The sequence below is a fragment of the Type-A symbiont of Plautia stali genome (assembly GCF_059731155.1).
The window spans coordinates 3,039,907-3,962,652 of record NZ_AP035891.1 but is presented as its reverse complement, the minus strand read 5'-3'; the positions used below and the strand labels follow the sequence as shown (position 1 = coordinate 3,962,652).

General features: G+C 56.5%; 726 protein-coding genes, 21 tRNA genes, 244 pseudogenes, 6 riboswitches and 1 other annotated feature (2 of these 998 cut by a window edge). Of the genes and pseudogenes, 569 read left to right on the top strand and 422 right to left on the bottom strand.

What is annotated here, in order from left to right; genetic code table 11:
• The 6 genes and pseudogenes from priA to AC6I8M_RS20925 all read left to right on the top strand — a co-directional run.
• Positions 1–1,980, top strand: the 3' portion of a protein-coding gene (gene priA, locus AC6I8M_RS20950) for a primosomal protein N' (protein WP_010618230.1). It extends 219 nt beyond the left edge of the window; only the last 1,980 of its 2,199 coding nucleotides appear in the window; its start codon lies off the left edge, out of view; the stop codon is at positions 1,978–1,980.
• Between the two features lie 166 nt (positions 1,981–2,146).
• Positions 2,147–3,184 carry a DNA-binding transcriptional regulator CytR gene (gene cytR / locus AC6I8M_RS20945; RefSeq protein WP_010618231.1) on the top strand — a complete coding sequence of 346 codons (1,038 nt, stop codon included), beginning with the start codon at positions 2,147–2,149 and terminating at the stop codon, positions 3,182–3,184.
• 153 nt (positions 3,185–3,337) lie between these two features.
• Positions 3,338–4,177, top strand: coding sequence for a cell division protein FtsN (ftsN, locus tag AC6I8M_RS20940; protein ID WP_022548487.1), 840 nt, complete (start codon positions 3,338–3,340; stop codon positions 4,175–4,177).
• 143 nt (positions 4,178–4,320) lie between these two features.
• A complete protein-coding gene (gene hslV, locus AC6I8M_RS20935; protein WP_010618233.1) occupies positions 4,321–4,851 on the top strand; it encodes an ATP-dependent protease subunit HslV in 531 nt (176 codons plus the stop codon).
• An 11-nt stretch (positions 4,852–4,862) separates the two neighbouring features.
• Positions 4,863–6,197, top strand: a complete 1,335-nt coding sequence (gene hslU / locus AC6I8M_RS20930; RefSeq protein ID WP_010618234.1) for an ATP-dependent protease ATPase subunit HslU — start codon at positions 4,863–4,865, stop codon at positions 6,195–6,197.
• 149 nt (positions 6,198–6,346) lie between these two features.
• Positions 6,347–6,710: pseudogene (locus tag AC6I8M_RS20925) on the top strand (YibL family ribosome-associated protein).
• Positions 6,711–6,716: 6 nt separating this feature from the next.
• Here AC6I8M_RS20925 and AC6I8M_RS20920 read toward each other — a convergent pair.
• The 3 genes and pseudogenes from AC6I8M_RS20920 to AC6I8M_RS20910 all read right to left on the bottom strand — a co-directional run bounded on the left by AC6I8M_RS20920 (position 6,717) and on the right by AC6I8M_RS20910 (position 9,658).
• Entirely contained in the window at positions 6,717–7,595 is an 879-nt protein-coding gene (locus AC6I8M_RS20920) for a VirK/YbjX family protein (protein ID WP_498013840.1), read from the bottom strand.
• Positions 7,596–7,856: 261 nt separating this feature from the next.
• Positions 7,857–8,474: a superoxide dismutase [Mn] gene (gene sodA, locus AC6I8M_RS20915; protein WP_010618236.1), complete on the bottom strand. Its 618-nt coding sequence runs from the start codon at positions 8,472–8,474 to the stop codon at positions 7,857–7,859.
• Between the two features lie 158 nt (positions 8,475–8,632).
• A pseudogene (locus AC6I8M_RS20910) lies at positions 8,633–9,658 on the bottom strand (LacI family DNA-binding transcriptional regulator).
• 312 nt (positions 9,659–9,970) lie between these two features.
• Here AC6I8M_RS20910 and AC6I8M_RS20905 point away from each other — a divergent pair.
• Positions 9,971–10,412: pseudogene (locus tag AC6I8M_RS20905) on the top strand (PTS sugar transporter subunit IIA).
• A gap of 19 nt (positions 10,413–10,431) precedes the next feature.
• Positions 10,432–10,650, top strand: a complete 219-nt coding sequence (locus AC6I8M_RS20900) for a PTS sugar transporter subunit IIB (RefSeq protein WP_498013599.1) — start codon at positions 10,432–10,434, stop codon at positions 10,648–10,650.
• A 29-nt stretch (positions 10,651–10,679) separates the two neighbouring features.
• Here AC6I8M_RS20900 and AC6I8M_RS20895 read toward each other — a convergent pair.
• Positions 10,680–11,376: pseudogene (locus tag AC6I8M_RS20895) on the bottom strand (IS5 family transposase).
• Positions 11,377–11,457: 81 nt separating this feature from the next.
• Here AC6I8M_RS20895 and AC6I8M_RS20890 point away from each other — a divergent pair.
• From AC6I8M_RS20890 to AC6I8M_RS20880, 3 genes and pseudogenes are all read left to right on the top strand, one after another.
• Positions 11,458–13,023: pseudogene (locus AC6I8M_RS20890) on the top strand (transporter substrate-binding domain-containing protein); the annotation flags it as partial.
• Complete coding sequence (locus AC6I8M_RS20885; RefSeq protein ID WP_022548476.1) at positions 13,012–13,764, top strand: response regulator; 753 nt, start codon at positions 13,012–13,014, stop codon at positions 13,762–13,764. The pseudogene AC6I8M_RS20890 and the gene AC6I8M_RS20885, both read left to right, overlap by 12 nt.
• Positions 13,703–13,876 (top strand): hypothetical protein, encoded by a 174-nt coding sequence (locus tag AC6I8M_RS20880; protein ID WP_318285261.1) that lies wholly within the window; start codon positions 13,703–13,705, stop codon positions 13,874–13,876. The genes AC6I8M_RS20885 and AC6I8M_RS20880 overlap by 62 nt, the downstream gene beginning before the upstream one ends.
• Before the next feature lie 101 nt (positions 13,877–13,977).
• On the opposite strand, the gene AC6I8M_RS20875 is transcribed toward AC6I8M_RS20880, so the two are convergent.
• Positions 13,978–14,568, bottom strand: coding sequence for a recombinase family protein (locus AC6I8M_RS20875; RefSeq protein ID WP_022548474.1), 591 nt, complete (start codon positions 14,566–14,568; stop codon positions 13,978–13,980).
• 185 nt (positions 14,569–14,753) lie between these two features.
• Here AC6I8M_RS20875 and AC6I8M_RS20870 point away from each other — a divergent pair, with 185 nt between their 5' ends.
• On the top strand, positions 14,754–15,326 hold the full coding sequence (locus tag AC6I8M_RS20870; protein ID WP_498013493.1) for a hypothetical protein: 573 nt from the start codon (positions 14,754–14,756) through the stop codon (positions 15,324–15,326).
• On the opposite strand, the gene AC6I8M_RS20865 is transcribed toward AC6I8M_RS20870, so the two are convergent.
• Positions 15,243–15,743: a tail fiber assembly protein gene (locus AC6I8M_RS20865; protein WP_498013598.1), complete on the bottom strand. Its 501-nt coding sequence runs from the start codon at positions 15,741–15,743 to the stop codon at positions 15,243–15,245. The genes AC6I8M_RS20870 and AC6I8M_RS20865 overlap by 84 nt on opposite strands.
• 112 nt (positions 15,744–15,855) lie before the next feature.
• Complete coding sequence (locus tag AC6I8M_RS20860; protein WP_498013597.1) at positions 15,856–16,338, bottom strand: tail fiber protein; 483 nt, start codon at positions 16,336–16,338, stop codon at positions 15,856–15,858.
• Between the two features lie 161 nt (positions 16,339–16,499).
• Between AC6I8M_RS20860 and AC6I8M_RS20855 the strand changes: the two genes are divergently transcribed.
• The 5 genes and pseudogenes from AC6I8M_RS20855 (at position 16,500) to metF (ending at position 20,457) form a co-directional block, all read left to right on the top strand.
• Positions 16,500–17,090: a recombinase family protein gene (locus AC6I8M_RS20855; RefSeq protein WP_022548474.1), complete on the top strand. Its 591-nt coding sequence runs from the start codon at positions 16,500–16,502 to the stop codon at positions 17,088–17,090.
• Positions 17,091–17,276: 186 nt separating this feature from the next.
• A complete protein-coding gene (locus AC6I8M_RS20850; RefSeq protein WP_082231764.1) occupies positions 17,277–17,489 on the top strand; it encodes a Com family DNA-binding transcriptional regulator in 213 nt (70 codons plus the stop codon).
• The gene (locus AC6I8M_RS20845; RefSeq protein WP_010618735.1) at positions 17,434–18,153 is read left to right on the top strand and encodes a Mom family adenine methylcarbamoylation protein; all 720 of its coding nucleotides are present in this window, start codon (positions 17,434–17,436) and stop codon (positions 18,151–18,153) included. Before AC6I8M_RS20850 ends, AC6I8M_RS20845 begins: the two co-directional genes overlap by 56 nt.
• A 125-nt stretch (positions 18,154–18,278) precedes the next feature.
• A pseudogene (metL, locus tag AC6I8M_RS20840) lies at positions 18,279–19,346 on the top strand (bifunctional aspartate kinase/homoserine dehydrogenase II); the annotation flags it as partial.
• Positions 19,347–19,560: 214 nt separating this feature from the next.
• Positions 19,561–20,457 carry a methylenetetrahydrofolate reductase gene (gene metF, locus AC6I8M_RS20835; RefSeq protein ID WP_010618733.1) on the top strand — a complete coding sequence of 299 codons (897 nt, stop codon included), beginning with the start codon at positions 19,561–19,563 and terminating at the stop codon, positions 20,455–20,457.
• 74 nt (positions 20,458–20,531) lie between these two features.
• Here the strand turns inward: metF and ppc are convergent, their stop codons facing one another.
• Together ppc and argE are read right to left on the bottom strand one after the other, a co-directional pair.
• Positions 20,532–23,183 (bottom strand): phosphoenolpyruvate carboxylase, encoded by a 2,652-nt coding sequence (gene ppc, locus AC6I8M_RS20830; RefSeq protein ID WP_010618732.1) that lies wholly within the window; start codon positions 23,181–23,183, stop codon positions 20,532–20,534.
• Positions 23,184–23,432: 249 nt separating this feature from the next.
• Positions 23,433–24,581, bottom strand: coding sequence for an acetylornithine deacetylase (gene argE / locus AC6I8M_RS20825; protein ID WP_010618731.1), 1,149 nt, complete (start codon positions 24,579–24,581; stop codon positions 23,433–23,435).
• Between the two features lie 167 nt (positions 24,582–24,748).
• On the opposite strand from argE, the gene argC reads away from it, so the two are divergent.
• The 6 genes from argC to oxyR all read left to right on the top strand — a co-directional run bounded on the left by argC (position 24,749) and on the right by oxyR (position 31,425).
• Positions 24,749–25,753, top strand: a complete 1,005-nt coding sequence (gene argC / locus AC6I8M_RS20820) for an N-acetyl-gamma-glutamyl-phosphate reductase (protein WP_010618730.1) — start codon at positions 24,749–24,751, stop codon at positions 25,751–25,753.
• 18 nt (positions 25,754–25,771) lie between these two features.
• Entirely contained in the window at positions 25,772–26,548 is a 777-nt protein-coding gene (gene argB / locus AC6I8M_RS20815; RefSeq protein ID WP_010618729.1) for an acetylglutamate kinase, read from the top strand.
• 14 nt (positions 26,549–26,562) lie between these two features.
• Positions 26,563–27,780 carry an argininosuccinate synthase gene (locus tag AC6I8M_RS20810; protein WP_010618728.1) on the top strand — a complete coding sequence of 406 codons (1,218 nt, stop codon included), beginning with the start codon at positions 26,563–26,565 and terminating at the stop codon, positions 27,778–27,780.
• A gap of 75 nt (positions 27,781–27,855) precedes the next feature.
• Positions 27,856–29,235 carry an argininosuccinate lyase gene (gene argH, locus AC6I8M_RS20805; protein ID WP_010618727.1) on the top strand — a complete coding sequence of 460 codons (1,380 nt, stop codon included), beginning with the start codon at positions 27,856–27,858 and terminating at the stop codon, positions 29,233–29,235.
• 100 nt (positions 29,236–29,335) lie between these two features.
• Complete coding sequence (locus AC6I8M_RS20800) at positions 29,336–30,058, top strand: Ig-like domain-containing protein (RefSeq protein ID WP_498013596.1); 723 nt, start codon at positions 29,336–29,338, stop codon at positions 30,056–30,058.
• Between the two features lie 449 nt (positions 30,059–30,507).
• Positions 30,508–31,425 (top strand): DNA-binding transcriptional regulator OxyR, encoded by a 918-nt coding sequence (gene oxyR, locus AC6I8M_RS20795; RefSeq protein WP_010618725.1) that lies wholly within the window; start codon positions 30,508–30,510, stop codon positions 31,423–31,425.
• Here oxyR and sthA read toward each other — a convergent pair.
• A pseudogene (gene sthA / locus AC6I8M_RS20790) lies at positions 31,408–32,806 on the bottom strand (Si-specific NAD(P)(+) transhydrogenase). The gene oxyR and the pseudogene sthA sit on opposite strands and share 18 nt — an antisense overlap.
• 193 nt (positions 32,807–32,999) lie before the next feature.
• Between sthA and fabR the strand changes: the two are divergent.
• Positions 33,000–33,644: an HTH-type transcriptional repressor FabR gene (fabR, locus tag AC6I8M_RS20785; protein ID WP_031279587.1), complete on the top strand. Its 645-nt coding sequence runs from the start codon at positions 33,000–33,002 to the stop codon at positions 33,642–33,644.
• A gap of 18 nt (positions 33,645–33,662) precedes the next feature.
• Entirely contained in the window at positions 33,663–34,019 is a 357-nt protein-coding gene (locus AC6I8M_RS20780; protein ID WP_022548515.1) for a YijD family membrane protein, read from the top strand.
• A gap of 35 nt (positions 34,020–34,054) precedes the next feature.
• Here the strand turns inward: AC6I8M_RS20780 and trmA are convergent, their stop codons facing one another.
• Positions 34,055–35,158, bottom strand: a complete 1,104-nt coding sequence (gene trmA / locus AC6I8M_RS20775) for a tRNA (uridine(54)-C5)-methyltransferase TrmA (protein ID WP_022548516.1) — start codon at positions 35,156–35,158, stop codon at positions 34,055–34,057.
• A gap of 112 nt (positions 35,159–35,270) precedes the next feature.
• Positions 35,271–35,452, top strand: a riboswitch (cobalamin riboswitch).
• 68 nt (positions 35,453–35,520) lie between these two features.
• Here trmA and btuB point away from each other — a divergent pair.
• Positions 35,521–37,228 (top strand): annotated as a pseudogene (btuB, locus tag AC6I8M_RS20770) (TonB-dependent vitamin B12 receptor BtuB); the annotation flags it as partial.
• Here the strand turns inward: btuB and AC6I8M_RS20765 are convergent.
• Positions 37,220–38,062, bottom strand: coding sequence for an IS3 family transposase (locus AC6I8M_RS20765; protein ID WP_498013595.1), 843 nt, complete (start codon positions 38,060–38,062; stop codon positions 37,220–37,222). The pseudogene btuB and the gene AC6I8M_RS20765 overlap by 9 nt on opposite strands.
• A gap of 76 nt (positions 38,063–38,138) precedes the next feature.
• Here AC6I8M_RS20765 and AC6I8M_RS20760 point away from each other — a divergent pair.
• Positions 38,139–38,267: pseudogene (locus AC6I8M_RS20760) on the top strand (IS110 family transposase); the annotation flags it as partial.
• A gap of 195 nt (positions 38,268–38,462) precedes the next feature.
• Here the strand turns inward: AC6I8M_RS20760 and slmA are convergent.
• From slmA to coaBC, 3 genes are all read right to left on the bottom strand, one after another.
• Positions 38,463–39,059 carry a nucleoid occlusion factor SlmA gene (gene slmA / locus AC6I8M_RS20755; protein WP_010616491.1) on the bottom strand — a complete coding sequence of 199 codons (597 nt, stop codon included), beginning with the start codon at positions 39,057–39,059 and terminating at the stop codon, positions 38,463–38,465.
• 115 nt (positions 39,060–39,174) lie between these two features.
• Positions 39,175–39,633, bottom strand: coding sequence for a dUTP diphosphatase (dut, locus tag AC6I8M_RS20750; RefSeq protein WP_022548519.1), 459 nt, complete (start codon positions 39,631–39,633; stop codon positions 39,175–39,177).
• On the bottom strand, positions 39,602–40,831 hold the full coding sequence (coaBC, locus tag AC6I8M_RS20745; protein ID WP_058948837.1) for a bifunctional phosphopantothenoylcysteine decarboxylase/phosphopantothenate--cysteine ligase CoaBC: 1,230 nt from the start codon (positions 40,829–40,831) through the stop codon (positions 39,602–39,604). Before coaBC ends, dut begins: the two co-directional genes overlap by 32 nt.
• Positions 40,832–41,021: 190 nt before the next feature.
• On the opposite strand from coaBC, the pseudogene radC reads away from it, so the two are divergent.
• The 4 genes and pseudogenes from radC (at position 41,022) to mutM (ending at position 43,223) form a co-directional block, all read left to right on the top strand.
• Positions 41,022–41,683, top strand: a pseudogene (radC, locus tag AC6I8M_RS20740) (RadC family protein).
• Positions 41,684–41,927: 244 nt separating this feature from the next.
• The gene (gene rpmB / locus AC6I8M_RS20735; RefSeq protein WP_010616494.1) at positions 41,928–42,164 is read left to right on the top strand and encodes a 50S ribosomal protein L28; all 237 of its coding nucleotides are present in this window, start codon (positions 41,928–41,930) and stop codon (positions 42,162–42,164) included.
• 11 nt (positions 42,165–42,175) lie between these two features.
• Complete coding sequence (rpmG, locus tag AC6I8M_RS20730; RefSeq protein WP_010616495.1) at positions 42,176–42,343, top strand: 50S ribosomal protein L33; 168 nt, start codon at positions 42,176–42,178, stop codon at positions 42,341–42,343.
• A gap of 70 nt (positions 42,344–42,413) precedes the next feature.
• Positions 42,414–43,223 carry a bifunctional DNA-formamidopyrimidine glycosylase/DNA-(apurinic or apyrimidinic site) lyase gene (gene mutM / locus AC6I8M_RS20725; protein ID WP_498013594.1) on the top strand — a complete coding sequence of 270 codons (810 nt, stop codon included), beginning with the start codon at positions 42,414–42,416 and terminating at the stop codon, positions 43,221–43,223.
• On the opposite strand, the gene coaD is transcribed toward mutM, so the two are convergent.
• From coaD to AC6I8M_RS20685, 8 genes and pseudogenes are all read right to left on the bottom strand, one after another.
• On the bottom strand, positions 43,224–43,709 hold the full coding sequence (gene coaD, locus AC6I8M_RS20720; RefSeq protein WP_010616497.1) for a pantetheine-phosphate adenylyltransferase: 486 nt from the start codon (positions 43,707–43,709) through the stop codon (positions 43,224–43,226). It abuts the gene before it with no gap.
• On the bottom strand, positions 43,706–44,482 hold the full coding sequence (locus AC6I8M_RS20715) for a glycosyltransferase family 2 protein (protein WP_010616498.1): 777 nt from the start codon (positions 44,480–44,482) through the stop codon (positions 43,706–43,708). The genes coaD and AC6I8M_RS20715 overlap by 4 nt, the downstream gene beginning before the upstream one ends.
• A 3-nt stretch (positions 44,483–44,485) precedes the next feature.
• Positions 44,486–45,760, bottom strand: coding sequence for a lipid IV(A) 3-deoxy-D-manno-octulosonic acid transferase (gene waaA, locus AC6I8M_RS20710; RefSeq protein ID WP_010616499.1), 1,275 nt, complete (start codon positions 45,758–45,760; stop codon positions 44,486–44,488).
• Positions 45,761–45,845: 85 nt separating this feature from the next.
• Positions 45,846–46,979 (bottom strand): glycosyltransferase family 4 protein, encoded by a 1,134-nt coding sequence (locus tag AC6I8M_RS20705; RefSeq protein ID WP_010616500.1) that lies wholly within the window; start codon positions 46,977–46,979, stop codon positions 45,846–45,848.
• Complete coding sequence (gene rfaQ, locus AC6I8M_RS20700; protein ID WP_010616501.1) at positions 46,972–48,048, bottom strand: putative lipopolysaccharide heptosyltransferase III; 1,077 nt, start codon at positions 48,046–48,048, stop codon at positions 46,972–46,974. Before rfaQ ends, AC6I8M_RS20705 begins: the two co-directional genes overlap by 8 nt.
• A 73-nt stretch (positions 48,049–48,121) precedes the next feature.
• Positions 48,122–49,079: pseudogene (locus tag AC6I8M_RS20695) on the bottom strand (glycosyltransferase).
• A 31-nt stretch (positions 49,080–49,110) separates the two neighbouring features.
• A complete protein-coding gene (locus AC6I8M_RS20690; protein WP_058948838.1) occupies positions 49,111–50,232 on the bottom strand; it encodes a glycosyltransferase family 9 protein in 1,122 nt (373 codons plus the stop codon).
• Positions 50,233–50,275: 43 nt separating this feature from the next.
• A pseudogene (locus AC6I8M_RS20685) lies at positions 50,276–51,395 on the bottom strand (glycosyltransferase).
• A 313-nt stretch (positions 51,396–51,708) separates the two neighbouring features.
• On the opposite strand from AC6I8M_RS20685, the pseudogene AC6I8M_RS20680 reads away from it, so the two are divergent.
• Positions 51,709–52,677, top strand: a pseudogene (locus AC6I8M_RS20680) (polysaccharide deacetylase family protein).
• Positions 52,678–52,691: 14 nt separating this feature from the next.
• Here the strand turns inward: AC6I8M_RS20680 and rfaC are convergent.
• Genes rfaC through rfaD form a run of 3 tightly spaced genes read right to left on the bottom strand, consistent with a single transcriptional unit; the run spans position 52,692 to position 55,656 of the window.
• Positions 52,692–53,660 carry a lipopolysaccharide heptosyltransferase RfaC gene (gene rfaC, locus AC6I8M_RS20675; RefSeq protein ID WP_010616505.1) on the bottom strand — a complete coding sequence of 323 codons (969 nt, stop codon included), beginning with the start codon at positions 53,658–53,660 and terminating at the stop codon, positions 52,692–52,694.
• A gap of 2 nt (positions 53,661–53,662) precedes the next feature.
• Positions 53,663–54,706: an ADP-heptose--LPS heptosyltransferase RfaF gene (gene rfaF, locus AC6I8M_RS20670; protein WP_010616506.1), complete on the bottom strand. Its 1,044-nt coding sequence runs from the start codon at positions 54,704–54,706 to the stop codon at positions 53,663–53,665.
• A 17-nt stretch (positions 54,707–54,723) separates the two neighbouring features.
• Positions 54,724–55,656 carry an ADP-glyceromanno-heptose 6-epimerase gene (gene rfaD / locus AC6I8M_RS20665; RefSeq protein ID WP_010616507.1) on the bottom strand — a complete coding sequence of 311 codons (933 nt, stop codon included), beginning with the start codon at positions 55,654–55,656 and terminating at the stop codon, positions 54,724–54,726.
• 231 nt (positions 55,657–55,887) lie between these two features.
• On the opposite strand from rfaD, the pseudogene AC6I8M_RS20660 reads away from it, so the two are divergent.
• Together AC6I8M_RS20660 and tdh are read left to right on the top strand one after the other, a co-directional pair.
• A pseudogene (locus AC6I8M_RS20660) lies at positions 55,888–57,087 on the top strand (glycine C-acetyltransferase).
• Positions 57,084–58,097, top strand: coding sequence for an L-threonine 3-dehydrogenase (gene tdh, locus AC6I8M_RS20655; RefSeq protein WP_498013593.1), 1,014 nt, complete (start codon positions 57,084–57,086; stop codon positions 58,095–58,097). The pseudogene AC6I8M_RS20660 and the gene tdh overlap by 4 nt, the downstream one beginning before the upstream one ends.
• Positions 58,098–58,127: 30 nt before the next feature.
• Here tdh and AC6I8M_RS20650 read toward each other — a convergent pair whose 3' ends face one another.
• From AC6I8M_RS20650 to envC, 4 genes and pseudogenes are all read right to left on the bottom strand, one after another.
• Positions 58,128–59,039 (bottom strand): hypothetical protein, encoded by a 912-nt coding sequence (locus AC6I8M_RS20650; RefSeq protein ID WP_010616514.1) that lies wholly within the window; start codon positions 59,037–59,039, stop codon positions 58,128–58,130.
• Positions 59,032–60,261 carry a glycosyltransferase gene (locus AC6I8M_RS20645; protein WP_010616515.1) on the bottom strand — a complete coding sequence of 410 codons (1,230 nt, stop codon included), beginning with the start codon at positions 60,259–60,261 and terminating at the stop codon, positions 59,032–59,034. The genes AC6I8M_RS20650 and AC6I8M_RS20645 overlap by 8 nt, the downstream gene beginning before the upstream one ends.
• 67 nt (positions 60,262–60,328) lie before the next feature.
• On the bottom strand, positions 60,329–61,237 hold the full coding sequence (locus AC6I8M_RS20640) for a divergent polysaccharide deacetylase family protein (protein ID WP_022548528.1): 909 nt from the start codon (positions 61,235–61,237) through the stop codon (positions 60,329–60,331).
• Positions 61,238–62,475 (bottom strand): annotated as a pseudogene (envC, locus tag AC6I8M_RS20635) (murein hydrolase activator EnvC).
• Between the two features lie 249 nt (positions 62,476–62,724).
• On the opposite strand from envC, the gene AC6I8M_RS20630 reads away from it, so the two are divergent.
• The 5 genes from AC6I8M_RS20630 to cysE all read left to right on the top strand — a co-directional run bounded on the left by AC6I8M_RS20630 (position 62,725) and on the right by cysE (position 65,838).
• Positions 62,725–63,156, top strand: a complete 432-nt coding sequence (locus AC6I8M_RS20630; protein ID WP_010616517.1) for a rhodanese-like domain-containing protein — start codon at positions 62,725–62,727, stop codon at positions 63,154–63,156.
• A 19-nt stretch (positions 63,157–63,175) separates the two neighbouring features.
• Positions 63,176–63,430: a glutaredoxin 3 gene (gene grxC, locus AC6I8M_RS20625; RefSeq protein ID WP_010616518.1), complete on the top strand. Its 255-nt coding sequence runs from the start codon at positions 63,176–63,178 to the stop codon at positions 63,428–63,430.
• 40 nt (positions 63,431–63,470) lie between these two features.
• Positions 63,471–63,935: a protein-export chaperone SecB gene (gene secB / locus AC6I8M_RS20620; RefSeq protein ID WP_010616519.1), complete on the top strand. Its 465-nt coding sequence runs from the start codon at positions 63,471–63,473 to the stop codon at positions 63,933–63,935.
• A complete protein-coding gene (gene gpsA, locus AC6I8M_RS20615; RefSeq protein ID WP_498013592.1) occupies positions 63,935–64,954 on the top strand; it encodes an NAD(P)H-dependent glycerol-3-phosphate dehydrogenase in 1,020 nt (339 codons plus the stop codon). Before secB ends, gpsA begins: the two co-directional genes overlap by 1 nt.
• 68 nt (positions 64,955–65,022) lie before the next feature.
• Positions 65,023–65,838, top strand: a complete 816-nt coding sequence (gene cysE, locus AC6I8M_RS20610) for a serine O-acetyltransferase (protein WP_058948836.1) — start codon at positions 65,023–65,025, stop codon at positions 65,836–65,838.
• A 7-nt stretch (positions 65,839–65,845) separates the two neighbouring features.
• Here the strand turns inward: cysE and AC6I8M_RS20605 are convergent, their stop codons facing one another.
• From AC6I8M_RS20605 to cpxR, 3 genes are read right to left on the bottom strand one after another with little or no spacing between them, the layout of a single operon-like run.
• On the bottom strand, positions 65,846–66,274 hold the full coding sequence (locus AC6I8M_RS20605; RefSeq protein WP_010616523.1) for a TrmH family RNA methyltransferase: 429 nt from the start codon (positions 66,272–66,274) through the stop codon (positions 65,846–65,848).
• Between the two features lie 35 nt (positions 66,275–66,309).
• Positions 66,310–67,686, bottom strand: a complete 1,377-nt coding sequence (gene cpxA, locus AC6I8M_RS20600) for an envelope stress sensor histidine kinase CpxA (protein WP_498013591.1) — start codon at positions 67,684–67,686, stop codon at positions 66,310–66,312.
• Positions 67,683–68,381, bottom strand: coding sequence for an envelope stress response regulator transcription factor CpxR (gene cpxR / locus AC6I8M_RS20595; RefSeq protein WP_010616525.1), 699 nt, complete (start codon positions 68,379–68,381; stop codon positions 67,683–67,685). Before cpxR ends, cpxA begins: the two co-directional genes overlap by 4 nt.
• A gap of 150 nt (positions 68,382–68,531) precedes the next feature.
• On the opposite strand from cpxR, the gene cpxP reads away from it, so the two are divergent.
• The 5 genes and pseudogenes from cpxP to AC6I8M_RS20570 all read left to right on the top strand — a co-directional run bounded on the left by cpxP (position 68,532) and on the right by AC6I8M_RS20570 (position 73,330).
• Complete coding sequence (gene cpxP, locus AC6I8M_RS20590) at positions 68,532–69,044, top strand: cell-envelope stress modulator CpxP (RefSeq protein ID WP_010616526.1); 513 nt, start codon at positions 68,532–68,534, stop codon at positions 69,042–69,044.
• 193 nt (positions 69,045–69,237) lie between these two features.
• Positions 69,238–70,155: pseudogene (gene fieF / locus AC6I8M_RS20585) on the top strand (CDF family cation-efflux transporter FieF).
• Positions 70,156–70,346: 191 nt separating this feature from the next.
• Positions 70,347–71,309 carry a 6-phosphofructokinase gene (pfkA, locus tag AC6I8M_RS20580; RefSeq protein WP_010616528.1) on the top strand — a complete coding sequence of 321 codons (963 nt, stop codon included), beginning with the start codon at positions 70,347–70,349 and terminating at the stop codon, positions 71,307–71,309.
• Between the two features lie 147 nt (positions 71,310–71,456).
• Positions 71,457–72,447: pseudogene (locus tag AC6I8M_RS20575) on the top strand (sulfate ABC transporter substrate-binding protein).
• Positions 72,448–72,574: 127 nt separating this feature from the next.
• Entirely contained in the window at positions 72,575–73,330 is a 756-nt protein-coding gene (locus AC6I8M_RS20570; RefSeq protein ID WP_010616529.1) for a CDP-diacylglycerol diphosphatase, read from the top strand.
• Between the two features lie 68 nt (positions 73,331–73,398).
• Here AC6I8M_RS20570 and tpiA read toward each other — a convergent pair whose 3' ends face one another.
• The 3 genes from tpiA to fpr form a co-directional block, all read right to left on the bottom strand.
• Positions 73,399–74,166 (bottom strand): triose-phosphate isomerase, encoded by a 768-nt coding sequence (gene tpiA / locus AC6I8M_RS20565; RefSeq protein ID WP_498013590.1) that lies wholly within the window; start codon positions 74,164–74,166, stop codon positions 73,399–73,401.
• Between the two features lie 121 nt (positions 74,167–74,287).
• Positions 74,288–74,878, bottom strand: coding sequence for a YiiQ family protein (locus AC6I8M_RS20560; protein ID WP_010616531.1), 591 nt, complete (start codon positions 74,876–74,878; stop codon positions 74,288–74,290).
• 105 nt (positions 74,879–74,983) lie between these two features.
• Positions 74,984–75,730 carry a ferredoxin--NADP(+) reductase gene (fpr, locus tag AC6I8M_RS20555; RefSeq protein ID WP_010616532.1) on the bottom strand — a complete coding sequence of 249 codons (747 nt, stop codon included), beginning with the start codon at positions 75,728–75,730 and terminating at the stop codon, positions 74,984–74,986.
• Between the two features lie 295 nt (positions 75,731–76,025).
• On the opposite strand from fpr, the pseudogene AC6I8M_RS20550 reads away from it, so the two are divergent.
• Positions 76,026–76,496: pseudogene (locus tag AC6I8M_RS20550) on the top strand (MFS transporter); the annotation flags it as partial.
• Positions 76,497–76,599: 103 nt separating this feature from the next.
• On the opposite strand, the gene glpX reads toward AC6I8M_RS20550, so the two are convergent.
• From glpX to AC6I8M_RS20535, 3 genes and pseudogenes are all read right to left on the bottom strand, one after another.
• Positions 76,600–77,610: a class II fructose-bisphosphatase gene (gene glpX / locus AC6I8M_RS20545; RefSeq protein ID WP_010616533.1), complete on the bottom strand. Its 1,011-nt coding sequence runs from the start codon at positions 77,608–77,610 to the stop codon at positions 76,600–76,602.
• Positions 77,611–77,705: 95 nt separating this feature from the next.
• Entirely contained in the window at positions 77,706–79,217 is a 1,512-nt protein-coding gene (glpK, locus tag AC6I8M_RS20540; RefSeq protein ID WP_010616534.1) for a glycerol kinase GlpK, read from the bottom strand.
• A gap of 29 nt (positions 79,218–79,246) precedes the next feature.
• Positions 79,247–80,094, bottom strand: a pseudogene (locus AC6I8M_RS20535) (MIP/aquaporin family protein).
• A 416-nt stretch (positions 80,095–80,510) separates the two neighbouring features.
• Between AC6I8M_RS20535 and zapB the strand changes: the two are divergent.
• Entirely contained in the window at positions 80,511–80,750 is a 240-nt protein-coding gene (gene zapB / locus AC6I8M_RS20530) for a cell division protein ZapB (RefSeq protein ID WP_010616536.1), read from the top strand.
• A 51-nt stretch (positions 80,751–80,801) separates the two neighbouring features.
• Here zapB and rraA read toward each other — a convergent pair.
• The 5 genes and pseudogenes from rraA to AC6I8M_RS20505 form a co-directional block, all read right to left on the bottom strand.
• A pseudogene (gene rraA, locus AC6I8M_RS20525) lies at positions 80,802–81,287 on the bottom strand (ribonuclease E activity regulator RraA).
• Positions 81,288–81,453: 166 nt separating this feature from the next.
• Positions 81,454–82,002 (bottom strand): mannitol operon repressor MtlR, encoded by a 549-nt coding sequence (gene mtlR, locus AC6I8M_RS20520; protein WP_022548536.1) that lies wholly within the window; start codon positions 82,000–82,002, stop codon positions 81,454–81,456.
• 60 nt (positions 82,003–82,062) lie between these two features.
• Complete coding sequence (locus AC6I8M_RS20515; RefSeq protein WP_498013839.1) at positions 82,063–82,488, bottom strand: mannitol dehydrogenase family protein; 426 nt, start codon at positions 82,486–82,488, stop codon at positions 82,063–82,065.
• Positions 82,489–82,529: 41 nt separating this feature from the next.
• Positions 82,530–83,310, bottom strand: a pseudogene (mtlA, locus tag AC6I8M_RS20510) (mannitol-specific PTS transporter subunit IIC); the annotation flags it as partial.
• 492 nt (positions 83,311–83,802) lie between these two features.
• Positions 83,803–84,519 carry a DUF3053 domain-containing protein gene (locus tag AC6I8M_RS20505; RefSeq protein ID WP_498013589.1) on the bottom strand — a complete coding sequence of 239 codons (717 nt, stop codon included), beginning with the start codon at positions 84,517–84,519 and terminating at the stop codon, positions 83,803–83,805.
• A gap of 269 nt (positions 84,520–84,788) precedes the next feature.
• Positions 84,789–84,883, top strand: a riboswitch (guanidine-I (ykkC/yxkD leader).
• Positions 84,884–84,946: 63 nt separating this feature from the next.
• Here AC6I8M_RS20505 and AC6I8M_RS20500 point away from each other — a divergent pair.
• The 5 genes and pseudogenes from AC6I8M_RS20500 to AC6I8M_RS20480 form a co-directional block, all read left to right on the top strand.
• Positions 84,947–85,838 (top strand): annotated as a pseudogene (locus tag AC6I8M_RS20500) (putative urea ABC transporter substrate-binding protein); the annotation flags it as partial.
• A complete protein-coding gene (locus AC6I8M_RS20495; RefSeq protein WP_041387616.1) occupies positions 85,833–86,540 on the top strand; it encodes an urea amidolyase associated protein UAAP1 in 708 nt (235 codons plus the stop codon). The pseudogene AC6I8M_RS20500 and the gene AC6I8M_RS20495, both read left to right, overlap by 6 nt.
• Positions 86,540–87,176: pseudogene (locus AC6I8M_RS20490) on the top strand (urea amidolyase associated protein UAAP2). Before AC6I8M_RS20495 ends, AC6I8M_RS20490 begins: the two are co-directional and overlap by 1 nt.
• Positions 87,177–87,256: 80 nt before the next feature.
• A pseudogene (locus AC6I8M_RS20485) lies at positions 87,257–87,850 on the top strand (acyl-CoA carboxylase biotin carboxyl carrier protein subunit).
• A gap of 265 nt (positions 87,851–88,115) precedes the next feature.
• Positions 88,116–88,412, top strand: a complete 297-nt coding sequence (locus AC6I8M_RS20480; RefSeq protein ID WP_010616542.1) for an HTH-type transcriptional regulator — start codon at positions 88,116–88,118, stop codon at positions 88,410–88,412.
• A 46-nt stretch (positions 88,413–88,458) separates the two neighbouring features.
• Here the strand turns inward: AC6I8M_RS20480 and AC6I8M_RS20475 are convergent, their stop codons facing one another.
• The gene (locus tag AC6I8M_RS20475) at positions 88,459–89,052 is read right to left on the bottom strand and encodes an HD domain-containing protein (RefSeq protein WP_010616543.1); all 594 of its coding nucleotides are present in this window, start codon (positions 89,050–89,052) and stop codon (positions 88,459–88,461) included.
• A 60-nt stretch (positions 89,053–89,112) separates the two neighbouring features.
• Between AC6I8M_RS20475 and AC6I8M_RS20470 the strand changes: the two genes are divergently transcribed.
• The 4 genes and pseudogenes from AC6I8M_RS20470 (at position 89,113) to AC6I8M_RS20455 (ending at position 92,244) form a co-directional block, all read left to right on the top strand.
• Complete coding sequence (locus tag AC6I8M_RS20470; protein WP_010616544.1) at positions 89,113–89,577, top strand: MarR family winged helix-turn-helix transcriptional regulator; 465 nt, start codon at positions 89,113–89,115, stop codon at positions 89,575–89,577.
• 96 nt (positions 89,578–89,673) lie between these two features.
• On the top strand, positions 89,674–90,102 hold the full coding sequence (locus tag AC6I8M_RS20465) for an organic hydroperoxide resistance protein (protein WP_010616545.1): 429 nt from the start codon (positions 89,674–89,676) through the stop codon (positions 90,100–90,102).
• Positions 90,103–90,371: 269 nt separating this feature from the next.
• A pseudogene (eptB, locus tag AC6I8M_RS20460) lies at positions 90,372–92,043 on the top strand (kdo(2)-lipid A phosphoethanolamine 7''-transferase).
• Positions 92,044–92,167: 124 nt separating this feature from the next.
• A tRNA-Pro gene (locus tag AC6I8M_RS20455) sits at positions 92,168–92,244 on the top strand.
• A 349-nt stretch (positions 92,245–92,593) separates the two neighbouring features.
• Here AC6I8M_RS20455 and AC6I8M_RS20450 read toward each other — a convergent pair.
• From AC6I8M_RS20450 to acs, 4 genes are all read right to left on the bottom strand, one after another.
• The gene (locus AC6I8M_RS20450; RefSeq protein ID WP_498013588.1) at positions 92,594–93,358 is read right to left on the bottom strand and encodes an IS110 family RNA-guided transposase; all 765 of its coding nucleotides are present in this window, start codon (positions 93,356–93,358) and stop codon (positions 92,594–92,596) included.
• A gap of 395 nt (positions 93,359–93,753) precedes the next feature.
• Entirely contained in the window at positions 93,754–95,406 is a 1,653-nt protein-coding gene (locus tag AC6I8M_RS20445; protein ID WP_010617812.1) for a cation acetate symporter, read from the bottom strand.
• Entirely contained in the window at positions 95,403–95,732 is a 330-nt protein-coding gene (locus AC6I8M_RS20440) for a DUF485 domain-containing protein (RefSeq protein WP_010617813.1), read from the bottom strand. Before AC6I8M_RS20440 ends, AC6I8M_RS20445 begins: the two co-directional genes overlap by 4 nt.
• A 173-nt stretch (positions 95,733–95,905) precedes the next feature.
• The gene (gene acs, locus AC6I8M_RS20435) at positions 95,906–97,861 is read right to left on the bottom strand and encodes an acetate--CoA ligase (protein WP_010617814.1); all 1,956 of its coding nucleotides are present in this window, start codon (positions 97,859–97,861) and stop codon (positions 95,906–95,908) included.
• A 580-nt stretch (positions 97,862–98,441) separates the two neighbouring features.
• On the opposite strand from acs, the gene gltP reads away from it, so the two are divergent.
• The 5 genes and pseudogenes from gltP (at position 98,442) to murP (ending at position 103,115) form a co-directional block, all read left to right on the top strand.
• Positions 98,442–99,743: a glutamate/aspartate:proton symporter GltP gene (gltP, locus tag AC6I8M_RS20430; RefSeq protein WP_010617815.1), complete on the top strand. Its 1,302-nt coding sequence runs from the start codon at positions 98,442–98,444 to the stop codon at positions 99,741–99,743.
• A 172-nt stretch (positions 99,744–99,915) separates the two neighbouring features.
• Positions 99,916–100,095, top strand: coding sequence for a type II toxin-antitoxin system HicA family toxin (locus AC6I8M_RS20425; protein ID WP_318285247.1), 180 nt, complete (start codon positions 99,916–99,918; stop codon positions 100,093–100,095).
• Positions 100,096–100,213: 118 nt separating this feature from the next.
• On the top strand, positions 100,214–100,618 hold the full coding sequence (locus AC6I8M_RS20420) for a type II toxin-antitoxin system HicB family antitoxin (protein ID WP_022549112.1): 405 nt from the start codon (positions 100,214–100,216) through the stop codon (positions 100,616–100,618).
• Between the two features lie 146 nt (positions 100,619–100,764).
• A pseudogene (gene murQ / locus AC6I8M_RS20415) lies at positions 100,765–101,676 on the top strand (N-acetylmuramic acid 6-phosphate etherase).
• Positions 101,676–103,115: pseudogene (gene murP / locus AC6I8M_RS20410) on the top strand (PTS N-acetylmuramic acid transporter subunit IIBC). Before murQ ends, murP begins: the two co-directional pseudogenes overlap by 1 nt.
• Before the next feature lie 94 nt (positions 103,116–103,209).
• Here murP and AC6I8M_RS20405 read toward each other — a convergent pair.
• On the bottom strand, positions 103,210–103,449 hold the full coding sequence (locus AC6I8M_RS20405; RefSeq protein ID WP_010617818.1) for a hypothetical protein: 240 nt from the start codon (positions 103,447–103,449) through the stop codon (positions 103,210–103,212).
• 354 nt (positions 103,450–103,803) lie between these two features.
• Here AC6I8M_RS20405 and AC6I8M_RS20400 point away from each other — a divergent pair, with 354 nt between their 5' ends.
• The 5 genes and pseudogenes from AC6I8M_RS20400 to AC6I8M_RS20380 all read left to right on the top strand — a co-directional run bounded on the left by AC6I8M_RS20400 (position 103,804) and on the right by AC6I8M_RS20380 (position 108,607).
• Complete coding sequence (locus AC6I8M_RS20400) at positions 103,804–104,100, top strand: hypothetical protein (RefSeq protein ID WP_010617820.1); 297 nt, start codon at positions 103,804–103,806, stop codon at positions 104,098–104,100.
• 24 nt (positions 104,101–104,124) lie between these two features.
• Positions 104,125–106,479: a beta strand repeat-containing protein gene (locus AC6I8M_RS20395; RefSeq protein ID WP_010617821.1), complete on the top strand. Its 2,355-nt coding sequence runs from the start codon at positions 104,125–104,127 to the stop codon at positions 106,477–106,479.
• Positions 106,385–106,678 carry a hypothetical protein gene (locus AC6I8M_RS20390; RefSeq protein ID WP_010617822.1) on the top strand — a complete coding sequence of 98 codons (294 nt, stop codon included), beginning with the start codon at positions 106,385–106,387 and terminating at the stop codon, positions 106,676–106,678. The genes AC6I8M_RS20395 and AC6I8M_RS20390 overlap by 95 nt, the downstream gene beginning before the upstream one ends.
• Positions 106,679–106,765: 87 nt before the next feature.
• On the top strand, positions 106,766–107,851 hold the full coding sequence (locus AC6I8M_RS20385) for a hypothetical protein (RefSeq protein WP_022549117.1): 1,086 nt from the start codon (positions 106,766–106,768) through the stop codon (positions 107,849–107,851).
• Positions 107,852–107,910: 59 nt separating this feature from the next.
• Positions 107,911–108,607: pseudogene (locus tag AC6I8M_RS20380) on the top strand (IS5 family transposase).
• A 10-nt stretch (positions 108,608–108,617) separates the two neighbouring features.
• Here AC6I8M_RS20380 and AC6I8M_RS20375 read toward each other — a convergent pair.
• A complete protein-coding gene (locus AC6I8M_RS20375) occupies positions 108,618–109,004 on the bottom strand; it encodes a type 2 periplasmic-binding domain-containing protein (RefSeq protein WP_010618772.1) in 387 nt (128 codons plus the stop codon).
• A gap of 45 nt (positions 109,005–109,049) precedes the next feature.
• On the bottom strand, positions 109,050–109,424 hold the full coding sequence (locus AC6I8M_RS20370) for a transporter substrate-binding domain-containing protein (protein WP_010618771.1): 375 nt from the start codon (positions 109,422–109,424) through the stop codon (positions 109,050–109,052).
• 372 nt (positions 109,425–109,796) lie between these two features.
• Between AC6I8M_RS20370 and AC6I8M_RS20365 the strand changes: the two are divergent.
• A pseudogene (locus AC6I8M_RS20365) lies at positions 109,797–110,759 on the top strand (diguanylate cyclase domain-containing protein).
• Between the two features lie 27 nt (positions 110,760–110,786).
• On the opposite strand, the pseudogene AC6I8M_RS20360 reads toward AC6I8M_RS20365, so the two are convergent.
• Positions 110,787–112,636: pseudogene (locus tag AC6I8M_RS20360) on the bottom strand (amidohydrolase).
• 162 nt (positions 112,637–112,798) lie between these two features.
• Between AC6I8M_RS20360 and AC6I8M_RS20355 the strand changes: the two are divergent.
• A pseudogene (locus tag AC6I8M_RS20355) lies at positions 112,799–113,190 on the top strand (LysR family transcriptional regulator); the annotation flags it as partial.
• Here AC6I8M_RS20355 and AC6I8M_RS20350 read toward each other — a convergent pair.
• Positions 113,180–114,424 (bottom strand): annotated as a pseudogene (locus AC6I8M_RS20350) (MFS transporter); the annotation flags it as partial. The pseudogenes AC6I8M_RS20355 and AC6I8M_RS20350 overlap by 11 nt on opposite strands.
• 215 nt (positions 114,425–114,639) lie before the next feature.
• Between AC6I8M_RS20350 and AC6I8M_RS20345 the strand changes: the two are divergent.
• Positions 114,640–115,461, top strand: coding sequence for an alpha/beta fold hydrolase (locus AC6I8M_RS20345; RefSeq protein ID WP_010616452.1), 822 nt, complete (start codon positions 114,640–114,642; stop codon positions 115,459–115,461).
• Positions 115,462–115,660: 199 nt separating this feature from the next.
• Here the strand turns inward: AC6I8M_RS20345 and treF are convergent.
• Positions 115,661–117,221: pseudogene (treF, locus tag AC6I8M_RS20340) on the bottom strand (alpha,alpha-trehalase TreF).
• Positions 117,222–117,669: 448 nt separating this feature from the next.
• Positions 117,670–118,524 (bottom strand): annotated as a pseudogene (locus tag AC6I8M_RS20335) (SDR family oxidoreductase).
• Positions 118,525–118,625: 101 nt separating this feature from the next.
• Here AC6I8M_RS20335 and AC6I8M_RS20330 point away from each other — a divergent pair.
• On the top strand, positions 118,626–118,919 hold the full coding sequence (locus AC6I8M_RS20330; protein WP_010616448.1) for a winged helix-turn-helix transcriptional regulator: 294 nt from the start codon (positions 118,626–118,628) through the stop codon (positions 118,917–118,919).
• Positions 118,920–118,941: 22 nt separating this feature from the next.
• Here the strand turns inward: AC6I8M_RS20330 and yghX are convergent, their stop codons facing one another.
• Positions 118,942–119,829 (bottom strand): YghX family hydrolase, encoded by an 888-nt coding sequence (gene yghX / locus AC6I8M_RS20325; protein ID WP_010616447.1) that lies wholly within the window; start codon positions 119,827–119,829, stop codon positions 118,942–118,944.
• A gap of 568 nt (positions 119,830–120,397) precedes the next feature.
• On the opposite strand from yghX, the gene AC6I8M_RS20320 reads away from it, so the two are divergent.
• From AC6I8M_RS20320 to nhaR, 7 genes and pseudogenes are all read left to right on the top strand, one after another.
• On the top strand, positions 120,398–121,822 hold the full coding sequence (locus AC6I8M_RS20320; protein ID WP_010616446.1) for a cytochrome ubiquinol oxidase subunit I: 1,425 nt from the start codon (positions 120,398–120,400) through the stop codon (positions 121,820–121,822).
• Positions 121,823–122,827 carry a cytochrome d ubiquinol oxidase subunit II gene (cydB, locus tag AC6I8M_RS20315; protein WP_010616445.1) on the top strand — a complete coding sequence of 335 codons (1,005 nt, stop codon included), beginning with the start codon at positions 121,823–121,825 and terminating at the stop codon, positions 122,825–122,827. It begins immediately after the preceding gene.
• A gap of 1 nt (position 122,828) precedes the next feature.
• On the top strand, positions 122,829–122,996 hold the full coding sequence (locus AC6I8M_RS20310) for a DUF2474 domain-containing protein (RefSeq protein ID WP_021507606.1): 168 nt from the start codon (positions 122,829–122,831) through the stop codon (positions 122,994–122,996).
• A gap of 295 nt (positions 122,997–123,291) precedes the next feature.
• Positions 123,292–124,158, top strand: a complete 867-nt coding sequence (locus tag AC6I8M_RS20305) for a helix-turn-helix domain-containing protein (protein ID WP_498013587.1) — start codon at positions 123,292–123,294, stop codon at positions 124,156–124,158.
• 251 nt (positions 124,159–124,409) lie between these two features.
• Complete coding sequence (locus AC6I8M_RS20300; protein ID WP_010616658.1) at positions 124,410–124,553, top strand: hypothetical protein; 144 nt, start codon at positions 124,410–124,412, stop codon at positions 124,551–124,553.
• A gap of 186 nt (positions 124,554–124,739) precedes the next feature.
• A complete protein-coding gene (nhaA, locus tag AC6I8M_RS20295; RefSeq protein WP_498013586.1) occupies positions 124,740–125,918 on the top strand; it encodes a Na+/H+ antiporter NhaA in 1,179 nt (392 codons plus the stop codon).
• A gap of 29 nt (positions 125,919–125,947) precedes the next feature.
• Positions 125,948–126,851 (top strand): annotated as a pseudogene (gene nhaR, locus AC6I8M_RS20290) (transcriptional activator NhaR).
• A 51-nt stretch (positions 126,852–126,902) separates the two neighbouring features.
• Here nhaR and rpsT read toward each other — a convergent pair.
• Positions 126,903–127,166 carry a 30S ribosomal protein S20 gene (gene rpsT, locus AC6I8M_RS20285; protein ID WP_010616655.1) on the bottom strand — a complete coding sequence of 88 codons (264 nt, stop codon included), beginning with the start codon at positions 127,164–127,166 and terminating at the stop codon, positions 126,903–126,905.
• A 323-nt stretch (positions 127,167–127,489) separates the two neighbouring features.
• On the opposite strand from rpsT, the gene ribF reads away from it, so the two are divergent.
• The 10 genes and pseudogenes from ribF to folA all read left to right on the top strand — a co-directional run bounded on the left by ribF (position 127,490) and on the right by folA (position 141,236).
• A complete protein-coding gene (gene ribF / locus AC6I8M_RS20280) occupies positions 127,490–128,428 on the top strand; it encodes a bifunctional riboflavin kinase/FAD synthetase (RefSeq protein WP_010616654.1) in 939 nt (312 codons plus the stop codon).
• A 27-nt stretch (positions 128,429–128,455) separates the two neighbouring features.
• Positions 128,456–131,275, top strand: coding sequence for an isoleucine--tRNA ligase (gene ileS, locus AC6I8M_RS20275; protein WP_010616653.1), 2,820 nt, complete (start codon positions 128,456–128,458; stop codon positions 131,273–131,275).
• A complete protein-coding gene (gene lspA, locus AC6I8M_RS20270; RefSeq protein ID WP_010616652.1) occupies positions 131,275–131,775 on the top strand; it encodes a signal peptidase II in 501 nt (166 codons plus the stop codon). Before ileS ends, lspA begins: the two co-directional genes overlap by 1 nt.
• Positions 131,776–131,783: 8 nt before the next feature.
• A complete protein-coding gene (gene fkpB / locus AC6I8M_RS20265; protein WP_021507597.1) occupies positions 131,784–132,254 on the top strand; it encodes an FKBP-type peptidyl-prolyl cis-trans isomerase in 471 nt (156 codons plus the stop codon).
• Positions 132,235–133,188 (top strand): 4-hydroxy-3-methylbut-2-enyl diphosphate reductase, encoded by a 954-nt coding sequence (gene ispH / locus AC6I8M_RS20260; RefSeq protein WP_010616650.1) that lies wholly within the window; start codon positions 132,235–132,237, stop codon positions 133,186–133,188. The genes fkpB and ispH overlap by 20 nt, the downstream gene beginning before the upstream one ends.
• Positions 133,189–133,410: 222 nt before the next feature.
• On the top strand, positions 133,411–134,226 hold the full coding sequence (dapB, locus tag AC6I8M_RS20255; RefSeq protein ID WP_498013585.1) for a 4-hydroxy-tetrahydrodipicolinate reductase: 816 nt from the start codon (positions 133,411–133,413) through the stop codon (positions 134,224–134,226).
• Between the two features lie 470 nt (positions 134,227–134,696).
• Positions 134,697–135,845: a glutamine-hydrolyzing carbamoyl-phosphate synthase small subunit gene (gene carA, locus AC6I8M_RS20250; protein WP_010616648.1), complete on the top strand. Its 1,149-nt coding sequence runs from the start codon at positions 134,697–134,699 to the stop codon at positions 135,843–135,845.
• A gap of 13 nt (positions 135,846–135,858) precedes the next feature.
• The gene (gene carB / locus AC6I8M_RS20245) at positions 135,859–139,083 is read left to right on the top strand and encodes a carbamoyl-phosphate synthase large subunit (protein WP_010616647.1); all 3,225 of its coding nucleotides are present in this window, start codon (positions 135,859–135,861) and stop codon (positions 139,081–139,083) included.
• Positions 139,084–139,318: 235 nt separating this feature from the next.
• Positions 139,319–140,466 (top strand): annotated as a pseudogene (locus AC6I8M_RS20240) (porin).
• A 287-nt stretch (positions 140,467–140,753) separates the two neighbouring features.
• On the top strand, positions 140,754–141,236 hold the full coding sequence (gene folA / locus AC6I8M_RS20235) for a type 3 dihydrofolate reductase (RefSeq protein WP_010616645.1): 483 nt from the start codon (positions 140,754–140,756) through the stop codon (positions 141,234–141,236).
• A gap of 190 nt (positions 141,237–141,426) precedes the next feature.
• On the opposite strand, the gene apaH is transcribed toward folA, so the two are convergent.
• From apaH to lptD, 6 genes are read right to left on the bottom strand one after another with little or no spacing between them, the layout of a single operon-like run.
• On the bottom strand, positions 141,427–142,281 hold the full coding sequence (gene apaH, locus AC6I8M_RS20230; protein WP_010616644.1) for a bis(5'-nucleosyl)-tetraphosphatase (symmetrical) ApaH: 855 nt from the start codon (positions 142,279–142,281) through the stop codon (positions 141,427–141,429).
• A 4-nt stretch (positions 142,282–142,285) separates the two neighbouring features.
• Positions 142,286–142,711: a Co2+/Mg2+ efflux facilitator ApaG/CorD gene (gene apaG, locus AC6I8M_RS20225; protein ID WP_022549127.1), complete on the bottom strand. Its 426-nt coding sequence runs from the start codon at positions 142,709–142,711 to the stop codon at positions 142,286–142,288.
• 4 nt (positions 142,712–142,715) lie between these two features.
• The gene (rsmA, locus tag AC6I8M_RS20220; RefSeq protein ID WP_498013584.1) at positions 142,716–143,540 is read right to left on the bottom strand and encodes a 16S rRNA (adenine(1518)-N(6)/adenine(1519)-N(6))-dimethyltransferase RsmA; all 825 of its coding nucleotides are present in this window, start codon (positions 143,538–143,540) and stop codon (positions 142,716–142,718) included.
• Positions 143,533–144,525 (bottom strand): 4-hydroxythreonine-4-phosphate dehydrogenase PdxA, encoded by a 993-nt coding sequence (gene pdxA, locus AC6I8M_RS20215; RefSeq protein WP_010616641.1) that lies wholly within the window; start codon positions 144,523–144,525, stop codon positions 143,533–143,535. Before pdxA ends, rsmA begins: the two co-directional genes overlap by 8 nt.
• A complete protein-coding gene (gene surA / locus AC6I8M_RS20210) occupies positions 144,515–145,810 on the bottom strand; it encodes a peptidylprolyl isomerase SurA (protein WP_010616640.1) in 1,296 nt (431 codons plus the stop codon). Before surA ends, pdxA begins: the two co-directional genes overlap by 11 nt.
• Positions 145,811–145,864: 54 nt before the next feature.
• A complete protein-coding gene (lptD, locus tag AC6I8M_RS20205; protein ID WP_010616639.1) occupies positions 145,865–148,240 on the bottom strand; it encodes an LPS assembly protein LptD in 2,376 nt (791 codons plus the stop codon).
• 182 nt (positions 148,241–148,422) lie between these two features.
• Between lptD and djlA the strand changes: the two genes are divergently transcribed.
• Positions 148,423–149,226 (top strand): co-chaperone DjlA, encoded by an 804-nt coding sequence (gene djlA, locus AC6I8M_RS20200; protein WP_010616638.1) that lies wholly within the window; start codon positions 148,423–148,425, stop codon positions 149,224–149,226.
• Between the two features lie 14 nt (positions 149,227–149,240).
• Here the strand turns inward: djlA and rluA are convergent, their stop codons facing one another.
• The 3 genes and pseudogenes from rluA to polB all read right to left on the bottom strand — a co-directional run bounded on the left by rluA (position 149,241) and on the right by polB (position 155,322).
• Positions 149,241–149,900 carry a bifunctional tRNA pseudouridine(32) synthase/23S rRNA pseudouridine(746) synthase RluA gene (gene rluA / locus AC6I8M_RS20195; protein ID WP_498013583.1) on the bottom strand — a complete coding sequence of 220 codons (660 nt, stop codon included), beginning with the start codon at positions 149,898–149,900 and terminating at the stop codon, positions 149,241–149,243.
• 21 nt (positions 149,901–149,921) lie between these two features.
• Positions 149,922–152,826 (bottom strand): annotated as a pseudogene (gene rapA, locus AC6I8M_RS20190) (RNA polymerase-associated protein RapA).
• A gap of 151 nt (positions 152,827–152,977) precedes the next feature.
• Positions 152,978–155,322 (bottom strand): annotated as a pseudogene (polB, locus tag AC6I8M_RS20185) (DNA polymerase II).
• Between the two features lie 169 nt (positions 155,323–155,491).
• On the opposite strand from polB, the gene AC6I8M_RS20180 reads away from it, so the two are divergent.
• Positions 155,492–156,256 carry a DedA family protein gene (locus AC6I8M_RS20180; RefSeq protein WP_010616636.1) on the top strand — a complete coding sequence of 255 codons (765 nt, stop codon included), beginning with the start codon at positions 155,492–155,494 and terminating at the stop codon, positions 156,254–156,256.
• Here AC6I8M_RS20180 and thiQ read toward each other — a convergent pair.
• The 3 genes and pseudogenes from thiQ to sgrR all read right to left on the bottom strand — a co-directional run bounded on the left by thiQ (position 156,253) and on the right by sgrR (position 160,390).
• Complete coding sequence (gene thiQ / locus AC6I8M_RS20175) at positions 156,253–156,954, bottom strand: thiamine ABC transporter ATP-binding protein ThiQ (protein WP_010616635.1); 702 nt, start codon at positions 156,952–156,954, stop codon at positions 156,253–156,255. The genes AC6I8M_RS20180 and thiQ overlap by 4 nt on opposite strands.
• Positions 156,938–158,417 (bottom strand): annotated as a pseudogene (gene thiP, locus AC6I8M_RS20170) (thiamine/thiamine pyrophosphate ABC transporter permease ThiP); the annotation flags it as partial. The pseudogene thiP and the gene thiQ, both read right to left, overlap by 17 nt.
• Positions 158,418–158,523: 106 nt before the next feature.
• Positions 158,524–158,617: riboswitch (TPP riboswitch) on the bottom strand.
• Positions 158,618–158,729: 112 nt separating this feature from the next.
• Positions 158,730–160,390 (bottom strand): annotated as a pseudogene (gene sgrR / locus AC6I8M_RS20165) (HTH-type transcriptional regulator SgrR).
• 254 nt (positions 160,391–160,644) lie between these two features.
• Between sgrR and AC6I8M_RS20160 the strand changes: the two are divergent.
• From AC6I8M_RS20160 to iolB, 4 genes are all read left to right on the top strand, one after another.
• Positions 160,645–161,550 (top strand): MFS transporter, encoded by a 906-nt coding sequence (locus AC6I8M_RS20160; protein WP_022548552.1) that lies wholly within the window; start codon positions 160,645–160,647, stop codon positions 161,548–161,550.
• 345 nt (positions 161,551–161,895) lie between these two features.
• Complete coding sequence (locus tag AC6I8M_RS20155) at positions 161,896–162,780, top strand: IS110 family RNA-guided transposase (protein ID WP_498013404.1); 885 nt, start codon at positions 161,896–161,898, stop codon at positions 162,778–162,780.
• A gap of 630 nt (positions 162,781–163,410) precedes the next feature.
• Positions 163,411–164,916 (top strand): CoA-acylating methylmalonate-semialdehyde dehydrogenase, encoded by a 1,506-nt coding sequence (locus AC6I8M_RS20150; RefSeq protein WP_498013582.1) that lies wholly within the window; start codon positions 163,411–163,413, stop codon positions 164,914–164,916.
• A gap of 23 nt (positions 164,917–164,939) precedes the next feature.
• Positions 164,940–165,755: a 5-deoxy-glucuronate isomerase gene (gene iolB, locus AC6I8M_RS20145; protein WP_022548108.1), complete on the top strand. Its 816-nt coding sequence runs from the start codon at positions 164,940–164,942 to the stop codon at positions 165,753–165,755.
• 629 nt (positions 165,756–166,384) lie between these two features.
• Here iolB and AC6I8M_RS20140 read toward each other — a convergent pair.
• Complete coding sequence (locus AC6I8M_RS20140; RefSeq protein ID WP_022547328.1) at positions 166,385–167,032, bottom strand: hypothetical protein; 648 nt, start codon at positions 167,030–167,032, stop codon at positions 166,385–166,387.
• 244 nt (positions 167,033–167,276) lie between these two features.
• Complete coding sequence (locus tag AC6I8M_RS20135) at positions 167,277–167,636, bottom strand: hypothetical protein (RefSeq protein ID WP_022548105.1); 360 nt, start codon at positions 167,634–167,636, stop codon at positions 167,277–167,279.
• A 42-nt stretch (positions 167,637–167,678) separates the two neighbouring features.
• Between AC6I8M_RS20135 and AC6I8M_RS20130 the strand changes: the two are divergent.
• Positions 167,679–167,858 (top strand): annotated as a pseudogene (locus AC6I8M_RS20130) (RidA family protein); the annotation flags it as partial.
• A gap of 235 nt (positions 167,859–168,093) precedes the next feature.
• Here AC6I8M_RS20130 and AC6I8M_RS20125 read toward each other — a convergent pair.
• Positions 168,094–169,023 (bottom strand): AraC family transcriptional regulator, encoded by a 930-nt coding sequence (locus AC6I8M_RS20125; protein ID WP_010618040.1) that lies wholly within the window; start codon positions 169,021–169,023, stop codon positions 168,094–168,096.
• Between the two features lie 99 nt (positions 169,024–169,122).
• Between AC6I8M_RS20125 and AC6I8M_RS20120 the strand changes: the two genes are divergently transcribed.
• Positions 169,123–169,869, top strand: a complete 747-nt coding sequence (locus AC6I8M_RS20120) for an SDR family oxidoreductase (RefSeq protein WP_010618041.1) — start codon at positions 169,123–169,125, stop codon at positions 169,867–169,869.
• Here the strand turns inward: AC6I8M_RS20120 and AC6I8M_RS20115 are convergent.
• Together AC6I8M_RS20115 and AC6I8M_RS20110 are read right to left on the bottom strand one after the other, a co-directional pair.
• Positions 169,866–170,296, bottom strand: a pseudogene (locus AC6I8M_RS20115) (nucleotide triphosphate diphosphatase NUDT15). The gene AC6I8M_RS20120 and the pseudogene AC6I8M_RS20115 sit on opposite strands and share 4 nt — an antisense overlap.
• Positions 170,297–170,373: 77 nt before the next feature.
• A pseudogene (locus tag AC6I8M_RS20110) lies at positions 170,374–171,503 on the bottom strand (MFS transporter).
• Positions 171,504–171,613: 110 nt separating this feature from the next.
• Here AC6I8M_RS20110 and AC6I8M_RS20105 point away from each other — a divergent pair.
• Positions 171,614–172,090, top strand: a pseudogene (locus AC6I8M_RS20105) (MarR family winged helix-turn-helix transcriptional regulator); the annotation flags it as partial.
• An 87-nt stretch (positions 172,091–172,177) separates the two neighbouring features.
• A pseudogene (gene cybB / locus AC6I8M_RS20100) lies at positions 172,178–172,717 on the top strand (cytochrome b561).
• 122 nt (positions 172,718–172,839) lie between these two features.
• On the opposite strand, the pseudogene AC6I8M_RS20095 reads toward cybB, so the two are convergent.
• From AC6I8M_RS20095 to AC6I8M_RS20075, 5 genes and pseudogenes are all read right to left on the bottom strand, one after another.
• Positions 172,840–173,106 (bottom strand): annotated as a pseudogene (locus tag AC6I8M_RS20095) (methyl-accepting chemotaxis protein); the annotation flags it as partial.
• A complete protein-coding gene (locus AC6I8M_RS20090; RefSeq protein WP_022548101.1) occupies positions 173,091–173,237 on the bottom strand; it encodes a hypothetical protein in 147 nt (48 codons plus the stop codon). The pseudogene AC6I8M_RS20095 and the gene AC6I8M_RS20090, both read right to left, overlap by 16 nt.
• A 460-nt stretch (positions 173,238–173,697) precedes the next feature.
• Entirely contained in the window at positions 173,698–174,027 is a 330-nt protein-coding gene (locus tag AC6I8M_RS20085; protein ID WP_498013581.1) for a YebG family protein, read from the bottom strand.
• A 77-nt stretch (positions 174,028–174,104) separates the two neighbouring features.
• Positions 174,105–174,899 (bottom strand): SIR2 family protein, encoded by a 795-nt coding sequence (locus AC6I8M_RS20080; RefSeq protein ID WP_010618046.1) that lies wholly within the window; start codon positions 174,897–174,899, stop codon positions 174,105–174,107.
• On the bottom strand, positions 174,896–175,456 hold the full coding sequence (locus AC6I8M_RS20075) for a non-canonical purine NTP pyrophosphatase (RefSeq protein WP_010618047.1): 561 nt from the start codon (positions 175,454–175,456) through the stop codon (positions 174,896–174,898). Before AC6I8M_RS20075 ends, AC6I8M_RS20080 begins: the two co-directional genes overlap by 4 nt.
• 488 nt (positions 175,457–175,944) lie before the next feature.
• Between AC6I8M_RS20075 and AC6I8M_RS20070 the strand changes: the two genes are divergently transcribed.
• Complete coding sequence (locus tag AC6I8M_RS20070; protein WP_318285242.1) at positions 175,945–176,157, top strand: hypothetical protein; 213 nt, start codon at positions 175,945–175,947, stop codon at positions 176,155–176,157.
• A complete protein-coding gene (locus tag AC6I8M_RS20065) occupies positions 176,099–177,106 on the top strand; it encodes a putative bifunctional diguanylate cyclase/phosphodiesterase (RefSeq protein ID WP_010618049.1) in 1,008 nt (335 codons plus the stop codon). Before AC6I8M_RS20070 ends, AC6I8M_RS20065 begins: the two co-directional genes overlap by 59 nt.
• Before the next feature lie 120 nt (positions 177,107–177,226).
• Here AC6I8M_RS20065 and AC6I8M_RS20060 read toward each other — a convergent pair.
• The 8 genes and pseudogenes from AC6I8M_RS20060 to AC6I8M_RS20025 form a co-directional block, all read right to left on the bottom strand.
• Positions 177,227–178,068: pseudogene (locus AC6I8M_RS20060) on the bottom strand (ABC transporter substrate-binding protein).
• A gap of 68 nt (positions 178,069–178,136) precedes the next feature.
• Positions 178,137–178,911 (bottom strand): annotated as a pseudogene (locus tag AC6I8M_RS20055) (amino acid ABC transporter ATP-binding protein).
• Positions 178,895–179,821 (bottom strand): annotated as a pseudogene (locus AC6I8M_RS20050) (amino acid ABC transporter permease). The pseudogenes AC6I8M_RS20055 and AC6I8M_RS20050 overlap by 17 nt, the downstream one beginning before the upstream one ends.
• An 11-nt stretch (positions 179,822–179,832) precedes the next feature.
• Positions 179,833–180,344, bottom strand: a pseudogene (locus tag AC6I8M_RS20045) (GNAT family N-acetyltransferase).
• A 9-nt stretch (positions 180,345–180,353) separates the two neighbouring features.
• Positions 180,354–181,095: pseudogene (locus AC6I8M_RS20040) on the bottom strand (transporter substrate-binding domain-containing protein).
• Between the two features lie 17 nt (positions 181,096–181,112).
• Positions 181,113–182,426, bottom strand: a pseudogene (locus AC6I8M_RS20035) (LLM class flavin-dependent oxidoreductase).
• 79 nt (positions 182,427–182,505) lie between these two features.
• Positions 182,506–183,621, bottom strand: a pseudogene (locus tag AC6I8M_RS20030) (amidohydrolase).
• 12 nt (positions 183,622–183,633) lie between these two features.
• Positions 183,634–184,632 carry an MsnO8 family LLM class oxidoreductase gene (locus AC6I8M_RS20025; RefSeq protein ID WP_010618055.1) on the bottom strand — a complete coding sequence of 333 codons (999 nt, stop codon included), beginning with the start codon at positions 184,630–184,632 and terminating at the stop codon, positions 183,634–183,636.
• Between the two features lie 417 nt (positions 184,633–185,049).
• Here AC6I8M_RS20025 and AC6I8M_RS20020 point away from each other — a divergent pair.
• Together AC6I8M_RS20020 and AC6I8M_RS20015 are read left to right on the top strand one after the other, a co-directional pair.
• Positions 185,050–185,379 (top strand): annotated as a pseudogene (locus AC6I8M_RS20020) (ABC transporter substrate-binding protein); the annotation flags it as partial.
• A gap of 97 nt (positions 185,380–185,476) precedes the next feature.
• Positions 185,477–186,137, top strand: a pseudogene (locus AC6I8M_RS20015) (IS5 family transposase).
• Here AC6I8M_RS20015 and AC6I8M_RS20010 read toward each other — a convergent pair.
• Entirely contained in the window at positions 186,126–186,851 is a 726-nt protein-coding gene (locus tag AC6I8M_RS20010) for an Ig-like domain-containing protein (RefSeq protein WP_022548089.1), read from the bottom strand. The pseudogene AC6I8M_RS20015 and the gene AC6I8M_RS20010 sit on opposite strands and share 12 nt — an antisense overlap.
• Before the next feature lie 299 nt (positions 186,852–187,150).
• Positions 187,151–188,995, bottom strand: a complete 1,845-nt coding sequence (locus AC6I8M_RS20005; protein ID WP_022548088.1) for an Ig-like domain-containing protein — start codon at positions 188,993–188,995, stop codon at positions 187,151–187,153.
• Positions 188,996–189,396: 401 nt separating this feature from the next.
• Between AC6I8M_RS20005 and AC6I8M_RS20000 the strand changes: the two genes are divergently transcribed.
• Entirely contained in the window at positions 189,397–190,719 is a 1,323-nt protein-coding gene (locus tag AC6I8M_RS20000) for an MFS transporter (RefSeq protein WP_498013580.1), read from the top strand.
• Between the two features lie 202 nt (positions 190,720–190,921).
• Here the strand turns inward: AC6I8M_RS20000 and AC6I8M_RS19995 are convergent.
• From AC6I8M_RS19995 to AC6I8M_RS19985, 3 genes and pseudogenes are all read right to left on the bottom strand, one after another.
• Positions 190,922–191,883 (bottom strand): annotated as a pseudogene (locus AC6I8M_RS19995) (Csu type fimbrial protein).
• Positions 191,880–194,319, bottom strand: a pseudogene (locus AC6I8M_RS19990) (fimbria/pilus outer membrane usher protein). Before AC6I8M_RS19990 ends, AC6I8M_RS19995 begins: the two co-directional pseudogenes overlap by 4 nt.
• Positions 194,316–194,828 carry a fimbrial biogenesis chaperone gene (locus AC6I8M_RS19985; protein ID WP_022548079.1) on the bottom strand — a complete coding sequence of 171 codons (513 nt, stop codon included), beginning with the start codon at positions 194,826–194,828 and terminating at the stop codon, positions 194,316–194,318. The pseudogene AC6I8M_RS19990 and the gene AC6I8M_RS19985 overlap by 4 nt, the downstream one beginning before the upstream one ends.
• On the opposite strand from AC6I8M_RS19985, the pseudogene AC6I8M_RS19980 reads away from it, so the two are divergent.
• Positions 194,803–196,649: pseudogene (locus tag AC6I8M_RS19980) on the top strand (putative bifunctional diguanylate cyclase/phosphodiesterase); the annotation flags it as partial. The gene AC6I8M_RS19985 and the pseudogene AC6I8M_RS19980 overlap by 26 nt on opposite strands.
• 275 nt (positions 196,650–196,924) lie before the next feature.
• Here the strand turns inward: AC6I8M_RS19980 and AC6I8M_RS19975 are convergent.
• Both AC6I8M_RS19975 and AC6I8M_RS19970 read right to left on the bottom strand, forming a co-directional pair.
• Positions 196,925–198,022: an Ig-like domain-containing protein gene (locus AC6I8M_RS19975; RefSeq protein ID WP_498013838.1), complete on the bottom strand. Its 1,098-nt coding sequence runs from the start codon at positions 198,020–198,022 to the stop codon at positions 196,925–196,927.
• 30 nt (positions 198,023–198,052) lie between these two features.
• Positions 198,053–199,189, bottom strand: a complete 1,137-nt coding sequence (locus AC6I8M_RS19970) for an Ig-like domain-containing protein (RefSeq protein WP_010618405.1) — start codon at positions 199,187–199,189, stop codon at positions 198,053–198,055.
• Positions 199,190–199,398: 209 nt separating this feature from the next.
• On the opposite strand from AC6I8M_RS19970, the pseudogene AC6I8M_RS19965 reads away from it, so the two are divergent.
• Positions 199,399–200,739: pseudogene (locus AC6I8M_RS19965) on the top strand (aminotransferase-like domain-containing protein); the annotation flags it as partial.
• Positions 200,740–201,015: 276 nt separating this feature from the next.
• Here AC6I8M_RS19965 and AC6I8M_RS19960 read toward each other — a convergent pair.
• Positions 201,016–202,421, bottom strand: a pseudogene (locus AC6I8M_RS19960) (ABC transporter substrate-binding protein).
• A gap of 528 nt (positions 202,422–202,949) precedes the next feature.
• Between AC6I8M_RS19960 and AC6I8M_RS19955 the strand changes: the two are divergent.
• The 3 genes and pseudogenes from AC6I8M_RS19955 to AC6I8M_RS19945 all read left to right on the top strand — a co-directional run bounded on the left by AC6I8M_RS19955 (position 202,950) and on the right by AC6I8M_RS19945 (position 206,734).
• Positions 202,950–203,681 carry a gluconate 2-dehydrogenase subunit 3 family protein gene (locus tag AC6I8M_RS19955; RefSeq protein WP_041387169.1) on the top strand — a complete coding sequence of 244 codons (732 nt, stop codon included), beginning with the start codon at positions 202,950–202,952 and terminating at the stop codon, positions 203,679–203,681.
• Between the two features lie 32 nt (positions 203,682–203,713).
• Positions 203,714–205,445: pseudogene (locus tag AC6I8M_RS19950) on the top strand (GMC family oxidoreductase).
• 43 nt (positions 205,446–205,488) lie between these two features.
• Positions 205,489–206,734: pseudogene (locus AC6I8M_RS19945) on the top strand (c-type cytochrome).
• A gap of 111 nt (positions 206,735–206,845) precedes the next feature.
• Here AC6I8M_RS19945 and AC6I8M_RS19940 read toward each other — a convergent pair.
• The 5 genes from AC6I8M_RS19940 to AC6I8M_RS19920 all read right to left on the bottom strand — a co-directional run bounded on the left by AC6I8M_RS19940 (position 206,846) and on the right by AC6I8M_RS19920 (position 209,898).
• Positions 206,846–207,523, bottom strand: coding sequence for a MarC family NAAT transporter (locus AC6I8M_RS19940; protein WP_010618409.1), 678 nt, complete (start codon positions 207,521–207,523; stop codon positions 206,846–206,848).
• Between the two features lie 127 nt (positions 207,524–207,650).
• Entirely contained in the window at positions 207,651–208,286 is a 636-nt protein-coding gene (locus AC6I8M_RS19935; RefSeq protein WP_010618410.1) for a hypothetical protein, read from the bottom strand.
• A 95-nt stretch (positions 208,287–208,381) separates the two neighbouring features.
• On the bottom strand, positions 208,382–208,861 hold the full coding sequence (locus AC6I8M_RS19930; RefSeq protein WP_010618411.1) for a carboxymuconolactone decarboxylase family protein: 480 nt from the start codon (positions 208,859–208,861) through the stop codon (positions 208,382–208,384).
• A gap of 12 nt (positions 208,862–208,873) precedes the next feature.
• Positions 208,874–209,476, bottom strand: coding sequence for an FMN-dependent NADH-azoreductase (locus AC6I8M_RS19925; protein ID WP_498013579.1), 603 nt, complete (start codon positions 209,474–209,476; stop codon positions 208,874–208,876).
• Between the two features lie 11 nt (positions 209,477–209,487).
• The gene (locus tag AC6I8M_RS19920) at positions 209,488–209,898 is read right to left on the bottom strand and encodes a GNAT family N-acetyltransferase (protein WP_010618413.1); all 411 of its coding nucleotides are present in this window, start codon (positions 209,896–209,898) and stop codon (positions 209,488–209,490) included.
• A 120-nt stretch (positions 209,899–210,018) separates the two neighbouring features.
• Here AC6I8M_RS19920 and pdxR point away from each other — a divergent pair.
• Positions 210,019–211,398, top strand: a pseudogene (pdxR, locus tag AC6I8M_RS19915) (MocR-like pyridoxine biosynthesis transcription factor PdxR).
• Positions 211,399–211,511: 113 nt separating this feature from the next.
• On the opposite strand, the gene AC6I8M_RS19910 reads toward pdxR, so the two are convergent.
• Positions 211,512–212,027, bottom strand: coding sequence for a YjjA family protein (locus tag AC6I8M_RS19910; protein WP_010618416.1), 516 nt, complete (start codon positions 212,025–212,027; stop codon positions 211,512–211,514).
• A gap of 249 nt (positions 212,028–212,276) precedes the next feature.
• Between AC6I8M_RS19910 and AC6I8M_RS19905 the strand changes: the two genes are divergently transcribed.
• Positions 212,277–212,361, top strand: a tRNA-Leu gene (locus AC6I8M_RS19905).
• A 151-nt stretch (positions 212,362–212,512) separates the two neighbouring features.
• A pseudogene (locus AC6I8M_RS19900) lies at positions 212,513–213,532 on the top strand (tyrosine-type recombinase/integrase); the annotation flags it as partial.
• A 1-nt stretch (position 213,533) separates the two neighbouring features.
• Here AC6I8M_RS19900 and AC6I8M_RS19895 read toward each other — a convergent pair.
• The gene (locus AC6I8M_RS19895; protein ID WP_022537112.1) at positions 213,534–214,376 is read right to left on the bottom strand and encodes an IS3 family transposase; all 843 of its coding nucleotides are present in this window, start codon (positions 214,374–214,376) and stop codon (positions 213,534–213,536) included.
• Positions 214,377–214,447: 71 nt separating this feature from the next.
• Here AC6I8M_RS19895 and AC6I8M_RS19890 point away from each other — a divergent pair.
• A pseudogene (locus AC6I8M_RS19890) lies at positions 214,448–215,062 on the top strand (ATP-grasp fold amidoligase family protein); the annotation flags it as partial.
• Positions 215,063–215,116: 54 nt separating this feature from the next.
• Here the strand turns inward: AC6I8M_RS19890 and AC6I8M_RS19885 are convergent.
• Entirely contained in the window at positions 215,117–215,398 is a 282-nt protein-coding gene (locus AC6I8M_RS19885; protein WP_010618515.1) for a YjcB family protein, read from the bottom strand.
• A gap of 244 nt (positions 215,399–215,642) precedes the next feature.
• On the bottom strand, positions 215,643–216,071 hold the full coding sequence (soxS, locus tag AC6I8M_RS19880) for a superoxide response transcriptional regulator SoxS (RefSeq protein ID WP_010618516.1): 429 nt from the start codon (positions 216,069–216,071) through the stop codon (positions 215,643–215,645).
• A 99-nt stretch (positions 216,072–216,170) separates the two neighbouring features.
• Here soxS and soxR point away from each other — a divergent pair, with 99 nt between their 5' ends.
• The 4 genes and pseudogenes from soxR (at position 216,171) to AC6I8M_RS19860 (ending at position 220,830) form a co-directional block, all read left to right on the top strand.
• Positions 216,171–216,647 (top strand): redox-sensitive transcriptional activator SoxR, encoded by a 477-nt coding sequence (gene soxR, locus AC6I8M_RS19875; RefSeq protein WP_010618517.1) that lies wholly within the window; start codon positions 216,171–216,173, stop codon positions 216,645–216,647.
• 43 nt (positions 216,648–216,690) lie between these two features.
• The gene (locus tag AC6I8M_RS19870; RefSeq protein WP_010618518.1) at positions 216,691–217,359 is read left to right on the top strand and encodes a glutathione S-transferase family protein; all 669 of its coding nucleotides are present in this window, start codon (positions 216,691–216,693) and stop codon (positions 217,357–217,359) included.
• A 356-nt stretch (positions 217,360–217,715) separates the two neighbouring features.
• Positions 217,716–219,044: pseudogene (locus AC6I8M_RS19865) on the top strand (NCS2 family permease).
• Positions 219,045–219,180: 136 nt separating this feature from the next.
• Entirely contained in the window at positions 219,181–220,830 is a 1,650-nt protein-coding gene (locus AC6I8M_RS19860) for a Na+/H+ antiporter (RefSeq protein WP_010618520.1), read from the top strand.
• A 60-nt stretch (positions 220,831–220,890) separates the two neighbouring features.
• Here the strand turns inward: AC6I8M_RS19860 and AC6I8M_RS19855 are convergent.
• Positions 220,891–221,595, bottom strand: a pseudogene (locus AC6I8M_RS19855) (LysR substrate-binding domain-containing protein); the annotation flags it as partial.
• A 28-nt stretch (positions 221,596–221,623) separates the two neighbouring features.
• Between AC6I8M_RS19855 and AC6I8M_RS19850 the strand changes: the two are divergent.
• On the top strand, positions 221,624–222,169 hold the full coding sequence (locus AC6I8M_RS19850; RefSeq protein WP_022548064.1) for a YfaZ family outer membrane protein: 546 nt from the start codon (positions 221,624–221,626) through the stop codon (positions 222,167–222,169).
• Positions 222,170–222,424: 255 nt separating this feature from the next.
• On the opposite strand, the pseudogene AC6I8M_RS19845 reads toward AC6I8M_RS19850, so the two are convergent.
• From AC6I8M_RS19845 to asd, 7 genes and pseudogenes are all read right to left on the bottom strand, one after another.
• Positions 222,425–222,850: pseudogene (locus AC6I8M_RS19845) on the bottom strand (IS110 family transposase); the annotation flags it as partial.
• A gap of 254 nt (positions 222,851–223,104) precedes the next feature.
• Positions 223,105–225,552, bottom strand: coding sequence for a glycogen phosphorylase (gene glgP / locus AC6I8M_RS19840; RefSeq protein WP_010616623.1), 2,448 nt, complete (start codon positions 225,550–225,552; stop codon positions 223,105–223,107).
• 21 nt (positions 225,553–225,573) lie between these two features.
• Positions 225,574–227,007 carry a glycogen synthase GlgA gene (glgA, locus tag AC6I8M_RS19835; protein ID WP_010616624.1) on the bottom strand — a complete coding sequence of 478 codons (1,434 nt, stop codon included), beginning with the start codon at positions 227,005–227,007 and terminating at the stop codon, positions 225,574–225,576.
• A gap of 62 nt (positions 227,008–227,069) precedes the next feature.
• Positions 227,070–228,362: pseudogene (glgC, locus tag AC6I8M_RS19830) on the bottom strand (glucose-1-phosphate adenylyltransferase).
• A 10-nt stretch (positions 228,363–228,372) separates the two neighbouring features.
• Entirely contained in the window at positions 228,373–230,334 is a 1,962-nt protein-coding gene (gene glgX / locus AC6I8M_RS19825) for a glycogen debranching protein GlgX (RefSeq protein ID WP_498013578.1), read from the bottom strand.
• Positions 230,334–232,520, bottom strand: a complete 2,187-nt coding sequence (gene glgB / locus AC6I8M_RS19820) for a 1,4-alpha-glucan branching enzyme (protein ID WP_010616626.1) — start codon at positions 232,518–232,520, stop codon at positions 230,334–230,336. The genes glgX and glgB overlap by 1 nt, the downstream gene beginning before the upstream one ends.
• 358 nt (positions 232,521–232,878) lie before the next feature.
• On the bottom strand, positions 232,879–233,988 hold the full coding sequence (gene asd / locus AC6I8M_RS19815; protein WP_010616627.1) for an aspartate-semialdehyde dehydrogenase: 1,110 nt from the start codon (positions 233,986–233,988) through the stop codon (positions 232,879–232,881).
• Between the two features lie 218 nt (positions 233,989–234,206).
• Here asd and AC6I8M_RS19810 point away from each other — a divergent pair, with 218 nt between their 5' ends.
• Both AC6I8M_RS19810 and AC6I8M_RS19805 read left to right on the top strand, forming a co-directional pair.
• Complete coding sequence (locus AC6I8M_RS19810) at positions 234,207–234,800, top strand: YhgN family NAAT transporter (protein ID WP_010616628.1); 594 nt, start codon at positions 234,207–234,209, stop codon at positions 234,798–234,800.
• Positions 234,801–235,265: 465 nt separating this feature from the next.
• Complete coding sequence (locus AC6I8M_RS19805) at positions 235,266–235,589, top strand: DUF805 domain-containing protein (RefSeq protein ID WP_010616629.1); 324 nt, start codon at positions 235,266–235,268, stop codon at positions 235,587–235,589.
• A 255-nt stretch (positions 235,590–235,844) separates the two neighbouring features.
• Here AC6I8M_RS19805 and panS read toward each other — a convergent pair whose 3' ends face one another.
• Together panS and lysC (AC6I8M_RS19795) are read right to left on the bottom strand one after the other, a co-directional pair.
• Complete coding sequence (gene panS / locus AC6I8M_RS19800; protein ID WP_010616630.1) at positions 235,845–236,768, bottom strand: ketopantoate/pantoate/pantothenate transporter PanS; 924 nt, start codon at positions 236,766–236,768, stop codon at positions 235,845–235,847.
• 262 nt (positions 236,769–237,030) lie between these two features.
• A complete protein-coding gene (gene lysC, locus AC6I8M_RS19795; RefSeq protein ID WP_010616631.1) occupies positions 237,031–238,386 on the bottom strand; it encodes a lysine-sensitive aspartokinase 3 in 1,356 nt (451 codons plus the stop codon).
• 110 nt (positions 238,387–238,496) lie between these two features.
• A riboswitch (Lysine riboswitch) is annotated at positions 238,497–238,691 on the bottom strand.
• A 384-nt stretch (positions 238,692–239,075) separates the two neighbouring features.
• Here lysC (AC6I8M_RS19795) and pgi point away from each other — a divergent pair.
• The gene (gene pgi / locus AC6I8M_RS19790) at positions 239,076–240,722 is read left to right on the top strand and encodes a glucose-6-phosphate isomerase (protein ID WP_010616633.1); all 1,647 of its coding nucleotides are present in this window, start codon (positions 239,076–239,078) and stop codon (positions 240,720–240,722) included.
• A 728-nt stretch (positions 240,723–241,450) separates the two neighbouring features.
• Here pgi and AC6I8M_RS19785 read toward each other — a convergent pair.
• The 5 genes and pseudogenes from AC6I8M_RS19785 to atzF form a co-directional block, all read right to left on the bottom strand.
• Positions 241,451–242,293: an IS3 family transposase gene (locus AC6I8M_RS19785; protein ID WP_022537112.1), complete on the bottom strand. Its 843-nt coding sequence runs from the start codon at positions 242,291–242,293 to the stop codon at positions 241,451–241,453.
• Positions 242,294–242,364: 71 nt separating this feature from the next.
• Positions 242,365–243,141: pseudogene (locus AC6I8M_RS19780) on the bottom strand (transporter substrate-binding protein); the annotation flags it as partial.
• A 30-nt stretch (positions 243,142–243,171) separates the two neighbouring features.
• A pseudogene (locus tag AC6I8M_RS19775) lies at positions 243,172–243,872 on the bottom strand (GntR family transcriptional regulator).
• Positions 243,873–243,881: 9 nt separating this feature from the next.
• Entirely contained in the window at positions 243,882–247,499 is a 3,618-nt protein-coding gene (gene uca, locus AC6I8M_RS19770; RefSeq protein WP_010617185.1) for an urea carboxylase, read from the bottom strand.
• 2 nt (positions 247,500–247,501) lie between these two features.
• Positions 247,502–249,298 carry an allophanate hydrolase gene (gene atzF, locus AC6I8M_RS19765; protein WP_010617186.1) on the bottom strand — a complete coding sequence of 599 codons (1,797 nt, stop codon included), beginning with the start codon at positions 249,296–249,298 and terminating at the stop codon, positions 247,502–247,504.
• 256 nt (positions 249,299–249,554) lie between these two features.
• On the opposite strand from atzF, the gene sltY reads away from it, so the two are divergent.
• Both sltY and trpR read left to right on the top strand, forming a co-directional pair.
• Positions 249,555–251,474: a murein transglycosylase gene (gene sltY / locus AC6I8M_RS19760; RefSeq protein ID WP_010617187.1), complete on the top strand. Its 1,920-nt coding sequence runs from the start codon at positions 249,555–249,557 to the stop codon at positions 251,472–251,474.
• 43 nt (positions 251,475–251,517) lie between these two features.
• Complete coding sequence (trpR, locus tag AC6I8M_RS19755; RefSeq protein ID WP_010617188.1) at positions 251,518–251,826, top strand: trp operon repressor; 309 nt, start codon at positions 251,518–251,520, stop codon at positions 251,824–251,826.
• Here the strand turns inward: trpR and yjjX are convergent, their stop codons facing one another.
• Entirely contained in the window at positions 251,827–252,348 is a 522-nt protein-coding gene (yjjX, locus tag AC6I8M_RS19750; RefSeq protein WP_498013577.1) for an inosine/xanthosine triphosphatase, read from the bottom strand. It abuts the gene before it with no gap.
• Positions 252,349–252,398: 50 nt separating this feature from the next.
• Here yjjX and gpmB point away from each other — a divergent pair, with 50 nt between their 5' ends.
• On the top strand, positions 252,399–253,046 hold the full coding sequence (gpmB, locus tag AC6I8M_RS19745; RefSeq protein ID WP_058948984.1) for a 2,3-diphosphoglycerate-dependent phosphoglycerate mutase GpmB: 648 nt from the start codon (positions 252,399–252,401) through the stop codon (positions 253,044–253,046).
• Between the two features lie 96 nt (positions 253,047–253,142).
• Here the strand turns inward: gpmB and AC6I8M_RS19740 are convergent, their stop codons facing one another.
• Positions 253,143–254,027, bottom strand: a complete 885-nt coding sequence (locus AC6I8M_RS19740) for an IS110 family RNA-guided transposase (protein WP_498013404.1) — start codon at positions 254,025–254,027, stop codon at positions 253,143–253,145.
• 898 nt (positions 254,028–254,925) lie between these two features.
• Between AC6I8M_RS19740 and dppA the strand changes: the two genes are divergently transcribed.
• The 12 genes and pseudogenes from dppA (at position 254,926) to AC6I8M_RS19680 (ending at position 268,010) form a co-directional block, all read left to right on the top strand.
• Positions 254,926–256,536: a dipeptide ABC transporter periplasmic-binding protein DppA gene (gene dppA, locus AC6I8M_RS19735; protein ID WP_010617902.1), complete on the top strand. Its 1,611-nt coding sequence runs from the start codon at positions 254,926–254,928 to the stop codon at positions 256,534–256,536.
• A 245-nt stretch (positions 256,537–256,781) separates the two neighbouring features.
• The gene (gene dppB, locus AC6I8M_RS19730; protein ID WP_010617903.1) at positions 256,782–257,801 is read left to right on the top strand and encodes a dipeptide ABC transporter permease DppB; all 1,020 of its coding nucleotides are present in this window, start codon (positions 256,782–256,784) and stop codon (positions 257,799–257,801) included.
• Positions 257,802–257,810: 9 nt separating this feature from the next.
• Positions 257,811–258,713 (top strand): dipeptide ABC transporter permease DppC, encoded by a 903-nt coding sequence (gene dppC, locus AC6I8M_RS19725; protein WP_498013576.1) that lies wholly within the window; start codon positions 257,811–257,813, stop codon positions 258,711–258,713.
• A 12-nt stretch (positions 258,714–258,725) separates the two neighbouring features.
• A complete protein-coding gene (dppD, locus tag AC6I8M_RS19720; RefSeq protein WP_010617905.1) occupies positions 258,726–259,712 on the top strand; it encodes a dipeptide ABC transporter ATP-binding protein in 987 nt (328 codons plus the stop codon).
• The gene (dppF, locus tag AC6I8M_RS19715; RefSeq protein WP_010617906.1) at positions 259,702–260,712 is read left to right on the top strand and encodes a dipeptide ABC transporter ATP-binding subunit DppF; all 1,011 of its coding nucleotides are present in this window, start codon (positions 259,702–259,704) and stop codon (positions 260,710–260,712) included. The genes dppD and dppF overlap by 11 nt, the downstream gene beginning before the upstream one ends.
• A 474-nt stretch (positions 260,713–261,186) precedes the next feature.
• Positions 261,187–261,576, top strand: coding sequence for a cellulose biosynthesis protein BcsO (gene bcsO / locus AC6I8M_RS19710; protein WP_072216130.1), 390 nt, complete (start codon positions 261,187–261,189; stop codon positions 261,574–261,576).
• Positions 261,577–261,753: 177 nt separating this feature from the next.
• Positions 261,754–262,402, top strand: a pseudogene (locus AC6I8M_RS19705) (UDP-forming cellulose synthase catalytic subunit); the annotation flags it as partial.
• Positions 262,399–265,743: pseudogene (gene bcsB / locus AC6I8M_RS19700) on the top strand (cellulose biosynthesis cyclic di-GMP-binding regulatory protein BcsB). The pseudogenes AC6I8M_RS19705 and bcsB (AC6I8M_RS19700), both read left to right, overlap by 4 nt.
• Positions 265,743–266,189, top strand: a complete 447-nt coding sequence (bcsD, locus tag AC6I8M_RS19695; RefSeq protein ID WP_010617910.1) for a cellulose biosynthesis protein BcsD — start codon at positions 265,743–265,745, stop codon at positions 266,187–266,189. The pseudogene bcsB (AC6I8M_RS19700) and the gene bcsD overlap by 1 nt, the downstream one beginning before the upstream one ends.
• Positions 266,190–266,198: 9 nt before the next feature.
• Positions 266,199–267,205 (top strand): annotated as a pseudogene (locus AC6I8M_RS19690) (family 8 glycosyl hydrolase).
• 288 nt (positions 267,206–267,493) lie between these two features.
• The gene (locus AC6I8M_RS19685; protein ID WP_318285096.1) at positions 267,494–267,727 is read left to right on the top strand and encodes a BrnT family toxin; all 234 of its coding nucleotides are present in this window, start codon (positions 267,494–267,496) and stop codon (positions 267,725–267,727) included.
• Positions 267,708–268,010, top strand: a complete 303-nt coding sequence (locus AC6I8M_RS19680) for a BrnA antitoxin family protein (RefSeq protein ID WP_010617912.1) — start codon at positions 267,708–267,710, stop codon at positions 268,008–268,010. The genes AC6I8M_RS19685 and AC6I8M_RS19680 overlap by 20 nt, the downstream gene beginning before the upstream one ends.
• Positions 268,011–268,015: 5 nt before the next feature.
• Here AC6I8M_RS19680 and AC6I8M_RS19675 read toward each other — a convergent pair.
• From AC6I8M_RS19675 to bcsR, 6 genes and pseudogenes are all read right to left on the bottom strand, one after another.
• Positions 268,016–270,652: pseudogene (locus tag AC6I8M_RS19675) on the bottom strand (cellulose synthase subunit BcsC-related outer membrane protein).
• Positions 270,645–272,931, bottom strand: a pseudogene (gene bcsB / locus AC6I8M_RS19670) (cellulose biosynthesis cyclic di-GMP-binding regulatory protein BcsB). Before bcsB (AC6I8M_RS19670) ends, AC6I8M_RS19675 begins: the two co-directional pseudogenes overlap by 8 nt.
• 15 nt (positions 272,932–272,946) lie before the next feature.
• Positions 272,947–275,255, bottom strand: a pseudogene (gene bcsA, locus AC6I8M_RS19665) (UDP-forming cellulose synthase catalytic subunit).
• Positions 275,252–275,602, bottom strand: coding sequence for a cellulose synthase operon protein YhjQ/BcsQ (locus AC6I8M_RS19660; protein ID WP_022548034.1), 351 nt, complete (start codon positions 275,600–275,602; stop codon positions 275,252–275,254). Before AC6I8M_RS19660 ends, bcsA begins: the two are co-directional and overlap by 4 nt.
• Positions 275,590–275,928, bottom strand: coding sequence for a cellulose synthase operon protein YhjQ/BcsQ (locus AC6I8M_RS19655; RefSeq protein ID WP_022548033.1), 339 nt, complete (start codon positions 275,926–275,928; stop codon positions 275,590–275,592). The genes AC6I8M_RS19660 and AC6I8M_RS19655 overlap by 13 nt, the downstream gene beginning before the upstream one ends.
• Positions 275,928–276,122, bottom strand: coding sequence for a cellulose biosynthesis protein BcsR (gene bcsR / locus AC6I8M_RS19650; RefSeq protein WP_010617914.1), 195 nt, complete (start codon positions 276,120–276,122; stop codon positions 275,928–275,930). The genes AC6I8M_RS19655 and bcsR overlap by 1 nt, the downstream gene beginning before the upstream one ends.
• A gap of 200 nt (positions 276,123–276,322) precedes the next feature.
• Here bcsR and AC6I8M_RS19645 point away from each other — a divergent pair, with 200 nt between their 5' ends.
• The 7 genes and pseudogenes from AC6I8M_RS19645 (at position 276,323) to AC6I8M_RS19615 (ending at position 285,147) form a co-directional block, all read left to right on the top strand.
• On the top strand, positions 276,323–276,724 hold the full coding sequence (locus AC6I8M_RS19645; RefSeq protein ID WP_318285092.1) for a BcsE family c-di-GMP-binding protein: 402 nt from the start codon (positions 276,323–276,325) through the stop codon (positions 276,722–276,724).
• Between the two features lie 20 nt (positions 276,725–276,744).
• Entirely contained in the window at positions 276,745–277,872 is a 1,128-nt protein-coding gene (bcsE, locus tag AC6I8M_RS19640) for a cellulose biosynthesis protein BcsE (protein ID WP_318285091.1), read from the top strand.
• Positions 277,869–278,057, top strand: coding sequence for a cellulose biosynthesis protein BcsF (bcsF, locus tag AC6I8M_RS19635; RefSeq protein ID WP_010617915.1), 189 nt, complete (start codon positions 277,869–277,871; stop codon positions 278,055–278,057). The genes bcsE and bcsF overlap by 4 nt, the downstream gene beginning before the upstream one ends.
• Positions 278,050–279,687 (top strand): cellulose biosynthesis protein BcsG, encoded by a 1,638-nt coding sequence (gene bcsG, locus AC6I8M_RS19630; RefSeq protein WP_010617916.1) that lies wholly within the window; start codon positions 278,050–278,052, stop codon positions 279,685–279,687. Before bcsF ends, bcsG begins: the two co-directional genes overlap by 8 nt.
• Positions 279,688–279,890: 203 nt before the next feature.
• The gene (gene hmsP, locus AC6I8M_RS19625; RefSeq protein WP_318285095.1) at positions 279,891–281,903 is read left to right on the top strand and encodes a biofilm formation regulator HmsP; all 2,013 of its coding nucleotides are present in this window, start codon (positions 279,891–279,893) and stop codon (positions 281,901–281,903) included.
• A gap of 232 nt (positions 281,904–282,135) precedes the next feature.
• Positions 282,136–283,389, top strand: a pseudogene (locus AC6I8M_RS19620) (dicarboxylate/amino acid:cation symporter).
• A 243-nt stretch (positions 283,390–283,632) separates the two neighbouring features.
• Positions 283,633–285,147: a M16 family metallopeptidase gene (locus tag AC6I8M_RS19615; RefSeq protein ID WP_022548026.1), complete on the top strand. Its 1,515-nt coding sequence runs from the start codon at positions 283,633–283,635 to the stop codon at positions 285,145–285,147.
• A gap of 138 nt (positions 285,148–285,285) precedes the next feature.
• Here the strand turns inward: AC6I8M_RS19615 and AC6I8M_RS19610 are convergent.
• Positions 285,286–285,657: pseudogene (locus tag AC6I8M_RS19610) on the bottom strand (alpha/beta hydrolase); the annotation flags it as partial.
• A 365-nt stretch (positions 285,658–286,022) separates the two neighbouring features.
• Positions 286,023–286,955 (bottom strand): annotated as a pseudogene (gene kdgK / locus AC6I8M_RS19605) (2-dehydro-3-deoxygluconokinase).
• A 283-nt stretch (positions 286,956–287,238) separates the two neighbouring features.
• On the opposite strand from kdgK, the gene pdeH reads away from it, so the two are divergent.
• Together pdeH and AC6I8M_RS19595 are read left to right on the top strand one after the other, a co-directional pair.
• Positions 287,239–287,970, top strand: coding sequence for a cyclic-guanylate-specific phosphodiesterase (gene pdeH, locus AC6I8M_RS19600; protein WP_041387544.1), 732 nt, complete (start codon positions 287,239–287,241; stop codon positions 287,968–287,970).
• Positions 287,971–288,031: 61 nt separating this feature from the next.
• Positions 288,032–290,070: pseudogene (locus AC6I8M_RS19595) on the top strand (AsmA family protein).
• On the opposite strand, the gene ppiC reads toward AC6I8M_RS19595, so the two are convergent.
• On the bottom strand, positions 290,071–290,325 hold the full coding sequence (ppiC, locus tag AC6I8M_RS19590; protein ID WP_041387159.1) for a peptidylprolyl isomerase PpiC: 255 nt from the start codon (positions 290,323–290,325) through the stop codon (positions 290,071–290,073). It abuts the pseudogene before it with no gap.
• A 188-nt stretch (positions 290,326–290,513) separates the two neighbouring features.
• Between ppiC and rep the strand changes: the two genes are divergently transcribed.
• Positions 290,514–292,535, top strand: a complete 2,022-nt coding sequence (gene rep / locus AC6I8M_RS19585) for a DNA helicase Rep (RefSeq protein ID WP_010617926.1) — start codon at positions 290,514–290,516, stop codon at positions 292,533–292,535.
• A gap of 150 nt (positions 292,536–292,685) precedes the next feature.
• Here the strand turns inward: rep and gppA are convergent, their stop codons facing one another.
• Together gppA and rhlB are read right to left on the bottom strand one after the other, a co-directional pair.
• A complete protein-coding gene (gppA, locus tag AC6I8M_RS19580) occupies positions 292,686–294,170 on the bottom strand; it encodes a guanosine-5'-triphosphate,3'-diphosphate diphosphatase (RefSeq protein WP_010617927.1) in 1,485 nt (494 codons plus the stop codon).
• A 6-nt stretch (positions 294,171–294,176) separates the two neighbouring features.
• Complete coding sequence (rhlB, locus tag AC6I8M_RS19575; RefSeq protein ID WP_010617928.1) at positions 294,177–295,472, bottom strand: ATP-dependent RNA helicase RhlB; 1,296 nt, start codon at positions 295,470–295,472, stop codon at positions 294,177–294,179.
• 123 nt (positions 295,473–295,595) lie between these two features.
• Between rhlB and trxA the strand changes: the two genes are divergently transcribed.
• The 18 genes from trxA (at position 295,596) to AC6I8M_RS19485 (ending at position 311,198) form a co-directional block, all read left to right on the top strand.
• Positions 295,596–295,928 (top strand): thioredoxin TrxA, encoded by a 333-nt coding sequence (gene trxA / locus AC6I8M_RS19570; protein ID WP_010617929.1) that lies wholly within the window; start codon positions 295,596–295,598, stop codon positions 295,926–295,928.
• 346 nt (positions 295,929–296,274) lie between these two features.
• Positions 296,275–297,534: a transcription termination factor Rho gene (gene rho, locus AC6I8M_RS19565; RefSeq protein WP_010617930.1), complete on the top strand. Its 1,260-nt coding sequence runs from the start codon at positions 296,275–296,277 to the stop codon at positions 297,532–297,534.
• 280 nt (positions 297,535–297,814) lie between these two features.
• Complete coding sequence (gene wecA / locus AC6I8M_RS19560; protein ID WP_058948758.1) at positions 297,815–298,891, top strand: UDP-N-acetylglucosamine--undecaprenyl-phosphate N-acetylglucosaminephosphotransferase; 1,077 nt, start codon at positions 297,815–297,817, stop codon at positions 298,889–298,891.
• A 37-nt stretch (positions 298,892–298,928) separates the two neighbouring features.
• Complete coding sequence (gene wzzE / locus AC6I8M_RS19555) at positions 298,929–299,978, top strand: ECA polysaccharide chain length modulation protein (RefSeq protein WP_010617931.1); 1,050 nt, start codon at positions 298,929–298,931, stop codon at positions 299,976–299,978.
• Between the two features lie 10 nt (positions 299,979–299,988).
• Positions 299,989–301,113, top strand: coding sequence for a non-hydrolyzing UDP-N-acetylglucosamine 2-epimerase (gene wecB / locus AC6I8M_RS19550; protein ID WP_010617932.1), 1,125 nt, complete (start codon positions 299,989–299,991; stop codon positions 301,111–301,113).
• A 2-nt stretch (positions 301,114–301,115) separates the two neighbouring features.
• Positions 301,116–302,375, top strand: a complete 1,260-nt coding sequence (wecC, locus tag AC6I8M_RS19545) for a UDP-N-acetyl-D-mannosamine dehydrogenase (RefSeq protein WP_010617933.1) — start codon at positions 301,116–301,118, stop codon at positions 302,373–302,375.
• Positions 302,372–303,448 (top strand): dTDP-glucose 4,6-dehydratase, encoded by a 1,077-nt coding sequence (rfbB, locus tag AC6I8M_RS19540; RefSeq protein ID WP_498013575.1) that lies wholly within the window; start codon positions 302,372–302,374, stop codon positions 303,446–303,448. Before wecC ends, rfbB begins: the two co-directional genes overlap by 4 nt.
• Before the next feature lie 23 nt (positions 303,449–303,471).
• Entirely contained in the window at positions 303,472–304,353 is an 882-nt protein-coding gene (gene rfbA, locus AC6I8M_RS19535) for a glucose-1-phosphate thymidylyltransferase RfbA (RefSeq protein WP_010617935.1), read from the top strand.
• Positions 304,331–305,026 carry a dTDP-4-amino-4,6-dideoxy-D-galactose acyltransferase gene (rffC, locus tag AC6I8M_RS19530; protein ID WP_058948754.1) on the top strand — a complete coding sequence of 232 codons (696 nt, stop codon included), beginning with the start codon at positions 304,331–304,333 and terminating at the stop codon, positions 305,024–305,026. Before rfbA ends, rffC begins: the two co-directional genes overlap by 23 nt.
• On the top strand, positions 305,026–306,156 hold the full coding sequence (rffA, locus tag AC6I8M_RS19525) for a dTDP-4-amino-4,6-dideoxygalactose transaminase (RefSeq protein ID WP_010617936.1): 1,131 nt from the start codon (positions 305,026–305,028) through the stop codon (positions 306,154–306,156). The genes rffC and rffA overlap by 1 nt, the downstream gene beginning before the upstream one ends.
• Positions 306,156–307,409 carry a lipid III flippase WzxE gene (gene wzxE, locus AC6I8M_RS19520; RefSeq protein ID WP_010617937.1) on the top strand — a complete coding sequence of 418 codons (1,254 nt, stop codon included), beginning with the start codon at positions 306,156–306,158 and terminating at the stop codon, positions 307,407–307,409. Before rffA ends, wzxE begins: the two co-directional genes overlap by 1 nt.
• The gene (gene wecF, locus AC6I8M_RS19515; RefSeq protein WP_010617938.1) at positions 307,406–308,476 is read left to right on the top strand and encodes a TDP-N-acetylfucosamine:lipid II N-acetylfucosaminyltransferase; all 1,071 of its coding nucleotides are present in this window, start codon (positions 307,406–307,408) and stop codon (positions 308,474–308,476) included. The genes wzxE and wecF overlap by 4 nt, the downstream gene beginning before the upstream one ends.
• On the top strand, positions 308,473–309,816 hold the full coding sequence (gene wzyE / locus AC6I8M_RS19510; protein WP_010617939.1) for an ECA oligosaccharide polymerase: 1,344 nt from the start codon (positions 308,473–308,475) through the stop codon (positions 309,814–309,816). Before wecF ends, wzyE begins: the two co-directional genes overlap by 4 nt.
• A gap of 28 nt (positions 309,817–309,844) precedes the next feature.
• Positions 309,845–310,579, top strand: a complete 735-nt coding sequence (gene wecG, locus AC6I8M_RS19505; RefSeq protein ID WP_010617940.1) for a lipopolysaccharide N-acetylmannosaminouronosyltransferase — start codon at positions 309,845–309,847, stop codon at positions 310,577–310,579.
• A 159-nt stretch (positions 310,580–310,738) separates the two neighbouring features.
• Positions 310,739–310,815, top strand: a tRNA-Arg gene (locus tag AC6I8M_RS19500).
• Positions 310,816–310,906: 91 nt separating this feature from the next.
• Positions 310,907–310,982, top strand: a tRNA-His gene (locus tag AC6I8M_RS19495).
• A 16-nt stretch (positions 310,983–310,998) separates the two neighbouring features.
• A tRNA-Leu gene (locus AC6I8M_RS19490) sits at positions 310,999–311,082 on the top strand.
• A gap of 39 nt (positions 311,083–311,121) precedes the next feature.
• Positions 311,122–311,198 (top strand) — tRNA-Pro (locus tag AC6I8M_RS19485).
• A 151-nt stretch (positions 311,199–311,349) separates the two neighbouring features.
• Here AC6I8M_RS19485 and AC6I8M_RS19480 read toward each other — a convergent pair.
• From AC6I8M_RS19480 to hemC, 5 genes are all read right to left on the bottom strand, one after another.
• Complete coding sequence (locus tag AC6I8M_RS19480; protein WP_010617078.1) at positions 311,350–311,541, bottom strand: hypothetical protein; 192 nt, start codon at positions 311,539–311,541, stop codon at positions 311,350–311,352.
• Positions 311,542–311,826: 285 nt separating this feature from the next.
• Complete coding sequence (hemY, locus tag AC6I8M_RS19475; RefSeq protein ID WP_498013574.1) at positions 311,827–313,023, bottom strand: protoheme IX biogenesis protein HemY; 1,197 nt, start codon at positions 313,021–313,023, stop codon at positions 311,827–311,829.
• A gap of 2 nt (positions 313,024–313,025) precedes the next feature.
• The gene (gene hemX, locus AC6I8M_RS19470; protein ID WP_010617080.1) at positions 313,026–314,156 is read right to left on the bottom strand and encodes a uroporphyrinogen-III C-methyltransferase; all 1,131 of its coding nucleotides are present in this window, start codon (positions 314,154–314,156) and stop codon (positions 313,026–313,028) included.
• A gap of 23 nt (positions 314,157–314,179) precedes the next feature.
• Entirely contained in the window at positions 314,180–314,920 is a 741-nt protein-coding gene (gene hemD, locus AC6I8M_RS19465; RefSeq protein WP_010617081.1) for a uroporphyrinogen-III synthase, read from the bottom strand.
• Positions 314,917–315,858: a hydroxymethylbilane synthase gene (hemC, locus tag AC6I8M_RS19460; RefSeq protein ID WP_010617082.1), complete on the bottom strand. Its 942-nt coding sequence runs from the start codon at positions 315,856–315,858 to the stop codon at positions 314,917–314,919. The genes hemD and hemC overlap by 4 nt, the downstream gene beginning before the upstream one ends.
• Before the next feature lie 317 nt (positions 315,859–316,175).
• On the opposite strand from hemC, the gene AC6I8M_RS19455 reads away from it, so the two are divergent.
• The 9 genes and pseudogenes from AC6I8M_RS19455 to AC6I8M_RS19415 all read left to right on the top strand — a co-directional run bounded on the left by AC6I8M_RS19455 (position 316,176) and on the right by AC6I8M_RS19415 (position 327,136).
• Entirely contained in the window at positions 316,176–318,734 is a 2,559-nt protein-coding gene (locus tag AC6I8M_RS19455; RefSeq protein ID WP_010617083.1) for a class I adenylate cyclase, read from the top strand.
• A 125-nt stretch (positions 318,735–318,859) separates the two neighbouring features.
• Positions 318,860–319,066: an LPS translocon maturation chaperone LptM gene (gene lptM, locus AC6I8M_RS19450; RefSeq protein WP_022548017.1), complete on the top strand. Its 207-nt coding sequence runs from the start codon at positions 318,860–318,862 to the stop codon at positions 319,064–319,066.
• 29 nt (positions 319,067–319,095) lie between these two features.
• Positions 319,096–319,920: a diaminopimelate epimerase gene (gene dapF, locus AC6I8M_RS19445; RefSeq protein ID WP_010617085.1), complete on the top strand. Its 825-nt coding sequence runs from the start codon at positions 319,096–319,098 to the stop codon at positions 319,918–319,920.
• Entirely contained in the window at positions 319,917–320,621 is a 705-nt protein-coding gene (locus AC6I8M_RS19440; RefSeq protein WP_010617086.1) for a DUF484 domain-containing protein, read from the top strand. Before dapF ends, AC6I8M_RS19440 begins: the two co-directional genes overlap by 4 nt.
• Positions 320,618–321,529, top strand: a complete 912-nt coding sequence (gene xerC / locus AC6I8M_RS19435; RefSeq protein WP_498013573.1) for a tyrosine recombinase XerC — start codon at positions 320,618–320,620, stop codon at positions 321,527–321,529. Before AC6I8M_RS19440 ends, xerC begins: the two co-directional genes overlap by 4 nt.
• A complete protein-coding gene (yigB, locus tag AC6I8M_RS19430; protein WP_010617088.1) occupies positions 321,526–322,242 on the top strand; it encodes a 5-amino-6-(5-phospho-D-ribitylamino)uracil phosphatase YigB in 717 nt (238 codons plus the stop codon). The genes xerC and yigB overlap by 4 nt, the downstream gene beginning before the upstream one ends.
• Positions 322,243–322,415: 173 nt before the next feature.
• Positions 322,416–324,578, top strand: a complete 2,163-nt coding sequence (gene uvrD / locus AC6I8M_RS19425; RefSeq protein WP_010617089.1) for a DNA helicase II — start codon at positions 322,416–322,418, stop codon at positions 324,576–324,578.
• A 321-nt stretch (positions 324,579–324,899) separates the two neighbouring features.
• The gene (gene corA / locus AC6I8M_RS19420) at positions 324,900–325,853 is read left to right on the top strand and encodes a magnesium/cobalt transporter CorA (protein WP_010617090.1); all 954 of its coding nucleotides are present in this window, start codon (positions 324,900–324,902) and stop codon (positions 325,851–325,853) included.
• Positions 325,854–326,084: 231 nt separating this feature from the next.
• Positions 326,085–327,136 (top strand): annotated as a pseudogene (locus tag AC6I8M_RS19415) (AbrB family transcriptional regulator).
• On the opposite strand, the pseudogene rarD reads toward AC6I8M_RS19415, so the two are convergent.
• Positions 327,107–328,007: pseudogene (gene rarD / locus AC6I8M_RS19410) on the bottom strand (EamA family transporter RarD). The pseudogenes AC6I8M_RS19415 and rarD sit on opposite strands and share 30 nt — an antisense overlap.
• Positions 328,008–328,050: 43 nt before the next feature.
• The gene (locus AC6I8M_RS19405) at positions 328,051–328,434 is read right to left on the bottom strand and encodes a thioesterase family protein (RefSeq protein ID WP_498013572.1); all 384 of its coding nucleotides are present in this window, start codon (positions 328,432–328,434) and stop codon (positions 328,051–328,053) included.
• A 163-nt stretch (positions 328,435–328,597) separates the two neighbouring features.
• Here AC6I8M_RS19405 and pldA point away from each other — a divergent pair, with 163 nt between their 5' ends.
• The 3 genes from pldA to rhtC are packed head-to-tail and all read left to right on the top strand — an operon-like array spanning position 328,598 to position 331,956.
• Positions 328,598–329,476, top strand: coding sequence for a phospholipase A (gene pldA, locus AC6I8M_RS19400; protein ID WP_010617093.1), 879 nt, complete (start codon positions 328,598–328,600; stop codon positions 329,474–329,476).
• Positions 329,477–329,496: 20 nt separating this feature from the next.
• Positions 329,497–331,320: an ATP-dependent DNA helicase RecQ gene (gene recQ / locus AC6I8M_RS19395; protein WP_010617094.1), complete on the top strand. Its 1,824-nt coding sequence runs from the start codon at positions 329,497–329,499 to the stop codon at positions 331,318–331,320.
• A gap of 12 nt (positions 331,321–331,332) precedes the next feature.
• Positions 331,333–331,956, top strand: coding sequence for a threonine export protein RhtC (gene rhtC / locus AC6I8M_RS19390; protein ID WP_010617095.1), 624 nt, complete (start codon positions 331,333–331,335; stop codon positions 331,954–331,956).
• 63 nt (positions 331,957–332,019) lie between these two features.
• Here the strand turns inward: rhtC and rhtB are convergent, their stop codons facing one another.
• Entirely contained in the window at positions 332,020–332,670 is a 651-nt protein-coding gene (rhtB, locus tag AC6I8M_RS19385) for a homoserine/homoserine lactone efflux protein (RefSeq protein ID WP_010617096.1), read from the bottom strand.
• A 51-nt stretch (positions 332,671–332,721) separates the two neighbouring features.
• Here rhtB and AC6I8M_RS19380 point away from each other — a divergent pair.
• Positions 332,722–333,153 (top strand): annotated as a pseudogene (locus AC6I8M_RS19380) (serine aminopeptidase domain-containing protein); the annotation flags it as partial.
• Positions 333,154–333,185: 32 nt separating this feature from the next.
• Complete coding sequence (gene yigL, locus AC6I8M_RS19375; protein ID WP_010617098.1) at positions 333,186–333,986, top strand: sugar/pyridoxal phosphate phosphatase YigL; 801 nt, start codon at positions 333,186–333,188, stop codon at positions 333,984–333,986.
• Between the two features lie 34 nt (positions 333,987–334,020).
• Here the strand turns inward: yigL and AC6I8M_RS19370 are convergent, their stop codons facing one another.
• Positions 334,021–334,803, bottom strand: a complete 783-nt coding sequence (locus tag AC6I8M_RS19370) for an MFS transporter (RefSeq protein ID WP_498013837.1) — start codon at positions 334,801–334,803, stop codon at positions 334,021–334,023.
• Between the two features lie 238 nt (positions 334,804–335,041).
• Entirely contained in the window at positions 335,042–335,215 is a 174-nt protein-coding gene (locus AC6I8M_RS19365) for a hypothetical protein (protein WP_498013571.1), read from the bottom strand.
• Between the two features lie 81 nt (positions 335,216–335,296).
• Between AC6I8M_RS19365 and AC6I8M_RS19360 the strand changes: the two genes are divergently transcribed.
• Positions 335,297–336,175, top strand: coding sequence for a carboxylate/amino acid/amine transporter (locus AC6I8M_RS19360; protein WP_010617102.1), 879 nt, complete (start codon positions 335,297–335,299; stop codon positions 336,173–336,175).
• Here AC6I8M_RS19360 and AC6I8M_RS19355 read toward each other — a convergent pair.
• On the bottom strand, positions 336,172–336,654 hold the full coding sequence (locus tag AC6I8M_RS19355) for a YehS family protein (protein WP_010617103.1): 483 nt from the start codon (positions 336,652–336,654) through the stop codon (positions 336,172–336,174). The genes AC6I8M_RS19360 and AC6I8M_RS19355 overlap by 4 nt on opposite strands.
• Positions 336,655–336,744: 90 nt before the next feature.
• Positions 336,745–337,677 carry an HTH-type transcriptional regulator MetR gene (gene metR / locus AC6I8M_RS19350; protein WP_010617104.1) on the bottom strand — a complete coding sequence of 311 codons (933 nt, stop codon included), beginning with the start codon at positions 337,675–337,677 and terminating at the stop codon, positions 336,745–336,747.
• Between the two features lie 226 nt (positions 337,678–337,903).
• Between metR and metE the strand changes: the two genes are divergently transcribed.
• Entirely contained in the window at positions 337,904–340,174 is a 2,271-nt protein-coding gene (gene metE / locus AC6I8M_RS19345) for a 5-methyltetrahydropteroyltriglutamate--homocysteine S-methyltransferase (RefSeq protein ID WP_022548008.1), read from the top strand.
• A 53-nt stretch (positions 340,175–340,227) separates the two neighbouring features.
• Here the strand turns inward: metE and AC6I8M_RS19340 are convergent.
• Positions 340,228–341,056 (bottom strand): annotated as a pseudogene (locus tag AC6I8M_RS19340) (dienelactone hydrolase family protein).
• 300 nt (positions 341,057–341,356) lie between these two features.
• Between AC6I8M_RS19340 and udp the strand changes: the two are divergent.
• The 10 genes and pseudogenes from udp to tatD all read left to right on the top strand — a co-directional run bounded on the left by udp (position 341,357) and on the right by tatD (position 350,743).
• Positions 341,357–342,119: pseudogene (gene udp, locus AC6I8M_RS19335) on the top strand (uridine phosphorylase).
• Positions 342,120–342,219: 100 nt separating this feature from the next.
• Positions 342,220–343,491: pseudogene (locus tag AC6I8M_RS19330) on the top strand (tetratricopeptide repeat protein).
• Positions 343,492–343,625: 134 nt separating this feature from the next.
• On the top strand, positions 343,626–345,137 hold the full coding sequence (rmuC, locus tag AC6I8M_RS19325) for a DNA recombination protein RmuC (RefSeq protein ID WP_010618190.1): 1,512 nt from the start codon (positions 343,626–343,628) through the stop codon (positions 345,135–345,137).
• Positions 345,138–345,212: 75 nt separating this feature from the next.
• Positions 345,213–345,971, top strand: a complete 759-nt coding sequence (gene ubiE, locus AC6I8M_RS19320) for a bifunctional demethylmenaquinone methyltransferase/2-methoxy-6-polyprenyl-1,4-benzoquinol methylase UbiE (protein WP_010618191.1) — start codon at positions 345,213–345,215, stop codon at positions 345,969–345,971.
• A 6-nt stretch (positions 345,972–345,977) separates the two neighbouring features.
• The gene (ubiJ, locus tag AC6I8M_RS19315) at positions 345,978–346,583 is read left to right on the top strand and encodes a ubiquinone biosynthesis protein UbiJ (protein ID WP_022548001.1); all 606 of its coding nucleotides are present in this window, start codon (positions 345,978–345,980) and stop codon (positions 346,581–346,583) included.
• Positions 346,580–348,211, top strand: coding sequence for a ubiquinone biosynthesis regulatory protein kinase UbiB (gene ubiB, locus AC6I8M_RS19310; RefSeq protein WP_010618193.1), 1,632 nt, complete (start codon positions 346,580–346,582; stop codon positions 348,209–348,211). Before ubiJ ends, ubiB begins: the two co-directional genes overlap by 4 nt.
• Before the next feature lie 110 nt (positions 348,212–348,321).
• Positions 348,322–348,564: a Sec-independent protein translocase subunit TatA gene (gene tatA, locus AC6I8M_RS19305; protein WP_010618194.1), complete on the top strand. Its 243-nt coding sequence runs from the start codon at positions 348,322–348,324 to the stop codon at positions 348,562–348,564.
• Between the two features lie 9 nt (positions 348,565–348,573).
• Positions 348,574–349,089 carry a Sec-independent protein translocase protein TatB gene (gene tatB, locus AC6I8M_RS19300; RefSeq protein ID WP_010618195.1) on the top strand — a complete coding sequence of 172 codons (516 nt, stop codon included), beginning with the start codon at positions 348,574–348,576 and terminating at the stop codon, positions 349,087–349,089.
• 2 nt (positions 349,090–349,091) lie between these two features.
• Complete coding sequence (gene tatC, locus AC6I8M_RS19295; protein WP_010618196.1) at positions 349,092–349,853, top strand: Sec-independent protein translocase subunit TatC; 762 nt, start codon at positions 349,092–349,094, stop codon at positions 349,851–349,853.
• Between the two features lie 107 nt (positions 349,854–349,960).
• Entirely contained in the window at positions 349,961–350,743 is a 783-nt protein-coding gene (tatD, locus tag AC6I8M_RS19290; RefSeq protein WP_010618197.1) for a 3'-5' ssDNA/RNA exonuclease TatD, read from the top strand.
• On the opposite strand, the gene rfaH is transcribed toward tatD, so the two are convergent.
• A complete protein-coding gene (rfaH, locus tag AC6I8M_RS19285; protein ID WP_010618198.1) occupies positions 350,740–351,228 on the bottom strand; it encodes a transcription/translation regulatory transformer protein RfaH in 489 nt (162 codons plus the stop codon). The genes tatD and rfaH overlap by 4 nt on opposite strands.
• Before the next feature lie 209 nt (positions 351,229–351,437).
• Between rfaH and AC6I8M_RS19280 the strand changes: the two are divergent.
• From AC6I8M_RS19280 to fre, 3 genes and pseudogenes are all read left to right on the top strand, one after another.
• Positions 351,438–352,104: pseudogene (locus tag AC6I8M_RS19280) on the top strand (Type 1 glutamine amidotransferase-like domain-containing protein).
• A gap of 73 nt (positions 352,105–352,177) precedes the next feature.
• Positions 352,178–353,662: a 4-hydroxy-3-polyprenylbenzoate decarboxylase gene (ubiD, locus tag AC6I8M_RS19275; RefSeq protein WP_010618199.1), complete on the top strand. Its 1,485-nt coding sequence runs from the start codon at positions 352,178–352,180 to the stop codon at positions 353,660–353,662.
• A 31-nt stretch (positions 353,663–353,693) separates the two neighbouring features.
• The gene (gene fre / locus AC6I8M_RS19270) at positions 353,694–354,395 is read left to right on the top strand and encodes an NAD(P)H-flavin reductase (protein WP_010618200.1); all 702 of its coding nucleotides are present in this window, start codon (positions 353,694–353,696) and stop codon (positions 354,393–354,395) included.
• An 85-nt stretch (positions 354,396–354,480) separates the two neighbouring features.
• Here fre and fadA read toward each other — a convergent pair whose 3' ends face one another.
• Both fadA and AC6I8M_RS19260 read right to left on the bottom strand, forming a co-directional pair.
• Entirely contained in the window at positions 354,481–355,644 is a 1,164-nt protein-coding gene (gene fadA / locus AC6I8M_RS19265) for an acetyl-CoA C-acyltransferase FadA (protein WP_010618201.1), read from the bottom strand.
• Positions 355,645–355,654: 10 nt separating this feature from the next.
• Positions 355,655–357,205 (bottom strand): annotated as a pseudogene (locus AC6I8M_RS19260) (enoyl-CoA hydratase-related protein).
• Between the two features lie 185 nt (positions 357,206–357,390).
• Between AC6I8M_RS19260 and pepQ the strand changes: the two are divergent.
• The 4 genes from pepQ to hemG are packed head-to-tail and all read left to right on the top strand — an operon-like array spanning position 357,391 to position 361,384.
• Complete coding sequence (gene pepQ / locus AC6I8M_RS19255) at positions 357,391–358,722, top strand: Xaa-Pro dipeptidase (RefSeq protein WP_010618202.1); 1,332 nt, start codon at positions 357,391–357,393, stop codon at positions 358,720–358,722.
• Entirely contained in the window at positions 358,722–359,339 is a 618-nt protein-coding gene (locus AC6I8M_RS19250) for an IMPACT family protein (protein WP_010618203.1), read from the top strand. Before pepQ ends, AC6I8M_RS19250 begins: the two co-directional genes overlap by 1 nt.
• Positions 359,340–359,366: 27 nt before the next feature.
• Entirely contained in the window at positions 359,367–360,818 is a 1,452-nt protein-coding gene (trkH, locus tag AC6I8M_RS19245) for a Trk system potassium transporter TrkH (protein ID WP_498013570.1), read from the top strand.
• Between the two features lie 17 nt (positions 360,819–360,835).
• On the top strand, positions 360,836–361,384 hold the full coding sequence (gene hemG, locus AC6I8M_RS19240) for a menaquinone-dependent protoporphyrinogen IX dehydrogenase (RefSeq protein ID WP_010618205.1): 549 nt from the start codon (positions 360,836–360,838) through the stop codon (positions 361,382–361,384).
• A 404-nt stretch (positions 361,385–361,788) separates the two neighbouring features.
• Positions 361,789–362,663 (top strand) — a sequence feature (16S ribosomal RNA rRNA prediction is too short).
• A gap of 138 nt (positions 362,664–362,801) precedes the next feature.
• Here hemG and AC6I8M_RS19235 read toward each other — a convergent pair.
• The 9 genes and pseudogenes from AC6I8M_RS19235 to AC6I8M_RS19195 form a co-directional block, all read right to left on the bottom strand.
• The gene (locus AC6I8M_RS19235; RefSeq protein WP_022537112.1) at positions 362,802–363,644 is read right to left on the bottom strand and encodes an IS3 family transposase; all 843 of its coding nucleotides are present in this window, start codon (positions 363,642–363,644) and stop codon (positions 362,802–362,804) included.
• 450 nt (positions 363,645–364,094) lie between these two features.
• Positions 364,095–364,469, bottom strand: a pseudogene (gene crcB / locus AC6I8M_RS19230) (fluoride efflux transporter CrcB).
• Positions 364,470–364,480: 11 nt separating this feature from the next.
• Positions 364,481–364,681, bottom strand: a complete 201-nt coding sequence (locus tag AC6I8M_RS19225; protein ID WP_022547993.1) for a 2,3-bisphosphoglycerate-dependent phosphoglycerate mutase — start codon at positions 364,679–364,681, stop codon at positions 364,481–364,483.
• A 9-nt stretch (positions 364,682–364,690) separates the two neighbouring features.
• Positions 364,691–364,891 carry a hypothetical protein gene (locus tag AC6I8M_RS19220; RefSeq protein WP_498013836.1) on the bottom strand — a complete coding sequence of 67 codons (201 nt, stop codon included), beginning with the start codon at positions 364,889–364,891 and terminating at the stop codon, positions 364,691–364,693.
• A gap of 109 nt (positions 364,892–365,000) precedes the next feature.
• Positions 365,001–365,132, bottom strand: a complete 132-nt coding sequence (locus tag AC6I8M_RS19215; protein ID WP_498013835.1) for a histidine phosphatase family protein — start codon at positions 365,130–365,132, stop codon at positions 365,001–365,003.
• 86 nt (positions 365,133–365,218) lie between these two features.
• Positions 365,219–366,509 (bottom strand): annotated as a pseudogene (gene eno, locus AC6I8M_RS19210) (phosphopyruvate hydratase).
• Between the two features lie 15 nt (positions 366,510–366,524).
• The gene (locus AC6I8M_RS19205) at positions 366,525–366,950 is read right to left on the bottom strand and encodes a universal stress protein (RefSeq protein ID WP_010616473.1); all 426 of its coding nucleotides are present in this window, start codon (positions 366,948–366,950) and stop codon (positions 366,525–366,527) included.
• Positions 366,947–367,856: pseudogene (locus tag AC6I8M_RS19200) on the bottom strand (DHHA2 domain-containing protein). Before AC6I8M_RS19200 ends, AC6I8M_RS19205 begins: the two are co-directional and overlap by 4 nt.
• Positions 367,857–367,934: 78 nt before the next feature.
• A riboswitch (Fluoride riboswitch) is annotated at positions 367,935–368,004 on the bottom strand.
• An 89-nt stretch (positions 368,005–368,093) separates the two neighbouring features.
• Complete coding sequence (locus AC6I8M_RS19195) at positions 368,094–368,639, bottom strand: hypothetical protein (protein WP_010616470.1); 546 nt, start codon at positions 368,637–368,639, stop codon at positions 368,094–368,096.
• A 200-nt stretch (positions 368,640–368,839) separates the two neighbouring features.
• Between AC6I8M_RS19195 and AC6I8M_RS19190 the strand changes: the two genes are divergently transcribed.
• From AC6I8M_RS19190 to AC6I8M_RS19180, 3 genes and pseudogenes are all read left to right on the top strand, one after another.
• Entirely contained in the window at positions 368,840–369,301 is a 462-nt protein-coding gene (locus tag AC6I8M_RS19190) for a TraI domain-containing protein (RefSeq protein ID WP_498013569.1), read from the top strand.
• A 387-nt stretch (positions 369,302–369,688) separates the two neighbouring features.
• Entirely contained in the window at positions 369,689–370,420 is a 732-nt protein-coding gene (locus AC6I8M_RS19185; RefSeq protein ID WP_022547989.1) for a conjugal transfer nickase/helicase domain-containing protein, read from the top strand.
• Positions 370,421–370,454: 34 nt separating this feature from the next.
• Positions 370,455–371,414, top strand: a pseudogene (locus AC6I8M_RS19180) (tyrosine-type recombinase/integrase).
• Between the two features lie 274 nt (positions 371,415–371,688).
• Here AC6I8M_RS19180 and AC6I8M_RS19175 read toward each other — a convergent pair.
• The 5 genes from AC6I8M_RS19175 to aspA all read right to left on the bottom strand — a co-directional run bounded on the left by AC6I8M_RS19175 (position 371,689) and on the right by aspA (position 377,148).
• A tRNA-Phe gene (locus AC6I8M_RS19175) sits at positions 371,689–371,764 on the bottom strand.
• Positions 371,765–371,872: 108 nt separating this feature from the next.
• A complete protein-coding gene (dicD, locus tag AC6I8M_RS19170; RefSeq protein WP_010616468.1) occupies positions 371,873–372,445 on the bottom strand; it encodes a division control transcriptional repressor DicD in 573 nt (190 codons plus the stop codon).
• Between the two features lie 66 nt (positions 372,446–372,511).
• A complete protein-coding gene (locus AC6I8M_RS19165) occupies positions 372,512–374,209 on the bottom strand; it encodes a protein-disulfide reductase DsbD (protein ID WP_010616467.1) in 1,698 nt (565 codons plus the stop codon).
• Between the two features lie 86 nt (positions 374,210–374,295).
• Positions 374,296–375,597 carry an anaerobic C4-dicarboxylate transporter gene (locus AC6I8M_RS19160; protein ID WP_498013568.1) on the bottom strand — a complete coding sequence of 434 codons (1,302 nt, stop codon included), beginning with the start codon at positions 375,595–375,597 and terminating at the stop codon, positions 374,296–374,298.
• Between the two features lie 114 nt (positions 375,598–375,711).
• Positions 375,712–377,148: an aspartate ammonia-lyase gene (gene aspA / locus AC6I8M_RS19155; protein WP_010616465.1), complete on the bottom strand. Its 1,437-nt coding sequence runs from the start codon at positions 377,146–377,148 to the stop codon at positions 375,712–375,714.
• A gap of 374 nt (positions 377,149–377,522) precedes the next feature.
• On the opposite strand from aspA, the gene AC6I8M_RS19150 reads away from it, so the two are divergent.
• Positions 377,523–377,981 carry an FxsA family protein gene (locus AC6I8M_RS19150; protein WP_010616464.1) on the top strand — a complete coding sequence of 153 codons (459 nt, stop codon included), beginning with the start codon at positions 377,523–377,525 and terminating at the stop codon, positions 377,979–377,981.
• Positions 377,982–378,070: 89 nt separating this feature from the next.
• On the opposite strand, the gene AC6I8M_RS19145 is transcribed toward AC6I8M_RS19150, so the two are convergent.
• Both AC6I8M_RS19145 and AC6I8M_RS19140 read right to left on the bottom strand, forming a co-directional pair.
• On the bottom strand, positions 378,071–378,772 hold the full coding sequence (locus tag AC6I8M_RS19145; protein ID WP_153005915.1) for a CDP-glycerol glycerophosphotransferase family protein: 702 nt from the start codon (positions 378,770–378,772) through the stop codon (positions 378,071–378,073).
• A gap of 18 nt (positions 378,773–378,790) precedes the next feature.
• Positions 378,791–378,955: a hypothetical protein gene (locus AC6I8M_RS19140; RefSeq protein ID WP_010616462.1), complete on the bottom strand. Its 165-nt coding sequence runs from the start codon at positions 378,953–378,955 to the stop codon at positions 378,791–378,793.
• A 238-nt stretch (positions 378,956–379,193) separates the two neighbouring features.
• Here AC6I8M_RS19140 and AC6I8M_RS19135 point away from each other — a divergent pair, with 238 nt between their 5' ends.
• The 3 genes from AC6I8M_RS19135 to AC6I8M_RS19125 all read left to right on the top strand — a co-directional run bounded on the left by AC6I8M_RS19135 (position 379,194) and on the right by AC6I8M_RS19125 (position 381,722).
• Entirely contained in the window at positions 379,194–379,487 is a 294-nt protein-coding gene (locus AC6I8M_RS19135; RefSeq protein ID WP_021507766.1) for a co-chaperone GroES, read from the top strand.
• A 46-nt stretch (positions 379,488–379,533) separates the two neighbouring features.
• Positions 379,534–381,180, top strand: coding sequence for a chaperonin GroEL (gene groL, locus AC6I8M_RS19130; protein ID WP_010616460.1), 1,647 nt, complete (start codon positions 379,534–379,536; stop codon positions 381,178–381,180).
• 194 nt (positions 381,181–381,374) lie between these two features.
• Entirely contained in the window at positions 381,375–381,722 is a 348-nt protein-coding gene (locus tag AC6I8M_RS19125) for a DUF4156 domain-containing protein (RefSeq protein WP_010616459.1), read from the top strand.
• A 157-nt stretch (positions 381,723–381,879) separates the two neighbouring features.
• Here AC6I8M_RS19125 and epmB read toward each other — a convergent pair whose 3' ends face one another.
• A complete protein-coding gene (gene epmB, locus AC6I8M_RS19120) occupies positions 381,880–382,908 on the bottom strand; it encodes an EF-P beta-lysylation protein EpmB (RefSeq protein ID WP_498013567.1) in 1,029 nt (342 codons plus the stop codon).
• Positions 382,909–382,948: 40 nt separating this feature from the next.
• Here epmB and efp point away from each other — a divergent pair, with 40 nt between their 5' ends.
• The 3 genes from efp to epmA all read left to right on the top strand — a co-directional run bounded on the left by efp (position 382,949) and on the right by epmA (position 384,943).
• Entirely contained in the window at positions 382,949–383,515 is a 567-nt protein-coding gene (gene efp, locus AC6I8M_RS19115; protein ID WP_010616457.1) for an elongation factor P, read from the top strand.
• A 151-nt stretch (positions 383,516–383,666) separates the two neighbouring features.
• Complete coding sequence (locus AC6I8M_RS19110; RefSeq protein ID WP_010616456.1) at positions 383,667–383,801, top strand: entericidin A/B family lipoprotein; 135 nt, start codon at positions 383,667–383,669, stop codon at positions 383,799–383,801.
• Positions 383,802–383,965: 164 nt separating this feature from the next.
• Positions 383,966–384,943, top strand: a complete 978-nt coding sequence (gene epmA / locus AC6I8M_RS19105) for an elongation factor P--(R)-beta-lysine ligase (RefSeq protein WP_010616455.1) — start codon at positions 383,966–383,968, stop codon at positions 384,941–384,943.
• 64 nt (positions 384,944–385,007) lie between these two features.
• On the opposite strand, the gene degS is transcribed toward epmA, so the two are convergent.
• The 3 genes from degS to zapG form a co-directional block, all read right to left on the bottom strand.
• Positions 385,008–386,081, bottom strand: coding sequence for an outer membrane-stress sensor serine endopeptidase DegS (gene degS, locus AC6I8M_RS19100; RefSeq protein ID WP_058948740.1), 1,074 nt, complete (start codon positions 386,079–386,081; stop codon positions 385,008–385,010).
• Positions 386,082–386,167: 86 nt separating this feature from the next.
• Entirely contained in the window at positions 386,168–387,538 is a 1,371-nt protein-coding gene (gene degQ, locus AC6I8M_RS19095; protein WP_010618266.1) for a serine endoprotease DegQ, read from the bottom strand.
• 108 nt (positions 387,539–387,646) lie between these two features.
• The gene (gene zapG, locus AC6I8M_RS19090) at positions 387,647–388,051 is read right to left on the bottom strand and encodes a Z-ring associated protein ZapG (RefSeq protein ID WP_021507757.1); all 405 of its coding nucleotides are present in this window, start codon (positions 388,049–388,051) and stop codon (positions 387,647–387,649) included.
• Positions 388,052–388,235: 184 nt separating this feature from the next.
• Between zapG and zapE the strand changes: the two genes are divergently transcribed.
• From zapE to sspB, 5 genes are all read left to right on the top strand, one after another.
• A complete protein-coding gene (zapE, locus tag AC6I8M_RS19085; protein ID WP_010618264.1) occupies positions 388,236–389,363 on the top strand; it encodes a cell division protein ZapE in 1,128 nt (375 codons plus the stop codon).
• 238 nt (positions 389,364–389,601) lie between these two features.
• Positions 389,602–390,030, top strand: coding sequence for a 50S ribosomal protein L13 (gene rplM, locus AC6I8M_RS19080; protein WP_010618263.1), 429 nt, complete (start codon positions 389,602–389,604; stop codon positions 390,028–390,030).
• Between the two features lie 15 nt (positions 390,031–390,045).
• Positions 390,046–390,438, top strand: a complete 393-nt coding sequence (gene rpsI / locus AC6I8M_RS19075; protein WP_010618262.1) for a 30S ribosomal protein S9 — start codon at positions 390,046–390,048, stop codon at positions 390,436–390,438.
• A gap of 329 nt (positions 390,439–390,767) precedes the next feature.
• Entirely contained in the window at positions 390,768–391,409 is a 642-nt protein-coding gene (gene sspA, locus AC6I8M_RS19070; protein WP_010618261.1) for a stringent starvation protein SspA, read from the top strand.
• Between the two features lie 3 nt (positions 391,410–391,412).
• On the top strand, positions 391,413–391,898 hold the full coding sequence (sspB, locus tag AC6I8M_RS19065) for a ClpXP protease specificity-enhancing factor (protein WP_010618260.1): 486 nt from the start codon (positions 391,413–391,415) through the stop codon (positions 391,896–391,898).
• A gap of 111 nt (positions 391,899–392,009) precedes the next feature.
• Here the strand turns inward: sspB and AC6I8M_RS19060 are convergent, their stop codons facing one another.
• Both AC6I8M_RS19060 and AC6I8M_RS19055 read right to left on the bottom strand, forming a co-directional pair.
• Positions 392,010–393,764: a sulfite reductase subunit alpha gene (locus tag AC6I8M_RS19060; RefSeq protein WP_010618259.1), complete on the bottom strand. Its 1,755-nt coding sequence runs from the start codon at positions 393,762–393,764 to the stop codon at positions 392,010–392,012.
• A 53-nt stretch (positions 393,765–393,817) separates the two neighbouring features.
• Positions 393,818–399,349 (bottom strand): glutamate synthase-related protein, encoded by a 5,532-nt coding sequence (locus tag AC6I8M_RS19055; RefSeq protein ID WP_498013566.1) that lies wholly within the window; start codon positions 399,347–399,349, stop codon positions 393,818–393,820.
• An 884-nt stretch (positions 399,350–400,233) separates the two neighbouring features.
• Here AC6I8M_RS19055 and arcB point away from each other — a divergent pair.
• Positions 400,234–402,579 (top strand): aerobic respiration two-component sensor histidine kinase ArcB, encoded by a 2,346-nt coding sequence (gene arcB, locus AC6I8M_RS19050; RefSeq protein ID WP_010618256.1) that lies wholly within the window; start codon positions 400,234–400,236, stop codon positions 402,577–402,579.
• Between the two features lie 249 nt (positions 402,580–402,828).
• Here the strand turns inward: arcB and AC6I8M_RS19045 are convergent, their stop codons facing one another.
• Positions 402,829–403,173, bottom strand: a complete 345-nt coding sequence (locus AC6I8M_RS19045; RefSeq protein ID WP_153005916.1) for a hypothetical protein — start codon at positions 403,171–403,173, stop codon at positions 402,829–402,831.
• Between the two features lie 306 nt (positions 403,174–403,479).
• On the opposite strand from AC6I8M_RS19045, the gene mtgA reads away from it, so the two are divergent.
• The gene (gene mtgA / locus AC6I8M_RS19040; protein WP_010618254.1) at positions 403,480–404,202 is read left to right on the top strand and encodes a monofunctional biosynthetic peptidoglycan transglycosylase; all 723 of its coding nucleotides are present in this window, start codon (positions 403,480–403,482) and stop codon (positions 404,200–404,202) included.
• A 5-nt stretch (positions 404,203–404,207) separates the two neighbouring features.
• Here mtgA and npr read toward each other — a convergent pair whose 3' ends face one another.
• From npr to AC6I8M_RS18985, 11 genes are all read right to left on the bottom strand, one after another.
• Positions 404,208–404,480: a PTS phosphocarrier protein NPr gene (gene npr / locus AC6I8M_RS19035; protein ID WP_010618253.1), complete on the bottom strand. Its 273-nt coding sequence runs from the start codon at positions 404,478–404,480 to the stop codon at positions 404,208–404,210.
• Positions 404,477–405,331: an RNase adapter RapZ gene (gene rapZ, locus AC6I8M_RS19030; RefSeq protein WP_010618252.1), complete on the bottom strand. Its 855-nt coding sequence runs from the start codon at positions 405,329–405,331 to the stop codon at positions 404,477–404,479. Before rapZ ends, npr begins: the two co-directional genes overlap by 4 nt.
• Before the next feature lie 52 nt (positions 405,332–405,383).
• Positions 405,384–405,866, bottom strand: coding sequence for a PTS IIA-like nitrogen regulatory protein PtsN (ptsN, locus tag AC6I8M_RS19025; RefSeq protein WP_031279741.1), 483 nt, complete (start codon positions 405,864–405,866; stop codon positions 405,384–405,386).
• Positions 405,867–406,033: 167 nt separating this feature from the next.
• Positions 406,034–406,321 carry a ribosome hibernation promoting factor gene (gene hpf / locus AC6I8M_RS19020; protein WP_010618250.1) on the bottom strand — a complete coding sequence of 96 codons (288 nt, stop codon included), beginning with the start codon at positions 406,319–406,321 and terminating at the stop codon, positions 406,034–406,036.
• Positions 406,322–406,342: 21 nt separating this feature from the next.
• A complete protein-coding gene (gene rpoN / locus AC6I8M_RS19015; protein ID WP_022547981.1) occupies positions 406,343–407,776 on the bottom strand; it encodes an RNA polymerase factor sigma-54 in 1,434 nt (477 codons plus the stop codon).
• Between the two features lie 48 nt (positions 407,777–407,824).
• Positions 407,825–408,550, bottom strand: a complete 726-nt coding sequence (gene lptB, locus AC6I8M_RS19010) for an LPS export ABC transporter ATP-binding protein (protein ID WP_010618248.1) — start codon at positions 408,548–408,550, stop codon at positions 407,825–407,827.
• Positions 408,551–408,559: 9 nt separating this feature from the next.
• Entirely contained in the window at positions 408,560–409,111 is a 552-nt protein-coding gene (lptA, locus tag AC6I8M_RS19005; RefSeq protein WP_041387152.1) for a lipopolysaccharide ABC transporter substrate-binding protein LptA, read from the bottom strand.
• Positions 409,086–409,658 (bottom strand): LPS export ABC transporter periplasmic protein LptC, encoded by a 573-nt coding sequence (gene lptC, locus AC6I8M_RS19000; protein WP_498013565.1) that lies wholly within the window; start codon positions 409,656–409,658, stop codon positions 409,086–409,088. The genes lptA and lptC overlap by 26 nt, the downstream gene beginning before the upstream one ends.
• Positions 409,655–410,221 (bottom strand): 3-deoxy-manno-octulosonate-8-phosphatase KdsC, encoded by a 567-nt coding sequence (gene kdsC, locus AC6I8M_RS18995; protein WP_010618245.1) that lies wholly within the window; start codon positions 410,219–410,221, stop codon positions 409,655–409,657. The genes lptC and kdsC overlap by 4 nt, the downstream gene beginning before the upstream one ends.
• Positions 410,222–410,234: 13 nt before the next feature.
• Entirely contained in the window at positions 410,235–411,215 is a 981-nt protein-coding gene (kdsD, locus tag AC6I8M_RS18990; protein WP_022547979.1) for an arabinose-5-phosphate isomerase KdsD, read from the bottom strand.
• 12 nt (positions 411,216–411,227) lie between these two features.
• Positions 411,228–412,211: a calcium/sodium antiporter gene (locus AC6I8M_RS18985; RefSeq protein ID WP_010617365.1), complete on the bottom strand. Its 984-nt coding sequence runs from the start codon at positions 412,209–412,211 to the stop codon at positions 411,228–411,230.
• Positions 412,212–412,438: 227 nt separating this feature from the next.
• Here AC6I8M_RS18985 and mlaF point away from each other — a divergent pair, with 227 nt between their 5' ends.
• The 7 genes from mlaF to murA all read left to right on the top strand — a co-directional run bounded on the left by mlaF (position 412,439) and on the right by murA (position 417,230).
• Positions 412,439–413,254 carry a phospholipid ABC transporter ATP-binding protein MlaF gene (gene mlaF, locus AC6I8M_RS18980; RefSeq protein ID WP_010617364.1) on the top strand — a complete coding sequence of 272 codons (816 nt, stop codon included), beginning with the start codon at positions 412,439–412,441 and terminating at the stop codon, positions 413,252–413,254.
• A gap of 4 nt (positions 413,255–413,258) precedes the next feature.
• Complete coding sequence (gene mlaE / locus AC6I8M_RS18975) at positions 413,259–414,041, top strand: lipid asymmetry maintenance ABC transporter permease subunit MlaE (RefSeq protein ID WP_010617363.1); 783 nt, start codon at positions 413,259–413,261, stop codon at positions 414,039–414,041.
• Positions 414,042–414,045: 4 nt separating this feature from the next.
• Positions 414,046–414,588, top strand: coding sequence for an outer membrane lipid asymmetry maintenance protein MlaD (mlaD, locus tag AC6I8M_RS18970; protein ID WP_058948743.1), 543 nt, complete (start codon positions 414,046–414,048; stop codon positions 414,586–414,588).
• 19 nt (positions 414,589–414,607) lie between these two features.
• Positions 414,608–415,246 carry a phospholipid-binding protein MlaC gene (gene mlaC / locus AC6I8M_RS18965; RefSeq protein WP_010617361.1) on the top strand — a complete coding sequence of 213 codons (639 nt, stop codon included), beginning with the start codon at positions 414,608–414,610 and terminating at the stop codon, positions 415,244–415,246.
• Positions 415,247–415,552, top strand: coding sequence for a lipid asymmetry maintenance protein MlaB (gene mlaB, locus AC6I8M_RS18960; RefSeq protein WP_010617360.1), 306 nt, complete (start codon positions 415,247–415,249; stop codon positions 415,550–415,552).
• A gap of 114 nt (positions 415,553–415,666) precedes the next feature.
• The gene (ibaG, locus tag AC6I8M_RS18955) at positions 415,667–415,924 is read left to right on the top strand and encodes a BolA family iron metabolism protein IbaG (protein WP_010617359.1); all 258 of its coding nucleotides are present in this window, start codon (positions 415,667–415,669) and stop codon (positions 415,922–415,924) included.
• A gap of 46 nt (positions 415,925–415,970) precedes the next feature.
• Positions 415,971–417,230, top strand: coding sequence for a UDP-N-acetylglucosamine 1-carboxyvinyltransferase (murA, locus tag AC6I8M_RS18950; RefSeq protein WP_010617358.1), 1,260 nt, complete (start codon positions 415,971–415,973; stop codon positions 417,228–417,230).
• A 61-nt stretch (positions 417,231–417,291) separates the two neighbouring features.
• On the opposite strand, the pseudogene AC6I8M_RS18945 reads toward murA, so the two are convergent.
• Both AC6I8M_RS18945 and ispB read right to left on the bottom strand, forming a co-directional pair.
• Positions 417,292–417,584, bottom strand: a pseudogene (locus tag AC6I8M_RS18945) (helix-turn-helix domain-containing protein).
• A 237-nt stretch (positions 417,585–417,821) separates the two neighbouring features.
• Positions 417,822–418,793, bottom strand: a complete 972-nt coding sequence (gene ispB, locus AC6I8M_RS18940; RefSeq protein WP_010617356.1) for an octaprenyl diphosphate synthase — start codon at positions 418,791–418,793, stop codon at positions 417,822–417,824.
• A gap of 254 nt (positions 418,794–419,047) precedes the next feature.
• Between ispB and rplU the strand changes: the two genes are divergently transcribed.
• The 3 genes from rplU (at position 419,048) to cgtA (ending at position 421,046) form a co-directional block, all read left to right on the top strand.
• Complete coding sequence (gene rplU / locus AC6I8M_RS18935) at positions 419,048–419,359, top strand: 50S ribosomal protein L21 (RefSeq protein ID WP_010617355.1); 312 nt, start codon at positions 419,048–419,050, stop codon at positions 419,357–419,359.
• A gap of 16 nt (positions 419,360–419,375) precedes the next feature.
• The gene (gene rpmA / locus AC6I8M_RS18930; protein WP_006121751.1) at positions 419,376–419,633 is read left to right on the top strand and encodes a 50S ribosomal protein L27; all 258 of its coding nucleotides are present in this window, start codon (positions 419,376–419,378) and stop codon (positions 419,631–419,633) included.
• A gap of 249 nt (positions 419,634–419,882) precedes the next feature.
• A complete protein-coding gene (cgtA, locus tag AC6I8M_RS18925) occupies positions 419,883–421,046 on the top strand; it encodes an Obg family GTPase CgtA (protein WP_010617354.1) in 1,164 nt (387 codons plus the stop codon).
• 192 nt (positions 421,047–421,238) lie between these two features.
• On the opposite strand, the gene AC6I8M_RS18920 is transcribed toward cgtA, so the two are convergent.
• The 4 genes and pseudogenes from AC6I8M_RS18920 to AC6I8M_RS18905 all read right to left on the bottom strand — a co-directional run bounded on the left by AC6I8M_RS18920 (position 421,239) and on the right by AC6I8M_RS18905 (position 424,246).
• The gene (locus tag AC6I8M_RS18920) at positions 421,239–421,643 is read right to left on the bottom strand and encodes a hotdog fold thioesterase (RefSeq protein WP_010617353.1); all 405 of its coding nucleotides are present in this window, start codon (positions 421,641–421,643) and stop codon (positions 421,239–421,241) included.
• A gap of 3 nt (positions 421,644–421,646) precedes the next feature.
• Positions 421,647–421,976 (bottom strand): annotated as a pseudogene (locus tag AC6I8M_RS18915) (SDR family oxidoreductase); the annotation flags it as partial.
• Positions 421,933–422,655, bottom strand: a complete 723-nt coding sequence (locus AC6I8M_RS18910; RefSeq protein WP_010617351.1) for an isochorismatase family protein — start codon at positions 422,653–422,655, stop codon at positions 421,933–421,935. The gene AC6I8M_RS18910 and the pseudogene AC6I8M_RS18915, both read right to left, overlap by 44 nt.
• Positions 422,656–422,673: 18 nt before the next feature.
• Positions 422,674–424,246, bottom strand: a pseudogene (locus tag AC6I8M_RS18905) ((2,3-dihydroxybenzoyl)adenylate synthase).
• Positions 424,247–424,685: 439 nt separating this feature from the next.
• Between AC6I8M_RS18905 and fepB the strand changes: the two are divergent.
• Positions 424,686–425,651 carry a Fe2+-enterobactin ABC transporter substrate-binding protein gene (gene fepB, locus AC6I8M_RS18900; RefSeq protein ID WP_010617350.1) on the top strand — a complete coding sequence of 322 codons (966 nt, stop codon included), beginning with the start codon at positions 424,686–424,688 and terminating at the stop codon, positions 425,649–425,651.
• Here fepB and entS read toward each other — a convergent pair.
• A pseudogene (gene entS, locus AC6I8M_RS18895) lies at positions 425,646–426,793 on the bottom strand (enterobactin transporter EntS). The gene fepB and the pseudogene entS sit on opposite strands and share 6 nt — an antisense overlap.
• A 128-nt stretch (positions 426,794–426,921) precedes the next feature.
• On the opposite strand from entS, the pseudogene AC6I8M_RS18890 reads away from it, so the two are divergent.
• Positions 426,922–429,200, top strand: a pseudogene (locus AC6I8M_RS18890) (TonB-dependent siderophore receptor).
• Positions 429,201–429,206: 6 nt separating this feature from the next.
• Here the strand turns inward: AC6I8M_RS18890 and pmrB are convergent.
• From pmrB to dacB, 3 genes and pseudogenes are all read right to left on the bottom strand, one after another.
• Positions 429,207–430,208, bottom strand: coding sequence for a two-component system sensor histidine kinase PmrB (gene pmrB / locus AC6I8M_RS18885; RefSeq protein WP_010617349.1), 1,002 nt, complete (start codon positions 430,206–430,208; stop codon positions 429,207–429,209).
• 56 nt (positions 430,209–430,264) lie between these two features.
• A complete protein-coding gene (gene pmrA / locus AC6I8M_RS18880) occupies positions 430,265–430,870 on the bottom strand; it encodes a two-component system response regulator PmrA (protein ID WP_318285071.1) in 606 nt (201 codons plus the stop codon).
• 56 nt (positions 430,871–430,926) lie between these two features.
• Positions 430,927–432,271, bottom strand: a pseudogene (gene dacB, locus AC6I8M_RS18875) (D-alanyl-D-alanine carboxypeptidase/D-alanyl-D-alanine endopeptidase).
• Between the two features lie 250 nt (positions 432,272–432,521).
• On the opposite strand from dacB, the gene greA reads away from it, so the two are divergent.
• Positions 432,522–432,998 carry a transcription elongation factor GreA gene (gene greA / locus AC6I8M_RS18870; RefSeq protein ID WP_010617346.1) on the top strand — a complete coding sequence of 159 codons (477 nt, stop codon included), beginning with the start codon at positions 432,522–432,524 and terminating at the stop codon, positions 432,996–432,998.
• A 129-nt stretch (positions 432,999–433,127) separates the two neighbouring features.
• On the opposite strand, the gene yhbY is transcribed toward greA, so the two are convergent.
• Positions 433,128–433,421 carry a ribosome assembly RNA-binding protein YhbY gene (gene yhbY, locus AC6I8M_RS18865; protein ID WP_010617345.1) on the bottom strand — a complete coding sequence of 98 codons (294 nt, stop codon included), beginning with the start codon at positions 433,419–433,421 and terminating at the stop codon, positions 433,128–433,130.
• Between the two features lie 126 nt (positions 433,422–433,547).
• On the opposite strand from yhbY, the gene rlmE reads away from it, so the two are divergent.
• From rlmE to AC6I8M_RS18780, 17 genes are all read left to right on the top strand, one after another.
• Positions 433,548–434,177, top strand: coding sequence for a 23S rRNA (uridine(2552)-2'-O)-methyltransferase RlmE (gene rlmE, locus AC6I8M_RS18860; protein ID WP_010617344.1), 630 nt, complete (start codon positions 433,548–433,550; stop codon positions 434,175–434,177).
• A 174-nt stretch (positions 434,178–434,351) separates the two neighbouring features.
• Positions 434,352–436,277 (top strand): ATP-dependent zinc metalloprotease FtsH, encoded by a 1,926-nt coding sequence (gene ftsH / locus AC6I8M_RS18855; protein WP_010617343.1) that lies wholly within the window; start codon positions 434,352–434,354, stop codon positions 436,275–436,277.
• 85 nt (positions 436,278–436,362) lie between these two features.
• Complete coding sequence (gene folP, locus AC6I8M_RS18850) at positions 436,363–437,196, top strand: dihydropteroate synthase (protein WP_010617342.1); 834 nt, start codon at positions 436,363–436,365, stop codon at positions 437,194–437,196.
• Positions 437,197–437,200: 4 nt separating this feature from the next.
• Positions 437,201–438,535, top strand: coding sequence for a phosphoglucosamine mutase (gene glmM, locus AC6I8M_RS18845; protein WP_010617341.1), 1,335 nt, complete (start codon positions 437,201–437,203; stop codon positions 438,533–438,535).
• A gap of 217 nt (positions 438,536–438,752) precedes the next feature.
• On the top strand, positions 438,753–439,088 hold the full coding sequence (secG, locus tag AC6I8M_RS18840; RefSeq protein WP_010617340.1) for a preprotein translocase subunit SecG: 336 nt from the start codon (positions 438,753–438,755) through the stop codon (positions 439,086–439,088).
• A gap of 46 nt (positions 439,089–439,134) precedes the next feature.
• Positions 439,135–439,221 (top strand) — tRNA-Leu (locus AC6I8M_RS18835).
• A gap of 59 nt (positions 439,222–439,280) precedes the next feature.
• Positions 439,281–439,357, top strand: a tRNA-Met gene (locus tag AC6I8M_RS18830).
• Between the two features lie 212 nt (positions 439,358–439,569).
• Positions 439,570–440,022, top strand: a complete 453-nt coding sequence (gene rimP / locus AC6I8M_RS18825; RefSeq protein ID WP_010615985.1) for a ribosome maturation factor RimP — start codon at positions 439,570–439,572, stop codon at positions 440,020–440,022.
• A gap of 24 nt (positions 440,023–440,046) precedes the next feature.
• On the top strand, positions 440,047–441,534 hold the full coding sequence (gene nusA, locus AC6I8M_RS18820) for a transcription termination factor NusA (RefSeq protein ID WP_498013564.1): 1,488 nt from the start codon (positions 440,047–440,049) through the stop codon (positions 441,532–441,534).
• Between the two features lie 17 nt (positions 441,535–441,551).
• Positions 441,552–444,218 carry a translation initiation factor IF-2 gene (gene infB / locus AC6I8M_RS18815; protein WP_058948744.1) on the top strand — a complete coding sequence of 889 codons (2,667 nt, stop codon included), beginning with the start codon at positions 441,552–441,554 and terminating at the stop codon, positions 444,216–444,218.
• Positions 444,219–444,254: 36 nt separating this feature from the next.
• On the top strand, positions 444,255–444,662 hold the full coding sequence (rbfA, locus tag AC6I8M_RS18810; protein WP_010615983.1) for a 30S ribosome-binding factor RbfA: 408 nt from the start codon (positions 444,255–444,257) through the stop codon (positions 444,660–444,662).
• On the top strand, positions 444,662–445,606 hold the full coding sequence (gene truB, locus AC6I8M_RS18805) for a tRNA pseudouridine(55) synthase TruB (protein WP_010615982.1): 945 nt from the start codon (positions 444,662–444,664) through the stop codon (positions 445,604–445,606). Before rbfA ends, truB begins: the two co-directional genes overlap by 1 nt.
• Positions 445,607–445,737: 131 nt before the next feature.
• Complete coding sequence (rpsO, locus tag AC6I8M_RS18800) at positions 445,738–446,007, top strand: 30S ribosomal protein S15 (protein ID WP_010615981.1); 270 nt, start codon at positions 445,738–445,740, stop codon at positions 446,005–446,007.
• Between the two features lie 308 nt (positions 446,008–446,315).
• On the top strand, positions 446,316–448,448 hold the full coding sequence (pnp, locus tag AC6I8M_RS18795) for a polyribonucleotide nucleotidyltransferase (RefSeq protein ID WP_010615980.1): 2,133 nt from the start codon (positions 446,316–446,318) through the stop codon (positions 448,446–448,448).
• A gap of 192 nt (positions 448,449–448,640) precedes the next feature.
• The gene (gene nlpI, locus AC6I8M_RS18790) at positions 448,641–449,525 is read left to right on the top strand and encodes a lipoprotein NlpI (RefSeq protein ID WP_498013563.1); all 885 of its coding nucleotides are present in this window, start codon (positions 448,641–448,643) and stop codon (positions 449,523–449,525) included.
• A gap of 105 nt (positions 449,526–449,630) precedes the next feature.
• Positions 449,631–449,687: a protein YrbN gene (gene yrbN / locus AC6I8M_RS18785; protein WP_098053093.1), complete on the top strand. Its 57-nt coding sequence runs from the start codon at positions 449,631–449,633 to the stop codon at positions 449,685–449,687.
• A 16-nt stretch (positions 449,688–449,703) separates the two neighbouring features.
• Positions 449,704–451,557 (top strand): DEAD/DEAH family ATP-dependent RNA helicase, encoded by a 1,854-nt coding sequence (locus AC6I8M_RS18780; protein WP_010615978.1) that lies wholly within the window; start codon positions 449,704–449,706, stop codon positions 451,555–451,557.
• A 65-nt stretch (positions 451,558–451,622) separates the two neighbouring features.
• Here the strand turns inward: AC6I8M_RS18780 and AC6I8M_RS18775 are convergent.
• Positions 451,623–452,370, bottom strand: a pseudogene (locus tag AC6I8M_RS18775) (SDR family NAD(P)-dependent oxidoreductase).
• Between the two features lie 181 nt (positions 452,371–452,551).
• On the opposite strand from AC6I8M_RS18775, the gene AC6I8M_RS18770 reads away from it, so the two are divergent.
• Entirely contained in the window at positions 452,552–453,043 is a 492-nt protein-coding gene (locus AC6I8M_RS18770; protein ID WP_010615977.1) for an AraC family transcriptional regulator, read from the top strand.
• Between the two features lie 3 nt (positions 453,044–453,046).
• Here the strand turns inward: AC6I8M_RS18770 and AC6I8M_RS18765 are convergent, their stop codons facing one another.
• The 3 genes and pseudogenes from AC6I8M_RS18765 to ubiU all read right to left on the bottom strand — a co-directional run bounded on the left by AC6I8M_RS18765 (position 453,047) and on the right by ubiU (position 455,491).
• On the bottom strand, positions 453,047–453,973 hold the full coding sequence (locus tag AC6I8M_RS18765) for a luciferase-like monooxygenase (protein WP_498013834.1): 927 nt from the start codon (positions 453,971–453,973) through the stop codon (positions 453,047–453,049).
• Positions 453,956–454,485 (bottom strand): annotated as a pseudogene (locus AC6I8M_RS18760) (U32 family peptidase); the annotation flags it as partial. The gene AC6I8M_RS18765 and the pseudogene AC6I8M_RS18760, both read right to left, overlap by 18 nt.
• 9 nt (positions 454,486–454,494) lie before the next feature.
• Positions 454,495–455,491, bottom strand: a pseudogene (gene ubiU / locus AC6I8M_RS18755) (ubiquinone anaerobic biosynthesis protein UbiU).
• A gap of 205 nt (positions 455,492–455,696) precedes the next feature.
• On the opposite strand from ubiU, the gene ubiT reads away from it, so the two are divergent.
• A complete protein-coding gene (gene ubiT, locus AC6I8M_RS18750; protein ID WP_010615973.1) occupies positions 455,697–456,221 on the top strand; it encodes a ubiquinone anaerobic biosynthesis accessory factor UbiT in 525 nt (174 codons plus the stop codon).
• Positions 456,215–456,721 (top strand): GNAT family N-acetyltransferase, encoded by a 507-nt coding sequence (locus tag AC6I8M_RS18745; protein WP_498013562.1) that lies wholly within the window; start codon positions 456,215–456,217, stop codon positions 456,719–456,721. The genes ubiT and AC6I8M_RS18745 overlap by 7 nt, the downstream gene beginning before the upstream one ends.
• Here AC6I8M_RS18745 and AC6I8M_RS18740 read toward each other — a convergent pair.
• Positions 456,705–456,992: a GIY-YIG nuclease family protein gene (locus AC6I8M_RS18740; protein WP_010615971.1), complete on the bottom strand. Its 288-nt coding sequence runs from the start codon at positions 456,990–456,992 to the stop codon at positions 456,705–456,707. The two genes, AC6I8M_RS18745 and AC6I8M_RS18740, sit on opposite strands and share 17 nt — an antisense overlap.
• 77 nt (positions 456,993–457,069) lie before the next feature.
• Between AC6I8M_RS18740 and AC6I8M_RS18735 the strand changes: the two genes are divergently transcribed.
• Entirely contained in the window at positions 457,070–457,483 is a 414-nt protein-coding gene (locus AC6I8M_RS18735; RefSeq protein ID WP_010615970.1) for a YhbP family protein, read from the top strand.
• A gap of 34 nt (positions 457,484–457,517) precedes the next feature.
• Here the strand turns inward: AC6I8M_RS18735 and AC6I8M_RS18730 are convergent, their stop codons facing one another.
• Positions 457,518–458,039 (bottom strand): type 1 glutamine amidotransferase domain-containing protein, encoded by a 522-nt coding sequence (locus tag AC6I8M_RS18730; protein WP_010615969.1) that lies wholly within the window; start codon positions 458,037–458,039, stop codon positions 457,518–457,520.
• A gap of 237 nt (positions 458,040–458,276) precedes the next feature.
• On the opposite strand from AC6I8M_RS18730, the pseudogene AC6I8M_RS18725 reads away from it, so the two are divergent.
• Positions 458,277–459,015, top strand: a pseudogene (locus AC6I8M_RS18725) (permease); the annotation flags it as partial.
• On the opposite strand, the pseudogene nrdG reads toward AC6I8M_RS18725, so the two are convergent.
• Positions 459,016–459,479: pseudogene (nrdG, locus tag AC6I8M_RS18720) on the bottom strand (anaerobic ribonucleoside-triphosphate reductase-activating protein); the annotation flags it as partial.
• Positions 459,476–461,612 (bottom strand): annotated as a pseudogene (nrdD, locus tag AC6I8M_RS18715) (anaerobic ribonucleoside-triphosphate reductase). The pseudogenes nrdG and nrdD, both read right to left, overlap by 4 nt.
• A gap of 279 nt (positions 461,613–461,891) precedes the next feature.
• Here nrdD and AC6I8M_RS18710 point away from each other — a divergent pair.
• Positions 461,892–464,277: pseudogene (locus tag AC6I8M_RS18710) on the top strand (beta-N-acetylhexosaminidase).
• 112 nt (positions 464,278–464,389) lie between these two features.
• Here the strand turns inward: AC6I8M_RS18710 and ridA are convergent.
• The 4 genes from ridA to argF form a co-directional block, all read right to left on the bottom strand.
• A complete protein-coding gene (ridA, locus tag AC6I8M_RS18705) occupies positions 464,390–464,776 on the bottom strand; it encodes a 2-iminobutanoate/2-iminopropanoate deaminase (protein WP_010615965.1) in 387 nt (128 codons plus the stop codon).
• A 78-nt stretch (positions 464,777–464,854) separates the two neighbouring features.
• Positions 464,855–465,319, bottom strand: coding sequence for an aspartate carbamoyltransferase regulatory subunit (gene pyrI, locus AC6I8M_RS18700; protein ID WP_010615964.1), 465 nt, complete (start codon positions 465,317–465,319; stop codon positions 464,855–464,857).
• 11 nt (positions 465,320–465,330) lie between these two features.
• A complete protein-coding gene (pyrB, locus tag AC6I8M_RS18695) occupies positions 465,331–466,266 on the bottom strand; it encodes an aspartate carbamoyltransferase (RefSeq protein WP_010615963.1) in 936 nt (311 codons plus the stop codon).
• A gap of 244 nt (positions 466,267–466,510) precedes the next feature.
• On the bottom strand, positions 466,511–467,518 hold the full coding sequence (gene argF / locus AC6I8M_RS18690; protein WP_010615962.1) for an ornithine carbamoyltransferase: 1,008 nt from the start codon (positions 467,516–467,518) through the stop codon (positions 466,511–466,513).
• A gap of 162 nt (positions 467,519–467,680) precedes the next feature.
• On the opposite strand from argF, the gene rraB reads away from it, so the two are divergent.
• Both rraB and miaE read left to right on the top strand, forming a co-directional pair.
• On the top strand, positions 467,681–468,100 hold the full coding sequence (gene rraB / locus AC6I8M_RS18685; RefSeq protein WP_010615961.1) for a ribonuclease E inhibitor RraB: 420 nt from the start codon (positions 467,681–467,683) through the stop codon (positions 468,098–468,100).
• A 56-nt stretch (positions 468,101–468,156) separates the two neighbouring features.
• A complete protein-coding gene (miaE, locus tag AC6I8M_RS18680) occupies positions 468,157–468,918 on the top strand; it encodes a tRNA isopentenyl-2-thiomethyl-A-37 hydroxylase MiaE (protein ID WP_498013561.1) in 762 nt (253 codons plus the stop codon).
• 253 nt (positions 468,919–469,171) lie between these two features.
• Here miaE and AC6I8M_RS18675 read toward each other — a convergent pair whose 3' ends face one another.
• From AC6I8M_RS18675 to pepA, 4 genes are all read right to left on the bottom strand, one after another.
• Entirely contained in the window at positions 469,172–469,678 is a 507-nt protein-coding gene (locus AC6I8M_RS18675; RefSeq protein ID WP_022547939.1) for a GNAT family N-acetyltransferase, read from the bottom strand.
• Positions 469,679–469,741: 63 nt separating this feature from the next.
• The gene (locus AC6I8M_RS18670) at positions 469,742–472,597 is read right to left on the bottom strand and encodes a valine--tRNA ligase (RefSeq protein WP_010615958.1); all 2,856 of its coding nucleotides are present in this window, start codon (positions 472,595–472,597) and stop codon (positions 469,742–469,744) included.
• Positions 472,598–472,602: 5 nt separating this feature from the next.
• Complete coding sequence (locus AC6I8M_RS18665; protein ID WP_010615957.1) at positions 472,603–473,061, bottom strand: DNA polymerase III subunit chi; 459 nt, start codon at positions 473,059–473,061, stop codon at positions 472,603–472,605.
• 184 nt (positions 473,062–473,245) lie between these two features.
• A complete protein-coding gene (pepA, locus tag AC6I8M_RS18660) occupies positions 473,246–474,757 on the bottom strand; it encodes a leucyl aminopeptidase (RefSeq protein WP_022547938.1) in 1,512 nt (503 codons plus the stop codon).
• 273 nt (positions 474,758–475,030) lie between these two features.
• Here pepA and lptF point away from each other — a divergent pair, with 273 nt between their 5' ends.
• The gene (gene lptF / locus AC6I8M_RS18655) at positions 475,031–476,131 is read left to right on the top strand and encodes an LPS export ABC transporter permease LptF (RefSeq protein ID WP_041387147.1); all 1,101 of its coding nucleotides are present in this window, start codon (positions 475,031–475,033) and stop codon (positions 476,129–476,131) included.
• A complete protein-coding gene (lptG, locus tag AC6I8M_RS18650) occupies positions 476,131–477,207 on the top strand; it encodes an LPS export ABC transporter permease LptG (RefSeq protein ID WP_041387145.1) in 1,077 nt (358 codons plus the stop codon). The genes lptF and lptG overlap by 1 nt, the downstream gene beginning before the upstream one ends.
• 142 nt (positions 477,208–477,349) lie before the next feature.
• On the opposite strand, the pseudogene AC6I8M_RS18645 reads toward lptG, so the two are convergent.
• Positions 477,350–478,191: pseudogene (locus AC6I8M_RS18645) on the bottom strand (IS3 family transposase).
• A 352-nt stretch (positions 478,192–478,543) separates the two neighbouring features.
• Between AC6I8M_RS18645 and fliD the strand changes: the two are divergent.
• From fliD to AC6I8M_RS18615, 6 genes are all read left to right on the top strand, one after another.
• Complete coding sequence (gene fliD / locus AC6I8M_RS18640; protein WP_498013560.1) at positions 478,544–479,950, top strand: flagellar filament capping protein FliD; 1,407 nt, start codon at positions 478,544–478,546, stop codon at positions 479,948–479,950.
• Between the two features lie 12 nt (positions 479,951–479,962).
• Entirely contained in the window at positions 479,963–480,364 is a 402-nt protein-coding gene (fliS, locus tag AC6I8M_RS18635; protein ID WP_010618617.1) for a flagellar export chaperone FliS, read from the top strand.
• 42 nt (positions 480,365–480,406) lie between these two features.
• Positions 480,407–480,601 carry a hypothetical protein gene (locus tag AC6I8M_RS18630; RefSeq protein ID WP_498013559.1) on the top strand — a complete coding sequence of 65 codons (195 nt, stop codon included), beginning with the start codon at positions 480,407–480,409 and terminating at the stop codon, positions 480,599–480,601.
• Positions 480,519–480,737, top strand: a complete 219-nt coding sequence (gene fliT, locus AC6I8M_RS18625; protein ID WP_318285193.1) for a flagellar protein FliT — start codon at positions 480,519–480,521, stop codon at positions 480,735–480,737. Before AC6I8M_RS18630 ends, fliT begins: the two co-directional genes overlap by 83 nt.
• A 307-nt stretch (positions 480,738–481,044) precedes the next feature.
• Positions 481,045–481,284, top strand: a complete 240-nt coding sequence (locus AC6I8M_RS18620) for a TylF/MycF/NovP-related O-methyltransferase (protein WP_022548617.1) — start codon at positions 481,045–481,047, stop codon at positions 481,282–481,284.
• 42 nt (positions 481,285–481,326) lie between these two features.
• Positions 481,327–481,563 (top strand): class I SAM-dependent methyltransferase, encoded by a 237-nt coding sequence (locus AC6I8M_RS18615; protein ID WP_022548618.1) that lies wholly within the window; start codon positions 481,327–481,329, stop codon positions 481,561–481,563.
• Between the two features lie 96 nt (positions 481,564–481,659).
• Here the strand turns inward: AC6I8M_RS18615 and yedD are convergent, their stop codons facing one another.
• A complete protein-coding gene (gene yedD / locus AC6I8M_RS18610; RefSeq protein WP_022548619.1) occupies positions 481,660–482,121 on the bottom strand; it encodes a lipoprotein YedD in 462 nt (153 codons plus the stop codon).
• Between the two features lie 207 nt (positions 482,122–482,328).
• Here yedD and AC6I8M_RS18605 point away from each other — a divergent pair.
• From AC6I8M_RS18605 to AC6I8M_RS18575, 7 genes and pseudogenes are all read left to right on the top strand, one after another.
• A pseudogene (locus AC6I8M_RS18605) lies at positions 482,329–482,457 on the top strand (Tar ligand binding domain-containing protein); the annotation flags it as partial.
• A gap of 75 nt (positions 482,458–482,532) precedes the next feature.
• Positions 482,533–482,985 (top strand): annotated as a pseudogene (locus AC6I8M_RS18600) (methyl-accepting chemotaxis protein); the annotation flags it as partial.
• 9 nt (positions 482,986–482,994) lie between these two features.
• On the top strand, positions 482,995–483,153 hold the full coding sequence (locus AC6I8M_RS18595) for a hypothetical protein (RefSeq protein WP_010618622.1): 159 nt from the start codon (positions 482,995–482,997) through the stop codon (positions 483,151–483,153).
• A 6-nt stretch (positions 483,154–483,159) separates the two neighbouring features.
• Positions 483,160–483,879 carry an extracellular solute-binding protein gene (locus AC6I8M_RS18590; protein ID WP_498013558.1) on the top strand — a complete coding sequence of 240 codons (720 nt, stop codon included), beginning with the start codon at positions 483,160–483,162 and terminating at the stop codon, positions 483,877–483,879.
• Positions 483,863–484,078: a hypothetical protein gene (locus AC6I8M_RS18585; protein ID WP_010618624.1), complete on the top strand. Its 216-nt coding sequence runs from the start codon at positions 483,863–483,865 to the stop codon at positions 484,076–484,078. The genes AC6I8M_RS18590 and AC6I8M_RS18585 overlap by 17 nt, the downstream gene beginning before the upstream one ends.
• 73 nt (positions 484,079–484,151) lie before the next feature.
• The gene (locus AC6I8M_RS18580; RefSeq protein ID WP_010618625.1) at positions 484,152–484,475 is read left to right on the top strand and encodes a DUF6388 family protein; all 324 of its coding nucleotides are present in this window, start codon (positions 484,152–484,154) and stop codon (positions 484,473–484,475) included.
• 338 nt (positions 484,476–484,813) lie between these two features.
• A complete protein-coding gene (locus AC6I8M_RS18575; protein WP_010618626.1) occupies positions 484,814–485,053 on the top strand; it encodes a DinI-like family protein in 240 nt (79 codons plus the stop codon).
• A 17-nt stretch (positions 485,054–485,070) separates the two neighbouring features.
• On the opposite strand, the gene AC6I8M_RS18570 is transcribed toward AC6I8M_RS18575, so the two are convergent.
• Complete coding sequence (locus tag AC6I8M_RS18570; RefSeq protein WP_010618627.1) at positions 485,071–485,337, bottom strand: hypothetical protein; 267 nt, start codon at positions 485,335–485,337, stop codon at positions 485,071–485,073.
• A 220-nt stretch (positions 485,338–485,557) separates the two neighbouring features.
• Between AC6I8M_RS18570 and AC6I8M_RS18565 the strand changes: the two genes are divergently transcribed.
• The gene (locus AC6I8M_RS18565; protein WP_010618628.1) at positions 485,558–486,148 is read left to right on the top strand and encodes an acyltransferase; all 591 of its coding nucleotides are present in this window, start codon (positions 485,558–485,560) and stop codon (positions 486,146–486,148) included.
• Between the two features lie 24 nt (positions 486,149–486,172).
• On the opposite strand, the gene AC6I8M_RS18560 is transcribed toward AC6I8M_RS18565, so the two are convergent.
• Positions 486,173–486,676 carry a hypothetical protein gene (locus tag AC6I8M_RS18560; RefSeq protein WP_498013557.1) on the bottom strand — a complete coding sequence of 168 codons (504 nt, stop codon included), beginning with the start codon at positions 486,674–486,676 and terminating at the stop codon, positions 486,173–486,175.
• Positions 486,677–487,067: 391 nt separating this feature from the next.
• Positions 487,068–487,443, bottom strand: a pseudogene (locus AC6I8M_RS18555) (hypothetical protein); the annotation flags it as partial.
• A gap of 141 nt (positions 487,444–487,584) precedes the next feature.
• Here AC6I8M_RS18555 and AC6I8M_RS18550 point away from each other — a divergent pair.
• Positions 487,585–488,220, top strand: coding sequence for a helix-turn-helix domain-containing protein (locus AC6I8M_RS18550; RefSeq protein WP_010618631.1), 636 nt, complete (start codon positions 487,585–487,587; stop codon positions 488,218–488,220).
• Positions 488,221–488,317: 97 nt separating this feature from the next.
• On the opposite strand, the gene AC6I8M_RS18545 is transcribed toward AC6I8M_RS18550, so the two are convergent.
• Positions 488,318–488,527, bottom strand: a complete 210-nt coding sequence (locus tag AC6I8M_RS18545; protein ID WP_010618632.1) for a hypothetical protein — start codon at positions 488,525–488,527, stop codon at positions 488,318–488,320.
• Positions 488,528–488,770: 243 nt separating this feature from the next.
• Here AC6I8M_RS18545 and AC6I8M_RS18540 point away from each other — a divergent pair.
• Positions 488,771–489,982, top strand: a pseudogene (locus AC6I8M_RS18540) (diguanylate phosphodiesterase).
• A gap of 39 nt (positions 489,983–490,021) precedes the next feature.
• Here the strand turns inward: AC6I8M_RS18540 and AC6I8M_RS18535 are convergent.
• Positions 490,022–490,243, bottom strand: a complete 222-nt coding sequence (locus AC6I8M_RS18535) for a hypothetical protein (protein ID WP_010618633.1) — start codon at positions 490,241–490,243, stop codon at positions 490,022–490,024.
• 249 nt (positions 490,244–490,492) lie between these two features.
• Positions 490,493–490,834, bottom strand: coding sequence for a biofilm development regulator YmgB/AriR family protein (locus AC6I8M_RS18530; protein ID WP_318285191.1), 342 nt, complete (start codon positions 490,832–490,834; stop codon positions 490,493–490,495).
• 462 nt (positions 490,835–491,296) lie between these two features.
• Between AC6I8M_RS18530 and AC6I8M_RS18525 the strand changes: the two genes are divergently transcribed.
• Positions 491,297–491,497, top strand: a complete 201-nt coding sequence (locus AC6I8M_RS18525; protein ID WP_010618635.1) for a hypothetical protein — start codon at positions 491,297–491,299, stop codon at positions 491,495–491,497.
• A 660-nt stretch (positions 491,498–492,157) separates the two neighbouring features.
• On the opposite strand, the gene fliE is transcribed toward AC6I8M_RS18525, so the two are convergent.
• Positions 492,158–492,469, bottom strand: a complete 312-nt coding sequence (gene fliE, locus AC6I8M_RS18520; RefSeq protein ID WP_010618636.1) for a flagellar hook-basal body complex protein FliE — start codon at positions 492,467–492,469, stop codon at positions 492,158–492,160.
• A 277-nt stretch (positions 492,470–492,746) separates the two neighbouring features.
• Between fliE and fliF the strand changes: the two genes are divergently transcribed.
• The 14 genes and pseudogenes from fliF (at position 492,747) to AC6I8M_RS18450 (ending at position 505,898) form a co-directional block, all read left to right on the top strand.
• Positions 492,747–494,468, top strand: a complete 1,722-nt coding sequence (gene fliF / locus AC6I8M_RS18515; protein WP_010618637.1) for a flagellar basal-body MS-ring/collar protein FliF — start codon at positions 492,747–492,749, stop codon at positions 494,466–494,468.
• Entirely contained in the window at positions 494,465–495,427 is a 963-nt protein-coding gene (gene fliG, locus AC6I8M_RS18510) for a flagellar motor switch protein FliG (RefSeq protein WP_010618638.1), read from the top strand. The genes fliF and fliG overlap by 4 nt, the downstream gene beginning before the upstream one ends.
• Complete coding sequence (gene fliI, locus AC6I8M_RS18505; protein WP_010618639.1) at positions 495,427–496,782, top strand: flagellar protein export ATPase FliI; 1,356 nt, start codon at positions 495,427–495,429, stop codon at positions 496,780–496,782. Before fliG ends, fliI begins: the two co-directional genes overlap by 1 nt.
• A 24-nt stretch (positions 496,783–496,806) precedes the next feature.
• Positions 496,807–497,250 (top strand): annotated as a pseudogene (gene fliJ, locus AC6I8M_RS18500) (flagellar export protein FliJ).
• Positions 497,247–498,512, top strand: a complete 1,266-nt coding sequence (locus AC6I8M_RS18495) for a flagellar hook-length control protein FliK (RefSeq protein WP_010618641.1) — start codon at positions 497,247–497,249, stop codon at positions 498,510–498,512. The pseudogene fliJ and the gene AC6I8M_RS18495 overlap by 4 nt, the downstream one beginning before the upstream one ends.
• Positions 498,513–498,642: 130 nt before the next feature.
• Complete coding sequence (gene fliL, locus AC6I8M_RS18490) at positions 498,643–499,128, top strand: flagellar basal body-associated protein FliL (protein WP_010618642.1); 486 nt, start codon at positions 498,643–498,645, stop codon at positions 499,126–499,128.
• A gap of 34 nt (positions 499,129–499,162) precedes the next feature.
• Positions 499,163–500,140 carry a flagellar motor switch protein FliM gene (fliM, locus tag AC6I8M_RS18485; RefSeq protein WP_498013833.1) on the top strand — a complete coding sequence of 326 codons (978 nt, stop codon included), beginning with the start codon at positions 499,163–499,165 and terminating at the stop codon, positions 500,138–500,140.
• A complete protein-coding gene (gene fliN, locus AC6I8M_RS18480; RefSeq protein ID WP_010618645.1) occupies positions 500,133–500,543 on the top strand; it encodes a flagellar motor switch protein FliN in 411 nt (136 codons plus the stop codon). The genes fliM and fliN overlap by 8 nt, the downstream gene beginning before the upstream one ends.
• Positions 500,519–500,905 (top strand): annotated as a pseudogene (gene fliO / locus AC6I8M_RS18475) (flagellar biosynthetic protein FliO); the annotation flags it as partial. The gene fliN and the pseudogene fliO, both read left to right, overlap by 25 nt.
• Before the next feature lie 36 nt (positions 500,906–500,941).
• Positions 500,942–501,676 (top strand): flagellar type III secretion system pore protein FliP, encoded by a 735-nt coding sequence (gene fliP / locus AC6I8M_RS18470; protein WP_041387643.1) that lies wholly within the window; start codon positions 500,942–500,944, stop codon positions 501,674–501,676.
• Between the two features lie 41 nt (positions 501,677–501,717).
• Entirely contained in the window at positions 501,718–501,987 is a 270-nt protein-coding gene (gene fliQ, locus AC6I8M_RS18465) for a flagellar biosynthesis protein FliQ (protein ID WP_010618647.1), read from the top strand.
• Positions 501,987–502,775: a flagellar biosynthetic protein FliR gene (fliR, locus tag AC6I8M_RS18460; protein WP_010618648.1), complete on the top strand. Its 789-nt coding sequence runs from the start codon at positions 501,987–501,989 to the stop codon at positions 502,773–502,775. The genes fliQ and fliR overlap by 1 nt, the downstream gene beginning before the upstream one ends.
• A 627-nt stretch (positions 502,776–503,402) precedes the next feature.
• Positions 503,403–504,027: pseudogene (gene rcsA, locus AC6I8M_RS18455) on the top strand (transcriptional regulator RcsA).
• Between the two features lie 162 nt (positions 504,028–504,189).
• A pseudogene (locus AC6I8M_RS18450) lies at positions 504,190–505,898 on the top strand (methyl-accepting chemotaxis protein).
• Between the two features lie 231 nt (positions 505,899–506,129).
• On the opposite strand, the gene dsrB reads toward AC6I8M_RS18450, so the two are convergent.
• Entirely contained in the window at positions 506,130–506,327 is a 198-nt protein-coding gene (gene dsrB / locus AC6I8M_RS18445) for a protein DsrB (RefSeq protein ID WP_010618650.1), read from the bottom strand.
• A gap of 67 nt (positions 506,328–506,394) precedes the next feature.
• Positions 506,395–506,553, bottom strand: a complete 159-nt coding sequence (locus AC6I8M_RS18440; RefSeq protein WP_010618651.1) for a YqaE/Pmp3 family membrane protein — start codon at positions 506,551–506,553, stop codon at positions 506,395–506,397.
• 315 nt (positions 506,554–506,868) lie between these two features.
• On the opposite strand from AC6I8M_RS18440, the gene yodD reads away from it, so the two are divergent.
• The 3 genes and pseudogenes from yodD (at position 506,869) to AC6I8M_RS18425 (ending at position 509,505) form a co-directional block, all read left to right on the top strand.
• A complete protein-coding gene (gene yodD, locus AC6I8M_RS18435; RefSeq protein ID WP_010618652.1) occupies positions 506,869–507,102 on the top strand; it encodes a YodD family peroxide/acid resistance protein in 234 nt (77 codons plus the stop codon).
• Positions 507,103–507,461: 359 nt separating this feature from the next.
• The gene (locus AC6I8M_RS18430) at positions 507,462–508,259 is read left to right on the top strand and encodes a mannosyl-3-phosphoglycerate phosphatase-related protein (RefSeq protein WP_010618653.1); all 798 of its coding nucleotides are present in this window, start codon (positions 507,462–507,464) and stop codon (positions 508,257–508,259) included.
• Positions 508,260–508,311: 52 nt separating this feature from the next.
• Positions 508,312–509,505 (top strand): annotated as a pseudogene (locus AC6I8M_RS18425) (glycosyltransferase family protein).
• On the opposite strand, the gene AC6I8M_RS18420 reads toward AC6I8M_RS18425, so the two are convergent.
• The 6 genes and pseudogenes from AC6I8M_RS18420 to AC6I8M_RS18395 all read right to left on the bottom strand — a co-directional run bounded on the left by AC6I8M_RS18420 (position 509,502) and on the right by AC6I8M_RS18395 (position 513,564).
• Entirely contained in the window at positions 509,502–509,939 is a 438-nt protein-coding gene (locus tag AC6I8M_RS18420) for a diguanylate cyclase (RefSeq protein WP_010618655.1), read from the bottom strand. The pseudogene AC6I8M_RS18425 and the gene AC6I8M_RS18420 sit on opposite strands and share 4 nt — an antisense overlap.
• 41 nt (positions 509,940–509,980) lie before the next feature.
• On the bottom strand, positions 509,981–511,153 hold the full coding sequence (locus AC6I8M_RS18415) for a putative diguanylate cyclase YedQ (RefSeq protein ID WP_010618656.1): 1,173 nt from the start codon (positions 511,151–511,153) through the stop codon (positions 509,981–509,983).
• 133 nt (positions 511,154–511,286) lie between these two features.
• The gene (locus AC6I8M_RS18410; protein WP_010618657.1) at positions 511,287–511,466 is read right to left on the bottom strand and encodes a YodC family protein; all 180 of its coding nucleotides are present in this window, start codon (positions 511,464–511,466) and stop codon (positions 511,287–511,289) included.
• A gap of 352 nt (positions 511,467–511,818) precedes the next feature.
• Positions 511,819–512,729, bottom strand: a pseudogene (locus AC6I8M_RS18405) (DUF808 domain-containing protein).
• Positions 512,730–512,740: 11 nt separating this feature from the next.
• Positions 512,741–513,017: pseudogene (locus tag AC6I8M_RS18400) on the bottom strand (hypothetical protein).
• A gap of 70 nt (positions 513,018–513,087) precedes the next feature.
• Complete coding sequence (locus AC6I8M_RS18395) at positions 513,088–513,564, bottom strand: very short patch repair endonuclease (protein WP_010618660.1); 477 nt, start codon at positions 513,562–513,564, stop codon at positions 513,088–513,090.
• A gap of 156 nt (positions 513,565–513,720) precedes the next feature.
• Between AC6I8M_RS18395 and dcm the strand changes: the two genes are divergently transcribed.
• The 3 genes and pseudogenes from dcm to AC6I8M_RS18380 all read left to right on the top strand — a co-directional run bounded on the left by dcm (position 513,721) and on the right by AC6I8M_RS18380 (position 516,766).
• Positions 513,721–515,118 carry a DNA (cytosine-5-)-methyltransferase gene (gene dcm / locus AC6I8M_RS18390; protein WP_498013556.1) on the top strand — a complete coding sequence of 466 codons (1,398 nt, stop codon included), beginning with the start codon at positions 513,721–513,723 and terminating at the stop codon, positions 515,116–515,118.
• 149 nt (positions 515,119–515,267) lie between these two features.
• Positions 515,268–515,891: pseudogene (locus AC6I8M_RS18385) on the top strand (Tar ligand binding domain-containing protein); the annotation flags it as partial.
• Between the two features lie 178 nt (positions 515,892–516,069).
• A pseudogene (locus AC6I8M_RS18380) lies at positions 516,070–516,766 on the top strand (IS5 family transposase).
• Between the two features lie 42 nt (positions 516,767–516,808).
• Here AC6I8M_RS18380 and AC6I8M_RS18375 read toward each other — a convergent pair.
• Positions 516,809–517,485 (bottom strand): annotated as a pseudogene (locus tag AC6I8M_RS18375) (YtjB family periplasmic protein).
• 107 nt (positions 517,486–517,592) lie between these two features.
• On the opposite strand from AC6I8M_RS18375, the gene serB reads away from it, so the two are divergent.
• The 3 genes from serB (at position 517,593) to nadR (ending at position 521,338) form a co-directional block, all read left to right on the top strand.
• Positions 517,593–518,570, top strand: a complete 978-nt coding sequence (gene serB, locus AC6I8M_RS18370; RefSeq protein ID WP_022548640.1) for a phosphoserine phosphatase — start codon at positions 517,593–517,595, stop codon at positions 518,568–518,570.
• A gap of 13 nt (positions 518,571–518,583) precedes the next feature.
• Positions 518,584–519,966 (top strand): DNA repair protein RadA, encoded by a 1,383-nt coding sequence (gene radA, locus AC6I8M_RS18365; RefSeq protein WP_022548641.1) that lies wholly within the window; start codon positions 518,584–518,586, stop codon positions 519,964–519,966.
• A gap of 145 nt (positions 519,967–520,111) precedes the next feature.
• Positions 520,112–521,338 carry a multifunctional transcriptional regulator/nicotinamide-nucleotide adenylyltransferase/ribosylnicotinamide kinase NadR gene (gene nadR, locus AC6I8M_RS18360; protein WP_010618490.1) on the top strand — a complete coding sequence of 409 codons (1,227 nt, stop codon included), beginning with the start codon at positions 520,112–520,114 and terminating at the stop codon, positions 521,336–521,338.
• A 49-nt stretch (positions 521,339–521,387) separates the two neighbouring features.
• Here the strand turns inward: nadR and ettA are convergent, their stop codons facing one another.
• From ettA to AC6I8M_RS18335, 5 genes and pseudogenes are all read right to left on the bottom strand, one after another.
• On the bottom strand, positions 521,388–523,055 hold the full coding sequence (ettA, locus tag AC6I8M_RS18355; protein WP_010618489.1) for an energy-dependent translational throttle protein EttA: 1,668 nt from the start codon (positions 523,053–523,055) through the stop codon (positions 521,388–521,390).
• A gap of 128 nt (positions 523,056–523,183) precedes the next feature.
• Positions 523,184–523,948: a DNA-binding transcriptional repressor DeoR gene (deoR, locus tag AC6I8M_RS18350; protein ID WP_041387646.1), complete on the bottom strand. Its 765-nt coding sequence runs from the start codon at positions 523,946–523,948 to the stop codon at positions 523,184–523,186.
• A 113-nt stretch (positions 523,949–524,061) separates the two neighbouring features.
• Complete coding sequence (gene urtE / locus AC6I8M_RS18345; RefSeq protein WP_010618487.1) at positions 524,062–524,760, bottom strand: urea ABC transporter ATP-binding subunit UrtE; 699 nt, start codon at positions 524,758–524,760, stop codon at positions 524,062–524,064.
• Between the two features lies 1 nt (position 524,761).
• Positions 524,762–525,553, bottom strand: coding sequence for an urea ABC transporter ATP-binding protein UrtD (gene urtD / locus AC6I8M_RS18340; protein WP_058948993.1), 792 nt, complete (start codon positions 525,551–525,553; stop codon positions 524,762–524,764).
• Positions 525,546–525,830: pseudogene (locus tag AC6I8M_RS18335) on the bottom strand (ABC transporter permease subunit); the annotation flags it as partial. The pseudogene AC6I8M_RS18335 and the gene urtD, both read right to left, overlap by 8 nt.
• A gap of 73 nt (positions 525,831–525,903) precedes the next feature.
• On the opposite strand from AC6I8M_RS18335, the gene AC6I8M_RS18330 reads away from it, so the two are divergent.
• A complete protein-coding gene (locus AC6I8M_RS18330) occupies positions 525,904–526,746 on the top strand; it encodes an IS3 family transposase (RefSeq protein ID WP_022537112.1) in 843 nt (280 codons plus the stop codon).
• Positions 526,747–526,947: 201 nt separating this feature from the next.
• Positions 526,948–527,508, top strand: coding sequence for a 6-phospho-3-hexuloisomerase (hxlB, locus tag AC6I8M_RS18325; RefSeq protein WP_010616258.1), 561 nt, complete (start codon positions 526,948–526,950; stop codon positions 527,506–527,508).
• Positions 527,509–527,669: 161 nt separating this feature from the next.
• Here hxlB and AC6I8M_RS18320 read toward each other — a convergent pair whose 3' ends face one another.
• The 7 genes and pseudogenes from AC6I8M_RS18320 to putP form a co-directional block, all read right to left on the bottom strand.
• Positions 527,670–527,807: a hypothetical protein gene (locus tag AC6I8M_RS18320; protein ID WP_193718013.1), complete on the bottom strand. Its 138-nt coding sequence runs from the start codon at positions 527,805–527,807 to the stop codon at positions 527,670–527,672.
• 200 nt (positions 527,808–528,007) lie between these two features.
• Positions 528,008–529,012: an XdhC family protein gene (locus AC6I8M_RS18315; protein WP_022548642.1), complete on the bottom strand. Its 1,005-nt coding sequence runs from the start codon at positions 529,010–529,012 to the stop codon at positions 528,008–528,010.
• A 99-nt stretch (positions 529,013–529,111) separates the two neighbouring features.
• Positions 529,112–529,900, bottom strand: a pseudogene (gene phoH, locus AC6I8M_RS18310) (phosphate starvation-inducible protein PhoH).
• A gap of 574 nt (positions 529,901–530,474) precedes the next feature.
• Positions 530,475–531,755 carry an iron uptake transporter deferrochelatase/peroxidase subunit gene (efeB, locus tag AC6I8M_RS18305; protein ID WP_498013555.1) on the bottom strand — a complete coding sequence of 427 codons (1,281 nt, stop codon included), beginning with the start codon at positions 531,753–531,755 and terminating at the stop codon, positions 530,475–530,477.
• A gap of 2 nt (positions 531,756–531,757) precedes the next feature.
• Positions 531,758–532,876, bottom strand: a complete 1,119-nt coding sequence (gene efeO, locus AC6I8M_RS18300; RefSeq protein ID WP_010616263.1) for an iron uptake system protein EfeO — start codon at positions 532,874–532,876, stop codon at positions 531,758–531,760.
• A gap of 58 nt (positions 532,877–532,934) precedes the next feature.
• Positions 532,935–533,768 (bottom strand): iron uptake transporter permease EfeU, encoded by an 834-nt coding sequence (gene efeU, locus AC6I8M_RS18295; RefSeq protein ID WP_010616264.1) that lies wholly within the window; start codon positions 533,766–533,768, stop codon positions 532,935–532,937.
• A gap of 256 nt (positions 533,769–534,024) precedes the next feature.
• A complete protein-coding gene (gene putP / locus AC6I8M_RS18290) occupies positions 534,025–535,509 on the bottom strand; it encodes a sodium/proline symporter PutP (RefSeq protein ID WP_010616265.1) in 1,485 nt (494 codons plus the stop codon).
• 446 nt (positions 535,510–535,955) lie between these two features.
• Between putP and putA the strand changes: the two genes are divergently transcribed.
• Positions 535,956–539,900, top strand: a complete 3,945-nt coding sequence (gene putA, locus AC6I8M_RS18285) for a trifunctional transcriptional regulator/proline dehydrogenase/L-glutamate gamma-semialdehyde dehydrogenase (RefSeq protein WP_010616266.1) — start codon at positions 535,956–535,958, stop codon at positions 539,898–539,900.
• A 154-nt stretch (positions 539,901–540,054) separates the two neighbouring features.
• Here the strand turns inward: putA and AC6I8M_RS18280 are convergent.
• From AC6I8M_RS18280 to AC6I8M_RS18270, 3 genes and pseudogenes are all read right to left on the bottom strand, one after another.
• Positions 540,055–541,123, bottom strand: a pseudogene (locus AC6I8M_RS18280) (acyltransferase family protein).
• Between the two features lie 413 nt (positions 541,124–541,536).
• Positions 541,537–542,289 carry an L-cystine ABC transporter ATP-binding protein TcyN gene (tcyN, locus tag AC6I8M_RS18275; protein ID WP_010616268.1) on the bottom strand — a complete coding sequence of 251 codons (753 nt, stop codon included), beginning with the start codon at positions 542,287–542,289 and terminating at the stop codon, positions 541,537–541,539.
• Positions 542,286–542,378 (bottom strand): annotated as a pseudogene (locus AC6I8M_RS18270) (amino acid ABC transporter permease); the annotation flags it as partial. The pseudogene AC6I8M_RS18270 and the gene tcyN, both read right to left, overlap by 4 nt.
• Here AC6I8M_RS18270 and AC6I8M_RS18265 point away from each other — a divergent pair.
• Positions 542,379–543,179: pseudogene (locus AC6I8M_RS18265) on the top strand (phage terminase large subunit); the annotation flags it as partial. It abuts the pseudogene before it with no gap.
• A 6-nt stretch (positions 543,180–543,185) separates the two neighbouring features.
• On the opposite strand, the gene AC6I8M_RS18260 reads toward AC6I8M_RS18265, so the two are convergent.
• Positions 543,186–543,273, bottom strand: a tRNA-Ser gene (locus AC6I8M_RS18260).
• 245 nt (positions 543,274–543,518) lie between these two features.
• Here AC6I8M_RS18260 and phoA point away from each other — a divergent pair.
• On the top strand, positions 543,519–544,925 hold the full coding sequence (gene phoA / locus AC6I8M_RS18255) for an alkaline phosphatase (RefSeq protein WP_010616270.1): 1,407 nt from the start codon (positions 543,519–543,521) through the stop codon (positions 544,923–544,925).
• A 5-nt stretch (positions 544,926–544,930) separates the two neighbouring features.
• Here phoA and AC6I8M_RS18250 read toward each other — a convergent pair.
• Positions 544,931–546,007 (bottom strand): annotated as a pseudogene (locus tag AC6I8M_RS18250) (YbfB/YjiJ family MFS transporter).
• Positions 546,008–546,192: 185 nt separating this feature from the next.
• On the opposite strand from AC6I8M_RS18250, the gene AC6I8M_RS18245 reads away from it, so the two are divergent.
• Entirely contained in the window at positions 546,193–546,501 is a 309-nt protein-coding gene (locus AC6I8M_RS18245; protein ID WP_010616273.1) for a helix-turn-helix domain-containing protein, read from the top strand.
• Positions 546,502–546,531: 30 nt separating this feature from the next.
• Positions 546,532–546,987: an MmyB family transcriptional regulator gene (locus AC6I8M_RS18240; protein ID WP_318285215.1), complete on the top strand. Its 456-nt coding sequence runs from the start codon at positions 546,532–546,534 to the stop codon at positions 546,985–546,987.
• Positions 546,988–547,025: 38 nt separating this feature from the next.
• Here AC6I8M_RS18240 and gap read toward each other — a convergent pair whose 3' ends face one another.
• From gap to flgA, 4 genes are all read right to left on the bottom strand, one after another.
• The gene (gap, locus tag AC6I8M_RS18235; RefSeq protein WP_010616275.1) at positions 547,026–548,036 is read right to left on the bottom strand and encodes a type I glyceraldehyde-3-phosphate dehydrogenase; all 1,011 of its coding nucleotides are present in this window, start codon (positions 548,034–548,036) and stop codon (positions 547,026–547,028) included.
• A 77-nt stretch (positions 548,037–548,113) separates the two neighbouring features.
• Positions 548,114–549,094: a GlxA family transcriptional regulator gene (locus tag AC6I8M_RS18230; RefSeq protein WP_010616276.1), complete on the bottom strand. Its 981-nt coding sequence runs from the start codon at positions 549,092–549,094 to the stop codon at positions 548,114–548,116.
• Positions 549,095–549,143: 49 nt separating this feature from the next.
• The gene (locus AC6I8M_RS18225; RefSeq protein WP_010616277.1) at positions 549,144–549,599 is read right to left on the bottom strand and encodes a flagella synthesis protein FlgN; all 456 of its coding nucleotides are present in this window, start codon (positions 549,597–549,599) and stop codon (positions 549,144–549,146) included.
• 361 nt (positions 549,600–549,960) lie between these two features.
• Complete coding sequence (flgA, locus tag AC6I8M_RS18220) at positions 549,961–550,650, bottom strand: flagellar basal body P-ring formation chaperone FlgA (RefSeq protein ID WP_498013554.1); 690 nt, start codon at positions 550,648–550,650, stop codon at positions 549,961–549,963.
• A 230-nt stretch (positions 550,651–550,880) separates the two neighbouring features.
• Here flgA and flgB point away from each other — a divergent pair.
• The 5 genes and pseudogenes from flgB (at position 550,881) to AC6I8M_RS18195 (ending at position 553,090) form a co-directional block, all read left to right on the top strand.
• Positions 550,881–551,290 (top strand): annotated as a pseudogene (gene flgB / locus AC6I8M_RS18215) (flagellar basal body rod protein FlgB).
• 8 nt (positions 551,291–551,298) lie between these two features.
• Positions 551,299–551,703 carry a flagellar basal body rod protein FlgC gene (gene flgC / locus AC6I8M_RS18210; protein WP_498013553.1) on the top strand — a complete coding sequence of 135 codons (405 nt, stop codon included), beginning with the start codon at positions 551,299–551,301 and terminating at the stop codon, positions 551,701–551,703.
• A 9-nt stretch (positions 551,704–551,712) separates the two neighbouring features.
• Entirely contained in the window at positions 551,713–552,051 is a 339-nt protein-coding gene (locus AC6I8M_RS18205) for a flagellar hook capping FlgD N-terminal domain-containing protein (protein WP_022548651.1), read from the top strand.
• Positions 551,945–552,208: a flagellar hook assembly protein FlgD gene (locus AC6I8M_RS18200; protein WP_022548652.1), complete on the top strand. Its 264-nt coding sequence runs from the start codon at positions 551,945–551,947 to the stop codon at positions 552,206–552,208. Before AC6I8M_RS18205 ends, AC6I8M_RS18200 begins: the two co-directional genes overlap by 107 nt.
• A gap of 37 nt (positions 552,209–552,245) precedes the next feature.
• A pseudogene (locus tag AC6I8M_RS18195) lies at positions 552,246–553,090 on the top strand (IS5 family transposase).
• Here the strand turns inward: AC6I8M_RS18195 and AC6I8M_RS18190 are convergent.
• From AC6I8M_RS18190 to nudF, 9 genes and pseudogenes are all read right to left on the bottom strand, one after another.
• Entirely contained in the window at positions 553,079–553,933 is an 855-nt protein-coding gene (locus AC6I8M_RS18190) for an Ig-like domain-containing protein (RefSeq protein WP_498013552.1), read from the bottom strand. The pseudogene AC6I8M_RS18195 and the gene AC6I8M_RS18190 overlap by 12 nt on opposite strands.
• Positions 553,870–554,145 (bottom strand): hypothetical protein, encoded by a 276-nt coding sequence (locus tag AC6I8M_RS18185; RefSeq protein ID WP_498013551.1) that lies wholly within the window; start codon positions 554,143–554,145, stop codon positions 553,870–553,872. The genes AC6I8M_RS18190 and AC6I8M_RS18185 overlap by 64 nt, the downstream gene beginning before the upstream one ends.
• Positions 554,093–554,983, bottom strand: a complete 891-nt coding sequence (locus tag AC6I8M_RS18180) for an Ig-like domain-containing protein (RefSeq protein WP_010618691.1) — start codon at positions 554,981–554,983, stop codon at positions 554,093–554,095. The genes AC6I8M_RS18185 and AC6I8M_RS18180 overlap by 53 nt, the downstream gene beginning before the upstream one ends.
• A gap of 258 nt (positions 554,984–555,241) precedes the next feature.
• A complete protein-coding gene (locus AC6I8M_RS18175; RefSeq protein WP_010618692.1) occupies positions 555,242–556,117 on the bottom strand; it encodes a LysR substrate-binding domain-containing protein in 876 nt (291 codons plus the stop codon).
• 271 nt (positions 556,118–556,388) lie between these two features.
• Entirely contained in the window at positions 556,389–558,284 is a 1,896-nt protein-coding gene (gene parE, locus AC6I8M_RS18170; RefSeq protein WP_498013550.1) for a DNA topoisomerase IV subunit B, read from the bottom strand.
• A 46-nt stretch (positions 558,285–558,330) separates the two neighbouring features.
• Positions 558,331–558,912 (bottom strand): annotated as a pseudogene (gene yqiA / locus AC6I8M_RS18165) (esterase YqiA).
• Positions 558,913–558,915: 3 nt separating this feature from the next.
• Positions 558,916–559,743: a 3',5'-cyclic-AMP phosphodiesterase gene (gene cpdA / locus AC6I8M_RS18160; RefSeq protein ID WP_010618694.1), complete on the bottom strand. Its 828-nt coding sequence runs from the start codon at positions 559,741–559,743 to the stop codon at positions 558,916–558,918.
• Positions 559,744–559,807: 64 nt separating this feature from the next.
• Positions 559,808–560,233: pseudogene (locus tag AC6I8M_RS18155) on the bottom strand (DUF1249 family protein).
• The gene (gene nudF, locus AC6I8M_RS18150; RefSeq protein ID WP_010618697.1) at positions 560,230–560,865 is read right to left on the bottom strand and encodes an ADP-ribose diphosphatase; all 636 of its coding nucleotides are present in this window, start codon (positions 560,863–560,865) and stop codon (positions 560,230–560,232) included. The pseudogene AC6I8M_RS18155 and the gene nudF overlap by 4 nt, the downstream one beginning before the upstream one ends.
• Before the next feature lie 212 nt (positions 560,866–561,077).
• Between nudF and tolC the strand changes: the two are divergent.
• From tolC to AC6I8M_RS18135, 3 genes and pseudogenes are all read left to right on the top strand, one after another.
• Positions 561,078–562,550 (top strand): annotated as a pseudogene (gene tolC / locus AC6I8M_RS18145) (outer membrane channel protein TolC).
• 141 nt (positions 562,551–562,691) lie between these two features.
• Positions 562,692–563,366 (top strand): DUF1190 family protein, encoded by a 675-nt coding sequence (locus tag AC6I8M_RS18140; RefSeq protein ID WP_010618699.1) that lies wholly within the window; start codon positions 562,692–562,694, stop codon positions 563,364–563,366.
• Between the two features lie 8 nt (positions 563,367–563,374).
• Entirely contained in the window at positions 563,375–564,538 is a 1,164-nt protein-coding gene (locus AC6I8M_RS18135; protein ID WP_010618700.1) for a glutathionylspermidine synthase family protein, read from the top strand.
• Positions 564,539–564,574: 36 nt separating this feature from the next.
• Here the strand turns inward: AC6I8M_RS18135 and ygiD are convergent, their stop codons facing one another.
• Entirely contained in the window at positions 564,575–565,360 is a 786-nt protein-coding gene (gene ygiD, locus AC6I8M_RS18130; RefSeq protein ID WP_010618701.1) for a 4,5-DOPA-extradiol-dioxygenase, read from the bottom strand.
• Positions 565,361–565,561: 201 nt separating this feature from the next.
• Between ygiD and zupT the strand changes: the two genes are divergently transcribed.
• Together zupT and AC6I8M_RS18120 are read left to right on the top strand one after the other, a co-directional pair.
• Complete coding sequence (gene zupT, locus AC6I8M_RS18125) at positions 565,562–566,329, top strand: zinc transporter ZupT (RefSeq protein WP_010618702.1); 768 nt, start codon at positions 565,562–565,564, stop codon at positions 566,327–566,329.
• A gap of 144 nt (positions 566,330–566,473) precedes the next feature.
• The gene (locus AC6I8M_RS18120) at positions 566,474–566,857 is read left to right on the top strand and encodes a cell wall hydrolase (protein WP_010618703.1); all 384 of its coding nucleotides are present in this window, start codon (positions 566,474–566,476) and stop codon (positions 566,855–566,857) included.
• Between the two features lie 54 nt (positions 566,858–566,911).
• Here AC6I8M_RS18120 and ribB read toward each other — a convergent pair whose 3' ends face one another.
• Positions 566,912–567,568 (bottom strand): 3,4-dihydroxy-2-butanone-4-phosphate synthase, encoded by a 657-nt coding sequence (gene ribB, locus AC6I8M_RS18115; protein ID WP_010618704.1) that lies wholly within the window; start codon positions 567,566–567,568, stop codon positions 566,912–566,914.
• Between the two features lie 109 nt (positions 567,569–567,677).
• A riboswitch (FMN riboswitch) is annotated at positions 567,678–567,827 on the bottom strand.
• Positions 567,828–567,998: 171 nt separating this feature from the next.
• Here ribB and ubiK point away from each other — a divergent pair.
• Positions 567,999–568,304: a ubiquinone biosynthesis accessory factor UbiK gene (gene ubiK, locus AC6I8M_RS18110; protein ID WP_010618705.1), complete on the top strand. Its 306-nt coding sequence runs from the start codon at positions 567,999–568,001 to the stop codon at positions 568,302–568,304.
• Between the two features lie 39 nt (positions 568,305–568,343).
• Here ubiK and hldE read toward each other — a convergent pair whose 3' ends face one another.
• The 3 genes from hldE to AC6I8M_RS18095 all read right to left on the bottom strand — a co-directional run bounded on the left by hldE (position 568,344) and on the right by AC6I8M_RS18095 (position 574,044).
• Complete coding sequence (gene hldE, locus AC6I8M_RS18105; RefSeq protein ID WP_010618706.1) at positions 568,344–569,768, bottom strand: bifunctional D-glycero-beta-D-manno-heptose-7-phosphate kinase/D-glycero-beta-D-manno-heptose 1-phosphate adenylyltransferase HldE; 1,425 nt, start codon at positions 569,766–569,768, stop codon at positions 568,344–568,346.
• Between the two features lie 67 nt (positions 569,769–569,835).
• Positions 569,836–572,700, bottom strand: coding sequence for a bifunctional [glutamate--ammonia ligase]-adenylyl-L-tyrosine phosphorylase/[glutamate--ammonia-ligase] adenylyltransferase (gene glnE, locus AC6I8M_RS18100; RefSeq protein WP_010618707.1), 2,865 nt, complete (start codon positions 572,698–572,700; stop codon positions 569,836–569,838).
• Positions 572,701–572,733: 33 nt separating this feature from the next.
• The gene (locus AC6I8M_RS18095; protein ID WP_010618708.1) at positions 572,734–574,044 is read right to left on the bottom strand and encodes a CYTH domain-containing protein; all 1,311 of its coding nucleotides are present in this window, start codon (positions 574,042–574,044) and stop codon (positions 572,734–572,736) included.
• A gap of 205 nt (positions 574,045–574,249) precedes the next feature.
• Between AC6I8M_RS18095 and AC6I8M_RS18090 the strand changes: the two genes are divergently transcribed.
• Both AC6I8M_RS18090 and AC6I8M_RS18085 read left to right on the top strand, forming a co-directional pair.
• Positions 574,250–574,873: a TIGR04211 family SH3 domain-containing protein gene (locus AC6I8M_RS18090; protein ID WP_010618709.1), complete on the top strand. Its 624-nt coding sequence runs from the start codon at positions 574,250–574,252 to the stop codon at positions 574,871–574,873.
• A 141-nt stretch (positions 574,874–575,014) separates the two neighbouring features.
• Complete coding sequence (locus tag AC6I8M_RS18085) at positions 575,015–576,247, top strand: multifunctional CCA addition/repair protein (protein WP_010618710.1); 1,233 nt, start codon at positions 575,015–575,017, stop codon at positions 576,245–576,247.
• Between the two features lie 18 nt (positions 576,248–576,265).
• Here AC6I8M_RS18085 and bacA read toward each other — a convergent pair.
• Both bacA and folB read right to left on the bottom strand, forming a co-directional pair.
• Positions 576,266–577,086, bottom strand: a pseudogene (bacA, locus tag AC6I8M_RS18080) (undecaprenyl-diphosphate phosphatase).
• A 191-nt stretch (positions 577,087–577,277) separates the two neighbouring features.
• The gene (folB, locus tag AC6I8M_RS18075) at positions 577,278–577,637 is read right to left on the bottom strand and encodes a bifunctional dihydroneopterin aldolase/7,8-dihydroneopterin epimerase (protein ID WP_010618712.1); all 360 of its coding nucleotides are present in this window, start codon (positions 577,635–577,637) and stop codon (positions 577,278–577,280) included.
• A 107-nt stretch (positions 577,638–577,744) separates the two neighbouring features.
• Between folB and plsY the strand changes: the two are divergent.
• Positions 577,745–578,343, top strand: a pseudogene (plsY, locus tag AC6I8M_RS18070) (glycerol-3-phosphate 1-O-acyltransferase PlsY).
• A gap of 31 nt (positions 578,344–578,374) precedes the next feature.
• On the opposite strand, the gene tsaD reads toward plsY, so the two are convergent.
• Entirely contained in the window at positions 578,375–579,388 is a 1,014-nt protein-coding gene (gene tsaD / locus AC6I8M_RS18065) for a tRNA (adenosine(37)-N6)-threonylcarbamoyltransferase complex transferase subunit TsaD (RefSeq protein WP_010618715.1), read from the bottom strand.
• Between the two features lie 281 nt (positions 579,389–579,669).
• On the opposite strand from tsaD, the gene rpsU reads away from it, so the two are divergent.
• The 3 genes from rpsU to rpoD all read left to right on the top strand — a co-directional run bounded on the left by rpsU (position 579,670) and on the right by rpoD (position 583,960).
• Entirely contained in the window at positions 579,670–579,885 is a 216-nt protein-coding gene (gene rpsU, locus AC6I8M_RS18060; protein WP_010618716.1) for a 30S ribosomal protein S21, read from the top strand.
• Positions 579,886–580,003: 118 nt separating this feature from the next.
• A complete protein-coding gene (dnaG, locus tag AC6I8M_RS18055; protein ID WP_498013549.1) occupies positions 580,004–581,749 on the top strand; it encodes a DNA primase in 1,746 nt (581 codons plus the stop codon).
• A gap of 378 nt (positions 581,750–582,127) precedes the next feature.
• On the top strand, positions 582,128–583,960 hold the full coding sequence (gene rpoD, locus AC6I8M_RS18050) for an RNA polymerase sigma factor RpoD (protein WP_498013548.1): 1,833 nt from the start codon (positions 582,128–582,130) through the stop codon (positions 583,958–583,960).
• Between the two features lie 48 nt (positions 583,961–584,008).
• Here rpoD and AC6I8M_RS18045 read toward each other — a convergent pair.
• The 3 pseudogenes from AC6I8M_RS18045 to AC6I8M_RS18035 all read right to left on the bottom strand — a co-directional run.
• A pseudogene (locus AC6I8M_RS18045) lies at positions 584,009–584,686 on the bottom strand (substrate-binding domain-containing protein); the annotation flags it as partial.
• Between the two features lie 171 nt (positions 584,687–584,857).
• Positions 584,858–585,374 (bottom strand): annotated as a pseudogene (gene mug / locus AC6I8M_RS18040) (G/U mismatch-specific DNA glycosylase).
• Positions 585,371–585,944 (bottom strand): annotated as a pseudogene (locus tag AC6I8M_RS18035) (TetR/AcrR family transcriptional regulator). Before AC6I8M_RS18035 ends, mug begins: the two co-directional pseudogenes overlap by 4 nt.
• Positions 585,945–586,080: 136 nt before the next feature.
• Here AC6I8M_RS18035 and AC6I8M_RS18030 point away from each other — a divergent pair.
• From AC6I8M_RS18030 to AC6I8M_RS18015, 4 genes and pseudogenes are all read left to right on the top strand, one after another.
• A complete protein-coding gene (locus AC6I8M_RS18030) occupies positions 586,081–586,863 on the top strand; it encodes an SDR family NAD(P)-dependent oxidoreductase (RefSeq protein ID WP_010618722.1) in 783 nt (260 codons plus the stop codon).
• Between the two features lie 199 nt (positions 586,864–587,062).
• Positions 587,063–587,138: transfer RNA gene (locus AC6I8M_RS18025), tRNA-Ile, on the top strand.
• 78 nt (positions 587,139–587,216) lie between these two features.
• On the top strand, positions 587,217–587,702 hold the full coding sequence (locus AC6I8M_RS18020) for a hypothetical protein (RefSeq protein WP_318285198.1): 486 nt from the start codon (positions 587,217–587,219) through the stop codon (positions 587,700–587,702).
• A gap of 242 nt (positions 587,703–587,944) precedes the next feature.
• A pseudogene (locus AC6I8M_RS18015) lies at positions 587,945–588,641 on the top strand (IS5 family transposase).
• Positions 588,642–588,723: 82 nt separating this feature from the next.
• On the opposite strand, the gene AC6I8M_RS18010 reads toward AC6I8M_RS18015, so the two are convergent.
• From AC6I8M_RS18010 to AC6I8M_RS17925, 18 genes and pseudogenes are all read right to left on the bottom strand, one after another.
• Positions 588,724–589,272 (bottom strand): plasmid partitioning protein RepB C-terminal domain-containing protein, encoded by a 549-nt coding sequence (locus AC6I8M_RS18010; RefSeq protein ID WP_498013547.1) that lies wholly within the window; start codon positions 589,270–589,272, stop codon positions 588,724–588,726.
• A 462-nt stretch (positions 589,273–589,734) separates the two neighbouring features.
• Positions 589,735–590,478 (bottom strand): ParB/RepB/Spo0J family partition protein, encoded by a 744-nt coding sequence (locus AC6I8M_RS18005; protein WP_022548664.1) that lies wholly within the window; start codon positions 590,476–590,478, stop codon positions 589,735–589,737.
• The gene (locus AC6I8M_RS18000) at positions 590,479–591,069 is read right to left on the bottom strand and encodes a hypothetical protein (RefSeq protein WP_498013546.1); all 591 of its coding nucleotides are present in this window, start codon (positions 591,067–591,069) and stop codon (positions 590,479–590,481) included. It abuts the gene before it with no gap.
• Between the two features lie 69 nt (positions 591,070–591,138).
• Positions 591,139–591,327: pseudogene (locus AC6I8M_RS17995) on the bottom strand (recombinase family protein); the annotation flags it as partial.
• Positions 591,328–591,338: 11 nt separating this feature from the next.
• Entirely contained in the window at positions 591,339–591,884 is a 546-nt protein-coding gene (locus tag AC6I8M_RS17990; RefSeq protein ID WP_022548666.1) for a recombinase family protein, read from the bottom strand.
• Between the two features lie 78 nt (positions 591,885–591,962).
• Positions 591,963–592,658, bottom strand: a pseudogene (locus AC6I8M_RS17985) (IS5 family transposase).
• Positions 592,659–592,701: 43 nt separating this feature from the next.
• Positions 592,702–592,887 (bottom strand): annotated as a pseudogene (locus AC6I8M_RS17980) (type VI secretion system tube protein Hcp); the annotation flags it as partial.
• Positions 592,888–593,771: 884 nt separating this feature from the next.
• Positions 593,772–594,263, bottom strand: coding sequence for a hypothetical protein (locus AC6I8M_RS17975; protein ID WP_010617811.1), 492 nt, complete (start codon positions 594,261–594,263; stop codon positions 593,772–593,774).
• Between the two features lie 467 nt (positions 594,264–594,730).
• Positions 594,731–596,257, bottom strand: a pseudogene (gene tssC, locus AC6I8M_RS17970) (type VI secretion system contractile sheath large subunit).
• Positions 596,229–596,756, bottom strand: a complete 528-nt coding sequence (gene tssB / locus AC6I8M_RS17965) for a type VI secretion system contractile sheath small subunit (RefSeq protein WP_010617809.1) — start codon at positions 596,754–596,756, stop codon at positions 596,229–596,231. Before tssB ends, tssC begins: the two are co-directional and overlap by 29 nt.
• A 79-nt stretch (positions 596,757–596,835) precedes the next feature.
• Entirely contained in the window at positions 596,836–597,282 is a 447-nt protein-coding gene (locus AC6I8M_RS17960) for a type VI secretion system protein TssA (protein WP_498013832.1), read from the bottom strand.
• A 17-nt stretch (positions 597,283–597,299) separates the two neighbouring features.
• Positions 597,300–598,013, bottom strand: a pseudogene (gene tagF / locus AC6I8M_RS17955) (type VI secretion system-associated protein TagF).
• 14 nt (positions 598,014–598,027) lie between these two features.
• Positions 598,028–601,602 (bottom strand): annotated as a pseudogene (gene tssM, locus AC6I8M_RS17950) (type VI secretion system membrane subunit TssM).
• Positions 601,603–601,662: 60 nt separating this feature from the next.
• A pseudogene (locus AC6I8M_RS17945) lies at positions 601,663–602,746 on the bottom strand (DotU family type VI secretion system protein).
• A pseudogene (locus AC6I8M_RS17940) lies at positions 602,743–603,249 on the bottom strand (SH3 domain-containing protein). Before AC6I8M_RS17940 ends, AC6I8M_RS17945 begins: the two co-directional pseudogenes overlap by 4 nt.
• Positions 603,250–604,113: 864 nt before the next feature.
• On the bottom strand, positions 604,114–604,794 hold the full coding sequence (gene yjjG, locus AC6I8M_RS17935) for a pyrimidine 5'-nucleotidase (protein WP_010617806.1): 681 nt from the start codon (positions 604,792–604,794) through the stop codon (positions 604,114–604,116).
• 20 nt (positions 604,795–604,814) lie between these two features.
• Positions 604,815–605,255, bottom strand: coding sequence for a ribosomal protein S18-alanine N-acetyltransferase (gene rimI / locus AC6I8M_RS17930; protein WP_010617805.1), 441 nt, complete (start codon positions 605,253–605,255; stop codon positions 604,815–604,817).
• Complete coding sequence (locus AC6I8M_RS17925; RefSeq protein ID WP_022548687.1) at positions 605,227–605,637, bottom strand: DNA polymerase III subunit psi; 411 nt, start codon at positions 605,635–605,637, stop codon at positions 605,227–605,229. The genes rimI and AC6I8M_RS17925 overlap by 29 nt, the downstream gene beginning before the upstream one ends.
• Before the next feature lie 106 nt (positions 605,638–605,743).
• Here AC6I8M_RS17925 and rsmC point away from each other — a divergent pair, with 106 nt between their 5' ends.
• From rsmC to AC6I8M_RS17905, 4 genes are all read left to right on the top strand, one after another.
• On the top strand, positions 605,744–606,775 hold the full coding sequence (gene rsmC, locus AC6I8M_RS17920; RefSeq protein ID WP_010617803.1) for a 16S rRNA (guanine(1207)-N(2))-methyltransferase RsmC: 1,032 nt from the start codon (positions 605,744–605,746) through the stop codon (positions 606,773–606,775).
• A gap of 144 nt (positions 606,776–606,919) precedes the next feature.
• Positions 606,920–607,003 (top strand) — tRNA-Leu (locus AC6I8M_RS17915).
• A gap of 31 nt (positions 607,004–607,034) precedes the next feature.
• Positions 607,035–607,121, top strand: a tRNA-Leu gene (locus AC6I8M_RS17910).
• Between the two features lie 28 nt (positions 607,122–607,149).
• Positions 607,150–607,236: transfer RNA gene (locus AC6I8M_RS17905), tRNA-Leu, on the top strand.
• An 89-nt stretch (positions 607,237–607,325) separates the two neighbouring features.
• Here AC6I8M_RS17905 and AC6I8M_RS17900 read toward each other — a convergent pair.
• Positions 607,326–607,610 carry a DUF1435 domain-containing protein gene (locus tag AC6I8M_RS17900; protein ID WP_010617802.1) on the bottom strand — a complete coding sequence of 95 codons (285 nt, stop codon included), beginning with the start codon at positions 607,608–607,610 and terminating at the stop codon, positions 607,326–607,328.
• A gap of 229 nt (positions 607,611–607,839) precedes the next feature.
• On the opposite strand from AC6I8M_RS17900, the pseudogene AC6I8M_RS17895 reads away from it, so the two are divergent.
• The 3 pseudogenes from AC6I8M_RS17895 to AC6I8M_RS17885 all read left to right on the top strand — a co-directional run bounded on the left by AC6I8M_RS17895 (position 607,840) and on the right by AC6I8M_RS17885 (position 610,439).
• Positions 607,840–608,935, top strand: a pseudogene (locus AC6I8M_RS17895) (GGDEF domain-containing protein).
• A gap of 147 nt (positions 608,936–609,082) precedes the next feature.
• Positions 609,083–609,879: pseudogene (fhuF, locus tag AC6I8M_RS17890) on the top strand (siderophore-iron reductase FhuF).
• A gap of 95 nt (positions 609,880–609,974) precedes the next feature.
• A pseudogene (locus AC6I8M_RS17885) lies at positions 609,975–610,439 on the top strand (YbaK/EbsC family protein).
• Here AC6I8M_RS17885 and AC6I8M_RS17880 read toward each other — a convergent pair.
• From AC6I8M_RS17880 to AC6I8M_RS17870, 3 genes and pseudogenes are all read right to left on the bottom strand, one after another.
• Positions 610,436–611,654, bottom strand: a pseudogene (locus AC6I8M_RS17880) (MFS transporter). The pseudogenes AC6I8M_RS17885 and AC6I8M_RS17880 overlap by 4 nt on opposite strands.
• Before the next feature lie 409 nt (positions 611,655–612,063).
• Positions 612,064–612,420 (bottom strand): annotated as a pseudogene (locus tag AC6I8M_RS17875) (LacI family DNA-binding transcriptional regulator); the annotation flags it as partial.
• A gap of 202 nt (positions 612,421–612,622) precedes the next feature.
• Positions 612,623–613,753 carry an MFS transporter gene (locus tag AC6I8M_RS17870; RefSeq protein WP_498013831.1) on the bottom strand — a complete coding sequence of 377 codons (1,131 nt, stop codon included), beginning with the start codon at positions 613,751–613,753 and terminating at the stop codon, positions 612,623–612,625.
• Between AC6I8M_RS17870 and AC6I8M_RS17865 the strand changes: the two genes are divergently transcribed.
• On the top strand, positions 613,675–613,851 hold the full coding sequence (locus AC6I8M_RS17865) for a hypothetical protein (protein WP_498013846.1): 177 nt from the start codon (positions 613,675–613,677) through the stop codon (positions 613,849–613,851). The two genes, AC6I8M_RS17870 and AC6I8M_RS17865, sit on opposite strands and share 79 nt — an antisense overlap.
• A gap of 678 nt (positions 613,852–614,529) precedes the next feature.
• A complete protein-coding gene (locus AC6I8M_RS17860; protein ID WP_010617798.1) occupies positions 614,530–615,084 on the top strand; it encodes a histidine phosphatase family protein in 555 nt (184 codons plus the stop codon).
• A gap of 15 nt (positions 615,085–615,099) precedes the next feature.
• On the opposite strand, the pseudogene AC6I8M_RS17855 reads toward AC6I8M_RS17860, so the two are convergent.
• A pseudogene (locus tag AC6I8M_RS17855) lies at positions 615,100–615,991 on the bottom strand (YncE family protein).
• 560 nt (positions 615,992–616,551) lie between these two features.
• Here AC6I8M_RS17855 and AC6I8M_RS17850 point away from each other — a divergent pair.
• Positions 616,552–617,367, top strand: a complete 816-nt coding sequence (locus AC6I8M_RS17850) for a capsular polysaccharide synthesis protein (RefSeq protein ID WP_318285184.1) — start codon at positions 616,552–616,554, stop codon at positions 617,365–617,367.
• Here AC6I8M_RS17850 and AC6I8M_RS17845 read toward each other — a convergent pair.
• Entirely contained in the window at positions 617,330–618,253 is a 924-nt protein-coding gene (locus AC6I8M_RS17845; RefSeq protein ID WP_010617796.1) for a LysR family transcriptional regulator, read from the bottom strand. The genes AC6I8M_RS17850 and AC6I8M_RS17845 overlap by 38 nt on opposite strands.
• Positions 618,254–618,373: 120 nt before the next feature.
• On the opposite strand from AC6I8M_RS17845, the gene AC6I8M_RS17840 reads away from it, so the two are divergent.
• The 3 genes and pseudogenes from AC6I8M_RS17840 to AC6I8M_RS17830 all read left to right on the top strand — a co-directional run bounded on the left by AC6I8M_RS17840 (position 618,374) and on the right by AC6I8M_RS17830 (position 621,841).
• The gene (locus AC6I8M_RS17840) at positions 618,374–618,763 is read left to right on the top strand and encodes a tautomerase family protein (RefSeq protein ID WP_010617795.1); all 390 of its coding nucleotides are present in this window, start codon (positions 618,374–618,376) and stop codon (positions 618,761–618,763) included.
• 210 nt (positions 618,764–618,973) lie between these two features.
• A pseudogene (gene opgB / locus AC6I8M_RS17835) lies at positions 618,974–621,267 on the top strand (phosphatidylglycerol--membrane-oligosaccharide glycerophosphotransferase).
• Positions 621,268–621,451: 184 nt separating this feature from the next.
• On the top strand, positions 621,452–621,841 hold the full coding sequence (locus tag AC6I8M_RS17830; protein WP_064504735.1) for a hypothetical protein: 390 nt from the start codon (positions 621,452–621,454) through the stop codon (positions 621,839–621,841).
• A 25-nt stretch (positions 621,842–621,866) separates the two neighbouring features.
• Here the strand turns inward: AC6I8M_RS17830 and AC6I8M_RS17825 are convergent.
• Positions 621,867–622,577 (bottom strand): annotated as a pseudogene (locus AC6I8M_RS17825) (GNAT family N-acetyltransferase).
• A gap of 98 nt (positions 622,578–622,675) precedes the next feature.
• Here AC6I8M_RS17825 and AC6I8M_RS17820 point away from each other — a divergent pair.
• A pseudogene (locus tag AC6I8M_RS17820) lies at positions 622,676–623,996 on the top strand (aminotransferase-like domain-containing protein).
• Here the strand turns inward: AC6I8M_RS17820 and AC6I8M_RS17815 are convergent.
• The 4 genes and pseudogenes from AC6I8M_RS17815 to AC6I8M_RS17800 form a co-directional block, all read right to left on the bottom strand.
• Positions 623,986–624,480, bottom strand: coding sequence for an RcnB family protein (locus tag AC6I8M_RS17815; protein ID WP_031279558.1), 495 nt, complete (start codon positions 624,478–624,480; stop codon positions 623,986–623,988). The pseudogene AC6I8M_RS17820 and the gene AC6I8M_RS17815 overlap by 11 nt on opposite strands.
• A 162-nt stretch (positions 624,481–624,642) precedes the next feature.
• A pseudogene (locus tag AC6I8M_RS17810) lies at positions 624,643–625,782 on the bottom strand (serine hydrolase domain-containing protein); the annotation flags it as partial.
• 131 nt (positions 625,783–625,913) lie between these two features.
• Positions 625,914–626,675, bottom strand: a pseudogene (locus AC6I8M_RS17805) (MetQ/NlpA family ABC transporter substrate-binding protein).
• Positions 626,676–626,693: 18 nt separating this feature from the next.
• Positions 626,694–627,713, bottom strand: a complete 1,020-nt coding sequence (locus AC6I8M_RS17800) for an isopenicillin N synthase family dioxygenase (RefSeq protein WP_498013830.1) — start codon at positions 627,711–627,713, stop codon at positions 626,694–626,696.
• Positions 627,714–627,919: 206 nt separating this feature from the next.
• Between AC6I8M_RS17800 and AC6I8M_RS17795 the strand changes: the two genes are divergently transcribed.
• Positions 627,920–628,603 carry a YecA/YgfB family protein gene (locus AC6I8M_RS17795; RefSeq protein ID WP_010617788.1) on the top strand — a complete coding sequence of 228 codons (684 nt, stop codon included), beginning with the start codon at positions 627,920–627,922 and terminating at the stop codon, positions 628,601–628,603.
• 99 nt (positions 628,604–628,702) lie between these two features.
• Here AC6I8M_RS17795 and AC6I8M_RS17790 read toward each other — a convergent pair whose 3' ends face one another.
• Both AC6I8M_RS17790 and AC6I8M_RS17785 read right to left on the bottom strand, forming a co-directional pair.
• Positions 628,703–629,605, bottom strand: a complete 903-nt coding sequence (locus AC6I8M_RS17790; RefSeq protein ID WP_058948870.1) for an alpha/beta fold hydrolase — start codon at positions 629,603–629,605, stop codon at positions 628,703–628,705.
• Between the two features lie 106 nt (positions 629,606–629,711).
• Positions 629,712–630,897: pseudogene (locus AC6I8M_RS17785) on the bottom strand (MFS transporter).
• A 233-nt stretch (positions 630,898–631,130) separates the two neighbouring features.
• Between AC6I8M_RS17785 and AC6I8M_RS17780 the strand changes: the two are divergent.
• The gene (locus AC6I8M_RS17780; RefSeq protein ID WP_498013545.1) at positions 631,131–631,751 is read left to right on the top strand and encodes a TetR/AcrR family transcriptional regulator; all 621 of its coding nucleotides are present in this window, start codon (positions 631,131–631,133) and stop codon (positions 631,749–631,751) included.
• Between the two features lie 32 nt (positions 631,752–631,783).
• On the opposite strand, the gene AC6I8M_RS17775 is transcribed toward AC6I8M_RS17780, so the two are convergent.
• The 3 genes and pseudogenes from AC6I8M_RS17775 to AC6I8M_RS17765 all read right to left on the bottom strand — a co-directional run bounded on the left by AC6I8M_RS17775 (position 631,784) and on the right by AC6I8M_RS17765 (position 634,180).
• Complete coding sequence (locus tag AC6I8M_RS17775) at positions 631,784–632,347, bottom strand: DUF1176 domain-containing protein (RefSeq protein WP_022548705.1); 564 nt, start codon at positions 632,345–632,347, stop codon at positions 631,784–631,786.
• 79 nt (positions 632,348–632,426) lie between these two features.
• Positions 632,427–633,317 (bottom strand): annotated as a pseudogene (locus tag AC6I8M_RS17770) (MFS transporter).
• Between the two features lie 44 nt (positions 633,318–633,361).
• A complete protein-coding gene (locus AC6I8M_RS17765; RefSeq protein ID WP_010617782.1) occupies positions 633,362–634,180 on the bottom strand; it encodes an SDR family oxidoreductase in 819 nt (272 codons plus the stop codon).
• Positions 634,181–634,439: 259 nt separating this feature from the next.
• Here AC6I8M_RS17765 and AC6I8M_RS17760 point away from each other — a divergent pair, with 259 nt between their 5' ends.
• Entirely contained in the window at positions 634,440–635,591 is a 1,152-nt protein-coding gene (locus AC6I8M_RS17760) for a helix-turn-helix domain-containing protein (RefSeq protein ID WP_022548708.1), read from the top strand.
• Positions 635,592–635,658: 67 nt separating this feature from the next.
• On the opposite strand, the gene AC6I8M_RS17755 is transcribed toward AC6I8M_RS17760, so the two are convergent.
• Positions 635,659–636,468, bottom strand: coding sequence for a LysR family transcriptional regulator (locus AC6I8M_RS17755; protein ID WP_010617780.1), 810 nt, complete (start codon positions 636,466–636,468; stop codon positions 635,659–635,661).
• 90 nt (positions 636,469–636,558) lie between these two features.
• Between AC6I8M_RS17755 and AC6I8M_RS17750 the strand changes: the two are divergent.
• Positions 636,559–637,338 (top strand): annotated as a pseudogene (locus tag AC6I8M_RS17750) (NAD(P)H-dependent oxidoreductase).
• A 37-nt stretch (positions 637,339–637,375) separates the two neighbouring features.
• Here the strand turns inward: AC6I8M_RS17750 and AC6I8M_RS17745 are convergent.
• From AC6I8M_RS17745 to AC6I8M_RS17730, 4 genes and pseudogenes are all read right to left on the bottom strand, one after another.
• Positions 637,376–637,705 carry a DUF1493 family protein gene (locus tag AC6I8M_RS17745; RefSeq protein WP_498013544.1) on the bottom strand — a complete coding sequence of 110 codons (330 nt, stop codon included), beginning with the start codon at positions 637,703–637,705 and terminating at the stop codon, positions 637,376–637,378.
• Positions 637,706–637,847: 142 nt separating this feature from the next.
• Positions 637,848–638,276, bottom strand: a pseudogene (locus AC6I8M_RS17740) (AraC family transcriptional regulator).
• A 145-nt stretch (positions 638,277–638,421) separates the two neighbouring features.
• A pseudogene (locus tag AC6I8M_RS17735) lies at positions 638,422–638,472 on the bottom strand (hypothetical protein); the annotation flags it as partial.
• On the bottom strand, positions 638,473–638,727 hold the full coding sequence (locus AC6I8M_RS17730) for an AraC family transcriptional regulator (RefSeq protein ID WP_010617775.1): 255 nt from the start codon (positions 638,725–638,727) through the stop codon (positions 638,473–638,475). It lies immediately after the preceding pseudogene.
• A gap of 1,034 nt (positions 638,728–639,761) precedes the next feature.
• On the opposite strand from AC6I8M_RS17730, the gene AC6I8M_RS17725 reads away from it, so the two are divergent.
• Positions 639,762–639,971 carry a hypothetical protein gene (locus tag AC6I8M_RS17725; RefSeq protein WP_010617774.1) on the top strand — a complete coding sequence of 70 codons (210 nt, stop codon included), beginning with the start codon at positions 639,762–639,764 and terminating at the stop codon, positions 639,969–639,971.
• A gap of 38 nt (positions 639,972–640,009) precedes the next feature.
• Here the strand turns inward: AC6I8M_RS17725 and AC6I8M_RS17720 are convergent.
• The 6 genes and pseudogenes from AC6I8M_RS17720 to AC6I8M_RS17695 form a co-directional block, all read right to left on the bottom strand.
• A pseudogene (locus AC6I8M_RS17720) lies at positions 640,010–642,321 on the bottom strand (phage/plasmid primase, P4 family).
• Positions 642,322–642,332: 11 nt separating this feature from the next.
• Positions 642,333–642,656: a DUF5375 domain-containing protein gene (locus AC6I8M_RS17715; protein ID WP_010617773.1), complete on the bottom strand. Its 324-nt coding sequence runs from the start codon at positions 642,654–642,656 to the stop codon at positions 642,333–642,335.
• Entirely contained in the window at positions 642,653–642,877 is a 225-nt protein-coding gene (locus AC6I8M_RS17710) for a hypothetical protein (RefSeq protein ID WP_010617772.1), read from the bottom strand. The genes AC6I8M_RS17715 and AC6I8M_RS17710 overlap by 4 nt, the downstream gene beginning before the upstream one ends.
• On the bottom strand, positions 642,874–643,413 hold the full coding sequence (locus AC6I8M_RS17705) for a host cell division inhibitor Icd-like protein (RefSeq protein WP_498013543.1): 540 nt from the start codon (positions 643,411–643,413) through the stop codon (positions 642,874–642,876). The genes AC6I8M_RS17710 and AC6I8M_RS17705 overlap by 4 nt, the downstream gene beginning before the upstream one ends.
• A gap of 7 nt (positions 643,414–643,420) precedes the next feature.
• Complete coding sequence (locus AC6I8M_RS17700; RefSeq protein WP_010617770.1) at positions 643,421–643,633, bottom strand: hypothetical protein; 213 nt, start codon at positions 643,631–643,633, stop codon at positions 643,421–643,423.
• The gene (locus tag AC6I8M_RS17695; protein WP_041387261.1) at positions 643,630–643,896 is read right to left on the bottom strand and encodes a helix-turn-helix transcriptional regulator; all 267 of its coding nucleotides are present in this window, start codon (positions 643,894–643,896) and stop codon (positions 643,630–643,632) included. The genes AC6I8M_RS17700 and AC6I8M_RS17695 overlap by 4 nt, the downstream gene beginning before the upstream one ends.
• A 377-nt stretch (positions 643,897–644,273) precedes the next feature.
• Here AC6I8M_RS17695 and AC6I8M_RS17690 point away from each other — a divergent pair.
• From AC6I8M_RS17690 to AC6I8M_RS17675, 4 genes and pseudogenes are all read left to right on the top strand, one after another.
• Positions 644,274–644,912 (top strand): annotated as a pseudogene (locus AC6I8M_RS17690) (phage polarity suppression protein); the annotation flags it as partial.
• Positions 644,912–645,464 (top strand): annotated as a pseudogene (locus tag AC6I8M_RS17685) (phage polarity suppression protein). The pseudogenes AC6I8M_RS17690 and AC6I8M_RS17685, both read left to right, overlap by 1 nt.
• Positions 645,464–645,742: an ogr/Delta-like zinc finger family protein gene (locus AC6I8M_RS17680; RefSeq protein WP_010617766.1), complete on the top strand. Its 279-nt coding sequence runs from the start codon at positions 645,464–645,466 to the stop codon at positions 645,740–645,742. The pseudogene AC6I8M_RS17685 and the gene AC6I8M_RS17680 overlap by 1 nt, the downstream one beginning before the upstream one ends.
• A gap of 571 nt (positions 645,743–646,313) precedes the next feature.
• Positions 646,314–647,018 (top strand): hypothetical protein, encoded by a 705-nt coding sequence (locus AC6I8M_RS17675; protein WP_498013542.1) that lies wholly within the window; start codon positions 646,314–646,316, stop codon positions 647,016–647,018.
• A 739-nt stretch (positions 647,019–647,757) separates the two neighbouring features.
• Here the strand turns inward: AC6I8M_RS17675 and AC6I8M_RS17670 are convergent.
• A pseudogene (locus tag AC6I8M_RS17670) lies at positions 647,758–648,012 on the bottom strand (tyrosine-type recombinase/integrase); the annotation flags it as partial.
• Between the two features lie 72 nt (positions 648,013–648,084).
• On the opposite strand from AC6I8M_RS17670, the gene AC6I8M_RS17665 reads away from it, so the two are divergent.
• A complete protein-coding gene (locus AC6I8M_RS17665; RefSeq protein ID WP_022537112.1) occupies positions 648,085–648,927 on the top strand; it encodes an IS3 family transposase in 843 nt (280 codons plus the stop codon).
• Here the strand turns inward: AC6I8M_RS17665 and AC6I8M_RS17660 are convergent.
• Positions 648,920–651,228: pseudogene (locus AC6I8M_RS17660) on the bottom strand (ATP-binding protein). The gene AC6I8M_RS17665 and the pseudogene AC6I8M_RS17660 overlap by 8 nt on opposite strands.
• Positions 651,229–651,358: 130 nt before the next feature.
• On the opposite strand from AC6I8M_RS17660, the gene AC6I8M_RS17655 reads away from it, so the two are divergent.
• Positions 651,359–651,592, top strand: a complete 234-nt coding sequence (locus AC6I8M_RS17655) for a PerC family transcriptional regulator (RefSeq protein WP_022548721.1) — start codon at positions 651,359–651,361, stop codon at positions 651,590–651,592.
• A gap of 278 nt (positions 651,593–651,870) precedes the next feature.
• Here the strand turns inward: AC6I8M_RS17655 and AC6I8M_RS17650 are convergent, their stop codons facing one another.
• From AC6I8M_RS17650 to AC6I8M_RS17620, 7 genes and pseudogenes are all read right to left on the bottom strand, one after another.
• A complete protein-coding gene (locus AC6I8M_RS17650) occupies positions 651,871–652,275 on the bottom strand; it encodes a hypothetical protein (RefSeq protein ID WP_010616747.1) in 405 nt (134 codons plus the stop codon).
• 11 nt (positions 652,276–652,286) lie between these two features.
• Positions 652,287–655,086: pseudogene (locus tag AC6I8M_RS17645) on the bottom strand (conjugative transfer ATPase).
• A 41-nt stretch (positions 655,087–655,127) separates the two neighbouring features.
• Complete coding sequence (locus tag AC6I8M_RS17640) at positions 655,128–655,502, bottom strand: TIGR03751 family conjugal transfer lipoprotein (protein ID WP_010616746.1); 375 nt, start codon at positions 655,500–655,502, stop codon at positions 655,128–655,130.
• Positions 655,489–655,749 (bottom strand): DUF7446 family protein, encoded by a 261-nt coding sequence (locus AC6I8M_RS17635; RefSeq protein WP_010616745.1) that lies wholly within the window; start codon positions 655,747–655,749, stop codon positions 655,489–655,491. Before AC6I8M_RS17635 ends, AC6I8M_RS17640 begins: the two co-directional genes overlap by 14 nt.
• A gap of 11 nt (positions 655,750–655,760) precedes the next feature.
• Positions 655,761–656,012: pseudogene (locus tag AC6I8M_RS17630) on the bottom strand (TIGR03752 family integrating conjugative element protein); the annotation flags it as partial.
• On the bottom strand, positions 655,991–656,233 hold the full coding sequence (locus AC6I8M_RS17625) for a DUF2859 domain-containing protein (RefSeq protein WP_498013829.1): 243 nt from the start codon (positions 656,231–656,233) through the stop codon (positions 655,991–655,993). The gene AC6I8M_RS17625 and the pseudogene AC6I8M_RS17630, both read right to left, overlap by 22 nt.
• Before the next feature lie 21 nt (positions 656,234–656,254).
• Positions 656,255–656,513: pseudogene (locus tag AC6I8M_RS17620) on the bottom strand (DUF3577 domain-containing protein); the annotation flags it as partial.
• Positions 656,514–657,218: 705 nt separating this feature from the next.
• Between AC6I8M_RS17620 and AC6I8M_RS17615 the strand changes: the two are divergent.
• The 3 genes from AC6I8M_RS17615 (at position 657,219) to AC6I8M_RS17605 (ending at position 658,307) form a co-directional block, all read left to right on the top strand.
• Positions 657,219–657,560 (top strand): hypothetical protein, encoded by a 342-nt coding sequence (locus AC6I8M_RS17615; protein WP_498013541.1) that lies wholly within the window; start codon positions 657,219–657,221, stop codon positions 657,558–657,560.
• A gap of 146 nt (positions 657,561–657,706) precedes the next feature.
• On the top strand, positions 657,707–658,036 hold the full coding sequence (locus AC6I8M_RS17610) for an RES family NAD+ phosphorylase (protein WP_498013540.1): 330 nt from the start codon (positions 657,707–657,709) through the stop codon (positions 658,034–658,036).
• Positions 658,008–658,307: an RES domain-containing protein gene (locus tag AC6I8M_RS17605; protein ID WP_022548728.1), complete on the top strand. Its 300-nt coding sequence runs from the start codon at positions 658,008–658,010 to the stop codon at positions 658,305–658,307. The genes AC6I8M_RS17610 and AC6I8M_RS17605 overlap by 29 nt, the downstream gene beginning before the upstream one ends.
• A 73-nt stretch (positions 658,308–658,380) precedes the next feature.
• Here AC6I8M_RS17605 and AC6I8M_RS17600 read toward each other — a convergent pair.
• The 4 pseudogenes from AC6I8M_RS17600 to AC6I8M_RS17585 form a co-directional block, all read right to left on the bottom strand.
• A pseudogene (locus AC6I8M_RS17600) lies at positions 658,381–660,309 on the bottom strand (2Fe-2S iron-sulfur cluster-binding protein).
• Between the two features lie 59 nt (positions 660,310–660,368).
• A pseudogene (locus tag AC6I8M_RS17595) lies at positions 660,369–660,977 on the bottom strand (glutathione S-transferase family protein).
• A 162-nt stretch (positions 660,978–661,139) separates the two neighbouring features.
• Positions 661,140–661,823, bottom strand: a pseudogene (locus tag AC6I8M_RS17590) (PTS sugar transporter subunit IIC); the annotation flags it as partial.
• Positions 661,816–662,130, bottom strand: a pseudogene (locus AC6I8M_RS17585) (family 4 glycosyl hydrolase); the annotation flags it as partial. The pseudogenes AC6I8M_RS17585 and AC6I8M_RS17590, both read right to left, overlap by 8 nt.
• A 47-nt stretch (positions 662,131–662,177) precedes the next feature.
• Here AC6I8M_RS17585 and AC6I8M_RS17580 point away from each other — a divergent pair.
• Positions 662,178–662,390, top strand: a pseudogene (locus AC6I8M_RS17580) (MurR/RpiR family transcriptional regulator); the annotation flags it as partial.
• 135 nt (positions 662,391–662,525) lie between these two features.
• A complete protein-coding gene (locus AC6I8M_RS17575; RefSeq protein ID WP_010616738.1) occupies positions 662,526–662,648 on the top strand; it encodes a hypothetical protein in 123 nt (40 codons plus the stop codon).
• A gap of 106 nt (positions 662,649–662,754) precedes the next feature.
• Here AC6I8M_RS17575 and AC6I8M_RS17570 read toward each other — a convergent pair.
• A pseudogene (locus tag AC6I8M_RS17570) lies at positions 662,755–663,842 on the bottom strand (tartrate dehydrogenase).
• A gap of 16 nt (positions 663,843–663,858) precedes the next feature.
• Positions 663,859–664,977 (bottom strand): annotated as a pseudogene (locus AC6I8M_RS17565) (MFS transporter).
• Positions 664,978–665,107: 130 nt separating this feature from the next.
• Here AC6I8M_RS17565 and AC6I8M_RS17560 point away from each other — a divergent pair.
• From AC6I8M_RS17560 to AC6I8M_RS17545, 4 genes and pseudogenes are all read left to right on the top strand, one after another.
• Positions 665,108–666,016: a LysR family transcriptional regulator gene (locus tag AC6I8M_RS17560; protein ID WP_010616735.1), complete on the top strand. Its 909-nt coding sequence runs from the start codon at positions 665,108–665,110 to the stop codon at positions 666,014–666,016.
• Positions 666,017–666,134: 118 nt separating this feature from the next.
• Positions 666,135–666,680, top strand: a pseudogene (locus AC6I8M_RS17555) (winged helix-turn-helix transcriptional regulator).
• A gap of 139 nt (positions 666,681–666,819) precedes the next feature.
• A pseudogene (locus AC6I8M_RS17550) lies at positions 666,820–666,930 on the top strand (biotin/lipoyl attachment domain-containing protein); the annotation flags it as partial.
• Positions 666,893–667,628 (top strand): annotated as a pseudogene (locus tag AC6I8M_RS17545) (efflux MFS transporter permease); the annotation flags it as partial. The pseudogenes AC6I8M_RS17550 and AC6I8M_RS17545, both read left to right, overlap by 38 nt.
• A gap of 18 nt (positions 667,629–667,646) precedes the next feature.
• On the opposite strand, the gene AC6I8M_RS17540 reads toward AC6I8M_RS17545, so the two are convergent.
• Together AC6I8M_RS17540 and AC6I8M_RS17535 are read right to left on the bottom strand one after the other, a co-directional pair.
• Complete coding sequence (locus tag AC6I8M_RS17540; RefSeq protein WP_010616731.1) at positions 667,647–668,699, bottom strand: mannonate dehydratase; 1,053 nt, start codon at positions 668,697–668,699, stop codon at positions 667,647–667,649.
• A 131-nt stretch (positions 668,700–668,830) separates the two neighbouring features.
• A pseudogene (locus AC6I8M_RS17535) lies at positions 668,831–668,953 on the bottom strand (response regulator transcription factor); the annotation flags it as partial.
• Positions 668,954–669,030: 77 nt separating this feature from the next.
• On the opposite strand from AC6I8M_RS17535, the pseudogene AC6I8M_RS17530 reads away from it, so the two are divergent.
• Positions 669,031–669,786: pseudogene (locus tag AC6I8M_RS17530) on the top strand (P-loop NTPase family protein); the annotation flags it as partial.
• A gap of 122 nt (positions 669,787–669,908) precedes the next feature.
• Here the strand turns inward: AC6I8M_RS17530 and AC6I8M_RS17525 are convergent.
• From AC6I8M_RS17525 to AC6I8M_RS17495, 7 genes are all read right to left on the bottom strand, one after another.
• Positions 669,909–670,604: a hypothetical protein gene (locus AC6I8M_RS17525; RefSeq protein WP_022547375.1), complete on the bottom strand. Its 696-nt coding sequence runs from the start codon at positions 670,602–670,604 to the stop codon at positions 669,909–669,911.
• Positions 670,605–670,847, bottom strand: a complete 243-nt coding sequence (locus AC6I8M_RS17520) for a DUF551 domain-containing protein (protein ID WP_022547376.1) — start codon at positions 670,845–670,847, stop codon at positions 670,605–670,607.
• A 106-nt stretch (positions 670,848–670,953) separates the two neighbouring features.
• A complete protein-coding gene (locus tag AC6I8M_RS17515) occupies positions 670,954–671,328 on the bottom strand; it encodes a Mor transcription activator family protein (RefSeq protein ID WP_498013539.1) in 375 nt (124 codons plus the stop codon).
• Positions 671,322–671,744, bottom strand: coding sequence for a gp16 family protein (locus tag AC6I8M_RS17510; RefSeq protein ID WP_022549413.1), 423 nt, complete (start codon positions 671,742–671,744; stop codon positions 671,322–671,324). Before AC6I8M_RS17510 ends, AC6I8M_RS17515 begins: the two co-directional genes overlap by 7 nt.
• Positions 671,745–671,881: 137 nt before the next feature.
• On the bottom strand, positions 671,882–672,061 hold the full coding sequence (locus tag AC6I8M_RS17505) for a hypothetical protein (RefSeq protein ID WP_022547378.1): 180 nt from the start codon (positions 672,059–672,061) through the stop codon (positions 671,882–671,884).
• Between the two features lie 16 nt (positions 672,062–672,077).
• Positions 672,078–672,245: a LysE family translocator gene (locus AC6I8M_RS17500; protein ID WP_022547379.1), complete on the bottom strand. Its 168-nt coding sequence runs from the start codon at positions 672,243–672,245 to the stop codon at positions 672,078–672,080.
• A gap of 250 nt (positions 672,246–672,495) precedes the next feature.
• Entirely contained in the window at positions 672,496–672,708 is a 213-nt protein-coding gene (locus AC6I8M_RS17495; RefSeq protein WP_022547380.1) for a LysE family translocator, read from the bottom strand.
• A 140-nt stretch (positions 672,709–672,848) separates the two neighbouring features.
• Between AC6I8M_RS17495 and AC6I8M_RS17490 the strand changes: the two genes are divergently transcribed.
• From AC6I8M_RS17490 to AC6I8M_RS17480, 3 genes are all read left to right on the top strand, one after another.
• A complete protein-coding gene (locus AC6I8M_RS17490; RefSeq protein ID WP_022547326.1) occupies positions 672,849–673,028 on the top strand; it encodes a hypothetical protein in 180 nt (59 codons plus the stop codon).
• 136 nt (positions 673,029–673,164) lie between these two features.
• Complete coding sequence (locus AC6I8M_RS17485; protein ID WP_498013375.1) at positions 673,165–673,587, top strand: gp16 family protein; 423 nt, start codon at positions 673,165–673,167, stop codon at positions 673,585–673,587.
• Positions 673,581–673,955: a Mor transcription activator family protein gene (locus tag AC6I8M_RS17480; protein WP_498013538.1), complete on the top strand. Its 375-nt coding sequence runs from the start codon at positions 673,581–673,583 to the stop codon at positions 673,953–673,955. Before AC6I8M_RS17485 ends, AC6I8M_RS17480 begins: the two co-directional genes overlap by 7 nt.
• A 144-nt stretch (positions 673,956–674,099) precedes the next feature.
• Here AC6I8M_RS17480 and AC6I8M_RS17475 read toward each other — a convergent pair whose 3' ends face one another.
• The gene (locus AC6I8M_RS17475) at positions 674,100–674,885 is read right to left on the bottom strand and encodes a DUF4145 domain-containing protein (protein ID WP_195910893.1); all 786 of its coding nucleotides are present in this window, start codon (positions 674,883–674,885) and stop codon (positions 674,100–674,102) included.
• On the opposite strand from AC6I8M_RS17475, the gene AC6I8M_RS17470 reads away from it, so the two are divergent.
• On the top strand, positions 674,884–675,156 hold the full coding sequence (locus AC6I8M_RS17470; RefSeq protein ID WP_010617108.1) for a hypothetical protein: 273 nt from the start codon (positions 674,884–674,886) through the stop codon (positions 675,154–675,156). The genes AC6I8M_RS17475 and AC6I8M_RS17470 overlap by 2 nt on opposite strands.
• Before the next feature lie 421 nt (positions 675,157–675,577).
• Here AC6I8M_RS17470 and AC6I8M_RS17465 read toward each other — a convergent pair whose 3' ends face one another.
• The 4 genes from AC6I8M_RS17465 to pmbA all read right to left on the bottom strand — a co-directional run bounded on the left by AC6I8M_RS17465 (position 675,578) and on the right by pmbA (position 678,322).
• Complete coding sequence (locus AC6I8M_RS17465) at positions 675,578–675,901, bottom strand: SFCGS family glycine-rich protein (protein ID WP_498013537.1); 324 nt, start codon at positions 675,899–675,901, stop codon at positions 675,578–675,580.
• A gap of 19 nt (positions 675,902–675,920) precedes the next feature.
• The gene (locus tag AC6I8M_RS17460; protein WP_010617110.1) at positions 675,921–676,259 is read right to left on the bottom strand and encodes a glycine dehydrogenase; all 339 of its coding nucleotides are present in this window, start codon (positions 676,257–676,259) and stop codon (positions 675,921–675,923) included.
• A gap of 263 nt (positions 676,260–676,522) precedes the next feature.
• Entirely contained in the window at positions 676,523–676,909 is a 387-nt protein-coding gene (gene cybC / locus AC6I8M_RS17455; protein WP_010617111.1) for a cytochrome b562, read from the bottom strand.
• Between the two features lie 72 nt (positions 676,910–676,981).
• Positions 676,982–678,322 carry a metalloprotease PmbA gene (pmbA, locus tag AC6I8M_RS17450; RefSeq protein WP_022547927.1) on the bottom strand — a complete coding sequence of 447 codons (1,341 nt, stop codon included), beginning with the start codon at positions 678,320–678,322 and terminating at the stop codon, positions 676,982–676,984.
• Positions 678,323–678,437: 115 nt separating this feature from the next.
• Between pmbA and yjgA the strand changes: the two genes are divergently transcribed.
• Positions 678,438–678,980: a ribosome biogenesis factor YjgA gene (yjgA, locus tag AC6I8M_RS17445; protein ID WP_010617112.1), complete on the top strand. Its 543-nt coding sequence runs from the start codon at positions 678,438–678,440 to the stop codon at positions 678,978–678,980.
• Between the two features lie 379 nt (positions 678,981–679,359).
• Here yjgA and mpl read toward each other — a convergent pair whose 3' ends face one another.
• Positions 679,360–680,715: a UDP-N-acetylmuramate:L-alanyl-gamma-D-glutamyl-meso-diaminopimelate ligase gene (gene mpl / locus AC6I8M_RS17440; protein WP_498013536.1), complete on the bottom strand. Its 1,356-nt coding sequence runs from the start codon at positions 680,713–680,715 to the stop codon at positions 679,360–679,362.
• A 168-nt stretch (positions 680,716–680,883) separates the two neighbouring features.
• Between mpl and fbp the strand changes: the two genes are divergently transcribed.
• The 4 genes and pseudogenes from fbp to AC6I8M_RS17420 all read left to right on the top strand — a co-directional run.
• On the top strand, positions 680,884–681,891 hold the full coding sequence (gene fbp / locus AC6I8M_RS17435; RefSeq protein WP_010617114.1) for a class 1 fructose-bisphosphatase: 1,008 nt from the start codon (positions 680,884–680,886) through the stop codon (positions 681,889–681,891).
• A gap of 306 nt (positions 681,892–682,197) precedes the next feature.
• The gene (locus AC6I8M_RS17430; protein ID WP_498013404.1) at positions 682,198–683,082 is read left to right on the top strand and encodes an IS110 family RNA-guided transposase; all 885 of its coding nucleotides are present in this window, start codon (positions 682,198–682,200) and stop codon (positions 683,080–683,082) included.
• 201 nt (positions 683,083–683,283) lie between these two features.
• A pseudogene (locus AC6I8M_RS17425) lies at positions 683,284–684,974 on the top strand (LytS/YhcK type 5TM receptor domain-containing protein).
• A pseudogene (locus tag AC6I8M_RS17420) lies at positions 684,971–685,697 on the top strand (LytR/AlgR family response regulator transcription factor); the annotation flags it as partial. The pseudogenes AC6I8M_RS17425 and AC6I8M_RS17420, both read left to right, overlap by 4 nt.
• A gap of 37 nt (positions 685,698–685,734) precedes the next feature.
• Here AC6I8M_RS17420 and glk read toward each other — a convergent pair.
• Together glk and AC6I8M_RS17410 are read right to left on the bottom strand one after the other, a co-directional pair.
• Positions 685,735–686,700, bottom strand: coding sequence for a glucokinase (gene glk, locus AC6I8M_RS17415; protein ID WP_010616793.1), 966 nt, complete (start codon positions 686,698–686,700; stop codon positions 685,735–685,737).
• A gap of 173 nt (positions 686,701–686,873) precedes the next feature.
• Positions 686,874–688,368 (bottom strand): annotated as a pseudogene (locus AC6I8M_RS17410) (alpha-keto acid decarboxylase family protein).
• A 213-nt stretch (positions 688,369–688,581) separates the two neighbouring features.
• Between AC6I8M_RS17410 and AC6I8M_RS17405 the strand changes: the two are divergent.
• A complete protein-coding gene (locus AC6I8M_RS17405) occupies positions 688,582–689,571 on the top strand; it encodes an aldo/keto reductase (RefSeq protein WP_058948948.1) in 990 nt (329 codons plus the stop codon).
• A 157-nt stretch (positions 689,572–689,728) separates the two neighbouring features.
• Entirely contained in the window at positions 689,729–689,998 is a 270-nt protein-coding gene (locus AC6I8M_RS17400) for a DUF2502 domain-containing protein (RefSeq protein WP_498013535.1), read from the top strand.
• Positions 689,999–690,048: 50 nt separating this feature from the next.
• Here the strand turns inward: AC6I8M_RS17400 and AC6I8M_RS17395 are convergent, their stop codons facing one another.
• Positions 690,049–691,290 carry an Nramp family divalent metal transporter gene (locus tag AC6I8M_RS17395; protein WP_058948947.1) on the bottom strand — a complete coding sequence of 414 codons (1,242 nt, stop codon included), beginning with the start codon at positions 691,288–691,290 and terminating at the stop codon, positions 690,049–690,051.
• Positions 691,291–691,661: 371 nt separating this feature from the next.
• On the opposite strand from AC6I8M_RS17395, the gene AC6I8M_RS17390 reads away from it, so the two are divergent.
• The 3 genes and pseudogenes from AC6I8M_RS17390 to AC6I8M_RS17380 all read left to right on the top strand — a co-directional run.
• On the top strand, positions 691,662–692,852 hold the full coding sequence (locus AC6I8M_RS17390) for a NupC/NupG family nucleoside CNT transporter (protein ID WP_022547935.1): 1,191 nt from the start codon (positions 691,662–691,664) through the stop codon (positions 692,850–692,852).
• 192 nt (positions 692,853–693,044) lie between these two features.
• Positions 693,045–694,130 (top strand): LLM class flavin-dependent oxidoreductase, encoded by a 1,086-nt coding sequence (locus AC6I8M_RS17385; protein WP_010616789.1) that lies wholly within the window; start codon positions 693,045–693,047, stop codon positions 694,128–694,130.
• Positions 694,130–694,699 (top strand): annotated as a pseudogene (locus AC6I8M_RS17380) (aliphatic sulfonate ABC transporter substrate-binding protein); the annotation flags it as partial. The gene AC6I8M_RS17385 and the pseudogene AC6I8M_RS17380, both read left to right, overlap by 1 nt.
• A gap of 179 nt (positions 694,700–694,878) precedes the next feature.
• Here AC6I8M_RS17380 and AC6I8M_RS17375 read toward each other — a convergent pair.
• Positions 694,879–694,954 (bottom strand) — tRNA-Ala (locus AC6I8M_RS17375).
• A 446-nt stretch (positions 694,955–695,400) separates the two neighbouring features.
• On the opposite strand from AC6I8M_RS17375, the gene AC6I8M_RS17370 reads away from it, so the two are divergent.
• Together AC6I8M_RS17370 and AC6I8M_RS17365 are read left to right on the top strand one after the other, a co-directional pair.
• Positions 695,401–696,189, top strand: coding sequence for a formate/nitrite transporter family protein (locus AC6I8M_RS17370; protein WP_058948946.1), 789 nt, complete (start codon positions 695,401–695,403; stop codon positions 696,187–696,189).
• Positions 696,190–696,300: 111 nt separating this feature from the next.
• On the top strand, positions 696,301–696,654 hold the full coding sequence (locus tag AC6I8M_RS17365) for a YfeC-like transcriptional regulator (RefSeq protein ID WP_010616785.1): 354 nt from the start codon (positions 696,301–696,303) through the stop codon (positions 696,652–696,654).
• Positions 696,655–696,737: 83 nt separating this feature from the next.
• Here AC6I8M_RS17365 and gltX read toward each other — a convergent pair whose 3' ends face one another.
• Positions 696,738–698,159, bottom strand: a complete 1,422-nt coding sequence (gltX, locus tag AC6I8M_RS17360; protein WP_010616784.1) for a glutamate--tRNA ligase — start codon at positions 698,157–698,159, stop codon at positions 696,738–696,740.
• A 274-nt stretch (positions 698,160–698,433) separates the two neighbouring features.
• On the opposite strand from gltX, the gene AC6I8M_RS17355 reads away from it, so the two are divergent.
• From AC6I8M_RS17355 to AC6I8M_RS17340, 4 genes are all read left to right on the top strand, one after another.
• Positions 698,434–698,509 (top strand) — tRNA-Val (locus tag AC6I8M_RS17355).
• Positions 698,510–698,550: 41 nt separating this feature from the next.
• A tRNA-Val gene (locus AC6I8M_RS17350) sits at positions 698,551–698,626 on the top strand.
• Positions 698,627–698,630: 4 nt separating this feature from the next.
• A tRNA-Lys gene (locus tag AC6I8M_RS17345) sits at positions 698,631–698,706 on the top strand.
• A gap of 154 nt (positions 698,707–698,860) precedes the next feature.
• Positions 698,861–700,039, top strand: coding sequence for a tyrosine-type recombinase/integrase (locus AC6I8M_RS17340; RefSeq protein WP_498013534.1), 1,179 nt, complete (start codon positions 698,861–698,863; stop codon positions 700,037–700,039).
• On the opposite strand, the gene AC6I8M_RS17335 is transcribed toward AC6I8M_RS17340, so the two are convergent.
• The 4 genes from AC6I8M_RS17335 to AC6I8M_RS17320 form a co-directional block, all read right to left on the bottom strand.
• Positions 700,036–700,224 carry a helix-turn-helix transcriptional regulator gene (locus AC6I8M_RS17335; RefSeq protein ID WP_498013533.1) on the bottom strand — a complete coding sequence of 63 codons (189 nt, stop codon included), beginning with the start codon at positions 700,222–700,224 and terminating at the stop codon, positions 700,036–700,038. The two genes, AC6I8M_RS17340 and AC6I8M_RS17335, sit on opposite strands and share 4 nt — an antisense overlap.
• On the bottom strand, positions 700,221–701,615 hold the full coding sequence (locus tag AC6I8M_RS17330) for an SNF2-related protein (RefSeq protein WP_498013532.1): 1,395 nt from the start codon (positions 701,613–701,615) through the stop codon (positions 700,221–700,223). The genes AC6I8M_RS17335 and AC6I8M_RS17330 overlap by 4 nt, the downstream gene beginning before the upstream one ends.
• An 8-nt stretch (positions 701,616–701,623) precedes the next feature.
• Positions 701,624–702,385: a BRO-N domain-containing protein gene (locus AC6I8M_RS17325; protein WP_498013531.1), complete on the bottom strand. Its 762-nt coding sequence runs from the start codon at positions 702,383–702,385 to the stop codon at positions 701,624–701,626.
• A gap of 68 nt (positions 702,386–702,453) precedes the next feature.
• Complete coding sequence (locus AC6I8M_RS17320) at positions 702,454–703,212, bottom strand: BRO-N domain-containing protein (RefSeq protein ID WP_498013530.1); 759 nt, start codon at positions 703,210–703,212, stop codon at positions 702,454–702,456.
• A 307-nt stretch (positions 703,213–703,519) separates the two neighbouring features.
• On the opposite strand from AC6I8M_RS17320, the gene AC6I8M_RS17315 reads away from it, so the two are divergent.
• Both AC6I8M_RS17315 and AC6I8M_RS17310 read left to right on the top strand, forming a co-directional pair.
• Positions 703,520–703,972, top strand: a complete 453-nt coding sequence (locus AC6I8M_RS17315) for a CCDC90 family protein (RefSeq protein WP_498013529.1) — start codon at positions 703,520–703,522, stop codon at positions 703,970–703,972.
• An 11-nt stretch (positions 703,973–703,983) separates the two neighbouring features.
• Positions 703,984–704,062: transfer RNA gene (locus AC6I8M_RS17310), tRNA-Gly, on the top strand.
• A 5-nt stretch (positions 704,063–704,067) separates the two neighbouring features.
• Here the strand turns inward: AC6I8M_RS17310 and AC6I8M_RS17305 are convergent.
• The 11 genes and pseudogenes from AC6I8M_RS17305 to AC6I8M_RS17255 form a co-directional block, all read right to left on the bottom strand.
• Positions 704,068–704,304: a hypothetical protein gene (locus AC6I8M_RS17305; protein WP_498013425.1), complete on the bottom strand. Its 237-nt coding sequence runs from the start codon at positions 704,302–704,304 to the stop codon at positions 704,068–704,070.
• Entirely contained in the window at positions 704,301–704,570 is a 270-nt protein-coding gene (locus AC6I8M_RS17300; protein ID WP_498013426.1) for a PDDEXK family nuclease, read from the bottom strand. Before AC6I8M_RS17300 ends, AC6I8M_RS17305 begins: the two co-directional genes overlap by 4 nt.
• Positions 704,554–704,784, bottom strand: coding sequence for an ANR family transcriptional regulator (locus AC6I8M_RS17295; RefSeq protein ID WP_498013427.1), 231 nt, complete (start codon positions 704,782–704,784; stop codon positions 704,554–704,556). Before AC6I8M_RS17295 ends, AC6I8M_RS17300 begins: the two co-directional genes overlap by 17 nt.
• A gap of 5 nt (positions 704,785–704,789) precedes the next feature.
• Positions 704,790–706,856 (bottom strand): DNA polymerase family A protein, encoded by a 2,067-nt coding sequence (locus tag AC6I8M_RS17290; RefSeq protein WP_498013428.1) that lies wholly within the window; start codon positions 706,854–706,856, stop codon positions 704,790–704,792.
• A gap of 79 nt (positions 706,857–706,935) precedes the next feature.
• Entirely contained in the window at positions 706,936–707,484 is a 549-nt protein-coding gene (locus AC6I8M_RS17285) for a DUF2815 family protein (protein WP_498013429.1), read from the bottom strand.
• A 17-nt stretch (positions 707,485–707,501) separates the two neighbouring features.
• Positions 707,502–708,743, bottom strand: coding sequence for a DUF2800 domain-containing protein (locus AC6I8M_RS17280; protein WP_498013430.1), 1,242 nt, complete (start codon positions 708,741–708,743; stop codon positions 707,502–707,504).
• Between the two features lie 3 nt (positions 708,744–708,746).
• A complete protein-coding gene (locus tag AC6I8M_RS17275; RefSeq protein WP_498013431.1) occupies positions 708,747–709,091 on the bottom strand; it encodes a hypothetical protein in 345 nt (114 codons plus the stop codon).
• 8 nt (positions 709,092–709,099) lie between these two features.
• On the bottom strand, positions 709,100–709,243 hold the full coding sequence (locus AC6I8M_RS17270) for a hypothetical protein (RefSeq protein WP_498013432.1): 144 nt from the start codon (positions 709,241–709,243) through the stop codon (positions 709,100–709,102).
• Positions 709,244–709,247: 4 nt separating this feature from the next.
• Positions 709,248–709,553, bottom strand: coding sequence for a phage antirepressor KilAC domain-containing protein (locus AC6I8M_RS17265; RefSeq protein ID WP_498013433.1), 306 nt, complete (start codon positions 709,551–709,553; stop codon positions 709,248–709,250).
• Positions 709,554–709,721: 168 nt separating this feature from the next.
• Positions 709,722–709,934 (bottom strand): annotated as a pseudogene (locus AC6I8M_RS17260) (KilA-N domain-containing protein); the annotation flags it as partial.
• Between the two features lie 522 nt (positions 709,935–710,456).
• Positions 710,457–710,909, bottom strand: coding sequence for a helix-turn-helix domain-containing protein (locus AC6I8M_RS17255; RefSeq protein ID WP_498013434.1), 453 nt, complete (start codon positions 710,907–710,909; stop codon positions 710,457–710,459).
• A 98-nt stretch (positions 710,910–711,007) separates the two neighbouring features.
• On the opposite strand from AC6I8M_RS17255, the gene AC6I8M_RS17250 reads away from it, so the two are divergent.
• From AC6I8M_RS17250 to AC6I8M_RS17110, 29 genes and pseudogenes are all read left to right on the top strand, one after another.
• On the top strand, positions 711,008–711,262 hold the full coding sequence (locus tag AC6I8M_RS17250) for a helix-turn-helix domain-containing protein (RefSeq protein WP_498013435.1): 255 nt from the start codon (positions 711,008–711,010) through the stop codon (positions 711,260–711,262).
• Between the two features lie 3 nt (positions 711,263–711,265).
• On the top strand, positions 711,266–713,557 hold the full coding sequence (locus tag AC6I8M_RS17245) for a VapE domain-containing protein (protein ID WP_498013436.1): 2,292 nt from the start codon (positions 711,266–711,268) through the stop codon (positions 713,555–713,557).
• A 526-nt stretch (positions 713,558–714,083) separates the two neighbouring features.
• Complete coding sequence (locus AC6I8M_RS17240) at positions 714,084–714,323, top strand: helix-turn-helix domain-containing protein (RefSeq protein WP_498013437.1); 240 nt, start codon at positions 714,084–714,086, stop codon at positions 714,321–714,323.
• Between the two features lie 270 nt (positions 714,324–714,593).
• Positions 714,594–715,016 carry a hypothetical protein gene (locus tag AC6I8M_RS17235; protein WP_498013438.1) on the top strand — a complete coding sequence of 141 codons (423 nt, stop codon included), beginning with the start codon at positions 714,594–714,596 and terminating at the stop codon, positions 715,014–715,016.
• Between the two features lie 16 nt (positions 715,017–715,032).
• The gene (locus tag AC6I8M_RS17230) at positions 715,033–716,961 is read left to right on the top strand and encodes a portal protein (protein ID WP_498013528.1); all 1,929 of its coding nucleotides are present in this window, start codon (positions 715,033–715,035) and stop codon (positions 716,959–716,961) included.
• 136 nt (positions 716,962–717,097) lie between these two features.
• Positions 717,098–717,820 carry a hypothetical protein gene (locus AC6I8M_RS17225; RefSeq protein WP_498013527.1) on the top strand — a complete coding sequence of 241 codons (723 nt, stop codon included), beginning with the start codon at positions 717,098–717,100 and terminating at the stop codon, positions 717,818–717,820.
• Between the two features lie 314 nt (positions 717,821–718,134).
• A complete protein-coding gene (locus AC6I8M_RS17220; RefSeq protein ID WP_498013441.1) occupies positions 718,135–719,040 on the top strand; it encodes a phage capsid protein in 906 nt (301 codons plus the stop codon).
• Positions 719,041–719,096: 56 nt separating this feature from the next.
• Entirely contained in the window at positions 719,097–719,660 is a 564-nt protein-coding gene (locus AC6I8M_RS17215) for a phage connector family protein (protein ID WP_498013442.1), read from the top strand.
• Positions 719,661–719,662: 2 nt separating this feature from the next.
• Positions 719,663–720,451: a hypothetical protein gene (locus tag AC6I8M_RS17210; RefSeq protein ID WP_498013526.1), complete on the top strand. Its 789-nt coding sequence runs from the start codon at positions 719,663–719,665 to the stop codon at positions 720,449–720,451.
• Positions 720,415–721,179 carry a hypothetical protein gene (locus AC6I8M_RS17205; RefSeq protein ID WP_498013525.1) on the top strand — a complete coding sequence of 255 codons (765 nt, stop codon included), beginning with the start codon at positions 720,415–720,417 and terminating at the stop codon, positions 721,177–721,179. The genes AC6I8M_RS17210 and AC6I8M_RS17205 overlap by 37 nt, the downstream gene beginning before the upstream one ends.
• Positions 721,134–721,610 carry a hypothetical protein gene (locus tag AC6I8M_RS17200; RefSeq protein ID WP_498013524.1) on the top strand — a complete coding sequence of 159 codons (477 nt, stop codon included), beginning with the start codon at positions 721,134–721,136 and terminating at the stop codon, positions 721,608–721,610. The genes AC6I8M_RS17205 and AC6I8M_RS17200 overlap by 46 nt, the downstream gene beginning before the upstream one ends.
• A 31-nt stretch (positions 721,611–721,641) precedes the next feature.
• Complete coding sequence (locus AC6I8M_RS17195; RefSeq protein ID WP_498013444.1) at positions 721,642–722,088, top strand: GNAT family N-acetyltransferase; 447 nt, start codon at positions 721,642–721,644, stop codon at positions 722,086–722,088.
• 79 nt (positions 722,089–722,167) lie between these two features.
• On the top strand, positions 722,168–722,620 hold the full coding sequence (locus tag AC6I8M_RS17190) for a hypothetical protein (RefSeq protein WP_498013523.1): 453 nt from the start codon (positions 722,168–722,170) through the stop codon (positions 722,618–722,620).
• On the top strand, positions 722,620–724,752 hold the full coding sequence (locus AC6I8M_RS17185; protein WP_498013446.1) for a hypothetical protein: 2,133 nt from the start codon (positions 722,620–722,622) through the stop codon (positions 724,750–724,752). Before AC6I8M_RS17190 ends, AC6I8M_RS17185 begins: the two co-directional genes overlap by 1 nt.
• Positions 724,752–725,219 (top strand): hypothetical protein, encoded by a 468-nt coding sequence (locus tag AC6I8M_RS17180; RefSeq protein ID WP_498013522.1) that lies wholly within the window; start codon positions 724,752–724,754, stop codon positions 725,217–725,219. The genes AC6I8M_RS17185 and AC6I8M_RS17180 overlap by 1 nt, the downstream gene beginning before the upstream one ends.
• Positions 725,162–726,034 (top strand): hypothetical protein, encoded by an 873-nt coding sequence (locus AC6I8M_RS17175; protein ID WP_498013521.1) that lies wholly within the window; start codon positions 725,162–725,164, stop codon positions 726,032–726,034. The genes AC6I8M_RS17180 and AC6I8M_RS17175 overlap by 58 nt, the downstream gene beginning before the upstream one ends.
• Positions 726,031–728,508 carry a hypothetical protein gene (locus tag AC6I8M_RS17170; protein WP_498013448.1) on the top strand — a complete coding sequence of 826 codons (2,478 nt, stop codon included), beginning with the start codon at positions 726,031–726,033 and terminating at the stop codon, positions 728,506–728,508. Before AC6I8M_RS17175 ends, AC6I8M_RS17170 begins: the two co-directional genes overlap by 4 nt.
• 76 nt (positions 728,509–728,584) lie before the next feature.
• Positions 728,585–728,908, top strand: coding sequence for a hypothetical protein (locus AC6I8M_RS17165; RefSeq protein WP_498013449.1), 324 nt, complete (start codon positions 728,585–728,587; stop codon positions 728,906–728,908).
• Positions 728,909–729,093: 185 nt separating this feature from the next.
• A complete protein-coding gene (locus tag AC6I8M_RS17160) occupies positions 729,094–729,432 on the top strand; it encodes a hypothetical protein (protein ID WP_498013450.1) in 339 nt (112 codons plus the stop codon).
• Positions 729,429–731,039 carry a phage terminase large subunit gene (gene terL, locus AC6I8M_RS17155; RefSeq protein WP_498013451.1) on the top strand — a complete coding sequence of 537 codons (1,611 nt, stop codon included), beginning with the start codon at positions 729,429–729,431 and terminating at the stop codon, positions 731,037–731,039. The genes AC6I8M_RS17160 and terL overlap by 4 nt, the downstream gene beginning before the upstream one ends.
• A gap of 9 nt (positions 731,040–731,048) precedes the next feature.
• On the top strand, positions 731,049–732,569 hold the full coding sequence (locus AC6I8M_RS17150) for a tail fiber protein (protein ID WP_498013452.1): 1,521 nt from the start codon (positions 731,049–731,051) through the stop codon (positions 732,567–732,569).
• Positions 732,569–733,210, top strand: coding sequence for a tail fiber assembly protein (locus AC6I8M_RS17145; protein ID WP_498013453.1), 642 nt, complete (start codon positions 732,569–732,571; stop codon positions 733,208–733,210). Before AC6I8M_RS17150 ends, AC6I8M_RS17145 begins: the two co-directional genes overlap by 1 nt.
• Positions 733,211–733,348: 138 nt before the next feature.
• Positions 733,349–733,594 carry a hypothetical protein gene (locus tag AC6I8M_RS17140; RefSeq protein ID WP_498013454.1) on the top strand — a complete coding sequence of 82 codons (246 nt, stop codon included), beginning with the start codon at positions 733,349–733,351 and terminating at the stop codon, positions 733,592–733,594.
• Complete coding sequence (locus AC6I8M_RS17135) at positions 733,591–734,121, top strand: lysozyme (protein WP_498013455.1); 531 nt, start codon at positions 733,591–733,593, stop codon at positions 734,119–734,121. Before AC6I8M_RS17140 ends, AC6I8M_RS17135 begins: the two co-directional genes overlap by 4 nt.
• Entirely contained in the window at positions 734,118–734,489 is a 372-nt protein-coding gene (locus tag AC6I8M_RS17130; protein ID WP_498013456.1) for a hypothetical protein, read from the top strand. Before AC6I8M_RS17135 ends, AC6I8M_RS17130 begins: the two co-directional genes overlap by 4 nt.
• On the top strand, positions 734,486–734,749 hold the full coding sequence (locus AC6I8M_RS17125) for a hypothetical protein (RefSeq protein WP_498013520.1): 264 nt from the start codon (positions 734,486–734,488) through the stop codon (positions 734,747–734,749). Before AC6I8M_RS17130 ends, AC6I8M_RS17125 begins: the two co-directional genes overlap by 4 nt.
• A 373-nt stretch (positions 734,750–735,122) precedes the next feature.
• Positions 735,123–735,965: an IS3 family transposase gene (locus AC6I8M_RS17120; RefSeq protein WP_022537112.1), complete on the top strand. Its 843-nt coding sequence runs from the start codon at positions 735,123–735,125 to the stop codon at positions 735,963–735,965.
• Positions 735,966–736,241: 276 nt separating this feature from the next.
• Positions 736,242–736,406, top strand: a pseudogene (locus tag AC6I8M_RS17115) (YegP family protein); the annotation flags it as partial.
• Positions 736,407–736,636: 230 nt separating this feature from the next.
• Complete coding sequence (locus AC6I8M_RS17110; protein WP_010616758.1) at positions 736,637–737,293, top strand: epoxyqueuosine reductase QueH; 657 nt, start codon at positions 736,637–736,639, stop codon at positions 737,291–737,293.
• Between the two features lie 45 nt (positions 737,294–737,338).
• On the opposite strand, the gene AC6I8M_RS17105 is transcribed toward AC6I8M_RS17110, so the two are convergent.
• Positions 737,339–737,989, bottom strand: coding sequence for an SDR family NAD(P)-dependent oxidoreductase (locus AC6I8M_RS17105; RefSeq protein WP_010616759.1), 651 nt, complete (start codon positions 737,987–737,989; stop codon positions 737,339–737,341).
• Between the two features lie 180 nt (positions 737,990–738,169).
• Positions 738,170–740,893: pseudogene (gene mgtA, locus AC6I8M_RS17100) on the bottom strand (magnesium-translocating P-type ATPase).
• A 751-nt stretch (positions 740,894–741,644) separates the two neighbouring features.
• Between mgtA and AC6I8M_RS17095 the strand changes: the two are divergent.
• The 7 genes and pseudogenes from AC6I8M_RS17095 to speG all read left to right on the top strand — a co-directional run bounded on the left by AC6I8M_RS17095 (position 741,645) and on the right by speG (position 746,810).
• Positions 741,645–743,211, top strand: a pseudogene (locus AC6I8M_RS17095) (ABC transporter substrate-binding protein).
• Positions 743,211–744,263, top strand: a pseudogene (locus AC6I8M_RS17090) (ABC transporter permease). The pseudogenes AC6I8M_RS17095 and AC6I8M_RS17090 overlap by 1 nt, the downstream one beginning before the upstream one ends.
• A complete protein-coding gene (locus AC6I8M_RS17085) occupies positions 744,260–745,105 on the top strand; it encodes an ABC transporter permease (RefSeq protein ID WP_022548606.1) in 846 nt (281 codons plus the stop codon). The pseudogene AC6I8M_RS17090 and the gene AC6I8M_RS17085 overlap by 4 nt, the downstream one beginning before the upstream one ends.
• Positions 745,095–745,226, top strand: a pseudogene (locus AC6I8M_RS17080) (ABC transporter ATP-binding protein); the annotation flags it as partial. The gene AC6I8M_RS17085 and the pseudogene AC6I8M_RS17080, both read left to right, overlap by 11 nt.
• 12 nt (positions 745,227–745,238) lie before the next feature.
• A pseudogene (locus tag AC6I8M_RS17075) lies at positions 745,239–745,556 on the top strand (ATP-binding cassette domain-containing protein); the annotation flags it as partial.
• Positions 745,557–745,563: 7 nt separating this feature from the next.
• Positions 745,564–746,221 (top strand): annotated as a pseudogene (locus AC6I8M_RS17070) (ABC transporter ATP-binding protein); the annotation flags it as partial.
• Between the two features lie 43 nt (positions 746,222–746,264).
• Positions 746,265–746,810, top strand: coding sequence for a spermidine N1-acetyltransferase (gene speG / locus AC6I8M_RS17065; RefSeq protein WP_010616761.1), 546 nt, complete (start codon positions 746,265–746,267; stop codon positions 746,808–746,810).
• Positions 746,811–746,897: 87 nt separating this feature from the next.
• On the opposite strand, the gene AC6I8M_RS17060 is transcribed toward speG, so the two are convergent.
• The 4 genes and pseudogenes from AC6I8M_RS17060 to AC6I8M_RS17045 form a co-directional block, all read right to left on the bottom strand.
• On the bottom strand, positions 746,898–747,320 hold the full coding sequence (locus AC6I8M_RS17060) for a hypothetical protein (protein ID WP_010616762.1): 423 nt from the start codon (positions 747,318–747,320) through the stop codon (positions 746,898–746,900).
• Positions 747,321–747,419: 99 nt separating this feature from the next.
• Entirely contained in the window at positions 747,420–748,295 is an 876-nt protein-coding gene (gene mmuM, locus AC6I8M_RS17055) for a homocysteine S-methyltransferase (protein WP_010616763.1), read from the bottom strand.
• Positions 748,285–749,701, bottom strand: a pseudogene (mmuP, locus tag AC6I8M_RS17050) (S-methylmethionine permease). The gene mmuM and the pseudogene mmuP overlap by 11 nt, the downstream one beginning before the upstream one ends.
• Positions 749,702–749,834: 133 nt before the next feature.
• Positions 749,835–750,173, bottom strand: a complete 339-nt coding sequence (locus tag AC6I8M_RS17045; protein ID WP_010616764.1) for a DUF2002 family protein — start codon at positions 750,171–750,173, stop codon at positions 749,835–749,837.
• A 149-nt stretch (positions 750,174–750,322) separates the two neighbouring features.
• On the opposite strand from AC6I8M_RS17045, the gene AC6I8M_RS17040 reads away from it, so the two are divergent.
• The 15 genes and pseudogenes from AC6I8M_RS17040 to AC6I8M_RS16970 all read left to right on the top strand — a co-directional run bounded on the left by AC6I8M_RS17040 (position 750,323) and on the right by AC6I8M_RS16970 (position 767,707).
• Positions 750,323–750,640, top strand: coding sequence for a DUF883 family protein (locus AC6I8M_RS17040; protein WP_010616765.1), 318 nt, complete (start codon positions 750,323–750,325; stop codon positions 750,638–750,640).
• 343 nt (positions 750,641–750,983) lie between these two features.
• Positions 750,984–751,226, top strand: coding sequence for a glutaredoxin-like protein NrdH (gene nrdH, locus AC6I8M_RS17035; RefSeq protein WP_010616766.1), 243 nt, complete (start codon positions 750,984–750,986; stop codon positions 751,224–751,226).
• The gene (nrdI, locus tag AC6I8M_RS17030) at positions 751,183–751,635 is read left to right on the top strand and encodes a class Ib ribonucleoside-diphosphate reductase assembly flavoprotein NrdI (RefSeq protein ID WP_051588484.1); all 453 of its coding nucleotides are present in this window, start codon (positions 751,183–751,185) and stop codon (positions 751,633–751,635) included. Before nrdH ends, nrdI begins: the two co-directional genes overlap by 44 nt.
• A gap of 35 nt (positions 751,636–751,670) precedes the next feature.
• A pseudogene (nrdE, locus tag AC6I8M_RS17025) lies at positions 751,671–753,754 on the top strand (class 1b ribonucleoside-diphosphate reductase subunit alpha).
• 8 nt (positions 753,755–753,762) lie between these two features.
• The gene (nrdF, locus tag AC6I8M_RS17020; protein WP_010616768.1) at positions 753,763–754,722 is read left to right on the top strand and encodes a class 1b ribonucleoside-diphosphate reductase subunit beta; all 960 of its coding nucleotides are present in this window, start codon (positions 753,763–753,765) and stop codon (positions 754,720–754,722) included.
• A 543-nt stretch (positions 754,723–755,265) separates the two neighbouring features.
• Entirely contained in the window at positions 755,266–756,384 is a 1,119-nt protein-coding gene (gene proV, locus AC6I8M_RS17015; RefSeq protein WP_041387242.1) for a glycine betaine/L-proline ABC transporter ATP-binding protein ProV, read from the top strand.
• A pseudogene (proW, locus tag AC6I8M_RS17010) lies at positions 756,381–757,487 on the top strand (glycine betaine/L-proline ABC transporter permease ProW). The gene proV and the pseudogene proW overlap by 4 nt, the downstream one beginning before the upstream one ends.
• 57 nt (positions 757,488–757,544) lie before the next feature.
• A pseudogene (gene proX, locus AC6I8M_RS17005) lies at positions 757,545–758,548 on the top strand (glycine betaine/L-proline ABC transporter substrate-binding protein ProX).
• 714 nt (positions 758,549–759,262) lie between these two features.
• Entirely contained in the window at positions 759,263–759,793 is a 531-nt protein-coding gene (gene mprA, locus AC6I8M_RS17000) for a transcriptional repressor MprA (RefSeq protein WP_010616772.1), read from the top strand.
• 149 nt (positions 759,794–759,942) lie between these two features.
• Positions 759,943–761,117: pseudogene (emrA, locus tag AC6I8M_RS16995) on the top strand (multidrug efflux MFS transporter periplasmic adaptor subunit EmrA).
• A gap of 17 nt (positions 761,118–761,134) precedes the next feature.
• Positions 761,135–762,658: pseudogene (gene emrB / locus AC6I8M_RS16990) on the top strand (multidrug efflux MFS transporter permease subunit EmrB).
• Positions 762,640–763,173: pseudogene (locus AC6I8M_RS16985) on the top strand (tRNA-uridine aminocarboxypropyltransferase); the annotation flags it as partial. The pseudogenes emrB and AC6I8M_RS16985, both read left to right, overlap by 19 nt.
• 86 nt (positions 763,174–763,259) lie before the next feature.
• Positions 763,260–765,941, top strand: coding sequence for a bifunctional acetate--CoA ligase family protein/GNAT family N-acetyltransferase (locus tag AC6I8M_RS16980; RefSeq protein WP_010616775.1), 2,682 nt, complete (start codon positions 763,260–763,262; stop codon positions 765,939–765,941).
• Positions 765,942–766,027: 86 nt separating this feature from the next.
• Complete coding sequence (pssA, locus tag AC6I8M_RS16975) at positions 766,028–767,383, top strand: CDP-diacylglycerol--serine O-phosphatidyltransferase (protein WP_010616776.1); 1,356 nt, start codon at positions 766,028–766,030, stop codon at positions 767,381–767,383.
• A 3-nt stretch (positions 767,384–767,386) separates the two neighbouring features.
• On the top strand, positions 767,387–767,707 hold the full coding sequence (locus AC6I8M_RS16970; RefSeq protein WP_022548585.1) for a YfiM family lipoprotein: 321 nt from the start codon (positions 767,387–767,389) through the stop codon (positions 767,705–767,707).
• Here the strand turns inward: AC6I8M_RS16970 and AC6I8M_RS16965 are convergent.
• The 4 genes and pseudogenes from AC6I8M_RS16965 to AC6I8M_RS16950 all read right to left on the bottom strand — a co-directional run.
• Positions 767,708–768,166: pseudogene (locus AC6I8M_RS16965) on the bottom strand (MFS transporter); the annotation flags it as partial.
• A gap of 44 nt (positions 768,167–768,210) precedes the next feature.
• Positions 768,211–769,052 (bottom strand): annotated as a pseudogene (locus tag AC6I8M_RS16960) (IS3 family transposase).
• Positions 769,053–769,182: 130 nt separating this feature from the next.
• Positions 769,183–769,692 carry a phage regulatory CII family protein gene (locus tag AC6I8M_RS16955; RefSeq protein WP_498013519.1) on the bottom strand — a complete coding sequence of 170 codons (510 nt, stop codon included), beginning with the start codon at positions 769,690–769,692 and terminating at the stop codon, positions 769,183–769,185.
• 30 nt (positions 769,693–769,722) lie between these two features.
• Positions 769,723–769,986 (bottom strand): hypothetical protein, encoded by a 264-nt coding sequence (locus tag AC6I8M_RS16950; protein WP_022548581.1) that lies wholly within the window; start codon positions 769,984–769,986, stop codon positions 769,723–769,725.
• A 111-nt stretch (positions 769,987–770,097) separates the two neighbouring features.
• Here AC6I8M_RS16950 and AC6I8M_RS16945 point away from each other — a divergent pair.
• Positions 770,098–770,664, top strand: a pseudogene (locus AC6I8M_RS16945) (phage repressor protein CI).
• 10 nt (positions 770,665–770,674) lie between these two features.
• On the opposite strand, the pseudogene AC6I8M_RS16940 reads toward AC6I8M_RS16945, so the two are convergent.
• Positions 770,675–771,371: pseudogene (locus AC6I8M_RS16940) on the bottom strand (IS5 family transposase).
• A gap of 957 nt (positions 771,372–772,328) precedes the next feature.
• On the opposite strand from AC6I8M_RS16940, the pseudogene mltB reads away from it, so the two are divergent.
• The 11 genes and pseudogenes from mltB (at position 772,329) to AC6I8M_RS16885 (ending at position 781,870) form a co-directional block, all read left to right on the top strand.
• A pseudogene (mltB, locus tag AC6I8M_RS16935) lies at positions 772,329–773,395 on the top strand (lytic murein transglycosylase B).
• Between the two features lie 86 nt (positions 773,396–773,481).
• Positions 773,482–773,817 (top strand): zinc ribbon domain-containing protein YjdM, encoded by a 336-nt coding sequence (locus AC6I8M_RS16930; RefSeq protein ID WP_010616728.1) that lies wholly within the window; start codon positions 773,482–773,484, stop codon positions 773,815–773,817.
• Positions 773,818–774,030: 213 nt separating this feature from the next.
• Positions 774,031–774,807, top strand: a pseudogene (gene tam / locus AC6I8M_RS16925) (trans-aconitate 2-methyltransferase).
• Positions 774,808–774,909: 102 nt separating this feature from the next.
• Positions 774,910–775,404 (top strand): nicotinamide-nucleotide amidase, encoded by a 495-nt coding sequence (gene pncC, locus AC6I8M_RS16920; RefSeq protein WP_010616727.1) that lies wholly within the window; start codon positions 774,910–774,912, stop codon positions 775,402–775,404.
• 93 nt (positions 775,405–775,497) lie between these two features.
• Positions 775,498–776,568, top strand: a complete 1,071-nt coding sequence (recA, locus tag AC6I8M_RS16915; protein ID WP_010616726.1) for a recombinase RecA — start codon at positions 775,498–775,500, stop codon at positions 776,566–776,568.
• Between the two features lie 107 nt (positions 776,569–776,675).
• The gene (locus AC6I8M_RS16910; RefSeq protein ID WP_498013518.1) at positions 776,676–777,191 is read left to right on the top strand and encodes a regulatory protein RecX; all 516 of its coding nucleotides are present in this window, start codon (positions 776,676–776,678) and stop codon (positions 777,189–777,191) included.
• 135 nt (positions 777,192–777,326) lie between these two features.
• A complete protein-coding gene (alaS, locus tag AC6I8M_RS16905) occupies positions 777,327–779,954 on the top strand; it encodes an alanine--tRNA ligase (RefSeq protein WP_058948990.1) in 2,628 nt (875 codons plus the stop codon).
• A gap of 249 nt (positions 779,955–780,203) precedes the next feature.
• Complete coding sequence (gene csrA / locus AC6I8M_RS16900) at positions 780,204–780,389, top strand: carbon storage regulator CsrA (RefSeq protein WP_010616723.1); 186 nt, start codon at positions 780,204–780,206, stop codon at positions 780,387–780,389.
• A 306-nt stretch (positions 780,390–780,695) separates the two neighbouring features.
• A tRNA-Ser gene (locus AC6I8M_RS16895) sits at positions 780,696–780,788 on the top strand.
• Positions 780,789–780,797: 9 nt separating this feature from the next.
• A tRNA-Arg gene (locus AC6I8M_RS16890) sits at positions 780,798–780,871 on the top strand.
• Positions 780,872–781,027: 156 nt separating this feature from the next.
• Positions 781,028–781,870 (top strand): IS3 family transposase, encoded by an 843-nt coding sequence (locus AC6I8M_RS16885; RefSeq protein WP_022537112.1) that lies wholly within the window; start codon positions 781,028–781,030, stop codon positions 781,868–781,870.
• Between the two features lie 4 nt (positions 781,871–781,874).
• Here the strand turns inward: AC6I8M_RS16885 and AC6I8M_RS16880 are convergent.
• Positions 781,875–782,740 (bottom strand): annotated as a pseudogene (locus AC6I8M_RS16880) (tyrosine-type recombinase/integrase); the annotation flags it as partial.
• Positions 782,741–783,070: 330 nt separating this feature from the next.
• Here AC6I8M_RS16880 and AC6I8M_RS16875 point away from each other — a divergent pair.
• The 4 genes and pseudogenes from AC6I8M_RS16875 (at position 783,071) to AC6I8M_RS16860 (ending at position 784,719) form a co-directional block, all read left to right on the top strand.
• A complete protein-coding gene (locus AC6I8M_RS16875) occupies positions 783,071–783,451 on the top strand; it encodes an Arm DNA-binding domain-containing protein (RefSeq protein WP_010615835.1) in 381 nt (126 codons plus the stop codon).
• A complete protein-coding gene (locus AC6I8M_RS16870) occupies positions 783,445–783,885 on the top strand; it encodes a site-specific integrase (protein ID WP_058948882.1) in 441 nt (146 codons plus the stop codon). Before AC6I8M_RS16875 ends, AC6I8M_RS16870 begins: the two co-directional genes overlap by 7 nt.
• 114 nt (positions 783,886–783,999) lie before the next feature.
• Positions 784,000–784,419 (top strand): annotated as a pseudogene (locus AC6I8M_RS16865) (Rpn family recombination-promoting nuclease/putative transposase); the annotation flags it as partial.
• Positions 784,420–784,503: 84 nt separating this feature from the next.
• On the top strand, positions 784,504–784,719 hold the full coding sequence (locus AC6I8M_RS16860) for an Rpn/YhgA-type helix-turn-helix domain-containing protein (protein WP_498013828.1): 216 nt from the start codon (positions 784,504–784,506) through the stop codon (positions 784,717–784,719).
• Positions 784,720–784,891: 172 nt separating this feature from the next.
• Here the strand turns inward: AC6I8M_RS16860 and AC6I8M_RS16855 are convergent, their stop codons facing one another.
• A complete protein-coding gene (locus tag AC6I8M_RS16855; protein WP_010615838.1) occupies positions 784,892–785,230 on the bottom strand; it encodes a helix-turn-helix domain-containing protein in 339 nt (112 codons plus the stop codon).
• A gap of 190 nt (positions 785,231–785,420) precedes the next feature.
• Between AC6I8M_RS16855 and AC6I8M_RS16850 the strand changes: the two genes are divergently transcribed.
• From AC6I8M_RS16850 to AC6I8M_RS16825, 6 genes are all read left to right on the top strand, one after another.
• The gene (locus tag AC6I8M_RS16850) at positions 785,421–785,693 is read left to right on the top strand and encodes a Cox family DNA-binding protein (RefSeq protein ID WP_058948884.1); all 273 of its coding nucleotides are present in this window, start codon (positions 785,421–785,423) and stop codon (positions 785,691–785,693) included.
• A 589-nt stretch (positions 785,694–786,282) separates the two neighbouring features.
• Entirely contained in the window at positions 786,283–786,570 is a 288-nt protein-coding gene (locus tag AC6I8M_RS16845; RefSeq protein WP_010615840.1) for a hypothetical protein, read from the top strand.
• The gene (locus tag AC6I8M_RS16840) at positions 786,570–786,839 is read left to right on the top strand and encodes a hypothetical protein (protein ID WP_010615841.1); all 270 of its coding nucleotides are present in this window, start codon (positions 786,570–786,572) and stop codon (positions 786,837–786,839) included. Before AC6I8M_RS16845 ends, AC6I8M_RS16840 begins: the two co-directional genes overlap by 1 nt.
• 2 nt (positions 786,840–786,841) lie before the next feature.
• Positions 786,842–787,075 carry a hypothetical protein gene (locus AC6I8M_RS16835; RefSeq protein WP_318285201.1) on the top strand — a complete coding sequence of 78 codons (234 nt, stop codon included), beginning with the start codon at positions 786,842–786,844 and terminating at the stop codon, positions 787,073–787,075.
• The gene (locus tag AC6I8M_RS16830) at positions 787,062–787,478 is read left to right on the top strand and encodes a YqaJ viral recombinase family protein (RefSeq protein WP_010615843.1); all 417 of its coding nucleotides are present in this window, start codon (positions 787,062–787,064) and stop codon (positions 787,476–787,478) included. Before AC6I8M_RS16835 ends, AC6I8M_RS16830 begins: the two co-directional genes overlap by 14 nt.
• Positions 787,479–787,713: 235 nt before the next feature.
• Positions 787,714–788,112 (top strand): single-stranded DNA-binding protein, encoded by a 399-nt coding sequence (locus tag AC6I8M_RS16825; protein ID WP_010615844.1) that lies wholly within the window; start codon positions 787,714–787,716, stop codon positions 788,110–788,112.
• A gap of 8 nt (positions 788,113–788,120) precedes the next feature.
• Here AC6I8M_RS16825 and AC6I8M_RS16820 read toward each other — a convergent pair whose 3' ends face one another.
• Complete coding sequence (locus AC6I8M_RS16820) at positions 788,121–788,390, bottom strand: hypothetical protein (RefSeq protein ID WP_010615845.1); 270 nt, start codon at positions 788,388–788,390, stop codon at positions 788,121–788,123.
• A 206-nt stretch (positions 788,391–788,596) separates the two neighbouring features.
• Between AC6I8M_RS16820 and AC6I8M_RS16815 the strand changes: the two genes are divergently transcribed.
• From AC6I8M_RS16815 to AC6I8M_RS16635, 37 genes and pseudogenes are all read left to right on the top strand, one after another.
• On the top strand, positions 788,597–789,439 hold the full coding sequence (locus tag AC6I8M_RS16815) for an ORF6N domain-containing protein (protein WP_010615846.1): 843 nt from the start codon (positions 788,597–788,599) through the stop codon (positions 789,437–789,439).
• 199 nt (positions 789,440–789,638) lie between these two features.
• Positions 789,639–790,430 carry a BRO-N domain-containing protein gene (locus AC6I8M_RS16810; protein ID WP_010615847.1) on the top strand — a complete coding sequence of 264 codons (792 nt, stop codon included), beginning with the start codon at positions 789,639–789,641 and terminating at the stop codon, positions 790,428–790,430.
• A gap of 279 nt (positions 790,431–790,709) precedes the next feature.
• Positions 790,710–791,309, top strand: coding sequence for an ash family protein (locus AC6I8M_RS16805; protein WP_498013517.1), 600 nt, complete (start codon positions 790,710–790,712; stop codon positions 791,307–791,309).
• Positions 791,310–791,587: 278 nt separating this feature from the next.
• A pseudogene (locus AC6I8M_RS16800) lies at positions 791,588–792,558 on the top strand (replication protein).
• Positions 792,555–793,436, top strand: a pseudogene (locus AC6I8M_RS16795) (ATP-binding protein). Before AC6I8M_RS16800 ends, AC6I8M_RS16795 begins: the two co-directional pseudogenes overlap by 4 nt.
• A 67-nt stretch (positions 793,437–793,503) precedes the next feature.
• Positions 793,504–793,692 carry a hypothetical protein gene (locus AC6I8M_RS16790; RefSeq protein WP_058948880.1) on the top strand — a complete coding sequence of 63 codons (189 nt, stop codon included), beginning with the start codon at positions 793,504–793,506 and terminating at the stop codon, positions 793,690–793,692.
• Between the two features lie 48 nt (positions 793,693–793,740).
• Positions 793,741–794,286: pseudogene (locus tag AC6I8M_RS16785) on the top strand (phage N-6-adenine-methyltransferase).
• Positions 794,252–794,674 (top strand): RusA family crossover junction endodeoxyribonuclease, encoded by a 423-nt coding sequence (locus AC6I8M_RS16780; RefSeq protein ID WP_010615853.1) that lies wholly within the window; start codon positions 794,252–794,254, stop codon positions 794,672–794,674. The pseudogene AC6I8M_RS16785 and the gene AC6I8M_RS16780 overlap by 35 nt, the downstream one beginning before the upstream one ends.
• 17 nt (positions 794,675–794,691) lie before the next feature.
• Positions 794,692–795,780, top strand: coding sequence for a DNA-methyltransferase (locus tag AC6I8M_RS16775; protein ID WP_022548567.1), 1,089 nt, complete (start codon positions 794,692–794,694; stop codon positions 795,778–795,780).
• A gap of 71 nt (positions 795,781–795,851) precedes the next feature.
• The gene (locus AC6I8M_RS16770; RefSeq protein ID WP_015873861.1) at positions 795,852–796,043 is read left to right on the top strand and encodes a phage holin family protein; all 192 of its coding nucleotides are present in this window, start codon (positions 795,852–795,854) and stop codon (positions 796,041–796,043) included.
• On the top strand, positions 796,036–796,533 hold the full coding sequence (locus AC6I8M_RS16765; protein ID WP_058948879.1) for a lysozyme: 498 nt from the start codon (positions 796,036–796,038) through the stop codon (positions 796,531–796,533). Before AC6I8M_RS16770 ends, AC6I8M_RS16765 begins: the two co-directional genes overlap by 8 nt.
• Positions 796,534–796,651: 118 nt before the next feature.
• Positions 796,652–797,183 (top strand): annotated as a pseudogene (locus AC6I8M_RS16760) (phage antirepressor N-terminal domain-containing protein).
• A 21-nt stretch (positions 797,184–797,204) separates the two neighbouring features.
• Complete coding sequence (locus tag AC6I8M_RS16755; protein ID WP_010615857.1) at positions 797,205–797,414, top strand: hypothetical protein; 210 nt, start codon at positions 797,205–797,207, stop codon at positions 797,412–797,414.
• A gap of 10 nt (positions 797,415–797,424) precedes the next feature.
• Positions 797,425–797,601: a hypothetical protein gene (locus AC6I8M_RS16750; RefSeq protein WP_010615858.1), complete on the top strand. Its 177-nt coding sequence runs from the start codon at positions 797,425–797,427 to the stop codon at positions 797,599–797,601.
• Entirely contained in the window at positions 797,598–798,074 is a 477-nt protein-coding gene (locus AC6I8M_RS16745; RefSeq protein ID WP_010615859.1) for a lysis protein, read from the top strand. The genes AC6I8M_RS16750 and AC6I8M_RS16745 overlap by 4 nt, the downstream gene beginning before the upstream one ends.
• A complete protein-coding gene (locus AC6I8M_RS16740; RefSeq protein WP_022548564.1) occupies positions 798,074–798,298 on the top strand; it encodes a DUF551 domain-containing protein in 225 nt (74 codons plus the stop codon). The genes AC6I8M_RS16745 and AC6I8M_RS16740 overlap by 1 nt, the downstream gene beginning before the upstream one ends.
• The gene (locus AC6I8M_RS16735; protein WP_010615860.1) at positions 798,295–798,630 is read left to right on the top strand and encodes an HNH endonuclease signature motif containing protein; all 336 of its coding nucleotides are present in this window, start codon (positions 798,295–798,297) and stop codon (positions 798,628–798,630) included. Before AC6I8M_RS16740 ends, AC6I8M_RS16735 begins: the two co-directional genes overlap by 4 nt.
• Positions 798,631–798,785: 155 nt before the next feature.
• Positions 798,786–800,951, top strand: a complete 2,166-nt coding sequence (locus AC6I8M_RS16730; protein WP_498013516.1) for a phage terminase small subunit P27 family — start codon at positions 798,786–798,788, stop codon at positions 800,949–800,951.
• Entirely contained in the window at positions 800,951–802,279 is a 1,329-nt protein-coding gene (locus AC6I8M_RS16725; protein ID WP_058948877.1) for a phage portal protein, read from the top strand. Before AC6I8M_RS16730 ends, AC6I8M_RS16725 begins: the two co-directional genes overlap by 1 nt.
• Positions 802,280–802,294: 15 nt before the next feature.
• Positions 802,295–803,152, top strand: coding sequence for a head maturation protease, ClpP-related (locus AC6I8M_RS16720; RefSeq protein ID WP_058948876.1), 858 nt, complete (start codon positions 802,295–802,297; stop codon positions 803,150–803,152).
• A 12-nt stretch (positions 803,153–803,164) separates the two neighbouring features.
• A complete protein-coding gene (locus AC6I8M_RS16715) occupies positions 803,165–804,418 on the top strand; it encodes a phage major capsid protein (protein WP_010615864.1) in 1,254 nt (417 codons plus the stop codon).
• A gap of 50 nt (positions 804,419–804,468) precedes the next feature.
• On the top strand, positions 804,469–804,786 hold the full coding sequence (locus AC6I8M_RS16710) for a head-tail connector protein (RefSeq protein ID WP_010615865.1): 318 nt from the start codon (positions 804,469–804,471) through the stop codon (positions 804,784–804,786).
• Entirely contained in the window at positions 804,783–805,166 is a 384-nt protein-coding gene (locus AC6I8M_RS16705; RefSeq protein WP_010615866.1) for a phage head closure protein, read from the top strand. Before AC6I8M_RS16710 ends, AC6I8M_RS16705 begins: the two co-directional genes overlap by 4 nt.
• Positions 805,153–805,686, top strand: a complete 534-nt coding sequence (locus tag AC6I8M_RS16700; RefSeq protein WP_072216149.1) for a hypothetical protein — start codon at positions 805,153–805,155, stop codon at positions 805,684–805,686. Before AC6I8M_RS16705 ends, AC6I8M_RS16700 begins: the two co-directional genes overlap by 14 nt.
• Positions 805,676–806,215 (top strand): phage tail terminator protein, encoded by a 540-nt coding sequence (locus AC6I8M_RS16695; protein WP_010615868.1) that lies wholly within the window; start codon positions 805,676–805,678, stop codon positions 806,213–806,215. Before AC6I8M_RS16700 ends, AC6I8M_RS16695 begins: the two co-directional genes overlap by 11 nt.
• Positions 806,212–806,490 (top strand): DUF2635 domain-containing protein, encoded by a 279-nt coding sequence (locus AC6I8M_RS16690; protein ID WP_010615869.1) that lies wholly within the window; start codon positions 806,212–806,214, stop codon positions 806,488–806,490. Before AC6I8M_RS16695 ends, AC6I8M_RS16690 begins: the two co-directional genes overlap by 4 nt.
• Positions 806,487–807,995: a phage tail sheath subtilisin-like domain-containing protein gene (locus tag AC6I8M_RS16685; RefSeq protein WP_010615870.1), complete on the top strand. Its 1,509-nt coding sequence runs from the start codon at positions 806,487–806,489 to the stop codon at positions 807,993–807,995. The genes AC6I8M_RS16690 and AC6I8M_RS16685 overlap by 4 nt, the downstream gene beginning before the upstream one ends.
• A complete protein-coding gene (locus AC6I8M_RS16680; RefSeq protein WP_010615871.1) occupies positions 807,995–808,360 on the top strand; it encodes a phage tail tube protein in 366 nt (121 codons plus the stop codon). Before AC6I8M_RS16685 ends, AC6I8M_RS16680 begins: the two co-directional genes overlap by 1 nt.
• Positions 808,357–808,680, top strand: a complete 324-nt coding sequence (locus tag AC6I8M_RS16675) for a phage tail assembly protein (protein ID WP_010615872.1) — start codon at positions 808,357–808,359, stop codon at positions 808,678–808,680. The genes AC6I8M_RS16680 and AC6I8M_RS16675 overlap by 4 nt, the downstream gene beginning before the upstream one ends.
• Positions 808,681–808,764: 84 nt before the next feature.
• Complete coding sequence (locus AC6I8M_RS16670) at positions 808,765–810,648, top strand: phage tail tape measure protein (RefSeq protein WP_498013515.1); 1,884 nt, start codon at positions 808,765–808,767, stop codon at positions 810,646–810,648.
• 34 nt (positions 810,649–810,682) lie between these two features.
• Complete coding sequence (locus AC6I8M_RS16665) at positions 810,683–812,005, top strand: DNA circularization protein (RefSeq protein ID WP_498013514.1); 1,323 nt, start codon at positions 810,683–810,685, stop codon at positions 812,003–812,005.
• The gene (locus AC6I8M_RS16660; RefSeq protein WP_498013513.1) at positions 812,002–813,069 is read left to right on the top strand and encodes a phage baseplate assembly protein; all 1,068 of its coding nucleotides are present in this window, start codon (positions 812,002–812,004) and stop codon (positions 813,067–813,069) included. The genes AC6I8M_RS16665 and AC6I8M_RS16660 overlap by 4 nt, the downstream gene beginning before the upstream one ends.
• 47 nt (positions 813,070–813,116) lie before the next feature.
• Positions 813,117–813,683, top strand: coding sequence for a phage baseplate assembly protein V (locus AC6I8M_RS16655; protein ID WP_010615877.1), 567 nt, complete (start codon positions 813,117–813,119; stop codon positions 813,681–813,683).
• An 11-nt stretch (positions 813,684–813,694) separates the two neighbouring features.
• The gene (locus AC6I8M_RS16650; RefSeq protein ID WP_010615878.1) at positions 813,695–814,099 is read left to right on the top strand and encodes a phage GP46 family protein; all 405 of its coding nucleotides are present in this window, start codon (positions 813,695–813,697) and stop codon (positions 814,097–814,099) included.
• Positions 814,089–815,159 (top strand): baseplate J/gp47 family protein, encoded by a 1,071-nt coding sequence (locus AC6I8M_RS16645; protein ID WP_058948875.1) that lies wholly within the window; start codon positions 814,089–814,091, stop codon positions 815,157–815,159. Before AC6I8M_RS16650 ends, AC6I8M_RS16645 begins: the two co-directional genes overlap by 11 nt.
• Positions 815,160–815,164: 5 nt before the next feature.
• Positions 815,165–815,755 (top strand): YmfQ family protein, encoded by a 591-nt coding sequence (locus AC6I8M_RS16640; RefSeq protein WP_010615880.1) that lies wholly within the window; start codon positions 815,165–815,167, stop codon positions 815,753–815,755.
• On the top strand, positions 815,739–816,815 hold the full coding sequence (locus AC6I8M_RS16635; RefSeq protein WP_498013512.1) for a hypothetical protein: 1,077 nt from the start codon (positions 815,739–815,741) through the stop codon (positions 816,813–816,815). The genes AC6I8M_RS16640 and AC6I8M_RS16635 overlap by 17 nt, the downstream gene beginning before the upstream one ends.
• On the opposite strand, the gene AC6I8M_RS16630 is transcribed toward AC6I8M_RS16635, so the two are convergent.
• Positions 816,732–817,322: a tail fiber assembly protein gene (locus AC6I8M_RS16630; protein ID WP_022549149.1), complete on the bottom strand. Its 591-nt coding sequence runs from the start codon at positions 817,320–817,322 to the stop codon at positions 816,732–816,734. The two genes, AC6I8M_RS16635 and AC6I8M_RS16630, sit on opposite strands and share 84 nt — an antisense overlap.
• Before the next feature lie 7 nt (positions 817,323–817,329).
• Positions 817,330–817,857, bottom strand: coding sequence for a tail fiber protein (locus tag AC6I8M_RS16625; RefSeq protein ID WP_498013492.1), 528 nt, complete (start codon positions 817,855–817,857; stop codon positions 817,330–817,332).
• 185 nt (positions 817,858–818,042) lie between these two features.
• Between AC6I8M_RS16625 and AC6I8M_RS16620 the strand changes: the two genes are divergently transcribed.
• A complete protein-coding gene (locus AC6I8M_RS16620) occupies positions 818,043–818,633 on the top strand; it encodes a recombinase family protein (protein ID WP_498013511.1) in 591 nt (196 codons plus the stop codon).
• A gap of 247 nt (positions 818,634–818,880) precedes the next feature.
• On the opposite strand, the gene AC6I8M_RS16615 is transcribed toward AC6I8M_RS16620, so the two are convergent.
• The 10 genes and pseudogenes from AC6I8M_RS16615 to AC6I8M_RS16570 form a co-directional block, all read right to left on the bottom strand.
• Positions 818,881–820,164, bottom strand: coding sequence for an FAD-binding oxidoreductase (locus tag AC6I8M_RS16615; RefSeq protein WP_010617741.1), 1,284 nt, complete (start codon positions 820,162–820,164; stop codon positions 818,881–818,883).
• A 57-nt stretch (positions 820,165–820,221) separates the two neighbouring features.
• Positions 820,222–821,020: pseudogene (locus AC6I8M_RS16610) on the bottom strand (ABC transporter permease).
• A pseudogene (locus tag AC6I8M_RS16605) lies at positions 821,017–821,780 on the bottom strand (ABC transporter ATP-binding protein). The pseudogenes AC6I8M_RS16610 and AC6I8M_RS16605 overlap by 4 nt, the downstream one beginning before the upstream one ends.
• Positions 821,777–822,748 (bottom strand): annotated as a pseudogene (locus AC6I8M_RS16600) (ABC transporter substrate-binding protein). Before AC6I8M_RS16600 ends, AC6I8M_RS16605 begins: the two co-directional pseudogenes overlap by 4 nt.
• A 14-nt stretch (positions 822,749–822,762) precedes the next feature.
• Positions 822,763–823,641 (bottom strand): creatininase family protein, encoded by an 879-nt coding sequence (locus tag AC6I8M_RS16595; protein WP_010617738.1) that lies wholly within the window; start codon positions 823,639–823,641, stop codon positions 822,763–822,765.
• A gap of 14 nt (positions 823,642–823,655) precedes the next feature.
• Positions 823,656–824,111 (bottom strand): annotated as a pseudogene (locus AC6I8M_RS16590) (RidA family protein).
• On the bottom strand, positions 824,098–824,343 hold the full coding sequence (locus AC6I8M_RS16585) for a hypothetical protein (protein WP_022548848.1): 246 nt from the start codon (positions 824,341–824,343) through the stop codon (positions 824,098–824,100). The pseudogene AC6I8M_RS16590 and the gene AC6I8M_RS16585 overlap by 14 nt, the downstream one beginning before the upstream one ends.
• Before the next feature lie 4 nt (positions 824,344–824,347).
• Positions 824,348–825,115, bottom strand: coding sequence for a cytosine deaminase (locus AC6I8M_RS16580; RefSeq protein WP_318285162.1), 768 nt, complete (start codon positions 825,113–825,115; stop codon positions 824,348–824,350).
• Positions 825,116–825,145: 30 nt separating this feature from the next.
• Positions 825,146–825,292: a hypothetical protein gene (locus AC6I8M_RS16575; RefSeq protein ID WP_010617735.1), complete on the bottom strand. Its 147-nt coding sequence runs from the start codon at positions 825,290–825,292 to the stop codon at positions 825,146–825,148.
• Positions 825,289–826,239 (bottom strand): PDR/VanB family oxidoreductase, encoded by a 951-nt coding sequence (locus tag AC6I8M_RS16570; protein WP_010617734.1) that lies wholly within the window; start codon positions 826,237–826,239, stop codon positions 825,289–825,291. Before AC6I8M_RS16570 ends, AC6I8M_RS16575 begins: the two co-directional genes overlap by 4 nt.
• 146 nt (positions 826,240–826,385) lie before the next feature.
• On the opposite strand from AC6I8M_RS16570, the pseudogene AC6I8M_RS16565 reads away from it, so the two are divergent.
• Together AC6I8M_RS16565 and AC6I8M_RS16560 are read left to right on the top strand one after the other, a co-directional pair.
• Positions 826,386–827,329 (top strand): annotated as a pseudogene (locus AC6I8M_RS16565) (LysR family transcriptional regulator).
• 844 nt (positions 827,330–828,173) lie between these two features.
• The gene (locus tag AC6I8M_RS16560; protein WP_498013510.1) at positions 828,174–829,742 is read left to right on the top strand and encodes an FAD-dependent oxidoreductase; all 1,569 of its coding nucleotides are present in this window, start codon (positions 828,174–828,176) and stop codon (positions 829,740–829,742) included.
• 21 nt (positions 829,743–829,763) lie between these two features.
• Here AC6I8M_RS16560 and proC read toward each other — a convergent pair whose 3' ends face one another.
• Entirely contained in the window at positions 829,764–830,576 is an 813-nt protein-coding gene (proC, locus tag AC6I8M_RS16555) for a pyrroline-5-carboxylate reductase (protein WP_010616570.1), read from the bottom strand.
• Between the two features lie 144 nt (positions 830,577–830,720).
• On the opposite strand from proC, the gene AC6I8M_RS16550 reads away from it, so the two are divergent.
• Complete coding sequence (locus tag AC6I8M_RS16550) at positions 830,721–831,164, top strand: YaiI/YqxD family protein (protein ID WP_010616571.1); 444 nt, start codon at positions 830,721–830,723, stop codon at positions 831,162–831,164.
• Here AC6I8M_RS16550 and AC6I8M_RS16545 read toward each other — a convergent pair whose 3' ends face one another.
• Positions 831,165–831,842, bottom strand: coding sequence for a DUF2076 domain-containing protein (locus AC6I8M_RS16545; protein ID WP_010616572.1), 678 nt, complete (start codon positions 831,840–831,842; stop codon positions 831,165–831,167). It abuts the gene before it with no gap.
• Positions 831,843–832,173: 331 nt separating this feature from the next.
• On the opposite strand from AC6I8M_RS16545, the gene aroL reads away from it, so the two are divergent.
• The 6 genes and pseudogenes from aroL to ppnP all read left to right on the top strand — a co-directional run bounded on the left by aroL (position 832,174) and on the right by ppnP (position 835,396).
• Entirely contained in the window at positions 832,174–832,698 is a 525-nt protein-coding gene (gene aroL / locus AC6I8M_RS16540; protein ID WP_010616573.1) for a shikimate kinase AroL, read from the top strand.
• Positions 832,699–832,808: 110 nt separating this feature from the next.
• The gene (locus AC6I8M_RS16535) at positions 832,809–833,000 is read left to right on the top strand and encodes a YaiA family protein (protein WP_010616574.1); all 192 of its coding nucleotides are present in this window, start codon (positions 832,809–832,811) and stop codon (positions 832,998–833,000) included.
• A 288-nt stretch (positions 833,001–833,288) separates the two neighbouring features.
• Positions 833,289–833,576 (top strand): annotated as a pseudogene (locus AC6I8M_RS16530) (helix-turn-helix domain-containing protein); the annotation flags it as partial.
• Positions 833,569–834,328: pseudogene (locus tag AC6I8M_RS16525) on the top strand (DUF1177 domain-containing protein); the annotation flags it as partial. The pseudogenes AC6I8M_RS16530 and AC6I8M_RS16525, both read left to right, overlap by 8 nt.
• Positions 834,329–834,330: 2 nt before the next feature.
• Positions 834,331–835,007: pseudogene (locus AC6I8M_RS16520) on the top strand (AroM family protein).
• A 104-nt stretch (positions 835,008–835,111) separates the two neighbouring features.
• Positions 835,112–835,396, top strand: coding sequence for a pyrimidine/purine nucleoside phosphorylase (gene ppnP / locus AC6I8M_RS16515; RefSeq protein ID WP_010616577.1), 285 nt, complete (start codon positions 835,112–835,114; stop codon positions 835,394–835,396).
• 173 nt (positions 835,397–835,569) lie between these two features.
• On the opposite strand, the gene rdgC is transcribed toward ppnP, so the two are convergent.
• Positions 835,570–836,481, bottom strand: a complete 912-nt coding sequence (gene rdgC / locus AC6I8M_RS16510) for a recombination-associated protein RdgC (protein WP_010616578.1) — start codon at positions 836,479–836,481, stop codon at positions 835,570–835,572.
• 147 nt (positions 836,482–836,628) lie between these two features.
• Between rdgC and mak the strand changes: the two genes are divergently transcribed.
• Positions 836,629–837,540 (top strand): fructokinase, encoded by a 912-nt coding sequence (mak, locus tag AC6I8M_RS16505; RefSeq protein WP_010616579.1) that lies wholly within the window; start codon positions 836,629–836,631, stop codon positions 837,538–837,540.
• Positions 837,541–837,635: 95 nt separating this feature from the next.
• Here mak and eat read toward each other — a convergent pair.
• A pseudogene (gene eat / locus AC6I8M_RS16500) lies at positions 837,636–839,000 on the bottom strand (ethanolamine permease).
• Between the two features lie 267 nt (positions 839,001–839,267).
• Between eat and AC6I8M_RS16495 the strand changes: the two are divergent.
• A complete protein-coding gene (locus AC6I8M_RS16495; protein ID WP_010616581.1) occupies positions 839,268–840,272 on the top strand; it encodes a phosphotransferase enzyme family protein in 1,005 nt (334 codons plus the stop codon).
• Between the two features lie 229 nt (positions 840,273–840,501).
• A pseudogene (qhpR, locus tag AC6I8M_RS16490) lies at positions 840,502–841,640 on the top strand (AraC-like transcriptional regulator QhpR).
• Here the strand turns inward: qhpR and AC6I8M_RS16485 are convergent.
• Positions 841,565–841,906 (bottom strand): cell envelope integrity TolA C-terminal domain-containing protein, encoded by a 342-nt coding sequence (locus AC6I8M_RS16485; RefSeq protein ID WP_010616583.1) that lies wholly within the window; start codon positions 841,904–841,906, stop codon positions 841,565–841,567. The pseudogene qhpR and the gene AC6I8M_RS16485 sit on opposite strands and share 76 nt — an antisense overlap.
• A gap of 203 nt (positions 841,907–842,109) precedes the next feature.
• Between AC6I8M_RS16485 and AC6I8M_RS16480 the strand changes: the two genes are divergently transcribed.
• The 3 genes from AC6I8M_RS16480 to AC6I8M_RS16470 are packed head-to-tail and all read left to right on the top strand — an operon-like array spanning position 842,110 to position 843,808.
• The gene (locus AC6I8M_RS16480; protein ID WP_010616584.1) at positions 842,110–842,787 is read left to right on the top strand and encodes a CsgG/HfaB family protein; all 678 of its coding nucleotides are present in this window, start codon (positions 842,110–842,112) and stop codon (positions 842,785–842,787) included.
• An 11-nt stretch (positions 842,788–842,798) separates the two neighbouring features.
• Positions 842,799–843,155 carry a DUF4810 domain-containing protein gene (locus AC6I8M_RS16475; protein ID WP_010616585.1) on the top strand — a complete coding sequence of 119 codons (357 nt, stop codon included), beginning with the start codon at positions 842,799–842,801 and terminating at the stop codon, positions 843,153–843,155.
• Positions 843,152–843,808, top strand: a complete 657-nt coding sequence (locus AC6I8M_RS16470) for a DUF799 domain-containing protein (protein ID WP_010616586.1) — start codon at positions 843,152–843,154, stop codon at positions 843,806–843,808. The genes AC6I8M_RS16475 and AC6I8M_RS16470 overlap by 4 nt, the downstream gene beginning before the upstream one ends.
• A gap of 45 nt (positions 843,809–843,853) precedes the next feature.
• Here the strand turns inward: AC6I8M_RS16470 and AC6I8M_RS16465 are convergent.
• The 3 genes and pseudogenes from AC6I8M_RS16465 to sbcD all read right to left on the bottom strand — a co-directional run bounded on the left by AC6I8M_RS16465 (position 843,854) and on the right by sbcD (position 846,739).
• Positions 843,854–845,727, bottom strand: a pseudogene (locus tag AC6I8M_RS16465) (AAA family ATPase).
• Positions 845,724–846,413: pseudogene (locus AC6I8M_RS16460) on the bottom strand (exonuclease SbcCD subunit D C-terminal domain-containing protein). The pseudogenes AC6I8M_RS16465 and AC6I8M_RS16460 overlap by 4 nt, the downstream one beginning before the upstream one ends.
• The gene (gene sbcD / locus AC6I8M_RS16455) at positions 846,341–846,739 is read right to left on the bottom strand and encodes an exonuclease subunit SbcD (protein WP_498013509.1); all 399 of its coding nucleotides are present in this window, start codon (positions 846,737–846,739) and stop codon (positions 846,341–846,343) included. Before sbcD ends, AC6I8M_RS16460 begins: the two are co-directional and overlap by 73 nt.
• A gap of 197 nt (positions 846,740–846,936) precedes the next feature.
• Here sbcD and phoB point away from each other — a divergent pair, with 197 nt between their 5' ends.
• The 6 genes and pseudogenes from phoB (at position 846,937) to proY (ending at position 854,285) form a co-directional block, all read left to right on the top strand.
• On the top strand, positions 846,937–847,626 hold the full coding sequence (phoB, locus tag AC6I8M_RS16450) for a phosphate response regulator transcription factor PhoB (RefSeq protein WP_010616587.1): 690 nt from the start codon (positions 846,937–846,939) through the stop codon (positions 847,624–847,626).
• 15 nt (positions 847,627–847,641) lie between these two features.
• Positions 847,642–848,955, top strand: coding sequence for a phosphate regulon sensor histidine kinase PhoR (gene phoR, locus AC6I8M_RS16445; protein WP_010616588.1), 1,314 nt, complete (start codon positions 847,642–847,644; stop codon positions 848,953–848,955).
• Positions 848,956–848,973: 18 nt separating this feature from the next.
• A pseudogene (locus AC6I8M_RS16440) lies at positions 848,974–849,883 on the top strand (PstS family phosphate ABC transporter substrate-binding protein).
• Positions 849,884–850,048: 165 nt separating this feature from the next.
• Positions 850,049–851,155 (top strand): annotated as a pseudogene (locus AC6I8M_RS16435) (cobalamin-independent methionine synthase II family protein).
• A gap of 402 nt (positions 851,156–851,557) precedes the next feature.
• Entirely contained in the window at positions 851,558–852,877 is a 1,320-nt protein-coding gene (gene brnQ / locus AC6I8M_RS16430) for a branched-chain amino acid transport system II carrier protein (RefSeq protein WP_010616592.1), read from the top strand.
• Positions 852,878–852,946: 69 nt separating this feature from the next.
• Positions 852,947–854,285: pseudogene (proY, locus tag AC6I8M_RS16425) on the top strand (proline-specific permease ProY).
• Positions 854,286–854,327: 42 nt separating this feature from the next.
• Here proY and AC6I8M_RS16420 read toward each other — a convergent pair.
• From AC6I8M_RS16420 to AC6I8M_RS16405, 4 genes and pseudogenes are all read right to left on the bottom strand, one after another.
• Positions 854,328–855,137: an SGNH hydrolase domain-containing protein gene (locus AC6I8M_RS16420; protein ID WP_022548873.1), complete on the bottom strand. Its 810-nt coding sequence runs from the start codon at positions 855,135–855,137 to the stop codon at positions 854,328–854,330.
• Positions 855,032–855,568, bottom strand: a complete 537-nt coding sequence (locus AC6I8M_RS16415; protein ID WP_022548874.1) for a hypothetical protein — start codon at positions 855,566–855,568, stop codon at positions 855,032–855,034. The genes AC6I8M_RS16420 and AC6I8M_RS16415 overlap by 106 nt, the downstream gene beginning before the upstream one ends.
• Entirely contained in the window at positions 855,562–855,819 is a 258-nt protein-coding gene (locus AC6I8M_RS16410) for an acyltransferase family protein (RefSeq protein ID WP_318285159.1), read from the bottom strand. Before AC6I8M_RS16410 ends, AC6I8M_RS16415 begins: the two co-directional genes overlap by 7 nt.
• Positions 855,820–856,096: 277 nt before the next feature.
• Positions 856,097–857,347 (bottom strand): annotated as a pseudogene (locus AC6I8M_RS16405) (ACP phosphodiesterase).
• A 104-nt stretch (positions 857,348–857,451) separates the two neighbouring features.
• Here AC6I8M_RS16405 and queA point away from each other — a divergent pair.
• Genes queA through secF form a run of 5 tightly spaced genes read left to right on the top strand, consistent with a single transcriptional unit; the run spans position 857,452 to position 862,896 of the window.
• The gene (gene queA, locus AC6I8M_RS16400; protein ID WP_010618344.1) at positions 857,452–858,522 is read left to right on the top strand and encodes a tRNA preQ1(34) S-adenosylmethionine ribosyltransferase-isomerase QueA; all 1,071 of its coding nucleotides are present in this window, start codon (positions 857,452–857,454) and stop codon (positions 858,520–858,522) included.
• Between the two features lie 39 nt (positions 858,523–858,561).
• Entirely contained in the window at positions 858,562–859,686 is a 1,125-nt protein-coding gene (tgt, locus tag AC6I8M_RS16395; RefSeq protein ID WP_010618345.1) for a tRNA guanosine(34) transglycosylase Tgt, read from the top strand.
• A 25-nt stretch (positions 859,687–859,711) separates the two neighbouring features.
• Positions 859,712–860,044, top strand: coding sequence for a preprotein translocase subunit YajC (yajC, locus tag AC6I8M_RS16390; protein WP_010618346.1), 333 nt, complete (start codon positions 859,712–859,714; stop codon positions 860,042–860,044).
• Between the two features lie 25 nt (positions 860,045–860,069).
• Positions 860,070–861,917 carry a protein translocase subunit SecD gene (secD, locus tag AC6I8M_RS16385; RefSeq protein ID WP_010618347.1) on the top strand — a complete coding sequence of 616 codons (1,848 nt, stop codon included), beginning with the start codon at positions 860,070–860,072 and terminating at the stop codon, positions 861,915–861,917.
• Between the two features lie 10 nt (positions 861,918–861,927).
• On the top strand, positions 861,928–862,896 hold the full coding sequence (gene secF, locus AC6I8M_RS16380; RefSeq protein ID WP_010618348.1) for a protein translocase subunit SecF: 969 nt from the start codon (positions 861,928–861,930) through the stop codon (positions 862,894–862,896).
• A gap of 63 nt (positions 862,897–862,959) precedes the next feature.
• Here the strand turns inward: secF and AC6I8M_RS16375 are convergent.
• Both AC6I8M_RS16375 and lysM read right to left on the bottom strand, forming a co-directional pair.
• A pseudogene (locus AC6I8M_RS16375) lies at positions 862,960–863,499 on the bottom strand (SadB/YajI family lipoprotein).
• Between the two features lie 36 nt (positions 863,500–863,535).
• Positions 863,536–863,953, bottom strand: a pseudogene (lysM, locus tag AC6I8M_RS16370) (peptidoglycan-binding protein LysM).
• Between the two features lie 171 nt (positions 863,954–864,124).
• Between lysM and nrdR the strand changes: the two are divergent.
• From nrdR to pgpA, 6 genes are all read left to right on the top strand, one after another.
• Positions 864,125–864,574 (top strand): transcriptional regulator NrdR, encoded by a 450-nt coding sequence (gene nrdR / locus AC6I8M_RS16365; protein WP_010618349.1) that lies wholly within the window; start codon positions 864,125–864,127, stop codon positions 864,572–864,574.
• A 3-nt stretch (positions 864,575–864,577) separates the two neighbouring features.
• Positions 864,578–865,681 (top strand): bifunctional diaminohydroxyphosphoribosylaminopyrimidine deaminase/5-amino-6-(5-phosphoribosylamino)uracil reductase RibD, encoded by a 1,104-nt coding sequence (ribD, locus tag AC6I8M_RS16360; protein ID WP_010618350.1) that lies wholly within the window; start codon positions 864,578–864,580, stop codon positions 865,679–865,681.
• A gap of 93 nt (positions 865,682–865,774) precedes the next feature.
• Positions 865,775–866,245 carry a 6,7-dimethyl-8-ribityllumazine synthase gene (gene ribH, locus AC6I8M_RS16355; protein ID WP_010618351.1) on the top strand — a complete coding sequence of 157 codons (471 nt, stop codon included), beginning with the start codon at positions 865,775–865,777 and terminating at the stop codon, positions 866,243–866,245.
• Positions 866,246–866,264: 19 nt separating this feature from the next.
• The gene (nusB, locus tag AC6I8M_RS16350) at positions 866,265–866,684 is read left to right on the top strand and encodes a transcription antitermination factor NusB (RefSeq protein ID WP_010618352.1); all 420 of its coding nucleotides are present in this window, start codon (positions 866,265–866,267) and stop codon (positions 866,682–866,684) included.
• Positions 866,685–866,730: 46 nt separating this feature from the next.
• Positions 866,731–867,708: a thiamine-phosphate kinase gene (thiL, locus tag AC6I8M_RS16345; RefSeq protein WP_010618353.1), complete on the top strand. Its 978-nt coding sequence runs from the start codon at positions 866,731–866,733 to the stop codon at positions 867,706–867,708.
• A complete protein-coding gene (gene pgpA / locus AC6I8M_RS16340; RefSeq protein WP_010618354.1) occupies positions 867,695–868,186 on the top strand; it encodes a phosphatidylglycerophosphatase A in 492 nt (163 codons plus the stop codon). Before thiL ends, pgpA begins: the two co-directional genes overlap by 14 nt.
• 128 nt (positions 868,187–868,314) lie before the next feature.
• Here the strand turns inward: pgpA and AC6I8M_RS16335 are convergent, their stop codons facing one another.
• Positions 868,315–868,845, bottom strand: coding sequence for an aldo/keto reductase (locus tag AC6I8M_RS16335; RefSeq protein ID WP_498013508.1), 531 nt, complete (start codon positions 868,843–868,845; stop codon positions 868,315–868,317).
• Between the two features lie 21 nt (positions 868,846–868,866).
• Positions 868,867–869,457 (bottom strand): recombinase family protein, encoded by a 591-nt coding sequence (locus AC6I8M_RS16330; protein WP_498013507.1) that lies wholly within the window; start codon positions 869,455–869,457, stop codon positions 868,867–868,869.
• Positions 869,458–869,635: 178 nt separating this feature from the next.
• Here AC6I8M_RS16330 and AC6I8M_RS16325 point away from each other — a divergent pair, with 178 nt between their 5' ends.
• Together AC6I8M_RS16325 and AC6I8M_RS16320 are read left to right on the top strand one after the other, a co-directional pair.
• Positions 869,636–870,211, top strand: a complete 576-nt coding sequence (locus AC6I8M_RS16325) for a tail fiber protein (protein WP_498013827.1) — start codon at positions 869,636–869,638, stop codon at positions 870,209–870,211.
• 2 nt (positions 870,212–870,213) lie between these two features.
• Positions 870,214–870,723: a tail fiber assembly protein gene (locus AC6I8M_RS16320; protein WP_022548508.1), complete on the top strand. Its 510-nt coding sequence runs from the start codon at positions 870,214–870,216 to the stop codon at positions 870,721–870,723.
• Here AC6I8M_RS16320 and AC6I8M_RS16315 read toward each other — a convergent pair.
• Complete coding sequence (locus tag AC6I8M_RS16315) at positions 870,630–871,202, bottom strand: hypothetical protein (protein ID WP_498013493.1); 573 nt, start codon at positions 871,200–871,202, stop codon at positions 870,630–870,632. The two genes, AC6I8M_RS16320 and AC6I8M_RS16315, sit on opposite strands and share 94 nt — an antisense overlap.
• A gap of 185 nt (positions 871,203–871,387) precedes the next feature.
• Here AC6I8M_RS16315 and AC6I8M_RS16310 point away from each other — a divergent pair, with 185 nt between their 5' ends.
• Positions 871,388–871,978, top strand: a complete 591-nt coding sequence (locus AC6I8M_RS16310; RefSeq protein ID WP_022548474.1) for a recombinase family protein — start codon at positions 871,388–871,390, stop codon at positions 871,976–871,978.
• A gap of 216 nt (positions 871,979–872,194) precedes the next feature.
• On the opposite strand, the gene AC6I8M_RS16305 is transcribed toward AC6I8M_RS16310, so the two are convergent.
• Positions 872,195–873,079 carry an IS110 family RNA-guided transposase gene (locus AC6I8M_RS16305; RefSeq protein ID WP_498013404.1) on the bottom strand — a complete coding sequence of 295 codons (885 nt, stop codon included), beginning with the start codon at positions 873,077–873,079 and terminating at the stop codon, positions 872,195–872,197.
• 271 nt (positions 873,080–873,350) lie between these two features.
• Positions 873,351–873,713, bottom strand: coding sequence for a 6-carboxytetrahydropterin synthase QueD (gene queD / locus AC6I8M_RS16300; RefSeq protein WP_195910884.1), 363 nt, complete (start codon positions 873,711–873,713; stop codon positions 873,351–873,353).
• A gap of 293 nt (positions 873,714–874,006) precedes the next feature.
• Between queD and cysJ the strand changes: the two genes are divergently transcribed.
• From cysJ to AC6I8M_RS16285, 3 genes are read left to right on the top strand one after another with little or no spacing between them, the layout of a single operon-like run.
• On the top strand, positions 874,007–875,809 hold the full coding sequence (cysJ, locus tag AC6I8M_RS16295; RefSeq protein WP_010616086.1) for an NADPH-dependent assimilatory sulfite reductase flavoprotein subunit: 1,803 nt from the start codon (positions 874,007–874,009) through the stop codon (positions 875,807–875,809).
• A complete protein-coding gene (gene cysI / locus AC6I8M_RS16290; RefSeq protein ID WP_010616087.1) occupies positions 875,809–877,533 on the top strand; it encodes an assimilatory sulfite reductase (NADPH) hemoprotein subunit in 1,725 nt (574 codons plus the stop codon). Before cysJ ends, cysI begins: the two co-directional genes overlap by 1 nt.
• Positions 877,530–878,264: a phosphoadenylyl-sulfate reductase gene (locus tag AC6I8M_RS16285; RefSeq protein ID WP_010616088.1), complete on the top strand. Its 735-nt coding sequence runs from the start codon at positions 877,530–877,532 to the stop codon at positions 878,262–878,264. The genes cysI and AC6I8M_RS16285 overlap by 4 nt, the downstream gene beginning before the upstream one ends.
• A gap of 61 nt (positions 878,265–878,325) precedes the next feature.
• Here AC6I8M_RS16285 and AC6I8M_RS16280 read toward each other — a convergent pair.
• A pseudogene (locus tag AC6I8M_RS16280) lies at positions 878,326–879,304 on the bottom strand (aminopeptidase).
• Between the two features lie 248 nt (positions 879,305–879,552).
• Here AC6I8M_RS16280 and cysG point away from each other — a divergent pair.
• The 18 genes and pseudogenes from cysG (at position 879,553) to rpoS (ending at position 897,353) form a co-directional block, all read left to right on the top strand.
• Positions 879,553–880,968 carry a siroheme synthase CysG gene (gene cysG / locus AC6I8M_RS16275; RefSeq protein ID WP_010616089.1) on the top strand — a complete coding sequence of 472 codons (1,416 nt, stop codon included), beginning with the start codon at positions 879,553–879,555 and terminating at the stop codon, positions 880,966–880,968.
• A gap of 9 nt (positions 880,969–880,977) precedes the next feature.
• Positions 880,978–881,886: a sulfate adenylyltransferase subunit CysD gene (cysD, locus tag AC6I8M_RS16270; RefSeq protein WP_010616090.1), complete on the top strand. Its 909-nt coding sequence runs from the start codon at positions 880,978–880,980 to the stop codon at positions 881,884–881,886.
• 10 nt (positions 881,887–881,896) lie between these two features.
• Positions 881,897–883,324: a sulfate adenylyltransferase subunit CysN gene (gene cysN / locus AC6I8M_RS16265; protein ID WP_010616091.1), complete on the top strand. Its 1,428-nt coding sequence runs from the start codon at positions 881,897–881,899 to the stop codon at positions 883,322–883,324.
• Entirely contained in the window at positions 883,324–883,929 is a 606-nt protein-coding gene (cysC, locus tag AC6I8M_RS16260; protein ID WP_010616092.1) for an adenylyl-sulfate kinase, read from the top strand. The genes cysN and cysC overlap by 1 nt, the downstream gene beginning before the upstream one ends.
• 54 nt (positions 883,930–883,983) lie before the next feature.
• A complete protein-coding gene (locus AC6I8M_RS16255; RefSeq protein ID WP_010616093.1) occupies positions 883,984–884,304 on the top strand; it encodes a DUF3561 family protein in 321 nt (106 codons plus the stop codon).
• A gap of 170 nt (positions 884,305–884,474) precedes the next feature.
• Complete coding sequence (gene ftsB, locus AC6I8M_RS16250; protein WP_010616094.1) at positions 884,475–884,792, top strand: cell division protein FtsB; 318 nt, start codon at positions 884,475–884,477, stop codon at positions 884,790–884,792.
• Positions 884,793–884,795: 3 nt separating this feature from the next.
• On the top strand, positions 884,796–885,512 hold the full coding sequence (ispD, locus tag AC6I8M_RS16245) for a 2-C-methyl-D-erythritol 4-phosphate cytidylyltransferase (protein ID WP_010616095.1): 717 nt from the start codon (positions 884,796–884,798) through the stop codon (positions 885,510–885,512).
• On the top strand, positions 885,512–885,994 hold the full coding sequence (ispF, locus tag AC6I8M_RS16240) for a 2-C-methyl-D-erythritol 2,4-cyclodiphosphate synthase (protein ID WP_010616096.1): 483 nt from the start codon (positions 885,512–885,514) through the stop codon (positions 885,992–885,994). Before ispD ends, ispF begins: the two co-directional genes overlap by 1 nt.
• A complete protein-coding gene (gene truD, locus AC6I8M_RS16235; protein WP_498013506.1) occupies positions 885,991–887,034 on the top strand; it encodes a tRNA pseudouridine(13) synthase TruD in 1,044 nt (347 codons plus the stop codon). Before ispF ends, truD begins: the two co-directional genes overlap by 4 nt.
• Positions 887,035–887,049: 15 nt before the next feature.
• A complete protein-coding gene (locus tag AC6I8M_RS16230; protein ID WP_010616098.1) occupies positions 887,050–888,165 on the top strand; it encodes a LacI family DNA-binding transcriptional regulator in 1,116 nt (371 codons plus the stop codon).
• Between the two features lie 59 nt (positions 888,166–888,224).
• Positions 888,225–889,295 (top strand): annotated as a pseudogene (locus tag AC6I8M_RS16225) (SIS domain-containing protein).
• A gap of 30 nt (positions 889,296–889,325) precedes the next feature.
• Positions 889,326–890,675 (top strand): annotated as a pseudogene (locus AC6I8M_RS16220) (PTS transporter subunit EIIC).
• A 79-nt stretch (positions 890,676–890,754) separates the two neighbouring features.
• Positions 890,755–892,149, top strand: a pseudogene (locus AC6I8M_RS16215) (OprD family outer membrane porin).
• A gap of 11 nt (positions 892,150–892,160) precedes the next feature.
• Positions 892,161–893,327: a glycoside hydrolase family 9 protein gene (locus tag AC6I8M_RS16210; RefSeq protein ID WP_022549158.1), complete on the top strand. Its 1,167-nt coding sequence runs from the start codon at positions 892,161–892,163 to the stop codon at positions 893,325–893,327.
• The gene (locus AC6I8M_RS16205; protein ID WP_498013826.1) at positions 893,209–894,006 is read left to right on the top strand and encodes a glycoside hydrolase family 9 protein; all 798 of its coding nucleotides are present in this window, start codon (positions 893,209–893,211) and stop codon (positions 894,004–894,006) included. The genes AC6I8M_RS16210 and AC6I8M_RS16205 overlap by 119 nt, the downstream gene beginning before the upstream one ends.
• A 385-nt stretch (positions 894,007–894,391) precedes the next feature.
• A complete protein-coding gene (locus AC6I8M_RS16200) occupies positions 894,392–895,018 on the top strand; it encodes a protein-L-isoaspartate(D-aspartate) O-methyltransferase (RefSeq protein WP_058948899.1) in 627 nt (208 codons plus the stop codon).
• 166 nt (positions 895,019–895,184) lie between these two features.
• A complete protein-coding gene (nlpD, locus tag AC6I8M_RS16195) occupies positions 895,185–896,309 on the top strand; it encodes a murein hydrolase activator NlpD (protein WP_010616105.1) in 1,125 nt (374 codons plus the stop codon).
• Positions 896,310–896,360: 51 nt separating this feature from the next.
• Complete coding sequence (gene rpoS, locus AC6I8M_RS16190; RefSeq protein ID WP_010616106.1) at positions 896,361–897,353, top strand: RNA polymerase sigma factor RpoS; 993 nt, start codon at positions 896,361–896,363, stop codon at positions 897,351–897,353.
• A 94-nt stretch (positions 897,354–897,447) separates the two neighbouring features.
• Here rpoS and mutS read toward each other — a convergent pair whose 3' ends face one another.
• Positions 897,448–900,009, bottom strand: coding sequence for a DNA mismatch repair protein MutS (mutS, locus tag AC6I8M_RS16185; protein ID WP_498013505.1), 2,562 nt, complete (start codon positions 900,007–900,009; stop codon positions 897,448–897,450).
• 156 nt (positions 900,010–900,165) lie between these two features.
• Between mutS and AC6I8M_RS16180 the strand changes: the two are divergent.
• The 6 genes and pseudogenes from AC6I8M_RS16180 to AC6I8M_RS16155 form a co-directional block, all read left to right on the top strand.
• Positions 900,166–900,318 (top strand): annotated as a pseudogene (locus tag AC6I8M_RS16180) (integrase); the annotation flags it as partial.
• A gap of 73 nt (positions 900,319–900,391) precedes the next feature.
• A complete protein-coding gene (locus AC6I8M_RS16175; RefSeq protein ID WP_022537112.1) occupies positions 900,392–901,234 on the top strand; it encodes an IS3 family transposase in 843 nt (280 codons plus the stop codon).
• A gap of 9 nt (positions 901,235–901,243) precedes the next feature.
• Positions 901,244–901,486: pseudogene (locus tag AC6I8M_RS16170) on the top strand (DUF5347 family protein); the annotation flags it as partial.
• Positions 901,487–901,554: 68 nt separating this feature from the next.
• Positions 901,555–901,782, top strand: coding sequence for a DUF2732 domain-containing protein (locus AC6I8M_RS16165; protein WP_010617432.1), 228 nt, complete (start codon positions 901,555–901,557; stop codon positions 901,780–901,782).
• The gene (locus tag AC6I8M_RS16160; RefSeq protein WP_010617433.1) at positions 901,782–901,988 is read left to right on the top strand and encodes a TraR/DksA C4-type zinc finger protein; all 207 of its coding nucleotides are present in this window, start codon (positions 901,782–901,784) and stop codon (positions 901,986–901,988) included. Before AC6I8M_RS16165 ends, AC6I8M_RS16160 begins: the two co-directional genes overlap by 1 nt.
• Complete coding sequence (locus AC6I8M_RS16155) at positions 901,988–902,188, top strand: hypothetical protein (RefSeq protein WP_022549163.1); 201 nt, start codon at positions 901,988–901,990, stop codon at positions 902,186–902,188. Before AC6I8M_RS16160 ends, AC6I8M_RS16155 begins: the two co-directional genes overlap by 1 nt.
• A gap of 180 nt (positions 902,189–902,368) precedes the next feature.
• On the opposite strand, the gene AC6I8M_RS16150 is transcribed toward AC6I8M_RS16155, so the two are convergent.
• Positions 902,369–902,551 carry a hypothetical protein gene (locus AC6I8M_RS16150; protein WP_010617434.1) on the bottom strand — a complete coding sequence of 61 codons (183 nt, stop codon included), beginning with the start codon at positions 902,549–902,551 and terminating at the stop codon, positions 902,369–902,371.
• A gap of 25 nt (positions 902,552–902,576) precedes the next feature.
• Here AC6I8M_RS16150 and AC6I8M_RS16145 point away from each other — a divergent pair, with 25 nt between their 5' ends.
• From AC6I8M_RS16145 to AC6I8M_RS16105, 9 genes are all read left to right on the top strand, one after another.
• Positions 902,577–903,215, top strand: a complete 639-nt coding sequence (locus AC6I8M_RS16145; RefSeq protein WP_022549165.1) for a replication endonuclease — start codon at positions 902,577–902,579, stop codon at positions 903,213–903,215.
• A gap of 32 nt (positions 903,216–903,247) precedes the next feature.
• On the top strand, positions 903,248–903,415 hold the full coding sequence (locus tag AC6I8M_RS16140) for a hypothetical protein (RefSeq protein WP_498013504.1): 168 nt from the start codon (positions 903,248–903,250) through the stop codon (positions 903,413–903,415).
• 200 nt (positions 903,416–903,615) lie between these two features.
• The gene (locus AC6I8M_RS16135; RefSeq protein ID WP_010617435.1) at positions 903,616–903,807 is read left to right on the top strand and encodes a hypothetical protein; all 192 of its coding nucleotides are present in this window, start codon (positions 903,616–903,618) and stop codon (positions 903,805–903,807) included.
• A gap of 18 nt (positions 903,808–903,825) precedes the next feature.
• Positions 903,826–904,059 (top strand): DinI family protein, encoded by a 234-nt coding sequence (locus AC6I8M_RS16130; protein ID WP_010617436.1) that lies wholly within the window; start codon positions 903,826–903,828, stop codon positions 904,057–904,059.
• A 229-nt stretch (positions 904,060–904,288) separates the two neighbouring features.
• On the top strand, positions 904,289–904,486 hold the full coding sequence (locus AC6I8M_RS16125) for a hypothetical protein (protein WP_022549167.1): 198 nt from the start codon (positions 904,289–904,291) through the stop codon (positions 904,484–904,486).
• Between the two features lie 278 nt (positions 904,487–904,764).
• Positions 904,765–905,286 carry a hypothetical protein gene (locus AC6I8M_RS16120; RefSeq protein ID WP_022549168.1) on the top strand — a complete coding sequence of 174 codons (522 nt, stop codon included), beginning with the start codon at positions 904,765–904,767 and terminating at the stop codon, positions 905,284–905,286.
• 251 nt (positions 905,287–905,537) lie between these two features.
• Positions 905,538–906,308: an AAA family ATPase gene (locus AC6I8M_RS16115; RefSeq protein ID WP_318285253.1), complete on the top strand. Its 771-nt coding sequence runs from the start codon at positions 905,538–905,540 to the stop codon at positions 906,306–906,308.
• On the top strand, positions 906,289–906,867 hold the full coding sequence (locus AC6I8M_RS16110) for an AAA family ATPase (protein WP_318285254.1): 579 nt from the start codon (positions 906,289–906,291) through the stop codon (positions 906,865–906,867). The genes AC6I8M_RS16115 and AC6I8M_RS16110 overlap by 20 nt, the downstream gene beginning before the upstream one ends.
• 57 nt (positions 906,868–906,924) lie before the next feature.
• A complete protein-coding gene (locus AC6I8M_RS16105) occupies positions 906,925–907,164 on the top strand; it encodes a hypothetical protein (protein ID WP_498013503.1) in 240 nt (79 codons plus the stop codon).
• Positions 907,165–907,191: 27 nt separating this feature from the next.
• Here AC6I8M_RS16105 and AC6I8M_RS16100 read toward each other — a convergent pair.
• A pseudogene (locus tag AC6I8M_RS16100) lies at positions 907,192–908,223 on the bottom strand (phage portal protein).
• A pseudogene (locus AC6I8M_RS16095) lies at positions 908,223–909,930 on the bottom strand (terminase ATPase subunit family protein). The pseudogenes AC6I8M_RS16100 and AC6I8M_RS16095 overlap by 1 nt, the downstream one beginning before the upstream one ends.
• Before the next feature lie 40 nt (positions 909,931–909,970).
• On the opposite strand from AC6I8M_RS16095, the pseudogene AC6I8M_RS16090 reads away from it, so the two are divergent.
• From AC6I8M_RS16090 to AC6I8M_RS16050, 9 genes and pseudogenes are all read left to right on the top strand, one after another.
• Positions 909,971–910,174: pseudogene (locus tag AC6I8M_RS16090) on the top strand (tail protein X).
• Positions 910,175–910,176: 2 nt separating this feature from the next.
• The gene (locus AC6I8M_RS16085; protein WP_010617440.1) at positions 910,177–910,395 is read left to right on the top strand and encodes an HP1 family phage holin; all 219 of its coding nucleotides are present in this window, start codon (positions 910,177–910,179) and stop codon (positions 910,393–910,395) included.
• On the top strand, positions 910,379–910,888 hold the full coding sequence (locus AC6I8M_RS16080; RefSeq protein WP_058948982.1) for a lysozyme: 510 nt from the start codon (positions 910,379–910,381) through the stop codon (positions 910,886–910,888). The genes AC6I8M_RS16085 and AC6I8M_RS16080 overlap by 17 nt, the downstream gene beginning before the upstream one ends.
• A complete protein-coding gene (lysB, locus tag AC6I8M_RS16075; protein ID WP_010617443.1) occupies positions 910,885–911,307 on the top strand; it encodes an Rz-like lysis system protein LysB in 423 nt (140 codons plus the stop codon). The genes AC6I8M_RS16080 and lysB overlap by 4 nt, the downstream gene beginning before the upstream one ends.
• Entirely contained in the window at positions 911,204–911,476 is a 273-nt protein-coding gene (gene lysC, locus AC6I8M_RS16070) for an Rz1-like lysis system protein LysC (RefSeq protein WP_318285252.1), read from the top strand. The genes lysB and lysC (AC6I8M_RS16070) overlap by 104 nt, the downstream gene beginning before the upstream one ends.
• Positions 911,409–911,876 carry a phage tail protein gene (locus AC6I8M_RS16065; protein ID WP_010617444.1) on the top strand — a complete coding sequence of 156 codons (468 nt, stop codon included), beginning with the start codon at positions 911,409–911,411 and terminating at the stop codon, positions 911,874–911,876. Before lysC (AC6I8M_RS16070) ends, AC6I8M_RS16065 begins: the two co-directional genes overlap by 68 nt.
• Positions 911,873–912,318, top strand: a pseudogene (locus AC6I8M_RS16060) (phage virion morphogenesis protein). The gene AC6I8M_RS16065 and the pseudogene AC6I8M_RS16060 overlap by 4 nt, the downstream one beginning before the upstream one ends.
• A 23-nt stretch (positions 912,319–912,341) precedes the next feature.
• On the top strand, positions 912,342–912,710 hold the full coding sequence (locus tag AC6I8M_RS16055; protein WP_022549177.1) for a hypothetical protein: 369 nt from the start codon (positions 912,342–912,344) through the stop codon (positions 912,708–912,710).
• A 37-nt stretch (positions 912,711–912,747) separates the two neighbouring features.
• Positions 912,748–913,444, top strand: a pseudogene (locus AC6I8M_RS16050) (IS5 family transposase).
• Positions 913,445–913,454: 10 nt separating this feature from the next.
• Here AC6I8M_RS16050 and gntK read toward each other — a convergent pair.
• A complete protein-coding gene (gene gntK / locus AC6I8M_RS16045) occupies positions 913,455–913,991 on the bottom strand; it encodes a gluconokinase (RefSeq protein WP_010615889.1) in 537 nt (178 codons plus the stop codon).
• A gap of 141 nt (positions 913,992–914,132) precedes the next feature.
• Positions 914,133–915,128 (bottom strand): gluconate operon transcriptional repressor GntR, encoded by a 996-nt coding sequence (gene gntR, locus AC6I8M_RS16040; RefSeq protein ID WP_010615890.1) that lies wholly within the window; start codon positions 915,126–915,128, stop codon positions 914,133–914,135.
• Positions 915,129–915,475: 347 nt separating this feature from the next.
• Between gntR and AC6I8M_RS16035 the strand changes: the two genes are divergently transcribed.
• Entirely contained in the window at positions 915,476–915,979 is a 504-nt protein-coding gene (locus AC6I8M_RS16035) for a GNAT family N-acetyltransferase (RefSeq protein ID WP_498013502.1), read from the top strand.
• A gap of 57 nt (positions 915,980–916,036) precedes the next feature.
• Here the strand turns inward: AC6I8M_RS16035 and ggt are convergent.
• Positions 916,037–917,795 (bottom strand): annotated as a pseudogene (gene ggt, locus AC6I8M_RS16030) (gamma-glutamyltransferase).
• Positions 917,796–917,998: 203 nt separating this feature from the next.
• On the opposite strand from ggt, the gene AC6I8M_RS16025 reads away from it, so the two are divergent.
• Entirely contained in the window at positions 917,999–918,292 is a 294-nt protein-coding gene (locus AC6I8M_RS16025; protein ID WP_010615893.1) for a DUF2756 domain-containing protein, read from the top strand.
• On the opposite strand, the gene ugpQ is transcribed toward AC6I8M_RS16025, so the two are convergent.
• The 5 genes and pseudogenes from ugpQ to ugpB all read right to left on the bottom strand — a co-directional run.
• Entirely contained in the window at positions 918,289–919,032 is a 744-nt protein-coding gene (gene ugpQ / locus AC6I8M_RS16020) for a glycerophosphodiester phosphodiesterase (protein ID WP_010615894.1), read from the bottom strand. The genes AC6I8M_RS16025 and ugpQ overlap by 4 nt on opposite strands.
• A complete protein-coding gene (locus AC6I8M_RS16015; RefSeq protein WP_498013501.1) occupies positions 919,029–920,102 on the bottom strand; it encodes a sn-glycerol-3-phosphate import ATP-binding protein UgpC in 1,074 nt (357 codons plus the stop codon). The genes ugpQ and AC6I8M_RS16015 overlap by 4 nt, the downstream gene beginning before the upstream one ends.
• The gene (ugpE, locus tag AC6I8M_RS16010) at positions 920,103–920,945 is read right to left on the bottom strand and encodes a sn-glycerol-3-phosphate ABC transporter permease UgpE (protein ID WP_058948944.1); all 843 of its coding nucleotides are present in this window, start codon (positions 920,943–920,945) and stop codon (positions 920,103–920,105) included.
• Positions 920,942–921,832 (bottom strand): sn-glycerol-3-phosphate ABC transporter permease UgpA, encoded by an 891-nt coding sequence (gene ugpA / locus AC6I8M_RS16005; RefSeq protein WP_058948945.1) that lies wholly within the window; start codon positions 921,830–921,832, stop codon positions 920,942–920,944. Before ugpA ends, ugpE begins: the two co-directional genes overlap by 4 nt.
• 61 nt (positions 921,833–921,893) lie before the next feature.
• Positions 921,894–922,746 (bottom strand): annotated as a pseudogene (gene ugpB, locus AC6I8M_RS16000) (sn-glycerol-3-phosphate ABC transporter substrate-binding protein UgpB) (it continues 464 nt past the right edge of the window).

Sequence of the window (922,746 nt, the reverse complement as noted above, 5' to 3'; positions counted from 1 at the left end):
TCGCCGGCGCTGTGGCGCATCCTCAACTGGGCCGCCGGCTACTATCACTCTCCGCTCGGCGAAGTGCTCAGCCATGCGCTGCCGGTGCTGCTGCGTCAGGGCAAACCGGCCCAGGAAGCGCCGCTGTGGCAATGGGTGGTGAACGAAGCCGGGCGCGAAGTGGCGCTGGAAAGCCTGAAGCGCGCGCCGAAACAGCAGCAGGCGCTGGCGGCGTTGCGTCAGCGGCCGCTATATCGTCACCAGATCGGCGAGCAGGATTTTACCGATGCCGCGCTTCAGGCACTGCGTGCCAAAGGCCTGTGCGACCTGCGCGAACATGCGCCACAGCAGCACGACTGGCGCGCCAGTTTCGCGGTGAAAGGTGAACGGCTGCGGCTGAATACCGATCAGGCGATGGCGGTTGGCGCCATTCGCAGCAAGGACGAGCATTACGCCGCGTGGCTGCTGGCAGGCATCACCGGATCGGGTAAAACCGAGGTCTATCTCAGCGTGCTGGAGAATGTGCTGGCGCGCGGCAAACAGGCGCTGGTGCTGGTGCCGGAAATTGGCCTGACACCGCAAACCATTGCCCGCTTTAGTGAACGCTTCGATGCGCCGATTGATGTGCTGCACTCGGCGCTCAATGACAGCGAGCGTCTGGCAGTATGGCTGCGCGCGTGCAGCGGCGAGACCGCCATCGTCATCGGCACACGATCCGCGCTGTTCACACCGCTGGCGCGGCCGGGCGTGATCATCATTGATGAAGAACACGACAGCTCCTACAAACAGCAGGAGGGCTGGCGCTACCAGGCGCGCGATCTGGCGGTATTCCGCGCTCACGAAGAAGATGTGCCGATTGTGATGGGCTCGGCAACGCCGGCGCTGGAGACGCTGCACAACGTGCGTGTCGGCAAATATCGCCAGCTCAACCTGACCAAACGCGCCGGTAACGCCAAACCGGCGCTGCAGCAGCTAATCGATCTCAAAGGGCAGCAGCTGAAAGGCGGTCTCGCGCCGGCGCTGCTGGGCAAGATGCGCCAGCACCTGCAGGCGGATAATCAGGTCCTGCTGTTTCTCAATCGCCGCGGCTTTTCGCCGGCGCTGATGTGCCACGACTGCGGCTGGCTGGCGGAGTGCCAGCGCTGCGACAGTTATTACACGCTGCATCAGCATCATCGTCAGCTGCGCTGTCACCACTGCGACAGCCAGCGTCCGCTGCCACATCAGTGTCCGGGCTGCGGTTCAACCCATCTGCTGCCGGTCGGCGTGGGCACGGAACAGCTGGAGCAGCAGCTCAGCACGCTGTTTCCTAGCGTACAGGTGTCGCGCATTGATCGCGATACCACCAGCCGTAAAGGCGCGCTGGAGCAGCATCTGGCCGATGTGCATCGCGGCGGTGCGCGCATTCTGGTCGGCACGCAGATGCTGGCCAAAGGCCATCACTTCCCGGACGTGACGCTGGTATCGCTGCTAGATGTCGATGGCGCGCTGTTTTCCGCGGATTTCCGTGCCGCCGAGCGTTTTGCCCAGCTTTACACGCAGGTAGCCGGCCGCGCCGGCCGCGCCGGTAAGCAGGGCGAAGTGTTACTACAGACGCACCATCCGGAACATCCACTGCTGCAAACGTTGCTGCATCGCGGCTATTTTGCGTTTGCCGATCAGACGCTGCTGGAGCGCCAGTCGGTTCAGCTGCCGCCGTGGACCAGCCACGCACTGTTTCGCGCTGAAGATCTGGATAATGCGCAGGCGGCGGAGTTCCTTACTCAGCTGCGTAACCTGCTGGAAGCCAGCCCGCTCAAAGATAAGGCGATGTGGCTGATGGGGCCAGTGCCGGCGCTGGCACCGAAGCGCAGCGGACGATGGCGCTGGCAACTGCTGCTACAGCATCCGTCGCGCAAGCGGCTGCAGCAGTTGCTGAGCAGTTCACTGCCGCTGGTCACCACCCTGCCCGCCGCGCGCAAAGTCAAATGGACGCTGGATATCGACCCCACCGAGAGTTAAGCCGCGCCACATCTGCGAGCCAGATCGAAAAAAGTCGCACAAGTCACAATTTTTATGCAAATTAAGTAACAACCTCACACGGCGTTGGGTTAACAATAGTGCCCGTCCCGGCACTGGGCCGGCTATGTGTGAATATCTATGCGCTGTACCGCGTCAGGAGTTAACGTTGGATCAGAAGCAACCCTCATCAGCAGCCACCATGAAAGATGTGGCCGAGCAGGCTGGCGTCTCCACCGCCACGGTTTCGCGCGCGCTGATGAATCCGGAAAAAGTCTCCGCAGCGACCCGGCAGAAAGTGGAACAGGCGGTGCAGGCCGTCGGCTATGCGCCGCACGGTCTGGCGCGCAACGCCAAACGCGGCGACACGCAAACCATTCTGGTGATTGTGCCGGACATCTGTGACCCTTTCTTCAGCGAGATTATCCGCGGCGTGGAAGTGACCGCCGCGCAGGAAGGCTATCTGGTGCTGATTGGTGACTGCGCGCATCAGGATCAGCAGGAGAAAACCTTACTTAACCTGATGCTGACGCGCCAGATTGACGGCATGGTACTGCTGGGTTCGCAGCTGCCGTTTGACGCCGGCATTGAAGATCAGCGCAATCTGCCGCCCATGGTGATGGGCAACGAGTTCGCGCCGGAGATGGCGCTGCCCACGGTGCATATCGATAACCTGACCGCGGCCTTTGAAGCGGTGAATCATCTGTTACAGCTGGGTCATCGGCAGATCGCCTGCATCACCGGACCGGAACATATCCCGCTCAGCCAGTATCGGTTGCAGGGCTACATCCAGGCGCTGCGCCGCAGTAATATCGCCATCGATCCCACGCTGATTGTGCACGGCGACTTCACCTTTGAAGCCGGTGCCAGCGCGCTGAAGCAGCTGATGAGCCTGCCGCAGCCGCCGAAAGCCCTGTTCTGCCATAGCGATCTGATGGCGCTGGGCGCGATGAACCAGGCGCGCAAGCTGGGAATGCGTATTCCGCAGGATCTGTCGGTGGTCGGCTTCGATGATATCGAGCTGGCGCAATACTACGATCCGCCCCTGACCACCGTGGCGCAGCCGCGTTTTGCCATTGGCCGCGAAGCGATGCTGCTGCTGCTGGATGAGCTACAGGGTAAACGGGTCAACAACGGTTCACGCCTGCTCGACGCCGAACTACGCGTACGCGGCAGTACCGCACCGGCAACAAAACGCGAAAAATGAATGCGGGAACCCTGCATTTTCAGCAGATTCTGAAGGCAGACTGTGCTGGTCAAAGTTCCAGCCCTTGAGTAACATGACGCATTCCTTGCCGGGCAAAATTAACACCACATTTACACGCCCAGTGGCATTTTTTTGAAGGGTATCAGAACGAAAGTGGCACAGAGAGATTACGTAGGCCGCGGGCGTTCAACAGGGACGCGTCGCAAAAACCCCGCAGGCCGCAGCAAGAAAAGCAAAGGCGGCTCCGGCACTTCAAAGCTGATGATAGTACTGGTCGTGGCAGTGCTGGTGACCTTTGCCGGTGGTTTATGGTTCATCTCGCATCACAAAAAAGAAGAAACACCGGTGATTCCGAATCATAAAGCCAACGGTAATGGCCTGCCGCCGAAGCCGGAAGAGCGCTGGAAGTACATCAAAGAGCTGGAAAATCGTCAGGTGACCGTGCCGTCGCCCACCGAGCCGTCTGCCGGTGGCGAAATCAAATCGCAAACCCAGCTGACCGACGAGCAGCGTCAGCTGCTGGAGCAGATGCAGGCCGATATGCGCCAGCAGCCAACCCAGCTGAACGAAGTGCCTTGGAACGAACAAACCTCGGCTCAGCGCCAGCAAACGCTGCAGCGTCAGCAGCAGGCACAACAGCAACAACAGCAGTTGCAGCGTCAGCAGCAGCAGCGTCAGCAGGAATTGCAGCAGCAGGCCGCGCCGATCACTCGCGAGCCGGCGAAGCCGCAGGAGAGCGCCAAAGCCAAAACGGAAGAGAAAGCGAGCACCCAGCGCTGGATGGTGCAGTGTGGTTCCTTTAAAGGCACCGATCAGGCGGAATCGGTACGCGCCGGTCTGGCGTTTGAAGGTTTCGAAAGCCGCATCACTACTGGCGGCGGCTGGAATCGCGTGGTGATTGGGCCGTTTAAAGACCGCAGCAGCGCAGACAGCACCGTGAAGCGCCTGCATAGCTCTGGCCACAGCAGCTGTATCCCGCTCGCCCTGCCTTAACCCTCCCTGCTCGCCCCCGGCAATTTGCAGCATCAGATATTGCCGGGGGTTGAAACCCCACAGGATTACCCCATATTCTGGTTGCATGATACGCCGCGCCCGCTGCGCGGAGTCTTTTTTCCACTGCAACAAGGGGTCTGCCCGTGACAACAATAGTAAGTGTACGACGCAACGGCCGGGTCGTGATCGGCGGTGATGGCCAGGCGACGCTCGGCAATACCGTAATGAAAGGCAATGTTAAAAAGGTGCGTCGTCTTTACAACGACAAAGTGATCGCGGGCTTTGCTGGCAGCACCGCAGATGCCTTTACCCTGTATGAACTGTTCGAACGCAAACTGGAGATGCATCAGGGCCATCTGGTGAAAGCCGCGGTTGAACTGGCGAAAGACTGGCGTACTGACCGGATGCTGCGCCGCCTTGAAGCGCTGCTGGCGGTTGCCGATGAGAACTCCTCGCTGATCATCAGCGGTAACGGTGACGTGATTCAGCCGGAAAATGACCTGATTGCCATCGGTTCCGGCGGGCCTTACGCCCAGGCAGCCGCCCGCGCGCTGCTGGAGAACACGGAGATGGGTGCGCACGATATCGTAGCCAAAGCGCTGAATATCGCGGGTGATATCTGCATCTACACCAACCACAATATTAACTACGAAGAATTACCGTCTAAGGCGTAAGGACCAAAACCATGTCTGAGATGACTCCACGTGAGATTGTCAGCGAGCTTAACCGCTTCATCATCGGCCAGGACGGCGCCAAAAAAGCGGTCGCCATTGCGCTACGTAACCGCTGGCGCCGCATGCAGCTTGACGAAGAGCTGCGCCATGAAGTGACCCCGAAAAACATCCTGATGATCGGCCCGACCGGCGTCGGTAAAACCGAAATCGCCCGCCGTCTGGCGAAGCTGGCCAATGCGCCGTTCATCAAAGTTGAAGCCACTAAATTCACCGAAGTGGGCTATGTCGGGAAAGAAGTGGATTCGATTATTCGCGATCTGACGGACTCAGCCATCAAGATGGTGCGCAGCCAGGCGATCGAGAAAAACAAATACCGCGCCGAAGAGATGGCGGAAGATCGCATTCTGGATGTGCTGATCCCGCCAGCGAAAAACAACTGGGGCCAGCCGGAGCAGAGCGCTGAGCCGTCCGCCGCGCGCCAGTCGTTCCGCAAAAAACTGCGCGAAGGCCAGCTGGATGACAAAGAGATTGAGATCGATCTGGCTGCTGTACCGATGGGCGTTGAGATCATGGCGCCTCCGGGCATGGAAGAGATGACCAGCCAGCTGCAGTCGATGTTCCAGAACCTCGGCGGCCAGAAGCAGAAACCGCGTAAGCTGAAAATCAAAGACGCGATGAAGCTGCTGATTGAAGAAGAAGCGGCCAAGCTGGTGAACCCGGAAGAGCTGAAGCAGGACGCCATCGACGCGGTTGAACAGCACGGTATCGTGTTCATCGACGAAATCGACAAAATCTGTAAGCGCGGCGGCCAGTCGTCGGGCCCGGATGTGTCACGTGAAGGCGTACAGCGCGATCTGCTGCCGCTGGTGGAAGGCTGCACCGTGTCCACCAAACACGGCATGGTCAAAACCGACCATATCCTGTTTATCGCCTCCGGTGCGTTCCAGGTGGCCAGCCCGTCGGATCTGATTCCGGAGCTGCAGGGTCGTCTGCCGATTCGCGTTGAGCTGCAGGCGCTGACGGTCAATGATTTTGAACGCATCCTGACCGAACCGAACGCGTCCGTGACCGTGCAGTACAAAGCGCTGATGGGCACCGAAGGCGTTAACGTTGAATTTACCGAAGACGGCATCCGTCGCATCGCCGAAGCGGCGTGGCAGGTGAATGAAACCACCGAGAACATCGGTGCACGTCGTCTGCACACCGTGCTGGAGCGTCTGATGGAAGATATCTCCTACGACGCCAGCGATCGCCACGGCGAATCGATCACCATTGATGCTGAATACGTTGGTCAGCATCTGGATGAACTGGTGGCCAACGAAGATCTTAGCCGCTTCATTCTGTAATCCCGATCGATACCCAGCCTTACGCTGGGTATTTTTTTGCCCGCACGCCGCGCTCTACCCGATTATCCCGTTGCGTCTGTTGTCGCTGCGCTGCAAAAACGGGCGGATATGATGTATCCTTTGCCTGTTTTCCTTAATGAGTTTTCCCAATGAAAGAACAAGAAAAAGCCGACATTAAACGTCTCAGCGACCAGCTGGACGCGCTGAATCGCAAAGAACCGCAGCTACTGGAAGCGGGCGATGCCGAAAAGCTTGGCGCGCTGCTGAACAGAGAAAGAGACGCTGGTGCAGGAGATTGAGCGTCTGAGCAACGTGCGCGAAGAGAAGCTGAGCAAAGAAGCCCAGCAGCTGAAAAAGCTGCTGTTCAGCCGTGAAATCACCAAAAAAGAGCAGGCGAACATGGGCGCACTAAAGAAAAGCGTGCGCGGCCTGGTGGTAGTACACCCGATGACCGCGCTGGGACGCGAGATGGGGCTGGAGGTGATGACCGGCTACGCGAAGCAGCCGTTCTGATTGCCGTTACGCGGCGTGGGCCACGTCGCGTTCTGCCCCGGCAGCCTGCAGCACCAGCGTATCCAGCAAGGCATAGCGGCGGCGATACTCCGCGCGCTTCTTGCTGGCAATCTCTTCCAGCTCTTTACGTGCCATGCTCAGCGGCAGCGTAAACAGCTCATCACGACGCATTTCCCCGCCCAGTGACAGCCAGAACTCGCTATAGCTGGCAAAGAACTTATCGCCTTTGCTGTGACGGTAGCGCAGGCTGCGGAAAACATGGGTGGTATCGCCGACGGCGGTAATGGCCTGTACGCCGCACTGTGCCGCCAGAATAAATACCGCTTCCATCAGCAGACGCTTAGGAAATACGCCGTGCGCGGCTTTGGTGGCATCGCGAATAACGTCATTGGAAATATGTTTCCGCGGCCCCTGCAAGCCCCCAATTAATAGCGTGCGCTGCTGCTGTTCCTGAATAATAGAGAATGACAGCGAGGCAAGCGTCATATCCTGATAATTAAGCAGCAGCGTAATTTCCCCTTCCCGATCGTAATGGCCGGAGCAGCAATAAAGCGCAAATTGCTCTTCGTTTTTGCCGGTGAAACGGGCAAGGAGATTACCGGTCGGGCTCAGCAGCAACTGGCACAGCTGATTATTCGCCAGCCTATCCATCAATTGATAATGATCGAGAATCGCCGGCGCACGCTGTACCACGCTGAAACCGACGCGCAAATAGGGACGATGTGGCTTAGCCGGCAGTAATCCCTGGCTGTTTAACAGCTGCGGCAGAAAAGAGAGTTTTGCCAGCTGATGGAGATAATTAAAGGTGGTCAGTGGAAATACCGCTGACCTTAAGGCAAATTTCAGGCGAAATTGCTGGCTATTCCATAGCTTATCTGGCCGCAGCTTTCCACTGACTCACTGACTAAAGGCATAAACAGCGCTACCGCCGAAACGGAGTCCGGCTCAGAATGTGTAATATATAGACATGATTATTTTTACGTCGCGAGATAACTGAAGGCTACTGTATGCCCCAAATTATCAACGGCGCGTTAATAACCACTTTAGCCTTGTCATGACGTGGTGTTTGTTGAGCTGCGGTTTAGGATGGCGATAAAAAAACCGGTGCACGCAGGCACCGGTTATTCACATAGCGTAAGCCAGAACTTATTTTGCCGAGGCGAAACGTGCCGCTGCTTCGTCCCAGTTCACCACGTTCCAGAACGCTTTGATGTAGTCAGGGCGCTTGTTCTGATACTTCAGATAGTAAGCGTGCTCCCACACATCCAGACCGATGATTGGGAAACCAGACACGCCGGCGATGGCTTCGCCCATCAGCGGGTTGTCCTGGTTAGCAGTTGAAACGACCGCCAGCTTGTCACCTTTTTTCACCAGCCACGCCCAGCCAGAGCCAAAACGGGTCGCGGCCGCTTTCTCAAACTCTTCCTGGAATTTCTCAACGCTACCGAAATCTTTTTCGATTGCCGCTTTCAGGTCGCCCTGCAGCGTGGTGCCAGTTTTCAGGCCTTTCCAGAACAGGCTGTGGTTAGCGTGGCCGCCAGCGTTGTTACGCAGTGAGCCTTTTTTGTCTGCTGGCAGCTGATCCAGTTTGGTGATCAGTTCATCAACCGGCAGGTTAGCGAATTCGGTACCTTCCAGCGCCGCGTTGGCGTTGTTAACGTAGGTCTGGTGATGTTTAGTGTGATGGATTTCCATCGTCTGCTTGTCGAAGTGCGGTTCTAGTACGTCGTAGGCGTACGGCAGGGATGGCAGTGAATAACTCATGTTCTTCCTCTCCATTTAGTGTTTGGCAGCACAACCTTGCTGGTGTGCCGCATAAGCAGTCGGATCATTATAGTTAAAATCATGATCCGGAAAAGGGTTATCAATGCCTTAGTAATTATAAGGATTTGATCAATCTGGCAAAAGGTGCGCACACACGGCTACACCTTGTGCGTACTGGCGCGCAGCTTAAGCTGCACCGGCAGCTCATTGATGGCAGGCGGCTCGTCGCCGTTGAGCGCCGCCAGCAGGCGTTTACCGGCCATGCGCCCCATCTCCTCGTACGGCAGCACAATGCTGGTCAGCGGCGGCGAACACACCGCCGCCAGCGGGCCACCGCCGATGCTGGCAATCGCCAGCTGGCTGGGCACCGAGACGCCCGCTGCGTGACAGGCATGATGGCGCCGCACGCCGCTTCATCGCTGGTACAGATCAGGACGTCCAGTTCCGGCCAGGTGAGACGGATTTCTGCCAGCAGGCTGTGGCCAGCGGCAAAGGTGGGCATTTTCGGTGAGGTCACCACGCGGTGCGGCGCCAGATTCAGCGCCAGCATCCCGCTGTGCCAGCCATTGAGCAGCTGACGGAAAATAGTGCTGTGCGTTTGTGTGCACAGCAGGCCGGGATGGCGATAGCCGCGCTCCACCAGGCTGTTTACCAGCTGACGAATGGCTTTCGCATAGTCCACGCCGATGCTGATGCCGGCAGAATCCTGATGCACGCCACCGATGTCCATTACCGGCAGGCCGGAGTTGCTCAGCAGGCGCTGCGCTTCGGCGGCATTGTCGAAATTGAAGTGCACCATCGCGGCCGGGTTGTAAGAGAGCAGCATCTCAATCAGCTCGCTCTCCTCCGCCGCCGAGTGATTGGCTTCGGCCAGCATCATGTTATAGCCCTGCGGCCGCAGCACCTCCTGCAGTGCCTCTGACACAATCGCGCTGCCCGGCGTAGCAAATGAGGGTACCACCCATGGTGATCAGCCGCGACGAGGCCGACGCCAGGTTACGCGCCTGCACATTGGGCACATAGGCCAGTTCCGCGACGGCCGCGTCGATCCTTGCGCGAATTTCGGGCGACACTTTGTCCGGCATACGCAAAGCGCGCGACGCCGTCATGGCGCTGACACCGACCAAACGGGCAACATCGGCTAGCGTGCTTTTGCCGGTACTGCGCCGTCGTTTTTCTGTCATGCGTTCTCCTGTCTCTACCCTGCTGGTTCCGGGTAGCGCTCGATTTATCCGCACGCAGCTTAAAACCAAAAGCAAATTGGTGCCATGTTAAAAACCACAGAATCGGGCATGCCTCATTGGCTGCGTGATTTTCGCTGGCCTGAGCATGTCACCCCGGCCTTAGCGTGACGAACCGCGCGCGCAAAAATGTTACCGCTAACACACTTTTTAACATTACTCGTGTTAGCGCTAACTTTTGCGAGCAACATCACAGAACCTAGGCGATAAAATCACCTGCAGTGCACCGCATCGACGAATAAACAGGAATTACTGATGCTCACTCAATGGCTAACACCGCAACATATCCGGGTAGTAGACGACGTTCGCGACTGTCAGGAAGCGGTGCGCTTATCGGCCGAGCCGCTGCTGGCGGAGGGGGCAATTACCCCGGCCTACCTGGATGCGATCTTTACTTCGCACGCTGAGCTGGGGCCCTATATATGTGCTGGCGCCGGGTCTGGCGATGCCGCATGCGCGTCCGGAACAGGGTGCACGCAAAAACGGCCTGTCGCTGCTGCACGTAAAACAAGGCGTGAATTTTGCCGCCGATGAAAACGACCCGGTGTTTGTCGTTATTATGCTGTGCGCCCTGTCTGGCGACGATCATATTCAGATGATCACCGCACTGGCTGACGTGTTCAGCGACGAATCCCGCCTGCAGCAGTTGCTGTCGGCATCAGCCCTGCCAGCGATTGAAGCTGTCATTAAAGATTAATCACCAGAGAAACCTGAAAATGAAAAAAGTACTAATTGTGTGTGGAAATGGTTTAGGTAGCAGCTTCATTGTGGAAATGAACGTGAAGAAAATTATTAAGGAGCTGGGTAAAGAGGCTGAAGTAGGTCATACCGATTTAACCTCTGCCAAATCTGAACAGGCCGATATTATCATCAGCGCTAAAGATATCGCTGACCATGATGATTCTGTTTGTCGCGCTGGTACTGGTCGCCGGTAAAGAGTTTACCGAAAGCTAGGCTGTGTCCCTTAATTACATAACCTTTTGTAAAACAGCCGGATGCATCCCAGTTTCACCATCGCCAGATAATTCCTCGCCGTTTTGTCATAACGTGTGGCAATGCGGCGGTATTCTTTTGTCCGGAGTGGGCTTTGTCAGCCAGCACTGCATGGCCACGACGCTTCATGCTGCCGTTCCGGCGCTGAACACCAATACCGTCCAGAAGACGTTGTGCAAACTGGCTTTCGTGAGCCTGACCGGGACTCAGTACGATATTTAACGGCAGACCGCTTCCGTCTGTCGCCAGATGGATTTTGGTGCCAAAACCACCGCGAGAGCGACCCAGCCCATTATCTCCGGCGATATCGGAATGTTTTTTTGCGCCCCGGCGGCGCACCTGAGTGCCCGGATATTGCTGCCATCCAGCGCAGTTGCGGACCAGTCAGCGAGACCATGAGCATCAAGAGAAGAAAGTAACCTGTTGAAAATAATGTTAATCACTCCCGATTTAGACCATCGATTAAAACGGTTATAAACGGTCTTCCATGGGCCATATCGCTCAGGCAAATAGCGCCATGGTGCGCCTGAACACAGCACCCAGAACATGCCGTTGATGATCATACGATGTTCAGCCCATGGACGTCCGGCCCGTGGTGTTGCTGGTTCAGCAGGTAATAAGGGCTGGATGATAGTCCATGCTTCATCGGGAAGGTCGTAGCGAGTCATAGTTCAATGTGTTGTAGAAACAGGTAGTTACTATATCTCAGGTGATTAAGGGACACAGCCTAGAGCCTGGATTATCAGTCGGTGGTTAAAAACCATCCGCTGGATATCAGCGACAAAGAGGCCGCATGGCTGGCAGAACACCGCGAGATCACCGTTAACTACGATCCTTCGCATACGCCGTTTACCTTTATTGATAACCGCCAGCGCGTCGTCGGCCTGAGCGTGGACCTGCTGAAAATGATTTCACAGCGCACCGGCATTCGCTTTCGCTACAACCCGATTCAGGGGTTGAGCAACATGCGCGATACACTCAACCGCCAGCGCGATGCGATTATCGCCGTCAGCGACGCCACCGCGCAGCAGGACGACAAAATCCGCTACACCCGCTCCTACATCTACTCGTCATGGGTAGTGGTGACCCGCAAAGACAGCCCGTGGAAAAGCTTTGATGAGATGGCGGGCAAGCGCGTCGGTATCTATGAGCACGCCTACTATCGTTACGATTTACGTGAGCGCTGGCCGGGCATCAACTTCGTCGAAAACGGCGTATCGATTGATTCGCTCGGTCAGCTACTCGATAAGCAGCTGGATGGCTTTATCATGCCGTACGAGTCGTCGCTGTTTCTGCTCAATAATCACTTTAATGACAGCTTCAAGGTCGCGTTTGTCGCGCCGCTGCCAATGTTTCGCATGGCGATGGCGGTCAATGGTCAGGATCAGGTGCTGCTGTCGATCCTTAACAAAGCGCTGTCCGATATTCCGCAGCCGACCATGCAGTCGCTGATGGAGCGCTGGATCAAATACACGCCGCCCGCCACCAGCACCTCGTGGCAAAGCTATCGCAGCTATATATTGCGCATCGTCGCCGTGGCCGGGCTGGGCCTGCTGTTTTTCCTGTGGCGTAACCATCTGCTGAAAGCCTCGCTGGCAAAACAGCGCGAGCACGAGCGTGAAATCAGCGAGCAGCTGGCGCATATCGAAGCGCTGATGGCCGACCTGCGCAAAGCCAACGAAGTCGCGGTGCGCGCCAGCGAAGCGAAAAGCACCTTCCTGTCGCACATGAGTCATGAAATCCGCACGCCGCTGGCGGCGCTGATTGGCCTGCTGGAAATCGAGCATCTCGGCCAGAGTAATGAACAGCAGCGGCAGAAAAATATTGATGTCGCCTGGGAGTCGTCGCGTTCGCTGCTGTCGCTGGTGGGCGACATTCTCGACTTGGCAAAAATCGAATCCGGGCATTTCAGCGTGCAGCTGCAGCCGATGTCGCTCAGCGAAGTGGTGCGTGATTGCGAAGCGCTGTTCCGCCAGGTGGCGCTGAACAAGGGGCTTGCGCTGAATATCGTGCTGGAGCTGGAGCAGGACCAAGTGCTGTTTGACCCGGTGGCGCTGAAGCAAATTCTCTCCAATCTGGTGAGCAACGCCATCAAGTTTACTTCACACGGCGAAGTGAAAGTGGCGCTGTATCCGGCAGAGAGTACGCGGCCGGAGTATCTACTGGAGGTGAGCGACAGCGGGGTTGGCCTGACGGCAGAGCAGCAGCAGGCGATCTTCGAGCCGTTCATTTAGGTCGATCAGGGCAGCAACCGCGCCAGCGGCACCGGGTTAGGCCTCAACATTTGTCGCCGGCTGGCGGTGATGCTCGGCACCGAGCTGCATGTCGAGAGTGAACCGGGTGACGGCAGCGTGTTTATGCTGCGCTTCCGCGCGGAAGCGGCGCGTATTGAACATGAGCAACCCACCCTGCCACAGCCGGTGGAGCCCGCTAAGCAGGCTGCGCTGCGCATTCTGATTGTCGATGACAACGCCACCAACCGTTTGCTGCTGGCCCAGCAGCTGCGCTACGCCGGGCACCATGTGCTGGTGGCCGACGGTGGTGCAGCGGCACTGGTGCTGTGGCGTGAAAATCAGCCGGACCGCGTGATTACCGACTGCAACATGCCGGAGATGGACGGCTTCGAATTCACCCGCCAGCTGCGCGCCGAAGAGAAGCGCCTGGTGCGGCGTGCGGTGCCGGTTTACGGCCTGACGGCGATGGCGGAGGAGCGTGTGGCTCAGCTGGCGAAGGACGCCGGCATGAACGGTTGTCTGTTTAAACCGCTGGAGCGCGCGCAGCTGCTGCAGGTGATCACCGGCGCACCAATGAACCCGACGCGCGACGATACCCTGCTGACGCTGGAAAATCTGGCGGCAAACAACCCGCAGGCGTGGCGCGACCTGGTGACCACCGCGCGCCAGCAGAACAGTTACGATCTCGCCCAGCTGACGCAGGCGGTGGCTGCGAACAATGGCGCGTCACGCCGCGCATCAGCTACTCGGCAGTGCCCGTATGCTGCGCGCCGACGCGCTGCAACATCGCTGCCGCGCCGCGGAACAGGCGGCGGAGCATAAAGATGGTGCGCTATTACAACAGCTGCTGCCGGAGGTCGACGGGGCGGTGGCCGAGCTGGACGCGCTGTTCCTGCGTGCCCTGGAAACACCTATTCCTGAAGAGGTGATGTAATAAAAGAGAGCGCAATTGATGCGGCGTGCGATATTTGAAGCCAAAACGTGCGATAAATGACAGGCTACTTTTGTTTCCATCAGTGCAACGAAATTACACTGTCATTTTTCATCAAAGCCATTTTGGCCTGTTCGAGCATTCCGGTTAACTGGACAATATTTGTAGATGCTGGCCAATGAAACATCATACAGTAATGCAAGCTGTTTTCTGCTATGACCATTCGCCAATAATTTTTGAGCTTCCTGTTGCTGTGCAAAAGATAGCGACTGAGGTCTGCCGCCAATACGTCCTCTGCTTCTCGCTGCAGCTAAACCAGCCTGAGTACGTTCAACAATCAGTTCGCGCTCCATTTGTGCTAACGCGCTCATCACATGAAAGAAAAAACGGCCTGCGGACGTAGAGGTATCAATGGCATCCGTCAAACTATGAAAATGAATACCTTCATCTTCCAGATTGGATATTAAAGTAATCAAATGTTTAATGCTGCGACCCAGCCTGTCGAGCTTCCAGACCACCAGAGTATCCCCCGATTTCAGGCAGTTTAACGCGCGTTTTAATCCGGGTCTCTGGTCTGTTTTTCCACTGATTTTATCCTCAAAAATCTGTTCGCAATTTGCACAAATCAAGGATTTTTGCTGTAAATCGGTGTTTTGGTCATTTTTTGACACCCTCATATAGCCAATTTTTGCCATTTTAGCCCCTAATCCTCCCTCCGAAAGCCTTGTCATCGCTGGTTTTGGGCAAAATATTAGCTAAATTCCCGATTTAAGAAAACCTTGGTTTAACGGAAACGGTAGATTGTGCAAAAAATGCACTGGATAAACGGACTGGCGGAACGGTCAATGGCGACATTCTTTCACAGGGTGGCCAAATCGGAATGAAGGGGGATAACAGTAAGCCTTTTATTCTCGCGAATGCTGATGGCAACGTGCGCGCCTATATCTGGAAAGATAAGGGCGGTGATGGAATACACATCAATAACGGTATTGACGGCGGCGGCGATTATATTTTTCATAAAGATGGCGGTTTTCGTGCCCCTTCTTCCGTATATGCCGGAGCCGCAAGGATAGCCTCTGACGGCAATATCTACGGTAGCATGTGGGGCAATCAGTGGCTGGACGCTTACCTGGAAAAGACCTTCCAGCCTAAAGGGGCCTACGGCAAAGCGAATACCGCGAAAATGGAAGTCAACGGATGGTGGAAATGCGGGGACACGGGGTTGATTATCCAGTGGGCAAGATATGGAAAAGATAAAAGGGAAGGAACCTATGATTTCCCGTTGCCCATGAAATTTCCCAGCGCGGGATTGTTCTGTATCGGCTATGTTGCTTCTGCGATAAATTTTCATGCAGATCGTCAATCACAGTCAGCCCATCTGGTCGATAACGGGATCGTCAGGGTGACGGTGGATAACAGCCTTGAAACCGTGGTTCTGGCGATTGGTTTCTGAAGGAGGATCTGGCCAGTCGATATCCGTGGCTGCGCTGAGATCGATACGATTAAGCAGCACGCGGTATTTTTTCCAGGACAGCAGTAACGCTTTTTCGGCATCCGTTGCCATATCGAGGTCTACGGCGTCCTGAAGAGGTGCAATGGCGGCGGTAGCAATCTGCATCAGCGAGGATTTTCGCTTCTCTGCTGCTGATATCAGATCTTCTTTTGTTGGTGGTGGTATATCTCCCCATGCTGGAAAACCATCCGTACCAACTATACGCTGCTTACCTTTGGGAGACAGATTGCCTGCAAATTCCAGCCAGACATCATCACCGACTTCAACGGTATCTTTGGGAAAGCTGCCTGCCCTGATATAGTCCTGTTTTAATTCTTCAGGGAAAAAAGCATTTTCACCCGGACTGTAGTAATACATGATTAATATCCTATTGCTATCCTGGCTGTAGCCAGGTTGTAGTCAGTTGTAACCTTGATATGCGCCTTATCGACTAATCCGGCAGAGTGTGAACATAGATCTTCACCCATCCCTATAGCTTCAGCAACCCAGCCCAGCGCCCACAGACCTTCATTTGGAAACGGAAGGGCAGCGGAAGGATTTTCCTGTCAAAGTTTTCGCTATCAGTTTTACCCCACTGGATAATCAATCCCGTGTCCCCGCATTTAAACCATCCATTGACCCCGAGCTTCGCTGTATTCGCTTTGCCGTAGGCCCCTTTGGGCTGGAAGGTCTTTTTCAGGTAAGCGTCCAGCCACTGATTGCCCCACATGCTACCGTAGATATTGCCGTCAGAGGCTATCCTTGCGGCTCCGGCATATATGGAAGAAGGGGCACGAAAACCGCCATCTTTATGAAAAATATAATCGCCGCCGCCGTCATTGCCATTGTTTAGCCGAACGCCATCACCGCCCTTGTCTTTGTAGAGCCACATGCGAACGCTATCATCCTGATTATGAATACCCAGATGCTTGCGGCCATCCCCCTTCAGGGTGATCTGGCCCCCCTGTGACATAATGTCACCATTGACCGTTCCGCCAGTCCGTTTATCCAGTGCATTTTTTGCACAATCTACCGTTTCCGTTAAACCAAGGTTTTCTTAAATCGGGAATTTAGCTAATATTTTGCCCAAAACCAGCGATGACAAGGCTTTCGGAGGGAGGATTAGGGGCTAAAATGGCAAAAATTGGCTATATGAGGGTGTCAAAAAATGACCAAAACACCGATTTACAGCAAAAATCCTTGATTTGTGCAAATTGCGAACAGATTTTTGAGGATAAAATCAGTGGAAAAACAGACCAGAGACCCGGATTAAAACGCGCGTTAAACTGCCTGAAATCGGGGGATACTCTGGTGGTCTGGAAGCTCGACAGGCTGGGTCGCAGCATTAAACATTTGATTACTTTAATATCCAATCTGGAAGATGAAGGTATTCATTTTCATAGTTTGACGGATGCCATTGATACCTCTACGTCCGCAGGCCGTTTTTTCTTTCATGTGATGAGCGCGTTAGCACAAATGGAGCGCGAACTGATTGTTGAACGTACTCAGGCTGGTTTAGCTGCAGCGAGAAGCAGAGGACGTATTGGCGGCAGACCTCAGTCGCTATCTTTTGCACAGCAACAGGAAGCTCAAAAATTATTGGCGAATGGTCATAGCAGAAAACAGCTTGCATTACTGTATGATGTTTCATTGGCCAGCATCTACAAATATTGTCCAGTTAACCGGAATGCTCGAACAGGCCAAAATGGCTTTGATGAAAAATGACAGTGTAATTTCGTTGCACTGATGGAAACAAAAGTAGCCTGTCATTTATCGCACGTTTTGGCTTCAAATATCGCACGCCGCATCAGAAAATCGCACTACCGACCTTGCGCCGGCTAACATGAAACATAAGTGGCATTAGCGATCAATAAAGCCTTATCGATCGCTAAAACAGATCAATTTGAGAAGATGTTACAGGAGATACGCTGCTGCGGTTGTCACCGATTGCTGGCAAAAGCAGAAGCGATTTACATACAGATAAAATGCCCGCGCTGCAAAGCATTTAATGAAATGAGGATGAGCAATCCCTCAACCAGCGTCTCCGAACGCCAGTCGGAGACCGGAAATGAAGCGCGCACATACGTCACGCATTCTCACACCACCCCAGCCCATTTTCGATAATGACCAGATTGTTGGATACGGCTCACACGAATTGCGGGTAGAAACCATTGCCTGCTGGCTTACCCGCGTCATTGTAACAAGTCGGCATTATAGCAGGCGGTTTGTTAATAATTCCTGGCTACATCTTGGGGTATTCTCCGGTAGGGCTTTGGTTGGGGTGATGCAGTTGGGGTACGCCCTGAATCCTAACAGTGGCGCAAAAGTGGTCTCTGGCACGGGGAATCGTGAGTATATGGAGCTTAACCGCTTATGGCTGCATGATGACATGCCTAAAAATTCAGAGTCACGAGCGATCAGCTATGCACTGAAAACTATCAGATTACTTTATCCTCAGGTGCAATGGGTGCAATCCTTTGCAGATGAGCGCTGTGGGCGTTGTGGCGTGGTGTATCAGGCGAGTAATTTTGAATATATTGGCAGCCATTACTCGCGATTCTATGAGCTTGATGGTGAATGGTATCACAAAATAGCCCGCAACGCGATCACGCGGGGCGGCAAGCGAGGAGAATACCTGAGGGCCAATATAGAGCGTGCAACTGTTCATCGCTTTCAGCAATTTCGATATATCCGCTTTTTGGACAAACGCGCGAAGAAGCGCCTCAATACAAAATTATTTAAAGTGCAGCCTTATCCTAAGCCGGAAACGTTAAAACCAAGTTCATGATGTTTTAGGGACAATAAAAGCGTTACATCAGTACAGCAATTGGTATCAAATAATTTTCATTTGTGTGATTTTTGAGCGTATCAAATATTTTGCCTTTCGGTATCAAATGATTTGCCGCGCTATACGAGAAGCGCATCGGCCTGATCCTGTTTGGCAAAGGCAATATCGGTTCACGCTGGCTGGAGCTGTTCGCGCGCGAGCAGGAGACGCTGTCGGCGCGTACCGGGTTCGAGTTTGTGCTGGCGGGCGTGGCGGACAGTAGCCGCAGCCTGCTGAGCTATGACGGTCTCGACGCCAGCCGGGCGCTGGCCTTCTTTGATGATGAAGCCGAAGCGCGCGACGAAGAGTCACTGTTCCTGTGGATGCGCGTGCACCCGTTTGACGATCTGGTGGTGCTGGACGTCACCGCCAGTGATTCGCTGGCGCAGCAGTATCACGATTTTGCCAGCCATGGCTTCCACGTCATCAGCGCCAACAAAGTTGCCGGCGCTGCCAGCGGCCAGAGCTGGCGTCAGGTACGCGATGCCTTCGCCAAAACCGGTCGCCACTGGCTGTATAACGCGACCGTGGGTGCCGGACTGCCGGTCAATCACACGGTGCGCGACCTGCGCGAAAGCGGCGACAGCATTCTGGCGATCAGCGGTATCTTCTCCGGGACGCTGTCGTGGCTGTTCCTGCAGTTTGACGGCACGGTGCCGTTCAGCGAGCTGGTCGATCAGGCGTGGCAGCAGGGCTTAACCGAGCACGATCCGCGCGTCGATCTCTCCGGTCAGGACGTGATGCGCAAACTGGTGATTCTGGCGCGCGAAGCCGGTTACGACATCGAACCCGATCAGGTGCGGGTTGAATCGCTGGTGTCGTCACAGTGCGAAGGCGAATCCATCGACCACTTCTTTGAAAACGCCGACGAGCTGAACGAGCAGATGCTGCAGCGCTTCGAAGCCGCACAGGAGATGGGTCTGGTGCTGCGCTACGTGGCGCGTTTCGATACCAACGGTAAAGCGCGCGTCGGCGTGGAAGCGGTGCGTCCGGAGCATCCGCTGGCGGCGCTGCTGCCGTGCGATAACGTGTTTGCCATTGAAAGCCGCTGGTATCGCGACAATCCGCTGATAATCCGCGGGCCGGGTGCCGGTCGGGATGTCACCGCCGGTGCGCTACAGTCTGGTATCAATCGTTTCGCCCAACTGCTGTAAACCTTCTGCGCAGACGGCGTTCGCTGTCTGCGTTTTTCCCCCTGCTTCCCCGTCAGGTGAATCCCTTTCACTTTGGTTGAATATTTGTCACGCCCGGCAAGCAATTTTATGTTGACGCTAAGCTGAATATCGTTCATTTTTTGCATCTGGATGTCTAAACGTATGGATGTTCGCGGTTCGCAAATTAATCGATATGTGATGATGAGGTAACAGGATGAGTTTCTTTCATACCAATCAGCGCGAAGCGCTGAACCAGAGCTTGGCTGAGCTGAACGGGCAAATTAATGTCTCTTTTGAGTTTTTCCCGCCCCGCACCAGCGAAATGGAAGCAACCCTGTGGAACTCCATCGACCGCCTGAGCAGCCTGAAACCCAAATTCGTCTCGGTGACTTACGGAGCCAACTCCGGCGAGCGCGACCGCACTCACAGCATCATCAAAGGCATTAAAGAGCGCACCGGACTGGAAGCGGCACCGCATCTCACCTGTATTGATGCTACGCGCGATGAACTGCGCGCTATCGCGCGTGACTACTGGAATAACGGCATTCGCCATATCGTGGCGCTGCGCGGCGATTTACCACCGGGCGGCGGCAAACCGGACATGTACGGCAGCGATCTGGTGTCGCTGCTGAAAGAGGTCGGTGATTTCGATATCTCGGTAGCGGCCTATCCCGAAGTGCATCCGGAAGCGAAGAGTGCGCAGGCGGATCTGATCAACCTGAAGCGAAAAATTGATGCAGGTGCCAGTCGCGCGATTACCCAGTTTTTCTTCGACGTGGAGAGCTATCTGCGCTTTCGCGATCGCTGCGTGGCCACCGGTATCGACGTGGAGATCGTGCCGGGTATTCTGCCGGTCTCCAACTTTAAACAGCTGCAGCGTTTCGCCACCATGACCAACGTGCGCGTACCGGGCTGGATGAACGCCATGTTTGACGGGCTGGATGATGATGCGGAGACGCGCAAAATGGTCGGTGCCAACATCGCCATGGACATGGTGAAAATCCTGTCGCGCGAAGGGGTGAAGGACTTTCATTTCTACACGCTGAACCGCGCCGAGATGAGCTATGCCATCTGCCACACGCTGGGCGTACGCCCGACGCTGGCGGCATAAGCGTGAAAGGATAAAAAAGAAGGGGGCCTCAGGGCCCCCTTTTTGCTGTGCGATGCGTGATGCGCCGCCAGCCGTCAGCCGGTGTTACGCATGCCGGCCGCGACGCCAGCGATAGTGACCATCAGCGCCTGTTCTACACGCGCATCAGGTTCATCGCCGCGCTCTTCCTGCGCACGCGCACGCTGCAGCAGTTCCGCCTGCAGCACGTTGAGCGGATCGGTGTAGACGTTACGCAGCGCGATGGATTCGGCGATCCACGGCTGGTCCGCCATCAGATGCGCATCGTTCGCGATGGTCAGCACCGCTTTGATGTCGGCATCCAGCTGATCGCGCAGCTGTTTGCCGAGCGGCCACAGCGATTTATCCACCAGACGCTGATCGTAATACTCCGCCAGCCACAGGTCAGCCTTCGAGAACACCATCTCCAGCATGCCGAGGCGCGTGGCGAAGAAGGGCCATTCGCTGCACATGGTTTCCAGCTGATCCTGATGGCCTTCGTCCATCGCTTTCTGCAGCGCCGCGCCGGCACCCAGCCACGCGGGCAGCATCAGGCGGTTCTGCGTCCAGGCGAAGATCCACGGAATGGCGCGCAGCGACTCTACGCCGCCGGTCGGACGCCGTTTCGCCGGGCGCGATCCGAGCGGCAGTTTGCCCAGCTCCTGCTCTGGCGTCGCCGAGCGGAAGTAGGGAACGAAGTCCGGATTTTCACGCACATAGCCGCGGTACATGGCGCATGAATATGCTGACAGGCCGTTAATGATCTCCTGCCATTCGCGTTTTGGCTCTGGCGGTGGCAGCAGGTTGGCTTCCAGAATCGCACCGGTGTAAAGCGACAGGCTGGCGATGGTGACTTCCGGCAGGCCATATTTGAAGCGGATCATTTCACCCTGTTCGGTCACGCGCAGGCCGCCTTTCAGGCTGCCCGGCGGCTGTGACAGCAGGGCTGCATGCGCCGGTGCGCCACCGCGGCCAATCGAACCGCCGCGTCCGTGGAACAGCGTCAGGGTAATGCCGGCTTTGTTGCAGGTTTTAATCAGCGCATCCTGTGCCTGATACTGCGCCCAGCTGGCTGCCATCACGCCGGCATCTTTTGCCGAGTCGGAGTAGCCAATCATCACCATCTGCTTGCCGTTGATGAAGCCGCGATACCAGTCGATATTCAGCAGCTGGCTCATCACGTCATTGGCGTTGTTGAGGTCGTCGAGGGTTTCAAACAGCGGCGCCACCGGCATTGCGTAAGGGATGCCGGCCTCTTTCAGCAGCAGATGCACCGCCAGCACGTCAGACGGCGTTTTGGCCATAGAAATCACATAGGCGGCAATCGAGCCCTGCGGCGCTTCTGCCGCCACTTTGCAGGTATCCAGCACTTCACGCGTGTTGTCGCTGGGCTCCCACTGCCGCGGCAGCAGCGGCCGCTTGGAATTCAGTTCACGGATCAGGAACGCCTGCTTGTCGGCTTCTGACCAGCTTTCGTAGTCGCCCAGTCCGAGATAGCGCGTCACTTCGGCAATCGCTTCGGTGTGGCGAGTGCTCTCCTGACGGATATCGATACGCACCAGCGGCACGCCGAAGCACTTCACGCGGCGCAGCGTATCCAGCAGCTGGCCATTGGCGATGATGCCCATGCCGCACTGCTGCAGCGACTGGTAAATAGCAAACAGCGGCTGCCACAGTTGATCGTTAGAAACCAGCAGATCGGCCGGACGCGGCAGGCGCTCACCCTTCAGGCGGCGCTCCAGATAGCTCTGGGTGCTCATCAGCTGGCTGCGGATACGCTTCAGAATCACACGATACGGCTCTAGCGCCTCCGCATCGCCACACAGTTCGCGCACTTCGTCGCTGCACTCGGACATTGACAGCTCGGACACCAGCACGCCGATGTCGCACAGGAACAGGTCGGCGGCTTTCCAGCGGCTTAGCTGCATCACGTGGCGGGTAATCGGTGCGGTGACGTTCGGGTTACCGTCACGGTCGCCGCCCATCCACGAGGTAAATTTGATTGGCACGAAATCCACCGGCAGCTGGATGCCGAAGCTCTCTTCCACCTGCTGGTTCAGCTCGCGCAGAAACGCCGGCACGCCTTCCCACAGGCTGTTCTCCACCATCGCGAAGCCCCATTTGGCTTCATCTACCGGCGTCGGGCGATATTTACGGATTTCATCGGTGTGCCACGCCTGCGCCACCAGCTGCTGCAGACGGCGCATGACCTGGTTGCGTTCGTAGTCGGTGATGTCGCTGTGGTCGAGCTGTTGCAGACAGCTGTTCACTTCGCCCAGCTTGTGGATCAGCGTGCGGCGGGTAATTTCGGTCGGGTGGGCGGTGAGCACCAGCTCCAGCGACAGCTGCTCAATCGCCTGGCGGATTGCCGGCTCGCTGAGATCGCTCTGTTGCTTCAGGCGCTCGAAGGTCTTTTTCAGCAGCTCCGGATGGTTAGCGCCGTCACCGCTGCGCGAGATGGTTTGATACTGTTCTGCCACGTTGGTGAGGTTAAGGAACTGGCTGAACGAGCGTGCCACCGGCAGCAGCTCGTCGTTAGACAGGTTTTGCAGCGTGGAGAGCAGTTCCTTACGATGAGTGTCATTTCCTGCACGGGATGACTTAGAGAGCTTGCGGATGGTCTCCACCCGATCGAGGATGTTCTCTCCTAGTGCATCCTTTATCGTATCCCCGAGCAGTTTGCCGAGCATACTGACATTACTTCGCATTGCGGAATATTGTTCGTTCATGTGACTCTGACACCCTTATCGTCTTAAATATAAAACCTCTATACCCAACGGGCATAACATCGTCTTTTATCTAGCCACGGTTCTTCCTGTTCGTCAATTGACTTAAATTGCCGGTATCGTGCTGTTAACTATCGGAAATTCATCGAATTTAATTGACAGGAGGTGGGATAAGTTATTCTTATTATCAAATCTAGGATAATGACGGGGCAATTTGCTGATTTCGCAGTGAAATGCCCCATCTTTTAATCATCAATGGCAAAAATGCTGCACAACCTGAGTGATAAGCGCATGAGTCGGCTTAATAAATGCAGTATCAATAAACTCATCTGGCTGATGCGCCTGATTGATGGATCCAGGCCCTAACACCAGCGTCGGGCACAACTGCTGGATAAACGGCGCTTCGGTGCAGTAATTCACCACTTCTGTCGGCACTCCCAGCAGCTTCTCCACCACCTTGACCAGTTCATGATCGGCAGGGCATTCGTAGCCGGGAATCGGCGGATGCAGCTCACCTACGGTCAGACGGCCCGGCCAGCGCGCGCTCACCGGTGCCAGCGCTTCATTGAGTAAACCGTCGAGATCGCTCAGCGTCAGTCCCGGCAGCGGACGGATATCCATATGCAGTTCACAGCAGGCGCAGATGCGGTTCGCCGCGTCGCCGCCGTGGATATGGCCAAAGTTCATGGCCGGATACGGAATGGCGAAGCCGTCGTGGTGATAGCGTTCTTTCAGCGTATTACGCAGCTGCATCAGCTGAGTAATGGACTCATGCATCAGCTCGATAGCGTTCACGCCGCGCGCCGGATCGCTGGAATGACCGGACTGACCCTGAATGCGGATGGCGTGCGACAGATGGCCTTTGTGGGCGCGCACCGGCTTCAGCGACGTCGGTTCGCCGATGATGGCGCAGTCCGGCCGCAGCTGGGTCGATTCAGAGAAGTATTTCGCGCCGGCCATCGTGGTCTCTTCATCGGCGGTGGCGAGGATGTACAGCGGTTTGCTTAGCTTCGTCACGTCAACGTCACGCAGCGCATCAAGAATAAAGGCAAAGAAGCCTTTCATGTCGGCGGTGCCTAAGCCGTACAGCTTGTTGTCGTGTTCGGTCAGGGTGAAGGGATCGCGCGTCCAGCGGCCGTCGTCGTACGGCACGGTATCGGTATGGCCCGCCAGCAGCAGGCCACTTGCGCCATTGCCGCTGCGCGCCAGCAGGTTGAATTTGTGGCGTGTACCCGGCACCGGCTGGACTTCCACGCTGAAGCCGAGATCGCGGAACCAGCCCACCAGCAAATTGATTAAAGTTTCATTGCTCCGATCCAGCGCGCTGTCGGTGGCGCTGATGGACGGTGTCGCAATCAGCTGGCGGTAGAGTTCGATAAAAGGTGGAATTTTTGTCTTCACTGTTGACGGTCCCTAGGTTAGGATGTGTCAATATTAATTCATTAATAATGAATAAAAATACATTAACGTCGTCTGCATGTGAACTGAAAAAAGCTGCAAACGGCATCGTGGGCAACGGGGCAATGCCGCGACCCGATACGTGTGACTGTAATAAGGTATACAGCCTGATGTTGAATACGCTGATCGTTGGTGCCAGTGGTTATGCTGGCGTTGAGCTTGCCACCTACCTGAATCGCCATCCGCATATGAACATAACCGCTTTGGCGGTTTCAGCGCAAAGCCCGGATGCCGGAAAGTTACTCTCCGATCTCCATCCGCAGCTGAAAGGCAGGGTCGATTTGCCATTGCAGCCGCTGAGTGATGCCGCTGAGTGGGCCGGCAAGGTCGATGTGGTGTTCCTCGCCACCGCACACGAAGTCAGCCACGATCTGGCCCCGGAATTCCTGAAAGCCGGCTGCGTGGTGTTCGACCTCTCAGGTGCGTTCCGCGTTAACGACGACGGCTTTTATCAACAGTATTACGGTTTCAGCCATCAGCACCAGGCGTGGCTCGACAAAGCCGTTTACGGCCTGGCCGAATGGAACCACGAGCAGATTAAAGATGCGCAGCTGGTGGCGGTGCCGGGTTGCTATCCGACTGCCGCGCAGCTGGCGCTTAAGCCGCTGATTAACGCTGGCCTGCTTAATCCGGCTCAGTGGCCGGTAATCAATGCCACCAGCGGCGTCAGCGGCGCCGGGCGTAAAGCCAGCGTCACCACCAGCTTCTGTGAGGTCAGCCTGCAGCCGTACGGCCTCTTCAATCACCGTCACCATCCGGAAATTGTGGCCCATCTCGGCACGCCGGTGATCTTTACGCCGCATCTCGGTAATTTCCCGCGCGGCATTCTGGAAACCATCACCTGCCGTCTGAACGCCGGCGTGAGCCAGCAGGATGTGGCGGCGGCGTTCCACAGCGCCTACCACGACAAACCGCTGGTGCGGCTGTACGACAAAGGCGTACCGGCGCTGAAAGCGGTGATTGGCCTGCCGTTCTGCGATATCGGCTTTGCCGTGCAGGGCGAGCACCTGATTGTTGTCGCAGCGGAAGACAACCTGCTGAAAGGCGCCTCCTCACAGGCGGTACAGTGTCTCAATATTCGTTTCGGCTTCCCCGAAACGCTGTCTCTGATTTAACGGACGGATAACCTAACCATGAGCAATCCTCTGATCATTAAGCTGGGCGGCGTACTGCTGGATAGCGAAGAAGCGCTGGCGCGTCTGTTTGATGCCCTGCTGGCGTACCGCACGCAGTATCAGCGTCCGCTGATTATCGTCCACGGCGGCGGTTGCCTGGTGGACGAGCTGATGAAGAAACTGGCGCTGCCGGTAAAAAAGAAGAACGGTTTGCGTGTGACGCCAGCCGATCAGATCGACATTATTACCGGTGCGCTGGCAGGCACCGCCAACAAAACGCTGCTGGCATGGGCGAAGAAGTACGGCATTGGCGCAGTGGGTTTATGCCTCGGCGATGCCGGCCTAGTGAACGTGGCACAGTTCGATGAGGAACTTGGGCATGTCGGCAACGCCACGCCGGGCAATCCGCAGCTGCTGAATACGCTGCTGGATGCAGGCTATATGCCGGTGATCAGCTCGATTGGCATCACCGACGGCGGCGAACTGATGAACGTCAATGCCGACCAGGCCGCGACCGCGCTGGCGGCGACTATCGGTGCCGATCTGGTGCTGCTGTCGGACGTCAGCGGTATTCTCGACGGCAAAGGTCAGCGCATCGCCGAGATTACCGCAGCCAAAGCCGAGCAGCTGATCGCCCAAGGCATTATTACCGATGGCATGATTGTGAAAGTGCATGCGGCGCTCGACGCGGCGCGTACGCTGGGACGCCCGGTGGATATCGCCAGCTGGCGTCATGCTGAACAGCTGCCAACCCTTTTCAACGGCGTGTCGATTGGCACCCGGATTCTCGCATAATCAAGGATTACGACATGAGCACGCAAAACATCAAAAAAATCGTTCTGGCTTACTCGGGCGGTCTGGATACCTCAGCCATCATTCCCTGGCTGAAAGAGAACTACGGTGGTTGTGAAGTGGTGGCGTTCGTGGCCAACATTGGTCAGGATCCGGCCGATCTGGAAGGCGTAGAGAAGAAAGCGCTGCAGTCGGGCGCGTCTGAGTGCCACGTGGTCGATCTGCGTGAAGAGTTTATCAGCGAGTACGTTTACCCGGTGCTGCAGACCGGTGCGCTGTACGAAGGCACCTATCTGCTGGGCACCTCAATGGCGCGTCCTATCATCGCCAAAGCGCAGGTTGAGCTGGCGCTGAAAGTGGGCGCAGACGCGCTGTGCCACGGCGCAACCGGTAAAGGCAACGATCAGGTGCGTTTCGAAACCACCTACACCGCGCTGGCACCGCAGCTTAAAGTGGTGGCGCCATGGCGTAAGTGGAACCTGCGTTCGCGTGAAGCGCTGCTGGATTACCTGAAAGAGCGCAATATCCCGACCACCGCATCGCTGGAAAAAATCTACAGCCGTGATGAGAACGCCTGGCACATCTCGACCGAAGGTGGCGTGCTGGAGAGCCCGTGGAACGCGCCAAACAAAGATTGCTGGGTGTGGACCGTCGATCCGCTGGAAGCGCCGGATCAGCCAGAAAACGTCACCGTCAGCGTGGAGAAAGGCCAGGTTGTCGCCGTGAACGGTGAGAAACTGAGCCCGTTCCAGTGTCTGGAAAAACTCAATGCGCTGGGGGCGAAACACGGCGTCGGCCGTATTGATATCGTGGAAAACCGTCTGGTGGGCATCAAATCACGCGGCTGCTACGAAACTCCGGGCGGCACCATCATGGTCAACGCGCTGCGTGCGGTTGAGCAGCTGGTACTGGATCGCGACAGCTTCAAATGGCGTGAACAGCTGGGTCAGGAGATGTCTTACGTGGTGTATGACGGCCGCTGGTTCGCACCGCTGCGTCAGTCAATCCAGGCTGCTGCCGCATCGCTGGCAGAGCTGGTGAACGGCGAAGTGGTACTGCAGCTGTATAAAGGCCAAGCTACGGCGATCCAGAAAAAATCGGCGAACAGCCTGTACTCGGAAGAGTTTGCCACCTTCGGCGAAGACGAAGTGTACGATCACCGTCACGCGGGCGGCTTTATCCGTCTGTTCTCGCTCTCTTCACGCATTCGCGCGCTGAACGAGCAGAAGAAGTAACACCGGCGGCAGGCGACATATTTTGCAGGGGCGGCTTCGGGCCGCCCTTTGTTTAACAGATTCAGGAGCAAACAGATGGCACTTTGGGGCGGACGTTTTTCGCAGGCGGCAGATCAACGGTTTAAACAGTTCAACGACTCACTGCGGTTTGACTACCGCCTGGCGGAGCAGGACATCATCGGTTCGGTGGCTTGGTCAAAAGCGCTGGTGACGGTAAACGTGCTGAGCAGTGAAGAGCAGCAGCAGCTGGAAGCCGCGCTGAATGCGCTGCTGGAAGAGGTTCGCGCCAATCCGCAGCAGATTCTGCAGAGCGATGCCGAGGATATTCACAGCTGGGTGGAAGGCAAGCTGATCGACAAAGTCGGTGCGCTGGGCAAAAAGCTGCACACCGGGCGCAGCCGTAACGACCAGGTGGCGACCGATCTCAAACTGTGGTGTAAAACGCAGGTGGCACTGCTGCTGGAAGCCACGCGCGAGCTGCAGTCAGCGCTGGTGGCCACTGCTGAAGCCAATCAGGATGCAGTGATGCCGGGCTACACCCACCTGCAGCGGGCGCAGCCGGTGACGTTTGCCCACTGGTGTCTGGCCTACGTTGAGATGCTGGCGCGCGACGAGAGCCGTCTGCAGGATACGCTGAAGCGGTTGGACGTCAGCCCGCTGGGCTGCGGCGCGCTGGCCGGTACTGCTTATGAAATTGACCGTGAGCAGCTGGCCGGCTGGCTCGGCTTCGCATCTGCCACGCGTAACAGCCTGGATACCGTGTCAGATCGCGATCACGTGCTGGAGCTGCTGTCTGATGCCTCGATTGGCATGGTGCATCTGTCCCGCTTCGCCGAAGACATGATCTTCTTCAACACCGGTGAGGCCGGCTTTATTGAGCTGTCCGATAAAGTGACGTCGGGCTCATCGCTGATGCCGCAGAAGAAAAATCCGGACGCGCTGGAGCTGATCCGCGGCAAGTGCGGTCGCGTGCAGGGCGCACTGACCGGCATGATGATGACGCTGAAAGGGCTGCCGCTGGCGTACAACAAAGATATGCAGGAAGACAAAGAAGGGCTGTTCGATGCGCTCGATACCTGGCTTGACTGCCTGCATATGTCGGCGCTGGTGCTGGACGGCATTCAGGTGAAGCGCCCGCGCTGTCAGGAAGCCGCCGAGCAGGGTTACGGCAACTCGACCGAACTGGCCGATTATCTGGTAGCCAAAGGCGTGCCGTTCCGCGAAGCGCACCACATTGTCGGCGAAACCGTGGTGGAAGCGATCAAACAAGGCGTCGCGCTGGAGGCATTAAGTCTGGCGCAGTTTAAGCAGTTTAGCGCGGCGATTGGGGAGGATGTTTACCCGGTGCTGTCGCTGCAGTCTTGTCTCGATAAGCGTAACGCCCGCGGCGGCGTAGCACCACAGCAGGTGGCGCTGGCGATCGGCGAAGCGAAGCAGCGCTTAAACCTGGCGTAATGCGCGCCAAGAAATTTCTTTCGCAAAAAAGAGACAATTCTTGATCGGCCTGGCGTGAAGAGTTCTTAAAGTGTGCTCGCAGTTAATTTGGAGAACATAAATGAGCACTTCACGCTTTGGCTACCCTTTCTTTCCTCTGGAGCCGGCCGTTGAAAACCAGGTTCCTGTCACCTTCGATTCCGCCTCGGTGAATGACGGCGGTTTTATTGTCGATGGCGAAATCACCCGCGATACGCGTCCTGCGCTGAACGGCTATGCCGGTCGTGGTGTCACGCTTGAGTGTTATCAGGATGGCGATTGGTTGGGCAGTACGGTGAGTGACGCCCGGACCAGCTATTTCAGCTTTACGCTGCCTACCGCGCTGGCGGGAGGGAGTCATCAGTTCGTGGCACAGGTGGCGGCAATGCCGCAGAGCGCCAGCGCGCCCTTCACGCTGATCGTCGAGGATGCCGGTTTTGTGCCGGTCACGCTAACCGCCATGCACAGCGGCACGCAGTTTATCTGGCCGGAAGAGAGCACCACGCAAACCCAGCCGACCTTTTCCGGTAAAGGCCAGCCCGGCAGCCGGGTTGAGCTGTTTGATAACGATGAGCCGCTCGGTAATGCGCTGGTGGATAGCGATCACAAATGGACGTTTACGCCGTCTCATGCGCTGGCCGCTGGCGAGCATCAGATCGTGGTGAAATGCGGCGCAGGGAATGTCAGTGCGCCGGTCAGCCTGATCGTCGCGGATGATATTATGGGAGATGTGGCCCGGCCGGAGGCACTCAGCGGCCTGCATCTGCACGACCTGCTGGCCAGCGTGCCGGTTAACCTGTTCTAGGACGCGGAGCTTAACCCGGCCACGCAGCAATATGAGCTGGTGCTGAATAATGACGATCTGCAGCAGGAGCTGACGCAGTCGGGTATCGTCGGCCAATCCCTGGTGCTGACGGAGCAGGATTTGCAGTAGTTGCTGGATGATATGCCACTGCTGATGCAGAGGCAAAAAAAAGCGGGCTTTGAGTAGCCCGCCAACCTCTAGCTTCGGAATTACATATAATTATAGGCACATCATCAAAGGGCTGGCACTCCCGGCCAACTCAGTGATTTCGTGAGCAGGTTGCAGGTGCTGCTCCAGATTGTTGTTGTTGCGTGTATGCGTTAGCCGCTTTAACAATCTGTGGTCATTAATCAGATGGCCTGTATTATTCCTGTTCACCGCTTGATAGAGCTAATCGTTCATTGCTATTCTATCTATCGCCACGGGCTATCGTGGTTTGGAGGCTATCAATGAACATTCGTGATCTGGAATATCTGGTTTCGCTGGCGGAACATCGCCACTTTCGTCGTGCCGCTGATGCCTGTCATGTCAGCCAGCCGACCCTGAGTGGGCAGATTCGCAAGCTGGAAGATGAACTGGGTGTGATGCTGCTGGAACGTACCAGCCGTAAGGTGCTGTTTACTCAGGCTGGACTGCTGCTGGTGGATCAGGCGCGAACCGTGCTGTGTGAAGTGAAGGTACTGAAGGAGATGGCCAGCCAGCAGGGCGAAACCATGTCCGGGCCGCTGCACATTGGTCTGATTCCGACCACCGGTCCCTATCTGCTGCCGCATATTATTCCAATGCTGCATCAGACCTTCCCGAAACTCGAGATGTATCTGCACGAGGCGCAAACGCAGCAGCTGCTGGCGCAGCTCGACAGCGGTAAGCTCGACTGCGCTATTCTGGCACTGGTAAAAGAGAGCGAAGCTTTTATTGAAGTGCCGCTGTTTGATGAGCCGATGAAGCTGGCGATCTACCAGGAGCACCCGTGGCACGATCGCGATCGCGTGCCGATGTCGGATCTGGCCGGTGAGAAACTGCTGATGCTGGAAGATGGTCACTGTCTGCGCGATCAGGCGATGGGTTTCTGCTTCGAAGCCGGCGCTGATGAAGATACCCATTTCCGCGCGACCAGCCTGGAAACGCTGCGCAACATGGTAGCAGCCGGCAGCGGTATCACTTTGCTGCCGTCGCTGGCGGTACCGAATGAGCGCGTACGTAATGGCGTGTGCTATCTGCCGTGTTACAAACCGGTGCCGCAGCGCACCATCGCGCTGGTGTATCGGCCGGGATCGCCTCTGCGCAGCCGCTATGAGCAGCTGGCAGAAGCAATTAAAACCCACATGCAGGGTTACCTAAACCGTTCGTTAAAACAGGCGGTTTAAGCCGTTTAACGCCGCCACGCGGTAGGCTTCGGCCATGGTGGGGTAATTGAAGGTAGTGTTCACGAAATACTCAATCGTGTTACCGCCGTTCTTCTGCTCCATGATGGCCTGGCCGATGTAAATGATCTCCGCCGCACGCTCGCCAAAGCAGTGAATACCCAGAATCTCTTTGGTTTCGCGGTGGAACAGGATCTTCAGGCTGCCGACGTGCATGCCGACAATCTGCGCGCGCCAGATGCTTAAACTGCGCACGGCCCACTTCATACGGCACTTTCATCGCCGTCAGCTGCTGTTCGGTTTTGCCGACGGAGCTGATTTCCGGAATGGTGTAAATCCCGATCGGGGTATCTTCAATCAGGTGCGCGGTGGCTTCCCCTTTAATGATCGCCTGCGCGGCAATGCGGCCCTGATCGTAAGCGGCAGAGGCCAGGCTCGGGTAGCCAATCACGTCGCCCACCGCATAGATATGCGGCTGTGCGGTCTGATACATACTGTTCACTTTCAGCAGTCCACGGCCATCGGCTTCCAGCCCGACGTTTTCCAGTGCCAGTGAATCGGTATTACCGGTACGGCCGTTAGCGTACAGCAGGCAATCGGCTTTGATCTTTTTGCCGGACTTGAGATGCATGATGACGCCATCGCTGACACCTTCAATCTTCTCAAACTCTTCGTTGTGACGAATCACCACGCCGCTGTTCCAGAAGTGATAAGAGAGCGAATCAGACATCTCCTGATCGAGGAACGCCAGCAGGCGATCGCGGGTGTTGATCAGGTCAACCTTGACGTTAAGGCCGCGGAAAATCGACGCATATTCACAGCCAATCACGCCCGCACCGTAAATGATAACGTGGCCGGGTTCATGATGCAGGTTGAGGATGGAATCGGAGTCGTAAATGCGCGGATGGGTAAAATCGACGTCCGCCGGATGATACGGGCGGGAACCATAGGCGATGACAAACTTCTCTGCGGTTAAGCGCTCGCGCGTGCCGTCTGGCTGTTCCACTTCGATGGTGTTGGCATCAATAAAATGGGCGTCGCCCTGATAAAGTTCACAGCGGTTACGCTCGTAAAAGTCCTGACGCATGGCAGTCTGCTGGCTGATGACGTTCTCAGTATGATTCAGAATGTCGGCGAACGAGGAGCGCAGGAGTCGGGTGTGATCGCTATAAAGAGGGTTTTGATTGAACTCGATGATACGGCTGACAGCGTGACGCAGAGCTTTGGAAGGGATGGTTCCCCAGTGAGTACAACCGCCGCCGATGTTGTGGTAGCGTTCGATCACTGCAATGCGCGCTCCCTGCTTCACTAGCCCCATCGCCGCACCTTCGCCGCCCGGACCGGAGCCAATCACAATGGCATCGTAATCGTAAGACTTTTGCATACCAGTACGTCCTATGTTTCTATACATTTTTACAACGAGATTCTAACATCTCGCCGCGCACATCTGAATTCTAACAGCGTAAATTGGCAAAGTTTGACAATCAGTGAGGTTAACAGGCGGTCACAAACTTTGCGCCGCTGTACGCTGAAAAGTTTGTTATAGTGCCTGCCTGATTACTCACAAGGCCGGGAAAATGGGCGTTCGAGCGCAACAAAAAGAACGTACACGACGTTCACTGATTGAAGCGGCATTCAGTCAGTTAAGTGCAGAAAGGAGTTTTGCCAGCCTGAGTTTACGCGAAGTGGCACGCGAAGCCGGCATTGCACCGACCTCGTTCTACCGTCACTTTCGCGATGTGGATGAGCTCGGCCTGACGATGGTCGATGAAAGTGGCCTGATGCTACGCCAGCTGATGCGCCAGGCGCGCCAGCGGATCGCCAAAGGCGGCAGCATCATTAAAACCTCGGTCGCCACTTTTATGGAGTTCATCGGGAACAATCCCAACGCTTTTCGTCTCTTACTACGCGAGCGCTCCGGCACGTCAGCGGCCTTCCGTGCGGCGGTCGCGCGGGAGATTCAGCACTTTATCGCTGAACTGGCCGACTACCTTGAGCTGGAAAACCGCATGCCGCGCAGCTTTACCGAAGCGCAGGCGGAAGCGATGGTGACGATTGTGTTCAGCGCCGGCGCGGAAGCGCTGGATGTGGATATCGAACAGCGGCGCAAACTGGAAGAGCGTCTGGTGCTGCAGCTGCGAATGATCGCCAAAGGCGCGTATTACTGGTATCGCCGGGAGCAAGAGCGCCTGGCTGTTACCCTGGAAACCCCCGAAGAGTAATGTGATAAGGATAATGAAATGATTGAGCAAAACCCTCGCGATAAAGGAACGCTGTTACTGGCTTTTATCACCGGTTTAGCTATCAACGGCTCCTTTTCGGTGCTGTTTAGCACCTTTGTTCCCTTTTCGATTTTCCCGCTGATCGCCCTTGGCCTTGCCGCGTGGTGTCTGCATCAGCGCTATCTCAACCGCAATATGCCGGACGGCATGCCTTCGCTGGCGGCGGCATTTTTTCTGCTGGGGATTCTGGTGTACAGCGCGCTGGTGCGTGCCGAATATCCGGATATCGGGTCTAACTTCATCCCGACCATTCTGATGGTGGCGCTGGTATTCTGGATCGCCATGCGCTTCCGCCACAGCAAGAACAAGCACTGAAAACAATCACGGGAACCGCAGGGTTCCCGTTTTTTTTAGGCTTTTCGCGTCAGTAACACACCGCATTCCATATGGTGAGTGTAAGGGAACTGGTCAAACAGCGCCAGCCGCGTGACGGTATGCGTGGCACTCAGTACGCTGAGGTTGTCGCACAGCGTCTGCGGATTACAGGAAATATAGAGAATACGCGGATAGGCCTGCACCATCTTCACCGTCTCGTCATCCAGCCCGCTGCGTGGCGGATCGACAAAGATGGTCTCGCACTGATAGCTGTTGAGATCGATGTCTTCCAGACGGTTGAAGCTGCGCACGCCGTTCATCGCCTGGGTAAACTCTTCGGCCGCCATGCGAATAATTTGCACGTTGTCGATGTGGTTGGCCGCGATGTTGTACTGCGCCGAAGCCACCGACGGTTTGGCAATTTCCGTTGCCAGTACGCGGCGGAAGTTACGCGCCAGCGCCAGCGAAAAGTTGCCATTGCCACAGTACAGCTCCAGCAGATCGCCGCGCGAATCTTGCGTCACGTCCAGCGCCCACTCCAGCATCTGAATATTCATCGCCGCATTCGGCTGGGTGAAGCTGTTCTCCATCTGACGATAGATCATCTCCTGGCCGGCCACCGGCAGGCGCTCATCGACGTAATCGCGATCGAGGCAGATTTTGGTTTTAGTGGCACGGCCAATCAGCGGCACATCAAACCCTTCTGCACGCAGGCTATCGCGCAGCGCAGTCGCGGCTTCGGTCCAGTCGGCTTCCAGCTTGCGGTGATACAGCAGCGAGATCACGATCTGGTTGCTCAGGGTAGAGAGATAATCGATCTGGAACAGTTTGAAACGCAGCGCGCGATTATCGCGGATCGCAGCGATCAACTTTGGCATCAGCGTGTTGATCAATTGGCTGGCCGCCGGAAACTGATCGACGCGGATACGCTGCTTGGTCTCTTGATCGAAGATGATGTGATAAAGATCGTCACCGTCGTGCCAGATACGGAATTCGGCGCGCATACGATAGTGGCTAACCGGCGAGCGGAACACCTCCACGTTGGGCGCTGCGTAGGGGGCCATCATCGCCTGTAAGCGGCTGACTTTTTCCGCCAGTTGCGCGTCGTATTGTTCAATCGGAAGTTGTTCGGGTGTCATCTTCAATCTTGGTGTTAAGCCTGCCTGCCGGGCGATTGTAAGCATTCACCTGCTGATGTCCAGCCGCAGACAGTGCAGGAAGGCTGGCAGTCTGGATTTCCGGCCTTCTTAAACGTAGACTGCGGCAGCCGGCCTCCTTGAGTTAAAAGGGAATCCAGTGTGAATCTGGAGCTGACGCGCAGCGGTAAAAGAATGTCGTGGTGATCGCAATTGCAGACACTGTCCTCGCGGATGGGAAGTCTTCACCACTTATGATTCCCAGCCTGAAGACCTGCCGGTGTGGCGTCGCAACTTCTGAGATCATCGCGTGCTATCGATCCCGGACCTGCGGCATCCTACTTCGTCTTTTGGATGCTATAACAATGAAAACAACACACGCTTCGCTGTTTGCCTTTAGTGCAACGGCGTTGTCGCTCTGGGCGCAATCTGGCTACGCGCAGCAGAATGATGATACGCAAATCGTTACCGCCAACCGGTTTTTGCAGCCGGTCTCCTCCGTTCTCGCGCCGACAACAGTCGTGACCCGCGACGATATCGATCGCTGGCAGGCTAAAAGCCTGACGGACGTCATGCGTCGCCTGCCTGGCATAGACATCGCGCAGAACGGTGGCCTTGGCCAGCTGAGTTCGCTTTTTGTGCGCGGCACCAACTCCAGCCACGTACTCATACTCATCGACGGTATCCGGCTAAACCAGGCGGGCGTATCCGGATCGTCTGATTTAAGCCAGATTCCGCTTTCTCTGGTCCAGCGCATCGAATATGTGCGCGGTGCGCGTTCGGCGGTGTATGGCTCCGATGCGATTGGCGGCGTGGTGAACATCATCACCGGTCGTGATAAGCCGGGCACGACGCTGAGCGCGGGCGTGGGCTCGAAAGGCTATCAAAACTATGAAGGTTCTACCCAGCAGCAGCTGGGGGCAGCCATAAAGCTGACCATGGCGGGCAGCTACACCTATACGCGCGGCTATGATGTGGTGGCAAACCTGCCGGATGTGTATGGCGATCCGGCGCAGAAAGATCGCGATGGCTTCATGAATAAGACACTGTATGGCGCGCTGGAGCACCAGTTCAGTGACGGGCTGAGCGGCTTTATCCGCGGCTACGGTTTTGACAACCGTACGGCCTACGACGGCACCTACAGCTACGATAACAGTTTCAACATCAATGGATTAAACGATACTCGTCAGCTCTATAGCCAGACTTGGGACAGCGGCCTGCGTTACAGCAACGACATTTACTCGACGCAGCTGATCGCCAGCTACAGCCGCAGCAAAGACTATAACTATGATCCGCGTACAGGCCGCTACGGCCCGTCGACCACGCTGGATGACAGCAAGCAGTACAATGTGCAGTGGGGCAATACGTTGCAGGTGGCGCAGGGCAGCGTAAGCGCGGGTGTGGACTGGCAGAAACAGACCACGGAACCCGGCACTGCTTACGTGGCTGACAGTACTGAGCTGCGTAATACCGGCATTTATGCTACCACCCAGCAGCAGCTGGGCAGTGTCACGCTGGAAGGCGCGGTACGCGGTGACGACAACAGCCAGCTTGGCTGGCACGGCACCTGGCAGGGTGGGGCGTCATGGGCGTTTGTTGATGGCTATGGCGTGTTTGCCAATTACGCGACGGGCGTATAAAGCGCCTCGTCTCGGCCAGTTGTATGGTTCTTATGGCAACAGCGACCTGAAGCCGGAAGAGAGTAAACAGTGGGAAGCGGGCTTCTCTGGCCTGACCGGGCCGGTAAACTGGCGCGTATCCGGTTATCGTAACGATATCGATAATCTGATTGATAGCGATCCCACCACGTATATCTATTACAACATCGATAAAGCGCGCATTAAGGGCGTAGAAGCCACGGCGTCGTTCGATACCGGTCCGCTTAGCCATCGGATTTCTTACGACTATGTCGATGCGCGCGATGCTGAAACCGATCAACCGTTGGTGCGCCGTGCGAAGCAGCAGGTGAAATACCAGCTCGACTGGACGATTTATGAGTTTGACTGGTCACTGATCTATCATTATCTCGGCGATCGCTATGATACGGATTACAACCTGAAGTGTTCAACTAAAACTGGCCACCGCTTTAGAGTTTTTCCAGTATCGGTTTTCCGATTCGTTTGGGGGTAACCCACCGTTATAGTCATGCGGCCTTAGCGAACTGTAATATCCGACGATATAGTCTGTGATCGCATGTGCAGCTTCGCTAAAGTTTATATAACCTGTCACTGGCACCCACTCGTTTTTCAGACTTCTGAAGAAGCGTTCCATCGGGCTGTTGTCCCAACAGTTTCCACGTCGGATCATACTCTGCCTGATCCGGCAACGCCACAGTAACTGCCTGCTTGTATAGTGGCTACCCTGGTCACTGTGGAACATCGCTCCGGCTGGTTTACCGCGAGTTTCCCACGCCATTTCCTGCGCTTTGATGGTCAGCCTGCTGTCCGGTGAGAATGACATTGCCCAGCCTACCGGTTTCTTTGCCAACAGATCGAGAACAACAGCGAGGTAAGCCCAACGCCTGCCTGTCCAGATGTACGTCACATCGCCGCACCACACCTGATTAGGCTCTGTCACTGCGAACTGTCGCTCAAGGCGATTCGGGATAACGATGTGTTCATGACCACCACGTTTATACCGGTGGGTAGCCTTTTTTAATATGTCGTTTTCCATTTCAATACGTTGTAGCTTTTTCTTCAGCTCGCGTATTTCAATCTGTTCCGGGGTTATAGGGGAGGCTTTAGGTATTTTGCCCTGTCGTTCATCCCGCAACTGTTTTCCCCATCGCGTCATGGTAGAAAGACCCACATCCATAGCATTGGCCGCAGCTGCAACGGTGTAGTTCTGATCAAGGACCAGTTGAGCGGCTTCGCGTTTAAACTCTGCGCTGAAATTTCTTTTTTTCATTATGGCACCTGTGTTGTTCTGAGGTAAGCATATCACCTCTGTTCAGGTGGCACAAATTTAGTGTGCCACTTCACTGTACATGCCAGCGATAGTGGCGATGAAGTGGAATCCGGCGGTAAGTTTGCTGAAGAAACGGCTGCAGCTGGCTTATGGTGTGCTGAAGTCGGGTCGTCCGTTCGATGCCGAAATATGTCTTGCCAGGTAACCGGCAAGACGGTATCTACAGTCGCAGGATGCCTCGTTGTAGGGTGCGCATTGATGCGCACCTGGTGGCGAAGGTCGGGGCGTATCGCAAAGAGTAAAGTCTTGAGTTTTTGCCGCGGTAGTCAGCGCCGCAAGATAGCGTAGCGGCGCAATTTATTGCGCGATGGATCGCACCGCTACAAATCCGCTGTGCGTATTAAACCAGCTGTGCGGCAATCAGCGGCCAGCGGCTGTCGAAATCGGCGGTCGGGCGATAGCGGAACTCCGAGCGCACATAGCGTGACAGCAAACCTTCGCAGAACGCCAGCAGCTGGCTGGCGAGCAGCGTCTCATCGGTCTGGAAACCTTCGCCGTCGCGCATCTTCTTCTCTTTCATCACCTGGCGCAGCTGAACTTCAATACGTTCAAACAGCTGATTAATGCGCCCCTGCAGGCGATCCTGTTCAAACATCAGCGCGTGGCCGGTCAGGATGCGCGTCAGCCCCGGATTACGCTCACCAAATCCCAGCAGCAATTGCACGATCAGGCGCAGACGCGCCATCGTCTCTTTTTCATCTTTCAGGATCAGATTGATGCGGGTAATCAGACTGTCTTCAATAAATTCAATCAGGCTATCAAACATGCGCGTTTTGCTGGAAAAGTGGCGATATAACGCCGCTTCCGAAACGCCGACATTGGCGGCCAGCTTGGCGGTGGTGATACGCTGACTGCCATCGCCCGACTCCAGCATTTGCGCCAGCGCCTGCAAAATCTCTTCGCGACGATTCCGTTTCGCGACTTTTTTTTCAGCCATGACCTTCAACACCCCTGAAATTCACCAAAAACAGGCAATACTGCCTTATCTGCCACAGATAAAGCGGCCTGTGGCGACAAGAAATAAAAAGATGGCTATGCGAAAAGTGAGCGTATTACTGACGGCCAGAGTGACCGAAACCGCCTGCGCCGCGATCGCTGGCGTCAAAATCTTCCACTAGGTTAAATTCGGCCTGCACCACCGGTACAAACACCAGCTGAGCTAGGCGATCGCCAGGCTGCAGCGTGAAGCTATCTTGGCCACGGTTCCACACCGAAACCATCAGCTGGCCCTGATAGTCAGAGTCAATCAGACCCACCAGGTTACCCAGTACGATGCCGTGTTTGTGACCGAGACCGGAGCGCGGCAGAATGACGGCGGCCAGCGACGGATCGGCAATGTGAATCGCCAGGCCGGTCGGCACCAGCGTGGTCATGCCCGGTGCGATTTCCAGTGCGTCATCAAGGCAGGCGCGCAGATCGAGACCTGCGGAGCCAGAGGTCGCATAGGTGGGTAGTGGGAATACCTTGCCTACGCGCGCATCAAGTATTTTTACGTCGATTTTTTTCATCATAACGGCTGACAATCTCGTCTATTAATTGTTGGCCAAGGAGCGTCTTATCACTGAGCGGTAAGACTTTCTCTCCCTCCTGCCAAAAAAGGTGAAGAGCATTGGTGTCGCTATTGAAGCCCTGCCCGGCCTGCGCCACATCATTGGCGCAAATCAGGTCCAGGTTTTTCCGCACCCGTTTTTGCCGCGCGTATTCTTCCACATTCTGGGTTTCGGCAGCAAATCCCACCACGAAAGGGCGCTGCACTTTGAGCGCCGCGACGCCTGCGACAATATCCGGGTTCTTCACCAGCTGCAGCGTGACGTTATCATCGCCACCCTGTTTTTTAATTTTCTCTGCGGCAATGTTTGCCGCCCGGTAGTCTGCCACGGCTGCGCTGGCAATGAAAATATCTTGTTGGCTGATTTGCGCCATCACCGCCGCTTCCATCTCCAGTGCGCTGTTGACATCAATGCGCGTCACGCCGGCGGGCGTGGCTAAGTCCACCGGACCGGAAACCAGCGTCACGGTTGCGCCGCGCTTCGCCGCTGCCGCGGCAACCGCATAGCCCATCTTGCCGGAGCTGTGATTGCTGATATAACGCACCGGATCCAGCGCTTCTCGGGTCGGACCGGCGGTGATCATAATGTTGAGATGTTGCAGATCGTTGGCGGGCGCGGCCCACTCCAGCGCATGCGCAACGATGGCCAGCGGGTCCAGCATGCGGCCCGGACCGATATCACCGCACGCCTGGCTGCCGCTGTCCGGTCCCCAGACCAGCACGCCGCGCTGCGCCAGACGCTGCAGATTCTCCTGCGTTACTGCCGCGCGGTACATCTGCTGGTTCATGGCCGGCACGATGGCGACCGGTGCCGCGCTGGCCAAGCAGGCGGTGGTGACTAGGTCGTTTGCCATGCCAGCGGTAATGCGTGCAATCAGATCGGCGGTTGTGGGCGCGAGTACGATCAGGTCGGCCCATTTTGCCAGTTCGATATGGCCCATCGCCGCTTCGGCCGCCGGGTCGAGCAGGTCATCAAACACCGGATAGCCGGAAACCGCCTGCAGGCTGAGCGGCGTAATAAAGGCTTTGGCCGCATCGGTCATCATCACGCGGACATCCGCGCCGCGATCGCGCAGACGGCGCACCAGTTCCGGTGCTTTATAGGCCGCGATGCCGCCACTGACGCCCAGTAGAATTTTTTTTCCGGCTAATCCGATCATGTTGTTTGCCTCACTTCAACGCAGAGTGCCGCGCCTGGCGCGACAGATGCAAGCAACTTTATCACAAAATCGGCGACCCGCCTTTTCACTGCTTGCGCCCTTTGCGAGCCGGCTCTGGAATTTGTCACGCGCCGCTGGTGGCCTGCAATGCACCGGCGCAGAATGGCGGCATTGCAGGGAGGGCGGAACGATGACGGAACTGGCACCACGGGAAAAACTGACGCTGCTGGGCGCCGAGGCGCTAAGCGATGCCGAGCTGCTGGCGATCTTTTTACGTACCGGCACGCGCGGCAACAGCGTCATGGGGCTGGCGCGGCTGATGCTGAACGAGTTCGGTTCGCTGTATCGCATCATGACCGCCAGTAAAGAGGAGCTGGGGCAGATAAAGGGCGTCGGCAGCGCCAAAATGACACAACTGCATGCCATTGCGGAACTGGGGCGGCGCTTTTTTGCCAGCCAGCTGGCGCGCGAAAATGTCATGGAGAATCCGCAGGTCACGCGCCACTACCTGCAAAGCGTGCTGGCACATCAGGAGCGTGAAATCTTTATGGCGCTGTTTCTGGATAACCAGCACCGCGTTCTGCAGGCGCAGAAGATGTTTTCCGGCTCTATTGCCAGCGTGGAGGTGCATCCGCGTGAAATCGTGCGTGAGGCGCTAAAGCTCAACGCGGCGGCGGTGATACTGGCGCGCAATCATCCGTCCGGCATGGCGGAACCGAACCGTGCCGTGCCGATCGCGAGATTACCAGCAAGGTGGCGCAGGCCTGCGCGCTGCTGAATATCCGCTAATTAGATCATCTGGTGATTGGTCACGGCGAGTTTACCTCTTTCGCCGAGCGCGGCTGGCTGTAATTCACGGCGTCAACTGGGCAGAAATCCGGCGTTTTTGCGCGATCCGGAGGGATCTTTATCTGTTCGGGACTTGAGCACTTCGGCTTAGCGGCGTATACTACGCCACCTTGTGAGAATCTCGGGTTTGGCGTTTGGGCCAGCTTAGCGGGTTCACATGGAACTCGCCTGGGCGGGCTAAGGCCTGACGAGGCGGCCAAAACCTAGTTTTTAAAGCTCGAGCTGATTTGATTTTTGGAGAATAGAAATGTCACGAGTCTGCCAGGTAACTGGAAAGCGTCCGGTGACCGGTAACAACCGTTCCCACGCAATGAACGCGACGAAACGCCGTTTCCTGCCGAACCTGCACTCTCACCGTTTCTGGGTTGAGAGCGAGAAGCGCTTCGTTACTCTGCGTGTATCTGCTAAAGGTATGCGTGTTATTGATAAAAAGGGCATCGATACGGTTCTGGCCGAAATCCGCGCCCGTGGTGAGAAGTACTAAGGAACTGAATCATGGCTAAAGGTATCCGTGAGAAGATCAAGCTAGTTTCCTCTGCTGGTACAGGTTACTTCTATACCACCACGAAGAACAAACGTACTAAACCTGAGAAACTGGAACTGAAAAAGTTCGATCCGGTTGTACGTCAGCACGTGATCTACAAAGAAGCCAAAATTAAGTAATTTTGGTGTTCTTGCGAAAAACCCGGCTCCGGCCGGGTTTTTTGTTTCTGCGCTACGTTGAGGAGATGAGATGCCTGAATTACCTGAGGTAGAAACCAGCCGACGCGGTATAGAACCTCACTTGGTGGGAGAAACCATTCTGCATGCCATTGTGCGCAATCCGCGTCTGCGCTGGCCGGTCTCCCATGAAATCCACACGCTGAGCGACCAGCCGGTGCTCAGCGTACAGCGGCGCGCCAAGTATCTGCTGCTGGAGCTGCCGCACGGCTGGATCATCATTCATCTTGGCATGTCCGGCAGCCTGCGCGTCCTGCCCGGCGAACTGCCGGCTGCGAAGCACGACCACGTCGATTTGGTGATGAACAATGGCAAAGTGCTGCGCTATACCGATCCGCGGCGTTTTGGGGCCTGGCTGTGGACTACCGATCCGGAAGGCAGCAGCGTGCTGGCGCACCTCGGTCCGGAACCGCTGAGCGATGCCTTCAACGGCGGGTATCTGTATGAAAAGTCGCGCGGCAAACGCACAGTGATCAAGCAGTGGCTGATGGATAACAAAGTGGTGGTGGGCGTGGGTAACATCTATGCCAGCGAATCGCTGTTTACTGCCGGGATCTTACCCGATCGTCCGGCGATGAGCCTGAGTGAAGCGGAAGCGGAACTGCTGGCAAACACCATCAAAGCCGTGCTGCTGCGTTCGATTGAGCAGGGGGGCACCACGCTGCGTGATTTTCTGCAAACCGACGGTAAGCCGGGCTATTTTGCGCAGCAGCTGCAGGTGTATGGCCGTGCCGGCGAGCCTTGTCGCGCCTGTGGTACGCCGATCCTCAGCGGTAAACACGGTCAGCGCAGCACCTTCTGGTGTCCACGCTGCCAGCACTGATTACGGCTGCGCCAGCTTCGCCAGCAGCGCCTGATGCACCACGGCAGGCAGAAATGCCTGCACGTCACCCTGATGGCGCGCCACTTCCTTCACCAGCGACGATGAGACAAATGAGAAGCCTTCGGACGGCATCAGAAACACGCTTTCCAGCGTGGGCAGCAGATGACGGTTAATGTGCGCCAGCTGCAGCTCATACTCAAAGTCTGATACCGCACGCAGACCGCGCACCAGCACGTTCGCGTTCTGCGCCTGGGCAAAATTCGCCATCAAATCGCTAAAGCCAACCACCTCAACGTTCGGCAGATGGGCCGTGACCTGGCGCGCCAGATCGACACGTTCATCAAGGCTAAACAGCGGCTTCTTACTCGGGCTGGCGGCAATCGCCAGCACGATGCGATCAAACATCTGCGCTGCGCGCGTGACGATATCCAGATGGCCCAGCGTCATCGGGTCAAACGTGCCGGGATAAATCGCTTTTGTGCTCATACGCGGCCCTGTGTTGAGGTGTGATGCAGCGCCCAGAGCGCCGAGTATTTGTTGAAGGTGTATTGTGCGTTGACCACCGCCAGAATCCAGCCCTGTTTACCATCGAGAAAACCGGCGCGCAGCAGCAGCGTCTTAATAAACGCGCCTGCGGTGTGGCTGAAAACAGAAAGAATACTGCAGCGCTTGCCGCGCTGAAAGCGCTCCTGCGCCCAGGCTTCGGCATAGTTCATCTGCTTGCGCTGGAAGGCAATCAGGTCGCGGCAGGTCAGGTGCTGCAAATCACCCGGCAGCGCCACCACCGGCGTGCCCTGCGTCTCCAGCGATTCGTGCACCAGATTGTCGTTATAGCGCAGATGGCGCGGATAGAGGCGCAGCACGCGGTCGGGATACCAGCCGCTGTGGCGCATAAAGCGGCCGAGAAACAGATTACTGCGGCCGAGGCTGTAAACCTTATCGCTGGGCGGCTGTGTCAGCACCTGCTCAATGGCGCGGCGTAGTTCTGGCGTAACCCGTTCATCGGCATCCAGCATCAGAATCATATCGCCGCTGGCAAAGGCCTGGGCGCGCTGACGCTGCTTACCAAAGCCGGCCCAGCCGTCTGCCTGATAGACCTGCGCACCGTGCGCGCGTGCAACCTCGATGGTCGCATCGCTGCTGCCCGAATCCAGCAGAATGATTTCATCTGCCCAGCTGACGGAAGCCAGCGCTTCTGGAAGGAGTTCAGCTTCGTTTTTGGCGATCATCACCACGGAGAGACGTTGGCGTTGCGACATGCGTTAATGAGCTCGTGGAGGCAGATGCGGTTCGAGTAACTGTAGCAGACGCTGCAGTGCGCCCTGATTCTGGTGCAGCACGTCTACCGCGTGGCGGCCGTAGTAGCGGCGATAATCGTCATCCTGCAGCAGGTTCGCCACTTCTTTCTCCAGCGATACCACGTCAGTAACGGTAATCAGCCCTTCCGCCTGCTGCAGCCGGGCGCAGATATCTTTGAAGTTCCAGATGTGCGGGCCCATCAGCACCGGAATGGCGTGCGCAGCGGGCTCGAGCGGATTGTGGCCGCCGCGCTCCACCAGGCTGCCGCCAACAAAGGCAAGATCGGCGATGCCGTACAGCAGCATCAGTTCGCCCATGGTATCGCCAATCACTACCTGCGTGGCGCTGGAAGGGATCTCGCCGCTGCTGCGCAGGGTAAAGCTGAAGCCGCGTTTTTGCGTCAGGTTGCAGGCATCTTTAAAGCGTTCCGGATGGCGCGGCACCAGAATCAGCAGCAGATCCGGGAACTGTTGCAGCAGGCGGCGATGGGCGTCGAGCACGATGGCCTCTTCGCCTTCGTGCGTGCTGGTGGCGATCCACACCGGCCGGCGCGACGCCCACTGGCGGCGCAGCGTCACTGCGCGTGCCGCCAGCTCCGGCGTAACGGAGATATCAAACTTCAGACTGCCGGTCACGGCCAGGTGTGAGCGCTTCAGGCCGAGGCTGAGGAAACGATCGCCATCCTCAACGTTCTGCGCGGCGATCAGCGTAATGTGCTGCAGCAGGTCATGCATGAAACCGCCGAGCTTTTTATAGCCTTTGGCGGAGCGTTCAGACAGGCGCGCATTGGCAATCACCAGCGGAATCTGGCGCTGATGCAGAATGCGAATGATGTTCGGCCACAGCTCGGTTTCCATAATAATGACCAGCCGCGGGTCGACGGTATCGAGGAAACGGTTGATTGAGCCGGGCAAATCGTACGGCAGATAAACGTGGTGCACGTCTTTGCCGAACGCCGACTGGGCGCGCTCGGAGCCGGTTGGCGTCATAGTGGTCACGGTAATGGGCAGCGTCGGATAGCGATGACGCAACGCGCGCACCAGCGGCACGGCGGCGAGGGTTTCTCCCACCGAAACCGAGTGCAGCACGATGCCGTGCGGCACCACTTTACCGCTGCAGTAGCCGTAGCGCTCCGCCCAGCGTTTGCGATAGGCCGGTGCTTTTCGACCGCGCAGCCACAGGCGCAGCCAGATCAGTGGCTGAATCAGATAAAGCAGGGCTGTATAGAGAGTCGTCATAGTTAAGGTTACGACCAGTTCGCGTCAAAAAACACAGGAAAGGCGGCATGTTAACAGAAACTGACCGCCTGCTCATACCACTTCGTCAACGGGTTTGCAGGTCGTGCTGATAAAGCGAAGTCAGCGCCTGCGCCAGTCTTTGCGGACCATAAGGTTCAATTTTGCGACGTGCGGCTTCGCCCAGCGCCGGATTGTGCGAAAGCGCGGGCGTTGCCATTACCGCTTCGTTTAACGCTTTGATATCCAACGCATCGCAGACAAAACCCTCTTCACCGTTGGTGATAAATTCTGCGCCGCCGCAGCCGGTGCTGGTAATGATTGCCAGCCCGCAGGCCATCGCCTCCAGCACCACATTGGGGAACGGATCGTACAGGGTTGGCAACAGCAGCGCATCGGCGGCGTGATAAAACGGCTGAGCGTCCTGCTGTACGCCCGCGAAGCGCAGGCGGTCAAGACAGTTAAGCTGGTTCGCCAGTTGCTGATAGCGCGCCAGCTGTTTGTCCTGGCCGACCACCACCAAGTAGCGATCGCTATTAGCGACCGCTTCGATAGCGGCCTTTAGTCCTTTGCGTTCGAAGCCGGAGCCGACGTAGATCATCACCGTGGCGTCCTGCGGCAGGTTGAGTCGCTGACGCGCGGCGTGACGCAGCGTATCGCTGGCAGGCTGAAAACGCTGGCTATCAATGGCGTTGTGAATCACGTGGATTTTGCCGGCATCCAGCGCGAAATGGCGCAAAATATCCTGTTTCACCATGTGTGAATTACAGATCACCGCTTTCAGCGAGGGCGCGTTGAACATCTCCGTTTCCGCCTGCAGCACATAGCGATGGTACAGACTCAGGCTAGCGCTCAGTCGCTGCCACGGCGAAACAATGCGTGCGCGCTGCTCCAGCCATACGCGATGCACACCGTCGCCGGCGCGGAAAATATCGCAGCCGGCGATGCGCTCGTGGCTCTGTACGATATCGAACTTTTCCCGCTCCCAGCAGGCGCGCGCCGCGCGGGCAAAGCCGCGTTCACGCGAAATGCGGCCGAATTTTGCCGGATTGCAGATGTGCAGATGCCAGGCCGGGTTCGGCGTGCCCTGCCAGCTGCGGGTAATGATGTTGAGATCGAGCTGCTCGCTGTCCAGCGCTTCCAGCGCGCGTGAGATAAAGCGCTCGGCACCGCCGTCCGGCCGGTATTTCTGCCGGACAATAGCCAGCCGTAACTTAGTCATGCAAAAGGCTCCTGGCGGCGGCAAGCACATCCTCAACCGGGATGGCAGACAGATAGCGCTGCTCGGTATTGGTATTGATCGAATCCGGTGACGGCAGCGGCGCATAGTCGCCCGCCCAGATAACGCGGTTATTGTCGCCCCACGGGCGCCAGTGCTGCAGCTTGGTCGGGCCGAACAGCGCCAGGCACGGCGTTTGCAACGCCGCGGCCATGTGCATCGGTGCGGAATCGACGCCAATAAACAGCTGTGCGGCGTCGATCAACGTCGCCAGCTGTGGCAGCGAGAGCTGGCCCGCCAGCGACACCACGTTCGGCGTGCGGCACAGTGACTGAATATGGGCGATCATCACCAGCTCTTTCTGACCGGGCGCGGCGGTCAGGACCACGCTGCGACCATCAGCGGCCAGCGCATCAATCAGCTGCGCCACCTTTTCATCTTCCCAGCACTTAAAAACCCAGCGCGAGGTGGGCTGCAGTACCACAAACGGGCCGGTGATCGGTTGCTGAGCGAGGACGTCCTGCACTTGTTGCTGGTCGGCGGCGCTGAAATGCATGGAGGCTGTTGCCCCGGTGGTGGGAATGCCGAGCGGCTGCAGCTCCGTCATGTTTTGTTCCACGGTGTGCAACTGATGGTGACGGTCGGTGGAAACCAGCTGGTTATGGCACCAGCGCCAAAACGCATTGTCGCGCTTGCGGTACGCAAAGCCAATGCGCACCGGCGCACCGGACAGGCCGGTAATAATGGCGCTGCGCCACTGATCGGCCAGATTAATCACCACATCGTAATGGCAGGCGCGCACCGCCCGCACCAGCGCGACCTCATGGCGAAACTTTTGCCAGCCGCCTTCCTTTTTCCAGTTGCGATCGATGATATGCAGCTGACGGATCGCCGGATGCGCTTCCAGCATCGGGCGCGTCTCTTTATACAGCAGCACATCAATGTTGGCCTGCGGATAGCGCTGGCGCAGCGCATTGATGGCAGGCGTGGTCAGCAGCATATCGCCATGATGACGCAGCTTTATCAGCAAAATATTTTGCTGTGCAAAGTGGGCTGGAATCGGGCTTGCCATACTCAAATCATCTCAAAATTCAGTGAGCTGATTGTAGGGCAAACCTTGGAGGGGTTAAAGCCGCGGCGGGCGCTTATTTATTGCGCCAGCGATAAATGCGGCTCAGCCACAGCAGCAGCTGATACCACTGACGCGCGCCGCGCGCATTGCGCAGCATGCGTTTGTGCGTCTGGCTGCTAAACAGATCGGCGATCATCGCCTATCGCCTGGCGCGCCGCGGCGTCCGGTTCGCGCCGGATAGCGTGGCACACGCTGAGCGCTTCGCGGGTAATCTGCGCGTGGAAGATCGGGTAAATCTTCACCTTGTGACGATAGCGCGTATTGATCTCTTCCAGCATGCGCGCGATTTTCAGGTAGTGACGCTGATAGTCGACGTTGTGCTGGCCGGTGCGCTTGCGGTTGCTGATCGACGCATCGTGCATGTAGTAGCGATACAGCACCCGATCGGTGTAGCGCACGCGCTTCACGTTGAGCATGAACTCGGTAGTCCACGGGATGTCCTGGTGATGCAGACCGGGTTCAAACTGCAGATTAAGCTGTTCGATCAGCTCACGGCGGTAGATATCGAGCCACACGACGTGCAGGTAACGCCGGGTTTTCAGCGCCTTGTTGAGCCACTCGGGCCCACTTAATACGCCGGTGCTGATGAGGCGATCCTGCGGAATCATCGGCTTAATTGTCTGGCTGGCCTTGAAAAACCACTCGGCGTTGCACTGCGCTGCGTCCAGCCGATCGCGCTCCACCATGTCGACCAGCGTCTGGTACATCGCCGGGTCCATGGTGTCGTCGGCGTCAGGAAAGCTGACGTATTTACCCCGCGCCACGGCCAGCCCGGCATTGCGCGCACGCGACACGCCACCGTTCGGCTGATGAATCACCTGGATATGCGGGTACTGCTGCGCCAGCGCGTCGGCGCGTTCGCCGGAACCGTCGGTGGAGCCATCGTCAGCAATGATGATCTCCAGCGACGTCAGGGTTTGCGCCAACAATGCATTGATACAGCCGGTAAAATCAGCACCGGCGTTAAACATCGGGATAATGAGACTGAGTAGCGGGGATGAGCTATCGGGCTGCGCTGTCATGTTCTTCGTTGTTCCGTCGCGCCAGGCGCTGCTGCTGCCGGGTGCGGATAAAATCATGGATATCATTTAGCTTGCGTTCATCCAGCTCGAACAGCTGTTCAACCGGATGGGCAAATTTGTATTGCGCAGCGAACACAAACGAAGAGGGCGCGATGTGGTTCGGGCTAATTAAGAGCACGTCACCCAGCGGCCTTTGCTCCTCTACGCAGCAGGGACCATAAATTAAAATCACCGGTACCTGTTGCGCGTCGGCAATATACACATTGCCGGAATCCGAGGCGATATAGAAATCCATCTCGTTAATGGCGGCAGGCAGCGCCTCGAGCGGGATTTTACCCACCAGACTCACCAGATTGTTTCGCTGACGGGCAACTTTAAACAACTCCTGAACGCGTGATTGTTCATTCGGTGCGCCAAAAGCAAAAAAAGTGCAGGGGAGATCGCTCAGGTGGTCGAAAAGCAGACACCAGATTAACGGCGGAATGGTTTTGGCCTGATTCCCTGCCGTTACGCTAATACCAATACGGATGCCCGGCGCCTGTGTAATTTCCGCTGGCAGCGTTTCCGGTTTCCACAGTGGCAGGGTGGCATGTTTGGGATAACTCTCTTTGGTAAAAGAGCGATCGGCCAGTTTCAGGTAATTTTCCAGCGTTAACGTATTTTTCTCGTGATAGACCACGCCGCTGGCCGTTAAATAAAACAGGCCCTGATAGCCTTTGCGCCGATAGCTGGAAAGAAATTGTTTGTTGCTGGCATTGCAGCAGGCGGCAATAAATAAATTGAGATTGGTGGGATGCAGCAAATAAATATTGTCGTAGCGATTGAGCAGCTGCCACACCAGTTTTATTTTTTTCATCAAACCGGAGCGATGATCTTCGATATACCACATGTGCTCCAGCGTGGCGTCACGTTCAGCCAGCGGGGCGACACTATAGCTCAGCAGGGCATCGCTTTTTCCCAGGTGGGATAATAACGGCGTGATATTAATATAGTCGCCAATTTTAGCGGTCTGTATCACCAGATTTTTACCGGTGCGGCCATGGACAAACTTCATGACCCATTTGACCGGCGAAAAAAGAATAAACAGTAGTACGTACGTCAAGTAGTCATCCCCATGATTCGGTCCCACCGTCATGGGGGACCTGTTAACCTGAAACGTGCTGCGTGGTTGAAAATGACGTCTCCGCCACCTGAATAAGCTGCAGGTATTGCTGGCAAACAACGCTCAAACTATAAATGCTTAAGTCCAGATGTTGCAACCTGGGGGGAGTTGTATAAATTTCTCGCATTTTTTCTGCCAGCGATGTGGCGTTCATCTCTGCCAGACCGCGTGACAGCTCGCCGGTGAGGATCGAAGTGGGGCCGCCCGGACAGCGCGTACTGACCACCGCGGTGCCGCAGCTCAGGGCTTCGACCAGCACATTACCAAAACCTTCACTGTCGGAACTGACCACTAGCAGGCGCGCGTGCCGTTTCCAGGGATAAGGATTGCGCTGAAAACCCTCGAAGCGCACGCGCTCCGCAATGCCTGAATTCTGCGCCTGCTCACGCAATTTTTGCGTTATTTTTTCGCTTCCCTGTCCCAGCAGAACCAGCGGCGCGGTGATGCCACTCAGGGCATAGGCTTCAAGCAGGCGGTCATGGCGTTTGGTTTCATGGAAGCGTCCCACGTACACTAGGAAATCGGTGCCGGCTAACGGGCAGGGTTCAGCCGCCAGCCGGGCGAGGCTCTCAAAATCGAAAGGATTGGCGATCACTTTGGCCTGGCGAGGCTGTACGCCAATGTTTTGCACCATATCGTCGATGACGTACTGCGAAACCCCGACGATTTGGCGATCCTGATAAACGTGACGGATTTTAAGCCGCTTCAGCCACAGCGAGAAGCCGGTTTTACGTGCCAGATACGAAGCAGAAAACACGCCGTGCAGACAGAACCAGGTCCTGTCTCCGTCGAGAGCAGGCGTTTGCCTGACAGTACGGTCAGTTTTATGCAGATGAGAGAGGATCAGATCAAATTTGCCGTGCCGCGCTTCACTGTCGCGCACCGCATTATCCAGCAGGCGCGCGCGGCGCCATGTTTCTGTCAGCTTGCGCCACGGGTGGTTACAGCGATCAAGAATCACCTGGTAATCCACGCCAGCCGGAATAGGGTAATCACATACCTTCCGCAATGAGAAGATCGAAACCTGGCTGACTGAGGAAGCCCCCCGCCAGAGTCAGTACGACTTTTTCGGCACCGCCGCCCGGCAGGCCATCAATCACCATTAAAATGCGTTTCGACAAAATTTTTACCCCTACATGCCAGTCTGCTGTAAAGACTTAGCTGCTATCATTCCCGGTGCTATCAGGACTTAATATAAGAAAATTCAATTAATTATTTTTATGGCCAGGTAATTTTACACGAACGTGCGCTCGGTTAATTGCTAAAATTCAGGCCAGTGAAGAGTTTAAATTATTCTAGTTTAACTAATCTTATACCGCTATCGACTTCCCCCTGAACCCGCATGGGAAAAGTTTGCGCCCGTCAGGAGCGTTGCGTACCATAGCGATTATAACACTGTAATTCACCGGATAAGTTATGGAAAAACCTGCCTTTTTAATTACCCTTGATACCGAAGGGGATAACCTGTGGCGCAATCGCAGCGGCAAGGTCACTACCTATAACGTCCGGTTTTTACCGCGCTTCCAGGCGCTGTGTGAGAAATACGGTTTTAAACCGACCTAGCTGACCAACTATGAGATGGCCAGTGACCCGGCTTATGTCGAGTTCGGGCGCGATCTGCTGGCGCGCGGTCAGGGCGAAATCGGTATGCATTTACATGGCTGGTACAGTCCACCTGAATATGCGCTGACCGACGATGAGTGGCGTTACCAACCTTATCTGATTGAATATCCGGAAAACGTCCTGCGCGATAACGTCAACTTTATGACCGATCTGCTGGAGAACGCTTTTCAGCGTAAAACGACCAGCCACCGCGCCGGCCGCTGGGCATTCAATGAAGTGTACGCCCGCGCCTTGATCGATCAGGGCTATCTGGTTGACTGCTCGGTTACGCCGCGCGTGAGCTGGCGTAATGCGCAGGGTGCACCGCAGGGACAGGGCGGAACGGATTACAGCCATTTCCCCGATCGTGCTTATTTCCTCGATGAACAGGATATTTCCAGGCCGGGCGATAGTCCGCTGCTGGAACTGCCGATGAGCATTCAGTATCGCTATTGCACGTTCACCAATCAGCTCAAAAAAGTGTGGAATGGCATCCGCGGCAGGCAGCGTGGCCCTTCAGTGAACTGGCTGCGTCCGGTGGTGAGGGGAAATCTGGCCCAGATGAAACAGGTGGCAGAACAGACGCTCGCACAGGGCAACGACTATGTGGAGTTCATGCTGCATTCATCCGAATTTATGCCAGATGGCAGCCCCACGTTTAAAACGGAGGCTGATATTGAACGCCTTTATGACGATCTGGAAGGCCTGTTCAGCTGGCTGGCGACCCGGACGCAGGGCATGACGCTCACGGAATTTGCCCTGCTGAAGCAACAGCAGCGCTAAGCCGCCAAATCGCGTTACAGCGCGATCTCAGCCAGCATGGCCATCACGTCGTCAGGCTGAATGTCTGCCATGCTGCTGCCCTGAGCGGGCCGTAACGCATGCTGATTCCTGCCGTAGCCACCAATCAGACCCGGGTCAGTCGGGCCGAACAGGGTGATGTTGGGGCGATCCAGCGCGGCGGTCAGATGGCTCAAACCGGTATCCACCGAGACCACCGCACGGGCGCCCGCCAGCTGCTGCGCCACCTGCTCCAGCGTCAGCTTCGGCAACACCTCTGCATGATCAAACCCTTCAGCCAGCCGCTGCGCGCGCTGGTGCTCGTGTTCGGCGCCCCACGGCAGCCTGACGCGCAGGCCAGTGGGCTGAACCCGCGCGATGAGCTGGCGCCAGTGATCTTCCGGCCAGTGTTTGTTGTCGCGCGTCGTGGCGTGCAGAAACACCAAGTACGGTTGGCTATCCTGCGGTTGTGCCGCGAGAAAATGACCGGCAATGGCATAGTCGCCCTGCGTGGCCGGTTTTTCGTAGCCCAGACTTTTCGCGAACAGTTCGCGCGTGCGTTCCACGGCGTGCTGCTGCTTGCTAATCTCATGACGCTTGTCATACCACCAACTGGCGAACGGTTCGCGTACGCTGCGGCTGTCCTGACCATGTTTGATGCCTTTGGCGAGGCGCGTCACAAGCGCGGCGATTTTAATCAGCCCCTGGGCATCAATCACCACGTCGTACTGACGTGATTGCAGCTCGAGTTTGAATTGCACGCGCTCTTCGCGCTGCTGGCTGCCAAACCAGTATTTGCGCCAGCGACGAATCGCCACCGGCAGGACTTTGTCAACGGCCGGATGCCAGCCGGGGATCTGCGCAAAATTCTCTTCCACCACCCAGCCGAAGCGAATGCCGGGAGTCGCCTGCATCGCATCGGTCAGCGCCGGCAACGTGTGCAGCACATCACCCATCGACGAGGTTTTAACAATCAAAACGTGCATGGTTACTCCTGCACCGGATGCAGTAACTCGTTGAGTTCCTGATGCACGCGTGCCGGTTGAATATCAATCAGGCTCTGGTGATAGCCCTCTGCGGCATCGCCTTTGCGCACTTTGTGGTAGCCAGTAATCAGGCGAATGATGCGCGCCTGATGGGACAGCGGCGGCGTGAAGTCCGGGCTGCTCGGGCCATACAGCGCCACCAGCGGCCGGTTGAGCGCGGCGGCAATGTGCATCAGTCCGGAATCATTGCTGACGACCGCAGCACAGTGGGCGATCAGAATCACCGCCTGCTCCAGCTGCGTTTCGCCCGCCAGATTGCGGCAGTGCGCGCGTGCCGTGTCCGGCAGCGCCTGCAGGATCGCCTCGCCGGTTTCCCGATCTTTAGCCGAGCCAAACAGCAGCACCTGATAGCCTTCAGCAATCAGCTGTGCCGCCAGCGCGGCGTAGTGATAGTGCGGCCAGCGCTTCGCGGGACCAAACTCGGCGCCGGGGCAAAAGCCGATGGCCGGGCGATCGGCCGACAGCGCAAACTGCGCCGCGGTCATGCGTTTTTCATCGTCGTCGACGCGCAGCTGCGGCCACAACAGCGGCTGCGGCAACTGTGCTGCCGCCGCAACCGGCTGGTCATAGCCCAGTGCCACATAGCGCTCCACCATTAAGGGAAACGCGGCTTTGTCCAGCACCCGCACGTAATTCAGCACGCCATAGCGCATTTCGCCGCGCCAGCCGATCCGGCGTTTGATGCCGGCAAAAAACGGCACCAGCGCCGATTTAAACGAGTTTGGCAGCACATAGGCGCGATCGTAACCGCTGGCCTGCAGCGCTTTGCCCAAGCGACGGCGCTCACCCAGCGCCAGCACACCGTGGCCAAGCGGCATCGCCAGCGCATGATTCACTTCCGGCATGCGTGACAGCAGCGGCCGACACCAGGCCGGCGCCATCACATCAATTACCGCCTCCGGGTGCGCCTGTTTCAGCGTGCGATAGAGACTTTGCGACATCATCATATCGCCGACCCAAGAGGGACCAATAACCAGAATTTTCATCGCCGGTGCCGGTTTCCTTATGCGTGACGGTTCAGCCAAGCCATATATTCGCCCACGCCCTGGGCAACGGTTTTAAACGGTTTGTCATAGCCCGCGGCGCGCAGTTTGCTGAGATCCGCCTGAGTAAAGGCCTGGTAGCGTCCTTTCAGTTTGTCCGGGAACGGGATGTATTCGATCTGGCCTTGCTGGTGGAACTTCAGCACGGCATCCGCCACTTCCTGGAAAGATTCGGCGCTGCCGGTACCACAGTTATAGATGCCGGATACGCCGTTTTCCCAGCACCACAGATTGACTGCCACCACATCATCGACATGGATGAAGTCACGACGGAAGCTGTCGCTGCCCTCGAACAGCTTAGGATTTTCACAGTTGCTGATCTGCGTATTGAGGTGGAACGCAACGCTCGCCATGCTGCCTTTATGGCCTTCACGCGGCCCGTACACATTGAAATAGCGGAAGCCGCACACCGGCGAATCCGCTTCCGGCAGAATCTGGCGTACATAGTGGTCGAACAGCATTTTTGAGTAGCCGTACACGTTGAGCGGCTGCTCGTACTGGCGCTCTTCAATGAAGTTCTCGTTACGCCCGCCATAGGTGGCGGCCGATGAGGCATACAGGAACGGAATTTCACGTTCGAGGCAGAAGTGCAGCAGATCTTTTGAGTACTGATAGTTATTGTCCATCATGTACTTACCGTCCCACTTGGTGGTGGCTGAACAGGCACCTTCATGGAACACCGCTTCAATCGGACCCAGATCTTCACCCGACATGATGTAGGTGAGGAACTCCTCTTTATCCATGTAATCCGCGATGTCCAGATCCGCGAGGTTCACGAATTTGGTGCCATCTTTCAGATTATCCACCACCAGGATATCGGTATGACCGCGATCGTTGAGTGCTTTCACAATGTTGCTGCCAATCATGCCTGCGCCGCCGGTTACGATAATCATATGCTTTGCCTTTAAACAGTTGGGGTGAAACAGGAGGTTTCACGCACGAATACCTAACATCATAACATTTCAGCCCAATGCGGACAGCCAGATGACGCCGATCGCGCTGCACAAATCCTGTGCGCCGCGTGAACTATGCTGCAAAATGGAGATTTCCCTGGCTGAATTGTCGTCCATTCGCTTTTCGATCAGTAAGATGTGCCAAAATTTTGCTATCTGAGGAGCAGAATCATGTCCGATCAGTTCTATTCACAAATCCGGCAACAGCTTGAGACAACGCGGCAGGACGGATTGTTCAAACAGGAGCGCACCCTGACCTCGGCGCAGCAGGCGGAAATCAACGTCGCCAATAGCCCGCCGGTGATCAACTTCTGCGCCAATAACTATCTCGGCCTTGCTAACCATCCGGCGCTGATTCAGGCCGCCAAAGACGGTATGGAGGCATGGCGTCGGTGCGTTTTATCTGCGGCACGCAGGACAGCCATCAGCTGCTGGAGCGCCGGCTGGCCGAGTTCCTCGGCATGGAAGAGGCCATCCTGTTCTCCTCATGCTTCGACGCCAACGGCGGGCTGTTTGAGACCCTGCTGGGCGCGGAAGACGCGATTATCTCGGATGCGCTCAACCATGCGTCGATCATCGACGGCATCCGCCTGTGCAAAGCCCAGCGCTATCGTTACGCTAACAATGATATGGGTGAGCTGCGCGCGCGCCTGCAGGAGGCCCGCGACAAGGGGGCGCGCCATCTGCTGATTGCCACCGACGGCGTGTTCTCAATGGATGGCGTGATCGCTAACCTGCAGGGCATTTGCGACCTGACCGATGAGTTTAATGCGCTGGTGATGGTGGATGACTCGCACGCGGTGGGCTTTGTCGGCGCAAGCGGACGCGGCACGCATGAATACTGCGTGCGTGATGGATCGCGTGGATATCCTGACCGGCACGCTGGGTAAAGCGCTGGGTGGCGCGTCCGGCTGTTACGTGGCGGCGAAACGCGAGGTGGTTGAATGGCTGCGTCAGCGCTCGCGTCCTTATCTGTTCTCCAACTCGCTGGCACCGGCGATTGTGGCCGCGTCGCTGCGCGTGCTGGATCTGCTGAACGAAGGCGATGGCCTGCGGCAGCGGCTGTGGGAAAACGCCCGCTTCTTCCGGGAAAAAATGACCGCCGCTGGCTTTACGCTGGCCGGTGCCGATCACGCCATCATTCCGGTGATGCTGGGCGATGCCAAAGTGGCGCAGCAGTTTGCCAGTCTGCTCCAGCAGGAAGGCATCTACGTTACCGGCTTCTTCTATCCGGTGGTGCCGCAGGGCCAGGCGCGCATTCGCACGCAGATTTCTGCCGGCCACACCCAGGCGCAGCTGGAGCACGCGGTGGCGGCCTTCACGCGCATCGGACACCAGTTAGGGGTTATCACTGCAGGAGCCAACGGATGAAAGCACTGGCTAAACTGAAAGCGGAAGAGGGGATCTGGATGGTGCACGACGCGCCGGTGCCGGAGCCCGGTCATAACGATTTGCTTATTAAAATCCGCAAAACCGCCATTTGTGGCACCGATGTGCATATCTATAACTGGGACGACTGGTCGCGCAAAACCATTCCGGTGCCGATGATCACCGGTCACGAATACGTTGGTGAAGTGGTCGGCATCGGTCAGGAAGTGAAGGGTTTCGCCATCGGCGATCGCGTATCGGGCGAAGGTCACATCACTTGTGGCCACTGCCGCAACTGTCGCGCCGGCCGTACCCATTTATGCCGTAATACCGTGGGTGTCGGGGTTAATCGTCAGGGCTGCTTCGCCGAATATCTGGTGATCCCGGCGTTTAACGCGTTCAAAATTCCCGACAATATTTCCGACGAGCTGGCGGCGATTTTCGATCCGTTCGGTAACGCGGTGCATACCGCGCTCTCGTTTGATCTGGTGGGAGAAGATGTGCTGATCTCCGGTGCCGGACCGATTGGCATTATGGCGGCAGCGGTGTGTAAGCACGTGGGCGCGCGTAATGTGGTGATCACTGACATCAATGAGTATCGCCTCGGGCTGGCGCGTGAAATGGGCGTGACGTGCGCGGTCAACGTGGCGCAGCAAAATCTGCGCGAGGGGATGACCGAAGGATTTGATGTCGGACTGGAGATGTCCGACGCGCCGCCGGCGTTTCGTACCATGCTGGAGACCATGAATCACGGCGGACGCATTGCGCTGCTGGGAATTCCGCCGGGTGAGATGTCGATTGACTGGAATCAGGTCATCTTCAAGGGGCTGTATATCAAGGGGATTTACGGCCGTGAGATGTTTGAAACCTGGTACAAAATGGCCGCGCTGATTCAGTCCGGCCTCGATCTGACGCCGATCATCACGCATCGCTATCACATCGACGACTTCCAGCAGGGCTTCGACGAGATGCGTTCCGGGCGTTCAGGCAAAGTGGTGCTGAGCTGGGATTAAACGACACACCGGCCTGCGGGCCGGTGACGCTCAGGATTGCTGTTTTTCCGCATCGGTCAGATAACGCACCTTACGTGTGTAGTCCTGACCTTTAAAGCTCAGCGGCTGGTGTGGATCCTGCAAATATTTTTGCCATTCACTTAAGGGGAAGCCGCCATGCGCGCCAATCACCTGCGGTGGAATCACGGCCGACTGACCGCCAATGCGTTTCGACACCGGCCAGTTAGCCCATTCGCCCAGATTGACCGTGCGGATATCCAGCAGGTCGAGCAGGGCAGCGAGCGGTAGCTGATCGGTTGGCGGCTGGTCGTCGTTCATCAATTCCCAGGTATCATTAAATAACGTCAGCCACAGCGGGCAAATACGCTGCCATGTGCGACGGGAGGCCGCCAGATAGGCGCCATTCACGTGTTCCTGCAAATAAGGGCGAACGGTGTGGTGGTAATAAGCCGGAATATGTTCTTCCGGCGCGCCGGCCAGCTTGGCGATCATCTTGCCCTGACGGAAGCTGCTGTACAGATGATGCTCACGCATCGCAATATCCGGCGTTTTTAATAAATTGAGATCGGAATCGATCATCAATATGCCTTCACCGGTCGCCTGCAATGGTGCCTGAAGTTTAATCAGGCGGCTGCGGTAGATCTGTTTATAGCGGTAATTTTCTTCACGAAACGGCACCTCCAGCGTCACCACGCGCACTCTTGCCGGTAAAGGCGGAAAAGCGCTGGAAGGCTGATCGCTGACGATGACAATTTCGCTGATGGTGTCGGCGCAGCGGCTGGCAAAATAAGCGCTGAGCACCGCTTCTTCAATGTAATCAGCGCCGGTACAGGGAATGACTACAGAACTGACGGCAAGGGTGCCCTGCGCATCCGCCTGCGTGGCGGGAATGTTGTGGCGCGAGAGAATATAGCGGCGGTGTTTATTTAAAAAATCAAACATGCTTTTTTCTCTCCATGACGTTTTCCAGAATGTTTTCCACGCCCGACACGTAATGTTCAATGCTGTAGCGCTCGCGCACCCGGGCGGCAGCGGCGGCGATTAAACGCTGGCGCAGCGCAGTATCCTGCCACAGCGCGCTAAGATGCTGGCTAAGCTGTTGCGTATTGCCATAGTCAAACAGTAAACCGGTCTCGCCGTGTTGAATTAATTCCGACGTACCGACGACATTCGAACCTATCACCGCCGTATTCACCAGCATCGCTTCCAGCACCACGCGCGGCAGCCCTTCACTGGCTGAGGCGAGAATAAACGTATCGAATGCCGCCAGATAATCCAGCGCGTTATTTTGAAAGCCGGTAAAAATAACCTGCGCGGCAATACCCTCTTTTTGCGCCAGCTGCTGTAAGTGCTGCTGCTCCGGGCCGGCACCGACGATCACCATTTTCCATTTAGCGGCAGGATGCGCGCGGCTGAATTCACCTAGCGCCTGCAAAATATGATGGTTGGATTTACGCGCAATCAGGGAACCGATGGAGCCGAAAATAAAGGTATCCGCGGGATAATCAAAGCGCTGACGCACTGCTTCACGCACCGGCAGCGGCTGATGAATATCGATAGCGTTGGATACGGTAAAGCAGCGCTGCGCATCAACACCGCTTTTGCTCAGGGTGCGGTGTACGCCCTGTGACACGGCAATCACCGCATCACAATGCCGATTAATCATGTTGACCAGCGCATTATTGAGTAACGGGTCAATGCGGCAGTGCTGAATTAACGCCACGTGAGTCTGTTCAGCTGCGAGATAGCCTTCAACGTTGGTGCTGGGCTGATTATTCATGTACAGGGCATCATAGCTGCTGTCGCGTAAAATCGTCGCGATTTGGCGGGCGTTAGGCTGCATGCGCCACTGGCGATCGATCCGGTCGATGGCGCTTTTTTTCATCGCGCGGTTAAAAAACAGCAGGGTGCGCAGCAACTCTTTCGTGATTTTTGCCCAGAGCGGCTGGCGGCGCTGCGCAATAAATATCACCGGAATGCCGATCGCGTCTAATACCGATGCAATCGTCTCCTGATTGCCACGCGCATAATTCTGATAAAAGCAGCAGGTGATAGCGAAACGCTGGCGATCGATGCGCTTGAGTAATTCCAGCATGCTGTTGGTGCCGCCGCCCCATTCGCGCCCGGTATCCAGCAGCAGAATTTTCTTTCCGGTTGACGTCATCTGTTCCGATATCCTTGTGCGGAAAAGGTGTGGCGTTAAATAAGGCGCAGCACGCTGCGCCTGATAATCAGAATAGCTGTTTAAGCGACTGCACGAGTGGACTGCCGTTAATGCTCTCTGTCACCACCTCCACCGCACGACTCTGCGGTACGTGTGGCAGTGGCTGGCCTGGCTTACACACGCCAGGCGCACGGAACACCGGGGTGCGCGGTTTCACCGGCGTACTGGCCGGAGGCGTAGCGCCCTGGCGCAGCGGTTCGTTGAGCAACTGGCTGGGGCGGACGAGAGTGATATCGCCCGGTAGCGTCGGCAACATCTGCTGCAACACCCGTACCGTGGTGGGATGCGGATGGCCAATGGAGATGGCGTAGCCGTCACGCTGTGCCAGCTTCACTGCGCGGGTGAACTGGGTGCGAATCGCCGATTCATTCTGGCTGTCATCAAGAAATACCCGTCGCTTCAGGACTTTGACCTGCGTGCCCTGTGCGGCCGGGACCGACTGGCTGTTGCCAATGGTCATGCTATCGAGAAAGTAGTAGTTGTAGTGATTGAGCACCTGCATCACTTTCTGCATGCCGGGCAGGCTGGAGGTCATTTTGCTGCCCATGTGGTTGTTCAGGCCGACAGCATACGGCACTTTGTTGCTGGCGTCACGCACGATGCGCGCGATCTCTTCGCTGCTCATCTTCGGCGTTAACGTATCCTTCTCCAGCGGCTGTTTGCTCAGCGGTGCCATCGGCAGGTGAATCAGAACCTCATGACCGCCCTGATGCGCTTTGGTTGCCATATCACGCGCATGAGGGGCATTGGGCAACACCGCCACAGAAATCGCGGCGGGCATCTGCAGCACTTTATTTTCTTCAGCCGGGTGGTAGCCGAAGTCGTCAATGACGATAGCCAGTTTTCCCGCATGGGCGGCAAAGGTGAAAAACAGCACGCACAGGGCGGCGCTAAGCTTTTGGGGCTGAAACAACACTTATCTTCCTAACCACGGCAGTGGGTTGACGGCCTGTCCCTGACGACGAATTTCAAAGTAGAGAGAGGGCGTGCCGCGGCCGCCGCTGGTGCCCACGAGGGCGATAGGCTGTCCTGCCTTCACCTGCGCACCGACGTGCTCTGATTGTAGCCATAAAGGCTCATATCGCCTTTACCGTGTTCGACGACCACAACCAGGCAGTAGCCTTGCAGCCAGTCGGCCATCAGCACGCGACCATCAGCAATGGCTTTGACTTCAGTGCCTTCCGGGGCATCAATCACCAGACCTTTCCAGCGCAGTTCGCCCTGCATTGCTTCACCAAAGCGATGTTCAATGCGACCGCGCACTGGCCAGATGGCTTGTCCGCCCGGCCGGCCAAGGCCGCCGGTGCGCGCCATCAGCTCGCGCTCGCTTTGCGTAGGGGAATAGCTGGAGCCTTTGGCTTTTGCCTGGGCCTGACGCTGGCGCACTTTTTCCGCCTCGCGCGCTTCGCGTTGCGCCCGTTCGCGCGCCTCACGTTCGGCTTTGGCGATTTTGTCCTGCAGGCGGCTTTCGTTCTGGCGCATCTCGACCAGATCGACCTGGTCTTTCTCCAGCGCGCTCTCCAGCGCTGACAGCGTTTTCTTGCGTGCGGCGCTGGCGGTTTCCAGCTTGTTCTGCTGCTCCTGCTTGCCCTGCAGCGCCTGACGCTGCTGCGCCAGCTCCTGCTGAGTCTGCCTGAGATCGTCGATATTTTTCTGCCGGGCGGCATTGAGGTAGCCAAAATAGGCCAGAATGCGTTCGCTGCGCTGCGCTTCTTCACCGCCGAGCAGGAGCTGTACGCCGTTGTGCTGGCCCTGACGAAACGCGGCATCCAGCTGCTGCGCCTGCTGCTTTTCCAGCCGGGCAATCGCGGCGGTGGTTTGGGCGATTTCGCCGTTCAGCGCGCTCAGGCTGTTGCGGGTTTCACTCAGCTGGCGACTGGCTTGGGCAATCACTTTTTCCTGACTCTGCCGCTGATCGAGCAGCTTACTGCGCTGCAGCTTCTGCGCTTTGACGCTTTTCTCTTTTTCGGCGATGTCCTGCTGAATGGACTTTAGCTGCGTTTTGCTGTCATCGGCGCTATGCGCGGCGACGGGCAGCAGCAACGCACCCGCACAAAGCAGGCTGAGGGAGATATGGGACCAGCGAAATGACAACGGAGATGCCGGGTCGTTGTAACGGGTCCTTGTGTGTGTAACGGTCTCTTTTCCCTTCATAGTCGATAATTATTCCACGATGAACAGCCGCTTACCAGTTATCCCGGCCGGGTTTTGCTTTACGAAAGATGTCGGCCACAGCTTACCGGGATAAAGATTGTCACAATTTTGTGATTAGAACACTTTTTTTGGAAAATGACGCACAAATCGTAACTCTGCCCGCTTCGCGACTGTACATGCGAAGTGGCGCAGGTATACTCAGAACCCTTGTTTTAGCTTATTAGCCCCGGTCTGGAGTCGTTACCCCTCATGCAAGAAATTATGCAGTTTGCAAGCAATCACCCCATCCTTAGTCTGGCATGGGTCGCTTTACTTATTCTGGTGATTGTAACCACCGTTAAAGGCATGTTCTCTAAGATAAAAACCATCAGCCGTGGTGAAGCAACCCACCTGATCAACAAAGAGGACGCGGTGGTGGTAGACGTTCGTTCACGCGACGACTATCGCAAAGGACACATTTCAGGGGCTATTAACATCGCCGCAGCCGATATCAAAAAAGGCAGCTTCGGCGAGCTGGAAAAGCACAAGTCGCAGCCCATAATTGTGGTATGCGCCACCGGCCAGAGCGCCGCAGAACCGGCAGCCACCCTTAGCGCAGCCGGTTTTGACAAAGTGACCGTGCTGAAAGATGGTGTGAGCGGCTGGAGTGGCGAAAACCTGCCGCTGGTTCGCGGTAAATAACTTCCTGAGGTATCACCGCATGGCTAATGTTGAGATTTACACCAAAGTGACCTGTCCTTACTGCCACCGGGCGAAGGCGTTGCTGGATCAAAAAGGTGTGTCATACCAGGAGATTCCCATTGATGGGGACGCGGTAAAGCGCGAAGAGATGATCAAACGCAGCGGCCGCACCACGGTGCCACAGATCTTTATTGACGCGCAGCACATTGGCGGCTGTGACGATCTCTACGCGCTGGACGGGCGTCAGGGACTCGATCCCTTGCTCCGCGCATAACATTTTCGACCGACAATTTTCACTTAAAGGATTCAGTAACATGTCAGAGCATAGCAGCAACGAAATGCAGTTCCTGATTCAACGCGTTTACACCAAAGACGTCTCATTTGAAGCGCCAAACGCACCTCAGGTTTTCCAGAAAGAGTGGGAACCGGAAGTGAAGCTGGATCTGGACACCGCCTCTTCTCAGCTGGCGGATGAAGTGTATGAAGTCGTGCTGCGCGTTACTGTCACCGCCACCGTGGGCGAAGACACCGCGTTCCTGTGCGAAGTACAGCAGACCGGTATCTTCACCATCAGCGGTATCGAAGGCACGCAGATGGCACATTGCCTCGGCGCATACTGCCCGAACATTCTGTTCCCGTATGCGCGTGAATGTGTCACTAGCCTAGTGTCACGCGGTACCTTCCCTCAGCTCAATCTGGCGCCGGTCAACTTTGATGCTCTGTTCATGAATTATCTGCAGCAGCAGGGTGAAGGCGAAGCGCCACGTCAGGATGCCTGATGACTACACTCAACGCTTCGATTAGCGTCATCGGTGCCGGCTCGTACGGCACCGCACTGGCCATTACGCTGGCCCGTAATGGCCACCCGGTGCTGCTGTGGGGCCACAATCCGCAAAGCGTGGCGCAGCTGCAGGCTGACCGATGCAATACCGCTTTCCTGCCTGATGTTCCTTTCCCCGATAATCTCGTTCCTGAAGCCGATCTGGCCCGCGTCGTCAGCGCCAGCCGCGATCTGCTGGTGGTGGTGCCAAGCCATGTGTTCGGCGATGTGCTGATGCAGCTTAAACCGCTGCTGCGTGCCGACTCACGCATTGTCTGGGCGACCAAAGGACTGGAAAAAGAGACCGGACGGCTGCTGCAGGATGTGGCACGCGAAATCCTTGGCGACAGCATTCCGCTGGCGGTGATTTCCGGCCCGACCTTTGCCAAAGAGCTGGCGGCCGGTATGCCGACGGCGATTGCGCTGGCGGTCACTGACGCGCAGTTTGCCGACGATCTGCAGCAAAAGCTGCACTGCGGCAAAAGCTTCCGCGTTTACAACAATCCGGACTTCATCGGCGTGCAGCTGGGCGGCGCAGTGAAAAACGTCATTGCGATTGGTGCCGGGATCTCCGACGGCATTGGCTTTGGTGCCAACGCACGTACGGCACTTATCACCCGCGGTCTGGCGGAGATGAGCCGTCTCGGTGCTGCGCTGGGTGCCGATCCGACGACCTTTATGGGCATGGCGGGTCTTGGCGATCTGGTGCTGACCTGTACCGATAATCAGTCGCGCAACCGCCGTTTCGGCATGATGCTGGGGCAGGGCGAAAGCGTGGATGAGGCGCAACGCATTATCGGACAAGTTGTAGAAGGCTACAGAAACACCAAAGAAGTTAAAGCGTTAGCTGCAATGGTGGGCGTGGAAATGCCAATAACCGAGCAAATTTATCAGGTATTATATTGCGAAAAATCGGTGCGAGAGGCAGCATTGAGCCTGCTTGGTCGTACAAGGAAGGACGAGAACAGCCAAAGCTAAAGCAGGACGCTTAAGCATTATCACCTATAGCGCCTAATCGGGCGCTTTTTTATCGGGAGCAAACAGCAATGTCGTCTGAAGAGTTAGAACTGGTCTGGAACCATATCAAAGCCGAAGCCAGAGCGCTGGCCGATTGTGAACCGATGCTGGCCAGTTTTTACCATACGACCTTGCTCAAGCATGAAAATCTCGGCAGCGCGCTCAGCTACATGCTGGCTAACAAGCTCGCCAACCCGATCATGCCCGCCATCGCCGTGCGCGAAATTGTTGAAGAAGCCTATCGTCAGGATCCCGAGATGATTGTCTCGGCCGCGTACGATATTCAGGCGGTGCGTCAGCGCGATCCGGCGGTCGACAAATATTCCACGCCGTTACTCTATCTGAAGGGCTTCCACGCGCTGCAGGCGTACCGTATTGGCCACTGGCTGTGGAAAGAGGGACGGCGCGCGCTGGCGGTGTATCTGCAAAACGAAATCTCGGTCTCTTTTGCCGTGGATATTCATCCGGCGGCGCGCATCGGGCGCGGCATCATGCTGGATCACGCCACCGGTATCGTGATTGGTGAAACGGCTGTGGTGGAAAATGACGTCTCCATTCTGCAGTCGGTCACGCTGGGCGGTACCGGTAAAACCAGCGGCGATCGCCATCCGAAGATCCGTGAAAGGGTGATGATTGGCGCGGGGGCCAAAATCCTTGGCAATATTGAAGTCGGGCGCGGTGCCAAAATCGGCGCCGGTTCGGTGGTCTTGCAGCCGGTGCCGCCCCATACCACGGCGGCTGGCGTGCCGGCGCGGATTGTCGGTAAACCAGCCAGCGACAAACCGTCGATGGATATGGATCAGCACTTCACCGGCGCCGGGTTTGAGTACGGCGACGGCATCTAGCCTTTGATCAGCGTGCCCGCACAAAATCCAGCTGGCGCCACGCCTCATACACTACCACTGAAACCGCATTCGACAGGTTCATGCTGCGGATCTTCTGTTCTGCCGGCAACGCATTAAGAATTTCTGGCGGTAAGCCACGGCTCTCCGGACCAAATAACAGATAGTCGCCCGGCTGATAGCTGACGGCGCTGTGCGCCGGTGTGCCTTTGGTGGTCAGCGCGAATAAGCGCTGTGGCGCTTCCGCCGCCAGAAAAGCGGCGTAGCTGGCGTGCTTTTTCAGCGCGGTATATTCATGGTAATCCAGTCCGCGTTTGTCATCCCAGGCGAAGCCTAACGGCTCAATCAGGTGCAGCTGAAAGCCGGTATTGGCACACAGGCGGATGATGTTGCCGGTATTTGGCGGGATTTCAGGTTCAAATAAAACAATGTTTAGCATAAGGCCTCCGGAAACGAGGGCCGCAGCATAGTAAATTATTGCCGGGCGGAGTACAGCGGCAGCCACAGCGTCAGGCGCAGACCGCCTAACGGGCTGTCATCGGCTTTCACCCAGCCGCGGTGCTGTTGCACGGCGGTTTCGACAATCGCCAGCCCGAGCCCGGTGCCGCCGGATTCACGGTCACGCGCTTCATCGGTGCGGTAGAACGGACGGAAAATCTGCTCGCGATCTTCCGGGCTGACGCCGGGACCGTCGTCGTCCACGTGCACGGTGATGCCCTGAATATCCACCGCAAAGCTAACGCTGATGTGCGTGTGCGAATAGCGCAACGCGTTACGCACAATGTTCTCCAGCGCACTTTCCAGCGCATGCGGGTTGCCGTACAGCGGCCACGGGCCGGGCGGATACGGCACGTCCATGGTTTTACCCATCTGCTCCGCTTCGAATTTGGCATCTTCCAGTACGCCGTTCCACAGCTGGTTGGCCTTTATCGCTTCGCTCACCAGCGCGTTCTTGTGCTGGGTGCGCGACAGTACCAGCAAGTCGTTGATCATGCCGTCCAGACGCTGCGCTTCGGTCTCAATGCGCTCCAGCTCTTTGCCTTCGCCATGACGCCGGCGCAGTAGCGCAGTCGCCAGCTGCAGGCGCGTCAGTGGTGTGCGTAATTCATGGCTGATATCCGACAGCAGACGCTGCTGTGCCGTCATCATGCGTTCGAGCGCGCTCACCATCTGGTTGAAACTGGAGCCGGCAGCAAGAAATTCCTGCGGGCCCGATTCCAGTTCCGGATGCTGACGCAAATTTCCGCTCGCCACTTCATCAGCGGCATGTTTTAGTTTGCGTGCTGGACGCGCTAGGCTCCACGCCAGCCACAGCAGCAGCGGCGAGCTGATTAACATGGTGACGATGAGCAGCAGCAGAGGACGGTCAAACAGCAGGTTGACGAAATCGAGCTGGGAGCTGGTGACGGGACGGATCAGATACAGCTGGTAATTGTCTTCGCCGTCGCGCACCGCGAAGGGGCCGACCATCTCGACGCGGCCATACTTTTTCTTCTGCGGATGATCGGCATTATCGGACTGGCCGATAAAGTTGCGGATCACCTGCATTTCATTGTGCTGCGCACCGATCACCCGTCCTTCGCTGGTAACCAGCAGCAGGCGCTGACCGGGCGGTGCCCATTTGTCGATGGCGCGAAACAGCCGGCGCCACCACATCAGGTCGTTGGGCGGATCCTGTGACAGCTCCGCCTCAACGTGTTGCTCAATCATGGTGCCCTGACGCTGTTCGCTCTCCATCAGCGAGGTCATCTGGCGCGAATCGAGTTTGGGCACCATCAGTACCAGCATCAACACCAGCGCCAGGGTGAGCCAGAAGATGGCGAAGATGCGGGTGGTCAAACTTCCAATCATGATGCCGAAACCATCAGATAGCCGCGTCCGCGCAGAGTTTTGAACCACGGATGACCATCACGACGTTCCGGCAGCTTACGACGCAGGTTAGAGATGTGCATATCAATGGCGCGATCAAACGGCGTCAGGCGCTTGCCCAGCACTTCTTGGCTGAGATGCTCGCGTGACACCACCTGGCCAAGATGCTGCGCCAGTAAGTAGAGCAGGGTGAACTCGGTGCCGGTGAGATCCAGCGTTTCGCTGTCGAAGCTGGCTTCCTGACGGCCCGGATTCAGGCGCAGGCAATCCACTTCCAGCGTCGGTGAGCTGTTATCGTGCTGTTGCTGCTGTTCGCTCCAGTTGGAACGGCGCAGAATCGCACGGATACGCGCCACCAGTTCGCGATCGTTGAACGGCTTTGGCAGATAGTCATCCGCGCCCAGTTCCAGGCCCAGAACGCGGTCCAGCTCGCTACCGCGGGCGGTCAGCATGATGACAGGGGTTTGATGTTGCTGGCGTAGTTCTTTTAACGTGTCGATACCGTTCTTCTTCGGCATCATTACATCGAGCAAAAGCAGGTCGACGGTGTTGTCCAGCAGATTGAGCGCCTGCTCGCCATCGCTGGCGACAATCACCTCAAAACCATCCATTTCAAGCAGTTCTTTAAGCAGCGAAGTCAATTCGCGGTCGTCATCAACCAACAGGATTTTATTCATTTTTTGTTGCCCTCCGCAGGCAAAATACCGTGTTCCTATAGTGGCAATCCAACGCTTTACGTAGTTTTACACCCCTTGACGGATGTTTGCAGCTGTCGCCGTACACTAACTCTCGTTGAATCGCAAAACGGAACGAACCGGGAGTAAACGATGCGCTACTTAACCGCCGTCGTCTTTGCCTCAGCGATGGTTCTCAGTCACGCCAGCGCAGAAGCAGCAGACACGACGACGATTGACGAGATGCATCATAACGGCGGATTGACGACAGGCAGTATGACGCAAAATCCGCAAAGCCACATGTTCGATGGCATTGAGCTGACTGAACAACAGCGGCAACAGATGCACGACCTGATGAAGCAAGCGCGCCATGAACGCCCGGTATTAAGCGTTCAGGACATAGAAACTATGCATAACCTTGTCATTGCAGACAAATTTAACGAATCGGCTATCCGGCAGCAGGCGGAGAAACAGGCACGCGAGCAGGTAGAACTGCAAATCGAGATGGCCCGGATTCGTAATCAGATGTATCACCTGCTAACGCCTGCACAGCAAGCGACATTGCAGAAGAATTTTGAGCGGCGCCTAAACGAAGCGCGTCGGCTTTCCAGATTGCAGCCATCATCACCGCTGCAAGCAGTGAGTAGTACCAGCAGTAACCAGTAACATAGTATCCCTGTTTTCCTTGCCATAGACACCATCCCTGTCTTCCCCGCCATGATGGCGGTTTTTTTTTGCCCTGAATTCGCGGGCAAATTGCATCCGTTTCGCCATCCTGTCACGCAGTCTGCACGGGACGGTGATAAACTTGAGCCATTTTCCACTGCATGGCGTGCTGCAGCGCCTGACGAGGCAAGGCATGGAACCTTCCTACGCAAAACTGGTAAACCGCGCGGCGCTGGCGGCGACCACGCTGGCAACGCTGTTGCTGATCGTGAAAATTTTCGCCTGGTGGTACACCGGTTCGGTCAGCGTGCTGGCGGCGCTGGTGGATTCGCTGGTCGATATCGCCGCGTCACTGACCAATCTGCTGGTGGTGCGCTATTCATTGCAGCCTGCCGATGACGATCACACCTTTGGTCACGGCAAAGCGGAATCGCTGGCGGCACTGGCGCAAAGCATGTTTATCTCCGGATCGGCGCTGTTTCTGTTTCTTACCGGGCTGCAGCATCTGGCCACACCGGAAACGCTGCGCGCGCCGCTGGTTGGCGTAATTGTGACGCTGATCGCCCTCAGCTCCACGCTGGTGCTGGTCGCTTTTCAACGCTGGGTGGTACGGCGTACCCGCAGCCAGGCGATTCGCGCGGACATGCTGCATTATCAGTCGGATGTGGTGATGAACGGTGCCATTCTGGTTGCGCTGGGCTTAAGCAGTTATGGTTTTAAGCGTGCGGATGCGCTGTTTGCGCTCGGCATCGGCATATATATCCTCTATAACGCGCTGCGCATGGGCTATGAAGCGGTGCAGTCGCTGCTGGATCGTGCGCTACCGGAGCAGGAAAAACAGGCGATTATCGCGCTGGTAAGCCACTGGCCCGGCGTACGCGGTGCCCATGCGTTACGTACGCGGCAGTCTGGCCCGACGCGGTTCATTCAGCTTCACCTGGAGATGGACGATCATCTCCCGCTGGTGCAGGCGCATCAGGTGGCCGATCAAATTGAGCAGGCATTACGGTAAAAATTTCCCGGCTCAGATGTGATTATTCATCAGGACCCCTATTCTGTCGTGCCGCAAAATCAGCAGGGTTTTTTCAGTTTTAGCCGTTATAAAACATAGCATTGCGTGAAAAAAATGACGTAACGCTAACAACTCTGTAAAAAATTAGCGAAAACTTGTCTGACCTGAATCAATTCAGCATCAAGCCTTTGATATACTATCTGCAACTATTAAGCCGTGCGATCGCGAGCTGGTCGACACTGGTCGACAGGCAGGAATAATCCTTAGTTTTGAACAATCCAGAGGTTGTCATGATCGAAAAAATCGGAGTACTGACCAGCGGCGGCGACGCCCCGGGTATGAACGCAGCCATTCGCGGAGTTGTCCGTTCCGCGCTGAGTGAAGGCCTTGAAGTTTTTGGTATTTATGACGGCTATCTGGGTTTGTACGAAGACCGCATGATCAACCTCGACCGCTACAGCGTGTCGGACATGATTAACCGCGGCGGCACCTTCCTCGGCTCGGCGCGTTTCCCGGAGTTTCGCAACGAAGAAGTGCGTCAGGTCGCGATCGAAAACATGAAAAAGCGCGGCATTGATGCGCTGGTGGTGATCGGCGGTGACGGTTCTTACATGGGCGCTAAACGCCTGACCGAAATGGGCTTCCCGTGCATTGGCCTGCCGGGCACCATCGACAATGACGTCGCCGGTACCGATTACACCATCGGTTATTTCACCGCGCTGGAAACCGTGGTTGAAGCGATTGACCGTCTGCGCGACACCTCTTCTTCGCATCAGCGTATCTCCATCGTTGAAGTGATGGGGCGCTACTGTGGTGACCTGACCTTAGCGGCGGCCATCGCCGGTGGCTGTGAGTTCATCGTGCTGCCTGAAATCCCTTACACGCGCGAAGAGCTGGTGGCAGAAATCCAGGCCGGCATTGCGAAAGGTAAAAAACACGCCATCGTGGCGATCACCGAACACATCTGTGACATCGACGATCTGGCGCACTTTATTGAAGCGGAAACCAAGCGTGAAACCCGCGCCACCGTGCTCGGTCACATTCAGCGTGGCGGTGCGCCATGCGCTTACGACCGCATTCTGGCATCACGCATGGGCGCTTATTCAATTGAGCTGCTGCTGCAAGGCTACGGTGGTCGCTGCGTGGGTATTCAGAACGAGAAGATGGTGCATCATGACATCATCGACGCTATCGAAAACATGAAGCGTCCGTTCAAGCGCGACTGGCTGGATACCGCGAAAAAACTCTACTAATCAATGATTAATCGGGTGCGATCGCTTTCGCGCCCTTTTTTATGTCTGGATATATTCTCCATAGTTATAACAGCTTATTTTTAATTCTTTAATCCATGCATTGCTTTGTGTCAGTCTTGTTCTATAACGACCTCGGGAGAGCAAGCAATGAACAAGTGGAGTATTGGTGTCACCCTGTTACTGGCTTCAACCAGTGTTCTGGCAAAGGATATTCAGCTGTTAAACGTCTCTTACGATCCAACCCGTGAAGCTGTACGAGCAGTATAACAAAGCGTTTAGCGCGCACTACAAGCAGGAAACCGGTGATAACGTGGTGATCCGCCAGTCGCACGGCGGTTCGGGTAAGCAGGCGACGTCCGTGATCAATGGCATCCGCGCGGATGTAGTTACGCTGGCGCTGCAGTCCGACGTGGATGCTATTGCTGACCGTGGTCGTATTGATAAAAGCTGGATCAAGCGTCTGCCGGACAACTCGGCACCTTATACTTCCACCATCGTGTTCCTGGTGCGCAAAGGCAATGCTAAAGGCATTCATGACTGGCCGAATCTGATCAAGCCAAGCGTTTCCGTGATCACGCCAAACCCGAAAAACTCCGGCGGTGCACGCTGGAACTATCTGGCGGCCTAGGGCTGGGCGCTGGACCAGAACCACGGTGACCAGGCCAAAGCGCTGGCTTACGTCCGGGCGCTGTTCAAAAACGTTGAAGTGCAGGATTCCGGTGCACGTGGTGCGACCAATACCTTCGTTGAGCGCGGTATCGGTGATGTGCTGATTGCATGGGAAAACGAAGCCTATCTGGCCGTCGATAAGCTGGGCAAAGACAAGTTTGAAATCGTTACGCCGAGCGAATCGATCCTCGCCGAACCGACGGTCTCTGTGGTCGATAAAGTGGTGGATGAGCAGGGCACGCGTAAGGTGGCGGAAGAGTACCTGAAATATCTCTACTCACCGGAAGGCCAGACCATCGCGGCGCAAAACTTCTATCGCCCGCGCAATCCTGAGGTAGCGAAGAAGTTTGCCAGCAGCTTCGCGCCGGTTAAGCTGTTCACCATAGATGACAAGTTTGGCGGCTGGAGCAAAGCGCAGAAAGCACACTTTGCCGACGGTGGCAGCTACAATCATGTCATGAAACCGTAACCGCGTTGACATCATGACGAAACGGTCAGCCCTGCGCTGGCCGTTTTGCTTTGCGGCGCGGAAAAAGCCATGACTTTCCGCTGGCGACAGGTGAGGATGCTGACAGCTCATCACTGAGGATCTGGCTATGCAGGCGCGCCGCCGTAGTCTTACGTTGCTGATTATCGCGTTCATTCTTCTGATTGCCGGACTGATCGCCGGTGCGGTGCATTTACATAAAAACGCCGACGCGCTGTGGCAGATTGTCAGCGAAAAGTGCGTACCGGACATGACGCAACGCGGTAATCCTGCCTCCTGTCAGCAGGTCAATCTGGCGCAGGGTTACGTCACGCTCAAAGATCTGAATGGCCCGCTGCAATATCTGCTGATGCCGATAGCAAAAATCACCGGCATGGAGAGCCCAATCCTCCTTGAACCCACCACGCCGAACCTGTTTGCTGCTGCCTGGCAGCAGCGCCGCCTGCTGGCGCAGAAGCGCAGTGCGCCTGTCGACGACCGCGTGCTGTCGCTGGCCATCAACGCGCAGTATGGTCGTACGCAGAATCAGCTGCACATTCATATCTCCTGCCTGCGACCGGATGTGCGTCAGCAGCTGGATACGCTGGCGCCGAAGCTGAATGCGCAGTGGCAGACGGCAACGCTGCTGCGGCATCGCTGGCTGATTCACACGCTGATCACCGCCGAACTGGCGCAGCAAAGCGTGTTTATCCGGCTGGCAGAGGAGGTGCCGCATGCGCGCGGTGAGATGGGCAAATACGGGCTGGCGCTGGCCCAGTTGCCGGATGGACGCCTGGCGCTGCTGGCGCTGGAGCGCAACTGGCTGAAGCTGAATCGCGGCTCGGCGGAAGAACTGCAGGATCACCAGTGCCGTTTGCTGGAGTGAGTGGCATCGCGACCGATTAAGGCCATAAAAAAGGCGGCTCATCAGCCGCCTTTCTTTGCGTCAGCAACTTAAGCGTTTTTTGCTGCCGCAGCGGCTTTAACGATTACCGCGAAAGCATCTGCCTTCAGCGACGCACCGCCCACCAGCGCGCCGTCGATGTCCGGCTGGGTGAACAGTTCTGCGGCGTTTTTGTCGTTGACCGAACCGCCGTACTGAATGATTACCTGCTCAGCGATAGCGGCATCTTTCTTCGCGATGTGGTCACGAATGAATTTGTGTACTGCCTGCGCCTGCGCTGGGGTAGCCGATTTACCGGTACCGATAGCCCATACTGGCTCATAGGCGATAACCGCGCCTTCGAAGGCCGCTGCACCCTGGGTTTCCAGCACGGCGTCGATCTGACGTGCGCACACTTCTTCAGTTTTGCCGGCTTCGTTCTCGGCTTCGGTCTCACCGATGCACAGCACCGGTACCAGGCCTGCGGCCTTCAGCACGGCGAATTTCTTGGCGATGAACTCGTCGCTCTCTTTATGGTAGGTGCGGCGCTCAGAGTGGCCGATGATGATGTATTTCGCGCCGATGTCTTTCAGCATCTCGGCAGAGGTTTCACCGGTGAAAGCGCCAGACAGGTTCACGTCAACGTTCTGCGCACCCAGCGCAATGTGGCTGCCGGAAATGGCGTGTTTGGCCTGATCCAGATAGATCGCCGGCGGAGCAATCGCCACACCGCAGCCTTCCACACTTGACAGCTCTTTGCGCAGACCTTCAATCAGCTCGCCCGCCATGTGCTTGCTGCCATTCAGTTTCCAGTTACCCATAACCAGTGGATGTCGCATTCTTTCCTCCGCATAACGCGATTCATGAAATAGCGCTGCCATCGGGGCAGCGATGTCTGCCAGACAGTATAGAGATCAAATGGGGCGCTGGCTTTGCTTTTCGTCATTTTTGCTGGGGAGATCAGGGGCTAGCGAGCGCCAGTTTGATGGGCTCAACGGCGAAGGTCAGTCCCTTGTCGCCATTGTCTGCGACCACAAAGCGCAGTGCACCTTCGGTGCGGGAAAAATAGTGTGCGCCCTTGCCGGCGCTGAGCAGGCCATCGAGCTTCTTGTGTCCCTCTTCCGGTGACAAACCGGGCACAAAAAAGCGCAGTAGCGCAGTCATGTAATCCATGGCGCGTGTCTGTGCCGCTTTCATATCCGGGCCCGGCACCGGCAGCCAGGTAATCTGCAGCGTTTTAATCTTGCCGGTGCCCTGTTCCAGCGCGGTAGAGGCATACAGCGTTTCGCTGATTTTGCTGGCGGCGCGTGTCAGGTGGCTTTTGTCATCGCGGTTATCGATGGCGCGATACTCCTGCAGCGGCAGATCAGGATTGGCGGCGTTGTACTTTTCGCGGAACTGCGCGGTGGTCATATCAAAGGTGGGCGCACCTGCCAGCAGATACGGCGCCGCAGGCAGGTGATCGTTGCGATCCTGCGCGGGCGCGTCCTCCGCCCAGGCGGAAAATGTCAGTGCGACGCTGAGCAGCAGCGCGACTGGCAGATTCTTCATTGCTTCGGCCCTAAATCATTCACTTAGCCCACAATTAAAACGGTTTTTACCGCTGAAAGTCAAAACCCGCGCCGGGAAAAATCTGACATTTTGCTGCCGGCGCGATTACCAGTAATGCTCGCTGGTCATGTGGCCGGGTTTACGTTTGAAATGCTTACGCATATCGCGGGTCTCTTTCAGCAATTGCTGGGTATCGCGCACCATCTGCGGGTTACCGCACAGCATCACGTGGCTGGTGTCGGCGAGCATCGGCAGGCCCACGGCGTTTTCCAGTTCTCCGCTCTCGATCAGCTGCGGTACGCGGCCATGCAGTGAACCGGGCATCTGCTCGCGGCTGACCACCGTCTGAATATGCAGCTTGCCCTGATAACGCTGCTGTAGCTGCTGCATCAGCGGCAGAAAACTCAGGTCGGCCGCATAGCGCGCAGCGTGCACCAGCACGATATTATCGAAGCGCTCCAGCCCTTCACCCTGTTGCAAAATCGACAGATACGGGCCGATCGCCGTGCCGGTCGCCAGCATCCACAGCGTCTGGCAGTCGGGGATCTCATCCAGCACAAAGAAACCGGCCGCTTCTTTGGTCACCATCACTTGATCGCCGGGCTGCAGCGCCTGCAAACGCGGGCTGAGCTTCCCTTCCGGCACCGTCACCAGATAGAACTCCAACAGCGGATCCTGCGGCGCGTTAACGTAGGAGTAGGCGCGCTGCACGCGTTCGCCGTCGACTTCCAGCGCCAGCTTGGCAAACTGGCCGGCGATAAAGGGGTCGATGGGCGCAGTGACGCGCAGGCTGAACAGTGCATCGGTCCAGTTTTTCACTTCTTTTACTTCTGCATTGACCCACTCTGCCATGTTCGCTCCTGATGATTGATAATTGGTCTCTTTCTATTCTTCGTCAGCCCGGCACCAGATTTCCAGCCCCCCAGCGGGCAAAGGGTTCTCTGCGACAAATCGTCCGCACACATCAGCAACTGTAGCGGCCACGTTACAGCCTGGTACAGAAGCTTGACGGTGCCTGAGCTATCGCTTTACGCCCGCCTCTCGCTTTGTGCGCAATTCCTGATATTTTTGCCGCCATAACTCTCCGGCAGCCCTGTTTAGTGCTGTCATTACTTTGTTTCTCAGGCAGACATTTTGTTCCATGATGATGAGTAATACGCAAAACCGCTTTCTGCTGTTCATGCTGATTGTGCTGGTGGCGGTCGGGCAGATGGCGCAGACCATCTATGTGCCCGCCATGGCGAACATGGCAGAGGCGCTTAACGTACGCAGCGGCGCCATGCAGCAGGTGATGGCGGCCTATCTGATGGCCTACGGCGGATCGCAGCTGATCTACGGCCCGCTGTCGGACAGCATTGGCCGGCGTCCGGTGATCCTCGCGGGAATGACGATCTTCGCGGCGGGCGCGCTGATCGCCCTGTTTGCGCCGTCGCTGAGTGTGCTGGTATTGGGCAGTGCGGTGCAGGGACTGGGTACCGGCGTGGCTGGCGTCATGGCGCGCACCATGCCGCGTGATCTCTACTCCGGCATTGCGCTGCGCTAGGCCAACAGCCTGCTCAACATGGGCATTCTGGTCAGCCCGCTGCTGGCACCGGTGATCGGCGCGCTGCTGCCGCAGCACGATCAGTCGAGCCTCGGCATGCTGATGTTTGTGACGTCGCTGGTGATGCTGCTGTGCTGGTGGCCGCTCTCGCGTCATCCGGAGAGCGGCAAACAGACGGTTACAGGATAAAAGGGTGCAGCGCCGCGTCTTTGCGGTCCAGATAGTGGATCGACTGAATGCGGCGAATGGTGCGCGATTTACCGCGCACCAGCAGCGTTTCGCTGGTGGCGATATTGCCCTGGCGCGTGATGCCCTTTAGCAGATCGCCCGTGGTGATGCCGGTCGCCGCGAAAATCACGTTATCGTTACGCGCCATCTGTTGCAGCGTCAGCACTTCCCCGGCGTTGATGCCCATTTCGGCACAGCGCGCCAGCTCCTGCTCACCCAGACGGCGGTTTTCGGCCGAATCCCCTTTGACCTGATGACGAGCCAGCAGGCGCGCCTGCATGTCGCCATCCATGGCGCGGATCACCGCCGCCGATACCACACCTTCTGGCGCACCGCCGATGCCATACAGCACGTCCACTTCGCTGTCCGGCATACAGGTGAGAATGGAGGCCGCCACGTCGCCGTCCGGGAAAGCAAACACGCGCACGCCCAGCTGCTGCAGCTGCGCGATGACCGCATCGTGACGCGGTTTGGCGAGAATCGACACCGTCAGCTGGCTGAGCTGTTTATTGAGCGTCTGCGCAATCGACTGCAGATTGGTGGCGAGCGGCTGGTTGAGATCGATAGCGCCGCGCGCGCCCGGACCGACAATCAGCTTTTCCATATACATATCAGGTGTGTGCAGGAAACTGCCTTTATCGCCCACCGCCAGCACCGCCAGCGCGTTGGCTTGGCCCATCGCAGTCATGCGTGTGCCTTCGATGGGATCAACCGCAATGTCCACCGCATCGCCGTCGCCGGTACCGACTTTCTCACCAATGTACAGCATCGGTGCTTCGTCGATTTCGCCCTCGCCAATCACGATCTGGCCGTCGATGTTGATGGTGTTGAGCATAATGCGCATAGCGTTAACGGCGGCGCCGTCGGCGGCATTCTTGTCGCCGCGTCCTAACCAGTGATAGCCCGCTAACGCAGCGGCTTCGGTCACACGGGAAAATTCAATCGCGAGTTCTCGTTTCATGGTATGCACCTGACAAAAAACAGGCGGGCAGTGTAGCACAGCGGGGCAGGGGCACGGGAAAAACCCGCGGCAGGGCGCCGCGGGTCAGCACAGTGTTACTCTTCTTCTTCCCACGCTTGGGCGCGCGCCACGGCTTTTTTCCAGCCGGCATAGCGCACGTTGCATTCGGTAGTTTCAATGCTTGGACGGAATTCGCGTTCCACCACGGCTTTAGCACGAACTTCTTCCAGATCGTTCCAGAAACCGACCGCCAGACCAGCGAGGTAAGCCGCACCCAGCGCGGTCACTTCGCGCACTTCCGGACGCTCCACGCGCGTGCCGAGAATATCGGACTGGAACTGCATCAGGAAGTTGTTGGCCACCGCACCGCCATCCACGCGCAGCGACTGCAGGCGGGTATCAGCATCGTTCTGCATCGCTTCCAGCACATCACGCGTCTGGTAAGCGATGGACTCCAGTGTGGCGCGAATGATGTGGTTGGCATTGGCACCACGGGTCAGACCGAAGATTGCGCCACGCGCATACGGGTCCCAGTACGGTGCGCCGAGACCGGTAAAGGCCGGCACCATGTACACACCGTTGGTGTCTTTGACTTTCATCGCGAAGTATTCAGAGTCGCCCGCATCGCTGATCAGCTTCATCTCATCGCGCAGCCACTGAATTGACGCACCACCGATGAACACGGCACCTTCCAGCGCGTAGTTCACCTCGCCGCGTGGACCGCAGGCGATGGTGGTCAGCAGACCGTGGGTAGAGGTAACCGCTTCGGTACCGGTGTTCATCAGCATAAAGCAGCCGGTGCCGTAGGTGTTTTTCGCCATGCCAGGCTGCACACACAGCTGGCCATACAGCGCAGCCTGCTGGTCACCGGCGATACCGGCGATAGGAATACGCGTACCGCCCTTACCACCAATGTTGGTCTGGCCGTAGATTTCGGACGATCCTTTCACTTCCGGCAGCATTTCGCGCGGAATATCCAGAATCTCCAGCATGCGCGCATCCCACTCCAGCTTGTGGATGTTGTACATCATGGTACGCGATGCGTTGGTGTGATCGGTGATGTGCACGCGGCCCTGGGTCATTTTCCATACCAGCCAGGTGTCGACGGTGCCGAACAGCAGTTCGCCGCGTTTTGCCCGCTCGCGCGCGCCTTCCACATGGTCGAGAATCCACTTCACCTTGGTGCCGGAGAAGTACGGGTTAATCACCAGGCCGGTGGAGTGCTGGATATATTCTTCCAGACCCTCTTTCTTCAGCTTGTTACAGTAATCGGCGGTACGCGGATCTTGCCAGACGATGGCGTTGTAAATCGGTTTGCCGGTCTCTTTGTCCCAGACAATCGCGGTTTCACGCTGGTTGGTGATACCGATGGCGGCGATCTGGTCAGAACGGATATTAGCGTGCGCCACCACTTTCACCAGCGTGGAGCTCTGTGAGGCCCAGATGTCCATCGGATCGTGCTCAACCCAGCCGGCTTTCGGGTAGATCTGAGTGAATTCGCGCTGTGAGACGGCGACGATGTTGGCGTCATGATCGAGCACAACGGCATGTGAGCTGGTTGTGCCCTGATCGAGCGCGACAATATATTTTTTATCAGTCGTAGTCATTATGGTTTCCTGATGATTAACGATGAAACTTACGCTTTACGCTGCTCAGCGCGCGCGACCGGTTTTTCTGTTTTACTGGTTTCTGCAAGGTTGCCCGGCAGGTAGCGGCCAATCAGCGCACGATAACCGAAGGCACCGAGGCAGGCTCCGACCAGCGGGCCAAAAATTGGCACCAGGAAGTAAGGAATATCTTTACCACCGGTGAACGCCACGTTACCCCAGCCAGCGAAGAAGGCGAACAGCTTCGGACCGAAGTCACGCACCGGGTTCAGGGCGAAGCCGGTCAGCGGACCCATGGAACCACCAATCACCGCCACCAGCAGACCAATCAGCAGCGGCGCCAGCGGGCCACGCGGTACGCCGTTGCCGTCGTCGGTCAGCGCCATGATTACCGCCATCAGCACGGCAGTAATCACCATTTCCACCAGGAATGCCTGCGCCACGGTGATGTGCGGGTTCGGATAGGTGGAGAAGATACCGGCCAGATCGAGGCTCTGCACGCTGCCGCGTACCATCTGGTGGCTGGCTTCGTAATCAAAGAACAGATTGTAGTAAAGACCGTAGACCAGCGCCGCCGCACAGAACGCGCCAGCGATTTGCGACACAATATAAGGTAAAACTTTGCGGCCTTCGAAGTTGGCGAACAGGCACAGTGCAACCGTGACTGCCGGATTGAGGTGAGCGCCGGACACGCCTGCGCTCAGATAAACTGCCATGGAGACAGCAAGACCCCAGATGATACAAATTTCCCACTGGCCGAATGCGGCACCGGCCAGCTTCAGCGCCGCCACACAGCCGGCACCAAAAAAGATGATCAAACCGGTACCGAGAAACTCGGCGATGCACTGACCTTGAGTGTGTTCGTTGTCTGACTCATAATGGAATTCCTGAAGCGAGGTTAAATTTTATCAGTTTTTGTTCTCAATCCTTGAGTCGCCCAGCTCTAATGTAGGGTTGATGTTAATTTATCGTTAACAAGCATAAGCGAGAAATAGCGAAATCGAATTTTGTGTTCCGTGTCATAAAAATGCGAGTTTTCGCGTCTTTTGCCTGTGTTTAGGGCCAAAAACCCCCGCTGCGCTGCACCCTGCGCGTGTGACCGCGCGCAAAATGCGCGAAGTTGCGCGTTTTCCAAGTATAAACTGAAAAGTGTTACAGACTTCCCTCGCAGGCCTTGTGCTGCTGGACTTGCCGGGTGTGGCTACATACAATCGGGACATCGTGGCTGGACGCACTATTTTAAGGCACGCCCGGTCTATCAACGCCTTGCACGATTTAGGAGAGGTCAGAAAGATGTCATTTGAAGTATTCGAGAAACTGGAAGCGAAAGTACAGCAGGCGATTGATACCATCACCCTGCTGCAGATGGAAATTGAAGAGCTGAAAGAGCAGAACAATAACCTGAAAAACGAAATGAGCCAGGCATCCGGCAATCACGAAGCGCTGGCGTGTGAAAATCAGCACCTGAAAGAAGAGCAGCATGTATGGCAGGAGCGCCTGCGTGCACTGCTGGGAAAAATGGAAGAAGTTTAAGCCTCAGCGCTTAAACCAACGGGTGCCGCGGCACCCGTTTTTGTTTGTCGCTTACTCGATGTCGAGTGCGTCTTCAGACAGGATCATGCCGGTGTTGTCGGCGCAGAGATGATCGCCGGAGAAGAAGGTGACGCCGCCGAAGTTAACCCGCACGTCGCTCTCGCCGATGCCTTCGCCTGCGGCGCCTACCGGAATGGCCGCAATCGCCTGAATGCCGATCTCCAGCTCTTCCCGTTCATCGACCTAGCGAACCGAGCAGTACACCACGATGCCTTCCCACTCGTTTTGCGCCGCCAGCCGCGCCAGTTGTGCGTCAACCAGCGCGCGCCGCACTGAGCCGCCGCCGTCCACCAGCAGTACGCGACCGCGACCGTTCTCTTCGAGCAGGTCATACAGCAGGCCGTTGTCTTCGAAACATTTCACTGTGGTAATTTGACTACCGAATGAGGTGCGCCCACCAAAGTTCGAAAAAAGCGGTTCAACAACGTTCACTTCTTCATGGTAGATGTCGCAGAGTTCAGATGTATCGTATTTCATAGGGATGTCGTCTGTTTGCCACAGGAACGGTAAGTATATCGCTATCTGACGATTGTTGGCAAAATCATCAACCGCGCAAAAAAAGCGCTGCATCAATATCCTGCGTAATATTTTGTCTGCGGCGGGGAGAACAGCGGCGCGTGGCGACAGCGCCGCAGGGGAAGCGTTACACGGCGGGCTTCTTGAAGGCCTGTTTGTGCGAGATACGGGAAATCAGCTCGGTCAGCGACAGCACCATGGTGGAGCGCACCATCTGCAGGTAGCGCTGTTGCTGCATGGCGCGCAACGCGGCGTCGTCGCGGGTGAAATCGGGTTGCGGCGGCCAGGCCAGCACGCAGTGCAGTTCGCCGAACGGGCCGAGTATTTCATCGTCGGTAAAGCGGTAGTCGCTGGTGTCGTGATTCAGCTCCTCACGCAGCGCCAACAGCAGCTCGCAGTCTTCGTATTCGTGGCGATTGATCACCCCCAGGCCGTAGATGAGCTTCAGGCGTACCGACAGCTCGCCCAGCGGGCCGTTGCCCAGCAGCAGCGGTTCCACCGCATATTTCACCGCGTAGTCGTCTTTGCGAAAGACCTGCAGCACCAGCAGATTGACTGCTTCCGCCAGCAGTTCGACAGCGGCGATCAGGAAGCTTCTCACCGAACGACCGGCGTTCAGCCGCTCAAGCACCCGGTTTTCAAAAGCCTGCTTCTCTTCCATTATTGCCTGCATCATTCAGCTACCGTCGACGGGCACGCTGCTGCCGTGCCCGAATTGACCACTAAAGGGCGCGCATTATGCCATAGCGTGGTAAGCGCTCACCACTGAGCTCACCACTTCGCTATTGGCATCGAGGCCAGAAATCTCCGCCAGCGCCGCCTGTGGGCCTTTCTGCGCGATCAGTGACGCCAGCTCCTGCGCCTGCGCCTGCGGATCGGCTTCGCTGCGATAGTGCATCGCGGCGGCAATGCCCTGCACCAGGCTTGCGTGTGGCAGCTGATACTCCAGCGTGCCCAGTGTCGGCTTGATTAGGCGATCGCCGGCGCTCAGCTTGCGCAGTGGCTGACGGCCCACGCGCTCGACGTCATCTTTCAGGTACGGGTTTTCGAAACGCGTCAGGATTTTCTGGATATACGCGGCATGTTTCTCCGCATCGAAACCATAACGCTTGATCAGCACCGCGCCGCTCTCCTGCATCGCGCCCTGCACCACGGCACGCACTTTCTGATCGAGAATGGCTTCGCGAATGGTGGCGTGACCGGCCAGCTGGCCGAGGATCACCGCCAGCAGCAGGCGCGGCGCCATCAGCACGTACGGGAAGTAGATTTCGTGGATACCGCCAAGGAAGTGGATGATCGCTGCACCGTCCGCAGACTGCTTCGCGCTGCCGCGGCCGAAGATCATGTAAGCAACCAGCACGCCCATACCCGGACCCGGGTTCGCTTCAATCAGGAAGAAGATCGATTTGCCCGCTTCGCTGGCCTGCTGGATACCCAGCGGCGAGAAGATACCGTGGTTGATGGCGTTATTGAGGAACAGGATTTTCGCCGGTTCAACAAAGATTGAGGTCAGCGGCGGCAGGTTGTTCTGCACCATCAGGTTTACGCCGGCGGCGAGAATGTGCGACAGACCTTCTACCAGCGGACCGATAGCGAGGAATGCCAGCAGCGCCAGCAGCATACCGATAATACCGGCCGAGAAGTTGTTGACCAGCATCTCGAAGCCGCTTTTGATTTTGCCGTCAACCGCGCGGTCAAACGACTTGATCGCCCAGCCACCCAGCGGACCGGCAATCATCGAGCCAAGGAACATCGGCATATCGGCACCGACGATCACGCCCATGGTGGTGATGGCACCGACCACGCCGCCGCGATCGCCACCCACCAGACGACCACCGGTGAAGCAGATGAGCAACGGCAGCAGGTAGGTAATCATCGGGCCGACCAGCTTGGCCAGCGTTTCGTTAGGAATCCATCCCGTTGGAATGAACAGCGCTGTGATGATACCCTAGGCGATAAACGCACCGATGTTTGGCATCACCATATTACTCAGAAAGCGACCAAAGCTCTGAACCTTGGCCTTGACTGATGGATGAGGACATAAACCCACCCCTTATTGAGACGCGCTGCAATAAGAGAGCGCGTTTGTTTTTGTTAAGACGTTACGGCGGGGGGCCGTGGCATTACTGTATGCACGCGGACTCTAGCACTAGTTGATTACACTGCGTAGCGTCGGGAAAACGTGTGATGCATATCACGCTAAGTTGGGGTGGGCAGGGGGATTAAAGGTGATTTTGATCACAAAAATACCCTGTAAGAAAGCAACGCCGGCGAAAAAATGCGCGCAATAGCGCTAGAAATGTGACAAAAGTCACCTTTCCCTTGGGCCGGCTTGTCTCACAAATAAGATTGAGATCACAAACTATTTTTGGTTGAAAATGCTCCAGATCACACTCTGTGCTGACAGAAAAAGGCGATATAAGGAAGTGACGAAAATCTGAAAAAGCGGGCAGTGGAGAACTGCCCGCTGAGCGGCTTACTGCAAACCGCCCTGTACGGCATTTTGTGCTTGGGTCAGCGCTTGCGTGTTGCTGGCGAGATTGCTCATCAGCGTGTTGTACTGCGTGGCCTGCTCCTGTGTCGGGAACTGAACGCCGCCGTCATTGAAGCTGACGCGTGCGCCCTGCGACTGCAGATAATCGCCGGCCTGAACTGCCGACTGGCTCAGCGCCTGCAACTGCGGCAGCAGCGGGATCAGCGTGCTGGCTGGCTGAGTCACCACTTTGGCGTACACGCTGTCGTACACTTTCTTCAGATCGTCCGGCTGCTTCAGCGTGGCTTTGCTGCTGTCGGCCTGCATTTTGGCACTCTGAATCTGCTGAGTCAGCACGCTCAGATTGCCGCTCGCCTGGCGCAGACTGTCGCGGCGTGTCAGATAATCCTGCGGCACGCGGATGGCCGCCAGCTCATCAACCACCGGGCGCATGCCCTGATCCACCGCCTGATTCACCTGCTGCGAGAAGCCATACAGGATGGCGTAATCACTGGCGTAGTTACCGAAGGTTTGCTTCTGGTTTTCGCTCAGGCTGGGCAGATGTTCACCGCTGCGCATCACGGTGTTTTGCAGAAAATCAGTAAAGGCTTTGCGCTGATCACCCTTTTTATCGCCGCAGGCGGTAAGCTGCAGCACAAGTAGCACGCCGGTCAGCAGCATGCCGCTACGCATCCAGATGCGGGAAATTCCTGACGCCATAATTCAACTCCTGTTGTGACGATGGCTAAATTCGATTCGCTGGGAAAGGTCCTAAAGAATAGTGCAATGGCCCGGCTGTACAACGGCTGATCTGCAGTGCTTCACGCTGGTGCGTGCCTGCTGCACAACTGTGCAGCACAGCCTGCCTGCGAGCACAGCGCTTTGCAATAACTCATGTATTTCAGGCTGATAGCAACCTGGCATTGATATTGCCTGCTTTCTGGCAGATGCAGGAGCGATCGCGGGCAACCGACGTCGCCACACAATTTGCAATGGGTCACTAGGGTTCCGATCGCGAGATGCTGGTCCGAGAGTGACCGACCGTCCTCTGACGGTTACACGGCGGGAAAAAAGCCCGAGAGGAAAGCGAGAACGTTGCTCGCCGCCTCCTGCCTGATTTTCGTCCGTTAACGCCAGAGGAATCATCATGATTAAAGCCTGTCTGCGCCTGCTGCTGATTTGCAGCGTCGCCCTGTTCAGCGTTCCGTCGCTGGCCGCTGCTAAACCTTCCTTTAAGCTTTGCTGGTCCATCTACGCTGGCTGGATGCCGTGGGATTACGCGCAGCAAAGCGGCATCGTGAAAACGTGGGCCGATAAGTACGGCATCGATATCCAGTTTGTGCAGGTTAACGACTATATCGAGTCGGTCAATCAGTACACCGCAGGTGGCTTTGACGGCTGCACTATGACCAATATGGATGCGCTGACGATTCCCGCCACTGGCGGCGTCGACAGCACCGCGCTCATTGTCGGCGACTACTCCAACGGCAACGACGGCATTCTGCTTAAAGGCGCGGACAGCGTCAGCGCGCTGAAAGGCAAACCCATCAACCTCGTCGAACTCTCGGTCTCACACTATCTGCTGGCGCGCGCTGGAGAAATCCGGCATGAGCGAGAAGGACGTCAGGGTGGTTAACACCGCCGATGCCGATCTGGTGGCGGCGTTTGGCACCGCTGACGTTAACGCCATCGTCACGTGGAATCCGCTGCTGACGGAAGCAGAGAAGCAGCCGGACAGCCATCTGGTGTTCTCCTCGGCGCAGATCCCGGGCGAAATCCTCGACCTGCTGGTGGTCAACACCGCCACGCTCAACAAATATCCCCAGCTCGGCAAAGCGCTTACCGGCGCCTGGTACGAGGCGCTGCACAGCATGGCCGGACAGAGCGACAGTGCCAAAGCGGCGCGCACGCAGATGGCGCAGGCATCCGGTACCGATCTGGCCGGTTTTGATCAGCAGCTTGCCGCGACACACCTGTTCAGCGATGCCAAAACCACGCTGGATTTTGTCGACAGCCCGCAGTTGAAAGCCACGATGCAGCCATACCAAACCCTGCTGCCCGCCGGGGCGCACTGGTCTTTTGTCATGCGCAGCGGCAGCGCGCTGACGCTGACCGATGTGGAGGGCGGCGCCAGCGCCAGCCTGCTGTTTTATAACCCGGAAAACCTGCTGGAGCGCTACAACGCGCCGGACACGCTCAAGTGCCAGCACACTTTTCGGCTCACCGCCGGCCACTGTCTCTACTCGGACATGGGGTGCATTTTCTGCAGTATTGAACACGACAGTTTCGGCTGGCACGAGAGCGTGTGCGGCACGCTGAACGCGGCACAAACGGCCGCGCGCTACGGGGTCAGCGACTATCAGCAGGCGCGCAACCTGCGCCATCAAAACGGCTACGACAGTTTCCTGGTCGAGCTGGCGAAATATGGCCTTGGCCAGCGCGACATGGCGGCCTGCCTCAATCTGTTTGCGCAGGTGCGCGCCGATGACAGCGGGCGCTTAACGCTGGAGCGGCAGGGCGAAGCTGGCGCGCAGGTTCGGCTGCGTTTCGCCATGGACACGCTGGTGCTGCTGCACACCTGTCCGCCCCCGCTCAGCCCGGCGAGCGATTATCCGCGCCAGCCGCTGCAGCTGACGCTGGATGCGCAGCGCGCGCCGCTGCCGGAAATCTGTCTGCAGCGTGCGGAAAACCAGCGCGGCCTGCGCAATAACGCCCTCTATCAACTGCAGGGAGAAGTGTGATGATCAAAGAGAGTGAACGAAACCCGGCGCAGGCGCGTCTGCAGCAGCAGATCGACGCCGGTGATTACTGGCTGCAGCGCATTGCCGCCGGAGAAACGCTGCGCATTACCGATCTGGAAGGCAATCAGGCGGCGGATACGCTGTTTTTCAACGCCGACGATACCGCCGAGCGCTACAGCATGAGCGAGATGCTGCGCGGCCAGCACAACGTGTTTATCACGGCCGGCAGCGTGCTGCGTTCCAGTCTTGATCGGCCGATGCTGACGATCACCGCCGATACCTGTGGCCGTCACGATACGCTCTGCGGCGCCTGCTCGTGCGAGAGCAATACGGTGCGTTATGACCTCGAAAAGCGCCACATGCACTCCTGTCGCGACAGCTGGATGCTGGCGGTCGCCGCGCATCCGGAGTCTGGCGCTGACGCGCTGCGATATCACGCACAACATTAACTTCTTTATGAATGTGCCGGTGACCCATGACGGCGGCCTGACGTTTGCCGCTGGCATCTCCGCGCCGGGTAAGTATGTTGAGATGGTGGCACAGATGAACATTCTGGTGCTGATTTCCAACTGTCCGCAGCTCAACAATCCCTGTAACGGTTACAACCCGACGCCGATTGGCGTCAGCGTGTGGTGATTCTCTGACGCAACGGGACGACCCGTTTTACGCCGTCACAGCTGGTGCAGGACGACCTGCCGCAATAAGAGTATTCAGTCATGATTGATCGCGTATTGATTGCCAACCGTGGCGCGATTGCCGTGCGCATCATCCGTACCCTGCAGGCCATGAATATCCGGGCGATTGCCGTCTATGCCGAAGCCGATCGCCATGCGCGCCACGTGCGGCTGGCCGATGAAGCTTGGTCGCTGGGCGAGGGCCAGGTGCGCGACACTTACCTCAACTAGGACAAACTGCTGGCGATTGCCGCACAGAGCGGCGCGCAGGCGCTGCATCCGGGCTATGGCTTTCTCAGTGAAAAACCGGAGTTCGTCACGCGCTGCGAATCGGCGGGCCTGCATTTTCTCGGGCCGGATGCGGCGCAGATGCTGGCGTTTGGCCTGAAACATCGCGCGCGCGAACTGGCGCAGCAGAACGCGGTGCCGCTGCTGCCGGGCAGCGTGTGGCAATGGCTGGTGGCAGAAGGCAGTGACGTGACCGCGGGTGCCACGGTAGGCATTCTCGAATCCATGAAGATGGAAATCCCGATCGTGGCGCCGGTCAGTGGCAAAATCCACAGCCTGCAACGCCAGGCCGGGCAGCAAGTGCAGGCGGGTCAGTTACTTATGGTGATCGATCCGTTTGCAGTATAAGAAAGAAGAAAAAATAATCAGGAAACAGGCAGCAAAGCCGGGGATCTGACCCATACTTAGAGACCCGGTTCAATGTTGCATTGCCCTGACATCTTTCCGCAGTGTGCAACAGGCTGTGTCCCGTAACGGTTTCATTAAAACACTATTTTCGCCCTGATAAGGGAAAACTGTTTCGGGATACAACCTGATAAGGCCGGTTTCAGCGCCAGGTGGCGCTTACCTCTCTACTTTCACGTGCTTCATAGTGAGTTTTAAGGAGTTCTCTATGGAAATAAAAGATCTAATGGTCGAATTACTCAGCAGTCTTGAGCAAATTGTTTTGACACGTGATGCACAGACTCCCGTATCAGAAATTGCATTCAATACCGTTTCCGTTCCCGAACCGCAGCGTTTACGCGAGATGACCGGCATGCAGGTGGATGAATTCGCTCGCGTGATGGGGGTGAGCGTCTCGTCAGTAAAAAGCTGGGAAGCGCAACGTACGCGCCCATCCGCCACGGCTCGCAAACTGATGAAACTGCTGCAGGCCAATCCGTATCTTGGCCGACAGCTGCTGGAATAACGCCGACTATCGGCTCTCTGTGACCCGCCTGCATGGCGGGTTTTTTTCAGCTTAAGCTACCGTATTTCGCCGCCTGTTTGACAAACCAGCTCTCCGGCACGCTGTACGGCGGTTTTGCCAGCTGCGCGATGCCCTGTTCAATAATGTGCCTGGCCTGCTGCCATAAACGCCGATCGCCCTGCTGTAACAGCTGAATCTGAATCTGTTTCTCGACCAGGTAAACCCGGGCAAAATTGGGATCGAACTGCACGATGGCACGGGTGTTATCGATGATATCGGCCAGCTTGATGGTTTGCGCCTCGGGCGAGGCTTCGGCAGTGTGACGAAAGTGTGCCAGCTTACGGGCGGTACGATTTTTCGCCTGCGGCTGGGCGCTGTCGGTAAGCATGTCCACCAGGTGTGCAACGCGCGCACCAAAGTGTTCTTCAATATCCTGTAAAGTACTGGCGGTGTCCTCCACCGTGTCGTGCAGCCAGGCGGCAGCGATCATCGCTTCGTCATCGCTTACGCTGCGCACTAGCTCCGCGACGGCAGCCGGATGCACAATATAGGGTTCGTCGGTGTATTTACGACGCTGGCCCGCATCGGCATGTGCCTGCGTGGCATAACGGCGCGCCTTCTCTTCCGGTGAATCACGCATCTTCACACTCCAGGCAAAAGTTGCTTGCAATTATCTAGCGCGCTATCTATATTGAGTCGCATGAACAGTAATCAAGATGACAAAAAAGTGAAGCCTGCGCCACTCCAGCTTGATCAGCATCTGTGTTTCGCGCTCTATTCAGCGAATCTGGCGATGCATAAAGTCTATCGTCAGCTGCTGGCTGCGCTGGAAATCACCTATCCGCAATATCTGGTGATGCTGGTGCTGTGGCATCAGGATGATCTGACGGTGTCGGAGATTGGTGAAAAGCTGTTTCTCGATTCGGCCACTCTGACGCCACTGCTAAAACGACTGGAGAGCGCCGGTTTGCTGCGCCGCCAGCGTTCGCGTCAGGATGAGCGCCAGGTAGTGGTCACGCTGACCGACCAGGGACGCGCGCTGCAGGAAAAAGCCGCCAGCATTCCGGAAGCGGTACAGTGCGCGACCGCCTGCGATACCGACACCATGGCGGCGCTGAAACAGCAGCTCGACGATCTGCGCGGCAACCTGAATCGCGCCACCTGAGCATCAGGGATGTCGCTGCGGCGGCATCCTGAGAGTGAAGTTTTCCCTTGTGTCTTATAAATAGCACGCGATTATATAGCGAATAGTGAGGTTATGATGTCTTTAGAAAAAGTGATTTACACCGCCAAAGCCAAAGCAACCGGTGGCCGCGATGGCCGCGCCACCTCGTCTGATAATGTGCTGGACGTGAAGCTGGGCGTGCCAAAAGAGATGGGCGGCGCGGGCGGCGAGGTGACGAACCCGGAGCAGCTGTTTGCTGCCGGCTACTCTGCCTGCTTCCTCGGCGCGATGAAATTTGTTGCCGGCCGCGACAAAATCGCCATGCCAAAAGACGCGTGGATTGAAGGCGAAGTGGGGATTGGTTCTATCCCAACCGGTTTTGGCATTGAAGCAAAACTGAATATCCATCTGCCAGAGATGGACGCGGCGGAAGCGCAAAAACTGGTTGATGCGGCACACATTGTTTGTCCGTACTCAAACGCTACGCGCGGCAACATCGACGTAACGCTGAATATTATCAACTAAGTTGATGCATGGATAAAAGGCTCCTGCGGGAGCCTTTTTTATCACGAACAACATCCCGCATCCCATCGAACTAAAGAATTTTCTGGTCTTACCATTGGTTAAATGTTCTACTGCTGCGCTCCGTGCATCATCGTGATTATTTGGTTTCAGATTCGTCCCGATCCTACTCGCCAGGTCATGCTTTTCTGCTACGCAAGCGAACCTTACGGTCTTTGCACAGTCACATTTACGGTTGAAGCATCGACACCAGGTCGGGAACAGAAATTTATATGAATTATATTAAAAGTTTAACGCAGCAAAAGTTGTCGCTTTTGCTGGCGCCCTATCTTGGCATCTTATTGAATTTGCCAATCTTTTATCGCCGTTTTGACGGCTTCCTAACGAAATCCACCGTCACCAACTGGTTATCCGCCGCGGCGCAAGTGACCGCTGCCGTACTGCTGACCTTCTTCCTGATGCGACTGCTGTCGCTGGGTGGCAAATGGTTTTATCGCGTGATCGCCAGCCTGCTGGTGGTGATTTCGGTGGCCGCCGCCTATTACATGGCGTTCTTTAACGTGGTGATCGGTTACGGCATCGTGGCGTCGGTCATGACCACCGATGTCGATCTCTCTAAAGAGGTTATCGGGCAGCACTTTGTGCTGTGGATGGTGCTGGTGAGCGCACTGCCGCTGCTGCTGATCTGGCGAAATAACCTGAGCCTGACGCTGATTGAACAGCTGAAAACCCCCGTTCAGCGCCTGAAACCTACAGTGATTCTGCTACTGAGCGTAGCGCTGGTATGGCTGCCGATTCGCTACTTCGACAAGCTGCAAAAAGCCAATGAAGAGATCACCAATATCGACCTGCCAAGCTATGGCGGCGTAGTGGCGCACTCTTATCTGCCTTCGAACTGGATTGCGGCGCTGGGCCTGTTCGCCTGGACCAGAGTGGATGAGAAGCTGGACAGCTAGGAGTTACTCGATCCGGCGAAGAAGTTTACCTATGTGGCGCCGCCTGGCATTGACGATACCTATGTGGTGTTTGTGATTTGCGAGACCACGCGCTGGGATCACATGGGCATGCTGGGCTATAACCGCGATACCACGCCGAAGCTGTCGAAAGAGAAGAATCTGGTGGCATTCCGCGGTGAATCCTGTGATACCGCCACCAAGCTGTCGCTGCGCTGCATGTTTGTGCGCGAGGGCGGCACCATGGATAACCCTGGCCGTACGCTAAAAGAGCAGAACATTTTTGCGGTGATGAAAAAGCTGGGCTTTACCTCCGAGCTGTTCGCCATGCAGAGCGAAGTGTGGTTCTACGACAACGCCGATGTGAATAACTTCTCGTTCCGCTAGCAGATTGGTTCTGAGAAGCGCAATCAGGGCAAAGCGGTGGACGATATGCTGCTGGTGCCGGAGCTGCAGGCTTCGCTGCAGCGCTTCCCGAAAGGCAAGCATCTGGTGATGTTGCACACGAAAGGTTCGCACTATCTCTATTCGCAGCGTTATCCGTGAGTGTATTGGCGTGGACGATAAGTGCAGCAAAGCCCAGCTGATTAACGCCTACGACAACTCGATTCTGTATGTCGATACCATGCTGGACAGCGTGCTGGATCAGCTGCGTGATAAAAAGGCGATTGTGTTCTATGCCGCGGACCACGGTGAGTCGATCAGCGAAAATATGCACCTGCACGGTACGCCGCGCGAGATGGCGCCGCCGGAGCAGTTCCGCGTGCCGATGATTGTCTGGGCGTCCGATAAGTATTTGCAGGACCCGACTAACCGCAGCAACTTTGAGCGGTTACAGGCGCAGCAGCGCGTCGGCAAAACCCATCGTCACGTTGAGCTGTTTGACACCATTTTAGGGTGTCTGGGTTATACCTCGCCGGATGACGGGATTAAAGCAGCGAATAACTGGTGCCAGGCACCTGCCACTGCCAGCAGTGCGAAAGCGCTGTAATTCGTGCCTGGATCTTATTGAGCAGGTAGGTGTTTAAGGCACTGCTTGCTTTCCAAGCAATCAGGCGGATTTTCGGGAAAAGGGATTGACGCTCTAAAGTCACGGCAGTAATATTCGCCCCCATCGGCGAGTAGCGCAGCTTGGTAGCGCAACTGGTTTGGGACCAGTGGGTCGGAGGTTCGAATCCTCTCTCGCCGACCATCATTTAAGAAACCTGCTTTGCAAAAAGCGGGCTTTTTTTCGTCTGTCGTTTTCGCAGTCTCAGGGTGAAATACAGGACCGCTCCGTAAAGAGGCTGTCTCGTCCCTGATCGCTCGTCACACGCCATCCATGGCGTGTGACGCTTTACTCCACGGCCCCGCATTTCCACCCTTTATCCGGCTTCGGTGATGGCTGAAGGTTTACTGGCTGTCGTGCAGATCCTCCTGGTGCGTATAAATACGCACCCTACAAAAAACCCGAATGGCACCGTAGGGTCGCCATTCATGGCGACCTGGCCAGTTGCACCCTGTAAAAAACCCGCAGTACCCCGTAGATACCGTCTTGCCGGTTACCTGGCAAGACATATTTCGGCATCGAACGGACGACCCGACTTCAGCACACCATAAGCCAGCTGCAGCAGCTTCTTCAGCAAACTTACCGCCGGATTCCACTTCATCGCCACTATCGCTGGCATGTACAGGGCCTTGCGCATCGCGCTGTTGCCCATCTTCGATATCCTGCTTTTGCCCTTCCACTCACCGGACTCCTGCCGCATCGGATTCAGCCCCACCCACGCCACAAGAGCCTTGCTGCTGCTGAACCTCGACATGTCCCCCATATACGCCAGCATCGTGCTGCCCAGCACGCCCGGGATGGACTCCAGCAGTTCCCTGTTCTTTTTAAGGCCCGGGTCATTGTCAATATGGTCGTTTATTGCCCGCTTCGTTTCGTCTATCTGCGCATCCAGCGCCGCAATGACCACGCGGATTGAGGGCTGCACCACCGCATCCGATACCTCCAGCCGGTTCTCTTCCATCTGCCGCATTTCCTGAAGATTCGTCAGGCGCTTCACCAGCGCTTTCAGCCTGCGTTCATTCAGCGGCGCCGGCTGCCACAGCGATGGACCGTGCAGTTTACAGTAGCGCGCTATCATGCGCGCATCGTCTTTATCCGTCTTATTCCGGCTCAGCTCGGCCTGCCCGAAGCGCCTGATGCGCGCAGGATTTTCCACGCTGACATCATAGCCTTCGTCGTGCAGGAAGGTGGCCAGCGGCTCACTGTACGCGCCGGTAGCCTCCATGCAGATATGGCGCAGCCGAACGGCTCCAGCCATTTTTTCAGGGCGATAAAGCCCTTAGGGGTGTTGGGAAAGACTTTGGTTTTGTAAGACGTGTCGCCTTTCCAGACGGCCACATCAAACTTTCCGGAGGCAATATCAATGCCGACAGGCATACGGGTTTGCATAGATTCTCCTTAACAGCACAGGGAAACCGCCATGACCATCCTTATGGATGCGTGCTCGGGGCACAGGATACCGTCCGGTCTTGAAGGCGGGAGTTAAGTTGCCGGGGATGAATCCACAAAGCAGGCTTTATGCCCAGGGGTCGCCCCCATCTCACCAGCAACTTCCCGATGATCAGTCGGGGATCATCATACCCGGAGGAGAATGATCGGGATATAAGGGTCGCCATTTATGGCGACCTGGTCAATCATCGCACTGCTTCAATCTTAATGCGCTTTCCCCTGCGAAATCCCGACGCCCGTTTGTGAACGGATAAACTGTCCGCGGAATTTTGCGCTCTCCAGCGCCCCCTGCTGGGAATGATCGGTAATGGAAAACAGCCAGGTGCCGACAAACGCTAGTAGCATCGAGAACAGCGCCGGATACTCATACGGATAGACTGGCGTTGCGTGTCCCAGCACCTGCACCCAAATGGTCGGACCGAGAATCATCAGCACCACCGCCGTCAGCAGGCCCAGCCAGCCTCCCACCATTGCGCCGTGTGTGGTCAGTTTTGACCAGTACATCGATAGCAAAATAATCGGGAAGTTACAGCTGGCGGCAATTGAGAACGCCAGGCCGACCATGAAGGCAATGTTCTGTTTCTCAAACAGAATCCCCAGCGCAATCGCCACCACGCCCAGCACCAGCACGGTAATCTTTGACACCCGTAACTCTTCACGCTCGGTGGCCTGACCTTTACGGATCACGCTGGCATACAGGTCATGCGATACCGCCGAAGCACCGGCCAGCGTCAGTCCGGCCACCACCGCCAGGATGGTGGCGAAGGCCACCGCCGAGATAAAGCCGAGGAACAGGCTGCCGCCGACCGCATTGGAGAGATGCACTGCCGCCATATTGGTGCCGCCAATCAGCGCGCCGCTGGCGTCTTTAAAGGCCGGATTAGCGCCGACCAGCAGAATCGCGCCGAAGCCGATAATAAAGGTTAGGAAGTAGAAGTAGCCCATAAAGCCGGTGGCCCAGAATACGCTTTTGCGTGCTTCTCGCGCATCGGCGACGGTAAAGAAACGCATCAGAATATGCGGCAGGCCGGCGGTGCCAAACATCAGGCCCAGACCGAGCGACAGCGCGGAGATCGGGTCTTTCACCAGACCGCCTGGCTGCATGATCGCGCTTCCTTTCGGATGCACCGCCATCGCCTCGGTAAACAGCGTATTAAAGCTGAAACCGGTCGCTTTCATCACCATGATGGCCATAAAGCTGGCACCAAACAGCAGCAGCACCGCTTTGATAATTTGCACCCAGGTGGTGGCCAGCATGCCGCCAAACAGCACGTACAACACCATAAGAATACCGACCAGCACCACGGCGATGTGGTAGTCGAGACCGAACAGCAGCTGGATCAGCTTACCGGCACCCACCATCTGCGCAATCAGATACAGCGCCACCACCACCAGCGAACCGCAGGCGGAAAGGGTGCGGATGGGCTTTTGCTGCAGGCGATAGGACGCCACATCGGCAAAGGTGTAGCGACCCAGGTTGCGCAGGCGTTCGGCAATCAGGAACAGAATCATTGGCCAGCCGACGAGGAAGCCGAGCGAGTAGATCAGCCCGTCGTAGCCGGAGGTGTAGACCAGCGCGGAGATACCGAGAAACGAGGCGGCCGACATAAAGTCACCGGCCATCGCCAAGCCATTCTGGAAACCGGTAATGTTGCCGCCCGCAGTGTAGTAATCGCTGCGCGAGCGGGTGCGTTTGGACGCCCAGTAAGTAATGCCGAGCGTGGCCGCCACGAAGACCACGAACATGATGATCGCTTCGTAGTTAGTGGCCTGTTTTTGCACCGCGCCGGTAATGGCATCGGCGGCAAATACGCTGGCTGGTACGATAGCCAGCGAGGCGGAGAGCAGGCGCTTCATGATTTCACCTCGCTGATAATTTGTTTGGTCAGACGATCAAACTCGCCGTTGGCGCGCCAGACATAAACGCCGGTCAGCAGAAACGACACCACAGTCAGGCCGACGCCGATGGGGATGCCGCGCGTCACATTGGTGCCGGCGTGCAATGGCGTGCCGAGCCAGCCGGGCGCGAAGGCAATCAGCAGAATAAAGCCGACGTACAGTACCAGCATGATGAGGCTGAGCAGCAGCGCAAACGACTGACGTTTGTGCACCAGCTCCTGAAAACGCGGATTGCTTTCGATTTGTTGCCAGACGGCTTCCTGTTGGTTCAGGGCTTCGTTCATCACATTTTCTCCAGAGGCAAGGCAGACAGAAAACTCACGGCAACGTGATTTAACTGGCTGAATATTCTAGTTATAAAGGTTGTGCGATGGTGAAAAGCATACGGCGTAAGGATGGAAGAGCGGAGAGCTGCCTGCCGGGGACAGGCTGATACTCTCCGCCGGGTCAATGCCGGTTATGGCATGGTGATCGACTGTTTCTCCTCGAGCAATTTCTCCACCACGCCCGGATCGGCCAGCGTTGAAGTATCGCCAAAGTTGCTGGTATCGCCGGCGGCGATCTTGCGCAGAATACGGCGCATGATTTTGCCGGAGCGGGTTTTTGGCAGCGAATCGGTCCAGTGCAACACGTCTGGCGTGGCAATCGGGCCGATCTCTTTACGTACCCAGTTGCGCACCTCACTGTACAGCTCTGGCGACGGCTCTTCGCCGTGATTCAGCGTGATATAAGCATAGATCACCTGGCCTTTAATGCTGTGCGGAATCCCCACCACCGCGGCTTCGGCAATTTTCGGATGCGAGACCAGCGCGGACTCGATCTCCGCCGTGCCAAGCCGGTGGCCGGAGACGTTCAGCACGTCATCCACGCGGCCGGTGATCCAGTAATAGCCATCTTCGTCACGGCGCGCGCCGTCGCCGCTGAAGTAGCTATTTTTAAACGTCGAGAAGTAGGTTTGCTCAAAGCGATCGTGATCGCCAAACAGCGTGCGTGCCTGGCCGGGCCATGAGTCGACAATCACCAGGTTACCCTCGGTGGCACCGTCCAGCGTATTACCTTCGTTATCCACCAGCGCCGGCTGGACGCCAAAGAACGGTTTCGTGGCCGAGCCGGCCTTCAGCTCGGTGGCACCGGGCAGCGGCGTAATCATGAAGCCGCCGGTTTCGGTCTGCCACCAAGTATCGACGATAGGGCAACGGCTGTCGCCAATCTTTTTGTAATACCACTCCCAGGCTTCCGGGTTGATGGGCTCGCCGACCGATCCCATGATGCGCAGGCTGCTGCGCTGGGTGCCCGCAATCGCTTTATCACCCTCGGCCATCAGTGCGCGGATAGCGGTCGGCGCGGTATAAAGCAGCGTGACCTTATGTTTATCCACCACCTCTGCCATGCGGCTGGGCTGTGGCCAGTTGGGTACGCCTTCGAACATCAGCGTGGTGGCCCCGCAGGCCAGCGGCCCGTAGATCAGATAGCTGTGCCCGGTAATCCAGCCCACGTCGGCGGTGCACCAGTACACATCATCGTCATAATAATCAAAAACATATTTGAAGGTGGTGGCGGCATACACCAGATAACCGCCGGTGGTGTGCAGCACACCTTTCGGCTTGCCGGTGGAGCCGGAGGTATAGAGGATAAACAGCGGATGTTCGGCCTCAACCGCCACCGGCTGATGCTGATCGCTGGCTTTTGCCATCAGTTCATGCCACCACATATCGCGGCCTTCGCGCCAGCCGGTCTCTTTGCCGGTGCGCTGGAATACCACCACGTTTTTCACGCTGGTGACGTTTGGATTGTTCAGCGCGTCATCCACGTTTTTCTTCAGCGGAATGCTGCGTCCGGCACGCACGCCTTCGTCAGCGGTAATCACCAGTTTTGCACTGGAATCCACTACGCGTCCGGCCACCGATTCAGGTGAGAAGCCGCCAAAAATGACCGAGTGCACGGCGCCGATGCGCGCGCAGGCCAGCATGGCGACCGCGGCTTCCGGCACCATCGGCATGTAGATCGCCACCACATCGCCTTTCTTCACGCCAAGGCCCGTCAGCACGTTGGCGAAGCGGCAGACGTCGGCGTGCAGTTCACGGAAGGTCAGGGTTTTGCTTTCGCTGGCGTCATTGCCTTCCCAGATAATCGCCAGGTGATCGCCGCGCGTGGCCAGGTGGCGATCGAGACAGTTGGCGGCAAGGTTCAGCGCGCCATCTTCATACCAGCGAATCGAAATATTGCCGGGGGCAAACGAGGTATTTTTCACTTTGCTGTAGGGCGTCATCCAGTCGAGGATTTTGCCCTGTTCGCCCCAAAAAGCCTCAGGATCGTCAACCGACTGTTGATACAGCGCCGCATACTGATCGGCATTTATCAGGGCATTCGCTGCAATGGCAGCGGGTACGGGATGCTTGTGTATTTGGCTCATGGCTGACCTCCTTGAAGATGTTAATCATATGTCAATCAAAGGTTGATTGAAGAGTGAGGCCGGGCTTTGTTTCTGTTTTGCAGTCTGGATCACGACCTTGTGTAAGGCTGAAAAGTCACCCAATTCAATCTGTTTACCGGCGCAGGAAATGAGACAAAACCACTGGCTGGATCAATAAAATTATGAACCAGCCGATTAAATAATCAGCAAACAGACCGGCATGTTTTTTCAGCAATCCTGAATAGCTATGCGGAAAATTATCGAATTAATACTTTTCATAACAGCGAGTTATGACAGGCGCATGTCAGCAGCATTTTATGCTGCCTGGCTGTGCAGGATTTAAGCTATCACCCCGGGGGTTGCATTTACCGTAGTGAAAATGGTACTTATCTTGGCCCTGTTCAGCAGGTATCAACTCAGGCTGCATCATCGCGCGGGCGCATAATGCCGGCGCAGCGGTAACCGATGCAGTCCATTATAACCCTCTCTTTTATCGGGCTTTTGCTCACTTCCCTGTGTGTAATGTCTTCTGCACCTTCGCAGCAGAGCAAAGGGGTTTTAACTGAGGAAATAACGCGTTATGAAAGGTTTTAAACTCACCCTCGCGTGGCAGATTCTGATTGCCCTGATTCTCGGCGTTATCGTCGGAACCGTGCTGCATAATCAGCCAGACGATCGTGAATGGTTAATCACTAACATTCTTACTCCTGCCGGCGACATCTTTATTCATCTGATCAAGATGATTGTGGTGCCGATTGTTATTTCCTCACTGATTGTCGGCATCGCCGGCGTGGGTGATGCGAAAAAACTCGGGCGGATTGGTGTGAAAACCATCATCTATTTTGAAGTGATTACTACCATTGCCATTGTGGTCGGCATCACGCTGGCCAACGTATTCCAACCCGGCAGCGGCATTGATATGTCAACGCTGGCAACGGTGGACATCTCTAAATACGAAGCTACAACTGAAGCCGTGCAGGGTGCGCCGCATGGCCTGGTGACCACGATTCTGTCGCTGATCCCGCAGAATATTTTCGCCTCGCTGGTCAAAGGCGACATGCTGCCGATTATCTTCTTCTCGGTACTGTTTGGCATGGGACTGTCGGCGCTGCCGTCGGAGCATCGCGATCCGCTGGTGACCGTATTCCGTTCCATTTCCGAAACCATGTTTAAAGTGACGCACATGATCATGCGCTATGCGCCGGTCGGGGTGTTTGCGCTGATTGCCGTCACCATTGCTAACTTCGGTTTTGCCTCGCTCTATCCGCTGGCCAAACTGGTGCTGCTGGTGTACGTGGCGATTCTGTTCTTTGCGTTCGTGGTGCTGGGTGCGGTGGCGCGCTTCTGCAAGCTGCGTATTACGACCCTGATGCGCATTCTGAAAGATGAGCTGATTCTGGCGTATTCCACCTCCAGCTCAGAGACTGTGCTGCCGCGCATCATGCAGAAGATGGAAGCCTACGGCGCGCCGAAGGCGATCACCAGCTTCGTGGTGCCAACCGGCTACTCGTTCAATCTGGATGGCTCAACGCTATATCAGAGCATTGCGGCGATCTTTATCGCCCAGCTGTACGGCATTGACCTGTCGCTGACCGATGAAATCATTCTGGTACTGATCCTGATGGTGACGTCGAAAGGCATCGCGGGTGTGCCGGGCGTATCGTTTGTGGTGCTGCTGGCCACGCTGGGCAGCGTCGGTATTCCGCTGGAAGGTCTGGCGTTTATTGCGGGCGTCGACCGTATCATGGACATGGCGCGCACCGCGCTCAACGTCGTCGGTAACGCGCTGGCGGTGCTGGTTATCGCCCGCTGGGAAAACCAGTTTGATACCAAACAGGCCGCAGCCTACGAGCTGCAGCTGCGTACGCAAAACGTCAGCTAAGCGACACGCTCTCTAACTGAACCCGCCTTCTGGCGGGTTTTTTTATATTTTACAGACAAGTCTTGTCGTGGTGAGCTGCTGAAGAAAGTTTAAATTTATACCAACCATAACCACTAAAATTGAGTTGATAGTTATGGTGGGTATATAATATTCACGATGACATCAGGAGGTTGTGTTGAGCAGCAGGGAGCTGATTAGGATGTTGCTTGAACGAGGGTGGATTCTGGATCGTGTTAAAGGAAGCCATCATGTGTTTGTCCGTGCAGATAAGCCATATCACATCTCGCTTCCTCATCCTGAAAAAGACCTGGCAAACGGAACATTACGTAAACTATTGAAAATGATGGACTGATATACGGGGGCTTTGCCCCCGATTTGGAACGATTAGCAATGTCAGGTGCAGCAGGCATTGCAATGCTTTTCATGTCCGCGGTAGATAATCAAGAAGGCAATTTACATAAGGACTCACCATGAGATTCCCCGTTTATTTGCACAAAACAGAAAACGGCAGCTGGTCAGGTTTCGTACCCGACGTGCAGGGATGTTTTTTTGTGGGCAACACCGTTGACGAGGCGTTGAGCGATGCATTTGGTGCAATCGATGCGCATGTGGAATCGTTAGCGGACGCAGGCAAGGCCATTCCAAAAGCAGCCAGCGTTGAAACCCATATTAATGATGAAGAGTGCCAGGGAGGTTACTGGGCTTTCGTTGAGATTGATCTCAGTCGTTACGAGGGTAAAGCGGTGAAGCTGAACATCACCCTGCCGCAAAACTTACTGACCAAAATCGATAGCCACGTGGAAGCACACCGCGAATACGGCTCCCGTAGCGGCTTTCTCGCCGCGCTGGCACGCAGAGAGCTGGCAAACATCTAGCGCTTCTCCTTAATCCAACCTGCCTTCTGGCGGGTTTTTTGATGCCCACTACCGCAAAAGGCAAAAAAATTGACCTGAGCAGGAGGAATTAAAAATTCCATATTATGTGTTTTCTCAAGAATAAATTGTTCCTTGAGGGAGTGAACATGAACATTGATCTGAGCCAGATGATCACCGAGGGCCGCAACCCGGCGAGCCAGAACATTGACGAGCTGAACACGGAAGCGATGCTGCGCGTCATTAACGATGAAGACAAAAAGGTGGCGCTGGCGGTGGAAGCTATCGTGCCGCAGATTGCCGAGGTGGTGGATGCCATCACGGCGGCATTCAGCCAGGGCGGACGTCTGATTTACTGCGGTGCCGGGACCTCCGGCCGCCTCGGTATTCTCGATGCCAGCGAATGCCCGCCCACGTTCGGCACGCCACGCAATCAGGTGGTCGGGCTGATCGCCGGCGGCCATACCGCCATTTTACAGGCGGTGGAAAACGCCGAGGACAACCGCGAGCAGGGCGCGCAGGATTTAAAAGATATCGACTTTTCGGCGCGCGATGTGCTGGTCGGCATTGCTGCCAGCGGCCGCACGCCTTATGTGCTCGGTGCGCTGGCCTGGGCGAAGCCGCAGGGTGCCTTCACCGCCGCGCTGACCTGTAATCCCAACAGCGCCATGTCGCAGGCGGCGGACGTCGCCTTGACGCCGGTGGTGGGCCCGGAAGTGGTCACCGGCTCGTCACGCATGAAAGCCGGCACCGCGTAGAAGCTGGTGCTCAATATGCTGACCACCGGAGCCATGATCCGCAGCGGCAAAGTGTACGGCAACCTGATGGTCGACGTAGAAGCTACTAATCAGAAGCTGGTGCAGCGGCAAATCAACATCGTTAAGCAGGCCACCGAATGTGACGATGCCCGCGCGCAGCAGGCGCTAGCAGCGTGCGGCGGCCACTGTAAAACCGCCATTGTGATGATACTGGCAGACCTGAGCGCCGATGAAGCGCAGGCGCTGCTGGCGCAGAACCACGGCTTTATCCGCCAGGCATTACACCACGCAGGAGCGCAATGATGGCGGCGATGACTGAAAGCTTATTGCGCGATATCCTGCAGGCGGTGGCCGGCGCAGACAACGTAGTGCACTGCGGTAACTGCATGACGCGTCTGCGTCTGACGCTGGCCGATGCCGCGCAGGTCGACAGCGCCCGGCTGAAAACGCTGCCCGGCGTGCTGGGCGTGATTGACAGCGATGCCCAGCTGCAGATTGTGCTCGACCCTGGCAAAGCGCAAACCGCAGCAGAAAAAATGCAGGCGATGCTGAACAGCGCCACGCCAGAGGCGCCGGGCGATCTGCACAGCATTGCCGGCGCGCAGAAGCAGCAGATGAAAGCGAAGCAAACCAGCGCGCTGCACCGTTTTCTCTCCTGCTTTGCCACCATTTTTACCCCGCTGATCCCGGGCTTTATCGGTGCCGGATTGCTGCTGGGGTTTGCCACGCTGATTGAGCAGGTGTTCCATCTCAATCAGCCCCGGGAACACGCCCGCTGGCTGCTGGATACCGTGGCTTATATGAAGGTGTTCGGCAAAGGGTTGTTCACCTTCCTCAGCATCTTAATCGGCTATAACGCGCAGAAAGCGTTTGGCGGCACTGGCGTGAACGGCGCGATTATCGCCTCGCTGTTTGTGCTGGGTTATGTCCCGAACGCTACCGTCGGCTATTACAGCGGCATGCAGGATTTCTTCGGCCTGACCATAGATCCGCGCGGCAATATTATTGGCGTGCTGCTGGCGGCGATATTTGGTGCCTGGCTGGAGAAACAGCTGCGCAAAATTATCCCGGATAATCTCGATATGATCCTCACCTCGCTGCTGACGCTATTAATTACCGGTGCGGTGACGTTCTTGGTGATCATGCCGATTGGCGGCGAGCTGTTTAAAGGCATGTCGTGGCTGTTTATCCACCTGAACAATAACCCGTTCGGCTGTGCCATTCTGGCCGGTTTATTCCTTATCGCGGTGATGTTCGGCATTCATTAGGGCTTTATTCCGGTCTATTTTGCGCTGATGGAAACCCAGGGTTTCAATTCGCTGTTCCCGATACTCGCCATGGCCGGTGCCGGTCAGGTTGGTGCCTCGCTGGCTCTGTGGTGCAAAGCCGACAAGCACTCGCTGCTGCGCAGCCAGATTAAAGGCGCCATCGTGCTAGGCCTGCTGGGCGTCGGTGAGCCGCTCATCTATGGCGTGACGCTGCCGTGTCTTAAACCGTTTATCACCGCCTGCTTTGGCGGTGCGCTGGGCGGCTTCTTTATCGGTCTGGTGGCGTGGCTCGGTCTGCCGGTGAGCATGAACACGGTATTTGGTCCGTCAGGACTGGTGACGCTGCCGCTGATGACCTCTTCGCAGGGCATCTTTGCCGGTATGGCGGTCTATCTGGTGGGGCTGATCGTGGCATGGATCGGCGGCTTCGTCTTTACTTGGTGGGGCGGCACCAAAAACGTCGATTTAAGTTAGAAAAGCCCGCGCCAGCAGACCGTCAAGAGGTCTGATGTCATTAAATGGATGATTTTGCTGCAATTGTGGGTTAGCTCACAATTGCAGCATTTCGTTAGCGGTGCTTATTATTGAGCGTGAGAATTATCACCCATCCAGACTTTACTGGAGTGGCTGAAGATAAATCACGTGATATTAATGCGTTATCGATATAAACCCTATTTAAAATAGGGTTATAGCCTTTCATTTCCTGCGAAATTCTTATTTCATTACGATAAATATCTCCGGGCTCGCTTTTGATCTGTGCAGCCATAAAGTCTATATAAGCAACAGCTTTCTCCTGATTTTCACGCATCAGCGGCATCCTCTGTGCCCATAATTAACCACTTGATTCGTTTTGTGAAAATAGAGTTCGCCCATCTGCCACTTTTTTCTTTTTTCGCTGTGCTTTCACAGCATCGCTGATTGCTTGTTACTGGAGGTTGTATGAGATTCACCCGGAATCCCATTGCGTTAGGGATCGTCGCTGCGCAGGCGGTGTTTTATTTCCCCGGCGTGGGGGGAAGCGGCAACACTGGGCGCGTATAATCCGCGCGATAACGACCAGCAGAGCGGCGCGCTGATCGTTAACGGCGGCAGCGCAACCTTAACCGGTAATCAGGCATTTGAGCCGGGCATTGATGGGGCGGTCAACACCACGCTCGGCTAGGTGACCATCGCTGCGGGCGCACAATACCTCAATCAGGCACGTCTCGATCCTGGTCCGCAAAACCTGGCCATCACCGTGCCGGATCCCACTACCGGCGGCAACACCACCTTTCAGGTTTTTGATTCCGCCAGCCTGGTGGCGCAGGCACCGGTTACCGCCAGCACAGTGGTGCCGGATCTGCAAAACGTGAATGACAATCAGTATATCGACGCGCGCATCGCCGACGTCAGCGGCAGCTTTAGCGTGCAGACGCTGGACGGCAAAACCACCGCCTTTAACGTCATCAATGCCAGCTAGCTGCAAAGCTATAATAACTGGCTGGTGAGCCAGCTGCAGGCCGGCAATCTCGCGCCGGCCAGCTACCTTAGCGCGTTCAATCAAGCGGTCACTATCACCAATGGCGATATTGTCTATAACGTCAGCGCCACTGCGCCGGATGAAGTGACGCAGCCGATAGGTAGCCGCGTGGTGATCAATGCCGAAGGGACCGGTTCGCAGGTCAATATCGCCGCCGGTAAAACGCTGGAAGTGGTAGGGGCCAGCGATGGCGCGGTACGCGTGGCCAACGGGGCCAATGCCACCATCGACGGGAAACTGGCGAGCCGCGGCACCGCGCTGGCGCTGGATGGCGCGACGGCTACCAACAGCAGCAGCGGCGTCATCAACGGCGGCTTCCTCAACCGTATTGATGGCACCGGCGTCGGCGCGGCCAGCAACAACGCGACGGCGGTAACGGTGCAAAACGGCGGCGATTTCACCAACAATGGTGTGCTTAACCTCGGTACCACCGGCAGCAATCTGACCAACGGCGTGGCGGGCATCCGCCTTGATGCCAATGCGCAGGCCAGCAACAGCGGCAATATCAACGTTGGCGTCAACGGCTCCAGCGCGCACGGCACCACCTCCGGCGTGCTGCTCACCACCGACAGCAGCCGATTTAGCAACAACAGCGGCGGCACGATTTACCTCGGGCGAGGCGCGCAGAACAGCCTGAGCGACAACGTGGCGGAGACCACCATGAACCAGAGCGGGCTGACCAGCGGCATTGCGCTGCTGGCCAACGGCAGCGCCACCAACAACGGGGCGATTGTGATTGGCTCGCGCGTTCAGAACGCCGCCGGGATGTCGGTTAGCGGCGCCAGCAATGCCACGCTGATCAACAGCGGCACCATAGACGTCAACGGCAGCGCTGCGCGCGTGCCGCGCGAGAACGTCGACATGCTGGTCACTAGCAGCAACGGTACGCTGGAGAATCGCGGCACCATCAACCTCAACGGTGTTAATGGCACCGGCCTGAAAGTGCTGGCCACCAGTGGCAACAGCGCCGCCGCCAGCTCCACCGGGACCATCAACGTGGCAGGCGGAGCCGATCCGGCCAGCGGCACGCGCAACTTTGGCGTGTGGGTGGAAGGACAGGGCAGCGGCACTGCCGCAGCGAACGTGGACGGGCCGATTAACCTCACCGGCAACGGCGCGATTGGCGTGCACGCCCGCGGCAACGCCACGGTTAACGTCACGCAGAATGCCATTCCCCGCTTCAGCACCGGCAGCAATCAAATCGGTTTTTTTGCCTATGGTCCGAATGCGCTGATTAACGTGGACGACAACAACGCGTTTGACGTCACCACCACTAACTCGACGCTCTTTCGCATTGAACAGGGCGCGACGTTTGACGGCACTAACACCACGCTGACCGCCTCTGGCGCAGGTTCGGTGGCGGTGAACGGCACCGGCGGTGGCGGAACATCGGTGAAGACCAACAACGCCACGATTAACGTCAGCGGCACCGGCGCCACCGGCGTCAATATCGAGGGTGGTGCGCAGGGCAATATTGACGCGGCGACCACCATTACCCTCAGTGGTAGCAACGCAACGGGCGCGATTGCCGACGGGCAGAAACATACGCTGACCGGCGCCAACAGCCGTGCGCCGGTCGCCAGCACGCGGCTGACCTCCGCCGCAGAACTCAATTCGGCGCAGAACGGCATCACCGGCCTGCGCGTGGAGAGCGGGGCGACCGGCAGCAACAGCGGCAACATCGACGTCAATGGCGGCAGCACCACCCGCCGTACGCGCGGCGTCAGCGCCAGCGGTAGCCAGGCAGTGGCGAACCTCAACGGCGGTACGCTCACGCTCAACGGGAGTGGCGTCATCGGCGCCGAAGCGCTGGACGGTGCGCTGGTGAATATCGCCGCCGGATCGACACCGATCTTTAACATTAGCGACCAGATCGCCTATCACGCTGCGGGTAACGGTTCGCGCATTCGCGCCGCCACCAGCGCGCTGGATGTCAGCACGCGTGGCTCGACCGGCTACCGCCTTGACGACGGCGCGGCGCTGAGCTTCAGCACGCCGAACAGCCTGAGCGCCAGCGCCGCCAACAGCACCGGTATGATTGTCTCCGGCAGCGGCAGCAGCCTCAACAGCGCCAACCTCAATCTGACCGCCAGCGGCGAGGACAGCACCGCCGTGCGCGTTGAGGGCGGCGCAGCGGCGACGCTCGACGGCAGCAGCAGCATCACGCTCAGCGGCAACAACGCGGTGGGCGTGCTGGTGAATACGCTGCGCACCGATCTCAGCAATGCCCGCATTAGCGGCACTGGAGAACAATGGCGCACTGACGCTGACCGGCAGCAACAGCATCGGCACGCGCTCGCGCGCCGGCAGCGCGCATGACGCCACCATCAACGTACTGGGCAGCGGCAACGGCATCGAAAACCGCGCTGAGCTGGGCAACGTTAGCCTAAGCAACCTGACGCTTAACTTTGGCGATGGCAACGGCATCCGCACCGCCGTCGCGTTCGATCCCGCCTCCACCGTGACCACCAATGTATCCGGCAGCGGTAACGGCCTGACTATCGCCAACGCCGATTGATCGACCACCGGCGGCGATCTGACGCTGGGTTCGGGTTACGTTTTCAATGTCACCGGCGCCGGCGGCACCGGGATTCGCGCCAACACCATGGGAAATATCGTCACCGCCGCCAGCGTTAATATCAGCAATGCGGCAGGCGGCCCGGCGCTGGTCTCCAGCACCGCCGGCACCATCGTCAACAGCGGCACGCTGCGCTCCAGCAGCCTGACGGCGCCGGTGGTCGATCTGCGCGGCGGCAAAACGGTGTTTGAGAACCTCGGTACTATCGTGACGGCCACGGCGCAAAGCGTGGCGGTGGCGGGCAGTAACGCCGACGATGTTATTTTGCTGACGCAGGGTGAAGTGCTGGGCGACATCAATCCTAGCGGCGGCAGCGACACGTTCCGCTGGACCGGCGGCACGCTCAACGGCAGCCTGACCATGGGCGCAGACAACAACAATATCGCCGACGTCAGCGGCGTCGATCTCAGCACCACTTACCATCTCACCAGCGGCAACGGCACAGGTAACAGCCTTACCTTTGACCAGATTACGGCGCGCGGCGGCAGCTTCAGCGCGGATGACCTGAGCAAAGGCGTTAACCTCGGCAGCGGCTGGAGCATCATTAACTTCGCGAATAGCCGCTGGACGCTGACCGACAATCTGCAGCTGGCGCACAGTACCATTAACATTGATGGGCGCTCGACGCTGTATGCCGGTGACAACGTGCATCCCACGCTGGCGGGCGGCACAGCGGATTCGCTGCAGGTGAATAACAGCGGCACGCTGGATCTCACCAATAGCAGCGGTTCGCCAGGCAATACGCTGGACATCAACGGCTCGCTGGCGTCGATGGGTGGTCAGGCGAATCTGGTGACGCGCCTGAATGACGGCGGCGCGCTGAGCAACCAGTTCACCGACCACATCAACGTCAGCGGTAACGCCAGCGGCACCACGCTGCTCAACGTCAGGCTGGATGCGGCAAGCAGCGCGGCGCTCACCGATCGCAACCGCAACGGCGGCATTGAGGGCAACGAAGGCATTTCGCTGGCGCAGGTGGGCGGCAACGCCGGCCAGAACAGCTTTGCGCTCAGGGATGGCTATCTCGGTGCCGGACCGTGGCAGTACCGGCTGTATAGCTTCGCGCCGGGCAGCAGCGGCAACAATTACTGGGATTACCGGCTGGCAAACTAGGCTGTGTCCCTTAATCACCTGAGATATAGTAACTACCTGTTTCCACAACACATTGAACTATGGCTCGCTACGACCTTCCCGATGAAGCATGGACTATCATCCAGCCCTTATTACCTGCTGAACCAGCAACACCACGGGCCGGACGTCCATGGGCTGAACATCGTATGATCATCAACGGCATGTTCTGGGTGCTGTGTTCAGGCGCACCATGGCGCTATTTGCCTGAGCGATATGGCCCATGGAAGACCGTTTATAACCGTTTTAATCGATGGTCTAAATCGGGAGTGATTAACATTATTTTCAACAGGTTACTTTCTTCTCTTGATGCTCATGGTCTCGCTGACTGGTCCGCAACTGCGCTGGATGGCAGCAATATCCGGGCACTCAGGTGCGCCGCCGGGGCGCAAAAAAACATTCCGATATCGCCGGAGATAATGGGCTGGGTCGCTCTCGCGGTGGTTTTGGCACCAAAATCCATCTGGCGACAGACGGAAGCGGTCTGCCGTTAAATATCGTACTGAGTCCCGGTCAGGCTCACGAAAGCCAGTTTGCACAACGTCTTCTGGACGGTATTGGTGTTCAGCGCCGGAACGGCAGCATGAAGCGTCGTGGCCATGCAGTGCTGGCTGACAAAGCCTACTCCGGACAAAAGAATACCGCCGCATTGCCACACGTTATGACAAAACGGCGAGGAATTATCTGGCGATGATGAAACTGGGATGCATCCGGTTGTTTTACAAAAGGTTATATAATTAAGGGACACAGCCTAGGCTTCAGCGATCTGCACCGCGTTGCGCAGCGGAATGTTTTTCAGGATTTCATCGATGGCTGCGATCAGCGGCTGATTGGCGTTGTTGCTGGCAAAGCGCGCGTCGACATCATTGGTGTACGGCGTGCTGTGCGCTTCGATCACGTTCTGCAGGCCGCGATGCGAAAGAAAGCGCTGAGTGGCGCTGTTGCTCCAGAACAGGGTGTTTTCGCTAAACGCGGTGTCGGTATAGGCCCACAGCGGCGGCGAGGCCGGCGCCAGCGTGGCGCGCGGATAGCGCTTGTGCAGCAGCGCTTTGAGTTCCGCATCACCGTAATAGAGCAGACGATAGCGGCTATTTTTCAGCTTACTGTCGAAGGTCGCGTTACGTTTGCTGATTAACACGCTGCGCGCCAGTGAATACTGCAGGCTCAGCGCCAGCTGCGTATCCTAATTGGCGGCCAGCGTGTAGTAAGGAATCAGATCGACTTCACCGTCGTTGAGCGCATCCACCAGCTCCAGCCGGGTTTTATACACCTTGATTTTCACCGGCAGATTCAACGCCTTTGCTACGATGGCCAGATAATCGGCCGAGAGTCCTTCGTAGGTATTGGCTTCAAACGACACGGAATAGGGCGGCAGTGGATTATTCCACACGCCGACGCGCAGCACGGCGTGCTGCTTCAGCCACTGCTGGCTCTGTGGCGACAGCGTGACTTCCGGTGCCACCAGACCATAGCGCGGCGAGAAATTTAACGTGGTTGCACCCCAGGCAGACAGGCAAAAGCCCAGTAACAGAATGAGGCTGAGGATGCGTTTACTCACGGATGATTTCACTCGCTGGGCCGGTTATGTGCGCCGCCACGATGACTGCGCTTCTTCTCTGACGGCATGCTGCGCGTCAGGCACCTTTCAACAGCGACACGTAATACAAGCAGAATTAAATCGCGCTTAAGAAATTTCTTAAAAACAGGATAGAAAATTCCTGGGGAAAGCCAGGTTTCGCCGGCGCGCCGAAGCGAAGCGCGCTGCTATTTTTAGTAAGTGTAAGTTTTGTTTGCTGAAATTACCGCGTGGCTTCGCCATTCCTGCTGAACCCGGCGCAATTTTCCGACGCTAATCGCCTTTTTATTTGTTTTATTTACAGAATCTATCGTGCAGGCAAAATAGCCCTTATTTTCTCTCCAGCGATCAACCATGTCCGAAGAAGCGCTGCGCCAGCAGATTCAGAACCTGAAAAAGCACAATGCGCGCCTCAAGCGTCTGGCTCACGACGCGCGTAATAAGCTGAACGCGGCGCTGGACGGCACCGGCTTGTGCCTGTGGCAGCTGGATATTCCCAGCGGCAAACTGGTGATTTTTAACCGGCGCTGGGGCGCGATGCTCGGCTTTCAGGCGAAAGAGACCAAAGCGCACTTTGATGCTTGGCGCGAGTGCCTGCATCCGGAAGATGCTGACGAAGTGCTGCGCGCCTTTTACGATCATATTGAAGGACGCGCGCCCTATTACGAGGCGCTGCACCGTATGATCGGCAAGAACGGCAAAATCACCTGGGTGCTGGATCGCGGACGCGTCAGCGAGTGGGACGAGCAGGGTCATCCGCTCAAAGTGACCGGCACCCATATCGACATGACCAAAGAGAAGAATTACGAAGCCCAGCTCTCCCTGCTGGCGCATCACGACCCGTTAACCGCGTTGCCCAACCGCCACGCGCTGCAGGCGCATTTTAGTCAGCTGCAACGCGCCGGGCCGCTGTGCGTGGCGTTTATGGACCTCGACAACTTCAAGCACGTCAATGACACGCTCGGCCATCGCAGCGGCGACGAGGTGCTGATTCAGCTCAGCCAGCGCATCCGCGATTTGCTGCCGTCAGAGGCCATCGTCGGGCGGCTTGGCGGCGATGAGTTCGTCCTGCTGCTGCCGTTTTGATTGATTACCCGAAGGTGCGCATTCTGGCGCAGGCGGTGCTGGATGCGGCGCTGACGCCGTTTGACGTCGACAATGGTCATGCGCGGATTGGCGCCTCGATCGGTATCGCCCCGGTGCACAAGGCGCGACAGCTTCGACGACGCGCTGACCCGGGCGGATGGCGCGATGTACCAGATTAAGAAGAACGGTAAGCAGGGCTTTGGCCTGGCAGGCAATATATCGGCGGGGTGAGGGCCAGCGCCCGCACCCCTTTATCACTTAAAACGCAAAACAGGAACAGCCCAGCGCACCCCAGAACACGTTATTGTCTGACACCGGCACCGATGACTGGCGCGCGACATCATGGGCGTGGCTGTGCACGCCGCAGGGGCCGCTGCACTGGTGTACCTGCGGCATCCGCGCGGCGGGGCGCTTCGGTAGTGACCGGGCACGGTTACCACCGGCGACCACTCCGGCAACACCGGTACCGGCGGCGGTGCCAGCGGCGTGAAGCTGCCGGCGGCATACACCACGTTGCCATCCACCAGCGTCAGCACCGATTCAATGCCTTTGATCTCCTCTTCCGGTACGCTGAAGAAATCTTTTGACAGCAGCACCAGATCCGCCAGCTGGCCGACTTTGATCTCACCTTTGGCGCTCTGCTTGCTGGAGAACCAGGCGCTGCCTTTGGTCCATAGCATCAGCGCGGTTTCACAGTCGATGCGTGCATTGTCATCGTACAGCTGCATCCCACCGACGGTACGGCCTGAAACCAGCCAGTACAGTGCCGGTCCACGGGGTATAGCTGGCGACGCGGGTGGCATCGGTACCGAGGCCCACCGGAACGCCAGCCTCCAGCATGCGCGCCACCGGCGGTGTCTGCTTCGCGGCCTCTTTACCGTAGCGATCAACAAAGTATTCCCCCTGGAAAGCTATGCGATGCTGCACCGTCAGGCCGCCGCCGAGCGCTTTTACCCGCTCAATATTGGCTTCAGTGATGGTTTTCGCATGGTCAAAGAACCAGTGCAGGCCATTGAACGGAATGTCGCGATTTACCTTCTCAAACACATCCAGCATGCGGCTGATTGATTCGTTATAGGTGGCGTGCAGGCGGAACGGCCAGCGATGCTCCACCAAGTGGCGCACCACGCGCTCCAGCTCATCTTCCATGCCGGGTGCCAGATCCGGGCGCGGTTCGAGGAAATCTTCGAAGTCCGCCGCCGAGAACACCAGCATTTCACCGGCACCGTTGTGGCGCAGGAAATTAGTGCCCTAGCCCGGCTTCAGCATATCGGTCCACTTCTCAAAGTCTTCCAGCTCGTGGCCGGGACGCTGGGTGAACAGGTTATAGGCGATGCGTACCGTCAGCTGCTTTTTCGCGTGCAGTTCGGCGATCACGTCGTAATCGTCCGGGTAATTCTGGAAGCCGCCGCCGGCGTCAATGGCGCTGGTCAGATCGAGGCGGTTCAGCTCGCGCATAAACTGACGTGTCGAGTTAACCTGCTGTTCCAGCGGAAGCTTTGGTCCCTTCGCCAGCGTGGCGTACAGCAGCATGGCGTTAGGACGGGCGATCAGCATGCCGGTCGGATTGCCATTGCTGTCGCGCTGGATTTCGCCGCCCGGCGGGTTGGGGGTTTCTTTGGTGTAGCCCACTACTTTCAGCGCGGCACGATTGAGCAGCGCGCGGTCATACAGATGCAGAATGAAGACCGGCGTATCGGGCACGGCGGCGTTGATTTCGTCCAGCGTCGGCATGCGGCGCTCAGCAAACTGGAACTCGCTCCAGCCCCCGACCACGCGCCCCCACTGCGGTGACGGCGTACGCAGTGCCTGTTCGCGCAGCATACGCAGCGCATCGGTCAGCGACGGCACGCCTTCCCAGCGCAGCTCAAGGTTGTAGTTGAGGCCGCCGCGAATCAGATGCAGGTGTGAATCGTTCAGGCCGGGAATGCCGGTGTGCCCTTTGGCGTCGATGATTTGCGTGTCGCTGCCGGCAAAGCGCATGACGTCAGCTTCGCTACCTACGGCGAGGAACTTGCCGTCTTTGATGGCCACGGCGGTGGCCAGCGGGTTTCGCGGTCGACGGTGTGAAACTTACCGTTGGTAAAAATCAGGGATGCGGTCGTCATTCTGTTCTCTCAGTTAGATTAAGCGTAGCGGCCCTCAGCCACCGTGTTAATGCGCGGTTAAAAATGCTTGCGCCGATGAGGAAAAAAATACGAAATGACAGCAGTTATTGATAACGGATTGTTTTTACGTTGTCGTTCAACTTTTTTTACGGAGGGTAGGGAATGCGTTTAAATCTGGAGGCGCTGCTGATTCTGGATGCGCTCGATCGTCATGGCACCTTTGCCGCTGCGGCAGCGCGACTGTTCAAAACCGCGTCGGCGTTGAGCTATACCGTGCAGAAGATGGAGAGTGATTTAAAAATCACGCTGCTCGATCGCTCCGGCCATCGCGCCACGTTCACGCCGACCGGCCGTTTGATGCTGGAAAAAGGGCGGACGCTGCTGCGTGCGGTAGCAGCAGGCGCGCTACGTGGAGAGCGGCTGGGAGAGTCTGCTGACCATCAGCGTGGATGCTTCGCTGCCGTTCAGCATCCTCACGCCGCTGATTGACGAATTTTATCAGCAGCACCCGCACACCCAGCTGCAGTTCCGTCAGGACGTGCTGGCCGGCTGCAGATCCGCTTCGCCCGCCGGCAGCGCCAGCCGTTTTGCCAGCAGCGCAGTGATGAGCAACGCGGCGCCGGCCAGCATCAGCGTTGGCGCCAGACCAATGTGCTGGGCGATCAGACCCCAGGCCAGACTGCCACCCGCCAGCGTGCCGTTGAAGACCATCAGATAGACCGCCAGCCCGCGACCGCGCACCCAGTCGGGCAGCACCGCCTGCGCCACGCTGTTGAGGGTCGTCAGCGCGATGATCCAGCCGGTGCCCAGTACCAGCATCAGCAGCAGCGCCAGCCACTGCGGCGGACTGAGCGCCAGCGCCACCATGACCAGCGCGCTGAGCACGGCGGAGAGCAGCATCAGTCCATCATGGCTCAGCCGGGCACGCAGGCGCGGCAGCAGCAGCGCGCCGGCAATGGCACCGGCACCGACGGCCCCGAGCAGCAAGCCATAAAAGCCCGCGCTGCCGTGCAGCATGGTGCGCGCCACCAGCGGCAGCAGTGCCCAGATGGCACTGGCGAAGGCAAAATACAGCGCGGCGCGCAACAGCACGCGGTGCAGTTCGCGGCTGGCTTTCACATAGCGCAGCCCGGCACGGAAAGCGCCAAAGAAGTGCTCATTCAGCGCGGTAGCGGCCTTCGCCGGACGTTTCCACCACAGCAGCGCGGCGATGACGAAAAAATAACTGGCGACATCGGCACCGTAAGCGGCCATAGCACCTAAACTTGCCAGCAGCAGGCCGCCGGTAGCCGGTCCAATCGCCCGGGCGATATTGATGCCCAGCGAGTTGAGCGCTACGGCATTTTTCAGCTCATGGCGGGGTACCAGCTCCGGCACGATGGCCTGCCATGCCGGACCGAACAGCGCCGCGCCGACGCCGCCGACAAAGGTCAGGCCAATCAGCCACTCAACGGTGAGCCAGTGGTTGTGCGACAGCAGCAGTAGCGTGCCGCTGACGCTGGCCATCAGCAGCTGCACCACAATCAGCAGGCGGCGGCGGTCAACAATATCCGACAGCACGCCGGCCGGCAGCGCCAGCAGGAACACTGGCAGGGTGGCGGCGGTTTGCATCAGCGCGACGGCGGTTGGGTTATCGGACAGTCCGGTAATCAGCCACGCGCTGGCGACGTCACGGATAAAGCTACCGGTATTGCCGAGCACCGAAGCGGTCCAGATCACGGCGAAAAGCCCGTAGGCGAAAGGGGAAAACGCGCCGCTGCGCGCTGTTTGTGGATTTGGCTGGTTTATCAGACTGTTCCTGTCAGTGTGCGATGAGAGCACGATACGAAGCTCGCCCGTCAGGAGATAGCGGAAAAAATCGGCCAACTTGTACAAGGATTTTTGACGGCAGGGCTTAGCAAAAATCTTTGCACAAGTTGTCAAAATCTCTGCTTTAGGTTTTTCCAGCATCCCACGCTAGTTTGATTGCCAGACACAACATCACTGACTAACGGAGAAAAAACATGAGCACATTCAAGACTAAAGACGGCGTAAACCTGTACTTCAAAGACTGGGGCAAGGGGCAGCCGGTGCTGTTCAGCCACGGCTGGCCACTGGATGCCGATATGTGGGACAGCCAGCTCAACTTCCTCGCCGAGCGCGGCTACCGCGTCATCGCGTTTGACCGCCGCGGCTTTGGTCGCTCCGATCAGCCGTGGGAAGGCTACGATTACGACACTTTTGCGGACGATATTCACGGCCTGATCGAGCACCTGCAGCTGGATGAAGTGACGCTGGTGGGCTTCTCAATGGGCGGCGGGGACGTGTCGCGCTACATCGGTCGTTATGGTACTGCGAAAGTGAAAGGACTGGTGCTGCTGGGCGCCGTCACCCCGATCTTTGGTAAAACTGACGATCACCCGGAAGGGGTGGAATCAGCGGTGTTTGATGGGATCAAAGCGGGTTTGCTGAAGGATCGTGCACAGTTTATCAAAGAGTTCGCCACGCCGTTTTACGGCACCAACGCGGGCCAGACGGTTTCCGATGGCGTACTGACGCAGACGCTGAACATTGCGCTGCTGGCGTCGCTGAAAGGTACGCTGGATTGCGTGACCGCGTTCTCTGAGACGGATTTCCGTGCGGATATTGCGAAAGTGGATGTGCCGACGCTGGTGATCCACGGCAGTAACGACCAGGTGGTGCCGTTTGAAGCCACCGGCAAGCTGGTGCACGAGATGATTGCGGGTTCGCAGCTGAAAGTGTATGAGAACGGCCCGCACGGTTTTGCCGTGACGCATCAGGACCAGCTGAATGCGGATCTGCTGGCGTTTTTGCAGGGGAATTAAGGGGGGAAGTGCGTTTTTCCCTCACCCTAACCCTCTCCCGCCCGCGGGAGAGGGGACCGATCGAGCGAGCAGTGGATTTTTTGTTACATGTGGCAGCGTTTTCCTCTCCCGGTGGGAGAGGGCCAGGATGAGGGCATCAGGCCGCAGTATCCCGCACCAGACCGCCGCATCCTGCCTGCTACCCCACCCAACCACGCTATCAGTCCGCCAGCAAATGCCCGTACATCGCCAGCAGGCGACCGGTGACGCCGTTGGTCCAGCCGAAGCCGTCCTGCAGCGGATACTCACCGCCGCCGCCCGGGCGGGCGCGATCGCCGCTGATATCGTACTTCTCTACCAGCTTATGGTGCAGCGAATAGAAGTTCTTCACCGTGGTCAGCCAGTTGACCGCAATCTCCGTTGCCAGCGTCTCTTCACCGTAGTTATTCAGTCCGACCACCGCCATCCACTGCAGTGGTGCCCAGCCGTTGGGTTTATCCCACTGCTCGCCGCTCTCCACCATGGAGGTCACCAAGCCGCCCTGCGTGAGCAGCAGCTGGCGCAGCGCCACCGCCTGCAGATGCGCCTGCTCTGGTGATGCCAGCCCAAGGAACAGCGGTACCACCGCCGCTGCGGTGAAGGCACCAAAGCGTTCACGACGCCAGTCGTAATCGCGGTACACACCTGCGGTGTTGTCCCACAGATAGCGATGGATCGCCTGCTTGTGCGCATCCGCCTTCTTCTGCCACGCCAGGCCGGTGAGTTCTTCGCCCTTCGCGTGCGCCAGCGTCGAGATCATCAGCTCCAGCTTGTAGAGAAACGCATTCAGATCCACCGGAATAAACTGGGTGGTGCGAATACTGGCTAGGCGCTGTGGATCGCGCAACCAGCGAGAGGAGTAATCCCAGCCGGAAGCGGCACCGGCGCGCAGATCGCGATAGATCTCGCTGGCCGGACGACGCGATTTGCTGGCGGTTTCCACATCTTCCATCCACGACTCATCGCGCGGCGTGTCGCGATCGTCCCAGTAGCGGTTAAGCAGCGAACCATCCGGCATGCGCACGACGTGGCGATAGGCCTGATGCGGCATCAGCTCGCCGGCCCCGTCCATCCAGAACTGATACTCTTTCATCAGCTGGTCAAGATAGCGTTTAGCGCCGCGAATGCCGTCCTCTTCAAACAGTTCGACCATCAGCGCGAACACCAGCGGCTGCGAGCGGCTAAGATAATAAGTACGGTTGCCATTCGGCACGTGACCGTAGTTATCAATCAGCCAAGCGAAGTTGTCTGCCATGTGACGAAGCAGATCGTCGCGGCCCGCTTCGGCCAGTCCCAGCATGCTGAAGTAGGAGTCCCAGTAATACGGTTTCACCAAAACGTCCGCCGGGCACCACGTAGGGCTTCGGCAGCGGCAGCAGCGACGAATGCGGTAAATGCTGCTGCGGCATTTTGGTTAACACTGGCCACAGGTAGTTAATATGTTCCGTCAGGGTTTTATCCGGATTGGAAACATAAAAACTCTCATTGACCTGCGGTAAATAAAAATGCTCGTGAACAAATTGTTCCAGGTCGAACTCCGCCGAGCGTTTGCGGCGGCGATAGCGGATTAAAATATCCAGCGGATCGAATTTAGGCGCGCAGTCCGGAAACGTTTTGCTGTCGGCAAAAATACGTGACGTCTGCACGTGCTCAAACAGCTCCAGATAACGATCGGCAGGCGTCAGCGCATCAGGCGCAGGCAGGCCTTCGATCAGCTCGGGTTCCGGCTCCGAATCCTGTATACCTTCGCGGATAAACTCGTGAAGATCGTATTGATACCCCAGATCAGCATGGGCTTCGTGTTCTCCGAAAGCTTGACGTTGCTGGTGGTTAGTATTAATAGCGGCCTCCTGAAATTACTTGGTTGCTCAAAGGACAAATTATAGGTCTCTGACCCGATGAGACAACAATGCGAAATATCTATGAACGTAATAAATCTTGTCGATTGATAGGCTATTTAAGGCTTTTTTCAGCGAATACAACGCCCTATATTTCAGGAATTGAAAGCAGTGTTTCAGATGAAACTTTAAATAAGTGAACAGAATTATCTGTAAATAAGAAAATCGTCAGCGATGACGGCAAAAAAGCGGGAAGAGGTTGATCATTTGATGGCAAACGAGACGGGGAAAAGAGGGCTTTTCGTCGCCCTCACCCCGGTTTTTCACCGCAGGTGAGGGCGCAATCAGTGCCTTACTTTGCCAGCGTGGCCTTAATTACCGCGGCGAACGGTGTGGTCGGGCGACCAATGAGTTTGCTTAGCGTGTGGCTGTCGTCGAACAGGGCACCCTAGGCGGCACCGGCGTCGGAATCCGCCAGCAGTTCGGCCAGCGGCGCGGGTAAACCGGCTCCGATCAGCGCCGCGCTGAACTCCGCAGGCGGCAGGTTAACGTACTCCACCTGTTCGCCGGACTGGCGGGCGATCTCCGCACTGAATTCTGCCAGCGTATAGCTGTCATCGCCGGCCAGTTCGTACACTTTGCCTGCCTGATCGTCACGACTGATCACCTCCGCCGCCGCGGCAGCGTAATCCTCGCGCGCCGCCGACGCGATGCGTCCGTTGCCCGCCGCGCCGATAAAGGCATGATGCGCTAACGCCGGTGCGATGCTGGCCGCATAGTTTTCGCTGTACCAGCCGTTGCGCAGCAGGGCATAAGGGATGCCTGAAGCCTGCAGCAGCGCTTCGGTGGCACGGTGTTCGACGCCCAGACCCAGCGGCGAGGTATCGGCATGCAGCAGACTGGTATACGCGATAAATGACACGCCCGCTGCTTTGGCGGCATCAATCACCGCCCGGTGCTGGGCTTCGCGCTGGCCCACTTCGCTGGAGGAGATCAGCAGCACTTTCTGCACGCCGGCAAAGGCGCTGTGCAGCGTCTGTGGCTGGTTGTAATCCGCGGTACGCAGCGCGACGCCCAGCGTCTTCAAGTCCTGTGCCTTTTCCAGTGAACGCACCACCGCGATGATCTCGCTGGCCGGTACTTTCTTCAGCAAGGCATTAATCACTAAACGGCCCAGTTGGCCAGTGGCTCCGGTAATCGCAATCATGGTGTTTTTCCTCAGGTTGAACTGGTATGGAAACAGCCTACGAGATAAACTAACTTTTAGTAAGTAATTACAGATTTGTTAGTTTGAGCGGAGTGATGTAAATGGCTGAAAACCTGAGTGATAAATTTTCCCGTGGTGAATTGCTCAATGTGAACTGCCCGTCACGTGAAGTGTTAAAACGGATTACCAGCCGCTGGAGTGTGCTGTTGTTAATGGCGCTGCGCTACATGGAAGAGGATGGCTTCATTGAGCGTATCGCCTATGAAGTGGTGCCGCCGCACGTAGAGTACCGGCTGACGGCGCTGGGCCATGAGGTGGAAGGGCAGGTCATCGGCCTCGCCGACTGGCTGGAAAGCAATGTCCACCGCATCATTAAAGCGCCGCAGACGGCATGAGTGCCGTCGCGGCGCGCCAGGCTCAGGCGTGCAAATATTTCTCAAACCAGCCGAGTGTGCGACGCCATGCCAGGTCGGCGGCGGCTTTGTCATAGCGTGGCGTTGAGTCGTTGTGAAAGCCGTGATTCACGCCGAGGTAAATGTACGCTTCATAGGTTTTGTGGCTGGCTTTCAGCGCGGCTTCATAGGCTGGCCAGCCTTCGTTGATGCCTTTATCCAGCGCGGCATAATGCAGCAGCAGCGGCGCCTGAATGCGCACCACATCTTCCGCTTTTGGCTGGCGGCCATAGAACGGCACGGCGCAGGCCAGCTCGGGAAACGCCACTGCCGCCGCATTTGCCACGCCGCCGCCATAACAGAAGCCGGTGATGCCGACCTTGCCGCTCCCCTCGGGATGCTGCATGAGAAAATCGACCGCCGCGAAGAAATCGTTCATCAGTTTGGTCGGGTCGACTTTGGCCTGCATCGCACGGCCCTCTTCATCATTGCCCGGATAGCCGCCCAGCGAACTTAAGCCATCCGGCGCCAGCGCGACATAGCCCGCTTTGGCGACCCGTCTCGCCACGTCTTCAATGTAAGGATTCAGGCCACGATTCTCGTGCACCACCACGGCCCCCAGCTTGCCGCTGGCGTGAGCCGGGCGCACCCGATAAGCGCGTACCTCGCTATGTCCCCGAGGCGACGGGTAGTGAATGTATTCTGCGTTGATATCAGGATCGGTAAATGACACCTGCTGCGCCAGCGCATCATTGGGGCTCATGGCGCTGAGCAGGGTGGCTCCAGTCATGCCGGCGATGGTGAACTTCGCTGCCAGCGAGAGAAACTCGCGCTTGCTGATGCGACCGTGCGCATAGTAGTCATAAAGCTCAAGCAGTTCTTGGGGAAAATCCTGGGCGGTAAGACGGGTCATAACCTCTCCTTCGCTGATTAACCGGACTGTGCTGCTTTAACAAAGCACAGCCTGACGCCGCTGGCAAATGCCATGCCCCAGCGGGTTAATGCGCGATGGCTCACAGAATATCACCTAAAGGCAGCAAATTAATTTCTTTTTGGTCTATAAAAATTATCTGTTAATTAACAAACTTTCTTTTTGGCCACTGTGCAGGAAATTTTACAGCGTAACGTAACGGTGTGGTCCTCTGCCATTTTGTCTGACGCAGTAATTAACAGCTAATTTAGCCAGTTACCAGATTAAAGCCTTTTACTCTCGCTCTTCTTAATAACAAGATTGTCACAATAAATCACGAAATTTAACCTTAACTTAGTGATTTTAAACAAGTAGTTTCTGGTGAAAACAATGATAGAAATCAAAAAATACTGTTATAGTTTTAGCCATTCCCACTGTTTCTTTTTGTTCTCGCCGCTTGCTTTACAATTGGCGTGAATCTCTTCCGACGTCGCAAAATAATAATTTTGTGCGTTAAACTTGTTAATTATAAGTAAAAATTCGGTGCAATCTTGTGGAAAAGAGGTAAGCAATGTTTGGATTAGATGCCTTCCACCTGGCCAGGATTCAGTTCGCCTTTACTGTTTCCTTCCATATTATTTTCCCGGCTATCACCATCGGTCTCGCCAGTTTCCTGGCGGTGCTCGAAGGCATGTGGCTGAAAACCCGTAACGAGACCTATCGCGATCTCTACCATTTCTGGTCCAAAGTCTTTGCCGTTAACTTCGGCATGGGCGTCGTGTCCGGACTGGTGATGACGTATCAGTTTGGTACCAACTGGAGTGGCTTCTCGCAGTTTGCCGGCAGTATTACCGGTCCGCTGCTGACGTATGAAGTGCTCACCGCCTTCTTCCTTGAAGCGGGCTTCCTCGGCGTGATGCTGTTTGGCTGGAACCGCGTTGGACCGGGCCTGCACTTCTTTGCCACCTGCATGGTCGCGCTCGGCACCATCATCTCGACCTTCTGGATCCTCGCGTCCAACAGCTGGATGCATACCCCGCAGGGCTACATCATTGAGAATGGCATCGTGGTGCCGCAGGACTGGTTTAAGATTGTCTTCAACCCGTCGTTCCCGTACCGCTTGTTCCATATGTCGGTAGCGGCCTTCCTCGCCAGCGCCTTCTTTGTTGGCGCGTCTGGCGCGTGGCATCTGCTGCGCGGTAACGATAACCCGGCAATCCGCAAAATGTTCTCCATGGCACTGTGGATGGCACTGATCGTTGCGCCGATTCAGGCGATGAGCGGCGATGCGCACGGTCTGAATACCCTTGAGCATCAGCCGGCAAAAATTGCGGCGATTGAAGGTCACTGGGAAAACCCGCCGGGGGAAGCGACGCCGCTGATTCTGTTCGGTATTCCGGATATGGATGAAGAGCGCACCAAATATGCGCTGGAAGTGCCGTACCTCGGCAGCCTGATTTTGACCCACAGCATGGACAAACAGGTACCGGCGCTGAAGAGCTTCCCGAAAGAGGACCGCCCGAATTCGCTGGTGATTTTCTGGTCGTTCCGCGTCATGGTGGCGATGGGCCTGCTGATTATTACCCTCGGCGTGCTGAGCCTGTGGCTGCGTTACAAAAAGCGGCTGTATAACTCCCGGCCGTTCCTGTGGTTCGCCCTGCTGATGGGCCCGTCCGGCCTGATCGCCATTCTTGCCGGCTGGTTTACCACTGAAATTGGTCGTCAGCCATGGGTGGTGTACGGCGTGCAGCGCACCATTGATGCGGTGTCGGCGCATGGTGATTTGCATATGAGCATCAGCCTGCTGGCCTTCATCCTCGTCTATTCGTCGGTGTTTGGTGTCGGCTACGTTTACATGATGCGCCTGATCAAAAAAGGTCCGCTGACCGGCGAGGGCAAAGATGTGCGCCACGGTGGTCCGGGGCAGGATAAAACACCTGCGCGTCCGCTTTCTGCGGCCCATGAGAGTCTGAACGAACCGCAGGAGGGTAAATAAATGATCGATTTCTCCATTATCTGGTTCGCCATTATCGTGTTCGCCACCCTGATGTATATCGTGATGGATGGCTTCGATCTTGGCATCGGCATCCTGTTCCCGTTCAATAAAGATGCGGTTGAGCGCGACATGATGGTGAACACCGTTGCGCCGGTGTGGGATGGCAACGAAACCTGGCTGGTGCTGGGCGGTGCCGGTCTGTACGGTGCGTTCCCGCTGGCCTATTCGGTAATTGCCGATGCGCTGGCCATTCCGCTCACCGCGATGCTGATTGGCCTGATTTTCCGTGGCGTGACGTTTGAGTTCCGCTTTAAGGCCACGGAAGAACATCGCGCGTTCTGGGATAAATCATTTATCGCCGGTTCACTGCTGGCGACCTTCAGTCAGGGCGTTGCGGTCGGTGCGATTATCGACGGCTTCCCGGTGAAAGGGCGCGAGTTTGCCGGCTCGGCGATGGACTGGCTGGCGCCGTTCCCGCTGTTCTGCGGCGTCGGTCTGGTGGTGGCGTATGCGCTGCTGGGCTGTACCTGGCTGATCATGAAAACCGAGCATGAGCTGCACCGTAAGATGTCCGCGCTGGCGACGCCGCTGGTGATCGCGCTGCTGCTGATTGTCGGCATTATCAGCCTGTGGACGCCGTTCACCCACGATGCGATTGCGCACCGCTGGTTCAGCCGTCCTAACCTGTTCTGGTTCCTGCCGGTGCCGGTGCTGGTGCTGCTGTGTTCGTGGGGCATCGTGCGCGCCATTAAGCGTGAGGCGCACTATTCGCCGTTCCTGCTGACGCTGGCGCTGGTGTTTCTCGGCTTCTCCGGCCTCGGTATTAGCGTGTGGCCGCACATTATTCCGCCGTCGATCACCATCTGGCAAGCCGCGTCACCGCCGCAGAGTCAGACCTTTATGCTGGTCGGTAGCTTACTGATTATTCCGGTGATTCTGGGTTACTCCTTCTGGAGTTACTACGTGTTCCGCGGAAAAATCAAAGCCGACGAAGGATACCACTGAGATGCAAACCGAGGTCAGCAATATGAACAACCCCACTGAAACGAAAGCCCCCTGGTGGAAGCGCGTGCTGTGGTTAGTAATCATCTACGGCGCAAGCGTGCTGGCACTGGGCGTGGTGGCATCACTGTTTCGTATGATGATGACGGCAGCGGGCATGCGTTCGCACTGAGTTGTTGATGAGGGCAGGCACGCCTGCCCGGCCTTATCGGTCGCCATAAATGGCGACCCTGCAAGGTGATGCACGATTTTACGGGGGGCGCATTAATGCGCACCGCTATGCGCAGGCAAATTACTGCTCAACGACGCGATGCCTTTAAGAAGATAAAAGTTAGTCACCTAAGCAATTAATGCTTTTCCCGTCTCGCTGTCTTTACTCTTCCTTACGTTATCCATACGATTTTGTTATATTTATGTGACGGATTACGCAAAAGCACCGCCTTTCCCAACCCATTCAATTAAAAAAAATGCTCAGCCTGAATCTGAAAAAACAGTACATCAACGATCTGGTGGACTGGATCGAGGCCAATCTGACCGACGAGCTCAACATCGATCTGATTACCCTGAAATCCGGTTACTCCAAGTGGCACATGCAGCGCATGTTCAAAGAGATGACCGGCCAGACGCTGGCCTCTTACACGCGCAACCGTCGTCTGACACTCTCTGCTATGGCACTGCGCCTGACCAGCATGCCGCTTATTGATATCGCCGTGCGGTTTGGCTTTGATAATCAGCAAAACTTTACCCGGGTGTTTAAAAGCCACTTCGCCATGACGCCGGGCGCTTATCGCCGCATTCCTGAGATGCAGATGAAAGACTTCCACAGCCGCATCTCAACCCAGCGGCAGTGGGTGAGCGCCCGACTGGCAGAGAAGCCGGAGCTGAAGCTGTGCGGAGAAGTGATTGAGTGGGAGTGCCGCTTCGGCGAATACATTGACCACCATAATCACGTGGTGGCGCAGCATACGCGTGATTTCATCGCCTTCGCCGGCCAGCACGTGCAGCGTGGCTGGCTCGGTTTCCAGTTCAGCCCGGGGGTTAACTCCAGCGATCAGCAGCATATCAGCCTGTTCCAGGCGCTGGAAAGCCAGTACGCCGACGTGCTGACCGGCAATGTACAGAACTGGACCGGTGAGAGTGGACTGTATGCAGAGATTGACTGGCACGGCGCGCCGGAAGAGATCAATGCGTTCACCGCAGAGGTGTACTACAACCACCTGCCCGCACTCGGCGTGGCGCGGCGGCCGGGCAAGGATCTGATTAAGCTGGACCTGCGTTACAGCACGCCGGATCTGCTACAGGGCACCTTTTACATTCCGGTTAAAGTCGGATAATGCATAAATCGTGCGGTAAACTGTGATAAACCGCACAATTTTATAAATTCCTGCGCCTGAGTGGCGTAAAATCCTTCACTGAAACCTGACTGACCGTGGAAAACACTGTTTGCCACCTCTCAGGCTGGATCATCACCTGCATGCCTGGTACATTCCGGACCGTTATAGTGAAAAGACAAAAAATTATGCGACTTCTACCGTTGTTACTTTCAACAGCGCTTGTGGCGTTTTCCGCGCTAGCAAGTGCCCAGATGGCTGAGCCTTTCTCACCGCCGGGCGGCCTGCATCCGCATCAGCTACATTGCGCCCAGCATGAGATTGCCGGCGATAATGCGCTGCCACAGCAGCGCACGGATGACGTGACGCTGCTGACCTGCACTAACCATCAGGCCTGACGGCACGCTATTGACTTAGCGACCAGCGCCGTATTCCGTCCGCTTTCAGCCCATCCCTCCGCTGCAATATGCCCGGCCTGGCGAATTACTCGAAAATCCCGAGCAATAAACGAGACATAAGCTGCTTTTAACGAGGTGTTTCAGCCGCTAAACTTCTCCACCAAATGTCTCTGCTCAGGAGGAGTTGTGAACAAACCCCGTAGTATTCGAAGCTTGCTGAAAAGCTTTATCGAAAGTGACGCCAGCAACGGCATGGTGCTGATTCTGGCGGCGGCGGCGGCGATGGTGCTGGCCAATAATGCCGCCACCGCGCAGGGCTATCAAAATCTGCTGGCGGAGCCGGTACAGATTCGCTTCGGCGCGCTGGATATCAGCAAAAACCTGCTGCTATGGATTAACGATGCGCTGATGGCGCTGTTCTTTCTGCTGATTGGCCTCGAAGTGAAGCGCGAACTGATCAGCGGCGAGCTGGCCAGCCGCGATCGCGCGATCTTCCCGGTGATTGCTGCGCTGGGCGGCATGATTGCGCCGGCGCTCATTTTCCTGCTGTTCAATCATGATAACGAGGTTGCCCGCAACGGCTGGGCAATTCCAACGGCCACCGATATCGCCTTTGCGCTCGGCGTGCTGGCGCTGCTCGGCAGCCGCGTACCGGCGGCGCTGAAAGTGTTCCTGATGGCGCTGGCGATCATTGATGACCTCGGTGCAATCGTGATTATTGCGCTGTTCTATACCAGCGATCTGTCAGTGCTGTCGCTGAGCGTGGCGGGCGGCGCTATCGTGCTGCTGGCGATCCTCAATCGCTGCGGCGTGCGCAACATCGCGGTGTATATGCTGGTGGGCGTGGTGCTGTGGACCGCGGTACTGAAGTCCGGCGTGCATGCCACGCTGGCGGGCGTCGTGGTGGGCTTCTTTGTGCCGCTGGAGGAGAAAGAGGGACACTCACCGGCTGAGCACCTGGCGCACGGACTGATGCCGTGGGTGAACTGGCTGATCCTGCCGCTGTTCGCGTTTGCCAACGCCGGGATCTCGCTCAGCGGCATCACCTTTGGCGATGTGCTGTCGCCGGAGCCGCTTGGCATTATCCTCGGTCTGCTGATTGGTAAACCGTTAGGTATCACGCTGTTCTGCTGGCTGGCGGTGAAGCTGCGGCTGGCGGCGCTGCCAGGCAGCACCACTATTCGCGATATCATGGCGATCGGCGTGCTGTGCGGTATCGGTTTTACCATGTCGATCTTCATCAGCTCGCTGGCGTTTGACGCCGCGCATGAACAGCTGGTGACGTTCTCGAAACTGGGCATTCTTAGCGGTTCGCTGCTGTCGGCGGTGATGGGTTACACGCTGCTGCGCATCAAACTGCGCTAATAAGGAGAGGCGCAAGCCTCCTTTATGGTATGAATCAGCTCAATTTTAATCATCTCTATTACTTCTGGCAGGTGTGCAAAACCGGTTCGGTGGTGCGCGCCGCTGAAGTGCTGTGCCTCACGCCGCAGACCGTAACCGGCCAGATCAAAGCGCTGGAAGAGCAGCTGGATGGCGTGCTGTTTCGCCGTCAGGGGCGTGGTCTGGTGCCCACCGAGCTGGGGCAGCTGGTGTTCCGCTATGCCGATCGCATGTTTATGCTCAGCCAGAAAATGCTCGATATCGTTAACTACCGCAAGGAGTCGCATCTGCTGTTTGATGTTGGCGTGGCGGATGCGCTGTCAAAACAGCTTGTGAGCAAGGTGCTGGAAACGGCGGTAATGGCTGGCGAGAAACTCCAGCTGCGCTGCTTTGAATCAACGCATGAAATGCTGCTGGAGCAGCTCAGCCAGCATAAGCTGGATATGATCCTCTCCGACTGCCCGATTGACTCAACCCAGCAGGCCGGGCTGTTTTCGGTCAAGCTCGGCGAATGTCCGGTTAGCTTCTGGTGTAATGCGCCACTGCCTGAGCTGCCGTTTCCGGCCTGTCTGGAGCAGCGGCACCTGCTGCTGCTCGGCCGGCGTTCAATGCTAGGGCGCAAGCTGCTGAACTGGATCCACAGCCAGGGGTTACAGGTTGAGATTCTCGGTGAATTTGATGATGCAGCGCTGATGACGGCGTTTGGCGCGCAGAATAATACGATCTTTGTCGCACCGACGCTGTACGGAGATGACGTCTATCGTGACGATAGCGTGCGCGAGATCGGCAGGCTGGAGACGGTGATGGAGGAGTATCACGTTATTTTTGCCGAGCGCATGATTCATGCATCCGGCGGTGCAGAGAATTTGTCATCGCGACTTCAGCGCGCTGTTCAGCCACGGATGGCAGGCATAAAAAAACCGGCGAAGCGCCGGTTCTTTTAACAAAGCGATAAACAGACGGCGATTAAGCCAGTTTGTTGATCTGAGCAGTCAGGTTTGCTTTATGACGTGCAGCTTTGTTTTTGTGGATCAGACCTTTAGCAGCCTGATGGTCCACGATTGGTTGCATTTCGTTGAATGCGTTCTGCGCAGCAGCTTTGTCGCCGGTTGCGATAGCCGCGTATACTTTCTTGATGAAAGTACGCATCATAGAACGATTGCTCGCGTTATGCTTGCGACGTTTCTCAGATGTTACGGCGCGCTTCTTAGCTGATTTGATATTAGCCAAGGTCCAACTCCCAAATGTGTTCTATATGGACAAATCAAAGGCCGATGACTATGCTTTTTGCGCCTTCTTTTGTCAATGGATTTGTGCAATCAATAAAGCGTCGTTTTAACCACGACACCCGCTTACGTAATTGATAGCGCAAGATGCTACCAGCAACACCGCGCTGAATACAGTATTTCGCAACAAAATTATTGTGATGGGGCCGGAGCCGCCAGCCAGCGGGCGCCTGACGCTGAATCAGGCGCAGGAAAGGCACGCAGACAGGTTAACCTGAACGCTATTCAAGGGTATAATCCGCCGATTTCCACCGGTTTGAGTCAGCCATGAAGTTTATCCGCGGTATTTACAATCTGAAAGAGCAGCATCGCGGCTGCGTCCTGACCATTGGTAATTTTGACGGCGTGCATCGCGGCCACCAAGCGCTGATGGCGGAGTTGATTGCCGAAGGACGTAAACGCAACCTACCGGTGGTGGTGATGCTCTGTGAGCCACAGCCGCTGGAGCTGTTTGCCGGCGACAAAGCGCCGGCGCGCCTGACGCGTCTGCGTGAAAAGCTCAAATACCTCGCACTGGCGGGCGTTGATGCCGTTGTATGCGTGCGCTTCGATCGCCGTTTTGCGGCACACTCAGCACAAAGCTTTATCAGTGAACTTCTGGTCGACAAGCTCAATGTGAAATTCCTCGCAGTGGGGGATGATTTCCGCTTTGGCGCTGGTCGCCAAGGGGATTTCCTGTTATTACAGAAAGCCGGTGCGGAGTATGGCTTTGAGGTCATCAGCACCCAGACCTATTGTGATGGCGGCAAACGTATCAGCAGCACGGCGGTACGTCAGGCGCTGGCGCAGGACGATTTTGCTCAGGCGCAGCAGCTGCTCGGTCATCCGTTCAGTATTTCTGGCCGCGTGGTGCACGGTGATGCACTGGGACGCACCATTGGTTTCCCGACCGCCAATCTCCCGCTTCGACGCACCGTGACGCCGGTAAAAGGTGTCTTTGCGGTAGAAGTGCTGGGGCTGGGCGAGCAGCCGATTCCCGGCGTGGCAAACATTGGTACGCGCCCGACGGTAAAAGGTCTGCGTCAGCAGCTTGAAGTTCACCTGCTCGACACACATATGAATCTTTATGGGCGCCACATTGAAGTGGTGCTGAAGCAGAAGATTCGCGACGAACAGCGTTTCGCTTCGCTGGACGCGCTGAAAGAACAAATTGCGAAAGATGTGGTGACGGCCCGCCAATTTTTTGGGCTAAAAACACCGGTTTAATGACCGAAATACGGAACCGAAAATCTGATGAGTGACTATAAATCTACCCTGAATTTGCCGGAAACGGGGTTCCCGATGCGTGGCGATCTGGCCAAACGCGAACCGGGAATGCTGCAACGTTGGTATGATGACAACCTGTACGGCATCATCCGCGCAGCCAAAAAAGGGAAAAAAACCTTTATCCTGCATGATGGCCCTCCGTATGCGAACGGCAGCATTCATATTGGTCACTCAGTTAACAAGATTCTGAAAGATATTATCGTTAAGTCGAAAGGCATGGCGGGCTTTGACTCGCCGTATGTTCCCGGCTGGGACTGCCACGGCTTACCGATTGAGCACAAAGTTGAGCAGATGATCGGCAAGCCGGGCGAGAAAGTCAGCGCGGCGGAATTCCGCGAAGCCTGCCGCAACTACGCGGCGGAGCAGGTTGAAGGCCAGAAGAAGGACTTCATCCGCCTTGGCGTGCTCGGCAACTGGGATCATCCTTATCTGACCATGAATTTCCAGACCGAAGCCAACATCATTCGCACGCTGGGCAAAATCATCGGTAATGGCCATCTGCACAAAGGCGCCAAGCCGGTGCACTGGTGCATGGACTGCCGTTCCGCGCTGGCGGAAGCGGAAGTGGAGTATTACGACAAAACCTCACCTTCTATCGACGTGATGTTTAACGCGCTGGACGCCGATGCGGTACGCTCGAAGTTTGGCGTTGCGGCGTCGGAAGACCCGGTTTCACTGGTTATCTGGACCACCACGCCGTGGACCATGCCGGCAAACCGCGCCATCTCGCTGCATCCGGAGTTCGACTATCAGCTGGTACAGATTGCCGGCCGCAGCCTGATTCTCGCGAAAGATCTGGTGGAATCCGTGCTGAAACGCGCGGGCATCAGCGAGTGGCAGGTGCTGGGCGAATGCAAAGGCGCCGCGCTGGAGCTGCAGCTGTTCCAGCATCCGTTCCTCGAGCAGATCCAGTCGAAAGTGGTGCTGGGTGAGCACGTCACGCTGGACGCCGGTACCGGTGCGGTGCACACCGCGCCAGGCCACGGTCCGGATGACTATGTGATTGGCCAGAAGTACGGCATCGAAACCGCTAACCCGGTCGGGCCGGACGGCGCTTATCTGCCGGGTACCTATCCAACCCTAGATGGCGTTAACGTATTTAAAGCCAACGATATGATCGTTGCGCTGCTGCAGGAGAAAGGCGCGCTGCTGCACGTGGAAAAACTGCTGCACAGCTATCCGCACTGCTGGCGTCATAAAACGCCGATCATCTTCCGTGCTACGCCGCAGTGGTTTATCAGCATGGATCAGAAAGGTTTGCGTGCGCAGTCGCTGAAAGAGATCAAAGGCGTGCAGTGGATCCCGGACTGGGGCCAGGCGCGTATCGAAGCGATGATCGCTAACCGTCCGGACTGGTGCATCTCGCGTCAGCGCACCTGGGGCGTGCCGATGGCGCTGTTCGTTCATAAAGAGAGCGAGCAGCTGCACCCGGATACGCTGGAGCTGATGGAGAAAGTGGCGCAGCGCGTCGAGCAGGACGGGATTCAGGCGTGGTGGGATCTCGATCCGCGCGATCTGATGGGCGATGATGCCGATCACTACGTCAAAGTGACGGATACCCTCGACGTCTGGTTTGACTCCGGATCGACCAGCTTCTCGGTGGTGGATGCGCGTCCGAAATTTGACGGGCACGCACCGGATATGTATCTGGAAGGCTCGGATCAGCATCGCGGCTGGTTCATGTCGTCGCTGATGATCTCCACGGCGATGAAAGGCAAAGCGCCTTACCGTCAGGTACTGACCCACGGTTTCACCGTCGACGGTCAGGGCCGCAAAATGTCGAAATCAATCGGCAACACCGTGGCACCGCAGGACGTGATGGACAAGCTGGGCGCGGATATTCTGCGTCTGTGGGTGGCCTCAACCGACTACTCCGGTGAGATGGCAGTATCCGACGAAATCCTGAAACGGGCCGCCGACAGCTATCGCCGTATCCGTAACACCGCGCGCTTCCTGCTGGCTAACCTTGCAGGCTTCAACCCGGCGACCGACTGCGTCAGCCCGGAAGAGATGGTGGTGGTGGATCGCTGGGCCGTAGGCCGTGCGCTGGCGGCACAGCAGGACATTGTGCAGTCGTACGAGAACTACGATTTCCACGAAGTGGTGCAGCGTCTGATGCACTTCTGCTCCATCGAGATGGGCTCGTTCTACCTCGACGTGATCAAAGATCGTCAGTACACCGCGAAGGGCGACAGCCTGGCGCGTCGCAGCTGTCAGACCGCGCTGAGGCATATCGCTGAAGCGCTGGTGCGCTGGATGGCGCCGATCATGTCGTTCACCGCGGATGAGATCTGGGGCTATCTGCCTGGCGAGCGTCCACAGTACGTGTTCACCGAAGAGTGGTATCAGGGCCTCTTTGGTCTGGCGCAGGATGAAGCGCTGAACGATGCGTACTGGGCAGAACTGCTGAAAGTGCGCGGTGAAGTGAACAAGGTGATTGAGCAGGCGCGCAGCGACAAACGCATCGGCGGCGCACTCGAAGCCACCGTTACGCTGTACGCCGATCCGGAACTGGCGGCAAAGATGCAGGCACTGGGCGATGAGCTGCGTTTCGTGCTGCTGACCTCGGGCGCGACCGTGGCGGATTACGTGACGGCCAGCGACGAAGCGCAGCAGAGCGAGCTGTTAAAAGGTCTGAAAATCGCGCTTCATAAAGCAGAAGGCGAGAAATGTCCGCGCTGCTGGCATTACACTACTGACGTCGGCCAGAATCCGGAGCATGCTGCGGTGTGTGGACGTTGCTACACCAACGTAGCCGGAAACGGTGAAGTGCGGAAATTTGCCTGATGAGTAAACTGTGCTCAACCGGACTGCGCTGGGTATGGCTGGTGCTGGTGGTGATCGTGGTCGATTTTGCCAGCAAGCAGTGGGTCATGAACAACATGATGCTGCATGAAACCCAGCCGCTGATGCCGTTCCTGAACCTGTTCTACGCGCAAAACTACGGCGCGGCGTTTAGCTTCCTGGCAGACAAAGGCGGTTGGCAGCGCTGGTTCTTTGCTGGTATCGCCATCGCCATTGTGGTGTCGCTGCTGGTGATGATGTATCGCAATCGCGCCAGCAATAAACTAACCAACATTGCCTACGCGCTGATTATCGGCGGGGCGATGGGTAACCTGTTTGATCGTGCCTGGCACGGCTTTGTGGTCGACTTTATCGACTTCTATGTCGGTGACTGGCACTTCTCCACCTTTAACATTGCCGACTGCGGTATCTGCATCGGTGCGGCGCTGGTGGTGCTGGAGGGCTTTCTTAGCCCGAAAGGCAAACAGGTCACGAATAAATAAGGGAACAGATGACAGACATCGTTCAGCGCGACAGCGCGCTGCTGGTGCATTTTACACTGAAGCTGGAGGATGGCTCGACGGCTGAATCCACGCGCGCCAACGGCAAGCCTGCGCTGTTCCGTCTGGGAGATGGCAGCCTGTCGGCGGCGCTGGAGCAGGAGCTGGTCGGGCGTAAAGTGGGCGATCAGCACGCCTTTACGCTGGAGCCGGAAGACGCCTTTGGCGCTGCCAGCCCGGATCTGATCCAGTATTTCTCGCGCCGTGATTTCATCGACGCGGGCGAGCCGGAAGTCGGTGCCATCATGCTGTTCAGCGGCATGGGCGGCAGCGAAATGCCGGGCGTGATTCGCGAAATTTCCGGTGACTCGATTACCGTGGATTTCAACCATCCGCTGGCGGGTCAGCGCATTAAATTCGAGATTGAAGTGCTGGAGATCGATCCGGTGCTGGAGGCCAGCGATGCAAATCCTGTTAGCTAACCCACGCGGTTTCTGTGCAGGCGTCGACCGCGCCATCAGCATTGTCGAGCGGGCGCTGGAGATGTATGGCGCGCCAATCTACGTGCGTCATGAAGTGGTGCATAACCGCTACGTGGTCAGCAGTCTGCGCGAGCGCGGTGCGATCTTCATTGAAGAGATCAGTGAAGTACCGGACAACGCCATCCTGATTTTCTCGGCACATGGCGTTTCCCAAGCCGTGCGGGCCGAAGCGAAAGCGCGCAGCCTCACCATGCTGTTTGACGCCACCTGTCCGCTGGTGACCAAGGTGCATATGGAAGTAGCGCGTGCCAGCCGTAAAGGCGTGGAAGCGATCCTCATCGGCCACGCCGGCCATCCGGAAGTTGAAGGCACCATGGGCCAGTACAGCAACCCTAACGGCGGTATGTATCTGGTGGCGTCGCCCGAGGATGTGTTCAGGCTAAAGGTAAAAGATGAAAACAACCTGTGCTTTATGACGCAGACCACGCTGTCGGTGGATGATACCTCGGACGTGATCGACGCGCTGCGTCAGCGCTTCCCGGCAATCATCGGACCGCGTAAGGATGATATCTGCTACGCCACCACCAACCGGCAGGAAGCGGTGCGCGTGCTGGCGCAGGATGCGGAGGTGGTTCTGGTGGTGGGCTCGAAAAACTCCTCCAACTCGAATCGTCTGGCGGAGCTGGCGCAGCGTGCCGGCAAGCTGGCGAAGCTGATTGATTCTGCAGATGATATTCAGGAAGAGTGGGTCAAAGGCGTGCAGTGTATCGGCGTTACCGCCGGCGCTTCAGCTCCGGATATTCTGGTGCAGCAGGTAATTCAGCGCCTGCGTGAGCTGGGCGGCGAAGCGGCGATTGAGCTGATTGGCCGTGAAGAGAATATCGTGTTTGAAGTGCCGAAAGAGCTGCGCGTCGACGTACGCAACGTGCAGTAAGCACTTCAATTGCTGACAGAAACAGGCCGACAATGTTCGGCCTTTTCTTTATCCTTTGTCACCTCAGCCGTGACTTCTAGCGGGCGGAATTGCTTTTACTGATAATCTATCGCGGCTGGCCTAAAATTCTTATTATCCCGTTATTATTGTGGCGTGACTGTTATCTGACCGTTAACCTGTTTACGCTTTGCATGCATATTTTGGTATCAGGAATGAATAAATATGAGTGAAATCCGCATTGCTATTGTTGGTGCGCCGGGTCGCATGGGACGCAATCTGATTCAGGCCGCACAGCAGGCGGAAGGCGTGGTGTTAGGCGCGGCGCTGGCGCGCAGCGGTTCCTCGCTGCTGGGGGCGGATGCCGGTGAACTGGCGGGAATCGGCAAAACCGGCGTACGGGTGACCGACGATCTGCTGCAGGTGGTGAATGATTTCGATGTGCTGATCGATTTCACCCGTCCAGAAGGCACGCTGGCGTATCTGGCGTTCTGCCGTCAGCATCAAAAAGCGATGGTGATTGGCACCACCGGTTTTGATGAAGCCGGTAAGGCAGCCATCCGTGAAGCAGCTGAAGAGATCGGCATCGTGTTTGCCGCTAACTTCAGCGTAGGCGTCAATCTGGTGCTAAACCTGTTACAGCAGGCGGCAAAAGTGATGGGCGACTATGCGGATATCGAGATTGTGGAAGCGCATCACCGCCATAAAGTGGATGCGCCATCAGGCACGGCGCTGGCGATGGGGGAGGCGATTGCTGATGCCATGCACTGGAAGCTGGATGAGCACGCGGTTTACGCGCGCGAAAGCCATACCGGCGAGCGCAAGGCGCAAACCATCGGCTTTGCGACCGTGCGCGCGGGCGATATTGTCGGTGAGCACACCGCGATGTTTGCTGATATTGGCGAGCGCGTAGAGATTACGCACAAGGCTTCCAGCCGTATGACCTTTGCCAATGGGGCAGTTAAGGCTGCTGCATGGTTAAAAGACAAGAAATCCGGCCTTTATGATATGCGTAATGTGCTGGATTTATCGATGTTGTGAGTGTTATGAACCATCGTGATGTGGTTATTTCAATCGGTAAGGTATTGATTTAACAGGGTTAATGTTTCATTGCCCTTTATTTTGTCTGTGAAATGGCAATCTTATTGTTATTTTTGTTTGTGATGGTTATTTTTTGAGTTTAACTGCGTTTTTTTTCGTGTTAAATGGCTTTTTTTGACCATTTGGTCAAAAATTTACGCAGTTAGTCGGTGTTTTGCCATTAATTGCGTCAGGCAACCGATTATTTATCGGAGATCTCTCACTATTTTGTCGCCTTGCTTTACTTTTAACATTCAGTAGCCCGAAATATATAAAAAAATAACTGCTCAGGGTAGACAATCACCAGGTCGATCATTAGATTGCGCGCAATTTGCCAAAAATCGAGCGGTCAGGCGGTTTTTGCATTGATTCAGCGCATCATTTTGAATTAATATGCATATATTGTGACTGTTTATTTCCTGGAGGATGTTTTGATTAAGTCAGCGCTCTTGGTTCTGGAAGACGGAACCCAATTCCACGGTCGGGCCATCGGGGCAACGGGATCGGCAGTGGGGGAGGTCGTTTTCAATACGTCAATGACCGGTTATCAAGAAATCCTCACTGATCCTTCCTATTCCCGCCAGATCGTCACCCTCACTTATCCTCATATCGGCAACGTTGGTGCCAATGCCGCCGATGAAGAATCCAGTCAAATCCATGCGCAGGGCCTCGTCATCCGCGATCTGCCGCTGATTACCAGCAACTTCCGCAGCGAAGAGAGCCTGTCAGCCTATCTGCAGCGCAACAATATTGTCGGTATCGCGGATATCGATACGCGCAAACTGACGCGCCTGCTGCGTGAGAAAGGGGCGCTGAATGGCTACATCATCGCCGGCGACAGTCCGGATGCTGCGCTGGCGTTGCAGAAAGCCCAGGCGTTCCCGGGCCTGAAAGGCATGGACCTGGCGAAAGAAGTGACCACTGCGGAAACCTACGCGTGGCAGCAAGGGAGCTGGGCGCTGAAAGGCGGCCTGCCCGAGCAGCAAAGCGCTGATGCGCTGCCGTTCCACGTGGTGGCTTATGACTACGGCGCCAAGCGCAACATTCTGCGCATGCTGGTGGATCGCGGCTGTCGCCTGACGGTTGTCCCGGCGCAAACGCCGGCAGATGAAGTGCTGGCGCTGAATCCGGACGGGATTTTCCTGTCGAATGGCCCTGGCGACCCGGAGCCGTGCGACTACGCCATCAGCGCGATTCAGGCTTTCCTGAAAACCGATATTCCGGTGTTTGGTATCTGTCTTGGCCATCAGCTGCTGGCGCTGGCCAGCGGTGCGAAAACCGTGAAGATGAAGCTTGGCCATCACGGTGGCAACCATCCGGTGAAAGACCTCGATAACAACACCGTGATGATCACCGCGCAGAACCACGGTTTTGCCGTCGATAAAACCAACCTGCCGGCTAACCTGCGCGTGACCCATGTTTCCCTGTTTGACCAGACCGTACAGGGCATTCACCGCACCGACAAACCGGCGTTCAGCTTCCAGGGACATCCGGAAGCCAGCCCAGGCCCGCACGATGCGGCGCCGCTGTTCGATCACTTTATCGAACTGATCGAAGCTTACCGTTCTAACGCGAAGTAATCAGGAGCCCACGATGCCAAAACGTACTGACATAAAATCTATCCTGATCCTTGGCGCAGGCCCGATTGTGATTGGCCAGGCATGTGAATTCGACTATTCAGGTGCGCAGGCGTGTAAAGCGCTGCGTGAAGAGGGATACCGCGTCATTCTGGTGAACTCTAACCCGGCCACCATCATGACCGACCCGGAAATGGCGGATGCGACCTACATCGAGCCCATCCACTGGGAAGTGGTGCGTAAAATCATTGAAAAAGAGCGCCCGGATGCCGTGCTGCCGACCATGGGTGGCCAGACCGCGCTGAACTGTGCGCTGGAGCTGGAGCGCCAGGGCGTGCTGGCCGAGTTCGGCGTGACCATGATTGGTGCCACCGCCGATGCGATTGATAAAGCCGAAGACCGTCGCCGCTTCGACGTGGCGATGAAGAGCATCTGCCTAGATACCGCACGTTCCGGTATCGCGCACACCATGGAAGAAGCGCTGGAGGTAGCGGAAGAGGTCGGTTTCCCGTGCATCATTCGTCCGTCGTTTACCATGGGCGGCACCGGTGGCGGTATCGCTTACAACCGCGAAGAGTTTGAAGAGATTTGCGAGCGCGGCCTGGATCTGTCGCCAACCAATGAGCTGCTGATTGATGAGTCGCTGATTGGCTGGAAAGAGTACGAGATGGAAGTGGTGCGTGATAAAAACGACAACTGCATCATCGTCTGCTCTATCGAAAACTTTGACGCCATGGGGATTCACACCGGTGACTCGATCACCGTGGCACCTGCCCAAACGCTGACCGATAAAGAGTATCAGATCATGCGTAACGCCTCGCTGGCGGTGCTGCGTGAAATCGGTGTCGAAACCGGCGGTTCCAACGTCCAGTTCTCGGTGAACCCGAAAGATGGCCGCCTGATCGTCATTGAGATGAACCCGCGCGTGTCGCGTTCTTCAGCGCTGGCCTCGAAAGCGACCGGCTTCCCGATTGCCAAAGTCGCGGCCAAGCTGGCAGTGGGCTTTACCCTCGATGAACTGATGAACGACATCACCGGTGGCCGTACGCCGGCCTCGTTCGAGCCGTCCATCGACTACGTTGTCACCAAGATTCCCCGCTTCAACTTCGAGAAGTTTGCCGGTGCCAATGACCGTCTGACCACGCAGATGAAATCGGTCGGTGAAGTGATGGCGATTGGCCGCACGTTCCAAGAGTCGATGCAGAAAGCGCTGCGCGGTCTGGAAGTGGGCGCCAGCGGTTTCGACCCGAAAGTGGATCTGGATGATGGCGAAGCCCTGACCCGTATCCGCCGCGAGCTGAAAGATGCCGGTTCTGACCGCATCTGGTATATCGCTGATGCGTTCCGTGCCGGCATGTCGGTCGACGGCGTGTTTAACCTGACTAACGTTGACCGCTGGTTCCTGGTGCAGATTGAAGAGCTGGTGCGCCTGGAAGAGCAGGTGGCGCGCGAAGGTGTCAACTCGCTGAGCGCGGATTTCCTGCGTGCGCTGAAGCGTAAAGGCTTTGCCGATGTGCGTCTGGCAACGCTGGCGGGCGTGGCGGAAAGTGAAATCCGCAAGCTGCGTCATCAGTTCAACCTGCATCCGGTTTACAAGCGCGTGGATACCTGTGCGGCAGAGTTCGCCACGGACACCGCCTACATGTACTCCACCTATGAAGAAGAGTGCGAAGCCAATCCTAATCAGGATCGCGACAAAATCATGATTCTGGGCGGCGGGCCAAACCGTATCGGCCAGGGCATTGAGTTCGATTACTGCTGCGTGCATGCGGCGTTAGCGCTGCGTGAAGACGGTTACGAAACCATCATGGTCAACTGTAACCCGGAAACAGTGTCAACCGATTACGATACCTCAGACCGTCTCTACTTCGAGCCGGTTACGCTGGAAGACGTGCTGGAGATCGTGCGCATCGAGCAGCCAAAAGGCGTTATCGTGCAGTACGGTGGCCAGACGCCGCTGAAGCTGGCGCGCGCGCTGGAAGCGGCTGGCGTCCCGGTGATTGGTACCAGTCCGGATGCCATTGACTGCGCGGAAGACCGTGAGCGTTTCCAGCAGGCGGTGGATCGCCTGAAGCTGAAACAGCCAGCTAACGCCACGGTGGCGACGCTGGAACAGGCGGTAGAAAAAGCAGCAGGGATTGGCTATCCGCTGGTGGTGCGTCCTTCTTATGTGCTGGGCGGCCGGGCGATGGAAATCGTCTATGATGAAGTCGATCTCAAGCGTTACTTCCAGACTGCGGTGTCCGTGTCCAACGATGCGCCAGTGCTGCTGGATCGCTTCCTCGATGACGCGGTGGAAGTGGACGTCGATGCGATTTGCGACGGCGAACGCGTGCTGATTGGCGGCATCATGGAACACATTGAGCAGGCGGGCGTGCACTCCGGTGACTCGGCCTGTTCGCTGCCGGCGTACACCCTGAGCACTGAGATTCAGAACGTGATGCGCCAGCAGGTGGAAAAGCTGGCCTTCGAACTCAACGTACGTGGCCTGATGAACGTGCAGTTTGCGGTCAAGGACAACGAAGTTTACCTGATTGAGGTGAACCCACGTGCCGCGCGTACCGTGCCGTTTGTCTCCAAAGCCACCGGCGTGCCGCTGGCGAAAGTGGCTGCGCGCGTGATGGCTGGTAAAACCCTGGCTGAACAGGGCGTGACCGAAGAGGTGATTCCGCCGTACTACTCGGTGAAAGAAGTGGTGCTGCCGTTCAACAAATTCCCGGGCGTGGACCCGATTCTTGGTCCGGAAATGCGTTCGACCGGTGAAGTGATGGGCGTGGGCCGCACCTTTGCGGAAGCATTCAGCAAAGCTATGCTGGGCGCGCAAAGCAATATGAAGAAGCAGGGGCGTGCGCTGCTGTCGGTGCGTGAAGGCGACAAGAAACGTATTGTTGACCTGGCCGCGAAGCTGCAGAAGTTTGGCTTCGAGCTGGATGCGACGCACGGTACCGCCGTGGTGCTGGGTAAAGCTGGCATTAATCCGCGCTTGGTGAATAAGGTGCACGAAGGGCGTCCGCACATTCAGGACCGCCTGAAGAACGGTGAGTATACCTACATCGTCAACACCACCGCAGGACGTCAGGCGATTGAGGATTCGAAACTGATTCGCCGCAGCGCGCTGCAGTACAAAGTGCATTACGACACCACGCTGAACGGTGGTTTTGCTACCGCGATGGCGCTGAATGCGGACCCGACCGAAAAAGTGATTTCGGTGCAGGAAATGCACGCGCAGATCAAAGGCTAAACTGCTTTGCCAGATGCTAAACGGCCCCGCGCGGGCCGTTTTTTTTTGGCTGTTTTGCCTATGCTGCATAAGGTTATACGTTACAAATCTATTTATTTGACATGATTTTTATCAGTTGATGCGAAACCAGTTACATTCAGGCATATCCGCACAAAATTATAAATACCTCCCCGCTAAGCGCACCGTACTATTTCGCTGCTCAATCATAGAGCGTTCACCTTAACGGGATATAAAAATGAAAATGCGTGCTTTCACTCTCAGCGCAGTGGCTGCGTTACTTGTTGCTGCACCACTCGCCAGTCAGGCGGAAATCACCCTGCTGAAGCAGGATCCGCAGGCCGGCGATCCCCTTAGCAGTCTTGATTTCAAAGTGGGCGGCAGTATTCGTCCGCAGTATCTGTATCTGCATCAGAATGGGGTTAACGATAAATCATATAAGCGTAACGGCTACGACGGCGGCTCACGTTTCCGCTTCAGCGCCAACTACTACTTGTTTGACGATGTCAGCTGGGTGGGTTACTCCCGCTGGGCGTTAACTTCCCGGCATGGTGGGGCTGGGATAACTACTATGCGGACGGCGCCCATAACACCACGCGTCGCCAGCTGTACACCGGTTTCAAAAGCGCATCGCTGGGCGAGCTCTATTTTGGCCAGCAGAACATCGTTTATTACGATGTCGTCGGCGCTAAAACCGATATCTGGGACTACGATATGCTGGCCCAGGCTCCGGGCAACGGCATCAACGGTGACTACGACGGATCTTACCGCTCGCGCAAGATGCTGAAGTATAAAAACGCCTTTGGCGATGTGGATGTCTATGCCGCTTATCTGTTTGAAGATAACGACTATCTGCCGGGCAACAGCCTGCGCTACAAGCGCAAGGGCGGCGGTTCGCTGGGTGTGAACTATCACATCACCAAAGATCTGGCGTGGGGCACTGCGTGGAACTACACCCGCGCGGATATCCGCAATCCGGGCAATGGCGACAGCAAGCGTTACGACCAGAATATCTACGGCACCGCGCTGAGCTGGACGCCGGACAACTGGACGCTGTCGGCCGGTGCGGGCTGGTATCAGAATTTCTCGCCAACCAAACTCAACATCGTCAACAACTACTTCGCGGATGATGCGTGGGGCGTTGAATACTTCGCCGGTTATAAATTCCCGATCGGCCAGTATGCCGTGAAGAGCATCCAGCCTTACTTCATGGGCGATCGCCTGGAGTTCGTCAACAGACGTAACTACAAGCGTATCGATAACGGCGTGGGCGTCAGCGCGCAGCTCGACTACGGTTTCCGCGTCGACTACGAGTACGTGATCACCTCCAGTACCGATAAATCTCTGGGCAACGTTAATCTGGTGCGCCTGCGCTACGATTTCTGATGCGTAAATCAACGGCTCTTGCGGGAGCCGTTTTTTTTGTGGCGGGCACAGTGCGCTTTTCTTTACACAGCGCGCGGGCAGCGTGGAGCATCACCCTGAGTTGTAGCGCCTTCACCGCGAATTCTGGCGGCTCTTTCCGCTAACTGCCGCAAAGCCGGAGTAAAACTCTGTCGGTCAGACAAAACGCCGAGCCAAGCGGGCTTTACGTAAATAGCACGGTCGTCCTATCGACGAAAGTTTCACCTTTACGTATCATTGCGCCAATTTTTTCCTGTAGGTCTTTTAACATGATTAGTTTGATCGCGGCACTGGCAGCAGATCGTATTATTGGCATGGAAAACGCCATGCCATGGCACCTGCCTGCCGACCTCGCGTGGTTCAAGCGCAACACGCTGAACAAACCGGTGATTATGGGCCGTCTGACCTTTGAATCGATTGGTCGCCCGTTACCGGGACGCCTGAATATTGTGGTCAGCAGCCAGCCCGGCAACTATGACGGCGTGACCTGGGTGACGTCGCCGGAAGAGGCGATTGCCGCAGCGGGTGAGGCAGAAGAGATCATGGTGATTGGCGGTGGCCGGATTTATGCGCAGATGCTGGCGCGCGCCGATCGTCTCTATCTGACGCATATTGATGCGGAAGTGGAAGGCGACACCCAGTTCCCGGACTACGAGCCGGACGAGTGGCAGTCGACTTTCAGTGAGTTCCACGATGCCGATGCGCAGAATTCGCACAGTTACTGCTTTGAGATTCTGGATCGCCGCCGTTGATAGTGGCCAGGTGCGCATGAATGCGCACCCTACAACGACAGGGATCAATCGCTGTTTATGACGCGATAAAATCGTTCGATATCAGGCTGATGGCTGTCACGGTACAGATTGTCGTTGTTGGGTCGCCATTTATGGCGACCGAAAAAAAGCCCCGCTAACATCGCGGGGCTTTTTGTTTACTGCATATTGCTCAGGGGGGAGGCGCATTCACCACGCTTTCCGCCATTGCCTGGTCACGGTTCGAGACCTGGGTGTAATACTGACCGCTCTCCCAGTGCAGCAGGGTCAGCGTTCCGCCCCAGCAGCAGCCGGTGTCGAGCCCGATCACATGCTCTGGCGTGCCTTTTCCTTCCAGCGAAGCCCAGTGACCAAAGATTTGCGTATAATCGCTGCCGATTTTGCCGGGCACCTGGAACCATGGTTTCAGCGGCGGCGGCGCTGAGGCGGGTGCCTCTTTGCAAATCATATCGAGCTGACCATTGGGGAAACAGAAGCGCATGCGCGTCAGCGCATTGGTGCTGAAACGCAGGCGCGCCAGTCCGCTCAGCTCCGGTGTCCAGTTGTTCGGCATGTCGCCATACATGGCATCGAGAAACAGCGGATAGCTGTCGCTGGACAATACCGCCTCAACTTCGCGTGCGCACTGCTGTGCCGTCTCCAGATCCCACTGCGGCGTAATGCCAGCATGCGCCATCAGCAGCTTTTTCTCTTCATCCACCTGCAGCAGCGGCTGGCGACGCAGCCAGTTAATCAGCTCGTCGGCATCTTCCGCTTCCAGCAGGGACGTCAGGCGATCCTTGGGCTTGTTACGGCTGATACCGGCATACACTGCCAGCAAATGCAGGTCATGGTTGCCCAGCACCATGCGCACACAGTCTCCGAGCGACTTGACGTAGCGCAGTACCTCAAGCGAACCCGGACCGCGCGCCACCAGGTCGCCGGTCAGCCATAGCTCGTCCTGCTGCGCATCGAAATTGACCTGCGCCAGCAGCGCACGTAATTCGTCATAACAGCCGTGAATATCGCCAATCAGGTATGTACTCATTAAGTCAGTCCGATGAGAACGCGCCGCCCGGACTGGCCGGGCGGAGGAGGAATTCGTGAATGTGGGTTTGCACCGCGAGGCGGAACACCGGAATCTCCACGTGGAAGGTCTCGCCCTCTTCGTCGATCATCACATAGTGTCCCTGCATGGTGCCCATTGGCGTTTCCAGAATCGCACCGCTGGTGTACTGAAACTCATTGCCGGGCGCAATATGCGGCTGCTCACCGACCACGCCTTCACCTTGTACTTCAGTCTCGCGCCCGTTGCCATTGGTGATCAGCCAGTAGCGGCTGCGCAGCTGTACGCTGTTGCGCCCGAGATTACGAATAGTGATGGTGTAAGCGAACACGTAGCGATCCTCATCGGGAGAGGATTGCGATTCCACATACTGACTCAGTACCTGAACACAAACGCGAGCCAGTTCACTCATGCACTCAGTTCTCCGCAGATTCAGCCTGATGATGGCCCAGCCAGTTTGCCAGCTGGCAATACTGCGCCACGGTGACATTTTCTGCCCGCAGCGAGGCGTCGATGTTGAGTTCATCCAGCGCACCGGCCGTGAACAGGTGTCCCAGGCTGTTGCGCAGGGTTTTGCGTCGCTGACCAAACGCTTCGGTGGTGATACGGCCCAGTAAACGCACATCGCTGACCGGATACGGTGGCTGGGTAAAGGGCAACAGACGCACCACCGCTGAATCCACTTTCGGTGGCGGGGTGAACGATTGTGGTGGCACTTCCAGCACCGGAATTACCTGACAATAATATTGCGCCATCACGCTGAGACGCCCGTAAGCTTTGCTGCCCGGGCAGGCTACCAGACGGTTAACCACCTCTTTCTGCAGCATGAAGTGCATATCTTTAATCGAACCAGTATAGCTGAAAAGGTGGAACATCAGCGGCGTCGAGATGTTGTACGGCAGGTTGCCAAACACGCGCAGCGGCTGACCCTGCTCCTTTGACAGCGCGGAGAAGTCGAAGGTCATAGCATCCTGCTGATAAATCGTCAGCTTAGGACCGAGGAACGGATGCGTCTGCAAACGCGCGGCAAGGTCGCGGTCCAGCTCGACGACAGTCAGCGCATCAAGACGCTCGCCCACCGGCTCGGTTAACGCACCCAGCCCTGGGCCAATCTCCACCATGGCTTCACCCTTCTGTGGATGAATAGCGGAGACGATGCTGTCGATAATGTACTGATCGTTCAGAAAGTTCTGCCCGAAACGTTTACGGGCGTAGTGCCCCTGATGGACGCGATTATTCATTACTGCTCTTGATCATAGTGATGGCGAGGTTAAGCGCCGTAATAAAGCTGACCGGCTCTGCGCTGCCCAGACCGGCGAGTTCCAGCGCGGTGCCGTGGTCAACAGAGGTACGGATAAATGGCAGGCCGAGGGTGATATTCACCGCGCGACCAAATCCCTGAAATTTTAGCACCGGGAGGCCTTGGTCGTGATACATCGCCAGCACCGCATCAGCGTGCTGCAGATATTTCGGCTGAAACAGCGTATCCGCCGGTAACGGGCCGGTGAGCTGGATGCCCTGCTGTTGCAGTTCGTCGAGCGCCGGGATGATGGTATCGATCTCTTCCCGGCCCATGTGACCGCTTTCGCCGGCATGGGGATTGAGCCCGCAGACAAAAATATGCGGCTGCGGGAGACCAAACTTATGCTGCAAATCCTGATGCAGGATCGTGATGACTTCATGCAGGCTGTCACGGGTGATGGCGTCTGCGACATCCTTCAGGGGCAGATGCGTGGTGGCCAGCGCCACGCGCAACGCTTCGGTCGCCAGCATCATCACCACGCGATCGCCACCGGCGCGCTCAGCAAAGAACTCGGTGTGGCCGGTGAAGGGGATGCCGGCGTCATTGATCACGCCTTTGTGTACCGGACCGGTCACCAGCGCGGCAAACTCGCCGCTGAGGCAACCGTCGCAGGCGCGGGCCAGCGTCTCCAGTACGTAATGACCGTTGGCGACCGTCAGTTCGCCGGCGGTCACCGGCTGCGCCGTCGCGATGTGCAGCAGCGTCAGCGTACCGGCCTGCTGCGGCTGCGGTGCCACGCCGGGCTGATAGTCACGCAGCGTCAGCGGCAAACCCAGTTGAGCCGCGCGCTGGCGCAGCACATCGCCGTCTGCGCACACCACTAGCTCAACCGGCCAGTCACGCTGAGCCAGCGTAACGGCGAGATCGGGACCAATCCCGGCGGGTTCGCCGGGCGTGATCGCCACACGATAATTACTGACCATTGCCATCCAGAATCTTCACGTAAGCACTGGCGCGCTGTTCCTGCATCCAGGTTTGCGCTTCTTCGGCAAACTTACGGTTGAACAGCAGACGGTAAGCGCGCTCTTTCTGTGCTGCATCGGTTTTATCTACCTGACGGGTATCCAGCAGCTGAATCAGGTGCCAGCCGAAGGAGGAGTGCACCGGCGCACTGACCTGGCCTTTCTGCAGCTTCAGCAGCGCATCACGGAACGCCGGATCGTCGATTTCCGGTGACGCCCAGTCGAGGTCGCCGCCCTGGTTCGCTGAACCCGGATCGTCGGAGAGCTGTGTCGCGGCAGCGGCGAAGGTGGTTTTGCCACTCTTAATGTCTGCGGTGATCTGCTCGATCTTCTGGCGCGCCTGATCGTCGGTAAGGATCGGTGACGGCTTCAGCAGAATGTGGCGTGCAAGCACTTCGGTAACCGAGATGTTTTTGCTCTCGCCGCGCAGATCGTTCACTTTCAGGATATGGAAGCCAACGCCGGAGCGGATTGGGCCGACGATGTCGCCTTTCTTCGCGCTGCTCAGCGTCTGCGAGAACAGCGTTGGCAGCTCTTCAATTTTGCCCCAGCCCATGTTGCCGCCTTTCAGCGCCTGCGGATCGGCAGAGTAGGTCACGGCCAGTTTACCGAAATCGGCACCGCCTTTCAGTTCACCCACCAGCTGACGCGCCAGCGCTTCTTGGTCATCAACCTGCTGCTGGGTTGGATTTTCCGGCAGCGGCAGCAGAATCTGGCTGATGTTAAGTTCGGTGCCCTGGGTATTCTGCGAGCCAATCTGCTTAGCCAGCGTATCCACTTCCTGCGGCAGAATGGTGACGCGACGGCGCACTTCATTGTTACGCACTTCGGAGATCAGCATCTCTTTGCGGATCTGCGCGCGATAATCGTTGTAGTTCATCCCGTCATAGGCCAGACGGCTGCGCAGCTGATCAACGCTCATGCGGTTCTGCGCGGCGATGCTCTGGATCGCCTGATCCAGTTGCTGATCGCTCACCTGCAGACCGGCTTTTTCGCCCATCTGCAGAATGATGGCGTCCATGACTTGGCGTTCAAGGAACTGATGACGCAGGGTTTTGTCATCCGGTAGCTGCTGACCAGCCTGCTGCGCCTGTGACTTCACCGTGCGCAGCATGTTGTCTACGTCACTTTCCAGCACCACGCCGTTGTTCACGACTGCGGCAACTTTATCGACCATCTGTGGGGCTGCGAACGCAGTGTTAGCGGTGATCGCCACACCAAGAATCAGCATTCTCCAGTTCTTCATACTTTATCCATTGTTGTTTCCGCACTGCGGGATCGCCTGTCAAATATCACAACATCAGAAAGCGCGCTGATAAGGGATGATGCCCTGACGCAGCATTTCATTGGTGCCTAAGCCATAGTTAGAACTCAGACCACGCAGCTCAATGTTGAATGAGATTTGGTTGTCATACTTGCTGTCGTTGTTTTCCCAACCGTTGATCTTGCGTTCGTAACCCAGACGAATGGCGTAGCAGCAGGAGCTGTACTGCAGACCGACTAACTGCTCGGCCGGACGGCTGTTGCGGGTGTCATAGTAGTAACCACCCACCAGCGACCAGGCATCGGCAATCGGCCAGCTGGCCGTGGCGCCCACCTGCGAAATACCGTTTTTGTAGATCGGGTTAGTGACATAGCTCGGGTTATTCAACGCCTGCGCTACATACTCCGGGCTGCTGTAGCGATAGCTCAGCTGCACCATACGGTCGGCATCACGACGGTATTCCACAATGGCATTGCCCAGGGAAACGTTGTCCAGCCGCGTATCGTATTGCAGGCCGCCGCGCACGCCCCAGCGATCGCTGACTTTCCAGTAAGTATCACCCGCCCACACCAGGCTACCGGTATCATCTTCTTTATTCGTCTGGTTTACGCCGGTACGAGACGGGGTAAACGAGTAGATTTGACCCACGGAAACGTTAAAACGTTCAACCAGATCGTTATCATAAATACGCGTGGTCACGCCGGTCGCCACTTCGTTAGACGAAGCGATACGATCGAGGCCGCTGTAGGTGCGATCGCGGAACAGGCCGGTGTAGTCGGTCTGCAGCAACGTTGAGTCGTACGGATAGATGTTGCTCTGGTTGCGGTACGGGATATACAGGTACTGCACGCGCGGTTCCAGCGTCTGGGTGTAGCCTTCGGCCCAGTCCATATTGCGGTCAAATACCAGGCGACCATCTACCTTGAACTGCGGCAGGGTGCGGTTGACCGACTCTTTCAGCTGATTGGTGCGGGTGGTATCGATATTTTCGTTGTAGTAGTTAACGTTATCCTGCTGGTAATGCGTCGCGAGCAGCTTTGCCTCGGTATCCAAGCTGGCCCAGCCGTTGGACAGCGGCAGGTTGAGCGTTGGCTCGATGTGCAAACGCGTCGCTTCCGGCATTCTGTTATTGACGTTAGTGAACTTCACCGCCTGCGCATAGATGCGACCGTCAAACGGCCCGATATCGTTCTGGTACAGATTGACATCCAGCTGCTGTGGCATCGCCCGATACACGTTCTGGCTGCTGGTATTACCAAACACCTGGAAGTCTCTGCTGGACAGCGTCGCATCCCAGTTGGTGTCAGCGTAGCCTACGCTGAATTTCTGCGTGGCGTAGCCGTCAGTCGAGCTGTAGTACTTCGAATCCAGGTCCTTGAAGTAATAAGGATTGCTGACTTTGGTGTAGTCCGCGTTGAAGCGCCAGTGCTGATCGTAGACGCCTGAGTGACGCCAGTAGAACAGCCAGCGGTTGTCGTTGCTGTCGTTCTGCACCGCCGGTCGCGCGGCTTTATCTTTGTTGTACTGATTGTCAGACGGCAGATAGTCCAGCTCTAACAGGCCGGCACCAAACTGCGTCAGGTAGCGGAACTCGTTCTGCAGCTGCAGACCGCGCTTGCTCATGTAGTGCGGCGTAATGGTGGCATCGGCCTGAGGCGCGATGTTCCAGTAGTACGGCAGCATGAATTCGAAGCCGTTGTTGCTGCCGTATTTCGCATTGGGGATCAGGAAGCCGGAGCGGCGGCGGTCGCCAATCGGCAATTGCAGATACGGGCTGTAAAACACCGGCACGTTGCCGAGCTTGAAGCGCGCATTCCAGATCTCCGCCACTTCTTCTTCACGGTCCTGAATCACTTCAGAACCGACCACGCTCCAGCTGTTGGAACCCGGCAGACAGGAGGTAAAGCTGCCGTTTTCCAAAATGGTATAGCGATTATTACCGCGCAGTTTCATCTGGTCAGCATCACCGCGCCCCTGACGGCCGACCATCTGATAATTACCGTTCCACACGTTGGTATCTTTGGTGTTCAGATTGGACCAAGCTTTCGGACCTTTCAGGATGACCTGGTTGTCGTCATAGTGCACATTACCCAGCGCATCGACGGTACGCACCGGCGTCGTTTGTCCGTCCTGCTGACGCTGATGCAGCTGCATCTCGTCGGCAACCAGACGGCTGTTCCCCTGCTGCACATCAACATTACCGGTGAACACCGCGTCGTTCGGATAGTTCCCTTTTGCTGAGTCAGAGTTGATGGTTACCGGCAGCGAATTCGCGTCGCCACTGACCAGCGGGCTGTTGTAGCTCGGCACGCCCAGCATACACTGCGACATCAGATCGTCGGCCAGTGCATGCTGACTATAAAGCGCTGCACCAATCATGGTAGCCAGCAGGGTAGGTATACGTTTTTTCATACGCGGTTTCGATAATTCCATGAAAACTGGCATCATGCCGACAATCCGGACAGAGACTAACGTACCGCCCGGCGTTGCGCCAGTGTTAATCCTGCTCTGCCTGCGTTGCCGTTAGGCGCGGAGATAAATGACAGGTATGATAATGCAATTTTCAGCCGCAAGCATGGCGAATTGAGGAGTTTATGCGCTACTGGGGAAAAGTTATTGGTCTGGCTCTCGGCTTACTTTCCGGAGTAGGCTTTTGGGGCATCGTACTGGGTCTGATCATTGGTCATCTGTTTGACAAAGTGCGCAGCGTAAAAGGACAGGGCTACTTCGCCAATAATCAGGCGCGTCAGACCCTGTTCTTCAGCACCACGTTCCAGGTGATGGGCCATCTGACCAAGTCAAAAGGGCGCGTCACCGAAGCGGATATCCAGATTGCCTCTTTATTTATGGATCGCATGCAGCTGCATGGCGATGCGCGTACCGCGGCACAGCGTGCGTTTCGTGAAGGTAAGCAGAGCGAATATCCGTTACGTAACAAGCTGCGCAGCGCCTGCTTTGGCCGTTTCGACCTGATTCGGATGTTTCTGGAAATTCAAATCCAGGCGGCGTTTGCTGATGGTTCACTGCATCCCAACGAGCGTCAGGTGCTGTACGTCATCGCGGAAGAGCTGGGGATTTCCCGCGCGCAGTTCGACCAGTTTCTGCGCATGATGGAGGGCGGTCAGCAGTTTGGTGGCGGTTCGTCGTACGGCGGCGGCGCTTATCAACAGACGAAACGTGGCCCGACGCTGGAAGATGCCTGCAGCGTGCTGGGAGTCAAAAGCAGCGACGACAGCACCACCATCAAGCGCGCCTACCGCAAGCTGATGGCCCAGCACCATCCGGATAAGCTGGTGGCGAAAGGTTTGCCGCCGGAGATGATGGAGATGGCGAAGCAGAAAGCGCAGGAGATTCAGGCCGCGTACGACCTAATTCGCAAAGAGAAGGGCTTTAAATAAGGGGCTGTGGCCCCTTAAAAATCTGCCGGCTGGCGAAACGTCATGCTGTTGCCAAACGCCGGATGGGTAATGGTCAGCGATTCGGTATGTAGCTGCAGGCGCGGTGCCATGGCTAACGCCTCGGGATGTGCATAGAAGCGATCGCCGAGAATCGGATGCCCCAGCGCCAGCAGGTGCACGCGCAGCTGGTGTGAACGGCCAGTGATCGGCTTCAGCTGCACCCGCGCGCTGTTATCGGCGTCATAAGCCAGCACCTGATACTCCGTCTGCGCCGGTTTACCCAGCTCCACACTCACCATCTGCTTCGGCCGGTTAGGCCAGTCGCAAATCAGCGGCAGATCGATCATGCCCTGTTCCGCCGCCGGATGTCCCCAGACGCGTGCCACATACTGCTTCGCAGGCTCGCGTTCGCGAAACTGCCGCTTCAGCTCGCGCTCGGCCGCCTTGGTCAGCGCCACTACAATCACACCGCTGGTGGCCATATCGAGCCGGTGCACCGACTCCGCCTGCGGAAAATCACGCTGGATGCGCGTCATCACACTGTCCTTGTGCTCCTCAAGGCGGCCGGGCACCGACAGCAAACCGCTCGGCTTGTTGACCACCATGATGTGCTCGTCCTGATACAGAATATGCAGCCAGGGGTCGAGCGGCGGATTGTATGGTTCCATCAGCATGATTGGGCGCGGCCTCAGCGATTATTGGTGTGTAACAACGATCAGACGCAGCGCATCCAGCCGCCAGCCGGCTTCACCGAGGCTGGCCAGCACCTGCTCGCGGTTGCTCTCCAGCGCATCAACTTCATCATCACGGATGTTGGGGTTGACCGCTTTCAGCGCTTCAAGGCGCGACAGCTCGGCGCTCAGCTTCTCATCGGCCTCAACTTTGGCCGCCGCAATCAGCGCCTGCGCTTCCGGCACGATGACTTTTTCCGCCTGCGTCAGGATGTGATGCACATCCTGCTGCACTGCGTTCACCAGCTTACTGCCAGTATGGCGGTTGACCGCGTTGAGCTGACGGTTAAAGCTTTCGAACTCCACCTTCCCGGCGAGGTTATTTCCGGCGCGATCCATCAGCAGGCGGACCGGCGTGGGCGGCAGGAAGCGGGTAAGCTGCAGGTGTTTCGGCGCCTGCGCTTCTACCACATAGATCATCTCTACCAGCAGCGTGCCCACCGGAAGCGCCTTGTTCTTCAGCAGCGACAGCGCACAGCTGCCGGTATCGCCGGAGAGAATCAGGTCGAGGCCGTTGCGAATCAGCGGATGTTCCCAGGTAATGAACTGGGTATCTTCGCGTGACAGCGCCTGGTTACGGTTAAAGGTTACGGTGCAGCCATCTTCCGGCAGGCCGGGGAAATCCGGCACCAGCATGTGGTCAGACGGCGTCAGGACGATCAGATTATCGCTGCGATCTTCCTGGTTGATACCGACGATATCAAACAGGTTGAGCGCAAAGTTCACCAGCTCGGTGTCGTTATCCTGCTCGCAGATGGCATCGGCCAGCGCCTGTGCGGCTTCGCCGCCGTTTGAGTTCAGCTCCAGCAGACGGTCGCGTCCCTGCTCCAGCTGCGCCTTCGGCGTGTCATGCTGTTTGCGGCTCTGGGCGATAAAGTCGTCTAGCCCCTGTGGGTTGTCCGGCGCGGCCAGATACTCAATCAGCTGCGCATAGGCGCTGTCGTAGATGGTGCGGCCGGTCGGGCAGGTGTGCTCAAACGCGTCCAGCCCTTCGTGGTACCAGCACAGCAGCACCGCTTGGGCGGTTTTCTCCAGCCACGGCACCAGAATCTGGATGTCATGCAGCTGGCCGATACGATCGAGACGGCCAATACGCTGCTCCAGCAGATCCGGGTTAAACGGTAAATCGAACATCACCAGCCGGCTGGCGAACTGGAAGTTACGCCCTTCCGAGCCGATCTCCGAACACAGCAGCACTGTGCGCCATCTTCCTGCGAAGCCAAGAAGGCGGCCGCGCGGTCCCGTTCGATAATCGATAGCCCTTCATGGAACACCGCGGCGCGGATGCCTTCGCGCTCGCGCAGCACCTGCTCCAGCTGCAGCGCAGTGGCCGCTTTGGCGCAAATCACCAGCACTTTCTCTTTACGGTTGCTGGTGAGGTAGCCCATCAGCCACTCAACGCGCGGGTCGAAGTTCCACCAAGTGCCGCTGTCGCCTTCAAATTCCTGATAAATCTGCTCCGGATACAGCATGTCGCGCGTGCGCTCTTCCACCGTTTTGCGCGCCGCCATGATGCCGGAGACTTTAATCGCCGTCTGATACTGCGCCGGCAGCGGCAGGCGAATCTGATGCAGTTCACGTTTCGGGAAACCCTTCACGCCGTTACGGGTGTTGCGGAACAGCACGCGGCTGGTGCCGTGGCGATCCATCAGCATCGAAATCAGCTCTTTACGCGCGTCGTCTTTGCCGTCGCGATCGCTGTTCGCCACCTGCAGCAGCGGCTCGATATCCTGCTCGCCGACCAGATCGTTGATCAGGTTCATCTCGTCTTTGCTGATGGCGTGATCGGCCAGCAGCGTGCTGACGGCGTCAGCCACCGGGCGATAGTGCTGCTGCTCGGCCACGAACTGAGCGAAATAGTGGAAACGATTCGGGTCCAGCAGGCGCAGACGGGCAAAGTGGCTCTCCATGCCCAGCTGTTCCGGCGTCGCGGTCAGCAGCAGCACGCCGGCGGTCTTTTCCGCCAGCTGTTCGATAACCTGATATTCGCGACTCGGCGCGGTTTCGCTCCACGCCAGATGATGCGCTTCGTCGACCACCAGCAGGTCCCAGTCGGCTTCGGCCAGTAGCTCCAGCCGCTGTTTGTTGCGGCGGACAAAATCCAGCGAGCAGATAATCAGCTGCTCGGTATCAAACGGGTTATCGCTGTCGTGCTGCGCTTCGGTGTAGCGGTCGTCGTCAAACAGGGCAAAGCGCAGGTTGAAGCGGCGCAGCATTTCCACCAGCCACTGTGCTGCAGGGTTTCTGGCACCACGATCAGCACGCGCTCAGCGCGTCCGGCCAGCAGCTGCTGCTGAATAATCATCCCGGCTTCAATGGTTTTACCGAGGCCGACTTCATCGGCCAGCAGCACGCGCGGCGCGTGGCGGCGACCTACGTCATGCGCGATGTGCAGCTGATGCGGAATCAGGTTGGTGCGCATGCCGCGCAGGCCGCTAATCGGCAGGCAATACTGTTCGCTCTGGTATTTGCGTGCGCGGAAGCGCAGGGCGAAGCGATCCATGCGGTCCAGCTGGCCGGCAAACAGGCGATCCTGTGGTTTGCTGAACACCAGTTTGCTGTCGAGCATCACTTCGCGCAGCACCACGTTGCTTTCGTCAGTATCAAGACGCGTGCCGATGTAAGTCACTAAATCGTTTTCGTTGCGGACTTCATCAACCTGCATCTGCCAGCCTTCGTGGCTGGTGACGGTATCACCCGGATTAAAAATCACGCGGGTGACCGGAGAATCATTACGGGCATAGAGGCGGTTTTCGCCGGTGGCGGGAAACATCAGTGTGACCATGCGCGTATCCAGCGCCACGACTGTCCCCAGTCCCAGCTCACTTTCCGTATCACTAATCCAGCATTGACCCAGTGTAAAAACCATATATTTTTTGCTCGATTCTCTAAAAGATAGAAAGACGTTCGCCTGCTCTCAGACAATACCCCACCGCCAGACAGTTATCTGGTCAGCTGGTGCACGCGGTGAGAATCAGGAAGGGCGCTATGGTACTGGATGGCAGGGCATTCGTCACCTGTCAAAAAAGCCCCAGTTGCCCGGTGATCAGTGTAGCAAAGTCATCACCGACAAACGGTAAAATCCCCTCGGCGATCGGCTGCAACTGCTTGCTGACGTAGTGATCGTAATCCAGCGGCGTGCTGCGCGCTTCCAGCGGCTCCGGCCCGGCGGTGGCCATGACGTAGCGGATCGATCCGCCGTTCTGATACTGCAGCGGACGCTGCAGTTTACGGTTATATTCATCGGCGAGGCGCGCGGCACGCACGTGGGGCGGCACGTTGCGTTCGTAATCTTTCAGCGGCCGGCGCAGGCGCTTTTTATACACCAGCAGATCGTCCAGCTCGCCGGCCAGCAGCTGTGCCACGGTGTCACGAATGTAATCCTGCCAAGGTTCACCGCGAAAGATGCGGCCATACAGTGTCTGCTGGAACTGCTGCGCCAGCGGCGTCCAGTCGGTGCGCACCGATTCCAGCCCTTTGAATACCAGCCGTTCACCCTCGTCGCGGCGAATCAATCCGGCGTAGCGCTTTTTACTGCCCTGTTCGGCCCCGCGTATGGTTGGCATCAGGAAGCGGCTGAAGTGGGTTTCATACTCCAGCTCCAGCGCGCTGTCGAGACCGTAAGTCTGCTGCAGATGCTGTTGCCACCAGCGATTCACGTGCCCGGCCAGCCGCTGGCCGATCGCGGCGGCATCGGCTTCGCTGTGGGCGCTTTTCAGCCAGACAAAAGTGGAATCGGTGTCACCGTAGATCACGTCAAAACCTTCGGCTTCAATCAACTCACGCGTTTGCTGCACAATGGCGTGACCGCGCAGGGTGATCGACGAGGCGAGGCGCGGCTCGAAAAAGCGACAGGCGCTGGTGCCAAGTACGCCATAAAAAGCGTTCATGATGATCTTCAGCGCCTGCGACAGCGGCTGGTTGCCGTCGCGTTTGGCGGCCTCGCGCCCCTGCCAGATCTGCCCGACAATCGCCGGTAAACAGTGGGTGCGGCGCGAAAAGCGCGCGTGGCGAAAACCGGGAACCGAATCGGCGTCATCCGGATGCGCCAGGCCTTCGACCAGCCCGACCGGATCAATCAGAAAGGTGCGGATGATCGACGGATAGAGACTTTTATAATCCAGCACCAGCACCGAATCATACAGTCCGGGGCGCGAATCCATCACGTAGCCGCCAGGGCTGGCTTCCGGCGCCACTTCGCCGAGGTTAGGCGCGACAAAGCCGGCGCGGTGCATTCGCGGAATATACAGGTGGCTGAACGCCGCCACCGCACCGCTAGGCCATTCACGGTGGCGCGCTCCAGCAAAAACGGCATGATCGCGGTGTGCTGGAAAATACGCGTAACCAGCTCGCAATCCTTCAGGTTATAGGTTGCCAGCGCCGGTTTGTCGTGGGCAAAGCGCCAGTTGATCTCTTCCATGCACTGCCACGGATTGTTGATGGCTTTGCCTTCGCCCAGCAGCTCGCGCGCCACCGCTTCCAGGCTGAATGAGGCGAAGTCCCAGAACGCCGATTTCAGCGCCTCGATACCGTCAATCACCAGCCGGCCGCTGGCCTGAGCGAAGAACACGCCGGGCTTAAAGCCGTGCTCGCGCCACTCCAGCGGCTGCTGCTGACGGCCAAGACGCAGCGGAATACCGTAGCGGTCGGCATGTTTTTGCAGCACGTGCAGGTCAAACTGCACCACGTTCCAGCCGATGATGACATCGGGATCGTGACGGGCGAACCAGGCGTTAAGCTGCTCCAGCAACTGCGGCCGGCTGTCGAGGTAAATCAGCTCAAAATCCAGCTGGCTGGCATCACCGTTAGGCGGTCCGAGCATATACACCTAGCGCTGGCCGCAGCCCTCCATCCCGATGCAGTACAGCTCGCCGTGCTCGGTGGTTTCGATGTCGAGCGACCCCCATTTCAGCTGCGGACGGTAATCGGGATGCGGCTTGAGGCGCGCGTTGACGAGGCTGTCGCCGCGCGGCTCGCCGCTAAACCACACCGGCGCCGTGATAAAGCGCTCCATCAGGTAGCGCCCCGGCGGGCGGATATCTGCTTCATACACCGCAATGCCGTTTTCACGCAGGCGTTTCTCGATGCTTTGCAGCTGCCGGTGGCTGCGGCAATAGAGCCCCAGCACCGGTCGGCGACGGAAATCTTTCAGATCCAGCGGCTGCAGGCGCGTATGAAGCTCGTCGCGAATCAGCGCTTCGGTTTGCGCCTGGAACTCTTGGGGAATAAACGCCACTGACTCCTGCGCAGGCAGCACCAGGCGCTGCGGGCCTTGGTCGGTGGCCAGCCACAGCACCACTTCGCTGCCGGTCGGGGTATCCCGCCAGTGGCGAGTCAGCAAAAATCCTGCGCGCGGTTCGGTCACGTTAACTCCGGAGAATGAATTCATTTCAGTATATCATGGATGTTTATACAGTGTACTGCTGGTGGCTCCGTCGTCCGCGCGGCGCGGGCGTGCGGCAGAGCGGGGAATTGCTTGACGCTGTGGGGCTGTCTCAGGACAATCCAGCCTCTATATTCCGCAGAGGATAGTTATGGAAGCTTGGATCCAACACCTGTTTACGCAATCGCTGGAGTACGCGCTGATTACCGTGGCGCTGGTGACCTTTCTTGAGTCGCTGGCGTTTGTCGGCCTGCTGCTGCCGGGAACGGTATTGATGGCCAGCCTCGGCGCGCTGGTGGGCAGCGGACAAATCGGGCTCTATCCGGCGTGGGTCGCCGGGCTGGCCGGCTGTCTGATTGGCGACTGGGTGTCATATGGCATTGGCTGGAAATTCCAGGGACCGCTGCACCGCTGGAAATACCTGCAAAAATACAAAGGGCTGCTGGATAAAACCGAGCACGCGCTGCATCAGCACAGCATGTTTACCATCCTCGTGGGGCGCTTTGTCGGACCGACGCGTCCGCTGATTCCGCTGGCGGCCGGCATGCTGGAGCTGCCGGTGCGTAAATTCCTGCAGCCGAACATTATCGGCTGCATCCTGTGGCCGCCGGCCTACCTGATGCCGGGCATTCTGGCGGGCGTGGCGATCGACGTGCCGCAGGCTGCGCAGGGCGACAGCTTCAAATGGCTGCTGCTGGCGGTGGCGCTGCTGCTGTGGATCGGTGGCTGGCTGCTGTGGCGCTGGTGGCGCAGCGGCAAAAGCGTCGACTGGGCCACGCCTTATCTGCCGCAGGCGCTGCTGCGCTGGCTGGCTCCGCTGATGGCATTCATCGGCGTGGGTGCCTTTATTGCGCTGTTGTTCCACCCGATGATGCCGATTTTCCTGCAGCTGCTGTGGAAGGTGTTCTTCGCTTAACGCGGCGGTACGCCAAGGATGGCGGCCGCCGGGCTCTCACCGCGCAGCAGGCTGGCGGTGCTGCCATCCCAGTACACCCGGCCGTCAACAATCACCAAGCTGCGTGACGCAATCTGCTGCGCATCCTCCAGACTGTGCGACACCATCAGCAGCGTGATAGTGCGCGCCTCGCACACCGCATGCACCAGCTGTAACATCTCGCTGCGCAGCGCCGGATCGAGTGCGGAAAACGGTTCGTCCAGCAGCAGTACCGGCTGATTGCGCAGCAGGCAGCGCGCCAGCGCCACGCGCTGTCGCTGACCGCCGGAGAGCTGGCCGGGCAGACGCGTCAGCATCGATTCCAGCCCGGTTTGCTCCGCAATCTGCTGTACCTGCTGCTGCTGTTCGCGCGTCAGCTTCAGGCCGGGATGCAGGCCCAGCCCCAGATTTTGCTGCACCGTCAGGTGCGGAAACAGATTGTTCTCCTGAAACAGCATCGATACCGGCCGCGCGGAGGGCACGCTGCGGGTGTGGTCGACGCCATCGATCAGCAGGCTGCCCTGACTCACTGGCAGAAAGCCGCCGAGCAGGCTCAGCAGGGTACTTTTGCCCGCGCCGCTCGGGCCGAGAATGGCGAGACGTTCACCGGCCTGCGCGCTAAAGCTGAAGCGCATCGGCAGATGCTGGTAGAGATAGGTAAGGTTATTCAGTGTCAGCATGGCGACCCGGTAATTTTTCCATCAGCGTAAACAGCAGCAGGCATAACAGCAGCAGTAGCAGCGCGGTCACCGCGCCATCGGCAACGCGATAGGCCCCAATCTGCTGGAACAGATAAAACGGCAGGGTGCGGAAATCGGCGCTGCCGAACAGCGCCACCACGCCGAAATCCCCAATGGACAGCACGCAGGCAAATGCCAGCGCCTGCGCCAGCGGACGTTTCAGCGCCCGCAGTTCAATCAGCCGCAGGCGATTAAACCCACTGATGCCCAGCGAGGCGCACAGCTGAGCGTAGCGCGCGCTGAGATCGCGCATCGGATTTTCCAGCACTTTCATGGCGTAGGGGATGGCAATCAGCGCGTTGGTGAAGATCACCAACGCATCGGCACGCTGCGGCAGGCCAACGGTGGCATCCAACAGCGGGAAAAACCCACTCGCCAGCACGATGCCCGGCATCGCCAGAATCAGCATCCCGCTGAGTTCCATGGCCTGCGCGGCGAAGCGCTGCTGACGCTGGCGCAGTTCGCGACTGCTCCACAGCAGCATCATGGTCAGCTGCACGCACAGCACACCGGCACCGATTGCGATACGCAGCGACGTCCATGTGGCCTGCCATAGCGCGGGCTGTTGCAGCACGCCGGCAATGCCGCTGCGTAAGCCGTCGACCAGCACCGCCGCCAGCGGTGGCAGCAGTAACAGCAGCGCCAGCGTAATCAGCAGCGCATCCGCGACGCGTGCGCGCCAGGAATCCTGCGGATCGCGCCAGCCACGCACCGTCTGGCTACCGGCCGGAATCGCTTTAGTGAAGCGCTGGCTGAGCAGCACCAGCAGCAGACAGCAGCCGAGCTGCAACAATGCCAGCAACGCGGCGCGGCCGGGATCGTAATCAAAGCTAAGCGCCTGATAAATGGCCAGCTCCAGCGTGGTGGCCTGCGGACCGCCGCCCAGTGCCAGTACGGTGGCAAAACTGGCGAAGCACAGCATAAAGATCAGCGCCGCCGTCGGCAGCAGCGGACGGCGCAGCCACGGCCACTCCAGCAGGCGAAACAGCTGCCAGCCGCGCAGACCCAGCTGCGCCGCCAGCTGGCGCTGCTCGCCGGGAATGCTCACCAGCGCCTGCAGCAGCATGCGCGTCGCCAGCGGCAGATTGAAAAACACGTGTGCCAGCAAAATGCCCTGCAGGCCGTAAGGCGAATAATGATAATCGATGCCGACGGCGGCGCACAGCTGCGCCAGCCAGCCGCTGCGCCCATAGACGCTCAGCAGACCGAATACGGGCGACCAGCACCGGCAGCACCAGCGTCATGGCGCACAGGCGCAGCAGCAGGGTGCGGCCGGTAAAGCGGCGGCGATAGAGCGCGCGGGCCAGCAGAATGGCCGGCAGCACCGAGAGCAGCGCTGACAGCAACGCCTGTTCAAAGGAGAAAGCCAGCACATGGTGCAGATAGCTGTCGCTGAGCAGCGCGCGCCAGTCGGTGGCCGGCGCGGCGAGCAGCAGCAACAGGGGCAGAACTTTATTTAACACTTTGCGTTCCTTAAGGCGAAGGTAAGGTTGCGTCGCAAAGGATCTAAGGGCGGAGCATCTCAAATCCCGACGCCGGTACGAGCCGGATCAGGTTCGACGGGTCTCTCTCAGCCAGTTAACCGGCACCCCGTTGAGAACGACATATTCTAGACATTTACATGACAACGCGAAAAGTTCACCTGCCGGTCGTGTTGTCCCATGCTGCCCGGTGCGCATGAGTGCACACCCTGTAAATCGCATGGATGGCGACTTTTACAGCTCCGACGGGGCGAACCAGGCGGACTTGAAGTCAAACCAGCCGAGCGTGTTCAGCCGCACGCCACGCATGCTGCGCTGGCCCTCCAGCAGCAGCCAGTGATGGAACAGCGGATGCAGATAGTCGCTGTTTACCAGCTGTTTGCTCCACTCCGCCAGCGGCAGCGCTTTCTCACGCCAGCGCGCGGCGTCGGCCTGCCAGTCCAGCGGGATACAGTGATGCATCAGCGGCAGCTCGTAGAGCTGAGCGAACAGGGCGTAGTCGAGCGGCAGGGTAAAGTTGACGCTGCCCAGCCAGATGTCACTCTCGCCCGCGCCGTCGAACCAGCTTTCGTAGCTCACTTCGCGGGTAATCAGCTCGACGCCCTGCTGCGCCAGCAGCGGCGCAGCGCATTGGCGATGCCCTCGTGTTCGACGTGGTGGCTGTACCAGCTGAGCGTCAGTTGGGTCACGCCGTCGGGCTTGTGGGCTGGGGTGATATCGCGCCGATGGTGCCAGCGCGGCAGCAGGCCATAAGCCGGGAACCAGTAGCGCTGATAGCCGACGCCGGCATGATTGAGCAGTGCGATAGGGTTAAGCAGATCGCTCACCCAGCGGCGGAAACCGGCATCGCGACCGCGTTCAGAGCGCTGATCGAACAGCAGAAAATAGCAGCCCTCTTCGAGGCGACTCTCTTCCGATTTTTCGTCGTCGTTTTCGCCTTCCAGTTTTACACCGGCGTAGACCAGCTCATCGCTGATCTCCGGCAGCACCCAGATTGAGACATCATCAATCAGCGCGCGGTAGCCGAAGTAGTCATCAAACGCGGCGATTTTCAGCTGGGTTTGCTGATTGCGCACCACGCTGTACGGACCGGTACCGATGGGCTGACGGGGGAAGTGGCGCAGCGTCGGCCACTCACGCGGCAGAATCATGGCGCTGACGCTGGCCAGCAGCCACGGCAGCCAGCAGTCCGGCTGGCTGAGATGGATATCCAGCGTCCACGGCGCCGGCGAGTACAGTTGGTCGATGTACGAAAACAGCGGCTGGCTGCGTACCCGTTCCAGCGAGGCGATAACATCCTCCATCTCCAGCTCGCGGCCATGATGAAAGCGGATTGCCGGCCGCAGGAAGAAGCGCCAGTGCAGCGGAGAGGTTTGCTGCCAGTGATGGGCGATATCGGCGGCGATTTCCCCTTTTTCCTCATTTATACGCGTCAGGCCGCTGAATATCTGCCGCGCCAGATGGGTTTCTGAACGGCGCAGCGGCGAGCCGGGCAGCAGGTTAGGCAAGGGCCGGTAGTAGAGCACGCGCAGAATATGCTTGCCCTGGCGAAAGCTGCGGCCAAGGTGCGCAGCAATCATCTGCCGCACCTAGTTTTTATCGCCCACCAGCTGCACCAGCTGGTCGATGCGATCCTGCTCCAGCAGGTCTTCGGCGCGCTGCTGCTGTAGCGCCAGTCCGGTGTAGCAGAAGCTCAGCAGCGAGCGTTTACCGCGACCGGCTTCAGCCTGCCAGATCAGCCAGCCCGCCGCCTGCATGGCGTTCAGCAGGTTACGCATGTGGCGGCGTGAGCAGTGCAGCAGTTCGGCCAGCTCGCTCAGCGTGGTTTCCTGATCCTGGCCCTGACAGTGTTGCCACAGGCGAATGAATTGCTGTTGCAGACGCGCAGAGGACATAAAAGGGGAACTCCTTCTCGACTTCGCTCAGTTTTTCCTGCACCATATTAGAGGCATACTGGCGGGCAATGGAAGAGCGGGAGGCATTCAGCAATGAATGGCGCTCTGCCAGCGGTTCCGCCGACGTGGAACCTTTTCTGAGTAGGGTGCAATTTCACCGCCAGCGGAGTTTTTCTCTGCTGGCTTTTTTCGTTTTGCTGTGGAATCTTCTACGCTGTTTTTTTCCCGGTTTTTTTCCTCAAAGGGATTTCTGCATGAAATCGCTGTTACCGCGGCCGCGCCGCCTGAATCCGGTTTACCTCTCCTTTATGGCCGTGTCGTTTATGGTCGGCGTGGCAGGGGCGTTACAGGCGCCGACGCTCAGCCTGTTTTTGACGCGTGAGGTGCAGGTGCGGCCGTTTTGGGTCGGCCTGTTCTTTAACATCAACGCCGTCGCCGGGATCGTGATCAGCCTGCTGATGGCGAAGCGTTCGGATAACCGTGGCGATCGCCGTCATTTGATCCTGTTTTGCTGCCTGATGGCGGTGGCCAACGCGCTACTGTTTGCCTTTAACCGTCACTATCTGACGCTCATCACCCTCGGCGTGCTGCTGTCGGCGCTGGCCAGCGTGGAGATTCCGCAGATCTTCGCCCTGGCGCGTGAATATGCCGATCAGTCAGCGCGTGAAGTGGTGATGTTCAGTTCGGTGATGCGCGCGCAGCTGTCGCTGGCGTGGGTGATTGGACCGCCGCTGTCGTTCGCGCTGGCGCTCAACTACGGCTTCGTCACGCTATCCTGCGTGGCGGCGGTGATTTTTCTGCTGAGTATGCTGCTGATCTGGCGCACGCTGCCCTCGGTGCCGCGCATCGCCGCCACGCCGGAGCAGGTACTGATGCAGCTCAGCCCGTGGAAAGACAGCCAGGTGCTGCAGCTGTTTAACGCCGCGTTTATCGGCATCATCGCCGGTATTGGCATGCTGTGGTTTCAGGATTTGATGCCGGGCCGTGCCGGTGCGGCGACCACCATGTTCACCACCTCGATTTCAACCGGGTTGATTATCGCCGGCCTGATTCAGGGGATACTGAGTGAGCGCTTTGGCCATGAGTCGGTGTACTGGCTGGCGTTGGTGATGGCGGTGGTGGCGCTGGTGCTGGCTGCGCGGGTACGGGATGCGCGGTGAGGGCTGCGTGGTGAGGGCTGCGTGGAGGTTGATGGTCGCCATGAATGGCGACCCTGCGGGGCACTGCGCATTTCGGGCATGTTTTGCACATTTTTGGTCGCCATAAATGGCGACCCTTATATCCCGATCATTCTCCTCCGGGTATGATGATCCCCGACTGATCATCGGGAAGTTGCTGGTGAGATGGGGGCGACCCCTGGGCATAAAGCCTGCTTTGTGGATTCATCCCCGGCAACTTAACTCCCGCCTTCAAGACCGGACGGTATCCTGTGCCCCGAGCACGCATCCATAAGGATGGTCATGGCGGTTTCCCTGTGCTGTTAAGGAGAATCTATACAAACCCGTATGCCTGTCGGCATTGATATTGCCTCCGGAAAGTTTGATGTGGCCGTCTGGAAAGGCGACACGTCTTACAAAACCAAAGTCTTTCCCAACACCCCTAAGGGCTTTATCGCCCTGAAAAAATGGCTGGAGCCGTTCGGCTGCTGCCATATCTGCATGGAGGCTACCGGCGCGTACAGTGAGCCGCTGGCCACCTTCCTGCACGACGAAGGCTATGATGTCAGCGTGGAAAATCCTGCGCGCATCAGGCGCTTCGGGCAGGCCGAGCTGAGCCGGAATAAGACGGATAAAGACGATGCGCGCATGATAGCGCGCTACTGTAAACTGCACGGCCCATCGCTGTGGCAGCCGGCGCCGCTGAATGAACGCAGGCTGAAAGCGCTGGTGAAGCGCCTGACGAATCTTCAGGAAATGCGGCAGATGGAAGAGAACCGGCTGGAGGTATCGGATGCGGTGGTGCAGCCCTCAATCCGCGTGGTCATTGCGGCGCTGGATGCGCAGATAGACGAAACGAAGCGGGCAATAAACGACCATATTGACAATGACCCGGGCCTTAAAAAGAACAGGGAACTGCTGGAGTCCATCCCGGGCGTGCTGGGCAGCACGATGCTGGCGTATATGGGGGACATGTCGAGGTTCAGCAGCAGCAAGGCTCTTGTGGCGTGGGTGGGGCTGAATCCGATGCGGCAGGAGTCCGGTGAGTGGAAGGGCAAAAGCAGGATATCGAAGATGGGCAACAGCGCGATGCGCAAGGCCCTGTACATGCCAGCGATAGTGGCGATGAAGTGGAATCCGGCGGTAAGTTTGCTGAAGAAGCTGCTGCAGCTGGCTTATGGTGTGCTGAAGTCGGGTCGTCCGTTCGATGCCGAAATATGTCTTGCCAGGTAACCGGCAAGACGGTATCTACAGTGCATCTGCGGTTTTTACAGGGTGCGCATTAATACGCATCAGGCAATTGACGGGGCGAACACCGTAGGGTGCGCATTGATGCGCACCAGGCAATCCGCTGCGGCAATCACGCATGGGATGGGAAAAAGGTGAAAAAAAAGCCTCCGACCGAGGCCAACACTAACAAAAGCGTGTCGCTAAGACACAGATAAGGGTTCGTTCCACATCGCATTGCCTGAAGATGCTGCAAAGAAAACATTTATTTCGTTTAATTGAATTATGAAATAACGGATATTGGATCTGCCTCGCAAAAATTTCATATTTCGTTTTATCCAGCCACGCTCCGGCGCTGACCCTCTCTCTGACTAATCGTGCTGCAGATCCCCTTGCTGCTGATTACGGGCGCAGGCAGCATCGGTATTGTCATCAGGCCCGCACTTTGCGCCAGTCCGCTAACGCTGGCGGAAAAATGCGATCCAGGCCGCTAAAAGTAAATTTTCCAAAAAGAACTATTTGAAAAATTTATTTCACTGTAATAGCTTCATCGCATGCTTTCCGTATTGCCTGATCGGGCGCGACCCAGACAGACCCGCGGCCTGCAGGGACCTTACACATCAAAGAGGCAACGACATGACTATCGTAGGAAACTTTATCGGCGGCAAAATCACGCACAGCGCCAGCAACGAAACCATTCCGGTCAACGATCCGGCGACCGGCAAAGTGATCCGCGAACTGACGCAAAGCACTGCGGCAGAAGTGGCACAGGCCATTGAAGTCGCCCATGCGGCGTTTCCGGAATGGTCGAAAACGGCGCCGCTGCGTCGTGCCCGCGTCATGTTCAACTTCAAAGCGCTGATGGAAAAACATCGCGATGAACTTGCGGCACTGATTGTTTCTGAGCACGGTAAAGTGTGGTCCGATGCGCTGGGTGAGCTGACGCGCGGCATCGAAGTGATCGAATTTGCCTGCGGCATTCCGCACCTGATCAAAGGGGAAAACTCACCGAACGTCGGTTCCGGCGTTGACAGCTATTCGCTGATGCAGCCGGTGGGTGTGGTCGCGGGCATCACGCCGTTCAACTTCCCGGCGATGGTGCCGCTGTGGATGTTCCCCATCGCGCTGGCGTGCGGTAATACCTTTGTGCTGAAGCCGCCGGCGCTCGATCCTTCTGCCTCGGTACGCATGGCTGAACTGCTGAAAGAAGCGGGCCTGCCGGATGGCGTGTTCAACGTGGTGCACTCCTCAAACGAAGACGCCGAGCAGCTGTATAAAGATCCGCGCATCGCGGCGGTCAGCTTCGTCGGCTCGTCCGGCGTGGCCGAGCACATCTACAAAACCGCCAGCGCGCATGGCAAACGCGTGCAGGCCTTCGGCGCCGCGAAAAACCACGCCATTGTGATGCCGGATGCCGATCTCGATGCCACCGTGAACGCCATCATGGGCGGTGCTTTCGGTTCTGCCGGAGAACGCTGCATGGCGCTGCCTGTGGTGGTAGCGGTTGGCGACGATACGGCCGACAAACTGATTTCACGCCTGACGCCGCTGATCAAAGCGCTGCGCGTGGGGCCGGGCATGCAGCAGGGTGCCGAAGAGAATGAAATGGGGCCGGTGGTATCCGCTGCGCACCAGAAGAAAGTGCTGGGCTACATCGACAAAGGTAAGCAGGAAGGCGCGACGCTGGTGGTTGACGGACGCGGCGTGAAAGTCGCGGGCCATGAAGAGGGCTACTACGTTGGCGGTACGCTGTTCGATAACGTCACGCCGGAGATGGTGATTTGGCGCGAAGAGATTTTCGGACCGGTGCTGAGCATCATGCGCGCCAGCGACTTCGACAGCGCGTTGCAGCTGGTAAATAGCCACGAATTCGGTAACGGCAGCGCCATCTTCACCAGCAACGGCAACACCGCCCGTGAATTTGTGCACAACGTGGAAGCGGGCATGGTGGGCGTCAATGTGCCGGTGCCCGTGCCGATGGCGTTCCACAGCTTTGGCGGCTGGAAGCGTTCGGTGTTTGGTGCGCTCAACGTGCACGGTCCGGACGGGGTGCGTTTCTACACTCGCATGAAAACGGCGACCGTGCGCTGGCCGAGCGGTCAGCAGACCGTTTCTGAATTCAGCATGCCAACGCTGGGTTAATGTCGCGCAACAGGAGAAACAGGATGTTACTGATTTCAAAAGTGCAGCAGCCGGACAGCCACGGGCGTATCCAGCACGTGACGCCCGAGAGCGCAGGCTGGGAATACGTGGGCTTTGACGCTTATCTGCTGAAAAAGGGCCAGACGCTGCGGTTAAGCAGCGGCGAGAGAGAGCTGTGCCTGGTGCTGGTGGCCGGTCTGGCGTCGGTGAAAACCCGCGACGTAGAATTCCCTGGCATCGGTAAGCGCCTGTCGCCGTTTGAGCGCACGCCGCCTTACTCGGTTTACGTGCCGCATCATGATGAGGTTGAAGTCACTGCCGACAGCGATCTGGAGCTGGCTGTATGCAGTGCGCCGGGCGGTGGCAATCTGCCCGCACGGCTAATTGCACCGCAGGATGTTGGCGTGGAGCACCGTGGCAAAGGGCGCAACCAGCGCCTGGTGCATAACATTCTGCCGGATAATCAACCGGCCGACAGCCTGCTGGTGGTGGAAGTGTATACCGACGAGGGCGCGACCAGTTCGTATCCCAGTCACAAGCACGATGAGAAGGACAGCCCGGACGAAACCTATCTGGAAGAGACCTATTATCACCGTTTCGATCCTGAGTCCGGTTTCGCCATGCAGCGCGTGTACACCGACGACCGTTCGCTCGACGAGTGTATGGCCCCGTATAACCGCGATGTGGTGACGGTGCCGCGCGGTTATCATCCGGTGGCGACTCTGGCCGGTTACGATAATTATTATCTGAACGTGATGGCCGGGCCGGTACGGCTGTGGAAATTTACCTGGGAGAAGGATCACGCTTGGGTGAACAGCGAGCAGTATCCGCGCCGTTAATCGAGTGTCCGCGCGGTCGCCGGATTAACGGCGCCCCTGCAAAACCGTAAGGTGCGCATTGATGCGCACCAGGTTAAACAGCGCACGCAATGATCGATGCGCACATACATAAAAAAGGCAGCCAAATGGTGATAGGACGTGAGATATTTAAAAGGGAAACGTGCGATAAATGTGGATCTACCTGGGACAAACTGGATCTATCTGGGACGGGTGAGGTAATTAAGTTTCACATAGTGAAACAGAAATCAGTACTCAAATCGACCGATTATTGAAATCATGTTGCTGCTTGAAGTCGTATCCGGTTCAGTCAGGAGAAGAGCCTGATGGCTTTCCTGCTGTAATTACTTTTCAGTATGTGAAAGAGAAAACAGAATCAAAATCACCTGCCATTGCATCTTTCCTCAACGATAATCTAGAATCTCGTTTGCTAGTACATCGATTCTTATACTACGTGAGGAAAGTGCAATGAGTAATAACAAAGACCAGAGGCATGACCGCGTTGACTACTCTGACGACTCCAAAGGTATGGTGACGATTGTTTTCGACAAAGATACGCTTCGTAATGAGAAAACAGACTCATCTTCTAAACCAGTCACACCACCGCCATCCAGACCAGCCCGACAATAACGTTACTCTTCAGGGAGAACCCTTGCCTCTTTGAACCTGGTTCTCCTTACCTGTACCCGCGCTATCTGATCCGCAGGGACATAAGTCGCCAGTGCTCCCCAGGTTTCATGCAGTACATCACTGCATGCTTTCCAGTCTGTGCTGCCAGCCGCTTTTTCATGGGTTACATAGAGCAAAATGTCTTTTTCGTTTCCCAGAACAAAGCATCCGCATGGTTGCCCTTCAAAGTGGCCAGGTGCTTCCGACAAAAGCGTTGAGCCATTTTTCAGGTAAACATAGACTTCCGAAACATAGTAGCCACGCTGGTCAAACATCCTCTGCCAGGCAGAGTGGGTGCTGTCAGACCACGATATATCATATTTCCGCAGGAGGCCATACATCCATTTCTTGCCGTATTTGCGCCAAACCGAACCTGCAATAAAAGCAGAGATAACAGCCGGAACAGATGCTATGTAGGTGTTGAACCCCAACCACACTGCTGAATGATAAAGCCCGGCGGGTAAAAGACAAAAGACCAGGGTCGTAAACGTGATATCAACAGGCTTATGGTGCTGTTTCAAGCCAACATTGGCAATAAAATAACCGATGTAGCCAGAGGCCAGTGTTACCAGAGTTGCCCAGGGCAGATTCAGCAGCGATGCCTCTATCATTCAATCCTCCTTCGCCTCGTGTTGCCAGGACTCATTAGTGCTTTCTCGCAGAACATTCTTGTATACATATGGCAAACAGACTAGTAAACACCTTTAATGACGTTGAGGATTTTACCCTCATTGCACAACAAGTGATGAATCGAGCATATGAAATATTCTTCTATTGTCTGGTTAGCATTAACCCAATACTCACTATCTGGTGTACAGGTTATGTTTTTCTCTCCGACGTTTCACTGTGTGAAACTTAATTACCGTAACCTGTCCCAGATAGATCCAGTTTGTCCCAGGTAGATCCACATTTATCGCACGTTTCCCTTTTAAATATCTCACGTCCTATCAGATTGATCAGTAAAGTGTTCGGGTCGAACTGCGTATTAGGGTTAACAACGTTACCCTGCAGCGTATAGCGATTACCGTCAGCGATGGCGACGCGGGCATCAGACCCGTTGAGGTGAATACGCGTCGCGGCATCACTGATGGCGCAGGCGCCATCAGTGATGTTCAGCCCGCTGGCAAAGCTGGCGATGTTCAGCGTCGCGCCGTGGGTATCAATGTCGGTGCCCGCGCCGCTGCCGTACACGCCGGTAGCAAACGGGCTGTTCATTGACAGAGTCAGGCCGCGCCCGTCAAAATCCGCGCCCTGTTCGACGCGAAAAATCTGATTAAAGTGACGATTTTTATCACTTCATTCACCGAAATAAATGCATTGCGCGACGTGCTTTACCGGCATTACGGCGAACACCTGCCCGCCAGTTCATTGGTGCAGATTAGCCAGCTGTTTTGCCCCGATCTGAAAATCGAAATTGAAGCAATTATCGCTCTCTGATGAAGTTGTAATTCTTTGTTTTAATGATGCTTTGATTTAAAACGATTCTTGTATGGTCGTCTGCGGCCCACGCAAGTATTTCCTGGTCACCATAAATGGCGCCCCTGCCGGGTAACGGCACGGTTTGTAGGGTGCGCATTTATGCGCACCGGCATTATCAGGGTAATTTTTAAACTGAATGGCATTGCACGCTTTATGGCGACCCATCTTACGCTGGCCGCCACTCCGGGCGTGATTAACTTATCCGGGCGATTGCTGGCTCAGCCTCTGCGGTGCCGTTGCGCCGTTCCGCGCCAGCGAAGCCGGTCGGCGTCTGGCCGGTGAAACGGGTGAAAGCGATGCTAAAGGCGCTGGCAGAGCGGTAACCCACCCGTTCAGCCACGTCGGCCACTGACAAGCGACTGCTGCGCAGCAGATTTTTCGCCAGCGCCATGCGCCACGTCAGCAGATACGCCATCGGAGCCATGCCCACTGCATCGCGAAAACGTACGAAAAACGCCGAGCGCGATAGCGCCGCGTGTTTCGCCAGCTGGGGCACCGTCCAGCCATGGGCAGGCCTGGCGTGGATGGCGCGAATCGCCCCGGCCAGTCCCCGCATCACGCCAAGCGATGCATTCGCCGCTGGCATTGCGCGCAGCGCCTCGATCAGCAGTAATTCCAGCAAACGTTCCAGCACGATCTGCCGTGCCGGACGCTGTGCACGGCACTCATCCCTGACCAGCTGCACCAGCGTGGTCAGGCGCGATGCGCCACGCACATGAATAAACTGTGGCAGTAACGAGACAATCAATCCCGCGTCGGGTGCGGCAAACTGGCAGTAACCAATCAGCGTTTGTACCTCGGCTGGCTGCTGCCGATCGCCAAGCCACACTTCGCCCGGCGCAAGCATCTCCGGCATAGAATCAGGCGCATCTGCTGCCGGTGGCTGCTCGCTGGTCATGCAAAACTCCCACGCAGCCGGAATCAGGACAAAGTCCCCCTGCTCAAGGGCAACCGGAGAATGACCTTTCATTTCCAGTCGGCTGCGCCCCTCCAGCACCACGCAGTAAAACGGCTGGCCAGTCTCACTGCGCTGCACACGCCATAATCCATTGGCACGCGCGCGCTTGGAATAAGCCGCCTCGGGCTGTAACAGTGACACCATTTCGGCGAGCGGATCGATCATAATGGACTCCTACAAATGAAACTAGGACTGTACGTTGTAGTGAGTCCGGTAGTGGCACTTTATAGTGAGCTCTTACCCAACGCAATGCAGGAGTGAACAATGAAAACCATTTTAATCACCGGCTGCTCTTCTGGTTTTGGTCATGCTACTGCGCTCTGGTTTCTGGAGCGCGGCTGGAAAGTCATCGCCACCATGCGCACCCCGCGCGCCGAACTGTTTCCTGAATCCGCCCATCTGCGCCTGCTGCCACTGGATGTCACCGATGCCGCCAGCATCAGGCAAACGCTGGCTGAAGCAGGAGAGATTAATGTGCTTGTCAACAATGCCGGCATCGGATTATTAACCTCGCTGGAAGGCGCGCCAATGTCCTCGGTGCGGGAGGTGTTCGAAACCAACACGCTGGGCACCATCGCCATGACGCAGGCGGTAATACCGCAGTTCCGTGCGAAAAACAGTGGCATGGTGATCAATGTGACCTCGACGGTGACGCTGAAATCCCTGCCGCTGCAGGCGGTTTATACCGGCAGCAAAGCGGCAGTCAACGCCTTTACCGAGTCGCTGGCGCTGGAACTGCAACCCTTTAATGTTCAGGTGAGACTGGTATTGCCCGGGCTGGCACCCACCACCGACTTCGGCAAAAACGCCCGGCCGCGCATGGAAAACACCTTGCTCGAGCCTTACCAGCCGATGTTTGATGGCATTATCGCCGGTATGCAGCAGCCCCAGCCAACCACTAAAGCACAGGACGTTGCCGCTGCCGTGTGGCGTGTCGCGACCGATCCCGCCGCACCGATGCGCATCCCGGCCGGAGAAGATGCGGAAGCCTCGATGAAGCAATACGGTTAGCGATGTTTAACCTGGGCCAGTGCCTGCAGTGCTGCCAGACCGTCGCGCGCCAGCCAGCTTTGCAGCGGGGCAAACAACGGTTCAGGCAGCGCCTCAGGCGCGAACCAGTGCCAGCCTGCGCACTTATCCGGTTCCCGCAGCTGCGGCTCGCCGCTGGCGTCCGGCGCCACCATCAGCAGCGTAATATAGTGCCGGTTGACCGCCGGAAACACATCGCTGACGAAGGCGCCGTTGTGTACGCTGTGCAGCTGTAAACCGGTCTCCTCCAGCACTTCCCGCTGCGCACAGGCTTCCGGTGATTCACCAAACTCCAGATGGCCGCCCGGCGCCGACTAGTCACCGGCACCGTGTCTGCCTTTCGCTGGCCGAGCAACAGCTTGCCATTGCGGAAAATTAATACGCCAACACCGACCTGCGGGGACATCATTGCTCCTGATTTATCGATCCTCACACTCTGCACGGTTTATAAAGCAGCGTATTCCGTCTGACAATGATTTCCTGCCGTTATCGCTGGGGTTTGAGTCGCAGCGCCATCAGCATCAGTATCAGCACGCCAGCCGCCATTATCTGCCACGCGCTGTCGAGCGATGCTGCGCGGTCGCGCACGATGCCGGCCATCAGCGGCATCAGCGCGGCCAGCATATAGCCGCCGCCCTGCACGAACGACAGCAGCGCAGTGGCTTCTTCCGGCGTACGGGCATGATCAAGCGTGACGATCAGCGATAGCGGAAACAGCGCACCGATCCCCAACCCCAGCAGCAGCGTCGGCAACCAGGCGCGTTCGCCGCCCAGCCACAGCAGTACGATCAGCCCCAGCAGGATTGAAGCCAGCACCACCAGCGGCAGCGATGAATCAGCGCGGAGAGCATAAATCCGGCGGCGACTTCGGTCAGGGTTAATGCGCCCAGCACGTAGCCGCTCTGCGCCGGCAGCCAGCCGTATTGCATGTAAAATGGCGGCAGCCACGCCAGCACCAGCGTGTAAGCACCGGTGCCGATGCCAAAAAACAGCATCAACAGCCAGGCGCGCCGCGTGCGGTGTACGCCGCCGGCCGGTGGCGTGTTTACTCTCGTGGTCACAGGCTGCAGACGCAACCATAATATTAATGCGATCAGCGCCGGTAGCGACGGCAGCATCAGGGCGATTGTCAGGCTGGCATGGCTGGCGAGCGGCGCGGCGCTGGCTGCGGCCACTGCGGCTCCGGCCATAATACCGGTGGTGAACAGTGCCATTAGCGTACCGGCACACGATGCGAAGTGACGCTTGATGAGCGCGGGCATCAGCGCCTGGATCAGCCCGATGCCGATGCCGGCCAGCAGCGCGCTGGCGGTCAGCATGGCGGCGCGGTGATCAACGCCACGCGCGCCACCCGCGAGCACCAGCACTATCAGGCCAGCGGCAATGCCGCGCGTCTCACCCAGCCTGCGCAGCAGCAGCGGCCCGGCCAGCGCCGGCAGCCCCATCATAATGACCGGCAGCGTCGTCAGCAGGCTCAGCTGCGTTGAACTGAGCCCTGCATCGTGCTGCAGTTGCAGGAACAGCGGTCCGATGGCCGCCATCACCGGACGCAAATTCAGCGCCATCACAAAAACCAGTAAAGCAAACAAGCCAACAGCAGGTAAGGTACGATTCACATTCTGTCTCTACACGCCAAAGTATCTTAACGCTAAGATACTTTGCGGAAGAACGATAGCGGGTGCGCACAAAGCAGCACATTGCCCGCCGTGAACTGATGAGAATTAACATGACTGACCACGTAGATTTTGTCGTTGCGCAATGGGCCAGCGCGATGCCGGAGCTGGACGCCTCTTCTATGGCGATTTTTGGCCGCATGCTGCGCCTGATGAAGCATCTGGCGAAAAAGCGCGCTGAGGCGCTGGCTCCCTTTGGTTTTCGCGACGGCGAATTTGATGTGCTGGCTACGCTGCGGCGTGCCGGGGCACCTTACCGGCTGTCGCCCACGCAGCTCTACAAATCGCTGCTGGTCACCTCCGGTGCCATGACCAACCGGCTTAACCGGCTGGAAGAAGAGGGATTGATTGCGTGTGTTGCCGATGCCGATGATAAGCGCAGCATGCTGGTGACCCTGACGCCAGCCGGCCTGACGAGGATTGAGCAGGCGCTGCAGGTGCATACGCAAACGCAGAACGCGCTGCTGGCCACGCTGGACGATCGGCAGCAGCAGCAGCTTGCCGCCCTGCTGCGTCAGCTGTTGCAGGCAGCCGGACAGGATGTGGCAAAAAATGAATTAATTCAGCGCGTTTTTCGCTATGTTAAGCATCCCACACCGTTTATTTTCGGACTGGCTATGCGTAACAAATATGCCCCTGCGCAAATCTTTATTCACTGGCTGACGCTGGTACTGGTGGCCACCGCTTACTGCACCATGGAGTTTCGCGGCTTATTCACGCGCGGATCCTGGCAAGGCTACACCATGATCGTCGGACATTTCAGCGCCGGCAGTCGTGTGCTGTTGCTGATGCAGTCACGCATTGTGCTGCGTTTTCGCCATCGCAGCCCGAAAATCGAACCCCAGCCGCCGCACTGGCAAACCGGACTGGCGCATCTGATGCATCTGGCGATCTATCTGTTCTTTATCGTGCTGCCGATCCTCGGCATTCTCTCGCGCTTCTACATGGGCCGTAACTGGTGGATTTTCGCGATTCCGATGCCGGTCAGCGCCAGCCCGGATCCGGACTTTGCCGATATGCTGAGCGACTGGCACGAAACCCTCGCGCCTTAAGGCTACTGGCTGATTGGCCTGCACGCGGCGGCTGCGCTGGTGCATCATTATCTGATTAAAGACAACACCCTACTGCGCATGATGCCGTCACGGCGAAACGGATGAAAGGAAAGGAATAAGACGGTCGCCAGACGTGGCGACCGTCTTGATTTACGCAGCGTGCCTGCGACCTGTCACGGACCTCAGCTGAGGTGAAAACGTCCCACGGTATGCGCCAGCTGTGCCTCCTAGTCTTCCAGCGAACTGGCGGCGGCTGACATCTGCTGGACCAGCGCGGCGTTCTGCTGGGTAGTGCCATCCATCTCGTTCACTGCTATCGTTACCTAGCTGATGCCGCGCGCCTGCTCGTCTGACGCGATAACAATCTCGCCGATAATGGTGCGCACCGAGTTCACCGCCTGCGTCATCTCCTGCATGGTTTTACCGGCATCCTGCACCAGCTGCACACCGCTGCCGACGCGCTGCCCGGACTCCTCAATCAGCGCAGCGATTTTTGCTCATTGCTGGACTGCCAGCTGAGCACGCCGATAGTCACGGCGAAGCCTAGGGTGATGGTTAAGGCGCCCGTCAGCAGCATTTGTGTGCGGGTGCTCATTTTTTTCTTATTAGATACGGTTGTGGCCATGTCGGCGCTCCTGGTGTTGACACTTTATTACTGAAAAAGAATCATGCCCTGTGCACCTGCATCCCTGTAATCACTCTATCGGCGCACAATCCGGGAACTTGATGGCATGGCAGGTCCGATCAGAAAACCATCAACAGCTGTTGCTACTTTGAGTCGCCATTAAAAATGCTAAGACGATGCAGTAAAAAAGAGGGAATTTGATCTGGCGCAAGATCGCCACTTCGTTGTGCTGTCAGGTTATTGCGTACGGGCGCAACGCGCCGCATAACAAGAGGAATGCAACATAGCAGGTAAATTGAGTCTGGCAGGGTTAATGGTGGTCTGGCTGGTGTATGTGGCGTGGATGGTCAGTTACTACTCAGGCACCTTCTCTCTTTTCACGCACTGATCCTTTGCACGATTCTCGGGCCAGCACAGAGGCTGGCCCGGATTCAGCAGCGCAAAGCGAACGCGCTGTTCCTCAGGCGGCTTTGACCGCACACACCTTCTTCTCTTTTTCCGGCGCAGCCGTATCGCTGTCGTCAGCAGCGGTTTCGCCGCTGTCTTTCACCGCGTCCGGCAGTTTGCTGGTGCGCAGAATGTGTTGCACCGCGTCTTTCTGTTCGGCCAGCAGCATACCCAGCGCTTCGGCCTGGGCCTCATCCATTGCTGACTGATGTTGCTGCAGCCAGTCGGTGAACGCGTCGGTCATATCGAGTATTTTGTCCCATGCATCTGCGTTTTTTTTATTGGCAAACGTCATCTTCTCTTCACCCTTTCTGACCACAACATATTTGGTTTCGACTGCCATGATGCACCCCATTCACTGTGTTTATATACAGTATGTTTCATTCAGCTTTTTTTAGCCAACGGTTTTCTGCTCGCCGTTTAAGCCAGCAGCTCTTCGAGGAATGTTGCCAGCGCTTTGCGCGGATCGTCCTCTTCAGACACGATCATCTCAATGCCCCACTGCCCCAATACCTCTTTCGCCACCGGATTATTGCGGTTGGTGAACAGGTAGGATTTAGGCCGTGCGGTCGCCAGTCCGGTGCGGCCCCACATCTTTGTCAGGCGATAAAACAGCAGACGGATATTGAAATCGCTGATGCTGTAGCCAACAAACAGCACGGAGTTACCCATGACGTCATGGGTCAGTTTGATATCCAGCGGCGAGTCAAAATAGAGCCGCTCGAAGTAGCTGCTCTCATCCAGAACGATGGATGTATCATCGTCAAAATCGCCATGAAGTTTAATAATATGGCGCTTATCTTCGGTCAGCGACACCAGATCAGCAGCGTTAGCGACCTTACTGTACGGCACGTTGTGCGCTTCATGCGCCATCTCCAGCCAGCGGTCGTAATTGGTGGTGTAGATACGCGAGAAATTGCCTTGGGTGATCATGGTGTGGATTTCAGAGCTGCGCACATCGATGTCCGGACGGTGCCACTCGCGATCCATCCAGCTGCGCAGCGGGCCGAGCGAGCCTTTGCGCTGTTTGTAATACTCCGCCAGCGACAAATGGGTGCCGTAGGTATTGAAGATTTTCGGATCGTAGCCCAGCTCATTAGCCAGATGCGCAATCAGCTCGTGCCACTCCGGCAGTCCGAGATTGCGTGAGATGCCCGCACCGGCGAACAGAATCAGTTTGCCGGCATCGTAAGCGCGTTTGAGTTCCGGTTTCATGCCAGTCCCCGCGAAGTTTTCAGAAAGGTGGCAAAGCGATCCAGCGCCAGGCGGCGCATCGAGATTTCGTTTTTCAGTTCGCCCATTTCAGCGAACGTCTGGGTGTGCCCTTCCGGGATAAAGACGCAGTCCCACTGAAATTCACGCGGCCCCGCCGGCTCCCGTGCAATGGTGCCGCGCAGCTGGCCTTCAAACTGGTACATTTTGCGCCCGTCACAGTAGCCGAGGACGGTTTTGGCGGTCACGCCCGGGCTGTCCAGCCCGTTCACCAGTTTGGTAAAGCGTTCCGCGTTCAGCCGGCTCCAGAAGATGCGCGTCAGTCCGGCTGGCAGGCCATTGAGTCCATCCAGATACAGACCGGTATGCTCGACAAATAGCGGGCGGCCAATGATTGAAAAGGCTTTAGTCAGTTTGTCACGAACCAGCTCAACCTCATTTTCGGTCTGAATCTCTTCAATACGGCGCGCAATGGGCACCACTTCGACACCCACCGGCTCAAGGATGGTACGCACCTCGGCCAGCTTGAGTTCATTAGCAGATAAGAAACGAATTTTCATTGCAATCAGTATGTTGAAAGTGGGTTAGTCCAACCTGGTGACGCGTATCCGGCTGCGGTTCCGGCTGTCATTGTCAGGCGCACCGTTGACGCGCCGGTCTGACATTCTACCCTGCGACTCCGTCACTGGCGAGGAGCAATCAAGTCGCACTGTGCGCGCCTTCGCCGGTATAGCGCATCGCTTATCGCTGGCTGCGTTAAATATTGCGCCTGAATGCGTTGCGCTATTTGACGCCGCTTATGTCAAATATAAAAATCCGCGCTTAACGCGCAAATAATCTGAAAACAATTATGACAGTCGTCTCGCTTAAATATATTATGTGGCGTTTACACCTTTACGCGTCATGACAATAAAAACCGGAACCGTTTATGAACCCTTTGTTGAGTTCAGCCTAGTCGCGCATCAGTAATCTGCCCTTCATTCTGCAGGGTGATAGCCCGGAAAAAAAGCTCCGCCTGACGCTGCTGATTGCCGGCGTCGCCAGTATAGTGCTGGGGGGCTACATCATCATCGGCGCCTTCAGCGACCGGCTGGAGCGGCACCTGGCGGTCATTACCCATGCGTTATTATTTACCATCATCGTGCTGTTGCTGGTGGATAATCATCACGCTGCCGGCAAGCGTTCAGAATATAACTATCCTGGTGGCCTTAATCATCGGTTCGGCACTGGTGTTGCGCCAGCAATCCTTTTATCTGAGTAAAATATTTCCGCTGCTGTGCCTGCTGTGTTATCTGTTTTTTGTCACCACCGGTTTGACCTGGGAAAATAATCGTTTCCATCTGAATATTCCGCAGGAAGCCGTTTTTACCGTTTTCAATTGTGCGGTGCCGGTGACGGCACTGCTGTCGACCGTGTTTACCTATGGCGGCAATTATTCCGCCACCGATCTTATCAAGCGCGAACTCGCGTCCGCCATCGAGCGCCAGCAGCTGGAGCTCTATTCTCAGCCGCAGGTCGATGGCGACAAAAACCTCATCGGTTTTGAAGCGCTGCTGCGCTGGAAGCACCCGGAGAAAGGCTTTATCTCGCCGGAGGTGTTTATTCCGGTAGCCGAAAAAAGCGGGCTGATTATCGATATTGGCAAGTGGGTGCTGGAGCGCATGCTCCAGCAAATCGTCGAGTGGGATCGCGTGCTGCGACTGCCTCCGCTGGTATTTTCCATCAATATCAGCCCGCTGCAGTTGATGCACCGCGACTTCACCCATGACACGCAGCTGACGCTGTCACAGTATAAAATCCGCCCCGAGCGGCTGAAGTTTGAAATTACCGAGACCACCTTTATTTACGATCAGCAGCGCATTGGTGATGTCATCAACCACTTCAGCCTGTTAGGGATTAAGTGGGCGATCGACGATTTCGGCGTCGGCTACTCTTCGCTTAAGTTGCTCAGTGATTTCGCTATTGATGATATTAAGATTGATAAATCCCTGATCATGCACATTTTTGAAAACGAATCGGCGGCGATTGTGGTGCAAAAGACCATTGAGCTGTTGCGCGCGATGGGCCTGAACGTGCTGGCGGAAGGGATTGAGAGCAAGGAGTATTTTGAGCACCTGCGCAATAAGGGTTGCCATTTATTCCAGGGCTACCATTTTGCCCGCCCGCTGCCTGCCGCCGAAGCATTGCAGTGGATTAAAAAAGCAGGGTAAATCGGGCGGGCATTTAATTTTTTAGCCGGTGCGCATGAATGCGCACCCTCCGAAAAGCCCGTGCGAACTATAGGGTCGCCATTTATGGTGACCACCCCGCGCGCGCCTGACCACCCCGCCCTAATTCTCCTGATAAACGATGCCCGGCGGATTAACCTGCGAAATCTCCACCGCCTCGCCCTCTTCACCCCATCTTGCCAGCACCTGGCGGTACTGGCCGCCAGCAATAGCGCCGTTGATCGCCTGCTGCAGCGCGACGTCCAGGCCATTGCCCTTCTTCGTGGTGACCGCCACCCAGGCGCGAAACGGTCCGTGTCCGACAATTTTGTTTGCCCGCGCGAAGCCACTTTCCACGCAGCCATGGCCTGCGGGCCAAATGATGCATCGGCCCGGCCAGAGAGCAGCGCCAGCGTGGCGGAGGCATCATCGTTAAGATAAATCGGCTGCACCGGGGCCAGGCCCTGCGCCCGATTTTTCTCATCCCAGCTTAGTAATATTCGCTCCTGATTTGTACCGGAACCCACGATAATCCGTTTGCCGGCCACGTCTTCCCGGCGACGAATCGCGCTGATTTTACTGTCCGCTTTCACCGCGAAGGCGTGGTTATCCGCGCGATAGGTGGCGAAATCAAACTTCTGCTTGCGCTCCTCGGTCACCGCAATATTAAACATTGCCACATCATAGCGCCCCGCCGTGATGCCCAGCGGCCAGTCTTCCCACGCCGCCGGCACCAGCCTGAGTTTCAGACCGAGGCTGTCTGCCAGCAGGCGCGCAATGTCCGGGTCGCTGCCGATCAGCGTTTTATTATCGGACGCCCAGAGGCCAATCGGCGGTGAATTATTGGCTGAGGTGGCAACGGTTAAATAGCCGGGGTGAACAAAATGAAATCCGGCGGGGATCTTCGCGATCGCCTGCGGATTGGCCGCCATGGTGATCGGCGTTTCGTTATGACTGGCGTCCAGCTGTTACGCGCCTGTCGCGGGTGCCGCCAGCACCGCACCCGCCAGCGCGACTATTATCACTTGCTTCATTACAGCACCCGGGCGAGGAAACGTTTGGTGCGCTCATGACGCGGCTGATTCAGCACCTGCTGGCTGCTGCCCTGCTCAACCACGCGCCCGTCAACCATAAACACCACGTTATCCGCCACTTCGCGCGCAAAGCCGATCTCGTGCGTGACAATCACCAGCGTGGTGCCGGATCGCGCCAGTTTTTTAATCACATCCAGCACTTTGCCCACCAGTTCCGGGTCGAGCGCCGAAGTCGGCTCATCAAACAGCATCACGCGCGGGTTAAGCATCAGGGCACGCGCAATCGCAATGCTCTGCTGCTGGCCGCCAGAGAGATGCCGCGGCCAGGCATCGGCTTTGTGCCGCAGGCCGACCACATCCAGCAGCTCACCGGCGCGACAGCTGACGATGGGCAATCGGCGCTTCAATCAGATTTTCCAGCACCGTCAGATGCGGAAACAGATTGAAGTTCTGGAACACATAGCCGACGTTGATGCGCTGCCGCAAAATCGCCTTCTCTTTCAGCTCATAGAGTTTATCGCCGCGCCGCTGGTAGCCGATGTAATCACCATCGATCTGAATAAATCCTTCATCCACGCGCTCCAGATGGTTGATGGTGCGCAGCAGCGTCGATTTGCCAGAACCGGACGGCCCGAGGATCACCGTCACCGAACCGGGAGCCAGCTCAAGCGACACATCATCCAGCGCTTTATGCCGGCCAAAAGTCTTGCTGACGCCGGTAATACTGATGGCGCCGGTGGTATGCAGATAGCGGTGATCAATGGCTTCTGACATGAGACAGCTCCTCGTTGACGGCAGGGTTCACGCTGCGGTTGCGCCACTGGCGCCAGCGCGAAGGTTGCGGTTCACGCGTGACGCTGCGTGCCAGCCAGCGCTCGACGCTGTGCTGCAGCAACGACAGTACGGTGGTGATGATCAGATACCAAGCGGCTCCGACCATCAGCAGCGGGATCACCTGCTGGGTACGGTTGTAGATCATCTGGATGGTGTAAAACAGCTCGGGCATCGCCAGCACATACACCATTGAAGTGCCCTTGGCGAGGCTGATTATCTCATTAAAGGTGGTGGGAATAATCGCGCGCAGCGCCTGCGGCAGAATGATGCGAAACGTGCGGCGCGACGACGATAATCCCAGCGCCGAAGCGGCTTCAAACTGGCCGTGATCGACGCCAAGAAACCCGCCGCGAATAATCTCAGCGCTATACGCGCTCTGCACCAGCGTCAGGCCAATCACCGCCGCCGGGAACTGGCCGAGCACGTTGATGGTCTGGAAGTGCCCCCACTATAGGGGGGTGAATGGAATACCGAACGACAGCGTGTCGTACAGGTACGAGAAGTTATACAGAATAATCAGCACCACAATCAGCGGCAGCGAGCGAAACAGCCAGATATAGCCAAACGCCAGCGTGCTCAGCAGCCACGATGACGAGAGCCGCGCCAAGGCCAGCAGGCCGCCGAATATCAGACTCAGCAGCGTGCCGCACAGCGTCAGCAGCAGCGTTTGTCCTAGGCCATTGAGGATCACCGGATCTAAAAACCAGCGGGCAAACACGCTCCACTCCCAGCGTGGATTAAAGGCCACGGAATCGATCACCGCCGCAAGGATAAACAGCGCGATGATGGCACCGACGGTACGCGCCGGATAGCGTGCCGGCACAACGGTCAAAGGTTGTTGCTTACTCATGGTGGCTCTCCTTAGCTGGCCTGCGCCACGTTGTGCACATCAATCACTTTGAGAAAACGCAGCCGGCATCGTGCGGCGGCTGGCCGTAAATCTCCATGTCTTCGCGCAGCTCAAACTGCGGCTGATAGCCGTGGCCGATATACAGCTGTACCGCTTCCGGCTGACGGAAACCGGTGGTGAGAAACACGCGCTGATAGCCCGCGCGCAGCGCCCGGCGCTCCAGCTCCTGCAGGATCAGCAGTGCCAGTCCCTGACGGCGCAGGTCGCGCCGCGTCCAGATGCGCTTCAGCTCGGCGGTGATGGCGTCCCACGGTTTGTAGGCGCCCATTGCGATGCTCTCACCGTCGCGCTCCAGCACGATGAACAGCCCGCGCGGCGGCAGATACCACTCCGTCAGCTCAACTTCATTGTGCTTTCTGAAGAAATCGCCGTAGCGTGCTGCATATTCACCAAACAGACCGTCAAGAATCGGCTGCAGCTCCGGCGCTTCCGGTGATACTTCGCGGAAAAATTGCTGGCTCATGCCGCCTCCTTAATCGCCCAGTCCGGGCGGATTGATCTCGGAACGATCCAGACGCTCCACGCCTTCACCCCAGCGGTTCAGCACCTTGTCGTAGTCACCGTTTTTGATCACGCCGTTGAGCGCGGTGTTGATTTGCTGCACCAGCCCGTTGTCTTTCTTCACCGTTACCGCGATGTGCGCCGCCTTCGGCCAGCAGGATGGCCTCCTGATTGGTGCCGGAGCCCACGATGATGTGCAGGCCGGCGATATCTTCTGTCTTGCTCAGCGAGGTAATCGGGCTGCTGGTTTTCACATAGAAGCCCAGCGAATCTTTACGGTAGGTGGCAAAATCAAAAAGCTGTTTACGATCTTTGGTCACCGTCACGTTGGTGATCGCCGCGTTATATTTGCCCGATGCCACGCCCAGCGGCCAGTCCTCCCACGAGGTGGGCACGATGTTGAGCTTCAGCCCGAGGCTGTCGGCCACCAGACGCGCGATATCCACCTCACTGCCTAGCAGCGTTTTATTGTCGTCGCTGAATACCGTGAGCGGCGGCGAGTTGAGTGCCGCCACCGCCACGGTGAACGATCCCGGCACGGCAAATTTGTGGCCCGCCGGAATTTGCGCCACGGCGGCAGGATTCGCCGGCGTGTTGATAGGCGTTTTATTGGCGGCAAGGCTCACCTGCTGACCATTGACGGCCACGTCCTCGGCCAGTGCCGCACTACTCAGGCTCAGTAACAGCAGCGCAATCAGGGATTTTTTCTGCATAGCGTGTTTTCTCATCGTTATTGTGGTGTGAACTGGTTGAGCGGCTGTTTCAGACCAAAGCTGGCGCGCAGCGTGCTCCCCGGGTATTCGCGACGCGTCAGGCCGCGCGCCTGGAGAACCGGAATCACCTGATCAACAAAACGCTCGAAGGTGTCCGGCGTGCCGCCCTGAATAATGAAACCGTCAGTGGCTTCGTTTTCGAACCACAGCTGCAGACCATCCGCCACCGGCTGTGGCGTGCCGTGAAACAGCGGACGCGGCGTCGCGGCTTCCAGCGCTGCCTGGCGCAGCGTATGGCAGTGTTCGCGCGCTTTGCGTTTGATTTCGTCGGTGGTGCTACGGAAGCTGTTCTGGCCAATATCGCCAATGTCCGGGAACGGCTGGTCGAGCGGATACTGCGAGAAGTCGTGATGGTCAAAGAAGCGACCGAGATAGTTGAGTGCATCCTCAATCGAAACCAGCGCCGCGGTGGTCTGGTACTGGCGCTCGACGTCTGCGTCATCCTCCCCCACGATCACACTGACGCCTTGGAAAATATGCAGATCGCCCGGTTCACGCCCGTTCGCCACCAGCTGCTGCTTCACATCCCGGTAGAACGCCTGCGCCTTTTCGCGCGTTTGCTGATGGGTGAAGATGGCATCGGCATGACGCGCCGCCAGCTTGCGGCCATCTTCCGAGGCGCCCGCCTGAAAGATAATCGGCCGGCCCTGCGGCGTGCGCTCAATGTTCAGCGGCCCCTGTACCTAGAAAAAATCACCGTGATGATTCAGCGTGTGCAGTTTGTCAGGCGCATAGAACTGACCGCTGGTTTTGTTGCGCACAAACGCGCCCTTTTCCCAGGAATCCCACAACCCTTTAACCACCTGCAGGTATTCGTCGGCGATGCGGTAGCGCAGCGCATGCTCGGGATGCTGCTGACGCGAAAAGTTTTTTGCCGAGCCCTCCAGCGGCGAAGTCACCACATTCCAGCCCGCGCGCCCGCCGCTGAGATGGTCGAGACTGGCGAACTGGCGGGCGACGGTGAACGGCTCACTGTAGGAGGTGGACACCGTACCGACCAGGCCGAGATGCTCGGTGACGCCGGCCAGCGCCGACAGCAGCGTCAGCGGTTCGAAGCGGTTAAGAAAGTGCGGGATCGATTTCTCATTGATGAACAGGCCATCGGCGACAAACAGGAAATCCAGTTTGCCAGCCTCGGCTTTACGGGCGATACGGCGGGCATAATCAAAACTGATGCTGGCATCCGCCTGCGCCGCCGGATGACGCCAGGCGGACATATTGCCGGATGCGCCGTGCAGAATGGTGCCGAGGCGCAGTTGTCTTGCAGTCATAATCGTCTCTCTTTGCTCATGGCGCAGCCTGCCGGCGATAGCCTTATCGCCGTACAGCGCTGCCAGAAATGGAAGGAAATCAGTTAAGGATGGCGTCGCAACATCGCGCGTTTAGCTGCTGCAATGCCTGTTGCGCCAGCTGACTGAAGTAGTGTGCCGCCGGGGCGATCAGCGCTTCATCGGGGTTGAAGCCACCGTGATGCAGGCCAAATTCACTGGCGCTGCCAATGCTGACAAACGCGCCGGGGAGGTGCTGCAGGTAATAAGCAAAATCTTCGCCGCCAAGGTGCAGCTCAGCCTGTTGCACCAGATAGCCCACCTGCTGTGCCACCTGACTGGCAAACTGTGCCCGGTGGGCGTCGTTCTCCAGCACCGGCGGCCCCGGATGCCAGCTAAAGGTGGCAGTGGCACCGCTGGCGGCGGCGATATTGACCACTACCTCGCGCGCACCTGTTTGTCGTGCGTGCGCACCGTGCCGCCAAATTCCGCTTCAGCAGTCTGCTGACCGTCGTGCCTGTGCGCATCAATCCGCGTGACGCTCAGCACCAGACTCTCCAGCGTATTAAAACTGCGGCTGGTGAGAGATTGCAGCGCCTGAATAATCTGGCTGGCGACCAGGATGCTGTTCACGTCCGTGCGGGTGCTGTGCACGCGCACCACAAATTTATCGGCGTTGGCATAAAACGCACCGCTGCGCGTGGCAAAGGTGCCAGTGGGCAAACCTGGTTCGTTGTGCATACCAAAAATCGCCTGTACCTGATCCAGCACACCCGCGTCGATGAACTGGCGCGCGCCCTGGGCAATATCTTCCGCCGGCTGGAACAGGATGCGCACCCGCCCCGGTAGCTGATCTTCCCGTGCTTTCAGCTGCAGCGTGGCACCCAGTATCACTGCACTGTGCACATCGTGACCGCAGGCGTGCATGACGCCGGCTTGCCGTGAATGAAAAGGCAGCCCGGTAAGCTTCATGGATCGGTAATGCATCGATATCGGCACGCAGGGCGATCAGTGGTGCACCCTGACCCACTTCCGCGACCACGCCGGTGTGCAGCGGATAATCCAGCAGGCGCACGTCAGCCTGCTGCAGCCAGCGGCGCAGCCGCGCGCTGGTTTCCACTTCATGACCGGAGAGTTCCGGCCAGCTGTGCAGCTCGCGCCGCCAGTCAATCAGCTGCTGTTCGCTTAATATCGTCACAGGACCTCCCGGTCAGGCGCTAACCAGACGATGCGTCGCCAGCAGTTCGAGGGACTTCACCCGCGCCTGCTCCTCCGCTACCGGCGTATCAATAACAAACTCTTCAATGCCGTAGAGCTGATGCAACGCATCAAGCTGCGCGTGCACCTGTGCCGCGGTCCCTTTCAGCAGCGACGGCGTGCGTGGCTCAATCACGTAGTCACTGAAACCGCCCTGACGCACATAGCGCTCAGCCTGTTCAATGCTGCCAACGTTAACGCTCTGTCCGCCCGTCACGCTGACGTGATAAATGCGCAGTGTGTCGACCAGCAGCAGGTCGGCTTCTGCCGGCGAATCCGCCACCACCACCTGTACCGCCACCAGCGCGTGCTGACCCTGACTGTGCTGGCGATAGCTGTTCAGCACCTGCGCCATCAGTTGCGGATCGCCGTTATGGTGCGCGGCGAACACCAGCTGCCAGTCGAGCTCAGCCGCCAGTCGGGCGCTCGCTTCGCTAGCCCCGAGCAGAAAGCGATTGGCCGGACGTGGCGGCTGCGGCGTGGCGCGCAGGATCTCCTCATCACCCACCGGCGGCACACTGAGCCAGCTATCCAGCAGCGCCAGCTGTTCGGCAAAGCTGCCTTTCTCCTGCTGATGCACCCCCAGCTGCAGCGCGCGGGTGGAAAGCGGCAGTCCGCCGGGCGCTTTGCCCACGCCCAGGTCGATACGTCCGGGTGCCAGCGCAGCCAGCAGGTTGAAGTTTTCCGCCACTTTATAAGGGCTGTAGTGCTGCAACATCACGCCGCCGTAACCCACGCGGATATGCCGGGTCTGGCCGATGATCCATGCAATCAACAATTCCGGCGAAGGACTCGCCAGCTGGTCGCTGTTGTGGTGTTCCGCCAGCCAGAAGCGATGATAACCCCAGGCTTCCGCGCGCTGAGCCAGCTGCAGTGTGCGATGCAGGGCCTGCGTGGCGCTCTCACCTTCTGCAATCGGTGATTTGTCGAGCAAACTCAGTCGGTATGACATGCGCCTGTTCCTTATTTCGATAAATAGGGTTGCGATGAATATGGCGCTTAGTGTGGCGGGGAGATTTATATTTCGTAAAACAACTAAATCGGCAAAGCGAATCAGGAAATGAGAAATAGTCATAATACTTGCTGGTGAAAGCCTGATTTTTCGTAAAGCGGATTCCGCTTTCTGTCAGGTTAACATTACGCGAGCCGGTAATGATCCGCAGCAGCAATAACATCAGCGCAGGTTTTCAGGTTGAGAAAAAACAATTTTATCGAGCCAGGAAAACAACCTAGTAATTGCGGCATAAAATTAACTATCCGCTTTTGTTATTTTCGCAAAAGCTTAGTGCAATTCATTGGTTCAACTCACGGGTTGCACATTTGATGATGATTTCAGCCCACCGGGCACTTGATAACAAAGGAAATCATCATGAAGACGCATTTTCACTTGCGGGCGCTGAGCTTAGCCCTTCTGACAGGGATATTTAGCGCCCACGCGGCGGAGACGCCGGTCAAAGGCGGCACGCTGATTTATCTGGAACAGCAGGCACATACCAACCTTTATCCGCCGGCCGGGGGTTTTTATCCCAACGGCGGCATTCTTAATCAGATCACCGAAAAACTGACGTGGCAAAATCCGAAAACCCTGCAGGTGGAACCGTGGATTGCCGAAAGCTGGAGCAGCAACGCGGATAAAACGGAATACACCTTTAAAATTCGTCCTAGCGTCACCTTTTCCGATGGCACACCGCTGGATGCTAGGCTGTGTCCCTTAATCACCTGAGATATATTAACTACCTGTTTCCACAACACACTGAACTATGGCTCGCTACGACCTTCCCGATTAAGCATGGACTATCATCCAGCCCTTATTACCTGCTGAACCAGCAACACCACGGGCCGGACGTCCATGGGCTGAACATCGTATGATCATCAACGGCATGTTCTGGGTGCTGTGTTCAGGCGCACCATGGCGCTATTTGCCTGAGCGATATGGCCCATGGAAGACCGTTTATAACCGTTTTAATCGATGGTCTAAATCGGGAGTGATTAACATTATTTTCAACAGGTTACTTTCTTCTCTTGATGCTCATGGTCTCGCTGACTGGTCCGCAACTGCGCTGGATGGCAGCAATATCCGGGCACTCAGGTGCGCCGCCGGGGCGCAAAAAAACATTCCGATACCGCCGGAGATAATGGGCTGGGTCGCTCTCGCGGTGGTTTTGGCACCAAAATCCATCTGGCGACAGACGGAAGCGGTCTGCCGTTAAATATCGTACTGAGTCCCGGTCAGGCTCACGAAAGCCAGTTTGCACAACGTCTTCTGGACGGTATTGGTGTTCAGCGCCGGAACGGCAGCATGAAGCGTCGTGGCCATGCAGTGCTGGCTGACAAAGCCTACTCCGGACAAAAGAATACCGCCGCATTGCCACACGTTATGACAAAACGGCGAGGAATTATCTGGCGATGGTGAAACTGGGATGCATCCGGCTGTTTTACAAAAGGTTATGTAATTAAGGGACACAGCCTAGCTTTGCCACCATCAATCCATTGTCCATTGTTATTTCGGTATTGAATTAAGACATCATTGCCTTCTGTTGCGGAACCATAAAGTTTTGGAGAGATGTCATCGGTAATGCCGCCACTTTTCAATAAGCCGGTATTCTCTCCGTCGTTATCAATTGCATGTCTTATTTCTACATTGACACCTGGTTTTGGCTGATTGTCACCATCCTTGCTAATTACGATAATAAACTCATCCGAGATTTTACCTTCGCGCAGCTTATCCGCAAAGGTTTCCGCAGCTACCAGCGTCAGATTGTGACGGCCATCCGCCAGATCTACCGTCGGATCCAGCGTCCACAGGCCGGTTTTCTCGTCGGCTTTGGCGCTGCCGATAATGGTGTTGCCCTCTTTCAGATACACCACGGTGCCTTTTTCGGCGATGCCGGTCAGGGTCGGGCGGCGGTCGTCGGGCATTTTGCCGGCGTCAAAGCTGCCGGTAATGGCACCCTGATCGTCATAAAGGTTAAGCAGCGTCGGCGCGACCGGCGGCGTGGTGTCAACGATCAGCGTGCGCTGCGTCGGCGTGCTGAGGTTACCGGCGGTATCGATGGTCATAAAGGAGAGGCTGTATTCGCCGTCGGCCAGCGCTTCCGGCGGCGTCCACTTCCAGCTGCCGTCCTGCGGGTTGATGTCGACAAAGAAATTCCTGTCGCCAAGCGTAATCATTACCTAGCCACCTTTACCCACTTCTGAATCGATTTTACCGAGAAAGGTTGGGGTGTTGGTGTCACGCTCGAGGTACTTCACCTGTTTAAAATCAAACAGATCCATGGAATTTTTCCTGTGTTTTACGTTGGGTCCATTGCAGCGAGGGCCGCTGCGCCTTGTTATAGAGGGCGCATTTTGTAATAGATGGCTTAAAACGCTGTATGAGACCTGTCCCGAAGGGAGAAAAGTCCGAGCGAGTGAAAAGCCGGGGGAAAGAGGGCAGGGTGATGCCGTGCTGCGCGCACGGCATCGGGGGGTTACACCAGTTGCAATTGCACGCCGTCCTGCACCAGCAGTTCGGCGTCGCCGTGGCTCCAGACGTGATATTGCGTACCGGCGATGGTCAGGGTGCCGGTCTGCTGCGTCCAGCCGTCGACCGCTTCACCTGCTGGCAGAATATCCTGCAGCTGCACGCTGTCGCCCGGCTTGCCGTTTACCAGCAGCTGGGTGCTGTCATCCTCAATGAACAGGCCTTTGCCGCCTTCGCTCAGCAACTGATGCAGCGTCAGCGCGTCCGGCTGGGCTTCATCCTGTACTTGCTGATCGAACGCGGCGTCAGGGCTGACGTCGAGCACGAATTTACTGCTCCAGTTGCTCTTCATCTCGCCGGTTGAGGCGCGCGCCTGATATTCCCACACGCCAGGCTGATGCAGATACGGAGAGGTGAAGCTCCACTTGCCGTCGGCATCGACCAGCACGCTGCCGGCGTGGCGCAGGCCTTCACCCTGCACGCCAAATTCGATCTCAATCACCTGGCCCGGCGTGCCGCTGCCGTGCAGCGTGGGCGTGGTGTCGTCGGTTGAGCCGTGCTGATAAACCGGCCCCTGCAGCGGGCCCGCGTTGTCCCAAGCGTAGTCGATGATCGGTTCCAGCGGCGCGCCGGGGATTACCAGCAGCTCGAACTTATCGCTCCACGCGCTGGCTTTGCCATCGGCCACGCCGCGCGAGCGGAAACCCCTTTCGCCAAAATAGGTCAGTTCAAAGCCGGCGAACTGCCAGTTGCCCTGCGCATCGACTATCACACTGCTCGCGCTGTGCCAGCCGCTGTTACTCAGGTTGTACTCAATCTCAACGATGCTGCCCGGTGCACCGCGACCTTCCAGCACCGGCGTTTTATCGTCGGTAGTACCGCGATGGTACACCTGGCCGGTATGGGCGCTGGTATCGTCACGCGCACAGTCGATAGCCGGACGCAGATTTTCCAGCGCCGACAGGTTAAGACTGAAATCCGGGCGGTAGTCGTCTTTGCTGTTCTCGTAGGAGGCATAGAAGGTGTACATGCCGTCACCGCTGATCATCGCGCGTGACTGAATCACCCAGTCGCCGTTGGCATCGGTTTTAACGCTGCCGTTATAGCCGATGCCGCCGTGATCGTTCTGCGCGAACAGATAAACGATGCTGTTCGGCTCCGTGCGGCCCACGATCAGCGGCGAGAAGTCGTCGGTGGTGGAACCGCTGGCGAGCTGGCCCTGCACGGTGCCGACATCGTCAATGGCGTAGCTGATGGTCGGCGGCAACGGTCCGCTCTCAACGACGGTGACGTCGAAGTGTTCAGAAGGTTCACTGACGCGGCCAAACTCGTCGGTGGCGGTGACGATTAGCTGATGCCCGCCCGCGCCCAGCAGCGGTTCCAGCGACCATTCGCCGCTTTTACTGGCCACGGTGCTGCCAATCAGCCTGCCGTGATCGTACAGCCGCACCGTGCTGCCCGGCAGCGCATAGCCCTGCACTTTAGGCGTGGTGTCATCAATGGTGTGTCCGCGCCCGACCGGGCCGGTTTCGCTGCCGACGTCGTCAAACAGCGCGGTGATCGCCGGTTTGTCCGGCACCGAGAGCGCGACGTCAACAGAGAACGGATGCGGTTCGCCGCTGTTGCCGATGCGCGCCACCATGTCATGGCTGCCTTCGCTCAGTAAGAACGGTGGCTGAAATGACCAGCTGCCGTCGGCGGCAATCGGCGTGCTGTAGCGGTGATCGTTGATAATGAATTCAATGATTTCACCGGCCTGCGCCGGCAGGCTGCCGCTCAGCAGCGGATAAGGTGTTCCCACTCGCAAGGTATTAATGGATGAAAAGGGGTCAAAGCTGAGAGGTGTTAGCATAAGTATTCTCCACAAAAATCAACAACGGCGTGATTACCGTTGCCTGCCCAGCATAACGGGGAAGGGGATGGCGCCATGTACCAGAATCGTCTCGTTTCTAAGACTGATCTTAATAAGTTCTGCTAATGAAAAAGGCATTAAAAAGAGTGGGATATGGCTCATGACATTGCTTGCTGAGGCCTGATGGTGCTAAAGTTATGCCAGTGGAAAGGTCGATAGTCTGTCCCGCGCACGCCACCGCAAAAGCCCAGAATTATTAACTTTTATCATAAGCTGATCCGACCGGTCGTGTTAATCATTTGTTACCTTTGTTTGTACTTTTGTAAGGTGCAATGGTGAACGAGATCACATCTATTCGCGCGCCGGCAGGCTAAAATAGGAGAAAAACTAGGAAGCACGATATGAGCTCAAGTCACACTTTACAAAAGTCATCGCAGGGCGGTGCCAAAACCATCTTTAGCGTTACCAGCGGTAACTTTCTTGAGATGTACGATTTTATGGTGTTTGGCTACTACGCCACCGCCATTGCCAAAACCTTTTTCCCGGGTGACGATCCGTTTGCATCGCTGATGCTGACGCTGATGACCTTTGGCGCCGGCTTTCTGATGCGTCCGCTCGGGGCGATTATACTGGGGGCCTACATTGACCATCACGGACGGCGCAAAGGGCTGCTGCTGACGCTCGGCCTGATGGCGCTCGGTACGCTGACTATCGCGCTGGTGCCAGGCTACGCCACGCTGGGCGCGGCGGCACCGATTCTGATTCTGCTGGGCCGCCTGCTGCAGGGCTTCTCGGCGGGCGTGGAGCTGGGCGGTGTTTCGGTTTATCTGTCTGAAGTGGCCCCCAAAGGCCGCAAAGGCTTTTACGTCAGCTGGCAGTCGGGCAGCCAGCAGGTAGCGGTAATCTTTGCCGCGCTGCTGGGGCTGGGGCTTAATCATCTGCTGGCGAAGGACGCGGTGACCGAATGGGGCTGGCGTATTCCGTTTGTGGTCGGCTGTCTGATTGTGCCGTTCCTGTTCTGGATTCGCCGCATGCTGGAAGAGACCGAAGCGTTCAGCCAGCACAAATCGCACCCGTCGATGGGCCAGATTGTACGTTCAGTGGGACAAAACTGGGCGCTGGTACTGGCCGGCATGCTGATGGTGGTCACCACCACGGTGATGTTCTACATGATCACCGCGTTTACCCCGACCTTTGGTAAAACCGTGCTGATGATGAGTGACAAACAGAGCTTCCTCGTGACGCTGTTTGTCGGCATCTCCAACCTGTTCTGGTTGCCGGTGATGGGCGCGCTGTCGGACCGCATCGGGCGGCGGCCGCTGCTGATTACCTTTACCGTGTTGATGATCCTGACAACCTGGCCGGTGCTGCACGGGCTGGTGGGATCGCCGACCTTTGCGCACTTGGTGGAAGCGGAGCTGTGGTTATCGTTCCTGTACGCCAGCTATAACGGCGCGATGGTAGTGTATCTGGCGGAGATCATGCCGGCTGAAGTGCGTGCTTCGGGCTTTTCGCTGGCCTACAGCTTGGCGACCGCGCTGTTCGGCGGTTTTACGCCGGCGATTTCAAGCTATCTGATTCATGCTACAGTCGATAAAGCGATGCCTGGCGTCTGGCTGTCGTTCGCCGCGGTGTGCGGCCTGGTGGGCACGCTGCTGATCGGCCGCATGGTGAAACAGTACCAGGCGCGGCACAGCGCAACGGTAGTGGGCGCGTCGCTGTAGTTCGTGTGGGTGCGCGCTGGCCCTCACTTTAACATTCTCCCACTTGCCCTCACCCTAACCCTCTCCCGCATGCGGGAGAGGGAACCGTTCAGTGTGGTTTTGCAAATCTGCACTTCACCTAAACAACCGATTGATCGGCCCCTTCTCCCGCCAGCGGGAGAAGGCGGGGGATGAGGGAATCAGCCCACTCCTTATCCACCCGCTAAAACGCCACATCCACCACCACGCTATCGCTGTAATTCCCCGCTGCGGGCGTATTCTGCGTAGTCAGAATCTGCGCCGTATAGGTAAAGTTGCGCGTCACGGTATCCGCGTTGAGCGATGTCGAGGTCGCGCTGCTCCAGCGGTCGCTGCCGCTCGGGCCCCAGCGATTGGTGGTGGTGGTGCCTTTATAGATATCGTACGCCAGCCGGTTGGCACCGCTCGCCATCTGGCGCGTAGTGCCGCTGAAATAGCTGCCGTTGCTCAGTCCCACTGTATACGTGCTGCCCTTTGAACACACCACGTTAATCGTCTGCTGCACAGTAGAAAAACTACCGACCAGCGACGCACTGCCGAAGCTGACGTTAGGCGCCGTGATCGTGGTGCAGTCGTTGGTGATCACCATATTCACGGTGTCGGCATCGCCGTCCCGCTGCTGCTCTGCACCGTGCCGACGCACGCGCCGGCCACGTTCAACCCGGCGCACACGTTATAACTCACCGTCAGCGTGATGGTGGTGGTATAACTGCCGGCGGCAATCACCTAGCCGGGCACGGTACGGAAATAGAGTGGAATGACAAAATTGAGGCTGTTGCCGAGCGCCAGCAGCGCGGAAGAGTTCCAGCGATAGCTGCCGCCTTGGCGCAGTTCGGTGGCACAGGCGCTGTCGATGCACAGCTGAATCGGCACGTTATCGGTGCCGCTGGCAGACGCCTTCATGGTGGCGCGCGTGCCGCTCAGGTAGTTGGCGGTGGTAAATGCATAGGCAACGTAATCGCTGCCCAGCAGGTTGAGCGTGCCGGTGCCGCAGTTAACGTTGGTGTTACTGGAGGTATTAACCGCCGTCGACTGCATGTAAAAAGTGGTCTGCGTGCCAAAGCTGGCGCTGGGGGCCGAAAGCGAACAGAGCGCATAGCTGTTGGCCGGCAGCAGCCACAGCAGCAAGAACAGAAATTTCCTCATGGCGAGATCCCTGACTGTGAGTTGTTGGCGGCATTCACTGCCGTACCGGGCGCGGCAGGCGGCAGCGGGCAGGTGAGTGGACCGTAAGTCTGCAGCGCTTTAGCGCTGACCCTCAGCGATAGCCAGCGTGGTCTCGCACTGGCGTCCGTCCGGCGTCACCACGCGCATCGGGTTGCTGGCGCTGAGATCTTCCATCCACACGATGCCGTCCCAGCCGACATATTCAGTGGCGCGATCGCGGCGCAACACCGGGCCGGAGACAGGCAGCGACTGGCCGTCGCTGTCGTGCAGGATCACGCTGGCGGCGCGCAGGGGCTCCACCGGGAAATTAAGCAGATAGCCACTTTTGCGCTTCACCGCGAAGCGCTGCTCCACTCTCGGCGCGGTCATGTCAGCCGGCAGATCGAGGGTATCGATATCGTACTTCGCGCCGTAGTAGCTGCTGATGGACGGCACCAGTAAATAGCTGGCGTCATCGGTGCTGCCCATCGCCTGGTTCTCGTAGCGCACCGTCACGTCCGGATAGCGGGTTTTCAACACCACAAAAGCATCGTTGATGTTGTTGGCGGCGAACACATGGTTGTCCATCAGCACCAGCGAGCCGGTGAAATCAGCCCACTGCGTGGTGTTGTCATCATCGCCGTAAAAGCCGGCGGAAGTATCAATCTTGTTATTACGATAGCGCAGGCTGCCCTGACGATAATCGCCGCTGTCGCCGCCCTGATGCGCCCATGACGCATCGTAAGCAAAACCGCTGTCGCTCGGCATGGCGCGCGACACGTACAGGCGCTGATTGCTTTGTCCCTGCTGATCGCGCTCGACGCTAATTGATGCGCTGCTCTGTTCGCCAAACGGAATCACCAGAGAAATCGCGCCGCTCCAGTCGCCCTGCTGCTGGTCGCGGCTGGCGGAGATGTACAGGCTGCTGTTGCCCCACAGGTTTTTACTCCACGACAGATTCCACAGGCGGGTGCGATCGCCGCTGCCGCCGGCGATATCCAGATACGCCAGACCGAGGCTGCCGTACTGGCTGAGCGACAGGCTGGCGGTGTACTGCGCGCTGCATCTGGCGAGCGAATAGCTGGTATTGGCGCTGTCGCCGCGGCTACCGACCAGCGCCAGGTTGCCGAAATCCGCGCTGCGCAGCGTGTGCTGGGTGCCGAGGCTGAACCAGCTGTTGTTGTACTGGTAACCCCCAGCTGTACTGGGTGCCGGGCCTGCCGTCCAGCTGGCTCTGCGCCAGTGCGGCGTTGATGACGCCAAGGCTGCCCAGCTTCACCAGCGCGCCGGCACCGCCCATCGCCACGTCGCTGCTGCCTTCGGCGTGCGATTCCAGCGTCAGCCAGTCGCGCAGGCCGTAGCGATAGGATCCGCTGGCCGCCGCTGCGCCGTAATCAAAGTTTTTGATGCCGTAGTTCTCGCGAATCGCCCCGGCGGAGAAGGCGTAATCGGACAGGTCGGTTTTCAGCAGGCTGCTGGAGACGTAGAACGGCAGCGTCGTCGTCACCTGACGACCGACCGCGTCGGTGGTGGTGATCACTGCATCTCCCGCCCCGTTAACGAACGGCACATTGGTCAGCGACCACGGCCCCGGTTGCACGTTGGCCTGCGCGCTGCGGTAACCATTGATAAACAGATCGACTGACGACGGCACCGCCGCCTGGCCGCTAAAGGCCGGCAGCGGGTAGGTGACCAGATCCGGCCGCACGCTGAAGTCACGCGCGATCTGCACGCCGCCAAGGCGCACGCTGTTGCTCCAGCCCAGCGCATCCGTAATCAGATCGCCGGCGCGCCAGCTCAGCGCGGCGTTCTCGTTCTCATTGCTGTACCAGGTGTCGTAGCGAATGTAACCCTGCTGCTGGCCGCTGGTGTCGCCCTCAAGCTGCTGGATATAGACACCGTTGCTGGAGAACTGGCCGGCCGGGCCGAACAGGCGCAGCTCGTTCCAGCTGGAGAGGCGCGAACCGGCGTTGTCGGTGCGCGTGGCGTAAAGGTCGTAGTTGAGCAGCGCGCCGTTGCTGGCTTGGCCGGGATAGCGCGGGCCGTTTTGCGGCTGACCGAGCGTCTGCTATGGCAGCCAGGCGGGCGGTACCGTCAGCAGCAGGCGCTGGCGGCGTTCATCGTATTCCACTTTGACCTCACCCAACTGACTGGGAGCGACCTGTTCGCCAGCCAGCTTCGCCGCCGGAATGCCGGCACGCTGCAGATCGCCGCTGCGCAGCCAGAACTCACCGTCGCGCCGCTCTACCGGCACAATCTCGCCCCGTTCGCGCTGGTTCACCACCAGTTCCAGCATGTATTGCTGGCCGCTGGCGCTGTGGCTGACCGCAGGCGGTGGTGGCAGCTCAGAGAAGGTCTCTGCGCTCCTCAGCGGGGAAAAGCACAGCACGCTGTGGTCACCGCCAGCGCGCAGGGAGGCGGCGTCAGCTTCATCAGCGCGCGGCAGCGCTGCGCCAGTTATTTTTATTCACCTCGGCCGCGAGTTCACCGCTCACCGGGCTGTTCAGCGGCCAGCGGTGGCTGCTGTTAGCCAGCACATAGCCAAACAGGCCGTTGCCGCGATTGGTCAGCTCCAGCCAGCGTTTGCCGTCGCGGCTGACCTGACGCCAGCTGAGATCGGCTTTGGCGCTGTCGTGCGTCAGGCCATCACCATAGACAAACAGCGGCACCGAGTAGCGCATCAGAAAGGTCAGCCCGGCCTGATTCTCGCCCGGCGAGCGCGGCGTCGGGATCTCATCCAGCACCACGCGATAGGCTTGCTCCACGCCCGCAGGCGGCGCGCTCTGGCGAATCAGGCGCACCAGCTGCTTCTGCCCCGGTTCCAGCCGCACCATCGGCGGGCTGGCGACCACCTGCTGCTGCGTTTGATACTGTTCCTGGCCGTCAATCTGCTGCCAGTTGAAGATGCGCACCTGCATGATGGTGGTGGCGGTTCTCGCCTCCATCTTTGCCCTGTGGCTGGTGGCTCGTCCGGCGATTTGCCGTGGCGACGGCTGATGGGCGGTGCGCTGGTACTGGGTTCCGGCGTGGTGGCGATGCACTACACCGGCATGGCGGCGCTGATGTTTGAGCCGGGCATCAGCTGGAACTGGGGCTGGATTGCGGTTTCGGTGCTGATTACACTGGTGGCTTCCGGTGCCGCGCTGTGGCTGGCGTTCAACCTGCGCGAAGGGCATGGCCGCGTCACGCTACTGCGCGTCGGGGCGGCCGTGGTGATGGGCTGCGCCATTGCCGGTATGCACTATACCGGCAATGGCGGCGGCGAACTTCCCGATGCACAGTCACGCCACGCATCACGGCGTGAACAGCGACTGGCTGGCGATGCTGGTCACGGTAGTGACGCTGGCGATTCTCGGCATTACACTGCTGGTTTCGATGCTCGACGCGCGTATGCAGGCGCGCACCTCAATCCTCGCGCGCTCGCTGGCGGAGGCCAACCGCGAGCTGGCACAGCTGGCGCTGCACGATAACCTGACGCTATTGCCGAACCGCATCCTGCTGGAGGATCGCCTCGAGCAGGCGATCAATAAGGCCAACCGCGAGCGCTCGCAGTTTGCGCTGATGTTTATGGATCTCGACGGTTTCAAAGCAGTCAACGATGCCTTTGGTCACCACGTCGGCGATAACCTATTGATTGCGGTAGCCGAGCGCATGACCGACCAGATGAAAGGGCACTACACGCTGGCGCGGCTGGGCGGCGACGAGTTCGTGCTGCTGATTGAGATCGGCGATCCCAATGATGCCGCAGCGGTGGCGGATGCGCTGGTAAAAGCCGTGGATCGCCCGTTTAGCGTGTCACGCTACGAGCTGATGGTGTCGCTGAGTATCGGCATCGCCGTTTATCCCGGTGACGGCAAAGACGAGCGCGAGCTGATGTTTAACGCCGACGCCGCGATGTATCACACCAAGAACAACGGCCGTAACGGCTACAACTTCTTCCAGCCGTCCATGAACACGCTGGCGCAGTCGCAGTTGCAGCTCAATAACGATCTGTGGCAGGCGCTGGATAGCAACGAGCTGCGTCTGTTCTATCAGCCCAAGTACTCGCGCCGAGCGGGCCGATCATTGGCTTCGAAGCGCTGCTGCGCTGGCAGCACCCGACGCGCGGCCTGCTAACGCCGGACAAGTTTTTGCCGATCGCCGAGAAGACCGGCATGATCATTAATATCGGCAACTGGGTGATCAACGAAGCCTGCCGCCAGCTGCACATCTGGCATCAGCAGGGCCATCCGCACTGGTCGGTGGCGGTGAACCTCTCTGCCTTGCCGTTTGAGCAGTGCAACCTGGTCGACACCGTGACGCAGGCGCTGGAACAGCACCAGATCCCGGCCGAGCTCTTGACGCTGGAAGTCACCGAAACCACGGCGATGCGCGATCCGGAAGAGAGCGTGCGCATCCTCACCGAGCTGACCAGCATAGGGGTAAAAGCCTCGATTGATGACTTCGGCACCGGCTACTCCAGCCTGCTGTATCTCAAGCGCTTACCGGCCAGCGAGCTGAAAATCGACCGCGCCTTTGTTAACGAGCTACAGGCCAAGTCGGAAGATGCAACGATCGTCTCCGCCATCGTCGCGCTGGCGCAGTCGCTGGATCTCAAAGTGGTGGCCGAAGGCGTGGAAACTCAGGATCAGCAGGCGTTTCTCACCGGGCTCGGCTGCGACACCCTGCAGGGTTTTCTGCTGGGCAAACCACTGCCGCCAGAGCGAATCAGCGAGCTACCGGACTTTGTTAAGGACAAACCCGCGGCGTTGACAGCGGCGGAGTAGGGGCTGGTTTCTGCCGCCTGTCGTTCCTCTCTCCCGCGCGCGGTATGTCTTTTCCACACTCTAACTTGCGTGCTGTATCTCTTTTCCTCCTCTCCCGCGTGCACGTTGTATGTCTTTTCTCCATTTACCGCGTGCGCGCTGTGTGTCTTTTCTCCCTCTCCCGCGTGCGGGAGAGGGCCGGGGTGAGGGCCAGACCGCACCCGACTCAACAAAAAGCCGCAGCATCCCTGCCACGGCTTTTACCTCATGCCCGCCTGATAAAGGGCGACAAAAACTTACACCAGCTCGACTTTCACCCCTTCCTGCACCAGCAGTTCAGCATCGCTACCGTTGTGGGAATAGACCTCATACTGCACGCCAGCGATGGTGCCGGTGCCGGTTTGTTGGGTCCATGATTCTGTGTCATTAATATTTAAATCTTTAAGTTGAACGATATCTCCGTGCTGGGCCTGAGAAATATCTTGCTGCTTATCATTGTTGATAAATAATTGTTTATTGTCTAATGATAAAACATCTTTCAATGTGTCAGTGAAAATTCTTTCATGAATTTTATTACTGCTATTTTCAATGTTGAAATTCAAATGGGTGAGTGTTTTTTCACTATTTTCGTCGTCATAAGACATGAATGAATCATGTGTAGAGCTATGTCTTGGGGCAACAGGCTTATAAGTAATGTCATAAAAGTCTGTGCCTGAGACATCATGTTTTACGGTTACGACTATCTCACTAATAAGGACTCCTTGTTCTGATTTATAGGTAAATGTTGACCATTCGACTGATGTGATAACTTCATCATGAATTAACTTCCCAGTTTCGTCATAAATTGAAACCTTCACGGAGGTTGTACTGTATTTTACATAGCTTCTTTGAAAGAAGCTTATTTCATTTGTTAGATAGTCAGGTGTAAATATAAACTTACCTGTCTTGCTGCTTGTGTCACCCAGATGATAACGTTTACCATTCCTGCCACCAGCTATTTCAGCATTAGTTCCAGAAAAATCAATCCGACCTCCCTGCACTAGCAACGGTCCAGTAATAGGCGCCTCATTATAAGATGAAAAATCTTCTGTAAATCTATCTGGTAAATCACTTTTGACTCGCGTTAAATCAAAATCACTAGATAGTAAATTGTTTGAAGGGGATTGTGCACTTATGTTCCAATATCCTTCTGCTAAGTCGAACGGCGGGGTAAATGTCCATTCCCCCTTGTCATTAGTCATAACTTGATAACTTTTTGTCTCACCATTATTTTTATCCTTCAGTAGTCTGTTAACCAGACTGTTTGATATGTATTTTCCACTGAATGTTGGAGTAGGGTCATCAGTGATACTGCCAGAGTTTAATTTACCCTGCTTTGGGCCAACATTGTCGATTGCATATAAAATCTCGGGTTTGAAGGTCGATTACTCAATGATTTGTAATGTGAAATTATTTTCATGGCCATCCTTAGGGAGCAAATCAATATCGGCGTAAAAATCGTAACTCCCTGGCGCTAATCTATCTGAAGATATGGACCAGTTACCGTCTTCTTGCACCTGAACGCTATCAAGAAGCTCCAATTTTCCTAAAACATTTCGGAAATGAATATAAACTAAACTGTTAGCCTCACCGCGACCAAACAGCGTTGGCGTACGGTCATCAGTGATTGCACCGCTCTCCAGCCGGCCAGTGTTGGCACCGAAATCATCCCACGCATGGGTGATTGAAATCTCGCTCTCCGGCGTCAAATCAATCTCCAGCGTGAACTCGTCGGTCCAGCCGCTGCCGGCGTAACCGCCGTCAACCCACTGGCCGTTCACGTCCCGGTACTGAATCAGCACGTTGCTGCTGGCTGGCGCAGTACCGTGCAGCGTTGGCGTGGTGTCATCGGTCAGCGCGCCGTCCAGCAGCTTGCCCTGTGCGGCACCCGCGTTATCCTGCGCGTGGGTGATTTCCACCTTACCGGGTACCGGAACGGCTGCGCCATCGGCAACGGTCAGCGTAAATGCCTCCAATGCCTGACTGACGTAGCCACGGCCATTGGTGGCGGTGACGTACAGTGAATGCTCACCGTTAGCCAGCGTTGGGGTAATTTCCCAGTAGCCGTTGCTGCTGGCTTTAACGCTGCCAATCAGCTGGTTCTGTTCATTGTACAGGCGCACGATGCTGTCCGGCTCGTCCACGCCCTTCAGGGTCGGCGTACGGTCATCGGTCTGCTGGCCGGAACTGACCAGACCGGTTTTATCGCCGAAATCATCCCCGGCACCAATAATCAGCGGCTGGTCCGGCGCGGTAAGGTCGACGTTAACGATATACAGCGAAGGGGCGCCAATATTTCCGGCGCGATCGATGGTGCGCACGGAGAGGTTATGCGGGCCTTCAGCCAGCGGAAACGGCGGCTGCCAGCTCCAGCTGCCGTCAGCGGCGATAGTGACAGTATAGACGGTGCTGTCCATAACAATTTCCATGATGCCGCCGGCTTCGGTCGGTGCAGAGCCGCTAAAGGTGCGCTGCGGATCGATGGTCCAGAGTTGTCTTGCGTTGGTGAGTGCTGTCCTCATGAATATTCCTGTTTGATAATAATTAACGTCTTGGTGAATCTGTCCGAATCAAGCGACAGGCGGCGATTATTAGTGGATCGGATAATTCTCCCAACGAGAACGGTCTTGAAGGAAAACTGGCGACGCGCGAGGAAAGGACACGGATTTTTAGCCGCAGCAATGGCCGGCAGGCTATACTGGCGCGCACGCAGGTCGCAGGGAATGGAGCCATGGCCAAATACCAGCAGCTGGTAGATCAGCTACGTACGCAAATCGAAGCACGCATCTGGCCGCCGGGTGAAAAGCTGCCGTCGCTGCGCCAGCAGGCGGAGCAGAGCGGGTTAAGCCTGATGACGGTGATGCACGCTTACGAAGTGCTGGAGAGCCAGGGCTGGATTGTGTCGAAGCCGCAGTCGGGCTACTACGTGGCACCGCGCGCGGCGGAGAGCCGGCCGCGTTTGCCAACCCAGGCGATCGCTAAAACCGACCAGGCCGATACCAACAGCTTCGTGTTTGATGTGCTGCAGGTGACGCGCGATCCGGCCATCATGCCGTTTGGTTCTGCTTTCCCCGATCCGGAACTGTTTCCCCAGCGCCAGCTGATGCGCTCGCTGGTGAAGGTCTCGCACAATCTTAAACCCACCGATGCCCTGAATAATCTACCGCCCGGTAATGAAGCGCTGCGAAAAATCCTTGCCCAGCGCTATGCGCAGCAGGGCATTACGCTGTCGCCGGATGACATCGTCATTACTAACGGTGCGATGGAAGCGCTAAACCTCAGCCTGCAGGCGGTGACCGAACCGGGCGACTGGGTGGTGATCGAGAACCCTTCCTTCTATGGCGCGTTGCAGGCGATTGAACGGCTTAAGCTGAACGCGATTGCTATCGCCAGCGATGTGGAGCAGGGCATCGATCTGGATGAGCTGGAGCAGGCGCTGCAGCGCTGGCCGGTGAAAGCCTGCTGGCTGATGACCAACAGGCAGAATCCGCTCGGCTTTACGCTCAGCGCCGAGCGCAAACAGCAGCTGGTGGCGCTACTGACGCGTTATCAGGTGGCGATGATAGAGGACGACGTGTACAGCGACCTGTATCACGGCCACGATAAGCCGTTGCCGGCCAGAGCGTTCGACCGCGAGGGTTACGTGCTGCACTGCGGCAGCTTTTCGAAAAATCTGGTGGCGGGATTTCGCGTGGGCTGGGTCGCGGCGGGGCGCTACGCGCAGCGCGTGCAGCGCATTCAGATGATGAGTACGCTCTCGACCAGCGCGCCAATGCAGCTGGCGCTGGCGGATTTTCTCAGCACCCGCAGCTACGATACGCATCTGAAAAAGCTGCGTCAGACGCTGGCGAAGCGCAAACAGCTGGCACAGCAGGCGCTGCGCCGCGTGCTGCCCGCCGAGGCGCACATCAGCGATACGCCCGGAGGCTACTTTTTGTGGATTACCTTGCCGGAGCAGATCAACGCCACGCAGCTGTATCATCTGGCGCTGCAGCAAGGCATCAGTATTGCGCCGGGCCAGCTGTTTTCCAGCAGCGAGAGTTTTAGCCACTGCTTCCGCTTCAACACCGCCTAGCCGTGGGATGCACGCGCTGAGGCTGCGGTAGAGACGCTGGGGGCATTGATTGGTCAGCTGGCGCAGGGCGTTGCGGTAGAGAAGTGAGTGGTTTTCCCCGTTTTCCCCTCACCCCAACCCTCTCCCGCACGCGGGAGAGGGGGCTGTCCGTGCGGTGTGTGACCAACGAAATAGCCGAAACTATCAGAACGACTACATCATCCAATACCCGCTCGATCGGCACCTTCTCCCGCGGGCGGGAGAAGGCTGGGATGAGGGGCAGCGCGCACCAGCCTACCTCTTCTCTACCGCATCGAAAAACAGCAAGCTCACGCCGATGCCCTGCTGCACGTGGCTGACATTATTACGCACCGCCACCTGCTGCGCGCCCTGTAGCATCACCACGAACGGGGAATCCTGCTGTACGCGCTGTTGCAGCGCGGTATACAGCGCGCGGCGCTGGCTGGCGTCGCTCTCACCGGCTGATGTGCGCATCTGCGCGCTCAGTTCGGGAATCTCCCTGCCGACGCGCCACGCCAGCGTTTTAGAACCGCCCGGCACGTTATAGGCAAAGGCGCTGGCGTTGGTATTCGGATCCACATAGTCGAGTCGGCGCCCCAGTAAATAAAGATCGACTGGAAATCACGTCCGCGCATTTTGCTCCACAGTTCCGATTCCGCCACCGGCTGCAGCTCAATCTGCACGTCGGCTTTGGCAAAGCTGGCCTGCAGCGCCTGCGCCAGGATCGCTTTGGCTTTGGCCACATCGTAATGGAACGGCTGATTCTCCAGCGCGCCATCAAAGCCCTGCGGCAGGAAGCTCTGGTGAATACGGTACTGGCCTTTCAGCAGATCGAGTGAAATAGCCTCATAATCCACCAGCCAGCGCGCCGCCTGCCACAGCGCTGGGTTACCCAGCGCCGGCTGCGCTTTGTTTTGCGTATTAAACGCCAGGTAATAGACCAGGCTCGACGGGAATGCCTCGATGCGCAGCTGCTGGTCGTTTTTCAGCGCATCGATCTGGTCCGGGCCCAGCTGGTAAGCCACATCGACATCGCCCTGCTGAATCAGCAGGCGGCGTGCACCGGCATCGGCCACGCCTTTCAGCAGGATGCGTTTCAGCTGCGGCTGCGGGCTGGCGTGCGGATTTGCGCTCAGCACCAGCGCCTGCTGCGGCACATATTGCTGGATGCTGAATGCGCCGCTGCCCGCGGAGTGAGTGTGCAGCCAGCCGTTGCCGCTGTCGTTGGCGGTGATGTGCTGCTGCACGGTTTTGCTGTCCACCACCGAGGCCACCGGCGCGGTCAGCAGGCGCAGCGCCAGGTCCTGACCAATCTGCGCCGGCCACTGAATCTCCAGCTGATGATCGTTCACAACCCGCAGCTGGCTGGCGATGCTGTCCGCCGTCCAGCCAAATTCGGCGAGAATAAACGAAGGAGCTTTGTTGAGCTGCACCGCGCGCATCAGCGAAAACACCACGTCCTGCGCGGTCACCGGGTTACCGCTGGCGAAATGCGCGTCCGGTTTCAGGTTGAACACCAGGCTGTGCGGCGTGCTGCCGGGCTGCCATGAAGTGGCGAGCAGCGGCGCGAGTTTTTGTGGCGCATCGCGATCGGCCTCCACCAGCGTGTCTTTTGGCGTGGCGGCCTGCAGGGCAAAGGCGCTGCTGAATAAGGTGAAGAGCAACAAGAGTGCTCGCATCATGATTATCCTGAGTGATTGATGCGACGACTTTATCGCTGTCGCGCTGCAGGCTAAATGCCGGTTTGTTCTGAGCTGTGCCGGAAATAACAATGAATACCGGCAATTAACTAATCGGTTATTTTGTGCGCGCGCTGTCATATTCAGGAAATAAACCGGTCAGGCGTTGCTCATTCAGCCAATAAGCTGTTATTGATAAGAATAAGCTCTGGTATGGAAGTATGATTTTTTCTGCTTAATTAAGCTGAGCGACTATTTCTCACGCCGATTTGTTTCAGTCATTTGCCCAGTCTCTGGCGCTAATCTCCTGGCATTTGTACGGTTAAAAGCGTAATTCCCGCTGCGAAAGCGCGTCCACAGCGCATGGCGACTTTTCGTCAGGTTGATGGTTTCTCATTAAAACACATTTATAATTCAATGCTTACATCCTGAAACATCTGTATCCATAAGATTGCCAGCTTGTTTGCCGATTTATAAATCTATTAACAAAAATAATTCCCTTTCTTAGCAAGTGAGAGTCGTCGCGCCATGCTTTTAGAAAAACCGACCACCAGACGTAAGTTTTTACTTGGGTCGTTGCTGGCTTTGCCATTAAGCGACTTGGTTTTAAAAGGACTGACTGCAGCCCAAGCTGCGGAAATGGCAGCACCGGACCTTGCCGACTATAAACCGATCTTTTTTAGCGCTGAGGAGTGGCAATTTATTCTGGCCGCGACCGATCGCCTGATCCCCGCCGGTGGCAACGGCAAAGCGCCAGGTGCGCTGGAAACCAACGTGCCGATCTTCATTGACCAGCAGTTGCACAGCCCGGAATTCGGCGCAGAGATCTACCTGCAGGGGCCGTTTGACGTGCACGCGCCCGCCACCATGGGCTATCAGATTCCGTTCACGCCGCAGCAGATGTACCGCACCGGCATCAAACTGGTGGAGCAGTGGACGCAGAGCACCTACCGCAAAGCGTTCTCTCAGCTGACGCTGGCTGAGAAAGACGCGGTGCTGACCAAAGTGAATAAAAACGACGGTATCGACTTCGCCGCGCTGGGCGAACCGAACCTGAAAGCCTCGCAGTTCTTCAGCCAGCTGCTTTCCGATACCAAACACGGCTACCTCGCTGACCCGATGTACGGCGGCAACAAAGGCATGAAAGCTTGGATCGCCATCGGCTTCCCGGGGGCACGCGCCAGCTTCACCGAGTGGGTGAAGCAGCACAACGTGCCGTATCCGCTCGGACCGGTCAGCCTGATGGGCGAACGCGCCTGAATCCCCGTATTTGGTATGTGAGACAGAAAAACATGGCACAGATTACAAAGAAAGAAGTCGACGTCGTGTTGTGCGGCCTCGGCTGGGCCGGCTCGCTGATGAGCATCGAGCTGGCAATGGCCGGACTGGACGTGCGCGCCCTTGAGCGCGGCGGCGAGCGCGACTACCCGGATTTCGCTTACCCGAAACCGGCCGATGAGTACGCCTATAACGTGCGCAACAAAGTGTTCGCCACGCCGAAAGAAGTGGCGGTCACCGTGCGTTACAACATGGAGCAGACGGCGCTGCCGACCCGTAAATGGGGCGCATTTGCCCCGGGTACCGGCGTCGGCGGCGCGGGCATGCACTGGACGGCGGTACTGATTCGCCCCACGCCCACCGATATCAAACTGAAAACCTACGTCGATCAGGCATATAAGCCCGGCATCCTGCAGGATGACATGCGCGTGATGGACTTCCCGTTCACCTAGGATGAGATCGAGCCGTATTTCTACAAGTTTGAGCTGATTTGCGGCCGGTCGGGCACCACCGGCAACCTGCGCGGGCAGATTCTGGAAGGCGGCGATCCGTTTGAAGGCCAGCGTTCCGAGCCGTATCCGCTGCCGGCGCTGGACGATACGCTGAACAACGTGATGTTCAAAGAGGCGGCGAAGAAGCTCGGCTATCATCCGTTCCCGAACCCGTCAGCCTGCGTCTCACGCGCGTGGAAAAACCCGTACGGCAACCAAATCGCACCCTGCAACTACTGCGGCTACTGCTCGAAATATCCGTGCCTGAACTACTCAAAAGCCTCGCCGCAGACGGCGGTGATGGACGCGCTGAAGCGCATGCCGAACTTCTCGTATGAAGTGCATGCGGAAGTGTACAAAGTGGTGCTGCACGACGACGGCAAAACCGCGAAAGGCGTGCTCTATTTTGACGCCGACGGCAATGAAGTGTTCCAGCCGGCGAAGATTGTGGTGCTCTCCAGCTTCCAGCTGTACAACGTGCGCCTGATGCTGCTGTCCGGCATCGGCAAGCCCTACAACCCGATCACCGAAGAGGGTGTCGTCGGGCGTAACTATGCGTTTCTGTCCAACGGCGGCGCCACGCTGTTCTTCAAAGACAAGAACTTCAATCCCTTCGCCACCGCTGGCGCGACCGGTCAGATGTTTAATGACATCTCGCCCGGCAACTTCGACGGCCCGGGGCTCGGCTTCCTTGGCGGCGCCAAAATCCACAGTTCGCAGGCGACCGGTACGCCGATTGGCACCGCGCTGCCGAAAGGCACACCGAGCTGGGGCATGGGGTACAAAGAGGGGCTGGAGCAGTGGTACAACCATTCGATGAAGATCAGCATCACCACCACCTGCCAGTCGTACCGCGATATCTATCTGGATCTGGATCCGCATTACACCGACCATCGCGGTCAGCCGCTGCTGCGCATGACCTTTAACTGGAAACAGAACGAGCTCAAGCTCCAGCAGCACCTGAAAGGCATCGTTGGCGATATCGCCAAAGAGCTGAATCCGGACAGCATGAGCATGAGCTTCCTGCCGATGGGCGCTGACTTTGACCTGACCAAATACGTCTCTACCCACAACGTGGGCGGCGCGGTGATGGGCGACAACCCGAAAACCTCGGCGGCTGAACAAGTACCTGCAAAGCTGGGATGTACACAACGTGTTTGTGCCGGGCGGTAACGCCTTCCCGCAGAACTTCCAGGCGAACCCGACCGACACCATCGGCGCGATTACCCTGATGGCGGCGCAGGCTATTAAATAGCACTATTTGCAGAATCCCGGCCCACTGGTACAGGCATAAACACATGAAATTAAAATCATTGTTAATCGCTCACGCGGTGCTGCTGGGAAGCGGTGCAGGTGCAGGCAGCAGATGACGCATCACTGATTAAAAAAGGCGAGTATCTGGCGCGCCTCGGCGACTGTATGGCGTGCCATACAGTGGCGGGCAAAGCGGATTACGCCGGCGGACTGGCGATTGAGTTGAACCTCGGCACCATCTACTCCACCAACATCACGCCGGATAAACAGCACGGCATCGGCAACTACAGCGAGCAGCAGTTCTCGGATGCGGTGCGCAAAGGCGTGCTGCCGGATGGATCGCGCCTCTATCCGGCGATGCCGTACCCGGATTACGCCAAAATCAGCGATGAGGATTTACATGCGCTGTACGTTTACTTCATGCAGGGCGTGAAGCCGAACAGCGAGCAGCCGCCGGAAACCGAGCTGAGCTTCCCGTTCAACCAGCGCTGGGGCATGCGTTTCTGGAACTGGGCGTTTACCTTGGACAAACCGTTCCAGCCGATTGGCGGCGCGTCAGCCGAGGTTAATCGCGGTGCTTACATCGTGGAAAGCCTCAGCCACTGCGGCAGCTGTCACACGCCGCGCGGCCTCGGCATGAACGAGAAAGCGCTGGACAGCAGCGACGATCGCTTCCTCGCTGGCGGCAGCCTGAATAAGTGGGAGGTGCCGTCGCTGCGCGGTATGCCACGCTGGAGCGAGCAGGAGATTGTCGATTATCTGCAAACCGGACGTAACGATAAAGCCGCGGTAGGCGGCGAGATGACGTCAGTGGTGGAGCACTCCAGCTCGCACATGACCGACGCCGATCTGCAAGCGATTGCCGCTTACCTGAAGTTCCTCGGTGGCAATCCGCTGCTGCAGGCGTACGACGTGCAGGCGCAGCAGAAGACCGAAGCGAAGCTGACGGCGGCGAAGAATCTGAGCGAAGGCGAGCGTCTGTATCTCGACAACTGCGGTGTCTGTCACTTTGTCACCGGCAAAGGCGCACCGGGGATCTTCCCGGAGCTGGATCAGGCCACTATCGTCAATGCGCAGGATCCCAGCGGGTTGATTCACACTATTCTGGCCGGTGCGCAGCAGCCCTCGACGGAGAAAGCGCCGTTAACGCTGGCAATGCCGCCGTTTGCGTATCGTCTAACTGATGATGAAGTGGCGCAGCTGGCCACCTTTATTCGTCAGGGCTGGAGCAACCACGCGCCGGCAGTGACGAAAGAACAGGTGGCAGATGTGCGGAAAACGCTGCACTAAAACGTAGCGGCGCGATTTATCGCGCTGTCCTGATGGCAATGCCCGGCGTCGCGTGATGTCGGGCATTGCGCGATAAATCGCGCCGCTACCGTACGGTGCGATTTTTTATTTTTAACGAAACGTGTGCGCCACTTCCAGCACGCCGTTGATGACAAACTGCACGCCCATACACACCAGTAAAAACCCCATAAGGCGCGAAATCGCTTCGATGCCGCCTTTGCCGACCAGCTTCATGATGGCGCCGGAGCTGCGCAGCGAAATCCATAAAATCACCGCTACTGCCAGGAACGTCAGCACCGGCGCGATGGCCACCACCCACGCGGGGAAATCGACGCCGGCTTTCACCGTCGAGGCCGAACTGATGATCATCGCGATAGTGCCCGGTCCGGCGGTGCTCGGCATTGCCAGCGGCACAAAGGCGATATTCACTGTTTCGCGCTGATCATCGCTGGCGTCGAGTTCATCCAGCTTGTGTTTGGCCTCCACCGAATGCCCGACCGGTTTGCCGGGGAACAGCATGCGAAAGCCGATAAAGGCGACAATCAGCCCGCCGGCCATGCGCAGGCCGGGAATGGAAATGCCAAAGGTGTGCAGTACCGCGTTACCGGCGTACCAGGCGACCATCATAATCAGGAACACGTAGATCGACGCCTGCAGCGCTTGGCGATTGCGTTCCTGAAAGTTCATGTCACCCGCGAGGCCGAGAAACAGCGCCACGGTGGTTAACGGGTTAGCAAGCGGCAAAATCACCACCAGGCCGAGCCCGATGGCTTTGAACAGTTCCAGCATGATTTATTCCCTGGTTAATATCAGGCGCGCAGCTGCCAGTGCAACGGTCGCCATGAATGGCAACCCTACAATATCCTGTGCACCGATTTTTTTCGTAGGGTGCGCATTTATGCGCACCTGGACATCATCAATGCTTCGGCGTTTCCATCGCTTCCAGCAGCTCGGGGAAAAAATCTTCCAGCAGATCCGGCGTCATCAGCTCGGGATAATGAATCAGATGCTCGCGAATGCGTTCATTCACGTCTGGCAGCAGGCGCTGAGCGGCGGCGCTGGCGCTGATTTTCTTCTGCTTCATCAGGCGCAGCACGTTATCCGGCAGGTTATCCTCATCTTCCTCGCTCTCCACGCCTTCCAGATCGTCCAGCTCATCCAGCAACTCCATCAGCGCTTCAATCTGCGGCGTGCGTGACTGATACTCTGCCGGCTTCTCGTTCTCCAGATAGCGCAGCAGCGCGCGCACCGGCGAGCCGTCGGGCGTGGCGGGCGGTTCACTGGCGAACCAGCTAAGCAGCGCATGCTGGCTCACCTGATGCACGTGATAACCGTTGTCCACCAGCTCATCGGCGAGAATATCGGCGGTGTCGTGCTCAATCAGGCAAATGTGGGTGCGACCCGGCGTGAACTGCTCCAGCCACTGATAAATCTCTTCAATCACGCTGTCGGCGTAATGAAACGTCTGGCTGAGGTAGCTGTCATTCGGCTGGTGAACGCAGATGCGAATCAGGTCGGGATCGAAGTAAATCGCAATGTTGATGCCTTTCATGCGCGGTGTCCTGTGTGGTGCAAAACTTCACTATAGCGTCAGGGCGCGCAGAAAAACATGCTATCGCCAGCAGCCGCAGCCACTGACGATAAAAATTACCGCAAATCAGCACGATCCAACCCGTAAGCGCTGTCGAGCGCGCCGGGTGCCATCTGCGACAGGATCATCAGTCGGTTCAAGGTATTGATCACCGCGATCTTAAAAGTCAGCTCGCTGATCTCCACCTCGGAGAAATGCGCGCGCAGCTCGCCGTACAGCGCCTCGTCAACACCGTGCTCGCCAATGCGCGTCAATGCTTCGGTCAGGGCAAAGGCGGTTTTCTCCCGCGCGCTGAACAGCAGCGATTCGCGCCAGATCGCCACATGGTGCAGCCGCAGCTCGTGTTCGCCGTCAATCGCCGCCTGCTTGATGTGCATATCGAGGCAGAACGCGCAGTGGTTGAGCTGCGAGGCGCGGATATCCACCAGATGCCTCAGCGACTTCTCCAGCGACGCGCTGGCGACGCTGTTCGACAAATCCGACATCGCTTTGGCCAGCGCCGGGGTGGTTTTGAAATGGTTAACGCGTTGAGTCATGATTTTCCTCCGTCAGAACAGACGTTCAATGGTTTCGAGTGCTCCGGGTAACGCGCGGGCACGACTGAGCGGGTCGTGCGTGCCGTCCGCGGATAAACTGCACATCGCTGATGCCGATGTACGCCAGCGCCGCGCGCACGTACGGCGTGAACTGGTCATCCTGCATAAAGGGCCCGTGGGCGAACACGCTGCCGCTGGCCACCACGCAGTAAACTTTTTGCCGCTCACCAGCCCGACTTTGGTGCCTCCAGGCGTAAAGGCGAAGGTGCGGCCGGCGCGGGTAATATGGTCGAACCAGGCTTTCAGCACCGACGGCAGCCCGAGGTTCCACATCGGCGATGAGATAACCAAGGTGTCGCAGGCAAACAGCTGCTCCATCAGGTGTTCCGAGGTGCGAATGGCGTTACGCTGCGCTTCATCACGCGCCTCCGGTGGGGTAAAAAAAGCCCTGATGGTAAAGGCATTCAGATGCGGCAGCGGCTTTTGCGCCAGATCCAGCACCGTCTCGTGCAGATCGTGATGGCGGCTGCGTAGCTTTTCGATCAGACGCGCCGAGGCGATGCGCGACGCCGATCCCGCCAGATCCGGGCTGACTTTAATGTGCAGCACATTCATGCAGTGGTTCCTCATACGATAGAGCGATAAAAATGCAGACCGAGCGCCTGATAGCCGCAGCGCTGATAAAACGCCTGCGCCCGGGTATTATTGATTACGGTATCCAGCACCATACGGCTGCAGCCATACTCACGCGCCAGCACCGCTAAGCCGTCGAGCAGCGCGGCGCCGAATCCCTGACCGCGCAGCGCGGGATCGCTCACCAGGTCATCGACGTAGCAGAAGCTGCCATGGATAAAATTCTCTAGCAGGCGATAACCGGCCAGCACCGCCGGCTGTCCCTGATGTTCGATACCGGCGAGGCGATAACCCTGCGCCTGGGCGATAAACTGCGCCTCATCCGCCAGCCGCCCGCGCAGCGCACGCATCAGCGGGTAGCAGCGCGCGAGTTCTTCTTCGGTGGTGTAATGCACAATCTTCATGGCTGTCATCCGTATTGCGGGGGGAATGCCTGCATCTTAAACTGCTATGTCTGAGCGAACAGGGCCATTACGCGTGAAAACAGGTAAGACATAGCGCAGTGGCTGAGAAAGGAGTGACGCGTGGGTTACAAAGAGATTTACCAGCGCTTCCGGCAGCAGATTCTTGCCGGACAGCTCAGGCCGGGCGACCGCGTACCGGCGATCCGCGTGCTGGCGGGCAAGCTGCAGGTGGCGCGTAAAACGGTGGAGGCCGCCTATGAGATCCTCATCGGCGAAGGCTATTTTGTCAGCCAGGGCGCGAAGGGCACGCGCGTCAATCCACAGCTGAAGCTGGCGAGCGCAGCCACGCCACCGAGCGTGCCCACGACAACGCCCGCGCTGCTGCCGGTGACCGAGGGCAAAGGCGAGCTGCGGCTCGGCATCCCGGCGCTGGACGAGTTTCCGCACAAAAAGTGGCGGCTGATGTCGGCGAAAGCGGCGCGCAGCCTGCGGCCGGACGAGATGATGATACCGCCGGTGATGGGATATGCGCCGCTGCGGGCGGCCATCGCCAGCTACCTGAATATTTCGCGCGGCCTCAACTGCCAGCCGGAACAGATCGTTATCACCAGCGGCTACCGCGCCAACCTGCGGCTGATTCTGGCGGTGCTGGCGCAGCCGGGCGACAAAGTGCTGTTCGAGGATCCCGGCTACTTCTTCGGCCAGCAGCTGCTGAAGCGCATCACGCCCAACCTGCACTATGTGCCGGTGGATGGGCAGGGCGTGGACGTGGATTACCTGCAGCGCTATCACGCCGACGCGCGCTTTGCGGTGGTGACGCCGACCCACCAGAGCCCGCTGGCGGTCAACCTGTCGCTGCCGCGCAAGCATCAGCTGCTGGCGTGGGCGCAGCAGCATGACAGCTGGATCATTGAGGATGATTACGACGGCGAATTTCACTATACGCGTAAGGTGATTCCGGCGCTGAAAAGCCTGGATGTGCACGACCGGGTGATTTACACCGGCACCTTCAGCAAAACCATGATGCCGGCAATGCGCATCGGCTATCTGGTGATGCCGCAGCACACGCTGGCGCACTTCCGCGAGCTGGGTGAGATTCTGGAAACCGGCCTGCCGCTGCTGCAGCAGAAGATCCTCGCACAGTTCCTCAGCGAAGGGCATTTTTATCGCCACATCAAAAAGATGCGCATTCTCTATCAGCAGCGCCGCCGCATGATGCTGGAGGCCATCGAAGCCTGTTTTCCGGGGCTGTTTACCTTTGAGCTGACCGACGGCGGCATGCACATCGTGGCGTTTCTGCGGCGCGGTACCCAGGACGTGGCGCTGGCGACGCTGTGAGCGCAGCAGGCGTTGTACGTGCGGCCGCTGTCGGGCTGGTACGCGCAGACGCAAAAGCGCTATGGCCTAGTGATTGGCTACACCAACATTCAATCGTTTGAACAGGCGAGAGCGCTGCTGGCGCGCGTGGTGGATGAGACGCGGACGTTGTTGAGGGCTTAGCGGCTGCGTGGCGAGAGAAGAGGGCGCGGGGGACAGCCCGCGCCGGCTAGCGCAACGTGACTCAGCGGCGATACAAACGGCAGGAAGGCGGCCCCTGAACCACTGCGAATGAATCACATGCCGATGTATTTTTTGCCCTGCTTCAGCACCACATCGCAGGCTCTGGTTTTCAGCTTCTCACCCATCGGCGAGTTGCTCAGGCTTTGCAGATTCAGCTGCTGACCGTTGCCGGTGTTCAGCAGGCCCTGCAGCCCCTGCTGGTAATCGGTTTTCTGTTGCTGCGCGGTAGTGCTGCTCAGGCCCAGCTTGCTCAGCACCTGATCCTTCACCGACTTAACATTGTTATCCACCACATTGTGCTGCACGCAATATTCCATCACGCCGGCGGCGTTGGTCATACTGTTGGCGCTCACCGCTTTATCGCCGCCGTTCAGCAGGCCGCTGAGCGAAGAGAGCGACAGTCCACCGTTCTGCGTGTTGCTGGTGGCGGTGTTGCTGCTGTTCTGCTGCGACAGCTGCGATGCGGCGCTGCTCAGCTGATCCTGCCAGCTCGCCGCCGATGCGCTTCCCGCTACCAGTACCGCCGCAATACCCCATCCCCAAACTAACCGTTGTGTTGCTTTTTTCATCTCAACCTCGTTGTGCTTATGCGTCTGACTGCGTCAGTTGTGGTTAAGAGGCATGTGGCGGCAGAAAGTTCCGGAGAAGTGGCCGCCGCGCGCGAGTTTGGGAGTGTTCCGGAGGCGACTGCCGGGGTTTTGCGCACCGTTTCTGGCAGCGCTACTTTTTTCGACGCTTAGCGCACATCCCCATCGATTCCGGTTGCGCCGCAAGCGCGTAACGGTATAATCGCCCACGTTTTCCGCATCCTCTTCAGTGCCGAAGTGGCGAAATCGGTAGACGCAGTTGATTCAAAATCAACCGTAGAAATACGTGCCGGTTCGAGTCCGGCCTTCGGCACCATTAGTACTTCCAAGATCATCCGAGAAAGTCCAATTATTCCTTAAAAATAAATGTTTACAGAGATTTTTACGTCCTGTATTGTCCGAGTTTGTCCGTTGAAATCCGGATGTCATTGGGGGCATCTTAACTTCGATTAGAAATGTGCCCCCAAATGAAGCTTAACGCCAGACAGGTCGAGACTGCAAAGCCAAAAGACAAAACCTACAAAATGGCCGATGGAGGCGGTTTGTATCTCGAGGTTTCGGCCAAGGGTTCTAAATACTGGCGCATGAAATACAGACGCCCCTCTGACAGAAAAGAGGATCGCCTCGCTTTTGGTGTTTGGCCAACTGTGACGCTTGCTCAGGCAAGGGCAAAGCGCGATGAAGTTAAAAAGCTGTTAGTGCAGGGTATTGACCCAAAAGCCAAACAGAAAGAGGCTCAGGCCAAGAATTCGGGGGCATATACTTTCGAAACCATTGCTCGTGAATGGCATGCCAGTAACAAGCGATGGAGTGAAGACCATCGATCGCGTGTTCTTCGCTACCTTGAGCTTTATATCTTTCCTCATATCGGTTTGTCCGACATTCGCCAGCTCAAAACCAGTCACTTGTTAGCTCCAATTAAAAAAGTTGATGCTAGTGGTAAGCATGACGTTGCACAGCGCTTTCAGCAGCGTGTCACGGCTATTATGCGTTATGCAGTACAGAACGATTATATTGACTCTAACCCGGCCATAGACATGGCAGGAGCATTATCTACTATCAAAGCACGTCACTATCCCGCTTTACCATTTAACCGGTTCTCTGAATTTCTTGAGCGCCTAGCCACATACCGTGGACGTGCTATGACGCACATTGCAGTTGAGCTTTCATTGCTGACCTTTGTTCGTTCAAGTGAGTTGCGTTTTGCCAGATGAGAGGAGTTCGATTTTGAAAGAGCCTGCTGGCATATCCCGGCGAAGCGTGAGGAAATTGAAGGCGTACGTTACTCTCATCGCGTTATGAAGATGAAAGAAGCACATATCGTTCCGTTAAGCCGCCAGGCTCTGATTCTACTTGACGAGTTAAAGCAGCTTAGCGGTGACAACCCACGTTTGTTTCCCGGTGACCACGATCCTAAAAAAGTAATGAGTGAAAATATGGTTAATAATGCATTACGCGCAATGGGATATGACACCAAAACTGAAGTGGTCAACTAAAACTGGCCACCGCTTTAGAGTTTTTCCAGTATCGGTTTTCCGATTCGTTTGGGGGTAACCCACCGTTATAGTCATGCGGCCTTAGCGAACTGTAATATCCGACGATATAGTCTGTGATCGCATGTGCAGCTTCGCTAAAGTTTATATAACCTGTCACTGGCACCCACTCGTTTTTCAGACTTCTGAAGAAGCGTTCCATCGGGCTGTTGTCCCAACAGTTTCCACGTCGGATCATACTCTGCCTGATCCGGCAACGCCACAGTAACTGCCTGCTTGTATAGTGGCTACCCTGGTCACTGTGGAACATCGCTCCGGCTGGTTTACCGCGAGTTTCCCACGCCATTTCCTGCGCTTTGATGGTCAGCCTGCTGTCCGGTGAGAATGACATTGCCCAGCCTACCGGTTTCCTTGCCAACAGATCGAGAACAACAGCGAGGTAAGCCCAACGCCTGCCTGTCCAGATGTACGTCACATCGCCGCACCACACCTGATTAGGCTCTGTCACTGCGAACTGTCGCTCAAGGCGATTCGGGATAACGATGTGTTCATGACCACCACGTTTATACCGGTGGGTAGCCTTTTTTAATATGTCGTTTTCCATTTCAATACGTTGTAGCTTTTTCTTCAGCTCGCGTATTTCAATCTGTTCCGGGGTTATAGGGGAGGCTTTAGGTATTTTGCCCTGTCGTTCATCCCGCAACTGTTTTCCCCATCGCGTCATGGTAGAAAGACCCACATCCATAGCATTGGCCGCAGCTGCAACGGTGTAGTTCTGATCAAGGACCAGTTGAGCGGCTTCGCGTTTAAACTCTGCGCTGAAATTTCTTTTTTTCATTATGGCACCTGTGTTGTTCTGAGGTAAGCATATCACCTCTGTTCAGGTGGCCAAATTTAGTGTGCCACTTCAGCTCCAACATGGTCGAGATCCTGCTGGAAGAACCGGATGCACTAAAAAAACAGCAGATTATCAGCGACTGCCAGCGCTGGCTGAAGACCGACTTCGTCAACGAGGCGCGCGAGATTCACTATCGCTATATTAAGCCGCGCATTCTGGTGGAGAAGTACATCGGCGATGGCAAAACCGCGCCGATCGATTACAAGTTTCACATGTTCAACAAGCGCGACGGCAATTTTGAATATGTGCTGCAGGTGATCTACAACCGCTGTAATCCGCTGCTGTCGATGAACTCTTACGTCAACAATCTTAACGAGGCGTATCACAAAATTCGTGATACCGGGCTGGATGTGTCACCGTTCCTGCCACAGTTGCAGCACGCGCTGGCGCTGAGTAAAACGCTGGCCAGCGACTTCGATTACGTGCGCGTGGACTGGTATATGGATGGCGAACAGATCTACTTCGGTGAGCTGACGTTCACGCCAGGCGCCGGGCTGGTCACAGGGTTGGATCGGGGGCTAAATCAGATGATGGGTGATATGTGGATTCAGGATCGTCGCGATACGCAGAGATCGGACGTCACGGTGCCGGAAGTGCCACTTCCAGCCGTATTGAAGAAAATTTGAAATCACACAGCAAAATAAAAAACCCCGCTTAGCGGGGTTTTTTATGCGCCGCGTTTACGGCATTGGCCAGTCGGCTGGTGTCTGGCTCATCACCTGAATAAACGCTTCTTTGGTGATGGACATAAAGTTATGCACGTTTTCCATGCTCAGCGTAATGCCAAGCAGGCCGGTAACGAACCAGCATGACATCGCTACGCCCACGCCGCCGCACATCAGCGCCATCACGTGGTGGCTGTTCTGACGCAATTTAATTTTCATGGTGCTGGCGAAAAACATCATTACCGCGCTGAGCAGTTCCCAACGCATGACGATCAGACTGGTAGTTAACGTAGCCATCGGCGAAAAACCTCTTGAAATCAGTAACATCCCTGACATTCATCGGACATCACTGGCGGCAGACAAGGGAAGTCAGGGAAGCCCTTCTGTCGTCTTAATATAGCTTGAATCTGTGACTTGAGTCACATTATATCGCTGTGTTTGAAAATTTGAACAAAATTTAGACTTGGTATGGCAGGCAAAGAAAGGGCTGGAGGAAGGTGAAGAGGAGGGGAAAGGCGCGCCCGCGTGGGGCGCACTGACTTCAGCGTACCGGGCAGCACTCGCCGGTAGTGCGCTGGGCAAAGCTGTTCATGCCTTCGCTGCAGTCAAAATTGACCAGACGCGGACGCTGCACTATCGCCTGGCGACGCATGCTGTGACGATAAGCGGTAGGGGTTTGCGAGAACTGACGGCGGAACACGCGCGAAAACGTCTGCTGTGAGTCGTAGCCGTACTGCATCGCAATGTCGAATACCGGACGCTGCGTCTGACGCAATGCTTCGGCGGCCAGCGTGAGACGGCGTTCACGAATATAACCACCCAGCGTTTGTTTCGTGACCGTACGGAACATACGCTGCAGGTGCCATTTCGAGTAACCCGATTTTGCCGCCACTTCATCAATCGACAGTGTTTTATCCAGATTCTGATCGATCCAGTTAGTCAGTGAATGGATGATTTCCTGTTGCATCATAGCCTGTTCCTTCTGCAAGGTTATCGCTTGGTTTGAAATTCGCTGTTTTGCTGGGGTGCGAGTATAATTCCTCAGGTTAACTTGAGGTAAAGGCCCTAAATGAAAAAAGAACGCAATTACCCGAAACCGGTACTGACGCCGGGCGAAGTGGCGAAACGCAGCGGCGTGGCGGTATCGGCACTGCACTTTTATGTAAGCAAAGGCTTGATCAGCAGCACGCGCAATGGCGGTAATCAGCGCCGCTACAGCCGTGATGTGCTGCGCCGCGTGGCGATCATCAAAATTGCGCAGCGCATCGGGATTCCGCTGGCGACGGTCAGCGACAGCCTGATGCACGTGCCGGCGAATAAGCGCATGTCGACGCAGGAGTGGGACGCGCTGACGCAGCACTGGCGCGAAGAGCTGGATAAACACATCGAAACCCTGACGCGTCTGCGCAACGATCTTGACGGCTGCATTGGTTGCGGCTGCCTGTCGATGCGCGACTGCCCGCTGCGCAATCCGGGTGACCGTCTGGGACAGCAGGGCTCCGGAGCGGTCCTGCTCGATCCGCAACAGGACGAGCCGCAGCGTTAATCCGCTATACTAGATGCCAACCCTTAGCTGCAAGGAATCGCGCATGATTACCGTTCACCATCTGGAAAACTCCCGTTCTCATCGGGTGCTGTGGCTGCTGGAAGAGCTGGCGGTGCCGTATCAAATCAAACGCTATCAGCGGGAAAATACCCTGCTAGCGCCGGACGAATTAAAGAAAGTGCATCCGCTGGGTAAATCGCCGGTGATTACCGATGGCAATCAGATGATCGCCGAATCGGGTGCCATCCTTGAATATCTGCAGCTGAAGTACGACAGCGAGCATCTGCTGGCGCTGCATGAGGAAGAGGAGCAAATTCAGGCGCGCTACTGGCTGCACTATGCTGAAGGTTCGCTGATGCCGCTGCTGGTAATGAAGCTGGTGTTTGCGCAACTGGGCAAAAAGCCAGTGCCATGGCTGCTGCGCCCGGCCGGCGTGGCGCTGAGTAAAGGCATTCAGAAAGCGTGGCTGAACAAGCAGCTGGCGCTCCACGGGCGCGTGATTGAGCAGCATCTGAGCCAGCAACGCTTTTTTGCCGGTTTACGCTTCAGCATTGCTGATGTGCAGATGAGTTTTCCGCTACTGGCGTTGCAGATGCGCGGCGCGCTGGGTGAGATGCCCGCCACGGCGCGCTGGCTGGAGAATATGCAGCAGCGGGCAGCGTGGCAGCGCGCGCTGGAGCAGGGCGGTCCGATTCAGTTCGATAACGGTTGAGGCGCAGCGGTAACGCGACGAAACAGGATGCCGCGGCGCGCTGTCGCGGCACCGCAGCAAACCACCTGAAATGCCAGCCTTTTTCCTCCATGATTTCCTGCTTCCGCTAGCGTAACGCCAGCCATAATCGCGCCAGAGCTGCGCATTATCCTGCCTGCCAGGTGATTAGCAGTTGAAAACGCCACCCAAAACGCCAGATAATCGTTTGCCTTTTTTCCGCGTCACCCCTTTTTGACCTGGAATACGCGGCCACGTAATCGTTTGCCTGCTTTTCTCTCTGAGACATCTTCACCAGGATGATGCGCAAAAACGAGCCGCGCGGTGACCTATATCTTAAAAAACACAGAGGAATAACTATGTCTGACGAATCACGCCCGGCTAGGGGAAAACTGGACGCTTGGTTCCACATTTCAGCACGCGGCAGCAGCGTGCGGCAGGAAGTTTTTAGCGATGGTCTATTCGGTCATCGTGGTGCCTGGCATGCTCGGTAAAGCGGGCTTCTCACCGACGGCGGTGTTTGTCGCCACCTGTCTGGTGGCCAGCTTTGGCTCCCTCATCATGGGACTGTGGGCCAACCTGCGATGGCGATTGGTTGTGCCATCTCCCTGACCGCCTTCACCGCGTTCAGCCTGGTACTGGGCCAGCACATTAGCGTGCCGGTGGCGCTGGGCGCGGTCTTCCTGATGGGGCTGCTGTTCACGCTGATTTCCGTGACCGGCATTCGCGCGTGGATTCTGCGTAACCTGCCGATGGGCGTGGCGCACGGCACGGGCGTCGGTATCGGCCTGTTTCTGCTACTGATTGCCGCCGATGGCATTGGTCTGGTGGTAAAAAACCCGGCGGCAGGCCTGTCGGTGGCGCTTGGTCACTTCACCTCTTTCCCGGTGATCATGGCGCTGACCGGGCTGGCGGCGATTTTGGTTCTGGAAAAACGGCGGGTACCGGGCGGCATTCTGCTGACCATCATTGCGATTTCGCTGCTTGGGCTGATTTTCGACCCGGCGGTAAAGTGGCTGGGGCTGTTTGCCATGCCGAGCCTGCGTGATGCCAGTGGCCAGTCGGCAATGTTTAGCCTGGATATCATGGGCGCGCTGCAGCCGATGGTGTTGCCGAGCGTGCTGGCGCTAGTGATGACCGCGGTGTTTGACGCCACCGGCACCATTCGTGCGGTGGCCGGGCAGGCTAACCTGCTGGATAAAGAGGGCCAGATTATCAATGGCGGTCGCGCGCTGACCACTGACTCTATCAGCCGCCTGTTTGCCGGACTGGTTGGTGCATCGCCCGCCGCAGTGTATATCGAGTCCGCTGCGGGTACTGCCGCCGGCGGTAAAACGGCCTGACGGCGATTGTCGTGGGTCTGTTGTTCCTGCTGATTCTGTTTATGTCGCCGCTGGCTTATCTGGTTCCGGCCTATGCCACCGCACCCGCGCTGATGTATGTCGGGCCTGCAGATGCTTAGCAACGTGACAAAAATCGACTTCAATGATTTCGTCGATGCGATGTCTGGCCTGCTGACGGCGGTATTCATCGTACTGACCTGCAACATCGTCACCGGCATCATGCTCGGCTTTGCCGCGCTGGTGATTGGCCGTCTGTTTGCCGGCGAGTGGCGCAAGCTCAACGTTGGCACGGTGGTGATTGCTGTGGCGCTGGTGGCGTTCTACGCGGGCGACTGGGCTATCTGACCGCAATCCGGGCGTCAGTCCGGATTATTCTCTTTATCGCACACGCCGCACATTGGGTAGCCCCGCCGGGCGGCGTTTTGTTTTACACTTTCCGACGCAACATCGCTTCGATTAATATAATTCGCCTAAGGAAAGCATGGAAATCTTCTTTACTATTCTCATCATGACGCTGGTGGTTTCGCTGTCCGGCGTTGCGGCACGTATCCTGCCGTTTCAGATCCCGCTCCCGCTGGTACAGATCGCGGCCGGCGCGCTGTTGGCCTGGCCAACCTTTGGTCTGCACGTCGATTTTGACCCCGAACTGTTCCTCGTGCTGTTTATTCCACCGCTGCTGTTTGCCGATGGCTGGAAAACGCCGATCAACGAGTTTCTGCATCACGGCCGTGAAATTATCGGCCTGGCGCTGGTGCTGGTGCTGATTACCGTGGTCGGTATCGGCTACCTGATTTACTGGCTGGTGCCGGGCATTCCACTGATTCCGGCGTTCGCGCTGGCGGCAGTGCTGTCACCGACCGATGCGGTGGCGCTCTCTGGCATCGTTGGCGAAGGGCGCATCCCGAAAAAGATCATGTCGATTGTCCAGGGCGAGGCGCTGATGAATGACGCGTCGGGCCTGGTGTCACTCAAGTTTGCCGTCGCGGTGGCGATGGGCACCATGGTGTTCACCTGGGGCGGCGCCAGCGTCGAATTCCTTAAAGTGGCGATTGGCGGCTTGGTGGCCGGTGTCGCAGTTTGCTGGCTGTATGGCCGTTCGCTGCGCCTGCTCAGCCGCTGGAGCGGTGACGATCCGGCAACGCAAACCGTACTGCTGCTGCTGCTGCCGTTCGTCTCTTACCTGATTGCTGAACACCTCGGCGTCTCCGGCATTCTGGCGGCGGTAGCGGCCGGTATGACCATCACCCGTTCCGGCATCATCCGTCAGGCACCGCTGGCAATGCGCCTGCGCGCCAACAGCGTATGGCAGATGCTGGAGTTTGTGTTCAACGGCATGGTGTTCCTGATGCTGGGCCTGCAGCTGCCGGACATTCTCTCCACCTCGATTGCTCAGGCGAACGCCGACCCTAACGTCGAACTGTGGATGCTGTTCGCCGACGTCGGGCTGGTCTATGCGGCGCTGATGATCGTGCGCTTCGGCTGGCTGTGGATCATGAAGCGCACCAGCCTGCGCCTGCTGAAGAAGAAGCCGCTGGAGTTTTCCAGCTACTCGCTGCGTGAACTGCTGATCGCCTCTTTTGCCGGCGTGCGCGGTGCCATCACGCTGGCCGGTGTGCTGTCGATTCCGCTGTTCCTCAGCAACGGCGAACCTTTTGCGGCGCGCTACGAACTGGTGTTTATCGCCACCGGCGTGATTCTGTTCTCGCTGTTTGTCGGCGTGATTCTGCTGCCGATTCTGCTGCGCGGCATGGAGAGCCACGACAAAGTGGGGCACCGTCGCGAAATCCAGAGTGCGCGTGCTGCGATGGCCGGCGTGGCGATTGAAAGCCTGCACAAAATGGAGCAGCGGCTGGAAAACGACGCTGAAGAGAACATCGATCCTGAGCTGCTGAAAGAGGTCAGCCTGCGGGTGATTGGTAATCTGCGTCGTCGCGTCGATGGCAAAGATGATATGGAGCAGGCGCTGTTTGCGGAAAATCTTGAGCGCCGTTTCCGCCTGACCGCGCTGCGCGCCGAACGTGCCGAGGTTTATCATCTGCGCGCCACCCAGCAGATCTCCAACGAGACCATGCAGCGCCTGCTGCGCGATCTCGACCTGCTGGAAGCGTTGCTGATAGAGAAAGAGGAATAGCCGCAGCGTTTTGCTGCTCTCCGATCCCGCGGCCGCCTGACAGACAGGGCGGCCGCTGCGCTACAGCGATAGCCGTGGCGCGTTATCCGGCCAGTGTTCGCGGCAGCAGGCAATCCACGCCTGCGCGCTGCGCGACAGATAACTGCCTTCGCGCCAGATTAACCCCAGACGCCACTACAGCTCCGACTCCAGCGGCAGCCACAGCAAGGCCTGTTTATCCAGCCGCTGGCAAATCGGCTCCGGCAGGATAGCCAGTCCCATATCCGCTTGCACCATCGCGGCAAGAAAATCCCACTGCGCGCTACGCTGCGCGATATCCGGCATCACTCCTTGGCGCTGAAACGCTTTCATCAGCTGGCGGTTAAGCGAAAACTCTTCGTTGAGGATCAGCAGGGGATGCTGAGCCAGCTCGGCCAGCGTCAGGCTGGTGCGATTGAGCCAGCGCGCGCTGCGCGGCGGCAGCACGCACAGCGGATGGCGCATCAGTTCCAGCGTATTCAGCGGCAGCTCCGCATCAATCGGCAGGGCCCTCAGCGCAATATCCAGCCCGCCGCTCAGCACCGCCTGCTGCACCGTCAGGCTACCAAATTCGGAGATTTTCAGCTGTACGCCGGGATAGCGGCGGCGGAACGCGGAGATCGATCCGGCAATCTGCATGCCGACCATCGGCGGAATGCCCAACCGCAGCTCACCGGTTTTCAGCTGGTTGATGTCACTGATTTGCGCCTCCAGCTGATGAAACTCCTGTAAAATCGCTAGGCCGCGCTATGTGTCCTTCATGGAGTGGATTGTTATGTTTAAGCAACTTGTTACGGGAAGCGTTTTAGGTCTGGCATTGCTGAGCGGCGGCGCGCAGGCGATTGAGGGCAGTGTTGACGTGGGTGAGCACAGCACCAACCTGAACCTTGGCCTCGGCACCGCTTCACCGGGTCTGTTTCTGAAAGGCAACTGGCTGCGCAGCGATCACGACGGCAGCACCTACGGCCTCGGTATGGGTTATAACCTGGATGTGGGTGACTTCCGCGTGGCACCGACGGCGAAAGCGCTGTTCACCCATCCGGAAGATGGCCGTGATGGCTTCACCGTGGCGCTGGGTGCCGGTGCGCAGTATAACTTCAACAGCATGTGGGGCCTGTACGGCGAATATTACTATGCGCCGGAAGCGTTCTCCGATCGTCTGGACAGCTATAAAGAAGCCTCAGGCGGCCTGAGCTTTACACCGATTTCGCTGCTGAACCTGCGCGTTGGCTATCAGTACATTGAGCTGAACAACAAAGGCGACCGTAAAGATAACTTGCTGGTCGACGGCCCGTACGTCGGTGCGTCGCTGCGTTTCTGATGACTGGACTAGGTGCGCATTAATGCGCACCCTGTAAATGCTGCTGAACCTCGACATGTCCCCCATATACGCCAGCATCGTGCTGCCCAGCACGCCCGGGATGGACTCCAGCAGTTCCCTGTTCTTTTTAAGGCCCGGGTCATTGTCAATATGGTCGTTTATTGCCCGCTTCGTTTCGTCTATCTGCGCATCCAGCGCCGCAATGACCACGCGGATTGAGGGCTGCACCACCGCATCCGATACCTCCAGCCGGTTCTCTTCCATCTGCCGCATTTCCTGAAGATTCGTCAGGCGCTTCACCAGCGCTTTCAGCCTGCGTTCATTCAGCGGCGCCGGCTGCCACAGCGATGGGCCGTGCAGTTTACAGTAGCGCGCTATCATGCGCGCATCGTCTTTATCCGTCTTATTCCGGCTCAGCTCGGCCTGCCCGAAGCGCCTGATGCGCGCAGGATTTTCCACGCTGACATCATAGCCTTCGTCGTGCAGGAAGGTGGCCAGCGGCTCACTGTACGCGCCGGTAGCCTCCATGCAGATATGGCAGCAGCCGAACGGCTCCAGCCATTTTTTCAGGGCGATAAAGCCCTTAGGGGTGTTGGGAAAGACTTTGGTTTTGTAAGACGTGTCGCCTTTCCAGACGGCCACATCAAACTTTCCGGAGGCAATATCAATGCCGACAGGCATACGGGTTTGTATAGATTCTCCTTAACAGCACAGGGAAACCGCCATGACCATCCTTATGGATGCGTGCTCGGGGCACAGGATACCGTCCGGTCTTGAAGGCGGGAGTTAAGTTGCCGGGGATGAATCCACAAAGCAGGCTTTATGCCCAGGGGTCGCCCCCATCTCACCAGCAACTTCCCGATGATCAGTCGGGGATCATCATACCCGGAGGAGAATGATCGGGATATAAGGGTCGCCATTCATGGCGACCTTTTTTATAGCCTCACCGGCGAAATATGCCAGATCTCATCCGCGTACTCCTGAATGGTACGGTCGGCGGAGAAATAGCCCATGTTGGCGATGTTCAGCGCCGCACGCCGCTGCCACTCTTCCGGCTGACGATAGAGCTTATCCACCTTATCTTGGGTATCCACATAACTGCGGTAATCCGCCAGCAGCTGATAGTGATCGCCAAAGTTGACCAGCGCGTCGAACAGGTTACGGTAGCGCCCCGGCTCCTGCGGGCTGAAGACGCCGCTGGCGATTTGCGTCAGCGCCTGGTGCAGTTCCGCATCCTCTTCATAGTATTTGCGTGGGTTATAGCCCTCAGTGCGCAGCTTCTCCACCTGCGGCGTGGTGTTGCCGAAGATAAAGATATTCTCTGCGCCGACGTGCTCGCGCATCTCCACGTTGGCCCCGTCCAGCGTACCGATGGTCAGCGCGCCGTTTAGCGCAAATTTCATGTTACTGGTGCCGGAAGCTTCGGTACCGGCGGTAGATATCTGCTCGGAGAGATCCGCCGCCGGAATGATGATCTGCGCCAGGCTGACGCCGTAGTTAGGGATAAACACCACCTTCAACTTGTTCTTCACCTGCGGATCGTTGTTGATCTCGTTGGCGACATCGTTGATCAGGTGAATGATGTGCTTGGCGACGTAATAGGCCGACGCCGCTTTCCCGGCGAAGATATTGACGCGCGGCACCCACTCCGCGGTCGGATCGGCTTTGATGCGGTTGTAACGCGTGATGACGTGCAACACGTTCAGCAGCTGACGTTTGTATTCGTGAATACGCTTGATCTGCACGTCGAACAGCGCCTGCGGATCCAGCACGATATCCATATTCTTCGCCACCCACTCCGCGAGGCGCTTTTTGTTGGCGAACTTGGCGTCGGCGATCTGTTCAATAAACGCCGGATAATCTATGTGCGGCACCAGCTCGCTCAGCTGAGCCAGATCGGTACGCCAGGTGCGGCCAATGGCGTCATCCAGCACCTCTGACAAGGCCGGGTTGGCCAGCGCCAGCCAGCGGCGCGGCGTCACGCCGTTGGTTTTATTGCAGAAGCGCCCCGGGAACAGGCGGGCAAAATCGGCGAACAGCGACTGCACCATCAGATTAGAGTGCAGCTCCGACACGCCGTTAACTTTGTGGCTAACCACCACCGCCAGCCAGGCCATGCGGATGCGGCGACCATCGTTTTCGTCGATGATCGAGATGCGCGCCATCAGATCCCAGTCGTCCGGATAGTAGTCCTGAATGGTCTTCAGGAAGTAGTCATTGATTTCGAAGATGATGCTGAGGTGACGCTGCAGGATCTTGCCGATCATGTCCACCGGCCAGGTTTCCAGCGCTTCGCTCATCAGCGTATGGTTGGTGTACGAGAACACCTGGCAGGTGACTTCAAAGGCGTCGTCCCAGGTAAACTTGTGCTCATCAATCAGCAGGCGCATCAGCTCGGGAATCGCCAGCACCGGATGGGTATCGTTGAGGTGGATGGCAATTTTGTCGGCCAGGTTGTCCCAGGTTTCATGCATCTGCCAGTGGCGATTGAGGATATCCTGCACCGTGGCGGAGACGAGAAAATACTCCTGGCGCAGACGCAGCTCGCGCCCGGAGTAGGTCGAGTCGTCAGGATAGAGCACGCGTGACACGTTCTCCGAGTGGTTTTTATCCTCCACCGCCGCGAAGTAGTCGCCCTGATTAAACTTGCCGAGGTTGATTTCGTTACTGGCCTGCGCGCCCCACAGCCGCAGCGTGTTGGTGGCATCGGTGTCGAAGCCAGGGATGATCTGATCGTAGGCCATCGCCACGATCTCTTCGGTCTCAACCCAGCGCACCCGGCTGCCTTCATGCTGCAACCGCCCGCCAAAACGCACTTTGTAGCGGGTGTTAAAGCGCTGGAACTCCCACGGGTTGCCGTACTCCAGCCAGTAATCCGGCGATTCACGCTGCTGACCATCAACGATGTTCTGTTTGAACATGCCGTAATCGTAGCGAATGCCGTAGCCGCGTCCGGGCAGGCCCAGCGTGGCCAGCGAGTCGAGGAAGCAGGCCGCCAGTCGGCCAAGACCGCCGTTGCCGAGCCCGGGGTCGTTTTCTTCTTCCATCAGCTCGCTGAGGTCGAGTCCCATCTCATCCAGAGCCTGGTTGAGATCGTCATAGATGCCCATCGCCAGCAAGGCATTGCCCAGCGTGCGCCCCATCAGAAACTCCATCGACAGGTAATAAACCTGACGCACATCCTGCGACAGCTGCGCACGGCTGGAGCGCAGCCAGCGCTCCACCATGCGATCGCGTACCGCCAGCAGCGCGGCGTTCAGCCACTCATGCTTGTTGGCGATCGACGGATCTTTACCAATGGTAAACATCAGCTTATAGGCGATTGAGTGCTTGAGGGCGTCAACCGTCAGCGTGGGTGAGGCATAGGTAAAAGGTGCGTTCATATGCGGTATCCCAATCTCTCATTACAGCAAGCGTTGATAAAGATCGCGGTAGGCTTGTGCTGCCACCTGCCAACTAAAATCCATCCCCATCGCCTGGCGCTGAACATAACGCCAGAGTGAAGGACGGGACCATAAAACAAAAGCACGACGAATCGCGCGCAGCAGTGACCAAGCATTGCTGTCTTCGAAGCTGAAGCCGCTGGCTACGCCGTCGGCGAGGTTTTCCAGCGAGCTGTCCTGTACGGTATCCGCCAGCCCACCGGTGCGCCTGACCAGCGGCAGCGTGCCATATTTCAGGCCGTACAACTGCGTCAGACCGCACGGTTCGAAACGGCTGGGCACCATAATGACGTCCGCGCCACCGACAATGCGGTGCGAGAAGGCCTCGTGATAACCAATTTGCACGCCGACGCTGCCCGGATGCTCAGCGGCTGCGGCGAGGAAGCCCTGCTGCAGTTCCGCATCGCCCTGGCCCAGCAGCACCAGTTGCCCGCCCTGCGCCAGCAGTCCTGGCAGCGCTTCGAGCACCAGATCCAGCCCTTTCTGTTTGGTTAAACGGCTGATAACGCAGAACACCGGCACTTTGCCATCAACCTTCAGCCCCATGGCAATCTGCAGCTGGCGTTTATTCTCCGCTTTGCTCTCCAGCGTGTCGCGGTCGTACCGGGCGGTCAGCAGCAGGTCGTGTGCCGGATCCCAGATGCCGGGATCGACTCCGTTGAGAATACCGCTCAGCCGTCCTTCGCGCAGCCGCTGCTCCAGCAGCGCTTCCATGCCGTAGCCGAACTCCGGCCGAGTGATCTCCAGCGCATAGGTCGGGCTGACGGCAGTAATATGATCGGCATAAAACAGGCCGGCCTTTAGGTAAGAAATTTGGCCGTAGAATTCCAACCCGTGCATTTCAAAATAGGCGCGCGGGATCTGGATTTCGTCCAGATGCCGCGCGGAAAACAGCCCCTGATACGCCAGGTTATGCACGGTAAACACCGTTTTCGCCGGACGTCCGCGTGCGGCGATATAGGCCGGTGCCAGACCGGCGTGCCAGTCGTGCGCGTGCACGATGTCCGGCTGCCAGTAAGTATCCAGCCCGCTGGCCAGCTCAGCCGCCATCCAGCCGAGCAGCGCAAAGCGCAGGTAGTTATCGACATAGGCAAACTGCGACGTATCGTGGTACGGGCTACCGGGACGATCGTACAGTCCCGGCGCATCAATCAAATATATCCCCACGTCGTTAAAGGGCCCAAACAGCAAGCGGACCGGCCCGGCAAAGGTTTGCAGCTCCGCCACCACTTCGGTATCAGGAATCCCTTTACGCAGATCCGGAAACGCCGGAATCAGCACCCGCGTGTCCATACCTTCGGCAATTTGTGCCTGAGGCAATGCGCCGACGACATCAGCCAGTCCGCCGGTTTTTAGCAGCGGAAAAAGCTCTGAACAGACATGTAAAACCTGCATCCTGAACCCCTATTGTGTTATCGCCCGCGTTCCACGCGGCAATGTTCTTTGCCTTTCGTCACTTACTGACCCGCAGCGGCCAATTTGGCCAGCATGGCGCGCGTCACCAGTACGATGCCCTCTTCTGAACGGTAAAAACGGCGGCTATCCTCATCCAGATTTTCGCCAATCACCATGCCTTCCGGAATGACGCAGGCACGGTCTATGACGCAGCGACGCAAACGGCACGATCGCCCGATAACCACATCGGGCAGCAGCACCGCCGAATCAATATTGCAAAACGAGTTAACGCGCACGCGCGGGAACAGCACCGAATTCACCACCACCGTGCCGGAGATAATGCAGCCGCCGGAGACCAGCGAGTTCATGGTCATGCCGTGACTGCCGGATCGATCCTGGACAAATTTGGCCGGCGGCAGCGGCTCCATGTGGGTACGAATCGGCCATTCGTGGTCATACATATCGAGTTCGGGCGTCACCGAGGCCAGATCGAGGTTAGCGCGCCAGTAAGCTTCCAGCGTACCGACGTCGCGCCAGTAAGGTTCCGCGTTTTCGTCGTTCTGTACGCACGACAGCGTGAAAGAGTGCGCGTAGGCTTCACCGCTGGCGACGATCTTCGGCAGCAGATCTTTACCGAAATCGTTGCTCGAGTCGGCGATCTGCAAATCCTCCTCCAGCAGCTCATAGAGGTAATCGGCGTTGAACACGTAAATGTCCTTGCTGGCCAGCGCTTTGCTGTCGTCGCCCGGCATTGACGGCGGCTGCGCCGGTTTCTCAACGAAATCGATTACATTGTTGTCCGCATCGACTGCCATCACGCCAAACGCAGTGGCCTCATGCAGCGGTACGGGCAGACAGGCGATGGTGCACTTAGCGCCACGATCAGCGTGGTCGAGCAGCATGCGCGAGTAATCCATTTTGTAGATGTGATCCCCGGCGAGAATCACGATGTACTGCGCGTTATAGCGGCGAATGATATCGAGATTCTGCGTGACCGCATCGGCGGTACCGCGATACCAGTGCTCGGTCGAGGCACGCTGCTGCGCCGGCAGCAGATCGACAAACTCATTCATCTCTTCGTTGAACAATGACCAGCCGCGCTGAATGTGCTACGTCAGCGTATGTGACTGATATTGGGTGATGACGCCGATGCGCCGAATCCCGGAGTTGATACAGTTGGAGAGCGCAAAGTCGATGATGCGGAACTTGCCGCCGAAGTGCACGGCAGGCTTGGCGCGTTTAGCGGTAAGATCTTTCAGGCGCGTACCGCGCCCGCCAGCAAGGATCAGGGCAACCGTCTGTGTAGGGAGCTGACGCGCCAGCATCAGGGGGTCGTTTCTATCTAATTTCACCATGTCTGACTCCTTATGATTGCTTTAGGAACACACACACGCCGTGTGCGGGCCCGTGCCAGACAGTTGTCAGGATGGGGTTATCTTCCCCGGCGAAAGGAGGAATGGCTCGCCATTCTCCGTCTGGTAAGGCAAGGTCACTCACCAAATCCGTGGCGTTTATCGTTAGTAACCAGCGGCCGGAGAGCAGGATCTGCAGTCTGTGCATCCCCTGTTCCCACTCATCCCTTTCCAGTGGTTTGCCGCTGGCATTCAACCACTGCACGTTGCCATCGCCCTCCTGCCACCAGCTGTCCTGCGTCAGCGCGGGAATACGCTGACGCAGCCGGATTAACGCGGCAGTGAAGTCGACCAGTCCAAAATCATCCTGTTGCCAGTTCAGCCAGGTGAGTGGGTTATCCTGACAGTACGCATTATTGTTGCCGTGCTGGCTGTGGCCGCGTTCGTCACCGGCCAGCAGCATCGGCGTGCCCTGCGCCAGCAGCAGCGTGGTCAGCAACGCGTGCACGCTGCGCCGCCGCCGCTCAACCACATCGAAGTTGCCCTGCAGCCCTTCATGGCCATGGTTATGGCTGAAATTACTGCTGCTGCCGTCGCGATTGTCCTCGCCGTTGGCCTGATTATGCTTCTGGTTATAACTCACCACGTCACGCAGCGTGAAGCCGTCGTGAGCGGTGATCAGATTAATGCTGGCGTGCGGCAGAGGCGCTGCGCGCTGAAATACATCGCTGGAGCCGGCAAAGCGGCGGGCAAAATTACCGTTACTCAACTCACCGTGCAGCCAGTAGCGGCGCGCCGTATCGCGAAAATGGTCGTTCCACTCAGCGAAGCCGGGCGGAAAGTTGCCAACCTGGTAGCCGCCGGGGCCGATATCCCAGGGTTCAGCGATCAGCTTCACCTGCGACAGCACCGGGCAGGCCTGCATGGCCACAAACAGCGGCGCATCCTGGCGGTAATCCGGCGTGCGCCCGAGCACGCTGGCAAGATCGAAACGAAAGCCGTCAACGTGGCAGGTTTGCACCCAGTAACGCAGCGCGCCCAGCGCCCAGTCAAGCACCTGCGGATCGCTGAGGTTCAGCGTATTACCGCAGCCGGTCCAGTTGTGATATTCACCGTTATCGCCCAGCCAGTAATAGCTGGCGTTGTCGACGCCGCGCAGCGACAGTGTCGGGCCAATCTCCTCCAGCTCGGCGCTGTGGTTGAATACCACGTCCAGAATCACCTCAATGCCCGCCGCGTGCAGCGCTTTTACCGCCTGCTGAAACTCTTGCAGCGGCGTCTGGCCTGCTTCACCCGCCGCGTAATGCGGATGCAGCGCCCACAGCGCAAACGGGTTGTAGCCCCAGTAGTTGCTCAGGCCGAGCCGTTGCAGGCGCGGCTCGCTGGCAAACGCGGCTATCGGCAACAGCTCCAGCGCGGTGATACCCAGCTGGCGCAGATAGCTCACCATAGCAGGATGCCCCAGCGCCGCATATGTCCCGCGTAGCCTTTCCGGAATTTCCGGATGCTGCTGCGTCAGGCCGCGTACATGCGCCTCGTAAATCACCGTCTTGCCCCACGGCGTGCGCGGTGCACAATCGTCCTGCCAGTCAAAATCGTCGGCGATCACCAGCGATTTGGGGGCAACGCCAGCGCTGTCGGCATCATCCTGCTGCCACTCTCCTCCCAGCAGGCGCGCATCGTCTGGTACCGCGCCCCATACCGCTTTGGCACAGGGATCGACCAGCACTTTGGCCGGATTGAAACGATGACCACGCTCTGGCTGCCACGGTCCATGCACACGGTAGCCATAGCGCTGCCCCGGCTTTAGCGCCGGAACATAGCCGTGCCAGATGTCACCGCTGCGCGCCGGCAGAGGGAAGCGTTGTTCACTCCCCTGTTCATCAAACAGGCACAGCTCTACCCGCTCCGCGTGGCGCGAGAACAGCGTAAAGTTGACGCCGTGCCCGTCATAATGTGCACCCGGCTGGAGCATCAATCGCCCTCCCGCACCAGCCACAGCGTGGCGAGCGGCGGCAGCGTCAGGCTTAGCGACTGCGCGCGCCCGTGACTGGCGATGTCATCGGTATGCACGATACCGTGATTGCGCAGATCGCTGCCGTGATAATCATGCTGGTCGGTGTTCAGCACTTCGCGCCAGCCGCCGCGCTGATTCACGCCGAAGCGATAGTTGTGGCGCGGCACCTGCGTGAAGTTACTGGCGACAATCAGTTCGTTGCCCTCGCGGTCGCGGCGCACAAACACAAAGACCGAGTTTTCGTGATCGTCGACCACCAGCCACTCGAAGCCGTTGGCATCGAAATCGAGCTGATAGAGCGGCGAAAAGTGGCGATAGCTGTGGTTCAGGTCACGTACCAGACGCTGCACGCCGTGGTGCCAGTTATCCAGCCCCTCCAGCAGATGCCAGTCGAGGCTGGTGTCGTGGTTCCATTCCCGCCCTTGGGCGAATTCGTTGCCCATAAACTGCAGTTTTTTGCCGGGAAAGCCCCACATCCAGCCGTAATAGGCGCGCAGGTTGGCAAACTTCTGCCATGTATCACCAAGCATGCGGTCGAGGATCGACTTTTTGCCGTGTACCACTTCGTCGTGCGACAGCGGCAGCACGAAGTTTTCCGTGTAGTTGTACCGCATGCCGAAGGTCATCAGCTGATGATGGTAGCGGCGATGCACCGGATCGAGCTTCATATAGTCGAGGGTGTCGTGCATCCAGCCGAGGTTCCATTTGAACCAGAAGCCCAGGCCGCCATCTTCGGATGGCCGCGTCACGCCGGGATAATCGGTAGACTCTTCCGCCACGCTGATGCTGCCGGGCGCGGCACGGCCCAGCGTGCGGTTGGTATGGCGCAGGAAGGCGATGGCTTCGAGGTTTTCGCGACCACCAAACTGGTTAGGCACCCACTCGCCCTCTTTGCGGCTGTAGTCGCGATAGATCATCGACGCCACCGCATCGACGCGCAGGCCATCAATACCGAAGCGCTCCATCCAGTACAGCGCATTGCCGGAGAGATAGTTACTAACCTCGCGCCGGCCAAAGTTGTAGATCAGCGTATTCCAGTCCTGATGGTAGCCTTCACGCGGATCGCTGTGCTCATACAGCTCGGTACCGTCGAATTTGGCGAGGCCAAAATCGTCGCTGGGGAAATGGCCAGGCACCCAGTCGAGCAGCACGTTGAGACCCGCCTCGTGGGCAGCGGCGATAAAGTGACGAAACTCATCGCGCGTGCCGAAGCGGCGCGTCGGCGCGTACATGCCGAGCGGCTGATAGCCCCAGCTGCCGTCGAACGGATGCTCGTTGATCGGTAACAGTTCTATATGGGTAAACCCCATCTCTTTGACATAGGGCACCAGCTGTTCGGCCAGCTCTTTGTAACTCAGCCAGAAATTGTTGTCGGTGTGGCGACGCCACGAACCGAGATGCACCTCGTAAATGGAGATCGGCTGGTCAAAGCCGTTGGCGATTTTGCGCTGTGGCTGCATCTCCAGCTTCGGCGGCAGGTCGCAGATCATCGAGGCAGTCTGCGGGCGCATTTGCGCCTCGAAGGCGAACGGATCGGCTTTGATACGCATCTGACCGTGCGCATCAATGATCTCGAATTTGTATAGCTGGCCGTTAACCGCGCCGGGGACAAACAGCTCCCAGATGCCGAGCTCGCGGCGGAAACGCATCGGATGGCGGCGGCCATCCCAGAAGTTAAATTCGCCCACCACCGAAACGCGCTGTGCGTTCGGGACCCAGACGGCGAAGCGCGTGCCGGCGACGCCATCAATGGTGGTGCCGTGCGCGCCGAGCGTTTCATACGGCCGCAGGTGCGTGCCTTCGGCCAGCAGCCAAGCATCCATCTCCGCCAGCAGCGGGCCAAAGCGGTAGGCATCGTCGATCAGGTTTTGCTGGCCGTGCCAGTTGACTGCCAGCTGGTAGCGAAACAGGTTTTTACGGCGCGGGATCACGCCGCTGAAGAAGCCGCGCGAATCAAGACATTTAAGCTGGGCGCATTTGCGGCCGGTGTTGGTTTCAATCACCCAGACTTCGGATGCATCCGGTAACAGCGCGCGCACTTCGAGACCTTGTGTGGTCTGGTGCATCCCCAGTACTGAGAAGGGGTCGGCATAATTCCCGGCGAGAAGGGCATTGATCGCATGGCGATCGGGAAGTTCTGACATGACTTTCTTCCTATGATTTTTTGCGCAGGCGACCGGAGAGACAGGATTGTCGCTATAGGTGCGCTGCTTTTCATGAGCCATACATACAGCAGCAAGGAAGGACACCCTCCGTGGGAAAGATCCTGGCCGTGTACAACAACTATTCCATTCGCAAAGTAAAAACAGTTAACAACCGGCACATCACTGTTAAATCATAGCTTGGGGTTGGCAGAAGCCAGGGTGGAACGCAAAAAATTGTTATCGGGCGAGCAAAAAGGGGAAGCTGATCACTTGTCGGGCGCAATTTGGGTTAAGTTTTGCACTCCCTTGGAAAGAAAAAAGGCCGGGAAACCCCGGCCTGTCTGGATTCGCGCTGCGCTTAGTCGATCAGCAAACGCAGCATGCGACGCAGCGGTTCGGCAGCGCCCCACAGTAACTGATCGCCGACGGTAAAGGCCGACAGATACTCCGGACCCATGTTCAGCTTACGCAGACGGCCCACCGGCGTGGTCAGCGTGCCGGTCACCGCGGCGGGCGTCAGTTCACGCATGGTGATGTCGCGATCGTTCGGCACCACTTTCACCCACTCGTTGTGCGCGGTCAGCAGCTGTTCGATTTCGTTCAGCGGCACATCTTTCTTCAGCTTCAACGTGAACGCCTGGCTGTGGCAGCGCAGCGCGCCGACGCGCACGCACAGGCCATCGACCGGAATGGTGTTACGGGTCGAGAGAATTTTGTTGGTTTCCGCCTGGCCTTTCCACTCTTCGCGGCTCTGGCCGTTGTCCAGCTGCTTGTCGATCCACGGGATCATGCTGCCGGCCAGCGGTACGCCGAAGTTGTCGGTCGGCAGCGTACCGGAACGGGTAAAGTCAGTCACGCTACGCTCGATGTCGAGAATGGCGGAGGCCGGATTTTGCAGCGAAGTCGCAACGTGGTCGTGCAGCATGCCCATCTGGGTCAGCAGTTCGCGCATATGGCGCGCGCCGCCGCCGGAGGCCGCCTGATACGTCGCGACGGAGGCCCACTCGACCAGGTCGTTAGCGAACAGTCCGCCCAGCGACATCAGCATCAGGCTGACAGTGCAGTTACCGCCGACAAAGGTTTTGATGCCGCTGTCGAGGCCCTGACGAATCACCTGATGGTTGACCGGATCAAGAATAATGATGGCGTCATCTTTCATGCGCAGCGTGGAGGCCGCATCAATCCAGTAGCCCTGCCAGCCGCTCTCGCGCAGCTTCGGGTAGACTTCACTGGTATAATCGCCGCCCTGGCAGGTGATGATGATATCCAGCGCCTTCAGCGCCTCAATATCAAACGCATCCTGCAGCGCACCGGTCGACTTTCCGCCAAACGTCGGTGCAGCCTGACCCAGTTGCGAAGTGGAGAAGAAGACCGGATTGATCACATCGAAATCGCGTTCTTCGCTCATACGTGACATCAGCACAGAGCCGACCATGCCACGCCAACCAATAAAACCTACATTCGTCATTTTCTGTCCGTCTCAGGAACTCGGGCCGGGGCCTGGGTGGTGCGAAAAAAGACCAGCGCCAGCAACGCGCCAGTCTGCGTAATAATCAGGTTTACCTATGACCCATAACTCTACAAAATGCAGCACTTCTGGCAAGTGAATTAATTCGATTGCGCTAACTTTTTCAGCAGTACAACTTATAACGGCTGTGGCCGACCTGAAGGGATGGTTTACCTCTGATGACTGAAATGATATCCGCGACCATATTGTTGCTGTTGATTATGGACCCGCTGGGCAACCTGCCGATTTTCATGTCGGTGCTGAAGCACCTGGAGCCGAAGCGCCGCCGCGTGGTGCTGATGCGCGAGATGCTCATCGCATTGATTCTGATGCTGCTGTTCCTGTTCGCCGGTGAACGCATCCTGGCGTTTCTTAATCTGCGCACCGAAACGGTGTCGATTTCCGGCGGCATCATTCTGTTTCTGATCGCCATCCGCATGATTTTCCCGTCCGGCGAGACCAGCACCAGCGGCCTGCCCGCCGGCGAAGAGCCGTTCCTGGTGCCGCTGGCGATCCCGCTGGTCGCCGGGCCCTCGCTGCTCGCCACCCTGATGCTACTGTCACACCAGTATCCCAATCAGATGACGCACCTGGTCGGTGCCCTGCTGATTGCCTGGGGCGTCACAGTGGTGATTCTGCTGATGTCCGGCCTGTTCCTGCGCCTGCTGAGTGATAAAGGCGTCAACGCGCTGGAGCGATTAATGGGTCTGATCCTGATTATGCTGGCAACACAGATGTTTCTGGACGGGATTCGGGTTTACCTGAAACTGTAATGTTTCGCATGCTGGCGGCTCTGACAAATAATACCAGGAATAGCATGAGTCAACGAATGTTATTGCCTGGTATTCAATAGACAACATTCAGGTTTTTTATTGTAACCATGGCTAATCATTCGTTATAATCCTCCAGCTCAGGGAGGATTATGCAATGAACAATATTGCATCTTATTAAGGATGCAGGGATATTCATTATGACTGAACGGATTTATAATCGCGATGTGCCTGACGGGTATAGTATTGGCGTCTCGTTCATCCAGGTTCACAACATGTATTATCCGTTTTAGCGTAAAATCGCTATTTTACGTGTTTTTTGATGGTGAACAGCTTGCTATCTCTGCTCTCCTTTAAAATCCCGGGCAAAGCCACTCAACTCTTACAGGTTGATAATCTGAGCCTTGCTACAGCTTAGGCTTTAGCAGCCTTGCTGTCTCTCATCATTTTTGTGGTGGTTAGAATAAAATGGCGCTGACCCTCTTATTAACATCAATAAAGAATGGATTGGTTAAGACGTTTGATTATAGTGGCAAAGATAGCCGCTTATACTACATCATTTTTATGATGTTCCAGATTATCTGGTTTTGTTGTGATCTCAGTATATTCGCTTCATCCACGAATGAAATAGCATGGATTCCTTTACTGCTTTTCGTTCTGCCATCGCTGGCTTGTGGCAGCAGAAGAATAAACGACGCGGGATATTCACGGGGAGTGTTTATTCTTTTGATCGTTGCGCCTTATTTACTGTTCCCCTTTCTGGCTTTTCCTGCATCAGTAAAAAAAGAATAAATCGGGCTGGCCCATGAAGGGGTTAGGCCGGTGTTTGCATATCTATAAAAGGTGAGAATTAGCGCGCCAGTGGGATATAGTTGACTCGCCATTTATGACGTAACGCTGTCCGTTGAGCATTTGCGTTCGCCATGAATGGCGACCCTGCAAGATCATTGCGCGTTTTTTGTAGGGTGCGCATTTATGCGCACCGTTATCAACAGGTCGATGGTGCGTAACCGATCGCCATTGATGGCGAACGGTACGCATGCCCCATTATTTCTGTTTCTTATCAATCGTTTTACCCGACCAGTAACCCGCCAGCAGGGAACCGGACAGGTTGTGCCACACCGAGAACAGTGAGCCGGGCAGCGCGGCCAGCGGTGAGAAGTACAGTTTGCCCAGCGTGGCCGCCAGTCCGGAATTCTGCATACCGACTTCCAGCGCCAGCGTGCGGCAGGTGGATTCGTCAAACCCAAACAGCTTGCCGCCCCAGTAGCCACCAAGCAGTCCAATGGCGTTGTGCAGGATCACCGCCGCGATCACCATCAGCCCTACCGAGCCGATAAAACCCTGGCTACCGGCGACCACCACGCTAATGATCAGCAGAATACACACCGTCGAAAACGCCGGCAGATACGGCTCAACGCGGCGCACCACGCTGTTCATGGAGTGGTGAATAATCAGGCCAAGCCCAATCGGGATCACCACGATTTTGACGATGCTGAGCAGCATGCCCACCACATCGACCTGAATGTGGGTATCTACGTAGAAGCGCGTCAGCAGCGGCGTCGCGAACACGCCCACCAGCGCCGAAACCGACGAGATGGTCACCGACAGCGCCACGTCGCCCTTCGCCAGATAAATCATCACGTTCGAGGCTGTCCCGCTGGCCACGCTGCCGACCAGAATCATCCCGGCGGCCAGATCCGGCGGCATCTGGAATATTTTCGCCAGCGCCCAGGCAGCCAGCGGCATCACCAGATAGTGCAGGAACGTGCCGGCAATCACCGGCGCCGGACGCACCAGCACGCGTTTAAAATCGTCAATGTTGAGCGTCACGCCCATGCCGAACATGATCAGCATCAGCAGGTAGGTTACCCACGGCCCGATGCCGAGGAAGGTGGACGGCGAATAATAGGCTGCAACGGACAGCAGTACGGCCCAGAGCGGAAACAGGCGGGTGAGTTTGGCGAGCATGAAGAAATGTCCTTAGCGTTTTACTTAATTGGTTTTTTGCCACAGATGAAACGGCGCGCGGGGAACGACCGCAGCGACCTGCGCCGGATCATAACATTTCATTATCATAAGCGTGGCCGACGACAGAAAATGCCTATCGGCTGCTAAAGATCGCCGGGCAGGCATAGGCATTCCGCTGGCATTTGTCCGAAATAGCGTCAGGCTGAACGGCAGAAATAAAAAAAGCCGGACATTGTCCGGCTTCAGGTGACTTACGCGTCAATTAAGATTCGAACAGATTCTTATGCAGCGCGCGCACCACCTCTTCCGCGTCCGGCGTTGGCACCAGGAAGCACAGGTTGTAGCTGCTTGCGCCGTAGCAAATCATGCGCAGGTTAAACGGCTCCAGCGCGCCGAACACCTCTTTGCCGACGCCGCAGGCTTTCGACAGGTTGTTGCCGATGATCGCCACCAGCGCCAGATTCTTTTCCACTTCCACCCGGCACAGGGAAGAGAGCTCAGTCAGCAGCGCCTGGGTCAGCAGACTGTCGGCGGTGCTGGTTGAACCGGTGGTATCCAGCGTCAGCGCCACGCTCACTTCCGAGGTGGTAACCAGATCAACCGAAATACTATGGCGCGCCAGGATAGCAAACACTTCCGCCAGGAAGCCGTGCGCGTGCAGCATGTTCAGGCTATGCAGCGTCAGCAGCGTCTGTTTGCGCCGCAGCGCCAGCGCGCGGAACAGCGGCGGATTTTGAGTCTCGTTGCAGACGCGTGTGCCGCCCGCCGCCGGATCTTTACTGGAGCCGACAAACACCGGAATATCACTGCGCACCGCTGGTAGCAGCGTCGCCGGATGCAGCACTTTCGCGCCGAAGATCGCCATTTCCGCCGCTTCTTCAAAGGTGATCTCTTCGATGCGTTTCGCCTGCGGCACCACGCGTGGGTCGGTGGTGTAGATGCCAGCCACGTCGGTCCAGATATCCACGCGCGTCGCCTGCAGCGCTTCGCCGAGCAGCGCAGCGGTGTAATCGCTGCCGCCACGGCCCAGCGTGGTGGTGCGGCCTTTGCCTTCGCTGCCGATGAAGCCCTGCGTGATCACCAGTGCTTCTGCGGTGCGCGGCTGTAGCTGAGCCGCTGCCAGCGTTTTCAGCTCGGCTACGTCCGGCTCGGCGCGGCCGAAACGGTCGCTGGTGCGCATCACTTTACGTACGTCAAACCACTCGGCATTCACCTGGCGCTCGCGCAGGATCTCCACGAACAGCAGGCTCGACATCAGCTCGCCGTGGCTTACCAGCTCATCGGTCAGCGCGGTCGAACGGGCTAATGCCGCCGCTTCCGCCAGCATGATGATGTTCTCCAGCATGCGAACAATCTCCTGACGGATGACGTCCGGCGACTGCAGGCGATCGATGATGGCATATTGAATGGTGCGGATTTGATCCAGCAGATAAGCGCGCTGCTCAAGTTCCTGGCCTTCAGCCAGCGAAACCAGCAGGTTAGTCACGCCCGCCGAGGCAGAGAGTACCACCAGACGGGTATTGGCATCAGACAGCACGACGTCCGCGCTGCGGTTCATGGCATCGAAATCGGCAACGCTGGTGCCGCCAAATTTTGCCACGATCAACGATTGAGACATGTAACAAAACCTCGTGTCAGGTTATCTCCTCCCATTCGCGGAAGAGAAGATCGGGTAACAGCCTTGGCACAAGAGAAGAGCAGAATTGGACAGACAAGATCAGGAGATGAGTCACCAAAAGCACTTCACCTTGCGAAACGTCCGACTGCGGACGCTTCTGGTGACAACCCAGAGGATTCAGCCCCTGCAGCCGACAGCACAACACTCCGCGTGTTGCACCACCTCGGCGTCGCACCCCCTGATGTGTTCTCGCTGGATACGGATCCTCAAACACACTGCTTGGGCGACGCGCCTCTTCTGGCTTGCACCCGGAGGTGCAAGTCGCGCGCACAAAAAATACTGATTAATTGTTCCGCTGTCCAGCCTTGCGGCGCCGGGAAAATTCATTTTTACACTTCATGCAGCGCATTGCTAAACAAACCCTGAAGCCGCCAGCCGCCTAAAGTAGTCAGCGGTGCGAAAAAACCGGTGTTTTGCTGATGCGGCGCAGAGTAATGCGTGGCGAACCGGCCGACAATCTCCGCTGGATTTAACTGAAACGCTGCGGCTGGCGTCACAAATTTTTTCCTTTCAGTTGCAACTGTGGTCATACTGAAACGCGTGCAAGCCGTAACAAATGCTCAGCATGCGGGGCCAGACAGGATGCGCCCGGATGGAATGACGGTTCTTATATCAACAAGAGTGTTGCCATGAAAAATATCAATCCGACACAAACCGCAGCCTGGAAAGCGCTGCAGCAGCATTTTGATCAGATGAAATCGGTAGAGATTGCCGACCTGTTTGCGCAGGATGCCGATCGTTTTGCGAAATTCTCTGCCACCTTTGATGATCAGATGCTGGTGGATTTCTCAAAAAACCGCATCACCCAGGAAACCCTCGACAAACTCCAGGCGCTGGCGAAAGAGACCGATCTGGCGGGCGCCATCAAATCCATGTTCTCCGGTGAGAAGATTAACCGCACCGAAGATCGCGCCGTGCTGCACGTGGCCCTGCGCAACCGCAGCAACACGCCCATCCTCGTGGATGGCAAAGATGTGATGCCGGAAGTGAATGCGGTGCTGGCGAAGATGAAAGCGTTCTCAGAGCGCATCATCAGCGGCGAGTGGAAAGGCTACACCGGCAAGCCGATTACTGATGTGGTGAACATCGGTATCGGCGGTTCAGACCTCGGCCCGTTCATGGTGACCGAAGCGCTGCGTCCGTATAAAAACCACCTCAACATGCATTTTGTTTCCAACGTTGATGGCACGCACATTGCCGAAACGCTGAAACCGCTTAGTCCGGAAACCACGCTGCTCCTCGTGGCGTCGAAAACCTTTACCACCCAGGAAACCATGACCAACGCCCACAGCGCGCGCGACTGGTTCCTGAACACCGCCGGCGATCAGCAGCACGTGGCGAAGCACTTTGCCGCGCTCTCAACCAACGCGAAAGCGGTCGGCGAATTTGGTATTGATACCGCCAACATGTTCGAGTTCTGGGACTGGGTCGGCGGCCGCTACTCACTATGGTCCGCGATCGGTCTGTCGATCATCCTGTCCATCGGCTTCGAAAACTTCGAACAGCTGCTGAGCGGCGCGCATGCCATGGACCAGCACTTCGCGAACACGCCGGCGGAGCAAAACCTGCCGGTGCTGCTGGCGCTGATCGGTATCTGGTACAACAACTTCTTCGGTGCCGAAACCGAAGCGATTCTGCCGTACGACCAGTACATGCACCGTTTTGCAGCTTATTTCCAGCAGGGCAATATGGAGTCCAACGGTAAGTACGTCGACCGCGACGGCAACCCAGTCGATTACCAGACCGGTCCGATTATCTGGGGTGAACCTGGCACCAACGGGCAGCACGCGTTTTATCAGCTGATCCATCAGGGTACCAAGCTGATTCCATGCGACTTCATTGCGCCGGCGCAAACCCACAACGCGCTGGCCGATCACCACCAGAAGCTGCTTTCCAACTTCTTTGCTCAGACCGAAGCGCTGGCGTTTGGTAAAGCCCGCGACGTGGTAGAGAAAGAGTTTACCGATGCCGGTAAATCGGCGGAGTCCGTCGCGCATATCGTGCCGTTCAAGGTGTTTGAAGGTAACCGCCCGACCAACTCGATTCTGCTGCGTGAAATCACCCCGTTCAGCCTCGGCGCGCTGATTGCGCTGTACGAGCACAAGATCTTCACTCAGGGCGCTATTCTCAACATCTTCACCTTCGATCAGTGGGGCGTTGAGCTGGGCAAACAACTGGCTAACCGCATTCTGCCGGAGCTGGAAAACGATGCGCAGATTAACAGCCACGATAGCTCCACCAATAGCTTAATTAATCGCTACAAATCCTGGCGTTAATTTCACGCACAGGCTCATCAGGCGGCAGCACATGCCGCCTTTTTTTTGCTCCGATGTACTGCCCCGCCGCAAATAAGCGGATTTTGCTGCCACGCTGCGGTTAGATAATTCTTAAAATGCCCTAAGGAAAATAGGAAGATGCCATCATGAGTGGCGGGCTTATCTGATAAAAAATGGATCTTATTTGCCCATCTCACTCACCTAACCAACTGATTAAATTTGCCTTTCTATTTTAACTCTTTCAGAAAATCTGATTATTCCTATTCCGTGCCATTTTTTAATGCAAAAGTGAAAAATGCTGCTGTGCCATAACGTCCTGCGCAAATATTTCAGCCAGCGAAAAAAGCGCAATTAAAAAAAGCAGCTAACGCCAATTCGCCTTATTTATCACCAGAAATGTCCTGCTTAATCTCCCTCTTTTCCTGGCGCTGAACTCTGGTAATTTGTTGCCCTATACTGAACGCGCCTTCAAGGCTGCCCTGAATACTTCCTCGCTGTCGCCCGGCGGCCCGGGAAACATTATTGCGCGCTGACCACGGTTAGCCAGCTGCATGCTGCCCAGCAGCCATCGGACGGCAGCGTACGGTATGACGGGTAATATCCTTCATTCACGTTTTATCAAGATGCAGGAAACGTTGTTATGAAAAAACTGATGGTTGCCGGTGCAGCCTTACTTTACGTTGCCGTTTCTTCCGCTGCGATTGCCGCACCGGAAGAAGCTGTAGTGTTCAACTAAAACTGGCCACCGCTTTAGAGTTTTTCCAGTATCGGTTTTCCGATTCGTTTGGGGGTAACCCACCGTTATAGTCATGCGGCCTTAGCGAGCTGTAATATCCGACGATATAGTCTGTGATCGCATGTGCAGCTTCGCTAAAGTTTATATAACCTGTCACTGGCACCCACTCGTTTTTCAGACTTCTGAAGAAGCGTTCCATCGGGCTGTTGTCCCAACAGTTTCCACGTCGGATCATACTCTGCCTGATCCGGCAACGCCACAGTAACTGCCTGCTTGTATAGTGGCTACCCTGGTCACTGTGGAACATCGCTCCGGCTGGTTTACCGCGAGTTTCCCACGCCATTTCCTGCGCTTTGATGGTCAGCCTGCTGTCCGGTGAGAATGACATTGCCCAGCCTACCGGTTTCCTTGCCAACAGATCGAGAACAACAGCGAGGTAAGCCCAACGCCTGCCTGTCCAGATGTACGTCACATCGCCGCACCACACCTGATTAGGCTCTGTCACTGCGAACTGTCGCTCAAGGCGATTCGGGATAACGATGTGTTCATGACCACCACGTTTATACCGGTGGGTAGCCTTTTTTAATATGTCGTTTTCCATTTCAATACGTTGTAGCTTTTTCTTCAGCTCGCGTATTTCAATCTGTTCCGGGGTTATAGGGGAGGCTTTAGGTATTTTGCCCTGTCGTTCATCCCGCAACTGTTTTCCCCATCGCGTCATGGTAGAAAGACCCACATCCATAGCATTGGCCGCAGCTGCAACGGTGTAGTTCTGATCAAGGACCAGTTGAGCGGCTTCGCGTTTAAACTCTGCGCTGAAATTTCTTTTTTTCATTATGGCACCTGTGTTGTTCTGAGGTGAGCATATCACCTCTGTTCAGGTGGCCAAATTTAGTGTGCCACTTCAATCACCGGAATGTCGGTTGCTTTAATGCCCTGGTTCGCCAGCTCTTTGTAGAACGGCACGTTGGAATCACCGTTGATGGTGGAGATCACCGCGGTTTTGCCACCGGCGGAGAATTTTTTGATATTGGACACGATGGTCTGGTAATCGCTGTAACCAAACGGCGTGTACACCTCTTCGATATCCTTATCCTGCACGCCTTTACTATGCAGGAAGGCACTCAGAATCTTGTTGGTGGTGCGCGGATAGACATAGTCGCTGCCGAGCAGGAAGAAGCGTTTCGCGCTGCCGCCATCTTCGCTCATCAGATACTGCACCGCCGGGATCGCCTGCTGGTTCGGCGCGGCGCCGGTGTAGAACACGTTCGGCGACATCTCTTCGCCTTCGTACTGCACCGGATAGAACAGCAAGCCGTTAAGCTCTTCAAACACTGGCAGCACCGATTTACGCGAGACCGACGTCCAGCAGCCAAACACCACCGCCACTTTGTCCTGAGTCAGCAACTGGCGCGCTTTTTCGGCGAACAGCGGCCAGTTAGAGGCAGGATCGACCACCACCGGTTCCAGCTTCTTGCCCAGCACACCGCCTTTGGCATTGATCTCATCGATGGTCATCAGCGCCACATCTTTCCGCGGCGTTTCGGAAATCGCCATGGTGCCGGACAGCGAATGCATAATGCCGACTTTGATGGTGTCTGCCGCCTGTGCGGTAAAGGCGAAGCCCATGCTGGCAACGGTAGCGGAGAGCGCGAAAGCTTTAAGCAACGAACGTCGTTTCATCATTTAAACCCCTAACTGTGTTATCTGTTGTTATTCAATGGGTTGTATCCGATCCTGCTGTAACATATGCAACGTAATCTTCCTGACCTCGGCCTTACTGACGGCAATGTGGTCGGTTAAAATGCGCTGTGCCTCCTCGGTGTGTTGCTGAAAAATTGCCCGTAAGATCTGAGCGTGCTCGCGGTACGTGGCATCGACCCGATCGTCCCGCGTAAAGTCGAGACGGCGAATGATGCGGATTTTTTCTGTCAGCTCGGCGTGGATACGCGCCATCTCCTGATTACCGCCGCGGCCACCAGCGCCATGTGAAACGCTTCGTCGTGCGCCGACACCGCTTTGCCATCTTCCAGCCGGGCATCGTCGATCCAGAAGGTTTTCAGCGCGGTCAGGGTTTCCGCGCAGGCCAGCGGCGGCAGCGCGCACAGGCGGCGCACCGCTTCGCGTTCCAGCACTGTGCGGAAGTCGTACAGCTCCTCGAAGTAGGCGAAATCGAACGGCCGTACCTGCCAGCCGCTGCGAAACCACACCTCGACATAGCCTTCGCGCTCCAGCCAGAACAGCGCCTGACGGACCGGCGTGCGGCTCACCGCCAGCCGCTCGGCGATTTCGTTTTCGCTGAAGCGGTCACCTGGCATCAGACGGAATTCAAAGATGTCCTGCTTCAGCGCCTGATAAACCTTTTCGGCCAGCGCTTCGGGACGGCCTTTGCTGCGGGGCGCGCTACTGTTCATACCTGCTCCTTAAGCCAGCCACAGCAGGGTGTCGCCCGGACTCACCGGACGGCCCACCTGGCAGGCAATGCGTTTCACCGTACCGGCCTGCGGCGCGACAATCGCCAGTTCCATCTTCATCGCTTCCACGATGATCAGCGTCTGGCCGGCCTGCACCTTATCGCCCGGCGCAACCAGCACTTTCCAGATGTTGCCGTTCATGTCAGCACACACCGCCAGCGCATCGTCCTCTGCGTCGGCGACCACCAGCGTCTCTTCACTGGTGAGCGGCGCCTCCTGCTCTTCCTGCGCCCACAGCGTGACTTCCTGCTCAAACGCCGCGGCCTGACGTTCGCGGAAAGCACTGATTTCCGGCGCGTTGTCGGCGAGGTACTGCTGATGCGCCGCGAAATCAAACTCGCTCTGTTCGATGCGGATGCGGGCGCGGCCGGCGCGGAAATCGTCGCGCAGCTGCGTCAGTTCCGCTTCGCTCACCGGATAGAAACGCACCTGGTCAAAGAAGCGCAGCAGCCAAGGTTCGCCGGCGGCAAACTGATCGTTTTGCAGGAACTTGTTCCAGATGGGCAGCGTGCGACCCACCAGCTGATAGCCGCCCGGTGAATCCATGCCGTAGATGCACATGTACATGCCGCCAATGCCCACCGTGCCTTCGGCGGTAAAGGTGCGCGCCGGGCTGTATTTGGAACTCAGCAGGCGATGGCGCGGATCGATCGGCACCGCGCACGGCGCGCCGAGATAGACATCGCCGAGACCGAGAATCAGATAGCTGGCGGCAAACAGGGTGTCGCGTACCGCTTCGCGGCTCGCCAGTCCATTGATGCGCTGAATGAAGTCAACGTTGTTCGGCAGCCACGGCGCGCTGGCGCGAACCGTCTCTTGGTAACGCTCCACCGCGCCGAGCGTGGCGCTGTCTTCAAACGCCATCGGTAGCCAGACGATGCGCGACGGCACTTTCAGCGCGCTGACGTCGCCCAGCCCGGCTTCCAGTTCCAGCAGCAGCGTCATCAGCTGCTGCTGACCGATCACCAGGCTGTCATAGCGCACCTGCAGCGAGCGCACGCCGGGCGACAGCTCTTCGATACCGGGCTCTGCACGCTGGCGCAGCGCCTGCATCAGCAGGTGTACGCGCAGGCGCAGCGCCAGATCCAGCACATTATCGCCGTACTCAATCAGCACATATTTGTCGCCCGCCTGGCGATAGACCGCAGCAGGCGTGGTGGCGGTCGCCGGCAGCGCCGCTAACAGGGTGGCAGAACCGATGTCGCTCGCCGCCAGCGACGGCACCGCGAAGGCCGGTGCGTGCTGGCTGCGCAGCGTGGTTACGCTGTGCGCCTGAGCTTTCTCCAGCGCGACTGCTTCGTCGGCGCTGATCAGGTGGAAGCGGATGCGATCGCCCGGTTTGACCTGGCCAACTTTCCACAGCTCGGCTTTGGCAATGGTGACCGGGCAGACGAAGCCACCAAGGCTCGGGCCGTCGTGCGTCAGGATCACCGGGAAGTCACCGGTAAAGTTCACCGCGCCGATGGCGTATTCGCAGTCGTGTACGTTAGACGGATGCAGCCCGGCTTCACCGCCGTTGGCGCGCGTCCAGCTGGGTTTAGGCCCGACCAGACGGACGCCAAGCCGGTTGGCGTTGTAATGCACCTGCCAGTCGCTGGCAAAGAACTCATCGATGGCGGCCTGGGTGAAGAAATCCGGTGCGCCGTGCGGACCGTACAGCACGCCAATGCGCCATTCGCTGCCGTAGTGCGGCACCAGCGCGCGATCCAGTGCTTCAGGTTCGCTGACCGGGACTGGCGTGGTGCAGGCGGCGAGCGCCGGCTTGGAGATGGGCAGCATGTCGGCGACGCGCAACGTACGTCCGGCGTGGCCGCCAAACTGGCCCAGCGAGAAGGTGGCGCGGCTGCCGAGGTACTCTGGCACATCGAAACCATTACGCACCGCTAAATAGGTGCGACAGCCGCTCTGCGCGCGGCCCAGCGTCAGGGTTTGTCCGGCTTTCACGGCCACCGGCTGCCAGTAGTCGACCGCGCTGCCGTCGAGATCGGCCGGACAGTCGGCACCGGTCAGCGCGATCAGCGCATCGCTGTGGAAGCGCAGCGTCGGGCCCTGCAGGGTGAACTCCAGCCCGGCGGCGCTGGCGTGGTTGCCGACGATACGGTTGGCCAGGCGGAAGGCGAAGTCATCCATCGGGCCGGACGGCGGCACGCCGATGTCCCAGTAGCCCAGGCGGCCGGGAAAGTCCTGAATGCTGCTGAACGTGCCCGGCTGCAGCACTTCGATGACGCTGGCCGCCGGCGTAAAGCCGTCAAGGAAGCGCGTCCAGACGTTGCCGCTGCGGAAGGCGTCGGTCGCCACGATCTGACGCAGATAATCCAGATTGGTGGCGATGCCGTGCAGTTGGGTGGCGTCAAGCGCCTGCTGCAGCTTCGCCAGCGCAGCGTCGCGCGTTTCGCCATGCACGATCAGTTTGGCTACCATCGGATCGTAAAACGCCGTCACTTCGCTGCCGGTCTCGATCCAGCCGTCAACGCGCACCGCTGGCGGGAAGCTGACGTGGGTTAACACGCCCGGGCTCGGCTGGAAGTTTTTCAGCGGATCTTCGGCGTACAGCCGCACCTCAATCGATGCGCCGTGCGGTGCCTGCTGCAGACGATCCCAGTCGATGGCATCGTCCGCTGCCACCTGCAGCATGCACTCCACCAGGTCAAGGCCGGTGACGCACTCGGTCACCGGATGCTCCACCTGCAGGCGGGTGTTCACTTCGAGGAAATAAAACGCGTCCTGCGCGGCGTCATAGATGTACTCCACGGTGCCGGCGCTGCGGTAATTGACCCGCTCGCCAAGCCGCACCGCTGAAGCCAGCAGCGCTTCACGCGTGGCCTGCGGCAGATTAGGGGCCGGCGTCTCTTCCACCACCTTCTGATTGCGGCGCTGCAGCGAACAGTCGCGTTCGCCAAGCGCAATCACCTTGCCCTTGCCGTCGCCAAAAATCTGCACTTCCACATGGCGCGCACGATCGATGCAGCGTTCAATAAACACGCCGGCATCGCTGAAAAACTGCTCGCCCAGACGGCGCACGCTCTCCCACGCGTTCTGCAGTGCCGTGGCGTCGGCGCAGCGGGTCAGACCGATGCCGCCGCCGCCGGCGGTGCTTTTCAGCATCACCGGATAGCCAATGTCTTCCGCCGCGCTGAGTGCGTCCTGAAGCGAACTGAGCAGCGGCGTGCCCGGCGTCATCGGCACGCCCGCGCTGGCGGCCAGTTCACGGGCGCGATGCTTGAGACCAAATTCGCCAATTTGCTGCGCGGTCGGGCCGACAAACGCGATGCCGGCCTCTTCGCAGGCGGCGGCAAACGGCAGGCTCTCCGACAGAAAACCGTAGCCGGGCCAGATGGCCTGCGCGCCGGTTTGCTGCGCAGCGGCCAGAATTTTGTGAATGCGCAGATAGCTGTCGCTGGCTTTGTCACCGCCGAGGGCGATGGCCACATCGGCTTCGGTAACGTGACGCGCATTGCGGTCGGCATCCGAATAGACCGCCACGCTGGTTACGCCGAGGCGCTTCAGGGTGCGGATGGCGCGGCAGGCGATTTCGCCACGGTTAGCAATCAGAACGGTGCTGAACATGATTAGTTATTCCCCTGTGACGTCAGCCAGTTGCGCCAGCCGCCGAATTCAGTGATTTTCAGCGCCTGCGTCAGCGCTGCCGGTTCGCAGATAAAGCCTTTCACGATGCGTCCGTCTGCCAGCGTCAGCGAACCGATGCCGAGCGGCGCCGGGATTTCCGCGACGAATTCGCCAAAGCGCGCCAGCGGGATGTCCCACAGTTCGACGGTGATAGCGGCACCGCTGTCGCCGCGCAGCAGGCCGGGCTTTTTGATCGGGCCGTCGAGCAGGGCGAACAGGCGATAGTGGCTGGCGGTTTGCGTCTCTTCGACCCACACCGCCTGACGCGTGGTGAGCTGGAAATTCAGCGGCATGCCGGTGAGATGGGCACCGACCACCGCCACGCGCACGTGGTCAGGCGACGGCGGCAGCGCGGCGGGCTGCGGCGGCAGCGCTTTGCCGGTGGCCCCGATCGGCAGCGCCAGCTGCTGCTGCCAGCGCAGGCCAAACGTCGCCAGCGCGCGGTCGTGCCACGCCGGTGCGATCAGCGTGATGCCCGCAGGCAGCCCATCTGCGCGGAACGGGCCAGGCAACGCCAGCGCGCTAAGGTCGGCCAGATTAGTGAAGTTGGTATAAGTGCCGAACTGCGAGTTGTAGTGCACCGGCTCCTGCTGCATCTCTTCCAGCGTATGGATGGTGGGTGAGGTCGGCACCACCAGCGCATCGAACTGGGCCAGCGTCTGCTGGATCTGGCGCGTCAGTTCGGCACGCAGGTATTCGGCTTGATACGCCTCGACGGCGCTGTACTGGCGGCCACTGCTGACGATGCCGTACACCACCGGATCCATCTCTTCCGGGCGGTCGATCATCTCGCCGACCGCCACGGTGCGCTCGGCGACCCACGGGCCGTAATAAAGCTGCTCCGCCAGCTGGTGGAAAGGGGCGAAGTCGATAGGGTGCAGCGTCGCACCGCTCGCCGTGAGCTGCTCCAGCGCGCTAAGCCACGCCGCTTCCGCCTGCTGGTCACCGTAAAATTGCGGCGTGGCAGGGATCGCCAGTGAGGGCTGCGGCTGGAAACTGGCCGGTGCGCTGCGTGGCGACTGGCGCGCATAGGCGTCACCGGCGTCGTAGCCGCCCGCGATGCTGGCGACGCTAAAGGCATCGGCAACCGTCAGGGCGAATACCGAGATGGTGTCATTGAGACGGCAGGCCCGCACCACGCCACTGGCCGAGAACCAGCCTTTGGTCGGCTTCAGCCCGACGATATTGTTAAAACCTGCCGGCACGCGGCCGGAGCCGGCGGTGTCGGTGCCGAGCGAGAAGCCGACCAGGCCGCGCGCCAGCACTGACGCGGAGCCGGAGCTGGAGCCGCCGCTGACGTAGGCCGGGTTAAAGGTGTTGCTCACCGCGCCATACGGCGAGCGGGTGCCAACCAGACCGGTCGCGTACTGGTCGAGGTTGGTTTTACCGATGACGATAGCGCCTGCCGCTTTTAGCTTTGCCACCACGAAGGCATCGGCCGCGGCCTGATAAGTCAGCGCCGGGCAGGCGGCGGTGGTAGGCCAGCCTGCCACGTCAATGTTGTCTTTGACGGCAAACGGCACGCCAAACAGCGGCAGGGCGGCCGGATTGCGCTGATACGCCGCCAGCAGCGGTTCAACCTGCGCCAGCAGCTGGGCCGGCGAAGCGAGGTACAGCCAGGCATTATCTTGGTTATCGAGTGCGTCGAGATGTGCGGCCAGTAGTGCAGGGATCTGCTGTGCATCCTGCTGTGCGCAACGTTGCCAATCCTGAAGCGTAAAACCGAAGGTCGATGCCATGAGTGAATTCCAGCTGGTATACAAGATGGCATTCAACAGAGCAAAGCACGTGCCAGAGTTGTAACTGAATGAAAACGCATAGCTATTTGATGGGTAATAAGTTTTTCTGATGATTATTTGCACAATTGCGGCGCAGACGCTGAACAATCACGGTGCGTCTGGGTAAATTTTGTGAAGAACGTGGCAAGAGCCGGTTGGCCTGGTTAGCATGAAGGGAGTCCGGCATAAGCTGGAGCGCAGCAATGAGGAGAGCGGAGTGGAGAAGTGGCGTAACTGGATGATAGGGATCTGTCTGGTCAGCACGGCCGGCAGCGTGTGGGCCGATTCGCTGGATCAGCAACGACAGCGCTATGCGCAGATCAAACAGGCCTGGGACAACAAACAGATGGACCAAGTTGAGCAGCTGATGCCAACGCTGCAGGATTATCCGCTCTATCCGTACCTGCAGTATCGCCTGCTGGCGCAGGATCTCGATCAGGAGACCGGGCTGGCGGTGAAAAACTTTATTCAGCAGTATCCCACGCTGCCGCCGGCGCGTTCGCTGCAGACGCGCTTTGTTAACGTGCTGGCGCACCGTCAGGACTGGCCAGGCATGCTCAGCTTCAGCCCGGATGAGCCGAAGCCGGTGCAGGCGCGCTGTAACTGGTACTATGCCAAGTGGGCGACCGGTCAGCAGCAGGCGGCGTTTGACGGTGCCAAAGCCATCTGGCTGCGCGGGACCGCGTTACCGAACGACTGCGACAAGCTGTTCTCGGTGTGGCAGGCGTCAGGGCAGCTGTCGCCGATCACCATCCTCGAACGCATCCGGCTGGCGATGAAAGCCGGCAACGACAGCCTAGTTAATTACCTAGCGAAAATGCTGCCGGCGGATTATCAAACCACCGCCAGCGCGCTGATTGCGCTGCAGCAGAATCCCCAGACCGTCACCACTTTTGCCAGCACCCTCGGCCCGACCGATTTTACCCGTATGGCCACCAGCTACGCCTTTGCCCGCGTGGCGCGTCAGGATATGGACAACGTCCGCATGATGATCCCGCAGCTGGTCCAGGCGCAGAAGATGAGCCCGGCGGAAGAGAAGGATCTGAAAGAGACGGTGGTGTGGCGCATGATGGGCGCCGATCTCACCTCGGAGCAGGCGCGCTGGCGCGATGCGGTAGTAATGAATAGCGAATCAACCGTGCTGATTGAGCGGCGCGTGCGGCTGGCGCTGAGTGAAAACGACCGTCGCGGACTGAACACCTGGATTGCCCGGCTGCCGGTGGAAGCCAAAGAGAAAGATGAGTGGCAGTACTGGCAGGCCGATTTACTGATGGCGCAGGGGCGCAAAGAGGAAGCGGAAGAGATTCTGCGTAAGCTGATGCAGCAGCGTGGTTTCTATCCCATGGTGGCGGCACAGCGGCTGGGCGTAGAGTATCCGCTGCAGGTGGATCAGGCACCGGCGGCGGACAACAGCGTGGTGCAGGGGCCGGAGATGGCGCGCGTGCGCGAGCTGATGTACTGGGGGCTGGATAACCTGGCGCGCAGCGAGTGGGCCAACCTGATCAGCAGCAAAACCCGTACCCAGCAGCAGATGCTGGCGCGCTACGCGAATGAACAGGACTGGTGGAATCTCAGCGTGCAGGCCGCCATCACCGCGAAAATGTGGGACAGCCTGAAAGAGCGTTTCCCGCTGGCGTGGCGCAATCTGTATCAGCAATACACCAGCGACAAAGGCATCACGCCAAGCTACGCCATGGCGATTTCCCGTCAGGAGAGCGCGTGGAACCCGAAAGCGCGCTCACCGGTTGGCGCCAGTGGCCTGATGCAGGTGATGCCGGGCACCGCCAGCCATACCGTGAAGATGTACAACATTCCGGGTTACGTTAACAGCAGCCAGCTGCTCGATCCGCAGACCAATATTCAGATTGGTACGCAGTATCTGGAGTATGTGTATCAGCAGTTTGGTCAGAACCGCATCTTCTCTTCTGCCGCCTATAATGCCGGCCCGGGGCGGGTGCGCAGCTGGCTTAATACCAGCGGCGGCAAACTGGATGCGGTGGCGTTTATCGAAACCATTCCCTTCTCGGAAACCCGTGGCTACGTGAAAAACGTGCTGGCCTACGATGCCTATTACCGCTACTTCATGGGCAAGCCGGATAAGATTCTCGCCGACGGCGAGTGGAATCGCCGTTACTGACTGTGTTATGCTTCCGTACTCGTTAATGAGTACGGAAGCCTTCATGAGCCAACCCCTTTCCCCGCAGCCGGTTGAAGACAACTGGCTGCGTTTCATCGACCTGATGCACAACGCGTTTTCCGATGACGTGGCGCTGCCCTTGCTGCAGCTGATGATGACGCCGGACGAGCGCGAAGCCTTAGGCACGCGCCTGCGCATTATCAAAGCGCTGATCAACGGTGATATCAGTCAGCGCGAGCTGAAAAACGAATTGGGCGTCGGGATTGCCACCATCACCCGCGGATCCAACAGCCTGAAAGAGGCGCCGCCCGAGCTGAAACGCTGGCTGGAAGCGCGCCTCGGGCGCAGCTGATTACTGCTGATACAGCGGGTGAGTGAACGGACAGAGCGCCAGAATCAGGGCCTGATGATAGACGCTGGAGCGGCTCAGCAGGCCGTGGGTGAAGGCGCCAATCGCACCGCCCTTGTGTTTGATATTCTCCACGCCGGTTAAGCGCGCCATTTCGTCACCGAGCTCATGCCCGGCAGCCAGACCGGCCATCACAACCACTGGCGGCAGCGTAAAGCTGGCAGAGCGGGATTCACCGCGCTGCTGTGCATTCTCCACCACCATCCAGGCAAAGGCGCAGTCGCCTTCAATGTCCGCTTCAATCGCCACCCAGTAATCCGCCTGTGGCCGCACATGACGCGCGTTCGCCACGCGCTGGCGTGCGCCAGTTCGCGTTTCGGCATCGCTTAAGGACTGCGCGGCGACGCCGCTCTCGACCTCGCCCCCTTCAATATGGCAGGATCCTTCGCCGAAGGCGTCGTTGAACGCCTGAGCAATTGCGCGGATTTTTGCCGGATTGATGGTGGCTGCGACAACATGGTACATAATTACCTGAACCTCAAGACAAATTTTTCGCAGTATAACGGAAATTAAGCATGTTACAGGTCTATCTTGTTCGTCACGGTGAAACGGTTTGGAATGCGGCCCGACGCATTCAGGGGCAGTCCGACAGTCCGCTGACGGATAAAGGTGAGCAGCAGGCGCATCAGGTGGGCAAGCGCGTGAAATCGCTGGGCATTACTCACGTGATTGCCAGCGATTTAGGACGTACCCGGCGCACCGCGGTGATTATCGCTGATGCCTGCGGTTGTACGGTGACGCTGGATGCCCGCCTGCGCGAGCTCAATATGGGCTGTCTGGAGCAGCGTCAGCTCGACGGCCTGACGGCGGAAGAGGAGAGCTGGCGTAAAGCGCTGGTGGATGGCACCGAAGGCGGCCGGATTCCGGGCGGAGAGTCGATGGAAGAGATGGCGACGCGCATGCATGCCGCGCTCAATGCCTGTCTCGATCTGCCGGCAGGTTGCCGTCCGCTGCTGGTGAGCCACGGCATGGCGCTGTGCGTGCTGGTGAGTACCATTCTGGGGCTGCCTGCCCATGCGGAGCGCCGTTTGCGTCTGCGTAACTGCTCGATTTCGCGCGTCGATCATCAGCAAAGCGCGTGGCTCGCCGCCGGCTGGGTGGTGGAGACGGCCGCTGATGTGTCGCATCTGGATGCACCCGCGCTGGATGAGCTGCAGCGTTAATCGCGGTAGCGCATGGCGCAGAATGACCGCGTATCTGTGCGCATGAATGCGCACCCTGTAAAAACCGCAGATGCACTGTAGATACCGTCTTGCCGGTTACCTGGCAAGACATATTTCGGCATCGAACGGACGACCCGACTTCAGCACACCATAAGCCAGCTGCAGCAGCTTCTTCAGCAAACTTACCGCCGGATTCCACTTCATCGCCACTATCGCTGGCATGTACAGGGCCTTGCGCATCGCGCTGTTGCCCATCTTCGATATCCTGCTTTTGCCCTTCCACTCACCGGACTCCTGCCGCATCGGATTCAGCCCCACCCACGCCACAAGAGCCTTGCTGCTGCTGAACCTCGACATGTCCCCCATATACGCCAGCATCGTGCTGCCCAGCACGCCCGGGATGGACTCCAGCAGTTCCCTGTTCTTTTTAAGGCCCGGGTCATTGTCAATATGGTCGTTTATTGCCCGCTTCGTTTCGTCTATCTGCGCATCCAGCGCCGCAATGACCACGCGGATTGAGGGCTGCACCACCGCATCCGATACCTCCAGCCGGTTCTCTTCCATCTGCCGCATTTCCTGAAGATTCGTCAGGCGCTTCACCAGCGCTTTCAGCCTGCGTTCATTCAGCGGCGCCGGCTGCCACAGCGATGGACCGTGCAGTTTACAGTAGCGCGCTATCATGCGCGCATCGTCTTTATCCGTCTTATTCCGGCTCAGCTCGGCCTGCCCGAAGCGCCTGATGCGCGCAGGATTTTCCACGCTGACATCATAGCCTTCGTCGTGCAGGAAGGTGGCCAGCGGCTCACTGTACGCGCCGGTAGCCTCCATGCAGATATGGCAGCAGCCGAACGGCTCCAGCCATTTTTTCAGGGCGATAAAGCCCTTAGGGGTGTTGGGAAAGACTTTGGTTTTGTAAGACGTGTCGCCTTTCCAGACGGCCACATCAAACTTTCCGGAGGCAATATCAATGCCGACAGGCATACGGGTTTGTATAGATTCTCCTTAACAGCACAGGGAAACCGCCATGACCATCCTTATGGATGCGTGCTCGGGGCACAGGATACCGTCCGGTCTTGAAGGCGGGAGTTAAGTTGCCGGGGATGAATCCACAAAGCAGGCTTTATGCCCAGGGGTCGCCCCCATCTCACCAGCAACTTCCCGATGATCAGTCGGGGATCATCATACCCGGAGGAGAATGATCGGGATATAAGGGTCGCCATTTATGGCGACCGGATGACCTTCCCTGAACCAGACACAAATCCCGGCAGCAATTAAGCAAAGTCATCAATTTACGCGTTCCATTAATCATCAACGGGATAAACCGTATTATCCTTCAACACCTCTCTTCATCCCTTGCTGCATCAAAGCACCTCTCTTAATTCGCGACACATTCTGCTTATGACCGGCTTTTGCTTTTTGCTGATTTCTTATGCCATTACGCCAGCATATTTCGCTGCCTGAACGTCATAACGCACGGGTAATCGTTCAGATATTCAACATTTACCGACAACTTTAAGACGTTTTTTAACGGTGATAATCACTGTCATCAGGCGCTATTGCCAGAGAATCACACGGCATTGCGCGCTTTATCACCTTTTTAAATTTTGGCTTAGCGTGCAAACACTGTTTTTTATCGTTGCTTGCACTTACTCACACTCTGTGTAAATAACCTCACGTTGTATTGACGTTCTTTGCAACTGTTGACAAATTGATGCATCAATAAGATGCAGAGACGGCCAGCGCTGGCAGGTTCCACGGCGTCAGCGCTACAACAATAACCGCTTGCATTTTGGTCATTACATAACTGACCTGCCCGAACCGCATAAAAAAATCAGAGGTCGGGCGACGCACACAACATCACATCACAATGGAGCAAAACATGATCAACTCCCTAGCCAAATCCAGGATGCTGAAGGTCGGTCTTCGCCTGATTGCTATGACCGTGGCCGTGGGCGTTCAGGCGAAAACCCTCGTTTACTGTTCAGAAGGTTCGCCGGAAGGCTTCAACCCGCAGCTGTTCACATCCGGCACCACTTACGATGCCAGCTCAGTACCGATCTACAACCGTCTGGTTGAATTCAAAACCGGTACCACTGAGCTGCAGCCGGGCCTGGCAGAAAAATGGGACGTCAGCGAAGATGGTAAAACCTATACTTTCCATCTGCGTCAGGGCGTGAAGTGGCAAACCACCAAAGACTTCAAGCTGACCCGCACCTTCAACGCTGATGACGTCGTGTTCTCCTTCGAGCGCCAGCTCGATAAAAACAACAAGTACCACGGTGTCTCCGGCGGCAGCTACGAATACTTCGAAGGCATGGACATGCCGAAGCTGATCGCCACAATCGAAAAAGTGGATGACTATACCGTACGGTTCACCCTGACCCGTCCGGAAGCGCCGTTCCTCGCCGACCTTGGCATGGACTTCGCGTCAATCCTGTCGAAAGAGTACGCCGACAACATGCTGAAAGTCGGCACGCCAGAAAAACTGGATCTCAATCCGGTGGGTACCGGTCCGTTCGTGCTGTATCAGTACCAGAAAGACTCACGTATTCTGTACAAAGCGAACCCGGACTTCTGGGGCACCAAGCCAAAAATCGATCGTCTGGTGTTCTCCATCACGCCTGATGCTTCGGTGCGCTACGCCAAACTGCAGAAAGGCGAATGTCAGGTAATGCCGTATCCAAACCCGGCTGATATCGCCAGCATGAAGAAAGACAACAAAATCAAACTGATGGAACAGCCAGGGCTGAACGTCGGTTACCTGTCTTTCAACACTGAGAAAAAACCGCTGGATAACGTCAAAGTGCGTCAGGCACTGACCATGGCGGTGAACAAACAAGCGATCATTGATGCGGTCTATCAGGGCGCCGGTCAGGCAGCGAAAAACCTGATCCCACCAACCATGTGGGGCTACAACAATGATGTCAAAGACTACGCTTACGATCCGGCCAGAGCCAAAAAGCTGCTGAAAGAAGCGGGCATGCCGGATGGCTTCAGCATCGACCTGTGGGCTATGCCGGTGCAGCGTCCGTACAACCCGAACGCCCGTCGTATGGCGGAAATGGTTCAGGCTGACTGGGCAAAAATCGGTGTGAAAGCCAAAATCGTTACCTTCGAGTGGGGCGAGTACCTGAAGCGTGCTAAAGCCGGTGAACACCAGACCGTAATGATGGGCTGGACCGGTGATAATGGGGATCCGGATAACTTCTTCGCCACCCTGTTCAGCTGCGCGGCAGCGAAAGACGGTTCTAACTACTCACGCTGGTGCTACAAGCCGTTTGAAGATCTGATTCAGCCAGCGCGTGCTGAAGCCGATCACAACAAACGTATTGAGCTCTACAAGCAGGCGCAGGTGGTGATGCACGACCAGGCGCCAGCACTGATCATCGCGCACTCAACCGTGTACGAGCCAGTAAGCAAGAAAGTGAGTGGCTATGTGGTCGATCCATTAGGTAAACATCACTTCGAAAACGTCGACATCCAGGAATAACCTTTCGGATTATCGCGGTCAGGGCCAGCATGGCTGGCCCTCGGGCGGCACCTTCGCCGCCTGTACTCCGCATTTTATTTCCGGCTAATTTCTTATAAACCCTCAATACCTTGCGCTGATGCAGCGTGAAGTATGACGGGGATTTTGAAGCGCTTCTTGCGTCGCGTCCGGCTATGCCGGCTGCGGATTGTGAGCAATGTAGTCCATGGCGTTAGCGCCACGGAAAATGACTGAGAATCCGGCTTATGCTGCAATTCATACTCCGACGTCTGAGCCTTGTCATCCCGACGTTCATCGGTATTACATTATTGACCTTTGCCTTCGTTCACCTGATCCCCGGCGACCCGGTGCTGATCATGGCCGGTGAACGCGGCATCTCCCCCGAACGTCATGCGCAGCTGATGGCCCAGTTTGGTCTCGATCAGCCGATGTGGAAACAGTACATCACTTACATCAACGGCGTGCTGCATGGCGATCTCGGCATCTCGCTGAAAAGCCGCATCCCGCTGTGGGATGAGTTCGTGCCGCGCTTTAAAGCCACGCTCGAGCTGGGTATCTGCGCCATGATCTTCGCCGTTGCCGTGGGTATTCCGGTCGGCGTGCTGGCGGCGGTGAAACGCGGCTCAATTTTCGATCACACCGCCGTGGGCATCTCGCTGACCGGCTACTCAATGCCGATCTTCTGGTGGGGCATCATGCTGATCATGCTGGTGTCGGTGCAGCTCAATCTGACGCCGGTCTCCGGCCGCGTCAGCGACACCATCTTCCTTGACGACACGCATCCGCTCACCGGCTTTATGCTGATTGATACGCTGCTGTGGGGCGAAGAGGGCGATTTCAAAGATGCGGTGATGCACATGATCCTGCCGGCCATCGTGCTGGGTACCATCCCGCTGGCGGTGATTGTGCGTATGACGCGCTCCTCGATGCTGGAAGTGCAGGGTGAAGATTACATCCGCACCGCGCGCGCCAAAGGTCTGACGCGCATGCGCGTGATCGTGGTGCATGCGCTGCGTAACGCCATGCTGCCGGTGGTCACGGTGATCGGTCTGCAGGTGGGCACACTGCTGGCGGGCGCCATCCTCACCGAAACCATCTTCTCTTGGCCGGGACTCGGCCGCTGGCTGATCGAAGCACTGCAGCGCCGTGATTATCCGGTGGTGCAGGGCGGCGTGCTGCTGGTGGCAATCCTGATCATTCTGGTCAACCTGCTGGTTGATCTATTGTACGGCGTGGTGAATCCGCGCATCCGTCATAAGAAATAAGGGGGAATCATGTCTGCTGTTGATCCCGCAAGCGTCACCGCTGCACCGAAGCCGATGACCCCGATTCAGGAATTCTGGCACTATTTTAAACGTAACAAAGGCGCGGTTATCGGCCTGGTTTACATCATTCTGATGCTACTGATCGCCATCTTCGCCGATGTGCTGGCACCGCATGCCCCGGCTGAGCAGTTCCGCGATGCGCTGTTGCACCCGCCGGTTTGGCAGGAAGGCGGCAGCTGTAAATTTATTCTGGGCACCGATGACGTCGGCCGTGACATCCTGTCGCGCCTGATGTTTGGTGCGCGCCTTTCGCTGCTGGTGGGCTGCATGGTAGTGGTGCTGTCGCTGATTCTGGGCGTGATTTTCGGCCTGATGGCCTGTTATCTCGGTGGCGTGGTGGATGCAGTGATTATGCGCCTCGTCGACATCATGCTGGCGCTGCCAAGCCTGCTGCTGGCGCTGGTGCTGGTGGCCATCTTTGGCTCGTCGATTGTCAACGCCTCGCTGGCGATCACCTTCGTCGCGCTGCCGCACTACATTCGCCTGACGCGCGCAGCGGTGCTGGTGGAAGTCAATCGCGACTACGTAACCGCCTCAAGCGTGGCCGGTGCCGGTACGCTGCGCCAGATGTTCATCAATATTCTGCCTAACTGCCTGGCACCGCTGATCGTGCAGGCGTCGTTAGGTTTCTCCAACGCCATCTTGGATATGGCCGCGTTGGGCTTTCTCGGTATGGGGGCGCAGCCGCCGACGCCGGAGTGGGGCACCATGCTCTCCGACGTGTTGCAGTATGCGCAGAGTGCCTGGTGGGTTGTGACCTTCCCTGGAGTGGTCATCCTGCTGACGGTTCTGGCATTTAACCTCATGGGTGATGGTTTGCGTGATGCACTCGACCCGAAACTCAAGCAGTAAAGAGGCACCGAGATGGCGTTATTAAATGTAGAAAAACTGTCAGTGCATTTCGGCGACGAAAAGACACCGTTCCGTGCGGTTGACCGCATCAGCTACCAGGTAGAACAGGGCCAGGTCGTCGGGATTGTCGGCGAGTCCGGCTCCGGTAAATCGGTCAGCTCGCTGGCGATCATGGGGCTGATTGACTATCCCGGCCGCGTGAAAGCGGAGAAGCTGGAGTTCAATCAGCGCGACCTGCAGCGCATCTCCGAAAAAGAGCGCCGCCAGCTGGTGGGCGCAGAAGTGGCGATGATCTTCCAAGACCCGATGACCAGCCTTAACCCATGTTACACCGTGGGCTACCAGATCATGGAAGCGCTGAAGGTGCATCAGGGCGGCAGCAAGCGCACGCGGCGTCAGCGTGCCATCGACCTGCTGGAGCAGGTGGGCATTCCCGATCCGGCGTCGCGGCTCGATGTCTATCCGCATCAGCTGTCTGGCGGCATGAGCCAGCGCGTGATGATCGTCATGGCCATCGCCTGTAAGCCGAAGCTGCTGATTGCTGATGAGCCGACCACGGCGCTCGACGTGACCATTCAGGCGCAAATCATCGAACTGCTGCTGGAGTTACAGAAGCAGGAGAACATGGCGCTGATCCTGATTACGCACGATCTGGCGCTGGTGGCCGAAGCGGCGCAGCACATCATCGTGATGTACGCCGGTCAGGTGGTGGAGAGCGGCAAAGCGGTGGATATCTTCAAAGCGCCGCGTCACCCGTATACGCAGGCGCTGCTGCGTGCGCTGTCGGAGTTTGCCGCCGACAAAGCGCGGCTGGCGTCGCTGCCGGGCGTGGTGCCGGGCAAGTATGACCGCCCTAACGGCTGTCTGCTCAATCCGCGCTGCCCGTACGTGACTGACCGCTGCCGTACTGAAGAACCTGAGCTGCGCGATATTCCGGGCCGCCAGTCCAAATGTCACTTCCCACTGGATGATGCCGGGAGACCGACTTATGAGTCTTGATAACACGAAGCAGGATTATCTGCTGCAGGCGATTGACCTGAAAAAACACTATCCGGTGAAAAAGGGTCTGTTCGGCCAGGAGCGCTTGGTCAAGGCGCTGGACGGCGTCTCCTTTAACCTCGAGCGTGGCAAAACGCTGGCGGTGGTGGGCGAATCCGGCTGCGGTAAATCCACACTCGGACGCCTGTTGACGATGATTGAAACGCCGACCGCCGGCGAGTTGTACTGGCACGGGCAGGATCTGCTGAAACACGATCCGCAGGCGCAAAAGCTGCGCCGGCAGAAAATCCAGATTGTGTTCCAGAACTCGTATGGCTCGCTCAATCCGCGTAAGAAAATCAGCCAGATTCTGGAAGAGCCGCTGGTGATCAACACCGCGCTGAGCAAAGCGGAACGGCGGGAAAAAACGCTGGAGATGATGGCCAAAGTGGGCCTGAAAACCGAGCACTACGATCGCTATCCGCACATGTTCTCCGGCGGTCAGCGCCAGCGTATCGCCATTGCGCGCGGCCTGATGCTCGATCCCGACGTGCTGATTGCCGATGAGCCGGTCTCGGCGCTCGACGTATCGGTGCGTGCTCAGGTGCTCAACTTGATGATGGATTTACAGCAGGATCTCGGCCTGTCCTATGTGTTCATCTCGCACGACCTGTCGGTGGTGGAGCACATCGCCGACGAAGTGACGGTGATGTACCTCGGACGCTGTGTGGAGAAGGGCAGCAAAGAGGCGATCTTCAGCAACCCGCGCCATCCGTATACCCAGGCGCTGCTGTCGGCCACGCCACGCCTCAATCCGGACGAACGCCGCGAGCGCATCAAACTGACCGGTGAGCTGCCGAGCCCGCTCAACCCGCCGCCGGGCTGTGCGTTCAACGCACGCTGCCGCCGTCGTTTCGGTACCTGCGTGCAGCTGCAGCCGAAACTGAAGCAGTATGGTAAGCAGCAAATCGCCTGCTTCGCCGTCGACCAGGATGAGAATCAGCCGGTAGCAACGCCGTAATTGCGGCCAGCCATTGCGAAAGGCTCCTGCGGAAGCCTTTGTTATTTGTGGCCTGATACATGAGTAAAATTAACCTGACGTGTCTTAATCGCCTGCGATGACAGAAATGTATTACGCGACTGAATCTTTAAATCGCTGGCCCTGAACGACAGCGAAAAGGTTAAGGCAAATTCTGAATCCGTGCCGCATTGTGTGAGCACCGTCACGGCCAGATATAACTGCACATTTCAATGATATGTTATTTATTATCAGTGTATTACCTTAATTATCTTCCGGTTGCTATTTCCGTTAATCGATTTTTATTAATCCTGCTCAATTAATCAGTGCATGCTTTTTGCATCTGCATATTTTCAATCTTTCAGATAAAACTCTTTTGTCGAATCTGCGGTTTTAATAATCAGAATTCTCTCACCGTGTCTTAACGTGTGTATTATATTCGCGGAAATTACCCCTCCGCTTTAACAGGCTCTGATCATGAAGAACTACGACGATCTGCAGCGTTTCCAAGAAAAAACGCAAACGCTGGACATTGCTTTCAAGGATATGTCCGGGCAATCGCTGGAAGCCGATCACAGCCAGTGGGCGATCATCCGTCAGCGGATGATGAGCCGGAGCTGGGTAGCGGCCAGCGCGTCGATCTGCCGCAGCCGCAGCCGATTCGCGGCGATGAGTTTGTCGCGCCGCCGCAGGCTCTTAATCCGGCGCCCGTCGCCCGCAGTGAAAAGGGTTCGCTGCTGCAGAGCTTGGCGGCCAGCGCGCCGGCACCCGACACAGAAACACCGCGCAGCGCGCTGTTTCCGCCGGCAAGCAGCGCGCCCACTGCCGCGTCCGTGTCGTCGCTGGCACCGGCAGCCACGCACGTAGCGCGTCAGGCTGCCACTTCACTGTTCTCACCGCCGCCGATCAGCGCGCCGGTCGCTGAACAGGCTGTTGCCCCTGCTGCTGCCGCAGTACCGGCCACTGCGCCCGCCGTGGCGCAGCCGGAGCCTGCTACGCCCTCGCGCTTTGGCGCACTGTTCCGCTCGCGTGCGGCGAAACCGGTTCATTATCGTACGGCCTCACGTCATCGTTGCCGCGCTGCTGTCGATTGGCATCGTGGCAGGCGTGGTGCGCGCCGTGGCGCATGATTACTTCGAGGTGGACCCGTATGTGATTGCGCTCAACGTCGGCTGGGCGGTTGTTCAGCCTGATCATCCTGATGGCGGCGATTGCCGTGGCGCGTGAAACCAAACAGGTGCGTAAAACCATTCGTATCGAGGTGCAGATCCCGGCGGTGATTCACTATGCTAGCGGCATCTCTTCGCGTACGCAAACCAGCGATCTGTCGATGGGCGTTGCGCAGCTGGATGCGCCGGACAACCGTCATAAGCATGATGAAATCGAATAGATCGATCTGCTGCTGAAATCGGGCGCCATCACCATTCCGGTGAGCAAGATCTCCGGTGATGAGGAGACCATTCGTCTGCGCTTTGGCGCGATGCCGCTGGCGCGCCGCCGTGAACTGGTGCGCGTGGTGCTGGCGCGGGCCGATGCGTGGATCCAGCCGGAGTATAAGCAGGACAACCCGCTGGTGTCGCTCGGCACCATCATCCGTACCGTCTTTGAGCTGTTCTGGCTGAGCTGGAAAGATCGCCATGAGGCGCGCAAGCGTGATGGCCAGGCGACAGCCAAAGAGGACAGCGCAGCATGAAAACATTGACGTACACGTTGCTGGCCAGCGCGCTGACCACCACGCTGCTGCTCGCCCCCGCCTGGGCCGAGACGCCGGCCGTAACCCAGGACAGCGCCGCGCTCTCCGACGTACCGTCGCCACAGGGGCTGGATGGCAGTGCCGATCCGCAGCTGAAGCAGGCCGCGGGCGACGCGCCGTACACGCCGGGCGACGCAGCACCGGTGCAGGAAAATACAGCACCAGCACAGCCAGCAGAGTCGGCACAGTCAGCAGCCCCTGCTGCGTCTGACATCGTCATATCGCAGGTGGCTGCGGAGGCACCGGCTGCCGCTGAGCCCGCTGGCGCGCTGTTAAATCAGCCGGTGAGCAGCACCATTTCGGTGGCCCAGATGGGGCAGCCACGCGGCATCACCCTGACCGGCGGCCAGCTGCAGTCCGGTATTCTGTTTACCCTGCCGGGCGATGAGGTGATCACCAATGCGCGGCTCAACCTGTCGCTGCGCGTCTCTGCCGCGCTGGCGGCTCGCAACACTTCGCTGCAGCTGATGCTCAACGGCCAGCCGCTCGGCACGCTGCCGCTGGGTGCCAGCGACAGTGACGTCAGCGACTATCAGCTGGATATTCCGGCGGCGATGGTGGTTTCCAGTAATAACCTCAGCTTCAAAATTAACGACGCCGACAAGCTGCTGTGCGAAAAAGAGAGCGCGCAGCAGTATCAGGTCACCATTCTGCCGAAAACCACGCTCAGCCTTGAAGGCCAGCAGCTCAACATCGGCACCAGCCTGCGCAACTTCCCGCGTCCGTTTATTGATGTGCAGCGGATGACGCCCGCCAGCGTGACCTTTGGTTTTGCCACTAACGTTTCGCCGGATAGCGTCAGTGCCGCCGCGCTGGTGGCTTCCTGGCTCGGCATTCAGTCGGATTACCGTGGCATCCGTTTCCCGGTGGTGCGCGGCGATCTGCCCGAGCACAACGGTATCCTGATCGGCCATCCGGGTGACAAAATCGGCAGCGTGACCGCTGCCCGCGGCCAGTGGCCCGCTGCTGCAGGTGATCGATAATCCCAACAATCCGGTGTACAAACTGCTGCTGGTGGTCGGTGCGGATGATGCCCAGCTGCGCCAAGCGGCAAACCGCCTGACCACGCAGCCGCTGGCCACCGATGCCAGCAGTCTGAACGTACCGCCGCAGCCGATTGGCGTGCATAAACCGTACGATGCGCCGCGCTGGATCAACACCAGCCGCCCGGTGCGCCTCAGTGAGCTGCTGCGTAAAGATCAGAGCCTGACCACTACCGGTATCTGGCACGATGCGCTGCGGGTTAACTTCCGCGCGGCGCCAGATCTGTTCCTGTGGGACGGCGACGCGATTCCGGTCAATCTGCATTACCGTTTCCCGTCCGAAAGCTGGATCGATGAAAACAATTCGTTTCTTAACGTCACGCTGAACGGTACCTTCCTGCGCAACCTGACGGTGAACAAAGTCGGGCTGCTGGAGAGCGCCTAGCACCGGCTGGGCGGTGATGCACGCCAGGAGCAGTACACGCTGAAGCTGGAGTCATACCTGATTTACGGCGACAACCAGCTGGCGCTCTACTTCAACATCAAGCCAAAGGCGGATGCGCCGTGCGTCGTGCTGCTCAACAACAACATCAAGAGCCGTATCGAAGAGGATTCGTGGATCGATTTGAGCCACACGCGCCACTTCACCATGCTGCCGAACCTGTCGTACTTCGTCGGTGCCTCGTTCCCGTTCTCGCGCCTGGCGGATTTTTCGCAGACCACGCTGCTGCTGCCGGATGCGCCGGGTGATGCCGAGATCGCCACGTTACTGGACATGGCCGCGCGCGCCGGTAACGCCACCGGCGTGCCGCTGGTGCAGAACTAGGTGTTGTTTGGTCTGCCGAACGGCGGCACCAATCTGACGCGCCTGCAGCACAGCGCCTTCACGCAACAGATGCTGGCCGGCACCGCTTACCAGACCAGCGGCAACATGCTGGGCGTTAAAGAGCCGACCACCGTCGATAAGCTGCGCGGCTGGCTGACCGGTGACTGGTCTCGCCAGCAGCTGGATGCCGATCGCTACTTCTCCTCTAATGAGGCGTGGCGCGGCTTTGTCAGCTATCGCTCACCGTGGAGCGCCGATCGTCTGGTGGTGATGACGGTCGCCACCAGCGATCAGCAGCTGCTGCGTTTGCACGATGATTTGAATTCGGCGCGCATCAACGCCGGCATCCGCGGTGATACCGCCATCATCACCGATGAGAACGGCATCCGCAGCTTCCGCGTCGGGCCGCAGTTCCCGAGCGGTGAAATGCCGTGGTACATGATGGTGGTGTGGTATGCCAACCAGCACTCGGTACTGATGGCGCTGGCGGCGCTGCTGCTGTCGGCGCTGATCGGCAGTGCGGCCGGTGATGCGTGGCGTCGCTTCGGCAGCAACGCGCTGGTGCAGGGCAATGTGGTGGCATCCGGCGCGGCCAAAATAGACGACACGCCGTCTTCGTCGACCGATTCGCAATCGGCCACCGGCGTGGAACTGAATATGGCGCTGAAGGGCGACAGCTATGAGATCGACCTCGGCAGCACGCCGCTTGGCCAGGATCTCAGTACGCTGGTGGGCGGCGTGTAGTGGTCGCCGAAGCTGACCGATTTCCTGACGCTGATCCTCACCGGTGAACGCCGCGCCATGACCGACAGCCTGCTGTCGTACGTTGGCGTGGAGGACAAGACCAGCGGCAAGCGCTGGGGCGCGTCACCAAAAACGGCGGCAACGCCATGCTGAGCTTCGATAACGGCGACGCGGGTTTCGGCGGCGGCGCTTACAGCTATCTGGGCGAGAACGAGGCGAGCAACAACAGCGTGCAGGCCACGGCGGGCGCTTACGTGCGGCCTTACCACTACGACGACCGCGAGCTGAAGGTCGGCATGAGCCTGTCGTGGATGGATTTCTCCAAAAACCTGAGTTACTTCAGCTACGGTCAGGGAGGCTATTTCAGTCCGCAGAATTATGCGGAGGTGTCGTTCCCCATCGACTTCAGCCGCAAGTTTGATGACCTGAAAGTCAACGTTGGCGGTTCGGTCGGCTATCAGTCGTACAGCTAGGACAAGAGCGCGTATTTCCCCAACGATCCGTCGCTGCAGTCCCAGCTGCAAAGCCTCGCCGATCAGGGCTTTGTCAAAAGCGCCTATTACAGCGGTGAGAGCAAAAACGGCATCGGCTATAACCTGCACGCCGGTGCCGATTATAAGATCAATAAAGATGTCACCATCGGCGGCCAGCTCGGCAATGATACCATTGGCGATTACAACGAAAGCACAGCCAATCTGTACTTCCGTTATCTGTTTGGAGACAACTAATGAGTGAGCAACCGGGCGTACGCATCAGCCATCCGCATCAGCCGGGCTGGTTTGATCTGGTCAGCGTGATGATTGAGAGCATGCTGGACAATGCTGGCGCGGAGGCGGAAGCCTTTCTCAACGGCGTGGGCGAATTGCTGGCAACGCGCTATCCTTTGCCGGAGGCGCGCACCGTGCAGGATCTGGAGCGCGAAATTAATCTCCAGCTGGCGCGGTTTAACTGGGGCTTTGTTCAGCTGCAGCCGCAGCAGAACGCGATTATGCTTGAGCACCATGCCCTGCCCCAGGGTGACAGCCAGCTTGATGCAGAACGCTGGCAGCTGGCGTTGAGCGCAGTGCTGACCGGCGTGTACGCGCAGTGGCTACGCGCGCAGGGTGGCAGCGCGGCGGTACCGCTGACGCTGGAAAAAATCGACGGCGGCACGCTGCATTATCGATACCAATAGGAAGCTGTGATGAGAGTGATGCAGTTCTGGCGTCAATGGATGCTGTGTTTCATGGTGATATTCTTCAGTGCTCAGGCGGCCGCCTGATGGCTGGAGCAGTTACAAAAGCCGCTTTATGAGCAGCGACGGCCGCATCAGTGATACGGTCAACAATAACGTCAGCCACACCGAAGGTCAGGGCTACGGCATGCTGCTGGCGGTGGCGTATAACGATCGCGCCACCTTTGATTTGCTGTGGCAGTGGACGCGTACCCATCTGCGCAATCCGCAGAATGACCTGTTCTACTGGCGCTACACGCCGGGGGCGGCCGATCCCATCGCCGATAAAAATGATGCTTCGGACGGGGATGTGCTGATCGCCTGGGCGCTGCAACGCGCGGCGCAGAAGTGGGGCGGTGATTACCAGCAGGCTTCGGATCGCATTCAGCGCGCGGTCATCAAGCTAACGGTGATCGACTACGCCGGCCGCAAGGTCATGTTGCCGGGCGCGCAGGGCTTCAATAAAACCAGCTATGTGGTGCTTAACCCTTCCTATTTCCTGTTCGCCGCATGGCAGGAGTTTGCGCAGCACAGCCATCTGCGCGTGTGGAACACGCTGATTGATGATGGCCTTGCGCTGCTGGGGCGACATGCAGTTTGGCAAAACCGGCCTGCCGCTGGACTGGGTGGCGCTGAACGCCGATGGCTCCGTCGCGCCGGCGGTCGGCTATTCCAACCGCTTCAGCTATGACGCGATCCGTATTCCGCTGAATATCTGGTGGTACGATCCGCAAAGCCTGCGGCTGGTGCCATTCCAGCGCGTCTGGCAGGGCTACGCGCGCGACACCACACCAGCGTGGTTTGATGTGCTGGCCAATACCCCGGCGCCTTACAATATGAAAGGTGGCCTGACCGCGGTGCGCGACCTGACGCTCAACCAAACCGGCTACCTCAGCGACCGCTTAGCGCCGGAGCAAAACTATTTCTTCGCCAGCCTGCAACTGCTGACCTGGCTGGCTTATCAGGAGAAGCGATAGCCTCTCTGTGCCGGACGGGATTAACCTTCCGTCCGGCTGATCATCATCAGGCCCGCCCGCCTGGCTTCAAACCCTGTTCCACCATTTCACTCGATTCCATACCTGTCTGTATTTCATTTCATTCCTGTACTGAACGTGCAGCTATTGCGCCCGATCAATACCATCAGCGCGCACTGCACGCAATTTGTCATGCTAAAATGTATAGACAAAAGTGTATGATAAATGCAAACGGAACTGGAGTTTGAGTAGGATACCACCAAGGCGGAAACAAATTTCCGCAAGCATGGTATCTGCTTTGAAGTTGCAGCCCGCGTGTTTGAGGATCCTTTCCACCTGTCGGTGCAGGATCGTTATAAAAATGGGCAATATCGCTGGCAAACCATTGGTAATGTCATGGGGCATGTGGTCATTCTGGTGGCCCATACGGTGCGCTTCGAAACAGATGTTGAGCGAATAAGGATTATCAGCGCACGCCATGCAACGCGTAATGAGAGGAGGAGCTATGAGCAAAGTCAGGTTTAAACGCAGTGAATTAACGCCGCTCACCGATAAGCAACAGGCGGAGCTGGATGCTTTGAGCCGGAAACAGGACAGTGACATCCAGTGTGATGATATTGCGCCGTTAGACGACAGTTTCTGGCAGGTAGCCGAACGGGGGCGTTTTTACCGCCCGGTAAAAACCCAGGCTTCGCTCAGAATCGATGCGGATATTCTTGAGTGGTTAAAGGCGCTTGGCAAAGGGTACCTGACGCGCCTCAACGCGATCCTGCGAGCCGCGATGCTAAGAGAACTGCAGGGTAAATAGTGTGCTTATTTAAAATCCGCATACGGTTCCAGTGGCTGTGGCGGCATATCCATGTCGCCGTTCCAGCCGGCCATTGAGTAGCGCACATACAGCAGCCCATGGCTTGGGGTGTAATCTTTCGCCTGCTGAATATCCATGGCTAAACCCAGCGACCAGTGCGGCGTGATGCGCCGCTCTATCAACGCCTGCAGCGTATAGCCGAAACCACGTCCGGAACTGCTGTCCGATGACGGATTGCTGGCCAGCGTAAAGCCTGGATTCACTGGGTAGCGCGCCTGAGCGTGGGTGGTTGACTGTGACCACGACACCGAGCCGCCGAGTTCATACGACCAGTTTTCCGTGCGCTGACGCCAGGTCAGCGGCACCGCCAGCGAGAAGTAGCGTTGCGGGCTGTAATAGCCACCCTGACCAAAGGTGTAGTCGCTCAAATCTTTCTGATAGTGCCACAGCATACTGTTCAGGCCGATGGTGGCGCGCTGGTTGTCGCTATTGATCAGCTTGTCTGCCATCAGCCGTTCGCCGCTGTTATCCGCCACGTTTTCACCGCTGATTTGATGGGCGCTGAGATCGGCCCACACACAGTGCGCGCCGCCCCGATCGTAACTCAGGCCGATGCCGCCGTTAGTGGCCGGATCGCGTGCGCCGGCGTAAGCCAGCAGCGAACTGGAGAGCGGGCGACGTGAAGCCGTAAAGGTCACCCCGAGATCGTCGATGTCGGTTTTCCAGCTTACGCCGCCGACCCAGTTAGTGACGGTAAAACCGAGCGGCGTGGTGCCGATATCGGCTGACCAGCGATCGTTGTGCCAGCCGACACCCAGCGCGGTGCCTTCGTCCCGCTGGGTGAAATCGCGCCGGCAGCCCCCGGCGTTGGCGTCGTTACAGCTGCTGAACTGTTCACTGTGGCTGCCATCAGTGGTGGAAAACGTTCCGGCAGACACCTGCACGTGATCGACGCGCACAAAGCTGCGGCCATCGGCCAGCAGGGTTTCCGCCTGCAGCATGGTGGTATGGGCGGTAAAGTCAGAGGTGCCACCGTTGCCCTTATCGCGCGAGTAGTCCTGTTCCAGCGTCACGGTGGTGTCCTGCTGGCGATACAGGTCAGCGGCGTCGCTGCGAATGCTGCGCTTCAGCCAGTCGTCCTGTGCCTGCGTGCGCATCAGCCGGGTATAGCTGGCGTTATCGTCTGCCAGCGCAGGCGTGATGCCGCTGGCGACCATGGCCGCGCGGTAATCCTGCTGTGCCAGCGCGGGCTGGCGCTGCTGTCTCTCCAGCCGCGCGGCATCACGCAGCACCAGCGCTTTTTCCTGTGACGGAGCGACAGCGGCGGCGCGGGTTTTCAGCGCGCTGAACAGCTGCTGCGCTTTGAGGAGATCGCCGCTGTTCAGGCTCTGCTGCGCCACGCTGTCCGGCAGGCTGTGCAGCGCTGCGCGCGCTTCGGTCGTGCGCTGCAGCGCAAGCAGCGCCTCGATGCGGCCGAGCGCGGCATCGTTGTTGCTGGCGTCCTGTTGCAGCACGACGAGGCCGGCTGCTGTTGCAGCAACCGGATGGCGGCGGCTTCATCATCGCGGGCGCGTAGCTCCCCGGCACGCCCGAACGCCTGGTTTTGCGCCAGGCGGTCCGCCAGTTCATGCATGTTGCTGTCCCAGCGGGCGGTGGGTAAACGGTGCAGCGTGGCCAGCGCGGCGGCAGCGCGGTGACCGGCACGCGCCTGCGCCTGGCCCATGGCACCGAGCAGTTCGGCGTCGTCCGGATTGGCCTTCAGCGCCGCCTGTAATGCGCCAATTGCCGCCGCGCCGCCGCCAGCCTCGACCAGCGCCAGGCCGCGCATGCGCTGGCGGAAGGCCGGATCGGCCAGCATCTTCTGCTGGCGCGCCAGCTCATCCACTCCGCGCTGTTGCGCATCGCCGCTGGTGAACACCTGCAGATACTGCTGCAGGCTGGCAACGCTGCGCTCGCTCACCGGCTGGTTCTGGATCTGCTGCAGCCACAGTTCGGACGCGGCATCACGGCCGCCGTCGCGGTTGGCTAGCTGACGCAGCTGGGTCACCGCCTGATTATTATCAAACGCCATGCGCGCCAGCTGTAGCTCGACGCCGATATTGCCCGGATAGCGCTGCTCCAGCGCCTGCAACTGACGCCAGGCGAGCGGCTGCTGGCCCGGCAGGCGCGCAACCAGCCGCCAGTACTCCAGTTCGGTGTTTACATCGGGAAAGACGCCGTGAAACAGCGCATCCCACGCTGCTTTGGCCTCCGGAAACCGTCCGGCGGTGGCCAGCAGTCGCGCCTGCTGCAAGCTGCTGACGCCCTTCGGGGCTCATCAGACGCAAACCTGCCGCGGATTCACGCGTGGCGGCGTCATCCGGCGCCCTCTTTTCCAGCCCCCCGAACAGCTGCTGCGCTTTGGCCTGATCGCCCTGACGTAGCGCCATACGAATGCGCGCCGCCAGCACCTGCGGGTTATCCGGATCGATTTTTTCCAGCCGGTACAGCGACTGCTGCACCAAATCGTATTTGTTGGTGGATTCGCCGGTACGAATCTGCATCAGCAGCCACGCCACCGGCGCCACCTGCGGACCGGGCGCGGCCGCCACGCTGCCGGCCAGCGCACTGGCGATCAGCAGCACAAGCGGTAACTTATTCATCGTCATCCAGCTCAGCCAGGCGGCGACGACTCACCATGCGCATCAGGCGCCAGGCCATCAGGGCGAACAGGATCACCACCAGCACGGCAACACATTGCCAGCCATACCGGATGGGTTGCTAGCAGATTCCACAGCCGCTCCCACCACGGCAGATGCCCGACAAAGTAGGTATCGCCCACGCGCACGCTGTTGACGCCGGACTACCGGACGATGCTGACGGAACCGAACATCGCCGCGCGCTTACCGCTGTCGCGCAGCGCACCGTTCAGCAACGCCCAGCCGCGCGGGCTGTCAGCCAGCAGCGCGACCACGCTGCGCTGATCGTGAAACGGCGACTGGAAGCCAACCAGGGCGCCGAGCGGACCGCGCGAACTGATGCCGGTTTGGCTTTCGGCGGTGCGCTCGCTGGCTGACAGTGGCACGTTGGGCGCGCTGCCCGAGCGAGATGGCATGTTGAGGGTACTGCGCGTGCGATCCACCAGCAGATTGATCGCCGTGTCCGCCTGCAATCCGGCGGAATGCTGCCGATCAGCAGCAGATCGGCATCATGGTCTTTCGCGTTGCGCCAGTCATCCCTCATCTGCACGCGCAGTGCCGGATAGCCGGTCTGGGCGCCAATCGCCCCCAGCGCGTCAAGCAGCGTACTGACTTCGCCGCTCTCCGGTTTTGCCGGTACCAGCACCAGGGGTTGCGCCAGATCGGCGTAGCGGCTGAACGGGAAGCCAGCGCTGGCAAACGCGCCGAGCGAGGGCATTTCGATATAGTGACGATAGCCGGAGAAATCGATGCTGGAGCGATCATCGATCACCGCATGATGCGCGACAGGGGTGACGGTTTCACAGCGGCCATCGGCAGTGCCGCCGATAAAGGTATTGGCGTAGTCAAAATCAAAGCGCAGCTGGTTCACCACGCCGAGGCGCAGTGCCGGAATGGTCAGCTGACGGCTGTTGTCCTGCAGGCCCTGCATCAGCGGAATGCGCATCAGCTGCTGGCCCGCGCCATCTTTACTGGTCAGCGGATAATCCTGCATGAACTGGTTATTGAGATGCACCGCCAGCCGCGAGCCGTCCTGCTGCACCGGTGAGGTGTAGCGATAGATCAGGTCCATATCAATGCCATGTGCGCGGACCAGGAACAGATCCGGCGGCAGGTTGAGCGTCAGGCTAATCGGGTTGGGTTGCAGGCCATCGGCCTGCAGCTGGTTCTGATACTGCGTCAGTTCACCAAAGGTGGTGCGGCGATCGGTGCGTACCCAGTTTGGCGCATCGTACGGCTGGCGCGGGGCCAGCAGTTTCACGCTGTCGATGGTGGCGCGCTCGCCGCGCAGCAGCAGTTCACCCTGCGCAATGCCCTCTACTGCAGTGATCAGATCGTTATCGTCGCGGCCGAGAATTAGCAGCATCTTCTGATAGGGATTGTCCGGCTGGCTGACCATTTCCACGGTGGGTTTGTCCACCGGCGGCAGCGTTTGCAGGAAGTCCGGCCGGCGATCGTTTGTGGCGAACACCACCGCATGCTGCCCTTCCGGCAGCTGGTTATACAGCACCGGGAAGGACTGGCCGCGCCACTGCGCCTGGCTACCGAACCAACGAGGCCTGCAGGCCTGCCGCGCGCTGTTGCTGCACATCCGGCTGGCCGCTGAAGACCATCGGCAGCTGCAGCGGACGGTTGTCACGCACATCAAAGAACGGCTCCGGGAAATGGGAGAGATCGTTTTTCAGCGGCAGCTTCTGCAGCGTCAGGTCCAGTTTGCTCGCTTTACCGATATCCAGCCAGATGGTGCTGTTGGCCGGATTTTCACACACGTTGGCGTAGTGACCGACCAGTTCCAGGCGGATGCGGTTGAAGTCGCTAATGTAGCGCGGATCGATCGACAGCTGCGTCTGGTTCTCTTTGCCGAGCTGATCGGCGGTGACGGTGACCAGTCCCACCAGTTCATCGTTGAGATACACCTTGAGCTGCGACTGCGTCGGCAGCAGCGCTGGCTAAGGCCGGTAGTTGAGCGTCAGCAGCGCGCGCGTGACCACTTCGTCGCTGCGCACGCCGAACTCAATCTGGCTGGTGGGGACGGTGCCGCGCAGCGTCATACTGCCCGGCGGCGGTGCCACCTGGGTAAACAGCAGCTGGCTATCGCGCAGCGGTGCGCTGGCATCGAGCGGTTGGTTCACGTCGGACAGCGGCGCAGCGGTTGCCGCAGGCGGTGCATCAGGAAGCGCCGCCTGCGCCAGAGACGCCGTGCCCAGCAGCAGGGCGGTGAACCAACTCAGTTTTCTCGTCATGGTCATATCATCAGCTTAGGTAAAATCAGTGTTGAGCGTTGCCGGTCGCGGACGGACGTTATGCGGCAACAGCGTTGCCAGCCAGTGCAGTCCGGCGGTCAGGCCACGGAACAGGCGGCGCAGCGGTGCCGGACCATACTCCGCCAGCCGCAAATAGCCTTTGAAGCCGAGCAGCATAATGTCCGCCAGGCTCTGCACCGGTTTATCCTCCGGAAAACCGTCCTGCCACAGCGCCCAGGTATCGGCGCGCGCAAAGGTGCACTGAATAAATTCGATGTGCTGGCGGGTGGAGAGCTGGTGCAGGCGGATACCCGCGCGGCGGCCAAATACGCGCTGCACCTGGCACGGGAAGCTGAACTCCTGCTGTCCGCGCCGCAGCAGCAGCGACACGCTTTCGTTCTCGCGCAGTGCATCTGGCTCGCGCAGTTCGACGCCCACGCCGCCGTCAACGTAGTCGCGCAGCGTGCACGGCAGCATATGACCATCGGCGCGTGCCAGCGCCGCCGGCATGGCGATCTCCACGCAGTGCGCTTCACGAATTTGACGCGCTTCCACCGACACCGCTACCGCGCCGCCGAGAATAATCATGTTGTAAACCACCCACACCAGACTGACCCAGATGGTGAGCAGCTCATTGGCCGGGCCATGCGCCAGAAGCCCATGCCGATACCGGCAATGTTCAGCAGCACCAGCAGCATGTAGGGTTTGGTGATCACCCAGTCGAGATGGCGCTCTTCTACCAAGCCCCCTTTGGCGGTCACGTTGAATTTGCCTTTGTGCGGATTAAACAGCGCGACCGTGGTGGGGCGGGCGATGTACCAAGCGAGCACGGTTTCATACACTTTGCTCCAGAACGAGTGGCGCCAGCGCCCCTGGATGCGCGAGTTGGTCAGGCTGGTATGCACCATGTGCGGCAGCACGTAGATGGCAATGGCCAGCGCGGGCGCATAGATGATGTAGACATGGCACAGCAGAAACGCCAGCGGCGCCAGCAGAAAGATCAGCCGGGGAATACCGGCAAGAAAGTGCAGCATGGCGTTGGCGTAACACAGCCGCTACACCAGCTTCAGCCCTTTGCCAAACAGCGGATTATCGAGACGGAAGATCTGCACCATGCCGCGCGCCCAGCGGATGCGCTGGCCAATATGCGCCGACAGACTTTCGGTCGCCAGTCCGGCGGCCTGTGGAATGCGGATGTAGGCCGAGGTGTATCCGCGGCGGTGCAGTCGCAGCGTGGTGTGCGCATCTTCCGTGACGGTCTCCACCGCGATACCGCCAATCTCATCCAGCGCGCTGCGGCGCAGCACTGCGCAGGAGTCGCAGAAAAAGGCGGCATCCCAGGTGTCGTTACCATCCTGCACCAGACCGTAAAACAGCGAGCCTTCATTCTGCGTCTGGCGGAAGCGGCCGAGGTTGCGCTCAAACGGGTCCGGTGAGAAGAAGTGGTGCGGCGTCTGCAGCATGCCCAGCCGGTGATCTTTCAGGAACCAGCCCATGGTGAGCTGCAGGAACGAGCGCGTCGGCACGTGGTCGCAGTCAAAAATCGCCACGTATTCGCTGCGGCAGGTGGTTTTCAGCGCATGGTTGATGTTGCCGGCCTTGGCGTGTTCGTGGCTGGGCCGCACCACGTAATTGACGCCCACACTGGCGGCAAACTCGCGGAACTCCTCGCGCGTGCCGTCATCAAGAATATAGATGTTGAGTTTATCCTGCGGCCAGTCGATGCCCAGCGCGGCATAGATGGTGGGTTTTACCACGCTGAGCGGCTCGTTGTAGGTCGGCACCAGAATATCGACGCCTGGCCAGCTGGCGATCTCCGGCGGCATCGAGACTGGCTGGCGGTTTAGCGGCCACAGCGTCTGGAAATAGCCCAGCACCAGTACCGTCCACGCGTAGGTTTCCGCGCCAATCAGCAGCAGGCCAAACGTCAGGCTGAGCGGATCGTCCCAGTTAAGGGTTTCCGTATAGCGCCACCACAGATAACGGCAGGAGATGGTGAGCGACAGCACGATCACCATGATGGTCACCAGCCGGCCCGGCATACGGCGCAGCAGCACAAATACAAACTGCGTGGTGATATCAAACGGCTGCGAGATGCACAGCAGCGCCAGCAGGCTGGCGGCGATCGCCACTACGATGAACAGCAACTGACGCACGCGCCGCCACGCCGGCGTTTCCAGCCGCAGCAGCGACCAGGCGAGCACGCACCACAGCAGATGCAGCGCGACCGTTAACCGCCCGGCGCCGTGCTGACGCGCCAGGCGCGCGCGCTGCTGCAATGCCTGCGAGGCCTGCGGCACCAGCAGCCAGCGCAGCGGATTCATGCGCCACCTCCGGCGACATGCAGCAGCAGCCAGTTGGCCAGCGTATTGATCTCTTCGCTGGCCAGCGCTTCATCGCGATGAATCACCAGTGGAATCAGATTCTTAAGCGAGCGCAGCCACAGCTGATGCAGATCCTGCTGCAGCTGGCTGTTGGCGTTGAACTGGTTAATCAGAAACAGCGTCTGCGGCGAAAAGTGCGCGCGGTGCAGGCGCAGCTGGCAGTTGGCATCCAGCGTTAACAGCTGAAGCAGCCGATCGGCGGCCGGGATGAACGTCTGCTTCCACGGCAGCAGATCCACCGGAAGGTGGAAAATAATCCACTGATAGCGCTGTTTCAGGGCCGGCAAAGCCTTAAGCAGCGGTGTGCAATTTCCGCTGTCGCTGCGTTTAAGGATAAGGTCTGCTGATGCGTGAGCGTGCCAGACGGCAGGAAATCCAGCCCCGGCTGATAGCGCAGTGCGCTGTGCAGCCACGGCTGGCGATCCAGCTGGGCACACAGCCAGCCGTGCGGCGTGTCGAGTGGCAGATTAAAGTGGGCCGCCAGTTGATTGGCTGGCGAAAGGTCGATAAGCAGCACCGACTGCTGCAGCGCGTTTAGCGCCCAGCCCAGCGCGGCACTGAGTGCCGTCGCGCCGCACCCGCCGCGCAGCCCCTGTAAGGCGAGAACCGGCATTAGCGTTGTGACTCCGGTCCCTGCGTGCATTCCTGCAACAACGGCCAGCGCGACAGCAACTGTTGCAGACGCGCTTCACGGGCAATATCAATATAGCGAAACGCCTTCAGTGAAAAGGCGTCACTCAGGGCGTTAATATCATCCTGATCTTCGCTGCCGACAGCGATCAGTGAAAAAGCATGTTCAGTTTTCATTACTTTTTGCCACCAACGAAACGACAACGGATAAAAAGAGTGGTGATATTTTTCTTGTCGCGTATAAAACCGCAGCCAGCGATTTCTGGCCCGGCAAAGTTCAAACAGTCTGGCGTGTGCGCAGCTTTTTTTATTTCAGCAGTTCCAATCGTTGCCGTCTATATTAAACTAGCTTGGATTGTACAGATCGCGACGCTAATATGAAAAATCTTTATACGCTTGGCCTGCAGCAGGTACAACAGGAATTAATCGCCCTGCAGTCGCCGGGATTTTACTGGATAACCTGCCAGCGGCCCGAAGACGCACGAACGATGTTACGTCAGGTGGTTAGCCAGCAAAAGGCGGCCACGCTGGTGAGCGCGGATGAACCCCCGCAGGCGCTGTTAACGCCCGATCAGCCCTGCGGTCCGGCGCGTATTCCCTTATTTTCGCTGCCCGCCAATAAAGCCAGTCTGCAACATCTGGCCAGCGATATGGCGCGCGTAATGAATAAACGTAGCGGTCTGGTCATGTTTTATAGTCAGGCGGCGCTGTGGAGCAAATTATCCCCGGATGAACTGACCATGTGGATAAAAGGCTTGCGCCGGGTACGGTACTGTTAAAAAAACAAATGACGCTGCTAATGATCACCTGCGGAACTGCAATTATTCCCCTGCGAAATCATCTGCAGCGTTATTTTCGTCAGCTTGATGGTGTCGCCCATTTAGAATTTCAGCAGGATAGCTGGCAATATCGAATTAACTGGTGGTACTCCGCCGATAAATTGCTGGCCGACCGCGCTATCCGCCTGAACTGTATTGATAATCAGTTTATTGCGCAGGCTGAAGCCGCCGCGTCACAGCCGCTTAGCCTCAATGATGAAAACCAGTTTCTGGTACAGCAGGATGTGCTGGAAAGGGCGCCGCCGCTTTCCGCGCAGTGGCAACTGTTCAGCGATAACGAGAGCGTGTATGCGCGCGCGCAGCAGGCCAACGCCGCCACGGTCATCTTTAGCCTGGCCCATAATCAGGATGTGCCGACTCTGGCGAGCATGGTCCATGGTTTGCGGCGATCGCGCGGCAATGCGCTGAAAATCGTGGTGCGGGAACTCGGCACCAGCCTGCGCTACAGCGATGAACGTTTGCTGCTGGCGTGCGGCGTTAACAGCATTGTCCCTACGGCGGCGCCGCTGTCGCGCTTGCTGACCGCCCTGGAAGGGGCGCAGGGCCAGCAGTTTACCCGCCACGTGCCAGCCGATCTGCCGGCGCTGGTGCAGGCGCTACAGCCGCTGCAGCAGAAGGGCTTTCTTCCGCTGGAGCGTTTCTGTGCGGCGGTACAGCAGTTAATGAACAATACGCTGCTGCCGGAAAACGACAAAGGGCTGATGGTGGCGCTGCGCCCGGTGCCGCAGCTGTCGCCCCAGCAGGTACTGACGCTGTGTAAACCGCGTCGTTTTGGCGATTTGGTGACGCTGGTCGACGATCGGCTCTATTTATTCCTCTCTTCCTGCCGCTTTAACAACCTAGATATTGCCCTGAAATCGATATTTTCCCTGCCGCACGACGAGCTGTTTAGCAACTGCATGGTGTGGTTTGCCGACAATCAGATTTTGTCGGAGGTGAATAAAGTGCGGCAGCTGACGCCGGTGGCGCAGTTCGAACCGCTCACGGTACCGACCGCTGCGCAACCTGCCGCGCCGGCAGCGGCCGCGCCGCGCGGCCCTCAGACGCCGCAGCCGATTATCATCGACCTCGGGGAGCCGCACGCATGACGCTGATGGATGGCGTGCAGGTCGCGATCCTGCTGTTACTTATTTTGCTGTTCCTGAAATCGCTGTGGCGACGCTGGCTGCCACAGCGCAGTACCAGCCTGCTGATGCGCCTATTACCTGCCCGCGCCCTCAAATCGGAAGGGCAGTGGCAACGCCAATCGACCAAAACAGATAAACATGGATAACACACCTTCGACGCTGCACGCGGCGCGCTGGCGCGGCCTCGTCGGCTGGAACTTTTACTTTCTGATCAAATTGGGTCTGTTGTGGTACGGCTATCTCAACTTCCATGCGCTGAGTAATCTGGTGTTTCTGGCATGGCTGCTGTTTCCGCTGCCGTCAGCGCGGCTGCATCGTCTGCGCCAGTGGGTTTCGCTGCCGATTGGCTTCGCGCTGTTCTGGCACGATACCTGGCTGCCGGGTCTGAACTCGCTGCTCAGCCAGGGCAGCCAGGTGGCGGGATTCTCGCCGGCTTATCTGCTGGATTTGCTGCAGCGCTTTATTAACTGGGAGATGATCGGCGCGGCCTTTGTGCTGCTGGTGATTTACCTGTTCGTGGCGCAGTGGATTCGCGTCACCGTGCTGGTGTCACTGGCGCTGATCTGGCTGAACGTGCTGACGCTCGCCGGCCCGGCGGTCAGCCTGCTGCCCAGCAAAGCCGCCGCACCGCCGGTGGCGCTGAATGACAAACCGGCCGCCAGCCCGGCCGCGGCGGGACTCGATCAAAGCGCGCCGCCCACCAGCGCCAACCTCACCGCGTGGCTGAATCGCTTTTACGACAGCGAACGCCAGCGCGTCACGCACTTCCCGGATGCGCTGCCCGCCGATTCCCAGCCATTCGATATTCTGGTGATCAACATCTGTTCGCTGGCGTGGTCGGACATTGATGTGGCGCAGCTGCGTGACCATCCGCTGTGGAAGCACTTTGATATCGTGCTGAACAACTATAATTCCGCCACCGGCTACAGCGGTCCGGCCGGTATTCGCCTGCTGCGCGCCAGCTGCGGCCAGACCTCACACAGTAACCTGTATAAAGCCACCGACCAGCGCTGCTATCTGTTTGATAATCTTGCGAAGCTTGGCTTTAAGCAGCAGCTGATGATGGACCATACCGGCGTGTTCGGTAACTACCTGAAAGAGCTGCGCGAGGACGGCAACATGCAGGCGCCGCTGATGTCGCAGGCCGGGATTGCGCCAGAGCTGACGTCTTTTGATGGTTCGCCGGTGTACAACGACGGGCAGCTGATGCAGCGCTGGCTTGATGACCGCAGCAAAAGCAGCGATGCGCGCAGCGCCACCTTCTACAACCTGATTCCGCTGCACGACGGTACGCGCGAGCTGGGCAGCACCCGCACCGCCGAGTGGCAGCCGCGCGCACGGGTGCTGTTCGACCAGCTCGATACCTTCCTGAACAATCTGGAGAAGTCGGGACGCCGGGTGATGGTGCTGGTGGTGCCGGAGCACGGTGCGGCACTGCAGGAGGATAAAATGCAGATGTCCGGGCTGCGCGACATTCCGAGCCCGAGCATCACCCACGTGCCGGTTGGCATTAAATTTATTGGCATGAAAGCGCCGCACCAGGGCCAGCCGCTGACCATCGATACGCCTGTCAGCCTGCTGGCGATTTCCGAGCTGGTGTCGCGGGTGGTGGACGGTCAGGTGTTTAACGCACCGAACGTCAACATGTCGGTGCTGGCGGATAACCTGCCGCAGACGCCGGTGGTGTCGGAAAATGATAACGCTGTCGTGATGATGTATCAGGGCAAACCGTGGATTCGCCTTAACGGCGGAGACTGGGTGGCCTATCCGCAGTAAAACCTGAGCGGCAAACGGTGCGGCCTGGCGCGCACCGTTTTGTCTCTGCGCCGGTAATGGCTGACAAAATGCTGAAACAGCGCGCAAAGCGGGACAGTTCCGTGATTTTCGCCTTTATCCCGGCGCAAAAAAATGCTGACCTGGGATATACTTCTGCGCATTCCGGCAACTGTCACGGCCCCCGGCGGCCAAGAGAGGTTTTGTTGCGCGTTAGTCGTTCGTTAACGATAAAGCAGATGGCCACCGTGTCCGCCGTGGCGCTGGTCACCATCTGTATTTTTATCGTCATCCAGTTATTCCATTTTGTGCAGCAGCGCAGGGTGGATTACGCCCAGCAGATGGAGAACGTCGCGCATACCGTGCGTCAGCCGCTGTCCGAAGCGGTGCTCAAAGCCGATATCCCGCAGGCCGAACGCATTCTGAATACCCTTAAGCCGGCGGGCATTCTGTCGCGCGCCGATGTGGTGCTGCCAAACGCCTTCCAGGCGCTGCACGCCGACTTCGCGCCGGAAAAACCGGTGCCGCGCTTTGTCGCCCGGCTGTTCGAACTGCCGGTGCAGATTACGCTGCCGCTCTATTCGGTAGAGCGCAGCGGGCTGCCGAAGCCGATTGCCTATCTGGTGCTACAGGCTGATTCGTCGCGCGTTTATCAGTTCCTGCTCAGCACGCTGTCCACCATGATCACCACCTATCTGCTGCTGGCGCTGATTCTGTCCGTGGCGATCAGCTGGTGTATCAACCGGCTGATTGTGCATCCGCTGCGTAATATTTCGCGTGAGCTGCAGGAGCTGCCGCCGCCCGCCATTCTCACCCATAAGCTGGCGCTGCCGCACAATCATCGCGACGATGAGATCGGCATGCTGATTCGCAGCTACAACCGCAACCAGCAGGTGCTGGAGTCGATTCACGATGAGATGAGCCGGCTGACCACCCATTTCGCGGTGACCGATTTGCCCAACCGCGCGCTGTTTCTGGCGCTGCTTGATCAGCACATCCGCCATCGCCACAGCCAGCAGCCGTGGGGGCTGATGGTGATCCGTATCGAAACCCTGCAGGAAGCCAATGGCGTCCTGAGCGATGAGCAGCGCGATACGCTGATGCTGACGCTGGTGGAAAAAATCCGCAGTACCATTGATGACCATACGCTGTTGGCACAGACCGGACCGAGCGACTTTGCGCTACTGATGAAGCGTGCGCACAATCCGTTTCGCGCCATGCGGCTGGCGCGCAACCTGATGTTAAGCATTAACCAGCCGGTGAACCTGTATCAGCTGCAGCTGCGCCCCAACGCCAGCATTGGCCTAGCGCTGTATGATGACAACACCGTGTCCGCAGGCGAACAGCTGGTGCGCGCCACTTCGGCGATGATGTCGGCGCGCCATCAGGGTAAAAACCAGATTCTGTTCTTTGACCCGGCGCTGACCGAGCGGGCGCAGAAGCGCTTAACTCAGGAGCACGACATCCTGCAGGGTCTGCAGGATGGCCAGTTTGCGCTCTATCTGCAGCCGCAAATCAATATGGCCACCGGCGAGCTGGCCGGCGCAGAAGCGCTGCTGCGCATGCGAATGCCGGACGGCAGCTATGGTTTATCCGAAGAGTTCATCGCCAGCGCCGAAGAGATTGGCGTAATCTCCGCGCTCGGCCGCTGGGTGTTTGAAGAGGCGTGCCGCACTATCGCTGGCTGGCAGCGCCACGGCATCAATCTGCCGCTCAGCGTGAATATTTCGGCAGTACAGCTACGCGATGCCAGCGTGGTGAGCCACCTGCAGGGGCTGCTGGAGCGCCACCGCATTGCGCCGGGTAACTTCGTGCTGGAGATCACCGAAACCGCGCAGATTGGCGATGCTGAACAGGCGATGGCACTGCTGCGCTCGCTGCAGCAAATCGGGGTAGCGGTCGCGCTGGATGATTTCGGCATGGGCTACTCCAACCTCAACTACCTGCATCAGTTCAAAGCGCTGCCGGTTAATAAGCTGAAAATGGATCGCAGCTTTGTCGCCGCGCTGCCGGATGATGACACCATGGTGCGCATCGTGGCGGCGATTGCCGATATCATCCACCTCGACGTGATTGCCGAAGGTGTCGAAACCGCCGAGCAGCGTGACTGGCTGCTGGCGCGCGGAATTACTATAGGGCAGGGCTACTTATATGCTGAAGCCCTGCCGTTATCAGTATTTAACCAGCGCTGGCTGGCCAGCTCGTCACCGTCTGAATAATCACCTTATTTATTGATTTTCCTTGCAGAATTGCACCGTTATGGGGTGATGAAGCGTTTCAGTTCATAGTTAGAGTTTTGTAAATTTTGTAATGAATGTAAGGGTATACTAATCCTGTTAACAGAGTGTTATTTTCCTCGCCATCGGTAAGGTCATACGCTTCCAGGCGGCTTGCAGCATGCGTTTCTCCATAACAATGGCGGTGAATGCCGTCTATACTTGGACACCTGTTATGAAACTGTTCAAAAGCCTCTACTTTCAGGTACTGGTTGCCATCGGCATCCTGTTAGGCTACTACTACCCTGAGTTAGGCGCGCAAATGAAGCCGCTTGGCGATGGCTTCGTTAAGCTGATCAAGATGATCATCGCCCCCGTGATTTTCTGTACGGTGGTGACCGGTATTGCCGGCATGGAGAGCATGAAAGCTGTTGGACGGACCGGCGCAGTGGCGCTGCTCTATTTCGAAATTGTCAGCACCATCGCGCTGATTATCGGTCTGGTGGTGATCAACGTGATCCAGCCGGTCGCGGGGATGAAAGTCGATCCGGCGACGCTGGATGCCAAAGCGGTTGCGGTCTACGCGCAGCAGGCTGAGCAGCAGGGCGTGATTGCCTTCCTGCTGGACGTGATCCCGAACAGCGTGGTCGGTGCCTTCGCCAGCGGTAACATCCTGCTGGTGCTGCTGTTCGCTATCCTGTTTGGCTTTGCCCTGCATCGCCTCGGTAATGCCGGCACCGTGATGTTCAACGTCATCGAGAGCTTCTCGAAGGTTATTTTCGGCGTGATCAACATGATCATGCGTCTGGCGCCGATTGGTGCGTTTGGCGCCATGGCGTTCACCATCGGTAAATATGGTGTCGGATCCCTGGTGCAGCTCGGTCAGCTGATTATCTGCTTCTACATCACCTGCGTACTGTTTGTGGTGATTGTGCTGGGCATTATTGCCCGCTGGGCCGGCTTCAACATCTTGCCTACATCAAAGAAGAGCTGCTGATTGTACTAGGAACGTCTTCGTCCGAGTCGGCGCTGCCGCGCATGCTGGATAAGATGGAGAAGCTGGGCTGTAAGAAATCGGTGGTCGGGCTGGTGATTCCAACCGGGTACTCGTTCAACCTCGATGGCACGTCGATTTACCTGACCATGGCGGCGGTGTTTATCGCTCAGGCGACCAAAGCACACATGGATGTCTTCCACCAGATCACGCTGTTAGTGGTGCTGCTGCTCTCCTCCAAAGGCGCGGCAGGGGTGACCGGCAGTGGCTTTAATCGTGCTGGCGGCCACGCTGTCGGCGGTGGGACATCTTCCGGTGGCCGGTCTGGCGCTAATTCTCGGGATTGACCGCTTCATGTCGGAAGCCCGTGCGCTCACCAACCTGGTGGGTAACGGTGTGGCGACCGTGGTGGTGGCGAAGTGGGTCGGCCAGCTGGATGAAGCGCAGCTTTCTTCAGCGAAAAAGGTCAATAACGCTTCACAGACCAGCGCGTAATCCTCTATTTGCGTTAATTTGTCGTGAAATGCCCGCTGTCGCTTGCCCTGACAGCGGGCATTTGCATAATAACCCCATTGATTTTTTTCCCGATTTTTTTCCTCGTCGCGCGACATCCTGGCCTTCCTGTGGACAAAGAGTCTGTCGTTGAATAAACGTGGCGGCAGCCTGCCGCCGTGGTTCGCTGAAAAGCGGCCGCCTATGGCGCGCACGAGCGTTTATCTGTTTGAGTAGGGGTTCAACATGCAGGGCACCAGAATTCGGCTTTTGGTTGGCGGATGGCTGCTTGCGGCATCTGGCTTCGGCGTCCACGCCGAAGCACTTCAGCCTGATCCCGCCTGGCAGGAAGGCAAACTGGACAATGGTTTCAGCTGGCAGCTGCTGACCACACCACAACGTCCAAGCGATCGCATCGAGCTGCGCCTGATTGTTAATACTGGTTCGCTGGTGGAAAGCGCCCAGCAAACCGGGTTCAGCCATCTTTTACCGCGTCTGGCGATGGTGCATAACACCGCGCTGGATACCAATCAGCAGCGCGCACTGTGGCAACAGGCGATGGATCCGCAGCGACCGCTGCCGCCGGCCATCTCATCTTATGATTTCACCCAATACAACCTTAGCCTGCCGAACAACCGGCCGGAGCTGCTGAAAGAGGCGCTCAGCTGGCTGGCGGCCACCGCAGGTAAAATGACCATCAATGAGCAGGTGGTGTCGACCGCGCTGACCGCCACCGATCCCATCGCGACCTGGCCGCCCAATACGCAGGATGTGTGGTGGCGCTATCGCCTGAAAGGGTCGACCATGCTGGCGCATGACCCGAGCGAACAGCCGCGCGCGCCGGTGGATATCGCGCAGCTTAATGCGTTTTACCAGCAGTGGTACACGCCGGACGGCATGACGCTGTACGTGGTGGGCAACGTGGATAGCCGCAGCATGGCGGAGCAGATCAACAAAGCGTTCTCGCCACTGCAAGGCAAACGGGTGGCGCCCGCGGCGCTGCCCACGCTGTCGCCGCTGCCGCATCAGCCGATCAACCTGGTTAACGGCGGCATGATGCAGGATCGCCTGTCGCTGGTATGGGATACGCCGTGGCAACCGATCCGCGACTCGCAGAATCTGCAGCGCTACTGGCAGAGCGATCTGGCACGCGAAGCGCTGTTCTGGCACGTCCAGCGCGCGCTGGCCGACAGCAAAGCGCAAAACGTGCAGGTTGGCTTCGACTGTCGCGTGCTGTATCAGCGTGCACAGTGCGCCATCAACATGGATTCGCCTAACGCGTCGCTGGCGCAGAACCTGAACCAGGTGGCGCGTGAGCTGGCCACCGTGCGTGACAAAGGTCTGCCTCAGGAGGAGTTTGATGCGCTGATGGCGCAAAAGCTGCTGGAGCTGAACAAACTGTTTGCCACCTATGCGCGCACCGACACCGATATTCTGATGGGGCAACGTCTGCGCTCGCAGCAGAATTCTGTGGTGGATATCGCGCCGGAGCAGTACCAGAAACTGCGTCAGACGTTTCTCCGCGAGTTAACGCGCGACCAGCTCAACCAGGAGCTGCGCCAGCAGTTAACGCAGGAGCTGACCATGGTGCTGATTCAGCCGCAGGGTGAGCCCGAAACCAACGTCAGGATGCTGCAGGACAGCTGGGACAAGGTCATGAAGGTTCCGGATGCGCCTGCTGCCGCTGCTACCCCGGATGAAGCTAAACCTGAAAATAATGGCAGCGCGACCGCGACCGATCCGGCTCACCCCTCGTCATGACACGGGGCGCATGAATCCCCGCAATAAGGTGAGCTGCAGTAAGGCGGCACGTGTGTTCATCCTCAGGAGCTTACGTCAGCGACTGGGATGAACGCGCGCCGCTAGCGCAGCTGCGGTTCAACGTATCAAGGGAATCAGGTCTTTGCGCGCAGCCATTCGGTCACCAGCATCGGCCAGCGGCGCATCCGGCCCTTCATGATGGCCGTCGTACGGCAGGCGATAGGTCATTACCGCCAGCGTGTAGCCCATCGAGGTGAAAAAGGTGGCGAGGGCGCTGCCTTCGCGGTCGATCAGTACGCGCTGATAACCGCCGCCCGGTGCCACCAGCAGGGTGATACCGTTTGAGGTTTCCGGATGCCAGATCGCCATCTCCGGGCAGCGCACGCCGGTGGCGGCGCGGTCGTAAGGTTCGAACTCTTTGGCCAAATCGACGATCTGCGGCTGAGCGCGCGAGTCACTCGCGCCTGGCGCGTCGCCGTGCGGCCAGATATTGATAATTTCTGTGTGCATAAATCTGTCCTGAGCGAGTAATGTTGTCGTTATTGTGTTCGCGGTCGACCTGACAGCTTCCTGCTGTGGTTGATTAAAACATGGTCTTTTTTCGCGCGATCGTCCAGCCGAAAACCGCCGGCGTCGCCAGTTTCGGACTATGCCTAGCGGTTGGGTTTATCGTCGTAATGCATTGAATTTAAATCAGTCTGATTCGCGGCATTAAAGTGGTGAGCGTCACGCAGAGAGGAGGCTGGATGGCGTGCGTCATTAAGCCAAATTTTCGCGGTGATATTTTTCAGCGTAATAATCAATTTGCCGTCAGGGCAGAGGGGAAATTGTCGCGACGCGTAGCAGGCAGCACGGCGCGACAATCGCGTGCGGTGTTAAGCGGTTTTTGGCATCGCGCAGTGCGAAATAATCGCGCCGCGATGCTGAATGACCGTGCTGGCTGTGAGATGGCCGCGCGCTGCGGCCTGCTCCACGCTGCCACCCGCGAGGCGCACTGCCAGATAACCGGCGCTGAAGGAGTCACCTGCGGCGGTGGTATCGACAATCTGCGCCGGAGCCAGTTTGATGGCCGCAACGTCACGCAGCGGCTCGTCGCCGCGCGCCACCAGGCAGGAATCGGCACCACGTTTGATCACAATCTCCTGCACGCCGGCGGCGCGCGTGCGCGCAATCACGTCCGCCAGCGGCTGTTCGCCCCACAGCAGGTGTTCATCATCCAGCGTCAGGAAGGCAATATCGGTGTGGCGTAGCATCGCCGCATAAGCCTGCTGCGCACTGGCGCTATCCGCCCACAGACGCGGCCTGTAGTTGTTGTCAAAAATCACGGTGCCACCGTTTTGCCGGCAGGCACTGAGCAGCGCTATGAGCTTTTCGCGGCTGGCGTCAGGCAGGATCGCCAGACTGATGCCGCTCAGGTAGAGATAGTCATAATGCGCCAGCTGCTGACAGATGGCCCCGGCCTGCGGGCTATCCAGCCAGAAGCGCGCGGCAGCATCGCTGCGCCAGTACCAAAAGGTGCGCTCGCCGTGGGCATCGGTTTCGATGAAGTAAAGCCCGGGCATTTTGTCCGGCAGGCGCTGCACCAGCTGCGTGTGCTCCTGCTGCCAGGCCGCGATCATCTGGTCACTGAAGCTGTCGGTGCCAAGCGCGGTGACATACTCCACGCGCAGCTGGCTGGGATCGCTTTAACGTGCCAGATAGACCGCGGTGTTCAGCGTATCGCCGCCAAAGCCGCGTTTGATGTTCTCACCTTTTTCGGACAGCTCAATCATGCATTCGCCAATAATGGCGATGGTTTTCTGCGTCATGGTGTTTGGCCTGTAGTGAATGCTGCGCTCTAGTCTCGCGTCTGGTATGGTAGTCGTCGATGTTTTTTAAAACGCTGTTTTAATTTGCCTTAAGGCGTAAAACCGCGCTTCTGCACCGATTTAGCGGCCAAACCGGGGGTTGTTTTGCCGATTAAGCCGCAGACACGCTGCTAGACTCAACAGCTCGTGTGGCTGCTCAGACCAATAAAGTTATCCAGGGGAGAGCCGATACTTGCCACTGAGATGCTATTTGCAGGCACTCAATACCAACCAGGAAAACACCATGGTGATGAAGAATTTGAGTCATCGGCTGCCTTTTTCTCCCGAACTTGAGCAACAACAGGAAACCCGTCTCTACTGGCAGCAGTGCCAACGGTGCGACACTTTCCAGCCGATTTACCAGGTTTCTGGCCGCTTACTGGCTATTGAACTGCTTACCGCAGTGGTGCATCCCGCCGCACCTGAGCAAAACGTGTCACCTGAAGACTATTTCGAGGCGCTGACCATTGCCCAGCGTCTCGACATCGTCCAGGAGCAGCTTGAACTGTTATTACAGTGGGCTTCCTTCTTCAGCCAGCGCCAGCTGGTGGCCTCCGTCAATATTGATGGCCCCACGTTACTGGCCATTCAGCAGCATGCGCCCGTGCGCGCGCTGATCGTCCTGTTGCCGTGGGTGCGCTTCGAACTGACTGAGCATCACGCGCTGCCGCAGGAAGAGATGGTGGCGCAGATGCCGGAGCTGGGCCCGCTGTGGCTGGATGACTTTGGGTCCGGCATGGCGAACTTCTCCGCGCTGACCGAACTGCGCTACGACTACATCAAACTGTCGCGCGAGCTGTTTATGCTGCTGGCGCTGATCAACCGTTACTGTAACGGCGTGATCGTCGAAGGGGTGGAAAACGAGGAGGAGTGGCAGCAGGTACGCAACTCGCCCGCCATGGCCGCACAGGGCTATTATTTTTCACGTCCGCTGCCGTTTAACCAGCTGGAAAACTTGGTACTTGAGCTTCCGTGATTCCGTTCTGCCGCGTCTCGACTATCTTTAAGGAGACGTGGAAGGGCAAGGAGGAGGCAAAATGTCGCGTACAGGAAAAATAATTAGCTGGGTGGTCGGGATTTTATTGTTGCTGGTTGTGGTGGTCGTGGTGATTATCGCCACCTTTGACTGGAACCGCCGGAAGCCAACCATCAACCAGAACGTCTCGGCAGAACTTAACCGACCGTTCGCTATTCGCGGCGATCTTGGCGTTGCCTGGGTGCGCAATCGCGAAGAGCCAGGCTGGCGCAGCTGGGTGCTGTGGCCGCAGGTGCATGCTGACGATGTTATGCTCGATAATCCGCCCAGCGTGCCTGAAGTGACGATGGTGCATTTGCAGCGGGTGGAGGCCACGCTGGCGCCGCTGGCGCTGCTGCACAAAGAGATTTACCTGCCGTGGATTAAGATGCAGCAGCCGGATGCGCGACTGGTGCAGACCGCCGATAAGAAAAATAACTGGACCTTCAACCTCGCCAGCAGTGAAAACAGCGACCCCAACGCGCCGCCTTCGGCATGGTCATTCCGTCTTGATAATATCCTGTTCGATCAGGGACAGCTGCGCTATCGCGACGCCATCAACAAAGCCGATGTCACGGTGAAGATCAATCCGCTGGGTAAACCGGTGCCGTACGCGCAGGTCGCGGGCGGTAACGACCAGCAAAAAGGGGCCGGCGATTTTGTGTTTGGCTGGCAGGCGAGCGGGACCTACAACAACCAGAAACTCGATGGCGACGGTAAGATTGGCGGTATGTTGTCGCTGCGCAGCAGAACCACGCAGTTCCCGTTGCAGCTCGACGTACGCAACGGCACCACACGTGTGCGCGTGGATGGCACCCTGCAGGATCCGCTCAATCTCGGCGGGCTGGATGTACGCCTGCGTTTCTCCGGCGACACGCTGGCGAATCTGTACGGCTTAACCGGTGTGACCGGTGTGCTGCTGCCGGACACGCCACAGTATGAAACTGACGGCCATCTGATTGCGCGCTTCAACGAAGAGAAAGGGCCGCTGTTCCGCTACGAAAAATTCAACGGTCATATTGGCGACAGCGATATTCACGGCTCGCTCAGCTACCGTCAGGGCAAACCGCGTCCGACGCGAAGCGGCGAGCTGACGTCGAACCAGCTGCGTATGGCGGACCTCGGGCCGCTGATTGGGGTTAACTCCGGCAAGAGCAGTGAAAAAACGGCGCAGGCCAAAGCGCAGCGCGGTGAGGCCAGCACACAGCCGGCGGATCGCGTGTTGCCACATGACAAGTTCGATACCAAAAACTGGGATGTGATGGACGCTGACGTGAAGTTCAGCGGCAAGCGTATCGAGCACAGCAGCAAGCTGCCGCTCAGCGATCTCTATACCCATCTGCAGCTGAAAAATGGCGACCTGCTGCTGGATCCGCTGCGCTTCGGCATGGCCGGCGGCAGCGTTAATTCGACCATCCATCTGGAGGGCGATCGCTCACCGATGCGCGGCCGCGCTGACCTGCATGCGCGCAAGCTGCAACTGCGTCAGCTGTTCCCGGATGTCACAGCCATGCAGCGTAGTCTCGGCCAGCTCAACGGGGATGCCAGCATGACCGGCACCGGCAATTCGGTGGCCGACCTGCTGGGCACCAGCAATGGCGAACTGAAACTGTTGATGAACGATGGCCTGATCAGCCGCAGCCTGATGGAGATTGCTGGGCTGAACGTCGGTAACTATGTGGTGGGTAAACTGTTTGGCGACGATGAGGTGCGCATCAACTGTGCCGCGACCGACCTGAATATCCGTCAGGGACTGGCGACGCCGCGGCTGTTTGTCTTCGATACCGAGAACGCGGTGATTAACGTTACCGGCAACGCTAACTTTGCAAATGAGCGACTGGATCTGTCGATCAATCCGGAGAGCAAGGCATTCGTATCATTACGCTGCGTTCGCCGCTGTATGTGCGCGGCACCTTCAAAAACCCGGATGCCGGAGTTAAAGCCGGTTCGCTGCTGGCGCGCGGGGCCGCAGCCGTCGCACTGCTGGCGCTGATTTCACCGAGCGACACCGATGACAATCAGTGCAGCAACGTGCTCCAGCAGATGAAAAGCAAAAAGTGATCAGTTACGCCACAGCACTTTGATGATGTGGTAGCCAAAAGCTGTTTTCACCGGTCCGTAAGGTTGCAACAGCGGGCAGGTGAACACCGCTTTATCAAACGTCGGCACCATCTGCCCTTTGCGAAACTCCCCCAGATCGCCCCCATTACGCCCGGACGGGCAGGTCGAGTGCTTTTTTGCCAGTTGCTGAAAGTTCGCGCCTTTTTCCAGCTGCGCCAGCAGCGCTTTCGCCTGCGCTTCCTGTTTCACCAGGATATGTAAGCCGCCGCGGTTTTCGCCATGATGCTGTTCCCGTTATGTATAATGTGCGACGCATTATAGCGTAGTGCGCGTCAGTTGTAGGGTCGCCATTGATGGCGACCTTTGCGCTCAGGTGCGCATCAATGCGCACCCTACGGCGCGATGTAAATCTTCCTGTCTGATTCAATTGAGTGATGTTTTTTATGCGTTTTAATCCCGGCCAACAACGTGCTGTCGAATTTGTCACCGGTCCCTGTCTGGTGCTGGCCGGTGCGGGTTCCGGTAAAACCCGCGTGATCACCAATAAAATCGCCCATCTGATCCGTGAATGCGGCTATCAGGCGCGCCATATCGCGGCGGTGACCTTCACCAACAAGGCGTCGCGCGAGATGAAAGAACGCGTGGCGCAAACGCTGGGACGCAAAGAGGCGCGCGGCCTGATGATCTCAACCTTCCACACGCTGGGCCTGGAGATCATCAAGCGCGAATACAAGGCGCTCGGCATGAAATCGACCTTCTCGCTGTTCGACGATCAGGATCAGCTGGCGCTGCTTAAGGACCTGACCAAACAGTGGCTGGAAGAAGATAAAACCCTGTTGCAACAGCTGATTTCCACCATCTCCAACTGGAAAAACGACCTGGTCGACCCGCAGGGCGCGGCCGGCCTCGCCAAATCACAGCGCGACCAGATTTTTGCCCACAGCTACGCGCTGTACGATCAGCATCTGAAAGCCTGCAACGTGCTGGATTTCGACGATCTGATTCTGCTGCCGACCCTGCTGCTGCAGCGGAATCAGGAGGTGCGCGAACGCTGGCAACAGCGCATCCGCTATCTGCTGGTGGATGAGTATCAGGACACCAACACCAGCCAGTATGAGCTGGTGAAGTTGCTGGTCGGTGCCCGTGCGCGCTTTACCGTGGTCGGCGATGACGATCAGTCTATCTACTCGTGGCGCGGCGCGCGGCCGCAGAACCTGGTGCTGCTGAAAGAGGATTTCCCGGCGCTGGAAGTGGTGAAGCTGGAGCAGAACTACCGCTCGACGCAGCGTATTCTTAAATGCGCCAATATCCTCATCGCCAACAATCCGCACGTGTTTGAAAAGCGGCTGTTCTCTGAGCTGGGCCAGGGCAGCGAGCTGAAAGTGCTGAGCGCCAACAACGAAGCTCACGAAGCCGAGCGCGTGGCGGGCGAGCTGATTGCCCATCACTTTATTAATAAAACCCAGTACAAAGATTACGCCATTCTTTATCGCGGTAACCATCAGTCGCGCGTGTTTGAAAAGCTGCTGATGCAGAACCGTATTCCTTATCGCATCTCTGGCGGCACGTCGTTTTTCTCGCGGCCGGAAATCAAAGACTTGCTGGCCTATCTGCGCGTGCTGACGAATCCGGAAGATGACAGCGCGTTTCTGCGCATCGTGAACACGCCACGCCGCGAGATCGGCCCGGCGACACTGCAGAAGCTGGGTGAGTGGGCCAATCTGCGCAACAAAAGCCTGTTTAACGCCAGCTTTGATATGGGGCTGGAACAGACGCTTTCCGGGCGCGGGCTGGAGCATCTGCAGCGCTTTACCCACTGGCTGAATGAAATCGTTCAGCTCACCGAGCGTGAACCGGTGAATGCGGTGCGCGACCTGATTCGCGGCATCGACTACGAAAGCTGGCTGTTCGAAACCTCCCCCAGCCCGAAATCGGCGGAAATGTGCATGAAGAACGTCAATACACTGTTTCAGTGGATGACCGAAATGCTGGAGGGCGACGAACTTAACGAGCCGATGACGCTGGCGCAGGTGGTGACGCGTTTTACGCTGCGCGACATGATGGAGCGCGGTGAGAGTGACGAAGAGCTCGATCAGGTCCAGCTGATGACGCTGCACGCCTCGAAAGGGCTGGAGTTCCCCTATGTCTATCTGGTGGCCATGGAAGAGGGGCTGCTGCCGCATCAGAGCAGTATCGATGAGAACAACATCGAAGAGGAGCGTCGCCTAGCCTACGTGGGCATCACCCGCGCGCAAAAGGAACTGACCTTTACCCTGTGCCGCGAGCGCCGTCAGTACGGCGAGCTGGTACGTCCGGAACCGAGCCGCTTCCTGCTGGAACTGCCGCAGGATGATGTGGCATGGGAGCGTGAGAAAAAGGTGATCAGCGCCGAAGAGCGGGTGAAAACCGGGCAAACGCGCGTCGCCGGCTTACGTGCGATGCTGGAGAACGCGAAAAAGGGGTAATTGTTTCGTCAGAGCCGCAAGTCAGGCCTCTGGCGAAAACCGTTGCGCGCGCCGTAGAGGCAAAACGCCCGGCAAAGCGAAGCTTACTCGCGCAAAGGCGCATTTGCCGGGCGCTTTTCAACGCAGCATCAGCCGGCGCAGCAGGTTCGATCAGGAAATCGTCAGCAGCCAGTGCACATATGACTGGTAATGGCTCTCCTGCTCCAGCAGCTCGGCGCGCAGCGGATGCGCAGCCAGCCAGCCTGCCGGCAGCGTCAGATGCAGCGCATCATCATCCGTCTGCAGACGCACCGCCGGAAGCGTGTCGTCGCGCCGCCGGCTGGAGAAGATAATTGCCAGCCGCAGCAGACGGCTCAGCCGCTCTGCCATGCGCGGCGGCACGGCTTTTTGCTGCGTCAGCAGCGCCAAATCAATGCTGCCGCTCTGGTTCTGCAGCAGGCAGGCCAGCATTTTTTTCTGCGCGGGGGTGAAACCAGGAAGATCGAGATGGCGAATCAGATACGCGGCGTGCTGCGGTGCCTGGCGGAAATCGACGCTCAGGCCAATTTCGTGGATTGAACAGGCGCTGAGGAGTAAATCGCGACATCGCTGATCCAGCTTCCAGCTGTTGCTTACCTGACGGAAAAAGCTCTCTGCCAGCTGGCGTACGCGGCCCGCCTGCTCAACATCAATGGCGAAACGACGCTGGACGTTCTGCAGCGTGCGGCTGCGAATATCGCGGTCAATCGGCAGATGCAGCATGCCGTACACCAGCCCTTCGCGCAGTGCGCCGCCGGCCAGCGTCATGCTCTCAATGCTCAGCTCGTGGAAAATGGCGATCAGAATCGACAGGCCGCTGGGAAACACCAGCGTACGCTCCAGCGTCAGCCCTTCAATCTCCAGTTCCTCCAGCTTGCCGCACTGAATGGCACGCTGCTTAAGCTGCTGCAGTTTGCTCAGGGTGATGCGCTCATCCATGCCCTGCGCCACCATGATCTCCTGCAGCGCTTGGACGGTGCCGGACGCGCCCACGCAAATCTGCCAGCCTTTCTCTCGCAGTGCTGCCGCAATGGGACGGATCATTTCACGTGCGGCCTGTTCGGCCTGGGCAAAGTTCTCTTTGGCGAGATGACGATCGCTGAAGAAGCGCTCCAGCCAGGTCACACAGCCCATCGACAGGCTAAACAGCGTAGTGGCGTGCGCACCTTCGCCGGTCACCAGCTCGGTGCTGCCGCCGCCGATATCGACCACCAGCCGCTGGTCAGAGCCGCCGGTGGTGTGCGCAACACCCTGATAGATAAGGCGCGCTTCTTCCTCGCCGCTGATAACGTTCACCGCGCAGCCGAGAATCTGTTCCGCCTGAGTCAGAAAATCCTGCGCGTTGCTGGCAATGCGCAGCGTGGCGGTTGCCACCAAGCGGATTTGTTCCGGGGGAATGTCCTGCAACTGTTCGGAGAACAGACGCAGGCACTGCCAGCCGCGCTGCATCGCCTCAGCAGAGAGATGGTTGGCCGCATCAAGACCAGCCGCCAGACGCACCTTGCGTTTAATTCGCGCGACGGTCTGAATACTGCCGGACACTTCGCGCACCACCAACATATGAAAGCTGTTAGAACCTAAATCAATCGCAGCATAAAGTGACGATGCGCTTAGCATGTGTGCTTAACCCGAACGTTTACGGTTGTTGTTGCGCGGGGCACCGCCGAGACGGTTGCTGTTGTTGCCACCGCGACGTGGACCGTTGCCCGAGCGGTTACGCTGCAGGCGTTTCGGTGGCGGCAGGTCGCTCAGCAGGGCGTCGCTGTTGTACTTGCTCACCGGAATACCGTGACCGATGTACTCTTCAATCGCCGGCAGGTTGAGCGCGTACTCTTCACAGGCCAGGCTGATGGAGTGACCGCTGGCGCCAGCACGACCGGTACGGCCAATGCGGTGCACGTAATCTTCGCGATCGTCCGGCAGGTCGTAGTTGAAGACGTGCGTAACCGCCGGGATGTGCAGGCCGCGCGCGGCGACGTCGGTAGCAACGAGGATATCCACATCACCTTTGGTGACGTCGTCCAGAATGCGCAGGCGTTTTTTCTGCGCCACGTCGCCGTTCAGCAGGCCCACGCGGTGACCATCAGCAGCCAGGTGGCCCCAGATATCTTCACAGCGATGCTTGGTGTTGGCGAAGACGATGGCGCGATCCGGCCACTCTTCTTCCAGCAGGGTCTGCAGCAGGCGCATCTTCTCTTCGTTCGAAGGGTAAAACAGCTCTTCTTTAATGCGGTGGCCGGTTTTCTGCTCGGGCTCAACTTCAACGTATTCGGCGTTGTTCATGTGCTCGAACGCCAGTTCACGTACGCGATAAGAAAGCGTGGCCGAGAACAGCATACTCAGGCGCTGGGTGGCCGGCGGCATGCGGCGGAACAGCCAGCGAATGTCTTTAATGAAGCCGAGATCGAACATGCGATCCGCTTCATCCAGTACCACGACCTGAATGGCGCCGAGGTTGATGTGATTTTGTTTGGCGTAGTCAATCAGGCGTCCGGTGGTGCCCACCAGAATATCGACGCCGTCTGCCAGCACTTTCAGTTGCTTTTCATAGCCGTCGCCGCCATAGGCCAGGCCCAGCTTCAGACCGGTGGCCTGCGCCAGCGGCTCGGCATCGGCATGAATCTGCACCGCAAGCTCACGCGTAGGTGCCATGATCAGCGCGCGTGGCTGATTAACCTGGCGGCCTTCAGCAGCAGGATGAGAAAGAAGATAATGAAACGTTGACGTCAGGAACGCCAACGTTTTGCCGGTACCGGTTTGCGCCTGACCCGCGACATCACGCCCTGAAAGCGCAAAAGGCAACGCGAGCGCCTGAATCGGCGTGCAGTTATGAAAGTCTTTCTCATCAAGGGCTTCCACTACCTGTGGGTGCAGGGCGAAGTCGGAAAACTTCTGTTCTGTTAAGTGTGTTTTGCTCATAGTGTAGTAGAATATCAGCTTACTATTTACTATCGCTTTACGAAAGCGTATCCAATGAAATAAAGTAAACCTACGTTGGTATATTTTACGCCAATTCGCCAAGCATAATCTTTGGAGTTAAACATGAGCAACGATAAAATCGTTCACCTGACCGATGACAGTTTCGACACTGACGTGCTGAAAGCCGACGGTGTGACGCTGGTAGATTTCTGGGCTGAATGGTGTGGTCCTTGCAAAATGATCGCCCCGATTCTCGACGAAGTCGCAGAAGAGTACGACGGTAAGCTTACCATCGCCAAGCTGAACATTGATGAAAACCCAGGTACTGCGCCAAAATACGGTATTCGCGGTATCCCGACCCTGCTGCTGTTCAAGAACGGCGAAGTGGCGGCGACCAAAGTGGGTGCGCTGTCTAAAGGTCAGCTGAAAGAGTTCCTGAACGCTAACTTGGCCTAAGCCCGGCGAGGTGTTTGTTCGGCAGTGGTGAATTTTTTCGCCACTGCTGGACGTTTCCCTTCAGGCGTGTTAAGTTGACCTCACTGCATTACGCACTTACCTTGTAGTTTGCATCTAAAGTTTTCCCTTGTCAGACCCAGCTCGCATTGAACGTTTTCGTGGTTTGGCAATCTGACGGCTAGCACATTCGGCATCACCTTTCGGCCGTCTCCTCGCTTCCTATCGCCACATCTGACGATAACCGTCGAGCAGCGTTGAAAAAGAGCCATTAATAGGCATGGAATTTTTGCCATACCATTCACGACAAACATTTCGAGAATTACCCCGAGTTTAAGAACCCATCACTATGAATCTTACCAAATTAAAGAATACGCCGGTTTCTGCGCTGATTACTCTCGGCGAAAATATGGGGCTGGAAAACTTGGCGCGTATGCGCAAACAGGACATTATTTTCGCCATCTTGAAACAACACGCGAAGAGCGGCGAAGACATCTTCGGTGATGGTGTGCTGGAGATACTGCAGGATGGATTTGGTTTCCTCCGCTCCGGAGACAGCTCCTACCTCGCCGGTCCCGATGATATCTACGTTTCTCCCAGCCAAATCCGCCGCTTCAATCTCCGCACTGGTGACACCATTTCTGGCAAAATCCGCCCACCGAAAGAAGGTGAACGCTATTTTGCGCTGCTGAAAGTTAACGAAGTTAACTACGACAAGCCAGAAAACGCCCGTAGCAAGATTCTGTTTGAAAACCTGACGCCGCTGCACGCGAACAACCGTCTGCGCATGGAGCGTGGTAACGGTTCGACCGAAGACCTGACGGCGCGCGTGCTGGACCTAGCATCGCCAATCGGTCGTGGTCAGCGTGGTCTGATCGTCGCACCGCCGAAAGCCGGTAAAACCATGCTGCTGCAGAACATCGCGCAGAGCATCGCGTACAACTATCCTGACTGCGTGCTGATGGTGCTGCTGATTGACGAGCGTCCGGAAGAAGTGACCGAAATGCAGCGTCTGGTGAAAGGCGAAGTTATCGCGTCTACCTTTGACGAACCGGCCTCGCGTCACGTGCAGGTTGCAGAGATGGTGATCGAGAAGGCTAAGCGCCTGGTCGAGCACAAAAAAGACGTCATCATCCTGCTGGACTCCATCACCCGTCTGGCGCGCGCCTACAACACCGTGGTGCCGGCGTCGGGTAAAGTCCTGACCGGTGGTGTTGACGCCAACGCCCTGCATCGTCCGAAGCGTTTCTTCGGCGCGGCACGTAACGTGGAAGAGGGCGGCAGCCTGACCATCATCGCCACCGCCCTGGTTGATACCGGTTCTAAGATGGACGAAGTGATTTACGAAGAATTTAAAGGTACAGGTAACATGGAACTGCACCTGTCACGTAAAATCGCTGAGAAGCGCGTATTCCCGGCTATCGATTACAACCGTTCCGGTACGCGTAAAGAAGAGCTGCTCACCTCTCAGGAAGAGCTGCAGAAGATGTGGATCCTGCGCAAAATCATTCATCCGATGGGTGAAATTGATGCGATGGAGTTCCTCATCAATAAACTGGCAATGACCAAAACCAACGACGAATTCTTCGATATGATGAAACGCTCGTAATCTGTTGCCGCCGGTAACGGCCTGAGCCAGCCGGCTAACGGCACAAATTGCCAGGATTTATGACTAACGCCACGTCTTAACGTGGCGTTTTTCATTTGTGGGCATTAGGATTATGCCTGTCAGGAAGCAGACATATTGACTGAGGCAGTAAAGCGGCGGTTTTTTCAGCAAACGCACGCGCTGCGACAGAATTCAGACTAGGGATATACAGCAATGGCGGGAAAATTGCTTATTGTTGTCCATGATTTTAGTTGAGAGCGTTAACGTGAATTTACTCACTATGAGTACTGAGCTTGGTTTAGTTTTTCTTTTTTCTTTAGCGTTCCTGTTTTTTGCTCGTAAAGCGGCTAAAAAAATTGGGCTTGTGGACACGCCGAATTCCAGAAAACGACACCATGGCGCCATTCCGTTAGTCGGCGGTATCTCCGTGTATGCGGGGATTTGCTTCGCCTTTGCCATCTCAAATTATTATCTGCCGCACGCCGTACTGTACCTCTTCTGCGCCGGGGTACTGGTGCTGGTCGGCGCGCTCGATGACCGCTTTGATATTAGCGTCAAAATCCGTGCCGTGGTTCAGGCGGCGATTGCCATCGTGATGATGGTCGGGGCAAAACTCTATTTACTGAGCCTGGGGTTTATCATAGGTCCGGTCGAGCTGATCTTCGGGCCTTTCGGTTATGTGCTGACGCTGTTTGCGGTATGGGCGGCGATCAATGCTTTCAATATGGTGGACGGTATTGATGGTCTGCTGGGTGGATTATCCTGCGTCACCTTCGCCGCGATGGGCATCATCCTCTACTTTGACGGACTGACCAGCCTGGCGATGTGGTGCTTCGCGATGATCGCCGCCACCATTCCTTATATTCTGCTTAATCTCGGCTTTTTAGGCCGCCGTTATAAAGTTTTTATGGGGGATGCCGGCAGTACCATGATCGGCTTCACCATCATCTGGATTCTGCTGGAAACGACGCAGGGCCTTAGCCATCCCATCACGTCAGTCACCGCCCTGTGGCTGATTGCTATTCCGCTGATGGACATGGTGGCGATCATGTATCGTCGCCTGCGCAAGGGCATGAGCCCGTTCTCGGCCGATCGTCAGCATATACATCACCTGATCATGCGGGCCGGTTTTACCTCCCGCCAGGCATTTTTATTGATTACCGTGGCCGCCGCGCTGCTGGCCGGGATTGGTATGCTGGGCGAATATCTGGCATTTATTCCCGAGTGGGTAATGCTGGCGCTGTTCCTCGCCGCTTTCCTCCTTTACGGTTATTGCCTGAAACATGCATGGCGCGTCGCACGTAAAATCCGTCGTATCAAACGTCGCTGGCAAAGCAGCGGCGAAGAGAAAAAATAATTACCCAGATAAGTACCCGGATAAGGACACTTTTGTTATGACCTCTGTCGTTGTGGAGAACGAACTGGATGTACGCGGCCTCGGCAGCATGCTGTGGCGCGGCAAAGGCTGGATTATTGGCCTGGCGTTGCTGTTTGCGCTGCTGGCGTGGCTGGCTTCCATGCTAATGAAGCAATCCTGGAGCGCCACTGCGGTGACCGATCGGCCGACGGTGAATATGCTGGGCGCATTCTTTGTGCAGCAGCAGTTCCTCAATAATCTGGATGTGCGCAACGACACCGTCAGCCTGAATACGCCAGCGCCGACGGTGATGGATGAGGTCTATCAGGAGTTCACCATGCAGCTGGCGTCGTGGGATACGCGTCGCGATTTCTGGCTGCAGACTGATTACTATAAGAGCCGCAAAAGCGGTAATGCGCACAATTATGCCGCGCTGCTCGACGATCTGATCACCAACATTCAGTTCACCCCGGCCGATGCCACCCACAATACGCTGGATAACATTAAGCTGATCGCGGAGACCGCCGGCGACGCCAACAATTTGCTGCGGCAGTACATTGCCTATGCCAGCGAACGCGCCGCGCGTCATCTCAACGATGAGCTTAAAGGTGCGTGGCAGGCGCGCAGCGTGCAGCTGCAGGCGCAGGTCAGTCGTCAGCAGGAAGTGGCACAGGCGGTGTTTGATCGCCGTCGCCAGCGCATCGAGCAGGCGCTGAAAGTGGCCAGCCAGCAGGGCATTAAAGAGAACCGCGCGCCGGTCAGCGGTGAAGCGCTGCCGGACAGCGATCGCTTCCTGCTGGGGCAGCAGATGCTACAGGCGCAGCTGGATACCCTGCAAGCCAGCGGACCTGCTTACGATTTAAGCTATGATCAAAACAGGGCGATGCTCAACACGCTGCAGGCCGGGCCGCGCCTGGATAAACCGTTCCAGACCTACCGTTACCTGCGCACGCCGGAAGAGCCGGTCAGCCGCGATAGCCCACGTCGTCTGTTTATGATGGTGATGTGGGGCGCGATCGGTGCGCTGGTGGGTGCCGGCGTAGCGCTGGTGCGTCGTCCGCGTGCAACATTCGCCAACCGTCACTAAGAGAATCCGCGTGAAAGTTCTGACTGTATTTGGCACGCGCCCTGAAGCGATCAAAATGGCTCCGCTGGTGCAGGCACTGGCGCAGGATGCTGCCTTCGAATCGCGCCTGTGCGTGACGGCACAACATCGTGAAATGCTTGACCAGGTACTGCGCCTGTTCCGGCTGCAGCCCGACTATGACCTCAATATTATGCGGCCCGAACAGGGGCTGACCGAGATCACCAGCCGCATTTTGCAGGGCATGAAGACCGTGCTGGCAGACTTCCAGCCGGATGTCGTGCTGGTGCACGGCGATACCACCACCACCTTTGCCGCCAGCCTGGCCGCGTTTTACCATCAGATTCCGGTGGGCCACGTTGAGGCGGGTCTGCGGACCGGTAACCTGATGTCACCGTGGCCGGAGGAGGCCAACCGCACCCTGACCGGCCATCTCGCCAGCTATCACTTCACGCCGACAGAAAATTCGCGGCAAAACCTGCTGCGCGAAAATCTGCCCGACGCGCGCATTTTCGTCACTGGCAATACGGTGATCGATGCGCTGCTGTGGGTACGCGATCGGGTGCTGCATGATGCCGATCTCAATGCCCGCCTAGCGGCGCGTTACCCGTTCCTTGAGGCCGACAAAAAGCTGATTCTGGTTACCGGCCATCGGCGCGAAAGTTTTGGCGAAGGGTTTGAACGCATCTGCAGCGCGCTGGCGCAGCTGGCGCGTCAGCATCCGCAGCTGCAAATCGTCTATCCGGTGCACCTCAATCCTAACGTCAGCGAGCCGGTGAACCGTATTCTGAGCGGTATCAACAATATCATTCTGATTGAGCCGCAGGAGTACCTGCCGTTTGTCTGGCTGATGAATCGTGCCTGGCTGATTCTTACCGATTCCGGTGGCATCCAGGAAGAGGCGCCGTCGCTGGGCAAACCGGTGCTGGTGATGCGCGAAACCACCGAGCGGCCGGAAGCGGTTGCGGCCGGTACGGTGAAGCTGGTCGGCACCAACGTGAATAAAATTGTTGCTGAAGTCAGCCTGCTGCTGCAGGACGACGAGGCATGGCAGGCGATGAGCCGCGCGCACAATCCGTATGGCGACGGCCATGCCTGCGCGCGCATCCTGCAGGCACTTAAACAACACAGAGTTTAACTATGCGTTTTTCAACCATTTCCGTTATCGGACTGGGCTACATTGGGCTGCCGACGGCAGCCGTTTTTGCTTCGCACGGGAAACAGGTCATCGGCGTGGATATCAATGCGCGCGCGGTGGAAACCATTAATCGCGGCGAAATTCATATCGTCGAGCCTGAGCTGGGCGACGTGGTGCGCGCAGCGGTGCACAACGGCAACCTGCGCGCCACCACCCAGCCTGAAGCTGCCGACGCCTTTCTGATTGCCGTGCCGACACCGTTTGTCGGCGATCATCAGCCGGATCTCAGCTACGTGCAGGCGGCCGCGCTGTCGATTGCGCCGGTGCTGAAGGCCGGCGATCTGGTGATCCTCGAATCAACTTCGCCGGTGGGCGCCACTGAACAGATGGCGCAATGGCTGGCGGCGGCGCGCCCGGATCTGCGCTTCCCGCAGCACGGCGAGCAGCCTGACGTGTTTATCGCTTACTGCCCGGAGCGCGTGCTGCCGGGGAAAGTGATGGTCGAGCTGCTGGAAAATGACCGCGTAATTGGTGGCATGACGCCGGCCTGTTCGGCGCGCGCCAGCGAGCTGTATCGCATTTTCCTGCGCGGCGAGTGCGTGGAAACTAACGCGCGTACCGCAGAGATGTGCAAGCTGACGGAAAACAGTTTCCGCGATGTGAACATCGCCTTTGCCAACGAACTGTCGCTGATCTGCGCCGAACAGGGGATCAACGTGTGGGAACTGATTGCGCTGGCGAACCGCCATCCGCGCGTCAATATCCTGCAGCCGGGACCGGGCGTCGGCGGCCACTGCATCGCGGTCGACCCGTGGTTTATCGTGGCGCAAAATCCGCAGCAGGCACGGCTGATTCGTACCGCGCGTGAGGTTAACGATGCCAAGCCGGGCTGGGTGCTGGATCAGGTTAAACAGGCGCTGGCCGAGTGCCTGACGGCCAGCGGCAAGCGTGCCACGGACGTGACCATCGCCTGCTTCGGTCTGGCATTCAAACCTAATATCGATGACCTGCGTGAAAGCCCGGCGATGTCGGTGGCGCAGCGTATTGCGGGCTGGCACCGCGGCCGCAGCTGGGTGGTCGAGCCGCATGTGGCGGACATTCCGCCGCAGCTCGCCGATCGCGCTACGCTGGTGCCGATGGCTGATGCCCTGCAACACGCCGACATCCTGGTGATGCTGGTCGATCATGCGCAGTTCCGCGCCGTCACTCCTGAACAGGTGACGCAGCCGTGGATTGTGGATACCAAAGGAGTCTGGCGATGAAACAGTTTTTAGTCACCGGCGGCGCCGGTTTTATTGGCTCCGCGCTGGTGCGCTTCCTTATTGCCAATACCGACCACTGGGTGGTGGTGGTGGATAAGCTAAGTTATGCCGGCAATCTGGTGTCGCTGGCACCGGTTGAGCAGGATGCGCGCTTTGCTTTTGAGCAGGTCGATATCTGCGACCGCGCCGCGCTGGATCGCGTGCTGGCGCAGTACCAGCCGGACTGCATCATGCATCTGGCGGCAGAGAGTCACGTGGACCGCTCGATTGACGGGCCAATCGCCTTTGTCGAAACCAACATTGTCGGCACCTACCAGCTGCTGGAGGCGACGCGCCATTACTGGAACGGTATGACAGATGAGCGCAAGAAGGGCTTCATTCTGCACCATATCTCCACCGACGAAGTGTTTGGCGATCTGCACGGCACGGAAGATTTCTTTACCGAAACCACGCCGTACGCCCCGAGCAGCCCTTACTCGGCGACCAAAGCCAGCAGCGACCATCTGGTGCGCGCGTGGCTGCGCACCTACGGGCTGCCTGTGGTGGTCACCAACTGTTCCAACAACTATGGCCCTTACCATTTCCCGGAAAAACTGATTCCCCTCACCATTATCAATGCGCTGGCCGGTAAGCCGCTGCCGGTGTACGGCAACGGCAGCCAGATTCGTGACTGGCTGTATGTGGAAGATCACGCCCGTGCGCTGTACACCGTGGTCAGCAGCGGCAAAGTAGGAGAGACCTACAACATTGGCGGCCACAACGAGCGGCGCAATATTGAGGTGGTGGAGACGCTGTGTGATTTGCTGGATGAGCTGGCACCGCAACAGCGCGCTGCCGGGCTGAGCAGCTACCGGGAACTGATCACCTTTGTCCACGATCGTCCTGGCCACGACCTGCGCTATGCCATTGATGCCAGTAAAATCGCCCGTGAACTGGGCTGGACGCCGCAGGAGACATTCGACAGCGGCATCCGCGAAACCGTGCAGTGGTATCTGGCCAATCCGCAGTGGTGGCAGGCGATTCTCAACGGCAGTTATCGCGGCGAGCGACTGGGCTTAGCCACCCCGCGTTAAGCACGCATGCAGGAGGAGCAACGATGAAAGGTATCATCTTAGCCGGTGGCTCGGGAACGCGCCTGCACCCGATAACCCGGGCGATATCCAAGCAGCTGCTGCCGGTGTACGACAAACCGATGATCTACTATCCGCTGTCGGTGCTGATGCTGGCGGGGATTCGCGACATTCTTATTATTACCACGCCGGACGATCGCGCCCATTTTGAGCGGCTGCTGGGGGATGGCAGTGAATTTGGCCTGCAGCTGCAGTATGCCGAGCAGCCGAGCCCGGATGGCCTGGCGCAGGCCTTTATCATCGGTGAATCCTTTATTGGCGACGACAGCTGTTGTCTGGTGCTGGGCGACAATCTCTACTTCGGCCAGGGCTTCAGTCCGAAACTGAAAAAGGTTGCCGCACGCAGCCGCGGCGCCACGGTCTTTGCCTATCAGGTCATGGATCCGGAGCGTTTTGGCGTGGTGGAGTTTGACGACGACTTCAACGCGCTGTCGATTGAGGAGAAGCCGCAGCAGCCGAAATCGCGCTGGACAGTCACCGGCCTCTACTTTTACGATAACCGCGTGGTGGAGTTTGCGAAGCAGGTGCAGCCTTCGGCGCGCGGCGAGCTGGAAATCACCGCCATCAACCAGATGTATCTGGAGCAGGGCGAACTGGCGGTGGAGCTGCTGGGGCGCGGCTTTGCCTGGCTGGACACCGGCACCCACGACAGCCTGATTGAGGCCAGCGTGTTCGTGCAAACAGTGGAGAAACGCCAAGGCTTTAAAATTGCCTGCATCGAAGAGATTGCCTGGCGCAACGGCTGGCTGAGCGATGAGCAGCTGCTGGCAGCCGCTCAGGCGTTGACCAAAACCGGCTACGGCCAGTATTTACTGGATATTCTGCATGCCCGTCCGCGTCAGTATTGATCCCCTCGCGTGGGAGAGCGACTTCTTCCACTGCGCCACGGCGCGGCTGACGCTGGACGGCGATGTGCCGCTGGCCGAGGCGCTACAGCAGCCTTACACGCTGTGGCAGGTTAAGGTGCCGGCGCAGGCCAGCGCGGCGATAGATGCGCTGAGCCAGCACGGTTTTCAGCTGGTGGAAGGCGAAACGGATCTGGCGATCAATATCAAACGCACCGAACGGCAGACCGGCGTGTGCATCGCGCGCGAAGCGCAGATCCCGCAGCTGCGCGCGGCAGCGGCCCAGGCGTTTAGCCAGAGCCGTTTTCGTGCCCCCTGGTTTGACGCTGAAGACAGCGGCCGCTTCTACGCACAGTGGATTGAGAACGCGGTGCGCGGCACTTTTGATCACCAGTGTCTGATCGCCTGCGACGAGCAGGGTGCGCTGCAGGGTTTCGTCTCAATGCGCGAAGTCGCCGGTGACGCGCGTATCGGTCTGCTCGCGGTGCTGCCGGCGGCGCAGGGCAACGGCGTCGGTCAGCGTTTGCTGCTGGCGGCAGCCGACTGGGGCCGGGTGCGCCAGCTCGAGCGTCTGCGGGTCGCAACCCAGCTCAGCAATCTTACGGCGATGCGCCTCTATTTACGCAGCGGTGCCCGGCTGGAAAGCACCGCCTACTGGTTTTACAGGAAAGCCTGATGATCCCATTTAACGCGCCCCCAGTTGTGGGCACCGAAGTTGACTATATGCAGTCGGCGATGGCCAGCGGCAAGCTGTGCGGCGACGGCGGCTTTACCCGGCGCTGTCAGCAGTGGATGGAGCAGCACTTTGGCAGCAAAAAAGTGCTGCTGACGCCCTCGTGCACCGCTTCGCTGGAGATGGCCGCGCTGCTGATCGATATCCAGCCCGGCGATGAAGTGATCATGCCGAGCTACACCTTTGTCTCCACCGCCAACGCCTTCGTGCTGCGCGGCGCCACCATTGTGTTCGTCGACGTGCGTCCGGATACGCTGAATATTGACGAAACGCAGATTGAAGCGGCAATCACGCCGAAAACGCGCGCCATCGTGCCGGTGCACTACGCGGGCGTGGCGTGCGAGATGGATACCATCATGGCGCTGGCGGCGAAGCATCAGCTGTATGTGATTGAAGATGCGGCGCAGGGCGTGATGTCGCAGTACAAAGGGCGCGCGCTGGGCACCATCGGCCATATTGGCTGCTTCAGCTTCCATGAGACGAAAAACTACACCGCCGGCGGTGAAGGCGGCGCTACGCTGATCAACGAGGCGAAACTGATCGAGCGTGCGGAGATCATCCGCGAAAAAGGCACCAACCGCAGCCAGTTCTTCCGCGGACAGGTGGATAAATATACCTGGCGCGATATTGGTTCCAGCTACCTGATGGCGGATTTGCAGGCGGCTTATCTGTGGGCACAGCTGGAAGCGGCGGAACGCATCAACCAGCAGCGTCTGCGCCTGTGGCAAAACTATTACGACGCGCTGCAGCCGCTGGCGGCCAGCGGGCGCATTGCGTTACCGGCGGTGCCGGCCAGCTGCCGTCACAACGCCCACATGTTTTATCTCAAATTGCGCGACGGCGAGGATCGCCAGGCGCTGATTAACTGGATGAAGGAAGCGGAGATCCTCACCGTGTTCCACTATATCCCGCTGCACTCCTCGCCGGCCGGCACGCGCTTTGGCCGCTTCCACGGCACGGATGCGTTCACTACGCGCGAGAGCGAGCGGCTGCTGCGGCTGCCGCTGTTCTACAATCTGTCGGACAACAATCAGCGTACGGTGATCAGTTCGCTGCTGAGCTTCTTTGCCTGATGTCGTTAGCCAGAGCCTCAGTGTGGACCGCCTCGTCCACGCTGGTAAAAATTGTCGCTGGCCTGCTGGTGGTGAAACTGCTGGCAGTAAGCTTCGGCCCCGAGGGCGTCGGCCAGGCGGGTAACTTTCGCCAGCTGATTACCGTGCTCGGCGTGCTGGCCGGCGCGGGTATCTTCAACGGCGTAACCACCTATGTCGCGCAGTTCCGCCAGCAGCCGGTGCAGCTGCGCGCCTTGACCGGCACCGCGTCGGCAATGGTGCTGGGGTTTTCCACGCTGCTGGCGCTGCTGTTTCTGCTGGCGGCGGAGCCCATCAGCCGGGCGCTGTTTGGCCACGCCGCCTGGCAAAACGTGGTGCGCATCGTCGCCTTTTTGCAGCTGGGCATTGCCTGGGCCAACCTGACGCTGGCGCTGCTGAAAGGTTTTCGCGATGCGCGCGGTAACGCGCTGGCGCTGATCGCCGGCAGCCTGATCGGCGTGATGGGTTATGTGCTGTGCTGGTGGCTGGGGGGCTACGCCGGTGCGCTGGTCGGGCTGGCGCTGGTGCCGGCGCTGCTGGTCGGGCCGGCGCTGTGGATGCTGCGACGCCACCGCGAGGAACTGCCGCTGCGCTGGCTGATGCCGCAGTGGCAGCCGGCGCTGGCGCGTAATCTGGCCAAATTTACCCTGATGGCACTGATTACGGCCGTGACCCTGCCGGTGGCTTGGGTGATGATGCGTAATCTGCTGGCGCAGCAGCAGGGCTGGGCGCAGGTCGGGCTGTGGCAGGGCGTCACCAGCATCTCCGATGCGTATCTGCAATTTATCACCGCCACGTTCAGCGTCTGGCTGCTGCCGACGCTGGCGCGGCTGGAGCATAAAGCCGACATCGCGCGGGAAATTGGCCGCGCGCTGCGCTTTGTGCTGCCGGCGGTAGCGGCGGCCAGCTTTTGCGTCTGGCTGCTGCGCGATGTCGCCATCTGGCTGTTGTTTTCCCCGCAGTTCAGCGCCATGCGCGATCTTTTTGTCTGGCAGTTGTGCGGTGACGTTTTTAAAGTAGGCGCCTATGTTTTCGGATACTTGGTGATCGCCAAAGCCTCACTGCGCTTTTATATTCTCACGGAAATCAGCCAGTTTGTGCTGCTGACCGCCTTTGCGCACTGGCTGATCCCACTGCACGGAACGGCGGGAGCGGCGCAGGCTTATATGGCGACCTACGTGCTCTACTTTGCCCTTTGTTGTGGCGCTTTCTTGATTTATTGCCGGAAAAAATGACGCTATTTCACGTGCTGGGCTCCGATATCCCGCATCACAATCACACGCTGCTGCGCTTCTTTAACGACGTTATGAGCGTTGAATCGCCAGCCGACGCGCCGCGTCAGTTTATGGTGGTATCGGCCGCGCCGGATACCCTGCTGGCCTATCCTCAGCTGCAGATCGACGTGTATCCCAGCAAGCGCGCGCTGGCGCAGGCGGTGATCGCACGCGCCGCCGATCGCCGTCAGCGCTTCTTCTTTCACGGCCAGTTCAATCCGCGCCTGTGGCTGGCGCTGCTCAGCGGCAAGCTGCGGCGACAGCAGGCGTTCTGGCACGTCTGGGGCGCCGATCTCTACGAAGAGGGCGCCGGGCTGAAGTACCGCCTGTTTTATCTGCTGCGGCGTATCGCGCAGGGGCGCATGGCGCAGGTGTTTGCCACGCGCGGCGATCTGCACTTTTTCCAGCAGCGCCATCCGCGCGTGCCCACTTCGCTGCTCTATTTTCCAACGCGCATGCCGGAGGCCGCGATACCCGCACCTGCCGCCAGCGACAGCTTTACCATTCTGCTCGGCAACTCGGGCGATCGCAGCAACCGGCACATTGAGGGATTGCAGGCGATTCGCCGCCAGTTTGGTGAACAGGTTAACGTGGTGATCCCGCTCGGTTATCCGGCCAGTAACTATGAGTACATCGATGAGATTGATGCCGCCGCACAGCGCCTGTTTCCGCGCGGCCAGGTGACCCTGCTGCGCGACCGCATCGACTTCACTGCCTATCTGCAATTGCTGAGTCGCTGTCAGCTCGGTTATTTTATGTTTGAGCGTCAGCAGGGCATCGGTACGTTGTGCCTGCTGATTCAGGCCGGTATTCCGTTTGTGGTTAACCGTAAGAATCCGTTCTGGCGTGACCTGAGCGAGCAGGGGCTGCCGGTGTTATTTAGCGCTGATGCGCTGGATCGCACGCGCGTGGCGGAGGCGCAGCGTCAGCTGGCGCAGTGCGATCGTTCCGCTATCGCCTTTTTTGCCCCAGGCTATCTGGCGGGATGGCGCCACGCGCTGGCGGAGAGTGAAAGGGAGTCAACATGAGCCTGCTGCAGTTTAGTGGTCTGCTGGTGGTGTATCTGTTTTCGCTGGGCTTCATTCTGACGCTGACCTGGCGCGAATTTAAACGGGTGCGTTTTAATTTCCACCTGTTCTTTACCCTGCTGTTTTTACTGACCTTTTACTTTGGCTTTCCGCTGACCAGCGTGCTGGTATTCCGCTTTAACGTCAGCGTGGTGCCGGCAGACTATCTGCTGCAGGCGCTGCTGGCCGCCACCAGTTTCTACGCCATCTATTACGTCAGCTACAAAGTGCGGCTGCGGCCTGTGCAGGCGGAGTCGCGCAAACCCTGGCTGACGATGAACCGGGTGGAAACCCATCTGACCTGCCTGCTGCTGGCGCTGGTGGCGGTGGGAACCGTCACGGTGTTCTTTACGCGTAACGACCTGCTGCTGTTCCGGCTGTCGGCCTACAACCAGATCTTTTCCTGCGAAGTTTCCGGCGTGGCGCTCAAGCGTTTCTTCTACTTCTTCATTCCGGCGATGCTGATCCGCTATTTCCTTAATCCTACCCAGCGCCAGTGGCTGCTGTTTTTGCTGATCACTGTGGCGTTTGGTCTGCTGACCTATGCGCTGGTGGGCGGTACGCGCGCCAATATCATCATCGCCTTTGCGCTGTTCCTGTTCATCGGCATTACGCGCGGCTGGATTACGCTATGGATGCTGGTGGGCGCCGGCGTGATGGCGATTGGCGGCATGTTCTGGCTGGCGCTGCGTCGTTACAATCTGGACGTGGTGGGTGATGAAGCGTTTTACACGTTTCTCTATCTGACGCGTGACACCTTTTCGCCGTGGGAAAACCTTGCGCTGCTGCTGCAGAATTACGATAAAATCGATTTTCAGGGGCTGGCACCGATATGGCGTGATTTCTACGTGTCTATCCCTGGCTGGCTGTGGTCGGATCGGCCATCGATGGTGCTCAACAGCGCCAACTATTTCACCTGGGAAGTGCTGAATAATCACTCCGGGCTGGCGATTTCGCCCACGTTGCTCGGTTCGCTGCTGATCATGGGCGGCGCAGGCTTTATTCCCCTTGGGGCGATAGCGGTCGGGCTGTTGATGAAAGGGTTTGATTCTCTCTACCAGCAGGGGCGCGAAGCAGGCAACCGCTACAGCGGTGCCATTTTGCAAAGCTTCTGCTTTGGCGCGGTGTTCAATATGATCGTGCTGGCGCGCGAAGGGCTGGATGCATTCGGCTCGCGCGTGGTGTTCTTTTGCCTGATTTTCGCCGCCTGCGTTGGGCTGGCGAAGTTACTTTTCTGGCTGTTAGCGCGTGCCGGGCTGATTCGCCCGCACGCGGAGCCAGTTTTATCGCGCTCTGCTTAACCTCCGGGCCTGACGGGAAATACCGACCATGGAAACCGATCATCCGCGTTATACCCTGCGCGGCATCGATTTACACGCTTTCGCTGATATGGCGAGCTTTCTTCACTTCCTGCTGCCGGACGGGAAGCCGCGCAGCTGCACGCTGGTGGCGATCAACGCCGAAAAGATGCTGACGCTGGAAGAGGATGCCCAGCTGCGCGCGCTGATCGCCGCAGCGGAGATCAAGTACCCGGACGGCATCAGCATTGTGCGTTCGCTGCGTAAAAAATACCCGCAGCTGACGGTGAACCGCATCGCCGGCGCCGATCTGTGGGAAGCGCTGATGGAACAGGCGGGCCGCAGCGGTATTCCGGTGTTTTTAATCGGCGGGCGTGAGCAGGTGCTGCAGGAAACCTGCGATAAATTACGCCGTCAGTGGAACGTCAACATCGTGGGCAGCCAGAACGGCTATTTCGCCCCTGCAGAGCGCGAGGCGCTATTTGCGCGCATTGCAGCCAGCGGCGCGCAGATTGTGACCGTGGCGCAGGGATCGCCGCGCCAGGAGCTGCTGATGCGCGACTGCCGTGAATACTGGCCGCACGCGCTGTATATGGGCGTCGGCGGCACCTATGACGTCTTTACTGGCAACGTCACGCGTGCGCCGCGCATCTGGCAACAATTAGGGCTGGAGTGGCTATATCGCCTGATACGCCAGCCATCACGCTGGCGCCGTCAGTTAAAACTGCTGAAATATTTACGCTATCACTGGCGCGGCGATCTGTAACGCGGCAGGAATAGTGCTGTAATTACGGCAGGTTAAGCAGGCAAATTGCGTTATTTATCGACGGAATGCACAAAGCGTAAGCAAACGCGATTTTTTTATGAAAAAGCACTGGACAGCTTGGAGTCAAATACGTAGGATGCCCATCCGCAACGGCGCTACGCGCCCGTAGCTCAGCGGGATAGAGCGCTGCCCTCCGGAGGCAGAGGTCTCAGGTTCGAATCCTGTCGGGCGCGCCATTTAGTTTGTGCGCAAGAGCTTCGGTGGTTGGTTTAACCGCGTTATGCAGTGCATTGAGTAATGCGGTTACGCTTACGCACCAGAATTATGGTGGCTATAGCTCAGTTGGTAGAGCCCTGGATTGTGATTCCAGTTGTCGTGGGTTCGAGTCCCATTAGCCACCCCAGATTTTGCTGGGACATGCGAAGGTGGCGAAATTGGTAGACGCGCTAGCTTCAGGTGTTAGTGTTCTTACGGACGTGAGGGTTCAAGTCCTTCTCTTCGCACTAGGCAAAACAAGTAAGCAGTAACAGGCAGTACAAAATCGGCGAGTAGCGCAGCTTGGTAGCGCAACTGGTTTGGGACCAGTGGGTCGGAGGTTCGAATCCTCTCTCGCCGACCATATTCGAAAAGCCCGCTTTGCAAAAAGCGGGCTTTTTTCGTTCGTAGTAAAAGAGGATAAGAACCTCCGCAGGAGGTTTTGAGCCGGGCGCAGCGAAGGAAGAGTCGTCGAGGGAGCTGTCGCTATTGCGCGACATGTAACATTTTGATTTTTAACAGCCTTGCCTTTCCTTGCACAACTTGTCGCTCATCAGAGCCTGTTTTAGGCTGGTGTGTCGCATATTCCCGACGTTGCCCTCGCGGCCTGTCCCTGCTGCCTGGCTAACTGACTGATATAAAATAACTTCCTGTAATTCATGCCATTCTGGCACGCTTTGTGCAATAATCCCTGCGTAGATGCTCATTCCACCTCTTATGTTTGCGGATGCAACATAAACCTAGGAATGATGCAGAGCCCCTTACGGTATCCGTTGTCCAGCTGGCAGTAACGTGCACGCGCTACTGCAGTAAGAAGGACATTACGTTGAGTCGGATACCATCAGTTGTCTTACCTACCTGATGTTACACCTGCTTCTGGCAGGTGTTTTTTTATCTGCCGTTCACGGATTGATGCCGTATTCCCTGCACGCTCTTTCAGGCAAAAAAAAGCCGGGACTGGCCCGGCGTGCACAAAAATAACAACAGTAAAATCAGGCGCCAGGATTGTTCTTCAGCGTCAGTAACAGACCTTCGCGACGCATTTTAGCCGCGTCTTCCGGACGATGCAGGCGATCGTAAACGTCCGCCAGCCAGGCGTAGTCAAAGCCATCCGGACGCTGTGCCAGCGCCTGCTGGAAGGCTTCTGCGGCCTGCTGCCATTCACCGTGACGCATCAGAAGCTGGCCGAGCGTGCTGTGCAACAGCGGCGTGGCACCGTGCTGCTTAATTTGCTGACGCAGCGCTTTCTCCAGTGCCTGCGGATCACCGCTTTTGATACGCGGCATCAGCAGCACCAGCCGATCGTCATACTGACGCTTCAGCCCTTCCAGCACGATGCTTTGCGCTGTGTCCGGGTCGTCGCACTCGATCAAATGCTCAGCCATCGCCACCTGCAGTGCGGTCTCCTGGCGGGTTTTGCGACTCTGGTTCTGCCACCATTTTTTCAGGCCTTCGCTGCCCTGATCGGCCATGGCCTGATTCATCAGACCCAGCCACGCCTGCTGCTGCAGCGCGTTACGCTGGTTCTCATCGTTAATCTGCGCCTTCTGCATGGAGGGCAGGATATCCAGCAGTGCGCCCCAGGCGCCGGTGCGGATATAAGCCTGCTCCGCCAGACGCAGCACTTCCGGATGGCGCGGGGCCACTTCCAGCAGGCGATCGATACCGTGACGCGCGGCGTGATCTTCGTTACGCGCCAGCTGCAGGCGCACGCGGGTGATCTCAACCGGAATGGTATCGTTCTCGGAGAGCTCAGCGGCGCGCTCCAGATGCTGGTTAGCACGGATTTCATCGCCGCGCTGCTGCGCCGCTTCTGCCGCCAGCAGATAGTTCGCCACCGGCTGATCGGCGTGATCGGCATTCTTAGACAGCAGCTTTTCTACGTGACGATAATCGCCTTCCGCCAGCTTCATCAGCGCGCTTTGCGTGTGACGCTGGGCGCTGCGACGTTTACGCCCGGTGAACCAGTCGCGGGTGCGGGCGCCGGTGCGGAACAGGCGAGGCAGAATCCACTCGACCAGCAGAATCACCAGCAGGCTGAGAATCAGGATGATGGCCAGACCGGTGACGCTGGTCTCAATGTTCCAGTTATCGGTCTGGATCAGCACGTAGCCCTGATGGCCGGCAACCATCGGCCCCAGCACAATGCCGGCAATCAGCAGCAGGAAAAGCACCAATACTTTCAGCATGGTTAGCCTCCCTGTTGATCAGCCGCAGCCGATGGCTGCGCCAGCAGATTGCGCACGCGTGTTTGCATCAGTTTTTCCAGCAGCGCCTGGCTCTCAAGCGTGTCCGGCACGTCCATTGAAATACTCTGCTGACTCAGCTCGTCGAGTTGGGCGAGGAAGGCTTTGGTCGCCGCATCGTTAGTGTCGTACCAGGCACGCACCCAGGTGGATACCGCATCGATGGACTGTTTGTAGATCTCATCCTGATGGCGCGGCACCGCCTGCGCGGCAATCAGCAGACGCGAACGGATGTTTTCGCGCAGATAAACATCCTGATTCGGCGCCAGCAGCGGCTGCGCGGTGTTATCGCGGCGGCGGATGGTGATGAAATCATCCATGAAGTTGTGCCAGCTCTTCACAAGATTCTGACGCCACTCGTGCAGCGAGCGGGAGAGCTCACCGCTGTCGGCATCCATCGGCGATTCATCGCTGTCGTTATCGGCCAGACGCAGATTATCCACGCCGTTCGACAACTGGTTCAGCTTGAGGATGATGCCGTCGTAGTCCACCTGGCTGACCGCCGCCAGTGAACTGATATCCTGGGTCAGCGCGCGGCGCACGTTCATGATGCTGGGATCATTCATCTCCGCCAGGCTGATGTCCGCGCTTTTCAGCAGCGCTGCCGCGGTGGTGACGTCCTGATCGCTCCACAGTTTGCGACCCGCCAGTTTGACAAGGTAGTCGGCCTGCGCCAGCAGCCAGGTGCGGGTATCGTTGCCGGAAATGGTGGCCACTTTTTCACGCAGCGTCTCCAGCTCTTTGGCGCTGTTATCCTGCTGGCTGCGCGCTTCCTGCAGCGCGGTGTTGGCGTCCGCCAGCTGCTGCGAGAGCTGTTGTTTATCGCTGCCCAGTTGCTGCTGCAGGGCGCTCAGCTGCTCGCTCAGGTTCTGGTTAGTCTGAGCCTGTAAGTCGGCCTGGTGTTTCCCATTCAGGTAAAGTCCCGCGCCAATCGCCAGTGCAATGACAATTGCCACCGCGCTCAGCACCTTGCCGTCGCTCTTTTTCGCACGAGGCTGCTGGCTGGCTGGCGTCGGGGAAGTGTCCGCAGGGGTGGTTTCTTCAACCATGGCGGAGGAGTCTTTTTGTTCCGTCATTGTGGCTCATCCCAATGTTAAGTTCAGCGTAACGCACGCAGCAGCGCGTCGTTATCCGCACCATCGGCTACCTCAATCTCCTGCCAGCCTAATTCGGCGGCCTGGGTAGCCAAACGTTCACTGACGACCAGTAGTCGACAGTGCAGCAGCCATTCCCGCCGATCGATTGGCGGAAACAGCGCAAACAGTTGTTGTAACATTTCACCGCTGGTCACCACCAGCGTGGTGATACCGCGATCGCGCCAGCGACGGCCTTCAATCGCGCCGTCGTACTGCTTTTCACAGCGCTGATAGCACTCACAGTATTGCACGTCCGCGCCGCGGGCGATCAGCGTCTCCGCCAGCAGCTCACGGCCCGGACTGCCGCGCAGAATCAGCGCACGCTTGCCGCTGACCTGCTGCAGGCGATTCAGCCGCACCAGCTCTTCGCTGGTTTCCCGCGCATGCGGATAGTCAACTTTCAGATTACTGACGGTGTGCAGCGCCAGCGCGGTGCTGTGACCAATGGCATAATAGTCGAGAAATGCCGGCCACGCGCTGCGCTGCTGCTGTAAAGCTGGCTGGGCAAAGTGCACCACCTGCTGCGACAGCAGAAATACCAGTTCACCGGGCTGCAGGGCGGCCAGCTTTAGCGGCAGTTGGGGGAGATCGCGACCCGGCGTGAATTCAATCAGCGGATACGACCACGCCAGTTTGCCTTGGCTGCGCAGGCGTGCGACCAGTTCGCTGGCGGCGGGTTCCGGACGGGTCACGAGGATAGTCATGCGGGCGGCTGTCCCTGATAAACTTCACGCAGAATGTCGCGCGCGCCGCCGTCCAGCAGCTCTTCGGCCAGCGAGATCCCCATCTGTTCGGCCTGTTCACGCGGGCCGCGGCGTTCGCCCACCACCATCTGACTGCCATCCGGCGCACCGACCAGGCCGCGTAGCCACAGCTGATCGTCTTCCAGCACTGCAAAACTGCCGATCGGCACCTGACAGCCGCCTTCGAGACGGGTATTCATGGCGCGCTCGGCGCGAACGCAGACTGCTGTGTCGCTGTGGTTCAGCGCCTGCAGCAGCGTAATTAACGGCTGATCGTCGAGGCGGCACTCAATGCCGACCGCGCCCTGGCCCACCGCCGGCAGGGAAAACTCCGCCGGTAGCGCCTGGCGAATGCGATCTTCCAGTCCAAGGCGTTTCAGCCCGGCGGCAGCAAGAATGATGGCGTCATACTCGCCAGCGTCCAGTTTGCTGAGACGCGTACCGACGTTACCGCGCAGCGAGTGGATCACTAGATCCGGGCGCCGTGCGCTGATCTGGCACTGGCGACGCAGGCTGGACGTGCCGACCACTGCGCCCTGCGGCAGCGCGTCGATCGAGGAATAATGATTAGAGACGAACGCGTCGCGCGGATCTTCGCGCTCGCAGATGGTCACTAGTCCCAGACCGTCGGGAAAATCGACCGGCACATCTTTCATGGAATGCACCGCCATATCGGCACGGTTTTCCAGCATCGCCAGCTCAAGCTCTTTGACAAACAGTCCTTTGCCACCCACTTTCGCCAGCGGCGTATCAAGGATGACATCACCTTTGGTGACCATCGGCATCAGCTCAACCTGCAAGCCGGGATGCGCAGCCATCAGGCGCTGTTGGACATATTGTGCCTGCCATAAGGCAAGCGGGCTTTGCCTGGTAGCAATTCTGAAAATTTTGTTTAACATGCTGTTAACCATTTTGGTCGTTTATCGATTATCCTATCATTGATAGGGGAATGCTGTCAGTTTCAACGGATTGACTAGGCTGCAATCTCAGACCGGAGCCCGCTTTTTACGGCGTCAGATTCTGAGGCTGGAGTCTGAAAATGCAGGGCTACGTTTGGAACGTGCTAAACTGTCAGGTAGCGCAACTTTCTTTACGGTCAATCTTCTAGGTGTTAGATTGATCACGTTTCCAGCTATAATTTGCCCGACATCTTTATTATTAAGCGGCAGATTTTGGAAACAGGGTGCTTAACACTGGGACAATCAGGCGAAACGTCTTGTACCTCTACATTGAGACACTGAAACAGAGACTGGATGCGATAAACCAGCTGCGTGTAGATCGCGCACTGGCTGCCATGGGACCTGCTTTCCAGCACGTCTATAGTCTGCTGCCAACATTACTGCATTATCATGATCCGCTGATACCGGGTTACCTTGAAGGTAACGTTCCCCATGGCGTCAGCTTCTTTGCGCCTGATGAAAACCAGCAGCAGCTGCTGCAACAGTTAGCGGGCGACCATCCGCTCGACCTCAGCAGCGCGGTGAAGGGTGAACTGCCTATCACCGGCATCTACTCGATGGGCAGCACCTCGTCCGTCGGCCAGAACAGCGTCTCCGATCTCGACATCTGGGTATGCCATCAGTCATGGCTGGATAACGAAGAGCGTCTCAATCTGCAGCGCAAGTGCACCCTCCTGCAAAAATGGTGTGTGTCGCTGGGTGTGGAAGTCAGCTTCTTCCTGATCGACGAAAACCGTTTCCGCCACAATGAGAGCGGCAGCCTCGGCGGTGAGGACTGCGGTTCTACCCAACATATTTTACTGCTGGATGAGTTCTACCGTACCGCCGTGCGCATGGCGGGCAAACGCATTCTGTGGAACATGGTGCCTAGCGAAGAAGAACATCGCTACGACGATTACGTGATGTCGCTCTATTCACAGGGCGTGCTGACGCCGAATGAGTGGCTGGATCTCGGCGGTCTCGGCACGCTGTCGGCTGAAGAGTATTTCGGTGCCAGCCTGTGGCAGCTGTATAAAAGTATCGATTCGCCGTACAAAGCGGTGCTGAAAACCCTGCTGCTGGAAGCTTACAGCTGGGAATACCCGAACACGCAGCTGCTGGCGATGGATATCAAACAGCGGCTGCACGACGGCGAAATTGTCTGCTTCGGTCTGGATCCCTACTGCATGATGCTGGAGCGCGTAACGCGCTACCTGACCAGCGTCGATGACACCGCACGCCTCGACCTGGTGCGCCGCTGTTTCTACCTCAAAGTGTGCGAAAAACTCTCCAGCGAGGAGCAGCATCCGCGCGCGGGCTGGCGGCGTGAAATCCTGTCGCAGCTGGTGAAAGAGTGGTGCTGGGACGATGAGAAGCTGGCGGTGCTGGATAATCGCGCGCAGTGGAAAATCGAACGGGTGCGCGAGGCGCACAACGAGCTGCTGGATGCGATGATGCAGAGCTATCGCAACCTGATCCGTTTTGCCCGTCGCAACAATTTAAGCGTAAGCGCCAGCCCGCAGGACATCGGCGTGCTGACGCGTAAATTGTACGCCGCGTTTGAAGCGCTGCCGGGCAAAGTCACGCTGGTGAACCCGCAAATCTCGCCCGATCTGTCGGAAGAGAACCTGACCTTTATTCATGTGCCGGCCGGGCGCGCCAACCGTGCCGGCTGGTATCTGTATAACCAGTCGCCGGACATGAGCTCAATCATCAGCCATCAGCCGCTGGAATATAACCGCTATCTCAACAAGTTAGTGGCATGGGCGTGGTTTAACGGACTGCTGACGCGCAAAACCCGTCTGCACATCAAGGGCAACGAGTTCTGCGATCTGCCGCGTCTGCAGGAGCTGGTCAACGATGTGTCCAGCCACTTCCCGCTGCGTCTGCCCGCGCCGACGCCGAAAGCGCTCTACAGCCCGTGCGAAATCCGGCATCTGGCGATCATCGTTAACCTCGAACACGATCCGACCTCGGCGTTCCGCAATCAGGTGGTGCACTTCGACTTCCGCAAGCTGGATGTGTTTAGCTTTGGTCAGCAGCAGCAGTGCCTGATCGGCAGCATCGATCTGCTGTACCGCAACTCGTGGAACGAAGTGCGTACGCTGCACTTCAGCGGCGAGCAGGCGATGATTGAAGCGCTGAAAACCATTCTGGGCAAAATGCATCAGGACGCCGCACCGCCGGACACGGTAGAAGTATTCTGCTACAGCCAGCATCTGCGCGGCCTGATTCGTACCCGCGTGCAGCAGCTGGTGTCGGAATGCATTGAGCTGCGCCTGTCGAGCACGTGTCAGGAGCCAGGCCGCTTTAAAGCGCTGCGCATGGCCGGTCAGACCTGGGGCCTGTTTTTCGAGCGCATGAGCGTCTCAGTGCAGAAGCTGGAAAACGCGGTCGAGTTTTACGGCGCGATTTCCAACAACAAGCTGCACGGTTTGTCGATCAAAGTTGAATCGAACCAGACGCAGCTACCGCCGGTGGTCAACGGCTACGCCAGCGAAGGCATCATTCAGTTCTTCTTTGAAGACACCAGTGACGATCGCGGCTTCAACATCTATATCCTGGATGAAAGCAACCGGGTGGAGGTGTATCACCATTGCGAAGGCAGCAAAGAGGAGCTGGTGCGTGACGTCAGCCGCTTCTATTCGTCGTCGCACGATCGCTTTACCTACGGCTCCAGCTTTATCAATTTCAACCTGCCGCAGTTCTATCAGATTGTGCACGCCGGCGATCGCTTCCAGGTGATTCCGTTCCGCAGCCAGACGCTGACGCAGCTGTGCGCCACCCAGCCGGACAACGACAACGGCGACTTCCAGCCGCGCTACCAGATGCACTAAAGCCGCTGCGCTGCACGCAGTGGCTTGCCCCCGTTTCTGAACCTTCTGCCGGATATTTCCTGTTGCTTTTACAACGTCAACTGCGATGATAAGCAGCTGGGATTTGGATAAAAAGAGCAGACAGAATGATACGAGTGATGAGCCAGCTGGGTATGGCGCTGGCACTGGTCAGCCTGGTAGGCTGTGGCCTGAAAGGACCGCTGTATTTCCCGCCCAACGATCGGCCGCAACAGAAAAATCAGCCGGTGACTGAGCAGCAGCAGAAAGCGGCACAGGATGCGGATACCAGCGGCCTGGTCACCAGCAAACCGGCTGGCGTGCAGGCGAATTAAACCCGATGAGTCATCCGGCGGAGCAGAAAATGCAGTTCTCGAAAATGCACGGTCTCGGTAACGACTTTATGGTCGTCGATGCCGTGACGCAAAACGTCTTTTTTTCGCCGGAACTGATTCGCCGCCTGGCGGATCGGCATCTGGGGATCGGCTTCGATCAGTTGCTGATCGTCGAACCACCTTACGATCCGGATCTCGATTTCCACTACCGCATCTTCAACGCTGACGGCAGCGAAGTGGCGCAGTGCGGCAACGGCGCGCGCTGTTTTGCCCGCTTTGTTCGCCTCAAAGGGCTGACCAATAAAAGCGACATTCGCGTCAGCACCCAGACCGGCCGCATGGTACTGAGCGTCACCAGCGATGAGCTGGTACGCGTTAACATGGGCGAGCCCAACTTTGACCCTCAGCAGGTGCCGCTGCGTGCTAACAAGGCGGAAAATCTGTATCTGCAGCGCGTGGCCGAGCAGACCGTGATGTTTGGCGCGGTATCAATGGGCAATCCACACTGCGTGATTCAGGTTGAAAGCGTGAAAACTGCCGCGGTGGAGACGCTCGGTCCGGCGCTGGAGAGCCATGAGCGCTTTCCCGAGCGCGTGAACGTCGGCTTTATGGAAGTGGTCAATCCGGAACACATCCGTCTGCGCGTGTATGAACGCGGCGCGGGCGAAACCCAGGCGTGCGGCAGCGGCGCCTGCGCCGCAGTGGCCTGCGGCATTCAGCAGGGCATTCTGGCGGTGAAAGTGCGCGTCGATCTGCCCGGCGGCACGCTGCATATCGCCTGGAAAGGGGCCGGTCAGCCGCTGTTTATGACCGGGCCAGCCACACACGTCTATGATGGGTTTATTCATCTATGAAAAATATCGAAGAGCAGATCGACAGCGCGGTTTTGCTGGACGATCAGGCGGTGAGCGCCTGGCTGCGTCACAACCCCGATTTCTTTATTCGCAATGCGCGCCAGGTTGAGCAAATGATGGTGCCGCATCCGGTGCGCGGCAGCGTATCGCTGGTGGAGTGGCATATGGCGCGTCAGCGCAACCACATCCAGCAGCTGGAAGAAGAGATCACGCTGCTGATGGAGCAGGCAACCGCCAATCATCAGCTGTTCGATCGCCTGCTGGCGTTGCAGAGCCATCTCGCGGCGGCCGATAGCCTGCAGGAGATGCTGACGCGCCTGCACCGCTGGGCGCGCGAGCTTGGCCTGGCGGGCGCCAATGTGCGGCTGTTCAGCGACCGCTGGCGCATCGGTGCACCCTCCGATTTCACCCAGCTTGGTCTGTCACACCAGGCGTTTGAGCCGCTGCGCATCCAGCGCTTTGGTCAGCAGCATCACTACCTTGGCAGCCTGAACGGACCGGAGCTGCTGCTGCTGCTGCCGCAGGCGAAAGCCGTAGGATCGGTGGCGATGTCGCTGATGGGCGAGCAGGGCGATCTCGGCGTACTGATCTTCAGCAGCCGCGACAACCAGCACTATCAGGCGGGCATGGGCACGCTGCTGCTACAGCATCTGGCACAAATGCTGCCCGACCTGCTGTCTCGCTGGGTTGAGCGCGCATGAGCAGCGCCAGCCCGCTGTTGCCGGCCGTTGAGGGCTTTCTGCGCTATCTGAAAGTCGAACGCCAGCTCAGCCCGCTGACGCAAAAAAATTATCAGCGCCAGCTGCAGGCGCTTATCGCCATGGCGGATGACATGCACATTACCGCGTGGTCGCAGCTGGAACCGGCTCAGGTGCGCAGTCTGGCGGCGCGCAGCCGGCGCGGCGGTCTCGGTGCCAGTAGCCTGGCCCTGCGCATGTCGGCGCTGCGCAGCTTTCTCGACTGGCAGGTCAGTCAGGGCATGCTGAGCGCCAATCCGGCGAAAGGCATCGCCACGCCGCGCAACGCACGGCATCTGCCAAAAAATATGGATGTCGACGAAGTCAGCCAGCTGCTAGAGATCGACCTCGACGATCCGCTGGCGGTGCGCGACCGCGCCATGCTGGAAACCATGTACGGCGGCGGTTTACGTCTCGCTGAGCTGGTGGGCATCGACTGTCGTCATCTGGACCTGGAGAGCGGCGAAGTCTGGGTGCGGGGCAAAGGCAGCAAAGAGCGCCGCGTGCCGATTGGCGGCACCGCCGTCACTTGGCTGCAGCACTGGCTGCCGCTACGCAACAGCTTCGCGCCGCAGGATGATGCGGTTTTTGTGTCGACGCGCGGCAGCCGTATTTCGGCGCGCAATGTGCAGAAACGCTTTGCCGAATGGGGCATTAAGCAGGGCGTCGCCAGCCATATCCACCCGCATAAGCTGCGCCACTCGTTTGCTACCCATCTGCTGGAATCGAGCGGCGATCTGCGCGCGGTGCAGGAGTTGCTCGGCCACGTCAACCTCTCGACCACGCAAATCTATACCCACCTGGATTTCCAGCATCTGGCGTCGGTGTACGATGCGGCGCACCCGCGTGCCAAACGAGGAAAGTCTGAATGAAGTTTTATCGCCCGCTGGGCCCGATCAAAGCCATCACCTTCGATCTCGACGATACGCTGTATGACAACTATCCGGTGATCCGCAAAACCACGGCGGAATCGCACGCTGCGCTGCAGGCCTATCACCCGGCGCTGCGTGAGTTTAAGCCTGAAGATTATCAGGCGCTGCGCGATGAACTGCTGCTGCGTGAACCGGAAATTTATCACGATGTCTCTGAGTGGCGTCGCCGCTCGGTAGAGCTGGCGCTGCTCAACGCCGGACTGCCGGCCGCGCAAGCCAGCGCAGGTGCCCGCGACGTGATGAGCGTGTTTCATCAGTGGCGCAGTGCGGTGGAGATGCCAGAAGAGACGCATCAGACGCTGGCTTGGCTCGGCGAACGCGTGCCGCTGGTGGCGATCACCAATGGCAACGCCGACCCGCAAAAGCTCGGCATTGATCACTACTTTCAGTTCGCGCTGCGCGCCGGTCCGCACGGCCGCGCCAAGCCGTGGCAGGATATGTACCATCTGGCCGCCGAACGATTGGGCATTGCGCCGCAGCATATTCTGCACGTCGGCGATGACCTGACCACCGACGTCGCCGGTGCGCTGCGCGCCGGTCTGCAGGCGTGCTGGATCAACCTGCGTGACGGCAATCTGATGAAGATTGATGACGCGCGCCTGCTGCCACACGTGGAAATTCATCAGTTGGCATCGCTGACCTCGCTGCTATAATGGCTGTAAATTTATCCAGTCGTATTCTGTATTCTGCAACGCGCGGCCGTGTAGGCTGTGTGTCAACAACCTGATCGCTTAGCTGATTACGCCCTCGCAGATATCTGCCCTTGCCGCCTGGCGGCAACGCGAACGATGCAGGATACACATCCTACTTGCTTAAAACGGTGCTTATGGACGTTTCCGATCTGCTTAACGGCTTGAATGACAAACAGCGCGAAGCGGTCGCCGCGCCGCGCAGCAATCTGCTGGTGCTGGCCGGAGCAGGCAGCGGTAAAACCCGCGTGCTGGTGCATCGCATCGCCTGGCTGTTGTCGGTAGAGAACTGCTCGCCTTACTCGATCATGGCGGTGACCTTCACCAACAAGGCGGCGGCAGAGATGCGCCACCGTATCGACCAGCTGATCGGTACCAGCCAGGGCGGCATGTGGATTGGTACCTTCCACGGCCTGGCGCACCGTTTACTGCGCGCGCACCACCTGGATGCCGGGCTGCCGCAGGATTTCCAGATCCTCGACAGCGAAGATCAGCTGCGTCTGCTCAAGCGCCTGATCAAAGCCATGAACCTCGACGAGAAACAGTGGCCGGCGCGTCAGGGCATGTGGTACATCAACGGCAAAAAGGATGAAGGGCTGCGGCCTAAGCACATCGAAAGCTACGGCAATCCGGTGGAGCAGACGTGGCTGCGTATCTATCAGGCGTACCAGGAAGCCTGCGATCGCGCCGGACTGGTGGATTTCGCTGAACTGCTGCTGCGGGCGCATGAGCTGTGGCTCAACAAGCCGCAGATTCTCAATCACTACCGTGAGCGCTTCAGCAATATTCTGGTGGACGAATTCCAGGACACCAACAACATTCAGTACGCGTGGATTCGCATGCTGGCAGGCGACAGCGGCCGGGTCATCATCGTTGGCGATGACGATCAGTCCATTTACGGCTGGCGCGGCGCGCAGGTGGAGAACATCCAGCGTTTCCTGCAGGATTTCCTTGGCGCGGAGACCATCCGTCTTGAGCAGAACTATCGCTCCACCAATAACATTCTGAAAGCAGCCAACGCCCTGATTGCCAACAACAATGGCCGTCTGGGGAAAGAGCTGTGGACCGACGGCAGCGACGGCGAAAAGATTTCGCTGTATTGCGCGTTCAACGAGCTGGATGAAGCGCGCTTTGCCGTCAATCGCATCAAAACCTGGCATGAAAACGGCAACGCGCTGCAGGATTGCGCCATTCTCTACCGCAGCAATGCCCAGTCGCGCGTGCTGGAAGAGGCGCTGCTGCAGGGCAGCATACCGTACCGCATTTACGGCGGCATGCGCTTCTTCGAGCGCCAGGAGATCAAAGATGCGCTGGCCTATCTGCGGCTGCTGGCCAACCGCAATGACGATGCGGCATTCGAGCGCGTGGTCAACACGCCGGTGCGCGGCGTTGGCGATCGCACGCTTGACGTGGTGCGCCAGACCGCGCGTGAGCAGCAGCTGACGCTGTGGCAGGCCACGCGCGCACTACTGCAATCCAAAGCGCTGGCCGGCCGTGCCGCCTCGGCGCTGCAGCGCTTCTGCGAGCTGGTTGATGCGCTGGCGACGGAAACCGCTGAGCTGCCGCTGCACGTACAGACCGATCGGGTGATTAAAGACTCCGGCCTGTGGCTGATGTATGAGCAGGAAAAGGGCGAAAAAGGCCAGGCGCGTATCGAAAACTTAGAGGAACTGGTCACCGCCACGCGCCAGTTCAGCTACCAGGACGAAGACGAAGATCTGATGCCGCTGCAGGCGTTTCTGTCGCACGCGGCGCTGGAAGCCGGTGAAGGCCAGGCGGACAAGTGGCAGGATGCGGTGCAGTTGATGACGCTGCACTCGGCGAAAGGGCTGGAGTTCAGCCAGGTGTTTATCGTCGGCATGGAAGAGGGCATGTTCCCAAGCCAGATGTCGCTGGACGAAGGCGGCCGTCTCGAGGAGGAGCGTCGCCTGGCGTATGTCGGCGTGACGCGCGCGATGGAGAAGCTGACGCTGACCTACGCTGAAACCCGCCGCCTTTATGGTAAAGAAGTGTATCATCGGCCGTCGCGTTTCATTGGTGAACTGCCGGAAGAGTGCGTGGAAGAGGTGCGGCTGCGCGCCAGCGTGAGCCGGCCGGTGAGCCATCAGCGCATGGGCACGCCGGTGGCGAAGAGCGACAGCGGCTTCGCGCTCGGGCAGCGCGTGCGCCACGCTAAGTTCGGCGAAGGCACCATCATCAATCTGGAAGGCAGCGGCGAGCACAGCCGTCTGCAGGTGGCCTTCCAGGGCCAGGGCATCAAGTGGCTGGTGGCGGCTTACGTCCGGCTGGAAACCGTGTAGCGCGGTTGCGCTACCTTGACGACTTTTTCGTCTCAGCGTAACATGCGCGCACTATTATCATGAGAGGACAATGCCTTGGACGCGCCCAGTCGATGCTGGCTCTATACCCTGGTTAACAGGGACAATTTCTAAGGCTACCTCTTTAACGCGGGTAGCCTTAGCGGTTATTAGCGACCTCCCTTTTTGATCCCGTCGCACGAGTCAGCACTGATTTACCCTTGAAGCGAAAGTTTCCGCGTTCAGGCTTTGCCGTGCCCGTGGTGCCAGCAGCACTGCGGTTCACCGCCTTGTCCCATGTCGTCTGCAATGGGGAGTATTGCTATGCTGAGCGCATTTAAACTGGAGCGCGATCGCCTGACGCGCATCGAGCTGGAAGACAACAACGACAAACTCAACACCTCGGTGTGGGTCGATCTGATCGAGCCGGACGACAGCGAGCGTGAGCGCGTGCAGTCGGAACTGGGGCAGAGCTTGGCAACGCGCCCCGAGCTGGAGGACATTGAGGCCTCGGCACGTTTCTTCGAGGACGAAGACGGCCTGCACATCCACTCCTTTTTCTTTTTTGAAGATGCTGAAGATCACGCCGGCAACTCCACCGTGGCGTTTACCATCCGCGAAGATCGTCTGTACACACTGCGCGAGCGTGAGCTGCCGGCGTTCCGCCTGTACCGCATGCGCGCGCGCAATCAGCAGCTGACCGACGGCAACGCCTACGAGCTGCTGCTCGATCTGTTCGAAACTAAAATCGAGCAGCTGGCGGATGAGATCGAGAACATCTATAGCGCGCTGGAAAAACTCAGTCGCGTGATCATGGAAGGGCAGCAGGGCGAAGAGTACGACGACGCGCTGTCGCGCCTAGCGGAGCTGGAGGATATCGGCTGGAAAGTGCGTCTGTGTCTGATGGATACCCAGCGTGCGCTGAACTTCCTGGTGCGTAAAGCGCGGCTGCCGGGCAATCAGCTGGAGCAGGCGCGCGAGATCCTGCGCGACATCGAATCGCTGCTGCCGCACAACGAATCGCTGTTCCAGAAGGTTAACTTCCTGATGCAGGCGGCGATGGGCTTTATTAACATCGAGCAGAACCGCATCATCAAAATCTTCTCGGTGGTGTCCGTGGTGTTCCTGCCGCCGACGCTGGTGGCCTCCAGCTACGGCATGAACTTTGAGTTTATGCCGGAGCTGAAGTGGAGCTTTGGTTATCCCGGTGCGATTGGCCTGATGATTCTTGCCGGGCTGGCGCCGTATCTCTATTTCAAACGGAAGAACTGGCTGTAATCGCACAGCATTGCATCATCGCACAAAACCGTAGCGGCGCGATTCATCGCGCTTTGTCTAACGGATGCTCAGCACATTGCGCCGTGGCATTCGCGTCATTAATACGCAATCCTGAGCGCAATAAATTGCGCCGCTACAATAGCGTGCGGTCCTTTGCCAGCGCCTTACCCCTGACGCGCCAGCTCTAATCTGCTAACCTGTTGCCTCAACTCAATTTCTGATTTCCACCTTATGGCGCGTTTCTCTTTGCGGCAGCAGTGGGCGCTGCTGCTGACGGCTTCGCTGGTGCTGGACTGCCTGCTGCAGCTATTACACCTGCCGGCCGCACTGCTGCTCGGTCCGATGATTGTCGGTACCATTATGGGTCTGAGCGGCGCAACCGTGCGCATCGACAAACGGCTGTTCGTGCTGGCGCAGGCGGTGCTGGGCTGCATGATCGGCCAGAGCCTGTCGCCAGCAATCCTCTCGCCGCTCCTCGATGACTGGCCGGTGGTGCTGGCGGTGCTGCTGCTGACGCTGGCGGCCAGCGGGCTGTTCGGTTTTCTGCTGGTGCGCTTTAGCTCGCTGCCGGGCCCGACCGGCGCGTGGGGATCGTCGCCGGGCGGTGCGTCCGCAATGGTGGCGATGGCGGGCGATTCGGCGCCGACGTGCGGCTGGTGGCGTTTATGCAATATCTGCGCGTACTGTTTGTTGCCACCGCGGCGGCCGTGGTGGCCCGCATCGGCCTCGGCAGCAGCGGGGCTGCGGCCCATATCGTCTGGCTGCCGCCGCTGCACAGTGGCTTCGCGCTGACGCTGCTGGTGATGGTGGCGGGTGCGTGGCTGGGGCAGAAGCTGCGTATCCCGTCCGGCGCGCTGCTGCTGCCGGCGCTGATGGGTGCCACGCTGCACGGAACGGGGGTCGCGACGCTGCAGGTGCCGGAGTGGCTGCTGGCACTGGCCTATGCGCTGATCGGCTGGAGCGTTGGCCTGCGCTTTACCCGCCCGATCTTTTTGCTGGCGCTGCGCACGCTGCCGCAAATGGTCGCCTCGATTATCGGCCTGATGCTGCTGTGCGGGGGGCTGGCGTGTATGCTGACGCGCGTGCTGCACGTCGATCTGATGACCGCTTATCTGGCAACCAGCCCGGGCGGGCTGGATACGGTGGCGATTATTGCTGCTGGCAGCCGGGTCGATATCGCGTTTGTCATGGCGCTACAGACGCTGCGTCTGTTTACCATTCTGCTCACCGGCCCGGCGATGGCCCGTTTTATCTCACGCTATGCGCACGCGCGTGCGGGCTGAAAACAGCAGCGCGTCCAGAATGAAGATCGCCAGCGCCAGCCAGATGAAGCCGAAGGTCACCATTTTATCCGGCGTCAGGCTCTCACCGTAAAACAGTACCGCCAGCAGGAACATCAGCGTCGGCCCCAGATACTGAAAGAAACCGACCGTCGACAGGCGCAGGCGCGCGCAGGCGGCGGCAAACAGCATCAGCGGAATGGTGGTAATGATGCCGGCGGCGATCAGCTTGAGGTTCAGGCTGAGCGGATTGGCGCTGAGGTGGCTGGTGGCGCTGTCAGCAAAGCCAAACAGATAGATGGCCGCCAGCGGGAACAGCCACGCTGGTTTCAATCAGCATGCCGCTCTGTGCATCAACCTGAATCTTCTTGCGCACCAGCCCGTACAGCGCGAAGCTCAGCGCCAGACCGAGGCCGATGATCGGCAGCGAACCGAACTGCCACAGCTGCACCAGCACGCCGGTGGCCGCCAGCAGCACCGCCAGCCACTGCAGACGGCGGAAGCGCTCGCGCAGAAACAGCATGCCAAACACCACGTTAATCAGTGGGTTGATGAAGTAGCCAAGGCTGGCCTCCAGCATATGCTGATTATTCACCGCCTAGATAAACAGCAGCCAGTTGCCGCCGATGGTCAGTGCGGTCAGCGCCAGCAGCAGCACTTTTTTCGGCTGGGCCAGCACGCTGCGCACCTGACGCCAGCTGCGGCTCAGGGTAATCAGCCCCAGCATAAACAGGGCCGACCAAATCACGCGGTGGGTCATAATTTCTGTCGGTGGCACTTCTTTGACCAGCTTGAAATAGGCCGGTGCGATGCCCCAGATAAAGTAAGCGCCCAGCGCATAAAAAATGCCCTGACGCGTTTGTTGCGTATCCATCATCTATTCCAGAAAAGCGGCGAGTGTGGCAGGCCGCGCGAAGTTAACCAATAAGATAGGTCGCAATCGCGGTGGCGATGTAATCGCCCTGCTGATTGTGCAGCTCGACGCGCATATCAATGGTGCCCATGCGTGACAGGCGCTGACGCAGCTCCTCTTCGCTAATGCTCTGCTGGCGCGACAGCGCATGGCTGACGCACACCAGCCCGGCGGCAACATCCAGCACTGAGGCGATGACGCCACCGTGCAGAATCTGCTGCGCGGCGTTACCCACCAGCATGGTTTTATTGGCAAAGCCGAGTTCGGCGTAATCGGCTTCGAGGCGATCCAGCTCAAGGCCCAGCGCCTGATTAAACGGCATGTGATAGACAAAAATTTCGCTAATCAGCCGGCGCGCTTCCTGCTGTGTCAGCATCGGGGATGACATTTTTCCTGCCTTAAGATGTTAAAGAATTGTGTATATTATGCCGCGTTCGCGCCGCTTTCCAGTTTCAGAAATCCGCGCTAATCAACCACCGGGTTTCGTGTAGAATGGCGTGCTTTTTGAACCGTCGCCCGACGATAACTTTTGCAGCGCTCTGGAGAATTCTATGCGTAAGCAGTACGCCTTGCTGGCCGCGGCATTTATGGTTCCTGCGCTGGCGCAGGCCGATGAAGCCACCGTGAAAGAGGTTCATGACGCACCAGCGGTGAAGGGCAGTATTATCGCTAACCTGCTGGAAAAACACGATAACCCATTCGTGCTTTATCCCTATGAAAATAACTATCTGCTTTACACCTACACCAGCGACATGAATAAAGAGGCGATTTCCTCTTACAACTGGGCAGACAAAGCGAAAAAGGATGAAGTAAAATTTCAGCTCAACCTGGCGTTTCCGCTGTGGCGCGGCATTTTGGGTGACAACTCGGTGCTGGCCGCGTCGTATACTCAGCGCTCCTGGTGGCAGCTGTCGAACCGGGGTGCTTCATCACCGTTTCGTGAAATCAACTATGAGCCGCAGATTTTTCTCGGCTGTGCCACCGACTATTTGCTGGGCGGCTGGACATTACGCGACGTCGAGCTGGGGCTGAATCATCAGTCAAACGGCCGCAGCGAACCAACGTCACGCAGCTGGAACCGCGCTTACGCCCGCTTGATGGCGGAGAACGGCAACTTCCTGGCGGAAATCAAACCCTGGTATCGTCTGCCGGAAAGCGCCAGCAACGACGATAACCCGGACATCACCAAATACATGGGCTACTACCGCGCGAAGCTGGGCTATATGCTCGGCGACAGCATTTTCAGCGTGGAAGGCAACTACAACTGGAATAGCGGCTACGGCGGTGCAACCTTCGCGTGGAGCTATCCGATTACTGAACACGTGCGCTTTTACACGCAGCTGTTCAGCGGTTATGGTGAATCCCTTATTGACTATAACCATCGCCAGACGCGTCTTGGCGTCGGTGTAACGCTTAACGATCCGTTCTAACCAGTCAAAACAGGATTACCGTGGCAACATCGGCAGTGCTTAATCAGGAAATGCTGGCGCAGCAGGTATTACAGGATACCTTCGGCTATCAGCAGTTCCGTCCGGGTCAGCAAACCATCATTGAAACCGCGCTGTCAGGGCGCGACTGCCTGGTGGTGATGCCGACCGGCGGCGGCAAATCGCTGTGCTATCAAATCCCGGCGCTGGTGCGCGAAGGGCTGACGCTGGTGGTTTCGCCGCTGATTTCACTGATGAAAGATCAGGTCGATCAGCTGCTGGCAAACGGCGTGGCGGCGGCGTGCCTCAACTCGACCCAAACGCGTGAGCAGCAGCAGCAGGTGTTTGCGGACTGCCGCAGCGGCAAACTGCGGCTACTGTACATCGCGCCGGAACGTCTGATGATGGATAACTTCCTCGACACCCTGCAGCACTGGAATCCGGTGATGCTGGCCGTCGATGAAGCGCACTGTATTTCGCAGTGGGGCCACGATTTCCGTCCGGAATATGGCGCGCTCGGTCAGCTGCGCCAGCGCATTCTGCAGCTGCCGGTGATGGCGCTGACCGCCACCGCCGATGAAGCCACGCGTAACGACATCGTGCATCTGCTGCAGATGCACGATCCGCTGATTCAGATCAGCAGTTTTGACCGTCCCAACATTCGCTACACGCTGGTGGAGAAGTTCAAGCCTACCGAGCAGCTGCTGCGCTACGTGCAGGATCAGCGCGGCAAAAGCGGCATCATCTACTGTAACAGCCGCGCCAAAGTGGAAGACACCGCTGCGCGTCTGCAGAGTCGCGGCATCAGCGTTGGCGCTTATCATGCCGGCATCGACAGCGAGCAGCGCGCACGCGTGCAGGAAGCCTTTCAGCGTGATGATTTGCAAATCGTGGTAGCGACTGTGGCGTTCGGCATGGGCATCAACAAGCCCAACGTGCGTTTTGTGGTGCACTTCGACATTCCGCGCAATATCGAATCCTATTATCAGGAGACCGGCCGCGCCGGGCGTGATGGCCTGCCGGCGGAAGCGATGATGCTGTACGACCCGGCCGACATGGCGTGGCTGCGTAAGTGTCTGGAAGAGAAAGCGCCAGGGCCGCTGCAGGATATTGAACGCCACAAACTCAACGCCATGGGCGCGTTTGCCGAGGCGCAAACCTGCCGTCGTCTGGTGCTGCTTAACTACTTTGGTGAAGGTCGCCAGCAGCCGTGCGGCAACTGCGATATCTGCCTCGATCCGCCGCGTCGCTATGATGGCTTGGTCGAAGCGCAAAAAGCGCTGTCGGGCATTTATCGTACCGGGCAGCGCTTTGGGATGAGCTATATTGTTGAAGTTTTGCGCGGTTCAACCAACCAGCGCATCCGCGATAACGGCCACGACAAATTGCCGGTGTACGGCCTCGGGCGCGAGCAGAGTCAGGAGCACTGGGTCAGCGTGTTGCGCCAGCTGATCCACCTGGGCATGGTGATGCAAAACATCGCCATGCACTCGGCGCTGCAGCTCACCGAGGCCGCGCGCCCGGTGCTGCGCGCTGAAGTGCCGCTGATGCTGGCGGTACCGCGTACCGTGACGGTGAAAAGCCGCAGCAGCGCGCCAAAAGTCTACGGCGGCAATTACGGTCGCAAGCTGTTCGCTAAGCTGCGTAAGCTGCGTAAAGCCATCGCCGACGAAGAGAATATTCCGCCTTACGTGGTGTTTAACGACGCTACGCTGATTGAAATGGCAGAACAAATGCCGGTCAGCGCTTCAGAGATGCTGAGCGTTAACGGGGTCGGTCATCGCAAACTGGAGCGCTTCGGTAAGCCGTTCCTGCTGATGATCAAAGAACATCTTGATGAAGAATAAGGGAAATAAACCATGCTGATGTTATTTGCCACCGTCGCGATGGTGCATCTGGTTGCGCTGATGAGTCCGGGACCGGACTTCTTTTTTGTCTCACAGACCGCCGCCAGCCGCTCGCGCAAAGAGGCGATAATGGGCGTGCTCGGCATTACGCTGGGGATCGTAATTTGGGCCGGTGTCGCGCTGATGGGCCTGCATCTGATTCTGGAGAAAATGGCGTGGCTGCATGAAATCATCATGGTCGGTGGCGGGCTGTATCTGCTGTGGATGAGCTGGAAGCTGCTGCGCTCGGCGCGTCAGCGTCACAAACAACCTCATACGGAAGCGCCGGTGGTCGAGCTGCCAAAGCGTGGCATGAGCTTCCTCAAAGGGTTTCTCACCAACCTGTCTAACCCGAAAGCCATCATCTACTTCGGCAGTGTGTTTTCACTGTTCGTGGGCAACGATGTGGGCGCGATTGAGCGCTGGGGCCTGTTCCTGCTGATCGTCGGTGAAACCTTCGCCTGGTTTACCCTGGTGGCGGCGATTTTTGCCCTGCCGTGGATGCGCGATAAGTATCAGCAGATGGCGAAGTGGGTGGACGGTATGGCGGGCGTGCTGTTTGCCGGGTTTGGTATTCACCTCATCATCTCCCGATAAGATCCCGATCCGTAGCGGCGCAATTTATTGCGCGTTTTCAACTGGGCGCGATAAATCGTGCCGCTACGATAAGTGCAAATCCTTACGCCATTTTACGTGCGCTGGCAGCAGTGCGCCGACCGCCATAAACAAGCCACCAAACACCCGGTTCAGCAGCTTCATCTGCTTCGGACCTTTGATCCAGCCGGTGATGCGCGTCGCCAGCGTGGCGTAGCCAATCATCACAATGATGTCGACCACGATGGTGGTCACGCCGAGCACCAGATACTGCATCAGCTGCGGCTGGTGCGGCTGGTGCGGCACGATAAACTGCGGGAACAGCGCGGCGAGAAACACAATGCTTTTTGGATTAGTGAGATTAACCAGTAGCACGCGCTGAAACAGGCGACGACGCGGCATCGCTTTGGCCACCGCATTGAGATCGATTCCGCCCGCTGAGCGCCACTGCTGAATGCCAAGCCACACCAGATAGGCCGCGCCCGCCCATTTCAGAACCTCAAACGCCAGCACAGACTGCGAAAACAGCGCGCCCAGACCGGCTCCCACCAGCACGATATGCACGGCGAGACCCAGCTGTAATCCGGTAATTGAGGCTGCCGCACCGCGATAGCCGTGGCTGATGCCGGTGCTCATGGTGTTGATCGCGCCGGAACCGGGCGAGAGGCTGAGGATGGTCGTGGTTAACAGGTAGCTTAACCACCATTCAATGGTCATGGGTGACATTCCCTGAAGAGAGTGAAGTGTAACACAATACGTCAGAAAATCGCGCTGCGCGACGGCTACGCGCTGGGCACCGGACGCTGGCGCGCCAGCCCGTTTGGCATTAACCGGCTGACGCACAGTCGCGAACGTTATCGTCGCAATCTGCTTTTTTATGCCGACGATCCGGCGATTCGCGTCGGCGGCCCCACCTATCACTGGGTGCGGGAAGGGATTCAGGCCGGACGCCATATCTTTAATCAGGTGGCGCACATTACGACACCGATTCTGCTGCTGCAGGCCAGTGAAGACGACGTGGTGGATAACCGCGCGCAGGATCTGTTCTGTGAGGCCATGGCGGCAGCGGGACATGCGGTGGAAGGCACCACGCCTTACATCATTCAGGGCGCGCGTCACGACATCCTGTTTGAAACAGACGCCATGCGCGCCGAAGCGCTTAATGCGGTGGTCGACTTTTATCAGCGCCACCGTGACTAACGTATTCTTAGACATCAATACCAGAGGCTTACATGTACCACATCGTTGCATCCGACCTGGATGGCACGCTGCTTTCTCCGCAACATCGTCTGACGCCGTTTGCCAGCACCACGCTGCAAGAACTGGTCGCGCGCGATGTGCATTTTATCTTTGCCACAGGACGCCACTACATCGACGTCGGTCAGATGCGCGATAAGCTCGGCATTCCGGCGTATATGATCACCTCAAACGGCGCGCGCGTGCACAACGCCGACGGCGAACTGGTGTTCAGCCACAATCTGGACAGCGATATCGCCAGCGAGCTGTATGGCCTGAAGTATCACGATGAGAAAATCCTGACGCACGTTTACCGCGACGATGAGTGGCACATCAGCCGCCATAATCCGCAGGAAGCGGAGTTTTTCCAGGAATCGGTGTTCACCTATCAGGTGTATCAGCCAGGCATGCTGGCGACCGACGGCATCAGCAAAGTATTCTTCACCTGCGACGATCCGGAGCATCTGGTTCCGCTGGAACAGGCGATAGGAGCGCGCTGGGGTGACCGGGTTAACGTCAGTTTCTCGCTGCCCACCTGTCTGGAAGTGATGGCTGGCGGCGTCTCGAAAGGGCACGCGCTGGAAGCGGTCGCGAAACAGCTTGGCTATTCGCTGAAAGAGTGCATCGCGTTTGGCGACGGCATAAATGATGTCGAGATGCTGAGTATAGCGGGCAAAGGCTGCATCATGCGTAACGCCCATCAGCGCCTGAAAGATACCCTGCCGACGCTGGAAGTGATTGGCAGCAACGCCGATGACGCGGTGCCGCAGACGCTGCGCAAATTGTTCCTGGCCTGAATAAAACGGGCCGGTATTCACCGGCCCGCTAAGATTACGCCTGCTGCTGTTTGTGGCGATGTTCGCTGACCATGGTCGGCAGCAGTAACACCACGGCCAGCACCGATCCGACAATCATCACTAAGAAACCGCCGTCCCAGCCGAAGAAATCCACGGTGTAACCGACAATCGCACTGGCCGCCACCGAGCCGCCGAGATAGTCGAACAGACCGGTAAAGCCTGCCGCAGTGCCGGCCGCTTTTTTCGGTGCCAGCTCCAGCGCGTGCAGACCAATCAGCATCACCGGACCGTAGATCAGGAAGCCAATTACGATCATGCAGATCATATCCACGCCCGGATTGCCCGGCGGGTTCAGCCAGTAAACGAGGGTGGCGATGGTCACCAGCGTCATGAAAAATACCCCGGTGGCGCCGTGATTGCCGCGGAATACCTTGTCCGACATCCAGCCGCACAGCTGCGTGCCTGGAATCCCGGCGTATTCGTACAGGAAATAGGTCCACGAGGATTTATCCAGCGTGAAGTGCTTCACCTCTTTCAGATAGGTTGATGACCAGTCGAGGATGCCGTAGCGCAACAGATAAACGAACACGTTGGCCAGCGCGATGTACCACAGCAGCTTGTTAGGCAGCACGTATTGCATGAAAATCTGCTTCGCCGTCAGCTCCTGTTCGTGGTTCTCGCTGTAATCCGGCGGATAGTCATTCTTCCATGCCTCAATCGGCGGCAGCCCGCACGACTGCGGCGTATCGCGCATCAGCGCAAAGTTTTTGCGCACCAGATAGTTGGCGGCGTAGCCAAAGAAAATGCCGAAGAAGATCTGCCAGCGCAGACGACGATAGAGCGGATCGACGCGATCGTCCGCCACCTAGGGCTGGTGTGGTGCAGGTTTAAAAATACTCAACATCAGAATGGCCCTCCAGGGCGCAATAATAGTTATCGATTCCCAGCAGGTTGGGGCAAAAACAAAGTACGACAGCGAACAGAAAGCAATCTTTCCATTTCGCGCACAGAATAGTGATGGTTACGCGCAGTTACTGTGACATATGACATATATGTTACAGTTTTATGACAATAAAGAGCGATATAAACCAGCAAATGTTGGATTTCGCGCATTTGTGCCAGAGAAAGCGGCGCGCTGCCTCATAAAAATCGCCGCCCGTCGGCAAACCCGCCATGCGGACGCGTGCCTGCTGACCGGGCAACGAAGATGCGATCGTGTTTAATTTCATCACATGTCAACCAGATTATCCCGCCAGCGCGCTATAGTTTGTTTACACTAGCGCCAGTGTTGATCTTTAGGATGCATAACCGTGCTGTTGCTGATCGTTACCACCATTCTGTGGGCTTTTTCTTTTAGTTTAATCGGGGAGTACCTGGCGGGGCAGGTGGATACCTGGTTCTCGGTGCTGATGCGTTTAGGCCTAGCGGCGCTGGCCTTTCTGCCGTTTCTGCGCTGGCGCGGTTACCGCGCCTCAACGTTGCTGCTCTATATGCTGGTGGGCATGCTGCAATTAGGCATCATGTATCTGATCAGCTTCGAGGCTTATCTCTATCTCAGCGTGCCGGAATTCCTGCTGTTTACGGTGATGACGCCGCTGTATGTCACACTGATTTATGACCTGCTCAGTAAGCGCCCGCTGCGCATTGGCTACGCCTTCAGTGCGCTGCTGGCGGTGCTCGGTGCGGCCATTATCCGCTACGACAAAGTCAGCGATGATTTCTGGTTCGGACTGCTGCTGGTGCAGGCGGCTAACATCTGCTTTGCGATTGGCATGGTGGGCTATAAGCGCCTGCAGGAAGTCCGCCCGATGCCGCAGCACACCGCATTCTCGTGGTTCTATCTGGGCGCGGTGCTGATCGCGGTCATTGCCTGGTGCATCTGGGGCAATCCGCACAAGCTGCCGACCACCACGCTGCAGTGGGGCGTGCTGGTGTGGCTGGGCTTGGCCGCGTCCGGGCTGGGTTACTTCATGTGGAACTACGGCGCGACCCAGGTCGATGCCGGGACGCTGGGCATTATGAACAACATGCACGTGCCGGCAGGGTTACTGGTGAACCTGGCGATCTGGCAGGAGAAGCCGCACTGGCCGAGCTTTATCGCCGGGGCGATAGTGATTTTTGCGTCCCTGTACGTGCATAAACGCTGGGTACTGGGACACACGGCCAAAAGCGGCAGTTCAGGCGCTTAGCTTTTTTTCGCGGGTGTCGATGGCCGCTGAATCAGCGTTAAGCCTTTCAGGAAGTTACGCAGAATCTGGTCACCGCACTCGCGATAATTTTTATGATCCGGGTTACGGAAAATCGCGCCGATCTCAGCCTGTGACACCTTGACGTTAGCCTTCAATAAGATATCCGAGATATCGGTGGTTTTCAGCGCGAAGGCGATGCGTAACTTCTTGAGAAAGATATTATTGTTCATGCGGCGCTCAACCGACGGGGCCAGCGCGTCTTCGCTTTTGCCGCGACGGTAGAAAATCAGACCGTTGAGGAAGTAACCCATCAGCACATCCGGCAGTTTACGAAACGCCTTATCGTCATCTTTCTTCAGCCACGCCTGCACATCTTCACGCGGCACTTCACTGCCCGCCAGCGCAAAAATCTCCACCACTTTGCTGTCGCTCAAATCCAGCATAAAGCGCACGCTGCGCAGCACATCGTTATTGGTCATGGTGAAACTCTCCGGTAGCGGTTAAGGCGGCGCATTATAGAGCAGGCAGGGCGGGGATAACAGCACGGGCGACATTGGCCGCCCGCGGCATCAGGACGAGACCGGCTGCAATGAACCGGGGCGCGAGGCATCGCGCACGTAAGGCAGGTGCTCGCAGGCGTGCTGACGGGCAAAGCGCATAAAGGCCTCCAGCACCGGCTGGCGCTGCTCGCCGTCGCGCATCGCTGCGTACAAACGGCTCCACAATCCGTCGCCCAGCGTGCGCGTCACCACCAGTCCCTGGTGCTCAAAGCTCTCCACCACCCAGTGCGGCAGCGCGGCAATGCCCATGCCGGCCGACACCATCTGGATCAGCAGCAGCGTATTATCCACGCTCTTCAGCGCCGGGCTGACGCCGGCTGGCTGTAAGAAGTTACGCCACACGTCCAGCCGCTGACGCTGTACCGGATAGATCATCAGCACCTCATCGGCCAAATCTTCCGGCGTGATGTGGGCCAGCTGCGCCAGACGGTGATCCGGCGCCAGCACCAGCCGCACCTCAAAATCAAACATCGGCGCATAGAACAAACCGCTGCGCGGCAGAATATCGGACGTCAGCACCACGTCCAGTTCGCCCTGCTGCAGCGCCGGCTGCGGATCAAAGGTCACGCCGGATTTGAAGTCCATCACCACCTGCGGCCAGCTCTGACGGAAATTGTTCAGGGCCGGCGTCAGCCACTGGATGCAACTGTGGCATTCGATAGCGATGCGCAACGTGGTCTGATGCGGCTCATGACAGGCCTGCAGCGCCTGCTGGATCTGCGGCAGAATCTGCTCCGCCAGCTGCAACAAAATCTCTCCCTGCGGCGTAAAACGGAGCGGCTGGCTCTTACGCACGAACAGCCGAAAGCCCAGCCGCTGTTCCAGGTCGCTGAACTGGTGAGACAACGCCGATTGCGTCTGATGAAGCTGGGCGGCGGCGGCAGCCAGCGAGCCGGTGTGCCGTAACGCCTGCAGCGTCCGCAGGTGTTTGAGTTCGATCATGAGAGTTCTTCACATCGAGTTTGAACAAATTGCGCTTGAGACACATACAGTACCCGCAGATTATAGCGGTGTAAACATCTGGACGGCTAAACATCTCAGGCAGACGCGATGGCCACTTTACCTTTGTCCAGCTAACACGCTCAGCGCACGGCAGGATTGCCCGCTGGATGAACGTAAATCGGTTGCTGCGACTGTCGCACAGCGAACAACTTCTGGAGAATCTCACATGACCATTCTGAACCATACTCTCGGTTTCCCTCGCGTCGGACTGCGCCGCGAACTGAAAAAAGCGCAGGAAAGCTACTGGGCCGGGAACAGCTCACAGGACGAACTGCTGGCGGTGGGTCGTGAACTGCGCGCCCGTCACTGGCAGCAGCAGAAAGACGCCGGTGTTGATCTGCTGCCGGTCGGCGATTTTGCTTGGTACGATCACGTGCTGACCACCAGCCTGCTGCTCGGTAATGTACCGGCAAGGCACCAGAATAAAGACGGTTCGATTGACCTCGACACCCTGTTCCGTATCGGCCGCGGTCGGGCGCCCAGCGGCGAGCCCGCAGCAGCGGCAGAGATGACCAAATGGTTTAACACCAATTATCACTACATCGTGCCGGAATTTACCCAAGGTCAGCAGTTCCGTCTCAGCTGGACGCAACTGCTGGACGAAGTGGATGAAGCGCTGGCGCTCGGCCACACCATCAAACCGGTGCTGCTGGGGCCGGTGACGTATTTGTGGCTGGGTAAGGTGAAAGGTGACGCATTCGACCGCCTGTCGCTGCTGCAGGTCATTCTGCCGGTGTACCGTCAGGTGCTGGCAGAACTGCATCAGCGCGGCATCGAATGGGTGCAGATTGATGAGCCGGCGCTGGCGCTGGAACTGCCGCAGGCGTGGCGCGAGGCGTTTAAACCGGCGTACGACGCGCTACAGGGCGAAGTGAAACTGCTGCTGACCACCTACTTTGACAGCATTGGTCAGAATCTTGATGTCATTAAAACGCTGCCGGTGCAGGGCCTGCATGTGGACCTGGTGCACGGCAAAGACGATCTCCAGCAGCTCAACCAGCAGATCCCGGCGGACTGGCTGCTGTCGCTGGGGGTGATCAATGGCCGTAACGTCTGGCGCGCCGATCTCACCCGCTGGTTTGAGCGCCTGCAACCGCTGCTCGGCCAGCGTCAGCAGCTGTGGATCGGTTCCTCCTGTTCGCTGCTGCACAGCCCCATTGACCTGAGCGTGGAAACCCGCCTCGACGACGAGGTAAAAAGCTGGTTCGCCTTTGCCTTACAGAAGTGTACGGAGCTGTCGCTGCTGAGTCAGGCGCTGAACCAGCAAGATGCCGCTGCGCTGCACGCCTGGAGCGCGCCGATTCGCGCCCGGGCAAACTCTGCTCGCGTGCACAATCCCGCCGTGGCGCAGCGTCTGGCGCAAATCCAGGCCAGAGACACCGAGCGCAACAGCAACTACACCACGCGTGCTCAGGCGCAGCGTCAGCGCTTTAACCTGCCGGCGTGGCCTACCACCACCATCGGTTCTTTCCCGCAGACTACCGAGATTCGCGGCCTGCGCCTTGACTTCAAAAAAGGCAACATTGACGGCGGCCACTACCGCACCGGTATCGCGGAACACATCCGGCAGGCGATTGCGGAGCAGGAGCGCCTGGGGCTCGACGTGCTGGTGCATGGCGAAGCCGAGCGTAACGACATGGTGGAGTACTTCGGCGAAAACCTCGACGGCTTTGTTTTCACGCAGAACGGCTGGGTACAGAGCTACGGCTCGCGCTGTGTTAAGCCGCCGGTGATCATCGGGGACGTCAGCCGCCCGCAGCCCATCACCGTCGAGTGGGCAAAGTATGCGCAGTCGCTGACCGACAAACCGGTGAAGGGCATGCTGACCGGACCGGTCACCATTCTGTGCTGGTCGTTTCCGCGGGAGGACGTGACGCGCGAAACCATCGCAAAACAGATTGCGCTGGCGCTGCGCGACGAAGTGCAGGACCTGGAAAAAGCCGGTATCGGCATCATTCAGATTGACGAACCGGCGCTGCGTGAAGGCTTGCCGCTGCATCAGTCTGACTGGGCAGCCTACCTGCGCTGGGCGGTGGACGCGTTCCGCCTCAACGCTGCGGTGGCGCAGGACGAGACGCAGATTCACACCCACATGTGTTATTGCGAGTTCAACGACATCATGGATTCGATTGCCGCGCTGGATGCCGACGTGATCACTATCGAAACCTCACGTTCTGATATGGATCTGCTGGATGCGTTCAAAGCGTTCGAATATCCCAATGAAATCGGGCCGGGCGTGTATGACATCCACTCACCAAACGTACCGAGCGTGGAGTGGATGGAAGATCTGCTGCGCAAAGCGGCGCAGAGTATTCCGCAGCAGCGCCTGTGGGTGAACCCGGACTGTGGCCTGAAAACGCGCGGCTGGAGTGAAACGCGTCAAGCGCTGGCCAACATGGTGAAAGCGGCGCAAAAGCTGCGCGCCGAAACGGTTTGATGGCAGGTTAATACGTTGTGTTGTTGAGTTGGGGCGCGCTGGCGCCCCTTTTTTTATTCCGCGTTCGGCGCGACGCCATACTGCTTAAACCACGCCAGCATGCGCTGCCAGCCATCCTGTGCGGAATCGGCATGGTAGCTCGGACGATAGTCGGCGTTGAAGGCGTGGCCAGCTTCCGGATACACCACAATCTCGGCTTTGGCATTGGCCGCGTGCAGGGCCTGGCGCATCTTATCGATGCTTTCCAGTGGAATGCTTTCATCCTGGCCTAGCACCGGTGCATTCAAATCTACTGCAATATCAATAGGATGTTTCTGCTGATTCAGCGTTTTCTCGCCCTCTAGGCGACCGTACCAGGCGGCGGCGGCGCGCACCTGCGGATTATGGGCGGCAAACAGCCAGCTGATGCGACCGCCCCAGCAGAAACCGGTGATCGCCAGACGACGGATATCGCCGCCGTGGCGCGCCGCCCAGTTGGCCACGTGATCGAGATCCGAAAGTACCTGCGAATCCGGCACTTTGCTCACCAGCTCTTTAAACAGGGTGGGGATGTCGTTGTAATCGTTGGGATCGCCTTCGCGGAAATAGAGCTCCGGCGCCACGGCGAGATAGCACTTCCAGTGCCAGACGGCGGCACAGATCGCGGATGTGTTCGTGCACGCCGAAAATTTCCTGCACCACCAGCACGACCGGCAGCGTGCCGTTAAACTGTTGCGGACGAGCATAGTAAGCCGGCAGGTTCTCACCCTGGCTCGGCACGGACGTCTCGCCCGCGTGAATGGCCTCGCTGGCGGTAATGATGGTACTGGCTGCGGTGGGCTGCACCGCTGGCGCAAAGCCGTCGGTGGCGGATTTTTGTGCCATATTGTCTTCGGTTTTCATATTTCTCTCCGTGCTAGCAAGTGCGCAATCACGTAACTATAGCCTAGCCTCACGGCAAGACTGACGTAGGGTACGGGGGATGGTTAACCTAGTCTGTTTCTCAATTAACACTGCCTTTTACGGTTACACAGCACCGCTTGTAGCAATTCAGCGCAGCAGACCGCTAATATGTAATTAGAGTCACACAATATTTTTAGTTCAATGTAACTTTCATTCTTGATGGTGAATTTAGTCACATATTTATCCGGGCCGCTGACGTAAAGTGGCGCGCTTATTCCCCTTATCTTCCAAGAGTCTGATATGGCCCAGTCTGACGTTTTCCACCTTGGCATCACTAAAGCCGATTTGAAAGGAGCCACGCTGGCGATTGTTCCTGGCGATCCGGAGCGCGTGAAGAAAATCGCGGCGCTGATGGAGAATCCACAGCACCTGGCGTCGCACCGTGAATTCACCACCTGGCTGGCGGAGATCGACGGCAAACCGGTGGTCGTCTGTTCTACCGGTATTGGCGGTCCGTCCACCTCTATCGCCGTTGAAGAGCTGGCGCAGCTGGGCGTGCGTACCTTCCTGCGCGTTGGTACCACCGGCGCGATTCAGCCACACATCAACATGGGCGATGTGCTGGTGACCACCGCCTCGGTCCGTCTGGACGGTGCCAGCCTGCACTTTGCGCCGGTGGAATACCCGGCGGTGGCTGACTTCGCCTGCACCACCGCGCTGGTGGCCGCGGCACAAGCCTGCGGTGCGACCACGCATATTGGTGTCACCGCCTCGTCAGACACCTTTTATCCTGGCCAGGAGCGCTACGACACCTTCTCCGGACGCGTGGTGAGCCGCTTCCGGGGCTCGATGAAAGAGTGGCAGCAAATGGGCGTGCTTAACTATGAGATGGAATCCGCTACACATGTTAACCATGTGCGCCAGTCAGGGACTGCGTGCCGGCATGGTGGCTGGCGTCATCGTGAATCGCACGCAAAAAGAGATCCCGGATGCGGCCACCATGAAGCAGACAGAAAGCGATGCGGTGAAAATTGTGGTGGATGCCGCGTGTCGCTTACTTTAGCGCGCCAGTCAGGGAATGATTTCGAGACTAGGCTTATAGGGAGCTCAGCAATTGCCTGATTAGAATGCGCGCAATTTCAGCCGATTCTGAGAAATTTCCTATGCGCAAAACGATCTCTGTCCCACGTCCGGGTTTTACCAGCCGCCCTGCTGCAATGCAGGCCCGCGTTGAGAGTGCCGCCGCGCGGTTTCATCAGGCAATGGCCGCGTCAGATTATCCTCTGGCGCGCCAGTGCTGCGAAGAAGTACTGCGCGTCATGCCCAACCAGATGCAGGTGCTCAGCGACTACGCGCTGACGCTGATGCGGGTCGGCGAACATAAAAAATCCTACAAGATTTATCAGAAAATCTATCAGGCACCGGCGGCGCAGCGCGCGCAGGCGTCGGAAACCTGGCTGGATGGCCTGACGGAAGTGTGTGGCTGGCTGGATAAGAAAGATGAAGTGACGCGTTATGGCCTGGAATCGCTCACCCAATCCGACATGCGTTTCAGTCAGGGCGCGAAAGCGACATTTCCCGCACCGGCGCCTGCGCCGATTAACCGCAGCAATCCGGCAGAAAATATCATTTCCTTCAGCCTGTACGGCGGTCAGCCGCGCTACTGCGAAACCCTGATTAAAAACGTTGAAGTCGCGCGCGAACTCTATCCGGACTGGATGTGCCGCATCTATCTCGACGATAGCGTGCCGCAGCACGTGTGGCAGCGCCTGACCCAGCTAAACACCCAACTGGTGGATATGTCGCAGGAGAAAACCATTTTCCCTACGCTGTGGCGCTTTCTGGTGATGGACGATGCCAGCGTAAAACGCTACATCGTGCGGGATGCGGATTCGCTGCTGTCAGATCGCGAAGTGGCGGCCGTCGACGCCTGACTGGCTTCGCCATTCTGGTTCCACCACATGCGCGATTATTACTCGCACACCGAGCTGTTACTGGCCGGCATGTGGGGCGGCTGTCACGGCGTGTTTCACAACGTGGAGCAGCAGATGCGTGACTTTATCGCGCAGTATGACGGCAGCGAGCGCTTTACCGACCAGTACTTTCTCAAGGTGGCGCTGTGGCCAACGGTGCGCGACAGCATCCTCAATCACGACGATATCTTTCACTTCCACCACGCGCAGCCGTGGCCGGCGCATGCGCCGATTCGCTGGCAGACCGACAGCTTCCACGTCGGCAGCAACGCCGGTTTCGCCAGCATGGCCGGCAAAGTGGCCAACGCCGAAAATGGCCAGCAGCAGGTTGAGCTGACCTACGGCGGCAACAGCTGGTGCTATCCGGCGAAGGTGAAAAGCGACAGCGAATGGGTGCTGCCGATGCCGTTTTTCCTGATTGACGCCTGGAAAGCCGGCGACCTGACCGTGCGCGCCCTGTAGTGCCTTGCTGACGGCGCCCGCCGCGCTGTCACCGATAGTGCCCGTGAGAAAATCCGCGGGCCGCCATGATTATTCTGGACATTCATACAGTAGCGCTCTACCTTCTCCTCAGCGAGACGATCCGCGGGGGGATTATGGATCAGCAACTTATCATCAGCGGCGCGCTGGCGCTGGCCGGTTTAGGCATTGGCTGGATTATCGCTCAGCTGCGCGCCGGCCATCAGCACGCCAGCTTCACCACCGAACGCCGCCTGCTGGAACAGGCGCAGCAGCGTCAGCAGCAGCAGCTGGAACAGCTGCAACAGCAACTGCAGCAGCGCGAACAGGAGCTGCGCCAGCTACACGGCACGCTAAGCGGCGCGCAGGAGCGCCTGCAGCAGCTGGATTACTGGCGGGCCGAGAATGAACAGCTCAGCCGCGAGCTGCGTAATCAGCTGGAAGTTAACAGCGTGCAGGAAGCCGAACTGCGTGAAGTCACCATTCGATTAGAAGAGACGCGTTTCGCCGCTGAGGAGAAACAGCGTCTGCTGACCAACAGCGAACAGCGCCTGAGTGCGCAGTTTGAAAACCTCGCCAACCGAATCTTTGAAAACAGCGGAAAACGCGTCGACGAGCAGAACCGGCAGAGCCTCAACAGCCTGATCGGCCCGCTGCGCGAACAGCTGGACGGCTTCCGCCGCCAGGTCAATGATAGCTTCGGCCAGGAAGCACGAGAACGCTACACGCTGGCGCACGAGATTCGCCAGTTGCAGCAGCTCAACGCACAGATGGCGCAGGAAGCGATCAACCTCACCAAAGCGCTGAAGGGCGACAATAAAATTCAGGGCAACTGGGGCGAAGTGGTGCTCAGTCGGGTGCTGGAGGCCTCGGGCCTGCGCGAAGGCTACGAGTACCAGACCCAGGTCAGCGTGCAGCTGGAGCAGCAGGGCCGTATGCAACCGGATGTGATTGTGCGTCTGCCGCAGGGTAAAGATGTAGTGATTGACGCCAAAATGACGCTGATTGCCTATGAGCGCTACTTCAACGCCGAGGACAAACTGACGCGCGAACAGGCGATTCAGGAGCACATCAACGCGGTGCGCGGGCATATCCGGCTGCTGGGGCGTAAAGATTATCAACAATTGCCCGGTTTACGCTCGCTGGATTATGTGCTGATGTTTATTCCGGTCGAACCGGCGTTTCTGCTGGCGATCGACCGACAGCCGGAGCTGATCAGCGAAGCGCTGCAGCAAAACATTATGCTGGTCAGCCCGACCACGCTGCTGGTGGCGCTGCGCACCATCAATAATCTGTGGCGCTATGAGCATCAGAGCCGTAATGCCCAGCGCATCGCCGACCGCGCTGCGCGGTTGTACGACAAGATGCGGCTGTTTGTCGATGACATGAGCGGCATCGGGCATAGCCTCGACAAAGCGCAGCAGAGTTATCAGCTGGCGATGAAAAAGCTGGCGCAGGGGCGCGGCAACCTGATCGCCCAGAGTGAGTCGTTTCGTGCGCTCGGCGTGGAGATCAAACGCCCCATCAACCCGCAGCTGGCAGAGCAGCCGCAGCCCGACGCGGCGGATGATACATGGGCCGATGACAGAGAGCCCGCTGAAAATGAGGCAGATTCTTCCGCCGCTTCCCTGCGCCGCATCAACGAATAACACGCCGGTGGCGTGCTCGGACCGCCCGACTCTGATACACTTCGGGAAGTATTGTTTGTGGAACAGGTAAAACCGATGGCAGATGAATCACAGCAGGAAATTACCCATTTTGGCTTTCAGACCGTCGCCAAAAGTGAAAAGGCCGACAAAGTCGCGGACGTGTTTCACTCCGTCGCGGCGAAATATGACCTGATGAACGATCTGATGTCGTTCGGCATCCATCGCGTCTGGAAGCGTTTTACCATCGACAGCAGCGGTGTGCGCCGCGGTCAGCGCGTCCTGGATCTGGCCGGCGGTACCGGCGATCTGACGGCAAAATTCTCGCGTCTGGTCGGTGAAACCGGTCAGGTGGTCCTGGCGGACATCAACAGCTCGATGCTGAAGATGGGACGCGAAAAGCTGCGCAATCTCGGTGTAACCGGCAACGTCAGCTACGTGCAGGCTAACGCAGAAGCGCTGCCGTTCCCGGATAACTATTTCGACTGCATCACCATCTCCTTCGGCCTGCGTAACGTGACCGAAAAAGAGAAGGCGCTGGCGTCGATGTTCCGCGTGCTCAAGCCGGGCGGCCGTCTGCTGGTGCTGGAGTTCTCTAAACCGGTTTTCGATCCGCTAAGCAAAGCCTACGACACTTACTCTTTCCACATTCTGCCGCGCATCGGCCAGCTGGTGGCAAAAGACGCGGAGAGCTATCGCTACCTGGCGGAGTCGATTCGTATGCATCCGGATCAGGAAACCCTGAAGGCGATGATGAACGACGCTGGCTTTGAAAATACCAGCTACAACAACATGACCGGCGGCATTGTGGCGCTGCATCGTGGCTTTAAGTTCTGATTAATCATGACTTTTACCCCTCTCATCGCTGGCGGTCTTGAGACCGCCCTGAACCGTGTGTTGTACCGCGATCGCAGCCTGAAAACCGCAAGCCAGCGTCTGGCCGGCAAAGTCCTGCTGCTGCGCCTGCAGGAGCTGGATTTTCCGCTAGTGCTGGTGTTCAGTGAAAACCAGCTGTATGTGCTGAGTGACTGGCAGGACCGCAGCGACTGCAGCGTCAGCCTGCGTTTCAGCACGCTGCCTAAGCTGCGCGATCGTCAGCAGCTGACCAGCCTGATTCGCAGCGGTGAGCTGGACATCGAAGGCGATCTGCAGGTGGTACAGCAATTCTCCGCGCTGATGGATCTGGCTGAACTCGACCCGGCCGAATATCTCGCACCGTGGGTGGGCGACATCGCTGCACAGGGCATCAGCCAGGCCGCTCAGCGTGCGCTGGCCCAGCTTAAACAGCAGGTCACCCGCCGTCAGGATTATCTGGGGCAGGTGCTGACCGAAGAGTGGCGCGTGGCACCGGGGGCGCTGGAGCAGGCGTGGTTTTGTGAGGAGGTAGAAGCGATGGAACGTGCGCTTAATGCGTTTGAGGCGCGTTTGGCACAGCTGGAGGCGAAATGACGCTGGGAGAAATTCGGCGCTTATACTTCATTATCAAAGTTTTTCTGACCTACGGGCTGGATGAACTGATTCCGCATATGCGCATCACGCTGCCGCTGTGGCGGCGCTGTGTTTTCTGGATCCCCAACCGGCACAAAGAAGCCGAGATGGGCATCCGTCTGCGTCTGGCCATGGAGCAGCTCGGTCCGGTTTGGATCAAGTTCGGTCAGATGCTTTCGACGCGCCGCGACCTGTTCCCGCCGAAAATTGCCGATGAGCTGGCGATTCTGCAGGACCGCGTTGCGCCGTTCGGCGGCGTGAAAGCCAAAGCGCAGATTGAGCGTTCGATTGGCGGCCCGGTGGAAACCTGGTTCGACGACTTCGATATCAAACCGCTGGCATCGGCTTCGATCGCCCAGGTGCATACCGCGACGCTGAAATCCAACGGCCGCGAAGTGGTGATCAAAGTGATTCGCCCGGATATCCTGCCGGTGATCAAAGCTGACATGAAGCTGATTTACCGTCTAGCGCGCTGGGTGCCACGTCTGCTGCCGGACGGTCGCCGTCTGCGTCCGATGGAAGTGGTGCGCGACTACGAAAAAACGCTGATTGATGAACTCAATCTGCTGCGTGAAGCGGCCAATGCGATTCAGCTGCGCCGCAACTTCGACCAGAGCCGCATGCTGTACGTGCCGAAAGTGTTCTCCGACTACTGCAGCGAAACCATGCTGGTGATGGAGCGTATTTACGGCATTCCCATCTCCGACGTCGCCACGCTGGAGCAGCACGGTGTCAACATGAAGCTGCTGGCCGAACGCGGCGTGCAGGTGTTCTTCACCCAGGTGTTCCGCGACAGCTTCTTCCACGCCGATATGCATCCCGGCAACATCTTCGTCAGCTACGAACATCCGGAAGATCCGCAGTATATCGGCATTGACTGCGGCATCGTTGGCTCGCTGAACAAAGAAGATAAACGCTACCTGGCGGAAAATTTCATCGCCTTCTTCAACCGCGACTACCGCAAAGTGGCCGAGCTGCACGTCGACTCGGGCTGGGTACCGCCGAATACCAACGTGGAAGATTTTGAGTTCGCGATTCGCACCGTGTGCGAGCCGATTTTCGAAAAGCCGCTGGCGGAAATCTCCTTTGGTCACGTGCTGCTCAATCTGTTCAACACCGCGCGCCGTTTCAATATGGAAGTGCAGCCGCAGCTGGTGCTGCTGCAGAAAACCCTGTTGTACATCGAGGGCATCGGCCGTCAGCTCTATCCGCAGCTCGATCTGTGGAAAACCGCCAAGCCGTTCCTAGAGGACTGGATTAAGGATCAGATCGGGATTCCTGCCATCCTGCGGGCGGTGAAAGAGAAGGCGCCGTTCTGGGCGGAGAAACTGCCGGAGCTGCCGGAGCTTTTTTACGACAGTATGCGCCAGCACAAGTTATTGCAGCACAGTGTCGATAAACTCGTCACCGATTTGAACGCGCAGCGCACCCGTCATCATCAGGCACGCTATCTGTTTGGCGTCGGGGCTACACTGTTATTAAGTGGCACCGCCGTGCTGTTGAGCCGGCCTGACTGGGACTTCTTCCCGGCGCTGTTAATGGCCGCCGGCATCGTCACCTGGCTCATCGGCTGGCGCAAGACAAACTGATTGTCTGCCTGGTGCAAATCGCGTAATGTCGCAGGCTTAAGTCCGGGTAAAAACGGAATTTCTGTGCGTTACAGTTAACCGTTTTTCACAGAATATTAGAGGCATATCTCATGGGCGGTATCAGTATTTGGCAATTGTTAATCATTGCCGTCATTGTTGTACTTCTGTTCGGTACCAATAAGCTTCGTAACCTAGGTTCGGATTTAGGCTCTTCCATTCGCGGCTTCAAAAAAGCTATGAGCGATGAAGACGAGAAAAAGGATCAACCGAAAGAGCAGGACGCTGACTTCAACGCCAAACTGGCAGACAAACAGCACACCCCGGCGAGCAAAGACGACGCCCGGGACAAGTAAGGTAAAACTGTGTTCGATATTGGTTTTAGTGAACTGGTATTGGTTTTCGTGATCGGGCTGATTGTACTGGGCCCGCAGCGCTTACCGGTTGCGGTGAAAACCGTTGTTGGCTGGATCCGGGCCATTCGCTCGCTGGCTGTTAATGTGCAGAACGAACTTGCTCAGGAGCTGAAACTGCAGGAGCTGCAGGACAGCCTGAAAAAGGTCGAAGAGGCAGGACGCGGCACGCTGTCGCCGGAGCTGAAGCAATCCATGGAAGAGCTGCGTAAAACCGCGGACTCCATGAAGCGCTCGGTGCAGCAGAGCATCGATATCGAAAAAGCGGAAGATGAAGCCAACACCATTCATCAGCCGCCCGCTGCCGCACCGCAGCCCGCTGAGCCGCACAGCGTCGTGACGCCGGCCAGCGCGGTGCATCAGGCCAGCGCCCCGGCGCAGGCCCCGCAGCCGCAGCCTGCGCCAGTTACCCGCCACACCGATTCCGTCGCGCCTGCGACCACTCCTCCCGTAAAAGATGAACGATAAACATGGCCGTTGAAGATACCCAACCGCTCATCAGCCACCTGATTGAGCTGCGCAAGCGTCTGCTGAACTGCATCATCGCGGTGTTTGTTATCTTCCTGTGTCTGGTTTACTTCGCCAACGACATCTATCACGCGGTGGCAGTGCCGCTGATTAGCCAGATGCCCGCCGGCGCCAGCATGATCGCCACGGACGTGGCCTCACCGTTCTTTACGCCGATCAAACTGACCATCATTGTGTCGGTGTTTCTTGCGGTGCCGGTGATTCTTTATCAGGTCTGGGCGTTTGTCGCCCCCGCGCTGTATCGCCATGAGCGCCGCCTGGTGATGCCGCTGCTGCTCTCCAGTACGCTGCTGTTTTATGTCGGCGTGGCCTTTGTCTACTTCATTGTGTTCCCGCTGGCATTTGGCTTCTTCGCCAAAACCGCGCCGCAGGGCGTCACCATCGCCACGGACATCACCAACTACCTCGACTTTGTCATGACGCTGTTCATGGCGTTTGGCGTGGCGTTTGAGGTGCCGATTGCCATCGTGCTGCTGTGCTGGACCGGCATTACCAGCCCGGACGATCTGAAAAAGAAGCGGCCGTATATTCTGGTCGGCGCGTTTGTGGTTGGGATGTTGCTCACACCGCCGGACGTTTTCTCGCAAACTTTGCTCGCTATTCCGATGTACTGCCTGTTTGAAGTCGGCGTATTCTTCTCCCGCTACTATGTGGGTAAAGGACGTCAGGCAGCAGACGACGAGGAACAGAACCCCGACGCCTGATGTCTTTTATGCAGGGCATCCCGCTGATGGGGTGATGATGAATCTTAACCGCCCGCCTGCCGGGCGGTTTTTCTATCCGTCGCTTTAAGACGGAATGGGGAGCAAACATGTTTGATATCGGTGTAAACCTGACCAGCACGCAATTCGCAAAAGATCGCGATCAGGTGGTAAAACGCGCGCGCGAAGCAGGCGTCACCGGCCTGTTAATCACCGGCACCAATGCCCTGGAGAGCCAGCAGGCGCGTCAGCTGGCGACCCGGCACGCGGGCTACTGCTGGTCAACCGCCGGCGTGCACCCGCATCATGCCAGCGAGTGGTCGGCGGAAACCGCCAGTACGCTGCGCCGCTTGGCTGACAGCGAGCAGGTGGTCGCGATTGGTGAATGCGGACTCGACTTCAACCGTAATCTTTCCGCGCACGAGCAGCAGGAGTACGCGTTTGATGCGCAGCTCCAGCTGGCGGCGGAACTGCAGCTGCCGGTGTTTTTACACTGTCGTGAGGCGCACGAACGTTTTCTGGCGGTGCTGCAGCCGTGGCTGCCAAAACTGGTGGGCGCGGTGGTGCACTGTTTTACCGGCACGCGTGACGAACTGGAAGCCTGCCTGGCGCTGGGCTTATCGGTGAGCATTACCGGCTGGGTGTGCGATGAACGGCGCGGAATGGCACTGCGTGACATGCTGCCGCTGATTCCGGCAGATCGTCTGCTGCTGGAGACCGACGCGCCCTATCTGCTGCCGCGCGATATGCGTCCGCGTCCGACCTCGCGCCGTAACGAACCCTGCTTTCTGCCGCATATCGTTCAGCAGGTGGCGCACTGGCGTGGTGAACAGCCAGACGCACTGGCGGCACGCGTCGACCACAATGCGCGTCAGCTATTCAGGCTGGCCTAAACCTTACGGAACTGCTTGTTGTCCACGCTGCGCATCACCTGTTTATTCAGCAGGTTAAGCCGCAGGATTGAGCGGGTTTCACCATCGGGCTCGGCAAAAATAGCGCGCAGCCCTTCAAAGGTGCTGTCGGTGATCAGCACTTCATCACCGACCTGCGGCGTTTCCGGATCCAGCAGGATCTGCGGCGCATCAGTTTGCAGCGCTTCGATCACTTCATACGGCACCGTCGCGGGCATGGCACCAAAGCGCACAAAATGGCTGACGCCGCGCGTGCTGCTGATGGTGGTGGTGTGAATCGCTTCCGGATCGAATTCGATAAACAGATAGTTGGGAAACAACGGCTCACTCACAGTGGTGCGTTTGCCGCGCACAATCTTCTCCAGAGCGATCATCGGGCTGAGGCAATTCACCTCCTGCCGCTCAAGATGCTCCTTCGCGCGCAACAGCTGACCACGTTTGCAATAGAGTAAGTACCAGGATTCCATAACTGCTCCCAAATAATGGACGCTAAGAATAACAAACCTGTTGTCAGAGTTATAGCGCATCGGCGGCCGGAAACCCGGTCACACAAGAAAAATGTCTACGAATTTTCCGATTGGTGCGGCGAACTAACGCTTTTCAGCAAGAAAATTGACGTCTGGCGATCATCTGTATCAGACTGCCAACCCATTAGACGAAGAAAAAGGACGGGCTGATGGAACTGTTTTTACTGAGCAATGGCAAAGTGGCCGACGATGCGCCGCTGCTGAGCTATGCGCATCCGCAGCTGCACGCGATGATTGCCCAGCGCGGCATCACCTCGGCGGTGCTGGTGCCCTATGCCATTATTCGTGACGATCACGCCCAGCGTGCGCAGGCGTTGTCTCAGTCACTGGGTATTCCGGTGCGCACGGTACACGAGTTCGAGACACCGGTTGCGGCCATTGAGCAGGCGGAGCTGATTCTGGTGAGCGGCGGCAATACCTGGCTGCTGGACCAGATGCTGCACGAGCAGTGGCTGCAACGTGGCGACGCCGTCGATTCGCACCACCAATGATATGCCGGTGCGCAGCAGCGTGGTGCTGCCTGCGCTGGGGCTGTTCCCGGTGCAAATCAATCCTCACTATCTTGATGCGCACGTCAGCGGCCACATGGGCGAAACCCGTGATGAGCGTCTGGCCGAATTCTGCGCGGTGAATCCGCATGAGTCGGTGATTGCGCTGCGTGAAGCCAGCTTCCTGCACGTCAGTGGGAACCGTCTGCGCTACTACAGCGCGCGCGGTGAAGATTTCAAAGTGTTCCGTCACGGTGAAGCGATTGCCGCTTATCACGATGTGCTGGCACTGCAGTCGCTGGTGCCGTTTTCCTGTCAGCCCGCTTGACGCAGAAACTCAAACACGCTGGCGTGAACAAACTTATAATGACGCTTCACTCTGGCCGGAAGACTAACGCCGCATGAAATATCAGGATTTACGAGACTTTCTCGCGCTGCTGGAACAGCGCGGCGAGTTAAAGCGCATCACTCAGGAGATCGATACTGTCCTTGAGATGACCGAAATCGCCGACCGCACGCTGCGGGCCGGTGGCCCGGCGCTGCTGTTCGAAAACCCGAAGGGCTACAGCATGCCGGTGCTGTGCAACCTGTTTGGCACGCCGAAGCGCGTGGCAATGGGCATGGGCCAGGAAGAGGTCAGCGCGCTGCGCGAAGTGGGTAAGCTGCTGGCGTTTCTGAAAGAGCCGGAGCCGCCGAAAGGGTTCCGCGATCTGTTCGATAAGATGCCGCAGTTCAAACAGGTGCTGAACATGCCAACCAAACGGCTGCGTAATGCGCCGTGTCAGGAAGAGATTTTCAGCGGTGACGAGGTCGACCTGGCGCGCATCCCGGTAATGAAATGCTGGCCGGGTGATGCTGCGCTGCTGATTACCTGGGGATTAACCGTCTCGCGCGGACCGCATAAAGAGCGGCAGAACCTCGGCATTTATCGTCAGCAGGTGATTGGTAAAAATCGGGTGATCATGCGCTGGCTGTCGCATCGCGGTGGCGCGCTGGATTTCCAGGAGTGGTGCAAAGCGCATCCGGGTGAACGCTTCCCGGTGGCGGTGGCGCTGGGCGCCGATCCGGCCACCATTCTTGGCGCGGTCACGCCGGTGCCGGATACGCTATCGGAATATGCGTTTGCCGGTCTGCTGCGCGGCAACAAAACCGAGGTGGTGAAGTGCGTCTCGAACGATCTGGAAGTGCCGGCCAGCGCCGAAATCGTGCTGGAAGGCTACATCGAACCGGGCGACATGGCGCCGGAAGGGCCTTACGGCGATCACACCGGCTACTACAATGAAGTAGACAGCTTCCCGGTGTTTACCGTGACGCACGTGACCCAGCGGCGCAACCCGATTTACCACTCCACCTACACCGGCCGTCCGCCGGATGAGCCAGCGGTACTGGGCGTGGCGCTGAACGAAGTGCTGCTGCCGATTCTGATCAAACAGTTCCCGGAGATTGTGGATTTCTATCTGCCGCCGGAAGGCTGCTCTTATCGCCTCGCGGTGGTGACGATTAAAAAACAGTATGCCGGTCATGCCAAGCGCGTGATGTTCGGCGTGTGGTCGTTCCTGCGCCAGTTTATGTACACCAAGTTTGTGATTGTGTGTGACGATGACGTCAACGCACGTGACTGGAACGACGTGATTTGGGCCATCACCACGCGTATGGATCCGGCGCGCGATACGGTACTGGTAGAAAACACGCCGATTGACTATCTCGACTTCGCTTCGCCGGTTTCCGGACTTGGCTCGAAGATGGGACTGGATGCCACCAACAAGTGGCCGGGTGAAACCCAGCGTGAATGGGGGACGCCGATTGTGAAAGATCCTGCGGTTACGGCGCGTATTGATGCAATCTGGGATGAGTTAGCGATCTTTGCCGAGCCGCCGCAGCGCTGATGGCGGCTGAGAACCATAAAAAAGGGCACCTATGACGACGTTAAGCTGCAAAGTGACTTCGGTTGAAGCAATTACGGACACGGTTTACCGCGTGCGGTTAATTCCGGCGGCGGATTTTAGCTTCCGCGCCGGCCAGTATCTGATGGTGGTGATGGATGAGCGCGACAAGCGCCCGTTCTCGCTGGCATCGACGCCAATGGAAAAGGACATCATTGAGCTGCACATTGGTGCCTCAGAGCTGAACCTGTACGCCATGGCGGTGATGGATCGCATCAAAAACGATCGGCAGATCACCGTGGATATGCCGCACGGCGACGCTTGGCTGCGTGAAGACAGCGCGCGGCCGATTGTGCTGATTGCCGGCGGCACCGGCTTCTCCTATGCGCGTTCGATTCTGCTGACCGCGCTGGCGCAGCAGCCGGATCGCGACATCGCTATCTACTGGGGTGGCCGTGAGCTGAAACATCTGTACGATCTGGATGAGCTCAATGCGCTGACGGTGAAGCATCCGAACCTGAAAGTGATTCCGGTGGTGGAGCAGCCGGCGGAGGACTGGCAGGGGCGCAGCGGCACGGTGCTGACCGCGGTGATGCAGGACTATGCCAGCCTGAGTGGACACGATATCTACATTGCTGGCCGGTTTGAGATGGCAAAAATTGCCTGCGAACGCTTCTGTGCCGAACGTGGTGCGTCAGAAGCGCAGATGTATGGCGATGCGTTTGCCTTTATCTGATGTGTGACACGGTGCGCATGCATGTGCCGCCGGAAAAAGCCCGCCCGGTTGGGCGGGAACACGTGCAAGTGTAGTGGTTAACGTATTAAACCCGTTCGAATACCGTCGCGATGCCTTGGCCTAAGCCAATGCACATGGTTGCCAGACCAAACTGTGCATCGCGACGCTCCATCAGATTCAGCAAGGTCGTGCTGATGCGAGCGCCGGAACATCCCAGCGGATGCCCGAGCGCGATTGCGCCGCCGTTGAGGTTCACTTTCTCATCCAGCTGCTCCAGCAGCCCCAAATCTTTTAGGCACGGCAGCGTCTGTGCGGCGAAGGCTTCGTTGAGTTCGAACAGATCGATATCCTGCACGCTCAGCCCGGCGCGCTTCAGCGCCAGCTTACTGGCGGGTACCGGGCCGTAACCCATGATCGAAGGATCGCAGCCGACCACCGCCATGCTGCGGATACGTGCGCGCGGCGACAGCCCCAGTTCGCGCGCGCGGCTTTCGCTCATGATCAGCATGGCGGCCGCGCCGTCGGACAGCGCCGACGAACTCCCGGCGGTGACCGTGCCGTTGACCGGATCGAACGCCGGACGCAGCGCGGCTAAGCCTTCAAGGCTGGTGTCTTCGCGAATCACTTCATCGCTGTCATAGCGTTTCAGCACGCCATCGGCATCGTGGCCGTACGTCGGCACGATTTCGCGTTTGAAATCACTGCGCTGAGTGGCGGCCGCAGCGCGCTGGTGTGAACGCAGCGCGAAGGCATCCTGCTGTTCACGGCTGATGTGGTGCATACGCGCCAGCATCTCGGCGGTCAGCCCCATCATGCCAGCCGCTTTCGCCACGGTGCGCCCCAGGCCAGGGTGAAAATCCACGCCGTGGTTCATCGGTACGTGGCCCATATGTTCCACGCCGCCAATCAGACAGCTGTGGGCATCGCCGACCATAATCGCGCGCGCCGCATCGTGCAGCGCCTGCATGGACGAGCCGCACAGGCGATTGACAGTGCTGGCCGGCACGCGATGCGGGATCTCCGCCAGCAGCGCGGCGTTGCGTGCGATATTAAAGCCCTGTTCCAGCGTCTGCTGCACGCAGCCCCAGATAATGTCATCCAGCGCGGCGGCATCGACGGCCGGATTGCGGCTGAGGAGTTCGCGCATCAGATGGGCGGAGAGATCCTCGGCGCGCACCTGGCGAAAGGCGCCGCCTTTGGAACGGCCCATCGGCGTGCGCACGGCATCAACAATTACTACGTTTTCCATGTTCATTACCTCAGGCAGTTTGCAGCGCCGCTGCGTCAATGGGTTGAGCGACGGGATACCAGCTCTGATGCTGGTGGGCTTTCTGAACCAGCAACTCAGGCAGTGCGTACAGCGGGCCGAGCGCGAGGTAGCGTTTAGCCTGATCGACGACATTGCTGATGCCCAGCGTGTCCATATAGCGGAACGCGCCACCGCGGAACGGCGGGAAGCCTAAGCCATACACCAGCGCCATATCCGCCTCGGCGGGGGAAGCGATGATGTTTTCTTCGAGGCAGCGCACCACTTCGTTGAGCATCGGCAGCATCATGCGGTTGGCGATCTCTTCATCGCTGAATACCCGCTTCGGTTCACACACCGCCTCCAGCAGCGCATCGACCTCCACATCGGCGCGATCAAAGCCGCTGTAATCTAGCGTCGGCTGAATGCTCGCCAGCACGCTCGCCAGCCTGGTACCGTCGATTTTGCCGCGCTCCAGCTGCTTATTAAGCAGCTTGCTGGCTTCATTCATGCCCAGCGTCAGCGCCTGCGGATTAATATCTTTCATCTTCACCGGCACGCCTTTCTAGGCCGACTGCCAGGCGATCCCGCCGCCCATGATGCCTGCGCCCAGTACCGCCGCCTGCTCTGGCGTGCCGGCCGCGCTGCTGTGTTTCTTCGCTAGGCCTTTCACGTACTGGTCATTGAGGAAGATGCCGACCAGCGCGCGTGCCACATCGCTCTGCGCCAGCGGCACAAAGGCAGCGGTTTCCAGCTTCAGTGCGTCATCACGGCTTAAGCCCGCTGCCGCTTCGATGGTTCGCACCGCGGCGATCGGGGCCGTATAGTGTTTACCAGCGGTTTGCTGCACCATGCTTTTGGCGAGGGTAAAACTCATCGCGGCTTCAATCGGACTGAGCTTAAGCGGTGCCAGCTTCGGCGCTCGACGCGCCTGCCAGCTGCCCTGGGCTATGGCGTCCTGCAGCATGGTCAGCGCCGCGCTGCGCAGCTTCTCGCTGCTGACCACCGCATCCACCAGACCGAGCTTCAGCGCGCTCAGACCATCAATATCTTTACCGGCGGCGATGATCTCCAGCGCGCTGTCGGCACCGAGCAGGCGCGGCAGACGCACGCTGCCGCCGAAGCCCGGCATAATGCCGAGTTTGGTTTCAGGCAGGCCAATGCGCGCGGTGGCCGTGGCAACGCGGAAGTCGGTCGCTAGCACACACTCGCAGCCCCCGCCCAGCGCGTAGCCGTCAATGGCGGAGATCGTCGGCACCGGCAAATCTTCCAGACGATTAAAGATGCTGTTGGCAAATGTCAGCCACTGGCTGAGCTGCTCAGAGGGCGCATCAAACAGCGACAGGAATTCTGTGATATCCGCGCCGACAATAAACGCCGGTTTGGCGGAAGAGAGCAGCAGGCCGCGCAGCGTGCTTTGCTGCTCCAGTAGGCTCAGCGCCTCGCCTAAGGCGGCGACGGCTTTGGTATCAAGTTTGTTCACCGAACCGGGCGCATCAAAAACCAGCTCGGCGATGCCATCGTCAAGCCAGTGCACTGAAAGGGGATCGCCTTGGTAGAGCATGTCCGTCTCCTGAAACGCGAAAGGTGATCTGGTCATACCAGATGATCAGGAGTGTGGGTGTCATGTTAATTTTTTGCAAACGAGAGTTTGCTTATTTGATACGGCGATCACAGCGCGCGCAGCACGGCATCCCCCGCGCGGCTGTGCTACACTGCCGCCACTTTCGCGACATCGGAGACAAGTCCATGGATTCACTGAAAACCCTGTATTACGCGCATATCTCAACGCTGCAGCAGCGTGCGCAACAGGTGCTGGCGCGCTTTAAGCTGGACGCCATGCTGATTCATTCAGGCGAGTTGCTGACCGTATTTCTTGACGATCATGACTATCCGTTCAAGGTGAATCCCCAGTTTAAAGCCTGGGTGCCAGTGACGCAGGTGCCTAATTGCTGGCTGTGGATCGATGGCGTGAATAAACCCAAACTGTGGTTCTACTCACCGGTCGATTACTGGCACAACGTCGAGCCACTGCCGGACAGCTTCTGGACCCAGGATGTCGAGGTAATCGGCCTGAAAAACGCTGACGATATCGCTCAGCTGTTGCCGGCACAGCGCGACAATGTGGCCTATATCGGGCCGGTACCGGCACGCGCCACCCAGTTGGGCATCCGCAGCGAGGGGATCAATCCTCAGGGCGTCATCGACTTCCTGCACTATCATCGCAGCATCAAAACCGATTACGAGCTGGCCTGTATGCGCGAAGCGCAGAAGCTGGCGGTGGCAGGCCATCGCGCAGCGAAAGAGGCGTTCTTCTCCGGCATGAGTGAGTTTGATATCAATCTTGCCTATCTGACCGCCACTGGCCACCGTGACATTGATGTACCGTATGGCAATATCATCGCGCTGAATGAACATGCTGCGGTACTGCACTACACCCGGCTTGACCATCAGCCGCCGGCTAAACGTCACAGCTTCCTGATTGATGCCGGCGCAGAGTATCTTGGCTATGCGGCAGACCTGACGCGCAGCTACGCGGCCCAGAGCAAAACGCGCTACGCGGAAATGGTTGCCGCGATGAATAAAGAAGAGCTGGCGCTGATCGCCACGCTGAAAGCCGACGTGCGCTATACCGATTACCATCTGCAAATGCATCAGCGTATCGCGCGTCTGCTACTGAAGTTTGAACTGGTGCAGGGGCTGAGCGAAGAGACGCTGGTGTCGGAAAACCTCACCGGTCCCTTTATGCCGCACGGCCTCGGCCATCTGCTGGGCCTGCAGGTGCACGACGTTGCCGGGTTTATGCAGGACGACAGCGGCACGCATCTGGCAGCGCCATCGCAGTATCCTTATCTGCGCTGTACGCGGGTGCTGCAGCCGGGCATGGTGCTGACCATTGAACCGGGCTTCTATATTATCGATTCACTGCTGGCACCGCTGCGAAGCGGTAAGTTTAGTCAGCACTTTGACTGGCAGGCGATTGATGCCCTGAAGCCGTACGGGGGCATTCGTATCGAGGATAATGTGGTGATTCACGCCAGCCGCATCGAAAACATGACGCGTGACTTGCATCTGGCCTGATGGACGCTTACGACATTCCCGCTGAGGCCGTCAGTCTCAGCGAGGAGACCATCAAAAAGAGCCGCTTTATTACCCTGCTGGCGCATACCGATGGGGTGGCCGCTGCGCGCGCCTTTGTGCAGCAGGTAAAGCACGAACACCCGACCGCGCGGCATCACTGCTGGGCCTGGGTGGCGGGCGCGCCCGATGATTCACAACCGCTGGGGTTTTCTGACGATGACGAACCCTCCGGCACGGCCGGTAAGCCGATGCTGGCGCAGCTGATGGGCAGCGGCGTGGGCGAGATCACCGCCATGGTGGTGCGCTATTATGGCGGTATCATGCTGGGCACCGGCGGGCTGGTGAAAGCCTACGGTGGCGGCGTGCAGCAGGGACTGAAGCTGCTGGCGCGCCAGCGCAAAGTGCCGATGCAACGTTTTACCCTGCAGTGCGACTATGCGCAGCTGAGCGATATAGAACGCCTGCTGCAGCGTTTTGACGGCAGCATTGAACAGAGCCATTATCAGGATCGCATTACGCTACGTCTGGCGTTGTCCCATCCGCAGATTGATGGCTTCAGGCAAAACCTTTCTGATTACAGCAGGGGCGCTTTGGCGCTGATCCCGCTGGACAACTAACCGCATCTGTTTAAAGGAAACGGCTGAATGCATTTTCGCGCCATTACCCGCATCGTGGGCCTGCTGGTGATTCTGTTCTCGGTAACCATGATCCTGCCCGGCTTAGTGGCCCTGATTTATCGCGACGGTGCCGGGCGCGCGTTCAGTCAGACGTTTATGATGGCGATCGTCATCGGTTCGCTGCTGTGGTGGCCCAACCGCAAACAAAAAAGTGAGCTGAAACCACGTGAAGGCTTTCTGATTGTGGTGCTGTTCTGGACCGTGCTGGGCAGCGTGGGGGCGATGCCGTTTATCTTCGCCGAGCAGCCACACCTGTCGGTGACCGATGCCTTCTTTGAGTCATTCTCTGGCTTAACCACCACCGGTGCCACCACGTTAGTGGGGCTCTACTCGCTGCCCAAAGCTATTCTGTTCTATCGCCAGATGCTGCAGTGGCTTGGCGGCATGGGAATCATTGTGCTGGCGGTGGCCATTCTGCCGATTCTCGGCGTCGGCGGCATGCAGCTGTACCGCGCCGAGATGCCGGGACCGCTGAAAGATAACAAAATGCGCCCGCGCATTGCCGAAACGGCTAAAACCCTGTGGCTGATTTACGTGCTGCTAACGGTGGCCTGTGCGCTGGCGCTGTGGCTGGCAGGCATGCCGATGTTTGATGCTATCGGCCACAGCTTCTCGACCATCGCCATCGGCGGTTTTTCTACCCATGATGCCAGCATCGGCTACTTCAATAGCCCAACCATTAATACCATCGTGGCGATTTTCCTGCTGATCTCCGGCTGTAACTACGGCCTGCACTTCTCGTTGCTCAGCGGGCGAAACCTGAAAGTCTACTGGCGCGATCCGGAATTCCGCATGTTCATTGGCGTGCAGCTGACGCTGGTGCTGATTTGTACTCTGGTGCTGTGGTTCCATAATGTCTATTCCAGCGGCTGGCAAACCCTCAATCAGGCGTTTTTCCAGGTGGTATCGATGGCGACGACGGCTGGCTTTACCACCGACAGTATTGCGCGCTGGCCGCTGTTCCTGCCGGTGCTGCTGCTGTGTTCAGCCTTTATCGGCGGTATGGCGGGTTCGACCGGCGGTGGTCTGAAGGTGATTCGCATTTTGCTGCTGTGCAAGCAAGGGTCGCGCGAACTGAAACGCTTGGTGCATCCCAATGCGGTCTATACCATTAAGCTGGGGAACCGTGCGCTGCCGGAACGTATTCTCGAAGCGGTCTGGGGCTTTTTCTCGGCTTACGCGCTGGTGTTTCTGGTCAGCATGCTGGCGATTATCGCCACCGGCGTGGATGACTTCTCGGCCTTCGCCGCGGTGGCGGCGACGCTGAATAACCTTGGCCCGGGTCTAGGTGTGGTGGCAGATAACTTCACGTCAATGAATGATGTCGCCAAGTGGATTTTAATCTCCACCATGCTGTTTGGACGCCTTGAAGTGTTCACGCTGCTGGTGCTGTTCACGCCCAACTTCTGGCGCGAATAATAAAACAGGAATGAGTGATGAAAGCGTTAATTATTTATTCCAGCCGTGACGGGCAAACCCGTGAAATCGCGGCGCGTATTGCCCGCACGCTGACACCGCAGCAGCTGTGTGATGTGCTGGATCTGGCGCAGGCACCGCAAGTGGAGTGGGCACAGTATGATCGCGTGCTGATTGGCGCCTCGATCCGTTATGGCCATTTCCAGCCCGAGCTGATGAAATTCGTCACGCAACATAAGGCGGAACTGCAGCAGCGCGTCAGCGGCTTTTTCAGCGTCAATCTTACTGCGCGCAAAGCCGATAAGTGCACGCCGGAAACCAATGCCTATACGCGTAAATTCCTGGAGCAGTCACCATGGCAGCCGGATCGCTGTGCGGTGTTTGCCGGTGCGCTGCAGTATCCACGCTATCGCTGGTTCGATCGCATCATGATTCAGTTCATTATGCGTATGACCGGCGGCGAAACGGATACAACCAAAGAAGTTGAATACACTGACTGGCAGCAAGTCACGCTTTTTGCCCAGGATTTCGCACAGTTATCAGGCAAATTGCCGCAAAATAACGCGTAGTGGTGAAATTTAGGCCGAACGATAATTTTTTTGCAATAAACCCTTGTCAGCCAGAATTAACTCCCTATAATGCGCCACCACTGAGACGGCAAAGCGGCAACGCAGGCGGCTCAGCAGGGCGTGAAGCGATTCACCCCGCCGGAGAAAAACGCTGAAAAAAGTGTTTGACTCTGAAGGAGGAAAGCGTAATATACGCGACCTTGCGACAACAGGCCGAACGCCGCGTCGCACCGCTCTTTAACAATTTATCAGACAATCTGTGTGGGCACTCGCAGGATTGATATCGCAAGCCTGCGGGCTTTAAAAAATATCAAGTCTTTGCTGAGTGAACACGTAATTCATTACGAAGTTTAATTCACAGAGCATCGCTGCACTGGTTGCAGCAAATCAAACTTTAAATTGAAGAGTTTGATCATGGCTCAGATTGAACGCTGGCGGCAGGCCTAACACATGCAAGTCGAACGGCAGCACAGAAGAGCTTGCTCTTTGGGTGGCGAGTGGCGGACGGGTGAGTAATGTCTGGGAAACTGCCCGATGGAGGGGGATAACTACTGGAAACGGTAGCTAATACCGCATAACGTCGCGAGACCAAAGTGGGGGACCTTCGGGCCTCACACCATCGGATGTGCCCAGATGGGATTAGCTAGTAGGTGGGGTAATGGCTCACCTAGGCGACGATCCCTAGCTGGTCTGAGAGGATGACCAGCCACACTGGAACTGAGACACGGTCCAGACTCCTACGGGAGGCAGCAGTGAGGAATATTGCACAATGGGCGCAAGCCTGATGCAGCCATGCCGCGTGTATGAAGAAGGCTTTCGGGTTGTAAAGTACTTTCAGCGGGGAGGAAGGCGGTGAGGTTAATAACCTCGCCGATTGACGTTACCCGCAGAAGAAGCACCGGCTAACTCCGTGCCAGCAGCCGCGGTAATACGGAGGGTGCAAGCGTTAATCGGAATTACTGGGCGTAAAGCGCACGCAGGCGGTCTGTTAAGTCAGATGTGAAATCCCCGGGCTTAACCTGGGAACTGCATTTGAAACTGGCAGGCTTGAGTCTCGTAGAGGGGGGTAGAATTCCAGGTGTAGCGGTGAAATGCGTAGAGATCTGGAGGAATACCGGTGGCGAAGGCGGCCCCCTGGACGAAGACTGACGCTCAGGTGCGAAAGCGTGGGGAGCAAACAGGATTAGATACCCTGGTAGTCCACGCCGTAAACGATGTCGACTTGGAGGTTGTGCCCTTGAGGCGTAACTTCCGGAGCTAACGCGTTAAGTCGACCGCCTGGGGAGTACGGCCGCAAGGTTAAAACTCAAATGAATTGACGGGGGCCCGCACAAGCGGTGGAGCATGTGGTTTAATTCGATGCAACGCGAAGAACCTTACCTGGCCTTGACATCCAGAGAACTTAGCAGTGAAGTGGTCAACTAAAACTGGCCACCGCTTTAGAGTTTTTCCAGTATCGGTTTTCCGATTCGTTTGGGGGTAACCCACCGTTATAGTCATGCGGCCTTAGCGAGCTGTAATATCCGACGATATAGTCTGTGATCGCATGTGCAGCTTCGCTAAAGTTTATATAACCTGTCACTGGCACCCACTCGTTTTTCAGACTTCTGAAGAAGCGTTCCATCGGGCTGTTGTCCCAACAGTTTCCACGTCGGATCATACTCTGCCTGATCCGGCAACGCCACAGTAACTGCCTGCTTGTATAGTGGCTACCCTGGTCACTGTGGAACATCGCTCCGGCTGGTTTACCGCGAGTTTCCCACGCCATTTCCTGCGCTTTGATGGTCAGCCTGCTGTCCGGTGAGAATGACATTGCCCAGCCTACCGGTTTCCTTGCCAACAGATCGAGAACAACAGCGAGGTAAGCCCAACGCCTGCCTGTCCAGATGTACGTCACATCGCCGCACCACACCTGATTAGGCTCTGTCACTGCGAACTGTCGCTCAAGGCGATTCGGGATAACGATGTGTTCATGACCACCACGTTTATACCGGTGGGTAGCCTTTTTTAATATGTCGTTTTCCATTTCAATACGTTGTAGCTTTTTCTTCAGCTCGCGTATTTCAATCTGTTCCGGGGTTATAGGGGAGGCTTTAGGTATTTTGCCCTGTCGTTCATCCCGCAACTGTTTTCCCCATCGCGTCATGGTAGAAAGACCCACATCCATAGCATTGGCCGCAGCTGCAACGGTGTAGTTCTGATCAAGGACCAGTTGAGCGGCTTCGCGTTTAAACTCTGCGCTGAAATTTCTTTTTTTCATTATGGCACCTGTGTTGTTCTGAGGTGAGCATATCACCTCTGTTCAGGTGGCCAAATTTAGTGTGCCACTTCATTTCTTGGTGTTTTGTGCGCCGATATGTACCTGAAACTAAAGGGGTGTCACTGGAAAAAATGGAACACCTTGTGCTTGACCGCTTCGCGTTAAAGTATCACACAACATCATCACATGCTCATGATGTTATACATGATGAGTAAAGCTCATAACCATAATGATCTAGACGGCCTCCTGTAGCTGGGGTGAAGATGAATCTAAAACACTTGATTATCCATGGAGAAGGACTTTAACGTACTGGATGGATTATAACCGCAAACCCAGTCTGGTTTGACGCGCAGAAAGTAGTGCTTCCTACCGACAAAATTAAACGGTCTGACCTCAGTGTGGCGACAGTTACACAGAGGTCTCCTTGGGGTTAAGGCGGTGTAGCCCGGGTTAACCACACAGCGTCATGATATAAAATCCGACCGCCGTCATGACCAGCGAACCCAGTACGTGTATCAGCACCGAGGCGATGGCACAGGCATAGCTGCCGGACTGCAGCAGAGTAAAAACCTCAGCCGAGAACGTGGAGAAGGTCGTCATTCCGCCACACAGCCCGGTAGTAATGAGCAGTCGCTAGGCCGGATCGAGGCCAGGATGGCGCAGAAAATACGCCAGCGCTGCCCCGATGATAAATCCATCCAGCAGATTGACCAGCAGCTTCCCCGGCGGCAGGTTCGGAAAAAGCGCGTTCAGGCGCGCGCCCAGCTGCCAGCGGATAACACACCCTAAAGCACTACCGGTGATGACGGCAAAAAGCTGATTCACGTTCACTCCTGTTATTTTTTCACATTCAGAACATAACGGGACACGACCTGTGCGGCCGCATCCATTTTATACACGGCCGGCAACCCGGTCGGGATATGCAGCTCTGCCACACTGTCGTGAGACATACCGTCCAGAAAGGCGGCCAAGGCACGCAGCGTGTTGCCGTGCGCCACGACAAGAACGACACCTCCGCAGCGCAGGTACGGCAACACAACGTACTGCTAGTAAAGCATGACGCGGCGCAGCGTCATTTTCAGGCTTTCCGTTGCAGGCAGATCGGCCAGCGCAACGCGGCGGTAGCGTGGATCCCGACGCAGCTGCGCCAGTGCCTCCGCGTCCGCAGGCGGAATGCCGTTGAAGCTTTTGCGCCAGAGCCGGATGGTCTCTTCGCCCATCAGCCGGGTAGTGGCGTCCTTGTTCAGCCCCTGCAGCGCGCCGTAATGCCGCTTGTTCAGCCGCCAGTTTTTTCCACTGGCGTCCAGCTGCGGTCAAGACGGTCCAGCACCCGCCAGACCGTGTGAACACAGCGCGTCATAACCGAAGTGAAAACGCGGTCGGGCAGCAGGCCCGCAGCGCGTCACCGGCTCGGTCAGCCTCCTGCCGCCCCCGGTCCGTCAGCGGCACGTCTGTCCATCCGGTAAAGCGATTTTCACGGTTCCACAGGCTTTCGCCGTGGCGCAGAATAACCAGCGTTGAATATGCACATATGCAGTGCTCCTGTGCCAGAAGCTGGCTGTCCGGCGGATGTGTTACGTGCGGCGCACAAACGCGTTAGGACCCGCATAGCGTGCATCGTTACCCAGTGCCTGCTCAATGCGCATAAGCTGGTTGTACTTTTCCACGCGTTCGCCGCGGCATGGCGCACCGGTTTTCAGGTGTCCCGCGCGCAGGGCCACGGTCAGGTCGGCAAGGAACGTGTCCGTCGTTTCCCCGCTTTGGTGGGACATGAACGCGCCCCAGCCGTGCCGCTGGCAGAGCGCTACGGCGTCCAGCGTTTCGCTGAGCGAGCCTATCTGATTGAGCTTAATCAGCGCGGCGCTGGCGAGGTTTTCGTCAATGCCGCGCTGGATGTACTTTACGTTGGTGACAAACAGGTCGTCGCCAACCAGCTCGGCCCGGCCCGCAAGCTGCTGGTGCAGATGCTTCCATCCCACCCAGTCGTCCTCGGCCAGGCCGTCTTCTAGCAGGATGATGGGAAACTGGTCCATCAGCTCGCCGTAATACGCCGTCATTTCCGCCGCGCTCAGCGCGCTGCCCTCGGTGCGCAGATGATATTTACCGTCTGCAAAAAACTCACTTGAGGCGGGGTCCATGCAGATGCTGATGTCCTCTCCGGGACTGTATCCCGCCTTCTCAATCGCCTGTACGATAAATGCCAGCGGATCCCGGTTAGACGACACGGCAGGGGCAAAGCCGCCTTCGTCGCCCACTGCTGCTGAGAGGTTCTCGTCCAGCAGGGTCTGGCGCAGCGTCTGGTAGACCTCGCTGCGCTGACGCACGGCCTCGCGCAGCGTGGGCGCGCCGTGTGGCGCTATCATGAACTCCTGAAAGTCCGCGCCCTGACCGCGGGCGTGAACGCCGCCGTTGATAATGTTCATGCACGGCACGGGCAGCAGGTTTGCCTGCAGGCCCCCCAGGTAGCGCCAGAGCGGTTCGTGCGAGGTCTGTGCCCGCCAGCCGGGCCACCGCCAGCGACACGCCCAGAATGGCATTCGCACCCAGGCGCCCCTTGTTCTCCGTACCGTCCAGCGCCAGCATGATGTTGTCCACTTGCCTCTGTTCACGCACGTCTCTGCCGCGCACGGCCTCGCAGATTTCCGTATTAACCGCCCTGACGGCATCCAGTACGCCTTTGCTACCAAAACGGCGGGCGTCGCCGTCGCGGCGTTCAGAGGCCTCACGCGACCCGGTGCTGGCCCCGGAAGGCACCGAGGCACGCGCCATCATCCCGTCCGCAGTCCGGGCTTCGACTTCTACGGTAGGGTTACCGCGCGAGTCAAGAATTTCACGAGCGGTCACATTATCCAGTGTAAAGCGCATAAAGTTTCTCCCTGCTCAGTCAGTCAGATGAGTGATAAGTACATCCACCGTGAGGTGGTTAATGTATTCCGCTGAGTGGGACGTCAGCATTCCCATAAAGCGGTTGCTGTGCCCGGCAAGCATGAGGTCCACGCCCAGTTCCGCGATGTACTTCTCCACGTCCTCAAAGCGGCGCATGGTCACCAGCTCCCGCGTATCGACCTTCTCTGGCACGGAGGAAGCCAGCTCGCTCAGGAACACCTTGGCCTTCACCACCTCCTCCGACACGACGTCGTCCATCAGACTGTCGGACACGTAGTTCATCTCCCGGTAGTCGTCGCTGATGTGGGCTAGGGTGATTTTCATGCCGAGCGGCTGCGCCAGCGCGGCCGCCCGATTCAGCAGGAGGGCGCCGTCGTCTTTATCACTCACAAGTATCATTGCGTGGGTATAGCATGTCATAGTGAACTCCCGTTCTGGTTAAGGTGGGACTTAAGCCACGGCAGAAGCTGTTTTTTGCGGCTGAGCATGCCCGGTACGGAGCTGGAGGCCGCGTTGACGCTCTTACGCCCGACGAAGTAAAGCGTTGAAAAACCCGCACGGATGTCGGTCAGCATCAGCACCGCCAGGGCGGCACCAGACTGGTCTGCCAGATACGCCTGGGCCGCAAGCAGGTCGTCCATCACGGGGGCAGCCTGTGACGGTGAGCTGACCTCAATCTGGGCAATGCGCACGTCGGTACCGTCAATGACGAAAGTCTTGAGGTCCCTGTTCAGCAGCTGCTGTGCGCTGAGGCCGCTGACGTCTGTTTTTGCGGTGAGGAGGTCACGGGCGAAGGCTCTGCGGTTTACGCCGGATAGCACGCCCAGCTCGGTAGCCGAACTGATGTCGTCTTCGGTCGTGGTAGGTGAGCGAAGATTCACGGTGTCGCTCAGGAGTGCGCCCAGCAGAAGAACGGCGAGTGTCGTGGGCAGCGTACGGCGCCCTTCAGCGTCCATTAGCAGCCACAGCAGCGTGGCGCTGCTGCCAAGCGGGCGTATGTGGACCTCCGGCGGCAGTTGCGTTACCAGCCCGCCCAGCCGGTGGTGATCAGTAATGCCCACGATGTTGCTCCGGAGCAGATCGACAGGCCCCTGCGCCGGCTCGGTGAAGTCAACCAGCCAGACCCGTTCGTCCTGCAACGGAAAGGAAAGCAGCGGCGGCGGCGTGAGTCCGGCGGCGTCAAAGATAAATCGGGTTTCGCGGTTAGCCTCGCCGAGGCGCCATGGGCGGGCGTCCATGCAGCGCCCGGTCAGCCAAGTGTGTGACGACGACGGCCGTGCAGATAGCGTCGCTGTCAGGATTGATGTGGCCAAAAACGTGTATCACAGGTATCTCCCCATAGAGGGAAGTACGCAGGCCGGGAAGAAAGTAAGGACGGCCTGACGCACCTCCTGAAAATCAAGAGTCACATCAGGCGTCATCAGTTCCGGAACGGAACGGTTGGGAAAGGTGGAACGCCATCACCCTGCCGTCCAAGTATAGATCCGCAAATAAAATCTGTCAGCATTAATCTGAACGTGTTCTAAACCCGACGGCCCAGCTCTAGACTCCCCCGGTTTAAGGTTAAAAAGTTTTGCTCCGAAGTATCAGCACGGGCCAGTATGTGCGGAAGTCCGTGCGCCAGCGCCACTGTCGGAAAAGGATCTCCAACTGCATCAGCGCCCTCATTGCCGGTGTGAAGGGGATACGGTAAGTCCGTTGCTGGACGGTGAGTCCATTTTCCTCAATGCAGGCCAGTAACCGACGGGCACGATTGCCAGTCAGAAGGTGCGAGGAAATGATAACGGTGTGGTGTTTCTCCAGCGCCAGGCAGGTTGATGCGTTCACGCTTTGCCAGAAATGATTGACTCGCTCTGGCGTCAGATCTGTGGTGGGCTGCCAGGGGCAAGGTGCACCCACGCCCGTCTGCGACGATGGCGGATCAACGTCATCGCCGGCCTGAACTGCCGCTCTGCCCACGCGAGAGGGCGAAGCAGGAAGGGAAGACAGAGCAGTAGCACCCATACCAGATAAAACCCGGTGGATGTGCCCTAGAGGGTATAACTCAGGTTCATCGTCGCGCACAGGGCCAGCTAGATCATAAAAAAAGAAAACAAAGAATTTCTGCATACGATGGCTCACGATACCGGTGTAATCAGAGGCATGCAGTAAAGCATCACGCTGTTACCAGAGCACCCAGAAAATCTGAAACCACATTTGAATATTTTAACAAGCAGGATTTCTGTCAGAGACGTTTCCGGGTTTCCGGTTGAAATTGTCTGGAGGGCTTTTAGCTTAGCGTCATATTAAGCAGGCATATTCCGACGGAGGTGACGGTGATTGGACTTAACTGGCTAACAGGCAGGGGCAGACAGGAAAACCAGCTCGGAGAGAGACTCTCTAAGTGTGACACATTATCCCGGCCTGTTGCTGACGGTAGCTGGCACCCTGCTCATACGGGCAGTGCGCTACTGCAGACAAACGAAAATCGCCGCCTCATCCGGGTGCTGACAGATAACAGCCCGCTTTCAAAGGAAGTCACTGAAGCCTGGTGGCTCAGGCCACTGGAGGAGATGGCGGCAAGAATGCAGCCCTGCCCGGCAGCCTGGTCCGGTCCGTACTCTGGTCCCGGAGGATTTAATGAACTCAGCCTGAACGTGGCCGCGCGTGCGGTCAGGCTTGTCCGCGGCATGATGCTGCCACCTGGGACCACGCCAGAAGAACAGGCTGAGCAAACGCCCGGCTGGGTCTGTGCCGCATACAGGGCAGGGCTTTTCCATCATCTGCCCTAGCTGATGCAGGTGGAAGGAGCTCTGAAAAACGGTCGGATCTGGTATCCCGGCCTGAGCGTGCCCGGAGATCAGTGGCGGGTCAGGCAGACCACAGAACCCTCAGGCGAGATGAACTGCGTATTTGTGGCGCTGAGACTATTGCCTGAGGCGGCCCTGCTGTGGCTTCAGCGCTGGCCTGCTCTGTCTGATACGCTCCTGCTCTTTCTATCAGGACGCCGTGCCGAAGCCTAGATACTAACCAGTATTGTGAACGATGCTGCTGAGCAGCTGCGGTCTTTCAAATGAGACCGTAATGTCCGGTCAAAAAACGCAGCAGGCCTCTCTGGTTAATATAACACCTGTAACAGACCATACCCCCCGAAATTATATGAAATAAAACCTAACTCATTGTCCAGTATCGATAATGCTGAATGTTCTTTAGTGCCAATTAAAACTGGAGCTGTAGACTATAGTTCTGGTCAGGAAGGCGAGTTATCGCCTGCTAAGACTGTCCCGCCTGTGCCCTTATTGGTGCTGGAATCCGCACTTGAAGCTGAGGTGCCGCTTCTTTCTGGAGAAAACGACATCAGTACGGGAGAAGAAGTACAGGCGCAGGTATCTACGGAGAATCTCCTGTCATTGCTTGATTTAATGGCTGAAGGGAAAAATGCTACGGCAATGGATAATTCTTCTTCGGATAATCGTCCAGCCACGCCGTTTACAACTGATGCGTTTCATTCCGATGAAAACAGGGAAGACCAAGGAGAACAAGCCGGTGTGTTATTTCTGGAGTGGATCAGGGACAGCATTGAGGACGGCACGCTGAGCGTCAACGAAAAGGACAGTCTTCTTCACGTTCTGGCGCAGTTTGTTTTTGTGGTCTCACCGGCCTGTTTTTACCGTTACATCACGACTGCTGGAGGCGGTGATAAAGATAAGGCCAGACTACAAAAAAGTTTCGAGGCACTGAACGTACACCATTCACGAAATGGTAAGGGGTTATTTCATTACCATCAATACGATACGCCGGATAAGAGCGGTCGTTTTACAAAGGTGTCAGGCTATATGATTAATGCCGACATTATATTTAAAAAAGGGAGCAGTCTTTCGGACAGCATATGGCTTTCTGCCAAGAAATGACAGGCTGGAGAACATTTATAAAACTGAGGTCAAAATGAAAGATACATGTTCATTTGATGAACTTATTGAAGGATATTTTTTTAGTAAGACTACTGCGAGTAGCAACTGAATGGAGTTACAGGAAAGTATTAAAGACTTTCCTCAAATTTTCAGGAGCAGCCATATCTCCTGCTAATGTTGATGATAGGTTGGTTTTAAACTGGCGTAGGCATGTGATTAGTGTGGAAGGTCTAACAAAAACCACATGGAACAATAAGCTTACACATATGATAGCATTGTTTAACTTTGCAATAGAGGAAGGGTATATTCGGCAACTAAAAATTCCTTTAATGGAAAGATTGCACGGCCAGATGTTAAGCGAAAGAAAACCCTAACGGACATCCAGATTAATAAAATATACCTTTTAATGGAGGCAAGGGAGGAAGATGAACAGTATGGTAAAAACTATAACCACAGGTCGGCATTGAGGCCTGCATGGTTCTGGCTTACCGTGCTGGATGCTTTACGAAGGACAGGGATGAGGCAGAATCAGCTTCTGCATATACGATTATGTGACGTTAATTTTATGCATAACTGGATAAGCCTTCGACCGGAAGGAGCAAAAAACCATCGCGAGCATCTTGTTCCGATCACTCGTCATCTGAGACCAAGATTAGAAATGCTTTATAACCGTTCTCTTGAAAGAGGGGCAAAGATGGAGGATCAGCTTTTCTATTTATCTCGATTCGATGGGCGCAGGAATGAGACAAGTGAAAACATGGATAATCCACCATTGCGTGCATTTTTTCGCCGGCTTTCAAATGAATGTGGTTTTGTTGTGAGTCCTCATCGATTCCGGCACACAATAGCTACAAATCTGATGAGTATGCCTGACCGAAACCTGAAAATGGCTCAGGATCTTCTGGGCCATTCAACGACTGCAGTCACTCTGCAATACGTAGAGAGCGACATTAACAAGGTCAGGAGCGTTCTCGAACAGCTGGAGGTGGCCTAAGAGTAATCTTAAGTCAAATCTTAACGATATGATTCTTAATGAGGAAAAAGGGAGGCAAACCTTTACAAAAGATTGACAGAAAACATTTCTAAAGGTAAATACGATGCTGAAGTATTTTTTAAGAATGTGAAAAGTCCAGAGGATGCTACAACATCCTCCGGACTTTAAGTCCCGTGTTCAACAATGGTGCGGTAAGCAAACTACCAACATCATGCTGGGGACCACTGTCATGCCCGTTAAGGATCTCAACCCCTAACAAACAGGCTCTGAAGAGTGGTGCCCGGAGGCGGAATCGAACCACCGACACGGGGATTTTCAATCCCCTGCTCTACCGACTGAGCTATCCGGGCAACGGGGCGCATTAAACCCTAATGGCTCACAGCCGTCAACGGGTTTCGTAAAAAAAGCGTAGCAATCGTGACTGATTGCCTGCTTTTCAGACAGGGTGGGCAAAAAGCCTACGCCAGCACGCCGTTTTGCCGACACAGCGCGATGCTCAACACATCTTCAGCCAGACGCCGCGCGGTAGCGACATCCTGCACGTTGCGCTTCACCAGCAGCTTACTCAAACAGCCTTCGAGGATCAGCTCCATCTGATCGGCCACCATGCTGGGGTTGTCCAGCGCCAGGTCGACGAGGATTTCATGGGTGAACTGCCAGGAACTGCGCTTCTGCTGTTCGGCGAGCTGGTGCACCGGCTGATCCGGCTGGGGATAGAAACTGCAGGCGGCAATAAACAGGCAGCCGGGAAAGCGGCCTTTACTGACGTGCTCTGCCAGCACGTCGTAACGCGCCAGCAGCTTTTGTGCCGCACTGAGGCGCTCATCCAGCTGCACCTGGCGGCGCCAGCTGTCGATCTGCTGGCCGTGAAAGCGCAGCGCGTCATACAGCAGGGCATCGCGATCGGGCCAGTAGCGCTCCAGCTGATCGCTGGTGAGGCCGCTAGCCAGCTGCTGCAGCGAGGTGGTCGCGGCTAGGCCGCTCTGTTCGAGCACATTCAGCGCATGCTCAAGGATCTGTTCGCGTTGCAAAAGACTCTCCTCCGGAATGCGGGCCCGAACGCGTGCGCTCGGGCAGTGTCGTGCAACCAGTTTCGTTTAACGCGGCAGATTGTGCAAATGGGCGCGGAAATCCGCGGCGTTAAGGAAGCCGGTGACGCGTGAATCGGCAATCTCTTTGCCCTGCGCGTCGAAGAACAGGATGGTCGGCAGGCCAAGCACCTGCAGATGCTGCAGCAGCGCGTTATCCTGCGTGTTATTGGCCGTAACGTTAGCCTGCAGCAGCTGCACGTTGCTCAGGGCGCTGCGCACGCCGTCATCGCTGAAGGTGTATTTTTCAAACTCTTTGCAGGCCATGCACCAGTCGGCATAGAGATCGACCATGGTGATACGGCCCTGCGCCTGCTGTAATGCGCTATCCAGCTGCTGGCTGCTGCTGATGCGCTGAAACGGCAGGTGCGCGACGCTTTGCGTGCTGCTGCTGCCAAATGCCCAGTCCTGCAGCGGGCGCGCCACCACCAGCGCGGCCGCCAGCATGATGATCGGCAGCACGCGCGCTGTACCGCGCGCGCTGAGACTCAGGCTGAACGCCCAGGCAAAAAACGCCACGCCGAGCAGGCTCCACAGCCGCAGTCCCCAGATATCGCCCAGCACGCGCTCCAGCAGAAACACCGGTAGCGCCAGAATCACAAAGCCAAAACCCTCTTTCACGCTCTGCATCCACGGACCGCTTTTCGGCAGCAGCCGGTTGCCGAACATCGTTACAGCAATCAGCGGCAGTCCCATGCCGAAGGCGTACAGCCACAGCGTACTGGCACCGGCCCACAGATTACCGCTCTGCGCGATATACAGCAGGATGGCGCTGAGTGGCGCGGTGGTACAGGGTGAGCAGATTAGCCCAGCCAGTGCGCCCATCATAAACACGCCCGCCAGCGACCCACCTTGCTGACGGTTGCTCCACAGCGTCAGACGCGTCTGGATGCTGGCAGGCAGCTGCAGCGTAAACAGGCCAAACATCGACAGCGCCAGCAGCACAAACAGCACGAAGAGGCCGATCAACACGTAAGGATGCTGCAGCGCAGCCTGGAAACGCAGCCCCGCCGCTGCCACCACCATACCGAGCAGGGTGTAAGTCAGCGCCATGCCCTGCACGTAGACCAGTGCGAGGGTGAACAGCCGGCCCAGCGAGTAGCGGCGCTGGCCGCCAAGAATGATGCCGGAGATCAGCGGATACATGGGCAGCACGCACGGCGTAAAGGCCACGCCGATGCCAATCAGCAGCGCCCACAGCGGCGAAAACGGCAGCGGCGTGCTGAGAGCGGCCGGTGATGCCGCCATTGCCGGCGCGGCGCTATCGGCAGCAATCGCCGTCAGCGGCACCGAGCGGGTCTCCGGCAGATAGCAGAAACCGGCCGCGGCGCAGCCCTGATAGGTCACGCTGAGCGTTGCACCGGCATCGGCCTGGCGCAGGGTGATCGATAGCTGCACGTCCTGCGGATAGATTTCGCTCTTGCCGTAAAACTCATCTTCGTGCGGCTGGCCCGGCGCCAGCGTGACCGGCGCCAGCTGCGCGTTTTGCACGCTGATATGGAATTGCTGGCGATAGAGGTAATAGCCGTCCTTCACTTTCCAGCTCAGCGTCAGCTGATGGCCCTGCTGGCTGAAATCAAAGCCAAAGGCCTGATCGACCGGCACAAAGCGGTTGTTGGTAGTGGGCGAGAACAGGCTGGCCTGCGCCGACAGGCAAAAAAGCAGCGCCAGGCACAGGCTTAGCAGGCGGGAAAATCGAGCAGCCATGACGAATTAATCAGCTCCGGTGGCAAATGTGCCGCCATAATAACACGGCCGCTGCGCCACGAGGTTTTCAGGATGTAACCACGACGCTACAGAATCAGGCTGCCGAACAGGAAGCCAAACGCCACCGAGAAGGTAATCGCCAGTACGCCGGGAATGATAAACGAGTGGTTGAACACGTACTTCCCAATGCGGGTCGAGCCGGTGTCATCCATCTCAACCGCGGCCAGCAACGTAGGGTAGGTGGGCAGAACGAACAGCGCGGACACCGCGGCGAAGGAGGCGACAGCCGCCAGCGGCGATACGCCGAGCATCAGTGCCGCTGGCATCAGCGCTTTGGTGGTGGCCGCCTGCGAGTAGAGCAGCGTGGCAGCAAAGAACAGCACCAGCGCCAGCATCCACGGATAGCTCTGCAGCATGTCGCCGGCCAGCGTCTGGATGTCGCTCAGGTGCGCCTTCACAAAGGTATCGCCCAGCCAGGCGACGCCCATCACGCAGATACAGGCGCTCATGCCAGATTTAAACGTGCTGGCGCTGAAGATTTCACCGGTTTCCACTTTGCAGGTCAGGCAAATCAGCGTGGCAACCGTCAGCATAAGCACCACAATGGCTTCGTTACGCGGCAGCACCGGATTGCTGATCAGGCCCACGCTGTCGCTGATTGCCGTCGCGTACAGCACCACCGCCGCAATACCGATCAGGAACAGCAGCACCGCGCGTTTGGCTCCCGGCTTGATGTGATAAACCTGCTCACCGCGCAGCGTCACTTCACCTTTCGCCAAACGCGCCTGGTAGACGTCATCTTCTTTGAGCTCTTTGCCGAGGAAGTTGGTAATCACAGCGGCACAGAAAATGGCCAGCATGGTGGCAGGCAGCGCGACGCCGAGCAGCGCCAGATAACTGACGCCGCGCGGTTCAAGAATCGAGGCAAAAAATACCACCGCGGCCGAAAGCGGCGAGGCGGTGATGGCGATTTGCGACGCCACTACGGCTATCGACAGCGGGCGCGAAGGGCGTACGCCTTGCTTCTTAGCCACTTCCGCAATCACCGGCAGAGTTGAAAAAGCGGTGTGCCCGGTACCCGCGAGCAGCGTCATTGCATAGGTCACCAGCGGCGCAAGGAAAGTGACATAGCGCGGATGGCGGCGCAGCAGGCGTTCCGCCAGCCCGACCAGATAATCCATGCCGCCAACCACCTGCATCGCGGCGATGGCCGCAATCACCGCCATAATGATCTCGATGACATCAAAAGGGATCGCGCCGGGTTTCATGCCGCAAACTAGCGTCAGCACCAGCACGCCTAAACCGCCGGCAAAGCCAATGCCGATGCCGCCGAGGCACGCACCCAGCCAGATCGCCAACAGGACGATGAGCAATTCCACCACTACCATAGTTTCATTCCCTGAAGTGCCGCCACACGCAGCCACTTTAGTTATAGACGTCAAAATAAAAAAGCACGCCGTATTGTATACAGGTGTGCTTCAGACGACTTGATCCGGAACGGATTACTGTTCGTTTTCGTCGGTGTAGCGTTTGGCTTTGTATTCCGGGTGCATCAGGTTCTGGATGGAGAAAATATCGTCCAGCTTGGCTTCGGTCAGCAGACCGCGTTCCAGCACCACTTCGCGTACGCTCTTACCGGTTTCAGCACAAATTTTTCCGACGATATCGCCGTTGTGATGGCCGATGTACGGGTTGAGGTAAGTGACGATACCGATGGCGTTGAACACGTAGGCTTCACATACCGCTTTGTTGGCGGTGATGCCGTTAACGCATTTTTCCAGCAGGTTGTAGCAGGCGTTGGTCAGGATGCTGATCGACTCAAACAGCGCTTGGCCAATCACCGGTTCCATCACGTTGAGCTGCAGCTGACCGGCTTCAGAAGCCATGGTCACCGTGGTGTCGTTACCAATCACTTTAAAGCACACCTGATTGACCACTTCCGGTACTACCGGGTTAACTTTCGCTGGCATGATCGAAGAACCGGCCTGCAGTTCCGGCAGGTTGATTTCGTTCAGGCCGGCGCGCGGACCGGATGACAGCAGGCGCAGGTCGTTACAGATTTTCGACAGTTTCACGGCCAGGCGCTTCAGCGCTGAGTGCACCATTACGTAAGCGCCACAGTCTGAGGTGGCTTCAATCAGATCTTCGGCGGGCACCACCGGCAGGTTGCTGACTTCCGCCAGGCGCTGTACCGCCAGCTGCTGGTAGCCGTCCGGCGTGTTGAGGCGGGTACCGATCGCCGTGGCGCCGAGGTTAACCTCCAGCAGCAGTTCGGCGGTGCGCAGAATGCTGCGCGTCTCTTCGTTCAGCAGTACGTTAAACGCGTGGAACTCCTGACCGAGTGACATCGGCACCGCGTCCTGCAGCTGGGTGCGGCCCATCTTCAGGATGTTTTCAAACTCAACTGCTTTGCGCTGAAAACCTTCGCTCAGCTGGCCAATCGCGTCGAGCAGTTTGAGGATCGAGGCGTAAACCGCAATGCGGAAACCGGTAGGATAAGCGTCGTTAGTGGACTGACACTTATTCACGTGATCGTTCGGGTTGAGGTACTGATATTCACCTTTCTGGTGACCTATCAGCTCCAGACCGATGTTAGCCAGCACCTCGTTGGTGTTCATGTTGACCGAGGTGCCCGCGCCGCCCTGATAGACATCAACCGGGAACTGGTCCATGCACTTACCGTTGTTCAGCACTTCATCACAGGCCTGAATGATGGTGTTGGCGATGTGGCGGGGGATGGTTTGCAGCTCTTTGTTGGCGAGCGCGGCGGCTTTTTTCACCATCACCATGCCGCGAACAAACTCAGGGATGTCGCTGATTTTACTGTTACTGATATAGAAGTTCTCAATCGCACGCAGAGTATGAACACCGTAATAGGCATCTGCCGGAACTTCACGCATGCCTAACAGGTCTTCTTCGATACGAATGTTGTTCGCCATGATTACCTTCTTATTATTGCTGCTGTGTTACTGCCGGGCATCCGGAATGGATAGGCGGCGAATAACGTGCAGGTGAAGCAATTATATTGTCGTGGAATACCAGTGCCGAAATTTTATCCATCTTCGGACTGGCGAGCACGATCATATTCTGTCACTGCAGAAATGCTTGTGCACAGATCACTTTACGGACATTTGCTGGCCCAGCGGTAATAACGATATGTGATGTACTTCGCAATTTTAAGTCAGTGGCATAAATTTGACAGCGGCGGTTGAATTTCTCCGGCCGCATGCCCATCTCATACATTATGGTCATGCTGAGCCCCATATTGGCTGCCCCGCACGCTGCGCGGCGGCGCGACTCACAGGAGATATCGGTGCGCTGGTTACCGTTGGTGATTTTTTTTGTTCTGGCCTGGATTGAGATCTCGATTTTCATCCAGGTGGCGCACGCGCTCGGCGTGCTGCTGACCATGCTGCTGGTGATTTTTACCTCGTGCATTGGTGTGTCGCTGGTGAAAAATCAGGGCATGAAGAACTTTATGCTGATGCAGGAGAAGCTGGCGCGTAACGAGAGCCCGGCGGCGGAGATGATCAAAAGCGTGTCGCTGATCATCGCCGGTTTTCTGCTGCTGCTGCCGGGCTTCTTTACCGATTTCCTCGGCCTGCTACTGTTGCTGCCGCCCGTGCAGAAGCACCTGACGCTGAAGCTGATGCCGCACCTGCGCGTATGGCGCGGCCCGGGGCAGGGCCCGGACAGCGGCGTCACCATGGACGGCGAGTTTGAGCGCAAAGATCAAGACCGTATTGAACACCACGATCGCCACGACCGTTGATTTAAAACACCTGCAGTTGAGGGCTCTGGCACCTTTCTTCCAGCATTTTTGCGACTTTATACGCCAGGTCTGCATTGGCCTAGCTGCTGTCACAGGCAAAAATTTGCGCCATCATTCTCCTGTCGCGCAAATTGTTTATCATCCTGATGCAGCGCTGAATGCAATACTTCCACCAGACTGTCCGGTGTAAAGCGATAGCGCCAGTTATCGTTGCCGGGAACCAGCCGATAATCCGGTTCGAAGTTGTGATGCTTGCCAGCCGGAATGTCCAGCGTCAAAACGGGTTTTCCTGTCAGCAGGTAATCAAACATGATTGAGGAATAATCCGTAATCAGCACATCGAAATGGTTTAGCCATGGATAGATATCAAGTTCCATGGGCAGGCTGTGCAGGTTTGCCACTTTTCCGCTGGCAAACACATTGTCACCCTTATGGTAAGGATGAGTCTTAAAGAAGACGTTAATGTCGTGATGCAGGGCGTAGCGCATTAGTTTCAGCATAAAGCTGCTGCTGGTAAGACTGGTGGCTTTGTTGCGCTGCCACGTTGGCGCGAGGAATATTTTTCGCCCCGGTTGCTGCATCGCCTGCTGTGCTGCAGGTGGAAGCATTGCGCCTGTCATCTCCTCTGGCATTTCAAGGCATGCCGCATAAATTGGCTGAGCGCCAAGACTTTGCTTGGGGTTGACACAAAATATGGCGATAGCGGCTTCCAGCAGTAATGACAGGGTTTCAGGTGTGGCATGATTGATATCATGATATGGCAGGCCCGCTCTCTTAAGATCGTTAATCACGCTGGGTGTATAGCTGCACTAGACAATCTCGAATTGTGGATAGTGTTTCAGCATGTGCAGATACAGGTATTTGCTGTTATCAGCGAAGGCTTCCCGGTCAAAAAATAAGATGCGGGCTTGCTTGGTGTTTTTGCGTGATATTTGTGCCAGATAATCGGCAGCGTTCTGCTGAGTCGTCGTCATAATTTGTGCCTTTGAAGTCAGTGCAGACTAAAGGCGACAGGAATGGTCTCATTATTAAGATAGCGAAGCGACGCACCGATGTACAAATTTTAGTCAGTTGCATTAAAGTAAAAAAATTTCTGTTTTGCCCCTTGAAAGCCCCTTTTCTGCCCCTATCTCTTTCCACGAGGCCGGAACCCTCAAGCCCGGCGTTCAACCCAAAAATGAATGATTGGACTTCTCAAAGGAGAGCTATCAAATGAAAATTCGTCCGTTGCACGATCGCGTTATCGTCAAGCGTAAAGAAGTTGAAGCCAAATCTGCTGGCGGTATCGTTCTGACCGGCTCTGCAGCAGGCAAATCAACCCGCGGTGAAGTACTGGCTGTTGGCAATGGCCGCATCCTGGAAAACGGCGACGTGAAGCCGCTGGACGTGAAAGTGGGTGATCTGGTGATTTTCAGCGAAGGCTACGGTGCCAAGACTGAGAAAATCGACAACGAAGAAGTTCTGATCATCTCTGAAAGCGACATTCTGGCGATTGTTGAAGCGTAATTTACGCGTAATTCACTAAACGAAACGAATTTAAGGGATATTTGAAATGGCAGCTAAAGACGTAAAATTCGGTAATGACGCACGCGTAAAAATGCTGCGTGGCGTGAACGTACTGGCAGATGCAGTAAAAGTTACCCTGGGCCCGAAAGGCCGTAACGTGGTTCTGGATAAATCTTTTGGTGCACCGACCATCACTAAAGATGGTGTTTCTGTGGCACGTGAAATCGAGCTGGAAGACAAGTTCGAAAACATGGGTGCGCAGATGGTGAAAGAAGTCGCTTCTAAAGCCAACGACGCAGCAGGCGACGGCACCACCACCGCCACCGTTCTGGCACAGGCTATCGTCAACGAAGGCCTGAAAGCCGTCGTGGCGGGCATAAACCCAATGGATCTGAAGCGCGGTATCGATAAAGCCGTTGCGGCTGCCGTTGAAGAGCTGAAAACCCTGTCTGTACCATGCCAGGATTCCCGCGCTATCGCGCAGGTAGGTACCATTTCTGCCAACTCCGATGAAAGCGTCGGAACCCTGATCGCTCAGGCAATGGACAAAGTGGGTAAAGAAGGCGTAATCACCGTTGAAGAAGGTACCGGTCTGCAGGACGAGCTGGACGTGGTTGAAGGTATGCAGTTCGACCGTGGCTACCTGTCTCCGTACTTCATCAACAAGCCAGAAACCGGTGCAGTCGAGCTGGAAAGCCCATTCATCCTGCTGGCTGACAGGAAAATCTCTAACATCCGCGAAATGCTGCCAGTGCTGGAAGCTGTGGCGAAAGCCGGCAAACCACTGCTGATCATCGCAGAAGACGTGGAAGGCGAAGCGCTGGCTACGCTGGTGGTGAACACCATGCGCGGTATCGTGAAAGTGGCTGCGGTGAAAGCACCGGGCTTCGGCGACCGTCGTAAAGCGATGCTGCAGGATATTGCTATCCTGACCGGCGGTACCGTGATCTCTGAAGAGATCGGTATGGAGCTGGAAAAAGCGACGCTGGAAGACCTGGGTCAGGCAAAACGCGTGGTGATCAACAAAGACACCACCACCATCATCGATGGTGTGGGCGATCAGGGCGCAATATCTGGTCGTGTGACGCAGATCCGTCAGCAGATCGAAGAAGCGACGTCTGACTACGACAAAGAGAAACTGCAGGAGCGCGTTGCAAAACTGGCAGGCGGTGTGGCCGTACTGAAAGTAGGCGCAGCGACTGAAGTTGAAATGAAAGAGAAGAAAGCACGCGTTGAAGATGCCCTGCACGCTACCCGTGCTGCGGTTGAAGAAGGCGTGGTTGCCGGTGGTGGTGTTGCGCTGGTGCGTGTTGCGGCGAAAATCGCAGCTTCTGGCCTGAAGGGGCAGAACGAAGACCAGAACGTCGGTATTAAGGTTGCTCTGCGTGCGATGGAAGCGCCACTGCGTCAGATCGTTTCTAACGCCGGTGAAGAGCCATCCGTGGTTGCTAACAACGTGAAAGCCGGCGACGGTAACTACGGTTACAACGCGCAGACCGAAGAGTACGGCAACATGATCGACTTCGGTATCCTGGATCCAACCAAAGTGACCCGTTCTGCGCTGCAGTACGCGTCTTCTGTGGCCGGTCTGATGATCACCACCGAAGCGATGGTCACCGACCTGCCGAAAGGCGACGCACCTGACTTAGGTGCTGGCGCTGGTGGTATGGGCGGTATGGGCGGCATGATGTAATTGCCCTGAACGTCTGAGCTGTTGAGAAACCCCCGATCGGAAACGGTCGGGGGTTTTCTTTTGCCGGCGAACAAGGTATAAGCAAGGGCGCAATACTTCGGCTTTGCGGGTTTAGGGTAATGAATGTCCAGAAAAAATGTGTGCTTTTCTGCTACGCTGCCGCCCGACACTGATGATAATAAATGGGGATTATAATGCGGATTAACCTCTCGCTCGGACTGGCAGTCGGTACCTTACTGCTGGCGGGCTGTAGCACCTCCAACCAACTGAGTGCCGCCGGCGAACGTGTCACCTTTGTTGATCAACAGCCAGGCAGCCAATGTCAGCTGCTGGGCAATGTTACCGGCTCGCAGAGCAACTGGCTGACCGGCTCAGGCGGTGAAGGCAGTTCACTGCGCGGTGCGGCCAACGACCTGCGTAACCGTGCAGCAGAGATGGGCGGCAACGTGATTTATGGTGCCACCAGCCCGACGCAGAATCTGCTGTCTGCCTTTGCCCCGCTCGACAGCAAAATGTCGGGTCAGGTGTATAAGTGCACGTAATGGTAGAGCAGCAATAAAAAAGCCGCGGGAGCGGCTTTTTTGTTTTTGAGTTCAGTCCCTGCGCGGTCGCCATCAATGGCGACCCTACGGTGATGGCGCCGCCGCGAAAATACTGTAGGGTGCACATTCATGCGCACCGGACAGCTGGCAGGGAACGTCACTCCTGACGCAGCTGCAGATCCAGCGGCGTTTTGCTCGGCTCACCGCCAATTTCTCGCGCCAGCTTTGGCACCATATAGCCTGACACCATGGTCAGCAGCTGCCGCACCAGCGCCCGCGCCTGCTCATCCGGCACAAAGAAGTGCGCCGCACCCTGCACCTTATCCAGCACATGTAAATAGTAGGGCAGGATGCCGGCATCAAACAGCGCATTGCTGAGCTGTGCCAGAGTCTGCGCATCGTCATTAACGCCGCGCAGCAGCACGCTCTGATTTAGCAGGGTGACGCCGGCGCGCTTCAGCCTCTGCATGCGTTCGCGCAGCGCCTCGTCAATCTCCTGCGCGTGGTTGATGTGGCTGACCAGCAGCACCTGCAGACGCGTATCCGCCAGCAGCTGGCATAGCCCTTCGGTAATGCGCGCCGGAATCACTACCGGCAGCCGGCTGTGAATGCGCAGGCGTTTCAGGTGCGGAATGTTTTCCAGTGCACCAATCAGCCACGCCAGCTCCTGATCTTTCGCCATCAGCGGATCGCCGCCTGAGAAGATGATCTCGTCCAGCTCGGGATGGGCGGCAATGTAATCAATCGCCGCCTGCCAGTTGCGCTTGTTGCCCTGATTATCCTGATAGGGAAAATGCCGGCGGAAGCAGTAGCGACAGTTCACCGCGCAGCCGCCCTTGACCAGCAGCATTGCGCGGTTTTTATACTTATGCAGTAAGCCCGGCACCACGCTGCTCTGCTCATCGAGCGGATCGGTGCTGTAGCCCGGCGCATCGGTAAACTCCTGACGACTGGTCAGTACCTGCAGCAGCAGCGGGTCCTGCGCATTGCCGCGCTGCATGCGCTGAATAAAGGCGCGCGGTACGCGCAGGGCGAACAGACGGCGTGCCTCGCTCCCGGCTGCCAGTTCCGCGTGGTTTTCGAGCGCTAAAAGTTGCAGTAATTCAGCAGGATCGGTGACAACATCAGCAAGTTGCTGCAACCAATCTTCTCTGACGGGGGAATTTAGGGTTACAATGTGTGCCATTTTTTTGGCTATTACCAGTTAATATCTACAGAGGGCCTTTATGGCGACTTATCTTAGCAACGATTTTCGTGCCGGTCTTAAAATCATGTTTGAAGGCGAACCGTATGCCATTGAATCCAGTGAATTCGTTAAGCCGGGTAAAGGCCAGGCGTTTGCACGTGTTAAAATGCGTCGTCTGCTGACCAGTTCACGCGTTGAGAAAACCTTCAAGTCTACCGACTCCGCCGAAGGCGCAGACGTGCGTGACATGACGCTGCAGTACTCCTACAACGACGGTGACTTCTTCTACTTCATGCACCCGGAAACCTTCGAACAGTATCAGGTTGAAGCCAAGGTGCTGGACGACGTGACCAAATGGCTGCAGGACAACGCCGAGTGTATCGTAACCCTGTGGAACGATAAACCGATCGCCGTTCAGCCACCGAACTTCATCGAAGCAGAAATCACTGAAACTGACCCAGGTCTGAAAGGTGATACTGCCGGTACCGGCGGCAAGCCAGCGACGCTGTCTACCGGCGCAGTGATCAAAGTGCCACTGTTCGTACAGATTGGCGAAGTGGTAAAAGTGGACACCCGCTCTGGCGAATACGTTTCCCGCGTAAAATAATCGTCAAATCAGGCGCATCATCGATGCGTCTTTTTTATTCCCGCGCTCTTCCCCGCACCGCGTCTTTTTTCAGCGGCTTAACCGCCATCATGGCGTATCCGGTCTATGCTTTAAAAGCTGTACTTTTACTGCAACCAACAAGGATATGGCTATGTTAAAGAAAAGTATTGTCGCGATTTTCCCGGTACTGGTGCTTTCCTCGCTGCTTTCAGCCTGTAACACCACGCGTGGCGTAGGCGAAGATGTTGAAGCGGGCGGTCAGGCAATTCAGCGCAGCGCGCAGTAACTAAAACCGGTGCGAAACCTGCTTTCGTACCGGCTTTCTCTTCCTCTTTTTGTCCTGCCAGCGCCTGTGATTTCTGAAACTGCCTGCCGCGACGGCGGTGCCGTTGTTTGCCGTCAGCAATACGGGTAGACTTCCTCCCCTTGTCTGTATAAGGAGTCATCACCATGAGCGAAACGGCAAGCTGGCAGCCGAGCGCACCCATTGCCAATTTGTTGAAACGCGCCGCCATCCTGGCGGAAATCCGGCGTTTCTTTGCCGATCGCGGCGTACTGGAAGTGGATACGCCCGCCATGAGCCAGGCGACGATCACCGACATCCACTTGGTGCCATTCCAGACGCGCTTCGTCGGACCTGGCGCGGCAGACGGGCGCGATCTGTGGCTGATGACCAGTCCGGAATATCACATGAAGCGCCTGCTGGCGGCGGGCAGCGGCCCGATTTATCAGATGGGGCGCTGCTTCCGTAATGAAGAGGCCGGGCGCCATCATAATCCGGAATTCACCATGCTGGAGTGGTATCGGCCGCACTACGACATGTATCGGCTGATGAACGAAGTCGATGATCTGCTGCAGCAGGTGCTGGAGTGTGACAGCGCCGAATCGCTATCGTATCAGCAGGCGTTTATCCGTCATCTGGAGATCGATCCGCTGTCGGCGGACAAGGCGCAGCTGCGCGAAGCGGCGGAAAAGCTGGGTGAGGGCGAGCTGGCGAATCGCGAAGACGATCGCGACACGCTGCTGCAGCTGCTGTTTATGCTGGGCGTAGAACCGAAAATTGGTCTCGATAAGCTGTGCTTCGTCTATCACTTCCCCGCCAGTCAGGCGGCGCTGGCGGAGATCAGTACCGAAGATCACCGCGTGGCAGAGCGTTTTGAGGTCTATTACAAAGGTGTGGAGCTGGCCAACGGTTTCCGCGAACTGACCGACAGCCGCGAACAGCGTCAGCGCTTTGAGCAGGATAATCGCCGTCGCGCTGCGCGCGGTTTGCCACAGCATCCGATTGATACTTACCTGCTGGATGCGCTGGCGCACGGCATGCCGGCCTGTTCCGGCGTGGCGCTGGGCGTGGATCGCCTGATTATGCTGGCTCTGAAGGCCGATGCGCTCAGTGAGGTGATCGCTTTCCCGGTCGATCGCAGCTAGTTACGCCGCGGTTCTGCACACCCGGCCGCGGCTCAGCGATGGCGCTGTCCGCGGCCGGGTGCGTTTACGGCGAGGTATTATTGGCCGCTTCCGGAAACTCCTGAATGGTAACCGGCAGCGTCATCTTCTGCTCATTGCGCAGCACCTGCACATCAATCACCGATCCCGGGCGGATTTCTGCCACCTGGTCCATGGTCTCCTGCGCGGACAGCGCCGGCTTACCGTTCACCTGCAGCAGGACATTGTTGGCCTGAATGCCGGCGCGATCCGCCGGACCGCCCGGCGTCACTTCGCTGACAATAATACCCTGCACCCGATCAAGGTTGCTGCCCTGGCCGTGCAGCGGCGGCAGCTCGCGCCCGGTAATACCGATATAACCGCGGATCACCCGGCCATCGCGAATCAGCTTATCCATGATTTTGGTCGCCAGCGCGGTAGGAATGGCAAAACCAATGCCTTCCGGGGTTTCGCCGTCGTTGCTTTTGTCGAAGGTCAGCGTGTTGATGCCCATCAGCTCGCCCAGCGAGTTGATCAGCGCGCCGCCGGAGTTACCCTGGTTGATTGAGGCATCGGTTTGCAGGAAGTTCTGCCGACCGGAGGAGCTCAGACCGATGCGACCGGTGGCGCTGATGATGCCCTGGGTGACCGTCTGGCCGAGGTTGTACGGGTTGCCAATCGCCATCACCACATCACCGATATGCGCGACACGTTTGGCGTTAATCGGGATTACCGGCAGGTTGGAGGCGCTGATTTTTAACACCGCCAGATCGGTCATGGCGTCGGAGCCCACCAGCGTCGCTTCAAAAAAGCGTCCGTCCTGCAGCGCGACGATAATCTGGTCAGCGTTATTGATGACATGTTTGTTGGTAAGGATGTAGCCTTTCGCGTTCATGATGACGCCGGAACCGAGCGTGGTAATGCCGCGATTATTGTTACCGTGCGCGCTGCGGTTATAGACGTTGACCACCGCCGGCACAGCACGTCGCACGCCCTGATTGAAACTGAAGGGCGCTTCATCGGCGCTGCTGTCGTGATCAAAGGTGACGTTGCTGCCCATTCGCAGCGCCGGGATCGCGACAAGCAGTAAACCTGCCACGATCAGGCCCATCACCACAGAACGTAAAAGTTTAAGAAACATGGTGTTATTTCAGGCAAGAGTTGATCGCAGGGCAGAATAGCACGAGAAGGGCGGACAAACACCTGCTTGTCCGCCCGTTGCGAGGATTATTGCAGAAGCAGGTAAATACTCTCGTCGCCGCGCACCACGTTCAGCGCCAGTACCGACGGTTTGCCCTCCAGCACTTTGCGCATCTCGGCGAGGCTCTGCACCCGCGTACGGTTGACGCCGACAATCACATCGTCTTTCTGCAGGCCAACCTGTTCTGCCGGCGTGCCTTTTTCGATGGTATCGACTTTGACCCCTTTATCGCCGGCTTTGGTATTGCCGTCACTGAGCGTGGCGCCCTGCAGCGCCGGCGACATCAGCTGGGCGCTGGCGGTGCTCTGCGCGCTCTGTTCCAGCGTTACGGTCACCGTCAGCGGTTTGCCATCGCGCAGCAGACCGATTTTCACCTGCTGGCCTGGCGGCGTAGTGCCGACTTTCACCCGCAGCTCGGCAAAGCTGGTGATCAGCTTATCGTTAATGGCGGTGATGATGTCGCCCGCTTTGATGCCTGCCTGTTCCGCCGCCGACTTCGGCAGCACTTCAGAGACAAATGCCCCGCGCTGCGCATCGACGTTAAACGCTTTAGCGATATCGGCGGTCATTTCTGTTCCTTTGATACCGAGCTGTCCGCGCTTCACTTCGCCGAACTGAATCAGCTGCTGAGCTAGGTTCATCGCCATGTTGCTGGGGATGGCAAAGCCAATACCAATGTTGCCGCCGCTCGACGCCAGAATGGCGGTGTTAATGCCGATCAGCTCGCCGTTGAGGTTCACCAGCGCGCCGCCGGAGTTGCCACGGTTGATGGCGGCATCGGTCTGAATAAAGTTCTCCAGTCCTTCCAGATTCAGCCCGCTGCGGCCCAGCGCCGAGATTATGCCGGACGTCGCCGTCTGGCCGAGGCCGAACGGGTTGCCGATCGCCACGGCAAAATTACCCACTTTCAGCGCGTCAGAATCAGCAATTTTCACCTGCGTGAGGTTTTTTGCGCCTTCTACCTGAATCAGCGCGATGTCGGTTTGCTCGTCATGACCAATCAGCTTTGCGTCATATTCGTTGCCATCGCTCAGCTGCACGCTGATTTTATCCGCACCGTTTACCACGTGATTGTTGGTCAGAATGTAGCCTTTGGCTGCGTCAATGATGACGCCGGAACCCAGTCCTTCAAACGGCTGTGGCTGAGACTGCCCGGGCGCCTGGCCAAAGAAGCGCTTCAGCGGCTCGGGAATATCCTGGCCCTGCTGACCGCTGTCGGTGCCCTCGACATGCACGCTGACCACCGCGGGCAGCACTTTTTCCAGCATCGGTGCCAGGCTTGGCAGTGCTTGTCCCTGAATCTGTGCCGGCAACGTGGCCATAGCACCCGGCGTAGCCGCCAGACTCATCCCAATGCTCAAGGCTAATGCGCTTAACAGTCGTGCTGGTTTTTTCATTGCTATGACGCTCTCGCTGCGAAAAGGGGGATAAAAGAAGTGTGACAGTTATTGGTAATAAGCGTTCGGAAAACAAAAAGGGCACAGCCATGCTGTGCCCCAAAAGGATTAACTGCGGGTGGTGCGTTCGCCGCTGCGCAGCAGGCCCGATGCGCCTTCAGAGTAGTCGCGCGGGATCTGCACCGGCGCCTGGTCGTTATCGGCCTCGGCTTCTGTCAGCTGGTAAGCAAACGGGTTTTTCTCGCCCGGCAGATTTGGCAGCAGGTCATTCGACCCTTTCGCCATGTGCTGATACAACTGGCGATAGTCGCGCGCCATGTTGTCCAGCAACTCTGCGCTGCGCGCAAAGTGGTTGGTTAGCTCTTCGCGGTAATCCGCCAGCTCCGCTTTGGATTTTTCCAGTTCGTACTGCATGCTGCGCTGCTCACGCAGCTTTTTGTTGCCAAAACGCATCGCTACCGCGCCGACAATAATGCCAATCACTAAACCAATCAGCCCGTATTCCCAGGTCATAATGACTCCCGTGTAATTTCCGTTGCTTCGTAGGGCATTGCTTCTGTTTCAACTTCAATAGTAGCCACTATACCCGTTAATCCATCGGAAGTGGAATCCTCGGGCTGTATCGCTTAGTTTAGAGCGGCCTAATTTTCGACAACCGACACGTGAATCGGACTTTTTCAGGGATTCTGATCGAACCATGCAAACCTCATCTCCGCTTGCGCGCTATGAGCAGGCGCTGTCGCAGGGCGAGTTTCGTCCGGACGATGTACAACGTGACGCCATCACCCGTTTAGATCGCATTCAGCAAGGCCTAATTGCTTGTCAGCAGCCGCCGCAGCCGACATCTAAAGGGCTGTTTGGCCACTTATCAAAGCTGATGAATAAAGCGCCGGAGAGCCATGAAGCGCCGGTGCGTGGCCTGTATATGTGGGGCGGCGTCGGACGCGGTAAAACCTGGGTAATGGATCTGTTTTTTCAGTCTATTCCTAGCGATCGCAAACTGCGTCTGCATTTCCATCGTTTCATGCTGCGCGTGCACGAAGAGTTAACGCAGCTGCAGGGCCACAGCGACCCGCTGCTGATTGTCGCTGACCGTTTCAAAGCGGAAACCGATATTCTCTGTTTCGACGAGTTTTTCGTCTCCGACATTACCGACGCAATGCTGCTTGGTACGCTGATGGAAGCGCTGTTTGCCCGCGGCATTACGCTGGTGGCGACCTCCAACATTCCGCCGGATGAGCTGTACCGCAACGGCCTGCAGCGGGCGCGTTTTCTGCCGGCTATCGAGCAGATTAAGCGCCACTGCGATGTGATGAATGTCGATGCCGGCATTGATTATCGCCTGCGCACCCTGACATCGGCCAATCTGTGGAATTTCCCGCTTAACGACGCGACGCACGCGGAGATGGAGCGCATGTTCAGCGCGCTGTCCGGTAAACCGCGCGGCGACGCGCCGGTGCTGGAGATTAACCATCGCCAGCTGCCGACGCTCGGCGTTCATGAAGGCGTACTGGCTATCAACTTCCTCGCGTTGTGCGGTGAAGGGCGCAGCCAGCACGATTACATTGAGCTGTCGCGCCGCTTCCACAGCGTGCTGCTGTACGATGTGCCGGTGATGATCTACAAAACGGAAGACCAGGCGCGGCGGTTCCTCGCGCTAGTGGATGAGTTCTACGAGCGTCACGTCAAACTGGTGGTTGCGGCAGAAACCTCGCTGTTTGAAATCTATCAGGGCACGCGGCTGAAATTCGAATATCAGCGCTGTCTGTCGCGCCTGCAGGAGATGCAGAGCGAGGAGTATCTTCGCCTGCCGCACCTGCCCTGAGGGGCAAACAGAAATCACCGTTTCGGGCGCAAAAAGAGTCGATCTTTAGATTCGACTTCTCTATAATTTTGCGACCCCACGTTACAGCACAGGCTTTCTTTTCCCGGAAAACTGTGTGATCTGGTAACTCTACCTGAGGGGGTGGGCTTGCTGGGCGAATTGGTCGTGTGAGCCTCAATCGTTAACTTAGCGTTTGGGATTTCACCAACGTGTAACTTTTATTTGGGTAAGCTTTTTAATGAAAACTTTTACAGCTAAACCAGAAACCGTACAGCGTGACTGGTATGTTGTTGACGCAACTGGCAAAACCTTGGGTCGCCTGGCGACTGAACTGGCGCGCCGTCTGCGTGGTAAGCATAAAGCGGAATACACTCCGTACGTTGATACCGGTGATTACATCATCGTTCTGAACGCTGATAAAGTTGCTGTAACCGGCAACAAGCGTAACGACAAGATTTATTATCACCACACTGGCCACATCGGTGGTATCAAGCAAGCGACCTTTGCAGAGATGATCGAACGCCGTCCTGAGCGTGTGATTGAAATCGCGGTTAAAGGCATGCTGCCAAAAGGCCCACTGGGTCGTGCTATGTACCGTAAACTGAAAGTTTACGCAGGTAACGAGCACAACCACGCGGCGCAGCAACCGCAAGTTCTTGACATTTAATCGGGATTATAGGCAATGGCTGAAACTCAAAACTACGGCACTGGTCGCCGTAAAAGGTCTGCCGCTCGCGTCTTTATCAAGCCGGGTAGCGGTAACATCGTAATTAACCAGCGCTCTCTGGAGCAGTACTTCGGTCGTGAGACTGCACGCATGGTCGTGCGTCAGCCGCTGGAGCTGGTTGATATGGTTGGTAAACTGGACCTGTACATCACCGTTAAAGGTGGTGGTATTTCTGGTCAGGCTGGTGCGATCCGTCACGGTATCACCCGCGCTCTGATGGAATACGACGAGTCTCTGCGTTCTGAACTGCGTAGAGCGGGCTTCGTTACCCGTGACGCGCGTCAGGTTGAACGTAAGAAAGTCGGTCTGCGTAAAGCACGCCGTCGTCCACAGTTCTCCAAGCGTTAATTGCTGGCTGCTTCGGCAGTTACAATTGGCTCAAAAAACCCGCTTCGGCGGGTTTTTTATTGCCTGAATCGCGGCTTTTTCAGCGCAAAAACGCGAGCTTTCCCCGCATTTTGCCCGCAAATGATTATCCCCGCCCCAAAAGCTGCTTAAAATCTGGTAAACTGACTGACACTTTGCGTCCGCGAGCCGCGGCGTTGTGCATACTGCTCCTGTCGGGACGACCGGACAATGCCCGTAACGCCCAGCTGTGTGCGAATCTGATGAGCAGGTGAGTCGCCGCGTGGTTGGCTATTCGCAGTATTTTTTTGTGAACAAACTTGGAGGTTTTCATGGCTGTCGCTGCCAACAAACGTTCGGTAATGACGCTGTTTTCTGGTCCGACTGACATTTTCAGCCATCAGGTACGTATCGTGCTGGCTGAGAAGGGCGTCAGCGTGGAGATCGAGCAGGTTGAAACGGATAATCTGCCGCAGGATCTGATTGACCTCAACCCGTATCGCACTGTGCCAACGCTGGTCGACCGTGAACTGACGCTGTATGAATCCCGCATCATCATGGAATACCTCGATGAGCGTTTCCCGCATCCGCCACTGATGCCGGTTTATCCGGTCGCGCGCGGTGAAAGCCGTCTGATGATGCACCGCATTGAGCAGGACTGGTACAGCCTGATGCGTACAATTGAAACCAGCAGCGGTGCCGAAGCCGATGCCGCGCGCAAGCAACTGCGCGAAGAGCTGCTGGCCATTGCGCCGCTGTTCTCACGTACGCCGTTCTTTATGAGCGAAGAGTTCAGCCTAGTTGACTGCTATCTGGCGCCGCTGTTGTGGCGTCTGCCGCAGCTGGGTATGGATCTGGCTGGCGCAGGTTCGAAAGAGTTGAAAGGCTACATGACGCGCGTATTTGAACGTGACTCCTTCCTCGCTTCTTTGACGGAAGCCGAACGTGAAATGCGCCTGCAAACCCGGGGCTAATCTATGGAAATGTCGCAACTTACTGCCCGCCGTCCCTATCTGCTGCGGGCCTTTTATGAATGGCTGCTCGACAACCAGCTGACGCCGCATCTGGTGGTGGATATCAATCTGCCTGGGGTACAGGTGCCGCTGGAGTACGCTCGTGACGGACAGATTGTCCTGAACATCGCACCGCGCGCGGTGGGTAACCTTGAGCTTGCCAACGATCAGGTGCGCTTCAATGCGCGTTTCGGCGGCGTGCCGCGCCAGGTATCTGTGCCGATGGCTGCGGTGCTGGCGATTTACGCGCGCGAAAACGGCGCTGGCACCATGTTCGAACCGGAGCCCGCTTATGAGCTGTCCGGCGACGAGCAGGAAGGCAGCCAAGAAGAGACGCTGGTGTCGGTGATTGATGGTGACCGTCCGGACGATGCGACGGATGACGACTGTTCACCGGATGATGAACCGCCGCCGCGCGGTGGACGTCCTTCACTGCGCGTAGTGAAGTAAATCGCGGAAAATAAAAAACGGGCTGATTAGCCCGTTTTTTTATGCCTGTGTCGCGGCGCGGCTTAGCGCGCTGCAGACCAAAGGAAGCGTAGCGCTCCCTTTGTACCAATCTTAATAAACGTCGCGCAGATAACGCTTATCTTTCTTCAGCTGATCGATATAGGCTGCGGCACGCTCGCTGGAAAGACCACCGAACTGACGCACCACTTCATACAGCGCGGCATCAACATCTTTTGCCATGCGTGAGGCATCGCCACAGATATAGAAGTAGGCGCCTTCCTGCAGCCAGGCGTACAGCTCAGCCCCTTTCTCCAGCATGCGGTTCTGCACGTAAATCTTTTCTTCCTGATCGCGGGAGAATGCCAGGTCGAGATGCGTCAGCAGACCGCTCTGTTGCCAGCCCGCCAGCTCATCCGCGTAAATATAATCATGTTCCTGATGCTGGTCGCCGAAGAACAGCCAGTTTTTACCTTCAGCACCGGTCGCCTGACGCTCCTGCAGGAATGCGCGGAACGGCGCGATGCCGGTGCCCGGACCGACCATGATCAGCGGGGCGTTATTGTTCGCCGGCACGCGGAACGCTTTGTTCGGCGAAATAAAGATCGCCGGCTTCTCTCCGCGACGCACGCGTTCAGCCAGATAGGTGGAGCACACGCCTTTACGCTCGCGGCCACCGCTGTGATAGCGCACGGAAGCGATGGTCAGATGCACCTGGTTAGGGTGCGCCTTGGAGCTGGACGAAATGGAGTAAGCACGGTGCTGCAGCGGACGCAGCATCGCCACCAGCTCCGGCACCGACAGATTACGCTTCAGCTCGAGCTGCAGCAGATCCAGCGTATCTTTGCCCCACAGCCAGTTGGCCAGCGTGTCTTTATCGTCGTGCTGCAGGACGTGCAGCAGCTCCTGGTTGGTGGTGTGCTGCCCGACCCACTCAATCAGCTTGCGCGACGGCTCAGAAATCTCAAACTGATAGGTCAGCAGATCGCCGAGGTTACGGTCAAAGCCCGGCACCGGGGTTTCGTAGTCGGCTTTCAGCTCGCTCAGCAGCAGGCTCACCAGCCCGGCATCGTTCACCGGGATCACGCCCAGCGCATCGCCGGCTTCGTATTTCAGGCCGCTGTCGCTCAGGTCAAATTCGAAGTGACGGATATCTTTGGCTGACTGCTCGCCGGACAGACGCTTATTGGTCACCAGCGCCGCCGCGTACGGGTTTTGCTTGTTACTGCCCGGGATCACCGGCGCTTCCGGCGCGCTCTCCAGCACCGTGCCGCTGCTGCCCGCGCTGGCGGCAAACTGTGGCATTGCGCTGCCAATCCACTCGCTGGAAGGCTCTTCGTAATCGATGTCGCAGTCGATGCGATCCACCACGCGTTTCGCCCCCAGCTGCTCCAGGCGCATATCAATGAACTTACCAGCCTGGCAGAAACCGTCGTAGCCGGTATCGCCGATTGCCAGCACGGCAAAGTGCATCTGCTCCAGACGCGGCGCGGTGCTGGCTAAGATGGCCTGCCAGAACAGCTGTGCGTTGTCCGGCATTTCGCCTTCGCCGTAGGTGGAGGTGACGATCAGTACATGACGCATGGTGGCGAACACATCCAGATCCACTTCACCCAGCGCCTGCACTACCGGCACCAAGCCTTTAGCGCGCGCCGCTTTGGCTGCGGTCTGCGCCAGCGCTTCGGCGTTACCGGTCTGGGAACCAAACAGAATATGCAGCTGGGTGGTGGCGCTGGCGCCCGCTGCCGGTGCGGTCTGCTTGTCTTCTAATACCAGCAGGCGCGAGTGGAGACCGGCGAGAAACCCCGCCAGCCAGTATTTCTGTTCGCCGTTAAACGGCGCATCTTCAGGAATGTAAGGAATCTTCATGGATATCAGTACTCAAACCGTTTTATCGTCATCAATCTTCTTTCGCTGCGCAATCAGGAGAGTTTCCCGACCGCGGCGGCAATCTCTGGCAGTGCGGCGCGTGCAAATAGCTCTTCAAAATCAGGCAGATGGCCCAGCACCTCACGGTTGCAGGCGTCCTGATAAATGATCCAGCCATAGGTTGCTAGGCTATCCATGGAGCGAATGTTGCGCTGCGTCAGTGCGGCTTTGTAATCAGACATACGCTTGGCGGCGATCAGGCTTGCCAGCTCATCATCGCTGTAGCTCTCAATGGCTGCGCGGGCATGACGCTGCAGCTTGCTGACCAGTGCGAAATCTTCGGTCATCAGCAGGTTGCGAACCGCTTTCTCGACTGCCGCGTCTTCCAACGCTGTGCCTTTCGGCAGTTTGCCCAGCGCCAGCTGCTGCGCGAAGCTCAGAACGGTGTAGTTGTTCAGCAGAACAAACATCTCCTGCGTATCGGTCGCGCCGTAGGCCGGTACCGCACCGTCGGCGATGGTTTTGCCCGCACGCCAAGCTGATTTGAACTTGGCAACCTGATGCGCGGCCAGCGACGTGGACAGCTCTTCCAGCAAATCCTTACGCGTTTTCGCTTTCAGGATCTCGCCGCCGTCCTGATACAGCAGCAGCGAGCGCGGCATCACGTAAACGAAGTGCTGACACTCGGTTTCCCAGTTCTCCAGCAGCCACGCCGCGCGCGGCGACTGGGTGGCTTCGAGGTGCCAGTGCAGCATGGTCAGCACTGCCTGCTTGTGCACCTGCGCCATTTCGTCTTCGTCAGCGATGGAGCCGAACAGCACCGAATCACCGGCTGCGTGCGCGGCCAGGGAACGGTACGGATAGTACTGATAGGCGAAGCCGCCGCTCATGCCGTTACCGAAACCTTTACCAAAGGTGCCGAGGTTAAGAATCGCGCCGTTGGTCATGTATTCACAGCAGAAGTCGCCGACGCCTTCCACCACCGCGGTGGCGCCCGAGTTACGTACGGCGAAACGGTCACCGGCCTGGCCCTGAACAAACAGACGGCCGCCGGTCGCGCCAAACAGCGCAAAGTTACCGATCAGCACGTTGCCGTCGCTGTCCTGGGCGCCGCCGCCCGGTGACATCACCACCAGTTCGCCGCCACACTGACCTTTGCCGACGCCATCGTTACAGGTGCCGTAATGCTTCATCTGCATGCCGTCGTTGCAGAATGCGCCAAATGACTGACCGGCCGAACCGCGGGTATCAATCTGCACCGTGCGCGGCGCCAGATATTTCCGGCCACGGTCATCCTGCAGTACCGCCGGCAGCGCGGCCAGCTGCTGCGCTGACAGCTCGTGGTTCAGCATGCGCTCAATATCGATCGCCAGCTGACCGCCAACGCTCTTGTTACGGTTGTTCAGCGTTACGCCGTTACCCAGCGTAATCTCGCGGCGGGCGGCATCAACCAGCTGCGCTTTCAGCTCTTCTACCCAGCCATCGTCCAGCTCGAAATCTTTTTCCAGATACACCGGCTGAGCAATCTTCTGCTCCGGCACCACGGTCAGCATGGCGCGCAGATCGAGTTTGCCCACTTCCAGCGGATGATCCATCAGGTGCAGCAGGTCAGAGCGGCCGCGCGCTTCACGCAGCGAACGCAGACCGAGGCGTGCGAGGAACTCACGCACTTCCTGCGCCACGTTGATGAAGTACTGCGCCAGCTGACGCGGATCGCCATCGAAGGCTTCAGCGTTAGTGGTGAGGCCTGCCGGGCATTTGACGTTACAGTTTTTCGCCATCACGCATTTCAGCATCATCAGTGCGGTGGTGCCAAACTCGAAGCTGTCGCCGCCGAGCAGGGCCGATTTGATAACGTCGCTGCCGGTCTGCTGTGCGCCGGAACAGCGCAGCTGCACTTTGTCACGTAGCCCGTTAGCGCACAGCGCCTGGTGTACTTCGGCGATACCGATTTCTGCCACGCGCCCGGTGTATTTCAGGCTGGTGACCGACGCCGCGCCGGTGCCGCCAGTGTTACCGGCGACGTTGATAACGTCTGCGCCGGCTTTTGCCACGCCGACTGCGATAGTGCCGATGCCTTCAGACGACACCAGTTTGACGATAACGCGCACGCGTGCCGCTTTACAGTCGTGGATCAGCTGCGCCAAATCCTCGATGGAATAAGTATCGTGATGCGGCGGCGGTGATACCAGCTCAACGCCCGGCGTACCGCCACGCGCGGCCGCAATCTCCACCGTCACTTTCGGTGCTGGCAGCTGACCGCCTTCGCCCGGTTTTGCCCCCTGGCCGATTTTGATCTCCAGCTCTTCCAGCATCGGGTCGGCCAGATAAGCCGCCCACACGCCGAAACGACCGGACGCCAGCTGTTTGATGCGCGATGCGCGAATGGTGCCGTGACGTGAATAGTGTTCGCCACCTTCACCACAGTTACTCATTCCGCCCACCATATTGGTGCCGTGCGCCACCGCTTCGTGCGCCGGCGCGACCAGCGCGCCGTGGCTCATGGCGCCTGAGGCGAAGGTACGGGTGGTTTCGTGCGCCGGCTGGATCTCTTCCAGCGGCAGCGAGGGCAGCGCGGTAAAGATTTTTGCCAGATAATCTGCTGCCTGACCGTAAGCGGTGATGTGCAACACGCCTTCAGTGATGCTGCTGCTTTCGATCTCGTCGTTAAAGCGGGTTTTCAGCGCGCGTGACAGCGCGGCCAGACGCTCGCTCTCCGGCTTCAGGCCGGCAATGGCATCAATCAGACGCAGCTCAAACTGGTTGAGGCTGCCGTTCACCGCTTCGCAGCGCAGGCCGCGAATGGCGAAGCCGTTGTTGACCAGCGAGTAGCGGCCCAGCTTGCGGCCAAATTCGGCTTCGCTGTCCACGTGGGTCAGATCGCATGGCAGCGCGAGGATGTCGCGCAGTGCCGCCGGACGACGCTTACGCTCGGCGTGCATCAGGCTGGAGAACTGACGGTAATCCGGCGTGATAGCAAAGCTGTCGATCACCGCATTCGGGATGCGCTCGAAGCTGCTGTCTTTGAACGCCTCGGCTTTGATGCTGAACGCGTTGTCCAGTTTGGCCAGCGTCATCAGACGGATAAAGTTGTCCTCTTCGCGCGCTTTGTCAGCGAAGCGAATCGGCTGCTCTGTCATATCAATAAAGGTACGTACCGCGATCGTGCCGTACGAGTGGCCCGCGCCTTCTGCACGTTCTTTAAACAGACCCAGCAGCGGCACTTCGGCTTCGCCCTGAATTTTCAGCGCGCTCTGGTGCCAGTCCACCGCCATCTGCGCGATCGCCGGGAAGCCCGCGCCGCCCACCGGGGTTTTGATATTCGGGAAATATTTCTTCAGCACCGGATCTTCGGTATCGAGGAAGTTCGGCTCGAAGAACTCACCGCAGCTGTAGCTCTCAACGGTACACAGGCCCACTTTGCCCATGGTTTTCATCAGCGCTTTTTCTGCAGCTTTGGCATAGCGTTTGAACGCTTTGTTGCCTTCTTCACCTTCACCAAACTTCTCTTCTGCACGCATCTGTACGCCCAGCGGATACACGGCAGAGGCGCCGAAGCCGAGCGTGGCGGCGATATGGTGCGAGGAGATGCTCTGGCCGCTCTCGACCACCAGTGACACATCCAGACGCAGGCCTTCCTGCACCAAACGCTGGTTGATGGCCGACACTATCAGCAGCATAGGAATGGCAGCATGGGTTGAAGAGATATGGCGATCGGTGATCACCGCGATGCCGCCCTGCTGACGGGCAAAATCCACCACCTGCTGCGCCAGGTTATCGATAGCGTTTTCCAGCGCTTTGGCGTTGGCGGCGCGGCTGACGATATCTTTACCGATTACCGGCTCATACAGCATCTCGAAGCGTGCATACGGCGCCACTTTCTGCTCGCGCAGACGCAGCATGTCAAGGTGCGTCAGGATCGGGCTTGGCACTATGATCTGCTGGCCTTTACTGCGGCCGAGGTGCGGTTTGGCGCCGAGCGCCACGCGCAGCGTCATGCCGTCCGCTTCACGGATGGGGTCGAGCGGCGGGTTGGTGACCTGCGCAAAGCGCTGCGAGAAGTAGTGCGCCATGCCGCCTTCATGATCGGACAGGCCATTGATGGCGTTGCCGTAACCCATCGCGGAGATCTTCTCAGCGCCGGTTTGCAGCATCGGATCCATCATGAATTTGAAGCTTTCCTGGTTGTAGTAGTAAGCCACAAAACGCTGATAGGTTTTCAGGTCGCCGCGATAGCGCAGCGGCGAGCCGAGTTTCTCTGCTGGCACTTCCGGCAGCTGCTGCAGTTCAACGCGTGCCGCCTGCACCAGGGACAGATAATCTTTTTCCGCCGCCAGCTTTTCCAGCGCCTGCACGGTGGTGTAAGAGCGTTTCTCTTTGTGATCGTAATAGAGCATGCCGCCAGCTTCGATACGGCCACGGTGCAGTACGCTCTCCGGTGGGAAGGCGATCTGGCCGGCTTCTGACATCGCACCGATGTACTCAGCTGTTTCGACGGAACGCAGCGGACGCAGGCCAAGACGGTCAAGCCGTGCGCCAATCACTTCGCCGTTACCGAAGATCAGCGCGGCGGGGCCGTCGTTCTTCTCTTCATACAGCGAGAAGTATTCGAGCATGGCGCGCACTTCAGCCGACAGCGAGGTGTCGTTTTCCCACGCCGGCGGCATCATTGAAACCACGGCGTTGATCAGATCGAGGTTATCTTCCATCAGACGGCTGTGGATGCTCTGATCGAGACGCGAACTGTCAGACTGGCCTTTTGGCCGCACGATCTTTTTGCCGCGCGCCAGCATCAGTGCCGCTTCCGCGATGCGGTTTTTACGGTCTGTGTTCAGCTCACCGTTGTGCGCCATCAGGCGGAACGGCTGCGCCATCGTGGTATGCGGATCGGTATTGGTGGAGAAGCGGGTATGGAAAAACAGTCCGCGGACCTGATGATCGGGATCGGTCAGATCTTGGAAGTAGGGAATCACTTCATTGGAGTTTCGGCGGGCTTTAAACACCTGAGTGCGCGACGACAGCGACAGCGGATAAAGGCCGCCGAATTCGCTTTCGGTAAAGGCGCTTGCTTCGATGTCCAGCAGCGCACGGTAAATGTGGCGCTCGAAGTCGCTCTGCTCGGTAACGTCCTGCGGTGCGGCAAACACCCACTGCACGATCGGCAGCTGGAACTGCTGTGCGGCCGGGCGCGTGGCGCTGTTGTCCAGCGGCATATCACGCTTCAGCAGCATCGGGAAGTTGTAAGCCGCTAGCGTCTCTTCAACCAGACGCTCTGCGTTCGCGCGCAGCGCCGCATCTTTTGGTACAAAGAAGTTGCCCACGCCAAAGCGGCCCGCTTCCAGCGCCTGACCGGTCAGCTTACGGAAGAAGTTCAGGGAAAGGTCAACGTTAACACCCGCGCCATCGCCCACACCCTCTGCAGACATCCCGCCACGGTGCGGTACCGTGCACAGTGCGCTATGCGCCATCTGCAGGATTTCATGGGTCTGCTCGCCGTCCTTGCGGGTAATGAAACCTACACCACAGCTGTCGCTTCCTGCTGATGGATCATACAAACCCCAGGGGTTAGGTTGTTGAGTGGACATTGAGGGTCTCCTTAAACTGCTTTAGACATTACCTGCATTATTTCAGACACAGAGCGCTGCTGCGTGCTGTATCAATTTGTTTTTGCGCGCTTTTACGCGGACGTCGCAACACCGGACAACGACAATCAAGGCACTGATTCACGTCCTTGATTGGCTGTCCATAAAATCCGGTCTCTAAGGGAGATAACTTGCATCCAGAGGGAGTCTTCTTGCTGCATAGATATGCCGAGACACAGTCCCGACTGGAAAGCATCCAGCGGAATTCCAACTTATCGGGAAAGCGAACTCAGGTCAAATAGCCAGCTTTATTACGGTTAATCAGCCTTTTTGCTATTTAACTGTATGATTATTATGTTTTTATTACGTAAATATATGTCAATCTGACCTTTCTGATTCCCTTATGAAGTGTGAGCCGTCTCACTGTGTGATCGGCCTCATATTTCCAGACTAGGCTGTTGAATGTAGCGATGCCAGCACAAAATTCTGTTTGGACCGTTTCGTGCACAGCATGTATCTGTTTTTCTTATGGCGGAACATTTGAATCAAAACGCGGTTGCCATTAGTAAAATTAATTAACCAAGGTGTGATTAAAACAGCACTTAAGCTGAATGGATATGCAATAACGGAAGGCAACCATCAGGAGGGATGACTGCAGAAAGCGGATGCGCCGGACACGCGGCACCGGGACCCGCAAAAGCGCGGCCCTCCAGATTATTCAGTTGGCAGAATTAGTCAAGCGCTTTAGGCATAAAGGCGGGAACGTCGGCGAAACGCCGCGCTGCTGCACCATAACAGGGCGTAAAGTCAGTCCGCACGGCGCGTGCGGCGGCGCAGCGCGCGGATAATTACGCTATGATGAGCCAGATTCGTTCAGGGAGCGCGTAATGAAACAGATTCGTCTTTTAGCACAGTACTACGTGGATTTAATGGTCAAGCTCGGGCTGGTGCGGTTTTCGCTGCTGCTGGCTTCGGCGCTGGTGGTGCTGGCAATGGTGGTGCAGATGGCGGTCACCATGGTGCTGCGCGGCCACGTTGAGAGTATCGACGTGGTGCGTTCAGTCTTTTTTGGCCTGCTGATTACCCCGTGGGCGGTCTACTTTCTCTCCGTGGTGGTGGATCAGCTGGAGGAGTCGCGCCAGCGGCTGTCGAAGCTGGTGGACAAGCTGGAGGAGATGCGCACGCGCGACCTTGAACTGAATCAGCAGATGAAAGAGGCTATCAGCCAGCTGAACCAGGAAATCAGCGACCGTATTAAAGCAGAGCAGGCGCGCGAGCAGGTGATGGATAAGTTGCGCGAAGAGATGACGCGGCGTGAACAGGCGCAGATTGAGCTGGAGCAGCAATCTTCCTTCCTGCGTTCGTTCCTCGATGCCTCGCCCGACCTGGTGTTCTATCGCAACATCGACAAACAGTTCTCCGGCTGTAACCGCGCCATGGAACTGCTCACCGGCCTGAGCGAGAAGCAGCTGATTGGCCTGACGCCGCGCGACATTTATGACGAAGATGCCGCCACCAAAGTGCTGGAGACCGATGAGAAGGTGTTTCGCCACAATGTGTCGCTCACCTATGAACAGTGGCTGCAGTATCCGGACGGGCGCAAAGCCTGCTTTGAAATCCGCAAAGTGCCGTATAAAGTGCCGTATTATGACCGCGTCGGTAAGCGCAGCGGCCTGATGGGCTTCGGACGCGATATTACCGAACGTAAGCGCTATCAGGACGCGCTGGAGAACGCCAGCCGTGAAAAGACCACGTTTATCTCGACCATCAGCCACGAGCTGCGTACGCCGCTTAACGGCATCGTCGGGTTGAGCCGCATCCTGCTGGATACCGATCTCAATCAGGAGCAGCTGAAGTACCTGAAAACCATTCACGTCTCGGCCATCACGCTCGGCAACATTTTTAATGATGTGATTGAAGTCGACAAGATTGAGCGGCGCAAAGTGCAGCTGGATAACCAGCCGCTGGATTTCACCGGCTTCCTCGCCGACCTGGAAAACCTCTCCGGCCTGCTGGCGCAGCCGAAAGGGCTGAAGTTCGTCATGGCACCGGAGTTGCCGCTGCCGCACAAAATCTCCGCCGACGGCACGCGCCTGCGCCAGATTCTGTGGAACCTGATCGGCAATGCCGTGAAGTTTACCCGGCAGGGCGAAATCGTGGTGCGCGTCGCCTATCACCAGGACGAAACGCTGCACTTTGAGGTGCAGGACTCCGGGATGGGCATTCCCCAGGAAGAGCAGGACAAAATCTTTGCCATGTATTACCAGGTGAAAGATCAGCACGGCGGTAAACCGGCCACCGGCACCGGGATTGGCCTGGCGGTGTCACGCCGCCTGGCTCAGGCGATGGGCGGCGATATTACCGTCAGTAGCGCACCGGGTCAGGGCTCGTGCTTTACCGTGGAAATCCACGCGCCGCGCGTGGCGGATGAAGTGGAAGATGAGGATCAGGATGACAGCATGCCGTTGCCGGCGTTGCACGTGCTGCTGGTAGAAGATATCGAACTCAACGTGATTGTGGCGCGCTCGGTACTGGAGAAGCTCGGTTGCAGCGTTGAGGTGGCGATGACCGGCGGTGAGGCTCTGGCGATGTTCGATCCACAGGAGTTCGACCTGGTGCTGCTGGATATCCAGCTGCCGGACATGACCGGCCTCGATGTGTCGCGCGCCATTCATCAGCAGCACGCCGGCGTGACGCTGCCGCCGCTGGTCGCGCTGACTGCCAACGTGCTGAAGGATAAAAAAGAGTATCTCGATGCCGGCATGGACGATGTGCTGAGCAAACCGCTGGCAGTGCCGGCGCTGACCGCGATGATCAAGAAATTCTGGGATTATCAGGCCGAAGCGGAGGCGGTGGTGAGTGACGCCGACGCGGAACAGTCACGCACGCTGCTGGATGTCGACATACTGGAGCAGTATATCGAGCTGGTTGGTCCGGGACTGATCACCCAAAGCCTGACGATGTTCGAGCAGATGATGCCGGGTTATCTCGAGGTGCTGGACTCCAACATGATGGCGCGTGACCAGAAGGGCATAGCCGAAGAGGGGCACAAGATCAAAGGCGCGGCGGGCTCCGTCGGCCTGCTCCATCTGCAGAAGCTGGCGAAACAGATTCAGTCACCGGAATTGCCGGCCTGGTGGGACAACGTGCAGGAGTGGGTCGACGAGCTGAAGCACGAGTGGCGGCACGACGTTGAAGTATTACGGAACTGGGTTGCGGAGCGGGAAAAATAGCGCGGGCCAGAAAAAAAATGCCCCCAGTCGAAACCGGGGTGCGCGAATACTGCGCCAACACCAGGGAAATGGGCGCTGCTGCTATTATTAGAAATCGTATACAAAAGCAACAGCATGGTATTGGTTAAAGCTTCTAAATCACCTTAGCAAATTCGCCACAGCTTGTGACAAGATTCATTAAATTGTGTGATTGTTGAGCAGCGTTTAAATACAGAAAACATTAATTTGCTGACACAGTCAAGCAAGGAATCAATTTCTTTGGCGTATTGCACTATTTTTGAGCAAATGTTCGGTTTTTTGCTTGGTTTTCCCACAGTCGCGGTCCGGAAAGCGCTGCGCGGCGAAGGGAAACGGCAAAAAGCGCAGCGCAACGGCCTTTTTTATGCTTATATTATTGATTTTAATCATGAATAACCAGATTTTGCGGCTGTTATCCAAAACGTTTTGGAAACCCCCGGCTGAAAGTTCCAGTTCGGGCATTGAACGGTTAGCGTAAACCGGATGGGCGGTAAAACGTTTTACAGGTTGCGCCCTAGCCTGAAGCGTAATTGTCGCTATTTGCGCCGCGTTTTTCAGAATGGTCTCGGTTGTCAATGAACATCTTCACTGACTACTAAAGATGATAGTTAAACATCGTGAAATGTTTAACGTGAGCGGCATCACAATCGGTTAAGTATTTATGCCCGTCCGTGCTGCGCGATTTTTCTGCATGGAACCGATTCCTTTTTGCCGGAAGTGCTTGATGCGACTGGCTCTAATAGAGGAACGATGGTTGCCCGCGCAATGAGTTTGGCTGGTGGTTGCGATGCCGCAGAGATAAAATTCCGGCTTGCATCACCGCTATTTGAAATCATGACCTGAGTAATTGATTAATCCAGGGAACCGGTAAGAGACGATTGCATGAGTAAGAGTAAAGGGAACAGGGGCCAGCGCCTGAAGCGGCTGGCTGGCTGGGTGCTTCTGGCATGGCTGGGTCTGTGGCTGGCCGCCATTGTGCTGTTCGCATTTTTGCCGGTGCCGTTTTCGGCGGTAATGGTGGAGCGGCAGCTTGGCGTCTGGTTCAGCGGACGCTTCGATTATGTCACTCATTCAGACTGGGTGGGGATGGATGAGATTTCACCGTGGATGGCGCTGGCGGTGATCGCCTCTGAAGATCAGAAATTTCCTAAGCACTGGGGCTTTGACGTGCATGCCATTCAGCAGGTGCTGGACAATGACGGCAGCGAACGGATGCGCGGCGCATCAACGCTGTCTCAGCAGACGGCGAAGAACCTGTTCTTATGGGATGGCCGCAGTTGGGTGCGCAAAGGGCTGGAGGCCGGGCTGACGGTGGGGCTGGAAACGGTATGGACCAAACGCCGCATTCTGACGGTGTACCTGAATATTGCGGAATTCGGGAACGGGGTGTTTGGCGTGGAAAAGGCGTCGCAGCGCTATTTCCACAAGCCTGCCAGTCGGCTGAGCATGGCGGAAGCCGCTTTGCTGGCTGCGGTGCTGCCGAATCCGATTCGCTTCCGCGCGGATGCGCCTTCCGGCTACATTCGTCAGCGCCAACAGTGGATTATGCGCCAGATGCGCCAGCTGGGCGGCGAGGGTTTCCTCAACCGTTACCAGCTGCACTAACGCGGTTAGTCTTCGTCAAAACCGGCTTCAAACAGCCCAATGACCGCGGCCAGCGCCTGGGTTTCCTGCGGGCCGCTGGCCTCAATTTCGATATGACCGCCTTTAGCGGAGTCGAGCATTAGTAGCGCAATCACGCTGCTGGCTTCGGCTTCGGTACCGGCCTCGTTACGCAGCAGCACTTCCGCATCAAAACTCTGCACCAACTCAAACAGCTTCATCGCCGGGCGCGCATGCATACCCAGCTTATTTCGAATCTCAACGGTTTGCTTCACGGTCATGATTTGCGTTTTTCTAGGGTGCGATGACGGGACTGCACATTTTTACCGCGCGAACGGAAATAGTCTGCCAGCTGTTCGGCAATGTAGACCGAACGGTGCTTACCGCCGGTACAGCCAATCGCCACAGTCAGATAGCTGCGGTTATTGGTTTCCAGCGTCGGCAGCCACAGCTCGAGATAGCTGCGTGTCTGGTAGATAAAGTTGTGCACTTCGGTGTGACGATCGAGGAAGGCCGCCACCGGACGATCGAGCCCGGTCATCGGACGCAGCTTCGGATCCCAGTGCGGGTTGGGCAGGAAACGCACGTCAAACACGTAATCGGCGTCGATCGGGATGCCGTGCTTGAAGCCGAAGGATTCAAACACCATGGTGAGTTCGCGCTCACGCTTGCCCAGCAGGCGCGTGCGCAGCATTTCTGCCAGCTCATGCACCGACATCTCTGAGGTATCGATGATCAGATCGGCACGCGAGCGCAGCGGCTCCAGCAGATCGTTCTCCTCATCAATGGCGCTTTCCAGCGACAGATTTTTGCTGGAGAGCGGATGCAGGCGGCGCGTGTCGCTGTAGCGGCGGATCAGCGTGTTGCGATCGGCGTCCAGAAACAGCAGCTGCGGCGAGAACGCTTCCGGCAGATTGTTCAGTGCCTGCTCAAACACCTCCGGCGATTCCGGCATGTTGCGCACGTCAATGCTAACCGCCGCTGAGATATTGCGCTCGGTTAAGGTGTTCGCTAGCTCCGGCAGCAGCACCACCGGCAGGTTATCGACACAGTAGAAGCCCATATCCTCAAGGGCGCGCAGCGCGACTGATTTTCCTGAGCCTGACCGACCGCTAACGATCATCAGCACCATCACATTTCTCCCGTGTTAAACCGGCACGCAGGCCTGTAAAAGTGTCTGTCGCTTAAGCGTGATCTTCCTGAGCTTCTGTAATGATGGCGTAGAGCTCTTCATCGCTCTGTGCCGCGCGCAAACGGCGGCAGACGGTTTTATCCGCCAAGCGTTTCGCCACCAGCGACAGGGTGTGCAGATGGGTTTTGCACTGGTCTGCGGGCACCAGCAGGGCAAACAGCAGGTCAACCGGCTGGTTGTCGACGGCGTCAAAGGCGATAGGCTGGTCGAGGCTGATAAACACGCCGACGGCGCGTAGCGTATCCTCCTCCAGCTTGCCGTGCGGGATGGCGATGCCGTTGCCAATGCCGGTACTGCCCATACGTTCACGGGTCAGGATTGCTTCAAAAAGCGTCTGGTGCGGCAGATTAAGCTGCTTAGCGGCCAGCTCGCTGATAATTTCCAGCGCGCGCTTTTTACTCTGGCAGTGTACGCCGCTGCGGGTGCAGTCCAGCGAAAGGACCGCGCTCAATTCCAGTGTCAGATCGTTGTTCATCATCGTTTCACTTGAGTGTTCACATAGCCGTAAGGCACGTACCGGGACACCGCGAACGGGCAGGGCAGGTGACCTGCAGGCGCTTGCGCAGATGACAAAACGGGGCGGTGACCCGCCCCATTTCTCCTCTGAGTGCTGAACCCGTCAGCACTCTGCAAGCGTGAAGGTTAGTGTTTTTTCAGTTTGTCTTTGTGTTTGGTCAGCTGACGGGCCAGCTTGTCAATCAGCCCGTCGATGGCCGCGTACATGTCTTCCGCTTCCGATGTGGCGTGCAGCTCCCCGCCGTTGACGTGCAGGGTTGCTTCCGCAATCTGCGTCACCTTCTCCACTTTCAGAACAATATAAACCTGATTGATACGATCAAAATAGTGTTCCAGTTTGGCAAATTTGTTATTTACAAATTCGCGCAGTGGGTCGGTTATCTCAACATTCAGTCCGGTAAGGTTTAGCTGCATAGGTCTTCCTTCTTGTTTCGGTCAAACCAGCTGTTTGCGCTGGTTTGATGGCGGTATAGATAAAGACTCGCGATACTTAGCAACCGTACGTCGCGCCACCATGATGCCCTGTTCAGATAACATGGAGGTCAGTTTGCTGTCGCTCAAGGGTTTTGCGGGATTTTCCGCGGAGATTAATTTCTTCACCAGTGCACGGATCGCCGTCGACGAGGCTTCGCCACCGCCTTCGGTGCTGACGTGACTGGAGAAAAAATACTTCAGTTCAAAAATGCCACGCGGGCTGTGCAAATACTTTTGCGTGGTGACGCGGGAAATGGTGGATTCATGCATATCCACGGCCTGGGCGATATCCGCCAGCACCATCGGATGCATATACTCTTCACCCTCTTCAAAAAACGCCTGCTGCTGTTCGACAATACAGCGCGTCACTTTCAGCAGCGTGTCGTTGCGGCTCTCCAAGCTCTTAATCAGCCAGCGGGCTTCCTGTAAGTTGCTGCGAATAAACTGACTGTCACTGTCATTACGCGCAGAACCGCCCATCGCGGCGTAATGCTGATTGATTTTCAGGCGCGGCAGGCTGTCGGCATTCAGCTCCACCGTCCAGCGCGTGCCAGTCTTGCGCACCAGCACATCGGGAATCACATACTCGGGCTCGCTGGTATTGATTGATTGCCCGGGGCGCGGATCGAGCGACTGAATCAGCAGCATCGCTTCCTTCAGCACCTCTTCCTTCAGCCGCGTCACACGCATCAGGCTGCGGAAATCGTGGTTAGCCAGCAGGTCGAGGTGCTCGCTGACAATCAGCCGTGCTTCGTTCAGCATCGGCATATCGGTCGCATACTGCGACAGCTGCACCAGCAGGCAGTCACGCAGATCGCGTGCGCCGACGCCCACCGGATCGAAACGCTGTACGCGCTTCAGCACCGCTTCCACCTCTTCCAGCGTCAGCTCTTCGTCACCAATACTGTCACAAATGTCCTGTAAGCTGACGGTGAGATAACCGGTATCGTCAATGGCATCGACGATGGAGGTGGCGATGGCGCGGTCGGTATCGGTGAACGGCGTCAGTTCTACCTGCCACATCAGATAATCCTGCAGCGACTGAGTGGTTTCACCCTGATACACCGGCAGCTCGTCGTCCTGGTAATCGGTGCCGGTGCCGGAGGGCGTACCGGCCGTGTAGATCTCGTCCCAGGTGGCATCGAGCGGCAGCTCTTCCGGCATCTCTTTCTGTTCGAGTGCCTCACGGGTATCTAACGCCTCGTTCTCCTGAAACTCGCGGGTGTCGACTTCATCGTGCAGATCGGTTTGTTCAAGCAGCGGATTGCTTTCCAGCGCCAGTTGCAGTTCCTGCTGGAGTTCAAGCGTAGAGAGTTGCAGCAAGCGGATTGCCTGCTGCAACTGGGGGGTCATCGCCAGCTGTTGGCTGAGCCTGAGTTGCAAACCTTGCTTCATAATCCGGCTAGAATTTCCTAAGCAAATGTCGGGTATGCCGACACCTTATCAGAGTCTGAACTCTTCGCCCAAATAAACCCGCTTAACCTGCTCATCTGCAAGAATTTCATCTGGCGTGCCGTGGGCAATCAGATGGCCCTGGCTGACGATATATGCGCGCTCACACACTGCGAGCGTTTCACGCACGTTGTGGTCGGTGATCAGCACGCCGAGGCCGCTGTCACGCAGGTGTTCGATGATCTTTTTGATATCGATAACAGAGATGGGGTCAACGCCGGCAAAAGGTTCATCCAGCAGGATAAACTTTGGATTGGCGGCCAGCGCGCGGGCAATCTCGACGCGGCGACGTTCACCGCCCGACAGCGCCTGGCCCATGCTGTCGCGCAGATGGCCGATGTGGAACTCGTCCATCAGCTCATTGGCGCGATCCTGACGCTGCTCTTCCGTCAGGTCGTCACGCACCTGCAGTACCGCCATCAGGTTGTCGTAGACGCTCAGACGGCGAAAGATCGACGCTTCCTGCGGCAGATAACCGATGCCGCGACGCGCGCGCGCATGCAGCGGCAGAATACTGATATCTTCTTCATCAATAATAATGCGGCCGGCATCACGCGGCACGATGCCTACCACCATGTAGAAGGTGGTGGTTTTACCGGCCCCGTTGGGGCCCAGCAGGCCGACAATCTCGCCGGATTTCACCTGCAGGCTGACATCTTCTACTACGCGACGGCCTTTGTAGGCTTTCGCTAGGTTTTCAGCGACTAATGTGGCCATAGCGATCAGTTACTCTTTTTTGGGGCTCGCAGACGAACCGTTTTTATCCTGCAGCTGCGACGGCACCAGCACGGTGGTGACGCGCTTGCTCTGGCCCTGACTGTAGGCCTGCATTTTCTGCTCTTTCACCAGATAGGTGATGCGGTCGCCTTTGATGTTGCTGTCCTGCTGCTCAATAAAGGCGTTGCCGGTCAGCTCGACGAAATCGTTGGCCAGCTCATAGTGCAGTTTGGCGGCGTGACCCTGCACCGGTTTGCCGTTGTCCTGCATCTGATAAAAGGTGGCCGGATTGCCGTAGGCATCAACGATGATTTTGTGGCTGTCGCCACCCGGACGCGTTACCACCACTTTATCGGCGGTAATTTTGATGGTGCCCTGGGTCACGATCACGTTGCCGGTAAAGGTGGCGACGTTACCCTGCAAATCGAGCGCCTGTTTCACCGAGTCGATGTTAACGGGCTTGTTCGAATCGCCCGTTAACGCCAGCGCCGGCAGGCTGGTTGCCAGCAGCGCACTCACCAGCAGCAACTTAAGGCTATTTTTGTTCATTTTGAATTTCATAGGAGGTTTTGACCTTTTCAAGCAGCTCGGCATTCTTTGCCCGTAGGTTGCCGCGCATCTTCATGCCAGTGGAGTTAAAACTGCGGCCAAATAGGGTGACCTGATCGTCAGACGTCACATCCTGGCTGACCAGATTAACCTGAGCATTATCCGTGATGATGCGCTCAAGCTGGGAATCCTGCGTCAATGTGTGTACTTCAACGTGGCCATAAAGATACAGCATACGATCTTTCGTCAGCTTTGCCTTGTCAGCACGAACCGACCACGTGGGCACTTTGTTTTCGTCGTAAGTGGTCATTACCGGATTATCGAACCAGCTCACTTCTTCGGCCGAAAAGTAGGTCACTTTATCCGAGACCAGCTTATAGGCCAGCGCACCCGTCGGGTTATACACCACGGTGCTGGAATTGGCGCTGGTGTAGGTCGGCGCCTGATCGTTGGTCGCCACCGGCGTGGCGCTGTCGTCCTGGTTGGTAAGATTCCAGCCGATCAGCACCAGGGCGATCAGTGCCAGAATCAGCGTTATCCAACGCCTGCTTTTACTCATACTGATTGCCCTTTGGCATCCTCAAATTTGTTCTGCGCCAGCAAAATTAGGTCGCATAGCTCACGTACCGCACCGCAACCGCCAGCAATGCGCGTTACGTAATGCGCGCGTGGCAATAACACCGGATGCGCATCGGCGACGGCCACGCTCAGACCCGCCTGTGCCATTACCGGCCAGTCGATCAGGTCGTCACCAATATACGCGACCTGGTCTGCCGATAGTGACAGTTTATCCAGGAGTTCGCGCCAGGCCAAAAGCCTATCCGACTGTCCCTGGTAAAGATGCGTAATGCCGAGCGTTTTACAGCGATCTTCCAGCAGTTTAGCGCGGCGGCCGGTAATAATAGCCACTTCGATGTCCGAGGTCAGCAGGCAGCGCACGCCGTAACCGTCGCGCACGTTAAAGGCCTTTAGCTCTTCACCGCTATTGCCCATGTAAATCAGTCCGTCGGACATCACGCCGTCGACATCGCAAATCAGTAGGCGGATGTTGGCCGCCCGCGCCATCACGTCGGCGCTCACCGGGCCGTAGCAGGTGTCGACCATCGTGGTTTCAGCACTCATTGTTGTTTCCCGTTCAGACCACGCCAGCGCGCAGCATGTCATGCATATGAACCACACCGAGCAGGCGATCGTCATCGGCCACCAGCAGCGCAGTGATGTTTTTGTTTTGCATCAGATTAAGCGCGTCTACCGCCAGCAGGTTGGGGCGCACGCGAATCCCGCCGCGCGTCATCACATCCTGTATGCGGGCCGACTGGAAATCGATGCCCATATCGAAGATGCGGCGCAGGTCACCGTCAGTGAAAATCCCTTCGATTTTCATCAGGTCGTCGACAATCACCGTCAGGCCGAGGTTTTTGCGCGTGATTTCCAGCAGCGCGTCGCGCAGCGAGGCGTCACGGGTGACGTGGGGAATTTCATCGCCGCTGTGCATAATGTCACTGACGTGCAGCAGCATTTTGCGCCCCAGCGCGCCGCCCGGGTGCGACAGCGCGAAATCTTCCTGCGTGAAGCCGCGCGCTTCCAGCAGCGCTACCGCCAGCGCATCGCCCATCACCAGCGTGGCGGTGGTGCTGGAGGTCGGTGCCAGCCCGAGCGGACAGGCTTCCTGCGGCACTTTCACGCACAAATGCACATCGGCAGCCCGGCCCATGGCACTCTCCGGACGGCTGGTCAGGCAAATCAGCTGCACTTTCTGCCGTTTGAGCACCGGAATCAGCGCGAGGATTTCGCCCGACTCGCCGCTGTTCGAGATGGCGATCACCACATCGTTGGTGCTGACCATGCCGAGATCGCCGTGGCTGGCTTCACCCGGGTGGACGAAGAATGCCGGCGTGCCGGTGCTGGCGAAAGTGGCGGCCATCTTCTTGCCGATATGGCCGGATTTGCCTATGCCCATCACCACCACTTTGCCACGGCAGGCAAAGATCATTTTGCAGGCGCGGCTGAAGTCGGCGTTAATATACTGGTCGAGCTGTTCCAGCCCTTCGCGTTCAATGCGCAGTACCTCTTTACCTGCCTGCTGGAAGTCGAAATCCGGTTGCTGATGTGACATGGTCAGTCATCCTTAATTGCTTGCGATAAGCGTGGGGCTGAGCCACAGCCACAGCACCCACACGATAAATCCACCTAACAGCAGCGTGCCCGCTATGCGGCCGATGCGGCGCTTGCGCAGCAGGCACAGCAGGGCAAACAGCACGCTGACGCCCAGCATAATCCAGTAATCCCGTGCAAAGGCGTGCGCATCGATCGCGCCGGGATGCACCAGCGCCGGCAGGCCCAGCACAATCGCCAGATTGAAGATATTGGCGCCAATCAGGTTGCCGATGGCGATATCGTCTTCGCCTTTTAGCGCGCCGGCCAGCACCGTGGCCAGTTCCGGCAGGCTGGTACCGACAGCAATCAGCGTCAGTCCCATCACCAGTTCGCTAACGCCGAAGTAATCCGCAAACACCGTGGCGTTGTCGATCACCATGTGCGTCGACATCGGCAGAATAATCAGCGCCACCGCCAGCCAGAGAAACGCCACCGTATTGCCGCTTTCGTCGCGCGGCAGCTCCGCCAGCTGTTCACGCGTCAGGGTGTCATTATTATCGCGCTCGGCCCGCCGGGCGATGCGGATCGCCACCAGCAGATAACCCAGCGCCAGCAGCAGCAGTGCTACGCCATCCAGCCGGCTGAGCTGGTTATCAAACAGCATGATGCCGCTGAGCAGTGAGACCAGCAGCAGCAGAGGGAGTTCGCGGCGAATCAGATTGGAGTGTACGGTTAAAGGGTGCAGCAGCGCAGCGCCACCCAGAATCAGCAGAATATTGGTGATGTTCGAGCCCAGCGCGGTACCCACGGCTAAATCCATCTGGCCATGCTGTGCGGCAGAAAACGAGACGATCAGTTCCGGCAGTGAAGTGCCAATGCTCACCACCGTCATGCCAATGATCAACGGGGGAATGCCAAGGGATCGACACAGGATCGCGGCGCTGAACACCAGGCGGTCAGCTCCGTAAGCCAGTAAAATCAATCCGATAAACAGCAGGGCAGTGGCTACGAACATGAAAAATCCTTGATAGATAACGGTGCCGGCAAACCTTGTCCGACAGGTAAAAGCAGTGCGCGTGCGGAATCAGGCGCTGATTTTGACTGTCTGAGAGGCAAAAGTAAATTTTAAGGCCGTTTTCGCCACACCGGACGGGTAAGTTTCTGTAAAACTGTCGTGCATTGTGGTTTACTAGGCTACCATCCACCACGTTAATTACGCCCGATCCGTTTAAAGAGGTAATGATGATCCAGCAGCAAACGAATCTGGTTGAGGTTCGTGGCGTCAGTTTTACGCGCGGCAATCGCACCATCTTCGACGACATTTTGCTGACCGTTCTGGCGGGCAAAGTCACGGCGATTATGGGCCCTTCCGGCATCGGTAAAACCACCCTGCTGCGCCTGATTGGCGGGCAGCTGCAGCCGGACAAAGGTGAGATCTGGTTTCGTGACCAGAACATTCCGACGCTGTCGCGCCGTAAGCTGTATGACGTGCGTAAAAAAATGAGCATGCTTTTCCAGTCCGGTGCGCTGTTCACCGATCTTAACGTCTATGAAAACGTTGCCTGGCCGCTGCGCGAACACACCCGGCTGCCAGCAGAATTGCTGCACAGCACGGTGATGATGAAGCTGGAAGCCGTCGGACTGCGCGGCGCCGCCCAGCTGATGCCGGCCGAACTCTCCGGCGGCATGGCGCGCCGGGCGGCGCTGGCGCGTGCGATTGCGCTGGAGCCGGAGCTGATCATGTTCGACGAACCCTTTGTCGGCCAGGATCCCATTACCATGGGCGTGCTGGTCAAGCTGATCGATGAGCTCAACCATTCGCTGGGCGTCACCTGCATTGTAGTTTCACACGATGTGCCGGAGGTCTTGAGCATTGCCGATCATGCCTATATTGTTGCCGGGCAAAAGATTATTGCTCAGGGTAGTGCGCCGCAGCTGAGGGAGAATCCCGATCCGCGCGTGCGCCAGTTTATTGAGGGTCATGCGGATGGTCCGGTGCCGTTCCGCTTCGCTGCCGGGGATTACCTCAGCGATCTGACCCGCACAGGGAGAAGCTAAACTGATGTGGTTACAGGCACTGGCGTCACTTGGGCGTCAGGGAATTAACACCTATGCGGCCTTTGGCCGGGCGAGCTTAATGCTCTTCCATGCGCTGGTGGGTAAACCGGCGTTTCGTAAGCATGCGCCGCTGCTGGTGAAGCAGCTGTATAGCGTGGGCGTGCTGTCATTGCTGATCATTGTGGTCTCCGGCCTGTTCATTGGCATGGTGCTGGGGCTGCAGGGCTATCTGGTACTCACCACTTACAGCGCGGAAACCAGCCTGGGCATGCTGGTGGCGCTGTCGCTGCTGCGCGAACTGGGGCCGGTGGTCACCGCGCTGCTGTTTGCCGGACGCGCCGGTTCGGCGCTCACTGCGGAAATTGGCCTGATGAAAGCCACCGAGCAGCTCTCCAGCATGGAGATGATGGCGGTCGATCCGCTGCGCCGCGTGGTCTCGCCGCGCTTCTGGGCCGGCTTTATCAGTATGCCGCTGCTGGCGCTGATCTTTACCGCGGTGGGCATTGCCGGTGGAGCGCTGGTCGGGGTGGCCTGGAAAGGCATCGACCCGGGCTTTTTCTGGTCGACGATGCAGAACGCGGTGGATTTTCGTACCGATGTGATCAACTGCCTGATCAAGAGCGCGGTGTTTGCCATCACAGTGACCTGGATCGCGCTGTTCAATGGGTATGACGCCATCCCGACTTCGGAAGGGATCAGTCGCGCGACGACGCGTACCGTAGTCCATGCTTCGCTGGCGGTGCTTGGACTGGATTTTGTGCTGACGGCACTGATGTTTGGGAATTAATGCAATGCAAAGCAAAAAAAACGAAATCTGGGTTGGCGTGTTTATGCTGGCTGCGCTGTTGGCGCTGCTGTTTCTCAGCCTGCGCGTCGCCGATCTTAAATCGCTGGGCACCGAGCCAACGTGGAAGCTGTACGCCACCTTCGATAATATCGGCGGCCTGAAAGTCAGCTCGCCGGTGAAAATTGGCGGCGTGGTGATTGGCCGCGTCACCGACATTTCACTGGATGACAAAACGCTGTCGCCGCGCGTCACCATGGACATCAGCGAGCAGTATGCCAATAAAATTCCTGACACCAGCTCGCTGGCGATTCGCACCCAGGGTCTGCTGGGCGAGCAGTACCTCGCGCTCAACTTAGGTTTTGACGACCCGGAGCTTGGCTCGGCGATGCTGAAAGATGGCGGCACGCTGCGGGATACCAAGTCGGCGCTGGTGCTGGAGGACCTGATCGGCCAGTTCCTCTACAAGAGCGGCGACAACAAGGACAATGAGAAATCGTCGGGCGCCGCCAGCGCGAGCGCCCCGGCAGCACCTGCTACAACGGGATAACCCAGAGAGGTACAACACGATGTTAAAACGTTTCCTGATGGTGGCCCTGCTGGCCATCGCGCCGCTGGCGGCAAACGCAGCGGACGCCAACCAGAGCAATCCGTACAAGATGATGAACGAAGCAGCGGAGAAGACCTTTACCCGCCTGAAGAACGAACAGCCGAAGATTAAGCAGGATCCTAACTACCTGCGCGAAATAGTGCGGCAGGAGCTGCTGCCGTACGTGCAGATTAAATACGCGGGTGCGCTGGTACTGGGCCGTTACTACCGCGAAGCCACGCCGGCGCAGCGCGACGCCTACTTTGCCGCGTTCGGGGATTATCTGGCGCAGGCTGATGGTCAGACGCTGGCGTTGTACCATGGCCAGACTTACCAGATTCAGCCTGAGCAGCCGATTGGCGATGCCAATATCGTGGCGATTCGCGTCACCATCATCGATCCCAACGGCCGTCCGCCGGTGCGCCTTGATTTCCAGTGGCGCAAGAACAGCCAGACCGGCAACTGGCAGGCTTATGACATGATTGCCGAAGGCATCAGCATGATCACCACCAAACAGAATGAGTGGAGCGATCTGCTGCGCACCAAAGGCATCGATGGCCTGACTGCGCAGCTGAAAACCTATGCCGCACAGCCTATCACTCTGGACAAGCAGCAATAAATGAGCGAACCGTTACGCTGGCAGCGCACTGCCAGCACGCTGGCCCTGAGCGGCAAACTGGACCGCGATACGCTGCTGGCGCTGTGGCAGGGGCGTGACAGCGCCATGGCCGGTATCACCACGATTGACGTGGCGGCGCTGGATCGGGTTGATTCTGCCGGGCTGGCGCTGCTGGTGCATCTGCGCGAAATCGCGCGGGCGCAGGGCACGACGCCGCTTTTCAGTTGTATCACCGATAAGCTCGACTCTTTAATCAAGCTGTACAACCTGCAGCAGATTATTGTTTCTGCCGAACAAATCGCCTGATTAACGGCGCTGCTGACAAAGCCCCTGATTTTTTCAGGGGCTTTTGCGTATTTAAGAGTCAGGCGCTTTCCTCTAAGATATCCGCCTTATTATTATCAAGTGAAGCAATGAGCGATGGAAAATAGTGAAGTTCAGGCCGTGCTAATGCAGGCGCTGCCGTTAGAAGAAGTACATGTTCTCAGCAACGATGGCAGCCATTTCCAGGTCATTGCCGTAGGCGAAATGTTTGGCGAGCTGAGCCGCGTAAAGAAACAGCAGGCTGTGTACGCGCCGCTGATGGAATACATTGCGGATAACCGTATTCATGCGGTGTCCATCAAGACTTATACCCCAGCCGAGTGGGCGCGCGACCGTAAACTCAACGCTTTCTAAGCGCCGCTCTGGCTGTTTTGTTGATAGATAATTGAGAGCCGTGTTAATGGACAAATTTCGTGTGCAAGGCCCCACCCGTTTAAGCGGTGAAGTGACCATTTCCGGGGCGAAGAATGCTGCGCTGCCGATTCTGTTTGCTGCGCTGCTGGTTGAAGAGCCGGTAGAGATTCAGAACGTGCCGAAGCTGCGTGACATCGATACCACCATGAAGCTGCTGAGCCTGCTCGGTGCGCGCGTTGAACGCAATGGTTCGGTCCACGTTGATGCGCGCGAAGTTAATGTTTTCAGTGCGCCCTACGATCTGGTGAAAACCATGCGCGCCTCCATCTGGGCGCTGGGGCCGCTGGTGGCGCGTTTTGGCCAAGGCCAGGTTTCTCTGCCGGGCGGCTGTGCGATTGGTGCGCGCCCGGTCGATCTGCACATTGCCGGCCTGGAGCAGCTGGGTGCCGAGATCAAACTGGAAGAGGGCTATGTTAAAGCCTCCGTGGATGGCCGCCTGAAGGGTGCGCACATTGTGATGGATAAGGTCAGCGTGGGCGCAACCGTGACCATCATGAGCGCCGCAACGCTGGCGACGGGCACCACCATCATTGAAAACGCGGCGCGTGAACCGGAGATTGTCGACACGGCAAACTTCCTTAACACGCTGGGCGCGAAAATCAGCGGTGCCGGCACCGACAAAATCACCATCGAGGGCGTTGAGCGCCTCGGCGGCGGCGTCTATCGCGTGCTGCCGGACCGTATCGAAACCGGCACCTTCCTCGCTGCCGGCGCTATCTCGCGCGGCAAAGTGGTGTGCCGCAATGCGCAGCCAGACACGCTTGACGCCGTGCTGGCGAAACTGCGTGACGCGGGTGCGGAGATTGAAGTCGGCGAAGACTGGGTGAGCTTGGATATGCACGGCAAGCGTCCGAAGGCGGTTAACATCCGTACCGCACCGCACCCGGGTTTCCCGACCGACATGCAGGCGCAGTTTACGCTGCTCAACCTGGTGGCTGAAGGCACCGGCGTAATTACCGAGACCATCTTCGAAAACCGCTTCATGCACATCCCGGAGCTGATTCGTATGGGGGCGCACGCCGAAATCGAAAGCAACACCGCTATCTGTCACGGTGTCGAAACCTTGTCCGGCGCGCAGGTGATGGCGACCGATCTGCGTGCGTCAGCCAGTCTGGTACTGGCAGGCTGCATTGCAGAAGGTGCGACGCTGGTGGATCGTATTTACCACATCGATCGTGGCTACGAGCACATTGAAGACAAGCTGAAAGCGTTAGGCGCCAACATCGAGCGCGTCAGCGGCGAGTAATCCTTTGTCCTGATTGCCAACCATGAAAACCAGTCACGACAGCGTGGCTGGTTTTTTTGGTTTATCCGCGTGAAACGATCTTTTTCAGATCCTGGAGCGATCGAATGCGTTTTTTACGATCGAGCAGACGCTGTGTGACCGGATCAAAATAGCGGCTGGGCAGATCTCGGAAGGATGGACCTTCAGTGCCGTGGCGATCAGCCATTCACCTTTAGGCCAGGGGCGTGACAGCGCGTTGGCCAGCGTCGATGAACTGAGGCCAGATTGACGTGACAGAGCGGCCAGTGACGTACCGCGCTTGCGCAGGGCAGCAATGATATCTGCCGGATGCCAGTCTTCTCTCCTTGCATGCATAACTCTCTTCTCCGTGTCCGTGTTAGTGCTCCATCTCTGCAGCGCTGTGGCTCTCCTGCGCAGAGATAATTGAAAAATCCGGATTTTTATAGTAAATAATTTCCATATGTTTCCAGTAATTGTTTTGCCTGTGCACGAAACTGCGCAGTTTTTCGCAAAAATGCTGCAAGGGAATGTAATCAGACGGGCAGAGCAGGGGGGAGAAATAAAAACGGGGCCGAACGGCCCCGTAGCAAGTCAGAAATCGCGCTGCACCGACATATGCGCCAGTGCTTCCAGCGCGCTGCGCCACGGCGTTTCTGGCAGTGCCTGTAGCGCGGCGATGGCTTTATCCGCCTCTTCTTCGGCGCGTTTGCGCGTCCATTCCAGCGAACCGGTTTGCTGCATTGCCGCCAGCACCGGCTCCAGCAGATGACGGCCATTACCCTCTTCGATTGCCTTGCGGATCATCTGCGCCTGCTCTGGCGTGCCGTTGTGCATGGCGTGCAGCAGCGGCAGCGTCGGCTTACCTTCGCTCAGATCGTCACCGGTGTTTTTGCCCAGCGTCTCGCCGTCGGCGCTGTAATCCAGCAGATCGTCGATCAGCTGAAACGCTGTACCGAGATAGCGGCCATAATCCTGCAGCGCTTTCTCCTGCGCTGGCGTGGCCTCTGCGAGGATCGCCGAAGCCTGCGAAGCGGCTTCAAACAGGCGGGCGGTTTTGCTGTAGATCACCCGCATGTAGCTTTCTTCGGTGATATCCGGATCGTTGCAGTTCATCAGCTGCAGCACCTCCCCTTCGGCGATCACGTTCACCGCTTCGGACATCAGTGCGAGGATCTTCAGCGATCCCATGCTGGTCATCATCTGGAAGGCGCGGGTATAGATAAAATCCCCGACCAGCACGCTCGCCGCATTGCCGAACGCGGCGTTAGCGGTGGCTTTGCCACGGCGCATATCGGATTCATCCACCACATCATCGTGCAGCAGCGTCGCCGTGTGGATAAATTCGATCAGCGCCGCATTGGTCACATGCAGCGATCCCTGATAATTCAGCGCGCGTGCTGATAGCACCGCGATCATCGGACGGATGTGTTTGCCTCCCCCGCTGATGATGTAATAGCCCAACTGGTTAATCAGTGAGACATCTGAATTCAGCTGGTCGAGGATGGTCTGGTTGACGGCCGCCATGTCCTGCGCGGTTAATTCGTTAATCTGTTCTAAGTTCATTCGTCTGTTCAGCTTTGACTCGTTTTCTGCATGGTAAGCGCTTTTACCCAGCGTGAGTTCAGGTAATCTGTTACTGATTGTACTTGAAAAATCGGGTTGAGAAACGTTTGCATTCGTCCTGCGCTTTTTTTCTGCAAGAGAGTGCAAAGTGCACTTGTCTTCTGCTGGAGTTTTGCGTAGAATTCGCGCCCTATTGTGAATATTTATCGCGCCGCCTGATGAACAGAAAGGCATGCGCAAAAGCGGAGTTTTATATGTACGCGGTTTTCCAAAGTGGTGGTAAACAACACCGAGTAAGCGAAGGTCAGACCGTTCGCTTGGAAAAGCTGGACATCGCAACCGGTGAAACCATCGAGTTCGACCAGGTTCTGATGATTGCAAATGGCGAAGACGTGAAAATCGGCGTGCCACTGGTTTCAGGCGGTGTGATCAAGGCAGAAGTTGTTGCTCACGGTCGTGGCGAGAAAATTAAAATCGTTAAGTTTCGTCGTCGTAAACACTACCGTAAGCAAGCTGGTCACCGTCAGTGGTTCACTGATGTGAAAATCACTGTGATCAGCGCGTAAAGAGGAGATCTGACAAATGGCACATAAAAAGGCTGGTGGCTCGACTCGTAACGGTCGCGACTCCAATGCAAAACGTCTGGGTGTTAAGCGTTTCGGTGGTGAATCTGTTCTGGCAGGTAGCATCATCGTTCGTCAGCGTGGTACCAAATTCCACGCCGGTAACAACGTAGGTTGTGGTCGTGACCACACTCTGTTTGCTACCGCAGACGGCAAAGTTAAATTCGAAGTTAAAGGTCCTAACAACCGTAAATACATCAGCATCGTTGCTGAGTAAGGTTGTTGTGCCGCAGACGATTAACGTGTGAACACACGAATGGAAGGCCCTGCAGCTTTGCAGGGCTTTTTACATTCTGCCGCAGGTTACGGCAATCACGCTGACCTTGCGCCTCAGTTTGCTGTACACTTTATGTACACATGGCTTTGCCAATCCTGTATTATCCGCCGCCGGTCAGCCCAGAAGCCCCTGGCGGACCCGTTTGTCGCCCGCAGCGTGGCGCAAACGACAGTGTGACGGAGATAAAAAATGAAGTTTGTTGATGAAGCGACGATCCTGGTGGTCGCGGGTGATGGTGGCAACGGTTGCGTCAGCTTCCGCCGCGAGAAGTACATTCCCAAAGGGGGACCGGACGGCGGTGACGGCGGTGACGGCGGGGATGTTTACCTGCTGGCGGATGAAAACCTCAACACCCTGATCGATTATCGTTTCGAAAAATCTTTCCGCGCCGAACGTGGCCAGAATGGCCAGAGTCGTGACTGTACCGGTAAACGCGGTAAAGACATCATTGTTAAAGTGCCGGTGGGTACGCGCGTTATCGATCAGGGCACGGGCGAAACGCTGGGGGACATGACGCGCCATGAGCAAAAGCTGATGGTGGCGAAGGGTGGCTGGCACGGTCTGGGCAACACCCGCTTCAAATCGTCAGTGAACCGTACGCCGCGTCAGAAAACCATGGGCACGCCGGGCGAGAAGCGCGACCTGCAGCTGGAACTGATGCTGCTGGCAGACGTGGGTATGCTGGGTCTGCCCAACGCCGGTAAATCCACCTTTATCCGTGCGGTATCAGCGGCGAAGCCAAAAGTGGCGGATTATCCGTTCACCACCTTAGTGCCGAGCCTTGGCGTGGTGCGTATGGACAGCGAAAAGAGCTTCGTGGTTGCCGACATTCCCGGCCTGATTGAAGGCGCAGCGGAAGGCGCGGGCCTCGGGATTCGCTTCCTCAAGCATCTGGAGCGCTGCCGTGTGCTGCTGCACCTTATCGACATCGCGCCAATCGACGAATCCGATCCGGTAGAAAACGCCCGCATCATTCTCGGCGAGCTGGAGAAATACAGCGACAAGCTGTACCAGAAACCGCGCTGGCTGGTGTTCAATAAAACCGACCTGCTGAGCCGTGAAGAGGCGGAAAGCCGCGCTAAAGCGATTGCCGAAGCGCTGGGCTGGGATGAGAAATATTGTCTGATCTCCGCTGCCAGCCGTGACGGTGTCAATGAGCTGTGCTGGGATGTGATGAGCTTTATCATCGCGAATCCAAAAGAAGCGGAAGAAGAAGTGAAGCAGCCAGAGAAAGTGGCCTTCATGTGGGATGATTACCACCGTGAAGCGCTGGAAAATGCTCAGGAAGTGGAAGAAGACGAAGACTGGGATGATGAAGACGACGAAGGCGTCGAGATCATTTATCAGCGTTGATTTCAGCGAAAAAAAGCGGCCAGATGGCCGCTTTTTTATTGCTGTTTAGCGCAGAGCACCAGCCCGCACGATCATCCCTCTCCCCGCAGGAGAAAGCACCAGGCCGCACAATCATTCCCTCTCCCCGTGGGAGAGGGCAGGGTGAGGGCATCAGGCCGCAGAGGAGCCAAAACTACCCCAGCACCGCCACCGTCAGCCGCGAACTGCAACACAACACAGCTGATCGCGACCATTGCGTATCTCAATCTGCCAGCTCTGATTGCGCGCCCCCAGATGCAGCGGACGACAAATACCGCGCACCTCGCCGCTGCTCACCGCCCGATGATGGCTGGCGCTCACCTCAATGCCCAGCACGCTTTTACCTTCTTCCACGCTCAGGTAACCAGCAATTGAGCCCATCGACTCCGCCAGCACCACCGACGCGCCGCCGTGCAGCAGGCCAAACGGCTGCTGCGTGCGGCTATCTACCGGCATGGTGGCCTCCAGATAATCGTCACCGATCGCGGTAAACACGATCCCCAGATGCGCCACCAGCGAGTTATCGCCCAGCTGATTCAGCAGCGTGGCGAGATCCACCGTACGTTTCCAGATTGCCATGCCTCAGGCTCCCAGCGTTGCGCCACCGTCCACCACAATATCCTGCAGCACCACGTGGCTGGCAAGATCCGAGGCAAGGAACAGGATATTGTTCACGATCTCCTGCTCGGCTTCCGGCGTATGCCACAGGCTGCGCTACATATCGGTATCGGTTGATCCCGGTGAGACAATGTTGCAGCGCACGCCGTAGGGCGCGCCATCTCGAGGCCAACCGTCTGGCACAGGCTGCGCAGCGCTGCCTTAGACGCCCCCATAGGCTGACATGCCGAGGCGCGGGGCGTGCGCGGCGTTAGAGGCGATGGTGACAATCGCGCCAGCGCGCTGCCAGCGCCATAACGCGCACCGAATCCAGCCCATAGTCGATCAGGTTTTCATCATCTTCCGGCACGTCGTCATCTTCCAGCAGCGGCAGAATCAGTGTGCGCAGCGCGTCCTTGCTCTGTGGTAGCGGCATCAGGTCGGCGGTCATCACCACTTTGCCACTGCGGCCTGCGGTGTAGGTTAGCGCCATCATATGCTCGTCGCGCGAGAAGTCGGCCAGCGCATCGGCCACCATAAACGGCTGGATGTTACGCATGAAGGCGTCGGTGGCGGTGGTCAGGCAGCCGATGTGGGCATACACGCCAGTAATGATCAGCTGATCGCGGCCCATCTCCTGCAGGATAGACTCCAGCGCCAGCGCGTCGACGATCTTCTGCTGATCCGGATGTTTGTTCAGCCCCGGTCCCCACATATCATTCAGCAGCGCGCGATCCTCATCGCTTTGCTGGTTGGGCTGGGCGGTATAGAACACCGGAATACCCTGCGCTTTGCAGTAAGCGCGCAGGCGGGCAATGTTCTCCACCACTTGATTCACCAGCGGGCTGTCTTCGCCCCAGAAGTTGAGGAAATAGGCCTGCATATAGTGAATCAGCAGCGCCGCGCGCTGCGGCTCCAGCGCCCATTGTACTTTGTTAGCCGGCAGCTCAGTGGCGGCGGGCAGCGCATAAGAAGTCAGTTTTGGAATAGCCATTACAATCTCCGGAAAAAATCAGGCTTGCGTCTGCTCAGCAAGCTGTTGGCGTAAACGTTTTTTATCCACTTTGCCCACCGGGGTAAGCGGCAGGGCGTCGACGCAGGTAATGCGGTCGGGAAGTTTGAATTCGGCAATGCCCAGCTCGCGCAGATGGCGGCGCAGCGCGACCGGTTTCACTGGCTGGCGCGCCACAATGAAGGCACAGCTCTTTTCACCCATCAGCTCGTCGTGCATCACATCCGGGTGGCGCAGCAGCAGGTTTTCAATCTCTTCGGCCGCGATCTTCTCGCCGCCGCGGTTGATCTGATCCTTTTCGCGTCCCTGTACGGTGATGTAACCCTGAGCGTTGATCTCAATCAGATCGCCCGAGCAGTAAAAACCGTTGGCGTCGAAGCTGGCAGCATTGTGCTCCGGGCTGTTGTAGTAGCCCCGGAAAGTGTAAGGGCCGCGCGTCATCAGGCGACCCACCTAGCCTAGCGGCAGCGGATTGCCGTTCTCGTCGGCCACCCACACTTCGTCATCTTCCGAAATCGGACGCCCCTGGGTAGTCAGAATGGTTTTCTCGTCATCGCCGAAGCGCGTGTAGTTAACCCGCCCTTCCGCCATGCCAAACACCTGCTGCAGCTGGCAGCCGATTTCACGCTGAATGCGTGCGGCCAGCGTTTCGCCCAGTTTGGCCCCGCCTACCTGAATGCGCTGCAGCGAGGCCAGCGCTGTGTTGCTACCCCACTCCTGAATCGCCTGCAACCACAGGCTGACCGCCGGCGGCACCAGTCCGGTATCGGTCACCTGGTGCTGCTCAATCAGCGGGAAGCAGAGCGTGGCGCTGGGATCCGCGGCGAGAATCACCTAGCCGCCGGCATAGAACACCCCGAGCTAACCGAGGGAACTCATGGCGAAGTTATGCGGCGCGGGCAGGGCGATCAGATAGCGCGTGTCGGCGTTGATGTGACAAATCTCGTCGCTGGCGCGGATGCTGTAGTAGTAGTCGTTGTGGGGGCGCGGAATCAGCTTCGGCGTGCCGGTGCTGCCGCCGGAGAGCTGGAAAAACGCCACTTCATCGGCGGCCGTCGGTGTCGCGACAAAATCGCCAGCCGCTTCATCCTGCAGCGACGCCAGCGTATTTTCCGCCTGCGCGTCGTTACGCAGGATCACCTGCTGCAGCGTGGGCTGCGCCTCGCACAGAGTGGCGATGAAGTCGTCGCTGGCAATCGGCGATCAGCCGTTTCGGTGCAATCTGCTGCGCATAGGCCAGCAGTTCAGTGCGCTGATGGCTGAACAGCGCGTACACCGGGACCACGCCCAGCTTAAACAGGGCAAACAGCGCAACGTAAAAGTCCGCCACGTTGCCGAGCTGCATCAGGGTCGTGTCACCGCGCTGTAAACCGCGCCGCTGCAGCGCCGTCGCCAGATTATCACTGCGCTGCGCCAGCTGGCGGTAGCTGAGCTGCAGAGGGCCGTCGATCACGGCGATGGCGTCGTTTTCGCGATGGCGGTCGATGATGTCGGTCAGCGGCACGTCGATCCAGTAGCCTTTTTCGCGGTAGCGCGCGGCCAGATATGCCGGCCAGCGGGCAGGAGGAGAAATCGCGCCCCTGTTTGCGCAGCATCAGTTCCGGGCTGGCGCCCACTAGTGCGCCCCCCTTCCGCCAGCGGCAGATGGAAATGGTAGCTATTGGGATTTTGCGCGATCACGCGCTGCAGCAGCGCGGCATCGCCCACCGGCGTGTTGATCGTGGTATAGCAGCCCTGGGTGGCTAGGCTGCGCCATGGCGAGGTGAAAAGGAAGCCGCGGCACAGCGCAGAAAAATCCTTCAGCTAGGCATTTTCAAACGTGGAGCTTTCCACCATAATTTTCACCTATAAATGATAAGATTATTAAGAATGATTATCATTTTTATTATGGATCTGTAACTTACGTCGAAAGGGGCAAAGAGTCAATCCATTCGCGGGATTTACCGTGCTGTCAGACGTAAGCGGCGGCTGACGCCGGGCCAAGCATTAAGCTAAAAGGTGGATCAAAACTTATGAATAAATGCGGTTTATGGGGCATGGCTGTCCTGTTGTTCATTTTCCAGTCGCTGTCAGGACCGGCGCATGCCGACCAAGGCTGGCCGCGCAGCGTACAGGGCGCGACCGGAACGGTAACGCTTAACCAGGCACCAAAGCGCATTGTCTCCACCAGCGTCACGCTGACCGGCTCACTGCTGGCGATTAACGCGCCGGTAATCGCCTCGGGCGCGACCGCACCGAAAAGCCGCCTGGCCGACGATCAGGGCTTCTTCCGTCAGTGGGGCGAGGTGGCAAAGCAGCGCCACGTTAAGCGCCTGTATATTGGTGAGCCGAGCGCCGAGGCGATTGCGGCGCAAGCCCCGGATCTGATCATCGTCAGCGCCACCGGTAATGACTCCGCCCTGAAGCTGGTCAGTCAGCTGTCCGCCATTGCACCCACGCTGGTGGTCAACTACGATGATAAGAGCTGGCAGGATGTTGTTAGGCTGCTGGGGCAGGCCACCGGCCATGAAGCGCAGGCGGCGCAGCGCGTTAAAGAGTTCGACGATCGTGAAGCGGCGCTGAAGCAGGCAATTACGCTGCCGCCGCAGCCGGTCTCCGCAATGGTATGGAACGGTGATGGCCGGGCGGTCAACCTGTGGACCGCCGCATCGGCGCAGGGCAAACTGCTGCAGCAGCTCGGTTTTACCCTGGCGCAGCCGCCGGCTGACACGCAACAGGGGCACAGCATGGGCCAGCGCAAAGACATTATTCAGCTCTCGGGCGAGAATCTCGCCGCCAGCCTGACCGGTCACAGCTTCCTGCTGTTTGCCGGCGATGACAAAACCGCGCAGTCAGTGCTGAGCAACCCGTTCCTGGCGCAAAACGCGGCGGTGCGCGATAAGCAGGTCTATGCGCTGGGTATCGACACCTTCCGCCTTGATTACTACAGGGCCAGCAATCTGCTGACGCGTCTGCAACAGCTGTTCGTCAAATCATGATGTTTGCTGCGCCAGCACGGGCGCGGGCGCCTGATAGCGCCGCAATCCTTTCATCACCAGCCACATCATGACGCCAAGCAGTGTCGCGGCAAAGCCAAACGCCGCGGCAGCCTGCGCCGGTAACAGCCACGAACCGAGGGCACCAATCAGTGCTGCGCCGAGGGCATCGCCGCACACGTTCTGCGCCGTCCACAGGCTGTTGATGCGGCCCAGCAGATGATCCGGCGTCAGCAGCTGAATCATCGCGTACTGCACCAGGCTGTTGATGGCGCTGAAATAGCCGAAGCCCGCCAGACAAAGCAGCGCCAGCCACAGCGGCACAGGCTGAACAGGCCCAAGGCGACGAAACCGGCCACGGCGCTGCCCAGCACCAGCCGCCCCGGGCGCGCCGCCTGTTTCAGCCTGCCGCTGGTAAACGCACCCACGGCGGCGCCGAGCGGCACGGCGACGTACAGCATACCGAGCTGGTCGGTGCTGACTGACCAGTGCGGTGCCAGCGCCGGGTACAGTACGCCGGTTGCCAGCGCCCGCAGCGGATGCTCGCGCGGCTGTGGGGGCGGGGGCAGCTTCAGCAGCGTCAGCAGCGTGCCGAAGGCGGTCAGTCCGTAATTCCACAGCACGCCGCCGTGCGCGATCACCACACCAGCAATCGCAGGCGATAAAATCGAGCCGAAGCGCACCGTCAGCATGGTGATCGCGCCGGCCTGCATAATGTTTTCGCGCCCTACCAGCGCCGGCGTAGCGGCCAGCAGCGCCGTAACGCCAATCGCGCCAAAAAAGCCGTCCCACAAGCCAAGCAGATAGACCGCCAGCAGCGAAGGCGCGGGCAGCGCGGCATTTATCGCCAGCGCGACAAAGCCCAGCCCGCAGGTGGTGCGGGCAAACAGGATCAGCTTTTTACGCTCATAGCGATCGGCGAGCACGCCGCCGGTCAGCAGTACAGTAAACATGCCGGCGGCGGACAGTGTGACGGCGAGGCCCACCAGCAGCGGGGAATGGGTCATCTGCTGAATCTGCACCGGCACGGCAACGGCCAGCATGCCGAGCGCCACAATCGAGATAAAACGCGCAATAAACACCGCGCGAAACGCCGCGTGGGTTTTCAGCAGTGAGAGATCGATAAAGTGAGAGGGTTTGTTCATTGTTTCGCCTTTTTGCACCAATTTTCCTCAGCCAGGTGTGAACGGCTGCGCGATAAAGACAGGGATCTTCTCACCGGCTCGCCAGTCACTCCGCTGTGGCGCAGAACTGGCCTTCCAGGAATGAAAAAATGAAGCATTACTCGCGGTTAACCTTCGCTATTTTGATCGAACTGGGGCTCAGCGCCTTACTGCTCTCCGGCAGCGCCTGGGCAGCAGAGACTTCCAGCAAGACGACTTCCAGCAACGCCTCTTCTCCCGACGCCAGCGCGATGGACGGTGGCACCTTAATTGTGACGGCTCAGCAGCAGACGCTGCAGGCACCGAGGGTTTCCACCATCACCGCCGATGAGATCAAAAAGCATCCGCCGGCGCGCGATGTATCAGAAATTATCCGTACCATGCCGGGGGTTAACCTGACCGGTAACTCGACCAGCGGCCAGCGCGGTAACAACCGTCAGATCGATATTCGCGGCATGGGACCAAAAAATACCCTGATCATGGTGGACGGCATGCCGATCACCAGCCGTAACTCGGTGCGTCTTGGCTGGCGCGGTGAGCGTGACACGCGCGGCGATACCAACTGGGTGCCGCTGGAGATGATTGATCACATCGACGTGATTCGCGGGCCGGCTGCGGTGCGCTACGGTAACGGCGCGGCGGGCGGTGTGGTGAACATCATCACCAAAAAGTACAGCGATCAGCAGTGGCACGGTTCGTGGAACACCTACTTCAACGCGCCGAAACACAAATCGGAAGGGGCGACCAAACGCACCAACTTCAGCCTTGAAGGGCCGCTGGGCGACGACTTCAACTTCCGGCTGTATGGCGGCTTAGCCAAAACCTAGGCCGACGCGTACGACATCAATGAAGGACATGCGGCAGCGCGCACCGGCAGCTATGCCGGCAGCTACCCGGCAGGCCGCGAAGGCTCGGTAAACAAAGACATCAATGCGTTGCTGAGCTGGGCGTTTGCGCCCATGCAGACGCTGGAGCTGCAGGCCGGTTACAGTCGTCAGGGCAACCTGTACGCGGGCGATACGCAGAACACCAACACTAACGCGCTGGTGAAAAGCCTGTACGGCGATGAAACTAACCGTCTGTATCGCCAGAATATTTCACTGAAATGGACCGGCGCGTGGGATAACGGCGTCAGCACCAGCAGCTGGGCGCGCTACGAAAAAACCCGCAATACGCGCATTTAATGAAGGTCTGGCGGGCGGTACGGAAGGGATCTTCTCCAACAGCGGTTTCAATACCATCCAGCTGGACGATGTGCTGCTGCACAGTGAAATCAGCCTGCCGTTTGAGCTGGGCGTCAATCAGACCGCGACGCTGGGCACCGAGTGGAACCAGCAGCGCATGAAGGATCCTTCGTCGACCACCCAGGCTGCCAGCAACGGTGCTGTGCCAGGCATCGCCAGCACCGGCCGCAGTCCTTATGCCCAAGCGGAGATTTTCTCCCTGTTTGCCCAAGACAACATGGAGCTGACCGACAGCACCATGCTGACGCCGGCGCTGCGCTTCGATCATCACTCCATCGTTGGCAACAACTGGAGCCCGTCGCTTAACCTGTCACAGGGGCTGGGCGATGACTTCACGCTGAAGATGGGTATTGGCCGGGCCTACAAAGCGCCGAGTCTGTACCAGACGAACCCGAACTACCTGCTGTACAGCAACGGCCAGGGTTGCGCCGCCAGCACCGGCGCCTGCTATCTGCAGGGTAATCCGGATCTGAAAGCGGAAAACAGCATCAATAAAGAAGTTGGGCTGGAGTGGAAGCATGAAGGTTATTAGGGCCGGTCTGACCTGGTTCCGTAACGACTATCGCAACAAAATTGAAGCCGGCTATGCGCCTTCAGGTAAAGCCTCTAACGGCACCACGGATATTTATCGCTGGGAGAACGTGCCGAAAGCGGTGGTGGAAGGGCTGGAAGGCACGGTCAATGTTCCCTTCTCAGACAGCGTGATGTGGAATAACAACTTCACCTACATATTGCAGAGCAAGAACAAGGAGACCGGCGATCGTCTGTCGATCATTCCGGAGTATACGCTGAACTCGACGCTGAGCTGGCAGGCAACGCAGGATCTGTCGCTGCAAACCACCCTGACGTGGTACGGCACCCAGACGCCGAAGAAGTACGACTACAAAGGACAGCCGGTGACCGGCAGCGCCACCGACAAAGTGAGCCCGTACTCCATTGTCGGCCTGAGCGGTACTTACGATATCAATAAGTACGCCAGCGTGACGCTGGGCATCGATAACCTGTTCGATAAGCGCCACTTCCGTGAGGGCAATGCGCAAACCACCGGTAACGCCACTACCGGCGCTTATCTCTACGGTGCCGGTGCCAATACCTATAACGAATCAGGCCGTACTTACTATATGAGCCTCAACACCCACTTCTGACGGCGTTCAGCCAATCAGTTGCGTCGGCAAACAGCAGCGGGCAATCAGTCCGCTGCTGTCTTCGCGGTTCACCTGTTCCAGCCTGCCGCGATGCATCTGCACAATACGCAGCACAATGTTCAGGCCCAGGCCGCTGCCGCCATAGCGTTGATCGCGCCGCCGGAACGCCTGCGTCAGCTCTTCTGCCGCATCGGCATCAATACCCGGCCCCTGATCCCACACTTCAACCCAGACCTGCTGTTGTACCTGACGCAGCTTCACCTGCATGCGGCTGCCTTCCGGACTGTAGCGCGATGCGTTCTCCAGCAAATTGCGCAGCATCAGGCGCAGCAGCACCGCTTCACCCTGCTGCGGCACATCGTCGCCGTCTGGCCAGTGCAGCGTCTGCTGACGCTGGGCATACAGTTCAGCCATCTCCGGCATCAGCGGCTGCATGATGTCACGCTGCCACTGTAGCTGCTGATAGTGGCCGCCCGCCAGCGCCTGACCGGCGCGCGACAGCATCAGCAGCTGTTCGACGGTGTGCATCAACTGGTCGATACGCTCAATCAGCATGGCGCTTTGCGGCACCTGCTGCTGATGCAGAAGTTCAAGATGCAGGCGCAGCCCGGCCAGCGGCGTACGCAGCTTGTGCGCGGCGTCGGCGGTAAATAATCGCTCCTGCTGCAGCGTGTGGTCGAGACGCGAAAACAGCTGGTTGATGGCGGAGGTGACCGCAACGATCTCATCCATCTCAGAGTAAATCGGCAGCGGCGTCAGGTTGTCGGCAGAGCGGTGGGCAAGGCTGTCCTGTAACGATTTGAGCGGACGGATAATCCAGTTGATGGCCCAGAACGACAGCAGCAGCGTCAGGCTTACCATCACCAGCGAAGGCAGCAACAGCGAGGCGATGGCCTCACGGATCTCATTCTCCACGCGATCGTTACGCGCCTGGGCCGACAGGGTTTCATTGACCAGGAAACTGATCTGTTCGCGGCTTTCGTGCCACAGCCAGATGGCGCTCATCACCTAGCAGGTGAAGAGAATCAGCGCCAGCATGAGCAGTAACCGCTGACGCATGCTGTTCATTCGCGCAGTTCCAGCCGGTAGCCAACGCCGCGCACGGTTTTGATGCGATCTTTCCCCAGCTTGCGGCGCAGATTATGAATGTGGACTTCTAAGGTGTTGGAGCTGGGATCGTCGTTCCAGCTGTAGAGATCCTGCTGCAGCGTTTCGCGATGCACATTCTGACCCACGCGTATCAGCAGGCGGGTGAGCAGGGCAAACTCTTTGGGGGTGATCTCCAGCGGCAGATTCTCCAGCAGTACCTGCTGTGAGCTGAGATTGAGCGTCAGATCGCCCTGCTGCAGCAGGTTGTCGCTGTGCCCCTGATAGCGGCGGATCAGCGCGCGCACCCGCGCCTGCAGTTCTGCCAGCGCAAACGGCTTGACCAGGTAATCATCGGCACCGGCGTCCAGCCCGTCAACGCGATCCTCCAGCGCATCGCGCGCGGTCAGGATCAGCACCGGCACCGCGATGCCGTCGCGTCGCCACTGGCGCAGCAGCGTGGCGCCATCGCGATCCGGCAGGCCGAGATCCAGCACGATCAGGCTGTACTGGCTGCTGCGCAGCAGGGCGTTGCTTTCCGCCGCGCTGCCAGCGCAATTCACGGCATAGCCCTCGCTGTTCAGCGCCTACGCCAAGCCTGATTATAATAACGCATCATCTTCAACGATCAACAGTTTCATTAGTTGTTCTTGTTAATGTCGGTATAGAGGCGGCTCTCAAAGCGCACCAGCGGAATCCGCCGCGTTTTCTGGTCTTCCGGCGGTACCGCATAGCTAGAGAGGAACTGGACAAAGGCCACGCGCGCACCGCTCGACGTGGTGATGAACCCAGCCAGATTATAGACGCCCTGCAGCAAACCGGTTTTTGCCGACACTTTGCCATCCAGTCCCGCTTCGTGCAGACCGCCGCGATACTGCAGCGTGCCGTCATAACCCGCCAGCGGCAGCATCGAAATATAATTCAGCGTGGCGTCATTTTTGGCGATGAACTGCAGCACCTGCATCATGGTATCCGGCGCGATCAGGTCGTGACGCGACAGGCCGGAACCATCCACCTAAATGCTGTTGCCGAGGTCGACGCCGGCTTTTTCGCGCAGCACACGCCTGACAGTATCCGAACCTGCGCGGAAGGTGCCCGGCACGTTAAAGTAGTGATGGCCGATGGTGCGGAACACGGTATCGGCGATCATGTTGTCTGACTTTTTCAGCATGGTGTGCAGCAGGTTGTGCAGCGGTGCGGACTGCGTCGAGGCCAGCACCGTGCCCGGTGAAGTCACCTGCGTCTGGCGCACTAAATGGCCGCGGTTCCGCACGCTAGCGCATACAGCCGGTCAGCGTGTAGCTATTAAGCTCGCCGGGCACCACGTCGAGCTCGCAATACTGCCCGTCACCGCTGTTGCGTCCGAGCGTGCGCACCTGGCTGAACATGTGCGCCGGATAGTAAGACGCGATGCGCACAAAGGCGTTTTCGCCGGGCGTATTGGCACTGTAGAGCGAAACTGAGAAGCAGTTTTTATCAACAATCGCGGCCCCCGGCGGGGCGCTGAAGCACTGCGTCAAATCGTTACACGGCCAGCCTGGCGCCATATCGTGACTGGCGAACACCGAGGTGTCGATCACCAGGTTGCCTTTGATATGGTTGATGCCCTGCTTTTTCAGCGCCGCCACCATATTGCGCAGATCCTGGCGGCTGAACGTCGGATCGCCGGCAAAGCGCGCCACCAGGTCGCCGTTTAAGGTGCCATCGCTGACCGCGCCTTTGGTCTCCAGCGTGGTCTGAAAACGGAAGTCCGGGCCCAGCTCCAGCAGTGCCGCCAGCGCGGTGATCACTTTCATGGTACTGGCCGGCAACGCCATCTGTTTGCCGTGATAGTCGATTGTCGGGGTGGATGCGCCCACTTTTTGTACCATCAGCGCTAGGTTTGCGCCGTCTGGCAAATACTGCATGTATTCTTCAACGGGTGCTGCTTGTGCCTGCAGCATAAACGCACAAGTTAATCCGGTAACAAGTTGTGAAAATCGCATAATCTCGCGGTAACTGACGGGTGAAGGCGTCAATACTATGTGTTCCCGGACGGTGCAAAGTAAACAATGACCCACAGGGAACTCTGGGGTAAAATACGTATCAAAATGCAAAACCGATACCTGACCCGGAAAGCTTTCCGGGTCAGGATTTTTTTGCTTGTGAAAAGAGGTTACGCGCCGCAGAAGCCGATCTTCTGCTGTCACCGGTCAGGATGACGCCGTTAACCAGGATAGATGACGAGGAGCCAAAATGAATCAGATTCCGATGACGTTGAAAGGCGCTGAGAAGCTGCGTGAAGAGCTGAACGAACTGAAAACCGTTAAGCGTCCGCGCATCATCGCCTCTATCGCCGAAGCCCGTGAGCTCGGCGATCTGAAAGAGAATGCCGAATACCATGCCGCGCGTGAAGAACAGGGATTCTGCGAAGGGCGTATTCAGGAGATCGAAGCCAAGCTCTCCAATGCTCAGGTGATTGACGTGACCGCCATGCCGAAAACCGGCCGCGTGATTTTTGGCGCCACCGTCACCGTGCTGAATGTCGATACCGATGAAGAGTTTACTTACCGGATTGTCGGTGACGACGAAGCGGACTTTAAACAGAACCTGATTTCCGTGAATTCGCCGATGGCGCGCGGTCTGATGGGCAAAGAGGCCGATGACGTGGCTATTGTCAAAACCCCAAGCGGCGATGTGGAATATGAAGTGCTGAAAGTGGAATACATCTAAGATATTGCTACGCATTTGAAATGCGTAGCTGCATATTGTAAAGAAAGGAAAAAGGCCGCGCTGCGGCCTTTTATCCCATGCAGGAGCATGGCACTTTCTCTGCCCGTTGGACTAGCCGTAACGGTACGCTTAACGTGGCAGAGTAATTTTGCGCTCTTTAGCAGGGCGATACAGCACCAGCACGTTGCCGATGACCTGAACGTTGTTTGCCTTAGTTTCACGCACGATAGCGTCAACGATCAGCTGCTTGGTTTCACGATCTTCCGAGGCAATTTTTACCTTGATCAATTCGTGATGTTCGAGCGCCTGTTCGATCTCGGCGAGCACGCCTTCAGTCAGGCCATTGCCGCCCAGCATGACCACTGGCTTCAGTGGATGGGCAAGGCCTTTCAGGTGCTGTTTTTGTTTGGTACTCAGATTCATCGTATTTTTTGCTTACTCAGGGATTGAAAACGGTTCATTCTACCGCCATCTCGGGTATATCGCCAAATCAACGCGACCCATTGCGTGCTGATTTATCGCTACGATGACGATTTAACTGGAAATATTATGACGGGTAAAAAGCGTTCGGCCAGTTCCAGTCGCTGGCTTCAGGAACACTTTAGCGATAAATATGTGCAACAGGCACAGAAAAAAGGGTTGCGCTCGCGCGCTTGGTTTAAACTGGATGAAATTCAGCAGGGTGACAAGCTGTTCAAACCCGGTATGACCGTGGTTGACTTGGGCGCAGCGCCCGGCGGCTGGTCGCAATATGTGGTACAACAGATTGGTTCGGGTGGCCGTATTATTGCCTGCGATCTGCTGCCGATTGATCCCATCGGCGGCGTTGACTTCCTGCAGGGCGATTTTCGCGACGAAGCGGTGTTGAAAGCGTTACTGGAGCGCGTGGGCGATCAGAAAGTCCAGGTGGTGATGTCGGACATGGCGCCGAACATGAGCGGTACGCCTGCGGTCGATATCCCGCGTTCCATGTATTTAGTTGAACTGGCGTTAGAAATGTGTCGGGATGTACTGGCACCTGGCGGCAGTTTTGTAGTGAAAGTGTTTCAGGGAGATGGCTTCGATGAATACCTGCGGGAAATTCGCTCCCTGTTTACGAAAGTGAAAATTCGTAAGCCGGACGCTTCGCGATCACGTTCGCGCGAAGTGTACATTGTGGCGACAGGGCGCAAACTGTAGCCCTCCATACTGGAATCAAAGCAAGGCGAAACGGCGTTTACTCTGATGCGTAATTCTGAGTTTCAGGCTAAACAGGCAAAATCATCAGCGCCGCGATTCCAAGTATGAAGGATATATAGTACCCTACGCTGTCTGTTAACACCGTTGTAATATGAGGTTAATCCCTTGAGTGACATGGCGAAAAACCTGATTCTCTGGTTAGTCATCGCGGTCGTGCTGATGTCAGTATTCCAGAGCTTTGGGCCCAGCGAGTCGAATGGCCGTAGGGTTGATTATTCAACCTTCCTGTCGGAAGTGAACCAGGATCAGGTCCGCGAGGCACGTATTAACGGGCGTGAGATCAACGTAACCAAAAAAGACAATAATAAATACACGACCTACATTCCTGTCAACGATCCCAAGTTACTCGATAACTTGTTGACCAAAAACGTCAAAGTTGTGGGTGAACCACCGGAAGAGCCGAGCCTGCTGGCTTCCATCTTCATCTCCTGGTTCCCGATGCTGCTACTGATTGGCGTGTGGATCTTCTTTATGCGGCAGATGCAGGGCGGCGGCAAGGGCGCGATGTCCTTCGGCAAGAGCAAAGCCCGTATGCTGACCGAAGACCAGATCAAAACCACCTTTGCTGACGTTGCGGGTTGCGACGAAGCAAAAGAAGAGGTGGGTGAGCTGGTGGAATACCTGCGTGAGCCGAGCCGCTTCCAGAAGCTGGGCGGTAAAATCCCGAAAGGCGTGCTGATGGTGGGCCCTCCGGGTACCGGTAAAACGCTGCTGGCGAAAGCGATCGCCGGCGAAGCGAAAGTGCCGTTCTTTACGATTTCCGGTTCTGACTTCGTGGAAATGTTCGTGGGTGTCGGTGCATCACGTGTGCGCGACATGTTTGAGCAGGCGAAGAAAGCGGCACCGTGCATCATCTTTATTGATGAGATCGATGCGGTGGGTCGTCAGCGTGGTGCCGGTTTAGGCGGTGGTCACGACGAACGTGAGCAGACGCTAAACCAGATGCTGGTTGAGATGGATGGCTTCGAAGGGAATGAAGGCATCATCGTCATCGCCGCGACTAACCGTCCGGACGTGCTGGACCCGGCGCTGCTGCGTCCAGGCCGTTTTGACCGCCAAGTGGTGGTGGGTCTGCCAGACGTGCGCGGCCGTGAACAGATTCTGAAAGTGCATATGCGTCGCGTGCCGCTGGCAACCGACATTGATGCAGCGATTATCGCACGTGGTACGCCGGGCTTCTCCGGTGCGGATCTGGCGAACCTGGTCAATGAAGCGGCGCTGTTCGCTGCGCGTGGCAACAAGCGCGTGGTGTCGATGGTCGAGTTCGAGAAAGCGAAAGACAAAATCATGATGGGTGCGGAACGTCGCTCCATGGTGATGACGGAAGCGCAGAAAGAATCCACCGCGTATCACGAAGCGGGCCATGCGATTATTGGTCGCTTGGTGCCGGAACACGATCCGGTGCATAAAGTGACGATTATCCCGCGCGGCCGTGCGCTGGGTGTGACCTTCTTCCTGCCTGAAGGCGACGCTATCAGCGCCAGCCGTCAGAAGCTGGAGAGCCAGATTTCAACGCTGTACGGCGGTCGTCTGGCAGAAGAGATCATCTACGGGGCAGAACACGTTTCCACCGGTGCTTCAAACGACATCAAAGTGGCGACCAACCTAGCGCGCAACATGGTGACGCAGTGGGGCTTCTCGGAAAAACTCGGTCCGCTGCTGTATGCGGAAGAGGACGGTGAAGTGTTCCTCGGCCGTTCAGTGGCGAAAGCCAAACACATGTCGGACGAAACGGCGCGCATTATCGACCAAGAAGTTAAGCACCTGATCGACAGCAACTACCAGCGTGCACGCCGTATTCTGGGTGAGAATATGGACATCCTTCACGCGATGAAAGACGCGCTGATGAAGTATGAAACCATCGATGCACCGCAGATCGACGACCTGATGGCGCGTCGGGAAGTGCGTCCGCCAGCAGGCTGGGAAGATCCAGGCAGCAACAACTCTGACAGCAACGGTACGCCTAAGGCGCCACGTCCGGTTGATGAACCGCGTACGCCAAACCCAGGCAACACCATGTCAGAACAGTTCGACAAGTAACAGGCCTGTTCCTTAGCAAAAACCCCGGCTGGTCCGGGGTTTTTTACATTCTACAATCCAGTGATTCCTCAGGGAGATTTTCGCCATGAAGTTGTACGCCCGTGATACTCATCTCGATCTGTCGTTTCCCCATGTGATGGGAATTTTAAATGTCACGCCGGACTCCTTTTCTGATGGCGGAACGCACAACACGCTGGTGGATGCGCTCACGCACACCAACGAGATGGTGAATGCCGGTGCCACGATTATCGATGTGGGCGGCGAATCAACGCGTCCCGGTGCCGATGAAGTCTCAGTTGAAGAGGAACTGGCGCGGGTGATTCCGGTGGTGGAAGCCATTGCGCAGCACTTTGAAGTGTGGATTTCGGTGGATACGTCAAAAGCAGAAGTGACCCGCGAAGCCGCGCGAGTGGGCGCTCACATCATTAACGATATCCGCTCGCTGTCGGAACCGGGTGCACTGCAGGCCGCCGCAGATACCGGTCTGCCGGTATGCCTGATGCACATGCAGGGCGAACCGCGCACCATGCAGCAGGCACCGGAATATCAGCACATCGTAAGCGAAGTGGACGCTTACTTCGCTGCGCAGATTGCCCGCTGTGAAGCGGCCGGCATTAAAAAAGAGCGTCTGCTGCTCGACCCGGGCTTCGGTTTCGGTAAGAATCTCAGCCACAATTATGAGCTGCTGGCGCATCTCAGTGATTTTCACCATCACGGTCTGCCGCTGCTGGTGGGCATGTCGCGTAAGTCAATGATTGGCCAGCTGTTAAACGTCGGCCCGGCACAGCGCCTGACCGGCAGCCTGAGCTGTGCGGTGATCGCCGCTATGCAGGGCGCGCAGATTATTCGCGTGCATGACGTTAAAGAAACTGTCGAAGCGATGCGCATCGTCGAGGCGACACGGAGAGCAAAAGGATAAAGGCATGAGCGATCGTAAATATTTCGGTACGGATGGGATTCGCGGCAAAGTGGGTGAAGCGCCCATTACCCCGGACTTTGTGTTGAAGCTGGGTTTTGCTGCCGGCAAAGTGCTGGCCCGTTCCGGCTCGCGCAAAGTATTGATTGGTAAAGATACACGTATTTCCGGCTACATGCTGGAATCGGCGCTGGAGGCCGGTCTGGCGGCTGCCGGGCTGTCTGCTGCTTTCACCGGCCCGATGCCCACGCCGGCCATTGCCTACCTGACGCGCACCTTCCGCGCCGAGGCGGGCATCGTGATCTCCGCGTCGCACAACCCGTTTGACGACAACGGCATCAAATTCTTCTCTGCCGAAGGCACCAAACTGCCGGACGACGTCGAAGCCGCCATTGAACTGGAGCTGGAGAAGCCGCTGACCTGTGTCGAGTCCGCTGGGCTGGGTCGCGCTAGCCGCATCGTCGATGCCGCCGGGCGCTACATCGAGTTCTGCAAAGGCACTTTTCCCAGCGAGTTGAGCCTGAACGGGCTGAAGATCGTGGTGGACTGTGCCAACGGCGCGACCTATCACATCGCGCCGAATGTGCTGCGTGAACTGGGCGCGAAGGTGATTGCGATTGGCGTGCAGCCGGACGGCATGAACATCAACAAAGAGTGCGGCGCTACCGATATGCGTCAGCTGCAGCAGCGCGTGCTGGATGAAAAAGCGGATCTCGGCCTGGCCTATGACGGCGACGGCGACCGCATCATGATGGTGGATCACCTTGGACAGAAGGTGGATGGCGACCAGATTCTCTACATTATCGCGCGTGAAGCGCTGCGTCAGGGCCAGTTGCGTGGCGGCGTGGTCGGCACGCTGATGAGCAACATGGGGCTGGAGCTGGCGCTGAAACAGTTGGGGATTCCGTTTACCCGCGCCAAAGTGGGCGACCGCTATGTGCTGGAAAAAATGCAGGAGAAGGGCTGGCGCATGGGCGCGGAGAACTCCGGCCATGTGATCCTGCTGGATAAAATCAGCACCGGTGACGGCATCGTAGCAAGTTTGCAAGTACTCACTGCGATTGTGCGCAACCACATTAGTCTGCACGATCTGTGCAGCGGCATGAAGATGCTGCCACAGGTGCTGGTCAATGTGCGTTTCAGCGGGAGCCACGATCCGCTGGAGAGCGACAGCGTCAAAGCGGCTGCCGCAGAGGTGGAAAAAACGCTGGCCGGGCGCGGGCGTGTGCTGTTGCGTAAATCCGGCACCGAGCCGCTGATTCGCGTGATGGTGGAAGGCGAGGATGAGGCGCAGGTGACCGAGCTGGCGCACAAAATTGCCGATGCGGTAAAAGCAGTTTAACCGCGTTACGGGCGGTCAGTTTGCTGCTTTCCGCCTGTAAAATCACCGGGATGGCGCTTTTTTCCGCAATCGTGAAACTTCGTGTAAATTGCGCTTGCAGAGGTATGCGCCTTTGGTTAGTATTCACACCCGCTTCTGATGGGTGATGACGAAACTCCCCGTCAATATTGGTTGAAGCTTTAACTGTGCGGATAACGCGCAAGGAAACAGGTTGATTATGTACGAAGCTCTGTTGGTTGTTTTCCTTATTGTAGCGATTGGCCTCGTTGGTCTGATCATGCTGCAGCAAGGCAAAGGCGCTGATATGGGAGCCTCATTCGGTGCAGGCGCTTCTGGTACGCTGTTCGGTTCAACCGGGTCTGGTAACTTTATGACTCGCATGACCGCGGTACTGGCTACGCTGTTCTTCATTATCAGTCTGATTCTGGGCAATCTGAACAGTAACAAGACTTCCAAAGGAAGCGAGTGGGAAAACCTCAGCGCGCCGGCTCAGTCTCAACAGCAGACTCAGCCAGCTAAACCGGCCACGCCGGGCAATGATATCCCGCAGTAAGATCGTCAGCGCTAAAGCGACATCGTATCGTCGCAGTCAGTGAAGTGCCGAGGTGGTGGAATCGGTAGACACGCTACCTTGAGGTGGTAGTGCCCGATTGGGCTTACGGGTTCAAGTCCCGTCCTCGGTACCAAATCTCAGTATAACTTGCATTTTTCGCAAGATCGGCGTAATATTAGCCACGTTTTCGGACGCGGGGTGGAGCAGCTTGGTAGCTCGTCGGGCTCATAACCCGAAGGTCGTCGGTTCAAATCCGACCCCCGCAACCACTTTCGCTTAGAGTTCTTTTTCAAATATACTGTATGCATCGACGGACGCATCCGCAGTCAGTTTTGAAAAAAATTCTGCTGGATGGTGTGCCGAAGCCGCATCGCGGCATACAGGGTCCAGTCACAAAAAGCCCCGAATTTTCGGGGTTTTTTGTTATCAGGAAATCGTAACACTGGGCTTTAGGCCCTTTTTTTATGTCTTGGGGGTGGGCTTGTCCACATTAGAGCAAAAGTTGACAGAGTTGATCTCTGCTCCGGTAGAAGCGCTTGGCTACGAATTGGTCGGTATCGAGTTCATTCGTGGTCGCACATCAACCTTGCGCATCTATATTGATAGTGAAGAGGGTATCAATGTTGATGATTGCGCCGATGTTAGCCACCAAGTCAGCGCTGTAATGGATGTGGAAGATCCTATTACGGTGGCTTACAACCTTGAAGTTTCCTCACCGGGTTTCGATCGCCCTCTGTTTACCGCGGAGCACTATGCGCGCTTCGCCGGCGAAGAGGTGAGCCTGGTACTGCGTATGGCCGTGCAGAACCGCCGTAAATGGCAGGGCATCATCAAGTCTGTCGAAGGCGAGATGATCACGGTAACCGTTGAGGGTAACGATGAAGTGTTCGCGCTGAGCAACATTCAGAAAGCGAACCTGGTCCCCCACTTTTAAAAGTCCGGATTGAGGCTAACCAGGATGAACAAAGAGATCTTAGCTGTAGTAGAAGCAGTTTCTAACGAAAAAGCCTTGCCGCGTGAGAAAATCTTCGAAGCGCTGGAGAGCGCTTTGGCCACTGCGACCAGGAAGAAGTATGAGCAGGAAATCGACGTGCGCGTCAGCATTGACCGTCGCAGCGGCGATTTCGACACCTTCCGTCGCTGGGTGGTTGTAGAAGAAGTCACGCAGCCAACGCGCGAGACCACGCTGGAAGCAGCACGCTTTGAAGATGAAGCCTTCAATCTGGGCGATTATGTTGAAGATCAGATCGAATCTGTCACCTTCGACCGTATCACCACGCAGACCGCGAAACAGGTTATCGTCCAGAAAGTGCGTGAAGCCGAGCGCGCGATGGTGGTCGATCAGTTCCGCGAGCAGGAAGGCGAAATCATCACCGGCGTGGTGAAGAAAGTGAATCGCGACAATATTTCACTGGATCTCGGCAATAACGCCGAAGCGGTGATTGTACGTGAAGACATGCTGCCGCGTGAAAACTTCCGCCCGGGTGACCGTATTCGCGGCGTGCTGTATGCCGTGCGTCCGGAAGCGCGTGGTGCGCAACTGTTCGTTACCCGCTCCAAACCGGAGATGCTGATCGAACTGTTCCGCATTGAAGTGCCGGAGATTGGCGAAGAAGTTATCGAGATCAAAGCGGCAGCGCGCGATCCGGGTTCACGCGCCAAAATTGCGGTAAAAACTAACGACAAACGTATCGATCCGGTCGGTGCCTGCGTGGGTATGCGCGGTGCGCGCGTGCAGGCGGTGTCCAGCGAGCTGGGCGGTGAGCGTATTGATATCGTGCTGTGGGACGACAACCCGGCACAGTTCGTGATTAACGCCATGGCACCTGCCGATGTGGCGTCAATTGTGGTGGATGAAGACAATCACACCATGGATATCGCTGTTGAAGCCGGCAATTTGGCTCAGGCGATTGGCCGTAATGGCCAAAACGTGCGTCTGGCATCCCAGCTGAGCAGCTGGGAGCTGAACGTGATGACCGTCGATGATCTGCAGGCGAAGCATCAGGCCGAAGCCCATGCAGCGATCGATATGTTCACTAAACATCTCGACATCGACGAAGAGTTCGCCACCGTTCTGGTGGAAGAGGGCTTCTCTTCGCTGGAAGAATTGGCTTACGTGCCAATCAACGAGCTGCTGGAAATCGACGGCCTCGACGAAGAGACCATTGAAGCCCTGCGTGAACGAGCAAAAAATGCGTTAACCACCCTGGCATTAGCGAAAGAAGAGAGCCTTGGTAATCAGGAACCTGCTGAGGACCTGCTGAATCTTGAAGGCCTGGATCGTGCGCTGGCGTATCGCCTGGCGTCAAAAGGCGTTTGCACGCTGGAAGATCTCGCTGAGCAAGGTGTTGACGATCTGACAGATATTGAAGGGCTGGATGATGAGAAAGCCGGTGCGCTGATTATGGTTGCACGTAATATCTGCTGGTTCGGCGATGACGCGTAATAACAGGAAGGAACAGCATGACAGATGTAACCGTAAAATCGCTGGCCGCCGAAATTCAGACTCCGGTCGATCGCCTGGTACAGCAATTTGCTGATGCAGGGATCCGTAAGTCTGAAAACGACACCGTATCCCAGCAAGAGAAAGAGACCTTACTGTCCCACCTGAATCGTGAGCACGGTCAGACCGGTTCAGGCAAACTGACGTTGCAGCGCAAAACGCGCAGCACCTTGAATATTCCAGGCACCGGGGGTAAAAGTAAGTCGGTGCAAATCGAAGTCCGCAAAAAGCGCACATACGTGAAAGGTGATGCCGACGCTGAGCAAGCTCAGGCGGAAGCAGAAGCCGAGGCGCAGCGTGAAGCGGAAGAGCAGGCGCGTCGCGAGGCTGAACAAAAAGCTCAACGTGAAGCCGAAGAGAAAGCCAAGCGCGAAGCCGCTGACAAGGCTAAGCGTGAAGCAGCGGAAAATGAGAAAGTGACTAATCAACCTACCGACGAAATGACCAAGGCTGCGCAATCTGACAAAGCCCGTCGTGAAGCTGAAGCCGCCGAACTGAAGCGTAAAGCGGAAGAAGAAGCGCGCCGTAAGCTGGAAGAGAATGCGCGCCGCGCGGCGGAAGAAGCCCGTCGTCTGGCCGAAGAGAAAGCCGCTGAATGGGAAAAACCAGAGGAAGAAGATAAGGGCGACTACCACGTCACGACTTCAACTCATGCCCGTCAGGCAGAAGACGAAAACGATCGCGAAGTCGAAGGCGGTCGTGGTCGCACCCGCACCACCAAGGCAGCGCGTCCGGCCAAAAAAGGCAACAAGCACTCTGAAGCCAAAACTGACCGTGAAGAAGCGCGTGCACAGGTACGCGGCGGTAAAGGTGGCAAACATCGTAAACCAAGCACGCTGCAGCAGGGCTTCAACAAACCTGCTCAGGCGGTGAACCGTGACGTCATCATTGGCGAAACCATCACCGTTGCCGAACTGGCCAACAAAATGGCGGTGAAAGGCTCACTGGTTATTAAAGCGATGATAAAGATGGGTGCCATGGCAACCATCAACCAGGTTATCGACCAGGAAACCGCACAGCTGGTGGCAGAAGAGATGGGTCACAAAGTGATCCTGCGCCGCGAGAACGAACTGGAAGAAGCGGTAATGGACGATCGTGATACCGATGCTGCGCAGGAAAGCCGTGCGCCGGTCGTGACCATCATGGGTCACGTTGATCACGGTAAAACTTCGCTGCTGGACTACATCCGCTCCACCAAAGTCGCCTCCGGCGAAGCGGGCGGGATTACCCAGCACATCGGTGCATATCACGTTGAAACCGATAACGGCATGATCACCTTCCTCGACACCCCGGGACACGCCGCGTTTACCGCGATGCGTGCACGTGGTGCGCAGGCCACGGATATCGTTATCCTGGTGGTGGCGGCTGACGATGGCGTGATGCCGCAGACCGTCGAAGCTATCCAGCACGCGAAAGCGGCCGGTGTGCCGGTGGTCGTGGCGGTGAACAAGATCGACAAGCCAGAAGCCGATCCAGATCGCGTGAAGAACGAGCTGACCCAGTACGGTATCATTCCGGAAGAGTGGGGCGGCGAGAACATGTTCGTTAACGTCTCGGCGAAAGCCGGTACCGGCATCGATGACCTGCTGAACGCGATTCTGCTGCAGGCGGAAGTACTGGAGCTGACTGCGATTCGTCAGGGTATGGCGAGCGGCGTGGTGATCGAATCGTTCCTCGACAAAGGTCGTGGTCCGGTAGCGACCGTGCTGGTGCGTGAAGGTACGCTGAACAAGGGCGATATCGTACTGTGCGGCTTCGAATACGGCCGTGTGCGTGCGATGCGTGACGAACTGGGTCGCGAAGTGCTGGAAGCGGGTCCATCGATTCCAGTGGAAATCCTCGGTCTGTCCGGTGTGCCGGCAGCGGGTGACGAAGCGACCGTCGTGCGTGACGAGAAGAAAGCGCGTGAAGTGGCACTGTATCGTCAGGGCAAATTCCGCGAAGTCAAACTGGCGCGTCAGCAGAAGTCCAAGCTGGAAAACATGTTTGCCAACATGACCGAAGGCGAAGTGTCCGAGTTGAACATCGTCCTGAAGTCCGACGTACAGGGTTCTGTGGAAGCGATCTCCGACTCGCTGCTGAAACTTTCCACCGACGAAGTGAATGTGAAGATTATTGGTTCTGGCGTGGGCGGTATCACCGAAACCGACGCCACCCTGGCCGCTGCGTCCAACGCGATCATCCTCGGCTTCAACGTGCGTGCTGATGCCTCTGCACGTCGCGTGATTGACGCTGAAAACGTTGACCTGCGCTACTACTCCGTCATCTATAACCTGATTGACGAAGTGAAAGCTGCCATGAGCGGCATGCTGGCACCGGAGTTCAAACAGCAGATTATCGGTCTGGCCGAAGTCCGTGACGTGTTCAAGTCACCGAAATTTGGCGCGATTGCCGGCTGTATGGTCACCGAAGGCAACATCAAACGTCACAACCCGATCCGCGTACTGCGCGACAACGTGGTTATCTACGAAGGCGAGCTGGAATCTCTGCGTCGCTTCAAAGATGACGTCAACGAAGTGCGTAACGGCATGGAGTGTGGTATCGGCGTGAAGAACTACAACGACGTTCGCGTTGGCGATATGATCGAAGTGTTCGAAGTGATTGAAGTTAAACGCACCATCGAGTAATTGCTGGTCGATGTGATGCAATTTGGGAGAAATAGTATGGCGAAAGAGTTTGGTCGCCCACAGCGCGTGGCGCAGGAGCTGCAGAAAGAGATTGCGATCATCCTGCAGCGCGAAATCAAAGACCCGCGTCTGGGTATGATGGTCACCGTGTCTGGCGTTGAGGTGTCACGCGATCTGGCGTATGCCAAAGTGTTCGTGACCTTCCTGAACGACCAGGATGAAGAAGCGGTGAAAAACGGCCTTAAAGCGCTGAAAGAAGCGTCTGGCTACATCCGTATTCTGCTCGGTAAAGCGATGCGTCTGCGCATCGTGCCGGAGCTGACCTTCTTCTACGATAACTCGCTGATTGAAGGGATGCGCATGTCGAATCTGGTCTCTGACGTGATCAGAAACGATGCTGAGCGACGTGGTGAAAGCCCGGCGGAAGACGACAAGGAGGACTGATGAGTCGTCCTCGTCGCCGTGGTCGCGATGTCCACGGTGTTTTCCTGCTGGATAAACACCAGGGCGCATCCTCTAACGATGTGCTGCAAAAAGTAAAACGCCTGTTTAATGCTAACAAGGCGGGCCATACCGGCGCGCTCGATCCGCTGGCCACCGGTATGCTGCCGATTTGCCTCGGCGAAGCCACCAAGTTTTCCCGCTATCTGCTGGATTCGGACAAGCGTTACCGCGTGATTGCCCGTCTGGGCCAGCGCACCGATACCTCCGATGCGGACGGCAATATCGTCGAAACGCGGCCGGTGACCTTCAGCCAGGCGGAGCTGGACGCCGCGCTGGACAGCTTTCGCGGCGAGACGCTGCAGGTGCCAACCATGTTCTCGGCGCTCAAGTATCAGGGCCGCAAGCTGTACGAATATGCGCGCGAAGGCGTCACCGTGCCGCGTGAAGCGCGACCGATTACCGTGTTTGAACTGCAGTTTATTCGCTGGCAGGGCGACGAGCTGGAGCTGGAAATTCATGTTTCCAAAGGCACCTACATTCGCACCATCATTGACGATTTAGGTGAGAAGCTCGGCTGCGGCGCACACGTGATCATGCTGCGCCGTCTGCAGGTGGCGCGCTACCCGATTGCGCGCATGATGACACTGGAACAGCTGCAGGCGCTGGCGGCGCAGGTTAATGCGGCGGAAACGCCGGATTACGCACCGCTGGACGCGTTGCTGTTGCCGATGGACAGCCCGGCGGAAGATTTTCCAGCGGTCAATCTGCCCACGCCGGTCGCGGCTTGGTTCAAACAGGGCATGCCGGTACAGGCGGAAAACGCGCCGGCCAGCGGCCTGGTGCGGGTGACCGAAGGTGAGCAGCAGAAATTTATCGGCATGGCGGAAATTGCCGACGATGGTCGCGTGGCACCGCGTCGTCTGGTGGTGGAGTTTGCCGACTGACCGCGTATTACCGCTGGCCGTTACAGCGCATTTGCGTTGCTACCGGGCGAAGAGTAGAATAGCGCAGCTTTAGAAGCGGGCTGCTGAATTAGAGATCGGCACCCATACATTCCTTTTTACTGGAGTTTATTATGTCTCTAAGCGTAGAAGCTAAAGCAGAGATCGTTGCTAAATACGGTCGTGGCGCTAACGACAGCGGTTCAACTGAAGTTCAGGTTGCTCTGCTGACTGCTCAGATTAACCACCTGCAGGGTCACTTCTCTGAGCACAAGAAAGACCACCACAGCCGTCGCGGTCTGCTGCGCATGGTATCCCAGCGTCGTAAGCTGCTGGACTACCTGAAGCGTAAAGACGTTGCACGTTACACCAGCCTGATCGAAAGCCTGGGTCTGCGTCGCTAAGTCTGAAGAATCTGATCAACGATGTAGCGCATGCAGTATGCAAAAAACCGCATCTGGCGATCAGATTTGTGCGAGTTTCGCGAAAAAGGGGCCTTTATGGCCCCTTTTTTCGAGCAATCGGCAGCAATCCGGACCAAACTCATGTATTGTTGCTGAGAGTGATCTTTGCTTGCAGAGGTTCGCGCGGCTAATGAGAGGCTTTACCGCAGGGGCGGTTAAGGGTTGTCATTAGTCGCGAGGATGCAACTAAAGAGCGGTAATCCCCGGCGGGCCGAGCAGGCTTTGCCACGAATTTAAGGACTTAAATTTTGCTGAACCCGATCGTACGCAAGTTCCAGTATGGTCAGCATACCGTCACGCTGGAAACCGGCATGATGGCGCGCCAGGCCACCGCAGCAGTAATGGTAAGCATGGACGACACCGCGGTATTCGTTACCGTCGTGGGCCAGAAAAAAGCCAAAGCCGGTCAGGACTTCTTCCCTCTGACGGTGAACTACCAAGAGCGTACTTACGCCGCTGGCCGTATTCCGGGCAGCTTCTTCCGTCGTGAAGGCCGTCCAAGCGAAGGCGAAACCCTGATTGCGCGTCTGATTGACCGCCCGGTGCGTCCGCTGTTCCCGGAAGGTTTTGTTAACGAAGTGCAGGTTATCACGACTGTCGTATCCGTGAACCCGCAGGTTAACCCGGACATCGTTGCGATGATCGGTGCTTCTGCTGCGCTGTCACTGTCTGGCATTCCGTTCAACGGCCCAATCGGTGCTGCACGCGTCGGTTACATCAACGATCAGTACGTGCTGAACCCAACCGCGGATGAGATCAAACAGTCTCGTCTGGATCTGGTGGTTGCCGGTACGCAGAATGCAGTGCTGATAGTGGAATCTGAAGCGGACATCCTGACCGAAGACCAGATGCTGGGTGCTGTGGTGTTCGGCCACGACCAGCAGCAGGTTGTGATTGAAAACATCAATGCGCTGGTGGCCGAAGCGGGCAAACCACGCTGGGACTGGCAGCCAGAGCCGGCGAACGATGCGCTGATCGCACGCGTTGCCGCCCTGGCCGAAGCGCGCATCAGCGATGCTTACCGCATCACTGACAAGCAGGAGCGCTATGCGCAGGTTGGCGTCATCAAAGACGAAACCATCGCCGCACTGCTGGCTGAAGACGAAACGCTGGATGACGCCGAAATCGGTGACATCGTACACAGCCTGGAAAAGAACGTGGTGCGTACCCGTATCCTGAACGGCGAACCGCGTATCGATGGCCGTGAAAAAGATATGATCCGTGGTCTGGACGTGCGCACTGGCGTACTGCCGCGTACCCACGGTTCTGCGCTGTTTACCCGTGGTGAAACGCAGGCGCTGGTCGCTGCCACCCTCGGTACCGCGCGTGACGCACAGAATCTCGATGAGCTGATGGGCGAGCGTACTGACAGCTTCCTGTTCCACTACAACTTCCCTCCGTTCTCCGTGGGCGAAACCGGTATGGTTGGCTCACCGAAGCGTCGTGAAATTGGTCACGGCCGTCTGGCGAAGCGTGGCGTGCTGGCAGTGATGCCAAAACAGGATGCGTTCCCGTACACCGTACGCGTCGTGTCTGAAATCACCGAATCGAACGGTTCTTCTTCTATGGCTTCCGTGTGCGGTGCATCACTGGCACTGATGGACGCTGGCGTACCGATCAAAGCGGCCGTTGCCGGTATCGCGATGGGTCTGGTGAAAGAAGACGAGAAGTTCGTGGTGCTGTCTGACATCCTCGGCGACGAAGATCACCTCGGCGATATGGACTTCAAAGTAGCCGGTAGCCGTGAAGGTATTACCGCGCTGCAGATGGACATCAAAATTGAAGGTATCACCCGCGAAATCATGCAGGTGGCACTGAACCAGGCCAAGGGTGCGCGTCTGCACATCCTGAGCGTGATGGAACAGGCGATCAGCACACCGCGTCAGGAGATCTCCGAGTTCGCGCCGCGCATCTATACCATCAAGATCAACACAGACAAGATTAAAGACGTCATCGGTAAAGGCGGTTCAGTTATCCGTGCGCTGACCGAAGAGACCGGCACCACCATCGAAATCGAAGATGATGGCACCGTGAAGATCGCAGCGACCGACGGCCTGAAAGCCAAAGAAGCGATTCGCCGCATCGAAGAGATCACCGCTGAGATCGAAGTGGGCCGTATCTACTCCGGTAAAGTGACCCGTATCGTTGATTTCGGTGCCTTCGTGGCGATCGGCGGCGGTAAAGAAGGTCTGGTACACATTTCTCAGATCGCCGACAAGCGCGTAGAGAAAGTGACCGATTACCTGCAGATGGGTCAGGAAGTGCCAGTTAAAGTGATGGAAGTGGATCGTCAGGGCCGCGTTCGTCTCAGCATCAAAGAAGCGACAGAGCAGAAGCCAGCAGAAGAAACCGCTGCGGTGACTACGCCTGACGCCGAGTAAGCGTTTTTCCTGATCAGCCGCTCCCTGCCAGCTGGCGGGGAGCGGTGTTTGTATACCCGGAATGCGTGGCGAGCTGGTCAGCGTGTCAGTGCAGCTGAAGCAGGACGGGTATCATCGCGAGGGCGCGAACCCTTGTGCATAGCAGGCGGATGACAGGATGGTTATTTCAATGTTTGTATTCGGGAGTGGGAAATGAAGCCTTTTTTGCGCTGGTGTTTTGTTGCGACAGCTATCACGCTGGCAGGATGCAGCAACTCCAATTGGCGTAAGAACGAAGTTCTGGCAGTACCTTTGCAGCCCACACTGCAGCAAGAGGTTATTCTGGCGCGAATGGAACAAATTCTTGCCAGTCGGGCCCTGACCGATGATGAACGCGCACAGCTGTTATATGAGCGCGGAGTGTTGTATGATAGTTTGGGTCTGAGGGCTTTAGCGCAAAACGATTTTTCGCAAGCGCTGTCTATCAGACCGGATATGCCGGAAGTGTTTAACTATCTCGGCATTTACTTAACGGAGGCAGGCAATTTTAATGATGCCTATGAAGTGTTTGATTCTGTACTTGAGCTTGATCCAACTTACAACTATGCGTATTTAAACCGTGGTATCGCCTTCTATTATGGCGGTCGATACAAGTTAGCGCAAGATGATCTGCTGGCGTTTTATCAAGACGATCCTAACGATCCGTTCCGCAGCCTGTGGCTCTACCTCGTTGAACGCGAGATGGACGCCGATAAGGCAAAAGTGACGCTACAACAGCGTTACGATAAGGCGGCTAAGGACCAATGGGGATGGAATATTGTCGAGTTCTACCTGAGCGACATCAGTGAAAAAACATTGATGGAACGTTTCAAGGCGGACGCAACGGATAACACCTTGCTCGCTGAACATCTCAGTGAAACCAACTTCTATTTAGGTAAGTACTACCTAAGTCTGGGGGAGAAGGACGACGCGAAAGCGTTGTTCAAACTGGCGGTGGCCAACAACGTCAATAACTTTGTTGAACACCGATACGCATTGTTGGAACTGGTGCAACTCGGCCAGACACAAGACGATTTATCAGAATCTGACCAGCAATAGCTGACGAACTTTTATTGCCTGATTTACCCGTAAAGTCATCGCCTGAACAGGTGAGGGCTTTTCTGTTCGTCAAAACTTCTAATTTGAGCCGGTTCACACTTTTTGATGAAAATGACTGAAAGTTTTCACGACGAGTTATGTAGACTGGCCGCCGCAATCTAAGAGGCACGTGTACTACATGACTGATATTAAAACCACTTTTGCTGATCTGGGCCTGAACGCCGACATCCTCGAATCACTGAACGGTATGGGCTACGTTAAGCCATCGCCAATCCAGGCTGAGTGTATTCCTCACCTGCTGGCGGGCCGTGATGTGCTGGGTATGGCGCAGACCGGTAGTGGTAAAACAGCAGCTTTCTCGCTGCCGCTGCTGAACAACGTTGATCCTTCTGTCCGCGCACCGCAAATTCTGGTGCTGGCGCCGACCCGCGAACTGGCGGTTCAGGTGGCTGAAGCGATGACAGAATTCTCTAAACACATGCGCGGTATTAACGTCGTGGCCCTGTACGGTGGCCAGCGTTATGACGTGCAGCTGCGCGCACTGCGCCAGGGTCCACAGATCGTGGTTGGTACCCCGGGCCGTCTGCTGGATCACCTGAAACGCGGTACCCTGGACCTGTCCAGCCTGCGTGGTCTGGTACTGGACGAAGCCGATGAAATGCTGCGTATGGGCTTCATCGAAGACGTTGAAACCATCATGGCGCAGATCCCGGAAGGTCATCAGACCGCACTGTTCTCTGCAACCATGCCAGAAGCGATTCGCCGTATCACCAAGCGTTTCATGAAGGATCCGCAGGAAGTGCGCATGCAGTCCAGCATCACTACACGCCCGGACATTTCTCAGTCTTACTGGACCGCTTACGGCCGTAAGTCTGACGCGCTGGTGCGCTTCCTCGAAGCGGAAGACTTCGATGCTGCCATCATCTTCGTGCGCACCAAAAATGCCACACTGGAAGTGGCAGAAACGCTGGAGCGTAACGGCTACAACAGCGCCGCGCTGAACGGTGACATGAACCAGGCGCTGCGTGAGCAGACGCTGGAGCGCCTGAAAGACGGTCGTCTGGATATCCTGATCGCGACTGACGTTGCGGCCCGTGGTCTGGACGTTGAGCGTATTAGCCTGGTGGTTAACTACGACATCCCGATGGATGCCGAATCGTATGTGCACCGTATCGGCCGTACCGGTCGTGCGGGTCGTGCTGGCCGTGCGCTGCTGTTCGTTGAGAACCGCGAGCGTCGTCTGCTGCGCAACATCGAACGCACCATGAAGCTGACTATTCCGGAAGTTGAGCTGCCTAACGCCGAGCTGCTGAGTCAGCGTCGTCTGGCGCAGTTAGCTGCGAAAGTTCAGCAGCAGCTGGAAAGCAGCGATCTGGATCAGTACCGTGCGCTGCTGGCTAAAATGCAGCCAGAAGAAGAGCTGGATATGGAAACGCTGGCCGCTGCGCTGCTGAAAATGGCGCAGGGCGAACGTCCACTGATTCTGCTACCGGATGCACCGCGTCCACAGCGTCGTGAATTCCGCGATCGCGATGAGCGTGGCGGCGACCGTCCACGTCGTGAACGTCGTGACGTTGGCGAAATGCAGCTGTACCGTATTGAAGTGGGCCGTGATGATGGTGTTGAAGTGCGTCATATCGTGGGCGCGATTGCTAACGAAGGCGACATCAGCAGCCGTTACATCGGTAACATCAAGCTGTTTGGTACTCACTCTACTATCGAGCTGCCAAAAGGCATGCCGGGTGAAGTCCTGCAGCACTTCACGCGTACGCGTATCCTCAACAAGCCGATGAATATGCAGCTGCTGGGCGATGCACAGCCACACGAGCGCACCGAGCGTCGTAGCGGCGGTCGTGACTTCGGTGGTGAGCGTCGTGGTAACCGTGAGGGTGGCAACCGTGAAGGCGGCGCACCGCGTCGTTTCTCCGAGCGTCGCGAAGGCGGTCGTGAAGGCGGACGTTTTAGCCGTGAAGGTGGCCGTGGCCCACGTCGCGACGAAGGCGCTGCTGCACCACGTCGCCGTGATGCGTAAGCGTTAATCGCTTAAAAATAAAAAGGACGCGCAAGCGTCCTTTTTTTATGTCTGTAACGCGGGCTTTACACGCCGCCGGCAATCAGCACCCGCTCACCGGTAACATAAGCCGACTCTTCCGACGCCAGAAACAGCGCCACCTGTGCCACATCCTCCGGCAGGCCAAAGCGTCCCAGCGGCGTGGCCGCGATCAGCTGCGCTTTAAATTCCGCATTCATTTTTTTCGCTGCCAGCAGCCCTTCGGTCAGAATGATCCCCGGTGCCAGCGCGTTGACGCGAATATTGCGCGAGCCCAGCTCACGTGCCAGCCCCTGCGTTAAGGTATCGATTGCGCCCTTGGTCCGCTGACCACAGTACGGAACCGGGCAGGCTGCGCTGGCTGTTTAGCGCGCTGAGGTTAATGATGCAGCCGCCGCGCGCCGGAAAATGCTGCGCCGCCTGCTGGCACACCAGCAGCGTACCGAGCAGATTAACGTTGAGCTGCTGCTGCATGTCGCTAACGCTGAGGCGGGCGAAGTCGCCGTGGTGAAACATGTCGGCGTTGTTGACCACGATGTCTGGCGCGCCAAACTGCGCGATGCTGCTGGCGAACAGGCGCTGCACGTCAGCTTCACGGGATATATCGGCCTGTACGGCGATGGCGTCGCTTCCCAGCGCGCAGATATCGGTCACCACATCCGCCGCGCCCGCTTCATCCTGACGATAATTCACCACCACCCGGGCGCCGGCCGCGGCGAAAGTCATGGCGATGGCGGCGCCAATGCCTTTCGACGCGCCCGTCACCAGCGCAATTTTGCCTTCAAGTGCTTGCATTGTGTCTCTCCACCTAAGATTTCGGGTGAGTAAAGCATGCGCTGTTGCCGCTTTGTGCGGTAGCGCAATCCTGCAAGCTTTTTGCACGATCCTGCAAATCTGTGGCGCAGGGACTAGGCGCAACCGCATCGGCAGGTAAGAATGGGGATTCAGTGATTTTTCATCGCGGAGTGCATAACGCATGATTCATCAGGAACAGTGGCAACAGCTGGTGGCGATGATTGCCCGTCACGCGCAGCAGGATGGGCGCACCGCCAGCGCGATTGATTTTCTCTCTTTTGGCCGCAGCTCGCACCCCTTCAGCTTGGCGCACATTGCCAGCTGGGCGGGTTTTGCGCTGATGGCACAGGGCCAGAAAGCACTGCGCATGGGCGATGATGTGATGCATTACGGGCCGGGCGATCTGCTGCTGGTCACCATGGACATGCCGGTGCAGTCCTGCGTGGTGCTGGCGACGCCAAAGAAACCCTGTCTTGGCGTCGGCATCACCATCAACGAAGCGCGCCGGCTGATGATGATTGAGAAGCTGGATGCCGGGACGGCGGGCTACCGGGTGGGCTATCAGAGTGCGTCGCAGTTCAGCCGGGAATACAGCCGTTTTTATGGCCAATCACCGGCGCGCGATGTGCGCAAGATGGCGGTGGGGCCGGAAGGACTCTCCCCACCGCAGTAAGGCTTACAGCGTGCGTGCGGCTTCCATCGCCAGCGCGAACGAACGCAGGCGCGCCTGCGGATCGTAAATCTGGCCGTTGACCATGATCTCATCCGCCTGGGTTTCGCGCAGCAGCGCGGCAAGGCCGTGGCGCACTTTATCTTTATCGCCCACCACCGACATGCTCAGCGCCTGCTGCACGCCATACTGTTCGGACGGCGACCACAGGTTATCCATGTTCTCCACCGGCGCCGGCAGCGGGCCGGGCTTGCCGCGGCGCAGATTAATGAACTGCTGCTGCATCGAGGTGAACAGGAAGCGCGCATCACGATCGCTGTCTGCCGCCACCACGTTGACACACACCATAGCGTAAGGTTTTGCCAGACGCGCAGAGGGCTGGAATTTTTCGCGATACAGGTGCAGCGCCTGCAATAGCAGGTCTGGCGCGAAGTGCGAAGCAAAGGCAAACGGCAGACCAAGCTGCGCCGCCAGCTGCGCGCTATACAGGCTGGAACCTAACAGCCACACCGGAATTTTCAGACCGAGGCCGGGCACTGGTTGCACCGGCGGATGTTCGCCCTCTTCGGCATCGAACCAGCGGATCAGATCGGCCACATCTTCCGGGAAGCTGTCGGCCTGGGCGCTCGAAAGATGACGGCGCAGCGCCAGCATGGTGCGCTGATCGGAGCCGGGCGCACGGCCCAGTCCGAGATCGATACGGCCAGGGTAGAGGGATTCTAGGGTGCCAAACTGTTCGGCAATCACCAGCGGTGCGTGGTTGGTCAGCATGATCCCGCCGGAGCCGAGGCGCAGCGTTTCGGTGTTAGCGGTGAGATAGCCTATCAGCACCGACGTTGCGGCGCTGGCGATGCCGGTCATGTTGTGATGTTCGGCCAGACAGTAGCGATGAAAGCCAAGGGCTTCAGCCTGACGCGCCAGCGCCAGCGGCAGATGGCCGTAGCCGAGCACTTCAACCTCAAACCGGTCGCGCAGGCCAGCGTCATGGCACTGCTACAACAGCTGAATCAGCCAGTCGCGTGACATCTCCACCGGCATGCACCAGCGCGTCATGCCCTCCTGCAGCAGCAGCTGGAGCGTCTGCGCGTTATACACATTCAGGGTGGGACCGGCGACAAACGGCAGTTTGCGCTCTGCCGCCATGTTCACGGTGCCGATATCGTTGGCTTCCAGTAAGAACTCACCGTTTTCAACATAGCTGCGTAGCTCTTTGACCCCCGAAGGGGACTGCAGCAGCGCCAGCGTGCTCAACACCACCTGTTTGCCGCTGGCCGCCAGCGTGCGGCCCCTCCCATCCACTGACTGAACGCGGTGGCGCGGCGTTTGCTGCACACCGCTTCGCCGAGGTAGACAATCTCTGCGCTGCTCTCTGCGGCGCGCTGGTAAAACTGCTCCAGCGTGGCGGTAGGCCAGTACCACAGCACCGGGCCGATGGCGTATTTCATACGGTCTCCTTATTGCCAGTCGCGGTGATAGGCGCCAAGCGTGGTCTGGCTACTTTCAGAAAGTTCACCGAGCGCGCGCATCCACGGCGCCTGCACCGTGAACTGTTGCGGATCGGCCATGCAGGGATCGATCGCCTGACGCCACACTTTAGCCACCTGTGCCACATAGGCTGGGCTGCGCTGGCGTCCCTCAATTTTCACCGACGCAATATTGGCGCGCAGCAGCTCTGGCAGCAGCGCCAGGGTATTCAGGCTGGTGGGCTCCTCCAGCACGTGATAGCGCTGGTTATCCACCTCGTAGCGCCCTTTACACAGCGTCGGGATAGCCCGCGCTCTCATCGGCGGCGTAACGGTCAATTAGCACTTCGTTCAGGCGCGACTCCATGCCCTGTGCCGTCTGCTGCCAGCGAACAAATTTGGCCGGTGAACAGGTGCCCGCGCTGTTCGGCGACTCGCCGGTCAGCCACGACGAGAGATAGCAGCGGCCTTCGGCCATAATGCACAGGCTGCCAAAAGCGAACACTTCGAGCGGCACTGGCGTTTCGCGCGCTAGCTGCTTCACCTGGTGCATCGACAGCACGCGCGGCAGCACCACGCGGCTCAGCGCAAAGTGGCGGTGATAAAACTGAATGGCCTGCAGATTGGTGGCGGACGCTTGGACTGACAGGTGACGTTCAACCTGCGGATAGCGCCTGGCGGCGTACTCCAGCGTGGCGATATCGGCCAGAATCAGCGCATCGGCACCGTTCTGTGCGGCGACGTCAATGGCGCTTTGCCAGCGGTTAAGGCCGTCGGGATGGGCGAAGGTGTTGATCGCCACGTGCAGTTTACGCCGGTGCTGATGCAGGAAGCGCGCGGCTTCTGCCAGTTTCTTATCGGTAAAATTGAGGCCAGCAAAGTGGCGGGCGTTGGTGTCATCTTTCAGGCCGACGTACACCGCGTCAGCGCCGTGCTCCACCGCCGATTTCAGCGCAGGTAAATTCCCCGCCGGACACAGCAGTTCCATACAATTTCCTCCCCCGGATTCTGAACGCCGTTGAGTGTAAGGAAGCGCAGGTGCAGCAATGTTGATTTAAGGCAGTGAAAGCGGGATTGCCAGGGCGGAATGGAAAATTTTCGCACAGACGCGGGGCGATTTCCTTGATCCCGGTTGAGGCGAAAGCCGACGGATGTGGCAATATAGATAAAATTTTCTCAAGGGAGTGCAGCGCATGTTCGCACGCTTACGCGGCCTGTTAATTGAAAAAGGGCCGGAATTCCTCGCTTTACCGGTGTCGCTAATACCATTCGCGGTGAAAAAAACGGTTTTGCAACAACTCCTAAACTGGCAATTTCGTCATGCTTTGGCTGAAGGTGAGTTAGACTTTCTGCAAGGGCGCTATCTCGGCATTGAGATCGCGGACGTCAATCTGCGCTGGATCACCACGCTGCAGGACGAGCGCCTGACCGTTTCGCGCGACGCCGAAACAGATGTCTGGTTTCGTGGCGAAGCCAACGATCTGCTGCTGGTAGCAGCACGCAAAGCCGACCCCGATATGTTGTTCTTTCAGCGCCGTCTGGTGATTGAGGGCGACACGGAGCTGGAACTGGAGGTGAAGAATCTGATGGATGCCATAGAACTGGACGCCATACCCACGCCATTGCGCACAGGGTTGCTGCAGCTGGCTGCTTTTGTTGAGGCAGGAATGACACAGGACGCGAAGGCCGCTGAGGCGCGCGCGGGGATCTCATGTTGATTCGTACTGAAATTGGTGTGGACGCGGCAGGCATCGACAGCCTGTTAAAGCGCAGTTTTGCCACCGCAGCCGAAGCGGAACTGGTACAGCAGCTGCGTGAAGACGGTTTACTCACGCTGGGCGTGGTGGCCACCGATGACGAAGGCCAGGTGCTGGGTTATGCCGCCTTCAGTCCGGTGACGTTGCAGGGCGAAGATCGTAACTGGGTGGCGCTGGCGCCGCTGGCGGTCGATGCCTCCGTGCGCAGTCAGGGCATTGCTAAACAGCTGGTGTATGAAGGGCTCGATTCGCTCAATGAGTTCAGCTACAGCGCCGTGGTGGTGCTGGGCGATCCGCAGTTCTACAATCCGCTCGGCTTTGAACCGGCGGCGTGTCACGGCCTGCACTGCTGTTGGCCCGGCAGCGAAGCGGCGTTTCAGGTGTATAAACTGGCTGACGATGCGTTCGATGGGGCAGAAGGGCTGATCGCCTTCTCGGCGCCTTTCAATCGTATCGACTAAACCACGCGGTTAAGCAGGCTGGCTGCTGGGCAACCAGCAGCAGTTTCTGCGCCCGGCTCAGCTGTTTTACCTGATACTCCAGCCGGGAAGCCGCCGCGCGATCGCCGGCCGCGCAGTGAAACACCAGCGTCAGCGGACCTTTGCCGCGCAGCGCGCGGGCACCGCGCCCCCGCTGGTGCTGCTGCAGGCGACGGTTGACGTCAGTGGTGATGCCGGTATAAAGCATCCCGGCGGCGGTTTGCAGCATATACAGCTGCCAGCCCTGTTCCATTTACAAACCTCGTTCATGTGCTGGCGGGCAGTGTAACGCGCCTGCGGCCGTATCGCTATCAACGCACGGAGTTGCTCTTGTCTGACCATTCTCATCTGATTCGCTATCTGAAAAAGCAGCACGTGCTGTCGCTGTGTGCCAGCGACGGTGACGCGCTGTGGTGCGCCAACTGTTTCTACGTGTTCGATGAAGCGCGTATGGCGTTCTGGCTGATGACCGAAGCCGATACGCGTCACGGCGCGCTGATGTCGCGTCATCCACGCGTCGCCGGCACGGTGAACGGCCAGCCGAAAACGGTGCTGCTGATTAAAGGCGTGCAGTATAGCGGGCGTATTCAGCTGACCGATGAGGCACAGGCGCTGAAGGCCTATCAGTCGCGCTTTCCGGTGGCAAAAAAAGTCACCGCGCCGCTGTGGGAAATTACGCTTGATGAGCTGAAAATGACCGATAACGCGCTGGGGTTTGGCAAAAAGATTGTCTGGCAGCGTTAGCCCGGCACGCACAGAGGCGCACCGGGCGACCGCCTTACGCTGCGTTCAGAATCCGCAGGGATTCGCGGTTAAACGCGGGCAGGTCTTCAGGCATGCGGCTGGTGACCAGCTTGTCATTATCAACCACCACCTCTTTATCGTAAAAGTCCGCGCCGGCATTACGCAGATCGATGGCGATAGCTTTCACGCAGGTCATTTTGCGACCTCGCACGCCGTTCGCGCTGATCAGCAGCTGCGGACCGTGACAGATGGCGAAAATCGGTTTGCCGCTGGCGACAAACTCTTTGGTGAAGGTGACAAAGCGATCGTCACCGCGCAGCGAGTCAGGCGAATGACCACCGGGCAGCAGCAGCGCGTCGAACTCGGCAGGGCTGACATGGTCAATATCCTTGTCGATTTTGACTTCGGCTTTGCCCTGTTTTCCCTTCACGGTTTTGCCCGCCTGCATCTCAATGGTGACCACTTCATGGCCCGCTTTGGTGAAGGCCTCGGCCGGTGAGGTAAACTCTGAGTCTTCAAATTCATCGGTAATCAGAACCGCTATTCTCTTGCTCATCTTTCTCCTCCTTGCTGGTCACGCACCTGCTGTGCGTGACACGTTTCAACAAACAAGTCTGGACCCTGAGCGCGGAAACGCAAGCCAGCCGGCGCAGGCGGCACCGGTTAAATTCCGGAGACAGATCAAGTTTAAGCGTGACGACGCTGGCACACGGGCATAACCTGAATAACACTGTAGGATCTGCGTCGCGCCCTCCGCGCGGCATACGTTATTCAGTTGAATACGGAACCGGTTATGACCCAATTCGCCTCACCTGCACCAGCGGCCCGCTTCGCCTGGTGGAAACCGCTGCTGTTCCTCGCCGTGGTGCCTATCGGCCTGTGGTACGTTAAATGGCAGCCTTACTATGGCAAAGCCTTCACGGCTGCAGAAACCCATTCCATCGGCCGATCTATTCTTGCCAATGCAGCAGATTCGCCGTGGCGCGCCGCGCTGGATTACGCCATGGTCTATTTTCTCGCGGTGTAAAAAGCCGCGGTGCTCGGTGTGGTGCTGGGCTCGCTGGTGCAGGTGCTGATTCCGCGCCGCTGGCTGCTGCGCCTGATGGGCAGCAACCGGCTGGGGGCCACGCTGGTCGGCACCGGTTTTGGCCTGCCGGGCATGATGTGCAGCTGCTGTGCCGAGCCGGTGACCGTCGGCCTGCGCCAGGCGCAGGTTTCAAGCGGCGCCGCGATGGCGTTCTGGCTGGCGAATCCGCTGCTCAATCCGGCAACGCTGGTGTTTATGGGCTTTGTGCTCGGCTGGCAGTTTGCCGCCATTCGGCTGGTGGCGGGGTGGGGTGATGCTGCTGGGCATTGCCATGCTGGTGCAGCGCAGCGTGCCGAAAACCGCCGTTGCCGCGCCGCTGTTGCCTCACGAAAGCCATGAACGGTTTCTGACGCGCTGGCTGCGCGTGATGTGGCGACTGTTCTGGAACACCACTCAGCTCTACATCGTGGCGGTGCTGCTGCTCGGCACACTCGCGCTGTGGCTGGCGTAGATACCAGATAGTCTGATTGCGGCTGCCGCGCCACAGCAGCCGCGCATCTTTTTCCGCTTCGATGAAACGTCCATCAATCAGCACGTCGATTTCCGCAATCACTTCGCGCTGCGCCACCGTCAGCTCCGCCAGGGTGTAGCCGGTCCACAGCCAGATATCTTATCCGGACAGTCGCGGCGCACGCGTTTCACCAGCCGGCGAATATGCGGCACATTGTGCGGATGCAGTGGATCGCCGCCGCTCAGCGACAGCCCCTGATGTGGAATGCGGCGATCCTGCAGATCGGCGATCAGTTGCTCCTCCATGGCCAGCGTAAACGGCACGCCGGAGTCAGGCCGCCTAGTGCTCTGGTTGTAGCAGCCGCGACACTGATGTTCGAAGCCCGCGACAAACAGCATGCAGCGCGTGCCGGGACCATTCAGGATATCCACATCGTAGTAGCGATGAATGTGCATCATCCCAGCTGTCCGGTATCAAGGTGTTTGACACGGCGCTGCACTTCTTCCTGCTTGCCGGCGTTGAACGGCCGCTCATCCGGGCTGCCAAGATAGCCGCAGACGCGGCGCGTGACCGAGACGCACGCCGGATCGTGATTGCCGCAGCACGGACAGGTAAAGCCTTTGCTGGTACAGCTGAATTCGCCGCTGAAGCCGCATGCGTAGCACTCATCGATCGGCGTGTTAGTGCCGTAATAGGGCACGCGGTCGTAGCTGTAATCCCACACATCTTCCAGCGCCCGCAGGTTGTGCTGAATGTTGGGGTATTCGCCGTAACAGATGAAGCCGCCGTTAGCGATGGCCGGGTGGGGCGCTTCAAAATCGATTTTGTCGTACGGATTGATCTTTTTCTCTACGTCGAGATGGAAGCTGTTGGTGTAATAGCCCTTGTCGGTCACGCCCGGCACCACGCCAAATTCGGCGGCATCGAGGCGACAGAAGCGATCACACAGGTTTTCACTTGGCGTACTGTACAGGCTAAAGCCGTAGCCGGTCTCCGCTTTCCACGCATCCACCGCTTTACGCAGATGCGTCACAATCGCCACGCCGGTTGCGCGCAGGTGCGCGGCATCATACGGATGCACGGCGTTGCCGCTTAGCGCGTTAAGCGTTTCATGCAGACCGGTATACCCCAGCGAGATCGAGGCGCGGCCGTTGCGGAAGATCTTGCCCACCTCGTCGTCCGCGTTGAGCCGCACGCCGCAGGCTCCTTCCATGTAAAGAATCGGTGCGACGCGCGCTTTGGTTTTTTCCAGCCGGGCAATGCGGGTCATCAGCGCCCGCTTCGCCAGCGCCAGGCGCGCATCCAGCAGCGTCCAGAAGCGGGCTTCGTCTCCCTGGGTTTCTAACGCAATGCGCGGCAGGTTGAGGCTGATCACGCCGATGTTGTTGCGGCCTTCATGGATCTGCTCGCCGTTTTCCTCGTAAACGCCGAGGAAGCTGCGGCAGCCCATCGGCGTTTTGAACGAGCCGGTGACTTCCACCACTTTGTCGTAGTTGAGGATATTCGGATACATGCGCTTGCTGGCACACTCCAGTGCCAGCTGTTTGATGTCGTAATTGATGTCGCTGGCGCGGCGATTGACGCCTTCACGAATGGCAAACACCAGCTTAGGGAACACCGCGGTTTTATGGTTTTTGCCCAGCCCGGCAATGCGGTTGCGTAGAATCGATTGCTGAATCAGGCGCGCCGCCCAGTCGGTGCCGAGGCCAAAGCCAAAAGTGACGAACGGCGTCTGGCCATTGGCGGTGTGCAGCGTATTAACCTCGTACTCCAGCGATTGAAACGCGTCGTAGCACTCTTTTTCTGTGCGCGCGCGCGTAAGCTTCCACATCAGCAATCTGCCATTCGCGGGCAATCTGGCGATGCTTGTCGAGACTGAGGGTGACAAACGGCGCCAGCACTTCGTCAATGCGGTTAATGGTGGTGCCGCCGTAAATATGGCTGGCGACCTGCGCGATGATCTGCGCCGTCACCGCGGTGGCGGTGGCGATGGATTTTGGCGGTTCAATCTCGGCGTTACCCATTTTGAAGCCGTGCGTCAGCATGCCGTGCAGATCGATCAGCATGCAGTTAAACATCGGGAAGAAGGGAGAGTAGTCGAAGTCGTGATAGTGGATTTCCCCACGCTCGTGCGCCAGCACCACATCGCGCGGCAGCAACTGCTGCTGGGCATAATGTTTGGCCACGATGCCGGCCAGCAGGTCGCGCTGCGTCGGGATCACTTTGCTGTCTTTGTTGGCGTTTTCGTTGAGCAGCGCCGCGTTGGTCTGTTCCACCAGGCCGCGGATGGCATGGTGCAGCTTGCCGCGCTGCTCGCGCGCCAGATCGCGGTCGTGACGGTATTCAATATAGGCGCGCGCCAGCTGTGGCCAGCGTCCGCTCATCAGCGCCTCTTCCACGGCACACTGTATGTCGCGAATATCGACTTCAGCCTGCGTTGCCAGCTGCGCGCTGACCTGCTGAGCGACCGTCGTGCACCAGGCCAAGTCGTCAACCTGGGCGGCCTGCGCGGCGGCACGCACTGCAGCTTCAATGCGCCGGGCATCAAACGGCACCCTGCAACCGTCACGCTTAATCACTACCGTTGCCATCTTCCCTTTCTCCGCTGGAAACTACATGTAAATTAATTTTAAGGAGTGTAATCGCAACATGTGGTGTTTCAGAGGGAATTAATCGCACTGTTTTTGACCTGTCGCAAAGAAGCGCGGCCAGCGCCTGAAAGCCGTGCAGTGGTCAACAGCCGCTACACTGAAAAGTTTTAAGCCGGACAAATTTCAGCCGGTTGCAACTTGCTTTGCGTTGCGAAACAGGTTTAATGAGCGTTTTGCGCCATTTCTGACCTATCGTTTTGCTTTACAAGGATGCCCACCATGCTTCTGCCCCGTACGCTGCTGGCCGTTTTGTGTTCCCTGACGTTTTCCACGCAGGCCGCACCGGCAGGCGATCTGCCGCTGATGCCGTGGCCACAGCAGGTGACGCAGCCTGCTGGCGGTGGCGCATTTACCCTGACGCCGCAATTTTCGCTGCACATCACCGGCGATCACCTTGAAGGGGCCGAAGCGCGCTGGCGCGCCAGCATTGCGCGGCAAACCGGCTAGGCGCTGCTGCCTGTCAGCCCGGCCAGCGAACGTCCCGCTATTCAGGTCCGGATTGCCGACGCGGTCGATCCGCTACCGCAACCGGACAGCGACGAAAGCTACCGTCTGGAGGTCAGCAGCAGCGGCGTATTGCTGCAGGCACATACCCGTTTTGGCGCGATGCGCGGCATGGAAACCCTGCTGCAGCTGATCGCCAACACCGCCAGCGGCAAGCAAATTCCCTTTGTCACTATCGACGACCGGCCGCGCTTCCCGTGGCGCGGCGTGTTGATCGACCCGGTGCGCCACTTCCTGCCGCTGGAAACCCTCAAGCGGCAGATTGATGGTATCGCCGCGGCGCGCATGAACGTGTTTCACTGGCACCTGACCGACGATCAGGGCTGGCGCTTTGCTTCCAGTCACTATCCGCAGCTGCAGCTGCAGGCCAGTGATGGCCTGTTCTACAGCCAGCAGCAAATGCGCGAGCTGGTGCACTTATGCTACCCAGCGCGGCGTGTGCGTGGTGCCGGAAATCGATCTGCCAGGCCATGCTTCCGCCCTAGCCGTGGCGATGTCGGAGCTGATGAGCGCGCCGGGGCCGTATGCCATGGAGCGCGGCTGGGGGGTGTTTAAACCGCTGCTCGATCCCAGCAATGAAGCGGTGTTTCGCTTTATCGACACGCTGATCGGCGAAGTCGCGGCGATCTTTCCCGATCCCTACATTCACATCGGCGGGGATGAAGTCGATCCCAGTCAGTGGAACGCCTCACCGAAGATTCAGCAGTTTATGCGAGACTACGGCCTGCAGGACGCACATGCGCTGCAGGCGTGGTTCAACCAGCGGGTTGAGAAGATTCTCGCCGCGCATCAGCGGCGCATGCTTGGCTGGGATGAGGTGTACCATCCCGACCTGCCGAAAAGTATTGTGATTCAGTCGTGGCAGGGGCAGGACGCGCTGAGCGAAGTGGTAAAGCAGGGTTATCGCGGCATTCTTTCCACCGGTTTTTATCTCGACCAGCCGCAGAGCGCCGCGTATCACTATCGCAACGAGCCCTAGCCGCAGGGGCTGAACGGCGTCGATCAACTGCGCGCCGACGATCAGGCGCAAAGCTGGCAGTTTACTATGCCGCGTCTGAAAGGCAGCGCGGTGCAGGGCAGTTTTACCCTGATTGAGAGCAAAAACGGCTGGCGCGGCTTTATCGATTTCAGCGGCAAGGCGCGACGCCAGGTCAGCGACATTCGCTGGCTATCACCGACGCAGCTGACCTTCAGCGTCGACAGCTGGATGGGGCCGTTTCAGCCGGTGGTGACGCTGACGCGTGACAGCCTGACCGGCTACGTGTGGGTGGGCAATGTGCGCTATCCGACCACAGGCAGCAGGCTGGCGCAGATACCGGCCGGTATTGCCCCGGTACTGCCCACGCCCGCTCAGCTGCAGCGTGATTTGCTGGGCGGTGAAGCGGCGCTGTGGGCGGAGAACGTGAATAGCCGGGTGATTGATACGCGGCTGTGGCCGCGCGCCTTTGTGGTGGCGGAGCGGCTGTGGTCGGCGCAGGATGTGACCGACAGCGAGAATATGTACCAGCGGCTCAGCGCGATTGATCGCTGGGGGACGGTGTCGGTCGGCCTGCAGCAGCATTAGCAGGCCGAGGTGCAGATGATGCGGCTGGCCAACAGCAGCGATATCACTCCGCTGCGCGTGCTGGCGGAAGTGCTTGAACCCGCGCAGTATTACACCCGGCAGCACCTGAAGTTTCAGGCCGGGCATTATGACTATTTTGAGCCGCTGAACCGGCTGGCGGACGTGCTGCCGGCCGAGAGCGAGCCGGTGCGGCTGCTGGATAAGCAGGTGGATGCGCTAATTGCGAATCGCGGCGATCATGCTGCCGCCAGCGCCCTGCGCCATCAACTGCAGCGCTGGCAGCGCAACAGCGATGCGGTGATGCCGCTGGCGCTGGGCAATTATCAGCTGAAAGCGCTCCAGCCGCAGGTGCGCCAGGTAGCCGCGCTAAGCCGGATGGGATTAGATCTGGTTAACGCGCTGGAGCGCAATCAGGCCTACGGCGCAGGCGAAGTGGCGCAGATGCACGCGCAGCTGGATGCGGCGGCGCAGGTGCAGGATGAAACGGTGCTGGCGCTGGTGCGACCGCTGGAAAAATTGCTGCGATCGTCGAGATAGGGAATATCGGAAGTCACGAACTATGCAGGGTCGTTATTCATGACGACCTGGCGATCTCTCCAGGTGCGCACGGATGCGCCCCCTGCATGCTGTGTGATTGATTACAGCTAAATCAGCGACGTACCGCGATGGCTTCGATCTCAATCTTCACGTCTTTCGGCAGACGCGCCACTTCCACGCAGGAACGCGCCGGGAAGCTGGCCTGATGTTCGGTGAAAAACGCTTCATAGGTGGCGTTGACCGTGGCGAAATCGTTCAGGTCTTTGACGAACACGGTGGTCTTCACAATGTCGCCCACCTGCAGGCCAGCGGCCAGCACAATCGCCTTCACATTCTCCAGCGACTGACGCGCCTGCGCGGCGATGTCGTCCGGAACCGCACCGGTGGCCGGATCGACCGGGATCTGGCCGGAGGTGATGATCATGCTGCCGAGATCCACACCCTGGACGTACGGGCCAATCGCTGCCGGGGCTTTTTCAGTACTGATTTCGCGAGACATTGTTTCTCCTTAGGCATGCGCGGCGAACCCTTGCCCGCCGCGAAAATGTTCGCCCCATTATAGGGAGGAAACGGGCGATTACCAGTGACCGAGCACCACGTGGCGCGCGAACTCTTTCTCACAGTATTTGCACTTCAGGTGCACATCGTCATCGCGCTGTTTCACCGCAAAGCTGGAGAACACCGGCTCGCTGCGGCTGATGCAGTTGCCGTTGGGGCAGGTCAGCACGCGCTCGATGCGTTCCGGCAGCGTCGGTGCGATCTTCGCCACCACTTCATACTCATCAATGCGATTCACCGTGGCGTGCGGCGCGTACACCGCCAGCTGATTGATCTGGTCATCGGTCAGAAAAGTATTTTCAATTTTGATCAGATCCTTACGCCCCATCTCGCCCGACGGCAGATTAAGGCCGATGGTGATGCGCTGATCGGTTTCAGTGAGGCGGAACAGTGACAGTAACTTAAAACCGACCTGCGCCGGAATATGGTCGATCACCGTGCCGCGTTTGATGGCTTCAACCTGCAGTTTGTTATCGTGGGTCATCGTTCTGCTCCTTACAGTGCCAGTTCGCTATTCAGTACCAGCGCCAGCAGGGCCTGGCGGGCATAGATGCCGTTGCCGGCCTGCTGGAAATACCAAGCGTGCGGCGTGCTGTCGACATCGGTGGTGATCTCATCAATGCGCGGCAGCGGATGCAGCACCTTCATGTTATCGCGCGCACCGGCCAGGTCGGCTGCCCGCAGAATGAACTGCGCTTTCACGTTGGCATACTCAGAGGGATCGAGACGCTCTTTCTGTACGCGCGTCATGTAGAGAATATCCAGCTCCGGCATCACTTCTTCGATGCTGTCGTGGCGCGACCAAGCAATGTTCTGTTCATCCAGCATATCGGTGATGTAGGACGGCATCGCCAGCGCATCCGGTGCGATGAAGTAGAAGCGGTTGCCGCTGAATTTCGCCAGCGCCTGGGTCAGCGAATGCACGGTGCGGCCATATTTCAGGTCGCCGACCATCGCCACGTTGAGGTTATCGAGGCGGCTCTGGGTTTCCCGGATGGTGAACAGATCGAGCAGCGTCTGCGTCGGATGCTGGTTGGCCCCGTCGCCGGCGTTAAGGATCGGTACGCCGCCCGAAAACTCCGTGGCCAGCCGCGCCGCCCCTTCCTGCGGATGGCGCATCACGATGGCATCCACATAGGTGTCAATCACCGAGATGGTATCGGCGAGGGTTTCCCCTTTCTTGCCCAGCGAGGTGTTGCTGCCGTCGGCAAACCCCACCACCGACGCGCCCAGCCGGTGCATCGCGGTTTCAAACGACAGACGGGTGCGCGTTGAGGCCTCAAAGAAGCAACTGGCGATAACATTGTGTTTCAGCAGCTCCGGCTGCGGATGGGCTTTCAGCTGGGCGGCGGTATGAAGCACCAGCTCCAGCTCATCGCGGTTGAGGTCGTTGATGGAAATAATGTGCTTGCGATATAGCGGGTTGGCCATAGCTCTCTCCTCTGCGCTGCCGGATTGCGGACAAAAAAAAGCCCCTTTACAACAGGGGCTTTCTGGCGATCGATGAATGACGGAAAGAAACAGGTGCGCCGCCTGCATTCAGGCGAACGGGAGCGGCAAATTGTACGCTGCGCTGTTGCATGTTTCCTCCGGCAAATTGTGGCGCATTATACGCATTCACAGAGCAGCATCAAACAGAAATCACGCGCGAGGTAAACGTTTGCGCTGCGCAGGCTTAGCGCTGACTCAGCGTCGCCACCATCACCGCTTTGATGGTGTGCATGCGGTTTTCCGCCTGGTCAAACACCACGCTATGGTCGGATTCAAACACCTCGTTGCTGACTTCCATGCCGTCATGCAGACCATACTGTTCGGCCATCTGCCGTCCGAGTGTGGTTTGGTCATCATGAAAAGCTGGCAGACAGTGCAGGAATTTCACCTGGGGATTGCCGGTCAGTGCCAGCATCGCGCTGTTCACCTGATAAGGACGCAGCAGGGCGATGCGCTCTTCCCACACCGATTTCGCTTCGCCCATCGATACCCAGACGTCGGTATAGATGAAATCAGCACCCTGCACGCCTTCGCCAATCTCTTCTGTCAGGGTGATTTTGCCGCCGGTGTGCTGCGCTGCCGCGCGGCATTGCGCCACCAGTTCCTCTTCTGGCCAGCAGCCTTTCGGCGCCACCAGCCGCAGATTCAGCCCCACCAGCGCCGCCGCTTCCAGCATGCTGTTGCCCATGTTGTTGCGCGCATCACCGACATACACCAGCGTCATCTCGCTCAGCGCTTTGCCCGGCAGATGCTTCTGCATAGTCAGCAGGTCAGCCAGCAGCTGCGTCGGATGGAACTCGGTGGTCAGGCCATTCCACACCGGCACGCCGGCATATTCGGCCAGCGTCTCTACCAGCGCCTGGCCGTAGCCGCGGTACTGAATGCCGTCATACATGCGTCCCAATACGCGCGCGGTGTCTTTCATCGACTCTTTATGGCCGATCTGGCTGCCACTCGGGCCGAGGTAGGTGACGTTAGCACCCTGATCGTAGGCGGCAACTTCGAAAGAGCATCGGGTACGGGTCGAGTCTTTTTCGAAGATGAGCGCGATGTTTTTGCCTTTCAGGTACTGGGTTTCGCTGGCATTTTTCTTTGCCTGTTTTAATTCACTGGCGAGTGATAACAGACCAGTGATTTCGGCTGGGGTGAAATCCAGCAATCTCAGGAAATGTCTCGAATACAGCTGAATCATACTGCGCTCTGCATTACATCAATAATGAATTAAAATTCAATATAACCGTATTAATATGCATTTTCAACCCCAGCGATAAGAAACTTTCTGTTTTGTGTAGTGGCGCGCGAGGCAGTGTGGGAAAATAATTGCATTCACTGCCACCATTTTGAGGACACGCCCATGGCATACGAAGCATTGCTGGAAGAACAGCGCGAAGAGACGCGCCTGATCATTGAAGAGTTGCTGGAAGACGGCAGCGATCCGGATGCGCTTTACACCATCGAGCATCATCTCTCCTGCAACAACTTCGACTCGCTGGAGAAGGCCGCGGTTGACGCTTTCAAGCTGGGCTATGAAGTCACTGAGCCGGAAGAGCTGGAGCTGGAAGACGGTAGCACCGTGATGTGCGTCGACATCCTGAGCGAATCGGCGCTGAAGCCGGAGCTGATTGACGCGCAGGTCGAGCAGTTGGTGAATCTGGTCGGGAAATACAACGTCGATTACGACGGCTGGGGCACCTACTTTGAAGATCCGGATGCCGAAGATGAAGACGACGGCGAAGAGATCGACGACGAAGACGATGACGGTGTGCGTCACTAAACCCTAACGGGCGGCATGCGCCGCCCGGTAATTTTCCTGCCAGCAAAGAACCTCCGATGAATTACGCTTCGCTATTAGACCCCATTCACCAGTTTTTACAGTGCCGCACGCCGCAGGCGTGGATTGATGAAGCGCGCAAGCCGGAAAATCTCACGCTGCTGCTTACCGATCACATGGTATGCGAGTTGAAAGCGGCGCAGACCGCGGTGTGGCTGATTCGCAAATACGTCGCGGATAAACCCAGTGGTGACGCGATTCTGGCGTGGCTGCAGCCGTACGAAGATTTTATTTTCGGCGATAATCACGACAGCGATTTTATCAATGCCCACAAGAATCTCAGCAAAAGCATTATTGTGCGTAATGAACTGCCGTGGGCTGATGAGATGGTGGAAAAGATGGTGCTGCTGATCAAAGAGGAGCTGCACCACTTTTATCAGGTGTGGGAAATCATGCAGGCGCGCGGTTTGCCCTATCGCAAGATCACCGCCAGCCGCTACGCCAAAGGGCTGCTGCGTGAAGTGACCACCCATGAACCGGATACGCTGGTGGATAAACTGATTTGCGGGGCGTATATCGAAGCGCGTTCCTGCGAGCGCTTCGCCAGCCTGGCGCCGTATCTGGATGCGCAACTGGAGAAGTTTTATATCTCGCTGCTGCGCTCAGAGGCGCGCCACTATCAGGATTACCTGACGCTGGCAGCACAGATTTCACCGAAGGATATCGCGCCGCGCGTGCGGGCGATTGGGGCAACAGAAGCGCGCTTGATCAGCGAACCAGACGCTGAGCTGCGCTTTCACAGCGGCGTGCCGGCGTTTTGATTTGGTGCGCGCTGGCCCTCTCCCGCGTGCGGGAACCGTTCTGAGCGGTGTGTTGGTCCGGCTGCTAACCTGCAACGCGCTGGATCGACTCCCTCTCCCGCGTGCGGGAGAGGGCTGGGGTGAGGGCAATTCTCTTACAGCAGCCGCAGCATGCTCACTTTGTGCAGTATGTTGATCTGATTGCCAGCCTGAAACGCGCTCGATCCACTCCCTCTCCCGCGCGCGGGAGAGGGCCGGGGTGAGGGCAACTCCCTCACAACACCCGCAGCATTCTCACTTCGCAATCCACGTGACCGGTACAGCCCATCGCGTCCTCAATCTGTTCAAAGCCCAGCGACTGGTAGAGCTTAATGGCGCGCGTCAGGCTGCCGGTGGTCTCTAGGTAGCAGCGTCGGAACCCGCGCTGGCGGGCAAAATCCATCGCACGCAGCGCCAGTTCGCGCGCTAAACCCAGCCCGCGCACCGATGGCAGGAAATACATCTTCTGCAACTCACAGATATCCGGTGCGCTGCAGGCGAGCGGCGCCACGCCGCCGCCGCCGACCACCTGACCTTCATGCTCCATGATCCAGTAGGCGCTGTCCGCCGCACTGTACAGCTCAAACAACCGATCGAGCTGCGGGTCGGACACGGTATAACCTTTATCCGCCGTCAGGCCGAACTCGGCGGAGACATCACGAATCACCTGCGCAATCCGCGGATTATCGGCGGCGACAATCGGGCGCACCTGCAGGTTAAGTAGCGTGGCGGTGGTCATCATAATCTTCCGATAGAAAAAAGCCGGGCAGTGCCCGGCTTCGATTAAGCGTCAGGACTGAAGCGCTTACAATGCCGCAATCACGCCCTGCTGTTCAATCAGTTTTGCTTTTGATTGCTCCAGCTCGGCTACGCGCTCGCGCTCTTTCGCCACCACCGCTTCCGGTGCGCGCGATACAAAGCCTTCGTTAGCCAGTTTGGTCTGAATCTTCTCGATCTCGACATCCAGCTTCACCAGCTCTTTCGCCAGACGCTCCAGCTCGGCTTCCTTGTTGACCAGATCTGCCATCGGGATCAGCAGCTCTGCGCCATCAACAATTTTGGTCACCGAGACCGGACCTTTCTCGCCGGCTGGCAGAATGGTCAGGCTCTCCAGACACGCCAGGCGCGACAGGAAGTTGCGGTTCTCTTCAACACGACGCTGCGCCGCCGGCGAGCAGTCGCGCAGCAGCACGTCGAGCGGCTTGCTCGGCGCGATGTTCATTTCGGCACGGATATTACGCACCGCCACAATCGCCTGCTTCATCCACTTGATATCGGCCTTCGCTTCCGCATCTTCCTTCGCCGCATCATACTGCGGGAACGGCTGCAGCATGATGGTATCGTGGTTGATGTTCTTCAGCACTTTCACGCGCTGCCAGATGGTCTCGGTAATGAACGGGATGATCGGATGTGCCAGGCGCAGCAACGCTTCCAGCACCGTCACCAGCGTGTTGCGCGTGCCGCGCAGCTCCGCTTCGCTGCCGCTGTTCATCACCGGCTTGGTCAGCTCTAGGTACCAGTCACAGAACTGGTTCCAGGTGAAGTCGTACAGAATGTTGGCAGCGATATCAAAACGATAGCTATCCAGCGCTTCACGGTACGCTTTCACTGTGCTGTTGAATTCCGTCAGGATCCAGCGATCCGCCAGCGACAGCTTCATCTCGTCGCCGTTCTGGCCGCAATCCTGAACTTCGGTGTTCATCAGCACGAAGCGGCTGGCGTTCCACAGCTTGTTACAGAAGTTGCGGTAGCCTTCCAGGCGCTTCATATCCCAGTTGATGTCACGACCGGTGGAAGCCAGCGCGGCGAGGGTGAAGCGCAGCGCATCGGTGCCGGAAGGCACGATACCGTCCGGGAACTGCTTCTCGGTGCGTTTGCGAATCTTCTCAGCCAGCTGCGGCTGCATCATGTTGCCGGTGCGTTTCTCCAGCAGATCTTCCAGCGAAATGCCGTCCACCATATCCAGCGGATCAATGACGTTGCCTTTCGACTTGGACATCTTCTGGCCTTCTTCATCGCGGATCAAACCGGTCATGTAGACGGTTTTAAACGGTACCTGCGGCTTGCCGTTTTCATCTTTGATGAAGTGCATGGTCAGCATGATCATGCGCGCAATCCAGAAGAAGATGATGTCGAAGCCGCTCACCAGCACGCTGGTAGGATGGAAGGTGCGCAGCGCTTCGGTGTTCTCCGGCCAGCCCAGCGTAGAGAATGTCCACAGACCGGAAGAGAACCAGGTGTCGAGCACGTCGTCATCCTGGCGCAGCGTCACATCAGCGGCCAGATTGTTTTCCTGACGCACTTCTTCTTCGCTGCAGCCGACATAGACGTTACCGTTGTTGTCGTACCAGGCCGGAATGCGGTGGCCCCACCACAGCTGACGCGAAATGCACCAGTCCTGGATGTCGCGCATCCACGAGAAGTACATGTTTTCATACTGCTTCGGCACAAACTGGATATCGCCGTTTTCTACCGCTTCCACCGCGACTTTCGCCAGCGGGGCCGTGCGCACGTACCACTGATCGGTCAGCATCGGCTCGATCACCACGCCGCCGCGGTCACCGTACGGTACCGTCAGATCGTGTGGTTTGATTTCGTCGAGCAGGCCGAGTTCGTCAACGGCCGCGACAATCGCTTTACGCGCGGCGAAACGCTCCATCTTCTGGAACTGCGGCGGAATTTCATCGGAACAGGCATCGCTGACTTCACCGTTGGTGTCGAACACTTCCGCACGCTCGCGGATATCGCCATCAAAGGTCAGGATGTTGATCATCGGCAGCTTGTGACGACGGCCTACTTCGTAGTCGTTGAAATCGTGCGCCGGGGTGATCTTCACGCAGCCGGTGCCTTTCTCCATATCGGCGTGTTCGTCGCCGACGATCGGGATACGACGGTTCACCAGCGGCAGGATCACCTCTTTGCCGATCAGATCTTTGTAACGTGGATCTTCCGGGCTGACCGCCACGCCGGTATCGCCCAGCAGGGTTTCCGGACGGGTGGTGGCCACCACCAGGTAATCTTTGCCTTCGGCAGTTTTCACGCCGTCCGCCAGCTGATAGCGAATGTGCCAAATTGAGCCTTTGCTCTCGCGGTTTTCCACTTCGAGGTCAGAGATCGCCGTGCGCAGTTTCGGGTCCCAGTTTACCAGGCGCTTGCCACGGTAGATCAGGTTCTCTTTATACAGACGAACGAAGACTTCATTCACCGCGTTGGACAGGCCTTCATCCATGGTGAAGCGCTCACGCTCCCAATCAACCGAGTTACCGAGGCGACGCATCTGGCGGGTGATGGTGCCGCCGGATTCAGCCTTCCACTGCCAGATTTTTTCGATAAAGGCGTCACGACCGTAATCCTGACGCGTTTTGCCCTCTTCAGCGGCGATCTTGCGCTCAACCACCATCTGCGTGGCGATACCGGCGTGGTCCGTACCTGCCTGCCACAGGGTGTTTTTACCCAGCATGCGCTGGTAGCGGATCATGGTATCCATGATGGTTTGCTGGAAGGCGTGACCCATATGCAAGCTACCGGTGACGTTCGGCGGCGGGATCATGGTGCAAAAGCTTTCCTGGCTGGTATCGCCATTCGGTTTGAAGTAGCCCTGCTGTTCCCAGTGCTCGTAGAGCGGCTGCTCGATATCTTGCGGGTTATATGTCTTTTCCATATCTGCTATGTCGTTTGCGGCGGGGGTGGCGTCGCCGTATTCAATTGGAAACCAACGCTGCGATACGCTTTATAGCGGTCGCGCGCCAGTTGTTTCAGGGATTCTTCATAAGATACGAAGTCTATCACTTCATGGAAACCGGTAGCAAAATCTGCGAACTGCGGCAGCAGGCTGATCAGCAGATCGCGCGGCGCACTGCCGCGTCGCTGCGGCCAAGCCAGCTCAACCGGCGCGCCGTAGCGCGGGCCTTCGCCGGCCAGGTTGTGCGGCACAAAGGCGTTGGCCGGACGCTGCCACAGCGCTTCATCCAGCCGATTGGCCTGCTGTTCATCTTCGCAGGCAATTAGGATGCGCTTACCGTCTCGCCAGCGGCTGGCGGCCAAATCGCACACCAGCGCTTCGATGGCGCTTAAGCCGTCGCTGGCGCTTTCAGACTCCATGACAAAGAAGGTGGCGTTTTTCATGGCAGGTTATTTCCATCAATGACAGTGGGGCGCATTGTGCGACAGTAAGATTGCGGCGTCCAATAATAAGGTCGCCATGAATGGCGACCCTACACCCGTAGGGTGCGCATTCATGCGCACCGTTCCAATGGCCGCAGGGTGTCAAACGCATTCATGCGCACCGTTGCAGGATTCGCCCCGGATCTTAATCGTCGCCGTTCAGTCCGGCGCGGTTCAGCAGGAACTGCGACAGCAGCGGCACCGGACGGCCGGTCGCGCCTTTGGCTTTGCCGGAGCGCCAGGCGGTGCCGGCGATATCCAGGTGCGCCCAGTTAAACTTGCGCGCAAAGCGTGCCAGGAAGCAGGCCGCGGTAATTGCGCCGCCCGGACGGCCACCGATGTTGGCCATATCGGCAAAGTTGGATTCCAGCTGCTCCTGATACTCATCGGCCATCGGCAGACGCCACGCGCGGTCGCCCGACTGCTCTGACGCGCTAATCAGCTCGTGCGCCAGCGGGTTGTGGTTCGACATCAAACCGCTGACGTGATGGCCCAGCGCGATCACGCAGGCGCCGGTCAGGGTGGCGAGGTCAATCACCACTTCCGGATCGAAGCGCTCAATGTAGGTCAGTGCATCGCACAGCACCAGGCGGCCCTCGGCATCGGTATTCAGCACTTCAACCGTCTGGCCGGACATGGTGGTCAGCACGTCGCCCGGACGCATCGCGCGCCCGTCCGGCATGTTCTCACAGCCCACCAGCACGCCGACCACGTTCAGCGGCAGATTCAGCTCCGCCACCATGCGCATCACACCGTACACCGACGCCGCGCCGCACATGTCGTATTTCATCTCATCCATCGCCTCGGCAGGCTTGATGGAGATGCCGCCGGAGTCAAAGGTCAGTCCTTTACCCACCAGCACGATAGGGCGCGCATCGGCGTCGCTGCTGCCTTTGTACTCAATCACCGACATCAGCGACTCATTGTGCGAACCGGCACCGACCGCCAGATAGGCGTTCATGCCCAGCTCTTTCATCTGCTGTTCGCCAATCACGCGGGTGGTGACGTTTTTGCTGTATGCATCAGCCAGCTGACGTGCCTGCGACGCCAGATACGCGGCGTTACAAATATTCGGCGGCATATTGCTCAGGTCTTTCGCCGCTTTGACGCCGGCGGCAACGGCCAGACCGTGCTGAATAGCGCGCTCACCGCTGGTCAGCTCACGGCGGGTCGGCACGTTGAACACCAGCTTGCGCAGCGGACGGCGCGGCTCAACTTTGTTGCTTTTCAGCTGGTCGAAGTTGTACAGCGCCTCTTTGGAGGTTTCTACCGCCTGGCGCACTTTCCAGTAGGTATTGCGCCCTTTAACGTGCAGCTCGGTCAGGAAGCACACCGCTTCCATCGATCCGGTGTCGTTCAGGGTATTGATGGTTTTCTGAATCACCTGTTTGTACTGGCGCTCATCCAGCTCGCGCTCTTTACCACAGCCGATCAGCAGGATACGTTCGGACAGGATATTTGGCACATGGTGCAGCAGCAGCGTCTGGCCCACTTTGCCCTCCAGCTCACCGCGGCGCAGCAGCGCGCTGATGTAGCCATCGCTGATCTTATCCAGCTGCTCGGCAATCGGTGGCAGACGACGCGGTTCGAAAACGCCAACCACAATGCAGGCGCTGCGCTGTTTTTCCGGGCTACCGCTTTTTACACTGAACTCCATGCACTCTCCTGAATCTTAAAGACAACGGCCTTAGCTGTCGTTAGAATGTAGCGCGTTCGTAACCCATTAATTTGTTGCGACGCCATGACAATTTACGCCGGCGGCCATAATGAGTGGGGTGACAATGTGTTGTGTGTTGTTTTTTCACCACCCTAACGCGTTCGTCATACTATTTTAGCTACCATGACGGCCATTAATGAAGAAAAATGGCTGATAAGCGTTGAAACTAGCGATTTTCCTGCAAAAAGACAAGTTTTCACAGGCGTACTAAGCGTGATCATCATTAGATATCTGGTTCGGGAAACGCTCAAAAGCCAGCTGGCTATCCTGTTCATCCTGCTACTTATCTTCTTTTGCCAGAAGTTAGTCAGGATTTTGGGTGCGGCGGTGGATGGCGAAATCCCAACAAATCTGGTTCTGACATTGTTAGGACTTGGCGTGCCTGAAATGGCACAACTTATCCTGCCCCTAAGCTTGTTTCTGGCGATTTTAATGACCCTTGGGCGGCTGTACACCGAAAGTGAAATCACGGTGATGCACGCCTGCGGGTTGGGTAAAGGCGTCCTGATTAAAGCGGCGATGATCCTGATGCTGTTCACCTCGCTGGTGGCGGCGGTCAACGTGATCTGGCTTGGCCCGTGGTCTTCGCGCTATCAGGATGAAGTGACACAAAATGCCAAAGCCAACCCGGGGGCGGCGGCGCTGGCGGCGGGGCAGTTCCAGACCTCCAGCGACGGCAATACCGTGCTGTTCGTCGAAGACGTGAAGGGCAACACGTTCGGCAGCGTGTTCCTAGCGCAGCTGCGGCCGAAGGGCAATGCGCGGCCATCGGTGGTGCTGGCGGACAGCGGCCACATGGAGCAGCACAAAGATGGCTCGCAGACCGTGACGCTGGACAAAGGCACGCGCTTTGAAGGCACGGCGCTGCTGCGTGACTTCCGTATTACCGACTTCGTCAATTATCAGGCGCTGGTGGGGTACAAAGAGGCGGTGCTCGATCCTAACGATGCCGATCAGGCCGATATCAGCACGCTGATAAAAACCAAAACGCCGCAGTTCCAGGCGGAGCTGCACTGGCGTCTGACGCTGGTGTTCGCTGTGCTGGTGATGGCGCTGATGGTGGTGCCGCTCAGCGTGGTTAACCCGCGTCAGGGCCGCGTGCTGTCGATGCTGCCGGCAATGCTGCTTTACCTGATCTTCTTCCTGCTGCAGAGCTCACTGCGCTCTAACGCGGCGAAAGGTCGGTTTGATCCGGCGATCTGGATGTGGGTGGTCAACCTGGCGTATCTGGCGCTGGCGGTGGCGCTCAACGTATGGGATACCGTGCCGATGCGCCGTTTCCGCGCGCGCTTTAGCCGTGGAGGATCCGTGTGATGTTTAAGGTCCTTGACCGCTATACCGGCAAAACCATCTTCAACACCATCATGATGACGCTGTTCATGCTGGTATCGCTGTCGGGCATCATTAAGTTCGTTGATCAACTGCGTAAAACCGGGCAGGGCGCGTATACCGTGCTGGATGCCGGTTACTACACGTTGCTCAGCGTGCCGAAAGATATTGAGATCTTCTTCCCGATGGCGGCGCTGCTGGGCGCGCTACTGGGGCTGGGCACGCTGGCGCAGCGCAGCGAACTGGTGGTGATGCAGGCCTCCGGCTTTACCCGTCTGCAGGTGGCGGTGGCGGTAATGAAAACCGCGATTCCGCTGGTGCTGCTGACCATGGCGGTGGGCGAGTTTGTCGCCCCGCAGGGCGAGCAGATGGCGCGTAACTACCGGGCGCAGCAGCTGTACGGCGGCTCGCTGGTCTCGACGCAAAACGGCCTGTGGGCGAAAGACGGCAACGACTTTATCTACATTGAGCGCATTAAAGGCGACAACGAGATCGACGGCGTCAGTATCTATCGCTTCACCGACCAGCGGCGTCTGCTGAGTATGCGTTATGCCGCCACCGCAGTCTGGAATAAAGATCGCAAACTGTGGGAGCTGTCGCAGGTGGATGAGTCGGACCTGAAAGATCCGAAGCAGATTACCGGTTCACAGAGCCTGAGCGGCGAATGGAAAACCAATCTGACGCCAGACAAGCTGGGCGTGGTGGCGCTGGACCCGGACGCGCTGTCGATCAGCGGTCTGTATAATTACAGCAAATATCTCAAACAGAGCGGCCAGGAATCCGGGCGCTACCTGCTGAATATGTGGGGCAAAATCTTCCAGCCGCTGTCAGTGGCGGTGATGATGCTGATGGCGCTGTCGTTTATCTTTGGTCCGCTGCGTAGCGTATCGATGGGCGTGCGCGTGGTCACCGGCATCAGCTTTGGCTTCCTGTTCTACGTGCTGGATCAGATCTTCGGGTCACTGAGTCTGGTGTACGGTTTACCGCCGGTGCTGGGCGCGATTCTGCCGAGCGGCGCGTTCTTTGCCATCAGTTTGTATCTGTTGCTGAAGCGGCGGTAGTGATGGTTGCAGGGGCGCGATTCAGGGCGACCCTGTCATTCCCGCACCATTACTGTAGGGTCGCCATTCATGGCGACCTTTATCATTGATGGCGACCCTGTTGATGCCCGCACCGTTACCGCAACGTCTGCACCTGAAGTGGTCAACTAAAACTGGCCACCGCTTTAGAGTTTTTCCAGTATCGGTTTTCCGATTCGTTTGGGGGTAACCCACCGTTATAGTCATGCGGCCTTAGCGAGCTGTAATATCCGACGATATAGTCTGTGATCGCATGTGCAGCTTCGCTAAAGTTTATATAACCTGTCACTGGCACCCACTCGTTTTTCAGACTTCTGAAGAAGCGTTCCATCGGGCTGTTGTCCCAACAGTTTCCACGTCGGATCATACTCTGCCTGATCCGGCAACGCCACAGTAACTGCCTGCTTGTATAGTGGCTACCCTGGTCACTGTGGAACATCGCTCCGGCTGGTTTACCGCGAGTTTCCCACGCCATTTCCTGCGCTTTGATGGTCAGCCTGCTGTCCGGTGAGAATGACATTGCCCAGCCTACCGGTTTCCTTGCCAACAGATCGAGAACAACAGCGAGGTAAGCCCAACGCCTGCCTGTCCAGATGTACGTCACATCGCCGCACCACACCTGATTAGGCTCTGTCACTGCGAACTGTCGCTCAAGGCGATTCGGGATAACGATGTGTTCATGACCACCACGTTTATACCGGTGGGTAGCCTTTTTTAATATGTCGTTTTCATTTCAATACGTTGTAGCTTTTTCTTCAGCTCGCGTATTTCAATCTGTTCCGGGGTTATAGGGGAGGCTTTAGGTATTTTGCCCTGTCGTTCATCCCGCAACTGTTTTCCCCATCGCGTCATGGTAGAAAGACCCACATCCATAGCATTGGCCGCAGCTGCAACGGTGTAGTTCTGATCAAGGACCAGTTGAGCGGCTTCGCGTTTAAACTCTGCGCTGAAATTTCTTTTTTTCATTATGGCACCTGTGTTGTTCTGAGGTGAGCAGATCACCTCTGTTCAGGTGGCCAAATTTAGTGTGCCACTTCAGGTTTGCGTGGTCAGCGACAATGTGTTGGTATTGATAACGGCCATGATAAATTCCTTGAGTCAATGAGTTGATATTCTATCGGGCTTTTGGTCCGGGGCCATTCAGCTTGCTTTGGTTATCGTCGGTGCCTGAGAAAACCTTAGCTATTTTTTTAAACCCCGAAGACAGGCCCTTATCCCTTCTTTATTTGCCTCATTGTTTTTTTATATTTTGTCTAATATTTTTCCGCTTACTGCCGATACCCTCCTCAGTGATTATCCACCTATAAAGGATTACAATATGGCAAGTGTAAGTAACCTCAATGCTGGTAATAGCTTGGGTTTAAGCGAGCTGTATGACCAGCTTGAAACGGCAGAAAAAACCAACCTGACGCCAATTACAAATCAGCAAACCTTTTATAAAGCCAAGCTGACAGCATGGGGCGTCGTGCAAACGGCACTGGCGAAAGTCCAGACAGCTGCCGCTGCGCTCAAAGACACGTCTGCAATTGCCTCAACAAAAGTCAGCAGCACCAACACCGCGTTCACCGTCACGCTGGCCAATGATGCTGCGGCCAGTAACTTTTCGGTTGAAGTCACCCAACTGGCTAAAGCGCAGTCGCTGCTGTCGAAAAGCGCGACCAGTAAAGATGGCGATTTAGGCGATTCAAGCCTCGCCTCGCGCACCATCACCATTACGCAACCGGGTCAGAAAGACCCAATGACCATCACGCTGAGCAAAGATCAAACCAGCCTGACGGACATTAAAGATGCAATTAACAAACAGCAAGGCAGCGTTACCGCCAGTATCATCAAATCCGATGACAATACCTATTATCTGGCCCTGACCTCGCGTGATACCAGCACCACCAACGAGATGACGGTTTCTACCGATGACAGCGCCCTGGCGCAGTACATTGGTTTTACCAAAGGTGGCAGCAGCAATGGTATGACAGAGCAGGTGGAAGCGGCCGATGCCAAACTGAGCATCAATGGCGTCGCCATCACCCGCAGCAGCAACACCATTACTGATGCGCCGGAAGGCGTCATGCTGAACCTGACCAAAACCAACACCGGCAGCCCGGAGACCTTATCCGTCACCAAGGATAATGCGCCGATGATCGCCGCGGTGCAGGCTTACGTTGACGCGTACAACTCGCTGCAGACCACCATCAGTAACCAGACCAAATACACCGCCGTGGATCAGGGCAGTACCTCGCAGGACTCCAGCAATGGCGATCTGTTAGGTGATGGCACGCTGCGTAACATTCAGACCAGCCTGCGCTCCAAGCTGTCCACCAGTGCCCAGAGCGGCGGCAGTATTTCACTGCTGTCACAAATCGGTATTACCCAGGACGTGAATGGCAAGCTGACCGTCGACAGCACCAAACTGAACAAAGCGCTGGATGAAAAATCGGCGGATGTGGTCAGCTTCCTGTCCGGTGATGGCAAAACCACCGGCTTTGCGACGCAAACCAGTAACTATCTGGACCAAATTTTAGGCAACAATGGTTCTGTACAGAACGCCACTGACGGTATCAATAAAACGCTGAAGAAACTGTCTGACGATTACGATCGGGTAAACGCACAGATTACCGCCACTATGGCGCGCTACAAGACCCAGTTCACGAACCTGAATACGCTGGTCTCATCCATGACCCAGACCCAGAACTATCTGACGCAGCAGTTCGCGAACATGAGCAGTTAACAGGAGTTAAATATGTACGCTAAATCGGGAACGCAGGCCTACGCACAGGTCGGTCTGGAAAGTGCCATGTTAAGCGCCAGCCCACATCAGCTGGTGGTTTTACTGTTTGATGGCGCGCTCAGCGCCATGAAGAAAGCCACCATTCTGATGGATCAGGGCGACATTCCCGGTAAAGGTCAGGCGCTGTCGAAAGCCATTAATATCATTACTAATGGCTTACGCACCGGGCTGAATCATGAAGCCGGTGGAGAGATTTCTGCCAATCTGGATAATCTTTACGAGTACATGACCCGCCGTCTGCTGGAAGCCAACCTGCACAACGATCCGGCAGCGATTGCGGAAGTCGAGCGCTTGCTGAGCAATATTGCCGATGCGTGGAAACAAATTGGTCCTCACGCCGTTCAGGAAGCGTAACCATGACTTCAGATAACGACCTGCTGCAGGGGGTATCAGCGTTTGCTCAGCCTGAGTAATCAGATGTTGAAACAGGCGCGCCAGGGGCACTGGGATGATTTAGTGGCCAGTGAGGCAGCTTACGTAAGCAGCGTTACGCACGTGGCGCGCGACCGTGATACCCTCCGCCCTGCCTGCTGCGCTGCGTGTCCAGTTACGGCCAATGCTGAAGCAGGTGAAGCAGGTGATGGACAATGAGCTTGAGATTAAGCAGCTGATGGCGACCCGCATGGAAGAACTGCGTTCGCTGGTCCAGCAAACCACGCAGCAACAGAAAGTCACCAACGCTTATGGTCGTTTTTCCAGTCAGGTGCTTTCCCCCAGCGATTTATAATCCTCTCTGTCAGGGAGACGCCGTTCTCCTTGGATTCTTACCGCCCCCCGCCATACTAAGCGTTTAATTACCCCCTTAAACTGAGCCTTATTACCGCCTTGAATGATGGCAACTGTGGCACATTTAACGCAGACCTTCTCAGCCTTGCCGGCTGTATTCTCTCTTTATAAGGCAACGACATGCTCGATATCGCGGATTTAAAAGTTTTTTTTCAGGAGCCTGAAATACAGCAGCTCATCGATGACACCTGGGATAAGGTCGGTGATACTCTGCACAGGCGCAGGCAGAATTACCGGCAGAGCTGGCCATGGCGCGCCGTGAGCTCTCTTTCCATAGCGATGTAAAATGCCTGGGTTATCTTTGCTGGTTACTCGAGCATAATAATGTGGCGGGTGACATCATTGAAATCGGCGTGTGGAAAGGTAAATCGACTGCTTTCATGAATGAAATTTGCCAGCATAAACGTCGCATTATCAGCATCGATCCCATGGAACTGGCAAATCAGGAAAGTGAACTGCGCTTTTATCACGAAAAGCTGTTTCCCTAGGTTAATCTCATCCGTGGCTACTCTGAATTAAGTATTGAGCGGGTGCAGGCCCTTAATCCGCGTGCCGTATTACTGCATATTGATGGCGGACACGAAGGCCGCCATGTATTGCTCGATTTCCTGTTATATTCGCCCACCCTAGTGCAAGGCGGCTTTATCGTCTTTGACGATTATCGCGATCACCAGTATTCACCGCAGGTCGGTCCTGCGGTGGATTTATTACGGGCGGGTGGCTATTTTAATGGTTTCGATGTGATTGGCAGTTTGCCCGGCTTTTAAAACAGCTATTTATTGCAGAAGCGATAACCGTTCCAGCCTGATGAAATGTCCTCTCCCGCAGCCGGGAGAGGAAGAAAAGCATTTCAGCTCTGTCCTTTATTTCTCTGCCGTGACCGGCTTGAGAATCTGCGGCTCAATATCCTGAATCAGCGCGTCGCCAAGGCGCTTTGCCACTTCGTCCAGCGCCTGCTGGCACTCGACGGTTGGGCGATCCACTTTACGCAGCGTCAGGCCATCATAGTGCAGCTCACCGTTCACCAGCGTGAGCGGCATCACGCGCGCCTGACGGTTAACGTTAACCCAGTCATCATCCAGGCGCGTCAGCTTGACTGGTTTGGCAATCACCCGTTGCCACTGGCGGCAATCAAGGGTAGCGCCATCAGCGCTGACGATCAGGCTGGCCATGGCCTCGCTGCTGATCAGCTTGCTCTGCGGCCCCATCGTCTGCCAGTTACCCTGCAGTTCCAGCGGTGCCGGGGTTTTTACCGCTTCGTCATAACTGTTGATTTGCGCACAGCCGCTCAGCGCCAGCGCGGCCAGTACCATCCACTTTTTCATCTTCGGTCCCTACACTCGCATCAATGGCGGCTACGTTATAATGTTTTCCCGGCGTGACGCAAGGTATCTGCCGTGGATTCCCCCTTCTCTTTCTCCGGCGCCCTCAAGCTGTTCAACTCTTCGCCGATAACCTGATGTGAAGTCTAAAGCACCTGCACCCATAACAATATTGACGACTTACTCACCCTGGTTTCGGAGAACGCTGTTATGCTATTGACCCTTCGCGCACGTCTGGCTGCGATTGTCAGCATGCTGTGCCTGTTACTGATTATTGCTGCCGTCTGGGGAATTATCGGCCTGCGCGCTGCCGATCAGCGCGCGCAAAATGCCTATCAGAACGAGCTGCTCCCGCTGCAATACTCCTCACGCCTGTACCGCATGGTGCAGGAGCAATTCGCTACCCTGGATGAAATCGCCTTCCAGACCAACCTGCTGGCACTGAATGCGGCGGTGGAAGCGGCGCGCGCCGGGGAACAGGGACGCGGCTTCGCGGTGGTGGCGTCAGAGGTACGTCAGCTGGCGCAGCGTTCGGCCGGTGCCGCACAGGAGATCAAGGCGCTGATCGATGCCAGCGTGGGCAAAGTCGAAGCCGGCAGCGCATTGGTGCAGCGCTCTGGCGAGATGCTCAACGACATCAATCACGGCGTGGCGCGCATGGTGGATATTGTCGGCGAGATCGCCGTGGCCAGCCGCCAGCAATCCAGCGGCATTGAGCAGGTGAACACCGCGGTAATCCAGATGGACGGCGCCACCCGACAGAATGCATCGCTGGTGCAGCAGGCCAGCGAGGCCAGCCAGACGGTGAGCCAGCATGCCGGTTTGCTGGTTGAAAAAATGGCGTTCTTCCGCCTGCAGCAGCCATAAGGAGCCGCCATGAAGCGTACCATAATCGCGCTGCTGGCTGCGCTGCCGCTGCTCAGCCAGGCCGCCACCACGCTCAATATTGCCACCATTGCCAATGGTGACATGACCATCATGCAGCAGCTGTCGAGCCGTTATGAACAGCAGCATCCGGACGTGAAACTACAGTAGCACGTGATGGATGATGGCGCCCTGCGCCAGGCGGTGCTGGCAGCAATGAACAGCGGTGATGCAAAATTTGATGTGATTACCGTGGGTACCTATGAAGCGCCGCTGTGGGGTAAAAAAGGCTGGCTGGCGCCGCTCAATAACCTGCCGCCAGAGTATGACAGCGACGATCTGCTGACGCCGGTGCGCAAAGCACTATCCTGGCAGCAAACGCTGTACGCGCTACCGTTTTACGGGGAAAGCAGCATGACCTATTACCGCAAAGATCTGTTTGCGGCGAAAGGGCTGACCATGCCGGACGATCCCGACTGGACCGACATCAAAAATTTCGCGGCGAAACTCACCGATCCTCAGCACAGTATCTATGGCCTGTGCCTGCGCGGCCAGCCCGGCTGGGGCGATAACGTGGCCCTGCTCACCACCATGGCCAACGCCTATGGTGCGCAGTGGTTTGACGATCGCTGGCAGCCGACGCTGAATTCGCCAGAGTGGCATGAGGTGCTGACCGATTATCTCGCGATGGTGAAACAGGATGGTCCGCCGGATACGGCCAGCAATAGCTTTGGCCAGATCCTGCGTCTTACCGCACAGGGAAAATGCGCGATGTGGATCGACAGTACCGTCGCCGCCGGGCTGCTGATCAACCCGCAGATCTCGCTGGTAGCGGACAAGCTGGCGTTTGCGCCAGCGCCTAGCGCCTTACGCCGCTCAGGTGCGCAGCGCGATTGAATCCGCCACCGTCGATCAACCGACATTGAACACCGTACCTTACACCGGTGTGCAGTACGTCAGTATTGCTGGCTTTGATCAGATGGGTAACGCCGTCGGGCAGAATCTGGCGGCGCTGCTGCAGGGCAAGCTGACGGTGGACCAAACGCTGGAAAAAAATCAGCAGGACGTGACGCGCCTGCAAGCCGCACAGCAGTAAACATTCGGGGTTCCTGACAAGTCGCCGTGTGCGGGTTACACTAACGCGCAATTTGACCGGCAGGAACCCCCGAATGAAAACCCCTGAAGAGTATTACGCCCAGGCCCGCAGCATGTTTTTCACCGCCCACCCTGATTTTCAGGCCGCGCTGGATGAACTAAGTGAGAGTGATGCGCGCGCCGCCAATATGTCCCTGCGTGAACTGCGCGTGTGGCACGCCGAGCGCATCTATGCCGCGTTTCTGCGTCAGAAGAAGCTCGACGGCATGCTGTTCTCCATCCAGCTGGCGGAACCGGATAAAGCGGTTGCTGCACAAGCGATTGAAACCTATCTGAAATCTCACGCGGAAGCGCTGGGTATGACGTGGGAAGAGTTCTGTATGAAGAACGAGTTATAAGCGATGCACTGATAAAAAGGCGAGTCGGAGAGAAATTCCCGGGGAAAAAGTTGTACAAGATGGTAAAAGTTGTATAACTTAATACTCACGACGACTGTCGTCGATTGTCCTTGAACGAAAGGTGCTATTGCACCGCCTCTGGAGGTGTTGCTGGATTTCCACCTCCAGAGGTTCGATTTTTTGCGTGCGCCCTCTGCTTTTTCCCGCTTTACTCCCCTGTCATTGCATCTTTACTCCACGCTGTTTCACCCGTATGAAAATAATTGCCGCCCTGCCGTTTGTCACTGGTTTTATTTACAGTAATATGACGCTCCCACTTTGATTACTGGAATGCCCTGATGTTTGTGGAGCTGATTTACGACAAGCGCAACGTAGCCGGTTTACCGGGCGCGCGGGAAATGATTTTGCAGGAGCTGGAGAAACGCGTGCAGCGCGTCTTTCCGGATCTGGAGGTGCGGGTTAAGCCGATGGAGCGTAACGCCATCGAAACCGATATGAATAAAAACGACAAGGCGACGATTGCGCGTATTGTTGAAGAGATGTTCGATGAAGCCGAGATGTGGCTGGTGGCCGATTAGGCCACCAGCAGCCGCGCTTAGCTTTCCTGCTCGCTGTGATTGATGGCGATTTCCAGATCCTGAATCGCCTGATCGATATCATCCAGCAGCTGTCCCTGCTTGTTGATCAGCGTATCGAAACGCGTGGCGTACTCTTTATCCTTATACTCCCCGGCATCAAAGGCCAGCCAGTGGCTGGAAAGCGTCTCGGTGTTGGTCTGCGCATAATGACGCATCTCTTTTAGCTGTGAGGTGACATCACACAGGTAGTCAGTTTTGGTTTTGATTGCCTCTGTATCACTCATGCTATTTTCCTTTTTGCTGATAAAGCCAGTTAAAATAACGCCTGAGCAATTAAAGTTAGCAGATAATAGCGAAGCCGCCTGCAGAATTATCTTAACTTACTCTCCATTCCTGTGCTGATTGAGATGAATTGACGTCAGATTTACCGCTTTTCTTCCGCTACAGACTGTTGCCTTCGCACCTATAATGGCACACCAGCCCCGATCATCCGGAGAATGCATTGTGTCGACTGAACCTTTCAATCCTGGTTATTACACCGAACATGAGCTGAACAGTTTCGGCTTCAAACACGTCGGTAGGCAGGTCATGGTGGCAAAAAACTGCACCATTATTGGCCTGCACAATATCACTCTTGGCGATCACGTGCGCATCGACGGATTCTCGACCCTCGTGGCTGCCGGCGATGGGTATCTGACGCTTGGCTCCTACATTCATATTGGCGGTTACTGTGCCGTACTGGCGGGTGCCGGTGTAGAAATGGAGGATTTCTCGGGGCTTTCGCAGGGCGTAAAAATCTACTCGAAAAGTGATGACTACAGTGGAGAATTCATGACCAATCCCACCGTGCCTGCCCACCTGACCGGCGTAACCTCGGGGAAAGTGGTGCTGGGCCGACATGTTATCGTCGGTTCACAATCCATTATTATGCCCGGCCTTACGCTGGCAGAGGGAACGGCGGTAGGCGCCAATTCACTGATAACGCGCGATACCGACGCGTGGTCGATCTACTTCGGCTCGCCCGCTAAAAAGATTAATAGCCGGCAGCGAAACCCACTGGAACTGGAAAAGCAGATCACGCTGCCGAACGGGTGATCAGGGCATCCCTGCCCGCCTGAATTACAGATACTTCTTCGCCAGCGCAATCAGTTCATCCTTCGCGGCGCTGCCCAGCTTAATCACGCCCTGTTCAACAAAGCTGAAGGCTTGGACAAAGTCCTTCACCCCGGCGCTGATATCCTGCGCCACCGCATCACTGGCAGCGGTGACAACAACCGGCGCTGCGGTCTGCGCGTTGCGCACGCCAAGCGTGGCGGCCGCTGAGGAGCCTGCGCTGGCCGAGCCGTTCGCCAGCGTATCCTGCGTTGCCAGCTGCTGATCGAGATCGACCGGGGCGTCCGCATGAAACGGTTGCTCAGTGCTGGCGGGCACTGCCGCTGCCGGTTGCGCGGCTTGTGTTGCGGCTGCCGGCTGTGTCGCTGGCTGGGCAAGGCTATCAGCTGCGCTGTCAGCCGCAGCCGGCACCGCAGCCGTGCCGGCCATTTCGTTCGCAAAACTCTCCAGCGGTGACAATGCCTGCTGCGCCGCAGCGCTGGTTGGGTTGATGACAGTTTGATCGCTCATAATTTTCTCCTTATTGCTAAATAAAGACCGCAGTTGATGCAAACGGACTGCGATCCGCTCGGTAATACGCATCAGGTCCTCCTTAGCGCCGCTGCTCTGGCGCGGTTTGCTGCCCGGCCGACGGCGTGGAAGGCGTTGTGGTGTGGCTGGCGCTGCGCGGCGGCTGGGCATCCAGCTTTTTCTGCAGCTCAACCAGCTGGCTGGTCAGTTCGGCGACCTTTGCTTCGCGTCGATCGGAGATGGCCCGGTACTGCTGGCGAATCTCCTCCACGCGCCGGTTGGCGTCGTTATTGACGTAAAGAAACAGAATGGTCATCGCCACACACAGCAGCGATAACAGCATCAGCAGGCCACCCAGCATCAGATGACGGCGGTGGCTTCGCACCAGCAGTTCATCGCGGTTCTCCTCCAGAGTGGTGATCAATTGATTAATCTGGCTGCGAAACTTATCGCTGTGCTCGGCTTCGGTGGTCGCCAGCAGGATACCGAGTACGTTCTTGATCAAACGTAGATCGGTCTCCAGCGATGAGATACGCCGCAGGTTTTTATCGTGACGGATACGCAGTTCATCGTTTTCCTGGCGCATCAGCGCATGGCTCTCCTTGAGAAGCAGCACCTGCTCTTTGTAGCTGGTGATGATCTCGCCGCCCGCGCGATTGCTGGTGACGATTGACGCGATCCCCGCCATCAGGGGTTTCCAGAACACCGCTGCCGCGCCACCGCCAAGCAGCAGTGCGCCTACGCATGGTGACCAAACTACTCACCATGCCCTACCTCTCTCACTTGGCGAGGGTTAGCCGGACAACCCGCTGGCCTCTCTCACCAGTGACACGGCCAGCGGCAGATTTAAGTATACTTTAAATAATTATTTAAAGTATACTTAAGTCAAGCCTGAAGGAGTTGTCAAGATGATGAAAAAAGAATCTGGTGGTGAGCGCATTCGCCAGCGCCGTAAAGCACTGAAATTAACGCAGCAGGCGCTGGCCAATGGCATTGGCGTGTCGCACGTTGCGGTTTCGCAGTGGGAAAAAGAGGAGACGGTGCCGCGTGGTAAGCATCTGCTGCGGCTGGCGGAGCTGCTGCAGTGTAGCGCGGCGTGGATTATTGATGGCGACGGCCAGCCGTTTGCCAGTACGCACGCTTCCCCCGCTCTCACTGCCGTGCCGCTGGTCACGCTGGTGCAGGCCGCGGACTGGCTGAATAAGCAACGACTGCAGTGGCAGCAGCAGGCTGTCCGCTTTCTTTACAGTGACAAACCGCTGAGCGACAGTGCTCTGGCGGTTACGCTGGAAGATGACGCCATGAACCCGGCGTATCGCGCCGGCGACCGGTTGATTTTTGATCCGCAACACGTGCCCCAGCCGGGCGATGTGGTGCTGGCGCGGGTAGACGAAGTCGCGATGGTGCGAATTATTCGGATGCACGACGAGCAAATTTTCTCGTTACGGCCGTTGAACGAAGATTTTCCCGTGCAGCAGAGTCAGAAAAGTGCGCTGGAACTGATTGGCACGCTGGTGGAAATGCGGCGGCGCGGCAGCCGCTGAAGCAGGCAAAAAACCCGCCACGCGGCGGGTCAAATCCAACAAAAGACTACGGCAAAAATCACAACGTGTCGGTGAGATGATCGACGACCACCCTCCCCTAGAGATCGGTTTGCGTTATACGGTAACTGACGCGATAAGAGCGGCGGTTACTCAGTTTATCGAACAGCACCACGCTGCCTTTGTGCTCACCGTTGGCACCGACAATATGCCATTCGGTGACATCTTCCTGTCCCCGGTTATGCAGGCGTAACAAGCTCTGTTCAACTAAACGATCGCTTTCATAAATCTTCAAATAATCACGCAACATCTTTATCACCTCCGGTTAACCCGGCTAACGATACGCTTTTCATTTATCCTTTCAATCGAATTTATTTATCGTTAACATCGCTGGCCAGCGGTTGAGTAAAAATTTCACCTAGCGTGACCCGCTAGCCGCTTCGGTTAAGTGGCATTTTATAAAATAGTTAACGATCAGGCGTCTCAGCGCTGGACAGATCCTGCCGTCTGGCTGTTAATGTAAGGCAAAATAACGATAGCGCCGGACAATCTCATGCTGACTACCATCCTTTACCGCAGCCACCTCTATGATCACGTTCCCATCAAAACGCTGGAGGATATGGTTGGCAAAGCCAATAAGAAAAACGAAGTTTCAGATGTCACCGGCATTCTGTTGTTTGATGGACGGCATTTCTTCCAGCTGCTTGAAGGACCCGATCAGGCCGTTCAGGGCATTTACGACCGTATCTGCCGCGACGCCCGCCATCACAATCTGGTGAAGCTGATGCATGACTTCGCGCCAGCCCGGCGCTTTGGTAACGTCGGTATGGAGCTGTTTGACCTGCGCGAGCACGACAAATCCAGCGTGCTACAGGCGGTGCTGGATAAAGGCACTTCGCGTTACCAGCTGACCAATGACGACCGTGCACTGCAGTTCCTGCGCACCTTCGTTGAGGCGCGGAAAAAAGAGAACTATTTCGAGATCCCGCCGGCGAATACCTAGGAATTTATTACTGATGCGGAAAGCCAGCGTCAGCTGGAGAGTTTGCAGCACTATGTGCAGGATTGCCGGTTTGCGTTTCAGCCGATTGTCCGATCCCTTCTCGCGGCGTATTACGGCCTATGAAGCGCTATTCGCACGCCGGACGGTGGTTCTCCGCAGGAGTATTTTTCTGCGTTTGGCGGCGATGCGATTTACCACGCCGATATTCAGTCCAAAAGTCTGGCCTTTAACCTAGCGAAAAATCTTGGCCTCGGCGAGCAGACGCTGACCATCAATCTGCTGCCGATGTCGCTGGTCACCGTCCCGAATGCGGTGGAGTTCCTGCTGCAGGAAATCGCGGCCAACGGTCTGGTACCGGAGCAGATCGTGGTGGAAGTGACGGAGAATGAAATCATCTCGCGTGCCGAAGAGTTTACGGCAGAAGTAAGAAAACTTAAGGCGGCCGGTATCAGCCTGCCGCTGGATGACTTTGGTGCCGGGTTTGCGGGTTTGTCGCTGCTGTCTAAATTCCAGCCGGATAAGATCAAAATCGATCGGGAAATCATCAGTGACGTGCACAAAAGCGGCCCAAAACAGGCGATTGTGCATGCCATCATTAAGTGCTGCGCTTCGCTGGAGATGGTGGTGATTGCTGAAGGCGTGGAGAAAGCAGAGGAGTGGATGTGGCTGGAAGCGGTCGGTGTCAGTCAATTCCAGGGCTATCTATTTGCCCGTCCGCAGTTTAATGGTTTCCCGACTGTGGCCTGGCCGGAAATCAAATAATTGCACACGCTGACCGCCGTGATTACGGCGGTCACGCGCTTAACACTCAGTCTCACGCGCCGGTTCCTCCAGCCGTTCACTGAGCACCACGTATTTCATCAGCTCAAACGTGCGCTGCGTCATTGGCACCGCGCTGCACGGGCGAAACCAGCCAAACTGCTTCTGGTACAGCCACACTTCCGGATGACGCTCGCCATCTTTAATCCAGTAATAACCATCATTCATAGGTTTGCCCAGCAGCCTGCGCCGCGAATCAGACATTCATGCGTGCCCGATAAAGTGATACGCCCTCTGGCGTAATGAGTAACCCTGCTTGCATGAAAGCTTACTCCAGCCAATTACTGTAGCAGATAAGAGAAGCGACCGGGCACTTAACGCTGGGCTTATTCAGATAATAAACGAGGCGGTAAAAGAATAAATGCCCCTATGCTAAGGGGCGAAGCAGATAGGCAAGCTAACATCCGTGTTACGGCAATGGAGTGGAGGAGTGGAGTACGAAAGACACAGGTTTCAGGAAGCAATATCGTCAGGCGTGCGCTGAACAATAAGTTCCAGTGCCTGGCGATAAATATCCAGCTGAACCACGTCATGTTCAGACTCTAATCGCTCCAGCAGCGCCAGAATAATATCTTTATTGCTCACGCGCAGTTTCACCGCCGCCAGCTGTTTGTAAATCAGAGCAATGATCTCTTTTTCACTGGCATATTCTGAACCCGCGTGCTGGAAATATTCTGACAATTGAGACTCTGTTGACGCCAATGCATTCTGTTCCATAACAAGCCTCATCGGGTGAGCTGCAGTGAAGACTGCAGTGATTAATCGGTTACTCAGGTTAAATTTTTGAATCAGCACAGGTAAAAAAGCAGCCTCTGAAAGTGGAAATCCACAACACCTTCAGAGGCGATGCAAAGCATCATTCGTTACGTGTGACTGACTGCCACAACCGAGAAGTTATACAAAGATGGAAAACTTGTACAACAATTCCGTTAGCATTTCGTGTGGTCAGAGGAGATTTGCACAACAATTTCGCCATTCTTTCCAAGAATAAATCGCCATTTTCACAGGAAAAATCATGCAGTTAACCTGAATAAAATATCAGACTCTGTGCTAACCCCCTCTTTCTGCTCAACAAAATTTTTTTCTCTCCTCGCTGACTCACACACTTCTATACAGCTCCCATAAACTTGTACAACTTTGCAAAACTGTACAATTTAGCCTTTCTGCGTGTAGAGTGTGAAAACGATTACGGCCGCCAGAAACGGCCACCGATCAGCTAAAATTCATCACAATAAAACCCCTGCTGGAGAGAGAGAGATGAAACAACACGAAACCAATAAGGAGCGTAAAAACGAGGGCGAGGTGCACAAAGGTTTACCGGAAACCGCACCGCATGCAGGTAATGCTTATGAAGAGGATGATCATCCAGCCCAGGATGACGCTCGTGAGTACGGTGAAATCCCGCGTACGCGCGATGATAGTCAGGATGACAAAAAAGATCCTTATCAGGATCAGTAAATTGCCTTCGATGATATCTGGACCGACCCACGGGATGTTATTTTCGCGGCCGCTGACTGCTGGCGTTAATAAGCGAAGCGGCAATGGAGATTGATCATTGAGTTTAATTAATACATTATTTTGCGGAAATTAGAGAAGGCGTGCCTTCATTTATTTCTGGAGAGCACTAATGGAAACGGGTTTTTACTGGGTAGGCAGCAGCACAACTGAGCCTGAGGTATGGTACTGGGATGCTGGACGCGGCTTTTATCGCCCGATGGAGCCTATACCGCTTTCTCTGCCTCGTTTTAAATCTGCCGGTTTTAAACTCCTGAGTGGCAAACTGACGCCACCGGAAGAGTCACACTCTGCTTAAGTTTTTGTCTGCAGGTGAGAATATTGTCAGTTACGCTGTTAAGCGCAGCGTAGCTGAACTATATTCTGTGAGGAGGACATGATAATGCAGGAAGGATTTTATTGGGTACAGCGCGGCGATGAAGAACCCGAAATCTGGTTTTTCTCTATCAGTGAAGACGGTGCCTAGTTTGAACCCACCAAAAACAATGTAATCAGTCAGCAACGTTTTGCTGAACAAGGCTACAGGGCGATCAGCGAGAAATTGTCACTGTCCTGACCCTGACAAAACCGCCTCTTTCAGGCGGTTTTTTATTGTGCGCGCCGCTAGACCTGCATGCTCATAATCTCGCTGTAGGCATTGACCAGCTTGTTACGCACCTGAATTCCCATCTGCATCGAAATCGACGATTTCTGCAGATCGACCATCACATCATTCAACTGGATGCCCGGTTTACCCAGCTCAAAATCCTGCGCCTGACTGCGCGCAGCGGTTTGGGTGGCGCTGATTTTATCCAGCGTGGCTTTCATGGTGGCACCAAAATCGAGCTGACTGGCGGACTCGGTCGGTTTGCCACTGGCCTGCAGTGACGTCAGCTGCAGCTGCTGCAGTGCGCCATCAATTGCCTGAATTGACATTGCCTGTACCTCATAGATGAAGGGTTCATTTTTTCACGGAGGAAAAGTTAACACACTGTCAATAGAACAAAGGCGCTAAATGACTGCAAAAAACCCGGCTTATTTAGCCATCGAAGTGACACGATTCATCAAATAATGCTAGGCATTAGATTGGAATTTCATTTTTTCCCCTACCCCGTCGGCCAGCAACACGGCATCAACGGGCGGGGATGCGTATCAGGGAGTCAGTTTTGCCACCTACATACACCCGGTCAATTATGTCAGGCAGGAATTGGTCATGAATGCGAGTGCAGCCGCCACACAGGATACAGCAAAGAAAGGCTTTAATGACCTTCTCGCCCGCCTGCGCGCAAATCCGCGTATTCCATTAATCGTTGCTGCCGCGGCAGCTATCGCCGTGGTTCTGGCGCTGGTGCTGTGGGCCAAAGCGCCCGACTATCGCGTTCTCTATAACAACCTCTCTGATGAGGATGGCGGCGCGATCGTTACCCAGCTCACCCAGATGAACATCCCTTACCAGTTCGCTGAAAATGGCGGCGCCCTGATGGTGCCCGCCGATAAAGAGCATGAGCTGAGTCTGCGCCTTGCCCAGCAAGGACTGCCGAAAGGGGGTTCGGTAGGCTTTGAGCTGATGGATAAAGAGAAGTTTGGTATCAGCCAGTTCAGTGAGCAGATTAACTACCAGCGCGCGCTGGAAGGTGAGCTGGCGCGCACCATCGAAACGCTCGGACCGGTGAAGAGCGCGCGCGTGCATCTGGCGATGCCAAAACCGACGCTGTTTGTTCGCGAGCAAAAATCCCCGTCTGCCTCAGTAACGCTGAACCTGCAACCGGGCCGTGCGCTGGATAAGGGCCAGATTCAGGCGATTCAGCACATGGTCTCCAGCAGCGTAGCCGGTCTGCCACTAGGCAATGTGACCGTGGTCGATCAGGCGGGTCGCCTGCTGACGCGCTCCGACAGCGAAGGCCGCGATCTTAACGATGCCCAGCTGAAATATGCCTCCGAAGTGGAAGCACGCTATCAGCAGCGGATTGAAGCCATTCTGAATCCGATTCTCGATCAGGGTAATGTGCATGCGCAGGTGACCGCGCAGATTAACTTTGACCGCAGCGAGCAGACGGATGAGAAGTATCAGCCGAATGCGAACCCAAATAACACGGCGATTCGCTCACACCAGACCAGCACCAACGTTCAGAACGGCAGCCCGTATCCGGGCGGCGTACCGGGTGCGCTGTCGAATCAGCCTGCGCCGGCTAATACCGCGCCGGTCACCAACCCGCAACAGCAGAACAATAACACTGCTAACGGCCAGCAGAACAACAACAACGCGCAGAATGCCGGCACCTCGACCAGCACCGCGCAGAGCAGCGGCCCGAGCAGCTCCAGCCGCAACGACACGGTGAACTACGAGCTGGATCGCACCATTCGTCACACCAAACTCAACGTCGGTGACGTACAGCGCCTGTCGGTCGCCGTGGTGGTCAACTACCGCGATGACCGCAAAGGCAAAGCGGTGGTCCTGAACGACCAGCAGATCAAACAGATTGAAGATCTGACCCGCGAAGCGATGGGCTATTCGCAAACGCGTGGCGACAGCGTCAACGTGGTGAACTCGCAGTTCAACACTACCGAGCCAACCGGCGGCGACCTGCCCTTCTGGCAGCAGCAGTCGTTCTTTGAACAGCTGATGACCGCCGGTCGCTGGCTGCTGGTGGCACTGGTTGCCTTCATCCTCTACCGCAAAATGGTGCGTCCGCAGCTGCTGCGTAAACGTGAAGCCGAGAAAGCCGCCGCCGAAGCCGCCGCTGCCCGTGCTGCCGCCCGTGAGGAAGAAGCCGCTTACAGCGTCCAGATCAATAAAGACGAGCTGGACAAGGAGCGCAAATCTAATAACCGCATGAGCGCCGAGGTGATGAGCCAGCGCATCCGCGATATGTCAGAAAACGATCCGCGCGTTGTGGCGCTGGTTATCCGCGAATGGATGAGTAACGAACTATGAGTCTGACCGGTACTGAAAAGAGCGCCATTCTGATGATGACCATTGGCGAAGAGCGTGCAGCGGAGGTGTTTAAACACCTCAACCAGCGTGAGGTGCTGCACCTCAGCGCCGCGATGGCCAGCATGAAACAGATTTCGCACAAGCAGCTGACCAACGTGCTACGCGAGTTCGAAACCGATGCCGAACAGTTTGCTGCGCTGAGCCTCAACTCCAACGACTACCTGCGTTCGGTGTTGATCAAGGCGCTGGACGAAGAGCGCGCCTCCAGCCTGCTGGAGGACATCCTCGAAACGCGCGAAACCACCAGCGGCATGGAAACCCTCAACTTTATGGAACCGCAGGCGGCGGCGGATCTGATCCGCGACGAGCACCCGCAGATTATCGCCACCATTCTGGTGCACCTGAAGCGCGGCCAGGCGGCGGATATTCTGGCACTGTTCGACGAGCGTCTGCGCCACGATGTCATGCTGCGTATCGCCACCTTCGGCGGCGTACAGCCGGCGGCGCTGGCGGAGCTGACCGAAGTGCTCAACGGCCTGCTGGATGGCACCAATCTCAAGCGCGCGAAGATGGGCGGCGTGAGAACCGCAGCTGAAATCATCAACCCGATGAAAACTCAGCAGGAAGAAGCGGTTATCGAAGCGGTACGCGACTTCGACGGCGAGCTGGCGCAGAAGATCATCGACGAGATGTTCCTGTTCGAAAACCTGGTGGAAGTGGACGACCGCAGTATCCAGCGCCTTCTGCAGGAAGTGGAGTCCGAGCAGTTGCTGATTGCCCTGAAAGGCGCCGAGCAGCCGCTGCGCGAGAAATTCCTCAAGAACATGTCGGCGCGCGCCGCCGATATCCTGCGCGACGACCTCGCCAACCGTGGCCCGGTACGTATGTCCGCGGTGGAGAACGAACAGAAAGCAATCCTGCTTATCGTGCGCCGTCTGGCGGCACCGGGAGCATTCTGATGACGTCACGCCTTTCGCGCTGGCTGGGCGTGCTCGACAGTTTTGAAGACCACATCAGTCAGGTGCAGACGGTGCGCCGCTATGGCCGCCTGACGCGCGCCACCGGTCTGGTGCTGGAAGCCACTGGCCTGCAGCTGCCGCTGGGCGCCACCTGCATTATTGAGCGCCACGACAACGGCACGATTACCGAAGTGGAAAGCGAAGTGGTCGACTTTAACGGCCAGAAACTGTTTCTGATGCCGCTGGAAGAGGTCGACGGCATTCTGCCCGACGCGCGCGTTTATGCCCGCGTGCACGGCGATCACAGCGGTAAACAGCTGCTGCTGGGTCCGGAGCTACTCGGCCGCGTGCTGGACGGCAGCGGCAAGCCGCTGGATGGCCTGCCCGCGCCGGAAACCGGCTACCGCGCGCCGCTGATCACCGCACCGTTCAACCCGCTGCAGCGTACGCCGATCCATGATGTGCTGGATACCGGTGTGCGGGCGATCAACGCCCTGCTCACCGTGGGCCGCGGCCAGCGTATGGGGCTGTTTGCCGGCTCCGGCGTGGGGAAATCGGTGCTGCTCGGCATGATGGCGCGTTACACCAAAACCGACGTCATCGTGGTGGGCCTGATTGGTGAACGTGGCCGCGAAGTTAAAGAGTTTATCGAAAACATTCTCGGAGCCGAAGGGCGCGCGCGTTCGGTGGTGATCGCCGCGCCGGCCGACGTTTCGCCGCTGTTGCGTATGCAGGGAGCCGCTTATGCCACGCGCATCGCTGAAGATTTCCGCGATCGCGGCCAGCACGTGCTGCTGATTATGGACTCCCTCACCCGCTACGCCATGGCGCAGCGTGAGATCGCCCTAGCGATCGGCGAGCCGCCGGCCACCAAAGGCTATCCGCCTTCGGTGTTCGCTAAGCTGCCGGCGCTGGTAGAACGCGCCGGCAACGGCATTCACGGCTGCGGTTCAATCACCGCGTTCTATACCGTACTGACCGAAGGCGATGACCAGCAGGACCCGATTGCCGACTCGGCGCGCGCTATTCTCGACGGCCACATTGCGCTGTCGCGTCGCCTGGCGGAGGCCGGTCACTATCCGGCCATTGATATTGAAGCGTCGATCAGCCGTGCCATGACCGCGCTGATTGATGAAACCCACTATGCGCGCGTGCGCCAGTTCAAGCAGTTGCTCTCCAGCTTTCAGCGTAACCGCGATCTGGTGAGCGTCGGCGCTTATGCCGCAGGCAGCGATCCGATGCTGGACCGGGCCATTAAGCTCTATCCGCAGATGGAAGCTTTCCTGCAGCAGGGCATTTTTGAACGCAGCGATTATGACGATGCCTGTCTGCACCTGCAGGCGATGTTCGGCTAACGCCGCCCGACTTGAGGTAACGCGATGAAGACAGCCAATGCGATTGATACGCTGCGCGACCTGGCGGAGCAGGATCTGGAACAGGCGGTGATCCACCTCGGCGACATGCGTCGCGGTCAGCAGCAGGCCGATCAGCAGCTCAGCATGCTGCTCGATTACCAGGATGAGTACCGTAACAAGCTCAATCAGGATATGTCCGGCGGCATCGCCAGCACGCGCTGAAGCAATTATCACCAGTTTATTCAGACGCTGGAAAAAGCCATCGAACAGCATCGCCAGCAGCTTAATCAGTGGAACCAGCGGCTGGAACAGGCGCTGAGCAACTGGCGTGAAAAGCATAAGAAGCTGAATGCCTATCAGACGCTGATTACCCGCGCGGAAGAGAACGCATTACGACAGGAAAGCCGTCTCGATCAGAAACGGATGGATGAATTTGCCCAACGGGCCGCATTGAGGAAAGGCGAATGAACACGCTGCCAACACTGCTGACACAGCTTGCTAAAACCGGCAAAGCGCAACCTTCAGCGGCAGTGGACAATCTGTCCGCTGCTGACACCCTGCCGCAGGGATTTATTACCGAGCTAGGCAACCGCCTGCTGACACTGGTTAAGCAGCAGGGGAATGGCGCGCAATCCGCTGATCTAGCTGCAGAAATTGACGCGAAAAACGTCACAAAAGCGTCATTAAGCGCGCTGTTGCAGGCACTGGACAAACCAGAGGCGTTAAACGCACTTTTACAGCCGGAAAACACTAAAGCCGGACTGAAATCAGCCGATGATAATGACAAGCGCGCGGCAAGTTCGTTAACTGCCAGCGACTTACAGAATGTGCAGACGCTGTTTGCCATGTTGCCTGCGGTGGTCGAAAACCGCAGCAGCCAGCCAGCGGATAACAGCACCCCGCTGGAGACCCGGGGTGAGGCGCGCACCAGCTTGAACGCTGCGTTACTTAACAGTTCGCTGCAAAGCGTGCTGAAAGAGGAACAGGCGAAGCCGGATGGCCAGCAATCTAAAGGCAGCGATTCGCTGACCAGCCTGACCGGTGTCAGCCATAGCCCGATGCAGAGCACTGCCGCCAGCGGCACGCCGGCCAGCAACAGCGGTATGACGCTGGATGAGAGTTTTCAGCAGGTGCTGAGCACGCTGAGCAAACCGGAAGAGCGGCGCGAGATGGTCAGCAGCCATGACAGCAGCGCGCCGGCCATCAGCATCCCGCTGAGCAGTACCAGTCCGCTGGTCAGCACCACGGCCAGCACCAGCAGCGCGCCTTCCACGCCGATTCTGAATGCGCAGCTGGGCAGCAACGAGTGGCAGCAGGCGCTGAGCCAGCAGATTGTGATGTTCAGCCGTAACGGCCAGCAGAATGCCGAATTACGTTTGCATCCGGAAGACCTCGGCGCGATACAGATCAGCCTGACGCTGGATAAAGATCAGGCACAGTTAACAATGGTTTCCAGCCACAGCCATGTGAGGGCCGCGCTGGAAGCGGCGCTCCCACAGCTGCGTACGGCGCTGGCGGAGAGCGGTATTAACCTGGGACAGAGTAATGTCAACAGCGACGCCTTCGCACAGGGCCAGAGTTATCAGGGCCAGCAGGAAGGACGTCGCGACGACCAGTACGGCAGCTTTACCCTTTCCCAGGACAGTGACAACGAGATAACGCCTATTGCCGTCCCGGCAGCCCTCCAGGCGCGCGCGACCGGCAACGGCGCTGTCGAGATCTTTGCCTGACAGCGACTAAACGCTGAAGGTAAGCGTAAAACCCGCGTCTTTTCTTCCCATTGTTTGACTTAAGACGCGGGATAATCTGTCCAGGTAAGCCGAGAGGCTTGCACATAATTCACAGGAAGTAACTGCAAACATGTCTGATAACGCGAAAGCTAAAGGCCGCAAACGTTCATTACTAATTCCGGTGTTACTGATTGTAACGCTGGCCGCTTGCAGCGTGGCAGGCTATGCAGTCTGGCGAATGATGAATAAACACGAGGGTGACAAGCCGGAGGCTGCCAAAGTGGAGCCGCCGCCCGCCCCGGTATTTTTTGCAATGGATACGTTTACGGTTAACCTAGTCAATCCCGACAACGATCCCGATCGCGTGCTGTACGTAGGCTTTACCCTGCGTCTGCCGGATGAGGATACCCGTCGTCGGCTGAATGACTACCTGCCTGAGGTGCGCAGCCGTTTGCTGCTGCTGCTTTCACGTCAAAGCGCCAACGCGCTGGCAACCGAGCAAGGCAAACAGGCCCTGGTTGAACAGATCAAACAGGTGCTGGCGCCACCGCTGGTAAAAGGTCAACCTGCGCAGGTAGTCAGTGACGTGCTGTTTACCACCTTCATTTTGAGGTGACTTAATGGGCGATAGCATTCTCTCCTAGGCTGAGATTGACGCGCTGCTCAATGGCGACAGTGACAGTGCGGAAGTAGAGAACAGTTCCAAAGGGGCCGATGGCGATATCCGCCCCTATGATCCCAATACCCAGCGTCGCGTGGTGCGCGAGCGTCTGCAGGCGCTGGAGATCATCAATGAGCGTTTTGCCCGTCATTTCCGTATGGCGCTGTTCAACCTGCTGCGCCGCAGCCCGGATATCAGCGTTGGGGCAATCAAGATTCAGCCGTACCATGAGTTTGCCCGCAACCTGCCGGTGCCAACCAACCTGAACCTGATTCACCTGCAGCCGCTGCGGGGTACTGCGCTGGTGGTGTTCTCGCCGAGCCTGGTGTTTATCGCCGTGGATAACCTGTTTGGCGGCGACGGTCGTTTTCCGACCAAAGTGGAAGGCCGTGAGTTCACCCACACCGAGCAGCGCGTGATTCGTCGCATGCTCAAGCTGGCGCTGGAAGGCTACAGCGACGCATGGAAAGCCATTTATCCGCTGGAAGTGGAATACGTGCGTTCGGAAATGCAGGTGAAGTTCACCAACATCACCACCTCGCCGAACGATATCGTGGTCAACACGCCGTTCCAGGTGGAGATTGGCAACCTGGTGGGTGAGTTCAATATCTGTATTCCGTTTTCGATGATTGAGCCGCTGCGTGAGCTGCTGGTCAATCCACCGCTGGAGAACTCGCGTCAGGAAGATAACCACTGGCGCGACAATTTGGTGAAACAGGTGCAGCACTCGGAGCTGGAGCTGATTGCCCACTTCGCTGAAACGTCGCTGCGTCTGTCACGTATTTTGCAACTGAAACTTGGTGACGTCCTGCCCATTGAGAAGCCGGACCGCATCATTGCCCACGTCGACGGCGTACCGGTACTGACGAGCCAGTATGGCACGCTCAACGGCCAGTATGCGCTGCGTGTAGAACATCAGATTAACCCGATTTTGAATTCGCTGAATGAGGAACAGCCCAATGAGTGACAGCAAAAAACCGTCCGATGATATCTCTGCGGACGATCTGTGGGCTGAAGCGATGGACGAGCAGGCGGCGACCAGCAGTGCGGCGAAGCCAGGCGATAACGTATTTAAGTCGCTTGAGGCCAGCGCCGCCAGCGGCTCGCTGCAGGACATCGATCTGATCATGGATATCCCGGTCAAACTGACCGTGGAACTGGGCCGTACCAAGATGACCATCAAAGAGCTGCTGCGCCTGACGCAGGGTTTGGTGGTGGCGCTTGACGGCCCGGCCGGCGAGCCGCTGGACATCCTGATCAACGGCTATCTGATCGCGCAGGGTGAAGTGGTGGTAGTGAACGACAAATATGGCGTGCGCATCACCGACATTATTACCCCGTCCGAATGTATGCGTCGTCTGAGCCGCTAATCATGTTAAAAAACGCGCAAACCGTTCAGCCCGCTCACGCCCAGCCGGTGGTGTCCACCAGTTCGGTCGTTGGGCAAGTCAGCAGCGTGCTGGCGGTGATCGTGCTGCTGATTCTGGCCTGCGGCTGGCTGGCGAAACGCCTCGGCTTTGCGCCGAAAGCGGTGAGCGGCCAGGCGCTGAAAGTCAGCGCCAGCGTGCAGGTTGGCCGTCAGAAGCGGGTGGTGATTGTTGATACCGCTGATGCGCGTTTAGTGCTGGGCGTCACCGCTCAGCAGATCACTCATCTGCACTCGCTGTCGCCGCTGCCACCGGAAGCGTGTCTGCCCGTCAGCGCGGCGCCGCAGGATTTTCGTCAGCTGTTTCAGAACCTGGTTAAACGTCCCGGAAAACCCCCAATGATGCGTCGATTGCTCCCTCTTCTGCCGCTGCTGATGCTGCTGGCACCGGCTGCCCATGCGCAGCTGCCGGGTTTGATCAGCCAGCCGCTGGCCAATGGCGGCCAGAGCTGGTCGCTGCCGGTGCAAACGCTGGTCTTCATTACCTCGCTGACCTTTATTCCGGCGGTGTTGCTGATGATAACCAGTTTCACCCGCATCATTATTGTGTTTGGTCTGCTGCGTAACGCACTGGGCACGCCATCCGCGCCGCCGAATCAGGTGATGCTGGGTCTCGCGCTGTTTCTGAACTTCTTTATCATGGCGCCGACCTTCGACAAGATTTACACCGATGCCTATCTGCCGTTCAGCCAGGACAAAATCAGCATGGACGTGGCGATCGACAAAGGTGCCCAGCCGCTGCGTGAGTTCATGCTGCGCCAGACGCGCGAAACCGACCTGGCCCTGTTCGCCCGTCTCGCCAACAGCGCGCCGATTCAGGGGCCGGAAGCGGTGCCGATGCGTATTTTGCTGCCCGCCTATGTCACCAGCGAGCTGAAAACCGCTTTCCAGATTGGTTTCACCGTCTTTATTCCGTTTCTGATCATCGACCTGGTGGTCGCCAGCGTACTGATGGCGCTGGGGATGATGATGGTGCCGCCAGCCACCATTTCGCTGCCGTTTAAGCTGATGCTGTTCGTGCTGGTGGATGGCTGGCAGCTGCTGGTGGGCTCGCTGGCACAAAGTTTTTACTCCTGAGTGGCTTTCCGCCCTCACCTCTCTCTCGACAGGAGCGCAACATGACACCGGAATCGGTAATGGTAATGGGCCAGGAAGCGATGCGTATCGCCCTGATGATGGCCGCTCCGCTGCTGCTGGTGGCGATGGTGAGCGGTTTGCTGATCAGTATCCTGCAGGCGGCAACGCAGATTAACGAACAGACGCTGTCGTTTATCCCGAAAATTCTTGCCGTTGCGGCCACCGCCGTGGTGGCCGGACCGTGGATGCTTAACCTGATGCTGGACTACATCCGTACCCTGTTCAGCAACCTGCCTTACATCATCGGCTAATGGTCACCCTCGACAGCAGCCAGCTGGTGCACTGGGTGGCGCAATTCTTCTGGCCGATGGTGCGTTTGCTGGCGCTATTTGCCAGCGCCCCGCTGCTGAATGAACGTTCGATTCCCAAACGGGTCAAAATTGGACTGGCGGTGGTGACAACCTGGATTCTGATGCCGCTGCTGCCTCCGGTCGAAGTGACGCTGTTTACCCCGGCCGGTTTCTGGATGCTGGTACAGCAGTTGCTGATTGGCGTCGGTATTGGTCTGACCATGCAGCTGGCCTTTTCTGCCATGCGGCTGGTCGGTGAGATGATTGGTCTGCAGATGGGCCTCTCTTTTGCCACCCTGCTCGACCCGAACAGCCGGATCAACATGCCGCTACTGGCCCGTTTTCTCGACATGCTGGCGATGCTGCTGTTCCTGACCTTCAACGGTCACCTGTGGTTGATCTCATTACTGGTGGACAGTTTTCACACATTGCCGATTAACGATCAGCCACTCAACGCCAACGCCTTCATGGCGCTGACCAAAGCTGCCAGCCTAATTTTCCTTAATGGCATGATGTTAGCGCTACCCTTAATAATTCTGCTCCTCACGCTAAACTTGGCACTAGGTTTGTTAAACCGCGTTTCACCTCAGCTGTCGGTTTTCGCCATCGGCTTCCCAATCACCTTAACGGTGGGGATCCTGAGTCTGGGTATGATGATGCCGTTGCTTGCACCTTTCTGTGAACATCTGTTCGGTGAAGTCTTTGATTTACTCGCGCAGTTTGTATCAGAACTTTCCCCTGCCCGTTGATTAACGATACTGTTAACTTTCTTATACGATAGTTAAGTAATCAAAAACATTTTATGCATTTTTCGAACCGTATTTTTCAAAATATCAACTGAGGATATTCTCATAAATGCGCATTTATAATGAAAATTATTCTTATTAAACGGCGCTTCGCGTATTTTAGTCAGACGATTCCTAAGCCGGTTAAGCCGGTGAATCGGTTGATAAAATGCTCAAAGAGCTGTTTTTAAACAAAAAAAATATTACAGCGATTTTTCTTGTCTAAATCCTTTTTTTCCGGCATTGTCAACACTCGCTGAAACGTCACACTTTCGCGATTCAAATGTTTTTAAGAATTGTCCTATCAGATTTGTCTGTGACTTGCGCGATAGTGACAGGGCTCTCAAAACAGAGCGAAAGAAACACATAAACCAAATTCCCGGCGATTCCCACTATCGCGGGGACAAGAGTGACGTGGAAGTAACACAATAAACTTCGCAGAACGGGTCAGGGACGAGTCAAGATGGCGCAGGAATGCATTACGCCAGTCTGCCGAGCAGAATAAAAAAGTGTCTTTGGAAATCTCTCTCGTACCGCAAACGCGTATTCATCGTTGATTAAAAGGATAACAAATTGGTGAGGGTCGCTATAATGCCAACGATTATTATGGATTTATGTAACTACACACGCTTGGGTTTGTCAGACTATATGTCGGCAAAAGGAGTCAAAAAGAAAAATATTACTTCCGTGTCTGACATCGAACAATTGCAACAACGGTGTGAGCAATTAAAGCCGGGCATAGTATTTATTAACGAAGAATGCTTTATTCATGAATCCAATTCCAGCGATCGTATTCGTTCTATTATCATGCAGCATCCGGATACGCTATTCTTTATTTTTATGGCGATCTCGAATATCCATTTAGAGGAATACCTCTACGTTCGTAATAACCTGATTATTAAGTCAAAATAGATAAAAACATCGACACTGGACTCCCTGCTGGGCACCGACCTGCAAAAGAAACTCAATGCGTCACCGCGCATTTCTGCCGGGCTGGATATTCATCCACTAACATTGAGCCAGACTGAATCGAATATGCTGAAGATGTGGATGTCAGGTCATGACACCATTCAGATTTCGGATAAGATGCAAATCAAAGCGAAAACTGTTTCGTTACATATAAGGCAAAATTAAAACGCATAATAAACAGGTTATTTATCATGTGGTGCGCCTGACTGATAATGTTACCTCGGGCATTTATGTCAACGTGCGATAATTTCACCCAACGATAATACGTTTTGTGGTTAAGGCCAGTCCCTGCGACTGGCTTTGATTGTTTTTATGCGTTTTGCGAGCGCGATCCCATTTCCCCGCTAAGCCTTTATCCCCTGCTGCCGATGCTTGTTTTCAGAACCCCTACCACTATGAGAGCAAGGAAATGAAAACAGCATCTATAGATGAGCAACATAAGCTCAGCATCTGGCAAAACCTACGCCTGATGCCTCTGTTCAGCATGATCTTTGGTGGCATTCTGCTGCTTTTTGCCCTGTGCATTGGACTCGCCAGCTACTTTCTGATTCAGAGCAATAATTCCCTCAATGACGCCACCGATGAGATTCAGGTGCGCATGGGCATTTCTAACAGCTAAAACCATCTGCGTACCGCACGCCTGAACGTGCTGCAGTCGTGCGCGGCGGCGCGCATCGGTGAAATGGATGGCTATCGTGCCGATCTGGCGCGCACCGAAACGCGCATTAAACAGGCGCGCGAGGGCTTCAAAATTTATATGGATCGCAAAATGAAGACGCCGGCTGACCTGGCGCTCGACGGTCCGCTCACCACCAGTTTCAACGCCTATATTGATAAAGGCCTGAAGCCGATGATTGAGTCGGCGAAACAGGGCAGCTTTGAGGGGATTGTCGCGCAGGAGACCGATGTCACCCGCAAGCTGGATGATGCTTATAATGCTGTGCTGCTGAAGGCGATTAAGAGCCGCACCGAACGCGCCGAAGCGATTAACGCCGAAGCGGCGCATCAGTCGCGCGTCGGTTTTATCGCGATGGCTGCGGCTTTTGCTGCCGCGTTGCTGCTGGTGCTAGTGCTGCTCACCTTCGTATTCCTGCGCCGTGTGGTGATCAATCCGCTGCGCCTGTCGGTTGGTCGCATTGAGCGCATCGCGCAGGGCGATCTCACCGCCCCCGAGCAGGCCTACGGTCGCAACGGAATTGGCAGCCTGCTGCACAACCTACAGCTGATGCAGGCGTCCCTGGTGCGCACCGTCGGCACAGTCCGTGAAGGCGCGGTGGCGATTTATCAGGGCTCCAGCGAGATCTCCGCGGGTAACACCGATCTGTCATCACGCACCGAGCAGCAGGCTTCTGCGCTGGAGCAGACTGCTGCCAGCATGGAGCAGCTCACCGCCACGGTGAAGCAGAACGCCAAAAACGCCCATCACGCCAGCCAGCTGGCCGCCGATGCGTCAGGCAAAGCGCGCAGCGGCGGCGAACTGGTGAGCGGCGTGGTGAAAACCATGAATAACATCTCCGGCAGCTCGAAGAAAATCGCCGAGATTACCAACGTCATTAACAGTATCGCCTTCCAGACCAATATCCTGGCGCTGAACGCTGCGGTAGAAGCCGCGCGCGCCGGGGAACAGGGCCGTGGCTTCGCCGTGGTCGCCAGTGAAGTGCGCAATCTGGCGCAGCGCAGTGCGCAGGCGGCGAAAGAGATTGAGTCGCTGATTGCCGAGTCGGTGGATTTGATCAGTAACGGCTCGCATCAGGTCGGTGAAGCCGGCAGCACCATGGGCGAGATTGTCGAAGCGGTGCGCCGCGTTACCGACATTATGGCCGAGATTGCGGCGGCGTCTGATGAGCAGAGCCGTGGCATTCAGCAGGTCGCCTAGCGGTGACCGAGATGGATAACGTGACGCAGCAGAACGCTTCGCTGGTGGAGGAAGCCTCTTCAGCCGCGGCTTCGCTGGAAGATCAGGCAGGTAAACTGACGCAGGCGGTGGCAGTGTTCCGCCTGAATGATACGCCAGCCTCGTTGGTCGCTGCTGCGCCACAGCCAGCGCTGAAAGCCCCTGCGCTCGCTCCACGTCCGGCGCTGGCTGCACCGGGCAATGATAACTGGGAGACGTTTTAAGAGGAGTGAGGTGGGGTGCGGTATTTTTCCCTAACCCCATCCCTCTCCCGCTTGCGGGAGAGGGGGCTGTCCGTGCGGCTGTTGAGTATGGTTTTCACTCAACGCTTCTGGAATGGTGTAATACTGAGCGACTTAGCGCCGGCTCTAAACGGTTCCCTCTCCCGCATGCGGGAGAGGGTTAGGGTAAGGGCAACGTGAGAACAACATGAAGGCAAGGCGAAAAAAACCAGACTACCCTTCCCCCGCATACGGCTCGACAAACACGCCTTCGGCGTGATCGCTCTCATTAAAGAACCAGATCCCCAGCGGATAATCCTCCAGCGCCACCAGATACATAGTGCCCTCATTAAAGCCTTCCACAGCCAGCACAGTACCGACGCGACGTGGGCCGCCGTCGGTTTTTACCGTTACCCGGTCATTGACCTTCATTGATTTCTCTCCAGAAACAGTCCTGCGCATAGTGTAACGGAAGATAGTCAGCGCTGCCTGATCGCGATCAGCGTCGGGCGATTACCCACACCGCATGCACGATGCCGGGGATGTAACCACATAGCGTCAGCAGAATGTTGAGCCAGAAGGCGCCGCCAAAGCCGACCTGTAAAAACACGCCCAGCGGTGGCAACAGAATGGAAATAATGATCCGAATTAAATCCATACTAACTCCCTGATAACCATAATAATCAACCAGCTGTAAGCATAGCTGCTTTATGCCAGAATGGGGGATGCAGCGGGTAAAGAAGTGTCAAAGCCGGGCTTTTCACTTTCTTAACGTTTCCCGGAAAGACTTTTGACGCGGCACCCTCGTACACTTGTCAGCACTGCACCAACCCCAAAGGGGCAGTCAACCTAAAAGTAACAAGGATTTTTGCCCGCGCAGCGCGGGCTTTTTTTGCCCGTTTCCCGTCCACGTCCCTCGCCCGGTGTCACCGTCTATACTTGTCAGGAATCCGTTTGCCTCCGGGAGGCCGTAATGGCTACAGCAAAAGAGTACAGCGATAACGTGCAGCGCGAAGTGAACATCGACGTGGACGCGCTGCTGGAAGCGATTCAGAAAAAAACGTCAGGCGAAGTGCAGGAGTTTATGCAGGCTGAAGATGCGCACCGCGTGAAGGTGAATGGCGAAGCGTTTGACTCCTACACCGAACTGGCCGACGCGTTTGAACTTGATATTCGTGATTTCACCATCACTGAAGTGAACCGCTGAAATCGATTTCAAAAAAAGACCCGGCACGCTGGCCGGGTTGAAAAAAGAATAAATTCGTTACACCAGGAAAATCTTAACACCGCTTCAGAGTACGCCTTAGCTGAAGTAAGACAAGTCTCAATTCTGCACGCAATTCGAACAAGTCTGCATAATCATGCACTGCTGTTACCGAAAACATCGCGCTACGGCTGAAATTCTGCATGCACAAAACGTGCAGCCGCTTCGGTATTTCGGCTGTGTTTTAAGAATAATCCTGGATAGTGGCCGCGCTGACGGCAAGGAAAAGTGTGATCGTGATTACGCTATTATACTGATTACACGTCGCTTTACGGATGCCTTTGGGCGTAAGGAGTGTATTGATGATCCCGTTAGATTCCTCCCTGCTGATCGTGACCGATCTCGATGGTTCGCTGCTCGATCATCATGACTATAACTGGCAGGCCGCTAGCGAGTGGCTGGCGCGTCTTAAGCAGCAACAGATTCCGCTGGTGACTTGTTCGAGTAAAACCGCGGCCGAAATTATTCCGCTGCAGAAGCGGCTGGGCATTGCCGGTGCGCCCTTTATTGCGGAAAACGGCGCCCGCGTCGCCTTTGGCGGGGAGGCGCATATCGCCGAAGAGCCCGGCGCCGATTATCTTGCGCTCTGTGCCACGCTCAGCACCCTGCAGGCGGATTTTCGCTTCACCGGCTTTCATGACTTTAGCGACGCAGAAGTGGCCCGTTTCACCGGCCTGACGCTGACGGAAGCCAGCCAGAGCCGACTGCGCGATGCTTCTGAAGTCATAGTGTGGCGCGATGATGAAACGCGACTCGACGCCTTCCGTGCAGCGCTGGCGCAGCATCAGCTGGCCCTGACGCAGGGCGGACGTTTCTGGCACGTGATGCCAGCGGGCAGCGGTAAAGGCGTGGCGCTGGAACAGTTATTGCAGCAGTTGCAGCAGCAGGAAGGCACGAAGCGCATCACTATTGGTCTGGGCGATGGCCCTAACGATGCGCCGATGCTGGAGCGCGTCGATTATGCCGTGGTGATTAAAGGTTTCAGTAAAACCCCGGTGGTGCTGCAACGCAGCGATCATCACAACGTTTACCACACCGCACACGTTGGCCCTGAGGGCTGGCGCGAAGGTCTGGATTACTTTCTTGCCCAACCTGAATGACGGCAGCTGACCAGAAGGATGAGACGATGAGTGATTTTACCAGAACGGCGTAATTACCAACTTTCATAATCTCACCCACCGCAGCGTGGAGTCGCTGGAAAAAGAGATGGTGCGCTTTGCACGCAAGCGCAAAATGGGGCTGATTCTGCCCTCGCTGTTTTCCGAGCTGGAAGGCCCGGCGCTGGATAATATCGTCAATAAACTGGCGAAAGTGCCCTATCTGGAGGAGATTGTGATTGGCCTCGATCGTGCCGATCGCGATCAGTTTCTCTTCGCGCGCGAATTTTTCTCGCGCCTGCCGCAGCGCCACCGCATTTTGTGGAACGATGGCCCGCGGCTGAAAGCGCTGGACGCCGAGCTGGATAAAGAGGGCCTGTCGCCCAGCCAGCCAAGCAAGGGGCGCAACGTGTGGTTCTGCACCGGCTACACGCTGGCCTCCGACCGCTCGCAGTGCGTGGCGCTGCATGACTGCGATATCGTGACCTATGAGCGCGGCATGCTGGCACGTCTGCTCTATCCGCTGGCCAACCCGGCGTTTCAGTATGAATTCTGTAAAGGTTTCTATGCGCGCATTGCGGACGGCAAGCTCAATGGCCGCGTCGGGCGTCTGCTGGTGGGCCCGTTGCTGCGCTCGCTGCAGAAAGTCTACGGCCATTCGGAGTATCTCGACTATCTCACCAGTTTCCGCTATCCGCTGTCCGGCGAGTTTGCCATGCGCACCCACGTGCTGAACGGCATCAAAATCCCTGGCGACTGGGGACTGGAGATTGGCGTGCTGTCAGAGATCTATCACAATTACACCACGCGGCAGACCTGCCAGGTGGAAATTGCGGACAACTACGACCATAAGCATCAGCCGCTGGCGGAAGAGGACGGCACCGGAGGCCTGAAACGCATGAGTAACGATATCGTGCAGTCGCTGCTGCGTAAGCTGGCGACAATGGGCGTGCCGCTCACCAGCGACTCGTTTCGCGTGCTGAAGGCTACCTATTATCGCAACGCGCTGGACATGATGGAGATCTACAACCACGAAGCCACCATGAACGGACTGAAGTTTGATCAGCACATTGAAGAAGCAGCGGTCGAGATGTTCACCTAGGCGATTCTCGACGCCGGCCAGTCTTTCATCGAGCGACCGAACGAAAAACCGTTTATCCCCAGCTGGAGCCGCGTGCAGTCGGCGTTCCCCGATATCCTGCAGCGCATCTACCAGGCGGTAGAAGAGGATAACGAGGGCAAAGTCTAACCGGCCGCGCACACCCGATTGCGACCGCCGCTTTTCGCCAGATACAGGCGGCGGTCCGCTACCGCCTGCAGGCTTTCTGCATGGTAACTGCCCTGCTCAGTACTGCAGCTGACACCTGCCGACAACGTAACGCTAAAGGTGGTGCTGGCGTTGACCAGAATGGTTTTGGCCGCCAGCCGGCTGCGGATACGCTCCGCCACGCCCTGCGCGTCAGCCCGCGTGGTGTGCGGCAGCACGATACAAAACTCCTCGCCGCCGATGCGGCCGGCCACGTCGTAAGGGCGCAACGTATGTTTGATGACGCCGGCCACGCGCATCAGCGCCTGATCGCCCGCGTGGTGGCCCCAGCTATCATTGACCTTTTTAAAATGATCGATATCGAGCTGGATCACCGCCAGCGGCTGTTGCTGCTGTTCGCAGCGCCGCGCCAGCACGATAAACTAGTCAAAAAAGGCGCTGCGATTAAGCAGGCGTGTCAGGCCGTCATAATTAGCGCGACACGCCAGTCGCGCCGAGAGGTCCTCAAGCCGCCGTACCAGGTGAAAATCACTTGATGCGCTAGCGCCAGTAACAGCACGAACAGCAGCCACATGCCTAACAGAAACAGCGCTACCCGCCCCAGCTCCTGCGCCAGCCCCTGGCGCAAACTCTGCACGTTGATTAGCCAGGCATCGACATTTTTTAACTTAACCCAGCTGGCCAACTGACTGCCCAGCCACAGTGTTCCGGCCGGCTGCTTGTGAATCGCCTGCATCAGCTGGCCGCGCTGCGCGGTGGTCAATGCCACATCGTTCGGTGCCGGCAGCCGGGTGATCTCGTTGAGTGCGCGATCTTCGGGCACCAGCTTGCCCTGCAGCACGCTGTGACGCGACTGGTGCAGCAATGCATTTATTCGCTGCTGGGTGAAGTCCATCGACAACACGCCGTACCAGTGCTGATGGGCGATAACCGGCGCACTCACCGTCAGCATCAACCCTTCGTTGAACTCCCCCTGATAGGCTTCGGTCCAGTGCCATCGCGTCTGCGGCGCCCGGCCCGGCTGCTGGTCGCGAAAATACGGTCGCTGCGTCATGGTAGCGTAACTTTGCGCCAGCTCCTGCGCGTCGCGCGGCGGACGTGAGCTGATGTAATAGCCAGCGCGCGAGGTGTACCAGAAGCGTGAATGAAAGTCCTGCGCCTCATCGCTGAACTGCATGATAAAGCTGAACTCCAGCGCAGCGCGCAGCTCGGGCAGCAGATAAGCATCATCGCGCTGCAGCAGTGCATCACGCTGCAGCCATTCGTCACTGGCGCCGTTAATCGGCATGCTGCGCAGGTTAGCGATCTGCAACTGCCACACCGGCTGATGGCGCAACTGCTGAAAACGCTGCAAGGCGTGCTGACCATAATCGGCGTCCAGCGGGTGCGTCAGCGCGTAGCTGAGCATCCGCTGATAGTAATTAAGCTCGTCCAGACTCTCCTGAAAGCGGCTATCGAGGCTGCGCTGGATCTCGGACAGCTGGGCGCGCTGCCGCTGCTGATAGTTATTTTTTAATTCCAGCGCTTCATGGACGGTGAGAAAAAGTGAAAAGAGAAAGACCGCCAGAAAACAGAGATGCACGCGCAGCACAGGCGTCATGCGGCGTGATGACAGTGGCGAGATTGGCATCAGTAGCCAGGCTCCGGATAACAACGAATTGAAGAAGTGTAGTCAGGCGGGAAAACGGCGTACAGGCAGAGATCAGGAAAAGCGTGAAAAGTGTCAATGACATCGGGACGGCGCGCTGACCGTCCCGAGGGGCTCAGCTGGCCAGCTGGCGCGCGGCCGACAGATGCGTCAGCTCATCACTGCGGAACGCTTCGCGGCGTACACTGTAGCCATCATACCAACGACACTCTACCATTCCGCTGGCATAGCCGGTCACCACCATGGTGGGTCCGCCCTGTTTGTGCTGAACTTCGTCACTGATTGCAAAGGTCATACCGCGCCCTCCCTTCTCACCGTGATTGAACGGATTAAGGTATAGCAGCTGTGCACGTTTTTTGCCTATAGGATATTGCTATTACTGTGACAAATTCGGAATAAGCAGTGAAAAATGCCGTAAATAAACAAAGCCGATAAAAGTTATTATCGGCTTTGAACGATTCTCCCGGGTGGGAAATCAGATTTTGCAGCCTTCACAGTCGGCTTCGTCGCGGATATCCGCCGGCACTTCGCTGGCTTTTTTCCGCCGCTTTGGCTTCCGCCTGCTCCAGTTGTGCATCGATATCAAATTCAAACATATCGTCGTTCATCATCGTTCTCCTGACCCGTGATTAGAAATTTCCTGCGCTTTATACCGATTTACCGCGCAGCTTCGCAACTAGATTTACCACTAACAGCACAATCGACCCAACGATAAAGCCCACCACCAGATTCGCACCGTTGCTCAGTAGCATGGAAACCACGCCCGGGAAGCCGCTGCTGTATTCTTCAATGGCATGATGCAGCGGCGCAATGCCGTGCACGATAATGCCGCCGCCCACCAGGAACATCGCGACGGTGCCAACCACCGACAGGATTTTCATCAGCCACGGTGCCAGCGCCAGCAGCGCGCCGCCGGTGGCCTGCGCCAGCGTGGAAGACTTCTCACGCAGCCAGTAGCCGAGATCGTCAATCTTAACGATCATCGCCACAATACCGTACACGCCGATGGTAACCAGAATGGCAATACCGGCCAGGATTAACACCTGATTGAGCAGCGGCGCATCCGAAACAATGCCCAGGGTAATCGCCACAATTTCAGCCGACAGAATGAAGTCGGTGCGCACTGCGCCTTTAACCTTATCTTTTTCGAACTGGCGCGGGTCCTGCTGCGCCAGATTATCTAGGCGCTTTTGCCGCGCTTCCGGACTCTTCTCCGCTTTGTCGTGGTGCAGGCTGTGCAGCCCTTTTCCACCCCTTCAAAGCACAGGTAGGCACCGCCAATCATCAGCAGCGGCGTAATCAGCCAAGGCGCAAACGCGGAGATCAGCAGCGCCAGCGGCACCAAGATCAGTTTGTTGATAAACGAGCCTTTCGCCACGCCCCATACCACCGGGAGCTCACGATTGGCCTTCACGCCCGTCACCTGCTGCGCATTGAGCGACAGGTCATCGCCCAGCACGCCGGCGGTCTTTTTTGCCGCCACTTTGCCCATGACGGAAATGTCGTCGAGCAGCGTGGCAATATCATCCAGAAGAGTCAGTAAGCTGGTTCCTGCCAAAATGGCATTCCTTATTCCGGTTCGTGATCCTGACAACAGGGGCACCGCTCAATCGCCGTCACCATCATATCAGCGATGCCCGCACAGTCCCATTCGACGCGTAACGTTTTTCCGTGCAGATCGTCGGCGTGCAGATACTTGCTCACCGGACTTTCTGTCATGCCGCTTATCTCCTCGGTGGCCACCAGCGTATCGTCCAGATAAATGCGCGCCCGTAGCATGCGCATTGACCATGCGCTCATCGCGCAGTTGATACAGGCGTCTGACCGTCAGTTTGATGCTGCTCATGGTGGTGTTCCGCGTCCCAGAGAAAACGCTGATCTAAACTGTTATAACGGGTAAAAGCAATCACCCTGCCTTAATCTGCCCGATAGTGATGCAATCCCTGATGATCGATCTCGCTGCTGTGCGTGGCAGCCAGCAGCCACTCTTCCAGCCGCTCCACCAGCGCCTCATCTTCCAGCCGCAGTTTGCCGCGCAGCGCGCATTCCCAGACGATCAGCACCTTCCAGCCGCTTTCCTGCAGCTGCTGCACATAGCGCCGGTCACGCTCCACGTTACTGTTGATTTTGCCGCTCCAGAATTCGGTACGCGTGGCCGGCATTTTGAACAGATAACAGTGGTGACGATGCCAGAAACAGCCGTGCACAAAGATAATGGCTTTGTGCTGCGGCAGCACAAAATCCGGCCGGCCCGGCAGCGCTTTATCCTGTACGCGAAAGCTAAAGCCGCGATCTTTCAGCAGCAGCGCAATACGCTGCTCAATCGCCGTATCCTGATTGCGAATAGCGCGCATATTTCTGCTGCGAATATCATGCGAGTGGACGTCTGCCATGGCGTCTCCTTTTTTCCGGGCTTCTTCAACTTTAGCGCGTTGAGGCGAAAGCGAAAGTTTGTGCGGAGCAGATTGCGAGACGCTGCGCAGCCATCGTTAATTTCCACGCCGCGCCAGGAGTGGTAGCATAGCCGCTTCACTGTTAAGGAAAAACGCATGCTTGCACTCGATCCCGCCGCGACGGCTTCGCCCTCCCCGCACTCCGCTGATGATGACGCCACCGCGTTACTGCTGCAGGCACTGGATATCTACGCGGCCCGCGATCTGGTGGTCATCCTGAGCGAGGCCGGCGGTCGCGACTGGAGCATCACGCAGCTTAACCGTATTCGCGCGGGAAAAAGTGCCGCGCCCGCGCTGTCAGCGGCGGAGGTCGCCCGTCTGCAGGTGCTACTGCCATCGCGACCGGCGCATTATGACAATCCCCGCTTTCAGTTTATCGATCTGTTTGCCGGCATCGGGGGTATTCGCCGTGGCTTTGAGCAGATTGGTGGCCAGTGCGTATTCACCAGCGAGTGGAATAAAGAAGCGGTGCGCACCTATAAAGCCAACCACTACAGCGATCCCGCCCAGCATCAGTTCAACAGTGATATCCGGCTGATTACCCAGCCGGCCGGTTTGCCGGATGAGCAGGCGATTTATCAGCATATCGATCAGACTATTCCCGACCATCAGGTGCTGCTGGCCGGCTTTCCCTGTCAGCCCTTTTCGCTGGCCGGCGTCAGTAAGAAGAATGCGCTGGGTCGCGCGCACGGTTTTGAGTGTGAAGCACAGGGCACGCTGTTTTTTGATGTGGCGCGCATCCTCGCCGCCAAAAAACCGCCGTTTTTCGTGCTGGAGAATGTGAAGAACCTCAAGAGCCATGATAAAGGCCGCACCTTTGCCATTATTATGGCCACGCTGGATGAGCTGGGTTACGACGTCGCTGACGCGGCTGACGACGAATCGCCGGATGTCAAAGTTGTCGATGCGCGTCACTTCCTGCCACAGCACCGCGAGCGCATCGTGCTGGTGGGAATCCGGCGCGATACCGGCCTGAGCGAAGGTTTCTCGCTGCGCGCGCTGGCGGCGCTCTATCCGCCTGAAGTTCCGGCGCTGCACAGCCTGCTGGAGCTGCAGCCAGCGGCAAAATATATCCTGTCGCCCACGCTGTGGCACTATCTGTACCAGTATGCGAAAAAGCATAAAGCCAAAGGCAACGGTTTTGGCTTTGGCCTCAACGATCCGCGCAATCCGCACTGCTGCGTGCGCACGCTGTCAGCGCGCTACTATAAAGACGGTTCGGAAATCCTGATCGATCGCGGCTGGGATCACGCGCTGGGCGAGCAGGATTTTCAGCAGGCCGCGAACATGGCGCGCCGCCCGCGCCGCCTGACGCCGCGTGAATGTGCCCGCCTTATGGGCTTTGAAGCGCCGGGCGAAGCGCGCTTCCGCATTCCGGTCTCCGACACACAAGCCTACAAACAGTTTGGTAACTCGGTGGTGGTGCCGGTGTTCGCCGCCGTAGCGAAACTGCTGCTGCCGCTGATTGAGCAGCACGCGAGTCAGCGCCGCTGAAAACGCAGCAGCGCTTCACCCCCCGGTTTTCCGCCCCGCAATTTGCTTTAGTAACGCGCGATGTGCTGTTTTGCCGCACATCGCGCGCACTGTCACCGGACTGTCACGCATCAAACCAATACTGCGTTTTATTTTTGCGGAGCTGTTTGATGTCTCTCCTGTCTGTAATCTCCCTGCCGCTGCGGCTGCGACCCCGTTTCACCCTGCGCCTGCCCGTCTGGCTCTCCAGCCTGCGCAGCCAGTTCATGCTGTTTATTGTGCTGTTTTGTCTGCTGCAGTTTGCCGGGGTGCTGCTGCTCAACCAGCACGTGAATCAGACGCAACACTCATTGCAACAGGCCAGCCAGCTGCGCGAACGGCTGGCCCTGCTGGATAAAGCACGCATTGAGTTACTCAACGCCAGCGACAACAGCCATCGTGCCGGTATTTATCTGATGCAGGACCAGCAGAGCGGTTCGGTCGACAGCTGGAAAAGCCTGGCGGCGGCAGCCACTACCCCATTGCAGCAGGCGCAGCAGCTGTTTGCTGCCTATCAGGCGAAAAGCGATAGCCCACTGGCACAGGGATTCGTGCTGCTGGCCGGCGGGCTGCAGGAGCAGCTGAAAGGGCTGGCAGCCAATGATATCAACGCATTTTTTATGGTGCCGATGCAGGCTTTCCAGCAGCAGTTCAACGATGCCTGGTTTAGCGAAATCGAACAGGCCAATCAGCAGCTCAGCAGCGTCAACCAGCATTCGCTCAGCACGCTCAAGCAGAGCCGCAATCTGGCGCTGACGAGATGCAGCAGCATAATCAACAGGTGATGTAGCAGCATCAGGCGCAAAATACCAGCTTCCATCATCTGTCGCAGCAGAGCTGCGCATCCACGCGGCAGATCGACAGTTTAATCTAGGCTGTGTCCCTTAATCACCTGAGATATAGTAACTACCTGTTTCCACAACACACTGAACTATGGCTCGCTACGACCTTCCCGATGAAGCATGGACTATCATCCAGCCCTTATTACCTGCTGAACCAGCAACACCACGGGCCGGACGTCCATGGGCTGAACATCGTATGATCATCAACGGCATGTTCTGGGTGCTGTGTTCAGGCGCACCATGGCGCTATTTGCCTGAGCGATATGGCCCATGGAAGACCGTTTATAACCGTTTTAATCGATGGTCTAAATCGGGAGTGATTAACATTATTTTCAACAGGTTACTTTCTTCTCTTGATGCTCATGGTCTCGCTGACTGGTCCGCAACTGCGCTGGATGGCAGCAATATCCGGGCACTCAGGTGCGCCGCCGGGGCGCAAAAAAACATTCCGATACCGCCGGAGATAATGGGCTGGGTCGCTCTCGCGGTGGTTTTGGCACCAAAATCCATCTGGCGACAGACGGAAGCGGTCTGCCGTTAAATATCGTACTGAGTCCCGGTCAGGCTCACGAAAGCCAGTTTGCACAACGTCTTCTGGACGGTATTGGTGTTCAGCGCCGGAACGGCAGCATGAAGCGTCGTGGCCATGCAGTGCTGGCTGACAAAGCCTACTCCGGACAAAAGAATACCGCCGCATTGCCACACGTTATGACAAAACGGCGAGGAATTATCTGGCGATGATGAAACTGGGATGCATCCGGCTGTTTTACAAAAGGTTATGTAATTAAGGGACACAGCCTAAAAACCAGTGAAATAGAGAGCTATCTGCCTCAACCCTCTTTCCTCTCCGTCTCCACACTCTCCACCGCCGTCTCTTCCTCTTTATCCTCTTTCACCGTTCTGCTGGCCGTCAGCAGGAACGGTGATTGCTGCCAGCGGGTGCGGCGGTCGCGCAGCAGGGTATACGGGTCAGGATAATGCCGATCGCCAGCGCCAGCAGCATCATCAGGCGCAGAATATTGGTGGTGTTATCCACCTGACGCGATTCCGTCACCAGCACATGCGTATCCAGCGTGATACGCAGAAAACCCTGCGGACCCTCTTTCCCTTCCAGCGGCTGGACAATCTGATGATTGAAATAACTACCGGCACGTTTACCGTCGAGCGCCAGGCAGTCGCGCACGTTAATACTCTCGCCGCTGTGGGCCACCAGGCTGCCGTCGTCGGCATAGACCGAAGCGTCCAGCACGCGGCTGTTATCCGTCATCTGATTCAGGATGGCTTCAATCTGCGTGTGGTTATCATCGCTGTTGTCCATCAGCGGTTTCAGGCTAAACGCCACCTGGCGCGTCAGCGTGTGCGCCAGCTCCTCGACCTGTTCGCAACGGGCCATCTGATGGCCAAGACTAAACCATGACGCGCCCTGCATCAGCACCACTAACAGCGCCAGCGAGATAAGAACGATCACCGTGCGATGCAGGCGAAATTTCAGTGCGGTTTTGACCATCAGAAACCCCTGTGACGTAACAGCAGAAAGGCTGGCAATTATGTTGCCAGAACCCGCGCAGACAAGGTAGCCTCTTGCGTGGTTTTGTTGTCCCTACAGGAGCTGTAATGCCAAATCGTCTTACCTGGTGCGATCTGCCCGCCGATGTCTCTCTTTGGCCGGGTTTACCCCTTTCCCTGAGCGGTGATGAAGTGATGCCGCTGGATTACCGTGCCGGTCGGACTGGCTGGTTACTGTATGGGCGCGGGCTCGATAAACAAAAACTGACCGATTATCAGCATCAGCTGGGCGCGGCGATGGCGATCGTCAGCGCGTGGAATGTCGATGAGTATCAGGTGATCCGGCTGGCGGGCTCGCTGACGCCGCGTGCCAGCAAACTGGCGCATGAGGCTGGCTTTGATGTGGCGCCGCTTGGCAAAATCCCCCATCTGAAAACGCCAGGGCTGCTGGTAATGGACATGGATTCCACCGCTATCCCGATCGAGAGCATCGATGAGATCGCCAAACTGGTGGGCTGTGGCGAGCAGGTGGCGGAAGTGACGGAACGCGCGATGCGCGGCGAGCTGGATTTTAAAGCCAGCCTGCGCGAACGCGTGGCGAAGCTGGCTGGCGCTGACGCCAACATCCTGAAGCAGGTACGCGACACGCTGCCGCTGATGCCGGGCCTGACCACGCTGGTGCACAAGTTGCAGGCGCTGGGCTGGCAGGTGGCGATTGCCTCGGGCGGATTCACCTTCTATGCCGATCACCTGCGGCAGACGCTGCATCTGGCCGCTGCGGTAGCCAACGAACTGGAAATGCGTGACGGTAAGCTGACCGGCGAAGTGCTGGGGCAAATCGTCGACGCGCAATTTAAAGCCGATACCCTGAACAGTCTGGCCCAGCGCTTTGACATCGCACCGGAACAAACCGTGGCGATTGGCGATGGTGCTAACGATCTGCCGATGATTAAAACCGCGGCGCTGGGTATCGCCTATCATGCTAAACCCAAAGTGAATGAGCAGACGGAAGTGATTATCCGCCACGCTGACCTGATGGGGGTGTTCTGCATTCTCACCGGCAGCCTGATTCACGAAGAGCGTTAACTGAGGATTTGATTTGGCCAAAGCGGCAAAACGCGCCTTCGTCTGTAACGAATGCGGCGCTGACTATCCGCGCTGGCAGGGGCAATGCAGCGCCTGTCACGCCTGGAATACCATTACCGAGGTGCGCATTGCCGCCTCGCCTGCGGCCGCGCGCAATGAGCGCCTGAGCGGCTATGCCGGTAGCGCCGGCACCAGCCGGGTGCAGAAGCTGTCGGAGATCAGTCTGGAAGCGCTGCCGCGTTTCTCGACCAGTTTTAAAGAGTTTGACCGCGTGCTGGGCGGCGGCGTGGTGCCGGGCAGCGCGATACTGATTGGCGGTAACCCTGGCGCCGGTAAATCAACACTGCTGTTGCAGGTGATGTGTAAGCTGGCGGAAGGGATGAAAACCCTATACGTCACCGGCGAAGAGTCGCTGCAACAGGTGGCGATGCGCGCCCATCGTCTGGGATTGCCGACGGAAAACCTCAATATGCTGTCGGAAACCAGTATTGAGCAGATCTGCCTGATCGCCGAGCAGGAGCAGCCGAAGCTGATGGTGATCGACTCGATCCAGGTGATGCACATGGCGGAGATCCAGTCATCGCCGGGCAGTGTGGCGCAGGTGCGGGAAACCGCCGCTTACCTGACGCGCTTCGCCAAGACGCGCGGCGTGGCGATCATCATGGTCGGTCACGTCACCAAAGATGGCTCGCTGGCCGGGCCGAAGGTGCTGGAGCACTGCATTGACTGTTCGGTGCTGCTGGACGGCGATGCCGATTCGCGCTTCCGCACGCTGCGCAGCCACAAAAACCGCTTTGGCGCGGTGAATGAGCTGGGCGTATTTGCCATGACCGAGCAGGGCATGCGCGAAGTCAGCAACCCGTCTGCTATCTTTTTGTCACGCGGCGATGAGATCACCTCTGGCAGTTCAGTGATGGTGGTCTGGGAAGGCACGCGCCCGCTGCTGGTTGAGATTCAGGCGCTGGTGGACCATTCGATGATGGGCAATCCGCGCCGCGTGGCGGTGGGGCTGGAGCAGAACCGTCTGGCGATTCTGCTGGCGGTGCTGCACCGTCACGGCGGCCTGCAGATGGCCGATCAGGATGTGTTTGTGAACGTGGTCGGCGGCGTCAAAGTCAGCGAGACCAGTGCAGACCTGGCGCTGCTGCTGGCGATGGTGTCGAGCCTGCGCGATCGCCCGCTGCCGCAGGATCTGGTGATTTTTGGCGAAGTCGGGCTGGCCGGGGAGATTCGTCCGGTGCCGAGCGGCCAGGAGCGCATTTCCGAAGCGGCCAAGCACGGCTTTAAGCGCTCCATTGTGCCGGCAGGGAATGCGCCGAAGAAGGCGATTGACGGTATGAAGGTATATAGCGCGAAGAAGCTGGCGGACGCGCTGGCGATTCTGGACGAGCTGTAGAGCGGGTTATTGGGGTTGAGGTTTGGCTTGTGCCATCGCCTGTGCCCCACCTTTGCCCTCACCCCGGCCCTCTCCCGCGGGCGGGAGAGGGCCGGGGTGAGGGCCCGCGCGCACCATCCCTCTAATTCCACGCAGGAGGCACTACATGTCATCGTTTGACTATCTGAAAACCGCGATTCGCCAGCAGGGACATACATTGCAGCAGGTGGCTGATGCCAGCGGGATGACCAAAGGCTATCTGAGCCAGTTGCTGAATGCCAAAATCAAAAGCCCGAGCGCGCAGAAGCTGGAAGCGCTGCACCGTTTTCTCGGGCTGGAATTCCCGCGTCGCGACAAAACCGTGGGCGTGGTGTTCGGTAAGTTCTATCCGCTGCACACCGGCCACATCTACCTGATCCAGCGCGCCTGTAGCCAGGTCGATGAGCTGCACATCATCATGGGCCATGACGATCCGCGTGATCGCCAGCTGTTTGAGAACAGCGCCATGTCGCAGCAGCCCACCATCAGCGATCGTCTGCGCTGGCTGCTGCAGACCTTCAAGTACCAGAAAAACATCCGCATCCATTCGTTCAACGAAGAGGGCATCGAGCCCTATCCGCACGGCTGGGACGTGTGGAGCGCCGGCGTGAAAACGTTCCTCGCGGAGCAGGGCATTGAGCCGGACTGCGTCTATACCAGCGAAGAACCGGATGCGCCGATGTATCAGCAGCATCTGGGCATTCCGGCGGTGGTAATCGATCCGCATCGATCGTTTATGAACATCAGCGGCAGTCAGATTCGTCAGGATCCGTTCCGCTACTGGGAGTACATCCCGACTGAAGTGAAGCCGTTCTTCGTGCGCACCGTGGCGGTACTCGGCGGTGAATCGAGCGGTAAGTCAACGCTGGTCAACAAGCTGGCCAACATATTTAACACCACCAGCGCGTGGGAGTATGGCCGCGATTATGTCTTTTCGCACCTCGGTGGTGATGAGATGGCGCTGCAATACTCCGACTACGACAAAATCGCGCTCGGCCAGGCGCAGTACATCGATTTTGCCGTCAAATACGCCAACAAGGTGGCGTTTATCGACACTGACTTCATCACTACCCAGGCGTTCTGCCTCAAGTATGAAGGGCGCGAGCACCCATTCGTGCAGGCGCTGATCGATGAGTACCGCTTTGACCTGGTGATTCTGCTGGAAAATAACGTACCGTGGGTGGCCGACGGCCTGCGCAGCCTCGGCAGTTCAATGGATCGCCGCGAGTTCCAGTCGATGCTGGTCACCATGCTGCGTGAAAATCACATTGAATATGTGCACGTCAAAGAGGATGATTACGACACACGCTTCCTGCGCTGCGTCGAGCTGGTGAAGCAGATGCTGGGCAGCTAGCGCAGCACAACAAAAAAGGCGCCGCGGCGCCTTTTTGTTATCACAGCGATTACTTCGCCATGCGCTTGTACTTGATACGCTTCGGCTCCAGCGCTTCGGCGCCGAGGGTGCGTTTTTTGTACTCTTCGTACTCGGTAAAGTTACCTTCGAAAAACTCCACCTTGCCTTCATCCTGATAGTCGATGATGTGGGTGGCGATACGGTCAAGGAACCAGCGGTCGTGCGAGATCACCATCGCGCAGCCCGGGAACTCCAGCAGGGCGTTTTCCAGTGCGCGCAGAGTTTCGATATCCAGGTCGTTGGTTGGTTCATCGAGCAGCAGCAGGTTGCCGCCCACCTGCAGCAGTTTCGCCAGGTGCAGACGACCACGCTCACCGCCGGACAGTTCGCCGACGCGTTTGCCCTGATCGGTGCCCTTGAAGTTGAAGCGACCGACATAAGCGCGGCTCGGCATTTCGGTGTTGCCGATGCGCATAATGTCCTGACCGCCAGAAACTTCTTCCCACACGGTTTTTGAATTATCCATCGCATCGCGGAACTGATCGACCGACGCCAGCTTCACGGTTTCGCCCAGCTCGATGCTGCCGGAATCCGGCTGCTCCTGACCTGACATCATGCGGAACAGCGTCGATTTACCGGCGCCGTTAGGACCGATGATGCCGACGATGGCGCCTTTCGGCAGCGAGAACGACAGATCATCAATCAGCACGCGATCGCCATACGCTTTGCTCAGATTCTTCACTTCCAGCACTTTGTCGCCGAGGCGCGCGCCAGGTGGAATGAACAGTTCGTTGGTCTCGTTACGTTTCTGATAATCAGTGTTGTTGAGCTCTTCAAAGCGGGCCAGACGGGCTTTGCCCTTAGACTGACGGCCTTTCGCGCCCTGGCGCACCCACTCCAGCTCTTTCTCGATCGATTTGCGACGCGCCGCTTCCTGAGACGCTTCCTGCGCCAGACGCTGATCTTTCTGCTCCAGCCATGAGGAGTAGTTGCCTTCCCATGGAATGCCTTCACCACGGTCCAGCTCCAGAATCCAGCCGGCGACGTTATCGAGGAAGTAACGGTCGTGGGTGATGGCCACCACGGTGCCTTCGAAGTCATGCAGGAAGCGCTCCAGCCACGCGACGGATTCGGCATCCAGGTGGTTGGTCGGTTCGTCGAGCAGCAGCATGTCTGGCTTTTCCAGCAGCAGACGGCACAGCGCGACGCGGCGGCGTTCACCACCGGACAGGTTCGCGATTTTGGCATCCCACTCCGGCAGACGCATGGCATCGGCGGCGCGGTTCAGCTGGTTTTCCAGGTTGTGCCCGTCGTGTGCCTGGATCACTTCTTCCAGACGACCCTGCTCAGCGGCCAGCTTGTCGAAGTCGGCATCCGGATCGGCGTACAGCGAGTACACTTCGTCGAGACGCTTCAGCGCGCCAACCACTTCCGCGACGGCTTCTTCCACCGACTCACGCACGGTGTGTTCCGGGTTCAGCTGAGGTTCCTGCGGCAGATAGCCGACTTTGATGCCCGGCTGCGGGCGAGCTTCCCCTTCGATATCTTTATCGATGCCGGCCATGATGCGCAGCAGGGTCGATTTACCCGCGCCGTTCAGGCCGAGTAAGCCAATTTTGGCGCCAGGGAAAAAGCTAAGGGAGATATTCTTCAGAATGTGACGCTTCGGCGGAACCACTTTGCCGACGCGATGCATGCTATAGACGAATTGAGCCACGTTGTGATGAGCCTCTTGGTCTGTAATGGGTGGAACGTCAGATGCTGAAGTTTAGCCGTTTTCACCCGGCAATCACAGCCGCATTGCGCGCAATCTTCCGCAGCGGCTGGTGCAGAGGCGGAATAATGCTAGCCGCAGTGCAGGGTGAGCCTAGCCGCCTGCAGCACGGCGAGCAGCGCGGGCGGAGGCGGGCTGTCGCTGACCAGCATATCAAACAGCGAGAAGTCGCCAATGCGTGCCGGCAGCACCTTGCCGTACTTGCTGCTGTCGCCGACCACGATTTTGGTCTGCGCCCGCTGCAGCGCCAGATGCTTGATGGGCAGTTCATTGAGGTTGTAACAGGTGGCGCCCTGCGCGACGTCCATGCCGGCGGAAGAGATAAACGCTTTATTGGGGCAGAGCGCATCCAGCACCGTGACCTGTTCGAGTGGTGTAAACACGGCGTTATCGGCGTGGAATTCGCCGCCGCACAGAATCACCCGACAGTGCGGCTTCTCTTTTAACGCCAGAAAGGTGTTGATCGCGCTGCAGATGGCGGTGAAGGGCAGATCGTTATCGATCGCTTCTATCACCAGCGGCAACGTGTTGCCGCAGTCGAAAAACACCGTGTCGTTGGCCTGTACCAGCGCGGCAGCCCGCTGTGCCAGCAGACGTTTCTTGCTGACGTTGAGGTTTTGCTGGTCGCAGACAAAATAGTGCGCCACGTTCTGCCGTGGGTCGCGCATCACATAGCCACCCAGCAGCACCACGCCCTGCGTCGCGCCGGTTAAATCGCGGCGGATGGTCATTTCTGACACGCCCAGCAGTTGCGCGGCCTGTTTTAAGTGCAGGGTGTCGCTGTGTTTCAGCGCCTGCGCCAGCTTATTGATTCGTTCGTCGCGGCGGGTTTCCATCAGTAACAGTTCGCTCAACCTTCGCTACGGCCGGAATAGCCGGGTGGAGGGTAAACATAAGTTTTTTCTTGCAGATTAACAACCTGTCTTTTGCCCGCCCGCCCGCCGCGCGGCTAAATCGCCACCAGCCCGCGCACGCCCTCGCTCTCCATATTCGCGCCTGCGCCGCGCTGCACAATTTCGCCGCGCGACATCACCAGATAGTTGTCGGCCAGTTCGGCGGCGAAATCGTAAAACTGCTCGACCAGCAGGATCGCCATGTCACCGCGCTGCGCCAGCTGGCGAATCACTGCACCGATCTCTTTGATCACCGACGGCTGGATCCCTTCGGTCGGCTCATCGAGGATCAACAGCTGCGGCTGGCAGGCCAGCGCCCGGCCGATCGCCAGTTGCTGCTGCTGGCCGCCTGACAGATCGCCACCACGCCGCGTTTTCATCTCGCGCAGCACCGGAAACAGCTGGTAGATCTCCTCCGGTACCCGGCTGGCCTGTGCGCCGGAGAAGCGCGCCAGCCCCATCAGCAGGTTCTCTTCCACCGTCAGACGCGGAAAAATTTCGCGCCCCTGTGGCACGTAAGCAATACCGGCCTGTACGCGCTGGTGTGGCTTGCGCGTGTTAATCAGCTGGTTCTGCCAGCGAACCTCGCCGGATTTGACCGGAATCAGCCCCATCAGACACTTCAGCAGCGTGGTTTTGCCCACGCCGTTGCGCCCGAGCAGGCAGGTGATCTCGCCCGGGCGAGCCTCAAACGACAGACCGCGCAGGATATGGCTGCCGCCGTAATATTGATGCAGTTCTGCTACCTGTAACATCTCAGCGCCCCAGATATACGTCGATAACCCGATCGTCCGCCTGTACCTCGCGCAGCGATCCCTCAGCCAGCACCTGGCCCTGATGCAGCACCGTCACATGGTCGGCAATGGTTTCCACAAAGCCCATATCATGTTCCACCACCATCAGTGAGTGCTTGCCCGCCAGGCTGCGGAACAGCTCGGCGGTGTAGTCGGTTTCGGCATCGGTCATGCCGGCTGCCGGTTCGTCCAGCAGCAGCAGGTGCGGCTCCTGCACCAGCAGCATGCCGATTTCGAGAAACTGCTTCTGCCCGTGCGACAGCAGACCCGCCTGGCGCTGACGTTCGCCGCCGAGCCGCAGCAGTTTCAGCACCTCGTCGATACGATCGCGCTGCTCGTCGCTAAGCCGGGCGCGCAGGCTGGCCCACACCGATTTATCGTTTTTCAGCGCGATTTCGAGGTCTTCAAACACCGTCAGCGCTTCAAACACCGTGGGTTTCTGAAACTTGCGGCCAATGCCGGCGCAGGCGATCTCGACCGGTGACAGCTGGCGCAGATCGGTATCCTGGTCGTAGATCACCTGGCCGCTGTCCGGCCGGGTTTTGCCGGTGATCACGTCCATCAGCGTGGTTTTTCCCGCACCGTTCGGGCCGATCACGCAGCGCAGCTCGCCGACGCCGATCTGCAATGACAGATCGGTCAGCGCGCGGAAGCCGTCAAACGAGACGTTGATCTTCTCCAGCAGCAGCACCGGATCGGTTTGCTGACGATGGCGATCCGCAGGGTGCGGTTGGGTAAACAGTTGCTCAGTCATGACGCCTCCGGCGCAGCAGGCCAATTACGCCACGCGGCAGGAACAGCGTGACCAGGATGAACATCAGGCCCAAGAAAAACAGCCAGTATTCCGGAAAAGCGACGGTGAACCAGCTTTTGGCACCGTTGACGATGGCCGCACCCAGCAGCGGGCCAATCAGCGTGCCGCGTCCACCGAGCGCCACCCAAATCGCCGCTTCAATCGAGTTGTTCGGTGACATTTCACTCGGGTTGATGATGCCGACCTACGGCACATACAGCGCACCGGCCAGTCCGCACTGAAGTGGCACACTAAATTTGGCCACCTGAACAGAGGTGATATGCTCACCTCAGAACAACACAGGTGCCATAATGAAAAAAAGAAATTTCAGCGCAGAGTTTAAACGCGAAGCCGCTCAACTGGTCCTTGATCAGAACTACACCGTTGCAGCTGCGGCCAATGCTATGGATGTGGGTCTTTCTACCATGACGCGATGGGGAAAACAGTTGCGGGATGAACGACAGGGCAAAATACCTAAAGCCTCCCCTATAACCCCGGAACAGATTGAAATACGCGAGCTGAAGAAAAAGCTACAACGTATTGAAATGGAAAACGACATATTAAAAAAGGCTACCCACCGGTATAAACGTGGTGGTCATGAACACATCGTTATCCCGAATCGCCTTGAGCGACAGTTCGCAGTGACAGAGCCTAATCAGGTGTGGTGCGGCGATGTGACGTACATCTGGACAGGCAGGCGTTGGGCTTACCTCGCTGTTGTTCTCGATCTGTTGGCAAGGAAACCGGTAGGCTGGGCAATGTCATTCTCACCGGACAGCAGGCTGACCATCAAAGCGCAGGAAATGGCGTGGGAAACTCGCGGTAAACCAGCCGGAGCGATGTTCCACAGTGACCAGGGTAGCCACTATACAAGCAGGCAGTTACTGTGGCGTTGCCGGATCAGGCAGAGTATGATCCGACGTGGAAACTGTTGGGACAACAGCCCGATGGAACGCTTCTTCAGAAGTCTGAAAAACGAGTGGGTGCCAGTGACAGGTTATATAAACTTTAGCGAAGCTGCACATGCGATCACAGACTATATCGTCGGATATTACAGCTCGCTAAGGCCGCATGACTATAACGGTGGGTTACCCCCAAACGAATCGGAAAACCGATACTGGAAAAACTCTAAAGCGGTGGCCAGTTTTAGTTGAACACTTCAATATCCCGTGGGCAGCTGAACGTGTACTCTGACGGAAAATTTTGCAGATTATCCATTTTCATCCACTGATGATGTCTTTGAATAAAGAAGGAATGCGCTATGACCAGACTGAAAAAGCACCGGCCATGTTCCTGCCATTCTCCCCGCTGTTTAATGAGACGGATAAACGATCGCCTGACGGGAGAACGTTGATATGGCTGTTCTGTCAAATGTCACCCATATTCTTACCGAACTCGCGCACAACGCCCAGCAGATAGACGAGAGCCAGGCGCAGGCATTGATCGCACAAATTCGCAGCGCGAAACACATTTTCCTGCAGGGCGCCGGGCGCAGCGGCATTGCTATCCGCGCGTTCGCTAACCGTCTGTTGCATCTGGGTTTCTCTGTCAGCTTGGTCGGTGAAATCTCGTCACACCACTCCAGACCTGGCGATTTATTGATTATTGGTTCTGGCAGTGGCGAAACCGCGAGCTTGAAAGCGCTGGCGCTGAACGCCGTTGAGCGCGGTGTCGATGTGGCGCTGATTACCATGAAAGCAGATTCAGGCATCGGCAGACTGGCCAAATGCGTGTTGGTCTTACCCGGCACCGTTAAAACCGATAACGCACGCAGCGTCGGACGATTCTCGCAGCCAATGGGCTCGGCCTTTGAGCAGCTCTGCTTCATCACCTGTGATGCCATTGTGCTTGAAATCATGCATCAGTGCGGTGAAACCAGCGAGAGCATGTTCAGCCGCCATGCGGACTTCGAATAACAGAATAACGCGTTTCCCGAAAGTTGCTGATTTATACGCGTCAAACCTGAGACCGAAACCCTGTATGCTGACACGGTGTCACCGCTGATACTGGTGTGCAGGTTAGATAATTTATTCTGTTTATATTTAAGCGTAATTGATTTCCCTGGTGCCGGACTCAGTTATTGATGTGGATATGGCCACGCATGATCGAGGCCGGTTGATGACAGGATGCCAGTGACGGCCAGCCAGGCGATCACCAGCGCGAAGACAATAATTGCTGTAATTTCAATTGATTTAATCAAATGACGCTTAGCCATAAATACCCCTTCTCAGTTCAGGTGTTTGTACACGCTTCTCTGAAGAGTAAGATATTACCGGTAAAGCGCAAGCGTTGATCACATCATGAAACATAAAGCACAGCTTATTGATTATTTGCGGCGCGAAAATTTGGCATAGCCGTTTGCCCGTCTGCTGGCGTTCTGGTGAATCCGGGTTTTTCGTGGGGTGAGTGATGTGATCATTCAGACGCTGCGTGCACCGGGCTAAGCGCATCCGTTTCCGCTAACCCATTTTTGTGACGCACAATATCCGCCATGATTGCCAGCGCGATCTCCGCCGGGGTTTTGCTGCCGATATCCAGCCCAACCGGTGCGTGAATGCGCTGCAACTGCGCCGGCGTCAGCTCCGCAATCGCGGTCAGGCGCGCTTTGCGTTTTGCACTGTTGCGCTGCAAGCCCATAGCACCGAGATAAAATGCCGGCAGATTGACCGCTTCCATCATGGTGAGATCGTCAATACGCGCATTATGCGTCAGCGAGAGGATCGCCGTGGCGGCATGACAGCCCTCGCGTTCCAGATACACTGCCGGAAACTGCTGCACCAGTTTGACGTCCGGCGCCAGTTCGGCCGCCATATTGCTCAGCACCTCTTCACGGTGTTCACAGACGATGGTTTCGAATCCCAGCACCAGCGCGAAGTTGGCACAGTAGACGGCGACGCTGGAGAGTCCGGCAAGGATAAAGCGCGGCGCGGCACTGAGGGTCAGAACGATCTCGCCGTCAGTGATCTGGGTGCGGGTGTGGCGGGTATAAGGCGCCGGTTCAAGCGCGTGACACGGCTGCGGCAGCGTCAGGCGTTTGGTGATGGCTCGCGCGCCGGTCAGCGCATCCTCCAGTTGCTGTAAATAGCGCAGCGTGGCGGCACCTGCAGGCAACCGTTCGACCAGAATATCCAGTACGCCGCCGCACGGCAGCGCGCGGTCAGGCGTGTCGCCCCCCTCACCGTAGCGCACCCGTTGACTGGCGGCAGAGAACGCCTGCTGCTGAACGCGGGCGATAAAATTCTCCTCCACGCAGCCGCCGGACAGAGAACCGCTGTAGCGCCCATCGGCGCGAATCACCATCATCGCGCCCGGCGGGCGCGGCGATGAGCCGTAAGTGCTGAGCATAGTACACAGCCACACCGGCTGCGCTTCCGCCCATTGCTGCGCCATCCTTACCACCTGCACATCAAGAGAGTGCATGACTTTCTCCGCTCATCGTTTCCGCCCTTTTTCGTCCCGTAAGCATAGCAATGAAAAACCCGGCCGCAGCCGGGTTGAGATTAGCTATCTTTTTCAAGGTTAACTGTAAGCATGCAGCGTACGCTGGCACAGTGCCGAGCGAACGCAGTCCTCTTTACCGAAACGCACCACGCCAATCATCTCATCCTCTTCGAAGCGCGCCAGCGCATCGGCAAGGCCAGATTGGACGCTGGCGGGCAGGTCGCACTGGGTGACATCACCGTTTACAATCACGGTGACGTTTTCGCCCAAGCGGGTCAGGAACATCTTCATCTGCGCAGCGGTGACGTTTTGCGCCTCATCCAGAATCACCACCGCATTCTCAAAGGTACGTCCGCGCATATAAGCGAAGGGCGCGATCTCTACCTTGGCGATTTCGGGTCACAGGCAGTACTGCATAAAGGAAGCGCCGAGACGTTTAACCAGAACGTCGTAAAACGGTCGGAAATAGGGAGCGAATTTCTCGGAGATGTCTCCTGGCAGGAAACCGAGATCTTCATCCGCCTGTAAAACCGGGCGCGTCACAATGATCCTTTCGATGTCCTTATTGATCAGGGCCTCGGCTGCTTTCGCAGCGCTGATCCAGGTTTTACCGCAGCCGGCTTCACCGGTCGCGAATATCAGCTGTTTCGTTTCTATGGCGTTAAGATAGTGCGCCTGAGCATCGTTTCTGGCCTCAATTGGTGACCGGTCACGCACATCGCGCGCCATGCCAATTGCATCCAGCCCACCCATCTGCACCAGCGAAGTGACCGATTCTTCTTCACGCTGACGATGACTGCGAGAGTCACTGCTAAGCACTCGGCGGGCTTCACGACGCGCTTTGATCACTGCTTTCTGTCTTCCCATAGTGGCACCTTACAGTTGGTTTCATTTATCGCGGCGGATCACCCGCGGCGATGATTTGAACGCTTTAGAGGTTTTGTTGGCTTCCTTGTAAGCCGTATCGAGCCAGTGAGAAAAGTGTACAACAACGCCGAAACGCTGCCGCGTACCGGTAAACATCGGAAAAGAATTCGAAGGCGATAAAAGAAAAGTGAAGAGGATTCTCACGCGGGAGGCAATCCCCCGCAGCGTACTGCGCTAGCTGAAGTGTATTTAACTGTCCGTATAAGGACCGGGTCATGCGCGAACTCCAGTGGACTCAGCCACACAACTGACGACGCTATGATTAAAGTTCATCATATTTCCGCCGATTTGCAACACTATTTTTACTTTACGGCAAAGAAAACCCGCGTGGTGCAGCCTTAGCCCGGTGCGCTTAAATTAAATTAATAGTAATCTTCAGTAAGATAGGTAATTCAGCGCTTAACAAACTGTTTCAGAAAATTCGGACGTCACAGCGAGACAGGAGAAATTTGAGGCGGGCTTAACAGCAGCGCCTAGCACCGCGAACGGCGGACAAGCGCTGTACATTAATTAATCAGGCTTCGAGCAACGGCTGACCCAGATGATGATTTTTGTCCGCCACGCCGGGCAAAACAAAAAAGTATCCGCCGCCGATGGGACGAATATATTCTTCCAGCGCTTCGCCGTTCAGTCGTTTCTGCACGGTAATAAAGCCTTTGCTTAAATCGTGCTGATAACAGACGAACAGCAGCCCCATATCCAGCTGTCCTACCCCGGTAATGCCCGAGGAATAGCTGTAGCCGCGCCGCAGCATCAGGCTGCTGTCGGTTTGCGGCGTGCGCGGATTGGCGAGCCGGATATGCGCATCCAGCGCAATAATCTCGCCGTCCGGATCGCGGGCGTAATCCGGCACGTCGTGCTCGTGCTGCATCCCCAGCGGCGCGCCGGACAACTTCTCACGACCAAAAATGGTTTGCTGTTCGCCCAGCGGCGTGCGGTCCCACATTTCAACGTGAAAACGGATGATGCGTACCGCCTGATAGCTGCCGCCGTGCGTCCACGCCGGTTCCTGCTGTTCTGGTGTCACCCACAGCAGCTGGTCCATCAACTGCGCATTGTGGGTATCCGGATTGGCGGTGCCATCTTTGAAACCCAGCAGGTTGATCGGCGTTTCGCGCCCTTTGCTGCGTGCGGCGTGATCGGCGATAAAGCCGTCGCGCCGCCAGCGCACCGCCAGCAGATCCGGCGTGTGCTTGATGATATCGCGCAGCGCGTGAATCACCGTATCCTGGGTATTGGCGCAGATCTGAATTAGCAGGTCGCCATGACACTGTGCGGCATCGAGCGAATCGTTGGGAAAGCGTGTCATCGTCTGCAGCTGGCTGGGCTTATGCGCGGCCAGCCCGAAGCGCTCGTCGAACAGTGAATGACCCACCGACAGCGTCAGGGTCAGGTTATCGGGCGCAATGTCCGCACTAAGGATGCCGGAGTCGAGCGGCGGCAGCTGCGGATTGGGCACCGCCGGCGCCGGTCCGCCCTGGGTGAGAAAGGCAAAGCGCTGCGTCAGCAGCCGCAGCAGGCGTTCCAGTTCGGCTTTATCGCTGGCCAGCACATCAAACGCCACCAGCATCATAGATGCCTGCTGCGGCGTCAGGATGCCGGCCTGATGAGCGCCGTAGAACGGTTGCGCCTGCTGGCGCGCGTCGGGTGCTACCGTACCGGGTGAGAAGCTCTCTGCCGCGCTGGCGGCATGAAACGGACAGCCGCCGCCCAATGCCGCCGCGCCACCCAGCATGCCTAATCCCTGTAACAGACGGCGACGCGACGGTTGCGCCGCGTCATTTTTTTTACTCATGATTAATCAAGACCTAAAGTGCCGCGCAGCAGGGAGAGATCTTCCGCCAGCGTGGTTATGGGCCCTTTCAGCGCATTACGGTCGCTGGTGGTCAGCTTTTCATAGGAGGCAAAACCGTCTTTAGTGCGGTATTTGCTGAGAAGGCCATCCACCTTCTTAAAGTTCGCGTCCACTTTCGCCAGCAGCTGCGGATTGGCTTTTTGCAGCAGAGGACGCAGCAGATCAACGATTTTCTGTGCGCCGTCGATGTTGGCCTGAAAATCGGACAGATCGGTACGGCTGTAGCGATCTTCCTCACCGGAGATTTTGCTGGAAGCCACCTCTTCAATCAGGCCTGCCGCGCCACCGACCACTTTCGCCGGCGGGAAGGCCAGCTCGCTGACGCGGGTTTGCAGATCCTGAACATCCTTATACAGCTGGTCAGCGAACGCGTCCGCGCCTTTGGTTGTGTTGTCGGCGAACAGCAGTTTTTCCAGCCGGTGGAAGCCGGTAAATTTCGGATCTTCAGCTTTTTTCTCGAAGTCATCTTCACGCGCGTCAATGCTGCCGTCGAGGTCGGAGAACAGTTCGGCAATCGGCTCAATGCGCTCGTAGTGCACGCGCGTCGGCGCATACAGAGCTTTGGCTTTTTCCACGTCACCGGCTTTTACCGCGTCGGTGAAGGCTTTGGTGCCGGCCACCAGCGCGCTCACTTCTGCCATCACGTAGACTTTGTAATCGGCAATCGGCCCGACCAGCTGCAGCACGTCTGGCTTGACGCTGCTGGCGGTTTTGCTGTGACCGCTGACCACCAGCTTGCCTTTCGGATTGGTGAGTAGGCCGCAGGTCATGTCATATTCACCCGCCTCCAGGTTGGCGGTGAGCTTCTGGCTGAAGCCAGGCGCGATGTTTTCGCGCTCTTCCACCACCATCACGCCTTTGAGGATTTCCCACTCCAGCGCTTTCTGGCTGTTGTTTTTGATGATGAACTGGGTTTTACCGGCCTGCACGTTGAGCGACATCGGCTCGCACTGCTTGTCAGTGACCGTCACCGTGACCTGCGGTACGGCAGCGGCAGAAGCGGCACCGGACAGCGCCAGCATGGAGAGCAACAGCGCCTTACGGCGGAAGCGAATCGTCATAGTCATATCCCTGTTACATGTTACATAAAGGTACAGGCGCACGCGCGCCTGCGAAAATTTAGCGCACCGAACGTGCGGCGCTGGGTGCCGGACGCGCCGGGAAGAAAAACAGCAGCAGCGCCGGGATCAGGTAAATCAGCCATACCGTGACTTCGCTGAGGCTCGGCGCTTCCTGATAACCCAGAATGCCTTCCAGCAGCGTGCCAAAGATTGAATGGGTAGAGAGCGTGTTGCTGAAGTCAAACGCGGTCGCCTGGAAGTGGTTCCACAGTCCCGCCTCGTGGAAGGCGCGGATCGCCCCCGCCGCCAGTCCGGCCGCCACCAGCAGGATGAACAGGCTGGTCCAGCGGAAGAAGTGCGCCATGTTAAGACGTACACCGCCGTAGTAAATCAGCATGCCCAGCACGATGGCAGATGCCAGCCCGAGCACTGCGCCAATCGGTGGCGCATAGCCGACATCCTGAGTGAAGGCCGCCAGCAGAAAGAACACCGACTCCAGCCCTTCACGCGCCACGGCGAGAAACACCATCAGCACCAGCGGCAACCCGCTGCCGCCCGGCTTCTGCAACGCCTGATCGACTGATTTTTCCAGCGTGGCTTTGATATTGCGCGAGACCTTGCGCATCCAGAACACCATCGAGGTGAGGATCACCACGGCAATCACCGCCACGATGCCCTCGAACAGCTCCTGCTGTTTCTGCGGGAACTCACCGGTGGTTTCGTTGATGAAAATACCGAGCGCGAGGCACAGCGCCGCAGCGATAAACACGCCGGCCCACATTGCGGGAAACCACTGGCTGCGCTGGGTGCGTTTGAGATAGCTGGCAATAAGGCTGACGATGAGCGCTGCCTCGAGACCTTCGCGCAGCATAATGATAAAGGGAACGAACATCACCAACCTCTTGAATGTTAAGGAGGGTAAACCTTAGGTAAAAATACGTAAAGTGCGAACGATATCGATTATCATCATCGCGGATGAAAATACAAGTCACCGCGCGAAATTAATTTTGCTTTTGCGGGTCAGGTAGCGATGCGGGAAAGTCAGGGCGGAGTGACAGGTAGGGCGATAAATTGCGCGCAGAGGACGTGACACCAACAGTGCGGGGAGCACGGCACACGCGCTCCCCGGTTTACTCAGGCCATCACCGTTATTTGGTGTTGTATTCCGCTTCGGCGGCAATGAAACGCTGCTGCGCTTCAGCCGACGGTTCGCGACCGGCCAGGCTCACCACGACAATCGCGATGCTGTCAAACAGGAAGCCAGGAATAATTTCATACAGATTGAGCCAGGCGTATTGCTTCCAGATCAGCACCGTGGCGGCCCCGATAATCATGCCGGCCAGCGCGCCGTTGCGCGTCATGCGCTTCCAGCACACGCCAAACAGCACCACCGGGCCAAACGCGGCCCCGAAGCCTGCCCAGGCGTAGCTCACCAGGCCGAGCACGCGGTTCTCCGGGTTGGAGGCCAGCGCAATCGACACCAGCGCAATTACCAACACCATTAAACGGCCAACCCACACCAGCTCTTTCTGGCTGGCATTTTTACGCAGAAACCCTTTATACAGGTCTTCGGTCAGCGCGCTCGAACACACCAGCAGCTGACAGCTCAGGGTCGACATCACCGCCGCCAGAATAGCTGACAGCAGAATACCGGCGATCCACGGATTGAACAGAATACGCGCCAGCTCGATAAACACGCGTTCGCCGTTTTCGCTTACGCCCGCCGCCTGATCCGGATGGTTCTGGAAATAGGCGATGCCGAAGAAGCCCACCGCGACGGCACCGGCCAGGCAAAGGATCATCCAGGCCATCCCGATGCGGCGTGCGGTACGAATCGAACGGTGCGAGTCTGCTGCCATGAAGCGCGCCAGAATATGCGGCTGGCCGAAGTAGCCGAGGCCCCAGCCGAGCAGTGAAATCACCGCCACGAAGTTCAGGCCCTTCAGCATATCGAGGTTTTCTAGGCTTTTAGCTTCAATCACTGCCAGCGAATCATCCAGTCCGCCGACGGCGATAATTACAATCACCGGCGTCAGAATCAGGGCAAAAATCATCAGGCTGGCCTGTACGGTATCGGTCCAGCTCACCGCAAGGAAGCCGCCCACCAGCGTATAAAGAATGGTTGCTGCCGCGCCGGCCCACAGTGCGGTTTCATAACTCATGCCGAAGGTGCTTTCAAACAGGCGCGCACCCGCAACGACGCCCGAGGCACAATAAATGGTGAAAAAGATCAGGATTACCAGTGCCGAGATGACGCGCAGAATTTTGCTGTGGTCTTCGAAGCGGCTGGTGAAAAAGTCTGGCAGGGTTAAGGCGTTATTGTGATGCTCGGTCTGCACGCGCAGGCGACCCGCAACAATTTTCCAGTTCAGCCACGCGCCAATCGTCAGACCGATGGCAATCCAGCTCTCAGAGATCCCGGAGAGAAAAATCGCGCCCGGCAGTCCCATCAGCAGCCAGCCGCTCATGTCCGAGGCCCCGGCCGACAGCGCGGTCACCACGCTGCCCATGCTGCGACCGCCCAGAATATAGTCGTCAAAGTTTTTAGTTGAGCGGTACGCGATAAAACCAATCAACACCATCCCGAGGATGTAAATGATAAATGTCACCAGCATCGGTGTACTTACTGTCATCTGTCTCTCCACTTATTATTTGATCTCTTAAGAGAAATCTTTTTCCTGCGTTACCGGAACGGGATAACGTCAGGGCTTTACCGCATCCAGAGAAAGCGATTTCTCATAAGGCGCGGTATCCTGCCGCAAAGGTGCGACGCGCACAATGCATTTAACACAGCTGTTACCTGGGTTTCACCTGACTTTGCATTTTTCATGCTCACAGGTTGCGCCTGTTCACACTTTAAGTTGCACCTGATGTAAGCCAGGAAGCGTCCTGTTGCGGTGGGTTGCAACATTGGCGAGATTCTTGCAGCAAGTTCTGTGCCGCTTTTGCTGCGTTAACAAAAAAGCCGGTTAAAAACGTGCAACTCAGGTCACATTTAACACGGTTGCACAAAGTTGCAACATGAGTGATAGTGCAGCCCACGCTGAAGTTGATCCACATATTTGAGGACGAGAAAATCATGGGAACCACCACCATGGGGGTTAAGCTGGATGAAGCCACCCGCGATCGCATTAAACTGGCGGCGCAAAAGATTGACCGCACGCCGCACTGGCTGATCAAGCAGGCAATTTTTAACTATCTCGGCCAGCTGGAAGCGGGAGAAACGCTGGCGGAGATCCCACTGCAGCTGAATGATTCCGTGGACGATGAGCGCGCGCCGGAAGAGAGTTTCCAGCCTTTCCTCGACTTCGCCGAACACATTTTGCCGCAGTCGGTCAGCTGCTCGGCCATCACCGCCGCGTGGCGTCGTCTGGAAACCGATGCGGTGCCGATGCTGCTGGAGCAGGCGCGTCTCCCTGCCCCGCTGGCGGAGAAAACCCACCAGCTGGCTTACAGCTTGGCGGACAAGCTGCGGCACCAAAAAGGGGCAACCGGACGCGCCGGCATGGTGCAAAGCCTGGTGCAGGAGTTCTCGCTTTCGTCTCAGGAAGGCGTGGCGCTGATGTGTCTGGCGGAAGCGCTGCTGCGTATTCCTGACAAGCCCACCCGCGATGCGCTGATCCGCGATAAAATCAGCAACGGTAACTGGCAGTCTCATCTGGGCCGCAGCCCATCGATGTTCGTCAACGCCGCCACCTGGGGCCTGCTGTTTACCGGTCGTCTGGTCTCCACGCACAATGAAGCCAACCTGTCTAAATCGCTGAACCGCATCATCGGCAAGAGCGGCGAACCGCTGATCCGCAAAGGCGTGGATATGGCGATGCGCCTGATGGGCGAACAGTTCGTCACCGGTGAAACCATCGCCGAGGCGCTGGCTAACGCGCGCAAGCTGGAAGAGAAAGGCTTCCGCTACTCGTATGACATGCTGGGCGAAGCGGCACTCACCGCCAGCGATGCCAAAGCCTATCTGATCTCCTATCAGCAGGCGATTCACGCCATTGGTAAAGCCTCCAACGGGCGCGGCATTTATGAAGGTCCGGGCATTTCCATCAAGCTGTCGGCGCTGCATCCGCGCTACAGCCGCGCGCAGTATGAGCGGGTGATGGAAGAGCTTTATCCGATCCTGAAATCGCTGACGCTACTGGCGCGCTCGTATGACATCGGCATCAACATCGATGCCGAAGAAGCCGATCGCTTGGAACTGTCGCTCGATCTGCTGGAAAAACTCTGTTTTGAGCCGGAGCTGGAAGGCTGGAACGGCATCGGTTTCGTGATTCAGGCCTATCAGAAGCGCTGCCCGTTTGTGATTGACGCGCTGGTGGATCTGGCCCAGCGCAGCCGCCGTCGTCTGATGATCCGTCTGGTGAAAGGCGCTTACTGGGATAGCGAAATCAAGCGCGCGCAGATGGAAGGCCTCGAAGGCTATCCGGTTTACACCCGCAAGGTATACACCGACATCTCCTACCTCGCCTGTGCGCGTAAACTGCTGGCGGTGCCTAACCTGATTTATCCGCAGTTTGCCACCCACAACGCCCACACGCTGGCGGCGATCTACCAGCTGGCGGGCAACAACTACTATCCTGGCCAGTACGAATTCCAGTGCCTGCACGGCATGGGCGAACCGCTGTACGAGCAGGTGGTGGGCAAAGTGGCCGACGGCAAGCTGAACCGGCCGTGCCGGATTTATGCGCCGGTCGGTACCCACGAAACGCTGCTGGCCTATCTGGTGCGTCGCCTGCTGGAAAACGGCGCCAATACCTCGTTTGTTAACCGCATCGCTGACAACACGCTGCCGATTGACGAGCTGGTGGCCGACCCGGTGGCTGCGGTGGAGAAAATGGGTGTCGCAGAAGGCGCAATTGGCCTGCCGCATCCGAAGATTCCGCTGCCGCGCGATCTGTATGGCGACAAGCGTGTTAACTCTGCCGGTCTGGATCTGGCCAACGAACACCGCCTAGCGTCGCTCTCCAGCGCCCTGCTCTCCAGCGCCAGCCAGCCGTGGCAGGCTCAGCCGATCATTGATGGCGAGCTGGGTACCGGCAGCAGCCGCGCGGTGATCAACCCGGCCACGCCGGCCGATATCGTCGGCAGCGTGCGGGAAGCCACCACTGAAGAGGTCTCCTGTGCGCTGGATGCCGCGGTGAATGCCGGACCGATCTGGTTCGCCACATCGCCGCAGGAGCGCGCCGCGATCCTCGAACGTGCCGCACAGACGATGGAAGACCAGATGCAGCAGCTGATTGGTTTGCTGGTGCGTGAGGCGGGCAAAACCTACAACAACGCCATTGCCGAAGTGCGCGAAGCGGTGGACTTCCTCTACTACTACGCCGGCATGGTGCGTGACGATTTCGATAACGAAACCCATCGCCCGCTCGGTCCGGTAGTGTGCATCAGTCCGTGGAACTTCCCGCTGGCGATCTTTACCGGCCAGATTGCCGCCGCCTTGGCGGCCGGCAACAGCGTGCTGGCGAAACCCGCCGAGCAGACGCCGCTGATTGCCGCGCAGGCGGTGCAGATCATGCTGGATGCCGGCGTACCGGCCGGCGTGCTGCAACTGCTGCCCGGCCAGGGCGAAACGGTGGGTGCGCAGCTGACCGGCGACGAGCGGGTGCGCGGCGTGATATTCACCGGCTCAACGGCGGTCGCAACCCTGCTGCAGCGCAACCTGGCTGGCCGCCTCGATCCGCAGGGTCGCCCGACGCCACTGATCGCCGAAACCGGCGGCATGAACGCCATGATCGTTGACTCTTCAGCGCTCACCGAACAGGTGGTGGTGGATATCGTGACGTCCGCGTTTGACAGCGCCGGCCAGCGCTGCTCGGCGCTGCGTCTGCTGTGCATCCAAGACGATGTGGCTGAGCACACGCTAAAGATGCTGCGTGGTGCCATGGCCGAATGCCGCATGGGCAATCCGGAGCGTCTGTCGACCGACGTCGGTCCGGTGATCGACGCTGAAGCCAAAGCCAACATCGAGCGCCATATTCAGGCTATGCGCAATAAAGGCTTTACGGTGTATCAGGCGGTGCAGGAGCATCCGCAGGACAGCAAAGAGTGGCACAGCGGCACCTTTATCAAACCGACGCTGATTGAGCTCGATCAGGTCAGCGATCTGGATAAAGAGGTGTTCGGTCCGGTGCTGCACGTGGTGCGCTTTGCGCGCAACAACCTGCCGCAGCTGATTGAGCAGATCAACTCCTCGGGCTATGGCCTGACGCTCGGCGTGCATACCCGTATCGACGAAACCATTGCGCAGGTAACAGCCGGGGCGAAAGTCGGCAACCTGTACGTTAACCGTAACATGGTCGGCGCGGTGGTCGGCGTGCAGCCGTTTGGCGGCGAAGGCCTGTCGGGCACCGGTCCGAAAGCCGGCGGTCCGCTCTATCTTTACCGCCTGCTGGCCCATCGTCCGGACGGTGCACTGCGCATCACCTTTAATCGTCAGGATGCCGAACGTCCGGTGGACAGCAGCGTGCGCACCACACTGCTGAGCGCGCATCAGGCATTGCAGAGCTGGGCACAGGATAAGCCGGAGCTGCTGGCGCTGTGTCAGCGTTACGATGCGCTGACCCAGGCCGGGACCGTGCGACTGCTGCCAGGCCCGACCGGTGAGCGCAACACCTTCACGCTGCTGCCGCGCGATCGGGTGCTGTGTATCGCGGATAACCAGCAGGATGCGCTGATTCAGCTGGCGGCGGTCACCAGTGTCGGTAGCCAGGCACTGTGGCAGGATGACGAGCTGCACCGGACGCTGCGCCAGTCGCTGCCGGCCCCGATGCAGGCGCGTATCACGCTGGCGAAAGATGTTCTGGCGGCGGAGTTTGATGCGGTGATCTATCACGGCGATGCCGATCAGCTACGCAGCCTGTGCGAACAGATTGCCGCCCGCGAAGGCGCGATTGTGTCAGTGCAGGGCTTTGCCCGCGGCGAGACCAATCTGCTGCTGGAACGTCTGCTGATTGAGCGCTCGCTGAGCGTCAATACCGCCGCCGCCGGCGGCAACGCCAGCCTGATGACCATTGGTTAGGTAAAGCAGGATCGCCATGGATGGCGTAATGTGGATCGGTGAAAGACACCGCAAGTTGCAACAAGGCCGTAGCGGCGCAATTTATTGCGCGATGAATCGCGCCGCTACGAAACGTGCCCTCGTTTTGTACGAATTTAAAACTTACCAACGAATATCACGCCACCGACTTACTGCGTTTTAAACTAATCAGCTTCGGGAACACAAACAGCGACTGCCCCAGCCCGCGGTTGGTCAACGACCACACCGCCACCGAACACAGCGAACAGATGCCGACAATCGCCAGCGGATAGAAGCACGCCCACAGCAGCGCAAACAGATGATGGCGCTGCGCAAACAGAATCGCCGACATGCCGAAGAACTCAATAAAAATGCGGTGGATGACGTAGATCTGCAGCGTGTTGCGGCCAATCCAGTTGAAGTAACGCATGCTGAAGTGCGCGTTAAGCCAGTGGCACGCCGCCACGCTCACCAGCACGGCAATGATGCACATGAACAGGCTCTTATCGAGGCCAAAAATCACGTGCAGGCCGGACAACGCTGCCAGCGCGGCCCACGGCAGAAGATTCTCGCGGCGCAGCTGACTCAGGCGCAACATTCGCGGGCTCCAGAACGCCCCCAGCAGGAAGAACAGGAAATACTGCGCTACGCTCTGCGGTCCCCAGTAGGGAATGATCTTCTCCACCGCCAGATAATTCAGCACTACCGCCGCCACCAGCAGCGCCACTTTGTGCTGACGGAAGATTTTGGCGCACAGGAAGTAGATCGCCAGACCGTACAGGTACCACGAGGTACTCATTGCCAGGAAGGTCAGCTTAAGGAACTCCAGCAGCGAACCGGCGTAAGCCGCGTTGAGGTTCTGCGAGATACGCTGGCCGGTGATTTCAGTCGAAATGCCGACAATCGACCACCACTGAATAAAGCCCCACAGCACATAGAGATAGAACAGATTGGTAATGCGGCTGGTAAACACCTGTTTCCACGGCCGGTTGAGAATTCCGTTGGTGGCAAGCAGGCCGGAGACGAAGAAAAAGGCTGGCATGCGCAACGGTGATAACACCGTATTAAACTGCACCCATATTTCCGCCGGGATCCAACCGGCGCTGAGATATTTAACCGTGCCTTCAAAGCCTGGTAATACGGTGTGATACAGCACCACCAGCAATATGCACACCCCCTTTCAGGGTATTAACCCATGCAATATCTTCTTTCCTGGCGTTATTCATATTTTTGACTCCTACTGCGGTGTAGGTCTTAAAGGAGAAGAATGAAGAAACAGGCAGTGAAGCCTTTATGGTTATTCAACGATTATTCAACAAGCAGCAGGGGCTGACTCTAGCGAAACTCCTAAAACTTTTTCACTGGTCCTGATATAACAATACTTTACAGTACTAGAGATAAATTGACCGCTTGGCGGGTTAGCCGTGAACGACTGTTATTTAAGCCTTCATCCGGATTGTTATCCTCAGAGTATGAGGTGAATGCGGCGGGGAAATTAAGAACATTCCGCACGCGGGAAAGCCAGCTATTAATTCTGTGGCGCAGAAATAATTTTATTAATGCGTCAAAAAGGTAAGCGCGGTATTTAATATTTTGCTAAGGAGGAAATAATTTGGGCCAGCGAACCGGCCCGAAAAGATTATTGATTGAGAAACTTGTCGAGAAATTGCCGGGTGCGTGCCTGCAGCGGATTGCTGAACAGCGCTTTAGCCGGGCCCTGCACCACAATGCGCCCCTGATCCATAAAGATGGCGCGATCGGCGACGTCTCGCGCGAAGCTCATCTCATGCGTGACGATCACCATGGTGCGTTTCTCCTGCGCCAGCGCGCGGATGGTGCTGAACACCTCGCCCACCAGTTCTGGATCCAGCGCCGAGGTTGGCTCATCGAACAGAATCACCTGCGGACGCATCGCCAGCGCCCGGGCAATCGCGACGCGCTGCTGCTGACCGCCGGAAAGCCGGCGCGGAAAGCTCTCTTCCTTACCGTGCAGACCGACCTTCTCCAGCAGCGTACGTGCGCGCGCAATGGCTTCCACTTTCGCTTCGCCTTTGACGATAACCGGCCCTTCAATGATGTTCTCCAGTACCGAACGGTGCGGGAACAGGTTGAAGTTCTGGAACACAAAGCCGACCTGCTGGCGCAGCTGCCGCACTTTATCCTTCTGCTTATGCAGGCCGAGGCTGGCGTCGATGCTGATGTCACCTACTTTGACCTGGCCGTTTTCCGGCACTTCCAGCAGATTAATACTGCGCAGCAGCGTGGTTTTGCCCGAACCGCTCGGACCGATGATCGCCACCACTTCGCCGGGCGCGACATCGAGGTCGATACCGTGCAGCACCGTCTGGCCGTGAAACTGTTTCACCAGCTGACGGACTTCAATTGCACTCATCTTGCCTCCCGATCCTGATGATTGACGTGCGCTTCCAGCCGGTTTTGCAGCGCCGACAGCACCGTGGCCATCACCCAGTAAATCAGCGAGTGAAGTGGTCAACTAAAACTGGCCGCCCTTCTGATTATCTACCAGAGGTGGCTGCTGACATCTGTTCACTGCTTGCCGATGGTGAAAGCCTGCGCAAAGTTGGTGAACGTCCGGGGATGCCAAACAAAGCGACAGTGTTTAGCTGGCTGCCCAGCATTAAGAGTTTCGCGACCAATACGCGAAAGTTACTGAGACACGCACTGACGCAATTTCGAAGAGATGTTCGATATCGCCGACAGCATTGCAGAAGAGGCTGCGCGGTAGGTAAAGCCCGCCTGAGCATCGAAACAATCTCTGCAAAGCTAGCGCCCGTATTCACCACCCCCAATATGCGTTATCGCTGCTCACACTATGGGCGTGGTAGCGCTAAGACCCGCACATTCGCCATGATGACCGTTATTAAAGCATGTCAGGCGATGATGAATCGCGAGAGCGGGGTGATTCTGTGCGCGCGTAAGTCTATGAACTAACCGGAAGAGTCAAGCATGGAGGAGGTGAAGCAGGCAATTCGTGTCGTTCCGTGGCTGGCGGCTAATTTCGATATCGGCGAGAAGTACATTCGAACCATCGCCAAAAGTGTGGACTACGTGTTCTGTGGCCTGCGCCACAACCTCGACAGCATCAAGTCGAAAGCGTGCATTCTGCTGTGCTGGGTAGACGAAGCCGAATCGGTGAGGGAAATAGCCTAGCAGAAGCTCAGCCCTACAATCCGTGAAGACGGATCGGAAATATCGGTTTCGTGGAAGCCGGAGAAAAACGGCAGCCTTACCTCTAAGCACTTTTGCAAAGAGGCATCAGAGCAATGATGGCGGTGAGGGGGGGATTCGAACCCCCGATACGTTGCCGTATACACGCTTTCCAAGCGTGCTCCTTCAGCCACTCGGACACCTCACCACATTTTGTTTGCTGACCGCACTGGGTCAACGGGGCGTTACTATACGGAGTTCAGCGATAAGGGTCAAGGGCTATTTTCTCCTTTTTTTCTATTCGCTTAACCTCTGCGCAGATTGCCTTAAGCCTCTCCACTTTGCCGGTTTTGTCATCAAAACATTCTTTAACTGACACAAAAGTGTCACCGCACTGTCGCAGACTTGTCGGCGGAAACATTTGGTTATATCTACGGATAAGGATGCTGATAAATGAAAAGCTTACCTCTTTTTACGCTCTCTCTGCTGGCTTCACTGACCACCACGTCCGCGCTGGCAGAGAGCGCCAGCTATCAACGCGCCGCCATTGGCGATATTACCCAGCACGGCGGCGCGCGTCGCCTGAGCGGCGACCAGACCGAAGCGCTGAAAGCCTCATTGAGCAATAGCACGGCGAAGAATGTCATCCTGCTGATTGGCGATGGCATGGGCGATTCCGAAATCACCGCGGCGCGCAATCAGGCGATGGGGGCCGGCGGCTTCTTTCCCGGTATTGATGCGCTGCCGCTCACCGGCCAGTACACCCATTACTCGCTGGACAAGAAAACGCACAAGCCAAACTACGTAACGGATTCTGCCGTGTCGGCCACGGCTTGGGCCATCGGCACGAAAACCTATAACGGCGCGATTGGCGTCGATGTCAACGGTAGGGATCAGGTCACGCTGCTTGAGCTGGCGAAAGCAGCAGGTAAAGCCACTGGCAACGTCTCCACCGCAGAACTGCAGGATGCCACGCCGGCCGCGCTGATGGCGCACGTCACCTCGCGCAAATGCTACGGCCCGGAAAAAAACACTGAGCTGTGTCCGGGCAACGCGCTGGAGCAGGGCGGCAAAGGATCGATCAGCGAGCAGATGCTGCAAACTCGTCCCGACGTCACGCTGGGCGGCGGTGCCAAATCTTTCACTGAGCGGGCTAAAGCGGGTGACTATCAGGGCAAAACCCTGCGCGAGCAGGCTGAAGTACGGGGATTTCAGCTGGTCGATAATCTCGCCGCGCTAAACGCGGTACAGCAGGCGAATCAACAGACGCCACTGCTGGGGCTGTTCTCGGATGGCAACATGCCGGTGCGCTGGCAGGGGCCAAAAGCCAGCTATCACGGCAATCTGGATAAACCGGTGGTGACCTGTGAGGTCAACAAAGATCGTCCGGCATCGATGCCAACCCTGGCACAGATGACGCAAAAAGCCATCGACCTGCTCAGCCACAACAGTAATGGCTTCTTCCTGCAGGTGGAGGGCGCGTCGATCGATAAGCAGGATCACGCCGCTAACCCGTGCGGTCAGATTGGTGAAACCGTCGATTTAGATGAGGCGGTGCAGGTGGCGCTGGCGTATGCGCGCGAGCACGGCGATACGCTGGTGGTGGTAACCGCCGATCACGCGCACAGCAGCCAGATCGTCGAAAACGGCACTAAAGCGCCGGGTCTGACTCAGGCGCTCAACACCAAAGATGGCGCGGTGATGACCATCAGCTACGGTAACTCGGAAGAGGATTCACAGGAGCACACCGGCACCCAGCTGCGCATCGCGGCCTACGGTCCGCACGCGGCGAATGTGGTCGGCCTGACCGATCAGACCGACCTGTTCTTCACGTTGAAGCAGGCGATGGCGCTGAAGTAAGCGCATCAGTGCGGGCGGATGCGGAGCACCAGCAGCCCGCCCAGCACCAGTCCGCCAGCGGCCAGCAGCAGCGCGGGGTACAGTGAAGCAAAAATCAGTACGCTGGCGGCGGAGATCAGCGGCCCGATCAGCTGGCCAGTGGCATAGCCTGACGTCAATATCGCCACGGTTTTTGCCACGCTGATATTGGAGACGGCGCGCGCCAGTTGCATCGACAGCTGCATAATCGAAAGAAACGCCAGTCCGACGATCACCGTCGAGATCAGCAGCCCGCTCACGCCCGGGATGAGCACGCCGCTGGCCACGCCCAGCCCCTGCAGGACCATAACCCACGCCAGGCTGAGGCGCGTATTCAGGCGCGCTGAAAACAGCATAATCAGCACCACACCAGCCACTGCGCAAAGTCCAAACAGCGGCCAGAAAAGCGCTGCCAGCTGACCCTGGGCAAACAGGCTGTGCGCCATTTGTGACAGAAACGTCGCGGGCAAAATGTAGCCGAAACCCGCCAGAGTATAGGCCAGCCATAGCCGTTTCACCTCGCGACCCGGTGCCGCCGACGCACTTTCCCGCTGCCGGGCGGGGAGCGACGCGGGCAGCGCGCGCCACACCAGCAGCGCGCCAGCCAGCGCTACCACGCCGTAGAGTTGCCAGGCGCGATCGTCATTCAGTTGTAACCGGGTCATCAGCCACGCCAGCACGCCGCTCAGGGTGATGCCTGCCCCCGGGCCCGCAAATACTGCGGCGGACATGCGCGGGGCCTGCTGCTGTGCCAGCACCATCTGCGTCCAGGACGTGACGATAATCAGGGTCTAGGCACCACCGATACCCGCCACCACACGGAACAGGCACTGCAGCACCTAGGCATGACTAAAGCCGGAGAGCAGGGTCACCAGCGCGGTGGCCAGCAAACCGGCCTTCAGGTAGCGCGCGTGATGGGCGGTCATCCGGCTCACGTGCAGTGCGCCCAGCAGATAGCCGATATAATTCATCGCCGCCAGCACGCCAGCGCTGGAGAGCGTCAGGTGACCGTTGGCGATCATCAGTGGGATCTGCGGCGTGAGCGAAAAGCGGCCGATACCCATTACCACAATCAAGGTCACCATGCCGGTGAGCATGATTATCAGGCTCACTCGGGTGTGCCGGACCTCTTGCCGTCCGGCGGAAACTGAATCTGCTGACATACTTTGCTTTACTCCGCTGATATACCTTACTCTGTCCGGTGATAGTAAATGTCAATCAGTCAGTGAAAAATGGGGTGGTTTACCCTATGACTACAGGTCATACCCAGACCGTTAAATCGCGTGGTGAAGATGTCAAAAACTTCCTTACCCGCCAGCGTGCGCGTATTGATCCGCAGATCTATGGCTTCAGCCGGCAAAACCGGCGCGTCAGCGGACTGCGGCGCGAAGAATTGGCACAGCTGGCGGCGGTCAGCGTCAGCTGGTACACCTGGCTCGAGCAGGGCCGCGACATCAGTATTTCGCCCGCCGCGCTGCAGCGCATCGGCAAAGTGCTACAGCTCTCGGTCACCGAGCAGGAGTATCTTGAAGCGCTGGTATTTGGTAACGCGCATTAGCAACCCTTCAGCCATGAATTGCCGCGTGAGGTGAGGGCGATGGTGGATGTGCTGGACCCGCATCCGGCATTTGTGCGCCGCGCTAACATGGATATTGTGTACTGGAATCCGGCGGCGCAGTCGCTGATTGTCGACTGGGCGGCCCTGCCGCCGGCGGATCGCAACTCGCTCAAGCTGATGTTCATCAGTGAAGCCTACCAGCAGCGCATTCATGGCTGGGAAGAGGCGGCGCGCCATACGCTGTCGGCGTTTCGCGCCAGTTATGCCGCCAGCAATCAGGCGCAGGAATTCGAAGTGGTGATCGAGGATTTGCTGGCGCGCAGCGCCGGGTTTCGCACGCTGTGGAATTACCATGATGTGGGGAAAATCGGCGCGGGCAATAAAACCCTGATTGATGTCGAAGGCAGGATGCAGACATACACCTTTACCTCGCTGCAAATTGAGCAGGCACCGGGTATGCATCTGATCTTCTATCTGGCGCATTAGCGCGGCGTGCGCGGGTCGGACGCACGCCGCCGGGGAGATTACAAACCGCGCTGTGCCATCAGGCGTGCGAGGTCAACCAGACGGTTGGAGAAGCCCCATTCGTTATCGTACCAGGCAAGGATCTTCACCAGGTTGCCACCAATGACCAGCGTGGATAAGCCGTCAATGCTCGATGAGCGCGCATTGCCCTGATAATCGCTGGAGACCAGCGGCTCATCGCTGTAGCCGAGGATACCCTGCAGCGGGCCGGCGGCAGCAGCGGCTTTAAAGGCGTCATTCACCTCTTCGGCCGTCACGTCGCGTTTCAGCGTCACCGTCAGATCCACCACCGAGACCACCGGCACCGGCACGCGCAGCGAGTAACCGGTTAAGCGGCCTTCCAGTTCCGGAATCACCCGGCCAAGCGCTTTAGCCGCGCCGCTGGAGTAAGGCACAATCGACAGCGCCGCCGCACGCGCACCGCGCAGATCTTTCTCTGGCTGGTCGTGTAACGCTTGGCTGTTGGTATAGGCATGGGTGGTGTTCATCAGACCGTGCTCGATACCAAACGCCTGATGCAGCACCTGCGCGGCGGGCGCCAGGCCGTTAGTGGTACAGCTGCCGTTGCTCACCACAAAGTGCTGCTGCGGATCGTAGCGCTGGTCGTTGACGCCCATCACAATCGTCAAATCATCATTTTTGCCCGGCGCAGAGATGATCACGCGTTTGGCGCCGCCGTGAGTGATATGCACCGCGGCTTTGTCACGCTCGGTAAAAAAGCCGGTGGCTTCGATAACGATATCCACGCCCACTTCACGCCAGCGAATATTGGCCGGATCGCGCTCGCTGAACACGCGCACAGGTTTACCATCAATGCGCAGCTCGCCCTCGCCAGCGGTGACTTCGGCCGGCTGCCGGCCCAGCAGGGAGTCGTGCTTCAGCAGATGCGCCAGCGTTTTGCTGTCGGTGAGATCGTTAATCGCCACGATATCGATGTCGCTGCTGCCCAGCGCGGCGCGGAATACGTTACGTCCGATACGGCCAAAACCGTTAATGCCTACCTTGATCATGACTGACTTCTTAGTGAAGTTACTGCAATCACTGTAGGCCGGAGGCGCGCTGGCGTAAACGACAAAAAAAGATCACTTTACGCCATTTTGCGGCTGTGAAAGCGCTGGCGATATTCGTTGGGCGTGAGATGCAGCTGGCGCTCGAAGCTGCGCCGCAGGTTAATGCTGCTGCCAAAGCCGGTGGCAATGGCGATGCGTTCCAGCGTCTCGCGCGTCTGCTCCAGCCGCTCACGCGCCGCCGCCAGCCGCGCTTCTGCCACATAGCGCGCCGGTGAAACGCCGGTTTCCCGGCTGAACACGCGGGTAAAGTTACGCGGGCTCATCGCCACCTGGGCCGCCAGTTTCTCCACCGATAGGTCCTCCGCCAGATGTGCGGTGATCCAGCTCTGCAGCTGAGCGATCGGCCCCGACTCGCTGACGGACTGCAGGTGAAAGCGACTGAACTGCATCTGGCCGCCAGGACGACGCAGATACATCACCATATCCTGCGCGATGTCGCGCGCCACGCTGAAACCAAAATCTTCCTCTACCAGCGCCAGCGTCAGATCGAAGCCGGAACTGACGCCGCCAGAGGTCCAGATTGGGCCGTCCTGAATATACAGCGGGCCGCCTTCAACCTGCACGCGCGGATAACTGGCCTGCAGCGTGTCCAGCAGACGAAAGTGGCTGGTGGCGCGCCGGCCATTCAGTAATCCCGCCTCCGCCAGCAGCATTGCCGCACCGCAAATTGACACCACGCGGCGCGCCTGCGGGGCAGCCAGCTTAATCCAGTCCACCACCATGTTGCGTTCTTCGGGATTATCACCGCGGCCGGTAATCATGATGGTGTCCCAGCGTTCGCGCGGATCGAGTTCAGCTAGTTTGAGGTCGGCGAGCAGATTGAGGCCGGACTGGCCGTGGATCACCTGGTGCGGCTGGGTGGTCGCAATGCTGATGCGATAGCGTGCGCCAGCGACGCCCACCGGTAAATGCAGGTTGGCGTGCATCAGGATGTCGGCGATACTCGCCGCTTCGAACAGCATGCCGCCGTCTGGGACAATAATCAGAAAGGTTTTCATGGCGTAAAATGTACCTTCGCCACGAAAGAAGTAAATATGCTATGGGCGATCAGGCGCGCGAGCTGAATACCCGGCCGCGGCCATCAGACGGGGCGCTTCCGGCGGCACCGTACAGACGCTGATCGGCACCGGCCTGTTGCACCAGCTGATTAAGCTGCTGCGTTTTGCTGCGGTGCATCTCCAGCAGCTGATGGACGCGCTGGTTATGCTGATTGTTAGCGTGCACCTGTTCAAGCACCTTGCGCCACTGCGCCGCCAGCGCGCTGTCGGTTGCGTAGGGCGCCGCGATACTCTCAGCCTGTTCACCGGCACGGCGGCAATCGTCATAGTGCTGTAGTGTCGCCAGCAGCTGACTTTTGCTGTCGGTCAGCAACTGCAGCGAGACCGGATTGATCTGGCTGCGGTTGAGCTGCGCCACTTCCTCTTTTAATACCCGCGCCAGTTCGGCCAGTGCGGTCTGCATCTGCTGTAGCACGCTTCTCAGGGTGTCCCCGGTGGTCGTCATCGTACTTATCCGTTAAACATTTCATCGACCAGCGCTGCAGCGATCTGGTCGGTATCAAAAGGGTATAACTGCCGTCATTCAGCGCGGCACGCAGCGCGTCCAGACGGGCGCTGTTGATATCGCGGCTGTCGTCTGCGGTGGCCTGCCGGGCGTAGCTGCTCTGGCTGACGTGATCGTCACTGCTGCGCACGCTGCGGGGTTCTGCATTCTCGCGCGCTGACGGTGCGGTGCGCAGGTCGGCCAGCGTGCTGATGCTCTGCACCGGCGACGTGGTTTGCGTTCTGTCAATGCTCATAGATAGGTCCTGTTTTTTCGCGGCTTTACTGTTTCTATCGGGGCAAACGAAAAAATCTAAAATTTATTACGGCAGGCTGAGTAAAATTTTTCCGTCCGCACTCACCACGCCCTGCACGCGCTGACCGGCGGCGGTTTTCACCGCCAGCGTCTGGCCGACCGCCGCGTTATTCAGCGCCTTGCCTTTGCTGCGCAGGCGAAAGCCCTGGCCCTGCGCCACGATGTCGACCTCTTCTCCCTGACGAATACGCCAGCTGCGGCGCAGCTGGCCCTGGGCCAGAATCTGTCCCGCTGCCAGCGCGCGCAGCGGGACCTGACCGACCAGCGCCTGCTGCTGTAACAGTGCGCCGGGCGGCAGCGCGGCGAGATCGCCGGAGACGCTGCGCAGATCGTCTGCGCTGAGCGTTTCTCCCGGTGCCAGCGCGCGCTGCGCCACATACCAGCTGCCGGTGGCACTGACCTCAACCTGCAGAAAATAGCGCCGGCTGCCGCACTGCGCGATCAGCGTGCGGTTACCCACCCGCCGCGCCGGCTGGCCAGCAGCGCTGAACTGCGGCGTGGCGCACAGCGTGTCCAGCGCTTTGCCGCGCGACAGCAGCCGTACCTGTTGGCGTACCGCCACGTCTGCGGCGATCGGCTGATGCTGCTGCACCCAGGCGCTGAGCTGGTTTTCCAGCGTGCTTTTCGCTGAAACCAGCGGGGCGCAGCACAGCAGCGCCACCGTCAGCGCCAGAGGTTGTGAAGGAAACGCATTCATCGCGAAATAACCAGAAAAAAGAGGACGTCAGTATAAAGCAACGGCCGCTTAATGAATGGCGGAATATGGTCGCACTTCTGCGGTTGATTATCTGCTTCACGCGGGTCGGGCGCAGCGAAAAAATTTATCCGGCTAATTGCGGATATTTGTGCGATTTCTTTGCAGTATAAAAATTGTTAGTTGCGCCACTAGAATGCATGCGTCAATTTTTAACGGCGGAAAGGTGAGCGATGCTGGATAAGCTAAGTAATGCGCTGCATTTTCAACAGCAGGCGCTGGGTTTACTCAATCAACGGCAGCAAATTCTGGCGGGCAATATCGCCAATGCCGATACGCCCGGCTATCAGGCGCGTGATATTGATTTTACGCAACAATTAAAGGCACGCGTACAGGCGGATAGCGTAAATAACAGCAGCCTGACGCTGGCGATCACCGCTAAAGAACATATTGCCGCGCAGTCCAGCGTGCTGCCGGATGCCAGACTCTTATACCGCGTGCCGGATCAGCCCAGCGCCGACGGTAATACCGTAGACATGGATGTGAACGCGTGCAATTCGCCGACAACAATGTGAAATATCAGTCATCGCTGACCTTTCTCAACGGGGAAATTAAAAAAATGATGAGCGTGCTGCAAGGATAATTTGTCCCATGTCAATTTTCTCTATTTTTGGTATCACTGGTTCCGCCATGTCGGCGCAAAGCAAACGCATTAACGTTAGCGCCAGTAATATCGCCAATGCCGACAGTATCGCCGGGCCCGACGGCGAAGCCTACCGCGCGCGCAGCGTGGTGTTTCGCGTTAAACCGCAGGCGGGCCAGCAGATTGGCGGCGTGGAGGTGACGGAGGTGCTGGAAGACGGCGCGCCGGACCGCCTGCACTACGAGCCGGACTACCCGCTGGCCGACGACGCCGGTTACGTGCACATGCCGAACGTCAACGTAGTCAATGAAATTGTGAACAGTATTGCCGCCTCGCGCAGTTATCAGGCCAATGTTGAAGTGATGAATTCGGCAAAGTCCCTGCTGTTAAAAACCCTGACTATCGGTCAGTAAGGAACGAATATGGCCGTCAATCCGGTGATGAACGGAAATAACAATGTCAACGGTACGCGCGGCGGCACCAGCGCGGATGATTTGACGCAAAGCTTTATGACGCTGCTGGTGGCGCAAATGCAAAACCAGGATCCCACTAATCCGATGGATAATAACCAGCTGACTTTACAACTGGCGCAGTTTAATACCGCCGCCGGTGTAGGTGTAGCAAAATTAAACAGCACGCTGGAGAGCGTCGTGCATGTTAGTGGGCAGCATGCAGCAGTTAAATGTGGCGGAATGGGTCGGACGCGACGTCTATATCGAAGGCGACACCCGCGTCGGATTTGGCGACGACGCGAATCATGACTTTGCTTTTGCGCTGGGCAGCGATGCCGAAACAGTAAAAGTGAATCTGCAGGATGCCAATGTCAATACCTATACCGCCGAACTGAAAAATGTCAAAGCCGGCGTCAATAAATATATGCTCGACGATTTAACTAGGCTGTGTCCCTTAATCACCTGAGATATAGTAACTACCTGTTTCCACAACACATTGAACTATGGCTCGCTACGACCATCCCGATGAAGCATGGACTATCATCCAGCCCTTATTACCTGCTGAACCAGCAACACCACGGGCCGGACGTCCATGAGCTGAACATCGTATGATCATCAACGGCATGTTCTGGGTGCTGTGTTCAGGCGCACCATGGCGCTATTTGCCTGAGCGATATGGCCCATGGAAGACCGTTTATAACCGTTTTAATCGATGGTCTAAATCGGGAGTGATTAACATTATTTTCAACAGGTTACTTTCTTCTCTTGATGCTCATGGTCTCGCTGACTGGTCCGCAACTGCGCTGGATGGCAGCAATATCCGGGCACTCAGGTGCGCCGCCGGGGCGCAAAAAAACATTCCGATATCGCCGGAGATAATGGGCTGGGTCGCTCTCGCGGTGGTTTTGGCACCAAAATCCATCTGGCGACAGACGGAAGCGGTCTGCCGTTAAATATCGTACTGAGTCCCGGTCAGGCTCACGAAAGCCAGTTTGCACAACGTCTTCTGGACGGTATTGGTGTTCAGCGCCGGAACGGCAGCATGAAGCGTCGTGGCCATGCAGTGCTGGCTGACAAAGCCTACTCCGGACATTCGTTACGTAACGAACTTAAAAGGAAAGGGATAAAAACGGTCATCCCCCGAAAAACCAATGAAAAAATGGCAGCAGATGGTCGTTCACAACTCGATCGAGATGCCTACCGCAATCGCAACGTTGTTGAGAGATGCTTTGGGCACCTGAAAGAATACCGCCGCATTGCCACACGTTATGACAAAACGGCGAGGAATTATCTGGCGATGATGAAACTGGGATGCATCCGGCTGTTTTACAAAAGGTTATGTAATTAAGGGACACAGCCTAATCTCCGGCGGCGGCGGTGGAATGGTGTCGACTTCCACTTCATAAATGTCCGTTTTACCGGTCACTTCGCCATCGCTAGAGAACACGCCGCGCAGTTGATAAACATTGTCCGCCAGATCCGGCGTCGTCAGCTCCCATTTGCCGTCAGCACCAATCGTGGTAATGAAGCTGTAGCTGTTCTCGAGACCGACAATGTAGATGTTAACCAGCTCGCCCGGCACGCCTTTACCGGCCACAATGATACTCGGATCGTTCATCGCGCCGCCGTTTTCGATTGGCGTACGCACGCCGGCGTCGTTATTGTCTTTAAAGATATGCTCAATCATGCCGGAAACCGGAACGTCCGGATCGGGCAGGCCATCGACAGGTTCAGGATCGATCGGTATTTGCGTGTCGCCTTCAAACCCAATAGTGACCTTGTCAGAGGCCGGCGATTCGTTGCCTGCCGGATCGCGCACCACGATTTCCAGCTCGTGTTCACCCGGTTGCAGATTGTTTTCTGGCGTGAAGGTCCACTTACCCTCTTCCACAATCACCGAACCAATTGGCTTACCGTTGTCGATAATGACCACGATATCGCCATCATCACCGGTACCTTCCAGCGTCGGACGCAGATCTTTTGTGGTGGAACTGTCTTCCAGCGGATTTCCTTCGCTGTCTTTAATCATGCCGATGCTTGGATTTTCCGGCGCCACGGTATCAACATCAACGATGAACGGATCGGATGGCAGTGATTTGTTACCCACCTGATCGACCACCACGATGCTCAGCTCGTGTCGTCCATCCTGCAGCGCCGGGGCAGTAAAGGTCCAGTTGCCTTCGGCGTCCACCTTTGCGGTGCCCAGCTTACGCCATCGTTCCAGATTTCTACCGTCGAGCCCGCTTCAGCTTTACCGGTCAGCGTCGGCGTATTGTCTTTCGTCACGCCGTCTTTTTCGATCAGCACCGGCGGATCCGGCATATCGTCCATCACGCTGCCAATGGTGCCTTTAGCTGGCGCCGTCAGATCGATGATAGAATTCCCACTGATCGCTCTTTTCACCCACCACGCCCTCGGCGTTACGTTCGGCGGTAACGATGCTGTGATTGCCTGCCGCAAGCGGTTTTTCCGGCGTAAAGGTCCAGTTACCCTCGTCATCCACCAGCACTTCGCCCAGCAGCGTCTCGCCATCCCATATTTCAATGGTATTGCCCGGCGTACCGGTGCCGTTGAAGGTGGGCATGGTGTCATCGGTGCGACCGCCGTTAGCTACCGAACCGGTCACGTCACCGATATCATCAATCACATCGCTGATCGTGGGCTTGCTGATATCGCCGCCTTCACCTTTGCCGCTGTGGCTGCCGTTGTTGTTGTCGTAGTGGTGTTTCGCCGCGGCATAGCCGAGACCCGCCGCTGCCGCGATAGCCGCCAGACCACCCAGCACAATCAGCGCCGGCGACCATTCAAAGCCAAAGCCGCTGGCCAGCGCATAACCGGAATTATCATCAACGCTGCCTTCACCCAGCGCCAGCGCGGTGGTTTCGCCGTCTGCCAGCGCGGCCGCTTCGTGGTCGGCATTGCCGTCAGTCGCAACGTAAGCGTGCATTTTGCCGTCTTCCGCTTTACCCACTAAGGTGCCGGATTTAGCGAAGAAATCTTCGATAATCAGATCCGGTTTGCTGGCGTCTGAGCCTTCCAGCATCACCAGCAGGTTTTTCCCTGCGCGTTTAACGGTGATGTTTTCAGGCGCGGTGCCGTCCTGGTTCTGCGTCAGCAGATATTTACCGTTGGTAATTGCTTGGATCTTCACTGCTTTGCCGTCTTTACCGGCGCGCAGCACTTCCGCTTTGGTTATGGTTTTCTTATCGATAACCGCCACACTTACGGGCGAAACGTTCATGATTCTTCCTTCCGTCGATTAATTTTGACTGCGCGTTTGCAGGCAAGCGCCGCAATCTCCCTGGCTCTGCCCACGGGTGGGCTCAAAGTTGCGACATAATCCGGAAAGAGATAAATCCGAGACATAAGAAATGTCCCGTTAGGAAAAAATTCTTAAATGGGCGGCCGAAAGATAGTTAAATCATTAACTGATTGAATTAAAGCGTTTTTATCGATGAGGGCAGAACATAACAGGAAAGGTTATTCAGACAGAACCGGACTATAACAGATGATTTTCCTGAATTTTTTCCCGTAAAAAATCCAGAAAACAGGTGATGCGGGAACTAAGCGACTGGTTGCGATAGTACACTGCATGAATCGGCAGGCGCAGTTCGCGCGTGTCATTTTCCAGCACCTGTACCAGCCGGCCGCTGGCACGATCCTCGCGGCTGACAAAGTCCGATAGCCGCACAATGCTCTGGCCGGCCAGCGCCAGCTGGCGCAGGGTTTCGCCGCTCGACGCGCAAAGCGTGGGTTTGATGCGCAAAAACTCGCCTTCGCGCTGCCATACCGGCCAGACATTGTGCGCGTCCAGCTGGCTGAATCCCAGCAGCTGGTGCGTCAGCAGATCTTCCACGCTCTGCGGCGCGCCGGCTTTTTCCAGATAGGCCGGACTGCCCAGCACGCGGGCGCGCAGCGTTGAGTCGCGCAGTTCACCAATGCGAATAGCGATATCAGTTTGCTGCTCAAGCAGGTCGATGACAATGTCATCGGTGTTCAGCTCCAGCTGGATTTGCGGATAGCGCGCGCAAAATTCGGCAACCAGCGGCACGATAACATGCAGGGTAAATGGCGTATTAGCGTTGACGCGCAGCCGTCCGGAGGGCATGTCGCGCCGCTGCGCGATATGCTCTTCGGCCTGCTCCACCGACGCGAGGATTTGCCGCGCGTGATCGAGAAAAATCAGCCCCTCTTCGGTCAGCGCCAGGCGACGCGTGGTGCGGTGCAGCAGCGTGGTTTGCAGTTTGCTTTCGAGGCGGCTCAGCGCCCGGCTGATGCCGGAGCTGGTTTGATCCAGCTGTTCCGCTGCGGCGGTTATGGAACCGGTGTCCACCACCGCGACCCAGGCGCGTAACTCTTCCAGTATGATTTTCACTCTTCCTACCTCAGCGCATTGCTACTTCGAGACCTGTCTTAGCCTCGTTCTCACGGCTGCTGAGGTAGATTGCTCCACGTTCAGCAGCGGCTGGATACCACATGCAGCAAAACGCAGGGATTATCGCTGACCCGGGTCAGCAGGCGGCCTGGTTGTGCCGCGCACAGCGCGGTTTTTATTAACGGGCATGCGGCGATGGGACAGATCGGGACGAGCAGCGATGGCACGCGTTGCAGGCATAAAAAAGGGACGCCACAGCGTCCCGTTTGCATCACACTTCGAGGTCGGCGAGGTCGCCTTTTTCCTGTAGCCAGTTACGGCGGTCTTCCGAGCGTTTCTTCGCCAGCAGCATGTCCATCATCCGTAACGTCTGCTCGACGTCTTCTTCGTCGACCGTCAGTTGCACCAGACGACGTGTGTTCGGATCGAGCGTGGTTTCGCGCAGTTGCAGCGGGTTCATTTCACCCAGACCTTTAAAGCGCTGCACGTTCGGCTTGCCTTTTTTCCGCTTCAGCTGCTCCAGCACGCCCTCTTTTTCATCTTCATCGAGCGCGTAATACACCTCTTTACCGAGGTCGATGCGGTACAGCGGCGGCATCGCCACATAGACGTGGCCCTGCCGCACCAGCGAGCGGAAGTGCCTCACAAATAGCGCGCACAGCAGCGTGGCAATATGCAGGCCGTCGGAGTCGGCATCCGCGAGGATACAGATTTTGCCGTAGCGCAGCTGGCTGAGATCTTCACTGTCCGGATCGATACCGATCGCCACCGAAATATCATGCACTTCCTGCGACGCCAGCACTTCGTCCGACGATACTTCCCAGGTATTAAGGATCTTGCCTTTCAGCGGCATGATCGCCTGATATTCGCGGTCGCGCGCCTGCTTGGCGGAGCCGCCCGCAGAATCCCCTTCCACTAGGAACAGTTCAGTTTTATTCAGATCCTGCGCGGTACAGTCGGCCAGCTTGCCGGGCAGCGCCGGTCCGCTGGTCAGCTTTTTACGCACTACCTTTTTCGCCGCGCGCATACGGCGCTGTGCGCTGGAGATCGCCAGCTCGGCCAGCATTTCGGCGGCCTGCACGTTCTGGTTGAGCCACAGGCTGAAGGCATCTTTCACTACCGCCGAGACAAACGCCGCGCACTGGCGTGAGGAGAGACGCTCTTTGGTCTGTCCGGCAAACTGCGGATCCTGCATTTTGACCGACAGCACGTAGGCACAGCGATCCCAGATATCCTCCGCCGACAGCTTCACACCGCGCGGCAGAATATTGCGGTATTCACAGAATTCGCGCATCGCGTCGAGCAAGCCCTGACGCAGGCCGTTAACGTGCATTCCGCCCTGCATGGTCGGGATCAGGTTGACGTAGCTTTCGGTCAGCAGCTCGCCGCCCTCCGGCAGCCACAGCAGCGCCCAGTCGACCGCCTCCACATCGCCGGCAAAGCTGCCGACAAAAGGTTTTTCCGGCAGCGTCGGCAGGCCGTTCACCGCTTCGTTCAGGTAATCCGTCAGGCCATCCTGATACAGCCAGGTTTGTTCGGTATCGTTCACCTTGTCTTTAAAGACAATTTCGACGCCCGGGCACAGCACCGCTTTGGCTTTCAGCAGGTGCTTAAGGCGGGAGACCGAGAAGCGCGGGCTGTCGAAGAAGCTTTCGTCTGGCCAGAAGTGAACGCTGGTGCCAGTGTTACGTTTGCCTACCGTACCAATCACCGCCATATCCTGCACTTTATCGCCGTTTTCGAAGGCGATCTGGTAAATCTCACCGTTGCGGCGCACCGTGACTTCCACACGCTTCGACAGGGCGTTCACCACCGAAATCCCCACGCCGTGCAGGCCGCCGGAGAACTGGTAGTTTTTGTTGGAGAATTTACCGCCGGCGTGCAGGCGACAGAGAATCAGTTCGACCGCTGGCACGCCCTCTTCCGGATGGATATCAACGGGCATACCACGGCCATCATCGATCACTTCCAGCGACTGATCGGCGTGCAGGATGACTTCCACGCGTTTGGCGTGACCGGCCAGCGCCTCATCGACGCTGTTATCGATCACTTCCTGGCCCAGATGGTTAGGGCGTGTAGTATCGGTGTACATGCCCGGACGGCGACGTACCGGTTCGAGGCCGGTTAAAACCTCAATGGCGTCAGCATTATAGCTAGATTGGCTCATCGTAACAGTCTGATTAACAATAGGAAAATGGGCCCATCCCGCAGCATCAGGGAGTATCCAGTCCCAGAAAATCTATCATCTGCGCAAAATGGCGTTCGAATCCGATATAGGCATGATTGCCGCCCTCTTCTACCGTCTGACGGCACGTGCTGTAGTAATCCAGCGCCTGGCGATAGTCGAGCACTTCATCGCCGGTTTGTTGCAGCAGCCAGAGTAGATCGGGCGCTTCCAGAGGGTCAATCTGCATCACTTTCAGATCGTAAATGTGGCGAGACTCTAACACATATTGCTGGCCGGTGTAGGGATTCCGGTTTTCACCCAGATAATCCACCAGCAGTTCAAACGGCCGCACCGCCGGATTCACCACCACCGCCGGCAGCATGAAACACTACGACAGCCAAGTGGCAAAATAGCCACCGAGCGATGATCCCACCAGCCCGAGCGGTTCACCGGCATACTGCATCACCAACTCTTCCAGCAGCGCGGCAGCCTCAGCGGGAAAAGTCGGCAACTGCGGCACCAGCACCTCAATGTGCGGATGCTGCGCCTGACACCACTGCTGTAACTGCGTCGCTTTAGCCGACTGCGTTGAGCTGTTGAATCCGTGCAGATAAATCCGCGCCACCATGGTTTAGTAGCCCTCGGAATCCAGATCCGGACGAAACAGATCGCTTTGCAGACGATTCACTTCGGTGTGCAGCGTGCCATCCGCCTGCAGCGTCAGCCAGCGCCAGCCGGGCGCCACGGTATCAATGGTGAAGTTGGTGCAGTGCGGTTTGAACTGGACGCAGGTCGAAGGCGATGCCAGTACGCGGCGGCCGTGCCAGTCGAGATCCAGCTCCTGATGAATGTGGCCGCACACCAGGTGGCGCGCCAGCGGGAAGTTTTGCAGCACCGCATCCAGCTGATGCGGATTGCGCAGGCTGTGCTGGTCAAGCCAGGTACAGCCGGAGGCGAGCGGATGATGGTGCAGCAGCACCAGCGTGTAGCTATCGGGGAACTGACGCAGCGTGCGGTCCAGCCACTCCAGCTGATAGTCGCTCAGCATGCCGTGCGGCACGCCAAAAACCTGGCTGTCCAGCAGCACCAGCTGCCAGTGCTCGCCGAGCAGCACATGCTTGTCCGCGGCGATGCCGGCCTGCGCCAGCGTATCCACCATCGCCGGCTGAAAATCATGATTGCCCGGCAGCCAGACGCACGGCTTCGGCAGACGTGCAATGCCCGCAACAAAATGCTGATAAGCTTCGACGGTGTGATCTTGGGCGAGATCGCCAGTGGCGATAATCAGATCGTAATCGCGCTGTTGCGCCGCGATGGCGTCCAGCACCGCATCAAAACTCGACCAGGTATTCACTCCAAGCAGCGATTGATGTTTTCCCGCGAAAAGATGGGTATCCGTAATTTGTAAAATCCTGATATCGGACCCATTTGCCGCAGGAAGAGTTAGCAGGCTATCCAAAGCGTTTCCTTTCTCTCCACGCTATCGTTGCGTTATATACCCGTGCGGATTCAGGGTATCGCTATCAGCACACCGGCACGGCCATCGCGCCGTGCGCCAGGCAGTACTGCAACCAGTCGGCAAGGAACTGGTTAATCTGATGTTTTTCATCGCGCTGATGCAATTTTTTATTAGGATAATCATAGCGCGCTTTGAAGCGATAGATCTGCTGAGTGGAACACACTTCAGCCACCATCGCATCATGGTAGAGCCGCACCGACATTGACGGCAGGCTCCAGTAGCTCACTGCGGGTGCCACCTAGCGGATCTCCACCAGCGTGGTATAGCGCGTCGACTCTTCAATAGTCAGCTGATAACTGGCGCCGTTCACCTGATACATCACCGACGCACCTGCCTCGTCATTGCGCGGCAGCAGGCGGCGCAGCTGAGCGAAATTGGTTTCGCACAGACGCATCATTTCGGGGAAATCAGGGGCATAGCGCTGTTTCATGTTGGCTTCCACTCTTCTCTTAGTTTCTCATGGTGCAACGCCAGCCATTGCAGAGCGATGACAGATGCCGCGTTATCAATAATCCCCTCTTCCACCCAGCGATAAGCCTGTTCGCGGCTTACCACATGCACAAGAATATCCTCATTCTCTTCCTCCAGCCCGTGATTTCCCTCTGCCTGGCTGGCATCCACTTCGCCCACCAGCACCGACAAACGCTCAGAGGTTCCGCCGGGGCTGGCTAAGTAATTCACTATCGGTTTGACCCGGCCAACCTTGAGGCCAGCCTCTTCGACCGCTTCACGACGCACCACATCTTCCGGCGTTTCACCCGGTTCAATAATGCCGGCCACCATCTCCAGCAGCCAGGGCGTGGCGCTGGAATCATAGGCCGGAATGCGGATCTGTTCGATCAGCACCACTTCGTCGCACAGGGGATCATAGGGTAGCAGCACGGCAGCGTGTCCGCGCTCAAAAACTTCGCGCACCACTTCAGCGCTCATGTCGCCATTGAAACGGCGGTGGCGGAAGCGGTAACTGACGATGGAAAAAAAACCATCGTAGCGAGTATCGCGTGCAATAATTTCTACATCGTTTTTTGTGAAAGTCACAGGGGATTTTTTTTCACCCGCCATCATCTGGTTCCTTATGCCGATTGGGATGGAGCGAAGAAAAGCCAACCCTTGTGCTCCGTCCGAGTGGTTCTTTCTGAATTATTTACGTAAATTAGGGGAGAAGGCACGTTCAGCCAACTTATCTCTGACGCCGCCTCTGTAGAATCGGCGATTATTTTTTGGCTTACCTGCAGCACACTCTCTGTGCATTTGCTGCAACACAAGGAATGCAAATGAAAAAACTGCTCCCACTTTTTATTGGACTGAGCCTAGGCGGTTTCAGCCTTGCCAGCCAGGCAGAAAACCTGTTGCAGGTCTACCAGCAGGCGCGCCTCAGCAACCCGGATCTGCGTGCTTCAGCCGCCGATCGCGACGCTGCTTTTGAGAAAATTAACGAAGCGCGTAGCCCGTTGCTGCCGCAACTGGGTCTGGGTGCAGATTATACCTATAACAGCGGCTATCGCGACAACAGCGGTCTCCATTCCAACACGACCAGCGCCTCGCTGCAATTAACGCAAACGATTTTCGACATGTCGAAATGGCGAGCGCTGACGCTGCAGGAAAAAACGGCCGGTATTCAGGACGTTACTTATCAGGTGGCGCAGCAGGATCTGATCCTGAATACCGCAACCGCCTATTTCAACGTGCTGAAGGCCATTGATACGCTTTCTTACACTGAAGCGCAGAAACAGTCGATCTACCGCGAGCTGGATCAGACCACTCAGCGTTTTAACGTCGGTCTGGTGGCAATCACCGATGTGCAGAACGCCCGTGCTCAATACGACAGCGTGCTGGCCAACGAAGTGACCGCGCGTAACGACCTGGATAACGCTGTGGAATCGCTGCGTCAGATCACCGGCATGGATTATCTGTCGCTGGCGTCACTGAATATCGATCGTTTCAAAACTGCGCGTCTGGAAGCGGTGTCCAGCCTGCGGAAACAGGCTGAGAGCCGTAACCTCAACCTGCTGTCTGCCCGTCTGAGCCAGGATCTGGCGCGTGAGCAGATTCGCTCCGCCGAGTCCGGCCACATGCCGACGCTGGATCTGACCGCCTCTACCGGTCTGTCGAACAGCAAATACGGCGGCAGCCGCGCTAATCAGAGCGCCGGTACCACCGATTCTATTACCGGCTCCAACCAAGTTGGCCTGAGCTTCTCACTGCCTCTGTACAGCGGCGGTTCAGTGACCTCGCAGGTGAAACAGGCGCAGTATAACTTTGTCGCCGCCAGCGAGCAGCTGGAAGGCGCGCATCGTAGCGCGATCCAGACCGTTCGTTCTTTGTTCAATAACGTGAACGCTTCGATCAGCAGCATCGACGCTTACAAACAGTCGGTTATCTCGGCGCAGAGCTCATTAGATGCCTCGGAAGCCGGTTATCAAGTGGGTACGCGTACCATCGTTGATGTGTTAGACGCGACCACCACGCTGTTTAACGCTAAACAGCAGCTGTCGAATGCGCGTTACAGTTACCTGATCAACCAGCTGAACATCAAATATGCGCTGGGCACGCTGAACGAGCAGGATCTTCAGCAGCTGAATAGCACGCTCGGCAAAGAAGTGACGACCTCGCCAGAAGTGGTCGCGCCGGAAAACAGCTAGCAGGCAGCGCGCGTGGATAACGGCCCGAAAGCGACCTCCGCTTCCGCAGCCGCTCAGGCCCGTCCGGCCGCGGCACGTAACAGCGCCAATCCTTTCGCTAATTAAGCCTTCCAAGGGCCGCTTGCGGCCCCTTTCGCATTCAAACGTATAACAACGTAAAGATCCCCTTGCCACCCGGCTTCCCGCTTCATTTTCCACCACTTATCACCTATCCTAAGCCCCACCTTTGGGCACAGGATGAAGATAATGAAACGGACAAAAAATATTCGTCATGTCGCTTTCCGTAAAAGCTGGCAGGCACGCCATTTAACGCCGGTCGCACTGGCGGTCACCGCCGTGTTTATGCTGGCAGGCTGCGAACAGAGCGATGAAACGGTTTCGATGTACCAGAACGCCGATGATTGTGCGAAAGCCAATCCGGGCCAGAGCGCCCAGTGCACCACCGCTTACAACAACGCGCTGAAAGAGGCTGAGCGCACCGCGCCAAAATACGCCACGCGTGAAGATTGCGTCGCGGAATTCGGCGAAAATCAGTGTCAGCAAACCCCGGCACAGGCGGGCGTCGGTACCACGGCGAACAACGCTGAAGCGCAGCAGAGCGGCAGCTTCTGGATGCCTCTGATGGCTGGCTACATGATGGGTCGTCTGATGGGCGGCGGTGCCGGCTTTGCGCAGCAGCCGCTGTTCTCGCCAAAAACTCCCAACAGCCCGGCTAACGGCCAGTTTGTTGATGCTTCCGGTAAAAACTACGGTGCGGCCACCTCCGGCCGGACGGTAAACGTGCCGAAAATCGCGCTGGCGCCAAAACCGGCCACCACTTCCACCATCACCCGTGGCGGCTTTGGTGAGACGGTAGCTAAACAGAACACCATGCAGCGCAGCAGTGCCACCAGCACCGGCAGCCGCTCGCTGGGAGGCTAAGCCCGCGCATGCAACGTATTGCTATCAGCGAACGTCCGAACTGGCGCGAAAAGGCGACCGAGTACGGCTTTCAGTTTCACACCATGTATGGCGAACCCTACTGGTGTGAAAACGCTTATTACCTGTTTACGCTGGCGCAAATTGAACAGCTGGAAGCGGCCACCGCTGAACTGCACCAGATGTGCCTGCAGGCGGTAGAAAAAGTGGTGAACAGCGAAGCGCTGCTCACCCGTTTCTGCATTCCGAAACACACTTGGGATTTTGTGCGCGAATCCTGGCAGCAGCGTCAGCCGTCGCTCTATTCACGCCTCGATCTGGCGTGGGATGGCACAGGCGAGATCAAGCTGCTGGAAAACAACGCCGATACGCCAACCTCGCTGTACGAAGCGGCGTTTTTCCAGTGGATCTGGCTGGAGGATCAGCTCAACGCCGGCAACCTGCCGCAGGGCAGCGATCAATTCAACAGCCTGCAGGAGCAGCTGATCGAGCGCTTCGCCACGCTGCACCAGCAGCACGGTTTCAACTGGCTGCACTTTGCCTGCTGCCGCGATACGGAAGAGGATCGCGCCACGGTACAGTATCTGCAGGATTGCGCGACTGAAGCCGGTCTGCCGGGTGAATTTCTCTATATTGATGAGATCGGGTTGGGCGAAAAAGGGCAGTTTACCGATCAGCACGATCAGGTGATCGGCAACCTGTTTAAGCTCTATCCGTGGGAATTCATGCTGCGCGAGATGTTTTCGACCAAGCTGGCCGATGCCGGCGTGCGCTGGCTGGAGCCAGCGTGGAAAAGCATTCTCTCCAACAAAGCGCTGTTACCGCTGTTGTGGGAGATGTTCCCCAACCATCCTAACCTGCTGCCCGCCTGGTTTGCCGATGATGCCAGCGCGCCGCAGATGGAAAAATATGTGGTGAAACCGCTGTTTTCCCGCGAAGGTGCCAACATCACCATCGTGGAAAACGGTCAGGAAATCGCGCGCGCCGACGGCCCTTATGGCGAAGAGGGCATGATCGTCCAGCAGTTCTGGCCGCTGCCGAAGTTTGGTGACAGCTACACGCTGATTGGCAGCTGGCTGATTGACGATCAGCCTGCCGGTATTGGTCTGCGTGAAGATCGTGCGCTGATCACGCAGGATCTGTCGCGTTTCTATCCGCACATCTTTATTGCGTAAAGCGCGTGCCGCCCAGACTGCGGGCGGCATGCGTTGTTATCCGACCTGCACTGACAGCATACTGATCGAACCCATCTCCATGCCTTCCACCGGGATGCTCACCGCCTCACCTTCAGCACGCGCTCCGAGAATATACAGCAGCGGCAGATAGTGCTCCGGCGTCGGGTTGGCCAGCTGCGCGCCTTCATGCTGCTGATAATTCCCCAGCGGATGCTGCGCCGCCTCACCCTCGTAGTCCAGATTATCGCGCACAAACTGGTTGAAGCTCTCCGCCCACGGATAAGCGCTTTCCGCGCCCTGCCAGCGAATCATGCGCAGGTTATGCACCACGTTGCCACTGGCCACCAGCATCACGCCTTCGTCACGCAGCGCCGCCAATTTACGTCCCAGCGCAAAATGCCACGCCGCCGGCTGGGTGCCATCAATACTGGGCTGAATCAGCGGAATGTCCGCCTGTGGATACATCTTCGCCAGCACGCCCCACGAGCCGTGATCAAAGCCCCACTGCTGATCGGCCTGCACCGCAACCGGTGCCAGCAGATCGATAACGCGCTGTGCCAGCGCTGGCGAACCCGGCACCGGATAGCGCACGTAGAACAGCGCCTGCGGGAAGCCACCAAAATCATGGATGGTGCGCGGATTGCTCATCGCCGTCACCGCCGTGCCGCGCGTGTACCAGTGCGCCGAGATGGCGAGAATAGCGCGCGGACGAGGCAGGGTTTCGCCCAGCTGCTGCCATACGCGGGTATAACGGTTGTCTTCTAATACGTTCATCGGGCTGCCATGGCCGAGAAACAGAGCGGGCATGCGGGTCTGACTCATCTTTCATCCTCTGGCGTCGGGATCGCGTTAATGACTGTCACGATACGCGCTTTCGCTAGGGGAAAAACGCTGATAAGCGTGATGATGTTTATCAGCAAATTTGAACAAGATTTTGCCGACATAACTTTACGCTAAATAACTCGATATTTTATGGAGTTAACTATACTGTAACTGGTAATCCTTATCATTAAGGAGCCCATCATGTCAGTACCTTTGCTGCTAACCATCCTAGCTGGCGGTGCCACCTTCGTCGGCGCGATTTTTGGCGTGCTCGGTCAAAAGCCGTCGAACCGCGTACTGGCTTTTGCGCTCGGCTTTGCCGCCGGCATCATGTTGCTGATTTCCCTGATGGAGATGCTGCCCGCCGCGCTGCATGCGGAGGGCATGTCACCGGTGCTCGGCTACGGCATGTTCATGCTCGGCTTACTGGGTTATTTCGCCATGGATCGCCTGCTGCCGCACCAGCATCCGCAAGATCTGATGGCCGTCAATCGCCGCCCCACTAACCTGAAACGCACCGCGATCCTGCTGATGCTCGGTATCAGCCTGCATAACTTTCCAGAAGGCATTGCCACCTTTGTAACCGCCAGCAGCGATATGGAGCTGGGGCTGGGCATCGCATTGGCGGTTGCCATCCATAACATTCCGGAAGGACTGGCGGTGGCCGGACCGATGTACGCCGCCACCGGCTCGAAAGCCAAAGCGCTGTTCTGGGCCTGCCTGTCCGGCATGGCGGAGATTCTTGGTGGCATCATCGCCTTTCTGCTGCTGGGGCCGGCGGTCTCACCGGTGATGATTGCAGCCATTATGGCGGCGGTGGCGGGCATTATGGTGGCGCTGTCCGTGGATGAACTGATGCCGCTGGCGCGCGAAATCGACCCGCATAACAACCCCAGCTACGGCGTTCTGTGCGGCATGACGGTGATGGGCCTGAGCCTGACGTTGCTGCAAACCAGCGGGGTAGGCTGACACGAGATTCGTCTCATTCACTACCATTTCTTCGTTATCTATCAATAGGTTATTCTCGTTAAGGCGTAGTCGAGACGGGTCTTGTTAACACCCGACGGCGGGCTCATTACACTCCACGCGACTCTTAGAAAGCAGTGGAGTGTTATGTTAATTCAGGGAGCCATTTTATGCCTGGCGATGAATATCTATCATGAAGCGCGCGGCGAACCGGTGAAGGGACAGATTGCCGTCGGCACCGTCACCATGAACCGGGCTAACTGGGACGTTAAAGAGATCTGTCCGGTCGTGTACGCACCCAAACAGTTCTCCTGGACGTCTCTGCACAAACATCCCCATCGCCATCCGCCGCAGCATGACAAAAGCTGGCAGCGCGCGCAGCGCCTGGCCCAGTGGATTGTCGAGGGTAAGCTGGCGGATGTGACAAAGGGCGCGACCTTCTTTCATGCGCACAGCGCCAGACCCGCGTGGCGCCACGCCTTCCAGCGTACCGTGGTAATAGGCAATCACGTTTTTTACGCCAGCCGTTAATCATAAAAAAAAGGCCGGATGTATCACATCCGGCCTTACTTATTTCACGTCGGCTTAGCTAGCCTGACGGGTTTCATGCTGGCGGCGCCAGGCCACCAGGTCTTCAATGGTCACCACCGGCATGGCGTGCTGCTTCGCAAACGCAATCACTTCCGGCGCGTGCGCCATGCTGCCGTCATCATTGGTCAGTTCGCACAGCACACCCGCAGGTTTGAAGCCCGCCAGCGTCACCAAATCGAGCGTCGCTTCGGTGTGGCCGCCGCGCGCCAGCACGCCGCCATCGCGCGCGCGCAGCGGGAATACGTGGCCGGGACGATTCAGATCGGACGGTTTAGCGTCATCGGCAATCGCAGCGCGGATGGTGGTAATACGGTCGGAGGCCGATACGCCGGTCGTCACGCCGCTGGCCGCTTCAATGGTCACGGTAAAACCGGTGCCGTAAGAGCTGGTGTTGTTCTCTACCATCATCGGCAGATCCAGCTGCTGGCGGCGCGCTTCGTTAATGCACAGGCAGACAATGCCGCTGCCATGACGAATGCTCAACGCCATCTGTTCAACGGTCATGGTTTCGGCGGCGAAGATCATATCACCTTCGTTTTCGCGATTTTCATCGTCCAACACCATCACGCCGCGCCCGTTGCGCAGCGCATCAATGGCGCGTTCTACACGCTGTTCCGGCGTGCCAAATTCAGAAAGAAGTGTCTGATTCATGGTAAAAAAACCTTATTAATAAAATATGAGTTACCAGAACCAGGGCGAGCTTAGGAGTGCGTAGAAAACACATGGCAATAACGTGACGCGGGCGCAGCCCGGCTGATGTCGTTACCCTCTCCCATCCGGACTTTAACCGTCGGCCCCGGAATTACACCGGATCTGCTGACCTTTCACTGTACAGCGAAAGCGCTCGCGGGCTTTCAGCCGAAGCTGATTTACCGCCGGTGGGGAATTTCGCCCCGCCCTGAGAATAAGCGAAATTACTATAGCGCCAATCACCTGGTCGGGCAATCAACAAAAGTGCAAATGCTTTTGCACTTCATGCGTTGTGGATTTCGGGTTTAACCTTTTCGTTTCTGGCATTACACTTAATGCTTGATGAGTCGGAACACGCGCTGTTATCAGCCACCGTAACCAAGAAACAACCATGATCGACACGAAAAAAATTGAACAACTGGCGCGCCAGGTGCACGAAGCGATGCCAAAAGGTATTCGCGACTTTGGCGACGATGTGGAAAAGAAAATTCGTCAGGTATTGCAGGCGCAGTTAACCCGCATGGATCTGGTTAATCGTGAAGAGTTTGACGTGCAGACGCAGGTTCTGCTGCGCACGCGTGAAAAACTGGCGGCGCTGGAGCAGCGTCTGGCGAAGCTGGAGAGTGAAAGTCCGGCGGCCCCGGCTCCGGCGGTGATCACGCCAGATCCGGCAGGCAAAATCGATACGCCTCAGTAAGGTTAAAGCGGCGGGAGTTCGCTCCCGCCGGCTACGTGTTTACTGATTGCGAATGGTTTTGATGATGTTGGTGGTGGAGATACCGTCTTCAAAGTTGAGCACGCGCACGTCACCGCCGTTGGCCCACACCTCTTTACTGCCCGCGATATCTTCCGGCTTATAATCACCGCCTTTCACCAGCAGATCCGGCAGCACTTCGGCAATCAGCCGCTGTGGCGTATCCTCTTCAAACAGCACCACCCAGTCTACGACTTCCAGCGCACCCAGCACGATCATGCGGTTTTCCTGCGGGTTCACCGGGCGGGTTTCGCCCTTAAGACGTTTGGTGGAAGCATCGCTGTTGACCGCCACGATCAGGCGATCGCCCAGTTTGCGCGCGTTGGCCAGATAAGAGACATGGCCGGCATGCAAAATGTCGAACACGCCGTTGGTCATGACCACTTTCTCACCGCGCTGGCGCGCCTGCGCGACCGCCACGTTCAGCTCGGCTTCGGTCATTACGCCAAAGCCGATGTCCGGCCGCGCGTGGATCGCATTCTCCAGCTCCACAGTACTGACGGTTGAAGTGCCGAGCTTGCCGACCACCACGCCAGCCGCAGCGTTGGCGAGGAAGCAGGCATCTTCCAGACTTTCACCGGCAGCTAGGACTGCGGCCAGCACACCGATCACCGTATCGCCGGCACCGGTGACGTCATACACTTCCTGCGCCTGAGTAGGCAGATGCAGCGGCGCTTTGCCCGGTTGCAGCAGGGTCATCCCGTTTTCCGAACGCGTCACCAGCAGCGCGGAGAGATCGTAATCGGCAATCAGCTGCATACCGCGGCTGACAATCTCCTCTTCGCTTTTGCACTTGCCCACCACCGCTTCGAACTCGGACAGGTTGGGCGTCAGCAGCGTCGCGCCGCGATAACGTTCAAAATCAGTGCCTTTCGTGTCGATCAGTACCGGCACCTGCGCCGCACGCGCCAGCTGAATCATGGTCTGCACGCTGCTCAGCGCGCCTTTGGCATAATCAGAAAGCACCAGCGCGCCCGCCTGTGCCAGCGACTGACGCAGGCGATCGTGAATCGGCTGCGGATCGACCTGCTCAAAGCCCTCTTCAAAGTCGAGGCGAATCAGCTGCTGGTTGCGCGACAGCACGCGCAATTTGGTGATGGTCGGATGGCTATCGAGGGCGACGAAATCACACTCAACCTTCACCTGCGCCAGCGTTTCGCGCAGCACGCGCGCAGCGTCATCTGCACCGGTCAGGCCGATAAGGCGCGAGTCAGCACCGAGTGCAGCGATATTCATCGCCACGTTGGCCGCGCCGCCCGGACGCTCTTCAATGGTATCCACTTTAACCACCGGCACCGGGGCTTCCGGTGAGATACGGCTGGTCGGGCCGTACCAGTAGCGGTCTAACATCACATCGCCGACAACCAGCACAGCGGCTTTGCCAAACGCGGGCAGTGTTACTTTCATGCAGAGACTCCAGACTTCAACGTTCAGTCAAAATAATGCGCGGATAATAGCATAGAAGCCGCCAGGCTCACTGCTCCGTGTCATCCGCATCGCTCGCGGCCAGCCAGCGCTGCCAGCTGGCGTGCACCACGGCGCGTTCGTCAGCGAACGATGCCGGATCGACGTGACCCGGCAGTTCCTGCAGCGCCAGATGGTGCAGCGCATCACGCAGCGTGACGTAAGCGTGCGTCAGCGCCTGCGCTTCCTCATCAGCCATGATGCCGTGGCGCGCCATCAGTTCGAAAATGCGCACGTTATCCGACCAGCGTGTCAGCGCCGGCTGGCTGGCGGCGTAACCTAATACCAGATACTGCGCGATGAATTCAATATCGGTGATACCGCCCTCATCGGTTTTAATCTCCCAGCGGCCTTTGTGCTTGTTACTGAGGTGCGCGCGCATTTTCTCGCGCATCTCACGCACGTCGGTTTGCAGCTTCGCGCCTTCAAGCGGCAGGCACAGAATACCGCGCCGGATCGCATCGAAGCGCTCACACAGCGCCGGTTCGCCAAACACGATGCGCGCGCGCACCAGCGCCTGATGTTCCCACGTCCAGGCTTCATGGCGCTGATAGTCGTCAAAGGCAGCAAAGGTGCTGACCAGCATGCCGGCCGCGCCAGAGGGGCGCAGGCGCGCGTCCACCTCATACAAAATGCCGGACGAGGTGCGGGTGCTGAACAGATGCATGACGCGCTGGGCGAGACGCAGGTAAAACTGGCGCCCGTCGATAACGCGTTCACCGTCGGTTTCAGCATCGTCCGGACAGTCATGCAGAAACACCAGATCGAGATCCGAGCTGTAACCCAGTTCCCAGCCGCCCAGTTTGCCGTAGCCGACTACGGCAAAGCCGCGCTCGCTGTCGCTGTCGCTGGTGAGGTGCGAAGGACGGCCATAGCGTTGCACCATCATCTGCCACGCCTGCTGTACCACCGATTCAATGATCGCTTCCGCCAGCCAGGTTAAGTGATCGCTCACTTTCATCACCGGCAGTGTGCCGGCGATGTCGGCGGCGGCGATACGCAGATGCTGTGCCTGCTTGAACTGGCGCAGCGCTTCCAGCTGCTGCTCTTCATCATCGGTGGGAATGCGCAGCAGATACTGGCGCAGTTCGTCACGATAGGCGTCGGTGGCAGTGGGCTGATACAGCGTGGCCGGATCGAGCAGTTCATCCAGCAGCAACGGATAGCGCGCCAGCTGGCTGGCAATCATCGGCGAAGCACCACACAGGCGAATCAGATGACGCAGCGCGCCGTGATACTCGGTCAGCAACTCCAGATAGGTGCTGCGCGTTAATACGCCAAGCAGCAGCGGTGTCAGGCGTGCCAGCACCACATCGGCGTCGTCATGCGCGCACACTTCGCTCAGCAGACGCGGCATTAATTGATCGAGCGCCAGCCGGCCGCGCGGGCCGATGGTACGGCGACTGACATCCTGACGGAAATCATTCAGCGCCCGATACAGCGCATGGCGCTGTTCCGCCTGCAGCTGCGGCACCACCGGCAGCAAATCGCTCTCTTCCAGCGCGTCCTGCCACAGGCTGGCAAACTCCGCCAGCTGCGGCTGATCGTCGACATCCGGTGCATCATCGCCTATCAGCTCGTCGAAAATGTGGCGCACGCCGGCCATCTGCTGTTCCAGCTGTGCCAGCAGCGTCGCCCAGTCCGCCATGCCCATCGCCCAAGCTAGGCGCAGGCGGTCGAGCGGATTTTCCGGCAGCGTCTGCGTCTGCTCATCGTTGATGCTTTGCAGCAGATTCTCCAGCCGGCGTAAAAACCGGTAGGCGGCGCGCAGATGGTCAACCTGCTCCGGCGTTAACAGCGCCAACTCACCGATGGCCTGCAGCGTGGGCAGCAGCGAGCGCAGCTGAAGTGAGCGCTCACGTCCACCACGAATCAGCTGAAACACTTGGACGATGAATTCGGTTTCGCGAATGCCGCCGGCGCCGAGTTTAATGTTGTCCTTCAGGCCGCGTCGCCGTACTTCACGGGCAATCATGCCTTTCATGTTACGCAGCGACTGGATCACGCTGAAATCGATGTAGCGGCGATAGACGAACGGGCGCAACATCTGCTGCAGCTCCTGGCTCCGGTGGCCGCCGTCATCGCCCATCGGGCGCGCTTTCACCATCGCGTAGCGCTCCCAGTCACGGCCCTGCTCCTGGTAGTAATCCTCCAGCGCGGCAAAGCTCAGCACCAGCGGGCCGCTGTCGCCGAACGGGCGCAGGCGCATATCCACGCGATAAACAAAGCCATCGACCGTAGGTTGATCCAGCACCTTGATCAGGCGCTGCCCCATGCGGGTAAAGAACTGCGCATTGTCGAGCTCGCGCCGGCCGCCGTGGGTGACGCCGTTTTCCGGCCAGGCAAAGATCAGGTCAATATCGGAAGAGAAGTTGAGTTCACCGCCGCCCAGCTTGCCCATACCAAGAATCAGCATCGGCTGGGCTTCGCCGGCGGCGTTGCACGGCGTGCCGAAATCGCGGCAGCAATCCTGCCACACCCAGTCGCGCGCGGTGGTAATCAGCACTTCCGCCAGCGTACTGAGCTGCGTCAGGCTCTGCCCGGTGCTGGTCTGCTCCAGCGCCTGCATCCACGCGATACGCACCAGCATATGGCGGCGGAACAGGCGCAGTTCGCGCATCAGCGAGGCTTCGTTATCCACCGGCTGTAGCGCCGCTGCCAGCCAGGCCGCATAGTGCTGCCACTCTTCGGGCTGCGGCGGTTGCTGCTGCAGCTGTTGCCACCACGCCGGATGCTGCTGCAGGTTATCCACGATAAAGTCACTAAAGGTCAGCGCGCCAGCCTGCTGCGGCGTGATCGCCGTCAGCGGCAGGCCCAGACGTTCTGCCACGCTGGCGAGCTGCGCCTGCATCAGCGCCGGTAACGGTAACGACATCTTCCCTCCCTGATGATTGATGGTGCCGTGGCCTTAGCGTTTCGCACCGTTGTTCAGCCAGAACGGCGGTTGACGTATTGCCAGATTGACCAGCTGAATCAGACCGCGCTCCTGTTTTTCACGAATAGCGTGCTGCAACTCCTGCCAGCCCGCCAGCCACTGGCTGACCTCTTCAGCCGGATACGCACCCGCCAGCAGGTGCACCGCCAGCAGCTGGCGGTTCAGGCACGTGGCTTTGTCCTGAAATTCATTAAACAGTTGCACGTCGACGAAGGTTTCACGCAGATCCGCGCCGATACGCCCCAGCATGATGTCGCTGAAGCGTTTAAACGATCCCTGCAGCTTACTTTTGCTCTTCTCGTCCAGCCACGGCTGCCACTGCGACTCCACCAGCCAGTGAGTAAGTGCTAACTGTGCTTCAACTGAGGTCGGTGAGAAGCAGACGGTTTGCGCGCTGGCCTCGCTGTCCGCCAGCAGCTCTTCCAGCCGGGTCAGCTTCTGACGCAGTTCGCTATTGGCCTTGCGCGGCACCAGCGTGCCAAACAGGGAAAATGCCTGACGCAGCGTTTCCAGCGCTTCAATTACCCGTGCCCGGGCGTCTTCGTTACCGCGCAGCCAGACCTCTTCGTGGTACTGCCAGTGGCCGAGCGCCGCGCTCATGGCGTGAACCATGCCCTGCTCCACCGTGGCTTTAGCGGCAATTTTCTGCAGCGTCAGCGCGCGCAATGGTCGCGGCGCGTTGCCCTGCGCCAGCTGATAACCGCGTGCCGCTTTGCTCAGGCTGCCGAGGCGCAGGCCGCCCATGGCGATCAGCGCACTGGCAAAGGACAGCATATCGCTGTGCGCTCCACGCTTAAGCTCCAGATCCACTTCATACAGCGGCTCGGTCAGCTCCCCTGCGGCAACGCTGCCGCAATCGAAAGCCACTTCAATTTCGCTGTCGCCAACGCTCACCAGCCAGGTTTCACGCTGGAAATGAGTGCTGAACAGCGCCTGCAAACGCGGCTGAAGCGCGGTAACATCGGTCCCCTGCGGCCAGATCTCTGCCGGCAACCGGGCAATGTCCAGCTGCTGCTCGCTGAGGTCGACGTTGTATTCCGGACGCTGATGCAGACCGCCCAGCGTTTTGCCGGCTGTTTTCAGCGTCATTTCATAGCGCTGATCCACGCCGCGAATCCGCAGGCCCATATCCCAGCGGCGTAGCTGGTTGTCATCGGTTTCGTAATAGATGTTGGTCAGCTCACGCGCGGCGTGGTGCTGATGTGGCCAAGCGGCAAGCGTCTGCGCCAGTTTTTCGGCGGCTTGCGGGGTGGCAATGAACTTTAATTCGATTTCGATGGTCATAATTTTTTATTCAATACGCTGCTGGCACTTACGAGTTTAATGTGGCGAAGAGTAATGCACCGCAAGCCTGCTGTCTCTGCTTTCTTGTGCTTTTACGACCCTTTTCGCACTGCATTGAGACCAGGATAGTTCTCATTCAGATTTATGCTAAGCGACTCCAGACTGTGCCGGTAAATTTACGCCCATCATGAAAAAACGATATCGAATGAAAAAAATCACACTTGCCGCCCTCTCTTTGCTGGCTTTCAGCGCCATCGCACCGGCCCACGCGGCCGATGAAAAACGTTACATCTCCGACGAATTATCCACCTGGGTACGCAGCGGCCCTGGCGATCAGTATCGCCTGGTTGGCAAGCTGAATGCCGGGGAGGAAGTCACGCTGCTGCAAACCAATAATGACTCGCAGTACGCGCAAATCCGCGATGCAGAAGGCAAAACTAACTGGATTCCGCTGTCACAGCTCAGCGCCTCTCCCAGCCTGCGCACCCGCGTGCCGCAGCTGGAGCAGCAGGTCAAAGAGCTGACCGACAAACTGGCGAACATTGATAACAGCTGGAATCAGCGTACGTCAGAGATGCAGAACAAGGTGGCCAACAGTGACGGCACCATCAACGGCCTGAAAGAAGAGAATCAGAAGCTGCGCAACGAGCTGATTGTGGCTCAGAAGAAGGTCAGCGCCGCTAACGTTCAGCTGGATGACAAACAGCGCACCATCATCATGCAGTGGTTTATGTATGGCGGCGGCGTGCTGGGCGTTGGTCTGCTGCTCGGTCTGCTGCTGCCGCACATGGTGCCGCGCCGCAAGAAAAACGATCGCTGGATGAATTAAAGCCGCCACGCCATTTGTGGTTTGCCTGGAGGGGATCGTCAGATGCCCCTTTTGGTATGCCCGCTTTTTCGCCAAAGTATGCAACAATAACGTAACAAGCGTGCGCGGCACGCAAAAGTGGATTGCCTCTGGAGTGGTTGAGTGAAGACGTTTCTGGTCGGTGGCGCAGTGCGTGATGCCTTACTGCGTTTGCCGGTAAAAGATAGAGATTGGGTGGTAGTGGGCGCGACGCCCGACAGCATGCTGGCGCAGGGCTATCAGCAGGTGGGCCGGGATTTTCCGGTTTTTTTACACCCTGAAAGCCGCGAAGAGTATGCGCTAGCGCGCACCGAACGCAAAAGCGGCAACGGTTATACCGGCTTCGTGACGCAGTTCGCGCCGGACGTGACGCTGGAGCAGGATTTACAGCGTCGCGATCTGACCATCAATGCCATCGCGCAGGCCGCTGACGGCACGCTGATCGACCCTTATCACGGCCAGCAGGATTTGCAGCAACGCACCCTGCGTCATGTGTCGGCAGCTTTTAATGAAGACCCGCTGCGCGTGCTGCGCGTGGCGCGTTTTGCTGCCCGTTTCGCCCATCTCAATTTCCGCGTGGCACCTGAAACCCAGGCGCTGATGCGCGAGATGGCGCACAGCGGCGAACTGGCGCACCTCACCGCTGAGCGGGTGTGGAAAGAGACGGAAAAAGCGCTGCTGACGCGCAATCCACAGGTCTATTTCCAGCAGCTGCGTGACTGCGATGCATTGCAGGTGCTGTTCCCGGAAATCGACAACCTGTACGGCATTCCGGCCCCCGTTAAGTGGCATCCGGAGATCGACACCGGCGTCCACGCGCTGATGACGCTGACCATGGTTGCGGCGCTCTCCGACCAGCTTGACGTGCGTTTCGCCACGCTGTTCCACGATGTGGGTAAGGCACTGACGCCGACAGAAAAGTGGCCGAGCCATCATGGCCACGGCCCGGCCGGTGTACCGATTGTTGAAGCGCTGTGCCAGCGGCTGCGCGTGCAGAACCAGGTGCGCGATCTGGCCTTGGTGGTGACGGAGTTTCACGATGTGGTGCACACCATTGAACGCCAGCCGGCTGACGCGCTGGTGGCGCTATTTGACCGCATCGACGCATGGCGCAAGCCCGATCGCGTGGAAAAGATGGCATTAACCAGCGAAGCCGATGCACGCGGGCGCACTACGCTGGAGAGCATGGCTTATCCGCAGGGCGATTATCTGCGGCGCGCGTTTGCGCTGGCGCAGGCGGTGCCCACCAAAGCGGTGGTCGAGGCCGGTTTCAAAGGCGCGGCGGTGCGGGAAGAGCTGACGCGTCGGCGCGTGTTGGCGTTGCAGGAAGGGTTAATCGACGCGCGGCCAGCGTAACCGGCCGCGCCTCGCGTATTACATAAAGATGGCGTAAACCGCTGCCGCGACGATAAAGCGGTAGATGGCAAACGACACGAACGAGATACGTTTGATCAGCTCAAGGAACACTTTGATCGCCAGCAGCGCGACAATAAAGGCGGTCACGAAGCCCACGGCAAACATCGGGAAATCCTGCATCGTCAGGAAGCCCATGCTCTTGTAGAGATCGAGTCCGGTAGCACCGATCATCATCGGTACCGCGAGGATGAAGGAAAACTCGGACGCCGCATAGCGGCTGACGCCCATCAGCATACCGCCGGAGATGGTGGCGCCGGAACGCGAGAAGCCCGGCCACAGCGCCAGACACTGGAAGCAGCCAATCATAAACGCCTGGCGATAGGTGATGTCATCAATGCCCACCGCTTTCGGCTGCTTTGGCTTGAGATATTCCGCCGCCAGCAGCAGCACACCGCCCACCACCAGCGCGTACATCACGTTGATCGGGTTAAACAGGGTTTTAATCTGGTCATGCAGCACCAGGCCAATCACTACCGCCGGCACCATACCCAGCAGAATGTGAATCAGCGTCAGTTTTCCGCTGCCGACGCCTTCATGGCGCTCCTGGCTGAAGTGAATGCCGATCAGGCCAAACAGCCGGCGCCAGAACATCACGACTACGGCGAGGATCGAGCCCAGCTGGATCACCACTTCAAAGGTTTCCGCCTTCTCACCCTCGAACCCCAGCAAATGGCCAACAATAATCATGTGGCCTGTGGATGAGACCGGCAGGAACTCCGTAAGGCCTTCCACAACCCCTCCAGGATTGCAGCTACCCATAGCTGATGAATGTCTGCCATCAAATTTTACCCTTTATCCGTTTTAAACAGTAAAAAGGCGGTCGCGCACCGCTACCGCCTGAAATTATGCCTGCGCCTTGCTGAAGGAAACCTTAACGATTTCGGTCACTTCCCCTTCATCAGCGCAGCGGTCTCCACTGAGACACACCATAATTTGGTTTGGTTTCATTGTGATGGCAATCACGCAGGATTTATTTAGGAATAGTCCCGCGCTCAATTCTCACGCCCACGCTCGCCGCTTGGGCGACAGCACCCGGTTTACCTACCTTCACGCGTACTCCGGGCGTTTTGAAACGATTCATCAACAGATCGGCGATTTCTTCCGCCACCCGTTCGACCAGCGCAAAACGCTGCCCCTGCAGATGATTGAGGATCGCTTCGGTGACATCGGCGTAGCTCAGACAGTGGTTCACATCGTCGCTCACCGCCGCCCGACGGTTATCCCACACCATTTCGACATCGAGCACCAGCTTCTGCTGCATGCCCTGTTCCCAGTCGTAAACGCCAATGGTGGTGAACACGGTGAGTTGTTCTATAAATACGATATCCATGATGTCACTCTCTGTTTTTGGCTTAGCCGGATACCACTTCCGGCGGATTATGCGTATTATCCACGCTTATCGAGAATAAAACGACCCAAAAGGAACGGTACGAAGCTATGAGTGCTATCGCGCTTGGTATGATTATTTTCGCGTATCTTTGCGGCTCGATGTCCTGTGCGATCCTGGTTTGTAAACTCGCTGGTTTACCCGATCCCCGCAGCGCAGGCTCTGGCAATCCAGGCGCCACCAACGTGTTACGTATTGGCGGTAAAGCCGCCGCTGACGCGGTACTGATTTTCGACGTGGCGAAGGGAATGGTGCCGGAGTGGATCGCCTGGTGGCTGCACGTCACGCCGATGTATCTTGGCCTCACGGCCATCGCCGCCTGCCTCGGCCATATCTATCCGGTGTTTTTCCGCTTTCGCGGCGGCAAAGGTGTGGCCACCGCGTTTGGGGCCATCGCGCCGATTGGCTGGGACCTGACCGGCTGATGACCGGCACCTAGCTGCTGACGGTGCTGCTCAGCGGTTACTCATCGCTTGGCGCGATCGTCAACGCGTTGATTGCCCCGTTTTACGTCTGGTGGTTTAAGCCGCAGTTCACCTTTCCGGTGTCGATGCTGTCATGCCTGATTTTGCTGCGCCATCACGACAATATTCAGCGCCTGTGGCGCGGTCAGGAAAACCGCGTGTGGAAGCGTAAAAAGAAGAAATAAAAAAACCGGGGCGCAGCCGGTTTTTTTATCATCAGATGGCCGGTAATTCCGCCAGCGGCCAGCGAGGCCGCACGCTGACGTCCAGCTCACCGTGCGTGCCGCCTTTCAGCCGCACCATGCCGGCATAGGCAATCATCGCGCCGTTGTCGGTGCAGAACTCCGGACGGGCATAAAACACTTCGCCGCCGCGCGCGCTCATCATCGCCACCATGCGTTCGCGCAGCGTGCGATTGGCGCTCACGCCGCCGGCAATCACCAGTTGTTTGAAGCCGGTCTGCTCCAGCGCACGCTTGCATTTGATCATCAGCGTATCCACTACCGCATCTTCAAAGGCGCGGGCGATATCGGCACGCGCCTGTTCGTCACCGTCATGTTCGCGAATGGTATTCGCCGCGAAGGTTTTCAGGCCGGAGAAGCTGAAGTCCAGCTCCGGACGATCGGTCATCGGACGCGGGAACTTAAAGCGATCCGGTGTGCCCTGCTGTGCCATGCGCGACAGCATCGGGCCGCCCGGATAATCCAGCCCCAGCAGCTTGGCGGTTTTATCGAACGCTTCCCCGGCGGCATCGTCAATCGATTCGCCCAGCAGCGTATATTCACCAATACCGGTGACGCTGATCAGCTGCGTGTGGCCGCCGGAGACCAGCAGTGCCACGAACGGGAATTCCGGTGGGTTGTCTTCCAGCATCGGTGCCAGCAGATGGCCTTCCATGTGATGCACCGGCACCGCCGGCACGTTCCAGGCGAACGCCAGCGCGCGGCCAATGGTGGCGCCAACCAGCAGCGCACCGACCAGTCCGGGACCGGCGGTGTAAGCCACGGCGTCAATCTCTCCGGCCTGTAAGTTTGCCTGTTTCAGCGCGGCCTGGATCAGCGGCACGGTTTTCCGCACGTGATCGCGCGAGGCCAGTTCCGGCACCACGCCGCCGTAATCCGCATGTAATTTCACCTGGCTATATAATTGATTCGCCAGCAGACCGGACGCATCGTCATAAATCGCGATGCCGGTTTCATCGCAGGACGTTTCAATACCCAGAACTCGCATAGCTTTATCACCCTCTTCATTGCGGCGCGCAGTGTAGCACAGGCCGGCTGACGCCTGCGCCCTTCCGCACGTGAAAAAGTGTTTTTCTGTCGCGCAAAGAGTGCGCTATACTCCACGGCCTGAAAAAACCGGTAGCCGCACAGGCAAACGCTCCTGTTGGTTCTAAATTGTCCATGGTGCTTTACAAGCCAGCCGCGCCTAGAGTAAAATGCTGCACCATTTTGAAAAGTGCTGGCGCCGCAGTCAGCAGCAAAAACCGAATTTTATCGAGGTGAGAGTTAATGCCGGTAATTAAAGTACGTGAAAACGAGCCATTCGACGTAGCACTGCGTCGCTTCAAGCGTTCCTGCGAGAAAGCGGGCGTTCTGGCTGAAGTTCGTCGTCGTGAGTTCTATGAAAAACCAACGACTGAGCGTAAGCGCGCTAAAGCGTCTGCAGTTAAGCGTCACGCCAAGAAACTGGCTCGCGAAAACGCACGCCGCACTCGTCAGTACTAATTTCTTTCGGAAGTTCGCTTCCGCCGCGTGTTAAACGCAGACAGAGTCAAGTAAGAGGCCGTGCTTTCCGAAAGGAAGCGCGGCTTGTTGCCGTTTATGAGCTGAAAAACCGGGGCTTATGGCTGGACGAATTCCACGCGTATTTATCAATGATTTACTTGCCCGCACGGACATCGTGGATCTTATCGATGTCCGCGTTAAGCTGAAAAAGCAGGGTAAGAACTATCACGCGTGCTGTCCTTTCCATAACGAAAAAACCCCCTCTTTCACCGTAAGCGGTGAGAAGCAGTTCTACTACTGCTTTGGCTGTGGTGCCAAAGGCAACGCCATCGACTTCCTGATGAATCACGATCGTCTGGATTTCGTCGAGAGCGTTGAGGAGCTTGCCACACAGCACGGCTTAGAAGTGCCGTACGAAGCGGGCAACGGTCCGAGCCCGATGGAGCGCCATCAGCGCCAGAGCCTGTATCAGCTGCTGGAAGGTTTAGACAGCTTTTATCAGCAGAGCCTGCGCAATCCGCAGGCGAAATCAGCACAACAGTATCTCGCCACACGCGGGCTGAGCCAGCAGGTGATCGATCACTTTGCCATTGGCTATGCGCCAGCTGGCTGGGACAACGTGCTGAAGCGTTTCGGTCAGCAGAAAGAAGATCGTGAATCACTGATGGAAGTGGGCATGCTGGTCAGCAATGACAGCGGCCGCACCTACGATCGTTTCCGCGATCGCGTGATGTTTCCGATTCGCGACAAGCGCGGACGCGTGATTGGTTTTGGTGGCCGCGTGCTGGGCAACGATACGCCCAAGTACCTTAACTCACCGGAAACGCCGATTTTCCATAAAGGCCGCCAGCTGTACGGCCTGTATGAAGCGCAAAAAAATCATCCGCAACCGGCGCGTCTGCTGGTGGTGGAAGGCTATATGGACGTGGTTGCGCTGGCGCAGTTCGGCATTGATTATGCTGTCGCCTCGCTGGGCACCTCGACCACGGCGGAACATATCCAGCTGCTGTTCCGCTCGACCGATAAAGTGATCTGCTGCTACGACGGCGACCGCGCCGGTCGTGAAGCTGCATGGCGTGCGCTGGAAACCGCATTGCCTTACATGAATGATGGTCGTCAGCTACGCTTTATGTTTTTGCCCGACGGCGAAGACCCGGATACCCTGGTGCGTAAAGAGGGCAAAGCGGCGTTCGAAGCGCGGATGGAGCAGGCCATGCCGCTCTCCACGTTTCTGTTCGACAGCCTGATGCCGCAGGTGGATCTGAGTACGCGCGACGGCCGCACCAAGCTGGCGACGCTGGCACTGCCGCTGATCAGCCAGATTCCGGGCGAAACGCTGCGCATCTATCTGCGCCAGACGCTGGGTAATAAACTCGGCATTCTGGACGATAACCAGTTAGACAAGCTGATGCCTAAGCAGGCGGAAAGCAATACCGCGCCGGTGGCGCCACCGTTGAAACGCACCACCATGCGCGTGCTGATTGCGTTGCTAGTGCAGAATCCGCAATTTGCCGCCATCGTGCCTGTCCTGGACGGGCTGGAGCAGTCAAAATTAGCGGGATTGCCGCTGTTTGTGGAGTTAGTCCGCCGTTGTACTGAGAATCCTAGCCTGACCACTGGACAGCTACTAGAGTTATATCGCGGGACAGAATTTAGCCAGCCCCTTGAAACACTGGCCACCTGGAACCACATGATCGTTGATGACGAAGCGGAAGAAGTGTTTCAGGACTCGCTGGCAAGCATCTATGATGCTGCGCTGGAGCAGCGCCTCGAAGCACTGATTGCGCGCGACCGGACTGAAGGCCTGAGCGCCGCCGAACGCCGTGAATTCTGGGCATTAAGCCAAGCATTAGCGAAAAAATAAGATTTTACCGGGTCAGAACGATGAAGTCTGATAAAGCCGCCCTTCTTGCCTGATGTTTCTGGTTTATAGACGCTGTAAGCGAAGCCGGAAGCAATGCATACGTGCCAGAGGCGTTAACGTCGCAGTCAGTTTCAAGGCTGCCAGCGCGCAGCAACCGGAGCGTACTGGCGTACGTGAGGATTGCGAGCACTGCCAGAATTGAAAATGGCAAGTAAGTTAGCTTCGGACAGAATATTAAGCGGCTTAAGTGCCGATTTACGATGGGCCAAAGCCCTGGCCGCGTTGAAGGCAGCGGCAAAAATACAACGCCTTCACTGTTATAGTTGGCTCGCTGCCGACCGACACCAATCTAATTAACAGAAGTGTGGATACCGTCTTATGGAGCAAAACCCGCAGTCACAGCTTAAGCTGCTTGTCACCCGTGGTAAGGTGCAGGGCTATCTGACCTATGCTGAGGTCAATGACCATCTGCCGGAAGATATCGTCGACTCCGATCAGATCGAAGACATCATCCAAATGATCAACGATATGGGTATTCAGGTGGTGGAAGAAGCCCCGGATGCCGATGATCTGATGCTGAATGAAAACAGCACCGATACTGACGAAGATGCCGCGGAAGCTGCCGCTCAGGTATTATCCAGCGTTGAATCTGAAATTGGCCGTACCACTGACCCGGTACGCATGTACATGCGTGAAATGGGTACCGTTGAGCTGCTGACGCGTGAAGGCGAAATCGACATCGCCAAGCGTATCGAAGACGGTATCAACCAGGTGCAATGCTCTGTCGCCGAATACCCGGAAGCGATCACCTACCTGCTCGATCAATACGATCGCGTTGAAGCGGGCGAGTCACGCCTGTCTGACCTGATCACCGGTTTCGTCGATCCGAACGCCGAGGAAAATCTGGCGCCAACCGCGACCCACGTCGGTTCTGAACTGTCGGAAGAAGACCGCGACGACGACGAAGAGGAAGACGAAGAGAGCGACGACGACGATAACTCTATCGATCCGGAACTGGCGCGCGAGAAGTTTAACGACCTGCGTACGCAGTACGAAACCACGCGCACGGTGATCAAAGCCAAAGGCCGCAGCCATGCGGACGCTGTGGCCGAGATCAACAATCTCTCTGAAGTGTTTAAACAGTTCCGCCTGGTGCCGAAGCAGTTCGACTACCTGGTGAACAACATGCGTGAAATGATGGAGCGCGTGCGTACGCAAGAGCGCCTGATCATGAAGCTGTGTGTTGAACTGTGTAAAATGCCGAAGAAAAACTTCATCACCCTGTTTACCGGTAATGAAACCAGTGAGAGCTGGTTCAAAACGGCACTCGCCATGAACAAACCGTGGTCGGAAAAACTGCAGGAAGTGGAAAAAGATGTCATGCGTTCGCTGCAGAAACTGCTGCAGATTGAAGAAGAGACCGGCCTGACCATTGAGCAGGTGAAAGACATCAACCGTCGTATGTCGATCGGCGAAGCCAAAGCGCGTCGTGCGAAGAAAGAGATGGTTGAGGCTAACCTGCGTCTGGTGATCTCCATCGCCAAGAAGTACACCAACCGTGGCCTGCAGTTCCTCGATCTAATTCAGGAAGGCAACATCGGTCTGATGAAAGCGGTTGATAAGTTTGAATATCGCCGTGGCTATAAGTTCTCAACTTACGCCACCTGGTGGATCCGTCAGGCTATCACCCGTTCCATCGCCGACCAGGCGCGTACCATCCGTATCCCGGTGCATATGATTGAGACCATTAACAAACTCAACCGTATTTCGCGCCAGATGCTGCAGGAGATGGGCCGCGAACCAACGCCGGAAGAGCTGGCTGAGCGCATGCTGATGCCGGAAGATAAAATCCGTAAGGTGCTGAAAATCGCTAAAGAGCCGATCTCCATGGAGACGCCGATTGGTGATGATGAAGATTCGCATCTGGGCGACTTTATCGAAGACACCACGCTGGAGCTGCCGCTGGATTCCGCGACCTCGGAAAGCCTGCGTTCTGCCACCCACGACATGCTGGCTGGCCTGACCGCGCGTGAAGCCAAAGTCCTGCGTATGCGTTTCGGTATCGATATGAATACCGACCACACGCTGGAAGAGGTGGGCAAACAGTTTGACGTAACGCGTGAGCGTATCCGTCAGATTGAAGCCAAAGCGCTGCGTAAACTGCGCCATCCGAGCCGCTCGGAAGTGCTGCGTAGCTTCCTCGACGATTAATCGTCCTGGTCAGTAAAAACCCCGGCTTGCCGGGGTTTTTTATTGTCTTCAGTATGGCGTCAGCCCTTTCTCCTGCATCACGCTGTGCGCCTTGTCGCTCTGCAGGTATTTCACGAACTTCGCCGCGGCCTGCTGTTGCTGGCTGCTGCGCGTGATCACCGCACCGTATAGCGTGTCCTGCTGTGCTGCCGGCGGAATCAATCCCACGATAGTAATGCCTTTCACCGCCTTCAGCTCACTGTTCTGCTGGAAGCCCAGCTCGGCTTTGCCCTGCGCGACCGCCTCACCCACCGGCGTGGCCGGAATCACGGTGATCTTCGCAGCTGTTTTCGGGTTCAGCTGCAGCTTATCCAGCATCTTGCTCTGAATATATTTGCCGCTGGCGCTGTCAGACACGGCGATGCTTGAGGCGGAGGTCAGCACCTGTTTGAACTTCGCGACGGTGCTGATATCCGGCGGCGTCGTGCCCTGCTTCACCGCCATGGCAATATACGAGTGCGCCAGCACCTGATGGCTGGCGCTATCCACCCATTTCGCCTGCTCTAGCGGCTTGATGGCGTAATCCACCATCACCAGCACATCCGCGCTTTCATGGCGTTTGAGGCGATGAGGAATCGCCTGCGGCGTATCCCCCATCGACGGCGCCGCTTCCAGCTCAATGCTGTCACCGCTCTGCTGCTGATAATCCTGCTTCAGGCTTTCAATCACCGGGTACATACCGCCGGAACTGAATACCTCAGCGTTGCGGCCTAGACGCCCGGTTGCGCCGCCAGCAGCAGTGCCGCCAGAACCATGGTGCGTTGCTTCATCTCCCTGCTCCTTTTTTTGCGTGAAGCATCCGGTGTAGCCAGAAACAAAACGATGAACAACGTTATTACCTGATGAAACAGAGCCAGCTCACGCCTTATTCTGTAACCAATCATGAAGCTGGCGATAAGCGGCGACCATCTCCTCCAGCGAAGCGCGGTTCAATCCGCTGGGATTGGGCAGCACCCATAAGCGGGTTTCGCCCAGCAACTGCGGCTGCTCGCACCACGCCACATTGCGCTGACGAAACGCCTTCTGAAACGCATCCTTACCCAGCACCGCCAGCGCACGCGGCTGATAGCGCAGCACCTTTTCCTGCAGACGCGCGCCGCCATCGCGCAGCTCCGCGCCCGCCAGCTCGCTGGCCTGAATGGTGGGGCGCTCTACCAGCATGGTGATGCCGCAGCCGGTCTCCAGCAGCCGCTGTTCCTGCTCCGGCAGCAGCTGCTCGTGGGTGAAACCCGGCCTGATGGATGACCTTCCAGAAGCGGTTGCCGGGATGCGCAAAGTGAAAACCGGTATGCGCCGAGGATTTGCCCGGGTTGATGCCGCAGAACAGCACCTGCAAATCGGGCGCGATGATGTCGCGGATGTCGTGATCGCTCATGCCGTCACCAAGCCGGCGCGCAATTTGACTGCCTGACACGTCACCTCCAGCATCTGGCGCGCTTCCGCCTCGTCAGTGCAGGCGCGCGCCAGCGCCAGCGCACCGACCATTTCGGCCTGCATGCTGCTGGCAATGCTCTCCGCCTGCGCATGTCCCAGCTGCTGCAGCGCCTGCACCAGCTGGCGCCGCACCGCTTCGCGCTTCGCCGAAAACAGCGCCCGCGCATCCGGCGGTAAATGCGCCACTTCGCTGACCAGCGCGGGTATCGGACACCCCTCGCCCGGCGCACCGCAGTGCTGGTCCGACAGATAGCGGTCGATCCACTGGTTCAGCCGTTCAGCCGGATCCTCAATCGCTAGCACGGCGGCAAAACGCTGCGCCGAGTCGGCAAACATCTCGCTAATCACCGCTTCGACCAGCGCTTCACGCGAGGCAAAGTGCGCATAAAACCCGCCGTGCGTCAGGCCGACGCGCTTCATCAGCGCTGCTACGCCAATGCCCTCGGTGCCGCATTCGCGCATCACCCAGAATGCGCTGCCGCGTGCGCGCCTTATGGCTTAGCTTTTCCATCGGTTGTTACACTGCTCATCGTTAATGGCAATCAGTGTAATTATTACTATCGTCATATTCCAGCTTGACGATAGATATGATGTTCGTCATATTAACAGCACACCAATATGACGACCATCATACAGATGGCTTTTCCATGTCACACCAACTGGCTTTAATCACTGGCGCCTCCAGCGGTATCGGCGCAACTTACGCAAAACAGCTGGCTGCACGCGGCAATGACCTGATTCTGGTGGCGCGCGATGCTGCACGCCTGAGCGCGCTGGCGCAGTCGCTGCGTGAGGCGCACGGCGTGGAAGTCAGCGTGCTGGCCGCGGACCTGACGCGCCATGAGGATCTGGCACGTATTGATAGCGAGCTGCGGGAAAATACGCGTATTACCACGCTGATCAACAATGCGGGCATGATGGTGGAAGGCGAGTTTATTGATGCCAGCATCGACCAGACGCAAACCATGCTGGCACTGAACGTGGTGGCGCTGACGCAGCTCTCTCACACGGCCGCACAGGTTTTCCGCAGTCGCAACGCGGGCACCATAGTGAACGTGGCGTCGGTACTGGCGCTGGTCAACGAGCAGGCAAACGGGGCCTACAATGCAACGAAAGCCTTTGTGCTTTCGCTGACGCGGAATATGCAGCGCGAACTGGCGGGCCACAACGTACGCGTGCAGGCGCTGCTGCCGGGCCTGACGCGCACCGAAATCTTTCAGCGCACCGGGCGCTCGGTGGATGACCTGCCGGCAGAGATGGTGATGGAGGTCGACGATTTAGTCGCCGCCGCGCTGCGCGGTCTGGATGACGGCGAAGCGATCACCATTCCTTCGGTAGAAGATATGGGCCTGTGGCAAAGCTTTGAGCAGGCGCGCGGCGTCATCCTGCCGTTTATCTCGCTGAATAAGCCCGCCACGCGCTATCGCTGAGCCTGCGCATCCTGAGACAAGGCAGCAGCAAGCCTTGTCTCAAAAAAGCGACATCGCTGAGCGCTTATTGCCCGCTTCTGCCAAGGCTCGGGGATTTTTTGCTGTGAGATCAAGGACTCAGTGATTGCGGGAATTTTCACCAACCGATTGAGCAACGCTGGATCGCCCCACCGAGATACTTTATAATCCCCGCTCCGCTGGCCCCTTAGCTCAGTGGTTAGAGCAGGCGACTCATAATCGCTTGGTCGCTGGTTCAAGCCCAGCAGGGGTCACCAAATTTCTTCATAAAAACATATACTTAAGCCGCTCACCGAAGCGGTTTTTTTGTATCTGGGTTTTCGAGTGGCGGTAAAGTGGCGGTGCATTTTTACCGCCACCACCTTCCTCCGATTGATTCGCCAGACAAACTCTCCTCAAAAGGACGCTTGATAATGCGATTACACTTAGCCCTGATCTGCTCTGCGTTAATATTCTCCTCAGTAGCTGCGGCGCAAGCTTCAGACGTCATCACCCTTAAAAATAAGCTTAAGCCCTGGCAACCGACCGAAGTCAGCCTAAAGGAAGATCAGCTAACTATTGTGATACCCGCCGCCAATGTTGATGACGAAACTTATAAAGCAATCACCTCTAGCGGGATATGCCCCCCCATCTGGACAAAAGACCTGCCTGCTAATTACCTAAAAAATATCAAGGCAATCAACGTAACAAACAAATTTAAAGCCAGCGGATATTCTTTTGAAAACCCACTATCGACCTGTAATGAAATGGGTAAATCGATGGATAAGCCCGCAACAGCGTTGCTGCTTGGCAATACTCACGTTTTTAAGGGCAGCGAATAACGCCCACAAAAAACCCCGCCAATGCGGGGTTTTATGGGCTGCTCAAATCAATGCAGCAAGGATGGCTGGGATTCATGCCCGGTGAAAATCGGCACACGATTGACCTAGCCGGGCGTTACAATAATCATCGCTAACGTTTCGTGCGTTTTGAAAGAACAGCTGCAATTGATGTTCTGGCACTAGGCTGTGTCCCTTAATCACCTGAGATATAGTAACTACCTGTTTCCACAACACACTGAACTATGGCTCGCTACGACCTTCCCGATGAAGCATGCACTATCATCCAGCCCTTATTACCTGCTGAACCAGCAACACCACGGGCCGGACGTCCATGGGCTGAACATCGTATGATCATCAACGGCATGTTCTGGGTGCTGTGTTCAGGCGCACCATGGCGCTATTTGCCTGAGCGATATGGCCCATGGAAGACCGTTTATAACCGTTTTAATCGATGGTCTAAATCGGGAGTGATTAACATTATTTTCAACAGGTTACTTTCTTCTCTTGATGCTCATGGTCTCGCTGACTGGTCCGCAACTGCGCTGGATGGCAGCAATATCCGGGCACTCAGGTGCGCCGCCGGGGCGCAAAAAAACATTCCGATATCGCCGGAGATAATGGGCTGGGTCGCTCTCGCGGTGGTTTTGGCACCAAAATCCATCTGGCGACAGACGGAAGCGGTCTGCCGTTAAATATCGTACTGAGTCCCGGTCAGGCTCACGAAAGCCAGTTTGCACAACGTCTTCTGGACGGTATTGGTGTTCAGCGCCGGAACGGCAGCATGAAGCGTCGTGGCCATGCAGTGCTGGCTGACAAAGCCTACTCCGGACAAAAGAATACCGCCGCATTGCCACACGTTACGACAAAACGGCGAGGAATTATCTGGCGATGGTGAAACTGGGATGCATCCGGCTGTTTTACAAAAGGTTATGTAATTAAGGGACACAGCCGAGTTAAACGAGGTATTAATGCAAGCATTTTTTATTCTAAAATTGATTAGAGTAAAACTTACAAAGATTCTCTAAGTAAGTTTATCTATGTCTGAGATCTTTGTTATTTCATTCAGGTAATCGTTCTTATTCCTCAGAAGCCAATGAAACACTTTTGGATTCTCAAGTATTTTCTTAATGTGGGAAATAATAATCGTGAGCTTTAAACTATTCGAACCGTAACTCTCTTTAATTTTTTGAGTATCAAAGTGAACTTGAGCCATTTCTTTTTCAAGTCTCTCAATCGCTTTTCTGTTAGCGAGTTTAGAATCTGATTTCTTTTTGGGGTGCTGTATAAGGCACTCAGGAGAGGAACTGTGACATAATGATTCCGAAAATAGGGTTGAATAGTTTTCAAACTTTACCATCAAGTTCGCACATTCTATCTGTCTCAATGGAATCATTTTCCTTAAGGTTCTGAAAGTATTGATCGGGATATCTTTATCGTTAAACAAATCTATCACTTCCGGGCAGATACCCTTCAAAACTGATAGGTTAGATTTTAAAGACTCAACACTTATATTCAATGGTGTGCAAAGCATTTCAACAGGAACTCCTACTTTTACAGCTGCTTTTAGCATTCGTTGGATCTGTATATTGTGATACGGTTAACTTTTTTATTAGGTGTGTAGGTGTCGTAAGTGGTCGAAATAAGGCAGTTTACTTTGTCTTCGCCTAAGTCTTTAAGGGCCTCAAGCCTAAAGTGACCATCGAAAAATTTTCACAGATTTTTCGGTTTGATCAATGAAAACAAGTATTGGCTCGACTAATACCGATGGCTAATATAGTGCTTTTTATTTGTGTGTATTTTTTACTGATTTGAAAATTTGTAAGTAGTTTTTTTGTATAAGTCAGATCAGTGAGTTTGAAGCTTACTGATTTATCATTGATAACAATATTTGATCATTTCACACCTCAATTGGTAGTGTTTTTAACTATGACTTTGACAACATCTTGTAGACTCTCTTCATTTACTATTTTAGAAAAACTCTCATTGCTATTAAGCTCTTTGAATATTTGACTTGCAACTAGTAGTTTAATCTCTACATATTCAGCTTTATTTTTGTTTTTTTATGTTGGGATATATTGTCCTGGTAAAGTTGTTGTACTTCATAAGTAGTCATCTTCTTCTTTTTCTTAGCAACCCCCAAATTATTATTAATGAAACCTTTAAGGCCTTCATCTCGTGAGTCGAGTATTTCACGAATTTTACCAACATCTTTATGTTTTATCATACCTTCATCAAATGCTTTGATTAATAATTCCTGACCACCTTCGAAATCCACCCTTGCAATCTCGACAGCAAACGATATGGGTATGCATCCTGATTCAACAGCCGATAAAAGTTTGTGTTCACCTTTATTAATAAGCATGGTTAAACTTGTAATCCAGTGCAAAGATAGTCCGGTAAAGTTTGATATCTCCTTGTTAGATAATCCTTGCTCGGTCATTTCTTTTATTCGTTGGAACTGTTCACCCGCTCTTGGGATCACTCGTGCCATATTTTCGACTAAGCTCATGATGTAAGCTTGGTTTTTGTCTATATCCAATATAAATGCTGGTATCAATTCTTCTCCCAAAGCTGTCAATGATTCAAGTCTGCCTTGACCGCAAATTAGAGCGAAATCGTATTTTTTATCAACGATCCTTCGAATCGTTATTGGTTTCCTTAGCCCGCTTGCATCAATGCTTTCAGTTATTTCTGCATGTCGAAATTTGTTCCTTGACCGAGGGATTATTACCTTAATAGAAGATATTTTAACCATGTAAACATTTTGATCTTGCATTTAAAGTACATCCTTATCATCAGTAGTTGATAACATATTAAAGAATGGCTTGATATCATCAAAACGATACATTTCAAATAAAAGATTATTATTGTCTTTTATTTTTAACTCATGTTCCAAAAATTCTATTGACGGTAAGATGTAATAATCAACATGCTCAGTGTTGAGACTATTCATTCTTGCAACGATAGTAATTTCTGGATTTAGACTCCTGTCCAATCGCACTATCCATTTATGTTTATTTAAACCTGTTTTTTTACATCGTGAAAGCACTATGCAGAAGCTTAAAGCTCTATTAACTGTCACCAGTTTGTTTTCTGATATCTTTACTTCACTGCTTAAAATTTCATTTTTTATTTTGTTTACAATATCACCGTGCTTCTTTCGCAGGTAAGAGTTTATCTCTATATATTGATAATCTCGCTCAGGGGTATAGTCAATTAATTTATAGGCATTGAGAAGACCTCCAAATCGGCTTGCCACTACACTGCTTGATGAACTACTATCCTCTTCATCTATAATAAACGCTGATATTTTCCCATGCTTAGAAAGAATTTTCCTTAAACAATCCAATATCTTTTTATTACTCATTCTTGCAGAACGGTTGTCAATAATCTCCTTGGCTAACTTAAACTTCTCATCTGAAATTATTGGTTTGAAAAAAGAATTATATTTAATCCAGTCTTCTTCAGGATTTTGAACCCTCTTAGTCTTTAATTTTTGTGAGGTACGGTTATAAGTGTATTTTCCTGTATATCGATTATTGGTAAGATCAGAGTGAATTCGGCCTCGTGTCCATTCTGTTTTATCGCTGAATCTATACCCCTCCTGATTGAGTCGTGATGCGATAAGATACTCATTTAAACCGTCAAAAATGAACCTGTTGAAGATTTTTTTATTAGCTCGATTTCTTTTTTTATTCCAGGAAAGAGGACTATTCTATCTGTTTGAAGGCTCTTTCTCTCACCATGAGCGAGTATCATCTTCGGTTTGTTATTATTATCGAGTAACTTTCTTTTAAGCCCATATCCTGGTTTACCACCTTGGTAATAGCCTCTCTTAACAAGATTCACATGTCCTGCAAAAACTTTTATTGAAATATTTTTACTGAATGCACCCGCTGCATACATTAGTGACGAAAGTATGAATGTTTCAGTTTCACTGTTTTCTGGGAGATTTTCGGCACAATAAATGAAATCCACATTGTTCATTTTTAATAGATATTTATAATAAATGCCCTCTTGAGGATCTTTGAAACGACCGAAGCGACTAACATCGTATACAAGGACTGCATCGATATTTATTTCTTTCGTAAGGATATCGTTTACAAGCTTATTAAAATCATGCCTTCCAGTTGTGGATACACCACTTTTACCTGCATCATCATAAGTATGCAAGATTTCCATATTATGCTCATCAGCATATTTTTTGATGAATTGGGCTTGGTTATCTAGCGAAAATTCCTGAAGATTAGGCTGTGTCCCTTAATTACATAACCTTTTGTAAAACAGCCGGATGCATCCCAGTTTCACCATCGCCAGATAATTCCTCGCCGTTTTGTCGTAACGTGTGGCAATGCGGCGGTATTCTTTTGTCCGGAGTAGGCTTTGTCAGCCAGCACTGCATGGCCACGACGCTTCATGCTGCCGTTCCGGCGCTGAACACCAATACCGTCCAGAAGACGTTGTGCAAACTGGCTTTCGTGAGCCTGACCGGGACTCAGTACGATATTTAACGGCAGACCGCTTCCGTCTGTCGCCAGATGGATTTTGGTGCCAAAACCACCGCGAGAGCGACCCAGCCCATTATCTCCGGCGATATCGGAATGTTTTTTTGCGCCCCGGCGGCGCACCTGAGTGCCCGGATATTGCTGCCATCCAGCGCAGTTGCGGACCAGTCAGCGAGACCATGAGCATCAAGAGAAGAAAGTAACCTGTTGAAAATAATGTTAATCACTCCCGATTTAGACCATCGATTAAAACGGTTATAAACGGTCTTCCATGGGCCATATCGCTCAGGCAAATAGCGCCATGGTGCGCCTGAACACAGCACCCAGAACATGCCGTTGATGATCATACGATGTTCAGCCCATGGACGTCCGGCCCGTGGTGTTGCTGGTTCAGCAGGTAATAAGGGCTGGATGATGTCCATGCTTCATCGGGAAGGTCGTAGCGAGCCATAGTTCAGTGTGTTGTGGAAACAGGTAGTTACTATATCTCAGGTGATTAAGGGACACAGCCTAAGGTCATTAAAATTAACCTTACCAGCGCCGCCGCCGCCTCCAACAGACATGTTACTTGGCTGTGTTGCGCACCATGAGAATGAGGTGATGTCTGTCCAACCAGTATGGTTGGAGTCTTTGGACTTACCGGTGACACCATCAACTTTTAAAAACATATCAATAGCCATAATTATCTTCTCTTGCTTAGTTTAAGTTCTGCTTTGAAAAAGCATCGTTATGGCAAACAGGAAAGCATGGTGCTGAATAAAACAGTCCATATTTTACCTCTGCCTTGGCCCTGAACGTTGCTACATGCGATATTCAGAGGGTATTGCATTGCTTTCCCTAAGGAAATCAATGTAATTTCATATTGAGACGTGGACACAATCATTAACAATAAAAATATTTATTAGACAAAATGCATTGCTTTAAATTATATTGCTACACACCACATCTGAAAGTAAAAGGCATCATAACGTGAAAAAAATACACATGGTTCTTTCAAAAAAAAATCGCTTATTTTTATATTTATATTGAGCGCACTCATCTTCCTAATTACTACGTATGATTTATTGAAAACTATTTATATAGTTTATGAATTCGAAAGCTTTACCGCTTACTCAACTGGCGTATTAGCTGGCCAGTTTATTTTCGCCATTATATTATTATTAATAATGATTTTACTTAAAAAGAAAATATTTAATAAAAATCACTAACTTCATCAGACCATTTATAACAAAAGTAAGCTGCAGTAATTAAAAGCAAAAAAATTACTGCATCTCTTAAAAAGAGCAGAAACCCATTTTGAAAGTCAAAGAAGAAAAAAATAAAAGCGATATCTAAAAAAACAAACAAACCAGAAAGGGCCATTAATATGTGACGAATCATAAAAATAGTTATTTTTTACAATCTTTCAATTTTTTCAACATATGCATCAAAAACCTTATCGCCTAAATAAGAGTTTGAATTCTTTAAATTAATGGCATCTATATATGGATCCATAAAATCGGCAATAAGGTAATATAATAAATCCAAGTCACCCATCGCCCTTAACTCGCTATATACAGATGAGTTACTGATCTTGCAGATCATATGATCCATATACAGACTTCGTCATTTCTGCGCCAATCGATATAATCGAAACCAATCCCGTCGACATAAGCATCTTTGTAATAACTTTTTCTGAAAAGAGTTTAACAATAGGTCCTACTAATAAAAAATTAGTTACGTAGCCACCGCTTACTCTTCCGCCCAAAGATGCATAAAACTTTTCAAGTTGCTCTTTATTCAATTGTCTATAGTAACATTTAATAACTGTTTCAACCGTTCTTCTGACATCATTGCCAGAGACATCTTTTCTTATAAGTGCAATAAGTCTGATTTTATCAGTTTGATTTCTCCAGCGATGCTCAGTATCAAAAAAATCAGTTCCTACCCAGTAAATCATTGTCGGCATCTTAGCTATGCCTGACAAAAAACCTTCCGATGCATTATAAATTATCCCATGCTTTTCCGAATGAAATAGTTTCATCATGCCACTAACTATCTTATCAACATTGCTCATATGTCATTCCTTAACCTAAAGCTTTTAAAAAACCGCCACTAAATATCTTTAATTAAAGATTTATCATAGACCCTCACCACCTCATTAACACCATCGAATTAAAGAAACCTAAATCCCTTTCCTAATCCGGTCAGAAAGATGAAGAATATATACTGAAACAGCGAATATCGTTGTTAGCACTATTCCATTTAGTATATCGACCCAAACTCCTGCAGACCACGTCATGATAAAAAGGCAATAGCCGCCAAAGCCAAAAAACAACAAAGCTGAAACGGAGCTGACAAAAATACTTATAATATAACGCATTGCTTTATTTGTCATTATTTAATCTATCGACTTAAAAAACAAAAATGCCAACGCCTAAATAATTAGTCTGATACTTGTTTTTAAAAGTATCTCTACGCTGAAAAATGAAAATGATATATTTATAAAGCACGCCTGTTTCGGCGTGCTTCATCATCACACAATTAATTTTCGCTGGATTTGAGTGAAGGCAGTTTCGATACCAGACGCAGTGACACCGTCAGGCCTTCCAGCTGGTAGTGCGGACGCAGGAAGAATTTCGCTGCGTAGTAGCCCGGGTTATTTTCCTGCTCTTCCACACTCACCTCGGCGGCAGCCAGCGGCTTACGCGATTTGGTTTCCTGTGACGAGTTCGCCGGGTCTCCGTCGACGTAGCTCATCACCCAATCGTTCAGCCAGCGCTCCATTTCATCACGCTCGCGGAATGAACCGATCTTGTCGCGCACGATGCACTTGAGGTAATGCGCGAAGCGGCAGCAGGCAAACAGATACGGCAGGCGTGCAGCCAGACGTGCGTTAGCGGTCGCATCGGCATCATGGTATTCAGCGGGCTTTTGCAGTGACTGCGCACCAATAAAGGCAGCAAAGTCAGAGTTTTTGCGGTGCACCAGCGGCATAAAGCCGTTTTTCGCCAGCTCGGCTTCACGACGATCGCTGATGGCAATCTCCGTCGGGCACTTCATGTCTACGCCACCGTCATCGCTCGGGAAGGTGTGGCACGGCAGGTTTTCAACCGCACCGCCAGACTCGACGCCGCGGATCGCGGTGCACCAGCCGTACTCTTTGAACGAACGGTTGATGTTGGCTGCCATGGCGTAGGCCGCGTTGCTCTAGGTGTAGCCGTTGTGATTTGAGCCGTCGGTCTGCTCTTCAAAATCAAAGCTATCCACCGGATTGGTGCGAATGCCATACGGCAGACGCGCTAGGAAGCGCGGCATGACCAGGCCGAGATAACGGGCATCTTCCGATTCACGCAGGCTGCGCCAGGCGGCATATTCGGTGTTCTGGAAGATTTTGGTCAGATCGCGCGGATTCGTCAGCTCCTGCCATGACTCCATCTGCATGACGGTCGGCGCTGTACCGGTGATGAACGGGCAGTGTGCCGCCGCGCTGATACGCGCCATTTCGCCCAGCAGCTCCACGTCCTGCGGGCTGTGATCGAAATAGTAATCGCCCACCAGGCAGCCAAACGGTTCGCCACCGAACTGACCGTACTCCTGCTCATAAATCTTCTTAAACAGCGGACTCTGATCCCAGCAAGCGCCTTTAAAACGCTTCAGGCTGCGTCCCAGCTCCTGCTTGGAGAGTCTCATAAAACGGATTTTCAGCATCTCGTCGGTTTCGGTGTTGTTCACCAGGTAGCTCAGACCGCGCCACGCGCTCTCCAGCTGCTGAAACTCTTCATGATGAATAATCTGGTTGATCTGCTGTGACAGCTTGTCGTCAATCTCAGCGATCAGCGCCTGAATGGTGCGATACGTATCGTTCGAGATGGTGACGGTGTTTTCCAGCGCCTGCTGCGCCAGCGTCTTCACGGCACTTTCGACGGCTTCACGCGCCTGATCGCTGGTTGGACGAAATTCTTTGTTCAGCAGGGCGCTGAGTTCATTCTCGCTGTAGTGCGAGGCGCCCTGTTGCTGCTGATGCAAGACTGGGTCATGATTACTCCTCCTTACCTTCAGCGCTTTCATCCTGCTTCGGCAGATGGGTCAACGCCTTCAACAGCGTTGGATCCTGCAGAATCTTACCGATCAGCTCTTCCGCACCGTTTTTGCCGTCCATGTAGGTCAGCAGATTCGAAAGCTGGGTACGCGCTTCCAGCCGTTTGCTCAGCGGTTCGACTTTGCGGGCAATCGCATCCGGTGAGAAATCGTCCATGCTCTCAAAGGTCAGCTCGACGTTAAGTTTGCCTTCGCCGTTGAGCGTGTTATCCACCTGAAACGCCGCACGCGGCTTCAGCGCCTTCATGCGCTCATCGAAGTTATCGATATCAATTTCCAGGAATTTACGCTCATCAAGGCTCGCCTGCGGTTTGAGTGGTTTACCGACCAGGTCCGCCATGACGCCCATCACAAACGGCAGCTGAATTTTGCGTTCCGCGCCATAAATTTCCACGTCATATTCAATCTGAACGCGAGGCGCGCGATTGCGGGCAATGAACTTCTGCCCACTGGATTTCGTTGGTGCCATGATTTTCTCCATTAAGGGTGCGCGGGTAAAGTTTCGCAGGAGGCGCGCAGGTCTCGCTGCGTTGAGTTGTTACGCTCGCTTAGTTGCGGCGTCCAAAGATATTTTCCAGCTGATGCACGCCGTCTGGCGACAGATCGCGGATGATGTCCATAAAATCGAGTTCAATCAGCCGCTGTACGCGGTCGATCATCAGCGGTGCCGGATGGCTGGGTTCGTGCTGAGCAAAGTAGTGCTTCACCTTCTCCAGCATCAGGTGCGCATAGCCCGGCAGCCCTTTCAGCTCGGTCCAATCGTGAGTAAGCGCTAACATCACTCGCAGGTCTTTGCTGCGGCTGAGCAAGTCAATCGCCAGCTTTTTGACTTTATTCCAGTCCGCTGATTCAGCCGGGATAATGGTCTCGCCAAACTGCTGTTCGGCTTTACCGGTACTGGCCTGCTCCATCGCTTGGTAATCCGCGTGATACTCCAGGTTGTCGCCGCAGGGGTTATCACTGCTGACCGGCGCCAGCAGCGCGTCAATATTTATCGTCATAGCGGTTGGCCTCAGGATTCAAACATCGGAGGATAAAGTCCGTTTCGTCCGGGTTTTGCCCCGCCGGCCGGGTCGAACAGCAGTGAGAACAGCTGTGCGGTGAAGTTGCCGCTGTGCACCTGGGTGTAAAGCGGGAAGCCGTCGCTCTGGTTTGTCCACCAGAAGCTGGTGTAAAACTGCGGGTCGAAGCTGTCACCCGGCAGTTTCCAGTTGAGCGTTGACGGCTCGCCGTCGCCAATCACCTATAAAATGTCCGATTGTTCGCCGTCAGTTTGCGGCTGCTGGGGCTGCGGAATGCTTAGCAGCGCCTGGTCGAGCTGCTCTGGCGTACCGCCGTTTTGCACCACGCGCAGCAGCATATTGCCGACCTGCTGGTACCACTCGCCCGAACGGGCCAGCAGCGCCGGTGACCACTCGGCGGGCGTAAAATGGCGCAGCGCGCACAGCGGATAGTTGCGGCCGACGCTGTCACGGGCGGCAATCAGGCAGCCCATCTGGATCAGCTGACTGCCGAGCATCGGCGGCACGACAAAATTCCACACCGGCGCTTTGAGAAAGGCGCGCGACGGGGCGTTTTTACTCTCTTCACTGGTTTGCCAGTGATGCAGTCCGACCTGAAACCAGTTCGACCACTGCCGGTACAGCACATCGGGGAAGCGTCGCTTCACAAAGTCACCCGAGCTGGGCAATTTGCCGTACCAGCCGGGTGCTGCGTAATGAGTCATTATCAGGTCCTGTTTCAGGGGCAGCTAAAGCCGGGAAGCTGGAACGGGTTACGAATACTGCCAAGGGTAAACGACAACGTGACCTGATGGCCATCGACGTTAAAACTGGCCTCGCGGGTCAGGCCACCGACCGCGGTTAAGCGAGCGCGATCAAAGAAGCGGTTCAGCGCCCACGGACCGCTGGTCTCCAGCGTTGAGGTGGTGCCGTTGGTCAGGCCAAGCTGCATCCGCACCTGGCTGGTGCCGCCTAGTCCGGGCCAGCTCACCATCTGCACCGCCTGCGGGCCATGGCTGTAACGCAGAATCTGGCCGTCGACGTCGAGCGTCAGGTTAAGGATGTCGTTATCCATCTTCACCGTGCGCAGCGTGACGCGGAACGACGGCATGGTAGCCCCGTTAGCAAAGAAGGCATCACGAATCGACTGCGCCTGCTGGAACGGACGCAGCAGCGCCTCACCGCCCGGCAGCGTTTTGCCGTCGATGCCTGGCGTGAAGCGCCACGCGGCATTGGTGGTATCCACTTTGCTGGCCAGATTGTCGCGGAAGAAGCTGTCCATCAGCCCGCTGCCCGGCGCGAACATGCGCGCCAGATCGTCCGGCGTCACTTCGCTGCGCGCATTGCGCACCAGCGGATAACGGCCGGCAATCGCCTGGCGGCAGAAACTGCCCACTTCCATGGTGATGCGTTTGCGCACATTATCCATATCGCGGCGCTGTGCATCGCTGCTGGCACCCACGGCCATGCTGGAAACCATATTCTGCAGCGAACCCGGTAAGCGACCGGCGCTGGCCTGCAGGCGACTGATGGCATCGCCGGACGGCGGCGGCATGCCGCTATTGGCGGCGTCCTGCACCGCCGTCAGATAGCGGTACAGATCGTCGATCTGATGCAAAAAATCATCCACCGCCAGTACTTTACTACCCTGCTGCAGCGGCTGTGCCAGCTCCAGCACAGGAGCGAAGTGCACCGCTACCGCCTGCTCCGGTGCGTGCTGGGCTGCGCCCTGGCCCGGCGCCGCGCTGGCTTTGGAGGAACTGAATAGCGCTTCTAAAGTGCGCGTGGCGCTGTTGCCCGCCGCTGGCTGTGCCTGGGCACTTTGCTCATCCGGCTGTGCGCGGTTCAGCGTCAGCAGCTTACTGAGGTTAACCACCAGCTGGCGCAGCGGCGAGTGGTTGCCCGACAGCAGACGTGCGGTGTTGATTCGCTGCGACAAATCCGCGCTGCTGTTGAGCTGGATATCGCTGAGGAACTGCTCCCATTGGCGGATGTAATCCTGCACGTAGAGCTGGCGCACCGCGAGGTCGGTCTGCTGACTGTTCTCCGGCGACGCAACGCCGCCCAGCACCCAGAAATCATCCTGGAACAGCGCCTGCGTGACCGGTGCGATTTGCTTATCAACGTGCTGCCAGTAGCCGTCTGGCGTGAACAGGCCAGCCACGCCGTCATTGACCGATTTGCCGCTTTTGCGTGAAAACATCAGCTCACTCTGGGGTCCGCCCAGCGCCACGAGGGTGACCGGTTGCAGGCTGCCGTCACGCTGCAGCAGGCGCTTCAGACGTCTTTAGACGCGCTGCGACAGCGGCATTTGGTTAATCAGCGCCTGCTCGCGCTTTACCAGCGCGTCATCCTTCGCGTACGGCGAGGACTGAATCTGTGTCTCCAGCAGCTGCTGCAGATGCCATGCCAGCTGTTTCACTTCCTGCTGCGTCACGTTTTGCGGCAGTTCGCGGGCAATATTCAGCATCAACCAGGCATGCAGGAACTTGCCGTCATAATGTTTTGGCTGATACAGCATCTGGTAAGCTTTCAGCGCTTCGTAGCTGTAATCCGCATCGCTGCCGTTGTCATTACGCAGCCAGCGGGTGATGTTTTGCGCCACCTGCGGCAGCAGCAGCTGTTTCAGCGCTTTGTCATACAGGGTGCGCGTGGGCGTCGCTGACTTCGGTACCGCGATACAGCCCCATGCGGCGCGTCAGCGGGGGATCTTCCAGCGAGAAGTCGGCGCTTTTCGGCAGCTGCAGCAGCGTGTTGAGATACGGCACCAGCGCAAACAGATCGCCATTGCCCTGCCGCTCCAGCTGTTGTCCCAGCTGCTCCACCTGCGGCGTTTTCCCCGCCATCTCCTGCAAATAGGCTTTATTTTTGCTGTAGCTGGTCAGCCACAGCGCTCCTGCAATCAGTACCAGCACCAGCAGCGCCAGATAGTCGGACCACAATCCGGCGCGATTGCGTAGCTCCCACCAGCGGTTACTGCCCGCCAGGCCCGACTCCTGGAAGATGACATTTTCCAGCACGCCTTTCAGGAAGAAGCTCTGGCCTTTGTTCGGCGGGATCGGTGACTCTTTGTCGACCTGGTCCCAGCTGCCGGATTCGCCGCTGCGCTGTCCCGGCAGATGCAGGGCGCGGCTGAGCTCGCCCATCACGCGGTCAAACGGCAGTCCTTCCTGAGTACCGCTGGCGGAATAGATACCGCGCGGCGCGAACTGGGTTTCGAAATCAGAGCGGGCAAACAGCGTATCCAGCGCCTCCGCTAGCAGGGGGCGCAGCGCGGCGAACTCCTGCGGGAACAGATAGCTCTCCGCCCGCGCCTGCGCATCGCTTTCCGCCAGCAGCGTATCGGACAGGCCGGCATCCAGACGCTGCTGCAGCAGTGAATACTCCTGCTGAAACTGGCTATTGAGCTCAAACTCTGCGGTCGACGCCTGTGCCCACGGGAAGGTAAAGCCCCCAGATTTGCTCGCGCTGGGCTTTATCCAGCGAAGCGAAGTAGCTGCGGAAGCCTTTGAGCAGGTCGGTTTTGGTGACCAGCACATAAACCGGGAAGCGAATGCCGAGGCGATCGTGCAACTCCCTCAGCCGCTGACGCAGTGCGATCGCCTGGTTACGCTGCGCTTCCGGCGATTGCGTCAGCAAATCGGACACGCTGAGCATGACAATCACGCCATTGACGGGCTGGCGGCCGCGATATTTGCGCAGCAGGTCGAGAAAGTGATGCCACTCGCTGGTGTCGCGCTCCTGCTGGCTCTCCTGGGTAGTATAGCGGCCGGCGGTATCCAGCAGCACCGCTTCGTTGGTGAACCACCAGTCGCAGTTGCGCGTGCCGCCGATGCCGCGCAGCGCCGCTTTGCCGAACTTGTCCGCCAGCGGGAACTGCAGCCCGGAGTTGACCAGCGCGGTGGTTTTACCGGCACCCGGGGCGCCAATGATCATGTACCACTGCAGCTGGTAGAGGTATTGATGGCTGAAGCGCTGCGCCCAGAAAGGCGCGCCCTTGCTGCTGGAGCGCTGGAAGTGCGCTTTTTTCAGCATGTCGGTGGCTTCGGAGAAACGGCTCGCCAGCACCTGCTCTTCATTGGTCAGGCGTTTGCGGTCCTGCTCCGGCGCATCGCTTTTGCTGGTTTCGAGGCTCGACATCAGTTTGCGGTTGAGCCAGAAGTTATACAGGCGCGGAATCGCCTAGCTCAGCCCCCAGACCAGATAGAGCAGCGTAATACTGATGATGCGGTTCTGCTCTGGCTCCAGCGGTCGTGAGTCGACAATGGAAAACACCGGGCCAATCACCCAGATGATAAAGGAGAGCGCGGTAATGCCGACAAAACCCTAGGCGAGGCGGCTGGTCAGCACCGCAAAAAGCATATTCAGCATGGATTAGTTCCCTCTCGCTAGGCCGTTGAGTTCCGCTTGCGTCGCATCCGGCGCGACCAGCAAAGTAATTTCTACGCGACGGTTGCGGGCGCGATTCTTCGCGCTGGTGTTCGGCACCAGCGGATGGCTTTCGTCACGCCCTTCGGCTTTAACCCGCGACGGTTGTGCCAGCTGCTGCTGCTGCAGGGTTTGCACTGACTGCGCGCGCTAGGGAGAGTTCATAGTTGGAGGCGAAGCGGGCGCTGCGAATCGGCACGTTGTCGCTGTAGCCAATCACCAGAATCTTCCCGCTGACGTTATTCATCGCGGCGGCAATGCGCTGAATCACCGCATCGTAGCGGCCACGCACTTCGGTGGATGCCGAGGCGAACAGACCGTCGCCCTTCAGCGTGACCACGCTCTGGTCGGCTTCATCGCGCACCGCCACCAGGCCGGCATCAATTTCCGGCTTGAGGAACGCCTTCAGGTTCAGCGTGGCGGGCGGCGGCGGTGCCGGATTGCTGACTTTGACTTCCGGCAGCGCGGTCTGATAGATGCTGGCCAGCACCGGCGAGGTGTAGTCGCCGAGACGCCAGTTAAGGACGATGTAGAACAGGCAGGCGGCAAAGCCGGCCACCGCCGCACAGGCCCACAGTGGAATCATCGGCCGCCACAGCTTGCGCAGCACCGGTTGATCGGTGGGATGCGGCGACAGCGCCGCCGGGTAGCTGCCGCGCACGCTTTTGATCATCTGCAGCAGACGCTGTTTGATGGTTTCCAGCTGCGAACGCCCGTTATCCAGCACGCGGTAGCGCCCTTCAAAGCCGAGCAGCAGGCAGAAATAGATCAACTCCAGCAGCAGGATGTGCTGACGCGGGTTTTGCGACAGCTTGGCCAGCAGCTGAAAGAACTTCTCACCGCCCTAGGTTTCATTGTGAAACGTCACCAGCAGGCCGTTGCTGGTCCACACGCCGCGGCTGCCCCACGGCGTCAGCGCCGCCGCTTCATCCAGCGCGGTGCACAGGCAGTAGCGCGCGCCCACGATCACTTCATAACTCAGCCCCGACTGCTGGCAGCTGAGCTCAAAGCGACGGATCTGATCGATCAGCTGCTGGCGCGTGCGCGACGCTTTGGCTGGTCCGCTTTGATGGTCTGCTCATACAGCGCGCTTTTCACCACCGCGCGGAACGGGACATAACCGATCAGCTGCACCGCCGGCTGCTGCGCTTTTTTGTCATCGGCCGGTGCAGTCTCGGGCTGCGCTTCGTCTGCGGCCTGCGCCGACTCGCCAAGTGCCAGCCAGTTGTTTTCAACCTAGCCAATCACGGTGTAGGTTTCACCGCTTTTCAGCGTATCCACCACTTTGCCGCCGAAGCTGGGGCGGGTCATGATCGAAGCCGGATAGAGCGCGCGATAAGCTTCGTTCACCGGGCTGAACTGTGCCGGCGGCTGGACGGCATAACGGTGCGACAGCGTGACGCCGTCAACGGTGCTGCTGACAATAGTGTCGTCTGTCATCTTTGGCGGTGCTTTACAGCCAGCCACTGCGAAAACAAACATCAGGCCTAACGCCATACGGAGATTCACCATTTTCTTCATGTTTAGTTCCATTAACGCCTAAAAAGTGGCCAGAGGCCGGTTAAGAGCAAAATGAACCGTGCGCGCGGCTGGGGCCGGCGTCGATTCAGTACCAGTTAAAAAGTTGACCATTTAATGAGTGTGGCTAACGCATCGCGCCAGCAAGGCAAAAATTGATCAGTCTGAATTAAATATTAAAAATGCAACATTAGTGACAGGGATGATGTCGGAAGAATTCCGATCGTTTCACAAACGAACAGCAACATGATCAATTTTTGCTAAGCGAAGGTGTCGGCTACAGCCAAACCTCGGTTTCTCTTATGCCATCCTTGGTATAAAAACTATCACGTTCAATGAATCTGGTTAATCGGTAACGATTAAGAGGATAACAGCAACAACTTACGGCACTCGCTGACAGCACTTCTATTTATTGGAATATATCAACAACATATGAAAAACTGGAAACATCATAGCTACCGCACGAGCCAAGTAAAACCTGCCCGTGAGCATACAATAACAATCCATTTGTTAATGTCTGACAGAAGTTTACAGAAGCCTGACAAAATTTCAACGCGCCGCCAGCAGAGGAATTTAGTTCAGTAAAGGTTAACAAATATTTTTAATGCAAATTTGCGTCACTTTTGCCCGTAAACCTAAGACTATTCTTAACAATCCATTAAAACTGTGAAAGATTGTAAATTAAAGATGAAATTTTGCTCGCGCGATCATTAAACATTGTCATAAAAAAATGGCGCTGAGCGGCACGCATTTTGTCTGAGCGCGATAAAACACAGGCGAGCGGTAAAAAAGGGGCGATAAAGGCAAACTGGCAGTTAAAAAAACCAGCCAGGCAGGCCAGGCTGGTTTAATCCGCTAAAATGGCGGGTGTCGGGCTTGTTAAGCAGTCAGAATAGATTGCAGCTCAGGTAATGTTTTCACCTGCCAGGTGGGCGTGATGTGCGCCGGCAGCGGACGCGTGCCGTGATCGATCCAGCAGGTTTTCACGCCGGCATTCATACCACCGAGAATATCCGATTCCAGCGTGTCGCCGACCATTAATACCCGGCGGCGATCGGGATTGCCCAGCAGCTGCAGCGTATGGTCAAAAATCGCCGCGCCCGGCTTGGGTACGCCCACCTGTTCGGAGATCACCAGCGCGTCAAAGTAGTCACGGAAGCCGGTGCGTTCAAGGCGCGCCTGCTGCAGCGCCGTAAAACCGTTGGTGATGATGGCGATTTTTACCTTGCCCTTGAGCGTATCCAGCAGGCGGGCTGCGCCATCAAGCGGCAGGCAGATCTCGGCCATCGCATTAAGAAAGTCGCTGTTAAGCACTTCCGGCGCTACGCGCAGTTTTTCGCCCCACAGCGTGAAGCGGCGCGTCTGGAGCTGTAACGCTGAAATGGTGCCGTTCTGGTAATCGACCCACAGCGGTTTGTTGACGGCCTGATAATCAGCGTAATCCTGATCGCTGAAGTGCACGTCGTAGCTGGCAAACATGCGCTGCAGGCCGGCGAAGGCGTCAAAGTGGAAAAGTGTGTCATCCGCATCGAACAGGATGCAGTCCCAGTCGTTTAACATAGTGCCCCTTTTGAATAACGTCAGAGCGTGAGCGCCATGATGATGGCATCCTCGCGCCCGCTGGCGGTGGGATAGTAGTTTGGCCGCACGCTGACCTGATGAAAATCCAGCTGCTGATACAGCGCAATGGCGGGCTGATTGGAGGCGCGCACCTCCAGCCACAGCGTCATCACCGCACGCTGCTCCAGTTCAGCAATCAGTTGCTGTAGCAGCTGACGCGCATAGCCGCGGCGCTGGAACGCGGGATCAACCGCGATGTTGAACAGCGACGCTTCATCCAGCACCACTTGGGTGATGGCGAAGCCGGCCAGCTGGCCGTCCGCGTGCAGGCAAAGATTGACGTAACGTTCACCCTGATTGCTGGCAAAGGTCTGCTCGCTCCACGGAAACGCATGCGCGCGGCGCTCGATTTCCAGCAACTGCGGCTGTAAATCAGGGGTGATGAAAGAGATGGCTGTCATGGTTACACATCTGTTGCCACAGCGCGCGCTTTGCTGCGCCGCTGCTGATTAATTCATTGAAAACGGCGCTGGTGAACATAATGCCGTTAAAAGGATGCTCGCTGGTCACGCCCAGCAGCCAGCCAGCACAGTCGACCTGCTCCGGCAGCATCGGCAGCTGTTCTGGCGTCAGCGTCATCACTTGCCCCGGCTGAATGCTCAGCGTCCGCAGTACGTCGCGTACCAGCGGCTCCTGCAGATCCGGTGCCTGCTCAGCTACCAGCACCAGCCGCGTGTCCGGGGTCAGCGTGACGGCAATTTCACCTTGCAGCACGCGCGGACGTCGCAGCTGATACTGCGTAATCCCCATTTGCTGTAGAAGCCAGTCGCGCCTTGTGCTCATGCTGTTACCTGTAATCCTGCCAGAATGCGACGCTATGCTAGCAAACCCATCGAACATGCGCCAACAAAGCACTATAATCGCCGCTCTGATTTAACAGGAGCGTTCCATGTCTGCTTTTACCCCGGCCAGCGAAGTGATTCTGCGCCACAGTGATGAATTTACCGCCCACCACGTACTGTTCGCAGGCGACCTGCAGGATGACCTGCCCGCCCAGCTGGAGACCGCGTCGAGCCGCGTGCACACTCAGCAGTACCATCACTGGCAGAACCTCAGCCGTCGCCTCGGTGAACGGGCAGTGTACGGGCTGGTGGCCAGTGCGGCCGACGTAGCCGGTTGCGACACGCTGGTCTATTTCTGGCCGAAGAACAAACCGGAAGCGCATTTCCAGCTGCAAAACCTACTGTCGCTGCTGCCGCTGGGCTGCGATATTTTTGTCGTCGGTGAAAACCGCAGCGGCGTGCGCAGCGCCGAAGGCATGCTGGAGAGCTGGGCCATGCTGGAGAAGATCGACAGCGCGCGCCGCTGCGGGCTTTATCACGGTCAGCTGACGCAGCAGGCCAGCTTTGACGCCAGCGCGTTCGGCAATCGCTATCAGCTGGACGATCTCACGATTCATACCCTGCCGGGCGTGTTCAGCCGCGACGGGCTGGATATCGGCAGCGATCTGCTGCTCTCCACGCTAACGCCGCACACCAAAGGCAAAGTGCTGGATATCGGCTGTGGCAGTGGCGTATTAGCCGCCGCGCTGGCGCAGCATTCGCCGAAAGTCCGGCTGTGGCTGTGCGATGTGCACGCCGCCGCCATCGAGGCGAGTAAAGCCACGCTGGCCGCTAACGGCTTGGAAGGCGAAGTGTTTGTCAGTAACGTGTTCTCGGACGTCAGCGGCCGTTTTGATCTGATCATCTCTAATCCGCCGTTCCATGACGGTCTGCAAACCAGCCTTGATGCAGCCCACACCCTGATCCGCGGTGCGGTGAAGCATCTCAACAGCGGCGGCGAGCTGCGCATCGTAGCCAACGCCTTCCTGCCTTATCCTCAGGTGCTGGATGAAACCTTCGGTAACCATGAAGTGCTGGCACAGACCGGTCGCTTCAAAGTGTATCGCGCCGTATATGGCCGCGGCGCGAAAGCGCGCTAAGCGTAGTAAAACCCGTGATGCGACGGGGAAAACGTTGCTTTTTGCAGCAGTCGTTTCACCGTCGCAAAATATGTGTTGACGCAATGAGTAAAATCTCTAAAATGCGCCTCTGTGGTTAGCAATACTGTAATGTATTGCAGGTAGGCGAATGTGGAATTGGTAGACGCGCTAGCTTCAGGTGTTAGTGTCCTTACGGACGTGAGGGTTCAAGTCCCTCTCTTCGCACCAATAATCACAGAGTTTATATCGCGTGCACTGCGCGAAGGTGGCGGAATTGGTAGACGCGCTAGCTTCAGGTGTTAGTGTTCTTACGGACGTGAGGGTTCAAGTCCCTCTCTTCGCACCATGCGGTGATATAAACAGACAACTACGATGCGAAGGTGGCGGAATTGGTAGACGCGTTAGCTTCAGGTGTTAGTTTTCTTACGGACGTGAGGGTTCAAGTCCCTCTCTTCGCACCAACGTTGTCACACTTCTTCTGCAGTACATCCCCATTGATTGTTACCGCTGCTATCACGCCTTTGTGTGATATTGTCGTTTCTGCTCGCCGTTAAATGACGTGAAAATTCACCGAGATAACTGCCAGACCTCCAGCCAGCGCCAAGCAGGAAGGCAGCAGCAGATAATGACGCAGACGATGGTGGAACAGCATCACCACGGTGAGCAGTAGCGCGACGATCATCACTAAGCGCCACTGGCTGAAACTCGGCTCCCACAGCGCAAACACCGGCATTGCCGCGCAGGGCAGCAACACGCCCCAGCCGCTATCCAGACGTTTTCCCATTACCCAGCTTACGCCCCACAAGCCGCAGGCGGCCATCATCGCCATGATCATCGCGCAACCCTTCAAATGATAAATATTCCCATTATCATATGGCAATATTTCTCATCTTGCAGCGAATTTTTTGCCCTGCCCGCGCCGGATGACAGAATTACTGGAAAATGATAGATTGCCGCCGATAACTATTTTGATAACACAGCAAAAACGTGCTCACTATCCGCGTTGTGGGATTATTTCCTGCGGGTAGCGCTTTGATATTTCAGGGCTGTCACAAGTAATAATAATGAAATTACAATCTTATGATCAGTTGAAACGCAGCAAGTATCGGCTGTCGCTGATGCTATTTTTGTTTTTGAATGTCGCTGTTTCGCTTTTTTGTCTGCTGCCGTTTTTCGGCACGGATAATCCCATCAATTCGCTGCCGGTGACGCTGGTGGCGGGCTTTAGCACAACGCTGCTGGCGCTATGCTTAATCGCGCCAAAACTAAAATTCCCGTTATTAAATCCTGTCGCATTGCTATTAGGCGCACTGTGGGCCTGGCATATCAATCATCGTTACCATCTGGTGTTTTATTTTGACGGTAGCTTTTTAATAATCAGCCTGCTGAGCGTATTTTTTATCAGCGCGATTGCCCTGAGTGATTATTTGCTTGCGTTCTGTTTACATATTACGCCACCGGTATTAACCGTACTGCTACTGGACGATGGTCAGCATTTAATGACCATTTTGTTCACCATTACGCTGCCGCTGATCGGCTTCTCGCTGCACCATTTGATGCGCCGCCGCTTCGACACCTTCACCCTGCGGCTGGTGCGCCAGCTGTATGAGGAGAAGCAAAGTTTCAGCGACTTGAGCATGCTCGATCCGCTCACCGGCCTGTATAACCGGCGCGGGCTGAAGAACCGGCTGGATACCATCATGGAAAATCATGCCGGCAGCCACTTTATCCTGCTGCTGGATATCGATCACTTCAAGGCCTACAACGATAACTACGGTCATGCCATGGGCGATCAGGCGCTGGCGCGGGTATCCGTTGCCATTCGCGATGCGGTGCGCTCGCGCGATGTGGTGACGCGCTACGGCGGCGAAGAGTTTCTGGTGCTGATGACCAACGTTAACGCCTCAATTGCCATGAAGCTGGCCGAACGCATCCGCTAGTACGTGGTCGATCTGGAAATTCCCCACCGCTTCAATGATAAAGTCTCGACCCACGTGACCATCAGCGCCGGTATCGCGCCGATTTTCGCTGAAGACTTCGACCAGGCGGTGGCCAACGCCGACCGCGCGCGGTACGTGGCGAAGAATCAGGGACGTAACACCATTCTGGCGTGGGAGGATTTACCGAAGCTGGCTGCCCGTAAGCAGCGATCTGGTGTAACCGGTGCGGCGACAACGCCGCGCCCTCTCCGCGGGATTTCACGCAAAATGCGCGGCGGCCAGGCAGTGAGCGCTGCTGGCATCTTGCTCAGTGGATCGGGAACGATTATCATTTGTCTTTCGCTTCCCGTTTTCACTCAGGAGCCGCATGGCCATCATCACGCGTCAGGATCATCGTTTAAGCGCGCATCCGCTGATCTTTATGCAGAGCGATCGCAGCTTAGTGAGCGCGCTGGCAGATCTGATGTGCGACCAGCGCAGCTACATGCGGGAAAACGTGAAGCTGGGCCAGCCGGCCCCCGCAGGAACGCTGACGCTGGCCGAATGGTCCACGCCGTTTCACTTTCGCCGCCTGACGCAGCGCTACAGCGACTATCTCTATCGCCACCATCCCGATGTTCCGCAGGAAGCCAAACCGCTGCAGTCGCTATGGGCACAGTGGTATTTTGGCCTGCTGCCGCCGCCATTAATGCTGGCGCTGCTGCAGGAGCCGCGCGCGCTGGACTGCTCACCGCAGCGCATTCACGTTGAGTTCCACGAAAACGGCCATCCGTGTGCCTTCTGGATTGATGTGCAGGAGGATGAGGATGCACGCGCTATCTCAATCCGCAGCAGCGTATCGAACGCCTGATTCAGCACTGCCTGATCCCCGCCGTCAACGGCATGGCGCAGCACGGTGACATCAACGCGCGGCTGATCTGGAACAACTTAGGCTTCTCGTTTTACTGGTTCCTTGGCGAACTGCAGCAGCAGCTGCCTGCGGCCACCCGGCATCAACTGGAACAGGCGCTGTTTTTCAGCAAATCCCTGTCCGACGGCAGTGATAATCCGCTGTATCGCACCATGCTCCCGCGTAACGGCGCGATGGAGCGGCGCAGCTGCTGCCAGCGCTATCGCATTCCGGATGTCGAACGCTGCGGTAACTGCACGTTAAATGCCGTGTAAGCGCGGCGTACTCTGTTACAGATTCTCCGTTTCTCCCGTTTACAGGTTTCCCGCCTTATGGCAGCTTTTACGCTCTGTTTTTACCGGAGAAAAAAATGAGCCTGGAGTCGGTACGGCAATTCTTTGCCGAACACGCACCGGATATCGACATAATCGAGATGCCGGAAAGCACTGCCACCGTAGAACTGGCCGCACGCGTACATGGCGTGGCGCCGGGGTAAATCGCCAAAACCCTGTCGCTGAAAGTGAAAGAGAGCGTGGTGCTGATTGTCACGCGCGGCGACGCCCGGCTGGACAACCGCAAGCTGAAGGCAGCGCTCGGGGCAAAAGCGCGCATGCTGAGCGTGGATGAAGTGGTGAACTGGACCGGCCATCCGGTCGGCGGCGTATGCCCGTTCGGGCTGGAAAATCCGCTGACCGTCTATTGCGATGTGTCGCTGCGCAGTTTCGATTAAGTGTTACCTGCGGCCGGTTCGATTCACAGCGCGGTGCGCATTTCGCCGCAGCGCATGGCTGAACTCACGGCGGCGAAATGGATTGACGTCTGCGAGGCGCGTTAACGCGTCTCTTTCGCCACCGCACCGGATATTTCGATGCCGCGCGTCTCGCGGCCAAACGCCATGAACACGCAAATCAGCACCGCCACCGTGCCGGCGACAATCGCCATGCCCAGCCCGTAGTTACCGCCGTGGGCTTCGGCGATGCGTGACTGTAGCGTGGCGTTGACCGAAGCAATTAAATTCCCCAGCTGGTAAACGAAGCCCGGCAGTACCGCACGCGCATTGGCCGGCACCAGCTCGGTCAGGTAGGTCGGCACCACGCCCCATGCGCCCTGCACCATAAACTGCATCAGGAACGCGCCGATACCAATCGCCCAGGAACCGCTGGAGAACGCCCACAGAGGCAGCACCGGTAGCGCTAGAAACGACGCCAGCATGATGGCTTTTTTACGCCCGATACGCTCTGACAGCGAGCCGAACGTAATGCCGCCGAGCATCGCCGCGATGTTATAGCCGATGGCGATAATACTCACCGTGTGGGCGTCAAACTGGTGCTGCACTTTCAGGAACGTCGGGTAGAGATCCTGCGTGCCGTGGCTGAAGAAGTTAAAACAGGCCATCAGCAGCACCATGTAAATACAGATTTTCCAGTGCTGGCGGATGATGGGCAGCAGCGCGTGATTCTCTTTACGCTCGCGTGCCGCCAGCCATACCGGCGATTCCGGCACTTTAAAATAGATAAACGGCAGCAGCAGAATCGGCAGCGCGCCAATCAGGAACATGCCGCGCCAGCCCACCTGTTCGAAGAACAGGCCAAACACTATCGACGCCAGCAGATAGCCGCACGGATAACCGGCCTGGAAGATGCCGGACATCAGGCCGCGCGAACGGTCGGGAATGGTTTCCATCGCCAGCGAAGAAGCCACGCCCCAGATGCCGCCCATCGCCACGCCGTAAATCATGCGGAAGGTCAGGAAGGCAGCGAAGTTGGGCGACCATGCTGACAGCAACTCAAACAGCGAAAACAGCACGATGTTGAGCATCAGGATCGGCCGGCGGCCATATTTTTCCGCCAGCCGGCCAAAGATCAATGCGCCCACCGGCCGTACGGCCAGCGTCAGCATAATGGCAATGGAAACATCGGAGACGCTGGTGTTGAAGTAGCGCAAGATCGCTGAGCACAAACACCAGAATAAAGAAGTCGAACGCATCCAGCGTCCAGCTGGCGAAACTGGCGAAAGCCACGTTGCGCTGGGTCGCAGTCCAGTTAAACATAAGGGTATCCTGTCTGATTGCTTCCGGCTCGCGGCCAGATTTTTATTGGAACGTTATCCAGCGAATGGTTGCACTGGTTATTATTGTGTTAACCATTTGTATATAGCATGTCAGAAAGGCGCCGCGCGGCGGGGAATTGTCAGCGAGTGATTCGCGATGTAAGGAAGCGTGTCGGCAGGGAAGCGGCGCGCGGTACTCCGGCCGGGAGACCGCGCGCCGCAGCAAAATCTTAGCGTTTCAATCCGTTGAACGTCTGCTCAATCACCTCCAGCAATAGCGGATTGTTCACGTTCTGCATCACATGCACCAGCGCGCCCGCGTCCGCCGGCACGCCGACGTCCAGCCGCAGCGGCGTGCAGTAGCGCCAGGTCTTGCCGCGCGTAGCACCGGGACGCAGCTCGATATCGACGTGATAATCCACGCCGTCCGCCACGCGCTGGTTGAGCAGCCAGGCAATGACCAGCAGCATCACGTGGCCGTGGTTCAGCGACTCCTGCAGCAGCACGTGCGCCATTGAGGCGACAAACGGGTTTGCGATATTCGGCACGATCAGGCCAAAGGTTTTGGTACTGCCGGAGGCCAGCGCGCGCGCCACCGCATTCGGGCGATAGCCGGTTTGCTGGATGGCGGCCAGCACGCGCTGACGCGTGGCTTCGGCCACCGGACGCGGTCCGTTGTTGATCACATAGCTGACCACCGCCACCGAGGTTCCGGCGGCTTTGGCGACGTCACTGCGTGTCACATTTCCGGTTGGGGATTTCGCCAATATTGCCTCTGCGTTAATGCCGCTGGCCGGGAATACCGGCCAGCGTAATCAAAGAATGTTGCACGATCCTGCGCGTCAGATAGCATCCTCCGGCAGATTCAGATCGCGTCCGCGCGTTTCCGGTGCCACAAAAGGTGGTGAGGAAACCGATGGTCGCCATGGCCGAGAAGTACACGGCAATCGGCCACCAGTGGCCGGTAAACTACAGCAGCGCCGCAGCCACCAGCGGTGCGGTGCCTCCTGAAAGAATAGACCCCAGCTCTTTGGCGACCGCCATTTTGGTGTAACGGTGTTTGACGCCAAACATCTCCACGCCCCACGCCGCCTGCACACCAAAGATGCCCAGAGACGCCAGAGCCATGCCCACCACAATCACCGGAATCACGATGGCCGGCTCGCGGCTGTCCATCAGGCTAAAGGCGGGCCAGGCGTAAACCATCAGTAACAGGCAGAAGCCACGATAGGTAATGCGTCGGCCAAAGCGGTCCGACAGCCAGCCGGCAAACGGGATGATCAGGAAACCGAGCAGCGAGGCGATGAACACCGCGGTGGTCGGCACCGATTTGTCCAGCATCAGCACTTTGGCGACGTAGCCGACGATAAAACCCTGCGCCAGATAGGACGGGCCGTTCTCACCGATGCGCAGGCCCACCATGGTCCAGAAGGCGCGGCTGCGCTGCCAGAAGCTGCGGCTGTCGGGTTGCGTCGCGCTTTGCGCCAGCGTTTCATGGCGCTGCGCCTGCAGTTCCGCCTGCTGACGCTCAAACACCGGCGTTTCACGCAGATGACGGCGAATCCACAGCGCGACCGCAGCAATCAGCACGCTGCTGAGCAACGGAATACGCCAGCCCCAATCGAGCAGCGTGGCTTTATCCATCTGGATCACCGCCAGCCACATCAGCGACGCAATCAGCGTGCCGCTGTTGGAACCAAGCGCAATTACCGACGACACCAGCCCACGGCGCTCAACAGGCGTGTATTCACCCAGCATCACCGTGCCGCCCGAGAGCTCAGCGCCGGCGCCCAGCCCCTGCGTAAAACGCAGCAGCACCAAGCAGGCCGGCGCCCACAGACCAATCGTTGCATAGGAAGGAATCAGGCCGATCAGCGTGGTCGAAGCGCCCATCAGAATGATGGTGCTGATCATCACCACCTTGCGGCCCTTGCGATCGCCAATCCAGCCAAACAGCAGTGCCCCGATCGGGCGCGCAATAAAGCCGACCGACCAGGTGGCAAAGCTGGAGAGCAGCGCCATTGCCGGGGGGCTTCGGGGAAGAACACATCGCCAAAAATGATGCCGGCAGCGAGGCCATACAGGGCGAAATCCGCGTATTCCATCGCGGTGCCCAGCCAGCAGGAGAAGGTAGCGCGCCAGAAATCTTTGCGCCCGGAGGTGGTTTCCAGCCGCGCATCGGCGGCGGAAGCGTGTGAACCTTGTTGCGTAACGGAGTGATGTACCGTCATAACCATTTCCCTGAAAGAGGTGAAAACAGTAAACGCCCATCCGTGGGTCGGTTCCCTTGCAACAAGTGGAACTCCCCGGTGGCGACGTTCAGTAGGCAAACCTGGATGAAAGGTCAGTAAAGAATTCCCTAGTGTTGGAATTCATCTATTTGCCTGATTTCGCCGATGTTTTTTTCATCGATCGCATTAGCACGGCAAATGTAACTGGGTCATCTCAAGGCTAACTTCGTCTCTGTCACCGTGAGTTGTCACTGTGAGTTGTCACTGTGAGTTGTCACTGTGAGTTGTCACTGTGAGTTGTCACTGTGAGTTGTCACTGTGACGACAGTCTATCTACGCGCGTAGATAAATCAAGTGATTAACAGGAAAATAATTAACTTATCTTCACAATTGCATCAGCAAAAAAGATAAAAATGGCGTTAATTCATGACATTACAGCCAGCGTCATTAAAAAATCCACGCACGCTACGTGATTAACGACTATTGCTTATCATTGGCAAAAGCGGCGACCAAACGTTCACCGCGCCGTTTTCGCACATTTCAGTTAAGTTTTGATGACACCCGGGCATTATTCTTAAAACCGCCCGGGCCGGGCGAAATCCTGCGCGCCTGCAGTAGACTGGATGACCTTCACTCAGGAGCATTATGACCATTATCCTCATGCGACACGGCAAGCCAGACCATCCGGTAAGCGGGCGCTTTACGGCGCGGGCGCTGGCGGACTGGAGTGAAGGCTACGACCAGGCGGTGATTTGTGATGCGCCGCCGCCGCGCAGTATGGCGATTGCGCGCATGGCCAGCGTGATTGCCTGCAGCCCGTTGCCGCGCGCGCGTTCGTCACTGGCGCTGCTTGGCCTGCAGGCGCAGGCGGTGGATGAGGTGTTCAGTGAAGTGGCGATGCCGCTGCTGCCGTTTGCGCGCCTGCATCTGCCGCTGACGCTGTGGCTGGCGCTGCTGCGCCTGCTGTGGCTATGCGGTTACGCCGGGCGTGTGGAATCAGTGCAGCATGCCCGGCAGCGCGCGCAGCTGGCGGCAGACAAACTGATTGCCCTGTCGCAACAGGGCACAGTGCTGCTGGTGGGCCACGGTATTATGAACAAACTGATTGCGCGCCAACTGCGCAAGCGCGGCTGGCAGGCAGAAAAACACGCCAGCAGCCGCCACTGGAGTAGCGCGATTTATCACCGGCCGTTTATTTGATGGCGGCCTTCGCACTCAGGACGACAGCTGAAAGTAGCTCAGGACTTCGCAGCCGGTGCCGGCCTGCGGCGTGGCGATGACCTTCATTTGCGTCAGATCGATCAGGCTAAGCGAACCGTCACCCTGATTAGCGATCAGCAGGCTGCGGTTATCGGCGCTAAAACAGCCATCCATCGGCTGATTGCCGACCGCAACGTCACCCAACGGATTAAGCAGATCATCAAACAGCGTCACCATCCCTTCTCCATCACCAATCGCCACCAGCCGCTCACCGTTCGCACTGAAACGCACTACCTAGCACGGCTGCTGATGGCCGGGCAGCGTGATGCGCTGGCGGATACGATGGCTTTGGCGAGGCGGCAATGCCGGCAATCGGTCCCGGCAGCAGGATGTTGTCAATGATGCGCCCTTCCGCCTCGCACAGATCCACCACCGTGATGCTGGCGTCCTCTTCGTTTTCAGTAAACAGCTTGCGGCCGCTGGGCGACAGCGTCAGCCGGTGCGCGTTGTGCGACGGCAGCCAGATGGTTTTCTCCAGCGTGTCGCTGTGCGGATCGATCACCGCCACCGCGGCACTGTGTTCACAGCACAGATAAACTTTGCCATCGCGTCCCAGCTGGCCGCTGTGCGGCGCCTTGAGCGGTGACAGATCGATAAAGCCGCTAATCTGCCGCTGGCGCAAATCGATAATCGCCACCTTGTGCCCCGGATGCGGATTGTCGCCGTGGACGCCATGACCGTAGATCGGCACATACGCCTTCTCCAGCGCGGGCAGCATCAGCAGCTCATGCGGTCGCGGCGGTAAGGCATTCAGCTCCTGCTCAACGGCGAAGCTGTCGGGATTGAAAAACAGCACGCGGTTGCCCTGCTTATCAACCGCCAGTAACCCACGCTTGTATGGCTGCATAGTGCCTCCTTTTTTTCGTTGCCTGCTCTAAGCGTAGCTAACCTGCCTCCGCGTTGGGCAAGCGGCGGCCAGGCTAGGGAAAATACAGCGTAGTTAACGGACCGCCGATCGCTCATTTTTATTTCGCACCGCAGCCTGCGGCTGCAGAGGGTTATTTTATTAGGAATAGTCTTAATCGACTAAAAATAAAAAAAGCACTCCCTCATCAATTTTATTGATACATCTTTTTAGCCATCCCGGATCCCGGCGTTTCCGTTAAATCTGAAAGCGAAAAAAAATCGTAGCCTTGCCGCTGCGGATCGATTATTAAGCAAGGGTCGTCTTTTTACACACAGCCGTCAGGACACATAAGCGCGCTCAAGCCGCCAGCATCAGGGAATCCTTGCTCCCCATAATCACAATAATCAGGTGCATCATGACAAAAAAACGTCTCCAGCCAGCCCTTACACTCTGGCAACACTGGCAGAGAATCGCCTTTACCGGCCAGACATTACTGCAGAAAAAAACAGCATACTGCGCTCTGCGCGCCGGAATATGATCCCAGCGAAGAGGACAATATCGTGTTGCTTTCGGGTGAGAAAGCGCTGCCGGAAATACCCAAAAAAATCTGGATGTACTGGGACAATGAATATTTACAGAAATCGATGGCGTTAAATATCCAGCAGCTGCGTCAGGATAATCCCGACCATCAGGTGTATGTGTTAAATCGTTTAACGCTTAAAGAAGTCCTGCCGGATTTTATTTTTACCTCGACACAATTAAGCGAGCAGCAAAAAAGTGAAGTCATTCGCCTCGAATTATTATTACGCTACGGCGTCATTGCGATTGACTGCAGCACACTGTTATTTGAAGACCTGAGCTGGGTGCATCGTGCGCATCAGGAACGCCGCATGGATGTGATTGGCTATTACCGCGAAATTGCCACCGTCAACTATCTGGCACCGGTGATTGAAAACTGGTTTCTCGCCGCTGCGCCCAACAATCCTTTTATTCGCGAGTGGCAAAAACAGTACGCGCCGATCAAGCATCTGGGGGCGCACAACTATTTCAATGAGCTGGCAAAGCGCGATGATTTTGCGCTGCTGACGCAGAAAATCGCCGAACCGGCACAGCAGCTGGGTTCGCTGGCGCAGCAGGCGGCGATGCGCGAACATCGCCGCGTGAACCTGTATCTGCGTAAATGTGAGGCCAACGCGTATTACTATCAGCGGCTGAACAACTGGCAAAGTGACGCCTTTGCGCACACGGTGCTGTTCCATCAGCGCCCGCATACGCCGCCGCCGGTGATCAAGCTAAGCGGCATTGCAGCCCACCGCACCGCTCAGCGCGCCGCTGGCATCACCCATCAACAAAGCGCGTGCGTAGCCAGTGGATAAAGGTGGTGACGGCGCGCGGCACCTGCGCCGCGTAGGGCCGCACCACCCACAGGCGGTCGGCAAAGGCATCGACCGCCTGCCACTCCGGCAGCACCTGCTGCAGCATCCCGCTGGCCAGCGCCGCACCGGTGCTGAAGTCCGGCAGCATGGCAATGCCCAGCCCCTGCAGCACAGCGTCACGAATCGACTCGCTGTTGTTGGTGGCGAAATTACCCTGAATCTTCACCTGCACCGTTTCGCTGTCATCGCTGTGCAGACGAAAGCGCCACTGCGGTGACTCCAGCGCGCGCGGATAATAGAGGCAGTTATGCTGCTGCAGCGCCTGCGGCGTGTGCGGCATGCCGTGACGGGTCAGATAGTCCGGCGAGGCCACCAGCAGCGTGCGCGTTTCACACAGCGGCAGCGCGACGTGCGTTTCCGGCAGCTGCTGACTGTGGCGAATGGCGAGATCAAATCCTTCGCTTCCCAGCGACACCAGCCGATCGCTGAGGTTGAGCTGCAACCGCACCTGCGGGTAGTCGCGCAGAAAGTCGCCGATAATCGGCACCAGCTGCTGCCGGGCAAACGCCACCGGCGCGCTGATGCGCACCAAGCTGCGCACCGGCCCGGCTTCGTCACGCACGCTAAAGAAGCTCTGCGCGATGCGCGCAAACGGCTCGCGCAGGTCGTCCACCAGCTTTTCACCGGCCGACGTCAGCCGCACGCTGCGCGTGGTGCGATGCACCAGCGCCACGCCCGCCATCTGCTCCAGCTCTTTGATTTTCTGGCTCATCGCCGCTTTACTGACATCCAGGCGTTCAGCCGCGCGGGTAAAACTGCCCTGTTCCGCCAGCACCGTTAGCCAGTGCAAATGCACCCAGAGTGCATCGGTTTTAATTTCTTTCATCAGGATTATTCAAAATAATAAATAATCATTTTAATCAGCGCGCTTTTTCTTTCCGACAGCAAGCGGCAGCATAGCGTTTCATCCTACTCTTTCCGCGTGGGCAAAAACGAGGATTTATTGATGCCGTTACTGACTTTTGATGTTATTCAGGGCCGTTCTGAAGCAGAGATTCGCACCTTACTCGACGCCGCGCATCGCGCAGTACTCACGGCATTTAAGGTTCCGGCGCGCGATCGTTACCAGATTGTTCATGAAAATAAGCGTTATCAGATGGTCTTTCAGGATACCGGGCTGGGCTTTGCGCGCAGCGACAATCTGGTGATGGTGCGCGTGTACACCAGCCCAAGAAGTGAAGAACAGAAAACGCACTTCATGGCAGAGTTAGCGCGCGAGCTGCGGGAGAAGTGTGGCGTACAGGGCAACGATCTGATGATCAGTTTTATCACCAACAGCAGAGGTTACTGGAGCTTTGCCGACGGCGAAGCGCAGTATCTCACCGGTAAGCTGTAAGACCCGCGCCCGCCCTGGCTGGCAGCAGCGCACCGGTTGCTGCCAAACTAAATCAGACTCCGCCTAAACCCGCCTTAAACGATTCGCAATGCATCGCACAAATCTGGTTGGATGTGTTGCAGCCCTGTGACAGCCAATATAGATTGACGCAAAACCCCCGCAGAGGGCCGCAGACGCAGGGAACGCGTTCTTTTTACTTAATGTGAGGATCTGCCGTTGGAGTTGCTTTCAATAGTGCTCTTTTTGGCTGCGATCGCAGTCTATTCGTATAAAGCCGGGCGAAATAAATTCTGGTTTATCCTGATCTTGCTGCTGCTCGCCCTGTTCATCGTGCTCAACGCCACGCTGTATGCCAGCAACTATTTTACCGGCGATGGCATCAACGATGCGGTGCTCTATACCCTGACCAACAGCCTGACCGGCGCGGGCGTGAGCAAATATTTGGTACCGGCGCTTGGCTTGATCATCGGCCTGTTTTTACTGTTTTGTTTTCTCTCCTAGGTGCTGCGCCGGCACAAACGTCCGCATCATCTCGGCTGGAGCCTGCTGGCGATCGCCTGTGCTGCCGGCTCGGTGCAAACCACGCCGGCGTTTCGCCAGGTGAAAGAGCTGATCGCCTCGCACGCGCGCTAGGCCGACTCGGATTTCGAAACCTATTACAAAACGCCGAACAAGCAGATTAACGCGCCGAAGCTCAACCTGGTGTATATCTACGGCGAAAGCCTTGAACGCACCTACTTTGATCTGCAGGCTTTTCCTGGCCTGGCACCGGAGCTGAGCCGCGAAAAAGATCACAGCATTGACTTCAGCAACACAGAGCAACTGCCCGGCACCGATTATACCATCGCCGGCATGGTGGCGTCGCAGTGCGGTATTCCGCTGTTTGCGCCGTTCGACGGCAACGCCTCGGCTTCGCTTTCCAGCTTCTATCCGCAAAATATCTGCCTCGGCGATATCCTCAAACACTCCGGCTATGAGAACTGGTTTATTCAGGGCGCGGACCTGCGCTTTGCCGGCAAAGACACTTTTTTGCTGTCGCACGGTTTTGACGCCGCTAACATGTACGGCTCGCAGGAGCTGAAGAGCCGCGTCGCCGACCCCAGCTACCGTAACAACTGGGGCTTTTACGACGATACGGTGATGGATGAAGTGTTTGAAAAATATGAGGAGCTGTCGCGTCAGCAGAAACGCTTTGCGCTGTTTACGCTCACCGTGGACACCCACCATCCGGACGGCTTTATTTCGCGCAGCTGCCAGCGCAAAAGTTACAGCTATGACGGCAAACCCAATCAGTCGTTTAGCGCGGTGGCCTGTTCCCAGAAGCACGTGGCGCGCCTGATTGCCCGCATCAAAGCCTCGCCGTGGTTTAAAAACACCGTGATTGTGGTGAGTTCCGATCATCTGGCGATGAATAACACGGCGCATCAGTATCTGATCAAACAGCCGCGCCGCGATCTGTTTATGGTGATCCGTGGCGATCAGCCGCAGGCCGAGGTGCTGGACGGCAAGCGCAGCACGCTGGATAACGGCGCCACGGTGCTGGATACTCTCGGCGGTGATAACGCGATTGGCCTCGGTCGCAGCGGGCTGTCTTCGGCCTCGCTCTCCAGCCAGTTCGATGACATGGCGAAGAAGGTCACGGCGTGGAAAGCCGATATCATTCAGCTGTGGAATTTCCCCAGCGAGATGAAGACGTTCACCATCGACCAGCCCAAAAATACCTTTAGCTTCTCGGGCGCGACGTTCAGGCTGCCGATCCTGTTCCGCGTATCCGACCATCAGGTAGAGCCGCTGCCGGAAGGCGAATACGCCGCACCGCTGCGCTTCCAGCTGGCCGATTTTGCCGCCAGCGATAAGTTTGTCTGGGTCGATCGCGGCTTCAAAATGGGCCGGCTGTGGCAGCCGGCGCTGGCGCTGTCTACCGATCTCTGTCTGGCGATGGGCCAGACCGGCGGACAGCCCACGGTGACGCGCATCGACCAGCCCGTGTGGCAGGGCAAAGCGCAGTTCCCGCAGGTGAAGGTCAGCGCGGCCACCTATCAGCTCAACGAACAGCAAATGCGCATCGAGGACAATGCCATTCGCTACCAGGCGGACAGCTTCCTGCTGACTGTGCCGGGCGCGCCGGCCAGCGTGAAGCGCTTTAGCGGTATTTCACGGCCGGAAAGCTGGGGGCGCTGGTCGAACGCCAACCTCGCGCCGGAATTGAATATGTCGATCCGCTGCCGGCGCGTTTTGACGTTGTGATCACTGCACGCGCCTATGGTGCTAACGCCCATCGACCGATTCCGGTGCGCGTCGGCGAGCAAGTGCAGCAGCTCAATCTGGGTGACGCGTTCTCCACGCAGACGCTACATTTCACCAACACCGGCGCCAGCCGCAACCTGATCATCACGCCGCCAGAGCCGCAGCTCTCCAATCTCGGCAACATTACCGGCCATGATCCGCGCAAAATCGGTATCGGCATGGCGGAGATAAAAATAATTCCGCAGCCCGAAAATTGATAAAAATGAGTGCCAGACCAGGGTCTGCCAGCGTGCAGGCCCTTTTTATTGCCGCTTAGCGTTACTCTTTGTACGAATTGATATTTTTCGAGACGTCGCGCAAAATCCGCATCATCACATGGTGCAACTATCACCACCTGGATAACCTTGCTGGCAACAGGAAAGGCGACCAGGAGCAACAGGGATGATACCGACGATGATGAACACCCATAAGGCATTCAAAGCGCTGCAGCAGGCGGGCGTGGCCGATCACCAGGCCGAAGTGATGGTCGACATTTTTGCCGAAATGCAGCAGGAAAACAGCCTGACCAAAACTCACCTTTCGCAGGCCATGGAAGGCGTGATGCGGGCAAAGCACACCACCGCGCAACGTGTCGATAAACTGGCACAGAGCCTCGGGCATTTTGAAAATGAGGTCCGCCATACGTTTAAGGCCATTGAGCTGCGGTTTGACAACGTTGATGAGCAATTCAGGCAAATCGATAAACGCTTTGAAAAAGTGGATGAGCGGCTGGTGATGGCGATGGCCAGCGCCTTTGTGTTGTCAGCCGCCAAATATATTTTTGCCGGTTAGCCGGGCAGCCAGCCCGGGGTGCGCGTCAGGCCTGACGTAATGTTTCCAGCCTGGCGCGTTGCTGCCCGCGGGCGTCGAAATTGTCTGCCGCCAGCCAGCGCTCAAAGCCCAGCTTCACCTGCGGCCATTCGCTGTCGATGATAGAGAACCATGCCGTATCCCGGCTGCGATTTTTATACACCACCACCTGACGAAACGTGCCTTTATAACGGAAGCCCAGGCGCAGTGCGGCGTTGTACGACGGTTGGTTACAGCTGTCGCATTTCCACTCGTAGCGACGATAGCCGAGTTGTTCGAAGGCGTAACGCATCAGCAGATAGTGGGCTTCGGTGGCCATGCGGGTTTGCTTCAGCAACGGAGAGAACACCACAAAGCCGACCTCCATCACACCATGCTGCGGTTCAATGCGCATCAGCGCCAGCGAGCCGACCGCCCGCTCGCTTTGCCGGTCAATGACCGCGAAGTGCAGGTAATCCGGACTCTGCTGGCACTACTGCGCAAACGCCAGATAAGACGCTTCATCGTCAAAGCGCCCGACCGGCAGCCAGGTCCAGTCGCGGCCATCTTCCGCCAGCGCATAAGCCGCATACAGCTCGCGACCATGACGTGCGGCATCCAGCGGTTCCAGCCGGCAATACTGGCCGGTGAAAATCTGCCCCTGCGGCAACGGGCGCGGCTGCCACGCCTCCAGCGCCGGGCCGATGGGTTGTCCATAACGATTGGTCTGCGATGACATACGGCGATTCCTTCTATGTGAGAGTGACAGCGTGCCACTTTGCTGGTTCAGGAAAAAGCGCCACAATGTGACAAATCGATGGATCCACAGAGGCGCCGATGCGCGCATTAAACCGGCATTCGCTGCTGCTGGCACCGTTAGAGGCCGACGACAGCCTGACGCTGCAACAGCAGCTGTATCAGCGGCTGCGCCAGGCGATACTGAATGGTCAGCTGGCGGCTGAACTGCAGGTGTTGCGCAATACGGTGATCGCCGTTTGGTCACAGCTGCAGGCGGAAGGATTTATCCTCAGCGACCGCCAGGCGAGCCGCGTCAGCCGGCTGGCGCACATGCCGCTGCTGGCGCAGGCGTCCGACGACAGCGCCGACTGGCCGGTTTCCGCGCGCGCTGCCCGGTTGCATTCGCTGCATCGCCTCTCCAGCCAGGAGCTGGCGCTGCGCCCGAGCACGCCGGCGCTGGCGCAGTGGCGTCGCGCGCTCAATCAAACCTCGCAGCAGGCACAGCTGCTGGGCTACGGCGATCCGCTGGGTGAGCTGGCGCTGCGTGAGGCGCTGACGCTATGCGTCGCGCTGCTCACCAATCGTGGTGACACCGGCTGGGTGGAGGAGCCGGGCTATCGCGGGGCTAAAGCGGCGATGCGCCTCGGCGATCTGCAGATCGAGCCGATTGCGGTGGATGCACAGGGACTGGCACCGACAGCGCAGGACTGGCAGCAGCGCCCGCCGCGGCTGATTTACACTACGCCGACGCATCAGTATCCCACCGGCGCGATCATGAGCGCCGCGCGCCGGCTGGCGCTGCTGGCGGCGGCACAGCGGCATCAGGCGTGGATTATTGAAGATGATTACGACAGCGATTTTCGCTACAGCGGCGAGCCTATCGCCGCGATGCAGGGCATGGCGCAGCCGACGCCGGTGATTTACATCGGCTCCTTCAGCAAAACCCTGTTTCCGGCGCTGCGCATCGGCTACATGGTGTGCTGCCCGCCCCGCTGCTGCCGCGGCTGCGGCCGGCCTTGCATGAGCTGTTACGCGGCGGTAACCGGCCGGAACAGCAGGCGCTGGCGCTATTTTTAAGCAGCGGGGATTTCAATCGCCACCTGAGCAAAATGCGCCGTCTGTATCGTCAGCGGCAGGCCACGCTGCGGGCTGCGCTACAGGAGACGTTTGGCGCCCAGGTGCCGCTGCTGGGCGGTGAATGCGGCATGCATCTGGTGTTGCCCTGGCGGATACGGTGGATGATGTGACGCTGACGGCGCAGCTGTTTCGCCATGGCTATGCGCCTGGCGCGCTGTCCGGCTTTTATCTGGGCGAGCAAAAACAGCAGGGACTGGTGCTGGGATACGGTAATACCAGCACCAGTCAGATAATGGCAGGCGTGGCGCAGTTAGCGCGCCTGCTGCCGGGCATTAACCCTTGAAGAAAATGTCGCCGGATTTGCCCATCACGATCTTGCCGCTGTCATCGGTGATCAGGATATAGTTGGCGTTGATGTAAGCCCAATGCGTCCCTTCCTGGGGTGCAGGCAGGTGGCGCGGCTGCCACTCAACGATGGTGTACTGCTTTTTACGGTACTCATCCGGCACGACGTCACCGACTTTATACTCTTTGTAATCGATGATGATGGTGTGCAGATCGTAATTATTGGCGGCGGATGGCGCTTCACCCGGACCGTTTTGTGACGGGCGAATCGGCGCGACATCGCCGCTGGATTCTGCCGGTTCACTGCTGGCGGGCGCATCGCTGGTGGCCGCTGGCGCTGAGGCGTCCGGTGCGGTTTGCTGCACCTGCGGCGGCATGGGTACGCTATCGGTTTGCTCACCTTCTGCCAGCGCTGCTGGCGTCAGGCTTAAAGCGCCCAGAAAAATTCCTGCTGAAAGAAGGGTGACGTGTGTCCTGCGCATTGGTGATTTCCACTCTGGTTAATTATTTAACTGTCCTATTTACTGAAAAGCGCCACGTACGGAAGGTTCCCGCGCCGCGCTTAGCGCGTCAAATTTCGCTCCACAGCATACCTCAGGCGGCGCGCTTTGCTGAGCAGCAAAATTGCAAGCAACCGTGTTCAGCACCCGGCGATCTTTACGCGCCAAATCACGCAGCAGCGCAATGCCGAGATAGTTGCTCCAGTTGAAGGCATTTTGCAGCACCACGATGGCATTGCCGTGGGCGCGATCGTAGCCGATAAAGCTGGCATAACCGCCAATATACCCCACCTGATAAGTGATCTGCTGCTGACCATAAGAGTCCGTTACCCAGGCGATATTCTGCGCCTGGTTGCCATGCTGCTCATAAGGATAATTGACCTGCGCCAGCGCCTGACCGAGTGCGCCGTGTGCATCGCTGTGCAGATGCGCATAGAGGTAACGAATCAGATCGCGCGCGTTGCTGTACAGGCTGGCGGCCGCAACCATATTGCCGCGAAAGGCCCAGTCCGGCGTCAGCTGACCACGCGCGATCAGTTTCGGCTGATCGCCGGCGTGGCCCAGCGCGCGCCACGGATAACCGCGCAGGGTTTGCGGATGGAAGCTGCTGTTGGTCATGCCGAGCGGACCAAACAGCTGATGCTGCGCCAGCGTTTCAATGTCCTGATGCAGGCAATGCTGCAGAATATAGCCCAGCAGCGCATAGCCGAGATTGGAGTACTGTGCCGCCGGGCGCGCGGGGGCGCTGAAATCGGCCAGATAACTCAGCAGCGCATCGCTATCCAGATTGCCGTAAAAATTTTCACCGCTGCGCAGGTAAGCCATAAATTTCAGGAACATCGGCAGATCCATATCTTGGCGCGGCAGCAGCGTGGCCAGCGTGTCGTTCCAGTGCAACTCGCCGCGATCCACCAGCCCGATAATGACCTCCGCGGTAACGCCTTTGCTCAGCGAGCCCAGCGCAAACAGCGTATCCGGCGTGATGGGATAACGCTGGCGCGCATCGGTGACGCAATAACTGTAAAACTGCGGCGCGCCGCGCTGGTGAATGATGGCGATGCTGATGCCCAATACCTGCTTTTACTGCATGTAGTGGCGCACAATGTCATCGACGTTTTCATGGAAGGAGGCGTGGGAAAGATATACGCGATCGCCCACCGGTGCGGACGTTTGCGACAGCGTCCCGCAGCCGCTGAGCAGCAGACACAGGGCTGACAGCCGCAGGTGAAACCATGCGCGAGAAAGCGTCAGCCGCTGAAGTCTGACGAAGCGGGAAATAGCCATCAATTGATAAGTTATTTTTTATGTTATGCAGCAGGTGCCACTGGTGTTGGTGGCGAATATACCACAGAACAGCGGGTGCGCCACCTGTCAGCCGCAGGTGGCGCCAGGCATTATTGATTAACCGGGATAACCTATCCTTTGTAGTGCTGGTTGATAAATTCAGCAGTTTGCTTTGATTCGAGATCTTTCGCTAACGCGAGAATGCGCGGGTCGCTGGCCAGCTTTAGCGTGGTGACCAGCACGTTGGCATAAGGATTATCCTTTGCCTGTTCCAGCGCCAGCGCGTCTTTTGACGGCACCAGCCCGGCCTGCAGGGCATAGTTACCGTTAATAATCGCCAGCTGCGCATCATCCAGCGCGCGCGGCAGCTGCGGCGCTTCAATTTCAATAATCTTCAGATGGTGCGGGTTGTCGCTGATGTCCGCCGTGGTCACCAGCGTACTGGCGCTGCGGCTTTTCAGCGTAATCAGGCCGTTGGCCTACAGCAGATAGAGCGCGCGGCTCAGGTTAGTGACATTGTTGGGCACCGCCACCTGCACGCCATCCTGCAGATCTTTCAGTGATTTCACTTTGTGCGAGTAAATCCCGAGTGGCTCAATATGCACGGTCGCCACCACGACAAATTTTTCGCCCAGCGCTTTTTCCTGATCGCGCAGATAAGGCACATGCTGGAAATAGTTGGCATCGACGTCGCCACGCGCCAGCAGCTCGTTGGCGTTTAAATTGCCGTTAAGCTCGATCACCTTCAGGTCGAGCTGTTTGTCGGTTTGTTTGATGTAGTTGAGAATCTCACTGTGCGGCACCGGATCGGCGGCCACGCGCAGTGCGGCGGCGGACGCCACGCTGCTGAACAGGGCCATCAGGGCCAGGGACGCTATCATCGTTTTCTGCATGGGCTTTCCTTACGTTTCTTATGATTTCACTGTGCTTAATGCATCAGCGTAATAGCGCTGCGCCACATCGCGATGGGAACGCAGACGCCCTTTGAGATAGTTCCAGCCCACTTCGCGCAGCAGCGGATTGTCAGGATCGCTGGTCGGGCCGTGGGCTTCTGCCGCCAGCTGCGGCGGCAGCTGATACAGCGGTACTTCGGCGTCCAGCTGCGCACCGAGGAAAAAAGCGATCGACACGCGTTCACGATTAGCCGGCGGTGACACCACGCGGTGCACGGTGGCGCGCAGATACCCATTGCTGGCAATCTCCAGCAGTTCGCCGATGTTGACCACAAACGCGCCCGGCTTTGGCAGCGCATCCACCCAGTGACCGGGTGACACTTCCACCTGTAAACCGGGCTGATCGTCCTGCAGCAAAAAGGTGAGGAAGCCGGAGTCTTTGTGCGCGCCCACACCCTGCTGGCTGGCTTCTGCCGTCTGACCGGGATAACGAATCAGCTTGATGTGCTCATTGGGCTGGGTGCCGTACAGCGCGTCGAACGCATCCGGCGGCAGCGCCAGCGCTTTGGCAAAGGCCCGCAGCAGGCGCAGCGCGATGGCGGTCATCGCCTGCTGCCAGGCGTGCATCACCGGACGCAATTGCGGTAACGCCTCCGGCCATAAGTTGGGCCCCTGCAGCCGTTTCCACGCCGGATCGCCCGACTGCAGCGTCAGCGCCGCGCGTTCTGCACCGATATCAAACTGTTCAAGCTGATCGCGCTGGTCGCGGGTGTATTCCACGCCGGCGTGGTTGTAGCCGCGAAAATGCGGCGAGTGGATCATCGCCACGCGCTGCTTCTCCGCCTGCGGCAGGGCAAAAAACGCCCGCGTGATACTCTGCACATTGTGCAGCAGTTGCGGGTTGATGCCGTGATTGACCAGATAGAAGAAGCCGACGTCACGCGCGGTCTCCCGCAGCTGCGCCAGGTAAGCTGCCTGCTCTGCGTCCGGTAGTTCCAGCAGGACCAGATCCAGTACTGGCAGGGTATCCGCCATGATGTTGTCTCCTCGCTATCGGTAAATCCTGCGTTTACGCTGACATTCGCAGCCGTTTCCCGCCAATACTGTTGCGCGATAAGTTATGGCGATTCCTTTTTAGGCGCACTTCGGCTATCGATATGCAAAAAGCGGTAAATCAGGCTCGCTGCCGCTATAATCGCGCCCAGCAATTTTTGCCCACCAATGCACACCGCAGGAGAAGCCGGATGAATCAGGGTCCGTTAACCGAAAAAGAGCTGAACTGGCTTGATGACATGCTGGAAAAATATGGCAACGAACACTCCGTGGTGGACACCGCCGAACTGGACGGCATGCTGACCGCCCTGCTCTCCGGCCCGAACGATATCGAACCGAGCGAATGGCTGGTGGCGATCTGGGGCGGTGAGAAAAAGATTCCCCAATGGGCGAACGCGCGCGAAATGAACCGCTTCATGGCGCTGACCTTCCAGCACTTTAACGACATTGCCGAGCGGCTGGCCGAGTATCCGGAGCAGTTCGATCCGCTGTTCGGCGAGCAGGAGATGGAAGGCCAGCTGTTTACCGTGGTGGAAGACTGGTGCTATGGCTACATGCGCGGCGTGGCGCTGGATGCAGACTGGTCGCAGCTGCCGGCGGCACAGCAACCGGCGCTGCAGGCGATTGCGCTGCACGGCAGCGAAGACCAGCTGGCGCAGCGTGAAGCCTTCACCCCGGAAGCGTTTGAGGCAAGCATCGAGGCGATTCGTCCGGCGGCGCTGGAACTGCACGAGTACTGGCAGGAACAGCGCATGGCGCAGCCCGATCTGGCCCCGCAGCTGCCACATTTTGCCGGTGAAAAAACCGGCCGCAACGATTCCTGCCCGTGCAGCAGCGGCAAAAAGTTTAAGCAGTGCTGCCTGAATAAAGCCTGAGACGGTCACGTCAACGCAGGCCAGCGCTAAACTGGCCTGCGCACCGCGTTATTTCCCGGACGCGAGAAACTCCACCACCGCCGCATTCAGCGGCGCAGCTCACTCTTCAGGTAACCAGTGACCGCAGCCAGGTAACACTTTGCCGGTGACCTGCGAGGCGTAGCGGCTGACCACCTGCTGCTCATAGGCACCCAGTCCGCCGTGACCGCCGCCGCCAATCGCCAGCATCGGCACGGCAATTTTCTCGCGGGAGAGCACTTTATTGTCTGCCACCCCCTGATTCAGCACCCGGTAATATTCAAAGGCGGCGTTCAGGCTGTGCGGTTTTGCATAGGATTTGCTGTAGAGATCCAGCAGCGCCGGCGTGAACACCGCTTTGTTGGCGGCATGTTCTTTGATGAAATGCTCAAAGAACAGGCGCTCTTTACCGGCGATCAGCTGTTCAGCGAGTTGCCCCTGCGCCGCAAAGAAGCTGAAGTGCCACACCAGGGATTCGCCTTCGGGCGTAAAGGCCGGGAACTGATAGATGCTTTCATCCGGGATCGGCGCTTCCATAAAGATGGCGCGGCGGATGCTGTCCTGATGTTTCACCAGCAGCGGATAGGTATTCCAGATACCAATGTCGTACGCCACCAGATCGAACTTTTTGCCGCCGGCGAAGTGTTGTGCCAGCTGATAAAGCAGCGGCGCGACATCGGTGGCGCGATACGAATGCGGCAGGTCAGACTGCCCCAGCCCCGGCAAATCCACCGCCACGACGGTGTGGTTTTTTGCCAGTTCCGGCATCAGCTGGTGCCACTCGTACCACGTCTGTCCGAAACCGTGCACCAGATACACCAGCGGTCCGCTGCCGCCCTTCACATAATGCAGGCGCACGCCATCCACGGTTTGATAGCTGCTGGTGAAACCGGTGGGCAGAGGGAATTCATCCGCGGCATTGCCGACGGCGAAAAACAGCGCGGCCGAGGAAAGCAGCAGGGTTAACAGTAATTTTTTGAGCACGTGATTAATCTCTATTTTTTGATAATGTCATTTAAAACAGCGGGTTAAATTTTCATGTACGCATGGCAGGTCAGTGACTTGGTACGCGATGGTGCCGCGCGTCGGCCTAGAAACCGTGCTGACGCGCCTGCAGTGCGATGAGGAAGCCAATCACCGCAGCAACAGCAGCGCCAGCGGGAAAGACGCCACGCCCCAGTGGGTAAGCAACACGCCACCGGCCAGACCGCCGCCGGCAATCGCGCTGTTCCACACCACCACGTTCATCGACAGCGCCGCGCCCTCGCCCGCCGCATCCGCCACGCCGTTTGCAGCAGCGTGGCCGCACCGCCAAATGTCAGCCCCCACAACGCCACGCCGACATAAACCAGCAGCGGCAAGCGCACCAGCCAGATGAACAGCAGCGAGACCAGCGCAAAGAGCGCCAGACTGCCGAGTACGGCGACGCGCAGGTGGTGATCGACGAGGCGACCGACTAGGCCGATAGCCGCCAGCGCCGCGATGCCAAACACCAGCAGCACGCTGTCCACCTGCCCGGCGAGGCCCGCCTGGGTAACGAACGGCGCAATGTAGGTGTAGAGAATGTTGTGCGCCGTCATCCACGCCAGCACCACGCCCAGCACCGGACGCACGCCTAGCGTCATGAACACCGTGCGCAGCGGCAGACGCTGGTCGCTGCTTTGTCCCGGATAGTCAGACACCCGCAGCAGCACCCAGCCGATCAGCAGCAGCGTCAGCGCCGACATGATGCCGAACGCTGTGCGCCAGCCCACCGCCGTGCCCAGCCAGGTGTCGACGGGAACACCCAGCGCCAGCGCAATCGGCGTGCCGACCATCGCCACGGCGAGCGCTTTGCCCTGCTGATGGACCGGCACCATGCGCCGCGCATAGCCGGCCAGCAGGCTCCAGGCGAGTCCCGCCGCTGCGCCGGCGAAAAAGCGCGCCACCAGCGTCAGTCCGAAGTGGGTCGAGAACGTGGTGATGGAGTTGAAAATCAGGAAACCGACGATAGCCAACAACAGCACGTTACGGCGGCACCAGCCTTGGGTGGCGATGGTCAGCGGAAGCGCCGCCAGCAGCGAGCCAAGCGCATAAACGGTCACGGTCTGCCCGGCCAGCGCGGTGGAAATGCCGAGGCCCGCCGCCATCTGCGGCAGCAGTCCGGCCGGTAAGGTTTCGGTGATGATGCAGATAAAACCGGTCATGGTCAGCGCCAGCAGCGCTCCCAGCGGTAGCGGCCGGGTTTTATCCGCGGCGGTATTGAAGGTTGTCACAATCAGCGTTTCCGATGTCATCAGCGTGCAGGTGAGGCGCGCGCCTGTCGTTGAAATCATATTTACCGATCAGCATATAAATTGGCGAAGTCCGATAACCTGCTACAGCTAAAGGACACATCACCGCGGATACGCTATCAGCCGCCCGCCGGCACAAATATATACTGATCGATACATTAATTGACGTGCGAGAACATTGTCAACGACTTATGTATCGATTAGTCTTTAAACATTGAGCTTAACGGAGCACTGAGATGGCCACTATGGGACGGCCGCGTACGTTCGATCGTGATGCGGCCATTGAACAGGCGATGAAGATTTTCTGGCAGCACGGCTACGAGTCGACATCGTTAACACAGCTGAAGGCGGGAATTGCGGGCGGTATTTCCGCACCGAGCTTCTACGCGGCCTTTGGCTCGAAGCAGGCGCTGTTTCAGGAGTGTGTGCAGCGCTATCTGTCGACTTACGCGCAGGTGGTGGAGCCGCTGTGGGATAACAGCCTGCCGCCCCGTACCGCAATGGAGACCGCGCTGCGTCGCTCTGCCAGCATGCTGTGTGAGTGCGGCCATCCGCTGGGATGTATGGTCGGCCTGGGCGTGATGAGTGCGCCTTCCGCCGAACACGCGGATGTCACGCAGCCGCTGGCGCGCTCACGCGCCCGCACGCTGGCAGGCATGACGGCCTGCGTGCAGCGCGGCATCAACAGCGGCGAACTGCGCGCCAACACCGATGCCGCCGCCCTCGCCATCGCCCTCGACGCTTTTCTGCTTGGCGTGTCGGTGCTGGTGCGCGATGGCATCAACTGCGCGCAGATCGATACCGCGATCGCCCACGTCATGGCCGTCTGGGATGCGGCAAAATCCGTGACGGATTAAGCGCTCCAGCCGCCTGCGATGCGCGCTGAGCATTACCCCGCCGGTTTGACTTCTGTGACCAGCGTTGGCAGCTGCCATGCGCCGCCGGCGCGGATGGCACGACACATGCCGGTGGTGGCCTCGCTGCTCTGCACAAACTGGCGGCCATCCCACCCCCATGCAGCGGTGCTCCAGCAGTCACCAATGCCGCGCCCCTTCTGCGCTTCGCTGATCACGCCGTCGTGATATTCAGATCCGGAATCGGTGATCAGCTGCGACGTGCCCTGCAGCGCGTTATCCAGCAGCCAGAAACCATAGCCTTCGTTGTAAGCCCCGCGCCAGCACAGCGCGGCGATCAGCACGTGCTGCGCATCATCGTCGCCGGTATCGGCCAGCACCACGCGCCCGTGCGTCAGGCTGTCTGGCCCGCCGGCGCGCGTCAGCAGTACCGATCCGCCCGCGCCCTCTTCAGCGCTGTAGCCGGCGGCGCGGCAGGTCAGCGTATTATCACAAGTCAGCTCCCAGTCTTTATGGCTAAACGAGACGCCTTCGTCGGCCCACAACGGCGTGCTCAGGCTGGCGAACAACGTCAGCGCCAGCAGCAATCGGCTTTTCATGCCATCTATCCCTAATGGTCAAGGTGGCTAGTGTGATGATTTTTGCGGCGCGGGAGAAGTGAATTTTTTGCGGCGAGTCTTATTCCATCGCTGCCTGTGGTTGTGGCTGACGTGCCATCAGGCTCAGCGCCACCAGCATCGCCAGCGCCACGGCAATCGCGCCGGCGAGATACACCGAAGCCACGCCGCGGTGGGCGGCCAGCGCGCTGGTGATCGCCAGCGCGATATCAAGAAACGCCACGTAGGCCCCCATCGCTAGGCTGCGGGTGTGCGGCGGCGCACGGCGCACCGCTTCCACGCCGAACGCCGGAAAGGCCAGCGAATAACCAAAACCGGTCAGCGCCGCGCCGAGATAAACCAAGGTCGCGCCATCAGCGCCCCAAATCAGCAGCTGACCGCAGGCTTCAATCAGCACGCATACCAGCGCGACGCGCGCGCCGCCCAGCTTATCCGGCAGATGGGCAAAGAACAGGCGTGCCGCGAGTTTGGTCGAGGTCGGCGCGACGGCGCGTACCTAGGTGATAAACATCAGCGGCAGCAGCGGTACCACGATGATCGCCATGGCGATGCCAGTGAAGTGCCAGCCGTGATAAATCGCCACGCCCAGCGGCGCACCCAGCGCCCAAGCGCCGTAAATCGCGATACCGATCCACGCCATCACTTTACCGGCATTGGCCGGTCCCACCAGCCCGAGTTCCCAGCCGAGCGCGCCGGTGGCCAGCAGGCTCTCGCCCAGCGCCAGCACCGCGCGTTTTGCGCCGCGCATATCGGCGAAGTTGCCCACCCACGAACGCGTCAGCAGCGACGCGATAAACTGCGCGCCGATGACCGTGCCGATCGCCAGCGTATCCATGCCGAGGTTCTGCTGCAGATGCAGCGGCAGCACCGGCAGCTGCATGCCCATGGTGAGAAAAGCGATAAACACCGCCAGCGTCACCGGCAGCAAGGTGATAAATACATTATTTTTCATCGATATAATCCAGAAAAACTGCAGCACGCAGCGGAAGCGTGATATCAGAGATGGGTGTAGTAGGCAGGCGTATTGAGCTCGCTCAGCAGATCCGGGCGGGTTGCAGACCAGTCCAGCAGCGTGCGCGTGCGCTGGCTGGAGACCGCCATATTGGCAAACCAGCCCAAATGTGCCCGGTCGCTCTCGCAGCTGGGTAATCCGAGCTGGCGTCCGATCGTCTCCGCGATTGCGCGGAACGGCACCGCCTCATCGGCCACCGCGTGATAAACGCGTTCGGTGACGCCCTGCTCCAGCGCCAGCCGATAGACGCGCGCCGCATCGCGACGGTGCACGCCGGACCAGCAGTTCTCACCAGTGCCACACCACGCGGAAATGCCGCTCTCACGCGCCAGCCGCACCAGAATCGGCACAAAACCGTGGTCGCCGAGGTCATGCACTGACGGCGCCAGCCGCACTGTCGCAACATGCACGCCGCGCGGTGACACCGGCTGCGGCGGGTCTAGCTCCGTCGCCCCACGCGCCATACCGGACAGGCCGGACGTCACCAGCAGCATACGATCCGATCCGGTAATCGCCTCGCCGAGCAGCTCGATTACCTGGGGATCCTGCTCGCAGTTCTGCACGAAGCGCGAGAAATCGTGGTTAAACGCGGTATGAATGATGGCGTCCGCGGATTGCGCGGCATCACGCAGCACGTTAGCGTCCTCCAGCGAACCGCGAATAACCTGTGCGCCAGTGACGGCCAGCGCCACGGCTTTTTCCGCAGAACGCGCCAGCCCCGTCACCTGATGGCCTGCCGCGATCAACTCTTCCACCACCGCTGAACCTACCCAGCCGGTGGCCCCGGTGACAAATATCTGCATGGTCTTTTCTCCTGCGCATTAAAACGCGAGTGTTTCGTCGTGTTGATATGATGCGTGCTCAGTGGCGCTAATCGCATTCATTTTTCATCGTGAAGCAACAGCCTGGAGCGCATGAATACTGATTCGCAGGCAACACGCCTGCATTGAACCCGTTACAGGGTTCAGGTTTTACTGGCCTTTTTGCGTTAATTGCTCAGCTATTGAACAGATTCAGGCTTGCACACATACTTTGCGCCAGAGCCGATACGATTAGGTGCTTATGACAACTGCCGCGATTAACCCAGACATGCTTCGCTGGTCCCGTGAACGGGCCGGTTTTAGCATGGAAAAATTTGCACAAAAGTGCGGCATTGCGCCTGAACGCCTGCAGGCATGGGAAGAGGGGCAACAGCCGCTGACCTTTCATCAGGCCATGAATTTTGCCGAAAAGGCGCATGTCCCTTTTGGCTATCTGTTTTTGACTACACCACCCGTGGAGTCTTTGCCTATCCCTGATTTGCGCACGGTGAATGGCAAACGTCCGCAACGTCCGAGCGCTGAACTGCTCGATGTGTTGAAAATTATGTTGATGCGTCAGGAGTGGTATCGCGATTATCTGCAACAGCAACTGGCACATCCACTCACGATTGCTGGCCGTTTTAATGCAACCAGTTCCACAGAACCCATCGTGGCGAATATGCGTCACAGGCTTAACATGGCCGTCAATCCCGTGCGCGGGAGTTGGGAAAACTATTACAACGATCTGGTGAAACGTATTGAGAGCCTGGGGATTTTAGTCATGCGCTCACCTTACCTGTATCACCATACCCGTCCGTTTAACGTGGATGAGTTCCGCGGATTTGCCATTGCCGACGATTACGCACGAATTATTTTTGTCAACCATGCGGATGCACCGGGCGCACGACTGTTTACCTTAATTCATGAGCTTTGCCATATCTGGATTGGCCAGTCTGGCGTCTCCGATGGCGCCACAACAGCACATCGCCAAGAAGATATATTGTGTAACGCCGTCGCGGCGGAATTTCTGGTGCCAGCCGAAGAATTTTTATCGCATTGGGACAGCAATGCACCAGACTGGCGGCAAAATATTGTGCCACTGGAGAGTCATTTCCATGTCAGCGGATGGGTAATTGCGCGCCGCGCCCTCACGCTGCATCTAATTGAAAACGAAGACTATCAGCGTTTTATTCAGGCGCAAAAGCTGGCCTACCAGCAGCGTAGTAAAAACGAGAACGGTGGCCCCGGCTATTTCAGGACTAAAAAAGCACAAATCAGCGTCTCCTTCTCCCGGGCGGTGCTGAGTCAGGCGCTGAGCGGGCAAATGCTGCTTCGTGAAGCCAGTGATTTGCTGGATGGCATTCAGCCTTCCGGATTGTCTAAATTTGCACAGGAGTTGATATGCCCTGCATGACCACCTTTGAGTTTCTGCGAAAACTCAACGCCCGCTTTATTCTTGAACGCTAAGAGCACGCTCAGGTTTACAGCGCCGCCACAATCTGCTGGCGCAGCCATTGCTGGGCGGGATCGCGATGCAGGCGCTCGTGCCACAGCATCAGGATGTCAAACCCTTCAATCTGCAGCGGTGGTGCAAGCACGCGGAGCTGCGGCGTGTTTCGCACCAGGCGCTCCGGCAGTACGGCTACCAAATAACTGCTGGCCAGCGTGTCGAGCATAAACAGGAAATGCGGCACCGAGAGCGCGACGCGGCGCGTGCGGCCGAGTCTGGCCAGCGCGCGATCGGTGGCTGCACTGAAGCCGCCGCCATCTGGCGAAACAATTATAAACTCCAGCTGGCAAAAGCGATCCAGCGTCGGCGGCGCGTTGTCGCCGGTGTGAAACACCATATCCAGCTCGCCCTTCTCCAGCTGCTGCGCCACCTGCGGCGGATTGAGTGCAAACACCGCCATGCGGCTGCGCGGTGCCGCTTCACGAATGAGTTTCAGCGCCGGCAGGATCAGCGCCGATGACATGTAATCGGTGGCGGCAATGCGCCAGGTGAGTTCCGCGCGTGCCGGATCGAACGCTGCCGGCGGTGCCACCGCGCGCTCCAGCGCTTCCAGCGCCAGACGCAGCGGCTCGCGCAGGGCCTCGGCGCGGGCGGTGGGCAGCATGCCGCGCGGACCGGGCAACAGCAGCGGATCGTCAAACAGCACCCGCAGGCGCGCCAGCTGGGCGCTCACCGACGGCTGCGACAAATTGAGGCGCTGCGCCGCGCGCGTCACGTTCTGTTCCACCAGCAGCACGTCTAAGGTTTGCAGCAGATTCAAATCCAGCGAGTGCATATTCATGCTTTCTATACCTGAGATATCAGTAATTTATTTCTACTATAACCAGCACTGGCTTAACCTGCAGCGGTTTTCATCTCACAGGATACCGCCATGAATGTTTTGATTGTGTATGCCCATCCGGAACCGCGCTCGCTGAACGGATCGCTGAAAGACTTTGCCGTGAATCATCTGCAGCAGGCCGGTCATCAGGTGCAGGTTTCAGATCTGTACGCCATGCAGTGAAAAGCGCAGCTGGATACCGCCGACACGCTGGCACCCCCGGTGGGCGCGCATTTTGATGCCACGCTGGATTCGCGTTTCGCCTACGACAATCAGCTGCAGGCAGCGGACATTGCCGCCGAGCAGGAGAAGCTGCGCTGGGCCGACACGGTGATTTTTCAGTTTCCGCTGTGGTGGTTTTCGATGCCAGCAATCATGAAAGGCTGGTTTGACCGCGTGTATGCCAACGGTTTCGCCTATGGCGTCGGTGAGCACAACGATCATCACTGGGGCGATCGCTACGGCGAAGGCACGCTCGCGGGCAAGCGCGCCATGCTGGTGGTGACCACCGGCGGCTGGGAGTCGCACTACGCGCCGCGCGGCATCAACGGCCCGATTGATGACCTGCTGTTCCCAATCCAGCACGGCATGCTGTTCTATCCCGGCTTCAGCGTGTTGCCACCGCTGGTGTTGTATCGCGTGCAGAAGCCGGCGCAGGAGCGCTTTGTTGGCTGGTGCGCCGCGCTGGCGCAACGGCTGGATCGCTTAGCGCAGGATCAACCGATTGCCTTCCGCCGCCAGAATGGCGGTGAGTATGTGATTCCGGCGCTGACGCTGCGCGAGGATCTTGCGGAAGGCGAGCGCGGATTTGGCGTGCACGTGGCACGCTGAGCCGCAGGCCGCCAAACCGCAGCGGCGCGCTGCCGCATTATTCAAACAGCCAGCGCCCCGCCTGCGCCGACGCAATCAGCATGCCCAGCGTGAAATCCGGTACCACCGGCACTTCACGTTTGTTGAACGGGTTGAGGATTTGCGCCAGCGACGGTTCGTCCGGGTAGTAGGTTTCAATAGCGAAATTCGCGCGATCGACCGCGAACTCGCGGAAAAACGCCTCCATCAGCGCGGCGGCTTCGTCGCGCTCGAAGTTGAGATCGCTGTCGATATCAATCTGCGGCGTGAGCGTTTTCTGCTTGAACAGATACACGCCGTCATAGCGCCGCACCAGTTCATAGATACGCTGTTCGAGTTGCTCTGTCATCGTCGCCTCTTCGCCTGTGCTGATAGGATCGCAGGGCATTTTGCCATGCCTTGCCGTGAGGCAGGAGGAAAAAATGTCAGCCGTGAATACGTATCGCAATCCTGCATAAAAATCCCGATAGCCATTGCTACCGGGACCCTCATCACTTAAGCGGCAAATAGATATCCGTCAGCAACTCGTGTTCCGCTACTTCATGCACGAAGTTGTGATAGTGGAAGAACAGCGGGAAATCGCGCAGCTCTTCGCCGCTGGCCGGCAGCCATTCGCTGTAGAGCGATCGTGCCAGCTCGGTCAGTGCGCTGTGCGAGCCTTGATGACGCAGCACCGCGCAGCGTCCGCCGGAATGGTGCTGTTGACGACGCCAAAGGCGTTGTCTTCGTTAATCGGCGCAGTCACCGAACCGCAAAGGTGATACTGAAAATCCCCGGCTGGTGTTGCTGGTCGGATCGTGCGGCGCGACGCCGAACGTCTGGCTGCTGCGCACCGGCGACGCTCCGCTGCTTTTGCGCCAGGCAATAAACTGCGCCGCCGTATCGTTGATGCGCTGCGGATCGCCGTGATGCGTGAGCATCGCCACTGGCGTGGTGGGAAACATTTTTAATCTCAACTGACATACTCTCTCTCCGTTTGACGGGTGGCTGAGGCATGCGCTGATGCCAGGTAATCCACACCGGCTGCTGACGAAATTCACTCGGCGTCACGTCGAATACCTGCTTAAAGGCGCGACTGAATGATTCGGCATGCTGAAAACCGGCATCGAGCGCAATCTAAATGATTTTCTCGTGCGGATTGAATGCCAGCCGGTACGACGCCCGTTTAAGCCGCATCAGCTGGATGTAACGCCCCGGCGGCATGCCGCAACAGGCGTTGAACTGGCGGTGAAAGTGGTACGGCGAAAAGTGCGCCACTTCACTTAGTTGCTCCAGCAGCAGCCCTTCATCAAGATGACGTTCGATGTAATCGAACACCTTGTCAAAGCGCTTGAGGTAGGTTTCGCGGTGATCGTTTTTGTTTACTGGCATAGCATCCTCTCTGGGAAATGAGTATGCTCGTGCGGCGGAGAGTGGACCTGATGGATCTTGCGGAGTTTTGAGGGAGAGTAAAGAGCGGTGATGGTTTTTGCTGTGAATGGGCGGGAATGATTATGCGCTTAAATTGCGCGATTATTTGAGGGCTTGACAGGTTTGGACTTCATGCTTTTTAAGGACTAAATATGATAAATGAACGGTTAATGCAAAATGGTGCGAAGGCCGGACTCGATAAATCACATATGCCATTGTAATTAATGAATAAAATACATGAAATCAGTAGTTATGCCCCCTATTGTGCCCACTTTTACATTTTTCAATCATGCGATCAGAATTTGTCAGGTATCACAGAAGCATTATCCCAATTAACTTCTTTAACGAGGAATCTAACCGGGCTGACTCACCAAAAAAAGATTTTATGGAAAATCATTAACACTCTTCACCTTTAAATTTTTTATATAAAAATCACAAACATAATAGATGACGAATGGGTGAAGCATTATCATAATCATGCACCAGTGGTGAAGGATGGCCCTTGTTGCCTCAATTCCACCCTAGTTAGCTCACCGCTACGACTTCGCGCCAGATGTTGCTGAGTTAAGTCAGCTCTCATTTGCCGGGCGGATTTTTCTGAACGAGACATAAAAAAATGCCCGCAGAAGGAATGCTGCAGGCGAACCTATAAGAGCAATGTGAGTATGTCGTTATCTAATACCTGAGCATTTCACTCAGGTATTAGATGCAGCGACTATAAGATGATGATTTTAATGTTTCAACCTTTTATTCAAGATGGTTTTATGCACAGCCCTATTCCTAAAATGCACCCCAAAAAGACTCATCAAGTGCGCCCGAGATGTTTGTTAGTACAAGAAAAGGCGGTATCTTACAAGCGTAAATGCAGGCCAGAAAGAACTCTCATATGTTAGCAAGCGTTAAGTTTTATTATTGCCATCCAGCTGATAGTAGGCTAAAAAAATAAACATACCCTTCCTAAACATAAGAAACTCTGCAATTAAGGTGGTACTGCCATGAAGCTGAAGGACAGACTATTTGAACTGAACTCACTGCTCATCGTTTTCATTCTGCTTTTTGTGTGTGTAGGGGGGGGCAGTGAAATTATCGCGCTCGCTTTCCGATTGCCTGCTGAACCAATGCTCAGTCTCGGCGTTCTGGTATTTTTTGCATTACTTATTCCGGTAGCACTTCGCCTTCATAAGCTGTCTAAGCAGCGTGACTGAACAGCAAAAAGAAACCGGCTTTCGCCGGTTCTGGTTAGTCATATCGCTATGGGATCATCGCACTTTGGCAGCCAGTCACTGCTGCTTTCATCGGTCAGGTCGAGGTTGGTCTGTATCCCGGACTTCGTGCGACGCTTCAGGTAGTTCAGCCCGTACTCGCGCAGGATGCTCTCCAGCGCCTGGCTGAACGACTTCATGCTCAGCGGGTTGCGGTAGCCGTTCGCCTCCATGTAGGCCAGATAGGCGTGATAGAGGTAGCGCTTCGGCTGCAGCGACTGGATGTTGGCGTTGCCCATATGCAGGCCGGTCGGCTCAGCGGTCGCAAACAGGTAGCCGCAGAAGTCCACCATCGGATCGGCGTCGCGCTTGATGAGCATCGCCTCCCCGGAGTTCTGCTGCGACTGAAGCAGCGCGCGGGCGTCCTGCGGCTGGCTGAACCGCTGCATCAGCTGGCGGACAATAACGGCCAGCTCCGCCTGTATCTTCTCCTTCAGCTGCGGGTCGCGCTCGCCTGCCGGGATGATTTTCGGGAAGTGCAGGATAACCCGCCGGCGCGAGACGCCCCCGCTGCGGTCGGTGAAGCGCATCGGGTTATTTTGTTCACGGCCAGAATCACAGCCGGGATGTGCGTCAAGTAGGCGTCCTTATACTTCGGGTCAACGGACACCGCGTCGCCGCCGGTAATCGCCTTGATGCCCGCGCCGTCGCCGCTCCACTTCTCCTGGTCGGGCAGGCGGATGAGCGAATAGTCGATAACGGACGCGCGCTCGCGCGAGGATTCCAGCGTTTCAATGGTGGCCGACACGGCGTTGTCCGGCCCGACCAGCATGGTGGCTATTTCCGCCATGATGCTCTTGCCGCTGCCGCCGGGGCCGGTGACCTCCAGAAACAGCTGCCAGTCGTAGCGGTTCGCCAGCACCATAAACAGCGCGGCCACAATGATGTCGCGCTTCTCCGCGCAGCGTCCGGCGGCGCGGTCCAGCCACTGCCAGAAGTGCGGCGCGTGGCGCTCCAGCGTCTCGCCCGCCACCGGGCGGGTGTAGTCCACGTCGCTGACGGTGCGCAGCCAGTTTTCCCGGCGGTGCGGGCTGAAGGTGCCGGTGCGGGTGTCGAGCACGCCGTTGCGAAAGCCGATAAGCTGGCGCTGCGGCGCGGCCTGCTGCGGCAGCATCAGCTTCAGCGTGTCCACCACGCCCGCCACCTTGCCCGCCGAAAACGGCGCGCGCAGGCGCTGAAACAGCTTCGCCACGTCGCGCCCGAACTGGTTGCCGGAAATCACTTTTCACGCCCCGGCCTCGTAGCGGCAGAGAATTTCCCCGCTGGCGTCCACGGCCAGATTGCTGCGGTAGTGTTCCGCCACGCGCTCCGACTTTTCGCTGGCGCTCATGGCCGAAAACTCCGCCTCGCTCATGACGTCAAAGGGGCTTGCAGCGGGCGGCACAGCGGCCTCCGTCAGCGCCAGCCGGGTCGCGTCTTCACCATGCTGCGTATACGCGTCGTTCCAGTCGCCGAACACCGGCGGCAGGGCCACGGCTCCGTTACAGGCTGCGGCGGCCTGTGCTGCTTTACGCTGGTCGTCGCCGCTCAGGTCGCGGTCGGCGGCAATCACCAGCGGCAGCGACGGGCGCTTTTCGCGGGCGAGGCCGGCCAGGGAAAGAAGGTTCGCGGACGACAGCGCAACCCACACCTCGTCACCGGTCAGGTTGTGCACCGTCAGGCCGGTGGCAAAGCCCTCGGCCAGCCAGATGCGCTTTGCATTATTGCCGGCGCTGCTGAGCACGTGGCACGCGCCCTTTACCTGTCCGCCCTTCAGAGTGCGCTTGACGCCCTCCGCGTTAATCAGCTGCACGTTGACCAGCGCGCCGGCCATGTCCTGCAGCAGCACGATAAGGTCGCTCTGCGGCTTCGCGAGCGTCAGGCTGCGCTGCTCCGGCCAGCCCCTGCGCGACAGGTAAGCATTACCGCTGATCTCCTGCGCGGCGCTGACCAGCTGCTGCGCGAGCGTCGCGGCGGCGGCGCGGGCGACGTCGTTATCCCCGGCCTCAGCGACAAAGTTAGCGGACTCATCCGCCGGCGGCAGATTGCCGGTCAGGGCGTTCACGCGTTCGGCGGCCCCGGTCAGTCTGACGCCCAGCGCCTTTTGTACAAGGTCCATGCCGTCGCCGGCTCCGCACTGGTTGCAGAACCAGGTGCCCCGCCCCTCCTGGTCGTCAAAGCGGAAGCGGTCTGTTCCGCCGCACACCGGGCACGGCATGTGGCGGTTTTTTGTCACCTTCACGCCCAGCGCGGGCAGGATACGGGGCCACAGGCCCCGCGCGGCCTTCGCCGCGTCTGATACGGTCATTTTCATTCGGTTGTCCCTCAGTGCAGCGGCCGCGCGTCGTGAATGCGCCCGCTCAGCTCGTCCATCACCACCTGGCCTAAAAAGCTCAGGCACGGGGCTGACTTCAGCGGCCCGGTGGCCAGCAGGTCGTCCAGCAGGGCGCAGGCAATCTCCTGCCCGCGCCGGCGGCCGTGCTGGCGAAGATAGAACCCCTCCAGCTCGCTCTCAATGGCGTGCTCAAGGCGCGCCAGGGTCAGGCCGGGGTAGCGCTGCTGCTCGCGGCACAGGGTGAGCCAGGCGCAGGCGACCGCGCGGCAGCTCAGCGCGGCGCGGAGGTCGGAGGAAAGCGTGCGGACTTTCATGATGTCACTCCGTCGTTCATCAGGCTGTCGTGGCAGCGGGCGATCACGCCGTCGAGCTGCTCGGTGATGAGGAAGACCAGCGAGGCCAGCTGCGCGCGCTGCGCGGGCGGCGGCGCTTCATGGCAGTCCTGAAGCAGGGTCATGTCGGACACGAAGCGCCCGGCGTTGCGCAGGTGCTCCAGGCGCATCAGGTCGTCGTCGGAAATCGTAATGGGGCTCATGCGCGCACCTCCTTCACCGGCAGGCGGCAGGCAAAAGACAGCACGTAGTCGCGGGCAAGCAGCCGGCGCGCGGCGCGCTCGTCTGCGGCGGTAGCGCGAAGCATCAGCACGCTGCTGTGGCGTTCACAGCAGCGCACGGCGGCGAACACAAAGACAAACTGAGGATGCGGGGAATGAAGGACGGTAGCCATGGGGGCAGTCTCCTTTGTTAGCTTGTTACAGCTACCACCGGAGTTCCTACGCTCTTGGGTGGTAACCCGGACAGGGGTAGGAATACCGGCAACAAAGGAAACCGGCCAGCCCGAAGGCTGCCCCGCCCGGGCCACCATTACGCAGAAGGCGCAGCGGAAACAGAACCGCCGCCCGAAAAATGGGTGCATCAGGGCACAGACACAAAAAAAGACGCATGGCGCGTCTGGTGTCACCTTTGTTTCGCTCGGGTTCCTACGCCCGGCTGCCGGTTTTGCGGCAGCGAAGTTACTGTACCAGGGAAAGCCCCCGGCGCGCAAGCCGGGAGTGAGGGAAGAGAGCGGCATACTCACCTCAGCAGTTCGTGAGGGTGATGCCGGCGCGGGAAGGAGACTGCGGGTCTGCGGATACCGCGCTGCTGCGCTCAATGCTGAAGGCGATTCCCGCACCGCGAAAGCGCTGCGGCTGGCCCGGCATGTCCACCTCAGCGGCAATGGCCAGCGCCAGCTGCTTTGCGTCCTCCACGGACAGGTCGTGCGACGTGCCGCCAATGTTCAGCCGGATCATGCTGCACGCTCCTGACCGCGCGCGGCGATGCGTTCGTTCATCCAGGCGCTGACCTCGCTTGCCATCCACGCCACGTTCTTGCCGCCGAGCGATACCTGCGCCGGGAAGGCGCTGCGGCTGATGAGGTCGTAAATGGTCGAGCGGGACAGGCCGCAGACGTGAATAACCTCCGGCAGGCGCATAAAGCGCTCCTGAACCGGGGTCACAGCCGGCATAGCGGGGGCTGCCGGGGCGGATGAGTGCGCGGATAAAGCCGTGTGCATAAGCTACCTCTTTCTGAGTCCATTAAGTGCCGCAGGGTTACGTACAGCGTCGGGTAGCGCTTTATTTTCAGCATATTTACGGCCAGCGCAACAACGCGCCCGCGTGCTGTGGCTGACACAATCTGTCTGAATTTCGCACAGTGTTAACCACTCTTAACGAGTAGCAACGAGTAATACCGGATAGTGCCGGCCCCGGCTTTATATAGCCTTAGGCTATTAAAAATGACTTATTAATAGCAATAAGCGTTAATCATTCTGAGTCGCCAGAATCAGGCAGGTGAAGAATGGTGAGCAGCGGGTGAACAATCATTATCTGATTCTTCACCCCTTAATTTACTGTATTTACTATCTTTTTCTCTTAAGTAAAGGCCGCATGGCTTGATGCACGCAGTAAACAGGAAGTCGCCACCTTACAGGGTGACACCATCCGCCAGCGCCGCGCCGAAACCGAGGCGAACGCGGCCGCACAGAACGACGAATGGCGCCGGCTGTTCCGCGAGAGCGGCGGCGTAATGACGCCGGAGATGAAGAAGCTGCGCGCAGAGGTGGCGCTGGACCGCGAGGCGCTGGAGGAGTTCGACGCCCTGCTGGCGCAGGAAAATGAGCGCCTGCCGTGGGAGACGGCCGACCTCGCCAGAGACTACATCAGCGCCCACAATGACCTGGTGAATCTTCGCGCCATGCAGCTCTGGCAGGCGTTTATGGAGGCGCACGGCCGGCAGTTGATTCAGACGCTGAGCCTGCTGAAAATCACGCTGGGGCGTCAGGCCAGCGACGGAACCGGCACGGTGCACGCCGTTAACGACCCGGAAACGGTGTTGAAAAATTTTATCACACGCCACATCACCGACCCGGCGCTGATGCGAGACGCCCTGCCGGCGGAAGACGCCGTGTTCAAGCTGGCGGGCATCTTCCCGGCGCGCGGGGCGCACGATGACTTCAGAAAAAGTCCCTCTCCCGCAGCGCGTCACAGAATGCTGGTCCGCCGCAAAATGGCGCAGAAGGAGCAGGCATAATGACCGTTGCAACCACACCCGCGCAGGCGCTGGACCAGTTCCGCGCCGCCCGCAGCCGGTGGCAGGCGCACCTGGCCGCGCGTCAGGACGCGGAAACGGCGCTCAGCGCCCTGCTTGTCGGCCGGTGAAAAGCAGGCTGATTACAGTGAACGGGTGCCGGCGCTGCGCGAGCGCATCGCGGTGCTGGACTGGCAGATTAACTGCGCCGCCCGCGAGGGAGTGTATGCGCAGCGGATTGTGCTGGAAGCCTGCACGGAGGACGCGCTCAGCGCCTTCATGCGCGAGCACGGCCCGGCGCTGACCTCGGCGCTGACCCCGTTCCTGAACGGCCCCGGCGGGCTGGAGGTAGCCGCCCGGCTGCTGCGCAGCGCCGTGGCCCGGGAGGTGCAGCGGGCACGACCGGCGTTAGGGGTGGCTTATCAGGACGCGCTGGCCGAAACGGGCCTGTCTCCGGAAGCCGGGATGCTGCGCGACTGTCAGGGCAGCTACACGCCCGCACAGCACCAGCGCTTTGCGCAGCGCCTTAGCCGGCAGCCGCAGGAGAGTGCGTAATGGCCCTGAAATGCCCGGAGTGCGGCACCACCGCACACACCCGCACCTGCGCCTACGAGTCTGCGACCGTCAAGCGCACCTGGTATCAGTGCATCAACCTTGACTGCTCCTGCACGTTCACCGCGCTGGAGAGCGTTGAGAAAATCATCGTGAAGCCGCAGAAGCCTGTCGGGCCGGAACCCAAGCCGGAAGTGCTGAGCGCGGCGCGCCAGCCGCAGACGCTGGGTCGCTACGGTTCTGCCAGTAAACTGTCCAGCCGGCAGCAGTCACCTGCCTGAAACCTTCCGCCCCTTACCTGAGCCGGCCACTGCGCCGGTTTTTTCACGCCTCTTTTTCCTAGCTGGCCTCCCTGCTCACGAGTGCATGTCTATGCTGCATGAAAACGCATGAGTTTTTGCACCCCGCTTATGCCCGTTCAGGCCATGCCAGGTGCGGCGCGGCGCCATTCATGCAGGCGCATGAAAACCACTGCATAAAGCGGGCAGGCGTGGCGGAGGTACGAGCGCGCGCAACGGGGGAGAGCATATCTCACCTTTCTAACTCAGGGTGTAAAGTGATGATGACCATCTAAACATTAGCAATATAAATATTTCGCTAAGACAAAAATTTTGATACAAAATGTCAATAGTACTTATCTGTTTCATATATCAACTCATTTTATTGTTACTGTATAACGTAGATGGAGCTAGCAACCGTGGCCACAGTAGAACTGCATTTCGATGGGAAAATTGCTGGAGATCATCAGATTTCATTAAGAACACTGTCTAAAAGCTTGGGACACTTGCAGAGTTCTTTAGACAGAGCCTATCTCGATATCAAAAACATGGTAACCTTTGGAAATATGCCAAAATGCACCATGATTATTATAAAGATGTTGAGCTCCTCGTACAGCAGCCACGCGAAGGCGGATATATCATTGATTTCATATCAGATAGAGAAATAACAAAAAAGGTTATTAAACGTGTATCATCTGCAATTCATAATGTTCTACAAGAAGCTGAGAACGGTGGTTTAGATAATGCCGGAAATATTAGTAAAGACCTCGAAACAAAAAGGGCTCAACTTTCAGGGAACCAACTTGAGCCAAAAGATTATCAGCAACTGCTTGAGCGTCCAGACCAGGCTGTGACTAGAAGATATGGTGACAGGGCCATTGTAAGAGAGATTGATCAAATGCTAGCGATCATTCGTTCTCAGCATTCAGATGATAGCACATTGGAAATATCACTCACCTCTGATTCAACTCAAACTTATGAGTTCAACAGGAAGAAAGCTAATGATTTCCACCGTGTAGTAACTCACAAGAAACTTGGTGATCCAGTTATCTATCATGCAAGAATTTCTGAGATGGATATGTACCATCTTTCTGCTAAAATGATGAATATGTTTAATGGTTCAATGAGTACGTTAAGATTTGCTTCAAAAGAGGATTTTCAAGAAGTTATTTCCTACTTCCAAAAAGAAGAAGAAATTTCTTTCTTAGGGGCACCATATATTGATTGTGGTGCATTCGATCCTTCATCGGGAGACGTATATTTTATACAGGTGTATTAATGGATGAGTTAGCAAAATCTATTCAAGAAAAGTATATTGAGGATTTGACATAAAAGTATCCGCTGCATAGATTCCTCACGCTATTTATGGTAATATTTTTCATGTTAAATTATGAGGTAAGTAGCGATAACATTTATGCGATTCTATCGGAAACTTCAATCAAAAATGTACTCGACTTCCAAGGTGGGCTTTTATCAAAACTAACGATAATCCAGCTTTTGCTGGCATTGGTAATTGTTTATCTTTTAAATGTATCATATAAAAAAATAAATAATTTATCTGTTATTAAATTAACAAACCTGCACGATTTTAGTGACTATACTGCCACGATAATAAAAAAATATGAAAAAATCCGAAGAAATGATGCGTATGATTTTTTATCGTTAAAGAAATTGACAAAAAAATAGAAATAAAAAAGATCGAATTAAGGATGAAAGCCATAACATCTGAGCTTTGCATGTCCCTTCTGATTTGTATCTTGTGGTCCTTTAATTTTTCAACCACAAATTTATTAGCATTATTATCGCTAACAACTGCTTTCGTTATCTTTCAATGGAGAATGTATATATTTTATATCATTCAATTCTTTCCGTTATATGTTGCTAGAAACCACTTATTGAATGAGGACATTTCATCCGAAAATGGCTACAATGAATAATAAAAATAGAGATATTGCTCACGCCTTGCGGGCAATACTCTCCTCTAGAAGCTGACAATTATTTACTGCCATGAATTTTTATTAAAGGTTATATTCCCTAGCAAATTCAGAAGGAGAAAGAAAACCTGTCTCATTTGAATATAAGTAGTCAGCCCACCACTGAATCATTAATCGTCTTTCGTCTAGATGTTCAGAAGTATGGATATACGCCGCACGTACATTATTTCGCTCTGAATGACTCATTTGCCGCTCAATTGCATCCTCAGTCCATAATCCAGACTCGCCTAACGCACCTCGTGCCATAGTCCTAAACCCATGGCCACATACTTCTGTTTCGAAGTGGCACACTAAATTTGTGCCACCTGAACAGAGGTGATATGCTCACCTCAGAACAACACAGGTGCCATAATGAAAAAAAGAAATTTCAGCGCAGAGTTTAAACGCGAAGCCGCTCAACTGGTCCTTGATCAGAACTACACCGTTGCAGCTGCGGCCAATGCTATGGATGTGGGTCTTTCTACCATGACGCGATGGGGAAAACAGTTGCGGGATGAACGACAGGGCAAAATACCTAAAGCCTCCCCTATAACCCCGGAACAGATTGAAATACGCGAGCTGAAGAAAAAGCTACAACGTATTGAAATGGAAAACGACATATTAAAAAAGGCTACCCACCGGTATAAACGTGGTGGTCATGAACACATCGTTATCCCGAATCGCCTTGAGCGACAGTTCGCAGTGACAGAGCCTAATCAGGTGTGGTGCGGCGATGTGACGTACATCTGGACAGGCAGGCGTTGGGCTTACCTCGCTGTTGTTCTCGATCTGTTGGCAAGGAAACCGGTAGGCTGGGCAATGTCATTCTCACCGGACAGCAGGCTGACCATCAAAGCGCAGGAAATGGCGTGGGAAACTCGCGGTAAACCAGCCGGAGCGATGTTCCACAGTGACCAGGGTAGCCACTATACAAGCAGGCAGTTACTGTGGCGTTGCCGGATCAGGCAGAGTATGATCCGACGTGGAAACTGTTGGGACAACAGCCCGATGGAACGCTTCTTCAGAAGTCTGAAAAACGAGTGGGTGCCAGTGACAGGTTATATAAACTTTAGCGAAGCTGCACATGCGATCACAGACTATATCGTCGGATATTACAGCTCGCTAAGGCCGCATGACTATAACGGTGGGTTACCCCCAAACGAATCGGAAAACCGATACTGGAAAAACTCTAAAGCGGTGGCCAGTTTTAGTTGAACACTTTACCCTCCACGATAAATGGAAGCCAGTCTGCAGGAAGGCTTTGTTCAGGAGGGTGTTCAACGTCCTGTTCATGGAGGTCTTCCGCCTCAATGCCGGCTGGAGCATTTCTGGCAAACCAGAGGTCGCTGTTTTCCTAGGCACGCATGGCCCAGGCAGCACGTGCTTCCTCATCTGAATCGGTCGCAATGGCAAGGAATTCAACCACCCAGTCGTTCAAAGCCTCCTCAGTAGCGTCGGGTAAAAGGGACAGGTAATGTGTTTTACGGGACGCCAGCCACATCTGCTCTTCAGTTTCAGCTGCCCGTTGCTCATCGGTCAGAATGTCGGATGCATCATCCTCTGCAGCGTACCAGTCCTCCGTAGCCTGCTGTTCCCGTAACCGTTCTGCCTGATTCTTACGGGCCTGCTCAATGCCGGCGGCCACCGCGCTATCCCAGTCGGACCTGACAGGCGCCGCTGAACCGGCGCCCGTCAGCTGCTGGTTAAGAAAATCAAGCCGTGACATATCTTCCGGGTTCGGCTGTGCGCTTACAGCATCACGAATTCCGGCATCACTGATAACGCCGGGGAGTCCTTTTTTCTTACGGCCGGTGCTGGCACGTTCAGTCAGATAACGCTCTCTCCAGGCTGTTCCGGTTGCGCGTTTACCCTCAGCCTCCAGGCTTGTTGAGTACTTCATCAGCCAGACGTGCATGTAACGCTGGCGATCGGGAGCGCACAGGGTGCTGATATCATGGAAGCGCTGATAAAAAGTCTCGTCGTGGCCACAGTCCAGGCTGTCGCCTTGGTGTGCCACCTCGTGCTCCGTCAGGCTGAACAGCTGACTGGCAGTCTGCAGCGCATCGGACTTCAGCCGGCAGACGATATCGATGTTGTAGGCAATGTAGGTCTCTCCGTCCGTCCATGCATCCGCCGACGTGGACTCACCCAGCAGGATCTGAAAGCGTTTACCCCCGTAAGAACGTGACTGATAACCCACTTCGCCTCCCGAGCAGACAGCAGCATACTGGGTAAGGCACCAGCGCAGCGCTGTCCACGCACGTCGAGTTTCCTTATCAAGCTGTTTCTCGCTGACCATCTGCGTGCGATCAATAATGAGTACCAGCTCAGACTGCCAGCCGGAACCCCACCGCCGATGCCGGGGCGACTGTTCATGGTATGCCAGCAGGTTTGCGCGTACGCGACTCAGACATTCCATAAACTCTTCCGGCTCGTAACAGCCGAAGCGGGCAGCGTGACAGGATGCACCACTGGTGCGATACCGGCCCGGGCAATGATTTCCCCGCGCGGAACATCGCGAGCATACCGCGCGAGGGTGAAGCAGTTTTTGTCGGTTGCCGCCGGGTAATAGCGGCACTTACGGATGAAGTGCTCAAGCGTGACGTGATGTTTGCCGGGCAGGAGCGTGATGACCTCTTCATCGTACATCAGCTTTTGCAGGTCGCCCTCTCCGGAAAGCAATGCGCGGGCCGTTTTCTCCCGACGTGCTTCCGTTTTACGATGTTTCCCCTGATTGTCAGAGAAGGCGGTGGCAAGCTGGCCAAATCGGGCGGCAATCGTTTTCCAAACAGGGCAGGTCTTGCGAAGGATTTCAGTACGCGAGACGTTAAGCGCGATGGGTTTTTTACTAACAATAAGGCCACCCACGCCCCAGATGTGTCCCGGATTATGACGCACCAGAACGCCCTCATTGTAAACCGACACGGCACCGTCTTCCCGGAGCCGATACCAGGCCTCATCGTCCTCCGCATCCCACTTCTCCAGTGCCGGCTGGCGGGTAATGATGGTGCCGTTGAGGTGCACCGTGACCAGTGTATAGCGCACCAGATCGCGGATTTCCTGAATGCATGACATGCGCTCCTGACTGGTCAGCGGCTCATACCACTCACCAGTGATATGGCAGCCTGGCTCAGCCTCCGCAATTTGTTCCAGGTCATAGTGATAACCCATTTCACGCGTATCAACCGACATCTGCCAGCGCTGCGAGCGCCAGAGTGTCCGGGCGTGCGCCATGATCTGGCACCGGCCCAGAGGAAAGCGCCCGTAGCTCGCATCACCTTCCTGATGCGGCGTGCTGAAACGCCCGAAATAGCGTTTAACGTCATCGTATGACGTAAATCCGCGGCCATTATCCCGGCATGAGAAGCCCTCCGGGGTAATGTCGATAATCACCCCGCCGGCACCGGCATCGATGCTGTTCATGATGAGTTCAATGACGGCCTTGCCGACGGAACCGGCCTGACTGTAAATAATGTGGTGAATAATCTGCGGATCGAGTTCAAAGGGATAGCGCATCAATAGGCTCCTGTTTGTAGACGTAAGTCCATTTTCTGGGAATGCACTCTGGGTGAAATAAAGAACTGTGATTACCATTATGAAAGAATAGATGGCACTGATGAGGTAGCCGTTACGCAGGTGGAGGCATATGGAACTGAAAGACACTGTTGCAGAATCACTGGAAAGACGGGGCTTATGGCGACGCGCTGCACGACGCTGGCTTACCGTGATGGATCAGATTACGGAAGATGCCGAACGCGAGGCCATTGTCTGCCGCAGAGAGCGATGTCTGTGTATGGCGGCCAATATCACGCCTGATGGTCGTAGAAGCGAAACACGGCGTCTGGATAAGATCCAGAGCCGTTTCAGTGATGGATATTGATGCAGGAAAGATGGAACTGCCGTAACGATAAAACAAAAGCCTTATCTGTCTGGATAAGGCTTTTGGCCCGGTGTGAGAGGAATGATTGGACGGGTAAACAGATCACACCAAGCAATTATTTAAATACAAAAACACTTTTGCGTTGTCAATAAAGTAGCTTTGAAAAGGCTCAAACCGAATGAGTCAAAATAATCGCGGGCTCTATGCCGCCCGCACCCGCAGCCTGCCTGTTTGTCAGACAGCCTGAAACCGCTGCATGACAAACAGGCAGGGCCGTTTTAACTGAACACCTCGCCGTCTGTAACTCTGTCGATCTCCTTCAGCACCCATAACATATCGGTGGCATCCGGCACGCAGATGTTCCAGCGCAGACTGCTTTCGAACTCAGTTTCACCAGGCCACAGCGTGTTACCGGTTACCGTTATGAGGATATCCAGTTTTTTCCCGCCTGCATCCGTCAGATGTACCGCTACGCAGCTGCGGCGCCCAACGCGGTGAGGGAAGACTGAAATCAGAACCGGCTTATCAAGACGACTTGTAATCTCGCGCTGCAGTATTTCCAGTGAAACACAGTCGGACTGACCAATTGATGCCGTCCCCTGCGGTGGCACGGTAAAAATGACAGACGCAATCAGCGCCTTGTCCGCTACGACCACTGGCGATGCCATAATCAGTTTTTTCATGGATTCCCCTGTCAGATACTCAGTCCGCGATTTTCATCAAGCCGGCGCGCAACGTGAAACGCAGCCTCAAGTTCACTGCAATTTAATTCGTTCATGATTTGTCGTCTCTCGGCTTTCTCTGGTTTTTCAGTCATCCCCAGCGCCAGGTAAAGACTGGGGGGCACCGCTCGAAAGAGCGTCTGAACCTTTTCTGAAAAAATGACGCCTTCAGTATATTTCCGGGGGACCTTCGTCGCTGAAAGCAGCATTTTCCGCTGTTCAGCTGTCAGCGTCTTGAAGCGGGCAATTTGCTCGACCTCCTGCGGAGGCATTACCAGACAAATCCACCACTCCGCCATGTTCAGCATTTTTTTGCGATATCAGGGAAATCCTCGAGGTTCTGGGTGAAAATCCAGAGCCAAATGCCGAGCTTACGCCACATTTTGGCAATTTTTGTCGCGTAAGGCCCGAGCAACGGATTAGTCGTTACGATATGTCCTTCATCGATGGGCACAATAATATCCCTGTCGCTGTACTGATCGCGCTCAGCGATATTATTGATTGAGTTAAGCAGCGAAATGACCGCAACGGCCATCTGCGCCTCATAGCCCTCACGGGCCAGCGTACCCAGGTCAACGATCGTGACCATCCGCTTCTGGCCACGGGGTGCCGGGACGGTTGAAAAGCTCGCCTTCGAAGCCCTCAGTGAACATCCGCAGCGCCTCGGACATTTCTTCCGCGCGGGAACGCCGTGCCGCAGTTCGCTTTTCCATGCCGTTTTCACCCTGGCTGTTGTCCCGGGCAATATTCTGCAACGCAAACATCAGGTCTTCAGGCAACATCTGCCGGCTTTCACCAAAAGCCGTGCGGGCGGCGATCATGATAGCCTCACGGATCATGCCACGGTCTGCGCGTGTTAATCGTGATTCTTCTGCAGCTTCTCCGCCGGTGATCATCAGGCGGGCGGCAATTTCCATTTCACCGAGTACATCCCGCTCTTCATCCTTATCTTCATCGTCATCAATATCCGGAAGAGCGTCTTCACTGATGATCAGTTCATCCGGTTTTGCCTGCATCAGCAGATGTGAGTCACCGAACGGTGCGAGAGAAATAACTTTACCGGGCTTGATACTGACCCGATGTACGCTCAGGCCTCAGAGAGGCGCAGTAATCACTAAACAGGCCGAAGCTGTTGCCTACCTCTATCAGGAAAATACGGGGGCGATAGATGGCCATCATCAGGGCAAGCTTGACCAGTGCGGTTGCGGACTTGCCGGCACCGGTTGGACCAAACAGCATAAGATGTGCGTTCTGCGTGCGGTCATTTCTGTTAAGCGGATCGACCGAGAGCGGACCACCGCCCCGGTTAAAGAAGGTGAAGCCCGGGTTGCCGGTGCCGGTATCACGACCATAGACCGGTGCCAGGCAGGCAAAATGCTGCACGAACATCAGGCGCGTATACCAGTTATGCCGGTCCTGTGCCGGATTAAAGCACATGGGTAATGCGCGCATGTAGGTGCTGAGCGGACCGATATCATGCTCCGGGTTAACCGGCTCAAGGCCGCAGTTGAGCAGCTTGCTGCTGAGATCAAGATAGCGCTTATCCAGCGATGGAAGATCCCGGGCTTTAATCAGCAGGGTAATGGCAGCCCGATACAGTTTATGTTTATTACCCAGGTAAGTGCGGGCTGTGGCGGCATCCTCGCGCGCGCGCAGGGAGTCCACGTTTTCACCCATTGAATCGCAGCTCAGGCGGGCAAAGTTTTCCTCCAGCTTATCCTGAGGGTGAATGACCAGCGTCAGGGTGAGTAAGGTGCTTTCAGGCAGCAGGTCCATAATGGCATTAATATGTTCACCGCGTTTCACCTCTCCCGTCAGGTGACCTGTTGAGGGAGCATTGCGCAGACGCGCCACGGGAACAGCCTTATGCGCCACGTCATCAAACCACCAGACACCTTTTTCCCCGTCGATGCGCGGGCGGGTGAACCACAGGCTTTCACTAAAATCGTTCAGCAGAGGTAAATCACCCGGCGCATCGTCAGTGTGTTTTGCACAACGATAAAGTGTCGCTTTATCCACCCATTTCGGATCGGGATTGAACCAGCGCAGCAGCCAGCTGTGGATCTGCTCTCCGTTCTGACGCCGGCACTAGATACCCGCACCACTCATTGCAGAGGTCAGACGATCGCAAACCTGTTTAAGCAACACCTCGGGCGCCATCGGGTCGCGATACGGGGATTCAACCCAGCGGTAAATCACCATACGTGTACGTCTGATCTGGCCGCGCCAAGGCGCACCGGTGACGGCATCATCCAGAAACAGGCCCTTTTCGCTGGCCACGTTCTGCAGATGTCGCTCCTGCTCTGTCAGCCAAGCTTCCGTAAATGCCGTCCCCTGAGCATTGGGCTTAACATAACCCCTGATTCCGTCCATGTAGACGGTCAGATCTGACTCGTCCTGGCAGTAAAACTGCACCACCCACTGGTGCGTATCCAGCTCCGGAAGGCTGTCCTGCAGGGCATTTTCCACCACGTCACGAATTTCATCGAGCCGTGAGTCAGGTCGTCCCTCGGTCCCAACCGAGATCACTTCGTAAACGGCGCCGACCGACACGCCGTCATCAAGCAGGATGCACTGGTGCTCAGGAAGATACTCGCCCCACGGGATGTGGTCAATAATGGAAGGCGCAGTATCATACAGCTTAGCTTCATCACGGCGGGTAAGCTGCCCCTCCCGCGTCAGCGGTTCATGCCCGTTAATGGAAAACGGGCCATCTCCATACTGATGCGGTGCCTGCGCTTCGGCCCGACGGCGAAAAAGAGAAAAAGCCATTACACATCCTCCGTGCGCTCACCAGGCAGCGCATACTGCACCTAGCTGTAAAATGGCAAAACGGTGCTGTAGCCTGGCACCGGCGTATTGCCATCGGCCAGGTGCGGGAACACGTACATGACCATGTCGGGATTAGGCAGGCGCGGAAACGTCTGCTGAATTTCGTTTTCTTGCGTGCGGCTGTAGCTTTCGCGCGTCTGCTGAGAAATAACGCGTTCGCTGTCCGTAACCGGACGGCGCAGTGTGGTGCGGCTTTCGCCGGTTGCATGTGTCGCAGAGGCGCCATCATTCCAGAGCTCAAGCATGGTGCTGTCTCCGGGCGGCAGCATCTCGTCTTTTGATGTACTGCAGCCGGCCAGTAATAACGTCAGCGTCAGTGTCAGAGGCAACACCAGGCGGTGTTTAGCGCTGTGCATTCGCATCCTCCATCGTTTCAGCGTCTGTAATGACTGCAGACACACGCATCACCCGACCGTCAGGCAGGGGAAACAGCATATCCGTTTCTTCCCGGGCCAGTTTCTGGCCAACCGCAAACATGGCCCAGTCGGTCACCTCATGGGGAGATCCCTCCCACTTTCCATTATCTTTCCGGACATAACCGGCATACAGGCGCCCACTGAGTGGGGTATACCCCACCCGATACTCAAGGTTGGTGTTTTGCATTTGAATCCCCGTCAGTCCATGCCTGTGCCATTGCCGGCTAGGCTGAAGTCATATTTAACCTTGCGGCCTTTTTCTTCGTAATCGATGGCCAGCTGTCGCGTGATATGCAGCGCTACCTTCTGACCCGGCGGTACATAAATGGCGTCAAATGTCTGTCCGTAGCGGGCTTTTACCCAGTCGATCGTTTCACGCATGCCGCCGGATAACGCCTTACCCAGCACGGCCTGACCCGCATCACCGGTCAGTGAAGAGGTTCCTGCATACGCATGAGATCAGCGGCATTCTGCTGCAGCCAGCGGCGGGATGAGGGATCGTCACCAAGCACAAATACCGGTGGCATCCCCGGCAGGTTTACTGGTCTGGCAGTAACGGCGCCAGGAGACATTTCTGGTGTGCTGACGGGCAGCATATCTGAAATGGAAAGCGACACAGGGGGCGGAGGAAGCGCTGTTGCGGCCGAATCGCCCGCAGGAGCCGCGTTAATTGCGTCGAAGAAAGGTGCGGCATCTACGGTTTTCCGGCAGCGGTTGATAAGGTCCGTTTCTTCCTTACCGGCGACAGTGGCATCAAAGCGCAAATAGCTTGGGCTGTTAGCAAGATCGTAGCGCATTACTTACTACGCTTAGAAAGCCGCCATTGAAGGTTTCAATTCTGCGAATGTTGCTTAGATAACCCAAACCCTTGATGTTGAGATTGAAGTATTCCGCTTTGGTAGACGTGGTGTTGGTGTTTTTTGCGGTGTTGTTGGTAGTGATAGCAGTCATAATGTTTACTCCGGGGGTGGGGAACTAGTGACGTAGAAACATTCATCCCTACCGGATAAAGCATTCCGTCAGAAAACTTAAATAGCTTCGCCGCGCTGACTGGTAAGTACAAAGAACCCCATCAGCAAAGTGATCCCGCAGCAGGCAGCAAATTGCCCACTAAATCTTGAGTACTTTTATCAGCTCATGATGCTCCGCACGACTTAACCTGCTCAGGAGTTTGATGAGTGTTTGGCAAACGTTTAACCCGATCTCATACATCAGATATAGTGTTAATACACTGTAATATAAAGAATAATGTAAACAGCGGTGTCACTCACAACCCCTCCCTCTCTGCCAGAAATTCAAATCAACAATCGATAGCCTGAAGCCATTATTTTGTCATATATTGTAGATATGAGATATATGGTGAAATCAGGAGTCAGCTATGGTCAGTGCGGTTAAATCCACTGAATTTTAAGTGGTTGCGGTGCCTTATGGCAATGTTTCTTACTCAACGAGTAGCGACGGGCATGCCGACATCACCATCTCCGTTCCGGATTTCAGTGGCGCGCAGGAAGAGCTCTATTATGTCCTGAAGCGTCTAGCTTAAGCTTACATCGACGAGGTCGCATTCAGGTCGCGCTGGAGGCCGCTTTTCGTGCGGTAGCGGGGCTGAAAAAGCTCACCGGTAAAAAACGGGACGAAATCCTTCCTGCTGCAAAGATGAAAAGCGCAGGCAGAAGCAAGCCGGCAAGCAGTTCTAACACGGCACGACTTGAGAAGCTGAAGCAAACCATTCTCGATGATGCTGAATGGTTGCCTGCTCAGGAAGTCTCACGTCGCAGCGGCTCGGCAGTGGATATCAAAAATCCCAGTGGTCTACCGAACCGCTGGAAGCGGGCCGATAAAATTTTTGCCATTACTTCTGAAGGCAAAGATCTTTATCCTGCGTACGCGCTGGACGTAGGCGGGCAACCGCTGCCGCAGATGAAGAAAATTATTCAGCTGTTCGGTGAATCAAAAACCCCCCTGGTCACTGGCGGTCTGGTTTGGCTCACCGAATAGCTGGCTGGGAAATCAAAAACCGAAAGATCTTCTTGCCTCTACGCCTGAACGGGTGCTGGAAGCGGCCTCGCGGGCAAAAGAGGGACCGGTACATAAATGAGAAAATAAAAACGCCAGCGGTAAATGACGATCTTACGGCCAGAATAGTGATCTGGCCGAAAGGCAAAACATTTGAGCGGATCCACGCCTCACAATTTGGCGCGGCTGAGTTTAATCCCGGAAAAAGGCAAAGCAGATTTAGTCCAGTCACCGACAACACAGGAAAAAGCATTCCGACGTTATATGGCGGTGAGAATTTGTCAGTTGCACTGATGGAGACAGTTTTGCATGACCTGCCTGTGCCATGTGCGGGTACACCTGTTGAACTGGCGGTGCTGGATAAGCTTGCCCGCAGCCAGCTCTCTCCAAAAAAAAGAAATTCGGCTGGTCGATCTCAATCCACGCTTTATGAAGAAGCACGGTATTTCACAAAGTGAATTACTGGGCTCCGCTGCCAATCATTACGCTGAAACACGTAAGTGGGCAGAAAAGGTCCATGAGGATAATCCAGACGCTCAGGGCATTCGGTGGGCATCGAAACAACATGGCGATAAAGCCATGATGCTTTACGGCGATCGTATCGGCACCGATGATTTTGATCTCACCATCAATGCCGAACCAGCATCTGCATCGTCAGATGTTAATCATGAACTGGAAACGCTGGCCGACGAAATGGCTCTGGTGCTTATCTCGAAAAATCTGACGTAACGGTACGTTCATGTTATGACTGGCTAAATAAGAAAAGCGATGCCCCGGCAAACCGATTTGCCGGGCACTCACATCACAACGCCAGCTGCACCCCCGCGTCCCCGTCTTCGACCTGCGCCGGCACCGTGCAGCAGATTAGCACCTCATCCTGCGCCAGCGTCATGCTCGGCCGGGTGGGGTAAGTCACCGCACCTTTCACCAGTCTGGTCTTACAGCTGCCGCAATGTCCGGCGCGACAGCTGTAAGCCGGGCTCAGGCCGCGCGCTTCGGTCGCCACCGGCGGCAGCGCGGCGGGCTCTGGCACATTCTCCTGCTGACGCTGCAGCGACGACGGACCAAACGCTTCGGCGTGAATACGCGCGTCGGCAATATTCAGGCCGCGCAGTCCGTCATATATCGCCTAGGTGAATGACGGCGGGCCGCACAGATCGTAATCGTTGAAGGGCAGCACCTGCGACAGCAGCGCCATATCGATTCTTCCGGCGACGTCGTAATCCACGCCCGCTTCGGCTTCACCCGGCTGGCTGAGCACGCGCACCAGTTTCAACGCACCTTCGCTGGCTGCCAGCAGCGCATCAAGCTCACGCGCAAACGGGCGTTCGGCCAGGTTACGCGCCGACTGCAGCAAATACACCGGACGCATCCGGCGTTTGCGTCGTCCTTCGTAAATCAGATGACGCAGCATCGCCAGCAGCGGCGTGATGCCGACGCCCGCCGCCAGCAGCACCGCTGGCCGCGTTTCGTTTGCATCAATAGTGAAGTCGCCGGCCGGTGCGCGCACCTCCAGCCGATCGCCGACGCGCAGGGCATCGTGCAGATACTGCGATACGGCGCCTTCACGCTTCACGCTGATGCGGTAATAACCATCCGACGGCGCAACCGACAGCGAATATTGCCGAATCAGCGGTTTAGCGTTGCCTGGCAGCATCCGGCGGATCGGCAGATGCTGGCCCGCCAGATGCGGCAGCACGCCAGCGCCATCATCCGGCGTAAGATGAAACGAGCAAATGTGCGCGCTCTTATCGACAATCTGCGTGATTCTGGATGGTCGCCACTGCGCAGCCAGCTGCTGCGCCTGCAGGCGTTCGCTTGCGGACGGCCAGTCACCGGTCATTAGCGAGGCGGGCGATACACCGTCTGGTTGATCGGTCCAGCGCAGGGCGAGAGCAGCGCGCCGGCGCACGATGCGGCGCGCGCTAAAGCGCCACAGGCGCTCGGCCCCCTGAAACGCCGCGATTTCGGCGGAATCGGTTATCACCGTGGCATCGCCGCTCATCTGCAATACATCGCCGCTGGCGTAGTCGATAAACAGCAGCCCGGCCTTGCCGTTGAGTACGATATTGCCGAGGGTGGAGAAGAACAGGTTGCCGTTGAAGTCCGGAATGGTCAGCACATCATCGGCACCGATGCGCACGAAACCGGGTTTGCCGCCGCGATGAGAAACGTCCACCTGACGGCGCGCCTGGTCGGCATAGGTGGTGACATAAAACGTATCTGCATGCCGGATGGCGGTGCGCGCGGCGTCATCCAGCGTGCTGAGCGTCTCAACCTCGCCCTGATAAGCCCTGCCGGGCGCATGGTCGAAGCGGAAATCGCGCAGCTGAATATAGCGCGGGCAGTTGCCGAAGCTCTGGTCAACCTGCACGCGCAGGCCGCCGCCAATCGCCGTCAGCACGCCGTTCATGCGGTTGCGCCGCCGCGTGTGCAGCTCGATGCCGAGCAGGCCTACCGGCGCGCCATCGGTCATGCCGGCGGCCGCTGGATCGCTGGTGTCAGGACGTGCCGCGATATCCAGCGTGGTGGCGTTGGGCGAGAAGATAAAACCGGGCTGGCCTTTCAGCAGCGTGGCCCAGGCATCACCCTGTGCATCAACGCTGCCGGCAACGATAAACGGCAGCTGCGCGTAAAAGTCACGATGCTGATCGGGCATGTAATCGCGGATCACGCGCTGCCCGACATCGGCCATACGTTCCGCCACCCCCGCCTGCTGCTGCAGCGCAATTTAACCGTCATGTCATACCGGCAGCGTGGTCAGTTTCTCGCCCATGATGCTGGCTCCTGTCAGGCGTGCAGGCCGGCGGCGGTCTGCGGAAAAGGCACAAAGCCGGGCAGCGCTTCAATCCGGCGCAGCAGCTGATTCACCGCAGGGTAACCGGACATCTCGACGTTGCCTTCCGGCGCACCGGCCAAGTAGCTATATAAAGCGATGTCAGCAATGGTGGGATGGTCGCCCACCAGCCACTCACGCTGGCTGAGATGGTTCTCCAGCCGCGAAAGAATCAAATGCGCGCGCCAGCACCTCTTCAGCATTAAATTTGGCACCAAACACGGTAATCAGGCGTGCCGCCGCTGGACCGTAAGCCAGTTCACCGGCCGCCACCGACAGCCAGCGCTGCACTTGGGCGGCGCCCAGCGCATCTTGCGGCAGCCAGTCGCTGCGGTTAAATTTCTTCGCCAGGTACACCAGAATGGCGTTGGAATCCGCGATGTAACGCCTTTGTCTTCCAGCACCAGCACCTGACCGAACGGGTTGATGGCGAGAAACGCCGGGGTTTTATGTTCGCCGCTAGGCAGGTCGACTTCGACCGTTTCATGCGCTATGCCGAGCAGTGACAGCGCCAGCAGTGCGCGGTGAGCGTGGCCGGAGAGTGCTAAATTGTACAGTTTCATCATGCGGTTCCTCAGGTTGTGGCCGGGGTGATCCCGAGCCGTGGCCTAAGGTTCGCACAGCCGTATTGCTGGCAGAATAGCCAGATCTGCGAAGTCATTATTGCAAAAAGTGGAAGGATGCGGCCGGGTGCGCAGCAGGGCGCACCCGGTAGAGGGAGTGGTTCAGGAAGGCACGACGGCGCTGCCGCTGGCGGCCTGCGCCTGCTGTTCGTTCTGCTGCTCTTCGCGCAGCTTCAGGCGATCCCACACGCGGAAAAACGGATAGTAGACCACCAGCGAAATCGTCAGGTTCACCACCTGCAACACCGTGCCGGAGATATGGCCGCCGGTGGCGCAATAGCCGCTGACGAAGATCGGCGTGGTAAAGGGCAGGGCGATGCCGGCCGGCGGCGCCACCAGACCGCTGCTCATTGCCGCCCACGAGACAATCACCAGCAGCACCGGCGTCAGGATAAACGGCAGGAACAGGTACGGGTTCATCACCAGCGGAATGCCGAACACCAGTGGCTCGCTGATGTTGAACAGCGCCGCCGGCGCGGCGATTTTCCCCAGCGGTTTCATCTGGCGGCTGCGCGCGCGGATCAGAATAAAGATCACCAGCCCAAGCAGGGCGCCGGTGCCGCCGGGCGCAATCCATAAATCGTAAAACTGCTGGGTAAAGATGTGCGGAATCGGCTGATTATGCTGAAAGGCTTCGAGGTTTTCACTCATGTTCGACAGCCATACCGGCTGAATGAACACCAGCACGATGGCATCGCCGTGCAGGCCCAGCGTCCACAGAATGCCAATCAGCAGCACCGAGAAAATCATCCCCGGTAGCGTGCCGCCGACGTGGTGCATCGGCATACAGTGCGAACAGCTCGGCTTCCACTTTCATCACCTGTTCGGCGCGCGTTCCGGCCTGGCCGTGCTGCGCTTTCTCCTGCTCTTCGGCCAGCATCTGCGGCGTTTGCCAGTAGTAGCGGTGATAAGGGCAGGGAATCGCCTGCAGCGCCCGCAGAAACGCCGGCGACCACGGCATCTCTTTGATGTTATTCATGGTCAGCGACTGGCCTTCGCACAGCTGCTCGATCACCCCGGCGGTCACGTCCTGGCCGCGGCACAGCACCTGATGCACCCACACCAGATGGTTCAGCCCGGCAAAGCGCAGCGCCACCTCGTCACCAGGTGCGCCAGGTCGGGCAGCAGGAAAGTGCGTTTATGACGGTGATTCGTCAGCGGCAGGCTTCGCTCAGTCAGCAGGAGCAGCGGGTGGCGCGCGCCATTCTGCGTGACGCCGCGTTCGCGGCCTCGGCCACCATTAAACAATTGGCCAGCCGGGCGGAAGTCAGTGCGGCGACCATTACCCGCTTTGCCCGTTCGGTCGGCTGCGACGACATTCGCGATCTGCGTATGCGGCTGGCACGCGCCAGCGCCGAACCAGCCACCGCCAGCCACGGTGCGGTGCCGCAGCTGGCCAGCCTGCATCAGGCGCTGACACAGCAGTGGCAGCAGCTGGATGACAGCCGCTGGCAGCAGGCGGCGTAGGCGCTGCGTCAGGCACGCAGCGTGTTGCTGATCCTCGCGCCGGACACCATCAACAGCAGCGTGCTCAGCGCGGTGCATCACGCTCACATCCAGCAGACCACGGTGATGGCGCTGTGCCCGGCGACGCTGGATCTCGCCAGCTAGGCCAACTACTGGCTGCCGCTGCCGGATGCAGCGCCGGCGCGGCGCTACGGCATCCTGCTGGCGCTGGACTGGCTGGCGGCGGCGCTGTAACGCCACGCCTTTCTACTCAGGCGGTTGCCGCCACCTGAGATTTGGCCTCAATAAACTGCACCAGCGCGCGCGTCACGTCAGCGGTTGTGGCGCTGCCGCCGACGTCCGGCGTCAGAATGCCCGCCGCGCACACGTGCTCGATGCCCTGCATTATCAGCGCGGCCGCGTTGCGTTCGCCCAGATGCTCCAGCATCTGCACCGCGGTCCAGAAGGTGGCGATCGGGTTAGCGATGCCTTTGCCGGTGATATCAAACGCCGAGCCGTGAATCGGTTCGAACATCGACGGAAAACGCCGCTCCGGATCGATGTTGGCGGTCGGCGCGACGCCGAGACTGCCGGCCAGCGCGCCGGCGAGGTCGGAAAGAATATCCGCATGCAGGTTAGTGGCGACAATAGTATCCAGCGATTGCGGGTGCAGCGTCATGCGGTGCGTCATGGCATCCACCAGCATCTTGTCCCACTGCATATCCGGAAACTCCTGCGCCACTTCCGCCGCAATTTCATCCCACATCACCATGCCGTGCCGCTGGGCATTGGATTTGGTCACCACCGTCAGCAGTTTGCGCGGCCGCGACTGCGCCAGTTTAAAGGCGTAGCGCATGATGCGCGTCACGCCGACGCGGGTGAAAATCGCCACTTCAGTGCCCACCTCTTCTGGCAGGCCGCGGTGCGCACGGCCGCCGTTGCCGGAGTATTCTCCTTCCGAGTTCTCGAGCACCATCACCCAGTCAAGATCGCCCGGTCCGCGGTTGCGCAGCGGCGAGGTCACGCATAGCAGAATTTTGGTTGGCAGCACGTTGGCGTACTGATCGAAGCCCTGACAAATCGGCGGCGCAGCCCCCACAGCGTGATGTGATCCGGCACGTCCGGCGCGCCCACCGCGCCAAAGTAGATGGCATCAAACTGCTTCAGGGTCTGCAGGCCATCTTCCGGCATCATCACGCCGTGCTGTTTGTAGTAATCCGAGCCCCAGTCAAAGGTCTGCACGTCAAACTTCAGCTGTTCATCGTGCCGCGTCAGCGCCTGCAGCACCTCAACGCCAGCCGAAATCACTTCCGGGCCAATACCGTCTGCCGGAATCGCGGCAATTTTGTAGTTACGCATAGTGTTCTCCAGTCAATTAATGGGTATGAGGATGAGGCAGATCGGCGCTTTGCGGTTTTGGCGTATGCGCGGCGAGAATCAGCACGATGAGCGCGGACAACGCCAGCAGCGCGGCCACGAAATAGAGTCCCTAGGTGTAGCTGCCGGTTTGCTGGCGGATCACGCCAATCATCATCGGGCCGACAAAACCGCCGAGGTTGCCGATGGAATTAATGGTGGCGATGCCGGCTGCTGCGGCCGGCCCGCTGAGAAACAGCGTCGGCATACTCCACAGTGGCGGCTTGGAGGCACTGATGCCGACCGTGACCAGCGTCAGCGCAATAATCACGGCCAGTAGCGTGCTGACGTTACCGGCATAAATCAGCCCGGCCGACGTGCCGAAGTAAACCAGCGCCAGGGCCAGTACGCGCTTGTCCGCCAGCCCGCGCCAGGCACTGCTGTGGCCGTGCTGCGTCGACCGGGTCTGCTCCTCAGCCTGCATAGTCTCCTGCAGCCAGCGGCGCTCTTCTGCGTTCAGCCATTTAGCCTGCGCCGGACGGTCGGTGAGGAAAAACAGCACCACTATGCCCAGCAGCAACGCCGGAATCGCTTCTACTACGAACATCCATTGCCAGCCGGCGTAGCCCAGCAGACCGTGCATCTCCAGCAGCGCCGCAGAGACCGGCGAGCCGAGCGCGGTAGAGAGCGGGGCGGCGGCCATGAAGATGGCGGTAACCTGCGCGCGCTTCGCCGCCGGGAACCAGTAGCTGAGGTAGAGAATGATGCCAGGGAAGAAACCGGCTTCCGCCACGCCGAGCAGAAAGCGCAGGATGTAGAAACTGGTGGTGCCCTGCACCAGCGCCATGCAGCCGGAGACCAATCCCCAGCTGATCATCACGCGGGCGATCCAGATGTGTGCGCCCACTTTGTGCAAAATTAAATTCGACGGGACTTCAAACAGAAAATAGCCGAGGAAAAAGATCCCGGCGCCAAAACCAAATACCGTGGGCGAGAAACCTAAATCCTGATTCATGGTTAACGCGGCAAAACCAATATTGACGCGATCGAGAAACTCGATGAAGTAGAGCAGCATGATGAAGGGCACAATGCGCAACGTCACTTTACGCATCACCCTTTTTTCGAGGTGAGAGTTCATATTAAAGTGCTCCAGATTGTGTAAGGTAGTGTTATTTTCTGGTTGTCGAATGCAGTATGCAGGTTTGTATTGCGCGATCATCAGGCTTGGATTATATAAACTATTTGAATAATCGTGCGGTGAGGGAAATGTGGATATAAATCAATTGCGTTGTTTTGTCACGGTGGGTAAAGAACTGCATTTCGGCCGGGCGGCACAAAGTATGGAAATGATGCCTGCATCACTTTCCCGCTTTATTCGCCTGCTGGAAGAGGATCTCGGTGTGCGCCTGTTAAACCGCTCAACGCGCAATGTTTCATTAACCGCCGAGGGAGCACTGTTTTTTGACGAAGCGGGAAAACTGATCGATCAGTTTGATGCGCTGGCGCTGCGTTTTAAAGGCGGATTAAAAGATGAATGCCGGACATTACGCATTGGCGCCATCGATAGCGCCGCGCGCGGTTTAGTTCCGGCACTGCTGAATTTATTTGTGCCGCGTCATCCGCTGAGCGATATCCATATTATCGAAGATAAAACCCTTAACCTGATTCCAAAATTAAAATCCGGCTGGCTGGATATGATTATTATCCGCGCGCCGCAGCGCATGGATGCGTCACTGGCGCTGCGTTTTATTACCCGCGAAAGTTGCGTGCTGGCAGTGCCGCTGACGCATCCGCTGGCGGATAAAGCGCAGGTGACGGTGGCAGATTTTCAGCATGAAGCCATGATCATTCCGGACCGCCGCACCCGGCCGCACAGCCACGATCTCACTATCGGCCTGTTTAAGCAGGCTGGCCTGACGCCGCATATCGCGCAATATGCCGAAGAGAAGCAAACCATTCTCAGCCTAGTGTCCGCCGGCCTCGGTCTGGCGGTGGTGCCAGCCTCTTATCGCACCATGAACAGCGACAGTGTGCGCTATATCGCGCTGACGTTACCTGAGCAGATCAAAGGCTTGCCGCTGAGTATTGCGTGGCAGAGGGGCAACGAAGATCCGCTGTTGCGTGAAATGCTGCGTCTGCTGCATGACCACCGGCAGGAATTGATCGACAGGCTGTGAGGCTGCGCCAGAACGCGCGCTGAAGAACTGTCCGTTACTTTCATTTTGCAAGTAACTTGCAAAATGAAAGTTACCCTGCCACAGTATCCCGCATCGACTTCACATCGGGAACTGGCCCATGAAAAACCAACCTCTGTGTAATATGCCGTGCCCTATCGCACGCAGTCTTGGACGCGTCGGCGATGGCTGGAGCATGCTGATCATGCGCGATGCGCTGGCCGGCTTTACCCGCTTTGATGAGTTTCAAAAAAGCAGCGGCGTGGCACCCAATACTCTGTCGCGCCGGCTGAAATAGCTGGTAGAGGATGGATTGCGGGAAAAGGTGTGTTACAGCGACACTCCGGCACGCTACGAATACCAGCTCACTGCAGCGGGCCGCGATTTTCACACGGTAATACTGGCGCTGGCCGAGTGGGGCAGCACCCACTTCTCACCGGAAGGGCGGCAGATGCAGCTGGTTGAAAGTGCCACTCAGCGCCCGGTGACGCCGCAAATGGTGGACAGCGCCACCGGCCAGCCGCTCTCCAGTGACAAATACCAGATGGTGCCAGGCCCGGCGGCCAGCCCGATGATGCACTATCGCCAGCAGTATCTGGCGAGAAAGCGCGCAGGCGATACGGCGCAAAAATTCGCCCCGCAGGCGGTGGCCGGGAACGAACCATGAGCCTGACGCGGAAAAAAGCGGCACTGATGCTGACCTGCGGCGGCGTGGCGCTGGCCGGCTATCGCTATTACTGGTGGCATAGCGCGCGCTTTATGCCTTCGACCGATGATGCGCGGATATCAGCGCGATTTCGGCCAAAGTGTCCGGCTATGTCCATACCCTTGCGGTGCAGGATAATGCGGCGGTTAAAAAGGGCGACCTGCTGGTGCAGCTGGATCACCGACAACTTCAGCTGGCACTGGCTGTTTTTTATCAACATCATTCCCGGTATTACATCACCATTGCGGTTCCGCTGCTGGTGAACATCGACACGCCCAACCGCGAACTGCTGCGCGGCGCGGATTATCTCAGCATCGTGCTGCTGGCGCTGTCGCTCGGCTGTCTGGAATATACGCTGGAAGAGGGGCCGCGCTGGGGCTGGTTTGATGATGACACCATTGCCACCACCGGCTGGATTGCGCTGGCGGCGGGGCTGATCTGTTTTGCGCTGTCGATGCATTTCTTCGTCCCGATTACGCATGACTGGGGGGCGAAGGAGCTGCTGTTCCCGCAGGCGTTTCGCGGCATGGCACAGCAGTTTGCCACCGGCACGCCTGAAGCTCGCGTCTGGCCTGTTTAATCTGATGCGCAACCTTGGCGGTGCGATTGGCATTGCCCTGTGCGGGTACGGTGCTCAACGACCGCACCAACCTGCACTTTAGCCGGCTGGCGGATCATCTCAACAGCGCCAGCCTGACGCTGGGTGATTTTCTGCAGGGGCGCGCTTAGGCGCTGATGGCCAGCGGGCTGAGCCCGGATGCTGCGCATACGGCCGCGCTGCAGTCGCTTGCGGCGCTGACGCTGCGTGAAGCGCGCACCCAGGCCTTTTCCGACGCGTTCTGGCTGATTATGACAGGATTTTTCGTCGCGGCGCTGCTGGTGCCGTTACTGAAAAAGCCACAGGGGTGAGGGCCCGACCGCAGCCTGTCACCGCTTGCTCAGCGCTTCCCACAGGCCCAGCAGATAGGTGGTGCCCAGCGCGCGGTCGTACAAACCGTAGCCGGGCCGCCCGGTTTCGCCCCAGATAAAGCGGCCGTGATCTGAACGGATATAGCCGTCAAAGCCATTGTCATACATCGACTGCAGCACTTTATAGATATCCAGCGAGCCATACTCCGTCGGATGCGCGCACTCGTAGAAATCTTTATCGCGGATGATCTTAATGTTGCGCACGTGGGCAAACGGAATGCGCCTGCGGCGCGAGAATTCGGCCAGAATGGCATAGACATCGTTCTGCGGATCCTCGGCAATCGATCCGGTGCACAGCGTGATGCTGTTGACTTTAGAATCGACTACGTTACAGATCCAGTCGAGATCGTCGCGATTCTTCAGACCTAAGATCGAATACGGCGGATCGTCCGGGTGGATCGCCATCTTCACGCCCACCTCTTCGCACACTGGGATCACCGCTTTGAGGAAATACGCGAGGTTTTCACGCAGCTTCGCGTCATCAACGTCCTGATATTTGGCAAACAGCTCCTGAACTTTTGCCAGCCGTTCCGGCTCCCAGCCCGGCAGCGCGAAGCCGTTAGCGCTGCTCAGCACTTCTTTCACCACTTCGTCGAGGCTTTTATCAATGCCCTGCTTCTCGAAGGCCATGGTGATGGAGCCATCCGGCAGCACGTAATGCATGTCCGTCTTCATCCAGTCAAACACCGGCATGAAGTTGTAGCAGATCACTTTTACCCCGGCGGCCGCCAAGTTGCGGATGCTTTGCTGATAATTGGCGATATAGCGATCGCGGCTCGGCAGGCCGATCTTGATGTCGTTGTGAATATTAACGCTCTCAATCACTTCGACCGTCAGTCCGGCTGAGTGCACCTGATCGACCAGCGCCTGGATCTTCTCCTGCGGCCAGGTTTCGCCCACCGGCACATCGTAAAGTGCGCCCACTACGCCGCGTACGCCCGGCACCTGGCGAATATATTCCAGCGAAACCTTGTCTTCCTTCGGCCCAAACCACCGCATTGTCAGCTGCATTATGTTATCCACCGTCATCGTGTCTGTATGATAATGGCCAAACACCATACTAAAATTCATGAGAGCAGCGTTGCGCGGCGATTAAGCCTTGATCCGCGTCACAGAACCGGTTTTATCCGCAGCACAGTCGCTCACTGGGTCGTCACCAGCTCGGTGAAATACTGCTTGTACTTAAACAGTTCGAGATCCGAGCGCAGCCCCAGTTTGCGCAGCGCGGTTTGCTTCTGACCGCTGATGGTTTTGAGGCTCCTGCGCTAAGCGGTACTGCATGGCTTTACCAATCAGCGGATGATCGTCCAGCACGGCAATGTGCCAGATTGCGTGATAGGACGTGTCAGAGGTGGCGTCCCGCGTGGCCGGTCAGCTTTCAGGGGACGGCAATAATGCCGCCTTTCGTGAATTTGCCTGGCGGTTCGTCAACATTATTGCCCGTGCGCTGGTTGCCTTGGGTGAACGCCCTGACTATACGCTGATTATGCGCTACGTGAACAATATCGCCGATCTCTATATCCGCTACGCCGAGAAAATCATTCATGAGCAACTGCCCTCTCTGCAGACGCAGATTGAGAATAATCAGCAGGTGCTGGGCGAGGACGACGTGCCCCGTAACATGCAGGGACAGCCGGATGCGTTACGCATCTGGGCCATCGAGGTTGCGCTGAGTTCTGAGGAGGGAAAAAAACTCTACGATCCCATCCTCGACGGGCTGCGGTCAGCGGTGCGTTATGACCGCACTTACTTTGACAAAATCGTGGCATCCCTGCTGCCGCTGCTGGAAAAACTGACCACCGGCAAAACCGCTGAACTGCTGGCTCCCGACTATCTCGATATGGATGACTCACGGCCCATATTTGACTGGGAGCAAATCATCCGTAAAAAGGCCGTGGTCTATGTGGGGCTCGATGCGCTCAGTGACAGTATGGTAGCGAGCGCGGTGGGCAATTCCATGTTCGCCGATCTGGTGAGCGTGGCCGGCCATATCTACAAACACGGTATCAATGCGGGCCTGCCTAGCGGGAAAGAAGGGAAGTCCCTGATTAACCTGCACTGCGATGAGTTTAACGAGCTGATGGGCGATGAGTTTATGATAGGACGTGAGATATTTAAACGGGAAACGTGCGATAAATGTGGATCTACCTGGGACAAACTGGATCTATCTGGGACAAGTCAGGGTGATTAAGTTACACATAGTGAAACAGGAATCATCACTCAAATTAATCGATTCTTGAAATCATGTTGCTGCTTGAAGTCGTATCCAGTTGAGTCGGTAGAAGAGCATGATGGCTTTGCTTCTCTTCTCCTGATGTCTATTCTGGTAATTTGATCTGCAGGGATGTAAGTGGCAAGAGCGCCGTAGTCCTGATGAATAACATCCCCATACTCTACCCAGTCATCGCTATTTGCCGAACTTCTATGCGTGACATAGAGAATGACATCGCCGTTATTACCCAGTGTAAAAGGCCCATTTGGAAGTCCCTCGAAGCGTCCAGGCAATCGTGACAGCAAGCCCGAACCATCCTTTAGTACCACAAATACTTCGGTCACCCGATAATCCGTCAGGCCAAACATTTGTTGCCAGGCAGAGTGGGTACCATCAGACCACGAGATATTATGCTTCCGGAGAAACGCGTACAACCGTTTACGCCCATATTTACGCCACGATGCACCCAGGGTCAATGCCAATAACACTGGCAATAACGTTGCCGTGTAAGCATTGACGCCACACCATAGTGTCACGTGGTATATTGCTGTCGGCAACAGGCTAAAAATCAGTGTGGAGAAGAGAATATCAATGGGTTTATGGTGTTCTTTCAGACCGACATTGGCAATAAAATAACCGATGTAGCCAGAGGCCAGTGTTACCAGAGTTGCCCAGGGCAGATCCAACAGCGATGCATCTATCATTCAGTCCTCCTTCGCCCCGTGTTGCCAGGGCTCATTAGTGCTTTCTCGCGGAACAGGTGGCAGCGGCATCCAGTGAGTAACTCCATGGACATCATTGTAGAAATCACCGTCATCCCACTCCCTTCTTTGGCTCAGAAAGCAGACCTTCATATCCCCATAGCTAGAGTAAACTAGCACCCATTGTTCAGGAGCTGGAAGTTGATTTTGACAAGAGATCCAACCATCAGCTGATGAATCGAGCATATGAAATATCCTTCTATTGTCTGGTTAGCATTAACCCAATACTCACTATCTGGTGTATAGGTTATGTTTTTCTCTCCGACGTTTCACTGCGTGAAACAAGAAACAGTCATCGAGGCGGCTTATCTTCATCTTCAAACAGATTGCCCTGGATGCGGGCCAGTTCTTCTTTTTTAACCCGTTTGATCACGGAATAAATCCACTGTAGTGAGACTTCGTACTTGCGTGCCAGGGCGCGATGGTTATGTCCATTGAAATCGGCAAATATCTCCCGGTCACGCTGATTAATTTTCCACATCAACCCCATTGGAAAATAGACATTCTGCCCGCCCCAGACCCGCATCATTTGGCTGGCGACGGCATCGCCTATCTGACTGGCAACAGCGGGGTCAACATCGATAATCTGTCTGACGATCTGCGCCGTGTGTTCGGCCAGCTCAACCAGTAACTCCGGCCCTTTACTGCGAAAGGTATTCTCTAGCATGAGGTTGCCCTCACCACGCGTTTTTGCCACTGCTTGAGTTTCTCGATAACCTGGCTGGCCTGTTGGCTGTCCAGCCAGTAAGGCGAATCACAGCCGGTTTCCCGTTTAACAAAGTGGGCCAGGGCTGTTGCTGACGCATCACGGACAATGCCCTCATCGGCCATTGCCTGCCACAGGGCCTGCATTTTTTGGAGTTGCGGACGGTCGGTCTGCTTTTTCGTCGTGGGTTGAGTCGGTTGGATACGAAAGCCTTTAGCTTTCAGGGCGTTTAACACCTGCGCCAGTTGACCGATATTCAGGGCTTTTGCCGAGGTTTTCCCCGTTAGCCTGTGCAGCATCTGGCGGTAAGTCGTGTCATCCAGTTTGAGGTGGTGGGCCGCAATATGGATTAACTGCAGGTATTTTTGTCGGGTCATCGGAGGCGTCCTTTATCGTTGTGGTCGGGGTCAGGGTTCCTTATGCCATGAATAAAAAAATAATCCTTCGGGTTTTGAAGGATTATAAAATGAATATCGTTATTATACAATTGAATGAATAAAATACGGCTTTTTCGCTATGACTTCTTCACGCAAATTGCCCTGGCATCTATATCTTTGAAGGTTTCAAATTTTTCTGTGAACTGCTTGGCGGCCTGTTGACAGGCGCTTGCCGTGTCAAACTCCTGTGTATGCAGCGTGGAATAAGCATTACCGGCATAGGGGCTGGCGTATAGCGCTAAAATTAATATCCACATCGTGAGGTCTCCTCTTTTACTGAATTAAGGTCGGGTGTTCAACAAAACAAATACTGAACGCAATGAACACCAGGAAACCGGCAAACAGGCGGTTTTGTTGTTTGCGGGTTTCTGGCGATTGAAAATAAGGCCGCAAGCGGGCGGCGATGAGCGCGTAGAGCGTCATCATCAGCGCATCGACCATCAACCATCGTCAGGGTCATGAGGGTGATTTGTGGCCCTAATGGTTGGGCCGGATTAAGAAAGACCGGTAGTGTGGCAAGCAGGAAAGCGAGCGCTTTGGCGTTGGTGATGTCGGTCAGAAAACCCCAGCAGAACCGTTGCGCGCCGCGGGTCAATGCGACGACATCGTAGGCATCCAGGATGACCGGTGCGCGCCAGTTTCGGTATGCAGCAAACAGCAACCAAAATACGCTAATGCCTTTCAGCAGCAGTCAGGCTGTTGCTGAAGCGCTCAACGCTTCCGTGCTCAGTGCCATAATGGGTACCATCAAGGCTAACGCGGTCGCCTGACCGGCAATAAGCGGTAGCGTCTTGCGCCATCCCCGCTGAAAGGCATGGTTAAGGGTGAGGATAGCGCCAGCGCCGGGTAATACGGCACTGAGCAAGACACCCCCTAAAAAAACTAACCAAAGGTCAATATTCATGGTTTATTTCCCTCGTGAGTTTTGATGATGGGGTGGTGTTGATGGCGAATTTGTCGTGATACCTTTTAGTGGCACGACAAATTCGCCATCAACGCCACACACTCACAATAAACCCGCCGGTTAACGGGGAGGACATCGCCATGTGGATATTAATTTTGGCCATGTACGCCAGTCCTTATAGCGATAATGTTTTTTCCTCCCTGCATACACAGGATTTTGACACGGCAACCGCCTGTCAGCAGGCCGCCAGACTGTTTGCGAAAAAATTTGAAACCTTCAGGGATATTGATGCCAGGGCGATTTGCGTGAAGAAGTCATAGCGGAAAAGCGGCATGTAAACCATTCAATTGTATAATAACGCCATTCATTTTATAATCCTTCAAACCCCGAAGGATTATTTTTTGCTCACCGCATAAGGAAACCTGACCCCGACCACAACGATAAAGGACGTCACCGATGACCCGACAAAAGTACCTGCAGTTAATCCATATTGCCGCCCACCAGCTCAAACTGGATGACGCGACTTACCGCCAGATGCTGCACAGGCTGACGGGGAAAACATCGGCAAAAGCCCTGAATCCCGGTCAACTGGCGCAGGTGTTAAACGCCCTGAAGACACAAGGCTTCCGTATCCAGCCCCATCAAGCCAATACAAAAAAGCAGACCGACCGTCCGCAACTCCAGAAAATGCAGGCCCTGTGGCAGGCAATGGCCCAGGAGGGCATTGTCCGTGATGCGTCAGCAACAGCCCTGGCCCACTTTGTTAAACGCGAAACCGGCTGTGATTCGCCTTACTGGCTGGACAGCCAACAGGCCAGCCAGGTTATCGAGAAACTCAAGCAGTGGCAAAAGCGCGTGGCGAGGGCAGCATCATGCTAGAGAATACCTTTCGTAGCAAAGGGCCGGAGTTACTGGTTGAGCTGGCCGAACACACCGCCCAGACTGTCAGGCAGATTATCGATGTTGACCCTGCTGTCGCCAGCCAGATAGGTGATGCCGTCGCCAGTCAGATGATGGCGGTCTGGGGCGGGCAAAATGTCTATTTTCCAATGGGGTTGATGTGGAAAATTAATCAGCGTGACCGGGAGATATTTGCTGACTTCAACGGCCATAACCACCACGCGCTGGCGCGTAAATACAAAGTCTCGTTACAGTGGATTTATTCGGTAGTCAAGCGGGTTAAAAAAGAAGAACTGGCCCGCATACAAGGTAGTTTATTTGAGGATAATGCCCCATTAGAGGATTAAGTACAGCACACTACCTGTTATTCGTTAGCATCCAGCATGTATACCCAACAACAAGAGCTAGGCTGGCGTCACAAAGATAACTTTATTAAAGACGTTTAATAGCCTATTTCCCGCCAAAAACAAAGAATGGGATATAAGGTTAATTTATTTTTTGAGTGTCTTAATGCGTTCTGGATAGCTGAAAAGTAGTTCAAGAAACAATGTCGTAAAACGAACCGCTTCATCAGCTTCTGCTGGAGTAGGGTCATATTCATCCCCATGAACGGCATCATTTCCAATGACCCGTATGGTATGAGCCCAGTCCGCAATGGCTTCAACCGTTTTTAACCGCTTAATAGCATTATTGATAAGCTGAATGAGTTTAGTATCTCGACCTTCGTCGCCAAGTGTATATTTGCATGCTTTTTCTAATAAGCTTCTGCATGCAATGACTGTAAATCTGGGCACACTGCGTACTCCGAATAATTCGTTAAATCCTTTCGCTAATTCTGTAGGTAAGGCCGTCGGTGTTTTAAGCGTAGAGTCTGGATGGCGTGCTGTGATGTCGAACCATTTGTGGAGGCATTGCCCCCATTCATGTTCTTGGTAAGCCATACCCGAGCTATAGCGAGGGCCAGGACCTGGTGACCAGGTTATAACGGGTGCCAAACGATTTAGGAACTTAATGACCATATGCTGTTTAAAGTTATCAACGCCCAATTCTTTTTTATGTAGATAGGTTATAGGACGAAGTGTTAGATCAAGCATATAAGGGTAATGACAGTAATTACAAGTAGATAAAGCTCGATATTCGCTATCGCTCGCCACCCATTTAGATAGGCGATCATCGCTGCTTTTGACGGAGAGTGGATGTGCATAGAGCAACTGAAAATCTGATGTACGACCACAATTACCACAATGTTGACTAGAAAACCAATGGAGATAAGGCATGAGCAAGAATTCCTTAATGAAAAAAATAGATACCATTTTATGTGAAATGGGCGAAAGGGAAAATGTTATTTATCGCGCCACTGACGTTGTTGTATCAGGGGATACGATAGAAGGTGTGCGTGCAATGGCAGATCTGCTCCTTGTACATAAACACCTGTTGGCTCATAAAGAACTACAACTTTCAAAGATTCGCGCAGAGTTGGCTGTAGCGCAAGCGCGAGTGCAAGCAATGATCCACCCACTTCCTCCTGCTGTATTCGATATTGAGTAATTACTATGATATAGCCAAATACTTAATATTTATGATGCAGTGTTATTTATATGAAAGAAGTCATTTGGCTATATACTAATAAATATGAAGACTAATTTTTATGGCTATGTATGTGTTAAATGTTGTACATCTAACAGGCTCTAGGCATTATCTGGGCTGGAGACGCATACTCGAGCGCCATAAAATTCTAATCAACCATTTGATTTTAAATAAAAAAGCGTGGAGCCTGTTAGGCGCGCAACATTTAACACATACATAGCCATTTTTATTGTCTTAGGTAGATATCTCGAGCCATGGTAGATGATTTTAAGTAATGATTTCTGTTTCACTATGTGTAACTTAATCACCCTGACTTGTCCCAGATGGATCCAGTTTGTCCCAAGTAGATCCACATCTATCGCACGTTTCCCTTTTAAATATCTCACGTCCTATCAAGCTCTTCTTTATCCATGAAGCCAAAACCGAGTACGGTAGCGCCTTCGTTGATGGCCGTCACCCCTTCATCAACTGAACGCATGCCGTGTTTGGCTTTGTAGCGGTACTTGTTCTGCGCGGTGATGGCACCGGCGGCGCCGCTGCCGCAGAAGGAGATGCCGAAATCAGCGTTTTCCGCCTTCATCACATCGCCCAGCTTCATATCCGCCGCCACGCCCGGCACCACTACTGCCCGGCCGCCGGCTTTTTCGACGCCAGCAGCCACTTTCTGTCCTTTACCCAGACGATCGCCAATCACTACCGTTACCATATTCCGTTCCTCTCTCAATTCATGCTTCGTTCGATTTCGCCACTTCGATATGCACCGACAGCAGCCAGGCTTCTTCGACAGGCAAATTGCCAAACAGATCCACCACCTGCTGCGCCAGCGCCATGGTCTCAGGCGAGATGTCCTCAAACAGTTCGGCTTCGACGTCCGGCAGCGCCTCTCCGGTGAGAGAGCGTGCCGCCATGGCGCGGACATGTGAGGCCAGCATTTGCTGTTGCACCGCATTGGCTGCAATGTGGTGCGCGGCATACAGCGCCGCGATTTGATTCATCACCTTATCCGCCAGCGCCTGGATTGCCTCCGGCGTGCTCGGTTTCAGCGGGACAGCATCACTCCTCACCTTGTTACTCCTGTTTACAGCGGACAATGTCAGATAATTCGCGTTGAGAAGAAATTACGCTGTCCGCCTGGCGGTGTGGAGACGCAACATTTCCACCTCAAAGTGGAAATCCCACGGGCGACTGTGTGTCAGATCGCACGATGCACGAACTATGCGAGATCGGTCACGAAATGCGTGAAATGAGGTAAAAAGCGGGATGAAAACGGTGGAATGACGCGAAGCCGCGGCAGGAATAAGGCCAGCCAGCAGGCTGGCCCGGTTTATCAGCAGAATTTCTTATGGTTGGCGTTGCGGATATCTTCCAGTTTCTTCGCTTCGGTTTTCGCCTCGTCCAGCTTATTGGCCTGCGCCAGCTGGTCGCCAACGTCGATCTGGGCAATCAGTGAGTCCAGACCGGCGTGGTAATCCTTGATCTGTGCGCTGTCAGCGCCCTGGCCTTCCAGTTTTTCCGGCGTGGAATTTTTTGCATCCTGCGCTGCGGCACACATCTTGCCCAGTGCAGCGTGCATTTCCTGAGCGTCAGAGGTTTTCTTAACGACACTCAGCCCGTCTTTCAGAGTATCCATATCCTGCTCCAGGTCAGCCGCGAACAGGCTGGCTGAAGAGAACAGCAACGACAAAGACAACATGGCAATCACATGCTTACGCATAACGTTTTCCTTTAATTATTATCAGGCGAAAAAAAAGCAGCCGCTGTGGGCTGCTTTCATCAAGCGATGTCTTTATTGTCCGGCGATTTTCATCTCCGGCAGCAGCACCGATCCGCATTGTATATTGCTGCGCGTTTCAATGTCGTTACCGACCGTTACCATATTGAGCCACATATCTTTGAGGTTGCCCGCAATTGTGATCTCGCTCACAGCGTATTGAATTTCTCCGTTTTCAACCCAGAAGCCAGCCGCACCGCGCGAGTAGTCACCGGTCATGGCGCTGACGCTGGAACCCATCATCTCGGTAACGATCAAACCGCGCCCCATCTGCTTCACCAGATCCTCAAAGCTGTGGCCCTGACCGGCGATGCGCCAGTTATGAATGCCGCCCGCATGGCCGGTGCTTTGCAGGCCGAGCTTACGCGCCGAATAGCTGGTCAGCAGCCAGTTCTGCAGGACGCCATCTTTCACGATTTCGCGCGCTTCGGTGCGCACGCCTTCGCTGTCGAACGGCGTCGACGCCAGCCCTTTCAGCAGGTGCGGCTTCTCTTCAATTGTCAGCCATGACGGCAGAATCTGCTGGCCTAGCGCGTCGAGCAGGAAGGTGGATTTGCGGTAAACGCTGCTGCCGCTGATCATACCCACCAGATAGCCGAACAGGCCGGTAGCCACTTCCGGCGCGAACAGCACCGGCGCTTTCATGGTCGGCAGCTTACGCGGCGAAAGACGTGCCAGCACACGGCGTGCGCACTCCGCGCCCACCCAGTCTGCGCTTTGCAGATCGCCCATCGCGCGGCCAATGGTGTACGCGTAGTCGCGCTCCATGTCACCGTTGTGCTCGGCAATGACGCAGCTCGACAGCGAATGCCGGCTCGAGCAGTAGCTCTGCAGCATGCCGTGGCTGTTACCAAAAACTTTGATGCCGACGTGGCTGTTAAAGCTGCCCCCTTCGGTATTGGTGATGCGCTTATCAGCCTGCAGCGCGGCCTGCTCGGCTTGGGCGGTCAGCTCAATGGCGCGATCGGCGTCGATCTCCCATGGGTGATAGAGATCGAGATCTGGCGCCTCGAACGCCAGCAGATCGCGTTCGGCCGGCGCAGCACAGGGATCGGGCGAGGTGTAGCGCGCGATATCGATCGCCGCCTGCACGGTGCGTTTAATCGCGTCCGGGCTGAGATCGGTCGAGGAAGCACTGCCTTTGCGGTTTTGGTGATAGACGGTAATGCCAAGCGCGCCATCGCTGTTGAATTCGACGTTTTCCACTTCGCCGTAGCGGGTACTGACACCGATTCCGGTGGTTTTGGTGACCGCCACTTCTGCTCCGTCGGTGCTGGCTTGCGCCAGTTCCAGCGCCTGCGCGACAGCCTGTTCTAACACTTTACGTTGTTCTGCAACCTGAGTAGATACGTTCATCGACCTGCCGTCTAATCTTAAGTATGAATTTATTGAGTCTATCAGACTTAGAGAACAATTTCGCAGTCGCCCGATAAACTGGTAGGATTAGCCTCTTTTTTTAGGGAGCCAACAGATGACGAAGCAGCCCGAAGACTGGCTCGACGATGTGCCGGATAATCAGGAAGAAGAAGACGAAGAGATTATCTGGGTCAGTAAAAGTGAAATTAAACGCGACGCCGAGGAGCTGAAACGCTTGGGCGCCGAGTTAGTGGATTTAGGGAAAAACTCCCTGGATAAGATCCCGCTTGATGAACAGCTGCGTGACGCCATTGAACTGGCGCAGCGCATTAAGAAGGAAGGCCGCCGCCGCCAGCTGCAGCTGATTGGTAAAATGCTGCGTCAGCGCGACGAAGAGCCAATCCGTCTGGCGCTGGATAAGCTGAAGAACCGCCACAACCAGCAGGTTGCGCTGTTCCATAAGCTGGAGCAGCTGCGCGATCGGCTGATTGAACAGGGTGATGACGCGGTGGCGGAAGTGCTGAATCTCTATCCGCACGCCGACCGTCAGCAACTGCGCAGTATGATCCGCAACGCGCAGAAAGAGAAAGCCGCCAATAAGCCACCAAAAGCAGCCCGCCAGATTTTCCAGTACCTGCGCGAGCTGGCTGAAGCGTAAGTCTACTGCAGACGGTTGCCCTCACCCTGACCCTCTCCCGCAAGCGGGAGAGGGGATATAAAGCGCAGTGCTGAGGTAGCTAAGGACGAGCGCTGGATATGACGTCCGCACCGGGCGGTCCCTTCTCCCGCAAGCGGGAGAGGGAATATAAAGCGCAGTACTGAGGTAGCTGAGGACGAGCGCTGGATATGACGTCCGCTCCGGGCGGCACCTTCTCCCGCAAGCGGAGTGGAAATATAAAAGCAGAGTGCTGAGGTAGCTGAGGCAGAGCGCTGGATGTGACGTCCGCACTGGGCGGCCCCTTCTCCCGCTTGCGGGAGAAGGCTGGGATGAGGGCAGATCGCCTGTCTGCCCAAGGCCGGCCTGAACCGGCCACGCGTTACTTACCTAACCGCTCCAGCAGTTTCTGATGAATCCCGCCGAAGCCGCCGTTGCTCATCACCAGAATCGAATCACCCGGCTGCGCCGCTTTAGCCACCATCTCCACCAGCGTATCAATGTCCGCGCTCCAGTGCGCCGGCTGAATGCAGGCTTCCGCAACGTCCGCGACCTGCCACGGAATGTGGTGCGGCTGGAACAGGAATACCTCATCGGCACGCCCTAACGAAGGGGCCAGTTCGCTCTTGCTCACGCCCATCTTCATGGTATTAGAGCGCGGCTCAAGCACCGCCAGAATGCGTGCGGTGCCGCCGACCTTACTGCGCAGCGCCGCCAGCGTAGCTAGAATCGCCGTTGGGTGATGGGCAAAATCGTCATACACCTTAATCGCGTTCACTTCGCCGCGTAGCTCGAGGCGACGACGCCCGTTAATGAAGCTGTTCAGCGCCTCACCGGCATCGCACGGCTTCACGCCAACGTGACGTGCGGCGGCAATCGCCATCAGGCCATTGTGCATGTTGTGTTCGCCGACCAGCGCCCAGTTCACTTCCGCCACTTTCTCGCCGTCGAGCCAGGCTTCCCAGCGCGAGGCATCCGGCACCAGCTTGTTCGCCTGCCAGCGGCCGTTGTCGCCCACGCTCTCCTGCTCGCTCCAGCAGCCCATCGCCATCACCTGCTTAATATTGTGATCGTGTTCCGGCAGCAGGATCTTGCCCTGCCCCGGCACGATGCGCACCAGATGGTGGAACTGCTTCTGGATCGCCCGCAGATCGTCGAAGATGTCGGCATGATCGAACTCAAGATTGTTGAGGATCAGGGTGCGCGGGCAGTAATGTACAAACTTGGAACGCTTGTCGAAAAACGCGCAGTCGTACTCGTCCGCCTCGATGACGAAGAATGGACTTTTTCCTAATTTTGCCGATACGTCGAAGTTACCCAGCAGACCACCAATAATAAAGCCCGGTTCTAGGCCGCAGGCCTCGAGAATCCGCGCTGCCATGCCGGCTGTGGTGGTTTTGCCATGGGTACCGGCTACCGCCAGCACCCAGCGATCGCGCAGCACGAAATCGTGCAGCCATTGCGGTCCGGAGAGGTAAGGAGTGTTGCGTTCCAGCACCGCTTCCACGCACGGGTTGCCGCGCGTCATGGCGTTGCCAATGATCACCAGATCCGGTGCCGGGTCCAGCTGCGAGGCGTCGTAACCTTCAGTTAATTCAATGCCTTGCTGTTGCAGCAGCGTGCTCATCGGCGGATAGACATTGGCATCTGAACCGGTCACTTCGTGTCCGAGCGAGCGGGCCAGCATCGCCAGTCCGCCCATAAAAGTGCCACAAATCCCAAGGATGTAAATGCGCATAAAAAGATCCATTACTCAAAAGTTCGGCGCACAGTGTAACGCCGAGTCCGGAGGGAGGAAACGGATTAGGACTATGGTTTTTGAAGTTCAATCGGCTAAACTGCGTACGCATACGTTGGTAGCTTGTTACAGCTGCTGCCACTCCATCGTAGATTCAGGGAATGTGTTATGAAAACGTTAGGCGAATTCATCGTCGAGAAGCAACACGACTTTCCTCACGCCACAGGTGAACTGACGGCGCTGATTTCCTCCATCAAGCTGGGCGCAAAAATCATCCACCGCGACATCAACAAAGCGGGTCTGGTGGATATTCTCGGTGCCAGCGGCGTAGAGAACGTGCAGGGTGAGCAGCAGATGAAGCTGGATCTGTTCGCTAACGAAAAACTGAAAGCGGCACTGAAGGCGCGCGGTGTGGTCGCGGGGATTGCTTCCGAAGAAGAAGATGAGTTTGTCATCTTTGAAGGTTCGGAGAACGGTAAGTACGTAGTATTGATGGACCCGCTGGATGGTTCTTCGAACATCGACGTTAACGTTTCCGTCGGCACCATTTTCTCGATTTATCATCGTATTAGTGAGCCTGGCACGCCGATCACCGAAGCCGATTTCATGCAACCGGGCCACAAGCAGGTTGCCGCAGGTTACGTGGTGTACGGTTCCTCAACCATGATGGTGTACACCACCGGTGTGGGCGTTCATGCCTTCACTTACGATCCGTCGCTCGGTGTGTTCTGCCTGAGCCACGAACGCATGACCTTCCCGGAAAAAGGCTACACCTACTCGATTAACGAAGGGAATTACATCCGCTTCCCGCAGGGCGTGAAAAAGTACCTGAAGTTCTGCCAGGAAGAAGATGTTTCAACGAAGCGCCCTTACACCTCGCGCTACATCGGTTCGCTGGTGGCGGATTTCCACCGCAACCTGTTGAAAGGCAGCATTTATCTTTATCCCAGCATCGCCAGCCACCCGAAAGGCAAGCCGCGCCTGCTGTATGAGTGCAACCCGATGGCCTTCCTCGCCGAACAGGCGGGCGGTAAAGCCAGCGACGGTAAAAACCGTATCCTCGATATTCAGCCGGAAACGCTGCACCAGCGCTGCCCGTTCTTCTGCGGTAATGATGCGATGGTCGATGATGTTGAACGCTTTATGCGTGAGTTCCCGGACGAACATCAGGCGTAATGTAAGCGGGCATTTGAAATGCCTGCGTGTGTGATGCCTGCCAGTAAATGATTTTCGGTCGCCATGAATGGCGACCCTTATATCCCGATCATTCTCCTCCGGGTATGATGATCCCCGACTGATCATCGGGAAGTTGCTGGTGAGATGGGGGCGACCCCTGGGCATAAAGCCTGCTTTGTGGATTCATCCCCGGCAACTTAACTCCCGCCTTCAAGACCGGACGGTATCCTGTGCCCCGAGCACGCATCCATAAGGATGGTCATGGCGGTTTCCCTGTGCTGTTAAGGAGAATCTATACAAACCCGTATGCCTGTCGGCATTGATATTGCCTCCGGAAAGTTTGATGTGGCCGTCTGGAAAGGCGACACGTCTTACAAAACCAAAGTCTTTCCCAACACCCCTAAGGGCTTTATCGCCCTGAAAAAATGGCTGGAGCCGTTCGGCTGCTGCCATATCTGCATGGAGGCTACCGGCGCGTACAGTGAGCCGCTGGCCACCTTCCTGCACGACGAAGGCTATGATGTCAGCGTGGAAAATCCTGCGCGCATCAGGCGCTTCGGGCAGGCCGAGCTGAGCCGGAATAAGACGGATAAAGACGATGCGCGCATGATAGCGCGCTACTGTAAACTGCACGGTCCATCGCTGTGGCAGCCGGCGCCGCTGAATGAACGCAGGCTGAAAGCGCTGGTGAAGCGCCTGACGAATCTTCAGGAAATGCGGCAGATGGAAGAGAACCGGCTGGAGGTATCGGATGCGGTGGTGCAGCCCTCAATCCGCGTGGTCATTGCGGCGCTGGATGCGCAGATAGACGAAACGAAGCGGGCAATAAACGACCATATTGACAATGACCCGGGCCTTAAAAAGAACAGGGAACTGCTGGAGTCCATCCCGGGCGTGCTGGGCAGCACGATGCTGGCGTATATGGGGGACATGTCGAGGTTCAGCAGCAGCAAGGCTCTTGTGGCGTGGGTGGGGCTGAATCCGATGCGGCAGGAGTCCGGTGAGTGGAAGGGCAAAAGCAGGATATCGAAGATGGGCAACAGCGCGATGCGCAAGGCCCTGTACATGCCAGCGATAGTGGCGATGAAGTGGAATCCGGCGGTAAGTTTGCTGAAGAAGCTGCTGCAGCTGGCTTATGGTGTGCTGAAGTCGGGTCGTCCGTTCGATGCCGAAATATGTCTTGCCAGGTAACCGGCAAGACGGTATCTACAGTGCATCTGCGGTTTTTACAGGGTGCGCATTCATGCGCACCGGCAGCGCGCACCTTAAAAATTGATCCATGCTATGAGAAACGTCTGCAGCTTGCTGGGACGCTGGCGGATCGCGATCACATTTTTTATCATGTCCGCAACCTTGGCTGTTCCGGAGAACACCGTGCCTTCCCATTTCGACATGCTGCTGGCGATGTTTGACCGAGCCGCGCTGATGCTGATCTGCCTGTTCTTCCTGACACGCACCCGCGTATTTCGTCAGCTACTGCAAAAAGATGAACACTCAATCGGCGAAAAAGCCGTGGTGACCGCCATCTTCTCGCTGTTTGCGCTGTTCAGCACCTAGTCCGGCATCAACGTTGACGGCTCACTGCTCAACGTCCGGGTGATTGCGGTCATGGCAGGCGGCATTCTGTTCGGCCCATGGGGCGGCATTGCAACCGGCGTGATTGCCGGCGTGCACCGCTTCCTGATTGATATCGACGGCATCACCTCGGTGCCCTGTCTGATTACCAGCATCGTCGCCGGTATCGCCGCCGGTGCCATCAACCGCTTCGTCAGCAAAGAGCAGCGCTGGCGCGCCGGCATCCTCGGCGGCATGCTGTGTGAAAGCCTGACCATGCTGCTGATCGTGCTGTGGGCGAAACCGATGTCACTTGGTTTAACCATCGTGTCGGAAATCGCGCTGCCGATGATTCTCGGTGCGTCGAGCATTGGTTTGATTGTGCTGCTGGTGCAGAGCGTCGAAGGGGAAAAAGAGGCGATTGCCGCGCGTCAGGCCAAGCTGGCGCTGGAAATTGCCAACAAAACCCTGCCGCTGTTTCGTCAGGTTAATAGCGACTCGCTGCGCAAAGTGTGCGCCATAATTCGCAGCGACATCCATGCCGATGCGGTGGCAATTACCAACACTAAACAGATTCTGTCTTACGTCGGCTACGGAGAGCAGAACTACCACAACGGCGACGACGGCATCAGTCCGACCACCGCGCAGGCGATCACCAGCGGTAAAATTATCATTAAGAATAATGATGAGGCACACCGCACCAAAGATATTCACTCGATGCTGGTGATTCCCCTTTGGGAAAAAGGGGAAGTGACCGGCACGCTGAAAATCTACTATCGCCGCACCCATCGTATTACCGGTTCACTGAAAGAGATGGCGGTCGGTCTGTCGCAAATCATCTCGACGCAGCTGGAAGTCTCGCGTGCCGAGCAGCTGCGCGAAATGGCCAATAAAGCGGAACTGCGCGCGCTGCAAAGCAAAATCAACCCGCACTTCCTGTTCAACGCGCTGAATGCCATCTCCTCATCCATTCGTCTGAACCCGGACACGGCGCGCCAGCTGGTGATTAATCTGTCGCGCTACCTGCGTTACAACTTGGAACTCAACCACGATGAACCCATCGACATCAAAAAAGAGCTGTGGCAGGTGAAGGATTACATCGCCATTGAGCAGGCACGGTTTGGCGACAAGCTGTCGATGATTTATGACATCGACGAGGATCTGCACTTTTCGCTGCCCAGCCTGCTGATTCAGCCGCTGGTGGAGAATGCCATGTGCACGGTATTCAGCCCTGTCGCGGCAAAGGCGTGGTCACGCTGAGCGTGAAAGATCTGGGCGATCGCGTGCGCGTGGCGGTGCGCGATACCGGTGCCGGCATCAGCGAAGAGGTGGTTAGCCGGGTGGCGCGCAACGAAATGCCGGGCAACAAAATAGGCCTGCTGAATGTGCATCACCGGGTGAAACTGCTGTCCGGCCACGGCTTAACCATCACCCGTCATCAGCCCGGTACGGAAATCGCCTTTACCCTTAGCAAGGGTGGTCAGCGGCTGTCCGGTTCGCTCACCCCGTTAGCGGAAACCTCAGCGTGAAAGCCATTATTGTCGAAGACGAATTCCTGGCGCAGCAAGAGCTTAGCTGGATGATCCAGCAGCATAGCCAGATCAGCATAGAAGCCTGCTTTGATGATGGGCTGGAAGTGCTGAAGTATCTACAGACTCATCGGGTGGACGTGATTTTTCTCGATATCAACATCCCGTCGCTGGACGGCATGTTGCTGGCGCAGAACATCAACCAGTTTATCCATAAGCCGCTGATTGTGTTTATCACCGCGTGGAAAGAGCACGCGGTTGAGGCATTCGAACTGCAGGCGTTTGACTACATCCTCAAGCCGTATCACGAGTCGCGCATCATCACCATGCTGAACAAGCTGGAGGCCAGCGCACAACAGCAGCAGGCGCAGCAGCACAATCCGGCAGCCAGCGCGCCGCAAACGGTGAATTTAGTCAAAGATGGGCGCATTATCGTGACCGATATCAACGATATCTATTACGTTGAAGCGCATGAGAAGCTGACGTTTGTCTACACGCGGCGCGAAGCCTATGTGATGTCGATGGCGATCAGCGAGTTTTGCAGCCGTTTGCCTGAGTCGATGTTCTTTCGCTGCCACCGTTCGTACTGCGTCAATCTGAGCAAGATTGGCGAGATCGAACCGTGGTTTAACAACACGTATCTGGTGAAGCTGCGCGATAATGGATGCGCAGGTGCCGGTGAGTCGTAGCAAGGTGAAGGCGTTTCGCCAGCTAATGCATCTTGAAGGCGAACGGCACGGGAAGCCGTTCGCCCGTCAGATTACAGCACGCGCCCCAGCGCCTGGCGCAGATGGGCACCGGCGCCAAGCAGGCCCGGCTGGTCGTGAGTAATCATGTAGACCGGGATATCAACGAGGTAATCGCGGAAGCGGCCTTTGTCTTCAAACGCCGCGCGGAAGCCGGACGCTTTAAAGAACTCGAGGAAGCGCGGCACGATGCCACCGGCAATGTAGACGCCGCCAAAGGTGCCGAGGTTCAGCGCCAGGTTGCCGCCAAACCGTCCCATGATGACGCAGAACAGCGTCAGCGCGCGGCGGCAGTCAATGCAGCTGTCCTGCAGTGCCCGCTCGGTCACATCTTTTGGCTTGAGGTTTTCCGGCTCGCGCTGATCGGATTTCACAATCGCGCGATACAGGTTAACCAGTCCGGAACCCGACAGCACGCGCTCGGCAGAAACGTGACCCAGTTCAGCGCGCAGCACTTCGAGAATCGCATCCTCTTCTTCACTGTTTGGCGCGAAGTCAACGTGACCGCCCTCACCCGGCAGGCTGACCCAGCGCTTATCGACGTGCACCAGATGGCTGACGCCAAGCCCGGTGCCAGCACCGTAGATGGCAATCGTTTTATCCTGCACCGGTGATTTACCGCCGAACTGCAGGACGTCCTGCGCCGTCAGCATCGGAATCGCCATGGAAACCGCGGTGAAATCGTTAATGATTTCCAGCGTAGTAAAGCCCAGACTTTCCTTCATCTGACGCGTTGAGAAGGCCCAGTCATGGTTGGTCATCTCTACCCAGTCGCCGGTGATCGGACAGGCGATGGCGATGCAGCCGTCGCTAATGTCCTGTTTCTGCTCATCCAGATAGTGACGGATAACTGCTTCAAGGTTGTCGTAGTCTGATGTTGAGAATGTTTTGGCCTGGGAGATGGCGCCGGTCTCCACCTCACACAAGGCGAGACGAGCGTTAGTGCCGCCCACATCGCCGACCAGGGCGTATTTTGTCATTCTTCTGCTGCTCCGCTTGGGTCATAAACAAGTGCAGGACACTATAAAAGCCTGCCAATAAAACAACAACGCTCACCTTGCACGATAAGCGTTGGTCATGCAGTGCGACGCACAGCCTGTGCTGTCGCCAGCCCAACTGTACAGAGTCAACTGTCCTAAACTTTGTGGCTATTTCACTGGTGCAGCGCCGCCGTGACGGTGCGCAGCAGCGGCGGCAAATCCTGTTTCTCTATCACCACTTCAATCAGTGATAGGCAACGCGCCTGGCTGAGCAGCGTCATCACGGCGTCGAGCTGCGCCGTTTCACTGATGCGCCAGCTCTGAGCCGCACAATTCAGGCTCATCGCCTGCGGCAGCGCGGTCCAGTTCCACTGCGCGATGTCGTTGTAGCACTGTTCCGGTCCATGGATCGCGCGTTCGACAGTGTATCCCTCATTATTCAGCAGAAAAATGATCGGGCTTAAGCCGTCGCGCTGGATCGATCCCAGTTCCTGAATGGTCAGCTGCGCCGATCCATCGCCGATGATCAGAATGACGCGGCGGTCGGGCTGCGCCGTCTGGGCACCAAAGGTGGCGGGTAAAGTATAGCCAATGGAACCCCATAAAGGTTGTACCAGCAGCTGCTGCATCATGCGGTAAACGCAGCGCGGCAGCGCCAAACGCCGCCGTGCCCTGATCGGCAGGGATAATATCACCGGGCTGCAGGAAACGCTGCATCGCCTGCCAGAAAGCCTGCTGACTGATTACGGCGGCAGCAGCGGGCGGTGCATCGTCCGGCATGTCGGCCTCGCCCGTGGCCCAGTGCGCGCAGTGGCGCTGATAAACCGGCAGCAGCGCGGCCAGCGCCTGCGCCATGCTCAGCGGTGCGAAGGTTTCTCCGGCGACGCTGGCATGAAACGGCTGCAGATCAATCACCCGCTGCGCCGACAGTTGCTGGGTAAACCCGGCGGTCAGGGTGTCGGTAAAACGCACGCCGACGCACAGGGTGACATCGGTGTCTTCAATTGCCGCGCGCACGGTTTCGCGGCTGCCGCTGGCGGCGTAGGTGCCGACGAAGCCCGGCTGCTGCTCATCCAGCACACCCTTCCCCATCAGTAGCGTGGCAGCCGGAATGGCACGCAGCGCACGCAGCTCAGCCAGCGGCGCCTGCAGTTGCCAGCGGGCAGCGAGAAAATCGGCCAGCAGCGCCACGCGCTGCGCCGGTGCCAGCAGGCGTTCCGCCGCTGCGGCAAACGCCTGCGCCACGTCGCGGTTTTCAGCCGGTGCCGGGCTGGCGCTGGCTGACGGCAGCGTTACCGTGGCGGCGGCGACATCCACCGCCAGCAGCAGATAGCCCGGACGGTGCTGCTGGGCGTGGCTGGCGGGAGCACCGACGATGTGAATCACCGGCACATATTCGGCGTAGCTGCCGGCGATGCCGTTAATCGCGCTGAGTTCACCGACGCCAAAGGTGGTCAGCAGAGCGGCCGCGCCGTTGCAGCGACCGTAACCATCGGCCGCATAGGCGGCATTCAGTTCATTAGCGCAGCCGACCCAGGTAATGCCGGGATGGTCAATGACGCTGTCGAGAAATTGCAGGTTGTAGTCGCCGGGTACGCTGAACAGATGGCGGATACCCGCCTGTTGCAAACGATGCAGTAAATAGTCGCCAACGTTAAGAGTGTTTATCGACCGCTCCTGTGAGGGGGAATGATCAGGAGTATTAGCGATGTGGCTGAACTGGCGAGATTTTCACCATCGTCGCGCTGTCATACATGGCAAGCATTCGTTACGACGACAGAAAATTCTGTAAGTTGCGATCTTTGCCGCGTTACGGCGCAGTGTAAACGCATACACAGCTATGCTGATGCCACTTTCTCCCACCTGAGACAGGAACGCTGCATGAGTACTTTTCCCCACGCCGAACGTTATCACCAGATGCAGTATCGCCGCAGCGGTCGTAGCGGCCTGAAGCTGCCGGCGATTTCGTTGGGTCTATGGCACAACTTTGGCGACAGCACGCGCGTCGACAACAGCCGCGCGCTGCTGCGCCACGTGTTCGATCGCGGTATCACCCATTTTGATCTGGCCAATAACTACGGGCCGCCTCCCGGCTCTGCGGAGAGCAACTTTGGCCGCATTCTGCGCGAAGATTTTCACGGCCTGCGCGACGAGCTGGTGATCTCCACCAAAGCGGGTTACACCATGTGGGACAGTCCGTACGGCGACTGGGGCTCACGCAAGTACCTGATTTCCAGCCTCGATCAAAGCCTGAAGCGCATGGGGCTGGAGTACGTGGATATCTTTTATCACCATCGTCCGGATCCGGAAACGCCGCTGGAAGAGACCATGCGCGCGCTCGATCAGGTGGTGCGTCAGGGTAAAGCGCTGTACGCGGCGATTTCGAACTACCCGGCGGATAAAGCCGCCGCCGCTATCGCCATGCTGCGCGATCTCGGCACCCCCTGCCTGATCCACCAGCCGCGCTATTCGATGTTCGAACGCACACCGGAACAGGGTCTGCTGGACGTGCTGGGCGACGATGGCGTCGGCTGTATTGCTTTCTCGCCGCTGGCCGGTGGCGTGCTGACCGACCGCTATCTGCAGGGCATTCCGCAGGATTCGCGCATTGCCAGCGGCAGCAAATTCCTCAACGAAAACCAGCTGACGCCAGAGAAGATGGCGAAGGTGCAGCAGCTGCAGGCGCTGGCGCAACAGCGCGGTCAAAAGCTGGCGCAAATGGCGCTGCGCTGGGTGCTGCGCGACACGCGCGTCACGTCGGTGCCGATTGGCGCCAGTAAAACCGCGCAGATTGATGATGCCGTCGACATGCTGAGCCAACCTGAATTAACGGCGGACGAGATCGCCGCCATTGAGCAAATTCTGGTGTAACCGTTTACCCGCCCGGACTTTTCCGGGCGCTGTCCTCAGCAGAAAACGCTGCGCAACCTTTCGCTGGCACTTTTTCAGACTAAATCTCAAGGCGTGTCTGGTCCGATATGGCACACTAGCGCCACGGTAGCCTCGATGCTATCAATGAGGAGAAAGTATGAAACGTGCAATTTTGTTTGCCGCTTTGCTGGCAACGTTATCCCCTCTGGCGCTGCACACAGCTGAAGCCAGTAGCGCTACCATCAATCTGGCCCCTGGCGTCACGCTGCATCTCGGCGATCGCGATCATCGCGGCTACTACTGGGACGGCGGTCGCTGGCGTGAACCGCGCTGGTGGCACGATCGCTATCAGTACAACCATCATCGCTGGTGGCGTCACGATCACCGACACGATCGGCATGACCGCCACGACCATCATCACCATTAAAAAAAATCCCGGCGCAGACGCAGCCGAGATTTTTTTATTCAGTCATTCGCTTACCAATCGAGCGCTTCGCCCACCAGCAGATAGATATTCAGCGCCACCACCAGCACCACAATCAGACGACCGGCATTTTGCATCAGGCGTGAGCTCACCAGTTCATCGCCCATGATGTCACGGTTCCCGGTGAACGACAGCAGCGGAATCAGCGCCAGCGCAATACCGAAGCTCAGCAGCACCTGGCTCATCACCAGAATGCGCGTCGGATCCCAGCCCGCCCAGATAACAATAAAGGACGGCAGCATGGTAATGGTACGACGGAACCACAGCGGAATGTGGAAGCGGATAAAGCCCTGCATCACCACCTGGCCGGCCAGCGTGCCCACCACGGTAGAAGAGAGGCCGGCTGCTACCAGACTCAGCCCGAACACAATCGCCGCCGCGTGACCCAGCAGCGGCTGCAGCGTCAGATAGGCTTGGTCGAGATCGACAATGCTGGTATGACCGCTGAAGTGGAACGACGCCGCTGCGGTGGCCATCATCGCTAGGTTAACGAAACCGGCAATGGTCATGGCGATCGCCACGTCGAGCTTGGTGGAGGAGTAGCGCTCCGCCTTGCTGCCTTTATTTCCGTACTGCGTCAGCGCCGAGTGCAGATAAATGACGTGCGGCATAATGGTCGCGCCCAGCACGCCAGCCGCGAGGAATACCGCGTCCGAAGTGGGCAGGCTCGGCAGCGCCATGCCTACCACCAGATCACTGACGCGCGGCTGCGAGAAGAACAGCTCAACGATATAAGCGGCGGCGACAAACAGCAGCAGCCCGCCAATCACCAGCTCCAGCGGCTTCTGTCCACGGTTCTGCAGCATCAGAATCAGGAACGTGGCGATACCGGTTAACACCGCGCCCTGCAGTAGCGAGATGCCGAGCAGCAGCTTAAAGCCGAGCGCAGCCCCGATGAATTCCGCCAGATCGGTGGCCATGGCGATGATCTCCGCCTGTACCCAGTAGAACCACACCGCCGGGCGCGGGAAGCGATCGCGAATATGCTCGGCGAGGTTTTTACCGGTAGCAATGCCCAGCTTGGCGGACATCAGCTGGATCAGCATCGCCATGATGTTGGCCCACACCACCACCCACAGCAGTTTATAGCCGTACGCGGCCCCCGCCTGGATGTTGGTGGCAAAGTTGCCGGGATCGATATAACCAATGGCCGCGATGAAGGCCGGTCCCAGCAGCACGAGCTTGATCTTTCTGGCTCCGCGAGCGGCGCGCTCGGCGGTGCGACTTTCTGACATAGTTTTGTCCCTGTCCTAACGCTTGTCTGACCCATCCAGCTTACGGGGCATTCAAGGCAAGTGAAATTTGGTTATAGTTATCGCATTGATAGATGGTGCTATAAAACATAGCTATTGCTATACCACAAGGTAAAGTTAACGCTTGCTAAAAATTATGCAGCAGGTTTCACTGCTACTCCCGGGTCAAATTATAGACAATCTCTTTGTGGATATTTCTTGTGATCGATTTGTAAACAGGTTGTGAGCGTTGAGACTAATCTGAGAAATAAAGCGATACCGAATACTTATATTGTGGTTTTGATCTCGTTTTTAAGTAACGCGTTACATAGAATATGCAGCAAAATACAACCCTCCTCAAATTTGGAGCCGATATGTCCCATATTTTGCACTTCCTTTTAGCATTGGTGGTGGTAGCCGTGCTAGCGTTACTCGTCAGTCACGATCGTAAGAGTATCCGGATTCGCTATATCGTTCAGCTGCTAGTGATTGAAGTGCTGCTGGCGTGGTTCTTCCTTAACTCCGAAGCAGGCCTCGGTTTTGTTAAAGGTTTCGCCGGGCTGTTTGATCATCTGCTCAAATATGCAGCAGAAGGTACAAATTTCGTGTTCGGTAACATGAATGAGAAAGGTCTGGCCTTCTTCTTCCTCAATATTTTGTGCCCTATCGTCTTCATCTCGGCCCTGATCGGTATTTTGCAGCATTTCCGCATCCTGCCGTGGGTGATTCGCGCTATCGGTACCGTGCTGTCGAAGATCAACGGCATGGGCAAACTGGAATCCTTTAACGCCGTCAGCTCTCTGATTCTGGGACAGTCAGAAAACTTTATCACCTATAAGGATATCCTTGGCAAAATGTCACAGCGCCGCATGTACACCATGGCAGCGACCGCGATGTCGACGGTGTCGATGTCGATTGTCGGTGCCTACATGACGATGCTGCAGCCAAAGTATGTGGTGGCAGCGCTGGTGCTCAACATGTTCAGTACCTTTATCGTGCTGTCGCTGATTAACCCATACCACGTGGACAGCGAAGAAGACCTGCAACTGCAGGATCTGCATAAAGGTCAGAGCTTCTTTGAGATGCTGGGTGAATATATTCTGGCTGGTTTCAAGGTGGCGATTATCGTTGCAGCGATGCTGATTGGTTTTATCGCGCTGATCTCCGGCCTCAACCCGCTGTTTGATACCATCTTCGGCATCAGCTTCCAGGGCGTGCTGGGCTATGTGTTCTATCCGTTTGCCTGGGTAATGGGCGTGCCATCCAGCGAAGCGCTGCAGGTGGGCAGCATCATGGCGACCAAGCTGGTTTCTAACGAGTTCGTTGCAATGATGGACCTGCAGAAAATCGCCGGTCAGCTGTCGCCGCATGCGGAAGGCATTCTGTCGGTGTTCCTGGTCTCCTTCGCCAACTTATCCTCAATCGGCATTGTCGCAGGCGCGATCAAAGGTCTGCATGAAGAGCAGGGTAACGTGGTATCACGTTTCGGCCTGAAACTGCTGTACGGCTCGACGCTGGTGAGCGTGCTCTCCGCCGCAATCGCCGGTCTGGTGCTGGGCTTCTGATATACAGGGCGGGCTGCGGCTCGTCCTTCTCTTCTTTTATATACCTAAGCGTTATATCCCGCGCCAATCAGCCTGTCGCCGCGTCACGCCCTGCTTCACCGTTTCCCGCAATACCTTTGCACAATATCGAATTTCCGTTGTTGCCGTCTGCGCCCGTAGCTTTTCTTTCTGACCTCACCTCAGGAGAATCGCATGAGCATTCAGTTCCTTGGCATGATTGGCCACCGGCTTGCCTCAGAAATCATTTCCGCGTCCGGCACCTTATTCGATAAAGATTACATTGCCCGCTTTGCGCGCGCCCATGAAGCGGCCGGTTTCGACCGCATCCTTGTCGGCTACTGGTCCGATCAACCCGATGGCTTCTTGGTCACCACTCACGCAGCGGCGCATACGCAGAAGATTAAATTCCTGCTGGCGCACCGTCCGGGGTTTGTCGCGCCCACGCTGGCGGCCCGCAAGCTGGCTTCACTCGACCATCCCACCGACGGCCGCCTGGCCGTGCACATTATCAGCGGCGGCAGCGACAGCGAACAGCGCCGCGACGGTGATTTTCTCAGCAAGGCTGAACGCTATGCCCGCACCGACGAATTTCTCAGCGTGCTGAAACAGAGCCTTGAGTCGCCGCAGCCTTACGATCATCAGGGCCGGTTTTATCAGGCAGAGCAAGCTTTCTCTGCAATTAAACCGCTGCAACATAAGCTGCCGATCTATTTCGGCGGATCGTCACAGGAGGCGATTGACGTGGCGGCGCGGCATGCCGATGTCTTCGCGCTGTGGGGCGAGCCGTTAAAAGGCGCGGCTGAGACGGTACGTAACGTGCGTGCGGCGGCGGCACAGGGGCGCCAGATTGCTTTTAACATCTCCTTCCGGCCTATTCTGGGTAAAACCGAAAAAGAAGCCTGGGAGCGCGCCGAACATATCCGCGCCACCGCAGAGAAGCAGCTGGCCGATACCGGCTATATCTTTGGTTTGCCGAAGCCGCAGAGTGTCGGTGCGCAGCGTCTGCTGGCGGCGGCGAATGAGAGCGAACGCCACGACAAAGTGCTGTGGACCGGCGTGGCAAAACTGGTGCAGGGCGGCTACAACTCCACCGCGCTGGTCGGCGCGCCGGATCAGGTGTCTGAGGCGCTGCTGGATTATTATCGCCTCGGCATTCATAGCGTGCTGATCCGCGGATTTGACCCGCTGAATGACGCGGTGGAATACGGCCGTGAACTGCTGCCGCTGACGCGTGAAAAAGTGGCTGCGCTCAGCGCAACTGAAAAAAGGAGCGCCTGATGCGTCTCGCCGCTCTGTTTGCCGGTGTTGCGCTGGCCCTCGCGTCACTCCAGCCGCTGCTGGCGGCCGATAAAGTCACGCTGCGCCTCGGCGATGTTAAAGGCGATCGTTTTGCCGCCCTGAAAGCCTCGGGCGAACTGAACAATCTACCTTACGATCTTAAGCTCACCGCCTTTGACTCCGGCGCGCCGGTGCAGGAAGCGCTCAATGCCGGGGCGCTCGACGTTGGCTTTACCGGCGATTTGCCGTTTCTGTTTGTCTATGCGGCAGGCGCGCCGGTGAAAGCCGTGGGCGCCTGGCAGAATAACCCGGACAGCATTGCCCTGCTGACCCGACCCGACGCCGGCATTCACCGGCTGCAGGATTTAAAAGGTAAGCAGATCGCGGTCAACCGCGGCGGCTGGGGACACTATCTGCTGCTTGGCCTGCTGGAGCGCGCTGGCCTGACGCCGCAGGATGTCACGCTGCGCTTCCTCGGACCGGTGGATGGCCGCGCGGCGCTGACGTCCGGTGCGGTCGCGGCCTGGGCGCCGTGGGAGCCTTATATTGCCACCTCGACCGCCATCGACGGCACCCACGGTTTTCGCGTGCTACAGCTGCAGCCACAGGCCGTGACGGTTTAACACGGAAAGGCGCTGCAGGTCAGCGCCATTGCGCGCAGCCAGTCGGCGAATGCGGCGTCAGACTGCGCAAACGGACAATATTATTATCGGGTTTTCAATACGTTTGTTCTGAACGAACAGAGAATTGGTGGAGATAAGCGGGATCGAACCGCTGACCTCTTGCATGCCATGCAAGCGCTCTCCCAGCTGAGCTATACCCCCACATCTGGAATCCGTTTTTTCAGTGCAAACCGTTGGGAGCGGTTTGGTGGAGCTAAGCGGGATCGAACCGCTGAGCTATAGCCCCGTACCGAAAAAACCGTCGAGTTACCTCGACGGACGGCATAATATGAGACCGCTGTTTGAGTGTCAACGGCAAATTCTCGTTCTGCGTGCGATCGCTGAAAAAGGCGGCAACCCTGTGTCGCCGTGGCTTTTTTTTCAGCGCAGCGCGTGCTCGTCATCCCTGCCCTCAGCCGTTATCTCAACGCCGCCTCAACGGTGCGCCACGCCGAGGTTAACTTTAGGTTAAAGATGTTAGCGTCAGGCTTGCTTTCGTTAATGGTGCGTGTAAAACTTAGCGCGCTAATTAACCGGTTAGCCGTCCAAGGTATTCACTCGTTTACCGGCCAGCATGTCCTCCTTGTTTAATAAAAGAAAAGTGAACTATGTCGCTGCATACACCTAAAGAGATCGCGCAACTGGCGATTCAGGCCGGCGTGGCTAAAAGCCGTCTGCCGGTTTCCACCTTATTAATTCTTGGCTTTATGGCTGGCGCGTTTATCGCGACCGGCTTCCTGCTCGATCTGCACGTCATTAACCAGTTGCCTGCTGAATGGGGCTCGTTTGCCGGCTTCCTCGGTGCGGCGGTGTTCCCGGTCGGACTGATTCTGACCGTGCTGGCGGGCGGCGAGCTGCTGACCGGCAACATGATGACACTGCCCATTGCCTGGTTCGCGCGCCGCATTAGCGGTTTCAGCGTGCTGCGTAACTGGTTTTGGGTCACCATCGCCAATTTTATTGGCAGCGTTGCGGTAGCATGGTTCTTCGGCCATCTGCTCGGCATGACCGAAGGCGACTATCTGAAGAAAACCGTGGCGATCGCGCATGCCAAAGTGAACGCGGATTTCATGCACGCATTCATCTCTGGCATCAGCTGTAACTGGCTGGTGTGCCTAGCGGTATGGCTGGCCTTCGCCAGTAAAGATATGGTCGGCAAAATCTTCGGCATGTGGTTCCCGGTTATGGCCTTCGTGGCAATCGGTTTCCAGCACGTAGTGGCCAACATGTTTATCGTGCCTGCCGCAATTTTCGCCGGTCAGATGAGCTGGGCAGAATTTGCACCTAACGTGGTTGCGGTATTTTTAGGGAATGGTGTGGGCGGTGCGATCTTTGTCGGCCTCACCTATTTCCTCGCCTTCCGTCCGGCACAGGCGGCGGTCAGCGAAGCGCAGTAAACCGATTTTACCTTTTGTCGCACAGCAAAAGGCATTTTCTGCCCTGATTACTTTTCGCCGTAACGTTTTGTTATAATATGTAGAGCGAATGTATTTAACAGGGACAGCATCGTGAAAAAGGAATGGCTCACTCCCGAAGAGCTCGCGCTGGAAACGGGCTACAGTCGGCAGACGGTGAATAAATGGATCAAGCGTGAAAACTGGACGACCACGCCCAAGCCCGATGTACAGGGCGGTAAGGCGCGATTAATCCACATTGATGAGCGTGTCAAAAGCTTCATTCAGTCCACCCGCCATGCAAACGAACCGGCGGCGAATTACGGCGCTCAGCAAAATACGTTACCTGCGTTATTAATAAATTCTGTCCAGCAAATGACGGCCACCGAACAGGAACAACTGGCGGCGCTGTTATTGCGGGAAGGGATTAGGGGCGTATTACAGCGGTTAGGAATCCAGGAAGAATAGAAAAGCCGGAAGCAGTGAGATGCTTCCGGCTTTTTTGTTGCCTGCCTCATCATAGCAGCCTGACAGGTCGCTGTTCAGCTCAATCAGGCCTGTGCTTCACGCTCAGCGATGAACGCCAGCGCTTTTTCGATACGCGCCACGCTGCGGCTGCGGCCGATGGCTTCCACCGTCACGTCGAGTCTAGGCGACTGACCGGCACTGGTTACGGCAACGCGCAGCGGCATACCGACTTTGCCCATGCCGAGTTCAAGTTCATCCGCAGCAGCCTGAATGGCGTGATGCACGTTTTCCGCATTCCAGTCGCTGTCGCTGATGGCCGCCAGCTTGTCGCGTACCACTTCCAGCGGCTGACGCGCCACCGGACGCAGATGCTTTTTCGCTGCGTCCGCATCAAACGCGTCAAACTCTTCATAGAAGTAGCGGCAGGACGCGGCGATTTCGACCAGCGTTTTGCAGCGCTCACCCAGCAGCGTCACCAGCTTCGCCAGCTCCGGTCCGGTGCGGGTATCGATATTCTGCTGCTCGATGTGCCACTGCAGCTGGGTAGCGACATATTCCGGCGGCAGCGTATTAATGTAGTGGTGGTTGAGCCACTGCAGTTTCTCCGTGTTGAAGGCGCTGGCCGATTTGCTCACCGCATCGAGGGTGAACAGTTCGGTCATTTCCGCCACGCTGAAAATCTCCTGATCGCCATGTGACCAGCCGAGGCGCACCAGATAATTAAGCAGCGCTTCAGGCAGGTAGCCGTCGTCGCGATACTGCATTACGCCCACCGCGCCGTGACGCTTGGACAGCTTTTTACCGTCGTCGCCGAGGATCATGGATACGTGGGCATAGGTCGGCACTTCCGCACCAATCACTTTCAGGATGTTGATCTGACGCGGCGTGTTGTTGATATGGTCTTCACCACGAATAACGTGCGTGATGCCCATATCCCAGTCGTCGACCACCACACAGAAGTTGTAGGTCGGTGAACCGTCGGTACGACGGATGATCAAATCATCCAGTTCCTGGTTGCTGAATTCGATCGGACCACGAATCTGATCGTCAAAAATCACCGACCCGTCCTGCGGGTTGCGGAAGCGCACCACGCACGGCTCATCGGCTGCATGATGTTCATGGCTGTCGCTGCAGCGGCCGTCATAACGGGGCTTCTCGCCTTTTTCCATCTGCTCTTCACGCAACGCGTCCAGACGCTCTTTCGAGCAATAGCATTTATAAGCAGTACCGGCTTCCAGCATTTCGTCGATAACGTCGTTATAACGATCGAAACGTTTGGTCTGGTAGTACGGGCCCTCATCCCAGTCGAGATTCAGCCAGTTCATCCCATCCATAATGGCTTCGATAGCTTCCGGCGTGGAGCGCTCTAGGTCGGTATCTTCGATACGCAGGACGAATTCGCCTTGGTTATGGCGAGCATAAAGCCATGAGTAAAGCGCAGTACGCGCACCACCGACGTGCAGGTAGCCCGTCGGGCTGGGTGCGAAGCGAGTTTTGATTTTCATTCAGCATTGCCTTAAATGCGCAGGTTTCGTTGTCTGGATGACAAAAAAACGGGTTAACGCGGAAAAACAGTGCGCATATTCTAGCAGGTGAGGCTGATTCCTCAATCACTGTCGCGCTGGCGGCGCGGGCAGAAGTGCGTTTTTCTGCTAATAAAACCAGCACATTGGCTAAAAGCGCTGCATGATGTCTAAATTTAAAGCGAACGCACATTTATGTTTTAAAAAGCGTTGACTCACTTCGAAGGATCCTTATAATGCGACCCCACACAGCGGGGGGTGATTAGCTCAGTTGGTAGAGCATCTCCCTTACAAGGAGGGGGTCGGCGGTTCGAGCCCGTCATCACCCACCACTCTTAATGAGATGGCCCGCAGTGAACAAGAGATAAGATATGGGTGATTAGCTCAGTTGGTAGAGCATCTCCCTTACAAGGAGGGGGTCAGCGGTTCGAGCCCGTCATCACTCACCACTTCGGGTCGTTAGCTCAGTTGGTAGAGCAGTTGACTTTTAATCAATTGGTCGCAGGTTCGAATCCTGCACGACCCACCACCTCTTCTTCCACCAACCTCCTTAAATGTCCATTTTTGCATTAAAATCGGTTGGTTAAGTATTTTCTTTGTCCAGTATCGTCCATCTAAAATCGTTGCAATCCGTGCCTAAAACGGGTACATATCCGGGTATCTTAATTTGGCAACGGGTACCTATGAAACTGAATGCGCGACAGATTGAAACAGTAAAACCCGGTGACAAGGATTACAAACTGCCGGATGGTAATGGGCTGTTTTTGCTGATAAAAACCACTGGTGCCAAGTACTGGCGCTACCGTTACACCTTTGCCGGCAAGGAAAAAATGCTGGCAATCGGCGTCTACCCTGCGGTATCCCTCGCCGCCGCACGACAGAAACGCGACGAGGCCCGGCAAAATGTGACTGCGGGCGTCGATCCCGTGAAAGCAAAAAACTATGGTGCTTCGGTGGCCGCGGCGAAAACCATTACCTTTAAAGAGATTGCCCTCGAATGGCATGAATTTAAAAAGCCCCGCTGGTCGTCTGGCTATGCTGCCGATATTTTAGAAGCGTTTGGCAAAGACATCTTCCCGGCGGTGGGCAAACTTGCGGTTGCAGAGATTGAGCCGGTAATGATGCTGGCGGCATTGCGTAAAATTGAAGCGCGCGGAGCCACAGAGAAAGCGGCCAAAACGCGGCGCTGGTGTGGTGAGGTTTTCCGCTATGCGGTGGCAACCGGACGGGCTAAGTTTAACCCTGCCGGGGAGCTGAAAAGCGCCATGGTGAAACACAAGTCTACGCGGCATCCTTTTCTGCGTGTCGACCAATTGCCGGACTTCCTCACGGCGGCGGAGGGTTACACTGGCAGCGTAATAACGCGCTTGGGTCTGCAAACTCTTATGCTCTCTGGTCTGCGTACGCAGGAACTGCGCTATTCACAGTGGGACTGGGTGGATCTTGATGGGGAAAAGCTGTGGTCAATACCGGCTGAGGTGATGAAGATGAGCCGACCACATATTGTACCGCTGTCATCGCAACTGACTGCTTTGTTGCGTGAACTCAAGAAACTGAGCGGACGGTACAGGAATATGTTCCCCGGGAGGAACGATCCCTCAAAGGTGATGAGTGAGAACACGATTAACCAGATGATAGCGGCCATCGGTTATAAGGGAAGGGTAGTAGGGCATGGTTTCCGGCATACGATGAGCACCATACTCAATGACCAGGGCTATAACCCGGACTGGATTGAATTGCAGCTAGCGCATGTAGATAAAAACGCGATTCGCGGAACCTATAACCAGGCCCTATATCTGGATGGACGGAGGGAAATGATGCAGTGGTACGCGGACTATATAGAGCAATTGAGGCTGATTTAAAGAAACTGTTTTTTCCACGCTTCGATCTCGCCACGTACCCAGCGCGCGGTACGGGTACCAAGTTTTTTTTGCTTGGGAAATTCACCGTTACTGATGCGCAGGTAGATGCAGGATTTTTTTAACCCTACGGTACGTTCAACCTCTTTAATCGTTATCAGGTCGGTGTCGGAAATGATCGGTGTCATGCTCTGCCCCTGTGTTTCATGGCTTCAAGCAGGATATCCTGCACGTTGTGTTTTGAATCGCGCCGTTCCATCACCAGTTCATCTACGGTGCCGGCGGCGATAATATGGTGAATAAATACCGGACGGTTATGCCCTGCCTGTATCTGGCGCGTTGGCCCTATACGTTCGATAATTTGTTGGTACTGTTCCAGATCCCACCAGTGGGAGAAAAACGCCAGTATGTTACCGCCATCCTGTAAGTTCAGGCCGTGGCCTGCGCTGGCTGGGTGAGCAAAAAGGACAGGTATTTTTCCCGCGTTCCAGTCGCGTAGCGTTTGCGGGTCGGAATCAAGCTGTTTCCCCTTTGGAAAGGCTTTCAGTAAACGGGCTAAATCGCTTTTAAAGTGGTAGGCAACCAGCACCGGCATACCGCCAGATTCGGCAATCACACTTTCCAGCGCCTGTAATTTGGCGTCGTGGATCTCTGACCAGGTACCTTTGTCGTCGGTATAGATTGCGCCGCTGGCAATTTGCAAACACTTCACGATTTTTGCCGCGGCGTTAGGGGCCTCGATACCGTCGCCATCCAGTTCGAGAAACATTTCCTTTTCCATTTCGCTATACTGCTGGCGTGCCTTGGGCGGCATCTCCACGCGGATCACGTTATGGATAGGCTCGGCGATATCGAACCAGTCAGCGGCATCCAGTGAGATCGTCACATCGCGTAGCGCGGCCTGTATCTCATCCTGCGAATGGGGAAAGGGTTCCAGCTTTGACCATTGCTGGCCGGGAAACTGAATGTTGTTGAACCAGCGGGAAGTGAATGCGCCAAAGGTACGCCCGAGACGCTGACCCTGATCAACAAACCATGACTGGCCCCACAGGTCAATCAGGCCATTTGGTGCAGGTGTACCAGTAAGGTTTATCCAGCGGTGTACGTGTTTATGCGCGACTTTCGCCAGCGCCGCAGCGCGTTTGCCGCCTTGCCGTAAACGGAATGACTTTAGCCGGGTACTCTCGTCTGCGACCACTGTACCGAATGGCCAGCGGTCACCCAGCGTTTCAACCAGCCAGACCAAATTATCGTAGTTGGTGGTATACACGCTGGCATGGGTGTTTTGCAGCGCCGCCAGCCGTTCTTTAACTGTGCCGACAATTGGCTGCATCTCGATATTACGCAGATGATTCCATTTGTTGACTTCATCTGGCCAGGTGCTGGCTGCCACGCGCAGCGGCGCGAGGACCAGTGCGGGCTGTGTCTCTGCACCGGACATATAAAGGTCTTCCAGCGTGGTCAGTGTGGCCAAACTTTTTCCCATACCCATACCGCACCACACGTTGCAGCGCGGATTATTAATGAGAAAATGGGTGATTAATTCCTGATAGGGCCTTGGGGTATATGGTTTTGCCATTTTCGGCCTCAGAATAATTTCGCTATATCCACGCCGTAGACTTCCAGCCATGCTTCACGGGGGTAGCATAAAATTCGTGCATCCGTGGACTCATCCCAGTAATAGGATTCCATCGCGTCATGTTCGTCCTGCCATGTGGTGAGTTGGCGGTAGCTGTACCAGGTGCCGGTCGCGCGCCACACTGACCGGACGGAAGCATATTCTTTACTGGCACCTAGCAAAGCTGCCATTTCATCACGGTCTTTTATCGCCTTATTGGCGATGCGCTGGTAAACAGCATTACGCTGGCAGGCAGTGGCTTCGCGTTTCTGACTTATCTGCGCTTTGGTGCGGATAGCTTCATCGCGTTGTTCGGCAATATCAGCGGCTAACCTCAGCGCCTCGGCAAATGACTGAGGTACGGGAGAATTGGCGGGTAACTGATAGCCGCCCGTCTGACGAATTGACGGCAGTACTTCTTCGCATACCCAGTCCTGTACTTTTTCAGCAGAAGGTAGTTTGCTACGGAGAATGAGGCGGTAGAGATCGGGTTCGGTCAGGAGGGTAACACCTTGAGGCTTCGGTTCTAAACCCAAATCCCTCATTTCAGGGTATTTGATTTTAATCAGTGACTTACAATGTGACGCTATAGCGTTTTCAGGTTTTTCATATCCGAGTGCCCGCGCTACTTCGAGAGCGAAAAACACAGGTTTCCCTTCGTACAGCATACCGCTTATTTCGATATTCAGACTTTCATTGCGAAAAATTACAGGTTTGGTTAAATTTTGCATGTTAAAGCTCCTCACAAGTGAATGTGATTAATGAAGCCCCGGCGCGATCCCGGGGCGGAATTACTGGATTAGTGGCGCGTCAGGAAGTGTTTAACGTCGTTTTCGTACCAGTGGTCAAGGCGATCGGCAATGCCCCGTTGCTGCTGGCGGTGGCAGCGCTCGAAAAGCTGCTTCATTTCAGCAAGTACGGTGTTCGCATCTTCACGTTTGCGCAGAATGCGTTTGAGGGTTTGCTTTTCCGCTTCGTGGATGGTTTCACGCAGGGTTTCGGTGACGTAGTAAATGCGGCGGCACTCTTCGGCCAGCAGAGGAATATGCTGCGCTTCAAAGGGCATTGGCGACGGTGTGCCGGTCACATCGCGCAGGGCATAATAAACGGCATTGGTCCATGCCTGTTCAAAACGGAAGCCGCGGGTAATGCACCATACTAAGCGCGCAAGGTTACGGGTATCGGTGTGCGTAAAACGCTCAGGCGCTTCGGGCTGGTAGACGGGGTGACCTACTTCGCGGTCGAGAATATCCAGCACCCATTTACGGAATTCTTTGGCTACAGGGGTACGGGCAAACATGGCGACGAGGTGTGCACCGCGTAGTGAGAAAATGCGGGTTTTAATTTTACGCAAGCTATTGTTTATTCCATTGATAGTCGATTCGACTACCAACGACATTGTGGGGTTAAATTCATCTTTGTTCGAGCTATAAAGCATGGTCACAGCGTTGCTATTTGCGTATTCCAGCGCTTTAGCTAATTCAGCGGAAGTGAGCCAGATATGCCCGTTGTGGGTGATAGTTTCAAGAGTAGTATTACGAAAAGTTAAGGTAGTCATTTTACTGTCCTCTGAGATTATTAGCCCTGTTTGAATAGGGCGGTCGGGCACTTCAAACCCGCTCAGAGACGGCCAGCAGTTTTTCCCTTACGGGTGTTGCATGCACTGCTCGCTGCCCGACCATAATCTATGGACGTAAAAAAAACCGCAAGACTGTCGGGTGCGGATATCCGCTCTGAGAAGGTGGTTTGAAGCACCTGAGAGCGAATATAACGACCAGCGACAGCGGATGTCAAACCGAAGTTGCAAAATTTTGCAGGTTGGCGGTCAGATCGCTTACACTTGGCTTAACACAGGAGGATTTCCCATGGGCCAGGTTGCATTTGATACATTGCAGGCGTCAGAAGAGCTTGAGACTGCTGGCATCTCTAGAGAACAGGCGCGGGCGATTTCGCTCGTCGTACGCAAGTCTCATGAGGTGGCAGATGTGGCCACAAAAGCTGATATTGCTGAGGTAAAGCGTGATATAGCCGATGTCCGCAAGGACTTATCCGCAGAGATAGCCGATGTCCGCAAGGACTTATCCGCAGAGATAGCCGATGTCCGTAAGGATATTGACGCTCGCTTCGAGAAGAATGAAGCTCAGATGCAGGCTCGCTTCGAGAAAACCGAGGCTCAGATATCCTTAGTCCGCAAAGATTTACAACTTGAAATGGCGGGTATTCGCTCTGAGCAAAAGCTCATGCGCTGGATGCTGGGTTTTGGGGTTATCGGTATTCTGTCGTTGGTTGTAAAAGCTTTCGTCATGCCTGTTCTGTAATGCGCCAAATTGGGTCGGTAGCTCAGATTGGAAGAGCGTACGTGTTCCCCAACCGTAAGGACGCAGGTTCGAATCCCGCTCGACCCTCCACATTTTCAGTAACCCCCCTCCTGCGTCAGGCGCTTAACCTGTTTGCGCAGCCGCCTGTTGTCTTCCGCCATATACCCAATCACCGCCCTGAGCGTCTGCGTTTCCCAGTCCTCGTTAGGCTGTCTGCCCAGGCTGACCAGATAGCGGGCATCATCGATACTCTCACCGCCGTTGGTGATGGCGACGACCTCGCCCATATTGGGGTGTCTTAAGGTCAGCACCCGTGCGTTATCCAGTTTCATTGAATACCCTCCATATTTTTGCTGTCCAGTACCACCACGGTAAAACCCAGAGCGCGCAGCCGGTCGTGTTCCCGAAGCTGGTCGGCGCGTGGCGCTTTACCTGGTGATTTGCATTCCACAAACAGCACCTTGCCATCAGGCAGAAGCACAATCCGATCCGGTACGCCCCGCCTGCCCGGCGATACGAACTTATAAGCAATACCGCCGGCCTTTTTCACTTCCGCTATCAGGTGTTTTTCGATGGCGGATTCACGGATGTAGGCCATCGGTAACCGCCTCTTTCAGTTTTTCCCGCCCGACCTGCATCAGGCAAAAGTCAGAGCGGTTTTCGCTCCACGTCTGGTTTATCGGGTTACGCGCAGCGCGGTTTGCTTTCGCCCATATTTTGGCAGCGCGGCGGTAATCACCCTCGCGTTCAGTTTGCGCAGCCTCACGCGCAGCACGGTAATAGGGTGAGCTGTCATAATTTCTAAAAGACATAAGGGTTACTCCTTACGATATCGATATGCCTCAAAGCCCCCCGCTGACAGCGGCAATCCTTCAGCCCATGCGGGATTAGTGGAGAGGAGATCGCTTAGGCGCAGGTGTGAAAAATCAGAATGGTCTGGTGCTTCCGTTAAAATCTCGTCATGCACCGTTAATATGATGTCGTAACCGTTGTCCTCCACACCGGGCATATTCGCGGCCATCACATCACGGGCGGTAGCCTGGGTTACGTTCTCTGTCAGCTTGCCGCCGTAGGTTTGCAGGCGTTGCCATTTCCGGCTGTAAGTGTTGATGCCCATGTAGCTGATCTTGCCGCTGTCGTCGATACGTGCGCCGGGATAACAGACCGCCCGGCCAGAGGGAAGCTGAATACGTAGCCAGCTTCCGTCGCGGCGAAGCTTTAATTTGCGGCAGGAAAGGGTTATGCCGGGTGTGGCAATGGCGCGGCGGGTGGCCTGCTCGATCTCCTTCCAGAAGCTGAATGTTGCCGCGTGGGCTTCGCGCCAGAGGCGTTTAAAAGCGTCGCAGACAACATAAGCGCGTTTTGACAGTCCATAGGTTCGCTTCTGTTTTACCGCCCATTCATATGCACGAACGGCTTCATCCAGAATGCTACGTGGGATGTTGTCGATAGCGGCAGAGGCCATTTCTTCGAGGTCGATGTTGTACGCCAGAGAGAATGTCAGAAATGCGCCAACGCCCCCTTCATAGCCCAGCGCCAGTTCCTGTACTTTTCCGACCTGACGCTGATCTTTGTCCACCACATCGGGGGCTACACCGAAAGATTTTGCATAGGCCAGTTTGTACAGGTCATGGCCAGCGCCCGCGTCATAATCCCTAAAGGCCTGTAGCTTCCACTTCTCCCCGACCAGCCATGCCAGTACGCGCCCCTCGATGTTGCTAAGGTCAGATACCACCAGTTTTTTACCCGCAGGGGCCATGATGCAGCCGCGCAACGCTGAACCGGTCAACTGCATCACATCATCGTAAAGCAGGTCGGCGCACCCGGCTTTCAGTGCTTCAATACCACAGTCAATGTCGGCTTGTTTTAGCATTGGTCTGGGTAAATTTTGGGGCTGAAATAATCGCCCGGCCCACCGCCCGGTACGCGATGCCCCACAAAACTGTAACGTTCCACGCAGGCGTCCGTCACGGCTGACGCCTTTCATCAGGGTTTTGTATTTGCTGGTGCTGGTGGAGCTGGCCTGTAGGCGGATAGCGAGTAATTCACGAAGTTCAAACGGTAAATCAGGATCGTTAACCCGGCGCTGCAAGGTGCTGGCCTGCATATCGGGCAGTTCGATACCAAAGGCTTCTGCTATGTGTTTCAGCATGGCGTCACGCTGTGTTGCCGCCTGCACCGCGTTGTCCGTGAGCTCCAGCGTTCGTCTGGCCAGAACCTTCTGTTCCCTCTCAACCGCCGTCACCGCTGCCTCAGCAAGCTGCACGTCCATGAATACGCCGCGATCATTGATACGCTGATCACGGTGCCAGAGCGCCAGCTCATTGCCTGAGTAATTCCAGGCAGGGAGCTTTTTGTCGATCTCACGCATGGCATCAATATCCAGCCCGGCGTATTCAACGAATCGCTGCCACTCGACAGGGTGTGTTTTGGCGGTAGCGCGGCGGATAGCGCTGTTTTTCGGGCGAGGCTTGCAGAATAGCTGGATCAGTTGCTTACCGGCCTTATCCTTGGCTTTATCCTGCGAAACACTGAGAATGTCACACAGATCGCCCAGCGATCCGGGCAGGCCGTGTGCCAGCGCCCTGACCATTGTATCGCGCCAGCGCTCAACGCCACCGGCTGCTACCCCCGGCATGGCGTGATTTAATACTGTGCGGTCGAAATGTGAATTGTGAGCATACAGAAGCACTTCGGGGTCTTTTAGTGCAGAAGCTAATTTTAGGGGGATGGGCGCACGGGAAGTCAAGTCCCAAACATTCACCGGCGCATCGTCAATCGCCCAGGCAAACAGCATGACCTCAGCACCTTCGGCGTAAGCATGGGTGCCGTTTTTAATGGGAATTTCGCTATAGGTTTCAAGGTCTAACCAGAGTTTTTGCATAGCTATTCCTTGCGGGTGCTTTGCGAAAAGGGTTACTTGTTGCAAAACACCCGGCGTTTGTGCCGGGTGGTGAGTGGGTTTAAATCAACGCTTCTGCGTCAGCGCCTTCGCTCATATTCTCGAAGTCATCCGGCGTCGCCACGCCGCCGCCAGCGAAGGCGTCACCATCGCGCAGGAACTGGACGCCGCCCAGTGACGCGTTAATACGCTTGCCAAAATTGTTATCCATCGCCCAGATATCGATGGTGGCGTTAACGTGGCAACCGGCATACGGCTTGCCATCGGCGGCGGTCAGCGCGGAACGATCACGGTCGATAACCAGTGGTCGGGCTTTATTACTGGCAGAGACAAACTTATTACCGGGATAGCCCTCGTATTCTGCTTTTTCATCGCCATCGTGCAGGCAGACTTTCAGGCCGGTGCGTAAGGATTTAAGAACGCTGTCGGCTTTCGGCCCCCATTTTTCTTTAGCGGCCTGAGCGATAGCCGCTTCAATTTCTTTCACGCAGGGATGGTCGGGTGGGAAAATAAATGCAGCGCTAAAACGTGGCTCACCTTCACCGTTAACAGTTTTAGGTTCAAATAATGCCGGAAATGCCAGTCGCACGTTATTCAGTTTTACTTTCATGGATACTTACCTTTAATTCAAATGAGGGATTCAGCGGCTTCAACATCGTCAAAGTCGTTTACAGGGTTGATATTTAACGCTGGTTTGGGATCGGACTCTGGCACAAGGGCGGGTTTGCCATCAGGGCGGGTAATAATGGCTTCTACCTTCGCCCAGCGGCGCGGGTTGGCCTTTTTAATGAGTTTCTCAGCCTGCGCCGGGCTGATAACTTTGAAGGTATAAACTTCTTCCTTTTTATACCGGAACTGGTCTTTAAGCAGGGAAATTGCCTCTTCTTCACTACTCCAGATGCGATTCCCCTGTTTACCCTGAACCAGTTTATAGCCGGGAACGGGGTGCCCATTTTGCAGCAGGTTAAATGCCGCAGAGCGGACGCTTTTACACCAGCTTTCGATGTGGTCAATCAGCGGGAGTGTTTCGCCCAGCCATTTTCCGTCAGACTCTGCCAGCTTCTGACGGGCGGTGGTCAGTGCGTCTTCCAGAGAAGGCGGGTCGGCTATTTCACTGAAATCATTTATCAGCGCAGCCGCGACATACTCCGCCTGCGCCTGGCATTTGCCTCGCCGCTTACACCAGCGGCAGGTTTTCTCTCCGGGGTGATAGGCCGAAGCCGGGATAATATCCGGGCCGTTTTTCCCGGCGTCGTCTGCCAGTTGCAGCACATCGGCAGCGATGGCTTTCACGTTCTGCCCGAACTCCTCCAGATTTTGTATGCTGCATTCGTACTCGCTGACGTGGTTGATGCGGGGCTGGTGAATAAACATCCTTACCCGGTTTATGTCGGCAATCAGACTGACCTGCTCCAGCGCCCCGAGGGCGTAAAGCATGAGCTGGGGGTTTTCGAACGCATCCACTTTCTCATAACCGTATTTGAGGTCGTGGATCTGCAACTCGTCGCCGGTGATGATTACCGCATCCGATGTACCAAACTGATTGGGGATACCAACGATGTGAGAGAAGTCGCATTTCTGCTCGACCAGGAGTATCGCGCCGGGTTGCTGCGCTAGCGTCCAGACCGCTTCAACGTACTCTCCCACCTTATCAACCATTTCCTGGCTGACCTGCGGGACAGGACTGGCTTTTGACCGGGGTTTCAGCCGGTTACGGAGGATCGTTTCGGCCAGATGATGCGCTGTTGTGCCTTCTTCGGCATAACTCGTGGTTTTGTTCGGCTCAAACTGCTCCGCTGCCAGTGCCGCGTTGCAATGTAACCAGCGGTGAGCGGATGAGGGGGAAAGTTTCGCGTGAATATCTAGCACGGCTTACTCCCCCCGCAATGCGGCTTCTGCCAGCATCACAACGTCTGCCAGATTTTCCTGGGGCACCTGCCCCAGCTTCTGAGCGCCGAATTTGTTCAGAATTTCCACCGCTTCATTACGATAGCCGCCTGTTGACAGTTTCATAATCAGGTTTCTGGCCTGCTCAAAAATGTCTTCTGAAGTATCATCAGGCGCTGGTTTTGTTTCCTGTTCCGCTTTTTTGACGCTGGCACTGTCTGTTTTCGGTTGTGGGGAGGCAACGGGGGTCAAGGTGTTACCGCTCTGCATGGCTGCAATGAGCTGGTGTATCGCCTCAGTATTTTCTTTCAGGGCAAGTTCAAGGCTCATGGAGTACCTCAGATATAAAGGGTGATCGGGAAGTGGGCGTTGGGGTTTCGTTCCAGTTCATCGCGTTTGCGCAGGTAGTGCAGACGGCGAACGGTATTATTTACGGGGGCAGTGGCTAACGGGGCGGTTTTAACTTTTTTCGGTTGTTGCATCGGGTTAATCCCCCTGAAGTTGGGAAAGTGCGGTCAGGCCTTTCGGTGTAACAAGTACCTGTTCCCTCATTTTCTCGGTGCCATCGCTTTGGGTGACTACGTGAACTTTGTGCATCAGGACGCCCGTCTGAATTTTGTTCTGGTACGCCAGCCAGCTCTTACCCCCGGGGCGTCTGTAGATCCACCGATGAGCACTGAGGTATGAAAAAAGGTCTTTGGGTCGCATTTGCAAATCCTTGGCCGCATCGGTAATACATACGCAACCCTCCGATTTAGCGATCCGCTGTAGTGCCTCGACATCCGGTTTCATCTGATCATTCTCCAGACGCAGGCGTTCGTTCTCCTCTTCGGAGGCGATGAGTAAATACGCAATGTCTTTACGGGTGATGGAATTGATATCGGGTTTTGTCAGTCTGCCGGTACGGTAGTCGAGAAAGGTCTGGTTGACCTGTAACTGAAATGCCGGACTAATCCACCCGGCATAGGAGATGGCCAGCAGTTCGTGGGCGAAGGTGCCGGGTGAAGTGCCGCCATTAATAACATTGACTGTTTTATGAGCAGGGCAGGAATTCTTGCTCTGTTTATTTTTCAGTAAGTTAGCTTCAAGTTCTCCGATAAGCTCCTGAACCTGCTTATTGGCCAGCCAAAGGGAGGGGCGTTTACCGTTATCCCCACCGCTTGCTTTATGCAGTGCGTTAAGGTTGAAGCGACCTTCAGCATCGGTAGTAATTTCAACACCGGCGATGACAGGTGCGTTATGTTTTGTTAGTGTATTTATCGTTAGGCCTCCTCAGCCTGGCTGTTGTTCTGACGCGCGGGTAGCACCAACTACCCGCGCGTTTTTCATTTCAGCGAACTTAATAAAGCGCCCGCGACCAGGGCCGACGCTTGATAAATTCACGTTTGCTTCGGGTACGTGCGGCAAAACACATGTACCTCATCACGTTCCAGTCTCGCATTCCGGTTTCAACGGGTTAGCCAAGACATTCAGCGGGCCACTGAATTGCGGGGTGTGACTGCCCTGTCCAGATTGTTAAAGAGCGGGTGGTGCATGGCTTAAATATTAGCTTTACTGATTTTAATGTCAATAGTAAAGCTGATTTATTGGGGCGGATTTTATTAGCAGTTTGATATGAATGGTTTTTTAGTAATGGTGTGTATAAAAAAAAGCCGGTGGCTACCGGCTTGGAAGGGATTTATCGGATAAAGTTACCTAACTAACTTTTAGCCCTCGAGCTTGAGCAATTTCTTCAAATAAACGGTCATAATACCGTTTCCGATCTTCAAGAGCTTCGTGCAGTTGAGTTCTTTCTGATTCAGGAAGTTGATTTATAAGCTTTAATATAGCCATCTCTTTTGGAGATATGAACAATTCGGGAGCTCGATTAAGCGAGTCGTTGCTTGTTTCTCTGACATAACAAAGAAGATCTGCTAATTCTGGTTTTATCTCTTCAGGTGTGACACGAAGAAGCTTAGCAAACTTGATTACCGTGTCAGTATTCAATGGTACTTTTCCGTTAAGGTATTGGCTAACAGCCCCCTGTGTGTTGAAGCCGAGCGCATCCGCAGCCTTCTCTTGCGTAAGGCCTAGAGCTTTCTTCTTTTCATCCCATATCCGCTTCAAGCGGGTAGCGGTCTGTTTATCTTGGTCAGTCACTTGTCTCATACATATACCTTATTTGCGTTGCTAATAAGGCGCAAACAGTATCGCTATTGACCAAGATAATCAGTATCGCTAATATAAAATTGATTATTGGAGGACGTATGAAACTTAAAGAATATCTTTTGCATGAAAACATTAGCCAATCGTCCTTTGCGGCAATGGTTGGTGTATCTCAAGGTTTTATCAGCCAAGTAATAGCCGGTAAATATAAACCGCGCGGTAGTAGAGCTATTGACTGGTCCCGGGCCACTAAATGGCTCGTAACTCCTCATGATTTAAATAGTGAAGATTACCCTAACGCGGCGGATGGGCTACCCCCCAAATCCCCCGCCACATCCACTACCAAGGCCAAATGACCCATGCCCATACGTTATTCAACGGGTCTGCACGCCAGCGATGTCCGGCCCAAGCCGGGGGTGTGCGAAAACTTCAGGCGTTTTAGTGACACGCTTGAAGATCTTCGCAAGGCCATCGGCATCTCGCTGGAAGACACCCGGGCGCAGATGTACGCCAAAAAAGCACGCCTGCCCTATATCTGGCATTCAATGAAGGATGCTGCCGTTGGCCGTTATGCGCTCAATGCGGGTGATCGCGATGTGCTGTTCCTTGATATGGACGGCTGCGATGAAGAAGCATGGCGGGCGTTGCGCGACGCACTGGACCGTTTCTCATGCTTCACGTACTCAACACCCAGCCATCTGCACCCCACCGTAAAGGGTGAGCAGCGCTGGCGCATTTGCATGGAGCTGGACCGTTCGGTCACCCCGGAGGAGTATAAAATCCTTGGGCCGGCGGTAGAAAACTGGCTGATGGACTGCATCAGTCTGCTGGATGACTACCCTGTCCGCTGGGACCGTTCCGTCTATAACCCTGACCATATGCTCTACGGACCCGACGAAAACGCGATATTCGAACGTTTCAGCGGCACGCCTGTTACCGTCGATATCCTGCTGGCAAGGGCGGGTGATTTACCGATCCGCCCCGTATCCGAGCATTCTGACGATGACTTATCGCGTCTCGTTGATCTGAATAACGTTACCCAACAGACCTTTGACGACCTGCGCGAAGTTATGTGGCATCCGGCTGTACTGGCCGACGCCCATCCCAAATGTGGCAGACATAACGCCTGGGCGTCAATGGGCTGTCGTCTCGCGTGGTTTAAAGGTACCGACTGGGAAAATGCTGCGCGGCAGCTGTGGGTTGACTGGTCAACCGCGGGCGGCGGTAGTCAGGAAGATATTGCTGTAGCTGAAACCCGCTGGGACGACAATAAACTCAAAGCAGACCGCACCGGGTATCAGGCCATTTTCGCCTATGCTCAGAAATCAGGTGTTGCCAATCCCGCTGCGGGTCGCCAGCGGGTTTCTGTCGCCAGCGTAGAGGAGTTTGAGGACGTTACTGAAAAGGGTGACGAGGTTGCGGAGTATTTGCCATGGCCCAAATTTACTCGCGATAAAAACGATAAAATTGAAGGTGTTATTTCTAACGTGCTGCTGGCGCTGCGACGGCCAGATCTCTGTGGTGTACAGATCCGCCTCGACGAATTCCGCGATGAGATAATACTGACTACCCCGAAGGGTAAGAACATACAACTGCGGGATGAGTATTACACCAAACTACATACAACTCTCGAAAGTCTGGGCTTCAAGAAATTCGAAGAAGCAGCCGTTAAACGTGCAGTTCGTCTAATCGCCTGGGAAAACAGGTTTGACTCTCTGAAAGCGTGGGTAAACACACTGCCAGCCTGGGATGGTGTACCGCGTATCGATACATTTTTTATTCGCCACTGGGGAATAAAAGAGAGTGCCTACACCCGTTCTGTCGGTCGCTACTGGTGGACGTTGCTTGCCGGTCGTGCTCTTGAGCCGGGTATTAAAGGTGATATGGCGGTGATCCTCGTCAGTCAACAGGGAAAGAATAAATCAGAAGGGATCCGTGCAATGGCCCCCACCCCCGACCATTACATGGAGCTTGACTTCGGCAAAAAGGGGGAAGAACGCATCCGTGAAATGCGCGGGCATAACGTCATTGAACTTGGCGAGATGCGCGGAATGGATAAGCGGGGTATTGGTGATGTCAGGGTGACCATTTCCACCCGTGCCGATCGTAACCGTGGTCTGTTTCGTGAGCATTATGTCACTTTACTACGTCGTTGTGGCTTCATCGGTACTTCTAACTCTGATACGCCACTGACAGATACTGAAGGTAACCGCCGTTGGTTGCCCATGACGATCCCTGATGAAACCGATAGTAAGTTTATCGCTCAGGGTATTGCTGATGAAAAAATCCAGTTATGGGCTGAAGCGGTTGCGATATTTAAGCGTGAGGGTATCGCCTGGGAGCGCGCCGAAACGCTCGCCAAATCCATTCTCGGCGACTATGAGGTCAAGGATGAAGTCTGGACGACCAGTGTCGCTGAATGGCTGGAGCAAGAGACAGTGGAACTCACAGGTGATGATATTAAATTGAATCGTGAGCGAGTGCCGCTGACATCAAAAGATATTCTCATCGACGCCATTGGCTTTAAAGCAACGTATGTCAAGCGGGGTGACGAAATGCGGGTTGCCAAAATTATGAAGGATCTTGGGTATAAAAAACGTCGGTTGCAAAATTTAGCGGGTAATCCTTACCACTGGGAAAAGTGCAAATAATTACGAATTTGCAGAAATGTACAAGTTTGCAAAATTTAGCAGGTAAGCCGAGAGGCTGGGAAAACGTAAATAATTACGAGTTCGCAGAAAAATGCAAGTTTTAACCAACCTTAACTAACCTCAAAAAGTAGGTTGGTTAAAAAAAAGATAGATTAAACATAAAATTAACTAACCAGCTAACCTATCTAACCAGTTTATATAAACATACACGCGCATACGCGCACGCATTGGAAGAATTTTTTTTTTCAAAATAGGTTGGCTGGTTAGTTAACTAATTGAAAAAATTAAATTAAACCAGTAACCAACCTTGTTTCTGAGGTTGTGCAGGTTAGATGTTTGCCTGAAATAAATTTTTGTTGAACGGTGTTGAGGTCGAAGATTATGTGCAGAGATATGCAGGAGGTGCTGGAACGTTGGTGCCGCGGTGCTGCGAGGGAAGAATACTGCTCGCGGCGTGCACGGGAACCAGTGCGTTTTGTCCCTCTGTACCCTCGCGCGTGCGCGCGTTTTGTCCTGAGGAGTTCGCATGATGCAAATCGACTGGTTTAAAGTCATCATCGATATCGAACGTGCGGGCATGACGCAGCAACAGATAGCGAAAACCGTCCACGTATCCAAGTCAGCGCTGTATGGCTGGAAAGCGGGAGCGGTACCGCGCTACGACGATGGGGAGGCGCTGATCCGCTTGTGGGAACTGGTCACAAACAGAGCGCCGCAAGAAATCCCTTACACCCGTTTTTTTCAAAGCCGGTACCGCAAGCGCTAAAGTGTCAAAAATACACGGTTCGTTGCATGATCCTGGCGAACGGCGATACCCGCCATTTGTTACGAAAATGTTGTTTTCAAAAGGCCCCCATTCCGGCGCAGTAAACACGATCTTTTGCGCCCTTCACCCTGTTTTAGGTTTGAGCGCCATTTCGTCGGTGCGCAAAACGGCCATTATGTTAAATAGCCCCCCGAATCGATTATTTTAGTCGGGAAACCGAACAGGCCTTTACGCATGCTGTAAGCTCCACATGCCAACGGAGTAAGCAACATGGGTCGACCTAAAAAGCAAATCGAAGTTCCGGGCGAAATCATTACGTCATCGGAGGGGGAGGGTACGGCTAACCCCCCTGAACAACTGCACGCCGCTAGTGCTGGCGCAACGGTTATTGCCGATACCACAACTGATGCGGGCGCAGATGGCGGGAGCGGTATTGCTACAGAGGAAATTGCAGCCCGCAACGCTGCACTTTCTGGACTGAACGCCGCTGCATTTCAAACCCTCACCCGGTTCGAAACGCTCGGTTTTACCGACCTCATGGATCAGCCGTTAACGAACAACCTCGATTTTATCGACCTGGTTAAACAGGCCACCACGCAAACCCCCCGTACCGCAGTCACCAGCGAGGACGGGCAGCGCAAGCCGCATAAAGCCCCCGTACTGACTGACAGGGGCTGGCACGTTCCCGGCTAAGGAGGATCCGTCATGTGTGGAGGAGGTTCACCCACCGTTGTGCGGTACGACCCGGAAGCGGAAGCCGCCAAAGCAGCAGACGCCGCCGCCAGGGCAGCAAACGCGGATTCAGCAGCGCGCCGTAAACGCAAAAAAGGCTCGTCCCTGCTTACCACGGGTTCAGAAGGGGCAACGGATTCCGGCACGTCGCTGCTTGCGTCTGGTGCACGCGGTAAAACCAGCCTGGGGGCGTAACGTGGTCAACGAAACCGCCAGCAAAATAATCCGTCGTGCGGATTCACTGAAAGCATTACGCCAGTCAAATGAATCGGCCTGGCGCGCGTGCTTTGATTTCACCTACCCGTTGCGCGGGGCTGGCTTTTCTTCCGATGTTCTGGACGCCAGCCGCGCTAAATCCAGGGTGGCGCAGTTGCTGGACGGTACCGCAACGGACAGCACGCGCATTCTTGCGTCGGCGCTAATGTCCGGTATGACGCCCGCAAACGCGCAGTGGATGGATTTAAACAGTGAAAGCCTCACCGACGAGCAAAAAACGTGGCTCTCTGCCTGTGCAACGCTGATATGGGAAAACATTCACGCGGCCAATTTTGACGCGGAAGCCTACGAAGCCTGTCTGGATGTGGTTATTGCTGGCTGGTTCGCCCTTTACATCGATGAGGACAGGGAGCAGGGCGGCTTTACCTTCCAGCAGTGGCCGCTGTCGCAGTGCTATGTCTCATCGTCTCGCCGTGATGGCATCGTTGACACCGTTTATCGCTGCTACCCGTTAACCGCAGAGCAGGCGGTAAAAGAATTTGGCGACAAAAATGTCAGCGACAAAATCCGCGACGAGGCCAGGAAAAAACCTGACGCGAAATTTGATTTTATTCACGCCATTTTTCCGCGTGATACCTGTGTGGTCAATGCGCGCCTCGCAAAAAACATGCGCTTTGCCTCCTATCACATCGAGGTGCAGGGCAAGCGCACCGCGCGCGAGTCTGGCTATCACGAATTCCCCGTTGCCGTTCCGCGCTGGATGAAAATCCCCGCCAGTGCCTACGGTGTCGGCCCTGTTTATGACGCGCTGCCCGACTGCAAAGAACTGAACGAAATTAAGCGCATGGAGAAAGCCGCCGCTGACCTGGCCATTTCCGGCATGTGGATTGTGGAAGACGACGGCGTGATTAACCCGCGCACCGTCAAGGTGGGTCCACGCCGCATTATCGTGGCGAACAGTGTGGAGAGCATGAAACCGTTGCTGACGGGGGCCGATTTTAACGTTGCGTTTACGTCCGAAGAAAAACTACGGGCGCAAATCCGCAAGATCCTGATGGCCGACCAGCTACAGCCGCAGGACGGCCCCGCCATGACCGCCACCGAGGTACATGTACGGGTTGCGCTCATCCGCCAATTACTCGGCCCGGTGTACGGACGCTTTCAGGCTGAATACCTGCAAATCCTGGTTCAGCGCTGTTTCGGCATTGCGTACCGCGCAGGCATTTTCCCCGCCGCGCCCGAGGGCATGGACTCTGCCAATTTCAACGTGCACTACATTTCCCCGCTGGCCCGTGCGCAGAAGCTGGAGGACGTGACCGCCATTGAGCGTGCCGGGGCCAACATCGCGCAACTGGCACAGATTGATCCCGAGGTTACCGACTTACTGGATACCGACTCAGCGGCCCGTGTTGTGTCCGAGGCGCTGGGTGTTCCCGCCAAAGTGATTCGCAGTGCCGACGATGTGGCCCGTTTACGTGAACAACGCAGGCAAGTACAGCAGCAGGCAGCACAGCAACACATGCTGATGCAGGCAGGCAGGAAGCGGCGACCTCGGCAGGCAGGGAAGTCGGTACCGCATTGGTTCAGCAGATGGCCGGGGAGTACGATGATCAATAAGCCCGTTCGCCCTGAGGACTACCGACGCCTTTTGAAGAAACGCCGGGCGGCCCGCAGGTGCTGGAAGAATTAACGCGGCGCTTTGGGGGGTGCCGTGTACGTCAGGGGGGGCTCTGAGGGGGATCGCCAGACATGTTTTAACGCCGGGCGACGTGATGTGCTCGATTTCATTTTACGCAGGCTTAACGAAGCAGACGGAGTAAACGACGATGTGGAAGCTTAAATTCCCGTTCATGAATCAGGCGAGTGAAGGCGAAGGCTCAGGGGGTGGCGATGGTGGTAACGGCGGCGGTGGTAATGCGGGTGGCGAAGGTGGCGGCGCTTTGCTCAATACTGGCGCAGCACAGCAGCCGGGCGCGACAGACTGGCTGCCGGAAAAATACCGCGTGGTGGGCGAAGACGGCACCCTCAATATTGAAAGCTCTGCCCGCAAACTGGCGGATGCGCATACGCATCTGGAAAAGCGCCTTGGCCGCGGGGACGCGCCACCAAAAACGCCTGATGAATATGCGCCTGAGGTAGATGCCGGGGGCTTCAACTGGGACGATTTTAAAGCCGATCCCCAAATGCAGGGCTTTTTAAAATCGGCCCATGCCAGGGGGCTGACCAATGACCAGTTAAGTTTTGTGCTCAATGAATATATGCAGCGTGCGCCGGAACTGGTGGGCGGTGCCGCGCAACTGGATCAGGAAACCGCCAGTACAGCATTACGCGAGGTATGGAAAACCGATGCGGAATTTAACAAAAACATCGGGCTGGCGTACCGGGCGTTTAATGCTCTGGCGGATGATGCCGACAAAGGCCGCATTGACGAAGTCGGCAACAACCCGATGGTCATCCGCCTGCTGGCAAAAATCGGCGGAGAAATGCAGGAAGATTCCCCGCTGGCAGCGATATCAATCTGGAAGAGCAACAGACCATTCGTGATTTGATGAAGTCGGATGCCTATATGGATCCGGAACATGCCGATCATGAAAAAATCTCTGCGCGTGTCCAGGCGTACTACGCGAAAACCTACGGCAACACACCGGTAGCGTAATGCTGTGACATGTCACACCACGCCAGCCTGAGCGCTGGCTTTTTTATTTGGTCGGGAAACCGAACGCACACCTTGCGCAAAATCACTCCACCAGCCCGGCGTGGTAGCCGGATACCTGATTTCCCGCCGTCTGTAAGCGCCAGGCAGTCGGTGTATTGGGCCGGGAAACCGACACCCCGCAGGCGAAACAGAACTGGAGTGCGCATTATGGCTTTTGATGCCAACAAAAATATGATCACCGCCGCCTTTGTAACGCAGTTTCATGATTCTTTTGAGATTGCCTCACAGCAAAAAGATTCCCGCCTACAGGCAGCGGTACAGGATCGCGGGCAGATCACCGGTGCGTCGTTCACCATCAACGATATGGGCACCATCGAAATGAACGCGATCACCACGCGTTTCGGTGACACGGTGTGGGATGTGCCGGAAGCCGGTACCCGTAATGCGCTGATGGCGGATTACGGTGTGTTCGTGCCTGTCGAAAAGCGCGACCTGCGCAAGCTGATTGCTGATCCTCAGGGGCCCTATCTGCAATTGACGCTGGCCGCCACCAACCGCCGCAAGGATACGGTGATTTACCGTGCATTGCTGGATGCGGTAGCGCGCAAGACGGAAAACAACGGCGCTTACACCAACGTGGCGCTTCCTGCGTCCCAGAAAATTGTAGCGGGTGGCACGGGCTTGACCAAAGCCAAACTGATCGCCGCCAAGGCGATGTTCCGCCGCAACGAATGTGACGAGCAGAACGGCGAACAGCTTTACATCGCTTACAACGCCGACATGCTGACGCAAATCCTGAGCGACACCACACTGACCAGCGCCGACTTTATGGCGGTCAAGATGTTGCAGGAAGGGTCGGTGTCTAACCACTGGCTGGGCTTCCAGTGGATCGCTTATGAAGCGCTGGATTCAGTAACGGAGAAAAACGTGACCACTAAAACCACGGTGGCCTGGGCGAAGTCTGCCGTGCATTTCGGTACCGGCGCGGAATATAACGTCGATATCGGCCCGCGCCGTGACAAAAACAACACCATCCAGATTTCCGTGGATGCGTCTTACGGTGCAGGTCGCGCCAGCGAGAAGAAAGTGGTGGCGATTGGTTTTGTAGCGTAACGCCGCGTGGGTATTGCCGGGGGTAACACCCCGGCCTTTTTGTTAAAGGTACCGCTATGGCTTCCAGTGTTTCTATCTGTTCTAACGCGCTGCTTATCCTCGGGCAGAATCCCATTAACGATTTTAAACAGGACTCCGACAGCGCGCGCCTGTGTGCCAACGTTTACCCCACCGTCCGCGAAGATTTATTGCGTAAACACCCGTGGAACTGCGCCGTTAAGCGCGTGGTGCTCTCCCCTTCCAGTACCGCCCCTGCTTTTGGCTTTGCGTATCAGTTTCCGCTGCCGGGTGACGTGCTGCGCGTCCTGTCTGTGGGCGATGCGTCAGACGATATCCCGTATCGCGTAGAGGGGCGGAAAATCTTCGCCAGTATTAACGCGCTGAAACTGCGCTACCTCTTCCGCAACGAGGATGAATCAACGTGGGATCCGGCGCTGGTGGCGCTGGCAGAAGCGTTTATGGCAGCAAAGATAGCCTATGCGGTAACAGCATCCGCCAGCCTGCGCGATGCGCTGACCCAGGAAGCCGCCTATCTGCTGCGTCAGGCCAGGGCCATTGACGGGCAGGAAGATCCGCCAGAAGCGCTTGGCGGTTATCCGTTGCTCACGTCGAGGTTTTAACCATGCGCGCCAACCTGATAAAAACCAATTTTACCGCCGGTGAAATTTCCCCGCGCTTAATGGGGCGTGTTGATATTGCGCGTTATGCCAACGGAGCGAAACAGGTAGAGAACGCGGTGTGTATGGTTCACGGTGGCGTTAAGCGCCGCCCCGGTACGCGGTTTATTGCGGCCACGAAATACGCTGATAAAAAATCCCGCCTGATCCCTTTCGTGTTTAACCGCTCGCAGGCGTACGAACTGGAATTCGGCGACCGCTATGTGCGCTTTTTCCAGAACGGCGCGCAGGTGGTCAGGGATGATTTAACCCCTTATGAAATCGAAAGCCCGTTCACTGAAAGCATGCTGTCCGAAGTGAAATTCGTGCAGGGGGCGGACACGATGTTTCTGGTTCACCAGGATATCCCGCCGCAACGGTTACAGCGCCGGGCGCAAACCGACTGGAGGCTGGCTGCTGCTGAATTTGTGGTGATGCCGTTTGATGAAATCCGCGACACACCGGAAAAATGGTGCAAGCCGTCGGTAAAAGCGTTTGTTGGCTCTGCCATCACGCTGACGCTATGGGATGATGAAGCGGGCAAACGTTTTACAGGTACCGGCTGGGTGGCTGCTGATGTCGGGTCGTACGTGCGTATCAATAGCGGCCTGGTGCTGATCAACACCATCACCAACGCACAGAAAGCCGCAGGCGTTATTCGTTCCGACCTTTCCGCTACGCAGGCAGCCTCACCGGGGCATGGACGCGCGAGGACAGCGTGTGGTCGAAAGAGTTGGGCTATCCGGGTGCCGTGACGTTCTACCAGCAACGGCTGGTACTGGCCGGTTCTCCGTCGTACCCGCAAACTGTGTGGTTTAGCGAAACGGGTTCTTATCTCTCTTTCGAGCCGGGCAACAAGGACGACGGTGCCATGTCGTTTACGGTGTCCTCTGACCAGCTAAACCCTGTCGTGCATTTAGCACAGATGAATACGCTTATTGCGCTGACCTACGGTGGCGAGTTTACGTTAACCGGCGGCTCGGATGCCGCAATCACGCCGACCAATATATCCGTAAAAAATCCCAGCACCTACGGTTGCAATACGATCCGCCCGGTACGCGTGGGTACCGAAATCCTTTTTATCCAGCGCGCCGGGCGCAAACTGTTTGCGGTCGCTTATGACCCCGACAGCTACGTCGCCTATTCCGCTAATGACCTGTCTGTGCTGTCTGAGCACATCACGGAACCGGGCATTGTGGAAATGGCCTACCAGCAGCAGCCGGATTCTATCGCCTGGCTGATACGCGCAGACGGCACCCTGTGTTCGATGGTGCTCGACCGTTCGCAGGATGTGATCGCCTGGTCGCGGCATGTCACCGAGGGGCTTTTGAGTCGGTATCTTCTATTCCTACCGATTCGGGCGATGCGGTCTATACCATCGTTAAACGTGAGATTAACGGCCAAACGGTGCGTTACGTTGAATTACTGGTGGATGCGTTGCACAGTGATGCGGCGGTTACCGGCACCAGCGAAGCGGGCGTAAAAGCATGGAGCGGCTTAAACCACCTGGAAGGAAAAACCGTTGATATCGTCGCAGACGGCAACGTCATGCCCTCACAGGTAGTCACCGGCGGCGCTGTCACGCTGACCCGCACCGCGAAAAGCGTCGCCATCGGGCTGCATTTTAACACCACGATAGAAACGCTGACACAGGAAGTCTCTACCAGCGAAGGTACCGTACAGAACGCCAGGAAACGCACCAGCGAAGTCACCATGCGTTTTTCTCGACACCACCGGCGCCACCTGCAACGGGCAACCCATTCCTTTTCGTCGTTTTGGCCCGAAAATTCTCAACCAGCCCGCACCGCTTTTTACCGGCGATCACGCGTGGGGAAAACTCGGCTGGGAAAAAGGCGAAGACACATTACGCATTCAGCAATTGCAGCCACTGCCGTTTCACCCTGCTGGCAGTGATGACCACTTTCACCAGTAACGGGGGCTAACCATGATCCGACCGGCAACAAAAGAGGATATTCCGGCGCTGGTACTGCTGGGTATGCGCCTGCACCAGGAATCGCGGTACCGCAATTTTTCGTTCAGTGCGGAAAAATGCCGCGCACTGGCGGAGCAGCTCATTGATTCCCATTTTGGTGTGGTGCTGGTCGCGGAGCACGACGGGCAGATTATCGGCTGGATGGGGGGCGGCATCGCTGAACAGTGGTTTTCTACCGACCGTATGGCGTTTGAATACGGCGTTTTTATCGACGCTGAACGGCGTGGCGCCACCGCCGGATACCGACTGGTGAAAGCGTTTATCGCCTGGGCGAAAGAAAACGGCGTGCGGGAAATCCGTATGGGTATCACCACGGGTATTCATGAAGCGCGTACCGGCGAACTGTACCAACGGCTGGGGCTGGTACGCGCTGGCCTGTTGTATTCGATGGAGGTTTAACCATGTGTGATCCGGTTACATTAGCCATTGCCGCTATAGGCTCGTCCGTTCTTGCCGCGGGGGGGCGGTAGCGAGTGGTATGCAGCAAAAAAGCATGGCGGATTATCAGGCCAGCCAGGCAGAGGCCGACGCGGAGGCCGCAAAATCGGCGGCACGGGTAGAGGCCGAACGCCTCCGAAAAGCGGGTGCGGCACAGGCAGCACAGGCCAACGCAGCGTATGCCGCCTCAGGCGTTGAAACGGGATCGGGTACCGCACTGCGCATTACATCGGGGATTGTGGGTGATGCGGAAGAAGACGCCACGATGAGCATTTTAAACGGCCAAAACGCCGCTTCACGCTATCGGGCACAAGGTCAGGCCGACAGGATTAGCGGTCGCAATGCTGCCACGTCGGGGTATATCCGTGCGGGGAGTTCGTTACTGTCATCTGGCGCGAAAGCGTATTCTGGCTGGAAGACCGCGCAAGATAAGCCAGCAAGCAAAACCGGCGCATCAACAAACAACCTGTTCGGCAACATGGGGATTAAGTAATGCGTATCCCAACGGGTCATTTTGGTAATGCGGTTCCCACACCTCAGCCAACGCGCGTCAATGTGAGCGGTACGGGGGCTATCGGGCAAGCCGTGGCTGGGCTGGCCGGTGATGTAAAGCAAGAGATTAACGCGGTCGTGCGCGCGCGTGCTGGCGACGCCATGCTCGATTATCAAATCAGGCTGAAGGACATTATCGAATCGATACGCCGTGGTGTTGAGGACGGCACACTGCGTGCGGATCAGGTAGAGAATGTCTATCACGACGCGGTGGGAAAGCTGGAAAAGCCGCAATTCGCCGGGCTGGGTATGGCAGAAACACAGGTTGCAGAGGGCGGGCTAAAGCGCTACGAATCTGACGGACTCACCACGGCGCAGGGCTACGCGCACGCAGCACTGAAAATAGAAGCGCGTGATCAGGTCGACAGCGGGCTGGATAAGCTGGGCAGGTTGGCTAATTATCCCGGCGCAGATATCGAAAAAATCAACGCCATGTCTGCTGCGTACGAGGAACAGGGGCGGATTGGTTATGGTGCGCAGTGGGCCAAGGTGCGCCAAAGCTGGGTTGATCGAAACTGGTTCAACCAGGCGCAGCAGCGAGTAATGGAGGCGAGAGATAACGGCGCAGCCTTGTCTGACTTAACCCATCAGCTTACCTCTGAAAAGGGTTTTTACCTGGATAAGCTTGATCCAGACAAGCGCAAGGCGTTGCTGAATCAGGCTATGGACTATCAGTCGCGGTTAGGGGCAAAGGCAGCAGCGGCAGAGGCAAAGCGCGAGGCATTAGCGGCCAGAACGTATAATTCTTTTGCTCAGCAGGTATATTCAGATTTACCCACCACCGCAGAGCAGCAGGAAAGCGTGATTGCCGCCACAAGGGGAACCAGCGTGGAGGCGGAGGTAAAGGATTTACTTTCCGATCAAGACACCATTCGGAAGGTTATTTCTTCCGGTCCGGTCGCTTCGCAAAATTACGTGAACAATCTCTATGCCGACCTGAACGCGAATGGCGGAGATATGCGACAGTGGCGACTGGCTCAGCGGTTAACTACGGCCGTCCAGAAGACCAATAAGCAGTTAATGGAAACCCCATTGCTGTTCAACCAAAACCGCACGGGGGATGCGATTACGCCGCTCGACATGATCGCCCTAAATCCGACAACCGCCGCAGCGATGAGCGCTATGGATGGGGCGGATATAAGTCAGCGTTTCTCACAGCAATTGCAGGAACGTTCCGCCACGTTGGATGCCATTAGCTCAACTGTGGGCTTTAAAGTTCCCCATAAAGTTTTATTGCCTCAGGAGGCCACTTATCTGGCTGGAATGTTAAAAGACAAAACCAGCGGGCAAAAATCTGAAATATTAACGCGTTTGCGTAACATGGTGCCGAATGATCGTGACTATAAGGCACTGATGCAGCAAATATACCCAGAAACGCCTACAGCGGCATTAGCTGGATCTTTACCAAGCATGGAAAGCACAAATAAGGTTCTCCAAGGGTATGATCAAATTAAAGGGCAGAAGGGGGATATGTCGAGTTGGGATGAGGCTAAAAAAACTTGGGAAGCGGAGTTTGATTCTATCGTCGGTGATGCGTTTGCCGGTAGGCCGCAAGCGCGACAAAACGCCTTAACCCTAACCTTTGCCTATGGCGTCGGTGATGCCACACAAAAAGGAAATTACTCAACGGATGTTACCCGTTCCCAGGTACAAGATGCTTTAAACAAAACGATAGGAGAAGCGATTACACTCGGTGGACAAAAAGTTTTTGTTCCTGTCGGTGTAAGTACCAGCGATTTTAAATATCGCTATCCTGCGTTGCTTTATCAGGCGTTGGAGCGTCAGGGGATGGATGTGTCGAGGGCTAAGCAAGCCAGCTTGTTCAATTTAGTCCCTGCTGGTAGTGATGGTGATTATATAGTCAGTCAGGGTATTGATGCATTGATCGACAAGAAGGGTCGCCCGTTAACTGTTAATCTTTCAAAAGCCACTATTGATGGCATTAACAATGCCGAAGCCGCTGTTATTAACCAAAAAATAAAAGATATAAAATTTGGCGACAACCCCGCTAATTTTGGTGTTCCTGATTATCTAAAAACAGAAGCATTCTCTCTTTATGGAGGGGGTGAATAATGGATATCTTTTCTTTTGATGAAAATGAAAATCGACAGTTTGTTGATGATATCTTACGTTTCAATCACATATCTGAAAAGCAGATAAATCCCGGTGTTTTTTCTGTTAGTGATTTAATCGTCGAACCTATTCGCGGTGTTGATCGGGGACTAAATAAGCTGTCTTATGCAATTGGTGCTCCCGCGACAGAATTGCTTTCGCCTATCGCTAAAAGGGTAGATGAGTACGCGGGTACAGACATCCAAGGGTACCTTGACGAGCAGCTTGGGATCGTACGTAAAAATATCGAATTGCAAACCCCAGACCCTACCGTCACAACGGTAACTGGTCAGATATTAAATGGGTTGGGGGATGTAATGTCGAGGGCTGGTGTTGGGGTTTTGTCTGGCGGGGTCGCTGGTGGGCGGTATTGGCTGGTGGAACAGAAGCTATTTTTCTTGATGATGAAGGTCGTCGCAAGGGATTAGATGATGAAACCGCAGCAGGGCGCGCAGTTATTGAAGGGGTAACTCTTGGTGTGGGTGCCGCTATGCCAGCCGCGCCTTATGCAAAAACGTTGTTATCCAGGCTTGCATCTGGGGCTGTGAGTAATGCCACTCTTGGTATAGCGCAAAGGGGGGCTACTGGCTCTTATCTGGAAGATCGCGGCTATCAGGATATGGCTCGCCAATACAAGGTCTGGGACGCTACCGCGTTAATCGCAGATACGGTGCTAGGGGCTGCGTTTGGCGGCTTGGCCCACGCGGGAGCGCCAGCAACGCCAGCGGCGGTTGATGCGGCATTAACGGCAAGAAATGCGCAATACTTCAGGGAAGATACAGCCCCTGGATTACCTGCCGATATGGCCTCTAATCTTGCACACCAGCGCGCGTTGGACACTGCATCCGAGCAGCTTAATCGAGGTGAACCAGTTGATGTATCAGGTATTGAGGGGGTTTTTGACGCCAGCTTTATTGGTCGAGAGCTACCCAACATTACGCCTGATGACTCCCCCGCGCGACCAAATAACCCCCAGGTGGATGTGACTTATAAACCAGACACAGTATCTGAAACGGTAACACAGGATGTTGATCCGTTACTGAGAGATATCGATAACGCAAACCAGGTATTAGCCCGCCGTGGTGACATTGCTGTGCGTGTTGAAGACGATTTGGGGAATAATTTCCAGCGTTCCGCAACGGAAATGCTAAGAGATGATGATGCGTTAATTACTCGTGCTGAGCAGGATGCGCGGGGGGTTATGGCTGCAATTGAATGTGAACTAAGGCATGGTAATCAATGAGAGCAGAATGTATTCAGGCGGTTGTTAATGCAATTGGTCGCCCTCTTAATCAGGCAGAGGTGCGCGGCATAGAAAATCGTATCAATCAGCATCACAAACGCCTTGCGAAAAATAACCCAGGGTGGATGTCAATGTCTCGGGCGGATCGGTTAAGGGAGGCGGGGAAATCAGCAGCAGACGACATAACTCGTGAGGCAAAATTAAAAAAATGGCGCACTGCGCTAACTATTCTGGCCCATGACCGCGTTAAAAATTATGTGGAAAGCTCTGGTGATACTCCTATCCGTGCACTTGACCGACTTATTGCGTTTGATTCCGATCAACGCAGTGGGGTTTTATCCGTGGAGTCTCAAGCTAAAGCAATCAGGGATATGGCGTTATCTCGAATGTTGACCTTGGTGGAAACTACTAAAGGAAAATTATTTAGCTTGCTGGCAGATCCTGAACAGAATAGGGCGGTAATAAGAGAGCTACATGGTGAAAGTAGTGGAAATGCAGCAGCAAAAGCGGCAGCAAAAGAATTTCATGACGTAACAGAATATCTGCGCCAACGTTTTAATAACGCTGGCGGGGCAATTGGGCGTCTGGAGTCATGGGCTATGCCGCGTAATCACTCTCAGCTAAGGGTGGCGAAAAACAAACAAGCGTGGATTGATGACCATGTAAATTGGGTAGATCGTCGCACATATCTGAATGAAGACGGTACACTGATGACGGAAGCTCAGTTACGAGAATTTCTTTCTCATGCGGCACGGACGATTGCTACGGGTGGGGTGAATAAGGTTGAGCCTGGGCGCTTTGCTGGCAATAGCTTGCGCGCGAATCACGGAAGTGAGTCAAGAAGCATCCACTACAAGGATGCGGACAGTTTTATGATGGCGCAGCAAAAGTATGGCGACAAAGATCTCTTATCGCTATTGGTTGGGCATGTCGAAAGGTTGTCTCGGGATATAGCGTTGATTGAAACACTTGGCCCTAATTCTGATTTGCAGTTTCGTACTCAACTGGATATGGCGCGTCAATCCATGATAGATGCAGATCCCGCACATGCAAAACGAACTGAACGCGCAGCAAAACGAGCGGAGCGACTATATAAAGATGTTGCCGGGCAGCAAGACATCCCAGAATCTGTATTGCTGAAAAATGCATTTGATACCTACCGAAACATTAATGTTGCTTCCCGTTTGGGCTCTGCCACGCTGGCAGCGGTTGGTGATCAGGGTAATCTCATGATTACTGCCAAGATAAATAATCTTCCAGTGGTGCAGGTTTTTGAGAATGAATTAAAGCTTCTCAATCCAGCAAATTCTGAGGCTAGGGCCGCAGCGCGACGGGCTGGGCTTGGGATCAACTATTACCTAAACTCCCTATCACGTTTTGCAGATGATTCCCTGGGTACATTAACTGATACGTCTGGCAGGGTGTCATCCGCTGCCCGAAAAGTGGCGGGATTGGTTATGCGTGCATCCGGTCTTAATGCCTTAAGTGCAGCCAGTAACCAAGGATTAGGGGCTGTGATGTTTGATGCGATTGGTTCGTTGACGCGTAAGCATGCCTCATTAGATAAATTAGAGGCAGGGGATAGGCAGCGATTGCAAAATGCCGGGGTAACCGCGGCTGATTGGGCTGTGTGGCGCAAAGCGGATGTGACTGATTTGAGTGGTTTGGGTGATACTGTTTTAACCCACAACGAAATTCTGGCTCTTACAGATAAGCAACTCGATCCACTGGCAAAACAATTTGCTACCACGCCCGCTCGTCTACGTGATGATGCAGCAACAAAACTACTCGGCGTCGTGCAGGACGAAGCTGGCATGGGCACCATTGAACCTGGTGCGAGGGAACGTGTTTTCATGTACAGAGGTACGGAACGTGGTACGTGGGATGGTGAATTGTGGCGTTCGGCTCTGCAATTTAAAAGCTTTCCCGTTACTGTTGTTATGCGCCATGTACGCCGGGCGATGGCGCAAGAGGGGGCGGGTAAGGCAACGTATGCGGCGGCGCTTCTCGTCTCTTCTACCTTGCTGGGGGCTATGGCTGTTCAGCTTAACGAAATTGCTAGCGGTCGAGATCCGCGCGACATATCATCACCCGAGTTTTGGGGGCAAGCATTTTTAAAAGGTGGAGCTCTTGGCCTTTACGGGGATTTCCTTTTAGCAAACCAAACGCAATACGGTAGTAGTGTTATTGCTTCAATCGAGGGCCCTGTTGCCGGGGATGTTGAAGCACTTTATAACCTGACTTTAGGTGCAGTTCATAAAGCTGCTGCTGGGGATGATGTTCATGTTGGCGCTGGTTGGGTTCGCTTTGCAAAAAGCCATACGCCGGGTGCAAATCTTTGGTATGCAAAAGCAGCACTAGATCATATGATTTTCCACGATATTCAGGAGTATTTTTCCCCTGGCTATCTACGCAGAATGCGCCAACGTGCGCAAAAAGAATATGACCAAAAAATTTTGGTGGACACCCGGTGAAACAATGCCGGATAGAATGCCCGATTTTAGTAGAGCATTTAGCGGGTAACCCATTTTCTCGATAAAAGGAATAGCTATGTATAGCGATTTGGGATTAATTACTGCACTTATAGGAATTTCAGTAAGTACATTGCTGGCGCAAACAACAAAACATCAGTCTGTAAGTCTCGCTGCTGAGGTTTTAAGCATCCTTAGCATTCCGTTATGCATAGCTTTAATTTGGAGAGCGGCCTTATCTTTAGGTTGGTGGACTATTCTGGCCTTTGTTGTTGTATCCCTAGCATCGGGTACGTTGTCCGCTATCTTGGCTCGAAAAGGAATGGTGTATGTACTCTATGCAACTCAGTCACTACAAGGAATAGCGGTCATACTGTGCACGGTACTGGCTTGGGCGTACTGACAAGGAAGGTTATTTGGTGTTTCGGGTGCTTCCTGGTTTCTACAAGTAGAAACTGTCTTGACCTAAGCCCAAATTCGGGCTTAGGTCTTCAAGTTCAGAAGAAGGCAGCAACGACCGCAATAGTCAGAAAACCGAACGCTCACCCATAGCATCGTAGCCTCATGTTTATCATGGGGCTATTTCTTATGCATAACGATCACAAAACCCGCCTTTCCGTTCTGAGCGACAAGCTCACCGATACCGTGCTGACTGAAGCCGATCCCGATAACTGGCCCGGCGCGGGCAAAGCCATCGACAAGCACACCAAACAGGAGCGTGGCGATCGCTACTGGTTCAAGAAGAACGCGGCGGCCACACTGACGCTGTTAACCAAGGTGCATACCCTTATCGGCATGCATACGCGCGGCGGTACCCCGACAGCCGAGGGGGAAGACGATGATGATTTTGGTTTAGGGCAGAGGGTCGCAGCCGCTGAACGGGAAGCAGCGGCCATCATTGAGCGGTTACAGAAAGGGAAAAAATGATGTCCTTTGTCGCCTTCTTCATCATGTGGGCGGAGCGCATGAAGTGGGCGGTGCCGGAATGTCATTACCGTGCCGTTAACTGGCTGGAGCATCGCGGCGATTTGGCGGTGCTCCGCTGCTTTCGTGGCTTTGGTAAATCGACCCTCCTCGCCGTGTATAACGCCTGGCGGTATTACCGTGACCACACCTACCGTATTTTGCACCAGTCGGAATCCGATGGTACCGCGTATAAAACCAGCCGCGACACACAGAACGTCATCCGAAACCATCCTTTGACGCGCGGCATGCTGCCGGACGGACAAGGCACCGTAGAACAGTGGTGGGTAAACAGCGCGCTGGACAGGCGAAACGCCAGCATGTACGCCAGGGGCATTCTTTCTAACGTCACCTCTGCCCGCGCCGACGAGTGCCAGAACGATGACGTGGAAGTCCCGAAAAATATCCAGACGCCGGAAGCGCGCGAAAAATTGCGGTCTCGGCTCGGGGAGCAAACGCATATTCTGGTACCGGGCGGACGCAAGCTGTATGTCGGTACCCCACACACCCATGACAGCCTTTATGACGAGGTGGAAAAATTGGGCGCTGACTGTCTTACCATCAGGCTGTTTCAGCATGAATACCGTCTCGAGGAAAAGGACGCCAGGCACAAGGAATACGCGTTACCGTTCCGGCCGGAATTTGTTTTTGCCGGGATTTACCACGGGGCGCGACTGCTGGTGGAGGGGAGCGATTATCTGTTGAGCGCTGACGGTATCGTTTTTGCCGAAGCGCCGGACATGCTGATCGACTGTTACGCCGGGTGTGCGTGGCCGGAACGGTTTACCCGTGACGAAATGCTACGCCGTCGCCGCGAAACGCGCACCATCAACGAATGGGACAGCCAGTATCAGCTTCACAGTAAGCCGGTGGGTGATGTACGGCTCAATCCTGATCGCATCCGTGAATACGCTGTGCATCCTGAAATCCGCCATGCAAATGGCGTTTGCGCTATGTGGCTGGGTGGCGTGCAAATCGTCGGCGCGGTCGCCTGGTGGGACGTGGCCACAGGAAAAGTTAAGGCAGATGCCAGTGCCTTTTCGTTGATGCTGACCGACGCGCGCGGGCATTTGTATTGGCAGGTGTGCCAGGCGCTGACCGGAGATCTGGCAAAATTCGATGATAATGACAAAATCACTGGCGGCCAGGTGGTGCAGATACGCGACCTGGTCATCAGGTACCAGATACCCCGCGTGGTGGTGGAAGTGAACGGCCCCGGCAGCTTTGCCGGAAAACTGCTACGTCAGGCATTGAAGGGTAGCGGGTGCGGCGTTCAGGAAGCATTTAGCGTCACCAACAAACAAAAGCGTATTCTCGATGCGTTCGAGGCTCCGCTTTCCTCTCGTTTCCTGTGGGCTCACAGCGATGTGCTGGACGGCCCCATGTATGACCAGATGCGCGATTTCAATCCAGCGGTTGCCGATCAGCCTGATGACTATATCGACTCAGGCGCGGGGGCAATTAGTCAAACGCCGGTGCGTATCGGTAAATTGGTCGGGAAACCGAACGCCACCCGTCGGGATAATTGGCACCCCTACGATGGTGAAATCATGGTCGATACTGACTATTAAGGCGAAGGTATGGCAGTCCCTGATCAAACCCCCTACAACATCTATACCGCAAACGGTGTAACCACTGTTTTTCCTTATGAATTTTATCTGATCAATGCAGGAGATTTAACCGTTTCTCTGGATGGTGAGGTGGTTTCCACAGGGTTTACCGTGACAGGGATTGACAACGTTAACGGCGGCGAGGTCACATTTTTAACTCCCCCGGCAAATAACGTTATCGTCATGATTGAGCGTGTTGTCGCGCCGGTGCGCCTGACGGAATACCAGGATAATGGCGATTTACTGGCAGATACCGTTAACCTCGATTTTGATCGCCTGTGGATGGCGATAAAGCAAAGCTTTGTTTCACTCGGCTTTGCATTGTTACGGCCTGTTTCTGGTGGCCCGTTCAGTGCAAAGGGGTACCGCATTGCCAGTCTTGCCGACCCGGTAAATGATCAGGATGCGGCCACAAAAGGCTATGCAAATACGCTGGATAAAAAAACCAATCAGCACATTGAAACGTTAAACAACGCGACAAACCATCGCGCCCTGCGCGTGCCTGAAGCGGTCATTTCCCCTATACCTGATGCGGCCACACGTGCCGGTAAGCTGCTTTCCTTTGATGCACTGGGGGCACCCATTGCGGCACTACCGCCTGCCGGAACTGCCGCCGATGTGCTGACCGAACTGGCGAAATCCGATGGTGCGACGAAGATCGGCAGTCAACAGCCTGACGGTAAAAGCGAAACGGTACAGCAGGCGTTAAGCGCCATACGTAAAGCGGTTGAAAACAAATTAGATATCGGCGGCGCTGTCAATACGCTGGTATCCCGTGGCCGGGTTCCGGCATTAAGTGGCAACGATCAGGGTGCGTCCGGTATCCAGATGTATGAGGCCTACAACAATGGTTATCCGACCCCTTACGGTAATGTCATTCATCTCAAAGGCGCATCGTCTGGCGGGGAGGGTGAATTGCTGATGGGCTGGAGCGGTACCAGTATCACTGGTGCTCAAGCCCCGGTTTATATTCGCAGCCGTCGGGATGTGGGGGGTGCGCCCTGGTCTGCCTGGGCGCAGGTTTGCACCGCCGATGAACTGGCGGGTATTCCGCTGCCGTTCCCGGGCGAAGTTCCCCCTTCCGGGTGGCTGAGATGCAACGGGCAGGCATTTAACAAAACAGCCTATCCGGTTTTAGCCTCTTTCTACCCCAGCGGCAACCTGCCAGACCTGCGCGGCGAATTTATCCGCGGCTGGGATGATGGAAGGAAGGTTGATACCGGGCGTGCACTTCTCTCGGCGCAGGATGATGCGATGCAACCGATAACGGCAAAATGGGCTATGGACGATATGACGGCGGGTGGAGATATCGATTATCCCCCCTCCGGGGCCTTATACATCGACAGAACCGCGAAGGTCAATTATGACGCGGCATCAACACGCCACAGAGGTGGCGCACGCGGGGTATTTGATTCATCGCGCCAGACGCGAACCGCTAACGAAACCCGCCCGCGCAACATCGCCTTTAACTACATTGTGAGAGCAGTATAATGAGCAAATATTCAACAGATATTGAAACTGCCGAATTAGGCGAAGACGGACTCAGCAAAAAGGCTGGCTGGATCATTGTCTATCATGTCGATCAAGACACGGGGGAATACTATTGCGCCACCATGGAATACCTCATGCCGGGCGTAGGTCTCCCCGCCCACAGTTACCCCGATAAGCCAGAGTTACCGCCGGACGGCCAGGCACTGCGTCGCACGGCGGATGGCAGGTCGTGGGAGCATGTCCCCGATTATCGGGGTCAAACCGTTTACAACACCGTGACACGGGAAGCCTCGACTGTCACGGCGATGGGTGAGCTACCCGAAGAGGTAACGCTACTGGCTCCGGCAACGAAATTTGATACCTGGAACGGCAAGCAATGGGTAACAGACAAAGCGGCCCAGCACACAGCAGAATTACAGGCTGCACAGCAGGCGGCACAACAGGAGTTAAGCTCACGTCTTACCGTGGCGAATGCGCGTATTCGAACGCTGAGCGATGCGGTTGATCTGTATATCGCAACAGAAGAAGAGACGGCATTACTCACCGGGTGGAAAACCTACCGCGTGCTGCTTAGCCGTGTGGATATCAGCAAAGCACCGGATATCGACTGGCCGGAAGCGCCCGAATCAGGCAGCGCGTGATTCAGCCACTGCAACGGCCTCATCAGCAATCAGCCTTTAGTCAGGAAACCGAACGCACAACCGAAGAGCATACGCATTACCAACTGACACGGGATGCGTATGCGAATGAATGACAAAGGGTCATACTTTTGGAGCGGGTTGACGGGCGTACTGGCGGCGCTGTCACTACAGGATATTATCTTTGCCGTCGGTGCAGTTTTTACTGCAATCTTCACTGTCTACACCTGCCTCTCAAACGACAGAAAAAACAAGGCGCTCGCATCGGAAGCCCGGCGACAAACTGACATTCTGGAACAAATAGCCGAGGGTAAGCGCAACGTAGATCCTGACGTGCTTGTCGAAATAATTACTCACCTGCAAAAAACATTAAGAGAGCAGAAATGAGCGCCTTAAAGACGCGGCTAAGTGCCGTCATTCTCGGGCTCATACTGGCTGGCGCTCCCGCATCGGTTATTCTTGACCGGTTTCTTGATGAAAAAGAGGGCAACCATTTAATGGCATACCCGGATGGTGGTGGTGTATGGACGATTTGCGGTGGTGTAACGCGGGCAGATGGCAGGCCGGTAGTGAAGGGCATGAAGCTGACCGCTGAGCAGTGCGCAAAAATTGATGCCGCAGAGCAGAAAAAGGCGCTCGACTGGGTGGAGCGCAACGTTAGCGTGCCGCTCAACGACCCTCAGAAAGTCGGCATTGCCTCATTTTGTCCGTGGAATATCGGCCCGGCTAATTGCTTCACCTCAACGTTCTACCGCAAATTGAATGCAGGCGATGTGATGGGTGCCTGTAAAGAGATTAAGCGCTGGATTTGGGACGGTGGCAAAGATTGCCGGGTGCGTTCCAATAACTGCTATGGACAGATTGAACGGCGCGAGCAGGAATCTGAGTTAACCTGCTGGGGGCTGGATAAATGAATGCAGCCGTACGAGTTATTGTTTTCCTGCTGGCGCTGGCGACCCTCGTCGGCACAGGTGTCTGGCTGGCGGCGCACCATTACCAACCCACCATTGATAAACTCAATAGGTTACTGACTACCTGCAAAACAGAGAAACGCCAGCAGGATGCGGCAATCTCAGCCCAGAATAACGGTGTGGCGGCGTTAAAACTTTTGGCTGACCTGCGAGAAGCCAGCGCGAAAGCAAAGCAGGAGGAGGCCCGCAAATCGGCACAGGCGGACTATGCCGCCGCCAATACCGTTCTGTCTGAACAAACCCAGGGTGAGGCATGCGCGGCTGCATCAGCGGCATTTAATGACGAGCTACGGCGGGAGCGCTCGAAATGAAGCGCGTAATGCTGGTGGGAATTTTTCTGCTGGCCGGATGTGGTGAAACGCCGCGCCCGGATCCTGTTTATGTCGAAGTGAAAGTACCCGTGCCGGTACCGTGCAAAACTGCCGATGTATCAAAACCCGCCTTCGTTGTTGACCAGTTAAAAATCGGGGCCCCCATTGATCAGCAGATGCGGGCGCTACGAGCAGAACGTCACCAGCGTATAGGCTACGAGAAGGAATTAGAGGCGGCGATTTATGCGTGTCGTGATTAATAGGTTTCAATCTTCGAAAAAGAACCGTACAGGACGCTTAAACCAATGCGGGTACTTAATTGGGTACATTAAATATAAATAAATATAATTTTATTTAATATCAATATATTGTTGTTTTAATTTAGCTCCTACACGACCCAACAAATTCAGAAAAGAGCGCCCACTAGGCGCTTTTTTCGTTTCTGTGCGCCGATGTCCGGAGTGCAGGATTCGAACCTGCTGCAGGTTCGACTGAATCGCCGGGAGCGATTCAGGCTGATGCGCCAGCATCACCCGCAGGGCGAGGCCCCGGATGGGCCGATGAAGTGGCACACTAAATTTGGCCACCTGAACAGAGGTGATATGCTCACCTCAGAACAACACAGGTGCCATAATGAAAAAAAGAAATTTCAGCGCAGAGTTTAAACGCGAAGCCGCTCAACTGGTCCTTGATCAGAACTACACCGTTGCAGCTGCGGCCAATGCTATGGATGTGGGTCTTTCTACCATGACGCGATGGGGAAAACAGTTGCGGGATGAACGACAGGGCAAAATACCTAAAGCCTCCCCTATAACCCCGGAACAGATTGAAATACGCGAGCTGAAGAAAAAGCTACAACGTATTGAAATGGAAAACGACATATTAAAAAAGGCTACCCACCGGTATAAACGTGGTGGTCATGAACACATCGTTATCCCGAATCGCCTTGAGCGACAGTTCGCAGTGACAGAGCCTAATCAGGTGTGGTGCGGCGATGTGACGTACATCTGGACAGGCAGGCGTTGGGCTTACCTCGCTGTTGTTCTCGATCTGTTGGCAAGGAAACCGGTAGGCTGGGCAATGTCATTCTCACCGGACAGCAGGCTGACCATCAAAGCGCAGGAAATGGCGTGGGAAACTCGCGGTAAACCAGCCGGAGCGATGTTCCACAGTGACCAGGGTAGCCACTATACAAGCAGGCAGTTACTGTGGCGTTGCCGGATCAGGCAGAGTATGATCCGACGTGGAAACTGTTGGGACAACAGCCCGATGGAACGCTTCTTCAGAAGTCTGAAAAACGAGTGGGTGCCAGTGACAGGTTATATAAACTTTAGCGAAGCTGCACATGCGATCACAGACTATATCGTCGGATATTACAGCTCGCTAAGGCCGCATGACTATAACGGTGGGTTACCCCCAAACGAATCGGAAAACCGATACTGGAAAAACTCTAAAGCGGTGGCCAGTTTTAGTTGAACACTTCAAAATGAGTATAACTCCGGCACATTTGAGCAATTGCACATCAGTGACCATTCACTTCAGTTTCGTTTTATCGGTGATTATATCTGGAGCCTGAAACTGGAAGAATCACCGAAATTCCAGCTGCCATTTTTCAGCGATCCGAAAGGTGTCTCCCGAAGTAAAGCATTTACCCGATTCATGAACATCACGGCTTTACCCGCGTGATAAACACGAATTCATTACCCCAAAAGGCCGCGATGCGGCCTTTTTTGTGCCTGCCAGCAACCGAGTAAGAGTGATACAGCATCGTCACAGAAATACTGGTTTGTGCTTAAAGCCAGCAACGGAGAAAACATCGCCACCAGCGAGATGTACAGCTCTAAACAGGCGGCGGAAAACGGTATCCGCTCGGTGCAGCAGAACGGTGCGTCGACCATCATTCACGATGAGACCTGACTTCGCGCAGCCTGCGCAGTGATGCGCAAAGCTGGGTCATTGACCCTGCAATAATCTTTGCCCTGTCTTAGCGGCGCCATTTATTGCGCGATGAATCGCGTCGCTACGCATTCCGGGCGAGCGGTTGCCACGCAGTACCACAGGCCCTCTCCCTGAAACGTCATCAGCTTTGCATCGGCCGGCCTTTGCCCCTACACTTGCCGCATCGTCCTTAACCATTAATTAAATTTATGTCCGATACATTTCAACGCCAGCCGCTGCCCTTGCCCAACGGTCATAATAAAGTGCTGCTGCACTCCTGCTGCGCTCCCTGCACGGGAGAAGTGATGGAAGCGATGCTGGCATCCGGCATCGATTACACCATATTCTTCTACAACCCGAACATCCATCCGCTGAAAGAGTACGAGCTGCGCAAAGAGGAGAACATCCGCTTTGCCGAGCAGTTTGGCGTGCCTTTTGTTGATGCCGATTACGACAAAGACAACTGGTTCGAGCGCGCACGCGGCATGGAGTGGGAGCCGGAGCGCGGCGTGCGCTGCACCATGTGTTTCGACATGCGCTTCGAGCGCACCGCGCTGTACGCGCATGAACACGGCTTCCCGGTGATCACCAGTTCACTTGGCATTTCGCGCTGGAAAAATATGCAGCAAATCAACGACTGCGGCGTACGTGCGGCGGCGCGCTATCCGGATATGCTGTACTGGGAGTTTAACTGGCGTAAAGGTGGCGGTTCGTCGCGCATGATTGAGATAAGCAAGCGCGAACGCTTCTATCAGCAGGAGTATTGCGGCTGCATCTATTCGCTGCGCGATACCAACCGTCACCGCGTGGCGAGTGGTCGCGAACGTATTGAAATCGGCGTGCAGTACTATTCGCCGGATGAGTAAGAAAAAAACCTGCTGGCGCTAACCAGCAGGCTAATCATTACCAGTTCAGCAGCTGGCCGCGGTAATCCACGTAGTGGTGGCCGCCACGCCCGCTAAACTGCTGCAGCTGTGTGACCATGCCCTGCGCACTCTCGGTGACGGTGATATCCGCGCGCCCTCACCGCCCATGTCGGTTTTTACCCAGCCCGGATGCAATGACAGCAACGTGCTGCCCTGCTTGTGCATCTGCGTCGCCAGCGAGCGGCTCAACATATTCAGCGCCGCTTTGCTGGCCGAGTAGAACGGCATCGCCGCGTCACGGTTCTCGTTGAGGCTGGCGAGACGCGACGTGGTCAGGCCCAGCACGCTCTGTTTATCGTGCAGCAGCGGCAGCAGGCTCTCCGCCAGGCGCACCGGCGCCACCGCATTGGTAAAGAACAGCTCGCTGAGCTGCGCATCGTCCACGTCGCGCAGCTGTGACGCGTGCGGACCAAGAATCCCGGCGTTAATCAGGATGCGATCAAAGGGTGCGTCGCCGAGTTGCCGGACCAACGCCGCACGCTGCGCGCCATCGGTGATATCCAGCGCCAGCCACTGCAGCTGCGGATGCTGAAACGAAACCGCCGTGGAACGGTAGGTGGCGGTCACCTGCCAGCCCTCCTGCAGCAGCAGCTGCACCACGGCCAGGGCAATGCCTTTTGACGCCCCAATAATCAATGCTCGCTGTTATTGGCTCATCTGTCTCTCGCTGGTTGGTGTGCCACGAAAAAGGGCAGGATACCCTGCCCTGTTGTCCTTATCGGAACACTAACGTTAGCACGACGATGACCACCATAATTATCAGCAGGTGGCACACCGTTTTATCCAGGTTGCGTTGTTTCATCGCGCCTCCTGCACTCAGAACCACTGGCCAAAGTGCTTGATGTACAGCGTTTTCATGCCCTGCGCCACCAGGCAGTAGCCGAGCAGCGTGGCCAGCAGCCACGGGAAATAGCTCCATGGCAGCGACACCAAGCCGACCATCGCGCCGAGCGGCGAGAACGGCAGCAGAATGCCGGCAATCATTACACAGGCGGTGATCAGCAGCACCGGCAGCGCCGCGCGGCTCTGGATAAACGGAATCTTGCGCGTGCGCAGCATGTGCACCACCAGCGTCTGCGACAACAGCCCTTCCACAAACCAGCCGGACTGGAACAGCGACTGCATCGCTGGGGTATTCGCCGCGAACACGTACCACATCAGCGCAAAGGTGGTGATGTCAAAAATTGACGACGTTGGCCCAATCCACAACATAAAGCGTTTGATGTTGCGCGCGTCCCATTTGCGCGGTTTGCGCAGGAACTCACGATCCATTTTATCCCACGGCAGCGCCAGCTGTGACAGATCGTACATCAGGTTCTGAATCAGCAGATGAATCGCCAGCATCGGCAGGAATGGGATGAACGCGCTCGCCACCAGCACCGAGAACACATTGCCGAAGTTCGAACTGGCGGTCATGTTTAGGTACTTGATGATGTTGCCGAACGTCTCGCGCCCCTTCATCACGCCCTCTTCCAGCACCATCAAATCCTTTTCCAGCAGGATGATGTCAGAAGACTCTTTGGCGATGTCCGCCGCGCTGTCGACCGAGATCCCCACATCGGCGTCACGCAGCGCGGGCACATTATTGATGCCGTCACCGAGAAAACCAACCGTATGGCCCTGCTGCAGCGCACGCAGAATGCGTGACTTCTGCAGCGGCGTCAGTTTGGCACAAACACCGAGCTGCGCGCCGCGACCTGCGGCAGCTGCTCATCGCTCATGGCAGCAATCGCCTCGCCGGTGAGGATCTCGCCACAGTCGATGTCCACCTGCTGGCAGATGCGCGCCGTCACCACCGGATTGTCGCCGGTCAGCACTTTGACCGTTACGCCGTTCTCGTTCAGCGCGGTAATCGCCTTCGCCGCACTCTCCTTCGGCGGATCGGGGAAGGTCAGCAGCCCTTCGATGGTCAGCCCCTGCTCATCCGCGACGCTCAGCGCCTGTTGCAGGCCCGGCTCCGCCAGCGCGCGGCTGGCCACCAGCAGCACGCGGAAGCCCTGCTGATTGTACTGATGCGCCAGCGCCAGCAGCTCCGCGCGACGGGTTTCATTGAGCGGCTGAATCAGTTTGCCTTCGCGTTCGGCGCTGGCAATGCTCAGCATCTCCTTGACCGCTCCCTTACAGATCAGCATCTGCTGATTGAGGCGGCGGTCACGCACCACCACTGAAACGCGACGACGCACAAAATCAAACGGCAGCTCATCCACTTTGCTGTAGTAGTCGCTCATGTCCGCGCTGATGCATCCTTTGCCGTAGCGCAGGATGGCGCGATCCATCAGGTTAGGCGTGCCGCTCTGGTAATGGCTGTTGAGCCAGCTCAGCATCAGGACGCGCGAGTTCTCTACCCCGGCACAGTCGAGATGGTGCTCAAGGATGATGTTATCCTGCGTCAGCGTGCCGGTTTTATCGGTACACAGAATGTCCATAGCGCCGAGGTTATGGATCGCGTTCAGGCGTTTGACGATCACTTTACGGCGCGACATGGCAATCGCCCCTTTGGCCAGATTCGAGCTGACAATCATCGGCAGCATTTCCGGCGTCAGTCCCACCGCCACCGCCAGCGCGAACAGCGCGGCATCCAGCCAGTCGCCTTTGGTCAGGCCGTTAATCAGCAGCACCGCCGGCACCATCACCAGCATGAAGCGAATCAGCAGCCAGCTGACGCTGTTCACGCCGCGATCGAAAGCGGTTTGTGTGCGGTTACCGACAATCGATTTCGCCAAGCTGCCGAAGTAAGTTTCCCCGCCGGTCGCGACGACCACCGCTTTGGCGCTGCCGCTGGAGACGTTGGTGCCCATCAGGCATACGCTGCCCAGTTCCAGCAGCGACGCATCTTTGTCGCTGGCGCTGGCCTGCTTGCTGGCCACGTGGCCGGTGACGTCATATTTCTTCACCGGCAGCGATTCGCCCGTCAGAATCAGCCTGGCTGATAAACAGATCGCGTGAGTCGAGCAGCCGCACATCGGCTGGCACCAGCTCGCCCGCCGAGAGATAGATGATGTCGCCGGGCACCAGGCTGGTGATGTCCACTTCCTGTTTCTGCGGCGCCTGCTGTACCGATTCCCGGCGCAGCACGGTCGCGGTGGTGCGCACCATAGATTTCAGCGCCTGTGCCGCTTTGTTGGTGCGGAACTCCTGCCAGAAGCGCAGCAAACCACTGAGCGTTACCATCGTCACAATGATGATGACACCGGTCAAATCGGTCTCCTCGCCATGTCGCAGCGGCATCCAGTAGTCGGTGAAGAAGCTCACCAGCGCTAGCGCCAGCAGCACATAAATGAACGGATTATTGAAAGCCTGTATCAGCTGCACCAGCGCCGGTGGCGCTTTATCATGCTCCACCTGATTGCGACCATAAATCTGCAGCCGCGCTTCCGCTTCGCGCTCGACCAGCCCCAGCGCATCGCTGCGCAGGCGCAGCAGCGTTTCGTCGGCGGTAAAAGCGGCTTCGTCTTCAATCAGATTGCGTGCGGTTTTCTGACGTGCCGGACGTACGGTGTTCCAGGCTTTTTTTTCCTGGTTGAGTTTCATGTCAGTCATGATGACACTCCTCGTTTATTTTTTACGGCAATAACGATCCCTGCGCGCCAGGCGCACAAGCCGAAAGCATTAATTGTCACGGCGTGACCGGATCAAATTAAAAATAACCTGTCGGGAATTTCCATATTACCTCCCGGAAATAATGGGCGAAGAAAGTCGCTCGCTGAATAACGAGTGAAATAACATAATCCTGGATAACGCTGCGCGCAGCAGCAGCCTCAAGCGGCTTAACGCGCAGGGAAGCTCAGCACGCTGAAGATCAGCGCGCGCATCGAGGTGGAGAAAAAAGTGCGTTTAAAATCATGTGCATGATGCTATTCCCACGGGCATCATGCCCGCTGTAGTGTTATTATCAGGGAACAATCATCATAAAGAGGTGAGGATTGCTGCCCGCCATGTTGGCAAGCAGCGACAAAAGAATTCGCGAGTCAGCTTGCCTTGTATTGCCATCGATAAGGGTGACTGTCCAACTGAATTCTCCTGTGTGAAGTTGCGACTATTATAGGAGGGCGAAAAGCGAAGTAAAGTTAATTATTCCGGGGTTCAGGTTGATTTAATTTTCGTTGCGATTTGGTTGATAATGCGCACGGGAATAAGGTGCGCCAGATTAATCCGATCGCATTACGCCTTCTTGCTTGTAACTGAAGCGCACCGCTTAGAACCTTACGGCATACGCATAGCCATAAATTGACTATTCTTCACTGTAGCGCTCTCGTAAACTCGCGTTACTTTTTTAAGGCAAGGAAACAACATGAAAAAAATTATTCCCTCACTGCTGGCGCTGTCGCTGGTAGCCGCCTTCTCCGCGCAGCCCGCCACGCCGAAAGATACGCTGGTGATTGCGCAGTCTACGGATGATGCGGACAGCTTTGATCCGGCCCAGGGCTTTGAACTGACCAAGGTGCAAGCGTTCACTAACATTTATCAGCGCCTGGTGCAGTCCGATCCGGCCAATCCGACCGATCTTAAGCCAACGCTGGCGACGTCGTGGCAGCCGGGCAGCGATAACCGCAGCCTGACGTTTGCGCTGCGCAAAGACGCGAAGTTCGCCAGCGGTAACCCGCTGCGCCCGGAAGATGTCATCTTCTCGCTGGGCCGCGTGGTGAAACTCAACCTCGATCCGTCCTTTATTCTGACCCAGCTCGGCTGGAACAAAGACAACGTCGACAGCTTCCTGAAAAAGGTCGATGAAGACCACGTACAAATTAGCTGGAGCGCCAACGTCAGCCCGGCCTATGTGCTGAGCCTGCTGTCCGCGCCGGTCTCCTCGATCGTTGATGAAAAAACCGCGCAGGCCAACGCCAAAAACGGTGATTTCGGCCACGCGTGGATCGGCACCCACTCGGCCGGCAGCGGCCCGTTCCAGATTCGCAAAGTGGTGCTGCATGAAGCGATACTGCTCAGTGCCAACCCGACCTCACCGGCCGGTGCACCGAAGCTGAAAAACATTCTGATCAAGAACGTGCCGGAGCCGGCAGCGCGCCGTCTGCTGCTGGAACAGGGCGATGTCGATATCGCGCGTAACCTCGGTGCCGACCAGATCGCTGCGCTGAAGGGCAAAGCCGGCGTGAAGACCGAAGCGATTCCGATGGCGTCGCTCTACTACATTCAGTTCAACGTCGGTGCCAATCCGGTGCTGAAGAACCCGGCGCTGTGGGAAGCGGCACACTATTTGTTCGACTATAAAGGTATCGCCAATGACCTGCTGAAAGGCCAGTTTGAAGTGCACCAGACCTTCCTGCCGAAGGGTTTCCTCGGTGCGCTCAACGACACGCCTTACAGCTACGATCCGGAGAAAGCCAAAGCGATTCTGCAGAAGGCCGGCCTGACCAACGTCAGCTTCAAGCTCTCTACCAGCAATCAGCCTCCGTACCTTGATATCGCGCAGGCGCTGCAGGGCAGCTTCGCCAAAGGCGGTGTGAAAGTGGAAGTGCAGCCGGGCTTGAGTTCTGAAGTCTCCACCCGCGTAGGCGCATCAGTATGAAGCCACGCTCAACGCCTGGGGCGCGGATTATTTCGCCCCGAACACCAACGCCGCGTCCTTCGCTTACAACCCGGAAGATGGCAGCAAAACCATTGCTTACCGTTCAGACTGGCACATTCCTGAGCTGAGCAAACAGACGCTGGCGGCGACGGCCGAAGCCGACAGCAATAAGCGCGTTGAGCTTTATCAGGCGATGCAGCGCGAAGTGCTGAAGAACTCGCCGTACGTGATTGGCCTGCAGGCGCGTAACCTGATTGCGCTGCGCGACAATCTGCAGGGCTATGTGCAGGGAATCAACCCGGACATGGTGTATTACGCGCAGGTTTCGAAGTAATGGCAGCGTCAGCGTCATCGGCCGGGTTCGCCCGGCCACTCTGGCAGCGCTTCAGCCGCCTCGTCACCAGTCTGCTGTCGCTGCTGATGACGCTGGTGGGTTTGTTAGCGTTTACTTTCATGCTGTCGCACCTGTCGCCAGTCGACCCGGTGCAGCAAATCGCCGGCGATCACGCTAGCGAAGCCACCTATGCTCAGGTGCGTCACGACCTTGGGCTGGATCAGCCGGTGCTGGTGCAGTTCTGGCGCTATATCAGCCATCTGGCGCAGGGCAATCTCGGCCTGTCGCACCTGACCAACCAGCCGGTCAGCGCCGACCTGATGCGCACCTTCCCCGCCACGCTTGAGCTGGCGACCTGTTCGATGATTTTCGCTGCGGTGTTCGGCGTGACGCTCGCGCTGCTGGCGGCGTGGAAACCGGGCAGCGTCATCGATAATGTGGCGCGCTTTATCTCGCTGCTGGGCTACTCGGTGCCGGTGTTCTGGTTCGGCCTGCTGGGTCTGCTGCTGTTCTACGCCGTGCTGCACTGGTCCGCCGGTCCGGGTCAGCTGGATGATATCTGGATCTATACCCTCGAACCGAAGACCGGCTTTGTACTGATTGATAGCTGGCTCTCCGGCGATGCGGAAATGTTCCGCAACGCGATTGCCCATCTGTGGCTGCCGGTGGTGATTCTCGGCCTGCTGGCGATGGCGGGCATCACGCGCCTGCTGCGCGCAGCGCTGCTGGAAGAGAGCAGCAAAGAGTATGTGGTGCTGGCGCGCGCCAAAGGCGCTGGCCGGGCGCGCATTCTGCTGCGTCATATTTTCCCCAACGTGCTGGGCACGCTGATCACCGTTATCGCCCTCTCCTACGCCACGCTGCTGGAAGGGTCAGTGCTGACGGAAACCGTATTCGCCTAGCCGGGCGTGGGTCGCTACATGACCAACGCGCTGTTTTCCGCGGATGTTCCGGCGATTCTCGGCGCTACGTTGCTGATTGGCAGCTGCTTTATCCTGCTCAACGCCGTGGCCGACGCCCTCACCTGGTTAACCGATCCGAGAACCCGATGACTCAACAACTTCATGAACTGGAAACCGTGCGCCCGCGCCGGCGCCGGGCGCGTATCACCTCGCTGACCATCGGCCTGACGCTGGTGATCGTGCTGGTGGCCATGGCGCTGCTGGCGCCGTTTGATCCTAACGCGCAGGTGATTGAACAGCGTCTGCTGGCACCGTCTGCGCTGCACTGGTTCGGCACCGACGGCTTCGGGCGCGATTTATTGTCACGCGTGATCTACGGCGCACGTCCGACGCTGCTGCTGGTGTCGCTGATTCTGGTGCTGACCATCCCGGTTGGCCTGTTAGTCGGCATCACCGCGGGCTACGTCGGCGGCTGGATCGAACGCGTGCTGATGCGCATCACCGATATTTTCCTGTCGCTGCCCAACCTGGTGATTGCGCTGGCGCTGGTGGCAATGCTGGGTCCGGGCCTGATGAACGGCGCGCTGGCGCTGGCGCTCACCAGCTGGCCGCCGTTTGCCCGGCAGGCACGCGCGGAAACCCTGGCGCTGCGCCGCAGCGATTACCTCGCCGCCGCGCGGATGCAGGGCATTACCGACCTGCGCCTGATGTTTGGCCACATTCTGCCGCTCTGCCTGCCCACCGCCGTGGTGCGTGCCGCGCTGAGCCTCGGTGGGATTATTCTTTCTGCCGCCGGGCTGGGCTTCCTTGGCATGGGCGTACAGCCGCCAACCGCCGAATGGGGCTCGATGGTAGCAGAAGGCATCAAAGTGATTTTCGACCAATGGTGGGTGGCGGCAGCGCCCGGCGCAGCCATTCTGTTCGCCAGCCTGGCGTTTAACCTGACAGGCGACGGCCTGCGTGACCGACTGGATACCCGCCATGCCAAATGATCTGTTAATTGATGCGCAGGGGCTGACGATTCGCAGCCACGATGCGCTGCTGGTGGATAACATCAGCTTTACCCTCGGCCGCGAACGCGTGGCGCTGGTCGGTGAATCCGGTTCGGGCAAACCCTGACCGCGCGAGCGCGACTGGATCGGCCTGCGCAGCGGCAAAGTGGCGATGGTGATGCAGGACCCGAAATACGCGCTCAACCCGACGCGCACCATTGGCTGGCAGGTTGAAGAACTACTGGTGCTGCATCGCAAGCTGAGCCGCGCCGAGCGCAAAGAGAAAGTGTGCGAGATGCTGGCCGCGGTGGGCCTGCCCGAGCCGCGCCAGCTGATGAAGCGCTATCCGCATCAGCTCTCCGGCGGCATGGGCCAGCGCGTGATGCTGGCGATCGCGCTGATTACCGATCCCGATTTGCTGATTGCCGATGAGCCCACCTCGGCGCTGGAGAAGATGCATGATTGAATTAACCAACCTGAGCGTCTCGCACAAACAGGGTTATGAACTGCGCACCGTAGTGCACGATGTGAACCTGCAGGTTGCGGCCGGCGAGTGTTTCGGTCTGGTGGGGCCTTCCGGCTGCGGTAAATCGTCGCTGCTGTAGGTGATGGCCGGACTGAATCCGCACTGGCGCGGCCAGATGACGCTGGCGAATACCGCCGTGCAGCCGGGCAAACCCTTTACCGGCCAGCTGCGGCGCAATGTGCAGATGATGTTTCAGGATTCCTACGCTTCGCTGCATCCGCGTCACCGGCTACGCCGCACGCTGGCGGAACCGCTTAAGCTGCTGCGACGCGATAACATCGACGATCGCATCAACGCGGGCTTCCGCCATGTCGGGCTGGATCCGGTGCTGGCGGATCGCTATCCGCATCAGCTGTCCGGCGGACAGCGTCAGCGCGTCGCCATCGTGCGCGCCCTGCTGCTGGAGCCCAAAATCCTGCTGCTGGATGAGCCGACGTCGGCGCTGGATATGTCTGTACAGGCCGAGATCCTTAATCTGCTTAACGATCTGAAACAGAATTATGGCCTGACGATGGTGCTGGTCAGCCACGATCACTGACGTGATCGATCATATGTGCGATCGCGCCGCGGTTTATCGTGAAGGTAAATTGCGCCGCCGCCCAACAGTCATTCAGTCATCTAAAGGAACACCGTATGACGGTAAAATTACGTCCGCTGGAGCGGGAAGATCTGCACTTTGTCCATCAGCTGGATAACAATGCCAGCGTAATGCGCTACTGGTTTGAAGAGCCGTACGAAACGTTTGTGGAGCTTTCTGACCTGTATGACAAGCACATCCACGATCAGACCGAGCGACGCTTTGTGGTGGAACACGATGGGCAAAAAGCCGAGCTGGTCGAGCTGGTGGAGATCAACCACGTGCATCGCCGGGCGGAGTTTCAGATCATCATTGACCCGGCGCATCAGGGCAAGGGCTTAGCCAGCAGGGCGGCAAAGCTGGCGATGGATTACGGCTTTTCGGTGCTCAATCTCTACAAGCTGTATCTGATTGTCGATCAGGAGAACGAGAAGGCGATTCATATCTACACCAAGCTCGGTTTCGAGGTGGAAGGCGTGCTGAAGCACGAGTTTTTCATCAACGGCGAGTATCGCAACACCATCCGCATGTGTATTTTCCAGCAGCAGTACTTGGCGCAACATAAATCCGGTAATGCGATGGTGAAGCCTACCGCGCAATAATAACAATCGGGACGAACCGTAGCGGCGCAATTTATTGCGCGTATTTAACTGAGCGCGATTAATCGCGCCGCTACGCATCCGTGCAAATTATCCGCCGCGCGCGCCGACCACGTTGAGATGCGGCTGCGGGTGCGCTGGCTTCAGGTCATACATACCGCCATAAAACGGATCGACCACCAGCCAGCCGGGGAAACCGAGCAGCGGAATATTGCCCAGCACGTACCACAGGTTGGCGCTGGCTTCGATGGGCAGCGTCAGCGGTACATAGCCCGGACTCTCCAGCATCACCTGATAATATTTCTTACCGAAATAGGTGCTATTGGATTTCGCCAGATCCACCGTCTGCGGCGTGTAGCCCTGCGCCACCGCGCGGCCGGTTTCATCCTGCACGGTGAAACGCGCGCCCTGCGGCACAGAGTCAATTTTTACCGGTTGCGTTTCGGTGCCGACAATGGTGGCACAGCCGCTCAGCAGCAGCGCGCAGGCGGGAAGAAGATGTCGCAGGTTCATAGCAGATCCGCTTCAGAATCAGAAAGGACAGTCTAAACTGCTTTCTCTGCCTTTTCACTTGTCTCAATCGCGCTATCAGTGGCGCTTTTCTGCGCTTTATTACGGTTGACAACAGGCGGCAATCGCCGCGATATCCTGCGGCGTGGTACGGCAGCAGCCGCCAATCAGCCGTGCGCCCGCCTGTTGCCACTCGGGGAACTTATCGTGCAGCGTGCAGCCAGACGGCGCCGAGTGCCAGCTTTTGCTGACCGCATCATACTGCTCGCCGGAGTTAGGATAGACCAGCAGCGGCTTGTCCGTCAGCGCCTGTAGCGTTTGCAGCGCCGGCGTCACGCTCTCCAGCGCCACGCAGTTGAGGCCGACGGCGACCACCTGCTGCGCAGCATTGATGACTTCCGCCACCTTGCTCAGCGGCGTGCCGTCACTCAGGTGCTGCGCATCACGCAGCGTGAAGGAGAACCACGCGCTGCTGTGCGGGAACTCCGCCAGCAGGCTAATCAGCGCCTGAATTTCACCAAACGACGGCAGCGTTTCACACGTCAGCAAATCCACGCCCGCCTCCAGCAGCGCCGCCACGCGCGGACGGTGGAAATCCTTCATTTCAACAGCCGGCAAGGCGTAGTCGCCGCGATACTCGGCGCCGTTGGCCAGATAAGCGCCATAAGGACCGACCGATCCGGCCACCAGCAGCGGTGCCTCGCTGCCTGAAGCGGCACGGTAATCGTCGCGCGCCCGCTGAGCCAGCGCCACGCTCTGGCGGATCAGCGCGCTGGCTTGGCCGCTATCCAGTCCGCGGGCGGCGAAGTAGTCATAGTGCACCTGATAAATCAGCTCGGGATTTTCCATCAACACTTTGGCCGACCACAGCGTATCGGCCAGATTACAGCCGCGCGCTTCCAGCTCTGTCGCCAGCGCGCCATCCAGAATCAGGGTATCAGTGTGGGTCAGGGCCGTAGCGATGGGGTTACGCGACATCATCGGTCTCCTTAGCGTTAAAAGCGTGTTGGCGTTTTTGCGTCAGATAATAAGCAGCGTAGCAGAACAGTACAAAAGGAATGCCGCACCATAGCGCGATGCGCTGTGACGGGTCAAAGGCCAGCCCGATGCACGCCAGCAGACACAGGGTAAATCCCAGGATCGGCACTAGCGGATAGAACGGGGCGCGGTACGCCAGCTGCTGCGGCGCATTGCCCGCCTGCAGATAGCGACGACGGAACATGTAGTGTGAAGCGCAAATGCTGAGCCACACCCGCCACCACGGCAAAGCCGGAAATCGCTGACAACGCCACAAACACCGTATCCAGCGCGATCACGCTGGAAAACAGCGCCAGCAGGCCGCCGAGCATACTCACGGTGATGGCCAGCTGCGGAATGCCGCGCCGGTTGACCCGGGCAAAGCAGCGCGGCAGCGTGTTTTCATTGGCCAGCGACCACAGCATCCGTCCTGAGGCGTACAGTCCGGAGTTCGCCGCTGACAGGATCGCGGTGAGGATCACGAAGTTGAAAATATCCGCCGCGTACGGGATGCCGATCTTTTCGAACACCAGTACGAACGGACTTTTAACGATGCCCGCCTGATCAATCGGGATCAGCGCGGCCAGCACAAAGACCGTGCCGATAAAGAAGATGATCAGGCGCGCCACGGTGGTGCGAATCGCCAGCGGGAGTGCTTTCTGCGGCTGCTCGGTTTCACCCGCTGCAATGCCGATCAGCTCGGTACCGGAGAAGGCAAAATTCACCGCCACCATGGTCATCAGAATCGGCAACGTGCCGTGTGGCAGCCAGCCGGAAGCCGTCAGGTTATGTAATCCCGGCGCCGCGCTGCCGTCCTTCATCGGGATGAACCCCAGCATGGCCGCCGCGCCCAGCACGATAAAGGCAATGATGGTGATCACTTTAATGATGGAGAACCAGAACTCCCCTTCGGCAAAGAAGCGCGTCGAGACACTATTCAGCAGATAGATGGCGACACAGAACACCTGGCACCACAGCCACACCGGCACTGTCGGAAACCAATACTGCATACAGAAACCGGCGGCGGTGAGGCTGGAGCCGAGCGCCACCGTCCAGGTGAGCCAGTAGAGCCAGGCCACGGTGTAACCGGTCGCCGGACTGAGGTAGTGCACGGCGTAGACGTGAAACGCGCCGGTTTCCGGCATCGCTACCGCCAGTTCGCCAAGACACACCATCACCAGCCATACCACCAGCGCACCAATCAGATAGGCCAGCAGCGTGCCCGCAGCGCCGGTGGTGGAGATGATGTAGCCGGTGTTGAAAAACAGCCCGGTGCCAATCACGCCGCCAAGCGACAGCATCACCAGATGCCGAACCTTCATACTGCGCTTGAAGTTTGCCTGCGAAGGCGTCGGTTCAGTTTGCATTCTTTATATCCATATGGACGTCTAAACTTCTATATGGACACAGAGTTATACGCATCCGCGCGGCAATTTGCAACGTGGTAAAGGGTAAGGATTGGGAAAGCGTGTGCGGCCCCGCCGCAACGGGGCACACCAGTCAGGCGCCGAAGACGCCCTGCAGATAACGCTCAAGCGCCATGCGCGAGCTAAAACCGTGGCGAATACCGTAGTGCTCCTGCGAATCCCCCATCAGGTAGAGAGGGAACTGCGTGTAGTGGTCGCAGGTTTTCATCTCTGATGCGGGTTCAGCGAAATGCTGACTTTTTTCTTTCAGGGTGGGATGAATGATCAACGCTGTGCGCCCCATGCGGGCTTCACGATTCACATAGACGTAGTTTTCGCCACGGCGATAACCATAAGTTTTGGGTGTCAGGACGTCCATTTCGAATCCTGCTTTTTCCAGTACGCGCGCTACCTCATCCGGACGTAAATACATGCTTGCTCCTCTCTTCTCACAGCCCCGCAACCTTACATCAGCACGACAGCACAGGACATTCGGAATTTCCCTAAAGCCTGGCACACGGCTGCGTTTAGTCACGTTTCGTCTACACTTAGTATTACGTTTTAAGTCAAAGGGAACGAAAAATGTTTAATCGAACCAGCAAAAACGATGACATTGATATCAATCAGGATGTAAACGAACTGGCCGATTCGCAGGAAGCCTTACTGAAATCTTACGGCAGCGAAGCCAAAGATGAAGTGGACAGCGCACGCAGTCAGGCACAGGCCCTGCTGAAACAGACGCGCGCTAAACTGAACGGCAGTGGCAACCGCGTGACTCAGGCCGCGCGCGATGCGGGTTATCAGGTGGATGCCTACGTGCATGACAAACCGTGGTACGGCGTGGGTGTCGGTGCCGCTGTCGGTCTGGTGCTGGGCGCCCTGCTGATGTCACGCCGCTAAATCGCTAAAAAATCATCAGGAGCCTCGCGCATGCGGGGCTTTTTTTGCGCGTCACTCCGCATTAGCGCGCCGATCCGGCTGCTGTCAGGCTGGTTAAAATTCCCTCAAAACCCTTTACAAAAATTTTTTCCCTGCGCCAAGGCGCACCATCGCTAGCATTCGCCATAATCCGACGTCATAAATCACAAAACCCTATATCTGGTGGGCTTGACCACCAATACCACTACATCTAGTATTCAGGCTATCAACTCGCTACCAGATATCAGCAGGGACGAAGCTCGCAGCAAAAGGTTTTTTGCTTCGTATCTCGCAATCTGACCACAACCAGAGGTAAATACGAATCATGCGCATTATTATTTACACTAAGAGCCAGTGTGTCCAGTGTGACGCCACCAAAAATGCCATGGATCGCAGTGGCATCGACTACCAGCTGATTAACCTCGACGCGCAACCGGAAGCCATTGACCAGCTCAAATCGCTTGGCTATCGCCAAGTGCCCGTCGTGATGACTCACAACGACCACTGGAGCGGCTTCCGTCCCGATAAGATCGCCGGCCTGCGCCAGCTCGCAGCAATCGGGGGATAAAGCGGTTTTTCCACTGGTCTATTTTTCCAGCCAGTCGGAAAACACGCACCGGTTTATCACCCGTCTCGACCTGCCTGCGCGGCGTATTCCGCTCGACGTCACGCAGCGCCTGCACATCGACCAGCCCTATATTTTAGTGGTGCCGAGCTACGGCGGCGGCAGCGCGCGTGGGGCAGTGCCGAAACAGGTGATTCAGTTCCTTAATGATGACGCCAACCGGCGCGGTATTCGCGGTGTGATTGCTGCGGGCAATCGCAACTTTGGCGCGGGCTTCTGCCTGGCGGGCGACATCATTGCGCAGAAATGTCAGGTTCCCTATCTCTACCGCTTTGAGCTGATGGGAACCCCCGACGATATTGCCCATGTTAAAGCGGGAGTGACCCAATTTTGGCAACGACAGACACCCTGAACAGCACACAGCTGGACTACCACGCGCTCAACGCGATGCTAAACCTGTATGACGCGGATGGCCGCATCCAGTTCAGCAAAGATCATGAAGCCACACGCCAGTTTTTCCTGCAGCACGTCCAGCCCAACAGCGTGCCATTCGACTCGCACGGCGAGCGTCTGCGCTATCTGATGGCCGAAGGCTATTATGAAGCCGGGGTGCTGAACCAGTACGATTTCGCCTTCCTGTGCCAGCTGCACGAAGACGCTGACGCCTGGGGCTTCCGTTTTCACACCTTCCTCGGTGCGTGGAAGTTTTATATCAGCTATACCCTGAAAACCTTCGACGGCAAACGCTATCTGGAAACCTTTGAGCAGCGCGCCTGCATGGTGGCGCTGACGCTGGCACGCGGCAATGAAACGCTGGCGCGTGAACTGCTGGCCGAGATGCTGAGCGGTCGCTTCCAGCCGGCTACGCCCACCTACCCCTCAACTGCGGTAAACAGCAGCGCGGCGAGCTGGTCTCCTGCTTCCTGCTGCGCATTGAAGACAATATGGAGTCGATTGGCCGCGCGGTGAATTCGGCGCTGCAGCTGTCGAAGCGCGGTGGCGGCGTGGCGTTTCTGCTCTCCAACCTGCGTGAATCCGGCGCGCCGATCAAGCGCATTGAAAATCAGTCATCCGGCGTAATCCCGGTGATGAAGATGCTGGAAGATGCGTTCTCCTACGCCAATCAGCTCGGTGCGCGTCAGGGCGCAGGTGCGGTGTGGCTGAATGCGCACCATCCGGATATCCTGCGCTTCCTGGATACCAAACGTGAAAACGCTGACGAGAAGATCCGCATCAAAACGCTGTCGCTCGGCGTGGTGATCCCGGATATCACCTTCCAGCTGGCCAAAGTGAACCGCGATATGGCGCTGTTTTCGCCTTACGACGTTGAGCGTATTTACGGCAAGGCGTTTGGTGATATCATCATCAGCGAGCACTACGAGGCGATGCTGGCTGACCATCGCATCCGTAAAACCTTCATCAAGCCGCGCGACTTCTTCCAGACGCTGGCGGAAATTCAGTTTGAGTCCGGCTATCCCTACATCATGTATGAGGACAGCGTGAACCGCAGCAACCCGATTGCCGGTCGCATCAACATGAGTAACCTGTGCTCGGAGATCCTGCAGGTTAACAGCGCCAGCGAATATCACGACGACCTGAGCTATCGCCGCGTCGGCAAAGATATCTCCTGTAACCTCGGCTCCCTGAATATAGCCCACGCCATGGACTCGCGTAATCTGGCGCAAACCGTGGAAGTGGCGGTGCGCGCGCTGACGGCGGTTTCCGAGATGAGCGACATCACCTCCGTGCCGTCAGTGGCGGAAGGCAATCGCCGTTCACACGCTATCGGTCTCGGACAGATGAACCTGCACGGCTATCTGGAGCGTGAAGGCATGGCTTACGGTTCGCCAGAGGCGCTGGATTTCACCAACCTCTATTTCTACTGCGTGACTTATCACGCCCTGCGCACCTCCAACCTGCTGGCGCAGGAGCGCGGCGCGAGCTTTGACGGCTTTGCGCAGTCGCAGTACGCCAGCGGTGCCTATTTCGACAAATATACCCAGCACAGCTGGCAGCCGCGCACTGCCCGGGTGGCGCAGATTTTTGCCGATGCCGGCATCGCCCTGCCCGACCAAGCGGACTGGCTAGCACTGCGTGCGTCAGTGATGCAGCACAGTTTGTATAACCAGAACCTGCAGGCGATTCCGCCGACCGGTTCTATCTCTTACATCAACCACGCCACGTCAAGCATCCACCCGATTGTGTCGCGCATTGAGATCCGTAAAGAGGGCAAAACCGGCCGCGTTTATTACCCGGCTCCGTTTATGACCAATGACAACCTTGAGCTGTATCAGGATGCCTACCAGATTGGTCCTGAAGCGATTATTGATACCTACGCCGAAGCCACCCGGCACGTCGATCAGGGACTGTCGCTGACGCTGTTTTTCCGCGATGACGTCACGACGCGCGATATCAACAAAGCGCAGATCTACGCCTAGAAGAAAGGCATCAAAACCCTCTATTACATTCGACTGCGTCAGATGGCGCTACAAGGCACGGAGGTACAGCGCTGCGTTTCCTGTGCACTGTGATGATGACTATGCAACTTAAACAGATTCAGGCGATTAACTGGAACCGCATCCAGGACGAGAAAGATCTCGAAGTGTGGAACCGTCTTACCAACAACTTCTGGCTGCCGGAGAAGGTGCCGCTGTCCAACGATCTGCCGGCGTGGCAATCGCTCGCCCCGCAGCAGCAGCAACTGACAATTCGGGTGTTTACCGGTTTGACGCTACTCGACACCATTCAGAACGTCATTGGCGCACCGGGACTGATGGAAGATGCGCTGACGCCGCACGAAGAGGCGGTGCTGTCGAACATCAGCTTTATGGAAGCGGTTCACGCGCGCTCTTACAGTTCGATCTTCTCCACGCTGTGTAACACCGCCGACGTGGATGCTGCCTACCTCTGGAGTGAGGAGAATGCCGCCCTGCAGAACAAGGCGAAGATCGTGCTGGAGCACTACCGCGCCAGCGATCCGCTGAAGAAGAAAATCGCCAGCGTCTTTCTGGAGTCGTTCCTGTTTTACTCCGGCTTCTGGCTGCCGATGTACTGGTCAAGCCGCGGCAAGCTGACCAACACCGCCGATCTGATTCGGCTGATTATCCGTGATGAAGCGGTGCACGGTTATTACATCGGCTATAAGTACCAGAAAGCGCTGGAAACCGTTGACGACGCACGCCGCGCTGAGCTGCAGCAGTTCGCCATCGAGCTACTGCTGGCGCTGTATGAAAACGAGGTGGTGTACACCGAAGCGCTGTATGCCGACGTGGGCTGGACTGAAGAGGTGAAAACCTTCCTGCATTACAATGCCAACAAGGCGCTGATGAACTTGGGTTACGAAGCGCTGTCCCCGGCGGAGCTGACGGCGGTGAATCCGGCGATTCTGTCGGCGCTATCGCCCAACGCCGATGAAAACCACGATTTCTTTTCGGGTTCCGGTTCATCCTATGTGATGGGCAAAGCGGTTGAAACCGAGGACGAGGACTGGAATTTTTAGTCGCGTGCGGTGCGCGGTAAGGGGTGCGCATTGCACCGTAGGGTGCGCATCAATGCGCACCCTACGGTTGGGTTAATCATGTCGCCTGGAATGCCCCCGGCGGTTATGTTAATGCATCTGTAGGGTCGGCATTTATGCCGACCAGGTTAATTTCATGTCGATCCCACTACGCTCTGACCATTCATTTTCCTTTCCTGAATTCTCGCCGTCATCCCAAAATAACGTTAATTCCGCGCGTGATTATTTTACGTATTTAACGCCATTCATCGCCGGAATATTTTGCCTGACCAAGTGTGATTTATCCGCCTTCCAGCGATAATTCTGACCGAAACCGGTTTAATTTCACAAAAAATTCAGAAAAAATTTATCCCGCCTCATCCCTTGCAGGCACTGGAATTAGCCACTGTCGCGCCATACGTGTCACGTCAGATATTTCAGTCAAGGGTTGTCAGATAATCTCACTATGCTACGGTATAGGCGCTTAAATTTACGCAGGGTACAACAAAAAATAGTCAGACATTTAACCAGGAATTTCATTACTGCATTGCAATTAAACTCGAAGTAAAGAATTTATATAAGGTATTTGGCGATCATCCCGAAAAGGCATTTAAGCTGATTGAAAAAGGCGAGATCTTTGTCATCATGGGGCTGTCCGGCTCCGGCAAGTCCACTATGGTTCGCCTTCTCAATCGTCTGATCGAGCCGACACGCGGCCAGGTGATTATTGATGGTGTCGATATTGCCAAAATATCCGACGCAGAATTGCGTGATGTGCGCAGAAATAAAATCAGTATGGTATTTCAGTCGTTCGCACTGATGCCGCACATGACAGTGCTAAATAATACCGCGTTCGGCATGGAATTAGCTGGCGTGGCGCTGCAGGAACGACAGGAAAAAGCGCTCGACGCGCTGCGTCAGGTCGGACTGGAAAATTATGCTCACGCCTATCCCGATGAACTCTCCGGCGGAATGCGTCAGCATGTTGGATTAGCCCGCGTACTGGCTATTAATCCGGATATATTGCTAATGGACGAAGCCTTTTCCGCACTTGATCCATTAATTCGCACGGAAATGCAGGATGAACTGGTAAAACTGCAGGCGAAACATCAGCGCACCATCGTCTTTATTTCCCACGATCTGGATGAAGCCATGCGTATTGGCGACCGCATCGCCATCATGCAGGGCGGCGAAGTGGTGCAGGTCGGCACGCCGGATGAAATCCTTAATAATCCGGCCAACGATTATGTGCGCACCTTCTTCCGCGGCGTGGATATCAGTCACGTCTTCAGCGCCAAAGATATCGCCCGCCGCAGTGCCGGCGCGCTGATTCGCAAGGCCGCAGGTTTCGGTCCGCGTTCGGCGATTAAACTGCTGCAGGATGAAGACCGCGAGTATGGGTACGTGCTGGAGAAACAGAAATTTATCGGCGTCGTCTCCACTGACTCGCTGAAAGCGGCACTCGCTGCCGGTGAAGGGCTGGATAACGCACTGCTCGACGCGCCGCTGGCGGTTCCTGACGATACCTCGCTCAACGATTTGCTCTCTTACGTCGCGCAGGCGCCCTGTGCGGTGCCGGTGATCGGCGAAGATCAGCAGTACGTCGGTATCATTTCCAAAAGCACGCTGTTACGCGCTTTAGATCGTGAAGGAGCCCAGCCATGAGTGCACAAAACGCCAATCCATGGGAAAGCGCCAGCCAGACCAGCGCGCCACCCGCCACCAGCAACGCCGCCGCAGCCAGCAGCGATCCGTGGTCCGCGGCAGGCAGCAGCACACCGGCCGACAGCAGCGCCGCCAGCAGCAGCGACTGGCTGAGCAGCGCACCGTCCACGGCGCCGGAGCACTTCAGCCTGCTGGATCCGTTCCACACCACGCTGATTCCGCTGGATCGCTGGGTAACCGAAGGCATCGACTGGGTGGTTACCCACTTCCGCCCGCTGGTTCAGGGTATTCGCGTGCCGGTGGATTATATCCTCAGCGCTTTTCAGCTACTGCTGATGGGCCTGCCCGCACCGGTGGCGATCGTCGTGTTCGCGCTGATTGCCTGGCAGATTGCCAGCCCGGCGATGGGCCTCGACACGCTGATATCGCTGGTGCTGATTGGCATGATCGGTGCCTAGTCCCAGGCGATGGTGACGCTGGCGCTGGTGCTCAACGCCCTGCTGTTCTGCGTACTGATTGGCCTGCCGCTTGGCATCTGGCTGGCGCGCAGTGAGCACGCATCGCGCATCGTGCGGCCCCTGCTGGATGCGATGCAAACCACGCCCGCGTTCGTCTATCTGGTGCCCATCGTCATGCTGTTTGGTATCGGCAACGTACCGGGCGTGGTGGTGACGATTATCTTTGCCCTGCCGCCGGTGGTGCGTCTCACCATACTCGGCATCAAGCAGGTGCCGGCTGACCTGATCGAAGCCAGTGAATCTTTCGGTGCCAGCCCGCGCCAGATGCTGTTCAAGGTCCAGCTGCCGCTGGCGATGCCGACCATCATGGCTGGCGTCAATCAGACGCTGATGCTGGCGCTGTCGATGGTGGTCATCGCCTCGATGATTGCCGTTGGCGGTCTGGGCCAGATGGTGCTGCGCGGTATTGGCCGTCTCGATATGGGGCTCGCCAGCGTGGGCGGCGTCGGTATCGTGATCCTCGCCATCATTCTCGACCGCCTGACGCAGTCGGTAGGTCGCGACAGCCGCAGCCGTGGCAGCCGTCACTGGTACAGTAGCGGTCCTCTGGGTTTGTTGCTGCGTCCATTCAGTAAAAAAGTCTGATTTCTTTGGGCGGCCCGCTGCGGTCGCCCGTCTCCGACGTCACACGTAAAATAAGGAATGACTACGCGCAAGACAGCTCTATTCGCCGCCGTCCTGACCACGGCTGCCGCGACGCACGTGTCCGCCGCCGACCTTCCAGGCAAAGGCATTACCGTTAAACCGGCTCAGAGTACCATTTCCGAAGAGACCTTCCAGACGCTGCTGGTGAGCCGCGCGCTGGAGAAGCTGGGCTACAACCGTTGAGAAGTCGAGTGAAGTAGATTACAACGTGGCTTACACCACCATTGCCGGCGGTGATGCCACGTTTATCGCCACCAACTGGCAACCGCTGCATGACGACATGTACAAAGCCGCCGGTGGTGATAATAAATTTTATCGCCAGGACACCTACGTCAGCGGTGCCGCGCAGGGTTACCTGATCGACAAGAAAACGGCCGACCAGTACTACATCACCAACATTGAACAGCTGAAAGATCCAAAGCTGGCCAAACTGTTTGATACCAATGGCGATGGTAAAGCAGACCTGACCGGCTCTACGCTTGGCTGGGGATGTGAGGCGGTAATTAACCATCAGATCGAGGCCTACAAACTGTAGCGATACCGTGGTACACAACCAGGGTAACTACTCGGCGATGATTGCCGACACCGTTACGCGCTTCAAACAGGGTAAACCGATTCTCTATTACACCTGGACGCCATACTGGGTGAGCGACGTGCTGAAGCCAGGGAAAGATGTGGTGTGGTTACAGGTACCGTTCTCCTCACTGCCGGGCGCACAAAGCAAAGTGGATACCAGACTGGCCAACGGCGCGAACTATGGCTTCCCGGTGAACACCATGCATATCGTGGCCAACAAAGCTTGGGCAGAGAAGAATCCGGCGGCGGCAAAACTGTTTGCTGAAATGAAGCTGCCGATTGGCGACATCAATGCCGAGAACGCCGCGATGCATGCCGGCCACGCCTCAGAAGCGGACATCAACGGCCACGTTGACGGCTGGATCAAAGCCCATCAGGCGGAATTTGATAAATGGGTCAGCGACGCCATGGCGGCGGCGAAATAAGCCCACGCGGCACCCCGTCTCAGCCACGTGGTGCCGCCATTTTCCACGCTTCCGCCCCGTCAGTAAGCGAAGCGTGCGCTATAGCGCACTGGTACGGCCTGTTAATTAACACAACATTGAAATAATTTTTTTTGGTTACTATTACCCACATATGATTATTTACCCGCTTTTCCCACCAGCTATGTTTCCTTTCCGCCGCCCGCATCGGGTCCGTCGCGCCAGGATGAGTCTGCGTTATCGGTGGCATTCACCCTGCCACGTGCCGGTTATACGGCAGACGACGAACGGAATTCATCACGCCGCTGATGCTGGCGCGTTACCCGGATTACCCGTTGCCTTATCGATTAACCCATTGATTTACTCCAGCAAAGCCGGCGGGGAAAAATGTTTAGAAAACGTAAAGATCAATGCAAAGTGGTGAGCGATACTATTCATTAATGATTGGCTTTGTTATGGTTAGCCACACAGTTATTCACCTAAGTTATTTTTACTCGCGAAATTATTCAATCCACTGAAGGTTTCGCTTAGCGAATTGATGACGATGGCGGCTTTGTCTGCAAAGCGGCTGGTCAGGGCGCAGAGCCCAGGGTTATGGACCGACCTGGAACGCCAGGTGCTGACAGTGTGACGGTGCAAACAATCACAGGCGGAAAATATGACTACGCTTAATCTGTCACCCTCATTATTATATTTGTTGCAACTAAGAGGTTTTTAATGGAAAGCTCGTTTACTCCCATTGAGCAGATGCTAAACATCCGTGCTAATCGCCATAAAGATTTTCCGCTGCAGGAGATCATCCTGACCCGTCTGTGCATGCACATGCAGGGTAAGCTGCTGGATAATCGCAACAAAATGTTGAAGGCGCAGGGAATTAACGAAACTTTATTCATGGCGCTGATTACGCTGGACGCGCAGGAAAACCAGAGCATTCAGCCCTCTGAGCTGAGCTCGGCGCTGGGTTCTTCCCGCACCAACGCGACGCGCATCGCTGATGAACTGGAAAAGCGCGGCTGGATCGAGCGTCGTGAGAGCGATAACGATCGTCGTTGCCTGCACCTGCACCTGACGAAAAAAGGTAACGAATTCTTACGTCAGCTGCTGCCACCACAGCATCAGAGCCTGCAGTATCTGTGGTCCTCGCTGACCGATACCGAGCAGGAGCAACTGGAAGCCATCACGCGTAAGTTGCTTAACCGTCTCGATAAAATGGATGAAGATCAGGTTATCGCTTCCCTGTCGCGTTAATAGCAAGAACTGCGACACAATCACCCACCGAAATCGCTATTTTAATCCCCTTTTATCCGGCCAGCGTTGCAAACGCTGGCTTTTTCGACTCGGGCGACCGTGTTAATGGATCAACACATTCCGACTAAATGGCAAACGTGGAGAACGACATGAGTGCGACAGCGGAAGCTCAAAGCCCGCAACAGCCCGCGAACAAAAAGAAGAAGCGCAAAGGTGCGCTGATCCTGCTGGCTATCGTGTTTATCGTGATTGGTGTGGGTTATCTGGCTTACTGGTATCTGGTGCTGCGCCACTTCCAGGAAACTGATGACGCCAACATGTCAGGCAACCAGGTGCAGGTGATGGCCCAAGTTTCCGGCAGCGTGAATAAAGTGTGGTTCGAGGATACGGATCGGGTGAAAAAAGGCGACATTCTGGTGTCGCTGGATAAAACCGATGCGCAGCAGGCATTTGAAAAAGCGCAGACCGCGCTGGCCACCAGCGTGCGCCAGACGCACCAGCTGATGATCAACGGCAAACAGTATCAGGCCACCATCAAGCTGCAACAGACCGCGCTGGATCCGGCCGAATCCGACCTGAAACGTCGCGAGCCGCTCGGTGCCGCCAATCTGATTGGTCGCGAAGAGCGGCAGCACGCGCGTGATGCCGTGGCCACGGCGAAAGCCCAGCTGGACGTCGCGATTCAGCAGTACAACGCGAACCAGGCGATGATCCTGAATACCGACCTCGAAAACCAGCCGGCGGTAAAACAGAGCGCCGCTGAGCTGCGCGACGCCTGGCTGGCGCTGCAGCGCACCGACATCCGCAGCCCGATGGACGGCTATGTCTCGCGTCGCAGCGTGCAGGTCGGCTCACAGATCTCCACCAGCACACCGCTGCTGGCGGTGGTGCCGGCCACCAACCTGTGGGTTGACGCCAACTTTAAAGAGACGCAGCTGGCAGGCGTGCGCATTGGCCAGCCCGCCACGGTAATCAGTGATATCTACGGCGACGATGTGGAGTATCACGGCAAAGTGGTTGGTCTGGATATGGGCACCGGTAGCGCCTTCTCGCTGCTGCCAGCGCAGAACGCCACCGGTAACTGGATCAAAGTGGTACAGCGCCTGCCGGTGCGTATCGAACTTGATCCGCAGCAAGTGGCGCAATATCCGCTGCGTATCGGCATGTCCACGCTGGTGAAAGTGGATACCCAGAACAAAGATGGCGCCGCGCTGGCTAGCAATGTCCGCCCCCCCAGGCCGCGTATGAAAGTAACTCGCTGGCAATCGACCTTGCGCCGGTTAACCAGCTGATCACTGACATTGTCCGTGCCAACGCGCAATAACCTCGCGGGAGGCTGTTATGGCACAAAAGCCGCTTGAAGGTGCGCCGTTAGTCCTGATGACCATCGCCCTGTCGCTGGCGACGTTCATGCAGGTACTCGACTCCACCATCGCTAACGTGGCGATCCCGACCATCGCCGGTAACCTCGGGGCGTCCAACTCGCAGGGCACTTGGGTGATCACCTCGTTCGGGGTGGCGAATGCCATCTCGATCCCGATCACCGGCTGGCTGGCAAAGCGCGTCGGTGAAGTGAAGCTGTTCACTTGGTCGACCATCCTGTTCGCGCTGGCCTCATGGGCGTACGGCATGTCCGAAAGCCTGGAAATGCTGATCTTATTCCGCGTGATTCAGGGCGTGGTGGCCGGTCCGCTGATTCCTCTGTCGCAAAGTTTGCTGCTGAACAACTACCCGCCGGCCAAGCGCAGCGTGGCGCTGTCGCTGTGGGCGATGACGGTGATCGTTGCGCCGATCTGTGGTCCGATTCTCGGCGGCTGGATCAGTGATAACTATCACTGGGGCTGGATCTTCTTCATCAACGTGCCAATTGGCGTGGTGGTGGTGATGCTGACGCTGCAAACCCTGCGCGGGCGCGAAACCAAAACTGAGATCCGCCCGATCGATATGGTCGGTCTGGTGCTGCTGGTGGTGGGGATTGGTTCACTGCAGGTGATGCTTGACCGCGGTAAAGAACTCGACTGGTTTAGCTCAACCGAAATCATCGTGCTCACGGTGGTCGCTGTGGTGGCGCTGGCCGTGCTGCTGGTGTGGGAACTGACAGACGATCACCCGATTGTCGATTTGTCACTGTTTAGGAAGCGAAATTTCACCATCGGCTGTCTGTCGATCAGTCTGGCTTACATGCTTTACTTCGGCTCGATCGTCTTGCTGCCGCAGCTGCTACAGGAGATATACGGCTATACCGCCACCTGGGCAGGGCTGGCATCGGCGCCGGTGGGGATCATTCCGGTGATTCTGTCACCGATCATTGGCCGCTTCGCCCATAAGCTGGACATGCGGCGGCTGGTGACCTTTAGTTTTATCATGTACGCGGTGTGCTTCTACTGGCGTGCGTACACGTTTGAGCCGGGGATGGATTTCGGTGCCTCCGCGTGGCCGCAGTTTATCTAGGGGTTCGCGGTGGCCTGCTTCTTTATGCCGCTGACCACCATTACGCTGTCCGGCTTGCTGCCAGAGCATATGGCGGCGGCCTCCAGCCTGTCGCACTTTGTGCGTACGCTGGCGGGTTCAATCGGAACGTCGATCACCACCACCATGTGGGCAGACCGCGAATCGATGCACCACAGCTACCTGTCGGAATCGGTTAATCCATTCAATCCGAATTCGCAGCAAATGTATGACCAGCTGCAAAGCATGGACATGACGCAGCAGCAGGCGTCGGCTTATATTGCACAGCAAATTACCAATCAGGGCCTGATTATCTCGGCTAACGAGATCTTCTGGGCATCGGCGGGGGTGTTTTTGATCCTGCTGGTTCTGGTGTGGTTTGCCCGTCCGCCGTTTGGCGCAGCCGGTTTTGCCTAGTGATGTTTGATACTGAACCAATGAAACCCAGTAATACCGGCCGGCTGATTGCCGACATTCTGCCGGAAACGCAGGCCTTTGGCTGGTCGCGCACCGAGCCCGACGCCGCGCTGCTGGCTGCGGTGCAGACGGCCGATTATCAGCCGATGGTGGTGTTTCCCGGTGCCTATGCCGATCGCCAGGTGCTGACCACGCCGCCCACTGGCGGCAAGCCCCCGCTGTTTATCATGCTCGACGGTACCTGGACCGAAGCGCGCAAAATGTTCCGCAAAAGTCCGTGGCTGGATAGCTTTCCGGTGATGTCACTGAATGTGGCGACGCCGTCGCGCTACACGCTGCGCGAAGCCCATGCGCCGGGCCAGCACTGCACCGCCGAAGTGGCCGCCGCGCTGCTGGAACAGGCAGGTGATGTCCCGGCGGCGCAGGCGTTGCCGCAGCACTTTGAGCGCTTCCGTCAGGCCTATCTGGCCGGTAAACCCCACCATCCGATACACGAGCAAGCAGATAATTTCTGAAGCTGGCTCGCAGCCTGACATCGACAAATCGGCAACCGGCGTAAAAGCGTTTACAATCATGCCAATCCCGAGAGCAGGAGCGAATGATGAGCCAACGTGGACTGGAAGCGCTGTTACGACCGAAATCAATTGCGGTGCTGGGTGCGTCGGTAAAACCGGGCCGCGCTGGCTATCTGATGATGCGCAACCTGCTGGCGGGCGGCTTTGGCGGTCCGGTGTTGCCGGTCACGCCCAAATACAAGGCGGTCAGCGGCGTGCTGGCCTGGCCGGACGTGGCCAGCCTGCCCTTCGCCCCCGACCTGGCGATTATCTGCACCCACGCCAGACGCAACCTGGAACTGTTACAGCAGCTGGGAGAAAAAGGCTGTAAAGCCTGCATTATTCTCTCCGCGCCGACCAGCCAGCTGGAGGCGCTGAAAGCCTGTGCCAGCCAGTGGCAGATGCGCCTGCTGGGCCCCAACAGTCTGGGCCTGTTAGCCCCCTGGCAGGGGCTGAATGCCAGCTTCTCACCGGTACCGATTGCGAAAGGACGCATCGCCTTTATTTCGCAATCGGCGGCGGTTTCCAACACCATCCTCGACTGGGCGCAACAGCGTAACCTGGGCTTTTCGTGGTTTATCGCACTGGGCGACAGCTTGGATATTGATGTCGACGACCTGCTGGACTTTCTTGCACGCGATGGCAAAACCAGCGCTATTTTGCTCTACCTGGAACACCTGAGCGACGCTCGGCGCTTCGTTTCTGCCTCGCGTAGCGCAGCGCGTAATAAACTGATTCTGGTGATCAAAAGCGGTCGCAGCCATCAGGCACAGGCGATGATCGGCACCGCCAGCGGACTGGATGCCGCCTGGGATGCAGCCATTCAGCGCGCCGGTCTGCTGCGCGTGCAGGACACGCATGAGCTGTTTTCCGCCGTGGAATCGCTCAGCCACATGTGCCCGCTGCGCGGTGAGCGCCTGATGATTATCAGCAACGGCGCGGCCCCGGCAGCGCTGGCGCTGGATGAACTCTATGCGCGTAACGGCAAGCTGGCGACGCTGGATGAGCCCACGCTGCAGGCGCTGGCGGCCCTGCTGCCGGAAGGCATCGGGCGCGGTAATCCGCTGGATTTGAAAGATCATGCGACGCCCGCGCTGTACGTGGCCTGCGTAACACAGCTGCTCGACAGCCATGAACTGGATGCACTGATGATCATCCATTCACCCAGCGCCGTCTCTCCGGCCAGTGAAACCGCCGCGCAGATTATTGCGGCGGTGGCCGCGCATTCGCGGGGTAAGCAGGTGACGCTGCTGACCAACTGGTGCGGCGAACACTCTTCGCAGGAAGCCCGCCGCGCATTCACCCAAGCCGGCATTCCTACCTGGCGCACGCCAGAAGGCACGGTGACGGCATTTATGCACCAGGTTGAGTATCGGCGTAACCAGAAACAGCTACGCGAAACGCCAGCGCTGCCGCTGGGCCTGACGCAAAACAGCACCGAGGCACATCAGCTGCTGCAGCAGGCACTGGATAGCGGCATTACCACGCTGGATACCCATGAGGTGCAGCCCATACTGCAGGCTTACGGGCTGGCGACGCTGCCAACCTGGATCGCCAGCGACAGCCAGGCCGCTGCTACGATTGCCGACCAGATTGGTTATCCGGTGGCGCTAAAGCTGCGCTCGCCGGATATTGCGCATAAGTCGGATGAACAGGGCGTGATGCTCTATCTGCGCAGTGCGGCAGAAGTTGAACAGGCGGCAGACGCCATCTTCGATCGCGTACGTGAAACTCATCCGCAGGCGCGCATTGACGGTCTGCTGGTGCAAGCGAACCGCGCCGGTGCGCAGGAGTTGCGGGTGGTGGTTGAGCATGACCCGCTGTTTGGCCCGATCATCATGCTGGGCGAAGGCGGTGTGGAGTGGCAGCCGGACAAGCAGGCTGCCGTGGCGTTGCCGCCGCTGAATATGACGCTGGCGCGCTATCTGGTGATTCAGGCACTGAAGAGCGGCAAAGTTCGCAGCCGCAGCGCACTGCGACCGCTGGACATCACCGGTCTCAGCCAGCTGCTGGTACAGGTATCAAACCTGGTGGTGGACTGTCCGGAGATTCAGCGGCTGGATATTCACCCGCTGCTGGCATCTGCCAATACTTTTACCCTGCTGGACGTGACGCTGCAGCTGGCTCCGTTTCATGGCGACAGCGAAGCGCGGCTGGCAATTCGCCCCTATCCGCACCATCTGGAAGAGCAGGTGCAGCTTAAAGACGGCCAGCGCTGCCTGTTTCGGCCGATTCTGCCGGAGGATGAACCGCAGCTACGCGCCTTCATTGCCCAGGTCACCAAAGAAGACCTTTACTATCGCTACTTCAGTGAGATCAATGAGTTTACCCACGACGATTTGGCGAACATGACGCAGATCGATTACGACCGGGAGATGGCGATTGTCGCAGTACGCCAGCATAACGGTGCCGATGAGATCATCGGCGTGACGCGCGCCATCTCCGATGCTGACAATATCGACGCAGAATTTTCGGTATTGGTACGTTCCGACCTCAAGGGTCTGGGCATGGGCAGACGGCTGCTGGAAAAGATGATCCGCTATACGCGCGATCACGGCCTGCAACAATTGAACGGTATCACCATGCCGCATAATACCTGCATGATTACCCTAGCGCGAAAACTCAATTTTCGTGTGAATATTCAACTGGATGATGGCATTGTCAGCCTAAATTTACCGCTGGCTGACACCGGCGACCTGGCTGTAGAGAAAGGTAAAAAGCCTCCTTAACCGGCCGGTTGATGTTATTATTTACCGTTAGGATCATGATTTGATGGCAAAAGGCCATACAATGAACAGAGAAGAAGTGCACTGTGATGTTGTCTAAATTCAAGCGCAATAAACACCAACAACACCTCGCACAGCTGCCTAAACTGTCACAGTCCGTGTCGGATGTGACCACGCTTTACTCGCCCGCCGAGTTTCGTGAAACCCTGCTGACGAAAATCGCCACGGCAGAAAAACGCATCTGCATCGCCGCGCTGTATCTGGAAAATGATGACGGCGGGCTCAGCATCATGCAGGCGCTGTATGCAGCGCGTCAGGCGCGACCGGAACTGGATATCAGCATTCTGGTGGACTGGCACCGTGCGCAACGCGGCCGTATCGGTGCCGCGCGCGGCCTGACGAATGCCGACTGGTATTGCGAAATGGCGGCGGAGCATCCCGATATCGCGATTCCGGTGTATGGCATTCCGGTGAACACCCGTGAAGCGCTCGGTGTGCTGCATCTGAAAGGCTTTATCATTGACGATACGCTGCTCTACAGCGGTGCCAGCCTGAACGATGTTTATCTGCATCAGCATGACAAATATCGTTATGACCGTTATCAGCTGATCCGTAATCCGCAACTGGCGGACACCATGTTTCAGTGGATTGGTGAGAATCTCAAACATTCTGAGGCCGTTAATCGTCTCGACCAGGCCGAACGTCCCTCCAGCCCGGAAATCAAGAATGAAACCCGCCAGTTTCGTCAGGAGCTGCGCAGCTTCAACTATCAGTTTACCGGTGATGCCGGCAACGAATCACTGGCCGTCACGCCGCTGGTCGGGCTGGGTAAACGTAACCTGCTGAACAAAACCATCTTCCATTTAATGCCCTGCGCCGAGCGTAAGCTCACGCTGTGCACGCCGTACTTTAACCTGCCGGCCATTCTGGTGCGCCATCTGATCCAGCGGCTGCGTCAGGGCAAAGAGGTCGAGATCATCGTCGGCGATAAAACCGCCAACGATTTCTACATTCCACCACACGAGCCGTTCAAGATTATCGGTGCGCTGCCCTATCTGTATGAAATCAATCTGCGTCGCTTCCTCAGCCGGTTGCAGTATTACGTCAACAACGGCCAGCTGACGGTGCGTTTGTGGAAAGATGGTGATAACAGTTACCACCTGAAAGGCATCTGGGTTGATGACGAGTGGATGATGATCACTGGTAATAACCTCAATCCGCGCGCCTGGCGACTCGATCTGGAAAATGCGGTGCTGATTCACGATCCGCTTAACCAGCTGGCAGAGCAGCGCGATAAGGAACTGGCACTGATCCGTCAGCACACCACAGTGGTGAAACATTTCCGCGAGCTGGAGAGCATCTCTGATTATCCGGCAAAGGTGCGTAAGCTGATTCGCCGTCTGCGTCGCATCCGTATCGATCTCCTTATTAGCCGTCTGCTGTAGCATATGCGTGCGCTCATCCTCTGTGCGGGATTACTGTGTAGCGGATGTGCGCATGTGGCGCAGGACAGCTGGACCGGCCAGGATAAAGCACAACACTTTTTATCCTCTGCCGCCCTAGCTGCCGCCGGCAGTGAGATCTCTCAGCATCAACATCAGGGACGCGGGCAAAATCTGCGCTTCGGCATGCTCTTTTCGCTAAGCTTCGGCGTAGCCAAAGAAGCCTGGGACAGCCGCCCTGCCGGGAGCGGCTGGAGCTGGAAGGATCTTGGCTGGGATGTCGCCGGTGCGGCCAGCGGCATTACCCTATGGAACCTGAGCCAGTAATCACAGCGCAATCCCCTTGCCTTTGCGGTGCAGCATCAGCGATACCAGAAATGCCAGCGCGCCCATTGTCGAGACATACCAGAAGAAGGTGGTTTCGATGCCGTGCTTCTCCAGCAACAGCGCCACGTATTCGGCCGAACCGCCAAAGATAGCGTTAGCTACCGCATAGGAAAGCCCCACGCCCAGCGCCCGCACTTCCGGCGGGAACATCTCCGCTTTAAGGATGCTGCTGATCGCGGTGTAGAAACTGGTAATAATCAGCGCCAGCATTACCAGCTCGAACGCCAGCCCGCTACTTTGCACATTCTGCAGCAACATCAAAATCGGCACGGTACAGATAGCAGCGCCAGCGCCGAAGATCATCATTGATGCCCGCCGGCCAATCTTATCTGACAGCGCGCCCACAATCGGCTGAATCAGCATGAATACCAGCAGCGCGCCGGTCATCAACGCACTGGCGAACTAGGGCATTAAAGCAACCGACATTCCGGTGATTGAAGTGTTCAACTAAAACTGGCCACCGCTTTAGAGTTTTTCCAGTATCGGTTTTCCGATTCGTTTGGGGGTAACCCACCGTTATAGTCATGCGGCCTTAGCGAGCTGTAATATCCGACGATATAGTCTGTGATCGCATGTGCAGCTTCGCTAAAGTTTATATAACCTGTCACTGGCACCCACTCGTTTTTCAGACTTCTGAAGAAGCGTTCCATCGGGCTGTTGTCCCAACAGTTTCCACGTCGGATCATACTCTGCCTGATCCGGCAACGCCACAGTAACTGCCTGCTTGTATAGTGGCTACCCTGGTCACTGTGGAACATCGCTCCGGCTGGTTTACCGCGAGTTTCCCACGCCATTTCCTGCGCTTTGATGGTCAGCCTGCTGTCCGGTGAGAATGACATTGCCCAGCCTACCGGTTTCCTTGCCAACAGATCGAGAACAACAGCGAGGTAAGCCCAACGCCTGCCTGTCCAGATGTACGTCACATCGCCGCACCACACCTGATTAGGCTCTGTCACTGCGAACTGTCGCTCAAGGCGATTCGGGATAACGATGTGTTCATGACCACCACGTTTATACCGGTGGGTAGCCTTTTTTAATATGTCGTTTTCATTTCAATACGTTGTAGCTTTTTCTTCAGCTCGCGTATTTCAATCTGTTCCGGGGTTATAGGGGAGGCTTTAGGTATTTTGCCCTGTCGTTCATCCCGCAACTGTTTTCCCCATCGCGTCATGGTAGAAAGACCCACATCCATAGCATTGGCCGCAGCTGCAACGGTGTAGTTCTGATCAAGGACCAGTTGAGCGGCTTCGCGTTTAAACTCTGCGCTGAAATTTCTTTTTTTCATTATGGCACCTGTGTTGTTCTGAGGTGAGCATATCACCTCTGTTCAGGTGGCCAAATTTAGTGTGCCACTTCAAAGACATTGACGGACTCTGGCGCTTGAGATGTGCCGCTAATGAAATCATCGCTCGCCTTCAGCTGATGCCAATCGAAGCACCCAGCCCGCTGATAGCATCAACGGTTGAGGCTAAGGTCGGGTTTGAGTGAACGCGGGTCTGCACAGCCAGTGCGGCCAGCATCATGCAACGAATGCCGTTATTTGCGACCTCCAGAATACTGCGGCGACATGTAGCCGTTATCCGCTCCGGGTTTGCGGCGCTGGCGGCCATACTTCCGATTTCAGTAGTAGCCTTCAGTACGTAGGACTGAAACTTTTCTTTTGCCAGCTCATTAACCGGTACACAGGGCAGGCAATGCAGCTGAGTCAGCGCGCCGTCTATCAGCGTTGCGTCTTCGGTCAGATCGGTAAGCAACAGCAATTCTGGAACAGTCAGCTGATTAACCTGATCCGGATTCAGCTTGTTGCGCAGTGTCTGTGCTTTCATTCCTGCACGCTGCGCCAGCTCAGCCATGCTGTGCGTTAGTGCAAACTTGCGGCAGGCGTCGTCATACTGGTTATGGGTGGAAGTCTTAAAATCAAACATGTGCGAATCTCCCTATTCACTTAATGTGAATTAGTTGCCGATAATGAGCTGAAAGCGGGAATGCCCGAACGCTTTGCGCAATTGCTCCTCTTTCCAGCGTGCGTAATAAATACGGATCGGGCTGCTCGCTTTTTTACAACCTTTACGGATGGTGCGAGACTCAATGGGCAGTTGCGGGTTTTCGCCAGTAGTCCAGCGGTAGACGGTGCGAAGTGATATGCCTTCTAACTCGGCGAACTGTTCGGTAGTAACAATCGGTGCTGGTACTTTGATGATTGCGATTTCAGAGGCCATATAGCATGATTCCTTATTTGAAATATTATGACACCGATTGCCATTTGTTTGCCATCAACAAAACGAATCAGAATGCCAGTTTTGGCATTGGTCAACACGGAAATGCCATTTATGGACTTTGAAAGCCAGATTTCTAATGAGGAAGTTTTAGACCAGATTTGTCAGGTGTATGGCTTTAGCCAGAAAATCCAGCTCGCTAATCACTTCGATATCGCTGCCAGCACACTGCAAAATCGCTATACGCGGGGCAATGTCTCTTATGACTTTGCAGCTCATTGCGCCCTGGAAACTGGTGTAAACACACGATGGATTTTGACTGGCGAAGGCTCGCAGAGAAGTGACGAAAGCGCAGGCTCGTGTAACCGACTCCAGATCTTCACATTAAGTGAAGGAAGACTTGCGGAAATTGGGATTCTTATATATTGGTCATGAGCTTTTTGGGAAACCACTGAAAAATGCGATGTGTGTAAAAAGCGAAGGCAAAAGTTTTATCGTTGAAAAATACGCGCCGCTGGCTGATGGCTTGTAGATGTTGAAGGCGCAGTGAGCTTAAGAGAGGTGACCGTACTGTCCGGCAAACGGCTGCATGTTGCAGGCGGTAAGGTTCCTTTTGAGTGTGGCGCCGATGAGATCAAACACTTGGGCCGCGTTGTCGGAATTTACAGTGAGGTTGCCTAGGCTGTGTCCCTTAATTACATAACCTTTTGTAAAACAGCCGGATGCATCCCAGTTTCACCATCGCCAGATAATTCCTCGCCGTTTTGTCATAACGTGTGGCAATGCGGCGGTATTCTTTTGTCCGGAGTGGGCTTTGTCAGCCAGCACTGCATGGCCACGACGCTTCATGCTGCCGTTCCGGCGCTGAACACCAATACCGTCCAGAAGACGTTGTGCAAACTGGCTTTCGTGAGCCTGACCGGGACTCAGTACGATATTTAACGGCAGACCGCTTCCGTCTGTCGCCAGATGGATTTTGGTGCCAAAACCACCGCGAGAGCGACCCAGCCCATTATCTCCGGCGGTATCGGAATGTTTTTTTGCGCCCCGGCGGCGCACCTGAGTGCCCGGATATTGCTGCCATCCAGCGCAGTTGCGGACCAGTCAGCGAGACCATGAGCATCAAGAGAAGAAAGTAACCTGTTGAAAATAATGTTAATCACTCCCGATTTAGACCATCGATTAAAACGGTTATAAACGGTCTTCCATGGGCCATATCGCTCAGGCAAATAGCGCCATGGTGCGCCTGAACACAGCACCCAGAACATGCCGTTGATGATCATACGATGTTCAGCCCATGGACGTCCGGCCCGTGGTGTTGCTGGTTCAGCAGGTAATAAGGGCTGGATGATAGTGCATGCTTCATCGGGAAGGTCGTAGCGAGCCATAGTTCAATGTGTTGTGGAAACAGGTAGTTACTATATCTCAGGTGATTAAGGGACACAGCCTAGTAGACATCGGTAGATACTGGGCAACCCTAACCTTATGTATATTCTCAGTTTTATCAATCATTTTAGTGCCTTGATGAAACTACTTAAGAAATAAATTGGTTAAAAATTGATCATTTTCAATCGCTTGCAACCTTTTTTTGTTTTCTGCAAGGTTGATTTTGGAGATTTGAAACCCACATTTCCTCAGAAGGAACAAACGATGAGAAGTTTTGAGGGAGCTGAAGATAGAGGAAAGTTAGATTATCTCTTTGTGATGGGAGTTAGCCGGAACTTTTAAGTTATGTCATGACAAATTTTTCTTAAAAAAGTATTCTATATATAGCCTATAAAAAATATTTTTATTATTTTTTTGATATAAAACAGCCTATTAATTGATGTTTATAGGTACTGCTGTATCATGGGGGTGCGGCCACTGAAGTCCATTTGCTCTGCTCCTTTCATCTCATTCTCACTCAGGATTCACTCTTTTGATTTCCGCTGGCTGGACACGGGCAGCCGGGGATGGATGGTTATCACACTGGCGGATAACGAAAGGGCAGATGTTAGCATTTTTGCGCAGCCCGCTTCATCCGCCAGCCGATGTTTCTGGCTGGCGACTATATCAAATTGCGACAGGCGGTAAAAAGCAAATTTTACGCGGCGGGGAAAACTGTGGAGCCAGCACGCAAATTCGGCGCTTAGCCGCGGCCGGGCGAGGCCGCTGCCGCGCTACAGGTGAGCGTCAGTTCGGTCAGTGCACCCCTTACCTCAGCGGCGTTTTCATTACGTAACCAGAGATATGGCTGGTCATAACTGCAGAATCACAACGGGCGTAAATTTACTACATTGCTCTGTAAGTCGCTTCGTTGAACGATTACCATGAGCATTCGTGTTCATCTGGCTTATGGATATCCGATGCGTTTTAAGGTTGCTCTTCTTCCGCTTATTTGTTTGCTTGCTGCCTGCAGCAGTAAGCCTGCACCCCAGCAGCAATCCGCCGTTGTGCCTGCACCGAAAGGGGGGTTTTTACTGGAACCTTCTCACGCCATTCAGCCGATGTTTGGCGACTTTGCCGGTAATCCGGCGGCGGAACAATTTATCGATCAGATGGTGGCGAAGCACGGTTTCAACCGCGACCAGCTGCATGCGGTCATTGGCCAGGCGAAGCGACTGAATTACGTGCTGCGCCTGATGGATCAGCAGGCGCCGAGCGGGCCGAACGGCGCGTGGATTCGCTATCGCAATAAATTCATCATCTCGGATAACGTGCAGAACGGCGTCGCCTTCTGGAATCAGTATCAGGATGCGCTGCAGCGCCCAGCAGGTGTATGGCGTACCGCCGGAGATCATCGTCGGGATTATTGGGGTGGAAACACGCTGGGGTCGGGTAATGGGCAAAACCCGTCTGCTGGACGCGCTGGCGACGCTCTCGTTTAGCTATCCGCGCCGTGCCGCTTACTTCAGCAGCGAGCTGGAAACCTTCCTGCTGATGGCGCGCACCGAGCAGGACGATCCGCTGGATCTGCGCGGCTCATTCGCCGGGGCGATGGGCTACGGCCAGTTTATGCCGTCCTCCTATAAGCAGTATGCCGTCGATTTTAACGGCGACGGCCATATCAATCTGTGGGATCCGGTGGATGCCATTGGCAGCGTTGCTAACTATTTTAAAGCGCACGGCTGGCGTTCCGGTGAAAACGTAGCCGTGCCCGCCAACGGTCAGGCACCGGCGCTGGAGAACGGTTTTAAAACCTCCTATTCAGTGAATACGCTGGCGGCCAGCGGTCTGGCACCGCAGGGGTCGCTGGACGGCAACAGCCAGGTCAGCCTGCTGCGGCTGGATCTCGGCACCAGCTATCAATACTGGTACGGTCTGCCTAATTTCTACGTGATCACGCGCTACAACCACAGCACGCACTATGCCATGGCAGTGTTGCAACTGGGGCAAGGCGGTCGCCCAGGCGCGTCAGGGCAACATGCTTTAATACTGTCCTTATAAAGTATGAGGGTATAAGATGGCGCCTGTTTTGCGGTGCCTTCTTCATCGCATACCGACCACTGAGGAATATGTATGACGACTTTACCTGCCTGCCCGGCATGCCAGGCAGATTACACTTGGCAGGAGGGTGATAACCTGAACTGCCCCTCCTGCGGCCATATCTGGTCTGCCAGCGCGGATGACAGCAGCGAAGGGCTGGTGGTGCGCGATGCCAACGGTAGCCTGCTGGCAGATGGCGATAGTGTAACCGTAGTGAAAGATCTCAAGGTGAAAGGCAGCTCTTCCACCCTGAAAATCGGCACCAAAGTGAAAAGCATCCGTCTGGTTGAAGGTGACCACAATATCGATTGCAAAATCGACGGCTTCGGTCCGATGAAACTCAAATCTGAGTTTGTGAAAAAGAACTAATTGCAGGACGGCCATGCGCCGTCCTGTCACTTTTCCCCGCAGGATGCGGGAGCAACGACATCCGCGCCCGTGTGCGATATCACCACGCCTGAGCCTGCAGCACCTGACTCCGCTGCGCCACCCACACTTTTTCTGCAACCGCACTTTTCTCTTCGCGCCTCGCGCAGCAAAACAGGTAGTGTGTGACTCTTCCACACAGACAGGAGCGTTGCTATGCAAGACTGGAATCCCCAGCTGTATCGTCAGTTTGAATCTGAGCGTACGCGTCCGGCACAGGAGTTGCTGACGCGTATTCCCGTCAACGAGGTGTGCTTTGCTAGGGACCTGGGATGTGGCCCGGGCAACAGCACGGAACTGCTGGCGCAGGCATGGCCGCAGGCGCACATCACTGGCATCGACAGCTCTGAGGCGATGCTGGAACAGGCGCGGCAACGTCTGCCGGACTGTGATTTTCGTCAGGCCGATATCCGCAGCTGGCAGCCTGAGCAGCCGCAACAGGTCATTTATGCCAACGCGTAGCTGCAATGGCTGACCGACCACGAAACCTTGTTGCCGCATCTGGTAAACCAGCTGGCACCGGGCGGTGCACTGGCGGTGCAAATGCCGGATAACCTGCAGGAGCCGTCGCATCGTCTGATGCGTGAGGTGGCGGCCAGCTCACGCTGGCAGGCGCATATTTCGCCTCAGGCGGCAGAGCGCAAACGCCTGCTGAGCAGCGATCGCTACTATGATTTATTATGCGATGCAGGCTGTCAGGTCGATATCTGGCGCACCACTTACTATCATCCGATGGCGGATGCGCAGGCGATCATCAGCTGACTGCGCGCCACCGGGCTGCGTCCGTTCCTTGCCGCGCTGGATGAGACGCAGCAGGCTGACTTTTTACACGACTATCATCAGGCGCTGCTGCTCGCTTACCCGACGCGCAGTAATGGACAGGTTTTGCTGGCCTTTCCGCGTTTATTTATGGTGGCGGTGAAAACGCGCTGACCCTACCGGAACGCAGTGCGCAAAATGCGACGGCGGCGGTTGAAAAGGGCTTGTCGCCGCACCATTTACTGCTAACGTGAAGCGCCACAACAGGAGAAGGCAATGAACGATGAACAACTTCAGCAGCTCAGCCGCCGTATTGGCGAACAGCTCAGGCATCGTCAGGCGACGGTGACGGCGGCGGAGTCCTGTACCGGCGGCTGGATTGCCAAGGTGTTTACCGACATTAGCGGTAGTTCGGCCTGGTTTGAGCGCGGCTTTGTTACCTATAGCAATGAGGCCAAGCAGCAAATGGTTGGCGTGCAGGCGGCGACGCTGGCGCAGCACGGTGCCGTCAGTGAGCAAACGGTACGCGAAATGGTGACCGGCGCCTGTGCCGCGGCCGGCGCCGGCTATGGTATTGCGGTGAGCGGCATCGCCGGACCGGATGGCGGCACGGCAGAAAAGCCGGTCGGTACCGTCTGGTTTGCGCTGGCGGGTCCGGAGGGCCGCGTGCTGGCGCAGCGCCAGCAGTTTACCGGCGATCGCGATGCTGTCCGGCGTCAGTCGGTCAGCTGGGCGCTGCAGGCGCTGCTGGATGAATTTCTGACAAATTAAACTTGATACTGTATGACTATACAGTGTAATTAGCGGCAACAGAACGAGCAGGCATACACGGTGCCCGCTCACCCGGCATGATTAGGAGTGGAAATGGCGATTGACGAGAACAAACAGAAGGCTTTAGCTGCCGCGCTGGGCCAGATTGAGAAACAATTTGGTAAAGGCTCCATCATGCGCTTGGGTGAAGACCGCTCGATGGATGTTGAAACCATCTCTACCGGCTCCCTGTCGCTGGACATCGCGCTGGGCGCAGGTGGCCTGCCAATGGGCCGTATCGTTGAGATCTACGGACCTGAGTCCTCCGGTAAAACAACGCTGACCCTCCAGGTCATTGCTGCTGCGCAGCGTAAAGGCAAAACCTGTGCCTTTATCGATGCCGAGCACGCGCTGGATCCGGTATACGCCAAGAAACTGGGCGTCGACATTGATAACCTGCTGTGTTCGCAGCCGGATACCGGTGAGCAGGCGCTGGAGATCTGTGATGCGCTGGCCCGTTCTGGTGCGGTAGACGTGATCATCGTTGACTCCGTGGCGGCGCTGACGCCGAAAGCGGAAATCGAAGGTGAAATCGGTGATTCGCACATGGGTCTGGCTGCGCGTATGATGAGCCAGGCGATGCGTAAGCTGGCGGGTAACCTTAAGCAGTCCAACACGCTGCTGATTTTCATCAACCAGATTCGTATGAAGATTGGTGTGATGTTCGGTAACCCGGAAACCACCACCGGTGGTCACGCCCTGAAGTTCTACGCCTCCGTGCGTCTGGATATCCGCCGTATCGGCGCCATTAAAGAGGGCGACGAAGTGGTGGGGAGTGAAACCCGCGTTAAAGTGGTGAAGAACAAAGTGGCGGCACCGTTTAAGCAGGCTGAGTTCCAGATCATGTACGGTGAAGGCATCAACACCTTCGGCGAGCTGGTTGACCTCGGCGTGAAGCACAAACTGGTGGAAAAAGCCGGTGCGTGGTACAGCTACAACGGCGATAAAATCGGCCAAGGTAAAGCGAACGCCACCAACTTCCTCAAAGAGAACCCGGCGATTGCCAATGAGCTCGACGTTAAGCTGCGTGACATGCTGCTGACCGGTGCAACCGCGGAAGCGGCGACAGCGGATAGCGCGGCTGATAAATACGAAGAAGCCAGCGAAACCAACGAAGATTTCTAACAATACCCACGGGAGCAGCAATGCTCCCGTTTTGCTTTTTCCCGCCCGTGCTTTTCCTCTCTGCCTTCTTGCTTTACCCTGCGCAACAGTCACAACAAGGTAATCCTATGTCATCGACCTCATCACAGGCTCCAGAGCCAACCTTTTCCCGGGTACTCGATCGTGCCATGCGTATTTTGTCGCAGCGCGACCATAGCCGCGAAGAGCTGAAACGCAAACTGCAGCTGAACAATCAGCGTGCGGCCTGGCTACAGCAACAGGAGAGCCAGCCGATACCTGAAGCGCTGCTGGAGAAAGTGCTCGACTGGTGTCAGGAGAATGGCTGGCTCAACGACCAGCGTTTTACCGAACGCTTTATTCAGAGTCGCGCGCGCAAAGCCTATGGTCCACAGCGGGTGCGCATGGAGCTGCAGCAGAAAGGCATCGACCGCGATGAGATCAACCAGGCGTTGTTCGACAGTGAGGTTGACTGGAGCCAGTGCGCGGCCGAGGTCGCTAAACGTAAATTCGGCGAACCGCTGCCGCAAAGCTGGGCGGAAAAAAGCAAAGTCCAGCGCTTTCTGATGTCGAAAGGCTTTATGATGGAAGACATTCAGGCGATTTTCAGAAATATTGACGACTGAAAGGCGATGGGATTTTACTTCCCATTGAAGAAAATTTATCTTATTCCCACTTTTTGTTCCTCAGTCAGTGGCGGGCCGGGCGCATGCGGTTTGCCAGCGAAAGGGAACGTTCGTTAGCGTGATTCTAGGAATTTTATGAGCAAGAGCAATGCTGAGATCCGTCAAGCGTTTCTCGACTTTTTTCATAGCAAGGGACATCAGGTTGTAGCCAGCAGCTCCCTCGTACCAAACAACGATCCGACGTTGCTATTTACTAACGCCGGCATGGTGCAATTTAAAGACGTTTTCCTTGGTCAGGACAAGCGAGATTATTCGCGTGCCACCACGTCGCAGCGCTGCGTGCGTGCCGGCGGTAAGCACAATGACTTGGAAAACGTCGGCTACACCGCGCGTCACCACACCTTCTTTGAAATGCTGGGCAACTTCAGCTTTGGCGACTACTTCAAGAAAGAAGCCATTGCCTACGCCTGGGAACTGCTGACGGGCGAGCAGTGGTTTAAGCTGCCGAAAGAGCGTCTGTGGGTAACCGTATACGAAACCGACGACGAAGCCTTTGAAATCTGGGCCAATGACATCGGCGTACCGCGCGAACGTATTATCCGCATTGGCGATAATAAAGGCGGTGCTTACGCCTCTGACAACTTCTGGCAGATGGGTGACACCGGCCCTTGCGGTCCGTGCACCGAAATCTTCTACGATCACGGCGACCATATCTGGGGCGGTCCTCCGGGCAGTCCGGAAGAGGATGGCGATCGCTATATCGAAATCTGGAACATCGTGTTCATGCAGTTCAACCGTCAGGCCGACGGCACCATGCAGCCACTGCCGAAACCGTCGGTGGATACCGGTATGGGCCTTGAGCGTATCGCCGCGGTACTGCAGCATGTGTACTCCAACTATAAAATCGATCTGTTCGCGAAGCTGATTAACGCGGTGGCGCAGGTGACCGGTGCCACCGATCTGAACAACAAATCACTGCGCGTGATCGCCGACCACATCCGTTCATGTGCCTTCCTGATTGCCGATGGTGTCATCCCGTCGAATGAAAACCGTGGCTATGTGCTGCGTCGCATCATTCGTCGCGCGGTGCGTCATGGCAACATGCTGGGCGCGAAAGAAGCGTTCTTCTACAAACTGGTGGCTCCGCTGATCGAGGTGATGGGCGCAGCAGGTGAGGACCTCAAACGTCAGCAGAAGCACGTTGAGAACGCCCTGAAAAATGAAGAAGAGCAGTTTGCTAAAACGCTGGAGCGTGGCCTGGCACTGCTGGACGACGAGCTGGCGAAGCTGAAAGGCGACACCCTCGACGGCGAAACGGTCTTCCGTCTGTATGACACCTTCGGCTTCCCGGCGGACCTGACTGCTGACGTATGCCGTGAGCGCAATCTGAAGATTGACGAAGCGGGCTTTGAAGCGGCGATGGAGCAGCAGCGTCAGCGTGCGCGTGAAGCCAGCGGCTTCGGTACCGATTACAACACGGTTATCCGCTTTGATACGCCGACTCAATTCAAAGGTTACGACCACCTCTCGCTCGAGGCGACGGTGCAGGCGCTATTTGTGGACGGCCAGCAGGTTGAGCAGGTGGCTGCCGGACAGGATGCGGTGGTGATTCTGGATCAGACACCTTTCTACGGTGAGTCTGGCGGCCAGGTGGGCGATACCGGCGTTCTGACCGGGCAAAATGCTGAATTTAGCGTGCAGGATACGCAAAAATATGGCAAAGCCTTCGGTCATATCGGTAAGCTACGCCAGGGGCAGCTGCGGGTGGGCGATCGTCTGCAGGCACAGGTCGATGAAGTGCGTCGTTCGCGCATCATCCTTAACCACTCAGCGACGCATCTGATGCACGAAGCGTTGCGTGAAGTGCTGGGCGATCATGTTGGCCAGAAAGGCTCGCTCAACAACGACAAGTACCTGCGTTTTGACTTCTCACACGGCGAAGCCATGAAGCCGCAGCAGATTCGTGCGGTTGAGGATATCGTTAACGCCCAGATTCGCCGCAACCTGCCTATCACCACTAACGTGATGGACCTGGAAGAGGCGAAAGCGCTGGGCGCCACCGCGCTGTTCGGTGAGAAGTACGATCAGCGTGTGCGCGTGGTCAGCATGGGCGAGTATTCCATTGAGCTGTGCGGCGGTACGCACGCGGCCCGCACCGGTGACATAGGCCTGTTCCGCATTCAGGGCGAAGCCGGCACGGCGGCGGGTATTCGCCGTATCGAAGCGGTGACCGGTGAAGCCGCGATTGCACAACTGCACGCGCAGAGCGATCAGCTAACCGACATTGCTCAGGTGGTGAAAGCCAACCACAGTTATCTGAACGAAAAAGTGCGCGGACTGGTAGAAAACGTGCGTGCGCTGGAGAAAGAGCTGCAACAGCTACGCGATCAGCAAGCGGCGCAGGAAAGCGCTTCACTGAGTAGCAAAGCGGTTGAGGTGAAGGGCGCGAAACTGCTGGTAAGCGAACTCAGCAATGTCGAGCCAAAAATGCTGCGCACGATGGTGGACGATCTGAAAAATCAGCTTGGTTCTGCTGTCATCGTACTGGCAACCGTTGCAGAAGGTAAGGTGTCGCTGATTGCTGGCGTCACCAAAGATCTGACCGATCGGGTGAAAGCCGGTGAGCTGATTGGCGAACTGGCCGCGCAGGTCGGCGGTAAAGGCGGCGGGCGTCCGGACCTGGCGCAGGCTGGCGGAACCGACGCCCAGGCACTTTCTGGCGCGCTGGTTGGCGTGCCGGAGTGGGTGAGTAACCGGCTGTAACGAAATAAAATTAAGCATCGTGAAGAGCGCCAGGAACATCTGTTTCGGCGCTTTTTAACGCGGTGTGCACCAAGTAATGACAAAGTCCGGTTGATGTAGTGTATTTCGGCTAAACTAACTATCAGCAGAATGTATTGGCATGGCAGAATACAATGGTGTATTTGTCATAGGCATTGTTCAGCGTTATATGATGGATATGGCCGGGAGACCGAACAGGCCCGACTCTTTTAATCTTTCAAGGAGCAAAGAATGCTTATTCTAACTCGTCGAGTTGGTGAAACCCTCATGATTGGTGATGAGGTAACTGTAACGGTGCTGGGTGTTAAGGGTAACCAAGTCCGCATAGGCGTAAACGCGCCAAAAGAAGTGTCGGTTCACCGTGAAGAGATCTATCAGCGTATTCAGACTGAAAAAACACAGAGTGCACCTCAATAACGTATTCAGCGCCTCGCTATGTGGCGAGGCGCTACCGCTTCTCTCCCTCCCGTCGTTGTTTTATCCGTTCCCGCTTTCCTGTTTTTTCCGCGAATTATGTTGGCTGCTGCACGCTTTTACTGTTGATAAATCACTTTTTTTGTCGGCAAAATACGCGGATTGCACGTCATTTGCGCAATCAAACCTGAATCGGTAAAAAGTCGGGAAAAATTGTTTGACTTATAAGTCCGGGAAAGTAATATGTGCGCCACGCAGTGCCGATGAGCGGAAACAAAGTTCAAAAGTACGGTTCGCAAGAACGCGTAAGGTGAGGTGGCCGAGAGGCTGAAGGCGCTCCCCTGCTAAGGGAGTATGCGGTCAAAAGCTGCATCCGGGGTTCGAATCCCCGCCTCACCGCCATTTTCCGATGCATCCATAGCTCAGCTGGATAGAGTACTCGGCTACGAACCGAGCGGTCGGAGGTTCGAATCCTCCTGGATGCACTATTCTTTGTATCATTCCTAGGTTGATTTCAGTTAGTCCATCATAAGAAAATCTCTCAATGCATCCATAGCTCAGCTGGATAGTAAATTGGCACACTAAATTTGGCCACCTGAACAGAGGTGATATGCTTACCTCAGAACAACACAGGTGCCATAATGAAAAAAAGAAATTTCAGCGCAGAGTTTAAACGCGAAGCCGCTCAACTGGTCCTTGATCAGAACTACACCGTTGCAGCTGCGGCCAATGCTATGGATGTGGGTCTTTCTACCATGACGCGATGGGGAAAACAGTTGCGGGATGAACGACAGGGCAAAATACCTAAAGCCTCCCCTATAACCCCGGAACAGATTGAAATACGCGAGCTGAAGAAAAAGCTACAACGTATTGAAATGGAAAACGACATATTAAAAAAGGCTACCCACCGGTATAAACGTGGTGGTCATGAACACATCGTTATCCCGAATCGCCTTGAGCGACAGTTCGCAGTGACAGAGCCTAATCAGGTGTGGTGCGGCGATGTGACGTACATCTGGACAGGCAGGCGTTGGGCTTACCTCGCTGTTGTTCTCGATCTGTTGGCAAGGAAACCGGTAGGCTGGGCAATGTCATTCTCACCGGACAGCAGGCTGACCATCAAAGCGCAGGAAATGGCGTGGGAAACTCGCGGTAAACCAGCCGGAGCGATGTTCCACAGTGACCAGGGTAGCCACTATACAAGCAGGCAGTTACTGTGGCGTTGCCGGATCAGGCAGAGTATGATCCGACGTGGAAACTGTTGGGACAACAGCCCGATGGAACGCTTCTTCAGAAGTCTGAAAAACGAGTGGGTGCCAGTGACAGGTTATATAAACTTTAGCGAAGCTGCACATGCGATCACAGACTATATCGTCGGATATTACAGCTCGCTAAGGCCGCATGACTATAACGGTGGGTTACCCCCAAACGAATCGGAAAACCGATACTGGAAAAACTCTAAAGCGGTGGCCAGTTTTAGTTGACCAATTCAAGGAGAGTTTTAGCCTGGATGGAAAGCGGCACTACATGAGGGCGGCGCATCTTCATCCGCTCTGCGGGGATCTGCCAGATGCCTTTCTCTAAATCGAATTCAGCCCATTCAGCAGCGCGTAATTCAATCGTGCGCGTACCAGTAAGCATCAATAGCCGGGTGGCATTTTGTGTAACCTTACTGCCAGTGTATTCACTGAGTGCGCGAAGGAAGCCCCCTATCTGTTCGGTTAGAATGATGAGGGAAATGCTTTTGCTTAGGCGCTTTGAGTGCGCCTGCGAGATCGGTAACGGGGTTATGCTCGGCTCTGCCGGAGATGACGGCATAGGTAAAAATCTGGCGGCAAGCCTGGCGGGTTTTCTTCAGCTTATCCAGAACGCCGCGCTGCTCCATCTTTCTGAGCACCAGCAGCATCTCTGCCGCTTTGATTTCTGCGATGGCACGTTTACCGATAAACGGGAACACATCTTTTTGCAGGTACTCCAGAATGTCACTGGCATAGCCCTGTGACAAGTTAGGGCGCTTATGCTCATGCCATTCAATAGCCAGTGCTTCGAAGCTGTTACTGACCGCCAGAATCCTAGCCTGCTTCTCTGTCTGTTTAACTTCGCCCGGATCTCAACCAGCAGCCAAAGTACGTTTAGCTTCGTCACGCTTAACCCTGGCATCAGCCAGAGACACGTCAGGATATACCCCCCCCCAGCGCCAGCAGCTTTTCTTTTCCCGCAAAGCGGTACTTTAAGCGCCAGTATCGTGAGCCATTGGTATTAACGAGAAGGTAAAGGCCGCCGCCGTCAGAGAGCTTATAGGCTTTATCTTTGGCCTTTTTTGAAGTATCCACTGTGCGGGCATTGAGTTTCAATTTGGGGGTATCTCATTTCATTGAACAGAACTATACCCCCAAATGTACCCCCACATGATTGTTGATTTCAATAGATGTTAGTATACGTTGAGATAACGAGATTCGTGGGAAGGTGCTTACCAGCTGAGGTTTTGTGGACTTTAGTAGACGCCCTACAGGATTCGAACCTGTGACCTACGGCTTAGAAGGGCGATAACTTCTGATTTTAACGCATAACAAATGATTTCATTCAGTTTCAACTTGCTGTAATAAAAATAGTTTTACATGTTGTATAATTTCACATTTATAACATAGTATTTCACCATAACGACACCCGTAAGAGCACCCGTAATGGCAGGAATCTTACTCACTGACAGCAAGATAAAGGGCATCAAACCCAAAGAGCAAGCATATTACGTGTGGCAGGCATCAGCCACCAGAGGTACAGGACGCTTGGGGCTGAAAGTTTACCCTTCCGGCAGAAAGATTTTTGTTTACAAGTACCATAAAGAGGGTGCTCGAAAATTCCTTTCACTGGGAGATTATCCCAAGGTAACGCTCGCAGAAGCAACCGCAAAAGCCCTCACCGCCGCTGCCAATATCACAGCGCCAGAAACGTCTATTGCTGAACACGCTACTATAAAACAATTTTTTGACGATTACATCACCACTCAAAAAAACAAGGTAATCGCTCTTATGACAAAACAAAAAACAGACTCAACCAAGTGTTAACCAGTAAGTACATTGATCCTGCTACACCCGCTAAGGAAATAACACCCGTTCAGATTAAGCGTGTTCTTGCAGAGTTTATAGAACGTGGGGCAAACGCCGGGGCAAAGATTCTGAAACGGCAGAGAGAAAAATATCCAGACGCGATGTTTCTTTTTCCAGGCAATACAAAAGAAGGGCATTTGCTGTCCGCTGAGTACAGTAAACAACTCCGTAAATTTTATAAATTAACCGGTTTTGATAAATTCACACCCAGAGATATTCGCCGTACCTTTAAAACCCTGGCAGGGGATATGGGCATTAGTACGGAAATGCGTGATAGACTTCAAAATCATAAAAGGCCAGGTGTGTCAGAGAAACATTACGATAGGTATGATTACCTAAGAGAAAAACGAGAAATAATTGAACAGTGGGAAACAAAGTTGCTTAGCTTGTAATTTATCAATTTTTGTTATCTATCTAACAGATAGCAATATGGCCCGTTACATCGTTATGTGTTGGGCTTATTACTTCAATTGGCATTTATTAACTTAGCTTGGTACACTGTACCCATGACAAAATCATCACTCTCAATACATGATTCACTGTTCAAAAAGTTCCTTGGCGATATCGCTGTAGCTAGAGACTTTTTGGAGGTACATTTGCCACCTCATCTTCGGGAGCGCTGCGATTTCAGTACTCTTGCGATGGAATCAGGCAGCTTTATCGAAGATGACTTGCGCACCCAGTGTTCAGATATGCTTTACTCGATAAAGACTACGATGGGCCACGATGGTTACGTTTATTGTCTTGTCGAGCACCAGAGCCGCCCTGAAGAGCTAATGGCATTCAGGCTTTTACGGTACAGTGTAGCAGCCATGCAGCGGCACCTTGAACAAGGCAACGACACCTTGCCGGTAGTGATCCCACTGCTGTTCTACCACGGCACCATATCACCCTATCCGTACACTACCCAATGGTTTGACTGCTTTATAGCTCAGGCAGGAAATACGATTGACGGCGAGGGATTCATACGTGCCCTTGCGGAAAAGGCACCGACTTACCGGGAGGATTTTATGACGATTGCAGAACAGCTTGAGGCTAGAGGTGAGGCTAGAGGTATCCAACTAGGCAAACAGGAAGGCTACCAGCTAGGCCGACAGGATGGGGTTAACGAAGGTGAGAAAAACGCCTCACGTAAAATTGCTCAACAGTTACTAGCTAACGGTGCAGAGCGCAATCTTATAAAAATTTCTACTGGCCTTTCAGAGGATGAACTAGATAAACTATGAGGCAAGAAGCTAGCTCGCCTCTAGCTTACAGATGAATTTCAATATAAAACAATGGCTTATTAATTATTTTATACCGTTTTCCCTTATCCGTTTCAGCATTCAATAACTTTCAGCAAGAACTCCCAGAAACAATCCTGATTAACCAGCCAATTATCAAACTCATTTTGTATAGTCATCCAGCTTTCTGGTCGTAGTGGGATGATCTGACAGCCGAATCCTCGTCCGTTTTTCTTATCTGCTTTTGTACTTCCTCTCCATCGGTTCCATAGTGTGCGAGAGTCGGCGCTATTTGGCCGACTGATGGCGCTACTTTGTCGGTCATTAGCCACATTGTGTATTTTTCAAAAAGACTTGTATTTGTAATTTGGAGTATAGGTTGAAGACCTGGCTCAGCATGTCCTCCTTCATAATTTTTTAACGAACTTAATGCTATCCCGCTAATTTTACAGAATGTTATCTGTGTTAACCCCTCTGCTTTTCTGATGGCTTTAATCTTTTGAGACATTTTCATTTGACAAGGTTCCAGATGGTAGACTACATTCTCAATAAAGGTCTGTGTTATAGAACCTTTATTGATCTGCAACTGCCTCTAAAACCAGACAACTGGATAAATCAAGGCAAATGCACCCAACTTAAGAATACCAGAAATTAGGTTTTTAAGCGGTTAGAAGTGGTTGGAAAGAATTTCATTAGGGGGCGAAGTGAGCAACGACGACTACGAGATCAGATATCCGATAGACGCAGTGAACATAAAAAAATTTGCTGAATTGCTCGGTAAAACTCCTAGTGCGGTAAAGGATATGGCTGAAAACCAAAAGTTACCTGTCATTTTCTTGAAAGATCCAAACAAACCCAACGCCAGAGTTGGCGAGAGGTGGATATATCTCCCTGAATTTAACCGAATAGTCCGAGAAGCTTACTTTAACCGTCCCGCAGAAGAACGTGATGCCTGGCTTAAATGGCTTGGGTTGTGAACCAAGCAAGAAATTTGAACAAAAGTCCATAGCCAGCGTTTAGTGCGGAACTGCTCTTTAACAATACGGTATCAGCAAAAAAATCTGTGAAACGGATGGCAGGGAAATTGCGCCTGTCATTTGCTGATAGCTTCAAAGTTGTTTTTTGAAGCGAAGTCAAACCGATGTTTATCGGGACTTTCCGGCCGGACGTATGCCGATACAGGTGTACACAAATCACCAATAGGTGGATTTGTAGTAAGTATTTCTTGTGTACTTACCATAAATCTTCTTGTAGGGGGATATGAATTAATGAATGCCCGACAACGTTGCCGTGAACGGCGGCAAATGCGCTATCGAGACCAGTGCAGAATACGACAGATAAGATTGAATATTATTCGTACTGCTAACGCACAGCAACGTTCAACCGAAGAGATAATTGATGATGTTTGGCGTGATTATCCCGCTAAAGATAATGAATTAATTAACTTTATTCTCGCATTTAAAAGAAAGCTTGCCGACCATCCCTCAAGTAGCATTGATAACCGTTGCTTAACGAAAACGTATCTTTATACGGTCAAGAACCGCTATCGCCGAAGAAGGAAGCCGTATGGACATTCAAACTGAAAATGAAATTCTTCGGGCACTGAAAAAATTAACGGTTGAAGAAGAGGAATTTTGTCAGCCGGGCGGGGAATATTTATACGAAAGTTTAACCAACGCTTATCTTGCTCAAAAACTCGCGGATGCAGACAAAGGCAATGACTACGACGCATGGTTACTGGCACTGGAAACTACCGACGGATTCGATGAAGTTCTTTACGACGTTACCCAGAAAGTCGAACAAATTTTATATCTGATGCGATGCCGTGATGCTTACTACGAGGTACCTGCTTAATGAAAGACAAAACGCACTATAGAAAGGCGTTCGATTCTCCTTATTTGAGCAGCGCCGATATCGTTGAGCCGACACTATTAACCCTCTCTCATGTTGTGCTGGAATCAGATAAAACCAGGAAAACGCAAGACAGGTTCAATACCGCTTATTTCAAAGAGAAACAGATTAGACCAAACGAAAAACTTAAACCAATGATTCTTAATGCAACCAATAGCAAGGTCATTAAAAAATATCAGGTTCATCATTTATTGAGGACTGGCAGAATTTAACCGTGATGATTGGGGTTGAGCATGTCAAGTTTGGGCGTGAATATGTTGAGGGATTAAGGATTTATCCTGCCATTACCCAGAAAAAAACATTAACACCCAATCAGGTTGAAATGTGGGGAAAGGCCAAACAAAGCTATATCAATAATAAGTCGCTCGACAAAGTATTAGAGCGTGTTGAGATATCGCCGGAAGACCAGGAACGCCTCAAGCAGGAGTGCGCTAATGCAATGGCATGACGTACAACAAAATACAGAAGCGTGGGATGCGCTTCGTTTAGGAAAGGTTACTGCATCACAATTTAACTGTTTTATGGCCAACCAGGGAAAAACTTTCGGCGAACCTGCCAAGCGATATGCGTTACAGATTGCCCTGGAAATTATTACAGGGAAAAAATCAGAATTTAGTTTCACTAATGACCACATGTTACGCGGACACGAACAGGAGCCAGTCGCCAGAAGGTTATACGAAGAAACAAACTTTGTTGATGTCACTAACGGTGGATTTTTTGATTGCGGTGATTATGGCGATAGTCCGGACGGATTAGCTGGAAATGATGGTGTTATTGAAATTAAGTCCGTTACCGCCGCTGTGCATTTTGCAACACTGAAACGTATAACGTTTGACCCCGCTTATAAATAGCAACTTATCGGCCATCTTGATTGTACTGAACGAGACTGGGTCGATTTCGTCAGCTATTGCGCGGATTTTCCTGAGCATCGGCAATTAATATCGCACAGGCTATATCGTAAAGAGTGCGAAGAAGAGATTAATCAACTTCGAGCAAGAAGAAAAGATTTTCTTAATCTGGTTGCCACTATCTGTGATGTTATAGAAAAAGTTGATTGAAATAATCAATCATAAGCGAGTCAAAATAATGACAATAAACACCGTGATATTTTCCGGCAATCTTGGCGGTGACTGTACGACACGCAGCACCACAAGCGGCAAGTTGATTGCCACATTTTCTTTACCGGTCAAGCAAGGATACGGCGAGCATGAGAAAACCTCTTGGGTGCAGTGTCGGATGTTTGGTGCCAAAGCGGAAAAGTTACCCATTTATCTGACACGAGGAACCAAAGTTACGGTTATCGGCCAATTTTTGCTCGAAAACTGGACTGACAAAGACGGCAGGGAAAAAACAACTGCTGTTGTTCTGGTTAACGAGATTGATTTCTCAAGTAAGCAGGGAAGTAAAATCCAGCAAAATCAACCGTTAGCTAAACATGCTAACAACGCAACATCAGACCAGTTTGATGATGAAATTCCATTTTGAGCGCTAGTTTAGTGGACAAGTTTGAGAATAGCGGTCAGCGCACCTACAGCGAGAATTAACATACCACCTAATCGGACTGTCAATTGTAAACCCAGTTTGTCAAAACGATTTTCCATATCTTTACGAACATCCAGTATTTGAGCTTCAACTTTCTCAAAACGATGCTCTATATCCTTACGTAAATCTTCAAGGTCACGCTTGGTAGCAAGGTCTGCTACTTCATGTGATTTACGCACAACAAGGGATATTGCCTTAGCCTTAGCCTGATCCTTCGGCAACCCAGCGTTTTCCAGTGTTTCGACGAATTCTTGTGTATCAAAGGCAACTATGACCCATAGCGGATCCTCCTGTTTTTTTATTTAGTTTAAACCCTTTGAGGGTCAACAAGCAAAATTTTACAAGTTACCCGTCAATGCCTTTCCACCAAATTCATTTCTTTGCCATTCAACCTACATCATACGTAGCTCACTAAAGGAAAATCGCGGTGCAAACTGAATTAATTACTATCGATTCTAATCAATTACCCATTATCGAGTGGAAAAATGTTCGTGTTGTGACGACTGAAACGCTTGCTAAGGGGTATGGTGCCAGCATGAAAAACATTCAAGACAATCTAGCCAACCATAAAGCGCGTTTTGTCGAAGGTATCCATTATTTCAAGTTGGAAGGTAATGAGTTACAAGAGTTTAAGAGGCTACCCGATAATATCGGGTTGGTTAGTAAGTATACAAGTCAGCAGATTTTATGGACAGAAAAAGGCGCTGCCCGTATGTCAAAAATTGTTGATACCGATGAAGCTTGGTCTTTCTTTGAAAAAATGGAATCTGCTTACTTTAATCAAAAATTACTACCCAATGACCCGACATCTTTAGGTTTACCTAATTTCCTTGACCCAGCTGAATCTGCAATCGCATGGGCTGAGCAGCACAAAAAAGTTCAACTGTTAGGTTTACAGGTTCAACAACTTGAAACCGAAATCGATAGCCTTAAAAACCTATTCCAGGTTGGCATGACACCTGTCCAGTTTTACAAACAGCTTAATGGCGTAAACATTAACCAGGTCAACTTTTTTCTCGAATCACGTCATTTTCTCTACGATGCAGAAAAAGATATCAGCAAATTTCATGTCTGGCGTGTTCATTCCTATGCGAGAGATACGTATCTAACCGAATCACCCTTCATCATGACAAACGATTACGGGCAACGTCAGTGTTACAAAATCGTTCTGTTAAAGAAAGGGGCTTCATGGTTATATCAGCAATACATCAAAGGTAAGCTACCAATAGAAGAAAGGTTGGAACGGTCAATTTACCCACGAAAAATATAGTCAGGTGGCATAAGGCTACTGTCCTGCCCGGCTCTAATAACCCACGCCAGACACAGCCATACTGTCTACGACAGCCTGTTTCCCAAGCTCTTAAGCGTCATGATGAACGGAATTGCGGCATAACCTAATCTGCAAATTTTGCAAGTTAACAACCCTTAATGCCTTTTAACCACATCCGTTTAATTATGGAGAAATTGTTATGACCAAAATCACCAAAACACAACTCATGCTTTTTAAGTCTGCTGATTCAGAGATCGAGCTACAGGGAACGCTTTACCAAGGCAAGCCGGTGTTCTTCGCCGTCGAACTGGCGAAGGCGCTTGGATATAACGACCCACATCAGGCATTAAATAAGCACTGTAAATCACTGATTAAACTTGATTCCGTCGAAACGGAAGAAATGGGGCTCGGTTTTAAGCCGAAAGGCATCATCCTCACCCCAGAGTCCGATGTTTATCGTCTGATACTGAGAAGCAAGCTCCCCTCTGCCGAACGTGTACAGGATTGGGTATGCGAAGAAGTTTTGCCAACGTTGCGCCAGCAGGGCAGCTACAGCATGAAGACAGCTCACCGTGACGAAGGCAGCGGCTTACCGGAATACCGCAAGGCCCGAGCCATGCAAATCCAGATGGAGATAGCCGAAAAAACTTTCCTGTGGGCGACAGGGCTTTCCGATGCTGCCCGCCAGGCCGTTATTGCCGGACTGATTAACCCGATCGCTGGACATGAAGTGATTCCAGTACCGGTGCTTGAGGAAAAGCACTATACCGCTACGCAAATCAGCAAGATGTTCAATGTCTCGGCGAACAAGATTGGCCGGATTGCCAATGACAACAATATGAAGACCGATTCATACGGTGAGTACTATCTGGACAAGTCACGCTATAGCACTAAACAGGTTGAATCCTTTCGTTATAACGATAAAGCGCTGAAAAAATTCAACGACATACTTATCGCTGAGCAGGAAGCAACGACAAGCGAACTCGTTTGACGTCAAGGACAAAAATGCGCTATATTGTACCCAGCACCTTAACAAAACGGGTGCCGGGTTTGATAGCCCAAGTACTAGAGCGGACATCAGCCGCTATAAGCGGTTTTTTTACGTCCGTTAAACCAACGTTACGCCCCTAAATTATGGTGGGACGTAGCGGGGGAGCCGAAAGGCTCGCCGGGTTCTCTAGTGCCGGTCTATCAATCCCGTTACGTCTCGCCACCCCGTTTGATAGCGGATTGGTGAGGTTTGAAAGAACCTACTAGAGAGGCCGCCACTATGGTTGCTACCACCCCAACTCGCCCTGAGTTTATTGATACCTACTGGATTATCGCAGAATACGCCACTACCCCTTACGGCAAAGTGTCGTTTAGCGCTAATTTTATCAAAAATCCCTTGCCTATTTTGGCAAACTTCGCCTATAGTAATCTGTCATTAGTAAATCCTAGTGACAGGTTTCGCAGCCTGGATTGGTACAAGGCGACAATAGACGCCGAAAATAGCGTCTTTTTTTATGTCGTAGACAATGCCCTGCACCATTCAATGGTGGCGTTGTTAGGGCAGTCTTCGGATTGGCTGGTCTCCTTGTACGCCAGTACTGCGAACCCTGATAACGTCACCGCCCATTACGAGTTTCGCAGCTCTAGCGGTGATTTCCTGAATAAGTACAAGGAGATCGCATCAATGGCGACTACCCCTAGTCAGACTCACCCTAAATTTACCGATACTTACTGGATTATCCGCTTAGATTCAAACCGTCCCTATGGCAAGGTGTCATTTACGCATAGGGACTTTCTTACCTTCAATTCTATGTTCAAAGACAGCCGCCTGATCTGGGCTGGCCGTCAACCTGTGCATGCAAGCATGGGGGTAAATTAACATGAGAATTGTTGATACCTCCCCTGCCCAGCAGGAAAAAATAAAGCTAGAAATCACTCTCGAAAGTCATAGCAGATTAATTAGGGCAAGAGAAGTCGCTGCTAACATTTACAATGTATTTTGATCCGAATGAATGTTACAGCAAACCGAATCCCTGGCTCCCTGAAATACTGGATTACTTACGTGCGGATATCGATTGCATTTTACATGAAATTGATAAGTACAACTGAACGATAAGTTATCCACCATCGATTAAAAATAACTTATAGGATTCTGTTATGACTAACGTTACCTATGCTGATTTTGAAGCTCAAAAAGAAGAAAATAAAATTAATGTTATTGAACTAGAAGAAGGATACACCAGAATCTCCAATGAACTTCTTGAGGGGATCCTGACCGCAGGTTTAACACAACACCAAGTTGTGGTTGTTATGGCAATTATCAGAAAAACCTATGGCTATAATAAAAAATAGACTGGGTGAGTAATTGGCAGATATCGGAATTAACAGGACCTTTACCGCATAAATGCTCAGCAGCTAAAAGTGCATTACTTAGAAGAAAAATACTTATCTCATCAGGACGGTTTGTAGGAATAAATCAATGCCTGAGTGAGTGGAAAGATAAGACTGGCTTGAATGAAATGTTACCCGAATCAGGTAATAACATAAAATCTTACCCGAATCAGGTAAGTTTACCTCAATCGGGTAACAACAACATACCTAAATCAGGTAAAGAAAGTTTACCCGAATCAGGTAAGAAAACGACATACCCAAATCAGGTAAAATTACCCGAATCGGGAAAAAAGAGTTTACCCGAATCAGGTAAACACAAAAGACAAACTACAAAAGACAATATATTAAAACCAAATAAACCCCCTATAGTCCCCCTTGCGGCAAAATCAAAATCGTTTGACCCAGGCTCGGCAGAACTTCCTGCCTGGCTACCAAAACCAACCTGGGATTCCTGGGTACAGTACCGCAGGGAAATTAACAAGCCGATTAAATCCCAGCAGACGGTGATCTAGGCTATCAAGCTGCTAGGCAAGTGCCGCGATAACGGACATCAGCCGGAAGAAATTATTAACGCCAGTATCGCCAACGGCTGGCAAGGACTGTTCGAGCCGCAACAACCCGCACGAACCCAGCAGGCCAAAGCCTACTCTGTCGCAGATAGCTTTGTTGACAAGGACTATGGGGCACCGCAGCTGCCTGATTGGGCGCGGGAGTGTCTATCGAGGGAGGGGCTATGAACTACAGTGAAGAAATCACAACGGTGCGCCAAAAACTGGCAGACCTGAATGCGCCCCCCAAGCCACTTGAACACACGGTTTTCGAGGAAAGAGAGGCCATCTGTGACAGGCACGGCGTATTCAAACAACGTTGCCGCAGGATCGCACTTCACGGCAAAGGCATTGAAACAAGAAGCGAATGCCCTGCTTGCCTGAGCGAAAAATTAATCCAGTTGGAGCAAGCCGAAGCAGAGCAGGAAAAACAACGCAAACACAGCAAGATTAAAACGCTCATGGATAACCTGAGCCTGCCGGAACGCTTTGCCGATGTCACCCTGAATAACTACAAGCCAGTGAATCCTGATGCGGCACGTTGCTTAAAACTTTGTAACGACTATGCCACCCATTAGCCTGAACGCCTTAAGCGGGGCGGCGGTTTGGTGATGTGTGGTAAACCCGGTACAGGCAAGAACCATCTGGCGTTGGCCATTGCGAAGCAGGTCATCAACGAGCACCAAAGTTCAGCGCTATTCACGACCGTTTTGCGAATTGCCCGCGAATTTAAATCAACCTGGAGCAAAAACGCAGAATGTTCAGAAGCTGGTGTTATCAAGCGCTATACGCAACCTGACTTGCTCATCATCGACGAAGTGGGCGTTCAGTTTGGTAGCGAGGCGGAAAAAATGATCTTATTTGAGGTTATCAACACGCGCTACGAGAGCATGAAACCTACGATTCTCATCAGTAATCTGGCATTGAATGAACTGGCGGGATTTATCGGGGAACGTGTTATCGACCGTATGAACGACGGTGGCGGTTGCACATTGACGTTCACGTGGAACAGCTACCGTTCACGCATGTCTGCATCAACTCAGACATCAACCAAAAATCAATTTTAACAGTGCTAAAACGCCCATAGCGGCGTAAGGGTGGAATTTGTTAAATTTTCAAGAGTAGTAAAATAATATGCTCAAAAAAAGCTGGTTTCGACATGAAGCCATTAGCACACGACAAGCCAACAGGCTGGTTAAGCAATACACCGAGAAGGGCTATCATGTTGAGAACAACATTAACAGCGATCCTGAATTATGGGATGTCGTCGTTAAACTGGCAGAAAGCGGTAATAATTACCCCACCCCCGCGCTGCATGATTAACAAAGTCTGGCATTCTCCGTTATATAAAAATCCTGCAGTGGTTTAAATATGCTAATCAGTAATACACCAAAATCGTTCAAAGACCGGTGGCGAACACCTATTGGCGTTTTTAAAACACTGGATGCCGAATTTGGTTTTAAGCTGGATGCTGCCGCCGATAAAAGCAACGCGCTATGCAAAGCGCATTTAACCGAACAGCAAGACGCATTGAAATGCGACTGGAATAGCAAAGGAGCCATTTTCTGCAATCCACCCTACAGCAAGATTATGCCTTGGGTGAAGAAAGCGGCTGAGCAGTGTAGAAAACAGAAAAAAACGATTGTGATGCTACTGCCTTCCGATACGTCTACGGCATGGTTTCATGAAGCGTTAAAAACATCTGATGAAGTGCGTTTCATCACCGAGGGACGACTCTCATTTATCTCTGCCGAAACAGGCAAGGAAGGAAAGGCGGGCAACAGCAAGGGCAGTGTGTTGTTTATCTGGTGAGCGTGGCGAATACCTGGATGCAGGATGACGTATGTCCAAAGAAAAGAATTATTAAAAAAAGGTGTGAATCGTGATAATCGAACTCCCATTCCCGCCCAGCGTTAATACTTATTGGCGACATAACTCAAAACGAACTTACCTCAGTGATAAAGCAAAAGCATTTAAAGCAACAACCGCAAAAATTATCAACGAGATGCGCCAGAAATCCGGTCTTCAAAAATTTGAAGGTGAAGTCTCTGTATCGATGCAACTCTATCTACCCAACAAGAGAAAGCGTGATGTAGACAATTACTCCAAAGGCGTACTCGATTCTTTAACTGGGGCGGATGTCTGGAACGATGATAGCCAAATTCGCGTGATGACCGTTGAGAAGATAGATAACAACGGCGGCGTGAAAGGCGGGAAGTGTGTCGTCATTATTGATGAATATTGTTCACCGTCGCTGACTAAAAAATCATCAACACACCAACAGAACAGGGTCAATCACATTTAAAATCCAGGGTAACAACGATGACTTTTTCAAACCAACCAATATTAGTTAACGGAGACTCGTTGCCATACATCAAAACACTGTCAGATAATTCCATCGATCTTATTGTAACTGACCCGCCATACTACCGTGTTAAATCATGCGCCTGGGACAGACAGTGGAAAACAACCGGGCAATATCTGGCGTGGCTAAATGATTACCTCGTTGAATTCCAGCGGATATTAAAGCCAAACGGGAGTCTCTATCTGTTTTGTAGTGCGGCATTGGCCGCTGATACCGAAATTATGCTAAGAAATCACATGAGGGTGTTAAATCACATTATTTGGGCTAAACCGTTTGGCCCGTGGCGGCGACAGAAGAAAGATACGCTCCGCTCATTTTTCCCCAGCACCGAGCGAATGTTGTTTGCCGAGCAGTACGGGGCAGAGGGTACGTCAAAAAATGACGCTGGATATGCATTGAAATGCGCTGAGTTAAAAGGTGAAGTGTTCGCTCCACTGATTGACTATTTCATCACCGCAAAAAATCAACTCAATATCACGGGCAAAGAAATAGAAAAGTATATGGGAGGCTACATGCATCGGCATTGGTTCTCGTATTCTCAGTGGCAGCTACCGAACGAAACACAGTATGAACGTTTGCAACAATTCTTTTCGCAAAAAGCAGCAGAGAAAAAATTAGCGTCGTCTCTCGTCAAAAATCACCATCAACTGAGTTTGAAGCACGGCGAACTTCAGCGTGATTACGGTGAACTGATGAAAAACTATGCCGAATTTAAGCGACAATATGAAAACTTGCGCCGACCTTTTTCTGTCACCAAAGACATGCCGTATACCGATGTGTGGAACTTTCCACCCGTACTGTATTATCCCAGCAAACATCCCTGTGAAAAGCCAGCAGCCTTACTTGAACACATTATTAACGCCAGTAGCAGATCAGGCCATACTGTAGCGGATTTCTTTATGGGTTCCGGTTCGGCGGTAAAAGCCGCAATTCAATTAGGTCGGCAAGCTATCGGCGTGGAATTGGAAACAGATAGATTTATTCAGACCCAAAAAGAAATAGAAAATCTTATTCCTCAAATCAATAACGAAGGTATGATTTCCTGACGAAGCGCCACCCTTCCCTCAGAAGAAACATACCTCATTCTTCAAAAACTCGAAAATAAATAAAGTTACCTATGAATAATATTGAAAAATACACAACGGGCACGGCCTATGGTGCCAGCGCAACGACGTTTTTATGCGGTGCGCTATCGCTTAGTGAATGGGCGCTGGTTACGGGGATTATCTGTTCAGTGCTAACCGTTGGACTGAACTGGTATTACCGGCACAAGGAATATCGTTATCGAACGAGAAATCTCAATGAATAGCCAACTTAAGAAACACCTTGTGACTGCAACGACTGGCGGGGTATTAGCACTTGCTGCCGTCCTGGTGCAGTGGCACGAAGGTAAGCGCTATAAGCCCTATCGTGATGGCGGCGGCGTACTCACTGTCTGTCACGGTCATACCGGCAAGGACGTTACGCCAGGGGAAATTTATAGCGAAGAAGAATGTAACGCGTTGATGAAGCAGGATTTGCAGGTAGCACGTGCCATTGTTGAACGTTATGTCACTGTTCAGCTTACCGATTTGCAGAAAGCCGCTTTGACTTCATTTGTTTACAATATCGGCAGCGGGGCATTTGCCAATTCAACGCTGCTTAAAAAGTTGAACACCGGAGATATTCAGGGCGCTTGTGACCAGATGCGCCGTTGGAAATACGATGAAGGAAAGGTATCAAACGGGCTGATTAACCGCAGGGAGGTAGAACGGGAGCTTTGTTTAAATCCAGATTCACTAATCAATCCAACTCAATGAGCCTTGGTATCGCTCAAGGCTTTGCTATACCCATAGCGCCCCGCTGCGCAAAGAATCACATCGAACCTGAACCATTTGAAATGAGCCTTCTGTATCAAACATATCCACTGCAAGCATCATCAAGGTGCCATTTCACGGTAATGATCTCTATGTCGTGAATCACAACGGCGAACCGTATACGCCAATGAAACCTATTGTAGAAGGGATGAATATGGCTTGGAAGCCTCAATTTATTAAGTTAAAAAAAAGGTTTAATTCAGATATTACCGAGATGGTAATGGTTGCAGAAGACGGCAAATCTAGAAAAATGCTTTGCCTTCCGCTGCGTAAACTTGCTGGTTGGCTTCAAACAATTAACCCCAGCAAGGTCAAGTCTGAAATCCGCGACAAAGTAGTTCAGTACCAAGAGGAATGCGATGACGTTCTATACGACTACTGGACAAAAGGGATCGCCGTTAATCCTCGTACTCAAAAAGCAGAACGTAGCATCATTGCAGGAACTTAATACAGCATGTGCTGAATTAAAAACTGATAAGTCGATTGCTAGCTTATTCGGTACCAGATTGAGTGAATGGGAAAATATTAAGGCAGCACATACGAAGAAGGTTAAGGGTTTAATTGAAGAAGCTCAATTGTTGTTAACTTTTTAAGGAAGCACAGTAGCTATCATTATGAACAACATAGAATTCATTGAAAAACATGTAATAACTGAATTGATGAAGCAAGGATATGACCAATCTGTGGCACGGATCAGTGCAGACATAGCAAAAGAACATTATCGCCGCAATACCGCCAGTGCAAAAGGTAAGATGTTTGTAGATTGTCTACATGCTGCCGAAGTCTGGGCTGGAAAGTACCAGCCTCAAATTAAACCAAAATGAGGATGACTCCATGTGGATATTGATTTTTGCCATGTATGCGGCCCCTTTTGCAGAAACTGACTTTGCTTCGGTGAGTAGTCAGGAATTTTTATCAAAAGCGCGGTGCGAAAAAGCGAAAGCCATATTTGAGGTAAAGTTTGAAACATTGAGATCAATTAACGGCATAGCGTATTGTGTAGAAAAATGAACTGGAAAATTCCTCTTGTTATCGGCGCGCTACTGACCTCAATGTCAGGTGCAACCCTGTATTACCGGACACTGTATTACGACGCTGAAAAAGCACGAAAGATTGCTGTATCGGATAAGGAAAAACAACAGATTGCATTCGAGCAGTTAAGCCATCAAATGCAGACCATCTCAGCGCTGGATACACAACATACCAAAAAACTTGAACATGATAAAAACCTTATTGCCCGGCTTGAGCGCGATGTGGCTGCTAGTCGCCGCCGGTTGCGCGTCAAAGCAACCTGTTCCAATGTGTCAGCCAATGCCGCCTCCTCCAGCCTGGATGATGCAGCCCGCGCCAGACTTGACTACACCGCTCAACGAAATTATTTCACCCTCAGACGACGAATCGAAATGGCAGAAGAGCAAATAAATGGCTTGCAGGATTATGTACGGCAGGTCGTCTTATCTCATCAACAGGAAGAGAAGAATTAATGAACTGGATTGATTGTCGTGTAAATATGCCAGAGATAAACAATAAAGTACTGATTTATCGAAAGGATAGAAAAGAATATCTGGTGGGTGTTTATCTTGGCAATTCTCAGTTTCACTATGCAGATTGTTGCCAGGGTATTCAGAAAACTTGCAGCGCTAGCCACTGGATGCCGTTACCTGAATCACCAATCAATAATAGATCCGTGAATGAAAATACCAAATGAAGAAAACCCAACTGTACAATGCTCGCTGGGATAAAGCGCGCCGGGCATTTCTTGCCAAACATCCCTTATGCGTAATGTGCCTGGAACGTGATTTACTTAATCCGGCTACTGTCGTTGACCATGTTTTACCGCATCGTCTGCGCTTTGCTCAGACAGCCGAAGAAGAAAAAAAAGCTCAAAAATTATTCTGGGATGAAAAGAACTGGCAACCACTCTGTGCTCAACATCACAACACAACCAAGCAACGGATGGAGAAAGGGAATAAAGGTTATGGTTGTGACGAAAACGGCATGCCGAATAATCCCAATAGTCATTGGAATACCCCAATATAATGGGGAGGGCGGGTTAAAAGTTCCAGTAAACAACGCTTCCTGACTCACGTGCCCCCTCTGTACGCACAGTCGCGAAATGAAATCTCATTTCACAAAACATCGCATATTATTGAAATACAGATATTTTTATAAAAATTAACAAAATGGATACATTTATGGCAGGAAGACGCCCAAAACCAACCGCCTTAAAATTAGTGACCGGTAATCCAGGAAGAAGACCACTTAATAGCGCAGAGCCTACCCCACCACCCTATTCAGCCTCTCCCCCAAAATACTTATCCAATACGGCAAAAGAAACCTGGGAGCGGCTAACGCTGCTGTTAAATAGCATGGGCGTATTAACGATTGCCGATGCTTTTGCACTGGAAAGGCTGTGTGATATTTACGCTGAGATCCTGCGGTATCGCGCCTTGATAGAGAGCAACGGTGAAACGTTTGAGGTGCATTCTCAAAACGGCGTATCAATCAGGGCAAATCCAGCCGTTTCGATGCTGTCGGATGCGGATAAACGCTTTAAAAGCTATCTGGTTGAATTTGGCTTAACACCGGCAGCAAGAACCAAGGTGAGGACGCATGACAAAGAAAAAAACCGGACGAACTCGACGAGTTCTTCGCTCACTGATTTGGCCACCCACTATGCCACTCAAGTTGTTTCAGGCGTGGAGATTGCCGGGCCTGATATTCGTCATGCCTGTCAACGTCACTTGCGGGATTTATCGACGGGTAATACGCGGGGTCTGTTGTGGGATGTCGGATCCGCACAGCGTGCCATCCGTTTTTTTTCCAACGTATTGAAATTAAACGGCGGTATCTATGAAGGCAAGCCGTTTAATTTACTCCCTTGGCAGTGTTTTATCGTTGGCACTCTTTTTGGCTGGCGAAACAACGAAGGACAACGCCGTTTTCGGATGGCCTACGTTGAAGCCGGAAAAGGATCGGGAAAATCGCCACTGGCGGCGGGGATAGGGCTATATTGCCTGGTTGCTGATAATGAAGCGCGAGCCGAAGTCTATGCCGCTGCCACCAAAAAAGACCAGGCGATGATCCTGTTTCGTGACGCCGTCGCGATGGTAGACCAATCGCCAAAGCTGGCCAAACGTATCCAGAAATCCGGTGGGGCGGGTAAGGAATGGAATCTGGCATTTTTACAAGCCCGTGCTTTTTTCCGGCCTATCAGTGCCGATGATGGGCAATCCGGCCCGCGTCCTCACTGTGCCTTGATTGACGAAATTCACGAACACAAAAGTAATCAGGTTGTTGAAATGATGCGGGCGGGCACAAAAGGCCGCCAACAGGCATTGATTTTCATGATCACCAATAGCGGCCATAACAAAACCAGTGTCTGCTACGACTATCACGAATACGGACGTAAAGTGGCAGAGGGCAGCATTGAAGATGATAGCTTTTTCGCCTTCATCTGTTCGCTGGACGAAGGCGATGACCCCTTTAAAGATAGCGGTTGTTGGAAAAAAGCGAATCCCTCATTAGGGCATACGTTCAGCGAACGCTATCTACAGGAGCAAGTCACGCAAGCCCGTGGGATGCCCGCCAAAGAGAGCCTGGTTCGTCGTCTTAATTTCTGTCAGTGGGTCGATGCCGAGAATCCCTGGATTAATAGTGATAGCTGGATGGCGTGTGAGAAAACCTCGCTGGATTTAGCGTCGCTGGCAAACTCACCCTGCTATGGTGGCCTGGATTTATCCGGCAAGCAGGATTTAACGGCGCTGGCGCTTTATTGGCCGGAAGAAAAAACGGCTTATGTCGAGTTCTGGACACCGAAAGACACCTTACTGGAGCGTGCCAGGGTCGACAGAGTGCCTTATGATGCCTGGTTGCGAGCAGGTTATCTTAACGCACCACCAGGGAATGCGATTAATCTCGGCTTTGTTGCCCAACGGATAGCGGAATTATCCGCACGATATACCCTCAATCGTATTGCCTACGATGCATATCATATTGATTATTTACGGCCAGAACTGGAAAACGAAGGGGTCAATACGGTATTAACGCCGCACGGACAAGGCTTCGGCAAATCGAAACAATCCGGCCTTTGGATGCCAAGATCCATTGAATTGTTTGAGCAGCGTCTTCTCGGTGGCGAATTACGTATTGATTTCAACCCCTGCCTACGTTGGAACGCCGCAAATACCGTTATTGAAGAAGATAAAAACGGCAATCGTGTTTTTAGCAAACGCCGCAGTAACGGGCGCATTGACGGTGTTGTTGCGCTGGCGATGGCAATCGGGGCCGCCGAGGTGCTTGAGGAAGAAACCGGCGATCTGGAGGGCTTTTTAACCAATCCAATTATGGTAGGGCTGTAGTGAAAAAACATCAATCTCCCGGCAAAATTAAAAGCGCGGTGCTCAACTGGCTAGGGGTGCCACAGAATTTAACCGATACGCTGTCATCGTTTCATGACTATAGCCAGAGTAAGAGCGGACAAGTGGTGACAACGGATAAAGCCCTGCAACTTTCTGCGGTCTGGGCGTGTGTGCGTCTGTTGAGTGAATCGATATCCACGTTACCGCTCAAACTCTATCACCGTGAGTCGGATGGTTCACGCAGCCTCGCACAGCAACACCCTGCTTATCCTGTCTTGTGTCGTCGTCCTAACCTGGAAATGACACCTTCGCGTTTTATCCAAATGATTGTTGCCAGCTTGTGTTTACGCGGTAATGCCTTTGTTGAAAAAAAGAAAGTCGGTCAGCGTCTGGTCTCCCTCGTCCCTCTATTACCCCAAAACATCACCGTTAAACGGCGTGATAACGGGCGACTGGAATACCACTATACCAACGATACCAAACCGGGTTATTCCTCATTAAAACCGCGAGTGATTGCAGATAATGACATGATGCACATACGGGGGTTCGGATTAGACGGCATTTGCGGCATGATGCCGTTGAAAACGGGTCGTGAGGTGTTTGGCTCGGCGATGTCGCTCGAAACAACGGCAGCGCGATATTTCCAGAAAGGCATGTCGGCATCCGGTTTTGTCACTTTCGACAAATTACTCAGCAAGGAGCAACGAGAAACGTTTAATAAAGAGCTTGAGCGATTTTCAGGATCGGAAAATACCGGAAAAGTCATGCTGCTGGAAGCCGGAATGAAATTTAATGGTATTACCTTGGATCCGCAAACCTCGCAAATGCTAGAAAGCCGCGATCATAGCGTCGAAGAAATCTGCCGCTGGTATCGCGTTCCGCCGTTTATGGTCGGTCATATTACGAAACAAAGCAGTTGGGCTTCGAGCGTGGAAGGGATGAACCTGATTTTCCTGACCAATACATTACGGCCCTTACTGGTCAATATTGAACAGGAAATCGCCCGCTGTCTGCTGGATAATGACGAGGATTATTTTGCGGAATTTTCGGTTGAAGGACTGCTCAGAACCGATAGCACGGGTCGAGCAGCCTATTACACGACTGCGTTACAAAATGGCTGGATGAGTCGCAATGATGTGAGGAGACTGGAAAATCTACCGCCGATTGATGGCGGAGACCTGTATACCGTTCAGTTGAACCTGACGCCCCTCGATCAACTGGGGCAGGAGAATGACGGCGAAAAAGTGCGAGCGGCGCTAAATGCCTGGTTGTTTCCTGAAAAATCCTCATCTCATCACCCGACTGGCACCCAGCAAGAAACAGAATAACTGGAGTTTTTCCTGATGAAAAAAAATGCACTTCCGGTATTACCGGCGGTTTTTCCCTGTCCGAAAATGACCAGTGAAATTTCACCGTCAGCATTAGCAAAATGGAACAGCAGTATCAGGGCATCAAGCCAGGATGATAATACACTATCGATATTTGAGACGATTGGGCAGGATTGGGCAGGTGAAGGGATCACCGCTAAACGAATTGGCGCAATATTACGTTCACTGGAAGGTAAAGATATTACCGTCAATATCAATTCGCCGGGTGGCGATCTGTTTGAAGGGCTGACTATCTTCAATCAACTCCGTGAATATGCTGGCAAAGTGACCGTGAAAATATTGGGATTAGCGGCTTCTGCGGCTTCAATCATTGCCATGTCAGGCGATGAGATACAAATCGGGCGAAGTGCTTTTCTGATGATCCACAACACCTGGGGTATGGCCGTCGGTAATCGCCATGACTTTGCCGACATTGCCGAAAAAATGACCCCCTTTGATTTTGCCATGCGGGATGTTTACGTCGCCAGAACCGGCATGGATGAAAAGACGGTCACCGCGATGATGGATAATGAAACCTGGATTAATGGCGGCGAAGCGGTGGAGAAAGGGTTTGCGGATGCCTTCCTGCCCGCTGATAGCACACAACAGGATAACGATTCGCCTACCGCCGCACTGAGAAAACTGGATGCACTGTTGGCGAAAACCAATACACCTCGCGCTGAACGCCGACGGTTATTTAAAGCTTTACGGGGTGATATGCCGGGCGCTATCACGCCCTCTCACGGTACGCTGTCCGCTACCCCTGATGTTTCTTCCGAGACCTTGACACAACTGGATAATGCCTTGCGTCGTCTGGTGTCGATACCTCATTAAACTGGAGACAACATGTCTGATATTAATGAAATGTTTAAGAAAGTAACGGCTTCTATTGAAGAAGCCAGCAGCAAATATAGCGCCCAGGCAGAGAAAGCCCTGAAGGAAGCGCAAAAATCGGGTGAGCTTTCCGCTGAAACCAAAGCAGCCGTTGATAAAATGGCGGTTGAACTGAACGCCTTACGTGAAGCAGAAAAAACCCTGAAAGCCCAGGTAGGCGAAGTTGAACAACATATTACCCAAATGCCGGTCGCCAATGCGTTGAACGTGGTGAGTTCTATCGGTCAACAGGTGGTTGGCATGGAGGTAGTGCAGGCTTTAGGCTCGGGCATGGAATCCAGTAAACGGGTAATAGCCCCGATTAACGCAGCACTTATTTCATCGGATGTCACCGGAACGATTGTCGCACCAGACCGTCAATCAGACATCTTGACCAAGCCGAAGCAACGGTTGTTCATTCGTGATTTGATTGCCAGTGGCAAAACGCAAAGCAACACGATTTATTACGTGAAGCAGAAAGGATTTACCAATAATGCCAAGACTGTCGCGGAAAATACCGCCAAGCCCTATAGCACGATTGAATTTGAAGAGGCAACAGTCCCCGTTCGCACGATTGCCCATATGTTTAAAGCCTCCAAGCAAATTCTGGATGACTTTTCGCAACTGGCCTCCCTTATCGATATGGAGCTACGTTATGGCCTGAAATACGTTGAAGAGCAGCAAATTCTCTTCGGTGACGGTACCGGTTCAAACCTGAACGGGATCTTTACTCAAGCCACTGAATTCAAAGCAGAATTAAAACCAGCACATCGAACCGCGATCGATGATCTACGGCTTGCCATGCTACAAGCGCAACTGGCACGGATCCCCGCGACAGGCCATGTGTTGCACTTTACCAACTGGGCACAGATTGAACTTATCAAGGATACGCTGGGGCGTTATCTCCTTTCCAATCCGGCAGCCCTGACAACACCGACGTTGTGGGGCTTACCCGTTGTCGTCACAGAAGCCGCTGAGTTTAAAGATAAATTCCTGGTGGGGGCTTTCAATTTAGGTGCGCAACTGTTTGACCGTGAAGAAGCAAACGTGGTGATCAGTACCGAGAATACCGATGATTTTGAAAAGAATATGATTTCGATTCGTTGCGAAGAGCGTCTGGCGCTGGCGGTTTACCGCCCCGAAGCGTTTATCAAAGGTGACTTAACCAAGATAGAGGTTTCAGGTGGTGCGGGAAAGGCGGGAATAACGGAGAGTAATCAACGTTAAACACAATGGCCTATCCATGTAGGCCATTTTTTTACTGGAAATAAACCAACATGTTTATTGACAAAGAACAGGTCAAACGACAATGCAGGATTGCATTAGACGATAACAGTGAAGATGTACTGCTTGATAGTTATATCGTCGCCGTAGAGCAAAAAACCATCGCACACCTTAACCGTAATCTCTACAAAGCCTCCGTGCCTGAAACTGACCCTAACGGCCTGGTTATCAATGCGGCGATTATTCAGGGGATGTTGCTATTGGTGACGGGGTTATATGAGCATCGTGGGGGTATATCCGACATGGAACAGTGGTCTATTTTTCCGTTTTTTAAGTTTTTAGTGGATGACTACAGGCTGAGCGGACTATGAAACCGCATTATAGCAGACCGTATTCCCGTTTCCCCGATCCTGGGGAGTTAAATAAGCGCGTGTTGTTTTATACGCGACAGGATGAACCGATAGGCGGTAGCGGGATACAGGCAGCAAATCAAGACCAGCATACCGTCTGGGGAAAATTGATCCCCGTGAGTGACACACTTCGCCTCCATTCTTTTCAAATCAACAAAACCGTCACGCATAAAATCATTGTGAGATACAGACAATCGCTTTACTCAAGTGATCAAGCGGTAATTAACGGTGTTGTCTATATCATACGGGGCGTTACTGATATCAACAGTGCGGGACGGTTTCTGTCTTTTTCTTGTGAAGAAATGAGCAGTCAACCAGAAAGAGGAAATGATTTTGGATAATCTCCATATTGATTTTCATCAACCCAAAGAATTTGTCTTTAATCGCGCAAGGATCCGTCGTGCTTTTGTGAAAGTCGGCCAAATGCATCTGAAAGCAGCACGTCGTCAACTGATGAAGCGGGGTGGCCGTTCACGACCCGGTGAAACCCCACGGTGGCAAACCGGACGATTAGCGCGATCTATTGGTTATTACGTTCCGAAAGCGACATCACGACGACCCGGGTTAATGGTTAAGATCGCCCCCAATCAGAAACGCGGTGTCGGCAGTAAACCGATTGAAGGCGATTTTTATCCTGTTTTTCTGCATTACGGGGTACGTAGCGCTTCTCACGGTATGTCTAAACAGCACAAACGACAAAAACGTCACCACCAACGCGGAGGGTGGCGTATTGAGAAACGTCAAAATTACATGATCGCCACGTTAACGCGGCTGAAAAGTTGGACAAGCTACACGCTAAAGAAAGCACTGCGTCAATCACTGCGGGCAGAGAGAAGAAAAGGAAAGGATCATGAAACTTAGTCCGATTATTGCGGCATTACGAACCTTGTGCCCCCGTTTTGAAAACAGAGTAGGCAGTGTCTCTCAATATGAGGATTTACCGGATTGCGGCAAACTGGCTTTACCCGCTGCTTACGTTATTCCGGGAGAAGATGTGGTCGGTGAACAACGGTCACAAACGGATTATTGGCAATCATTAACCGAAAGTTTTTATGTCGTGGTGATTTTAAATAATGCACGTAATCAAAAGGGACAATATCCCTCTGTCGACACATTAAATGAAGTCAGGTCTGAAATCTGGCGGGCATTACTCGGTTGGCAGCCAGAGCCGGGTTGTGGTGCAATTAATTATGCCGGCGCGGAGGAAGCCGATTCAAACCGGGCTGAATATCATTACCTGTTTAAATTTAATACTGAAACAGACATCAACGCCGAAGATACCCGCCACGATGCTGACCTGAACCATTTACCCGATTTGCATGCCGTTGCTATTGACCTAAACGAACAGTCAGGCAACGTAAAATCGCATCTGGAGATAAATATAAAATGATAGGGACACAACCAGAAATTGTTTTTATTAAGCCTAAGCACGGACGAAAAGTGCCTATTCCGCAATATATGCGCGATACCAAAGAGTATTTTGGTGAATATTTGCCAGAAGAAGGATTACGTGTTGAAAAAACGCTTTTTTGGATAAGAAGAAAACAGGACGATGATATTGAGGAAGTGAGTGAATCCGACAATCCCCCTCTTGCAATCAATCAAGATGCGATTGATACCACAAAAAATAAGCTAAAAAAAGCTAAAGAGGAGGCTCAGGAATGACCATTAGCTTTAATACCGTGAACGCGAATCTGCGTGTGCCTGGTTTTTATCCCGAAATGGATAACAGCGCTGCCAATACGATGCAAGCCAGCGGCCCCGCACTGCTCATTGGTCATGCATTACCCACTGCACAAATGACTTTGAATTCACCGATGATCATGCCCTCGGCAGAAATGATGCAACAGTTAGCCGGTCGGGGCAGCCAGTTGCACCGCATGGTGCAAGCCTACCGTCGGATTGATGCGATAGGTGAACTGTTTGTCATTGCTGTACCTGCTGTACCTGAAACCAAGGGGACGAAAGCAACAGGCAAGATTGCCATTAGTGGCACCGCAACCGATTCCGGTGTCGTTACGCTGTATATCAGCAACCAGCGTATTTTATCTGCTGTCAAGAAATCGGATACGGAGAATACCGTTGCAGCCGCCCTGGGTAAAGCGATCAATGACAACGAAGATTTGCCTGTCACCGCGGCAATTTCATCTGGAAAAATCAGCTTGACCGCAAAGCATAGAGGGTTAACTGGCAACGATATTCCCTTGATGATGAACTATTATTCACCGACAGGCGGTGAGAATACGCCTCACGGTCTTAATATTACCATTACTGCCATGAGTGGCGGTGCTGGCTCCCCCGATATGGATAGCGTTATCAGCGCAATGGGTGACTTATTATTTGATTTTATTGGGCTGCCTTTCTCTGATGCTGCCTCTTTGCAAAAGATGAGCGCGGCGATGAACGACACGAACGGTCGCTGGAGTCCTTATCAACGGTTATACGGTCATGTTTATACCGCAAAAAAAGCGATGGTCGGTGAACTGGTCGCTTTTGGCGACACCTTGAATGATCCGCATCTCACTATCGCCGGATACGAACCTGCAATACAAACTGCGCTGGATGAACTGGTTGCGGCACGACTGGCACGGTGCGCGATATTTTTGCGCAATGATCCGGCCAGACCGACCCACACCGGCGAGTTAAACGGGGTGTTACCCGCGCCGTCGGGCAAACGCTTCACCTTGGCGGAGCAGCAATCCCTGCTTTCACACTGTATCGCTACCGCCATTGTCGAAGGCGGTGTATTACGCATTCAGCGCGATGTGACGACCTACCAGAAAAACAGTTACGGCGTGGCCGATAACAGCTATCTGGACAGTGAAACACTCTATACCAGTGCCTATGTTTTGCGGCGATTGAAATCGGTGATCACCAGCAAGTACGGGCGGCAAAAACTGGCCAGTGACGGTACCCGATTCGGTGCAGGTCAAGCGATTGTTACGCCAGCCGTGATTAAAGGTGAACTCTGTGCGGTTTATCGCCAATTAGAGCGCGAAGGCATTGTCGAGAATTTCGATGCTTTTCGTCAACATCTCATCGTTGAGCGCAACGCCAATGATCCTAATCGGATTGATGTCGTTTTTCCTGCGGATTATATCAATCAACTGCGGGTATTTGCGTTGGCGAATCAATTCAGGCTGCAATATAACCAGGGTGAGGTGGTGTGATGACGGGAAAAAGAAAAATAGGCGGCACCTGCTATTTTAAGGTCGATGGGCAGCAACTCTCATTGAATGGCAGTGTAGAAGTGCCGATGAATACGGTTATCCGGGAAGACCTTATGGGCATTGATGGCAGTGTGCATTACAAGGAAACGCATCGTGCGCCTTATATCAAGGCAGAATTTAAAGTTGAGCGACGTTTTCCAATAGAAAAACTTACTACAGCAGATGAAATGACCATTACTGCCGAATTGGCTAACGGCATGGTTTATGTGTTGTCAGGCGCGTGGCTATCCGGCGAATCTTCACATAATGCTGACGAAGGCACGGTCGAGATGGAGTTTCACGGAGATGAAGGATTTTATCAATGAAATCAATAGCACTGAGTAAGCCGATTCAGGTACACAATAACAAAGTCACCGTCCTGGAAATTCAGGAACCCACGTTTGATCAGGTAGAAAAATACGGCATCCCTTTTAGTTACTCTGAACGAGGCGATATGCGGCTGGATACCCGCTCCGCCCTGTCTTATCTGCCTGAACTGGCGGGGATCCCCCGCTCTTCTGCGCAACAGATGGCGCTACATGATGTCTTTCTCGCCTCAATGACCATCGTGAGTTTTTTTACCGGTGCCCAGAGCCTGGCAGTCTCAGACGACGATTCTACAACGTTGCCTGGTTCTGGCGACTAAATCCCCTTGAATTACGCCGACATCCGCTGAGTCAGTTCCTTGAACTGGAGGGAGAGGCTGTTCGCATCAATAAGGAACGACACAGTGGCGAATAGTTTTGAGTTAAAAGCAATTATCACTGCCGTTGATAAACTCTCCGCCCCGCTAAAGGGGATGCGGCGTGAAATGAAGACCTTCAAGAAAGAGTTTAGCGCGGGAATGGCAGGCGCGGCGGCATTAGGTGCGGGGATTGTTACTGCCATGGCGGGCCCCATCAAGCAGGCAATAGACTTTGAGTCGACGATGGCCGATATCCGCAAGGTGGTTGATTTTGATACGCCAGAACAATTCAGGCAGATGTCAGAAGATATCCTTAAGCTGTCGACAACACTCCCGATGGCAGCCGATGGCATTGGGCAGATTGTGGCCGCAGGCGGTCAGGCGGGGATAGCGAAAGAAGAACTGATGTCCTTCGCCCAATCCGCGGTAAAAATGGGTATCGCCTTTGACCAGACGGCGGAGCAATCCGGGCAGATGATGGCACAGTGGCGTACCGCCTTCCGATTAACGCAAAATGATGTGGTCTCGCTTGCCGATAAAATCAACTACCTTGGCAATAACGGGCCAGCTAATGCCGCCAAAATCTCTGAAATTGTGACCCGTATTGGCTCGCTGGGTGAAGTCGCGGGCCTGGCATCGGGTGAAATTGCGGCACTTGGCGCAACCATTGCCGGGATGGGGGTTGAGTCAGAGGTGGCGGCAACCGGCATCAAGAACTTTATGTTGGCGTTAACCAAGGGGAAATCCGCGACAAAATCGCAAAAAATAGCCTTAAGAGCCTTAAAAATAAGCCCCAAAAAACTCGCGACACAGATGCAGAAAGATGCAAAAGGCGCGATGTTGATGGTGCTAAAGGCAATAGAAAAAGTCCCTAAAGCAGAGCAAACCTCCTTATTAAATTCACTGTTTGGCTCTGAATCACTTTCAGCCATTGCCCCGCTGCTGACCAACCTTGAATTACTGGAAGTTAATCTGGATAGGGTAGCCGACAAACAAAAGTACGGCGGCTCGATGCAGAAGGAGTACGCCAGTCGCGCGGCAACCACGGCAAATGCTATCCAACTGATTAAAAATCAGATGCATGTTGCCAGCGTGAGTATCGGAAGTATTTTTCTGCCTTCCATTGTTGAAACGACAGAGAAAATCCAGCCGTTGATTGAACAATTTCACACCTGGGTAAAAGCCAATCCAGAACTGATTAAATCCTTCGCCAAGTGGGGTGCTTATCTGCTGGGAACGGCGACAGCAGTCGGTGTTGTTACCCGTGCTTTCAGGATTTTTAACAGTGTGATGAAAATGTCGACGTTGGGTAAGCTGGTCTCGTTAATGGTCATAGGCGGTGGACTTATCGTCGATAACTGGGAAACGATCGGCCCGATTATTAAAGCGGTCTGGAAAGATATTGATGGCGTTATTCAGGCAATCGGCGGTTGGGAAACCGTGCTCGCAGGCATTCTGGTTTTTGTTACGACAAAATGGGCGGTCGATATGGTGAAATCGATTCAGCATGTCACCCGTGAGATGAAAACATTGGCTAAAAACAGTCCCTCTGGCATCAAGGGCGTACTGGGAAAAGCCGGGCTGATTGGGGGGATATCTATGGGCGTCGAACCGCTTGTTGACAAGGGTCTTAATGCGGTGTTTGGGGGTAATGAATGGTTTCAAAACCTCAGGACAGCCCGGGATTGGAGCGAGTTTGGTCGTTCAATTATTGGCAACAGTCATTTACTTAAAGATGACAAGGGTGACTGGCAATTTAAGGAAGATCCCCCTAATACCCTTGATTCATTTGGCAAAAACGAGACACGAGACGGTGAAGTCAGGCTTATCTTTGAAAATACCCCACCGGGCATGCGTGTCGCCCCAGTTAGTAATGCCCTACCCTGGCTAAGTTACGATGTCGGCTATAACCGATTTTCCAGACAGTGACCGCTTCGGCGGTTTTTCTTTTTAAGGAGGGGTGATGAGTTACTGGAAAGATAACCTGCGTCCAGCGTCCTTTCGCGGCGTGCCGTTTCAGGTGGAAGACGACGAGGGGACTTTCGGACGGCGGGTACAGGTTCATGAATACCCCAACAGGGATAAGCCCTATACCGAAGATCTGGGACGCGCCACACGACGATTTACTATCAACGCCTATCTGATCGGTAATGATTTCTTCGAGGACAGAGATCGACTCATTGTGGCTATTGATACGCCAGGGCCGGGCACGCTGGTACATCCCTACTACGGTGAAATAGCTGTCTGTATTGACGGTGAAGTGAGAGTAAGCCATAGCGGGCGCGATGGCAGGATGTGTCGCGTCAGCTTTAATGTAGTTGAGGCTGGCGAGCTTTCTTTCCCAACAGCAGGTGTTGCGACGGGACAAACGCTAATTTCTTCCAGTTCAGCCTTGAACGATCGCATTGGTGAAACGTTTGCTAACGTGGGCTTAAAAGGTTTACCGGATTTTGCACAGGCTGGCGTGTTAGCACGTACTAAAAGCATGATTAACAACGTCACCAAAACCTTTGACACTATTGATAGCGGCATTACTGCCGCGTCAAGGCTACTGCATGGCGATATTTCAGTGATCTTAAAGCCCGGCTCATCCGGTAAAAGCCTGGTCGAAACGATACAACGAATGTGGCGTGCGGGCAGACGTACTGGGAAAGATGCCTTGATGCTGGCACAGCAAATTAAAACGCTAGCGGGTGTTACGCTGGGGAATGATTTAGCCCCGCGTGGAGTCTGGAAAAGCGATAGACCCAGTGTACGGGCTGAACGCAGGCACAGTAATCGGATTGCGGCTTTGGTGCGTACGACGGCGATCCATGAGGCAACCTGGCGACTGACGCAATTGCCGCCGCCACGTACTGCCCTATTACCGGTTAATCAACGTGGAAAACGTCAGATACACGTCAATATTTCCCATCCCGCCTTGCATGCTGCTTTGCATAAGAAAGATAGCCCGATGGAAAGGGTAGCGGCAGTTACGTGGGATGCGTTGGTCACCGTGCGAGAAACACTGAATCAAGCTATCGAACACGAACAAGCATTAACGCTTGACGATGCGCTGTTCCTTGCCTTGCAACAGGTGAAAACCGATGCTAACCGGGATATTGCAACACGACTGGCGCAAGTTGAAAAAACGGTAACACGCACGCCCGAGGCAGTGCTACCGGCGCTGGTTCTGGCCGCCAAGTGGTATGACAATGCGGCACGGGAAACCGATATCACCAGCCGGAATGCGGTTAATCATCCTGGCTTTATGCCAGTGAAACCTTTGAGAGTACCCGCAAGATGAGTAATCACGTGATATTACGCGTCAACGGGCGCGAATGGGGGGGCTGGACGCGGGTACAGATTTCAGCAGGCATAGAGCGACTCTCACGCGATTTCAATGTAGAAATCACCCGCCAATGGCCTGGTGAATCAGGAAGCTTACCACTACAGCCCAGAATTAAAAAAGGTGAACTTGTCGACGTCCTCATCGGTCAGGATAAAGTCCTCACCGGCTGGATTGAAGCCACACCGATACGTTATGACGCTAAAAGTATCCATGTTGGTATCAGTGGTCGTAGTAAGACAGCGGATTTAATCGACTGTGCTGCGAATACTACGCTTTTTACGGGCAAAACCTTACATCAAATCGCGTCAGAACTGGCAAAACCGTTTAGCATTAAGGTCATCAGCCAAAAGGCCCCAAAAACGCCGCTACAGGCTTTTCAGGCCGATTACGGCGAAACAGTACACGAAGTACTAAACAAGGCGCTAGGAAGCCAACAGGCGCTCGCCTGGGATGACGAAGACGGCAATTTATTAATTGGTTTGGTTGGTAATGACAGAGCCACCACCGCGCTGGTCTGGGGTGAAAATATTCTTACCTGTGATACCGAGCAAAGTATCCGTGAACGCTTTTCTGAATATCAAGTAGCAGGTCAACGATCGGGTTCGGGTGATGATGACGATTTCGGGGAAGCCACGCTGACAGTACTCCGCGCCAGAGCCAGGGATAGCCAGATAACGCGCTATCGTCCGCAACATATCCAGCAATCCGGCAATGCAACCGGAGCCAGTTGTCGCGCTCGGAGTCAATTTGAAGCGCAGCAACGGGCAGCCAGAACCGAGGAAACCACTTATACGGTGCAAGGTTGGCGGCAAGGTGACGGCAGTCTGTGGAAACCTAACCAGAGGGTTATTGTTTTTGATCCTGTGCTCGGCTTTAACAATCGGGAACTGGTCATTAGCGAAGTTGTTTATATGCAGGATGAAGGCGGAACACGCTGTGAACTCCGTATTGCACCCGAAGCCGCGTATATTCCGCCGCTTGAGGAATTGAAAGTGCTGACCGCAGAAGAGGATTGGTAACAGATATCTAAAGCGATATCACCCTTTATTAAGCAGGAGATTTATTAATGAAAAACGCCGTAGCCATGCTACAGCGAGTCTTGTTGCGCCTGTGGTCAAGGGTCGTTGTGCGAGGGGTAAATAGCACCCTCGCTTGCCAGCAAGTGGATATCTCGTTAGTGGCAGGTGAAACAAAAAGCGGAATGGAATATCTGGAGCCTTACGGGTTTACCTCAACAGCGCATGCTGGTGCGGAAGGGGTTGCCCTGTTCCTGGGTGGTGATCGCTCGCATGGCGTAGTGATTAGCGTTGCTGATCGGCGCTACCGGATAAAAGGGCTAAAAAGCGGTGAAGTAGCGATCTACACGGACGAAGGCGACAGCATCATGTTCAAGCGTGGACGATTGATAGAAGCGACCACGGACACTTTTATTATTCACGCCAAAAACAAGATCGTGCTGGACACACAACAAGTAGAAACGCCGGGAAAGATCACGGCGGCACAATCCATCGTTTCACAGGCAGAAGTACAGGACAAAACCGGCTCATTGAGCACCATGCGAGCGCAGTACAATACCCACGATCACAAAGGTGATAGCGGTGGCATAACAGGCAAGCCCAATCAACAGATGTAAATAACATACTGATGAATAAAAAAGTGAATACAGCGTTACCCGATCAGGAACGGCTCAAGCGGGCAGTGATGATATCGCTTTTCACCTGGCGACGCTCTGAACCGGATGATGACACAGATACGCAGTTTGGGTGGTGGGGCGATACTTGGCCGACCGTACAAAATGACCGGATTGGCTCTCGATTACATCTGCTGAAACGCACGACCTTAACCCATCAAACGGCGCAAAGAGCGAAGGAATATATCGCTCAGGCGCTCAAGTGGATGACGGAGGACGGGGTAGCGCTTCGGGTTGATATTGAGGTAGTACGCTCAGGCATCGATAGATTAATGGCAACTGTCATCCTGACGTTGCCTGACCATAACATAAAAACGATAACCATCAACAATTTGTGGAGCGTGATCCATGCAAAATAGCGGTTTTTCGCGCCCGACCCTGCCACAACTGATAGACACCATTCGCGGTGATTTGCTCACGCGATTTAATGAAGATAGCGTATTGCGTCGCCTCGATGCCGAGGTGTACGCCAGAGTACAGGCCGCCGCTATTCATACCCTGTACGGCTATATCGATTATTTAGCGCGTAATATCTTGCCGGATTTAGCCGATGAAGATTGGTTGACCCGACACGGTAATATCAAGCGTTGTCCCCGCAAAGGTGCAACCAACGCGAGCGGATTTGTTCGGTGGGAGGGGGTACAAAATGCCCTATCGCTGCCCGCTGACACTGAAATACACCGTGATGATGGTCAAATATACACCACAACGGCCTCAGCAACATCAGCAAAGGGTGTACTTCGCGTACCCGTCGTTGCAAAAAGCAGCGGTCAGGCTGGCAATTGTGAGGACGGCATTGCGCTACGACTTGCTACGCCTATTTCTGGTTTATCTTCGACCGGTTATGCCGATAACATCAGGACAGGAGCCGATATTGAAGATTTGGATAGCTGGCGACAACGTATCATGGCGCGCTGGTACGATACGCCGCAAGGGGGTGCGGATAGTGATTATGTTCGTTGGGCGAAAGAAGTCCTGGGAATAAGCCGAGCATGGACACATCGACACAAGAACGGTATCGGCACAGTTGGGGTCATGGTTGCCAGTGATGATGTAGATCATCCTGCCCCCACACAGGAAATATTAACCAAAGTCAGAGAGCACATCTTACCCCTTGCCCCCGTTGCGGGTGGTGGCTTAACGGTTTTTGCGGTAACAGAAAAAAGCGTCCCTCTCTCGCTTGCCTTATCAACGGATACATCCGAAATTCGAGCCGCTGTCATCGCAGAAATCAAAGCCTTCTTACAACGAGAAGGCGAGCCCGGCAGCAAGCTTTTTCTTTCAAGACTCACTGAAGCCATCAGTCTTGCGGCAGGTGAAGTCGCTCATCGTCTTATTGCGCCAACGGGAGATATTGAATTAGCCCAGACGGAAGTGCCGGTATTGGGTGAAGTAACGTGGGCAAAATATAAGGAATGAGCATCATGACAAATCTTGACGACGAATATACGCAATTGTTGCGAACGTTATTACCGCCCGGCCCAGCATGGGATGAAGAAGATCCGCTCATTAAAGGGCTAGCCCCTTCACTGGCACAAGCTCATCAACATGCTGATAGCCTGATGATTGAAATTAACCCAGCCCAATCGGTTGAATTAATTAACCGTTACGAAAAATTATGCGGGCTGCCGGATAAATGCCTCGCTAATAGAACGCAAACGCTAGAAGAAAGGCAACGGGTTCTTGATGCCAAGGTGAATACCGTGGGCGGTATTAATGAGGCTTTTTTCAAAAAGCAGTTGGAAATATTGGGCTATCCAACAGCAACAATAGAACAATTTCAACATCTTGATAGTTCGCCAGATCCGACTTGGGGCGATAAGTGGCGCTATTACTGGCAGGTAAATATTCCTGCTGAAGCGAATGTACGCTGGATTAGCTGTACCAGTTCTTGCAATGAGTCGATTAGGACGTGGGGAGATAGCGCCGTGGAGTGTGTTATTGAGCGCCAGTGTCCTTCACATACCCAAGTCCTGTTTGCCTACACTAAAGGAGAAAATGATGCATCGAATTGATACCTCTACCGCCCAAAAAGATAAATTTGGGCAGGGGAAAAACGGGTTTACCAACGGCGATCCCACTACTGGCACACCGTCAACTAAATTGAATAGTGATATTTGTGATGCGCTACAAGAGGAAGTTTGTACCGTTATCGAGCGTGCAGGTATTCGGCTGAATAAAAGCCAGCATGACCAGCTTTATCAAGCGGTGAAACAATTGTCTGAGGCAGAAGCGAATAAAGCGAAACTCGTGTTAGTTGATGGTTCGACAGTAGATTTGAATACGCTAAACAAACTTGCAAAAGCCCTTGGCAATGATGCGAAATTTTCGGAAACAGTGATTAATTTATTAAATCAAAATGGCGCAGACATCCCGGACAAGAATCTTTTTATAAAAAACCTTGGTTTAACGGAAACGGTAGATTGTGCAAAAAATGCACTGGATAAACGGACTGGCGGAACGGTCAATGGCGACATTCTTTCACAGGGTGGCCAAATCGGAATGAAGGGGGATAACAGTAAGCCTTTTATTCTCGCGAATGCTGATGGCAACGTGCGCGCCTATATCTGGAAAGATAAGGGCGGTGATGGAATACACATCAATAACGGTATTGACGGCGGCGGCGATTATATTTTTCATAAAGATGGCGGTTTTCGTGCCCCTTCTTCCGTATATGCCGGAGCCGCAAGGATAGCCTCTGACGGCAATATCTACGGTAGCATGTGGGGCAATCAGTGGCTGGACGCTTACCTGGAAAAGACCTTCCAGCCTAAAGGGGCCTACGGCAAAGCGAATACCGCGAAAATGGAAGTCAACGGATGGTGGAAATGCGGGGACACGGGGTTGATTATCCAGTGGGCAAGATATGGAAAAGATAAAAGGGAAGGAACCTATGATTTCCCGTTGCCCATGAAATTTCCCAGCGCGGGATTGTTCTGTATCGGCTATGTTGCTTCTGCGATAAATTTTCATGCAGATCGTCAATCACAGTCAGCCCATCTGGTCGATAACGGGATCGTCAGGGTGACGGTGGATAACAGCCTTGAAACCGTGGTTCTGGCGATTGGTTTCTGAAGGAGGATCTGGCCAGTCGATATCCGTGGCTGCGCTGAGATCGATACGATTAAGCAGCACGCGGTATTTTTTCCAGGACAGCAGTAACGCTTTTTCGGCATCCGTTGCCATATCGAGGTCTACCGCATCCTGTAGCGGGGCAATAACGGTGGAGGCTTGCTGCATCAACGCGGCTTTCTTAAACTTTGCTTTCGCAACACGTTCACCCTGAGTCGGGATGCGGGGGACTATTTTTTCACCCTCAAATAGCCAGTCACCGGAGATATCCACACCATCAGGCAGTTCATCGACGTCGACAACGGTAAATCCTGCGGGGTAGAGGGAGGATACATCTTCAGCCATTGAACGAATGATACCGGTATCGGGTTCTATGCAGAGTGTGTATTTTTTGGTGAACAGGTTCAGCGATTCATAAAAATCCTGACCGTCTTCACTCTTAAAATACTGGACACCATGACCATAGGGCATGTTATCCGGGGAGTAGCAGGAGACATTTTTTAATTCCATAGTGACCTCATTTTGAATCAGAAATGTCAGAAATCGTGCGCCATGCGCCATTGATTTTAATCTGCAACGGGCAATAACGAACCTGATAAACGTGTGTCCCCGTCGAGCCGTCACCACTCAGTGTCATACCCACCATGACACACCCCTTCGGGGCATCAGTGGATGTATTTTCTGGCGTGTAGATTGCGCTCACTGCCCCCCCTTTCACATCTTGCACATACCGAGCGTCTGATTCCTCCTTGGTGTAAGCCTGACCCGCCCCCTTGGGCTGGAAGGTCTTTTCCAGGTAAGCGTCCAGCCACTGATTGCCCCACATGCTACCGTAGATATTGCCGTCAGAGGCTATCCTTGCGGCTCCGGCATATACGGAAGAAGGGGCACGAAAACCGCCATCTTTATGAAAAATATAATCGCCGCCGCCGTCAATACCGTTATTGATGTGTATTCCATCACCGCCCTTATCTTTCCAGATATAGGCGCGCACGTTGCCATCAGCATTCGCGAGAATAAAAGGCTTACTGTTATCCCCCTTCATTCCGATTTGGCCACCCTGTGAAAGAATGTCGCCATTGACCGTTCCGCCAGTCCGTTTATCCAGTGCATTTTTTGCACAATCTACCGTTTCCGTTAAACCAAGGTTTTCTTAAATCGGGAATTTAGCTAATATTTTGCCCAAAACCAGCGATGACAAGGCTTTCGGAGGGAGGATTAGGGGCTAAAATGGCAAAAATTGGCTATATGAGGGTGTCAAAAAATGACCAAAACACCGATTTACAGCAAAAATCCTTGATTTGTGCAAATTGCGAACAGATTTTTGAGGATAAAATCAGTGGAAAAACAGACCAGAGACCCGGATTAAAACGCGCGTTAAACTGCCTGAAATCGGGGGATACTCTGGTGGTCTGGAAGCTCGACAGGCTGGGTCGCAGCATTAAACATTTGATTACTTTAATATCCAATCTGGAAGATGAAGGTATTCATTTTCATAGTTTGACGGATGCCATTGATACCTCTACGTCCGCAGGCCGTTTTTTCTTTCATGTGATGAGCGCGTTAGCACAAATGGAGCGCGAACTGATTGTTGAGCGTACTCAGGCTGGTTTAGCCGCAGCAAGAAGCAGGGGACGTATCGGGGGGAGACCTTGCTCATTATCTTCCGCACAGCAAGAGCAGGCTAAAAAATTACTTGAGTCCGGCAATAGTAGAAAGCAGCTGGCATTACTGTATGGCGTCTCATTAGCTAGCATCTACAAATATTGTCCAGTTAATCTAAATGCTCGAATAGGTCAAAGCGACCCCGACAAAAAATAAAAGTGTAATTACGTTGCACTGACGGAAACAAAAGTAGCCCACCATTTATCGCACGTTTTGGCTTCAAATATCGCACACCGCATCATGTTGGCGCGAAGGGGAAAAACAGCGCAAGTAAACCGACACGTTTTAGTGCTCTCATTGCATGATCCCTGAATAAACACACCCGGTTGAGGAAAGCGTAACGATGCCAGCAGGGTGAGAGGTTCACCCGGCGGTGAGTTATGCCGTAAATGAAAAGTGATGATCAATTAACGCCGGGAATATGCACCGCCGACAAGGTTTCACGTACTTCCCAGCCACGTAGCTTGCCGGGGTTTAATAAGTTGTAAGGATCGCAGGCGGATTTTAGGACAACCACATCAGGCCGCACCATACCTTGTTTGCCATCCTCAATATGAATGACATGCGGATTATTTATTTTCACGTTATGGCTACGATAAATATCCATAATGGCATCGAGCCGTTCCGGGCTACTGTAACGGATTAATGGCAGGCCGCTACAGGTGAGCGCGCCGTTCATGTCGCGCAGAAATTCAATATGTGACATCACTTCATCCGATAATTCAGCCTCCATTGCCAGCACCTGTTGATGGTAATTATCCACAGCATAAGCGGTTTGCAGGTAAGTAAGGGTTTTATCAACCTTCAATGCCTGCAAGGTGGTGTGGTTCCAGCAATATTCAATCAGGGAATGGCCGCTATTTTCACCTTCGGCAAAGTGCAATGCATTACGGCCGTTGTGTTGTGCGAGGATGGCGGGCAGCAGGCCATCACTCTCGCTTCCAGTCACCGAAATGACACCGTGTTGAGCACGAATCTGCGCATCCGCTAAATCGCTGAAATAATCCAGCACCGGTGCGGCAAATACCGCGATTTGGCGTTTAACAATGCCATGTGAACGCGCCAGCGCATCGGCATAAGCCATCGCGGAGGGGAAATCGGCGAAGGTATCCAGGCGTTCAATCCAGTCGTGGCAGGGTGCCAATGCCAACTCGATCTCCAGCACGATGCCTGGCGCGGCCAGCGGACCGTAGTTAATCGATCCTACCCCGCCAAAACCTCCGCCAAACAAGCCACCAGGCGTGGCAAGTTTCCAGGTTGAGGGTATGCAACGCAGCTCCCACCCATGCGGGCGCGTATGTGCTTCGAAATCGCCCAGACGAATACCAGCCTGCGCGCGCACCGTACCGGTACCCATGGCGGTGACGCTGTTCAGGCGTGTCATGTCGACTATTACACCGCCCTCCAGCGGAATCAGCTGGCCGTAGTTGCCGGTGCCGCCACCCCGAAGATTCAGTGGGATGCGGGCTTTTGTACAGGCTGCTACAACGGCGAGCAGTTCGTTCTCATCGCGTGGACGAACAGCCAGCTCGGCGAACTTCTCTTCCAGCTGGTGTTTAAGCACCGGGCTAAACCAGTGAAAGTCACGTGACAGACGTTTTACTTTCGGCGCTTCTTTAATCCAGTCAAATTCCGGCAACGCCGCGACCAGCGCCGCCAGTGTAGACTGGCGATCGGGTTCAGACATGTATGGCTCCTGTCAGTAGAAGAGGTGTTGGGCGGTTGATGATCCGCCCGTGTTGAATTAACTCGGGCTCAACTCACTCTCATGCCATGCTGCCAGCACGCGGCGCGTGAGCCACGACATCAGGGCAAAGAGCAGGAAGCCGGCCAAGGAAATCAGTAACAATGCGGCAAACATCAGCGGAATATTGAGTTGATAGCCAGCCTGTAAGATCTGATAGGCCAGCCCGGTATCCGTGCCGCCGGTGCCCGCAACAAACTCCGCGACTACCGCGCCAATAAGCGACAAGCCACTGGAGATGCGCAACGCACCAAATGAAGTAGGGCAACGCCGATGGAATGCGCAGGCGTATTAAAATTTGCAGGCGCGATGCATGGTTTAGCCTGAAATAGCTCAGTAGCCCCGGAGACACGCTACGTAAACCTTGTGTGGTGTTTGAAATGATCGGGAACACCGCCATCAGTGTGGCGCACACCACTAGGGACATCGTGGTGTCTTTTACCCAAATAATGATCAGCGGTGCAATGGCGACAATCGGCGTAACCTGCAGAAATACGATATAAGGAAATAACGCCGTCTCGATAAACCGATTCTGCACCAGTAAAAACGCAATGATGGAGCCAATAACCGTCGCCAGCACAAACGAGATCACAGTGATTTTCAGCGTGTAAAGTAAAGACATAAACAACGTCGGAAAGTTTTGCGCCAGGCTTTGCGCCACGACGAGCGGAGAAGGGACCAGAAAGGCGGGCACCTTAAATGCGGTGACCAGAAACTGCTACAGTAACAGCATGGCAATGGCGACCACCGCCGGAAACAGCCATTGTTGAAATTTACGGTTTGCTGCAAGCGGTTTCATGCTTTGCTCTCCTGACTGGCTGCGAGCAGGCCGCGCTGCAACAGCTGCGCATAATGGGTAAACGGCTGACTGACTCGAAACGTATAATCACTCGCTGCGACAGGAATACGGCTTCTTGAATCGAGTGGGTCACAAAAACCACCGTGAGCTTTTGCTCCTGCCACAAATCGAGCAGGTCGCTGTCCGGTTTGTTGCGGGTGATTTCGTCCAGCGCGCCAAAGGGCTCATCCATTAATAGCACCCGGGGACGCGTCACTAAACCACGGGCAATTGACACCCGCATCTGCATGCCACCTGAAAGCTCGCGTGGCAGTACATGACCAAACTGACCCAGGCCAACCAGTGCCAGAATCTCCCGCACCTGGGTGTCGGCTTCACCGCGTGGTACCCCCGCCAGATCCAACGGCAGGCGTACATTCTTATGCACGGTGTTCTACGGCATCAGGGTGGCTTCCTGAAACACAAAGGAAAGCGGTAGGTCGCGTTGATTCTCACGACGATCGCGACGAAATAGCATCAGTTTGCCATCACTGGGTTCAATTAAGCCGGCGATCATTTTCAGCAGGGTACTTTTGCCACAGCCGGAAGGGCCGAGCAGTGAAACAAACTCACCCTGACGCACCGTCAGTTCCACCGGCAGCAGTGCCCGCGTCCCGTTGGGATAGATTTTCTCTGCGGAGAGCACTTCAATCGCCGGCGCCGCTGCAGGCCGTGGCTGACTATCGGGATTGATCAGCGTTATGTTGCTGGCGGTGTTCATGGCATGACCTTAACGTCTTTGATGAACTGCAGCGTGTAGCTACCCGCAAACGGTACTTTGGCCGGATCGATCAGCTTGTTGTCCACCAGCAGTTGCCATGTCTGTTTTAGCCGTGGCTCGGTAATAATACCGATACCCGCCGTTTGCGCGTCGCCGCCCGTCAGCATCTGGTATTTCTTCATCTGGGCGATACCGAAGGCGATCTACTCCTCGCTCATCTGTGGATTCTCTTTCCTGATAAGCACGTTGCCAGCGCCTGGATCCTGCAGATAGTTTTTCCAGCCCTGCATTGAGGCTTTAACGAACGCGGCTACCGCTTGCGGACGTTTTTCAATGGTTGATTTCATGCACACAATACTGTTGCCGTAGGGCGGGTAACCCCATTCGCTGATCGGGTAGACATTGGCTTGCGCATGGGCTTTTTGCACAGCAAAAGGTTCCGAGGTGATATAGCCCTGCTGCACCAGCGTTTTGTCTGCGAGGAATGGCTGGATGCTGAACGTGTACGGGCGCACGCGCGCATTCTTCAGGCTGAGCGCACTCTGTGCCCACGGCCAGTAGGAGGTATAAGCTTCCGCCGCCAGCAGGAAGGTTTTACCCTGCAGATCCGCTTTACCTTTCACATCAGGATGGGGGAGAAAAGCAATCGCCGAGTGCTGGAACGTAGTGGCAACGGGCACGGCTTCAACACCTTGCTGTCAGGATTCCAGCGCCTGCATGTTATCGCTGATGATGCAGTCTGCCTGACCCGCCGCCATCAGCTGCATGGTGTGAACCTAGGGACCGCCCATTTTAATGGTGACGTCCAGCCCGGCATCTTTATACAGGTTCTGCGCCAGTGCCTGATAAAAACCGCCATGCTCTGCTTGCTCATACCAGTTGGTCATAAAGGTTAATTTCTCCGCCGCCATGCTCTGGGCCGACAGCGCCAGCGACAGTGCGGCAATCATGCTTAATTTTTTATTCATCGTCGATCCCCCGGTCAGCTCGGTGTTAAGAGTGATGCAGCGTCGTTGTGGTCTAATACTTTGCCCTGCCAGTGACCTGTGCCCCATGCCGGTTCAGCGCGGGTCACCCAGCTCATTTGATGCACTTCGGTTATTACCTGTGCCCAACTTTCCGCCAGCGAATCCAGAATCGCCGCGCCTTGTTCGGGCGTGGAAGGCAGTGGATCGCCAATCACGCCGCTGGGGCCGAAATCATAAGAAGCCCATGCCGCCATCGGTTTACTGGTCGAGAGCGTCGGGCAGGGAAATGCAGGCGGATAATTCGCCACGGCTTTGCTCATCTGCACGGTGTCGGGGGCGAGCGCCAGCATCAGCGCGGTTTCCGCATGACCGGCGTGCATCGCCATTTGATGCTCTTTGTCGTCCATAAAACTTTCGGCACAGTTGGGCACTTTGAAGGTGTCTTGCATGATGATGATTATGTCACCGTGTCGCAGACGGAGTTCGCGTGCGGCCATCTGCAGCGGCTGTGGCTGCCCGCCGTGGCCATTCACCATTAAAAACTTGCGGAAACCGGCGCGATATAGGGATTCACCAATCTCCAGAATGGTATGTAACAAGGTTTCCCCGGTTAGCGTCAGCGTGCCAGGAAAGTGCAGGTGCTCATCGGATTTGCCATAGGTGATCGGCGGAATGGCATAAGCCGGGATATTCGCGGGCAAACGTGCCAGGGCATGCCCGACCACGCCCGAAGAGATGACGCTGTCTACGGCACACGGCAGATGGGGACCGTGCTGTTCGATAGCGCCGGTCGGTAACACAATCACCGTGTTGGCTTTATTATCCAGTGTGGCGATGTCGGTCCAGCTCAGGTACGGCAAGAAGCGGTTTGCCGGGATATAACCATGCAACATACTGTTTCCTCGCGTTATTGTGGCAACCACGCCGTGGCTTCAACTTCAATTAATACGTCCGGGCTGGGCAGCATTTCACTGACTTGCACCACCGTTGAAACCGGCGGTTCGTCCGGGAAGAACTGCTTGCGCACCCAGCTGTAGTGCGGGAAATGGTCCAGATTACGAAAGTACTGCACCAGTTTGAAAACATCACTCATCTGCCCACCGGCGCTTTCAAAGGTGGTGCGGATACTCTCCAGTATATACCAGCTTTATGCTAGGATTGGACCTTCTTTGAAATCGGTAGAGAATTCACCACTGCGTCCCAGCAACCGTTGCGCTGCTTCGGGAACATCGCTGTAACCGCGCACGATCGTCGCGGTTTGCGGATTCACCGGAATAATGCCGGAGAGAAAAATAAAGTCGCCGACGCGTCGCCACGCCGCATATTTCGCCAGCGGCTTACCCGCCCCTTCATCTAGCGTCATCAGTTTCTTCTCCATAACGCACGCCTTGTTTAGGCCGATAGCGCTGGCGCAGCGGCCAGCTTGCTGTGTCGGCATGCGGAAAAATCACCATATCGTTGTGACGAAAAGCATCGGGCTGGCAGATGAGCTGAGAGGCCTCATCAAAGGCGGCTCCCAACTGCAGGCTCAATACCCCACTGAACAGGGTATCGAGTGGGTCGTAACTGCCGAGAGGGCAGAAGGCGTTCTGCACGTTGTCAGCTGCCCAGCAGCAGTGAAATTCCACGCGCCTGCGCTTCTTTCACCAGCGTTAATCTACGCTGACGCGGTGTGCGATTGGGCACGGCGTCCTGTAACAGCAGGTTGGTTAGGGGCAGAGCGATCAGCGTTACCTGGTGCAGGGCCAGACGATCAAGAATCTGCAGCGTATCTTCCTGTTGCGACAGCGCGCAGCTGTGGCTGCAGGTAATATGACCACTGAACGGATGTTGTTGCAGGTAGTTCGCCAGCCAGCGCATGCCCTGGGCATCGGCATTCAACTCTTCATCAATGTGCAGGTCGATATCGAGCTGCCACTGTTCGGCAGCTTGCAGAAGATGCGAGAAGGCTTGCGCATCCCAGTTGCTGCTGTGGATGAAACCACCCAGAAGCGCGCCCGGACCGCTGATGGCCACTTGGGCGGCAATATGCTGCGCATCATCCGCGCTGGCGAAAAAACTCAGCGGGGCGAGGGCCACGCGTTCGATACGAAATAACGGATGCTGTAACTCACCAATAACCTGCCACGCCAGCGGCGCCTGCGCGCTGAACCAATCGACGTGGGTGCGCAATAAACCCACGCCACTCTCCACCGCCCATTGCAACGCCTGATGCGCGCGCTGATGGAGGTCTGCACGGCTCCAGTGCACGCGATCCTGGTGCATCGCGGTAATCGCAGCCAGCAAACCGGGCTGGCGTGCCGGGCTTCGCTCGAAGGTGAACGTTTTGTCCAGATGCGCATACGGCTCGATCAGGGCGGGAAGCACCAGAGCGCCATTGAGTGGCAAATAATCGGCCTACGCTCCTTCACAGGGCGCGAACTGCAGCCCGTCAGAGTGAAAATGTAACGTCGCCAGCTGCGGCTGATTGTCCTGCTGCGGCCAGCTGTCTGGCAGGAGCCAGCGGGGTAAACGTGCGCCGGTTGCGCTTAGATAGATGTTCATAAGTCCAGCACCAGAACCGGAGAGCGTGCGCGTGAGCAGCACAGTACGATGCAGTCATTCGCGGCACGCTCTTTTGGGCTTAACACCTCGTCGCGGTGATCGTGTTCACCCGACAAAACACCCGTAATGCAGGCACCACACATGCCTTGCTCACAGGAGAGTTCGATGTCGATACCCGCCGCTTCCAGCACCCCGGCAATGCTTTGTGCCTGTCCAACGGTAAAACGCGCGCCGGAGGAGGCAATCTCCACGTCGAAGCTGTCGCCTGCGGTGATCAGGGAGACTGCAGGATTGAAACGTTCGCTGTGCCATTGATCCGGCTGCCAGCCGCGTTCCAGCGCTTGCTGCTGCAGGTGGTGCATGAAGCCAGCCGGTCTGCAGGCAACCAGCGCGCTGTTGGCTGATGTTTCCAGATCGTCAGGTATTCGGGTGCGCAGGCTGTCGCCTTCGCTACTGTAGTGAATGACGACACGCTCACCGAGCTGCGCCAGACGTGTCGCAAACGCCAGTTCATCATGATGTTTGAGGTAGATATGCAGCATGAATTCAGCCTGCCGCTCGGCCAGCGCTTCTGCCATGACCAGCAGTTGCGTCAGGCCAATACCGGCAGCAAATAATAAGGTGCGCGGTGCATCCGGTAGCGGAAAGTGGTTACGCGGGGCCGACAGGGTTAACGCATCGCCGATATTGAGCTGTTGATGCAGCCAGCGGGAACCCCCTGTTGAAGCGTGATTAAGACGGACGCAAATTTCATAGCCAGACGCACTGGCTGGCGAACACAGTGAGTATTGACGCACCCCTCCCGCCGGCAGATGGACATCAATGTGCGCGCCCGGTGTAAAAGGCGGCAGCGGTTGGTCGCTGGCATTCTCCAGCGTCAGTAACAGATTGCCAGCACCGTTGGACTGCTTTGCGATGACGGTGACAGCCAGGTGTGTTGATTTCATAATCAGCCTGTCTTTGCAGGGCTGTCATCAGCGTTAGCGCCGCGCATACCCTTGTCTTTATCATGGATGCGATTATTATTTTGCCGTTGTGTAAGTGTCCATCTGTTTAATTCGCATGATGCGTTGCAAAAAAGAGAGCACCCACTATGTTTGCCTTCTCACGTTTTCTGATTTATTTCACCGAAGTGGCACGCCAGGGTTCGCTACGTAAGGCTTCTGGGGTGTTGCACGTCTTGGCTTCCTCTATCGACCGGCAGATTTTGCGCGTGGAGGAACAGCTGGATATGCCGTTGTTTGAACGCCATCCATCAGGTTTATGTATGACGGCCGCTGGCAAATCCTGTTTAACGCGGCAAAAAACTGGCAACGTGAGTTTGGTCGTGTTTGCACCCAATTAGAGGATTTGCGTGGCTTGCGACATGGCCATGTACATATCGCCACTATTGATGCCGTTAACCGCGGTTTCTTCTCCTCAATCCTGCAGCGTATTCGTAAAGACTATCCGGGCATTTCGTTTTCCCTCACCACCATGAGCAATATCCATATCGCCAATGCGCTGACCGCCGGTGATGCGGATTTTGGCATCATGCTCAACCCACAAAGCTCGCGTGAACTGCTGGTGAAATCCTTTGCCGATCTGCGTCTGGGGATTGTGGTTAGCCGACAACATCCATTGGCAGCGCTGGAATCTATTCGCTTCAGCCATTGCGAACCTTGGCCGTTTATTGTGCCCGCCGCGCCATTAATGCTGGCCGATCCGCTGGAAGCGCTAATTAACAGTTCTGGCATTCGCCTGAAGGAAGTGGGGCGCACCAATAACATTCATATGCTGCGATCGTTAGTACGTGATGATGTTGGGATCAGCCTGATGTGCTGGCTGGATATTGTTGATGAATATCGCCGGGGAGAACTGAAATTCATTCCGTTGATCGACACGGTATTAAAACCATTTACTCTGTCACTGTGCGTGGCACCACAACGCCAGTTATCGGTAGCCGCGTCAATGATGCTCGGGCAGCTTGAGTTGTTCTTTGCAATGATTGAGAGTGAAGAAGCGCTGGCAGGAAAGGAAGAGAAGCATACCGGGTAAAAGCCTGACTTGCCCGCCAGATGTTGCAGCGGGTGGTGACGAACGACACCCGCTGTAGATGATAGGTCAGCCTGATAGCGGCACAGCAGCATCCTTCTATACAGGTATCACGATGGTGAAGATTGAACACGCAGACCCGCGCTCGGCGGAATCACAGTGACTGATTGAAAAACTCTCCGCAGAGCTTGCGGCTATCACTGGCGATGGCGGAAACAGCCGCGCCAGCGTTGACACCTTTCAGGATGAAGGTGCGTTGTGGGTAATCGCTAGAGATGCGCAGGGCACGGCCGTTGGCTGTGGCGCGTTACGGCCCGTGGCTGCCGGGATCGCCGAATTGAAAAGGATGTTCTCCGATCGCAGTTTGCCGGGCATCGGACGTGCCTTACTCAGCTCTTTGGAAGCCGCGGCAAAACTCTGGGATATCGTGAACTGTGGCTGGAAACCCGGCATGTTAATCAGCGTGCCGTGGATTTTTATATCAGGCAGGGCTACCGGCAGATAGAAAATTACGGACCCTACCGCGGCCGGGAAGAGGCCATTTGCCTGGGCAAAACGTTATAAAATAAAGGGCTGGCTGACATCAGTCCGGCGGGTTTGATTTAACGGCCCGTATCACCCTCTACCGTCCAGCCGACTCACCACAACAAAAAGCCCGCTCAGGTTTCCCTGAGCGGGCTTCTTTAAATCTGGCTCCTCTGACTGGACTCGAACCAGTGACATACGGATTAACAGTCAGTTAACCGCCGTTTCGCTTTGTTTCTCCTGCTAAATCCTCACGCTTTGCCACACTTACTCTTTGTAAGGAATTGTCGTATCAGACGAATAACCCCGAAGAAGGCGAACCGTGAGCTATCAATCTGTTGTGGAATTCAAGGCGCTGGCGCAGCGTAACCCCACTAAAGTGACCGTCGGCGAAACGGATATGGTGCTGATTCGCGACGGCGACCGCGTGCAGGCGCTGCATGCAAAATGTCCGCACACGGGCGCACCGCTGGAGCAGGGCGCAGTGTGCGGCGACAAACTGGTGTGTCCGTGGCATAAGGCGGTGTTTGAGCTGCGCGATGGCAAAATGTGCGAGCCGCTGGCGCTGGCCAATCTCAAGCGCTATCCGGTGCGCATTGAACAGGGGCAGGTGCTGATCAATCCGCAGGCGATGTCGCCGGCCAGCGCGCCGGTGGCCCAGGGTGAAGCGCCGGTGTGCGTGATTCTCGGCTCTGGCGCGGCGGGCAGTGCCGCGATCTGGACGCTGCGCGATGAAGGCTTTAGCGGCCGTATTGTGCGTATCGAGCGTGAAAGCGACGCACCTTACGATCGCACCACGCTGAGTAAATTTGTGCCCTCTGGCAAGATGGCCATCGACGAGGTACCAAAGCTGCTGAAACAGGATGTGCTGGGACCGGTGGCGTGGCTGCAGGGGGAGGTGGTGCAGCTGAAGGCGCAGGAGCAGACGCTGGTACTGAAAGACGGGCAGCAAGTGAAGTTTGACCAGCTGCTGATCGCGACCGGCGGCGTGCCGCAGCCGCTTGATATCCCAGGCAAGGATCTGGATGGCGTGCATTTGCTGCGCCAGGCCGACACGCTGATTTCCCAGGTGGATGAGGCGCAGCAGCTGGTGATTATCGGCAACCGTTTTATCGCTATGGAAGTGGCGGGTGCGCTGCGTAACCGCGACATTGATGTCACGGTGGTGGCGCGTAATCCGCTGCCGTTTGCCAGTCAGTTCGGCGAAGAGATTGGCCGCCATTTTTATGAGCTGCACCGCAGCAACGGTGTGAAATTTGTCGAGGGTGAACCGGAAGCGCTGATCGGCCAAGGTGCAGTAAATGGCGTGCGGCTCAAAGGTGGCAAAACCGTGCCAGCCAGCCAAGTGCTGTTTGCCACCGGCATTGTGCCGGCCACCCATTTTATTCACGACCTGCCATTACAGAAGGATGGCAGCCTGCTGGCCGACAGTCAGCTACGGGTCAGTGAAAACATCTGGGTCGCGGGGGATATTGCCAGTTGTCTCACGCCGCGCGGCGTGCAACGCATTGAGCACTATCGCGTGGCGCATCAGCAGGGGCGCATTGCCGCGCTGAATATGCTGGGCAAACGCATCATGTACGATCGCGTGCCGTTCTTCTGGACTGCGCATTACGGCACCCGCTATGAGTATCTGGGGCATGCAGAGGAGTGGGATGATTATCGCCTGCTGGGATCGCTGCAGGACAAACGCTTTATCGCTTTTTACTGCCAGCAGGGCATGATTGCGGTAGTGTGTTCAGCCGGCATGTACACGCTCACCGCCGCGCTGGTGCACGAGATGCAGCAGCCAATGATGCTGGAGCAAGGCCTGCGCTGTTTGAAGTGTATCAGGGTTAAGGTTCAAGCCAGCACCCAACAGTTCCCTCTCCCGCAAGCGGGAGAGGGTTAGGGTGAGGGGAAACCCGCACCATCACTGCTTACTCAGCGCCTCGGACTTCGCCATGCACTGCTGCATCGCGCCCATCACCGCGGCGCGGAAGCCTTTCTCTTCCAGCACCTTCACCGCTTCAATGGTGGTGCCGCCCGGTGAGCACACCATATCTTTCAGTTCGCCGGGATGTTTGCCGGTCTCCAGCACCATCTGGGCGGAACCTTTTACCGCCTGTGCCGCAAACTGATAAGCCTGCGCCCGCGGCATGCCGCCCAGCACGGCGGCGTCGGCCATCGCTTCGATAAACATAAACACGTAAGCCGGTGCCGAGCCGCTGACACCCACCACGGCATGAATCAGATACTCGTTCACCACCGCCGCTTTGCCGAAGCTCTCAAAAATGGTCACCACCTCGTCCACTTCCTGCGGTTCCACCAGCACGTTCGGCGTAATAGAGGTCATGCCTTCATTGACCAGCGACGGCGTATTCGGCATCACGCGAATGATTTTACGATCGTGGTCGAGCACCGCCGCCAGCGAATCCAGCGTCACACCTGCGGAAATCGACACCACCAGCGCATCTTTCTTCAGCTGGCCGGCCAGATCCTTGAGCACCTTGAGAATCACGTTGGGTTTCACCGCGCCAAACAGAATGTCCACTTCACGTGCCAGACTCTCGACGCTTTCCGCCGCCGTCACGCCATACTGCTGCGCCATAGCCTGGTTGGTGTCGGGTTTTCGATCGTGCACCCAGATATTGGCCGGGGCGATCTGCCCGCTGTTCACCAGGCCGCTGATGATGGCTTTCGCCATATTGCCGCAGCCGACAAACCCGATTTTCTTCTCCAGCATCGCTTTATCCTTTACGTGGTTCGGTTTTCTCAGTGGGTTAGCTTACGTCAGCGGTAGTGAATAACAAGTCGCGCACAAATAACATTTGCCATTCGCGGCCAGCACGGCAAGATCGCAGGCATTGCCCGTTAATAAGGATTAAACATGTCGATTTGGGTGGATGCCGATGCGTGTCCCAATGTCATCAAAGAGGTGCTGTATCGCGCCGCTGAGCGCACTAAAGTCACCGTGACCTTCGTCGCTAACCAACCGCTGCGCGTACCGCCGTCGCCGTTTCTGAAGACGCTGCAGGTGGCTGCCGGCTTTGATGTGGCTGATAACGAAATTGTGAAACGCGTGCAGCCGGGCGAGCTGGTGATTACCGGCGATATTCCGCTTGCAGCAGAAGTGCTGGAGAAAGGGGCGGCAGCGCTGAATCCGCGCGGGGAGCGCTACAGTAGCGATACCATTCGCCAGCGTCTGACCATGCGCGATTTCATGGAAACGATGCGCGCCAGCGGCATTCAGAGCGGCGGCCCGTCGGCATTAAGCCCACGTGACCGCCAGCAGTTTGCCAACGAACTGGATAAATGGTTACGCCAGCGTTAATCAGACGAAGCTGTCGTCGTCGTCAAAATCACCGCTGCTGCCGAAATCATTGTTATCGGCAAAGCTGTTGTTGTCCCAGCCTGAATTGTCATTCAGGAAGGCATTGTTGCTGTCATTGCCGTTGAAGGTGTCCAGATTATCATCCACCTGCGGCAGCGCCGGTTCGTTGATGATATTGACGATCTCTTCCGGCTGCGAGTGGTGGAACAGGCTGGTCAGCATATCCGCCATCACCACACCGCCGGCCACGCCGACAGCCGTTTGCAGTGCGCCGCCAAGAAAGCTGGTACCGCGCGCCGGTGCAGCATACTGCTGCTGAGGCGGTGCGGCATATTGTGGCTGTTGCGGTGCACTGTTCCATGCCGGCTGTTGCGGCTGCGCCGGGCGTGAATCGCCGCCAAACAGGCTCGACAGGAAGCCGCCGCTGCTTTGCTGCGGGGCCTGCTGCTGCGCCTGCGCCAGACGGCTCTCCAGCTCCGATACCTGCGCGTTGAGCTTTTTCATCGCCGCTTCCTGAATCAGGATCGCCTGTGCCATGTAGTAGGGCGCACCGGGCTGGCTCTGTAAATGCTGATTGATTAACTGTTCGGCACCGGCATCACGCGGGCCGCTCTGGCTTTCTGCCTGTTTCAGACGGCTGAACAGGCTTTCAATAAGTTGTTGTTCCTGGCTCTGCATGGTGAACCTCCGGTTAGGCATAGCGTGTTGTTCTTCAGGCGACCAACAGGACGTCCGTTGCCTGAACTATAAAGCGTATATGCGGGCTGCGTGACAGAAAGTAAATCAGCGGCCTTGTAAGCAAATGTTGCCCGCGCTTACAAATCGCCTGATGCACGAAATGCGCATCGTTTTTCCGTTAAAAATCAAAATAGTGGCGCTGAATATCGCTGAAATACGCGTAATTCGTGCTTCGCGGCTGGCTGATAAAATAAAATCTAGGTATCATGCGACGCATTATTGACCTGATGACGTTGCCCGCGCGGCAGACTACGGCGGAGGATGAGCCCGGATGTCATTACCCATCTATCTGATCGGCGCACGCGGTTGCGGTAAAACCACCATTGGCCAGGCGCTGTCGCAAGCGCTGGGCTATGCCTTTCGTGACACCGACCACCACCTGCAGCTCACCACACAGCGCAGCGTGGCAGAGATTGTGGCGACGGAAGGCTGGGACAGCTTTCGCGCGCGTGAAAGCGAATCGCTGCGGGCGGTTACCGCGCCTGCCACCGTAATCGCCACCGGCGGCGGCATGGTACTGGTTGACGTCAATCGCCACTTCATGCGCGAGCACGGCCAGGTCATCTGGCTCAACGCGCCCTCTGGCGTGCTGGCCGATCGGCTGGAACGTCAGCCAGAAGCGGCACAGCGTCCGACCCTGACCGGCCGGCCCATCGCGGAAGAGATGGAAGATATCCTGCGCGAACGCGCGCAGCTCTATCGTCAGGCCGCTCACCATGAAGTCAACGCGATGCAGGCACCGGAGCAGGTGGTGGAACATATTCTGCAATCGCTGTCTCTCGCCCGCGCCAGCTAACTGCCTAAGAATTCTCCCTCTTTTTTTCAGCGATCCTCGATTGTCTATACTGAATAGCAGGCAGAGGATCACCGCTGTCTGTGTGGAAACCTGACATAAGAGGGAAAACGATGCCAACCAGACCACCCTATCCGCGAGAAGCGCGCATTGTTGCCGTTGAAAAAGGGCAGGCGGGCAATACCGTCACTTGGTATGAATTACGGGCCGACCATCCACGTCCGGATACCTTAATTAGCGAACATAAATCGGAAGCGGAAGCGCAGGATGCCAAAGACCGCTATGAAAATGTGGAAAAAGAATAATCCCGGCGGGCAGGGATGCCCGCTTTTGCTTAATTACGTCCGGCCGCTAAATAGATTTTTTATTTTCTCTGATGCGCTAATTACGGCGATAAAAGTTGCCGTCTTTTCTGTTTAATCGCTCTCCTGCCTGATAACGTCTTTTTATTTTGCCTTTAGCCCTTATTTTCTGCTGCCTTAAATGGCCTGCGTCTTGTCCGGTGCAAAATTTGCGCTTGACCGATAAACCGTCGCGTTTTACTTTCGGGTTATCGATACAGGAACTCAGTTCCATATAGTGAAACCAGCACCATAACCACACTCGAAAATGCCGCCGCCGTGCTTAAGCTGTTTCAGCGCTTTGGCGTGGCGCAGGGCCATCCCGGCCTGACCTTTACCGAGGTGGTGGAGGCGCTGGGACTGCCGAAAAGTACCGTCTCGCGCCTGCTGGCGACCATGGAAAGTGAAGGCTTACTGGAGCGCGATCCCGACAGCCGCTGTTTTCAGATTGGCCGCGTGTTGTTGTCTGTCACCGGGCACTATCTTTCGACACCGCTGATTGACAGCGCGTCAGCGTCGATGGCGCGCCTAGGGCAAAAGCCGGGGCGGCAGCGCGCCGACGCTGGGGATCATTGGCCGTCTCGGCGGCATCGGTGCGCGTCCGACGCGCATCGGCATGGTGTCCGACGCCGACGGTGCGGTTGCTGCGGTGAGCAGCGCGCTGAAGGTGGCACAGATGCAGACCAAAGAGGACGTGCTGGCCGGCGACGTGATCGTAACCACGCATATTTGTCCGGATGCGCCGACCCGGCCGCACGAGCCGGTGGACTTCATGGATTCGCCCTGCGACGACATCACCATGAATGACAACGAAGTGGTTGAGGGGGTCGACGCGATTCTCTTTATCGATACCACTAAAGGAAACCGCATCCTCAACCATAAGGGCTATGCGCTGTCACCCACGGTGAAAGAGAGCTACATCCTGCGCGTGTCGGAAGATCTGCTGCGCACTATGGAGATGACCAGCGGTCAGCCTGCGGTGACGTTCCCGATCACTACGCAGGACATCACGCCTTACGGCAACGGCGTGTATCACCTCAACAGCATCCTGCAACCGTCCACCGCCACCGATGTGCCGGTTGGTGGGCGTCGCGATTTGTGCGCAATCCGTGGTGCCTGGCTGCGGCACCGGCGCCAGCCATGAAGTGGATATCGCGGCGGCCGTGCGCTTTGCGGTGGAAGTGGCTAAAGAGTTTGGCCGTGAGACCTGCCAGTTTTATGACTCGCAGGAGTACGCGCTGCTGCTATCTTTGTATGGTAGCCTCAGCCACCTGCGCAGCCGGAAAGCCTGATGATGAAACCGTCGCTTGCAACCTTAACCATTGGCCAGTCACCGCGTAGCGATATTTTGCCGCTGCTGCAGGAGCATTTGCCCGCCGACGCTGTCGCGCATACCGGTCTGCTGGATGGCCTGACGCTGGCCGAAGTGGAGCAGTTATACGCCCCCGCGCCAAGCGATAAAGTGCTGGTTTCGCGCATGAGCAGCGGCGAACAGGTACGGCTGGCGGCGGCCACCGTCGAACAGGGACTGCAGCGTAAAATTACCGCGCTGGAGCAGCAGGGTTACGACACCATTCTGCTGCTGTGTACCGGTGAGTTCGGCACGCTAAAAACCACGTCGGCGCTGCTGCTGGAGCCGGATCGCATCATTCCGCCGCTGGTCAGCGCCATCGTACAGGCGCACAAAATCGGCATCGTGGTGCCGGTTGAGGAGCAGATCGCTGAGCAGGCCAGCAAATGGCGTAACCTGCAAAGCACGCCCTGTTTTGCGGTCGCCAGCCCATACTTGGCGCAGCAGAGCGAACTGATTGAAGCCGGATTACTCTGCAGGAGCAGGGCGCTGATGTGGTGGTGCTCGACTGTATCGGTTATCACCAGAAACACCGCGATTTCCTGCAGAAAATGCTGGGCATTCCTGTGCTGCTGTCGAATGTGCTGGTGGAGAAACTGGCGGCTGAACTGATCGTCTGATCGAGGCCGATCACAACTTGCGACGGGCGGCGCTAATTCGCGTGACAGATCAGCGAGTTCCCTTGTAATCTGCCGGTAACCCTAATGTGCTGTGAGGAAGTAACATGCTCAACGTAAGTGAGTATTTCGACGGAAAAGTGAAATCCATTGGTTTCGACAGCGTGACCATTGGCCGGGCCAGCGTTGGCGTCATGGCGGAAGGCGAATACACCTTTGGTACCGGCCAGCCGGAAGAGATGACGGTAGTGAGCGGCGCGCTGAAAGTGCTGCTGCCGGGCGAAGCAGAGTGGAAATGGTACGAAGCCGGATCGGTATTTAACGTGCCGGGCCACAGCGAATTCCATCTGCAGGTGGCGGAGCCAACGTCTTACTTGTGCCGCTATCTTTAATCGTTAAAGCAGCCTGCCGTTATCAACCTGTAATGCCTGTGCGGCGTTACCGGTTTTTTATTGGCCGGCATAGGTTGTGTGGCATATTCGTAGGGTCGCCATTCATGGCGACCGTTAAACATACTGCGGCTTTACAGCTGGACCGTACTATGCCTCCAGCCTGCGATGCCCGCTTAACGCTGCGCTTCGCCGCCTAACGCTTCCACCAGATTGCTGATCAATGCCGCCAGCTCGCTGGTCATCAGAATGAAATCGGCATTAAAACGCTGGGCGAAATCATCGCGATCGATATCGTCATTCTGCTCGCGCAGCGTGTCGCTGAACTTCAGACGCTTCACCGAGACATCATCGGCGATCACCAGCTGAATACGCTCCTGCCAGTCGAGCGCCAGTTTGGTGACCACTTTACCTGCTTCGATATGGGTGGCGATCTCGTCGGAAACCAGATCCTGCTTTTTACAGCGGATCACGCCGCCATCTTCCAGCATCGCCTTCAGCTCAGCCTCGTCCATCAGGGTGAAACCCGCCGGCAATTCACCGGAGCGCACCCATTCGGTCAGCGTCAGCTCGATCGGATTTTCCAGCGTCAGCGGCACCACCGGCAGCGAGCCGAGGCTCTTACGCAGCAGCGCCAGCGTATCTTCCGCTTTCTTCGCACTGGCGCAGTCGACGATGATCAGATTATTGACGGTGTCGATCCACATAAAGGTCTGACTGAAACGGCTGAAGGCGCGCGGCAGCAGGCTGTGCAGCACTTCATCTTTCAGCGAATCCTTTTCAGTCTTTTTCAGCTTGCGGCTCTGTTCCGCTTCCAGCTTCTCAATTTTGGCTTCCAGCGCCTGCTTCACCACCGGCGACGGTAGAATTTTCTGCTCGGTGCGGGCGCAGATCACTATCTGACCGTTAATCACATGCGTCAGCGCTTCGCTGCGGTTGCCCATCGGCGAGACCCAGCCGGTTTTGGCCATGTCCTGGCTGCCGCACGGCGTGAAGGTGAAGGCGTCGAGCTGTTTTTCCAGATCGTCTGCGGACAGCGGGATGTCCCGATTCAGACGATAAACCATCATATTTTTAAACCACAACATCAGGATTCCTTACCGTGGGTGCGATCGAGCGCACAAGTCTAAAACAGTCAGCGCGCATGATAGCGAAACATCGGAGTGGTTTCATTGCCTTTCCCGATTCAGCCTTCTACTGTATCTGTCACCTGAACGAATAATGAGGAATAAATCGTGCGTATCGGTATTGATTTAGGCGGCACCAAAATTGAAGTGATTGCGCTGTCTGACCAGGGCGAGGAGCTGTTTCGCCACCGCGTGAATACCCCGCGTGACGACTACGCCGCCACGGTGCAGGCGATTGTCGATTTAGTCCTGCTTGCGGAAGCGCAGACCGGGCAGCAGGGAACGGTCGGCATCGGCATTCCCGGCACGATTTCTCCTTATACCCAGCGGGTAAAAAATGCTAACTCGACGTGGCTCAACGGACAGCCGCTGGACAAAGATTTGGCGCGTGCGCTGAATCGTGACGTGCGCATCGCCAACGACGCGAATTGCTTGGCGGTTTCCGAAGCGGTTGATGGCGCAGGCGCAGGCCAGCCGCTGGTGTTTGCGGTGATTATTGGCACCGGTTCCGGCGCGGGCGTGGCCATCAACGGAGAATCACGCATTGGCGGTAACGGTAACGCAGGTGAGTGGGGGCACAATCCACTGCCATGGATGGATGAAGACGAACTGCGCTATCGCGCGGAAGTGCCGTGCTACTGCGGGCTGCAGGGCTGTATTGAGACGTTTGTGTCCGGCACCGGCTTCGCCATTGATTATGAGCGTCTCAGCGGACAGGCGCTGAAGGGCGCGGAGATCATCCGGCTGATCGAACAGCAGGATCCGGTAGCCGAGCTGGCGATGAGCAGTTATGAAACGCGTCTGGCCAAATCGCTGGCGCAGGTGGTCAACCTGCTCGATCCGGATGTGATCGTGCTCGGCGGCGGCATGAGCAACAACGATCGGCTGTACCAGACGGTGCCGACGCTGATGAAACAGTGGGTGTTCGGCCGCGAGTGCGAAACGCCGGTGCTGAAAGCGGTGCACGGTGACTCCAGCGGCGTACGCGGTGCCGCCTGGCTGTGGCCGGTGAAAGGGTAACATGTGGCAGAAAGAGGCGGGTACACAGAGGGCTCTGTGTACCCGCCTCCGTTGCCTGAGGCGGCGGAGGCCGCACGGCAGGGGCAATGCGTTCCTTACTCGCCGACCAGCATGGAATCCTGCGGTGCGCGCTCGCGCTGGGCTTTGGTGGCGAGGAATTAAAGGTAGCCGAGCACCATAATCGCCACAAACAATCCGCCGATTACCGGGTTGAACCACAGCATCGCCACCAGACACACCAGCGATAGCACCAGTGCTATGCCCGGTACCAGCGGGTAGTCCGGCGCACGGAAGCTGCGCTCCAGATCCGGTGCGCTGCGGCGCAGCTTAAACAGGCTCAGCATACTCATCAGGTACATCACGATCGCGCCGAACACCGCCATGGTGATCATCGCGGCCGTCAGCGTCATGCCCTGCCGATTGATCAGCCCGTCGCTGTAAATGGCGGCGATACCGATCGCACCGCCGGCGATGATAGCGCGGTGTGGCGTCTGGAAGCGCGACAGCTTCGCTAGGCTGGGCGGCAGATAGCCCGCGCGCGCCAGGGCAAAGAACTGACGCGAGTAGCCAAGGATGATGCCGTGGAAACTGGCGACCAGGCCAAACAGGCCGATCCACACCAGCATATGCATCCAGTTAGAGTGCTCACCGACGATCATCTTCATCGCCTGCGGCAGCGGATCGTTGATGTCCGACAGCTTGCGCCAGTCGCCCGCGCCGCCGGCCAGCAGCATCACGCCAATCGCCAGCACCACCAGGGTAAGAATGCCGCTGATGTAGGCTTTCGGAATGGTGCGCTTCGGATCTTTGGCTTCTTCGGCCGCCATGGCCGCGCCTTCAATGGTGAGGAAGAACCAGATTGCGAACGGAATGGCGGCAAAGATGCCGGACAGCGCTGGCATGCCAAAATGATCGCTGCCGGCCCAGCCATTGGCGGCGAAGTTAGCGACGCTGAAACCCGGCGATACCACGCCCATGAACACCAGCAGCTCCAGCACTGCCAGCATCGTCACCACCAGTTCGAACATCGCGGCCAGCTTCACGCCGAGAATATTCAGCGCCATAAACAACAGATAAGCACCGACCGCCGCCGTTTTGGGGTTGAGATCGGGATACTGCACGTTGAGATAGGCGCCAATCGCCATGGCTATGGCCGGCGGGGCGAATACGAACTCAATCAGCGTCGCCAGACCGGCAATCAGACCACCGGTTTCGCCAAATGCCCGACGGCTGTAGGCGAACGGCCCGCCAGCGTGCGGAATCGCCGTGGTCAGTTCGGTAAAGCTAAAAATAAAGCAGGTATAAAGCGTGGCGATCAGCGCGGTGGTTATCAGGAATCCCAGCGTCCCGGCCACGCCCCAGCCATAGCTCCAGCCGAAATACTCACCGGAAATCACCAGTCCAACCGCAATACCCCATAAATGCAGGGTGCCCAGCGTGGGTTTTAGTTTGCCTGTCATCTTCATCTCCCCGTCATGCTTGTTGTGCGGCGTTGGCACCGCGCTATTGTGGGTTTTCGCTACAGTGAAGGGATAATGCCGCTGCCCGAGACGGGAAAACTTGACGCAGGCGCAGTGAGTTTTGTCCTCTGCGGTCAACTCGCTGCCAGAAAAAGCGCTAGCTGTACGCTGCGGTCAACTTTTGCTGTTCTGCGGTCAGGCAGTCAGGACGACCTCATCCCATGCTGATAACACTGGTTTAAAGAGACTGATGCTGGAGAGTGATGAATGAGCGCCAAACAAGCCGAATCCCTGACCGATGCCGAGATCACCCTGCTGGCGCAACGTGCGCTGGCCTGCTATCCCGCCGCGCTGCACGGTGAGCTGCAATTGCTGTGCCGTTCGGAGAACGCCACCTTTCTGCTGCGTGCCGGCGGCAAACGCTACGCGCTGCGCCTGCACCGGCCGGATTACCACAGCAAAGCGGATATTCTCAGTGAACTGATGTGGCTCGATGCGCTGCGCGAAACCGGCATCATGGTGCCGCAGGCGATTCCGGCGCGCGACGGTGAAAGCGTGCTAACGCTGACGCTGGCGGACGGCAGCACGCGTCATGCGGTGCTGTTCCACTGGATTGACGGCGAGATGCCGACCACTGACGTCGATCCCAAAGCCTTTCAGCAGCTCGGTACCATCACCGCGCGCCTACATCGGCACAGCCGCAGCTGGCAGAAACCCGAATTTTTTCAGCGCATTATCTGTGATCATCACACCATGGTCAGCGAGCACAGCCACTGGGGGCGCTGGCAGGATGCGCCTCATCTCGATCCGGCCGATCACGGCATTATCGCGGCGGCGGTGGATCGCGCCGGGCAGGCGCTGGCTGAATTTGGTAAAGAGCGCGATCGCTACGGCCTGATCCACGCCGATCTGCGCCTGACCAACCTGCTGCTGCACAAGGGCGAGACCCGGGTGATCGACTTCGACGACTGCGGCATGGGTTGGTATCTGCACGATCTGGCGGCCGCGATCAGTTTCGTCGAGCACCATCCGCGAGCGGCGGAGTCGGTGGATAACTGGATCCTCAGCTATGAACGCGTCGCGCACATCAGCGATGCTGAGATGGCGCTGGTGCCGACGCTGCTGATTCAGCGTCGTATTCAGATGACGGCGTGGATGGGCACGCACGCCGATACCGAGATGGCACTCAGCCTCGGGCCGCACTGGGCCAGCCATTCGGTGCGTCTGTGCCGTCGCTATCTTGAGAGCAGCCAGCTGCCGGTAGGCGCGTGACCTGCACCAGCAGAGGGCAGCGGCGCGCGCTGATGGCGTAATCTGGTGCCTGCGGATCAAGCGCGCCGGCCGTCACAGGCGCGCTGACAGGGACGCGGATCGCCGCCGGGAGCGCGCCAGCGGCGGCCAGGCGGTGCATTGCCTTTCACCGCGCCCCGCCGGGTGACGCTGGTATGAAAATTGCTGGATCCCTTCATTCTGTTATCCGCGCGATCCCTGAGAGGTTCCCATGCAATCACTCATCTCTGCTGCTGATGCCTTCAGCGCGTTTGCCACACCCGCCAGCAACCGTGGCGTTCTGGCCGCGGCGGCGACCGGTCTGAGCGACTTTATTACGGATAAAGGCGGCGATGTCGATCGCATCTTTGGCATCAGCGGTATCGATTCCGAACTGCTGGCCAGCCCGACGCTCAGCTTGAGGCTGGTGAACTATTGCCGCGTGATGGAAGAAGCGGCGCGCCACTCCGGCTTTGATAACTTCGGTTTGCATTACGGCAGGCAGTTCAAACCGCAGTCATTAGGGTTAATTGGCTACATCGGACTGTGTGTGCTCGCCGACGCTGGAGCAGGCGATGCACAATGTGGTGAACGCGTTTCCCTAGCTCCAGCACGATACGCTGACGCGGCTGGTGGACAAGGGCGACTGCTGGCGGCTCGATTATCAGGTGCGCCACGGGGCGATCCTGGCACGCCGTCAGGATGCGGAGCTGACGCTCGGCATGTTCCTCAACCTGATTCGCCACGTGGCGGGCAAAAACTGGGCGCCGCGCGAGGTGCACTTTGAACATCCGCGTCCGGAGCAGTGGCACGAGCACTGCAAAATGTTTGATGCGCCGGTATGGTTCGATCAGCTGTTTAACTCACTGCTGATCCCGAAACGCGACCTGCAGCGCGCCATGCCGGAGCAGGATGCGATGCTGCTGATGGTGATGCAGGATGCCATTCGCCGCCTCAACAGCAGCGCCAGCGTGCAGAGCGTGGTCGAACAGGCGAGTTCGCAAGTTAGCCTGACGCTCATTCAGGGCGAACCGGTACTGGAGGAGATCGCCGGCAAAATGGGGTTGTCGAGCTGGTCGCTGCAGCGACGCCTGCGCGAAGAGGGCATCAGCTTTAGCGCGCTGGTGGATTAAGGTGCGGTGCGAAATGGCCACGCACTACCTGCAGCAGAGACAGCTACCCATCTCGGAGATGGCGCTGCTGCTCGGCTATTCCGAGGTCAGCGCTTTCTCCCGCGCCTTCCGCCGCTGGTTTGGCATCAGCCCGCGCCAGTGGCGTCAGGATGGGCTGGTAAGTCAGGCCGGTGTGGCCGCAAAGCCAAACCACGCTGGCTGGTCGCGCTGCGGCGGAGGCGGTAAGCCGCGCGACTGACCAATAAGCTGCCACGCGCGCAAACACAGCGCTTCGTCCCCTTGGGTTTGCGTCACCGCGTAGCGCCCACTGTTCTGCCACTCCAGGCGCACCCAGCACTGTTGTCCGGCATAGCGCGCCGCATCGTGAAACTGCTTATTGAGCTGCTGCTGCAGTGCTTCGCTCCAGTGGCAGGCGGCGCTGTCAGCATCGCCCTGCGGCTGGCACTGATTGGCCAGGCTGGGGGCCGGCGCGGACACCTGCTGGCAGGCGCTGAGCCCCACCATCACGACTAACCCATCTGATAGTCTCGCTAATCGATTAATTAAATTCATTAATAAGCCTGCATTTTCGCTAAAGATTCTTGGCGCTGCTGCCGACAGTCTACAGACCGCAGCAGGGAATGCTATGGCATTACTCTGACTGTCGGCATAACCAGAATTTGCCGCTTGGTGGCGGTGTTATCCCTTCCTTTATTCATGGACCAGAAATGCAGAAGAAATATGCCTTTGCGGCACTCTCCTTGTCAAGCGCCGCGCTGCTCAGTGGCTGTGCCACCGAGTCGTCGCGCGCCATCGACGCCCCTCAGGTTCGCGCCGCAAGCCAGCCGGCTTATCAGGGCGTGCGCAGCCCAATCGCGGTGGGACAGTTTGATAACCGTCCGTCATACATGAATGGGATTTTCTCCGACGGCGTTGATCGTCTGGGCAACCAATCCAAAACCATTCTGATTACGCATCTGCAGCAGACGAATCGCTTCAACGTGCTGGATCGCAGCAACCTGAAAGAGCTGCAGCAGGAAGCCGGCTTCAAACACAGCCAGCAGAACATCAAGGGCGCTAACTACATCATCACCGGTGACATCACCAAGTTCGGTCGCAAAGAAGTGGGCGACCAGCAGCTGTGGGGCATCCTCGGGCGCGGTAAAAGCCAGATCGCTTACGCCAAAGTGAACCTGAATGTGGTAGATGTGACCATTTCAGAAGTGGTGTACAGCTTGCAGGGCGCGGGTGAATACCAGCTGTCAGCGCGTGAGGTGATCGGCTTTGGCGGCACCGCCAGCTATGACTCTACCCTGAACGGCAAAGTGATGGATCTGGCGATCCGTGAAGCGGTCGACCACTTGGTGGATGGCATCAATAACGGCGCATGGCGCCCGGTGAAATAAGGATATTGACGATGAAATTACTGCAACTGAGCGCCGCGCTGATCGCGGCAGGCGTGCCGGCCGGCTGTGCGCCAAAAGGACCGGAGCCAATCTACTACTGGGGTGATTACCAGCAGCAGGTGTACAGCTATTACCAGAAAGACAGCGATCCGCAGAAGCAGATTGATGCGCTGAATCTGGATATCGAAAAGGCCAAAGCGGTGAACAAGCCGGTGGCACCAGGCCTGCACGCCCAGCTGGGCCTGCTGTACGCCAAAAACGGCAATACGGATAAAGCTTTCAGCCAGTTCGCCCTCGAGAAGCAGCTGTTTCCGGAATCGGCCCCGTACATGGACTTTCTGATGAAGAAAAAAGGAGTGAACCAATGAAAAAACTGATTGCCGTGTGCGGCGTATTCGCGGCGCTGCTGCTGACCGGCTGTGCCCAGAATAAGAAACCTTATGACTACAGTGCCTTCCGTGCCAGTAAGCCAGCATCAATTCTGGTGCTGCCTGCCGATAACCGTGCGCCGGATATCAACGCGTCGCACAGCTTCACCTCGCTGGTGACCCAGCCACTGGCGGAAGCGGGTTACTACGTCTTCCCGGTGGCGGTGGTGCAAGAGACCTTCCAGCAGAACGGCCTGAGCAACGGGCATGAAATTCAGGCGGTAAGCACGAAGCGCTTGCACGACATCTTCAACGCAGACAGCGCACTGTACATTTCGATTACCGATTACGGCAGCAGCTATCTGGTGGTTGATTCGGTGACCACGGTCTCGGCCAGTGCCCGTCTGGTCGATCTGCGCAGCGGTAAAGAGCTGTGGCAGGGCATGGCCACCGCGAATGATTCTGAGAACAGCAACAACAACAACGGCGGCATCATTGGCATGCTAGTATCGGCGGCGATCAAACAGATCGCCAGCAACGTGGGCGACAAAGCGCACACCATTGCCGGTGTCACCAGCGCACGTCTGTTAGCGCAGAACGAGCAGGGTGGTCTGCTGGCCGGTCCGCGCTACAAAGCGCCGGTTACGCGTTAATCTCGCTGGCGCGGCGATCAGCTGATCGCCGCGCCACTTCACGCATCACTCGCCCGGCAGCTCCAGTTTGCTGTAGCCGAGCCCGTTTATTTTACGCACCCGGATTTGCACCGGGATGCGCTCTTTCATCGCTTCCACATGACTGATCACGCTGATGGTTTTCCCGCTGGCGTTGAGCGCATCCAGCGCGGTGTCCAGCGTGCCAAAGCCTTCGTCGAGCAGCGATTCAATGCGCGTTTTATGGCTGACCAAATCGGACAGCGTCAGCGCGAGGCTGACGAGGAAGCTCTCGCCGCCGGACAGCGTACGCGTGTCGCGCGTGGCATCGGCCTGCTAGGTATCGACTACTTACAGCTCCAGTTCGTCGCTGACGCGGCGCTGCAATAAATAGCGGCCGTGCAGGCGATCGAGCTGGCGGTTTGCAGCCACACCAGATGATCGAGGGTTAAGCCCTGAGCAAAGCGGTGGAACTTGTCGCCTTTGGCCGACCCAATCAGATCGTTGAGGCGGCTCAGCTGTGCCAGCTCCGCTTCGTCAGCGGCGATCTGCGCCAGCAGCGTTTGCTGCTGCTGACGCTGCTGGGTGTCGCTGTGCAACTGCTGCTGCGCTTCGCCCTGCTGGCGTGCATTGTCACGCAGCGCCACGCGCAACTGCTCGAGCCGGGTGGCGATGGAGCCTGCATCGGCATCGCTGAGCGCGGCCGGGCGCTGCTGCTGGTGATCGTTCAGCCGTTGCGCCAGTCTGGCATGCAGAGCGGTGTGCTGCTGATGCTGGTCCAGCGCCTGCTGGCTGAGTAACAGCGTTTTTTGTTGTTCGCTCAGCAGTGCCTGCTGCTGCTCAAGCTGCTGTGCACGGCTGGCGATCTGCTGATCGAGCGGGATCACCTGTTCGCTCAGCAGCGTCTCCAGCTGTTGCTGTTCGGCCAGCGCGCGTTCACGCGCCTGCTGTGCGGCCTGATAGTGGCTTTCACCCTGCTGCAGCGCCGCTTGCGCCTGTTGCTGTTGCTGCTGTAACTGCTGCGCCTGCTGGGTCAGTGTCTGCTGGTCACGCTGCAGCTGTTCGCGCTGCTGCAGTTTGTCGCGCAGCTTCTCCGCCGGTTCAGCACGCGCCAGCCGCTGGCGATCGCCTTCCGACTGCTGCCAGGCCGTGGCGGCAGCCTGCAACGCCTGCTGCGTCAGCCACTGCTGCTGCTGGGCCTGCGCCAGCTGCTCGCTTAGGTCTTGTTCGGTGCGGGTGAGCTGGTCCAGCTGCTGCGCCAGTTCGGCGCGGCGGGCGTCGTCGAGCAACAGCACCGCACCGGCGCGGGCGCGCAGCGTGTCGAGTGCCGCGCGCGCCGTACGCCAGCGCTCGTAGATCTGCATCGAGATGTGGCCGTAGATTTCGGTGCCGGTCAGCTCCTCCAGCAGCTCGGCGCGCTCGCCGGGTTTGGCATTGAGGAAGGCGGCAAACTGCCCCTGCGACAGCATCATCGAACGTGTGAAGCGGGCAAAATCGAGACCGGACAGAGTTTCAATGGCTTTGAGCTTGTCACCGACTTTATCGGCCACGATCTGGTTGTCCGCCACGCGCGCCAGTTCGACGCGCGGCGCCTGCAGTTTACCTTCCGCCAGGTCGCGCGCGCAGTTCTGGCTCCAGAAGGCGCGCCAGGCTTCACCTTTGATCTCAAACTCCACTTCGGCCAAGCACTCAGCGGTGTCACGCGTCATCAGCTGATTTTCGCTCTGCGACAGGCCACCAAGGCGCGGCGTCTGGTGATAGAGCGCCAGACAGATGGCATCCAGCAGCGTGGTTTTACCCGCGCCGGTGGCGCCGGTGATGGCGAACAGCCCGTTGCTGGCAAACGACTCGCGGCAGAAATCGATAAACCACTCTCCGCGCAGCGCGTTGAGGTTTTTAAAACGCAGCGTCAGAATTTTCATGCGCCCGGATCCTCCAGCGTCGCCAGCGTGCTGCGAAACAGCTGCGTTAACTGCGCGCGCTGTTCATCCTCCAGCGCCAGCCGGCGGGCAAATACCTCTTCAACTTTCAGTTCGCTCAGGGTTTCGTTCTCCAGCCGCGCCAGGCTGCGCTGACGCTGATCGCGGCTGCGGCGCACCAGCAGCACCTCAACCGGCAGCGCGTCGGTAAGCTATTCGATGCGGCGCTGCAGGTCGCTCAGGTACTCCTGAGTGGTGATTTCGATATCCAGCCACACCGGCAGATCGCCTTCATACGCGTGAAACGCGGTCAGCTGCTGTTCAATCTCCGCCATGGCGCCTTTCAGCATCTGCATCGGCTGAAACGACGGAATGACCAGCGGCGTCACGCACTCCAGCCGCGTACTGAACTCCAGCAGAAACACGCTTTTCTCGCGGCCCAGCTCATCAAAACTGAGCGCAATCGGCGAACCGCTGTAGCGGATGTGATCGCTGTCGGCGATGCGCTGCGCACGATGGATGTCGCCCAGCGCAATGTAGTCGGCAGGCGGGAAGGCCTGCGCCGGAAAGGCGTCCAGCGTGCCGATATAGATATCACGTACCGAATCGCTCTTGCTTACGCCCACGGTGGTGAGATGCCCGGTGGCGATGATCGGCAGCGCGCTGCCCATCGCTTCGCGCTGCGCCACGGCGGCGGCATAACAGTGGTGATAGTGCTGCTCAATCGCCTGCAGCAGCGATAGCTGCTTATCGCGACCGAATCATGGTTGCCGGCCAGCACAATCAGCTGGCAGCCGCTGGGCTGCAGCGCCACCACGAAACAGTTAAACAGTTCGCGCGCGTAGCTGGGTGGCGAACCGGTATCAAACAGGTCGCCGGCGACGATCAGCGCATCCACCTGATGCTGCAAAATCGCGGCCAGCAGCCAGTCGAGGAATTGCTGGTGCTCGGCGGCGCGGCTTTTGCTGTAAAAGAACTGACCGAGATGCCAGTCAGCGGTGTGAATTATGCGCATGAGTGCTCCGTGCCTGCTATCGCAAAGCGGCAGTATAACCGCTTAACAACGCAATGAAAAAAAAGCGAAACCGGTTGTCACAATTGCGCTTTTTATCTGAATATCATGAGGTGGGTTTTTCATAAAAGTGTCACAAAACTGACGCATAATGGCGCCGCAAACCCCCGTGACATGCCGTCAAAATCGCAGGAGTAATAATGGCTAAGCGCATTTTGGTTGTGGAAGACGAAGCTCCCATCCGTGAAATGTTATGTTTCGTGCTGGAACAAAACGACTATCAACCGATTGAGGCTGAGGACTACGACAGCGCGATTGGCAAGCTGATCGAACCCTGGCCCGATCTGATTCTGCTGGACTGGATGTTACCCGGCGGCAGCGGCATTCAGTTCATCAAACATTTAAAGCGTGAAGCCATGACGCGTGATATTCCGGTGATGATGCTGACGGCGCTCGGCGAAGAGGAAGATCGCGTGCGCGGGCTGGAACTAGGCGCTGATGATTACATCACCAAGCCGTTCTCGCCCAAAGAGCTGATGGCGCGCATTAAAGCTGTGATGCGCCGCATCTCACCGATGGCGGTGGAAGAGGTGATTGAGATGCAGGGGCTGAGCCTCGATCCCTCCTCGCATCGCGTGATGTCCGAAACCACGCCGCTGGAAATGGGGCCGACCGAATACAAACTGCTGCACTTCTTTATGACGCATCCGGAGCGCGTATACAGCCGCGAACAGCTGCTGAATCACGTGTGGGGCACAAACGTGTATGTGGAAGACCGCACCGTGGATGTGCATATCCGTCGTTTACGTAAAGCACTGGAAGTTTCCGGCCACGATCGCATGGTACAAACCGTTCGCGGAACAGGGTATCGTTTCTCTGCCCGCTACTAAACGGAGTCTTTTACCGTGCTGGAACGACTCTCCTGGAAGAGATTACTGACCGAGCTGGCGCTGGTGTGTCTGCCTGCGCTGGTGCTGGGGCTGCTGGTTGGCTATCTGCCGTGGTGGCTGTTACTGGCCGTGTGCGGCGTGCTGTTTTGGCACTTCAAAAATCTGATGCGGCTGTCGCACTGGCTGTGGATCGATCGTTCAATGACGCCGCCTACCGGGCGCGGCAGCTGGGAACCGCTGTTCTACGGCCTGTATCAAATGCAGTTGCGCAATCGCCGCCGCCGGCGCGAGCTGGGAAATCTGATCAAACGCTTTCGCAGCGGGGCTGAGTCGCTGCCGGATGCGATGGTGCTGACCACCGAAGAGGGCACCATTTTCTGGTGTAACGGCTTGGCCCAGCAGCATCTCGGGCTGCGCTGGCCGGAAGATAACGGCCAGAATATCCTCAACCTGCTGCGCTACCCTGAATTCTCCCGCTATATCCGCCAGCGCGACTTCAACAAGCCGCTGACGCTGGTGCTCAATAATCAGCATCACATGGAGTTCCGCGTCATGCCTTACAGCGAAGGGCAGTGGCTGATGGTGGCGCGTGACGTCACCCAGATGCACCAGCTGGAAGGGGCGCGGCGTAACTTCTTCGCCAACGTCAGCCATGAACTGCGTACCCCGCTGACGGTGCTGCAGGGCTATCTGGAGATGATGGACGATGCCGGGATGAACGAGCGCACCCGCAGCAAGGCGCTCAGTACCATGCAGGAGCAGACGCGACGCATGGACAGCTTGGTGAAGCAGCTGCTGACGCTGTCACGCATCGAAGCGGCCCCCGCCATTGACCTGAAAGAGACGGTGGATGTGCCGACCATGCTGCTGCTGTTACAGCGCGAGGCGGAAACCCTCAGCCAGGGCCGTCACAGCATCCATTTCCACACCGACCCGCACCTGAAGGTGTTCGGCAATGATGAACAGCTGCGCAGCGCGATTTCCAATCTGGTGTATAACGCGGTGAACCACACGCCGGATGGCACGCGCATCGACATCAGCTGGTTGCGCACCAAACAGGGCGCCGAATTTAAAGTGTGCGATAACGGGCCCGGCATCAGCGAAGAGCATCTGCCGCGCCTGACTGAACGCTTCTACCGCGTGGATAAAGCGCGCTCGCGCGCCACCGGCGGCAGCGGGCTGGGGCTGGCAATTGTTAAGCATGCGCTCGGCCACCACACCACGCGTCTGGAGATCAGCAGCGTGCCGCATCAGGAAACCTGCTTCCGCTTCGTGCTGCCGCCGCGCTTGATTGTGGCAAACGGAATCCGCGAGAATGTGGCGCAGTAAACGCCACCGGACTCTGTGATGAAATCGCTGCTGCTCTCTCTTTTATTACTGTGCCCGATGCTGGCGACGGCTCAACAAAGCATGCTGACCGGCAACCTGAGCAGCGTGGGCTCGGACACGCTGGGCTATCTGATGACGCTGTAGGGCGAAGACTTCAGCCGTCAGTCGCCGGGCGTCAATGTGCAGGTGCAGGCGGCGGGATCGTCGACGGCGCCGACCGCGCTGGCTGCCGGGGCCGCTCAGCTTGGCGCCATGAGCCGTCCGATGCAGGTGGATGAGTGTCAGCTGTTTATCGCGCGCTATGGCTATGCGCCGCTGGCGGTTCCGGTGGCAATGGATGCGCTGGTGGTAGTGGTCAATCAGGACAATCCGCTGCCGTACATCAGTCAGCCGCAGCTGGATGCGCTGTTCTCCGTGACCCGCCTGTGCGGCGCACAGCAGGTGCCGCAGCGCTGGGGCGATGTTGGCCTGCATACGGCGAACTGGGCAACGCGCAGTATTCAGCGTTTTGGCCGTAACTCCGCTTCCGGCACCTGGGGGCTTCTTCAAGCAGCAGGCGCTGTGTCGCGGCGATTTCCGCGCCGACGTCGCGGAGTTTCCCGGCTCGGCAGCGGTGGTGCAGGCGGCGGTTGCCAGCACGGCGAACAGCATCGGCTATTCCAGTTTTGACTTTCACCTGAGCGGCGTGAAAACCCTGCCGATCGTCACCGCCGGCGGCGACAGCGTCATGCCGGATGCCGAATCGATCCGCAGCGGCCGCTATCCGTGGTCGCGCCCGCTGTATATTTACGTTAACAAGGCGCCCGGCAAACCGCTGCCGCCGCTGGTCGCCGCCTTTCTGCAGCAGGTGCTCTCTGCACAGGGCCAGCGCCGCGTAACGGAGGCCGGCTACCTGCCGCTGTCCGACAGCCAGATCGCGCAAAACTAATTCACGCTGACCGATCATGAATTTTTTTCACGTCCCCTGAATTTTCTTCTATTGCTGTCAGCAGGGCGGCATGTCACTCTTATGGACATATAGCTATCCAGATGGCCAAAAGTAACCGTACGCAATTATACCCTGACGCAATTATGCGCCAGTGCAGGAGTGAATATGCAACGCAATACCGCCCCGTTCCGCGCCGATACCGTCGGCAGTTTTCTGCGTCCCGCTGCCATTAAGCAGGCACGCGAGCAGTTCGCCAGTGGCACCCTCAGCGCCGACCAGCTGCGTCAGGTAGAAGATGATGCGATTCGCTAGGTGGTGGTGGAGCAGCGCGGCAACGGTCTGCAGGTGGTGACCGACGGTTAATTCCGCCGCGCCTGGTGGCACTTTGATTTCTTTGGCCATCTGCACGGTGTCGAGCTGTTCGAGGCCGATCAGGGCATTCAGTTCAACGGCGTGCAGACCAAAGCGCACGGCGTGAAGGTCACCGGCAAAGTCGCTTTTAACCCACAGCATCCGATGCTGGACCATTTCCGCTTTCTGCAAAGCATGGCCGGCGATGCGGTGGCGAAAATGACCATTCCCATCCCGAGCGTGCTGCACTTCCGCGGCGGCCGTAAAGTGATTGATGCCACGGTGTATCCGGATCTGGAGCAGTACTTCGCCGATCTGGCGCAGACTTACAAAGAGGCGATCAAGGCGTTTTACGACGCTGGCTGCCGCTATCTGCAGCTGGATGACACCGTGTGGGCGTACCTGTGTTCAGGCGAACAGCAGCAGCAAATTCGCGAGCGCGGTGAAGATCCGCAACAGCTGGCGCGCATTTATGCGCAGGTGCTGAATCGCGCGCTGGAAGATAAACCGGCGGATCTCACCGTCGGCCTGCACGTATGTCGCGGTAACTTCCGCTCGACCTGGATCTCGGAAGGCGGCTACGAGCCGGTGGCGGAAATTCTGTTTGGCAGCGTGAACATCGACGCGTTTTTCCTAGAGTACGATAACGCGCGCTCCGGTGGCTTTGAGCCGCTGCGTTTCATCAAACCGGGTCATCAGCAGGTGGTATTAGGGCTGATCACCACCAAAACCGGCGAACTGGAAGACGCTGCACAGGTGAAGGCGCGCCTGCAGGAAGCGGCGCAGTTTGTCAGCCTCGACCAGATTTGCCTCAGCCCGCAGTGTGGCTTTGCGTCAACGGAAGAGGGCAACAGCCTGACCGAAGCGCAGCAGTGGCAGAAGATTCGTCTGGTTGTCGATATCGCACAACAGGTGTGGTGATGCTGTAAAGTTGTGCAAACAGGCGCGTAAAGCGCGCCTTTTGTGCATCTCTGCGGCGGTTTCTGCAAGGAGATCGCCCGCTTTGCAGAAACTTTAAGCAAATCATCTCAGGTGTTTTCCGACTATTTCCTGCTTATCCACTGCGTTCTGACGCTTTCCTGTTATATCCTTCTGGTTTTCCGATCCCGTATTGCCTTTCTTCGCTATAAACGTTTTAATTTGCGCCGTTGTCAATTCATCCCTCTGTGAACAGAAGAAAAGCAGTTTAAATCACCTGCGCTGTAGCGATTCGGCCCGCATAACGCACTGGTCAAGCCAGTTAAGCCATTGTTTTCGCGCATTCAGGGGACAACACAAACCCAACTTCCACCGCAACATCAGCTACAGGCAGTACAGAAGTTTATGATACATCGTTTAACCTCCAGGGATATCCTGGCGCTGGGCTTCATGACCTTTGCCCTGTTCGTTGGCGCAGGAAACATCATTTTCCCGCCTATGGTCGGTATTCAGTCTGGTGAACATGTCTGGATTGCCGCGTTCGGCTTCCTGATCACCGCGGTTGGTTTGCCGGTGATCACCGTGATCGCGCTGGCGCGCGTCGGCGGCGGTATTGATGCGCTCAGCTCACCGATTGGTAAAGCGGCCGGTCTGCTGCTCGCCACCGTGTGCTATCTCGCTGTCGGCCCACTGTTTGCCACGCCGCGCACCGCGACCGTTTCATTTGAAGTCGGGATTGCGCCGCTGACCGGCGACGGCCCGCTGCCACTGTTTATCTATAGCATGGTGTACTTCGCGCTGGTGATTGGCATTTCGCTCTATCCGGGCAAGCTGCTGGACACCGTCGGCCACTTCCTCGCGCCGCTGAAAATTGTCGCGCTGACCATTCTGGGCGTCGCGGCGCTGCTGTGGCCGGCTGGCGGCATTTCGCCGGCCACCGCTGACTACCAGCGCGCGGTCTTCTCCAGCGGTTTCGTGAACGGCTATCTGACCATGGATACGCTCGGCGCGCTGGTGTTCGGTATCGTCATCGTCAATGCGGCGCGTTCACGTGGCGTTGAAGACAGCAAACTGCTGACGCGCTATACCATGCTGGCCGGCGTGATCGCCGGTGTCGGTCTGACGCTGGTGTACCTCAGCCTGTTCAAACTGGGCTCCGGCAGCGGCGCGCTTGTCGATCAGAACGCTAACGGCGCCTCGATTCTGCATGCTTACGTGCAGCAGACCTTCGGCGGCATGGGCAGTGTCTTCCTCGCTGCGCTGATCTTCGTCGCCTGTATGGTTACGGCTGTGGGCCTGACCTGCGCCTGCGCAGAATTCTTTGCGCAATACCTGCCGTTGTCGTATAAAGCGCTGGTGTTTATTCTCGGCCTGTTCGCCATGCTGGTGTCGAACCTCGGTCTCAGCCACCTGATTCAGATTTCGATTCCGGTGCTGACGGCTATCTATCCGCCGTGCATCGTACTGGTGGTACTGAGCTTTACCCTGAGCTGGTGGAATCGCAGCACGCGCATCATTGCGCCAACCATGCTGATCAGCCTGCTGTTTGGTATCGTCGACGCCATCAAAACCACCAGCTTTAAAGATGCGCTGCCGCTGTTTAGCCAGCATCTGCCGCTGGCCGATCAGGGACTCTCCTGGCTGCCGCCGTCGCTGGCGATGCTGGTGATTGCTGCGGTAGTTGACCGGGTGAAAGGACGTGAGCAGGTTGCCGTTCACCAGTAAGCGACGTCGCTATTAATTCCGACCACGGGCTTGCCCGTGGTTTTTTCATTTCCACAGGTACTGTTTGTTATGCAAGAAACCAATAAGCTCAAACGCGGACTGAGCACGCGCCACATCCGTTTTATGGCGCTGGGATCGGCGATCGGCACCGGGCTGTTTTACGGCTCGGCAGATGCCATCAAAATGGCAGGCCCCAGCGTACTGCTGGCCTACATCACCGGCGGCGCCGTGGCGTATATCATCATGCGTGCGCTGGGTGATATGTCGGTTAACAATCCGCAGGCCAGCTCGTTTTCACGCTACGCGCAGGATTACCTCGGACCGCTGGCGGGCTATATCACCGGCTGGACGTACTGCTTTGAAATCCTGATTGTGGCGATCGCCGACGTCACGGCTTTTGGTATCTACATGGGTGTGTGGTTCCCGGACGTGCCACACTGGATTTGGGTGCTGTCGGTGGTGCTGATCATCGGCGCCATCAACCTGATGAGCGTTAAGGTGTTTGGCGAAGTGGAGTTCTGGTTCTCCTTCTTCAAAGTCGCCACCATCATCATCATGATCGTGGCCGGTTTCGGCATGATTTTCTGGGGCATCGGCAACGGCGGTCAGCCGACCGGCATCCATAACCTGTGGACCAACGGCGGCTTCTTTGCCCACGGTATCGTCGGCATGCTGCTGTCGCTGCAGATGGTGATGTTCGCCTACGGCGGCATTGAGATTATTGGTATTACCGCTGGCGAAATCGATCCCGCGCGCCATTAACTCCGTACCGCTGCGCATTCTGGTGTTCTATGTCGGCACGCTGTTTGTGATCATGTCGATCTATCCCTGGAACCAAGTCGGCACCGCAGGCAGCCCGTTCGTGCTGACTTTCCAGCACCTCGGCATCGCCGCCGCCGCCTCCATTCTGAACTTTGTGGTGCTGACTGCCTCGCTGTCGGCGATTAACAGCGATGTGTTTGGCGTCGGCCGCATGCTGCACGGTATGGCGCAGCAGGGGCATGCGCCGAAGATGTTCATGAAGGTGTCGACTCGCGGCATTCCGTGGGTCACGGTGCTGGTGATGATGCTTGCCATGCTGGTGGCGGTGTACCTCAACTATCTGATGCCGGAAAAAGTGTTCCTAGTGATTGCCTCGCTGGCGACGTTTGCCACCGTGTGGGTCTGGATTATGATTTTGCTGTCGCAGATCGCGTTCCGCCACAAAATCGGCAAAGAGCAGGCCGGTAAGCTGCAGTTTGCTCTGCCGGGCGGCAGCGCTACGGCGTGGGTGGGGGTACTGTTCCTTGCCTTTATTATCGCGCTGATTGGCTACTTCCCGGATACGCGTATCTCGCTGTACGTCGGGTTTGCGTGGATTGTTCTGCTGCTGCTGGCGTGGCCGCTGGCGAAGAAACGTAAAGCGTAAGTGACTTTACAGCGGGCGAAGCGAGACTTCGCCCGCTGTGCATTACCAGTTTTTCCCCAGCGCCATCTCTCCGCCGTATGGATTCAGGTGATTGTTGTCGTACCAGAGCGGCATGCCCTGATGAGTGACCAGACAACCCTGCGCATTACATAACGTCTCCTGCAGTGACAACACCCGCACGCCGCGCTGCTGATAATACTTCAACAGGTCTGCCACCGATGCGTTTGGCATCTGCAACTGCTGCGTGCGTTCCGCCGCCAGCGCCGCGCCATCCTGCGCGCTGAGCCAGCTGTTCAGGGTGCGGCGCAGCGGCATATTGCGGTTATGGCTGTAGCGCAGCGGATCGAGCGTGATGGTCGGCACATCGTCAATCAGGGTGATCTTTTTTCCCGCCGCCAGTAGCTGCGCCACCACAGTATCCAAGTCGCTTTTCAGCGCCTGCAGATTGTCCTGCGCCGGATCGCGGAGACTGCGGAATCCGCTGCCCGGCTGCTCACTGAGGCCCGCCGCCCAGAACGCGCTGATCACCACTTCGTCTATTTTATCGCTCAGGATGATCGGCAAAACCCGTTGATTAAAATCGAGGCACTGCTGTGCATGCTGCGGTTTTTGCGGTATTGCGCGCGTGGCGTCAAGCAGGAAAGGGCAGGAGGCTTTGGTCAGCTGAAACAGCGGTTTCTGCTGCCGCCGGGCGTCATCGGCGACGTTAGCCGCCAGCGCGGCGGCATGGCTGTCGCCAATCAGCGCTATCGCCGGTGTGTCACTCTGCGGCTGACAATGCGCATGGCGGGCGGGCTGCGCGCACCGATCATCAGACAGGCCGCCAGCACCGGCAGCAGCGCCAGCCAGCAAGATGACAGAGGCTGGCCAGCCGGCCGGTGACTGGTCGGGGTTGCCACAGCGCCAGCAGCACGCCGGCACCCAGTTCCCAGGCGCGGGTTGGCAGCAGATAAAACGCCTGAGTGCTGGAGAGGGGCGTTAACCACAGGCAGCCGGCCAGCGACAGCAGGCTGAGCAAGTAGCACCACGCCCGTCATTGTGCGCCGCAGCCGCACGGCCAGCAGCAGAATAAACGGCAGCACGATATAGAACTGCTCCTCAATGCCCAGCGACCAGGTCATCAGGAGCGGATTGAGATCGGCATCTGCACTGAAATAGTCGCCGCTCTTCAGTAACAGCATATTGGGCACCGAGAGAAACACCGCCATGCTGTATTTTGCCAGCTGGCTTAATTCCAGCGGTGATAACAGCAGATAACCGAGCAGCAGCAACACCATCAGCATAAAAAACAGTGCGGGTGCAATTCGCCGGATGTGGCGTAAATAAAACTGATAAAACGAGAAGGTGCCGGCGGTAATTTTTTTACTGATATACCGCCAATTAAAAAGCCGGAAATAACGAAAAAAATATCGACGCCAATAAAGCCGCCCGGCACTGCGCTGACGCCGCAGTGGAAAAGCACAACCAATATAATGGCGACAGCGCGCAGACCATCGATATCCGGTCGATAGCGCAGCGAGACAGGTACAGACATAACAGGATCCCAGTTATTCAATGTTAATTTGCGATTTTATTACTGCGGGTAAAAATAGCTCGGCGCATCCTGTCGCCGAAAAAAAGTAAAAAGAGAAAGGTATTACTAAGGGATGATTGACCCGTGCAGCATATCGCAGTTTTTCAGCGTTAACGCTTTTAAGGGAAAAAAAAGAAAAGTCTCAGATAAACCTGCACAGCAGCTTGCAATTTATTTCTGTAATTTCGCTGCAGGAATAAGCCTGCGTAATCTGTCTGGCTTAACCCGGCGGCCGGCGTCAGGGATAGTGCACAGGGATTACCGCACGCTGATCAATGGCGGCGCGCCAGCTATCGAGCGTCGATTGATAAGGACACAGCGTGCCCACCGCCGTCTGGCGACAGTTTTGCTGATGCCACTCCTGGCGCAGCAGCGGGTGCTGCCGATCAATCGGCGTTAGCTGGCGCAGCGCATCCAGACTTTGCGCCTGAAAATAGACGCGCAGCAGCAGCGTTTGCGTCTGGTTATCGCGTCAGCGCTCGAACACCAGGCTGCTGCCGGGCGGAATATTACCGCGCGCGTAGCCGGGCAGTTGCCAGCTAAAGCCGATCAGCGTGCGCAGCATGGCGATATTGGTATCGTGTGCCACCAGCAGCAGCCAGCGGGTGGAGGGCGTCGCCGCATCGTCCTGCAGGTTGCGGACCACCGCGTCCAGCAGAATCGACGCACGCTTTTGCGCGATATACGGCACATCATTACTCAGATCGTAATTGGCGGTTAGCAGCGGCAGCAGGGCGCTGATCTGCTGCGCCCGGGTGTTGTTGCACCACGTCAGCTGGCTGAACGGCAGATTTTCGCTCTAGCCGAGCCGTAAGGTTTCTGCCATGCTGGCCAGCACGCTGAAACCCTGCACGTAGGTATGGCCGTTTTTACTCTGCTTCAGCTGCCAGGGGCGATCAAAGAACGGGCAATTTGCGGCGCACACCGCCTGCCTGAGCTGCTGCAGTGCGGCGAGATCGCCGGCGCGCGCCGCGACCGCTGCCCGCTCCGTGGCAGCATCAGTTTGGCCGAACGGCAGTTTTTCGCTCTGAAACAGTGGATCGACCGTCCCCGCGACGTGATGAACTACCACATCGCAGCCGGGAAAGGCGCCCTGCAGCAGCGCCTGCGCCGTGGCGCGGGTGCGCTGCAGCGGACTGGCGCGCACGTAGATTTGCCCGGCATCGGGACAGCCGGCGCGCAGCAGGCCGAGCTGACGATAGTGTTCAGCCTGCCAGCGACCTTTATTCACTACCGCTGCATAACCGTGTGCGGTGAGTTCGCCGTCGGCGCTGCGCCAGCGCGGCCAGGCGCGGAACAGCTGACGCGCGCTGCGCACTTCCGGCAGGTTATCGGTCAGCACATCAATGCGCCGGTGCAGGGCAATACCGGCCACCACCGGCTGCGGCCACTGCGCCTCAACGTTGCCGCGCACGAAGTCGGCCAGCAGATTACCCAGCAGTAAGCTGTCGGCCAGGGGTGCAAGGTGAAGGTGAGCAAGAAAGTTCATGGCGCATTATAGATAGAATCACACCGGCGCAGCCAGTTGTTCAGAATTGCCCACTTTTCCGCTAAACTATGCCGCCTGTTTTTTGAGTCCTGAAGAAGTGATGCATGCGTGTAGCTGATTTTGCCTTTGAATTACCAGAATCTTTGATCGCCCACTATCCGCAGGCGCAGCGCAGCGGATGTCGTCTGCTGTCGCTGGATGGCCCGAGCGGGGCGCTGAACCATGGCGTGTTTACTGATGTGCTGGATAAGCTCAATCCGGGCGATCTGCTGGTGTTCAATAATACCCGGGTGATTCCGGCGCGCGTCTATGGCCGTAAAGCCAGCGGCGGCAAAATTGAGATGCTGGTTGAGCGCATGCTGGATGACAAACGTGTGCTGGCGCACGTGCGCGCCTCCAAAGCGCCGAAGCCGGGTGCCGAATTACTGCTGGGCGACGACGAAAGCGTCAAAGCCACCATGGTGGCGCGCCACGATGCGCTGTTCGAAATCGAGTTTGCGGACGATCGCGCGGTGCTGGATATCCTGAACAGCGTCGGCCATATGCCGCTGCCGCCGTACATCGATCGTCCGGATGAGGAAGCTGACCGCGAGCTGTACCAGACGGTATACAGCGCGCGCCCCGGCGCGGTGGCAGCCCCGACCGCCGGTCTGCACTTCGATGAGCCGCTGCTGGCGGCGCTGAAGGCGAAAGGCGTGGAGATGGCGTTTGTTACGCTGCACGTCGGCGCTAGCACCTTCCAGCCGGTGCGCGTAGAGAACATCAACGATCACATCATGCACTCTGAATATGCCGAAGTGCCGCAGGACGTGGTGGACGCGGTGCAGGCGTGCAAAGCGCGCGGTAACAAAGTGGTGGCGGTGGGCACCACCTCGGTGCGTTCGCTGGAGAGCGCAGCGCAGGCCTGCCAGGATGGGCTGATCGCGCCGTTTTTTGATGATACGCAGATCTTTATCTATCCAGGCTATCACTATCAGGTAATTGATGCGCTGATCACCAACTTCCACCTGCCGGAATCGACACTGATTATGCTGGTCTCGGCGTTTGCCGGTTATCAACACACCATGGCGGCTTATCAGAGCGCGGTGGCGGAGCAGTACCGTTTCTTTAGCTACGGGGATGCCATGTACATCACCCGTAATCCACAGGCTCCCGACGAAATCGTTGGTGGCTGAGTAATCAGACTGTTTCTCTGATTATCGAAAGAGGTCAATGTGAAATTTGAATTAGATACCACGGACGGGCGCGCGCGCCGTGGCCGTCTGGTCTTTGATCGCGGCGTCGTGGAAACCCCGGCGTTTATGCCGGTCGGCACCTACGGCACGGTCAAAGGCATGACGCCGGAAGAAGTGAAAGAGACCAGCGCGCAGATCCTGCTGGGTAACACCTTCCACCTGTGGCTACGCCCGGGGCAGGAGATCATGAAACTGCACGGCGACCTGCACGATTTCATGCACTGGCAGGGACCGATTCTGACCGACTCCGGCGGCTTCCAAATGTTCAGCCTCGGCGATATCCGTAAAATCACCGAAGCCGGAGTGCATTTCCGCAACCCCATCAACGGCGATCCGATTTTTCTCGACCCGGAAAAATCGATGGAGATTCAGTTCGATCTCGGCTCCGACATTGTGATGATCTTCGACGAATGTACGCCGTATCCGGCGGACTGGGATTACGCTAAACGGTCGATGGAGATGTCACTACGCTGGGCACAGCGCAGCCGCGACCGCTTTGACGCGCTCGGTAACAAAAATGCGCTGTTTGGCATTATTCAGGGCGGGGTTTACGAAGATTTACGTGATGTCTCGGTTAAAGGTCTGGTAGAGATTGGCTTTGATGGGTACGCTGTGGGCGGTTTGGCGGTGGGTGAACCGAAAGAGGACATGCACCGCATCCTGGAACACGTCTGTCCGCAAATTCCGCAAGACAAACCGCGTTATTTGATGGGCGTCGGCAAACCGGAAGATCTGGTGGAAGGCGTTCGCCGCGGTATCGATATGTTTGACTGCGTCATGCCAACGCGTAACGCGCGCAATGGCCATCTGTTCGTCACCAATGGCGTGGTGAAAATCCGCAATGCGAAATACAAAGATGACACCGCGCCGCTGGATGCGGAGTGTGATTGTTACACCTGTCGCAATTACACGCGTGCCTACTTGCATCATCTTGATCGCTGTAACGAAATACTGGGCGCACGTCTGAACACCATCCACAATCTGCGCTATTACCAGCGTCTGATGGCGGGTTTACGCCAGGCCATCGAAGAGGGTAAATTAGAGCACTTTGTTAGCGAGTTCTACCAACGGACGGGCAAAGCGGTTCCACCGTTAAACGTCTGATAATTCTATCAATGAGGGAAATTTAATGAGCTTTTTCATTTCTGACGCCGCGGCCGCAGCTGGCGCTCCGTCTCAGGGAAGTCCGTATTCTCTGGTGATCATGCTGGTGGTTTTTGGTCTGATTTTCTACTTCATGATCCTGCGTCCACAGCAGAAGCGCGCCAAAGATCACAAAAAGCTGATGGATTCCATCTCCAAAGGTGATGAAGTGCTGACCAACGGTGGCTTGGTGGGCCGCGTAACGAAAATGGCTGAAACCGGCTACATCGCTATCGCCCTGAACGACACCACTGAAGTAGTGATTAAACGTGATTTCGTAGCCGCCGTTCTGCCGAAAGGTACAATGAAGGCGCTGTAATTTATTCTTCCCGAAGGGAACTGCCGTGTTAAACCGTTATCCTTTGTGGAAGTACATCATGCTGGTCGTCGTGATTCTCGTCGGCCTGCTTTATGCGCTTCCTAACCTCTATGGTGAGGATCCGGCCGTTCAGATCACTGGTGCGCGCGGTGGCGCCGCCAGTGAGCAAACGTTGGATCAGATCCAGACCGTATTAAAACAAGATAATATCCAGAGCAAATCCCTCGCGCTGGAAAATGGTGCCATCTTGGCCCGTTTCGCTAATACGGATATTCAGCTGCGCGCGCGTGAAGCCATCACCAATGCGCTGGGCGAAGATTTCGTCGTGGCTCTCAACTTGGCCCCTGCCACACCGCGCTGGTTGACCATGCTGGCCGCTGAACCGATGAAACTCGGCCTCGATCTGCGCGGCGGCGTGCACTTCCTGATGGAAGTCGACATGGATACTGCCCTCGGCAAGCTGCAGGAGCAGAATGCTGATGGCCTGCGCAGCGATCTGCGCGAAAAAAATATCCCTTACACCAACGTTAGCAAAATCGCTAACTACGGCACCGAAATACGCTTCCGCGACGGCGCCAGCCGTGATGCGGCCATCAGCTACCTGACGCCGCGCCATCGCGACCTGGTGATCACCAGCGCTGGCAGCGACACGCTGCGTGCGATGATGATCGATGCGCGTCTGAGCGAAGCGCGCGAATATGCGGTGCAGCAGAACATCAACATCCTGCGTAACCGTGTGAACCAGCTGGGTGTGGCTGAGCCGCTGGTACAGCGTCAGGGCGCTGACCGCATCGTGGTTGAGCTGCCGGGTATTCAGGATACCGCGCGTGCCAAAGAGATTCTGGGTGCTACCGCAACGCTGGAGTTCCGCTTGGTCAACACCTCGGTGGATCCGAGCGCAGCCGCCAGCGGCCGCGTGCCGGGTGACTCGGAAGTGAAAAAGACGCGTGAAGGTCAGCCGGTGGTACTGTACAAGCGCGTGATTCTCACCGGTGACCACATCACCGACTCGACGTCCAGCATGGATGAGTACAACCAGCCGCAGGTGAATATCTCGCTTGATGGCGCCGGCGGTAACATCATGTCCAACTTCACCAAGGACAACATCGGCAAGCCGATGGCGACCCTGTTTGTGGAGTACAAGGACAGCGGTAAGAAAGATGCGAACGGTCGTGCGATTCTGGTGAAGCAGGAAGAAGTGATTAACGTGGCGAACATTCAGTCACGCCTCGGCAACAGCTTCCGTATTACCGGTATCAGCAACCCGAACGAAGCGCGTCAGCTGTCGCTGCTGCTGCGTGCCGGTGCGCTGATTGCGCCAATCCAGATTGTGGAAGAACGGACCATCGGTCCAACCATGGGCCAGCAGAACATCACGCAGGGCCTCGAAGCCTGTCTGTGCGGTCTGATCGCCTCCATTATCTTTATGGTGGTGTTCTATAAGAAGTTTGGTCTGATTGCGACCAGCGCACTGCTGTGCAACCTGGTGCTGATTGTCGGCATCATGTCACTGTTACCGGGCGCAACGCTCACCATGCCGGGCATTGCCGGTATCGTGCTGACGCTGGCGGTCGCGGTGGATGCTAACGTGTTGATTAACGAACGTATAAAAGAAGAACTGCGTAACGGACGCTCGGTACAGCAGGCGATTCATGAAGGCTATAAAGGCGCCTTCTCCAGTATCGTCGACGCCAACGTCACCACGCTGATTAAAGTTATCATTCTTTATGCGGTCAGTACCGGCTCGATCAAGGGGTTTGCGATCACCACGGCTATCGGTATCGCGACTTCCATGTTCACCGCTATCGTCGGCACCCGTGCCATCGTTAACCTAGTGTACAGCGGCAAACGCATCAATAAGCTGTCTATCTGAGGAGTGCGTTGTGGCACAGGAATATAGTATTGAACAGCTGAACCATGGGCGTAAAGTCGTCGACTTTATGCGCTGGGACACGCTGGCCTTTATCATCTTCGGCCTGCTGATTGTGGCGTCCATCGCCATTATCGGTGTGCGCGGCTTTAACTGGGGGCTCGATTTTACCGGCGGGACGGTGATTGAGATCAACCTTAAGAAGCCGGCGGATCTGGATGCGTTGCGTGACGGGCTGGTGAAGGCAGGCTTTGAGGAGCCGCTGGTACAGAACTTTGGCAGCAGCCGTGATGTGATGGTGCGTATGCCACCGACCACCGGCAATGCAGGCCAAGTGCTGGGCAACAAAGTGGTTGCCTCGATCAATCAGACTACGCAGCAGAACGCGACCGTGAAGCGGATTGAGTTCGTGGGCCCGAGCGTGGGCAGCGATCTGGCGCAGGCCGGGGCGATGGCGCTGCTGTCGGCGCTGATTGCGATTCTGATCTACATCGGCTTTCGCTTTGAGTGGCGTCTGGCGCTGGGCACCGTGCTGGCGCTGGCGCACGACGTGATCATCACCTGCGGCATTCTGTCGCTGTTCCACATCGAGATCGATTTGACGATTGTGGCGTCGCTGATGTCGGTGATTGGTTACTCGCTCAACGATAAGATCGTGGTTTCCGACCGTATTCGTGAGAACTTCCGCAAAATCCGTCGCGGTTCTTCTTACGACATTACTAACGTGTCGCTGACCCAGACGCTGAGCCGTACGTTGATCACCTCAATCACCACGCTGGCGATGATCCTGATCCTGTTCATCTTTGGTGGCGCTCTGCTGAAAGGCTTCTCGCTGACCATGCTGATCGGTGTCACCATCGGTACCATTTCGTCGATCTACGTGTCGTCCGCGCTGGCGCTGAAGCTGGGCATGAAGCGTGAACACATGCTGGTGCAGAAAGTGGGGAAAGAGGGCGCCGATCAGCCTTCGATTCTGCCGTAATTGTGCTGGAGAAATGAAACGAGCTGCCTGAGTGCAGCCCGTTTTTTATGCCTGACGCCAGAATTACTGGCCTGCAACGACCGTGCCGCTGGCGTCCGTCACCGCCTGCACATCATGCACACGCACGTAACCGAGCTGACCCGGCGCCAGCCCGCTGAGTCGCAGCGGTACGCTGACCGAACTGCGCGGCATCAGACTGGCGGGCACGGTAATGGTCTGGCTCAGGCTGTCGGCGTTCAGCGGCTTGCCGCTGGCGGGATCCATTTCGCACCATACCACGCGGGCGATGAGTGCCGGCACCGGCTTATCATCGGTTGAACGGATATTCAGGTTAGCGCGGCTGCCGCTGGCTTCCCCAGCTGCGTCTGCAGCTCTACCGGCGTATTCGCCTGCGGGAGTAACCATGCGCCCTGCGTCAACTGGCTGTTGAGCTGCCCCTGAATCTCCAGCGCGCTGGCCTGACTGGTCAGTTTACGCATCTGCTGGTTGAGCTGGCTCACTTCCTGATGCAGCGCTTTGACCTTAGGTGAAGCGGGGGGGGGGGCAACCACTGAGCACCAGCGCAGCAAGCGCTGCTGGTACCCAAATCATCCTGAACGTCATGCAATGTCCTTCCGGTTATTTAGGGATACGTAAAACCTAGCCGGGATAGATCTTATCAGGATGCGTCAGCATTGGCTTGTTCGCTTCAAAGATCTTGTTGTATTCGTTCGGCGTGCCGTACACCTGCTTCGAGATAGCGCTCAGGGTATCGCCTTTTTTCACCGTGTAGAATTCGGCCTGCGTGGCGCTGTCACTGGTGGTGACGTTATCTTCCACTTTGGTGATGCCGGCCACGTTACCCGCCGCCACCAGAATCTTCTCTTTCAACTCCTGCGAGATATTATTCACCGCTGACCTTCACGGTATCGCCCTGGACATCGACTTTCACTTTATCGCTGTCGGGCAGGCCGAGTTGATTAATGTGCTCCTGTAGCTTTTTGCTCTGGTCATCGCCGCCTGACACTGCATCCCACAGTTTTTCACCCGCTTCTTTGACGAAATTGAATAAACCCATATATCCTCCTGTCATTAAGCCGGATTGGCTCTCTAAGCTTAGTAACTTTTCACGGTTTGCTGTAACCGTCAGGCGTCGCTGTGAGCCAGGTGGCGATTCTGCGCCCTGTATTTTGTTGCAACCGGGAACGCGCTACACTATCTGCCCCCAATTCTCGCGACAGGAAACGTCATGCATTGCCCATTCTGCTCCGCTGTGGACACCAAAGTGATTGATTCACGTCTGGTTAGTGAGGGCTCCTCAGTGCGCCGCCGCCGCCAGTGCTTGGTATGCCATGAGCGTTTTACCACCTTTGAAGTGGCCGAGCTGGTAATGCCGCGCGTGGTGAAAAGCAACGACGTGCGCGAACCCTTTAACGAAGATAAGCTGGCCAGCGGCATGATGAAGGCGCTGGAGAAGCGTCCGGTGAGGGCGGATGCCGTCGACAACGCGGTCAATAACATCAAAACCCAGCTGCGCGCCACCGGCGAACGTGAAATTCCCAGCAAGCTGATTGGTAACCTGGTGATGGAAGAGCTGAAGAAGCTGGATAAAGTCGCTTATATTCGCTTCGCATCGGTGTACCGCAGTTTTGAAGATATTCGTGATTTTGGCGAAGAGATCGCCCGCTTACAGGATTAATCCATGACCGATGCGCACTACATGGCGCGCGCGCTGGAACTGGCGCGGCGCGGACAATATACCACCACCCCGAATCCTAACGTCGGCTGCGTTATCGTGCGCGACGGCGAGATCGTTGGCGAAGGCTGGCATCAGCGCGCCGGTGAACCGCACGCGGAAGTGCACGCGCTGCGCATGGCCGGTGACCACGCATGCGGTGCGACCGCGTATGTCACGCTGGAACCCTGCAGCCATCACGGTCGGACTCCGCCGTGCTGCGATGCGCTGATTGCTGCGGGCGTCAGCCGGGTGGTCGCGGCGATGCAGGATCCTAATCCGCAGGTGGCCGGGCGCGGCTTGTATCGTTTACAGCAGGCCGGCATCGAAGTGAGTCACGGCCTGATGATGAACGAAGCGGAAGCGCTCAATCGCGGTTTTCTCAAACGCATGCGTACCAGTTTTCCGTGGATTCAGCTCAAACTTGGTGCCTCGCTGGATGGCCGTACCGCCATGGCCAGCGGCGAAAGCCAGTGGATCACTTCCGCAGCGGCAAGGCGTGATGTGCAACGTTTACGTGCCCGCAGTTCAGCTATCCTTACCACCAGCGCCACCGTGCTGGCGGACAATCCGTCGCTGACGGTACGCTGGAATGAACTGAGTGAGACCGTGCGCCAGCAGCTGGATGAGAGCCAGCTGCGTCAGCCGGTGCGAGTGGTGATCGACAGCCAGCAGCGCGTGACGCCACAGCATCGTTTGATCGCCCAGCCCGGCGAAACTTGGCTGATGCGCACGGAGGCTGATGCACAAAGCTGGCCGTCGGGCGTGAGCCAGATTGAGGTGCCGCCGCGCGGTGAGCAGCTCGATCTGGTGGCGATGATGATGCTGCTCTGTCAGCGTCAGATCAACAGCGTGTGGGTCGAGGCCGGTGCCGGTCTGGCCGGTGCGCTGCTGCAGGCCGGGCTGGTGGATGAACTGATCGTTTATCTGGTCCCGAAACTACTGGGTAACGCCGCGCGCGGCCTGTGTGCGCTGCCGGGACTGGAAACGCTGGCCGATGCGCCAGCGCTGAATTTTAGCGACGTGCGTCAGGTCGGCGACGATTTACGGCTAATTCTGACACCACGCTGAGCATGCACGGAAAAGCCTGAGCGCGTTGCCGAAGAGTATGATAAAATCCGCCCCCTTCTGCGGGGCCATAAAACAAACACCCAAAGGATATGTATGAAAGTTATCGAAGCTGCTGTTGCCACGCCTGATGCCAATATTGCCATCGTAATCGCGCGTTTTAACAATTTCATCAATGACAGCCTGCTGGACGGTGCAGTTGACGCGCTGAAGCGTATTGGCCAGGTCAAAGCGGAAAACATCACCGTGGTCTGGGTTCCGGGCGCTTATGAGCTGCCGCTGGCGGCACGCGCTCTGGCGAAAACCGGTAAGCACGAGGCGATCGTCGCGCTGGGCACGGTGATCCGTGGCGGTACCGCTCACTTCGAATACGTGGCGGGTGAAGCCAGCTCCGGCATCGCTCACATAGCGATGAACAGCGAGATTCCGGTGACCTTCGGCGTCCTGACCACCGAAAACATCGAGCAGGCAATTGAACGCGCCGGCACCAAAGCGGGTAACAAAGGCGCCGAAGCGGCCCTGACCGCACTTGAAATGATTAACGTATTGAAAGCCATCAAAGCCTGATTTTTGTAAGGGGAATTTTGTGAAACCTGCTGCTCGTCGTCGCGCCCGTGAGTGCGCTGTCCAGGCGCTTTACTCCTGGCAGTTGTCTAACAACGACATTGCCGATGTGGAATACCAGTTTCTGGCGGAACAAGACGTCAAAGACGTCGATATTAGCTATTTCCGCGAACTGCTGGCCGGTGTGGCGACCAACAGCGCGTTCCTAGACGGCCTTATGAAGCCTTACCTGTCGCGCCAGCTGGAAGAGCTGGGCCAGTTAGAAAAAGCCATCCTGCGCATTTCGCTCTATGAACTGAGCAAGCGTGACGATGTGCCGTACAAAGTGGCGATCAACGAAGGTATCGAACTGGCCAAAGTGTTTGGTGCTGAAGACAGCCACAAATTTGTCAACGGCGTGCTGGATAAAGCCGCTCCGCAAATTCGACCGAACAAAAAATAAGTGCAAAAGGCCGGCTCACCGGCCTTTTTTCATTGAGACCTGACTTATGTCCTGTGGTGAATTCGAACTGATCGCACGTTATTTTAACCGCGTCACCAGCTCCCGCCGCGATGTGGAGAAGGGAATTGGTGACGACTGCGCGTTACTTAACGTGCCGGAAAAACAGACGCTGGCCATCAGCACCGATACGCTGGTGGCGGGCGTGCATTTCTTACGTGATATCCATCCGGCCGATCTCGGCTACAAAGCGCTGGCGGTTAACTTGAGCGACCTGGCTGCGATGGGCGCCGATCCGGCATGGTTAACGCTGGCGTTAACCATGCCCGAAGTGGATGAGCCCTGGCTGGCGGCGTTCAGCGACAGCCTGTTTGAGCTGCTGGATTACTACGATATGCAGCTGATCGGCGGCGATACCACGCGCGGGCCGCTCAGCCTGACGCTGGGCATTCATGGCCTGGTGCCGGCGGGCCGTGCGCTGAAGCGCGCCGGGGCCAAACCGGGTGACTGGATTTTTGTCACCGGCACGCTGGGCGACAGCGCTGCCGGCCTGTCGCTGCTGCAGCACCATCACCGCCTGAACGATCTGGCGGTGCATGAAGTGCTGATCAAGCGCCATCTGCGCCCGATGCCGCGCGTGCTGCAGGGCCAGGCGCTGCGCAATCTGGCGACGTCAGCCATCGATCTGTCCGATGGCCTGATCTCCGATCTCGGCCATATTCTCACCGCCAGCCGCGTTGGTGCCCGCATCAATCTGGATGCGCTGCCGCTGTCGGCCGCGTTGCGCGATCACTTCAAGCCTGAGCAGATGCTGCGCTGGGCGCTGAGCGGGGGTGAGGATTATGAGCTGTGCTTTACCGTGCCGGAAGTCAATCGTGGTGCGCTGGATGTGGCGCTGGGGCATCTTGGCGTGGCGTATACCTGCATCGGCCAGATCGCGCCGGAAGCAGAAGGGCTGACGCTGCTGGAGAACGGCAAGCCGCGCAGTTTCCATCACAAGGGATTTGATCACTTTGACGCTAAATAAAGATGTGGCCAAAAGCCGTCTGCGCATGGCCAATCCGTGGCACCTGCTGGCGACCGGTTTTGGCAGCGGCCTGAGCCTGATTATGCCCGGCACCGCCGGTTCAATTGCCGCCATTCCCTTCTGGTGGCTGATGACGCTGCTGCCGCTGCAGCTGTATTCGCTGCTGGTGCTGATTGGCATCAGTGTGGGTGTCTACCTGTGTCACCGCACCGCGCGTGATATGGGCGTGCACGACCATGGCAGCATCGTGTGGGATGAGTTCATCGGCATGTGGATTACGCTGATGGCGATACCGGCGATGAGCTGGCAATGGGCGCTGGCCGGCTTTGTGATTTTCCGTATTTTCGACATGTGGAAGCCGTGGCCGATTCGCTGGTTCGACCGTAACGTGCATGGCGGCATGGGTATTATGGTCGATGACATTATCGCCGGGGTCATTTCAGCGGCGATTTTGTATGGGTTGGGGCTGGTGCTTTAATGCGCCAGGTGCGCATGAATGCGCACCCTACAGAAAACGTCGTCAGGAATGCGTTGCCCACAGCCAGAGTCGCCATACATGGGTTGCCTGTTCAATCAGGTCGTCCTAAAGGCGGCCTGGTTAAACACTTACTCGAATCCCACCACCGGATGCGGTTGGTAGACGCTCTCCAGCTCGGCGATATCGGTTGAACTCAGCTCCACGTCTACGGCTTTCACCAGCTCGGCAAACTGCTGCTCGCGCGAGGCACCAATAATCGGCGCGGTAACCACCGGCTTATGCAGCAGCCATGCCAGCGCCACCTGCGCGCGCGTCACGCCTTTGTCCGCAGCCACCGTTGCCAGCCGTTCAGCAATTGCCGCGTCATTCTCTTCGGTGCCGGTATAGAGTTTTTCCATTACGTTATCCGACACCGAACGCGCAGTGGTTTCTCCCCCCGGACGCGTCAGCTTACCGCGTGCCAGCGGGCTCCACGGCAGCACCGCGATGCCTTCGAGCTGGCACAGCGGATGCACCTCCTTCTCTTCTTCGCGCTGAATCAGGTTGTACTGATCCTGCATACTGACAAAACGCGCCCAGCCATTCTGCTGCTGTATGATGCGGCGTGCGATATTTGAAGCCAAAACGTGCGATAAATGGCAGGCTACTTTTGTTTCCATCAGTGCAACGAAATTACACTGTCATTTTTCATCAAAGCCATTTTGGCCTGTTCGAGCATTCCGGTTAACTGGACAATATTTGTAGATGCTGGTCAATGAAACATCATACAGTAATGCAAGCTGTTTTCTGCTATGACCATTCGCCAATAATTTTTGAGCTTCCTGTTGCTGTGCAAAAGATAGCGACTGAGGTCTGCCGCCAATACGTCCTCTGCTTCTCGCTGCAGCTAAACCAGCCTGAGTACGTTCAACAATCAGTTCGCGCTCCATTTGTGCTAACGCGCTCATCACATGAAAGAAAAAACGGCCTGCGGACGTAGAGGTATCAATGGCATCCGTCAAACTATGAAAATGAATACCTTCATCTTCCAGATTGGATATTAAAGTAATCAAATGTTTAATGCTGCGACCCAGCCTGTCGAGCTTCCAGACCACCAGAGTATCCCCCGATTTCAGGCAGTTTAACGCGCGTTTTAATCCGGGTCTCTGGTCTGTTTTTCCACTGATTTTATCCTCAAAAATCTGTTCGCAATTTGCACAAATCAAGGATTTTTGCTGTAAATCGGTGTTTTGGTCATTTTTTGACACCCTCATATAGCCAATTTTTGCCATTTTAGCCCCTAATCCTCCCTCCGAAAGCCTTGTCATCGCTGGTTTTGGGCAAAATATTAGCTAAATTCCCGATTTAAGAAAACCTTGGTTTAACGGAAACGGTAGATTGTGCAAAAAATGCACTGGATAAACGGACTGGCGGAACGGTCAATGGTGACATTATGTCACAGGGGGCCAGATCACCCTGAAGGGGGATGGCCGCAAGCATCTGGGTATTCATAATCAGGATGATAGCGTTCGCATGTGGCTCTACAAAGACAAGGGCGGTGATGGCGTTCGGCTAAACAATGGCAATGACGGCGGCGGCGATTATATTTTTCATAAAGATGGCGGTTTTCGTGCCCCTTCTTCCATATATGCCGGAGCCGCAAGGATAGCCTCTGACGGCAATATCTACGGTAGCATGTGGGGCAATCAGTGGCTGGACGCTTACCTGAAAAAGACCTTCCAGCCCAAAGGGGCCTACGGCAAAGCGAATACAGCGAAGCTCGGGGTCAATGGATGGTTTAAATGCGGGGACACGGGATTGATTATCCAGTGGGGTAAAACTGATAGCGAAAACTTTGACAGGAAAATCCTTCCGCTGCCCCTTCCGTTTCCAAATGAAGGTCTGTGGGCGCTGGGCTGGGTTGCTGAAGCTATAGGGATGGGTGAAGATCTATGTTCACACTCTGCCGGATTAGTCGATAAGGCGCATATCAAGGTTACAACTGACTACAACCTGGCTACAGCCAGGATAGCAATAGGATATTAATCATGTATTACTACAGTCCGGGTGAAAATGCTTTTTTCCCTGAAGAATTAAAACAGGACTATATCAGGGCAGGCAGCTTTCCCAAAGATACCGTTGAAGTCGGTGATGATGTCTGGCTGGAATTTGCAGGCAATCTGTCTCCCAAAGGTAAGCAGCGTATAGTTGGTACGGATGGTTTTCCAGCATGGGGAGATATACCACCACCAACAAAAGAAGATCTGATATCAGCAGCAGAGAAGCGAAAATCCTCGCTGATGCAGATTGCTACCGCCGCCATTGCACCTCTTCAGGACGCCGTAGACCTCGATATGGCAACGGATGCCGAAAAAGCGTTACTGCTGTCCTGGAAAAAATACCGCGTGCTGCTTAATCGTATCGATCTCAGCGCAGCCACGGATATCGACTGGCCAGACCTCCTTCAGAAACCAATCGCCAGAACCACGGTTTCAAGGCTGTTATCCACCGTCACCCTGACGATCCCGTTATCGACCAGATGGGCTGACTGTGATTGACGATCTGCATGAAAATTTATCGCAGAAGCAACATAGCCGATACAGAACAATCCCGCGCTGGGAAATTTCATGGGCAACGGGAAATCATAGGTTCCTTCCCTTTTATCTTTTCCATATCTTGCCCACTGGATAATCAACCCCGTGTCCCCGCATTTCCACCATCCGTTGACTTCCATTTTCGCGGTATTCGCTTTGCCGTAGGCCCCTTTAGGCTGGAAGGTCTTTTCCAGGTAAGCGTCCAGCCACTGATTGCCCCACATGCTACCGTAGATATTGCCGTCAGAGGCTATCCTTGCGGCTCCGGCATATACGGAAGAAGGGGCACGAAAACCGCCATCTTTATGAAAAATATAATCGCCGCCGCCGTCAATACCGTTATTGATGTGTATTCCATCACCGCCCTTATCTTTCCAGATATAGGCGCGCACGTTGCCATCAGCATTCGCGAGAATAAAAGGCTTACTGTTATCCCCCTTCATTCCGATTTGGCCACCCTGTGAAAGAATGTCGCCATTGACCGTTCCGCCAGTCCGTTTATCCAGTGCATTTTTTGCACAATCTACCGTTTCCGTTAAACCAAGGTTTTCTTAAATCGGGAATTTAGCTAATATTTTGCCCAAAACCAGCGATGACAAGGCTTTCGGAGGGAGGATTAGGGGCTAAAATGGCAAAAATTGGCTATATGAGGGTGTCAAAAAATGACCAAAACACCGATTTACAGCAAAAATCCTTGATTTGTGCAAATTGCGAACAGATTTTTGAGGATAAAATCAGTGGAAAAACAGACCAGAGACCCGGATTAAAACGCGCGTTAAACTGCCTGAAATCGGGGGATACTCTGGTGGTCTGGAAGCTCGACAGGCTGGGTCGCAGCATTAAACATTTGATTACTTTAATATCCAATCTGGAAGATGAAGGTATTCATTTTCATAGTTTGACGGATGCCATTGATACCTCTACGTCCGCAGGCCGTTTTTTCTTTCATGTGATGAGCGCGTTAGCACAAATGGAGCGCGAACTGATTGTTGAACGTACTCAGGCTGGTTTAGCTGCAGCGAGAAGCAGAGGACGTATTGGCGGCAGACCTCAGTCGCTATCTTTTGCACAGCAACAGGAAGCTCAAAAATTATTGGCGAATGGTCATAGCAGAAAACAGCTTGCATTACTGTATGATGTTTCATTGGCCAGCATCTACAAATATTGTCCAGTTAACCGGAATGCTCGAACAGGCCAAAATGGCTTTGATGAAAAATGACAGTGTAATTTCGTTGCACTGATGGAAACAAAAGTAGCCTGTCATTTATCGCACGTTTTGGCTTCAAATATCGCACGCCGCATCACCGGTAACGTTGCCTGCGTTCACCCTGATGGATGGCGATGCGGGAGAAGATAAAGCGGTAATTTAAGCGGTGCGCATGAATGCGCACCCAACATAAACCGTGCCATCAACCTGTAGATACCGTCTTGCCGGTTACCTGGCAAGACATATTTCGGCATCGAACGGACGACCCGACTTCAGCACACCATAAGCCAGCTGCAGCAGCTTCTTCAGCAAACTTACCGCCGGATTCCACTTCATCGCCACTATCGCTGGCATGTACAGGGCCTTGCGCATCGCGCTGTTGCCCATCTTCGATATCCTGCTTTTGCCCTTCCACTCACCGGACTCCTGCCGCATCGGATTCAGCCCCACCCACGCCACAAGAGCCTTGCTGCTGCTGAACCTCGACATGTCCCCCATATACGCCAGCATCGTGCTGCCCAGCACGCCCGGGATGGACTCCAGCAGTTCCCTGTTCTTTTTAAGGCCCGGGTCATTGTCAATATGGTCGTTTATTGCCCGCTTCGTTTCGTCTATCTGCGCATCCAGCGCCGCAATGACCACGCGGATTGAGGGCTGCACCACCGCATCCGATACCTCCAGCCGGTTCTCTTCCATCTGCCGCATTTCCTGAAGATTCGTCAGGCGCTTCACCAGCGCTTTCAGCCTGCGTTCATTCAGCGGCGCCGGCTGCCACAGCGATGGGCCGTGCAGTTTACAGTAGCGCGCTATCATGCGCGCATCGTCTTTATCCGTCTTATTCCGGCTCAGCTCGGCCTGCCCGAAGCGCCTGATGCGCGCAGGATTTTCCACGCTGACATCATAGCCTTCGTCGTGCAGGAAGGTGGCCAGCGGCTCACTGTACGCGCCGGTAGCCTCCATGCAGATATGGCAGCAGCCGAACGGCTCCAGCCATTTTTTCAGGGCGATAAAGCCCTTAGGGGTGTTGGGAAAGACTTTGGTTTTGTAAGACGTGTCGCCTTTCCAGACGGCCACATCAAACTTTCCGGAGGCAATATCAATGCCGACAGGCATACGGGTTTGTATAGATTCTCCTTAACAGCACAGGGAAACCGCCATGACCATCCTTATGGATGCGTGCTCGGGGCACAGGATACCGTCCGGTCTTGAAGGCGGGAGTTAAGTTGCCGGGGATGAATCCACAAAGCAGGCTTTATGCCCAGGGGTCGCCCCCATCTCACCAGCAACTTCCCGATGATCAGTCGGGGATCATCATACCCGGAGGAGAATGATCGGGATATAAGGGTCGCCATTCATGGCGACCTTCTGACCTTTACCGCTGCTGTCAGCCGCGATAGACGCAGCCTGTGGTGCAGGTCTCTTTGATCATCACCGCACTCAGCTCAGGCAGAATCGGCTTCATCTCATCCCAGATCCATTTCGCCAGCACTTCGCTGGTCGGGCTCTCCAGGCCGGGAATATCGTTGAGATAATGGTGATCGAGGCGATCGTAGATCGGCCTGAACGCCGCCTTCAGTTCGGCAAAATCCATTACCCAACCGGTATGCGCATCCACTTCACCGGTAATTTCCAGTCGCACCAGAAATGAATGGCCGTGCAGACGACCGCATTTATGCCCTTCCGGCACGTGAGGTAAGCGGTGGGCCGCTTCAAACTGGAACTCTTTAAACAGCGTGGTAGACATAATGGCTCTCAGACGTAAAAACCGCTGAAGTCTACCTGAAAAGCAGATTTTTCGCACCCGCCAGCGCTGAAAAGGGCATTTCTGCTGATCTGCCGTTTACGCAGTAAATTAACTGATTGAATTACGACAACTTTATTTACCACTTTTACTGGTTAGGCTGACCCAAAAAACCACTTAGTCATTTTGGTTATTTATTGTGTCGAAGCCTTATTTAATCGTTAATATACAGGACGGTAACCTACCCACTCTTCCGCCGCTTCCCGGTACGGATTTCTGACACTGGAATTTTTAACGCGATGACGACTCAGGCACCCCCAGCGATGCTTCCGCTATCCCCAGAGCAAATTGCGCGCTTACAGGCCGCGACCACCGATTTCAATCCAACGCAGCTGGCATGGCTCTCTGGCTACTTCTGGGGCATGGTTAATCAGGCACCGGGCACCGTTGCCGCGCCCGCGCCAGTCGCCGCTGAGGTGCCGGGCATTACGCTGATCTCCGCCTCCCAAACCGGCAATGCGCGCCGGCTGGCCGAGCAGCTGCGTGACGATTTGCTGGCTGCGAAACTGAGCGTCAACCTAGTGAATGCCGGCGACTACAAATTCAAACAGATCGGTCAGGAAAAACTGCTGGTCATCGTGACCTCAACGCAGGGCGAGGGCGAACCGCCGGAAGAGGCGGTAGCGCTGCATAAATTCCTGCTGTCGAAGAAAGCGCCGAAGCTGAGTGATACCGCCTTTGCCGTGTTTGGTCTTGGCGATACCTCCTATGAATTTTTCAGTCAGGCCGGTAAAGACTTCGACCAGCGTCTGGCCGAACTGGGCGGCGAACGCCTGCTGGATCGCGTGGATGCCGATGTTGAATACAGCGAGCTGGCCAGCGCCTGGCGTCTGCAGCTCACCGATATTCTCAAAGCGCGTGTGCCGGCGGAACCGGCAGCGCAGCTGGCAGCCAGCGCGGCTGGCAGTGTTAATCTGGTGGACAGCAGTCCTTACACCAAAGAAGCGCCGCTCACCGCCAGCTTTGCCCTGAACCAGAAAATTACCGGTCGCAACTCAGATAAAGACGTGCGCCATATCGAAATCGATCTGGGGGATTCCGGTCTGCGTTACCAGCCAGGCGATGCGCTCGGCGTATGGTATGAAAACGATGCGGAACTGGTGCAGGAGCTGCTGCAGCTGGTATGGCTGAAAGGGGATGAGCAGGTCGAGGTATGGGGAGAAACTCTGTCGCTGGCTGAGGCGCTGCAGAAACATTTTGAGCTGACGGTCAACACGCCGCAGATCGTCGAACAGTATGCGGCCCTGTCGCGCAACGAGGCGCTGCTGGCGCTGGCGGGCGACAAGCCGAAGCTGCAAAGCTTCGCGCAGAGTTTCCCGATTGTCGACATGGTGCGCCAAGCGCCCACCGAACTGAACGCCGGACAGCTGACTGGCCTGCTGCGTCCGCTGACGCCGCGGCTTTACTCCATCGCCTCGTCGCAGGCGGAGAGCGAAACCGAAGTGCATATCACCGTCGGCGCGGTGCGTTATGAAATTGACGGCCGTCAGCGCGGCGGCGGCGCTTCCACCTGGCTGGCTGATCGCTTGGAAGAAGATGGCGAAATCCGCGTGTTTATCGAACATAACGATAATTTCCGCCTGCCGACCAACCCGGATGCGCCGGTGATCATGATCGGCCCGGGTACCGGCATTGCCCCGTTCCGCGCCTTCATGCAGCAGCGTGAAAACGACGGTGCCAGCGGCAAAAACTGGCTGTTCTTTGGTAACCCGCACTTCACCGAAGATTTTCTCTATCAGGTAGAGTGGCAGAAATACGTTAAAGATGGTCTGCTGACCCATATCGATCTGGCGTGGTCACGCGATCAGGCCGAAAAGATTTACGTACAGGATAAAATCCGTGCCAGAGGGGCGGAAGTGTGGCGCTGGATTGAAGAGGGTGCGCACCTGTACGTCTGCGGCGACGCCAATCGCATGGCGAAAGACGTTGAACAGGCATTACTGGATGTGGTGGTCGAACACGGCGGCATGGATCGTGAAACCGCTGACGAATTTTTAAGTGAGCTGCGCATTGAGCGCCGTTATCAGCGAGACGTTTACTAATGAGCGAAAAACATCCTGGACCGCTGGTGGTTGAAGGCAAACTTTCCGACGCCGAGCGTCTGAAAAAGCAGAGCAACTACCTGCGCGGCACCATTTTAGAAGATCTCGACAATGGCCTGACCGGCGGCTTTACCGGCGATAACTTCCTGCTGATCCGTTTTCACGGCATGTACCAGCAGGATGACCGCGACATCCGCGCCGAGCGCGCCGCGCAGAAGCTGGAACCGCGTCATGCGATGATGCTGCGCTGCCGTCTGCCGGGCGGCATTATCACGCCAACGAAGTGGCTGGCGATTGATAAATTTGCCACCGACAAAACGCTGTATGGCAGCATTCGCCTGACTAACCGTCAGACGTTCCAGTTTCACGGCATTCTGAAGAAGAACGTCAAGCCAACTCACCAGATGCTGCATGAAGTCGGACTGGACGCGCTGGCCACCGCCAACGACGTCAACCGTAACGTGCTGTGTACCTCGAACCCGGTGGAGTCAGAGCTGCATCAGGAAGCGTACGAGTGGGCGAAGAAGCTTTCCGAGCATCTGCTGCCGCAGACGCGCGCCTACGCCGAGATCTGGTGGGATCAGGAGAAGGTCGCCACCACCGATCAAGAGCCGATCCTTAGTGAGATCTATCTGCCACGTAAGTTTAAAACTACCGTGGTGGTGCCGCCGCATAACGATGTCGACCTGCATGCGAACGATCTGAACTTCATCGCCATTGCGGAGAACGGCAAACTGATTGGCTTTAACCTGCTGGTCGGCGGCGGTTTATCGATTGAGCACGGCAACAAAGCCACCTATGCGCGCACCGCCAGCGAGTTTGGCTACCTGCCGGTGGAGAAGATCCTCGATGTGGCTGCGGCGGTGGTCACCACGCAGCGCGACTGGGGTAACCGTACCGATCGTAAAAATGCCAAAACCAAATACACGCTGGAGCGCGTCGGCGTCGAGACCTTTAAAGCCGAAGTCGAGAAGCGTGCCGGCCTGACCTTCGAGCCGATTCGCCCGTACGAATTTACCACCCGTGGCGATCGCATCGGCTGGGTGAAGGGCATCGACAAGAAATGGCACCTGACGCTGTTTATCGAAAACGGTCGCCTGCTGGATTATCCGGGCCGTCCGCTGAAGCGCGGTATTGCGGAGATTGCCAAAGTGCATCAGGGCGATTTCCGCCTGACCGCCAATCAGAACCTGATTGTGGCCGGCGTACCTGAGAAGCAGAAAGCGCAGATTGAAGCCATTGCGCGTGAGCACAGCCTGATGGAAGCGGTCACGCCGCAGCGTGAAAACTCAATGGCCTGCGTGGCCTTCCCGACCTGTCCGCTGGCGATGGCTGAAGCCGAACGCTTCCTGCCGTCCTTCGTCAGCAAAGTGGAGGAGATCATGCACCGCCACGGCGTCGGCGAAGAGCACATAGTGTTACGCGTTACCGGTTGTCCGAACGGTTGCGGCCGTGCCATGCTGGCCGAACTGGGCCTAGTGGGCAAAGCGCCGGGCCGTTACAACCTGCATATTGGTGGTAATCGCATCGGCACGCGCATCCCGCGCATGTACCGCGAAAACATCACGGAAATCGAAATCCTCGCCAGCATCGATGAGCTGGTGGCGCGCTGGGCCAGCGAGCGCACGGCGGATGAAGGATTTGGTGACTTCGTTATTCGCGCGGGCATTGTGAAGCCGGTGGTCGATCCCGCCCGTGATTTCTGGGACCCGGAGGCAGTATGACATTACCCGATCTCGCCAGCCTGAACAGCGGCAGCAAAGTCGATCGCATCATGGCGCTGGCGGAAAGCAACGTCCAGCTGGAAAAGCTCTCTGCTGAACAGCGCGTCAGCTGGGCACTGGAGCAGCTGCCGGGCGCCTTTGTGCTGTCGTCGAGTTTTGGTATTCAGGCGGCGGTGCTGTTGCACATGGTCACGCAGCAGCGCCCGGATATTCCGGTGATCCTCACCGATACCGGTTATCTGTTCCCTGAGACCTACCGCTTCATTGATGAGCTGACGCAGCAGCTGAAGCTGAATCTGCAGATCTTCCGCGCCGAAACTTCACCGGCGTGGCAGGAAGCGCGCTACGGCAAACTGTGGGAGCAGGGCGTTGAAGGGATCGAGCAGTTCAATCAGCTTAACAAAGTCGAACCGATGAACCGGGCGCTGCAAACGCTGGGTGCGCAGACCTGGTTTGCCGGCCTGCGCCGCGATCAGTCTGGCAGCCGTGCCAGTCTGCCGGTACTGGCAGTGCAGCGTGGCGTGTTCAAAATCCTGCCGATCATCGACTGGGACAACCGTCAGGTGCACCAGTATCTGAAGCAGCATGGGCTGAAGTACCATCCGCTGTGGGACGAAGGTTACCTCTCCGTGGGCGACACGCACACCACGCGCAAGTGGGAGCCGGGGATGGCCGAAGAAGAGACGCGCTTTTTCGGCCTCAAACGCGAGTGCGGGTTACACGAAGGCTGACGGGCGCAATCGCTGCGAGTGCGCATGGGTGCGCACCCGCAAAAACCCGCATGTTGAGATCTCACAACGTCGGATTAGCCAGCTCCGTCAGCAGCGGCTGCAAAATGCGTACGCTGTCGCGCGTGCGCTGATGGATGCGCCCCGGCAGCCAATGGTCGATGTAAGTCAGATTATCGCGCCCGGTCTGGTGGCGCACCGTGCCATCCGGAAAATGCGGTGAGCGGGCGCGCTGCTGCTCACCGGCTTTATTGCCCAGCGCCCAGTTGGCCGCGGTGACGTCCAGCAGCGGAATCCCGGCGTTATCAAACGGATTAACGCCCGGGTAATCGCGTGCGGTCAGCACGTGGCTGGCGGCCGTGATGCCGTAACGGTGCGCAATCTGCAGGGCGCGCGCGCTGGTCTGCTTGCGTACCGCCGCTGGCGTATTCATGCCGTTATTAAAGTAGAGGCGATCGCCAACGATCAGGCTATTCAGATCGATCACCAGCAGCGTATCTTTCTTCTCCTGTACGCTCATGCGCGCCAGATAATCTTCCATACCGTGTAAACCGGCTTCGCCTGCGCTCAGCGCCACAAAGCGCACGCCATAGCGCAGCGGCGTTTGACTCAGCGCCTGCGCCAGCTCCAGCATCACGCCCAGCCCGGAAGCGTTATCGTCCACGCCCTGCAAACGCAGGCCGCCGAGATTATTATCTGCCTCGTGCTGGCTGAGCGGCGTCTAGGTATCCAGATGGGTGACGATCAGAATCTCCTGCGGCACGCTGCCGGCGCGTGATGCCCTGTTTCTCCAGCCAGTTATAGCTGGTGTTAAACTACCGGGTATTACTCTGATAACCGAGCTGGCTGAACTGCTGCTGCAGATAATCTGCCGTCATCAGCTCGGCGGGGCTGCCGCTCATGCGGCCCGGGAAATAAGTGGCGATGTAACGCAGCTGCTGTTCGGCGAAGTGGCTAGGTGCGATCGCTGCAGCCTGCGCCAAAAGAGGCAAACCGCCGGCAATCAGTGCTGCCAGCACGCTGCGGCGGAGAGTGGCAAACATAGTGGTTGTCCTTTTCTGACATCCCGTCAGGGTAAAAAAATTCTGAGTTAGTATGAAACTGTGACGCCGCCTGCACAATTTGTATCGCTCCGAAACACCAGCAATATCATTTGTTAAGCACAAATTGTTATCAGCAATCCCGGTGCGTTATTCCATTTGGTAACTACTCATGCTAATTCGTAATTTCATCTGCCAGAAGGCAGGGACGTATAGTCGCGTTAACTTATTGTAAAACTAACAAGGTTAACGTGGATTACTTGCCTCTCTTTGCCGATCTCAAAAACCGTCCGGTGCTGGTGGTCGGCGGTGGCGAAATCGCTGCGCGTAAAATTGAGCTGCTGCGGCGTGCCGGTGCGCACGTGCGGGTGGCAGCGCGCGAGCTCGGCCATGAACTGCAGGCGCTGCGCGACATTAACGCCGTCGAGTGGATTGCTCAGCACTTCGACGCGGCGCAGCTGGACGATGTTTTCCTCGTGATTGCCGCCACCGACGATAACGCCCTCAACGCGCAGGTGTTTGATGCCGCCAATGCGCGCCACAAGCTGGTGAATGTGGTCGACGACCAGCCTAAATGCAGCTTTATCTTCCCGTCGATTGTTGACCGCTCACCGCTGGTGGTGGCGATCTCCTCCAGTGGCACCGCGCCGGTGCTGGCGCGTCTGCTGCGTGAAAAAATCGAAGCGCTGCTGCCCGCCAATCTTGGGCAGATGGCCGAAGTGGCCGGTCAGTGGCGCGACAAAGTCAAACAGCGCTACCACAAAATGTCTGACCGTCGTCGCTTCTGGGAGCGGGCTTTTAATGGCCTGTTTGCCAGCCAGATGGCGGCGGGTAACGTCAACGAGGCGCGCCGCACGCTCGATCGCGAACTGGAAAACATCTCCGATAATCAGGGTGAAATCACGCTGGTCGGTGCCGGCCCGGGCGACAGCGGTCTGCTGACGCTGCGCGGGCTGCAGGTGATGCAGCTGGCCGATGTGGTGCTGTATGACCATCTGGTCAGCGACGAGGTGCTGGAGCTGGTGAGACGCGATGCCGATCGTATCTGCGTCGGCAAACGCGCCGGTGCCCATTCGGTGCCGCAGGAAGAGACCAATCAGATGCTGGTGACGCTGGCGCAGCAGGGCAAGCGCGTGGTGCGCCTGAAAGGCGGCGATCCGTTTATTTTTGGCCGCGGCGGCGAAGAGCTGCAGGCGGCGCAGGCGGCGGGCATTCCCTTCCAGGTGGTGCCGGGTATCACCGCGGCCGCGGGCGCTACCGCTTATGCCGGTATTCCGTTAACCCACCGCGATCATGCCCAGAGCGTGCTGTTTATTACCGGTCACTGCCGCGCCGACGGCGACGGTATCGACTGGCCGTCGCTGGCGCGCGCGCGTCAGACGCTGGCGATTTACATGGGCACGGTGAAAGCGGCGGAAATTGCCGCCGGGCTGATCGAACACGGCCGCGCGCCGTCAACGCCAGTGGCGGTGATTGGTCGCGGCACGCGCCAGGATCAACAGGTGCTGACCGGCACCTTAGCACAACTCGAGGCGCTGGCAGCTGCCGCGCCAACGCCAGCGCTGTTAGTAATTGGCGAAGTGGTGAATCTGCACGGGCAACTTGCCTGGTTCCAACATTCGGCACAGCAGGGGGCTCGCGAGTTCGCCGTTGTCAATTTGGCTTGAGGAAAAATTATGGACCAAAATCGTCTCACTCATCTGCGCCAGCTGGAGGCAGAGAGTATCCATATCATCCGCGAGGTGGCGGCCGAGTTCAGCAATCCGGTGATGATGTACTCCATCGGTAAAGACTCCTCGGTGATGCTGCATCTGGCGCGCAAAGCCTTCTATCCGGGCACGCTGCCGTTTCCGCTGCTGCACGTTGATACCGGATGGAAATTCCGTGAAATGTACGAGTTCCGCGATCGCACCGTGAAAGCGATGGGCGCAAAGCTGCTGGTGCACCGTAACCCGGAAGGCGTGGCGATGGGTATTAACCCATTCGTGCACGGCAGCGCCAAACACACCGACATCATGAAAACCGAGGGTCTGAAGCAGGCGCTGAACAAATACGGTTTTGATGCGGCGTTCGGTGGTGCACGTCGTGATGAAGAGAAGTCGCGCGCCAAAGAGCGTATCTATTCGTTCCGCGATCGTTTCCACCGCTGGGATCCGAAAAACCAGCGTCCGGAGCTGTGGCACAACTACAATGGCCAGATCAACAAAGGCGAAAGCATTCGCGTGTTCCCGCTCTCCAACTGGACCGAGCTGGATATCTGGCAGTACATCTTCTTGGAAAACATCGAAATCGTGCCGCTGTACCTAGCTGCACCGCGCCCGGTGCTGGAGCGCGACGGCATGCTGATGATGATTGATGACGATCGTATCAACCTGCAGCCGGGTGAAGTGATTAAGCAGCGTATGGTGCGTTTCCGTACACTCGGCTGCTGGCCACTGACCGGCGCGGTGGAATCCGAGGCGCAGACGCTGCCGGAAATCATTGAAGAGATGCTGGTCTCCACCACCAGTGAACGTCAGGGGCGCGTGATTGACCGCGACCAGGCCGGTTCGATGGAACTGAAAAAACGTCAGGGTTATTTCTAAGGAGACGCCGATGAATACCGTTATTGCCCAACAGATTGCCGAGCAGGGCGGCGTTGAAGCCTGGCTGACCGCGCAACAACACAAAAGCCTGCTGCGTTTCCTCACCTGCGGCAGCGTCGACGACGGCAAAAGTACGCTGATTGGCCGTCTGCTGCACGATACGCGCCAGATTTATGAAGATCAGCTGTCGTCGCTGCACAACGACAGCAAACGCCACGGTACCCAGGGCGAGAAACTCGATCTGGCACTGCTGGTCGATGGCCTGCAGGCCGAGCGCGAGCAGGGCATCACTATTGATGTGGCCTATCGCTATTTCTCCACCGAGAAGCGCAAGTTCATCATCGCCGACACGCCGGGGCACGAGCAGTACACCCGCAACATGGCGACCGGTGCCTCAACCTGCGATCTGGCGATCCTGCTGATCGATGCGCGCAAAGGCGTGCTGGATCAGACCCGTCGCCACAGCTTTATCGCCACGCTGCTGGGCATCAAACATCTGGTGGTGGCGATCAATAAGATGGATCTGGTGGCGTACAGCCAGGATACCTTCGAGCAGATCAAACAGGATTACCTCGATTTTGCCGCGCAGCTGCCGGATGATATCGATATCCGCTTTGTGCCGATGTCGGCGCTGGAAGGCGATAACGTCGCCACCCCAAGCGTAACCATGCCGTGGTACAGCGGCCCGACGCTGCTCGACGTGCTGGAGACGGTAGAGCTGAAGCGCGGGGTCGACACGCAGCCGATGCGCTTCCCGGTGCAGTATGTTAACCGGCCGAACCTCGACTTCCGTGGCTATGCCGGTACGCTGGCGTCGGGCGTGGTCAGCGTCGGCCAGCGGGTGAAAGTGCTGCCGTCCGGTGTGGAATCCAGCGTTGCGCGTATCGTCACCTTTGACGGCGACCTGCAGCAGGCGGCCGCCGGAGAGGCGATTACCTTGGTGCTGAACGATGAGATCGACATCAGCCGTGGCGATCTGCTGGTGGATGCCGCAGCGGATTTGCAGGCGGTGCAGTCCGCGACCGTCGACGTGGTGTGGATGGCGGAACAGCCGCTGCAGCCGGGGCAAAGCTATGAAGTGAAAATTGCCGGTAAGAAAGCGCGTGGCCGCGTCGAAAAGATTCTCCATCAGGTGGATATCAATACGCTGGAAAAACGCGCGGTCGACAGCCTGCCGCTCAACGGCATCGGTCTGGTAGAAGTGACGTTCGATGAACCGATGGTGCTGGATACTTACCAGCAGAACCCGGTGACCGGCGGCATGATCTTTATCGATCGCCTGAGCAATGTGACCGTTGGCACTGGCATGATCCATCAGCCGCTGAGCGCCGCGCGCAACCAGGCTGGCCAGTACAGTGATTTCGAGCTGGAGCTGAACGCGCTGGTGCGCCGTCACTTCCCGCACTGGAACGCACGCGACCTGCTGGGCGGTCAGTAATGGCGCAGCACGACGAAAACGTGGTGTGGCATGACCATCCGGTCACGCGCGCTGAACGCGAACAGCAGCACGGCCATCGTGGCGTGGTGCTGTGGTTTACCGGGCTCTCTGGCTCGGGTAAATCCACCGTGGCCGGTGCGCTGGAGCAGGCGCTGCACCCGCTGGGCGTCAGCACCTATCTGCTGGACGGCGACAATGTGCGTCACGGCCTGTGCCGCGATCTCGGTTTCAGCGATGAAGACCGCAAAGAGAACATCCGGCGCGTGGGTGAAGTGGCGAAACTGATGGTGGATGCCGGACTGGTGGTGCTGACGGCGTTCATCTCGCCGCACCGTGCCGAGCGCCAGATGGTGCGCGATCTGCTCGGTGACGGGCAGTTTATCGAAGTGTTTGTCGATACGCCGCTGGCGGTGTGCGAAGCGCGCGATCCGAAAGGCTTGTATAAAAAAGCCCGTGCCGGCGAGCTGCGTAACTTCACCGGTATCGACAGCGTTTACGAGGCGCCAGACGCGCCGGAAATCCAGCTGGATGGTGAACAATTGGTTACAAAACTGACCGGCCAATTGTTAGACCTGCTGCGCCACCACGATATCATCAGATCCTGAACCGACAGCGGCAAATCTCACGGTTTGCCGCGCTTTAGCGTCAACAGGATCTCTATGCAGAACGTTACCCCCATACTGGCACGCAAAGATGAACGCACCCCGGATGAGCCACGCTCATCGCTGCCGGGCGGCGTGATCGGCTTTCTCTCGTACTGGTGTGCGCTGGGCATCCCGTTTCTGCTGTACGGCTCCAACACGTTGTTTTTCTTTCTCTACACCTGGCCTTTTTTCCTTGCGCTGCTGCCGGTTTCGGTGCTGATTGGCATCGTGCTCAGCCTGATGCTGCGTGGCCGGCTGTGGTGGAGCGGCCTGATCACCGCCCTAGTGGTGGTATGCCTGTTCTGGCTGCTGTTCTCCTTTCTCTCCGACCGGTAATCCGGCGCTGATGTGCAAACGCATCGGCAGGTTACAAAACTTTACCTGCCGTCCGGCGCTTTCCCCGTAATTATTTGTCCAGACAAATCTGCTTGCGCGCCATTTTCGCTGCCGCAGTGGAGTCCGGCGTCAAGTTATGGGATGATTGAGCCGTTTTTCAGGGGACGGGGATGGGAAAACTGACGTTACTGCTGCTCGTGCTGCTGGGATGGTTGCAATACTCTCTGTGGCTGGGCAAGAACGGTATCCATGATTACACGCGCGTCAGCGAAGACGTGGCGTCACAACAGGCGAATAACGCCAAACTCAAAGCGCGTAACGATCAGCTGTTTGCCGAAATTGACGATCTCAATGGCGGTTCAGAGGCGATTGAGGAGCGCGCACGCAGCGAGCTGGGCATGATCAGGCCTAGCGAGACTTTCTATCGTCTAGTGCCAGACCAAAACAAACGTAATGCGCAACAAGCGGCGCAGAATCAACAACGATAAACCATGAATCAGCTCTCTTCCTCTGCGGATGTGATTGCCGTGGTGCCGGCTGCCGGTATCGGCAGCCGCATGCAGGCCGCCTGTCCGAAGCAGTATCTCACCATCGGTCCGTTAACCCTGCTCGAACACAGCGTGGCGCGCCTGCTGGCGCATCCGGCGGTAAAGCAGGTGTTGGTGCCAGTCAGCCCGGATGACGGCTGGTTCGATAGCCTGCCGCTGGCGCAGGATGCACGTGTGCTGCGCGTCACCGGCGGCGAAACCCGCGCCGAGTCGGTGCTGGCCGGGTTACAGACCATCCGTCACAGCGCCTGGGTGCTGGTGCACGACGCGGCGCGTCCGTGTCTGCATCCCGATGATTTAGCGCGTCTGCTGGCGGTGCGTGAGCACAGCAAAGTCGGCGCGATCCTGGCGGCACCGGTGCGCGACACCATGAAGCGCGCGGAGCCCGGCAAAGGTGCCATTGCGCATACCGTCGAACGCGATGATTTGTGGCATGCGCTGACGCCGCAGTTTTTCCCGCATGCGCTGCTGACCGCCTGCCTGACGCGTGCGCTCAATGAAGGCGCGACCATCACTGATGAAGCCTCGGCGCTGGAGTATTGCGGTTATCATCCTGAGCTGGTCAGCGGACGCAGCGACAATATCAAGGTGACGCGGCCGGAAGATCTGACGCTGGCGGCCTTCTATCTCACTCAGATTCAGTTAAAGGAGCACGCATGATGCGTATCGGTCACGGTTTTGACGTGCACGCGTTTGGCGGCGAAGGTCCGCTGGTGATTGGCGGGGTGCGTATTCCCTTCGAACAGGGCTTTATTGCGCATTCCGACGGCGATGTGGCGCTGCATGCGCTGACCGACGCGCTGCTGGGCGCGGTGGCGATGGGCGACATCGGCAAACTATTCCCGGACACCGATCCGGCATTCAAAGGCGCCGACAGCCGCGGTCTGCTGCGCGAAGCTTGGCGCCGCATCCGGCAGAAGGGTTACCGCATCGGCAACGTCGATGTCACGATCATCGCTCAGGCACCGAAAATGCTGCCGCACGTGCCGCAGATGCGCGTCAACATTGCCGAAGATCTCGGTTGCCACATGGGTAATGTCAACGTCAAAGCCACCACCACTGAGAAGCTGGGCTTTACCGGCCGTGGTGAGGGTATTGCCTGCGAAGCGGTGGTGCTGCTGGTGAAGGCCGATCGGGCATGAGTGAACTGCTCTACCTGCACGGCGTGCCCGCTGCCACCGGGGTGATCAAAGCCAGTCCCGAAGATTTCGTGGTGATTGAAGATCTCGGCTATCCCTATGACGGCGAAGCCGAGCAACTGCTGGTGCGCATCCGTAAAATTGGCTGCAACACGCGTTTTGTCGCCGAAGCGATCGCCAAATTCCTCGGCGTGCATCAGCGCAATCTCAGCTATGCCGGCATGAAAGATCGCCACGCGGTCACCGAGCAGACGCTGTGCTTCCGCGTGCCGGGCACGGCGATGCCCAACCTTGCCGGCTTCCAGCTGGAAGGCGTGGAGATCCTGCAGGTGATTCGCCACAAGCGTAAACTGCGCACCGGCGCGCTGGCGGGCAATGCGTTTCGTCTGGTGGTACGTCAGGTGTCCGATCGCGCGCAGGTGGAATCGCGGCTGCAGCGGATTCAGCAGCAGGGCGTGCCCAACTACTTTGGCGAACAGCGCTTTGGCCACGGCGGCAATAACCTGACGCAGGCGCGCCTGTGGGCAGAGGAGAAATTCCGTCCACGCGACCGCAGTATCAAAGGCATTCTGCTGTCGGCGGCGCGCAGCCAGCTGTTCAATCAGCTGACCAGCGTGCGTCTGGAGCTTGACGGCGCGCTGGATCGCGTGCAGCCCGGCGATGCGCTGCAGCTCGCCGGGCGCGGTAGCTGGTTTGTTGCCCAGGCGGACGAGTTACCTGCGTTGCAGCAGCGCGTGGATAACCACGAGCTGCGCATCACCGCGCCGCTGGCCGGGCGCGGCGAGCCCGGCACTCAGGGCGAAACGCTGGCGTTTGAACAGCAGCAGCTGGCGGGCACGGCCGATCTGCTGGGCCTGCTGGAGCGTGAACGCGTCGATGCAACGCGGCGCGCCATGCTGGTGGTGCCGAAAGATCTGCAGTGGAACTGGTGGGATGACGTCACGCTCGAGCTGCAGTTCTGGCTGCCGGCCGGCAGTTTTGCCACCGGCGTAGTGCGTAAGCTGCTGAGCAACGGCTCGGCGGCCCCGCTCGGCGACGAATAAGCGAACCTGGCGACGATGAGCAAAAATCTTACCATCAAGGATATTGCCGTACTCGCCGGCGTGTCGATCACCACCGTCTCGCGCGTGCTCAACAAGCATGCGTGGGTGTCCGAAAAAACCCGCACGCGGGTGGAACAGGTGATCGCCGAGCATCAGTTCAGCCCCAACCTGATGGCGCGCGGCATGATATCGCGCCAGAGCTACACCCTCGCGGTGATCGTCTCTGACATCACTAACCCTTACTTCGTCACGCTGGTGGCGCAGATTCAGCAGGCCTGTCTGGCCATCGGTTACAAAATCACCCTGTACGATACCCAGTCGGCCAACCGCAGCCCTCAGCATCACGATGACGAAAGCGCGATTTTTCAGTCGATTATCAATAGCCAGATCGATGGGGTGATCGTGCTCGGCGGCCACAGCGACTATGCGCCGATTCCGACTGGCTACCTGACGCTGCTGGAATCGCTGATGGACAAAATGGCGGTAGTGGTAGTGGGGCAGCCCCATCCTGCTGGCCGCTGGCCGTGCATGATGCGCGACCAGCAGCACTGCGTCGAGCTGGCGGTAAATCAGCTGCTGGCGCGCGGCCTGCGAGATATCGCCTTCATCGGCGGCTCGCGCAAAGTGTGGGTGACGCGCGAGCGCGTCAGTCATTTCCACGCCACGCTGCAGCAGGCCGGCATTACGCCGCGCGACAGCTGGATCTGCCTGAATAACTTCTATCCTGAACACGGCTATCAGGCGATTGATACGCTGTGGCAGCAGGCAGAGCGACCGCAGGCGCTGGTGGCGATCAACGATCGCGTGGCGATGGGCGCGATCCGCGCGCTACGCGATCGCGGCATTGACGTGCCTGAGCAGGTAGCGGTAATCAGCTGCGAGCGCTTCCCCGGCAGCGAATATTTTATCCCGCGCCTGACCAGCGTCGATCACCAGAATCCGCAGCTGGGGCAAAACATTATCACCATGATGATGGCGCAGCTGGACGGCAGCTTAAGCCCGCACGCGCGCTGCAGCGCACCGCTAAAGCCGGTATTGATCCCCGGCGAATCCGCCTGCTTTCGTTGCGCTTTGTTAGCGCGATCGCAATTTCACGATCCTCACGTTGACTTAATATGCGTCATTAAATAAGTTGGCTCACAACCTGAAAACGTTTTCATGTTGGCGGGAAAACAGTTTAAGGAGCGGTAATGAAACCCACCATGATGACCTACATCCACCAGCAACCCGAGGTGCTGAGCCATCTGCTGGCGCGCTATCTGCAGGGATTACCGGTGCTGGGCAATGCGAAAACAGTGCTGATTCTGGCCACCGGCTCCAGTATCAACGCCGCGCTCAGCGCCAAGTATTACGTTGAGCAACTGACCGGCGTACGCATCAGCGTGCAGAGCCGTTCCATTTTCAGCATTACGAGCAGTGGGATCCGGCGACCGATCTGGTGATCGCGATTTCACAAAGCGGCGAGAGCACTTCGACGCTGGCAGCGATTGATGCGCTGAAAAAACAGCACGGCGTGGCAACCTGGGGCATTACCAGCAAAATCACCAGTCCGCTGGCGCAGGCGGTGGATCACGCAGTAGACATCATGAACGGCGAGGAGCGCGTCGGTTATGTCACCAAAGGCTATTGTCGCCACGATTCTGACGCTGATGCTGATTGGCGTGCACAGTGCGCGCCACAGCGGTCGTCTCAGCGCAGAACAGGAGCAGCAGGCGCTGGCGCAACTGCAGCACGGCGTCGACGCGATTCCGGACATCATCGCCCGTACCGAGCGCTTCTGGCAGCGCTGGTAGGACGATCTCAGCGCGGCGCCGCGCTTTATCTCGATTGGCTTTGGTCCGGCGATTGGCGTGATCAAAGAGATGGAGACCAAATTCAGCGAAACGGTGCGCGTGCCGTCGCAGGGCATCGAACTGGAAGCGTTCATGCACGGCCCCTATTTCGAAATTAATCCGCAGCACCGGCTGTTTTTCATCGACGTCGAGGCGCCGGTGCGCGAACGCCTGCAGCTGCTGCGCCAGTATGAGCAGCGCGTGACGCCGCACGTCTGGAGCCTGTGTCTCAGGGAAAGTGATGATGCGCGCACGCTGGCGCTCGGTGTGGACGTCAGCGAATGGATGGCGCCGCTGCTGATGGTGATTCCGTTCCAGATCCTCGCGCATCACATCGCTGAAGCCAAAGGCAACAATCTGCCGCAGCGCATATTCACTGATTTTGGCGTGTCGATGAAGAGCAAAACCAAACCGGGTGATTACGACTAACGCCGGGCGCGAGCCATAAGGATAACAACAATGAAACTCGATTACGTGAAGCTGGTGCAGGCCATCAGGGAACAGGTCGGCGGCGACGATAATATCAGCCATATTTCACACTGCGCCACGCGGCTGCGGCTGACGATAAACGATCTGGCCAGTGTCGATATGCCGGCCATCAGTAGCCTGCCGGGCGTCATCCGCGTGGTGAACGCGTCCGGAAAGCTGCAGATTGTGGTCGGGCCGCAGGTCGAACAGCTGTATCAGGCGATGCAGCAGGGCGCAGCGCCGGTGGCCGAGCCGGTGAAGCCCGGCAAAGACGAGCGCGGCGTCGCGGGCAAAATGCTGGCCACGCTGGGCGCTATCTTCACGCCCTACATTGGCGTACTGGCCGGCATCGGGGTGATCAAAGGCATCATGGTGCTGCTGCAGACGCAGGGCTGGGTGCCGGACGATGACCTGCTGTTCGCCATGTTCAACGCGCTGGCCAGCGGCGTGTTTGTCTTCCTGCCGCTGTTTATTGCGGTTACCGCGGCAGACCGTTTCGGTGCCAGCCGTTTCACCGCGCTGGCGCTGACGGCGGCGATGGTGTTTCCGCTGACCCAGCCGGATCTACCGGCGCACTTCGCGCTGTTCGGCCTGAGCATCAGCCTGAAGATTTACGGCGGCGCGGTGATTCAGGCGATTCTGGCGGTACTGCTGCTGAGCAAGGTTGAGCGCCGGCTGAAACAGTGGATCCCCGAGGTGGCAGCGCTGGTGTTTGTGCCGTGCCTGTCGCTGCTGATTTGCGGTTTTGTGGTGTTCACGGTGATTGGCCCGCTGGCGGATTACGTTGGCGTCGGCATCGCCAGCGGCTATAGCTGGCTCTATCAGCTCAGCCCGATGGCGGGCATTGGTCAGCTATTTGTGGTGTTTGGTGTGCATTGGGGCATTATCCCGCTGGCGCTGATCAATATTTAGGTGCAGGGCTACGACACCATCATGGCGATGTTTATGTCGGCGGTGATGGGGCAGTTTGGCGCGGTAACCGGCGCGATCTTCATCGCCCGCAGCCTGCGCGACCGGCAGATTGCGATCTCGGCGTCGCTGTCAGCGTTCTTTGGCATCACCGAACCGGCGCTGTATGGCGTCAATCTCAAGTACCGCATGCTGTTTATCTTCGGCTGCATCGGCGCGGCGCTCGGCGGTGGCATCACCGGGCCGCTGCAGGTGAAAACCTACAGTTTCCTGCCGGTGCTGAACGTGTTTGAACTCGGCCTGTTCGAAGGCCCCGAGTCGAAGATGATCTATGAAGTGGCGGCAATTGCCGTAGCTTTCCTCACCCCATTCATTCTGACGCTGATTTACGGCCGCTGGACGCTGCGCAGCGTGAATAAAACCGGCGCCTGATGCGCTGATTCGTTAACACCAAAACAGGGAAATCGCATGCGGCTGCTACGCAGGGCCGCGTGCACCTTAAGGAAAGGTCATGAATACATTCACCAGGAGAAAAAAGGCAGCGCTGCTGCCGCTGGCAACCCTGATGCTGGGCGCGGCACCGCCGGCGCTGGTGGAAGGATTTGTTGAAGACAGCACGCTGGAGGGTACCGTCTATTACTGGCAGCGCCACCGTGAGCGTAAAGATCTCGATCCGCACAGCGCGCACTATCAGCACTATCAGACCAACCGGTATCACAAGCACGCTGACCGGCGCGCTCGATTATCTGTCCGGCTATCTGGCCGATACCGTGGGCATTGATGTGGTGGCCTTCGCCACCTGGGATCTGTTTGAAGGCAGCCCGGCGCATCCCAACGAGATCAGCTTCAGTCACGGGCCTTCGATGTGGGAAGACCGTGGCGTCGGCGAACGTAACGGGCTGGATCTCTACCGTGCAGCGCTGAAACTCAAAGCCGGCGACTACTGGCTGCGGGCCGGTTATATCCAGCCGAGCGGCCAGACGCTGCTTGGCACCCAGTGGGGGTTTCTGCCCGGCACCTACCAGGGCGCGTGGAAGTCGGGGTGGTCTATGACTATGGCGCTGCCAGCGCGCTGTCGCTGTCGTGGATGGGCGCCAACAAGTACAAAGCGCCGTGGTATCGCAAAATGTACGAGTTTCGCGAAATCGACCGGCAAACGCGCATTCCTTATCTGCACTCGCTGGGCGCGAAGTATGACTTCAAAAACGGCAACACGCTGGAGCTGGCGTGGGGCGAATCTCCGCATTATCTCGACAAATATTTCGCCAAAGCGGCACGCCAGAGCACGCTGTGGGATAACCCGTTCAGCGTCAGCTGGCAGTTCTACGGCTCGCAGGATCGTACCGGTCGCTATGATGTTTACGATGAGTTTGCTTGGCAGCAGGGCCTGACGCTGGCGTACCAGTGGGATCGCTACCAGTTCCGGCTCGAAGGCAGCGTGGTGCACGCACCGGGGAAACAGGGTTATTACACCGTGGCGATGACGCCGATCTATCCCAACTCCGCGGGCCGCATCGATATGTGGTGGGATTCGCGCTCTGACTTCAACGCCGACGGCGAAAAAGCGCTGTTTGCAGGCCTGATGATCGATCTCAGCGACATCGTCTGGCCTGGCGTCAGCATCGGTGGCTCGTTTGCCTGGGGCTGGGACGGTAAACCGGCGCGCGGCGGCGACTGGTCGCAGTAGCAGCGCCTGACGGAAACCGCCATCAACGGCGATCTGGTGTGGCAGGTGCAGTCCGGCTGGACCAAAGACACGGTGTTTAAGCTGCATCTCACCGCCTACAACAACCATAGTGATAACCCGAGCTGGGGCGGCGGCTATGGCAACGTTTTCCAAGATGAAAAGGACGTCAAATTCATGATGATTGCCCCTTTTAGCCTGTTCAATCACTCACGACACTAAGGATGATGACCATGAGGATTCGCTTCTCCGCGCTGACCGCAGCGCTGTTACTGGCCGGGCTGGCGCACGCCGAAACCCACGTTTTAATCAATCAGGTAGGCTATGATGTCGCCGCGCCGAAAAACGCTATCGTGCAGCTGACCGGCGACTCGCGTGCTAAACCGCCGGTGAAATTTACCCTGCTGGATAATGAGACCAATAAAGCGGTGCTGAGCGGCACGCTGCAGCCGCAGGATGACGTGCCGGGCTGGGGCGATCGCACCTTCTATCGTGCCGATTTCTCCGGCTGGCAAACGCCGGGCCGTTACGTGCTGCAAACCACCAGCAGCGACGGCGATGTGCGCTCCGGGCCGTTTATCATTGGCGCCGATCTGCTCGAGCACTATACGCTGTCCGATGTGATTGCCTATTTCAAAAGCCAGCGCGTCACCGGCCTGTTCGATAAGGCGGACCGCAAACTGCCGCTGCCACCGGGCACCGGCAGCGGCACGGTTGACGTCCACGGCGGCTGGTATGACGCCACCGGCGATTACTGCGTGCACCTGTCGCACCAGAATCTGACCTCCTACTTCAATTCGCAGCAGGCGCCGCTGGTGGTGTGGAGTTTACTGCGCGGTTATCAAAATCTCGGGGCGCGTGATAACCCGAACTTTGATGAGTATCGCCGGCGCATGCTCGACGAAGGGCTGTACGGTGCCGATTTCCTGGTGCGCATGAAGCGGCCGGGTGAATCCTTCTTCCAGACGATCTCGTCGCCGGGCAAAGAAAAGCTGGCTCAGGACCGGGTGATCGCCAATCCAAACTGGCGCACGCAGATCAAAGAGAAGGAGTCGGATTCCACCATTGTTGAAGAAGAGGCGGTCGGCCCGCTGGCGTGGCAGGCCAGCTTCCGCTCGGGTGCTGGCATGTCAATTGCGGCGCTGGCGCTGGCCAGCACCATGGAGAATGACGGTAACTTCACGCGGCGGCAGTATCTGCATACCGCAGAAGATGCCTTTGCCTTCCTGCAGAAAAATAACCTGCGCATGGTGAACGATGGTAAAGAGAACATCATGGATGATTACACCAGCGCTGCTGGCGGCTACCGAGCTGTATCGCGCCTCGCAAAAAGCGGTCTATCTGGCTGCGGCGCATCAGCGCGCGGAGAGCCTGATGGCGCGACTGACGTCGCTGGATAACTGGCATGACTACTGGCGTGCCGACGGCGAAAAACGTCCGTTCTTCCATCCGTCCGATGCCGGTCTGCCGGTGATCGCACTGCTGGAGTACGCGCGCATCGCACCGCAGGCGCAGCAGGCGAAGATCCGCCAGACGGTGAAACGCTCGCTGAGCTTTGAACTGGCGGTGACCAAAGAGACCCGCAACCCGTTTGGCTATGCGCGCCAGCTGATTCAGCTGAAAGACGGCGTGAAGCGCACCAGCTTCTTCTTCCCGCACGACAGCGAAGCTGCGCCGTGGTGGCAGGGCGAAAACGCGCGTATCGCGTCGCTGGCCGCCGCCGCCCGTCAGGCGATGCCGCTGTTCGCGGACGATAAAGCCTTTACGCAGCAGCTGCAGAGCTATGCCTGGGATCAGCTCAACTGGATCCTCGGTCATAATCCGTACGACGTCAGCATGCTGACCGGCAGCAGCTATCGTCACATCAGCTATCTGTTCTTTAATTCGTGGAAATACACCACGTTGCCGGGCGGTATCGTCAACGGCATCACCGGCGCGTCGAATCAGGTGGCGGACGGTATCGCCTTTGATGAAGGCTATGCGGTCACACGAAAGGATAACGACTGGCGCTGGGCGGAAGGCTGGCTGCCGCACTCGGCCTGGTATCTGTATGCGGTGAGCTTACCGGATCGTCACTGAGGTGATAAATCTGCCCGGCTTTTCGCCGGGCTTTTTACGGGTTGCCATTGCGTTTGACTGCTTATTGTTGCGACAACTGCCGACGGTTGCGTGATTTACGCCTACCACTTCCCGCGCCTCACCGCTAGAATGCAAACATCCTTGTGCCGCCAGCGCAGGACCGCTTGCGCCGCTGAAGGCGCAAAACGGGCGCGGCGGTCGGTGGACCGGTTAATGAAAAAGGTCAGAATCAGATGCGGATACGGCTCAGCAACGATGATGGAATTCAGACTCCCGGCATTGGCGTGTTCCCTAGCGTGAAGACATTACGACAGGTTGATCCTGGCGCCGGCGCGGCGCGGAAGAGGGCAGGCGACGGGCTGTACCAGGCTGAGGTGAATCCGGCATGGTAAGCCGGCGCATCGAAACGCTTCTGGCCCAACTGCGCACGCAGGGCATTCACGATGAGCATCTGCTGAAAGCCATCGCTGATGTCCCGCGTGAATGCTTTATCGACGAGGCTTTTGAACATAAAGCTTGGGAGAATGTGGCGCTGCCGATTGGCAACGGCCAGACCATTTCTCAGCCTTATATGGTGGCGCGCATGACGGCGCTGCTGGAACTAAACCCGACCTCGCGCGTGCTGGAAATCGGCACCGGTTCGGGTTATCAGACCGCCATTCTCGCGCATCTGGTTAACCACGTTTACTCGGTTGAACGCATCAAAGGGCTGCAGTGGCAGGCGAAACGCCGCCTGAAGCAGCTCGATCTGCATAACATTTCCACACGCCACGGCGACGGCTGGCAGGGCTGGGCCGCGCGGGGGCCGTTTGATGCCATTATTGTGACTGCCGCACCGCCAGAAATTCCGACTGCGCTGATAGCGCAACTGGGAGAAGGCGGCAAAATGGTGCTGCCGGTTGGTGAGGACCAGCAGGTACTTAAGCGCCTGCGTCGTCAGAGTGGTGAAATCATTGAAGAAACGATTGAGCCGGTGCGCTTTGTGCCGCTGGTTCAGGGCGATCTGGCATAAAGCCATCTTACGTATTTCTTCACAATCGTTACATCGCATGGCGCAGTTGATATTGTTACTATCCTTGTTAATCAATGCGAAAGCGCGTTTTTGACGGCACAAATAGTGAATCATGCGGTCAACGTCGACACACAGTTTTATCCAGGATTGCCATCACGGGGGATCAATGAGCACGGGAAGCACAGTATTTCAATTACGCCGTCTGGCGGCACTTTCACTGGTCGGTTTTTGGCTGGCAGGCTGTAGCTCTGGCGACAACACACAAGCCCCCATCAGCCAGATTGACAGCAACAGCGGCGACAGCGGTATGGCTGCTGCTCCCACCACAGACGGCGGCATGATCGCCGCGCAGAACAGCACCGTGCCGGCGATGCCGCGTGGTGGAATGTTAAGCGGTGGTACACCATCAGCCGCGCCTGCGGGTGGAATGGTTAGTGGCAATAATAATGTGACCACCGAAAATGGTCGTATTGTGTACAATCGCAATTATGGGAATATTCCTAAAGGCAGCTACGGCGGTGAAACCTATACCGTTAAGCGAGGCGATACGCTGTTCTATATTGCCTGGATTACCGGCAATGATTTCCGCGATCTGGCACAGCGCAATAATATCGCGGCGCCCTATAGCCTGAGCGCCGGGCAGACGTTGCAGGTGGGTAACGGTAACGGTCAGACCATCACCGGTGGTAACGCGATAACCGCAGCGGATGCCACGCAGGGCGGCGTTCCGGTGGCATCGAATCAGACGCAAATTAAATCCACCCCTGTTGCACAGCAACCTGTTATTACGTATTCTGATGATTCGGGTTCGACAGGCAGGAAAATGCTGCCGTCGAAAGGGGCAAATAATGTGGCAACGACCACAGCTCCGGTTACCGCACCGCCCACAGTTAGCAGCACAACTAATAGCACAACCCCAGTGGGAAGCTGGCGTTGGCCGACTGATGGGAAGATCATCGATAACTTCTCCGCTGCGGAAGGCGGAAACAAAGGGATCGATATCGCCGGGTCGCGTGGACAACCTGTCGTCGCCACTGCATCAGGAAGGGTGGTATACGCAGGCAACGCGCTCCGCGGGTACGGTAATTTAATCATCATCAAACACAACGATGATTACCTGAGTGCCTACGCCCACAACGATACCATGCTGGTCCGGGAACAACAGGAAGTTAAGGCGGGGCAAAAAATCGCTACCATGGGTAGCACCGGAACCAGTTCAGTAAGATTGCACTTTGAAATTCGTTACAAGGGGAAATCCGTAAACCCGTTGCGTTATTTACCGCAGCGATAATCCGGCAGAACCTTAGGTGTTCTGCCCTTGGATCACGGGTAGGAGCCGCTTATGAGCCAGAATACGCTGAAAGTTAATGAGTTACACGATGATGCGGAATTCGAGGAGAACGGAGCTGAGGTTTTTGATGAGAAGGTTCTCGTTGAGAACGAACCTAGTGATAATGAAGTAGCTGAAGAAGAGTTGCTGTCACAGGGTGCGACGCAACGCGTTCTGGATGCGACGCAGCTTTACCTCGGCGAGATTGGTTATTCACCACTGTTAACGGCGGAAGAAGAGGTGTTCTTCGCCCGTCGCGCATTACGCGGTGACATTCCTTCTCGTCGTCGCATGATCGAAAGTAACTTACGCCTGGTGGTAAAGATTGCCCGTCGTTATAGCAATCGTGGTCTGGCGCTGCTGGATCTGATTGAAGAGGGTAATCTCGGCCTGATTCGCGCCGTAGAGAAGTTTGACCCGGAACGCGGGTTCCGCTTCTCAACCTATGCCACCTGGTGGATTCGTCAGACCATTGAACGGGCTATCATGAACCAAACCCGTACCATTCGTCTGCCGATTCACATTGTTAAAGAGCTGAATGTTTACCTACGTACCGCGCGTGAACTGTCGCACAAGCTGGACCATGAGCCGAGTGCGGAAGAGATCGCCGAGCAGCTGGACAAGCCAGTTGATGACGTAAGCCGTATGTTGCGTCTCAACGAGCGCATTACGTCGGTTGATACGCCGTTAGGCGGTGATTCCGAGAAAGCGCTGCTGGATATCTTGGCCGATGAGAAAGACAACGGTCCGGAAGACACCACGCAGGACGATGATATGAAGCAGAGCATCGTTAAGTGGTTGTTTGAACTGAATGCCAAGCAGCGTGAAGTGCTGGCACGTCGTTTCGGCCTGTTAGGCTATGAAGCGGCAACGCTGGAAGATGTGGGCCGCGAAATCGGTTTAACCCGTGAGCGTGTCCGTCAGATTCAGGTAGAAGGTCTGCGTCGTCTGCGCGAAATTCTGCAGACGCAGGGTCTAAATATCGAAGCACTGTTCCGCGAATAAGCCGTAGTTGGCAATAAAAACGGTGACCACAAGGTCACCGTTTTTTATGCCTGCCATTCAGGCCGGCGCGCGCCGTGCACGCGCCGGTGGCAGGTTACATGAGGGTTTTCAGGCGGTAAATCCACTCCAGCGCCTGTTTGGGCGTCAGGCTGTCCGGATCGAGTGCTTCCAGCGCCTCCACTGCCGGCGAGGTTTCCGCCACCAGCAGCGGCAGCTGTGAGCCCTCCACCGTTGAGCCCGCAGAACTGCCCGACAGCGCTTCCAGCTCTTTTAGCTTGTGGCGCGCACGCTTTATCACCTCTTTCGGCACGCCGGCCAGCGCCGCCACGGCCAAGCCGTAGCTCTTACTTGCGGCGCCATCCTGCACGCTGTGCATAAAGGCAATGGTGTCACCGTGTTCCACCGCATCAAGATGCACATTCACCACGCCTTCCATTTTCTCCGGCAGGGTCGTGAGCTCGAAGTAGTGGGTGGCAAATAGCGTCATGGCTTTGATGCGATTCGCCAGGCTTTCGGCACAGGCCCACGCGAGCGACAGGCCATCATAAGTGGACGTACCGCGGCCGATTTCGTCCATCAGCACCAGGCTGTTTTCGGTGGCGTTATGCAGAATGTTGGCGGTCTCGGTCATCTCGACCATAAAGGTAGAGCGGCCAGAGGCGAGATCGTCGGCGGCACCGACACGGGTAAAGATGCGATCGATGGGGCCGATCACCGTCTCTTCCGCCGGCACATAGCTGCCGATCCAGGCCATCAGTGCAATCAGGGCCGTCTGCCGCATGTAGGTACTCTTACCGCCCATGTTGGGGCCGGTAATAATCAGCATGCGACGCTGCATCGAGAGCGACAGCGGGTTGGCAATGAACGGCTCTTTCAGCACCTGTTCCACCACCGGATGGCGACCGGCGGTGATGCGAATACCGGCTTTCTCCTGCAGCACCGGGCGGCAGTAGTTGAGCGTCCAGGCGCGCTCGGCTAGGTTGGCCAGTACGTCTAGCTCCGCCAGCGCCGCAGCGCTCTGCTGCAGCGCTTCGAGGTGCGGCAGCAGGCGATCGAACAGCTCGTCATACAGGCTCTTTTCCAGCGCCAGCGCTTTGCCTTTCGACGTGAGGACCTTGTCTTCGTACTCTTTCAGTTCGGGAATGATATAGCGCTCGGCATTTTTCAGCGTCTGGCGGCGGACGTAATGGATAGGCACCAGATGGCTCTGTCCGCGGCTGACCTGAATGTAATAGCCGTGCACAGCGTTGAAGCCAACCTTCAGCGTATCCAGTCCCAGTTTTTCGCGCTCGCGAATCTCCAGGCGGTCAAGGTAGTCGCTGGCGCCGTCGGCCAGCGCGCGCCACTCGTCCAGCTCGGCGTTATAGCCGGGCGCGATAACGCCACCGTCGCGCACCAGCACCGGCGGCGATTCAATAATGGCGCTTTCCAGCAGTTCGCGCAGTTCGCTGAAATCCCCCATCCGATCGCGCAGCGCATTGAGATGGGGCGTGGCCACGCCTTCTAACTGAGTATTGAGCGCTGGCAATTGCTGGAAGGCATGACGCATGCGTGCCAGATCGCGCGGACGCGCGGTGCGCAGCGCCAGACGTGCCAGAATACGCTCCAGATCGCCCACCTGGCGCAGCACCGGTTGCAGTTCTTCGCTCAGCGGCTGCAGTTCGGCAATTGATTCCTGGCGGCGCGTGATGGTGGCCACGTCGCGCAGCGGCATATGCAGCCAGCGCTTCAGCATGCGGCTGCCCATCGGCGTGACGGTTTTATCCAGCACCGCCGCGAGCGTATTTTCGCTGCCGCCCGCCAGATTCTGGGTGATTTCCAGATTGCGCCGGGTAGCCGCATCCATAATGACGCTGTCCTGCTGGCGCTCCATACTCAGCGAGCGAATATGCGGCAGCGAGGTGCGCTGCGTATCTTTAACATACTGCAGCAGACAGCCCGCCGCGCGCAGCGCCAGATGCGCCTGCTCGACGCCAAAGCCGCTGAGATCGCGCGTGCCAAACTGCAGGTTCAACTGCTGACGCGCGGTGTCGATTTCGAATTCCCACAGCGGACGCCGCCGCAGCCCGCGGCGCTGATCGATCAGCGTCATGGCCTGCAAATCCTCCGGATAGAGCAACTCTGCCGGATTAGTGCGCTGCAGTTCGGCCGCCATGGTCTCGACATCGCCCGGCTCGCTGAGGCGGAAACGCCCGGAGCTGATATCCAGCGTGGCATAGCCAAAACCGCGCTGGCTCTGGAAGATGGCTGCCAGCAGGTTATCCTGGCGCTCCTGCAGTAACGCTTCATCACTGATGGTGCCGGGCGTCACGATGCGCACCACTTTACGCTCAACCGGACCTTTGCTGAGTGCCGGATCGCCAATCTGTTCACTGATCGCCACCGATTCGCCCAGCTGAACCAGCTTCGCCAGGTAGCCCTCAACGGCATGATAGGGCACGCCGGCCATCGGGATCGGTTCACCGGCGGACGCGCCGCGTTTGGTCAGCGAGATCTCCAGCAGCTGCGATGCGCGTCTGGCATCGTCGTAGAACAGCTCATAGAAATCGCCCATACGATAAAACAGCAGGATGTCAGGATGATCGGCCTTCAGGCGCAGGTATTGCTGCATCATTGGCGTATGGGTGGAAAAGTCCTTGTCTACAGACTCTTTCATATTGAATTTACTCGTTTTTATGGCTTTATAAGTACTCAAGTGGCCCCATGTGAAACCGTGTTAAACCCATATAAATCCGAAAATTTGTATGCCAGATGTATTCTAGATACTATCCAGAATACAACGTGTCACTTTGGTATACATGAGGCGAAAATCGTGAAGATGATTCTGAGTCAATCCATAGTAATCAACAAGTTGTCTATAGAGACAAAACCCGAGTTTGATTCAGATGGACGAATTATGTATGTGCCTAATGTATCTGGTAAGCCGTATCTTATCACTGACAGCCATCGTGATTCACCAGTTGGCTTAAAGTGGCACACTAAATTTGGCCACCTGAACAGAGGTGATATGCTTACCTCAGAACAACACAGGTGCCATAATGAAAAAAAGAAATTTCAGCGCAGAGTTTAAACGCGAAGCCGCTCAACTGGTCCTTGATCAGAACTACACCGTTGCAGCTGCGGCCAATGCTATGGATGTGGGTCTTTCTACCATGACGCGATGGGGAAAACAGTTGCGGGATGAACGACAGGGCAAAATACCTAAAGCCTCCCCTATAACCCCGGAACAGATTGAAATACGCGAGCTGAAGAAAAAGCTACAACGTATTGAAATGGAAAACGACATATTAAAAAAGGCTACCCACCGGTATAAACGTGGTGGTCATGAACACATCGTTATCCCGAATCGCCTTGAGCGACAGTTCGCAGTGACAGAGCCTAATCAGGTGTGGTGCGGCGATGTGACGTACATCTGGACAGGCAGGCGTTGGGCTTACCTCGCTGTTGTTCTCGATCTGTTGGCAAGGAAACCGGTAGGCTGGGCAATGTCATTCTCACCGGACAGCAGGCTGACCATCAAAGCGCAGGAAATGGCGTGGGAAACTCGCGGTAAACCAGCCGGAGCGATGTTCCACAGTGACCAGGGTAGCCACTATACAAGCAGGCAGTTACTGTGGCGTTGCCGGATCAGGCAGAGTATGATCCGACGTGGAAACTGTTGGGACAACAGCCCGATGGAACGCTTCTTCAGAAGTCTGAAAAACGAGTGGGTGCCAGTGACAGGTTATATAAACTTTAGCGAAGCTGCACATGCGATCACAGACTATATCGTCGGATATTACAGCTCGCTAAGGCCGCATGACTATAACGGTGGGTTACCCCCAAACGAATCGGAAAACCGATACTGGAAAAACTCTAAAGCGGTGGCCAGTTTTAGTTGAACACTTCAGGGCAACTGTGAAAAAGATATGGCTCGTTTTTTCTCTGAAATGCGCGATGTGACAGACAGTAATTACCGGGACAATAAGCGCGCACTGAGCGCAATTCTTTTCTTGGCTAACATCGGTAAAGACAGGCACGACGCTGAATTTAGTGAACTGACTACTGATGAAAGAAAGGCGCTTATTTGTGCGATGAATAATTTAAAAGCAGTCGTGAGTTTATTTCCAAAGCGAATGACCCTTTCTAATTAATTAATCAGAAGCAAATAAAGGCGTACACCCGCCGGGCATTCTTTTGCCTAAATTCAGGAGAAAGTGAAATGCAAAATATCGAGACACTTAAATTTGATGCTGACACTGAAGCGCTGGCAGTAATTATCAGTAAGGCGCGGATCGAGGAGCGCAAAGACCGCGCACTGGCAGTTTCAGGGCGCTTGGTCGAGCTTGCTCTGCACGTTCATCAGCAGGGGCTTTCCGGCATTGAAGCCGCTGATCTGATCCGCCGCGAGGCTGAGCGCTATCAGAATGAATCGCAGGAGCTGCACTGATGGCCGACTCAATGGACATGGCGCAGGCCCGCGCCGATGAGTTGCTGGCACGGAATATCGCCAGCGTGGTTAATCGCCCGGTCAGCGTGGCGGCTTCCTTCTGTGAAGACTGCGATGCGCCAATCCCTGAACAGCGCCGCCGCGCCGTGCGTGGCGTGATTCGCTGTGTCAGCTGTCAGGAAGTGGCCGAACGGTATTCCCGATAATGTCTGATGCACAACAATATGCCTACCCGTGGAATGCTCCACGGGAAGCCATCGCCAGCCCGTACCCCACCTATGAGGAAATGCACAGCTACAGTCAGATGATTGCGGCTTTAGTGCGTGCGCAGGAACTACTCGAAAAGCAGCCGAACCTAATACAGTTCGACGTGAAACGCCGCGTCAGCGAGTTTGAAAAGACCTAGGGCATTGCCCGTGCCAATGCGTACTTAGCAAAAACCTTTGTTGAGCGCACATTGCCACGCGTTGAATGCGTTAGTGATCGGTACCGCCTCGGCGAAATGAGCAGCGGTACGTTTAACCTGCTGGCAGGCAATGTCGCTCAACAGGCTGTTGCGGCTAGCGCGGCCGGTACGCTGTGGGAGCTAATGCGCCGATTTAACCGCCTGCCTGATATGGCGCGCGCCGACGTCGATCTGCTGGCTGGGGATGTGGCTAATTTTATCCTCGCCGAGCTGGTACAGGCGCACGCGCAGGCCAGCGACGAGTCGGATTACCGGTACACGCACCGCGTTTACATGACCGCCGCCGCTGTGGGAAAAGGTCACGTCCCACCTGTTCTACCCGGAGGAAGTGACCCCGGCGATCATGCGCATGCAGGTCGAAAAATGGTGGAAGGGCCGCCTGCGCCGCGTCGCCGCGTCATGGCGCGAGCATCTGCAGATTGCCCTGGCTAACGTCAGCAAAAAGCATACCCCCTACGCCAGCAGCATGACCGTCTCCGAATGGCGCGAGCAGAAGCGCCGCACCCGTGAGTTTCTGAAGGACATGGAGCTGGAAGACGAGGAAGGCAACCGCATCAGCCTGATCGAGAAGTACGACGGCAGTGTGGCCAACCCGGCGAACGAGTACGGTGAGGAAACCGTGCGCATCAAGGGCGTTTATGCAACTGAAGTTGGCGAAGACACGCCGATCCTCACCCGTCTGGCGCAGTGGAAGATTGTGCCGAAACGTGCCGTTGATTTGGGTTTTGATTTTAAGGACGCGGACGCGTCCTCTCGGAGTTCTGTCAATAACTGTACGGGAGGTTTGAGATCCGAGGATTCGAACCAGCCGGAAAGTTTCGCAAAATTCGACCTGGAAAGCATGAGCAGAAAAGAACGGCGGCAGCTTCTTAACCGGATAAGGGCGGAAAGGCCAGAAAAGCGGCATCTTAAGCTGAGGCGGTCGGATAAAATCGAAACTGCGTGCGATAAAGTAATAGGCAGGTGAGAGATTTAAGCGGTGAAACCATCAGTCGCGGGATGGCCGTGCGTCTGATTGGCGGCACGCAGACTAAAATTGCCGGTCACTTGTTCCGCAGCTTACCCAATGGAGAACTGGCCCGCCCAATACTGGAGCCGAAACGGGCTTTCGTATTAGATCGATTTAACCGTTTAGCAGAAAAGCACCGTACAAAAAGAGAAAAATAATGGGCTGTAGTTTGAAAACCTTAAGCAATCAACAATCAGCTCATTAAGTTGTCCTGACAAGCTGAGTTTGAGGGCGGCATCGATAAAAATGTTCTTTATCAGCTAGATAAAAAATCTATGTGGCTGGGACATTTTTCTTTCGCAACCTGTAAATGCTATGGTACTGTATAAATAGACAGTTTTTTTGGTGGGGAGGGCACATGGATAACGGTTTAAAAGAGCGAGTGATGCTTGAGCGGGTTGAATTGATTGCGCAGCTTACTTCTGAAGGGATCTGTAGGGAGCAGGACAGAGTGATCGCTCTAAATCTCATAGCAGAAATAGCGCGTAATACCTCAATGGCCAATCAGCAGTTTTCGGTCATCTTTTCAGCTATGCCGCTTGATAAGTAAAATCGAGATTTCGAAATTTTGCGTATTGAAATCATGCTCGTCAAGAATCAGAAAACCAGTCAGTCGGTGGTAGATGCTTTCCGGGAAGAAGTAGATAAACGAGTGATTGCGCTGTTTCCTAATGCAGTGGTACAGGTGCGGCAGGGCAGTTACAACAAAATCGAAATGCCCGGTGTGGAAGTTGATGAAGACCGGCGCAGGCTAAATGATTTACTTCAGAACGTCTGGGCAGATGACAGCTGGCTGCATTGATAACCGAGCTGACGCCAAAATCTTGATTTTGATGGCGGCACGGTTGAACATCGAGCATTGCGAGACGTTAGGCCGTAATGAGCATTACACCTAAAATCTGTTGATTGCTGCAGGTAAGTAGGTTAAGAAGTAGCTCCAACCGAATTTTATTATCTTGCAGCTGTCCTATAGTTACATGGCAGCACACTGTAAACGCCGCTGCCAGCGGCGTTTGTGTCATCAAGGTTATATGACCGAACTTCTCAGAAAGATGTTATCCGCTCCGGGTAAGATCATGCAGGAAGCTATCCGTCATGATGTCAGTAATTCGAACGGTAAAATCATTACCGACCTGAACGGCTCAGCGACGGTTAATATGAAAAATCAACAGGTACGCGACTCAATGCGTGCGCGCATGGAAGAACTGGCTGCTAAACGACAGGGATAGTTGATGGGTCCGTTGATCACATTATGGTTGTTCTCGTATGCGGGTTTTGGTACACACAGAATCATTATCAATCCCGCATAAAATTAGCCCGAAGTGATGGCTGGAATGCTTACTTTTATGTGGCTATGTATGGATGTAAATTCGCTATTCAGGGCTTTGGCGTTATCACCGCCCTCTTTTTGTTTTCCTCCTTCTGGTCAGTACTGTAGTCAACATTGGGTATGATATGGCCCAGCCTCCACGCTGATTATTACTCATGGCTAACGGATGTTAAGGTCATGTCCTATCCACTTTTCTTTGTTCTTTCAATGGCAATGGCTGTATGGCTTGCTATTGAGCAGGGAAACAGCGCTAAGCGCGCGCTAGAAAACAACGAAGAAAGGCAAAAGGCATATCGTGAAATGGCAGCACAGGATGGCATTGAGTCATTGCTGCTCCAAGCAATCGATGAAGGACAGCTGATTTTTGTTACTCTGAAATCACGGAAAGTTTATATCGGTTATGTAGCTGCGCCTCGCATGGAGCATCACGACACACAGCAGCTTGCCATCATCTCTTACATCAGCGGCTACCGTGATAAAAATACGCTGCGCTATCACGAACAGCACAGATATTTTGTGCTTTACTTGAGCCAAGACATTACAGCTGATTCTGTGCCACTTAATTTCGGGCATTTCCGGCACGTAATGCCTATGGATCAGGTTGAGGGCGTTTCACTTTTTGATACCGAAACCTACAAGTCTTTCGACGATTTCTCAACGCCTGAACCTGCGAAAGAAGATAAACCCGGCAGTGCATGACTATGCTGCATGAATCCGCATGATCCTTGAAGGATCGTTTACCCTTCGGCCCGCCAGTACTGGCGGGCTTTTGTTTGTGTCATGCAGATGCATGAAAACCACTGCATAAAGCGGGCAGGCGTGGCGGGGATGGCATTGCGCGCAGAAGGCCACATGTAGCTAACGTCGCCTACACACATTCGCATAAACATAGCTGCAAACATATGCTAAAGTGTGCATAGATGGGATGCTTACGCGAGAGTGAATTAAATATGCGTATTAAAATCAATAATTTTGGAACAATTTCGCAAGCCGATGTGGCTATTAGTGGTCTTACGGTAATCACCGGGGAAAATGATACAGGCAAGAGTACTGTTGGTAAAATTCTTTTCTCAATGATAAAAGCTATTTCTCGCTACGAGGAAGATATTGAAGAAGATAAAGAAGAAAGAGTCACTTCAATTGTTGAAAAGATTTATTTCAACTTAAGAAGGAGAATTAATATTTCTGAATCGCCAGAAATTAGAGATTTATTTAATCCTCGAAAATTCTATACATCGTTGCGCTTGGATATTGCTAAAACAATATACGAAAGAGAACGCTATATAGAGCATTTGGCTAACACAGGGATATTATCTGCTTTACTGGCGAAATCTGCAAGGGAAGAAATAGAAAAAATCTTACAGATTATGAAAGAGCCAGATGATGAGTTATCAGCTATAAATCGCGCTCTCAGAAAGGCCTTTTTTTCTGAATTCCGTGGTGAAATAATTCAAAAGGGAAATGCGAATCAAAGCAAGGCATCAATTGAAGTAATTGATGGTGCAAGCCCTTTGATTGATATTTCTTGGACGAAAGACGGGATTTCACAGTTTAAATACGCTGATGGTTTAGGTTACGCAGATTCTACTTATGTAGATTCGCCAAGCGTTATGCAATTCCATAACCTCATTAGGTATTCAAAAACGCTTTTTAATGGAAATGTGGAGCCTGGGCGGTTAACCGTTCCTTTACACGTCAAAGATCTTTCTACAAAACTGTAGTGAGTCAGTTTATAACGTTTTTGGCCATGTAAGCATTTTTGATGATGGTACTTTCCATAATGAATCATCGAAACTGTCGAATGAAATTAATTCCACGTTTCGTGGTGAAGTTGTCGATGATATCGAGCAGAACGATTTCTATCTCGAGAAAAAAGGCTATAAAATAACGTCAGGCAACATAGCTTCTGGAATCAAATCTCTTGGTATGCTAGATATGCTTATTAAGTGTGGTTCTGCAGCTGAAAATTCGTTGTTAATCATTGATGAGCCTGAAGCTAATTTACATCCTAAGTGGCAAATATTTTATGCTGAAATAATATGTGAATTGGTTTCTTTAGGTGTGGACATAGTAATAACTACGCATAGTCCATACATAATTGATGCCCTAAAGCATTATAGCGATAGATTATCTATCGAGAATCACTTCTATCTTACTGAAAGATTTCCTGACGAAGACTATATATACTTTGTCGATATTACAGATAATGTTTCACATGCTATTGATTTGTTAGCATCTCCATTGAGGGAGCTAAATCAGGAGGATTTAGATGATTTCTAAAGAGAAGGAGCTCTTTGATAAGAAGTTTATAATAATGCACTGTGTGACGTACAGGCGTTGAGCTACAATGACTCAGGGAATCGCGATTTTATTGGGTTTAATTTCAATAAAGTACTGAATTGCCCTAATATTTATAAAAAAGAGATGAAAGAGAAGTCTCCTGATTCTCTTTTTTATAGCAAAAATAAGTTGTATTTTATTGAATTAAAAGAAGGGATGTCAAACAAGGAAGATGTTACATCAATAAAGATTTTTGAGCATCTTAGTACTACGCAGCAATTTGATTTGTCAGCTTAAAATCAGCAGGCCATAATGGCCTGCGCTTTATGAAAGGGTATATTCTTTAAAAGAAATTACTTCTAGTTCCATCCAATCATTTATTTCCTTCATGCGCTCCTGCAGCGGTGTCAGTTCGTTACGCACGAACACCTGAGACGCTTTCACCGCGTCACCAAATCCGCCGGAGTTGTCCGGGATAATCCCCATCATTTGCGGCGGCACGCGGTGCGCGCTGAGCAGGTCGTCACGGCTGGCTTTCTTGATATTAAAGAAATCGTCTTTCGTCGCCACCTCACTGAGCGGCAGAATCTTGATCCCGTCCGGCTTGCCGTTCGGTGCGTACATGAACAGGTTACGGAAGTTACCGAGCCCTTTCGTATCGCACATCGCCTGGCGCATCCGGTCAATGTCGCTGCTGCTCTGTGCCGCGTCGGTCATATACAGAATATAACCGGCGTGCGCCCCGTTCTGGTAATACTTGCGGCGGAACAGCGTCGCCGCTTCATTCAGCTAGGCAGAATTAAGCGCGCTGAGGTATTCCGGCAGGCCGTACAGCTCCTGATTGATATCCGGCTCCAGCAGGTGAAACACGCTGCCGGCCGAAAATTCATGCTGCTCTTTCCAGTCATTCACAAACCAGTAAACACCATCCCTCACGCCCCTGCGGGTAAATTTGGCCGGGGTCGTTTCAAGGCGCAGCGGCTTACCCAGAGTGTTGCGGCGCAGTTCGGCGAAGGCGTTGCCGAAGACCAGATAATCAAGCGCAAATTTGCTGAATTCCTGCTGACTCATCATCGGGTGCGGGGTAAAGGTGGATGCCAAAATGTTGCGCTTTACGTAAATCGGCGAGCTGTGGTGCACGGCCGCGCGCAGGCTTTTCGCCAGGCCGTTAAAGCTGACCGGCGGCTCAAACCAGCGTCCGTTACCGATGCACTCTGCGTAATCCAGAATATCGCGCTTATCCATAACCGGGGTAGGCTCACCGAAGGTAAACGCCTCGGCGTGCTGCTGTGGTGCGGTTGCCTGTACCGGCTGCGCGGTGGCGGTGTGAGCCTTGCGGCCTCTGCGTTTGCTCATCAGTAAAATTCCAGAATTGAGGGGTTAGCGCCGCCGCTGGCAGCGGTAAGCGGTTCGTTTAACAGTGCGTGCATGATGGCCCAGGCAACGTCCGCATGGCTGGCCTCTTCGCTGCGGCTCGCCTCATAGGTTGAGCGGTTGCCGCTGGCCGTCATGGTTTTGCGGATAGCCATAAACGACTGCGTGATATCTGTTGCCCCGGCGTCATACTCAAGCCGCCCGCTGCTGATGGTGTCCTTCGCCTTCAGCACCATTGCCGTTTTTACTTCCGGTGAGTATTTGATCTCACGCGCGGCGGGGTAAAACTGGCGTACAAGCTGAAAAACACCCTGGCCGATGCCGGTGGCATCCACGCCGATATATTCAACCGTGTACTTTTTCGTTAAGTCCTCGATAGATTTCGCCTGCGCGGCAAAGTCCATGCCCCGCCACTGGTGACGCTCCAGCACGCGGAACTTTCCGCCCGCAACGAGCGGCGGCGCGATAACCGCACAGCCTGCGCTGTCGCCGGTATGCAAACGGGCGCGGCAGGTACGGGTTAAAGTCTTCCCACTCTTCCAGGCTGTCGATCATGCAGCTCTGCAGCTCGGTAAACGGGAACACGCTTGCCTCGTCGTCGACAAACTCACACATCAGCAGGTTCTGATATTCCGCCGGGCTATACTCAAGCTGCAGCTGATTAATGTCGAACAGGTTGCAGCCGCCGGTCAGCGCATCCTCAACCGTGACAATCTGCCGCCACTGCCCGTCACCGCACAGCGCGCCTTTCGCCAGATTAGAATGCGACAGGTCTATCTCGATGCGGTCATCTTTGCTGCGCCGCCCCTTGTTAAACAGCTCGCCTGACCAGAACGGATAGGCGCTGTGTGACAGGGCAGACGGCGTGGAAAAGTAGGTCGTGCGCCACTTCTTGTGCAGTGACATGCCGCTGGCGACTTTGCGCAGTTCCTGGAATTTCGGTATCCAGAAATATTCATCCAGATACAGGTTGCCGGTATAGCTCTGTGCGGTACGCACGTTGGTGCCAAGGAATATCAGGCGCGCGCCGTTTGGCAGCACGATGGGATCGCCTTTCAGGTCAACATCGGCCTAGCGGGCAAAGTCGAGGATATAGTTTTTAAAAACGTGCGCCTGCGCCTTGCTGGCCGAAAGAAAAATCTGGTTGCGCAAGGTGGTCAGCGCATCGATCAGCGCCTCGCGGGCAAAGTAGAACGTGGCGCCAATCTGGCGGGACTTCAGGATATTGCGGATGCGGTTAGTCAGCCCGGCGCGGTGCCAGTTGAGCTGGTACTCAAAGCAGTTATCCATAAATACGCCGGTCAGCTTGTCTACCTGCTCCTCGCTGAACTCATTTTTAACGACCGGCTGGCGCTCGCCCCGGTTGCGGTTGCGAACGTTCGGGTTTAAGTCGGCCTCGTTGCCGCTGCTGCGGTAGCGCTCAACGCGGGCAAGGCGCTCAATCTGACGGCCGAGCGCGTCTATCTCTTTGTAATCACCATTCCCTTTTACCTCTTTCATGATGAGCTGGATCAGCCGGGCTTCCATGCTGGATTCAACACGACTGATGGGCGCAACGTTGTCCCACGCGTCGCGCAGTTTCCAGCTCTGCACGGTTGGCGTTTTCTGTCCGAGCGTCTCCGCAATCTGGCGCACGGAATAACCCTGCCAGTAAAGCAGCGCGGCCTGACGGCGCGGATCGCTGATAATGGTTCGCCGGTAAGCCCGGCTGCATTATGGACCTGCTCTGATGATCGTTTACGCACAGCAGGGCGATACCGTTGATGAAATCTGTCAGCGCTATTACGGGCGAACCTGCTAGGCCGTCGAGCTGGTTTACTCGGCTAATCCGGGCCTGGCCGAAAGCGGGCCGGTGCTGCCGCACGGCTGTGAGGTGACGCTGCCTGAGCTGCCGGAATCTTCAGCAGGCGAAACCGTTAACCTGTGGGACTAAAAATGGAAAAAATCAGCTCTGCGATCAACTACCTGGTTGGCCTGATTCTGATGTGGCTCGGTCGTCATACGCCGCAGGATATTGCCTTTATGGTCGGTTCGGGCGTGGTCGTTATCACGCTTATCACTAACGTGGCGACGTTTTTTATCAACTGGCATTACCGCCGCAAAACCTACGAGCTGCAGCGCCTGCGGGGGGTGAGCCTTGAGCCAGACCGTTAAACGCTGTGCCGTGGTGGCCGTGCTGGCAATTGCTGCGCTGCTGCCTCAGTTCAAAACCCTGAAAAAGTTCGAGGCCGGGCTTGCGCTTATCGCCAACGCCGAGGGGGGCCGCACCTCGCCCTATCAGTGCAGCGCCGGAGTCTGGACTAACAGGATTGGTCACACCGAAGGCGTGACGCCGCAAAGCCAGGTCAGCGAGCGGCAGGCGGCGGTCAATCTTGTGTATGACGTGATGAGAGTCGAGCGCGGGATCGATGCCTGTATGGCAGTAGAAATGCCGCAGCGGGTTTATGACGCGACCGTTTCTTTCGCCTTTAACGTCGGTGTACGTGCAGCGTGCGCCTCAACCTTTGCCCGTTACATCCGGCTGCAGCACTGGTATGCGGCCTGCAGCGAACTGCGGCGCTGGGTGTACGTCAATGGCGTTAAAAATCGCGGGCTGGAAAACCGCCGTGCGGCCGAGACAGCCTACTGCCTGCGGGGTGCACCATGACGCGCCTGATTGCCGCCCTGCTTGCCGTCGCACTGCTGGCGCTGGGCGTGACCGGCTGGCAGTGGAAAGTCGCAAAAGACGACCTGACCAGCGCGCAGCGCATTATCGGCACGCTGTCGGCCGGTATCGAGAGCCGCGACAAAGCGATAGCCAAGCTGGACGCGGATGCGAGGGCCAGCCAGAAGCGTGAGGCCGAGCTGCGGCTGATGCAGGGGCGCGCCAGTTCGGCCGCGCTTAACCGAGAAATGACTATACAGAGAGAAACCGATGCAAATCCGATACTGCGCGACTGGTCTGCTGCTGCTCTGCCTGACGATGTTATCCGGCTGCACGCTCGCCCGGCCTTTGCCAGCGCCAGAGATTATCTGGATTGGGTGTCCGCGCGTGACAAGCTGCCCGGTGCCGGGAAACAGCCTTAAAACGGCGGGCGATCTGGCGGCGGATAATCGCCAGCTTGAGGCCGCGCTCGCCGCCTGCGGGCTGCAGGTCGAAACAATCAAAGACTGCCAGGAGCAGCACGATGCTGAAACCTCAACAACTGCGCCAAGCGCTGACCGACAGCGTGCCGGAGCTGCAGCGAAACCCTGATGCGCTCAACGTGTTTATCGACAGCGGGCGCATCGTCTCGACGCTTGCCAGCTCGCTGTCGTTTGAATACCAATACCGGCTTAACATGGTCATTACCGACTACACCGGTAACATCGACCTGCTGATTGTGCCGCTGCTGGCATGGCTGCGCACGAATGAACCCGACATTATGGCAACCGAGGAAAAGCGCCGCACGGGCTTTACCTTCCAAGCGGAAGTGATCAGCGACACGGCCAGCGATATCAGTATTGAGCTACAGCTGAGCGAGCGCGTGATCGTGGAGCGGGCCGACGACGGACTGCATGTGACGCACGTCGGCGAGAACCCACTGCCGGACAATGACGCGCGGCCGGTGCAGCTTTATTTTCACGGCGAGCTGGTCAGCGAGTTGCAGACATGAGCGAGCTGCAACTTGTAAATGACCGTCTGGAGGCGCTTATCAGCAGCCTGTCAGCCACGGCGCGTAAAGAGATGGCCGAACCATCGCGAAGAAGTTGCGCGCGAGTCAGCAGCAGAATATCAAGCGCCAGCATGCCCCGGACGGCACTCCGTTTAAGCCCCGTAAAACGCAGCCGGTGCGCAGCAAAAAGGGCCGGATAAAGCGCGAGATGTTCGCAAAGCTGCGCACCGCTAAGTACATGAAGACGCAGGCCAGTCCGAATGAAGCCGTGATCGAGTTTGCGGGTAACGTGCAGCGCATGGCCCGCGTGCATCATTATGGGCTGCGCGACCGGCCGTCACACAAAGGCAAAGAAGTGCAGTATGAGGCCCGCCCTTTGCTGGGTATTAATGAGCAAGAGATAAAAATAATTGAGGACTTAATAACATTAGCACTAATATAATAAAAAATGACGGGGGCTGCTTAATGTTAATCGACATGTTTTTCAAAGTGATATTTTTGCTGCTAGAGCTTGCCCTAATTATTGCGAGCGCTATAAACGCTACTATAGGTAATGCTTCTGGAGGTACAGTTTGTCTGGTTGCGGGAATATTAACTATAATTCTTTTTCAATTTGATGTTAAGAGTTTCAAGGTTTTTGGGCTGGCAGCAGAGCTTCGGGAAAAGTTAACAGAAGCCGACGAAATATTAGATAAATTGCGGGCAATATCAGTCCCGGTTAGTGAGATAGCTATTTCAGCCGCATCTCAGTCTGGAGGTTATCAGCAGCATTTGAAAAGAGAGCAGTTACATGACTACGTCTTGTCTATTAGGCTGCGTCCCTTAATCACCTGAGATATAGTAACTACCTGTTTCCACAACACACTGAACTATGGCTCGCTACGACCTTCCCGATGAAGCATGGACTATCATCCAGCCCTTATTACCTGCTGAACCAGCAACACCACGGGCCGGACGTCCATGGGCTGAACATCGTATGATCATCAACGGCATGTTCTGGGTGCTGTGTTCAGGCGCACCATGGCGCTATTTGCCTGAGCGATATGGCCCATGGAAGACCGTTTATAACCGTTTTAATCGATGGTCTAAATCGGGAGTGATTAACATTATTTTCAACAGGTTACTTTCTTCTCTTGATGCTCATGGTCTCGCTGACTGGTCCGCAACTGCGCTGGATGGCAGCAATATCCGGGCACTCAGGTGCGCCGCCGGGGCGCAAAAAAACATTCCGATACCGCCGGAGATAATGGGCTGGGTCGCTCTCGCGGTGGTTTTGGCACCAAAATCCATCTGGCGACAGACGGAAGCGGTCTGCCGTTAAATATCGTACTGAGTCCCGGTCAGGCTCACGAAAGCCAGTTTGCACAACGTCTTCTGGACGGTATTGGTGTTCAGCGCCGGAACGGCAGCATGAAGCGTCGTGGCCATGCAGTGCTGGCTGACAAAGCCTACTCCGGACAAAAGAATACCGCCGCATTGCCACACGTTATGACAAAACGGCGAGGAATTATCTGGCGATGGTGAAACTGGGACGCATCCGGCTGTTTTACAAAAGGTTATGTAATTAAGGGACACAGCCTAGCCCTTGTTGATTGCGCCCTCGATGGTCGCAACCGTGGCCGCAACTACCTCATCCAGTGAGTGATTGATATCGACAACCAACACATCCGGCTCGTCGGCACCCGGTTCCTGCAGGGTTTCAAACTGTGTCACCAGCATCTGCGGTTTGAAGAAGTGGCCTTTGCGCGCCTTGAGACGAGACTCAATGGTGGCAAAATCGCCCTTCAGATAGATGAATTTCAGGTTGTGGTTGCCCTGACGCAGAATGTCGCGATAGGACTTCTTCAGTGCCGAACAGACGATAATCGAGATCGCCTGGGTGCGCTGCATCGCGAACGCCGCATCATTCAGCGCCTGCAGCCAGGGCTGGCGATCGTCGTCGTTCAGCGGATGGCCTTCCGCCATTTTGGTGATGTTGCTGCGCGGATGCAGGAAATCACCATCGAGAAACGCGGTGCTGAGCTGGTGAGACACCTGATTGGCGACGGCAGACTTTCCGCTGCCGGAAACACCCATCAGGATAAAGACGTGGTGCGATGGAGATGGCGTGGTCATGGTTTTGCGCTCCGGCAGGTTAAGCCGCCAATGTTACCGATAACAATTTTGATTGCCATTGTCCGAGCGCACTCAGACGCTGGCAACCCTTGTCAGGCGGAAAAGCACTAAAGTGTGAACTGACTCAAAAAATCGCCAAAATCAGATGCTGCCACCTTCGGCAATCTCAAAACCGACATCCAGCGGTACTGTCACGCTGCGATCGCCGCTAATACGCGCCAGCAGCATGGCAGCTGATTCACGCCCCATGCGTTCGCGTGGCGTCAGCACTGTAGCCAGCCGCGGATTGACCACCTGCGTGATGTCGTGGCCGTGAAAGCCGGCGATCGCCATCTGCTCCGGCACGCGCAACCCCTGGCGCTGGCACTCAAACATCGCGCCTACCGCTAGGTCATCATTGGTACAGAACAGGCTGTCAGTGTGCGGATAGCGCTTCTGCGCTTCGCGCAGCAGCTGGGCACCGGCGCTGAAGGAGGAGGCATCTTCCATCATGACGCTGTGCGGCGTCAGCCCGACTTCGCGCATCGCCTGTTCGTAGCCCTGCTGCTTTTGCAGTGTACGCTCATCAAGGCGCGCGCCCAGATAGACGATGTGACGATGGCCTTTCCTGAGGATAGCATGCGTCATCTGCCGCGCCGCCTCGACGTTGTCGAAGCCCACGGCCATATCAAGACACGGCGTGACGCAATCCATCATTTCGATCACCGGAATGCCCGCCACTTCCAGCATGCGCAGCGTGCCCGGCGTGTGGGAACGTTCGGTGAGGATCACGCCATCAATGTTCCAGCCCAGCAGCGAACGCAGCTGCAGCTCCTCTTTGTGCGGGTTATAACCGAAGTGCGCCACCAGCGTCTGATAGCCCGCTTCATCGGTCATGGTTTCAATGCCGCGCAGCACGTCGGCAAACACCTGGTTGGTGAGCGAGGGCAGCAGCACGCCAATCGCGCGGCTGGTGGCGTTAGAGAGCATGTCGGGCGCACGATTGGGGATATAGCCGAGTTCATCCAGCGCCACGGCGATTTTATCGCGCAGCGCCGCAGAGACCTGATCGGGGTTCCGCAGGTAGCGGCTGACGGTCATTTTTGTGATGCCGACGCGATCGGCAACATCCTGTAATACCGGTCTTTTCTTCTTCATCGTGTGCTCCTGAGGTCAGAGATACGCTGAGTTTATCATTTTTTTGTCATGTTATGCCGTTGCGGCCACGGAAGGAGAAGAGGGATAAAGTGCTGAGGACGGCGTTCGGCTGAGGCGCAGGCAAAAAAAAAGCCAGCACCCGAGCTGGCTAAGAAACACTGGAAGCAATGTGAGCAATGTCGTGCTTAGCCGGTTTGTCAGGAGACGCTGCCGGATTCGCGTTGACAATAGTAACCATTATCATTCGCGTCTGTAAAGCCCTTTCACGATTTTTTTGCCGTTGACGCCGCGCGCGAATTTCCTGATGTTAAAGGGGATTTCATTCACTGAGTGCAAGGAGCTGCTTTATGAGTCAGGTTACTGTTCGTCACGCAACGCCCGAAGATGCTGCCGTTCTGACGCGTATCTATAGCCAGCCGGAAACCCAGGCGGGCACGCTGCATCTGCCGTATCAGTCACCGTCACTCTGGCAGGAGCGGCTCGCGAATCCCCGTCCCCATGTCACCATGCTGGTGGCCTGTATTGATGGGCAGGTTGTCGGTCAGCTGACACTGGAAGTTATGGCAGTGGCACGCCGCCGTCACTGCGCCACTATCGGCATGAGCGTTGATCCGGCATTCCACCGGCGCGGCGTGGGTAAAGCGCTGATGGCAGCGATGGTGGATCTGTGCGACAACTGGCTGCAGGTCACGCGTATTGAACTGACGGTGTTTGCGGATAACCACCAGGCCATTGGTTTGTATCAGCAGTTTGGTTTTGAGATCGAAGGTACCGCCAGAGGTTTCGCGGTCCGCGACGGCCAGATGATCGATACGCACTACATGGGGCGTCTGAAAGAGATTGCGCGATGAATCGCGCCGCTACCGGCCGGTGCACGGTGAGGTAGCGGCGCAATTTATTGCGCGACGTTAATACCCGGCACTCAAATCATCCACCGAGCGCGGGTCGGACGCGCCGTAGCGCAATGCCGTCCGGGCCAATCATAATGCTCTGCGTGCTGCCCATGGCCGGCAACACTTTCACATGCTGACCTTTTGCTTCCAGCAGACGCAGCGTATCCGGGCTGAAGCCCTTCTCGACGCGCAGCTGATCCGGCAGCCACTGATGGTGGAAGCGCGGCGCATTGGTGGCTTCCGCCACGTTCATGCCGAAATCGATACTGTTAACCACCATTTGCAGCACGGTGGTGATAATCCGACTGCCGCCCGGGCTGCCGGTCACCAGCCAGGTTTTACCGTCTTTCGCCACAATGGTCGGCGACATCGATGACAGCGGACGTTTGGCCGGCTGAATCGCGTTCGCCTCACCGCCCACCAGGCCATAGACATTTGGCGTGCCCGGCTTGGCAGAGAAATCATCCATTTCATTGTTCATCAGAATGCCGCTGTTACCGGCCACCACACCGCTGCCAAAGTAGGTGTTCAGCGTGTAGGTCACCGCCACCGCGTTGCCATTCTTTATCCACCACCGAGAAGTGGGTGGTTTGATTGCTCTCGTACGGTGCCAGCTTGCCGGGCTTGATGTCGGCTGAGGGGCGCGCCTTATTGACGTCAATCTGCTGGGCCAGCGTTTTGGCGTAGGCTTTGCTGGTCAGCGTCTGCTGCGGCACCTTAACGAAGTCGGGATCGCCGAGATACTCCGAACGGTCGGCGTAGGCATATTTTTCCGCTTCGGCCATGACCTGCATAGCGTCGGCGCTGCCGAAGCCCCATTTCGCCAGATCGAAATTTTCAAGGATATTGAGGATCTGCACGATATGAATGCCGCCGGACGACGGTGGCGGCATGGAGAACACCTCGTAGCCACGGTAGCTGCCGCTTACCGGCTTGCGTTCCACTGCGCGGTAGGCCGCCAGATCCGCCTTGCCAATCAGCCCGCCGTGCTGCGCCATTTCGGCGGCGATCTCATCGGCAATTTTGCCTTTGTAGAAAGCATCCGGCCCCTGCTGGGCAATCAGCTGCAGGCTGTGCGCGAGGTTTTTCTGCACCAGGCGATCGTCCTTCAGGTATGGCTGACCGTCGGCTTTGTAGAAAATGGCGCGACTGTTGTCGTGGTTGATCAGGTTCTCTTTACCGTAGGTAGCGAGATCGTCAGCCAGCGCATCGTTAACGATGATGCCGTCGCGCGCCAGTTTGATCGCCGGCGCCAGCAGCGTGCTGAGCGGCAGCGTGCCGTACTTCTGCGCCGCCAGGGCAAAACCGGCTACGGTTCCCGGCGTGCCGGACGCCAGATGAGAAGTGAGTGATAACTTATTATCTGCGTTTCTGCGTTGCCCTGCTTATCCAAGAACGTATCGCGCGAGGCGCGCGCGGGCGCCATCTCACGGAAATCGATGGCGATGGTGCGGCCGGCAGCGTTGCGCAGCAGCATAAAGCCGCCGCCCAGGTTGCCCGCCTGCGGGGGAGTGACCGCCAGAGCAAAGCCCACCGCAATCGCTGCATCTACCGCATTACCCCCCTGTTTGAGGATATCGACGCCCACCCGGGTTGCCATGGCGTCTACTGACGCAACCATCCCGTGCTGTGCTTTCACCGGGTGAAAGGTGTCACTGTCGACGCCATATGACACCGGCGGTGCGCTGGCTGGCGCCGCCTGCGCCCCCTGCACCACGGTAAAACTAATTAACAGCGCCCAGCCGAACTGGCGCACACCGTTATGTATCCTCATCCCGCCACCATCCTTTCAGTTGTTTATATTTGTTATTGATTGCTGCAAGTGTTTGCAAATACTGTAAAAAAGATAGCAGTTAAGCCAAATTAGGTGCACTCCTGGTTTTGGGGTTTGTGATATCGCATAAACTTATGGCTGCGGCGGTTGCTGCCGGGTGGCGAGCAACCTCACACAGCAGGCCGCACTGATGGAGGAACATCATGAAAAAATGGCTGATTGTTATCGCGGCACTGATGCCGCTTAGCGGCATGGCGAACATGCTGAACAACACTAACCAACCGAATCAACCCGGCTATAACCCAAGCCAGCAGCGGATGCAGACGCGCATGCAGATCCAGCAGCAACAGCAGCAGCAGTTGCGTCAGGATCAGCAGCAGCAAAATCAGGAGATGCAGCGTAAGCTGCAGGAGCGGCGCGATAGCGCCCGGCAGCGCGTGATTCAGTCGCAGCCGGGCCAGCAGAACAGCAATGCACAAACGCAGTACGGCAATTAACGGAAGTCCGGGCCGATAGCATCAATGCGATCGGTACAGATGGCATCCACGCCCCAGCTCAACAGCTCGCGCGCCCGCGCGGGCTGATTCACGGTATACACCAGAATACGCAGACCGGCGGCTTTAAGCGCGGCGGTGCGTCCGGCGTCCAGCAAGCGATGATTTAAATGGATTGAGACGCAGTCGAGCGCGGCGGTCAGCGCCTGCCAGTCGTCGTGCCACTCATCGAGCAGCAGGCCTCGCGGCAGCTCCGGCGCGGCCTGCATCGCCGCTTCCAGCGCCGCGTACGAGAACGAGGACAGCAGCGGGGCCGTTTGTCCCTGCCACAGCGTACTTGCGGCCAGCGCCACATCACGCCCGGTTTCCACCTCTTTACCGCTGCTGGGTTTGATCTCAATGTTGGCCATCATCTGATGCTGGCGGCAGCGCGCGGCCACCTCGCTCAGCAATGGCAGCGGCTCACCGTAAAATTCACGGCTAAACCAGCTGCCGGCATCCAGCTGCGCCAGCTGCTGCCACGGCAGATCGCCCGCCACGCTCCAGCCGTTGCTGGTGCGGTCCAGCGTGTCATCGTGCAGCAGGAAAATCTGCTTATCCTGTGACAGTTTGGCGTCGAATTCGATCATGGTATGACCGTAGTGCGCGCCGACATCAATCGCCGCAAGGGTGTTTTCCGGGGCCAGCTTGCCGCCGCCGCGATGCGCAACAATGTGCGGATAGGGCCAGTTTTTTACACTCATTCCAGACGCTTTCCATGGGTAGAATCGAAGAAGTGTAACGCATCTGGCGGCAGTTGTAGCCACAGGCTGCTGCCAGCCTGTGGCCGCTCGCTGTGCGGCAAACGCACCACCAGCCGCGTGTTGCCAATGTGGCCATGCGCAAGATTGCCCGCGCCGAGGATCTCCAGCGTATCCACCACCAGCGGCACACCGCCGGCCTCACGGCTGCTGAGCTGAATATGCTCGGGACGAATGCCGAGCGTCAGCGGACGGTTGGCCCATCGCGCTTTGCCTGCGCCGAGCGGCAGGCTGTTGAGCGCGTCGAGCGTAAAGCGCGAGCCATCGCTATTGATCTGACCAGGTAGCAGGTTCATCGCCGGCGCGCCGATGAACGACGCAACAAACTGACTGGCCGGACGCTCATACACCTCCACCGGCGTGCCCACCTGCTCCACCACGCCTTTATTCATCACCATCACGCGCTGCGCCAGCGTCATGGCTTCAACCTGATCGTGCGTGACGTACAGGCTGGTGGTTTTCAGCCGGCGGTGCAGTTGCTGCAACTCCAGACGCATCTGCACGCGCAGGCGCGCATCAAGGTTCGACAGCGGCTCATCAAACAGAAACACCGCCGGTTCACGCACGATGGCGCGGCCCATGGCCACGCGCTGACGCTGGCCGCCGGAGAGCTCGCGCGGACGGCGCTGCAGCAAATGATCAAGCTCCAGACTGCGCGCTGCATCCATCACCCGCTGGGTAATCTGTTCCTTGCCCATGCCGCGGATCTTCAGGCCGTAAGCCATGTTTTCTCCCACCGTCATGTGCGGGTAGAGCGCGTAATTCTGGAATACCATGGCGATGCCGCGATCTTTTGGCTCCATGTCGGTGACGCGCCGATCATCGATGTAGATATCGCCCGACGTGACGCGCTCCAGCCCGGCCACCATGCGCAGCAGCGTCGATTTCCCGCAGCCGGACGGGCCGACCATCACCATAAACTCACCGTCATTGATGGTGATGTTCAGCGGCTGAATGATTTGGTTTTTGCCGTCATACGATTTCGTAACGGTCTGAAGGGTTACCGCTGCCATCTATTTCTCACTCTCCACCAGGCCACGCACAAAAGCGCGCTGCATCACAAGCACCACCACCACCGGTGGAATCAGGGTTAATAACATCGCCGCCATCACTTCGTTCCACTGCGTCGGACCGCCGCTGGTGTTGATCATACTTTTCACCCCAGCCACGGCAGTGCTCAGTCCGGCATCGTTGATGATCAGCAGCGGCCACAGATACTGGTTCCAGCCGTAAATAAAGGTGATGACAAACAGCGCGGCAAGATTGGTTTTTGACAGCGGCAGCACGATATCCCAGAAGAAACGCATCGGACTGGCGCCGTCAATGCGCGCCGCTTCAATCAGCTCATCCGGCAGCGCCATAAAAAACTGGCGGAACAGGAACGTGGGGGTCGCGGAGGCCATCAGCGGCAGCGTCAGACCGCTGTAACTGTCCAGCATGTGCAGCGTGGAGATCACCTCCACCGTCGGGAAAATACGCACTTCTACCGGCAGCATCAGGGTGATGAAGATCAGCCAGAAAAACAGCGTGCGCAGCGGAAAGCTAAACCACACCAGCGCAAAAGCCGAGAGCATCGACACCGTTATTTTGCCCACGGTGATGCCCAGCGCCATGATCAGGCTGTTCAGCATCATCAGGCCAAACGCCGCGCTGCCGTTGACGCCATCGCGCCAGATGTGAGTGATGTTGTCGATGAGATGCGCGCCCGGCACCAGCGTCATCGGCACCTGATACACCGCGTTGTTATCCAGCGTCGCGGCGACAAACGCCACGTACAGCGGGAACAGAATGGTCAGCACCCCCAGCGCCAGCAGCGTGTGGGCGAAGATATCCAGCCCGCGTCGATTTTCAATCATTGGTATTGCACCTTACGCTCGACAAAGCGGAATTGCAGAATGGTCAGGCCGATGACCAGCAGCATCAGCACCACCGACTGCGCGGCGGACGACGAGAGATCGAGCCCGGTGAAGCCTTCGCAGTAGATTTTGTAAATCAGCGTGGTGGTGGCCTGTACCGGCCCGCCGCCGGTGGCGGCATCGATCACTGGGAAGGTATAGAAAAAGGCGTAAACCAGATTCACCACCAGCAGGAAAAAGCTGACCGGCGTAATCAGCGGCAGCGACAGATTAAAGAAACGGCGCACCGGCCCGGCACCGTCAATCGCCGCGGCTTCCACCAGCGATTTAGGAATGGACTGGAGTGCGGCAAAGAAAAACAGGAAGTTATAGCTCATTTGCTGCCAGATCGACGCTAATACAATCAGGAACATCGCCTGACCGCTGTTTTGCGCATAGTTCCAGTTGTAACCAAGCTGGTTCAGCAGATAGCTGAACAGCCCCAGCACCGGATTGAACAGGAACATCCACAGCACCGCCGCAACCACCGGCGCCACCGCATAGGGCAGCAGCAGCAGCGTCTGATAGAGCTTTTTCAGACGGATAACGTAATCCACCAGCGCCGCCAGCAGCAGCGAGAATGTCATGCCGCATACCGTCACCAGCGCGCTAAACACGAGGGTGGTCCAGAACGAATCAAGGTAGTAGTCGTCACTGAACAGGCGGCGGAAGTTATCAAGACCGACAAAAGTGCTGGAGATGCCAAACGGATCGATGCTTTGCAGCAAGTACCACAGCGCCTCTCCGGCGGGCCAGAGAAAAAAGATCGCGGTGATCGCCAGTTGCGGTGCCACCAGCAGATACGGCAACAGACGGGCGCGGAAAACCGGACGTGATGATGAGGACATAGCAGGCTCGTCAGAAAGAGACAGCGGGACGGACATACCTGTCCATCCCGCCATTACGGAATTACTTCACTTGCTGTTCAAAGCGACGCAGCAGTTCGTTGCCGCGTTTCACCGCGTTGTCCAGCGCTGCCTGTGGCGACTGTTTGCCGGTCCATACACCTTCCAACTCTTCGTCGACGATGCTACGAATCTGCGGCATGTTGCCCAGACGCATACCTTTGGTGAACGGCAGCGGATCTTTATTCAGCATCTGCCGCGTGGCGATGTCCGCGCCCGGGTTTTTGTCATAGAAGCCCTGCTGTTTGGTCAGCTCATAAGCCGCGATAGTGATCGGCAGATAACCGGTTTTCTGGTGCCATTCTGCCGCGATATCCGGCTGGGCGAGGAACTTCATGAACTCCGCCGCGCCTTTGTAAGTCGCTGCATCTTTGCCTTTCATCACCCACAGGCTGGCGCCACCGATAATGGCGTTCTGCGGTGCGTTCGGAACGGTGTCATCGTACGGCATCATGCCCACGCCAAAGTTGAATTTGGCGTAATGCTTAATGTCGGCCAGCGAACCGGACGAGGCGGTGGTGATACCGCAGTCGCCGTTATAGAACTTGGACGTCGACTCATCTTTACGGCCAAAGTAGGTGAAATCACCTTTCTTATTCATCTCTTCCAGCAGCTGGATGTGGCGCACCTGCACGGTTTTGTTGAACTCCAGCACCGCGTCGGTACCGTCAAAGCCGTTGTTTTTGGTGGCAACCGGCTACCCATGCCAGGCGCTGAAGTTTTCGATCTGAATCCAGCCCTGCCAGCCGCTGGCATAGCCGCAGCTCATGCCGGCTTTACGCAGCGCGGCGGCATCCTGCGCCAGCGCCTGCCAGGTTTTCGGTGGCTGATCCGGGTTAAGACCGGCTTTTTTGAAC

Excerpts from the sequence above, each read along its gene's own strand:
- hslU (WP_010618234.1), top strand. The coding sequence starts at position 4,863 with ATGTCTGAGATGACTCCACGTGAGATTGTCAGCGAGCTTAACCGCTTC.
- sodA (WP_010618236.1), bottom strand. The coding sequence starts at position 8,474 with ATGAGTTATTCACTGCCATCCCTGCCGTACGCCTACGACGTACTAGAA.
- AC6I8M_RS20900 (WP_498013599.1), top strand. The coding sequence starts at position 10,432 with ATGAAAAAAGTACTAATTGTGTGTGGAAATGGTTTAGGTAGCAGCTTC.
- AC6I8M_RS20885 (WP_022548476.1), top strand. The coding sequence starts at position 13,012 with ATGCTCGGCACCGAGCTGCATGTCGAGAGTGAACCGGGTGACGGCAGC.
- AC6I8M_RS20880 (WP_318285261.1), top strand. The coding sequence starts at position 13,703 with ATGCTGCGCGCCGACGCGCTGCAACATCGCTGCCGCGCCGCGGAACAG.
- AC6I8M_RS20875 (WP_022548474.1), bottom strand. The coding sequence starts at position 14,568 with ATGGCAAAAATTGGCTATATGAGGGTGTCAAAAAATGACCAAAACACC.
- AC6I8M_RS20870 (WP_498013493.1), top strand. The coding sequence starts at position 14,754 with ATGAAGGGGGATAACAGTAAGCCTTTTATTCTCGCGAATGCTGATGGC.
- AC6I8M_RS20865 (WP_498013598.1), bottom strand. The coding sequence starts at position 15,743 with ATGTATTACTACAGTCCGGGTGAAAATGCTTTTTTCCCTGAAGAATTA.
- AC6I8M_RS20860 (WP_498013597.1), bottom strand. The coding sequence starts at position 16,338 with ATGTCACAGGGGGGCCAGATCACCCTGAAGGGGGATGGCCGCAAGCAT.
- AC6I8M_RS20855 (WP_022548474.1), top strand. The coding sequence starts at position 16,500 with ATGGCAAAAATTGGCTATATGAGGGTGTCAAAAAATGACCAAAACACC.
- AC6I8M_RS20850 (WP_082231764.1), top strand. The coding sequence starts at position 17,277 with ATGTTACAGGAGATACGCTGCTGCGGTTGTCACCGATTGCTGGCAAAA.
- AC6I8M_RS20845 (WP_010618735.1), top strand. The coding sequence starts at position 17,434 with ATGAAGCGCGCACATACGTCACGCATTCTCACACCACCCCAGCCCATT.
- metF (WP_010618733.1), top strand. The coding sequence starts at position 19,561 with ATGAGTTTCTTTCATACCAATCAGCGCGAAGCGCTGAACCAGAGCTTG.
- ppc (WP_010618732.1), bottom strand. The coding sequence starts at position 23,183 with ATGAACGAACAATATTCCGCAATGCGAAGTAATGTCAGTATGCTCGGC.
- argC (WP_010618730.1), top strand. The coding sequence starts at position 24,749 with ATGTTGAATACGCTGATCGTTGGTGCCAGTGGTTATGCTGGCGTTGAG.
- argB (WP_010618729.1), top strand. The coding sequence starts at position 25,772 with ATGAGCAATCCTCTGATCATTAAGCTGGGCGGCGTACTGCTGGATAGC.
- AC6I8M_RS20810 (WP_010618728.1), top strand. The coding sequence starts at position 26,563 with ATGAGCACGCAAAACATCAAAAAAATCGTTCTGGCTTACTCGGGCGGT.
- argH (WP_010618727.1), top strand. The coding sequence starts at position 27,856 with ATGGCACTTTGGGGCGGACGTTTTTCGCAGGCGGCAGATCAACGGTTT.
- AC6I8M_RS20800 (WP_498013596.1), top strand. The coding sequence starts at position 29,336 with ATGAGCACTTCACGCTTTGGCTACCCTTTCTTTCCTCTGGAGCCGGCC.
- oxyR (WP_010618725.1), top strand. The coding sequence starts at position 30,508 with ATGAACATTCGTGATCTGGAATATCTGGTTTCGCTGGCGGAACATCGC.
- fabR (WP_031279587.1), top strand. The coding sequence starts at position 33,000 with ATGGGCGTTCGAGCGCAACAAAAAGAACGTACACGACGTTCACTGATT.
- AC6I8M_RS20780 (WP_022548515.1), top strand. The coding sequence starts at position 33,663 with ATGATTGAGCAAAACCCTCGCGATAAAGGAACGCTGTTACTGGCTTTT.
- trmA (WP_022548516.1), bottom strand. The coding sequence starts at position 35,158 with ATGACACCCGAACAACTTCCGATTGAACAATACGACGCGCAACTGGCG.
- AC6I8M_RS20765 (WP_498013595.1), bottom strand. The coding sequence starts at position 38,062 with ATGAAAAAAAGAAATTTCAGCGCAGAGTTTAAACGCGAAGCCGCTCAA.
- slmA (WP_010616491.1), bottom strand. The coding sequence starts at position 39,059 with ATGGCTGAAAAAAAAGTCGCGAAACGGAATCGTCGCGAAGAGATTTTG.
- dut (WP_022548519.1), bottom strand. The coding sequence starts at position 39,633 with ATGATGAAAAAAATCGACGTAAAAATACTTGATGCGCGCGTAGGCAAG.
- coaBC (WP_058948837.1), bottom strand. The coding sequence starts at position 40,831 with ATGATCGGATTAGCCGGAAAAAAAATTCTACTGGGCGTCAGTGGCGGC.
- rpmB (WP_010616494.1), top strand. The coding sequence starts at position 41,928 with ATGTCACGAGTCTGCCAGGTAACTGGAAAGCGTCCGGTGACCGGTAAC.
- rpmG (WP_010616495.1), top strand. The coding sequence starts at position 42,176 with ATGGCTAAAGGTATCCGTGAGAAGATCAAGCTAGTTTCCTCTGCTGGT.
- mutM (WP_498013594.1), top strand. The coding sequence starts at position 42,414 with ATGCCTGAATTACCTGAGGTAGAAACCAGCCGACGCGGTATAGAACCT.
- coaD (WP_010616497.1), bottom strand. The coding sequence starts at position 43,709 with ATGAGCACAAAAGCGATTTATCCCGGCACGTTTGACCCGATGACGCTG.
- AC6I8M_RS20715 (WP_010616498.1), bottom strand. The coding sequence starts at position 44,482 with ATGTCGCAACGCCAACGTCTCTCCGTGGTGATGATCGCCAAAAACGAA.
- waaA (WP_010616499.1), bottom strand. The coding sequence starts at position 45,760 with ATGACGACTCTCTATACAGCCCTGCTTTATCTGATTCAGCCACTGATC.
- AC6I8M_RS20705 (WP_010616500.1), bottom strand. The coding sequence starts at position 46,979 with ATGACTAAGTTACGGCTGGCTATTGTCCGGCAGAAATACCGGCCGGAC.
- rfaQ (WP_010616501.1), bottom strand. The coding sequence starts at position 48,048 with ATGGCAAGCCCGATTCCAGCCCACTTTGCACAGCAAAATATTTTGCTG.
- rfaC (WP_010616505.1), bottom strand. The coding sequence starts at position 53,660 with ATGCACGTTTTGATTGTTAAAACCTCGTCGATGGGTGATGTGCTGCAC.
- rfaF (WP_010616506.1), bottom strand. The coding sequence starts at position 54,706 with ATGAAAATTCTGGTTATTGGTCCCTCTTGGGTCGGCGATATGATGATG.
- rfaD (WP_010616507.1), bottom strand. The coding sequence starts at position 55,656 with ATGATTATCGTAACCGGCGGCGCAGGCATGATTGGCAGCAACATTGTG.
- tdh (WP_498013593.1), top strand. The coding sequence starts at position 57,084 with ATGAAAGCACTGGCTAAACTGAAAGCGGAAGAGGGGATCTGGATGGTG.
- AC6I8M_RS20650 (WP_010616514.1), bottom strand. The coding sequence starts at position 59,039 with ATGTTTGATTTTTTAAATAAACACCGCCGCTATATTCTCTCGCGCCAC.
- AC6I8M_RS20645 (WP_010616515.1), bottom strand. The coding sequence starts at position 60,261 with ATGACGTCAACCGGAAAGAAAATTCTGCTGCTGGATACCGGGCGCGAA.
- AC6I8M_RS20630 (WP_010616517.1), top strand. The coding sequence starts at position 62,725 with ATGCAAGAAATTATGCAGTTTGCAAGCAATCACCCCATCCTTAGTCTG.
- grxC (WP_010616518.1), top strand. The coding sequence starts at position 63,176 with ATGGCTAATGTTGAGATTTACACCAAAGTGACCTGTCCTTACTGCCAC.
- secB (WP_010616519.1), top strand. The coding sequence starts at position 63,471 with ATGTCAGAGCATAGCAGCAACGAAATGCAGTTCCTGATTCAACGCGTT.
- gpsA (WP_498013592.1), top strand. The coding sequence starts at position 63,935 with ATGACTACACTCAACGCTTCGATTAGCGTCATCGGTGCCGGCTCGTAC.
- cysE (WP_058948836.1), top strand. The coding sequence starts at position 65,023 with ATGTCGTCTGAAGAGTTAGAACTGGTCTGGAACCATATCAAAGCCGAA.
- AC6I8M_RS20605 (WP_010616523.1), bottom strand. The coding sequence starts at position 66,274 with ATGCTAAACATTGTTTTATTTGAACCTGAAATCCCGCCAAATACCGGC.
- cpxA (WP_498013591.1), bottom strand. The coding sequence starts at position 67,686 with ATGATTGGAAGTTTGACCACCCGCATCTTCGCCATCTTCTGGCTCACC.
- cpxR (WP_010616525.1), bottom strand. The coding sequence starts at position 68,381 with ATGAATAAAATCCTGTTGGTTGATGACGACCGCGAATTGACTTCGCTG.
- cpxP (WP_010616526.1), top strand. The coding sequence starts at position 68,532 with ATGCGCTACTTAACCGCCGTCGTCTTTGCCTCAGCGATGGTTCTCAGT.
- pfkA (WP_010616528.1), top strand. The coding sequence starts at position 70,347 with ATGATCGAAAAAATCGGAGTACTGACCAGCGGCGGCGACGCCCCGGGT.
- AC6I8M_RS20570 (WP_010616529.1), top strand. The coding sequence starts at position 72,575 with ATGCAGGCGCGCCGCCGTAGTCTTACGTTGCTGATTATCGCGTTCATT.
- tpiA (WP_498013590.1), bottom strand. The coding sequence starts at position 74,166 with ATGCGACATCCACTGGTTATGGGTAACTGGAAACTGAATGGCAGCAAG.
- AC6I8M_RS20560 (WP_010616531.1), bottom strand. The coding sequence starts at position 74,878 with ATGAAGAATCTGCCAGTCGCGCTGCTGCTCAGCGTCGCACTGACATTT.
- fpr (WP_010616532.1), bottom strand. The coding sequence starts at position 75,730 with ATGGCAGAGTGGGTCAATGCAGAAGTAAAAGAAGTGAAAAACTGGACC.
- glpX (WP_010616533.1), bottom strand. The coding sequence starts at position 77,610 with ATGAAACGAGAACTCGCGATTGAATTTTCCCGTGTGACCGAAGCCGCT.
- glpK (WP_010616534.1), bottom strand. The coding sequence starts at position 79,217 with ATGACTACGACTGATAAAAAATATATTGTCGCGCTCGATCAGGGCACA.
- zapB (WP_010616536.1), top strand. The coding sequence starts at position 80,511 with ATGTCATTTGAAGTATTCGAGAAACTGGAAGCGAAAGTACAGCAGGCG.
- mtlR (WP_022548536.1), bottom strand. The coding sequence starts at position 82,002 with ATGATGCAGGCAATAATGGAAGAGAAGCAGGCTTTTGAAAACCGGGTG.
- AC6I8M_RS20505 (WP_498013589.1), bottom strand. The coding sequence starts at position 84,519 with ATGGCGTCAGGAATTTCCCGCATCTGGATGCGTAGCGGCATGCTGCTG.
- AC6I8M_RS20495 (WP_041387616.1), top strand. The coding sequence starts at position 85,833 with ATGCAGCCATACCAAACCCTGCTGCCCGCCGGGGCGCACTGGTCTTTT.
- AC6I8M_RS20480 (WP_010616542.1), top strand. The coding sequence starts at position 88,116 with ATGGAAATAAAAGATCTAATGGTCGAATTACTCAGCAGTCTTGAGCAA.
- AC6I8M_RS20475 (WP_010616543.1), bottom strand. The coding sequence starts at position 89,052 with ATGCGTGATTCACCGGAAGAGAAGGCGCGCCGTTATGCCACGCAGGCA.
- AC6I8M_RS20470 (WP_010616544.1), top strand. The coding sequence starts at position 89,113 with ATGAACAGTAATCAAGATGACAAAAAAGTGAAGCCTGCGCCACTCCAG.
- AC6I8M_RS20465 (WP_010616545.1), top strand. The coding sequence starts at position 89,674 with ATGTCTTTAGAAAAAGTGATTTACACCGCCAAAGCCAAAGCAACCGGT.
- AC6I8M_RS20450 (WP_498013588.1), bottom strand. The coding sequence starts at position 93,358 with ATGGCTGGAGCCGTTCGGCTGCGCCATATCTGCATGGAGGCTACCGGC.
- AC6I8M_RS20445 (WP_010617812.1), bottom strand. The coding sequence starts at position 95,406 with ATGAAGCGCCTGCTCTCCGCCTCGCTGGCTATCGTACCAGCCAGCGTA.
- AC6I8M_RS20440 (WP_010617813.1), bottom strand. The coding sequence starts at position 95,732 with ATGAACGAAGCCCTGAACCAACAGGAAGCCGTCTGGCAACAAATCGAA.
- acs (WP_010617814.1), bottom strand. The coding sequence starts at position 97,861 with ATGAGCCAAATACACAAGCATCCCGTACCCGCTGCCATTGCAGCGAAT.
- gltP (WP_010617815.1), top strand. The coding sequence starts at position 98,442 with ATGAAAGGTTTTAAACTCACCCTCGCGTGGCAGATTCTGATTGCCCTG.
- AC6I8M_RS20420 (WP_022549112.1), top strand. The coding sequence starts at position 100,214 with ATGAGATTCCCCGTTTATTTGCACAAAACAGAAAACGGCAGCTGGTCA.
- AC6I8M_RS20405 (WP_010617818.1), bottom strand. The coding sequence starts at position 103,449 with ATGCGTGAAAATCAGGAGAAAGCTGTTGCTTATATAGACTTTATGGCT.
- AC6I8M_RS20390 (WP_010617822.1), top strand. The coding sequence starts at position 106,385 with ATGCCCGCATTAGCGGCACTGGAGAACAATGGCGCACTGACGCTGACC.
- AC6I8M_RS20385 (WP_022549117.1), top strand. The coding sequence starts at position 106,766 with ATGGGAAATATCGTCACCGCCGCCAGCGTTAATATCAGCAATGCGGCA.
- AC6I8M_RS20345 (WP_010616452.1), top strand. The coding sequence starts at position 114,640 with ATGAGCACATTCAAGACTAAAGACGGCGTAAACCTGTACTTCAAAGAC.
- AC6I8M_RS20330 (WP_010616448.1), top strand. The coding sequence starts at position 118,626 with ATGGCTGAAAACCTGAGTGATAAATTTTCCCGTGGTGAATTGCTCAAT.
- yghX (WP_010616447.1), bottom strand. The coding sequence starts at position 119,829 with ATGACCCGTCTTACCGCCCAGGATTTTCCCCAAGAACTGCTTGAGCTT.
- AC6I8M_RS20320 (WP_010616446.1), top strand. The coding sequence starts at position 120,398 with ATGTTTGGATTAGATGCCTTCCACCTGGCCAGGATTCAGTTCGCCTTT.
- cydB (WP_010616445.1), top strand. The coding sequence starts at position 121,823 with ATGATCGATTTCTCCATTATCTGGTTCGCCATTATCGTGTTCGCCACC.
- AC6I8M_RS20310 (WP_021507606.1), top strand. The coding sequence starts at position 122,829 with ATGCAAACCGAGGTCAGCAATATGAACAACCCCACTGAAACGAAAGCC.
- AC6I8M_RS20305 (WP_498013587.1), top strand. The coding sequence starts at position 123,292 with ATGCTCAGCCTGAATCTGAAAAAACAGTACATCAACGATCTGGTGGAC.
- AC6I8M_RS20300 (WP_010616658.1), top strand. The coding sequence starts at position 124,410 with ATGGCTGAGCCTTTCTCACCGCCGGGCGGCCTGCATCCGCATCAGCTA.
- ribF (WP_010616654.1), top strand. The coding sequence starts at position 127,490 with ATGAAGTTTATCCGCGGTATTTACAATCTGAAAGAGCAGCATCGCGGC.
- ileS (WP_010616653.1), top strand. The coding sequence starts at position 128,456 with ATGAGTGACTATAAATCTACCCTGAATTTGCCGGAAACGGGGTTCCCG.
- lspA (WP_010616652.1), top strand. The coding sequence starts at position 131,275 with ATGAGTAAACTGTGCTCAACCGGACTGCGCTGGGTATGGCTGGTGCTG.
- fkpB (WP_021507597.1), top strand. The coding sequence starts at position 131,784 with ATGACAGACATCGTTCAGCGCGACAGCGCGCTGCTGGTGCATTTTACA.
- ispH (WP_010616650.1), top strand. The coding sequence starts at position 132,235 with ATGCAAATCCTGTTAGCTAACCCACGCGGTTTCTGTGCAGGCGTCGAC.
- dapB (WP_498013585.1), top strand. The coding sequence starts at position 133,411 with ATGAGTGAAATCCGCATTGCTATTGTTGGTGCGCCGGGTCGCATGGGA.
- carB (WP_010616647.1), top strand. The coding sequence starts at position 135,859 with ATGCCAAAACGTACTGACATAAAATCTATCCTGATCCTTGGCGCAGGC.
- folA (WP_010616645.1), top strand. The coding sequence starts at position 140,754 with ATGATTAGTTTGATCGCGGCACTGGCAGCAGATCGTATTATTGGCATG.
- apaH (WP_010616644.1), bottom strand. The coding sequence starts at position 142,281 with ATGAGTACATACCTGATTGGCGATATTCACGGCTGTTATGACGAATTA.
- apaG (WP_022549127.1), bottom strand. The coding sequence starts at position 142,711 with ATGAGTGAACTGGCTCGCGTTTGTGTTCAGGTACTGAGTCAGTATGTG.
- rsmA (WP_498013584.1), bottom strand. The coding sequence starts at position 143,540 with ATGAATAATCGCGTCCATCAGGGGCACTACGCCCGTAAACGTTTCGGG.
- pdxA (WP_010616641.1), bottom strand. The coding sequence starts at position 144,525 with ATGGTCAGTAATTATCGTGTGGCGATCACGCCCGGCGAACCCGCCGGG.
- surA (WP_010616640.1), bottom strand. The coding sequence starts at position 145,810 with ATGAAGAACTGGAGAATGCTGATTCTTGGTGTGGCGATCACCGCTAAC.
- lptD (WP_010616639.1), bottom strand. The coding sequence starts at position 148,240 with ATGAAAAAACGTATACCTACCCTGCTGGCTACCATGATTGGTGCAGCG.
- djlA (WP_010616638.1), top strand. The coding sequence starts at position 148,423 with ATGCGCTACTGGGGAAAAGTTATTGGTCTGGCTCTCGGCTTACTTTCC.
- rluA (WP_498013583.1), bottom strand. The coding sequence starts at position 149,900 with ATGCTGATGGAACCATACAATCCGCCGCTCGACCCCTGGCTGCATATT.
- AC6I8M_RS20180 (WP_010616636.1), top strand. The coding sequence starts at position 155,492 with ATGGAAGCTTGGATCCAACACCTGTTTACGCAATCGCTGGAGTACGCG.
- thiQ (WP_010616635.1), bottom strand. The coding sequence starts at position 156,954 with ATGCTGACACTGAATAACCTTACCTATCTCTACCAGCATCTGCCGATG.
- AC6I8M_RS20160 (WP_022548552.1), top strand. The coding sequence starts at position 160,645 with ATGAAATCGCTGTTACCGCGGCCGCGCCGCCTGAATCCGGTTTACCTC.
- AC6I8M_RS20155 (WP_498013404.1), top strand. The coding sequence starts at position 161,896 with ATGCCTGTCGGCATTGATATTGCCTCCGGAAAGTTTGATGTGGCCGTC.
- AC6I8M_RS20150 (WP_498013582.1), top strand. The coding sequence starts at position 163,411 with ATGACTATCGTAGGAAACTTTATCGGCGGCAAAATCACGCACAGCGCC.
- iolB (WP_022548108.1), top strand. The coding sequence starts at position 164,940 with ATGTTACTGATTTCAAAAGTGCAGCAGCCGGACAGCCACGGGCGTATC.
- AC6I8M_RS20140 (WP_022547328.1), bottom strand. The coding sequence starts at position 167,032 with ATGATAGAGGCATCGCTGCTGAATCTGCCCTGGGCAACTCTGGTAACA.
- AC6I8M_RS20135 (WP_022548105.1), bottom strand. The coding sequence starts at position 167,636 with ATGAACAGCCCGTTTGCTACCGGCGTGTACGGCAGCGGCGCGGGCACC.
- AC6I8M_RS20125 (WP_010618040.1), bottom strand. The coding sequence starts at position 169,023 with ATGATCGATCCGCTCGCCGAAATGGTGTCACTGTTACAGCCCGAGGCG.
- AC6I8M_RS20120 (WP_010618041.1), top strand. The coding sequence starts at position 169,123 with ATGAAAACCATTTTAATCACCGGCTGCTCTTCTGGTTTTGGTCATGCT.
- AC6I8M_RS20090 (WP_022548101.1), bottom strand. The coding sequence starts at position 173,237 with ATGGCCACAACCGTATCTAATAAGAAAAAAATGAGCACCCGCACACAA.
- AC6I8M_RS20085 (WP_498013581.1), bottom strand. The coding sequence starts at position 174,027 with ATGGCAGTCGAAACCAAATATGTTGTGGTCAGAAAGGGTGAAGAGAAG.
- AC6I8M_RS20080 (WP_010618046.1), bottom strand. The coding sequence starts at position 174,899 with ATGAAACCGGAACTCAAACGCGCTTACGATGCCGGCAAACTGATTCTG.
- AC6I8M_RS20075 (WP_010618047.1), bottom strand. The coding sequence starts at position 175,456 with ATGAAAATTCGTTTCTTATCTGCTAATGAACTCAAGCTGGCCGAGGTG.
- AC6I8M_RS20025 (WP_010618055.1), bottom strand. The coding sequence starts at position 184,632 with ATGTCATACCGACTGAGTTTGCTCGACAAATCACCGATTGCAGAAGGT.
- AC6I8M_RS20010 (WP_022548089.1), bottom strand. The coding sequence starts at position 186,851 with ATGATTACGCTTGGCGACAGGAATTTCTTTGTCGACATCAACCCGCAG.
- AC6I8M_RS20005 (WP_022548088.1), bottom strand. The coding sequence starts at position 188,995 with ATGCTAACACCTCTCAGCTTTGACCCCTTTTCATCCATTAATACCTTG.
- AC6I8M_RS20000 (WP_498013580.1), top strand. The coding sequence starts at position 189,397 with ATGAGCTCAAGTCACACTTTACAAAAGTCATCGCAGGGCGGTGCCAAA.
- AC6I8M_RS19985 (WP_022548079.1), bottom strand. The coding sequence starts at position 194,828 with ATGGAGGCGAGAACCGCCACCACCATCATGCAGGTGCGCATCTTCAAC.
- AC6I8M_RS19970 (WP_010618405.1), bottom strand. The coding sequence starts at position 199,189 with ATGAGGACAGCACTCACCAACGCAAGACAACTCTGGACCATCGATCCG.
- AC6I8M_RS19955 (WP_041387169.1), top strand. The coding sequence starts at position 202,950 with ATGCTTTTAGAAAAACCGACCACCAGACGTAAGTTTTTACTTGGGTCG.
- AC6I8M_RS19940 (WP_010618409.1), bottom strand. The coding sequence starts at position 207,523 with ATGCTGGAACTGTTCAAAGCCATCGGGCTCGGCCTGGTGGTGATTTTG.
- AC6I8M_RS19935 (WP_010618410.1), bottom strand. The coding sequence starts at position 208,286 with ATGAAAGGCATCAACATTGCGATTTACTTCGATCCCGACCTGATTCGC.
- AC6I8M_RS19930 (WP_010618411.1), bottom strand. The coding sequence starts at position 208,861 with ATGACTCAACGCGTTAACCATTTCAAAACCACCCCGGCGCTGGCCAAA.
- AC6I8M_RS19925 (WP_498013579.1), bottom strand. The coding sequence starts at position 209,476 with ATGAATGTGCTGCACATTAAAGTCAGCCCGGATCTGGCGGGATCGGCG.
- AC6I8M_RS19920 (WP_010618413.1), bottom strand. The coding sequence starts at position 209,898 with ATGAAGATTGTGCATTACACCACCGAAGAAGAACTCGCGCGCTGCTAC.
- AC6I8M_RS19910 (WP_010618416.1), bottom strand. The coding sequence starts at position 212,027 with ATGAAAAAAGCAACACAACGGTTAGTTTGGGGATGGGGTATTGCGGCG.
- AC6I8M_RS19895 (WP_022537112.1), bottom strand. The coding sequence starts at position 214,376 with ATGAAAAAAAGAAATTTCAGCGCAGAGTTTAAACGCGAAGCCGCTCAA.
- AC6I8M_RS19885 (WP_010618515.1), bottom strand. The coding sequence starts at position 215,398 with ATGGCTACGTTAACTACCAGTCTGATCGTCATGCGTTGGGAACTGCTC.
- soxS (WP_010618516.1), bottom strand. The coding sequence starts at position 216,071 with ATGATGCAACAGGAAATCATCCATTCACTGACTAACTGGATCGATCAG.
- soxR (WP_010618517.1), top strand. The coding sequence starts at position 216,171 with ATGAAAAAAGAACGCAATTACCCGAAACCGGTACTGACGCCGGGCGAA.
- AC6I8M_RS19870 (WP_010618518.1), top strand. The coding sequence starts at position 216,691 with ATGATTACCGTTCACCATCTGGAAAACTCCCGTTCTCATCGGGTGCTG.
- AC6I8M_RS19860 (WP_010618520.1), top strand. The coding sequence starts at position 219,181 with ATGGAAATCTTCTTTACTATTCTCATCATGACGCTGGTGGTTTCGCTG.
- AC6I8M_RS19850 (WP_022548064.1), top strand. The coding sequence starts at position 221,624 with ATGTTTAAGCAACTTGTTACGGGAAGCGTTTTAGGTCTGGCATTGCTG.
- glgP (WP_010616623.1), bottom strand. The coding sequence starts at position 225,552 with ATGAACGCACCTTTTACCTATGCCTCACCCACGCTGACGGTTGACGCC.
- glgA (WP_010616624.1), bottom strand. The coding sequence starts at position 227,007 with ATGCAGGTTTTACATGTCTGTTCAGAGCTTTTTCCGCTGCTAAAAACC.
- glgX (WP_498013578.1), bottom strand. The coding sequence starts at position 230,334 with ATGCTCCAGCCGGGTGCACATTATGACGGGCACGGCGTCAACTTTACG.
- glgB (WP_010616626.1), bottom strand. The coding sequence starts at position 232,520 with ATGTCAGAACTTCCCGATCGCCATGCGATCAATGCCCTTCTCGCCGGG.
- asd (WP_010616627.1), bottom strand. The coding sequence starts at position 233,988 with ATGACGAATGTAGGTTTTATTGGTTGGCGTGGCATGGTCGGCTCTGTG.
- AC6I8M_RS19810 (WP_010616628.1), top strand. The coding sequence starts at position 234,207 with ATGACTGAAATGATATCCGCGACCATATTGTTGCTGTTGATTATGGAC.
- AC6I8M_RS19805 (WP_010616629.1), top strand. The coding sequence starts at position 235,266 with ATGGCGCTGACCCTCTTATTAACATCAATAAAGAATGGATTGGTTAAG.
- panS (WP_010616630.1), bottom strand. The coding sequence starts at position 236,768 with ATGCTCGCCAAACTCACCCGCCTGTTTCCGCTCTGGGCCGTACTGCTG.
- lysC (WP_010616631.1), bottom strand. The coding sequence starts at position 238,386 with ATGTCTCAATCGTTGATCGTGGCAAAATTTGGCGGCACCAGCGTTGCC.
- pgi (WP_010616633.1), top strand. The coding sequence starts at position 239,076 with ATGAAAAATATCAATCCGACACAAACCGCAGCCTGGAAAGCGCTGCAG.
- AC6I8M_RS19785 (WP_022537112.1), bottom strand. The coding sequence starts at position 242,293 with ATGAAAAAAAGAAATTTCAGCGCAGAGTTTAAACGCGAAGCCGCTCAA.
- uca (WP_010617185.1), bottom strand. The coding sequence starts at position 247,499 with ATGTTCAGCACCGTTCTGATTGCTAACCGTGGCGAAATCGCCTGCCGC.
- atzF (WP_010617186.1), bottom strand. The coding sequence starts at position 249,298 with ATGGCATCGACCTTCGGTTTTACGCTTCAGGATTGGCAACGTTGCGCA.
- trpR (WP_010617188.1), top strand. The coding sequence starts at position 251,518 with ATGAGCCAACCCCTTTCCCCGCAGCCGGTTGAAGACAACTGGCTGCGT.
- yjjX (WP_498013577.1), bottom strand. The coding sequence starts at position 252,348 with ATGTACCATGTTGTCGCAGCCACCATCAATCCGGCAAAAATCCGCGCA.
- gpmB (WP_058948984.1), top strand. The coding sequence starts at position 252,399 with ATGTTACAGGTCTATCTTGTTCGTCACGGTGAAACGGTTTGGAATGCG.
- AC6I8M_RS19740 (WP_498013404.1), bottom strand. The coding sequence starts at position 254,027 with ATGCCTGTCGGCATTGATATTGCCTCCGGAAAGTTTGATGTGGCCGTC.
- dppA (WP_010617902.1), top strand. The coding sequence starts at position 254,926 with ATGATCAACTCCCTAGCCAAATCCAGGATGCTGAAGGTCGGTCTTCGC.
- dppB (WP_010617903.1), top strand. The coding sequence starts at position 256,782 with ATGCTGCAATTCATACTCCGACGTCTGAGCCTTGTCATCCCGACGTTC.
- dppC (WP_498013576.1), top strand. The coding sequence starts at position 257,811 with ATGTCTGCTGTTGATCCCGCAAGCGTCACCGCTGCACCGAAGCCGATG.
- dppD (WP_010617905.1), top strand. The coding sequence starts at position 258,726 with ATGGCGTTATTAAATGTAGAAAAACTGTCAGTGCATTTCGGCGACGAA.
- dppF (WP_010617906.1), top strand. The coding sequence starts at position 259,702 with ATGAGTCTTGATAACACGAAGCAGGATTATCTGCTGCAGGCGATTGAC.
- bcsO (WP_072216130.1), top strand. The coding sequence starts at position 261,187 with ATGAAGAACTACGACGATCTGCAGCGTTTCCAAGAAAAAACGCAAACG.
- bcsD (WP_010617910.1), top strand. The coding sequence starts at position 265,743 with ATGAGTGAGCAACCGGGCGTACGCATCAGCCATCCGCATCAGCCGGGC.
- AC6I8M_RS19680 (WP_010617912.1), top strand. The coding sequence starts at position 267,708 with ATGAGCAAAGTCAGGTTTAAACGCAGTGAATTAACGCCGCTCACCGAT.
- AC6I8M_RS19655 (WP_022548033.1), bottom strand. The coding sequence starts at position 275,928 with ATGCCGGTTCTCGCCTTACAGGGGCTGCGCGGCGGGTGCGGCGCGACG.
- bcsR (WP_010617914.1), bottom strand. The coding sequence starts at position 276,122 with ATGAAAACTGAACATGCTTTTTCACTGATCGCTGTCGGCAGCGAAGAT.
- AC6I8M_RS19645 (WP_318285092.1), top strand. The coding sequence starts at position 276,323 with ATGAAAAATCTTTATACGCTTGGCCTGCAGCAGGTACAACAGGAATTA.
- bcsE (WP_318285091.1), top strand. The coding sequence starts at position 276,745 with ATGATCACCTGCGGAACTGCAATTATTCCCCTGCGAAATCATCTGCAG.
- bcsF (WP_010617915.1), top strand. The coding sequence starts at position 277,869 with ATGACGCTGATGGATGGCGTGCAGGTCGCGATCCTGCTGTTACTTATT.
- bcsG (WP_010617916.1), top strand. The coding sequence starts at position 278,050 with ATGGATAACACACCTTCGACGCTGCACGCGGCGCGCTGGCGCGGCCTC.
- AC6I8M_RS19615 (WP_022548026.1), top strand. The coding sequence starts at position 283,633 with ATGCAGGGCACCAGAATTCGGCTTTTGGTTGGCGGATGGCTGCTTGCG.
- pdeH (WP_041387544.1), top strand. The coding sequence starts at position 287,239 with ATGGTGATGAAGAATTTGAGTCATCGGCTGCCTTTTTCTCCCGAACTT.
- rep (WP_010617926.1), top strand. The coding sequence starts at position 290,514 with ATGCGTTTTAATCCCGGCCAACAACGTGCTGTCGAATTTGTCACCGGT.
- gppA (WP_010617927.1), bottom strand. The coding sequence starts at position 294,170 with ATGCTAAGCGCATCGTCACTTTATGCTGCGATTGATTTAGGTTCTAAC.
- rhlB (WP_010617928.1), bottom strand. The coding sequence starts at position 295,472 with ATGAGCAAAACACACTTAACAGAACAGAAGTTTTCCGACTTCGCCCTG.
- trxA (WP_010617929.1), top strand. The coding sequence starts at position 295,596 with ATGAGCAACGATAAAATCGTTCACCTGACCGATGACAGTTTCGACACT.
- rho (WP_010617930.1), top strand. The coding sequence starts at position 296,275 with ATGAATCTTACCAAATTAAAGAATACGCCGGTTTCTGCGCTGATTACT.
- wecA (WP_058948758.1), top strand. The coding sequence starts at position 297,815 with ATGAGTACTGAGCTTGGTTTAGTTTTTCTTTTTTCTTTAGCGTTCCTG.
- wzzE (WP_010617931.1), top strand. The coding sequence starts at position 298,929 with ATGACCTCTGTCGTTGTGGAGAACGAACTGGATGTACGCGGCCTCGGC.
- wecC (WP_010617933.1), top strand. The coding sequence starts at position 301,116 with ATGCGTTTTTCAACCATTTCCGTTATCGGACTGGGCTACATTGGGCTG.
- rfbB (WP_498013575.1), top strand. The coding sequence starts at position 302,372 with ATGAAACAGTTTTTAGTCACCGGCGGCGCCGGTTTTATTGGCTCCGCG.
- rfbA (WP_010617935.1), top strand. The coding sequence starts at position 303,472 with ATGAAAGGTATCATCTTAGCCGGTGGCTCGGGAACGCGCCTGCACCCG.
- rffC (WP_058948754.1), top strand. The coding sequence starts at position 304,331 with ATGCCCGTCCGCGTCAGTATTGATCCCCTCGCGTGGGAGAGCGACTTC.
- rffA (WP_010617936.1), top strand. The coding sequence starts at position 305,026 with ATGATCCCATTTAACGCGCCCCCAGTTGTGGGCACCGAAGTTGACTAT.
- wzxE (WP_010617937.1), top strand. The coding sequence starts at position 306,156 with ATGTCGTTAGCCAGAGCCTCAGTGTGGACCGCCTCGTCCACGCTGGTA.
- wecF (WP_010617938.1), top strand. The coding sequence starts at position 307,406 with ATGACGCTATTTCACGTGCTGGGCTCCGATATCCCGCATCACAATCAC.
- wzyE (WP_010617939.1), top strand. The coding sequence starts at position 308,473 with ATGAGCCTGCTGCAGTTTAGTGGTCTGCTGGTGGTGTATCTGTTTTCG.
- wecG (WP_010617940.1), top strand. The coding sequence starts at position 309,845 with ATGGAAACCGATCATCCGCGTTATACCCTGCGCGGCATCGATTTACAC.
- AC6I8M_RS19480 (WP_010617078.1), bottom strand. The coding sequence starts at position 311,541 with ATGAGCATCTACGCAGGGATTATTGCACAAAGCGTGCCAGAATGGCAT.
- hemY (WP_498013574.1), bottom strand. The coding sequence starts at position 313,023 with ATGCTGAAAGTATTGGTGCTTTTCCTGCTGCTGATTGCCGGCATTGTG.
- hemX (WP_010617080.1), bottom strand. The coding sequence starts at position 314,156 with ATGACGGAACAAAAAGACTCCTCCGCCATGGTTGAAGAAACCACCCCT.
- hemD (WP_010617081.1), bottom strand. The coding sequence starts at position 314,920 with ATGACTATCCTCGTGACCCGTCCGGAACCCGCCGCCAGCGAACTGGTC.
- hemC (WP_010617082.1), bottom strand. The coding sequence starts at position 315,858 with ATGTTAAACAAAATTTTCAGAATTGCTACCAGGCAAAGCCCGCTTGCC.
- lptM (WP_022548017.1), top strand. The coding sequence starts at position 318,860 with ATGATACGAGTGATGAGCCAGCTGGGTATGGCGCTGGCACTGGTCAGC.
- dapF (WP_010617085.1), top strand. The coding sequence starts at position 319,096 with ATGCAGTTCTCGAAAATGCACGGTCTCGGTAACGACTTTATGGTCGTC.
- AC6I8M_RS19440 (WP_010617086.1), top strand. The coding sequence starts at position 319,917 with ATGAAAAATATCGAAGAGCAGATCGACAGCGCGGTTTTGCTGGACGAT.
- xerC (WP_498013573.1), top strand. The coding sequence starts at position 320,618 with ATGAGCAGCGCCAGCCCGCTGTTGCCGGCCGTTGAGGGCTTTCTGCGC.
- yigB (WP_010617088.1), top strand. The coding sequence starts at position 321,526 with ATGAAGTTTTATCGCCCGCTGGGCCCGATCAAAGCCATCACCTTCGAT.
- uvrD (WP_010617089.1), top strand. The coding sequence starts at position 322,416 with ATGGACGTTTCCGATCTGCTTAACGGCTTGAATGACAAACAGCGCGAA.
- corA (WP_010617090.1), top strand. The coding sequence starts at position 324,900 with ATGCTGAGCGCATTTAAACTGGAGCGCGATCGCCTGACGCGCATCGAG.
- AC6I8M_RS19405 (WP_498013572.1), bottom strand. The coding sequence starts at position 328,434 with ATGTCATCCCCGATGCTGACACAGCAGGAAGCGCGCCGGCTGATTAGC.
- pldA (WP_010617093.1), top strand. The coding sequence starts at position 328,598 with ATGCGTAAGCAGTACGCCTTGCTGGCCGCGGCATTTATGGTTCCTGCG.
- rhtC (WP_010617095.1), top strand. The coding sequence starts at position 331,333 with ATGCTGATGTTATTTGCCACCGTCGCGATGGTGCATCTGGTTGCGCTG.
- rhtB (WP_010617096.1), bottom strand. The coding sequence starts at position 332,670 with ATGACCATTGAATGGTGGTTAAGCTACCTGTTAACCACGACCATCCTC.
- yigL (WP_010617098.1), top strand. The coding sequence starts at position 333,186 with ATGTACCACATCGTTGCATCCGACCTGGATGGCACGCTGCTTTCTCCG.
- AC6I8M_RS19365 (WP_498013571.1), bottom strand. The coding sequence starts at position 335,215 with ATGAAATTAAACACGATCGCATCTTCGTTGCCCGGTCAGCAGGCACGC.
- AC6I8M_RS19355 (WP_010617103.1), bottom strand. The coding sequence starts at position 336,654 with ATGACCAATAACGATGTGCTGCGCAGCGTGCGCTTTATGCTGGATTTG.
- metR (WP_010617104.1), bottom strand. The coding sequence starts at position 337,677 with ATGATCGAACTCAAACACCTGCGGACGCTGCAGGCGTTACGGCACACC.
- metE (WP_022548008.1), top strand. The coding sequence starts at position 337,904 with ATGACCATTCTGAACCATACTCTCGGTTTCCCTCGCGTCGGACTGCGC.
- rmuC (WP_010618190.1), top strand. The coding sequence starts at position 343,626 with ATGGATCAGCAACTTATCATCAGCGGCGCGCTGGCGCTGGCCGGTTTA.
- ubiE (WP_010618191.1), top strand. The coding sequence starts at position 345,213 with ATGGCAGATGAATCACAGCAGGAAATTACCCATTTTGGCTTTCAGACC.
- ubiJ (WP_022548001.1), top strand. The coding sequence starts at position 345,978 with ATGACTTTTACCCCTCTCATCGCTGGCGGTCTTGAGACCGCCCTGAAC.
- ubiB (WP_010618193.1), top strand. The coding sequence starts at position 346,580 with ATGACGCTGGGAGAAATTCGGCGCTTATACTTCATTATCAAAGTTTTT.
- tatA (WP_010618194.1), top strand. The coding sequence starts at position 348,322 with ATGGGCGGTATCAGTATTTGGCAATTGTTAATCATTGCCGTCATTGTT.
- tatC (WP_010618196.1), top strand. The coding sequence starts at position 349,092 with ATGGCCGTTGAAGATACCCAACCGCTCATCAGCCACCTGATTGAGCTG.
- tatD (WP_010618197.1), top strand. The coding sequence starts at position 349,961 with ATGTTTGATATCGGTGTAAACCTGACCAGCACGCAATTCGCAAAAGAT.
- rfaH (WP_010618198.1), bottom strand. The coding sequence starts at position 351,228 with ATGGAATCCTGGTACTTACTCTATTGCAAACGTGGTCAGCTGTTGCGC.
- ubiD (WP_010618199.1), top strand. The coding sequence starts at position 352,178 with ATGAAATATCAGGATTTACGAGACTTTCTCGCGCTGCTGGAACAGCGC.
- fre (WP_010618200.1), top strand. The coding sequence starts at position 353,694 with ATGACGACGTTAAGCTGCAAAGTGACTTCGGTTGAAGCAATTACGGAC.
- fadA (WP_010618201.1), bottom strand. The coding sequence starts at position 355,644 with ATGGAAAACGTAGTAATTGTTGATGCCGTGCGCACGCCGATGGGCCGT.
- pepQ (WP_010618202.1), top strand. The coding sequence starts at position 357,391 with ATGGATTCACTGAAAACCCTGTATTACGCGCATATCTCAACGCTGCAG.
- AC6I8M_RS19250 (WP_010618203.1), top strand. The coding sequence starts at position 358,722 with ATGGACGCTTACGACATTCCCGCTGAGGCCGTCAGTCTCAGCGAGGAG.
- trkH (WP_498013570.1), top strand. The coding sequence starts at position 359,367 with ATGCATTTTCGCGCCATTACCCGCATCGTGGGCCTGCTGGTGATTCTG.
- hemG (WP_010618205.1), top strand. The coding sequence starts at position 360,836 with ATGAAAGCGTTAATTATTTATTCCAGCCGTGACGGGCAAACCCGTGAA.
- AC6I8M_RS19235 (WP_022537112.1), bottom strand. The coding sequence starts at position 363,644 with ATGAAAAAAAGAAATTTCAGCGCAGAGTTTAAACGCGAAGCCGCTCAA.
- AC6I8M_RS19205 (WP_010616473.1), bottom strand. The coding sequence starts at position 366,950 with ATGACATGCTATACCCACGCAATGATACTTGTGAGTGATAAAGACGAC.
- AC6I8M_RS19195 (WP_010616470.1), bottom strand. The coding sequence starts at position 368,639 with ATGCAGAAATTCTTTGTTTTCTTTTTTTATGATCTAGCTGGCCCTGTG.
- AC6I8M_RS19165 (WP_010616467.1), bottom strand. The coding sequence starts at position 374,209 with ATGGCTGCTCGATTTTCCCGCCTGCTAAGCCTGTGCCTGGCGCTGCTT.
- AC6I8M_RS19160 (WP_498013568.1), bottom strand. The coding sequence starts at position 375,597 with ATGGTAGTGGTGGAATTGCTCATCGTCCTGTTGGCGATCTGGCTGGGT.
- aspA (WP_010616465.1), bottom strand. The coding sequence starts at position 377,148 with ATGGCGAACAACATTCGTATCGAAGAAGACCTGTTAGGCATGCGTGAA.
- AC6I8M_RS19140 (WP_010616462.1), bottom strand. The coding sequence starts at position 378,955 with ATGACGACGACTCAGCAGAACGCTGCCGATTATCTGGCACAAATATCA.
- AC6I8M_RS19135 (WP_021507766.1), top strand. The coding sequence starts at position 379,194 with ATGAAAATTCGTCCGTTGCACGATCGCGTTATCGTCAAGCGTAAAGAA.
- groL (WP_010616460.1), top strand. The coding sequence starts at position 379,534 with ATGGCAGCTAAAGACGTAAAATTCGGTAATGACGCACGCGTAAAAATG.
- AC6I8M_RS19125 (WP_010616459.1), top strand. The coding sequence starts at position 381,375 with ATGCGGATTAACCTCTCGCTCGGACTGGCAGTCGGTACCTTACTGCTG.
- epmB (WP_498013567.1), bottom strand. The coding sequence starts at position 382,908 with ATGGCACACATTGTAACCCTAAATTCCCCCGTCAGAGAAGATTGGTTG.
- efp (WP_010616457.1), top strand. The coding sequence starts at position 382,949 with ATGGCGACTTATCTTAGCAACGATTTTCGTGCCGGTCTTAAAATCATG.
- AC6I8M_RS19110 (WP_010616456.1), top strand. The coding sequence starts at position 383,667 with ATGTTAAAGAAAAGTATTGTCGCGATTTTCCCGGTACTGGTGCTTTCC.
- epmA (WP_010616455.1), top strand. The coding sequence starts at position 383,966 with ATGAGCGAAACGGCAAGCTGGCAGCCGAGCGCACCCATTGCCAATTTG.
- degS (WP_058948740.1), bottom strand. The coding sequence starts at position 386,081 with ATGTTTCTTAAACTTTTACGTTCTGTGGTGATGGGCCTGATCGTGGCA.
- degQ (WP_010618266.1), bottom strand. The coding sequence starts at position 387,538 with ATGAAAAAACCAGCACGACTGTTAAGCGCATTAGCCTTGAGCATTGGG.
- zapG (WP_021507757.1), bottom strand. The coding sequence starts at position 388,051 with ATGACCTGGGAATACGGGCTGATTGGTTTAGTGATTGGCATTATTGTC.
- zapE (WP_010618264.1), top strand. The coding sequence starts at position 388,236 with ATGCAAACCTCATCTCCGCTTGCGCGCTATGAGCAGGCGCTGTCGCAG.
- rplM (WP_010618263.1), top strand. The coding sequence starts at position 389,602 with ATGAAAACTTTTACAGCTAAACCAGAAACCGTACAGCGTGACTGGTAT.
- rpsI (WP_010618262.1), top strand. The coding sequence starts at position 390,046 with ATGGCTGAAACTCAAAACTACGGCACTGGTCGCCGTAAAAGGTCTGCC.
- sspA (WP_010618261.1), top strand. The coding sequence starts at position 390,768 with ATGGCTGTCGCTGCCAACAAACGTTCGGTAATGACGCTGTTTTCTGGT.
- sspB (WP_010618260.1), top strand. The coding sequence starts at position 391,413 with ATGGAAATGTCGCAACTTACTGCCCGCCGTCCCTATCTGCTGCGGGCC.
- AC6I8M_RS19060 (WP_010618259.1), bottom strand. The coding sequence starts at position 393,764 with ATGAAGATTCCTTACATTCCTGAAGATGCGCCGTTTAACGGCGAACAG.
- AC6I8M_RS19055 (WP_498013566.1), bottom strand. The coding sequence starts at position 399,349 with ATGTCCACTCAACAACCTAACCCCTGGGGTTTGTATGATCCATCAGCA.
- arcB (WP_010618256.1), top strand. The coding sequence starts at position 400,234 with ATGAAACAGATTCGTCTTTTAGCACAGTACTACGTGGATTTAATGGTC.
- mtgA (WP_010618254.1), top strand. The coding sequence starts at position 403,480 with ATGAGTAAGAGTAAAGGGAACAGGGGCCAGCGCCTGAAGCGGCTGGCT.
- npr (WP_010618253.1), bottom strand. The coding sequence starts at position 404,480 with ATGACCGTGAAGCAAACCGTTGAGATTCGAAATAAGCTGGGTATGCAT.
- rapZ (WP_010618252.1), bottom strand. The coding sequence starts at position 405,331 with ATGGTGCTGATGATCGTTAGCGGTCGGTCAGGCTCAGGAAAATCAGTC.
- ptsN (WP_031279741.1), bottom strand. The coding sequence starts at position 405,866 with ATGAACAACGATCTGACACTGGAATTGAGCGCGGTCCTTTCGCTGGAC.
- hpf (WP_010618250.1), bottom strand. The coding sequence starts at position 406,321 with ATGCAGCTAAACCTTACCGGACTGAATGTTGAGATAACCGACCCACTG.
- rpoN (WP_022547981.1), bottom strand. The coding sequence starts at position 407,776 with ATGAAGCAAGGTTTGCAACTCAGGCTCAGCCAACAGCTGGCGATGACC.
- lptB (WP_010618248.1), bottom strand. The coding sequence starts at position 408,550 with ATGGCCACATTAGTCGCTGAAAACCTAGCGAAAGCCTACAAAGGCCGT.
- lptA (WP_041387152.1), bottom strand. The coding sequence starts at position 409,111 with ATGAAATTCAAAATGAACAAAAATAGCCTTAAGTTGCTGCTGGTGAGT.
- lptC (WP_498013565.1), bottom strand. The coding sequence starts at position 409,658 with ATGAGTAAAAGCAGGCGTTGGATAACGCTGATTCTGGCACTGATCGCC.
- kdsC (WP_010618245.1), bottom strand. The coding sequence starts at position 410,221 with ATGAGTGCTGAAACCACGATGGTCGACACCTGCTACGGCCCGGTGAGC.
- kdsD (WP_022547979.1), bottom strand. The coding sequence starts at position 411,215 with ATGTCACATCAGCAACCGGATTTCGACTTCCAGCAGGCAGGTAAAGAG.
- AC6I8M_RS18985 (WP_010617365.1), bottom strand. The coding sequence starts at position 412,211 with ATGTTCGTAGCCACTGCCCTGCTGTTTATCGGATTGATTTTACTGGCT.
- mlaF (WP_010617364.1), top strand. The coding sequence starts at position 412,439 with ATGATCCAGCAGCAAACGAATCTGGTTGAGGTTCGTGGCGTCAGTTTT.
- mlaE (WP_010617363.1), top strand. The coding sequence starts at position 413,259 with ATGTGGTTACAGGCACTGGCGTCACTTGGGCGTCAGGGAATTAACACC.
- mlaD (WP_058948743.1), top strand. The coding sequence starts at position 414,046 with ATGCAAAGCAAAAAAAACGAAATCTGGGTTGGCGTGTTTATGCTGGCT.
- mlaC (WP_010617361.1), top strand. The coding sequence starts at position 414,608 with ATGTTAAAACGTTTCCTGATGGTGGCCCTGCTGGCCATCGCGCCGCTG.
- mlaB (WP_010617360.1), top strand. The coding sequence starts at position 415,247 with ATGAGCGAACCGTTACGCTGGCAGCGCACTGCCAGCACGCTGGCCCTG.
- ibaG (WP_010617359.1), top strand. The coding sequence starts at position 415,667 with ATGGAAAATAGTGAAGTTCAGGCCGTGCTAATGCAGGCGCTGCCGTTA.
- murA (WP_010617358.1), top strand. The coding sequence starts at position 415,971 with ATGGACAAATTTCGTGTGCAAGGCCCCACCCGTTTAAGCGGTGAAGTG.
- ispB (WP_010617356.1), bottom strand. The coding sequence starts at position 418,793 with ATGAACTTAGAACAGATTAACGAATTAACCGCGCAGGACATGGCGGCC.
- rplU (WP_010617355.1), top strand. The coding sequence starts at position 419,048 with ATGTACGCGGTTTTCCAAAGTGGTGGTAAACAACACCGAGTAAGCGAA.
- rpmA (WP_006121751.1), top strand. The coding sequence starts at position 419,376 with ATGGCACATAAAAAGGCTGGTGGCTCGACTCGTAACGGTCGCGACTCC.
- cgtA (WP_010617354.1), top strand. The coding sequence starts at position 419,883 with ATGAAGTTTGTTGATGAAGCGACGATCCTGGTGGTCGCGGGTGATGGT.
- AC6I8M_RS18920 (WP_010617353.1), bottom strand. The coding sequence starts at position 421,643 with ATGGCAATCTGGAAACGTACGGTGGATCTCGCCACGCTGCTGAATCAG.
- AC6I8M_RS18910 (WP_010617351.1), bottom strand. The coding sequence starts at position 422,655 with ATGGCTATTCCAAAACTGACTTCTTATGCGCTGCCCGCCGCCACTGAG.
- fepB (WP_010617350.1), top strand. The coding sequence starts at position 424,686 with ATGAATAAATGCGGTTTATGGGGCATGGCTGTCCTGTTGTTCATTTTC.
- greA (WP_010617346.1), top strand. The coding sequence starts at position 432,522 with ATGAATCAGATTCCGATGACGTTGAAAGGCGCTGAGAAGCTGCGTGAA.
- yhbY (WP_010617345.1), bottom strand. The coding sequence starts at position 433,421 with ATGAATCTGAGTACCAAACAAAAACAGCACCTGAAAGGCCTTGCCCAT.
- rlmE (WP_010617344.1), top strand. The coding sequence starts at position 433,548 with ATGACGGGTAAAAAGCGTTCGGCCAGTTCCAGTCGCTGGCTTCAGGAA.
- ftsH (WP_010617343.1), top strand. The coding sequence starts at position 434,352 with ATGGCGAAAAACCTGATTCTCTGGTTAGTCATCGCGGTCGTGCTGATG.
- folP (WP_010617342.1), top strand. The coding sequence starts at position 436,363 with ATGAAGTTGTACGCCCGTGATACTCATCTCGATCTGTCGTTTCCCCAT.
- glmM (WP_010617341.1), top strand. The coding sequence starts at position 437,201 with ATGAGCGATCGTAAATATTTCGGTACGGATGGGATTCGCGGCAAAGTG.
- secG (WP_010617340.1), top strand. The coding sequence starts at position 438,753 with ATGTACGAAGCTCTGTTGGTTGTTTTCCTTATTGTAGCGATTGGCCTC.
- nusA (WP_498013564.1), top strand. The coding sequence starts at position 440,047 with ATGAACAAAGAGATCTTAGCTGTAGTAGAAGCAGTTTCTAACGAAAAA.
- infB (WP_058948744.1), top strand. The coding sequence starts at position 441,552 with ATGACAGATGTAACCGTAAAATCGCTGGCCGCCGAAATTCAGACTCCG.
- rbfA (WP_010615983.1), top strand. The coding sequence starts at position 444,255 with ATGGCGAAAGAGTTTGGTCGCCCACAGCGCGTGGCGCAGGAGCTGCAG.
- truB (WP_010615982.1), top strand. The coding sequence starts at position 444,662 with ATGAGTCGTCCTCGTCGCCGTGGTCGCGATGTCCACGGTGTTTTCCTG.
- rpsO (WP_010615981.1), top strand. The coding sequence starts at position 445,738 with ATGTCTCTAAGCGTAGAAGCTAAAGCAGAGATCGTTGCTAAATACGGT.
- nlpI (WP_498013563.1), top strand. The coding sequence starts at position 448,641 with ATGAAGCCTTTTTTGCGCTGGTGTTTTGTTGCGACAGCTATCACGCTG.
- AC6I8M_RS18780 (WP_010615978.1), top strand. The coding sequence starts at position 449,704 with ATGACTGATATTAAAACCACTTTTGCTGATCTGGGCCTGAACGCCGAC.
- AC6I8M_RS18770 (WP_010615977.1), top strand. The coding sequence starts at position 452,552 with ATGATTCATCAGGAACAGTGGCAACAGCTGGTGGCGATGATTGCCCGT.
- ubiT (WP_010615973.1), top strand. The coding sequence starts at position 455,697 with ATGTTCGCACGCTTACGCGGCCTGTTAATTGAAAAAGGGCCGGAATTC.
- AC6I8M_RS18745 (WP_498013562.1), top strand. The coding sequence starts at position 456,215 with ATGTTGATTCGTACTGAAATTGGTGTGGACGCGGCAGGCATCGACAGC.
- AC6I8M_RS18740 (WP_010615971.1), bottom strand. The coding sequence starts at position 456,992 with ATGGAACAGGGCTGGCAGCTGTATATGCTGCAAACCGCCGCCGGGATG.
- AC6I8M_RS18730 (WP_010615969.1), bottom strand. The coding sequence starts at position 458,039 with ATGAGCAAGAGAATAGCGGTTCTGATTACCGATGAATTTGAAGACTCA.
- ridA (WP_010615965.1), bottom strand. The coding sequence starts at position 464,776 with ATGTCTCGCGAAATCAGTACTGAAAAAGCCCCGGCAGCGATTGGCCCG.
- pyrI (WP_010615964.1), bottom strand. The coding sequence starts at position 465,319 with ATGACCCACGATAACAAACTGCAGGTTGAAGCCATCAAACGCGGCACG.
- pyrB (WP_010615963.1), bottom strand. The coding sequence starts at position 466,266 with ATGGCCAACCCGCTATATCGCAAGCACATTATTTCCATCAACGACCTC.
- argF (WP_010615962.1), bottom strand. The coding sequence starts at position 467,518 with ATGATTCAGCTGTATTCGAGACATTTCCTGAGATTGCTGGATTTCACC.
- rraB (WP_010615961.1), top strand. The coding sequence starts at position 467,681 with ATGGCATACGAAGCATTGCTGGAAGAACAGCGCGAAGAGACGCGCCTG.
- miaE (WP_498013561.1), top strand. The coding sequence starts at position 468,157 with ATGAATTACGCTTCGCTATTAGACCCCATTCACCAGTTTTTACAGTGC.
- AC6I8M_RS18675 (WP_022547939.1), bottom strand. The coding sequence starts at position 469,678 with ATGATGACCACCGCCACGCTACTTAACCTGCAGGTGCGCCCGATTGTC.
- AC6I8M_RS18670 (WP_010615958.1), bottom strand. The coding sequence starts at position 472,597 with ATGGAAAAGACATATAACCCGCAAGATATCGAGCAGCCGCTCTACGAG.
- AC6I8M_RS18665 (WP_010615957.1), bottom strand. The coding sequence starts at position 473,061 with ATGAAAAACGCCACCTTCTTTGTCATGGAGTCTGAAAGCGCCAGCGAC.
- pepA (WP_022547938.1), bottom strand. The coding sequence starts at position 474,757 with ATGGAGTTCAGTGTAAAAAGCGGTAGCCCGGAAAAACAGCGCAGCGCC.
- lptG (WP_041387145.1), top strand. The coding sequence starts at position 476,131 with ATGTTTAAGGTCCTTGACCGCTATACCGGCAAAACCATCTTCAACACC.
- fliD (WP_498013560.1), top strand. The coding sequence starts at position 478,544 with ATGGCAAGTGTAAGTAACCTCAATGCTGGTAATAGCTTGGGTTTAAGC.
- fliS (WP_010618617.1), top strand. The coding sequence starts at position 479,963 with ATGTACGCTAAATCGGGAACGCAGGCCTACGCACAGGTCGGTCTGGAA.
- AC6I8M_RS18620 (WP_022548617.1), top strand. The coding sequence starts at position 481,045 with ATGGCGCGCCGTGAGCTCTCTTTCCATAGCGATGTAAAATGCCTGGGT.
- yedD (WP_022548619.1), bottom strand. The coding sequence starts at position 482,121 with ATGAAAAAGTGGATGGTACTGGCCGCGCTGGCGCTGAGCGGCTGTGCG.
- AC6I8M_RS18595 (WP_010618622.1), top strand. The coding sequence starts at position 482,995 with ATGAAGCGTACCATAATCGCGCTGCTGGCTGCGCTGCCGCTGCTCAGC.
- AC6I8M_RS18590 (WP_498013558.1), top strand. The coding sequence starts at position 483,160 with ATGGATGATGGCGCCCTGCGCCAGGCGGTGCTGGCAGCAATGAACAGC.
- AC6I8M_RS18580 (WP_010618625.1), top strand. The coding sequence starts at position 484,152 with ATGAAAACCCCTGAAGAGTATTACGCCCAGGCCCGCAGCATGTTTTTC.
- AC6I8M_RS18575 (WP_010618626.1), top strand. The coding sequence starts at position 484,814 with ATGTTTGTGGAGCTGATTTACGACAAGCGCAACGTAGCCGGTTTACCG.
- AC6I8M_RS18570 (WP_010618627.1), bottom strand. The coding sequence starts at position 485,337 with ATGAGTGATACAGAGGCAATCAAAACCAAAACTGACTACCTGTGTGAT.
- AC6I8M_RS18560 (WP_498013557.1), bottom strand. The coding sequence starts at position 486,676 with ATGAGCGATCAAACTGTCATCAACCCAACCAGCGCTGCGGCGCAGCAG.
- AC6I8M_RS18550 (WP_010618631.1), top strand. The coding sequence starts at position 487,585 with ATGATGAAAAAAGAATCTGGTGGTGAGCGCATTCGCCAGCGCCGTAAA.
- AC6I8M_RS18545 (WP_010618632.1), bottom strand. The coding sequence starts at position 488,527 with ATGTTGCGTGATTATTTGAAGATTTATGAAAGCGATCGTTTAGTTGAA.
- AC6I8M_RS18535 (WP_010618633.1), bottom strand. The coding sequence starts at position 490,243 with ATGTCTGATTCGCGGCGCAGGCTGCTGGGCAAACCTATGAATGATGGT.
- AC6I8M_RS18525 (WP_010618635.1), top strand. The coding sequence starts at position 491,297 with ATGAAACAACACGAAACCAATAAGGAGCGTAAAAACGAGGGCGAGGTG.
- fliE (WP_010618636.1), bottom strand. The coding sequence starts at position 492,469 with ATGTCAATTCAGGCAATTGATGGCGCACTGCAGCAGCTGCAGCTGACG.
- fliF (WP_010618637.1), top strand. The coding sequence starts at position 492,747 with ATGAATGCGAGTGCAGCCGCCACACAGGATACAGCAAAGAAAGGCTTT.
- fliG (WP_010618638.1), top strand. The coding sequence starts at position 494,465 with ATGAGTCTGACCGGTACTGAAAAGAGCGCCATTCTGATGATGACCATT.
- fliI (WP_010618639.1), top strand. The coding sequence starts at position 495,427 with ATGACGTCACGCCTTTCGCGCTGGCTGGGCGTGCTCGACAGTTTTGAA.
- AC6I8M_RS18495 (WP_010618641.1), top strand. The coding sequence starts at position 497,247 with ATGAACACGCTGCCAACACTGCTGACACAGCTTGCTAAAACCGGCAAA.
- fliL (WP_010618642.1), top strand. The coding sequence starts at position 498,643 with ATGTCTGATAACGCGAAAGCTAAAGGCCGCAAACGTTCATTACTAATT.
- fliN (WP_010618645.1), top strand. The coding sequence starts at position 500,133 with ATGAGTGACAGCAAAAAACCGTCCGATGATATCTCTGCGGACGATCTG.
- fliP (WP_041387643.1), top strand. The coding sequence starts at position 500,942 with ATGCGTCGATTGCTCCCTCTTCTGCCGCTGCTGATGCTGCTGGCACCG.
- fliQ (WP_010618647.1), top strand. The coding sequence starts at position 501,718 with ATGACACCGGAATCGGTAATGGTAATGGGCCAGGAAGCGATGCGTATC.
- fliR (WP_010618648.1), top strand. The coding sequence starts at position 501,987 with ATGGTCACCCTCGACAGCAGCCAGCTGGTGCACTGGGTGGCGCAATTC.
- dsrB (WP_010618650.1), bottom strand. The coding sequence starts at position 506,327 with ATGAAGGTCAATGACCGGGTAACGGTAAAAACCGACGGCGGCCCACGT.
- AC6I8M_RS18440 (WP_010618651.1), bottom strand. The coding sequence starts at position 506,553 with ATGGATTTAATTCGGATCATTATTTCCATTCTGTTGCCACCGCTGGGC.
- yodD (WP_010618652.1), top strand. The coding sequence starts at position 506,869 with ATGGCTACAGCAAAAGAGTACAGCGATAACGTGCAGCGCGAAGTGAAC.
- AC6I8M_RS18430 (WP_010618653.1), top strand. The coding sequence starts at position 507,462 with ATGATCCCGTTAGATTCCTCCCTGCTGATCGTGACCGATCTCGATGGT.
- AC6I8M_RS18415 (WP_010618656.1), bottom strand. The coding sequence starts at position 511,153 with ATGCCAATCTCGCCACTGTCATCACGCCGCATGACGCCTGTGCTGCGC.
- AC6I8M_RS18410 (WP_010618657.1), bottom strand. The coding sequence starts at position 511,466 with ATGACCTTTGCAATCAGTGACGAAGTTCAGCACAAACAGGGCGGACCC.
- AC6I8M_RS18395 (WP_010618660.1), bottom strand. The coding sequence starts at position 513,564 with ATGGCAGACGTCCACTCGCATGATATTCGCAGCAGAAATATGCGCGCT.
- dcm (WP_498013556.1), top strand. The coding sequence starts at position 513,721 with ATGCTTGCACTCGATCCCGCCGCGACGGCTTCGCCCTCCCCGCACTCC.
- serB (WP_022548640.1), top strand. The coding sequence starts at position 517,593 with ATGCCAAATCGTCTTACCTGGTGCGATCTGCCCGCCGATGTCTCTCTT.
- nadR (WP_010618490.1), top strand. The coding sequence starts at position 520,112 with ATGTCATCGTTTGACTATCTGAAAACCGCGATTCGCCAGCAGGGACAT.
- deoR (WP_041387646.1), bottom strand. The coding sequence starts at position 523,948 with ATGGAAACCCGCCGCGACGAACGAATCAATAAGCTGGCGCAGGCGCTG.
- urtE (WP_010618487.1), bottom strand. The coding sequence starts at position 524,760 with ATGTTACAGGTAGCAGAACTGCATCAATATTACGGCGGCAGCCATATC.
- urtD (WP_058948993.1), bottom strand. The coding sequence starts at position 525,553 with ATGACTGAGCAACTGTTTACCCAACCGCACCCTGCGGATCGCCATCGT.
- AC6I8M_RS18330 (WP_022537112.1), top strand. The coding sequence starts at position 525,904 with ATGAAAAAAAGAAATTTCAGCGCAGAGTTTAAACGCGAAGCCGCTCAA.
- hxlB (WP_010616258.1), top strand. The coding sequence starts at position 526,948 with ATGGCTGTTCTGTCAAATGTCACCCATATTCTTACCGAACTCGCGCAC.
- AC6I8M_RS18320 (WP_193718013.1), bottom strand. The coding sequence starts at position 527,807 with ATGGCTAAGCGTCATTTGATTAAATCAATTGAAATTACAGCAATTATT.
- AC6I8M_RS18315 (WP_022548642.1), bottom strand. The coding sequence starts at position 529,012 with ATGCACTCTCTTGATGTGCAGGTGGTAAGGATGGCGCAGCAATGGGCG.
- efeB (WP_498013555.1), bottom strand. The coding sequence starts at position 531,755 with ATGAGTAAAAAAAATGACGCGGCGCAACCGTCGCGTCGCCGTCTGTTA.
- efeO (WP_010616263.1), bottom strand. The coding sequence starts at position 532,876 with ATGACGATTCGCTTCCGCCGTAAGGCGCTGTTGCTCTCCATGCTGGCG.
- efeU (WP_010616264.1), bottom strand. The coding sequence starts at position 533,768 with ATGTTCGTTCCCTTTATCATTATGCTGCGCGAAGGTCTCGAGGCAGCG.
- putP (WP_010616265.1), bottom strand. The coding sequence starts at position 535,509 with ATGACAGTAAGTACACCGATGCTGGTGACATTTATCATTTACATCCTC.
- putA (WP_010616266.1), top strand. The coding sequence starts at position 535,956 with ATGGGAACCACCACCATGGGGGTTAAGCTGGATGAAGCCACCCGCGAT.
- tcyN (WP_010616268.1), bottom strand. The coding sequence starts at position 542,289 with ATGAGTGCAATTGAAGTCCGTCAGCTGGTGAAACAGTTTCACGGCCAG.
- phoA (WP_010616270.1), top strand. The coding sequence starts at position 543,519 with ATGAAAAGCTTACCTCTTTTTACGCTCTCTCTGCTGGCTTCACTGACC.
- AC6I8M_RS18245 (WP_010616273.1), top strand. The coding sequence starts at position 546,193 with ATGACTACAGGTCATACCCAGACCGTTAAATCGCGTGGTGAAGATGTC.
- gap (WP_010616275.1), bottom strand. The coding sequence starts at position 548,036 with ATGATCAAGGTAGGCATTAACGGTTTTGGCCGTATCGGACGTAACGTA.
- AC6I8M_RS18230 (WP_010616276.1), bottom strand. The coding sequence starts at position 549,094 with ATGAAAACCTTTCTGATTATTGTCCCAGACGGCGGCATGCTGTTCGAA.
- AC6I8M_RS18225 (WP_010616277.1), bottom strand. The coding sequence starts at position 549,599 with ATGACGACCACCGGGGACACCCTGAGAAGCGTGCTACAGCAGATGCAG.
- flgA (WP_498013554.1), bottom strand. The coding sequence starts at position 550,650 with ATGAATGCGTTTCCTTCACAACCTCTGGCGCTGACGGTGGCGCTGCTG.
- flgC (WP_498013553.1), top strand. The coding sequence starts at position 551,299 with ATGTCAATTTTCTCTATTTTTGGTATCACTGGTTCCGCCATGTCGGCG.
- AC6I8M_RS18205 (WP_022548651.1), top strand. The coding sequence starts at position 551,713 with ATGGCCGTCAATCCGGTGATGAACGGAAATAACAATGTCAACGGTACG.
- AC6I8M_RS18200 (WP_022548652.1), top strand. The coding sequence starts at position 551,945 with ATGTTAGTGGGCAGCATGCAGCAGTTAAATGTGGCGGAATGGGTCGGA.
- AC6I8M_RS18180 (WP_010618691.1), bottom strand. The coding sequence starts at position 554,983 with ATGAACGTTTCGCCCGTAAGTGTGGCGGTTATCGATAAGAAAACCATA.
- parE (WP_498013550.1), bottom strand. The coding sequence starts at position 558,284 with ATGAGCCAATCTAGCTATAATGCTGACGCCATTGAGGTTTTAACCGGC.
- nudF (WP_010618697.1), bottom strand. The coding sequence starts at position 560,865 with ATGGCGGGTGAAAAAAAATCCCCTGTGACTTTCACAAAAAACGATGTA.
- AC6I8M_RS18140 (WP_010618699.1), top strand. The coding sequence starts at position 562,692 with ATGAAACGGACAAAAAATATTCGTCATGTCGCTTTCCGTAAAAGCTGG.
- AC6I8M_RS18135 (WP_010618700.1), top strand. The coding sequence starts at position 563,375 with ATGCAACGTATTGCTATCAGCGAACGTCCGAACTGGCGCGAAAAGGCG.
- ygiD (WP_010618701.1), bottom strand. The coding sequence starts at position 565,360 with ATGAGTCAGACCCGCATGCCCGCTCTGTTTCTCGGCCATGGCAGCCCG.
- zupT (WP_010618702.1), top strand. The coding sequence starts at position 565,562 with ATGTCAGTACCTTTGCTGCTAACCATCCTAGCTGGCGGTGCCACCTTC.
- AC6I8M_RS18120 (WP_010618703.1), top strand. The coding sequence starts at position 566,474 with ATGTTAATTCAGGGAGCCATTTTATGCCTGGCGATGAATATCTATCAT.
- ribB (WP_010618704.1), bottom strand. The coding sequence starts at position 567,568 with ATGAATCAGACACTTCTTTCTGAATTTGGCACGCCGGAACAGCGTGTA.
- ubiK (WP_010618705.1), top strand. The coding sequence starts at position 567,999 with ATGATCGACACGAAAAAAATTGAACAACTGGCGCGCCAGGTGCACGAA.
- hldE (WP_010618706.1), bottom strand. The coding sequence starts at position 569,768 with ATGAAAGTAACACTGCCCGCGTTTGGCAAAGCCGCTGTGCTGGTTGTC.
- glnE (WP_010618707.1), bottom strand. The coding sequence starts at position 572,700 with ATGTCGTTACCGTTACCGGCGCTGATGCAGGCGCAGCTCGCCAGCGTG.
- AC6I8M_RS18095 (WP_010618708.1), bottom strand. The coding sequence starts at position 574,044 with ATGACCATCGAAATCGAATTAAAGTTCATTGCCACCCCGCAAGCCGCC.
- AC6I8M_RS18090 (WP_010618709.1), top strand. The coding sequence starts at position 574,250 with ATGAAAAAAATCACACTTGCCGCCCTCTCTTTGCTGGCTTTCAGCGCC.
- folB (WP_010618712.1), bottom strand. The coding sequence starts at position 577,637 with ATGGATATCGTATTTATAGAACAACTCACCGTGTTCACCACCATTGGC.
- tsaD (WP_010618715.1), bottom strand. The coding sequence starts at position 579,388 with ATGCGAGTTCTGGGTATTGAAACGTCCTGCGATGAAACCGGCATCGCG.
- rpsU (WP_010618716.1), top strand. The coding sequence starts at position 579,670 with ATGCCGGTAATTAAAGTACGTGAAAACGAGCCATTCGACGTAGCACTG.
- dnaG (WP_498013549.1), top strand. The coding sequence starts at position 580,004 with ATGGCTGGACGAATTCCACGCGTATTTATCAATGATTTACTTGCCCGC.
- rpoD (WP_498013548.1), top strand. The coding sequence starts at position 582,128 with ATGGAGCAAAACCCGCAGTCACAGCTTAAGCTGCTTGTCACCCGTGGT.
- AC6I8M_RS18030 (WP_010618722.1), top strand. The coding sequence starts at position 586,081 with ATGTCACACCAACTGGCTTTAATCACTGGCGCCTCCAGCGGTATCGGC.
- AC6I8M_RS18010 (WP_498013547.1), bottom strand. The coding sequence starts at position 589,272 with ATGCTAAAAGCAGCTGTAAAAGTAGGAGTTCCTGTTGAAATGCTTTGC.
- AC6I8M_RS18005 (WP_022548664.1), bottom strand. The coding sequence starts at position 590,478 with ATGCAAGATCAAAATGTTTACATGGTTAAAATATCTTCTATTAAGGTA.
- AC6I8M_RS18000 (WP_498013546.1), bottom strand. The coding sequence starts at position 591,069 with ATGAGTAATAAAAAGATATTGGATTGTTTAAGGAAAATTCTTTCTAAG.
- AC6I8M_RS17990 (WP_022548666.1), bottom strand. The coding sequence starts at position 591,884 with ATGGAAATCTTGCATACTTATGATGATGCAGGTAAAAGTGGTGTATCC.
- AC6I8M_RS17975 (WP_010617811.1), bottom strand. The coding sequence starts at position 594,263 with ATGAGCAATGTTGATAAGATAGTTAGTGGCATGATGAAACTATTTCAT.
- tssB (WP_010617809.1), bottom strand. The coding sequence starts at position 596,756 with ATGGCACCAACGAAATCCAGTGGGCAGAAGTTCATTGCCCGCAATCGC.
- yjjG (WP_010617806.1), bottom strand. The coding sequence starts at position 604,794 with ATGTTAAACGACTGGGACTGCATCCTGTTCGATGCGGATGACACACTT.
- rimI (WP_010617805.1), bottom strand. The coding sequence starts at position 605,255 with ATGACAGCCATCTCTTTCATCACCCCTGATTTACAGCCGCAGTTGCTG.
- AC6I8M_RS17925 (WP_022548687.1), bottom strand. The coding sequence starts at position 605,637 with ATGAGCACAAGGCGCGACTGGCTTCTACAGCAAATGGGGATTACGCAG.
- rsmC (WP_010617803.1), top strand. The coding sequence starts at position 605,744 with ATGTCTGCTTTTACCCCGGCCAGCGAAGTGATTCTGCGCCACAGTGAT.
- AC6I8M_RS17900 (WP_010617802.1), bottom strand. The coding sequence starts at position 607,610 with ATGATCATGGCGATGATGGCCGCCTGCGGCTTGTGGGGCGTAAGCTGG.
- AC6I8M_RS17860 (WP_010617798.1), top strand. The coding sequence starts at position 614,530 with ATGACCATTATCCTCATGCGACACGGCAAGCCAGACCATCCGGTAAGC.
- AC6I8M_RS17845 (WP_010617796.1), bottom strand. The coding sequence starts at position 618,253 with ATGAAAGAAATTAAAACCGATGCACTCTGGGTGCATTTGCACTGGCTA.
- AC6I8M_RS17840 (WP_010617795.1), top strand. The coding sequence starts at position 618,374 with ATGCCGTTACTGACTTTTGATGTTATTCAGGGCCGTTCTGAAGCAGAG.
- AC6I8M_RS17830 (WP_064504735.1), top strand. The coding sequence starts at position 621,452 with ATGATACCGACGATGATGAACACCCATAAGGCATTCAAAGCGCTGCAG.
- AC6I8M_RS17815 (WP_031279558.1), bottom strand. The coding sequence starts at position 624,480 with ATGCGCAGGACACACGTCACCCTTCTTTCAGCAGGAATTTTTCTGGGC.
- AC6I8M_RS17795 (WP_010617788.1), top strand. The coding sequence starts at position 627,920 with ATGAATCAGGGTCCGTTAACCGAAAAAGAGCTGAACTGGCTTGATGAC.
- AC6I8M_RS17780 (WP_498013545.1), top strand. The coding sequence starts at position 631,131 with ATGGCCACTATGGGACGGCCGCGTACGTTCGATCGTGATGCGGCCATT.
- AC6I8M_RS17775 (WP_022548705.1), bottom strand. The coding sequence starts at position 632,347 with ATGAAAAGCCGATTGCTGCTGGCGCTGACGTTGTTCGCCAGCCTGAGC.
- AC6I8M_RS17765 (WP_010617782.1), bottom strand. The coding sequence starts at position 634,180 with ATGCAGATATTTGTCACCGGGGCCACCGGCTGGGTAGGTTCAGCGGTG.
- AC6I8M_RS17760 (WP_022548708.1), top strand. The coding sequence starts at position 634,440 with ATGACAACTGCCGCGATTAACCCAGACATGCTTCGCTGGTCCCGTGAA.
- AC6I8M_RS17755 (WP_010617780.1), bottom strand. The coding sequence starts at position 636,468 with ATGAATATGCACTCGCTGGATTTGAATCTGCTGCAAACCTTAGACGTG.
- AC6I8M_RS17745 (WP_498013544.1), bottom strand. The coding sequence starts at position 637,705 with ATGACAGAGCAACTCGAACAGCGTATCTATGAACTGGTGCGGCGCTAT.
- AC6I8M_RS17730 (WP_010617775.1), bottom strand. The coding sequence starts at position 638,727 with ATGCCAGTAAACAAAAACGATCACCGCGAAACCTACCTCAAGCGCTTT.
- AC6I8M_RS17725 (WP_010617774.1), top strand. The coding sequence starts at position 639,762 with ATGAAGCTGAAGGACAGACTATTTGAACTGAACTCACTGCTCATCGTT.
- AC6I8M_RS17715 (WP_010617773.1), bottom strand. The coding sequence starts at position 642,656 with ATGAAAGTCCGCACGCTTTCCTCCGACCTCCGCGCCGCGCTGAGCTGC.
- AC6I8M_RS17710 (WP_010617772.1), bottom strand. The coding sequence starts at position 642,877 with ATGAGCCCCATTACGATTTCCGACGACGACCTGATGCGCCTGGAGCAC.
- AC6I8M_RS17705 (WP_498013543.1), bottom strand. The coding sequence starts at position 643,413 with ATGCCGCTCTCTTCCCTCACTCCCGGCTTGCGCGCCGGGGGCTTTCCC.
- AC6I8M_RS17700 (WP_010617770.1), bottom strand. The coding sequence starts at position 643,633 with ATGATCCGGCTGAACATTGGCGGCACGTCGCACGACCTGTCCGTGGAG.
- AC6I8M_RS17695 (WP_041387261.1), bottom strand. The coding sequence starts at position 643,896 with ATGCACACGGCTTTATCCGCGCACTCATCCGCCCCGGCAGCCCCCGCT.
- AC6I8M_RS17680 (WP_010617766.1), top strand. The coding sequence starts at position 645,464 with ATGGCCCTGAAATGCCCGGAGTGCGGCACCACCGCACACACCCGCACC.
- AC6I8M_RS17675 (WP_498013542.1), top strand. The coding sequence starts at position 646,314 with ATGCACCATGATTATTATAAAGATGTTGAGCTCCTCGTACAGCAGCCA.
- AC6I8M_RS17665 (WP_022537112.1), top strand. The coding sequence starts at position 648,085 with ATGAAAAAAAGAAATTTCAGCGCAGAGTTTAAACGCGAAGCCGCTCAA.
- AC6I8M_RS17655 (WP_022548721.1), top strand. The coding sequence starts at position 651,359 with ATGGAACTGAAAGACACTGTTGCAGAATCACTGGAAAGACGGGGCTTA.
- AC6I8M_RS17650 (WP_010616747.1), bottom strand. The coding sequence starts at position 652,275 with ATGAAAAAACTGATTATGGCATCGCCAGTGGTCGTAGCGGACAAGGCG.
- AC6I8M_RS17640 (WP_010616746.1), bottom strand. The coding sequence starts at position 655,502 with ATGCACAGCGCTAAACACCGCCTGGTGTTGCCTCTGACACTGACGCTG.
- AC6I8M_RS17635 (WP_010616745.1), bottom strand. The coding sequence starts at position 655,749 with ATGCAAAACACCAACCTTGAGTATCGGGTGGGGTATACCCCACTCAGT.
- AC6I8M_RS17615 (WP_498013541.1), top strand. The coding sequence starts at position 657,219 with ATGAAAAGCGCAGGCAGAAGCAAGCCGGCAAGCAGTTCTAACACGGCA.
- AC6I8M_RS17605 (WP_022548728.1), top strand. The coding sequence starts at position 658,008 with ATGAAGAAGCACGGTATTTCACAAAGTGAATTACTGGGCTCCGCTGCC.
- AC6I8M_RS17540 (WP_010616731.1), bottom strand. The coding sequence starts at position 668,699 with ATGCAGCTGACAATGCGGTGGTTTGGGCCGAAGGAAGACAAGGTTTCG.
- AC6I8M_RS17525 (WP_022547375.1), bottom strand. The coding sequence starts at position 670,604 with ATGATAGATGCATCGCTGTTGGATCTGCCCTGGGCAACTCTGGTAACA.
- AC6I8M_RS17520 (WP_022547376.1), bottom strand. The coding sequence starts at position 670,847 with ATGCTCGATTCATCAGCTGATGGTTGGATCTCTTGTCAAAATCAACTT.
- AC6I8M_RS17515 (WP_498013539.1), bottom strand. The coding sequence starts at position 671,328 with ATGCTAGAGAATACCTTTCGCAGTAAAGGGCCGGAGTTACTGGTTGAG.
- AC6I8M_RS17510 (WP_022549413.1), bottom strand. The coding sequence starts at position 671,744 with ATGACCCGACAAAAATACCTGCAGTTAATCCATATTGCGGCCCACCAC.
- AC6I8M_RS17505 (WP_022547378.1), bottom strand. The coding sequence starts at position 672,061 with ATGTGGATATTAATTTTAGCGCTATACGCCAGCCCCTATGCCGGTAAT.
- AC6I8M_RS17500 (WP_022547379.1), bottom strand. The coding sequence starts at position 672,245 with ATGGTCGATGCGCTGATGATGACGCTCTACGCGCTCATCGCCGCCCGC.
- AC6I8M_RS17495 (WP_022547380.1), bottom strand. The coding sequence starts at position 672,708 with ATGAATATTGACCTTTGGTTAGTTTTTTTAGGGGGTGTCTTGCTCAGT.
- AC6I8M_RS17490 (WP_022547326.1), top strand. The coding sequence starts at position 672,849 with ATGTGGATATTAATTTTGGCCATGTACGCCAGTCCTTATAGCGATAAT.
- AC6I8M_RS17485 (WP_498013375.1), top strand. The coding sequence starts at position 673,165 with ATGACCCGACAAAAGTACCTGCAGTTAATCCATATTGCCGCCCACCAG.
- AC6I8M_RS17480 (WP_498013538.1), top strand. The coding sequence starts at position 673,581 with ATGCTAGAGAATACCTTTCGTAGCAAAGGGCCGGAGTTACTGGTTGAG.
- AC6I8M_RS17470 (WP_010617108.1), top strand. The coding sequence starts at position 674,884 with ATGAGCAAGAATTCCTTAATGAAAAAAATAGATACCATTTTATGTGAA.
- AC6I8M_RS17475 (WP_195910893.1), bottom strand. The coding sequence starts at position 674,885 with ATGCCTTATCTCCATTGGTTTTCTAGTCAACATTGTGGTAATTGTGGT.
- AC6I8M_RS17465 (WP_498013537.1), bottom strand. The coding sequence starts at position 675,901 with ATGGTAACGGTAGTGATTGGCGATCGTCTGGGTAAAGGACAGAAAGTG.
- cybC (WP_010617111.1), bottom strand. The coding sequence starts at position 676,909 with ATGCGTAAGCATGTGATTGCCATGTTGTCTTTGTCGTTGCTGTTCTCT.
- pmbA (WP_022547927.1), bottom strand. The coding sequence starts at position 678,322 with ATGAACGTATCTACTCAGGTTGCAGAACAACGTAAAGTGTTAGAACAG.
- yjgA (WP_010617112.1), top strand. The coding sequence starts at position 678,438 with ATGACGAAGCAGCCCGAAGACTGGCTCGACGATGTGCCGGATAATCAG.
- mpl (WP_498013536.1), bottom strand. The coding sequence starts at position 680,715 with ATGCGCATTTACATCCTTGGGATTTGTGGCACTTTTATGGGCGGACTG.
- fbp (WP_010617114.1), top strand. The coding sequence starts at position 680,884 with ATGAAAACGTTAGGCGAATTCATCGTCGAGAAGCAACACGACTTTCCT.
- AC6I8M_RS17430 (WP_498013404.1), top strand. The coding sequence starts at position 682,198 with ATGCCTGTCGGCATTGATATTGCCTCCGGAAAGTTTGATGTGGCCGTC.
- glk (WP_010616793.1), bottom strand. The coding sequence starts at position 686,700 with ATGACAAAATACGCCCTGGTCGGCGATGTGGGCGGCACTAACGCTCGT.
- AC6I8M_RS17405 (WP_058948948.1), top strand. The coding sequence starts at position 688,582 with ATGAGTACTTTTCCCCACGCCGAACGTTATCACCAGATGCAGTATCGC.
- AC6I8M_RS17400 (WP_498013535.1), top strand. The coding sequence starts at position 689,729 with ATGAAACGTGCAATTTTGTTTGCCGCTTTGCTGGCAACGTTATCCCCT.
- AC6I8M_RS17395 (WP_058948947.1), bottom strand. The coding sequence starts at position 691,290 with ATGTCAGAAAGTCGCACCGCCGAGCGCGCCGCTCGCGGAGCCAGAAAG.
- AC6I8M_RS17390 (WP_022547935.1), top strand. The coding sequence starts at position 691,662 with ATGTCCCATATTTTGCACTTCCTTTTAGCATTGGTGGTGGTAGCCGTG.
- AC6I8M_RS17385 (WP_010616789.1), top strand. The coding sequence starts at position 693,045 with ATGAGCATTCAGTTCCTTGGCATGATTGGCCACCGGCTTGCCTCAGAA.
- AC6I8M_RS17370 (WP_058948946.1), top strand. The coding sequence starts at position 695,401 with ATGTCGCTGCATACACCTAAAGAGATCGCGCAACTGGCGATTCAGGCC.
- gltX (WP_010616784.1), bottom strand. The coding sequence starts at position 698,159 with ATGAAAATCAAAACTCGCTTCGCACCCAGCCCGACGGGCTACCTGCAC.
- AC6I8M_RS17340 (WP_498013534.1), top strand. The coding sequence starts at position 698,861 with ATGAAACTGAATGCGCGACAGATTGAAACAGTAAAACCCGGTGACAAG.
- AC6I8M_RS17335 (WP_498013533.1), bottom strand. The coding sequence starts at position 700,224 with ATGACACCGATCATTTCCGACACCGACCTGATAACGATTAAAGAGGTT.
- AC6I8M_RS17330 (WP_498013532.1), bottom strand. The coding sequence starts at position 701,615 with ATGGCAAAACCATATACCCCAAGGCCCTATCAGGAATTAATCACCCAT.
- AC6I8M_RS17325 (WP_498013531.1), bottom strand. The coding sequence starts at position 702,385 with ATGCAAAATTTAACCAAACCTGTAATTTTTCGCAATGAAAGTCTGAAT.
- AC6I8M_RS17320 (WP_498013530.1), bottom strand. The coding sequence starts at position 703,212 with ATGACTACCTTAACTTTTCGTAATACTACTCTTGAAACTATCACCCAC.
- AC6I8M_RS17315 (WP_498013529.1), top strand. The coding sequence starts at position 703,520 with ATGGGCCAGGTTGCATTTGATACATTGCAGGCGTCAGAAGAGCTTGAG.
- AC6I8M_RS17305 (WP_498013425.1), bottom strand. The coding sequence starts at position 704,304 with ATGAAACTGGATAACGCACGGGTGCTGACCTTAAGACACCCCAATATG.
- AC6I8M_RS17300 (WP_498013426.1), bottom strand. The coding sequence starts at position 704,570 with ATGGCCTACATCCGTGAATCCGCCATCGAAAAACACCTGATAGCGGAA.
- AC6I8M_RS17295 (WP_498013427.1), bottom strand. The coding sequence starts at position 704,784 with ATGTCTTTTAGAAATTATGACAGCTCACCCTATTACCGTGCTGCGCGT.
- AC6I8M_RS17290 (WP_498013428.1), bottom strand. The coding sequence starts at position 706,856 with ATGCAAAAACTCTGGTTAGACCTTGAAACCTATAGCGAAATTCCCATT.
- AC6I8M_RS17285 (WP_498013429.1), bottom strand. The coding sequence starts at position 707,484 with ATGAAAGTAAAACTGAATAACGTGCGACTGGCATTTCCGGCATTATTT.
- AC6I8M_RS17275 (WP_498013431.1), bottom strand. The coding sequence starts at position 709,091 with ATGAGCCTTGAACTTGCCCTGAAAGAAAATACTGAGGCGATACACCAG.
- AC6I8M_RS17270 (WP_498013432.1), bottom strand. The coding sequence starts at position 709,243 with ATGCAACAACCGAAAAAAGTTAAAACCGCCCCGTTAGCCACTGCCCCC.
- AC6I8M_RS17265 (WP_498013433.1), bottom strand. The coding sequence starts at position 709,553 with ATGAAACCGGATGTCGAGGCACTACAGCGGATCGCTAAATCGGAGGGT.
- AC6I8M_RS17255 (WP_498013434.1), bottom strand. The coding sequence starts at position 710,909 with ATGAGACAAGTGACTGACCAAGATAAACAGACCGCTACCCGCTTGAAG.
- AC6I8M_RS17250 (WP_498013435.1), top strand. The coding sequence starts at position 711,008 with ATGAAACTTAAAGAATATCTTTTGCATGAAAACATTAGCCAATCGTCC.
- AC6I8M_RS17245 (WP_498013436.1), top strand. The coding sequence starts at position 711,266 with ATGCCCATACGTTATTCAACGGGTCTGCACGCCAGCGATGTCCGGCCC.
- AC6I8M_RS17240 (WP_498013437.1), top strand. The coding sequence starts at position 714,084 with ATGATGCAAATCGACTGGTTTAAAGTCATCATCGATATCGAACGTGCG.
- AC6I8M_RS17235 (WP_498013438.1), top strand. The coding sequence starts at position 714,594 with ATGGGTCGACCTAAAAAGCAAATCGAAGTTCCGGGCGAAATCATTACG.
- AC6I8M_RS17225 (WP_498013527.1), top strand. The coding sequence starts at position 717,098 with ATGTGGAAGCTTAAATTCCCGTTCATGAATCAGGCGAGTGAAGGCGAA.
- AC6I8M_RS17220 (WP_498013441.1), top strand. The coding sequence starts at position 718,135 with ATGGCTTTTGATGCCAACAAAAATATGATCACCGCCGCCTTTGTAACG.
- AC6I8M_RS17215 (WP_498013442.1), top strand. The coding sequence starts at position 719,097 with ATGGCTTCCAGTGTTTCTATCTGTTCTAACGCGCTGCTTATCCTCGGG.
- AC6I8M_RS17210 (WP_498013526.1), top strand. The coding sequence starts at position 719,663 with ATGCGCGCCAACCTGATAAAAACCAATTTTACCGCCGGTGAAATTTCC.
- AC6I8M_RS17195 (WP_498013444.1), top strand. The coding sequence starts at position 721,642 with ATGATCCGACCGGCAACAAAAGAGGATATTCCGGCGCTGGTACTGCTG.
- AC6I8M_RS17190 (WP_498013523.1), top strand. The coding sequence starts at position 722,168 with ATGCAGCAAAAAAGCATGGCGGATTATCAGGCCAGCCAGGCAGAGGCC.
- AC6I8M_RS17185 (WP_498013446.1), top strand. The coding sequence starts at position 722,620 with ATGCGTATCCCAACGGGTCATTTTGGTAATGCGGTTCCCACACCTCAG.
- AC6I8M_RS17180 (WP_498013522.1), top strand. The coding sequence starts at position 724,752 with ATGGATATCTTTTCTTTTGATGAAAATGAAAATCGACAGTTTGTTGAT.
- AC6I8M_RS17170 (WP_498013448.1), top strand. The coding sequence starts at position 726,031 with ATGAGAGCAGAATGTATTCAGGCGGTTGTTAATGCAATTGGTCGCCCT.
- AC6I8M_RS17165 (WP_498013449.1), top strand. The coding sequence starts at position 728,585 with ATGTATAGCGATTTGGGATTAATTACTGCACTTATAGGAATTTCAGTA.
- AC6I8M_RS17160 (WP_498013450.1), top strand. The coding sequence starts at position 729,094 with ATGCATAACGATCACAAAACCCGCCTTTCCGTTCTGAGCGACAAGCTC.
- terL (WP_498013451.1), top strand. The coding sequence starts at position 729,429 with ATGATGTCCTTTGTCGCCTTCTTCATCATGTGGGCGGAGCGCATGAAG.
- AC6I8M_RS17150 (WP_498013452.1), top strand. The coding sequence starts at position 731,049 with ATGGCAGTCCCTGATCAAACCCCCTACAACATCTATACCGCAAACGGT.
- AC6I8M_RS17145 (WP_498013453.1), top strand. The coding sequence starts at position 732,569 with ATGAGCAAATATTCAACAGATATTGAAACTGCCGAATTAGGCGAAGAC.
- AC6I8M_RS17135 (WP_498013455.1), top strand. The coding sequence starts at position 733,591 with ATGAGCGCCTTAAAGACGCGGCTAAGTGCCGTCATTCTCGGGCTCATA.
- AC6I8M_RS17130 (WP_498013456.1), top strand. The coding sequence starts at position 734,118 with ATGAATGCAGCCGTACGAGTTATTGTTTTCCTGCTGGCGCTGGCGACC.
- AC6I8M_RS17125 (WP_498013520.1), top strand. The coding sequence starts at position 734,486 with ATGAAGCGCGTAATGCTGGTGGGAATTTTTCTGCTGGCCGGATGTGGT.
- AC6I8M_RS17120 (WP_022537112.1), top strand. The coding sequence starts at position 735,123 with ATGAAAAAAAGAAATTTCAGCGCAGAGTTTAAACGCGAAGCCGCTCAA.
- AC6I8M_RS17110 (WP_010616758.1), top strand. The coding sequence starts at position 736,637 with ATGTCCGATACATTTCAACGCCAGCCGCTGCCCTTGCCCAACGGTCAT.
- AC6I8M_RS17085 (WP_022548606.1), top strand. The coding sequence starts at position 744,260 with ATGACTCAACAACTTCATGAACTGGAAACCGTGCGCCCGCGCCGGCGC.
- speG (WP_010616761.1), top strand. The coding sequence starts at position 746,265 with ATGACGGTAAAATTACGTCCGCTGGAGCGGGAAGATCTGCACTTTGTC.
- AC6I8M_RS17060 (WP_010616762.1), bottom strand. The coding sequence starts at position 747,320 with ATGAACCTGCGACATCTTCTTCCCGCCTGCGCGCTGCTGCTGAGCGGC.
- mmuM (WP_010616763.1), bottom strand. The coding sequence starts at position 748,295 with ATGTCGCGTAACCCCATCGCTACGGCCCTGACCCACACTGATACCCTG.
- AC6I8M_RS17045 (WP_010616764.1), bottom strand. The coding sequence starts at position 750,173 with ATGTATTTACGTCCGGATGAGGTAGCGCGCGTACTGGAAAAAGCAGGA.
- AC6I8M_RS17040 (WP_010616765.1), top strand. The coding sequence starts at position 750,323 with ATGTTTAATCGAACCAGCAAAAACGATGACATTGATATCAATCAGGAT.
- nrdH (WP_010616766.1), top strand. The coding sequence starts at position 750,984 with ATGCGCATTATTATTTACACTAAGAGCCAGTGTGTCCAGTGTGACGCC.
- nrdF (WP_010616768.1), top strand. The coding sequence starts at position 753,763 with ATGCAACTTAAACAGATTCAGGCGATTAACTGGAACCGCATCCAGGAC.
- mprA (WP_010616772.1), top strand. The coding sequence starts at position 759,263 with ATGGAAAGCTCGTTTACTCCCATTGAGCAGATGCTAAACATCCGTGCT.
- AC6I8M_RS16980 (WP_010616775.1), top strand. The coding sequence starts at position 763,260 with ATGAGCCAACGTGGACTGGAAGCGCTGTTACGACCGAAATCAATTGCG.
- pssA (WP_010616776.1), top strand. The coding sequence starts at position 766,028 with ATGTTGTCTAAATTCAAGCGCAATAAACACCAACAACACCTCGCACAG.
- AC6I8M_RS16970 (WP_022548585.1), top strand. The coding sequence starts at position 767,387 with ATGCGTGCGCTCATCCTCTGTGCGGGATTACTGTGTAGCGGATGTGCG.
- AC6I8M_RS16955 (WP_498013519.1), bottom strand. The coding sequence starts at position 769,692 with ATGTTTGATTTTAAGACTTCCACCCATAACCAGTATGACGACGCCTGC.
- AC6I8M_RS16950 (WP_022548581.1), bottom strand. The coding sequence starts at position 769,986 with ATGGCCTCTGAAATCGCAATCATCAAAGTACCAGCACCGATTGTTACT.
- AC6I8M_RS16930 (WP_010616728.1), top strand. The coding sequence starts at position 773,482 with ATGACGACTTTACCTGCCTGCCCGGCATGCCAGGCAGATTACACTTGG.
- pncC (WP_010616727.1), top strand. The coding sequence starts at position 774,910 with ATGAACGATGAACAACTTCAGCAGCTCAGCCGCCGTATTGGCGAACAG.
- recA (WP_010616726.1), top strand. The coding sequence starts at position 775,498 with ATGGCGATTGACGAGAACAAACAGAAGGCTTTAGCTGCCGCGCTGGGC.
- AC6I8M_RS16910 (WP_498013518.1), top strand. The coding sequence starts at position 776,676 with ATGTCATCGACCTCATCACAGGCTCCAGAGCCAACCTTTTCCCGGGTA.
- alaS (WP_058948990.1), top strand. The coding sequence starts at position 777,327 with ATGAGCAAGAGCAATGCTGAGATCCGTCAAGCGTTTCTCGACTTTTTT.
- csrA (WP_010616723.1), top strand. The coding sequence starts at position 780,204 with ATGCTTATTCTAACTCGTCGAGTTGGTGAAACCCTCATGATTGGTGAT.
- AC6I8M_RS16885 (WP_022537112.1), top strand. The coding sequence starts at position 781,028 with ATGAAAAAAAGAAATTTCAGCGCAGAGTTTAAACGCGAAGCCGCTCAA.
- AC6I8M_RS16875 (WP_010615835.1), top strand. The coding sequence starts at position 783,071 with ATGGCAGGAATCTTACTCACTGACAGCAAGATAAAGGGCATCAAACCC.
- AC6I8M_RS16860 (WP_498013828.1), top strand. The coding sequence starts at position 784,504 with ATGACGATTGCAGAACAGCTTGAGGCTAGAGGTGAGGCTAGAGGTATC.
- AC6I8M_RS16855 (WP_010615838.1), bottom strand. The coding sequence starts at position 785,230 with ATGAAAATGTCTCAAAAGATTAAAGCCATCAGAAAAGCAGAGGGGTTA.
- AC6I8M_RS16845 (WP_010615840.1), top strand. The coding sequence starts at position 786,283 with ATGGACATTCAAACTGAAAATGAAATTCTTCGGGCACTGAAAAAATTA.
- AC6I8M_RS16840 (WP_010615841.1), top strand. The coding sequence starts at position 786,570 with ATGAAAGACAAAACGCACTATAGAAAGGCGTTCGATTCTCCTTATTTG.
- AC6I8M_RS16830 (WP_010615843.1), top strand. The coding sequence starts at position 787,062 with ATGCAATGGCATGACGTACAACAAAATACAGAAGCGTGGGATGCGCTT.
- AC6I8M_RS16825 (WP_010615844.1), top strand. The coding sequence starts at position 787,714 with ATGACAATAAACACCGTGATATTTTCCGGCAATCTTGGCGGTGACTGT.
- AC6I8M_RS16810 (WP_010615847.1), top strand. The coding sequence starts at position 789,639 with ATGACCAAAATCACCAAAACACAACTCATGCTTTTTAAGTCTGCTGAT.
- AC6I8M_RS16805 (WP_498013517.1), top strand. The coding sequence starts at position 790,710 with ATGGTTGCTACCACCCCAACTCGCCCTGAGTTTATTGATACCTACTGG.
- AC6I8M_RS16790 (WP_058948880.1), top strand. The coding sequence starts at position 793,504 with ATGCTCAAAAAAAGCTGGTTTCGACATGAAGCCATTAGCACACGACAA.
- AC6I8M_RS16775 (WP_022548567.1), top strand. The coding sequence starts at position 794,692 with ATGACTTTTTCAAACCAACCAATATTAGTTAACGGAGACTCGTTGCCA.
- AC6I8M_RS16770 (WP_015873861.1), top strand. The coding sequence starts at position 795,852 with ATGAATAATATTGAAAAATACACAACGGGCACGGCCTATGGTGCCAGC.
- AC6I8M_RS16765 (WP_058948879.1), top strand. The coding sequence starts at position 796,036 with ATGAATAGCCAACTTAAGAAACACCTTGTGACTGCAACGACTGGCGGG.
- AC6I8M_RS16755 (WP_010615857.1), top strand. The coding sequence starts at position 797,205 with ATGAACAACATAGAATTCATTGAAAAACATGTAATAACTGAATTGATG.
- AC6I8M_RS16750 (WP_010615858.1), top strand. The coding sequence starts at position 797,425 with ATGTGGATATTGATTTTTGCCATGTATGCGGCCCCTTTTGCAGAAACT.
- AC6I8M_RS16745 (WP_010615859.1), top strand. The coding sequence starts at position 797,598 with ATGAACTGGAAAATTCCTCTTGTTATCGGCGCGCTACTGACCTCAATG.
- AC6I8M_RS16740 (WP_022548564.1), top strand. The coding sequence starts at position 798,074 with ATGAACTGGATTGATTGTCGTGTAAATATGCCAGAGATAAACAATAAA.
- AC6I8M_RS16735 (WP_010615860.1), top strand. The coding sequence starts at position 798,295 with ATGAAGAAAACCCAACTGTACAATGCTCGCTGGGATAAAGCGCGCCGG.
- AC6I8M_RS16730 (WP_498013516.1), top strand. The coding sequence starts at position 798,786 with ATGGCAGGAAGACGCCCAAAACCAACCGCCTTAAAATTAGTGACCGGT.
- AC6I8M_RS16720 (WP_058948876.1), top strand. The coding sequence starts at position 802,295 with ATGAAAAAAAATGCACTTCCGGTATTACCGGCGGTTTTTCCCTGTCCG.
- AC6I8M_RS16715 (WP_010615864.1), top strand. The coding sequence starts at position 803,165 with ATGTCTGATATTAATGAAATGTTTAAGAAAGTAACGGCTTCTATTGAA.
- AC6I8M_RS16710 (WP_010615865.1), top strand. The coding sequence starts at position 804,469 with ATGTTTATTGACAAAGAACAGGTCAAACGACAATGCAGGATTGCATTA.
- AC6I8M_RS16705 (WP_010615866.1), top strand. The coding sequence starts at position 804,783 with ATGAAACCGCATTATAGCAGACCGTATTCCCGTTTCCCCGATCCTGGG.
- AC6I8M_RS16700 (WP_072216149.1), top strand. The coding sequence starts at position 805,153 with ATGATTTTGGATAATCTCCATATTGATTTTCATCAACCCAAAGAATTT.
- AC6I8M_RS16695 (WP_010615868.1), top strand. The coding sequence starts at position 805,676 with ATGAAACTTAGTCCGATTATTGCGGCATTACGAACCTTGTGCCCCCGT.
- AC6I8M_RS16690 (WP_010615869.1), top strand. The coding sequence starts at position 806,212 with ATGATAGGGACACAACCAGAAATTGTTTTTATTAAGCCTAAGCACGGA.
- AC6I8M_RS16685 (WP_010615870.1), top strand. The coding sequence starts at position 806,487 with ATGACCATTAGCTTTAATACCGTGAACGCGAATCTGCGTGTGCCTGGT.
- AC6I8M_RS16680 (WP_010615871.1), top strand. The coding sequence starts at position 807,995 with ATGACGGGAAAAAGAAAAATAGGCGGCACCTGCTATTTTAAGGTCGAT.
- AC6I8M_RS16675 (WP_010615872.1), top strand. The coding sequence starts at position 808,357 with ATGAAATCAATAGCACTGAGTAAGCCGATTCAGGTACACAATAACAAA.
- AC6I8M_RS16665 (WP_498013514.1), top strand. The coding sequence starts at position 810,683 with ATGAGTTACTGGAAAGATAACCTGCGTCCAGCGTCCTTTCGCGGCGTG.
- AC6I8M_RS16660 (WP_498013513.1), top strand. The coding sequence starts at position 812,002 with ATGAGTAATCACGTGATATTACGCGTCAACGGGCGCGAATGGGGGGGC.
- AC6I8M_RS16655 (WP_010615877.1), top strand. The coding sequence starts at position 813,117 with ATGAAAAACGCCGTAGCCATGCTACAGCGAGTCTTGTTGCGCCTGTGG.
- AC6I8M_RS16650 (WP_010615878.1), top strand. The coding sequence starts at position 813,695 with ATGAATAAAAAAGTGAATACAGCGTTACCCGATCAGGAACGGCTCAAG.
- AC6I8M_RS16645 (WP_058948875.1), top strand. The coding sequence starts at position 814,089 with ATGCAAAATAGCGGTTTTTCGCGCCCGACCCTGCCACAACTGATAGAC.
- AC6I8M_RS16640 (WP_010615880.1), top strand. The coding sequence starts at position 815,165 with ATGACAAATCTTGACGACGAATATACGCAATTGTTGCGAACGTTATTA.
- AC6I8M_RS16635 (WP_498013512.1), top strand. The coding sequence starts at position 815,739 with ATGATGCATCGAATTGATACCTCTACCGCCCAAAAAGATAAATTTGGG.
- AC6I8M_RS16630 (WP_022549149.1), bottom strand. The coding sequence starts at position 817,322 with ATGGAATTAAAAAATGTCTCCTGCTACTCCCCGGATAACATGCCCTAT.
- AC6I8M_RS16625 (WP_498013492.1), bottom strand. The coding sequence starts at position 817,857 with ATGAAGGGGGATAACAGTAAGCCTTTTATTCTCGCGAATGCTGATGGC.
- AC6I8M_RS16620 (WP_498013511.1), top strand. The coding sequence starts at position 818,043 with ATGGCAAAAATTGGCTATATGAGGGTGTCAAAAAATGACCAAAACACC.
- AC6I8M_RS16615 (WP_010617741.1), bottom strand. The coding sequence starts at position 820,164 with ATGTCTGAACCCGATCGCCAGTCTACACTGGCGGCGCTGGTCGCGGCG.
- AC6I8M_RS16595 (WP_010617738.1), bottom strand. The coding sequence starts at position 823,641 with ATGTTGCATGGTTATATCCCGGCAAACCGCTTCTTGCCGTACCTGAGC.
- AC6I8M_RS16575 (WP_010617735.1), bottom strand. The coding sequence starts at position 825,292 with ATGAACATCTATCTAAGCGCAACCGGCGCACGTTTACCCCGCTGGCTC.
- AC6I8M_RS16570 (WP_010617734.1), bottom strand. The coding sequence starts at position 826,239 with ATGAAATCAACACACCTGGCTGTCACCGTCATCGCAAAGCAGTCCAAC.
- proC (WP_010616570.1), bottom strand. The coding sequence starts at position 830,576 with ATGCTGGAGAAGAAAATCGGGTTTGTCGGCTGCGGCAATATGGCGAAA.
- AC6I8M_RS16550 (WP_010616571.1), top strand. The coding sequence starts at position 830,721 with ATGTCGATTTGGGTGGATGCCGATGCGTGTCCCAATGTCATCAAAGAG.
- AC6I8M_RS16545 (WP_010616572.1), bottom strand. The coding sequence starts at position 831,842 with ATGCAGAGCCAGGAACAACAACTTATTGAAAGCCTGTTCAGCCGTCTG.
- aroL (WP_010616573.1), top strand. The coding sequence starts at position 832,174 with ATGTCATTACCCATCTATCTGATCGGCGCACGCGGTTGCGGTAAAACC.
- AC6I8M_RS16535 (WP_010616574.1), top strand. The coding sequence starts at position 832,809 with ATGCCAACCAGACCACCCTATCCGCGAGAAGCGCGCATTGTTGCCGTT.
- ppnP (WP_010616577.1), top strand. The coding sequence starts at position 835,112 with ATGCTCAACGTAAGTGAGTATTTCGACGGAAAAGTGAAATCCATTGGT.
- rdgC (WP_010616578.1), bottom strand. The coding sequence starts at position 836,481 with ATGTTGTGGTTTAAAAATATGATGGTTTATCGTCTGAATCGGGACATC.
- AC6I8M_RS16495 (WP_010616581.1), top strand. The coding sequence starts at position 839,268 with ATGAGCGCCAAACAAGCCGAATCCCTGACCGATGCCGAGATCACCCTG.
- AC6I8M_RS16485 (WP_010616583.1), bottom strand. The coding sequence starts at position 841,906 with ATGGTGGGGCTCAGCGCCTGCCAGCAGGTGTCCGCGCCGGCCCCCAGC.
- AC6I8M_RS16480 (WP_010616584.1), top strand. The coding sequence starts at position 842,110 with ATGCAGAAGAAATATGCCTTTGCGGCACTCTCCTTGTCAAGCGCCGCG.
- AC6I8M_RS16475 (WP_010616585.1), top strand. The coding sequence starts at position 842,799 with ATGAAATTACTGCAACTGAGCGCCGCGCTGATCGCGGCAGGCGTGCCG.
- AC6I8M_RS16470 (WP_010616586.1), top strand. The coding sequence starts at position 843,152 with ATGAAAAAACTGATTGCCGTGTGCGGCGTATTCGCGGCGCTGCTGCTG.
- sbcD (WP_498013509.1), bottom strand. The coding sequence starts at position 846,739 with ATGCGCATAATTCACACCGCTGACTGGCATCTCGGTCAGTTCTTTTAC.
- phoB (WP_010616587.1), top strand. The coding sequence starts at position 846,937 with ATGGCTAAGCGCATTTTGGTTGTGGAAGACGAAGCTCCCATCCGTGAA.
- brnQ (WP_010616592.1), top strand. The coding sequence starts at position 851,558 with ATGATACATCGTTTAACCTCCAGGGATATCCTGGCGCTGGGCTTCATG.
- AC6I8M_RS16415 (WP_022548874.1), bottom strand. The coding sequence starts at position 855,568 with ATGCTGATGGTGTTGCTGCTGCTCGGTTATCTGCTGTTATCACCGCTG.
- AC6I8M_RS16410 (WP_318285159.1), bottom strand. The coding sequence starts at position 855,819 with ATGTCTGTACCTGTCTCGCTGCGCTATCGACCGGATATCGATGGTCTG.
- queA (WP_010618344.1), top strand. The coding sequence starts at position 857,452 with ATGCGTGTAGCTGATTTTGCCTTTGAATTACCAGAATCTTTGATCGCC.
- yajC (WP_010618346.1), top strand. The coding sequence starts at position 859,712 with ATGAGCTTTTTCATTTCTGACGCCGCGGCCGCAGCTGGCGCTCCGTCT.
- nrdR (WP_010618349.1), top strand. The coding sequence starts at position 864,125 with ATGCATTGCCCATTCTGCTCCGCTGTGGACACCAAAGTGATTGATTCA.
- ribD (WP_010618350.1), top strand. The coding sequence starts at position 864,578 with ATGACCGATGCGCACTACATGGCGCGCGCGCTGGAACTGGCGCGGCGC.
- ribH (WP_010618351.1), top strand. The coding sequence starts at position 865,775 with ATGAAAGTTATCGAAGCTGCTGTTGCCACGCCTGATGCCAATATTGCC.
- thiL (WP_010618353.1), top strand. The coding sequence starts at position 866,731 with ATGTCCTGTGGTGAATTCGAACTGATCGCACGTTATTTTAACCGCGTC.
- AC6I8M_RS16335 (WP_498013508.1), bottom strand. The coding sequence starts at position 868,845 with ATGGAAACAAAAGTAGCCTGCCATTTATCGCACGTTTTGGCTTCAAAT.
- AC6I8M_RS16330 (WP_498013507.1), bottom strand. The coding sequence starts at position 869,457 with ATGGCAAAAATTGGCTATATGAGGGTGTCAAAAAATGACCAAAACACC.
- AC6I8M_RS16320 (WP_022548508.1), top strand. The coding sequence starts at position 870,214 with ATGTATTACTACAGTCCGGGTGAAAATGCTTTTTTCCCTGAAGAATTA.
- AC6I8M_RS16315 (WP_498013493.1), bottom strand. The coding sequence starts at position 871,202 with ATGAAGGGGGATAACAGTAAGCCTTTTATTCTCGCGAATGCTGATGGC.
- AC6I8M_RS16310 (WP_022548474.1), top strand. The coding sequence starts at position 871,388 with ATGGCAAAAATTGGCTATATGAGGGTGTCAAAAAATGACCAAAACACC.
- AC6I8M_RS16305 (WP_498013404.1), bottom strand. The coding sequence starts at position 873,079 with ATGCCTGTCGGCATTGATATTGCCTCCGGAAAGTTTGATGTGGCCGTC.
- cysJ (WP_010616086.1), top strand. The coding sequence starts at position 874,007 with ATGACGACTCAGGCACCCCCAGCGATGCTTCCGCTATCCCCAGAGCAA.
- cysI (WP_010616087.1), top strand. The coding sequence starts at position 875,809 with ATGAGCGAAAAACATCCTGGACCGCTGGTGGTTGAAGGCAAACTTTCC.
- AC6I8M_RS16285 (WP_010616088.1), top strand. The coding sequence starts at position 877,530 with ATGACATTACCCGATCTCGCCAGCCTGAACAGCGGCAGCAAAGTCGAT.
- cysD (WP_010616090.1), top strand. The coding sequence starts at position 880,978 with ATGGACCAAAATCGTCTCACTCATCTGCGCCAGCTGGAGGCAGAGAGT.
- cysN (WP_010616091.1), top strand. The coding sequence starts at position 881,897 with ATGAATACCGTTATTGCCCAACAGATTGCCGAGCAGGGCGGCGTTGAA.
- cysC (WP_010616092.1), top strand. The coding sequence starts at position 883,324 with ATGGCGCAGCACGACGAAAACGTGGTGTGGCATGACCATCCGGTCACG.
- AC6I8M_RS16255 (WP_010616093.1), top strand. The coding sequence starts at position 883,984 with ATGCAGAACGTTACCCCCATACTGGCACGCAAAGATGAACGCACCCCG.
- ftsB (WP_010616094.1), top strand. The coding sequence starts at position 884,475 with ATGGGAAAACTGACGTTACTGCTGCTCGTGCTGCTGGGATGGTTGCAA.
- ispD (WP_010616095.1), top strand. The coding sequence starts at position 884,796 with ATGAATCAGCTCTCTTCCTCTGCGGATGTGATTGCCGTGGTGCCGGCT.
- ispF (WP_010616096.1), top strand. The coding sequence starts at position 885,512 with ATGCGTATCGGTCACGGTTTTGACGTGCACGCGTTTGGCGGCGAAGGT.
- truD (WP_498013506.1), top strand. The coding sequence starts at position 885,991 with ATGAGTGAACTGCTCTACCTGCACGGCGTGCCCGCTGCCACCGGGGTG.
- AC6I8M_RS16230 (WP_010616098.1), top strand. The coding sequence starts at position 887,050 with ATGAGCAAAAATCTTACCATCAAGGATATTGCCGTACTCGCCGGCGTG.
- AC6I8M_RS16210 (WP_022549158.1), top strand. The coding sequence starts at position 892,161 with ATGAGGATTCGCTTCTCCGCGCTGACCGCAGCGCTGTTACTGGCCGGG.
- AC6I8M_RS16200 (WP_058948899.1), top strand. The coding sequence starts at position 894,392 with ATGGTAAGCCGGCGCATCGAAACGCTTCTGGCCCAACTGCGCACGCAG.
- nlpD (WP_010616105.1), top strand. The coding sequence starts at position 895,185 with ATGAGCACGGGAAGCACAGTATTTCAATTACGCCGTCTGGCGGCACTT.
- rpoS (WP_010616106.1), top strand. The coding sequence starts at position 896,361 with ATGAGCCAGAATACGCTGAAAGTTAATGAGTTACACGATGATGCGGAA.
- mutS (WP_498013505.1), bottom strand. The coding sequence starts at position 900,009 with ATGAAAGAGTCTGTAGACAAGGACTTTTCCACCCATACGCCAATGATG.
- AC6I8M_RS16175 (WP_022537112.1), top strand. The coding sequence starts at position 900,392 with ATGAAAAAAAGAAATTTCAGCGCAGAGTTTAAACGCGAAGCCGCTCAA.
- AC6I8M_RS16165 (WP_010617432.1), top strand. The coding sequence starts at position 901,555 with ATGCAAAATATCGAGACACTTAAATTTGATGCTGACACTGAAGCGCTG.
- AC6I8M_RS16160 (WP_010617433.1), top strand. The coding sequence starts at position 901,782 with ATGGCCGACTCAATGGACATGGCGCAGGCCCGCGCCGATGAGTTGCTG.
- AC6I8M_RS16155 (WP_022549163.1), top strand. The coding sequence starts at position 901,988 with ATGTCTGATGCACAACAATATGCCTACCCGTGGAATGCTCCACGGGAA.
- AC6I8M_RS16140 (WP_498013504.1), top strand. The coding sequence starts at position 903,248 with ATGGCCGTGCGTCTGATTGGCGGCACGCAGACTAAAATTGCCGGTCAC.
- AC6I8M_RS16135 (WP_010617435.1), top strand. The coding sequence starts at position 903,616 with ATGGATAACGGTTTAAAAGAGCGAGTGATGCTTGAGCGGGTTGAATTG.
- AC6I8M_RS16125 (WP_022549167.1), top strand. The coding sequence starts at position 904,289 with ATGACCGAACTTCTCAGAAAGATGTTATCCGCTCCGGGTAAGATCATG.
- AC6I8M_RS16120 (WP_022549168.1), top strand. The coding sequence starts at position 904,765 with ATGTCCTATCCACTTTTCTTTGTTCTTTCAATGGCAATGGCTGTATGG.
- AC6I8M_RS16115 (WP_318285253.1), top strand. The coding sequence starts at position 905,538 with ATGCGTATTAAAATCAATAATTTTGGAACAATTTCGCAAGCCGATGTG.
- AC6I8M_RS16085 (WP_010617440.1), top strand. The coding sequence starts at position 910,177 with ATGGAAAAAATCAGCTCTGCGATCAACTACCTGGTTGGCCTGATTCTG.
- lysB (WP_010617443.1), top strand. The coding sequence starts at position 910,885 with ATGACGCGCCTGATTGCCGCCCTGCTTGCCGTCGCACTGCTGGCGCTG.
- lysC (WP_318285252.1), top strand. The coding sequence starts at position 911,204 with ATGTTATCCGGCTGCACGCTCGCCCGGCCTTTGCCAGCGCCAGAGATT.
- AC6I8M_RS16065 (WP_010617444.1), top strand. The coding sequence starts at position 911,409 with ATGCTGAAACCTCAACAACTGCGCCAAGCGCTGACCGACAGCGTGCCG.
- AC6I8M_RS16055 (WP_022549177.1), top strand. The coding sequence starts at position 912,342 with ATGTTAATCGACATGTTTTTCAAAGTGATATTTTTGCTGCTAGAGCTT.
- gntK (WP_010615889.1), bottom strand. The coding sequence starts at position 913,991 with ATGACCACGCCATCTCCATCGCACCACGTCTTTATCCTGATGGGTGTT.
- gntR (WP_010615890.1), bottom strand. The coding sequence starts at position 915,128 with ATGAAGAAGAAAAGACCGGTATTACAGGATGTTGCCGATCGCGTCGGC.
- AC6I8M_RS16035 (WP_498013502.1), top strand. The coding sequence starts at position 915,476 with ATGAGTCAGGTTACTGTTCGTCACGCAACGCCCGAAGATGCTGCCGTT.
- AC6I8M_RS16025 (WP_010615893.1), top strand. The coding sequence starts at position 917,999 with ATGAAAAAATGGCTGATTGTTATCGCGGCACTGATGCCGCTTAGCGGC.
- ugpQ (WP_010615894.1), bottom strand. The coding sequence starts at position 919,032 with ATGAGTGTAAAAAACTGGCCCTATCCGCACATTGTTGCGCATCGCGGC.
- AC6I8M_RS16015 (WP_498013501.1), bottom strand. The coding sequence starts at position 920,102 with ATGGCAGCGGTAACCCTTCAGACCGTTACGAAATCGTATGACGGCAAA.
- ugpE (WP_058948944.1), bottom strand. The coding sequence starts at position 920,945 with ATGATTGAAAATCGACGCGGGCTGGATATCTTCGCCCACACGCTGCTG.
- ugpA (WP_058948945.1), bottom strand. The coding sequence starts at position 921,832 with ATGTCCTCATCATCACGTCCGGTTTTCCGCGCCCGTCTGTTGCCGTAT.